Raw genomic sequence first — 702,572 nt, 5'->3', positions numbered from 1 at the left:
AACAGGGAACGATAAACGCCATCGAGTTCTATGCCGCAATGCGGGGTGAAAACGGCGGCCTCTCCGAGATGGGGCGTGAGGTGCTATCCGAGTTACACGATGGCTTTATCAAAACGCTGAACGATTCCGGGATGCCGGAAGCGCCAACCGCACATTGAGGGGGAAATATGACACTGGTAACAAAAAACTTCCGCCTTAATGCGCTGGCTAACCAGTATTCGGCGGTGCTGTATGACCATCTGACCAAGACCAATGGTGGGGAGCACTTTGTGATTGAAACTATACCCCCCATTGAAGTTCAGATAGTTGGTGGGGTGAAAGGTGTCCGTGACCTCGTGGATAGCTATTTTCTGGAAGCCTTGCAGCAGAACTACAGGCTATGGGAGGACGCTGCCATACGGTTATTGGAAAAGTGCGTCACCGAGTACGGATTGACGGCCCCCGGTGCTGAAATCTGGCAGTCGATGCTGGCGGATATGACGTCAACGCTCGGAGGTGGGGTATGACCACTTTTGTCGATGATGTCCGCCTCAAGGCCAGCGGGCATTGGGACCCAATTCTGGAGCGCCTCGGTATATCAACCAACCGCAAGGAAAGCGAATGTCCTCACTGTGGTGGTAATACCCGCTACCGCTTCGATGATTTGGAGGGACGAGGAACCTATCTTTGTTCGCACTGTGGGGCGGGTACAGGGCTGGATTTGGTGATGAAGGTGTTCCAGTGCAGCGCTCCTGAAGCCGCTGGAAAGGTAGCTGAAGCTATGGCAATGCCGTTGCCGGAACCAAAACAAGCCAAAGAGAAGCCTCAAACGGATATCGCCGGGAAAGTTGCGGCGCTGGCTGCAAAAGCCTCTACGGGGCAGTCTGCTTACCTTGCATCAAAGGGGCTTCAATGCCCCTTCCCGATACTGTCCGATGGATCGCTGCTGCTGGTACTGAAAAACGGCGCTGGCGCGACGACAGGCGCACAGGTGATTAAGCCCGATGGCAGTAAACGGCTGGTAGCCGGAACGGTGAAGAAAGGCGCTTTCTGCAAGGTCAATTCCGTTGAATCGACAGAAACGGTGATTATCGCCGAAGGGCTGGCAACGGCGCTTTCGGTTCAGCAGTTCCGCCCTGATGCGACAATTATCGCAGCGGTTGACGCCGGGAACCTGCTGCCAGCTGCTCAGGTGATGCGACAGCGTTGCCCGGATGCGCAGATCATCATCGCCGCAGATAACGACATTAAGCCCGATGAGCGCAACACGGGTAAGGAGAAGGCTGAGAGCGCCGCTACGGCTGTCTCTGGTTGGGTAACGTTGCCGCCGACTGACCATAAGGCCGACTGGGATGACTACCGCCAAAAAAACGGGCTAGCCGCCACCACAGAAGCATTTACCAGCGGGTTGTATCAGCCAAAGGGTTCCAGTATGAAAGAAGCAACAATCACGGTGATTAGGAGTGGCAAAGAAGACCGCCGCCCGGAACTGAGTCAGATGGCGGCAAGTCAACGTGGGGAACTGCTGGCTGCGCGTTATGGTCAGGTTGCGGTAAATCCAGAGAGCAATACAGCGTATTGTTATGATGGGACTGTCTGGCAAAAAATAGCCGATACTGACTTACAGCGCGATATGGTGGCAATCTTTAATGCGTACCAGACACCCTACACACCGACAGGCATCAAAAATGCTGTTGAAGCGATGAAACTACAGGTTCCGGTTATGGGTACTCCATCTGATGATCTTATCGGGTTCAGTAATGGTGTTTACGATTTAAAGAACAAACAATTCAGGCAGCACAATGGCGAAGACTGGTTATATAACCATAATGGCGTTGAATATATGTTGCCTGTACCTGGTGAAAACCTGAAAGATAACGCGCCTAATTTTTATAAATGGCTTGCACATTCAGCCGCTGACGGTGTGAAAAAGATGGATGCGATATTGGCGGCGCTCTATATGGTGCTGGCGAATCGTTATGACTGGCAACTGTTTATTGAAATCACGGGTAAAGGAGGCAGCGGGAAAAGTATTTTTACCCGGATTGCGACACTGTTAGCGGGTGAGCACAACACGGTAAGCGCCAACATGAAATCACTGGATGATGTTGGCGGACGGGCGCAACTGGTCGGTAAACGATTCATCATACTGCCGGATCAGGTTAAGTATGTGGGAGAGGGCGCAGGCATTAAAGCCATTACAGGGGGCGATCTGGTTGAGATTAATCCGAAGTATGAAAAACGGTTTAGTACACAGATTAAAGCCGTTGTGATTGCAACCAACAACGACCCGATGATATTAACCGAACATCAAGGCGGTATTGCACGGCGGCGGGTGATCTTCCCGTTCAATGCGGTAGTGGGTGATAAAGATCCGCTGATGGCAGACAAAATAGCCACTGAACTTCCCGTTATTATTCGTCATCTGCTGGCTAAATTTGCCAGCCAGGAAGAACATGCCAAGACGCTACTAACCGAGCAACGCAATTCTCAGGAAGCGCTGGTAGTTAAAGCTGAAACCAATTCAGTCATAGCGATGTGCGCCTCGTTGTACTTTATGGAAAAGGCGTGTGGTCTGATGATGGGTGGAGGAAAATGCATCCGCTCAGAACCGAAAACCTATCTGTACCACCTGTATAAAGAATATCTGGAATATTACGGGCTGGGGAAACCTCTCAGTGTACAAAATTTTAGTAAGGCGATGACGGAGGCCGCGATGGAATTCGGACGGGAGTATAAAACCCGATGCATCAAAGGGGTGACGCAAACCAACGTTCAGTTAACAGATTTAGTGAATGCATTTCTGCCACACACTTATGGCAATAGCATTCCCAATGAATGACCCCCTCCACCTATAAAGAGTTTACCCATAATGCTCTCTACCTTCTCTACCTAAAACCTATTAAAGCCAGACAGGAGAAGGGTTTCAGTGAGGTAGAGAGCGAAAGATTTACTCTCTACCTGTTGTCTACCTCTCTCTACCCAGCCATTTCGATTAGGTAGAGAGGGGTAGGGAGGAGGTAGAATAGAAAAATGGGCGTTCTCTACCCCTCAAAGCCGCGCCACTTCTGGCTTGAGCCGTTTAGGTAGAGAGGTAGAGGGGGAAAAGCCAAAACTTTCTAGGGGTGGGGGGTAAGCACTGAGCGCATGACTTCGATGTTAACGTATTGGCCAAAAATTAACCACATTTGCCAGCGTGAAGGCTTTCTCTTGGCTGGCAATCAATAGGGATGGGAAATGAAAAGATTGATGGAAATTAAACGCCGTGTTGATGATATTGCCGAGGACCTAAATAAGATGTATCCACGGTATAGGCAAGATAAAGCTATTAGCGATAAGGTTAGTGGACTGAAAGAATATGCTCAATCTGCCCTTAAAGAGATTCAAGGACAACTTAAGCGCGGAGAGTTAACTGATTTTGAAAGGGGATTTGTGGAGCCTGCTATTTACAATGCCTATATGAAAGGGATCACAAAAATAAGAAAAGGGTCAAGACCAAGCCAAGAACTCTGTGATTTTATTTTTGAGACAGACAACACGATAGGTTACTGGTTATGTGAAATTGAAGCATTTAAAAATAAAGAAATATAAATTATTTATTCTCATATTTACCCATACTACCCCTGTCTCTGATGGGGGGTTATTATTTCCATGTATATCTTGAACAGTGGCACTCAGACGTGATGTCACTACCAAAGTAAATCTGACCCACTTTGTGATTAATCCTCAGCGTCAGACAGAAGTGATTTAACGACCTAACTTTTCTCTGCATTGGTTGTATAAAAAGATTGAGAACGCGCCGTGGAATATTAATAATAGATAACCATGTTAAAATACCCCATCCTCTTTTGACATTAAGGCCCTATTATGCGGGATATTCAGCTTGTGCTTGAAAGGTGGGGAGCGTGGGCAGCAGATGACCGCATTGATGGTAAATGGAAGACCGCGTCGGTATTCATGAAGGGTGTTATTCCCTCCACGAAAAAATCACTCCCCAGTTGCTGTGATGATGACGGTATAAAGATAGATGCGGCTATTAGACGGCTAAAGCATTACAACAGTTATTACCATCAACTGATTCACATGCACTATTTTAAACGCCAGCCACAGCGCGCCATTGCTAACCGTCTCGGTATCTCACGGACAACGCTCATCAAGCGGCTACAGCCTGCTGAGGGCTTTGTTGAAGGCTGTCTGGCAATGGTTGATATCACCCTTGAGAGGGATAAATCGGTACAAAAGGAGAATATTTACGAGCACTAAAGATAAAAACAACCGCCTCTGGATAAATAAATGCTTTTCATATTCGTTCGTGAGCATTTATTTTTACTCACTTTAAATGGTAGTGTCAGTGATTATATTTATTTCTGCATTCGGCAGGTGTAAAATATTTTCTGTTCTGACATAACTATATCCTTGCAATACTTTTTGTGGTAGCGGCGGTTATCTTTCTGACAGTAACCGCTGCACTTTTTTCTGGTGTTGCAGGTTTATTTCCAAACAAACAGAGATGCCATGAAAAAATTAATTGAATTGCGCCAGCAAAAAACGGCGATTGCTGAACAGATGCGAACCCTATTAACGCAATCTGAACAGGAAAAACGCAGCCTGAATGACGAAGAAGCGAAACAGTTTGATGAATTACGCTCACAGGCTGATTCCCTGAATACCGATATTGCCCGCTATGAATCTATTGCTGAAGAAACACGATCCAAGGCTGATATCACTCCCCCGGCGAGCCAGCCGCTCACCAATGAAGAATTACGCCACTACGTGATGACGGGCGATACTCGCTCCTTATCAACCAGCGTACCGGCTGATGGCGGCTACACAGTTATTCCTGAACTCGACAAACAGATTATGCGCCGCCTGACGGCTCATTCCGATATGCGCCAGATTTGTACGGTGAAGCGGGTTCACAGCAACGAATATAAAAAACTCGTCTCTGTTGGGGGCGCGGCGGTAGCTCACGGCGAAGAAGGTAAGAAACGTGGCGAAACCGCGTCTCCGAAGCTGGAAGAAGTCAGCATCAAGCTCTTCCCGGTATATGCCTATCCGAAGACCACACAGGAAATTATTGATTTTAGCGATGTTGATATTTTCTCTTGGCTGACCGAGGAGATCGCCGAAACCTTCACCGAGACGGAAGAAACGGATTTGGTTACAGGTGATGGCAGCAAGAAGGCAAAAGGTTTTCTGGCCTATCCCCGTGATGCCAAAGCCGACAAGGAACGGGCATTCGGCACACTGGAAAAGCGGGTAACTGCCGCAACTGCGCCAACGTCCGATGAGCTAATCGACCTGATATTCAAGCTCAAGAAGCAATACCGCAAAAACGCCGTATGGGTGATGAACTCCAATACCGCAGCCCTGCTGCAAAAGCTGAAGAACGGTAACGGTGATTACATCTGGCGCGACCGGATGCAAGCGGGCGACCCCGATATGCTGTTGGGCCACCCGGTACATTACCTCGAATACATGCCGGATGCCGCAGCGGGTAAGCCCGTGTTGGCGGTTGGTGACTTCAAGCGCGGCTACACCATCGTTGATCATGAGACCGGCACCCGTACCCGTCCAGATGCGATCACCGAGCCGGGCTTCTTCAAGCTGCACACCAGTAAATATCTGGGCGGCGGGCTGGTTGACTCCAACGCTATCAAGGTGCTGGAAATCAAGGGGGCATAAGATGGCCTCGACGGATATCGAAATCCGCACAGCCACCCTTACCCGGAAAGACCAAACGCTGACCGGGTATGCGGTGAAGTGGAATAGCCGTTCACATGTGCTGTTCGATGAATTCGTTGAACAGTTCGCCCCCTATGCCTTCCGTGAGCATCTGGCGGCGGGTCAGGATGTGTTGGCGCTGTGGGAGCATGACCCCAAAAGTCTATTGGGCAGAACGGCTTCCGGTACACTGGCCTTGCATGAAGATGAAACGGGGCTGCACTTCGCCCTGAATCCCCCGGATACGCAGCTAGGCCGGGATGTGCTGACGATGGTAGAGCGTGGTGACATTACTGGGATGAGCTTTGCTTTTCGCTCACTCAAGGATGCATGGGATACCGCCAGCCAGCCGTACGTAAGAACGGTTCACTCTGCCGAGCTACGGGAAATTACGATCACCAGCCTTCCCGCTTACCCGGAAAGTGCAGTGGAGATAGCCAAGAGGTCACTGAGTCAATCAGCTAAAAATTTAGCCGATGACCGCCGCCGCTGGCTGCAATGGGTGGAGGTGTGAACATGTGGCCTTTTCGAGCTAAAAGCGAAGCCCGCAGCCTGACGATAGATGAGTTCCTTTCTCTGGCGGGCATCCCTAACTCCGCCTCCGGGGAATATGTATCGCCGATAACCGCAGAATCGCTACCCGCCGTGATGAATGCCGTCACGGTGATTAGTGAAGCCGTGGCAGCGATGCCTTGTTACCTGTATCGGGTAACACACCACGACGGACAGGAAGCGCGGGAATGGCTTAGTGACCACCCGGTTGATTACCTGCTGAACGAAGCGCCTAACGATTGCCAGACGGCCTACCAGTTCAAGCGGACGCTGATGCGCCATTGTCTGCTGAACGGTAATGCCTATGCCGTCATTGAATGGGGGAAGGACGGACAACCCAAGAGTTTGCACCCTTACCCACCGCAAGCCGTTACGGTGAACCAGATTGGCGACCATCGTTACGCCTACACGGTGACAGAGCCATACAGCGGCAAATTGAGAACTTATCTGCAATATGAGGTGCTGCATCTCAGATACGCCACTGATGATGGCTTTATGGGCCGCTCACCGATTACCCAATGCAGAGAAACGCTAGGACTTGGCCTAGCCCAACAGCGCCACGGAGCCAGCATCATGAAAGATGGAATGATGGCGGCGGGAATTATCAAGTCTGGTGATTGGCTGGATGATGCAAAGGGAGCCAAGGCCCTTCGAGCCTTAGACCGTTATAAAGGTGCGAGGAATGCGGGTAAAACGCCGATCCTCGAAGGCAACATGCAGTACGAAAAACTGGGGATGAGTAATCAGGATGCGGAATGGCTCGCCTCTCGCCGCATGACGATTGAGGACGTAGGCAGAATGTTCAATGTGAGTCCTATCTTCCTGCAAGAGTACAGCAACAGCACCTACAGCAATTTTAGTGAAGCGAGCCGCGCTTTCCTGACCATGACGATCCGTCCGTGGCTGACCAACTTTGAGCAGCAAATTAAAGCGGCGCTACTGGTGGAGTCCAGCATACCCGGTGTGCGCTATCAGATGGAATTTGATTCTGCTGACCTGCTGCGCTCGAACCCGCAAGAACGATTCCAGAGCTACGAGACAGCGATTAAGTCCGGAGTGATGAATCCCAATGAAGCGCGTGAGCGTGAAGGGCTATCTCCTCGTGAAGGTGGCGATGAGTTTAGTCAGGCTTGGCGGCAGTCCATGGAGGTGAAAAACGCCTATGGATAAGTCGGAAATCGGGCTGGATGAGATTAAACAGCACTGCCGGATAGAGGCGGAGTTTCAGGACGATGACAGTTTGCTAACGGCTTACGCTGAGGCGGCGCTGGAAGTCTGTCAGAAACATATTGGCAAGCAGTTTGGCGATGAGATGGCATTCACTCCGGCGCTAAAAGTGGGATGCCTGTTGCTCATTGGCTTCTGGTATGAAAGCAGAGAAGCCGTGAGTGCTGGCGATAAATCTAACGAGTTACCGTTTACCACAAAGACACTGTGGAATTATTACCGTGACGTGGGAATTTATTAATGCCGTATCAACCATTAAGGCGATGTACAGAGCCGGGATGCTTTAAGCGTGTGAAGTCCGGCAAGTGTGAACTGCATAAGCGGGCAGCTAACCGCCGACTGGATAAGCGCCGGGGAACTCATACCCAACGCGGCTATTCCAGCCAATGGGCAAAGTATCGCCTGATGTATCTCAATGAGCATCCGCTGTGTGTGATGTGTGAGAGCAAAGGGATCTATACCCCTGCCAAGGTTGTAGACCACATCATCCCGATTGATGGCGATAAGGATGTTCTGTTCTGGTGGCAAGAAAATCATCAAAGCCTCTGCATGAGTTGCCACTCTCGCAAAACGATAACGAAAGATCCGCTCACCAAGGAGCAGCGCAAGGCGGGCATGTTCCGCGAGCAGGAAGAGAAAGCGGCGCACCGTTGGGACTGGATATACGAGATTGATATTTAAGGGGAAGGGATGAGCAGGTCATTTGATATTAATGCGAGATACCGTTTCCCTGATATCGGGGAGCTCAATAAACGAGTGTTGTTTCGCAAACACCGCGATGAGCCAACGGGTGAAGCAGAGTTAAAAGATGTCTATACAGATGAGTACACAACATGGGGAAAGGTATCACCGGTAGGCGAAACTATCCGCATTGGTTCAGTACAAATCAATGACGTTATTACACATCGAGTTATCGTGCGCTACAGGAAGCAACTTTACAAGAGTAATCAGATAGTTGTTGATGATTGTATCTATAACATCAAAGGGGTAATTGATGTCAACTCAGCCAGGCGCTTTCTGGCGTTCTCATGTGAAGAGCAATCGGAAGAGAAAGTTAACAGGCGAAAATTTGGCGGTTTTGGTTATCAAAATGATGGGGTGGGGGCGTTTGAATGACGAATGGCTACCCCTGCCGGGACCGCCCGCCTCCTCAAATTTTTATGCGCGGCAATTTTTTGAAATGCAGAAATTTTATAGGAAACAGTAAGTTATGAAAAGATCACCTAAAGCACCTGACTACCTCGACGAGATAGCCGCTACAGAGTGGAAAGCCAAAGCAAAATTCATGGCAGAACGAGGAGATTTGAACCCGGCTGACTGGAACAGTCTTGAGTTATATTGCGTCAACTATTCCATTTACCGTAAAGCGATAGCGGACATTGCTGAGCGTGGTTTTTCGGTTGAAGGCAGCCGTGGCGCGGAGTCCCGCAATCCGTCGTTGGCAGCAAAGGCCGATGCCGAACGCATCATGATAAAAATGGCCTCCCTGCTGGGCTTTGACCCCGTATCCCGCCGCCGCAATCCGGTAGAGACTGAAGAAGAAGATGACATTGAGAAATTATTGAATGCCAGAAAATGCATGGCATAAATACGCTGAGGGGGTCATGAATGGCAATATTCCCGCCTGTAAACGCCTTAAAGAGGCTGCTGAAAGGTACTTTAAGGACCTGCGTAACCCCCTTTACCGCTTCGATACAGAGTCTGTAGCGCGCTTTATCGCGTTTGCCACCCTTTGCCCCCATGTCAAAGGACCGCTTCGAGGCCAACCGATTCATCTTGCGCCGTGGCAGCAATTCGCCCTCGCCAATATTATTGGTTTCAAGGATGCGGAAACAGGCAGGAGGAAATACCGCAGTGCCTACATTCAAGTACCGCGCAAAAACGCTAAATCAACACTGGCGGCGATCTTGGCTAACTACTTTCTCGTCATGGAGCAGGGGCAGCACGATATCTACACGGCAGCGGTAAGTCGAGACCAGGCACGAATTGTGTTTGACGATGCCCGCCAGATGAGTTTGATTTCTCCCGCGCTAAGAAAGCGGCTAACCATTCAGCAACACAAGATGATTTACCCCAAATCCCACAGCTTGCTAAAGCCGCTGGCGGCGAAAGCGTCCACCATCGAAGGGACAAACCCAAGCCTCGCCATAGTGGATGAATATCACCTACACCCAGATAACGCCGTGTACTCCGCACTTGAGCTTGGCATGGGCGCACGTCCCGAGGGGCTGCTGTTCGCTATCACCACAGCCGGAAGCAATGTGGTTTCCGCTTGTAAGCAGCATTACGACTACTGTTGCCAGATATTGGCGGGCGAAGAAACGAATGAGTCCCTGTTTGCGCTGATTTATGAACTCGACGACGAAAACGAAGTGGACGATCCCGATCAATGGATAAAGGCCAATCCCAACCTGAACGTATCCGTCGATCAGGCGGCACTGGTTGATACGATTCAGAAGGCGCGGGGCATTCCTTCGCAGTGGGTGGAGATGCTGACCAAACGCTTTAACCTCTGGTGTCAGGGGGCGACTCCATGGATGGGAACGGGCGCATGGGACGCCTGTAAAACTGACTACAGCGAGGAAGATCTCAACGGGAGGGATTGCTATGCCGGGCTGGATTTGTCGTCTACAGGCGATATCACCAGCGTCTGCTACGCCTTCCCCGGTGAAAATGACATATTGCTACTCACTCGTCACTACCTGCCAGAGGCACAGCTTGAGAACGTCGCCAACAAGAACCGGGCTATCTATCGCCAGTGGGCCAAAGCTGGCTGGATACGCACCACGAAGGGGGATTGCATCGACTATGACCGCATCCGGGATGACATTCTCAAGGACAGTGAACGATTCACTATCCGGCTGATTGGCTTTGATACATGGAACGCTACCCACCTGAGAACCCAGCTACAGGGCGCGGGACTGGATGTAGAGCCGTTCCCGCAAACCTATATGCGGTTCAGTCCGGTGGCCAAGTCTGCCGAGGTATTTGTTAACCGCCAGATTATCCGGCACAACGGCGATCCGGTGCTGGCATGGGCGATGGGTAACGTGGTGATGGAGAGTGACGCCAACGCCAATATCAAGCCGAACAAGAAGAAGTCCGCCAACAAGATTGACCCTGCGATCGCGTTCCTGATGGCGTTCGGTACGCTCCAGGCCGAGCATGAAGAGTTCGCCTACTCCTTGAGTGATGACCAGAAGCAACGACTTGCAGAATTCAGCGGGGTGTGAAGTGCTTAAACTACGGGAAAATCCCGGGGTTTATACCGGTGCAACGATTATTGCATCGCCGATAGGGATTTGAAATCCGCATGGGGGTGTGCCCAGATAACCTGTTGAATATCAATGACGATTTCGGATTTGTGCAGCGACCTAAGCGTGTGACTTAAAGTCACGTGGTTCAGAACTACGAAAGTTTTGTAGTGCAGAAAATAACCAACCCTCTTTAAGAGAGGAGCCTGTCCTCAACCGCGTCGCTAAAAGATACGTGGTTCATCCTTACCTGCCTGCTTTGTCAAAGCCTCTTCTCTGGCTGGCCTACCTAAGCGTCATATCTCCCCGGCATCCATGTCATCGCCGATGTGCCAGACATCTCCCTATTTCGATTTTTTCCCTCTCCCTGACTGATTTAGGCATTCAGATTCGTTCACTTTTCTGCATATTTGTTCAGGCAATTTTGGATAACACCATGTATAACATTATTGTGATTTTTGGCTTTTATATTAGTTAACTTTATGTTTTTAGTGTTTTTATTTTAGAAAATCACACCTTGTACGGCTATATCGATTATTTAGCGCGTAATATCTTGCCGGATTTAGCCGATGAAGACTGGTTGACCCGACATGGAAATATCAAGCGTTGTCCACGAAAAGGGGCCACCAAGGCGAGCGGATTTGTTCGGTGGGAGGGGGTACAACATGCCATATCGATGCCCGCTGACACTGAAATACACCGTGATGATGGTCAAATATACACCACAACGGCCCCAACAACATCCGCAAAGGGTGTACTTCGCGTGCCGATCATTGCAAAAAGCCGCGGTCAGGCGGGTAATTGCGAAGACGGTATCGCACTGCGTCTGGCAACCCCGATAACGGGACTGTCGTCTACCGGCTATGCCGATAACATCAGGACAGGCACCGATATTGAAGCGCTGGATAGCTGGCGACAACGCATCATGGCGCGCTGGTACGATACGCCGCAAGGGGGGGCGGATAGTGATTATGTTCGCTGGGCGAAAGAAGTCCTGGGAATAAGTCGGGCATGGACACATCGACACAAGAACGGTATCGGCACAGTTGGGGTCATGGTTGCCAGTGATGATGTAGACCATCCGGCCCCCACACAGGAAATATTAACTAAAGTCAAAGCGCACATCTTACCGCTTGCCCCCGTTGCCGGAAGTGGCTTAACGGTATTTCCCGTCACGGCAAAAACCGTTCTCATCTCGATAGCCTTATCAACCGATACGCCAGACATTCGGGCGGCAGTTATTGCTGAAATCAAAGCGTTCTTACATCGAGAAGGAGAACCCGGCAGCCAGCTTTTTCTCTCAAGGCTCGCTGAAGTGATTAGTCTTGCTACAGGTGAAGTCGCTCATCGCCTGATTGCGCCAACGGCAGACATTGAATTAACCCAGACGGAAGTACCGGTATTGGGTGAGCTCACGTGGGCAAAATATAAGGAATGAGCGTAATGAGTCAACTCGACGAGGAATACACACAGCTACTGCAATCGCTGTTACCGCCGGGGCCTGCATGGGATAAAGAAGATCCGCTCATTAAAGGGCTGGCACCGTCACTGGCACAGGCTCATCAACACGCCGATAGCCTGATGATTGAAATTAACCCGGCCCAATCGGTTGAATTAATTAATCGCTACGAAAAATTATGCGGGTTGCCGGACAAATGCCTGGCAAATAGACAGCAGACGACAGGAGAACGGCAACAAGTCCTTGATGCCAAGGTGAATACGGTGGGTGGTATAAGCGAAGCATTCTTTAAAAAGCAGTTAGAAATATTGGGTTATCCCACGGCAACAATAGAACAATTTCAACATCTTGACAGTACACCCGATCCGTCTTGGGGGGACAAGTGGCGCTACTACTGGCGAGTGAATATTCCTGCGCAAGCGAATGTCCGCTGGATGACCTGCATCAGTGATTGCCCCTCACCTATTCGCACGTGGGGAGACAGCGCCGTTGAATGCGTTATCAGACGCCAGTGTCCCTCCCATACCCACGTCATTTTTGCTTACCCAGAAGGAGCACGAGATGCATCGCATTGATACGCCGACGGCACAAAAAGATAAATTTGGTCAGGGGAAAAACGGGTTTACCAACGGCGATCCGACAACAGGAACACCGTCAACCCATTTGAACAGTGACATTTTTGATGCGCTACAGGAAGAGCCTTGCACGGTCATTGAGAAATCGGGCATTAAACTCGATAAAAACAGGCATGATCAGCTTTATGAAGCGATAAAAAAGTTAGCGAGTGATGCCGTTGATAAAGCAAAAGCAGAGTTGATTGGATCATTAAGACAAAAATTAACAAAAAATGAAAATGGCACTGACATCCCCGATAAAAATCAATTTGTGAAGAACCTCGGTTTAACGGAAACGGTAGATTGTGCAAAAAACGCACTGGATAAACGTACTGGCGGAACGGTCAATGGCAACATTATTTCACAGGGTGGCCAAATCGGACTGAAGGGGGATAACCGTAAGCATTTTATTCTCGCGAATGCTGATGGTAAAGTGTGCGCCTATATCTGGAAAGACAAGGGCGGTGATGGAATACACATCAATAACGGTATTGATGGCGGCGGCGATTATATTTTTCATAAAGATGGCGGTTTTCGTGCCCCTTCTTCCGTGTATGCCGGGGCGGCAAGAATGGCCGCTGACGGCAATATTCTCGGCAGCAAATGGGGTAATCAGTGGCTGGATGTTTACCTGAAAAAGACCTTCCAGCCCAAAAAAACCGGTGTAGTCGATATCGTAGAAACGGGGTCTGGTACAGGGTATTACTGGCGAAAATTTTCGGACGGGAAGATAGAAATTTTTGGGCGTCTGGATTCAACATATGGTGCGCCGCTTGATGTTGTTTTCCCGAAAGTATTTACCGAAATCCCGTTTCTTTTTGTGAAAGAAAATGGCGACCCCAAAATTAACGGCTGGGTGATGAGAGCCAGAAATTTGTCAAAAACAGGGTTTTCAGTGCAGTGGAATCTGTGGAGTGATTCCGGGCGGGGGCGTGCAATGGAGGTTTGCTATCATGCCATTGGGGGGTGAGAGAGTGCCTCCACCGCTATTGCCCCCCTTCAGGAGTAGACCCCGATATGGCCACGGAGGCAGAAAAGGCCCAGCTTGTCGCGTGGAAGAAATACCGTGTACTGCTAAACCAGGTGGATATCAGCACAGCGCCGGCTATCATCTTGCCGGAAGCGCCCGAAGGTGAAAAAACGGGGAATTAGCGTCGGTCGTCGAACAGAGTGGCCAGTTCATCATCGGACAGGCCGGTCGACATTTTGACGATGGTGCGTTCAACACCGTTGGCGATAAGTTGCCTTGCAATGTTGAGCGAGGCGCTATGCTCGCCTTCCTGGCGACCTTCCTGGCGACCAAGAAGTATTCCTTTTTCAATGCCGCGTTGTTCACCTTTGGCTTCAAGCTGTTCTGCGATAGTCATCACGTCCTCCCGGTAATCCGTGGTTTTGGTGGCGATCCCCTGCAAGAACTGCTCGGCGTTCGAGGTATTGCCACGTTCGAGAATATAATACATCAAGCCCCGGAACTGCTCTTTGGGCACTGCCCATTGCTCAAGCAGACAGGCCAGCTCGTTAACCAGTTCCAGCATATCCCGTGTACGAATATGTTTCTGCACCAGCTCCAGCAGCGCTACCCGCCTATGCGTCAGGATTTCGTCATCCGGTATTGCGGTAATATCGACCAGCGGGAATGCCTGTGTATAGACTGATTCTGCCAGTTCAGGGTCAGCAAAGCAATCGAGCCATTGGGTGCTGTAGGGGTAGGGCGACGTGGTGCCGTGGTAGAACAGGAGCGGGATGACCACGGGCAAGGTCTCGTTGCCTTGCTCCAGGTGCCGCTGCATGGCTGCCATGCTATAACGCATTAAACGCCACGCCATCAACTTCTCGGGCCTACTCTGGTGCTCGATCAATGTGTAGATATAGCCTTTCCCCGTTTTTGTCTGCACGGAATAGAGCATATCCGAACACTGGGTGCGCAGGTCGTCTTCGATAAAACTGCCCGACTCCATTGCCAGCGTACTGAAATCGCAGCGTTCCCGTAGATGAGGCGGCAAATGGATTTCCAGAAAGTCTCGGGCGACCGTGATATCGCCGAGGAACTTTTTGAACAGGGAGTCATGTTGGGAGAGTGAGGATGTTGTCATTGGCGCAGTATACCTTGCTCAGGTTACGGTATGCCATCGGGATTTCCAGCTCGGGGTGAATGTGATTTTTCACGTCTAAGGAAGGGAGTCTGCAAGTCGAAATGGACGGTAACGTATTGATAAAAATGTCGTGTATTGTCGTGCTTTGTTGTTTTTTGTCGCCTATTTTTTGAGCACAAAAATAACATAAGCATATGATAAATATCATTTTATAACTTTAGAGCTTCGCTGATGCTCCAACATCGCTGTTCCCAACCCGCCACGGCGCCAGTGTGGATGAATGGCAAAGACGGCCAGGCGGCCAGGCGGCAACGCGAGCCGCGACGCACCATGATTGCCAGCGCTACCGGGTTGTTGTTGACGTTTCAGATGCGGCTCTCGGTCAACGACAGACCCTCTGCGTTAAAGCGTGTGGCAAACGTCGGGCCATCGAGGGTGAAAGGGATCACATAATCCGTGAAGCATTCAGTCAATATGGAGGCGAGCTGATGGCTGTCGTAGTGCGTGGCATCACGGCAGACCAGTGGTGAAATCGATGTCATGGACGTTTCCTGTAGTGTCGGCGCTAGCGTATACGGTTCCTTGGAAACAGGATTATCGGTTGATATGCCGTTGTACTCAAACAAGATGCGCTTTTTAGCCTAAAATTCATGTAGAATGATCGGCCACTCGCGCTACGGGTACGGCGATGTGGCGATAAACAGGGAGGATTACTCTGTTAAACAGATACTCATCAGTGAGTTATAAGTAAATTAACGTTAACTCATTGTTTTATCCGACGCCTGTGAAGGCGACACTCTGAGGCTGCTCAATGAGCGAAAAGTTACAAAAAGCGCTGGCGCGTGCTGGCCACGGCTCACGCCGCGAGATCGAAGGCATTATCCAGGCAGGCCGTGTGAGCGTGGACGGCAAAATTGCGACGCTGGGCGACCGCGTCGAGGTAACCAAAGCAACCCGCATTCGTATCGATGGTCACGTGGTTTCTGTTAAAGAAACCGAAGAAGCAGTCTGTCGCGTACTGATTTATTACAAACCAGAAGGTGAGCTTTGCACCTGCAGCGATCCCGATGGTCGCCCGACGGTGTTCGATCGTTTGCCGAAAATGCGCGGTTCACGCTGGGTGGCGGTAGGGCGTCTGGATGTGAATACCTCCGGCCTGCTGCTGTTCACCACCGACGGCGAATTGGCAAACCGCTTGATGCACCCCAGTCATGAAGTGGAACGCGAATATGCGGTGCGTGTGTTTGGTGAAGTGGATGAGGATAAACTCAAGCTGCTGACCAAAGGCGTACAGCTTGATGACGGTCCTGCATCGTTCTGCACCCTGAAGTACAGCGGCGGTGAAGGGTTAAACCAGTGGTATAACGTTACGCTGACAGAAGGGCGTAACCGAGAAGTGCGTCGTTTGTGGGAAGCGGTTGGCGTGCAAGTAAGTCGCCTGATTCGCGTGCGCTATGGCGACATTCCATTACCAAAAGGGTTGCCGCGCGGCGGCTGGACGGAAATGCCGCTCGAACAACTTAACTATCTGCGCGAACTGGTGCAATTGCCGGCGGAAACCACCAGCAAGCTGCCGGTTGAGCGTGAGCGTCGTCGGGTGAAAGCCAATCAAATTCGTCGTGCGGTAAAACGCCACGGCCAGGCAGGTCCTGCGCGGCGTAGTGCGCCAAAGCGTAACGGCTAAGTGTGATGTTAAAAGCGTGACGTTAAGGTATAGCCAACCGACTTAAAAATGATTACAGCCAATGCCCTGATATGTTGCAAAAAAATACAGCTAATTTGTACTAGCTCAGACCTGATCTGACAGTTACCGATTATTTATACAGGTGTCTGTCAGATTACATCTGGTTCAGATCCTTTTCTGCCCAGATCCGTTTTCCATCGAGTAAAGTGACCATCGGCGTACGCCCGCAGCACATTTTTCCCTGATGAGTTCGCTCATTATTGTAATGCCACAACCAGTTGTCCAGATCTACCTGCAGGCTTTCCAGGTCTCCATATAACTTCTTGCCGAACGTAACCTGATAAAAATCCTGCAAAATGGTTTTATGGAAGCGCTCACAGGTGCCGTTCGTCTGCGGAGACATCGCCTTCGTTTTCGTATGCTCGATATCGTTGATAGCCAGATAAAGCTGATAATCATGCTGCTCCACTTTACCACAGTACTCCGTACCCCTGTCGGTCAGTATTCTCAGCACCGGCAGTCCCTGAGCCTCGTAGAACGGGAGTACGCGATCATTGAGCAGGTCGGCGGCGGTGAGCGGTGTTTTATTCGTATACAGCTTGCAGTGTGCCACTTTCGAGTACGTATCCACGAACGTCTGCTGGTAGATACGGCCCACCCCCTTCAGATTGCCCACGTAGAAGGTGTCCTGCGAGCCCAGATACCCGGGATGTGCCGTCTCGATTTCACCGCAGGCCTCATCATCGTGCGCCTTCTTCTCCAGGGCTGCGATTTGAGCGTCGGTAAGGACAATGCCTTCTCTGGCGACCTTTTCCTCAAGCGCCTTCAGGCGTTTACGGAAGTTCTCCAGGTCGTGTCGTTGCCAGATGGAGCGCACGCCGCTGCCGGAGATAAACACGCCTTTTTTACGCAGCTCATTACAGGTCCAGTGCTGCCCATGGGGCGGGAACTCAATAGCATAATCAACAACCGCGCGTTCAGTGGCTTCGTCGGCGCGGTTCTTCAGGTTCGGAACCCGGCGCTTCTGGTTAACCAGCGCATCAATGGCGCCTTCAGCAGCCAGTTCCTGATAACGGTAAAATGTATCGCGTGACACGCCCATGCTCTTGCAGGCTTTTGATACGTTACCGAGTTCTTCGGCGAGATTGAGCAGGCCGACTTTGTGTTTGATAATGGGATTGTTAGTATGAAGCATGAGAGTTACCTCGCGTTTTGTTTAAGGATTAGACACCCATATCAAAACCGGTAACTCTCAACCTTTCAAGGTCCAGTGTCAGATCTAGTCGCGACTAATACAGCTAATTGTTATCAAAATAATGTCGCTTGGCTATATCGAGTTCGGTGACCGCCTTGACGGTCACTTCTGAGGAAAGGCATTTACACAAAATCTTAAACAGGCTCCTTTATTAGGCACAACGCTGTTTGCTATCGGATTATTTGATATCAATATTAACAGCGATGTTTTCTATTCGAGTTATTAGCAAATCTGGTGTATGGCGATCAGGCTACGTTCCGCTCTGATGCTTCGTGAATCTGTTCTCCATCCTTAAATTGGACGTTGCTTACAACCAGGGTCAGCAGGTCAAATCCTCTTAGTCGGTTCCAGCTTTTCTGAGCTGACTGGAGCAGCTTAAATACCATTGACAGGGTTGTTTCTCTCGAACCACCGTTCTTCGCGCCTCTGCTTCGTAGCCTCACAGTCGCAAAAGCCGATTCAATCGGATTTGTCGTTCTTATTGACGCCCAGTGCTCTGACGGGAAGTCGTAGAATGCCAGCAGTTCTTCTCGAGCTTTTTCCAGCTTCTTCATCGCTGCAGGATATAGCCAACCGACTTAAAAATGATTACAGCCAATGCCCTGATATGTGCCAAAAAAATACAGCTAATTGTTATCAAAATAATGTCGCTTGGCTATACTTCGCTGAAAACCTTGCCAACAAAACATCAAAGGCTTCATTAGCGGCATCGCGGCTCTCTGCTAGCCAAACCTCCCGCAGCTCAGCCTTAACTTTCGGTTGCATGACTTTGGGGAGTGAAGCCAACACATTAGCGGTTTTGTGCACCCAACAGCGTTGGTGCTGCGTGTCCGGGAATATCTTTGCCATTGCATTCCAAAAACCAAGGGCACCGTCTCCCGTAGCCAGCTTGGGAGATACGGTTAGGCCACGTGCTCGCAGGCCATTAAGAAGTTCGGCCCAGTTTGCTTCTGACTCTCGATAACCATCTTCAACCGCAACCAGCTCCTTACGTCCATGCTCAGTGACGCCGATAATGACCAGCAGGCAAAGGCAATCATCTTGCCTGACATGGCTGTATATGCCATCGGCCCAGAAATAAACGTAGCGCGTATCGCTTAAATCACGCAGGCACCATTGCCTGTGCTCTTCAAGCCACTGCTGTTTCAGTCTGCTGATGGTACTGGCAGAGAGGCCATTCGCTTTTTCACCGAGAAGCGCCCTCAGGGCTTCATGAAAATCACCGGTGGATATGCCTCGCAGGTACAGCCATGGTAGCAACTCTTCGACGCTTTTTGCACGTTTCAGATAAGGCGGCAACAACGCGCTGTTGAAGCATATTCCGTTGCCGCTGCGCTCCCTGACCTTAGGTACTTTAATTTCAACATCCCCAATACCCGTCTGTATGATTCGCGGTGGCAAATAGCCGTTACGAACGACAGCATGACGCCCGTCGTCAAGGCGGTGTTCAGCATGTTGTTGCAGCATGGCTTCGAGCTCAACGTCAACGGCGGCAGCTATCAGCTGCCTGGCACCATTACGAATGAGTTCATGCAAGGGATCACCGGCAATATCTGGTTCTGCGGAGACCTGTAGGGTAGACTTTTTCATGGGGTATCATCTCTCTGTTGTTGAAATCATCCACGAAATCAATCAGCAGGATACGCCCCCCTCCCCGAAACCCCGTACACCAGAAATGAGCATAACTCCGCTCTAGCCCGTTATCGACAGAGTTATGTACCAATTCTTGTTCTTATCACTTTATTGATAAATGCAGTTCTTCTGTTAAAGTGGAACATTATTTTTTATAATTCCATATATTATGGGTGAAATTATGGCTTCTTCTGATTTACCACAGACATTAGAACAGTTTTATCCGCTGGTGCTTGCTCTTGCCGTTCAAAATTTGAAAGTCAATACGTTTACTGATAATTTCGACGCAGATCGATTCAACATAGATGGTAATGACCACGCTATGGATTTTGATACCAATGCTCGTGTTTTCTATTTTGATTGGTATTTCCGGAACTGGGTCAATTTATTTAATGCATATCAGTTATTGGAAGATGACCAGTCGCGGTTGTTGTATCTGCATTTGATCGCGTATCGAATGGCTGGGCACTTGAGCATCAGACTCCCCGTTGAGTTCGCTAATAAAAAAGCAGAATTTGAAAATTACCTCAGTATTGAGAAAAGTACTGTCAGTAAGCTGGCTATATCAGGTATGTTTGGCAAGCTGAGACATTTCGATTTCGAGTACGGCGGTAATAAATATGTCATCGACTGCTTGGGGTTGGAAGCTTATCTCTTTCGACGTCAGTATTTCTATGAGCAAGACGGTGTTCGAATCGCACCGGAGAGTGGCGATTTCGTTGTAGATGGCGGTGCCTGTCTTGGCGATACGGCAGCCGTTTTTTCCAATGCAGTGGGCGCTAACGGCCGGGTCTACTCGTTCGACCCAGTGGCAGCACACCAGGAAATATTGCAGTATAATACCAAACAATTTCCGCATCAGAACGTTGTGATTGTTCCTGCAGGTCTTTCAGACCATGAAGTGGTCTGCCCTCCTATCATTTTAAGTGGTTATGCTCCTGGCTTCTCTGTTCAGAATCAGCAAGTACCGCTCCGTTCCCTTGATTATATGGTGAAGGCGGGGGAAATTGAGCGAGTTGATTTCATTAAGCTGGATATCGAGGGGGCGGAACTGGAAGCACTACGTGGTGCGAAAGAAACCATCCATCAATTCAAGCCGAAGCTAGCTGTCTCTCTTTACCACAAGCCCAACGATCTTTTTGAACTGGTAACATTTATTCAAACAAAATTCCCCTTCTATAGGTTCCGGTTAGGCCATTACACCATTCACCAAGAAGAGACGGTTTTGTACTGCATTAGCGAGGCATAACTCAAAACAGCCGAGAATCGTTAGGTTTTCTAGAAATATCTGCGGTTTATCTGGCTGTGCCCGTGGCCTAAAAGTAATAACGTCAATTTCAACCTGGAATTTACCAGGCTGAAATTGGCTAGGTGGCACAATTTGTTTGGCTTTTCCCTAGCTCGTAGCCATTGTTCAAAATGTACGAGTGTCCCGCCAATATCACTAGATTGAGAATGTCATGAATATGGGAAAGGTTAAATAAAAAGAGGTTGAATGCAATGCATTACAACCCCTTTTACCTGTCTGATTCACCCTACTTTGGCTATTTCAGTAGAGATTAAATCACTTAGCTTTGCCTTGGTTAGCAACGGCAGCGGCTTTCGCTGCGATTTCGTCAGCGTCACCCAGATAGTAGTGTTTGATCGGCTTGAAGTTTTTATCGAACTCATACACCAACGGCACACCCGTCGGGATATTCAGTTCAAGGATTTCGTCTTCGCCCATGTTATCCAGGTATTTCACCAGCGCACGCAGGGAGTTACCGTGTGCAGCGATGATAACGCGCTCACCGCTCTTGATGCGTGGCAGGATCGTTTCGTTCCAGAACGGCACAACGCGTTCGATGGTCAGCGCCAAGCTTTCAGTCTGCGGCAACTCATCGTCAGTCAGAGATGCGTAACGCGGATCGTGGCCGGGGAAACGCTCATCTTCACGGGTCAGCGCTGGCGGAGTGATAGCAAAACCACGACGCCACTGTTTAACCTGGTAATCACCGTATTTTTCAGCGGTTTCCGCTTTGTTTAGACCCTGCAACGCGCCGTAGTGGCGTTCGTTCAGTTTCCAGCTCTTTTCCACCGGCAACCAAGCCTGATCCAGCTCGTCCAGGATGTTCCACAGCGTGTGAATGGCGCGTTTCAGCACAGAGGTATACGCGAAATCGAAGGAGAAACCTTCATTTTTCAGCAACGTACCAGCGGCTTTGGCTTCTGAGCGGCCCTTTTCGGACAGATCAACATCGTACCAGCCTGTGAAGCGGTTTTCATTGTTCCACTGGCTTTCACCGTGTCTCACCAGTACCAGCTTAGTTACAGCCATAGCTAAACTCCTTCGTTCCTAAGATTTCAGTGATAACTGATCTCATTATATTGCTGCGCTGCAATTAACGGCAGTCAATAGTCACCGATAAACCTGATTTATCTGCATTAACTTGGCTATAACAATAATTTTTGCGTAAGCGAAAGCGTGAATTGTTTGCTGAGCACGTTCTTGACATAAATTTACCGTGTAAAAGCGTGCCCAGTCTGTCTTGGTGGCGTTATGTAAAGAATTGATAACTTGTCAGTGAGCAGTACTGCTCACCGGGTTTCAGCCAACAGTCTGGTTGTGGCCAGTCCGGATGATTTGGACTGTCTGGCAAAAATTCACTTTCCAGCGCCACTCCAGCGAAGTTGTCATACAGAGTGCCGTCTCGGGCAGGGGTCCCCGCGAGAAAGTTCCCACTGTAAAGCTGCAAGGCTGGAGCGCTGGTGAAGACGCTCATCATCACTTTCTCATCCGCAGACCACAGGTTTGCCGCTGGGCATTCGCTGGAGCCGCAGGTCCGATGCAGCAGATAAGCGTGGTCATAGCCGCTAACCGCTTTCTGATCGGCGTCGTGCAAAAAATCCTTCAATAGCGTTTTGGGCTGGCGGAAATCCAGACCCGTGTGGTTTACCAGAGCAAGGCCGTCAACGGGGATCCCCTCACTGTTCACCGGCAAATAATGATCGGCGAACAGTTGTAAACGGTGGTGACGCACATCGCTGGTATGTCCATCCAGATTGAAATAGGCGTGGTTAGTCAGGCATACCGGACAGGTTTTCTCTGTCAGCGCGGAATACTCAATTTCCAGCGCATTGTGTTCGGTTAACCGATAGCGTGCCTGTGTGGTCAATTGCCCCGGGTAGCCCTGATCGCCATCGGGCGAGACCAGCAGATAAGTGATTTGCGTAGCATCCTGCTGCACAATACGCCAGCGACGCGCGTGAAACCCATCGGGTCCACCGTGCAACTGGTGTTTGCCCTGATTGGGTGTCAGTGTGTAGATTGCGCCGTTTCGCTGTAAACGGGCGTGGTCGATGCGGTTGGCATAGCGCCCGATAGACGCGCCAAGATAGGCCTGTTGGCGCAGATAATCCGCAGGTGTCGTGCAGCCGAGCAGTACTTCACGCACTTCTCCCTCCGGCAGAGGGACCTGACAAGAAAGCCAGGTTGCGCCCCAATCTATTAACATAACGCGCATTCCTGCACGGTTCTGTAGCGTAGTCAGCGTAAAAGGCTGGCCATCTGGGGCCATTTCAGCACTTTTTTCGTTAAGCATACACCTGCTCCTCAGGGTATCAGTCGGGATAGCCATTGGGATGTTTGGATTGCCAGCGCCAGGTATCCTCCGCCATTTGCGCTAACGTCCGGGTAACGCGCCAGTGGAGTTCATTGGCCGCTTTTTCCGGATCGGCCCAATAGGCGGGAAGATCGCCCTCGCGGCGCGGGGCGAAGTGATAGGGCAGCGGTTTACCGCATGCCTGACTAAATGCTTGCACGACGTTCAATACACTGTAGCCGACACCAGCCCCCAGATTGTAAATATGTACTCCCGGGCGTTGATGCAGTGCTTTCATTGCTGCCACGTGACCGTCGGCCAGATCGACGACATGGATGTAATCTCTGACGCAGGTGCCATCTTCCGTCGGGTAGTCATTACCGAAGACAGACAGCGATTCTCGGCGACCAACGGCGACTTGCGCGATAAAGGGCATCAAATTGTTAGGGATGCCTTGCGGATCTTCGCCCATCTCTCCTGAAGGGTGTGCCCCAACCGGATTGAAATAGCGTAATAAGGCAATGCTCCACTCCGGATGCGCTTTCTGTAAGTCTGTCAGGATCTGCTCCACGATCAACTTGCTGCGCCCGTAAGGGCTGGCGGGCATACCGGTGGGAAAGCTTTCCTGATAAGGGATACGTGGCTGATCGCCATAGACCGTTGCAGAGGAACTAAAAATCAGGTTTTTAACGCCCGCTTTTTCCATTGCTTTAACCAGCGTCAGGGTGCCATGGATGTTATTGTCATAGTATTCCACAGGCTTGCTGACGGATTCTGCGACCGCTTTTAGCGCAGCAAAATGGATCACGGCATCGATGTTTTCAGTGGCAAAAATACGGTCTAATAAAACGCTATCGCGAATATCACCTTGATAAAAGGGCACTGCCTTTCCGGTGAGACGGGTAAGGGTTTCCACCACGCTGGCTTTACTGTTGCACAGGTTGTCCAGAATAATCGGTTGATGCCCGGCTTCTAAAAGCTGAACACAGGTATGGCTGCCGATGTAACCGCTACCACCTGTCACTAAAACATTCATAAGAACCTCGATGACCAATGTTGAATAAAACTAGGCTGTGTCCCTTAATTGAGTAACCGGCGGTAAAACAAGCGGATGCAGCCCAGTTTCACCATTGCTAGATAGTTTCTTGCCATTTTTTCATAACGTGTGGCGATCCGTCGATATTCCTTTAAACGGCCAAAACACCTTTCCACAACGTTGCGACGGCGATAAGCATCACGATCAAGTTGCGAGCGTCCATCTGAAGCCAGTTTTTCATTTGATTTTCGGGGAATAACCGTTTTTATCCCTCTTTTTTCAAGTCGTTACGTAGTGTATTCCCAGAGTAGGCTTTGTCAGCCAGTACTGCATGGCCACGATGCTTCATGCTGCCGTTCTGGCGTTGCACGCCAATTCCCTCTAGGAGTCATAACGCAAACAGGCTTTTGTGACCCTGCCCAGCACTCAGTACGATGTTTAGCAGGATGCCGCTTCCGTCAGTCGCCATGTGGATTTTGGTGCCATAACCACCTCGTGAGCGACCCAGGATATTATCGTTGGTAATATCGAAATGTTTTTTTGAGCGCCAGCCGCACATTTGAGCGCACGGATATTACTGCCATCCAGCGCAGTGACTGACCAGTCAACAAGTCCATGAGCATCAAGAAATGAAAGTAACTTATTGAAAATAATGTTAATGATTCCAGACTTTGACCATCTATTGAAACGGTTATAAACGGTTTTCCATGGGCCGTAACGTTCAGGTAAATCACGCCATGGTGCGCCTGAACACAGCATCCAGAACATGCCGTTGAAGATTTTTCGATGTTCTGCCCACGGCCGGCCGGGCCGCGGAGATGTCAAAACGGTTGGCAACAAGGGCTCAATGATTGCCCATGCTTCATCAGAAAGATCGTAGCGAGCCATAATCAAAAGTGTCGTAGAAACAGATGGATACTATAGCTCAAGCAATTAAGGGACACAGCCTAGCTCTGACGAGGAGGAAACCTCATTAGCAAACTCACGTTGTCCTTACAAAAAGCGTTTGTTCAGCAAGACAACGGTTGACAATCGTTTCATGAATAATGCTAGAAGCTGTGGGGCATTAAGTCATTAAGAATCATCCTGATGGTTAACATTTTTTTAATGGATTTGTCACGCAGAGATGCATATTGTCAAACTATTTGATGTAATACTACCGCTTATCCATAGTAAATCAGAATAATCCGTGGGGGCTACACGAAAATCATTAAGATTATTTATCTATTTAATGAATTTGCCGCAGCGCTAAGGTTTCACGCTGTGGCAGCAGTGCTTACTGCGAGTGTGTCGGACGATCGTTTGGCGACGGCGATGCATCCGCAATGATTTCTGGCAATGGCGTTTCCTTCATCCAGGCAGAGAGCAAGCGGTACGAAACGGCAAGCACCACTGGGCCGATAAACAGGCCGATCATGCCAAATGCCAACAAGCCACCAATCACGCCGCACAGAATCAGCAGCATGGGCAGATCGGCGCCCATGCGTATCAACATCGGGCGGATGACGTTATCCAGCGTGCCCACCACACAACTCCACACCAACAGAATGGTGCCCCAGGTAGTATCACCGCTCCAATAGAGCCAGATTATCGCGGGGATCAGCACCAGAAGCGGTCCCAGTTGCGCCAGACAGAACAGGAACATCACGACGGTCAGCAAGGTTGGGTACGAGATGCCGGAGATGGCGAGGCCAATACCACCCAGCACCGATTGTACGATAGCGGTCACCACCACGCCGAGCGCGACGGCACGAATCGATTGTGCTGCTAGGAGCACCGCTGCATCACCGCGCTCGCGTCCCAGACGAAGCGCAAAGTGGCGCACGCCTTGGGCAACCGCTTCACCTTTATAGTAAAGCAGGGCACTAAAAATCAGCATCAGGCCACAGTGCATCAGGAAACGTCCAATGTGGGCCGCTTGTGATAACAGCCAGGTAGCGGTTTGGCCGATATAGGGCTGCACTTTGGCAAACACGCCGCTGCCGCCACTTTGCAGCAAACGGTGCCAACTTGAAAACATCCTGTCGCCGACAAAAGGCAGGGATGTCAGCCACTCCATACGAGGAGGCGTCAGTTTCTCTTGCCCGGAGGCCCAACTGACGATGGCGGAGGTGTTGTCCATCACTGTGCTGACTAGGATAGAAATCGGCATCACAAACAGCAGGCAAAGCAACAGCGTCATGCCGGTTACCGCTAACGCGCGCTTGCCCCACAGTAACTTCTGCATTTTCAACATCAGCGGCCAGGTGGCAATCACCACCATGCTGGCCCAGGCAAAGCCCAGAATAAAGGGTTGCACCACCCAGAAACAGGCGATGATCATGATAGTGATAAACATCAGACTAAAGAGGATGCGGGGCAAATCAAAACGCTGCTGGTGTGCACTTTGCTGCATCGTTGCAGACAGTGGAGAATGCGCGGCCAGCGGTTTGGGCGATGATGACTTCGTCAATGGAAAATACCTCTGTATAGAGACCCGACGTTGAACAAGTTCCCTGCGATCGCTCGGGTCATCCGGCGGGGATAACTTATAATGGGGCATTTCTCGTGTTTTTGACAGCGTGTGAGCTATTGTGTTAACGCATTCACGGACAGGGTTCCAAAAATCATGCTGGACCACTAGGCAAAAAGTTTTTCTTAGGATGGCGGCGCATAGCGCCGAAATGTGATAAAACGTAAGACCGCGAATTCGCACAATGATTTTTACAATAAACACACTCACAACACGCTAATTATTTTTTTAGTCGACAGACAGGGTCAACACATAATGATCCCACAGATCTCTCATGCACCAGGGCTGGCTCAGCCGGTGCTTAATTTTTTGGATGCTTTGAAGCAACGTGGTTTTACCGGCGATACCGCCACCAGCTATGCCGATCGCTTAACCATGTCGACCGACAACAGCATTTATCAGCTGTTGCCCGATGCGGTGGTGTTTCCCCGATCTACCGCAGACGTGGCGCTGCTGGCGCAGTTGTCAGTACAAGAGTCATACCGTGCACTGACGTTTACCCCGCGTGGCGGCGGTACTGGCACCAATGGGCAAGCGCTAAACCAGGGTATTGTGGTGGATATGTCCCGCTACATGAGCCGGATTTTGGAAATCAATCCAGAGGAAGGTTGGGTTCGCGTTGAAGCCGGGGTGATCAAAGATCAGCTCAATCAGTACCTCAAACCTTACGGCTATTTCTTTGCGCCGGAACTGTCTACCAGTAACCGCGCCACCCTTGGTGGCATGATCAACACTGATGCTTCAGGGCAAGGCTCTCTGGTGTACGGCAAAACCTCGGACCATGTCCTTGGCGTGCGTGCCGTGCTGTTGGGAGGTGACATGCTGGATACTCAGGCGATGCCTGTGGCGCTGGCGCAGCAATTGGCGCAAGAATCTTCACCGATAGGGCGTGTGTATCGCACCGTTTTTGAACGTTGTCGCGACCAGCGTGCGCTAATTCTCGATAAATTCCCCAAACTGAACCGATTCCTGACCGGATACGATCTGCGCCATGTGTTCAGCGATGATATGCAAGCGTTTGACCTGACGCGCATCCTGACGGGCGCTGAGGGGACGCTGGCCTTTATCACTGAAGCTAAGCTGGATATTACGCGCTTGCCTAAGGTCAGGCGTCTGGTCAACGTCAAGTTTGATTCCTTCGATTCAGCGCTGCGCAGCGCGCCTTTTATGTTGGAAGCCAAGGCGCTTTCGGTGGAAACCGTCGATTCCCGCGTATTGAATCTGGCGCGTGAAGATATCGTCTGGCACTCAGTCAGCGAACTGATTCAGGATGTGCCCGGCCAGGATATGCAGGGCCTGAACATCGTTGAGTTTGCTGGGGATGATGAAGCGCTGATCGATGCACAAGTACGTGGGTTATGCGAGCGCATTGATGGCCCGCTCGCGGCCCATGAAGTGGGAGTGATCGGCTATCAGATTTGCCACGATATTGCTGGGATTGAGCGTATCTACGCCATGCGTAAAAAAGCAGTGGGGCTGCTGGGCAACAGTAAAGGGCAGGCCAAGCCAATCCCCTTTGCGGAAGATACCTGTGTGCCGCCGCAGCATTTGGCGGATTACATTGTCGAGTTTCGTGCGCTGCTCGATAGCCATAATCTGACCTACGGCATGTTTGGTCACGTGGATGTGGGCGTACTGCATGTGCGTCCGGCCTTGGACATGTGCGATCCGCAACAGGAAATGTTGATGAAACAGCTTTCCGATCAGATTGTTGCGCTGACGGCCAAATATGGCGGTCTGCTGTGGGGGGAACACGGTAAAGGGTTCCGCGCCGAATACAGTCCGGCCTTTTTTGGCGAAGAACTGTATAACGAACTGCGGCGCATCAAAGCCGCCTTCGATCCAGATAACCGCCTTAACCCAGGCAAGATTTGCGCGCCGTTGGCCGTCGATGCGCCGATGATGCGTATTGATGCCGATAAGCGTGGCACCTTCGATCGCCGTATTCCGCTGGCGGTGCGTACTTCGTTTCGTGGCGCGATGGAGTGTAACGGCAACGGGCTGTGTTTCAACTTTGACGTGAACAGTCCGATGTGTCCTTCCATGAAGATCAGCGGAAACCGTATCCATTCGCCGAAAGGGCGAGCGACGCTGGTACGCGAATGGCTGCACTTACTTGCCGAGCAGGGGATCGATCCGGTGGCGCTGGAGCAGTCGTTGACCGCACGCTCGCCCAGCCTGCGTGGTTTGATTGAAAAGACGCGTAACAGCTGGCGCGCGCGCAAAGGCGAGTATGACTTCTCTCATGAAGTGAAAGCGTCCATGTCCGGGTGTCTGGCCTGTAAAGCCTGTTCAACCCAATGTCCGATCAAGATAGATGTTCCGGGATTCCGTGCACGTTTCCTCCAGCTTTACCACACGCGCTATTTACGTCCCGCGCGTGATTATCTGGTGGCCGGTGTAGAAAGTTACGCGCCGCTGATGGCGCTGAGCCCTAACACCTTCAACTTCTTCCTGAAAATGCCGCTGGTTGACGCCTTGAGTCTCCGGACAATCGGTATGACCGATCTGCCGTTACTCTCTTCCCCCTCGCTGCGCCAGCAATTTGCTGGACACCCAGCAATGACCACTACGCTGGAGCGGTTGGAAAGTGTCGCCGCCGCATCCCGCGATCGGTATGTGCTGATTGTGCAGGACCCGTTTACCAGCTATTACGATGCGCAAGTGGTGGCCGATTTGGTGCATCTGGTGGAAAAACTGGATCTCAAGCCAGTACTGCTGCCCTTCTCACCTAACGGTAAGCCGCAGCATATCAAAGGCTTTTTGACACGTTTTGCTAAAACCGCAGCCAAAACCTCGGATTTCCTGAATCGAGTTGCCAAGCTGGGCATGCCAATGATTGGCGTCGACCCGGCGTTGGTGCTCTGTTATCGCGATGAATACCGTGAAATTCTGGGTGACAAACGCGGTGATTTTCAGGTACAACTGGTGCATGAGTGGCTGCTGCCGCTGCTGTCGGCGAGAATGCCCCCGGCCACGCCGCGCGATGATGCATGGTATCTGTTTGGTCACTGTACCGAATCCACTGCGCTGCCGACCAGTAGCAAACAGTGGGCCGATATCTTTGCCCGCTTCGGTGCCCGACTGGAGAATGTCAGTGTTGGCTGTTGCGGCATGGCAGGCACCTATGGTCATGAAAGTAAAAACATCACTGATTCCAAGGGGATTTACGCCTTGTCTTGGCAGCAGGCATTGCAAAAATTACCCTCTGCACGCTGCCTGACAACCGGCTATTCCTGCCGCAGTCAGGTGAAGCGGATGGAAGGGCAAGGGTTGCGTCATCCGTTGCAGGCGCTACTGGATCTCGTCTGACTGGAGAGAGTTATGCTGTGGAAAAGACCGGCTACGCTGGAGCAGATTAATCAGCACAGCCAAGGCTGTATGATGGAGCACTTGGGGATTCGTTTTACCCGTATTGCAGAAGATACTCTGGAAGGTACGATGCCGGTGGATGCGCGCACGCGTCAATCCTTCGGCCTGTTGCACGGCGGGGCTTCGGTGGTGCTGGCGGAGTCGCTCGGCTCCGTGGCGGGCTACCTATGTACCGAAGGGGAACAGCGTGTCGTCGGGATGGAGATTAACGCCAACCATTTACGCGCTGTGACCTCTGGCGAGGTGCTAGGGGTGTGCCGCGCGCTGCACGTTGGGCGCCGTAATCAGGTGTGGCAAATCGATATTTACGACGATACTCAGCGTCTGTGCTGCACGTCTCGCCTCACCACCGCGGTGGTAACACCTTAATCCGGTACTAACCGCAGAATGTGCGCCGTTAGGCGCGCATTCTGGCGGTCTCGTCCTTCAAGGTAAAAAAGGCACACGCCGTACAAAATCGGTCTGAAAAGCGGTGGCCTTATCCCAACTGCCTTCAAGGCTGAGCTGATGGCAAATCAGCTTTAGCGTGTTGCGTGCAAAATAGTAGCTCTGCATGCGGAAGAGATGGTAGCGCCCTTCGTTATTAATCTCTTTTATCAAACGGTTATGTAATTTTACCAGTGCATGCAGGTAGCTCTCATCATCGCCGTTCTTACGGCACAGATCGATCATCTCCATGCAGGAATTATGGTAGCGGCGCAGGTGATCGATATGGCTTTCCTGCTGATTCAACCGTGCTTCGGCCATATAAAAATCTACGGTGACATCCCTGATCAAGAATTTGTACTCATCAATCTGATGCTGTAGCCAGGCATTCACGGATTGCATAGGGATCACCATGGATATTAATGATAATCATTATCATATTTCTAATGTTCATCGGGATCAAGCTATCGCCTCGTAATAGAGAAAAAAAAGTATACGGCCTGATAGGACTTTTTATGGTCAATAATTGCGCAATCAAACCATAAAATCGGTCACTATTTTTCCTGTTTTAAAAATAGTTATTGTCTATGAATATTATAATTATGATAACAATATGTTGATGTTAATTAGTTGGTATGTCACGTGATGGTAAATTAGTTATTTTATATCAACAGGTTATTTTTTTATTGTTAGTCTATAAACGTGTGGGCCGGCAAAAAAACGGTTTTTTTCAGGCGCCGCTGAAATGTTACAAATACACCTGCGAAACAAGAGGTTGAAGCAATAATCATTATCACTAACATTAGGCTCAGACAGAGCTTTTCTGAAACGAGATACGGCGGATGCAAACGGGAAACGTAGAAACATTTTCACTGGATGAGAATACCTGGAAAGGGTTGACGCTGACGGCCAGTGCCGCTCAACAAATCCTGCGTCTTGTCCAGTCTGATGACACGGTGAAAGGGTTATAGACAACCGATTTAAAAATGATTACAGCCAATGCCCTGATATGTGGAAAAAAATACAGCTAATTGTTATCAAAATAATGTCGCTTGGCTATGCGTTTGAGCGTCAAGCAATCAGGATGTGCAGAGTTTGGTTATGTACTGGATCTGGTCAACGCACCGGATGCGGGTGATCTGGTGTTCGAGCGCGAGGGCGCACACCTGTACGTCCCTTTAAAGGCGATGCCTTTTATCGATGGCACCGAACTGGATTATAGCCAACCGACTTAAAAATGATTACAGCCAATGCCCTGATATGTGGCAAAAAAATACAGCTAATTGTTATCAAAATAATGTCGCTTGGCTATATCAGGGATTGACGGCGCAGCAAGTGCTGGCACTTGACGTGCGACCTTTCTTTGCGGAACTGGCGCTGAGCCAGCATTTAACGCCATCTCGCTCACAGGGGCTGGAAGCGATGCTGCGCGCCATTCGCGTCAAAGCGTCTACCTTGCCCTGATCCTGCCAACCAGCCTGTTTACTGCGGGCTGGTTCACTCAAGCACGGCGTGTGTGCGCCAGCTGCTTGGTTTTTCAGATTACCCCACTGGTTATTACCAGAAACTCCTTTTATTTTGTCGTGGTGCTTTGTCAAGAACTGCATATTAACGCATTGATTAGCAAATAAAACCTGAGGGTATTTTTGGCATGCTACACTTGCAGAATCCGACGGAAGTAGCCGCATTCAGGCCCCTGCTGGTATCAATGACAAACGAATAATAACGTCAACCTGTAGAGATTTTCGTATGAAGCGTATGTTTACACTTTTGGGTATGGTACTGGCGACCTACCTTGTAGGAAGCTCGGCGGTGAGCACCACCGAATACCCATTGCCCCCTGTGGGCAGCCGACTGATCGGTGAGAACATTGCCTACCCGGTGCCCCATGATGGTCGGCCGCTGGAAGCGATTGCGTCTGATTTCAAAATCGGCCTGTTGAATATGCTGGAAGCCAATCCTGGCACCGATCCCTATTTGCCAACGCCGGGTTCCACCTTGACCATCCCAACGCAGATGCTGCTGCCGGATACGCCGCGCGAGGGCATTGTCGTCAATCTGGCTGAGTTGCGTCTCTACTATTACCCGAAAGGGACGGGCACCGTCATTGTTTTCCCGATCGGTATCGGTCAGCAGGGGCGTAACACCCCGTTGATGGTCACGTCGGTCAGCGAAAAACGTGCCAATCCGACCTGGACGCCGACGGCTAACATCCGTAAGCGTTATTTGGAAGAAGAGGGCATCAAACTTCCGGCGGTTGTCCCGGCGGGGCAGGATAATCCGATGGGGCTGCATGCCCTGCGTCTGGCGACCCATGGGGGGTGGTATTTGCTGCACGGCACCAATGCTAACTTCGGTATTGGATATGCGTGTCAGTTCCGGCTGTATACGTCTGCGTGCCGATGACATTGAATGGTTGTTTAATAACGTACCGGTAGGCACCCGAGTGCAGATCATCAATGACGCGGTGAAAACCTCGGTGGAGCCTGACGGCAAGCGTTACATTGAAGTGCATCAGCCACTGTCTAAAACGTCCAAGGACGATCCACAAACCATGGCAATTCCGCTGAATAAACAGATTCAGAGCTTTATCCATGCGGCGGAAACGGATAGCCAAATAGTGGCCGATGCTATTGTACGCCGTTCCGGGATGCCGATTCTGGTCAGCGCCGGACAAAGCGTCGAGCATTTTCAGGAACCTGCGCTAACAGCGCCTGAGACGCATCAGGCTGCGCCTATCTCTTCTGTGAACATCTTACTAATACATCGTTAAAACGCGCTCAGCCACCGTTGAGCGCGTTTTAACGCCACTCCTCGGTGAAAACCGGAACATGTTGTTCTCAATGCCAGATTTTCTGAATCTTGTGATGTGCGTCAGCGGGTTGCGGGAGGCGTTAGTGACATGTGCTGAATAGGCAAAAGGGCAGGCAAAAAAATGGCGCACACTGTGCGCCATTTTCACTACTTAAGCAATTCTTACTTTTTGTAAGTACGAACTTGGTTGTCCAGACGCTGGTTAGCACGAGCTGCGTCATCTTTAGCAGCCTGTACATCAGCGCGGATTGCGTTCACGTCGTTGCTCAGCTGATCAACTTTAGCGTTCAGAGTCTGAACGTCAGAAGACAGCTGGTCAATTTTAGCATTGCTGGAGCAGCCCGCCAGCAGAGTAGAACCCAAGATTACCGCGCCCAGTACCAGTTTAGTACGATTCATTCTTAATACCCTCTAGATTGAGTTAATCTCCATGTAGCGTTACAAGTATTACACAAAGCTTTTTCTAATGAGAATAAATTTTTGATGAGAACATGCTTAATTTTGATCGTTCGCTCAAAGAAGCAGCGAGTTTTACAGAGCAGTTAAAAAAGGAGTGAAAACAGCGGTATTTTATGATGCGAATTGGGGATATATTCTGCGGAAATAGGTGGATCGGAATAGTGCTTATTTACTGAGTGTAGTCGATTGATAACATAAAAATATAAAAAAGCGCCATTTACGGCGCTTTTTTACTATCGGCCATTTATTCACTCCCGATCGCGCGTTGACTGGCTGTCGCACAGTTAACGGCAACGGCCAGTGTAAACGATCAGAGGAGGTGTACGGATGCCGTGTTAGTGGTGCCACTGGAAACCAGCGCGCCAGAAACCATCACAACCACATCGCTAGGCTGTGCGTAACCGCTTTTCAGCGCAGCTTCTTTGCCAATGCGATAGAAGTCGTCGGTAGAGGAGATTTCGCTCACCAGCAGCGTGTCAACGCCTTTGCTCAGCAGCTTGACGTGCAGTGATGGCATTGGTGGTCAGTGCCAGAATACGCGCGTGCGGGAAGTATTTACGGATGGATTTCGCAGACTTGCCGCCGCTGCTCGCTACCACGATTAACGGCGCATCCAGTTTTTCTGCGGTTTCTACCGCACCGCGGCATACCGCTTCGGTGATACGCATTTTGGTAGAGTCTTGCTGTGCATCCAGACGCGCGTTCATCACCACGTCAGTGCGCTGACAGATGGTCGCCATGATGGTGACGGCTTCCAACGGGTATTTCCCTTTGGCGCTTTCGCCAGACAGCATAACTGCATCGGTACCATCGATAATGGCGTTCGCGACGTCGCCGGCTTCTGCGCGGGTTGGGCGCAGTTTTTTGATCATGGAGTCCAGCATTTGGGTGGCAGTGATAACCACTTTACGTGCTTTGTTGCATTTTTCGATCATCATCTTCTGGGTGAAGATAACTTCTTCAACCGGAATTTCCACGCCGAGGTCACCACGGGCAACCATGATGCCGTCAGACGCTTCTAGGATGTCGTCAAAGTTGTTCAGACCTTCCTGGTTTTCAATTTTGGAGATGATCTGGATGTTTTCGCCGCCGTGGGCGTTCAGGTGGGCACGGATCTCTTCGACGTCAGAACGCTTACGGATGAAAGAGGCAGCGACGAAGTCAACGCCTTGCTCACAGCCGAAGATCAAATCGCTTTTGTCTTTTTCAGCCAGTGCAGGCAACTGAATAGATACGCCCGGCAGGTTCACGCCTTTTTTCTCGCCTAGGTCGCCGTTGTTCAGCACCTTACAAACCACTTCACCGTTGTTAATGGCGGTGACTTCCATACCAATCAGACCATCATCCACCAATACGGTGTTGCCGACGGACAGGTCAGTGGAGAAACCTTCGTAGGTAACCGCAACACGCTCTTTATTACCGATAACCGTTTGGTCAGTGGTGAAGGTAAAGGTCTGGCCTGCAACTAGGCTAACGTCCGCACCGTTTTCCAGTTTCATGGTACGGATTTCTGGCTCTTTGGTATCCAGCAGAATAGCGGCTTGTTTACCGGTCTTCTCGATGACCGCGCGCATGTTTTTGATACGCTGCCCGTGCTCAGCATAATCCCCGTGTGAGAAGTTAAGACGCATCACATTCATGCCTGCATTCAGCATGTTGGTCAGTATTTCCTCTGATTCGGTTTTCGGACCGATAGTACAAACGATTTTAGTCTTTTTCATACGAGTGTTTTCTACAAGTTGTGATGGATAAAAAAATCATGAGTTCGCGGGCATCGGATACTACGAGGACGACGAAGGGAATGTGTTTGCGAGTCCAGAGCGAATAGTAATTGTAGCGGGTAACGATGAATGAAAGATGATGGACGTGGCCTGTTACCACTGGCGGTAAGCCGAGTGCGGTGATATGCTGCAACCGTGTCGCTCGCCACCGGTAAAACGCGTCTTTCAACCTTAAGCGCGTCTCGGGGAGTTATGTTTGCAGTAACAGTGTCTAATCGTAGTATTTTCGGCACGTCGATTTGCTGAAACCATTCAATGAAACAACGTTTCGTATTATAGTTATAACGCATGGGGAAACAAGATAATTACGCTGCTAAGATAGCGCGTTTTCTTGTGTTTGCGCAAAAAAACTAACGATTTTGTCATTTTCCCTCATTTTCTTTCTTTTTATTGCGCAACTGCACAGTGGTGAGTTTACGCTGCGCTCACGGATAGTCTACGGTAAACGACTGCTGCGATTATGAGCGATACCTAGGTGTGCTAGTGAAAAAAGGCTGTGTTTCGGTCTGGAAAACACAGCCTGAGTGCATTTTGTGTGGTTTTCTGTTCGTTGAACCTGAAGAGGTCTGTTTACCGGTTTTCCAAACCGCGTTCCTGACGTTCCGTACGGATCTGGTTTTCATTATCACGCAGGTAAGCATCAAGCTGCGTCACTCCGGTACGCACCTGCTGCCATTGGTCAGCATACCGCGCTTTGGGGGTGGTAGAGTTAGCGGCATCCCATGCCAGCGCTTTGCTAATCGCTGCGCGCTAGGCTTTGGACGATCCGCCTGCCCATTCATTGATCGCTTGCCCCAGTGTTGCATTAAGGGCATCCATTGCCGCAGGTTCACCATCGGGCGGCAGTTCGGGGTGTGCCAGTAAATGGTAGCACCAGCGCAATTGACCAACATAAAACCAGGTCACAGCCTCATCCTTATGGCCGGTTTCAAGCAGTTGTTTGGCGTACAGATATAGCCAAGCGACATTATTTTGATAACAATTAGCTGTATTTTTTTGCCACATATCAGGGCATTGGATGTAATCATTTTTAAGTCGGTTGGCTATAGAGTTCGCTGGGATGTTTCTTGGCCAAACTGGCATCCGTGTCTTGTTGGGATGTTGTTGTCATGGTGAGATGTGTGGCAGCAGGCGCTGCGTGTGCATAAGCGGTGAGCGTTGCCAGAAGCAGGGTTGATAACAGGCGTTTCACGCTGACTCCAAAGAAATAGAAAAAACATGAGCTTATCGCTAATCTGGTTCGAGTGAAACTGTGAACACTCATATATAGCTAAACGACTTAATTTTGATTACATTATTTAAATGAGCTATTCAATTGATTTTAGACGTAAAGTGATATCTACACGGGAAGAAGAAGGGTTGAGTATCCAAGAAACAGCGAAGCAATTTCGGATTGGCCCTGCCTCTGTATTGCGTTGGATTAATCAAATAGCGTCAAAAGCATCGACCACGCGTCAGCGAAAGATCGATAAATCCGAGTTGATAAAAGATGTTGAACCATATCCAGATGCTTACCAAAAAGAACGTGCAGAGCGTTTTGGTGTTTGTCAGAAGGCCATTTGGCAAGCTCTTAAAAAGCTGGGATTGACCTATAAAAAAACGCTACGTCATCCAAAAGCCGACGAAAGCGCCCGGCAAGCATTTTAACAAAAAATACAACAGTATGAAAAAGAAGGTAAGCCTATTGTTTTTATTGATGAAAGTGGTTTTCCACACAATACCCCACGGACTCACGGCTATTCCCCAAAAGGTCAACGGTGTTTTGGCCTGAAGAACGGGGGAGCCAAGGGAAGAACAAATGTTATCGGCACGTTATTAGGCACAACGCTGTTTGCTATCGGATTATTTGATATCAATATTAACAGCGATGTTTTCTATTCCTGGGTCACACAAGTCCTTATCCCAGTACTCCCTAAATGGACAATGCAACTTTTCACAAAAAACATAATATTCAACAAGTCATCATCGATGCAGGGTATATGGTGGAGTATTTGCCTACATATTCGCCAGATCTTAACCCCATTGAGCATAAATGGGCACAAGCAAAAAGTAAAAAAAGAGAGAGTGGTTGCGATACAGAGATTTTGTTCTCAGTCCATATGGTGTAATCAAAATTAAGTCGCTTGGCTATAACACGCGCAATGGCTACTCCACAAAGACTGTTACCACCGGCGATGGTCCGCTGGAACTGCGTACACCACGTGATCGTGATGCTTCCTTTGAACCGCAACTGCTGAAGAAGAATCAGACTCGGATCTCCGGGATGGATAACCAGATTTTATCGTTGTATGCCAAAGGGATGACCACCCGCGAAATTGCCGCTGCGTTCAAAGAACTGTATGACGCGGATGTCTCACTCGCCCTAGTATAGAAGGTCACCGATGCCGTTATGGAGCCGGTTGTTGAATGGCAAAACCGCCCCCTGGATGCGGTTTATCCCATTGTTTACCTTGACTGTATCGTTCTGAAAGTCCGGCAGGACAGCCGCGTTATCAATAAGTCTGTGTTCCTGGCGCTGGGTATCAATATCGAAGGCCAGAAAGAGCTACTGGGGATGTGGCTGGCCGAAAATGAAGGTGCAAAGTTCTGGCTGAACGTGCTGACAGAACTGAAAAACCGTGGCCTGACCGACATCCTCATTGCCTGTGTGGACGGCCTGAAAGGGTTCCCGGATGCCATCAAGACGGTCTACCAGGAAGCCCGCATCCAGCTGTGCATCGTGCACATGGTGCGCAACAGTCTGCGCTTCGTTGCCTGGAAGGACTATAAGGCGGTAACACGCGACCTCAAAGCAGTGTATCATGCTCCAACCGAAGAGGCCGCGCTTCAGGCGCTGGAGACGTTCGGTGGGACATGGGATCACCGCTATTCGCAGATAAGCCGGAGCTGGCAGTCAAACTGGGCCAACCTGTCGACATTCTTCTCGTACCCGCAGGAACTTCGCAAGGTAATCTACACGACGAACGCTATAGAATCACTGAACAGCGTGCTCCGGCATGCAATCAAGAAACGCAAGGTGTTCCCGACTGATGACTCAGTGAAGAAGGTTGTATGGCTGGCAATCCAAGGGGCATCACAGAAATGGACGATGCCCTTACAGGACTGGCGTATGGCAATGAGTCGCTTTATAGCAAAGCGACATTATTTTGATAACAGCCAGCTATGCTTTTTTGCCGCATATCAGGGCATCTGTTGTAATCATTTTTAAGTCGTTTTTCTATATTATCGAGTTCGGTGACCGTCTTGGCGGTCACTTCTGAGGAAAGGCATTTACACAAAATCTTAAACAGGCTCTAATAAAGCGCCGATAACATTTGTTCTTCCCTTGGCTCCCCCGTTCTTCAGGCCAAAACACCGTTGACCTTTTGGGGAATAGCCGTGAGTCCGTGTGGTATCGTGTAGAAAACCACTTTCATCAATAAAAACAATAGGTTTACCTTCTTTTTCATACTGTTGTATTTTTTGTTAAAATGCTTGCCGGGCGCTTTCGTCGGCTTTCGGATGACGTAGCGTTTTTTTATAGGTCAATCCCAGCTTTTTAAGAGCTTGCCAAATGGCCTTCTGACAAACGCCAAAACGCTCTGCAGGTTCTTTTTGGTAAGCATCTGTATATGGTTCAACATCTTTTATCAACTCGGATTTATCGCTCTTTCGCTGACGCCTGGTCGATGCTTTTGACGCTATTTGATTAATCCAACGCGATACAGAGGCAGGGCCAATCCGAAATTGCTTCGCTGTTTCTCGGATACTCAACCCTTCTTCTTCCCGTGTAGATATCACTTTACGTCTAAAATCAATTGAATAGCTCATTTAAATAATGTAATCAAAATTAAGTCGTTTTGCTATATATGTCCGGTGTATGACAACCGCATGTCAGCGCAAGGTGGGACGAGAACATACCCATCGGGCCAAGCTCGACATTCCCCGTCATGGTGCACATTGCGCGATATCGGTGTTTAATTCTGGTGAAATGCGCCTGCATGAAGCGCAGTAACTCGATGATAGTTCAGCCTCATGGCTTCATCGATTCAGAGGCTGTGAACCACAGTGATAACATTACCCTCATGTGACATTAACCGCAGAAAATGTGCTTCGCGATTGATTGAACAACCACCAAGCGCGATTCCCTCCGCATTTGGTGAAAAAATAAATAAATTCCGGCCAAGCTATTCATTTATGATATTGGTTAGCGAGGCAACCACGACCGAGGCCACGATGCCGACCATTTCACTGCGCCACATTGAAATTTTTCATGCCGTCATGACCACCGGTAACCTCACCGAGGCAGCTGCGTTGCTCAATACCTCGCAACCCACCGTAAGCCGTGAGCTGGCACGCTTCGAGCATCTGGTGCAGATGCCGTTGTTCGAGCGGGTACGCGGCCGCCTTCACCCGACGGCGCAGGGGTTGCAACTGTTCGAAGAGGTGCAACGCTCCTACTACGGGTTGGATCGCATCATCAATGCCGCGCACGACATTCGACGTTTTGAACAGGCACAGCTTTCTATCGCCTGCCTGCCGGTATTTTCTCAGTCCCTGCTTCCTAACATATGCAAACCGTTGCTGGACAGCTATCCCTCACTCAGCCTGCACGTCATACCTCAGGAATCGCCGCTGCTGGAAGAGTGGCTGTCAGCACAGCGCCACGATCTGGGGTTGACGGAGAACAGCGTGACGCCCGCAGGCACCGAGCGCCACACCCTGCTGACGTTGAACGAAGTGTGCGTGCTGCCCACACAGCACCGTTTAGGCGCGCGTCAGATACTGACGCCAGAAGATTTTCGCCATGAGCGATTTATCAGCCTTTCAAGTAGCGATAGCTATCGCCAACTGCTGGACAAACTGTTTGATAGCGCCGGGATAGCGCGTGATATGGTGCTGGAAACCCACAGCGCAGCATCAGTGTGCGCCATGGTGCGCGCCGGTGTTGGCATTTCTATCGTCAACCCGCTCACTGCTTTGGATTACGCTGCCTCCGGCGTGGTGGTGCGCCCGTTCAGCATCGCGGTGCCTTTTACCGTCAGCATGATTCGCCCACTGCACCGCCCAGCCTCCGCGCTGGTGGATACCGTGATCGCCCATCTAACGCGCTATACGGCAGGCATTGCCGAACAGTTGGAGGCGGTGCTGGTGCTCTGAGTGGCTCACTATTCCGCTTTCAGCGCCTGCCAGCGCGGCTCATGGGCGAACCAGTGTACCAAAAAGTCCAGCAACGCACGCAGTGCAGGCGGCATATATTGACGAGACGCGTAGATGCCGTAGATACCCATATCCTGCGGTCGGTACTCTGTCAGCAGCTGTACCAGCGCGCCGATGGCAAGATAGCGTTGAACCGAGTAGCGCGGTTGCAGTGTGATGCCCGCACCTTCCAGCGCGCTGGATAGCAGCACTAGCGATTCGTTGCCGCTCAGATTGCCGCTCACGGGCACGGTAACCGGCTCATTTTCATGGGTAAAATTCCACAGGCTTTTGCCAAAGTAGGTGTAGGTCAGACAGTTGTGCAGCGAAAGATCGCTCAATTGACGCGGCATTTCCTGTTTTGCCAGGTAAGAGGGCGCAGCGCACAGCACGGAGGCACACTGGCCGAGCGGGCGAGCAATCAGGTTGGGATCGAGTGCATTGGTGATACGCAGGGCTAGATCAATGCGATCTTCTACCAGATTGATCGCACGGTTATTCATCTGCATATCCACCGCCACGCGCGGATGGCGTTGCAAAAATGCCGTGACCGCCACCCCCAGCGATGTTTGTCCAAGGGATTGAGAGCAGCTGACACGCAGCAGTCCGCCGATAGACGCCACATCCGAGGCATTTTCCACCCGCATATCTCCCGCCAGCGCCAACATCTCACGACAGCGTTGCAAGGTTTTCTCCCCCGCATCGGTTAGACTCAATTTACGCGTGGTGCGATGCAGCAAACGAGCCTGCGCCCAAGTTTCCATTTCATTCAGGTAGCGGCTCACCATAGCGCGCGACATATCCAATAGCTCGGCGGCAGCGCTCATGCTCCCTCGTTCAACAATAGCGACAAACACTTCAGCAGCAGTGATGCGATCCATGATTAGTTCGATTTATGCAACAGAGAAACCAGCATTTAGCCATTTTTATTACGATAATTGCAACTTAAGATAGCCCCCGTTGCGTACTTTTAAACGAATCGAACTTTTAACGAATAATGAATGGAATTTCTGCTATGAAAAAATCTACCTTAACGCTGGTTGCTGCCGCCATCCTGAGCATGACTACCGTGGCTCACGCCGCCTCTCCGTTGAAGCTTGAAGTCTTTAACCCCGCTGAAGCCAGTATTTTCCCGGTATCATCCGCGCTGATTGTTGCTGAACATGAAGTGACACTGATTGACGCTCAGTTCCAACGTAACGACGCACAAACGTTGGTGGGTCGCATTAAAGCCACTGGCAAGCCGCTGAAAACCATTTATATCAGCCATTCCGATCCGGACTATTATTTCGCTCTGGATGTGATCAAGGCCGCCTTCCTAGACGCAAAAGTGATTGCCACCCCGGCAACCATCGCGGCGATCGAAGCCAGCTAGGCGGGTAAAGTCGCCTACTGGGGCCCGATCATGAAAGAGAATGCACCGCAAAAGATTATCGTGCCAACGCCATTGAAGGGTGACAGCTTCACCGTTGACGGTCAGAAGTTGGAAGTGAAAGGCCTGACAGGGCCTACGCCGGATCGCACTTTTGTGTGGATCCCGTCGATGAGCACCGTGGTGGGAGGGATTCCGGTTTCCGCTAATATCCACCTGTGGATTGCCGATACCCAAACGCCACAATCTCGCGCTGACTGGCGTCAGACGTTACAACAGATTGAGCAGTTAAAACCGAAACAAGTGGTACCGGGTCACTTCCTGCCGCCGATGGATTACAGCCTGAGCAGCGTCACGTTCAGCCTGCAATATAGCCAACCGACATTATTTTGATAACAGCCAGCTATGCTTTTTTGCCGCATATCAGGGCATCTGTTGTAATCATTTTTAAGTCGGTTTGCTATACCTGAACACGCTGGAAAAAGCGCTGGCTACCAGTAAAGATTCTGCTGCGCTGATCGATACCATGAAAAAGCAGTACCCCGACCTGCACGAAGAGTCCAGCCTGGAACTGAGTGCCAAAGTGCTTAAAGGTGAAATGAAATGGCCGCAGTAACCCTATACTATATAGCTAAGCGACTTAATTTTGATTACACTATATGGACTGAGAACAAAATCTCTGTATCGCAACCACTCTCTCTTTTTTTACTTTTTGCTTGTGCCCATTTATGCTCAATGGGGTTAAGATATGGCGAATATGTAGGCAAATACTCCACCATATACCCTGCATCGATGATGACTTGTGGAATATTATGTTTTTTGTGAAAAGTTGCATTGTCCATCACAACTACACTGTTTTTAGGGAGTACTGGGATAAGGACTTGTGTGACCCAGGAATAGAAAACATCGCTGTTAATATTGATATCAAATAATCCGATAGCAAACAGCGTTGTGCCTAATAAAGGAGCCTGTACACGAGATTGTGTAATTGCCTGGTTTTGATATGTTCAATCCAACATCAAAAGCAGGTTACTTTATGGACGAAAAACAGTTACAGGCTCTGGCTAACGAGCTGGCCAAAAATCTCAAAACCCCTGACGCTCTCAACCCGTTTGATCGCCTGCTGAAAAAGATCAGTGTTGAAGCTGCCCTTAATGCTGAAATGACCCATCACCTCGGGCATGAGAAGCCCCAGTCCAAATCTGGAACTAACACGTGCAATGGCTACTCCACAAAGACTGTTACCACCGGCGATGATCCGCTGGAACTGCGTACACCACGTGATCGTGATGCTTCCTTTGAACCGCAACTGGTGAAGAAGAACCAGACCCGGCTCACCGGGATGGATAACCAGATTTTATCGTTGTATGCCAAAGGGATGACCACCCGCGAAATTGCCGCTGCGTTCAAAGAACTGTATGACGCGGATGTCTCACCCGCCTTGGTATCGAAGGTCACCGATGCCGTTATGGAGCAGGTTGTTGAATGGCAAAACAGCCCCCTGGATGCGGTTTATCCCATTGTTTACCTTGACTGTATCGTTCTGAAAGTCCGGCAGGACAGCCGCGTTATCAATAAGTCTGTGTTCCTGGCGCTGGGTATCAATATCGAAGGCCAGAAAGAGCTACTGGGGATGTGGCTGGCGAAAATGAAGGCGCAAAGTTCTGGCTGAACGTGCTGAGAGAACTGAAAAACCGTGGCCTGACCGACATCCTCATTGGCTGTGTGGACGGCCTGAAAGGGTTCCCGGATGCCATCAACACGGTCTACCCGGAAGCCCGCATCCAGTTGTGCATCGTGCACATGGTGCGCAACAGTCTGCGCTTCGTTGCCTGGAAGGACTATAAGGCGGTAACACGCGACCTCAAAGCAGTGTATCAGGCTCCAACCGAAGAGGCCGCGCTTCAGGCGCTGGAGACGTTCGGTGGGACATGGGATCACCGCTATCCGCAGATAAGCCGGAGCTGGCAGTCAAACTGGGCCAACCTGTCGACATTCTTCTCGTACCCGCAGGAACTTCGCAAGGTAATCTACACGACGAACGCTATAGAATCACTGAACAGCGTGCTCCGGCATGCAATCAAGAAACGCAAGGTGTTCCCGACTGATGACTCGGTGAAGAAGGTCGTATGGCTGGCAATCCAGGCGGCATCACAGAAATGGACGATGCCCTTACAGGACTGGCGTATGGCAATGAGTCGCTTTATAGCAAAGCGACATTATTTTGATAACAATTAGCTGTATTTTTTTGTCACATATCAGGGCATTGGCTGTAATCATTTTTAAGTCGGTTGGCTATATTATCGAGTTCGGTGACCGTCTTGACGGTCACTTCTGAGGAAAGGCATTTACACAAAATCTTAAACAGGCTCAAAGCGCCGATAACATTTGTTCTTCCCTTGGCTCCTCTGTTCTTCAGGCCAAAACACCGTTGACCTTTTGGGGAATAGCCGTGAGTCCGTGGGGTATCGTGTGGAAAACCACTTTCATCAATAAAAACAATAGGTTTACATTCTTTTTCATACTGTTGTATTTTTTGTTGAAATGCTTGCCGGGCGCTTTCGTCGGCTTTCGGATGACGTAGCGTTTTTTTATAGGTCAATCCCAGCTTTTTAAGAGCTTGCCAAATGGCCTTCTGACAAACGCCAAAACGCTCTGCACGTTCTTTTTGGTAAGCATCTGGATATGGTTCAACATCTTTTATCAACTCGGATTTATCGCTCTTTCGCTGACGCGTGGTCAATGCTTTTGACGCTATTTGATTAATCCAACGCGATACAGAGGCAGGGCCAATCCGAAATTGCTTCACTGTTTCTCGGATACTCAACCCTTCTTCTTCCCGTGTAGATATCACTTTACGTCTAAAATCAATTGAATAGCTCATTTAAATAATGTAATCAAAATTAAGTCGTTTATATAAGAATATTCCTATTTTCGCGGGTTCAAATAAAAGAATAGCAAGCCCTTTTTTCTATGGGGTAAAGACCTGAGGAAAAACTTCCCGAAGATCAACCGTTATGCATACCGGAGATAACGTTCGCTGCGAAGCATATAGCATTAATGTGGCAGGATAGTGAATTTTTAGCCTTGACCTTCGTGCCCAGAATCGCTATTGATACCCTGTGGGTGCTCGAAAAGCACTCACTGTTTTCTTTCCACCAGATGAATAATGAGGGAAATGAGGCATGAAGAGACAGAAACGAGATCGTTTGGAACGGGCGCAATCGCGCGGCTATCAAGCAGGACTTTCCGGAAAGTCAAAGGAACTTTGTCCTTATCAATCTATTAATGCCCGATCTGAATGGTTGGGAGGCTGGCGGCAAGCCATGGAGGACAGGGCGGTTACAGCGTAGTCTCCTTTTGTACCGGTCTCATTGATTTGTCCTTAATGACCTCCGCACATTTGCGGAGGTTTTTGCTTTTAAAGCAAGCCACAGGATATACAACGTGTCGTGCAGCGAAGCGTATAGCCAAGCGACATTATTTTGATAACAATTAGCTGTATTTTTTTGCCACATATCAGGGCATTGGCTGTAATCATTTTTAAGTCGGTTGGCTATAATAAGTCAAAGCGCACAGAGAGAAGATGTTTTGTCTCATAGCGATGAATCAACAGCATGCTATTAAATGAGAAAGGAAACGGTCAAGAGAGCGGTGTTTTTTGTGAAGAACTTATCCTCAGCAATATTGATGCTCGGTCGTGCGGGTATCGATATTCCAAACGGCATGTTCCCCCTCCATACCACTTACTGTAAATACACGTGCAAGAAACGAAAAGCAGAGCAGTTGGCTATCACTTCAATCAAGCCGATTTTTAATCGTCGCATCAACGGCAAGGCGAAAGAAAGGTTAACTGGATTGATAAAACAATATTATGTAAGCGCAGCTACGGCAGTGAATGTTTTTAGCTGGCGGTGAGGGAGGGATTCGAACCCTCGATACGTTTTCACGTATACACACTTTCCAGGCGTGCTCCTTCAGCCACTCGGACACCTCACCGGATTGTTCGCCATCAGTATGCTGCGGCGACGGGCGCTAATGTAGGTAAATTGCCGGGCAGCGTCAATGAGTTTATGCAACAAAATGCGCGTTTAGTTAAACTTAATGCAATTTGCTGATTTACTGACCTATTCTGGTTTAAATAGGGCGCTATCAATGTGTTAAATTTTCGTTATGGCTGCAGCGCAGGCTGCCAGTGTCAGTGAGAAATGGTATGCTGGCGGTGAAATGCCTAGCTAGGAGAGACCATGTATCCCGTCGATTTACATATGCATACTGTCGCCAGTACCCACGCCTATAGCACCCTGCATGATTATATCACAGAGGCTAAACGGAAAAACATCCGCCTGTTTGCCATCACCGATCATGGTCCAGACATGGCAGATGCGCCGCACTATTGGCACTTTATGAATATGCGCGTGTGGCCGCGATTGGTGGATGGTGTTGCCATCCTGCGTGGTATTGAATCCAATATCAAAAATCGTCAGGGTGACATTGACTGCACCGGGATCATGCTGGAGCAAATGGACGTGGTCATTGCCGGCTTTCATGAACCGGTGTTGCCACTGCAGGATCTTGTTACTCACACCGAGGCGCTGATTGCTACCATGGCCAGTGGCAATGTACATATCATCAGTCATCCAGGCAACCCCAAATATCCGATTGATATTGCCGCCGTGGCTCAAACCGCAGCGCACTATGACGTAGCACTTGAGTTGAATAATTCCTCGTTTATGCATTCACGCAAGGGCAGTGGACCCAACTGTCGCGCCATTGCTGAGGCGGTACCTGATGCGGGCGGAAGGCTCGCGCTTGGCTCTGATTCCCATATAGCATTTACCTTGGGCGATTTTACTCACTGCGAACGTATTGTGCAGGAAATTGATTTTCCGCAAGAGCGTATACTGAATGTGAGCCCGCGCCGCGTTTTAGATTTTCTGGAACAACGAGGTCGCTCTGCGATAGCAGAACTGGCGGCTTTGTAATTTTTAGTGACGTTGTCACTTAATCGCCATAATAACAACAGGTATGACATGAACGAATTCTCATTGGTATGCCGGCTGCTCGGTACGCTGTTTAATCGGGCCCCTGACGATGCCGTGGTGACCCCTTTGTTGACGATGATTGAACAGGGCAAACTCAAGCCACATTGACCGCTTAATCAGGATGCTTTGCTGGAGCGCATGCAGCAGGGTGTTGATATGAGCGCATTAACTACCGATTATCACGCGCTATTTATTGAACAGGGCGGGGCGGTTTCCCCTTGGCGCTCTTCCTATGTCGAGGATGAGGAAGAAGACGCGGTTCGCGTTTTTCTACAACAGCGCGGCATACCGCTCAAAGAAGGCGCTGTTGACCATTTTGGCGCGTTGCTGCTGGCTGCATCATGGCTTGAAGATCAGGCTGGGGAAGATGAAAATGTCGCACAGCTGGCCCTGTTTGACGGGTTTTTGCTGCCGTGGAGCGATCGGTTTCTTGGTAAAGTCGAAAGCCACGCCACCACGGCATTTTATCGCACGCTGGCACTGCTAACACGCGAGGTGCTGGAGGCGTTACGAGAAGATTTGGTGGAAGAAGAGGACGACGAGGACGCGCAGGATAGTCCAGACGCGTAAATCGGTTCATCAGGGCGGGAAAACCCGCCCTGCTAAAGGCTTAATCCGTCAACTGAATGGCAATTTGACCCGGTTTTACCTCAATGCCTTTTGCCAGTTTTTTGGCTAAGGCTTCCGTTTTGCTATTTTCATCATTGAGCACATAGGCTGGTTTCTGATCAAAATAGTTCTTCAATGCCTGATTTAAATAGGGCGTCAGCGTTTTGAACACGGTATCCATCTTCTCTGGTGTCACTTGATAATCCAGCAGTTCCATTTCTTTGAGGTAAATGGCGCTGTTAGTTTTATCAAACACCGGTTGTGCTTTCAGAGTAAGCACAACATCCGCTGACTGGGCACCCAGCAACGAACTGATGTCCACTTTGGCATGGCCTGACAGGGTGACTTTGCCCGGTTCGGCACGTCCGATCTGGCTGCTGAGATCGTTCAACACGATGGTGGCATCGACTACGCCTGGAATGCCGATCTGTTTTTTAAAATCATTGTGTTTTTGCAGATAACGGTTTACATCTTGCTCGCTAAGAGAATATTGCGTGAGCCGATCGCAGCCACTAACAAGTAACGTCAGCGCCACTGCGGCAATGGCGGCTATCCCTGATTTTTTCATTGATGTTCCTCTGCACGTGCTGTGTTTCTGAAGTATGGCTGTTTAACGATAGAAAGGGTGCCTTGAGCTTAGCAGAAAATCTGCGGGGCTAATGGGCGAAGATATACACTGCCTTATTAGCCCCTAGTTAGCTATCAGATAGCGCTGAAAGCGCAGAAATTGGCAGTTAGCGCCAGCGTTATAGCCAAGCGACATTATTTTGATAACAATTAGCTGTATTTTTTTGCCACATATCAGGGCATTGGCTGTAATCATTTTTAAGTCGTTTAGCTATAATCGATCCCATGTAAAACAGGCTGATAAGCATTAGCAGCGTTGGCAGCGTGGTTGTCATGCCAATAGGAAACAGGCTGAGCGTTAATGATAAACAGGCCTGCCATGAGACGCTGTTCCAGACGAAAGCGTTTTTCGCTCCAGCGCGCAATCGAATAGAGCAAGCTGAGCGATAGCATAGCTTCAATCGCATACATCCATTTCACCGCAGAGCGTCAGCACATAAATCAGAAAGCGTCGATCGCGTAATGACGCGCAGCAGACCTTCTGAAATCGGCGCACAGATAACCGCCCCGGCACTGCCTTGCATCATCAGTAGTGAGTAGAAACGGCCACGTTCCTGCGGACGAACCAGCTTTACCACCAGTGCGGTGCACGGAGGATCGAACAGCGTGCTGCCTAGGCCAGAGAGCGCACAGGAGAGCCAAAGCAGCTAGGGTTCAGTGGCGATAGCCATAAAAACAAAACCGGCAGCGCGCAACAACATGCCGGTGATGATCATCGGTTTGGCACCAAACCTGTCGGCAATGGCCCCGCCAAAAACACCTAATCCCTGTTGAATAAACTGACGTAATCCGAGAGCGATGCCCACCAGTATAGCTAAACGACTTAATTTTGATTACATTATTTAAATGAGCTATTCAATTGATTTTAGACGTAAAGTGATATCTACACGGGAAGAAGAAGGGTTGAGTATCCGAGAAACAGCGAAGCAATTTCGGATTGGCCCTGCCTCTGTAGGAGTTATTAGCAAATCTGGTGTATGGCGATAGGCTACGTTCCGCTCTGATGCTTCGTGAATCTGTTCTCCATCCTTAAATTGGACGTTGCTTACAACCAGGGTCAGCAGGTCAAATCCTCTTAGTCGGTTCCAGCTTTTCTGAGCAGACTGGAGCAGCTTAAATACCATACCATTGACAGGGTTGTTTCTCTCGAACCACCGTTCTTCGCGCCTCTGCTTCGTAGCCTCACAGTCGCAAAAGCCGATTCAATCGGATTTGTCGTTCTTATTGACGCCCAGTGCTCTGACGGGAAGTCGTAGAATGCCAGCAGTTCTTCTCGAGCTTTCTCCAGCTTCTTCATCGCTGCAGGATACTTCGCTGAAAACCTTGCCAACAAAACATCAAAGGCTTCATTAGCGGCATCGCGGCTCTCTGCTAGCCAAACCTCCCGCAGCTCAGCCTTAACTTTCGGTTGCATGGCTTTGGGGAGTGAAGCCAACACATTAGCGGTTTTGTGCACCCAACAGCGTTGGTGCTGCGTGTCCGGGAATATCTTTGCCATTGCATTCCAAAAACCAAGGGCACCGTCTCCCGTAGCCAGCTTGGGAGATACGGTTAGGCCACGTGCTCGCAGGCCATTAAGAAGTTCGGCCCAGTTTGCTTCTGACTCTCGATAACCATCTTCGACCGCAACCAGCTCCTTACGTCCATGCTCAGTGGCGCCGATAATGACCAGCAGGCAAAGGCGATCATCTTGCCTGACATGGCTGTATATGCCATCGGCCCAGAAATAAATGTAGCGCGTATCGCTTAAATCACGCAGGCACCATTGCCTGTGCTCTTCAAGCCATTGCTGTTTCAGTCTGCTGATGGTACTGGCAGAGAGGGCATTCGCTTTTTCACTGAGAAGCGCCCTCAGGGCTTCGTGAAAATCACCGGTGGATATGCCTCGCAGGTACAGCCATGGTAGCAACTCTTCGACGCTTTTTGCACGTTTCAGATAAGGCGGCAACAACGCGCTGTTGAAGCATATTCCGTTGCCACTGAGCTCTCTGACCTTAGGCACTTTAATTTCAACATCCCCAATACCCGTCTGTATGGTTCGCGGTGGCAAATAGCCGTTACGAACGACAACATGACGCCCGTCGTCAAGGCGGCGTTCAGCATGTTGTTGCAGCATGGCTTCGAGCTCAACCTCAACGGCGGCAGCTATCAGTTGCCTGGCACCATTACGAATGAGTTCATGCAAGGGATCACCGGCAATATCTGGTTCTGCGGAGAGCTGTAGGGTAGACTTTTTCATGGGGTATCATCTCTCTGTTGTTGAAATCATCCACGAAATCAATCAGCAGGATACGCCACCCTCCCCGAAACCCCGTACACCAGAAATGAGCATAACTCGCCTCTGTATCGCGTTGGATTAATCAAATAGCGTCAAAAGCATCGACCACGCGTCAGCGAAAGAGCGATAAATCCGAGTTGATAAAAGATGTTGAACAATATCCAGATGCTTACCAAAAAGAACGTGCAGAGCGTTTTGGCGTTTGTCAGAAGGCAATTTGGCAAGCTCTTAAAAAGCTGGGATTGACCTATAAAAAAACTCTACGCCATCCGAAAGCCGACGAAAGCGCCCGGCAAGCATTTCAACAAAAAATACAACAGTATGAAAAAGAAGGTAAACCTATTGTTTTTATTGATGAAAGTGGTTTTCCACACGATACCCCACGGACTCACGGCTATTCCCCAAAAGGTCAACGGTGTTTTGGCCTGAAGAACGGGGGAGCCAAGGGAAGAACAAATGTTATCGGCGCTTTATTAGGCACAACGCTGTTTGCTATCGGATTATTTGATATACCCGTGATCATTGAAGATGCTTGATTTTACGCGGTAAGAAGATCATGCTCACCCACTATGAAGATATTTATTACCGACAAGCAAAAAGCCGAACTCGAACACCTTCATGACACCAGTCGTGATAAGCGTGTTTGTGATCGCATCAAAGCCGTCCTGCTGGCCTCCGAAGGCTGGAGCTCTGCGTCTGCACGAAACGACGGTAAACCAACATATCAACGATTACGTCAACACTCGCAAACTTAAACCTGAAAACGGTGGGTCTGCAAGTCGGCTTTGTGCTGAAAAGACTGCGCTCTTAATCAGCTACTTATCTCAACATCTCTTCCATCATACCCACGACATCGTGGCTTATGTCGAACATCGCTGGGCTATCCGATTCAGTATTCCCGGCATGAACAAGTGGTTGCACCGTCATGGTTTCTCCTACAAAAAACCGGCGGGCGTCCCCCATAAATTCAGTGAAGAAAATCAGAAGCATTTCATTGAATATTATGAGAATTTAAAGAAAACAGCCGGCAATGAGCCGATTCTGTTTATCGATGCGGTTCATCCGACACAAGCCACAAAGCTCAGTTATGGATGGATACGAAAAGGGCATAAAAAGTCAGTTAAAACAACGGGAAGTCGAACCCGTCTGAATATACTGGGTGCGCTGAATCTGAGCGATATCGGCGGTACGGTTATTCACGATTACAAAACAATTAATGACTACAACATTGCTCGTTTTTTCATTGAGATACGCAAACGTTACCCTGATTACCGACAGAGAATCCATGTAATACTGGACGGTGCGGGTTATCACCGAACCCAATTGATAAGGATTGGGCCTTTGTCGTGAACATAGAGCTTCACTATTTACCGCCTTACAGTCCGAATCTGAACGCGATAGAACGCCTGTGGAAAGTGATGAATGAGCATACACGGAATAATCGCTATTTTGAAAACACCCGCGATTTTCGGGATGCAATATTCAATTTTTTCACCAATACGCTACCAGAAATAGCGGACTCGCTGACGTCCAGAATTCACGATTGTTTTCAGGTGCTCAAACCTGCATCTTGAGGTTTATTGGGTATATCAATATTAACAGCGATGTTTTCCATTCCTGGGTCACACAAGTCCTTATCCCAGTACTCCCTAAAAACAGGGTAATCGTGATGGACAATGCAACTTTTCACAAAAAACATAATATTCAACAAGTCATCATCGATGCAGGGTATATGGTGGAGTATTTGCCTACATATTCGCCAGATCTTAACCCCATTGAGCATAAATGGGCACAAGCAAAAAGCAAAAAAAGAGAGAGTGGTTGCGATATAGAGATTTTGTTCTCAGTCCATATGGTGTAATCAAAATTAAGTCGCTTTGCTATAGCGACGCAAAAACCTGCCTCCAAAGCGGAAGGAAATTGGGAAACGTTTTAAACACAGTTGTTCGCAGTAAAAAAGTAATAAGAAACAGAGTGCCAGCTCCCGTCATCCTCGGCGAAAGCCATAGGTATCTACACATCTTTTGCAATATCTGCTATTACGTTGCTGCATGATCTCAACTTATCCATCGGCGGGATTGATGCCCGCCTTAACCGGCGTTATCAGCGTCTGGTTAAGCAACACATGACTCCCGCAGCACCATTTGCGTCAGCCGTTAAAGACCTTGCCTGCGCGCAGAAAACAACATTCGCCACTACTCAGGCCGTTTGGCGTTTTTTTAATAATGAACGTATTAGCTTCAGTCAGCTCAATGAACCGATTATTTCGCTGGCTCTCCGGCAGGTTGCACTTAGCCCGCATCCATACGCTCCCGTCGTTCACGACTGGTCTCATTTACAGTTTCGTACCCACAATGGGAAAGAAGAACGTTTGAAAATGACGCATGGTGGCGACGTCGGTTATGAACTACAAACCCGCCTACTGGTTGATGCTGCAAATGGTTTACCAATAGCGCCCCTGTCTCAAACTCTAACCGATAGGGCGGGTTGTCGTTCAACGCTAACCGAGGGCTTGTCTGAGAGTCTGACTCATATGGATGCTTTGACGGCTGATATCGCCCGCGTTGAGTCTCTTGATACCGGGAAGAAGTTAGTTCATCTCATTGACCGTGAAGGTGACTCTATCGGGCATATGCGCACATTAAGCTCCCAGGGAATATGTTGGCTTATCCGGGGAAAGGAAGGGCATTGGGCCGAGTGGGGCGGTGACACCCGTAAAATTGGTGAAATTGCAGACGATCTGCCATTTATCGCAAACGGACAGGTTGGCTGGAAAGGGAAAAAAGCCAATATGGAGATCGGGGAAACATCCGTGATCATAACGCGAACAGCAAAACCGAAGCGGAAAGACAAGAGCACCGGACGGCGAGTGAAAGTTCAGCCAGGCGTAGCTCTGACACTCAGATTAGTTGTGGTTCGCCTTACCAATACTCACGGTAAATTTATCGGACGCTGGACGCTGCTCACAAACGTTAGCAACGAGATCACCAGCGCGGAAGTCGCTCGCTGGTATTACTGGCGCTGGGGTATTGAATCCTTTTTTAAGCTGCTGAAAGGTGCCGGTCATGATGTAGAAAAATGGCTTCAGCGCAGTGCTGGTGCCCTGCTACGCAGGTTATTGATAGCTAGCATGGCATGTGTGCTGGTATGGCGGCTGCAACGCGCTGAAGGAGACGACAATGCGGCAGCCCGTCAGTTAATTTGCCGATTATCCGGACGACAACAAAAACGAGGGCGTAAAGAAAGCGCCCCAGCGCTGCTTGCCGGACTATCCATCCTGCTAAATACCTTGACGTTATTAGCAGACTATACCCCGGAAGAACTTGCCCACTTCGCTATGGTGGTTTTTAACCCTTGATGATGTGTAGATATCTATGGTGAAAGCCGGGGGATTTCTGTCAGAAAGAACGCGTTTCCCTTGTGCGAGATTCCTGCCTTCGCGGGAATGACTGGGCGTCGGCGGGAACAGCTGTTTTAGATAGGCTTGTCACTAAAATAAAAGCCCCTGAATCAGGGGCTTTTATTATTTGCGTAGAAAAAGATTATTCGACGCGCAGGATGCGGCAGGTGTTGGTGGTGCCTACCGTACTCATGACGTCGCCTTGAGTGACGATAACCAGATCCCCAGACACCAAGAAGCCTTTGTCACGCAAACGAATAACCGCATCGTTAGCTGCGGCAACACCGTCGGTGTAACTGTCAAAATGTACCGGTGTAACACCACGGTAAAGCGCCGTGAGATTCAAGGTATGCTCATGGCGAGACATGGCGAAAATGGGCAAACCGGAACTGATACGAGACATCATCAGCGCGGTGCGGCCAGACTCGGTCATGGCAATAATGGCGGTAATGCCTTTCAGGTGATTCGCAGCATACATCGTGGACATGGCAATCGATTCTTCGATGTTATCGAATTGCACATCCAGACGGTGTTTGGAGACATTGATGCTCGGAATTTTTTCCGCGCCGAGACACACGCTGGCCATCGCTGCGACGGTCTCTGCCGGGTACTGGCCGGCAGCGGTTTCTGCTGACAGCATTACGGCATCGGTGCCATCCAACACGGCGTTGGCGACATCCATGACTTCAGCACGGGTCGGCATTGGGTTGGTGATCATAGACTCCATCATCTGGGTCGCGGTGATCACTGCACGGTTCACCTGACGTGCACGACGGATCAGTTTCTTCTGAATACCGACCAGTTCCGGGTCACCAATTTCAACCCCCAGATCGCCACGTGCCACCATTACCACATCGGAGGCCAGAATGATGTCATCCATGGCTTCGTCTGTCGCGACGGCTTCCGCACGTTCTACCTTGGAAACGATCTTTGCTTGACTGCCGGCATCGCGTGCCAGTCGGCGTGCGTAATTGAGGTCTTCGCCGCAGCGAGGGAAAGATACTGCCAGATAATCGACGCCAATTTTGGCCGCTGTAATGATATCGGCTTTATCTTTCTCGGTTAAGGCTTCGGCAGACAGACCGCCACCGAGCTTGTTAATCCCTTTATTATTGGACAGAGGGCCGCCAACGGTCACTTCGGTAAACACCTTCATGCCGTCTACACGCAATACTTTCAACTGTACGCGACCATCGTCAAGCAACAAGATGTCACCTGGCACCACATCGGCTGGCAAGCCTTTGTAGTCGATGCCCACTTTTTCTTTATCGCCTTCACCTTTGCCCAGGTTGGCGTCCAGCAGGAATTTGTCGCCAACGTTCAGGAAGACTTTGCCTTCCTTGAAGGTTGAAACGCGAATTTTTGGCCCCTGGAGGTCGCCCAGAATTGCCACATGGCGGCCCAATTTTGCTGCGATTTCACGCACTTTGTCCGCACGCAGCTGGTGATCTTCAGGCGTACCGTGCGAAAAATTCAGGCGGACTACGTTAGCGCCTGCGGCAATGACCTTTTCCAGATTATTGTCGCGGTCGGTAGCTGGCCCCAGCGTAGTGACGATTTTGGTTCTTCTGAGCCGTCTGGACATGTATAACTCCGTTGACTTGTGAAGCAATAGTGAAGTGAGTAGTGCCGAACCGCGCTCTCGCATCAGATAAAATGCAAACACGGCCCGCATCCGTGGTTAATTTCGGGTGGCTGTACCGGGCAATGGTCATGTATAGCAGCCATTATTCCTTAAGGATAGCCAACCCTTCCCCTTGTTATGGTTATCGTGTCGGGTAACTCGTTAAATACAAACGCATTGTGCTAACAAAAATAATATTTTAATAAAAACACCTGTTTATATAAACACAAAATTGTAAAACAAGTGCTTAGTGCTCGTTACCGTAGGAACCCCCAAAACGATCGCTTTTGTCAAAGCGCGACTCCCGTAAGGCTTCCTTGACGCGTTTAAGGTTATCCCTGAATTTGGCACCGCGACGCAGCGTAAAGCCGGTTGCCAATACGTCAATCAGCGTTAACTGCGCGATACGGGACACCATGGGCATATAAACATCCGTGTCCTCCGGCACATCGACGCGCAGCGTCAAAGACGCCTCGTGGGCAAGGGGACTGGCGTCTGACGTGATGGCGATAACCGTTGCATCGTTTTCCCGTGCTAACTGAGCCAGTTCAACCAGACTTTTGGTCCTGCCGGTATGGGAGATCAACACCACAACGTCCCCATCGCAGGAGCTCATGCAACTCATGCGCTGCATGACAATGTCATCAAAGTAAACGACAGGAATATTAAAGCGGAAGAATTTATTCATCGCATCGTGCGCCACGGCGGCAGATGCACCAAAGCCGAAAAACGAGATTTTCTTGGCCTGTGTCAGCAGATCGACGGCACGATTGAGCGCGGTGATATCCAGATTCGATTTGGCGTGCTCCAGCCCTGCCATGGTAGATTCAAAAATTTTGCTGGTATAGGAATCGACGCTGTCATCTTCATCGACGTTACGGTTAACATACGGCGTGCCATTGGCAATGCTTTGCGCCAAATGAAGTTTGAAATCGGGAAAACCTTTGGTTTCCAAACGGCGGCAGAAGCGGTTGACGGTGGGCTCACTGACCTCCGCCATACCAGCCAGTGTGGCAATACTGGAGTGGATGGCGGTATGTGGTGCAGCCAAAATAACCTCTGCCACTTTTCGTTCTGATTTGCTGAGGAGCTCAAGGTGGCTCAGAATTTTGTCCAGCATGTTCATATAATGAGACCATGTGCGATTTTATCGATTTCAACCAGAGGGAAACCGATGCAGAATTCATGGGAATATACTACGCCCTATGTCGGGTTGGCAGGGAAAACTGCGTAAGGCTGCGCATTTTTTTCTGAGAACATGACGTGTGTCTAACTTTCAAAAAAGTAACCGACTGTCAGAAAAGACAGAAAATTTCTCTTTTGGAGGAACGCCTAAACCGTTTCAGTTATTCATACAGTGGATTTTTTCATCATTACGTGATGCACATTATGAAACTTAATGATGTTTATTGACGGGTTTACGGGTCCTAGTCAAAAAGAGTACATTATTGCTGTAATAAAATTACAACATCCTGCAACGAGGAGATGAACATGGCGGTAACTTCAACAGCCCAGGCGTGTGATCTGGTTATTTTCGGTGCGAAAGGCGATTTGGCGCGCCGAAAATTGCTGCCGTCTCTGTATCAATTGGAAAAAGCCGGTCACATTCACCCGGACACGCGCGTCATCGGCGTGGGACGAGCAGAGTGGGATAAGGAAAAATATGTCAGCGTAGTCCGCGAAGCATTAGACACCTTCATGAAGGAGCCTATCGATGACGGACTGTGGCAAACGCTGAGCGGTCGGCTGGATTTTTGCAATCTCGATGTACAGGATACTGCCGGTTTCAAACGTCTGAGCAAAATGCTCGATCAAAAGAACCGTACCACCATCAACTATTTCGCCATGCCGCCCAGCACTTTCGGCGCAATTTGTCGCGGGTTAGGTGAAGCGGGGCTTAACAAGTCGCCGTCGCGCGTGGTGATGGAAAAACCGCTGGGCTCCGATCTGGCTTCTTCTCGCGAGATCAACAATCAGGTAGCCGAATATTTCGACGAGTGTCAGGTGTACCGCATCGACCATTATCTGGGTAAAGAGACGGTACTCAACCTACTGGCGCTGCGTTTTGCCAACTCGCTGTTCTCTGCCAACTGGGATCACCGCACCATTGACCACGTGCAGATCACCGTAGCGGAGGAGGTAGGCATTGAGGGGCGTTGGGGCTATTTCGAGCATGCTGGGCAGATGCGCGACATGATCCAGAACCATCTGTTGCAGATCTTGACCATGATCGCCATGTCCCCGCCGTCGGATCTGAGCACCGACCGGATTCGTGACGAAAAAGTGAAAGTGTTGCGTTCACTGCGCCGCATCGATCGTTCCAACGTGCATGAAACCACGGTGCGTTCAGTGGCTTCGTCGGCGCGGTTCTTCAGGTTCGGAACCCGGCGGTTCTGGTTAACCAGCACATCAATGCCGCCTTCAGCAGCCAGTTCCTGATAACGGTAAAATGTATCGCGTGACACGCCCATGCTCTTGCAGGCTTTTGATACGTTACCGAGTTCTTCGGCGAGATTGAGCAGGCCGGCTTTGTGTTTGATAATGGGATTGTTAGTATGAAGCATGAGAGTTACCTCGCGTTTTGTTTAAGGATTAGACACCCATATCAAAACTGGTAACTCTCAACCTTTCAAGGTCCAGTGTCAGATCTAGTCGCGACTAATACAGATAATTACTACTGGCTACGTGATGATGCGCGGGAAGATCCGGCCGTATTGTCGTATCTGCAAGCAGAAAACGCATATTGCGTTTCGCATATGCAACCCTGCGATGCAGTGAAAGAAACGCTGTATCAGGAGATGGTCGCGAGGATCCCCGCGCAGGATGCGTCGGTGCCTTATGTTAAACGTGGCTATCGCTATCAGACACGCTATGAATCGGGTAAAGAATACGAGTGCTATGTGCGGCAGCCTGCATCGGAAACGGAACAGTGGCAACTGCTGCTGGATGAGAATGAACGTGCCGCAGACAGCGAGTTCTATCATCTGGGGGCACTGTCCGTCAGTCCGGACAACCGATTGCCGGCGCTGGCAGAGGATAAAATTTCTCGCCGGCAGTATGACAACCTCGAGAGCGGGGAGTGGTTACCGGACGTCATTGAACACGTCTCGGCGAACATGCAGTGGAATGTTGATGCCTCCGTGATTTACTACGTGCGTAAGCACCCGCAGACGCTACTTCCCTTTCAGGTATTCATGCACAGCCTCGGTGATGATGTCAGCCAAGATCGGTTAGTCTATGAAGAGCATGATGATACCTATTATGTCAGTCTGGATGAAACTACCTCTGAAGCGTATATCGTTATCTTTCTAAGCAGTACCAGCAGTACGGAAGTTCGCTTGCTGGATGCGCACGATAGTGACGCCGTGCCTCAGGTGTTTATTCCGCACCGCAAAGATCATGAGTATGGCGTGGATCACTATCAGGGTGCGTTCTATCTGCCTATCTGCGCTCGAACCGTGAGGGCAAAAACTTCGGCCTGTATCGCACTGTCGGCTGGGATGAGTCCGCGTTGGAAACGCTCATCGCGCAGCATAGCAGTCGCGTGCTGGAAAGCTTTGAGCTGTTCCGCGATTGGCTGGTACTGAAAGAACGGGAGAAGGGCTTAACCTCGCTGCGTCAGGTGCATTGGTAGACCGGTGCCGAAAAGAACATCAGCTTTAACGATCCCAGCTACGTTACTTGGCTCGCTTACAATCCTACGCCTGAAACGTCGTTGCTGCGTTTTGGTTATTCGTCCATGACCACGCCAACCTCGCTGTACGAGATTAATCTGGATAGCGGTGAACAGAGCCTGCTCAAGCAGGCGGAGGTCAAACACTTCTCCGCCTCGGATTATTGCAGCGAACGCCTGTGGATCACCGTGTGCGATGGCGTTGAAGTACCGGTGTCGCTGGTGTATCGCCGTGACTGCTAGCAGCCCGGTAATAATCCGTTACTGGTGTATGGCTACGGTGCCTACGGTAGCAGTATGGAGCCGGATTTTAGCGTGAGTCGCCTTACTCTGCTCGACCGAGGGTTTGTCTTTACGTTGACCCACATTCGCGGTGGCGGGGAGTTAGGGCAGCAGTGGTATGACGACGGACGCTTGCTCAATAAGATGCACTCCTTTACTGATTTTATTGATATCTCCCGCGCATTGGTGGCGCAGGTGCCGTTTGTCGATGTGCTGACCACCATGCTTGATGAGTCAATTTCTTTGACGACTAGGGAAATCCTGGGGAGGAACGTTATTATGACTACATCAAAAACTACAGCCCTTACGACAATGTCAGCGCTCAAGTCTACCCGCATCTGTTGATTACTACAGGGCTGCATGACTCGCAAGTTCAATATTGGGAACCCGCCAAATGGGTGGCCAAATTGCGTGAGCTGAAAACTGACGACAACCTGTTGCTGTTGTTAACCGATATTGACGCCGGGCACGGGAGAAAATCGTGGCGATTCAAACAATACGAAGACATTGCGCTGGAATACGCATTTTTGCTGATGGTCGAAGAGAAATAAGATACAAGGTAGCGACTGGAGTAATCCCGCTGAGCGGGATTACCCGTTCAGCGCACTAAAGCATCAACTCACCGTATCGGTTCGCTGAGCGCGTTTGGACCGTTTATCCGCTCGTTTTTCTGCTGCGGTTTTCAACGGTTTTTTCTTGCTGTTTTTTTTGCTGTCCATACCTTTACTCATTTGATTTGCCTCTCTCGGTAAAAGGTGGTTTGCCCTACCATTAACTGCCTGTTGAGCATATAGCCAACCGACTTAAAAATGATTACAGCCAATGCCCTGATATGTGGCAAAAAATACAGCTAATTGTTATCAAAATAATGTCGCTTGGCTATAACATGCAAGCGAAAAAAGTGTTTTGGACAGCAGATTCCAAGCTATTTTGCCTTGGGTTCGTAGGGGAGGCGGGAGAACTGCAACGAACGTTGGCGGTAGAACGCGATGCGTTCACGAAAATAGTCACGCAGATGCTCCGGTTGCTCTCTTTCAACCACTTCTGGAATGACTGGCATGTTGTACCGTTCCTTGAACGCCACGCCAGAGGCTGCGAGATCAACATTCACTTTGTCCATCTCTTGCGCAGGAAGGTTAGCCAGATTATACGCCATTGTTCTTATCCTCAGGGCCGCCAGTGAGTGTGCATGATAGCATTTTTTGCCTGGCGGGCACACGCGGGTATTGCTTCATGACCTGATGGGCTTTGTTGAATAATAGTGAGTCATGCTGTTTTGCCAAGCCAGTTTTGGTAGAAAATGCTTGTCACCTCAGGTTTACAGTTTTCTTATGAGGCCTAACTGCATGATTTTGCGTTGCGAGGATCTGTCGTTTCACCGGGGGTGCAGCATAAAATATGTTTATTCAACAAAGTCGACCTGATGCTAAAAAAAGAATGATTATTCTTTATATTATTAAATAGACGTGGCGGTTTTTATAAATATCCTGAAGTACGTTGAAATAAAAATCATTCTCAAATAGATGTGTTAAATAACCATTTAATGAAATTGAAAATCGTTATCAATTATTTATATTGATGATTAATAATGATTTATTTTTTATGTTAATTACATTGATAATAAGATGTTTTTTATTTTTTAACAGCAAGGCATAATGGGAAAAAATTGACTCACTTGGCAATCAGAGGGAATGAAAGATGCTTAAAAAAGAGATGATTCAACAATTAAACGATCAGCTAAACCTAGAATTCTATTCTGCTAATATATACCTGCAAATGAGCGCATGGTGTGGTGATAAAGGGTTTGAAGGTGCGTCAGCATTCCTGAAGACACATTCTCAAGAAGAGATGGAGCATATGCAACGCCTATTCAATTATTTAGATGATACCGGCAGCATGCCAATACTGGGAGCCATCGCCGCACCGCCGGTTGATTTCGCCTCTCTGGCTGACGTGTTTGAACAAACCTATGAGCATGAGCAATTAATTACGCGAAAAATCAATGAGCTGGCTCATGCAGCAGTAACGCAGCAGGATTATTCAACGTTCAACTTTTTACAATGGTATGTTGCTGAGCAACATGAAGAAGAGAAATTGTTTAAATCCATTCTCGACAAGTTGGCATTGGTGAATACCGCGCAAGGGGGGCTGTTCTTTATCGATCAAGACCTGAAGAAAATGACGAGCGCACCGACTCAACAGTAATGCTTTATCACATTCCCTTCAGGCTTAGCCTGAAGGGAATGTGTATTAACATACGCCGAAATTGCCTGAGCCTGTTTAAGATTTTGTGTAAATGCCTTTCCTCAGAAGTGACCGTCAAGGCGGTCACCGAACTCGATAATAAAGCGACTCATTGCCATACGCCAGTCTTGTAAGAGCATCGTCCATTTCTGCGATGCCGCCTGGATTGCCAGCCACACGACCTTCTTCACCGAGTCATCAGTCGGGAACAGCTTGCGTTTCTTGATTGCATGCAGGATCACGCTGTTCAGTGATTCTATAGCCAAGCGACTTAATTTTGATTACACCATATGGACTGAGAACAAAATCTCTGTATCGCAATCACTCTCTCTTTTTTTTGCTTGTGCCCATTTATGCTCAATGGGGTTAAGATCTGGCGAATATGTAGGCAAATACTCCACCATATACCCTGCATCGATGATGACTTGTTGAATATTATGTTTTTTGTGAAAAGTTGCATTGTCCATCACGATTACCCTGTTTTTAGGGAGTACTGGGATAAGGACTTGTGTGACTCAGGAATAGAAAACATCGCTGTTAATATTGATATCAAATAATCCGATAGCAAACAGCGTTGTGCCTAATAAAGCGCCGATAACATTTGTTCTTCCCTTGGCTCCCCCGTTCTTCAGGCCAAAACACCGTTGACCTTTTGGGGAATAGCCGTGAGTCCGTGGGGTATCGTGTGGAAAACTACTTTCATCAATAAAAACAATAGGTTTTCCTTCTTTTTCATACTGTTGTATTTTTTGTTGAAATGCTTGCCGGGCACTTTCGTCGGCTTTCGGATGACATAGAGTTTTTTTTTATAGGTCAATCCCAGCTTTTTAAGAGCTTGCCAAATGGCCTTCTGACAAACGCCAAAATGCTCTGCACGTTCTTTTTGGTAAGCATCTGGATATGGTTCAACATCTTTTATCAACTTGGATTTATCGATCTTTCGCTGACGCGTGGTCGATGCTTTTGACGCTATTTGATTAATCCAACGCGATACAGAGGCAGGGCCAATCCGAAATTGCTTCGCTGTTTCTCGGATACTCAACCCTTCTTCTTCCCGTGTAGATATCACTTTACGTCTAAAATCAATTGAATAGCTCATTTAAATAATGTAATCAAAATTAAGTCGTTTAGCTATATCAGCGTCTGGTTAAGCAACACATGACTCCCGCAGCACCATTGGCGTCAGCCGTTAAAGACCTTGCCTGCGCGCAGAAAACAACATTCGCCACTACTCAGGCCGTTTGGCGTTTTTTTAATAATGAACGTATTAGCTTCAGTCAGCTCAATGAACCGATTATTTCGCTGGCTCTCCGGCAGGTTGCACTTAGCCCGCATCCATACGCTCCCGTCGTTCACGACTGGTCTCATTTACAGTTTCGTACCCACAATGGGAAAGAAGAACGTTTGAAAATGACGCATGGTGGCGACGTCGGTTATGAACTACAAACCAGCCTACTGCTTGATGCTGCAAATGGTTTAGCAATAGCGCCCCTGTCTCAAACTCTAACCGATAGGGCGGGTTGTTGTTCAACGCTAACCGAGGGCTTGTCTGAGAGTCTGACTCATATGGATGCTTTGACGGCTGATATCGCCCGCGTTGAGTTTCTTGATACCGAGAAGAAGTTAGTTCATCTCATTGACCGTGAAGGTGACTCTATCGGGCATATGCGCACATTAAGCTCCCAGTGAATATGTTGGCTTATCCGGGGAAAGGAAGGGCATCGGGCCGAGTGGGGCGGTGACACCCGTAGAATTGGTGAAATTGCAGACGATCTGCCATTTATCGCAAACGGACAGGTTGGCTGGAAAGGGAAAAAAGCCAATATGGAGATTGGGGAAACATCCGTGATCATAACGCGAACAGCAAAAGCGAAGCGGAAAGACAAGAACACCGGACGGCGAGTGAAAGTTCAGCCAGGCGTAGCTCTGACACTCAGATTAGTTGTGGTTCGCCTTACCGATACTCACGGTAAATTTATCTGTATTAGTCGCGACTAGATCTGACACTGGACCTTGAAAGGTTGAGAGTTACCGGTTTTGATATGGGTGTCTAATCCTTAAACAAAACGCGAGGTAACTCTCATGCTTCATACTAACAATCCCATTATCAAACACAAAGCCGGCCTGCTCAATCTCGCCGAAGAACTCGGTAACGTATCAAAAGCCTGCAAGAGTATGGGCGTGTCACGCGATGCATTTTACCGTTATCAGGAACTGGCTGCTGAAGGCGGCATTGATGCGCTGGTTAACCAGAACCGCCGGGTTCCGAACCTGAAGAACCGCGCCGACGAAGCCACTGAACGCGCGGTTGTTGATTATGCTATTGAGTTCCCGCCCCATGGGCAGCACCGGACCTGTAATGAGCTGCGTAAAAAAGGCGTGTTTATCTCCGGCAGCGGCGTGCGCTCCATCTGGCAACGACACGACCTGGAGAACTTCCGTAAACGCCTGAAGGCGCTTGAGGAAAAGATCGCCAGAGAAGGCATTGTCCTTACCGACGCTCAAATCGCAGCCCTGGAGAAGAAGGCGCACGATGATGAGGCCTGCGGTGAAATCGAGACGGCACATCCCGGGTATCTGGGCTCGCAGGACACCTTCTACGTGGGCAATCTGAAGGGGGTGGGCCGTATCTACCAGCAGACGTTCGTGGATACGTACTCGAAAGTGGCGCACTGCAAGCTGTATACGAATAAAACACCGCTCACCGCCGCCGACCTGCTCAATGATCGCGTACTCCCGTTCTACGAGGTTCAGGGACTGCCGGTGCTGAGAATACTGACCGACAGGGGTACGGAGTACTGTGGTAAAGTGGAGCAGCATGATTATCAGCTTTATCTGGCTATCAACGATATCGAGCATACGAAAACGAAGGCGATGTCTCCGCAGACGAACGGCATCTGCGAGCGCTTCCATAAAACCATTTTGCAGGATTTTTATCAGGTTACGTTCCGCAAGAAGTTATATGGAGACCTGGAAAGCCTGCAGGTAGATCTGGACAACTGGTTGCTGCATTACAATAATGAGCGAACTCATCAGGGAAAAATGTGCTGCGGGCGTACGCCGATGGCCACTTTACTCGATGGAAAACGGAGCTGGGCAGAAAAGAATCTGAAGCAGATGTAATCTGATAGACACCTGTATAAATAATCGGTAACTGTCAGATCAGGTCTGAGCTAGTACAACTTACGGTAAATTTATCGGACGCTGGACGCTGCTCACAAACGTTAGCAACGAGATCACCAGCGCGGAAGTCGCTCGCTGGTATTACTGGCGCTGGGGTATTGAATCCTTTTTTAAGCTGCTGAAAGGTGCCGGTCATGATGTAGAAAAATGCCTTCAGCGCAGTGCTGGTGCACTGCTACGCAGGTTATTGATAGCTAGCATGGCATGTGTGCTGGTATGGCGGCTGCAACGCGCTGAAGGAGACGACAATGCGGCAGCCCGTCAGTTAATTTGCCGATTATCCGGACGACAACAAAAACGAGGGCGTAAAGAAAGCGCCCCAGCGCTGCTTTCCGGACTATCCATCCTGCTAAATACCTTGACGTTATTAGCAGACTATACCCCGGAAGAACTTGCCCACTTCGCTATGGTGGTTTTTAACCCTTTATGATGTGTAGATACCTATGCTATTAGGCTGTGGCGTGGTTGAGAGGTCATTGTCAAAATCCAAACCAAACTGAGGCTGATCGCTCCACTGATGCAGATGTGCCAGTTGCTCGCCGAGGCACCAAGCACTGTGAGCATCCAGCGGTTTGGGGGCGAGGTATTCCATCAGCAGAAAGCTGTGGTCCCGCGAACTGCCAACGCCATATACAGCAGGAACACGCACGGTACGACTGCGTGCCAGCAGCGCAAGCTGATCGGCTTCAGCGGTGAATTTGGGCAACATCTCACGGATATCGTTCTTTACGAAAACCCCATACTCCCCGTATTTGACCTGCCAGACGGTGTGCATCTCGCCAGCTTCACACGCCTGGTACTCGAAGATATCAGCGGTTCCAAGATGTTCATCCAATAGCTTGCCGATTGCTTGCCACATAGCGCCACCCCCCGTTGATGATGTTACGTAGAGATTGTTACCTTAGCGTATTCCTTATCAGTAAACCTGAAGCTGTCGCACAGCATGGGCAATCGCCGCTGTGTCTGAAACCTAGAGTAGTATAGCCTGAATCGTCAGCAGCGGGCTAAAAAACGCGCTATCGTCTCAAGACAACACAGTCCGCGCGGTACGCTGACGTCGGGTACGAACCTGATGAATGGTCAAGGCTAGGGCGAAGAACAGCGCTTGCACCAACACAATACAGGGCCCCGTGGCACCATCCAGATAAAAACTGATCAGCGTACCGGTAACGCAGGAAAACACCGACACGCAGGTGGCGACGATCAGCATACCATCGAAGGTTTTACACACCATAAACGCGACGATACCGGGGGCGATAAGCATGGCGATGACCAAAATTACCCCAACGGCTTGCAGCGAGGCCACGATCGTCATCGCCAGCAGGCAAAGCAGGCCGTAGTGGAGCCATTTGACTGGCAGGCCAATCACGCGGGCATGGTGCGGATCAAAGCAATACAGCATCAGGTCACGGCGCTTGAGCATGACAATCACCAACGTAACACCAGCAATCAGCAGGATTTGCGTCAACTCCTGTGCGGTGATCCCTAACACATTACCAAAAAGAATATGCGACAGATGTTGGTCGGAATCTACCCGAGCAAACATAACCAGCCCGAGGGCGAACATGCCAGAGAAAACGATACCCATCACGGTGTCTTCTTTGACACGGCTATGCTCTTTCAGATAACCGGTGGCAAGCGCGCACAGCACGCCAGAAGCAAATGCGCCCACCGCAAAGGGAATACCGAGCAAAAATGCCACAACAATGCCGGGCAGTACGGCATGGGAGATGGCATCTCCCATTAAGGACCAGCCTTTAAGCACCAGATAGCAAGATAGCACCGCACACACGACACCCGTGACGACGACGGCCAGCAGTGCACGTTGCATGAACGAATAGGCAAGCGGCTCCAGAATCCAATCAAACAGCTGGCTCATGACAGATCTCCTTCTGTCGCACGGTGGCGCGCGCACCGTGTTGCCAGCAAGCCATGTTTCGGGGCAAACAGAAACGCCAGCAGGAAAATCAGCGTTTGCAACGTGACAATCACTCCGCCCGTTGCGCCATCAAGATAAAAACTGAGATAGGCGCCTAACGCGCTGCTGATAGCACCGAGTCCAATGGCAATAATAATTAGTCTGCCAAAACGGTCGGTTAACAGGTAAGCGGTAGCCCCCGGCGTGATCACCATAGCAATCACCAAAATGGCGCCTACGGTTTGCAGCGCGGCGACAGTGCAGGCGCTGAGCAGGGTAAAAAACAGGATTTTGAGTTTCAATGGCGATAAACCGATGGAACGGGCGTGGTTCTCATCAAAAAACACCGCCAACAGATCTTTCCACAGCACGCACATGATGATGAAAGTGATGCCGATGATAATTTCGACCTGAAGCACGTCCTCATCGGCAATACCGAGGATATTGCCAAAAATAATCGACTGTACATTAACCGAGGTGGGGTTAAGGGAGATGATGAGCAACCCGGCGGCAAAAAAAGTGGAAAAGATAAAGCCAATAATGGCATCTTCGCGCAAACGTGTGATGTGACGGATGAGCGTCATTGCCAAGGCGGCCAGCATTCCGGTAAAAAAAGCGCCTGCTGCATAGGGCAACCCCAGTGCGTAGGCTCCCGCGACGCCGGGCACCACTGAGTGGGAGAGGGCATCGCCCATCAGTGACCAGCCTTTGAGCATCAGGTAAGCGGAAAGAAAGGCACAGACACCGCCTACGATGGCACTCACCCAAATCGCCTTCACCATGTAGTTGTAATGGAACGGTTGCAACAAAAGTTCAAACATCTACGTTAGTTATCCTCTGGCCGGGAGCGGAATGCCGGTGTGTCGCTGGGGGTTAAACCATAGAAGACGGCAGGGCGTTCGTCATCGGTCAATACGGTGACGGTTCGGGCATCGTCGTCGTCATGCAGGTGATCGCCACCGAGATTAATATGGCGCAGTACGCCGCCAAAGGTTTTCTCCAGATTACTCTGAGTGAAGGTGGTCGCAGTGGGCCCGGCAGCCAGCACGCTGCGGTTGACCAGAATCACACTGTCGCAAAATTCAGGTACGCTGCCGAGGTTGTGGGTTGCTACCAAAATCAAATGCCCCTCGTCGCGCAAGGTGCGCAGCAGATCGATAATGGCGTTTTCGGTTTTCACATCAACGCCGGTAAAGGGTTCATCCAACAGGAGCACACAGCCTTGTTGCGCCAGCGCCCGTGCCAGGAAAACCCGTTTTTTTTGACCGCCGGAGAGTTCACCGATTTGGCGTTGACTCAGCGCACTCATGCCGACACGGGCCATGGCATCGTTTATCACGTCACGATCTTGCTGGCACGGGATGCGCAAAAAATTCATTTTGCCGTAGAGCCCCATCATCACCACATCGGAAACCAGCACGGGAAAATTCCAGTCAACCTCTTCCGTTTGCGGCACATAGGCGATGAGATTTTTTTTCAACGCCTCACTGATAGCTTCACCGTTAAGACGGACCTGGCCTGAAGAGGGTTTCACCAGCCCCATGACGCTTTTGAATAGGGTGGATTTACCGCTGCCGTTGACCCCGACCAGAGCGCAGATTGTGTTACCGCTCAGTGAAAATGACGCGTTTCGAATCGCCTGGTGGCCATTGCTGTACGTCACAGAAACATCGTCGACGGTGAGGGCTAATTCTGGTGTACGACTCATTGATTAAATCCTTCGGCGATGGTGTTCACCGTGGTTTGCAGCAGATCTAGGTAGGTGGGAACCGGACCCTTTTCATTAGACAATGAGTCAACATACAACACGCCGCCATATTTCGCGCCGGTTTCTTTACTGACCTGCTTAGCCGGTTTATCAGAAATAGTGCTTTCACTAAACACCACCGGGATGTGTTTTTCACGCACGGTATCGATCACGCGGCGTACCTGCTGGGGAGAACCCTGCTCATCAGCATTGATAGGCCACAGATAAACTTCGTTGAATTGATAATCGGTGGTGAGGTAACTAAAGGCCCCTTCGCTGGTGACGAGCCACCGCTGCGCTTCTGGAATCCTTGCCAAACGTTCACGCAGGGGGGCATCCAGTGCGGTGATTTTTTCCGCATAGGCTTTAGCATTACGGTTATAGATCTCTGCGCTATCCGGATCGTATTGCACCAGCCCCTTACGAATGTTCTCGACATAAATTAAGGCGTTGCTGGGGGACATCCAGGCATGTGGGTTCGGGTTGCCGTTATAGGCCCCTTCACGGATAGGCAGTGGTGTTATCCCTTCCGTCACCGTAACCGCCGAGACATCTTTAATATTTTCAAAGAAGCGACTAAACCAACGCTCCAGATTCAAACCGTTCCACAAGATAAGATCAGCGGATTGCGCCTTAACGATATCCCGCGGTGTGGGTTGGTAGTCATGGATCTCTGCGCCCGGCTTGGTAATCGACTCAACGATAGCCGCCTCTCCCGCGATGTTCTGCGCGATATCCTGAATAATGGTAAAGGTGGTTACCACCTTGAGTTTGTCTTTGGCATTCGCTGGTGAAGCGAGAGTGAATGCGGCGAAGAGCGCCAGAGACAGGGTAAGATTTACAATTCGAGAAGGGGTGAAGGCCTGAAAGAAACGCATAGACATATCCTTACAAGTCGCGATGGTTAATTATTAGGTGAAAATAATTCTCAATAGCATTTAAGTCAAGCGTCTTTTGCGATAACTGCGACGCTGACAGCCTGTGTTTATCCCCTGCCGTGTGCTTTTAAGTGATCCTTGCATATCCTGAATGTTGCCTTGTTGTAAAATCGTAATTATGGTTAAAAAATCTTACTTAACGTAATGAATGAAGTCTAACTGTTGCTGCTGTGTTTATGGTGTTTTTTCGTTGGACGCTAAATGTCCTCTGACAGCACAACATGCATAAAAAAAATTGTTGATCGGCCGATATACACAAAAAGTGTGCAATGGAAGTATGCGATGTTGGGAGGGTATTCGCAATGGAAGCAAAATCAGAAAGGTGCTGGAAGATGGCCAGCATCATTCTCTTGGTCGTACTGGCGTTATAGCTAAACGACTTAATTTTGATTACATTATTTAAATGAGCTATTCAATTGATTTTAGAGGTAAAGTGATATCTACACGGGAAGAAGAAGGGTTGAGTATCCGAGAAACAGCAAAGCAATTTCGGATTGGCCCTGCCTCTGTATCGCGTTGGATTAATCAAATAGCGTCAAAAGCATCGACCACGCGTCAGCGAAAGATCGATAAATCCGAGTTGATAAAAGATGTTGAACCATATCCAGATGCTTACCAAAAAGAACGTGCAGAGCGTTTTGGCGTTTGTCAGAAGGCCATTTGGCAAGCTCTTAAAAAGCTGGGATTGACCTATAAAAAAACGCTATGTCATCCGAAAGCCGACGAAAGCGCCCGGCAAGCATTTCAACAAAAAATACAACAGTATGAAAAAGAAGGAAAACCTATTGTTTTTATTGATGAAAGTGGTTTTCCACACGATACCCCACGGGCTCACGGCTATTCCCCAAAAGGTCAACGGTGTTTTGGGCTGAAGAACGGGGGAGCCAAGGGAAGAACAAATGTTATCGGCGCTTTATTAGGCACAACGCTGTTTGCTATCGGATTATTTGATATCAATATTAACAGCGATGTTGAGGCTGTACACGAGATTGTGTAATTGCCTGATTTTGATATGTTCAATCCAACATCAAAAGCAGGTTACTTTATGGACGAAAAACAGTTATAGCCAAGCGACATTATTTTGATAACAATTATCTGTATTTTTTTGCCACATATCAGGGCATTGGCTGTAATCATTTTTAAGTCGGTTGGCTATACATAGGCAGGGCCAATCCGAAATTGCTTCGCTGTTTCTCGGATACTCAACCCTTCTTCTTCCCGTGTAGATATCACTTTACCTCTAAAATCAATTGAATAGCTCATTTAAATAATGTAATCAAAATTAAGTCGTTTAGCTATACATGCTCTGGCTAAGGAGCTGGCCAAAAATCTCAAAACCCCTGACGCTCTCAACCAGTTTGATCACCTGCTGAAAAAGATCTGCGTTGAAGCTGCCCTTAATGCTGAAATGACCCATCACTTCGGGCATGAGAAGCACCAGTCCAAATCTGGAACTAACACGTGCAATGGCTACTCCACAAAGACTGTTACCACCGGCGATGGTCCGCTGGAACTGCGTACACCACGTGATCGTAATGCTTCCTTTGAACCGCAAGTGGTGAAGAAGAACCAGACCCTGCTCACCGGGATGGATAACCAGATTTTATCGTTGTATGCCAAAGGGATGACCACCCGCGAAATTGCCGCTGCGTTCAAAGAGCTGTATGACGCGGATGTCTCACCCGCCCTGGTATCGAAGGTCACCGATGCCGTTATGGAGCAGGTTGTTGAATGGCAAAATCGCCCCCTGGATGCGGTTTATCCCATTGTTTACCTTGACTGTATCGTTCTGAAAGTCCGGCAGGACAGCCGCGTTATCAATAAGTCTGTGTTCCTGGCGCTGGGTATCAATATCGAAGGCCAGAAAGAGCTACTGGGGATGTGGCTGGCCGAAAATGAAGGTGCAAAGTTCTGGCTGAACGTGCTGACAGAACTGAAAAACCGTGGCCTGACCGACATCCTCATTGCCTGTGTGGACGGCCTGAAAGGGTTCCCGGATGCCATCAACACGGTCTACCCGGAAGCCCGCATCCAGCTGTGCATCGTGCACATGGTGCGCAACAGTCTGCGCTTCGTTGCCTGGAAGGACTATAAGGCGGTAACACGCGACCTCAAAGCAGTCAGTGTATCAGGCTCCAACCGAAGAGGCCGCGCTTCAGGCGCTGGAGACGTTCGGTGGGACATGGGATCACCGCTATCCGCAGATAAGCCGGAGCTGGCAGTCAAACTGGGCCAACCTGTCGACATTCTTCTCGTACCCGCAGGAACTTCGCAAGGTAATCTACACGACGAACGCTATAGAATCACTGAACAGCGTGCTCCGGCATGCAATCAAGAAACGCAAGGTGTTCCCGACTGATAACTCGGTGAAGAAGGCAGTATGGCTGGCAATCTAGGCGGCATCACAGAAATGGACGATGCCCTTACAGGACTGGCGTATGGCAATGAGTCGCTTTATAGCTAACCGACTTAAAAATGATTACAACAGATACCCTGATATGCGGCAAAAAAATCATAGCTGGCTGTTATCAAAATAATGTCGGTTGGCTATATTATCGAGTTCGGTGGCCGTCTTGACGGTCACTTCTGAGGAAAAGCATTTACACAAAATCTTAAACAGGCTCTAATAAAGCGCCGATAACATTTGTTCTTCCCTTGGCTCCCCCGTTCTTCAGGCCAAAACACCGTTGACCTTTTGGGGAATAGCCGTGAGTCCGTGGGGTATCGTGTGGAAAACCACTTTCATCAATAAAAACAATAAGTTTGCCTTCTTTTTCATAGTGTTGTATTTTTTGTTGAAATGCTTGCCGGGCGCTTTCGTCGACTTTCGGATGACGTAGCGTTTTTTTATAGGTCAATCCCAGCTTTTTAAGAGCTTGCCAAATGGCCTTCTGACAAACGCCAAAACGCTCTGCACGTTCTTTTTGGTAAGCATCTGGATATGGTTCAACATCTTTTATCAACTCGGATTTATCGCTCTTTCGCTGACGCGTGGTCGATGCTTTTGACGCTATTTGATTAATCCAACGCGATACAGAGGCAGGACCAATCCGAAATTGCTTCGCTGTTTCTCGGATATTCAACCCTTCTTCTTCCCGTGTAGATATCACTTTACGTCTAAAATCAATTGAATAGCTCATTTAAATAATGTAATCAAAATTAAGTCGTTTAGCTATAACTACATTTTCAGTTTATGCGATTAACGGTGAGTGAGGCGTGATGCTTTGCTTAGAACAAGGGTTATATCTACGAATTCATGAGTTGGACAACGGCCCTCGACCGCTACCGCTGCAAAGCGGCTTTTCGGTGGGGACGGCGTACCGCGTGCTGGGGTGCTTTAATCCTTCTGAAACCTCAGACGCCTATTACATACTGGCAAACGATCGCAATGAAAGATGAAATATGGTTTATTTGCAATCGGTATGTACGCGTTGTGGCGTTAGACGCATCACATAAAGGTTTCAGATATCCGCTAGACCTCTCACTTCACCACTGAGGTGGCTTTGTTGAATAAATAGAACTTTTGGGTAATCATCGGAGCAGATCAACACAGTTGTTTCAAAATCAGCTCTCCATGGCAAAACAAAATTTTAAAATCACCAACTGGCCCTCTTATAACAAGGCCCTCAAGCAGCGCGGTTCTCTAACCGTATGGCTAGATGAATCAGCCATTGCTGCATGGACGGAAAAAAACACTACTGAACGGCGTGGACGACCGCTCCACTACTCAGATATGACCATCACCACAGTCCTGATGATGAAACGCGTGTTTGGCCTTTCATTGAGGGCTTTACAGGGCTTTGGTGACTCGATTTTTAAACTGATTAAATTGTCGCTCCATTGTCCAGACTATTCGCTGCTCAGCAAGCGAGCAAAGACAGTGAACATCAGCATAAAAACGCCAACCCGTGGTGAAATCTCACATCTGGTCATTGATGGAACCGGCCTGAAGGTCTTTGGCGAAGGTGAATGGAAAGTCCGGCAGCATGGTGCCGACAGACGCAGGGTATGGCGTAAGCTGCACCTGGCAGTAGACAGTGTGACACATGAGATTATCTGTGCGGATTTCTCGCTCAGTGGTACGACTGATGCCCAAGCTCTACCGGCGCTGATAAACCAGACCCACCGGAAAATCAGAGAGGCATCGGCTGACGGCGCTTAGGATACAGTTTACTGCTATGATGCTCTGCTGAGAAAGAAAATAAGGCCGCTTATCCCGCCACGAAGGGGGGCGCAATATTGGCAAGATCGCTACCACGAGCGTAACCCCGCTGTTGCAAATCAGCGCATTAGCGGTAGTAACGCTATCTGGAAAAAGAAAGTGGGCTATCACCGGCGCTCAGTGGCTGAAACGGCCATGTTCCGGTTCAAAAGGCTTCTGGGTGGTCATCTAAGTCTGAGAGACTACGATGGTCAGGTGGGTGAAGCCATGGCCATGGTCAAAGCGCTTAACCTGATCACGCTATTAGGAATGCCGAACAGTATTCGCATCACGTAACAATCGACCCGTATGGGGCGCAGTCGTTACAAGTTCTGATTTATTCAACAAAGCCCACTGAGGTCTCAGACGGTCGACGAGATCTTAGGCTATTGTGTTGCCAGATGGCGCAGGCCATCTGGCAACGACAGGATTAGCGGCTAAACAGATCGCGACGTTTAGGCTTGAACGGCTGGGCAATCAGCACCAGCACCCCCATCACCAGAAACGCACCGAAAATGACCAGCATACACTGCGGCATGACCAGTGACAGGAACTGCCATTGGCGCTCGGCACAGTCAGTAGAGGCGACAAAGACGGAGGGTAGCCATTTGTCCAGCGGCAGCCATGACGGGAAGTTGACAAAGAAATCACACACGGCAAACGGCGAAGGATGCAGCATGACATTGCTATGCTCCCAGGCGAGCTTTAATCCTTCGACAGCGCTATAGATCCACAGGAAAATTGCTGGATAGCGCAGCAGCGTTGCGGGGGCGATAGCACCCAGCAACCCGGCTCCCATCACGCCGAACAGTGCGCTGCGCTGGTAAATACAGAGCACACAAGGTTTGAGCAACATGACATGCTGAAAATAAAGCGCGACCAATTCAAAGGCAAACGCCGTCAAAGCCATTAACAGCCAAGCACCGCGCCCACGTGAGCAGCGGTTAAGAAATCGCAACATAACGAATATTCCATGCTAAAAAAATGATCGATTTGGCGGCAAAGACGGTACAGGCAATGCCGCCATCATTTCACTGAGCAAAACGTAACAATCTATTTATATATCATTTCTGCGATTGCCATCCTTTGACAGATCGCACGCTACGGCTAAGCGTTGTAACCCGTTCACTATACACGATAGTTGTGCGTAGCGATGCGTCTGTGTTTACAGTTTTGGTAGCGCTATCCACTGCCATTCAGTAAGCAGTTCTGTTGCAGGCACTAATGTGAATGCAACGCACAGCCAGCCTACCAGCGTCATCACTATAGCTAAACGACTTAATTTTGATTGCATTATTTAAATGAGCTATTCAATTGATTTTAGAGGTAAAGTGATATCTACACGGGAAGAAGAAGGGTTAAGTATCCGAGAAACAGCGAAGCAATTTCGGATTGGCACTGCCTCTGTATCGCGTTGGATTAATCAAATAGCGTCAAAAGCATCGACCACGCGTCAGCGAAAGAGCGATAAATCCGAGTTGATAAAAGATGTTGAACCATATCCAGATGCTTACCAAAAAGAACGTGCAGAGCGTTTTGGCGTTTGTCAGAAGGCCATTTGGCAAGCTCTTAAAAAGCTGGGATTGACCTATAAAAAAAACTCTATGTCATCCGAAAGCCGACGAAAGCGCCCGGCAAGCATTTTAACAAAAAATACAACAGTATGAAAAAGAAGGCAAACCTATTGTTTTTATTGATGAAAGTGGTTTTCCACACGATATCCCACGGACTCACGGCTATTCCCCAAAAGGTCAACGGTGTTTTGGCCTGAAGAACTGGGGAGCCAAGGGAAGAACAAATATTAACAGCGATGTTTTCTATTCCTGGGTCACACAAGTCCTTATCCCAGTACTCCCTAAAAACAGGGTAATCGTGATGGACAATGCAACTTTTCACAAAAAACATAATATTCAACAAGTCATCATCGATGCAGGGTATATGGTGGAGTATTTGCCTACATATTCGCCAGATCTTAACCCCATTGAGCATAAATGGGCACAAGCAAAAAGCAAAAAAAGAGAGAGTGGTTGCGATACAGAGATTTTGTTCTCAGTCCATATGGTGTAATCAAAATTAAGTCGCTTGGTTATATTTCTGGGCCGATGGCATATACAGCCATGTCAGGCAAGATGATCGCCTTTGCCTGCTGGTCATTATCGGCGTCACTGAGCATGGACGTAAGGAGCTGGTTGCGGCCGAAGATGGTTATCGAGAGTCAGAATCAAACTGGGCCGAACTTCTTAATGGCCTGCGAGCACGTGGCCTAACCGTATCTCCCAAGCTGGCTACGGGAGACGGTGCCCTTGGTTTTTGGAATGCAATGGTAAAGATATTCCCGGACATGCAGCACCAACGCTGTTGGGTGCACAAAACCGCTAATGTGTTGGCTTCACTCCCCAAAGCCATGCAACCGAAAGTTAAGGCTGAGCTGCGGGAGGTTTGGCTAGCAGAGAGCCGCGATGCCGCTAATGAAGCCTTTGATGTTTTGTTGGCAAGGTTTTCAGCGAAGTATCCTGCAGCGATGAAGAAGCTGGAGAAAGCTCGAGAAGAACTGCTGGCATTCTACGACTTCCCGTCAGAGCACTGGGCGTCAATAAGAACGACAAATCCGATTGAATCGGCTTTTGCGACTGTGAGGCTACGAAGCAGAGGCGCGAAGAACGGTGGTTCGAGAGAAACAACCCTGTCAATGGTATTTAAGCTGCTCCAGTCAGCTCAGAAAAGCTGGAATCGACTAAGAGGATTTGACCTGCTAACCCTGGTTGTAAGCAACGTCCAATTTAAGGATGGAGAACAGATTCACGAAGCATCAGAGCGGAACGTAGCCTGATCGCCATACACCAGATTTGCTAATAACTCCTCTGGACTTGTTATGCCGATAAACACCGCTTGCAGAGCCAGTAACCCGCCAAGTTGAAGCGGGTAGCATTTCAGGGCCCTGCCCAAAGTGAAAATAAACTCGGCGACCAGTAATCAGCCGGCTAAAAAAGGACTTACATAAAAAAATCCCAGAGGATTGAGGATGAGGAAACCCAACAGGGTTAATTTATATGTACTAGCTCAGACCTGATCTGACAGTTACCGATTATTTATACAGGTGTCTGTCAGATTACATCTGGTTCAGATTCTTTTCTGCCCAGATCCGTTTTCCATCGAGTAAAGTGGCCATCGGCGTACGCCCGCAGCACATTTTTCCCTGATGAGTTCGCTCATTATTGTAATGCAGCAACCAGTTGTCCAGATCTACCTGCAGGCTTTCCAGGTCTCCATATAACTTCTTGCGGAACGTAACCTGATAAAAATCCTGCAAAATGGTTTTATGGAAGCGCTCGCAGATGCCGTTCGTCTGCGGAGACATCGCCTTCGTTTTCGTATGCTCGATATCGTTGATAGCCAGATAAAGCTGATAATCATGCTGCTCCACTTTACCACAGTACTCCGTACCCCTGTCGGTCAGTATTCTCAGCACCGGCAGTCCCTGAACCTCGTAGAACGGGAGTACGCGATCATTGAGCAGGTCGGCGGCGGTGAGCGGTGTTTTATTCGTATACAGCTTGCAGTGCGCCACTTTCGAGTACGTATCCACGAACGTCTGCTGGTAGATACGGCCCATCCCCTTCAGATTGCCCACGTAGAAGGTGTCCTGCGAGCCCAGATACCCGGGATGTGCCGTCTCGATTTCACCGCAGGCCTCATCATCGTGCGCCTTCTTCTCCAGGGCTGCGATTTGAGCGTCGGTAAGGACAATGCCTTCTCTGGCGACCTTTTCCTCAAGCACCTTCAGGCGTTTACGGAAGTTCTCCAGGTCGTGTCGTTGCCAGATGGAGCGCACGCCGCTGCCGGAGATAAACACGCTTTTTTTACGCAGCTCATTACTGGTCCGGTGCTGCCCATGGGGCGGGAACTCAATAGCATAATCAACAACCGCGCGTTCAGTGGCTTCGTCGGCGCGGTTCTTCAGGTTCGAAACCCGGCGTTTCTGGTTAACCAGCGCATCAATGCCGCCTTCAGCAGCCAGTTCCTGATAACGGTAAAATGTATCGCGTGACACGCCCATGCTCTTGCAGGCTTTTGATACGTTACCGAGTTTTTCAGCGAGATTGAGCAGGCCGGCTTTGTGTTTGATAATGGGATTGTTAGTATGAAGCATGAGAGTTACCTCGCGTTTTGTTTAAGGATTAGACACCCATATCAAAACCGGTAACTCTCAACCTTTCAAGGTCCAGTGTCAGATCTAGTCGCGACTAATACAATTTATACCAACCGGGGCATTGCCCCAGAAAATTATTTTGCAGTGCGCGTCTTATCGACATGTCCGTCATTTTCTTTGCGGTTCCCTTATTGTCTAACGGTGTGAAATCTGATTTACCGTTCACTGACGGTAAACGATGTGGTCAATACTAAGCCCAATGCGGTGACTTTTAAATAAATCAGCTTGTGAAGTGTCACAGTTTCTGTCGGAATTCTGTTTTTGTCTCCCTGCCACGCTATGTGATAGCGGACTGCTCTGGTATGATGAGTCCGCTTTTATATCGCAATGGAACATCACACACATGGTTATCAAGGCGCAAAGTCCTGCTGGATTCGCGGAAGAATATATTATCGAAAGTATTTGGAATAATCGTTTTCCTCCTGGTTCTATCTTACCTGCGGAACGTGAATTATCGGAACTGATCGGGGTAACCCGAACCACGTTACGCGAGGTGTTACAGCGCCTGGCGCGTGATGGCTGGCTGACGATTCAGCACGGTAAGCCCACGAAAATTAATAATTTTTGGGAAACATCAGGGCTGAATATCCTGGAAACGCTGGCAAGACTCGATCATGACAGCGTGCCGCAACTGATTGATAATCTGCTGGCCGTGCGCACCAACATTGCTGCGATCTTTATTCGTACCGCCCTGCGTCAACACCCTGATAAGAGTCAAGAGGTATTAATACAGCGTGCTAGTGTCGAAGACAACGCCGATGCCTTTACGCAACTGGATTATGCTATTTTCCGCGGATTGGCGTTTGTTTCTGGCAACCCGATTTATGGATTAATCCTTAACGGGCTGAAAGGGCTGTATATGCGGGTTGGGCGTTACTACTTCTCGAACCCGGAAGCGCGTAAGCTGGCTATTGATTTTTATGCTCGTCTGGAAACCATCGCGAAAGAAGAGCAACACGAGCGCGTGATGGATGCCGTGCGTACCTACGGAAAAGAAAGCGGTGCTATCTGGCACAGCATGCAAAACCAGATCCCGCGCGATATTGCTGAGGTTCGTCGCTAATTAACGTCGCTACGTGCCACTGGGCTTCAGTTGACACTTGGATTACGCAGCGGACAGCGTTCAACCAACTCTACGCTGCCATCTGCATTCTGTTGCTCCAGATAAACATCAAATCCCCACAGTCGGTGTACATGCTTCATCACATCGTGGCTGCTCTTGTTGAGCGGTGCGCGGTGATGAGGAACATAGCGCAGTGTCAGCGAGCGGTTACCGCGCAGATCCACATTCCAGACCTGAATATTGGGTTCCTGATTGCTGAGGTTATACTGCGCGGACAGCTCCTGACGGATCATCCGGTAGCCTTCCTCATCGTGGATCGCGGCAATTTCCAGATAATTGTTATGGTCATCATCCAGCACGGTAAATAGCAGGAAATCGCGCATCACCTTGGGTGACAAAAACTGACTGATAAAGCTTTCATCCTTGAAGTTCTGCATGGCGAAATGCAGGGTTTCCAGCCAGTCCTTGCCTGCTACATCAGGGAACCAGTAGCGATCCTCCTCCGTTGGTGTCTGGCAAATACGCTTGATATCCTGAAACATGGCGAACCCGAGCGCGTAAGGGTTAATGCCATTGTATAGCCAAGCGACATTATTTTGATAACAATTAGCTGTATTTTTTGCCACATATCAGGGCATTGGCTGTAATCATTTTTAAGTCGGTTGGCTATGTTGGTAAACCATTTGCAGCATCAAGCAGTAGGCTGGTTTGTAGTTCATAAGCGACGTCGCCACCATGTGTCATTTTCAAACGTTCTTCTTTCCCATTGTGGGTACGAAACTGTAAATGAGACCAGTCGTGAACGACGGGAGCGTATGGATGCGGGCTAAGTGCAACCTGCCGGAGAGCCAGAGAAATAATTGGTTCATTGAGCTAACTGAAGCTAATACGTTCATTATTAAAAAAACGCCAAACGGCCTGAGTAGTGGCGAATGTTGTTTTCTGTGCGTAGGCAAGGTCTTTAACGGCTGACGCCAATGCTGCTGGGGGAGTCATGTGTTGCTTAACCAGACGCTGATAACGCCGGTTAAGGCGGGCATCAATCCCGCTGATGGATAAGTTGAGATCGGCTTTGTTGAATAATAGTGAGTCATGCTGTTTTTCCAGCCAGTTTTGGTAGAAAATGCTTGTAATCTCAGGTTTACAGTTTTCTTATGAGGCCTAACTGCATGATTTTGCGTTTCGAGGATCTGTCGTTTCACCGGGGGGGCAGCATAAAATATGTTTATTCAACAAAGCCGTTGAGATCATGCAGCAACGTAATAGCAGATATTGCAAAAGATGTGTAGATACCTATGCCTGCTACAGGGGGATATTTCGGTGATCTTAAAGCCTGGCTCATCCGGTAAAACCTGGTTGAATCGATACAGAAAATGTGGAGGGCGGGACGGCGTACCGCGCAGGATGCGTCCACACTGGCACAGCAAATCAAGACGCTATCTGGTGTGACGCTGGGGCATGATTTAGCGCCACGCGGCGTCTGGAAAAGCGACAGGCCCAGCGTACAGGCTGAGCGCGTTCAGGGCAATGCTCTCGCCGCGGTTTTGCGAACGACGGCGATCCATGAAGCCGCTTGGCGATTAACACAATTACCGCCGCCGGGTACGGTAATGGTACCCGTCAATCAACGTGGAAAACGTCAGATACAGGTTAGTGTTTCCCATCCCGTATTACATGCGCTTTCTCATACGACAGGCAGTCACATTGAAGGACTCGCGGCGGTCACGTGGGAGGCGTTGGTTACGGTGCGAGAAACGCTAAATCAGGCTATCGGGCACGAACTGGTGTTAACGCCTGACGATGCGCTGTTCCTCGCCTTGCTGCAGGTAAAAACTGATGCCAACCGGGATATTGCCACACGACTGGCACAAGTTGAAAAAACCGTCACCCGTACACCAGAGACGGTGCTGCCTGCGCTGGTTCTGGCGGCTAACTGGTATGACAACGCAGCACGAGAAATCGATATCACCCGCCGAAATACCGTTAACCATCCCGGTTTTGTGCCGGTACAACCCTTAAGGGTTCCTGCAAGATGAGCGATCATGTGATATTGCGCGTCAACGGGCGCGAATGGGGCGCTTGGACACGCGTCCAGATTTCAGCAGGGATAGAACGACTCTCACGCGATTTCAATGTCGAAATCACCCGCCAATGGCTTGGTGAATCAGGAAGCGTACCGTTACAGCCCAGAATTAAAAAAGGTGAATTGGTCGACGTCCTCATCGGTCAGGATAAAGTCCTGACCGGCTGGATTGAAGCGACCCCGATACGCTATGACGCAAAAAGTATTAATGTCGGTATCAGTGGCCGGAGTAAGACGGCGGATTTAATCGACTGTGCTGTCCATACCACGCTTTTTACAGGCAACACCTTGCATCAGATAGCCTCAGCACTGGCAAAGCCCTTTGGCATTAAAGTCATTAGCCAGAAAGCCCCCAAACACCGCTACAGGCTTTTCAGGCGGATTATGGAGAAACTGTCCATGAGGCGCTAAACAAGGCGTTTAGGAAGCCAACAGGCGCTAGCCTGGGATGATGAAGACGGCAATCTGCTAATGGGTACAGTCGGCAATGATCGTGCGACAACAGCACTTGTCTGGGGAGAAAATATTCTCACCTGTGATACGGAACAGAGTATCCGCGAACGCTTTTCGGAATATCAGGTGGCGGGTCAACGCTCGGGAGATGATGCTGATCACGGTGAAGCCACGCTAACGGCACTGCGAGCCAGAGCCAAAGACAGCCAGATTACGCGCTATCGCCCGCAACATATCCACCAGGCCGGTAATACAACCGGAGCCAGCTGTCGCGCTCGCAGTGAATTTGAAGCCAGACAGTGTGCAGCCAGAACCGAGGAAACGACCTATACAGTACAAGGTTAGCGGCAAGGTGACGGCAGCCTCTGGAAGCATAATCAACGCGTCATTGTGTTTGATCCGGTGCTGGGCTTTAACAACCGTGTACAGGCTCCATTAAACGCCACGCCATCAACTTCTCGGGCCTACTTTGGGTAGATATAGCCTTTCCCCGTTTTTGTCTGCACGGAATAGAGCATATCCGAACACTGGGTGCGCAGGTCGTCTTCGATAAAGCTACCTGACTCCATCGCAAGGGTGCTGAAATCGCAGCGCTCCCGCAGATGAGATGGCAGATGGATTTCCAGAAAGTCTCGGGCGACCGTGATATCGCCGAGGAACTTTTTGAACAGGGAGTCATGTTGGGAGAGTGAGGATGTTGTCATTGGCGCAGTATATAGCCAAGCGACATTATTTTGATAACAATTAGCTGTATTTTTTTGCCACATATCAGGGCATTGGCTGTAATCATTGTTGAACAGTTCGGCGGCTTGGGTTTGTATTGTGGGATCTTTGTTTCTTATCCAGCACCCATTTGTGGAACTCTTTGGCGATCGGCGTGTTGGCTAACATCGCAATCAGGTGCGCGCCGTGCAGGGAGAAAATGCGAAGCCCAATCTTGCGTAAGCTATTGTTTATTCCATTGGTCACTGAATCAATGACCAATGACATACCCTCTGTGAACTCATCTCGATTCTGGTTGTAAAGGTTAGTAACTGATTTGACGCTGGAGTAGTCGAGCGCTTTAGCAAGCTCGGTAGAAGTGAAGCAGATCTGCCCGTTGTGGGAGATGGTTTCAATAACGGTATTGCGGAACATTAAGGTTGTCATAGGCTTTGTTGAATAAATAGATTTTATGCTGGCAGCCCAGCGAAACGACGGATCCTCGCAACGTAAAATCATGCAGTTAGGCCTCATGAGAAAAGTGTACACCTGAGATGTACAAGCATTTTCAACCAAAACTGGCATGGAAAAACAGCATGATTACCTATTATTCAACAAAGCCGTTGTCATAGTAATGATTTCCTTGTTAGTTAAGGAACATCACCACCTAGAGGTACTAAGCTCTGTATGGTGGCGAGCTGGATAGGGTTAGTACGACCGGCTAACAAGGATCCGGCGAGCCTTGCGGCTCCCCCATCCAGCTCACCATTATTCTGATATGGCGGACTGACACATAAAAAAACACGCTGTAGGCGTGTTATGCGCCTTGTTAGTTATCCGGGGTACTAAACCCGGCACCTGAATTTGCAGATGCAGAGTGACTATAGCGCATGGGTTATCCTTGCGTCAAGTTGGCGTAAAATGCATACTTACAACAGATATATTTTTGGCTACGGCTCTATGTAATCTCTCTAAACAATATGGTTTTTCAGGAGTCAAGATAAAAATGAATATGCTTTTTATTATCACGATATTTATTGCTATGCTCTCAATGTCTGGCTGTACAAAATGGGAACGCCGTGGTGCAACAGAATTTGAACATAATTCAGAGTATGCTGCTTGCAAGGCACTGGGGTACGAGCGTTTTGCCCCCGATCTTGTTACAAATTTTGAATTTGATTTTAAAGACCAATATGTACCCTGTGATGATAAAAAGAAGTGCTCGCCATATAGAAAAATACCTTCTTTCAGGACAGTAGAGAAAGATCGCAATAAAAGTGCAAGAGATTCGGTCATAGAGTCATGCATGTATGAAAAAGGTTGGCATGAAAAAACTTATTACTGGCCTCCTTTTAGTTAAGTTTAATTAGGTAGGATGCTAACGGGTAAAATTTTGCAGATTGGCGGTCAGATCGCTTACACTTGGCTTAACACAGGAGGATCCGCTATCGGCTAGGTTGCATTTGATACTCAAGAGTTCGTTGAAACGCTGGAAAACACCGGGTTGCCGAAAGACCAAGCCAAGGCGATATCTCTTGTTGTGCGAAAATCACACGAAGTAGCAGACCTTGCTACAAAGCGCGATCTCGACGATGTGCGCAAAGACTTGTCCGCTGATATCGCCGAAGTGAAGCGTGAGATAGCCGATGTCCGTAAGGATATTGGACAGATAGACAAACGCCTCGATTTCGCTGAGAAACGATTTGACCGTCTGCAATGGTTCTTGCTGGCGGGTATTCTGAGTTTGTTGTTTAAAGACGTACTTCCGAAACTGTGGGGCGGTTAAAGATGTCTGGTAGTGATTTCTATCACTCGTTTCCATACCCCAAGTGCCATGGCGAAGCCAGCGGTCAGACCAAACCCTATCACCATAGGTATCTACACATCTTTTGCAATATCTGCTATTACGTTGCTGCATGATCTCAACTTATCCATCGGCGGAATTGAGGCCCGCCTTAACCGGCGTTATCAGCGTCTGGTTAAGCAACACATGACTCCCCCAGCACCATTGGCGTCAGCCGTTAAAGACCTTGCCTGCGCGCAGAAAACAACATTCGCCACTACTCAGGCCGTTTGGCGTTTTTTCAATAATGAACGTATTAGCTTCAGTCAGCTCAATGAACCGATTATTTCGCTGGCTCTCCGGCAGGTTGCACTTAGCCCGCATCCATACGCTCCCGTCGTTTACGACTGGTCTCATTTACAGTTTCGTACCCACAATGGGAAAGAAGAACGTTTGAAAATGACGCATGGTGGCGACGTCGGTTATGAACTACAAACCAGCCTACTGCTTGATGCTGCAAATGGTTTACCAATAGCACCCCTGTCTCAAACTCTAACCGATAGGACGGGTTGTCGTTCAACGCTAACCGAGGGCTTGTCTGAGAGTCTGACTCATATGGATGCTTTGACGGCTGATATCGCCCGCGTTGAGTCTCTTGATACCGGGAAGAAGTTAGTTCATCTCATTGACCGTGAAGGTGACTCTATCGGGCATATGCGCACATTAAGCTCCCAGGGAATATGTTGGCTTATCCGGGGAAAGGAAGGGCATCGGGCCGAGTGGGGCGGTGACACCCGTAAAATTGGTGAAATTGCAGACGATCTGCCATTTATCGCAAACGGACAGGTTGGCTGGAAAGGGAAAAAAGCCAATATGGAGATCGGGGAAACATCCGTGATCATAACGCGAACAGCAAAACCGAAGCAGAAAGACAAGAGCACCGGACGGCGAGTGAAAGTTCAGCCAGGCGTAGCTCTGACACTCAGATTAGTTGTGGTTCGCCTTACCGATACTCACGGTAAATTTATCGGACGCTGGACGCTGCTCACAAACGTTAGCAACGAGATCACCAGCGCGGAAGTTGCTCGCTGGTATTACTGGCGCTGGGGTATTGAATCCTTTTTTAAGCTGCTGAAAGGTGCCGGTCATGATGTAGAAAAATGGCTTGAGCGCAGTGCTGGTGCCCTGCTACGCAGGTTATTGATAGCTAGCATGGCATGTGTGCTGGTATGGCGGCTGCAACGCGTTGAAGGAGACGACAATGCGGCAGCCCGTCAGTTAATTTGCCGATTATCCGGACGACAACAAAAACGAGGGCGTAAAGAAAGCCCCCCAGCGCTGCTTGCCGGACTATCCATCCTGCTAAATACCTTGATGTTATTAGCAGACTATACCCCGGAAGAACTTGCCCACTTCGCTATGGTGGTTTTTAACCCTTTATGATGTGTAGATACCTATGCACCAAAGCGGCGGATCAGGTGTTCATAGATATTGCTCATCACCCGGTCTGGCACTACGTCAGGATGCAGGTCGATCTTGGCGAAGTTCTGGCAAATCTTGTACAGCAGCCCAGCCTTCTCCAGTCGGATCACAGTATTGCCGAATTCGAATTCCTCGAAAATAGCCCGAGCATTATCCGAAAATAAGGCTAGATAGTCTTCCAGATTGCGGCGAGTCTTGCTGTTACCCAGCGTAGCGAGTGAGTATTCAGAGGTGTTGTAGAAGGGGTAAATGGCCGTCGAGCGCAGTACGGTATCCAGTTCGATATCAGAATCCTTGAAGAGGCTATAAGCATCCCTAACTGCCTCGCGAGTCGGCTCCAGCGCACACTCCAAACGACGCAGCAAGGTAAACGGCAAGATGATCTTGCCAAAGTCTGTATGCTTGAAGTCACCCCACAGGTCTTCTGCATTCTTCCAAATAAAGTCAGCTTGTAAAGCTGCTGATCCCGTAAAGTCGTTCATTCTGGCCTCCAACCATCTTTTGCACGAAACGGTACTATGATCTAAAGGTGATCGTCAACCATGTTTTGCACAAAAGAGTGTGAATTCCATTACCAGATTAAATCTGCGATCCTCCCTCAGAATGCAAATAGCCTTTTTATTGATGAAAGTGGTTTTCCACACGATATCCCACGGACTCACGGCTATTCCCCAAAAGGTCAACGGTGTTTTGGGCTGAAGAACTGGGGAGCCAAGGGAAGAACAAATGTTATCGGCGCTTTATTAGGCACAACGCTGTTTGCTATCGGATTATTTGATATCAATATTAACAGCGATGTTTTCTATTCCTGGGTCACACAAGTCCTTATCCCAGTACTCCCTAAAAACAGGGTAATCGTGATGGACAATGCAACTTTTCACAAAAAACATAATATTCAACAAGTCATCATCGATGCAGGGTATAAGGTGGAGTATTTGCCTACATATAGCTAAACGACTTAATTTTGATTACATTATTTAAATGAGCTATTCAATTAATTTTAGACGTAAAGTGATATCTACACGGGAAGAAGAAGGGTTGAGTATCCGAGAAACAGCGAAGCAATTTCGGATTGGCCCTGCCTCTGTATCGCGTTGGATTAATCAAATAGCGGGCTTTGTTGAATAAACATATTTTATGCTGCACCCCCGGTGAAACGACAGATCCTCGCAACGCAAAATCATGCAGTTAGGCCTCATAAGAAAACCGTAAACCTGAGGTAACAAGCATTTTCTACCAAAACTGGCTTGGAAAAACAGCATGACTCACTATTATTCAACAAAGCCCAAATAGCGTCAAAAGCATCGACCACGCGTCAGCGAAAGAGCGATAAATCCGAGTTGATAAAAGATGTTGAACCATATCCAGATGCTTACCAAAAAGAACGTGCAGAGCGTTTTGGCGTTTGTCAGAAGGCCATTTTGCCAGCTCTTAAAAAGCTGGGATTGACCTATAAAAAAAACTCTACGCCATCCGAAAGCCGACGAAAGCGCCCGGCAAGCATTTCAACAAAAAATACAACAGTATGAAAAAGAAGGTAAACCTATTGTTTTTATTGATGAAAGTGGTTTTCCACATGATACCCCACGGACTCACGGCTATTCCCCAAAAGGTCAACGGTGTTTTGGCCTGAAGAACGGGGGAGCCAAGGGAAGAACAAATGTTATCGGCGCTTTATTAGGCACAACGCTGTTTGCTATCGGATTATTTGATATCAATATTAACAGCGATGTTTTCTATTCCTGGGTCACACAAGTCCTTATCCTAGTACTCCCTAAAAACAGTGTAATCGTGATGGACAATGCAACTTTTCACAAAAAACATAATATTCAACAAGTCATCATCGATGCAGGGTATATGGTGGAGTATTTGCCTACATATTGGCCAGATCTTAACCCCATTGAGCATAAATGGGCACAAGCAAAAAAAGAGAGAGTGGTTGCGATACAGAGATTTTGTTCTCAGTCCATATGGTGTAATCAAAATTAAGTCGCTTGGCTATAACGCTGGCAGAAAAGTAATCGTGCAGTAGCCGCAGGCCCCGGCAATGCCGGGGCCTGAGACTGATGACAGAGTCACTTTACCTCTCGGCATTCCCTCCACCGCCGTCATTCCCGACTTTCGCCGAGGATAACGAGGAAGGAATGACGGTGAGAGTAGGGCTGTTTATCAGCAACCTCACCCGACGTTAAGGTTTAGCCTCTTGTTGCAAGAAGGCTTTGAATTGGGGGGTCATCACCGTTTCGAACCCATTGTCGGTTTTGGTGATCAGATAAACCGCCAACTCGTGCTGCTCGGCTACTTTCAGCGCTTTTTCCGTTCCCAATACCATTAACCCTGTGTCCCAACCGTCCGCTTCGAGCGCTGTTTTGGCAATCACTGTGGCAGACACCAGCGTATGATTGATGGGGTGGCCGGTGCTGGGGTCGATGACGTGGGAATAGCGTTTGCCGTCCTGCTCGAAATAGTTGCGATAGCTGCCGGACGTACTGATGGAATACCCTTGCAGATCCACTGCCGCTTGCACCGCGTTTTCCTTATCGGTAGGTTTCTGAATCGCCACCCGCCACGGCATTCCTTGCCCATTGACTCCGCGACTTGAAATAGCACCCCCGACTGAAACCAGATAATTGGTAATGCCCTTGCGTGTCATCAACTGAGCCAACACATCGGCACCGTAACCTTCACCCAAGGTTGAGAGATCTACATACAGCGACGGCAGATCTTTTTGCAGCCACTCTCCCTTGCTGTTGCTGGTAAGCGTAAGGTGCTGCAAACCGACGCGCTGACGAGTGTCATCGATTTGTTCTTGAGTTGGAATGGTCACCGGCTGTTTTTGCGGCCCAAAGCCCCACAGATTCACCAACGGTCCCACCGTAATATCCATGGCATTGTCTGTCGCCCGGCCAATACGCTGGGCTACTAGGATAATGTCTGCCATACCGCCGGGAATGGGCTGAGGATCGCTGCCTTGATAGCGGTTAAAGCACGACAGAATGGAGTTTTCACGGTAAGTGGAAATATCGTTGTTGGCCTGCTCAAGCAGGGCATCAATCTCTTGTTGCAGATGCGCTTTATCTTCAGGCAGATCTCCGCTGATCTTTACGCTGTAAAAGGTCCCCATGGTTTTACCTTCCAGGCTGGTCAATGGCCGTCTGTCGGCCATCGCGGTATTGTAGACTGCCAGACTGACCAGAATCAGACACACTCTGCGTGCCAGTGGGGAATGTGACATAGAAAATGACTCCTGATAAAAAGAGACGTTAGAAATAATCCATTAATGCACGCTTGCAAAGCGGAGATTGATAAAAACAGGATGAGGCGCAATTTTTCAGTAACAGCAGCGGGAAAGTACAGGATAAACCACAAAAAAATGCCACCTTAGGGGCCATAGGTATCTACACATCATAAAGGGTTAAAAACCACCATAGCGAAGTGGGCAAGTTCTTCCGGGGTATAGTCTGCTAATAACGTCAAGGTATAGCCAACCGACTTAAAAATGATTACATCCAATACCCTGATATGTGGCAAAAAAATACAGATAATTGTTATCAAAATAATGTCGCTTGGCTATATTTAGCAGGATGGATAGTCCGGCAAGCAGCGCTGGGGCCCTCGTTTTTGTTGTCGTCCGGATAATCGGCAAATTAACTGACGGGCTGCCGCATTGTCGTCTCCTTCAACGCGTTGCAGCCGCCATACCAGCACACATGCCATGCTAGCTATCAATAACCTGCGTAGCAGGGCACCAGCACTGCGCTCAAGCCATTTTTCTACATCATGACCGGCACCTTTCAGCAGCTTAAAAAAGGATTCAATACCCCAGCGCCAGTAATATAGCCAACCGTCGCGGTAGACAACAGGCTTAGGAGCCAACTGCCATGCAGAGAGCTGGCGTAACACCCGGTATTCACGTTGCCTGAATACGCCCAACTGCGCCGCTTCGGTGGTTTGCGGCCACGCTATAGCCAACCGACTTAAAAATGATTACATCCAATGCCCTGATATGTGGAAAAAAAATACAGCTAATTGTTATCAAAATAATGTCGCTTGGCTATAGCAATTGACGATCGCCCACGCGAACGCACCAACAGCAGCGTCCCGAACCGTTCACAGCTTGCGCGCTCACGTAGCGCGCCAAGCCAATCGCCTTAGTACGCGAGCCCAGACTGTCCTCTGCCGATAACCCTAGCGTCTGTTTCGCCACGGCCACCTGTTCACGTGGCACCAGCGCGAACGCGTTGCCGTTCGCCAACGCATCATAAATCACCGCTGTCGCCTTCGCGACCGGCAACGAGCCGTTGGTGTTGTTCTTCACGCTGTCAACCAGCAGGATACTGCCGGGCGCTACGCCGCTGGCCTGTCGCATTTGTGCCACTAAAGGTCCGACACTACCTTCCCAGTTCAGGGTTTGAATTTTCGGAGGCGTAGGCATCGGCTGCCCCGCTGGCGGCGTGACCACTTCCGGCTGTGACGGTTGCACCGGTTCGATCTGCGCCGGTGGCTGTTGCTCTGACGGACGGGTCATACAACCGGTCAACACCATCGCCCCGAACAGCAGCACAAGATATAGCCAAGCGACATTATTTTGATAACAGCCAGCTATGCTTTTTTGCCGCATATCAGGGTATCTGTTGTAATCATTTTTAAGTCGGTTGGCTATACCAGTAGAAGCGGTACTGTACCGTCACCGCCTGGGATGACGTATTGCGCAGCACCGCCCAAGCGCTTCCGCCCTCACTGCGCGTGGTCAGATCGGGTTTTGATGCCGTAATCCCAGCGGACAACAGAGAAGCATCGAGCACTAACGTTTGCCGCTCATTGATGGTCAACACGGGGGGAGCTGGAACACGCAACAACCCTCAGCACCAACACAGCAGATAACAGGCCGCGCACAATCTGGAAGTTCATGAAGTTAGTCCGACAACAATGGCCCCAGAGGACGTCCACCCAGCAGGTGCATATGAATATGATAGACCTCTTGGCCGCCATGGCGATTGCAATTAACGATCAGACGATAACCGTCTTCATCAATGCCCTCGTCGCGCGCAATCTTGCTGGCGACTGTGAACAATCTTCCCAGTGCCTGTTCGTGCTCAGGCAAAACATCGTTTAGGTTCGGAATCAATACGTTAGGAACGATCAAAACGTGTGTTGGCGTGCGAGGCGCGATGTCACGAAAGGCCGTCACCAGTTCATCCTGATAGACGATGTCGGAAGGAATTTCCCGGCGGATAATTTTACTGAAAATAGTTTCTTCAGCCATGTTTGAGTTCCTTATAAACGTGTAACGCCGAATGGTTACAGCAGTATGAGTGACACTTTCGGTTGCTTTCAACCTTCTTTCTGTTTTTTCTTGTTCAGATGTTTGAATTGCGGCTTTTTTACCGCAGGTCAGCGCCCAATAGGGATAGGAGCCGATCTCACGATCAGCTTTCTCCCACACCACCGTACATACGGATCCGTATACACCAGTTCAGTTATGTTAATCGTCGCCCACCTTATATACATAGGTATCTACACATCTTTTGCAATATCTGCTATTACGTTGCTGCATGATCTCAACTTATCCATCGGCGGGATTGAGGCCCGCCTTAACCGGCGTTATCAGCGTCTGGTTAAGCAACACATGACTCCCGCAGCACCATTGGCGTCAGCCGTTAAAGACCTTGCCTGCGCGCAGAAAACAACATTCGCCACTACTCAGGCCGTTTGGCGTTTTTTTAATAATGAATGTATTAGCTTCAGTCAGCTCAATGAACCGATTATTTCGCTGGCTCTCCGGCAGGTTGCACTTAGCCCGCATCCATACGCTCCCGTCGTTCACGACTGGTCTCATTTACAGTTTCGTACCCACAATGGGAAAGAAGAACGTTTGAAAATGACGCATGGTGGCGACGTCGGTTATGAACTACAAACCAGCCTACTGGTTGATGCTGCAAATGGTTTACCAATAGCGCCCCTGTCTCAAACTCTAATCGATAGGGCAGGTTGTCGTTCAACGCTAACCGAGGGCTTGTCTGAGAGTCTGACTCATATGGATGCTTTGACGGCTGATATAGCCAACCGACTTAAAAATGATTATAGCCAATGCCCTGATATGTGGCAAAAAAATACAGCTAATTGTTATCAAAATAATGTCGCTTGGCTATAGCAACGAGATCACCAGCGCGGAAGTCGCTCGCTGGTATTACTGGCGCTGGGGTATTGAATCCTTTTTTAAGCTGCTGAAAGGTGCCGGTCATGATGTAGAAAAATGGCTTCAGTGCAGTGCTGGTGCCCTGCTACGCAGGTTATTGATAGCTAGCATGGCATGTGTGCTGGTATGGCGGCTGCAACGCGCTGAAGGAGACGACAATGCGGCAGCCCGTCAGTTAATTTGCCGATTATCCGGACGACAACAAAAACGAGGGCGTAAAGAAAGCGCCCCAGCGCTGCTTGCCGGACTATCCATCCTGCTAAATACCTTGACGTTATTAGCAGACTATATCCCGGAAGAACTTGCCCACTTAGCTATGGTGGTTTTTAACCCTTTATGATGTGTAGATACCTATGGTTTCGGCCACTGGCGTTTCAGATGGTCGGGGAGTTCGCTCACGCTTATTCCGTCCACACCCGGCGCGCCTTTGTTGGCTTTTACTCTTTTCAGCGCCTGCTTCAGATTTTCTTGGTTGAGGATAACCTCCATGAGACTATCCCGGGACGACGGGCTTTCCCGCTCCGGTTGTGTCTGGACGGTTTCAGCCCCTGATGGGGCAGGAGTCGGGGCTTCACCCCTTCTGCTCTCATCGGGGTCGCATTGCGTTTTCTGCTGCATGACCGTTCAGAACCTCCGGCGATACTCGCCACTCATCACTGTTCGGGCCTTCAGGTTTCCCCTACGCCCTCTGCTGACTTCTGCATAGCGATCAGCGCACCTCACGATGAGCTCAGTCCTGAATGCAGGACGCTATGCAGACCTCCTGGGGTAAGCCCGACCGCCTTCACCACACACCTGCCTGATTTACTCACTCGACCCTTGATGGTTATGGCCTTCGCGATCATATGCTCGCTCTGCCGATCGGATGAACCTTGTATCAGGTTTCTGTTCGTCAGGTCATGGCTTTGCTCCACGCTTCCTTCAGACCCCACCTCGCGATGACGCCCTTGCACTTCGCTAGTCCTTCGCCACCATCAGGCTGTACAGGGGACTTTCACCCCCAAGCTGTCGGGCATGCCAGGCACACATAAAAAAGGGAGCTTACGCTCCCTTTATCACTCCCCGGACAACGAATCAGTGATTACGGATGTAATCATCCATATCCGTTTTCAGGTTGTCAGATTTAGTACCAAAAATTGCCTGTACACCAGAGCCCGCAACAACAACGCCAGCTGCACCCAGTTTTTTGAGGCCTGCCTGATCCACTTTTGCGACACTACCGACGCCCACACGCAGACGCGTAATACAGGCGTCCAGATTGGTGATGTTTTCTTTGCCACCAAAGGCAGTCACCAGCGCCGCAGCCATATCACTGTTGTTTTGCGCGGACTGTTCAGAGGTGCTCTCTTCGCGGCCCGGCGTTTTCAGGTTCAGTTTGGCAATCAGTACACGGAAGATGGTGTAGTAAGCCAGCGCGTAGCACAGACCAACGATCGGGAAGAGCCACAGATTACTGCCGTTGCCGCTCAGTACTACGAAGTCAATCAAACCGTGGGAGAAACTGGTGCCATCGCGCATGCCCAGCAGGATACAGATGGGGAACGCCAAGCCCGCCAGAATGGCATGGATCACGTAGAGGATCGGTGCCACAAACAGGAAGGAGAAGTCAATCGGTTCAGTGATCCCGGTCAGGAACGAGGTCAATGCCGCAGAGAGCATAATACCGCCCACTTTAGCGCGATTTTCCGGCTTGGTGGAGTGCCAAATAGCAATCGCCGCCGCCGGCAGGCCGTACATTTTGAACAGGAAGCCCCCCGCCAGTTTACCTGCAGTCGGGTCACCGGCCATGTAACGAGGGATGTCACCGTGGAACACCTGGCCCGCCGCGTTGGTGAATTCACCGATCTGCATCTGGAACGGCACATTCCAGATATGGTGCAAGCCAAACGGCACCAACGAGCGCTCAACAATACCGTACAGGCCAAATGCCAGCACCGGGTTCTGATAGGCAACCCAGTGTGAGAACGTTTGGATTGCGGTCCCTACCGGTGGCCAGATAAAGGAGAGTACCACACCGGTGATAATCGCTGTCAGACCAGAGATGATCGGCACAAAGCGTTTACCGGCAAAAAAGCCTAGGTATTCCGGCAGCTGGATACGGTAGAAACGGTTAAACATGTAGGCCGCAATCGCACCAGCGATGATCCCACCGAGCACCCCGGTATCCGCCAAGTGTTCTTTGATGATCACCTCAGGCGGCAGCTGCAGCACGAGTGGAGCCACCGCTGCCATCGTCTTCACCATAATGCCGTAGGCAACAACGGCCGCCAGCGCGGAAACCCCATCATTATTGGTAAAACCGAGGGCAACGCCGATGGCAAAAATCAGTGGCATATTGGCAAATACGGAGTCACCTGCTTGCGCCATCACGCTTGAGACGATGGCCGGCAGCCAGCTGAAGTTGGCCGATCCGACACCCAGCAGGATACCTGCAATGGGCAGTACGGAAACAGGCAGCATCAGCGACTTACCTACTTTTTGCAGGTTGGCAAATGCATTCTTGAACATAATTGAGTGTGCTCCTGAGTAATAGTGCTTTTACGACGTTATAGCAACAAAAGGCGGGGAGTTTGAGGGATTTATCCCTCTTTTAATTTTTAGGTAGAGTAAAATAAATGGGTCATTCAATGTTTGACTGCTATCACGTTTCATTGCGCCAACAGATCGAGTAGCGTACAAAATCGCCATTTCTGTAGGTAACAGACGGGCAGAACCTCTGTCACTGGTGGCTAAACCACCAACCAGCGCACAGATGAGCGTCAATTAATTACGCAGCACAAAAAAACTCGGCCATTTTAAACACTAAACGGCGGCGGTCAACCGCTGTGAATCGATGTGGAACAGGCGGGAAAAATTCTCTGTAGTAGCCGCTGCTAATTGTGCAATATCAACACCTTTTAGCACGGAGAGATACTCGGCAACATCGCGCACGTAGGCAGGCTGGTTCTCTTTACCACGAAACGGCACCGGGGCAAACCAAGGGGAATCGGTTTCAACCAGCAGGCGATCCAGTGGAACAAACCGGGCAACGTCACGAAGTTCGTCTGCATTACGAAATGTCACAATGCCTGAAAACGAGATATAGAACCCCATATTCAGCAGCGTACGCGCCGTCTCAGTGAAGCACTGCAGCACGCCACCACAGCGCTCAACTCCCTCTTCTTTCAGAATATCAAGGGTATCTTAACGTGCCGAGCGGATATGGAGGATAACCGGCTTGTTTAACTCACAGCCGACACGAATGTGTTCGCGAAAGGAATCACGCTGTTGCGCCTGAGTTTCGAGTTATGCTCATTTCTGGTGTACGGGGTTTCGGGGAGGGTGGCGTATCCTGCTGATTGATTTCGTGGATGATTTCAACAACAGAGAGATGATACCCCATGAAAAAGTCTACCCTACAGGTCTCCGCAGAACCAGATATTGCCGGTGATCCCTTGCATGAACTCATTCGTAATGGTGCTAGGCAACTGATATAGCCAAGCGACATTATTTTGATAACAATTAGCTGTATTTTTTGCCACATATCAGGGCATTGGGGATGTTGAAATTAAAGTGCCTAAGGTCAGGGATCGCAGCGGCAACGGAATATGCTTCAACAGCGCGTTGTTGCCGCCTTATCTGAAACGTGCAAAAAGCGTCGAAGAGTTGCTACCATGGCTGTACCTGCGAGGCATATCCACCGGTGATTTTCACGAAGCCCTGAGGGCGCTTCTCGGTGAAAAAGCTAATGGCCTCTCTGCCAGTACCATCAGCAGACTGAAACAGCAATGGCTTGAAGAGCACAGGCAATGGTGCCTGCGTGATTTAAGCGATACGCGCTACGTTTATTTCTGGGCAGATGGCATATATAGCCAAGCGACTTAATTTTGATTAACCATATGGACTGAGAACAAAATCTCTGTATCGCAACCACTCTCTCATTTTTTTGCTTTTTGCTTTTTGCTTGTGCCCATTTACGCTCAATGGGGTTAAGATCCGGCGAATATGTAGGCAAATACTCCACCATATACCCTGCATCGATGATGACTTGTTGAATATTATGTTTTTTGTGAAAAGTTGCATTCTCCATCACGATTACCCTGTTTTTAGGGAGTACTGGAATAAGGACTTGTGTGACCCAGGAATAGAAAACATCGCTGTTAATATTGATATCAAATAATCCGATAGCAAACAGCGTTGTGCCTAATAACGCGCCGATAACATTTGTTCTTCCCTTGGCTCCCCAGTTCTTCAGGCCAAAACACCGTTGACCTTTTGGGAAATAGCCGTGAGTCCGTGGGGTATCGTGTAAAAAACCACTTTCATCAATAAAAACAATAGGCTTACCTTCTTTTTCATACTGTTGTATTTTTTGTTGAAATGCTTGCCGGGCGCTTTCGTCGGCTTTCGGATGATGTAGAGTTTTTTTTATAGGTCAATCCCAGCTTTTAAGAGCTTGCCAAATGGCCTTCTGACAAACGCCAAAACGCTCTGCACGTTCTTTTTGGTAAGCATCTGGATATTGTTCAACATCTTTTATCAACTAGGATTTATAGAAAACCGACTTAAAAATGATTACAGCCAATGCCCTGATATGTGGCAAAAAAATACAACTAATTGTTATCAAAATAATGTCGCTTGGCTATATCTTCCCAGCCGATAGAGCCTGTTTAAGATTTTGTGTAAATGCCTTTCCTCAGAAGTGACCGTCAAGGCGGTCACCGAACTCGATAATAAAGCGACCCATTGCCATACGCCAGTCCTGTAAGGGCATCGTCCATTTCTGTGATGCCCCTTGGATTGCCAGCCATACAACCTTCTTCACCGAGTCATCAGTCGGGAACACCTTGCGTTTCTTGATTGCATGCCGGAGCACGCTGTTCAGTGATTCTATAGCGTTCGTCGTGTAGATTACCTTGAGAAGTTCCTGCGGGTACGAGAAGAATGTCGACAGGTTGGCCCAGTTTGACTGCCAGCTCCGGCTTATCTGCGAATAGCGGTGATTCCATGTACCACCGAACGTCTCCAGCGCCTGAAGCGCGGCCTCTTCGGTTGGAGCCTGATACACTGCTTTGAGGTCGCGTGTTACCGCCTTATAGTCCTTCCAGGCAACGAAGCGCAGACTGTTGCGCACCATGTGCACGATGCACAACTGGATGCGGGCTTCCGGGTAGACCGTGTTGATGGCATCCGGGAACCCTTTCAGGCCGTCCACACTGGCAATGAGGATGTCGGTCAGGCCACGGTTTTTCAGTTCTGTCAGCACGTTCAGCCAGAACTTTGCGCCTTCATTTTCGGCCAGCCACATCCCCAGTAGCTCTTTCTGGCCTTCGATATTGATACCCAGCGCCAGGAACACAGACTTATTGATAACGCGGCTGTCCTGCCGGACTTTCAGAACGATACAGTCAAGGTAAACAATGGGATAAACCACATCCAGGGGGCGATTTTGCCATTCAACAACCTGCTCCATAACGGCATCGGTGACCTTCGATACCAGGGCGGGTGAGACATCCGCGTCATACAGTTCTTTGAACGCAGCGGCAATTTCGCGGGTGGTCATCCCTTTGGCATACAACGATAAAATCTGGTTATAGGCAAGCGACATTATTTTGATAACAATTAGCTGTATTTTTTTGCCACATATCAGGGCATTGGCTGTAATCATTTTTAAGTCGGTTTTCTATAAATCCTAGTTGATAAAAGATGTTGAACAATATCCAGATGCTTACCAAAAAGAACGTGCAGAGCGTTTTGGCGTTTGTCAGAAGGCCATTTGGCAAGCTCTTAAAAGCTGGGATTGACCTATAAAAAAAACTCTACATCATCCGAAAGCCGACGAAAGCGCCCGGCAAGCATTTCAACAAAAAATACAACAGTATGAAAAAGAAGGTAAGCCTATTGTTTTTATTGATGAAAGTGGTTTTCCACACGATACCCCACGGATTCACGGCTATTCCCCAAAAGGTCAACGGTGTTTTGGGCTGAAGAACGGGGGAGCCAAGGGAAGAACAAATGTTATCGGCGCGTTATTAGGCACAACGCTGTTTGCTATCGGATTATTTGATATCAATATTAACAGCGATGTTTTCTATTCCTGGGTCACACAAGTCCTTATTCCAGTACTCCCTAAAAACAGGGTAATCGTGATGGAGAATGCAACTTTTCACAAAAAACATAATATTCAACAAGTCATCATCGATGCAGGGTATATGGTGGAGTATTTGCCTACATATTCGCCAGATCTTAACCCCATTGAGCATAAATGGGCACAAGCAAAAAGCAAAAAAAGAGAGAGTGGTTGCGATACAGAGATTTTGTTCTCAGTCCATATGGTGTAGGCTTTGTTGAATAAATCAGAACTTGTAACGACTGCGCCCCATACGGGTCGATTGTTACGTGATGCGAATACTGTTCGGCATTCCTAATAGCGTGATCAGGTTAAGCGCTTTGACCATGGCTTCACCCACCTGACCATCGTAGTCTCTCAGACTTAGATGACCACCCAGAAGCCTTTTGAACCGGAACATGGCCGTTTCAGCCACTGAGCGCCGGTGATGGCCCACTTTCTTTTTCCAGATATCGTTACTACCGCTAATGCGCTGATTTGCGACAGCGTGGTTACGCTCGTGGTAGCGATCTTGCCAATATTGCGCCCCCCTTCGTGGCGGGATAAGCGGCCTTATTTTCTTCCTCAGCAGAGCATCATAGCAGTAAACTGTATCGTAAGCGCCGTCAGCCGATGCCTCTCTGATTTTCCGGTGGGTCTGGTTTATCAGCGCCGGTAGAGCTTGGGCATCAGTCGTACCACTGAGCGACAAATCCGCACAGATAATCTCATGCGTTACACTGTCTACTGCCAGGTGCAGCTTACGCCATACCCTGCGTCTGTCGGCACCATGCTGCCGGACTTTCCATTCGCCTTCGCCAAAGACCTTCAGGCTGGTTCCATCAATGACCAGATGTGAGATTTCACCACGGGTTGGCGTTTTTATGCTGATGTTCACTGTCTTTGCTCGCTTGCTGAGCAGCGAATAGTCTGGACAATGGAGCGACAATTTAATCAGTTTAAAAATCGAGTCACCAAAGCCCTGTAAAGCCCTCAATGAAAGGCCAAACACGCGTTTCATCATCAGGACTGTGGTGATGGTCATATCTGAGTAGTGGAGCGGTCGTCCACGCCGTTCAGTAGTGTTTTTTTCCGTCCATGCAGCAATGGCTGATTCATCTAGCCATACGGTTAGAGAACCGCGTTGCTTGAGGGCCTTGTTATAAGAGGGCCAGTTGGTGATTTTAAAATTTTGTTTTGCCATGGAGACCTGATTTTGAAACAACTGTGTTGATCTGCTCCGATGATTACCCAAAAGTTCTATTTATTCAACAAAGCCTATGGTGTAATCAAAATTAAGTCGCTTGGCTATAAAATCTGGTTATCCATCCCGGAGAGCCGGGTCTGGTTCTTCTTCACAAGTTGCGGTTCAAAGGAAGCATCACGATCACGTGGTGTACGCAGTTCCAGCGGACCATCGCCGGCGGTAACAGTCTTTGTGGAGTAGCCATTGCGCGTGTTAGTTCCAGATTTGGACTGGTGCTTCTCATGCCCGAGGTGATGGGTCATTTCAGCATTAAGGGCAGCTTCAACGCTGATCTTTTTCAGCAGGCGATCAAACTGGTTGAGAGCGTCAGGGGTTTTGAGATTTTTGGGCAGCTCGTTAGCCAGAGCCTGTAACTGTTTTTCGTCCATAAAGTAACCTGCTTTTGATGTTGGATTGAACATATCAAAATCAGGCAATTACACAATCTCGTGTACAGGCTCAGCCGATACATGCATCAGTCACACTGCGACCATAAACCAGTGGTTCACCGCTTTCCAGGCTCTGGTTGCCTTCTACCAGATGGCTTTCCGCCATCACACCGGTGATGGCACGTTCACCACCCGCTATCTGCGCGCACACATCAGCCCCTACGTCCATCTGCTTCTTGAACTGTTTGCTGCTGTAGCATGACTGAAATCGATCATCACCTGCGGGCGCAGTCCGGCTTTTTCCAGTCCATCCTTCACGTCGCTGACGTGCTCGGCGCTATAATTCGGTGCTTTCCCCCCGCGCAAAATAATGTGGCAATCGTTGTTGCCGCTGGTGTTGACAATGGCGGAGTGACCCCATTTGGTCACCGACAGGAAGCAGTGCGGCGCCCTCGCGGCATTAATGGTATCGATCGCCACTTTAATCGTGCCATCGGTGTCGTTTTTGAAGCCAACCGGACAAGAGAGACCGGAAGCCAATTCGCGGTGTACCTGAGATTCCGTAGTGCGTGCACCGATGGCACCCCAGCTCATCAGATCTGCCAGATACTGCGGCGATATGATGTTCAAGAACTCACCCGCAGCAGGTAACCCGCTATCGTTGATTTCCACCAGCAATTGACGGGCAATGCGCAATCCATCGTTAATCTGGAAGCTGTTATACATGTGCGGATCGTTAATCAGTCCTTTCCAACCCACAGTGGTGCGCGGTTTCTCAAAATAGACACGCATCACGACTTCCAGCTCGTCGCTTAACGCGTTGCGCAGCGTAAGCAAGCGGGCGGCGTATTCTTTTGCAGCCTTGGTATCATGAATCGAGCACGGGCCAATCACCACCAGCAAACGATCGTCAGTGCCATGCAGAATCTTGTGAATTGCCGAGCGGGTAAATGAGACCGTTTCTGCCGCACGCGCGGTAGCCGGAAATTTCTCCAGCAACGCGACAGGAGGTAACAACTCTTTGATCTCTTTAATTCTTAAGTCATCATTTTGGTAATTCATCATTCATCCATCGATTCTTGCGCAGAACATGCCACATCTTGCCAATAGGAAACGGTTGCAGGGCGATTACCCTAGCGTTTAAAAACGGAACTGTTCATATTGCAGCGCATAAATGATAAGTCAAGCGTATGGCGTACCCACAACAACATCGCGTAATTTTACGCGATAAAATGCTGTTAGCTTACCGCTATGCCGCGTTTTCCAACGTGCACTTTACGCTCTGCGCTGTAGATACGATGGCGTTGGACGCTGGCGCGCTTCCTTGATCCACAACCAGGTGCCGTTGAGGGCGATACCGGTCAAGATCAGGTATTCCAAGGCCATCACATAAACCCCCTGGTAGGTGAAGATCACCACGCTGATAATGTTAACCACGACCCACAATATCCAGTTTTCCACATATTTACGCGTCATCAGGATCATCGCTATCATGGAGAGCACCATCATGCTGGAATCCCAGAAGGGAAACGCATCCGCCTGCAATGTTGGTATGGTCACCTGTACCCCCATGCTCCGCATCACGGTCACCGCGACGCCAGTCAGCGCGGCAAACACCGCATCAATGTAGACGGTCATCAAACCAATCACGAGTGCACCCAGCACTGACCGGGCAAACAATCTGGGGAGTGGCAGCCAGCGTATTTTTAAGGCGATATCCTGCTGTTCCGTGCGCCGTGTCCAGGCATACCAACCATAAACATTGGCAACAAAGAAAAAGATTTGTAGCAACAGGCTGGCATAAAGCTGAATCTGGAAAAAAATAACGGCAAATAGCGAGACGTTGATCAAACCAAACAGGTAATTGATGGTTTTTTCCAGACTGGCAAGCCAGATACAGAGCAGGCCGCACAGCGCGCCAACGGCTTCAATCCAGGAAAGATCGTACCCTCCCGCACCGAACGGGATATGAATCAAAATGTTGCTGGTACTGAAAACGTCCATCTTGCCACCCCACGTTTATCGTCTAAATGAGGAAATCCTGCTTCTATTATAGCCAACCAACTTAAAAATGATTACAGCCAATGCCCTGATATATGGCAAAAAAATACAGCTAATTGTTATCAAAATAATGTCGCTTGGCTATATCAGGCTCCCAAACGGGGTATATGGTAGCAGTCGGTTAGCAAGAAGGCACTTAATGTTTTACATACTAAACAAATAAGAGGTAATTCTTTTAATTACTCCCTTTTGTTTAGCACGCATAAAACTAACCGAACCAGCGATGCCAATAAATCGACAGTGGGATGATAAACAGCAGCGCAGGCAAGAAATTCACCACGGCGAACATTTTTATCTGCGCGATGCGTAACCCTACCGCCATCATGATATACCCAAGCGACTTAATTTTGATCACACCATATGGACTGAGAACAAAATCTCTGTATCGCAACCACTCTCTCTTTTTTTGCTTTTTGCTTGTGCCCATTTATGCTCAATGGGGTTAAGATCTGGCGAATATGTAGGCAAATACTCCACCATATACCCTGCATCGATGATGACTTATTGAATATTATGTTTTTTGTGAAAAGTTGCATTGTCCATCACGATTACCCTGTTTTTAGGGAGTACTGGGATAAGGACTTGTGTGACCCAGGAATAGAAAACATCGCTGTTAATATTGATATCAAATAATCCGATAGCAAACAGCGTTGTGCCTAATAAAGCGCCGATAACATTTGTTCTTCCCTTGGCTCCCTAGTTCTTCAGGCCAAAACACCGTTGACCTTTTGGGGAATAGCCGTGAGTCCGTGGGGTATCGTGTGGAAAAGAACTTTCATCAATAAAAACAATAGGTTTGCCTTTTTTTTATACTGTTGTATTTTTTGTTGAAATGCTTGCCGGGCGCTTTCGTCGGCTTTCGGATGACGTAGAGTTTTTTTATAGGCCAATCCCAGCTTTTTAAGAGCTTGCCAAATGGCCTTCTGACAAACGCCAAAACGCTCTGCACGTTCTTTTTGGTAAGCATCTGGATATGGTTCAACATCTTTTATCAACTCGGATTTATCGCTCTTTCGCTGACGTGTGGTCGATGCTTTTGACGCTATTTGATTAATCCAACGCGATACAGAGGCAGGGCCAATCCGAAATTGCTTCGCTGTTTCTCGGATACTCAACCCTTCTTCTTCCCGTGTAGATATCACTTTACGTCTAAAATCAATTGAATAGCTCATTTAAATAATGTGATCAAAATTAAGTCGTTTAGTTATATCGTTCTGAAAGTCCGGGGCTTTGTTGAATAAATAGATTTTATGCTGGCAGCCCAGCGAAACGACGGATCCTCACAACGTAAAATCATGCAGTTAGGCCTCATGAGAAAAGTGTACACCTGAGATGAGAAGCATTTTCAACCAAAACTGGAATGGAAAAACAGCATGATTACCTATTATTCAACAAAGCCAAAGTCCAGCAGGACAGCCGCGTTATCAATAAGTCTGTGTTCCTGGCGCTGGGTATCAATATCGAAGGCCAGAAAGAGCTACTGGGGATGTGGCTGGCCGAAAATGAAGGCGCAAAGTTCTGGCTGAACGTGCTGAGAGAACTGAAAAACCGTGGCCTGACCGACATCCTCATTGCCTGTGTGGACGGCCTGAAAGGGTTCCCGGATGCCCGCATCCAGTTGTGCATCGTGCACATGGTGCGCAACAGTCTGCGCTTCGTTGCCTGGAAGGACTATAAGGCGGTAACACACGACCTCAAAGCAGTGTATCAGGCTCCAACCGAAGAGGCCGCGCTTCAGGCGCTGGAGACGTTCGGTGGGACATGGGATCACCGCTATTCGCAGATAAGCCGGAGCTGGCAGTCAAACTGGGCCAACCTGTCGACATTCTTCTCGTACCCGCAGGAACTTCGCAAGGTATAGACAAGCGACATTATTTTGATAACAATTAGCTGTATTTTTTTGCCACATATCAGGGCATTGGCTGTAATCATTTTTAAGTCGGTTGGCTATAGAATCACTGAGCAGCGTGCTCCGGCATGCAATCAAGAAACGCAAGGTGTTCCCGACTGATGACTCGGTGAAGAAGGTCGTATGGCTGGCAACCCATGCGGCATCACAGAAATGGACGATGCCCTTACAGGACTGGCGTATGGCAATGAGTCGCATTATTATCGAGTTCGGTGACCGCCTTGACGGTCACTTCTGGGGAAAGGCATTTACACAAAATCTTAAACAGGCTCGGCGCGGATTAAATCTTCGCCGTAACCAATCCACTTGTAGGTGGTCAACGCTTCCAACCCCATCGGGCCGCGCGCGTGCAATTTCTGCGTGCTTACCGCCACTTCGGCACCCAAGCCAAACTGGCCGCCATCGGTAAAGCGGGTGCTGGCATTGACGTACACCGCCGAGGAATCAACCTTGCGCGCAAAGCGTTCCGCATTGCTGGTGGAGCGCGTCAAAATGGCATCAGAGTGCTGCGTGCAGTGTTCACGGATATGGGCAATGGCAGCATCCATATCGTCCACCAGTGCCACGTTGAGGTCGTTAGAAAGCCATTCGTCATCGTAGTCCTTGGCTTCCACTGCAACCACTTTGGCAGGCCCGCTTTGCAACGTGCTCAAGGCTTCCGGGCTGGCGTGCAGCGTCCCCCCTGCTTGTGCCATTTTCTCGCTCAGTGCAGGCAGGAACTGCGCGGCAATGGCGCGATGAATCAGCAGCGTTTCCAGGCTGTTGCACGCGCTCGGACGCTGTACCTTGGCGCTTTCAATCACGGTCAGCGCTTTCGCAAAATCAATGCTCTCATCGGCAAAAATATGGCACACGCCAATCCCGCCCGTGATCACCGGAATAGTCGATTGCTCACGGCACAGTTTGTGCAGCCCGGCATCACCGCGCGGGATCAGCATATCCACATAGCGATCCAGTTTAAGCAGTTGATTGACCAGATCTCTGTCTGGGCTTTCAATCGCCTGAACCGCTGCAGCAGGTAGCCCGCTTTGTTCCAGTGCGCGTTGAATCACGCTCATCGTGGCCGCATTGGTGCGATAAGTCTCTTTGCCGCCGCGCAGAATCACTGCGTTACCGGTTTTCAGGCACAGGCTGGCGACGTCCACCGTCACATTCAGGCGCGCTTCATAGATAACGCCCACCACGCCCAATGGCACACGACGGCGTTCCAGTTTCAATCCATTATCCAGCAGGCGGCCATCTATCACTTCACCCACCGGGTCATTCAGGCGGCAGACTTGGCGCACATCGTCAGCGATGGCGCTCAGCCGCTGCGGTGTGAGCAGCAACCGGTCTTGTAACGCGACGCTCATGCCATTTTGCCGTGCATCTGCCAGATCCAGTGCGTTGGCGGCCAGAATCTCTGCGCTTTCTGCCTCCAGCAGGTCAGCAATCACGTTCAGCGCCTGGTTCTTTTGCACTGTACTCAGCACCGACAGGTGATAGGAGGCTTGTTTAGCAGCTTTGCCCATTTTTTCCAGCATGGCGTGCTCCTTAATTGATAATCATGTCGTCGCGATGAACAGCCACCGGGCCATACTCGTACCCAAGGATATCGGCAATCTGCTGCGAGTGATGCCCGGCGATCATGCTCAGCGCATCACTGTTGTAACGGGTTACCGCATGCGCCAAATCGCGCCCAGACAGCGTACAAACGCGGATGACCTCACCGCGAGAAAAGTTACCCTTCACCTCGCGAATGCCTTTTGGCAACAGAGAGCTACCACGCTCAACGATCGCGGAAAGCGCACCGTCATCAATGGTGATTTCACCCGCCGGCGGCGCACCGAAGATCCAGTGTTTGCGGCTTTCCAACGGTGCTTCCACGGCGTGGAAACGGGTACCGACCGACACGTTGCCAATCACATCTTCCCGGATCAATTCCGCCTCCGGGTTGGAACGCGGATCAGCGGTAAACAAGCCAGCCTGATCGGTCAGCAACAGCAGCTTGTCCGCATCCGCCAATATCGCGGCGAGTGCCAACAGGTTGTCGTTATCGCCAACCTTGATTTCGGCGGTGGCTACCGCATCGTTCTCATTAATCAGCGGAACAATACGGTTATCCAGCAATGCACGCAGCGTGTCGCGGGCGTTGAGGAAACGTTCTCTGTCTTCCAGATCCGCGCACGTCAGCAACATTTGAGCAATATGGATGCCATAAATAGAAAACAGTTGTTCCCACAACTGAATCAAACGGCTCTGTCCGACCGCGGCCAACAGCTGTTTGGTGGCGATGGTGGCAGGCAATTCCGGATAGCCCAAATGCTCGCGCCCAGCGCCAATCGCCCCAGACGTCACAATCACAATACGGTGTCCGGCCGTGTGCTGCTGTGCACACTGGCGAACCAATTCAACAATATGGGCACGGTTCAAGCGGCGCGAACCGCCGGTCAACACACTGGTACCCAATTTCACAACCAAAGTCTGGCTGCCACTCATGATTAATCTGCCGTTAATGTTGGTCAAAACACGAAATAGTGAAAACGTTGCTACAGAGCACGTTCATAATGGCAACAGAGATTACGCGAATCTGCCCCGCTCACGCAAACGCGGCGCAGACTCCAAAGAGAGGTTTCACGGTCGCTCGGTGAGCGTCAAGGCGGGTTCCAAAGAATGTAATAACTTATCCAGAAGCGTATGAAACTGCCGTTGCGTCTCCTGCACTTTCGTCAGCACTTCGGTATCCTTAATTTTCTCTTCTTGCCAACGGCCCGTTTTATCGTACAAGCCAGTATGGTAGGAATAAATGAGCGTCTTTTCCTGGGCTTCCAACTGGAGCCACCATCCCCAGAATTCCCGTTTTTCCGGCACAGGTTTCACACTAACGCATACCGCCAGGCAATCAAAGAAAAAACGTTCGTTGTCGCACTGATTCTCGCGTAGATAGGGCCCCAATGAGGCAAAACTTTTCATGAGCCGGGCTTTCGGATGTCCACTCGGTAATGTCATCGGTTTACTCCTCAGGTTGAAGCTTCTCTTTTAACAGCATAGGTATCTACACATCTTTTGCAATATCTGCTATTACGTTGCTGCATGATCTCAACTTATCCATCGGCGGGATTGATGCCCGCCTTAACCGGCGTTATCAGCGTCTGGTTAAGCAACACATGACTCCCGCAGCACCATTGGCGTCAGCCGTTAAAGACCTTGCCTGCGCGCAGAAAACAACATTCGCCACTACTCAGGCCGTTTGGCGTTTTTTTAATAATGGAATGTATTAGCTTCAGTTAGCTCAATGAACCGATTATTTCGCTGGCTCTCCGGCAGGTTGCACTTAGCCCGCATCCATACGCTTCCGTCGTTCACGACTGGTCTCATTTACAGTTTCGTACCCACAATGGGAAAGAAGAACGTTTGAAAATGACGCATGGTGGCGACGTCGGTTATGAACTACAAACCATCCTACTGGTTGATGCTGCAAATGGTTTATCAATAGCGCCCCTGTCTCAAACTCTAACCGATAGGGCGGGTTGTCGTTCAACGCTAAGCGAGGGCTTGTCTGAGAGTCTGACTCATATAGCCAACCGACTTAAAAATGATTACAGCCAATGCCCTGATATGTGGCAAAAAAATACAGCTAATTGTTATCAAAATAATGTCGCTTAGCTATATGGATGCTTTGACGGCTGATATCGCCCGCGTTGAGTCTCTTGATACCGGGAAGAAGTTAGTTCATCTCATTGACCGTGAAGGTGACTCTATCGGGCATATGCGCACATTAAGCTCCCAGGGAATATGTTGGCTTATCCGGGGAAAGGAAGGGCATCGGGCCGAGTGGGGCGGTGACACCCGTAAAATTGGTGAAATTGCAGACGATCTGCCATTTATCGCAAACGGACAGGTTGGCTGGAAAGGGAAAAAAGCCAATATGGAGATCGGGGAAACATCCGTGATCATAACGCGAACAGCAAAACCGAAGCGGAAAGACAAGAACACCGGACGGCGAGTGAAAGTTCAGCCAGGCGTAGCTCTGACACTCAGATTAGTTGTGGTTCGCCTTACCGATACTCACGGTAAATTTATCGGACGCTGGACGCTGCTCACAAACGTTAGCAACGAGATCACCAGCGCGGAAGTCGCTCGCTGGTATTACTGGCGCTGGGGTATTGAATCCTTTTTTAAGCTGCTGAAAGGTGCCGGTCATGATGTAGAAAAATGGCTTCAGCGCAGTGCTGGTACACTGCTACGCAGGTTATTGATACTAGCATGGCATGTGTGCTGGTATGGCGGCTGCAACGCGCTGAAGGAGACGACAATGCGGCAGCCCGTCAGTTAATTTGCCGATTATCCGGACGACAACAAAAACGAGGGCGTAAAGAAAGCGCCCCAGCGCTGCTTGCCGGACTATCCATCCTGCTAAATACTTTGACGTTATAGCCAAGCGACATTATTTTGATAACAATTAGCTGTATTTTTTTGCCACATATCAGGGCATTGGCTGTAATCATTTTTAAGTCGGTTGGCTATATTAGCAGACTATACCTCGGAAGAACTTGCCCACTTAGCTATGGTGGTTTTTAACCCTTTATGATGTGTAGATACCTATGCTTTTAACAGATGGCAACAATAAATTAAACCGCTACGCTTCAGGTTATAGCTAAACGACTTAATTTTGATTACATTATTTAAATAAGCTATTCAATTGATTTTAGACGTAAAGTGATATCTACACGGGAAGAAGAAGGGTTGAGTATCCGAGAAACAGCGAAGCAATTTCGGATTGGCCCTGCCTCTGTATCGCGTTGGATTAATCAAATAGCGTCAAAAGCATCGACCACGCGTCAGCGAAAGAGCGATAAATCCGAGTTGATAAAAGATGTTGAACCATATCCAGATGCTTACCAAAAAGAACGTGCAGAGCGTTTTGGCGTTTGTCAGAAGGCCATTTGGCAAGCTCTTAAAAAGCTGGGATTGACCTATAAAAAAAACTCTACACCATCCGAAAGCCGACGAAAGCGCCCGGCAAGCATTTCAACAAAAAATACAACAGTATGAAAAAAGGCAAACCTATTGTTTTTATTGATGAAAGTGGTTTTCCACACGATACCCCACGGACTCACTGCTATTCCCCAAAAGGTCAACGGTGTTTTGGCCTGAAGAACGGGGGAGCCAAGGGAAGAACAAATGTTATCGGCGCGTTATTAGGCACAACGCTGTTTGCTATCGGATTATTTGATATCAATATTAACAGCGATGTTTTCTATTCCTGGGTCACACAAGTCCTTATCCCAGTACTCACTAAAAACAGGGTAATCGTGATGGACAATGCAACTTTTCACAAAAAACATAATATTCAACAAGTCATCATCGATGCAGGGTATATGGTGGAGTATTTGCCTACATATTCGCCAGATCTTAACCCCATTGAGCATAAATGGGCACAAGCAAAAAGCAAAAAAAGAGAGAGTGGTTGCGATACAGAGATTTTGTTCTCAGTCCATATGGTGTAATCAAAATTAAGTCGCTTGGCTATAATCTACACGACGAACGCTATAGAATCACTGAACCTGAACAGCGTGCTCCAGCATGCAATCAAGAAACGCAAGGTGTTCCCGACTGATGACTCGGTGAAGAAGGTCGTATGGCTGGCAATCCAGGCGGCATCACAGAAATGGACGATGCCCTTACAGGACTGGCGTATGGCAATGAGTCGCTTTATTATCGAGTTCGGTGACCGTCTTGACGGTCACTTCTGAGGAAAGGCATTTACACAAAATCTTAAACAGGCTCTTCTCAGTCCATATGGTGTAATCAAAATTAAGTCGCTTGTCTATATTCTTTCTTTGTGAGTCCGATGCTTAGCCGTTCAGCGCGTCCTTTAGCCAATCGCTGATATGGCCCAATGCCTGATGAAAATTACGGTATATCGGCGCCGACTTGATGGGCAACAATTTACCGTTGGTGGACGAATTGACGATCAGGCTCGCTTCTTCTTTCGGGCACAGCAGGTCATTATCCCAATAGCACGCCAGCATTGGTGTCGGGCAACGGTGGCCCAGTAGCCCCTGCGTTTTAAGCGAGTAGCGGCCCAATTCCGTTTTCAGCGCTGTGTCAGTAGCATTTGCCATGCCAAGGCGACTGGCCAGCACGTCCATATACATATCCGGCACCTCATGTTGGCGCTGCGTATCACACAGCAAATGGTGCACGATGGGGCCAAGCGTTGCGACACCGCGCAAACGGCCTTGATCCAGATAAGCCAGCCGCACCGCGATATTGGCACCGAAACGAAAACCAAAGGCACCAACGCGACAGTGATCGACCCAAGGGATATCAGGCAGTACGCGCAACACCTGTCGATGCAGGAAACTGCTGTCTTCACTTAACTTCCAGCGCGATGAAAAGCCTACCGACGGCACATCAATGGTCAGCATAGCCATGCCAGCCGGAGCTAGGTAGTCGCTGAACAGGCGATAATAGTCACTTTGCAGCATATCGAGCGTGCCACACATCAGCACGGTCGGGAACGGTGCTGAGCCCTGCTCAGGCAAGTGCAAAAAGCCGCGCAGATTACCGCCACCTTCGATGGGAAAATCCAGCGCTTTTAGCTGATACGGCAGATAGTTAGCCGCTTCTTCATAGGCGCGGTTCGCCAGTGTTTGTGCCTGCTCCGCCAGTTCGTCCCCTTTGATATAAGGATAAGCCGCAATGCTGTAGAGATTGGCCGCATTCAGCCAATAGTGGCCATCGTGCTGGGTCTCTTCGCTTTCCATCGCTTTGGCTTGCCAGGCAGCCCCCTGCTTGGCCCACTCGTAAATCCAGTTGCCGCTGCGGTAACCCACCACGGTATCCAGAAAATGTTCATTGCTGCGCTTAGCCGTGCTGACCGTAATCCGTGCCAGCACTTTTTCGATTTCACGTGGATCGACACCGCGCCAGATCCACATCAGGCGGTTCAGTGTGCGATACCAGTGTTTTGAATATCGCCCTTCCAGCGCGGAATGGCGTTCAACGTCTTCATGGTGGCGAGCGCGCCTGAGCAACGTTGATGTCTCTTGATGTTTGAACGAGGGTTTAAACAGTGTCTCAGAGAGATTGGCTTGAACCACGACAGTCTCCTAGATACGGCATGATTGAGAACACGAAAACGCACGGCAGATGCGCATCGGAATGAAAGTGCTGCACAGGCTTCTTTGAGCCTTTAAAAAAATTGTCCGGCGCAAAGCCGAGCAATTAACATAACATTAGTTAGCGTCTGAACGCTATGCCAGAAGGCGATTACCGTCCAGCCTGTTACCGTCCAGCCAAGGGCGGAACAAACACTACGCCCATGTCCCACGGTTGCTCAATCCAGGTGTCCTGTGGGATATCGACCACGTAGTCATCAAGCAGTGGGCGCCCGGCAGGCTTGGCGAAGATGGTGATAAAATGCGCTTTCGGATACATATCGCGAATCGTTCTCGCCGTTCCCCCGGTATCCACCAGATCGTCGATCAGGATAAATCCTTCACCGTCTCCATCGGCACGTTTCAGGACAGTCAGCTCACGCTGGTTGTCGTGGTCATAGCTGGAGATACACACGGTATCCACATGACGGATGCCTAATTCACGCGCCAGCAGTGCACCGGGAACCAACCCGCCACGGCTAACGGCAATAATGCCTTTCCATTGTTCGGCTGGCAGCAAACGCTGTGCCAGTTTACGGGCATGAATTTGCAACATATTCCAGGTGACGACGTACTTTTCACTCATAAAATCTATCCTGACCAACGTTAAATTGGCTTAATTCGAGTCTGAGGGGAAAAAAGGTTGCGCGAGATTATAATAGCAGCCAGCATAAAAACCAGTATTTATCCACGTAATCGCGGCGTACCTCTTGCTTTTGCCCTCGAATTGCTGGGTTAACACACCCTAGGCTGTGTCCCTTAATTGCGTAACCGGCGGTAAAACAAGCGGATGCAGCCCAGTTTCACCATTGCTAGATAGTTTCTTGCCATTTTTTCATAATGTGTGGCGATCCGTCGATATTCCTTTAAACGGCCAAAACACCTTTCCACAACGTTGCGACGGCGATAAGCATCACGATCAGTACTGCATGGCAACGACGCTTCATGCTGCCGTTCTGGCGTTGCACGCCAATTCCGTCCAGGAGTCGTAACGCAAACAGGCTTTCGTGACCCTGCCCAGCACTCAGTACGATGTTTAGCGGGATGCCGCTTCCGTCAGTCGCCATGTGGATTTTGGTGCCATAACCACCTCGTGAGCGACCCAGGCTATTATCGCTGGTAATATCGAGATGTTTTTTTAAGCGCCAGCCGCACATTTGAGCGCACGGATATTACTGCCATCCAGCGCAGTGGCTGGCCAGTCAACAAGTCCATGAGCATCAAGAAATGAAAGTAACTTATTGAAAATAATGTTAATGATTCCAGACTTTGACCATCTATTGAAACGGTTATAAACGGTTTTCCATGGGCCGTAACGTTCAGGTAAATCACGCCATGGTGCGCCTGAACGCAGTATCCAGAACATGCCGTTGAAGATTTTTCGATGTTCTGCCCACGGCAGACCGGCCCGCGGAGATGTCAAAACGGTTGGCAACAAGGGCTCAATGATTGCCCATGCTTCATCAGAAAGATCGTAGTGAGCCATAATCAAAAGTGTCGTAGAAACAGATGGATACTATAGCTCAAGCAATTAAGGGACACAGCCTAGCACAAAGCGGAAAATAACGGCCATACTGGTTACTTAGCGCAAAGTATCAACTCGATATACTGAAATTTTCATCTTATAAAGCATATACCCAATAAACCTCAAGATGCAGGTTTGAGCACCTGAAAACGATCGTGAATTCTGGACGTCAGCGAGTCCGCTATTTCTGGTAGCGTATTGGTGAAAAAATTTAATATAGCTAAACGACTTAATTTTGATTACATTATTTAACTGAGCTATTCAATTGGAGTTATGCTCATTTCTGGTGTACGGGGTTTCGGGGAGGGTGGCGTATCCTGCTGATTGATTTCGTGGATGATTTCAACAGCAGAGAGATGATACCCCATGAAAAAGTCTACCCTACAGGTCTCCGCGGAACCAGATATTGCCGGTGATCCCTTGCATGAACTCATTCGTAATGGTGCCAGGCAACTGATAGCTGCCGCCGTTGACGTTGAGCTCGAAGCCATGCTGCAACAACATGCTGAACGCTGCCTTGACGACGGGCGTCATGCTGTCGTTCGTAACGGCTATTTGCCACAGCGAACCATACAGACGGGTATTGGGGATGTTGAAATTAAAGTGCCTAAGGTCAGGGAGCGCAGCGGCAACGGAATATGCTTCAACAGCGCGTTGTTGCCGCCTTATCTGAAACGTGCAAAAAGCGTCGAAGAGTTGCTACCATGGCTGTACCTGCGGGGCATATCCACCGGTGATTTTCACGAAGCCCTGAGGGCGCTTCTCGGTGAAAAAGCTAATGGCCTCTCTGCCAGTACCATCAGCAGACTGAAACAGCAATGGCTTGAAGAGCACAGGCAATGGTGCCTGCGTGATTTAAGCGATACGAGCTACGTTTATTTCTGGGCCGATGGCATATATAGCCAAGCGACATTATTTTGATAACAATTAGCTGTATTTTTTGCCACATATCAGGGCATTGGCTGTAATCATTTTTAAGTCGGTTGGCTATACAGCCATGTCAGGCAAGATGATCGCCTTTGCCTGCTGGTCATTATCAGCGTCACTGAGCATGGACGTAAGGAGCTGGTTGCGGTCGAAGATGGTTATCGAGAGTCAGAAGCAAACTGGGCCGAACTTCTTAATGGCCTGCGAGCACGTGGCCTAACCGTATCTCCCAAGCTGACTACGGGAGACGGTGCCCTTGGTTTTTGGAATGCAATGGCAAAGATATTCCCGGACACGCAGCACCAACGCTGTTGGGTGCACAAAACCGCTAATGTGTTGGCTTCACTCCCCAAAGCCATGCAACCGAAAGTTAAGGCTGAGCTGCGGGAGGTTTGGCTAGCAGAGAGCCGCGATGCCGCTAATGAAGCCTTTGATGTTTTGTTGGCAAGGTTTTCAGCGAAGTATCCTGCAGCGATGAAGAAGCTAGAGAAAGCTCGAGAAGAACTGCTGGCATTCTACGACTTCCCGTCAGAGCACTGGGCGTCAATAAGAACGACAAATCCGATTGAATTGGCTTTTGCGACTGTGAGGCTACTAAGCAGACGCGCGAAGAACTCTGGTTCGAGGCTTTGTTGAATAAATCAGAACTTGTAACGACTGCGCCCCATACGGGTCGATTGTTACGTGATGCGAATACTGTTCGGCATTCCTAATAGCGTGATCAGGTTAAGCACTTTGACCATGGCCATGGCTTCACCCACCTGAGCATCGTAGTCTCTCAGACTTAGATGACCACCCAGAAGCCTTTTGAACCGGAACATGGCCGTTTCAGCCACTGAGCGCCGGTGATAGCCCACTTTCTTTTTCCAGATATCGTTACTGCCGCTAATGCGCTGATTTGCAACAGCGGGGTTACGCTCGTGGTAGCGATCTTGCCAATATTGCGCCCCCCTTCGTGGCGGGATAAGCGGCCTTATCTTCTTCCTCAGCAGAGCATCATAGCAGTAAACTGTATCCTAAGCGCCGTCAGCCGATGCCTCTCTGATTTTCCGGTGGGTCTGGTTTATCAGCGCCGCTAGAGCTTGGGCATCAGTCGTACCACTGAGCGACAAATCCGCACAGATAATCTCATGCGTCACACTGTCTACTGCCAGGTGCAGCTTACGCCATACCCTGCGTCTGTCGGCACCATGCTGCCGGACTTTCCATTCGCCTTCGCCAAAGACCTTCAGGCCGGTTTCATCAATGACCAGATGTGAGATTTCACCAGAGGTTGGCGTTTTTATGCTGATGTTCACTGTCTTTGCTCGCTTGCTGAGCAGCGAATAGTCTGGACAATGGAGCGACAATTTAATCAGTTTAAAAATCGAGTCACCAAGCCCTGTAAAGCCCTCAATGAAAGGCCAAACACGCGTTTCATCATCAGGACTGTGATGATGGCCATATCTGAGTAGTGGAGCGGTCGTCCACGCCGTTCAGTAGTGTTTTTTCCGTCCATGCAGCAATGGCTGATTCATCTAGCCATACGGTTAGAGAACCGCGCTGCTTGAGGGCCTTGTTAGAGGGCCAGCTGGTGATTTTAAAATTTTGTTTTGCCATGGAGAGCTGATTTTGAAACAACTGTGTTGATCTGCTCCGATGATTACCCAAAAGTTCTATTTATTCAACAAAGCCTTGGTTCGAGAGAAACAACCCTGTCAATGGTATTTAAGCTGCTCCAGTCTGCTCAGAAAAGCTGGAACCGACTAAGAGGATTTGACCTGCTGACCCTGGTTGTAAGCAACGTCCAATTTAAGGATGGAGAACAGATTCACGAAGCATCAGAGCGGAACGTAGCCTGATCGCCATACACCAGATTTGCTAATAACTCGTTGCAGATTGACGATCTCCCGCACGGTGGCAACGGAATGTTTATGCTGTGTTACTCCTATGGCACAGGTGCAAATGACGCGCGGCGAGCGCTGATTAATATCGGCCACGGCGCGTAATTGCGCTTCGCCTAAACCGGATTGCCGTTCAATCTCGGACCATGTGGTGGCATCCACCACCGCCAGATATAGCCAACCGACTTAATTTTGATTACATCATATGGACTGAGAACAAAATCTCTGTATCGCAACCACTCTCTCTTTTTGCTTTTTGCTTGTGCCCATTTATGCTCAATTGGAGCCTGTTTAAGATTTTGTGTAAATGCCTTTCCTCAGAAGTGACCGTCAAGGCGGTCACCGAACTCGATAATAAAGCGACTCATTGCCATACGCCAGTCCTGTAAGGGCATCGTCCATTTCTGTGATGCCGCCTGGATTGCCAGCCATACGACCTTCTTCACCGAGTCATTAGTCGGGAACACCTTGCGTTTCTTGATTGCATGCCGGAGCACGCTGTTCAGTGATTCTATAGCGTTCGTCGTGTAGATTACCTTGCGAAGTTCCTGCGGGTACGAGAAGAATGTCGACAGGTTGGCCCAGTTTGACTGCCAGCTCCGGCTTATCTGCGGATAGCGGTGATCCCATGTCCCACCGAACGCCTCCAGCGCCTGAAGCGCGGCCTCTTCGGTTGGAGCCTGATACACTGCTTTGAGGTAGCGTGTTACCGCCTTATAGTCCTTCCAGGCAACGAAGCGCAGACTGTTGAGCACCATGTGCACGATGCACAACTGGATGCGGGCTTCCGGGTAGACCGTGTTGATGGCATCCGGGAACCCTTTCAGGCCGTCCACACAGGCAATCAGGATGTCGGTCAGGCCACGGTTTTTCAGTTCTGTCAGCACGTTCAGCCAGAACTTTGCACCTTCATTTTCGGCCAGCCACATCCCCAGTAGCTCTTTCTGGCCTTCGATATTGATACCCAGCGCCAGGAACACAGACTTATTGATAACGCGGCTGTCCTGCCGGACTTTCAGAACGATACAGTCAAGGTAAACAATGGGATAAACCGCATCCAGGGGGCGGTTTTGCCATTCAACAACCGGCTCCATAACGGCATCGGTGACCTTCGATACCAGGGCGAGTGAGACATCCGCGTCATACAGTTCTTTGAACGCAGCGGCAATTTCGCGGGTGGTCATCCCTTTGGCATACAACGATAAAATCTGGTTATCCATCCCGGTGAGCCGGGTCTGGTTCTTCTTCACCAGTTGCGGTTCAAAGGAACCATCACGATCACGTGGTGTACGCAGTTCCAGCGGACCATCGCCGGTGGTAACAGTCTTTGTGGAGTAGCCATTGCGCGTGTTAGTTCCAGATTTGGACTGGGGCTTCTCATGCCCGAGGTGATGGGTCATTTCAGCATTAAGGGCAGCTTCAACGCAGATCTTTTTCAGCAGGCGATCAAACGGGTTGAGAGCGTCAGGGGTTTTGAGATTTTTGGGCAGCTCGTTAGCCAGAGCCTGTAACTGTTTTTCGTCCATAAAGTAACCTGCTTTTGATGTTGGATTGAACATATCAAAATCAGGCAATTACACAATCTCGTGTACAGGCTCGAAAATGAAGGCGCAAAGTTCTGGCTGAACGTGCTGACAGAACTGAAAAACCGTGGCCTGACCGACATCCTGATTGCCTGTGTGGACGGCCTGAAAGGGTTCCCGGATGCCATCAACACGGTCTACCCGGAAGCCCGCATCCAGTTGTGCATCGTGCACATGGTGCACAACAGTCTGCGCTTCGTTGTCTGGAAGGACTATAAGGCGGTAACACGCGACCTCAAAGCAGTGTATCAGGCTCCAACCGAAGAGGCCGCGCTTCAGGCGCTGGAGACGTTCGGTGGGACATGGGATCACCGCTATCCGCAGATAAGCCGGAGCTGGCAGTCAAACTGGGCCAACCTGTCGACATTCTTCTCGTACCCGCAGGAAATTCGCAAGGTAATCTACACGACGAACGCTATAGAATCACTGAACAGCGTGCTCCGGCATGCAATCAAGAAACGCAAGGTGTTCCCGACTAATGACTCGGTGAAGAAGGTCGTATGGCTGGCAATCCAGGCGGCATCACAGAAATGGAAGATGCCCTTACAGGACTGGCGTATGGCAATGAGTCGCTTTATTATCGAGTTCGGTGACCGCCTTGACGGTCACTTCTGAGGAAAGGCATTTACACAAAATCTTAAACAGGCTCCCTAAAAACAGTGTAATCGTGATGGACAATGCAACTTTTCACAAAAAACATAATATTCAACAAGTCATCATCGATGCAGGGTATATGGTGGAGTATTTGCCTACATATTCGCCAGATCTTAACCCCATTGAGCATAAATGGGCACAAGCAAAAAAAGAGAGTGGTTGCGATACAGAGATTTTGTTCTCAGTCCATATGGTGTAATCAAAATTAAGTCGCTTGGCTATATTTTCGGCGTTATCTCGATGGACACTTTCGTGAGTCAGGTGTGACGCCAAAGGTCAAAGTGGAAAGTGCCTCGGTGATGCAATTGATGCAAAGCGTCTTTTTAGGATTGGGCTGTGCCGTCGTGCCTCAAGGGAGTCTGTTGCCGGAAATGACACCCGCACTGCGTTTTCGCCCACTCACACTGCCACCGATGCAGCGTCAGGCGGCACTGGTTGTGGCTCCAGTTGGCAAGGTTACTGCCCTGGCACAAAATTTCTTTGTTTTCGCACAAACGTGCCTGGCAGAAAATGCAGGTTGAGTTTGAACGAAAAAAAACCACCGGATGCCTGTGGTTTTTACCGATAGCGGTTGGAAATTAATCCAGTTCCAGCTCATTCATGGCGGCGATATTGAAGCCGCCATCCACGTGCAGGACTTCACCGGAGATACCCGCAGCCAGATCCGAGCACAAGAACGCAGCCGTATTACCTACATCTTCAATGGTGACCACACGGCGGATAGGCGTTACCGCCTCACAGTGGGAAAGCATTTTCTTGAAGTTTTTGATGCCAGACGCAGCCAGCGTGCGGATGGGACCAGCGGAAATGGCGTTAACACGCACACCTTGCGCGCCCATGGCGTTAGCCATGTAGCGAACGTTGGCCTCCAGAGAGGCTTTGGCCAGACCCATCACGTTGTAGTTCGGGATAGCGCGCTCGGCACCGAGGTAGGAGAGTGTGACCAGCGCGGAGTTCGGGTTCAGCATGGCGCGGCAGGCTTTTGCCATCGCCACGAAGCTGTAGGAGCTGATATCGTGCGCAACGCGGAAACCGTCACGGGTCACAGCGTCGACGTAATCACCATCCAGTTGGTCGCCTGGAGCGAACGCGATGGAGTGGACAAAACCGTCAAAGGTCGGCCATACGTTAGCCAGTTCGGCAAACAGCGCTTCAATGCTGGCATCCTCCGCAACGTCGCACGGCAGTACGATTCTGGAACCCAGCTCTTGTGCGAAGCCTTCAACACGCGATTTCAGCTTGTCGTTCTGGTACGTAAACGCCAGTTCAGCGCCTTCGCGTTGCATCGCCTGTGCGATACCGAATGCAATTGAGCGGTTACTGGCAACACCCGTTATCAAAATGCGCTTACCGGTTAGAAAACCCATAGCAGTAATCCTTGTGATTATAGTTGCTGCGAACGCCTGCACAGAATGCGTTAATCAGGGCGTTCGAAGTGAGTAAACCGGGCGATTCTAGCATGGTTGCCCCCCGTGGGGTACTCCGAGCAGTATCACCCGCGCGTTTGCCACGATGTCGCGCTGGCGAATCCGGCTAAAATTGCGCGCCGTCACGGCGCCAGGCATCGGCACTGAGTGCTTCGCCAAAGTGGCTGGCAATCAGGCGTTTGGTCAAATCGTGTAGCGGCGCGGCCAGCACGTCTGCGGTGCTGCCTCGCTCGACCACTTCACCGTCATGCATTACCACGATCTGATCGCTGATGTGCTTCATCATGCCCAGATGCTGAGTGACATAAATATAGGAGATGCCTTGTTCTTCCTGAAGTTCCAACATCAAATTAATGAGTTGCGAGCGCATCGACATATCTAACGAGGCCAGTGCCTCGTCAGCGACGATCACCTTGGGCTGCAAGATCAACGCCCGTGCCAATCCCACGCGCTGTTTTTGGCCGGGTGCCAACGTCTGCGGGTAGTAGTAGGCGTGATCAGGGCGCAGGCCTACCTGTTGCAGCGTCTGGTTGATCATTTTTTCCCGCTCGTGAGCGTTCAATGTGGTATTCAACCGCAGCGGCATATCAAGCAGTTGGCCAATACGCTGGCGTGGATTGAGCGCATTGCCCGCGTCTTGAAAAATCATGCGCACCTGCTGGCAACGGAAGCGATAATCGCCGTAGCACAAAGGATGATCGTTAATCAGCAGTTCACCGGAGGTCGGTGGGATGACCCCCGCCAGCATTTTCGCTAGGGTCGATTTGCCGGAGCCGTTCTCACCGATAATCGCCAGCGTCTGCCGTTCACGCAGCGTGAAACTCACGGATTTCACAGCTTCAACGTGTTGGCGGTAAAATAACCCGGTACGGTAGCGGAACGTTTTGGTCAGGTTGCGCGCTTCGAGCAGAATGTCATCCATTATTGCTCCTCCGTATTAAGCGGGAAATGGCAGGCAAACCAGTGATTTTTGGTCGATACCAACAGTGGTGTTTGCATGCATTTTTTCTGCGAGTAGGGGCAACGCGGACCGAGACGGCAGCCTACCGGTAGATACTCTAGTGACGGAATAGCGCCCAGCAGCGTGTTGAGTCTGCTTTTGTGCGGCAACGAACGCCCGAAATCGGGCATGGCGCGGATCAGCGCTTGGGTGTAAGGGTGGTGCGGTGCGGTGATCAGCTCTTCACTTGGCGCGCTTTCCACCGTTTGTCCGCAGTAAAGCACGTTGATGCGATCGGCCCATTTACTCATGGTTTGCAGGTCATGACTGATCAATAAAATGCTGGTGTTATTGTTTTGATTCAGTCGCGACAGAAGCCGGAAAATCTGCGCCTGCGTGGTCGATTCCATCGCATTGGTCGGTTCATCGGCGATCAGCAGACGCGGCTGGTTCGCCAAAGCGATGGCAATCATTACCTTCTGGCATTCACCCTCCGTCAATTCGTAGGGGTAACTGCGCATGATATCTTTGTGATCCTTAATGCCTACCCGGTGCAACAGTTCGATGGCGCGGCGTTTGCGCCACTGAAAGCGTTGCCACCAACGACCTTTGTAGGTCCAGCCGGGAATGGCAAGCATCAGCTGTTTGCCTATGTGCTCGGAGGGATCGAGACAGGATTGTGGCTCCTGAAAAATCATCGACACGTTGTGGCCCACCAGCTTACGCCGTGCACGGGGTGAGAGTTGCAGCAAGTCGATATCATCAAAGCGGAAGCGGTCAGCCGTCACCCGCCAGTTATCTTTGGTTACGCCGCAGATGGCTTTCGCGATAAGGCTCTTGCCCGAGCCCGATTCTCCCACCAGGCCGCGGATTTCCCCTTCGGTCAGGGTAATGCTGACGCGATCGACGGCCTTGACCGGACCGTCAGGCGTAAGGAATTCAATGGTCAGATTACGAATATCGAGTAGTGCCATGGTTTGTCTCCGCTATTAATCCATTTGTGACAGCAGGGAACGGCGGATGCCATCGCCCAGCAGATTCACAATCAGTACGCTGAGGGTAATGGCTACACCCGGCAACATCACCATCCAGGGCGCGGCATAAACCAGTTCCAGCGAATTACCTAACATGGCGCCCCATTCGGGCGTTGGCATTTGAGCGCCCAGATCGAGAAAGCCCAGTGCTGAAATGTCCAGAATGGCGATAGAGAGTGCGCGGGTAAACTCGGACACCAGCACCGGCCCGATATTGGGTGACACCACGTACCAAATGATATAGCGGGTTGATGCACCGTCTAATCGGGCGGCGATCACATATTCCTTATCCATCTCATCGTGCACGGCGGTGTAGAGCGTTCTCACCATACGCGGCAGCAGCGCCAGCAACACGGCCAGCATAGCGTGCGTCAAATCCGGGCCGATAAAGGCGATCACCACGATAGCCAGCAGCAATGACGGTATTGACAGCAACGTATCAAGGATATGGTTTAATAATGCGGAACGCAGACCGTGCGTTACGCCAGCTAATGTACCGAGCACAATGCCGCAGAACGCCGCCGCATAGGTGACGATCAACGCTGAACCGACGGTCGCCGCAGTACCGGTCAATAACCGGCTTAATAGATCGCGCCCCAGATCGTCTGTACCGAGAAAGAAGGACACTTCCCCGTAATGTGACCAGGAAGGCGGCAGCAATTGATAGCCCAGAAATTGCTGATCGATGGCATAAGGGGCGATAGCAGAGCCAAACAGACACAGAAACAGCAGCGCCAAAAAACCGTACAGCCCAATCATCGCCAGCGTATCGCGATGGAAAAATTGCCAGATATCCCGCACGCGGCTGGGCAGGCGCTTTTCACTGTAAACGTTATCGAAGGGCATATGATTTCACTTGAACTGCTCTTGATGCATGTGGTGTTACTCTACTTATATCAATCATATCATTACATTGGGTCAGAAAAGTACCGAGACAAAGTAGAGGTAATCTCTGATTTACACGGGCTGAATGTCAGGCTCGCGATTTCCTGTGGCGCGGCCTTTTTACCATAGCGCTGGGCTTTGTTGAATAAATCAGAACTTGTAACGACTGCACCCCATACGGGTCGATTGTTACGTGATGCGAATACTGTTCGGCATTCCTAATAGCGTGATCAGGTTAAGCGCTTTGACCATGGCCATGGCTTCACCCACCTGACCATCGTAGTCTCTCAGACTTAGATGACCACCCAGAAGCCTTTTGAACCGGAACATGGCCGTTTCAGCCACTGAGCGCCGGTGATAGCCCACTTTCTTTTTCCAGATAGCGTTACTACCGCTAATGCGCTGATTTGCAACAGCGGGGTTACGCTCGTGGTAGCGATCTTGCCAATATTGCGCCCCCCTTCGTGGCGGGATAAGCGGCCTTATTTTCTTCCTCAGCAGAGCATCATAGCAGTAAACTGTATCCTAAGCGCCGTCAGCCGATGCCTCTCTGATTTTCCGGTGGGTCTGATTTATCAGCGCCGGTAGAGCTTGGGCATCAGTCATACCACTGAGCGACAAATCCGCACAGATAATCTCATGCGTCACACTGTCTACTGCCAGGTGCAGCTTACGCCATACCCTGCGTCTGTCGGCACCATGCTGCCGGACTTTCCATTCGCCTTCGCCAAAGACCTTCAGGCCGGTTCCATCAATGACCAGATGTGAGATTTCACCACGGGTTGGCGTTTTTATGCTGATGTTCACTGTCTTTGCTCGCTTGCTGAGCAGCGAATAGTCTGGACAATGGAGCGACAATTTAATCAGTTTAAAAATTGAGTCACCAAAGCCCTGTAAAGCCCTCAATGAAAGGCCAAACACGCGTTTCATCATCAGGACTGTGGTGATGGCCATATCTGAGTAGTGGAGCGGTCGTCCACGCCGTTCAGTAGTGTTTTTTTCCGTCCATGCAGCAATGGCTGATTCATCTAGCCATACGGTTAGAGAAGCGCGCTGCTTGAGGGCCTTGTTATATAGCCAAGCGACTTAATTTTGATTACACCATATGGACTGAGAACAAAATCTCTGTATCGCAACCACTCTCTCTTTTTTTGCTTGTGCCCACTTATGCTCAATGGGGTTAAGATCTGGCGAATATGTAGGCAAATACTCCACCATATACCCTGCATCGATGATGACTTGTTGAATATTATGTTTTTTGTGAAAAGTTGCACTGTCCATCACGATTACAGTGTTTTTAGGGAGTACTGGGATAAGGACTTGTGTGACCCAAGAATAGAAAACATCGCTGTTAATATTGATATCAAATAATCCGATAACAAACAGCGTTGTGCCTAATAAGGCGCCGATAACATTTGTTCTTCCCTTGGCTCCCCCGTTCTTCAGGGCAAAACACCGTTGACCTTTTGGGGAATAGCCGTGAGTCTGTGGGGTATCGTCTGGAAAACCACTTTCATCAATAAAAACAATAGGTCTGCCTTATTTTTCATACTGTTGTATTTTTTGTTGAAATGCTTGCCGGGCGCTTTCGTCGGCTTTCGGATGACGTAGCGTTTTTTTATAGGTCAATCCCAGCTTTTTAAGAGCTTGCCAAATGGCCTTCTGACAAACGCCAAAACGCTCTGCACGTTCTTTTTGGTAAGCATCTGGATATGGTTCAACATCTTTTATCAACTCGGATTTATCGCTCTTTCGCTGACGCGTGGTCGATGCTTTTGACGCTATTTGATTAATCCAACGCGATACAGAGGCAGGGCCAATCCGAAATTGCTTCGCTGTTTCTCGGATACTCAACCCTTCTTCTTCCCGTGTAGATATCACTTTACGTCTAAAATCAATTAAATAGCTCATTTAAATAATGTAATCAAAATTAAGTCGCTTGGCTATAGCACCACAGTCGTGTGGTTCCCCTCCGGCGGTGTTTAATGGCATGATGTCCCGCGTCTCAGATCCCCTGAGCAGCATTAACAACCATAGGTGCCTGTGTGTCCGAACTTTCCGTTGCTCTGTCTCCCAGTCCGTTGTTTGATTTGCACAGCCACACTACCGCTTCGGATGGAGAACTGTCGCCCGGTGAACTGGTACAACGCGCCGTTGAGATGCGCGTTGGTGTTCTGGCGATTACCGATCACGATACCGTGGCAGGCGTGGCTGCCGCGCAGCAGGCGATAGCCGCATTGAATCTGCCGTTACGGCTGGTGCCTGGGGTTGAGATCTCCACCCTGTGGGAAAATCATGAGATTCATATTGTCGGTTTAGGTATTGATCCCGAACACATCGCCCTGACGCATCTGCTCGAACAGCAGAAGGAGCGCCGCTGGCAGCGTGCACAGGCAATCAGTGAACGGTTGGAGAAGGCGCGTATTCCGGGCGCACTGGAAGGGGCACAGCGCCTTGCCGGAGAGGGAGAAATCACACGTGGTCATTTTGCCCGTTTTCTGGTGGAGCAGGGCAAAGCCAGCAATGTGGGGCAGGTGTTCAAATCCTATCTGGCAAAAGGGAAAACCGGATATGTCCCGCCGCAGTGGTGTACAATACCAGAAGCCGTTGATGTTATTCATCATGCGGGCGGTGTGGCGGTACTGGCACATCTTGGGCGCTATGATTTGTCTCCCAAATGGCTCAAGCGGGTGCTGACCAGTTTTGTGGCAGCAGCGGGAGATGCGATGGAGGTCGCCCAGTGCCAACAAGCGCCGGACGAACGAACTCAACTGGCGCGTTACGCGCAGGATTTTCAGCTCTATGCCTCGCAGGGCTCTGATTTTCACCGTCCCTGTGCTTGGATAGAGTTGGGACGCAAGCTCTGCTTGCCAAGCGGTGTAACGCCTGTGTGGCAACATCCTGTGCTGGCTTCACTGCCGTTGACCGCAGACGCGTTGCACCGCGACGGATGTGAAATGTCGCGCTAAATTCGAAGCTTAAGGACGTATCATGAGTCAGTTTTTTTATATTCATCCACAAAACCCTCAGCCACGGTTGATCAATCAATCTGTTGATGTGCTGCGTAAAGGTGGTGTGCTGGTTTATCCCACCGATTCCGGTTACGCATTGGGATGTATGCTGGGGGAGAAAAATGCGATGGAGCGCATTTGCCAAATTCGCCATCTGGACAGCAACCACAACTTCACCATCGTGTGTCGCGATCTTTCCGAAATATCCACCTATTCCCATGTGGACAATGCAGCCTTTCGCCTGATCAAAAACAATACGCTCGGTAACTACACCTTTATAGCCAAGCGACTTAATTTTGATTACACCATATGGACTGAGAACAAAATCTCTGTATCGCAACCACTCTCTCTTTTTTTGCTTGTGCTCATTTATGCTCAATGGGGTTAAGATCTGGCGAATATGTAGGCAAATACTCCACCATATACCCTGCATCGATGATGACTTGTTGAATATTATGTTTTTTGTGAAAAGTTGCATTGTCCATCACGATTACCCTGTTTTTAGGGAGTACTGGGATAAGGACTTGTGTGACCCAGGAATAGAAAACATCGCTGTTAATATTGATATCAAATAATCCGATAGCAAACAGCGTTGTGCCTAATAAAGCGCCGATAACATTTGTTCTTCCCTTGGCTCCCCCGTTCTTCAGGCCAAAACACCGTTGACCTTTTGGGGAATAGCCGTGAGTCCGTGGGGTATCATGTGGAAAACCACTTTCATCAATAAAAACAATAGGTTTACCTTCTTTTTCATACTGTTGTATTTTTTGTTGAAATGCTTGCCGGGCGCTTTCGTCGGCTTTCGGATGGCGTAGAGTTTTTTTTATAGGTCAATCCCAGCTTTTTAAGAGCTTGCCAAATGGCCTTCTGACAAACACCAAAACGCTCTGCACGTTCTTTTTGGTAAGCATCTGGATATGGTTCAACATCTTTTATCAACTCGGATTTATCGATCTTTCGTGCTTTGTTGAATAAATAGATTTTATGCTGGCAGCCCAGTGAAACGACGGATCCTCGCAACGTAAAATCATGCAGTTAGGCATCATGAGAAAAGTGTACACCTGAGATGACAAGCATTTTCAACCAAAACTGGCATGGAAAAACAGCATGATTACCTATTATTCAACAAAGCCGATCTTTCGCTGCCGCGTGGTCGATGCTTTTGACGCTATTTGATTAATCCAACGCAATACAGAGGTAGAGCCAATCCGAAATTGCTTCGCTGTTTCTCGGATACTCAACCCTTCTTCTTCCCGTGTAGATATCACTTTACCTCTAAAATCAATTGAATAGCTCATTTAAATAATGTAATCAAAATTAAGTTGTTTAGCTATAAAACCATTCAAGCTGGAAGATGTGCGTGAAGCCTTATCTTCTGTCGGCATCTAGGGGCTTACCCTCACTGAGGTGAAGGGATTTGGACGCCAGAAAGGCCATGCCGAGCTGTATCGCGGTGCTGAATATAGCGTCAATTTTTTGCCGAAAGTGAAAATTGATATTTCTATCGCTGACGATCAGGTTGATGAAGTCGTTGATGTGATTAGTAAAGCGGCTTACACCGCTAAAATTGGCGACGGTAAGATTTTTGTTGCTGAACTGCAACGCGTTATCCGTATTCGTACGGGCGAAACTGACGACGCCGCACTGTAATGCTCGCTGGCGAAAAATTGGGATGGATGAAAATGAAAATACGTGTCTCTTCATTATTAGGCTTTGCCGGCGCAGCGTTACTTCCGTCGCTGGCAATGGTCGCTGATACACCGGCAATCGATAAAGCGGACAACGCTTTTATGATGATTTGTATAGCTAAACGACTTAATTTTGATTACATTATTTAAATGAGCTATTCAATTGATTTTAGAGGTAAAGTGATATCTACACGGGAAGAAGAAGGGTTGAGTATCCGAGAAACAGCGAAGCAATTTCGGATTGGCTCTACCTCTGTATTGCGTTGGATTAATCAAATAGCGTCAAAAGCATCGACCACGCGTCAGCGAAAGATCGATAAATCCGAGTTGATAAAAGATGTTGAACCATATCCAGATGCTTACCAAAAAGAACGTGCAGAGCGTTTTGGTGTTTGTCAGAAGGCCATTTGGCAAGCTCTTAAAAAGCTGGGATTGACCTATAAAAAAAACTCTACGCCATCCGAAAGCCGACGAAAGCGCCCGGCAAGCATTTCAACAAAAAATACAACAGTATGAAAAAGAAGGTAAGCCTATTGTTTTTATTGATGAAAGTGGTTTTCCACACGATACCCCACGGATTCACGGCTATTCCCCAAAAGGTCAACGGTGTTTTGGGCTGAAGAACGGGGGAGCCAAGGGAAGAACAAATGTTATCGGCGCTTTATTAGGCACAACGCTGTTTGCTATCGGATTATTTGATATCAATATTAACAGCGATGTTTTCTATTCCTGGGTCACACAAGTCCTTATCCCAGTACTCCCTAAAAACAGGGTAATCGTGATGGACAATGCAACTTTTCACAAAAAACATAATATTCAACAAGTCATCATCGATGCAGGGTATATGGTGGAGTATTTGCCAGATCTTAACCCCATTGAGCATAAATGGGCACAAGCAAAAAAAGAGAGAGTGGTTGCGATACAGAGATTTTGTTCTCAGTCCATATGGTGTAATCATTTTTAAGTCGGTTGGCGATATCAGCCGTTAAAGCATCCATATGAGTCAGACTCTCAGACAAGCCCTCGGTTAGAGTTTGAGACAGGGGCGCTATTGGTAAACCATTTGCAGCATCAAGCAGTAGGCTGGTTTGTAGTTCATAACCGACGTCGCCACCATGCGTCATTTTCAAACTTTCTTCTTTCCCATTGTGGGTACGAAACTGTAAATGAGACCAGTCGTGAACGACGGGAGCGTATGGATGCGGGCTAAGTGCAACCTGCCGGAGAGCCAGCGAAATAATCGGTTCATTGAGCTGACTGAAGCTAATACGTTCATTATTAAAAAAACGCCAAACGGCCTGAGTAGTGGCGAATGTTGTTTTCTGCGTGCAGGCAAGGTCTTTAACGGCTGACGCCAATGGTGCTGGGGGAGTCATGTGTTGCTTAACCAGACGCTGATAACGCCGGTTAAGGCGGGCATCAATCCCGCCGATGGATAAGTTGAGATCATGCAGCAACGTAATAGCAGATATTGCAAAAGATGTGTAGATACCTATGCCAACCTTGACAGGCAGGCGGTTGATAAAACCATTCGTTCCTATGTCACGCTGCTCCGCTCAGGGAATGACGTGCTGGCGTACTGTATAGCCAACCGACTTAAAAATGATTACAGCTAATGCCCTAATATGTGACAAAAAAATACAGCTAATTGTTATCAAAATAATGTCGCTTGGCTATAAGACAATGAAGATAAACACGTCTGGTGACGCAAGTTCGAACCCGTAAGGGATCACAGAAAAGACATCTTGTGGATGACACACCAACGTCGGTAAAGCCCGCTCGTTATGGTTTACAATGAAAAACAGTGCGGTGCAGTTGTGCAGCCCGAACATCAGGAGGTGTGCATGTACCTTGAAAGCGTGGAAATTGTTGGGTTCCGCGGCATTAATCGTCTGTCACTGGTACTGGAGCACAATACGGTCTTGATTGGGGAAAATGCTTGGGGCAAGTCAAGTTTGTTGGATGCCCTATCCCTGCTGCTGTCGCCAGTGTTGCCGTTGTACCCTTTCTCTTTGCAGGATTTCCATTTTACGCCCGGCGATGAAGCGAGCCGGGAACACCACTTGCAGGTTATTTTCACCTTCTGTGAAAGTGGCGTCGGGCATCACCTTGGGCCGAGTTACCGTGCCCTGGCACCGGTTTGGGTCAGGGGCGAGGGAAGATTACAGCGCATTTTCTACCGTCTGGAAGGTGAAGTGGATGACAGCGGCGCGGTGTGCACTTGGCGCAGTTTCCTTGACGCGGACGGGCAGCCGCTGGCGCTGGAAAACATTGATGCGCTGGGGCGTGAACTCATTCGTTTGCACCCGGTTTTGTGGCTGCGTGATGTGCGTTTTACCCAGCGCAAACGGGTTGACGTGGTGCCGTTGCAGGTGCGGGAGAGTAACAGCGACGATCTGACTCAACACCTCAACCAGCTGATGCAGGAACTGACTCGCAATCCGCAGCGACTGACCGATAAGGATCTGCGTCAAGGGATTGTGGCGATGCGCCAACTGCTCGAGCATTACTTTTCCGAGCTGGGCGATGAGGGCGTTACGCCGCGCCATCCTCCCCATGCGCATGCGCACAACGGAAAATCCTGGCGCTCTCTGGATAATATCAACCGAATGCTGAGCGATCCCAATAGCCGCAGCCGTCGAATCATCCTGCTCGAACTGTTTTCGACGCTGTTGCAGGCGAAAGGCGCGGTATCGCTGGATACGGAATCGCGTCCGCTGTTGCTGGTAGAAGACCCTGAAACACGATTACACCCGATCATGCTGTCGGTTGCCTGGGCGTTGCTGATGCACTTGCCCTTGCAAAAAGTCACCACCACCAATTCCGGCGATCTGCTGTCGCTGGTGCCGGTAGAGCAGGTGTGCCGCCTAGTGCGGGAGTCCTCGCGGGTGGCGACTTACCGTATCGGGAAGCAAGGGATGAGTCCTGAAGATAGCCGCCGTATAGCGTTCCATATCCGCTTTAATCGCCCCTCATCGCTGTTTGCGCGCTGCTGGCTGCTGGTTGAAGGGGAAACGGAAGTGTGGATGCTTAGCGAACTCGGTCGTCAATGTGGGCATCACTTTGAGGCAGAAGGGGTGCGTGTCATTGAATTTGCACAATCAGGGTTACGACCGCTGCTGAAATTTGCGCACCGCATGGGTATTGAGTGGCATGTGCTGGTGGACGGCGATGACGCAGGTAAAAAGTATGCTGCTACGGCACGCAGCCTGCTCACCAAACAGGGGGAAACCGATCGTGACCACATCACGATGCTTTCTGCCCCTGATATGGAGCATTTTATGTATCGCAATGGCTATAAGGACGTTTTTCACCGCGTTGCACAACTGCCGGAGAATGTGCCGCTCTCGGCCGCGAAAGTGATTGTGAAAGCGATTCACCGCGCCTCAAAACCGGATTTGGCTATCGAGGTGGCAATGGCTGCGGCTGAACGCGGTAATGACGCCATTCCTGTGTTGATTCGCACGCTTTTTTCACACGTGCTCTGGTTGGCGCGTGGCCGAGCTGATTGAGCCGAACCGCTCTTAGAGAATCCAAAATAAAAATGCCGGTTGTAAAACCAGCATTTTCTTCTGTGGATAATAGCGAACGTGTTTCAAACCACCGCTAGGCTACGGCCTCGGCGACCAGCGGGACGATCAAACTGGCGTGATTTCCTTTAGGACCTTTATGAACATAAAATCTGATCGCCTGGCCTGCCTTCAGCGTGCGATAACCGTCCATTTGAATCGTCGAGTAGTGGGCAAAGATATCCTCGCCTCCAACCCATAGGTATAGCCAACCGACTTAAAAATGATTACAGCAAATACCCTGATATGTGGCAAAAAATACAGTTAATTGTTATCAAAATAATGTCGCTTGGCTATATCTACACATCTTTTGCAATATCTGCTATTACGTTGCTGCATGATCTCAACTTATCCATCGGCGGGATTGAGGCCCGCCTTAACCGGCGTTATCAGCGTCTGGTTAAGCAACACATGACTCCCCCAGCACCATTGGCGTCAGCCGTTAAAGACCTTGCCTGCGCGCAGAAAACAACATTCGCCACTACTCAGGCCGTTTGGCGTTTTTTTAATAATGAACGTATTAGCTTCAGTCAGCTCAATGAACCGATTATTTCGCTGGCTCTCCGGCAGGTTGCACTTAGCCTGCATCCATACGCTCCCGTCGTTCACGACTGGTCTCATTTACAGTTTCGTACCCACAATGGGAAAGAAGAACGTTTGAAAATGACGCATGGTGGCGACGTCGGTTATGAACTACAAACCCGCCTACTGGTTGATGCTGCAAATGGTTTACCAATAGCGCCCCTGTCTCAAACTCTAACCGATAGGGCGGGTTGTCGTTCAACGCTAACCGAGGGCTTGTCTGAGAGTCTGACTCATATGGATGCTTTGACGGCTGATATCGCCCGCGTTGAGTCTCTTGATACCGGGAAGAAGTTAGTTCATCTCATTGACCGTGAAAGTGACTCTATCGGGCATATGCGCACATTAAGCTCCCAGGGAATATGTTGGCTTATCCGGGGAAAGGAAGGGCATCGGGCCGAGTGGGGCGGTGACACCCGTAAAATTGGTGAAATTGCAGACGATCTGCCATTTATCGCAAACGGACAGGTTGGCTGGAAAGGGAAAAAAGCCAATATGGAGATCGGGGAAACATCCGTGATCATAACGCGAACAGCAAAACCGAAGTGGAAAGACAAGAGCACCGGACGGCGAGTGAAAGTTCAGCCAGGCGTAGCTCTGACACTCAGATTAGTTGTGGTTCGCCTTACCGATACTCACGGTAAATTTATCGGACGCTGGACGCTGCTCACAAACGTTAGCAACGAGATCACCAGCGCGGAAGTCGCTCGCTGGTATAGCCAAGCGACTTAATTTTGATTACACCATATGGACTGAGAACAAAATCTCTGTATCGCAACCACTCTCTCTTTTTTTGCTTGTGCCCATTTATGCTCAATGGGGTTAAGATCTGGCGAATATGTAGGCAAATACTCCACCATATACCCTGCATCGATGATGACTTGTTGAATATTATGTTTTTTGTGAAAAGTTGCATTGTCCATCACGATTACCCTGTTTTTAGGGAGTACTGGGATAAGGACTTGTGTGACCCAGGAATAGAAAACATCGCTGTTAATATTGATATCAAATAATCCGATAGCAAACAGCGTTGTGCCTAATAAAGCGCCGATAACATTTGTTCTTCCCTTGGCTCCCCCGTTCTTCAGGCCAAAACACCGTTGACCTTTTGGGGAATAGCCGTGAGTCCGTGGGGTATCGTGTGGAAAACCACTTTCATCAATAAAAACAATAGGTTTACCTTCTTTTTCATACTGTTGTATTTTTTGTTGAAATGCTTGCCGGGCGCTTTCGTCGGCTTTCGGATGACGTAGCGTTTTTTTATAGGTCAATCCCAGCTTTTTAAGAGCTTGCCAAATGGCCTTCTGACAAACGCCAAAACGCTCTGCACGTTCTTTTTGGTAAGCATCTGGATATGGTTCAACATCTTTTATCAACTCGGATTTATCGCTCTTTCGCTGACGCGTGGTCGATGCTTTTGACGCTATTTGATTAATCCAACGCGATACAGAGGCAGGGCCAATCCGAAATTGCTTCGCTGTTTCTCGGATACTCAACCCTTCTTCTTCCCGTGTAGATATCACTTTACGTCTAAAATCAATTGAATAGCTCATTTAAATAATGTAATCAAAATTAAGTCGTTTAGCTATATTACTGGCGCTGGGGTATTGAATCCTTTTTTAAGCTGCTGAAAGGTGCCGGTCATGATGTAGAAGAATGGCTTCAGCGCAGTGCTGGTGCCCTGCTCTAGCATGGCACGTGTGCTGGTATGGCGGCTGCAACGCGCTGAAGGAGACGACAATGCGGCAGCCCGTCAGTTAATTTGCCGATTATCCGGACGACAACAAAAACGAGGGCGTAAAGAAAGCGCCCCAGCGCTGCTTGCCGGACTATCCATCCTGCTAAATACCTCGACGTTATTAGCAGACTTATACCCCGGAAGAACTTGCCCACTTAGCTATGGTGGTTTTTAACCCTTTATGGGCTTTGTTGAATAAATAGAACTTTTGGGTAATCATCGGAGCAGATCAACACAGTTGTTTCAAAATCAGCTCTCCATGGCAAAACAAAATTTTAAAATCACCAACTGGCCCTCTAACAAGGCCCTCAAGCAGCGCTGTTCTCTAACCGTATGGCTAGATGAATCAGCCATTGCTGCATGGACGGAAAAAACACTACTGAACGGCGTGGACGACCGCTCCACTACTCAGATATGGCCATCATCACAGTCCTGATGATGAAACGCATGTTTGGCCTTTCATTGAGGGCTTTACAGGGCTTTTGTGACTCGATTTTTAAACTGATTAAATTGTCTCTGCATTGTCCAGACTATTCGCTGCTCAGCAAGCGAGCAAAGACAGTGAACATCAGCATAAAAACGCCAACCTCTGGTGAAATCTCACATCTGGTCATTGATGGAACCGGCCTGAAGGTCTTTGGCGAAGGCGAATGGAAAGTCCGGCAGCATGGTGCCGACAGACGCAGGGTATGGCGTAAGCTGCACCTGGCAGTAGACAGTGTGACGCATGAGATTATCTGTGCGGATTTGTCGCTCAGTGGTACGACTGATGCCCAAGCTCTACCGGCGCTGATAAACCAGAACCACCGGAAAATCAGAGAGGCATCGGCTGACGGCGCTTACGATACAGTTTACTGCTATAGCTAAACGACTTAAAAATGATTACATCCAATATCCTGATATGTGGCAAAAAAATACAGCTAATTGTTATCAAAATAATGTCGCTTGGCTATATGATGCTCTGCTGAGGAAGAAAATAAGGCCGCTTATCCCGCCACGAAGGGGGGCGCAATATTGGCAAGATCGCTACCACGAGCGTAACCACGCTGTTGCAAATCAGCGCATTAGCGGTAGTAACGCTATCTGGAAAAAGAAAGTGGGCTATCACCGGCGCTCAGTGACTGAAACGGCCATGTTCCGGTTCAAAAGGCTTCTGGGTGGTCATCTAAGTCTGAGAGACTACGATGGTCAGGTGGGTGAAGCCATGGTCATGGTCAAAGCGCTTAACCTGATCACGCTATTAGGAATGCCGAACAGTATTCGCATCACGTAACAATCGACCCGTATGGGGCGCAGTCGTTACAAGTTCTGATTTATTCAACAAAGCCCCCTTTATGATGTGTAGATATCTATGCAAGGTTGGCAGGCGGGTACGCACGCCAGAATTGGTGTAATTTGACCATCATTGTGGTCAGATAAATGCGTTGCGAAATCGCAAGCTCGTCATAGAGTTGGTGTGCACAGGCATAAAAATCATTGAGCTGCGCTAACTCGCAAATATTACTCGCCAGAAAAATCAGTTCTGCTTGTGCAGCAAACGTGCATAGCTTAATGCTGATATGTACTATCTGACAGTTACCGATTATTTATACAGGTGTCTGTCAGATTACATCTGGTTCAGATTCTTTTCTGCCCAGATCCGTTTTCCATCGAGTAAAGTGACCATCGGCGTACGCCCGCAGCACATTTTTCCCTGATGAGTTCGCTCAGTATTGTAATGCCACAACCAGTTGTCCAGATCTACCTGCAGGCTTTCCAGGTCTCCATATAACTTCTTGCCGAACGTAACCTGATAAAAATCCTGCAAAATGGTTTTATGGAAGCGCTCGCAGATGCCGTTCGTCTGCGGAGACATCGCCTTCGTTTTCGTATGCTCGATATCGTTGATAGCCAGATAAAGCTGATAATCATGCTGCTCCACTTTACCACAGTACTCCGTACCCCTGTCGGTCAGTATTCTCAGCACCGGCAGTCCCTGAGCCTCGTAGAACGGGAGTACGCGATCATTGAGCAGGTCGGCGGCGGTGAGCGGTGTTTTATTCGTATACAGCTTGCAGTGTGCCACTTTCGAGTACGTATCCACGAACGTCTGCTGATAGATACGGCCCATCCCCTTCAGATTGCCCACGTAGAAGGTGTCCTGCGAGCCCAGATACCCGGGATGTGCCGTCTCGATTTCACCGCAGGTCTCATCATCGTGCGCCTTCTTCTCCAGGGCTGCGATTTGAGCGTCGGTAAGGACAATGCCTTCTCTGGCGACCTTTTCCTCAAGCGCCTTCAGGCGTTTACGGAAGTTCTCCAGGTCGTGTCGTTGCCAGATGGAGCGCACGCCGCTGCCGGAGATAAACACGCCTTTTTTACACAGCTCATTACTGGTCCGGTGCTGCCCATGGGGCGGGAACTCAATAGCATAATCAACAACCGCGCGTTCAGTGGCTTCGTCGGCGCGGTTCTTCAGGTTCGGAACCCGGCGGTTCTGGTTAACCAGCGCATCAATGCCGCCTTCAGCAACCAGTTCCTGATAACGGTAAAATGTATCGCGTGACACGCCCATGCTCTTGCAGGCTTTTGATACGTTACCGAGTTCTTCGGCGAGATTGAGCAGGCCGGCTTTGTGTTTGATAATGGGATTGTTAGTATGAAGCATGAGAGTTACCTCGCGTTTTGTTTAAGGATTAGACACCCATATCAAAACCGGTAACTCTCAACCTTTCAAGGTCCAGTGTCAGATCTAGTCGCGACTAATACATATGATATACCCAATAAACCTCAAGATGCAGGTTTGAGCACCTGAAAACAGTCGTGAATTCTGGACGTCAGCGAGTCCGCTATTTCTGGTAGCGTATTGGTGAAAAAATTGAATATTGCATCCCGAAAATCGCGGGTGTTTTCAAAATAGCGATTATTCCGTGTATGCTCATTCATCACTTTCCACAGGCGTTCTATCGCGTTCAGATTCGGACTGTAAGGCGGTAAATAGTGAAGCTCTATGTTCACGACAAAGGCCCAATCCTTAATCAATTGGGTTCGGTGATAACCCTCACCGTCCAGTATTACATGGATTCTCTGTCGGTAATCAGGGTAACGTTTGCGTATCTCAATGAAAAAACGAGCAATGTTGTAGTCATTAATTTTTTTGTAATCGTGAATAACCGTACCGCCGATATCGCTCAGATTCAGCGCACCCAGTATATTCAGACGGGTTCGACTTCCCGTTGTTTTAACTGACTTTTTATGCCCTTTTCGTATCCATCCATAACTGAGCTTTGTGGCTTGTGTCGGATGAACCGCATCGATAAACAGAATCGGCTTATTGCCGGCTGTTTTCTTTAAATTCTCATAATATTCAATGAAATGCTTCTGATTTTCTTCACTGAATTTATGGGGTACGCCCGCCGGTTTTTTGTAGGAGAAACCATGACGGTGCAACCACTTGTTCATGCCGGGAATACTGAATCGGATAGCCCAGCGATGTTCGACATAAGCCACGATGTCGTGGGTATGATGGAAGAGATGTTGAGATAACTAGCTGATTAAGAGCGCAGTCTTTTCAGTACAAAGCCGAGTTGCAGACCCACCGTTACCGAGGTGGCTCTGTCTGGCCTACCGTCTGCTCGCACGCGTATGTTGAGTAACGTTGTGATTTCATTTTCGGTCAATTTGCTACAGCAGGCCTCAAGGTGTTTAGCCTCTGCACACGTTTTGTAGAATGCTCCTAGCGCACCATAGTGAGGTTTTTCCGCTAACGCCTTGTGCATGCTATTTATCGATATCAGGGCATTGCAAATTGTCCGATTGGTAACTCTGAAATTGTCATAGTCATTGGTTGGAAGGTAGGTAGCAATTTTTTGGATCATTTCAACCGGTAATCTGTCGATATTGACGATGTGGTGGGTCAATGCCGAGAATCTCGATAAACACGGCGATGCTGACATAGTAAGGTCTTCATACTGCTTGCAAACGCGGTTCCCCTCGGCGCTAACATCTCGCATAGGCAACAGAACTCCTCTACCACAGATTATTCAGAGGTAGCTACTCTACGTGAAAGCGGTAACACTCCCTTTCATAAAGTAGGCGTTACTCTCCGCGCGTGCGCGCTTCCGTGCGCAAACAGACTGAATTGAGACGTATTTTCATTCACAAAGATGAAAATTGCGCTACATCAAATTTACCTGAAGTTGCATGTAAAAAGCCTTTTTAAGTGAAGGGGAAGTCACTACGCTTCAAAATAAGCATTATATAGCTAAACGACTTAATTTTGATTGCATTATTTAAATGGGCTATTCAATTGATTTTAGACGTAAAGTGATATCTACACGGGAAGAAGGAGGGTTGAGTATCCGAGAAACAGCGAAGCAATTTCGGATTGGCCCTGCCTCTGTATAGCCAAGCGACATTATTTTGATAACAATTAGCTGTATTTTTTGCCACATATCAGGGTATTGGCTGTAATCATTTTTAAGTCGGTTGGCTATATCGCGTTGTATTAATCAAATAGCGTCAAAAGCATCGACCACGCGTCAGCGAAAGATCGATAAATCCGAGTTGATAAAAGGTGTTGAACCATATCCAGATGCTTACCAAAAAGAACGTGCAGAGCGTTTTGGTGTTTGTCAGAAGGCCATTTGGCAAGCTCTTAAAAAGCTGGGATTGACCTATAAAAAAACGCTACGTCATCCGAAAGCCGACGAAAGCGCCCGGCAAGCATTTCAACAAAAAAAACAACAGTATGAAAAAGAAGGTAACCCTATTGTTTTTATTGATGAAAGTGGTTTTCCAGACGATACCACACAGACTCACGACTATTCCCCAAAAGGTCAACGGTGTTTTGCCCTGAAGAACGGGGGAGCCAAGGGAAGAACAAATGTTATCGGCGCCTTATTAGGCACAACGCTGTTTGTTATCGGATTATTTGATATCAATATTAACAGCGATGTTTTCTATTCCTGGGTCACACAAGTCCTTATCCCAGTACTCCCTAAAAACAGGGTAATCGTGATGGACAGTGCAACTTTTCACAAAAAACATAATATTCAACAAGTCATCATCGATGCAGGGTATATGGTGGAGTATTTGCCTACATATTCGCCAGATCTTAACCCCATTGAGCATAAGTGGGCACAAGCAAAAAAAGAGAGAGTGGTTGCGATACAGAGATTTTGTTCTCAGTCCATATGGTGTAATCAAAATTAAGTCGCTTTGTTGTATTTGGTCGATATGAATGCGAATTGATTAAAACCCCGTCAATTCACCTGTACACTCTATAGCCAACCGACTTAAAAATGATTACAGCCAATACCCTGATATGTGGCAAAAAATACAGCTAATTGTTATCAAAATAATGTCGCTTGGCTATAGTGAAATCGAAAAGAGCGTCAAGCCATCCCACTGAGGCAGCACAGAGCAGTTTGTCAAAGTTTGATGCAGGTAACGCAATTGATGATTTTCATGCAGGGTTGTTGCTTCAATACGTGTGCTGTTACCGATGACATCACCGGACGATTTCTTGCTTCTTGGCAACACAGCGCGCGTGCAGGTGATAAAATAAAGAGTAAATGGCTGATGTGGGACACTCAGCTTGGTGTCGCATTAATGAAGATGGATGAATAATGAGTAACCGCAGTGTGGGGATTGAAAATAGGTGGGGGCAGGCTACCCAGGTTGGTGGGGGCAAGCTACCTAGGTTGATGCAACGTCGGAGATTTGTATGGAGAGCCGTCCTTGGACGCATTCTGACAGCGTTCTGCTGGAAAAACAGCAGCAAAAACTGCAACCGCCATCGATGTATAACGTGATTTTAAACAATGATGATTACACCCCGATGGAATTTGTTATTGACGTTCTGCAAAAGTTCTTTTCTTATGATATTGAACGCGCAACGCAACTTATGCTGACGGTTCACTACGAAGGGAAGGCTGTCTGTGGTGTTTTCAGTGCCGATGTGGCTGAAACCAAGACGGTGCAAGTGAATCGCTATGCAAGGGAAAATGAGCACCCGTTGCTCTGTACGCTGCAAAGGGCCTGATATCAGGTAATTTATTGTGGGGAGGCGCCTATGCTTAATCAAGAACTGGAACTCAGTCTCAACATGGCTTTCGCCAGAGCGCGTGAGCGCCGCCACGAGTTTATGACCGTGGAGCATTTGCTACTGGCGTTGCTCAGCAACCCGGCAGCGCGCGAAGCGTTGGAAGCATGCTCGGTGGATTTGGCTGCACTGCGCCAGGAGCTGGAAACGTTCATCGAACAGACCACCCCGACGTTACTGAAAAATAATGAAGAACGTGAAACGCAACCGACGCTGAGTTTTCAGCGCGTGTTGCAACGTGCCGTGTTCCACGTTCAGTCTTCTGTCCGCAGTGAAGTCTCTGGTGCCAACGTGCTGGTGGCTATCTTCAGCGAGCAGGAATCGCAGGCGGCTTATCTGCTGCGTGAGCATGATGTGAGTCGGCTTGATGTGGTGAACTTCATCTCCCACGGCACGCGTAAAGAAGAGCCTGGTCAGGCACCAAGCTCGGAAAACCCTGTTAACGAAGAGCAGGTAGGTGGGGAGGATCGCATGGAAAACTTCACCACTAACCTCAATCAATTGGCTCGCGTTGGCGGTATCGATCCCCTGATTGGGCGTGAGAAAGAGCTGGAGCGCACCATTCAGGTGCTGTGCCGTCGGCGTAAAAACAATCCGCTGCTGGTCGGCGAATCTGGCGTAGGGAAAACAGCCATTGCGGAAGGTCTGGCCTGGCGCATTGTTCAAGGCGATGTGCCGGAAGTGATGGCCGGTTGCACGCTCTATTCTCTTGATATCGGTTCGCTGCTGGCGGGTACCAAGTATCGTGGCGATTTTGAAAAACGTTTCAAAGCGCTGCTCAAGCAACTGGAACAGGATCAAAGCAGTATCCTGTTTATTGATGAAATCCACACCATTATCGGCGCGGGAGCGGCTTCCGGTGGACAGGTCGATGCGACTAATTTGATTAAACCGCTACTCTCCAGCGGCAAGATTCGGGTTATCGGTTCTACCACGTACCAAGAATTCAGCACTATCTTTGAAAAAGACCGTGCTTTGGCGCGCCGTTTTCAAAAAATCGATATTACTGAGCCAAGCGTCGAAGAGACCGTACAAATCATTAATGGACTCAAACCGAAATATGAAGCTCACCATGATGTGCGTTACACGGCTAAAGCCGTGCGTGCTGCTGTTGAACTGTCGGTCAAATACATCAACGATCGCCACCTGCCGGATAAAGCTATCGATGTGATCGATGAGGCTGGCGCACGCAGTCGTTTGCTGCCGGTCAGCAAACGCAAAAAAACGGTGAACGTTTCAGATATTGAATCGGTGGTGGCGCGCATTGCCCGTATCCCCGAGAAGACCGTTTCAGCCAGCGATCGTGATGTGCTGAAAAACCTGAGCGACCGCTTGAAGATGCTGGTGTTCGGTCAGGATAAAGCCATTGAAGCGCTGAGTGAGGCTATCAAGATGAGCCGAGCCGGTTTGGGCAGTGAACGCAAGCCTGTCGGTTCTTTCCTGTTTGCCGGGCCGACCGGGGTTGGGAAAACGGAAGTCACCGTGCAACTGGCGAAAGCGATGGACATTGAGCTTCTGCGCTTTGATATGTCGGAATACATGGAGCGCCACACGGTGAGCCGCCTGATCGGTGCGCCTCCCGGCTACGTTGGTTTCGATCAGGGGGGATTACTGACTGACGCGGTGATCAAACATCCACATTCGGTGTTGCTGCTCGATGAAATTGAAAAAGCGCATCCGGATGTCTTTAACTTGCTGTTGCAGGTGATGGATAACGGTACGCTGACCGACAATAACGGTCGCAAGGCGGATTTCCGTAACGTAATTGTCGTCATGACCACCAATGAAGGCGTGCAAGAAACCCAGCGCAAATCGATTGGCCTGATTCAGCAGGACAACAGCAGCGATGCGATGGAAGAGATTAAAAAGATCTTCACGCCGGAATTCCGCAACCGCTTGGATGGCATCATCTGGTTTAACCATCTGTCAACGCAGATCATTCAGCAGGTGGTGGATAAGTTCGTCGTGGAACTGCAAGCGCAGTTGGACGCCAAGGGCGTGTCGTTGGAAGTCAGCGAAGATGCGCGTAACTGGCTGGCGAATAAAGGCTATGACAAGACGATGGGCGCGCGGCCAATGGTGCGTGTGATTCAGGAAAACCTCAAAAAACCATTGGCAAACGAACTGCTGTTTGGCTCGTTGGTGAATGGCGGCTCCGTGAAGGTGGAGCTGGATAGCGCGACGAAAGCACTAACTTACAGCTTCCACAGTGCGCAAAAGCTGAAGGGTCTGTACACTGAGTGTGTCATTGAGCAGTGAAAGAAAAGCAGTGCGAAAGCACTGCTTTTTTTGTCTTGGTTGTGGCGAGTACCGCCACGCGCAATCTGTATCAAAAGCAAAAGCCCTTACCTGAATAGGGAAGGGCACATAAGGCGGGTACATCCTCAGGTGTGGCTATGCTACCGACAGGTGAACCGATTAACGGCTACGGAAGACAATGCGGCCTTTACTCAGGTCGTACGGGGTCAGCTCTACAGTGACTTTGTCACCCGTCAGGATGCGGATATAGTTTTTACGCATTTTACCGGAGATATGAGCGGTAACCACGTGTCCGTTTTCCAACTCAACGCGGAACATGGTGTTAGGCAGTGTATCAAGCACGGTGCCTTGCATTTCAATATTGTCTTCTTTGGCCATCGAATCCTCTAGGGTTAACTACCTTAACTTTTTTAACGGGCACGATAATGCCGAAAAACCGGCATTATGTAAAGGAGCGTTGATGACCTCAGCAGCAACTTTCGGATAAGAAGGGCGTATGAGCACGCTTATCTTTCTCCAACAGGTGCCAGTGGCAGTGCTTGTGGCTGCCAACTGGATGCCGCGAGAGGAGCATCCTGCAATGCGCGTAGTGCCGTAAGATACGTCTCGCGTGACGCTTCGGTGGCACCGAGAGACGCCGTGTAAGCGTTTAGCACCTGGCAATCGAACTGCCCGCCACAACGCACAAAATGCGTGACAAGGGCAACCAGCGCGCATTTAGACGCGTTATCTCGGTTGCTGAACATTGACTCGCCGCAAAACAGCTTTCCTTGCGCAATGCCATACAGCCCACCCACCAATTCATCTTGGTGCCAGACTTCGATGGAATGTGCGTGCCCCTGCTCATGCAGCGTGCAGTAAGCGGCAATCATCTCTGGACTGATCTAGGTTCCTTCCTGACGCGCGTGTGCACAGGCGTGTATCACGACGCTGAACAAAGAGTTAAGCGTGATGTGAAAAGGCTGCTTGCGCATGAACTTGTGCAGGCTACGGCTGATGTGGAGTCCTTCAGGATGCAATATGGCGCGTGGATCGGGAGACCACCACAGAATAGGATCGCCGGGAGAGTACCAGGGAAAAATGCCACCTCGATATGCCGCCAGCAATCGGTTTGGCGAAAGGTCTCCGCCAAAGGCCAATAAACCGTTGAGATCAGTCAACGCCTTCTCCACCGGAGGAAAACGCGTGGTATTGGATGAAAGTTGAAATAGCTGCATCATGCCTGCCGGATGGCGTGTTGATGAAACTGCCAATAGCGGCCGCGTGCTACCAGCAGATCGGCGTGGTGCCCCTGCTCAACCAGACGACCATTATCCAGTACGCAAATACGATCCAGATACGCCAGATCGTGCAGGCGATGGGTAATGATGATAACCGTTTTGCCGTGGGTGTTTTCACGCAGTAGATGCAGAATTTTTTGCTCGGTATCGGCATCCAATCCTTCGGTCGGTTCATCCAACAGCACCAAGGGAGCAGAATGGAGTAGGGCGCGAGCCAATCCAAGGCGGCGCTGTTCCCCGCCTGAGAGTTGGCGTCCGCCTTCACCGATCCAGGCATTAAGGCCCTCTGGCGTTTCCAGTAAATTACCTAGTCCTACCTGTTCCAACTGTTGGCTCAGTTGGGCATCGCTGGCTTGCGGTGCGGCCAGTAGCAAGTTGTCGCGCAGCGTCGTGCTAAAAATATGTATCCGCTGCGGCACCACGCTCATCATGTCACGTAGTGCCGGTTCACTCCACTGTGCGAGTGGCAGAGCGTTCAGGGTAATGCTTCCTGCATCGCAGTCCCAGGCGCGGGTCAGTAATTGCAATAGCGTTGACTTGCCACACCCGGTACGTCCCAGCAGCGCAATGTGTTCGCCCGGCGCGATATCCAGCGTAATGTCCTGCAATACCGGTAGCGGTTGGCCCGGATAAGTGAAGCTTACCTGCTGTAGTGATAGAGTTGCCGTGGTGATTAAGGTTGCGGAGGGGGCTGGCGTTGTGAAAAGCACCGCAGGTTGCTGACGCAGAATCTGGTCAACGCGCGTGGCTGATGCGATCACCTGACCCAGGTGTTGAAACGCACCGGTAACCGGACCTAATGCTTCAAACGCAGCCAGTGCGGCAAATACAAACAGAGCAATCAACTCTCCCGGTTGCGTATCACCGCCAATTCCCGCCGCTGCCAGCCAGAGAATGGCGGTAACGGTAACACCGGTGCAGAGCAGCATCAGTGCCTGCGACAGGCCCGTCAGGCGCGCCTGACGCTGTTGCTGTGTCAGCCAGGCCTGTTCTGTGTCGGTGAGCTGGCGGCAAAAGGCGGTCTGCGCGCCAAACAGGCTCAATTCGGCTTGCCCTTGTAGCCAGGTAGTTAACTGCGTGCGATAACGCGAGCGCAGCAGCGTGAGATGGGTGCCAATCGGTTTGCCCGCACGGTAGAACACCGGCGGGAGCAAAGCTAACAACAGCAACATAATGGTGCCGAGGGTCAATGCCAGTGAGGCGTCAAGCCAGCTAAGCCCGTAAGTCACCACCAGGATCACCACCAGCGCGCTGAGCAATGGAGATATCACGCGCAAGTAAAGGTGATCGAGCGTATCAACATCGGCAACCAGACGGTTGAGTAAATCGGCCTGACGAAACCGGGCTAACCCCCCTGGTGAAAGTGGGAGCGTGCGTGAAAAGGTAAACACTCGCAGGTGTTGCAGCACGCGGAAGGTCGCGTCATGGCTCACCAGACGCTCGGCATAACGCCCTGCGGTACGTAGGATCGCCGCACCGCGCACACCCGCCGCAGGCAGCATATAGTTGAAGGTCATCAATCCGGCAAGGCCTGCCAGTGATGCCCCTGCCAGAAACCAGCAGGAGAGCGTCAACAGCCCAATACTTGCCAATAATGTGACAATGGCGAGTACTATGCCAATGCTCAGCCGCCAACTGTGGCGACGATACAGCAGGAGAAAGGCTTTCAGTACCTGCAACGGACTATTCTGCGACATATTAGTAAGCTCCCTGACGCTGTGCCAGAAGATCGGCAAACGGGCCTGACTGCTGACGTAGCGTGTCATAGTCACCCTGCTGCACCAATTGTCCTTTTTCCATCACCCATACGCTATCGTAATAGCGAGTGTCATCAAGGCGATGCGTCACCAGCAGCGTGGTTTGCTGACGTGCGGCGTTTCCCAAGGCGTGCATCACGCGCTGTTCACTGTGGGAATCCAGGCTGGCCGTTGGTTCATCCAGAAGGAGCAACTGCGAGTGCTTTAACAATGCCCGCGCAACGGCAACGCGTTGTGCCTGTCCGACAGAGAGTCGCGCTGCGCCATCACCCACGACAGTATCAAGACCCTGCGGCAACAAGGGCAGAAACTCGTGCACGTAAGCGCGTTCCACCGCGTGTTGCAACGTGTCCTCACTGGCCTGTGGGTTCCCCAATAGAATATTGCTGCGCAACGTTTCTTCTGGTAAATACGGATTTTGTCCTAACCAACTGATGTTTTTACGCCATGCAGTCGCATCCAGCGCATGCTGTTCCTGCCCGTTGATACATAACGAACCACGATAGGGCAAAAAACCGAGCAGTACGTTAAGCAACGAACTTTTCCCAGCACCGCTCACGCCGACCAGCGCCACCCGCTGTCCCGGTTCGAGCGTAAAGGTCAGAGGCTCGGTTAGCGCACCACCAGTGGGCGATAGCACAACCAGTTGGTGAGCCTGAATGGTCATCGTCTCAGCGTCAAAAGGCTGAGTGCCGAGACCGACCTCTTCCGCTTCAGCGGTAAGAAAGCTCACCAGCGATTCCGCGGCGCCTACGGCCTGCGCTTTCGCGTGATAAAATGTGCCTAGATCGCGCAACGGTTGAAAAAACTCGGGGGCGAGAATCAAGACCAGAAAGCCGGCAAACAGGGTGACGTCGGTGCCATAATGGCCGAAATCCAGCTCGCCAAGGTAAGAAAAGCCAAAATACACCGCGACGATCGCGATGGAGATAGACGCAAAAAACTCCAATACGCCGGAAGAAAGAAACGCCATACGCAACACTTCCATGGTGCGACCGCGAAAATCCTCCGATGCCCGACGAATGTCATCCACTTCGGCAGCCCCGCGGTGGAACAGTCGCAACGTTTCCATGCCGCGCAACCGATCGAGGAAATGGCCGCTCAGGCGTGCCAGTGCCAGAAAATTGCGGCGGTTGGCATCTGCGGCCCCCATGCCGACCAGCGCCATAAACAACGGGATCAGCGGGGCGGTAACCAGCAAGATGAGTGCCGCCGCCCAGTTGATGGGAAACACAGCGGCCAGAATCAGCAGAGGAATCAAGGCTGCAAGATACATTTGTGGCAGATAGCGCGCATAGTAATCCTGCATATCTTCGACTTGCTCTAAAATAAGCGTCGCCCAACTGCCGGCTGGTTTTCCCTGCACCCAGGCGGGCCCCAAGCGCTGTAATTTTTCCAGTACCTGATGGCGAATGTGTTGCCGTACTGCCTCGCCACAGCGAAAGCCCACCTGCTCGCGCAGTAAGTGCGTGAGCGCGCGCGCGGCAAACAAGCCAATAAGCAGCATGAACTCGCTGAGAAGTGTCTGACGAGGTACGTGCTCAATAATCAAGGCGTGCAACAATGTTGCCAATACCCACGCCTGTGCCACGATCAGAAGACCGCTTACCGCCCCAAGTAATAAAGAGAGGCGGAGCCAGCGTTGTGCCAGTTTGCTCTGTTGTTTTAGCCAGAGAGCAAGTTGTTGCTGTCGAGTCTGTTTCATAGAGTACCGGGCTGCGCTATAGAAAGGGGAATACCCAAAAAGCCAACATTTATGTAACTGTTATATAACAAAAAGCAGGCGGGTATTCAGCGTGGCCTCATGTTAGCGCGCTAAAGTGCAGGTGCAAACCAAAAGGAGGGAGAAAATGCGGGGAGAGATCAATTTTCCCAAAAGGGAGCCAAAAGAATCCCCTTATTCAGGTGGTACGATCTGAATAAGGGGAAAAGGGCAGAATATTATCGGGTAGCGAGGCCATCCAAATAGCGCTCTGCATCCAACGCGGCCATGCAACCGGTGCCCGCCGAGGTAATGGCCTGACGGTAGATGTGATCCATCACGTCGCCTGCGGCAAACACACCAAGGATGCTGGTCTGTGTAGCGTTGCCGTGGATGCCGGATTGTACCTTGATATAGCCGTTTTCCAGCGCCAGTTGACCGTCAAAAATGGCAGTGTTTGGGCTGTGGCCGATGGCGATAAATACGCCAGCCAGCGCCAGTTCTTCACTCTCATCCGTGCGGGTGTTACGAATACGAACGCCGGTCACGCCCATGTCATCGCCCAGCACCTCGTCCAGCGTGCGATCGGTGTGCAACACAATATTGCCGTTTTGCATTTTGTCCATCAGACGGTCGAGCAGGATTTTCTCTGCGCGAAAGCTGTCACGACGGTGGATTAAGTGAACTTGCTGAGCAATGTTAGACAGGTAAAGTGCTTCTTCCACCGCGGTATTGCCGCCACCGACTACGGCGACGCGTTGGTTGCGATAAAAGAATCCGTCACACGTGGCGCAGGCAGACACGCCTTTACCTTTAAAGGCTTCTTCAGAAGGCAGACCGATGTAGCGTGCGGAGGCACCGGTCGCCACGATCAGGGCATCACAGGTGTATTCTTCGCTGTCGCCAAACAGACGAAACGGGCGTTGTTGCAAATCAACGCGCTGGATGTGATCGAAAATGATCTCGGTGTTGAACTTTTCAGCATGAGCGTGCATGCGGTCCATCAGCAATGGCCCGGTAAGCCCTTCCGCGTCGCCCGGCCAGTTTTCCACTTCTGTCGTGGTTGTCAGCTGCCCGCCTTTTTCCATGCCAGTGATCAACACCGGATGCAGGTTAGCGCGCGCGGCGTACACAGCAGCGGTATAGCCCGCTGGGCCAGAACCTAAAATCAATAGGTTGTTGTGCTTGACGGTACCCATGTGTTCCTCTTTTTTGCAACGGTCTACTTAACACCGATTGTAAGGAAATTACCGGTCTAAAAAAAGTAGGCAGCAAAATTGTTACCTATTTGTTTAATCGGTTGTGCCGATAACCCATACAATTCACTGATAAGACAGCGTCATTTATTAGCGAAATGATTGAAAATGCTCTTACCGAGCGCACAGTAGGGTTTTATTTGGCAGTTTCTTCTGATTTTTATTGTTTTGCTTTGACAATCGGCTACCGTTTTGCGAAAACATCTAAGGAAGAGGAAACTATTTGTATGTGAATGGTTGAAAGCTCGGTTTTTCTTTATGTTGTCGCTTTTACCGTGCGACCGCTGATGGTGCGTTTATAACAGGACAGACAGGGTGTTATGCACGCAGGGGGGACATTGCGGTGCGCCGCGGCGGTGAAAGGAGAGTGACGTAAAGCGACCCTTGATATATAAAATAGACAGCGCGTCTTCTTTTAGGGCTGCTCTGATACATTGATGTGGGTCGGAGTGTAGCAAGGGCAAGGATGTAGTGAAGAGAGACAATAAGAATGGTAGACACGAAAAAACGACCGGGAAAAGATCTTGATCGCATCGATCGCAATATCCTGAATGAATTACAAAAAGACGGCCGAATCTCTAACGTTGAACTTTCCAAACGCGTAGGGCTTTCTCCTACACCGTGTCTGGAACGCGTGCGCCGCCTGGAGCGTCAGGGCTTTATCAATGGCTATACCGCATTGCTGAACCCGCATTACCTCGATGCTTCACTGCTGGTGTTTGTTGAGATCACGCTAAACCGCGGTGCGCCTGATGTTTTTGAGCAGTTCAACACTGCTGTGCAAAAATTGGAAGAAATTCAGGAGTGCCATCTGGTCTCCGGGGATTTCGACTATTTGCTGAAAACACGCGTGCCGGATATGTCCGCATACCGTAAGCTGCTGGGTGAAACATTGCTACGCTTGCCGAGTGTGAACGATACCCGTACCTACGTGGTGATGGAAGAAGTAAAACAGAGCAATCGTCTGGTGATCAGAACGCGCTAAACGCAGGGGTGCAAAGCCCGCTAATTTCAGCTACACTCCTGTGAATATATACAGTCACAGCGCCGAGTTTGCCTCGGCGTTTTGTCATGAACATGAACAGGACCCCTGGAGAGACGCTTGAGCCAGGAATATACCGAAAACAAAGACGTGGCGCTGAAGAAACTCAGCGGTAGCCGTCGTTTATTGGAAGCGATTTTAATCATTGTTGCGCTATTCGCCGTTTATTTGAGCGTAGCGCTGGTTAGCTTCAGTCCGTCCGACCCGAGCTGGTCACAAACTGCCTGGCATGATCCCATTCATAATCTGGGCGGTGCTGTCGGGGCTTGGCTGGCCGATACGCTGTTTTTTATCTTTGGTGTGCTGGCTTATGCCATTCCACCGATCATGCTGTCGCTGTGCTGGGTGGCCTTTCGCCAGCGCGATAATCAGAGCGATGTCGATCTGTTTACTCTCTCTTTGCGCCTGATTGGTACGTTGGCGCTGATCCTCACGTCCTGCGGTCAAGCCGCGCTCAATGTGGACGATCTCTACTATTTTGCCTCTGGTGGTGTGCTGGGCAGTTTGCTGAGCAGTTCAATGGTCCCGCGTTTCAACAGCATGGGTGCCACGCTGATTCTGCTCTGCGTCTGGGCTGCAGGGTTGACGCTGTTTACCGGTTGGTCATGGTTGACGATTGCCGAAAAAATTGGCGGCGCGGTATTAGGCCTTCTGACGTTCTTTTCCAATCGTTCTCGCGCAGAAGATAACTACCGCGATGAGGATGACGATTTGCATGACAATGCGGATCGTGAGGGCGGACACCCCGATACATTAACCGCGTCAACGGAGGCAATAGCCGAAGACGTGGATGCGAATGACATATTGCTGGCACCCGCTGCGCGTGAGCGCGCCGCTGATGAAACAGAGCAAAACAGTACGGTAAGTGGCGTTGACGCAACGGATCATCTTGCTCCGGTGCAGGAGTCGGTTCCGGTTGATACGGTGCCAGACCCAACGATCGCACCCAGAGCATTCACCCCGGCTACGCCAGCAACAGCTGGCAGTCATGATACCCACGGACAGGATTCACTGCCGCCGCTGTACGCGTTTGAGTTGCCGCAAGCTGTTGTGCAGGAAAATAACGCGTTACCCGCCTTTTCGCCGGCGACGGTGCCCGATCGCACGCCGCCATTGAGTTCTATTCATGATCTGGGTGCACCCGCAGTGGTCGCGGCCACGCCTGCGTCTAGCGATGCCGTGCCCTTTATGCCTGCCTTTACGGCCGCAGGGGAGGATAATCCTCAGGTGAAACAAGGCATGGGTCCGGAATTGCCGCGTCCGAATCCGGTGCGTATTCCTACCCGGCGTGAACTGGCGTCTTATGGCATCAAGTTGCCGTCACAGCGTCAGGCAGAAGAGCAAGAACGAGAAGCGCAACGTTTGGCAGAGTCCCAGCCTGAAACGATTGAAAGGGTTACACCCGAAGAGGCTGACGTTGACGAGGCTGCTCTGCGTCAGGCTTATCTGGAGCAGCAAGAGCAACGCTACGGCGAGGACTATGCCGAACGCGAGCAGGATGAAGAGGCACTGTTGCAGGCACAATTGGCGCAGGCGTTTGCTCAGCAGCAACAGGCGCGTTATGACGTTAGTGCGCAACCAGAAAGTCCGAGCGTAACGCCAGCCATCGAGCCCGTAGGTACAAAAGAGCTGGCCTCAGCCAGTGTGACGGCAGCATTTATCGCCGGTGTTGCTGCGGATGCCGATGCGAATGAGCCTGCCTTTTCTTTCTCACCGTTTAACGATTTGGTGGATGAGTCGCCCAAAGCGCCGCTGTTTACCTTGTCGCCAGCCGATGTAGCTGAATCGGCGCAGAATTCTGCCCCTCCATCGCCCACATGGCGTGCGGCAACTGGCGACGATGATAGCCTGGCAACGCACGCACATCCGGTGGTGGAGCCTCAACATAGAGAGGATTTCGCCGACGAGGATGAGCCTGAAAGCGATGCCACGCCCTCATTGATGGATAGTCTTATTCATCCGTTTTTGGTGCGTAACGATCAGCCTCTGCAAAAGCCAACCACACCATTGCCGACGCTGGAACTGCTCACCGCACCGCCGGAAAGTGAAGCGCCGGTGGACCATTTCGAGCTTGAGCAGACCGCGCGTCTGATTGAAGCGCGTCTGGCGGATTATCGTGTTACCGCCAGCGTGGTGGGTTACGATGCAGGGCCAGTGATCACCCGTTTTGAGCTGGACTTGGCTCCCGGCGTGAAGGCCGCTCGTATTTCCAACCTGTCGCGTGACTTGGCGCGCTCGTTGTCAGTCGTAGCGGTGCGCGTGGTGGAAGTTATCCCCGGTAAACCTTATGTCGGCCTAGAACTACCGAATAAACTCCGCCACACCGTTTATCTGCGCGAAGTGCTCGATTGCAAGGCATTCCGTGATACCCCGTCACCGCTGGCAGTGGTGCTGGGCAAAGATATTGCTGGTCAACCGGTGGTCGCCGATCTGGCGCGTATGCCGCACTTGCTGGTGGCAGGGACGACAGGGTCGGGTAAATCTGTCGGCGTAAACACCATGATCATCAGCATGCTGTATAAAGCGACGCCGCAAGATGTGCGCTTTATCATGATCGACCCCAAAATGCTTGAGCTGTCGGTCTACGAAGGTATCCCGCATTTGCTGACCGAAGTGGTCACCGACATGAAAGATGCGGCGAATGCGTTGCGCTGGTGCGTCGGTGAAATGGACCGTCGCTATAAGCTGATGTCCGCATTGGGCGTGCGCAATCTGGAAGGCTATAACGAGCGGGTGAAAGCGGCGGAAGCGATGGGGCGTCCGATCCCTGACCCGTTCTGGAAACCCGGCGACAGTATGGATACTACACCGCCCGTGCTGGAGAAATTACCCTTTATCGTGGTGATGGTGGATGAATTTGCCGATCTGATGATGGCGGTTGGCAAAAAGGTGGAAGAGCTGATCGCTCGCCTAGCGCAGAAAGCGCGCGCGGCCGGTATCCACTTGGTGCTGGCGACTCAGCGGCCTTCCGTGGATGTTATCACTGGCCTTATCAAGGCCAATATTCCAACGCGTATCGCTTTTACCGTGTCGAGCAAAATTGATTCACGTACCATCCTCGATCAGGGCGGTGCTGAATCGCTGCTGGGAATGGGGGATATGTTGTACATGGCACCAAACTCCTCCATTCCGGTGCGTGTGCATGGCGCGTTCGTTCGCGACCAGGAAGTTCATGCCGTGGTCTTGGACTGGAAAGCGCGTGGCCGTCCGCAGTACATTGACAATATCACCAGTGCCAGCGATGACGGCGAAGGCGGTAATCTGGAATTTGGTGGCGATGAAGATTTGGATCCGCTGTTCGATCAGGCCGTGGCCTTTGTTGTAGAAAAACGGCGAGCCTCCATTTCTGGCGTGCAACGTCAATTCCGCATCGGCTACAATCGTGCCGCGCGTATTGTGGAACAGATGGAAATGCAAGGCATCGTTAGTGCGCCGGGGCATAATGGCAACCGAGACGTGTTGGCACCGCCACCCATGGACTGATGCCATTTACAGACAATTCGTCTACCGCATCGCGTGATTCTTAGGCAATAGTTATAGGTAGCACGGTGAGCAGTAGGTCGTGCAGTAGGACATGTGCAAAGTACGATAGTCAGACCGCGATGGCGGCCTTTTGAATCGACAGCAAAGGATGTAAATAATGAGAAAAGGCTTAGTGGCAGGCGTGCTGATCGCCGGGATGACGTCCAGCGCGGTTTATGCCGATGCGGCGAGCGATTTACAGAGCCGACTGAACAAGGTGAACAGCTTCCATGCGACGTTCACCCAGAAAGTAACTAGCGCTGAAGGGACGGCGGTGCAGGAAGGTCTGGGGGAACTCTGGCTGAAGCGGCCAAATCTGTTCAACTGGAATACCACCGCGCCGGATGAAAGCGTGCTGATTTCTGATGGCAAGACGCTGTGGTTCTATAACCCGTTCGTTGAACAGGTGACAGCGACTTGGCTGAAAGAAGCCACGGGCAATACGCCCTTTGTGCTCATCACACGTAACGATGCCAGCGAATGGGGCCAGTATAATGTGCGTCAGCAAGGGGATGACTTTGAGTTAACGCCGAAAGCGGCCAAGGGTAACCTTAAACAGTTTGCCATCAACGTCAATGCCAGCGGCACCATCAAGAGCTTTGTCGCGACGGAGCAGGATGGGCAACGCAGCAGCTATACCCTGCAAAACCAGCAAAACGGCGCTGTGGATAGCAGCAAGTTCACCTTTACGCCGCCGAAAGGCGTGACGCTGGACGATCAACGGCAGTGGGGCCATCGTGAGTAACCTGTCGCTGGATTTTTCGGACAATAGCTTTCAGCCGCTTGCAGCGCATATGCGACCCGCTACGTTGGAGCAATATATCGGTCAACAGCATCTGCTCGGCGCGGGTAAGCCCTTGCCGCGAGCGATAGAGGCGGGGCAGTTACACTCCATGATTCTATGGGGGCCGCCCGGCACCGGAAAAACCACGCTGGCAGAACTGATTGCTCGCTACGGACACGCTGACGTGGAGCGGATCTCGGCCGTGACCTCCGGCATCAAAGAGATTCGTGAAGCGATAGAGCGTGCGCAGCAAAATCGCGATGCCGGGCGACGCACCATCCTGTTTGTGGATGAAGTACATCGCTTCAACAAGAGCCAGCAGGATGCTTTTCTGCCGCACATTGAAGATGGCACCATCACTTTCATAGGCGCAACCACCGAGAACCCTTCGTTTGAGCTTAATTCGGCGCTGCTGTCGCGTGCGCGCGTCTATTTACTGAAGGCACTCACCGCAGAAGACATCGAACAGGTGTTACAGCAGGCGATGACCGATACCGCACGAGGGTTTGGCGGGCAGAATATCGTATTGCCGCCTGAGACGCAGCGATTGCTGGCGGAACTGGTGAATGGCGATGCGCGCCGCGCGTTGAACAGTCTGGAAATGATGGCGGATATGGCCGAGGTCGATGCGCAGGGCAACCGGGTTCTAACCCCCGAACTGCTGCACGAAGTGTCGGGCGAACGTAGCGCGCGCTTTGATAACAAAGGCGACCGTTACTATGACCTTATTTCTGCATTGCATAAATCGGTGCGAGGTTCCGCACCTGATGCCGCATTGTACTGGTATGCACGCATTATTACCGCCGGTGGCGATCCGCTGTATGTTGCACGGCGTCTGTTGGCGATAGCCTCTGAAGATGTGGGCAATGCCGATCCGCGGGGAATGCAGGTGGCGATCGCAGCCTGGGATTGTTTTACCCGCGTTGGGCCTGCAGAAGGGGAACGCGCTATTGCTCAGGCGATTGTGTATCTGGCTTGTGCACCCAAGAGTAATGCGGTCTACACCGCCTTTAAAGCGGCGATGCAGGATGCCAGAGAGAAACCGGATTACGACGTGCCGGAGCATTTGCGCAATGCGCCCACCACACTGATGAAAGAGATGGGACTGGGTGCGGAATACCGCTACGCCCATGATGAACCCAATGCCTACGCGGCGGGTGAAGACTATTTCCCGCAAGCGATGGCGCAAACGCGTTACTATCAGCCAACGTCACGTGGTCTGGAAGCCAAAATTGGTGAAAAGCTAGCTTGGCTGACTGCACAGGATCAAAATAGCCCGACAAAACGCTACCGCTGAACTAGGCGTTGCGGTAAGGTTATAAAGTTCTTTTCTACCGCGCGACAGGTGTCGTGCAACGTAAAATTTCACCAAAAAACATTAAAACAGGATTAGCATGCTCGATCCCAATTTACTGCGTAATGAGCTAGACTCAGTTGCCGAAAAGCTACTGGCTCGCAGAGGTTTTAAACTGGATGTAGACACGCTGCGTCAACAAGAAGAACGCCGCAAAGTGCTACAAGTAGAAACGGAAAGTCTGCAAGCAGAGCGTAACTCCCGATCGAAAGAGATCGGTGCGGCTAAATCTCGTGGTGAAGATATCGGACCGTTGCGCCGCGAAGTGAAAACCTTGGGTGAAAAGCTGGATGCGGCCAAGGCCGAGCTGGATGCCTTGCAAAATGCCATTCGTGAACTGGCGTTAACCATTCCGAATATGCCGGACGACACTGTGCCGCTGGGCAAAGATGAGCATGATAACCAAGAAATCAGCCGCTGGGGTGAACCACGTCAGTTTGATTTCCCGGTGCGCGATCATGTTGATTTAGGCGAATTGGCGAAAGGCGTCGATTTTGCTGCTGGTGTTAAATTAACCGGTGCGCGTTTCGTTGTTATGAAAGGACAAATTGCTCGCCTGCACCGTGCGCTGTCACAATTTATGCTGGATCTGCATACCGAACAGCACGGTTATCAGGAAGCCTACGTGCCTTACCTGGTTAACCACGCTACGCTGTACGGTACCGGCCAGTTGCCGAAGTTTGGTGAAGACCTGTTTCACACCAAGCCGTTGGATGAAGAAGCGGAAAGCAGCAATTATGCCCTGATCCCGACGGCGGAAGTGCCGCTGACCAATCTGGTGCGAGACGAGATTCTGGACGAAGAAACACTGCCGATCAAAATGACGGCGCACACCCCGTGTTTCCGCTCTGAAGCGGGTTCCTATGGTCGTGATACCCGTGGTCTGATCCGTATGCACCAGTTTGATAAAGTGGAGTTGGTGCAGATTGTGCGCCCGGAAGACTCCATGGATGCGCTGGAAACGCTGACGACGCATGCGGAAACCGTGTTGCAACTGCTGCAACTGCCTTATCGCAAGCTGCTGCTGTGCACTGGTGACATGGGCTTTGGCTCAACCAAAACCTACGATCTGGAAGTGTGGCTGCCAGCGCAGAATACCTACCGTGAAATCTCTTCTTGCTCCAACATGGGGGATTTTCAGGCTCGACGCATGCAAGCGCGCTGCCGCAGCAAGAGCGACAAGAAAACGCGTCTGGTGCATACGCTGAACGGTTCCGGTCTGGCGGTTGGGCGTACACTGGTTGCCGTGCTGGAAAACTATCAGCAGACGGACGGACGTATTGCCATTCCTGATGTACTACGTCCTTATATGGGCGAGTTGGAGTTTATCGGCTAAACATGCCGCTGTCCCGTTGTTAAAAGCGCCTTTCAGTGCGCTTTTTTGCATTATGGCGCCTCAGTATCACAAAACGTGCGGCCTGAGTTTGCCCTCGTTGACTTTTAAACACGCAGTGGCATGATGCGCATACACTTCCTTGTTGTATTGGTTATCCACGCCCACTATGTCTGCTTTTTCTCGCCCAGTGCTGCTATTGCTCTGCGGCCTTATGCTGCTTACGGTTTGTATCGCTGTACTGAATACGCTGGTTCCGTTGTGGCTTAACTATCAGCATGCTTCTGTGTGGCAGGTGGGCGTCGTAGGGTCATCCTATTTTACGGGTAACTTGCTGGGGACGTTGTTGGCCGGCCGCTTGATTCTCCGTCAAGGATTTAATCGCAGCTATTACCTTGCCGCTTTGCTGTTTGTGTTGGCAACGCTGGGGCTGATGTTTTCCACGGACGTAACCAGTTGGCTGGTATGGCGTTTTGTAGCAGGTGTCGGCTGTGTGTTGATATGGGTTGTGGTGGAAAGTGCGCTGTTGTGCAGCGGCTCATCCATGCACCGTGGTCAACTGCTGGCAGCCTATATAGCCAAGCGACATTATTTTGATAACAATTAGCTGTATTTTTTTGCCACATATCAGGGCATTGGCTGTAATCATTTTTAAGTCGGTTGGCTATATCTATGCCTATTTGCCGGGCAATGCTGTTCAGGTAAAAGTGAAGGTTGCTGGAAATCTGCTATAACAAGCCAAGCATGATGAAACGCTCCCATCCGGTCATCGTTTGGGAGCGTGTCACATCAGTAGATGACTTTATGTCCGTAACTTTGCAGTATGGACTGTACGCGGTTCATGGTATCGGCTTTCGGCGGTTTTACACCATCCAGCTTATATTCTTCCCCCATAGCGACCCATTTATGCTTGCCCAGCTCATGGTAGGGTAGCAATTCGATTTTCTCGATGTTGGTCATGCCTTTGGTAAATTCACCCAGCAGGTGCGCTGAGGCATCATCATCCGACCAACTAGGGACGACTACGTAGCGAATCCAGGTACGCTGATTGTGCTTGGCTAAATAGCGGGCAAATTCCAGCGTGCGGTGATTGGAGACGCCCACCAGATTCTGGTGAATACTGTCATCCATCTGTTTCAAATCCAGCATCACCAGATCGGTCACATCCAACAGTTCATCAATCACCGGATCGTAGCGGCGCACGAAACCATTGGTATCGAGGCAGGTATTGATGCCTTCTGCCTGACACGCGCGGAACCAGTCGCGCACAAATTCAGCCTGAAGAATGGCTTCGCCGCCCGATGCGGTAACGCCTCCGCCCGAAGCATTCATAAAGTGGCGATAGGTCACCACTTCTTTCATCAGATCCTCAACCACGATCTCCTTGCCGCCGTGGGTATCCCAGGTATCGCGGTTATGGCAATACAGGCAGCGCATCAGGCATCCCTGAAAGAAAACGATGAAACGAATACCGGGACCATCGACGGTTCCGCAGGATTCAAATGAGTGAATGCGACCGATCAGTGACATTGCAAGTGTTTCTCCAAATGTGGCCGTTCAATAGCAGCCGGTGTTAACACGAACAGGGAAATGCAACGGTGCGCCGACGTCATGTAAGACGTGTAATAAACGAACGGTAAACCGTCTCGCCTGTGTTGTGTTGAATCTGTTTTGCCAGCCCGCCGCGGTACAAGGAGCGGGTTGGCAAAACAGGTTATCAGTGCGGAGGGTGAGAAAAATCTATGGTCACCCCCATTTTTGCAACACTGATTTTTGACTAATGGTGGGCTTGCTTCAATCTATCCGGCGTCTCTGCGGGCGAGATGCCCGCGCCTCGATGAGTTCCGCGCCTGCTGAACCTGAAAAGGCCCTCGGCTTCAGTGAGCCATTTTTGTCGTCAGGTTTTTCAGCAGGTCGATATGCTGTTCATGTCATCAATAATCAGTCTTCGCAAAATCAGATAGGTAATTGCTTTTTAATTACTTAATAATCAGTGTGTTGATGTAGTTCTATATAACATCAGGCCTGATGTTCATTGTGATTAGTTGTGATTGACCAAGCTATTCGCGCCAGTTTGTTTGCCAGAGCACAGGCGAGAATATTTGAATGTTTGTTATCGAGTTGCCCCCGAACCCATTCAGCAAGCCTGCCCTGCTGATGTTCAAGTCGCATCATGAATGAGCGGGCACATTGAACCAGAAGTTTGCGTAAATTTTTATCACCTCGTTTGCTTATCCCCAGCAGAGTCGGTTTGCCTCCTGTGCTGTATTGTCGCGGTACAAGCCCTGTGGAAGCCGCAAAATCCCTGCTACATGAAAATTGTTTTCCATCGCCGAGCTGTGATGAAAGTAAGCTTGCAGTAATCGGCCCGACCCCTGAAATTGTCATAATTCGCTGTGCAGTATCATCAGCTTTGATTGACTGATTTAATTCTGATTCTAGCGCTACTATTTGCTCGACAAGGTAAAGATAGTGGGCATGTAACTTAACCAGCAGACGGCTCAGGTATTCGGGGGTTTCGTGCTCAGCCAGCACCAGAGACAGTCGCTTTATTACCGCCTCGCCGATTGGCAGGCTTATCCCAAACTCCAGCAGAAAACCGTGGATCTGGTTAGTGGTTTTTACTTTATCTCTGATAAGAGATTCCCTGACCCGATGCAGTGCTCGCATCGCCTGCTGAACCTCAGTTTTCAGCTGAACAAAACGCATTGACGGCCGGGATGCAGCTTCACATATCGCCTCTGCATCAACAAAATCATTTTTATTGCTCTTGATAAACGGGTGCACAAACTGCGGAGAGATAAGTTTTGCTTCATGGCCGCTATCATTGATACGCCGCGCCATAAAGTGTGCCCCGGCACAAGCTTCCATAACAACAACCGAGGATGGGCACGTCGCCAAAAACTGCATTAGCTTTGTGCGCGTAAACTTCTTACGCAGAAGCGCCTTACATGACTTATCCTAGCAATGAATGTGGAAAGAATGTTTACCGAGATCGATACCAATAAGAGTAACGTTTTCCATGATGGCCTCTCCTGAAAGAAAAACACCCTGCCAGCGTACCGCTCACAGAGTGGGGGTGACCATCTCATTAGGCCCCACCGGGGTGAAGCCTTTATTTTACGCCTTTTCAGGCAGTCAGGGAAATTACATTGACTTAGTGAAAGTACGGGTAATAACGTCTTGCTGCTGTTCTTTGGTCAGCGAGTTGAAGCGCACGGCATAACCAGAAACACGGATGGTCAGCTGCGGATATTTTTCCGGGTGTTCCATTGCATCCAACAGCATTTCACGGTTCATCACGTTCACGTTCAGGTGTTGACCACCTTCGATGCTGGATTCGTGGTGGAAGTAACCGTCCATCAGGCCTGCCAAGTTGGTCTTACGCACGTCATCATCTTTACCCAATGCGTTAGGCACGATGGAGAAGGTGTAAGAGATACCGTCTTTCGCGTAGGCGAACGGCAGTTTAGCAACGGAAGTCAGAGAGGCAACAGCACCTTTCTGGTCACGGCCGTGCATCGGGTTAGCACCCGGTCCGAACGGTGCACCAGCGCGACGGCCATCCGGTGTGTTACCGGTTTTCTTACCATATACCACGTTAGAGGTGATGGTCAGAACAGACTGTGTCGGGGTAGCACCACGGTAGGTGGTCAGTTTCTGAATTTTCTTAATGAAACGTTCTACCAGGTCACAAGCCAAGCCATCAACGCGCGGATCGTTGTTACCGAACTGTGGGTATTCGCCTTCGATATCGAAGTCGATGGCCAAGCCATCTTCGTCACGAATCGGTTTAACTTTCGCATATTTGATGGCAGACAGGGAGTCAGCGGCAACGGACAGACCGGCGATACCACATGCCATGGTACGGAACACGTCACGATCGTGCAGTGCCATCAGCGATGCTTCGTAGCTGTATTTGTCGTGCATGTAGTGGATGATGTTCAATGCAGTGACATACTGCTTGGCCAGCCAATCCATGAAGTGGTCCATACGGTCCATTACCACGTCAAAGTCCAGCACATCGCCTTTGATCGGTTCAGATTTCGGACCGACCTGCATCTTCAGTTTTTCGTCCACGCCGCCGTTGATAGCATAGAGCATGGTTTTTGCTAGGTTGGCACGTGCACCGAAGAACTGCATTTGTTTACCAACAACCATCGGGCTCACGCAACAAGCGATAGCATAGTCATCGCTGTTGAAGTCCGGACGCATCAGATCGTCGTTCTCGTATTGCAGAGAAGAGGTATCGATGGACACTTTAGCTGCATACTTTTTGAAGTTCAGCGGCAGTTTTTCAGACCACAGGATAGTGATGTTCGGTTCCGGAGACGGCCCCATGGTGTACAGGGTGTTCAGGAAACGGAAGCTGTTTTTGGTTACCAGAGTACGACCGTCTAGGCCCATACCGGCTAGGGACTCAGTTGCCCAGATCGGGTCACCGGAGAACAGTTCATCGTATTCAGGCGTACGCAGGAAGCGCACCATACGCAGTTTCATCACCAGGTGGTCGATCAGTTCCTGTGCGTCTTGCTCAGTGATTTTACCGGCTTTCAGGTCACGTTCGATGAAGATATCCAGGAAGCTGGATACACGACCGAAGGACATGGCCGCACCGTTCTGAGATTTAACCGCAGCCAAGTAGCCGAAGTAAGTCCATTGAACGGCTTCTTTTGCATTGGTAGCCGGACCAGAGATATCGCAGCCGTATTTGGCAGCCATTTCTTTGATCTGAGACAGCGCATGATGCTGGTCGGCAATCTCTTCGCGCAGACGGATAGTCGCTTCCAGGTCTTCACCGTTTTCCAGTTTGGATTGCAGAGAAGTGAACTGAGCGAATTTGTCTTTCATCAGGTAGTCGATACCGTACAGCGCAACGCGACGGTAGTCACCGATGATACGGCCACGGCCATAAGCATCCGGCAGACCGGTCAGCACGCCAGATTTACGGCAGCGCAGGATATCCGGAGTGTAAACATCGAATACGCCCTGGTTATGGGTTTTGCGGTATTCGGTGAAGATTTTTTTCAGCTGCGGATCCAGTTCACGGCCATAAACCTTACAGGAACCTTCAACCATTTTGATGCCGCCAAACGGAATCAGCGCACGTTTCAGCGGCGCGTCAGTTTGCAGACCAACGATTTGTTCTAGGCTCTGGTCGATATAACCGGCGTCATGAGAGGTGATGGTGGCTGCAACGTTGGTATCGAAGTCAACCGGCGCGTGAGTGCGGTTTTCTTGTTTGATACCTTCCATAACAGCATCCCACAGCTTGGTGGTTGCCGGAGTAGCTCCAGCCAAGAAGGACTCGTCACCTTCATACGGTGTGTAGTTCTTCTGAATGAAGTCACGTACGTTGACGCCATTCTGCCATTCACCCGCGCTAAAACCTTCCCACGCGTTAGCCAATTTTTCATTCAGTTCGGTCATATTACACCTACCTTTGGTTTGGAATTCATAACCCGATTTGCAGTCGGCGACAGATTAATGTTTGTCGCCATCGCGCAAATAAATAACCCAATATGTTAACCCTACCAGAAAACCGCCGCCGACGATGTTGCCAAGTGTGACAGGAATCAGGTTGTCCACGATAAAGTTGTGGAGGGTAAGGTGCTCAAATTGGGACGGCGCTTTGCCAATGGCTTCCCAAAATTCGGGCGCCGCGAAATTCTTGATAACGATCCCCATGGGGATCATAAACATATTAGCAATACTGTGCTCAAAGCCGCTGGCAACGAACATGCCCACCGGCAGGATCATTGCGAACATTTTGTCTGTCAGCGTCCGACCTGAGTAGCTCATCCATACCGCCAGACAAACCATCAGGTTAGCCAGCACCCCGAGGCAAAACGCTTCAACAAAAGTGTGTTCCACTTTGTGTTCTGCGGTTTGCAGGACATTCAAGCCCCATGCACCGTTGGCGACCATATGCTCACCGGCAAACCAGATCAGAGCGACAAAAAACAGTGCGCCGAACAGGTTGCCCACATAGACATTACACCAGTTGCAGGCCAGCTGTTTCCAAGTGATACGGCCGCTTGCCTTGGCAATCACTGTTAATACCGTTGAGGTAAACAGGTCAGCGCCGCAGACAACCACCAGCATCAGGCCGACTGAGAAGCAGATCCCACCAATCAATTTAGACATGCCGTAAGGCATAGACGCGGAACCGCTTGTGGCTGTGATGTAAAAAACGAAGGCGATAGAAATAAAAACACCAGCAGTAATTGCCAAAAAAAACGTAGTCAGGGGTTGTTTGGTAGCTTTATAGACACCAGCATCTTCAGCGACTTTCGCCATGGCTGCCGGTAGTAAAAGTGTAAAGGGGTTGTCAGCTTTCACACTAACGTTCTCCAAGATTTATCAGCGAGGGAATACTAACAAAGCAATATAAAGCAAAATTTGACTTGGATCATATCGTGAAAATTTAGTGGGGTGAAATCCCTCTACGATCTGCACTAAATTCACGCTAACCAATTGAAATTAATAAAGAAAAAATATTTTAAAAATTATAAAAATAGTTGAATGCAAGGGGTGGCGTGAAAAAAGAGTTAAATGATATGCGTTTTTGTATCATTTCGGTGTTGTGAGTTGCTGCAAATTAATTAAAAATTCACTATTCAATAACAATAAGTACATTATTATTCATTTTATGAGAAATGCCGAATTATTCGAACTACGCAACGATAAGATAATTGGATGATGACATCTGGCGTGTTGCTGGAAAATTGATCGAAAAAATAAGGTTGCCGCTTGAGGTCACAACAGTGTGAATGCTCCCCGGTGTTAACCCATAGGTATCTACACATCTTTTGCAATATCTGCTATTACGTTGCTGCATGATCTCAACTTATCCATCGGCGGGATTGATGCCCGCCTTAACCGGTGTTATAGCCAACCGACTTAAAAATGATTACAGCCAATGCCCTGATATGTGGCAAAAAAATACAGCTAATTGTTATCAAAATAATGTCGCTTAGCTATATGGATGCTTTGACGGCTGATATCGCCCGCGTTGAGTCTCTTGATACCGGGAAGAAGTTAGTTCATCTCATTGACCGTGAAGGTGACTCTATCGGGCATATGCGCACATTAAGCTCCCAGGGAATATGTTGGCTTATCTGGGGAAAGGAAGGGCATCGGGCCGAGTGGGGCGGTGACACCCGTAAAATTGGTGAAATTGCAGACGATCTGCCATTTATCGCAAACGGACAGGTTGGCTGGAAAGGGAAAAAAGCCAATATGGAGATCGGGGAAACATCCGTGATCATAACGCGAACAGCAAAACCGAAGCGGAAAGACAAGAGCACCGGACGGCGAGTGAAAGTTCAGCCAGGCGTAGCTCTGACACTCAGATTAGTTGTGGTTCGCCTTACCGATACTCACGGTAAATTTATCGGACGCTGGACGCTGCTCACAAACGTTAGCAACGAGATCACCAGCGCGGAAGTCGCTCGCTGGTATTACTGGCGCTGGGGTATTGAATCCTTTTTTAAGCTGCTGAAAGGTGCCGGTCATGATGTAGAAAAATGGCTTCAGCGCAGTGCTGGTGCCCTGCTACGCAGGTTATTGATAGCTAGCATGGCATGTGTGCTGGTATGGCGGCTGCAACGCGTTGAAGGAGACGACAATGCGGCAGCCCGTCAGTTATAGCTAAACGACTTAATTTTGATTACACCATATGGACTGAGAACAAAATCTCTGTATCGCAACCACTCTCTCTTTTTTTGCTTTTTGCTTGTGCCCATTTATGCTCAATGGGGTTAAGATCTGGCGAATATGTAGGCAAATACTCCACCATATACCCTGCATCGATGATGACTTGTGGAATATTATGTTTTTTGTGAAAAGTTGCATTGTCCATCACGATTACACTGTTTTTAGGGAGTACTAGGATAAGGTGTATTAGTCACGACTAGATCTGACACTGGACCTTGAAAGGTTGAGAGTTACCGGTTTTGATATGGGTGTCTAATCCTTAAACAAAACGCGAGGTAACTCTCATGCTTCATACTAACAATCCCATTATCAAACACAAAGTCGGCCTGCTCAATCTCGCCGAAGAACTCGGTAACGTATCAAAAGCCTGCAAGAGCATGGGCGGGTCACGCGATACATTTTACCGTTATCAGGAACTGGCTGCTGAAGGCGGCATTGATGCGCTGGTTAACCAGAACCGCCGGGTTCCGAACCTGCAGAACCGCGCCGACGAAGCCACTGAACGCGCGGTTGTTGATTATGCTATTGAGTTCCCGCCCCATGGGCAGCACCGGACCAGTAATGAGCTGCGTAAAAAAGGCGTATTTATCTCCGGCAGCGGCGTGCGCTCCATCTGGCAACGACACGACCTGGAGAACTTCCGTAAACGCCTGAAGGCGCTTGAGGAAAAGGTCGCCAGAGAGGCATTGTCCTTACCGACGCTCAAATCGCAGCCCTGGAGAAGAAGGCGCACGATGATGAGGCCTGTGGTGAAATCGAGACGGCACATCCCGGGTATCTGGGCTCGCAGGACACCTTCTACGTGGGCAATCTGAAGGGGGTGGGCCGTATCTACCAGCAGACGTTCGTGGATACGTACTCGAAAGTGGCACACTGCAAGCTGTATACGAATAAAACACCGCTCACCGCCGCCGACCTGCTCAATGATCGCGTACTCCCGTTCTACAAGGCTCAGGGACTGCCGGTGCTGAGAATACTGACCGACAGGGGTACGGAGTACTGTGGTAAAGTGGAGCAGCATGATTATCAGCTTTATCTGGCTATCAACGATATCGAGCATACGAAAACGAAGGCGATGTCTCCGCAGACGAACGGCATCTGCGAGCGCTTCCATAAAACCATTTTGCAGGATTTTTATCAGGTTACGTTCCGCAAGAAGTTATATGGAGACCTGGAAAGCCTGCAGGTAGATCTGGACAACTGGTTGTGGCATTACAATAATGAGCGAACTCATCAGGGAAAAATGTGCTGCGGGCGTACGCCGATGGTCACTTTACTCGATGGAAAACGGATCTGGGCAGAAAAGAATCTGAACCAGATGTAATCTGACAGACACTTGTATAAATAATCGGTAACTGTCAGATCAGGTCTGAGCTAGTACAGATAGGGACTTGTGTGACCCAGGAATAGAAAACATCGCTGTTAATATTGATATCAAATAATCCGATAGCAAACAGCGTTGTGCCTAATAACGTGCCGATAACATTTGTTCTTTCCTTTGCTCCCCCGTTCTTCAGCCCAAAACACCGTTGACCTTTTGGGGAATAGCCGTGAGTCCGTGGGGTATCGTGTGGAAAACCACTTTCATCAATAAAAACAATAGGTTTACCTTCTTTTTCATACTGTTGTATTTTTTGTTGAAATGCTTGCCGGGCGCTTTTGTCGGCTTTCGGATGACATAGAGTTTTTTTTTATAGGTCAATCCCAGCTTTTTAAGAGCTTGCCAAATGGCCTTCTAACAAACGCCAAAATGCTCTGCACGTTCTTTTTGGTAAGCATCTGGATATTGCTCAACATCTTTTATCAACTCGGATTTATCGCTCTTTCGCTGACGCGTGGTCGATGCTTTTGACGCTATTTGATTAATCCAACGCGATACAGAGGCAGGGCCAATCCGAAATTGCTTCGCTGTTTCCCGGATACTCAACCCTTCTTCTTCCCGTGTAGATATCACTTTACGTCTAAAATCAATTGAATAGCTCATTTAAATAATGCAATCAAAATTAAGTCGTTTAGCTATATTCATCGGGATGTAGACGGTGGTGTCATCGGATTGACGGGTAAACGGCAGGGCGCAGATGCTAGGTTCGTCGTTGCCGTATTGCAGATCCACCAGCATGCTGGCGCTCAATTCGTTATCAGGATCGTAAAATGCGCGCAGGTGATCATCCAGAATCCCCAGTTGTAAGCTGTCATCGTCCGGCAGCGGGAACCATTGCTCGTTCGGGTAATGCACGAAATCGCCGTTAGCGATTGACTTGCCCAAATAGAAGTCGGCAAAGAAGTAGTTGGTGGAAAGACGCTCGAAATATTCACCTAAGGCTGAAGCCAGGGCGGCTTTCTTGCTGGCGCCTTTGCCGTTGGTAAAGCACAACGGGCAATCTTTGTCGCGAATATGCATAGACCAGACGTTAGGCAGCGGGTTCAGCCAGGAGGCTTCTTCGATGTTGAACCCTAGGTCACGGAGTTGCTGTTGAAAACGGGCGATGGAGTCTTCTAGGGCGGCGTCTTTGCCTGGGATGAACGTTTGGCTCATGCATGATTGTCACTTTTCTCTTTTATGGGACGTGCATCATACGGACTTTTCACGGACAACTCCACGCTGTCGCCGTGCGGGTTTTATAGCCAAGCGACATTATTTTGATAACAATTAACTGTATTTTTTTGCCACATATCAGGGCATTGTCTGTAATCATTTTTAAGTCGGTTGGCTATATACGGGAAAGCGTAATAAGGATTGCAGCGGGAAGGAGCCAGTGATAAAAACAAATGATGACGGTTGCTGCAAAAAAAAACCATGATGGCTGCTGCAAATAGCCAACGTGCTTGTTGCAAAAAATCATAATAGTCGTTGTAAAAACAGACAAAACGTTAAAAATAGTCGTACTAAACACGTGGTGAGGGAAATGACACAAGTTTTCAATTTTAGCGCCGGTCCAGCCATGCTGCCGGTTGAAGTGTTGCGTCGTGCCGAGCAAGAGTTGTTTAACTGGCGTGGGCTGGGAACGTCCGTAATGGAAATCAGCCACCGCAGTAAAGAATTTATGCAGGTGGCGGCGGAAGCCGAGCAGGATCTGCGCGATTTGTTAAAGATCCCCTCCAACTACAAAGTGTTGTTCTGCCAAGGGGGCGCGCGCGCGCAGTTTGCGGCCGTGCCACTCAATCTGCTGGGTGACAGCACTAAAGCTGACTATATCGACGGCGGCTATTGGGCGCACAGTGCGATTAACGAAGCAGAAAAATACTGCAAACCGAACGTTATTGACGTGAAAACCCTCATTGACGGCCTGCACGCCGCCAAACCGATGCGTGAATGGGCTCTGTCTGACTATGCCGCTTTTGTGCACTACTGCCCGAATGAAACCATTGATGGTCTGGCAATTGAAGAAACGCCTGACTTTGGCGACAAGATTGTGGTTGCTGACTTCTCCTCCAGCATCCTGTCCTGCCCGATCGATGTCAGCCGTTTCGGCGTGATTTATGCCGGTGCGCAGAAAAACATTGGCCCTGCCGGTTTAACCTTGGTTATTGTGCGCGATGACCTGTTGGGTAAATCCCGCAGCGTGCTGCCGTCGGTGTTGGATTACAAAACGCTGGCCGATAACGACTCCATGTACAACACGCCGCCGACCTTTGCCTGGTACCTTTCTGGCATGGTATTCAAATGGCTGAAAGAGCAGGGTGGCTTGGTGGAAATGGAAAAACGCAATCGCGAGAAAGCGGATCACCTTTACGGCGCTATCGATAGCAGCGATTTCTACCGTAACGACGTGCTGGCCGCCAACCGCTCACGCATGAATTTGCCCTTCCTGCTCGGTGATGACGCGCTGGATAAACTGTTCCTAGAAGAGTCTAAAGCGGCTGGGTTGCATGCGCTGAAAGGCCACCGCGTCGTGGGAGGGATGCGTGCGTCGCTGTACAACGCGATGCCGCTGGAAGGTGTACAGGCGCTGACTGCCTTTATGGCGGATTTTGAACGTCGCCACGGCTAATACCGCAGCGAGTAGCGCCGTGGTCTGCCCGCGGCGTTGCAGGTCGTACCGTTGCCGCAGAACGTAAAGCGGCAACTTGTTTCCAGTAAACCCCGGTGTGTACCGGGGTTTCTTATGTTGATGACCGGAGTTAAGAGTTACATGCAGGAATCCCTTACCCTACAGCCTATTTCCCTGATCGATGGCGTGATTAACCTTCCAGGTTCGAAAAGCGTCTCTAACCGTGCTTTGTTGCTGGCAGCATTGGCAACGGGGAGGACGCGTTTGAAAAACCTGCTCGATAGCGATGACGTTCGCCATATGCTGGACGCGTTGCAACTGTTAGGCGTGCAATATCAGCTTTCGCCCAGTCGCACCGAGTGCGACGTCACTGGTATTGGTGGACCGTTCAGCGTGTCGCAACCGTTAGAACTGTTTCTTGGCAATGCGGGCACGGCGATGCGTCCGCTGACCGCCGGGTTATGCTTGACGCAAGGCGATATTGTTTTGACCGGTGAGCCGCGTATGAAAGAGCGACCGATCGGCCATCTGGTAGATGGGTTGCGCCAAGGTGGCGCGACCATCGACTACCTTGAGCAGAACAACTATCCGCCATTGCGCCTGCACGGCGGTTTCCAGGGGGGTGAGATCGCTGTGGATGGCAGCGTCTCCAGCCAGTTCCTGACCGCGCTGCTGATGACAGCGTCGTTGGCGAGCAAAGACACCCGCATCAGTATCAAAGGCGATCTGGTGTCCAAGCCCTATATCGATATCACGCTGCGCATGATGAAAGATTTTGGCGTTGAGGTGCACAACGAAAATTACCAGTACTTCAGCCTACATGGCAACCAGCAATACCATGCGCCAAGTGAGTATCTGGTGGAAGGTGATGCCTCTTCCGCCTCCTATTTTTTGGCGGCGGCGGCCATTAAAGGTGGAACGGTCCGTGTCACGGGCGTTGGGCGCAACAGCGTGCAAGGCGATATCCGTTTTGCTGACGTGCTGGAAAAAATGGGTGCCATTATTCGTTGGGGGGATGAGTATATCGAGTGTCAGCGCAGTGAGTTGCATGCCATCGATATGGACATGAATCATATCCCCGATGCGGCCATGACGATTGCTACGACAGCGCTGTTTGCCGAAGGTGGCACCACGACGCTGCGCAATATCTACAATTGGCGCGTAAAAGAGACCGATCGTCTTGCGGCAATGGCGACTGAGCTGCGCAAAGTCGGTGCGACGGTGGAAGAGGGGAACGATTATATTCGTATTACGCCTGCCCCTCAGTTACGTTTTGCCGAGATCGGCACCTACAACGATCACCGTATGGCGATGTGTTTCTCGCTGGTGGCATTATCCGATACACCAGTGACCATTCTCGACCCCAAATGTACGGCAAAAACTTTCCCGGACTATTTTCAACAGTTGGCGCGTCTGAGCCACGGTTAATAATCAGACGGTAGTTGCACTTTCCCTGTAGGGCATAGGTATCTACACATCTTTTGCAATATCTGCTATTACGTTGCTGCATGATCTCAACTTATCCATCGGCGGGATTGATGCTCGCCTTAACAGGCGTTATCAGCGTCTGGTTAAGCAACACATGACTCCCGCAGCACCATTGGCGTCAGCCGTTAAAGACCTTGCCTGCGCGCAGAAAACAACATTCGCCACTACTCAGGCCGTTTGGCGTTTTTTTAATAATGAACGTATTAGCTTCAGTCAGCTCAATGAACCGATTATTTCGCTGGCTCTCCGGCAGGTTGCACTTAGCCCACATCCATACGCTCTCGTCGTTCACGACTGGTCTCATTTACAGTTTCGTACAATGGGAAAGAAGAACGTTTGAAAATGACGCATGGTGGCGACGTCGGTTATGAACTACAAACCTGCCTACTGGTTGATGCTGCAAATGGTTTATCAATAGCGCCCCTGTCTCAAACTCTAACCGATAGGGCGGGTTGTCGTTCAACGCTAACCGAGGGCTTGTCTGAGAGTCTGACTCATATAGCCAAACGACTTAAAAATGATTACAGCCAATGCCCTGATATGTGGCAAAAAAATACAGCTAATTGTTATCAAAATAATGTCGCTTAGCTATATGGATGCTTTGACGGCTGATATCGCCCGCGTTGAGTCTCTTGATACCGGGAAGAAGTTAGTTCATCTCATTGACCGTGAAGGTGACTCTATCGGGCATATGCGCACATTAAGCTCCCAGGGAATATGTTGGCTTATCTGGGGAAAGGAAGGGCATCGGGCCGAGTGGGGCGGTGACACCCGTAAAATTGGTGAAATTGCAGACGATCTGCCATTTATCGCAAACGGACAGGTTGGCTGGAAAGGGAAAAAAGCCAATATGGAGATCGGGGAAACATCCGTGATCATAACGCGAACAGCAAAACCGAAGCGGAAAGACAAGAGCACCGGACGGCGAGTGAAAGTTCAGCCAGGCGTAGCTCTGACACTCAGATTAGTTGTGGTTCGCCTTACCGATACTCACGGTAAATTTATCGGACGCTGGACGCTGCTCACAAACGTTAGCAACGAGATCACCAGCGCGGAAGTCGCTCGCTGGTATTACTGGCGCTGGGGTATTGAATCCTTTTTTAAGCTGCTGAAAGGTGCCGGTCATGATGTAGAAAAATGGCTTCAGCGCAGTGCTGGTGCCCTGCTACGCAGGTTATTGATAGCTAGCATGGCATGTGTGCTGGTATGGCGGCTGCAACGCGTTGAAGGAGACGACAATGCGGCAGCCCGTCAGTTAATTTGCCGATTATCCGGACGACAACAAAAACGAGGGCGTAAAGAAAGCGCCCCAGCGCTGCTTGCCGGACTATCCATCCTGCTAAATACCTTGACGTTATTAGCAGACTATACCCCGGAAGAACTTGCCCACTTCGTTATGGTGGTTTTTAACCCTTTATGATGTGTAGATACCTATGCCCGCCCTCAGTTTTACAAGGCATCTTCTGAAATTTTATCTTTCTCCGGGTGTTAGGCTAACGGTTTTGCTCGTTGGCGCGTATAATGAGGCACCGTAAGTCGTAACAGACCTCGCGCTTGATCGGAGTAAATAGGAGAAATAGATGGCGGTAACGGCACCGGTAATAACGGTTGATGGGCCGAGTGGCGCAGGCAAGGGAACGCTGTGCAAGGCGTTGGCAGAAACATTGCAGTGGAATTTGTTGGACTCGGGCGCGATTTATCGCGTGCTCGCCTTGGCTGCCTTACATCATCAGGTTGATATCGGTTCGGAAGAAGCGTTAGTGCCGCTGGCGTCGCACCTTGACGTGCGTTTCGTTGCTGAAGACGGGCAATTGAAAGTGATTCTGGAAGGTGAGGACGTCAGTAACGAAATTCGTAATGAAACGGTCGGTAACACTGCCTCGCAGGCGGCCGCTTTTCCGCGTGTAAGAGAAGCCTTATTGCGTCGGCAGCGTGTGTTTCGCGAAGCGCCGGGACTGGTCGCGGACGGCCGCGATATGGGTACGGTGGTGTTCCCCGATGCGCCTGTGAAGATTTTTTTGGATGCCAGCGTGGAAGAACGTGCACAACGACGTATGCTACAGTTGCAGGAAAAAGGCTTTAATGTTAACTTTGAGCGCCTTTTGTCCGAGATAAAAGAACGGGATGTGCGCGATCGGGGTCGTCCAGTAGCACCGTTAGTCCCTGCCACAGACGCGCTGGTGTTGGATTCGACCGATATGTCTATTGATGACGTTATTGCGAAATCGCTCAGTTATGCGCGTGAAATCCTTGCTCAATCACAGAGTTGATTGAGGCGCGGTGTAGCATTGTTTTTTTAACCTTGTTGTAAGGATAACAGCAGGGCATGTGAAACAACCCCATCAAGCAGGATGCCAGATGGACGTTAAATTTAAACCCTTAAGATTAACAACATGACTGAATCTTTTGCTCAACTCTTTGAAGAATCGCTGAAAGAAATCGAAACTCGTCCGGGTTCCATCGTTCGCGGTGTTGTCGTTGCTATTGATAAAGATGTCGTACTGGTTGACGCCGGTCTGAAATCTGAATCTGCCATTCCGGTAGAACAATTCAAAAACGCACAAGGCGAACTTGAAATCCAGGTGGGTGACGGAATCGACGTTGCCTTGGACGCGGTAGAAGACGGTTTCGGCGAGACCCTGCTGTCTCGTGAGAAAGCGAAACGCCACGAAGCTTGGCTGATGCTGGAAAAAGCCTACGAAGAAGCTGCGACCGTTACCGGTGTTATCAACGGTAAAGTGAAAGGCGGCTTCACGGTTGAACTGAACGGCATCCGTGCGTTCCTGCCGGGTTCTTTGGTTGACGTCCGCCCGGTTCGCGACACGCTGCACTTGGAAGGCAAAGAGCTTGAGTTTAAAGTGATCAAGCTGGATCAGAAACGCAACAACGTTGTCGTTTCCCGCTGTGCCGTTATTGAATCCGAGAACAGCGCTGAGCGGGATCAACTGCTGGAAAACCTACAAGAAGGCATGGAAGTTAAAGGTATCGTTAAGAACCTCACTGACTACGGTGCATTCGTTGACCTGGGTGGCGTTGATGGTCTGCTGCATATCACTGATATGGCGTGGAAACGCGTTAAGCATCCGAGCGAAATCGTCAATGTTGGCGATGAGATCACTGTGAAAGTGCTGAAGTTCGACCGCGAACGTACTCGTGTGTCCTTGGGCCTGAAACAGCTGGGCGAGGATCCGTGGGTTGCTATCGCTAAGCGCTACCCGGAAAACACCCGTCTGACCGGTCGTGTGACCAACCTGACTGATTACGGCTGCTTCGTAGAAATCGAAGAAGGAGTTGAAGGTCTGGTACACGTATCTGAAATGGATTGGACCAACAAAAACATCCATCCGTCCAAAGTGGTTAACGTGGGCGACGTGGTTGAAGTTATGGTTCTGGATATCGACGAAGAACGTCGTCGTATCTCCCTAGGCCTGAAACAATGCAAATCCAACCCGTGGCAGCTGTTCGCTGAAACCCACAACAAGGGTGACCGCGTAGAAGGTAAGATCAAGTCTATCACTGACTTCGGTATCTTCATCGGTCTGGATGGCGGTATCGATGGTCTGGTACACCTGTCTGACATCTCTTGGAACGTGGCTGGCGAAGAAGCCGTTCGCGAATATAAGAAAGGTGACGAAATCGCCGCTGTTGTTCTGCAAGTTGACGCAGAGCGCGAGCGTATCTCCTTGGGCGTTAAGCAACTGGCGGAAGACCCGTTCAATAACTATCTGTCACTGAACAAAAAAGGTGCGATCGTAACGGGTAAAGTCACTGCTGTTGACGCAAAAGGTGCTACAATTGAATTAGCAGATGGCGTTGAAGGTTACCTGCGTGCTTCTGAAGCATCTCGTGACCGTGTAGAAGATGCTACGCTGGTTCTGAACGTAGGCGATGAAGTTGAAGCCAAATACACTGGTGTTGATCGTAAAAACCGTGTTGTAAGCCTGTCTGTACGTGCGAAAGACGAAGCGGATGAGAAAGACGCTATCGCTGCCGTAAACAACAAACAGGAAGAAGGTAACTTCTCCAGCGCAATGGCTGAAGCGTTCAAAGCAGCTAAAGGCGAGTAATAGGGTGGGGTGAGTCGGCCATGAGGTTGACTCATTTTGTTACGGTAGTAAGTCAATCGTGGCTATCCAATATTGATATAACCACGCACTTGGAGGAATTATGACCAAGTCTGAACTGATCGAAAGACTTGCTGGACAGCAATCTCATATCCCGGCCAAGGTGGTTGAGGATGCAGTGAAAGAGATGCTCGAGCAGATGGCGGCAACGCTGGCTGATGGTGATCGCATTGAGATCCGAGGGTTCGGCAGTTTCTCACTTCACTACCGTGCACCACGCGTTGGGCGCAATCCGAAAACCGGTGAAAAGGTGGAGCTGGAAGGTAAATACGTTCCCCATTTCAAACCAGGTAAAGAACTGCGCGATCGTGCAAATATTTATGGCTGATGATATGCCGAGATAATCTGCACAAAACACCGTGGTATTACTTGCAATAGACTGTAATATCTAGCTTTTTAGAAAGGCACCTGTAAAAAGGTGCTTTTTTATGTGTGCCGGGCATGCCCGACAGCTTGGGGGTGAAAGTCCCCTGTACAGCCTGATGGTGGCGAAGGACTAGCGAAGTGCAAGGGCGTCATCGCGAGGTGGAGTCTGAAGGAAGCGTGGAGCAAAGCCATGACCTGACGAACAGAAACCTGATACAAGGCTCATCCGATCGGCAGAGCGAGCATATGATCGCGAAGGCCATAACCATCAAGGGTCGAGTGAGTAAATCAGGCAGGTGTGTGGTGAAGGGGGGCGGGCTTACCCCGGGAGGTCTGCATAGCGTCCTGCATTCAGGACTGAGCTCATCGTGAGGTGCGCTGATCGCTATGCAGAAGTCAACAGAGGGTATAGTAGGGGAAACCTGAAGGCCCGAACAGTGATGAGTGGCGAGTATCGCCGGAGGTTCCGAACGGTCATGCAGCAGAAAACGCAATGCGACCCCGATGAGAGCAGAAGGGGTGAAGCCCCGACTCCTGCCCCATCAGGGGCTGAAACCGTCCAGACACAACCGGAGCGGGAAAGCCCGTCGTCCGGGGATAGTCTCATGGAGGTTATCCTCAACCAAGAAAATCTGAAGCAGGCGCTGAAAAGAGTAAAAGCCAACAAAGGCGCGCCGGGTGTGGACGGAATAAGCGTGAGCGAACTCCCCGACCATCTGAAACACCAGTAGCCGGAACTGCGGAGTAACCTGCTGGCTGGCAGATACAAACCTCAGCCCGTCCGCAGGGTGGACATACCGAAACCCGGGGGAGGAACCCGACAACTGGGAATCCCGACGGTAATGGACAGGTTCATCCAGCAGGCAGTGATGCAGGTGCTGCAAAGCCAGTGGGATCCGACCTTCAGTGAAAGCAGCTATGGGTTCTGCGTTGGCAGGTCAGCGCATCATGCGGTGAAGCGAGCAAAGAGATATAGCCAACCGACTTAAAAATGATTACAGCCAATGCCCTGATATGTGGCAAAAAAATACAGCTAATTGTTATCAAAATAATGTCGCTTGGCTATACCGTACTGCCTTCCGGTATGGCCGCGCATGCGGGGGTGTCTCGCCTGATGTATGTCATGGGACGTGATGGCGTGTTCCCAGAACGTTTCTTCTGCTATATCCACCCGCAATGGCGTACGCCGTCGCTGAACGTACTGCTGGTCGGTGTGGTGGCGCTCTCTGCGGTCTCATTCGATCTTGAAGTGGCAACGGCGTTGATTAACTTTGGTACGCTGGTGGCATTTACCTTTGTTAACCTGTCGGTGATTTCGCAGTTCTATCTGCGTGAAGGCCGTAACCGCACGCTGAAAGACACCTTCCATTATCTGGTGCTGCCGCTGTTAGGCGCATTGGCTGTGGGGGCGCTGTGGCTCAATCTGGAGAAGAGCTCCATGACGTTGGGGCTGATCTGGGCGTCTATTGGCCTGATCTACCTAGCGTTTGTGACACGCACTTTCCGTGAGCCGGTGCCCAGTGCAGCGAAGAGCTGCTGTGAAAATATAGCGGTTAACAGCACGGTTCGACCCTGAGCCGGTTCACGATGTGAACCGGCTTTTTTGTCTTTAACACCGTAAAAAAATCAGCCGACCAAGGTCTGTGTATAGACGAATAGGGCTTTTAGTAACTCGGCTTTACGCTTGTCGTCTTTGTGCTTAGCATAAAGTTCTTGTAAATATGAGACATAGTCTTGAAGACGTTCAGGTGTGAATAGCACTTTGCGGTGCTGTAACCAACGCTGTTGCTCACTGTCATCCAAGGTGCCAGGAAAGTTTCTTGCGCGATAACGGAATAATAAGTGCGCGATGCGATTGTCATTAAATGACAGATCCAACGCAGGCAGGTTCTTTGCTGCCGTCTGCTGAATAATGTTCATGGCAGCCCGATCGGCATCGCCAAAAAAACCATCGTATAACCGCATATCCACGTCACTGTCCGGCGTAAAGGGCGGCGCATCGGCATAGAGCTCCACCACTTTTTCGCGAAGATCGCTGCGTTGACGTAACACCGCCAAGTTATCGAGACAACGCTGGCGATCGATCCCCAGTCGAGCTGCATCTTCTGGGCGAAGCGTGTTGGCGGGGGCCAGCACCGGGCATTTATTGATATGCACCAGTTTGACAGGGGCCGGGCTTTGCTCGGGAGCCAGACGCTCACGCGGGGTATAGAGCCGTTCACGGAGCGCATCAGCATCCAGTTCAAGCAGTGGGGTGATATCACCGGCCAGATCGCACAGGATCACCGCATTGCGATTTTCCGGGTGCCAGGCCAGCGGCACCACCCAGCTGGTATTGCCACGCGCCGCGCCAAACATCCCGCTGACATGTACCAGCGGTTTCATTTGGGGAATATCGATAAGCTGACTGACCTTGTTTTTATTGCGCAGCGCAAACAGATACTGGAACAGTTTCGGCTGGGCTTGCTTAAACAACTTCGCCATGGCAATGGTGGCATACACATCGGACATGGCATCGTGGGCGTGTTCGTGCGCGACGCCATTGGCCTGTGTCAGGTGCTCTAGGCGAAAGCTGGGCAAGCCGTCATCATTTAGCGGCCACTCGATGCCGTCCGGGCGCAAAGCGTAGCAAGCGCGCAGTGCATCCAACAAATCCCAGCGAGAATTGCCATGTTGCCAACTGTACGCATAGGGATCGTAGAAATTGCGGTAGAAAATGTTGCGGCTCACCTCATCGTCGAAGCGAATATTGTTGTACCCCATGATGCAGGTGTTCGGCACGCTGAAGGCGGCATGAATCTGGCGCGCGAATCCCGCTTCGCAAACCCCTTTGGCTTGGGCGAGTTGCGGCGTAATGCCGGTGATCAGCACCGCTTCCGGTTCGGGCAGGTAGTCATCCGTGGGCTGGCAGTAAATCACCAGCGGCTCACCAATGATATTGAAGTCCATATTGGTACGCACACCGGCAAACTGTGCCGGGCGATCGCGGGCAGGGTGTTTACCGAAGGTTTCATAATCATGGATAAAAAACGTGGGTTGTATTGATGTGTCGCCCATTGTCTTATTAATTGCTCTCATGCGTCATTTTGTCTATTACAACCAGTATATTACATCGATTTAATGCCTTGCTTTGTCCTACTCTGTACCTGAAAACATTAAATTGCATTTGCTAGTCCGATGGTATTTGTGTACATAATCGGTACACATTCCAATTTACCGTGTGTACACAATACTATCATGGCCCTCAGTGACACAAAACTGCACTCATTACTTGGAAAATCACAAGGATCACGAACAGAACTAACGGACGGTGATGGCCTATCCGCTAGGATATCACCAAAGGGCTCTATAGCCTTTCAGTTTCGCTACCGATGGAACGGCCAGCCTCAGCGCTTAACAATAGGAAAGTACCCGGCTATACCCCTGAAAGATGCCCGAGTCCTTGTTGGTGAACTACGGCTACAGCTAAACGACTCAATTTTGATTATATTATTTAAATGAGCTATTCAATTGATTTTAGACGTAAAGTGATATCTACACGGGAAGAAGAAGGGTTGAGTATCCGAGAAACAGCGAAGCAATTTCGGATTGGCCCTGCCTCTGTATCGCGTTGGATTAATCAAATAGCGTCAAAAGCATCGACCACGCGTCAGCGAAAGATCGATAAATCCGAGTTGATAAAAGATGTTGAACCATATCCAGATGCTTACCAAAAAGAACGTGCAGAGCGTTTTGGCGTTTGCCAGAAGGCCATTTTGCACGCTCTTAAAAAGCTGGGATTGACCTATAAAAAAACGCTACGTCATCCGAAAGCCGACGGAAGCGCCCGGCAAGCATTTCAACAAAAAATACAACAGTATGAAAAAGAAGGTAAACCCATTGTTTTTTATTGATGAAAGTGGTTTTCCACACGATACACCACGGACTCACGGCTATTCCCCAAAAGGTCAACGGTGTTTTGGCCTGAAGAACGGGGGAGCCAAGGGAAGAACAAATGTTATCGGCGCTTTATTAGGCACCACGCTGTTTGCTATCGGATTATTTGATATCAATATTAACAGCGATGTTTTCTATTCCTGGGTCACACAAGTCCTTATCCCAGTACTCCCTAAAAACAGGGTAATCGTGATGGACAATGCAACTTTTTACAAAAAACATAATATTCAACAAGTCATCATCGATGCAGGGTATATGGTGGAGTATTTGCCTACATATTCGCCAGATCTTAACCCCATTGAGCATAAATGGGCACAAGCAAAAAGCAAAAAAAGAGAGAGTGGTTGCGATACAGAGATTTTGTTCTCAGTCCATATGGTGTAGGCTTTGTTGAATAAATAGAACTTTTGGGTAATTATCGGAGCAGATCAACACAGTTGTGACTTTGTTGAATAATAGTGAATCATGCTGTTTTGCCAGCTAGTTTTGGTAGAAAATGCTTGCCACCTCAGGTTTACAGTTTTCTTATGAGGCCTAACTGCATGATTTTGCGTTGCGAGGATCTGTCGTTTCACCGGGGGTGCAGCATAAAATATGTTTATTCAACAAAGCCGATCTTTCGCTGACGCGTGGTCGATGCTTTTGACGCTATTTGATTAATCCAACGCGATACAGAGGCAGGGCCAATCCGAAATTGCTTCGCTGTTTCTCGGATACTCAACCCTTCTTCTTCCCGTGTAGATATCACTTTACGTCTAAAATCAATTGAATAGCTCATTTAAATAATGCAATCAAAATTAAGTCGTTTAGCTATAATCGATCGTTGGCCGTGATATCGCGCTGTACCTAGCTCATGGTGTTAGAAATAATTGCGATCGACATCAGCTGTAGCAGCGAAAACAAACCGATGATCAGCAATAACCCCAAAAAAATGCTGGGTCGGAATCTGCGGAGCAATGTCCCTTTTCCCTTCAGAAACGCGAATCGTGGTAGCATAAGTCCTAGCTCTCAATTAACAAGAGTCAGTACCATAGCATTGTTAACTGACTATATTATTTCAGCTTTTTCTTTCCGCTACTGATATTTTTCAAATTAACTGAAATAAACACGGCGTTTAAATACAGCAGGTAATACAGCAAAAACACGTTAAATCGTGCGTTTTTGCTGCATCTTAAATGCTGTCTTAAACAAAATAACCGTTGGTAATACAGGGTTAAAACACCTTTTTGAAGGGTTTTACGATTACGCTGTGATACACGCCTGCGGCCACGTAAGGATCGGCATCAGCCCAGCGCTGTGCATCGGTCAGTGAGGGAAATTCGGCAATAACCGCGGAACCGGTAAATCCAGCATCACCGGGGGTTTCACTATCAACGGCGGGGAGTGGACCTGCTGTAAGCAGCCGACCTTCATCGCGCAAGGTTTGCAAGCGTGCCAAATGGGCAGGGCGTGCAGCCAGACGATTTGACAATGAACTAGGAACGTCCTGAGCAAAAATGATGTACAACATCTTATAATCCTCAAGGGAATAGTGTGAAAACACCATCATACTCTGCCCGTGGTTTTTTTAACAAAGTATCGGGTTCTTATTGAATATGATTGCTATTTGCATTTAAACTTGGGCGGCTAAGAGGACAACGAAAAATTATGCCGCAAACAACTTTATTAGGAATTCGCCGCCAATCATGGTCTTTTTTACTTTCTGTTGGCGCTCATGGTGGATTAATCGCCGTATTGTTATACGCATCGTTTAATGACGCACTTGAACTTCCTAAGGCGACGAAGCCGATCAGCGTCGTGATGGTCGCACCTGCTGCGACGGAAGCGGCACCCGCACCGCAGGCTGCACAGCCTGAGCCGGAACCAGAACCACAGGTCGAAGCAGTGAAACAACCTGAGCCAGAGCCGGAACCTTTGCCGCAGCCTGTCGCGATCCCGTTGCCTGAGCCAAAGCCAGAACCGAAACCTAAGCCGAAACCGAAATCGAAAACGGAGCCGGTGAAGAAAAAGGTCGAGCAACCGAAGAAGACGCAAGAGAAGGCTGATGAGAAACAGCCACCCTCGCCGTTTACCTCAGAGGATGCCAGCAAAACCCGTGACAATGCGCCTGTACGTCAAGCTCCGGCACCGTCTGCCTCGGTGCAGTCGTCAGGAGCGCGCCCGTTGAGCCGCGCGCAACCGCAGTATCCAGCACGCGCGTTTGCACTGCGCGTGGAAGGCAGGACAACGCTTCAGTTTGACGTGGATAGTGAAGGGCGAGTAGACAATATCCGCGTGCTGAACGCACAGCCGCGCAATATGTTTGAACGCGATATTCGTCAGGCAATGCGTAAATGGCGTTACGAAGCGGGAAAACCGGGTAAAGATTTGCAGGTCACCATCATCTTTAAAATTGATGCTGGCGCCGTGGTTGAATAAATCCGCCGCTGCACATCAATAAAAAAAGAACCGCAATTGCGGTTCTTTTTTTGTCCAAGGCCCGTGACGTTAATGGGTGGTCAGGGGTGTTCCTAGGCCGGGTCGGGGGCGGTAAAGTAGCTTTTTCCGGCCGGTAATTCGCATGGGTGACCCGCTTCGTCCACTGCAACATAGGTGAAAAGCGCCTGAGTTGTGCGGTAACGTTGCCCGATGGGGGCAGTAGAAACCTTCTTCACCCACACTTCCACATTGATATCCAATGAACTGCGCCCGGTGCGCAGACAGCGGGCATAGCAGCAAACCACATCACCGACGGCGACAGGTTTGAGGAAGCTCATGCCGTCAACACGCACCGTGACAACGCGCCCTTCGGCAATCTCTTTCGCCATGATGGCACCGCCAATGTCCATTTGCGACATTAGCCAACCACCAAAGATATCGCCATTGGCATTAGTATCAGCGGGCATAGCCAGCGTGCGCAGAACCAGCTCACCGTGAGGTGCAGTTTGAGTAGTACTCATCGTCGTCTCAGGTTAACGTTTAAAGGATTACTGTTTGCTTTCGTTATTATTCTGCTCAGGTGGCAGATGGCGATAGATGTAAACGCCACAGGCCAGTGTAAACAACAAGGTGAGCCCTGTCAGCCCGAATACCTTGAAGTTCATCCATAGACCTTCTGACAACCAGAACGCAACATAGATATTGAGCAGTCCGCAGGCAATGAAGAACAGCGCCCAAGCGCAATTCAGCTTACGCCAAACCGGTTGCGGCAGCGTAATCTCTTTGCCCAACATACACTGAATCAGCGATTTGTTGAAAAACCACTGACCGATCAGTAACGCACCGGCGAACAACGCATAAATGATCGTCACTTTCCATTTGATGAATTCGGGGTTATGAAAATAGATAGTCAGCCCGCCGAACACCGCCACCAACACCACGGTGACCAGCATGGTTTTTTCTACCTTGCGGAATTTGTACCAGCTGTAGAGGAACGCAGCGAGTGTGGCAGCGATCAGCGCACCGGTTGCCCAAAAGATATCGTGCAATTTGTATACGACGAAAAAAATAACTAAAGGTAAGAAATCAAGAAGTTGCTTCATTATATCAACCTATTACAACGCGAGGTGCCAAAGATTAACTACATTCACCCGTAGGCGATCATCTGCTGCTGATTGTCATTATCCTTGATTGTGCCATCCGCTTCCTGTTTTATCGTAAGAATTTGCAGAACATTACTTTTCTGTTAATCAAACATGCCGCCCACAGACGGCATGTTTGCGCATTATTGACGTAGCAACATATACAGACGGAAAAGATAGATCAAAAAGATGGCAGAGATCAGGTTGCTTACCCCGTTCATCAGAATTGCCATGCTGGTCGGCGATGCCAGCGGCAAACGCGCAACCAGCATCAGTAGGGCAACTTTAGCCAATAACCAAAAAAGTACGGAGGGGGCAACCAGCTTCAGATTGCTATAAGCGAGCTTTGCGCTGAGGCGGATGGAGGCGAAAACGCTTTTATTCTCAACCGCTGCGATCACCGGTGACATACTCACTGCTATGGCCAGCAACACCCCCGGCACAATTAACAGCAGCATGCCCAGTTGCACCAAAATGGTACCCACCAGAATCAAAAAGAACAGCCGTGGCAGCAACGGAGCGGAACCACCAATCGCGCGCAGCGCACTGGTGGGTTGTCCGGCAGAAACCTGCCTTACCAGCGTCAGCACGCCGCCAGTCAGCAAGGCATTGCCGACCAGTGCTGCAAAGGTGCTGGCAGCGGAAACTTTGAGCAGCACCATCTGCTGCTCGGGCGTCATTTGTTGAATCAGGTCATGCAACCCTAACTGACCGCTGCTGGAGAGATCGCCGCTGACATTACTCAATAGCTGTAACTGTTCAGGTGCCGGTATCAATACTTGATTTAACATGACAGTAATGACCGCCGTGAGCAATGACAGCAACAACAGGCCGATAAGTTGGTTACGCGTAAAATTCATAGTGTCACGGTAGAGGGTACCGGCCGTGATAGACATGAAGGCTCCTTGGCTATTCAACAGTGAAAACGACGCGTCAGCGCGCCCAATGATCCACATTGTAACCTGTTACCTCAAAAGGTTGCACCTTGCTGCACGTCTGAAAAGGGTATTCGCTGCAATTTTATTCGGCAGGTTACAGCGGGGGCAAGCCATAGCGGGCTCTGGCACGATTGCAGTCATCATTTTCCTCCCCGTTCTCTCCAGAGCGTAAAAACTCACGGTATGGCGAGAGAGGCTGTGAATAGATGTTGCAACTGACTGCCTGACCGATCTCACCTTCCAGCGCAGCACAACGACAGTGAGCCTTGCTGTTGGTGCCCTGCATACAACGAATATAGATAAACGACTTAATTTTGATTACATTATTTAAATGAGCTATTCAATTGATTTTAGACGTAAAGTGATATCTACACGGGAAGAAGAAGGGTTGAGTATCCGAGAAACAGCGAAGCAATTTCGGATTGGCCCTGCCTCTGTATCGCGTTGGATTAATCAAATAGCGTCAAAAGCATCGACCACGCGTCAGCGAAAGAGCGATAAATCCGAGTTGATAAAAGATGTTGAACCATATCCAGATGCTTACCAAAAAGAACGTGCAGAGCGTTTTGGCGTTTGTCAGAAGGCCATTTGGCAAGCTCTTAAAAAGCTGGGATTGACCTATAAAAAAACGCTACGTCATCCTAAAGCCGACGAAAGCGCCCGGCAAGCATTTCAACAAAAAAACAACAGTATGAAAAAGAAGGTAAATCTATTGTTTTTATTGATGAAAGTGGTTTTCCACACGATACACCACGGACTCACGGCTATTCCCCAAAAGGTCAACGGTACTTTGGCCTGAAGAACTGGGGAGCCAAGGGAAGAACAAATGTTATCGGGCTTTGTTGAATAATAGTGAGTCATGCTGTTTTGCCAGCCATTTTTGGTATAAAATGCTTGTCACCTCAGGTTTACAGTTTTCTTATGAGGCCTAACTGCATGATTTTGCGTTGCGAGGATCTGTCGTTTCACTGGGGGTGCAGCATAAAATATGTTTATTCAACAAAGCCACGTTATCGGCGCGTTATTAGGCACAACGCTGTTTGCTATCGGATTATTTGATATCAATATTAACAGCGATGTTTTCTATTCCTGGGTCACACAAGTTCTTATCCCAGTACTCCCTAAAAACAGGGTAATCGTGATGGACAATGCAACTTTTCACAAAAAACATAATATTCAACAAGTCATCATCGATGCAGGGTATATGGTGGAGTATTTGCCTACATATTCGCCAGATCTTAACCCCATTGAGCATAAATGGGCACAAGCAAAAAGCAAAAAAAGAGAGAGTGGTTGCGATACAGAGATTTTGTTCTCAGTCCATATGGTGTAATCAAAATTAAGTCGCTTGGCTATAGCGCCAGTGATTGATCGCCGTGAAGGTGCAGAATTAACCTGCGCACTAAATGCGCGTTGAATTGAAAATTGATGCAGATCAATTTTAGGTTTTTTAAGTAGTTAGCGCATCTTGATGTGTTTAGAATTTCGCTTTTTTAGCACAAAAGTTGTGATCTGGCTTAAAACAAGAATACCTACTTAGAGGTATTCTTCGCTCAACTTTAAACCATATAAAGGGAGTGGGTAATAATGAAAAAAACGTCTTTGGCTCTACTCGTCGCAACGTTGCTGCCTGTCTTCGCTCAGGCGCATCAAGCTGGTGATTTTATTGTGCGTGCAGGAACGGCTACCGTGCGCCCGAATGCGGGTGGTGATACGGTGCTTAACGTCAGCTCTTTCAAAGTCGATAACGATACGCAGTTGGGGCTGACGTTCAGCTACATGGTCACCGACAACATTGGCGTGGAGTTGCTGGCTGCAACCCCGTTTACACACAATGTTGGATTGCAAACCATCGGTAATATCGCGCAGGTCAGCCATCTGCCGCCTTCATTGATGGCGCAGTATTATTTCCGAGATGCAAAAGACAAACTGCGTCCTTATCTTGGTGTCGGTATCAACTACACCATGTTCTTTGATAAGAAATTCAACGATCGCGGTAAGAATCTGGGGTTAGGGCTGAGCGATCTTAGAGTGAAAAATTCCTGGGGTGTGGCGGCACAGGCTGGGTTGGATTATAACCTGGACAATAACTGGCTGATTAATACTTCAGTCTGGTGGATGAATATTGATACCGATGTGCGTTTTAATTCTTCATTGGGCCCACAATCGATCAGTACCCGTCTCGATCCCTTTACCTTTATGTTTGGTGTTGGCTATCGTTTTTAATATAGTCATAACATGATGTTAACAATTATATCTGAGGCGCTTTCGAGCGCCGTATTTATTTCAAGATAAACTATCACTCACTAAATTATATATTCTGCTGGCACAAAAAAACGGCGGGTATTAATCCGCCGTTTTTCAACACAGGGTAAAACCAACCAATAAGGCTAACGCAATAAACGGTTAGCGATTATAGCCAAGCGACTTAATTTTGATTACACCATATGGACTGAGAACAAAATCTCTGTATCGCAACCACTCTCTCTTTTTTTGCTTTTTGCTTGTGCCCATTTATGCTCAATGGGGTTAAGATCTGGCGAATATGTAGGCAAATACTCCACCATATACCCTGCATCGATGATGACTTGTTGAATATTATGTTTTTTGTGAAAAGTTGCATTGTCCATCACGATTACCCTGTTTTTAGGGAGTACTGGGATAAGAACTTGTGTGACCCAGGAATAGAAAACATCGCTGTTAATATTGATATCAAATAATCCGATAGCAAACAGCGTTGTGCCTAATAAAGCGCCGGTAACATTTGTTCTTCCCTTGGCTCCCCAGTTCTTCAGAAGTGAGCGTCAAGGCGGTCACCGAACTCGATAATAAAGCGACTCATTGCCATACGCCAGTCCTGTAAGGGCATCGTCCATTTCTGTGATGCCCCTTGGATTGCCAGCCATACAACCTTCTTCACCGAGTCATCAGTCGGGAACACCTTGCGTTTCTTGATTGCATGCCGGAGCACGCTGTTCAGTGATTCTATAGCGTTCGTCGTGTAGATTACCTTGCGAAGTTCCTAGGGGTACGAGAAGAATGTCGACAGGTTGGCCCAGTTTGACTGCCAGCTCCGGCTTATCTGCGGATAGCGGTGATCCCATGTCCCACCGAACGTCTCCAGCGCCTGAAGCGCGGCCTCTTCGGTTGGAGCATGATACACTGCTTTGAGGCATAGGTATCTACACATCTTTTGCAATATCTGCTATTACGTTGCTGCATGATCTCAACTTATCCATCGGCGGGATTGATGCTCGCCTTAACCGGCGTTATCAGCGTCTGGTTAAGCAACACATGACTCCCGCAGCACCATTGGCGTCAGCCGTTAAAGACCTTGCCTGCGCGCAGAAAACAACATTCGCCACTACTCAGGCCGTTTGGCGTTTTTTTAATAATGAATGTATTAGCTTCAGTCAGCTCAATGAACCGATTATTTCGCTGGCTCTCCGGCAGGTTGCACTTAGCCCGCATCCATACGCTCCCGTCGTTCACGACTGGTCTCATTTACAGTTTCGTATCCACAATGGGAAAGAAGAACGTTTGAAAATGACGCATGGTGGCGACGTCGGTTATGAACTACAAACCCGCCTACTGCTTGATGCTGCAAATGGTTTACCAATAGCGCCCCTGTCTCAAACTCTAACCGATAGGGCGGGTTGTCGTTCAACGCTAACCGAGGGCTTGTCTGAGAGTCTGACTCATATGGATGCTTTGACGGCTGATATAGCTAAACGACTTAATTTTGATTACATTATTTAAATGAGCTATTCAATTGATTTTAGACGTAAAGTGATATCTACACGGGAAGAAGAAGGGTTGAGTATCCGGGAAACAGCGAAGCAATTTCGGATTGGCCCTGCCTCTGTATCGCATTGGATTAATCAAATAGCGTCAAAAGCATCGACCACGCGTCAGCGAAAGAGCGATAAATCCGAGTTGATAAAAGATAGTGGTTTTCCACACGATACCCCACGGACTCACGGCTATTACCCAAAAGGTCAACGGTGTTTTGGCCTGAAGAACGGGGGAGCCAAGGGAAGAACAAATGTTATCGGCGCTTTATTAGGCACAACGCTGTTTGCTATCGGATTATTTGATATCAATATTAACAGCGATGTTTTCTATTCCTGGGTCACACAAGTCCTTATCCCAGTACTCCCTAAAAACAGGGTAATCGTGATGGACAATGCAACTTTTCACAAAAAACATAATATTCAACAAGTCATCATCGATGCAGGGTATATGGTGGAGTATTTGCCTACATATTCGCCAGATCTTAACCCCATTGAGCATAAATGGACACAAGCAAAAAGCAAAAAAAGAGAGAGTGGTTGCGATACAGAGATTTTGTTCTCAGTCCATATGGTGTAATCAAAATTAAGTCGCTTGGCTATAATCGGCTCGAACGGATCAACCTAGAGAAGGTCCGGGTGAGGGCCGTGCTGCTTCATGGGGATCTTTTCCCCGACGCGCCAGCGGCGCTGACCGGTTCCCTGAATGTCGATATGCGGCCCTACGCCGCCGCCCGGTACAGAGAATGAGATCATCAAATCATCGGTACGCCAGTCGGGAATATGACGAAACGGGCGTATCAGTGCCGCTGAGGCATCATGCCAATGGTCAACGGCCTGTACCAGCAAGGAGCAGTTGTGTTCACCTAAATGATCAAAGCTGTCGAAAGGATCGTGGCTGACTTGCCATTTACCTGCATCGTGGCTGACTAAACGGCTGTCAACTTCGTTTTCCATTGCCAGCCCGGTAAGTTCATCGGGCGATATGGGATCGATAAAATCGGTAAAACCCTGTTTGATCACCACAGGGCGTTTTTGCCAGTAATTCGCCATGAAAGATGGCCAATCGAGATTCAGTTGATAATCCATACCATATGTTCCAACAAAGGGGGGCTGTAAGAGTATAACCATTTCAGCGTCGGAGTTGCAGCACTGAGCGGTTGTGCGATGAGAACAAGGTCGAGGTTAATCAGGATGTGGATGCTGGCGGCCGAAAATGGTTTCAACGCGGGCACCACCAAGGACACTGTCGGTGATGATAATTTCCCCTTCGTATTGCTCGATAATATCCAGCGCGACAGAGAGTCCAATACCCTGACCGGGGCGCAGCGTATCAGCCCGTTGACCACGTTGGAAAATCATTTCACGTTGGCTGCGTAGTATGCCGGGGCCATCATCGTCGATCAGTAAATGCAGGCGATGATCCGAATACTGTGCGCTCACTTCAACAAACTCAAGGCTGTATTTGCAGGCGTTGTCGAGCACGTTACCCAGCACTTCCATAAAGTCGTTTTTTTCGCCGACAAAGGTCAATTCAGGGGAAATATCCAATGTGATAACGACGCCTTTTCGCTGATACACTTTGTTTAGCGCGGAACACAAGCCATCAAGCAATGCAGGAACGGAGTGCACTTCACGCAGCAGCAGGTTGTGTTCATAACGCATACTCGCGCGATGCAGGTAGTAGCCTATCTGTTGTGAGATACGGCTGATTTGCGCCAGCATCACCGGTTCTACCTGCTCGATATGTACTTCTTTATCCGTGCGCAGCGCACGTAATGTGGTTTGTAGCACGGCAAGAGGCGTTTTTAGGCTATGCGTTAGATCAGTTAGCGCCGTGCGGTATTTTTGATAACGCTTACGTTCGTTATTGAGCAGAATATTGAGGTTGCGTACCAGGCTATAAAGTTCGCGTGGTGGATTCTCATCAAGCTGTTCACGGGTGCCATTTTCCAAATCGGCAACCTGTTCCGCCAGCGTCTTGATCGGGTGCAAGCTCCAGTGGGCGGCGAGCCAGAGCAAAGGCAGTACCAGCAGTAAATTGGCGATAAAAACATAGCTAAACCACTCCCAGACCATATCTGCCTGTTGCAGTTCTTGGGGGATTTTATCAATCACGACAATGGTCAGCGCAGGCAGACTTTCTGTGGCAGGGTAGGTATTGACGGCGATGGAGTGGGTAAACGGTGTTTCTTCAACCTTGCTGCTAAAGCGGGTCAGCTTACTGAGGACCTGAGCATCGCCTTTGAGTTCCGCGCTGCTGGTCTGGGTGTTGGTATCAAGTTCGTGGTAATCAGTTTTTGCCAGCCACTCGGGTTTGATCAGCGCTTCAAGTTCCGGTACTTCACGTTCGCGCCAGAGAATTTTGCCGTCCTGATCGTAAATCAGCACCAGCGTGGGATAGCTTATATCCATGTCGGACGGCATGGTGACGCTAAGCTGATGGTCCTTCCACTGCGCCAGACGGTAAAACAGGTTGCTTTCACCGCGAAGCAAACGGAATGATGCTTTATCGAAACTTACGCTATAGCCAATAATAGCGACGGCCCCATAAGACAGCGACAGGGCCAGCACTATAGCGACAGCAGCAAGCAGAAAACGGACACGTAAGGAGAATGGCTGTCTTTTTACACGCATAGCTATGAAGAGGCGACCAAATCAAAACGATAGCCTTGGCCTCGTACGGTAGTGATGACGTCGGCATCATACACCAGTTGCAATTTTTTGCGCAGACGTCCCATCAACACATCAATAGTGTGGCTTTCACGCAATTCTGCATCAGGGTAAAGTTGCAGCATGAGTGACTCCTTGCTGACCACCTTACCGTTGTTACGAATCAGCGTTTCAATAATCGTGTATTCAAATGCAGTGAGCTTAATCGGCGTACCCGCCACCATTAATTCACGACGCGACAGATCAATTTCGAACGGCGGTAAACTGATTAACTGGGAAGCTAGGCCGCTGTTACGTCGCATCAGCGCCTGCATACGGGCAACGACTTCCTCGAGATGAAAGGGTTTCGTTACATAGTCATCAGCACCGGCTTCAAGTACGGCGACTTTATCCTGCCAACTTTCTCGTGCTGTCAGCACCAGAATGGGCAGCTTCACTTGCTGATTGCGCCAACGGCGAATCAGCGTCATACCATCTTCAACGGGCAATCCCAAGTCCAGAATAGCGATATCAGGGGCATGTTCATGCAGGAAATAATCTGCTTCTTTAGCATCGGCAGCCGCATCAACCTGATGGCCCATTTCTTTCATCTGAACGGTGAGGTGATGGCGCAGCAACACATTATCTTCAACAACCAGTACGCGCATGACTTTATCCTTCATTGAACTAGACGATCCGGGCTATGCCTCCTAATTCTAACAAAAAAAGCAGAATTGAGCATTGGCGGTGGCGATGTGAATTATCCACAATCGCAGTAAACTAAATGTAAACAAACGTCGAGGGAATGGAGAAAAAGCCTAACGCGAATCAATAATCAATCGCAAAGTAGGTACGAGGGGCGGTTACCTCCGTACTTACACGTTATTTTAACGTGTCTACCAGCGTCACCGCGTGACCAATATAGGTTGACGGCGTCATAGATTTTAGGCGTGTTTTTTCTTCTTCAGGGAGTTCTAGGCCGTCAATAAATGCCTGGATGCCTGCACCGTCAACGCGTTTTCCACGTGTCAGTTCTTTCAGTTTCTCGTAAGGTTTCTCAATACCATAACGGCGCATGACCGTTTGGATAGGTTCTGCCAGCACTTCCCAGTTGTTGTCCAGTTCATCCAGCAGACGGTCGCGGTTCACTTCCAGTTTGCTGATGCCCTTCAGTGTCGCTTGATAAGCGATTAACGCATAACCGATACCCACGCCTAAATTACGAAGTACGGTGGAATCGGTCAAATCGCGCTGCCAGCGCGACACCGGCAACTTGGTTGCCAAATGGCTCAGTACGGCATTGGCCAGTCCCAGATTGCCTTCGGAGTTTTCGAAGTCGATCGGGTTCACCTTGTGCGGCATTGTGGAAGAACCAATTTCACCCGCGATGGTTTTCTGCTTGAAGTGATTCAGTGCGATATAACCCCAGATATCCCGATCGAAATCGATCAGAATGGTATTGAAGCGGGCTACGCAGTCAAACAGTTCCGCGATGTAGTCGTGCGGTTCAATCTGTGTGGTGTAGGGATTCCACTGAATACCCAGCGAGGTGACGAAGCTTTCGCTGAATGCATGCCAATCCAGCGTAGGATAAGCGGCCAAATGGGCGTTGTAGTTACCCACTGCGCCATTGATTTTGCCAAGAATTTCGACCTGTTGCAGTTGGCGATATTGTCGTTCCATGCGGTAAAACACGTTAGCAAACTCTTTGCCGATGGTCGATGGCGTTGCGGGCTGGCCGTGAGTGCGGCAGAGCAGGGGAATGTCGCGATACTGCTGTGCCAACGTTTTAAGGGCATCAATAAGTTGACGCCAGAACGGCAGAATGACATCACGGCGTGCGCAATCCAGCATCAAGGCGTGAGATAGGTTGTTAATATCTTCTGACGTGCAGGCGAAATGGATAAATTCATTGACCGCATGTAGACTAGGGACCGCAGCGACTTTTTCCTTCAGAAAATACTCGACTGCTTTAACATCATGATTGGTCGTGCGTTCGATGGTTTTGATACGCGCGGCGTCAGTTTTATTGAATTCTGCGACAATCTTATCAAGGAAAGCGTTTGCGTCGGCGTCAAATGCAGGAACTTCCTTGATTTTTGCACAGGCTGCCAATTTTTGCAGCCAGCGGACTTCAACCTGCACACGAAATTTCAGTAAACCAAATTCACTGAAAATAGCGCGTAACGTGCTGACTTTATCACCGTAGCGACCATCAATCGGGGACACGGCGGTCAGTGAGGATAATTCCATCGCAAGCAACTCCTAGGGTGTATTTATCAAAGTATAGGTTTAACAACACATAAATAAAAAAACGATAGCATCAGCAACGTTTAGGCGTTGTGATGATACATGGGGGGCCTCAGCGCCGTTTATTTATGTCGCAAGCGGCCGCCCATGGATTAGCAACGGGCCAGTATCTGTTTGGCTTCTTTTACCGAACGAGCACGAGAAAACATCAGCTGTAAACGTCCACCGCCGACCTGTTGCCACAGTACAGCCGCACGGATACCAGCCAGCAGCGCGGCGCGCACTTTGGCCTGCACTTGTGCATTTTTGAGCACTTCCGGGGAACCGGTTACCTGAATTCGTGGGCCCAGTGCGCTGATGACATCGACATCAATGCCAGCCAGAGCACTGATAATCGTCTCTGACATCAGCTCAAAATGTTCGAGTTGGCGTGATAGTTGGCTAATACGGTTACCCAATTCGTCGAGCGCTGCGCTATTACCGCTTAACTTGTGCTCAAGGGCAATCAAACTAAAGGCATAGCGGGATAATTCTGCGCCTACGCCCTTGGCGCTGCTGTTTAAAATTCCCAGCAAGGTTTCCAATCCGACCTTTACGTTACGCTCATCGCCACCGAATACTGCCACGGTAGAGCCGGGATTCATATCCAACGAGCTGTTGAGTGAGGTTTGCAGTACGTCATTATCGCAGTGACCATGGTGCGCCAGCTCTTGAACAAGATGGGCAGATTGGCAAACGCCCGCCAGAGCCAGCGTGATGTCCTGATAATTTTTAGCCACAGGCTACTCCTGTACTCGTTCTTCGATGATGCCACCGCCAAGACAAACCTCTCCCTGATAAAACACCGCAGATTGACCCGGTGTGACGGCAGCAACCGGTGCATCAAAACGAACGCTGATGCGTTCGCTATCCAGTGGGGTTACCGTACAGGGAATATCTTCCTGACGATATCGTGTTTTCACGACACAGCGGAAAGGTTCAAGGCGCGGTTGGCGATCGACCCAATGCAGTTGTTGCGCGATAAGTCCCTGTGACATCAGGCGTGGATGATTGTGTCCTTGCGCAACATACAGAATATTATTCGTGACGTCTTTATCAACCACATACCAGGGATCTTCGCTGCCCTCTTTAACACCACCGATGCCTAGTCCTTTGCGCTGTCCCAGAGTGTGGTACATCAAGCCCTGATGCTGCCCAATGGGTTTGCCGTCATCGACAGACAGGATAGGTCCCGGCTGTACAGGCAAGTAGCGCGCCAGAAAATCTCGGAATTTGCGTTCACCGATAAAACAGATACCGGTGGAATCTTTCTTTTGCGCGGTTGCCAGACCAAGGCGTTCTGCGATACGACGCACCTCAGGTTTTTCCAGTTCTCCCACCGGGAACAGGCTTTGCGAGATTTGCTGGTGGCTAAGTGTGTAAAGGAAATAACTTTGATCTTTGTTGCGGTCTTTTCCGCGCAACAAACGCGTGGCACAGCCGCTGTCATGGCGACGAACATAGTGGCCAGTAGCGATATAGTCGGCCCCGAGATCTTCAGCGGCAAACTCCAAAAATGCTTTGAATTTTATCTCGTTGTTACACAGGATATCAGGGTTGGGTGTGCGGCCTGCTCGGTATTCCGCCAGAAAATGTTCAAAAACATTATCCCAATATTCTGCAGCAAAATTGACGGTGTGCAGCACAATGCCCAATTTGTCGCATACAGCTTGTGCGTCGGCCAGATCGGTAGCGGCAGAGCAATACTCCGTATCATCGTCTTCCTCCCAGTTCTTCATGAACAGGCCTTCAACCTGATAGCCCTGTTGCTGTAACAGGTAGGCGGAAACGGAAGAATCGACACCGCCGGACATCCCGACAATGATTTTTTTCTGGCTGTTATCTGACATGGGCGTCTCACGAACTGAAGTGTTGACACGCAGCTTAAGGGACTTCAACGCGTCAGCATGAAAAACAAGCGACATATTTTATCATGATGTTGCCAGGGCTGCATGGCTAATCCTGCGCATTGGGCATTTCAAAAGGCCAGTTAAAGGCTCCCAGCAAGCTGAGGGGATAGCGTTCTGTCGTCTGATAGCAGCGAATACTTTCTGCCACCAGCGGCGATCGCAGCTGTGTGGAATGCAGAATTTCCTCGGCGCTGAGCCAGTGACAGCAACTGATATCGCTGTCATGTGGGGTGGTTGGAAGTCTTGCAGGGAGATCAATGGAGAAGCAAAAACGCAGAAACGGGGTTTGGTCGGGGGCAATCCATTGGTGAAGACGTAAAAAAGCCTGCGGTGCTGCATTGATGCCGGTTTCTTCCCACAGTTCACGTCGAGCCGCCTGTATCAATGTTTCGTTGGCCTCAAGGTGCCCTGCGGGCTGGTTCCAGGTTGCTTTACCGCGAATCTCTTCTTCAACGATTAAAAAATGGTTTTCAGCCTGTACCACACAGGCCACGGTAATATGCGGTTTAAACATCGAGAATCTCTCTCCAGGTGCCAGGCGATAAATGATCCAGTGTCTGATTGGCCATACCGTAGCGTATTAAGCGTAGGGTTGGATAGCCTATGTGCGCTGTCATGCGACGAACCTGACGGTTTCGCCCCTCATACAGCGTGATTTTTAGCAAACTGTCTGAAACGGTTTTTCTTTCGCGAATTGCTGGCACACGTGCCCATAGCCACTCTGGGGGAGCAAAAATTTCTGCACCTACAGGCAATGTCTTGCCATCTTTCAACTGTAAACCACTACGAAATTGCTACAAATCTGCCTCTGTCGGGGTGCCTTCTACCTGAACATATAGCCAAACGACTTAAAAATGATTACATCCAATGCCCTGATATGTGGCAAAAAAATACAGCCAATTGTTATCAAAATAATGTCTCTTGGCTATATTACTGGCGCTGGGGTATTGAATCCTTTTTTAAGCTGCTGAAAGGTGCCGGTCATGATGTAGAAAAATGGCTTCAGCGCAGTGCTGGTGCCCTGCTACGCAGGTTATTGATAGCTAGCATGGCATGTGTGCTGGTATGGCGGCTGCAACGCGCTGAAGGAGACGACAATGCGGCAGCCCGTCAGTTAATTTGCCGATTATCCGGACGACAACAAAAACGAGGGCGTAAAGAAAGCACCCCAGCGCTGCTTGCCGGACTATCCATCCTGCTAAATACCTTGACGTTATTAGCAGACTATACCCCGGAAGAACTTGCCCACTTCGCTATGGTGGTTTTTAACCCTTTATGATGTGTAGATACCTATGGTTGAGTGAGTCGGGCTTGCAGTTTTCCGTCATTAGTGAGAATCATTAGACCCTCTCTATCACGATCCAACCGCCCTGCGGCATAAATATCTGGAAAAGGGATATAGTCTTTCAGGGTGGTGCGGCCTGCTTCATCGGTAAACTGCGGAAGCACGTCAAAAGGTTTGTTGAACAGAACGATGCGGCGCGGTGCAGTGGAAACCGCGCGTTTACGCGAAATTTTCGAGCTGAATCGCTTAAGATTTTGATTTTTAACCGAGAATTTATTCATCATCTTTATGTCCAAGAGTTACGAAGGCATTATACTCGAAATGGTTTGCGATTGGCGCGGGCAAAATATTCAAGTAGTATTGACGCGTATCTTACAAATCATTAACAAAATTGCGCTCGAAGGAGAGGTTAATGGAAAGCAAAGTAGTTGTACCAACAGACGGACAAAAAATCACTGTTGATGCCCAAGGTAAGCTGAACGTTCCTAATAATCCGATCATCCCCTTTATCGAAGGCGACGGTATCGGCGTGGATGTGACTCCTGCGATGATCAATGTTGTTAATGCCGCAGTGAAAAAAGCTTATGACGGCAAACGCGCTATCTCATGGATGGAAATCTACACCGGTGAAAAATCCACCCAAATGTATGGCAGCGACGTCTTGTTGCCGGAAGAGACGCTGGATTTGATTCGTGATTACCGTGTCGCTATCAAAGGCCCATTGACTACGCCTGTCGGCGGCGGTATCCGTTCTCTGAACGTTGCTTTGCGTCAACAACTGGATCTCTATATCTGCTTGCGGCCGGTTCGTTATTATGAAGGTACACCAAGCCCGGTTAAACAGCCTGAGCTGACTGACATGGTGATCTTCCGTGAAAACTCCGAAGACATTTATGCGGGTATAGAGTGGAAAGCCGGTACCGCTGAAGCAGACAAGGTAATCAAATTCCTGCGTGACGAGATGGGGGTGAGCAAGATCCGCTTCCCGCAACAGTGCGGTATTGGTATCAAGCCATGCTCTGAAGAGGGTACAAAGCGTCTGGTGCGTGCCGCTATTGAGTACGCCATCGTCAACGATCGTGAATCTGTGACGTTGGTCCACAAGGGCAACATCATGAAATTCACAGAAGGCGCGTTTAAGGACTGGGGCTACCAACTGGCACGCGACGAATTCGGCGGTGAGCTGATCGACGGTGGAGCGTGGGTTAAAATCAAGAACCCGAACAGCGGCAAAGACATTATCATCAAAGATGTGATTGCCGATGCGTTCCTGCAACAGATTCTGCTGCGTCCAGCGGAGTACGACGTTATCGCTTGTATGAACCTGAACGGTGACTACATTTCCGATGCGTTGGCTGCTCAGGTCGGCGGTATCGGTATCGCGCCCGGTGCCAACATTGGTGATGAATGCGCGCTTTTCGAAGCGACGCACGGTACAGCGCCAAAATATGCCAGTCAGGATAAAGTGAATCCCGGTTCAGTGATTCTTTCCGCGGAAATGATGCTGCGTCATATGCACTGGTTCGAGGCGGCCGACCTGATTGTTAAGGGTATGGAAGGCGCAATCAAGAACAAGACGGTGACCTACGATTTCGAACGTCAGCTGGAAGGTGCTAATCTGCGGAAATGTAGTGAGTTTGCTCAAGACATTATCGACAATATGTAATTGTATTATTACGATAAAGATCGGCGGTGGCGCTTTGCTGCCGCTGACTTTTAACATTGAAAAATCATTCAGTAAAATCCCAGAAAAACGCCTCAGTAATATAGATTAAAATATCACCTACGTGATAATCACCTTTAAACCCGACTTAACCTGAATTGTTAACCAATCTTTACCGCGATCGTCGTTATAGGCATCGGTTTGATGCTGTGATTTATGCCCTAACAAATGCCGCGTATCGACATCACCTTGTTCACGGTATAGCCAAGCGACATTATTTTGATAACAATTAGCTGTATTTTTTTACCACATATCAGGGCATTGGCTGTAATCATTTTTAAGTCGGTTGGCTATAAACAATGGGATAAACCGCATCCAAGGGGCGATTTTGCCATTCAACAACCTGCTCCATAACGGCATCGGTGACCTTCGATACCAGGGCGGGTGAGACATCCGCGTCATACAGTTCTTTGAACGCAGCGGCAATTTCGCGGGTGGTCATCCCTTTGGCATACAACGATAAAATCTGGTTATCCATCCCGGTGAGCCGGGTCTGGTTCTTCTTCACCAGTTGCGCTTCAAAGGAATCATCACGATCACGTGGTGTACGCAGTTCCAGCAGACCATCGCCGGTGGTAACAGTCTTTGTGGAGTAGCTATTGCGCGTGTTAGTTCCAGATTTGAACTGGTGCTTCTCATGCCCGAGGTGATGGGTCATTTCAGCATTAAGGGCAGCTTCAACGCTGATCTTTTTCAGCAGGCGATCAAACTGGTTGAGAGCGTCAGGGGTTTTGAGATTTTTGGCCAGCTCTTTAACCAGAACCTGTAACTGTTTTTCGTCCATAAAGTAACCTGCTTTTGATGTTGGATTGAACATATAGCCAACCGACTTAAAAATGATTACAGCCAATGCCCTGATATGTGGCAAAAAAATACAGCTAATTGTTATCAAAATAATGTCGCTTGGCTATATCAAAATCAGGCAATTACACAATTACACAATTACACAATCTCGTGTACAGGGCTGTACAGGCTCCGCACAAGGTTAAACGCATCAAACGAACGGGTGGCTGCCCCGCTGCCACCAACGCAGCAGCAGACGCTCAGCGGAGTCACCCGCGTTCCCCATGATTTTATCCAGCAGGCGCTTGCGACGCGTATAGCGCACACTCAACACCTCATGCGTGGTTATTTCCTGAATCAGTAAATCGTCGCTGGTGCCTATTGCATCGACCAGCCCTAACGTTTGCGCCTGCGTGCCAAACCAATGTTCTCCCGTAGCGGTTTTATCGATATCCAGCGTGGGTCGCATCTCTTTGACAAACTGCTTAAACAGACCGTGAGTCACGTTCAGCTCTTCACGGAATTTTTCACGCCCCTGCTCCGTATTCTCACCAAACAGCGTCAGGGTGCGCTTATATTCACCGGCAGTATGCAATTCCACATCGATATCATTGTTTTTCAGCAACCGATTGAAGTTGGGGATCTGAGCCGCTACCCCAATAGAGCCGATGATGGCAAACGGAGCCGCGACAATACGATCGGCCACACACGCCATCATGTATCCACCACTGGCAGCAACCTTGTCCACCGCAACGGTCAAGCGAATGCCGCCATCGCGCAGGCGTTGCAGCTGAGAAGCGGCCAATCCATAACCGTGCACCACGCCGCCGGGGCTTTCCAGACGTAACAGCACTTCATCCTGCGACGTAGCCACCGCCAGCACCGCCGAGACTTCTTCACGCAGCGCAGAGACTTCACCTGCGTCCATGCTGCCGTTAAAGTCCAATACGTAAAGACGTGGTTTCACCACTTTCTCATCACCGCGTTTGGTGCGCAGTTTCTCTTCTTTAGCGGCAGCTTTGTCCTCTTTTTTCTTCCGCTTCGCGACCAGTTTGCGTTCCGCATCACTCATACAGGTGTCACGCATTTCATTTTGCATTTCGCGATACTGTTCGCCCAGATTTATCAGCTGCAACTCCCCTTTGCGCGGGCGTTTTCGCTGCGTGACACCAAAGGTCAACACGATCAGTGCACCAATGGCCAGCACTATCGTGACTACTTTTGCCAGAAATAAGCCGTACTGAGAAAGCAATTCCACAAATACCGTCCCTCGTTTACTGAGTCATATCATGACGCCGCCGATGTTTACCTGCGCAGTTGACTGCGACACACCACACCATCATACCGCTCGTCTTACGCCACTCCACAGTTTTCATCAAACCGACGCTAGAGCAAAAAGACAGCCTAACGTATGGCGTGAAATATGGCGATGTTATTCATGGGTTTTTTACACCTGTTGCTGTTTTTTACCGCAGTGGCCTAAGAATGCGCACGACGCGCATTGAATTCACCGACACATTGAGGCATAACTGCCGTTACGTCTTATGGTTTTCGGCGTATAGAGGAAAGTACTGTGCATTATCAACCTATGAATGACCTTCTTAAACACCGCTTAATTCTGGTCACCGGCGCGGGCGATGGTATTGGGCGCGAAGCCGCGCTCACTTACGCGCACTACGGTGCCCGGTTGATCCTGCTGGGTCGCAGCGAGCATAAATTACAGGATGTGCAAGCAGAAATCCTGCATGAAACCGGGACATCATCGCTGGTTGTGCCCTGCGATTTATTAACAATCACCGCCCAGACGTGCGCTGCGCTGGCGGCTGGCCTAGAAAAACAGATATCACACCTTGATGGCGTACTGCATAACGCGGGGTTGCTCGGGGATATCATACCGATTGCCGAACAGGATCCGGCGACCTGGCATCAAGTCATGCAAGTTAACGTGAATGCCACCTTTATGCTGACGCAGGCGCTGTTACCCCTGTTGCTAAAAGCCGCCAGCCCCTCTCTGGTGTTCACCAGTTCCAGCGTGGGGCGCGTGGGCCGCGCGGAATGGGGAGCCTATGCGGTTTCCAAATTCGCCACAGAAGGGCTTATGCAGGTCTTGGCCGACGAGTATCGTAACCAGCATTTGCGCGTCAACTGTATCAATCCAGGAGGGACGCGCACTTCAATGCGTGTCAGCGCGTTCCCGGATGAAGATCCCCTACGCCTCAAAACCCCGGCTGATATTATGCCGCTCTACCTTTATTTGATGGGCGATGACAGCAAACGCAAAACCGGCATGAGTTTTGACGCGCAGCCGGGAAGAAAACCCGGCCCTGCGGTATTAAGGGAGCCCTGACAATGGATAACGATCGCCACAAGCAGCGCCAGCAAAAACTGAAACAACGGGTTGACGAACGCATTGCCGCGGCCAACGAGGTGCGTGGCATCCTGATGGTTTTCACCGGCAACGGCAAGAGTAAAACCACGGCGGCGTTTGGCACCGCAACACGCTCGGTGGGACACGGCCTGCGCGTTGGCGTAATTCAATTTACCAAGGGTGAATGGCCCAACGGCGAGCGTAACCTGCTCGCCGATCGCGGCGTTGAGTTTCAGGTGATGGCGACCGGGTTTACCTAGGATACGCAGGATCGCACAGGCGATACGCTGGCAGCACGGCAAACGCATGTTGTCCGATGCTACGCTCGATCTGGTGATCTTGGATGAGTTGACCTACATGGTGAGCTACGACTACTTGGCGCAGGAAGATGTAGTGACCGGATTACAAGAGCCTGTACACGAGATTGTGTAATTGCCTGATTTTGATATGTTCAATCCAACATCAAAAGCAGGTTACTTTATGGACGAAAAACAGTTACAGGCTCTGGCTAACGAGCTGGCCAAAAATCTCAAAATCCCTGACGCTCTCAACCAGTTTTCGCCTGCTGAAAAAGATCAGCGTTGAAGCTGCCCTTAATGCTGAAATGACCCATCACCTCGGGCATGAGAAGCACCAGTCCAAATCTGGAACTAACACGCGCAATAGCTACTCCACAAAGACTGTTACCAGCGGCGATGGTCCGCTGGAACTGCGTACACCACGTGATCGTGATGGTTCCTTTGAACCGCAACTGGTGAAGAAGAACCAGACCCGGCTCACCGGGATGGATAACCAGATTTTATCGTTGTATGCCAAAGGGATGACCACCCGCGAAATTGCCGCTGCGTTCAAAGAACTGTATGACGCGGATGTCTCACCCGCCCTGGTATCGAAGGTCACCGATGCCGTTATGGAGCAAGTTGTTGAATGGCAAAATCGCCCCCTGGATGCGGTTTATCCCATTGTTTACCTTGACTGTATCGTTCTGAAAGTCCGGCAGGACAGCCGCGTTATCAATAAGTCTGTGTTCCTGGCGCTGGGTATCAATATCGAAGGCCAGAAAGAGCTACTGGGGATGTGGCTGGCCGAAAATGAAGGCGCAAAGTTCTGGCTGAACGTGCTGACAGAACTGAAAAACCGTGGCCTGACCGACATCCTCATTGCCTGTGTGGACGGCCTGAAAGGGTTCCCGGATGCCATCAACACGGTCTACCCGGAAGCCCGCATCCAGTTGTGCATCGTGCACATGGCACGCAACAGTCTGCGCTTCGTTGTCTGGAAGGACTATAAGGCGGTAACACGCGACCTCAAAGCAGTGTATCAGGCTCCAACCGAAGAGGCCGCGCTTCAGGCGCTGGAGACGTTCGGTGGGACATGGGATCACCGCTATCCGCAGATAAGCCGGAGCTGGCAGTCAAACTGGGCCAACCTGTCGACATTCTTCTCGTACCCGCAGGAACTTCGCAAGGTAATCTACACGACGAACGCTATAGAATCACTGAACAGCGTGCTCCGGCATGCAATCAAGAAACGCAAGGTGTTCCCGACTGATGACTCGGTGAAGAAGGTTGTATGGCTGGCAATCCAAGGGGCATCACAGAAATGGACGATGCCCTTACAGGACTGGCGTATGGCAATGAGTCGCTTTATTATCGAGTTCGGTGACCGCCTTGACGGTCACTTCTGAGGAAAGGCATTTACACAAAATCTTAAACAGGCTCATAGTCATCGTGGTTCTGAATCAGGCGATTAGCCTGTTCCAAGAGCGTCTGGCGGTCGATCAGGGTTCTCGCTGTGGCGCTGTTCTCTTCGGCCATAGTCACGTTGTCTGACATAGTGTTACTCCTGCTGAAACTCATAGCACTATTCTAACGCTACCCCAACGGCATCCGCTTGTGCTTTTTTGCGCTTTTTTTATGAACCTTTGAAAACAGGTTGATAAGACGACGTAATTTTTCTGAAGACTACGCCGCTGCCAGCCGATAACGATGAGCAGTAGAGGTTGGCGAAAACCGCGTTTCCATGCTAATTAGGTTGCGTGGCGGCACTTATCAGGTAGAGTGTGGGATTTTGTATCGTTAAGCGGAAAAAATTCTTTACGGTGTTGCAGCAGCATAAGCGGCACCGCGGGCAGTTAACCGTCATTACAGCAAAAAAACGTGGATTGTCATGTGGTTATGGAATGGTTTATTGACCGTTACGTACTCTTGAATCTCCACGTACTGAAGCTGGGAAGTACGCGAACAGGCGTAGCGGTAGAGAATAAATGACGTATATGCCCCTTGAAAAAGGGACCAGACGCCCTCAACAACACGTTAATATGAAGCATTCGGTAGGTAACAATACATATGGGTAAAGCTCTCGTCATAGTTGAGTCCCCGGCCAAAGCCAAAACAATCAACAAATATCTGGGCAATGACTACGTGGTGAAATCGAGCGTCGGTCATGTGCGTGATTTGCCGACCAGCGGTTCTGCGGCGGCGAAGAAGAGCGCTGAGCCTGGCAAAGTGAAAAAAGCCGGCAAAAAAGATGAGCGCACCGCGCTGGTCAATCGTATGGGGGTCGATCCGTACCACGGCTGGCAGGCCGATTACGAAATACTGCCCGGCAAAGAGAAAGTGGTCTCTGAACTGAAAACGCTGGCGGCCAATGCCGACCACGTGTATCTCGCAACCGACCTTGACCGCGAAGGGGAAGCCATTGCCTGGCACCTGCGGGAAATCATTGGGGGTGATGAAGGCCGTTTCAGCCGCGTGGTGTTTAACGAAATCACTAAGAATGCGATCACTCAGGCGTTTGAAAAACCAGATAAATTAAATATCGACAGGGTCAATGCGCAGCAAGCGCGGCGTTTTATGGACCGTGTCGTGGGCTACATGGTTTCTCCGCTGTTGTGGAAAAAAATCGCCCGAGGGCTTTCTGCTGGTCGCGTGCAGTCCGTTGCGGTACGTCTGGTGGTAGAGCGCGAACGCGAAATCAAGGCCTTTATCCCAGAAGAATACTGGGAACTGCATGCGGATTTGTTGTCATCGAGTGCCGCATTGCAAATGCAGGTGACGCACTTTGATGGCAGGCCGTTCAAGCCGGTTAATAAAGCGCAAACAGCGGCGGCGGTCAGCGTGCTGGAGACTGCTCGTTATGTGGTCGCGGAGCGCGAGGACAAGCCCACCAGCAGCAAACCGGTGGCACCTTTCATCACCTCCACGCTGCAACAGGCGGCAAGTACCCGTTTGGGGTTTGGCGTTAAAAAAACCATGATGATGGCGCAGCGCTTGTACGAAGCGGGCTACATCACCTACATGCGTACTGATTCTACCAACTTGAGTCAGGATGCGCTGACCATGGCGCGCGATTATATTGCGTCCAACTTTGGTAACACTTACCTGCCGGAGAGCGCGAATCTCTACAGCAGTAAAGAAAACTCTCAGGAAGCGCATGAAGCGATTCGTCCCTCAGATGTTGCCGTTCTGGCGGATGCGTTGAAGGATATGGAAGCTGATGCGCAGAAACTCTACCAGTTGATCTGGCGTCAATTTGTGGCCTGCCAAATGACATCGGCCAAATATGACTCTACAACACTGTTGGTGAACGCGGAAGGCTATCAATTACGCGCCAAAGGACGCACCCTGCGTTTTGATGGCTGGACCAAAGTAATGCCGGCGCTGCGTAAAGGTGATGAAGACTGTACGCTACCGACCGTTGAGGTAGGGGAAGTGACGTCCCTGGATAAACTGCTGCCGAGCCAGCATTTTACCAAACCACCTGCCCGCTACAGCGATGCCTCGCTGGTAAAAGAGTTGGAAAAACGCGGTATCGGTCGTCCATCCACTTACGCCTCTATCATTTCAACCATTCAGGATCGTGGCTATGTGCGGGTGGAAAACCGCCGTTTCTACGCGGAAAAAATGGGTGAAATTGTCACTGATCGTCTGGAAGAAAACTTCCGCGAGTTGATGAACTACGATTTTACTGCGCACATGGAAAGTAGCCTCGATCAGGTCGCCAACAATCAGGCGGAGTGGAAAGGGGTGCTGGATGAGTTTTTTGCCGAATTCAGCCAGCAGTTGGAAAAAGCGGAAATGGATCCGGATGCGGGAGGAATGCGACCCAATGCCATGGTGCTGACCACCATCGATTGCCCCACCTGTGGACGCAAGATGGGGATCCGTACCGCCAGCACCGGCGTGTTCCTCGGCTGTTCCGGCTATGCATTGACGCCAAAAGAGCGCTGCAAGACCACCATCAACCTGATCCCTGAAGCCGAAGTATTAAACGTGCTGGAAGGGGATGAGGCTGAAACCAATGCGCTGCGTGCTCGCCGTCGTTGCGGCAAGTGCGGTACGGCGATGGACAGCTACCTGATCGATAACCAGCGCAAGTTGCACGTGTGCGGTAATAACCCGGCATGTGATGGCTATGAGATCGAAAACGGTGAGTTTCGTATCAAGGGGTACGACGGTCCGGTAGTGGAATGCGACAAATGTGGTTCCGATATGCACCTGAAAATGGGGCGTTTTGGCAAGTACATGGCCTGCACTAACGAAATCTGTACCAATACCCGCAAGATTTTGCGCAATGGTGAAGTTGCACCGCCGAAGGAAGATCCGGTTCCCTTACCCGAACTGCCGTGCGAAAAATCCGATGCCTATTTCGTGCTGCGTGACGGTGCGGCAGGAGTGTTCCTGGCTGCTAATACCTTCCCTAAATCGCGTGAAACCCGTGCACCGTTAGTGGAGGAGTTGGTGCGATTCCGCGATCGCCTGCCGGAAAAACTGCGCTATCTGGCTGACGCGGCGGTGGAAGATACCGAAGGCAACAAAGCAGTGGTACGCTTTAGTCGTAAAACCAAGCAGCAATACGTTGCTTCGGAGAAAAACGGTAAGGCGACAGGGTGGTCTGCATTCTATATAGACGGTAAGTGGACCTCTGAGAAAAAATAATTCGCTGCTAGGTGAATAAAAGCCAGCATTTGGGGCTGGCTTTTTTGATCTGGGTAGGAAGATAGCGATCTAGGTGAGAGGATCGCGCCGCCGTGCGCTAGAATGAGCTGTATTAGTCGCGACTAGATCTGACACTGGACCTTGAAAGGTTGAGAGTTACCGGTTTTGATATGGGTGTCTAATCCTTAAACAAAACGCGAGGTAACTCTCATGCTTCATACTAACAATCCCATTATCAAACACAAAGCCGGCCTGCTCAATCTCGCCGAAGAACTTGGTAACGTATCAAAAGCCTGCAAGAGCATGGGCGTGTCACGCGATACATTTTACCGTTATCAGGAACTGGCTGCTGAAGGCGGCATTGATGCGCTGGTTAACCAGAACCGCCGGGTTCCGAACCTGCAGAACCGCGCCGACGAAGCCACTGAACGCGCGGTTGTTGATTATGCTATTGAGTTCCCGCCCCATGGGCAGCACCGGACCAGTAATGAGCTGCGTAAAAAAGGCGTATTTATCTCCGGCAGCGGCGTGCGCTCCATCTGGCAACGACACGACCTGGAGAACTTCCGTAAACGCCTGAAGGCGCTTGAGGAAAAGGTCGCCAGAGAGGCATTGTCCTTACCGACGCTCAAATCGCAGCCCTGGAGAAGAAGGCGCACGATGATGAGGCCTGTGGTGAAATCGAGACGGCACATCCCGGGTATCTGGGCTCGCAGGACACCTTCTACGTGGGCAATCTGAAGGGGGTGGGCCGTATCTACCAGCAGACGTTCGTGGATACGTACTCGAAAGTGGCGCACTGCAAGCTGTATACGAATAAAACACCGCTCACCGCCGCCGACCTGCTCAATGATCGTGTACTCCCGTTCTACGAGGCTCAGGGACTGCCGGTGCTGAGAATACTGACCGACAGGGGTACGGAGTACTGTGGTAAAGTGGAGCAGCATGATTATCAGCTTTATCTGGCTATCAACGATATCGAGCATACGAAAACGAAGGCGATGTCTCCGCAGACGAACGGCATCTGCGAGCGCTTCCATAAAACCATTTTGCAGGATTTTTATCAGGTTACGTTCGGCAAGAAGTTATATGGAGACCTGGAAAGCCTGCAGGTAGATCTGGAGAACTGGTTGTGGCATTACAATAATGAGCGAACTCATCAGGGAAAAATGTGCTGCGGGCGTACGCCGATGGCCACTTTACTCGATGGAAAACGGATCTGGGCAGAAAAGAATCTGAACCAGATGTAATCTGACAGACACTTGTATAAATAATCGGTAACTGTCAGATCAGGTCTGAGCTAGTACAGATTAACGAATGCGATCTGATCTTGGATGGGAGTTGCCTCACCAAACAGACTGTTAAGCCGATCAATAATCTCTTTGACGAATTTCGGCTTGTCACCTGCCGCGCCGCCACCGCCTGCCCCTGCCGGTTGCAGTACCGGGATTTCACCTTCGTCCTCTGCATCGCCCCGGCGGGCATTAATATCAAATCCAGTGAGCACCAGACCCGTCAAGTCCACTGTTTCCGGGCCTTCGTGCAGCAGACGTTTTTGCAGTAGCTTGGCGAAGGCAGCGAAGTTCTCCAGTTCTGGATCACCAAAATCAATCAGTTGGGCGATATAGGAGTAAGTGCGGCAGAAGCGCCCCAAGTCCGACCTGAAACCCATGAGCGTCTTGATTTGTTCGGCGTATTCATCTTGATGATGGTCAGCCGACCTCATGCCTGCTTCATCTTCCCTGGAGTGAGCCTTCTCAAAGGCGGCCTCCCACTTTGCCATGGCATCGCGAAGCATTTTCATCTTGTCGTTGTACAAGGTCGTTGCCCCACTGGTGGCAGCGTGCAGCGCCTTATGCTGTGGCGATTTTGTATGGGTAATATCGCGGATGGTCTTGAATCTGGCTTCCTTGAACGCAGCCAGATCCTTCTCGTCATACAGACTATGCTCGTCCAAGCGCTCTTTGATTTCATAGACCACGTTGAGGTCCTGCACTTCGTCAATATGTGCACCCTGATCATACGTCTCAAAGGCTTTACGCACATTGTCCGGGTCGTTCACAAAATCGATGATAAAGATTTCATCCTTGCCTGGTGCCATCCGGTTCAGGCGGGCGAAGGTCTGCACGATTTCCACATGGTTGGCGATCTTCTTATCGACATACATCGCGACCAGCTTTGGCTGGTCAAAGCCAGTCTGGAATTTATCCGCTACCAGCATCACTCGGTATTCATTGCGGTCAAAGGCAAAACGCAAATCCTGCCCCTGCACGTCCGGGTTCATGCTTTGCTCGGTGAACTCCTCATTTTCATCGACGATAAATACATCGTCTTTGAACTCACCATCATCCTGGTGCATAACCTGCTTGCCAGTCATCTTGCCGGAGAAGGCCACCATTGAGTGGATAAAGCCGTATTCGCTGTGTTGTTCGATATAGCGGTCAAAAGCCTTTTTGTAGCGAATTGCAGCGGCGCGGGAGCTGGTCACCACCATCGCTTTAGCTTTGCCATCCAGCCGGTGCGCGACGTTCTTGGTGAAGTGCTCAATGATGAACTGCACCGTTGGTGGGATGCAATGACATCCACTGCGCCAGAGCACGTTTAGCCGCTTTACCGCTCACACGTTTACTGTCCTCAATCTGTTTTGAGAGGTTAAAGGTGGTTTTGTAGGGTACATATAGCCAACCGACTTAAAAATGATTACAGCCAATGCCCTGATATGTGGCAAAAAAATACAGCTAATTGTTATCAAAATAATGTCGCTTGGCTATATTTGCCTACATATTCGCCAAATCTTAACCCAATTGAGCATAAATGGGCACAAGCAAAAAGCAAAAAGCAAAAAAAGAGAGAGTGGTTGCGATACAGAGATTTTGTTCTCAGTCCATATGGTGTAATCAAAATTAAGTCGCTTGGCTATAGCCTTTCAGCACATCCAAGATGAATTTCTCCTCGATAGCCTGGCGCATGGTGTACTTGTGGAAGGCTTGTGGTGGATTGTCGTCCAAGGCGGGCTGGCTTGGGTCTTCCGGGCGACCAAACAGCATCAGGGTGGAATGTTTCGGCGTGCCGGTAAAGGCAAAGTAGCTGATATTATCCGGGCGGGCACGGGATTTTTGTAGTTGCTCCAGAAGCTCATCCACCGTCATGGTGGACATCTTACCTTGACCACTCAATCCCAGCGCAGCTTGCAGTTTGGCAGCAGTGGAGCCGGTTTGCGAGTTATGCGCCTCATCGATGATCACCGCAAAGTTTTTCCCCTTCAGGGTGTTGTCGGTGATGATGGCTTCCATCGCGTAAGGGAAAGTCTGGAGCGTGACCACCACAATCGGGGTGCCAGACAGCAGGGCTTCTGAAAGCTGCTTACTTTTGGATTTGGAAGATTTCTGACGGTCAATGGCGGCAATCACACCGAACTGATGATCGATCTGTTTCACTGCATCCTGAAGCTGACCATCCAGCACATTACGGTCGGTGACGATGATGACACTGTTGAACATCGCATCACCGTTGTCCTCACGCAGTTTCACCAGATCATGCGCAGTCCAGGAAATGGTGCTGGTTTTACCAGAGCCAGCGCTATGGTCACATAGGTAGGTCATACCGGCCCCGTTCTCACGGGCATCGGCCAGCATCTCGTTGACTGCAGTCCACTGGTGGAAGCGCGGGAAAACCAGTGTCTCTTTCTTCGACCAATTGCCCTGAATATCCACCACATCCTTTTTATCCACATAGACAAAACTGTGGAAGATACGCAGCCAAGAATCCGGTTGGCAGACAGCCTCCCAAAAGTAGGCTATCGGGTATTCCTGGGTGTCATCAGGCTTGATATCTCCGGGCGGGTTCCCCGCATGGACAGCACCGCTTTCGTCTTTACGCCCCTTGTTAAACGGCAAGAAGAGGGTGTTTTCTCCATCCAGCTTGGTCGCCATCATGATTTCAGAATCTGACATGGCGAAATGCACCACCGCGCCGCGCTTGAAAGTCAGCAATGGCTCCTTGCGCTTGGTTTTGGGGTCATAGGGCAGACAATCATTGCGGTACTGGTCCATGGCCGCTTCACAGGACTGGGTAAAGTCAGTCTTCAGCTCCACCGTGGCCACCGGCAGGCCATTGATAAACAGTACCAGGTCAATCGCAAACTCACGTGCCGGATGATACTTCAACTCAGGCACCACTCGCAGGATATTAGCATGATAGCGCTTGATCACCGCTTCATTACGTTTGTCTTCCGGAGCGGCTTCAGTCATTTCAATCAGACCGCAACCGGCAATCGAAAAGCCCTGGCGCAGTACCTGTACCGTGCCTTGCCTCTCCAGCGCCTTGGAGAGACGCTCCAGCAGCACATCCAGGGTCTTGGTTCCATTAAGCCGTTCCAGCTTTCCCCATTTATCTTGCTGGCCGCTGTGCTTGATCCAGTTTTTCAGATCCTCGGGATACACTGCCCGTTCAGTGTCATAAAACCTGGATTCTCCCAGTTTCCAACCCTGTTCAACCAGCCGTCCGATGATGTAGTGCTGGAAGTGCTTTTCTTGATGTGCTGATGATCCCATTTATTATTCTCCTCGCAAATCAATCTGACCGGTAACTGCGGCTGTGATAAAGGCGGCCCAGCGTTCTTTGAGCAAGGTGATACTTTGTTCCGCCTTGCCAATCAGCGCATCAATACGAGCGGTTTCGCGGTCGAGGGTGGCAGAGATGATGGCTTGTTCGTCTGGTGATGGGATGACACTTTTGAGCTTAACTAAGGCAGAAGCATTTATTGCCGGATAGCTCAGCCCCTCAGAATGAGCCTCAATAGCCTGGACAATAAGTTCGTTAAGAATCATCCATTTAAGGAAGGGTTGTTCCAACTTGCGGGCACGAAGAACGGCAAATCCTGTTGAGAACACAGAATCAGCATACTCATCAGTAACTGCGGCAACTGCCTTCAAGTATGTCCTTACGGTGGAAACGACTACATCCCCAGTAGATGCCTTGCGTCTGGCTCTGGACGGAGCATCTGCAAAAGCCATTTCCGTAGCTTGCTTGATGCCCTCCAAATATCCTACGGACGATATATCGACGTAACTAATGCGCGTTGTTCCAGTGGTTGAATCTGACAAAGCATCATCATTGACTGAGGTTACTCGGCAAATGGGCTTCACCTCCCAATGCTCCGGCACCTGCCCAATCCACTCAACGCCAGAATCCTTATACGCAGGATACGTTTTGTACTGGCTCATTCGCTCGCCACCTCTGCCAGTAGTGCGGCTATCTCGGCTTCTACCTGCTTCAGCTCGTCGTCAATATCGTGCAGCTTGCGCGGTGGCTCATACTGGTAGAAGAAGCGGTTGAAATTGATCTCGTAGCCGACGCGGCCCAACAGACCATCTCTGGCATCGGTAAAACTCTCGTCCAGATAGGCGTCCGGCACATAGGGCAGCACTTCGCGGGTAAAGTAGTCGTCGATATCTTCCAGATAGGGAACGTTTTCGTAATCGGTCAAATCCGTATCCGGCACAAGTTCGCCGTTGGCATCCGTAACCGGCTCGGCTTCTGGGTCTTTATGCCCAAAGGCGGTGATCAAGGCGGTGATAAGGGTCTTGGTTGCCTTTACCTTGAGCGCCTTTGCCTTATCGGACTTTGCAGCATCTTTAGCAAAGGTTTCAGCCCAGTTGTAATCCTTGGTTTGTCCTGATAACGGCTTGATTGCATCCAACCAGAAGGATTGATGAGCGGACGACAGCTTCAGCCACGTAGAATCAGATACCAGTCGGTCAAGCCCTTCTTGGTCCAAAATCAACTTCATTCGCAATGGGCGCAGCACCTTGATACGGCGATAACCAAAAGTCCGGTAATCCAGCATTTTGGAGAGTTTGTCGGTTTCTCCAGCAGCATACATATCTAGGATCTGGCAGCGCTGATCATCGCTCACGATTCGGCGTTTGTTGCCTTCATTCTTAATGGAAGTCCAGAGACTGGTGGCGTTGATCAGCTGCACCTTCTCTTTGCGCTGCTCCAATTTTTTATTGGACAGTATCCAGAGATAAGTGGCGATATTGGTGCGGAAGAACAAGTCTGTCGGCAAAGCTATAATAGTTTCAACTAGATCATTCTCCAGCAACCAGCGGCGGATTTCCGATTCACCGGAAGCGGCACCACCATTAAATAGTGGCGAACCCGACAACACGATAGCCGCACGTCCACCGCCATTGGCAGGCAGTTCCAGCTTGCTGGCCAAGTGCATCAAAAACAACATGGAGCTGTCGCTGATCTTCGGCAGACCCGGCCCTAAGCGGCCCAGCTCGCCTTTTTCGTGTTCATCCTCAACGGCTTTTTTATCTTTCTCCCATTTCTTTCCGAAAGGCGGATTGGACAAGCAGTAGTGGAAGCGCTCACCGGCAAACTGATCGTTGGAGAGCGTGCTGCCTTGGCGAATGTTCTTGGACAGGTCGCGCCCAGGATCAAACTCTAGGCGGCGGATCAGGTGTTCATAGATATTGCTCATCACCCGGTCTGGCAGTACGTCAGGATGCAGGTCGATCTTGGCGAAGTTCTGGAAAATCTTGTACAGCAGCCCAGCCTTCTCCAGTCGGATCACAGTATTGCCGAATTCGAATTCCTCGAAAATAGCCCGAGCATTATCCGAAAACAAGGCTAGATAGTCTTCCAGATTGCGGCGAGTCTTGCTGTTACCCAGCGTAGCGAGTGAGTATTCAGAGGTGTTGTAGAAGGGGTAAATGGCCGTCGAGCGCAGTACGGTATCCAGTTCGATATCAGAATCCTTGAAGAGGCTATAAGCATCCCTAACCGCCTCGCGAGTCGGCTCCAGCTCACACTCTAAACGACGCAGCAAGGTAAACGGCAAGATGATCTTGCGAAAGTCTGTATGCTTGAAGTCACCCCACAGGTCTTCTGCATTCTTCCAAATAAAGTCAGCTTGTAAAGCTGCTGATCCCGTAAAGTCGTTCATTCTGGCCTCCAACCATCTTTTGCACGAAACGGTACTATGGTCTAAAGGTGATCGTCAACCATGTTTTGCACAAAAGAGTATGAATTCCATTACCAGATTAAATCTGCGATCCTACCTCAGAATGCAAATAGCCAATAGTTATATACCCGTGATCATTGAAGATGCTTGATTTTACGTGGTAAGAAGATCATGCTCACCCACTATGAAGATATTTATTACCGACAAGCAAAAAGCCGAACTCGAACACCTTCATGACACCAGTCGTGATAAGCGTGTTTGTGATCGCATCAAAGCCGTCCTGCTGGCCTCCGAAGGCTGGACCTCTGCGATGATTGCGCAAGCTCTGCGTCTGCACGAAACGACGGTAAACCAACATATCAACGATTACGTCAACACTCGCAAACTTAAACCTGAAAACGGTGGGTCTGCAAGTCGGCTTTGTGCTGAAAAGACTGCGCTCTTAATCAGCTATTTATCTCAACATCTCTTCCATCATACCCACGACATCGTGGCTTATGTCGAACATCGCTGGGCTATCCGATTCAGTATTCCCGGCATGAACAAGTGGTTGCACCGTCATGGTTTCTCCTACAAAAAACCGGCGGGCGTACCCCATAAATTCAGTGAAGAAAATCAGAAGCATTTCATTGAATATTATGAGAATTTAAAGAAAACAGCCGGCAATGAGGCGATTCTGTTTATCGATGCGGTTCATCCGACACAAGCCACAAAGCTCAGTTATGGATGGATACGAAAAGGGCATAAAAAGTCAGTTAAAACAACGGGAAGTCGAACCCGTCTGAATATACTGGGTGCGCTGAATCTGAGCGATATCGGCGGTACGGTTATTCACGATTACAAAAAAATTAATGACTACAACATTGCTCGTTTTTTCATTGAGATACGCAAACGTTACCCTGATTACCGACAGAGAATCCATGTAATACTGGACGGTGCGGGTTATCACCGAACCCAATTGATTAAGGATTGGGCCTTTGTCGTGAACATAGAGCTTCACTATTTACCGCCTTACAGTCCGAATCTGAACGCGATAGAACGCCTGTGGAAAGTGATGAATGAGCATACACGGAATAATCGCTATTTTGAAAACACCCGCGATTTTCGGGATGCAATATTCAATTTTTTCACCAATACGCTACCAGAAATAGCTGACTCGCTGACGTCCAGAATTCACGATCGTTTTCAGGTGCTCAAACCTGCATCTTGAGGTTTATTGGGTATATAAAAATATTTTTTATGATTAAATGACCTTAATATGATGAAATAACCGCCTGCTTTTCATCGCATTGCAAATGTTGCTGCGTCATGAAAAAGTAAAGCAACGGTAGATAATTTATTCGTGCCTGATGCACATGCTCAATAACATGGGATGACATATGAAATTGCAACAGCTTCGTTATATCGTTGAAGTTGTTAATCATAACCTGAATGTTTCCTCAACGGCTGAGGGTCTGTACACCTCGCAGCCGGGAATCAGTAAACAGGTGAGAATGCTGGAAGATGAGCTGGGAATTCAAATTTTTGCGCGTAGCGGTAAGCACCTGACTCAGGTAACGCCGGCAGGTCAGGAAGTGGTGCGTATTGCCCGGGAAGTGCTCTCTAAGGTGGATGCCATCAAGGCCGTAGCAGGAGAGCACACCTATCCTGATAAAGGTTCGCTCTATGTGGCTACCACGCATACGCAGGCGCGTTACGCATTGCCGGATGTCATCAAAGGATTCATTGAGCGTTATCCTCGCGTTTCACTGCATATGCATCAGGGATCGCCAACGCAGATAGCCGAAGCGGTCGCGAAAGGGACGGCTGATTTTGCCATCGCCACTGAGGCGCTGCATCTGTATGACGATTTGATCATGCTGCCATGCTACCACTGGAATCGCGCAGTGGTGGTGAAACCCGATCATCCGTTGGCAACGAAGAAAGATATCACCATTGAAGAACTGGCAGCCTATCCGATAGTTACCTACACCTTCGGTTTTACCGGCCGTTCGGAGCTGGATACCGCATTTAACCGTGCAGGGTTGACACCGCGCATTGTGTTCACTGCCACGGATGCTGATGTGATCAAAACATACGTGCGTCTGGGGTTGGGTGTGGGTGTTATCGCCAACATGGCCGTCGACCCGCGCACGGAGACAGATCTGGTGACCATTAACGCGAACAGCATTTTTAGCTACAGCACCACCAAGATCGGGTTCCGGCGCAGTACCTTCCTGCGCAGCTACATGTATGATTTTATTCAGCGCTTTGCGCCGCACATCACGCGTGATGTGGTGGATTCTGCCATTGCTTTGCGATCAAATGAAGAAATTGAAGCTATGTTTAAGGGTATAACGCTGCCCGTGAAATAGCGTCGATTATTCATCAAAGAAGTGCATGGCATGATCAAGCTTGTGCTATCAGTAGTGGCCTGTGCGCTAATAGTGATATCAGGCATCGTGCTGCATGGCCTCTACGCTTTTGAACTCCCTGAACGCGCCCAGCAGACTTTATCGTTTTCGCTGGGCGATGCCCGTCTTGAAGGCACACTGTTGCTGCCTGATAACAAACACAACCTGCCTGTGGTGTTGCTAGGCTGTGTCCCTTAATTTGTATTAGTCGCGACTAGATCTGACACTGGACCTTGAAAGGTTGAGAGTTACCGGTTTTGATATGGGTGTCTAATCCTTAAACAAAACGCGAGGTAACTCTCATGCTTCATACTAACAATCCCATTATCAAACACAAAGCCGGCCTGCTCAATCTCGCCGAAGAACTCGGTAACGTATCAAAAGCCTGCAAGAGCATGGGCGTGTCACGCGATACATTTTACCGTTATCAGGAACTGGCTGCTGAAGGCAGCATTGATGCGCTGGTTAACCAGAACCGCCGGGTTCCGAACCTGAAGAACCGCGCCGACGAAGCCACTGAACGCGCGGTTGTTGATTATGCTATTGAGTTCCCGCCCCATGGGCAGCACCGGACCAGTAATGAGCTGCGTAAAAAAGGTGTGTTTATCTCCGGCAGCGGCGTGCGCTCCATCTGGCAACGACACGACCTGGAGAACTTCCGTAAACGCCTGAAGGCGCTTGAGGAAAAGGTCGCCAGAGAAGGCATTGTCCTTACCGACGCTCAAATCGCAGCCCTGGAGAAGAAGGCGCACGATGATGAGGCCTGCGGTGAAATCGAGACGGCACATCCCGGGTATCTGGGCTCGCAGGACACCTTCTACGTGGGCAATCTGAAGGGGGTGGGCCGTATCTACCAGCAGACGTTCGTGGATACGTACTCGAAAGTGGCGCACTGCAAGCTGTATACGAATAAAACACCGCTCACCGCCGCCGACCTGCTCAATGATCGCGTACTCCCGTTCTACGAGGCTCAGGGACTGCCGGTGCTGAGAATACTGACCGACAGGGGTACGGAGTACTGTGGTAAAGTGGAGCAGCATGATTATCAGCTTTATCTGGCTATCAACGATATCGAGCATACGAAAACGAAGGCGATGTCTCCGCAGACGAACGGCATCTGCGAGCGCTTCCATAAAACCATTTTGCAGGATTTTTATCAGGTTACGTTCCGCAAGAAGTTATATGGAGACCTGGAAAGCCTGCAGGTAGATCTGGACAACTGGTTGTGGCATTACAATACTGAGCGAACTCATCAGGGAAAAATGTGCTGCGGGCGTACGCCGATGGCCAGTTTACTCGATGGAAAACGGATCTGGGCAGAAAAGAATCTGAACCAGATGTAATCTGACAGACACCTGTATAAATAATCGGTAACTGTCAGCTCAGGTCTGAGCTAGTACACTTAATTGCGTAACCGGCGGTAAAACAAGCGGATGCAGCCCAGTTTCACCATTGCTAGATAGTTTCTTGCCATTTTTTCATAACGTGTGGCGATCCGTCGATATTCCTTTAAACGGCCAAAACACCTTTCCACAACGTTGCGACGGCGATAAGCATCACGATCAAGTTGCGAGCGTCCATCTGAAGCCAGTTTTTCATTTGATTTTCGGGGAATAACCATTTTTATCCCTCTTTTTTTCAACTCGTTACGTATAGCCAAGCGACTTAATTTTGATTACACCATATGGACTGAGAACAAAATCTCTGTATCGCAACCACTCTCTCTTTTTTTTGCTTTTTGCTTGTGCCCATTTATGCTCAATGGGGTTAAGATCTGGCGAATATGTAGGCAAATACTCCACCATATACCCTGCATCGATGATGACTTGTTGAATATTATGTTTTTTGTGAAAAGTTGCATTGTCCATCACGATTACACTGTTTTTAGGGAGCCTGTAACTGTTTTTCGTCCATAAAGTAACCTGCTTTTGATGTTGGATTGAACATATCAAAATCAGGCAATTACACAATCTCGTGTACAGGCTCAGCGTTGTGACTAATAAAGCGCCGATAACATTTGTTCTTCCCTTGGCTCCCCAGTTCTTCAGGTCAAAACACCGTTGACCTTTTGGGGAATAACCGTGAGTCCGTGGGGTATCGTGTGGAAAACCACTTTCATCAATAAAAACAATAGGTTTACCTTCTTTTTCATACTGTTGTATTTTTTGTTGGAATGCTTGCAGGGCGCTTTCGTCGGCTTTCGGATAACGTAGAGTTTTTTTTATAGGTCAAGCCCAGCTTTTTAAGAGCTTGCCAAATGCCCTTCTGACAAACGCCAAAACGCTCTGCACGTTCTTTTTGGTAAGCATCTGGATATTGTTCAACATCTTTTATCAACTCGGATTTATCGATCTTTCGCTGACGCGTGGTCGATGCTTTTGACGCTATTTGATTAATCCAACGCGATACAGAGGTAGGGCCAATCCGAAATTGCTTCGCTGTTTCTCGGATACTCAACCCTTCTTCTTCCCGTGTAGATATCACTTTACGTCTAAAATCAATTGAATAGCTCATTTAAATAATGTAATCAAAATTAAGTCGTTTAGCTATAGTGCATTCCCAGAGTAGGCTTTGTCAGCCAGTACTGCATGGCCACGACGCTTCATGTTGCCGTTCTGGCGTTGCACGCCAATTCCGTCCAGGAGTCGTAACGCAAACAGGCTTTCGTGACCCTGTCCAGCACTCAGTACGACGTTTAGCGGGATGCCGCTTCCGTTAGTCGCCATGTGGATTTTGGTGCCATAACCACCTCGTGAGCGACCCAGGCTATTATCGTTGGTAATATCGAGATGTTTTTTTGAGCGCCAGCCGCACATTTGAGCGCACGGATATTACTGCCATCCAGCGCAGTGGCTGACCAGTCAACAAGTTCATGAGCATCAAGAAATGAAAGTAACTTATTGAAAATAATGTTAATGATTCCAGACTTTGAGCATCTATTGAAACGGTTATAAACGCTTTTCCATGGGCCGTAACGTTCAGGTAAATCACGCTATGGTGCGCCTGAACACAGTATCCAGAACATGCCGTTGAAGATTTTTCGATGTTCTGCCCACGGCCGGCCGGGGCCCGTGGAGATGTCAAAACGGTTGGCAACAAGGGCTCAATGATTGCCCATGCTTCATCAGAAAGATCGTAGTGAGTCATAATCAAAAGTGTCGTAGAAACAGATGGATACTATAGCTCAAGCAATTATAGCCAACCGACTTAAAAATGATTACAGCCAATGCCCTGATATGTGGCAAAAAAATACAGCCAATTGTTATCAAAATAATGTCGCTTGGCTATAAGGGACACAGCCTAGTGCACGGCGACGGTGCCCAAGACCGCTGCTCTGATGGCGGCTACCTTCCGCTGGTAAATGAATTTGTTGCCTAGGTGATTGGCTGGCACAGACCCTACGCGATCGTGCGGATGAAGCGGTTGCCGCACTGCATGCGTTGCGTGCACGGCCAGAATTGAAAGAGAGTCGTCTGGGGTTTCTCGGTTTTTCTCAAGCGGGGTGGGTGGTACCTAATGCCAGTCAGCGTTCAACAGCAGATTTTATCGTGTTAATTGGCCCTGCGATAAACTGGCGCGAGCAAGGTTTCTACTACATGCAGCAACGTTTAGCCGTAGAAGGGGCAGAGCCATCGGAGATTACCGCTGCCATCGCGAGAGAACGTGTAGCCTATTCACAACGCTTTACGCCCCAAACGGTGATGCAACCTTGCTCGTCACGTTGCACTCGAGACGATTTTGAGCGACGTAATGCGTTGTCGGATGCACGTCAGGACATTGCCGCACAGCACGTGCCGGTGATGGTGCTGATGGGGGCTCAAGATCTCAATGTTTCCTCGAAGGAAACATTAACGGTGTTGAGTCGGTTACTGCCGGTGGCAACTTCACGCTGCTTACGCGAAGTCAAAGATGCCACCCACGGATTACTGCGCGCCAAATGTTTTAATTATCAACTGAACGACCAATGGCCGCGTTGGACGCAGTGGGGATTTTTAGCAGCAGGACAGTCTGCTTACGCGCTCGGTGCCCTAGACGCGATATCAGAGTGGATCTTGGCAAGACGTTGCTGAATGCACTGAGTAGCCTCAGGCGTATACCTTGTCACCGAATTCGCACAAATCTTCAATCAGGCAGGAACCGCAGCGCGGTTTACGGGCGATGCAGGTGTAACGTCCGTGCAAAATCAGCCAGTGGTGGCAGTAGATTTTGAATTCTGCTGGCACTACCTTCAATAGCTTTTCTTCTACTGCATCTACGTTTTTTCCCGGCGCGAATCCGGTACGGTTGCACACGCGGAAAATATGTGTATCAACGGCGATGGTGGGCCAACCAAAGGCGGTGTTTAACACTACGTTGGCGGTTTTACGACCGACACCGGGCAGTGCTTCCAGCGCTTCGCGATTTTCCGGTACCTGACCCTGATGCTTGTCTAACAGAATACGGCAGGTCTTGATGATATTTTCAGCCTTGCTGTTAAACAGGCCAATGGTGCGGATATAAGCTTTTACACCGTCAACCCCAAGTGCCAACAAGGTTTCTGGTGTGTTAGCGACCGGATAGAGTTTTGCAGTGGCTTTATTCACGCTGACATCTGTGGCCTGTGCTGAAAGCAGTACGGCTATCAACAGCTCGAACGGTGTATCAAAGTGTAACTCTGTGATCGGATGTGGATTCGCATCGCGCAGACGACGCAAGATTTCGCCGCGTTTTTCCTTGTTCATCGTCTTATCCTTATGCTTATGGTGCCGTTCCGGTCAGCGTGTCAGCTGCTGTAACGTTCCGTTTTGCCTCGCTGACGGCGCGGCGGCGTTTCATTTTTTCGTCAATCAGGTATTTGGCGGCAAGCAACAGCGCTAAACCGATAAACGCACCAGGCGGCAGCATCGCCAGCAAGAGCGAGGTATCAACGTGGATCACTTCGATGTGCAGCGCTTTGGCCCAATTGCCGAGCAACAAGTCTGCACCGTCAAACAGCGTGCCATTACCCAGTAATTCACGCAGGGAACCCAACACGAACATGGTACAGGTCGCTCCCATGCCCATGGCGAAACCATCCAGTGCCGAAAGGGCGACGGGGTTTTGCGCGGCGTAGGCTTCCGCACGTCCGATCACCAAACAGTTAGTGACGATCAGTGGAATAAAAATGCCCAGCGACTGGTATAAGCCGTAGGCATAGGCGTTAATCAGCATTTCCACCGAGCTGACCACGGCTGCAATAATCATCACATAAATAGGAATGCGGATTTCAGACGGGACCCACCGGCGCATGGCGGAAATCGCTGCATTGGTGCAGGTCAGTACCAGCGTGGTGGCTAACCCTAAGCCCAAGGCGTTGGTGGCGGTGGAGGTGACGGCCAGCAGTGGGCACATGCCTAACAGTTGCACCAGCGCTGAGTTGTTTTTCCAAAGCCCCTGGGCCAGAAGGTGTTTCACTTCACTCATGTTACTCTGCTCCACAATTCTGCAATGTCGTCAGGCGCGCCGGGAGGGTCTGCATAAAAAGCGCACTCCGTTTGCTGGCGTTTACCACGGCACGGGGCGTGATGGTGGCACCGGTGAACTGATCGTATTCGCCGCCATCTTTTTTGACGGCCCACTGGCGATCGTCGGCACTTTGCACGGTACGTCCGGTAAAGCGGGTTATCCAGTCAGATACCCGCAGATCAATTTTGTCGCCCAGTCCTGGCGTTTCATGGTGCTCAGTCACCCGAACCCCGAGTACCTTACCATGGAAATCCGCCCCTATCAGCAGATGAATGGCACCGGAATAACCGTCTGGTGCGCTCGATTCAATGGCTGCCGCCACCGGAGTATCACCTTTGCGTGCAAAGTAGAGATGTCGCGCGGATGTCGTGCCCAGCGCCTCATCGGTGACAAGGTAACATTCTTGCAGAATATTGTTGTCGTAAATATCAGGAGGAATCACCTGATTCAGCAACGCTTTTTGTTGCAACTGTGCTTGATGGGCAATAGTAGGTTTGGTCAGGGTATTGACCACCGCTGTCAAGCCGCTGGTCAAGGCGGCAAACAGTGCCAGCGTGGTCGCGTGACGTCGCATCGTACTGATCATGCTATTTCCTTATCGACGATGGCCGTAGGCGCGTGGTTGGGTAAAGTAATCGATGAGCGGAACGGTAATATTCGCCAGTAATACCGCAAACGCGATGCCATCCGGGTATCCACCGTAGGTACGGATCAACCACACCAGCAGCCCAATCAGCACGCCAAACAACAAGCGCCCTTTATTGGTGGTGGAGGCCGTCACGGGATCGGTGGCGATGAAAAAAGCACCGAGCATGGTGGCACCAGAGAACAGATGCAGCAGTGGAGGTGCGGCTTTTTCCGGCATCAATACCCAGCCGAGCGCGGCGCACAGCAGCAAAGAGAGCAGCATGCTGACGGGAATATGCCAGCGAATGGAGCGGGTCAATAATAAAAGAATGCCACCGGCAAGGTACGCCAGATTGACCCATTGCCAGCCCACGCCAGCCAGACTCTCCGCAAAGATTGGGTGTTGTAATACTTGTGCCGGTGTTTCCCCGGCGCGCAGGCCGGTTTTGAAGCCATCTAACGGCGTGGCCTGGGTAATGCCATCAATGTTCTGCATTATCCCCTGAATGTGTAAACCCGCATCGGTTTGTCCGGTAAAAATCACATGCAGTGCATCAACGAAGGTGACCGGTGCCACCTGTAGCGCGCTGGGCGGTAGCCAACTGGTCATCTGGACCGGGAAGGAGATTAACAGCACTACGTAGCCGACCATAGCCGGATTAAACGGATTGTTTCCTAATCCGCCATACAGTTGCTTGGCGATCACGATAGCGAAAAATGTGGCAAGCACCACCATCCACCAAGGTGCCAACGGGGGCAAGCTGACACCGAGCAGAATGGCGGTTAACAGCGCCGATTGATCCGCCAGCGTGGGGAGTACTGCAAATTTCCTCAGTGACAATGTCACCGCTTCCGCCGTAAACGCTGTTGCCGAGGCGAGGGCGATTTGTATCAAGGTGCCGACGCCAAAAAACAGGGTCTGGGTAGCGATACCGGGCACACAGGCAAGTATTACCCACAGCATGATGCGCTGTGTGCGCTGATGGTTATGGGTAAAAGGCGAACTTGCGATCTTGAAAGCCATCTATTCCTCGTGAGTATGGATTAACGCCTGTTCGGCTTTACGTGCTTTAACGCGGGCAATGGCAGCGGCAACGGCGGCTTTGCGTGGGTCTCTGAGATCGGGAGCGGGTTCCGCTGCGGGGGCCGGCGCGGCGACAACCGTAGGGAGGATAGCCTCCGGCGCTTGCTGAGCCGCTTTTTTGGCTTTAACGCGGGCAATAGCAGCGGCAACGGCAGCTTTGCGTGGGTCGCTCCGATCGGGCTCAGGTTCTGCTTCAGGAGCAGGCGCGGCGACAATCGTTGGGGGGATAGCCTCTGGCGCTTGCTGAGCCGCTTTTTTGGCCTTAACGCGGGCAATAGCAGCGGCAACAGCGGCTTTGCGTGGGTCGCTCAGATCGGGCACAAGTTCCTCTTCGGGTGCTGGCGTGGCGACAGTCGCTGGGGGAATACCCTCAGGCGCTTGCTGCGCTGTCTTTTTAGCTTTAACCCGAGCAATAGCCGCAGCCACCGCAGCCTGTCTTGGATCCTCTGGCACAGCGGAAACCGGTTGGGCTTGTTCGGTATCGGCCTGCATCCGTTGCTTCTCGCGCGCCTGAGCTTTTCGCGCTTCGCGCGCAGCGATGACCGCGCTGTTATCCGGCGTTTGGTCAGGATTTATCGCAATGGCAGCAAGCGGTTCAGCAAGCACATTTTTGCTATGCACGCGCTCCAGTGCAGCCTGAACGGCCTTTTTATCCGCCGTAGACACTGTGGCAGCCGCTTGCTGATGACGCCGTTCACGCGCCGCTTTTTCTCGCTCCAGACGCAACTGTTTTGCATCAAAACGCGCTTTCGCCTGCTGCGCCCGCGATGCCTCAAGATCGATAGTGCGGATTTCAGCCTTTTCCTGACGGTAGTATTGCACCAACGGAATATTGCTTGGGCAGACATAGGCACAGGCACCGCATTCAATACAGTCAAACAAATGGTGCGCGCGCGCCTTTTCATGCTCCTGCCCGCGGCTGAACCAGTAAAGCTGCTGTGGCAACAGTCCTGCCGGGCAGGCGTCGGCGCACTTACTGCACCGAATGCAGGATTGCTCTTGCTCTGGAGCCTGCATTTCGTTCACTGACGGCGCAAGAATACAGTTGCTGATTTTCACAATGGGAACGTCAAGCGCGGGTAGGGTGAAGCCCATCAGCGGTCCACCCATGATCACCATCGGGGTTTTGTTTTCGGCATGAAACCCGGCCTGTTTAAGCGAGTGGCGCACTGGCGTGCCGAGGCGCGCCCAGACATTGCCCGGTTGGCGCAGTGCTTCCCCGGTCAGGGTGACCACTCGCTCCGTCAAGGCTTCACCGTCGATCACCGCACGCTTGATGGCATACGCGGTACCGACGTTTTGCATCAATACGCCGATCGAGGCGGAATGTTTGCCAAAGGGCACTTCTTTGCCAGTCAAAATCTTGGTGAGCTGCTTGGCACCGCCGGAGGGGTATTTGGTGGGAATGACCCGCAACCGAATGTCTGTGCGATCGGCCAGTGCGTGGCGCAGTGCCTGGATAGCCTCGGGTTTGTTGTCTTCAATGCCAATCAAGGTACGTTCGGGTGAAAGCAAATGCATCAGGATCTCAATCCCTTGCACAATTTCACGGGCATACTCTTGAATCAACCGATCGTCGGCGGTGATGTAAGGTTCACATTCAGCGGCATTGATGATCAACGTTGCGATACCGCGCAGCCCACCTTTGAGTTTGGCCGAGGTTGGGAAGCCAGCGCCGCCCAAACCAGCAATACCAGCCTGATGTAAATGCGCGAGCAGGGTGTCTATCGAATGCTGCTGATAATCAGGTAAGCACTGGCGATCGCACCAGCGATCTTCCCCGTCAGGAATAATTATGATGCTTAACTCGGGCAAGGCCGAAGGGTGTGCTGTCATGTGTGGACGGATAGCGTTGACCGTGCCGGAGGTAGGGGCGTGTACCGGCAGCATGAGTCCTGTACCGCGCGTAAGGGGTTGACCGCGCAGTACCCGATCGCCAACGTTCACGCAAAGTTCGCCTTCCGGTCCGAGGTGCTGTTTCAGCGGAATAATAAACTGTTCGGGCAGCGGGATGTAACGCATCGGTACGCGGCTGGACTGGGTTTTCATCTCCGGTGGATGAATGCCACCGTCGAAATCCCAAACTCTCTCTTTACGAAACAGATTTAACAGCTTAAGCATGATGTTCTACTTGGATAAGGCGAACCGGAATGGTCTCAAGATCCCATTTCCAGCTGGACGTCGTGGTGGCTACCGGGCGCAGTTCGATGCAATCTGTAGGGCAAGGGGCGACACACAGGTCACAACCGGTACAGAGATCGCTCACCACGGTGTGCACGGCGCGGGTGGTGCCAATAATGGCATCAACCGGGCAGGCCTGAATACATTTGGTGCAGCCTATGCAGTTGCTTTCGTCGATCCAAGCGACTTTGAGTGCTGGTTGCAGATCCGCTGTGTCAGCATCGAGCGGCTGCGGGTCAACATTGAGTTTCTCGGCCAGCTTCAGCATCATTGCCTCGCCGCCGGGGCCGCATTTGTTGATGTGCTCACCGTGCAACGCTACGGCTTCAGCATAAGGACGGCAGCCTGGATAGCCGCATTGACCACATTGGCTTTGCGGCAGCATCGCTTCGACCTGTTCGACGATGGGATCAGCATCAACGTGAAAACGGCGCGAGGCAAAACCAAGAATCAAACCGGAAACCAGCGCGAGCACACTCACCGCTACAATCGCAATCCAAATGGCATTCATTAGAATTTCACCAACCCGGTAAAGCCCATAAACGCGAGCGACATCAACCCAGCGGTGACCAATGCAATCGATGAGCCCTTGAACGGCGCGGGTACATCCGACACGGCAATGCGTTCACGAATGGCGGCGAACAACACCATAACCAGTGAGAAACCAGCAGCGGCGCTGAGGCCATAACCCGTTGATTGCAGGAAGTTGTGTGACAGGTTGACGTTGAGCAACGCAACGCCCAGCACGGCGCAGTTGGTGGTGATCAGCGGCAGGAAAATTCCTAGCAGGCGATAGAGTTCCGGGCTGGTTTTGCGCACGGCCATTTCGGTGAACTGCACCACGACCGCCAAAATCAAAATAAAGGCCATGGTACGCAGGTAGACGATGCCCAACGGCAGTAGCACATACTCGTTGACTAGCCAGGAAAACATCGAGCCGAACGTCATGACGAAGGTTGTTGCCAACCCCATGCCAATGGCGGTTTCCAATTTCTTGGACACGCCCATAAAGGGGCAAAGCCCGAGAAATTTCACCAGAACAAAATTGTTCACCAGCAGCGTGCTGACGAAAAGAAGTAGATAGTCGGTCATTACCATGCCTATAAAACAAAACTGGACTATTATCCGACATTGTAAGGCTTTCGACAACACACCCAAAATAGGGATATTCACCAAAAGCGGATATTTACCCCGCAGTTGGCAGAGCAAACCGTTATAGCCAAGCGACATTATTTTGATAACAATTAGCTGTATTTTTTTGCCACATATCAGGGCATTGACTGTAATCACTTTTAAGTCGGTTGGCTATATCAACCGCACAAAAGCGTAACCTGCACACACACAGAAGCACGTCTGTTGGACGTGCCGCAGGCGGTTAACGTCGTGCCACCGCAAGTGTTACGCGATCAGGCGGCACGCACGCTGGACGAAGCGCTGTACAGCATCAGTGGTATAGCCAAGCGACTTAATTTTGATTACACCATATGGACTGAGAACAAAATCTCTGTATCGCAACCACTCTCTCTTTTTTTGCTTGTGCCCATTTATGCTCAATGGGGTTAAGATCTGGCAAATACTCCACCATATACCCTGCATCGATGATGACTTGTTGAATATTATGTTTTTTGTGAAAAGTTGCATTGTCCATCACGATTACCCTGTTTTTAGGGAGTACTGGGATAAGGACTTGTGTGACCCAGGAATAGAAAACATCGCTGTTAATATTGATATCAAATAATCCGATAGCAAACAGCGTTGTGCCTAATAAAGCGCCGATAACATTTGTTCTTTCCTTGGCTCCCCCGTTCTTCAGGCCAAAACACCGTTGACCTTTTGGGGAATAGCCGTGAGTTCGTGGGGTATCGTGTGGAAAACCACTTTCATCAGTAAAAACAATAGGTTTACCTTTTTTTCATACTGTTGTATTTTTTGTTGAAATGCTTGCCGGGCGCTTTCGTCGGCTTTCGGATGGCGTAGCGTTTTTTTATAGGTCAATCCCAGCTTTTTAAGAGCTTGCCAAATGGCCTTCTGACAAACGCCAAAACGCTCTGCACGTTCTTTTTGGTAAGCATCTGGATATGGTTCAACATCTTTTATCAACTCGGATTTATCGCTCTTTCGCTGACGCGTGGTCGATGCTTTTGACGCTATTTGATTAATCCAACGCGATACAGAGGCAGGGCCAATCCGAAATTGCTTCGCTGTTTCTCGGATACTCAACCCTTCTTCATTCCCGTGTAGATATCACTTTACCTCTAAAATCAATTGAATAGCTCATTTAAATAATGTAATCAAAATTAAGTCGTTTAGCTATATAAGGCGGTAACACGCGACCTCAAGGCAGTGTATCAGGCTCCAGCCGAAGAGGCCGCGCTTCAGGCGCTGGAGACGTTCGGTGGGACATGGGATCACCGCTATCCGCAGATAAGCCGGAGCTGGCAGTCAAACTGGGCCAACCTGTCGACATTCTTCTCGTACCCGCAGGAACTTCGCAAGGTAATCTACACGACGAACGCTAACGCTATAGAATCACTGAACAGCGTGCTCCGGCATGCAATCAAGAAACGCAAGGTGTTCCCGACTGATGACTCGCTGAAGAAGGTCGTATGGCTGGCAATCCAGGCGGCATCACAGAAATGGACGATGCCCTTACAGGACTGGCGTATGGCAATGAGTCGCTTTATTATCGAGTTCGGTGACCGCCTTGACGGTCACTTCTGAGGAAAGGCATTTACACAAAATCTTAAACAGGCTCTTGCTATCGGATTATTTGATATCAATATTAACAGCGATGTTTTCTATTCCTGGGTCACACAAGTCCTTATCCCAGTACTCCCTAAAAACAGGGTAATCGTGATGGACAATGCAACTTTTCACAAAAAACATAATATTCAACAAGTCATCATCGATGCAGGGTATATGGTGGAGTATTTGCCTACATATTGGCCAAATCTTAACCCCATTGAGCATAAATGGGCACAAGCAAAAAAAGAGAGAGTGGTTGCGATACAGAGATTTTGTTCTCAGTCCATATGGTGTAATCAAAATTAAGTCGCTTGGCTATAAACTGAAGGTCTGGCAGGAACATTCTCCGTATCTGTTTATCCATACGCCTGACATTGGCAATGTATTCCCGCTGGCACTGGCGATATGGCCGTTATTAGAGCCGGTTATCGCTGCCTGCCCGCCGCGCCCTGACTGGCCGCAACAGGAAGCCTTATTTTAAACAAATATAAAACAATAACGTATTAAAAGGCTTTTTTTAGCATTTTTTATTATAACTTCAGGTTTTGAACTGTTTTTTTTAAAAGCAGACATTACAGGCGACAGTCTGACAGCAGACAGTTATCATTCTAACAGCCGAAGTCGGTTAATATTTTCTGTCAGGCAATGTTTGCCCGACAATGGAGTGGAACATGATAAGCGCGCTCTATGTGGTGCTTGGCGCATTGTTGCTGGTAAAACTGTCTCTCGATGTGGTTAAACTGCGTATGCAATACCGCGTAGCTTACGGAGACGGTGGTTTTTATGAATTACAGACCGCCATTCGGGTGCATGGCAATGCCGTAGAATACCTCCCCATCGGCGCTATTCTTCTGGTGCTGATGGAAATGAACGGTGCCTTGATCGCCATGATTCACTTGTGCGGTATTTTGTTGATTATTGGCCGGCTCTTTCACTGCGTGGGCTTGCGTCAACGTGAATTCCGCTGGCGTCGTACCGGAATGGCCGCTACCTACGCCTCACTGGTATTGATGTCGCTGTTCAATCTTTACTACCTTCCTTGGGAATTGGTGCTCACGCTCTATTAACCGCGCGTGTGATGTTGGTGCGCTGTATGTACTGTGGCGCGCCGCAAGGAAACAGACTTTCTTATCCGTATTTGTTAGACTGTCCCACCTTTTTTATTAACCGCACCGTAATTTCGTGTCCATCATGCCAAATCGCGATACGCTTTTTTCTGTTCCCATAGCCCACCTCGGTGATTGGACCTTTGACGAACGCGTCGCTGAAGTCTTTCCCGATATGGTTCAGCGCTCCGTCCCCGGTTATTCGAATATTATTTCCATGATCGGCATGTTGGCCGAACGTTTCGTCAAACCAGATACTCAGATTTACGATCTGGGATGCTCGCTGGGTGCCGCTACACTGTCGATGAGGCGTAACATTCAGACCACGGGTTGCAACATTATCGCCGTTGACAACTCACCCGCGATGATTGAACGCTGTCGCCGCCACATTGATGCTTTTCGCGCAGCTACTCCCATCAAGGTTATCGAAGCAGATATCCGCGACATCGTCATCGAAAATGCCTCCCTGGTGGTACTCAACTTCACCTTGCAATTCCTAGCACCGGAAGAGCGGCAAACACTGTTAACGCGTATCTATCAAGGCTTGAACCCCGGTGGTGCGCTGGTGTTATCGGAGAAGTTCAGCTTTGAAGACAGCAAAGTGGGTGAGCTGTTATTCAACATGCACCACGATTTCAAACGGGCAAATGGCTACAGCGAATTAGAGATCAGTCAAAAGCGCAATATGTTGGAAAACGTCATGCTGACCGATTCGGTGGAGACCCATAAATTTCGTCTGGCGCACGCTGGATTTCAACACAGCGAAGTGTGGTTTCAGTGCTTTAATTTTGGTTCGTTACTGGCGCTAAAAGCTGAGGATAAGGCGTGATCGATTTCGGCAATTTTTATCAGCTTATCGCGAAAGGCCCACTGAGCCATTGGTTAAATACGCTGCCAGCCCAACTGAGTGCATGGCAACGGGAATCGCTGCACGGTAAATTTAAGCAATGGTTCAATGCCGTTGAAGCCTTGCCTGAACTAACGCCCTCGCAGCTAGATGTGCTACACAGCGTCACCGCGGTGTTACAGCCGGATCTCAGCAATGGACAGCGTGAAGGGATGGAAGTGCGCCTGCGTCAACTGATGCCGTGGCGTAAAGGCCCCTATTCGCTTTACGGTGTCAATATCGACACCGAATGGCGCTCCGATTGGAAATGGGAGCGGCTAACGCCACATATCAGCGCCTTGCAGGGTCGTCTGGTATTGGATGTCGGTTGCGGCAGCGGTTATCACCTATGGCGCATGGTTGGTGCCGGTGCGCATCTGGCTGTGGGTATCGACCCGATGCAGCTTTTCGTCTGCCAATTCGAAGCCGTACGCAAACTGCTTGGTAACGATCAACGTGCGCATGTATTACCGCTTGGCATCGAACAACTGCCGGAGCTCGCTGCCTTTGATACTGTGTTCTCCATGGGCGTGCTTTACCATCGCCGTTCGCCGCTCGATCATCTGTGGCAGTTGAAAAATCAGTTGGTTTTCGGTGGAGAACTGGTGCTGGAAACTCTGGTTATCGAGGGCGATGAAAATGCCGTGCTAGTGCCTGGTGAGCGTTACGCACAAATGCGAAATGTTTACTTTATTCCCTCAGCTCCGGCGCTGGTACGCTGGTTGGAAAAGTGCGGTTTTGTCGATGTGCGTATCGTCGATCAGTGCGTCACTACCCTCGAGGAACAGCGCAAAACCTCATGGATGGTCACAGAATCACTGGCTGATTTTCTCGATCCTAACGATCGCAGTAAAACCTGCGAAGGTTACCCCGCGCCATTGCGTGCCGTGATTGTGGCACGTAATCCGTAGCATCTCGCCCCGTCTTTGCGCCGGAGTTTTACTTTCTATTTATCGCAACATCGGGTCCCGGTCCAGAATCTGCTTTTTGATATTTCTAGCTGCGCTTTTTATTTGCTTTCGGAAAATTTCATGATGCATAATCGCGTTACATAAAACAAGGTGATAATCTGATATAAAAATAATTGTTTTCTTCATATCACGACTCCACTCACTAACAGGGAGTCATCAATATGTTACTGTCCACGTCAAGTGCTACACTTTCAACTCATTCAATTTCTTCCCCCCAGAGCGCCTCGCAAGAGAACACATCCTCCATGGCGAAAGTCGATCTGATAAAAAACAAATTATCTTCGATAACGCCCGACCAAACCAGTTATGAAATAAATTGTTTTAAATCATTTTTTGATAAAAATTAGGCTTTGTTGAATAATAGGTAATCATGCTGTTTTTCCATGCCAGTTTTGGTTGAAAATGCTTGTCATCTCAGGTGTACACTTTTCTCATGAGGCCTAACTGCATGATTTTACGTTGCGAGGATCCGTCGTTTCGCTGGGCTGCCAGCATAAAATCTATTTATTCAACAAAGCCGGAACCGGCCTGAAGGTCTTTGGCGAAGGCGAATGGAAAGTCCGGCAGCATGGTGCCGACAGACGCAGGGTATGGCGTAAGCTGCACCTGGCAGTAGACAGTGTGACGCATGAGATTATCTGTGCGGATTTGTCGCTCAGTGGTACGACTGATGCCCAAGCTCTACCGGCGCTGATAAACCAGACCCACTGGAAAATCAGAGAGGCATCGGCTGACGGCGCTTAGGATACAGTTTACTGCTATGATGCTCTGGTGAGGAAGAAAATAAGGCCGCTTATCCCGCCACGAAGGGGGGCTCAATATTGGCAAGATCGCTACCACGAGCGTAACCACGCTGTTGCAAATCAGCGCATTAGCGGTAGTAACGCTATCTGGAAAAAGAAAGTGGGCTATCACCGGCGCTCAGTGGCTGAAACGGCCATGTTCCGCTTCAAAAGGCTTCTGGGTGGTCATCTAAGTCTGAGAGACTACGATGGTCAGGTGGGTGAAGCCATGGCCATGGTCAAAGCGCTTAACCTGATCACGCTATTAGGAATGCCGAACAGTATTCGCATCACGTAACAATCGACCCGTATGGGGCGCAGTCGTTACAAGTTCTGATTTATTCAACAAAGCCAATGGATTATTGAAAACCGTTGCCACGACGATAAATACGATTAGGGATAATATTGAGATTGGTGAAGATAACGCCGATAATTATGTTCAACTCAATCAATTAAAAGATGAGATTGATAAATTGATGCAGTCGAGCGAGAGTAAAAATATAGCCAACCGACTTAAAAATGATTACATCCAGTGCCTTGATATGTGGCAAAAAATACAGCTAATTGTTATCAAAATAATGTCTCTTGGCTATACCGGTATCGGTGAACGAATTGGAAAAGAAATTGATCGTGTTGCGCCTCGAGTAGAAAATGAGGTCAAGCGTAGCGTGGACAAAATAGCCAAAGAAGCTAAGCGTTTTTTTAGAAAGTTTTAATATTAATGCGTTGTGGAATCAATATCCGTGCTTTTGATATCACTAAGCGAAGGAAAATTAACCTGGAGGTAGAAAAACATCTTTATAATATTTCAGCGACATTAACCTAAGTGCGTATTGCAGCCCTCCCGCTCGCAGGATATAGTATTGGTCCGGCGTTATCTGCGCCTCCATCCGCGGAAAGGGCTGCGCCCAATACAAGTAGGCAACCTAAAGGTTACGACTCCCCACCTGAATGCGGATAAGGTATTGGAAAGGAGTTCGTATATCTGTACATCCGATAAGTAAGAGCCTGTACACGAGATTGTGTAATTGCCTGATTTTGATATGTTCAATCCAACATCAAAAGCAGGTTACTTTATGGACGAAAAACAGTTACAGGCTCTGGCTAACGAGCTGGCCAAAAATCTCAAAACCCCTGACGCTCTCAACCAGTTTGATTGCCTGCTGAAAAAGATCTGCGTTGCGAGGATCTGTCGTTTCACCGGGGGTGCAGCATAAAATATGTTTATTCAACAAAGCCCCATATACCCTGCATCGATGATGACTTGTTGAATATTATGTTTTTTGCATTGTCCATCACGATTACCCTGTTTTTAGGGAGTACTGGGATAAGGACTTGTGTGACCCAGGAATAGAAAACATCGCTGTTAATATTGATATCAAATAATCCGATAGCAAGAGCCTGTTTAAGATTTTGTGTAAATGCCTTTCCTCAGAAGTGATCGTCAAGGCGGTCACCGAACTCGATAATAAAGCGACTCATTGCCATACGCCAGTCCTGTAAGGGCATCGTCCATTTCTGTGATGCCGCCTGGATTGCCAGCCATACGACCTTCTTCACCGAGTCATCAGTCGGGAACACCTTGCGTTTCTTGATTGCATGCCGGAGCACGCTGTTCAGTGATTCTATAGCGTTCGTCGTGTAGATTACCTTGCGAAGTTCCTGCGGGTACGAGAAGAATATCGACAGGTTGGCCCAGTTTGACTGCCAGCTCCGGCTTATCTGCGGATAGCGGTGATCCCATGTCCCACCGAACGTCTCCAGCGCCTGAAGCGCGGCCTCTTCGGTTGGAGCCTGATACACTGCCTTGAGGTCGCGTGTTACCGCCTTATATAGCTAAACGACTTAATTTTGATTGCATTATTTAAATGAGCTATTCAATTGATTTTAGACGTAAAGTGATATCTACACGGGAAGAAGAAGGGTTGAGTATCCGAGAAACAGCGAAGCAATTTCGGATTGGCCCTGCCTCTGTATCGCGTTGGATTAATCAAATAGCGTCAAAAGCATCGACCACGCGTCAGCGAAAGATCGATAAATTCGAGTTGATAAAAGATGTTGAACCATATCCAGATGCTTACCAAAAAGAACGTGCAGAGCGTTTTGGCGTTTGTCAGAAGGCCATTTGGCCAGCTCTTAAAAAGCTGGGATTGACCTATAAAAAAACGCTACGTCATCCGAAAGCCGACGAAAGCGCACGGCAAGCATTTCAACAAAAAATACAACAGTATGAAAAAATGTAAACCTATTGTTTTTATTGATGAAAGTGGTTTTTAACACGATACCCCACGGACTCACGGCTATTCCCCAAAAGGTCAACGGTGTTTTGGGCTGAAGAACGGGGGAGCCAAGGGAAGAACAAATGTTATCGGCGCTTTATTAGGCACAACGCTGTTTGCTATCGGATTATTTGATATCAATATTAACAGCGATGTTTTCTATTCCTGGGTCACACAAGTCCTTATCCCAGTACTCCCTAAAAACAGGGTAATCGTGATGGACAATGCAACTTTTCACAAAAAACATAATATTCAACAAGTCATCATCGATGCAGGGTATATGGTGGAGTATTTGCCTACATATTCGCCAGATCTTAACCCCATTGAGCATAAATGAGCACAAGCAAAAAGCAAAAAAAGAGAGAGTGGTTGCGATACAGAGATTTTGTTCTCAGTCCATATGGTGTAATCAAAATTAAGTCGCTTGGCTATACCTTCAACACAGTTGAAATATCGCGCGTAGTCAGCCAGCGTGCGCAGTCCGAACTTGTGCCACGCGGGATGTTGCCATTGTGGTAAGCCAATAAACATTCCGTTGCAACCCATTAACAGAGTGAAGAACAGTAAAACATTTTTTTAACCGAGAGGGAATTTTCACAATTCTTGCGACATATCACTGCCCGGAAACCGCTTCACTCTTATCGTTCCGTGGAATATCCTTTACAATAGCCACCTTTTTTTACTGAACAGCAATCCAGAACAACCATTCCGCGCAAAAAAACACCGTTGTGACCTGATGCGTGGGGAAATGCCGCTGTGTGTGGAACCCGTGTGTTTTATAGAACCGATGGGTTTTGTTTGCGCTCACTAGTGACGATGCGGTCTGGCCGGTGCTCTCAGGCGTGGTTGTTGTAGGTGTGATTATATCTCGTTGAGATGATTTCTAGCGTGATTGCTCAAAAGGACATCGTAATGCGTACTGAATATTGTGGACAACTGAACGCGTCCCATGTGGGCCAAGAAGTGACATTGTGCGGTTGGGTTAACCGTCGCCGCGATCTGGGTGGTTTGATTTTTATCGATATGCGTGACCGCGACGGCGTGGTCCAGGTGTTTTTCGACCCCGATCGGCAGGGTGCTTTCACTTTGGCGTCAGAACTGCGTAACGAATTCTGCATTCAACTGACCGGTGTGGTACGTGCGCGCCCTGAAAGCCAGGTGAATAAGGATATGTCTACGGGCGAAGTGGAAGTGTTTGCGACCGCGCTGACGATTATCAACCGCTCAGAGCCGCTGCCGTTGGATGCTAACCAAACCAACACCGAAGAAGCGCGTTTAAAATACCGCTATCTTGATTTGCGCCTCCCTGAAATGGCGACGCGGTTAAAAACTCGCGCACGTATTACCAGTTTTGTGCGTCGTTTTATGGACAGCCACGATTTTCTGGATATTGAAACGCCAATGCTGACCAAAGCCACGCCTGAAGGGGCACGTGATTACCTGGTACCAAGCCGAGTGCACAAGGGCAAATTCTACGCGCTGCCGCAATCGCCGCAGCTGTTCAAGCAATTGCTGATGATGTCCGGTTTCGACCGTTACTACCAGATTGTTAAATGCTTCCGTGATGAGGATCTGCGTGCGGATCGCCAGCCGGAATTTACCCAGATCGACGTCGAAACCTCCTTCATGACGGCACCGCAGGTGCGTGAAGTGATGGAAAAACTGGTGCGCGAACTGTGGCAAGATATTTTAAGCATTGATCTGGGAGATTTCCCGATCATGACGTTTGCTGAAGCCATGTGTCGCTTTGGCTCCGACAAACCTGACCTGCGTAACCCGTTAGAACTGGTTGATGTCGCCGATTTGCTCAAAACGATCGACTTTAAAGTGTTCTCCGGTCCGGCTAACGATGCCAAAGGTCGTGTGGCGGTGATTCGCGTTCCGGGCGGTGCACAATTGAGCCGCAAACAGATTGATGAATACGGCAAATTTATCGAGATCTACGGTGCCAAGGGTCTTGCCTATATTAAAGTGAATGAGAAAGCGAAAGGGCTCGAAGGCATTTCCAGTCCGGTGGCTAAATTCCTGAATGAAACGCTGCTGGCAGCGCTGTTGGAGCGCACTGCAGCCGAAGACGGAGAGATTCTGTTCTTCGGTGCAGATAGCGCGAAAGTGGTGACGGATGCATTGGGTGCGCTGCGTCTTAAACTGGGACGCGATCTCGGCCTGACCAATCTGGCAAGCTGGAAACCGCTGTGGGTCATCGACTTCCCGATGTTTGAAGACGATGGCGAGGGCGGGTTGGCCGCAATGCACCACCCGTTTACTTCACCGCGAGATATGACGCCTGAAGCCTTGGAAAGTAACCCGGTTTCCGCCATCGCTAACGCATACGATATGGTACTGAACGGCTATGAAGTAGGCGGTGGTTCCGTGCGTATTCACAGCAGCGCAATGCAACAGACCGTGTTCCGTATTCTGGGGATCAACGAGCAGGAACAGCGTGAAAAATTTGGCTTCCTGTTGGATGCATTGAAATACGGTACACCGCCGCATGCTGGTCTGGCGTTCGGTTTGGACCGTCTGGTGATGTTGTTGACCGGTACTGAAAATATTCGTGACGTGATCGCTTTCCCGAAAACCACCGCAGCAGCCTGTCTGATGACGGAGGCACCGAGTTACGCCAATCCTGCAGCCTTGGAAGAGCTGTCTATTGCTGTGGTGACGAAAGCAAAACCTGTGCAGGATGCGGAGTAACCGCCGATGGCTTATAAGCGTCCCGTTTCGGCCCTGATCGTTATTTATGCTCAGGATACTGGACGGGTGCTGATGCTTCAGCGTCGCGACGATCCCGATTTTTGGCAATCGGTTACCGGCAGCTTTGAGGACGGTGAAACTGCGGCGCTTACCGCGCAGCGCGAAGTGAAAGAAGAAGTTAACATCGATATCGCCGCTGAGGGATTATCACTGTTTGACTGTCAGCGCTGTGTCGAGTTTGAGCTCTTTGCTCATTTGAGACGTCGCTATTCCCTTGGCATCACGCACAACATGGAACACTGGTTCTGTCTGGCGTTGCCGAGTGAACGCGAGGTGATTCTCACCGAGCATCTTGCCTACCGTTGGTTAGCGGCGCCTGAGGCGGCGCAACTGACCAAATCGTGGAGCAACCGGCAGGCGATTGAAGAATTTGTTATTTATCCGGCCTGAAGAGGCTTTTTTCGGAGATTTTTATGGCAGGTCATAGTAAGTGGGCCAACACAAAACATCGTAAAGCAGCGCAGGATGCAAAACGCGGCAAAATCTTTACCAAAATTATCCGCGAACTGGTGACAGCAGCGCGTTTTGGCGGCGGCGATCCAGGCTCTAACCCGCGTCTGCGTGCTGCTATCGATAAAGCGCTCTCCAACAACATGACGCGCGATACCCTGAACCGTGCTATTGCGCGTGGTGTCGGTGGTGATGAAGACAACAACATGGAAACCATCATTTATGAAGGTTATGGTCCTGGCGGCACGGCGGTGATGGTGGAATGTCTGAGTGACAACCGTAACCGTACCGTATCCGAAGTACGCCATGCCTTTACCAAATGCGGTGGTAACTTGGGCACCGATGGTTCTGTTTCCTATCTGTTCACCAAAAAAGGCGTTATCTCTTATGCGCCAGGCTTGGATGAGGATCAGGTGATGGACGCGTCGCTGGAAGCTGGTGCGGATGACGTTGTGACCTACGACGACGGCGCGATTGACGTCTTTACGCCGTGGGAAATCTTCGGTCAGGTGAAAGATGCGCTGGATGCTGCCGGTCTGAAATCCGAATCCGCAGAAGTATCCATGATCCCGTCGACCAATGCCGACATGGATGCTGATACCGCACCGAAACTGATGCGTCTGATCGACATGCTGGAAGACTGTGATGATGTGCAGGAAGTGTACCACAACGGTGAAATTTCCGACGAGGTAGCGGCAACACTATAATGGTGTTTTCGCAGCTTGTGGCTAACGCGTCTTCAGGGGGTGATGTGCTATGGCGCTAATTCTAGGCATCGACCCCGGCTCGCGCGTCACCGGATATGGCATCATTCGCCAGCAAGGGCGTCAGCTCAGCTATGTTGGCAGCGGCTGTATTCGCACCGGGGTGGACGATCTCCCTACGCGATTGAAGCTGATCTATGCTGGGGTGAGCGAGATAATCACCCAATTTCAGCCCGATTGTCTGGCGATAGAACAAGTTTTTATGGCCAAAAATGCGGATTCAGCCCTGAAACTGGGGCAGGCCCGCGGCGTAGCGATTGTGGCGGGTGTCAATCAAGGGTTACCCATTTTTGAATACGCTGCCCGGCAAGTAAAACAAACGGTTGTCGGCACCGGCGCGGCAGAAAAAAGTCAGGTGCAGCATATGGTGCGTACCTTGCTAAAGTTGTCAGCGAATCCGCAGGCGGACGCCGCTGATGCGCTCGCTATTGCCATTACGCACTGTCATTTGCGTCAGAATCTGACACGCATCGGCCCCGACAGGTTGAATTTAGTGAGCGGGCGACTGCGTTGAACATCAGGCTGGATATTCATCCAGCCTTTTTTATACTATAAGCTAGCAAAAAGCTTTTAACGTAACGAAAAGGAAGGTCAACGTGATTGCTCGTCTCAGAGGCATCATTCTGGAAAAACAACCGCAGCAGGTGCTGATCGAAGTCAACGGGGTTGGCTACGAGGTCCATATGCCGATGAGCTGCTTTTATGAACTGCCCGATTTGGACCAGGAAGCGGTCATTTTCACCCAGTTTGTGGTGCGGGAAGATGCACAGTTATTGTTTGGTTTTAACAACAAGCAAGAACGTGCGTTATTTCGTGAGTTGATTAAAACCAACGGTGTTGGGCCGAAACTGGCGCTGGCAATCCTTTCAGGGATGTCCGCGCAGCAGTTCGTGAGCGCCGTTGAACGAGAAGAGATCGCTACGTTAATTAAACTGCCGGGAGTCGGTAAGAAAACGGCAGAGCGGTTGGTAGTAGAAATGAAAGACCGCTTCAAAGGCATGAGTGGAGACCTGTTTAATCCCGCTACCATTGATGTCCCTCTTAGCAGTTCAGCATCCACCGCAGCACCCGAAGAAGATGCGGAAAGTGAAGCGGCTTCAGCGCTGGTGGCTTTGGGGTATAAACCGCAGGAAGCCAGCTGGATGGTATCCAAAATTTCCCGACCCGGTGCGGACTGTGAGACGCTGATCCGCGAAGCGCTGCGCGCGGCACTGTAAGGGGATTGCCATGATTGAAGCCGACCGCCTGATCTCTGCGCAAGAAATGCCTGAAGAAGAGATCATTGACCGTGCGATCCGTCCGCGCATGCTGGCGGAATACGTCGGACAGCCTCAGGTGCGCGAGCAGATGGAAATCTTTATTGAGGCGGCACGCAAACGGGGTGATGCACTGGATCACTTGCTGATTTTTGGTCCGCCCGGTTTAGGAAAAACCACGCTCGCCAATATCGTTGCCAATGAGATGAACGTGAACCTGCGCACCACATCAGGCCCTGTGTTGGAGAAGGCCGGCGACTTGGCCGCACTGTTGACCAACCTTGAACCGCATGATGTGTTATTTATCGATGAAATTCACCGTTTGTCGCCCGTGGTGGAAGAAGTGCTCTATCCCGCGATGGAAGATTATCAGCTGGATATCATGATCGGTGAGGGACCTGCCGCGCGTTCGATTAAACTCGATCTTCCCCCGTTTACTCTGATTGGCGCGACGACCCGTGCTGGTTCTTTGACGTCACCACTGCGCGATCGTTTTGGCATTGTGCAACGGCTCGAATTCTACAAGGTCGAGGATTTACAGCATATTGTCGGCCGCAGCGCGGCATGCCTTGGAGTGGATCTTACCGATGAGGGGGCGTTAGAAGTGGCTCGACGTTCCCGTGGCACGCCGCGTATTGCCAACCGTTTGCTGCGACGGGTCCGTGATTACTCAGAGGTAAAATCGAGTGGAGCCATTAATGCCGAAACTGCGAGGCTTGCGCTGGATATGCTGGCGGTAGACACGGAAGGCTTAGACTATATGGATCGCAAACTGCTGCTGGCCATTATCGATAAATTTACCGGTGGACCGGTGGGGGTGGATAATCTGGCAGCGGCCATCGGTGAAGAGCGGGAAACCATTGAAGATGTGCTGGAGCCTTACCTTATTCAGCAGGGCTTTATTCAGCGTACGCCACGCGGGCGCATTGCCACCGCGCACACGTATCGCCATTTCGGTATCGATAGAACCTGACCCGCCTTCAGGCGGGTTGTTTGCGAATCAGCATAAACAGAAACGAAGCACTGAGCACCACAGAAGGGCCCGCTGGGGTGTTGTAAAAGGCGGAGAAGATCAGGCCGCCGGTCACGGCGAGCATCCCCAGTACTACAGCCAACCCCGCCATCTGCTCCGGTGTGTGCGCAAAACGGCGAGCGGTGGCGGCAGGAATGATCAGCAATGAGGTGATGATCAGCGCACCGACAAATTTCATTGCCAGCTCGATGGTCAACGCGGTTACCAGCATCAGGATTAAACGGGTGCACTGTAAATTGACACCGTCTACGTGTACCAACTCCTAGCTGATAGTCATGGAAAGCAATGAACGCCATTGCCAGCACATGATGGCAATCACCACCAGCACGCCCGGTCCAATCAACCACAAATCCTGCGTCGTTACCGATAGCAAATCACCAAACAGGTAGGCCATCAAGTCAACACGAATGTTGTTCATCAGGCTAACCACCACCAGCCCTAACGACAGCGCGCTGTGTGCCATGATGCCAAGCAACGTGTCGATGGCAAGATATAGCCAAGCGACATTATTTTGATAACAATTAGCTGTATTTTTTTTCCACATATCAGGGCATTAGCTGTAATCATTTTTAAGTCGGTTGGCTATATCGCGTTGGATTAATCAAATAGACTCAAAAACATCGACCACGCGTCAGTGAAAGAGCGATAAATCCGAGTTGATAAAAGATGTTGAACCATATCCAGATGCTTACCAAAAAGAACGTGCAGAGCGTTTTGGCGTTTGTCAGAAGGCCATTTGGCAAGCTCTTAAAAAGCTGGGATTGACCTATAAAAAAACTCTACGTCATCCGAAAGCCGACGAAAGCGCCCGGCAAGCATTTCGACAAAAAATACAACAGTATGAAAAAGAAGGTAAACCTATTGTTTTTATTGAGGAAAGTGGTTTTCCACACGATACCCCACGGGCTCAAGGCTGTTCCCCAAAAGGTCAACGGTGTTTTGGCCTGAAGAACGGGGGAGGCAAGGGAAGAACAAATGTTATCGGCGCTTTATTAGGCACAACGCTGTTTGCTATCGGATTATTTGATATCAATATTAACAGCGATGTTTTCTATTCCTGGGTCACACAAGTCCTTATCCCAGTACTCCATAAAAACAGTGTAATCGTGATGGACAATGCAACTTTTCACAAAAAACATAATATTCAACAAGTCATCATCGATGCAGGGTATATGGGGCTTTGTTGAATAAACATATTTTATGCTGCACCCCCGGTGAAACGACAGATCCTCGCAACGCAAAATCATGCAGTTAGGCCTCATAAGAAAACTGTAAACCTGATGTGATAAGCATTTTCTACCAAAACTGGCTGGAAAAACAGCATGACTCACTATTATTCAACAAAGCCGGTATATGGTGGAGTATTTGCCTACATATTCGCCAGATCTTAACCCAATTGAGCATAAATGGGCACAAGCAAAAAGCAAAAAAAGAGAGAGTGGTTGCGATACAGAGATTTTGTTCTCAGTCCATATGGTGTAATCAAAATTAAGTCGCTTGGCTATAAACCGCATCCAGGGGGCGATTTTGCCATTCAACAACCTGCTCCATAACGGCATCGGTGACCTTCGATACCAGGGCGGGTGAGACATCCGCGTCATACAGTTCTTTGAACGCAGCGGCAATTTCGCGGGTGGTCATCCCTTTGGCATACAACGATAAAATCTGGTTATCCATCCCGGTGAGCTGGGTCTGGTTCTTCTTCACCAGTTGCGGTTCAAAGGAAGCATCACGATCACGTGGTGTACGCAGTTCCAGCGGACCATCGCCGGTGGTAACAGTCTTTGTGGAGTAGCCATTGCGCGTGTTAGTTCCAGATTTGGACTGGTGCTTCTCATGCCCGAGGTGATGGGTCATTTCAGCATTAAGGGCAGCTTCAACGCAGATCTTTTTCAGCAGGCGATCAAACTGGTTGAGAGCGTCAGGGGTTTTGAGATTTTTGGCCAGCTCGTTAGCCAGAGCCTGTAACTGTTTTTCGTCCATAAAGTAACCTGCTTTTGATGTTGGATTGAACATATCAAAATCAGGCAATTACACAATCTCGTGTACAGGCTCTCTGCCAGATCGCAGCAGGACAGGCTATCATAGCAAAAGGTTAACAACGCCGGTTATACCGGCGTTGTTTTTGCAGTAGCCGACAGTTAAAAACAAGAGAACACGTTTTGAATTATCAGTTAATCAGCGACAACAATGCCCTGGAACAGGTTTGTCAGCAGGCGCGTCAGCACACGCAGGTCGCGCTGGATACCGAATTTGTCCGCACTCGCACCTATTATCCGCAGTTGGGTCTTATCCAGCTTTTTGACGGTGAAACCCTCTCTCTGATCGATCCCCTCACTATCAGTGCGTGGCAGCCGTTTGTGGCGCTGTTGCAAGATGCGCAGGTGACCAAGTTCCTGCACGCCAGCAGTGAAGATCTTGAGGTGTTTCTTAATGCGTTTAGCGTGTTGCCGCATCCGTTTATCGATACACAGATTTTGGCTGCTTTTCTCGGTAAGCCCTTGTCGTATGGATTTGCTGCATTAGTGGCAGATTATCAAGGTGTGACGTTGGATAAGACCGAATCGCGTACCGACTGGCTGGCTCGTCCGTTGACTGAGAAACAGCGTGACTATGCCGCCGCAGATGTCTTCTATTTGTTGCCGATGGCTGAGAAGATTGTGGCCAAAACGCGTGAAGCCGGATGGCTGGACGCGGCGTTGGATGAATGCCGGTTACTGTGTCAGCGTAAACAGGACATCCTCGCGCCGGAACTGGCCTATCGTGAATTTGGTAACGCCTGGCAACTGCGTGGCAAGCAACTGGCTTGCCTGCAACTGCTTGCTCACTGGCGTCTGAACCTGGCGCGCCAGCGCGACAGCTCAGTCAACTTTGTGGTAAGGGAAGAAAATTTGCTTCAGGTGGCGCGCTGCCTGCCGTCCTCGTTGGGCGAGTTGAGCGCTCTTGGGCTGAGCGGCCCGGAAATTCGTTATCACGGTAAAACACTGCTTGATATTGTCGCCAAGGCCAATGCGCTACCGGAATCCCAGTATCCTGTGCCGATCGTGAATCTGATCGATTACCCAGGCTATAAGCGCGTGTTTAAGGACATCAAAACTCTGGTGACGCAGGTGAGTGAACGTAGCGGACTTTCTGCTGAGTTGCTAGCATCACGGCGTCAGATTAACCGCTTGTTGAATTGGCATTGGAAGTTGTTTGCTCAGGAAGGTTCGGTACCTGAAATGTTGAACGGCTGGCGAGCTGAACTGTTCGCTGCGCCGCTGCGCGATTTGTTGACTCGCGAAGGGTAATAGCAGAATAACCCCCACATGCTGCGGGGGTTATTTAATTCCTTGGACTCATTTAGCGGGTTCTTCCGGTTCTGGCAGGGTGACGTTAAGTTCAAGCACGGAGATATCATCCCCTTTTTGCTCCAACTGAACCGTCACCATTTCCGGGTCGATCTGTACGTATTTACATATCACCGCCAAAATGTCCCGCTTTAACTGTGGCAAATAATGTGGCTCACTGTCGCCACGGCGGCGTTCCGCAACGATAATTTGCAGCCGCTCCTTGGCAATATTCGCGGTGTTTTTTTTGTGGGACAGAAAGAAGTCGAGTAAGGCCATAATTTATCCCCCAAAAAGGCGTTTAAGAAAACTCTTTTTCTCTTCCTCAATAAAACGGTAGGGACGATCTTCACCCAGCAAGCGATCGACGGTGTCAGCGTAGGCTTTGCCTGCGTCGGAAGCGATATCAAGGATCACCGGTTCCCCCTGGTTTGATGCACGCAGTACGGACTGATCTTCGGGAATAACGCCAACCAGTGAAATACGAAGGATCTCCAGTACATCTTCCATGCTTAACATATCACCGCGGCTAACGCGGCCTGGATTGTAACGGGTGAGCAGCAGATGCTCTTTAATCGCATCCTGACCGCGTTCAGCCCGGCGTGATTTGGAGGCTAGGATGCCGAGAATGCGGTCAGAGTCGCGCACCGATGACACTTCCGGGTTGGTGGTAATAATGGCTTCGTCGGCAAAATAGAGCGCCATCAATGCACCCGTTTCAATCCCAGCCGGAGAGTCACAGATGATAAAATCAAACTCCATTTCTGCCAACGTATCCAATACTTTTTCTACGCCTTCGCGGGTTAGTGCATCTTTGTCACGGGTTTGTGACGCGGGCAGAATATAGAGATTTTCCGTGCGCTTGTCTTTGATTAATGCCTGATTCAGCGTGGCATCACCTTGAATCACATTGACGAAATCGTAGACTACGCGGCGCTCGCATCCCATGATGAGATCGAGGTTACGCAGACCAATATCGAAGTCGATAACAACCGTCTTTTTACCTTTCTGGGCTAAACCGGTAGCAATGGCCGCGCTTGAAGTAGTCTTGCCAACGCCCCCTTTACCCGATGTAACAACAATAATGCGTGCCATAAATAGTTCCTTGTTAAAGGGCTTAGTCTAGAGGTTGTATGGTTAAATCGTTTGCGAGTTGGTCGAGCTTCAGACGCACGCCCTTCCCGAAATGGGCCGCTGGGATCTTGTCGCTGAGCCAGTAGCGCCCGGCGATGGATACCAGTTCGGCTGCAAGATGCGTACAGAAAATTTGGCTCTGCACATCACCCGAGACGCCCGCCAGCGCTCGTCCCCGCATCATGCCGTAAATATGGATATTGCCATCGGCGATCACCTCTGCACCGGCGCTGACGCTGCTCAGTACAATTAAGTCGCCCTCTCTGGCATAAATCTGCTGGCCAGAACGAACCGGCGTAGTAATCACTTTGGTTTTGGCTATGGCTGGTGCAACGGGAATAGGCTCAGGTGCCCGACGCGGCGACTTACCTTCATTTAACAGCGGCAATCCCGCTTTGATAATGGCTTTTTTAAGTACCTCGTCCTTACAACCGCTCACGCCCACCACGTGTAACCCCGTAGAAATAATAGCGTGCTGGATAGATAACCAGTCTATTTCGTCCGTCAGGGCGGCAACATTAATAACAACAGGCGCATTTTTTAAAAATGCTGGAGCCTGCTCAATCTTTTCCTGTAATGCTTTAACAATTACCTCAGGTTGCGACTCATACAAATGAACAACTGATAAGGTAAAATTGCTGCCTTTTAACTCAATTGGCGTTTGTGACATCTATCCTGACTCAGTTTCAGCCTGTTAAATCCCTGGATTTGCATGGCAACATGATATTCCAGAGTGCTGTAAGCATGTTATAGTCACAATTATATACAGGCAAGATGACATTCCCATCTAATCGAGTAAAAAAATGTTTTGTGTGATCTATCGAAGCGCCAAACGCGATCAAACCTATCTCTATGTTGATAAAAAAGACGATTTTTCCCGCGTACCGGAAGCGCTGATAAAAAGTTTTGGTACACCGTATTTGGTGATGCTATTACCGCTTGATGGCAGCAAAAAATTAGCGTCAGCCGACATCGAAAAAGTAAAGCAGGCGCTCAAGGAGGAGGGTTTTTATCTGCAAATGCCACCGCCTCCGGAGAATTTGTTATCCCTTCATCACAACGCCAGCAAATAACGTGGTGCCATGTTTGGGATAAAAATTCGGTTTTTTTCTTAACCGTTACCGTTTCCCCCCGAATTGTGTAGCTCAGGCGTCCTGCAGATGCGTAACGGCGCTTAAAAAGTATGATCTGGCGTTGAATTCTTTACTTATATTTTTCCGCATTACTGTCTACAGGCTTGTTTTATCGGCGCAGAGACGTATAAATAAACCCCTGACGTAAATGGATACCCACCGGTTTACCTGATGTACTGGGTATCTGAGCGTGATTTTCAACTGACAGGGCAGGAGATATCCATGTACCAACACAGAGACTGGCAGGGCGCACTGCTCGATTTTCCGGTAAATAAAGTGGTTTGCGTTGGCAGTAACTACGCAGACCACATCAAAGAAATGGGAAACTCGGTCGCCCTTGAACCCGTGCTATTTATCAAACCTGAGACCGCATTGTGCGATCTGCGTCAACCGGTAGCTATTCCGAAAAACCTGGATTCGGTGCATCACGAAGTTGAATTGGCGGTGCTGATTGGCACACCGCTTAAGCAGACGAATGAAGAGCGCGTGGCGCGAGTGATTGCCGGTTACGGTGTTGCGCTGGATTTGACGCTGCGTGACATTCAGTCCGAGTGCAAAAAGGCCGGTCGTCCATGGGAAAAGGCCAAAGGGTTTGATGGCGCTTGCCCGATTTCGGGGTTTATTCCCGTCGCCGAGTTTGACGATCCGCAGCAAACGGATTTAGGCGTGAAAGTGAATGATGAAATCCGCCAACAGGGCAACACGCGCGATATGATCACGCCGATTCTGCCATTGATTGCTTATATGAGCCGCTTTTTCACACTGCGCGCGGGTGATGTGATCCTGACCGGAACCCCAGCAGGCGTTGGCCCAATTGTGTCAGGCGATATGCTGACCATCACCATCAACGATCGCAGCCTCTCCACGCGGATTATCTGATCTTTCTCTGACCCGTTCCCATAGGGAACGGGTAAAGCGCTTGCTTCACTCCGCTAAATCCGTTATACCCCTCCCACACGTTGTAGGTGTGGTTGGCGGGGCGTTTGTGCGTTGCCAGATAACATAAAGATTGATGAGATACTGTGCATGAGCGAACGCGATTTTTGGCAGCAAAAAACTTTGTCTGAAATGTCCGATCAAGAGTGGGAGTCCCTGTGTGATGGCTGCGGTCAGTGCTGCTTGCATAAACTCATTGATGAAGACACGGAGGAACTCTACTTCACCAACGTTGCCTGTAATCAGTTAAACATCAAAACCTGCCAATGCCGCAACTATGAGCGGCGATTTGAGTATGAGCCGGATTGCATCAAATTGACGCGGGAAAACCTGCTCTCTTTCGACTGGTTGTCTGCTACCTGCGCTTATCGATTGATTCACGAAGGCAAGGGCCTACCCGGCTGGCATCCGCTACTAGCAGGTAATAAAGCGCTGATGCACAGTGAACGCATCTCTGTGCGTCACATTGCGGTGCGTGAAACCGAAGTTGTCGATTTGCAGGACCATATCCTGAATAAACCGGAGTGGGCGCGATAAGTATTGTTGTGCAGCGTTTTTGATTGTTGTTATTAACAGTCATCCAATTCTTGTAAACGCTACATTTCATTTGCGCTGCGGTGGCCGATCCCTGCACGTTTTGAAATCTCGTTCCCTGCTTTATTGAGCATAGGTATCTACACATCTTTTGCAATATCTGCTATAGCTAAACGACTTAATTTTGATTACATTATTTAAATGAGCTATTCAATTGATTTTAGAAGTAAAGTGATATCTACACGGGAAGAAGAAGGGTTGAGTATCCGAGAAACAGCGAAGCAATTTCGGATTGGCCCTGCCTCTGTATCGCGTTGGATTAATCAAATAGCGTCAAAAGCATCGACCACGCGTCAGCGAAAGATCGATAAATCCAAGTTGATAAAAGATGTTGAACCATATCCAGATGCTTACCAAAAAGAACGTGCAGAGCATTTTGGCGTTTGTCAGAAGGCCATTTGGCAAGCTCTTAAAAAGCTGGGATTGACCTATAAAAAAAAACTCTATGTCATCCGAAAGCCGACGAAAGTGCCCGGCAAGCATTTCAACAAAAAATACAACAGTATGAAAAAGAAGGAAAACCTATTGTTTTTATTGATGAAAGTAGTTTTCCACACGATACCCCACGGACTCACGGCTATTCCCCAAAAGGTCAACGGTGTTTTGGCCTGAAGAACGGGGGAGCCAAGGGAAGAACAAATGTTATCGGCGCTTTATTAGGCACAACGCTGTTTGCTATCGGATTATTTGATATCAATATTAACAGCGATGTTTTCTATTCCTGAGTCACAGAAGTCCTTATCCCAGTACTCCCTAAAAACAGGGTAATCGTGATGGACAATGCAACTTTTCACAAAAAACATAATATTCAACAAGTCATCATCGATGCAGGGTATATGGTGGAGTATTTGCCTACATATTCGCCAGATCTTAACCCCATTGAGCATAAATGGGCACAAGCAAAAAAAAGAGAGAGTGATTGCGATACAGAGATTTTGTTCTCAGTCCATATGGTGTAATCAAAATTAAGTCGCTTGGCTATATTACGTTGCTGCATGATCTCAACTTATCCATCGGCGGGATTGATGCCCGCCTTAACCGGCGTTATCAGCGTCTGGTTAAGCAACACATGACTCCCGCAGCACCATTGGCGTCAGCCGTTAAAGACCTTGCCTGCGCGCAGAAAACAACATTCGCCACTACTCAGGCCGTTTGGCGTTTTTTTAATAATGAACGTATTAGCTTCAGTCAGCTCAATGAACCGATTATTTCGCTGGCTCTCCGGCAGGTTGCACTTAGCCCGCATCCATACGCTCCCGTCGTCCACGACTGGTCTCATTTACAGTTTCGTACCCACAATGGGAAAGAAGAACGTTTGAAAATGACGCATGGTGGCGATGTCGGTTATGAACCACAAACCAGCCTACTGGTTGATGCTGCAAATGGTTTACCAATAGCGCCCCTGTCTCAAACTCTAACCGATAGGGCGGGTTGTCGTTCAACGCTAACCGAGGGCTTGTCTGAGAGTCTGACTCATATGGATGCTTTGACGGCTGATATCGCCCGCGTTGAGTCTCTTGATACCGGGAAGAAGTTAGTTCATCTCATTGACCGTGAAGGTCACTCTATCGGGCATATGCGCACATTAAGCTCCCAGGGAATATGTTGGCTTATCCGGGGAAAGGAAGGGCATCGGGCCGAGTGGGGCGGTGACACCCGTAAAATTGGTGAAATTGCAGACGATCTGCCATTTATCGCAAACGGACAGGTTGGCTGGAAAGGGAAAAAAGCCAATATGGAGATCGGGGAAACATCCGTGATCATAACGCGAACAGCAAAAGCGAAGCGGAAAGACAAGAATACCGGACGGCGAGTGAAAGTTCAGCCAGGCGTAGCTCTGACACTCAGATTAGTTGTGGTTCGCCTTACCGATACTCACGGTAAATTTATCGGACGCTGGACGCTGCTCACAAACGTTAGCAACGAGCTCACCAGCGCGGAAGTCGCTCGCTGGTATTACTGGCGCTGGGGTATTGAATCCTTTTTTAAGCTGCTGAAAGGTGCCGGTCATGATGTAGAAAAATGGCTTCAGCGCAGTGCTGGTGCCCTGCTACGCAGGTTATTGATAGCTAGCATGGCATGTGTGCTGGTATGGCGGCTGCAACGCGTTGAAGGAGACGACAATGCGGCAGCCCGTCAGTTAATTTGCCGATTATCCGGACGACAACAAAAACGAGGGCGTAAAGAAAGCGCCCCAGCGCTGCTTGCCGGACTATCCATCCTGCTAAATACCTTGACGTTATTAGCAGACTATACCCCGGAAGAACTTGCCCACTTCGTTATGGTGGTTTTTAACCCTTTATGATGTGTAGATATTTATGCTTTATTGAGAGAGCCGGGGGCTTACCTATCTCTTCCTTTACTATTCCTCGTCGTCAGTCGCGGCATAAAACGAAGGTGCATTCATTGGTGCGTGTTCTGACAAACTCACGCAGATGGGATCGTTCTGATGCTGTTTACCCATCCGCGTATAACCCCTCTGGCTTTTTAATGTCTGAATCAGCGCTTGTGTAAACGTAGTGGCTTCTTTGCCACACTCTGTTATAGGCAGACGTTGCAGGAGTTGAGAGGTGGGTTTGCTTAATATGTCAGTTCATATAATGACCCAACTCCCGCCGTGAGAAATAAGGATTATGTCATGAGGAAAAATTTTCTTTTCTTGATAATAACGATGATGGTTTCTGGATGTGCTGTCGAAAATTTTGATCCGAATAAACATAGTATCAATCGATCTTCCGAGGTAATGCCTCGCCAATACGAAAAGCCAACCAAATCGCAACGGGAGGCCATCATGTCAGGAGAACGGCCTGATTGGGGTAGCGGATATGAGGGCTCCTCGCATTATAGCCAAGCGACATTATTTTGATAACAATTAGCTGTATTTTTTGCCACATATCAGGGCATTGGCTGTAATCATTTTTAAGTCGGTTGGCTATAAATTTCATTTTTTTATCGCGTGATCCGATACGAAAAACCCGAAAGCAGTGCCAATTTTGGTGTTTCTGTCTTCGGGCTACTTTCCCCTGCACGAATCCTAGGCTGTCTCCCTTAATTGCTTGAGCTATAGTATCCATCTGTTTCTACGACACTTTTGATTATGACTCGCTACGATCTTTCTGATGAAGCATGGGCAATCATTGAGCCCTTGTTACCAACCGTTTTGACATCTCCACGGGCCGACCGGTCGTGGGCAGAACATCGAAAAATCTTCAACAGCATGTTCTGGATACTGTGTTCAGGCGCACCATGGCGTGATTTACCTGAACGTTACGGCCCATGGAAAACCGTTTATAACCGTTTCAATAGATGGTCAAAGTCTGGAATCATTAACATTATTTTCAATAAGTTACTTTCATTTCTTGATGCTAATGGACTTGTTGACTGGTCAGCCACTGGAGTTATAGCTAAAAGACTTAATTTTGATTACATTATTTAAATGAGCTATTTAATTAATTTTAGACGTAAAGTGATATAGCCAAGCGACTTAAAAATGATTACAGCCAATGCCCTGATATGTGGCAAAAAATACAGCTAATTGTTATCAAAATAATGTCGCTTGGCTATATCTACACGGGAAAAAGAAGGGTTGAGTATCCGAGAAACAGCGAAGCAATTTCGGATTGGCCCTGCCTCTGTATCGCGTTGGATTAATCAAATATAGCCAAGCGACTTAATTTTGATTACACCATATGGACTGAGAACAAAATCTCTGTATCGCAACCACTCTCTCTTTTTTTGCTTGTGCCCATTTATGCTCAATGGGGTTAAGATCTGGCGAATATGTAGGCAAATACTCCAGCATATACCCCTGCAGAGTTATGCTCATTTCTGGTGTACGGGGTTTCAGGGAGGGTGGCGTATCCTGCTGATTGATTTCGTGGATGATTTCAACAGATGATTTCAACAGATGATTTCAACAACAGAGAGATGATACCCCATGAAAAAGTCTACCCTACAGGTCTCCGCAGAACCAGATATTGCCGGTGATCCCTTGCATGAACTCATTCGTAATGGTACCAGGCAGCTGATAGCTGCCGCCGTTGACGTTGAGCTCGAAGCCATGCTGCAACAACATGCTGAACGCTGCCTTGACGACGGGCGTCATGCTGTCGTTCGTAACGGCTATTTGCCACCGCGAACCATACAGACGGGTATTGGGGATGTTGAAATTAAAGTGCCCAAGGTCAGGGATCACAGCGGCAACGGAATATGCTTCAACAGCGCGTTGTTGCCGCCTTATCTGAAACGTGCAAAAAGCGTCGAAGAGTTGCTACCATGGCTGTACCTGCGAGGCATATCCACCGGTGATTTTCACGAAGCCCTGAGGGCGCTTCTCGGTGAAAAAGCGAATGCCCTCTCTGCCAGTACCATCAGCAGACTGAAACAGCAATGGCTTGAAGAGCACAGGCAATGGTGCCTGCGTGATTTAAGCGATACGCGCTACGTTTATTTCTGGGCCGATGGCATATACAGCCATGTCAGGCAAGATGATCGCCTTTACCTGCTGGTCATTATCGGCGTCACTGAGCATGGACGTAAGGAGCTGGTTGCGGTCGAAGATGGTTATCGAGAGTCAGAAGCAAACTGGGCCGAACTTCTTAATGGCCTGCGAGCACGTGGCCTAACCGTATCTCCCAAGCTGGCTACGGAAGACGGTGCCCTTGGTTTTTGGAATGCAATGGCAAAGATATTCCCGGACACGCAGCACCAACGCTGTTGGGTGCACAAAACCGCTAATGTGTTGGCTTCACTCCCCAAAGCCATGCAACCGAAAGTTAAGGCTGAGCTGCGGGAGGTTTGGCTAGCAGAGAGCCGCGATGCCGCTAATGAAGCCTTTGATGTTTTGTTGGCAAGGTTTTCAGCGAAGTATCCTGCAGCGATGAAGAAGCTGGAGAAAGCTCGAGAAGAACTGCTGGCATTCTACGACTTCCCGTCAGAGCACTGGGCGTCAATAAGAACGACAAATCCGATTGAATCGGCTTTTGCGACTGTGAGGCTACGAAGCAGAGGCGCGAAGAACGGTGGTTCGAGAGAAACAACCCTGTCAATGGTATTTAAGCTGCTCCAGTCTGCTCAGAAAAGCTGGAACCGACTAAGAGGATTTGACCTGCTGACCCTAGTTGTAAGCAACGTCCAATTTAAGGATGGAGAACAGATTCACGAAGCATCAGAGCGGAACGTAGCCTGATCGCCATACATCAGATTTGCTAATAACTCCGAGTTGAAAAAAAGAGGAATAAAAACGGTTATTCCCCGAAAATCAAATGAAAAACTGGCTTCAGATGGACGCTCGCAACTTGATCGTGATGCTTATCGCCGTCACAAGGTTGTGGAAAGGTGTTTTGGGCGTTTAAAGGAATATCGACGGATCGCCACACGTTATGAAAAAATGGCAAGAAACTATCTAGCAATGGTGAAACTGGGCTGCATCCGCTTGTTTTACCGCCGCTTATGCAATTAAGGGACACAGCCTAGTTGGGGTAATGGTTCAAGGGTATTAATGAATCTTGGCGGGAGTAACCTGTGTCATAGGATGCATTTTCCTCCCGGTAGCATAATAATAAGAAATCACTCCTTTTATTTTCTTATCGTAAATAAGTTCTAAATTTATAACATTTTGCTATGGTAAACGCGCATTAACGGTAGCAAGGATTCCTAACGAGTTACATTTTACGTGTTAATAAATAAAACAACGGATATTCAGTTGGTTATGCACAACCTATTTGTGATGCCAATGGCGTGTTTTGTGCTACTGTTTCAGGGGGTGAAGCCTTATTTTGTGCGGCACCTCTGCGACTGAATAAAAATGGCTTGCCATCGTTTTTAGAGTGTGTAATAACGAATCTGGGTGAAACGAGGTACAGTTCTGTATATGAGCGGCATTTTCAGTAAGGAAGTTAATGATACAACCGTTAGCGTTGAGCACTACTTCTCTGCCGATCCTTATCTTGGTGCCTCAAAGCAGTAACGACTTTGGTTTGTCTGTATAACGCCTTTGGGCGGTTTAAACAATTAAAGGAAATGTGTAAAATGGCAAAGATTAAAGGTCAGGTTAAGTGGTTCAATGAGTCCAAAGGTTTTGGTTTCATTACGCCTGCTGACGGCAGCAAAGACGTGTTTGTTCACTTCTCTGCAATCCAAGGTACCGGTTTTAAAACGCTGGCTGAAGGCCAGAGCGTAGAGTTCGAAATTCAAGACGGCCAGAAAGGTCCTTCTGCTGTTAACGTAACCGCGCTGTAATTACCGTTTCCGGTGCAAAACCCGCCATGGTGCGGGTTTTTTGTGTGTGCCGGGCATGCCCGACAGCTTGCGGGTGAAAGTCCCCTGTACAGCCTGATGGTGGCGAAGGACTAGCGAAGTGCAAGGGCGTCATCGCGAGGTGGGGTCTGAAGGACGCGTGGAGCAAAGCCATGACCTGACGAACAGAAACCTGATACAAGGCTCATCCGATCGGCAGAGCGAGCATATGATCGCGAAGGCCATAACCATCAAGGGTCGAGTGAGTAAATCAGGCAGGTGTGTGGTGAAGGCGGTCGGGCTTACCCCGGGAGGTCTGCATAGCGTCCTGCATTCAGGACTGAGCTCATCGTGAGGTGCGCTGATCGCTATGCAGAAGTCAGCAGAGGGCGTAGGGGAAACCTGAAGGCCCGAACAGTGATGAGTGGCGAGTATCGCCGGAGGTTCTGAACGGTCATGCAGCAGAAAACGCAATGCGACCCCGATGAGAGCAGAAGGGGTGAAGCCCCGACTCCTGCCCCATCAGGGGCTGAAACCGTCCAGACACAACCGGAGCGGGAAAGCCCGTCGTCCGGGGATAGTCTCATGGAGGTTATCCTCAACCAAGAAAATCTGAAGCAGGCGCTGAAAAGAGTAAAAGCCAACAAAGGCGCGCCGGGTGTGGACGGAATAAGCGTGAGCGAACTCCCCGACCATCTGAAACGCCAGTGGCCGGAACTGCGGAGTAACCTGCTGGCTGGCAGATACAAACCTCAGCCCGTCCGCAGGGTGGACATACCGAAACCCGGGGGAGGAACCCGACAACTGGGAATCCCGACGGTAATGGACAGGTTCATCCAGCAGGCAGTGATGCAGGTGCTGCAAAGCCAGTGGGATCCGACCTTCAGTGAAAGCAGCTATGGGTTCCGCGTTGGCAGGTCAGCGCATCATGCGGTGAAGCGAGCAAAGAAATACGTGGAAGAAGGCCACCACTGGGTGGTTAGACATCGACCTCGAAAAATTCTTTGACCGGGTAAACCACGATGTACTGATGAGCCGGGTGGCAAAGCGGATAACGGATAAGCGGGTGTTAAAGCTTATCCGGGCCTTCCTGAATGCTGTAATCATGCAGGCAGGGCTGGTCAGCCCACAGATGGAAGGCACACCGCAGGGTGGTCCGTTGTCGCCCCTGTTGTCGAATGTGTTGCTGGATGAACTGGATCGCGAGCTTGAAAAGCGCGGCCTGAAGCACGTCCACTACGCAGACGACAGCAATATCTACGTCAGAAGCGAAAGAGCCGGTAAACGTGTGAAGGAAAGCATCACCCACTGGCTGGAGAAGAGACTGAAACTGAAGGTTAATGAGCGGAAAAGCGCGGTGTCGCCACCATGCGAACGTAAGTTTCTGGGTTACAGCATCAGCTCCGGCAAAGGGAGAGCGTGGATCCTCATTGCCCCGGAGTCGATAAGACGGGCTAAATCCCGCCTGAGAGAGATAACCGGGCGCAGCAAAGGCCGCAGTCTGGAACAGGTTATCGGCAAACTCAGGGTATATCTGACGGGATGGCGGAACTACTACAGTCTGAACGAGTTACCGTCACTGACGCGCAACCTGCTGGGGTGGGTAAGAAGGAGGTTGCGCAGTCTGCTGTGGAAACAGTGGAAGAAAGGGCGGAGTCGTTATAGCGAGCTTAGGGTGAGAGGGGTCGGTAAGGACCTTGCAGCCCAGACAGTGGGCAGTTGTCACAAGCAATGACGGATCAGTCTGTCACCAGCGCTGTGCATAGCCCTACCAAATAGACTGTTCAGAGAAATGGGCCTGCCGGATATATAAGGTGGGCGACGATTAACATAACTGAACCGGCGTATACGGATCCGTATGTACGGTGGTGTGGGAGGAAGCTGATCGTGAGATCGGCTCTCGTCCCTATTGTCTGCCTTTCCCATTGCCGCCTATCTGCACGTGTTTTTATCGCTCTGTAGGAAAATATGTCCATGTTTTATCAATGCCCGCTCTGTCATCAACCGTTACAGGCTAACGATCGCCAATGGTCATGCGGCACGCATCATTTCGATCGCGCCAGAGAAGGCTACGTCAATCTTCTTCCTGTACAATTTAAGCGCTCCAAAATGCCCGGTGACAACGCAGAGATGATGCGTGCCCGCCGTCTTTTTCTGGATGCAGGTCATTATCAGCCGTTACAGGCTGCACTACTGCAACATATACATCGCTCGCTCGCACCGCAGGCGCAGGCACTGCTGGATATTGGCTGTGGTGAAGGGTATTACACCGGGGCATTGGCGGAGGCATTACCGGCAGTTCAGATTTTCGGCCTGGATATCTCTAAGGCCGCTATTCAACGGGCTGCAAAACGCTATACGGCGGTTGAATTTTGTGTTGCCTCAAGCCGACGTTTACCGTTCGGGGATGCGACGCTGGATGGAATACTGAAAATTTATGCCCCTTGTGATGGGGAAGAGTTGGCGAGAACCGTAAAACCGCAAGGGGGGGTGATCACCGTTTCTCCCGGTCCGCGTCATTTGTATCAGCTTAAGGCCCAACTCTATGACGCTGTCATGCTGCACCCGATAAAAGCAGAGGTGCTACCGGGTCTTACGTTGCAAGCAGAGCACACGCTAGCGTATAAAATGTCCTTAGGCGGTGATGAGGCAGCGGCATTGTTGCAAATGACGCCCTTTGCCTGGCGCGCGTCGCAAGCGGTTAAACAGCAACTGTTGGATACCGAGCGCTTTGCATGTGAGACGGATTTCATTATCCGCTTTCATCAGAGAGATGTTGAGTAGTATAGCCAAGCGACTTAATTTTGATTACACCATATGGACTGAGAACAAAATCTCTGTATCGCAACCACTCTCTCTTTTTTTGCTTGTGCCCATTTATGCTCAATTGGGTTAAGATCTGGCGAATATGTAGGCAAATACTTCAGTATATACCCTGTATCGATGATGACTTGTTGAATATTATGTTTTTTGTGAAAAGTTGCATTGTCCATCACGATTACACTGTTTTTAGGGAGTACTGGGATAAGGACTTGTGTGACCCAGGAATAGAAAACATCGCGAGCCTGTTTAAGATTTTGTGTAAATGCCTTTCCTCAGAAGTGACCGTCAAGGCGGTCACCGAACTCAATAATAAAGCGACTCATTGCAATACGCCAGTCAAGGGCATCGTCCATTTCTGTGATGCCGCCTGGATTGCCAGCCATACGACCTTCTTCACCGAGTCATCAGTCGGGAACACCTTGCGTTTCTTGATTGCATGCCGGAGCACGCTGTTCAGTGATTCTATAGCGTTCGTCGTGTAGATTACCTTGCGAAGTTCCTGGGGGTACGAGAAGAATGTCGACAGGTTGGCCCAGTTTGACTGCCAGCTCCGGCTTATCTGCGGATAGCGGTGATCCCACGTCCCACCGAACGTCTCCAGCGCCTGAAGCCATAGGTATCTACACATCTTTTGCAATATCTGCTATTACGTTGCTGCATGATCTCAACTTATCCATCGGCGGGATTGATGTCCGCCTTAACCGGCGTTATCAGCGTCTGGTTAAGCAACACATGACTCCCCCAGCACCATTGGCGTCAGCCGTTAAAGACCTTGCCTGCGCGCAGAAAACAACATTCGCCACTACTCAGGCCGTTTGGCGTTTTTTTAATAATGAACGTAATTAGCTTCAGTCAGCTCAATGAACCGATTATTTCGCTGGCTCTCCGGCAGGTTGCACTTAGCCCGCATCCATACGCTCCCGTCGTCCACGACTGGTCTCATTTACAGTTTCGTACCCACAATGGGAAAGAAGAACGTTTGAAAATGACGCATGGTGGCGACGTCGGTTATGAACTACAAACCAGCCTACTGCTTGATGCTGCAAATGGTTTACCAATAGCGCCCCTGTCTCAAACTCTAACCGATAGGGAGGGTTGTCGTTCAACGCTAACCGAGGGCTTGTCTGAGAGTCTGACTCATATGGATGCTTTGACGGCTGATATCGCCCGCGTTGAGTCTCTTGATACCGGGAAGAAGTTAGTTCATCTCATTGACCGTGAAGGTGACTCTATCGGGCATATGCGCACATTAAGCTCCCAGGGAATATGTTGGCTTATCCGGGGAAAGGAAGGGCATCGGGCCGAGTGGGGCGGTGACACCCGTAAAATTGGTGAAATTGCAGACGATCTGCCATTTATCGCAAACGGACAGGTTGGCTGGAAAGGGAAAAAAGCCAATATGGAGATCGGGGAAACATCCGTGATCATATAGGCAACCGACTTAAAAATGATTACAGCCAATGCCCTGATATGTGGCAAAAAATACAGCTAAACTTTGTTATCAAAATAATGTCGCTTGGCTATATCAGCACAAGTTGAAGTGTTGTTATAGCTAAACGACTTAATTTTGATTGCATTATTTAAATGAGCTATTCAATTGATTTTAGAGGTAAAGTGATATCTACACGGGAAGAAGAAGGGTTGAGTATCCGAGAAGAGTTATGCTCATTTCTGGTGTACGGGGTTTCGGGGAGGGGGCGTATCCTGCTGATTGATTTCGTGGATGATTTCAACAACAGAGAGATGATACCCCATGAAAAAGTCTACCCTACAGGTCTCCGCAGAACCAAATATTGCCGGTGATCCCTTGCATGAACTCATTCGTAATGGTGCCAGGCAACTGATATCTGCCGCCGTTGAGGTTAAGCTCGAAGCCATGCTGCAACAACATGCTGAACGCCGCCTTGACGACGGGCATCATGCTGTCGTTCGTAACGGCTATTTGCCACCGCGAACCATACAGACGGGTATTGGGGATGTTGAAATTAAAGTGCCTAAGGTCAGGGATCTCAGCGGCAACGGAATATGCTTCAACAGCGCGTTGTTGCCGCCTTATCTGAAACGTGCAAAAAGCGTCGAAGAGTTGCTACCATGGCTGTACCTGCGAGGCATATCCACCGGTGATTTTCACGAAGCCCTGAGGGCGCTTCTCGGTGAAAAAGCGAATGCCCTCTCTGCCAGTACCATCAGCAGACTGAAACAGCAATGGCTTGAAGAGCACAGGCAATGGTGCCTGCGTGATTTAAGCGATACGCGCTACGTTTATTTCTGGGCCGATGGTATATACAGGCATGTCAGGCAAGATGATCGCCTTTGCCTGCTGGTCATTATCGGCGTCACTGAGCATGGACGTAAGGAGCTGGTTGCGGTCGAAGATGGTTATCGAGAGTCAGAAGCAAACTGGGCCGAACTTCTTAATGGCCTGCGAGCACGTGGCCTAACCGTATCTCCCAAGCTGGCTACGGGAGACGGTGCCCTTGGTTTTTGGAATGCAATGGCAAAGATATTCCCGGACACGCAGCACCAACGCTGTTGGGTGCACAAAACCGCTAATGTGTTGGCTTCACACCCCAAAGCCATGCAACCGAAAGTTAAGGCTGAGCTGCGGGAGGTTTGGCTAGCAGAGAGCCGTGATGCCGCTATAGCTAAACAACTTAATTTTGATTACATTATTTAAATGAGCTATTTATTGGCCAGATCTTAACCCCATTGAGCATAAATGGGCACAAGCAAAAAGCAAAAAAAGAGAGTGGTTGCGATACAGAGATTTTGTTCTCAGTCCATATGGTGTAATCAAAATTAAGTCGCTTGGCTATAATGAAGCCTTTGATGTTTTGTTGGCAAGGTTTTCAGCGAAGTATCCTGCAGCGATGAAGAAGCTGGAGAAAGCTCGAGAAGAACTGCTGGCATTCTACGACTTCCCGTCAGAGCACTGGGCGTCAATAAGAACGACAAATCCGATTGAATCGGCTTTTGCGACTGTGAGGCTACGAAGCAGAGGCGCGAAGAACGGTGGTTCGAGAGAAACAACCCTGTCAATGGTATTTAAGCTGCTCCAGTCAGCTCAGAAAAGCTGGAACCGACTAAGAGGATTTGACCTGCTGACCTTGGTTGTAAGCAACGTCCAATTTAAGGATGGAGAACAGATTCACGAAGCATCAGAGCGGAACGGGCTTTGTTGAATAAACATATTTTATGCTGCACCCCCGGTGAAACGACAGATCCTCGCAACGCAAAATCATGCAGTTAGGCCTCATAAGAAAACTGTAAACCTGAGGTGACAAGAATTTTCTACCAAAACTGACTTGAAAAATAGCATGACTCACTATTATTCAACAAAGCCAGCGGAACGTAGACTGATCGCCATACACCAGATTTGCTAATAACTCTGTTGTGTTAGAAAATCCATTGTAGAGCAAATTCGCTAATTTTACATTGGTTTCAATGCCATTGAACGTCAACTGCTTATATATACCCAATAAACATCAAGATGCAGGTTTGGAGTGTTGGCGTAATCGTTGATATGTTGGTTTACCGTCGTTTCGTGCAGACGCAGAGCTTGCGCAATCATCGCAGAGGTCCAGCCTTCGGAGGCCAGCAGGACGGCTTTGATGCGATCACAAACACGCTTATCACGACTGGTGTCATGAAGGTGTTCGAGTTCGGCTTTTTGCTTGTCGGTAATAAATATCTTCATAGTGGGTGGGCATGATCTTCTTACCGCGTAAAATCAAGCATCTTCAATGATCACGGGTATATATGGCCTAGCCGTTATTTTGCTTCAGATTATAACCAGTGAATGTATCACTAGGAAAAAATGAAAGGACTCTTATGAAGAAACTTTGGGTATTAATGGTTACCACAACGTTGAATGTTTTTTTACCTACTAATGCCCAAGGCACTCTGTCAACAACACCGCCACGGATGGATGGTATCGACAAGTTTTATGCATCAAGCGGTCGAACTGGGATTATTCCGGCAAACAGACTGGTTGTTTATTATGGTAATTTTAACTCTCGTAGGATGGGAATCCTAGGTGAATATCCTGCCCCTGAACTGTGGAAAAAATTAACCGCTGAAGCGCAGGAATGGGAAAAGGCAGACCCATCAAAGCCTGTCATTCTAGGATTAGAGTATATTGCTACCGTAGCAAGCAACCAGCCTGGGCGAGATGGGTTCTATCGTAACCGTATGAGTAACATGCAAATAGATAGAGCTCTGTCTGTGGTGAGGATGACACTAGGTGCAGTTCTGATTCTGGACGTTCAGCCTGGGTTGAGCGATTTACACCGTGAGATATCCCGCCTTGAGCCTTTTCTTACTCAACCGGATGTGCATCTAGGCATAGACCCTGAATTTATCATGATGGGAAAAGCCATTCCGGGGGCCCGAATTGGAACCATTAACGACAAGGACATCAACAGAGTCGTTGATTATCTTTCAACATTGGTTGTGAAAAATAATCTGCCACCGAAAGTGTTAGTGGTTCACCGTTTTACTAAAAAGATGGTGACGGGGTTTGATAAAGTAAAATCAGATCCTAACGTGCAGGTAATATTGAACATGGATGGGTGGGGAGCGCCTGAAACCAAAATGGCAACCTATGAAAAAGTCGTCTCTGCTGAACACGGCGTGTTGTATCCTGGCATCAAGATTTTCTACAAGAACGATATTAGAAAACCGCCACACAGACTGTTATCCAAGGCTGAAGTACTGAGTTTGCAGCCTCAGCCGATATATATTCAATATCAGTAGTGAGATGTGCTTGATGAATGCTGATAGTGTATTTCATCTGTACTAGCTCAGACCTGATCTGACAGTTACCGATTATTTATACAGGTGTCTGTCAGATTACATCTGGTTCAGATTCTTTTCTGCCCAGATCCGTTTTCCATCGAGTAAAGTGGCCATCGGCGTACGCCCGCAGCACATTTTTCCGGCTTTGTTGAATAAATCAGAACTTGTAACGACTGCGCCCCATACGGGTCGATTGTTACGTGATGCGAATACTGTTCGGCATTCCTAATAGCGTGATCAGGTTAAGCGCTTTGACCATGACCATGGCTTCACCCACCTGAGCATCGTAGTCTCTCAGACTTAGATGACCACCCAGAAGCCTTTTGAACCGGAACATGGCCGTTTCAGGCACTGAGCGCAGGTGATAGCCCACTTTCTTTTTCCAGATATCGTTACTACCGCTAATGCACTGATTTGCAACAGCGTGGTTACGCTCGTGGTAGCGATCTTGCCAATATTGCGCCCCCCTTCGTGGCATAGGTATCTACACATCTTTTGCAATATCTGCTATTACGTTGCTGCATGATCTCAACTTATCCATCGGCGGGATTGAGGCCCGCCTTAACCGGCGTTATCAGCGTCTGGTTAAGCAACACATGATTCCCCCAGCACCATTGGCGTCAGCCGTTAAAGACCTTGCCTGCGCGCAGAAAACAACATTCGCCACTACTCAGGCCGTTTGGCGTTTTTTTAATAATGAACGTATTAGCTTCACTCAGCTCAATGAACCGATTATTTCGCTGGCTCTCCGGCAGGTTGCACTTAGCCCGCATCCATACGCTCTCGTCGTTCACGACTGGTCTCATTTACAGTTTCGTACCCACAATGGGAAAGAAGAACGTTTGAAAATGACGCATGGTGGCGACGTCGGTTATGAACTACAAACCCGCCTACTGGTTGATGCTGCAAATGGTTTACCAATAGCGCCCCTGTCTCAAACTCTAACCGATAGGGCGGGTTGTCGTTCAACGCTAACCGAGGGCTTGTCTGAGAGTCTGACTCATATGGATGCTTTGACGGCTGATATCGCCCGCGTTGAGTTTCTTGATACCGGGAAGAAGTTAGTTCATCTCATTGACCGTGAAGGTAACTCTATCGGGCATATGCGCACATTAAGCTCCCAGGGAATATGTTGGCTTATCCGGGGAAAGGAAGGGCATCGGGCCGAGTGGGGCGGTGACACCCGTAAAATTGGTGAAATTGCAGACGATCTGCCATTTATCGCAAACGGACAGGTTGGCTAGAAAGGGAAAAAAGCCAATATGGAGATCGGGGAAACATCCGTGATCATAACGCGAACAGCAAAACCGAAGCGGAAAGACAAGAACACAGGACGGCGAGTGTAAAGTTCAGCCAAGCGTAGCTCTGACACTCAGATTATAGCCAAGCGACATTATTTTGATAACAATTAGCTGTATTTTTTTGCCACATATCAGGGCATTGGCTGTAATTATTTTTAAGTCGGTTGGCTATAGTTGTGGTTCGCCTTACCGATACTCACGGTAAATTTATCGGACGCTGGACGCTGCTCACAAACGTTAGCAACGAGATCACCAGCGCGGAAGTCGCTCGCTGGTATTACTGGCGCTGGGGTATTGAATCCTTTTTTAAGCTGCTGAAAGGTGCCGGTCATGATGTAGAAAAATGCCTTCAGCGCAGTGCTGGTGCCCTGCTACGCAGGTTATTGATAGCTAGCATGGCATGTGTGCTGGTATGGCGGCTGCAACGCGCTGAAAGAGACGACAATGCGGCAGCCCGTCAGTTAATTTGCCGATTATCCGGACGACAACAAAAACGAGGGCGTAAAGAAAGCGCCCCAGCGCTGCTTGCCGGACTATCCATCCTGCTAAATACCTTGACGTTATTAGCAGACTATACCCCGGAAGAACTTGCTCACTTAGCTATGGTGGTTTTTAACCCTTTATGATGTGTAGATACCTATGCCTTCGTGGCGGGATAAGCGGCCTTATTTTCTTCCTCAGCAGAGCATCATAGCAGTAAACTGTATCGTAAGCGCCGTCAGCCGATGCCTCTCTGATTTTCCGGTGGGTCTGGTTTATCAGCGCCGGTAGAGCTTGGGCATCAGTCGTACCACTGAGCGACAAATCCGCACAGATAATCTCATACTTCATACTAACAATCCCATTATCAAACACAAAGCCGGCCTGCTCAATCTCGCCGAAGAACTCGGTAACGTATCAAAAGCCTGCAAGAGCATGGGCGTGTCACGCGATACATTTTACCGTTATCAGGAACTGGCTGCTGAAGGCGCCATTGATGCGCTGGTTAACCAGAACCGCCGGGTTCCGAACCTGAAGAACCGCGCCGACGAAGCCACTGAACGCGCGGTTGTTGATTATGCTATTGAGTTCCCGCCCCATGGGCAGCACCGGACCAGTAATGAGCTGCGTAAAAAAGGCGTATTTATCTCCGGCAGCGGCGTGCGCTCCATCTGGCAACGACACGACCTGGAGAACTTCCGTAAACGCCTGAAGGCGCTTGAGGAAAAGGTCGCCAGAGACGGCATTGTCCTTACCGACGCTCAAATCGCAGCCCTGGAGAAGAAGGCGCACGATGATGAGGCCTGCGGTGAAATCGAGACGGCACATCCCGGGTATCTGGGCTCGCAGGACACCTTCTACGTGGGCAAGCTGAAGGGTGTGGGCCGTATCTACCAGCAGACGTTCGTGGATACGTACTCGAAAGTGGCGCACTGCAAGCTGTATACGAATAAAACACCGCTCACCGCCGCCGACCTGCTCAATGATCGCGTACTCCCGTTCTACGAGGCTCAGGGACTGCCGGTGCTGAGAATACTGACCGACAGGGGTACGGAGTACTGTGGTAAAGTGGAGCAGCATGATTATCAGCTTTATCTGGCTATCAACGATATCGAGCATACGAAAACGAAGGCGATGTCTCCGCAGACGAACGGTATCTGCGAGCGCTTCCATAAAACCATTTTGCAGGATTTTTATCAGGTTACGTTCCGCAAGAAGTTATATGGAGACCTGGAAAGCCTGCAGGTAGATCTGGACAACTGGTTGTGGCATTACAATACTGAGCGAACTCATCAGGGAAAAATGTGCTGCGGGCGTACGCCGATGGTCACTTTACTCGATGGAAAACGGATCTGGGCAGAAAAGGATCTGAACCAGATGTAATCTGACAGACACCTGTATAAATAATCGGTAACTGTCAGATCAGGTCTGAGCTAGTACACATAATTGACCTCTGCTAAAATTAAGCCACTGCGCCGTTCGTCATGACAGCGGGCAGGCGGGGGAATGACCAATCGAAGAAATGCGGTGGTGAAGGTGATTTCAGGCTGTAACAGCCTTGATTAAGGTGCTGGGGCAGGTCGTAGAGGCTTGCCTTGCTGTTCGAGGATATCGATAAGCTTTCGGTATCCGTTTCGCAGCCATTTAACCCATTTATCCAGGTGGGTTTCTTCCGGGTGATAGCTCCCCATGAGGGCAGCATGACCCGCGAATGCATAATTCATGGGGTGCTCCTGTTTTTATATTGCTATTTGGGTGTCGTATGTCGCGTAACTCATGCTTTTCCAACTCTGACTGTTATCTTTGGATAACATGCGCCAGTAGTGAGAAAGCCGCATTGATAAATAACCGGTTCGTCGTATGCGTCTTGCATGAATAAGTCCTTCACGGTATAAGTGACTTTCTTGAATAAATAGAACTTTTTGGTAATCATCGGAGCAGATCAACACAGTTGTTTCAAAATCAGGTCTCCATGGCAAAACAAAATTTTAAAATCACCAACTGGCCCTCTTATAACAAGGCCCTCAAGCAGCGCGCTTCTCTAACCGTATGGCTAGATGAATCAGCCATTGCTGCATGGACGGAAAAAAACACTACTGAACGGCGTGGACGACCGCTCCACTACTCAGATATGACCATCACCACAGTCCTGATGATGAAACGCGTGTTTGGCCTTTCATTGAGGGCTTTACAGGGCTTTGGTGACTCGATTTTTAAACTGATTAAATTGTCGCTCCATTGTCCAGACTATTCGCTGCTCAGCAAGCGAGCAAAGACAGTGAACATCAGCATAAAAACGCCAACCCGTGGTGAAATCTCACATCTGGTCATTGATGGAACCAGCCTGAAGGTCTTTGGCGAAGGCGAATGGAAAGTCCGGCAGCATGGTGCCGACAGACGCAGGGTATGGCGTAAGCTGCACCTGGCAGTAGACAGTGTGACGCATGAGATTATCTGTGCGGATTTGTCGCTCAGTGGTACGACTGATGCCCAAGCTCTACCGGCGCTGATAAACCAGACCCACCGGAAAATCAGAGAGGCATCGGCTGACGGCGCTTAGGATACAGTTTACTGCTATGATGCTCTGCTGAGGAAGAAAATAAGGCCGCTTATCCCGCCACGAAGGGGGGCGCAATATTGGCAAGATCGCTACCACGAGCGTAACCACGCTGTCGCAAATCAGCGCATTAGTGGTAGTAACCTATCTGGAAAAAGAAAGTGGGCTATCACCGGCGCTCAGTGGCTGAAACGGCCATGTTCCGGTTCAAAAGGCTTCTGGGTGGTCATCTAAGTCTGAGAGACTACGATGGTCAGGTGGGTGAAGCCATGGCCATGGTCAAAGCGCTTAACCTGATCACGCTATTAGGAATGCCGAACAGTATTCGCATCACGTAACAATCGACCCGTATGGGGCGCAGTCGTTACAAGTTCTGATTTATTCAACAAAGCCGGTGTTGGCAAGAAACTTCCCGGGCTTATTGAGCGTCGGGATCGGGATCGGGAGCGTGAGCTATGTCTATCAGGGCTACAGTGATCGCCGTTCTCGTTGCTCTGCTGGATCTGCTGTTATTCGGTGTCTACTACTACCACGACGCATACAGTGATAAAGCGAAAGACCTCGAAGCAGCAGAGCGGCAACAAAAGCAGGCCGAAACCATCGCTGGAAATGTGATCCAGTCGATGCGCATCTTCAACGCCATCACACAGGCCAATCACGATGAAAAACAGCAGATACAGCAGCGGTCGGAAAATACCGTGCTTTACATCCGTGAAAAATTATCGACTGATGAGTGTGCTAGTCGGCCTGTTCCTGATGATGTCGTTAACAAGCTGCGAGAGCACGCGGACAGAATACGTAATGGCACCCGTCGTGCCGATCTCCGCTGAACTACTTCAAGATTGCCCAGCGCCTGAAATCGCTCATCAAATGACATACGGCCAGAGCGTAGCGCTGAATGAAGAACTGCTGACCGTTATTGAGAAGTGTAACGCCGACAAGCGAAGCATTCGGGAAATCGAAGGATCCCGGAAGAATTTACCTGCCAGGTAGGGCTTTGTTGAATAAATCAGAACTTGTAACGACTGCGCCCCATACGGGTCGATTGTTACGTGATGCGAATACTGTTCGGCATTCCTAATAGCGTGATCAGGTTAAGCGCTTTGACCATGGCCATGGCTTCACCCACCTGACCATCGTAGTCTCTCAGACTTAGATGACCACCCAGAAGCCTTTTGAACCGGAACATGGCCGTTTCAGCCACTGAGCGCCGGTGATAGCCCACTTTCTTTTTCCAGATAGCGTTACTACCACTAATGCGCTGATTTGCAACAGCGTGGTTACGCTCGTGGTAGCGATCTTGCCAATATTGCGCCCCCCTTCGTGGCGGGATAAGCGGCCTTATTTTCTTCCTCAGCAGAGCATCATAGCAGTAAACTGTATCCTAAGCGCCGTCAGCCGATGCCTCTCTGATTTTCCGGTGGGTCTGGTTTATCAGCGCCGGTAGAGCTTGGGCATCAGTCGTACCACTGAGCGACAAATCCGCACAGATAATCTCATGCGTCACACTGTCTACTGCCAGGTGCAGCTTACGCCATACCCTGCGTCTGTCGGCACCATGCTGCCGGACTTTCCATTCGCCTTCGCCAAAGACCTTCAGGCTGGTTCCATCAATGACCAGATGTGAGATTTCACCACGGGTTGGCGTTTTTATGCTGATGTTCACTGTCTTTGCTCGCTTGCTGAGCAGCGAATAGTCTGGACAATGGAGCGACAATTTAATCAGTTTAAAAATCGAGTCACCAAAGCCCTGTAAAGCCCTCAATGAAAGGCCAAACACGCGTTTCATCATCAGGACTGTGGTGATGGTCATATCTGAGTAGTGGAGCGGTCGTCCACGCCGTTCAGTAGTGTTTTTTTCCGTCCATGCAGCAATGGCTGATTCATCTAGCCATACGGTTAGAGAACCACGCTGCTTGAGGGCCTTGTTATAAGAGGGCCAGTTGGTGATTTTAAAATTTTGTTTTGCCATGGAGAGCTGATTTTGAAAAAACTGTGTTGATCTGCTCCGATGATTACCCAAAAGTTCTATTTATTCAACAAAGCCCCTTCGAGGGTGAAATAGTGCTTTCCTTGAGTAAAACGCTCTTTATTGCGGTTAAAATTCTGACGAATTCGCTCAGAATCCGTCCCGTACCCTTGAGCCAACAGCTCGGTCGTAATTACGCGCTGGCCCTGATATAGCCAACAGACTTAAAAATGATTACAGCCAATGCCCTGATATGTAGCAAAAAATACAGCTAATTGTTATCAAAATAATGTCGCTTGGCTATATCCTGATATGCGGCAAAAAAGCATAGCTGGCTGTTATCAAAATAATGTCGCTTGGCTATATTCGATAACGGGCAGTTGGGTATTCTGGATAGTGATGATTTTGGTCATGGCAATGTCTCCATAATTAAACAGATGGGGTTAAAAGGTATGGGGGAACTAACTTGCAAAATTTTGCCAGTTCGGCGGCGAGCATTAATGCTTCTGAGAAGGTTTGAGGTACCGGATTTTCGGTTGAGTATTTTCCAGTTCCTGCCAACGATCTACTAATCTGGCGGTAAATTCGGGGGAAAGTTGGGCGACAACAATGATGCTGTCACGCTTACCTTGTTCACCCTCAAAATGGTAAGCCTCCATAAAACGGTTGTGGCTATTCTATTGTTTATTCTCAACTTTCTCCATTGAGGGAAGTTGAATTACTCCCTTCTCCGCCAATCTTTCAATAGACTGTTTAAGTTTGTCGTGACGACTACCAACCAATTCCGTGATGTCGAGGCTGAACATAGAAATTTGAGTAATGGTTAAATTTTGCATGCTAAAGCACCTCACAAGTGAATGTGATTAATTCCGCCCCGGCACAATACCGGGGCGGAATTACTGGATTAGTGGCGCGTCAGAAAGTGTTTAACGTCGTCTTCGTGCCAGTGGTCAAGGCGATCGGCAATGCCCCGTTGCTGCTGGCGGTGGCAGCGCTCGAAAAGTTGCTTCATTTCAGTGAGTACGGTGTTCGCGTCTTCACGCTTGCGCAGAATGCGTTTGAGGGTTTGTTTTTCTGCTTCGTGAATGGTTTCGCGAAGGGTTTCGGTGACGTAGTAAATGCGCCGGCACTCTTCGGCCAGCAATGGGATATGCTGCGCTTCAAAAGGCATCGGCGATGGGGTGCCGGTCACATCGCGTAGGGCATGGTAAACGGCATTGGTCCATGCCTGTTCAAAACGGAAGCCGCGGGTAATGTACCAGACTAAACGCGCAAGGTTCCGGGTATCGGTGTTCGTAAAACGCTCGGGGGCTTCGGGCTGGTAGACGAGGTGGCCCACTTCGCGGTCGAGAATATTCAGCACCTATTTGCGAAACTCTTTGGCTACAGGAGTGTTGGCGAACATCGCTATCAAATGCGCACCGCGTAGGGAGAAGATGCGAATTTTGTTGCGAAAATTGTCGTAAGTGTTTGATTTTCTAAAGACCGTCAAATTGACGGTCTCGGTCATACACGGTGTAAACTCGTCTTTGTTACGGTCGTAAATTCGTGTTACGGAGTCTACTCGGGAATATTCAAGAGCCTTGGCCAGCTCGGCGGATGTGAACCAGATCTGACCGTTGTGGGAGAGGGTTTCAAGAACTGTATTGCGGAACATTAAGGTTGTCATAGTAATGATTTCCCGTTTAGATTTAGGAACATCACCACCTAGAGGTTTCGAATCTCATTTGGCGGTGAGCTGAACAGGGTTCGAAACTACCGGCTAAACAGGAGACCCGGCGAGCCTTGCGGCTCCCCCATCCAGCCCACCATTATTCAGATATGGCGGACCGACGCATAAAAAAACACGCTGTAGGCGTGTTATGCGCCTGTTTAGTTATCCGGGGTTTCGAATCCCGGCACCTGATTTTGCAGGTGCAGATTGACTATAGCGCATGGGATTTCCTTCCGTCAATACGATTGCTGAGTTACACTTGGCTTAACACAGGAGGATCCGCTATGGGCCAAGTTGCATTTGATACTCAAGAGTTCGTCGAAAAGCTGGAGAGCTCTGGTCTTAATAGAGAGCAGGCCAAGGCTATAACCCTTGTCGTGCGTCAATCCCATGAGGTCGCAGATCTTGCTACCAAACGCGACCTTGAGGACGTGCGCAAAGATTTAACTGTTCAGATAGCCGATGTCCGTAAAGATATGGACACTCGCTTCGAGAAGAACGAAGCTCAGATGCAGGCGCGCTTTGAACAACTGGACAAACGCCTAGATTTCGCTGAGAAACGATTTGACCGTCTTGAAATTAAATTTGACCGTCTGCAATGGTTCTTGCTGGCGGGTATTCTGAGTTTGTTGTTTAAAGACGTACTTCCGAAACTGTGGGGCGGTTAAAGATGTCTGGTAGTGATTTCTATCACTCGTTTCCATACCTCAAGTGCCATGGCGAAGCCAGCTGTCAGACCAAACCCTATCACCTAGGATAATGTGTACTAGCTCAGACCTGATATGACAGTTACCGATTATTTATACAGGTGTCTGTCAGATTACATCTGGTTCAGATTCTTTTCTGCCCAGATCCGTTTTCCATCGAGTAAAGTGGCCATCGGCGTACGCCCGCAGCACATTTTTCCCTGATGAGTTCGCTCAGTATTGTAATGCCACAACCAGTTGTCCAGATCTACCTGCAGGCTTTCCAGGTCTCCATATAACTTCTTGCCGAACGTAACCTGATAAAAATCCTGCAAAATGGTTTTATGGAAGCGCTCGCAGATGCCGTTCGTCTGCGGAGATATCACCTTCGTTTTCGTATGCTCGATATCGTTGATAGCCAGATAAAGCTGATAATCATGCTGCTCCACTTTACCACAGTACTCCGTACCCCTGTCGGTCAGTATTCTCAGCACCGGCAGTCCCTGAGCCTCGTAGAACGGGAGTACGCGATCATTGAGCAGGTCGGCGGCGGTGAGCGGTGTTTTATTCGTATACAGCTTGCAGTGCGCCACTTTCGAGTACGTATCCACGAACGTCTGCTGGTAGATACGGCCCACCCCCTTCAGATTGCCCACGTAGAAGGTGTCCTGCGAGCCCAGATACCCGGGATGTGCCGTCTCGATTTCACCGCAGGCCTCATCATCGTGCGCCTTCTTCTCCAGGGCTGCGATTTGAGCGTCGGTAAGGACAATGCCTTCTCTGGCGACCTTTTCCTCAAGCGCCTTCAGGCGTTTACGGAAGTTCTCCAGGTCGTGTCGTTGCCAGATGGAGCGCACGCCGCTGCCGGAGATAAACACGCCTTTTTTACGCAGCTCATTACTGGTCCGGTGCTGCCCATGGGGCGGGAACTCAATAGCATAATCAACAACCGCGCGTTCAGTGGCTTCGTCGGCGCGGTTCTTCAGGTTCGGAACCCGGCGGTTCTGGTTAACCAGCGCATCAATGCCGCCTTCAGCAACCAGTTCCTGATAACGGTAAAATGTATCGCGTGACACGCCCATGCTCTTGCAGGCTTTTGATACGTTACCGAGTTCTTCGGCGAGATTGAGCAGGCCGGCTTTGTGTTTGATAATGGGATTGTTAGTATGAAGCATGAGAGTTACCTCGCGTTTTGTTTAAGGATTAGACACCCATATCAAAACCGGTAACTCTCAACCTTTCAAGGTCCAGTGTCAGATCTAGTCGCGACTAATACAGATAATGTCAGCGTGGCTAATACGAGAGCGAGTGTTTTATTAATGTTGGCAATGAATTCTTTCATCAGTAACCTCCCTCCTGCGTCAGGCGGCTAACCTGTTTGCGCAGCCGCCTGTTGTCTTCCGCCATATACCCAATCACCGCCCTGAGCGTCTGCGTTTCCCAGTCCTCGTTAGGCTGTCTGCCCAGACTGACCAGATAGCGGGCATCGTCTATACTCTCGCCGCCGTTGGTGATGGCGACGACCTCGCCCATATTGGGGTGTCTGAAGGTCAGCACCCGTGCGTTATCCAGTTTCATTGAATACCCTCCATATTTTTGCTGTCCAGCACAACCACGGTAAAACCCAGCGCGCGCATCCGGTCGTGTTCCCGAAGTTGATCTGCCCGTGGCTTCTCGCCAGGAGCTTTGCATTCAACGAAAACGAGACGGCCACCAGGTAGCAGTACCAGCCGATCAGGAACAGAGCGGCGTCCGGGGGATACAAACTTGTAGGCAATACCGCCCGCTTTTTTCACTTCCGCTACAAGGTGCTTTTCGATGGTGGATTCACGGATGTAAGCCATCGGTAACCGCCTCTTTCAGTTTGTCCCGCCCGATCTGCATCATGCAAAAGTCAGAGCGGTTTTCGCTCCACTGCTGGTTAGCCCCGTTGTGTGATAAGCGGCTGGCTTTTGTCCATACCTTTGCAGCGCGGCGGTAATCGCCCTCGCGTTCAATTTGTGCAGCTTCACGCGCAGCACGGAAATAAAGCGGATTGTCATTTTTTTAAAAGACATAAGGGTTACTCCTTACGGTAGCGGTAGGCCTCGAACCCGCCAGCAGACAGTGGTAGGTCTAAAGCCCATGCGGGGTTAGTTGCGAGCAGGATGCTCAGGTGTTCGTGGGAGTAATCAGAATGGTCTGGCGCTTCCGTTAAAATTTCGTCATGCACCGTCAGTATGATGTCGTAACCGTTGTCCTCCACACCGGGCATATTCGCGGCCATCACATCACGGGCGGTAGCCTGGGTTACGTTCTCTGCCAGCTTGCCGCCGTAGGTTTGCAGGCGTTGCCATTTCCGGCTGTAGGTGTTGATGCCCATGTAGCTGATTAGCTGATCTTGCCGCTGTCGTCGATACGTGCGCAGGGATAACAGACCGCCCGGCCAGAGGGAAGCTGAATACGTAGCCAGCTTCCGTCGCGGCGAAGCTTTAATTTGCGGCAGGAAATGGTTATGCCGGGTGTGGCAATGGCGCGGCGGGTGGCCTGGTCGATCTCCTTCCAGAAGCTGAATGTTGCCGTGTGGGCTTCGCGCCAGAGGCGTTTAAAAGAGTCGCAAACAACATAAGCGCGTTTTGACAGTCCGTAGGTTCGCTTCTGTTTTACCGACCATTCATATGCACGGATATAGCTAAACGACTTAATTTTGATTGCATTATTTAAATGAGCTATTCAATTGATTTTAGACGTAAAGTGATATCTACACGGGAAGAAGAAGGGTTGAGTATCCGAGAAACAGCGAAGCAATTTCGGATTGGCCCTGCCTCTGTATCGCGTTGGATTAATCAAATAGCGTCAAAAGCATCGACCACACGTCAGCGAAAGAGCGATAAATCCGAGTTGATAAAAGATGTTGAACAATATCCAGATGCTTACCAAAAAGAACGTGCAGAGCGTTTTGGCGTTTGTCAGAATGCCATTTGGCAAGCTCTTAAAAAGCTGGGATTGACCTATAAAAAAACGCTACGCCATCCGAAAGCCGACGAAAGCGCCCGGCAAGCATTTCAACAAAAAATACAACAGTATGAAAAAAAGGTAAACCTATTGTTTTTATTGATGAAAGTGGTTTTCCACACGATAACCCACGAACTCACGGCTATTCCCCAAAAGGTCAACGGTGTTTTGGCCTGAAGAACGGGGGAGCCAAGGAAAGAACAAATGTTATCGGCGCTTTATTAGGCACAACGCTGTTTGCTATCGGATTATTTGATATCAATATTAACAGCGATGTTTTCTATTCCTGGGTCACACAAGTCCTTATCCCAGTACCCCCTAAAAACAGGGTAATCGTGATGGACAATGCAACTTTTCACAAAAAACATAATATTCAACAAGTCATCATCGATGCAGGGCATATGCTGAAGTATTTGCCTACATATTCGCCAGATCTTAACCCCATTGAGCATAAATGGGCACAAGCAAAAAGCAAAAAAAGAGAGAGTGGTTGCGATACAGAGATTTTGTTCTCAGTCCATATGGTGTAATCAAAATTAAGTCGCTTGGCTATAGCATTGGTCTGGGTAAATTTTGCGGCTGAAATAATCGCCCGGCCCATCGCCCGGTACGCGACGCGCCACAAAATTGCAGAGTTCCGCGCAGGCGTCCGTCACGGCTGACGCCTTTCATCAGGGTTTTGTATTTACTGGTGCTGGTGGAGCTGGCCTATAGGCGGATAGCGAGTAATTCACGAAGTTCAAACGGTAAATCAAGATCGTTAACCCGGCGCTGCAAGGTGCTGGCCTGCATATCGGGCAGTTCGATACCAAAGGCTTCTGCTATGTGTTTCAGCATGGCGTCACGCTGTGTTGCCGCTTGCACCGCGTTGTCCGTGAGCTCCCGCGTTTGTTTGGCCAGAACCTTCTGTTCCCTCTCAACCGCCGTCACCGCTGCTTCTGCAAGCTGCACGTCCATGAATACGCCGCGATCATTGATACGCTGATCCCGGTGCCAGAGCGCCAGTTCCTAGCCTGAGTAATTCTAGGCAGGTAGCTTTTTGTCGATCTCACGCATTGCATCGATATCCAGCCCGGCGTATTCAACGAATCGCTGCCACTCGACAGGATGTGTTTTGGCGGTAGCGCGGCGAATGGCACTGTTTTTTGGGCATAGGTATCTACACATCTTTTGCAATATCTGCTATTACGTTGCTGCATGATCTCAACTTATCCATCGGCAGGATTGATGCCCGCCTTAACCGGCGTTATCAGCGTCTGGTTAAGCAACACATGACTCCCGCAGCACCATTGGCGTCAGCCATTAAAGACCTTGCCTGCGCGCAGAAAACAACATTCGCCACTACTCAGGCCGTTTGGCATTTTTTTAATATAGCCAAGCGACATTATTTTGATAACAATTAGCTGTATTTTTTTGCCACATATCAGGGCATTGGCTGTAATCATTTTTAAGTCGGTTTGCTATAACAGTCTTTGTGGAGTAGCCATTGCGCGTGTTAGTTCCAGATTTGGACTGCTGCTTCTCATGCCCGAGGTGATGGGTCATTTCAGCATTAAGGGCAGCTTCAAAGCTGATCTTTTCCAGCAGGCGATCAAACTGGTTGAGAGCATCAGGGGTTTTGAGATTTTTGGCCAGCTCGTTAGCCAGAGCCTGTAACTGTTTTTCGTCCATAAAGTAACCTGCTTTTGATGTTGGATTGAACATATCAAAATCAGGCAATTACACAATCTCGTGTACAGGCTCCGAGTGCACTATTCTTTGCGGGGATCACTGTTGAAAGTGCTCAGGCGGCGGTCGTTACTTCCGTTCGTCCTCTCGGGTTCATTGCGGCGGCCATCGCCGATGGGGTAACGCCAACGGAGGTGCTATTGCAGGATGGCGCATCGCCTCACGATTATGCCCTGAGCCCGGGCGATGTCCAGCGTTTACAGTCGGCAGAGCTGGTTATTTGGGTTGGGCCAGAAATGGAAGCGTTTTTAACCAAGCCGCTGGCATCCCATTCCGCCGCCCCGCAGATTTCGTTGGCAGGCTTGCCAGCCATTCAGAACGCGCTGATATCACGATGATGAGCATGCTGAAGCGGAAGAGCACAATCATCATGACGCCGCAGATCATGATGATGCCGATCATCAACACGAGCATGGAAGTGCTGATGCTCACCACGACCATGGCGCAGATGAAGACGCCCATGAAGGGCATCATCATGGCGAGTACAATATGCACATTTGGCTGTCCCCAGAGATGGCAAAGCAGACTGCAATCGCAATTCATGCAAAATTATTGGAACTAATGCCACAAAAGAAAGACAAACTAGACGCGAATTTGCTGAATTTTACAGATCAACTCGCGCAGACAGAAGAAAAAGTTGTTAATATGCTGGCTTCTGTCAAGGGGAAGGGCTACTTCGTGTTTCACGATGCCTATGGCTATTTTGAGAAGCGTTTCGGGTTAAGCCCGCTAGGCTTTTCACTATCAACCCAGCCATTCAACCCGGTACACAGCGTTTACACCAGATACGAACACAACTGGTTGAGCAGAAGGCAGTATGTGTCTTTGCTGAGCCACAATTCAGGCCAGCGGCTATCAACGCTGTTGCCAAAGGAACAGATGTACGCATTGGCGTACTGGATCCATTGGGAAGCAACATTGCGCTAAGTAAGGACAGTTATGCCGAGTTTCTGTTACAGCTGTCCGATCAGTATAGCCGCTGCCTAGAGAAGAGATCATGAGGATGCCGATAAGTGCAGCAGATAGTCCGAACTATCGCTATAGTGTATAACAACTTGCCGCGACTCCATCGCATAATGCTGGGGCCGTTGAGTGTCATCACCCTAGCCGTCGCCGTTTGGCGGCCCGTTGTCTATCCCCCCGCTGATGATACGCCTGTTACCGTCAAAGAAGCCCCGATTAACACTGTCCCCACACCCATTCAAACCGCTACGCAACCGCAGACGCTTGCGCCTGAAGCCAGTGAGCCGATGGATAGCGAAAGTATTGAGAAACCGACGCCGCCAGTGGCGATTCCTGCGGATGAACTGGGTACTACCGGCAGTGATGACAGCAGCGTGCATGAGTATGTGGTGTCGACGGGGGATACGCTAAGCAGTATTTTAACCCAGTACGGCATAGATATGGTTGACGTAACGCTGCTGGCTGATAAACACGACGACCTGCGCAATCTCAAAATCGGGCAGCAACTCTCTTGGGTGGTCAACGATGACGGTGAGTTGCAGAGCCTGACATGGCAGATTTCGCGCCGTGAAACCCGTGTCTATGAGCGCGGTGATAACGGTTTTAAAGAACGCGTTGAGATGCAAAAAGGGGAATGGCACAACCGCGTTATCAACGGTCGCCTGAGTGGCAGTTTTGTACAGAGCGCCAAAGCGGCGGGGCTGACTGACAGTGAGGTCAGTGCGGTGATCAAGGCGCTGCAATGGCAGCTTGATTTCCGTAAACTGCGTAAAGACGATAATTTCTCGGTATTGCTGTCTCGGGAAATTCTTGATGGCCGCAGTGAGCAGAGCGAATTGATCGGTGTTCGTCTTAACACCGGCGATAAGGATTACTTTGCTATCCGCGCGGCAGACGGCAAGTTCTACGATCGGGAAGGCTCTGGGTTGACCCGTGGCTTTATGCGTTTCCCTACCATGAAGCAATTCCGCGTCTCTTCGAATTTTAATCCGCGTCGTCTCAATCCGGTCACCGGGCGTGTGACGCCGCACCGCGGTGTGGATTTCTCCATGCCAGTAGGAACTCCGGTTCTGTCGGTTGGCGATGGTGAAGTGGTGGCCGCATCGCGCGGGCCGGATACTGGCAATTTCGTTGAGATCCGCCACGGGCGCCAATATACCACGCGCTATATGCACTTAAATCGCCTGCTGGTGAAACCTGGGCAGAAAGTGAAACGCGGCGATCGTATTGCGCTCTCCGGCAATACCGGACGCTCAACTGGCCCACATTTGCACTATGAGTTCTGGATCAACCAGCAAGCGGTAAACCCGTTGACGGCGAAACTACCGCGCTCGGAAGGGTTGGCGGGTCAGGAGCGTCGTGAGTACCTGGCGCAGGTCAGAGAGGTGACTCCGCAGCTCAAGTTTGATTAATATCTGGCATTGTTAATCTTCAGCCGACAGCTTGCTGTCGGCTGTTTTATTTATACCCGTCATGCGTTTATAGGTAAGATGATTGCAAAACCTGAGCGGACAATTATCATTACCCTATGTTGTATATGAAGAGTTAAGGCATGAATACAGAGAAAAAAAATAGCGACGAGTTTATTCCAGAGTTCAAACGCGAATTTTATCTACCGCGTTATTGGGGAGTCTGGCTAGCCGCAGGAGCCATGGCGGCAACCGCTTATGTCCCCGCTCGCTGGCGCGACCCGGTGTTGGGACAGCTGGGCAAGCTGGTAGGGCGGTTTGCCAAAGACGCGAGAAGACGAGCCAGAATCAATCTGCTCTATTGTTTTCCTGAACTGTCTGAATCAATGCGGGAAGCGATTATCGACAGGATGTTTACTACCGCACCGCAGGCGATGGTGATGATGGCCGAGGTGGCGGTTCGTGGTCCGACTTATGTGCAGAAAAAATTGCGCTGGCACGCTTGGGAAATTGTCGAAGCGCTTCAGCAGCAAGAGCGCAATATCATCTTTTTGGTGCCTCATGGGTGGGGCGTTGATATTCCCGCCATGCAGATCTCTGCCAAAGGCCAAAAAATTGCGGCAATGGTGCATAATCAAAAAAATCCGCTGGTGGATTATCTGTGGAACAGCGCACGCCTTTGCACTAATGGCCGCGTTCATGCCCGAAATGATGGCATCAAGCCTTTTGTGAGTTCAATTCGTAATGGTTACTGGGGCTATTATCTGCCCGATCAGGATCACGGTCCTGAACACAGCGAATTTGTTGATTTCTTTGCCACCTACAAAGCTACCTTACCCGCTATAGGTCGTTTGATGAAGGTCTGTAAAGCCTCCGTGGTACCGCTGTTTCCGGTGTATAACGCCGCGGAAGGGGTACTGGATGTGGTGATCCGTCCACCAATGGATGACTTACTTGAGGCGGATGACGTCCAGATTGCACGCCGGATGAATGAAGAAGTCGAACAATTGGTTAGCCCGAACCCGGAGCAGTACACCTGGATTTTGAAGCTGTTGAAAACCCGCAAACCGGGTGAGACAGAACCTTACTGCCGGGACGATCTCTTTCGCGACTAAGTTGCTCTCTAGCCAACGCGGCAGTAACAGGCACCAGCCTGTTACTGCGTATTCTGTATTACCCTCAGCTGTCTCTCTTAGGCTGTGTCCCTTAATTGCTTGAGCTATAGTATCCATCTGTTTCTACGACACTTTTGATTATGGCTCGCTACGATCTTTCTGATGAAGCATGGGCAATCATTGAGCCATTGTTGCCAACCGTTTTGACATCTCCGCGGGCCGGCCGTTGGCAGAACATCGAAAAATCTTCAACAGCATGTTCTGGATACTGTGTTCAGGCGCACCATGGCGGAGTTATTAGGGAGTACTGGGATAAGGACTTGTGTGACCCAGGAATAGAAAACATCGCTGTTAATATTGATATCAAATAATCCGATAGCAAACAGCGTTGTGCCTAATAAAGCGCCGATAACATTTGTTCTTCCTTTGGCTCCCCAGTTCTTCAGGCCAAAACACCGTTGATCTTTTTGGGAATAGCCGTGAGTCCATGGGGTATCGTGTGGAAAACCAATTTCATCAATAAAAACAATAGGTTTACCTTCTTTTTCATACTGTTGTTTTTTTGAAATGCTTGCCGGGCGCTTTCGTCGGCTTTCGGATGACATAGAGTTTTTTTATAGGTCAATCCCAGCTTTTTAAGAGCGTGCCAAATGGCCTTCTGACAAACACCAAAACGCTCTGCACGTTCTTTTTGGTAAGCATCTGGATATGGTTCAACATCTTTTATCAACTCGGATTTATCGCTCTTTCGCTGACGCGTGGTCGATGCTTTTGACGCTATTTGATTAATCCAACGCGATACAGAGGCAGGGCCAATCCGAAATTGCTTCGCTGTTTCTCGGATACTCAACCCTTCTTCTTCCCGTGTAGATATAGCCAAGCGACATTATTTTGATAACAATTAGCTGTATTTTTTTGCCACATATCAGGGCATTGGCTGTAATCATTTTTAAGTCGGTTGACTATATCACTTTACGTCTAAAATCAATTGAATAGCTCATTTAAATAATGTAATCAAAATTAAGTCGTTTAGCTATATTGCGTGACACGCCCATGCTCTTGCAGGCTTTTGATACGTTACCGAGTTCTTCGGCGAGATTGAGCAGGCCGGCTTTGTGTTTGATAATGGGATTGTTAGTATGAAGCATGAGAGTTACCTCGCGTTTTGTTTAAGGATTAGACACCCATATCAAAACCGGTAACTCTCAACCTTTCAAGGTCCAGTGTCAGATCTAGTCGCGACTAATACACTTTTATGACAAGTCGCTGGGATTAGCTATAATGCGCCTCAATTTTATGTGTTACACCCGTGATTCTTCAAATTGCACGTGCGCTAACTGTGTGGGGCCATCCGAACCACTTATCGCTTTCCTGCAACTCGAAGTCGTCACTTTTACCTTGGTGGTCGTCGTATTATGAATTCTCTGTTTGCCAGCACGGGGCGTGGTCTGGAAGAACTGCTTAAAAGTGAACTTGAAGCGTTAGGTGCGCAGGAATGCAGCTTGGTTCAAGGCGGCGTGCATTTTCAGGGTGACGACCGCTTGATGTATCACAGCTTGCTGTGGAGCCGCCTGGCATCGCGTATTTTATTGCCGCTTGGCGAATGCAAGGTCTACAGCGATCTCGATCTCTACCTCGGTGTTCAGGCCATTGACTGGACCTCTGTGTTCTCGGTTGATAGCGCTTTTGTGGTTCATTTTACCGGCACTAACGACGAAATCCGTAATTCTCAGTACGGCGCGCAGAAAGTGAAAGACGCCATTGTCGATAGCTTTGTGCGTAAAACCGGTCAGCGCCCTAACGTGGCCAAGCAGCAACCGGATATTCGCATCAATGTGTTTCTGCAACGCGAGACGGCCAGCATTGCGCTGGATCTCAGCGGCGAAGGCTTGCACCAGCGCGGTTATCGTGAAGGCACTGGCGCTGCGCCGTTGAAAGAAAACCTCGCGGCGGCCATTGTGCTGCGCTCGGGTTGGCAGCCGGGTACGCCAATGATCGATCCGCTGTGCGGTTCAGGTACGTTGTTGATTGAGGCTGCCATGATGGCCGCCGATCGCGCACCGGGCTTGCGCCGCGATCATTGGGGATTTAGCGCCTGGCTGAACCATAACGCCGATGTGTGGCGTGACGTGGTGTCTGAGGCGCAGGTGAGGGCCAAACAAGGCCTGCAAACCACCACCTCCCGTTTTTACGGTTCAGACAACGATAGCAGGGTGATTGAGCTGGCGCGCGCCAATGCGCGCCGTGCCGGTGTCAGCGAATTGATAACCTTCTCGGTACAGGATGCGGTGCAACTGCGCAATCCGCTGCCGCAAGGTTCGACAGGAACAGTACTCAGTAACCCGCCTTACGGTGAGCGTCTGGAGAGTGAGCCTGCTCTGATCGCCTTACACAATATGCTGGGCCGCAAACTGAAAAGTAAGTTTGGTGGCTGGACGCTGTCGCTGTTCAGTGCGTCACCGGAACTGTTAACCAGCCTGCCGTTACGTGCTGAACGCCAGTTTAAGGCCAAAAACGGGCCGCTGGATTGCGTACAGAAAAACTACCGTATTAACGCTGCGCCTGAAGCCTCGGCGAGTGAAACTACCGTGCCGCGCGTGAGCGCCGACGTTGCTCCGGATTTTGCCAACCGACTGCGCAAAAACTGCCGTAAACTGGAAAAATGGGCCCGCCAGCAGGGTATAGAATGTTATCGCCTGTATGACGCCGATCTTCCGGAATACAATGTGGCGATCGATCGTTATGGCAGTTGGGTGGTAGTACAGGAGTACGCACCGCCGAAAACCGTCGATCCGCAAAAAGCCCGCCAGCGGGTGTTTGATATTATCAATGCTACGTTGCACGTGTTGGAACTGCCTGCCAATCGCTTGGTGTTAAAAACCCGCGAACGGCAAAAGGGCAAGAGCCAGTATGAAAAACTGGCGCAGAAGGGCGATTTCCTACTGATGCAGGAGTATAACGCCAAGCTGTGGGTGAATCTGACCGATTATCTTGATACCGGACTGTTTCTCGATCACCGTATCGCGCGCAAGATGCTGGGCGAAATGAGCAAAGGAAAAGACTTCCTGAACCTGTTTGCCTATACCGGCACAGGCAGCGTCCACGCAGGGTTGGGCGGCGCGCGCACCACCACTACGGTAGATATGTCGTGTACCTACCTGGAATGGGCGGAGAAAAATCTGAACAGCAATGGTCTGGCAGGTCGTCAGCATCGTCTTATTCAGGCGGATTGCCTGACTTGGATGCAGGAAACGCGCGAACAGTTTGACCTGATTTTTATCGATCCGCCCACGTTCTCAAATTCGAAACGCATGGCCGATACTTTTGACGTGCAACGGGACCATCTGGCGTTGATGAAAGATTTGCAGCGTATGCTGCGTCGAGGCGGTACCATTCTGTTTTCTAACAACAAACGCGGTTTCCAGATGGATCAGCCGGGCATTGCCGCCCTTGGGCTTCGCGCCACGGAAATTAGCGAGAAAACCCTTTCATTAGATTTTGCCCGCAATCGCCAGATCCATAACTGTTGGCTGCTGCGACACGCGGGCGAGGAAAAGTAAGTCATGTCATTAATTAGCGTCTCGGATGCCTGGCTGTCGTTCAGCGATGCGCCTTTACTTGATAACACCGAACTGCACATTGAAGAAAACGAACGCGTCTGCCTAGTAGGGCGTAACGGTGCGGGGAAATCTACCCTGCTGAAAATTCTGGCACGCGAAGTGCGGCTGGACGATGGGCGTATTGCTTATGAGCAAGATCTGATCGTCTCCCGTTTGCAGCAAGATCCGCCGCGTGACGTAGTGGGCAGCGTATTTGATTTTGTGGCAGAAGGGGTGGCCGAGCAGGCCGACTACCTGAAACGCTACCATGAAGCCTTGCGTCTGGTCGAACAGGATCCCAGCGATAAGAACCTGAACCAGCTGGCAGTACTTCAGGAAACGTTGGAAACCCAATGGCTGTGGCAATTGGAAAATCGCATCCACGATGTGTTGTCCCAATTGGGACTGACAGCAGATGCGCCCTTGTCCTCGCTTTCTGGCGGCTGGCTGCGCAAGGCCGCACTGGGCCGTGCGCTGCTCAGTGTGCCGAAAGTCTTGCTGCTTGATGAGCCGACCAACCACCTGGATATCGAAACCATCGACTGGCTGGAAGGTTTCCTCAAAACGTTCCATGGCAGTATCGTTTTCATCTCCCATGACCGTTCTTTTATTCGCAACATGGCGACACGCATTGTCGATCTTGATCGTGGCAAACTGGTCTCCTGGCCCGGCAATTACGACAAGTATCTGCTGGGCAAAGAAGAAGCACTGCGTGTGGAAAAGCTGCAAAATGCAGAATTCGATCGCAAGCTGGCGCAGGAAGAGGTGTGGATCCGTCAGGGCATCAAGGCGCGTCGCACGCGTAACGAAGGCCGGGTGCGTGCGCTGAAAGCGATGCGTCAGGAGCGTTCACAGCGTCGCGAAGTGATGGGCTCTGCCAAAATGCAGATTGAAGAAGAGGCTCGTTCCGGCAAAATCGTGTTTGAACTGGAAAACGTCGATTATCACATCGGTGATAAAAATCTGGTGCGGGGATTCTCTGCCCAAGTGTTGCGCGGTGACAAGATAGCGCTGGTTGGGCCAAACGGCTGCGGCAAAACCACGCTGTTGAAACTGCTATTGGGCGATCTGCAAGCGACGCACGGTCGCGTTCACTGCGGCACCAAGCTGGAAGTTGCCTATTTTGATCAGCACCGCGCGGAGCTCGATCCTGAGCGCACCGTGATGGATAACTTGGCCGAAGGCAAACAGGAAGTGATGGTTAATGGCCGTTCTCGCCATGTGCTGGGCTACCTGCAAGATTTCCTGTTCCATCCCAAACGGGCAATGACGCCGGTAAAAGCCCTGTCAGGCGGTGAACGTAACCGACTGCTGCTGGCGCGTTTGTTCCTCAAGCCCAGTAACCTGTTGATTCTTGACGAACCGACTAACGATCTTGATGTGGAAACGCTGGAACTGTTGGAAGAGTTGATCGACAGCTATCAAGGCACTGTGCTGCTGGTGAGCCACGATCGTCAATTTGTGGATAACTCGGTCACCGAGTGCTGGATTTTCGAAGGGGATGGGCGTATTAACCGCTATGTTGGCGGTTATTATGATGCACAGCAGCAGCGCGCTGAAACGGTGCCCTTGCGTAAATCCGTGCCTGCGGCGGCGGAAAAATCAGCAGAGAGTAAAGAGACCGTTCAGAACGCACCCAGCGCTAAACGTCAAACCGCTAAACTCAGTTATAACCAGCAGCGCGAACTGGAGCAGTTACCCCAGAAACTCGAACAACTGGAACAGTCCATTGCGGCGTTACAAGCGCAAATGAACGATGCTGATTTCTTTACCCGTCCGCGTGATGAAACGCAAAAGATATTGAATGCATTGGCAGAAGCGGAGCAGGAGCTGGAAGTGTGTTTTGAGCGCTGGGAAGCGTTGGAAACGCAGAAAAACGGCTAACGTTGCGTATACTACCAACAGGTAGATGCCTTCTGACGGTAACCACGCGTACGATATATCGTGCCGTGGGAACACGAACCTTCTACAGGTAACGGCGGCGGCGCGCCTGACCGGGGTGCCGCGCGGCGAAAGATAAAGGAGGCGGAGCGTGTGCAATCATAATGCAAGGCATGACGACTACATGTTGTGCCCCCAGTGCGACATGCTGGTGGAATTACCCTCCCTGATGCATGGGCAAAAGGCGGTGTGTCCGCGCTGTAAATCAACCTTTGCCAACCACCAGAGTCAGGCACGCCAGCGCTCCATTGGTTTTGCCTTCAGCGCCTTGCTGATGCTGTCATTGGCGAACGCTTTTCCTTTTGTTTATATGCGCGTGGCGGGCATTACCAGTGAGATCTCACTGTTTGAGATCCGGCAGGTGATGGTGTCCGATAATTACGCCAGCGTCGCCTTTCTGTTTATGCTGTTTGTTCAAGTGATCCCGGCGATTTCCATGGTGATGGTTATCCTGTTGTCGCTGCACTCTTCCCTGTCAGCACGGATAAAACGGCTGATGGCAACCTGGCTCTTCTGGCTAAAAAGCTGGGGAATGGCCGAAATTTTTCTCGCTGGCGTGCTGGTGAGCTTTGTGAAGCTGATGTCTTATGGTGAAATTGGCGTCGGCACTGGTTTTGTGCCCTATGTACTGTTTTGTTTGCTGCAACTATTGGCCTATCAAAGTCTGGATCGGCGCAGCGTGTGGAATGACGTAGCGCCTACGCCACCGTTACCCTTTGCACCGAAGACCGGACGATCGGGTTTGGCACAAGGGCTGCGCTCCTGCACCTGCTGTACGGCGATATTGCCTGCCGATCGGTGGGAATGTCCGCGTTGTCATCGCCACGGCCATGCGCGACGTAAAAATAGCCTGCAATGGACGCTGGCGCTGCTGTTAACCTCCGTGCTGCTTTATGTTCCCTCGAACCTGCTGCCGATTATGATCACCGAAGCGTTGGGGAGTAGTGAAACCTCCACCATTATGTCTGGGGTGATTCTGCTGTGGGGGATGGGGTCTTATCCGGTGGCGCTGGTGATCTTCATTGCCAGTATTATGGTACCATCGCTTAAAATGCTGGCGCTGGCGTGGTTGTGTTGGAGTGCGGCGGGTAATGGACGTCAGGACAATGAACGTCTGCACGTGGTATATGAAATGGTGGAATTTGTCGGTCGCTGGTCGATGATCGATGTATTTGTCATTGCTGTACTGTCTGCCATGGTGCGCATCGGCCAGTTAATGAGTGTATACCCGGCAATCGGCGCGGTGTTGTTCGCGCTGGTGGTCATTTTGACCATGTTTGCCGCCATGACGTTTGATCCCCGTTTGTTGTGGGATCGCCAGCGTGATAATGATCAAGAGGGATCAGCCATTGGCGAAAAATAATTATTCTGTCGCAAACGTAGAAGCGATTAAACGCTGGTCGCCCGTATGGATTGTGCCCATTGTGACGGTGCTGATTGGAGCTTGGATTTTATTTTACCATTTCAGTCACCTGGGGCCACAGATCACGCTAACGACACAGAGTGCCGAAGGGATTGTGGCCGGTAAGACCACCATCAAAAGCCGGAGTGTGGACGTCGGCGTGGTGGAAAGCGTGGTGTTGAGTGACGACCTGCGCCAAGTGGAGATTGTGGCTCGTTTGCATTCCGGTATGGGCAAGTTGTTGCGCCATGATTCTTTGTTCTGGGTGGTGAAGCCGCAAATTGGACGAGAAGGGGTTTCCGGGCTAGGTACCCTGCTGTCCGGCGCATTTATTGAACTTCAGCCGGGGATGAGCGGTGAAGCACGCAGTGAATTTGCGTTGCTGGATTCGCCGCCGCTGGCACCACCGCATGCTAAAGGGATTCGCATTTTGCTCGACAGCGAACGTTCTGGCCAGCTGAACGCTGGCGATCCAGTGCTGTTTCGCGGCTACCGCGTCGGTTCGGTTGAAACCAGCGAGTTCGATACAAAGGCGCGCCAAATGCGCTATCGGCTGTTTATTACCGCACCTTACGACAGTCTGGTGACTAGCAATGTCCGTTTCTGGAAAGACAGCGGTGTGACGCTGGATATGTCAGCGCAGGGGATGCGGGTGGAAATGGGATCGTTGACCACATTGTTCAGCGGCGGTGTTAGCTTTGACGTGCCGACCGGTTGGGATCTGGGTGAACGCGTGCAAGATCGTGCGCAATATCAGCTGTTTGATAACGAACGCAGTATTCAGGATTCGCTCTACACGGAGTACAAAGAATATGTGATGTTCTTTAATGAATCCATCCGTGGATTGCAGGTAGGGGCACCGGTAGAATTCCGTGGCATCCGTCTGGGAACCGTCGCCAAAACGCCGTTGGTGACGACTAACTTCAAGCAGGATATAAACATGGAGTATCGCATTCCGGTTCTGATCCGCGTTGAACCTGCACGTTTTGAAAAGATCATCGGTAAGCAGTTTGATTACCAGAAACAACTCGCCGACGCACAGACTATGGGGCTGCGTGCCTCATTGAAAACGGCCAACCTGCTAACTGGCGCCTTGTTTATCGATCTCGATTTTTACCCGAAAGCACGTGGTAACAGTACAGGACCGCTGCGTGTGGTTGATGGGTATCCGGTGTTGCTAACCATGAGCGGCGGTTTGTCGCAGATCCAGCAAAAACTGATGGCGGTGTTGGATAAGGTTAACGACCTGCCGTTAACGCCAATGGTGAGCGAAGCGACCAAAACACTGGCAGAGATCCAGTCAACGCTACGTGAGTTGAAAAAGACGCTCGCTTCGTTAAACCAGATAACCTCCAGCAAGGCGATGCAATCGCTGGCGCAGGACATGCAGCAAACGCTACAGGAGCTGAACCGCAGTATGCAAGGGTTACAGCCTGGCTCGCCGGCCTATAACCGATTGCTGGCAAACATGCAGCGTCTGGATCAGGTGTTAAGGGAGTTGCAGTCGGTATTGCGCACGCTTAATGATAAAAGCAATGCACTGATCTTCCAGGCGCCTGAGAGCGAAGATCCCCAACCGAAGAGGGCGAAACCATGAGTAAAGGATGGCTGCTGGCAATGGCGTTGTTGTTGAGTGCATGCAGCAGTACAACGCCAAAAACCTATTACCAACTGCCGCAACCGTCTGTGGCGACTGCGGGTAAAACGGATCTCACCGCGGCCCACACGCTGTGGCTTTCCCACGTTGCGTTGGCGGATTATCTCAGTACGTCGGGCTTGGTTTACCAGACCAATGATGTGCGTTATGTCATTGCCAGCAATAACCTGTGGGCCAGCCCGTTGGAGCAGCAGCTGCAACAGACGCTGCAAAGTAGCCTGAATGCCGGGCTGCCGGGCTGGACGGTAAGTTCGCAACCCTTAGGGGCTGCACCCTCGGAGTTGGCTGTTACCGTGAAAGCCTTCCACGGCCGCTACGACGGAAAAGCGGTGGTGCAAGGGGAGTGGACCTTGCAGCGCGGCGATCGGCTGCTACGTCAGCCGTTTAATCTGGTATTGCCACTCAAAGAGGATGGCTATGACGCGTTAGTGACAACGCTGGCACAAGGTTGGCAGCAGGTTGCGCAATCTATTGCCGCGCAGATTCAGCGCAGCGAGTAGTGGCCAGCGATAGGAAACGCTTATCTAACGTTATGTAATTTAACTATTTATCGCTTTTTACTTGGCACTGTTTTTATGCATTTGCTTGCATGCAGTGCGCCATGATGGCGCACTGCACCGTTCTCATTTTGATTACAGCATATGGACTGAGAACAAAATCTCTGTATCGCAACCACTCTCTCTTTTTTTGCTTTTTGCTTGTGCCCATTTATGCTCAATGGGGTTAAGATCTGGCGAATATGTAGGCAAATACTCCACCATATACCCTGCATCGATGATGACTTGTTGAATATTATGTTTTTTGTGAAAAGTTGCATTGTCCATCACGATTACCCTGTTTTTAGGGAGTACTGGGATAAGGACTTGTGTGACCCAGGAATAGAAAACATCGCTGTTAATGTTGATATCAAATAATCCGATAGCAAACAGCGTTGTGCCTAATAAAGCGCCGATAACATTTGTTCTTCCCTTGGCTCCCCCGTTCTTCAGGCCAAAACACCGTTGACCTTTTGGGGAATAGCCGTGAGTCCGTGGGGTATCGTATGGAAAACCATTTTCATCAATAAAAACAATAGGTTTGCCTTCTTTTTCATACTGTTGTGTTTTTTGTTGAAATGCTTGCAGGGCGCTTTCGTCGGCTTTCGGATGACGTAGCGTTTTTTTATAGGTCAATCCCAGCTTTTTAAGAGCTTGCCAAATGGCCTTCTGACAAACGCCAAAACGCTCTGCACGTTCTTTTTGGTAAGCATCTGGATATGGTTCAACATCTTTTATCAACTCGGATTTATCGCTCTTTCGCTGACGCGTGGTCGATGCTTTTGACGCTATTTGATTAATCCAACGCGATACAGAGGCAGGGCCAATCCGAAATTGCTTCGCTGTTTCTCGGATACTCAACCCTTCTTCTTCCCGTGTAGATATAGCCAAGCGACATTATTTTGATAACAATTAGCTGTATTTTTTTGCCACATATCAAGGTATTGGCTGTAATCATTTTTAAGTCGCTTGACTATATCACTTTACGTCTAAAATCAATTGAATAGCTCATTTAAATAATGTAATCAAAATTAAGTCGTTTAGCTATATCGGCGTCACTGAGCATGGACGTAAGGAGCTGGTTGCGGTCGAAGATGGTTATCGAGAGTCAGAAGCAAACTGGGCCGAACTTCTTAATGGCCTGCGAGCACGTGTCCTAACCGTATCTCCCAAGCTGACTACGGGAGACGGTGCCCTTGGTTTTTGGAATGCAATGGCAAAGATATTCCCGGACACGCAGCACCAACGCTGTTGGGTGCACAAAACCGCTAATGTGTTGGCTTCACTCCCCAAAGCCATGCAACCGAAAGTTAAGGCTGAGCTGCGGGAGGTTTGGCTAGCAGAGAGCCGCGATGCCGCTAATGAAGCCTTTGATGTTTTGTTGGCAAGGTTTTCAGGGCTTTGTTGAATAATAGGTAATCATGCTGTTTTTCCATGCCAGTTTTGGTTGAAAATGCTTGTCATCTCAGGTGTACACTTTTCTCATGAGGCCTAACTGCATGATTTTACGTTGCGAAGATCCGTCGTTTCGCTGGGCTGCCAGCATAAAATCTATTTATTCAACAAAGCCCACAGTTGTTTCAAAATCAGGTCTCCATGGCAAAACAAAATTTTAAAATCACCAGCTGGCCCTCTTATAACAAGGCCCTCAAGCAGCGCTGTTCTCTAACCGTATGGCTAGATGAATCAGCCATTGCTGCATGGACGGAAAAAAACACTACTGAACGGCGTGGACGACCGCTCCACTACTCAGATATGACCATCACCACAGTCCTGATGATGAAACGCGTGTTTGGCCTTTCATTGAGGGCTTTACAGGGCTTTGGTGACTCGATTTTTAAACTGATTAAATTGTCGCTGCATTGCCCAGACTATTCGCTGCTCAGCAAGCGAGCAAAGACAGTGAACATCAGCATAAAAACGCCAACCCGTGGTGAAATCTCACATCTGGTCAGGCTTTGTTGAATAATAGTGAGTCATGCTGTTTTGCCAGCCAGTTTTGGTATAAAATGCTTGTCACCTCAGGTTTAAAGTTTTCTTATGAGGCCTAACTGCATGATTTTTCGTTGCGAAGATCTGTCGTTTCACTGGGGGTGCAGCATAAAATATGTTTATTCAACAAAGCCATCTGGTCATTGATGGAACCGGCCTGAAGGTCTTTGGCGAAGGCGAATGGAAAGTCCGGCAGCATGGTGCCGACAGACGCAGGGTATGGCGTAAGCTGCACCTTGCAGTAGACAGTGTGACGCATGAGATTATAGCTAAACGACCTAATTTTGATTACATTATTTAAATGAGCTATTCAATTGATTTTAGACGTAAAGTGATATCTACACGGGAAGAAGAAGGGTTGAGTATCCGAGAAACAGCGAAGCAATTTCGGATTGGCCCTGCCTCTGTATCGCGTTGGATTAATCAAATAGCGTCAAAAGCATCGACCACGCGTCAGCGAAAGAGCGATAAATCCGAGTTGATAAAAGATGTTGAACCATATCCAGATGCTTACCAAAAAGAACGTGCAGAGCGTTTTGGCGTTTGTCAGAAGGCCATTTGGCAAGCTCTTAAAAAGCTGGGATTGACCTATAAAAAAACGCTACGTCATCCGAAAGCCGACGAAAGCGCCCTGCAAGCATTTCAACAAAAAACACAACAGTATGAAAAAGAAGGCAAACCTATTGTTTTTATTGATGAAAATGGTTTTCCATACGATACCCCACGGACTCACGGCTATTCCCCAAAAGGTCAACGGTGTTTTGGCCTGAAGAACGGGGGAGCCAAGGGAAGAACAAATGTTATCGGCGCTTTATTAGGCACAACGCTGTTTGCTATCGGATTATTTGATATCAACATTAACAGCGATGTTTTCTATTCCTGGGTCACACAAGTCCTTATCCCAGTACTCCCTAAAAACAGGGTAATCGTGATGGACAATGCAACTTTTCACAAAAAACATAATATTCAACAAGTCATCATCGATGCAGGGTACATGGTGGAGTATTTGCCTACATATTCGCCAGATCTTAACCCCATTGAGCATAAATGGGCACAAGCAAAAAAAAGAGAGAGTGGTTGCGATACAGAGATTTTGTTCTCAGTCCATATGGTGTAATCAAAATTAAGTCGCTTGGCTATAATGAGCTGCGTAAAAAAGGTGTATTTATCTCCGGCAGCGGCGTGCGCTCCATCTGGCAACGACACGACCTGGAGAACTTCCGTAAACGCCTGAAGGCGCTTGAGGAAAAGGTCGCCAGAGAAGGCATTGTCCTTACTGACGCTCAAATCGCAGCCCTGGAGAAGAAGGCGCACGATGATGAGGCCTGCGGTGAAATCGAGACAGCACATCCCGGGTATCTGGGCTCGCAGGACACCTTCTACGTGGGCAATCTGAAGGGGGTGGGCCGTATCTACCAGCAGACGTTCGTGGATACGTACTCGAAAGTGGCGCACTGCAAGCTGTATACGAATAAAACACCGCTCACCGCCGCCGACCTGCTCAATGATCGCGTACTCCCGTTCTACGAGGCTCAGGGACTGCCGGTGCTGAGAATACTGACCGACAGGGGTACGGAGTACTGTGGTAAAGTGGAGCAGCATGATTATCAGATTTATCTGGCTATCAACGATATCGAGCATACGAAAACGAAGGCGATGTCTCCGCAGACGAACGGCATCTGCGAGCGCTTCCATAAAACCATTTTGCAGGATTTTTATCAGGTTATGTTCCGCAAGAAGTTATATGGAGACTTGGAAAGCCTGCAGGTAGATCTGGACAACTGGTTGTGGCATTACAATAATGAGCGAACTCATCAGGGAAAAATGTGCTGCGGGCGTACGCCGATGGCCACTTTACTCGATGGAAAACGGATCTGGGCAGAAAAGAATCTGAACCAGATGTAATCTGACAGACACCTGTATAAATAATCGGTAACTGTCAGATCAGGTCTGAGCTAGTACAAATAAACATATTTTATGCTGCACCCCCGGTGAAACGACAGATCCTCGCAACGCAAAATCATGCAGTTAGGCCTCATAAGAAAACTGTAAACCTGAGTTGACAAACATTTTCTACCAAAACTGGCTGGAAAAACAGCATGACTCACTATTATTCAAAAAAGCCGTTTTTTTGCTCTCTATTTTGTGGTGCAGGAGCTGGTTAAGGAAATGGCACAGTGGTTGCCTCAATCCACCGATTTGATGACGTTGTTTACCACTTTACCTGACAGCGTATGGTATTTCCTTAATCTGTTTTTGCTGCCACAGGGAGTAGGGATGGTGTTATCCGCCCTGCTGACGCGCTTTATTATTCGTCGTATTCCGGTGATAGGGTGACGTATGGCGATTTCAGCGTATGTCGGCTTGCCGGGCAGCGGTAAATCCTATGAAGTGGTGGCGAGTGTCATTATTCCGGCCTGTATCTCGGAGAGTCGCATTGTCAGTAATATTTACGGGTTATCCGTTGAACGGATTTATGACTACTGCGTTGAAGTGAAAAAAGCGAACAGGGAGGCGCTGGGCGACATTATTTTCGTTGAGAACGACGACGTGCAGGATGCGAATTTCTTTCCTTACAAGACTGATGCAGGTATCGCTGACACCACGCGCTGCCGTCCGGGGAATTTAATCTGTATTGATGAAGCGTGGCGTATCTGGGAGAGCGACAGAGCGATACCGGTCAATCATCGTTCTTTCATGGCAGAGCATCGTCACTTTACCGATGCGGCAAGCGGCGTCTGTTGGCGATTTGGTGGTGATTAACCAGTCTGTGACCAATCTGCCGCGCTTTATCAAGGACCGCATCGAAACTACTTACCGCATGCAGAAATTATTGGCGCTGGGGCTAGGCTTTGTTGAATAATAGTGAGTCATGCTGTTTTTCCAGCCTGTTTTGGTAGAAAATGTTTGTCAACTCAGGTTTACAGTTTTCTTATGAGGCCTAACTGCATGATTTTGCGTTGCGAGGATCTGTCGTTTCACCGGGGGTGCAGCATAAAATATGTTTATTCAACAAAGCCCTAGGGCTGAAAAGCCGTTACCGGGTCGATGTCTTTACCGGTATTAAGTTGTTTAAGTCGAATCGTGCTTCGTCCTATCAGTGCGGTTACGACAAGGCAATTTTTCCGCTTTACCGCTCGTATGAAGCGGGTAACGGCAAGGAGCTGACCATTGATAAGCGCCAGAACGTGCTCGCATCGTCGCGTCTTTGGTGGACGGTGGCGGGGCTGTTGTTACTGCCTACTCTGTCGGTGAACTTTCTGGTGCGGTTTTTTACCCATGTGCAAGGCCCAGATCCTCAGGTGACATCGCCTGCGCCGTCCAATGCCGCCGTGACAATGTCACCTTCTGTTGCGGTTGCTGCGCCGCCCAAACCGGTGATGTCCTCATCGTGGCGGGTCGCGGGCAGGTTGGCCAAAGCCGGACAGGTTTGGGTGTTGCTGGCTGATAACAATGGGCGATTGCGGGTAGAGCAAGTTTCCCTGTTTACCTTTGAGGGGGTGATGATGACTGGGGTCATCGACGGGGAAAGGGTGACGGTCTGGTCAGGAGGCGTTAAGGGATGAAGCATAGCATGGTAGGGGCGTTGTTATGGCTGGTCGGTATTGCGGTGCAAGCGAAAGGCGTGGATTTTTCCCTCAATGCCGTACCGCTGCCACAGGCGTTGCAGATGATATATGGGCAGGTGTTTGAACGCCCGTTTATGCTTGACCCGGAACTGGCGCAGGACAAGCGTCTGCTGACCTTTCATCTGATGCCAGATAATGATGAACGGGCTTTTGTATTGCGTTATCTCAGGAACATGAATATTGCGGTATCGAGCCGTCAGGGGATTGATTATCTCAGCAGCGTGACGCCGTCCGTTCCCACTGTGTCCCAGACGTTTTTTATTTATAGCCAAGCGACTTAATTTTGATTACACCATATGGACTGAGAACAAAATCTCTGTATCGCAACCACTCTCTCTTTTTTTTGCTTGTGCCCATTTATGTTCAATGGGGTTAAGATCTGGCCAATATGTAGGCAAATACTCCACCATATACCCTGCATCGATGATGACTTGTTGAATATTATGTTTTTTGTGAAAAGTCGCATTGTCCATCACGATTACCCTGTTTTTAGGGAGTACTGGGATAAGGACTTGTGTGACCTAGGAATAGAAAACATCGCTGTTAATATTGATATCAAATAATCCGATAGCAAACAGCGTTGTGCCTAATAACGCGCCGATAACATTTGTTCTTCCCTTGGCTCCCCCGTTCTTCAGGCCAAAACACCGTTGACCTTTTGGGGAATAGCTGTGAGTCCGTGGGGTATCGTGTGGAAAACCACTTTCATCAATAAAAACAATAGGTTTACCTTCTTTTTCATACTGTTGTATTTTTTGTTGGAATGCTTGCCGGGCGCTTTCGTCGGCTTTCGGATGACGTAGAGTTTTTTTATAGGTCAATCCCAGCTTTTTAAGAGCTTGCCAAATGGCCTTCTGACAAACGCCAAAACGCTCTGCACGTTCTTTTTGGTAAGCATCTGGATATGGTTCAACATCTTTTATCAACTCGGATTTATCGCTCTTTCGCTGACGCGTGGTCGATGCTTTTGACGCTATTTGATTAATCCAACGCGATACAGAGGCAGGGCCAATCCGAAATTGCTTCGCTGTTTCTCGGATACTCAACCCTTCTTCTTCCCGTGTAGATATCACTTTACGTCTAAAATCAATTGAATAGCTCATTTAAATAATGTAATCAAAATTAAGTCGTTTAGCTATACCGTCCCAGTTATCGTCCGGTGGGCTATCTGACAGAAATGTTATCCAGGCAGTTTTCCGGGCGATTCAATGCCAAAAGCGGTGTGCCGTCGGGGGGATCACCGCGACCGAAGCCAAAGCGGGTAGTGCGTCGGATTTTGTCAATCGTAGCGACGATGTGTTGGTTTATTACGGCACGGCATCAGACATTGCCCGCCTGAAAACCCTGTTGCCGCTGACCGATACCGCGCCGGAGGAGGTGACGGTCGCGGCCTATGTGTTTGAGGTACAGACCCGTGAGCGTAACGGCTCCGGGCTGGCGTTGGCTGCCAAGCTGTTGTCCGGCAAGCTCAATCTTCAGGTCAGGCAGTCGGGCGGCTTTGATAATTTCATTGATAATTTCATTCGTATCAATACCGGCTCACTCGATGCGCTGTATGAACTGTTTCGTACCGACAGTCGTTTTCATGTGGTCAGTTCACCGCGCTTGCTGGTGAAAAATGGCGCACAGGCGGCCTTTTCGGTCGGTGCTGATGTGCCGGTACTGGGCAATAACCGTCCGGTGCAGTCGGTGGAGTACCGCTCCAGCGGGGTGATTTTACAGGTGACGCCGCAGATTCTGGCGGAGGTGGTGGAGTTGACCATTGACCAGCAGCTATCTGATTTTGTGAAAACTGACACTGGCGTCAATATAGCCAAGCGAGATCATTTTGATAACAATTAGCTGTATTTTTTTGCCACATATCAGGGCATTGACTGTAATCATTTTTAAGTCGGTTGTCTATAACAGAGAAACAATGAACCTGCGTCAACGTCCTGCCAGGCGGGTTTGGCTTTTAGCGGCCTGAGCAGCGTTATCAGCGCCTGACGGTCTAAGACAAAAGAACGTCCCAGCGATGGCCGTTTAATAACCGTGCGACGATGACAGGCGGTTTTCTGGCTTACTGGCGCACAGGTGCGCACAATGTATATTATGTTAAATTATATATTAAGAGTGCCGTCTCGATTTCACCGCAGGCCTCATAATCGTGCGCCTTCTTCTCCAAGGCTGCGATTTGAGCGTCGGTAAGGACAATGCCTTCTCTGGCGACCTTTTCCTCAAGCGCCTTCAGGCGTTTACGGAAGTTCTCCAGGTCGTGTCGTTGCCAGATGGAGCGCACGCCGCTGCCGGAGATAAATACGCCTTTTTTACGCAGCTCATTACTGGTCCGGTGCTGCCCATGGGGCGGGAACTCAATAGCATAATCAACAACCGCGCGTTCAGTGGCTTCGTCGGCGCGGTTCTTCAGGTTCGGAACCCGGCGGTTCTGGTTAACCAGCGCATCAATGGCGCCTTCAGCAGCCAGTTCCTGATAACGGTAAAATGTATCGCGTGACACGCCCATGCTCTTGCAGGCTTTTGATACGTTACCGAGTTCTTCGGCGAGATTGAGCAGGCCGGCTTTGTGTTTGATAATGGGATTGTTAGTATGAAGCATGAGAGTTACCTCGCGTTTTGTTTAAGGATTAGACACCCATATCAAAACCGGTAATTCTCAACCTTTCAAGGTCCAGTGTCAGATCTAGTCGCGACTAATACACATAAGTGGATAATGGTTATCTATTGCAATGCAGTGAGAATTTGCATCGCCGCTTTGACTCGCATCGTGTTGGAATAATTTTTGTTAGCCAACATCACGATCCCAACCTGCTTTTCAGGAATGAATGCAACATAAGCACCGAAACCGCCAGTAGCACCGGTTTTATGAACCCAAGAGGCAGCCAAAGGTGGATGAGGCTGATTATTCAATCACTTTTTGCGGACTCAACGCTACAGCGTTATCGCTGCCGGAGATTATCTTATCCGCCTGCCCTGGCCAATCAAGCATTTCCCAGCCCAGTCCTTGATAAAGTGCATCAGTGCGCTAATAGCGTGTCTGTGCGATATGAATACCTTTTTGCAGTACCCGATCGGTGACCCACTCAGGATTCATATAGCTAAACGACTTGATTTTGATTACATTATTTAAATGAGCTATTCAATTGATTTTAGACGTAAAGTGATATCTACACGGAAAGAAGAAGGGTTGAGTATCCGAGAAACAGCGAAGCAATTTCGGATTGGCCCTGCCTCTGTATCGCGTTGTATTAATCAGTTTGCTATATCTTTCCGCTTCGGTTTTGCTGTTCGCGTTATAGCAAACCGACTTAAAAATGATTACAACAGATACCCTGATATGCGGTAAAAAAATACAGCTAATTGTTATCAAAATAATGTCGCTTGTCTATATGATCACGGATGTTTCCCCGATCTCCATATTGGCTTTTTTCCCTTTCCAGCCAACCTGTCCGTTTGCGATAAATGGCAGATCGTCTGCAATTTCACCAATTTTACGGGTGTCACCACCCCACTCGGCCCGATGCCCTTCCTTTCCCCGGATAAGCCAACATATTCCCTGGAAGCTTAATGTGCGCATATGCCCGATAGAGTCACCTTCACGGTCAATGAGATGAACTAACTTCTTCCCGCTATCAAGAGACTCAACGCGGGCGATATCAGCCGTCAAAGCATCCATATGAGTCAGACTCTCAGACAAGCCCTCGGTTAACGTTGAACAACAACCCGCCCTATCGGTTAGAGTCTGAGACAGGGGCGCTATTGGTAAACCATTTGCAGCATCAACCAGTAGGCTGGTTTGTAGTTCATAACCGACGTCGCCACCATGGGTCATTTTCAAACGTTCTTCTTTCCCATTGTGGGTACGAAACTGTAAATGAGACCAGTCGTGAACGACGGGAGCGTATGGATGCGGGCTAAGTGCAACCTGCCGGAGAGCCAGCGAAATAATCGGTTCATTGAGTTGACTGAAGCTAATACGTTCATTATTAAAAAAACGCCAAACGGCCTGAGTAGTGGCGAATGTTGTTTTCTGCGCGCAGGCAAGGTCTTTAACGGCTGACGCCAATGGTACTGGGGGAGTCATGTGTTGCTTAACCAGATGCTGATAACGCCGGTTAAGGCGGGCATCAATCCCGCCGATGGATAAGTTGAGATCATGCAGCAACGTAATAGCAGATATTGCAAAAGATGTGTAGATACCTATGGTATTTAGGGGCGGGGTCGTTTAGCGAGATCTCCCCCTTCTCTACCGCCACACCGCCACACCGCCAAGCACACCATTAAAGGTTTTACTCACTGACTCTAGCTCAAATAGCGTGTTTTTTGTGATCGGTCGGGCGGTCTTAAGATCTGCCAAACCATAATTAAAGAAGTAAGGTTTGCCATGCACCAACACAGCCACAGCCACAGCCATACCAGGAATATCCTGTTCTTTGAGTAAAGGCTCAATAGCTTCATTAACTGTTTGTGTTACATTTGGGGCGGCTAATGCCATGCTGGAAAAGCATAGACACAGTGTGGCTTTAACCAAAAGAGCGGGAGAGACAGTCTTCATAAAAGATCTCATAAGTAGTTGGCGCATCGGCGCTTTTTATAACGCCGCATCATAACGTAGCATGATAAGTATAACGCCTATTTCGTTAACGAAATCGAGCCTGTACGAGCTTGTACATAAATTTGTGTAATTGCCTGATTTTGATATGTTCAATCCAACATCAAAAGCAGGTTACTTTATGGAGTTATTAGCAAATCTGGTGTATGGCGATCAGGCTACGTTCCGCTCTGATGCTTCGTGAATCTGTTCTCCATCCTTAAATTGGACGTTGCTTACAACCAGGGTCAGCAGGTCAAATCCTCTTAGTCGGTTCCAGCTTTTCTGAGCTGACTGGAGCAGCTTAAATACCATTGACAGGGTTGTTTCTCTCGAACCACCGTTCTTCGCGCCTCTGCTTCGTAGCCTCACAGTCGCAAAAGCCGATTCAATCGGATTTGTCGTTCTTATTGACGCCCAGTGCTCTGACGGGAAGTCGTAGAATGCCAGCAGTTCTTCTCGAGCTTTCTCCAGCTTCTTCATCGCTGCAGGATACTTCGCTGAAAACCTTGCCAACAAAACATCAAAGGCTTCATTAGCGGCATCGCGGCTCTCTGCTAGCCAAACCTCCCGCAGCTCAGCCTTAACTTTCGGTTGCATGGCTTTGGGGTGTGAAGCCAACACATTAGCGGTTTTGTGCACCCAACAGCGTTGGTGCTGCGTGTCCGGGAATATCTTTGCCATTGCATTCCAAAAACCAAGGGCACCGTCTCCCGTAGCCAGCTTGGGAGATACGGTTAGGCCACGTGCTCGCAGGCCATTAAGAAGTTCGGCCCAGTTTGCTTCTGACTCTCGATAACCATCTTCGACCGCAACCAGCTCCTTACGTCCATGCTCAGTGACGCCGATAATGACCAGCAGGCAAAGGCGATCATCTTGCCTGACATGGCTGTATATGCCATCGGCCCAGAAATAAACGTAGCGCGTATCGCTTAAATCACGCAGCCAGCATTGCCTGTGCTCTTCAAGCCATTGCTGTTTCAGTCTGCTGATGGTACTGGCAGAGAGGGCATTAGCTTTTTCACCGAGCAGCGCCCTCAGGGCTTCGTGAAAATCACCGGTGGATATGCCTCGCAGGTACAGCCATGGTAGCAACTCTTCGACGCTTTTTGCAGGTTTCAGATAAGGCGGCAACAACGCGCTGTTGAAGCATATTCCGTTGCCGCTGCGATCCCTGACCTTGGGCACTTTAATTTCAACATCCCCAATACCCGTCTGTATGGTTCGCTGTGGCAAATAGCCGTTACGAACGACAGCATGACGCCCGTCGTCAAGGCGGCGTTCAGCATATTGTTGCAGCATGGCTTCGAGCTCAACCTCAACGGCGGCAGCTATCAGTTGCCTGGTACCATTACGAATGAGTTCATGCAAGGGATCACCGGCAATATCTGGTTCTGCGGAGACCTGTAGGGTAAACTTTTTCATGGGGTATCATCTCTCTGTTGTTGAAATCATCCACGAAATCAATCAGCAGGATACTCCCCCCTCCCCGAAACCCCGTACACCAGAAATGAGCATAACTCACTTTATGGACGAAAAACAGTTATAGCCAAGCGACATTATTTTGATAACAATTAGCTGTATTTTTTTGCCACATATCAGGGCATTGGCTGTAATCATTTTTAAGTCGGTTGGCTATACAGGATCTGGCTAACGAGCTGGCCAAAAATCTCAAAACCCCTGACGCTCTCAAGCAGTTTGATCGCCTGCTGAAAAAGATCAGCGTTGAAGCTGCCCTTAATGCTGAAATGACCCATCACCTCGGGCATGAGAAGCACCACTCCAAATCTGGAACTATAGCCAAGCGACTTAATTTTGATTACACCATATGGACTAAGAACAAAATCTCTGTATCGCAACCACTCTCTCTTTTTTTGCTTTTTGCTTGTGCCCATTTATGCTCAATGGGGTTAAGATCTGGCGAATATGTAGGCAAATACTCCACCATATACCCTGCATCGATGATGACTTGTTGAATATTATGTTTTTTGTGAAAAGTTGCATTGTCCATCACGATTACCCTGTTTTTAGGGAGTACTGGGATAAGGACTTGTGTGACCCAAGAATAGAAAACATCACTGTTAATATTGATATCAAATAATCCGATAGCAAACAGCGTTGTGCCTAATAACGCGCCGATAACATTTGTTCTTCCCTTGGCTCCCCCGTTCTTCAGGCCAAAACACCGTTGACCTTTTGGGGAATAGCCGTGAGTCCGTGGGGTATCGTGTGGAAAACCACTTTCATCAATAAAAACAATAGGTTTACCTTCTTTTTCATACTGTTGTATTTTTTGTTGAAATGCTTGCCGGGCGCTTTCGTCGGCTTTCGGATGACGTAGCGTTTTTTTATAGGTCAATCCCAGCTTTTTAAGAGCTTGCCAAATGGCCTTCTGACAAACGCCAAAACGCTCTGCACGTTCTTTTTGGTAAGCATCTGGATTATAGCCAACCGACTTAAAAATGATTACAGCCAATGCCCTGATATGTGGCAAAAAATACGGCTTTGTTGAATAATAGTGAGTCATGCTGTTTTGCCAGCCAGTTTTGGTAGAAAATGCTTGTCACCTCAGGTTTACAGTTTTCTTATGAGGCCTAACTGCATGATTTTTCGTTGCGAGGATCTGTCGTTTCACCGGGGGTGCAGCATAAAATATGTTTATTCAACAAAGCCAAAAAATACAGCTAATTGTTATCAAAATAATGTCGTTTAGCTATATTGCGTTCGATTAATCAAATAGAGTCAAAAGCATCGACCACGCGTCAGCGAAAGAGCGATAAATCCGAGTTGATAAAAGATGTTGAACTATATCAATAAGTCTGTGTTCCTGACGCTGGGTATCAATATCGAAGGCCAGAAAGAGCTACTGGGGATGTGGCTGGCCGAAAATGAAGGCGCAAAGTTCTGGCTGAACGTGCTGACAGAACTGAAAAACCGTGGCCTGACCGACATCCTCATTGCCTGTGTGGACGGCCTGAAAGGGTTCCCGGATGCCATCAACACGGTCTACCCGGAAGCCCGCATCCAGTTGTGCATCGTGCACATGGTGCGCAACAGTCTGCGCTTCGTTGCCTGGAAGGACTATAAGGCGGTAATACGCGACCTCAAAGCAGTGTATCAGGCTCCAACCGAAGAGGCCGCGCTTCAGGCGCTGGAGACGTTCGGTGGGACATGGGATCACCGCTATCCGCAGATAAGCCGGAGCTGGCAGTCAAACTGGGCTAACCTGTCGAGATTCTTCTCGTACCACCGCCCGCCATAGCGCACAGGCGGTACAGAGATTACTTCGCTTGCGGGGGGACAGCGGCCGGTGAGTCTTGAGCTTCTGGCTCGGCATCATCGCCTTCGTCACCTTCATCAGTAGGGATATCGATAAAGGGGGCAATAAACTCCGCCAGTGAGATTTTACGCCCGTTGAACTCAACCTGATTGTCCGCATAGTGCAGCGAACTGGTGATGGCGTCATCTTTGGTGACGGTGATTTGGTTCATTTCGCCTACGCCAGCCAGCATTTTCACTTGCCCTTGCGCACTGGCAATCAGTTGCTGATGTTCCTGATCCGATTGCGCCTGCCCTCCTGCCTGAACGATACCTTCCGCCAGCATCGCCATTGGCGCGTTCAACGTCACATCCAGTTGTTTAACCGCACGACGGATCACGCCTTCTTCATCGCTTTGTGTCGGCGGTGTTAACGCTGTAGATTGTGCAGGATTACTCAAATTGAGCGAGGCGTTGAGCGTGCTCTCACCTTTGACATTTTTCCAGCTCAAGGGGGCGATGGTAAAGTTCGGGTTGCCTTTCAGCAGGCTGGGCAGCGCATTGCGTAATGATTGCCCCAGTTCATACTGAAAACGCAGCGGATCCATGGCAGACGGCGACTCCAGGAATGATGCACTCAACGTCTTATAAGTTTTGGCGAACTGCTGTGTCGCTTCACCATCGAGTTGGTTAAAGCTGAAAGTAAACTTCATTCTACCTAGATCGCGATCTTTGAGCAGCAGTGCGTCTAATGACAACGTTATCGCGCCAGCGATGTTTTTGTCGTCTTCGTTCATGGTGCTTTTGATCACGAAGTTATTCAGCGTGACAGGGTCACTTGCTGGCGGTGCCACCTTCATTGATTTCAGGGTAACGCTACCATCACCGAGATCCAGATTAAACTTGCCGCGGTGATTGTTCGCTTCCAACCCAAGGCCTTCGAGAACGATAGTCTCTTTACCGCCTTCGTAGTTGGTGGTTTCTGATAAAAAGTGAGAAACCGTGCCTGAAATTCGGCTGCTACGTAGATCGTGGGCAAGGTCTAACGCAATATCAGTGCCGCTGAAGGCAAATTTGGTGCCTTCACTGTCAATATCCAGTGGGCGCAAAGAGATAACTGAAGCGGTATCTCCATTGAATGCCACGCGTGTTTCTGCGCTGAAGAACGGTTGGTTCTGAAGTACATCAAACAGTGCTTTGGTCGCTTCGGTGTTAGCCAGTTCGCTGTGAATATGCGCCATGCTGGGACGTAAATTCATTTTTTTCAGTAGTGCGAGCGGAAGTGGCCCATGTGAAACGGTTTCGTTGAGCACTATTTCGTTTTTGGGGGCTAACGGACGCGTTTCTGATGCAGAACCATCTGGCTGCAATACCAGTGAAAACATGCTGCTGAACACCCCTCCCTGATAATCACGATACACCAGCTTGAAACCTGAATTCGGATAGGTTTCCTGTAACTGCTTGTTAAATTCAGCAGTAACCGTATCGATATTTTGTGCTAATTGCTTGCCCGTATACCATGACGCACCAGTCCACACTGCGCCCAGCGCTACAATAACTCCGACGGCAACCAGAGACTTCTTCATAGTGTGATTCCTTTTCTAAGTAAGCATCCCTTAAGGGGAGAAAGTGTCTAACCATTATACACGCGTGCCAGTCGTCCACTTCCCTCTACGCTGACGGGAGACTCTGACGCACGCAAAAAGCAGGATTCGCCGGGGTGAAGCGTAAGCCGCTGACTATTTTTCATCAATGTGGCCTTTCCATCGATACAAAAGACAACGGCTGCGCTCTGTTGGTTCAGCGTTTGTGGCTGATCCTTCAGATGATGCAGGGAAAAGGCAAAATCGGCGACAGGTACGGGAAAATAGCAGGTTTCACCGTCTTCAATCGGCTGAGTTAACAGCTGGTTTGCCGGTTTGGGGATAAATTTTACATTCGCCAGCAGTTCAGGAATGTCGATATATTTAGGGGTGAGTCCAGCCCGTAACGTTATCCGAATTCGTTCTGAAAGTCCGGCAGGACAGCCGCGTTATCAATAAGTCTGTGTTCCTAGCGCTGGAGTTATGCTCATTTCTGGTGTACGGGGTTTCGGGGAGGGGGGCGTATCCTGCTGATTGATTTCGTGGATGATTTCAACAACAGAGAGATGATACCCCATGAAAAAGTCTACCCTACAGGTCTCCGCAGAACCAGATATTGCCGCTGATCCCTTGCATGAACTCATTCGTAATGGTGCCAGGCAACTGATAGCTGCCGTCGTTGACGTTGAGCTCGAAGCCATGCTGCAACAACATGCTGAACGCTGCCTTGACGACGGGCGTCATGCTGTCGTTCGTAACGGCTATTTGCCACAGCGAACCATACAGACGGGTATTAGGGATGTTGAAATTAAAGTGCCTAAGGTCAGGGAGCGCAGCGGCAACGGAATATGCTTCAACAGCGCGTTGTTGACGCCTTATCTGAAACCTGCAAAAAGCGTCGAAGAGTTGCTACCATGGCTGTACCTGCGAGGCATATCCACCGGTGATTTTCACGAAGCCCTGAGGGCGCTTCTCGGTGAAAAAGCGAATGGCCTCTCTGCCAGTACCATCAGCAGACTGAAACAGCAATGGCTTGAAGAGCACAGGCAATGGTGCCTGCGTGATTTAAGCGATACGCGCTACGTTTATTTCTGGGCCGATGGCATATACAGCCATGTCAGGCAAGATGATCGCCTTTGCCTGCTGGTCATTATCGGCGTCACTGAGCATGGACGTAAGGAGCTGGTTGCGGTCGAAGATGGTTATCGAGAGTCAGAAGCAAACTGGGCCGAACTTCTTAATGGCCTGCGAGCACGTGGCCTAACCGTATCTCCCAAGCTGGCTACCGGAGACGGTGCCCTTGGTTTTTGGAATGCAATGGCAAAGATATTCCCGAACACGCAGCACCAACGCTGTTGGGTGCACAAAACCGCTAATGTGTTGGATTCACTCCCCAAAGCCATGCAACCGAAAATTAAGGCTGAGCTGCGGGAGGTTTGGCTAGCAGAGAGCCGCGATGCCGCTAATGAAGCCTTTGATGTTTTGTTGGCAAGGTTTTCAGCGAAGTATCCTGCAGCGATGAAGAAGCTGGAGAAAGCTCGAGAAGAACTGCTGGCATTCTACGACTTCCCGTCAGAGCACTGGGCGTCAATAAGAACGACAAATCCGATTTAATCGGCTTTTGCGACTGTGAGGCTACGAAGCAGAGGCGCGAAGAACGGTGGTTCGAGAGAAACAACCCTGTCAATGGTATTTAAGCTGCTCCAGTCAGCTCAGAAAAGCTGGAACCAACTAAGAGGATTTGACCTGCTGACCCTGGTTGTAAGCAACGTCCAATTTAAGGATGGAGAACAGATTCACGAAGCATCAGAGCGGAACGTAGCCTGATCGCCATACACATGATTTGCTAATAACTCTTGGCGCTAGGTATCAATATCGAAGGCCAGAAAGAGCTACTGGGGATGTGGCTGGCCGAAAATGAAGGCGCAAAGTTCTGGCTGAACGTGCTGACAGAACTGAAAAACCGTGGCCTGACCGACATCCTCATTGCCTGTGTGGACGGCCTGAAAGAGTTCCCGGATGCCATTAACACGATCTACCCGGAAGCCCGCATCTAGTTGTGCATTGTGCACATGGTGCGCAACAGTCTGCGCTTCGTTGCCTGGAAGGACTATAAGGCGGTAACACGCGACCTCAAAGCAGTGTATCAGGCTCCAACCGAAGAGGCCGCGCTTCAGGCGCTGGAGACGTTCGGTGGGACATGGGATCACCGCTATCCGCAGATAAGCCGGAGCTGGCAGTCAAACTGGGCCAACCTGTCGACATTCTTCTCGTACCCGCAGGAACTTCGCAAGGTAATCTACACGACGAATGCTATAGAATCACTGAACAACGTGCTCCGGCATGCAATCAAGAAACGCAAGGTGTTCCCGACTGATAACTCGGTGAAGAAAGTCGTATGGCTGGCAATCCAGGTGGCATCACAGAAATGGACGATGCCCTTACAGGACTGGCGTATGGCAATGAGTCGCTTTATTATCGAGTTCGGTGACCGCCTTGACGGTCACTTCTGAGGAAAGGCATTTACACAAAATCTTAAACAGGCTCCACGATACCCCACGGACTCATGGCTATTCCCCAAAAGGTCAACGGTGTTTTGGCCTGAAGAACGGGGGAGCCAAGGGAAGAACAAATGTTATCGGCGCTTTATTAGGCACAACGCTGTTTGCTATCGGATTATTTGATATCAATATTAACAGCGATGTTTTCTATTCCTGGGTTACACAAGTCCTTATCCCAGTACTCCCTAAAAACAGGGCTTTGTTGAATAAATAGATTTTATGCTGGCAGCCCAGCGAAACGACGGATCCTCACAACGTAAAATCATGCAGTTAGGCCTCATGAGAAAAGTGTACACCTGAGATGAGAAGCATTTTCAACCAAAACTGGCATGAAAAAACAGCATGATTACCTATTATTCAACAAAGCCTAAAAACAGTGTAATCTTGATGGACAATGCAACTTTTCACAAAAAACATAATATTCAACAAGTCATCATCGATGCAGGGTATATGATGGAGTATTTGCCTACATATTCGCCAGATCTTAACCCCATTGAGCATAAATGGGCACAAGCAAAAAGCAAAAAAAGAGAGAGTGGTTGCGATACAGAGATTTTGTTCTCAGTCCATATGGTGTAATCAAAATTAAGTCGCTTGGCTATAGGAGAAAAAACCAATGACGACACGTATCGAAAAAGATTCCATGGGCCCGATTGATGTTCCTGCCAATAAGCTGTGGGGGGCACAAACGCAGCGTTCTTTGGAGCATTTTCGTATCTCTGAGGAAAAAATGCCGCAAGCGCTGATTTTTGCCTTGGCGTTGACCAAACGTGCGGCCGCACAGGTCAATAACACGCTTGGCCTGCTGCCGGACGACAAGAGTTCAGCGATCATTGAAGCCGCCGATGAGGTGCTGGCTAAGAAACATTCCGGCGAATTTCCTTTGGCGATCTGGCAGACCGGCTCTGGCACGCAAAGCAACATGAACATGAATGAAGTGCTGGCCAACCGCGCCAGTGAACTACTGGGAGAGGAACGCGGTAATGCGCGTTTGGTGCATCCCAATGATGATGTTAACAAAAGCCAGAGTTCGAACGATGTCTTCCCGACGGCAATGCATGTGGCCGCTGTCATTGCCCTCAACACTCATCTGTTGCCGGAGCTTGACGCGTTGTTGATTACGTTACAGGCCAAGGCCGAAGCGTTCAGCGATATCGTTAAAATCGGGCGCACCCATTTGCAGGATGCAACGCCGCTGACCTTGGGGCAGGAGATTTCCGGTTGGGTCGCCATGTTGCAACATAATCGTAAGCACATTGAGAACAGCATCCCTCATTTGAGCGAGCTGGCACTCGGTGGAACGGCGGTGGGGACGGGCCTCAATACCCACCCTGAATATGCAGTTCGCGTTGCCAGTGCGCTGGCCGAATTGACCGGACAACCGTTTGTTACCGCACCCAATAAATTTGAAACCTTGGCAACCTGTGATGCACTGGTGCATGGTCACGGTGCATTGAAAGGGCTGGCTGCGTCGCTGATGAAAATTGCCAACGATGTGCGCTGGCTGGCATCCGGTCCGCGCTGTGGCATTGGCGAGTTGAGCATCCCGGAAAACGAGCCGGGCAGTTCCATCATGCCGGGGAAAGTGAATCCGACCCAGTGTGAAGCACTGACCATGCTATGTTGCCAGGTGATGGGCAACGATGTGGCGGTGAATATGGGAGGAGCATCGGGGAATTTCGAGCTTAATGTTTATCGCCCCATGGTTATCCATAATTTCCTGCAATCGGTTCGTTTGCTTGCGGATGGCATGAAGAGCTTTGATGAGCATTGCGCCATAGGCATTGAGCCTAACCGCGATCGTATTGAACAGTTGCTTAATGACTCTCTGATGTTGGTTACCGCATTAAACACTCACATCGGTTACGATAAAGCCGCAGAGATTGCCAAGAAGGCGCATAAAGAGGGATTAACGCTTAAAGCCGCCGCACTGAAACTCGGTTATTTAACCGAGCCACAGTTTGATGAATGGGTGTGCCCGCAAGATATGGTGGGTAGCCTGCATATCGGATAAGGTGTACTAGCTCAGACCTGATCTGACAGTTACCGATTATTTATACAGGTGTCTGTCAGATTACATCTGGTTCAGATCCTTTTCTGCCCAGATCCGTTTTCCATCGAGTAAAGTGACCATCGGCGTACGCCCGCAGCACATTTTTCCCTGATGAGTTCGCTCAGTATTGTAATGCCACAACCAGTTGTCCAGATCTACCTGCAGGCTTTCCAGGTCTCCATATAACTTCTTGCCGAACGTAACCTGATAAAAATCCTGCAAAATGGTTTTATGGAAGCGCTCGCAGATGCCGTTCGTCTGCGGAGACATCGCCTTCGTTTTCGTATGCTCGATATCGTTGATAGCCAGATAAAGCTGATAATCATGCTGCTCCACTTTACCACAGTACTCCGTACCCCTGTCGGTCAGTATTCTCAGCACCGGCAGTCCCTGAGCCTCGTAGAACGGGAGTATGCGATCATTGAGCAGGTCGGCGGCGGTGAGCGGTGTTTTATTCGTATACAGCTTGCAGTGTGCCACTTTCGAGTACGTATCCACGAACGTCTGCTGGTAGATACGGCCCACCCCCTTCAGATTGCCCACGTAGAAGGTGTCCTGCGAGCCCAGATACCCAGGATGTGCCGTCTCGATTTCACCGCAGGCCTCATCATCGTGCGCCTTCTTCTCCAGGGCTGCGATTTGAGCGTCGGTAAGGACAATGCCTTCTCTGGCGACCTTTTCCTCAAGCGCCTTCAGGCGTTTACGGAAGTTCTCCAGGTCGTGTCGTTGCCAGATGGAGCGCACGCCGCTGCCGGAGATAAACACGCCTTTTTTACGCAGCTCATTACTGGTCCGGTGCTGCCCATGGGGCGGGAACTCAATAGCATAATCAACAACCGCGCGTTCAGTGGCTTCGTCGGCGCGGTTCTTCAGGTTCGGAACCCTGCGGTTCTGGTTAACCAGCGCATCAATGGCGCCTTCAGCAGCCAGTTCCTGATAACGGTAAAATGTATCGCGTGACACGCCCATGCTCTTGCAGGCTTTTGATACGTTACCGAGTTCTTCTGCGAGATTGAGCAGGCCGGCTTTGTGTTTGATAATGGGATTGTTAGTATGAAGCATGAGAGTTACCTCGCGTTTTGTTTAAGGATTAGACACCCATATCAAAACCGGTAACTCTCAACCTTTCAAGGTCCAGTGTCAGATCTAGTCGCGACTAATACAAATTATGGCATACATCACCTTATCCGAGTGGAATCGGCGGCAACCCCGCCCGCGTTGTATGGAAACCGTCAGGCGATTGGTCAGGAGCGGAATGATTTTTCCCGCACCGATACGAGATGGGCGCGAGTATCTGGTTGAGGAAAATGCCTGCAAGCTCACCCAGAATAAAAACCTTCTCTCATCAGGTTACCTTCATCCCGCCCTGTTATCGAGGATAAAACATGGCACGCCGGAGAAGCCATAAGAACCGCGATTTGCCGCCAAACCTGCAACCGCGCAACGGTGGCTATTTTTGCTACCGTGACCCGCGCACCGGAAAAGAATATGACCTGGGCCGCCATCGACAGGAGGCCATTACACAAGCCATCGCCGCTAATATGGCGATTTATGGCTCATCAAAACCATCATCACTCGTTGACCGCATCAACGGCACACAGGCGACCACAGTTAGCGAATGGACTGAACGCTATCTGACGATACTCGAAGAACGGAAACTCAAGCCGAAAACGATGAGCGAGTATAAATATAGCCAACCGACTTAAAAATGATTACAGCTAATGCCCTGATATGTGGCAAAAAATACAGCTAATTGTTATCAAAATAATGTCGCTTGGCTATAAATACCTGAAAGCCGTTAACGCCCATTTAGGGGAATTTGCTTTTCAGAAAGTAGAAACCAAAGACATTGCCTCGTTCCTTAATCAGTGGGTAAACGCAGGGAAAGTGACAATGGCGAACTGCATAAGAGCGTTGTTACGTGACCTGTTTCGTGAAGCGATTGCTGAGGGGGTACTCAAAAGCAATCCAGCCGAAGCTACGCGCAACCAGCGTATAGACATTCAACGGGAACGCATAACCCTAGATGCGTGGAGGCTCATACGTAAGGCCGCGGATACATTACCTGCATGGGTCGGCCCCTGCCTTGACCTTGCTTTAGTCACCGGTCAACGTTTAGGGGATATACAGGCACTGCGCTGGGAGGATATCAAAGACGGACGTCTTTACATCAAGCAGGCGAAAACAGGCACGATGCTGGCGTTCTCCGAGGCAACCCGCATCGACTGCCTCAATTTATGCCTTTCCGATATACTGAACCAGTTTAGAGAATTAAACAACGGGAGAGCACATATCGTCGCAAACGCCAAATACAAGCAATTTGCTGCAAAAACGATATCTGCCGCTTTTTTGAAGGCGCGCCGTATATCAGGATTAACATGGGAACGCAAACCTCCCTCATTTCATGAAATCAGAAGCCTGGCGGCAAGACTCTACACCGATGAGAAAGGGGAAGAACATGCACAAAAATTGTTAGGTCACAAAAGCTCTACCATGACAGATAGGTACCGCGATGTCCGGGGCTGAATGGAAGCAGATTGAATAATTTCGATCGATGCATTATAACTCATTGAATCATAATGACGATATTTTAATGCCGCTGTACTCCTGACAGCGAAGACCTAAAGCGCTAATCTACTAATTATCATAGACTTATCGCCATCCCATGCTCAAAAAACAGGCAACAAAACACAACAATACACTACATTTTTATCAATACGTTACCGTCCATTTCGACTTGCGGACTCCCTTCCTTAGACGTGAAAAATCACATTCACCCCGAGCTGGAAATCCCGATGGCATACCGTAACCTGAGCAAGGTATACTGCGCCAATGACAACATCCTCACTCTCCCAACATGACTCCCTGTTCAAAAAGTTCCTCGGCGATATCACGGTCGCCCGAGACTTTCTGGAAATCCATCTGCCACCTCATCTGCGGGAGCGCTGCGATTTCAGCATCCTTGCGATGGAGTCAGGTAGCTTTATCGAAGACGACCTGCACACCCAGTGTTCGGATATGCTCTATTCCGTGCAGACAAAAACGGGGAAAGGCTATATCTACACATTGATCGAGCACCAGAGTAGGCCCGAGAAGTTGATGGCGTGGCGTTTAATGCGTTATAGCATGGAAGCCATGCAGCGGCACTTGGAGCAAGGCAACGAGACCTTGCCCGTGGTCATCCCGCTCCTGTTCTACCACGGCACCACGTCGCCCTACCCCTACAGCACCCAATGGCTCGATTGCTTTGCTGACCCTGAACTGGCAGAATCAGTCTATACACAGGCATTCCCGTTGGTCGATATTACCGCAATACCGGATGACGAAATCCTGACGCATAGGCGGGTAGCGCTGCTGGAACTGGTGCAGAAACATATTCGTAATGGTGCCAGGCAACTGATAGCTGCCGCCGTTGACGTTGAGCTCGAAGCCATTCTGCAACAACATGCTGAACGCCGCCTTGACGACGGGCGTCATGCTGCCGTTCGTAACGGCTATTTGCCACAGCGAACCATACAGACGGGTATTGGGGATGTTGAAATTAAAGTGCCTAAGGTCAGGGATCGCAGCGGCAACGGAATATGGGCTTTGTTGAATAAATCAGAACTTGTAACGACTGCGCCCCATACTGCTCGATTGTTACGTGATGCGAATACTGTTCGGCATTCCTAATAGCGTGATCAGGTTAAGCGCTTTGACCATGGCCATGGCTTCACCCACCTGACCATCGTAGTCTCTCAGACTTAGATGACCACCCAGAAGCCTTTTGAACCGGAACATGGCCGTTTCAGCCACTGAGCGCCGGTGATAGCCCACTTTCTTTTTCCAGATAGCGTTACTACCGCTAATGCGCTGATTTGCAACAGCGTGGTTACGCTCGTGGTAGCGATCTTGCCAATATTGCGCCCCCCTTCGTGGCGGGATAAGCGGCCTTATTTTCTTCCTCTTTTCTTCCTCACCAGAGCATCATAGCAGTAAACTGTATCGTAAGCGCCGTCAGCCGATGCCTCTCTGATTTTCCGGTGGGTCTGGTTTATCAGCGCCGGTAGAGCTTGGGCATCAGTCGTACCACTGAGCGACAAATCCGCACAGATAATCTCATGCGTCACACTGTCTACTGCCAGGTGCAGCTTACGCCATACCCTGCGTCTGTCGGCACCATGCTGCCGGACTTTCCATTCGCCTTCGCCAAAGACCTTCAGGGCGGTTCCATCAATGACCAGATATGAGATTTCACCACGGGTTGGCGTTTTTATGCTGATGTTCACTGTCTTTGCTCGCTTGCTGAGCAGTGAATAGTCTGGACAATGGAGCGACAATTTAATCAGTTTAAAAATCGAGTCACCAAAGCCCTGTAAAGCCCTCAATGAAAGGCCAAACACGCGTTTCATCATCAGGACTGTGGTGATGGCCATATCTGAGTAGTGGAGCGGTCGTCCACGCCGTTCAGTAGTGTTTTTTTCCGTCCATGCAGCAATGGCTGATTCATCTAGCCATACAGTTAGAGAACCGCGCTGCTTGAGGGCCTTGTTATAAGAGGGCCAGTTGGTGATTTTAAGATTTTGTTTTGCCATGGAGACCTGATTTTGAAACAACTGTGTTGATCTGCTCCGATGATTACCCAAAAGTTCTATTTATTCAACAAAGCCAACGATACAGTCAAGGTAAACAATGGGATAAACCGCATCCAAGGGGTGATTTTGCCATTCAACAACCTGCTCCATAACGGCATCGGTGACCTTCGATACCAGGGCGGGTGAGACATCCGCGTCATACAGTTCTTTGAACGCAGCGGCAATTCCGCGGGTGGTCATCCCTTTGGCATACAACGATAAAATCTGGTTATCCATCCTAGTGATCCGGGTCTGGTTCTTCTTCACCAGTTGCGGTTCAAAGGAACCATCACGATCACGTGGTGTACGCAGTTCCAGCGGACCATCGCCGATGGTAACAGTCTTTGTAGAGTAGCCATTGCGCGTGTTATAGCCAACCGACATTATTTTGATAACAGCCAGCTATGCTTTTTTTTGCAGCATATCAGGTCATTGGCTGTAATCATTTTTAAGTCGGTTGGCTATATCAAAATCAGGCAATTACACAATCTTGTGTACAGGCTCTAATAAAGCGCCGATAACATTTGTTCTTCCCTTGGCTCCCCCGTTCTTCAGGCCAAAACACCGTTGACCTTTTGGGGAATAGCCGTGAGTCCGTGGAGTATCGTGTGGAAAATCACTTTCATCAATAAAAACAATAGGTTTTCCTTCTTTTTCATACTGTTGTATTTTTTGTTGAAATGCTTGCCGGGCGCTTTCGTCGGCTTTCGGATGACATAGAGTTTTTTTTATAGGTCAATCCCAGCTTTTTAAGAGCTTGCCAAATGGCCTTCTGACAAACGCCAAAACGCTCTGCACGTTCTTTTTGGTAAGCATCTGGATATGGTTCAACATCTTTTATCAACTCGGATTTATCGCTCTTTCGCTGACGCGTGGTCGATGCTTTTGACGCTATTTGATTAATCCAACGCGATACAGAGGCAGGGCCAATCCGAAATTGCTTCGCTGTTTCTCGGATACTCAACCCTTCTTCTTCCCGTGTAGATATCACTTTACCTCTAAAATCAATTGAATAGCTCATTTAAATAATGCAATCAAAATTAAGTCGTTTAGCTATATCTGCTGTTTTTCATCGTGATTGGCCTGCGTGATGGCGTTGAAGATGCGCATCGACTGGATCACATTTCCAGCGATGGTTTCGGCCTGCTTTTGTTGCCGCTCTGCTGCTTCGAGGTCTTTCGCTTTATCAGTGTATGCGTCGTGGTAGTAGACACCGAATAACAGCAGACCCAGCAGAGCAACGAGAACGGCGATCACTGTAGCCCTGATAGACATATAGCCAAGCGACATTATTTTGATAACAATTAGCTGTATTTTTTTGCCACATATCAGGTCATTGGCTGTAATCATTTTTAAGTCGGTTGGCTATATCTGGCAATTTCTTACCAGCAGCGTATTTATCAACGCAACTTTCAGCCTCCAAGATGTTTTTTTGCCAGTCGGCAGCAATTTGCTCGTTCGTCTTACGGGTGCCATCAACAACGCCATGCGTATTGCCAATGCCATCACTCAAAATACCGGCTGGGCATACATAGGGTTCACAGCGGCATGATTCGGCATTACCGATAAGCTCCAGACCTGCTTTGTTAGTTCGCACCTGTCCGTTATTCATCACAATGCCGATGATCACCCCAACAGAGTAAACCACGCACGATGCAATTTTTCTTTTACTCATCATGCCCCGCCTCTTTCCCTCAGCTGGTATTCCTTCCTGCGGTATAGCAAAACGACTTAAAAATGATTACAGCCAATGACCTGATATGTGGCAAAAAAATACAGCTAATTGTTATCAAAATAATGTCGCTTGGCTATAACACCCGCTTATCCGTTATCCGCTTTGCCACCCGGCTCATCAGTACATCGTGGTTTACCCGGTCAAAGAATTTTTCGAGGTCGATGTCCACCACCCAGTGGTGGCCTTCTTCCACGTATCTCTTTGCTCGCTTCACCGCATTATGCGCTGACCTGCCAACGCGGAATCCATAGCTGCTTTCACTGAAGGTCGGATCCCACTGGCTTTGCAGCACCTGCATCACTGCCTGCTGGATGAACCTGTCCATTACCGTCGGGATTCCCAGTTGTCGGGTTCCTCCCCCGGGTTTCGGTATGTCCACCCTGCGGACGGGCTGAGGTTTGTATCTGCCAGCCAGCAGGTTACTCCGCAGTTCCGGCCACTGGCGTTTCAGATGGTCGGGGAGTTCGCTCACGCTTATTCCGTCCACACCCGGCGCGCCTTTGTTGGCTTTTACTCTTTTCAGCGCCTGCTTCAGATTTTCTTGGTTGAGGATAACCTCCATGAGACTATCCCCGGACGACGGGCTTTCCCGCTCCGGTTGTGTCTGGACGGTTTCAGCCCCTGATGGGGCAGGAGTCGGGGCTTCACCCCTTCTGCTCTCATCGGGGTCGCATTGCGTTTTCTGCTGCATGACCGTTCAGAACCTCCGGCGATACTCGCCACTCATCACTGTTCGGGCCTTCAGGTTTCCCCTACTATGCCCTCTGCTGATTTCTGCATAGCGATCAGCGCACCTCACGATGAGCTCAGTCCTGAATGCAGGACGCTATGCAGACCTCCCGGGGTAAGCCCGACCCCCTTCACCACACACCTGCCTGATTTACTCACTCGACCCTTGATGGTTATGGCCTTCGCGATCATATGCTCGCTCTGCCGATCGGATGAGCCTTGTATCAGGTTTCTGTTCGTCAGGTCATGGCTTTGCTCCACGCGTCCTTCAGACCCCACCTCGCGATGACGCCCTTGCACTTCGCTAGTCCTTCGCCACCATCAGGCTGTACAGGGGACTTTCACCCCCAAGCTGGCGGGCATGCCCGGCACACATAAAAAAGGCCACGCCGAAGCGTAGCCTTGCCGTGCATCTTGATGTTTATTGTGTATATTATACAAATATACACAATAAATATTTATATTTTGATATTCAAGTTAGACAATGCTTCGATATCTTGAGGCGCTAGCTGGTAACGAAAACGAATACTTTCACCGTTGCTGATTTGCCCATCGTAGCCCTCCAGTTTTTCCTGCAATGCACGTCTTAACTCCTTAAGAAGGACAGGATATTTAGAAGCATTGGAGAGCTTTAAAGGATCCTCTTCTGCCTGAGCAACTTGTTCAACAGCAAAATTTAGCACGCCAAGTATATGCTGCCCATACCACTCTTTAAGGTTATTCATCATTTGAATGCAGTTACTGGATGACTGACCTACAAGTTCTTTCGTTATCAATTCAACACAACCAATATTCTTCTCTTTGGCCAAATAGTCGAGATATCGAAATAGGTTTGCTGTATTCGGTGTTTTAGTCATCAAACTAGTGCTGCTGATATCCAGCTGGCTATTTGCTTTTTTCCCCTGCGACGATACCTGTGAGGATTGTTTACGTTGGAACACTCCAGAAAGCTTCCGAAGAACTGCCATCAATGTACGTTTGGCGGATGACTCGCATGGGGGTTTGGGTTTACTATCAAAATCCACCGGCTCGTTTTTTACTTGATAGACCCACTCAGCGAAGGTGCGATATGGCGGCCCAAAACTGGATGGTAGCTCATGAGGTGAAGGCCATTTTCCGCTTTGAACACTAAACGAATCGACAGGCATCATAATATATTCCATGCTTATAATTTATTTTTAGAATATATTCCGATCTTTAAAAATTTTACAATAAGTAAAAAGCCCTAACCACCAGAGGGAGTTGAGGCTTGCATGTTCTGCGCGCTTTTGCCGCAGTATGGAACGATTATCTGTTATAACGTTATAACATTATAACAGTCAAGCATTTTACTGAACGTATGATCAGTTATTTAACGTCAAGCGTCAATGGCGTTGTAGGAAGCGCTGGATATCCGCCTGTTGCCATCGTGCTAAGGTATTCGTCAGCAACAGATTGTGCGACTGATTAGTTTCATCAAGTAGCAGTTTCATTTCTGATACCACCGCGTCCGCATCCTCACAATTCTTGAGAACTCGCCGGACAGCTTGCTTTTCCGCGTCGTACATGACCTCTTTCAGCGCATTGGTGAAACTGTAAATATAGCCAAGCGACTTAATTTTGATTACACCATATGGACTGAGAACAAAATCTCTGTATCGCAACCACTCTCTCTTTTTTTGCTTTTTGCTTTTTGCTTGTGCCCATTTATGCTCAATTGGGTTAAGATCTGGCGAATAAATAGCTCATTTAAATAATGTAATCAAAATTAAGTCGTTTAGCTATACCTCGCGTTTTGTTTAAGGATTAGACACCCATATCAAAACCGGTAACTCTCAACCTTTCAAGGTCCAGTGTCAGATCTAGTCGCGACTAATACAGATTATGCTATTGAGTTCCCGCCCCATGGGCAGCACCGGACCTGTAATGAGCTGCGTAAAAAAGGCGTGTTTATCTCCGGCAGCGGCGTGCGCTCCATCTGGCAACGACACGACCTGGAGAACTTCCGTAAACGCCTGAAGGCGCTTGAGGAAAAGGTCGCCAGAGAAGGCATTGTCCTTACCGACGCTCAAATCGCAGCCCTGGAGAAGAAGGCGCACGATGATGAGGCCTGCGGTGAAATCGAGACGGCACATCCCGGGTATCTGGGCTCGCAGGACACCTTCTACGTGGGCAATCTGAAGGGGGTGGGCCGTATCTACCAGCAGACGTTCGTGGATACGTACTCGAAAGTGGCGCACTGCAAGCTGTATACGAATAAAACACCGCTCACCGCCGCCGACCTGCTCAATGATAGCGTACTCCCGTTCTACGAGGCTCAGGGACTGCCGGTTCTGAGAATACTGACCGACAGGGGTACGGAGTACTGTGGTAAAGTGGAGCAGCATGATTATCAGCTTTATCTGGCTATCAACGATATCGAGCATACGAAAACGAAGGCGATGTCTCCGCAGACGAACGGCATCTGCGAGCGCTTCCATAAAACCATTTTGCAGGATTTTTATCAGGTTATGTTCCGCAAGAAGTTATATGGAGACCTGGAAAGCCTGCAGGTAGATCTGGACAACTGGTTGTGGCATTACAATAATGAGCGAACTCATCAGGGAAAAATGTGCTGCGGGCGTACGCCGATGGCCACTTTACTCGATGGAAAACGGATCTGGGCAGAAAAGAATCTGAACCAGATGTAATCTGACAGACACCTGTATAAATAATCGGTAACTGTCAGATCAGGTCTGAGCTAGTACACATAAAGTTGCGGCGTTAAAACCTTTGAACAGATAGGCACTCTTGATGATTGGTGTTTCCCAACTGTACGTTCATCCGGTCAAATCCTTGCGCGGCTTGCAACTTTCCCATGCGTTGGCAACGCCCAGCGGCTTGGCGTATGACCGTTCATTTATGGTGACGGAACCCGATGGAACCTTTATCACTGCACGTCAGTTTCCCGAAATGGTGCTGTTTACACCGGCGTTGCTGCCTGACGGCCTGTTTCTCACCGCACCTGATGGCGCTCAGGCGTTAGTACGCTATGCGGATTTCGCCCACACCCCACAGCCCACAGAAGTCTGGGGCTCGCATTTTTCCGCCTGCATCACACCCGATAACATCAACCAGTGGTTGAGCAGTTATTTTAAACGTCCGGTACAGTTGCGCTGGGTTGGCGACATGCCCTCTCGTCGCGTGAAACGTTTTCCCGACATTCCGTTAGGTTTCGCCGACGGTTACCCTTATCTGTTGGTCAATGAAGCCTCTTTTCAGGCACTGCGCCAGCGTTGTAGCGCGGGGGTCAAGCTGATTCAGTTCCGTCCTAACATTGTGGTGATCGGCGCTGATGCCTTCGCGGAAGACGGCTGGCAGACGCTGCGTATTGGCGAGGTGACTTTTGACGTTGTCAAACCGTGCAGCCGCTGCGTATTGACCACCGTGAGCACCGAGCGTGGGCGCAAGCATCCCTCGGGAGAGCCGCTCGCCACATTGCAAGCCTTCCGTACGGCGGAAAACGGCGACGTGGATTTTGGTCAGAACATGGTGGCACGTCAAAGCGGTATCATTCGGGTGGGCGATAGTGTCGAGGTGCTGGCAACCAAACCACCGCGTCTCTATGGTGCAGGAACCCCTGCCGCAACGCTGGAAGCACCGGTTCAGGCGAAACAAGGCCTTTCTCTGCACTATCAGGGCAAAACGCTGCCGGGAAATAATCAGCAAATTTTGTTAGAGCAATTAGAGCAGCACGGTGTACGCGTGCCCTATTCTTGCCGGGCGGGCGTGTGCGGTTGTTGCAAAATGACACTGGTCAGCGGTGAGGTTTCGCCCTTAAAGCGGGGTGCCGTGCGCGAGGATGGCACTATTCTGGCCTGCAGCTGCGTGCCACAGGGAGACTTGGTGCTCGCCTGATAAGAATCTTTCCCCTACACCACCTTGGCATAGGGGAAAGCTGCCGATGGCATCGCCCCTGCCAGCGCGCTCTGCTGGGGCAACAAGCGGTCATGCATGATTTTAATCGCTTCGCCTAGCTGCATTGTTTTGCCGTTAAGCATCAGCGCCTCTTGAGCCAACACGCACAAGCTGGCTTTTTCACCGCGATCCACCACCATAAAGCAGGCAATTTCCTGGCTTTCAGCCAGCATGACCCAAACCGCATCGCCCATTTGCGGGGATTGCTGTTCATGGGGTTGCTGCGCAAAATACCAACTCTTTGGCATTAGGGGTTTTAAATAACGGTGAGCCACCAACGCATTTAATACCAGCTCTGCCTGCAATTCATGCTGCAACGAAATAGGCTGACATTTTTCCTGAAAGGTGAAAAACAATGCGGCATCATCAACACAAAATGATATGGGGGCAAACGCATCTGGCGTAAGCATTTTGGCCGAAAAACGAGAACGAAATACCATTCCGTTGGCTAAATCCAACATCATACGATCGTGTTCCGCATCAAAATACCAGCGCCAATTGTCGTCAGGTTTTAACTTCATACTATTCACCTTCCCCTTGGGCTATTCATCGACGCAATTGCGTCTGCACACCACATACCATTGCCATCCTTGACAAGAAAACGGGTAATATCCTTCATACGCTCGGTGAGGGTATGTCAGTCGCGTTTTTTGTAAAAAAGAAGATTAATTGCACAAACGAGTAAAATATAGACTAGCTGGGGGAATAAATAAACCCCCAACGAGAAATGATGTGATAAAAAGATTAAATATGGGTAATGATATCTTTAATCAGGCGCGGTCCATGAAAAATAAAGCCGGAATATATGTGTACCAGGGATGCACCCGCGGCCATTTTTTCCCGTGCGGCCATCAGTGAATCGACCCCGCCAACGCCAATAATCGGCAAACGGCCACTCAATTCTTGTGCCAGACGACGAATAACTTCGGTGCTGCACTGCTGTAACGGACGTCCGCTTAACCCACCGGTTTGCCCGCAATGATTTAACCCCTTAATCAAATCACGATTCAGTGTGGTATTGGTGGCAATCACCCCATCAATGTTATGGCGTACCAAACTATCAGCAATTTGGATCAATTCTTCCTCAGAAAGATCAGGCGCGATCTTCACCGCGATCGGCACATATTTTTGATGCTGTTGATGCAATGCTTCTTGTTTATTTTTAATCGCCTGCAACAGATCGTCTAGGGCTTCCCCATATTGCAGAGAACGTAATCCCGGCGTATTCGGTGAAGAGATATTGATCGCAATATATCCGGCGTGTGCATAGACCTTGTCCATGCAGATCAAATAGTCATCTTTACCCTGTTCTACGGGCGTATCTTTATTCTTGCCGATATTAATTCCCAGCACACCACCAAAACGGGATTTTTTTACGTTCTCGATCAGGTTATCCACGCCATGGTTATTAAATCCCATGCGGTTAATTAACCCTTCCGCTTCTACGACGCGAAACAGACGCGGTTTATCATTACCCGGCTGCGGGCGCGGTGTTACCGTACCGACTTCAATATGACCAAAGCCCATTGCGCCCAGCGCATCAATACAATCGCCATCTTTATCCAGACCGGCGGCTAAGCCGAGTGGGTTTTTAAAAGAAAGGCCCATGCAGGTAACAGGTTTGGTGGGAACGGATTGGCGAATAAGAAATTCAAACGGTGTATTAGATAGACGACGTAACTGCTGGAAGGTAAATTCGTGAGCCCGTTCTGGATCGAGCTGGAAAAGTGCCTTCTTGATTACGGGATAGAACATAGTGTCTCCTGAGATCCCAAAAGTCATGCATGCAAAATAACAATAAAGCGGGTGACTTCCTGACGCACAGCGGGGAATGGTAATGAGATCGAGGGGGAAAGTAAAACACTTATCACAGAAAACAGGTTCGAAGTTGCTGACAAACCTCCCGAAAGCAGGAGGGGGTTATTAGCAAATCTGGTGTATGGCGATCAGGCTACGTTCCGCTCTGATGCTTCGTGAATCTGTCTCCAGAGCCTGTACACGAGATTGTGTAAATTGCCTGATTTTGATATGTTCAATCCAACATCAAAAGCAGGTTACTTTATGGACGAAAAACAGTTACAGGCTCTGGCTAATGAGCTGGCCAAAAATCTCAAAACCCCTGACGCTCTCAACCCGTTTGATCGCCTGCTGAAAAAGATCAGCGTTGAAGCTGCCCTTAATGCTGAAATGACCCATCACCTCGGGCATGAGAAGCACCAGTCCAAATCTGAAACTAACACGCGCAATGCCTACTCCACAAAGACTGTTATAGCTAAACGACTTAATTTTGATTACATTATTTAAATGAACTATTCAATTGATTTTAGACGTAAGGTGATATCTACTCGGGAAGAAGAAGGGTTGAGTATCCGGGAAACAGCGAAGCAATTTCGGATTGGCCCTGCCTCTGTATCGCGTTGGATTAATCAAATAGCGTCAAAAGCATCGACCACGCGTCAGCGAAAGATCGATAAATCCGAGTTGATAAAAGATGTTGAACAATATCCAGATGCTTACCAAAAAGAACGTGCAGAGCGTTTTGGTGTTTGTCAGAAGGCCATTTGGCAAGCTCTTAAAAAGCTGGGATTGACCTATAAAAAAACGCTACGTCATCCGAAAGCCGACAAAAGCGCCCGGCAAGCATTTCAACAAAAAATACAACAGTATGAAAAAGAAGGCAAACCTATTGTTTTTATTGATGGAAGTGGTTTTCCACACGATACCCCACGGACTCACGGCTATTCCCCAAAAGGTCAACGGTGTTTTGGCCTGAAGAACGGGGGAGCCAAGGGAAGAACAAATGTTATCGGCGCTTTATTAGGCACAACGCTGTTTGCTATCGGATTATTTGATATCAATATTAACAGCGATGTTTTCTATTCCTGGGTCACACAAGTCCTTATCCCAGTACTCCCTAAAAACAGGGTAATCGTGATGGACAATGCAACTTTTCACAAAAAACATAATATTCAACAAATCATCATCGATGCAGGGTACATGGTGGAGTATTTGCCTACATATTCGCCAGATCTTAACCCCATTGAGCATAAATGGGCACAAGCAAAAAGCAAAAAAAGAGAGAGTGGTTGCGATACAGAGATTTTGTTCTCAGTCCATATGGTGTAATCAAAATTAAGTCGCTTGGCTATAGTGTTTTTTTCCGTCCATGCAGCAATGGCTGATTCAGCTAGCCATACGGTTAGAGAACCGTGCTGCTTGAGGGCCTTGTTATAAGAGGGCCAGTTGGTGATTTTAAAATTTTGTTTTGCCATGGAGACTTGATTTTGAAACAACTGTGTTGATCTGCTCCGATGATTACCCAAAAGTTCTATTTATTCAACAAAGCCCCTTTCAAGGTCCAGTGTCATATCTAGTCGCGACTAATACACCTTACAGGACTGGCGTATGGCAATGAATCGCTTTATTATCGAGTTCGGTGACTGTCTTGACGGTCACTTCTGAGGAAAGGCATTTACACAAAATCTTAAACAGGCTCTCCTCAGTCATTTCCATCCATTTACCTCATTCCCGCGAAGGTGGGAATCTCTTGCGGCAGAAACGCATTTATTTGCGCAGAGATCCCCGGCTTTCGCCGAGGATCACGAGCGGTGAAGTGGCTTTTCTACAGTTTGAGGTTCCCGCCTGACGCGGGAACCTTTAGGGGGATTAGCCTTGCAGCGCTTTACTGATTTTCTCAAACAGATCGACAGAGAGGTTATCCAGCGTTTTCAATTGCTCCAGTGACTGACGCATTAACGCCTGACGCGATTCATCATAGCGTTTCAACCGGATCAGTGGCTCAATCAACCGAGCAGCGACCTGCGGATTGCGGGTATTGAGATCGCTGAGGATCTCGGTCAGGAAACGGTAGCCCTCTCCATCCGCGGCATGAAACGCGGCCGGGTTGGCACTGGCAAACGCGCCAAGCAGCGCACGCAGTCGATTGGGGTTATTCAAGCTGAATGAACGATGGTTCAGCAACGCTCGCACCCGAGACAACACGTCACTGGCCGGACTGGTAGCTTGCAAGGTAAACCACTTGTCCATCACCAGGCCATCGGTGTGCCAGCGATCGTCAAACTGCGCCATCAACATATCGCGTATCGGCAGTTGCGCACTGACTGCACTGGAGAGCGCCGCCAACGCATCCGTCATGTTATCCGCCTGCTGATACTGTGCGTTTACCAGCGCATCAGCCTGCGCCACTTCACCAAACGCCAGATAATAGAGGCAGGTGTTGCGCAGGGCACGTTTACCAATATCAGCATGTTCGATGCGGTACTCTGCGGTGGCGTTAACGCGATACACCGCGAGCCACTCATCAGCCAGCTCTGTCGCCAATGTTCGAACCATCGCTTCGCGCACTGCCGCAATGGCTAGCGGGTCGATAATCTCAAACAGCTCCGCGATTTCGTTTTCGCTGGGCAGCGTCAGAATTTGTGCCGCCAACATCGGATCCAGCACAGGATCCAACAATATCCCACGAAACGCATCGGCCAGATGCAGTGGCAGCGATAGCGGTTGGTGTTGCTGATAGCGCGCAACGTTGAGACGAATATGGTTTGCCAGCAGGCTTTGCGCCGCATCCCAGCGCGAGAAATCATTGCGTGCGTGACGCATCAGGAAGGTCAGTTTGGCATCGCTCCAAGCATAGTTGAGTTTAACCGGCGCAGAGAACTCCCTTAATAAAGAGGGGATCGGCTGACTCGGCACATTATCAAACACAAACGTCTGTTCTGCTTCGGTCAGGTTTAATACCGAATCGATCGTCTGACCTGCATATTGCAACGGAATCACGTTGCCCTGCTGATCGTACAGTTCAATATCCAGCGGAATATGCAGCGAGCGTTTTTCCTGACCATCCGCGCCTACGGGCGTTTTTTGGCTGACCGACAGCAGATATTGCTGCGTTACAGCATTATAATCATCGCGCACCGTCACCACCGGCGTACCCGACTGGCTGTACCAACGGCGGAACTGTGTCAGATCCACTCCCGAGGCATCTTCCATCGCCTGCACAAAATCATCACAGGTGGCCGCACTCCCGTCATGACGCTCCACATAAAGCCGCATGCCCGCCTGAAATTTATCCTCACCCAGCAACGTATGCAGCATGCGGATCACTTCCGAACCCTTCTCGTACACTGTCAGGGTGTAGAAGTTATTCATTTCAATGACCTGATCTGGGCGGATCGGATGCGACATCGGGCTGGCGTCTTCGGCAAACTGCGCACCGCGCATCACACGCACGTTGTCAATGCGGTTTACCGGGCGCGATCCCAGATCTGAGCTGAACTCTTGATCGCGAAACACCGTCAGTCCTTCTTTTAAGCTGAGCTGAAACCAGTCACGGCAGGTAATGCGGTTACCAGTCCAGTTGTGAAAATATTCATGGCCGATCACCGCTTCAATGTTCAGATAATCTTTATCGGTAGCGGTTTCTGCCTTGGCAAGCACGTATTTGGAGTTAAAGACGTTGAGCCCTTTATTTTCCATCGCGCCCATATTAAAGAAGTCCACCGCGACGATCATATAGATGTCGAGGTCATACTCCAGACCGAAACGGGTTTCATCCCACTTCATGGCATTTTGCAGCGAGGTCATCACCCAGCCCGCGCGATCGAGATTGCCGCGATCGACATACAGTTCCAAGGCCACTTCGCGCCCGGAACGGGTGGTAAAACTGTCGCTAAGCACATCGAAGTCCCCCGCCACCAGTGCAAACAGATAGCACGGTTTCGGGAACGGATCCTGCCATTCAACCCAGTGTCGACCATCATCCAGGGTGCCCTGTGCGATGCGATTGCCGTTGGAAAGTAAATAAGGATAGCGAACCGGATCGGCGGTGATACGCGTGGTAAAGCGCGCCAGTACGTCGGGGCGATCCAGATAATAGGTGATGTGGCGGAACCCTTCCGCTTCACACTGGGTGCAAAGCGCAGCACCAGATTGGTATAACCCCTCCAGCGCACTGTTGGCGGCGGGGTTGATCTCTGTGACGATGCTGAGCGTGAAAGCGGCAGGCAGGTGCGTTAATACCACGCCATCATCCTCAACCTGATAGTGCGGCCAAGCTTGACCATCCACTGTCAGGCTTAACAGCGTCAGCCCTTCACCGTCCAGTTTTAACGGCGCCCCCGCCTCTCCCTGCCGAACCACCTGGCTCACTGCCGTGACGTGCGTTTTCTGTGCATCCAGAACAAAATCAAGCGCGATATCGCTGATGGTATAGTCCGGCGCACGGTAATCATGACGGTATTTTACTTGCGGCTGTTGATTCATAGGATGTTTACACCTCACTCTTTGCTTTGACAGTTCAGTTTATGCCTGTTACAACGATGTTGCCATCATTAAGAGCCTATTCCAGTAGGCGTAATTGGCGCAGCCAGTTTGGTCACGGACAGCGTGCAGAAACAGGAGCGTACACGGAGTATGTGAGGATTTCGAGCACTGCCCAAGACCAAAATGGCAAGTAAAATAGCCCTAATAGAATAGGCGCTAAGTGAATGAGAATAATAGCCGGGCCAGAGCACAAAAGGCCCTCTCTTTTCTTGTGAAATTATGATGTTATCTGGTGATAGCGACAATGCAGCGTGAATCAAGGTATACTCACCGAACGTTGCTGATGATTTTGATAGTGGAAACGCGTCTGACGAGGATGCTGTAACGCATTATGACTTTACACCCTTCCCCGATTTTGAACTCATTGCTGGATACGGATGCGTACAAGCTTCATATGCAGCAAGCGGTGTTTCATCATTATTATGATGTGGACGTTACAGCGGAATTCCGCTGCCGCAGCGATGAGCTGTTAGGGAGTTATGCAGAGGCTATCACCACGCAGATTGCGCTGATGAGCCAACTGTCACTCAGCGACGATGAGTTCGCTTACCTCTCTACGCTGCCTTTTTTTACCGCAGATTATTTACAGTGGCTACGCCATTTCCGCTTTAACCCGCAGCAAGTTACCGTGAGCAACCATCACGGCAAACTGGATATTCGCATTAGCGGCCCGTGGCGCGAAGTGATTTTATGGGAAGTTCCCTTGCTGGCGCTGATCAGTGAAGTGGTGCACCGCTCGCGCACGCCGGACGTTAGCGCCGTGCACGCCGTGGCGCAGCTGCGCCGCACGCTGGCGCAGTTCCGTGAACGCAGTCAGGGTATCGACCTGAGCCATTTCAAACTGATGGATTTTGGCACCCGGCGTCGTTTTTCCCGCGACGTGCAACACGAGATCGTGAGCGTATTACAGCAAGAATTCCCGTATTTGATTGGCACCAGCAACTACGACCTGGCGCGCCGCTTGGGGCTGACACCGGTGGGAACACAGGCGCATGAATGGTTCCAGGCGCACCAGCAACTCGGCGCAACATTGGCGAACAGCCAACGTGCCGCACTGCACGCCTGGTTGGTGGAATACCCCGATCAGCTTGGTATCGCGCTGACGGATTGCATTACCATGGATGCGTTCCTGCGCGATTTCGATCTCGATTTCGCTAATGCCTATCAGGGTCTGCGTCATGATTCCGGAGATCCGATCGATTGGGGCGAAAAGGCCATCGCGCATTATCAACGCTTAGGCATTGACCCCATGAGTAAGACGCTGGTGTTCTCCGATAACCTGCATCTGGAAAAAGCGCTTACGCTTTATCGCCATTTTTCTCAGCGTATCAATCTGGTGTTTGGCATCGGAACGCGCTTGACCTGCGATATTCCAAGCGTTACACCTCTGAATATCGTCATCAAACTGGTGGAGTGTAACGGTCGCCCGGTGGCGAAACTCTCCGACAGCCCCGGCAAAACCATCTGCCATGACGCCGCATTTATTTCCACACTGCGCAAAGCCTTCGATCTGCCGCGTATCAGAAAAGCCAGTTAGTCTCCTCGACTGCTCAGTATAGCTAAACGACTTAATTTTGATTACATTATTTAAATGAGCTATTCAATTGATTTTAGACGTAAAGTGATATCTACACGGGAAGAAGAAGGGTTGAGTATCCGAGAAACAGCGAAGCAATTTCGGATTGGCCCTGCCTCTGTATCGCGTTGGATTAATCAAATAGCGTCAAAAGCATCGACCACGCGTCAGCGAAAGATCGATAAATCCGAGTTGATAAAAGATGTTGACAATATCCAGATGCTTACCAAAAAGAACGTGCAGAGCGTTTTGGCGTTTGTCAGAAGCCCATTTGGCAAGCTCTTAAAAAGCTGGGATTGACCTATAAAAAACTCTACGTCATCCGAAAGCCGACGAAAGCGCCCGGCAAGCATTTCAACAAAAAATACAACAGTATGAAAAAGAAGGTAACCCTATTGTTTTTATTGATGAAAGTGGTTTTCCACGCGATACCCCACGGACTCAGAGCCTGTTTAAGATTTTGTGTAAATGCCTTTCCTCAGAAGTGACCGTCAAGGCGGTCACCGAACTCGATAATAAAGCGACTCATTGCCATACGCCAGTCCTGTAAGGGCATCGTCCATTTCTGTGATGCCGCCTGGATTGCCAGCCATACGGCCTTATTCACCGAGTTATCAGTCGGGAACACCTTGCGTTTCTTGATTGCATGCCGGATAGCGGTGATCCCATGTCCCACCGAACGTCTCCAGCGCCTGAAGCGCGCCCTCTTCGGTTGGAGCCTGATACACTGCTTTGAGGTCGCGTGTTACCGCCTTATAGTCCTTCCAGGCAACGAAGCGCAGACTGTTGCGCACCATGTGCACGATGCACAACTGGATGCGGGCTTCCGGGTAGACCGTGTTGATGGCATCCGGGAACCCTTTCAGGCCGTCCACACAGGCAATGAGGATGTCGGTCAGGCCACGGTTTTTCAGTTCTGTCAGCACGTTCAGCCAGAACTTTGCACCTTCATTTTCGGCCAGCCACATCCCCAGTAGCTCTTTCTGGCCTTCGATATTGATACCCAGCGCCAGGAACACAGAGTTACTGATAACGCAGCTGTCCTGCCGGACTTTCAGAACGATACAGTCAAGGTAAACAATGGGATAAACCGCATCCAGGGGCGATTTTGCCATTCAACAACCTGCTCCATAACGGCATCGGTGACCTTCGATACCAGGGCGGGTGAGACATCCGCGTCATATAGCCAAGCGACATTATTTTGATAACAATTAGCTGTATTTTTTTGCCACATATCAGGGCATTGGCTGTAATCATTTTTAAGTTGGTTGGCTATACAGTTCTTTGAACGCAGCGGCAATTTCGTGGGTGGTCATCCCTTTGGCATACAACGATAAAATCTGGTTATCCATCCCGGTGAGCCGGGTCTACTTCTTCTTCACCAGTTGCGGTTCAAAGGAACCATCACGATCACGTGGTGTACGCAGTTCCAGCGGACCATCGCCGGTGGTAACAGTCTTTGTGGAGTAGCCATTGCGCGTGTTAGTTCCAGATTTGGACTGGTGCTTCTCATGCCCGAGGTGATGGGTCATTTCAGCATTAAGGGCAGCTTCAAGGCTGATCTTTTTCAGCAGGCGATCAAACTGGTTGAGAGCGTCAGGGGTTTTGAGATTTTTGGCCAGCTCGTTAGCCAGAGCCTGTAACTGTTTTTCGTCCATAAAGTAACCTGCTTTTGATGTTGGATTGAACATATCAAAATCAGGCAATTACACAATCTCGTGTACAGGCTCCGGACTCACGGCTATTCCCCAAAAGGTCAACGGTGTTTTGGCCTGAAGAACTGGGGAGCCAAGGGAAGAACAAATGTTATCGGCGCTTTATTAGGCACAACGCTGTTTGCTATCGGATTATTTGATATCAATATTAACAGCGATGTTTTCTATTCCTGGGTCACACAAGTCCTTATCCCAGTACTCCCTAAAAACAGTGTAATCGTGATGGACAATGCAACTTTTCACAAAAAACATAATATTCAACAAGTCATCATCGATGCAGGGTATATGGTGGAGTATTTGCCTACATATTCGCCAGATCTTAACCCCATTGAGCATAAATGGGCACAAGCAAAAAGCAAAAAGCAAAAAGCAAAAAAAGAGAGAGTGGTTGCGATACAGAGATTTTGTTCTCAGTCCATATGATGTAATCAAAATTAAGTCGCTTTGCTATATTTAACCTAACGTTACCGGAATGCGCAAAACTTGACGCATTCCGGTGATTTCTGCTTGTGTCCTGCCAGACGGCAAGTAACATAGCAAATCACCCTTAGGGGTTGACCCGTTAAATATCATTCATTGAGAAGAGAGAATTTTATGAGTGTAGTGCCTGTAGTCGACGTACTGCAAGGCCGTGTCGCCGTTGACAGTGAAGTCACCGTGCGCGGCTGGGTACGTACCCGGAGAGATTCTAAAGCCGGTATCTCCTTTATCGCCGTCTATGACGGTTCCTGCTTTAATCCGTTACAGGCGGTCGTAAATAATAATCTTCCCAATTACCAGAATGACGTTCTGAAATTGACCACTGGCTGCTCTATGATCGTCACGGGTACCGTGGTTGCGTCGCCGGGTGAAGGTCAGTCTTTCGAAATTCAAGCCACCGCCGTTGAAGTGGTGGGCTGGGTGGACGATCCAGATACCTACCCGATGGCGGCAAAACGTCACAGCATTGAGTACCTGCGTGAAGTCGCGCACCTGCGCCCGCGCACTAACCTGATCGGTGCCGTAGCACGCGTGCGTCATACGCTGGCCCAGGCCATTCACCGCTTCTTCCATGAGAACGGTTATTTTTGGGTCTCTACGCCGCTTATCACTGCGTCGGATACCGAAGGTGCCGGTGAGATGTTCCGCGTTTCCACGCTGGATCTGGAAAACTTGCCGCGTACCGATGCGGGCAAAGTGGATTTCAGTGAAGATTTCTTCGGCAAAGAGGCTTTCTTGACCGTTTCAGGCCAATTGAACGGTGAAACCTACGCTTGTGCGCTTTCCAATGTGTACACCTTTGGCCCCACGTTCCGTGCCGAAAACTCTAATACCAGCCGCCATCTGGCGGAATTCTGGATGATCGAGCCGGAAGTGGCCTTTGCGACTCTGGACGATGCCGCAGCGCTGGCAGAAAGCCTGTTGAAATACGTGTTCAAAGCCGTGCTCGAAGAGCGTGCCGATGACATGGCATTTTTTGCTAAGCGTGTAGATAAAGAAGCGATCAGCCGTCTGGAAAACTTCGTCAGTGCAGATTTCGCCCAGGTGGATTACAACGATGCGATTGAGATCCTGCTTAATTGCGGACATACCTTCGAAAATCCGGTGTTCTGGGGCGTAGATCTTGCCTCCGAACATGAGCGTTATTTGGCAGAGCAGCACTTCAAAGCGCCGGTGGTGGTAAAAAACTACCCGAAAGACATCAAAGCTTTCTATATGCGTATGAATGAAGACGGCAAAACCGTCGCAGCCATGGACGTATTGGCACCGGGCATCGGTGAAATCATCGGTGGTTCTCAGCGTGAAGAGCGTCTGGCGCAGTTGGACAGCCGTCTGGAAGAAATGGGGCTTAATAAAGAAGATTACTGGTGGTATCGCGATCTGCGTCGCTACGGCACCATTCCGCACTCCGGTTTTGGCCTCGGATTTGAACGTCTGATTGCCTATGTTACCGCTGTACAAAATGTGCGCGATGTGATCCCTTTCCCACGTACTCCACGTAACGCCAGTTTCTAAATACGCATTAAACATAAGTAAAAAAAATAACTAGAACAAAGGCCGCGAATATTTCGCGGTCTTTTTTTTCTTTCAGATAAGGCTCACAACGTTCTCTAAAATTTACAATTTAAAACACAATCTTTCTTTTTGTTACTTGATTGTGAACTTAGTATCATTTTAAGGGTGGATTAACGGGCGAGTGAATGGAACACTGCGTTCAGACACAGTAGGACACCAAACTTCCAGTGATAGTTCCGTAAGAGTTTTATTACTTTTTTCGAGAATTGTTAATGGCAGCGGCGGGGGTCTTAAAACACCAATGAGGGTAATAATGATGAAACGCAATATTCTTGCAGTAGTAATCCCGGCTTTGTTAGCTGCTGGTGCAGTAAACGCAGCAGAAGTTTACAACAAAGACGGCAACAAACTGGACCTGTACGGTAAAGTAACTGCTAAGCATCTTTTCTCTGACAACCACGCCAAAAATGGTGACAAATCCTATGCTCGTCTGGGTTTCAAAGGCGAAACGCAGATCAACAGCAATATAACGGGCTACGGCCGTTACGAAGCTGAATTTGCTGCTAATAATACCGAAGGTGCTTACAACTCAAGTAAAGATGTTAAAATACGTTATGCTTTTGCTGGTCTGAAAATCACTGATTTCGGTACTATCGACTACGGTCGTAACATGGGTATCGCATATGACTCCCTCGCTTACACTGATGTGCTGCCTGAGTGGGGCGGTGACCAGTCTAACGCTGATAACTTCCTGACTGGCCGTTCTACTGGCGTTCTGACCTACCGTAACAAAGATTTCTTTGGTCTGGTTGACGGCTTGAACTTCGGCTTGCAATACCAAGGCGCTAACAACTCTGGTACTCTGAACGAAGGCAATGGTCGCAAATTGTCTCGCCAGAACGGTGACGGCTGGGGTACTTCTCTGGAATACGTATCTCCAGTAGGTGTAGGCGTTGTTGCTAACTACGCTGCAATCAATCGTACCAACGAGCAGAACTATGCTTTTGGTGGTGCTGATCTGACTGGCCAGGGCAAAAAAGCAGAAGCTTGGGGTACTGGTCTGAAATATAATGCTAACAACATCTATGTTGCAGCCATCTATTCTGAACTGCGTAATGCAAGCTATGTTGACGGTAGGAGAGCAGGCACACCTAAGACTGATTTTGCAGACAAAACCAAGATCTTCGAAGCTGTTGCACAATATAACTTCGACTTCGGTTTGACCCCGTCTCTGGGTTATGTTCAGGCTAAAGCTCAAGACAACACCAATAATCGTAATGATTACATCACTAAATACGTGAGCGTTGGTGCAACTTACGCATTCAACAAAAACTTCTCCGTATACAGTGAATACGACATCAACCTGATCAAAGACACTAACGTTTACGGCGTTAATGACGACGACAAAGTTGCTGTTGGTGTAACTTATCAGTTCTAATTTCGTTTTATCACCACTGCATTACGCAGTCTGATAACGAAAAAGACAGGGCCTCGTGCCCTGTCTTTTTGTTTTCTGCGACCTGAGTATTAGCGCCATTTATGGCTATCGCTCCCGCCACAATTTTTCCTGTTATTTCACCTGCATTTTGATCGCAAACGGTTGGCAAAGCTTATGGCTAGCGGTAACCTGAAGGTTCTTGCCCAACCTCTGTCATGGAATAGCCATCAATGTTTGAACATATTACTGCCGCTGCCGCTGATCCGATTCTTGGCTTGGCCGATCTGTTTCGCGCCGACTCTCGTCCACAAAAAATCAACCTGGGTATCGGCGTATACAAAGATGAAACCGGAAAGACACCGGTGCTGGCCAGCGTAAAAAAAGCAGAACAATTTTTGCTGGAAAATGAAGCCACCAAAAACTATCTCGGGATCGATGGCCTGCCCGAGTTCGCCCTGCGTACGCAAGAGCTACTGTTCGGCAAACAAAGCGCGATTATCAGTGAAAAGCGTGCGCGTAGCGCACAGACGCCGGGTGGCACCGCTGGCCTGCGTATTGCCGCAGAGTTTATCGCCAGCCAGACCTCCGCTAAACGTATTTGGGTGAGTAACCCAAGCTGGCCCAACCATAAAAACGTGTTCCAAGCTGCCGGGCTGGAAGTGTGTGATTATCACTACTACGATGCCGCTCACCACGCGCTGGACTTTGATGGCATGGTCAAAAGCCTCGAAGTGGTTCAGGCGGGCGACGTGGTGTTATTCCACGGCTGTTGCCATAACCCGACCGGTATCGATCCTGCGGCGCAGCAGTGGCAAGCGCTAGCTGACTTGTCCACTCAGAGGGGTTGGCTGCCGCTGTTTGATTTTGCCTATCAGGGCTTTGCTCGCGGGCTGGAAGAGGATGCCGAGGGTCTGCGTATTTTCGCTGCTTCCCATCCGGAATTGCTGATCTCCAGCTCCTATTCGAAGAACTTTGGCCTGTATAACGAACGTGTCGGTGCCTGCACCTTGGTCGCGGCCAATGCCGATGTGGCAGACAAAGCGTTTAGCCAGGTGAAATCCATCATCCGCGCCAACTACTCCAGCCCACCGGCACACGGTGCGGCGGTGGTGGCGACCATCCTCGGCAACGAGGCGTTGCGTACCCTGTGGGAACAGGAACTGACGGCGATGCGCGAGCGCATTCAACGCATGCGTCATCTGTTCGTCAATACCTTACAGGAAAAAGGCGCGACGCAGGACTTCTCCTTTATCATTCAGCAGAATGGCATGTTTTCGTTCAGCGGTCTGACCAAAGATCAAGTATTGCGTCTACGCGATGAGTTTGCGGTCTATGCGGTGAACTCTGGACGGGTTAACGTGGCAGGTATGACGCCAGAAAATATGGCTCCGCTGTGCGAAGCCATTGTGGCCGTGCTGTAATATGTTGTCAGGCATCCCCTGCTAGTCGGGGGATGCCTGTGCATTAATCATGCACAAAAGGATTGGTCTTACGCTCCTGCCCCAGCGTCGACATCGGGCCGTGTCCAGGAATAAAGGTGATATCGTCCCCGAGTGGGAACAATTTGGTGCGGATAGACGTAATCAACGCCTGATGGTCGCCCTGCGGGAAATCACTGCGCCCTACACCGCCATCAAAGATCACATCGCCCACCTGCGCCAGACGCGATACCTTGTCGATAAACACCACATGGCCCGGTGTATGTCCCGGACAGTGCAACACGGACAGCTCAGTGTTGCCCACCGTCACCGAATCCCCTTCTTGCAACCAGCGCGTCGGGGTTAACGGCGCACACTCTGTCAGGCCAAACATGCGGCTCTGTGCGGGCAAACCATCAAGCCAGAAAGCATCAGCAGGATGCGGGCCGACAATCGGCACCTGATAGTGATCGGCCAGTTGCTGAGCCGCACCGACGTGATCGAGATGTCCATGCGTCAACAGGATTTGCGATACTTTGTTGTCGCACTGCGCGACGGCACGTTTGATTTTTTCCGCTTCGCCACCGGGGTCAACAATCGCCGCGTCGCGGGTTTCCTCACACCATAACAACGTACAGTTTTGGCTGAACGCCGTCACGGGAACAATCTTGTATTTCATAGCACTCCACTTCACGAAAAAGCCCCCTTACGTGACCGCCATCATGACACGGTCAGGCCACGGGGTCTATTAGCGTTAAGGGTCACCAGCTCCGCGTCGGCCCGGTATCAATGTGCACGAAATTACTTTTCGGATAGTAGCCTACGCCACCCGCCTTCAGTTTCAGCGCCGCTTTACGAATATAGCCAACCGACATTATTTTGATAACAGCCAGCTATGCTTTTTTGCCGCATATCAGGGTATCTGTTGTAATCATTTTTAAGTCGGTTGGCTATACGCCTGGCTGAACTTTAACTCGACGTCCGGTGTTCTTGTCTTTCCGCTTCGCTTTTGCTGTTCGCGTTATGATCACGGATGTTTCCCCGATCTCCATATTGGCTTTTTTCCCTTTCCAGCCAACCTGTCCGTTTGCGATAAATGGCAGATCGTCTGCAATTTCACCAATTTTACGGGTGTCACCGCCCCACTCGGCCCGATGCCCTTCCTTTCCCCGGATAAGCCAACATATTCCCTGGGAGCTTAATGTGCGCATATGCCCGATAGAGTCACCTTCACGGTCAATGAGATGAACTAACTTCTTCCCGGTATCAAGAGACTCAACGCGGGCGATATCAGCCGTCAAAGCATCCATATGATTCAGACTCTCAGACAAGCCCTCGGTTAGCGTTGAACGACAACCCGCCCTATCGGTTAGAGTTTGAGACAGGGGCGTTATTGGTAAACCATTTGCAGCATCAAGCAGTAGTCTGGTTTGTAGTTCATAACCGACGTCGCCACCATGCGTCATTTTCAAACGTTCTTCTTTCCCATTGTGGGTACGAAACTGTAAATGAGATCAGTCGTGAACGACGAGAGCGTATGGATTCGGGCTAAGTGCAACCTGCCGGAGAGCCAGCGAAATAATCGGTTCATTGAGCTGACTGAAGCTAATACGTTCATTATTAAAAAAACGCCAAACGGCCTGAGTAGTGGCGAATGTTCTTTTCTGCGCACAGGCAAGGTCTTTAACGGCTGACGCCAATGGTGCTGCGGGAGTCATGTGTTGCTTAACCAGACGCTGATAACGCCGGTTAAGGCGGGCATCAATCCCGCCGATGGATAAGTTGAGATCATGCAGCAACGTAATAGCAGATATTGCAAAAAGATGTGTAGATACCTATGGCTTAAAAGGCATAGGTATCTACACATCATAAAGGGTTAAAAACCACCATAGCTAAGTGGGCAAGTTCTTCCGGGGTATAGTCTGCTAATAACGTCAAGGTATTTAGCAGGATGGATAGTCCGGCAAGCAGCGCTGGGGCGCTTTCTTTACGCCCTCGTTTGTTGTCGTCGAGCCTGTACACGAGATTGTGTAATTGCCTAGTTTTGATATGTTCAATCCAACATCAAAAGCAGGTTACTTTATGGACGAAAAACAGTTACAGACTCTGGCTAACGAGCTGGCCAAAAATCTCAAAACCCCTGACGCTCTCAACCAGTTTGATCGCCTGCTGAAAAAGATCAGCGTTGAAGCTGCCCTTAATGCTGAAATGACCCATCACCTCAGGCATGAGAAGCACCAGTCCAAATCTGGAACTAACACGCGCAATGGCTACTCACAAAGACTGTTACCACCGGCGATGGTCCGCTGGAACTGCGTACACCACGTGATCGTGATGCTTCCTTTGAACCGCAACTGGTGAAGAAGAACCAGACCCGGCTCACCGGGATGGATAACCAGATTTTATCGTTGTATGCCAAAGGGATGACCACCCGCGAAATTGCCGCTGCGTTCAAAGAGCTGTATGACGCGGATGTCTCACCAGCCTTGGTATCGAAGGTCACCGATGCCGTTATGGAGCAGGTTGTTGAATGGCAAAATCGCTCCTGGATGCGGTTTATCCCATTGTTTACCTTGACTGTATAGCTAAAAAACTTAATTTTGATTACATTATTTAAATGAGCTATTCAATTGATTTTAGAGGTAAAGTGATATCTACACGGGAAGAAGAAGGGTTGAGTATCCGAGAAACAGCGAAGCAATTTCGGATTGGCCCTGCCTCTGTATCGCGTTGGATTAATCAAATAGCGGGCTTTGTTGAATAAACATATTTTATGCTGCACCCCCGGTGAAACGACAGATCCTCGCAACGCAAAATCATGCAGTTAGGCCTCATAAGAAAACTGTAAACCTGAGGTGACAAGCATTTTCTACCAAAATTGGCTGGCAAAACAGCATGACTCACTATTATTCAACAAAGCCATCAATATTAACAGCGATGTTTTCTATTCTTGGGTCACACAAGTCCCTATCCCTGTACTCCCTAAAAACAGGATAATCGTGATGGACAATGCAACTTTTCACAAAAAACATAATATTCAACAAGTCATCATCGATGCAGGGTATATGGTGGAGTATTTGCCTACATATTCGCCAGATCTTAACCCCATTGAGCATAAATGGGCACAAGCAAAAAGCAAAAAAAGAGAGAGTGGTTGCGATACAGAGATTTTGTTCTCAGTCCATATGGTGTAATCAAAATTAAGTCGCTTTGCTATATCATCGACACGGCGGTCTTCGAGCGTTTGTTTGTCAAACACGCTCAAACTGAGCGGCACACGCTGGGGATCTTCTTTGATTTTGCGGGCAGTCACCCACCGCTGTCATCTTCCGACGCCGTAGCGGGTTGCACAGTATCGGCTGGCATTGCTGCCACTGCCCCATACATCATCACCATATACCCTGCGCACGCGCACAGCGGGTATATGACTCGCTTGTGACAGGAGTACTTGTTGTTCAGCATGTCCATCCCTCAACGCAGCAAAAAAAACGAAATGATAATTATTTTCGGTGCGAAGAGTGTAGGGGGAGGTCCGATGCCACCCCAGCGAACTTAACTATGATAAAAGCCAAAATAGTTGTGACGGGAGCCAGAATCAGGCGTTGAGCGCATCACGGGGGCAACGACCAAACTTGCGACGGTAAGCGGTAGAGAAATTGCTGGGATGTTGATAGCCAACATAATAAGCAGCCTGTTTCACTGTCCACCCTTCTGATTCCAACCCTTTTCGCGCACGCATCAGGCGCTGCTCCCGCAAGAAAGAGAACACGGATTGCCCCATCACCGCAGTAAATTTGCTTTTGAGCGCACTGATGCTGATCCCGGCTTCACGCGCCAAATCGCACAGGCAGTGATTGTTATCCAACTGGGCGAGCAGTTTGTCGCGGACTTTTAGAATGCGCACCGTATCCCGACAGGGTACGGTGTAAGGCATCAAGGACGGCGTCTGTTCTACAGCGCGTAGACCCTGCGCCAACAGATCCAACACGCAGCTATGAATATGCAAACGTCCAGGCACGCAACTATCACACAGAGTAAACAGGCTGTCAGCCAACGTCAGGGTGTGATGCGGAACCATAAAACTGTAAATACCTTCATGCTGTAGCAAGCGTTCAATCTGCTGTGCCAACTCACCATCAACAATACGCCGTGGTGCCGCCTGAATAACCAGACTACGGCTATGATGGCCGCGCGGATTGCGGCACCAGAGGCGGAGTGGGCTGCGAGTGGCAATCACTTTGGCCACGCCAAGTTCCATCACCAGCATACGGCCATCATCCAGATAATAATTTGGCGTGTCACCGTCCAGAGTCAACAGAATGGTCAGGCACTGTTTAAGCGTGGCACTGCGATAATCTTCTTCGCGGGTAGTGATGTCGTTAAGGCAAAGATCGATCCCATACGGCAACGTCACGTCCCGCAGCGTACCTTCTAACGCGACCTCATGGGTCGGGCTTTCTGCCTCGACCATTTCACATTCATAGTCCCAATGACATGCCAAATCGCTTAATTGTTTTAGCGATGAGAGGTGTTGTACTGATGACATGTAACCCTTCCTCCAGTCCCTCGATGTTGCATCCTTACCGCGTTTTTTGCTGGAAGACCAGATAAGGCGCAATACTGTCCAACTTTTCCTGCGTTTCAGTGAATTCACGTATAGGTGATGACTGGGCAATCACCCCAGCCCCAGCCTGTAACCAACGCTGATGGCTATCCTGAAACGCAGAGCGCAGCACCAGTGCCGCTTCAAAATGCGCTTTGCCGTCTAACCAGAGTATGGCACCGGAGTAGAGTTCTCGTGGGGATGATTCAAGTCGGGCAATTGCCGACAGCGCGGCACGTTTCGGCACGCCCGTGGCGGTTATCGCGGGAAACAGAGCATCAAAAGCGTCCCACGCATCCTTCCCGAAGCCCAATTCACCGCTAACGCGCGATCCAAGGTGTTGCACGTTGCCGCGCTGCCGTACCGACATTAAATCATTGATAACTACACTCTCCGGCTGGCACAGCCCTTGCATTTCCTCTACCGCCGCTCTGACTGACATGACGTGCTCAACAATCTCTTTGTCGTCGCTTAAGGAATGGTTCAGCAATGCGTTTGGCGGCGCGGCATCCTGATGCTTTACGCTGGTGCCCGCCAGCGTGTCGGTACTCACCTTGTCCTGTTCGACGGACATCACCAACTCAGGACAAAAACCGACGGCTTCCCGCTCTCCCTGCCGCAATAAAAACGTGCGCACTGGCGTATTGGCCTGGCGTCCACGCAGCAGCGTTGCTGCCATATCCACCGATTGTTTCAGAGGCATGGCTCGCGCTAGGATCACCTTGCTGTAGTGAGCATCGTTAATTTCTTCAATCGCCTGGCATACCCGCTGGCAGTAATCGCCCTGATCGCAGGCGAGTTCGGCAACGTGCGCCAGTCGGGCATCCCCTCCTCGACGTTTCGCCACGGCAACGGCGCTCAATATCCAATCAGACAACTGCCGACAACGCAGTGCATCCCCCGCTAACACGGTGACGCCGTTATCGCAAAAAATCAGCTCATCACGCGGAACAATCAGGTTCAACACCGGCCAGCGCCCCGGTTTGTATGCGTGTTCCTGCACACAAAGCGCATAGTGAAACCCCGCTTCGCCATAGATGCGCAGATTTTCACCGCCATGTGCCGCTTGAAAGCGACGGGCATACTCCGCAGGCGATCCCTTGACGCGTGTAGTATTGATGCCGTTATCGGTAATGGTGGTCGCCTGCTCGCCAGCGGCATCGACGGTTAACGATGCTCGTTGCCCTAACGCGAGATACCAGCAGGATTGACGCTCGTAGACATAATGGTCTTCCCCTTTCAATTGGTTGAGCAGTTCTGCGATAACTGGCAGCGTTTGAGCCTCAGGCAAAATCAGATGCCGTCTACTGTGATATCCCATCATGGTTGTTCCTTTACCTTTACCTGTTCCCTTACACGACCGAGAATGCGCGCCGTTAGTGCCTGTTTATTGATTTTTCCCATTGGGGTAAGCGACAATGCTTTTACCACGATCAACGTGTCGGGCCATCGCGATGTGGGCACGCCCTGTTGTTCCAAAAAAGCACACAAATCCGCCAACAGCAGTGAACGTTTGGCGACTACCACCGCATGCACCGTTTCATCCAAGCCAGCCACAACGGCCACGTCACGCACATCAGGATACATGCGCAACGCATCCTCTATATCCCTCACCCCCACGGACTCACCGTGGCGGTTGATAGTTTCCTTGATGCGCCCTTCGACGCAAAGATTGCCATCCGGTAAACGTCGGACCCGATCGCCGCTACGGTAAAACTCCTCAGACGTGAACGACTGCCCACCTGAAGGACCAGAGCGGAAATACCCTCGAATCGTATAGGGTCCGCGCACCCATAGCTCACCCGTGTTACCGGGGGAAACGGCAACCCCAGCGTGGTCCACAATGCGAATATCGTCATCCTCACACAACGGCCGTCCCTGCGTGGTAAGGATGGTGTGTGGCGTATCGTCCAGCCTAGTCGCAGTGATCGGCCCTTCCGCCATACCAAACACTTGTTGTAATTGGCATCCGAAACAATTCAGCATCTCGCCAGCCCGAATGGAATCCAGTTTGGCACCGCCCACCTGAATCAGACGCAGCGACCGTAAATCAGGAAGCTCACTGTCCAGTGCTTCCAGCCAGCATTGGCTTAACGACGGCACCAATGTGGTGAGTGTGATACCAAAACGGGCAATTGCTGCGAAAGCATCTTCCGGTGCTGGCGTGGCCGGAACCACCACGCAACCGCCGCGCGACCACACCCCTAACGCGCCGGGACACGCCAATGAAAAATTGTGCGCCATCGGCAAAGCCGCCAAATAGCGATCCCGCTCACTCAACGCGCACAGGTCGGCACAGCGGTGAAAGTTATAAGCATAATCGGCGTGGGTGCGCGGGATCAGTTTCGGTATGCCGGTTGTTCCGCCTGACAGCAACAGCAACACAATGTTGCCCGCCTCATCCCCGGGCGACGGTACAGCGATCATCGTCTCCTGACAAAAACAAAAGCGATCCGTTTTGCCACTGAAAAGTGTACGGCACCCGTATTGAGCCAGTTGTGTAGTCAACGCATCGTTTTCGCTCTGGCAAAGACGAGCGCTCCCTAGGTAACATCGGGCGCCAGCCTGCGCCGACACCTGAAGTACCGTTTTGGTACACAGTGTCGGCACGAACAATACCGGCACAGCACCAATCAGCAATAAAGCAAACAGGGCAACGGCGAAATCAGCGCCATTTGGCAGCTGCACCAACACCGTGTCACTGGGAGAGACCCCATGTTGACTGAGCATAGTGGCAAAACGCCTGCCCTGACCAATCAGTTTCCAATAGTGCCAAGCGTGCCATTCGGCAATCAAGGCGATATGTTCACTGTAGGCTTGTTGCCAACGGATAATATGGGTGGATAGCGTATCCGCTTGCCAGTAGCCCACATCCTGATAGTGCTGGGCAACGTCCGGCGGCCAGGCAAGCGTTGGCGACAATCGCCGAGCATCGGTATCGTACAAACGGGTATCGGTCAGATGAGCATCCTGCGTATCATTATTATGCATAAAGCACCCCGGCCTGAGCGGTGAGACGTTCTGCGCGCAACCCCGCTTCCTGCGCAAGTTCCGCCAGACTAAATGTGTGCCAGACGCTCTGATTACGAATCACCCGCGCCGGGCATGGCCCGCCGCGTACCGTCCAGCAGGACGTCAGCGGCATAGTATCGTCTGGCCCCGGTTCGCCTTGCAATGATGCGGTGTAATGCCGTTTACCTACCGTTTCACAAGCGAGCGGAAAGGCGGGCAGCACGATCGGTTTTTCCAGAGGCAGTAATTCAAGAAAAATCGGCGCGCCAGACGACAGGCGCGGTAATAGTAGCTGCCACAGCTGCTGACGCTTTTCCCGGCACAGATGCCCCAATACGCCATAGGCCACCACTGCGCCCAGTTTTTCAGGCAGATGCAGTTGATCCACGGGTTCTGCGAGCACGGTCACGCGCTGACGCAGCTGCGGATCGTTGATAACACGGTGCATCAACACGGCGCGCATGGCCGATGCCGGTTCCACTGCCAAAATGTCACACTGTGGCACGCCATCGGCAATGGCTGCGACCGTGCGCCCGGTTCCCGCCCCGAGATCCAGGATCGGTTCACCATTTAACGTGGTGGCCGCAAGGCGTTCCCGCAATACGGTATAGCCTTCTGAATGTGCTCTGGCCAGCAGATCATAATATTCCGCTACGGGTGAGTAGAAATCGTCCATCGTTTATCTTTTTGTACAAGGGGTGAGCGAGGAGAGAAACGCCTGCTGCACTGTGTCAACCACAGCATCCCGTTGCTGATTGATAAAGAAATGATCACCGGGGAAAATATGCACCTGACACGATGCTGAGGTGTAATCGGCCCAGGCACAGGCACAGGCTTGATCAGCGGGAAAATCGGGATCGTCCCGTCCGGCAAGTACATCAATCGGGCAGCCAATCACAGGAGTGTTATGAGGCCGATAATTTTCGATCAAGCGATAGTCACTGCGGATAATAGGCACCAGCAGCGCCGCCAATTCTGGCGACTCCACCAGCGCGTTGTTGCGCGGATTCAAACGACGCAGTTCGGCCAGAATATCGCTGTCACTGCTGCGATGAACCACGCTGTCGCGCGGGTGGTAACGGGGCGGCTGCCGACCAGATATAAACAGATGTCGCGGCGGCATGCCCTGCGCTTCCAACTGGACCGCCAGCTCATGCGCAATCGCACCGTCCATGCTGTGCCCCAGCAATGAATAGGGTCGCGTCGCAATATCGCATTGAAACTCAGTCATCAGCGTGGCCAGCAAGCGTGACATGTCATCGATAGTCGCTTCAGTAAAACGATCTTCTCGTCCTGGATATTGCACGGCAGCCACGGCGATCTGCGTATCAAACAGCGTTGCCTAGGCGCGAAATGCGCTGGCCCCGCCTCCGGCATAGGGCAGGCAAACCAGCAGCGGTTGCGACGCCGAGGGCGGAGAAAAAAACGCAAGAAATGACATGTCATTCGGCCTCCTGTTGGCACAGCGCCACCTCAGCTGGCGTAGCGGGTTCAATCAGCGCGAGGGGACCAAGCAGTGTTGAAATCTGGTGCCAGCTGCGTATGACGCTCAATGTCCAAGTGGATTGACTCTGAGCCAACGCTGGATTTCCGATACTGGCGATAAAGGCATCCAGCGCCCGATTGATCGCCTGTGGGCATTGGGTATCGAACACCACGCGAAAGCTGTTAGGCTCACTGCCCGGCAAGGTGCTACTGCTCTGCGCCGCCAAGCGTTCTGTGCCCGGTCCGTCCAACACCAGACGGTGCGTGGCATCGCGGTGAGTGTGCAAGCGCTGCTGCCACAGGGCTGGACCGTGCGTATCCGCCAACGTCAGAATGCCGCTCTCTGTAGCTAGCGTCATCCGATGCAGCAAAAACGCATGGTTATCGGCATCCCCTAGATGGATCTGGTTTTGCACGCGCAGAGTGACCGGGACACCGCCGATATCTCCCCGAATTGTGGTGTAGAGGCCGCTTTGAGCAGGCTGCGCCAGCGTTAGTCGACAAGGTTGTAAACGCCCCAGCGCGCACCACCACGCAGGCCAGCGTCACCGTATCCGGCAGCGCATCCACCGCGTGATAATGCGCGATGCCCAGCTCACACGCACAGCGTGCCGAAGCTTCAGAGCCGCGCGACAGGATCCCGAGCAGTTCTATGTCCGGGTGTATCGCCAATGCGCGAAGATAAAAACGGCCAAATGCGGTGCCGCACACGACGGCCTTCATTTTGCTGGTCATAGCTTTCCCTCTTCGAGGCGTTCATCAGGCAGGTATTGGCGAATCTGCGTGCCCGGATGTAGACGGACAACGTCGTTAAAAGTTTGTGTCGCCATCAGGATGTCATCCGCGAAATGCACGCCGGGGGCAATATCACCGCGCAATAACGCATTCACCGTGCTCACCGTAACGGCGGCGGTCAACGCAGCGCTACTGTCGGTGGAGATCAGCGCGCGGCGGCGCGGTGTGTGGTGGGGGATAAGATCGAACACCAGTCGGTAATACGGTGAGTGCCCCAGCAGATCGAGTTCGCTGGCCTGTTCAACCTGTGCCACCGCCTGCGCCAAGCGTTCAGCACTGTTGACCCAACCGCGTAAACCGGTCAGCGTCTCACGCAAGAAGCTGCCGCTAAACACGTTATACCAGCGCAACTCGCGCAATTGATGACGTAAAGCCAGACGCTCGGCATCGCTACTGAGAAACGGAAGCAACGTTACTTCACCGGGGAAATGCGCCAAATCATGATGCAATTCTGTCGGTAGCCGGCGTAAATGCGGCTCCCCCTTGACCCAGAAGGCGCTCGCTTCGCCATACCAGTAGCTACTGGCCGCCATCGTACCGTACTGATTGTTGACCGACAGCACCAGATCCCCGGCTGCCGCACCGCGTACGCTTTCACGCCCGCCGCTGTAAACAGTAATGGCATCATCAGGCTGCACGCCCAGCCAGTCAGGCATCAAATTGGCCAATCCCGGCAACATGCCAGCCGAGAGCACTGCGGTCCAGCCCCGCGCGCTGGTCGGAGTTTGTTGCAGCAAATGCCATACCGGTGCATCGCCGGATACATCGATATAATGTGCACCAGCCAGTGCGGCACTGCGCGCAACCCGATCGAGCACCAGGTAGGACGGTCCCGCACAGTTCACCACCAGTGCGCACCCCTTACAAAAGGCATCCAGTTCCTCTTGCTGATAGAGATCGACCACCTGAGCCTGCGCGTTGACCCGCTGCGCTAGCGTTTGCAGTGCCTTGGACTGTCTGGCTCCGAGACGTAATGAGTATCCTGCCGCGCCTAGCCAGTGGGTAACTTCTCGTCCGATACTGCCTGTCGCCCCCAGAATCGCGATGCAAAACCGCTTCACAGCGCCTCCTCCGGGCGGGCCTGCCGTGCGATACAGTCAGGCAGAGACGCGGCGTGTTGCTGCGTGATGCAACTAAAATGATCGCCTGGCGTGTCCACCACGGTCAGATCGCCAAGGCTAAGACGTTGCCAATATTCGGTGACATCCTGCGGCGTACCCGGCAACAGTGGATCGCTCGCACTGTTACGTATCAGCACGGTTTTTCCCGTCCAAGGTGCAGGCTGATGTTCCCCCACGGCGGCCATGCAATGATGGAACAGCGCGTGGCGCTCAGCAAACGCCTGCACTTCACCTTCGGGAGCAAGGTAGGCCCCCTGCTCATCACCGCTGGTTTGCAAGGCGCGCAGTCGCTCACTCAGCGGTTTCATCGCCCATTGGCTCAGCGCGTCGCCGACGGGCTGATAGGCCTCTGGCAAGCGGTCGAATACACCAGCGGGGATGTGGGATGGCGTTTCGCGCAGCACGTGATGAACAACCTCTACCAGCGTCGATTCCGATGGCAAACGTAACGCTTCCATGCATCCTCCGTGTGAACGCGCAAACACATATTCAACCAGACGCGCATCGTCCACGCGCGGCGGCTGCCAAGCGCTGATCACCACCAATTGTTGCACACCGACGCCGCGCTCACTGAGCTGAAGAGCCATTTCTGCTGCCAGCAATCCCCCAAAACAGTAGCCGATTAGCGTGAAGCGCTCTCCGAGTTCACACAGTGCATCGACATACTGTCCTGCCAGCCGCACTAACGCCTGTGACGGTGGTAACGACATAAACGCTGTCGGAGAAGGCAGTTCAATCCCAATCCCGCGGGAATAGACGGATTTATCCAATACCGGCAACAAGCAACGGTAGGGCTGCATATCGCCACTTCCCGCATGTAACAGCACACAGGGTGGGGGCGACGCGCTCGCCGTTTCCCATAAGGTCGCCAGCGGAACTTGTTCAGGTGAAACCACTGTTTGTGTTTTTTCCATCTGACGCAGCCGTGCAGAAAGGGCTTTCAACGTGGGTTCTTGCAGTAAGTGACGCAGCAAACTGCCCCAGGTCAGAACACTGGCCGCAGCGACGCGCTCCCGCAGTCGGCCAATCATGCGCGACAGCAATAGAGAATCGCCGCCACAAGCATAAAAATCTGCGTCCCGCGTGACGATTTCCGTGTCGAGTACCTCGCTCCAGATGGCAGCAATATCATGTTCCAATGCGTCATACAGCGCATCTCCTTGCGCCTGCGATGCCTCGATTGACGCGTGGCTCACCAGCATTTTCGCTAGCGCCAGCCTGTCTATTTTGCCACTCGCATTGCGCGGCAAAGCATCCCAGACATGCAACTGTGTCGGAATCATGTACGCCAGTAAGCGCGTTTTCAGGTACGCTCGCAGGCGTGTATCGCACACCGCGGCGCGATCTGTTTTAAACTGAGCGATAAAGACGCCCTGTCCCGACGTTGCCAAAGCACTGTGCTCAGCGGGTGAGCAGTCAAGCAGCGTCGCCCCCGCCTGCTGCAATAAATCGAGCCACTGTTCACGAGTAAAGAAGGTCTGATCGGTCTCCGCGCGCAGATCGGTAAGCCCGGTCAGTTCGGGGAAAAACTCCATCGACACTAACAGCGAGTAGTTATGACGTCGTACCGGTTCAATGAACACCAGAATGCTACCCGGAGTCAGCAGTTGCGCCAAACCGGCCAGTACGTCGCCCGTATGTCGCGCATTGTGCAAGACGTTGGCGCACAGGATGACGTCCATGCTATTGGCCTGCATCCCCTGCGACGCAGCGGGCAGGTTCATATCAAACAGTCCGTAGTGCATACCGTCGTAGTCAGCAAAGTGTTTACGCGCTTCTGTCAGGAAAAACGTCGACAAATCGGTAAACCAGTATTCAGTACCATAGGCCGCCAGAGCAGGAACCAACTCGCTGGCCGTTCCCGCCACCCCCACTTCCAGCAGGCGCAATGGGCGATCGCACTGCTTCGCAAATTCGGTAATGGCTGCAATAGCAATGGCATTCATGCTGCGGCTCGCCACGTTATCACGATAAGAAGCCTGCGCCGTCGACAGTTCACCCTGTGGAAACAACAGCCCGCGCACATCCCGCTCACCGTGAAACAGCCCTGCCAGATCTTCACTGCACGCCCTGATGTAATCCAACGTTAGACTGCCATAGCGAGTACGCTGTTCGAGGCGGTCAACCTGTTGCCAAGCGTCATCAAGCGCCGCTTTATCGCTAGCAATCAGGTCACGGTAATGACCTTGCGCATCGCGCGTTAACGCCCGAGCGCCAACCAAGGCATCCAACCAACGACACAGCAAGCGTTGATGGGGCTGTGCCACGTGGGTTGCCTGATATATCTCGTTCAACGAGTGACGATCCTCTTCCGTACCGAATAACTCATCGGCCCGTAAGCAGGCTACCATCGCCAGCATTGCTACCCGGTCCGCCGCTGCCATCAGCGCCGTGAAAGGCGGCGCCTCCATATCCCGTTCAAGCTGTTGCGCACAGTCACGAGCGGCATCTGTCACCGAGGTGACGGCGGACTGCTGTCCAGCAGCCGTTTCGACCACACCGTGCAACGACCCCTCTGCCGTCAACAGCGCTACGCCATCCACAACTGCCGGATGTTGGCGCAGCGTTGCGGTGATCTCGCTCAGTTCCACTCGATGGCCGTGGATTTTCACCTGCTGATCATAACGACCAAGAAATTCAATGCGACCATCAGGCCAATAGCGTCCTCGGTCACCGGTAAGGTAGCGGCGTTCACCATTACGCGCGATAACAAAACGTTGCGCGGTTTTTTCGGCATCCTGCCAGTATCCGTCAGCCAGACTGGCTCCGGCGATGGCAATTTCTCCTGCCACCCAATCGGGACGGTCATTCATGGCATCGTCAAGAACGTACAGGCGCTGGTTTGCGAGGGGCGCACCATAAGGGGCATGAGTCCAGTGCGCCTCAAGCGTATTGACCGGGCAGCATACAGACCAAATACCCGCCTCAGTGGCCCCACCCAGAGCGAACAGCTCAGCAGATGCCTGTAACGCCGCTAGCGATTCCGTCAGGCTACGCGGCACCCAATCCCCGGAAACTAGCGCCACGCGCAACGGTGTCAACGGTTGCCGGACATCGCACAGCATCTGCAACTGTGACGGCACGCTGTTCCACAAGGTGATGTCATGACGCTGGATTTGTTGCACCCAGTGTGCCGGATCGCCCTGCTGCACAGCGTGGGGATAGACCAGACGCCCTCCGGCGGCCAGCACCCCGAACAGGTCGTAAACGGAGAGATCGAAGGAAAGATTAGCCAGCGCCAGCATCGCATCCTGCGGCCCCATGGCAAAGCGGTGGTTGATGTCGGCCAGCGTATTCCAGGCAGCCCGATGAGACACAACGACGACTTTCGGTGTGCCGGTAGAACCTGAGGTATAAATCAGGTACGCAGGCTGCTCCGGTGCCACTGACACCGGCGTGAAGTCGAGCACTGGCGGTTCACACCGCCAGTCAAGCACGTTGATACCTGCGGGAAGCGAGGTAGGCTCATCGGCAATGGCCCAGGCAATGTCTGCATCTTGCAACATAAGGTCACGGCGCGCTGTCGGTTGATTCAGGTAAAACGGCACATAGCATCCCCCGCACAGCAGCGTTGCAAGCACGGCCAACGCCTGTCCCCGCCTCTTGTCACAGAAAATGGCAACCCGCTGCGAAGGCTGATGCCTCGCCTGCTGCAACCGTGCAGCCAGCCCAGTGGCCTGTGCCAGCAGTTGTTGGTAGCTCAGTGCACCGTGCTCATCAATAACTGCGATAGCCTCGGGACGTCGTTCAGCCTGCGCCACAATCCCCTGATGGAGTAACTGGGTCGGGGAAATCTTACAGGACGCGTTGGCATACTGACGCGCATGGCACAATGTGGCAGGCAGCGACACCGGGCGAATCTGTTGCATACAGCCCTCACCTTCTTCAATTAACCTATTGATAAAACTGCAATACAGTTCGAACGCTTGCTCAATCAGAGCCGGGGGAAACAGCGACTCGCGCGAATCCCACACCAGCAGGATCCCTTCTGGCTGTTCCACCACCTGGCAATCGATTAATACCTGCGGCGTTTGAGTCATGCCTTGAACAATGTAATAGCAGGCCTTTTTCCCATCGCGGTTTGCACGTTGCCCTAACGTGATGGTAAATACCATGGGCATTAACTGGGCTTCCCCGCGACGTCGAGAAAGCGCTCTGAGCAGTTCCAACCCGGAGTAGCTGGCCTGATCCATCGCATCACACAGGCGCTGACTGAGCACACGCAGTTGCTCACCAAACGGAACCGCACCTTGTAAATCAACTTCAAGTAGCACGGTGTCGGTAAAATTACCCACCACGCGCTGGATATCGGGATGCTGTTGGTCGCGCCGAAACACGGGCAAATTTAACGTGAAATGACGCTGTTGACTGTACAGTGCCAGCACCTGCGCAAACGCCACGAGCAACAGTACGCTCAACGTCACCTGATGTTCTCCAGCCAGTACGCTAAGTTGTCTGACCTGACCCGTCGACAGACGTCGATGACGGCGCAGAAACGGCGCATCAGCCGCGGCTTCGACCAGCGGCAGTTGCGGTGAGTCTGGCAGCGTATCAAGGCGCGCCAACCAATAGTGTCGATCGTCTCGATAGCGTTTTCCTTCACGTGTGGCGCGCCGCGCAATAACGCAGTCACGAAAAGTAATATCCGGTGCGGGGGGAAGCTGTTCCGGATTGAATAACAGCAGCGCAAGCTCATCAACCAATAGATAGAGGCTGGCCGCATCCAACTCGATCAGTTCAACAGCCAACAGCAACTGCGTCTCTCGGGCCAACCGGACCGCATGCGCCGCGAACAGCGGCCAAGTGGCGTAGTCGACCGGGGCTGACAACAAGGCATCGCGTAGCCGCTCCACGGCGCGCTGCGCCGGTTCAGTGCCAAGATGGCGTAGATCGCTGGTGGGCAACGCAAAATCAGGCACCGTTGACAGGACACGCTGAAAGCCTTCCTCTTTCACTACCACCCGTAACATGTCATGGCGCGCAATCAACTGCTGCAATGCCTGCTCCAGCCGCGTGTGCTCCAGTGCCAGCGGAAAACTCACAGCAAGAAAACCGCGACACGCCAGACCGCCGTAAGTAAAAGCGCTGTAACGCCCGATCAGCCACGCCTGCTGAGTTTCCGTTAGGGAGAATAGCGTAAAGCGGCCTTGACGATCACAGTGAATCGCCTCGTTCTCATTCCTACTTGCCAGATAGACCAACAGCGCAGGCTTGTGTTCGCGCAGCGCTTCTTTCACCGTTTCACTCAAGGTTCCAGCAGGCGCACGAAAGTGCAGATTATTCCCTTCGCTCCACAACTCGATGCCTTCTAATTCCAGTGTGGCAACAAAATCGGCGATATTCATAGCGATCCCTCCTCCATTCGAGCTCGGTCGGCTAAATGACTTTCAACGCAGGCACACAGGCCAGATAAGGTGGCGTCAGAGAAAAACTCCCTTATAGTCAGATTGATAGAAAATCGTTCGCACACCTGAGCGACTAGATTTGTCCCCAGTAACGAGTTACCGCCCGCACGGAAGAAGGAATCCGTGCCCGATGGCAGTGGCCCTTCCATGAGTTGTTGCCACAACGTGGCAATCGTATGCTGCAACTCACTGATTTTCTTGATCTGTGGGGACGCTGAGCGCGGTGACGACATGGCTAACTGACGCCTGTCGATTTTCCCGCTGGGAGTCAGCGGGCAGCTGGTAACAGCCGATATTTCCCCAAGAATCGCATAGCCCGGCAAGGTGATACGCAGTTCATGGTGTAGTGCGCTTAGAAGCGCCTTGATCTCTTCTTCAGCAGCATCCATCTGGACATAAGCGTGCAGTCCTGCCGTAGCACCCTCGCCCTGCACTACGGCAACCGCGTGACGTACCTGTGGATGACGCAGCAAGATGGATTCAATTTCACCCAGTTCAATTCTGTGACCCTGTAACTTAACATGATTATCGATGCGTCCTAAAAACTCCAGCACACCGTCTGAGCGGTAGCATCCGCGATCGCTAGTGCGATACCAGCGACACGGGTAATCACCGTTGAAGTGCAACGCCGTCAAACGCGCATCCGCACAATAGCCGCGCGCTACCCCCAATCCGCCAATCCACAGTTCGCCGGGTACCCAGTCAGGCGTGTCATTGCCCAATGCGTCCACTACGCGGAAGCGCTGATTCCTCAGTGGGAAACCGTAGGGAACCGTGTAGCACCCTTCCGGTAACGGTGACGACATTGGCCATATCGTGGACCAGATAGCGGCCTCTGTGGCCCCGCCCAACGCAAACGCCTGTGCTGACGGCGCGGGCGTACGCAGCTGCTCGCCGCTGTCATGCTCCACCCAATCTCCCGACAACAAGGCAATACGTAGATCGGGTAGCGTCACTTGCCGCGCACAAGCCAAGGTGTGCAGAATATCGAACAGCGACGGCACACTATTCCATACGCTGACACCGTGGGTAGACATCAACGTTAACCATCGGTCCGCATCATGGTGGGGCGAGTCCTCCGCCAACACCAATAAGCTCCCCACACTCAGCGCAGCGAACAGATCAAACACCGATAGGTCGAAATCCAGCGCGGAAACGGCCAGAAAGACATCTTGTGCCGAGATATCAAGTTGCTGACACACTGCTTCCAGCGTATTGAGTACATTACGGTGTTCAATCATCACGCCTTTGGGTTCCCCGGTGGTTCCGGAGGTAAACAGCACGTAGGCGAGCGTATCGTCCGACGGAATGATCGGTGCCGTTAGCGGCGCGTTGTCAAGCAATGAAGCCAGCGAATAGGTCGGTATGGAGAACGAAAGTTCGTTGTCGCAGATGACGGCTTTCGCTCGCCCCTTACGGCAGAGCAGTTCGTGGCGCGCGGCGGGATGAGCCTGATTGAGAGGCAAGTAGGCCGCCCCGGCTGCGAGGATACCGAGCAACGCCACCACGCGCTCGCTACCTGGCGTCAAGCACAGTGCGACACAATCACCCGTGTGGATGCCGCGACGTAGCAGTCCGGCCGCAACCGTGAGCGCCTGTTCACACAGCGCATCGTAGCTCATGTAGGCGTTCACACTATCCCACAGCGTCGGACGCTCAGGCCGCTGCTGCGCCTGGCTGAAAAAGGCATCATGCAGCACCCGATGGCTTGGCATCGGACCACCGGTTGTGTTGGCCTGAAGTCGTATCTGGCGCTGCGCAACGGGCAAATCCCTAATCGGCGGCGCAAGCCAGTCGTTGCCTGCTAACGCGCGCAACGTGTGACAGTACCAGGCAAACATCTGCTCGACCATGTCGGGCAAAAACAGCTCTTCCAGATAATCCCAACTGAGCAACACACCATCGACTAAATTAATGGCCTGATGATCAAGCCACACCTGCGGCGTTTGCGAACTGGTACTGGTATAGTTCGGCCAAGGCACCGCCTTAGCCAGCGCATCGGCCACCCCCAGCATACTGCTGAATACCACCGGTGCGGACTGCATCTCATTGCCTGTCCGCTGTGCCAGCGCACGCTGTACCGAAATAGCGGACACTGAGGCATGGCCAAGATCTCGCCACACTTGTTCCTGCAACCGCTGGGAGTGCCTTAGCCAGCTCTCGGCGTTATCGGCGTGATACTCTGCCAGCGTTAGCGAGGTAAAATCCCCTACTACACGGTTGATATCGGGATGAAGCGGCTGGCGATCGAACTGCGTCAAGGTGATTACCAACGCTTTTTGCCCACTCCACCGACTCAGCGTTTCCGCAAAACTGCTCAAGAGCAGCACCGAAGGGGTAATTCGCGCCTGACGCGCGCGATCGCTGAGCTGTCGCCACAGTGCGGGCTCGAGTTGCGCTTCCAGTCGACGAAAACGTGGCGTAATGATGGCAGCAGGTAGCATACGTGTCGGCAATGCGGGCGCAGGCGGCAACGCATCAAAGCGCTGCTGCCAATAGACGATATCTTCTTTCGTCTGCCCCTGCTGCGCGCGCCAGCACTGATAATCGCGGAATTGTATCGCCAGCGGGGGGAGTTCGGTCTCCGGATTTTGGTAGCATTCGAACCATTCACTAAACAGCGTCAACATGCTTAAACCATCGACAATCAAATTATCGAACAACACAGCCAGTCGCGATTTCCCTGCACCATAGTCAATCAACGTAATGTCGTAGAGCCTGCCGCTACCGGCAGACAGAGTCTGATGCGCCATTAGGTTTCTGAGCAGCGCCAACTGTGCTGACGCATCCGTAAAATGCCGTAACTCATTGTAACAGAAGTAAAAATGCGGAACTTCTTCCATGATGGACTGCTGACCATCCTCGCCGATAACACAGCGCAGCATGTCGTGCCGCGTGACCAACTGGTTCCAGGCTTGCTCAAGACGCATCAGATTGGCGTGTTGCAGTTCGTATTCGTGGTAGCACTGGGCGGCGATATCGCCCAGTACGAACCCGTCTCGTCGTCCCAGCCAATAGGCCTCCTGTACGTCATTCAGCGGGAACGAGTGATAACGCTGCGCAACATCGTGGTATAAACGGATCTGTTGTTCGGGCGTAACGTCACGCAGCGTTGCAGCAAACGCGTGCAGCGCCGGATGGCGAAACAATGACGCTAGCGAGCCATGAAACCCCTCCTGGGGCAGGCGGCTGATTAGCCGGGTAGCTATCATGCTATCGCCCCCGAGAGCAAAAAAGTTCGCCTCACGGGTAAGCGTGTCCAGATCGAGCAATGCGCCCCACAGCGTAGCCAGCACCTGCTCTTCCCGGCCGACGGGAAGTCCCCCCGCCCGTTCATCACGCAGTCCATTCAGATAGGACTGCACCTCGTCACGAATGGCGGCTCGGTCAATTTTGCCATTGGCCGTCAAGGGCACACGGGCGATACGTATCAGGTGTTCAGGCACTTCATACTCAGGTAACCACGCCTGTAGCGCCTGTTTGATGCTCGCCATCTCGGTGGCCTCAGGACACACCAGCGCAGCGGCTACCTGTTGCGAAGGGGCTTCGACTACCACAACAACCGCTTCATCTACCTCCGGAAGTCGCGTTAACGCGCCTTCAATTTCCGCCAGTTCAATACGATATCCACGGACCTTGACTTGACCATCGGTGCGCCCGCAGAAAATCAGCACACCGTCATCGCGGTAGTAGGCCCGGTCGCCGGTGCAATACCAAGTCGCCCCCTGCCGTACGACAAACTTCTCCGCACTGCGTTGCGCATCACCGATGTAACCGTCCGCAAGCCCAGCAGCAGTGATCCACAGTTCCCCTTTCACCCCATTCGGGCAATCGCGTTCCTGTCCATCCAGCACCCGACAGCGCATGTTCGCCAGCGGCTCGCCATACGGGGCCGCAGGCCACCAGGGTTCATCCGGAGTGACGATGTAGCAGGTAGCGTGGATTGCCGCCTCTGTCATGCCGCCTAGGGCCGCAAAGCGCGCTTGAGGTGCCAATGTCCATAACTGATGTGGCAAGGGGTACAAGATTCGATCGCCGCCCACCATTACCAGCCGCAGCGACTGCGGCCCCCCCCGGTCATGGGCCGCAATGGTCAACATCTCCACTTGCGCAGGCACCGCACTGATAACGCTAACCTGCCAGCGTGCCATCAACATCGTCCATGCGGCCGCATCGCCCCACTGAGGCTCTTCGACCACGGCCAGCAAAGCAACGATGCCGAGGAAGGTGAAAATATCAAAGGCCGACAGATCAAAATCCAGTGCAGAAAGCGTAATGGAACGATCGCTGACGCTGAGATCAAAACGCCGGGCGACTGCATCAATGGTATTGGCAATCGCCCCATGGCTCAATACCACACCTTTTGGTGCGCCAGTACTACCGGAGGTAAAAATAACGTAGATCGGCGCATAATCCGGCTGGATGATAGGTTCTTGCAACGGGGTGCAGGCCAACGCAGTGCTGAGCGCCACGAGGGAAGACACTGCAGGCCAATCGAGAGGCGTCAGGCTCACATCGTCAGTCAGAACCCAACGCACCTGAGCTGCCTGGTAAATATGCTCACGACGCACCAGCGGTAATGCGATATTGCAAGGGACATAGCAGCCTCCCTCCGCCAGCACCCCTAACACCGCGACAATCTGCACCGCCCCCTTGCGGTGGGTAATGGCCACCTTGTCGCTTGGCTGTATGCCCTGTTGCACCAGATACGCTGCCACGCTCAACGCCTGACGCGTCATCTCACCGTAATGCAGCACACCGTGCTCACCCCACTGCAAGGCGATAGCATCGGATTCTCGCTCAGCTTGCATGAAGAACCGGTGCAGCAGCGTCGGCGCACTGGCAGGTTCGATAATCTCTGGCGGCCAGGGTGCTACCGGCGGTGGCACTGGCAGCGGACGCTGCCAGCACGTTATATCGTCAAGCAACGCGTGTACCTGTTGCTGAAACCCGTAGAACATGGCATCAATCACACCGGGTGCAAACCTGTCAGTACACACATCCCAATTCAACATGATGCCGTTCAGGTATTCCGTAGCCTGTGCGTCAATCAACACCTGCGGCCCCTGAGAAACAGACCATACCGGCTCTCCTAACACCGCGCGCACTTGCGGTTCAAAGAGATCGCCCAGTGCCAATGTGCTGGTAAACACCACCAGAGCCAGGCTGGTATTGCTCTGCTGTTGCCGCGACAGATCGCGTAACACATCAACGCCACTCCACGCCGTATGAGCCAACGCCTGATGAAGTTGGGTTTGCAGCTGACGCGCTTGCTCGATAATGCTCGCGGCACTCCCCGGTTCAACGCTAATCAGCACCGAGCTGGAAAAATCCCCCACCAGCCGATCGGCATCTTCTATCTCTCCATCACGGGAAAATACCGGCAGGTTCAACAGAAAGGGAGCCCTGCCACTCCATAGGCCAATACACTCACCAAAGCTCGTTGCCAATACTACCGGGACGCTCAGCCCGGATTGGTGACTCATTGTCGTCAATTGCTGCTGCGTAGGATTCAGCCACAGATAGCGTCTTTCGGTTACCGGTGCGGTTTTTTCTGATGACTGAAGGGGCAAGGTAAGTGATGTTGCCAAGCGGGATAACTGTGTTTGCCACCAAGCTCTGTCATGATCACGACGGTGTTGATGCTTCTTTTGCCAGCGTTGTTGGTAGTCACGATAGCTTGTCCTCAACGGTGGTAACACATAATCCAGTTGGCGATAGCATAGCGCCAACTCACGCAGCAAGATACGCAAGCTCGCGGCATCTCCAGCGATCATATCTAAATCGATATGCAGCCGACTATCTCCTGTTGGCAGCAGCGATAACGCCAAAATCAGCGTCTTACCATTGGTGATATCCAGCTGCTGATGGGTATAGCGCTGACGCAATGCGGCCAAAAGTCCGTGGCATTGCTCCGCAGACAGTTCGCGCAAATCATTAATCTGTAGCTGACAAGGACTATCTGGGGCAATGTGCAGACGCGCATCCTCATCGATACGCAACCGCAGCATGTCATGCCGTTGAATCAGGCGGTGCAGAGCACTCGCCAGCCGTTCTGGATCGAGCGCTTTGCCATCCATCTCAGCATAAAAATGAGCGCTTACGCCCCCAAGCTGTTGCCGCTCGTTACGCCCAATCCAAAAAGCATGCTGCATAGTGGCAAGTTCGAACCCTGGCGTATCGCACGGCTGTGCATCAGCATCGGTCACCGCGCGATACGCTTCGGCAGCAGATATCACCTGACGCCACTCTTTTACGGTCCGTTTACCGATAAAATCCGAGAAAGTGACGGCGATCCCCTTGCGCCGTAACCAGGTCGCGGCACACATGGTGTGCATAGAGTCCATACCGTAGTGCATCAGATTCCTGTCGTCGTGTAATGCTGCTTCGGGAACATCGAATATCCTGCTCAATAAAGGGATCAACAGCGCATCCTTTTTGGCCATCTGGTTCACTCTCCTTTTGCTTGCAGAAGTCCAACTCCGGCTTGACTCACTGACAGAGACCTATGATGTTTATTTATTACGGCCAATATCATGTTTTATAAGCTATGCCAAAAGACATTCATCATATGCGTTGAGCCAAAATAACGGCAACGTTGAGATTTCTGCATTCATAAAACAGGAATACATTGTTCAAATCTGTCACTTTCAACCTCTGTAATATGCTATTTCTCACTTTTTGTTGGATTTTTTCCGTCACACAATAAATATTCATATCCGGCCTATAAGCACGCAGGAAAATATAAGCTGGCACATTATTCTTCTTTTATTTACCGTGCGCAGAAGCGCGAGCGGTAGCAGGCGTTCTGCTTTACAGTCATAAAATATAACCTGACGATATTTTTTTCGCGTCGAGGGATCCGCTACGGTTGATAGCAGGCAATCCATGGGGAGAAGTGAGATGACAACCCGTAAACCTGCGCCAGAAGCGCCTTGTAGTACCAATACACTTAGTTTAGTAGTGATGTGTTATAGCTAAACGACTTAATTTTGATTACATTATTTAAATGAGCTATTCAATTGATTTTGAGTTATGCTTATTTCTGGTGTACGGGGTTTCGGGGAGGGTGGTGTATCCTGCTGATTGATTTCGTGGATGATTTCAACAACAGAGAGATGATACCCCATGAAAAAGTCTACCCTACAGGTCTCCGCAGAACCAGATATTGCCGCTGATCCCTTGCATGAACTCATTCGTAATGGTGCCAGACAGCTGATAGCTGCCGCCGTTGACGTTGAGCTCGAAGCCATGCTGCAACAACATGCTGAACGCCGCCTTGACGACGGGCGTCATGCTGTCGTTCGTAACGGCTATTTGCCACAGCGAACCATACAGACGGGTATTGGGGATGTTGAAATTAAAGTGCCCAAGGTCAGGGAGCTCAGCGGCAACGGAATATGCTTCAACAGCGCGTTGTTGCCGCCTTATCTGAAACGTGCAAAAAGCGTCGAAGAGTTGCTACCATGGCTGTACCTGCGAGGCATATCCACCGGTGATTTTCACGAAGCCCTGAGGGCGCTTCTCGGTGAAAAAGCTAATGGCCTCTCTGCCAGTACCATCAGCAGACTGAAACAGCAATGGCTTGAAGATCACAGGCAATGCTGCCTGCGTGATTTAAGCGATACGCGCTAGGTTTATTTCTGGGCCGATGGCATATACAGCCATGTCAGGCAAGATGATCGCCTTTGCCTGCTGGTCATTATCGGCGTCACTGAGCATGGACGTAAGGAGCTGGTTGCGGTTGAAGATGGTTATCGAGAGTCAGAAGCAAACTGGGCCGAACTTCTTAATGGCCTGCGAGCACGTGGCCTAACCGTATCTCCCAAGCTGGCTACAGGAGACGGTGCCCTTGGTTTTTGGAATGCAATGGCAAAGATATTCCCGAACACGCAGCACCAACGCTGTTGGGTGCACAAAACCGCTAATGTGTTGGATTCACTCCCCAAAGCCATGCAACCGAAAATTAAGGCTGAGCTGCGGGAGGTTTGGCTAGCAGAGAGCCGCGATGCCGCTAATGAAGCCTTTGATGTTTTGTTGGCAAGGTTTTCAGCGAAGTATCCTGCAGCGATGAAGAAGCTGGAGAAAGCTCGAGAAGAACTGCTGGCATTCTACGACTTCCCGTCAGAGCACTGGGCGTCAATAAGAACGACAAATCCGATTGAATCGGCTTTTGCGACTGTGAGGCTACGAAGCAGAGGCGCGAAGAACGGTGGTTCGAGAGAAACAACCCTGTCAATGGTATTTAAGCTGCTCCAGTCAGCTCAGAAAAGCTGGAACCGACTAAGAGGATTTGACCTGCTGACCTTGGTTGTAAGCAACGTCCAATTTAAGGATGGAGAACAGATTCACGAAGCATCAGAGCGGAACGTAGCCTATCGCCATACACCAGATTTGCTAATAACTCATTGATTTTAGACGTAAAGTGATATCTACACGGGAAGAAGAAGGGTTGAGTATCCGAGAAACAGCGAAGCAATTTCGGATTGGCCCTGCCTCTGTATCGCGTTGGATTAATCAAATAGAGGCTTTGTTGAATAAATCAGAACTTGTAACGACTGCGCCCCATACGGGTCGATTGTTACGTGATGCGAATACTGTTCGGCATTCCTAATAGCGTGATCAGGTTAAGCGCTTTGACCATGACCATGGCCATGGCTTCACCCACCTGACCATCGTAGTCTCTCAGACTTAGATGACCACCCAGAAGCCTTTTGAACCGGAACATGGCCGTTTCAGCCACTGAGCGCCGGTGATAGCCCACTTTCTTTTTCCAGATATCTTTACTACCGCTAATGCGCTGATTTGCAACAGCGGGGTTACGCTCGTGGTAGCGATCTTGCCAATATTGCGCCCCCCTTCGTGGCGGGATAAGCGGCCTTATTTTCTTCCTCACCAGAGCATCATAGCAGTAAACTGTATCCTAAGCGCCGTCAGCCGATGCCTCTCTGATTTTCCGGTGGGTCTGGTTTATCAGCGCCGGTAGAGCTTGGGCATCAGTCGTACCACTGAGCGACAAATCCGCACAGATAATCTCATGCGTCACACTGTCTACTGCCAGGTGCAACTTACGCCATACCCTGCGTCTGTCGGCACCATGCTGCCGGACTTTCCATTCGCCTTCGCCAAAGACCTTCAGGCCGGTTCCATCAATGACCAGATGTGAGATTTCACCACGGGTTGGCGTTTTTATGCTGATGTTCACTGTCTTTGCTCGCTTGCTGAGCAGCGAATAGTCTGGACAATGGAGCGACAATTTAATCAGTTTAAAAATCGAGTCACCAAAGCCCTGTAAAGCCCTCAATGAAAGGCCAAACACGCGTTTCATCATCAGGACTATGGTGATGGCCATATCTGAGTAGTGGAGCGGTCGTCCACGCCGTTCAGTAGTGTTTTTTTCCGTCCATGCAGCAATGGCTGATTCATCTAGCCATACGGTTAGAGAACCGCGCTGCTTGAGGGCCTTGTCATCTTATAAGAGGGCCAGTTGGTGATTTTAAAATTTTGTTTTGCCATGGAGACCTGATTTTGAAACAACTGTGTTGATCTGCTCCGATGATTACCCAAAAGTTCTATTTATTCAACAAAGCCCTTCCCGTGTAGATATCACTTTACGTCTAAAATCAATTGAATAGCTCATTTAAATAATGTAATCAAAATTAAGTCGTTTATCTATATTTGATACCAGCTGCCTAGATTATTTGGAAGCAGCAGTTCGGTATGCCCTACACCGGTTTACTGCAATGCGGGCCTATTTTCCGTTTGCCAGAATTTTTAGCAGGGATTTTAGGCTATGCGCTATTCCGCCATTATCGCGATCGCGCCAGAATGCCGCTGACCAGTGGTCAACGTTCCGGGGTTGCCGCGTTCATTCTGCTGAATTTCATCGCGGGTGCTTGGTTGTTCACTAATGGCGAGGCCTACTGGTATTTCTTGTTGCACAACGGTCTGCTGCTGCCCGCTCAGGTGGGATTAGTGTGTCTGAGTGCGCTGGCAGGCGATCCAGATAGTCACTGGCTGCGCCATTGGTCACCGCGATTGGGTGCAGCATCACTCTCTATAGCCAAGCGACATTATTTTGATAACAATTAGCTGTATTTTTTGCCACATATCAGGGCATTGGCTGTAATCATTTTTAAGTCGGTTGGCTATATTTTTGCGTTGCATGTTCCGCTGTTTAATCTGTTCCGAACGCTGGAGCAACTGTTACGCGGCGATCCTAAGATCTGCTTTAGCGATTGGGAGCAGTGCGCCGTGGCCGCCGAGAACGTGCAGCTTTCACTTTCCGGCTACGGTATATAGCCAACCGACTTAAAAATGATTACAGCCAATGCCCTGATATGTGGCAAAAAATACAGCTAATTGTTATCAAAATAATGTCGCTTGGCTATATTTCCGCTGGCAACCGTGGTTATCTGCTTACTATTCCAGGAGCAAATTGTGACGCGGGTGTGCCAATTTCTCACAACGCGTTTTCTGCCACGTAAGGCGCGTCCTGAGAGAAACCTGCGCAAGCCACAACAGACGGCATGATGTCCCTCCCCTCTCTTCGCGCCACCAGACGGCGCAGAGGGGATAGCACCTTATTGAAATGTGATTTTGATCTGGTTATAGCGCTTAATCATCATTGATATGTTTTATAACAATTTAGATTCTAACGAATCGATGTTTTATTGTAGAGCCAGATCACATTTCCTGTTACTGTTTGCAGTGTCGAAATTAACGGCCCAACTGCTTTAACCAGCGCCATTGGCAACATTATTCATCAACGACTTCCACTGTATTATCTCCCAAAAAATGACACATACTAAACGCGCACTATCTTCCCTAGGGTTGGCCTTTGCTCTGGCAACGGCTGGCACGTCTGCAAGCTACGCCGATACGGTCTGGCTCAACAACGGGGACAAAATTACCGGGAAAATTACGCTACTTGACGGCGGCAAACTGTTTATCACCACGGATTATGCAGGCTCCGTTTCTGTTGCCTGGGATCAGGTCAAAACCTTCGAATCCAACCACGGGTTGGTAATTCAGGGCGAGCGCTATGAAAACGGCGTGCTCTATCCTAGCCTTAAAGCGGGTGAAACCCGTTCCGTCGTCGGCGCGCCTGCCGGTGCAGGTCAAGGTGAACAAACGCTGGCTCTGACTAATATCAAATCTATCGTTACCGCGAAACCGTTGGTCACTGACTTCTCTTGGAAAGGCAATATCGACGCCGGAATGTCGCACAAGAAGAGCTCTACCGAGACAGAAAATTACGACGTCACCCTCGATACCCGGATGCGCCACGGCACTTGGCGTCATAACGTGGATGGTACATACCACGAAGCCACAGAGAATGATGTGCGCAGCACCAAGAATGCCTCCGGCGAATACGCACTCGATAAATTTCTCGATGAGCAATTGTTCGTCCAATCGCGTTACTATTACAAACGCGACTGGATCGAGAACATCAAGGTTAACCGCTCGTTCGGTCTTGGTCCCGGTTACCAGTTCTGGGACAATGAGTTAGGCGCGTTCTCTCTGACATCTCTGGTCAACAGCCAAACCTTTACCTATCAGAATGAAGCGGAAGGCAAAGAAGACAACTTCTACTCCGCCGGTCTGAAATGGGCCTACAACCGTTATCTGTACAGCAAAACCATTGAAGCCTTCACCAACGGTGAAGTTGGACGTTCACTGGATGGTACTGCAGCCATCTATTTGAAAGCGGAAGGCGGCTTGCGCTTCAAGTTGACCGACTGGTCTTCATTGAGTATGCGCGTGGTGCGCACCCGCATCGAAAGTAATCAAGGGGATGTGGACGATACCATGTATACGCTGGGCCTTGGCGTAGGTTGGTAACCCGTTGTGTCGCTATTGACTGATCGATTGCGGTCAATGGCGACGCGATAAGGTGTTGTTCGATGATGTGTTAATTAACGCGATGTTGGTTAACGATGCTAAACGCCCCACCAGTCGCCCTGCTGTGGATGTGCCTGCTTCGCCTGTTCCTGAAGCTCTCGCACCCGCTGCGCCAGCGCCGTTAAGCACTCATCGGCCATACCGTGTTTTTTGAGCGCCTCTTCCAGTGCAAACAGATACTGTGCATTCGTTCCCAACGGGCCGCTGGCTCTGGCAATCAGGGGAGCAACGCGGTGTATGCAGGTATCCGCTTCGATCAGAGGATGTTGATCTTGCGAAACAAACGTCAACGCCGTGAGAGTTTCGCCGTTTTGGCAGTGCAAATCGCACCATTCCGGACGGTAGCAACCAGTGATCATCTCACGCTTCCACAGCAGTTCCAGCTCTTCATGCAGTGAAGCCTCTGGCAAACGAAATGCCATACCGGTCGTTTTCCCACCTTGCATTAATGCCAGCATGCGTCCAGGTTGCGTTGCCGTACCGCGTCCTGCCGTAAGGCGCAGGCAAAATGCACGCTGCCAGCCGGAAAGTGTGGCCAAACGGGCTTCCTCCGGTGTAAATACCGGATTCCACATCAGTGAGCCATAACCAAAGATCCACACCGGGCTATCAGGGCGACGCGATAGCGTCTGGTTCAGGGAGTCCGCTCGCTGCTGAGGCGTGAGCAACAAGTTTTCTTCGATACAACCAAAAGACGTACCACAATCAGCCTTTTGTAAAAAATCGCGTGTTAACAATACCTTAAAACCCCCAACAGCCAATAACCGAACAATAATCGCCGCGTTTTTTCTGCCAAAAACAGCGTAACTGCTTAAAATTTCTGCAACTCATTCCAGAATATGCCATTCTTTGTGTGGCAATCAAGCTTGATCTTAATCACAAAGGGCTAAGGTAACGCTGAAATCGTAACAAAAAAGGGTGAACAACGCTTTTTTAGACACACGTGCTTTTTGCCTGTCACTAAAATGATAATCACTATCATCAACATGCTATGATGTTGTCCATCAAATCAGTAATTATATCGGCTGAATGATGGAGAAATTTAATGGCTCATCCAACAGGTTTTCGCCCAGCCCAACCCCGACTAATCTAGGCATAGGTATCTACACATCTTTTGCAATATCTGCTATTACGTTGCTGCATGATCTCAACTTATCCATCGGCGGGATTGGTGCCCGCCTTAACCGGCGTTATCAGCGTCTGGTTAAGCAACACATGACTCCCGCAGCACCATTGACGTCAGCCGTTAAAGACCTTGCCTGCGCGCAGAAAACAACATTCACCACTACTCAGGCCGTTTGGCTTTTTTTTAATAATGAACGTATTAGCTTCAGTCAGCTCAATGAACCGATTATTTCGCTGGCTCTCCGGCAGGTTGCACTTAGCCCGCATCCATACGCTCTCGTCGTTCACGACTGATCTCATTTACAGTTTCGTACCCACAATGGGAAAGAAGAACGTTTGAAAATGACGCATGGTGGCGACGTCGGTTATGAACTACAAACCAGCCTACTGCTTGATGCTGCAAATGGTTTACCAATAGCGCCCCTGTCTCAAACTCTAACCGATAGGACGGGTTGTCGTTCAACGCTAACCGAGGGCTTGTCTGAGAGTCTGACTCATATGGATGCTTTGACGGCTGATATCGCCCGCGTTGAGTCTCTTGATACCGGGAAGAAGTTATAGCCAAGCGACTTAATTTTGATCACACCATATGGACTGAGAACAAAATCTCTGTATCGCAACCACTCTCTCTTTTTTTGCTTGTGCCCATTTATGCTCAATGGGGTTAAGATCTGGCGAATATGTAGGCAAATACTCCACCATGTACCCTGCATCGATGATGACTTGTTGAATATTATGTTTTTTGTGAAAAGTTGCATTGTCCATCACGATTACACTGTTTTTAGGGAGTACTGGGATAAGGACTTGTGTGACCCAGGAATAGAAAACATCGCTGTTAATATTGATATCAAATAATCTGATAGGAAACAGCGTTGTGCCTAATAACGCGCCGATAACATTTGTTCTTCCCTTGGCTCCCCCGTTCTTCAGGCCAAAACACCGTTGACCTTTTGGAGAATAGCCGTGAGTCCGTGGGATATCGTGTGGAAAACCACTTTCATCAATAAAAACAATAGGTTTACCTTCTTTTTCATACTGTTGTATTTTTTGTTGAAATGCTTGCCGGGCGCTTTCGTCGGCTTTCGGATGACATAGAGTTTTTTTATAGGTCAATCCCAGCTTTTTAAGAGCTTGCCAAATAGCCTTCTGACAAACGCCAAAACGCTCTGCACGTTCTTTTTGGTAAGCATCTGGATATGGTTCAACATCTTTTATCAACTCGGATTTATCGCTCTTTCGCTGACGCGTGGTCGATGCTTTTGACGCTATTTGATTAATCCAACGCGATACAGAGGCAGGGCCAATCCGAAATTGCTTCGCTGTTTCTCGGATACTCAACCCTTCTTCTTCCCGTGTAGATATCACTTTACGTCTAAAATCAATTGAATAGCTCATTTAAATAATGTGATCAAAATTAAGTCGTTTAGCTATAGTTCATCTCATTGACCGTGAAGGTGATTCTATAGCCAACCGACTTAAAAATGATTACAACAGATACCCTGATATGCGGCAAAAAAGCATAGCTGGCTGTTATCAAAATAATGTCGGTTGGCTATATCGGGTATATGCGCACATTAAGCTCCCAGGGAATATGTTGGCTTATCCGGGGAAAGGAAGGGCATCGGGCCGAGTGGGGCGGTGACACCCGTAAAATTGGTGAAATTGCAGACGATCTGCCATTTATCGCAAACGGACAGGTGGGCTGGAAAGGGAAAAAAGCCAATATGGAGATCGGGGAAACATCCGTGATCATAACACGAACAGCAAAACCGAAGCGGAAAAACAAGAACACCGGACGGCGAGTGAAAGTTCAGCCAGGCGTAGCTCTGACACTCAGATTAGTTGTGGTTCGCCTTACCGATACTCACGGTAAATTTATCGGACGCTGGACGCTGCTCACAAACGTTAGCAACGAGATCACCAGCGCGGAAGTCGCTCGCTGGTATTACTGGCGCTGGGGTATTGAATCCTTTTTTAAGCTGCTGAAAGGTGCCGGTCATGATGTAGAAAAATGGCTTCAGCGCAGTGCTGGTGCCCTGCTACGCACTAGCATGGCATGTGTGCTGGTATGGCAGCTGCAACGCGCTGAAGGAGACGACAATGCGGCAGCCCGTCAGTTAATTTGCCGATTATCCGGACGACAACAAAAACGAGGGCGTAAAGAAAGCGCCCCAGCGCTGCTTGCCGGACTATCCATCCTGCTAAATACCTTGACGTTATTAGCAGACTATACCCCGGAAGAACTTGCCCACTTAGCTATGGTGGTTTTTAACCCTTTATGATGTGTAGATACCTATGCTAATCTAGGTTAAACACATCACCGATCTCTCACCGCACTTGCGCTGCATCACTTTTCACAGCGATACACTGCCCGACTATCCGGCAGTCGGGCGACATGCTGCACATATCAAACTATAGCCAAGCGACATTATTTTGATAACAATTAGCTGTATTTTTTTGCCACATATCAGGGCATTGGCTGTAATCATTTTTAAGTCGGTTGGCTATATTTTTAGCGCACCCAGGCCAGAAAGCGCCTACATTACCCACATTGGGTGAGCGAGGCACGCAATGGCCTGAAGGCGAAGCGCGCCCCGTCGGGCGCACTTATACTATTTATGCATTCCGGCCAGAATTGGGCGAAGTGGATGTTGCCTTTGCCTTGCACGACCACGGCGGACCCGCCGTCACGTTTGCCCGCAACGCGCAGCCCGGAGACAGCGTAGGCATTACTCAAGCGGGTGGTCCGCACCCCATGCTACCTGCGTCCAGCGCCTATTATCTGGCAGGCGATCCCTCTTCACTGCCCGCCATTGCGGCGCTGCTCGGCGCGCTACCCTCCGATGCTACCGGCCATGCCGTTATCCGCATCGACAGTGAGGCCGATCGTCTGCTACTGGCCCCCCCACCGGCCTCAGCGTGCATTGGGTGGTCGGCTCGACCGCCAGCACGGATACGCTGTTGCAACAGTTCCACGCCGTGACGCGCGATATTGACGCCAGCAGTGCATTTTTCTGGTTGGCGGGCGAAAACCGCATCGTGGTGCAACTACGCCGTTACGTACGCAGAGAATTCAAGGTTGAGAGAAATCAGCTCTACGCTGTGCCATATTGGCGTGAAGGGTTAAACGAAAAGGATTATCACCAGAAACGTCACCATGTCATGGATAATCCGGATGATTGAGTGGGGTAAAATTTACTAGCTACATCAATACAGTGGGGAGAAAACTGCAAAATTCTCCACACTAATCCCATTTTAGTCACCAAGAATGTAAAATTACTTAAAATCTCCCGCCTGCTGCGCGCATTCTGCTAATCTGCTTCTGTTTTTTAGGCTATAACTACCTGTAAGCTACTTTTTCCGCAACGTCACCCCCTTAACCATGCATTGCCGTCGCTACCCGCGTGGCGCATGTTAAAGAGAACAATAAGGCGTGCGGCACTGTTAGTAAGACTCAATACTTTTGATAAGGAGCCGCCCGCCATGAAGTCGCACACCGATGTGATCAAAACGCGTCACCACGAATATTCCCTGATCTTCCCCATCATCGCGCTGTTTGTCTTGTTGCAATGGAGCAATGCACAAAACCTGATGGCAATCCTTGGCATCAACTTTATTGCACTGGTGGGCATTCTCGCCAGCGCCTTTAGCGTAGTACGCCATGCTGACGTGTTGGCCCACCGGCTGGGCGAACCCTACGGCTCACTGCTCCTCAGCCTCTCCGTCGTCATTCTTGAAGTGAGCCTGATCTCTGCGCTGATGGCCACGGGCGATGCCGGCCCGGACCTGATGCGTGATACGCTTTATTCCATCATCATGATCGTCAGCGGCGGTCTGGTCGGATTTGCCTTACTGTTAGGCGGTCGGAAATTTGCCACGCAGCACGTCAATTTGATCGGTATCAAGCAGTACCTGATGGCCATTTTCCCGCTGGCAATTATCGTGCTGGTCTTCCCCACCTCACTGCCGGGCGGTAATTTTACCGCCGGGCAAGCGCTGATTATCGCCCTCATCTCCGCCGCCATGTACGGCGTGTTTCTCCTGATCCAAACGCGCACGCACCAGAGCCTGTTTATCTACGAACATGAAGATGAAAGTGATGACGGCGATCCGCACCATGGCAAACCCTCTTCACACAGTTCGTTGTGGCACACCGCCTGGCTGCTAATTTATTTGGTGGCGGTGATCAGTATCACCAAAATGGACTCTGCGCCGCTTAATGCGCTGCTGACACGCATGAATGCCCCAGAGCAGTTCACTGGCTTTCTGGTCGCACTGCTTATTCTCTCTCCTGAGGGGCTGGGCGCCATCAAAGCAGTGCTGCGTAATCAGGTACAGCGTGCAATGAACCTGTTTTTCGGATCGGTGCTCGCCACCATTTCACTGACCGTGCCAGCAGTAACCGTTATTGCCAGCTTAACGGGCAATACGCTGAATTTCGGTTTAGAAATGCCAAGCATCGTCGTCATGGTCTCGGTGTTGATGTTATGTCATATTTCGTTCTCAACAGGCAGGACCAACGTGTTGAACGGCAGCGCACATTTAGCGCTTTTTGCTGCGTATTTGATGACAATCATGCTGTGATCCTACGGGAACGCCCTGATTTTACGTCAGGGCACCCTGCACTTTGATGTAAGTCTTAACACTCCACGCTTAACAGGCGTATCCTACACTTCACTTATCGACGACGGGCCAACTGCCCGCCATTTTTTTGTTCTTTTTTGGTCTGACATAAGATGAAAACGCATGGAGTAAGCGGGGTTACGCCTTTTAGTGCGCTGATCGCCGCCTGTTGGCGCGAAAAATATACCGCACAACGTTTGGTTCACGACATTATCGCAGGTATCACCGTAGGGATTATTGCCATTCCGCTGGCAATGGCGCTGGCGATTACCAGCGGTGTTCCACCGCAGTACGGGCTTTACACCTCGGCAATTGCTGGGATTGTCATTGCGGTAACCGGAGGGTCACGCTATAGCATTTCCTGCCCAACGGCAGCCTTCGTGGTGATTCTTTACCCGGTTTCCCAGCAGTTTGGCCTCTCAGGCTTGTTGATGGCCACACTGCTTTCCGGGGTATTTTTGGTGTTGATGGGCGTCTGCCGCTTTGGACGCCTGATTGAGTATATCCCGCTGTCAGTGACTCTGGGGTTTACCTCGGGCATCGGTATCACCATTGCCACCATGCAGATTAAGGATCTGTTTGGTCTGCACCTGACCACCGTGCCGGAGCACTATATCGAAAAGGTGATGGCGCTGGAACAAGCGCTCCCAACGCTGACGATGGCGGATACACTTATTGGCCTGACTACGCTGGCAGTGCTGGTTTTTTGGCCCAAACTGGGCATCCGCTTGCCGGGCCATCTGCCTGCGCTGCTGGCAGGCGTTGCTGTTATGGGTATCATGTCGCTGATGGGCCATGATGTCGCCACCATCGGCTCCCGCTTTAGCTATATGCTGGCTGATGGCTCGCAGGGTCAGGGCATTCCGCCTATTCTGCCGCAGAGGGTGCTACCGTGGAACGTGTCCGCAGCCGGTGAACCGGCGATGACGCTCAGCTGGCAGAGCATTTCTGCCCTGCTCCCTGCGGCATTTTCCATGGCGATGCTTGGCGCTATCGAATCACTGCTGTGCGCGGTGGTGCTGGACGGTATGACCGGTAAAAAACACAACTCCAATGCCGAATTGATGGGACAAGGCTTCGGTAATCTGGTCGCGCCGTTCTTTGGCGGCATCACCGCCACCGCGGCTATCGCGCGCTCCGCCGCCAACGTGCGCGCCGGGGCTACGTCCCCCATTTCGGCGGTGGTGCACGCGCTGTTGGTGCTGGCCCCCTGGCTCTCTTATCTGCCATTGGCCGCCATGGCGGCGCTGCTGCTGATCGTCGCCTGGAACATGAGCGAAGCCCATAAAGTGGTGGATTTGCTGCGTCATGGCCCCAAAGATGACATCATTGTCATGCTGCTTTGCATGTCCCTGACCGTGCTGTTTGATATGGTGATTGCGATTACGGTGGGGATTGTGTTGGCGTCGCTGCTGTTTATGCGCCGCATCGCCCAAATGACCCGGCTTAGCGAACGCCTTGAAACCTCATCGCCGACGCGACTGGTACTGCGGGTGAACGGCCCACTGTTTTTCGCCGCTGCGGAACGCATTTTTAACGACATTCTGCAACGTAGCAAGAATTATCAGACCATCATTCTGCAATGGGATGAGGTGCCGATTCTGGATGCGGGAGGACTGAATGCGTTCTTGCGTTTCAGCGATGCATTACCCGCTGACAAGCAGCTATTAATAACCGATATTCCGTTCCAGCCGCTGAAAACGTTGGCGCACGCCAACGTGCATCCCATCGCGGGACGCCGCACGTTTTATCCCACGCTGGCGCAAGCGTTGGAAGCAAAGCAGTCTATCGATTAATCTGATCCCCCATCGGGCCGCGCAAGCGGCCTAGACCGGTGTAATCTGGACGCTTAGGCATTCATTGTGCTGCGACACCGTTGTTGACGCCGCGCAGGCTTCGCGGATCGTCACCAACTGTTGCGACGTCAGCCGATACGGCAACACAATATTCAGTGCTGTCAGTTTCTGCTGCTGTGCCAGCGCAATCAGTCGCGTCAGGTTGGTTTCATCGTTGACCTGCGTGGAAAGCACCTGCATTGCCAGCATTTTCATTTGCTCTTGCGGAGCGACCTGACGGGTCGACGCAGATTTCGTCACCATGCCGATAATCGGCAACACGCCATACATGGCATCAATAAAACGCCAGCTTTTATTACACAGCGCTGCTAAATACTCAGCGTAATCAATACTTAACGCCTCATTGGAACACACAGACTCTGGTTTATCTCCCATGTCCTTCTCTCCTGTTCGCCAGTGGGTTCATCGCGTCACTTGTACGTCAATCACCTTTCATCAAGCGTCGATAATACATCTGCCCTGTTTTACCAGGCTCACGGGTTACCCCTCTATATTGTCACGAGCGTGAGTAATTTGACAGCGCGAGCACGTTATCAAGTTCACGATATTGCAATGAAATCCGGTAGCTGCACGATATACCCTTTTACGCTTCATTGCTGGCGCCGCTAATGTGTGGGCGCTATGCTAACGCAAGACGAAAACGGTTTGCCACACGGCAGGCTGACGATAGAGAACAATAGCTACGGTGACTATGCATAAGATTGCCTTTGTGGAAGATGACCCTGAAGTGGGCAAACTGATTGCGGCTTATCTAGGAAAACATGACATAGATGTTCATCTGGAGCCGCGCGGCGATAAAGCGCTCGACTTCATCGCGCAGCAAAACCCCGATCTGGTGCTGTTGGATGTGATGCTGCCGGGCAAAGATGGCATGACCATCTGCCGCGAGTTGCGCCCGTTGTACAGTGGCCCGATCGTGCTACTGACCTCGCTTGACAGCGACATGAATCACATATTGGCGCTGGAAATGGGCGCAGATGATTATATTTTGAAAACGACGCCACCAGCCGTACTGCTTGCCCGCTTGCGACTTCATCTGCGTCAATACTCGGCACAACCCGCCACGCAGGTTGCGCCTGAAACTCCCGCGGTACAGGCGCAGGTTCAAGTGCACAAAACGCTGCACTTCGGGTTGCTGTGTATCGACCCGGTTAATCGTGAAGTGACGCTGGCGGAAGAGAATATTGTGCTATCCACCGCCGATTTCGATTTATTGTGGCAGCTGGCGACCCATGCAGGACATACCATGGACAGGGATTTGTTGCTCAAAAATCTGCGCGGTGTCAGTTATGACGGCATGGATCGCAGTATCGACGTGGCCATTTCTCGTCTGCGCAAAAAATTGCACGACAATGCACTAGAGCCCTTCCGTATCAAGACCGTGCGTAACAAAGGTTACCTTTTCGCACCGAATGCCTGGGAGAGCGCCATACCATGAAAAAACTGTTTGTGCAGTTTTTTCTGTTACTGTTTGCCAGCTTAGTGGTAATGACGCTGCTGGTAGGGTTGGTCTACAAAATGACCGCAGAGCGCGCAGGCCGTCAGTCGATGGACGATTTGATGAAAAGCTCGCTCTATCTGATCCGCAATGGGTTGCGTACCATCCCGCCGCGCGAATGGCATAAAACCATCAATGAGATGGACCTGAACCTGTCGTTCACGCTGAACATTGAGCCGCTGAGTAAATACCGTTTATCGCCGAAAGCGCAGCAGCGGCTGAATCAGGGCGAAATTATTGCGATTGAAGATCAATACACCTTTATCCAGCGTATCCCGCGCTCTCACTATGTGCTCTCGGTCGGGTCAATCCCTTATCTGTTTTTTCTGCATGAGATGCAGCTGTGGGATTTGCTATTTGTAATGTTGATTGGTCTTTCTATGGCACTGCCGGTGTTCTTGTGGATGCGACCACATTGGCAGGCGATGTTGAAGCTGGAAAATGCCGCGCAGCGATTGGGAGAAGGCCACCTTGAAGAGCGTCTGCACTATGACAACACGTCAAGCATGGTGCGACTGGGTATCGCATTTAACCAAATGGCCGATAATCTCAATCAGCTGATTGTCAGTAAAAAACGGCTGATCGACAACATTGCCCATGAATTGCGCACTCCGCTGGTACGCCTGCGCTATCGCCTCGCCATGAGCGACAATTTGAGTGAGGATGAACAAACGGCGCTCAACCGTGACATTGGGCAATTGGAAGCGCTAATTGACGAGTTGCTGACCTATGCACGTCTCGATCGCCCGCAGGTCTCACTCCACCTGACGCAAATTGATGTGACTGCTTGGCTGCAAAATAAAATCGATGAGTGGCGCATGCTGCATGCGGATAAGGTATTCGAGCTGTCGATGCTGCCCGTTACGGATATTGGCTATCTTGATATGCGCCTGATGGAGCGGGTGCTGGATAATCTGGTCAATAACGCACTGCGTTTCTGCCACTCACGCATCACGGTCAGCGTATCCCGTGATGGGCCAATGGCCTGCCTTCAGGTGGATGACGACGGCCCTGGCATCGCTCAGGAAGACCGGGAAACGGTATTTGAGCCGTTTATCCGACTAGAGGCAGGGTTGGAAAACAGCAGTGGTGGTTGTGGGCTGGGCCTTGCAATTGTTTATGCCATCGTGCAGGCGTATGACGGCACCATTGTGGTGGAGAGCAATGAATGGTGCGGTGCACGTTTCCGCTTCAGCTGGCCAATCAAAACCGATATCCCTGTTCGCCCTGCACTCCCATCCTGAAGGTGTACATTGCGTTACACACCGATACCAATGACTCACAGACCCTCAACGGGCTTTTTCTTATGCTTCTTTCACCGGGCCGCTTCAGGGCCCACGTGTGAACGGAATAATGAGGAATTGATGATGAAAAAAGTATTAGTGTTGATCGCAGGTGCCGCTCTGGGTCTCTCCTCTGTCGCGTTTGCAGCGAACACCACGGCTGCATCAGCAACCACACCTGCTGCACATGCTCAAGAACATGCGAAAAAGACCGTTAAAAAAGCCGCCAAACCGGCTGAACAAAAGGCTCAAGCGGCTAAAAAGCACGTGAAAAAAGCCAAACCGACTGCTGCGCAAAAAGCGCAAGCCGCTAAGAAACACGTGAAGAAAGCCACTAAACCTGCTGCACAGAAAGCCCAGGCAGCCAAAAAACACGTGAAGAAAGCCACTAAACCTGCCGCACAGAAAGCTCAGGCAGCCAAAAAACACGTGAAGAAAGCCGCTAAAAAACCGGCGCCTACCGCAGCCTAACCGCATCACCGTTTCTTGTCTCAAGATCCCTGCTCCGGCAGGGACTTGTTAGCCATAAAACACCGCCAACACCAGCGTGTTTCACGCAGAGTTAGCGAGTATAGCTAAACGACTTAATTTTGATTGCATTATTTAAATGAGCTATTCAATTGATTTTAGACGTAAAGTGATATCTACACGGGAAGAAGAAGGGTTGAGTATCCGAGAAACAGCAAAGCAATTTCGGATTGGCCCTGCCTCTGTATCGCGTTGGATTAATCAAATAGCGTCAAAAGCATCGACCACGCGTCAGCGAAAGATCGATAAATCCGAGTTGATGAAAGATGATGTTGAACCATATCCAGATGCTTACCAAAAAGAACGTGCAGAGCGTTTTGGCGTTTGTCAGAAGGCTATTTGGCAAGCTCTTAAAAAACTGGGATTGACCTATAAAAAACTCTACGTCATCCGAAAGCCGACGAAAGCACCCGGTAAGCATTTCAACAAAAAATACAACAGTATGAAAAAATGCAAGCCTATTGTTTTTATTGATGAAAGTGGTTTTCCACACGATACCCCACGGACTCACGGCTATTCCCCAAAAGGTCAACGGTGTTTTGGCCTGAAGAACGGGGGAGCCAAGGGAAGAACAAATGTTATCGGCGCTTTATTAGGCACAATGCTGTTTGCTATCGGATTATTTGATATCAATATTAACAGCGATGTTTTCTATTCCTGGGTCACACAAGTCCTTATCCCAGTACTCCCTAAAAACAGGGTAATCGTGATGGACAATGCAACTTTTCACAAAAAACATAATATTCAACAAGTCATCATCGATGCAGGGTACATGGTGGAGTATTTGCCTACATATTCGCCAGATCTTAACCCCATTGCGCATAAATGGGCACAAGCAAAAAGCAAAAAAAAGAGAGTGGTTGCGATACAGAGATTTTGTTCTCAGTCCATATGGTGTAATCAAAATTAAGTCGCTTGGCTATATGACACCCGGTGAATCGGGTGTTTTTTATAACAGGCATTTCAGCCGCTCCCCTCCCGGTAGCCGCCGTATGCCCGGACGCACACGGTATATTTAATGGGGTGCCTGATGATGTTCCATCGCTACTCATTTGAAATTGCGTTTACGTTGGTGCTGGTGTGCGGGTTTATCACGCTGTTGTTCTTTTTATGACGAACACAAAATCGATTCCAGATAGCACCTGAACCCACCATGCTGGCAAACCTGACTATAGTAAAAAGGTATCGCTTTTCCGCAAGGTAATCCTATTGATGCGTAAACTGGCTTGGTTGTTCTGTTTGATAGCGTTAACCGCAGCCCAGAGCTGGGCTGAGCAATCCCCCTCGGAAGCGGAACGTCAGAAAACCCTTTTCTTCAATCATGACGACCGCGATCCGGTGCCGACACCCAACGCTTGGCCCTGGCAGGCCATTGGTCAATTGGAAACCGCCAGCGGCAACCTGTGTACCGCCACGCTGATTGCTCCGCATCTGGCATTAACCGCAGGTCACTGCGTCTTGACTCCGCCGTCAGGAAAACCTGATAAGCCGATTGCGCTGCGCTTTATTGCGGTCAATGGCGAATGGAAGTATGAAACACACGCCATCGAAGCAGTGACCAATAGCGCGCTACGCAAAAAATTGCAGCCTGACGGCGAAGGGTGGATTGTCTCTCCCGCCGCCGCACCGCTGGATTATGCCCTAATTTGGCTGCGGGATACGCCTGCGGGCATCACGCCATTAACCACCTGGAATGGCACGCAGTCAGAACTGAATACCGCGCTGGCGCAACAACAAGCAAAGGTCACGCAGGCAGGCTATCCTGAAGACCATCAGGAAGCGCTCTATCGCCATCAGGATTGTGTCATTACAGGTTGGGCCGCGTCCGCGATTTTATCTCACCAGTGCGACACCTTACCCGGCGACAGCGGTTCTCCACTGATGATTAAAACACTACAAGGCTGGCAATTGATTGGGATTCAAAGCTCTGCGCCAGATGCCAGCGAACGCGATCGCGCTGACAATCATGCGGTTGCCATCACCGCCATTCAGCGGCAATTGAAGGCGTTGGCACGTCATGCGATGAAAAACGCTGCTGTTTCAGAATAATTGATCGCCAAACGCCTCGTAAAGCTAAGCACTGCGCATACAAGCGCTAGCTAGGCGATCGGTTTCATGTAAAATCGCTTTACTACGCCCTTCTCGTTTTCATCAGATAATGCAAACGCGGTACTTCTCCGGTTTTTTATCCTGTGAAATATCATGAATAGCGGTGCCTAATGACATGTTTGTCCCCTATTGAATAGGCTAAGATGAGGTGTTCTTATCGCGCATAAATTGTATTAGTCGCGACTAGATCTGACACTGGACCTTGAAAGGTTGAGAGTTACCGGTTTTGATATGGGTGTCTAATCCTTAAACAAAACGCGAGGTAACTCTCATGCTTCATACTAACAATCCCATTATCAAACACAAAGCCGGCCTGCTCAATCTCGCCGAAGAACTCGGTAACGTATCAAAAGCCTGCAAGAGCATGGGCGTGTCACGCGATACATTTTATAGCCAAGCGACTTAATTTTGATTACACCATATGGACTGAGAACAAAATCTCTGTATCGCAACCACTCTCTCTTTTTTTGCTTTTTGCTTGTGCCCATTTATGCGCAATGGGGTTAAGATCTGGCGAATATGTAGGCAAATACTCCACCATATACCCTGCATCGATGATGACTTGTTGAATATTATGTTTTTTGTGAAAAGTTGCATTGTCCATCACGATTACACTGTTTTTAGGGAGTACTGGGATAAGGACTTGTGTGACCCAGGAATAGAAAACATCGCTGTTAATATTGATATCAAATAATCTGATAGCAAACAGCGTTGTGCCTAATAACGCGCCGATAACATTTGTTCTTCCCTTGGCTCCCCCGTTCTTCAGCCCAAAACACCGTTGACCTTTTGGGGAATAGCCGTGAGTTCGTGGGGTATCATGTGGAAAACCACTTTCATCAATAAAAACAATAGGTTTACATTTTTTCATACTGTTGTATTTTTTGTTGAAATGCTTGCCGGGCGCTTTCGTCGGCTTTCGGATGGCGTAGAGTTTTTTTTATAGGTCAATCCCAGCTTTTTAAGAGCTTGCCAAATGGCCTTCTGACAAACGCCAAAACGCTCTGCACGTTCTTTTTGGTAAGCATCTGGATATGGTTCAACATCTTTTATCAACTCGGATTTATCGCTCTTTCGCTGACGCGTGGTCGATGCTTTTGACGCTATTTGATTAATCCAACGCGATACAGAGGCAGGGCCAATCCGAAATTGCTTCGCTGTTTCTCGGATACTCAACCCTTCTTCTTCCCGTGTAGATATCACTTTACGTCTAAAATCAATTGAATAGCTCATTTAAATAATGTGATCAAAATTAAGTCGTTTAGTTATATCAGGAACTGGCTGCTGAAGGCGGCATTGATGCGCTGGTTAACCAGAACCGCCGGGTTCCGAACCTGAAGAACCGCGCCGACGAAGCCACTGAACGCACGGTTGTTGATTATGCTATTGAGTTCCCGCCCCATGGGCAGCACCGGACCTGTAATGAGCTGCGTAAAAAAGGCGTGTTTATCTCCGGCAGCGGCGTGCGCTCCATCTGGCAACGACACGACCTGGAGAACTTCCGTAAACGCCTGAAGGCGCTTGAGGAAAAGGTCGCCAGAGAAGGCATTGTCCTTACCGACGCTCAAATCGCAGCCCTGGAGAAGAAGGCGCACGATGATGAGGCCTGCGGTGAAATCGAGACGGCACATCCCGGGTATCTGGGCTCGCAGGACACCTTCTACGTGGGCAATCTGAAGGGGGTGGGCCGTATCTACCAGCAGACGTTCGTGGATACGTACTCGAAAGTGGCGCACTGCAAGCTGTATACAAATAAAACACCGCTCACCGCCGCCGACCTGCTCAATGATCGCGTACTCCCGTTCTACGAGGCTCAGGGACTGCCGGTGCTGAGAATACTGACCGACAGGGGTACGGAGTACTGTGGTAAAGTGGAGCAGCATGATTATCAGCTTTATCTGGCTATCAACGATATCGAGCATACGAAAACGAAGGCGATGTCTCCGCAGACGAACGGCATCTGCGAGCGCTTCCGTAAAACCATTTTGCAGGATTTTTATCAGGTTACGTTCGGCAAGAAGTTATATGGAAACCTGGAAAGCCTGCAGGTAGATCTGGACAACTGGTTGTGGCATTACAATAATGAGCGAACTCATCAGGGAAAAATGTGCTGCGGGCGTACGCCGATGGCCAGTTTACTCGATGGAAAACGGATCTGGGCAGAAAAGAATCTGAACCAGATGTAATCTGACAGACACCTGTATAAATAATCGGTAACTGTCAGATCAGGTCTGAGCTAGTACAGATAACCACATCCGTTTAACTATGGAGAAATCGTTATGTCTAACTTAGTTGTCATTGAAAATACCGTCGTCCGCCAGGATGCTTTCGGGCGTTACTGCCTGAATGATTTACACCGTGCCGCCGTTGCGCAAGGTAAAGCGACTGAATCACAGAGACCTTCGGTTTTTTTTCAAAAGCAAGGGAACTCGTAAGATAGCAAAATCGTTAGGTAATAACGCATTAAAGACAATGCATGGCGGCGTTGAATCAGGCATTTGGGTTGTACCTGAATTAGGCTGTGTCCCTTAATTACCTAGCAGATTAAAAATCGTACAACGCAGGCAGTTTTTGACAGTAAAAACACACGGAATTAGCCCGAAAAACGAACATATTTGATATATTTTCCTCATTTCCAATCAGTGAAAATGAATTGCGGGACACAGCCTAGGGCACGGGTTGAACATGCATTCGCGGCGATGGAACAAATGGGTAGAAAACTGATCCGTACCATTGGGCAAGTGCGCGCTAATTTTGCCATGACGATGATGGCAGCATGTTACAACCTAAATCGGTTGGCGTACTTCCAGCGTGCGGGCATCGTGGCTTTCTAACGCCAAGAATAGGCAAAATGACACGGTCCATGGCAATGGACGGTAGGATTAGTGCCGGGGTGAGGCTTTGTTGAATAATAGTGAGTCATGCTGTTTTTTCAGACAGTTTTGGTAGAAAATGCTTGTCACCTCAGGTTTACAGTTTTCTTATGAGGCCTAACCGCATGATTTTGCGTTACGAGGATCTGTCGTTTCACCGGGGGTGCAGCATAAAATATGTTTATTCAACAAAGCCCCAAGGTGATCAAAAAACATCTAATTATTTAGAGACAAGTCGGAGATTCATTGAAAATTTCGAGTTTTTCGAGGTGCCCTACAGTCTAATGCGGTGGCCAGTATTAGTTGACCACTACAAACACCACTATCAGAAAATCTGAGTCATGAGCGTTAATTGACATTAAATTTAGGCAAATCAGGAATAATGATCCTAACCATAGGAGTTCTGATATGTCTGAAGTAAAACTACACGGTCACGTTGCGTCAATGAGAAAGATTTTCGAGCAACAATCGCCCAAGGACGCGGCAAAAGGCACGCTTGGCAACGAGCGCAATTTGATTAATTCTAACCTAAATTTTAGGTATAGCCTACTTAATGGAAAGGATAGCAAACGGCCAGTAAAACAGACCCTTACTGAATACTCCGAACGTCGTGACACGCCATCGGTGTATGTTAAGAGGGAAGGATTCGAGGCAATCTACGATATGCTGAACTCGGTAGAAAAAAACCGGTCAACGGATGGCGCTCAGTATTCTTCGCCAGAGGTGATAAACGCGGCATTGATGTCGAAAAGCCACCCGGAAATACAAGACGTGTCGCCCACTTTTGGCAAAGTGGTGGCGCCTGAGATCGCCTTAAGCGACATGAATGTGTCAGAATGCGCCCAGTCAATAAATGAGCTTACCGAGTATCAAATTGGGGTAATTGATACGACAATACTGGCCTATAAACAGCTTGAAATACTTCAGCCGATGGATAGCAAGAGGAGATCTGCCAGCGCCGAAAATAGAATCCATGACCATATTATTGCCAGCCGGGAACACTTGGCGAAATTGAAAAAAACGATGGAGTGCAAATTCACTGAAATTAAACAAGATCGTAATGCCCATACCGACGAGTTAATGGACGCCGCTAAACTACGAAAAGAGATGCTGGCGATGCTCACCAGTGAATATCAGGTGATGGGCATTAAGCCGCAAGAAGCCAGAAAACGCGCGCTCGTCGCTTATAATGCGGCGCGTACTGACACTCTCAATAATGCCCCCTGGAAAACGATACAGCGGGAGATAAGTCATAACGGCAACCAGTATAGTAGTCTCCAGCGCCCTGCCGCCGAGATGAAACTGGGCGACAGGGATATTTTTCCGACCGCCTACCAGGGGAAAGGGATCTGTTCTTCCGACGCGAATGAAACCAAGCACGCGGCAAACTTATGGCAATCCTCGTTAAGCGTGGAAGACCAATTTGGCCAGCAGCAAACGCTGTTCCAAGGCATTCGCCACGGCGTGCTGTCACCCTTCGCATTGCCGGCGAGATCCGCGGAACGCATTGACGGGGCGCTGAATCGGGCTAAAGAAGTCGTCACGGCGGCGCTCTACTCCCGCCCTGAACTGATGGCACGTGCCCTGAAAGAGGATACTGTACCTTTGCAGTTGGTCTCTACCTCACTTTTGACGCCCACAAAATTAAGCTTCTTCGGCAAGGAAAGAGAGATGCTGCGCGACCAAATGCAGGCCTGGCAAACCTTATGCAAGGCTGAATCGCAGCGGGACGGCGCGCTTACGTTAACGGTCCATAACGATAAGGGAGAAGCCCAAGACGTCAAAGTGGCCTTGGATGTCGCCGCATTTAACTTCGGCGTCAATGAAGTTTCACTGAAACTTGGCTTGGGAAACGACACTTCTGATAGTTATAACGCCGTAGCATTAAACCAGCTCCTCGGTAACGATTTGCGGCCAGAGGCTGAGCCCGGAGGCTGGGTCGGTCGCTACCTAGAAGGCAAGCCGACGCCGGAAAACGCCAACAAGGTCATCACCCTCAGTAAGCAATTAAAGAATATCTGGAATGGAAAACTGCACCGCAGCGACGGTGGAGAGCCTTATCAAGCGCCGAAACGCCTGATGATGCTGGCGTATGAAATAGGTGCGGTACCTTGCTGGAACTGTAAAAGCGGAAAAGACCGCACCGGTATGCTTGATGCAGAGGTGAAACGGGAAGCGATTGCCTATCACAATCAACAGCCGCTGAAAGACCCGCAAGAGAAGCTTAATGAAAAAGACATTAAGTTGCTGCAGACGGTGGTGCTGCAAAGCGGGAATTTGGAAGTACAAAAACAAAACATCGGTGTTAAAGGCAATAAGGTTGCCAAAACATTCAAGCTGTCCAGCATGAATTTATCTTTAACTAAGCGTCTTGGAGTGGGTGATGTTTGGTCCAAAGTAAAAGGATTGTCCCAATTCGCCAAGTCATCCTCTAAAAGGAGTCTTTAATGCAAAATTTATTGTTAGATCTTTATGAATCACTGGGACTTGACCCGATGGACGACCCCGCGTTGCTTATCACTGATGAATTGGAAGTGTATTTTGACGAATCGGAAGCGGGGCTGGAGATGTGTTGCCCGCTCAGAAGCCTGCCAACCGACAGCGATCAATTGCAGGCGATCCTTAGTATGAATTACGCAAGCCCGGTGACACTGGCGGCGGATGCCGACCAATCTGTATTGTTAGCTTTATACCGTCTGCCGCCGGAAAGCAACACCGAAGATATGCTAGAGGGCTTGTCATTATATGTTGAAACTATCGAGCAACTACGGCAGGAAGCCGTCATTATGGCGGCTTGAGAAAGCCGCATCTAGGGCAGCAGCGCGTGTGTCAGCGCCAGGGCCCATTCCCACTCGAAACGCAACAAAATGGTAGGGGCTTATGCCGCCAGTAAGTGTGTTAAAAATACCTCATTAGGGGAACAATAGCCCAGCGATTTTCTGCCCCTTGTGTTGAGTGTGTGTTCGAGCTCAGCAATCTTGCGATGGCTCACCTGATTGAAGTCCGTTCCCTTGGGATAAAAGTGTAGTGGTCAACTAATATGTATTAGTCGCGACTAGATCTGACACTGGACCTTGAAAGGTTGAGAGTTACCGGTTTTGATATGGGTGTCTAATCCTTAAACAAAACGCGAGGTAACTCTCATGCTTCATACTAACAATCCCATTATCAAACACAAAGCCGGCCTGCTCAATCTCGCCGAAAAACTCGGTAACGTATCAAAAGCCTGCAAGAGCATGGGCGTGTCACGCGATACATTTTACCGTTATCAGGAACTGGCTGCTGAAGGCGGCATTGATGCGCTGCTTAACCAGAACCGCCGGGTTCCGAACCTGAAGAACCGCGCCGACGAAGCCACTGAACGCGCGGTTGTTGATTATGCTATTGAGTTCCCGCCCCATGGGCAGCACCGGACCAGTAATGAGCTGCGTAAAAAAGGCGTATTTATCTCTGGCAGCGGCGTGCACTCCATCTGGCAACGACACGACCTGGAGAACTTCCGTAAACGCCTGAAGGCGCTTGAGGAAAAGGTCGCCAGAGAAGGCATTGTCCTTACCGACGCTCAAATCGCAGCCCTGGAGAAGAAGGCGCACGATGATGAGGCCTGCGGTGAAATCGAGACAGCACATCCCGGGTATCTGGGCTCGCAGGACACCTTCTACGTAGGCAATCTGAAGGGGGTGGGCCGTATCTACCAGCAGACGTTCGTGGATACGTACTCGAAAGTGGCGCACTGCAAGCTGTATACGAATAAAACACCGCTCACCGCCGCCGACCTGCTCAATGATAGCGTACTCCCGTTCTACGAGGCTCAGGGACTGCCGGTGCTGAGAATACTGACCGACAGGGGTACGGAGTACTGTGGTAAAGTGGAGCAGTATGATTATCAGCTTTATCTGGCTATCAACGATATCGAGCATACGAAAACAAAGGCGATGTCTCCGCAGAAGAACGGCATCTGAGAGCGCTTCCATAAAACCATTTTGCAGGATTTTTACCAGGTTACGTTCGGCAAGAAGTTATATGGAGACCTGGAAAGCCTGCAGGTAGATCTGGACAACTGGTTGTGGCATTACAATAATGAGCGAACTCATCAGGGAAAAATGTGCTGCAGGCGTACGCCGATGTCCACTTTACTCGATGGAAAACGGATCAGGGCAGAAAAGAATCTGAACCAGATGTAATCTGACAGACACCTGTATCAATAATCGGTAACTCTCAGATCAGGTCTGAGCTAGTACAAATCAGAAGCTTGGCGGCAAGACTCTACACCGATGAGAAAGGGGAAGAACATGCACAAAAATTGTTAGGTCACAAAAGCTCTACCATGACAGATAGGTACCGCGATGTCCGGGGAGCTGAATGGAAGCAGATTGAATAATTTCGAGGCTTTGTTGAATAAACATATTTTATGCTGCACCCCCGGTGAAACGACAGATCCTCGCAACGCAAAATCATGCAGTTAGGCCTCATAAGAAAACTGTAAACCTGAGGTGACAAACATTTTCTACCAAAACTGGTTGTAAAAACAGCATGACTCACTATTATTCAACAAAGCCTAATTTCGATCGATGCATTATAACTCATTGAATCATAATGACGATATTTTAATGCCGCTGTACTCCTGACAGCGAAGACCTAAAGCACTAATCTACTAATTATCATAGATTTATCGCCATCCCATGCTCAAAAAACAGGCAACAAAACACAACAATACACGACATTTTTATCAATACGTTACCGTCCATTTCGACTTGCGGACTCCCTTCCTTAGACGCATAGGTATCTACACATCATAAAGGGTTAAAAACCACCATAACGAAGTGGGCAAGTTCTTCCGGGGTATAGTCTGCTAATAACGTCAAGGTATTTAGCAGGATGGATAGTCCGGCAAGCAGCGCTGGGGCGCTTTCTTTACGCCCTCGTTTTTGTTGTCGTCCGGATAATCGGCAAATTAACTGACGGGCTGCCGCATTGTCGTCTCCTTCAGCGCGTTGCAGCCGCCATACCAGCACACATGCCATGCTAGCTATCAATAACCTGCGTAGCAGGGCACCAGCACTGCGCTGAAGCCATTTTTCTACATCATGACCGGCACCTTTCAGCAGTTTAAAAAAGGATTCAATACCCCAGCGCCAGTAATACCAGCGAGCGACTTCCGCGCTGGTGATCTCGTTACTAACGTTTGTGAGCAGCGTCCAGCGTCCGATAAATTTACCGTGATATCGGTAAGGCGAACCACAACTAATCTGAGTGTCAGAGCTACGCCTGGCTGAACTTTTACTCGCCGTCCGGTGTTCTTGTCTTTCCGCTTCGGTTTTGCTGTTCGCGTTATGATCACGGATGTTTCCCCGATCTCCATATTGGCTTTTTTCCCTTTCCAGCCAACCTGTCCGTTTGCGATAAATGGCAGATCGTCTGCAATTTCACCAATTTTACGGGTGTCACCGCCCCACTCGGCCCGATGCCCTTCCTTTCCCCAGATAAGCCAACATATTTCCTGGGAGCTTAATGTGCGCATATGCCCGATAGAGTCACCTTCACGGTCAATGAGATGAACTAACTTCTTCCCGGTAGCAAGAGACTCAACGCGGGCGATATCAGCCGTCAAAGCATCCATATGAGTCAGACTCTCAGACAAGCCCTCGGTTAGCGTTGAACGACAACCTGCCCTATCGGTTAGAGTTTGAGACAGGGGCGCTATTGGTAAACCATTTGCAGCATCAAGCAGTAGGCTGGTTTGTAGTTCATAACCGACGTCGCCACCATGCGTCATTTTCAAACGTTCTTCTTTCCCATTGTGGGTACGAAACTGTAAATGAGACCAGTCGTGAACGACGGGAGCGTATGGATGCGGGCTAAGTGCAACCTGCCGGAGAGCCAGCGAAATAATCGGTTCATTGAGCTGACTGAAGCTAATACGTTCATTATTAAAAAAACGCCAAACGGCCTGAGTAGTGGCGAATGTTGTTTTCTGCGCGCAGGCAAGGTCTTTAACGGCTGACGCCAATGGTGCTGGGGGAGTCATGTGTTGCTTAACCAGACGCTGATAACGCCGGTTAAGGCGGGCATCAATCCCACCGATGGATAAGTTGAGATCATACAGCAACGTAATAGCAGATATTGCAAAAGATGTGTAGATACCTATGCCTTAGACGTGAAAAATCACATTCACCCCGAGCTGGAAATCCCGATGGCATACCCTAACCTGAGCAAGGTATACTGCGCCAATGACAACATCCTCGCTCTCCCAACATGACTCCCTGTTCAAAAAGTTCCTCGGCGATATCACGGTCGCCCGAGACTTTCTGGAAATCCATCTGCCACCTCATCTGCGGGAGCGCTGCGATTTCAGCACCCTTGCGATGGAGTCAGGTAGCTTTATCGAAGACGACCTGCGCACCCAGTGTTCGGATATGCTCTATTCCGTGCAGACAAAAACGGGGAAAGGCTATATCTACACATTGATCGAGCACCAGAGTAGGCCCGAGAAGTTGATGGCGTGGCGTTTAATGCGTTATAGCATGGAAGCGATGCAGCGGCACTTGGAGCAAGACAACGAGACCTTGCCCGTGGTCATCCCGCTCCTGTTCTACCACAGCACCACGTCGCCCTACCCCTACAGCACCCAATGGCTCGATTGCTTTGCTGACCCTGAACTGGCAGAATCAGTCTATACACAGGCATTCCCGTTGGTCGATATTACCGCAATACCGGATGACGAAATCCTGATGCATAGGCGGGTAGCGCTGCTGGAACTGGTTAACGAGCTGGCCTGTCTACTTGAGCAATGGGCAGTGCCCAAAGAGCAGTTCCGGGGCTTGATGTATTATATTCTCGAACGTGGCAATACTTCGAACGCCGAGCAGTTCTTGCAGGGGATCGCCACCAAAACCACGGATTACCGGGAGGACGTGATGACTATCACAGAACAGCTTGAAGCCAAAGGTGAACAACGCGGCATTGAAAAAGGAATACTTCTTGGTCGCCAAGAAGGCGAGCATAGTGCCTCGCTCAACATTGCAAGGCAACTTTTTGCCAACGGCGTTGAACGCACCCTTGTCAAAATGTCAACCGGCCTTTCCGACGACGAACTGGCGAGCCTCGACGACTGACACTAATTCACCGCTTTTCCACCTTTGGGCGCTTCCGGCCATTCAATATCCGGCGCTGTATCCAACTCGAGGCGGTTCATAAGAACGACAAATCCGATTGAATCGGCTTTTGCGACTGTGAGGCTACGAAGCAGAGGCGCGAAGAACGGTGGTTCGAGAGAAACAACCCTGTCAATGGTATTTAAGCTGCTCCAGTCAGCTCAGAAAAGCTGGAACCGACTAAGAGGATTTGACCTGCTGACCCTGGTTGTAAGCAACGTCCAATTTAAGGATGGAGAACAGATTCACGAAGCATCAGAGCGGAACGTAGCATGATCGTCATACACCAGATTTGCTAATAACTCTACCTTGCGAAGTTCCTGCGGGTACGAGAAGAATGTCGACAGGTTGGCCCAGTTTGACTGCCAGCTCCTGCTTATCTGCGGATAGCGGTGATCCCATGTCCCACCGAACGTCTCCAGCGCCTGAAGCGCGGCCTCTTCGGTTGGAGCCTGATACACTGCTTTGAGGTCGCGTGTTACCGCCTTATAGTCCTTCCAGGCAACGAAGCGCAGACTGTTGCGCACCATGTGCACGATGAACAACTGGATGCGGGCTTCCGGGTAGACCGTGTTGATGGCATCCGGGAACCCTTTCAGGCCGTCCACACAGGCAATGAGGATGTCGGTCAGGCCACGGTTTTTCAGTTCTCTCAGCACGTTCAGCCAGAACTTTGCACCTTCATTTTCGCCAGCCACATCCCCAGTAGCTCTTTCTGGCCTTCGATATAGACAAGCGACTTAATTTTGATTACACCATATGGACTGAGAACAAAATCTCTGTATCGCAACCACTCTCTCTTTTTTTGCTTTTTGCTTGTGCCCATTTATGCTCAATGGGGTTAAGATCTGGCGAATATGTAGGCAAATACTCCACCATATACCCTGCATCGATGATGACTTGTTGAATATTATGTTTTTTGTGAAAAGTTGCATTGTCCATCACGATTACACTGTTTTTAGGGAGTACTGGGATAAGGACTTGTGTGACCCAAGAATAGAAAACATCGCTGTTAATATTGATATCAAATAATCCGATAGCAAACAGCGTTGTGCCTAATAAAGGAGTCTGTACACGAGATTGTGTAATTTCCTGGTTTTGATATGTTCAATCCAACATCAAAAGCAGGTTACTTTATGGACGAAAAACAGTTACAGGCTCTGGCTAACGAGCTGGCCAAAAATCTCAAAACCCCTGACGCTCTCAACCCGTTTGATCGCCTGCTGAAAAAGATCTGCGTTGAAGCTGCCCTTAATGCTGAAATGACCCATCACCTCGGGCATGAGAAGCCCCAGTCCAAATCTGGAACTAACACGCGCAATGGCCACTCCACAAAGACTGTTACCACCGGCGATGGTCCGCTGGAACTGCGTGCACCACGTGATCGTGATGGTTCCTTTGAACCGCAACTGGTGAAGAAGAACCAGACCCGGCTCACCGGGATGGATAACCAGATTTTATCGTTGTATGCCAAAGGAATGAGCACCCGCGAAATTGCCGCTGCGTTCAAAGAGCTGTATGACGCGGATGTCTCACCCGCCCTGGTATCGAAGGTCACCGATGCCGTTATGGAGCAGGTTGTTGAATGGCAAAATCGCCCCCTGGATGCGGTTTATCCCATTGTTTACCTTGACTGTATCGTTCTGAAAGTCCGGCAGGACAGCCGCGTTATCAATAAGTCTGTGTTCCTGGCGCTGGGTATCAATATCGAAGGCCAGAAAGAGCTACTGGGGATGTGGCTGGCGAAAATGAAGGCGCAAAGTTCTGGCTGAACGTGCTGAGAGAACTGAAAAACCGTGGCCTGACCGACATCCTCATTGCCTGTGTGGACGGCCTGAAAGGGTTCTCGGATGCCATCAACACGGTCTACCCGGAAGCCCGCATCCAGTTGTTCATCGTGCACATGGTGCGCAACAGTCTGCGCTTCGTTGCCTGGAAGGACTATAAGGCGGTAACACGCGACCTCAAAGCAGTGTATCAGGCTCCAACCGAAGAGGCCGCGCTTCAGGCGCTGGAGACGTTCGGTGGGACATGGGATCACCGCTATCCGCAGATAAGCAGGAGCTGGCAGTCAAACTGGGCCAACCTGTCGACATTATTCTTCTCGTACCCGCAGGAACTTCGCAAGGTAATCTACACGACGAACGCTATAGAATCACTGAACAGCGTGCTCCGGCATGCAATCAAGAAACGCAAGGTGTTCCCGACTGATGACTCGGTGAAGAAGGTCGTATGGCTGGCAACCCATGCGGCATCACAGAAATGGACGATGCCCTTACAGGACTGGCGTATGGCAATGAGTCGCATTATTATCGAGTTCGGTGACCGTCTTGACGGTCACTTCTGAGGAAAGGCATTTACACAAAATCTTAAACAGGCTCTAATAAAGCGCCGATAACATTTGTTCTTCCCTTGGCTCCCCCGTTCTTCAGGCCAAAACACCGTTGACCTTTTGGGGAATAGCCGTGAGTCCGTGGGGTATCGTGTGGAAAACCACTTTCATCAATAAAAACAATAGATTTACCTTCTTTTTCATACTGTTGTATTTTTTGTTGAAATGCTTGCCGGGCGCTTTCGTCGGCTTTCGGATGACGTAGAGTTTTTTTTATAGGTCAATCCCAGCTTTTTAAGAGCTTGCCAAATGGCCTTCTGACAAACGCCAAAACGCTCTGCACGTTCTTTTTGGTAAGCATCTGGATATGGTTCAACATCTTTTATCAACTCGGATTTATCGCTCTTTCGCTGACGCGTGGTCGATGCTTTTGACGCTATTTGATTAATCCAACGCGATACAGAGGCAGGGCCAATCCGAAATTGCTTTGCTGTTTCTCGGATACTCAACCCTTCTTCTTCCCGTGTAGATATCACTTTACGTCTAAAATCAATTGAATAGCTCATTTAAATGATGTAATCAAAATTAAGTCGTTTATCTATATAAACGGTTTTCCATGGGCCGTAACGTTCAGGTAAATCACGCCATGGTGCGCCTGAACGCAGTATCCAGAACATGCCGTTGAAGATTTTTCGATGTTCTGCCCACGACAGACCGGCCCGCGGAGATGTCAAAACGGTTGGCAACAAGGGCTCAATGATGGCCCATGCTTCATCAGAAAGATCGTAGCGAGCCATAATCAAAAGTGTCGTAGAAACAGATGGATACTATAACTCAAGCAATTAAGGGACACAGCCTAGCATCTTATGCAGTATACCAACAGGTTGAAAGTGTAATATTTCGAGGGCATTGTTCGATTTTATTGAACAAGAGAAAAAAGGCACGGTGATAACACTCGCGCCGGCATGTGATAACATGCCCGCCGAATGATAAAACGCAGGCACAGAGGCAGCCTGCATAGCGCTTGCGGGATATACGTTTGAGGAACAGGATTGTGACATCACCCCTTACACCATTGTCATCTCAGTTGGATGAGCTCATGTTGCGCGACAGGTTACGCCTCCAACGCCGTTTACAGGGGGCGGCGAAAGTACGTAACCCACAGGCGCAAGCCGCTATTGCGCAGGAACTCAGTGTAGAGATCGCTGCGGCGCAAACGCGCGTTGCGCAGCGTCGGGCCAGTTGTCCGGCCATCAACTACCCGCCCGCGCTGCCGGTAAGTCAGAAGCGTGACGAGATTTTGCGCGCGGTGCGCGATAATCAGGTGGTGATCGTTGCCGGTGAAACCGGCTCAGGCAAAACTACCCAGTTGCCGAAGATCTGCCTGGAATTGGGACGCGGTGTCAGAGGCATGATCGGCCATACCCAGCCGCGTCGTCTGGCTGCACGTGCCGTGGCCGATCGCATTGCGGCCGAATTGGACACACCGCTGGGCGGTTGCGTCGGTTATAAAGTGCGTTTTAACGATCAGGTGGGGGAAACTTCACTGGTGAAGCTGATGACCGACGGTATCTTGCTGGCGGAGATTCAGCAAGATCGGTTATTGATGCAGTATGACACCATCATTATCGATGAGGCACATGAACGTAGCCTGAATATCGATTTCATATTGGGCTACTTGCGCCAGCTGTTGCCAAAACGCCCCGACCTCAATGTCATTATCACGTCAGCAACCATTGATCCTGAGCGCTTTTCGCGCCATTTCGGCAATGCCCCGATCGTGGAAGTGTCAGCGCGTACCTACCCGGTGGAAGTACGCTATCGTCCGGTGGTTGAAGAGGCTGATGACAGCGATCGCGATCAATTACAGGCGATTTTCGATGCCGTTGATGAACTGAGTCGCGAAGGGCCGGGGGATATTCTGGTGTTTTTGAGCGGCGAGCGGGAGATTCGAGATACCGCTGATGCGCTCAACAAGTTGGACTTGCCACACACTGAGGTGGTACCGCTTTATGCGCGCTTATCCAATCAGGAACAGAACCGTGTTTTCCAATCCCACGCCGGGCGGCGTATTGTGCTGGCCACCAACGTGGCGGAAACCTCACTCACGGTGCCCGGTATTCGTTATGTGATTGACCCTGGCACGGCGCGCATCAGTCGCTACACCTACCGCACCAAGGTTCAGCGCTTGCCGATCGAAGCCATTTCGCAGGCGTCTGCCAATCAGCGTAAAGGGCGCTGTGGCCGCGTAGCTGCCGGGGTTTGTATTCGGCTCTATTCTGAACCCGATTTCTTGTCGCGTCCTGAATTTACCGACCCGGAAATCTTGCGTACCAATCTGGCTTCGGTCATTTTGCAGATGACATCTCTTGGGTTGGGCGATATCGCCGCGTTTCCGTTTGTGGAAGCGCCGGATAACCGTAACATTCAGGACGGTGTGCGTCTGCTGGAAGAGTTGGGAGCGATCACTACCGCTGAGAACGGTCACTACCGCTTGACGACGTCAGGACGGCAGTTGGCCCAGTTGCCTATCGATCCACGCCTGGCTCGCATGGTGCTGGAGGCGAGTAAAACCCGCTGCGTGCGTGAAGTGATGGTGATAACCGCCGCGCTGTCGATTCAGGATCCGCGTGAACGCCCACTGGACAAAAAACAGGCGTCCGATGAAAAACATCGGCGCTTTGTCGATAAATCCTCCGATTTCCTCACATTGGTCAACCTCTGGAACTACCTGCGTGAGCAGCAGCAGGCACTCTCCTCCAGCCAGTTCCGTAAACAGTGCCGCAGTGACTACTTGAGCTACCTGCGCGTGCGCGAGTGGCAGGATATTTATACCCAACTGCGCCAAGTGGTGAAGACCCTGGGTATCCCGGTTAACAGCGAACCAGCTGACTATCTCAGCGTTCATTGCGCCCTGTTGACCGGCATGCTTTCCCATATCGGTCAGAAAGATGTAGAAAAGCAGGAGTTTACCGGTGCGCGCAATGCACGTTTTGCGCTGTTCCCCGGTTCTGCGCTGTTTAAAAAGCCGCCTAAATGGGTAATGGTAGCGGAACTGGTGGAAACCAGTCGCTTGTGGGGACGCATGACGGCCCGCCTTGAACCGGAGTGGATTGAACCGGTTGCACAGCACCTGATTAAGCGTAGCTACAGCGAGCCGCACTGGGAAAAAGCGCAGGGCGTAGTGATGGCGTTGGAGAAAGTCACGCTGTATGGCTTGCCGATTGTGGCCGCGCGTAAGGTTAACTACAGCCAGATTGATCCGGTACTAGGGCGCGAACTGTTTATCCGCCATGCGCTGGTGGAAGGGGATTGGCAAACGCGGCACTCGTTCTTCCGCTCCAACCTCAAACTGCTGGCGGAAGTGGAAGATCTCGAGCACAAATCGCGACGTCGCGACATTCTGGTCGATGACGACACGCTGTTTGCGTTTTACGATCAGCGTATCCCGCACGAGGTTATCTCAGCCCGTCACTTTGATAACTGGTGGAAAGCTGCCAGCCGCGCAGACACAGACCTGCTCAACTTCGAAAAGAGCATGTTAATCAAAGATGGTTCGGAAAAGGTCAGTGCCTTGGATTACCCCAATTTCTGGCATCAGGGGGCGATTAAACTGCGTTTATCCTATCAGTTTGAGCCCGCTGCCGATGCGGATGGGGTCACGGTGCATATTCCGCTGCCGATTCTCAATCAAGTGCGTGAGGACGGGTTTGAATGGCAAATTCCCGGTCTGCGTGAAGACCTGATCATTGCCTTAATCAAGTCCTTGCCCAAACCGTTACGACGCAATTTTGTGCCGGCACCTAACTATGCACAAGCCTTTCTCGGGCGTGCCACGCCGTTGGAACGGGGACTGCTGGAATCGCTGGAGCGTGAACTGCGCTTGATGACTGGTGTGACTGTGCCGCGTGAAGAGTGGCAATGGGAACAGGTGCCCAATCATCTGAAAATGACGTTTCGCGTAATCGATGAAAAAAATCATACGTTACGCGAAGGCAAAGATCTGGCGGCGCTGAAAACCCAGCTTAAAGAGAAAGTGCAGCAGACCTTATCTGCCGTTGCCGATGATGGGCTGGAGCAACAGGGACTGCATATTTGGAGCTTTGGCACCCTTCCGGAACGCTATGAGCAGAAGCGCGGCGGTTACTCGGTGAAGGCTTACCCGGCACTGGTGGATGAGAAAGAGAGCGTCACAATCCGGGTATTTGATACGTCGGAACAACAGCGGCACGCGATGCGCCACGGCCTGCGTCGTTTGCTTTTGCTTAATATCCCGTCCCCCATCAAATATCTGCATGAAAAGCTGCCGAATAAAGCCAAGTTGGTGCTCTATTTCAACCCCTATGGAAAAGTGCTGGATCTGATCGATGATTGCATCGCCTGCTGCGTTGATAAACTGGTGGCACAAGCAGGGGGCGTGGTATGGGAGGAAGCTGCGTTCCAGCAATTGCATGAAAAGGTGCGCGCTGATCTGAACGAAACCGTTGTTGATATCGCCAAGCAGGTGGAGCAGATCCTGACCACTGTTTTCGCTATCAATAAACGTCTGAAGGGCCGGGTTGATATGGCGCTGGCGTTGGCGTTAAGCGATATCAAAGCACAGCTGAGTGGCTTGGTTTATCGCGGCTTTGTCACCGATGTCGGCTGGCAGCGACTGCCCGATGTGTTGCGCTATTTGCAGGCGATTGAGCACCGACTAGAAAAATTGGCACAGTATGTTCACCGCGACGGGGCGCAGATGCTGAAGCTGGAGCAGGTGCAGCAAGCATGGCAGCAGTGGTGGCATAAGGTGCCTGAAGCGCAGCGCGATGATGACAATGTGAAAAATATTCGCTGGATGATTGAAGAGCTACGCGTCAGCTATTTTGCCCAGCAGCTGGGCACACCCTATCCCATTTCGGATAAACGGATACTGCAAGCCATGGAGCAGATTGTGCTGTAAGCGTCGGCGGCGTATTGTGAAGCAAAAATGCGGGCGGAGCGGAAACGGTTCGCCTGCTTTTTTATGTCCGCTGTTTTAGCAAAGAGGGGCGTTGTGTAAGTGATACGCAGTGGTAAACACGACGTGGTACTAGGAGAAAGGGAATCGTCGGTAGGTGATATAGCGACGGAGGATTACGATTTTATGCTGGCATCGTGTAACTCTAACCCCTGCGCAAAATTGTCGGCCATCAACGGGCGCGAGAAATAATAGCCCTAGCCCTGATCGCAATTGTACTGCCCTAAATAGTCGAGCGTTTCCTCATCTTCAATCCCTTCTGCCAGCACCAGATATAGCCAACCGACTTAAAAATGATTACAACAGATACCGTGATATGCGGCAAAAAAGCATAGTTGGCTGTTATCAAAATAATGTCGCTTGGCTATAATTCAATTTATGCAGCATCTCAATGGTGTGCTGCACGATAATGCGGCTGCTCTTATCCGTCTTCATATCCTTATATCCTTGATTAGCGACTTATCTAGTTTGATCACGTGGGCTGGCATATTTTTCAGGTAGTTAAGGTTGCTGTAACCGGTTCCAAAGTCATCCAAGGAGATCATGAATCCTTGGTCTTTCAGTTTTTTAATGGTGGAGAGTGCGGCGGAGTTTTCGACTATTTTCTGCGTTTCAAGGCATTCAAATTCAATATCGTGGATGCTGAGTTCATTGGTTCGTAGGATGCGTTGTAAACGTTCAATCAAATCTTCTTCGGCGAAGTTGGTAACGGTGACGTTAACCGAGACGGAAATGTTATAGCTAAGCGACTTAATTTTGATTACACCATATGGACTGAGAACAAAATCTCTGTATCGCAACCACTCTCTCTTTTTTTGCTTTTTGCTTGTGCCCATTTATGCTCAATGGGGTTAAGATCTGGCGAATATGTAGGCAAATACTCCACCATATACCCTGCATCGATGATGACTTGTTGAATATTATGTTTTTTGTGAAAAGTTGCATTGTCCATCACGATTACCCTGTTTTTAGGGAGTACGGGGATAAGGACTTGTGTGACCCAGGAATAGAAAACATCGCTGTTAATATTGATATCAAATAATCCGATAGCAAACAGCGTTGTGCCTAATAAAGCGCCGATAACATTTGTTCTTTCCTTTGCTCCCCCGTTCTTCAGCCCAAAACACCGTTGACCTTTTGGGGAATAGCCGTGAGTCCGTGGGGTATCGTGTGGAAAACCACTTTCATCAATAAAAACAATAGGTTTACCTTCTTTTTCATACTGTTGTATTTTTTGTTGAAATGCTTGCCGGGCGCTTTTGTCGGCTTTCGGATGACATAGAGTTTTTTTTTATAGGTCAATCCCAGCTTTTTAAGAGCTTGCCAAATGGCCTTCTAACAAACGCCAAAATGCTCTGCACGTTCTTTTTGGTAAGCATCTGGATATTGCTCAACATCTTTTATCAACTCGGATTTATCGCTCTTTCGCTGACGCGTGGTCGATGCTTTTGACGCTATTTGATTAATCCAACGCGATACAGAGGCAGGGCCAATCCGAAATTGCTTCGCTGTTTCTCGGATACTCAACCCTTCTTCTTCCCGTGTAGATATCACTTTACGTCTAAAATCAATTGAATAGCTCATTTAAATAATGTAATCAAAATTAAGTCGTTTAGCTATACCTACTCATTAGAGTAGGCAGTAATGCAATAAGTTGCGCGGTTATCAGGTGCGACCGGGTAATTTTTTCCAGGTGACATTGTTGCGCAGATAACGCGGCAAGGCATCGGCGACGGCGACCGCGTTACCTGACTGCCACTGATGGCAGGCCAGCGGCAGCATATCCTGCGCCTGTGGCAACAGCATATCGCCCGGCGTCAGAGCGATCTCCGCGTGGGCAGCCAGTGTCGGATACGTCTCCCATCCGGTTCCAACGGTCGCCCACTCACCACGCAGTGATAAGGTACGCTCCAGTACCTGCTGTGGCGTCAGCACAGCTTCATGTTCGTCGCCCTGCCAGTTGCCGTCAACATCACGCTGATACTCGGCCCAATAGACCTCTCCCATTCTGGCGTCAATCGCCGCCAGAACGCGCGTTGCACCTGTGCGACGCAAGGCCCCCTGCGCCATCGTGGCGAGCGTGGAGATACCCAGAATCGGCAAATCTGCGCCTAACGCCAGCCCCTGAGCAATACCAATACCGATTCGTACACCGGTAAAACTGCCGGGACCTTGACCAAATGCCAGCGCATCCAGACTGTTCAACGCCACACCGGTTTCAGCCAGCACCTGTTGCACCATCGGCAACACGCGTTGGGTATGCTTACGTGGACATACTTCATACAGGGAGAAAACTTGACCATCATTCCAGAGTGCAACGGAACAGGCTTCCGTCGCAGTATCGAGCGCTAAAATTCGCGTAGACATGCCGACCTCAGGCAGTGAAACAAAAATAACGTGGTGTAGCATAGCACACCGCGAATGGAATCACTTCGAGGCATCACACCGCCTCGGTGCGGGAAAGAAAACGGATCGCTTGAGTCAGATCGCGCGTGCGAGCAGCGGGCGGCAGGCTTTGCAGAAAGGTTTTGCCGTAAGGACGCATCACCAGACGGTTATCGCAGATAACGATAACGCCGCGATCGTCCACATCACGAATCAAACGCCCCACCCCTTGTTTCAGGGTGATGACCGCATCGGGCAGTTGTACTTCGTCAAACGGATCGCCGCCGCGCAGGCGGCAATCTTCGATACGCGCTTTCAGCAGCGGGTCATCTGGCGAGGTAAACGGCAGTTTATCGATAATCACACAAGAGAGCGCATCACCGTGCACATCCACCCCTTCCCAGAAGCTGCTGGTCGCCACCAGCAACGCATTCCCCGCAGAGACAAACTGCGCTAACAGTTGTGCCTTGCTGGTTTCGCCCTGAAGCAACACGGGCAATGTCAGTGAGGCACGGAACTCTGCGGCCAGATCGAGCATCATTTGATGCGAAGTACACAACATAAAGCAACGCCCGCGATTCGCCTCGATGAGAGGACGCAGCTGAGTGGCCAACCGTTGTGCAGCACCCCGTTGCTGCAATTCTGGCAGAAAACGTGGCACGCAAAGCAGCGTCTGCTGCGCATAATCAAACGGGCTCGGCAGCAACATAGATTGCGCATGGTCCAATCCCAGGCGCTCGGTAAAATGCTCGACCCGGTCGTTAACCGACAGCGTCGCCGAGGTAAAGATCCATGCGGCCTTCTTCTCTTGCATCAGTTCACGAAAACGGTCCGCCACGGAGAGCGGTGTCAGCGCCAACACAAAATGCCGCGCATTGCATTCATACCAATAGCTGTAACCGGCCTGTTGCACATCATGTAGCAGTTTGAGACGGGCGCGATACAGGGTCGCGCGTTCAAAGGCAGCATCCAGCAGCGCCGAGCGCCCGAGCGACAGTTTGGCAACGTCATAGCAGAGTTCAAGCGCATCATCGAGCAACAGCAGCGCGCGTTGCAACGAGGGTTGAGCCAACACATCACGCAGGTTGCCGCGAAAACCGGGCTCCCCCAGTGCCAGCCGAAAATCCTGTGTGCTTTGTGATAAGCGATCGGCGGATTTTTGCAGTTGAGCCGCATCGCGCACTTCGGTGCGATACGCGATAATAATATCTTTCGCCAGATCGAGCAATTGACGGCTGGTGAGTTGCTGACCAAAGTAGTGACTGGCGATATCGGGGATCTGATGTGCTTCATCGAAAATAACCACATCACTATCCGGGATAAGCTCAGCAAATCCGCTCTCTTTGACCACCATATCGGCCAGATAGAGGTGATGGTTAACCACCACAACATCGGATTCCATCGCCTTACGCCGCGCTTTGACCACGAAGCATTCTTTATAATGCGGGCAATCGCTCCCCAGACAGTTGTCATTGGTGCTTGTGACTAACGGCCACACCGCACTATCCTCCGCCACGTCGGTGCAGGTACTGATGTCACCATCTACCGTGGCCGATGACCATCCCCGCAAACGTACTAGTTCGCTCAGCGCTTCACCGCTCAAATCGCCGCCAGCCAGTGATTGTTGCTCCAGCCGCTCGATACACAGATAGTTCGATCGGCCTTTGAGTAACGCGACCTGCCCGGTGTAACCCAAGGCGGTGGCGATGCGCGGTAAATCACGTGAAAAAAGCTGGTCCTGAAGGGCTTTCGAACCGGTGGAGACAATGACCTTGCGTTCAGAACGCAGCGCCGGAACCAGATAGGCATAGGTTTTGCCGGTCCCGGTGCCCGCTTCCACCACCAGTGCGTGTTGTTCGACGATGGCACGCTCTACCGCAGCAGCCATATCACGCTGAGGTTCACGTGGGTTAAAACCGTCAATGGCTCGCGCCAAGGTGCCTTCGGGAGAAAAATCGTCCTGTACGAAATGTTTTGTCACACACGCTCTCTATTTGTCACTGCACAATTACCACAACCAAAACCGGAAAGGATGCGGTGAAGTTATTGTTCAATTATAGCCAAGCGACATTATTTTGATAACAATTAGCTGTATTTTTTGCCACATATCAGGGCATTGGCTGTAATCATTTTTAAGTCGGTTGGCTATATGCCCTGTGTCTGCCCCGGTAGCCACCCTGCATCGCGATCGCATCGCCTCACCCCACAGAATCATGGTAGGCTGCAAAATGATTTTTATCTTTTAGGATTGATGCAGGGAGACAAACAATGACAGACATTATCAGAATTCAACCAGAAGCCCGCTGGTCCGATGCCGTAATTCATAACAGCAACCTTTATAGCCAAGCGACTTAATTTTGATTACACCATATGAACTGAGAACAAAATCTCTGTATCGCAACCACTCTCTCTTTTTTTGCTTTTTGCTTGTGCCCATTTATGCTCAATGGGGTTAAGATCTGGCGAATATGTAGGCAAATACTCCACCATATACCCTGCATCGATGATGACTTGTTGAATATTATGTTTTTTGTGAAAAGTTGCATTGTCCATCACGATTATCCTGTTTTTAGGGAGTACTGGGATAAGGACTTGTGTGACCCAGGAATAGAAAACATCGCTGTTAATATTGATATCAAATAATCCGATAGCAAACAGCGTTGTGCCTAATAACGCGCCGATAACATTTGTTCTTCCCTTGGCTCCCCCGTTCTTCAGCCCAAAACACCGTTGACCTTTTGGGGAATAGCCGTGAGTCCGTGGGGTATCGTGTGGAAAACCACTTTCATCAATAAAAACAATAGGTTTACCTTCTTTTTCATACTGTTGTATTTTTTGTTGAAATGCTTGCCGGGCGCTTTTGTCGGCTTTCGGATGACGTAGCGTTTTTTTATAGGTTAATCCCAGCTTTTTAAGAGCTTGCCAAATGGCCTTCTGACAAACACCAAAACGCTCTGCACGTTCTTTTTGGTAAGCATCTGGATATGGTTCAACATCTTTTATCAACTCGGATTTATCGCTCTTTCGCTGACGCGTGGTCGATGCTTTTGACGCTATTTGATTAATCCAACGCGATACAGAGGCAGGGCCAATCCGAAATTGCTTCGCTGTTTCTCGGATATTCAACCCTTCTTCTTCCCGTGTAGATATCACTTTACCTCTAAAATCAATTGAATAGCTCATTTAAATAATGTAATCAAAATTAAGTCGTTTAGCTATACTACACCAGCGTGCCGGAGAATCTGGATGCCGATGCTCAGGCGCAAACCGAAAGCACCTTGGCACAGCTTGATACCATCCTGACTCAGAATAGTTCAGACAAAACACGTCTGCTGGATGTGACGATTTTCCTTGCTGACGCAGCAGACTTTAGCGCCATGAATGCCGCTTGGGATGCTTGGGTGGTGGCAGGCCAGGCGCCGGTACGCTGTACCGTAGAAGCGCGTCTGATGAACCCGAAATATAAAGTGGAAATCAAGGCCATCGCCGCGCTGTAGTGCATTCTGAAAGTCGTCCGCTCAGCGCCTGCATTAGGGATTATTCATCTTCTTCGTCACATTTATCATAAGTGACCATGTCACTTCTATGTTGCCGCCGTAAGTCAGCGGCAACCAGCGCGATGGCCTCTCCACTGCTCATACCTTGCACCATCAGTGATTGAATACGTTCAACCGCGTCTTGCTGCTGAGAGTGGGTTAAGGGGGGCATATCATTAAACATTCAGTCAGCTTCCTTATACGCCGTGGGCGAATTGTGCTAGGCTAACGCACTGGCGTAGCCTATAAGCACGCATCATAACGCTAACAACGATATTAATTAGCACCTGCACGATGACATAACACCGATGGATTCTTGTTTACCTGATTTTCATAGACTGCCTTATCAGCTGGATGCCCTGCTGCATCTGTTTGCCCGATTCTCTCATCAGCCATGGGCCATGCTGCTGCACTCCGGTTTTGCCGATCACCAGCACAACCGTTTCGATATCATGGTGGCCGACCCGGTAGCAACGTTAACCACTCAGGGCGATGAGACGCTCATCACGCGCGCGGACGGCACAGAGCGCTCCGCACAAGATCCCTTCTTGTTGGTACGCCAGACAATGATGCTGGCCGGGATCACCGCACACACGCATCCCGATATGCCTTTTCAGGGCGGTGCACTCGGCTTGTTTGGTTACGATCTCGGACGACGCGTCGAAACGCTTCCATCACAGGCAAAGCAAGATATCCACCTACCGGACATGGCAGTGGGCATCTACGACTGGTCTCTGATCGCCGACCACCAGCAGCAGACGCTTACGCTGGTGACCTATGGTAACCATGAAGCGCGGCTGGCCTGGCTATCCGCACCGCCAAATGTGGCTTCTCTTGGCGATTTCCAACTGACTACCCCGTGGCAGTCCAATATTACACGGGATGAGTACGGCATCCGCTTCCAACACATTCAAGCTTATCTGCGCGCGGGAGATTGCTATCAGGTCAACCTAGCACAGCGCTTCAGCGCAGGTTATCGCGGTGATGAATGGCAGGCTTTTCTCTCGCTCTCTGATGCCAATCGAGCCCCGTTTTCTGCGTTTATCCGCTTGCCGGAGCATTGCGTCATCAGCGTATCGCCAGAGCGTTTCTTGCAGTTACAAAATCAGCGCATTGAAACGCGCCCCATCAAGGGGACACTGCCACGCGCTACCGATCCACAGGAAGATGCGCGCCGCGCCACGGCGCTTGCTGCCTCGCAGAAAGATCGCGCAGAGAATTTAATGATTGTCGACCTGCTGCGTAATGATATTGGCCGCGTTGCCGTACCCGGCAGCGTGCGGGTGCCTGCGCTGTTTCACGTTGAGCCGTTTCCAGCGGTGCACCATCTGGTCAGCACCATTGAGGCAAGGCTACCGGAAAACAGCCATGCCACGGATTTGCTGCGCGCCTGTTTTCCCGGTGGCTCCATCACCGGTGCGCCCAAAATTCGCGCCATGGAGATTATCGAAGAGCTGGAACCGCACCGCCGCAACGCCTATTGTGGCAGCATTGGCTATATCAGCGTCTGTGGCACCATGGATACCAGCATTACTATTCGCACGCTGATTGCAGAACAGGGACAGCTTCACTGCTGGGCGGGCGGGGGTATCGTGGCAGACAGCCAGGAGCAAGCGGAATATCAGGAAACCCTGGATAAACTGGGCCGAATTCTTCCTCTACTAAACGCGGCGCACAGGTTATGAGTACAGTAATTGAGCCAGTTACCTTTCCATTCCCCCCGCTGACTGACGACTTGTCGAACTTCGTCACGCGCTTTCAGTTGCAGCGTGCACATCAGGCCAAACCGGTGCGCCAAGTGCGTAAAGCGGCTGTGCTGGTGCCGATTGTGTGCCACACCGATGCTCCGACGCTATTACTGACCCGGCGCGCCAGCACACTGCGCAAGCATGCCGGGCAAGTTGCCTTCCCCGGAGGGGCCGCAGACAGTAGCGACGCCAGCTTGATCGCTACGGCATTGCGCGAAGCCCAAGAGGAAGTGTCTATTGCTCCTGAGGTTGTGACGGTGTTAGGCACCCTGACGCCACTGGACAGTGTCAGCGGCTTTCAGGTCACGCCCGTGGTTGGGCTGTTACCGGCCAATATTCACGTTGCGCCCAATGCTGATGAGGTGGCAGAACTGTTTGAAATGCCGTTGACCGATGCGTTTTCGCTGGCGCGCTACTATCCGCTGGATATTGAGCGACAGCACCAAACGCACCGCGTTTATCTTTCCTGGTATCGGCAACAGTTTGTCTGGGGGCTGACTGCCGCCATCATTCGCCATCTTGCTCTTCACGTCTCCGCCTCAACCGACTGAAATGTAGCATTTTATTCTGATTATTCCCTGTGCGGACATTAACCATACATAAGTATGGGTATTTCTATTCCCCTGATTATCCTTGTCAAACGCAAGTGTGATGCGGATCTGCTATAAGTTATCTTCACCTGGTGCATAAGTTTTTTTCATGTGAAAAGCCCACTCCTGCCATATAAACCCCACTACAATAGCGCGATCCAAGGAGTATTATTCTAAATCTGCGCTTTTGAGGAGCTTTCGCGTGATAAGCGTTTTCGATATGTTCAAGATCGGTATTGGCCCTTCAAGCTCTCATACGGTTGGACCGATGAAAGCCGGTAAGCAATTTGTCGATGATTTGATTGAGCTGGGTAAACTTGGCGATGTTACCCGCATCACCGTTGACGTCTATGGCTCGCTCTCCCTGACCGGGAAAGGACACCATACCGATATCGCCATCATTATGGGACTGGCGGGCAACATGCCCGATACCATCGCCATCGATGCCATTCCGGAATTTATCCGCGACGTGGAACAGCGCGAACGCTTGCTGCTGGCAAACGGTCAGCATGAAGTGGATTTTCCGCTGCACGGCGGCATGAATTTTTGCAGTGAAAATCTCTCCCTGCACGAGAATGGCATGACGATCACCGCTTTTGGCGGCGACCTCCCTCTGTATCGCAACACCTATTACTCCATCGGCGGTGGATTTATCGTTGATGAATCCCACTTTGGGCAAAGCAGCGCAGGTGTCGTTCAGGTGCCGTTTCCCTTCCACTCGGCAAAAGAGATGCTGGTGCACTGTAAACAGCATGGTCTGTCCCTTTCCGGGTTGGTGATGCGCAATGAGTTGGCGCTACACAGCCGGGATGAGATTGAGCGCTACTTCGCTGATGTATGGCAAACCATGCATGCCTGCATCGAGCGCGGCATCAATACCGAAGGGGTGCTGCCCGGCCCGCTGCGCGTACCGCGCCGCGCCTCGGCGCTGCGTCGTATTCTGGGAGCAGCAGGCAAACACTCCAACGATCCGATGGACGTGGTCGATTGGGTTAACATGTTCGCACTGGCTGTGAATGAAGAAAACGCCGCTGGCGGCCGCGTCGTGACAGCGCCGACCAACGGAGCTTGTGGGATCGTTCCGGCGATATTGGCTTATTATGATCACTTTATTGAGTCGATCACCACCGACATTGCCCTGCGTTACTTCCTCGCCGCCGGGGCGATTGGCATACTGTACAAGATGAATGCCTCGATCTCCGGCGCAGAAGTTGGCTGTCAGGGGGAAGTCGGCGTGGCCTGTTCCATGGCGGCAGCAGGCCTGGCGGAATTACTCGGAGCCAGTCCGGAGCAAGTGTGCGTTGCCGCTGAAATTGGTATGGAGCACAACCTCGGTCTCACTTGCGATCCTGTCGCGGGTCAGGTTCAGGTACCGTGCATTGAGCGCAATGCCATCGCCTCGGTGAAAGCCATCAATGCAACTCGCATGGCCATGCGTCGCACCAGCGAACCGCGCGTATCGCTCGATAAAGTGATTGAAACCATGTACGAAACAGGTAAAGACATGAATGCCAAATACCGCGAAACCTCGCGTGGTGGTTTGGCCGTGAAAGTACAATGTGATTAACAGCGCATACACCCACCGTCATTCCTGCCCACCTCCGTCATTCCCGCGAAAGCGGAAATCTCTTGTCGAAGAAAAGCACTTTTTCCCTCGTCATCCCCGGCTTTCGACGGGAATGACGAGGGAAAAGTTACAGAGTCAGAAGCAAAGATTACTCTTCTTCATCCGCATAGGGATCAGCCAAACGCGTCACCCGCACCAGTTCGATTCGGTATTCCGATACGGCCATGATCTCAAAACGGAAGTGATGCAGTTCAATCACTTCGCCTACCTTGGGAATTTCATTGCTGTGTGCCAGCAACAACCCCGCCAACGACGCATATTCCTCTTTCGGATCGACCAGTTCATGGCTGTCCAGCACCTGTTGCAACGTGTGCAAATCGGTACCGCCTTTCACCAACCAGCCGCCCTCTTCGACCACAATATCCGGCGTTTCATCTTCATCTGGGAATTCACCGGCAATCGCTTCCAGAATATCCAAAGGCGTCACCAGCCCCTGTACTACACCAAACTCGTTGGTGACAACAACCAGACTGCCCTTGGCACGGCGCAGTACCGGTAGCAGATTGATGGCATCCAGCGTATCCGGCACCACCAGCGGCGGTGTGGCAGCAGCAAAGCTCTCTACATCTACACCGTTATCCAGCGCCACCAACAATTCTTTGGCGCGCACCACACCGACCAACTCATCCAGAGAACCACGGCAAACTGGGAACAGGCTGTGCGGCGTATCCAGTAATTGCACGCGAATATCGTCAATCGAGCGTTCACTGTCCACCCAAGAGATCTCGGTACGCGGCGTCATCACACTGCGCAGCGAGCGCGATGCCAGCGTCAATACACCGCTGATCATGTAGCGTTCTTCTTCTGCGAAGGTTTCCATGGCAGGAGATGCGGGTTTGGCTTCTTCATCATCCGTGGCTTTACGCGCCCCCATCAAACGCAGGATCGCTTCGGCAGTCCGCTCGCGCATCGGGCGACGTGACTGGTGTTTGATGAAATTACGGCGCGCAATCTGGTTAAACAGCTCAATGAGAATCGAGAAACCGATCGCAGCGTACAGGTAACCTTTCGGAATATGAAAACCGAAGCCTTCCGCCATCAAGCTCAAACCGATCATCAGCAAGAAGCTAAGGCAGAGTACTACCACCGTCGGGTGGGCATTGACGAAGTTCATGAGTGGCTTGGATGCCTGCAACATCACCACCATCGCAATCACCACCGCCGTCATCATCACGCCGATATGGTTAACCATACCAACAGCCGTGATCACAGCATCCAGTGAGAAGACGGCATCCAATACGACAATCTGTGCGACAACTGACCAGAAACTGGCGTGAACCTTGGGCCCGTTATGCTCATGCGGCCGATTTTCCAGCCGTTCATGCAGCTCCGTGGTGGCTTTGAATAGCAAAAATAGCCCCCCCGCCAGCAAGATCATATCACGCGCGGAGAAACCGTAACCAGCGATAGTGATCAGTGGATTGGTCAGTTTCACCATCCATGAAATCAGAGACAACAGTCCCAGACGCATCAAGAGCGCCAGCGAGAGGCCGATGACACGGGCCTTGTCGCGCTGCTTTGGCGGCAACTTATCCGCCAGAATGGCGATGAACACTAGGTTATCGATGCCCAGAACGATTTCCAACACTACCAGCGTCAACAGGCCCGCCCAGATTGAGGGATCTAGCAAAAATTCCATGTCAGACTCCAGAAATGGTACAAGCAGATAGCATCAACACCGTCGGTGTGATGTGGCGCAGCATAAGGGAAACAGCAAGAGAAGAAATACCGCCTTGGCGGCTATCGATAAATGGGTGACCCATCAGGTCAGCCCCAGAAACAGAACCTGCGCAGGCCGGCTGGGTAAGAAAGGATTGTCGGTGACGGTCCATATAGAGTGGGTCGAAACCCTGTGCTCCTAAGCAATTAAACAGGAGGCTACTCTAGCAGGTTGTTTCGAATTTTTACAAAGATTTCTTTGCTACCAAAAAACGTCAATACGCAACGTTTCTTAACATGCCAGTGATATTGTTCTCAATCACATAACAAACGACGTTTTAACCAGAAAATACGTAAGCAACGTCACACTATTTATTTTTTCAGTGGGTAAAATAAATCGGACATTACACCCATGATAGGGAGACTGAATCGTTTCATAGCATATAACGCTACAGCGCATCCTTTTTATTCTTTTGTGATTCTTGAGTAAAAACTTGCGTTCATACTGATATCACTTCGGTTAATTGCCTTCCCCCTTAACCGGATGCATTGAGTACCTTAAAGGCTTTGTTGAATAAATCAGAACTTGTAACGACTGCGCCCCATACGGGTCGATTGTTACGTGATGCGAATACTGTTCAGCATTCCTAATAGCGTGATCAGGTTAAGCGCTTTGACCATAGCCATGGCTTCACCCACCTGACCATCGTAGTTTCTCAGACTTAGATGACCACCCAGAAGCCTTTTGAACCGGAACATGGCCGTTTCAGCCACTGAGCGCCGGTGATAGCCCACTTTCTTTTTCCAGATAGCGTTACTACCGCTAATGCGCTGATTTGCAACAGCGGGGTTACGCTCGTGGTAGCGATCTTGCCAATATTGCGCCCCCCTTCGTGGCGGGATAAGCGGCCTTATTTTCTTCCTCACCAGAGCATCATAGCAGTAAACTGTATCCTAAGCGCCGTCAGCCGATGCCTCTCTGATTTTCCGGTGGGTCTGGTTTATCAGCGCCGGTAGAGCTTGGGCATCGGTCGTACCACTGAGCGACAAATCCACACAGATAATCTCATGCGTCACACTGTCTACTGCCAGGTGCAGCTTACGCCATACCCTGCGTCTGTCGGCACCATGCTGCCGGACTTTCCATTCGCCTTCGCCAAAGACCTTCAGGCCGGTTCCATCAATGACCAGATGTGAGATTTCACCACGAGTTGGCGTTTTTATGCTGATGTTCACTGTCTTTGCTCGCTTGCTGAGCAGCGAATAGTCTGGACAATGGAGCGACAATTTAATCAGTTTAAAAATCGAGTCACCAAAGCCCTGTAAAGCCCTCAATGAAAGGCCAAACACGCGTTTCATCATCAGGACTGTGGTGATGGTCATATCTGAGTAGTGGAGCGGTCGTCCACGCCGTTCAGTAGTGTTTTTTTCCGTCCATGCAGCAATGGCTGATTCATCTAGCCATACGGTTAGAGAAGCGCGCTGCTTGAGGGCCTTGTTATAAGAGGGCCAGCTGGTGATTTTAAAATTTTGTTTTGCCATGGAGACCTGATTTTGAAACAACTGTGTTGATCTGCTCCGATGATTACCCAAAAGTTCTATTTATTCAACAAAGCCCATAAAAACGCCAACCCGTGGTGAAATCTCACATCTGGTCATTGATGGAACCGGCCTGAAGGTCTTTGGCGAAGGCGAATGGAAAGTCCGGCAGCATGGTGCCGACAGACGCAGGGTATGGCGTAAGCTGCACCTGGCAGTAGACAGTGTGACGCATGAGATTATCTGTGCGGATTTGTCGCTCAGTGGTACGACTGATGCCCAAGCTCTACCGGCGCTGATAAACCAGACCCACCGGAAAATCAGAGAGGCATCGGCTGACGGCGCTTACGATACAGTTTACTGCTATGATGCTCTGCTGAGGAAGAAAATAAGGCCGCTTATCCCGCCACGAAGGGGGGCGTAATATTGGCAAGATCGCTACCACGAGCGTAACCCCGCTGTTGCAAATCAGCGCATTAGCGGTAGTAACGATATCTGGAAAAAGAAAGTGGGCTATCACCGGCGCTCAGTGGCTGAAACGGCCATGTTCCGGTTCAAAAGGCTTCTGGGTGGTCATCTAAGTCTGAGAGACTACGATGGTCAGGTGGGTGAAGCCATGGCCATGGTCAAAGCGCTTAACCTGATCACGCTATTAGGAATGCCGAACAGTATTCGCATCACGTAACAATCGACCCGTATGGGGCGCAGTCGTTACAAGTTCTGATTTATTCAACAAAGCCCTGTGGATAGTGCGCTCTCAGGGGGTATCAAAACGAGCGACAGTGTAACCGATACCGATTTGCAGCCGCTAGGCTGCTTCGTTCATTTTGCAAAAATATATTTCCTGTATCTCCATTTTTGCAAAAACCAACTAAATAAATTAATTACGTGTTAATCTAAGCATATTTTTCTTATTCTTCTGAATGAATTTTGCTATGATTATCATCAACATCTTTATCACTTGAGTAAGTTGTTATGGTAATTGTTTTTTGTCAGCTGACGGAGAGAAGTTTTATTGAATGAGTTAAACTTTCGTGTTGTCGCCGCTAATCAGCGCACTAAAGAAATTTATCTTTTAGAGCCTATCCCAGTAGGCCTAATTGGAGCTATCAGTTTGGTCACGGATAGCTTGCAGAAACCGGAGCGTACACAGAGTACGTGAATATTTCGAGCACTGACTAAGTGCCCAAATGGCAACATACTTAACGCATAATCAAAAATTAGTAATTTACTTATTCCTATTCAGAGGTAGTGAAAAATGATAAACAATTCAATATACATAAACAATCGCAAACGCTATAATCATGATAATATTGTAAACACAGAAAATATTACTTTAAAAAAAACATTGCATGATGTTAAAGATATTGTCACTCCACATATAATTTCTCATAACCTCAAATCAAAAACTTTATTAAAACCCGATGTTCCGATGCTAGTGGAACCTAAAAAAAAAGGAAATCAGCAAAAGGATATAACGCAGATAGTCAAAACATTATCAATCATAGCAAATAAAAATAATTCCATCATAAAAGAAAATGGCCACATAGATAATGTGGCGATAAATAAAAATTGCGATACTATTTCTTACAGAAAAACATCATCAATCAGAGATAATAAAAAAGAAAGAAGCTATTTTTACATCATGTTATTGATGAATAATTTGATTTCAAGTTCAAAAATCATGGAAATAGAGCAGAAGGGGAAAATATTAAGTATCTTAAGACAAGAAAATATTCTTGATGATCATAAAACAGGAATTTATGGATATGTTCAGAAGGCGTTTAACTTTATCTCTGATATATCACCGTTGATAGAAGATATTATATCTTTTTTACTGTTAGGCTCTCCCGGTATCGGTATCGTTTTAGCGGCAATAGATGCCGTAGATGGAATTTATAAATTAGCAACAGGAAAATCTTTTATAAAGAATATTGAAAAAGAATTATATGATAAAATTGTAAGTCCGTTTATTGAAAAAATAAATAATACTATTTTAGACACTTTAACTCACTTTGGAATTAAAGAAAATCAGGCTAGAATTATTGCAAAAGATTTATCTGAAATCATTACAGTCGCTTTCTTTGTTTCATCATTGAAATTAATAAAATGTGATATTATTTCAGATAATAAAAACCTGATTAAGCTATTCTCTTCACTGGTTAATGTTATAGAAAAAAGATTTGACCTGGGAAAAGACATTTCAGAATTGATTAATATGACCGCCTCAGCACTGCTGAAGGAGGGGGAACAGTATGCTGGTAAGTTATTCTCCGATCTGGGCAAGGAGATTAGCAAAAACTTTGAGGGACTCCTCCCACCGGATCTGCTGAAAAAACTCGAAAGCGATATCAGCTCGGCTATTGCCAATGTTAGGGGACCAATGACGGCCGCTCTGTCTGACTTTGTTAGCAGTGTCACTAACACTATCAGCAAGGTTATCAGTGGCCAAGGGCTAGATACGCCAGCGCTAAAAAACGCGCTTGCCACATTTGAAAGCCGTATGGTAGCCGAGCTCCGTTCGACAGTGCAAAAACTGCTCAGCAGCAGCGCCGCGGACCTGCTGAAGGAGGGGGAACAGTATGCTGGTAAGTTATTCTCCGATCTGGGCAAGGAGATTAGCAAAAGCTTTGAGGGGCTCCTCCCACCGGATCTGCTGAAAAAACTCGAAAGCGATATCAGCTCGGCTATTGCCGATGTTAGGGGACCAATGACGGCCGCTCTGTCTGACTTTGTTAGCAGTGTCACTAACACTATCAGCAAGGTTATCAGTGGCCAAGGGCTAGATACGCCAGCGCTAAAAAACGCGCTTGCCACATTTGAAAGCCGTATGGTAGCCGAGCTCCGTTCGACAGTGCAAAAACTGCTCAGCAGCAGCGCCGCGGACCTGCTGAAGGAGGGGGAACAGTATGCTGGTAAGTTATTCTCCGATCTGGGCAAGGAGATTAGCAAAAGCTTTGAGGGGCTCCTCCCACCGGATCTGCTGAAAAAGCTCGAAAGCGATATCAGCTCGACTATTGCCAATGTTAGGGGACCAATGACGGCCGCTCTGTCTGACTTTGTTAGCAGTGTCGCTAACACTATCAGCAAGGTTATCAGTGGCCAAGGGCTAGATACGCCAGCGCTAAAAAACGCGCTTGCCACATTTGAAAGCCGTATGGTAGCCGAGCTCCGTTCGACAGTGCAAAAACTGCTCAGCAGCAGCGCCGCGGACCTGCTGAAGGAGGGGGAACAGTATGCTGGTAAGTTATTCTCCGATCTGGGCAAGGAGATTAGCAAAAGCTTTGAGGGGCTCCTCCCACCGGATCTGCTGAAAAAGCTCGAAAGCGATATCAGCTCGACTATTGCCAATGTTAGGGGACCAATGACGGCCGCTCTGTCTGACTTTGTTAGCAGTGTCGCTAACACTATCAGCAAGGTTATCAGTGGCCAAGGGCTAGATACGCCAGCGCTAAAAAACGCGCTTGCCACATTTGAAAGCCGTATGGTAGCCGAGCTCCGTTCGACAGTGCAAAAACTGCTCAGCAGCAGCGCCGCGGACCTGCTGAAGGAGGGGGAACAGTATGCTGGTAAGTTATTCTCCGATCTGGGCAAGGAGATTAGCAAAAGCTTTGAGGGGCTCCTCCCACCGGATCTGCTGAAAAAGCTCGAAAGCGATATCAGCTCGACTATTGCCAATGTTAGGGGACCAATGACGGCCGCTCTGTCTGACTTTGTTAGCAGTGTCGCTAACACTATCAGCAAGGTTATCAGTGGCCAAGGGCTAGATACGCCAGCGCTAAAAAACGCGCTTGCCACATTTGAAAGCCGTATGGTAGCCGAGCTCCGTTCGACAGTGCAAAAACTGCTCAGCAGCAGCGCCGCGGACCTGCTGAAGGAGGGGGAACAGTATGCTGGTAAGTTATTCTCCGATCTGGGCAAGGAGATTAGCAAAAGCTTTGAGGGGCTCCTCCCACCGGATCTGCTGAAAAAGCTCGAAAGCGATATCAGCTCGGCTATTGCCGATGTTAGGGGACCAATAACGGCCGCTCTGTCTGACTTTGTTAGCAGTGTCACTAACACTATCAGCAAGGTTATCAGTGGCCAAGGGCTAGATACGCCAGCGCTAAAAAACGCGCTTGCCACATTTGAAAGCCGTATGGTAGCCGAGCTCCGTTCGACAGTGCACAAACTGCTCAGCAGCAGCGCTGCAGACATTCTGAAGGAGGGGGTACAGAAGGACAGTTTCAGTATTTCCAATCATATATCCTTCTTGGAGTTACGCCCTAAGTCAGCTGACAATGACAGCATGCAAAAGTCAATTACTTTAATAGAAAACTATTTAAATAGTAAAATAGAACAGAAGAACAAGGAGATATGTAATGAAATTAATTATAACGAAACAAACAGGATAATATCCTTGCTTAAAAAGCATGAAAATAACAATGAATTAATGATAAATAAATCATTAATGCTTATTTCACGGGGCTAAATTGGAGCCTGTACACGAGATTGTGTAATTGCCTGCTTTTGATATGTTCAATCCAACATCAAAAGCAGGTTACTTTATGGACGAAAAACAGTTACAGGCTCTGGCTAACGAGCTGGCCAAAAATCTCAAAACCCCTGACGATCTCAACCAGTTTGATCGCCTGCTGAAAAAGATCAGCGTTGAAGCTGCCCTTAATGCTGAAATGACCCATCACCTCGGGCATGAGAAGCACCAGTCCAAATCTGGAACTAACACGTGCAATGGCTACTCCACAAAGACTGTTATAGCCAAGCGACATTATTTTGATAACAATTAGCTGTATTTTTTCCCACATATCAGGGCATTGGCTGTAATCATTTTTAAGTCGGTTGCCTATACCACCGGCGATGGTCCACTGGAACTGCGTACACCACGTGATCGTGATGCTTCCTTTGAACCGCAACTGGTGAAGAAAAACCAGATCCGGCTCACCGGGATGGATAAGCAGATTTTATCGTTGTATGCCAAAGGGATGACCACCCGCGAAATTGCCGCTGTGTTCAAAGAGCTGTATGACGCGGATGTCTCACCCGCCCTGGTATCGAAGGTCACCGATGCCGTTATGGAGCAGGTTGTTGAATGGCAAAATCGCCCCCTGGATGCGGTTTATCCCATTGTTTACCTTGACTGTATCGTTCTGAAAGTCCGGCAGGACAGCCGCGTTATCAATAAGTCTGTGTTCCTGGCGCTGGGTATCAATATCGAAGGCCAGAAAGAGCTACTGGGGATGTGGCTGGCCGAAAATGAAGGCGCAAAGTTCTGGCTGAACGTGCTGACAGAACTGAAAAACCGTGGCCTGACCGACATCCTCATTGGCTGTGTGGACGGCCTGAAAGGGTTCCTGGATGCCATCAACACGGTCTACCCGGAAGCCCGCATCCAGTTGTTCATCGTGCACATGGTGCGCAACAGTCTGCGCTTCGTTGCCTGGAAGGACTATAAGGCGGTAACACGCGACCTCAAAGCAGTGTATAGCCAACCGACTTAAAAATGATTACAGCCAATGCCCTGATATGTGGGAAAAAATACAGCTAATTGTTATCAAAATAATGTCGCTTGGCTATATCAGGCTCCAACCGAAGAGGCCGCGCTTCAGGCGCTGGAGACGTTCGGTGGGACATGGGATCACCGCTATCCGCAGATAAGCCGGAGCTGGCAGTCAAACTGGGCCAACCTGTCGACATTCTTCTCGTACCCGCAGGAACTTCGCAAGGTAATCTACACGACGAACGCTATAGAATCACTGAACAGCGTGCTCCGGCATGCAATCAAGAAACGCAAGGTGTTCCCGACTGATGACTCGGTGAAGAAGGTCGTATGGCTGGCAATCCAGGCGGCATCACAGAAATGGACGATGCCCTTACAGGACTGGCGTATGGCAATGGGTCGCTTTATTATCGAGTTCGGTGACCGTCTTGACGGTCACTTCTGAGGAAAGGCATTTACACAAAATCTTAAACAGGCTCCTATCGTGTGGAAAACCACTTTCATCAATAAAAACAATAGGTTTTCCTTCTTTTTCATACTGTTGTATTTTTTGTTGAAATGCTTGCCGGGCGCTTTCGTCGGCTTTCGGATGACGTAGCGTTTTTTTATAGGTCAATCCCAGCTTTTTAAGAGCTTGCCAAATGGCCTTCTGACAAACGCCAAAACGCTCTGCACGTTCTTTTTGGTAATCATCTGGATATGGTTCAACATCTTTTATCAACTCGGATTTATCGCTCTTTCGCTGACGCGTGGTCGATGCTTTTGACGCTATTTGATTAATCCAACGCGATACAGAGGCAGGGCCAATCCGAAATTGCTTCTCTGTTTCTCGGATAATCAACCCTTCTTCTTCCCGTGTAGATATCACTTTACGTCTAAAATCAATTGAATAGCTCATTTAAATAATGCAATCAAAATTAAGTCGTTTATCTATAAAGTACCTAAGGTCAGGGATCGCAGCGGCAACGGAATATGCTTCAACAGCGCGTTGTTGCCGCCTTATCTGAAACGTGCAAAAAGCGTCGAAGAGTTGCTACCATGGCTGTACCTGCGAGGCATATCCACCGGTGATTTTCACGAAGCCCTGAGGGCGCTTCTCGGTGAAAAAGCTAATGGCCTCTCTGCCAGTACCATCAGCAGACTGAAACAGCAATGGCTTGAAGAGCACAGGCAATGGTGCCTGCGTGATTTAAGCGATACGCGCTACGTTTATTTCTGGGCCGATGGCATATACAGCCATGTCAGGCAAGATGATCGCCTTTGCCTGCTGGTCATTATCGGCGTCACTGAGCATGGACGTAAGGAGCTGGTTGCGGTCGAAGATGGTTATCGAGAGTCAGAAGCAAACTGGGCCGAACTTCTTAATGGCCTGCGAGCACGCGGCCTAACCGTATCTCCCAAGCTGGCTACGGGAGACGGTGCCCTTGGTTTTTGGAATGCAATGGCAAAGATATTCTTGGACACGCAGCACCAACGCTGTTGGGTGCACAAAACCGCTAATGTGTTGGCTTCACTCCCCAAAGCCATGCAACCGAAAGTTAAGGCTGAGCTGCGGGAGGTTTGGCTAGCAGAGAGCCGCGATGCCGCTAATGAAGCCTTTGATGTTTTGTTGGCAAGGTTTTCAGCGAAGTATCCTGCAGCGATGAAGAAGCTGGAGAAAGCTCGAGAAGAACTGCTGGCTTTCTACGACTTCCCGTCAGAGCACTGGGCGTCAATAAGAACGACAAATCCGATTGAATCGGCTTTTGCGACTGTGAGGCTACGAAGCAGAGGCGCGAAGAACGGTGGTTCGAGAGAAACAACCCTGTCAATGGTATTTAAGTTGCTCCAGTCTGCTCAGAAAAGCTGGAACCGACTAAGAGGATTTGACCTGCTGACCCTTGTAGAAAGCCACATTAAAATAAATAACAAATAAAAATAATTACTTAAGATTAAATGTCAGATATAAAATGACATCCTGTTATACATAATGGCACTCAAAACTCGTGATAAAACCGCGCAAGCATTAGAGCAACTAGAGACAACTTTTTCGGCAAAATGGACGTGCCAATCACAGATGACGGGGAAGGTAGGCCAGCCAGAGAGGAGGCTTTTCCTTTGGCTGACGTGCCGAGGCATCGAAAAAATTCTCTTTATTTAAGGCCTTGTTGAATAATAGTGAGTCATGCTGTTTTTCCAGCAAGTTTTGGTAGAAAATGCTTGTCACCTCAGGTTTACAGTTTTCTTATGAGGCCTAACTGCATGATTTTGCGTTGCGAGGATCTGTCGTTTCACCAGTGGTGCAGCATAAAATATGTTTATTCAACAAAGCCTTTATTTAATACAAAACATGGTGGGATATCGGGATAATCTCAATATTAACCTTTAAAATCATTGTGTTACTGAAATCCACTTATCCCACTGTTGTAAATGCCTATCCCATTTACTAGGTATCACTTTCTACAAGCTAGCTGCACAAATCCGAAATCGGCATTGGTATTCAACAGGTTATCTGGGCGCAAGCCCCCTCTGGCTCCGCTGGTTTTGCGCGTGTCTTTTAGCGACGCACAAAGTTTGAGCGACACAGGGATTCCGGCATCGGTCCGCACAAATCCCCAATCAGAATTAACATTCAATAGGTTATCTGCACATACCCCATGCGCATGTTAAGAATATAAATCAATCAAACGCTGATTGATGATTTTAAGGTCATAAGCTCGTTCGGCTATGTCAACCATCAACCACTCGTGTAATTCTTCTCGCTCTGGATTGTTAACATCCTGAATATCTTCAAGCTTTTGGTAGTACCCCCAAACTCCAGCGGAGTCTTCAGCCGGACAAGTTTCCGCTCCCTTTATACAGATGGGGAGATGGGGTAATTCCTGATCAGGCAATGATGATTCTTCAAGCCAAATAACATGATCCCAATTATCTCCAAAATCATATGTATAGAATATTTTATCCCCTTGATTACGCAAGATCTTTTTCAACTGAACTCCCTTGCTATCGCGCATAAATTTTTCATCAAAATCATCTAAGAACTCACCATACCGAAAGTCTTCGTTATCATCAAATCCGTACATGTGGCTATTTGTCCACCCCATAGCTAATTGTATAACCATGTGTAGTTCATCAAGAGGGATTGTCTTCGGAACAATCAAACGTCGCCAAATAAGTGGTTTACTGTCAACTAATGTGATCTTTATTTGATACAAATCCTTTCCTGAAAATTCAACCATCATCATAATCCTTAGCTAAATTCAGCCTCTTTAATCTCACACCCCGCTGAATTCTGCAAGCCGTTGCTGTTGCTCATCGCTCAACGAGTAGGCAAATTCCTCATGCTCGGCCTGTAGTGTCCCGAACGCCATCAGGAACGCTATCGCAGGGTCAATCTTGTTGGCGGACTTCTTCTTGTTCGGCTTGATATTGGCGTTGGCGTCACTCTCCATCGCCCATGCCAGCACCGGATCGCCGTTGTGCCGGATAATCTGGCGGTTAACGAATACCTCGGCTGACTTCACCACCGGACTGAACCGCATATAGGTTTGCGGGAACGGCTCTACATCCAGTCCCGCGCCCTGTAGCTGGGTTCTCAGGTGGGTAGCATTCCATGTATCAAAGCCAATCAGCGGGATAGTGAATTGCTCACTGTCCTTGAGAATGTCATCCCGGATGCGGTCATAGTCGATGCAATCCCCCTTCGTGGTGCGTATCCAGCCAGCTTTGGCCCACTGGCGATAGATAGCCCGGTTCTTGTTGGCGACGTTCTGTAACTGCGCTTCCGGCAGGTAATAGCGAGTGAGCAGCAAGATTTCATTTTCACCGGGGAAGGCGTAGCAGACGCTGCTGATATCGCCTGTAGACGACAAATCCAGTCCGGCATAGCAATCCCGCCCCCTAAGGTCATCCTCGCTGTGATCGGCTTTACAGGCGTCCCACGCGCCCGTTCCCATCCACGGCGTAGCCCCTTGGCACCAGAGATTAAAGCGTTTGGTCAGCATCTCTACCCACTGCGCATAGGTATAGCCAACCGACTTAAAAATGACTACAACAGATACCCTGATATGCGGCAAAAAAGCATAGCTGGCTGTTATCAAAATAATGTCGTTTAGCTATATCTACACATCATAAAGGGTTAAAAACCACCATAGCTAAGTGGGCAAGTTCTTCCGGGGTATAGTCTGCTAATAACGTCAAGGTATTTAGCAGGATGGATAGTCCGGCAAGCAGCGCTGGGGCGCTTTCTTTACGCCCTCGTTTTTGTTGTCGTCCGGATAATCGGCAAATTAACTGACGGGCTGCCGCATTGTCCTCTCCTTCAGCGCGTTACAGCCGCCATACCAGCACACATGCCATGCTAGCTATCAATAACCTGCGTAGCAGGGCACCAGCACTGCGCTGAAGCCATTTTTCTACATCATGACCGGCACCTTTCAGCAGCTTAAAAAAGGATTCAATACCCCAGCGCCAGTAATACCAGCGAGCGACTTCCGCGCTGGTGAGCTCGTTGCTAACGTTTGTGAGCAGCGTCCAGCGTCCGATAAATTTACCGTGAGTATCGGTAAGGCGAACCACAACTAATCTGAGTGTCAGAGCTACGCCTGGCTGAACTTTCACTCGCCGTCCGGTGTTCTTGTCTTTCCGCTTCGCTTTTGCTGTTCGCGTTATGATCACGGATGTTTCCCCGATCTCCATATTGGCTTTTTTCCCTTTCCAGCCAACCTGTCCGTTTGCGATAAATGGCAGATCGTCTGCAATTTCACCAATTTTACGGGTGTCACCGCCCCACTCGGCCCGATACCCTTCCTTTCCCCGGATAAGCCAACATATTCCCTGGGAGCTTAATGTGCGCATATGCCCGATAGAGTCACCTTCACGGTCAATGAGATGAACTAACTTCTTCCCGGTATCAAGAGACTCAACGCGGGCGATATCAGCCGTCAAAGCATCCATATGAGTCAGACTCTCAGACAAGCCCTCGGTTAGCGTTGAACGACAACCCGCCCTATCGGTTAGAGTTTGAGACAGGGGCGCTATTGGTAAACCATTTGCAGCATCAACCAGTAGGCGGGTTTGTAGTTCATAACCGACGTCGCCACCATGCGTCATTTTCAAACGTTCTTCTTTCCCATTGTGGGTACGAAACTGTAAATGAGACCAGTCGTGAACGACGGGAGCGTATGGATGCGGGCTAAGTGCAACCTGCCGGAGAGCCAGCGAAATAATCGGTTCATTGAGCTGACTGAAGCTAATACGTTCATTATTAAAAAACGCCAAACGGCCTGAGTAGTGGCGAATGTTGTTTTCTGCGCGCAGGCAAGGTCTTTAACGGCTGACGCCAATGGTGCTGCGGGAGTCATGTGTTGCTTAACCAGACGCTGATAACGCCGGTTAAGGCGGGCATCAATCTCGCCGATGGATAAGTTGAGATCATGCAGCAACGTAATAGCAGATATTGCAAAAGATGTGTAGATACCTATGCCCACTGCGAGGGGATGCCTCGCGCTTTCTGTATCGTGTCAACCAGCGCCGCCTTATCGACGGACACACCCAAATTGGGATTGGCTTTTACCCACTGCGCCGGGTCGTCTACTTCGCTTTCGTCGTCGAGTTCATAAATCAGTGCAAACAGGGATTCATTTGTTTCTTCGCCCGCCAATATCTGGCGAGTTATAGCCAAGCGACATTATTTTGATAACAATTAGCTGTATTTTTTGCCACATATCAGGGCATTGGCTGTAATCATTTTTAAGTCGGTTGGCTATATTGAGGAACCGATCCATAACGTGATCCGCGTGGAGATGCCGCCCAAGGCACGCCAGCAGTATCAGGAAATGGAAAAGGAAATGTTTCTGGAACTGGATGGTGACGGCATTGAAGCGCCAAACGCCGCCGCAAAAACCGTGAAGTGTTTGCAAATCGCCAGCGGCGCTATCTATACCGACGACAAAGGTACCTGGTCAGAAATCCACGACGCCAAGTTGCAAGCGCTGGAAAGCGTGATTGCCGAATCTGGCGGTATGCCGGTGCTGGTTGCCTACCACTTTAAAAGCGATTTAGCCCGTTTATTGAAAGCCTTTCCAAAGGGTAAACAGCTTGATTCCGATCCACAGACGCTGCGCGACTGGAATGCCGGTAAAATCCCGGTGCTATTCGCTCATCCAGCTAGCGCAGGCCACGGCCTTAACTTACAGGATGGCGGAAACATCCTGGTGTTTTTCTCGCACTGGTGGGATCTGGAACAGTACCAACAAATTATCGAACGTATCGGGCCAACACGCCAGATACAGGCGGGGCATAACCGCCCGGTATTTATTCACCACATTATCGCCGCCGACACCGTAGATGAACTGGTGATGGAACGGCGCGATTCAAAACGCAACGTGCAGGATATCCTGCTGGAAGCCATGAAGAAAAGGGGCAGAGCATGACACCGATAATTTCAGACACCGACCTGATAACGATTAAAGAAGTGGAACGCAGTGTAGGGTTAAAAAAATCCTGCATTTACCTGCACATCAGTAATGGTAAATTTCCCAAGCAAAAAAAGCTCGGCACCCGTACCGTGCGCTGGGTACGCGGCGAGATAGAAGCGTGGAAAAAACAGTTTCTTTAAATCAGCCTCAAGTGATCGATATAGTCCGCGTACCACTGCATCATTTCCCGCCGTCCATCCAGATATAGGGCCTGGTTATAGGTTCCACGAATCACATTTTTGTCCACGTGTGCGAGTTGCAGCTCAATCCAATCGGGGTTAAACCCCTGGTCATTGAGTACTGTGCTCATCGTATGCCGGAAACCATGCCCTACTACCCTTCCCTTATAGCCGATGGTCGCTATCATCCGGTTAATCGTGTTGTTGCTCATCACCTTTGAGGGATCATTCCTTCCGGGAAACATATTCCTATACCGTCCGCTCAGTGTCTTGAGTTCACGCAACAGGGCAATCAGTTGCGATGACAGCGGTACAATGTGTGGTCGGCTCATCTTCATCACCTCAGCCGGTATTGACCACAGCTTTTCCCCATCAAGATCCAGCCAGTCCCACTGTGAATAGCGTAGCTCCTGCGTACGTAGACCAGAGAGCATAAGAATTTGCAAGCCCAAGCGCGTTATTACGCTGCCAGTGTAACCATCCACCGCCATGAGGAAGTCCGGCAATTGGTCGACGCGCAGAAAAGGATGCCGCGTAGACTTGTGTTTCACCATGGCGCTTTTCAGCTCCCCGGCAGGGTTAAACTTAGCCCGTCCGGTTGCCACCGCATAGCGGAAAACCTCACCACACCAGCACCACGTTTTGGCCGTTTTCTCTGTGGCGCCGTGTGCTTCAACTTTACGCAATGCCGCCAGCATCATTACTGGCTCAATCTCCGCAACCGCAAGATTGCCCAGCGCCGGGAAGATGTCTTTGCCGAACGCTTCTAAAATGTCGGCAGCATAGCGAGGGGAGCAGCGGTTTTTTTTTAAATTCATGCCATTCGATGGCAATCTCTTTAAAGGTAATGGTTTTCGCCGCTGCCGCCGAAGCACCATAGTTTTTTACTTTCACGGGATCGATGCCCGCAGCCACATTTTGCCGGGCCTCATCGCGTTTCCGTCGTGCAGCGGCGAGGGATACCGCAGGGTAGACGCCGATTGCCAACATTTTTTCCTTGCCGGCAAAGGTGTAACGGTAGCGCCAGTATTTGGCACCACTGGTTTTTACCAGCAAAAACAGCCCGTCACCATCCGGCAGTTTGTAATCCTTGTCACCGGGTTTTGCTGTTTCAATCTGTCGCGCATTGAGTTTCATAGATACCCGTTACCAACTTAAGATACCCGGATATGTACCCGTTTTAGGCACGGATCGCAACGGTTTTAGATGGATCAGATCGGACAATAAATGGCGCTAACATTTCTATTTTTAAGTGAAAAATGGACACTCAAGGACACCACCGGAACAATAGATGGCTCATCCATCATCAGGTTACGGTATCAGTCACACTGTATTGCAACCATGATAGCGGGAAGTGGGCTATGTCGCCTTATTGCATTAGCGCTCTGTGTGTATCAATGCGAAACGGGGCACGAATAAGGCTTTTTTCATCGCACCTTTTATGATGAAGTACTCGGATGAATGACCACAATAAGGCTTTGGCATCATCATGACGAGCAGGTGTTTGCTGACACCACGCCACCAGCGTGGACCTCTTAAGGTATCCGGTGAACGCTATGGTTTATCCGCGTTGGACGCACCGTTACTCTACTTTCCTGCCGAGCACATCAGTAGCGACACCGGCCTGATTCTCGCAGGCACGCATGGAGATGAAGCCGCGTCAATCGCCGTTCTCTCCTGCGCCCTGCGAACGTTACTCCCAGGACAACGCCATCAGCATCTGGTGCTATGCGTCAATCCGGATGGCTGCCAGCTTGGTCTGCGCTCCAACGCTAATGGCGTTGATCTGAACCGTAATTTTCCCACCGCCAGCTGGCAGGAAGCCAATACGGTCTACCGCTGGAACAGCGCCACGCCTGAACGCGACGTGCAGTTTTCCACCGGCGCGTATCCCGGCTCAGAGCCTGAAACCCAGGCATTGTGCTCGCTGATTGAACGTCTCGATCCAGCCTGGATTGTCACCTTCCACGAGCCACTTGCCTGCGTTGACGATCCGGACCGTTCTTCGCTGGCAGGATGGCTTTCACAGGCTTTCTCATTCCCATAGGTTGAGCATATTGGTTACCCCACGTCGGGTTCTTTTGGCAGCTGGTGCGCAGAGCGTCAGTTACCGTGCATCACCTTAGAGCTGCCGGCGGTTTCTGCCGACGACGCCAGCGAACGCTACCTGTCCCCGTGTGTCACTTTGTTGCAACAAAAGTTTTTATATCAATGTTGCTAATGTTGCCCTACACTGATGCCCGTGTTAACCACCTGTAATTGAAGGACAAAGAAATGTCAAAAAATGTGCATTTTAAAGGCAATCCTGTCGCTGTAGCCGGAAACTTTTCTGAGAAAGGCGCTAAAGCTCCCGCCTTCACACTGGTTGCCAAGGACCTTTCCGATGTCGCGCTGACCCAGTTCGCCGGTAAGCGTAAAATTCTGAATATCTTCCCAAGTATTGATACGGGTGTCTGCGCCGCTTCCGTGCGCAAATTTAACCAATTAGCTTCTGAGCTGGATAACACTGTGGTGCTCTGTATCTCCGCCGACCTGCCGTTTGCACAATCGCGTTTCTGCGGTGCAGAAGGTCTGAACAACGTGGTGGTACTCTCTTTGCTGCGCGGTGCAGAATTCAAGGATAACTATGGTGTTGCTATCGCCGCTGGCCCGCTGCACGGACTGACTGCGCGCGCTGTGGTGGTATTGGATGAGCAAGACAACGTGTTGTACAGCGAGTTGGTGAACGAGATCACCACCGAACCTGATTATGATGCCGCGCTGGCTGCACTGAAATAAGTCTCAACAGATAAAAAACGGCTGCCTCGGCAGCCGTTTTTGTTGGATTATTCCTCCGCCTCATATGCGGCTTTACGCTGGCTCAATCCGTATTCACGCAGTTTGTTGGCGATGGCAGTATGGGAAACGCCCAGACGTTTTGCCAGTTTACGCGTGCTGGGATAAGCCTGATAAAGGCGGGTCAGCACTGAACGTTCAAAGCGCTTGCTGATATCGTCCAGTGACCCCTCAAGCAAATCATCGTTCTGTACAGTATCAAGGGTGAACGAAGGCAGATCGATATCCTGCACGCGCAGTTCGCGCCCTTCCAACTGAGTCAACGCACGATAAACAGTGTTTTTCAACTGGCGCACATTACCCGGCCATCCGTACTGCGGCAGCAGATGATACAGCTCCGGCGCAATGCGAGGTCTGGCAATACCTTGCTCATCGGCAAAACGCGCCACGAACAGTTCGGTGAGCGCCATGATATCCGCCGGACGTTCGCGCAGCGGCGGCAAGGCAAGCATCAACACGTTAAGCCGGTAATAGAGATCTTCACGAAACTCACCGCGCTGCACCAGTTCCAACAGGTTTTTTTGCGTGGCGCAAATCACTCGGACGTCAACGTGCACCTCGTGCTCTTCCCCAACCCGACGGAAGGTGCCGTCATTAAGAAAACGCAGCAGCTTGGTCTGCATTTGCGGCGACATTTCGCCCACCTGATCCAGCAATACAGAACCGCCATTGGCCTGCTCAAAGAAGCCTTTTTTGCCTTCCAGCGCATTGGGATAAGCTCCCGGTGCGTGGCCGTACAGTTCACTTTCCATTACATCCTCAGGCAGTGATGCGCAATTGAGCGCCAAGAAAGGCTTTTTGCCGCGAGAACTGCGCAGATGGCACGCACGGGCCAGCATATCTTTACCGGTGCCAGTATCACCCACGATCAGCAACGGCGCATCGAGCATGGCCAGCTTTTTACCTTGCTCAACCACCTGACGCATTTTGGGGCTAACGGCGACGATATGATTAAATTCATTCTCATCGTTAACCGCCAGATCTTGTAACTGGCGGCCCATACGCACCGCCGATTTCAGCATAACCAACGCGCCGGCAATCACGCTTTCGCCCGCGTCATTATCCAAATACACCGGGGTGATTTCCAACAGGAAATCTTGCCCGCGAATCACCACACGCTCCGCTTCCAACCGGCGATCATCGCGCTCCAGCCAGCGTGTGAAATTGTAATTGGGGATCAACTGATTAATGGTGACCGCGCCGATGCTGTCAGCCGATTGTTCGAACAGCGCCAACATCGCCGGATTGAACAATTCAATATTGCCTTTCAGATCGAGGGAGAAAACCGGCTCGAGCATCGATTCCAAAACGGCATTCATCGCACGCTGCTCTCGCTCGGAAGGCATGAACGCCACGGTGCGCACATCGCGCACGCTTTCGATACGTCGAATCTCCGCCATCAGTACACGGAAATCTTCAAATCCAAGCGTGGCAAAATTCAGGTAAATCCGTCCGGCGGGGTCAATTTCAATACCCCGCAAATCAATAGCGCGCGAGGCCAGTAAATCTAACAACTCGCGCGTCAGGCCAATTCGATCTTCACAAAAGACTTCCAGACGCATTAACAGCTACCTTCTTCCAGGGGAATGGATATCTCCGGCATCATACCGCGTCCCATCCCACGGATGAAGCTACCTGTCAGCAAAAGTTGACAGGTGGCAACATCTTTTTTCCCGTTGGCGGTATTTCGAGCGTTCATGGGCGCTACGGCGGCGTTGGCGTAGTTTTTTTCTGTACCACGGCCTTGATTTGCCCGAGCAATTCACGCCGGAAATCCCCAAGCTGGGGCTTGTCGTCGAGCCAGGGCAATGGACGACAGAGTTCCATCGCTTTAATGCCGAGTCGCGCGGTCAGCAAACCCGCACCAATTCCCTGTGCAGCGCGGGCCGAAAGGCGCGCTGCCAGATCCTGCGACATCCAGTCCATGCCGATTTCACGCACCATCTCTGAAGCAGCGGCGAAAGCGATATTCAGCAACACCAATTTAAATAGGCGAATGCGACTAAAATAGCCCAGATCAATACAGTAAAGCGCGGCGATACGATTGATCAGACGCAAATTGCGCCAGGCAATGAAAGCCATGTCCACCAGTGCCAGCGGACTGACCGCAATCATCAGCGTGGATTCAGCGGCCGAACGGCTGATCTCACGGCGGGCGCGGTTATCCAGCACCGGTTGCACCAGATTGGCGTAAAGTACCAGCACTTCTTTATCGTTGTGTGTTTCATGCAGCGAGGCACGCCAACGCTGGAGTGCGGGATGCCCATCATCCAACCCGGCCTGCTGCGCCAGCTTTTCACAAAAATCGCGTCCCTGCCCAATACCGTGACTGCCGAGCAACTCTCGGGCTTTATCGCGTGCTTCGGCACGGGCCCGCAAACGGTACAAACGCCGCCACTCGGCAATCAGGGAGCCTGCACCGGCAGCCACTATCATACCGCCCGCGGACAACCCACCCAACGCAATCCACTGCTGTTCCAGCCAGGCTGGTATGCACCGATTTGATGCCCTGCGCAATCCATGCTGATGCCCTCAAAAGCCGCATTCTGCCAAGCTTCCTGTACCAGTTGCTGCAATAGCAACACCAGATTCGCATGCTGATCCGCCGTAATATGGTCCGCTTTACTGGCTGCAAACATCAGTTTATCGATGTACGGTGAAAATAAACGGCGCAACAAGGTGTGTTTGCCATAATGGAAACTTTGCATCAATTGCGTGAGCGCCAGACGCATATCAGTAAAAGCGTGTAGCCCGCGGTTGAGCGGTTGCAAGCAATCCACCAGCACAATCTGGCGGTCGAAACGTAAAAAGTAGTGTTTATAAAAACCTTTGACTACGGTTTGACAGTAATAGTCATAGCGACGGCGCCGCATGCCGAGCGTGCTTTTTTCATCCGCCTGCGCCAGCGCGACGTCTCCCAGTTGTTGCGCCTGCGGCCACGGGAAAAATTGCAGAACTGGCGCATCAGCCAATTCACTCGGCAGCACAAAGCGCCCCTGCTGAATAAAATGCAGCCCCTCCTGCTTGCAGCGCAGTAGGTAATCGGTGTAGCGCTGCGCAATCTCCGCCAGAAGATTTTCATCAGCGGGGGCCAGTGGATCGAGCTTATCGCACAAATCTAACCACGACTTGGCCCACAGGGCGCGCTCACTTTGCAGCAACCCGAGCATTTGCCGCGACCAGGAGAGGTAATTTTGCTCCAGCAATGGCAGATCCAGCATCCATTCACTGGGATAATCGACAATCTCCAGATAGAGCGTCAAGGTATCCTTAAAGTGGCGCAGCAGCGAATCGTTGGAGCGGTAACGCAGCGCCAGACAGATTTCACTGACGCCGCGTGTCGGCGTCGGCCACTGCGGCGGATCGCCAAACAGCGACATCATGCCTTCGTCATAAGCGAAGCGCGGCACCGCCAAATTTCGCTGAGGAACCCGTTTTGCGCCAAGCAATCGCCCTTCCCGCACCGCGGAAAAAAGTGGCAGCTGCGCGCCGTTATGCACGTTGAGCAGTTGATTGACAAAACCGGTGATAAATGCGGTCTTACCGCTGCGGCTCAGCCCGGTAACTGCTAACCGCAGCTGGCGATCGACACTGCGATTAACCAAGGCTCCAAATTCATGCTGTAAATGATGCAAAGGTTGCTTTAGGGGCAATCCGTCACTCCTTGTTCTATACCTCATGATTCATACGCCAGTAGATGACATCACAGTTGACGAAAACGACTTTGTACCGCAAAGGTCTCCGAGGTGACATAGCGCTCCATGTCACGCAAACGCGCTTCACTGTCACGCAATACCGCATCTGCCTCGCTCAATGTTTGACTTGGGCGCACGGCATCATCATCGTGCTCATAAGTGCCCACCGGTGCCGGGTCGAGGACAAAGGTCAGCACGATATACGCCACCAGCGTAAAGAAAAACAGGCCAAAGAACAGCGACAGCACCACAATGATACGCAGCAGTTTTACCGGCACATCCAGATAGCGCGCCAGCCCGGCGCACACGCCTTTGATCATACCCTCTTGCGGTAACCGGTATAGCTTGCGGCCGTGCGAATTCATCATCGCGTTCAATTTTCCTTTTATCATGATTGCCTCCAGTGGGGATGTTCTGCATCCAGAATCTCTTCCAATGCCTGGATCCGCTCGCGCATCTGTTTCGCTTCTTGAGACAGCGTGGTCAAACGTTGGAGATCGCTTTGCCCCCAAGATGCCTCCCCTTGCGCCGCATCATGTTGCTTGCGCTGACTGTAGTGCAGCCAAAGCCATATCGGGGCCACGAACAACATGAAAATCGTCAATGGGATGGCAAGAAACAAAGCACTCATTATATCTCCTTGATAGGCGTGTTAGTGTGGTGCGAGCGGCCCAACAGGCTGGCCGCCATCAGGTTTCCGGTTTGATTTTTGCTTTTAACTCAGCCAACTGAGCGCTGATTTCATCATCAGCCTGCAACTCGGCAAATTGCTGATCCAGCGATTTCTGCTTACCGAAACCAGCGCTCTCTGCTTCCGCCTCCATCGAATCGATGCGGCGTTCGAACTGTTCGAAACGGGCCATCGCTTCATCCAGTTTACCGCTATCGAGTTGACGGCGCACATCGCGAGAGGAAGAAGCTGCCTGATGGCGCAGCGAAAGCGCCTGCTGGCTGACACGGGTTTCCGTGAGTTTGTTTTCCAACTCACCAATTTCGCGTTTCATGCGCGTCAGCGTTTCGTCCAGATTTTCCGCTTCACGGGTCAGCACCGCAATCACGTCGGCAAGTTTCTGTTTTTCAAGCAGTGCCGCACGCGCCAGATCGTCTTTGTCTTTACGCAACGCCAGTTCGGCTTTTTCCTGCCATTGTCCCTGTTGGGATTCAGCTTGCTCGACACGACGCGCAATCTGTTTTTTCTCCGCCAGCGCCAGCACCGAGGTGGAGCGTAGTTCTACCAGTGTTTCTTCCATTTCCTGGATCATCAAGCGCACCAGTTTTTGCGGATCTTCCGCTTTGTCCAGTAACGAATTGATGTTCGCGTTCACGATATCAGCAAAACGAGAAAAAATACCCATCACAGTGTCCTCTTGGTCATATCACAGTGCGCATGCACTGGGTTGGTGATGTTGATTCGTCATGCTTGATGCCGACCAACCTTAGCGTTCCCCCTTGCTATTACAAGATGCATGCCAACATAGAGATAAATTTATCCGACTGAAATTATTGATTATTATTTTTTGACAAATGACCACCATTGGATAAATTAGTTAAATACGCCAATAGTTAGCAAAATTAACCACAATAAAAGGTGATATCTGATGGAAAAAGGTCAGGAGAATCTCCTTGGTGAAGCCAACAGCTTTGTTGAAATGCTGGAGCAAGTTTCACAATTGGCGCAGCTTACCAAACCGGTGCTGGTGTTAGGCGAACGTGGTACCGGTAAGGAGTTGATTGCCAGCCGCCTTCACTACCTGTCGCCACGTTGGCAAGGCCCGTTTATTTCCCTGAACTGTGCGGCGCTTAATGAAAATCTGCTGGATTCAGAGTTGTTCGGCTATGAAGCCGGGGCCTTCACCGGCGCGCAACACCGTCATCTGGGGCGTTTTGAGCGTGCAGACGGCGGCACGCTGTTCCTCGATGAGTTAGCAACAGCGCCAATGCTGGTACAGGAGAAATTGCTGCGCGTCATCGAATATGGCGTTTTGGAGCGCGTGGGAGGCAGCCAACCGCTTCAGGTTGATGTACGTCTGGTGTGTGCCACCAATGAAGATCTGCCCACACTCGCTACGGCAGGTAAGTTTCGCGCCGATCTGCTCGACAGACTTGCTTTCGATGTGGTGCAACTGCCCCCGCTGCGCGAACGCCAGCAGGACATCATGTTATTGGCGGAGCACTTCGTCATTCAGATGTGCCGGGAATTGAAACTCCCTCTGTTTACCGGATTTTCTGCGCACGCCCGTGATACCTTGTTAAATTATGCTTGGCCCGGCAATGTTCGGGAGCTAAAAAACGTGGTTGAACGCTCGGTTTATCGCCATGGCGCGGCGGGAGAACCCTTGGATGCCATTATTATTAACCCATTTCAACGCACCGCTGAAACACCGGTTACTCCAGTTTGCGTTGCTTCTACCCTACCGCGTTTACCACTGGCGCTGCGTGAATGGCAGCAGACACAAGAAAAAGCCCTCATTGAGAAGGCATTGTCTCAAGCGCGTTTTAACCAACGTAAGGCCGCAACGCTGTTGGGATTGACCTACCACCAGCTGCGTGGGCTGTTGAAAAAATACGATATCGCCAGCGGTGAGGGATAAATTGCAGATAAAAAAAGCCAGCAAACGCTGGCTAAAATAATACTGGAAGCAATGTGAGCAATGTCGGAGGAGTTATGCTCATTTCTGGTGTACGGGGTTTCGGGGAGGGGGGAGTATCCTGCTGATTGATTTCGTGGATGATTTCAACAACAGAGAGATGATACCCCATGAAAAAGTTTACCCTACAGGTCTCCGCAGAACCAGATATTGCCGGTGATCCCTTGCATGAACTCATTCGTAATGGTACCAGGCAACTGATAGCTGCCGCCGTTGAGGTTGAGCTCGAAGCCATGCTGCAACAATATGCTGAACGCCGCCTTGACGACGGGCGTCATGCTGTCGTTCGTAACGGCTATTTGCCACAGCGAACCATACAGACGGGTATTGGGGATGTTGAAATTAAAGTGCCCAAGGTCAGGGATCGCAGCGGCAACGGAATATGCTTCAACAGCGCGTTGTTGCCGCCTTATCTGAAACCTGCAAAAAGCGTCGAAGAGTTGCTACCATGGCTGTACCTGCGAGGCATATCCACCGGTGATTTTCACGAAGCCCTGAGGGCGCTGCTCGGTGAAAAAGCTAATGCCCTCTCTGCCAGTACCATCAGCAGACTGAAACAGCAATGGCTTGAAGAGCACAGGCAATGCTGGCTGCGTGATTTAAGCGATACGCGCTACGTTTATTTCTGGGCCGATGGCATATACAGCCATGTCAGGCAAGATGATCGCCTTTGCCTGCTGGTCATTATCGGCGTCACTGAGCATGGACGTAAGGAGCTGGTTGCGGTCGAAGATGGTTATCGAGAGTCAGAAGCAAACTGGGCCGAACTTCTTAATGGCCTGCGAGCACGTGGCCTAACCGTATCTCCCAAGCTGGCTACGGGAGACGGTGCCCTTGGTTTTTGGAATGCAATGGCAAAGATATTCCCGGACACGCAGCACCAACGCTGTTGGGTGCACAAAACCGCTAATGTGTTGGCTTCACTCCCCAAAGCCATGCAACCGAAAGTTAAGGCTGAGCTGCGGGAGGTTTGGCTAGCAGAGAGCCGCGATGCCGCTAATGAAGCCTTTGATGTTTTGTTGGCAAGGTTTTCAGCGAAGTATCCTGCAGCGATGAAGAAGCTGGAGAAAGCTCGAGAAGAACTGCTGGCATTCTACGACTTCCCGTCAGAGCACTGGGCGTCAATAAGAACGACAAATCCGATTGAATCGGCTTTTGCGACTGTGAGGCTACGAAGCAGAGGCGCGAAGAACGGTGGTTCGAGAGAAACAACCCTGTCAATGGTATTTAAGCTGCTCCAGTCTGCTCAGAAAAGCTGGAACCGACTAAGAGGATTTGACCTGCTGACCCTGGTTGTAAGCAACGTCCAATTTAAGGATGGAGAACAGATTCACGAAGCATCAGAGCGGAACGTAGCCTGATCGCCATACACCAGATTTGCTAATATGTACTAGCTCAGACCTGATTTGACAGTTACCGATTATTTATACAGGTGTCTGTCAGATTACATCTGGTTCAGATTCTTTTCTGCCCAGATCCGTTTTCCATCGAGTAAAGTGGCCATCGGCGTACGCCCGTAGCACATTTTTCCCTGATGAGTTCGCTCATTATTGTAATACCACAACCAGTTGTCCAGATCTACCTGCAGGCTTTCCAGGTCTCCATATAACTTCTTGCCGAACGTAACCTGATAAAAATCCTGCAAAATGGTTTTATGGAAGCGCTCGCAGATGCCGTTCGTCTGCGGAGACATCGCCTTCGTTTTCGTATGCTCGATATCGTTGATAGCCAGATAAAGCTGATAATCATGCTGCTCCACTTTACCACAGTACTCCGTACCCCTGTCGGTCAGTATTCTCAGCACCGGCAGTCCCTGAGCCTCGTAGAACGGGAGTACGCGATCATTGAGCAGGTCGGCGGCGGTGAGCGGTGTTTTATTCGTATACAGCTTGCAGTGTGCCACTTTCGAGTACGTATCCACGAACGTCTGCTGATAGATACGGCCCATCCCCTTCAGATTGCCCACGTAGAAGGTGTCCTGCGAGCCCAGATACCCGGGATGTGCCGTCTCGATTTCACCGCAGGTCTCATCATCGTGCGCCTTCTTCTCCAGGGCTGCGATTTGAGCGTCGGTAAGGACAATGCCTTCTCTGGCGACCTTTTCCTCAAGCACCTTCAGGCGTTTACGGAAGTTCTCCAGGTCGTGTCGTTGCCAGATGGAGCGCACGCCGCTGCCGGAGATAAACACGCCTTTTTTACGCAGCTCATTACTGGTCCGGTGCTGCCCATGGGGCGGGAACTCAATAGCATAATCAACAACCGCGCGTTCAGTGGCTTCGTCGGCGCGGTTCTTCAGGTTCGGAACCCGGTGGTTCTGGTTAACCAGCGCATCAATGCCGCCTTCAGCAGCCAGTTCCTGATAACGGTAAAATGTATCGCCTGACACGCCCATGCTCTTGCAGGCTTTTGATACGTTACCGAGTTCTTCGGCGAGATTGAGCAGGCCGGCTTTGTGTTTGATAATGGGATTGTTAGTATGAAGCATGAGAGTTACCTCGCGTTTTGTTTAAGGATTAGACACCCATATCAAAACCGGTAACTCTCAACCTTTCAAGGTCCAGTGTCAGATCTAGTCGCGACTAATACAGATAATAGATAACACTGAACTGCCTCTTTATACCCGCGTCGATATTCATTGGCAAAATTATACATCAATCCAAATCAAGGAAAACCACGATGGAACTTGCTATCGCGGGCACACCCATCGTGCGTCCTGAAATTAAATTTGACCAGATTCGGTCAATCGAACATCAACGCTCAAATATCGTCACGGGCCAGAGCTTCAAAAACAAAAGCTGGCTGCAACTCTTATTAGAGTGGCTTATTGCAACGATTAATCAGAAGGGGAACCCGATATGAAAATCAGCGAATCAGGACAACGAGAGATAGAGAAAATTATCTCGACATTCTCAGATGCCGATTTGGATGTGGTTAACACATATTACGCTTTTGCTGATAAACGGGTAAAGCAAGATGAAATTTTTACTGCCATTCGTAGAATGACCGGCGTTGACGAAAGCGTGGTTGACATTCTGGCGAATGACCCTGACCAGCAAATAGCCCTTGAGACATTCACGGATGGATTTATTCAGCTGCTTGCAAAATACGAATACGCCACCGAGTTGTGGCTGAGAATGAGATACGGGGAGGATGCAGCATGAGCGAGCAGGCCAAGACGCACTATAGAAAGGCGTTCGATTCGTCTTATCTCAGCAGTGCTGACATTCTGGAACCAACGGTTTTAACGATAGCAAAGGCTTTGTTGAATAAATCAAAACTTGTAACGACTGCACCCCATACGGGTCGATTGTTACGTGATGCGAATACTGTTCGGCATTCCTAATAGCGTGATCAGGTTAAGCGCTTTGACCATGGCCATGGCTTCACCCACCTGACCATCGTAGTCTCTCAGACTTAGATAACCACCCAGAAGCCTTTTGAACCGGAACATGGCCGTTTCAGCCACTGAGCGCCGGTGATAGCCCACTTTCTTTTTCCAGATAGCGTTACTACCGCTAATGCGCTGATTTGCAACAGCGTGGTTACGCTCGTGGTAGCGATCTTGTCAATATTGCGCCCCCCTTCGTGGCGGGATAAGCGGCCTTATTTTCTTCCTCACCAGAGCATCATAGCAGTAAACTGTATCCTAAGCGCCGTCAGCCGATGCCTCTCTGATTTTCCGGTGGGTCTGGTTTATCAGCGCCGGTAGAGCTTGGGCATCAGTCGTACCACTGAGCGACAAATCCGCACAGATAATCTCATGCGTCATACTGTCTACTGCCAGGTGCAGCTTACGCCATACCCTGCGTCTGTCGGCACCATGCTGCCGGACTTTCCATTCGCCTTCGCCAAAGACCTTCAGGCCGGTTCCATCAATGACCAGATGTGAGATTTCACCACGGGTTGGCGTTTTTATGCTGATGTTCACTGTTTTTGCTCGTTTGCTGAGCAGCGAATAGTCTGGACAATGGAGCGACAATTTAATCAGTTTAAAAATCGAGTCACCAAAGCCCTGTAAAGCCCTCAATGAAAGGCCAAACACGCGTTTCATCATCAGGACTGTGGTGATGGTCATATCTGAGTAGTGGAGCGGTCGTCCACGCCGTTCAGTAGTGTTTTTTTCCGTCCATGCAGCAATGGCTGATTCATCTAGCCATACGGTTAGAGAACCGCGCTGCTTGAGGGCCTTGTTATAAGAGGGCCAGTTGGTGATTTTAAAATTTTGTTTTGCCATGGAGACCTGATTTTGAAACAACTGTGTTGATCTGCTCCGATGATTACCCAAAAGTTCTATTTATTCAACAAAGCCTGTCGATGGTTAAACTGGGCTGCATCCGCCTCTTTTACAAGAAGTTATGCAATTAAGGGACACAGCCTAAAAGTTCGATTTATTCAACAAAGCCTACTTACTTGATGCCGAAAAAATCCCGCCCTCCTGTATGATACTGTTCACATCTTCAATGTCGAGGAAGTTCAGATCTTTATATATAGCACTATCGACAGAACCATATCGTGCATTACAGATGCGAAAATGATCCTCAAAATCATCATCGATATAGTACTGATCTAACGTAAAGCAAGTTTTATCTTCATTGTCTTCCATAATGGTACTTAACACGTTCTCCCTCTGAAACATCACCATTTCTGCAAGTGCACATTTAAATTTATCACTCGTAATTTCCCCTTTTACTTCATGTTTACCATTGCTAACGGTCACTATAACCATACCGTCTTCATTATTATTACTCGGCAAAGTAAAGGTTACTTTATTACCTTGAATATCATACAAATTAATAGTTCTTGTGCTTGTGAAATCATACAAGAATTTTGAAGAACCAATTAGATTTATAATATTTTCATTAATCTGATGATAAAGTTCTTCATTATCTTTTTCTCACCCCACCAAAGGTAAAAAAATTAATAATATGCTCTAGCAATCCATGGGGAGATAAAGCTTTTTTTATTTCATCCTGATTTTCCATACCAACTGCGCAAGCAGCAATATTGTATAATGTACTAATGCTTGTCATCATAACTCCCTTATCTGATAAGAAACACTTATCAGTAAGAAGGTTAATGCCCCATTCACAAGGTTTTGGGCTTTGTTGAATAAATCAAAGTTAGGGCTTTGTTGAATAATAGGTAATCATGCTGTTTTTCCATGCCAGTTTTGGTTGAAAATGCTTGTCATCTCAGGTGTACACTTTTCTCATGAGGCCTAACTGCATGATTTTACGTTGCGAGGATCCGTCGTTTCGCTGGGCTGCCAGCATAAAATCTATTTATTCAACAAAGCCCAAAGTTAGCCGACAGGATGGTCCCTCTGGAACACCTGTTATGCAATACGGACGCTGGCCGGCATACCCAACAGCGTCATCCGGTTCAGCGCTTTGACCATCGCCATCGCTTCACCCACCTGCGTGTCATAGTCCCGCAGGCTCAGGTGGCCACCCAGCAAAGTTTTGATGCGGAACATCGCTGTTTCTGCCAGTGAACGCCAGTGATAACCTACTTTCTTTTTCCAGACGTCATTACTCCCGCTCAGATGCTGATCCACCACCGCATGATTACGTTCATGGTACTTGTCCGGCCACTATTGCGCCCCGCTTCGCGGCGGGATAAGGGGCCTGATTTTCTTTCTCAGCAACGCATCGTGGCATTTTCAATGACAACTAATTTAGACATAACGATTTCTCCATAATTAAACGGATGTGGTTATCAGAGGGCTAACGGGTAAAATTTTGCAGATTGGCGGTCAGATCGCTTACACTTGGCTTAATACAGGAGGATCCGCTATGGGCCAGGTTGCATTTGATACATTGCAGGCGTCAGAAGAGCTTGAAACCGCTGGCATCTCTAGAGAACAGGCTAGGGCGATTTCGCTCCTCGTACACAAGTCTCATGAAGTGGCGGATGTCGCTACCAAGGTAGATATTGCCGAGGTAAAACGCGATATAGCTGATGTTCATAAGGATATGCAGTTATAGCCAACCGACTTAAAAATGATTACAGCCAATGCCCTGATATGTGGCAAAAAAATACAGCTAATTGTTATCAAAATAATGTCGCTTGGCCATAGTTCGCAAGGATTTACAGCTTGAGATGGCGGGTATCCGCTCTGAGCAGAAGTTAATTCGCTGGATGCTGAGCGCTGGAGTTTTAGGTATTTTCTCTCTGGTTGTGAAAGCTTTTCTCGTCACGGCCCTCTAATTAATTATGCCACTACGGGTTGTTAGCTCAGTTGGTAGAGCAGTGGACTCTTAATCCATCGGTCGCAGGTTCGAATCCTGCACAACCCACCATGCTACCCCTTTTGTCAAGCGGAACATGATTGCACGGCACACCCGACGACGTGCATGAACTCACGCTGCCACCTGATTTAATATGTTTTGTTTAACCTCCATGACCAGTGTTAAAAATTGCTCTCGCCTTTTCCTTAGTGCGTTAATTTCATCCATGCAATCATCACGGTTTATGCGGCATACAATTAACTGGTTTCCTTCAGGGAAGTCGGCGCAATAGCTGACAAAATCAACCCAGTCACGCCCGGTGCAATCCAGATGGCCGATTAACTGCCAGTGGTATGACGGGTCGAAACTACCTCACTGCAATGTGGCGTAATGTGTGGGTGCGATAACAGATTTAATCTCTATTACTCCATCACTGCCGACTAATCCGTCAGGGCTATCACCGTATGTGTCGTGGTCAAAGAAACCCCCGTTATCTACGCTGATGAAGTTCATGTCCTCATACAGCATACGCGCTATCGGCTCCTGCTCGTGACCACGCTCCATGTGCTCATTTGAAAAGCTGAATTCCGACTTGCAGCCTTTGATTTGCTCCAGTGCAATTTGGAGCGCATAGCGCTTTGCAGGGTCGCCAAACGCTTTCCCTGCGTTAGCCATGATTAACCCGAAATTCGATGCGGTGGTCTTTCCTACGCGCAGCGCTTCCCATTCCTCGGTGTTCTGCTGGATATCATGCCAAATCATGCCGCTGCCTCCCTGCATTCACTAATAAGCTGCTGACGGTGTTCCTCTGACATGTCCATGCGTTCAAGCACTTTGCGCAAATCACCATCGCGCTTATAGGCTGCTTTAGCGTTATTCCATGCCTGAATAGATGCCGGTGTCAAAACTGGCTTGGTGACGCGGGTAGGGCTTATGTGTACTAGCTCAGACCTGATCTGACAGTTACCGCATGTTTATTTCACTGGTCCGTCATGTTCGCGGCGCCAATCAGGGAAACTGAGAGACAAAAAAAGAGGCCGTTTAGCACGGCCTCTGAGACTGATAATTACGTCACGTCAACAACTCGTCATCCCCGACTTCCCTCTTGTTATCCTCGGCGAAAGCCGGGGATCCCTGAAAGAATAAACGCGTTTCTTCTGCACGAGATTCCCGCCTTCGCGGGAATAATGGAAGTCGGCGGGAGCAACGTTCGCAGGTATCACGGTTTCAAGCAGGACTGGCACAATTTCTGCCCGCTATAGCGTAAGCGTGCTGCTACGATGCCTGTACCTGCGGCGCTTCATTCTCACTGGCAAAACCACGCAGTCCGACCACGTGCACATGCTCCTGATTCTGGAACACCTTACGCACCAGCTTATAGGTGGTGCCTTTTTCCGGACTGATATTTTCCGGTGCAGCAATCACCAACTGCATTTCCAACCGCTCGCACAGTTCGAATAACGTAGCGATGGATTTCGCATCCAGACGCGCCGCTTCATCGAGGAACAGCAAACGACACGGGATAATATCTTTGCCGCGCAAGCGTTTGGATTCATCTTCCCAGCTCTGCACCACCATCACCAGAATCGACATCCCGGTCCCGATCGCTTCACCGGTGGAAAGCGCGCCGCTCTCTGCACGCAACCAGCCATCGGCACCGCGATTAACCTCCACTTCCATCTCAAGGTAGTTACGGTAATCGAGCAGTTCCTCACCGATAGTTTGCGGCGTGCGTTGTCCCATATCCACTTCAGGATTAAGGCGTTGGTAAAGCTTCGCCAGCGCTTCCGAGAAGGTCAACCGGTTGCTGCTGAACAGGTCCTGATGCATCTCTTGCTGTTCCGAGAGCACATTGAGCAGCGTGGTGTGTGTTTCACGCACGTTGACGTTCAAGCGCACGCTTTTCACCTGCCCAAACGCAACCACCTGCAAGCCCTGGTTCAGCATGCGTATGCGGTTTTGCTCACGCTGGATGGTTTTGCGAATAATGTTTGCCACGCTCTTGGAACTGATCGCCAGCGTTTTCTCACGCGCGGTCAGTTCTTCGGTCAGGCGGTTGAGTTCAATTTCCATCTGCTCAATGGCTTCAACCGGATCATCGGTACGAATAATGTCCTGACGAATACGCTCACGCAGATGCTGATAAACCGCAATATAGAACTGCACTTTGCGCTCAGGCCGCTTTGGATCTTCCGATGCGCGCAGCACATCACGCAGATGTTCATTATTCGCAACCGCCAGTCGCAATGCCCCCAGCGCTTTATCCGACATGGAACGCAATTCGTCAGCGTCCATGTAGGCCAGTTCACGACGGTGCAAACGGCGCTCCACGCCATTGTCTTTCACTAGGCGCATGACGACACACCAGCCCGCCTTCGCAGTCACCACCTGTTCGCGCATCTGGTGATAATCACGTTCCACTTTGCGCAATTTTTTCTGCAAGCCATCCATTTCCGCTTCACAGAAGGTAATCTGCTTCTCCAACTGATTACGGCGCGTGCGGTTGGCACTCAAGGCAGCATGCAATTCATCACGGCAAGTACGGGCGCGAGCTTCTGCATCCGCATCCGCGCGCACGCCGATCTCCTGCAACTCCTGAATAAGCTCTTTGTGCATTTCATTTTTGGCGTCATGCGCACTGCGCAACGAAGCCTCCACCTGGCTGTACTGCGTTAACTGCGCCTGCTTCTGACGCAATTGTTCACGCGAACGGGTACGCTCGGTTTCTGCCTGATCCAACCGTTGGCGCAATTTGTCATTCAAATCGACATCTTCCCCCAGCATGTCCGCTGAGTCGCTATAGCTGAAATGAGGACGCCGTTGCACCACTTCCGTTAAGGCAAACGCCTGCTGTTTCGCCTGACGCTGTGCACTTTGCGCCTGGGTGTACTGTGCTCGCAGCTGTTCATGCTGCTGTGGATCGCTTTGCAGCACCGCCACCAATGGCTCCAGTTTCACCAACGACGTACCGTGCTGCGTAATAAATTGTGCGGACTCTTCTGCGGCATCCAGCTCGTCGCGAATCTCCTCGATTCGGTCATGCAAGGTATCATCACACAGCAGGCTGACACGTGGGATCAGGCGGTTCAGCAATGGAACACACTCTTTAGCATGGTCGTATTGCTGACGTTGCTGCTGGTTTTCTGCGTCAAAATTATTAATGGCACGGTCCAACTCACCGCGACGTGAGCTCAAGGGACGCAGCGCCGCCTCAGGATCGTCATCGAACGCAATAGCCAGATGAGAACCGATAAAATGGCTGAAGGCTTGGTGCAAACGCTGCGTCTTTTGCACGTCAAACGACAGAGTGGCGTACTGCTCTGCCAGCGCTTCACGTTCGTCGCGCAGACTCTCCAGCCGGTTTTCGCGCGCCGCGCGACCAAACAACGGCACGTTAGGGAAACGCGAATAGCGCCATTGGCGATCGGCGATTTTAACCACCACCGCTTTTTGTAACTCTTCTACTGCAAAGACGCTGTCATCGAACGATTGCGGATCTCCTTCGATCAGATAGATATCTTCCGGACAGTCCTCCAACCCTTCAAGCTGCTCACGCACCAGCGATAGATCGGCCACAACGATGCCGTGGCGTGATGGCCCGTAGAGCGCGGAGTAGTACGGCGCATCGTCCAGCGTCACGTCATCATAAATTTCGGACAGCAACACTCCGCCAAAGCGTTCTGCCAGCGCCGCCATCCGCGGATCTTCCGCACCACCTGGCTGACTTAACCGCTCGATTTGATCGTCGATGTGACGTTTACGCGCCGCTACCTCATCACGCTCGACCGTGATTTCACGCTCACGCTCCAGCAGTTGCTGCAAATGCTCGGTCAGTGCCTGACCATCAGCAAACGTCGCCCCACTCTGTTCACTTAATTGCGTCAGGGCTTCCTGTGCAGCCAGCCACACCGGTGCACGCGCGGTTAATGTCTGGATTTGTTGCTGGGTCTGCTCCAGTTCTTGACGCAGCGCCAAACGACACTCCCCGGCTTCCGCGACCTGCGCAGAGAGGGTTTCAATCTTCAGTTCCAGTTCCTGCTGCAAGCTGTCCAAGTCTTCCGACTCACAGGGCTGACCATAGCGTTTGCCAAACTCTTGCAGCAGACGTTCTGCTTCTTGCTGCTCGCGCAGACGCTGTTCCAGTTCAGTCAGACGGCCGCGCAAAGGATGCACAAGTTCTGCCTGATAGCGCTGCGAGGTGCTGTCGCGCAGCACATCACGCGCCGCCTGCCAGGCCTCGCTACGCGAAACGTTACCCACAATTTTGCAAACTAGCTGATAGGCTTCTTCAAATTGGTTATGTGCCGCATCGGAAACGCTCAGGGTTTGTTCCAGTTGCAGCAACAGTTCGGTCGCCTCCTGCTCCCGCGCGTGGAAGGTTTCCAGCCACTCATCGGCGTTATCCGCCGTTAAGTCCGGCAACTGGCAGAGCGAGCGAGCCCGCTCCAATGCCTGTTGCGCCTGCTGGTACTGGATCGCCCGTGTCTGCTGCACGTCCAGCGCCTGCTGGTAGTCAGCGAGTTGGCTTTTCAGTTCATCCACTTCCTGCTCGGCAGCTTGGGCGCGCGCGTCGTTCTCTTCGAGCTGCTCGCGCGCTTCTTCTACCACGATGTCCTGCTCTTCCAGACGCGAACGCAGCTCTTCCAGATCCGCGTCGTAACGCTCAATCTTCTCCTGCTGACGCAGCGCCGTTTGCACTAGGTTAAGGTGGTCGCTGGCAGCCTGGTGATCGGTTTCCAAATCGCTTTCGGCGTCCGTTTGTTCCGCCAACTCGCGCGCCATTTCCACATGGCGGTACTGCTCATGCACCAGCTGCTTGCGACTACCAAACAGGTCATGACGCAGCGCCAGCGCACCATCCAAATGCACCCGCCGCTCATTGGCATGGCGCATATAGTCAGCAGCCACGTAGGAAGTGGCTTCTGAAATCAGGTGTTTGAACAGATCGTGATCCGATTGCGTCACCCGGATGGCTTCCAGTGTCATACGGTTTTCCCGCAATGCCGCTTCCATGTCCTGGAACGCCTTGCGCACCCCGCTATTTTCCTGCAGAAGATAATCACGCAGCGATCGAGTGATGGCGCTGGAGATCCCGCCGTACAGAGAGGCTTCGATCAAGCGATAGAATTTACTGCGATCGGAAACGGAGCGTAACCGACGAGGCACCACGCCCAAATCAAACATCAGCGCATGGTAATCGGTCATGGAGTTGAACTGTTTGAACAGCACGCCCTCCATCTCTTCCACATGATCTTTCAGTTCTTGCAACGTCAACACCCGAACCTGGCGTTCGCCCAATGACTGGGTCAGCACCTGCGTCGGCTGCAACGTAGTGGGCAATCCCTGAATGGCAAAGGGTTTGATATCGACTTTTTTATCGCGCCCTGCAACCTGTTGCAGGCGCACCCCGACCAACACGCGTTGATGGCGGGAATTGACGACGTCCAACGTGGCATAACACACGCCGGCGCGCAGCTTGCCGTGCAGCCCTTTATCGCGTGAGCCGCTGGTGGCCCCCGCCTCCGTAGTGTTACGGAAATGCAGCAACGTCAAATCGGGGATCAGCGCGGTGATAAAGGCCGCCATCGTCGTCGATTTTCCCGCGCCGTTACCGCCGGACAAGGTGGTAACCAGTTCGTCCAAATCGAACGTCCGGGCAAAAAAACCGTTCCAGTTGACCAGCGTCAGTGAGCGAAATTTACCGCGTTTAATCATTGTTATTCTTCCTCTCCACTCTCTGACGCATTGTCTTGCGCACTTTCACCCTCTTCGACCTCATCGTTCAACGACAGGCCGCTATCTAACGGCAGTGCTTCGCCATCACGGATCATGCGCAACTGTGCTTCACGTGCATCGTCGCCGCTGCGCACGTCGGCACCGAAACGAAACGCCGCTTCGGTGATACGGAATTTGCTGCTGTCGTTGCCCATGAAGTAGACCATCCCCAAGCGCCGCAAGCGATTCAACGAGGTTCTAACCTTCTCCTGCAATTTCTGCCGGTCAAGATCCGAGCCGGTTGAACGTTGGTTGACCAACTTCAGCAACTTGTTTTCATCGGCCAGACTCAACAGCTCTTCATAAAGTTCCTGCTGAGTGAAAATGCCCTCTTGCGCCAGTCGCTCCGGACTGAGGTAGAGATAGCAGAGAATTTTTCCCACCATCATGTCCAACTCTGACAGCACCGAACGCGGGATCAGGGTGGTCGATCGCGGACGCAGATAGAAGAAACCTTCCGGCGCGCGGATCAGTTCCACGTTATAGCGTGCGTAGAACTCCTCCAACACGTCCTGAAAATCCATCAGGTAAGCATGGTTCTCCAGCTCTTCCACGCCGATATGTCGTCCCGCACGCAGTTGGCTATCGAGCGCGGGAAACAGGGTATTGGCTAACGCCGTTGCCAGTTTAGCTGGCATGATTTTATCAATAGTTGTCGATGACATGGGCCTGTACCTTGGCTCCGTAATCATTGATTGACTGCCATAGCGCAGGCAATCCGGTGAAATCCGCTTCGGCCACACCCAGACGCACCGCCTGGTCGACCACGATTCGTGCCACATCAAAATGCTGCGCCCGGGGATAGTGACTTAGGTAATCGCGTACCACGTCCACTAGGTTGAGCGGGATGCGCTCGGTTTTATATTTTTGCAGCGCCGCTTCTATCAGCGCGGCGATCTGTTCGCGCATTTCGCTGAATTCTTCATACTCCAGCTCCGGTGGCAATTCGCCTGTCACTTCATCACTACGCAGCGCCAGCTCTTCATCGCGCATGTCCAGCAGACGATCGGCATTGGCAAAGGTCAACGCCCAGGGCTGGTCAAAATAATTTTGCACCGACTGGCGCAGGCGCTGAGCGAATACCCGGTTTTTATCCATATCAATGGCGGTACGGATAAACTTGTGGACGTGCCTGTCATAGCCAATCCACAGATCGATAGTTTGCTGCCCCCAGCTGATGATGCGGTCAAGCTTGGCTTGCAAATCGAACACCAGTTTATCAACAAACTCGAGCTCAGGATGCTGCATCGTCGCCTCCTGGATCTGCAACAAGCTGGTTTGCAACTTATCACCCGCCGCTTCCAATGTGTCCTGCAATTCACGCAGGATGCCGGAGGTTTCTGTCAGCAAATGCTCACAACTGGAGATGGCGGCGCGCCAATCTTGCGTCAGCAGAGCAGCGATATCATCTTTCACCCCCTGCTGCTGCTCGTCCATCACACGCTGAGAAAGATCGATACTGTCAAAAATTTCCGCCACCGAATATTTAAGCGGCGCGAATACATTACGGTGCCAGTGGAACTCATCGCCCCCCTCTTCTGCGGCCTCCGCCGCGCGCAACAGTTCTTGCGCTACAATAGATAGTTGCATAGACAGGCGCAGAGTCGAAAACTCGCGCTGGCGGATGTAATAGTCGGTGATGCCAATACCGAGCGGCGTCAGCCGGTAGATGGCATTGCCATCCGCCATTTCACTGACAAAGCGATTCACCAAACGCTGGCGTACCAAATCGTTGATGGCGTTATTGGCACGCATTGCCACGGTTTCATGGGTTTGTTCAAATCCCTTGCTGACGTGACGAAAGGCATCCACCAGTTCCCCTTCACTCATTTCGCCATCCATCCGCTCGCTGTTCAGCGTGGCAATCGCCAGCAGAAACGCCAAGCGTTCGGTGGGGAGTGACAGGGAAAAATCATTTTTTCGCGCCCAGGCAACCAGTTCCGGCACTGTCTGGGAAAAATCACTCATAGAGCATCCTTTATAGGGCGTTTACGCGCCATGACATGAATATAGCGTCCCAGGCTAACAAAAGGCTCCTGGCGACAATAGCGCTGTTCCAACGCTAACAATTCCTCGAAATTATCGATTTGTTGCTGCTTGTTCTGCAAGTAGTCATGAAACACCCGTACACCGGTCTTTCCTTCAATCGTCATCCCCAACGCATCGAGCCAGCCATAAACCTGCTGAGGATCGAGGGGATGATCCGGCGACAGCGAACGTCGTTTGCGCTTTGGCATACCGGCTTGCACATAGGAAAAATTACCCAGCACCATATTGCGCAGCAAAAGTGCATGATGATTATAAAACATCAGCGAAAAAACACCGTCAGGAGCCAGACAATCCGTTAACGTCCGCAATATCGCCTGCGGATCGGCTACCCATTCCAGCACTGCATGGAACAAGATTAAATCCGCCGGATACGCCATATGATCCGCAATATCCTGCGCGGCACAGGGAACGAAACGCATATTATCGGCTACGCCCTGTTCCTGAGCGATGCTGCTGGCGCGGTGAATCATCTCATCTGAAACATCGCACAACAAGACCTGATGTCCTAAAGCCGCCAACCGACAGGCCATGTGCCCTTCACCACCGCCCGCATCAAGAATCCGCAAAGGCCGGTCAGGCAATGTTTTCAGCAACGCATCCAAATCCTGCCACAGCACCGCCTGACGCACCTGGCCTTTGGTGGTGCCATAGATATTACGGGCAAACTTTTCGGCGATATCGTTAAAATTGCGATCTTGCATTGTGCTGCGTTCCACGTCATCGTTAGGGCGATCGTCTGGCACGGAGTGCCCTCATATACCCGATGTTCGGGTATAACGCCATATTTCCTTCAACCTGTTGTTTTGGCACAGGCGGCACAAGAATAAACCGCCTGACCGCACGATATTTTGCCGGATGCCGTTTTTTCACCCAAAGGGAACCTGATTTCATGCTGTTTACCCTAAAAAAAGTCGTTGGCGGATTGCTGCAACCGCTCCCATTATTGCTGGTGCTGATGGGCGTTGGTCTGGCGCTGCTGTGGTTCTCGCGCTGGCAACGAGGGGGAAAAGCCGTTATTTCCTGCGCCTGGCTGGCGTTATTGCTGCTGAGTGTGCAACCCATCGCCGATAAGCTGCTGCTGCCGTTGGAAAGCCACTACACGACTTGGCAGGCAAGCGCAGCACCGATTCCGTATATCGTGGTGCTGGGCGGTGGCTATACCTACAACCCGGCATGGGCACCGAGCGCCAATTTAATCGGTAACAGCCTGTCACGGGTGACCGAAGGCGTACGTCTTTATCATGCCAATCCCGGCACAAAACTGATTTTCACTGGCGCAGCCGCACAGGGAAATCCGATGAGCAGCGCACAAACCGCTGCGTTGGTCGCGGAGAGTCTGGGGATTCCGCGCGAGGATATCATCACGCTGGATACGCCGCGCGACACGGAAGAAGAAGCCGCGGGCACGGCGGCCTTTATCGGACAACAGCCTTTTCTGCTAGTGACATCAGCCAGTCATCTGCCGCGAGCCATGGTGTTCTTCCAGGCGCAAGGACTGCATCCTATACCGGCCCCCGCCAATCAGTTGGCCATTACCAGCGCGCTCAATCCGTGGGAAAAAATATTCCCTTCAGCGTTTTATCTGTCTCACAGTGAACGTGCCTGGTATGAGACCCTAGGCTTACTGTGGCAACGGTTGAAAGGCAGCGAAAGGCCGCCAGAAGCGGCGTCGAACTGAGAGATCTATTCCAGCCACGGAGTCAATTCGCGCGTGGCGCGATCGAACAGCGCGCGATCCAATTGTCCGGTGTGAAGGTAGCGAGAAGCCGCTTCCCAAATGACGTAAAGCCAGCGACGATAGACAAAATTTTCCGCCAACGGTGCTTTTTGCAGGTAGCGATAGAGTAACGCTTCCGACATACCCGGCTCGCACAGGCGAAACATGTCATATTCTCTGGGAGCCCACAACATCATGCCGGGGTTGATCATCGCCAGCAATTGATCGCTGCGCGGGTCTTTGAGCATACTGCGCAGCGATAAATTACCGTGCACCAACACGCAACCGTCATCAAAATCATCAAACAAGGCATCAAGACACTGGCGCGAGCGATACAACACGCTGCGATCTTCCTTCGTCAGTAACGGTGCACCTACATTCAATAACGTTGACCAAAGCACCTCCAACCGCTGTTCGTACCAACTGAGCCAATCGTTATCCTGCGTGCTATCCATGCTGCCCACACAGCCGTGACTATCGATGCGGTGCCAGCGCAGCATGCTTTCAACCACATGATCCATCAGCTATGCCCAACGCTCGGGGGTGCGCGTTGGCGCTTCGACTGATACACCGCGCAGGCGCTCAATCAACAGCAGCTCTTTGTAGGGGGCTTCCTGGGTGATCACCACACCGTACAGCGTCGGCAAGCGTACATCCCCCTCGCGCTCCAGCATGGAAAGCTTGTACGCTTCTTGCTGCGCGATGCCCTGACAAACATAGCTTTTCGCCAACAGCGGCATGGCGTTGCCGTTATTGTCATACAGGGCGTATAAGTGTACGTAGGGTTGCTCACTGATGCGTTCGAGCCGGCTTAATTTTTCCCCCAACACCGTGCTTAATTCAGCCTTCAAATGTTCCATACCTTGCTAAACCTCGCTCCTGCTTCAGGATCCCGCGTGTCATCATGCGGTGGACCGCCGTCAATTTCTTCAATATAGATCAAATAAAGGGCTTTGTTGAATAATAGGTAATCATGCTGTTTTTCCATGCCAGTTTTGGTTGAAAATGCTTGTCATCTCAGGTGTACATTTTTCTCATGAGGCCTAACTGCATGATTTTACGTTGCGAGGATCCGTCGTTTCGCTGGGCTGCCAGCATAAAATCTATTTATTCAACAAAGCCCAAATAAAGTGCCATCGGCAGGCGGTATACCGGTTTTGGCGCAAGGCGAGAAGTGATGTCACAAGCAAGTGGGGGAGTAGATAAAAACGTCACGTTCCCCTTCGTCATCCTCGGCGAAAGCAGGGGATCTCTGCGAGAATAAAGGCGTTTCGTCGCAAGAGATTCCCGCCTCCGCGGGAATGACGGAGGGAGCGTAAGTAGCAAGCGTTACAGCATCACCGCCCGCACGCGCTGTAAATCTTCTGGCGTATCTACGCCGACGCTGGGCACAGCCTGCGCTACCGCGACATGGATTTTCTCGCCGTACCACAGCACACGTAACTGTTCGAGCAGTTCGATCTGCTCAAGGCTACTGGGTTGCCAGGTCACATAACGACGGATAAACCCTGCGCGATAAGCGTAGATGCCAATATGGCGTAAGAAGTGGTCGCCAATCGTCTCCTTGTTTTGAGCAAAACGCTCGCGATCCCAAGGAATGGTGGCGCGGGAAAAATAGAGCGCGTAGCCCTGCGCATCCATCACCACTTTTACCGCATTGGGGTTAAACGCCTCTTCTGCTGTGGTGATAGGTACGGCTAACGTCGCCATCCCGGCCTGACACACGGCCAGATTATCCGCCACCTGACGAATAATCACCGGAGGAATCAAGGGTTCATCCCCTTGGACGTTAACGATGATTTCATCATCCGGGAATTGGTAACGCTCGATAACCTCTGCCAAACGTTCCGTACCAGAATGGTGATCGGGGCTAGTCAGACACACTTCCCCGCCAGCCAGTTCCACCGCACGTTGAACGTCAGGATGATCCGTCGCGACAATAACACGGCTGGCACCGGACTCCAAGGCGCGTTCCATCACATGCACCACCATCGGCTTACCGTTGATATCGGCCAGCGGCTTTCCCGGTAAGCGCGTCGAGGCATAGCGCGCAGGTATGATCGCAGTAAAACTCATTGTGTTATCTCATCTGCGGGAATTTTACGCGCTTCGTCTTCCAGCAGGACCGGAATACCATCACGCACCGGATAGGCCAAAGCATCCGTTTTACAAATCAGTTCCAGCTTCTCTTTGTTGTAGTACAAGCGTCCGTTGCATACCGGACAGGCAACGATCTCGAGTAAACGGTGATCCATGCATCCTCCATTAAAGGTGCTTACAAACAAAATAGGTAGCCAGGTTACGCGCGCGGCGAAGGCAACAGTGACGTTATCTTATCCAGCAATAGCGATGCTCCAGGCTCGGCAAGTTGCGCATCTACCGGTACGTACCACCAGTTAGCCTGGGCGAAAGCGCGGCACTTCACCGCATCTTTTTCCGTCATCAGCAATGGCTGCTGATTATCCTCGGTCAGCGCTTGAATGGCTTCTGGCAAATAAGTTTGGTGATCGGCAAACGTGACTTCGCGCACAACGTTTACGCCTTGAGCCCGTAGCGTGGCAAAAAATCGGGGAGGATGACCAATGCCTGCCATGGCGACACTTCCGGTCAAAGTAGCCACCGGGCAGGTTTCTCCCGTGAGTACATTAATCGCGTCAGCCGGTTGCAAATGCATGGCTATTTCGCCGAACCGGGATACGCCACCGTTAACCACAATGGCATCCACACTGCGAAAACGATCGGCCCGTTCGCGCATAGGCCCGGCGGGCAGCCACCAGCCGTTACCAAAACGACGCTCACCGTCCACTACCACAATCTCGATATCCCGCGCCAGCGCATAGTGCTGTAAACCATCATCGGTGACAATCACATCAAGCTGCTGACGCGCCAGTAGCGCTTCAATGGCATCGCGCCGCACAGGGGATACCGCCACCGCAGCGCCCGTGCGCTGGTAAATCAGCACTGGCTCATCTCCCGCTTGCGCCGTAGATACCGAGGCATCCACCACCAGCGGATAGCGCTCCGCCTTGCCACCGTAGCCACGCGATACCACGCCAACGCGATACCCTTGGCGTTGCAGTTGCTCCACCAGCCAGACCACCAGCGGCGTTTTACCATTTCCACCGGCGGTCAGGTTTCCCACAACCGCTACCGGGATAGGCGCGCGCCAAGCACGACGCCAGCCAGCACGATAGCTATAGCGGATAACCGCCGTTATCAGTCCGTACAACATCGCCAAAGGGATCAGCAGCCAGTAGAGCCGCGATTCACCAGACCAGATGCGCGCTATCATTCGCCAAACTGCATTTTATGCAACTGTGCGTAAGCGCCATTTTTCGCCAGCAGCTCCGCGTGCGGCCCGCGTTCAATAATTTGCCCGTCCTCAACGACCAGAATCTCATCAGCACTCTCGATGGTAGACAAACGGTGCGCAATCACCAACGCGGTACGATCTTTTTGCAGCTCATCCAGCGCAGCCTGAATCGCTCGTTCTGATTCTGTATCCAGTGCTGACGTGGCTTCATCCAGCACCAGAATCGGACAATCACGCAGCAATGCGCGTGCAATGGCGATACGCTGACGTTGCCCGCCAGAGAGCAATACGCCATTTTCACCGATAATCGTATCCAGTCCGTTATCCATTTTGCTAATAAAGTCCATCGCATGGGCCATTTTAGCTGCGCGCTCGATGTCTTCTCGCGAGTAGCGATCGCCGCAGGCATACGAGATATTATTAGCAATGGTGTCGTTAAACAGGTGCACGTGTTGCGACACTAGTGCGACCTGACGACGCAGCGAGGAGAGCGTATAGTCGCGCAGGTCATGCCCATCCAGCAGGATCTCACCGGATTGAATGTCGTAAAAACGCGTGATCAGATTGGCGATAGTGGACTTGCCGGAACCCGAACGCCCAACCAACGCCACCGTTTTACCCGGAGGAATGTGCAGACTGACATTCCTCAACGCCAATGTCTCTTTGGTCGGATAGGAAAAACTGACGTTGCGGAATTCCAAATCGCCTTCGGCCCTTTCCAGCACTCGCGTACCTTCGTCTTTCTCCTGCTCCATATCCAGAATGGCAAACAGCGTTTGGCAGGCTGCCATGCCGCGTTGAAACTGGGCATTGACGTTAGTTAACGATTTAAGCGGACGCATCAGGGCGATCATCGAGGAGAATACCACGGTAATGGTCCCGGCCGTCAGCGTATCCATCACACTCGGGAAGCTGGCGGCATAGAGCACAAATGCCAGCGCCAGAGACGCAATCAACTGGATAATCGGATCAGAAATCGCTGACGCCGAAACCATTTTCATGCCTTGGGTACGAATGCGGTTACTGACTTTATCAAAACGCGCCACTTCAACGTCCTGACCGCCGAAAATCAGCACTTCTTTATGGCCTTTCAGCATCTGCTCGGCGCTGGCCGTCACCTGCCCCATGGTGTTCTGAATATTTTTGCTGATATTACGAAAGCGTTTAGATACCACGCGGATCGCAATAGCCACGATGGGAGCGATAACAATCAGGATAATAGACAGCTGCCAACTGTAGTAAAACATCAGCACAAACAGACCGATAATCGATGCACCTTCACGCACCAACGTAATCAACGCGACGGATGAGGACGAAGCCACCTGTTCAGAATCATAGGTAATGCGAGAGAGCAGTGTTCCCGTTGATTGCTGATCGAAGAAGCCTACGGGCATACCCATGATATGGCTAAACAAGCGACGGCGCATATTCATGACCACCTTGCCCGATACCCAAGAGACGCAGTAGGCGGACACATAACCGGTTACCCCGCGTACCAGCATCAGGCCCATCACCACCAGTGGCATCCACAGCAGAATGCTGCGATCGGTTTTCCCAACCCCTTCATCCAGCAAAGGCTTCAACAGCGAGAGCATCAGCGTGTCACCAGCCGCATTGATGATAAGCGCAATTGCCGCCGCGGCTAAGCCCGCCTTAAAGGGAGAAATCATCGGCCACAGGCGACGGAAGGTCCGCCAAGTGGAGAGATCTTTATCATTCAGCATGCATTAAACCTGAATTATTTATAAATAGCCGCTTATTCTACTCACTATCGCGCTTTACGCCAAACCACTGATGATACCAAAACGGCAATAGCCGCTCACGATAGGGTAAAACCTGCCAGCGTTCGTTGAAAAAACGTACACTGATTTGTCCTGACTGCGCCGTATAGACCCAATGATGCCCCGCGTTGCGATATAGCCAAGAGACTTAATTTTGATTACACCATATGGACTGAGAACAAAATCTCTGTATCGCAACCACTCTCTCTTTTTTTGCTTTTTGCTTGTGCCCATTTATGCTCAATTGGGTTAAGATCTGGCGAATATGTAGGCAAATACTCTACCATATACCCTGCATGGAGTTATGCTCATTTCTGGTGTACGGGGTTTCGGGGAGGGGGGCGTATCCTGCTGATTGATTTCGTGGATGATTTCAACAACAGAGAGATGATACCCCATGAAAAAGTCTACCCTACAGCTCTCCGCAGAACCAGATATTGCCGGTGATCCCTTGCATGAACTCATTCGTAATGGTGCCAGACAGCTGATAGCTGCCGCCGTTGAGGTTGAGCTCGAAGCCATGCTGCAACAACATGCTGAACGCCGCCTTGACGACGGGCGTCATGCTGTCGTTCGTAACGGCTATTTGCCACAGCGAACCATACAGACGGGTATTGGGGATGTTGAAATTAAAGTGCCCAAGGTCAGGGATCGCAGCGGCAACGGAATATGCTTCAACAGCGCGTTGTGGCCGCCTTATCTGAAACGTGCAAAAAGCGTCGAAGAGTTGCTATAGCCAACCGATTTAAAAATGATTACAGCCAATGCCCTGAATATGTGGCAAAAAAATACAGCTAATTGTTATCAAAATAATGTCGCTTGGCTATAAGCCCTTCGTGCCAAGTTGGAACCGGGTGCAATCAGCCTTTCCTGACATACTGGAACGCTTTTATCAAGCTGTTGAAGCAGATAACGCTATCGCGTAACAGTAGTCACTGTATGCCTTTTTCCGGTAAGCTGTTGTCATCTCTGACATTCCGCCATGAACCCTTTTGGTATCACGACGAGTTTGCACTAATGGAATCAGACGTGAGGACTACCATGATTATTTTTGTTACTGGCGCAACAGCGGGTTTCGGTACAGCGATTACGCGTAAATTCATTCAGGCGGGCCACCGCGTTATTGCCAGCGGTCGACGTCAGGATCGTCTGGATGCACTGAAGGCGGAGCTGGGTGAGTCAGTGTATACGGTGACCTTTGACGTGCGCGATCGTCAATCGGTTGAAAGCGCGATTGCCGCCCTGTCCGCCGATTGGCGCAATGTTGACGTGCTGGTCAACAACGCTGGGTTGGCGCTTGGGTTAGAGCCCGCTTATAACACCCAGTTGGATGATTGGGAAACAATGATCGACACCAATAACAAAGGGTTGGTATACATGACCCGCGCTGTGTTGCCTGAAATGGTTAAGCGCAATCAGGGCCATGTGATCAATATCGGCTCAACCGCAGGCAACTGGCCCTATGCTGGCGGGAACGTTTATGGTGCCACCAAAGCATTTGTGCGCCAGTTTAGCCTGGGCCTGCGTGCTGATTTGTTCGGCACTCAAGTACGTGTTACCAATATCGAGCCGGGGCTGGTTGGCGGCACCGAATTCTCATCGGTCAGATTCAAAGGCAATGAGGACAAGGTTTCCAAAACCTACGACAACACTCAGCCCTTAACCGCAGAGGACGTTGCTGAAGCCGTGTTCTGGGTGGCAACGCTGCCTGCACACGTCAATATCAATACGTTGGAGATGATGCCGGTGAGCCAATCCTATGCGGGGTTGAGCGTACATCGAGACGCATAAAACTTATCTCCCTTGTCGGTGTAATAGGATGCGCGTGATGTTATAGAGTTATTGCAGACAAGAATGCTATAGTGTTTTTGTTGCGATGCTAACACCCGCGTAATCAGCGCGTTTGTGGAAACATCGCGGGTCATCACCCTTTAGTTCTTCAGGATGAAACATGAACAATCAAACCCTCAAATTACTGCGACGTGTACTGTTCCCCCTGTCGCTGCTCGTTTTGGCCGGTGCATGGCAGGCTAATGCTCTCGCAGATACCCGCCACATCATTGTGGAATCAGGCGATAGTGCGCTCTCCAAAGAAGCGGCGCGTCAAAGCAAAGAGCAATGGGATAGCACCCGTTCACTGCGTAACAAAGTGAATAACCTCAGAGAGAAAGAATTCGACAAGTTCGACAAATCCATTGATTTGCAAGAGAAATGTAATACTAGCAGCAACGTTAATGCCTATTGGGAAGCCAATAGCGACCGCTGCCTGGATCGCCGCACGGGTCGTGCGATAACGCCTTGATCTTATCTATTGTGTTTATGCCTGGCTTCAATGCCAGGCATTTTGTTCTGACTGAATCACAGACCAGATATCGCGTTCATGTTCACGGCATCAAGTTGTTCTGTTTTCTGGTTTTTTTCTGTCTTTATGCTTTCCAATTCTGCTGCTTTTGTTACGGATGCTGTTCTGGTTATGGGCATAAACAAAACCGGTATAAGCGGTCCCCATAGTGGTTCCCACTATTGCACTGGCGGCGTGTCCGCTAAAGGGCAATGCGCATGCCGCCGTGTAGGCAGAGACAATAACAGATGCACGACTCGCTATGGTATTTAACGTACAATCCATAATGGCTTTGCGCGTATAATCCTCTTTTTTACGCATCGCTAATTTGACACTCAATGCCCGATTTTTTTTCGAAATGCATTAATTCCACGATAGCAAAAGTCATCACCAAATTCGCCAATAAGATTAACGGTAGACCTGCCGACAATATTCCCCATTAAGCCGCTCATTGAACCAGATAACGCGTTAGAAACGACATCCATACCAATATCTACTGCCGTTTGATTGCCAGAATAAAGAATACCAGAAGCTGTCACAGCAGCCAGTGACAGTTGGTCATGGCTTTGTTGAATAATAGTGAGTCATGCTGTTTTTTCAGCCAGTTTTGGTAGAAAATGCTTGTCACCTCAGGTTTACAGTTTTCTTATGAGGCCTAACTGCATGATTTTGCGTTGCGAGGATCTGTCGTTTCACCGGGGGTGAAGCATAAAATATGTTTATTCAACAAAGCCGGTATTGGCTGTAATCATTTTTAAATCGGTTGGCTATACTTGTAACAAAAAGACGCGTTAACATGGATATAAGCTCCGGAGGTCCCACCTGAAAATAAAAAACACAGCAAAAAGGCTTCCAATAGTGAAAGTCTAGGTGATGTACTTCAGGCAGTGCTTGCGTTAGCACAATGTTTTGTAATCCATGAAACGTTTTATAAATTTTTGTGCCACATCAGCCTTGCAACAGTTTCACCAGCAGCGAACCGTTGTACAACGCCTCTTTGACCAGCGCCGCGCCCGGCATGGTACCCTGATTATAAAACGCAGTAGATTCCACCTGTATATTGTGGCTGTAGGCAGGCAAAGACTGTTGTCGAACACAATCTAAGATCGCTGGATGCAGAATACTCGCGGCCTTATTTAAGGGAGATCCAACCAGAATTTTGTCCGGATTGAAAAGGTTAACCATAATAGCCGCGATACGGCCCACATTGTTGCCAACTCCGTTAATAACGTCTTTGGCTAATTGGTCCCCTCTCAGCGCGGCATCGCAGAGCGTCTCTACGGTAAGCGGTGAACCGTTCAGCAATGAGCTCATCGAACCATTCAGGCGCTGTTGTGCCAGTTCGAGCATGCTTTCAATACTGGCAAGGGTTTCCAGACAGCCGTTATTACCGCAATAGCAGCGCTTGCCGTAGGGATCGACTTGGGTATGGCCGATTTCAACCAGATTACGGCTGCCCGCATGGAGTAAGTGGCCGCCGATGATGACCCCCGTGCCGACATTGTGATCGATAACAATCTGGATAACGTTTTGCGAACCCCGCGCGGCGCCATACATCGCTTCGGCCATGGTCCAAGCGTAAATGTCGTACTGTAGGAAGACTAGTAATCCGGTGCTGCTTTCTAACGCCGGACCTAACGCCATCTCCTCGACTGCATGCATAAAATGGCATGGTGAATAATCCCAGCGACGTAATGGCGATTGCCGTTAGCCGCTCCAGTTTGCGTTGGTGACGAATAAAAAACTGGTCGACTTCTTGCAGGATGCGTTCCAGCAGCGGTTACGGATGGTCGCTCGGCAGGTTGACGCAATCCTCAACAACCAGCGAATTACTGAGATCGCTCAGCGACAGCGTGATCTCCTCACGGCCAATTCTGACTGAAAGGTAGTGCCAAGCATCGGTATCCAGCAATAATCCAATCGCAGGACGACCACGGCTGCCGACATCTTAGTACTCTGTCTCTTTCACCAGATGCGCTTCCATCAATTCGCGCACGATCTTGGTGATACTGGCTGGGGCCAATTGGGCCAGTTTTGATAATTCAATGCGAGATACGGGGCCGTGCAGGTCAATGAGCCGGTATACCGCACCGGCGTTCATTTGCTTAATTTGATCGATATGTCCGGGTTGACCATCCGCAATCACAAAACGGCTCCTACTGTCTACGAATTGCCACGCTGAGCGTTCGCTGATGCATAAGGTGATTTGCAGCGAAGGTTCTTAGCATCAATGCGTATTTTTCACGCTGCAAAATAAAAAAACTGCGGGTATGGTGGGGCTTTTAGTGAATTGCGTCAACTCTTTGATTCATTTTGTGATTTGGTGCACATATTTCCCCGTATCCTGTTCCAACATAAATGAAATCAACGTGTTTGCCGCAGGATTAAGTGCCGCCCGACACGATGTGACTAGCCACACTTCCGTGTGTGGCATCCGGTTCACTGAGCGGCACGTATTTAACGCCATTCACGGAGATGCGTAAAAAGGATGCTGGCAGAATTGAAACGCCCAGCCCCGCCGACACTAGGCTGTGTCCCTTAATTGCGTAACCGGCGGTAAAACAAGCGGATGCAGCCCAGTTTCACCATTGCTAGATACTTTCTTGCCATTTTTTCATAACGTGTGGCGATCCGTCGATATTCCTTTAAACGGCCAAAACACCTTTCCACAACGTTGTGACGGCGATAAGCATCACGATCAAGTTGCGAGCGTCCATCTGAAGCCAGTTTTTCATTTGATTTTCGGGGAATAACCGTTTTTATCCCTCTTTTTTTCAACTCGTTACGTAGTGCATTCCCAGAGTAGGCTTTGTCAGCCAGTACTGCATGGACGGAAAAAAACACTACTGAACGGCGTGGACGACCGCTCCACTACTCAGATATGACCATCACCACAGTCCTGATGATGAAACGCGTGTTTGGCCTTTCATTGAGGGCTTTACAGGGCTTTGGTGACTCGATTTTTAAACTGATTAAATTGTCGCTCCATTGTCCAGACTATTCGCTGCTCAACAAGCGAGCAAAGACAGTGAACATCAGCATAAAAACGCCAACCCGTGGTGAAATCTCACATCTGCTCATTGATGGAACCGGCCTGAAGGTCTTTGGCGAAGGCGAATGGAAAGTCCGCCGACAGACGCAGGGTATGGCGTAAGCTGCACCTGGCAGTAGACAGTGTGACGCATGAGATTATCTGTGCGGATTTGTCGCTCAGTGGTACGACTGATGCCCAAGCTCTACCGGCGCTGATAAACCAGACCCACCGGAAAATCAGAGAGGCATCGGCTGACGGCGCTTAGGATACAGTTTACTGCTATGATGCTCTGCTGAGGAAGAAAATAAGGCCGCTTATCCCGCCACGAAGGGGGGCGCAATATTGGCAAGATCGCTACCACGAGCGTAACCACGCTGTTGCAAATCAGCGCATTAGCGGTAGTAACGATATAGCCAACCGACTTAAAAATGATTACAGCCAATGCCCTGATATGTGGAAAAAAATACAGCTAATTGTTATCAAAATAATGTCGCTTGGCTATATCTGGAAAAAGAAAGTGGGCTATCACCGGCGCTCAGTGGCTGAAACGGCCATGTTCCAGTTCAAAAGGCTTCTGGATGGTCATCTAAGTCTGAGAGACTACGATGGTCAGGTGGGTGAAGCCATGGCCATGGTCAAAGCGCTTAACCTGATCACGCTATTAGGAATGCCGAACAGTATTCGCATCACGTGGCTTTGTTGAATAATAGGGAATAATGCTGTTATGACACGCCTGTTTTGGATTAAAATGCTGATCGCTCCGGGATGCATCACTATGCTCTGGATTTAACATACTGATTTTACGTCAAGGGAATCCGCAGCCTTTATGGCTACGCAGCATAATATCTATTTATTCAACAAAGCCGTATCACGTAACAATCGACCCGTATGGGGCGCAGTCGTTACAAGTTCTGATTTATTCAACTGTACTAGCTCAGACCTGATCTGACAGTTACCGATTATTTATACAGGTGTCTGTCAGATTACATCTGGTTCAGATTCTTTTCTGCCCAGCTCCGTTTTCCATCGAGTAAAGTGGCCATCGGCGTACGCCCGCAGCACATTTTTCCCTGATGAGTTCGCTCATTATTGTAATGCCACAACCAGTTGTCCAGATCTACCTGCAGGCTTTCCAGGTCTCCATATAACTTCTTGCCGAACGTAACCTGATAAAAATCCTGCAAAATGGTTTTATGGAAGCGCTCGCAGATGCCGTTCGTTTGCGGAGACATCGCCTTCGTTTTCGTATGCTCGATATCGTTGATAGCCAGATAAAGCTGATAATCATGCTGCTCCACTTTACCACAGTATTCCGTACCCCTGTCGGTCAGTATTCTCAGCACCGGCAGTCCCTGAGCCTCGTAGAACGGGAGTACGCTATCATTGAGCAGGTCGGCGGCGGTGAGCGGTGTTTTATTCGTATACAGCTTGCAGTGTGCCACTTTCGAGTACGTATCCACGAACGTCTGCTGGTAGATACGGCCCACCCCCTTCAGATTGCCCACGTAGAAGGTGTCCTGCGAGCCCAGATACCCGGGATGTGCCGTCTCGATTTCACCGCAGGCCTCATCATCGTGCGCCTTCTTCTCCAAGGCTGCGATTTGAGCGTCGGTAAGGACAATGCCTTCTCTGGCGACCTTTTCCTCAAGCGCCTTCAGGCGTTTACGGAAGTTCTCCAGGTCGTGTCGTTGCCAGATGGAGCGCACGCCGCTGCCGGAGATAAACACGCCTTTTTTACACAGCTCATTACTGGTCCGGTGCTGCCCATGGGGCGGGAACTCAATAGCATAATCAACAACCGTGCGTTCAGTGGCTTCGTCGGCGCGGTTCTTCAGGTTCGGAACCCGGCGGTTCTGGTTAACCAGCGCATCAATGGCGCCTTCAGCAGCCAGTTCCTGATAACGGTAAAATGTATCGCGTGACACGCCCATGCTCTTGCAGGCTTTTGATACGTTACCGAGTTCTTCGGCGAGATTGAGCAGGCCGGCTTTGTGTTTGATAATGGGATTGTTAGTATGAAGCATGAGAGTTACCTCGCGTTTTGTTTAAGGATTAGACACCCATATCAAAACCGGTATAGCTAAACGACTTAATTTTGATCACATTATTTAAATGAGCTATTCAATTGATTTTAGACGTAAAGTGATATCTACACGGGAAGAAGAAGGGTTGAGTATCCGAGAAACAGCGAAGCAATTTCGGATTGGCCCTGCCTCTGTATCGCGTTGGATTAATCAAATAGCGTCAAAAGCATCGACCACGCGTCAGCGAAAGAGCGATAAATCCGAGTTGATAAAAGATGTTGAACCATATCCAGATGCTTACCAAAAAGAACGTGCAGAGCGTTTTGGCGTTTGTCAGAAGGCCATTTGGCAAGCTCTTAAAAAGCTGGGATTGACCTATAAAAAAACGCTATGTCATCCGAAAGCCGACGAAAGCGCCCGGCAAGCATTTCAACAAAAAATACAACAGTATGAAAAAAAGGAAAATCTATTGTTTTTATTGATGAAAGTGGTTTTCCACACGATACCCCACGGACTCACGGCTATTCCCCAAAAGGTCAACGGTGTTTTGGCCTGAAGAACGGGGGAGCCAAGGGAAGAACAAATGTTATCGGCGCGTTATTAGGCACAACGCTGTTTCCTATCAGATTATTTGATATCAATATTAACAGCGATGTTTTCTATTCCTAGGTCACACAAGTCCTTATCCCAGTACTCCCTAAAAACAGGGTAATCGTGATGGACAATGCAACTTTTCACAAAAAACATAATATTCAACAAGTCATCATCGATGCAGGGTATATGCTGGAGTATTTGCCTACATATTCGCCAGATCTTAACCCCATTGAGCATAAATGGGCACAAGCAAAAAGCAAAAAAAGAGAGATAAGTCGCCTGACTATATTCCCGGACACGCAGCACCAACGCTGTTGGGTGCACAAAACCGCTAATGTGTTGGCTTCACTCCCCAAAGCCATGCAACCGAAAGTTAAGGCTGAGCTGCGGGAGGTTTGGCTAGCAGAGAGCCGCGAGGCCGCTAATGAAGCCTTTGATGTTTTGTTGGCAAGGTTTTCAGCGAAGTATCCTGCAGCGATGAAGAAGCTGGAGAAAGCTCGAGAAGAACTGCTGGCATTCTACGACTTCCCGTCAGAGCACTGGGCGTCAATAAGAACGACAAATCCGATTGAATCGGCTTTTGCGACTGTGAGGCTACGAAGCAGACGCGCGAAGAACGGTGGTTCGAGAGAAACAACCCTGTCAATGGTATTTAAGCTGTTCCAGTCAGCTCAGAAAAGCTGGAACCGACTAAGAGGATTTGACCTGCTGACCCTGGTTGTAAGCAACGTCCAATTTAAGGATGGAGAACAGATTCACGAAGCATCAGAGCGGAACGTAGCCTATCGCCATACACCAGATTTGCTAATAACTCTGTTCATACGGTTCGGAACCGATTCTGTTCATCAATGTCTCCTTAACTATTGATAAGTATCATCGCTTATTGCCTCTCTAATAACAGAAGGCCGCCTCGAATATAATCATGAAAAAGGGAAGAGGTAATATAAAAAAACATTATCAAGGCACGCAAGCAAGTGCTTGCGTGTGAAGAACGAAAAGCGAAGATGAAGTACTTATCGCATGTGTCATTGTTTAATCGATTGATGTGTGTTTATTCTTTTTGGTTGCCCTATAGAAGGGCATACCATTCCTTATGTTTCAGGGAGTTTGCCATTGCACCCCAAATATCGGACAGCACATTGACCGTAATTACCATTGCTCCGACAACCATAACCCCGGCGGAGATAGCGGAGTAATCTTGCTGGCGAATCGCATCCACCAACCAGCGCCCTAAACCGGGCCAACTGAACACCACTTCGGTAATGATCGTCAGCGTCAGCATGGTGGAAAACTGAAGCCCCAGTTGCGGTGCGATCGGTGGCAGTGCATTATGCAGCACATGGCGGCGAATGATGGTCAGTCGCGACAGGCCTCGGGTGGCGGCAGCTTTGACATAATTTTTACTGAACACGTCCGTCGTGCTAATGCGCATCAGGCGGATAACTTCCATCGTGGGACCGACGGCCAGCACAATGATAGGCAAAATCAGATGGCGCACGGCGCTGAACAGCATTTCATCGCGATAAGGGGAGTCGGATAACCAAGCGTCAATGAGTGCAAATTCGGTCACAGGTTCTACCTGATAGAGCAGATCGAAACGACCTGAAACTGGCAACCAGCCGAGTTGCAGCGAAAACAGCAGCGTGAGCAATAGCGCCAGCCAAAATACCGGAATAGAAAAGCCCACCAACGCGATGGCGCTGATGATGATGTCAGGTGTTTTATTGCGCATCACGCCCGCTGTCACACCGAGCGGGATACCCACTAACAAAGAGAGTGTGAATGCCAATACGCACAGTTCAATGCTGGCGGGAAGCACTTCCTTCAATTGCACACTGATCGATTCGCCGTTAATCGATGAAATGCCCAGATCGCCGCGCATCAGGCTGCGCATAAAGAAACCGTAGGCGTCAAACAGCGTCGCACCGCCCAGCGGGGCGTTGGGAGTGTAATAGCAGAGGCTGAATCCGACCAGCGTTAGCAGCAGCAGGGTTATCAGCAGCAACAACAGGCGACGCAGCGTAAAAATGATCATGGCTGTTCTCCCTCTTTACCCACCTGTGGTGGCACTTCCGGCGTCGGGGTCTCACCAAACTCGCGATATACCCCGGCGAAAGAGGCATTGCCAAACGGGCTTAATATCAGCCCTTTCATGTCATAGCGGTATGCCAGCATACGCAGTGAAGAGGCCAACGGTAGCACCGGTAACTGCTGTGCCAGTATCTGCTGGGCTTGCTGGTAGTACTCAATGCGTTTGCCTAACTGCTGTGAGGTGAGGGCGCTTTGCAGCACGCTGTCGAACGTAGGATCGCACCAATGCGTATAATTGGTTTGCGAGTGAATTGCGGCGCAACTGAGCAGCGGGCGGAAAAAACTGTCAGGATCGTTACTGTCGGTGGTCCAGCCGGAGAGCGTCAGGTCATGGCTCATCTCCATCAAGCGCGCCTCCTGAAAACGGCCTTCGACGGGGACAATGGTCACTTTCACACCTACCTGTGCCAAATCCGCCTGAATCAGCTCCGCAGTCTTTAACGGGCTGGGATTATAGGATTGCGATGCAACCGGCATCCACAGCTTGAGGTTAAGGTCAGTTGCCCCTAGGGTTGTCAGCAAGTGGCGGGCTTCTTCCGGATTGTATTCGGTAATGCGCGATTCGCTGTCATAAGCCCAGGAAGCGCGGGGCAGCAGAGACGCCGCTGTTTCTGCCGTGCCGTAATAATAGATGGACTGCATCAAACGGTCATTGTTGATTGCCAGCGCAATGGCGCGGCGAATGCGCATGTCGTCCAACGGCGGTTTACGCACATTGAAGGCGAGATACGCGATGTTCATCCCTGGACGCAGCGAGAGTCGTAGCCGCGGATCGTTGCGCAAAATAGGCAACTGGTTGGCGGCAGGATAAGCCAGCACGTCACACTCGCCGGTGAGCAATTTAGAGAGGCGACCGGTGCCTCCGACGCCCAAATCGACGACCACCTGCTGCATTCGCGGTTTTCCACGCCAGTAGCGATCGTTGCGCATCAAGCGCAGATACTGACCGCTGCGATACGCTTCCAGTCGATAAGGACCGGTACCGACCGGCTCACGATCTAATAGTTCCTTTCTGTCCTGTTTGATCAGCTGCTGACCATACTCGGCAGAAAGCACCGGTGCATAGTGGGTCGCCAGATGCCATAAAAAAGAGGCATCCGGACTGTTAAGGCGGATTTCCAGCGCATAGTCGCCCAGCTTGCGGATGATTTGCACCACATCGGCAAACTGCAAACTGGTGAAATAGGGGTATTCACCACCGTTAACGTCATGATACGGGTGGGTTTTATCCAGCATCCGTTGCAGGCTGAAAATCACATCATCGGCGTTTAACGGGCGAGTAGGCGTAAACCAGTCGGTGGTTTGAAACGGCACATCGTGGCGCAGGTATAAACGGTAGGTGGCACCGTTATCCAGAACTTCCCAACGTTGCGCCAGTTCTGGCATCAAACGGTAGGTGTAAGGGTCCACATCCAGCAGTCGGTCGTAAAGCTGTGCTGCCAGCGTATCGATGATCACGCCGCTGCGCGCCATTTGCGGGTTGAAGGTATTGACCACGCCGTTGACGCAGTACACGAAACCGCTGTGGCGGATATCTTCCCGCTGCGCCTGTGCGGGGTCTGCGGCGAACGCAGACCCTATCAGGCAGGCGGAGTACAGCGCGCCTATTTTTATCAGGCAGGAGGTGTATCCAGACATACGATGCGCTTTAGTTGGCTGAAAATCAGAGTTGTCATTATAAGAGTGTACCGCACTCTGCTAAAGCTCCCCACTCCGTAGATGCTCACCTGCTGTATTTTCCGCCAAATTTGGAAAAATGCAGCGCTGAACCGGGTATCAGACGTCTACATCGCTGAGGATAGAGTGCTACCTCACGAAATGATAACTTTTGTTATTTTTTCGCTAAGGGATTAACGCCAACTGCCGTTATACAAAAGATATAACTAAACGACTCAATTTTGATTACATTATTTAAATGAGCTATTCAATTGATTTTAGACGTAAAGTTATATCTACACGGGAAGAAGAAGGGTTGAGTATCCGAGAGGCTTTGTTGAATAAATAGAACTTTTGGGTAATCATCGGAGCAGATCAACACAGTTGTTTCAAAATCAGGTCTCCATGGCAAAACAAAATTTTAAAATCACCAGCTGGCCCTCTTATAACAAGGCCCTCAAGCAGCGCGGTTCTCTAACCGTATGGCTAGATGAATCAGCCATTGCTGCATGGACGGAAAAAAACACTACTGAACGGCGTGGACGACCGCTCCACTACTCAGATATGACCATCACCACAGTCCTGATGATGAAACGCGTGTTTGGCCTTTCATTGAGGGCTTTACAGGGCTTTGGTGACTCGATTTTTAAACTGATTAAATTGTCGCTCCATTGTCCAGACTATTCGCTGCTCAGCAAGCGAGCAAAGACAGTGAACATCAGCATAAAAACGCCAACCCGTGGTGAAATCTCACATCTGGTCATTGATGGAACCGGCCTGAAGGTCTTTGGCGAAGGCGAATGGAAAGTCCGGCAGCATGGTGCCGACAGACGCAGGGTATGGCGTAAGCTGCACCTGGCAGTAGACAGTGTGACGCATGAGATTATCTGTGCGGATTTGTCGCTCAGTGGTACGACTGATGCCCAAGCTCTACCGGCGCTGATAAACCAGACCCACCGGAAAATCAGAGAGGCATCGGCTGACGGCGCTTAGGATACAGTTTACTGCTATGATGCTCTGCTGAGGAAGAAAATAAGGCCGCTTATCCCGCCACGAAGGGGGGCGCAATATTGGCAAGATCGCTACCACGAGCGTAACCACGCTGTTGCAAATCAGCGCATTAGCGGTAGTAACGCTATCTGGAAAAAGAAAGTGGGCTATCACCGGCGCTCAGTGGCTGAAACGGCCATGTTCCGGTTCAAAAGGCTTCTGGGTGGTCATCTAAGTCTGAGAGACTACGATGGTCAGGTGGGTGAAGCCATGGCCATAGTCAAAGCGCTTAACCTGATCACGCTATTAGGAATGCCGAACAGTATTCGCATCACGTAACAATCGACCCGTATGGGGCGCAGTCGTTACAAGTTCTGATTTATTCAACAAAGCCTATCCGAGAAACAGTGAAGCAATTTCGGATTGGCCCTGCCTCTGTTCGCGTTAGATTAATCAAATAGCGTCAAAAGCATCGACCACGCGTCAGCAAAAGATCGATAAATCCGAGTTGATAAAAGATATTGAACAATATCCAGATGCTTACCAAAAAGAACGTGCAGAGCGTTTTGGCGTTTGTCAGAAGGCCATTTGGCAAGCTCTTAAAAAGCTGGGATTTACCTATAAAAAAAACTCTACGTCATCCGAAAGCCGACGAAAGCGCCCGGCAAGCATTTCAACAAAAAATACAACAGTATGAAAAAGAAGGTAAACCTATTGTTTTTATTGATGAAAGTGGTTTTCCACACGATACCCCACGGACTCACGGCTATTCCCCAAAAGGTCAACGGTGTTTTGGCCTGAAGAACGGGGGAGCCAAGGGAAGAACAAATGTTATCGGCGCTTTATTAGGCACAACGCTGTTTGCTATCGGATTATTTGATATCAATATTAACAGCGATGTTTTCTATTCCTGGGTCACACAAGTCCTTATCCCAGTACTCCCTAAAAACAGGGTAATCGTGATGGACAATGCAACTTTTCACAAAAAACATAATATTCAACAAGTCATCATCGATGCAGGGTATATGCTGGAGTATTTGCCTACATATTCGCCAGATCTTAACCCAATTGAGCATAAATGGGCACAAGCAAAAAGCAAAAAAAGAGAGAGTGGTTGCGATACAGAGATTTTTTTCTCAGTCCATATGGTGTAATCAAAATTAAGTCGCTTTGCTATATTTTATCGGTTCTGCTTATTGCCATTGCGGCATATGCAATTTTTAAACATTTTAAAACAAGGGAAAGTCAACGTATCGGAACCAATCATCGGGGAAGAAAGCGTTAACTATTTTTCGCTAGCGCAGGTTTTTTTTCTTCTTCTTTGTCTCCTTTCCCGACGCGCTCTCCCCCCCTCTTCGTGCTCTATCCCCCTTGCATTTTCTCAGGAAAATTCTCGCGGGGAAGGTGCACCCTGCTGACGTCTAAGCCCAAATATGGTATAAGCGGGGGCTAAATTTTTATTAAAGGTATCCAAGTGAATATTCAGGCTCTTCTTTCGGAAAAAGTCAGCCAAGCATTGGTTGCAGCAGGTGCGCCCAACGGCACAGACCCGCAGGTGCGCCAGTCTGCCAAGGCTCAGTTTGGTGATTACCAGGCCAATGGTGTCATGGCAGTGGCGAAAAAACTTGGGCTTGCTCCGCAACAACTGGCAGAGACGGTAGTTCAGCATCTGTCGTTGGGCGGTATTGTCGCAAAAACAGAGATCGCAGGTCCAGGGTTTATCAATCTGTTTCTGGATGCGCAATGGTTAGCACAACAAACCGAACGGGCTTTGAACACACCTAAGTTGGGTATCACTCCGGTCACACCGCAAACCATCGTGGTTGACTATTCTGCGCCTAACGTCGCCAAAGAAATGCACGTCGGCCACCTGCGCTCCACTATTATTGGTGATGCTGCGGTACGCACACTTGAGTTTCTCGGACACAAGGTTATCCGCGCTAACCACGTGGGTGACTGGGGGACACAGTTCGGTATGTTGATTGTCCATCTGGAAGATGTGCAGAAAGACACTTCCGGCGAACTGGTATTGCCCGATCTGGAAGCCTTCTATCGCGAGGCCAAACTGCGCTACGATGAAGATGCAGCCTTCGCTGAGCGCGCTCGCCACTACGTGGTGAAGTTACAGGGCGGAGACGTTTATTTCCGCGAAATGTGGAGCAAACTGGTTGATGTCACCATGACACAAAACCAGCTCACCTACGATCGTTTGAATGTTACCCTGACCAAAAAAGACGTAATGGGAGAAAGCCTCTACAAGGCGATGCTACCGGAGATTGTTGCCGATCTGAAGGCAAAAGGCCTGGCCGTTGAAAGTGAAGGAGCAACGGTGGTTTTCCTTGATGAGTTTAAAAACAAGGAAGGCGAACCGATGGGCGTCATCGTTCAAAAGAAAGATGGCGGTTATCTCTACACCACTACCGATATTGCCTGCGCCAAGTACCGTTATGAAACGCTGGGCGCCAATCGTGTTCTCTACTATATCGATTCCCGCCAGCACCAGCATTTGATGCAGGCGTGGACTATCGTGCGTAAAGCTGGCTATGTGCCGGAATCGGTATCGTTGGAACACCATATGTTCGGCATGATGTTGGGCAAAGATGGCAAGCCGTTTAAAACCCGCGCGGGCGGCACCATCAAGCTGGCAGACCTGTTAGACGAAGCCTATGAGCGCGCATTGACGCTGATCGCGGGTAAAAACCCGGATATGGAACAAGACGAGTTGCGTGAATTGGCGCGCGTTGTCTCCATCGGGGCGGTAAAATATGCCGATCTGTCAAAAAGTCGTACCACTGACTACGTGTTTGACTGGGATAATATGCTCGCGTTTGAAGGAAACACTGCGCCCTATATGCAGTATGCCTACACTCGCGTTGCCTCGATTTTCAAACGCGCCAACTTGGATAAAGCCGTACTGACACAGCCAGTGGTACTGAATGATGGGAAAGAAACGGCGCTGGCAACCCGCCTGATGCAGTTTGAAGAAACCATCACTACTGTGGCGCGCGAAGGTACTCCGCACGTGATGTGTGCCTACTTGTACGATCTTGCCGGCCTGTTCTCCAGTTTCTACGAGCATTGCCCAATTCTGAACGCCGACAGTGATGCTGTGCATCAAAGCCGCCTGAAACTGGCCCTGTTGACCGCAGAAACGCTGAAACAAGGATTAAGCACCCTAGGCATTGAAACCGCCGATAAAATGTAATCAACGGCGTCATGTCATAAAAAACGGTGGCCTGAGCCACCGTTTTTTATTGGGTCCGATCACATACCCCTGCGCGCAAAATCGCGCGGACGGAAGCCAAGCAACGCAAGCATCACAAAGTAGGTCCCCGCACCGGCCACCACCACCAGCATCAGGCGCGAAATACGCACTGTCATGCCGCTGATGTCCCAGGCTGGCATCCACACTAGCAACGCGATCAATACCGCCGACATGGCAAGCACCGCGATAAGCAGTTTGACCAGAAAGGTGCCCCACCCCGGACGTGGCTGGAAAAGCTGCTGTTTACGCAACTGCCAATAGAGCAGCCCTGCATTCAGACACGATGCCAATCCAATGGAAAGTGCCAGCCCAGCATGCTGCAACGGCCCGATAAAGATCAGGCTCATGACCTGCGTCAACGCCAACGTCACCAATGCAATTTTCACCGGCGTTTTGATATCCTGCCGAGAATAGAACCCCGGAACCAACACTTTTACCACAATCAGCCCCATCAACCCGATGGCGTAGGCAATCAACGCCCGCTGAGTCATCAATGCATCCAGTGCGCTAAACTTGCCATACTGGAACAGCGCAACAATCAACGGCTTCGACAAAATGCCTAACGCCACCGCACTCGGCAACGCCAACAGAAAGCAGAGACGCAGCCCCCAATCCATCAGGTGTGAATATGCTTCCTGATCGCCACTGGCGACGCTTTTCGCTAACGATGGCAGCAAAATCGTGCCTAAAGCGACACCCAGTACACCGGACGGAAACTCCATCAGTCGGTCAGCGTAGTACATCCAAGAGACCGCCCCCCCACTGAGAAAAGAGGCAAATATAGTGTTAATGATCAACGAGATTTGGCTCACTGATACGCCTAGAATCGCTGGAGCCATCAGTTTCATCACTCGCCCGACGCCTAGGTGACGCCATTTAAAACGTGGCAATACCAACATCCCGATCTTTTTAAGATGCGGCAGTTGGTAAACCAATTGCAGCACCCCCCCCAGCAACACCGCCCAAGCCAACGCTAACACAGGCGGATCAAAATAAGGTGTGGCGAACAGGGCAAAACCAATCATGCTGATATTGAGAAATGTCGGTGCAAACGCTGGGACGGAGAAGCGATTCCAGGTGTTTAAAACCGAGCCCACCATCGAGGTCAGCGATATCAGCAAAATATACGGGAAAGTGATGCGCAACAGTGCCGAGGTCAGCGCAAACCGATCGGGCGTGGCGGCAAATCCCGGAGCCGTCACCATGATAACCCAGGGCGCAGCGATCATCCCGGCCACAGTCACCAATGCCAGCACCAGCGTCAACATGCCTGACACGTAGGCAAGAAAGGTTCGTGTTGCTTCATCCCCTTGCTGGCTTTTGTATTCAACCAGTATTGGAACAAATGCCTGCGAGAAAGCTCCCTCAGCAAAAACGCGACGTAGCAAATTCGGCAGTTTAAAGGCGACGAAAAAGGCGTCAGTTGCCACCCCAGCGCCAAACACCCGTGCGACAATGGCATCGCGGATAAAGCCCAAAACGCGCGATAGCATGGTCATTGAACTGACCGCGGCCAATGATTTTAATAAGTTCATCCGATTCGATTCTGTTGTGTCGAGAGTTACAGCGGAACGCAGCCCGCCAGGCGTGGCGACAGTCTACGCATCAGGGGCGGAATAGCCACCCTTGATGATAGTTCACAGCAGGATTCAGCATGATGTGAGCAGCGACTCAACCACTCTCTGCGCCAGAACCGCCTGCTCGCCTGATGTTTGGGGTTGAACACCTTTCTCAAGTGAGTCGATAAAATGGTCAACTGCCCCCACAAAACCGCGCTGTTCCAAAACATAGATAAACGACTTAATTTTGATTATATTATTTAAATGCGCTATTTAATTGATTTTAGACGTAAAGTGATATCTACACGGGAAAATGAGGATGTCGGTCAGGCCACGGTTTTTCAGTTCTGTCAGCACGTTCAGCCAGAACTTTGCGCCTTCATTTTCGGCCAGCCACATCCCCAGTAGCTCTTTCTGGCCTTCGATATTGATACCCAGCGCCAGGAACACAGACTTATTGATAACGTGGCTGTCCTGCTGGACTTTCAGAACGATACAGTCAAGGTAAACAATGGGATAAACCGCATCCAGGGGGCGATTTTGCCATTCAACAACCTGCTCCATAACGGCATCGGTGACCTTCGATACCAGGGCGGGTGAGACATCCGCGTCATACAGTTCTTTGAACGCAGCGGCAATTTCGCGGGTGGTCATCCCTTTGGCATACAACGATAAAATCTGGTTATCCATCCCGGAGATCCGGGTCTGGTTCTTCTTCACCAGTTGCGGTTCAAAGGAACCATCACGATCACGTGGTGTACGCAGTTCCAGCGGACCATCGCCGGTGGTAACAGTCTTTGTGGAGTAGCCATTGCGCGTGTTAGTTCCAGATTTGGACTGTGCTTCTCATGCCCGAGGTGATGGGTCATTTCAGCATTAAGGGCAGCTTCAACGCAGATCTTTTTCAGCAGGCGATCAAACTGGTTGAGAGCATCAGGGGTTTTGAGATTTTTGGCCAGCTCGTTAGCCAGAGCCTGTAACTGTTTTTCGTCCATAAAGTAACCTGCTTTTGATGTTGGATTGAACATATCAAAACTAGGCAATTACATAATCTCGTGTACAGGCTCCTTTTGGATGACGTAGAGTTTTTTTATATGTCAATCCCAGCTTTTTAAGAGCTTGCCAAATGGCCTTCTGACAAACGCCAAAACGCTCTGCACGTTCTTTTTGGTAAGCATCTGGATATGGTTCAACATCTTTTATCAACTCGGATTTATCGATCTTTCGCTGACGCGTGGTCGATGCTTTTGATTCTATTTGATTAATCCAACGTGATACAGAGGCAGGGCCAATCCGAAATTGCTTCACTGTTTCTCGGATACTCAACCCTTCTTCTTCCCGTGCAGATATCACTTTACGTCTAAAATCAATTGAATAGCTCATTTAAATAATGTAATCAAAATTAAGTCGTTCATCTATACCACAACCCGATTCACCGACAATACCCAGCGTTTCGTCTTCATAGAGGCGAAATGTGACGCCATCTACCGCTCTAAGCGACTGTGCGGGTTGCCAAAACCATTTTTTGCGCGCATTGACGGCGAAGTGCACACTGAGGTCACGCACGTCTAGGATGACGCGTTTCTCCTGTTGATTCGTCATAGCACCTCCTACACCGCGCGAAAACAGGCCCGCATCCGACCCGCATCAAACGTGGTCAATCTTGCCGTTAAGGTAGGGGTTTCTTCCTTCCCCCAGCGACGCACCGCTTCGTTGGGGGGGGTTTATTCGCCTATTTTCTATCTGCCGATACTGACGCGTGGGCTAATCCCAATGCGCTTTTGTAATGTTTGCGACAGACTGACACATAGCGCTCATTGCTTCCGATCACCACCTGTTCACCTTCACGCAGCGGATTGCCCTGCGCGTCAAGCCGCAGCACTCTATTCGCTTTGCGCCCGCAATGACAGACCGTTTTCAACTCGATCAGCTTATCCGCCCAAGCGAGCAAATACTGGCTGCCAGAAAATAATTCGCCCTGAAAATCAGTACGTAGACCGTAACACAGCACCGGAATATCCAATTCATTGACAATGCCTGACAGCTGGTTCACCTGCTCGCGGGTTAGAAACTGACACTCATCGATTAATATACAGTGCACAGGCTGCTCACGTTGTGCATTAACCAACAAGGTAAACAAATCAGTTTGTAAATTAAACACCAAAGCTGGGGCGGAAAGTCCAATACGCGAGCTGACCCGCCCGATACCATCACGGTGGTCTATTTCAGCCGTTAAAATCAGCGTCCTCATCCCCCGTTCCTGATAGTTATAAGAGGACTGTAATAATGCGGTAGACTTTCCCGCGTTCATTGCCGAGTAATAAAAATAAAGTTGTGCCATGTTTATAACCCCAAAAGAGCGCTTTACCCGCGCAACGGCGCATTGTATCATATTTTAGATAATCGGCGTGCCCGCTTGTCTATGCCGCCCCACGTGCCCTGAGAGACAATGAGTCGGGATAGTGACGCCATCACTGCCACAATGGTGACGGTAATCGCCGGATATAAGGCAATGGGCGATTGCGAAAATTCCTATACTGAGAAAAACATTAACAGCATGAGCGATATTTAGCATAAATAATTAGCATTGTATGATATCGACCCAAACGAGGTGAAATCCCCCTCTTCTGAGTAAGGGAACGAGTAACTTGATTTGTGTTTATCGACGCTGACAAAAGGTAAAAGTTTCGGGTATAAAAAATGCTTATATCGCATCTTCTCGGCATCGCCACTGACCGTTTTAACGCAACGTGCGCAGTAATACTCAAGTAACAAGTATTTCATTTGTTAACAACGTGGTTTTATTTACCTTAGCGGCAACGTGATATCGGTTTTAAAAACGCCATTTTTTAACAATCTTACAAATTTGACTATTGCAGAAAATAAAATAGCCATCTATCATCACCCTACATACGCCACCAATAATATTATTTGAGATTATCACAATGAGCGAAGCACTAAAGGTTCTAAACAACATCCGTACTCTGCGCGCCCAAGCGAGAGAATGCAGCCTGGATACCTTGGAAGAAATGCTGGAAAAACTGGAAGTCGTTGTCAATGAGCGTCGTGACGAAGATAATCAGGCTCAGGCAGAAATCGAAGAACGTACCCGTAAATTACAGCAATATCGTGATATGTTGATTGCTGATGGCATCGACCCGAATGAACTGTTGCAATCTTTGGGTGCAGCAAAAACACCGGGCAAAAGCAAACGTGCTGTGCGCCCGGCAAAATATCAATATACTGATGAAAATGGCGAAGCAAGAACTTGGACTGGCCAAGGCCGCACTCCTGCCGTGATCAAGAAAGCCATTGAAGAGCAAGCTAAATCTCTGGACGATTTCCTGTTATAATTCCCAATCGGAATTGTTTTGCTTATTTAACAAAAAACCCCGTTTAACGGGGTTTTTTATATCCATTTTTCGTTACGCCCCGCGAAACACAAGGCAAAGCGCTATCGAATCAGGTTATTTCACATCATTTTCATTAACGGTTTCATTAAGCCATGCGGCAAAATCATTACCCAGCGTATTGTGACGCAAGCCGTATTCTACAAATGCACGCATGTAACCCAATTTGTTTCCGCAGTCATGACTTACACCTTTAAGGTGGTACGCTTCAACGGTTTCTTTTTCCATCAACATGGCAATGGCATCCGTTAATTGGATTTCATTACCCGCTCCCGGCGGTGTTTTTTCCAGCAGAGACCAAATATCAGCCGAAAGTACATAGCGACCGACAATAGCCAAATTAGAAGGTGCCTCTGACGCCTTGGGTTTTTCCACTACGCCCACCATCGGTGCACTGTCTCCAGGCTGTAATGCCTGCCCTTTGCAATCAACAACACCATAGCTGCTGACCTCTTCAACCGGTTCAACCATAATTTGGCTGTGACCCGTTTCAGAAAAACGAGCCAGCATTTCACTCAGGTTGTCTTTCTTCAGATTGGATTCAAATTCATCAATGATAACGTCGGGCAAAATAACAGCGACAGGTTCATCCCCCACTAAAGGGGGTGCGCACATGACAGCGTGCCCCAATCCTTTCGCCAGTCCCTGACGCACTTGCATGATGGTGACATGTTTCGGGCAAATAGACTGAACTTCTTCCAACAGCTGACGCTTAACGCGCTTCTCCAGCATCGCTTCCAGCTCAAAACTGGTATCGAAGTGGTTTTCAATGGAATTCTTGGATGAGTGTGTAACTAAAATGATTTCGTTCAAGCCTGCGGCAATACACTCATTGACGACGTATTGAATGAGCGGCTTATCAACCAGTGGCAACATTTCTTTTGGAATCGCTTTTGTTGCCGGCAGCATCCGAGTCCCTAGCCCTGCGACGGGGATGACCGCTTTTTTAACTTTTTTATTCACCGTTGACATAACAACCTCTGATATACCGTTCAAATAATGAACTTTATTGCTGGGTTTAATTCGTGGTACACTAGCCTGCTCGGCCAGAGACGACACCCGGTAAACACAATGGCTATGATAAAAATAAAACAACGCTTTATATAGTAGGAAATAAAAATTAATTACGAAAGCGAAGAGTATGCAACAAATTGCATGATGAACGCCTATCAGACTATTCCTTAGGCCTCATCACACTGCGTAAGCCTTCAATCTGTTGATAACATCAGCCGTAAGCGTCCACCGCGCCCCCAGACCTGACATTCAAAAGAGGCGCACTCATGGTTTAATTGGTTAAGATATGCTCCATCGAGGGTGCCGAGCGGAATACCATTGTTTAACACCAGCTGCTCCTCCCCTGCGTTCAACATGGCATGCAAACCTGCTGAAATAAGGATGAGCCGTTGCAATCCTCGGTGATAGTAACCCACCAGCAGGGGGAAACGCCCATTAAGATTGGCCTGGCGCAGCAATTGGTTGACCTGTCGCAACAAGACAGGCAATTCGGGTAGGCGGTGTTGTTGGTTAGCTAGATGCTCTTGTAACAACCCGTTAAACAGTGTGCGCAGCAGCAGAGCTGCCAGCGTGCCGTTATTGTTCACTGCTTGCGTCACATCTAGACAATAGAACGCCAAGTCATCATCAGACAACGCGGCAATATCCAATACCAACCCCGGTTGTTCCAATGACGTCAATTGACGGTAACGCACGCTGCAACCGGCCATTTTTTGTTGTACCGGAGGCTGTAGCTGCGCCAGCAGTTTATTGACCGCATCTGGCGATTGATTGAGTGAATCCATATCCTCCATCAACTGCTCAACTTCGCTCAGTTGAGAAGTAAACATATCGGGATACATGCAGGTCATTACGGCTTCGCGCAAGCGTGCATAATCGCGGATAGGTTTAAGCATCACATCCTGCACGCCCAGGCGCAGCACTTTGGCAACATCCCCCATCTGACTGGTGGCAGACACCACCAGAATGGGCGTGCGATTATCTTGCAACCGGAGCGTTTCAACGAACTCAATGCCCCCCATTAGTGGCATTTCCAAATCGCACACGATCAAATCAGGGCGATAGTTTTGCATTATGGCTAATGCATCCACCCCATTGACAGCTTCACGCACAGATGCACCCAGCGATGTCAGATAGCCAGCGATCACGGAACGAAATACCGCTTCATCTTCAACAATCAAAATGTGCTTATCTGTTAATGGCTGACCCATTGATGACCTCATACGTCAACTTCATGCATATTCCCTCGCGTTGTTCGGCCTTAACCCCTGCCACTCTACCTTTTTACCCTTGTTGATACTTATCAGGCGCTGCTACTCCACTATCCTGCGTCTCGGTTTAGCAACAGTTGTAATTCATCTTGTTTTTTCTCCACAGCCAGTCGCCCTTCGGCAATCGCCTCTTGCGCACGGTGAAAATCCAGCCTGGCAATTTGTGTGCAATAGGGCTGCACCACCACATCAGGAGGATAGCCAGCCATACGATGCATTTTTAAACGGTTTTCCAACACTTGAATGGAGGCCGTCATGATATCCATCGCTGAAGGTGCGCGGTTGGCACGCTGGCGCTGCAACCCCATGGACAAGCGCTGCCGGAGCTTGTGCTGCCAGTTGAGCGGCGCAGAATCCGCATGCGTCTCTTCAGCCATCGCGGCCACGGACAGCATGTCGTCATGCCCCAAGGTCGCGTTGTGCTGCAAATCCACAGCAATCACCACGTCAGCGCCCAGCGCGCGAGCCAGAGAAACCGGCACCGGGTTCACCACAGCACCATCAACCAGCCAATAGGCATTGTGTCGCACGGGCGCAAGCAACCCCGGCATACTGCATGAGGCGCGGATCGCATGGTGCAGATCGCCTTCGGTAAGCCACAGTTCTCTCGCCGTTGTCAGGTTGGTGGCCACTGCTCCGAACTTGATAGCACATTCGTCGATCTGTTGGGTACGCAAGATATGTCGCACCTGGTTAAATACTCGATCGCCGCGCAATAACCCACCACGCTCCCAAGAGAGATCCATCAGGCGAATCACATCCCAATGATGAAGCCCACTCACCCAGCGCGCCATGGCATTCAAGCGATTGGTGGCATACGCGGCCCCCACCAAAGCCCCCACCGAACAACCCGCGACCACATCGATAACAATACCCATTTCAGTCAATGCCTGAATGACACCAATATGTGCCCATCCTTTCGCCGCACCCGATCCAAGCGCCAAACCAATCTTTCTTTGCCTCATGATATCCTTCTCATCTCGCTATTCATTTTAGCGCACATTGCCACTCACCGAGATTGTTAGGTAACATATCGCCACGACGTTGAGTTATTTTCACGCAACTATCGATATTTTTTTACTGTTCGTCATACAATCAGGAGTTACCGTGCCACAAAGCTGTCCCTGCGGGAGTGGTAAGCAGTATACCGCATGCTGCCTTCCCTATCTGCAGCGCACCGACACCAGAAGCATTAATGCGTTCACGCTATTGTGCTTACGTAGCCCATGACGTTGATTATCTTATCGCTACCTAGGATCCTGCGCTTCATCCCGAAAAATGGCGTGCTTCAATCACCGAAAGCGCTCAGGATACGCAGTGGCAACGATTGAATGTGCTGACTGCCAGCCTAGGACGCGATACGGATGAAGGTTATGTCGAATTCGCTGCGCGCTATACCGACACCTCGCAGCCAGAGCGTACCTCGCTGATGCGCGAGCGCTCACGCTTCCTTCGCCGCCTCGATCGCTGGTACTATGTAGACGGCGTGCATCTGCAAACCTGCAGAAACGATCGCTGTCCGTGCGGTTTGGACAAAAAATACAAACAGTACTGCGGGCGTGGATAGCCGCGTAGTGTAAGGCAAAAAATGTAACCCGGTGGCATGCTTCCCCTTATCGCGGCGATATAGCCAAGCGACATTATTTTGATAACAATTAGCTATATTTTTTTGCCACATATCAGGGCATTGGCTGTAATCATTTTTAAGTCAGTTGGCTATAAATCGCACGAACGTGGCAGCTTTCGGGGATGATGACAGACGATTTTGGACAGGGTTCTTATTTCCATGCAATCCCAAACGATGCAATCTCAGGCAATACAACGAAAAGTGTTGCGTACCATTTGCCCCGATGCAAAGGGGCTTATCGCAAAAATTACCAACATCTGCTACAAACACGAATTAAACATTGTGCAGAACAATGAATTTGTCGATCACCGCACCGGGCGCTTTTTCATGCGTACCGAATTAGAAGGGATCTTCAATGATACTACGCTGTTGGCCGATTTAGACGGCGCGCTGCCGGAAGGCTCCGTGCGCGAACTCAGTGATGCAGGCCGCCGTCGTATCGTGGTTCTGGTCACCAAAGAAGCGCATTGTCTGGGCGATTTGCTGATGAAGAGTGCCTACGGCGGCCTAGATGTGGAAATTGCCGCCGTGATTGGCAACCACGATACGTTGCAGACGCTGGTAGAGCGTTTTGATATTCCGTTCCATCTGGTGAGCCATGAAGGGCTCTCACGAGAAGCGCACGACCAGTTGATGATTGAACAGATTGATGCGTACAAACCGGATTACGTGGTATTGGCCAAATATATGCGCGTTTTGACGCCTGCTTTTGTGCAGCACTATCCAAATCAGGTGATTAACATCCACCATTCGTTCCTGCCTGCGTTCATCGGTGCTCGTCCATACCATCAGGCCTATGAGCGCGGCGTGAAGATCATCGGTGCGACCGCCCACTACGTGAACGACAACCTAGATGAAGGTCCGATCATCATGCAGGATGTGATCAACGTGGATCACACCTATACCGCCGATGACATGATGCGTGCAGGCCGCGACGTTGAGAAAAACGTCCTGAGCCGCGCCCTTTACCGCGTGCTGGCACAACGAGTTTTCGTTTACGGTAATCGCACCATTATTCTTTAAGCCGCTGTTTTTCCACTCAACCTTGAGTGGAAAACCCGCAAGGCGCGTGAAAAAACGGCAAACAAACGCGTTTTTTTGCGTTCAGGCTTTACAGGGGCGTCGCATTTGATATGATGCACCCCGCTTACCAAGAAAGCGCACAATCAGTTAGGCCATGGTGGGGTTCCCGAGCGGCCAAAGGGAGCAGACTGTAAATCTGCCGTCACAGACTTCGAAGGTTCAAATCCTTCCCCCACCACCATCTCGCAGCAGCTATTTCATTGTTTCTACGGTTTATTTTGCTTCACAACTGACACCTGAATTTTCCCTGTTGTCCTTATAACGTTTTCTGCTCATGGTATTTACCGTACTCTCTTTTATAGACAAAAGAGCCAGACAGCATGAACAAAGTCATCACGGCCAGTATAACCAGCGTCAACTCTGCGCCCATGAATCCTAGGGAATAACCGGCCACTAGGCTACCAACACCGGCACTGATTTTCACCAACCTCCCGCTCACCGCAGAAATCTTTGCCGCCAGTTTGAGCGGCATCTCCTGAAGGGTGAATACGTTATAACTGACATTCCATATCCCTCCCATAATGGCTTTAAAGACAAACAACACAAAGATCGACACAGGATCGGTGAAAACGAGAAATCCAAAGAAAACCAGTACCCGGGCCAAGTTTACAAAGAGAACCAGCTGCCTGAGCGACAATATATTAATCACTTTACGTGAAATAAAGCTGCCGATAAGACCGCCCGCCACCAAGCCGGTGATTTCAAAGGCGGTATTTTGCGCTTTCAAGCTCCATATTACGGTCAGATAGAGAATCGGATGCAAAAAATTATTAAGCGCTGTCAGAGCAACGATGACGGTAAACAGTTTATAGCCAACCGACTTAAAAATGATTACAGCCAATGCCCTGATATGTGGCAAAAAAATACAGCTAATTGTTATCAAAATAATATCGCTTGGCTATATTGTCTCGCAACCAGTGGAATGCCTGTTGAACATCCGCGCCCATCGAGGAGTGCACGGGGCTTGCTGTCTGTGGGACATCGATACGAATCAGGAACAGCAAGAGCACGGCTAACAGCGAAAAGAGCAAGTTGACAGAATAGGGAAAGAAAACATTCACGGAGATCAGATACCCACACAACGCAGGCGCAACAAGCTGAACGAGCCTGTTTAAGATTTTGTGTAAATGCCTTTCCTCAGAAGTGACCGTCAAGGCGGTCACCGAACTCGATAATAATGCGACTCATTGCCATACGCCAGTCCTGTAAGGGCATCGTCCATTTCTGTGATGCCGCCTGGATTGCCAGCCATACGACCTTCTTCACCGAGTCATCAGTCGGGAACAGCTTGCGTTTCTTGATTGCATGCCGGAGCACGCTGTTCAGTGATTCTATAGCCAACCGACTTAAAAATGATTACAGCCAATGCCCTGATATGTAGCAAAAAAATACAGCTAATTGTTATCAAAATAATGTCGCTTGGCTATATAGCGTTCGTCGTGTAGATTACCTTGCGAAGTTCCTGCGGGTACGAGAAGAATGTCGACAGGTTGGCCCAGTTTGACTGCCAGCTCCTGCTTATCTGCGGATAGCGGTGATCCCATGTCCCACCGAACGTCTCCAGCGCCTGAAGCGCGGCCTCTTCGCTTGGAGCCTGATACACTGCTTTGAGGTCGCGTGTTACCGCCTTATAGTCCTTCCAGGCAACGAAGCGCAGACTGTTGCGCACCATGTGCACGATGCACAACTGGATGCGGGCTTCCGGGTAGACCGTGTTGATGGCATCCGGGAACCCTTTCAGGCCGTCCACACAGGCAATGAGGATGTCGGTCAGGCCACGGTTTTTCAGTTCTCTCAGCACGTTCAGCCAGAACTTTGCACCTTCATTTTCGCCAGCCACAGAGTTATGCTCATTTCTGGTGTACGGGGTTTCGGGGAGGGTGGCCTATCCTGCTGATTGATTTCGTGGATGATTTCAACAACAGAGAGATGATACCCCATGAAAAACTCTACCCTACAGGTCTCCGCAGAACCAGATATTGCCGGTGATCCCTTGCATGAACTCATTCGTAATGGTACCAGGCAACTGATAGCTGCCGCCGTTGACGTTGAGCTCGAAGCCATGCTGCAACAACATGCTGAACGCCGCCTTGACGACGGGCGTCATGCTGTCGTTCGTAACGGCTATTTGCCACCGCGAACCATACAGACGGGTATTGGGGATGTTGAAATTAAAGTGCCTAAGGTCAGGGATCGCAGCGGCAACGGAATATGCTTCAACAGCGCGTTGTTGCCGCCTTATCTGAAACGTGCAAAAAGCGTCGAAGAGTTGCTACCATGGCTTGTACCTGTGAGGCATATCCACCGGTGATTTTCACGAAGCCCTGAGGGCGCTTCTCGGTGAAAAAGCTAATTCCCTCTCTGCCAATACCATCAGCAGACTGAAACAGCAATGGCTTGAAGAGCACAGGCAATGGTGCCTGCGTGATTTAAGCGATACGCGCTACGTTTATTTCTGGGCCGATGGCATATATAGCCAACCGACTTAAAAATGATTACATACAATGCCCTGATATGTGGCAAAAAAATACAGCTAATTGTTATCAAAATAATGTCGCTTGGCTATACAGCCATGTCAGGTAAGATGATCGCCTTTGCCTGCTGGTCATTATCGGCGTCACTGAGCATGGACGTAAGGAGCTAGTTGCGGTCGAAGATGGTTATCGAGAGTCAGAAGCAAACTGGGCCGAACTTCTTAATGGCCTGCGAGCACGTGGCCTAACCGTATCTCCGAAGCTGGCTACGGGAGACGGTGCCCTTGGTTTTTGGAATAATGGCAAAGATATTCCCGGACACGCAGCACCAACGCTGTTGGGTGCACAAAACCGCTAATGTGTTGGCTTCACTCCCCAAAGCCATGCAACCGAAAGTTAAGGCTGAGCTGCGGGAGGTTTGGCTAGCAGAGAGCCGCGATGCCGCTAATGAAGCCTTTGATGTTTTGTTGGCAAGGTTTTCAGCGAAGTATCCTGTAGCGATGAAGAAGCTGGAGAAAGCTCGAGAAGAACTGCTGGCATTCTACGACTTCCCGTCAGAGCACTGGGCGTCAATAAGAACGACAAATCCGATTGAATCGGCTTTTGCGACTGTGAGGCTACGAAGCAGAGGCGCGAAGAACAGTGGTTCGAGAGAAACAACCCTGTCAATGGTATTTAAGCTGCTCCAGTCAAACCGACTAAGAGGATTTGACCTGCTGACCCTAGTTGTAAGCAACGTCTAATTTAAGGATGGAGAACAGATTCACGAAGCATCAGAGCGGAACGTAGCCTATCGCCATACACCAGATTTGCTAATAACTCCCAGCCGCATCTAGCATAGGTATCTACACATCTTTTGCAATATCTGCTATAGCCAAGCGACTTAATTTTGATTACACCATATGGACTGAGAACAAAATCTCTGTATCGCAACCACTCTCTCTTTTTTTGCTTTTTGCTTGTGCCCATTTATGCTCAATGGGGTTAAGATCTGGCAAATACTCCACCATATACCCTGCATCGATGATGACTTGTTGAATATTATGTTTTTTGTGAAAAATTGCATTGTCCATCACGATTACACTGTTTTTAGGGAGTACTGGAATAAGGACTTGTGTGACCCAGGAATAGAAAACATCGCTGTTAATATTGATATCAAATAATCCGATAGCAAACAGCGTTGTGCCTAATAAAGCGCCGATAACATTTGTTCTTCCCTTGGCTCCCCCGTTCTTCAGGCCAAAACACCGTTGACCTTTTGGGGAATAGCCGTGAGTCCGTGGGGTATCGTGTGGAAAACCACTTTCATCAATAAAAACAATAGATTTACCTTCTTTTTCATACTGTTGTATTTTTTGTTGAAATGCTTGGCGGGCGCTTTCGTCGGCTTTCGGATGACATAGAGTTTTTTTTATAGGTCAATCCCAGCTTTTTAAGAGCTTGCCAAATGGCCTTCTAACAAACGCCAAAATGCTCTGCACGTTCTTTTTGGTAAGCATCTGGATATTGCTCAACATCTTTTATCAACTCGGATTTATCAATCTTTCGCTGACGCGTGGTCGATGCTTTTGACGCTATTTGATTAATCCAACGCGATACAGAGGCAGGGCCAATCCGAAATTGCTTCGCTGTTTCTCGGATACTCAACCCTTCTTCTTCCCGTGTAGATATCACTTTACGTCTAAAATCAATTGAATAGCTCATTTAAATAATGTAATCAAAATTAAGTCGTTTAGCTATATTACGTTGCTGCATGATCTCAACTTATCCATCGGCGGGATTGATGCCCGCCTTAACCGGCGTTATCAGCGTCTGGTTAAGCAACACATGACTCCCCCAGCACCATTGGCGTCAGCCGTTAAAGACCTTGCCTGCGCACAGAAAACAACATTCGCCACTACTCAGGCCGTTTGGCGTTTTTTTAATAATGAACGTATTAGCTTCAGTCAGCTCAATGAACCGATTATTTCGCTGGCTCTCCGGCAGGTTGCACTTAGCCCGCATCCATACGCTCTTGTCGTTCACGACTGGTATGATTTACAGTTTCGTACCCACAATGGGAAAGAAGAACGTTTGAAAATGACGCATGGTGGTGACGTCGGTTATGAACTACAAACCAGCCTACTGCTTGATGCTGCAAATGGTTTACCAATAGCGCCCCTGTCCCAAACTCTAACCGATAGGGCGGGTTGTCGTTCAACGCTAACCGAGGGCTTGTCTGAGAGTCTGACTCATATGGATGCTTTGACGGCTGATATCGCCCGCGTTGAGTCTCTTGATACCGGGAGGAAGTTAGTTCATCTCATTGACCGTGAAGGTGACTCTATCGGGCATATGCGCACATTAAGCTCCCAGGGAATATGTTGGCTTATCCAGGGAAAGGAATGGCATCGGGCCGAGTGGGGCGGTGACACCCGTAAAATTGGTGAAATTGCAGACGATCTGCCATTTATCGCAAACGGACAGGTTGGCTGGAAAGGGAAAAAAGCCAATATGGAGATCGGGGAAACATCCGTGATCATAACGCGAACAGCAAAACCGAAGCGGAAAGACAAGAACACCGGACGGCGAGTGAAAGTTCAGCCAGGCGTAGCTCTGACACTCAGATTAGTTGTGGTTCACCTTACCGATACTCACGGTAAATTTATCGGACGCTGGACGCTGCTCACAAACGTTAGCAACGAGATCACCAGCACGGAAGTCGCTCGCTGGTATAGAAAAGCGACATTATTTTGATAACAATTAGCTGTATTTTTTTCCACATATCAGGGCATTGGCTGTAATCATTTTTAAGTCGGTTGGCTATATTACTGGCGCTGGGGTATTGAATCCTTTTTTAAGCTGCTGAAAGGTGCCGGTCATGATGTAGAAAAATGGCTTGAGCGCAGTGCTGGTGCCCTGCTACGCAGGTTATTGATAGCTAGCATGGCATGTGTGCTGGTATGGCGGCTGCAACGCGTTGAAGGAGACGACAATGCGGCAGCCCGTCAGTTAATTTGCCGATTATCCGGACGACAATAAAAACGAGGGCGTAAAGAAAGCGCCCCAGCGCTGCTTGCCGGACTATCCATCCTGCTAAATACCTTGACGTTATTAGCAGACTATACCCCGGAAGAACTTGCCCACTTAGCTATGGTGGTTTTTAACCCTTTATGATGTGTAGATACCTGTGCCGCATCTAGGGGGCGATTTTGCCATTCAACAACCTGCTCAATATAGCTAAACGACTTAATTTTGATTACATTATTTAAATGAGCTATTCAATTGATTTTAGACGTAAAGTGATATCTACACGGGAAGAAGAAGGGTTGAGTATCCGAGAAACAGCGAAGCAATTTCGGATTGGCCCTGCCTCTGTATCGCGTTGGATTAATCAAATAGCGTCAAAAGCATCGACCACGCGTCAGCGAAAGAGCGATAAATCCGAGTTGATAAAAGATGTTGAGCAATATCCAGATGCTTACCAAAAAGAACGTGCAGAGCATTTTGGCGTTTGTTAGAAGGCCATTTGGCAAGCTCTTAAAAAGCTGGGATTGACCTATAAAAAAAAACTCTATGTCATCCGAAAGCCGACAAAAGCGCCCGGCAAGCATTTCAACAAAAAATACAACAGTATGAAAAAGAAGGTAAGCCTATTGTTTTTATTGATGAAAGTGGTTTTCCACACGATACCCCACGGACTCACGGCTATTCCCCAAAAGGTCAACGGTGTTTTGGCCTGAAGAACGGGGGAGCCAAGGGAAGAACAAATGTTATCGGCGCTTTATTAGGCACAACGCTGTTTGCTATCGGATTATTTGATATCAATATTAACAGCGATGTTTTCTATTCCTGGGTCACACAAGTCCTTATCCCAGTACTCCCTAAAAACAGGGTAATCGTGATGGACAATGCAACTTTTCACAAAAAACATAATATTCAACAAGTCATCATCGATGCAGGGTATATGGTGGAGTATTTGCCTACATATTCGCCAGATCTTAACCCAATTGAGGGCTTTGTTGAATAAACATATTTTATGCTGCACCCCCGGTGAAACGACAGATCCTCGCAACGCAAAATCATGCAGTTAGGCCTCATAAGAAAACTGTAAACCTGAGGTGACAAGCATTTTCTACCAAAACTGGCTGACAAAACAGCATGACTCACTATTATTCAACAAAGCCCCAATTGAGCATAAATGGGCACAAGCAAAAAGCAAAAAGCAAAAAGCAAAAAGCAAAAAAAGAGAGAGTGGTTGCGATACAGAGATTTTGTTCTCAGTCTATATGGTGTAATCAAAATTAAGTCGCTTGGCTATAGCGTGATATGGTAAATCTCGATTCCCAGCAGTGAAAACGCAGAACTCGCGACAAAAACGTTAAAGTTGTTCTTCATAATATCCAGATAGTTGAAGACGATCAGATCCGTCTGCCACAATTGTTATTTGTTATGAAGAAGCAACATTACACCGTTTTATTCACGATTACGGTGCGGTTCACCACATCTCTCAGGCTTTTCCTTTCCAACTGCCCGGCGAGTAGGAAAACACCGGCAGTTGCCATGACCACCGGATCGCCGCCAGACGCAACGAGAGCCCCAAGGTAAAGGACACCAGCAGATTAATATCGTGGTTAATCTGTAACGCTTTCAGCCCGAGATAAAGCAGCGCCACCAGCAGTGATACGCTGGCATAGAGCTCCTTTCTGAGCACCATCGGCGTGCGGTTACAAAAGATGTCACGCAGAATACCACCGAAGATCCCGGTGACAATCCCGGCCATAATGACCACGGTAAAGGAGTAGTTCAGCTTCTGCGCCACATTGCAGCCAATAATGGTAAAGGCAATCAGCCCCATGGCGTCAAGGATCAGGAACAGTCGATGCAAGTGATGCATGATACGGGCAATTACGATAGTGAACAGACCTGCACCAATCGTCAGATAGATATAACCCGGGTGTTGCGTCCAGCCGATGGGATAGTTGCCGAGCAGGATATCACGAACGGTGCCACCGCCCAGTGCGGTGATAAAAGCGATCATCGCCACACCGAAAATATCCATGTTCCTGCGTCCAGCGGCCAATGCGCCAGACACGCCTTCTGCAGTAATTCCAATCAGATAGATGTAAGTAAGCACACAAGTTTTCCTGTGAAATGTGCCTCTCCCCCTGTCCGTTTTACCTGAGAGTTTATGCAGCTCACGCCGCTTGCCCCTTCGGTGGGTGGCTACGCCGATAAACAACGTGCACACCGCTCTCCAGTCGGCGTATCAACAAAGTACAGTAAGGTGGCCTGAGCGATTATGGGAGTTTGCGCCTTCGGCGGGTCGCGCGTTGCGCGGTCCTCTCTCCTGCGAGGTGCGAAGTATAAGGGCTTACTATCGCTACTTCAACCTTCCGTTCGCTCGCCAGACCTCGATATAGCTAAACGACTTAATTTTGATTACATTATTTAAATGAGCTATTCAATTGATTTTAGACGTAAAGTGATATCTACACGGGAAGAAGAAGGGTTGAGTATCCGAGAAACAGCGAAGCAATTTCGGATTGGCCCTGCCTCTGTATCGCGTTGGATTAATCAAATAGCGTCAAAAGCATCGACCACACGTCAGCGAAAGAGCGATAAATCCGAGTTGATAAAAGATGTTGAACCATATCCAGATGCTTACCAAAAAGAACGTGCAGAGCGTTTTGGCGTTTGTCAGAAGGCCATTTGGCAAGCTCTTAAAAAGCTGGGATTGACCTATAAAAAAACTCTACGTCATCCGAAAGACGACGAAAGCGCCCGGCAAGCATTTCAACAAAAAATACAACAGTATGAAAAAGAAGGTAAACCTATTGTTTTTATTGATGAAAGTGGCTTTCCACACGATACCCCACGGACTCACGGCTATTCCCCAAAAGGTCAACGGTGTTTTGGCCTGAAGAACGGGGGAGGCAAGGGAAGAACAAATGTTATCGGCGCTTTATTAGGCACAACGCTGTTTGCTATCGGATTATTTGATATCAATATTAACAGCGATGTTTTCTATTCCTGGGTCACACAAGTCCTTATCCCAGTACTCCCTAAAAACAGGGTAATCGTGATGGACAATGCAACTTTTCACAAAAAACATAATATTCAACAAGTCATCATCGATGCAGGGTATATGGTGGAGTATTTGCCTACATATTGGCCAGATCTTAACCCCATTGAACATAAATGGGCACAAGCAAAAAGCAAAAAAAAGAGAGTGGTTGCGATACAGAGATTTTGTTCTCAGTCCATATGGTGTAATCAAAATTAAGTCGCTTGACTATATCATCCGTCGTGCACCGCTGGCGTGACCTTTGCCTGTTTTTTCTGATACCATCAGCGTCACAATTTCCTGATATGGCAGTGACGATGAAAGTTTTTTCTTTTAATATCAATGGGCTGCGTGCCCGCCCTCACCAACTGGCCGCCATCATCGCCCAGCATCAGCCGGATATCATTGGCTTGCAGGAAACCAAAGTCCACGATGATATGTTTCCCTTCGAAGAGATACGCAAGCTCGACTATCAGGTCTACTATTACGGGCAAAAAGGCCATTATGGCGTCGCGTTGCTGTGTAAAGAGACACCGATTGCCGTGCGCTACGGCTTTCCAACCGATGAACCCGATGCGCAGCGACGCATCATCATGGCAGATTTCGCCACGCCCGCAGGCACGCTGACCGTTATCAATGGCTATTTTCCACAAGGAGAGAGTCGTGACCATCCGGTAAAATTCCCGGCCAAAACGCGCTTTTATGCCGACTTGCAGACCTATCTGGATCAGCATCACATCCCGGAGCAACCGCTGATTGTCATGGGGGATATCAATATCAGCCCGACGGATCTGGATATTGGCATTGGCGAAGAAAACCGTAAGCGCTGGCTACGCACCGGTAAGTGTTCATTTTTACCTGAAGAGCGTGAATGGATGACGCGCTTGCTGGGATGGGGATTGGTCGATACCTTCCGTGCACTGGCGCCAGACACTACCGATCGCTATTCCTGGTTTGACTACCGCTCTGCCGGTTTTGACGACAATCGCGGCCTGCGAATTGATGTGATCCTCGCCAGTCAGGCATTGGCGGCGCACTGCACGGCGAGCGATATCGATTACGACATACGCGGTATGGAAAAACCGTCCGACCACGCGCCGATTTGGGCCACGTTCTCCGGTCTGTAACATCTTGTGATGGCAGCCGCATGCGGCTGCCCCACCTTGGAAACCGTTACTGTTTAAGCACCTGCCAGATCAGATTATTCGTCCCCAGCGTTTGCCTGTCGCGTACACACTGCAACAACACGCCTTCCGTTCTCACCACCGCGCCTTCGGTATAATTACGGTTCTCGAAGACGCAGCAACGCATGCAGTTGTTTTGCGGCTCTCGCCGCGTCGAACCGTTGTTATCGCCCCAAATCACACTGGGCGGTACGCCAACCACGATATCCGTATTCCCCCGCGAGGGCGTGGTCACCGCTGTGGATTGCGCCCACACGGACAGAGAGACCAGCGCGCTAACAAACAACATCACCTGTGATGATTTCATCCGTTCTGCTCCTTCGCGGCCTTTTTCGCCGAGGGCTTACGTGTTTTCTTCTGTGTTTTTTGTGGTGCTTGCAGCCCGCGGAATGCCGATGTGGACCGGTTTTGTCGTGCTTGATCGATCAATCCACTCAAGGTTTGAGTGAGCGGTTGCATAAAATCCTGGTAGCGGCGCTGTTTTTCACTGATCAACGTTAATGTAACTTCCCAGTTGGCGGTCATATCCGGCAATGCTGCGCTAGGCGGTAATGCGTGAATCAGCGCGCGCCCCGCTTCGCTGGCATGAATGTAACGCCCTTTTTTAAACAGAAAGCTTCGTTTAAAGAGTAGCTCAATAATGCCTGCACGCGTGGCTTCAGTGCCAAGGCCATCGGTTTCACGCAATATCTTCTTCAATGTTTTATCTTGCACAAAACGGGCAATACCGGTCATAGCCGAGAGCAACGTAGCATCGGTAAAAGGACGCGGAGGCTGGGTTTTCCGCTCCACCACTTCACCTTTTTCACACAGCAGCACATCCCCTTTAGCCAGCATCGGCAACGGCAAGCCGTCGTTTTCGTCGTCGCGTTCCTTGGCACCCAGCAGCGCGCGCCAGCCCGCATCGGCCAGAAAACGGGCTTTGGCAATAAATTTTCCCCCAGCGATATCGAGGGTAATAACGCATTTATGAAACACCGCATCAGGGCAAAACTGCATCAGATACTGTCGGGCAATCAGCCCGTACAGCTGACGTTCGTTCTCGCTTAGCGAGACGCTGGCGCTGCGCGCAGTGGGAATAATCGCATGGTGAGCATCGACTTTGCTGTCATCCCAGCAGCGATTGCGGCGTTCAAGATCAACGACCGGTTGCGGCAATAACCCGGAGGCATGCACCGTAATCGCATTGATAACCGCGTAACGCCCGGCAAAATGCTCTTCAGGCAGGTAACGGCAGTCCGAACGCGGATAGGTAATCAGCTTATGAGTTTCATACAAGCGCTGGCAGGTGTCCAGCACTAATTGTGCGCTCAGGCCAAAGCGTTTCGCGGCTTCAATTTGCAATGCGGAGAGAGAATAAGGCAGCGGTACCGTTTCCGACTCACGCTTATCGCTGTAATCCGTTACGGTAGCCGGCTGCCGGGCAATGCGCTTGACCACATGCTCAGCCAAAGAACGGTGCAACAGATGCCCTTCTTCATCCTGATAAGGTTCACAGGATTCGCTCGGTTGCCACAGCGCCACAAAGCGTTCATCAGCAGGCGTGACAATATGCGCCTTGACCTCAAAGTAATCCTTGGAGATGAAGTTTTCGATCTCTTCATCGCGGCGTACCACAAGCCCCAGCACCGGCGTTTGCACCCGTCCGACGGAGAGCACGCCGTCATAGCCCGCATTGCGCCCTAATAGCGTGTAGGCGCGAGTCATGTTAATGCCATAGAGCCAGTCAGCACGCGAACGCGCCAGCGCAGAGACGCACAGTGGCACAAAGTCGCGGTTATCGCGCAGGCGTTCGACCGCACGCGTCACTGCCTGCGGGTTGAGATCGTTGATCAGGCAGCGCCGCACCTGCTGGCGTTTTTCCGGGGCCAGCGCCAAATACTCCAGCACTTCATCCACCAGTAGTTGCCCTTCGCGATCCGGGTCACCGGCGTGGATCACCTCTGACGCCTCCCCCAGCAGCTTCTTGATGGCATTCAATTGCTTGCTCACTGATGGGCGCGGCATTAATAGCCAGTTTTCGGGGATAATCGGTAGATCGGCCAACGACCAGCGCACATAGCGGGCATCATAGGCATCGGGCTGAGCCTGCTCGAGCAGATGTCCTACGCACCAAGTGACGACATCCTGCGAACCGCAGGCGATGTAGCCGTCGCCTCGCCGATGTGGTTTGGGCAAGACATCTGCTATCGCCCTGGCGAGGCTCGGTTTTTCAGCAATAAACAGGCGCATTATCAGAAATAACGGACAAATTTTTCCGTGTCCACCGGCACAACCGTAGTGGACGCTTTCAGTTGCGGTGTACCCAAATAGAGAAACCCGACAATTTCATCTTGTTCGCGGCAACCGAAGGCTTCACGCACCTGTTGGTGCTCAGTCCACAGACCACTGCGCCAGATGCCGTTGAAACCCTGCGCCAATGCTGCCATTTGCATCGCTTGCACCGCGCAGCCCGCGGAAACCACCTGCTCCCATTTAGGCACCTTGGGATTTTCTTCGCAGTGTGCAATCACGGTGATGACCATTGGTGCGCGAAATGGGGCTTGACGGGCTTTATCTTGTGCAGCATCCAGTCCATCCTGTTGCGCAGCAGCGTGTAAAACGTCACTCAGGCGGGCCAACCCCTCATCCTGTGCAATCACGAAACGCCACGGTTGCAGAGTGCCGTGATCTGGCGCGCGCATACCTGCATGAATAATATTGGCTAACGCGTCACCTTGCGGTGCCGGAGCAGCCAAACGCGAGGCAGAACGGCGATTAAGTAACAAGTCCAGTGCATCCATCATTTTTCTCCTGTTAACGGCCTGCATGAAAAATAGCACCAAGCGTTGCCATCTCCTGTCATTGCGCGCCACGGTATCACAACTCGCGATGCGTCAGTAACGGTTTTATGGCAATCCTATCATAGCGGATACCGGCAATAATGCGGGGAGATTCTGAATGTTATCGGCCTTGTTCAGGCGGTTGACCTATGATGATGCGCAAGCACAGAACGTCTGCCTGCGCATCCAAACAGTGACCAGTAACGTGCTCAATGCCGCGCCGCGATCACTCTGCGTCGTGACGCAAGTGGTACACCTTCAACTGATTCCAGAAATTGAGGCCAATCAGCGTGTCATTTCCTGCACGACGAAAGGCGAACGCACCACCTTTATTGTGTCCGATACGGATAATACCTTGTTCTTCTTGTGCTTTTACTGGGGCAATAGCGCGCATGTTCACCACACCGTCTTCGGCAATAGTGATATCAGGATCGCCCGTTTCGCGCAGGGCAAAGGCTCCTACGGGAATACCCGATGCCAGTGACGCGATGTCCTGCTCTGTCAATGAGGCCAGATTGGCAACGTTCTGGCACGATGCACCATCATTAATCGGCGCAGAGCAGGCAACCTGCAAAAGGTCACGGGCAGCTAGGTATAGCAAACCGACTTAAAAATGATTACAGCCAATGCCCTGATATGTGGCAAAAAAATACAGCTAATTGTTATCAAAATAATGTCGCTTGGCTATATTGTCCACTACGCCACTGCGCTTTGGCAGCTTCGGTGCACAGTTTGGCCGAGACACCGCGGCGGCATAGCACTGCCATCGTATCGGTATATTCCTGCGCCGGTGCCGCCGGGATGCCCGTCACGACTGCGAACAACGACTGACCCTGCTTTTCCGCAGAGGCACGCGTTTCCCAGCTGCTGCACGCTGAATCAATGTAATCTTCGCACAGTTGCTTTAAGTGTGCAGTATCAATCTCATACATCATTTTTTTGCAGACACGTAGGTCGTTCCAACAGGTTTTACCCACTTCTGTTTTCGGCTGCGGCAGGTTGGACAGGCAGGGTTGCTCCTCCTTGAGCACATATAGCCAAGCGACTTAATTTTGATTACACCATATGGACTGAGAACAAAATCTCTGTATCGCAACCACTCTCTCTTTTTTTTGCTTTTTGCTTGTGCCCATTTATGCTCAATGGGGTTAAGATCTGGCGAATATGTAGGCAAATACTCCACTATATACCCTGCATTGATGATGACTTGTTGAATATTATGTTTTTTGTGAAAAGTTGCATTGTCCATCACGATTACCCTGTTTTTAGGGAGTACTGGGATAAGGACTTGTGTGACCCAGGAATAGAAAACATCGCTGTTAATATTGATATCAAATAATCCGATAGCAAACAGCGTTGTGCCTAATAACGCGCCGATAACATTTGTTCTTCCCTTGGCTCCCCCGTTCTTCAGGCCAAAACACCGTTGACCTTTTGGGGAATAGCCGTGAGTCCGTGGGGTATCGTGTGGAAAACCACTTTCATCAATAAAAACAATAGGCTTACCTTCTTTTTCATACTGTTGTATTTTTTGTTGAAATGCTTCCCGGGCGCTTCCGTCGGCTTTCGGATGACGTAGAGTTTTTTTTATAGGTCAATCCCAGCTTTTTAAGAGCTTGCCAAATGGCCTTCTGACAAACGCCAAAACGCTCTGCACGTTCTTTTTGGTAAGCATCTGGATATGGTTCAACATCTTTTATCAACTCGGATTTATCGCTCTTTCGCTGACGCGTGGTCGATGCTTTTGACGCTATTTGATTAATCCAACGCGATACAGAGGCAGGGCCAATCCGAAATTGCTTCGCTGTTTCTCGGATACTCAACCCTTCTTCTTCCCGTGTAGATATCACTTTACGTCTAAAATCAATTGAATAGCTCATTTAAATAATGTAATCAAAATTAAGTCGTTTAGCTATATTTAAGCTGCTCCAGTCAGCTCAGAAAAGCTGGAACCGACTAAGAGGATTTGACCTGCTGACCTTGGTTGTAAGCAACGTCCAATTTAAGGATGGAGAACAGATTCACGAAGCATCAGAGCGGAACGTAGCCTGATCGCCATACACCTGATTTGCTAATAACTCCGGCTTTGTTGAATAATAGTGAGTCATGCTGTTTTTCCAGCAAGTTTTGGTAGAAAATGCTTTCCACCTCAGGTTTACAGTTTTCTTATGAGGCCTAACTGCATGATTTTGCGTTGCGAGGATCTGTCGTTTCACCGGGGGTGTAGCATAAAATATGTTTATTCAACAAAGCCAATAACTCCCTACATATTCGCCAGATCTTAACCCCATTGAGCATAAATGGGCACAAGCAAAAAGCAAAAAAAAGAGAGAGTGGTTGTGATACAGAGATTTTGTTCTCAGTCCATATGGTGTAATCAAAGTTAAGTCGCTTGGCTATATCGACGGATCGCCACACGTTATGAAAAAATAGCAAGAAACTATCTAGCAATGGTGAAACTGGGCTGCATCCACTTGTTTTACCGCCGGTTAGGCAATTAAGGGACACAGCCTAGGTCGCATGAAAAAAGTCACCTCACAAGCAATCGCTTTTCTTTACAAAATAGACACATTTTTATCAACGAAGGGGACTAATGAAGTTGGCATTTTCCTATACGCTCATTAGGATAGAGAGTAAGTTTGCTCTTATTAGCGTGAATGTCGCGGGGCAACCCTTTACTGCTCGCTTTGCCATCAAAAGGAACAGCGAGCAGGTATTATGTTTGGCGTTTTTGGAGATAACATGCGCACACTGTGGCGAATCTTTAGCGGACTCTTCAAGTGGACTTGGCGTCTGCTCAATTTCACCCGCGAGTTTATTCTTAACCTGTTTCTGATTGTGTTGATTCTGGGGGGTATCGGTATTTATGCGCAGTTTAAAAATGCACCGACCCAAACGCCTCAGGGCGCACTGCTCGTTGATATCACTGGCGTTGTCGTCGATAAGCCGACGGTCAATAATAAACTGCGTCAGCTGGGCAGAGAATTTTTTGGTGCTTCCAGCAACCGCCGTCAGGAAAATTCGCTGTTTGATATTGTTAACACTATTCGTCAGGCTAAAACCGACAGCAATATCACCGGTATGGTGCTTGATCTGAGTGATTTCGTCGGTGCCGACCAACCCTCTCTGCAATATATCGGCAAGGCATTGCGTGAATTCCGCGACAGCGGCAAGCCCATTTTTGCGATCGGCGACAGTTACAGCCAAACGCAATACTATCTGGCCAGTTTCGCGACCAGTATTTCACTCACCCCGCAGGGTAACGTCGATCTGCGCGGTTTCGCCGCCAATGGCCTCTATTACAAATCGCTGCTGGAAAAGCTGGATGTAACCAGTCACGTATTCCGCGTCGGTACCTACAAATCTGCGGTAGAGCCTTTCCTGCGTGACGATATGTCCCCCGAAGCGCGCGAAGCCGATATGCGCTGGGTCGGTGGATTGTGGCAAAACTACCTGAATACGGTTGCAGCAAACCGCCAAATTACACCGCAACAGCTGTTCCCCGGTGCCAGCGCGATTATTGCTGGCCTTCAGGCTGTGCAAGGCGATCCGGCACGCTATGCGCTGGAAAACAAACTGGTGGACGAAGTGGCATCACGTTCAGTCATCGAACAGAAGCTGGTAAAAACCTTCGGCAGGGACACCAAAAATCAGAGCTTCAACTACACCAGCATTTACGACTACACCGAAAAACCGAACAATCAAAGCGGCGCAGAAATTGCGGTGATCTTTGCCAGCGGCGCTATTGTTGATGGTCCAGAAACCCCTGGGTTAGTCGGTGGTGATACCACGGCGGCTCAAATTCGTCAGGCTAGACTGGATCCTAAAATCAAGGCTATAGTGCTGCGCGTTAATAGCCCCGGAGGCAGTGTAACCGCTTCAGAGAAGATTCGCTCTGAGTTGATGGCCGTACGTCTGGCTGGCAAACCGATCGTGGTATCCATGGGCGGTATGGCCGCGTCCGGAGGATACTGGATTTCCACACCAGCGAACGCCATCATCGCCAGTCCGAGCACCCTGACGGGTTCGATTGGGATATTTGGCGTGATCACCACGTTTGAAAATACCCTTGGCGCTATCGGCGTACATACCGATGGTGTGGCAACCTCGCCATTAGCGGATCTCAGCATCACCAAAACGCTGCCGCCCGAGTTTGCGCAGATGATGCAAATCAGCATCGAGCGGGGTTATAAAAACTTCCTCGAACTGGTCGCGCAATCACGTAAGAAAAGCCCGGAAGAGATTGATAAAATCGCCCAAGGGCACGTATGGACCGGTGACGATGCCAAGACCAACGGGTTGGTCGATCAACTGGGTGACTTTGACGACGCGGTCAAAAAAGCCGCTGAACTGGCCAAGCTGGGCCAATACCAGCTCAACTGGTTTGAAGAGCAGCCAAGCCTGCTGGATATGATGCTAAACCGCGTCAACGCCGCCGCTCATGCTTGGTTACCGGCCCGACTTCAGGCCATGTTACCTGCTCCGGTAGCGCAGTTGGCTGAGGTGGTGCAAGCACAACCTGCGTTGCTCAATACATTTAACGATCCGCAACATCGCTATGTCCTTTGCATGGCCTGCGGTGAAGTGAAATAAACATCGTCACTCAGGATTTTCCTTCAGCCCGGCTTATGTCGGGCTGTTTTTCATCTTTTTAATAAGAACAGCATGCAAAAGAAATCCATTTATGTCGCGTATACCGGCGGTACCATAGGTATGCAACGTTCCGCCAATGGTTACATTCCGGTTTCAGGTCACCTGCAACAACAGCTGGCCAACATGCCGGAGTTTCATCGCCAAGAGATGCCTGATTTTACCATCCATGAATATGACCCGCTGATTGACTCCTCCGACATGAGCCCTGCCGATTGGCAGGCTATCGCTGAGGATATTCAACAGCATTATGATGAGTATGACGGCTTCGTGATTCTGCACGGCACCGATACCATGGCCTTCACGGCATCTGCTCTCTCCTTCATTATGGAGAATTTGGCAAAACCACTAATTGTGACAGGGTCACAAATTCCGTTGGCCGAATTGCGTTCTGATGGGCAAACCAACCTGCTCAATGCGCTTTATGTCGCGGCTAATCACCCAGTGAATGAAGTCAGCCTGTTTTTCAATAACAAGTTACTGCGCGGTAACCGCACCACGAAAGCCCATGCTGACGGTTTTGATGCGTTCGCTTCCCCCAACTTCCCGATGCTGCTGGAGGCCGGTATTCACATACGCCGCTTGGTGTCAGCGCAGTCGGAACTCCCAAGCGCACCGCTGATCGTACATCCTATTACCCCACAACCGATCGGCGTGATTACCGTCTATCCAGGGATTTCAGCGGACGTAGTGCGTAACTTCCTGCGCCAGCCGGTCAAGGCGCTGATATTGCGTTCTTATGGTGTAGGTAACGCCCCGCAAAGCCCAGCGCTACTGGACGAATTGCGTCAAGCATCGGGGCGCGGTATTGTTGTGGTTAACCTCACTCAGTGCATTTCCGGACGGGTGAATATGGAGGGCTACGCCACTGGAAATGCGCTGGCGCAGGCTGGCGTGATCAGTGGTTTTGATATGACAGTGGAAGCCGCGCTGACTAAACTGCATTATCTGCTGAGCCAACCTGATTTAACCCCTGATACCATTCGGCAGTTAATGCAACAAGACCTGCGCGGCGAATTGACCCAAGACGCATAACCCGGATGCTGGAGCGAGCTGCCATGAACCATACCGCCATAAACCATGCCCTGCTGTTGGTTGATTTGCAGAATGATTTTTGTCCGAACGGCGCACTGCCTGTCGCACAGGGTGATGTCACCATCGATGTTGCCAATGTAGCGATAGCGGCAGCACAGAAAGCCGGGATATTCATCATCGCCAGCCAGGACTGGCATCCGGCCAATCATTTGAGCTTCGCCGACAATAACCCTGGTGCTGTCGTGGGAGAGCGTGGTGAACTAGCAGGATTAGCGCAAACATGGTGGCCAGTACACTGCGTACAGGGCACGCGAGGTGCGGAGTTTCACCCGCGCCTTCATCATGAGGCGTTTGATGCGGTGATACAGAAAGGCACTCAGCATGACATTGACAGTTACAGCGCTTTTTTCGACAACGGCAAACGTGCCGCCACCGCACTGGATAACCTGTTACGCCAACGTGGCATCACGCGTTTGACCATCATGGGGCTGGCAACGGACTACTGCGTAAAATTTACCGTGCTAGATGCGTTGGAACTCGGGTATGACGTGCAGATCGTTGAAGAGGGCTGTTGCGGGGTGAATCTCCAACCAGATGATAGCGAAGCAGCGCTGGCCGACATGGTGGCTCACGGAGCACGCCGTATTAGCTTGGCAGACGTTATCGCGGCATTAGCACACCACCCCGCATAACGCCGAGTCCCTGTGCATTCAGGGACCTCGGTTACTGACGTTCTCGCTGAATCAGCTTGTCGATGGCAAACGCCTGCTTCAGCTCTTGCTTACTTTTCATCACCAACTCACCGTCGGTATTAATGGTCATGTGTTCCGCATCAACGTTGTGGCGTGATTGCCATAACATCACCATTTGCAGGCAATTTTCTTTTTGCTCCAGCGTCAACGGTACGCCATCAGGCCATTTTCCCAGCTCCACGGCGGTTGCCAGGCGTTGGTAGATATCCGGCGTCAGCGCCGTCACAACTTCATCAAGCTGTTTGTCGAGCATCGTTATTGCCACCCTGTTATTGCTATTTTTCACAAAACCCAGCAAGCTGAAACGTTTTAGCTACAGCTACTATCCTTAACCGTCAGCCATCCACTTTTTCACCGTCGGTGCCATCGATAAAGCTCAACGAGGCCGAGTTAACACAGTAACGCTCGCCGGTGGTTTGCGGACCATCGGGGAACACATGCCCCAAATGGGCATCGCATTTACCGCAGCGAATTTCGATACGGTGCATATTATGCGAAAAATCTTCCAGATAACGGATTGCCCCCTTCGCCACGGGCCGATCAAAGCTGGGCCAGCCGCATCCAGAGTCATATTTGTTGTCGGAGTAAAACAGCGCGCTTTGGCAGCACAGGCAGTGATATACCCCGGTGCGTTTATTATGCAACAGTTTGCCTGAATAGGCAGGCTCAGTGCCGCGTTGCTGCGTCACGTACTGTTGCATCTCCGTCAACGTTCCCTTGCCTGCCGTTGCAGACGTTGAAGCTTGCTTATCCATGATTGTCTCGTCATCATTTTTGTTTGGCATGACCTAGTTTAACAAGAATTAACATCCTCATAACGTTTTTTTTCCGACTAAAATATGGAGTAACCGACCAAGGCTCCAGTAATTGTCATATCCATCACATTTATCGGGCCTGCGGGCTTTATATTGGTGCAAACGCTCCCATTTAAGGGAAAGATGTTCCTAAGTTTCATTACGGCGCTTTTTCGTGCAACTGTTGCGCATCAGATTTGACTTGCCGCAACTATTGACACGATTCCGCTTGACGCTCAGCAAGGTTTTTGTAATTTTACAACCAATCTTCAACCTTTATTCACTAACCATAGCTGGTGGAATATATGACTATCAAAGTAGGTATCAACGGTTTTGGCCGCATCGGCCGCATTGTTTTCCGTGCTGCTCAGAAACGTTCTGACATTGAGATCGTTGCAATCAACGACCTGTTGGACGCTGACTACATGGCTTACATGCTGAAATACGACTCAACTCACGGCCGTTTTGACGGCACCGTTGAAGTGAAAGACGGTCAGCTGATTGTTAACGGCAAAAAAATCCGCGTTACCGCAGAAAGAGATCCGGCTAACCTGAAGTGGGACGAAGTTGGTGTTGACGTGGTTGCAGAAGCAACCGGTATCTTCCTGACTGACGAAACTGCACGTAAGCACATCACCGCTGGCGCGAAAAAAGTGGTTCTGACTGGCCCGTCCAAAGACAACACTCCGATGTTCGTTCGTGGTGCAAACTTTGACAAATATGCCGGACAAGATATCGTTTCCAACGCATCTTGCACCACTAACTGCTTGGCACCGCTGGCAAAAGTAATCAACGACAACTTCGGCATTATCGAAGGTCTGATGACCACTGTTCACGCCACTACTGCTACCCAGAAAACCGTTGATGGCCCGTCTCATAAAGACTGGCGCGGCGGCCGCGGCGCATCCCAGAACATCATCCCGTCCTCTACGGGTGCAGCCAAGGCTGTAGGTAAAGTTCTGCCGGAACTGAACTGCAAACTGACCGGTATGGCGTTCCGCGTTCCGACCCCGAACGTTTCTGTGGTTGACCTGACTGTTCGTCTGGAAAAAGCAGCAACTTACGAAGAAATCAGGAAAGCTATCAAAGCCGCTTCTGAAGGCGAGTTGAAAGGCGTTCTGGGCTACGTTGAAGATGACGTGGTTTCCACCGATTTCAACGGCGAAATTCTGACGTCTGTGTTCGATGCCAAAGCCGGTATCGCACTGAACGACAACTTTGTGAAACTGGTTTCCTGGTATGACAACGAAACTGGCTACTCCAACAAAGTACTGGACCTGATCGCCCACATCTCCAAATAAGGCGACGGTGCGATAAGCGATGCAAGGGGCGACATGATGTCGCCCTTTTTATTAGCTGAGTTCCGCCATGATGCAACACGAAATACAAATAAAACAAGGTATAGCCAACCGACTTAAAAATGATTACAACAGATGCCCTGATATGCGGCAAAAAAGCATAGCTGGCTGTTATCAAAATAATGTCGCTTGTCTATAACATCATGAACGATAAAATTTTTTCACTTCCCATCAAATCTGAAATTTCATCCACGCTCAGTCAACGCTAGGTAGACCAACTACCGGTCATTGTCGTTGATCATCCGCAGGTACGCGCAGCCGTCACGCTGCAAGGCGCCCATCTGCTGCATTGGCAGCCGCAAGGTGAAGTCCCACTGCTGTGGTTGAGCGACAACACGCCGTTCGCAGAAAGCGTCGCCATTCGCGGTGGCGTGCCGATCTGCTTCCCATGGTTTGGCCCGTTTGCGGAACCTAACCACGGTTTTGCCCGTTTACTGCCGTGGGAATTCACCGCGCACCGTGAAGATGCCAACGGCGTTGAGTTGACTTTCACCCTGCGTGATACGCCGGAGACGTTGGCAAGCTGGCCGCACGCTTTTACGCTGACTGCGCGCTACAAGCTGGGTAAAACCTGCACGATCGAGTTAGAAGCGCAGGGTGATTACAGCATCACCAGCGCCCTGCACACCTACTTCTAGATTGCTGACATTGACCATATCCGCGTCAGCGGTTTGGGCGATACCTTTATAGCCAAGCGACATTATTTTGATAACAATTAGCTGTATTTTTTTGCCACATATCAGGGCATTGGCTGTAATCATTTTTAAGTCGGTTGGCTATATCGATAAGGTCAATCAAGGCAAGTTGACGACGCAAGGTGGCGATCTGACGTTAACTGAGCGCACCGATCACATCTATACGTATCCGCAAGCAGTGAGCAGCATCGTGGACCCAACGCTGAAACGCACTATTGACGTGCACCACACGCACCACAGCGATGCGGTTGCCTAGAACCCTGCGGCGGAACTGTCTAAAACCATCGCCGACATGCCGGATGACGGTTATAAAACCTTTGTCTGCATGGAAACGGCTCGTGTGACTCAACCGTTTGTTGCCACCCCCTCCGCACCAGCGCGTTTGACCACGGTGATTAGCGTAACACGTTGATCAGCAAAACGGGTTTGCTTCGATAGATCCGAAATCGCCGCTCGCAGGCGGCGCTAACACGTAATGTTTCACTGCCCTATCTCGCTACACAACATCCAACGACTGCTTACTGGTCGGTGCAGGAAAAGCGACATCCAGCGCAGCAATATCACCACTATAGCCAAGCGACATTATTTTGATAACAATTAGCTGTATTTTTTTACCACATATCAGGGCATTAGCTGTAATCATTTTTAAGTCGGTTGGCTATATATCACCACTATCCAATTCCAACGTGAGCGCGCGGGCGTTTTCTTCAACATGGGCCACCGAACTCGCTTTCGGAATGGCAATCACGCCGGGTTGTCGCAATACCCAAGCCAGCATAATTTGTGCCGGCGTCGCTTGGTATTTGTGCGCCATGCGCATTATCACAGGATGAGAAAACAGGTTGCGGCGCAGCGTACCTGCTTGTGCTAATGTGTATTAGTCGCGACTAGATCTGACACTGGACCTTGAAAGGTTGAGAGTTACCGGTTTTGATATGGGTGTCTAATCCTTAAACAAAACGCGAGGTAACTCTCATGCTTCATACTAACAATCCCATTATCAAACACAAAGCCGGCCTGCTCAATCTCGCCGAAGAACTCGGTAACGTATCAAAAGCCTGCAAGAGCATGGGCGTGTCACGCGATACATTTTACCGTTATCAGGAACTGGCTGCTGAAGGCGCCATTGATGCGCTGGTTAACCAGAACCGCCGGGTTCCGAACCTGAAGAACCGCGCCGACGAAGCCACTGAACGCGCTGTTGTTGATTATGCTATTGAGTTCCCGCCCCATGGGCAGCACCGGACCAGTAATGAGCTGCGTAAAAAAGGCGTATTTATCTCCGGCAGCGGCGTGCGCTCCATCTGGCAACGACACGACCTGTAGAACTTCCGTAAACGCCTGAAGGCGCTTGAGGAAAAGGTCGCCAGAGAAGGCATTGTCCTTACCGCCGCTCAAATCGCAGCCTTGGAGAAGAAGGCGCACGATGATGAGGCCTGCGGTGAAATCGAGACGGCACATCCCGGGTATCTGGGCTCGCAGGACACCTTCTACGTGGGCAATCTGAAGGGGGTGGGCCGTATCTACCAGCAGACGTTCGTGGATACGTACTCGAAAGTGGCGCACTGCAAGCTGTATACGAATAAAACACCGCTCACCGCCGCCGACCTGCTCAATGATCGCGTACTCCCGTTCTACGAGGCTCAGGGACTGCCGGTGCTGAGAATACTGACCGACAGGGGTACGGAGTACTGTGGTAAAGTGGAGCAGCATGATTATCAGCTTTATCTGGCTATCAACGATATCGAGCATACGAAAACGAAGGCGATGTCTCCGCAGACGAACGGCATCTGCGAGCGCTTCCATAAAACCATTTTGCAGGATTTTTATCAGGTTACGTTCGGCAAGAAGTTATATGGAGACCTGGAAAGCCTGCAGGTAGATCTGGACAACTGGTTGTGGCATTACAATAATGAGCGAACTCATCAGGGAAAAATGTGCTGCGGGCGTACGCCGATGGCCACTTTACTCGATGGAAAACGGATCAGGGCAGAAAAGAATCTGAACCAGATGTAATCTGACAGACACCTGTATAAATAATCGGTAACTGTCAGATCAGGTCTGAGCTAGTACACATAACAGCATTATTCCCTATTATTCAACAAAGCCATTTGTTATCTGTGTCCTTGAATGACGCCTTGTTCCATCCCTGTTTTTTCTCAGTCGAGCAGATGGCAAAATTCTCTTCCAGTGAGTAGAGATATCGACCGATCCCCCACTGAAAAGCTGCTCGCTTCATTGAGCCAGACATGCCACCCTTAACCGCCTCCACCTGTGTTTTATCTGCGCCGTCCCACTTCGTTACCCACTCATCACGAATACGAATGAATATGCCACACATAACGCCGCCATCAGGTCCGGGAGAGAATTCATTTTTCCAATTCTCTTTTCCACAAACGTCGTCCAGTCGTTTCATGATGGCCCGAGTTATAGCCAAGCGACATTATTTTGATAATAATTAGCTGTATTTTTTTCCACATATCAGGGCATTGGCTGTAATCATTTTTAAGTCGGTTGGCTATACATAGACAAGAACCATTGCCCAAGGGTTGTTGTTTGATATTCCGCATGGCTTTGTTGAATAAATCAGAACTTGTAACGACTGCGCCCCATACGGGTCGATTGTTACGTGATGCGAATACTGTTCGGCATTCCTAATAGCGTGATCAGGTTAAGCGTTTTGACCATGACCATGGCCATGGCTTCACCCACCTGACCATCGTAGTCTCTCAGACTTAGATGACCACCCAGAAGCCTTTTGAACCGGAACATGGCCGTTTCAGCCACTGAGCGCCGGTGATAGCCCACTTTCTTTTTCCAGATAGCGTTACTACCGCTAATGCGCTGATTTGCAACAGCGGGGTTACGCTCGTGGTAGCGATCTTGCCAATATTGCGCCCCCCTTCGTGGCGGGATAAGCGGCCTTATTTTCTTCCTCAGCAGAGCATCATAGCAGTAAACTGTATCCTAAGCGCCGTCAGCCGATGCCTCTCTGATTTTCCGGTGGGTCTGGTTTATCAGCGCCGGTAGAGCTTGGGCATCAGTCATACCACTGAGCGACAAATCCGCACAGATAATCTCATGCGTCACACTGTCTACTGCCAGGTGCAGCTTACGCCATACCCTGCGTCTGTCGGCACCATGCTGCCGGACTTTCCATTCGCCTTCGCCAAAGACCTTCAGGCCGGTTCCATCAATGACCAGATGTGAGATTTCACCACGGGTTGGCGTTTTTATGCTGATGTTCACTGTCTTTGCTCGCTTGCTGAGCAGCGAATAGTCTGGACAATGGAGCGACAATTTAATCAGTTTAAAAATCGAGTCACCAAAGCCCTGTAAAGCCCTCAATGAAAGGCCAAACACGCGTTTCATCATCAGGACTGTGGTGATGGTCATATCTGAGTAGTGGAGCGGTCGTCCACGCCGTTCAGTAGTGTTTTTTTCCGTCCATGCAGCAATGGCTGATTCATCTAGCCATACGGTTAGAGAACAGCGCTGCTTGAGGGCCTTGTTATAAGAGGGCCAGCTGGTGATTTTAAAATTTTGTTTTGCCATGGAGACCTGATTTTGAAACAACTGTGTTGATCTGCTCCGATGATTACCCAAAAGTTCTATTTATTCAACAAAGCCATTCCGCATCGCTGAACGCACCATTCGATATCATCAACCTGGAACGGCGCATCTAATTGTGATAATTCCATTGCTCACCTCAGAATGGCATGTCTTTATCGAGGAAATAGCGCTCGTTAAGTCGCTCCCGGTGAGTAAACTCAAGCGCAGACCTTTTGTATTTACGGTTGCCCGCCTTGCGCCAGTAGAGCGCTTCGGCTTTGTTGAATAAACATATTTTATGCTGCACCCCCGGTGAAACAACAGATCCTCGAAACGCAAAATCATGCAGTTAGGCCTCATAAGAAAACTGTAAACCTGAGGTGACAAGCATTTTCTACCAAAACTGGCTAGAAAAACAGCATGACTCACTATTATTCAACAAAGCCGAGCGCTTCAGTGAGATAATTCAATCTGGCTAACCGGCTTAAATCTGGCGTTTTCTGAATGCCGCTGTAAATCATTTGAACACCTCCGGATTTCCTTTCTGATTAACCGTGGCTTTGTTGAATAAATAGAACTTTTGGGTAATCATCGGAGCAGATCAACACAGTTGTTTCAAAATCAGGTCTCCATGGCAAAACAAAATTTTAAAATCACCAGCTGGCCCTCTTATAACAAGGCCCTCAAGCAGCGCTGTTCTCTAACCGTATGGCTAGATGAATCAGCCATTGCTGCATGGACGGAAAAAAACACTACTGAACGGCGTGGACGACCGCTCCACTACTCAGATATGACCATCACCACAGTCCTGATGATGAAACGCGTGTTTGGCCTTTCATTGAGGGCTTTACAGGGCTTTGGTGACTCGATTTTTAAACTGATTAAATTGTCGCTCCATTGTCCAGACTATTCGCTGCTCAGCAAGCGAGCAAAGACAGTGAACATCAGCATAAAAACGCCAACCCGTGGTGAAATCTCACATCTGGTCATTGATGGAACCGGCCTGAAGGTCTTTGGCGAAGGCGAATGGAAAGTCCGGCAGCATGGTGCCGACAGACGCAGGGTATGGCGTAAGCTGCACCTGGCAGTAGACAGTGTGACGCATGAGATTATCTGTGCGGATTTGTCGCTCAGTGGTACGACTGATGCCCAAGCTCTACCGGCGCTGATAAACCAGACCCACCGGAAAATCAGAGAGGCATCGGCTGACGGCGCTTAGGATACAGTTTACTGCTATGATGCTCTGCTGAGGAAGAAAATAAGGCCGCTTATCCCGCCACGAAGGGGGGCGCAATATTGGCAAGATCGCTACCACGAGCGTAACCACGCTGTTGCAAATCAGCGCATTAGCGGTAGTAACGCTATCTGGAAAAAGAAAGTGGGCTATCACCGGCGCTCAGTGGCTGAAACGGCCATGTTCCGGTTCAAAAGGCTTCTGGGTGGTCATCTAAGTCTGAGAGACTACGATGGTCAGGTGGGTGAAGCCATGGCCATGGTCAAAGCGCTTAACCTGATCACGCTATTAGGAATGCCGAACAGTATTCGCATCACGTAACAATCGACCCGTATGGGGCGCAGTCGTTACAAGTTCTGATTTATTCAACAAAGCCATTAACCGTTGCAATAAGCTGCTCGAATAACCTTTTCAGCCAGCTTTTGTTTTTGAAGCTCTGGCACGTGACGATATTTGAGCAGTGATGTTCGATTGACCGAATCGGGTCAAGTTTAATTTCAGGACGCACGATGGGTGCGCCCGCGATAACAAATTCCATCGTGGCTTTCCTTTATTTATATTGATGTATTAATGATGACGAAGAATATCGGTGTGGGTATAAATCGGTAGTGTGATATTATCTATTGTTGTCACTGTTATGTTAATTACAGCAATAAGCACGATGATGGGAATGCTGAAAGTGTTTCAGTCATAGATACCCGTTAATTTTTTCATCTGCTTTTTGAGCCACTTATTTTCTTCCGTCAGATAGAAAATAGTTGACTTATATACTCTTGTCTCATTGTCATCACAAGGGAGGATGTCAATGCTCATCAAATAACGTGAATCATTAATATTATTTCTGCCGTTGGTGACAGCGACCATCTCACCTAAATTAGGGTGATTGAAGGTCGTGATATGAGGTTTATTAAGTTGCATCATTCAATTCTCCGTTGGCTATCAAAATATTTTCGCTTTTCCCAATCTTCTCGACATTCTTTGCAGAAGAAATTACCCTCGGTTGGCTCGTCACAATGTAGTGGCACACGGAATTTCGGTAATCAACTACTTTTCCAATCAGTATCAAACAATTTTCGCACTTACATCCTATTGTCTTTTTAGGGGTTAAACACTTATATGATGAACTCTACTTCTTGCTATTGTTTCCCCTTCATTTACAGCCAGTATTATCAGGAAGCTACATGCCTTTAAATATCAATTCATGCCTACACACCCCACTATTAAGCACTTATTCATATGTTAAGAGCTTATTCACCTCAAAGCGCTCAACTCAAAGTATCCAGTCCTCCGGCGGGTATGTCACAACCAGTACGAAGGTTAAAATCTCAGAAATTAAGCCGCGAGCTTCGTGTTTCGATCCTAAATTAAGAATGAGTGCTAAAGAATATACTCAGAACAAAGAAACCATGGGTTTAATGGGGGAAGCGAATAAAAAAGTTCACTTTGATAATTTTACGTTCAGGAATGAGAGTGTCTCTTCCAGAGTATCTGATACCCAGACAGCGTTAACCGCCCCCATTAGTGCTTTAGATGACGATGATACTGATTTCGTTCCATTTGAAGAGTTTGAGCAATGGCGTTTGCAGCGATTAAAAGATCAAGTCAGTACAACCTCGTCCGATTCGGATACTATCCCAGCACGCAAACAATCCTATACTCAGAACAAAGAAACCATGGGTTTAATGGGGGAAGCGAATAAAAAAGTTCACTTTGATGATTTTACGTTCAGGAATGAGAGTGTCTCTTCCGGAGTATCTGATACCCAGACAGCGTTAACCGCCCCCATTAGTGCTTTAGATGACGATGATACTGATTTCGTTCCATTTGAAGAGTTTGAGCAATGGCGTTTGCAGCGATTAAAAGATCAAGTCAGTACAACCTCGTCCGATTCGGATACTATCCCAGCACGCAAACAATCCGAAAGATCTGCATTTTCCGTAAAACGGGCTACCTCAACTGACTACGATACTCCAAGAAATCTTGCTATCTCAATTGACTACGATACTCCAAGAAATTTTGCTATCTCAACTGACTACGATACTCCAATAAAGCTTGCTACCTCAACTGAGTACGATACTCCAAGAAATCTTGCTATCTCAGCTGACTACAATATTCCAAGAAAACATGGATTGTGACTCAGATTTGCTGACAGTGTTTGTAGTGGTCAACTAATACTGGCCACCGCATTAGACTGTAAGTAGTACAGTCGCTCAGATTCGTTTGGCGTCAGACCGGCGTTATACCAGTGAGGCCGGATGGCGCTGTAATAATCCGTGATGTAGCGGATAATCGCGCTCTGGGCCTCGCTGAAGCTGTTGTAGCCCTTCGTCGACACCCATTCGGTCTTCAGGCTTAGGAAGAACCGCTCCATAGGGGCATTATCCCAGCAGTTACCCCGTCTGCTCATACTTTGCGTTATCCGGCAGCGCCACAGCGCCTGACGGTATTTACGGCTAGTATAGGCTTTGTTGAATAAATCAGAACTTGTAACGACTGCGCCCCATACGGGTCGATTGTTACGTGATGCGAATACTGTTCGGCATTCCTAATAGCGTGATCAGGTTAAGCGCTTTGACCATGGCCATGGCTTCACCCACCTGACCATCGTAGTCTCTCAGACTTAGATGACCACCCAGAAGCCTTTTGAACCGGAACATGGCCGTTTCAGCCACTGAGCGCCGGTGATAGCCCACTTTCTTTTTCCAGATAGCGTTACTACCGCTAATGCGCTGATTTGCAACAGCGTGGTTACGCTCGTGGTAGCGAGCTTGCCAATATTGCGCCCCCCTTCGTGGCGGGATAAGCGACCTTATTTTCTTCCTCAGCAGAGCATCATAGCAGTAAACTGTATCGTAAGCGCCGTCGGCCGATGCCTCTCTGATTTTCCGGTGGCTCTGGTTTATCAGCGCCGGTAGAGCTTGGGCATCAGTCGTACCACTGAGCGACAAATCCGCACAGATAATCTCATGCGTCACACTGTCTACTGCCAGGTGCAGCTTACGCCATACCCTGCGTCTGTCGGCACCATGCTGCCGGACTTTCCATTCGCCTTCGCCAAAGACCTTCAGGCCGCTTCCATCAATGACCAGATGTGAGATTTCACCACGGGTTGGCGTTTTTATGCTGATGTTCACTGTCTTTGCTCGCTTGCTGAGCAGCGAATAGTCTGGACAATGCAGCGACAATTTAATCAGTTTAAAAATCGAGTCAACAAAGCCCTGTAAGGCCCTCAATGAAAGGCCAAACACGCGTTTCATCATCAGGACTGTGGTGATGGCCATATCTGAGTAGTGGAGCGGTCGTCCACGCCGTTCAGTAGTGTTTTTTTCCGTCCATGCAGCAATGGCTGATTCATCTAGCCATACGGTTAGAGAACCGCGCTGCTTGAGGGCCTTGTTATAAGAGGACCAGCTGGTGATTTTAAAATTTTGTTTTGCCATGGAGACCTGATTTTGAAACAACTGTGTTGATCTGCTCCGATGATTACCCAAAAGTTCTATTTATTCAACAAAGCCGATTTACAGTAAATGATAGTAGCCATGCTCCCCTCCAATAGATGGTTTTGGTGGTGCGGTGAGCCAGTGGTGGCCCTAGTGTTGGCTATAATTTTTATTCAGCCCAGCACACCCTAAAAACATCTGGGCAAAGGTTCGGCACGTTGTCGGTGCCTTCCGTAGAGCGCATAGGTATAGCTAGGCGAGTTAATTTTGATTACACCATATGGACTGAGAACAAAATCTCTGTATCGCAACCACTCTCTCTTTTTTTTGCTTTTTGCTTGTGCCCATTTATGCTCAATGGGGTTAAGATCTGGCGAATATGTAGGCAAATACTCCACCATATACCCTGCATCGATGATGACTTGTTGAATATTATGTTTTTTGTGAAAAGTTGCATTGTCCATCACGATTACCCTGTTTTTAGGGAGTACTGGGATAAGGACTTGTGTGACCCAGGAATAGAAAACATCGCTGTTAATATTGATATCAAATAATCCGATAGCAAACAGCGTTGTGCCTAATAACGCGCCGATAACATTTGTTCTTCCCTTGGCTCCCCAGTTCTTCAGCCCAAAACACCGTTGACCTTTTGGGGAATAGCCGTGAGTCCGTGGGGTATCGTGTGGAAAACCACTTTCATCAATAAAAACAATAGGCTTACCTTCTTTTTCATACTGTTGTATTTTTTGTTGGAATGCTTGCCGGGCGCTTCCGTCGGCTTTCGGATGACGTAGAGTTTTTTTTATAGGTCAATCCCAGCTTTTTAAGAGCTTGCCAAATGGCCTTCTGACAAACGCCAAAACGCTCTGCACGTTCTTTTTGGTAAGCATCTGGATATGGTTCAACATCTTTTATCAACTCGGATTTATCGATCTTTCGCTGACGCGTGGCTTTGTTGAATAATAGGTAATCATGCTGTTTTGCCAAGCCAGTTTTGGTAGAAAATGCTTGTCATCTCAGGTGTACACTTTTCTCATGAGGCCTAACTGCATGATTTTACGTTGCGAGGATCCGTCGTTTCGCTGGGCTTCCAGCATAAAATCTATTTATTCAACAAAGCACAAAACCAGATAGATTATCTAATAAATAGCCATATAACTCAGCTCGGCCTCTTTGGTTAAAAAACATTTGTTCGGTATTGTTAAGCTCTGAAAATGATTTCACAAAATTAGCCAAAGACTCATACGGTTTTTTGTTTGAGTTATTTGATATGGATTTCATTGCGTTAGAAACAAACAAACCACATGCATTAGGTGCATTTTCTTGGAGTGATTCTTGCACTACTAAAACTTCATTGACTTTAAGAAATTCCGTAAGTTTTTGTATAAACTTCATTTCCTTGTCATCCAAATAATTTGCACTATCAAACAATATAGCTGATTTATCTCCCGAGTCAGTTTTAGACAACCCAAACAAAACCCAATGATTTCTAAATAATAGAGGAATAAAATCTCCTGATAAAGATGTTTGTTTCCCTTTATGGTCAATATTTGACAAATTGGTTAATAAATTTTTTGGTATAGATTCATCATCAGTAGCAATAGCGGGGATGCCTACCGCATCATGGAATCTAAAACCACTTTCTTTATTATTTAACAATTTAGATGTGGAGTCGAGCTCTGCTGATGTGATTAATCGGTTTGTGTCAAAAAATGATGAGCTCACCTTATCCCCATTATCAATACTAGCACAAAAGTTTATATTTTTATTTATTTCTTCTAAAATCTCTTCTCTCTTTTGTGATCTTTCTTGAGTTTCAAAACCAGCCATAATTAATATCTTATCAGGTATAGACCATGCCTCTTCTGGTGTTTTGTTTTTATTTCTTCCTTGCACGATCTCGCATAACTTTAAACTGTCTTTTCCTAATTGTTCCTTTACGTCAGGGTGCCCTGCTTCCTTTCCCGTATACAAATCAAAAAGAAAAGATTCAGCTTCTAATCCAGCAGAGCTCTTCTCACATGCTAATGTAAATAAAGATTCAATACTAAAATCATCGTTATTTCGAGCGGCGCTTTTTAAAGTTTCAAGTGAAGGAAAGTTGTATCCATATTCCATTTTTCTGTTTTCTTTTACAGAAACAGAATACGTATTTAATGAAGGTGTACGAGAAATAGAAAGTGCAGTCATTTTTAATCCTTACTATTTTAACTAAATTAACTTTTCAAGTTGTCTAACTCCGCATCATTTAGCCCAGTGGAAAGCTTTACGACATCTCTGTCAACAGCATTAGCGAGAAGTCGGCGGGCGATCTGAATGCGGGTTTCCTGTAGGCCTTTTTGCACGCCAAGCTGAATGCCTCTTTGCTAGCTTTCCTGCCGTAGCTGTTCTGCTATCGTCATAACATCCTCCCGATAATCCTGTTTCTGTGCTGCGATGGCATGCAAAAACTACCTGCTATCTGATGTTTCGCTTCGACCAACGATATAGTAGATCATACTGGCTTTGTTGAATAAATCGAGCTTTTGCTGAATGGCAGGATCAGATCACGCATCATCCTGACAAGGAAGGCAGTCCCGTGGCAAAGAAGAAGTTCCGAATCAGCAGCTGGCGCACTTACAAAAAAGGGCTGAGAACGTTAGAAATTATGTATCATCCCAGTAATATAGTCAGAAAAAGGAATGACACACATGTCCCAACCCTTCGATTTTCACACAGCACTGAAAGCGCTTCAATCAGGACAAAAACTGACTGGAAAAGACGATATTTTAACTCATTTGATCAAACAGTTAACTGAAGCCGCTCTGACCGCCAAACTCGATTCTCATCTGGCGCAGTCTCTTGAAGCGAATCGGCGCAACGGTACCACCAAGAAAACCATCAAAGCCCCTAGCGGTAATTTCTAACTCGCCACACCACGCGACCGCAACGGCAATTTAGAGCCCCAACTGGTAAAAAGCAGATTTAAAATACATTAAACCAATAAATATCAATATATTGTATAACCTTCTCGTTCAAAAAACAGGAGGAAAAGCACGAGAATACACGACATTTTTATCAATACGTTACCGTCCATTTCGACTTGCAGACTCCCTTCCTTAGACGCATAGGTATCTACACATCATAAAGGGTTAAAAACCACCATAGCTAAGTGGGCAAGTTCTTCCGGGGTATAGTCTGCTAATAACGTCAAGGTATTTAGCTGGATGGATAGTCCGGCAAGCAGCGCTGGGGCGCTTTCTTTACGCCCTCGTTTTTGTTGTCGTCCGGATAATCGGCAAATTAACTGACGGGCTGCCGCATTGTCGTCTCCTTCAGCGCGTTGCAGCCGCCATACCAGCACACATGCCATGCTAGCTATCAATAACCTGCGTAGCAGGGCACCAGCACTGCGCTGAAGCCATTTTTCTACATCATGACCGGCACCTTTCAGCAGCTTAAAAAAGGATTCAATACCCCAGCGCCAGTAATACCAGCGAGCGACTTCCGCGCTGGTGAGCTCGTTGCTAACGTTTGTGAGCAGCGTCCAGCGTCCGATAAATTTACCGTGAGTATCGGTAAGGCGAACCACAACTAATCTGAGTGTCAGAGCTACGCCTGGCTGAACTTTCACTCGCCGTCCGGTGTTCTTGTCTTTCCGCTTCGCTTTTGCTGTTCGCGTTATGATCACGGATGTTTCCCCGATCTCCATATTGGCTTTTTTCCCTTTCCAGCCAACCTGTCCGTTTGCGATAAATGGCAGATCGTCTGCAATTTCACCAATTTTACGGGTGTCACCGCCCCACTCGGCCCGATGCCCTTCCTTTCCCCGGATAAGCCAACATATTCCCTGGGAGCTTAATGTGCGCATATGCCCGATAGAGTCACCTTCACGGTCAATGAGATGAACTAACTTCTTCCCGGTATCAAGAGACTCAACGCGGGCGATATCAGCCGTCAAAGCATCCATATGAGTCAGACTCTCAGACAAGCCCTCGGTTAGCGTTGAACGACAACCCGCCCTATCGGTTAGAGTTTGAGACAGAGGCGCTATTGGTAAACCATTTGCAGCATCAAGCAGTAGGCGGGTTTGTAGTTCATAACCGACGTCGCCACCATGCGTCATTTTCAAACGTTCTTCTTTCCCATTGTGGGTACGAAACTGTAAATGAGAGCAGTCGTGAACGACGGGAGCGTATGGATGCGGGCTAAGTGCAACCTGCCGGAGAGCCAGCGAAATAATCGGTTCATTGAGCTGACTGAAGCTAATACGTTCATTATTAAACAAACGCCAAACGGCCTGAGTAGTGGCGAATGTTGTTTTCTGCGCGCAGGCAAGGTCTTTAACGGCTGACGCCAATGGTGCTGGGGGAGTCATGTGTTGGTTAACCAGACGCTGATAACGCCGGTTAAGGCGGGCATCAATCCCGCCGATGGATAAGTTGAGATCATGCAGCAACGTAATAGCAGATATTGCAAAAGATGTGTAGATACCTATGGCCCATGGGGCGGGAACTCAATAGCATAATCAACAACCGCGCGTTCAGTGGCTTCGTCGGCGCGGTTCTTCAGGTTCGGAACCCGGCGGTTCTGGTTAACCAGCGCATCAATGGCGCCTTCAGCAGCCAGTTCCTGATAACGGTAAAATGTATCGCGTGACACGCCCATGCTCTTGCAGGCTTTTGATACGTTACCGAGTTCTTCGGCGAGATTGAGCAGGCCGGCTTTGTGTTTGATAATGGGATTGTTAGTATGAAGCATGAGAGTTACCTCGCGTTTTGTTTAAGGATTAGACACCCATATCAAAACCGGTAACTCTCAACCTTTCAAGGTCCAGTGTCAGATCTAGTCGCGACTAATACAAATCACTAGCAGACATATTTAACCGCCCCACAGTTTCGGAAGTACATCTTTAAACAACAAACTCAGAATACCAGCCAGTAAGAACCATTGAAGACGGTCAAATTTAATTTCAAGACGGTCAAATCGCTTTTCGGAAAAATCTAGTCGCTTGTCTATCTGGCCAATATCCTTACGAACATCGGCTATCTCTGCGGACAGGTCCTTACGCACATCGGCTATCTCTGCGGACAGGTCCTTACGCACATCGGCTATCTCTGCGGACAGGTCCTTACGCACATCGGCTATCTCTGCGGACAGGTCCTTACGCACATCGGCTATCTCTGCGGACAGGTCCTTACGCACATCGGCTATCTGCGCGTCGGTCTTCTCGAATCGAGCCTGCATCTGAGCTTCGTTTTTTTCGAAGTGAGCGTCAATATCCTTACGGACATCGGCTATCTCACGCTTCACTTCGGCGATATCAGCGGACAGGTCTTTGCGCACATCGTCGAGATCACGCTTTGTAGCAAGATCTGCTACCTCGTGTGATTTTCGCACAACAAGAGATATCGCCTTGGCCTGGTCTTTCGGCAACCCGGCGTTTTCCAGCGTTTCAACGAACTCTTGAGTATCAAATGCAACCTGGCCCATAGAGGATCCTCCTGTGTTAAGCCAAGTGTAAGCGATCTGACCGCCAATCTGCAAAATTTTACCCGTTAGCCCTCTGATAACCTGTACTAGCTCAGACCTGATCTGACAGTTACCGATTATTTATACAAGTGTCTGTCAGATTACATCTGGTTCAGATTCTTTTCTGCCCAAATCCGTTTTCCATCGAGTAAAGTGGCCATCGGCGTACGCCCACAGCACATTTTTCCCTGATGAGTTCGCTCAGTATTGTAATGCCACAACCAGTTGTCCAGATCTACCTGCAGGCTTTCCAAGTCTCCATATAACTTCTTGCGGAACGTAACCTGATAAAAATCGTGCAAAATGGTTTTACGGAAGCGCTCGCAGATGCCGTTCGTCTGCGGAGACATCGCCTTCGTTTTCGTATGCTCGATATCGTTGATAGCCAGATAAAGCTGATAATCATGCTGCTCCACTTTACCACAGTACTCCGTACCCCTGTCGGTCAGTATTCTCAGCACCGGCAGTCCCTGAGCCTCGTAGAACGGGAGTACGCGATCATTGAGCAGGTCGGCGGCGATGAGCGGTGTTTTATTTGTATACAGCTTGCAGTGCGCCACTTTCGAGTACGTATCCACGAACGTCTGCTGGTATAGCCAAGCGACTTAATTTTGATTACACCATATGGACTGAGAACAAAATCTCTGTATCGCAACCACTCTCTCTTTTTTTGCTTGTGCCCATTTATGCGCAATGGGGTTAAGATCTGGCGAAATATGTAGGCAAATACTCCACCATATACCCTGCATCGATGATGACTTGTTGAATATTATGTTTTTTGTGAAAAGTTGCATTGTCCATCACGATTACCCTGTTTTTAGGGAGTACTGGGATAAGGACTTGTGTGACCCAGGAATAGAAAACATCGCTGTTAATATTGATATCAAATAATCCGATAGCAAACAGCGTTGTGCCTAATAAAGCGCCGATAACATTTGTTCTTCCCTTGGCTCCCCCGTTCTTCAGGCCAAAACACCGTTGACCTTTTGGGGAATAGCCGTGAGTCCGTGGGGTATCGTGTGGAAAACCACTTTCATCAATAAAAACAATAGGCTTACCTTCTTTTTCATACTGTTGTATTTTTTGTTGAAATGCTTGCCGGGCGCTTCCGTCGGCTTTCGGATGACGTAGCGTTTTTTTTATAGGTCAATCCCAGCTTTTTAAGAGCTTGCCAAATGGCCTTCTGACAAACGCCAAAACGCTCTGCACGTTCTTTTTGGTAAGCATCTGGATATGGTTCAACATCTTTTATCAACTCGGATTTATCGCTCTTTCGCTGACGCGTGGTCGATGCTTTTGACGCTATTTGATTAATCCAACACGATACAGAGGCAGGGCCAATCCGAAATTGCTTTGCTGTTTCTCGGATACTCAACCCTTCTTCTTCCCGTGTAGATATCACTTTACGTCTAAAATCAATTGAATAGCTCATTTAAATAATGTAATCAAAATTAAGTCGTTTAGCTATAGATACGGCCCACCCCCTTCAGATTGCCCACGTAGAAGGTGTCCTGCGAGCCCAGATACCCGGGATGTGCCGTCTCGATTTCACCGCAGGCCTCATCATCGTGCGCCTTCTTCTCCAGGGCTGCGATTTGAGCGTCGGTAAGGACAATGCCTTCTCTGGCGACCTTTTCCTCAAGCGCCTTCAGGCGTTTACGGAAGTTCTCCAGGTCGTGTCGTTGCCAGATGGAGCGCACGCCGCTGCCGGAGATAAACACGCCTTTTTTACGCAGCTCATTACTGGTCCGGTGCTGCCCATGGGGCGGGAACTCAATAGCATAATCAACAACCGTGCGTTCAGTGGTTTCGTCGGCGCGGTTCTTCAGGTCCGGAACCCAGCGGTTCTGGTTAACCAGCGCATCAATGCCGCCCTCAGCAGCCAGTTCCTGATAACGGTAAAATGTATCGCGTGACACGCCCATGCTCTTGCAGGCTTTTGATACGTTACCGAGTTCTTCGGCGAGATTGAGCAGGCCGGCTTTGTGTTTGATAATGGGATTGTTAGTATGAAGCATGAGAGTTACCTCGCGTTTTGTTTTAGGATTAGACACCCATATCAAAACCGGTAACTCTCAACCTTTCAAGGTCCAGTGTCAGATCTAGTCGCGACTAATACACGTAAAATGCGGTGTGACGATAATAGCGTATGGAAAGTCGGACTTAAACGTGCAGGTATAGAAGATTTCCGTTTCCACGATTTGCGGCACACTTGGGCAAGCTGGTTGATTCAGTCTGGCGTTCCACTTTCTGCTTTGCAGGAAATGGGAGGGTGGGAATCTATCGAAATGGTTCGCCGTTATGCACACTTAGCACCCAACCACCTCACCGAACACGCGAAGAAAATAGACTCACTTCTAGATGGTAACGGCACAAATACGACACAAGAGGGAAATCAGGTGGGGCTGAAACTTGCTTAACCTATTGATTTTAAATGGTACGCCCTACTGGATTCGAACCAGTGACCTACGGCTTAGAAGATCGAAGATCCAAACGTAATGCACTGTAAATAAAAAAATTATCCACGCTCGCGCTTGGTTGTGTGTCGTTTGAGGTTCTTTTAAGTGTGGTTCCCTGCATTCTATGCGCATTTTGTGACGACACAAACACGACACAAAAAATCCAGTCGTGAATATTGCCAACATCAGGCGATGACTACCTTCATAAAGTCACCAGTGAAATCAGCAGGGGCTTTGTTGAATAAATAGATATTATGCTGCATAACCATAAAGGCTGCGGATTCCCTTGACGTAAAATCAGTATGTTAAATCCAGAGCGTAGTGATGCATCCCGGAGCGATCAGCATTTTAATCCAAAACAGGCGTGTCATAACAGCATTATTCCCTATTATTCAACAAAGCCATCAGCAGGTGCAAACAACACCTCAGGCTACGACGACAAAAATTATGCCGGAGGTGAACAGATGCTTGATAAGCACTTTGTTGTAAGTGCGCCACTTGCTGATTCGGAACTTCTTCTTTGCCACGGGACTGCCTTCCTTGTCAGGATGATGCGTGATCTGATCCTGCCATTCAGCAAAAGCTCGATTTATTCAACAAAGCCCAAAACCAGATAGATTATCTAATAAATAGCCATATAACTCAGCTCGGCCTCTTTGGTTAAAAAACATTTGTTCGGTATTGTTAAGCTCTGAAAATGATTTCACAAAATTAGCCAAAGACTCATACGGTTTTTTGTTTGAGTTATTTGATATGGATTTCATTGCGTTAGAAACAAACAAACCACATGCATTAGGTGCATTTTCTTGGAGTGATTCTTGCACTACTAAAACTTCATTGACTTTAAGAAATTCCGTAAGTTTTTGTATAAACTTCATTTCCTTGTCATCCAAATAATTTGCACTATCAAACAATATAGCTGATTTATCTCCCGAGTCAGTTTTAGACAACCCAAACAAAACCCAATGATTTCTAAATAATAGAGGAATAAAATCTCCTGATAAAGATGTTTGTTTCCCTTTATGGTCAATATTTGACAAATTGGTTAATAAATTTTTTGGTATAGATTCATCATCAGTAGCAATAGCGGGGATGCCTACCGCATCATGGAATCTAAAACCACTTTCTTTATTATTTAACAATTTAGATGTGGAGTCGAGCTCTGCTGATGTGATTAATCGGTTTGTGTCAAAAAATGATGAGCTCACCTTATCCCCATTATCAATACTAGCACAAAAGTTTATATTTTTATTTATTTCTTCTAAAATCTCTTCTCTCTTTTGTGATCTTTCTTGAGTTTCAAAACCAGCCATAATTAATATCTTATCAGGTATAGACCATGCCTCTTCTGGTGTTTTGTTTTTATTTCTTCCTTGCACGATCTCGCATAACTTTAAACTGTCTTTTCCTAATTGTTCCTTTACGTCAGGGTGCCCTGCTTCCTTTCCCGTATACAAATCAAAAAGAAAAGATTCAGCTTCTAATCCAGCAGAGCTCTTCTCACATGCTAATGTAAATAAAGATTCAATACTAAAATCATCGTTATTTCGAGCGGCGCTTTTTAAAGTTTCAAGTGAAGGAAAGTTGTATCCATATTCCATTTTTCTGTTTTCTTTTACAGAAACAGAATACGTATTTAATGAAGGTGTACGAGAAATAGAAAGTGCAGTCATTTTTAATCCTTACTATTTTAACTAAATTAACTTTTCAAGTTGTCTAACTCCGCATCATTTAGCCCAGTGGAAAGCTTTACGACATCTCTGTCAACAGCATTAGCGAGAAGTCGGCGGGCGATCTGAATGCGGGTTTCCTGTAGGCCTTTTTGCACGCCAAGCTGAATGCCTCTTTGCTAGCTTTCCTGCCGTAGCTGTTCTGCTATCGTCATAACATCCTCCCGATAATCCTGTTTCTGTGCTGCGATGGCATGCAAAAACTACCTGCTATCTGATGTTTCGCTTCGACCAACGATATAGTAGATCATACTGGCTTTGTTGAATAAATCGAGCTTTTGCTGAATGGCAGGATCAGATCACGCATCATCCTGACAAGGAAGGCAGTCCCGTGGCAAAGAAGAAGTTCCGAATCAGCAACTGGCGCACTTACAAAAAAGGGCTGAGAACGTTAGAAATTATGTATCATCCCAGTAATATAGTCAGAAAAAGGAATGACACACATGTCCCAACCCTTCGATTTTCACACAGCACTGAAAGCGCTTCAATCAGGACAAAAACTGACTGGAAAAGACGATATTTTAACTCATTTGATCAAACAGTTAACTGAAGCCGCTCTGACCGCCAAACTCGATTCTCATCTGGCGCAGGCTCTTGAAGCGAATCGGCGCAACGGTACCACCAAGAAAACCATCAAAGCCCCTAGCGGTAATTTCTAACTCACCACACCACGCGACGGCAACGGCAACGGCAACGGCAATTTAGAGCCCCAACTGGTAAAAAGCAGATTTAAAATACATTAAACCAATAAATATCAATATATTGTATAACCTTCTCGTTCAAAAAACAGGAGGAAAAGCACGAGAATACACGACATTTTTATCAATACGTTACCGTCCATTTCGACTTGCAGACTCCCTTCCTTAGACGCATAGGTATCTACACATCATAAAGGGTTAAAAACCACCATAGCGAAGTGGGCAAGTTTTTCCGGGGTATAGTCTGCTAATAACGTCAAGGTATTTAGCAGGATGGATAGTCCGGCAAGCAGCGCTGGGGCGCTTTCTTTACGCCCTCGTTTTTGTTGTCGTCCGGATAATCGGCAAATTAACTGACGGGCTGCCGCATTGTCGTCTCCTTCAGCGCGTTGCAGCCGCCATACCAGCACACATGCCATGCTAGTATCAATATAGCCAAGCGACTGAATTTTGATTACACCATATGGACTGAGAACAAAATCTCTGTATCGCAACCACTCTCTCTTTTTTTGCTTTTTGCTTGTGCCCATTTATGCTCAATGGGGTTAAGATCTGGCGAATATGTAGGCAAATACTCCACCATATACCCTGCATCGATGATGACTTGTTGAATATTATGTTTTTTGTGAAAAGTTGCATTGTCCATCACGATTACCCTGTTTTTAGGGAGTACTGCGATAAGGACTTGTGTGACCCAGGAATAGAAAACATCGCTGTTAATATTGATATCAAATAATCCGATAGCAAACAGCGTTGTGCCTAATAACGCGCCGATAACATTTGTTCTTCCCTTGGCTCCCCCGTTCTTCAGCCCAAAACACCGTTGACCTTTTGGGGAATAGCCGTGAGTTCGTGGGGTATCATGTGGAAAACCACTTTCATCAATAAAAACAATAGGTTTACATTTTTTCATACTGTTGTATTTTTTGTTGAAATGCTTGCCGGGCGCTTTCGTCGGCTTTCGGATGGCGTAGAGTTTTTTTTATAGGTCAATCCCAGCTTTTTAAGAGCGTGCCAAATGGCCTTCTGACAAACGCCAAAACGCTCTGCACGTTCTTTTTGGTAAGCATCTGGATATGGTTCAACATCTTTTATCAACTCGGATTTATCGCTCTTTCGCTGACGCGTGGTCGATGCTTTTGACGCTATTTGATTAATCCAACGCGATACAGAGGCAGGGCCAATCCGAAATTGCTTCGCTGTTTCTCGGATACTCAACCCTTCTTCTTCCCGTGTAGATATCACTTTACGTCTAAAATCAATTGAATAGCTCATTTAAATAATGTAATCAAAATTAAGTCGTTTAGCTATAACCTGCGTAGCAGGGCACCAGCACTGCGCTGAAGCCATTTTTCTACATCATGACCGGCACCTTTCAGCAGCTTAAAAAAGGATTCAATACCCCAGCGACAGTAATACCAGCGAGCGACTTCCGCGCTGGTGATCTCGTTGCTAACGTTTGTAAACAGCGTCCAGCGTCCGATAAATTGTATTAGTCGCGACTAGATCTGATACTGGACCTTGAAAGGTTGAGAGTTACCGGTTTTGATATGGGTGTCTAATCCTTAAACAAAACACGAGGTGACTCTCATGCTTCATACTAACAATCCCATTATCAAACACAAAGCCGGCCTGCTCAATCTCGCCGAAGAACTCGGTAACGTATCAAAAGCCTGCAAGAGCATGGGCGTGTCACGCGATACATTTTACCGTTATCAGAAACTGGCTGCTGAAGGCGGCATTGATGCGTTGGTTAACCAGAACCGCCGGGTTCCGAACCTGAAGAAGCGCGCCGACGAAGCCACTGAACGCGCGGTTGTTGATTATGCTATTGAGTTCCCGCCCCATGGGCAGCACCGGACCTGTAATGAGCTGCGTAAAAAAGGCGTATTTATCTCCGGCAGCGGCGTGCGCTCCATCTGGCAACGACACGACCTGGAGAACTTCCGTAAACGCCTGAAGGCACTTGAGGAAAAGGTCGCCAGAGAAGGCATTGTCCTTACCGACGCTCAAATCGCAGCCCTGGAGAAGAAGGCGCACGATGATGAGGCCTGTGGTGAAATCGAGACGGCACATCCCGGGTATCTGGGCTCGCAGGACACCTTCTACGTGGGCAATCTGAAGGGGGTGGGCCGTATCTACCAGCAGACGTTCGTGGATACGTACTCGAAAGTGGCGCACTGCAAGCTGTATACGAATAAAACACCGCTCACCGCCGCCGACCTGCTCAATGATCGCGTACTCCCGTTCTACGAGGCTCAGGGACTGCCGGTGCTGAGAATACTGACCGACAGGGGTACGGAGTACTGTGGTAAAGTGGAGCAGCATGATTATCAGCTTTATCTGGCTATCAACGATATCGAGCATACGAAAACGAAGGCGATGTCTCCGCAGACGAACGGCATCTGCGAGCGCTTCCATAAAACCATTTTGCAGGATTTTTATCAGGTTACGTTCGGCAAGAAGTTATATGGAGACCTGGAAAGCCTGCAGGTAGATCTGAACAACTGGTTGTGGCATTACAATACTGAGCGAACTCATCAGGGAAAAATGTGCTGCGGGCGTACGCCGATGGTCACTTTACTCGATGGAAAACGGATCTGGGCAGAAAAGAATCTGAACCAGATGTAATCTGACAGACACCTGTATAAATAATCGGTAACTGTCAGATCAGGTCTGAGCTAGTACAGATAAATTTACCGTGAGTATCGGTAAGGCGAACCACAACTAATCTGAGTGTCAGAGCTACGCCTGGCTGAACTTTCACTCGCCGTCCGGTGTTCTTGTCTTTCCGCTTCTGCTTTTGCTGTTCGCGTTATGATCACGGATGTTTCCCCGATCTCCATATTGGCTTTTTTCCCTTTCCAGCCAACCTGTCCGTTTGAGATAAATGGCAGATCGTCTGCAATTTCACCAATTTTACGGGTGTCACCGCCCCACTCGGCCCGATGCCCTTCCTTTCCCCGGATAAGCCAACATATTCCCTGGGAGCTTAATGTGCGCATATGCCCGATAGAGTCACCTTCACGGTCAATGAGATGAACTAACTTCTTCCCGGTATCAAGAGACTCAACGCGGGCGATATCAGCCGTCAAAGCATCCATATGAGTCAGACTCTCAGACAAGCCCTCGGTTAGCGTTGAACGACAACCCGCCCTATCGGTTAGAGTTTGAGACAGGGGCGCTATTGGTAAACCATTTGCAGCATCAAGCAGTAGTCTGGTTTGTAGTTCATAACCGACGTCGCCACCATGCGTCATTTTCAAACGTTCTTCTTTCCCATTGTGGGTACGAAACTGTAAATGAGACCAGTCGTGAACGACGGGAGCGTATGGATGCGGGCTAAGTGCAACCTGCCGGAGAGCCAGCGAAATAATCGGTTCATTGAGCTGACTGAAGCTAATACGTTCATTATTAAACAAACGCCAAACGGCCTGAGTAGTGGCGAATGTTGTTTTCTGCGCGCAGGCAAGGTCTTTAACGGCTGACGCCAATGGTGCTGCGGGAGTCATGTGTTGCTTAACCAGACACTGATAACAAGGCGGGCATCAATCCCGCCGATGGATAAGTTGAGATCATGCAGCAACGTAATAGCAGATATTGCAAAAGATGTGTAGATACCTATGCCTGTAAGGGCATCGTCCATTTCTGTGATGCCGCCTGGATTGCCAGCCATACGACCTTCTTCACCGAGTCATCAGTCGGGAACACCTTGCGTTTCTTGATTGCATGCCGGAGCACGCTGTTCAGTGATTCTATAGCGTTCGTCGTGTAGATTACCTTGCGAAGTTCCTGCGGGTACGAGAAGAATGTCGACAGGTTGGCCCAGTTTGACTGCCAGCTCCGGCTTATCTGCGGATAGCGGTGATCCCATGTCCCACCGAACGTCTCCAGCGCCTGAAGCGCGGCCTCTTCGGTTGGAGCCTGATACACTGCTTTGAGGTCGCGTGTTACCGCCTTATAGTCCTTCCAGGCAACGAAGCGCAGGCTGTTGCGCACCATGTGCACGATGCACAACTGGATGCGGGCTTCCGGGTAGACCGTGTTGATGGCATCCGGGAACCCTTTCAGGCCGTCCACACAGGCAATGAGGATGTCGGTCAGGCCACGGTTTTTCAGTTCTGTCAGCACGTTCAGCCAGAACTTTGCGCCTTCATTTTCGGCCAGCCACATCCCCAGTAGCTCTTTCTGGCCTTCGATATTGATACCCAGTGCCAGGAACACAGACTTATTGATAACGCGGCTGTCCTGCCGGACTTTCAGAACGATACAGTCAAGGTAAACAATGGAATAAACCGCATCCAGGGGGCGATTTTGCCATTCAACAACCTGCTCCATAACGGCATCGGTGACCTTCGATACCAGGGTGGGTGAGACATCCGCGTCATACAGTTCTTTGAACGCAGCGGCAATTTCGCGGGTGGTCATCCCTTTGGCATACAACGATAAAATCTGGTTATCCATCCCGGTGAGCCGGGTCTGGTTCTTCTTCACCAGTTGCGGTTCAAAGGAAGCATCACGATCGCGTGGTGTACGCAGTTCCAGCGGACCATCGCCGGTGGTAACACTCTTTGTGGAGTGGCCATTGCGCGTGTTAGTTCCAGATTTGGACTGGTGCTTCTCATGCCCGAGGTGATGGGTCATTTCAGCATTAAGGGCAGCTTCAACGTAGATCTTTTTCAGCAGGCGATCAAACTGGTTGAGAGCGTCAGGGGTTTTGAGATTTTTGGCCAGCTCGTTAGCCAGAGCCTGTAACTGTTTTTCGTCCATAAAGTAACCTGCTTTTGATGTTGGATTGAACATATCAAAATCAGGCAATTACACAATCTCGTGTACAGGCTCGTATCGTGTGGAAAACCACTTTCATCAATAAAAACAATAGGTTTACCTTCTTTTTCATACTGTTGTATTTTTTGTTGAAATGCTTGCCGGGCGCTTTCGTCGGCTTTCGGATGACGTAGCGTTTTTTTATAGGTCAATCCCAGCTTTTTCAGAGCTTGCCAAATGGCCTTCTGACAAACGCCAAAACGCTCTGCACGTTCTTTTTGGTAAGCATCTGGATATGGTTCAACATCTTTTATCAACTCGGATTTATCGCTCTTTCGCTGACGCGTGGTCGATGCTTTTGACGCTATTTGATTAATCCAACGCGATACAGAGGCAGGGCCAATCCGAAATTGCTTCGCTGTTTCTCGGATACTCAACCCTTCTTCTTCCCGTGTAAATATCACTTTACGTTTAAAATCAATTGAATAGCTCATTTAAATAATGTAATCAAAATTAAGTCGTTTAGCTATATTTTCACTATATAGAACGAACCTGCCTGTCGTAAACTGACTCACCACGTTAATGAGAATTGTTATCATGCAACTGTTATTCCCCCTTATCGCCGCCTTGTTTTGGTCATTTAACGTGATCGTTAATAAACTTTCCGTTGGTGTCATCGATCCAGTAGCGATGTCATTCTACCGCTGGCTATTGGCTCTGCTGGTACTGACGCCCTTTATGTTGCCTCAGTTGCGACGACACACGGGCAGCATCAGTGCGCTGATGATGGGCATTCTGGTTTCGTTGATCCCCTTGCTCACGGTATTGATCAGCATTTCGTTGCTCGGCGTGGTACCCACCTTGAGCTTACTGTACGGCAGTCTGCTCTCCTTTTTCGGCATCAGTTGGCTTATCAACGGTGGACATCCAACTCTGATTCTGGCGCAGGGCATCGGGCGCGGCGAGGTAATGATGTTTATTGCTGCGTTAGCCTACGCCTTGTACGGCGTGTTAACCAAACGCTGGTCCATTGCTCTGCCCACCTAGGTGTCGCTCTACGTGCAGATTGCCTTTGGTGTCGTGCTGTTGCTGCCGAACGTATTGTTGGCACAAAGCATTGCCCTGAACGCGCAAAACCTGCCGCTGGTACTGTTCGCCGGTATTTTCGCCTCGATCCTTGCTCCGTGGATGTGGATCGTCGTGGTGATGCGCATCGGGGCCAATAACGCCAGTATTTTCATTAATCTGACACCGGTGTTTAGCGCACTGATCGCTGTGACGTTGCTGCATGAGCTGCACAGCTATAGCCAAGCGACATTATTTTGATAACAATTAGCTGTATTTTTTTGCCACATATCAGGGCATTGGCTGTAATTATTTTTAAGTCGGTTGGCTATACCATATCGTAGGCGGGATTCTGGTATTACTCGGGGTTGTCATGGCGCAGCATATGCGTACTCCGCACGCTCAGCGCAATGCAGTTTGCGCACCGGATAGCGATACGTCTCGCAGCCAAATCCATGAAGTGGAAGCAAACCGCAAATAAGAAGGTATTTTCCCCTATGATCTGACTATTCTCGCACCAGACACCTTGCTATGATTTCCGTTGCCTATTCAGGGCTCCCGGGGAATGCAGGGTGCCTTTCACGCAGTGAGGAGTCCATCATGCAGCCAGTCAGCAGTCCGGGAACCCCGACGTCGGCCATTGCCTCTTCCTCATCCAATACGGCGGCGGCGAACTCCCCGCTCAGCTTTACCCAGCGCGCCACGCTGGATACGCTGGTGGTCAAGCTACAGGCGCTGACGTCGCTGAGTAACAATGCCATCTGGACCACACTACGTCAGGATATTGGTCTGGCTCCAAACCAGACATTGCTCGGACAGCATTTTACCGCCTCCGAGCAGTCATTGCAGAACCAGCTGGTGCAGGCTCAAACACAGCAAAGCAGCGCCCGCCATCCGTTATTGCAACGCCTGACCGATCTGCTGCCGCAAGAAAACAACAGCCAGCGCGTCACTCAATTTTTACGTCAGGAATTTGCTCATACCGAACTCAAGGCGCTGACGCAACCTCAGTTACAACGGGTGCTGACCATGTTGCAAACACCGCCCGATGCAGCACCGCTAAATGCCGCGCCAGGCAGAGCACCCGCGCTTGCCACAACGCTGGTGCAAAATGCGCTCACCAATGCCGCGACCACGGCCCTGCTACAACGTCCGTTATCCAGCGTCGAGCAGAACAGCCTGAATCAGATGGTGGTGCAATTGTCCGCGTTGCTGGGCGAACCGACGGAAAAAATCTGGACGTCATTGACGGCAATGCAACACCAACCGCCGGGCACGCCGATCCCCGCTCGTCATTTGCCGCTCCTGATGCAATATTTGCAAACGCAAACTGACCTGCATCATCTGCTGACCACTGGCAATGGGCGCAGCGATGCACCCGCGACTTTGGCAACAACGTCGACCACAGGCAATGCGGCGCAACCCCCAATGACCGCAACTCAGTCCACCTTGTACACGCTGTTTCAACCCGCGTTGGAAGCCAATGAGCGACAGCTGTTGCTAGACTACAGTCAAAACCGTTTCAATGCCGGGGTACAAACACCGCTTACCCAACCGCAACTCAACGAACTGGTGACCTTTTTGTTCGCTCACCGCATGCAGTGCGCTTCCGACGGGGAACTGACGATACAGAGCCTGTTCCCGCATCCGCAGCCGATTGCCAACCCGCTGGTTGCCGCCTTACCGCCTGCCCTCCAGGCCGTGTTCAACCAGGCCGTGTTCAACAAACAGCTGTTTTGGCCCATTGTCAGCGTTTGCGTGGTGATATTTTTGCTGTGGGTACTGTTTTAACCGACAAAAAAACCGGGGCACACAGCCCCGGTTCAGCAAAACAGACTATACCCGTCATACTTCAAGCTGCACGTGCGTTGGCTACATTCGTTCACCCGAATCACTTACCTGAGTAAGCTCATCGGGATTCACTCACTTGCCGCCTTCCTGCAACTCGAATTATTTAGGGTATATAGATATAGATTACGCTAAGTTACGCATCACCAACGTCGCATTGGTGCCGCCGAAGCCAAAACCGTTGGACATTACCGTGGTCAGTTTACGCTCAGTCAGTTGTGTCACGATCTTCATGTCCTGCGCCAACTCATCCAGCGTATCAACGTTAATGCTCGGCGCGATAAAACCGTGCTCCAGCATCAGTAGAGAGTAGATCGCTTCCTGTACGCCCGCAGCGCCGAGGGAGTGCCCGGTCATTGCCTTGGTTGCCGAGATGGGCGGCACCGCGTCGCCAAACACCTGACGAATCGCCCACAACTCTTTCACGTCACCCACCGGCGTAGAAGTACCATGGGTGTTGATATAATCGATAGGGGTATCCACATCCTGCATCGCAAGCTTCATGCAGCGCACGGCACCTTCACCGGACGGCGCAACCATGTCGGCACCGTCAGAGGTTGCAGCGTATCCCACCACTTCGGCGTAAATATGTGCACCACGCGCCAGCGCATGTTCCAGTTCTTCCACGACCACCATACCGCCGCCACCGGCGATAACAAAACCGTCACGATCGGCATCATAGGTACGGGACGCTTTTTCCGGCGTGTCGTTATATTTGGTAGACAACGCGCCCATGGCATCAAATTCACAGGCCAGTTCCCAGCATAGCTCTTCACCGCCACCAGCAAATACGATGTCCTGTTTACCCAGTTGGATCTGCTCTACCGCATTACCAATACAGTGCGCAGAGGTGGCGCAGGCAGAACTGATGGAGTAGTTCACGCCCTGAATTTTAAAGGGCGTTGCAAGGCAGGCTGACACCGCAGAACCCATCGCTTTGGTCACCACATACGGGCCAACCGCTTTCAGGCCCCGTGGGCTGCGCATGGCATCCGCGCCAAACACTTGAGAACGCGCGGAACCGCCGGAACCGGCAATCAAACCGACGCGCGTGTTGTTTTGGTAAACCTCAGGTGCCAGCTTGGCATCGTCAATGGCTTGTTCCATCGACAAAAAAGCATAGACAGAGGCATCGCTCATGAAACGCACGACCTTACGTTCAATGAGGCCGGCAGTGTCCAGCTTCACATTGCCCCAGACGTGACTACGCATACCGGAATCTTTCAGCTCTTGTGAAAACGTAATACCCGAGCGACCTTCCCGCAACGATGCCAGGACTTCCTGCTGGTTATTACCAATGCTTGAGACGATCCCCAGGCCAGTAATCACTGCACGTTTCATTCAATACCTCTTTCCGCATAAATGTATTTTGGGATTTCGTCACGCACTTTAGCGTACAGATGTAAGCTGAACAAGTCCGATCACCCAACCTTTTACAAAATTTGCGCACTCGACACTGGCTGAGTAAAATCACGCTATCGCTTTAAAAATGAGTCAATTATCGTGAAAGAGCATGCTATTCAGCACGGTACGCTCTCCTAGAACGAACAAGGTACACCTGTTTCGCAACAGTTTGATGACGTTTACTTCTCAAATCAGGATGGATTGGAAGAGACCCGCTACGTTTTCTTGCAAGGCAATCACTTTCCGGTGCGCTTTGTTGAGCACTCACGCCCGCTGTGCATCATTGCAGAAACCGGATTTGGCACTGGCCTGAACTTTTTGACGCTGTGGGAAGCGTTTGTCCACTTTCGCGCACAGCATCCGCAGGCCACGCTGCGGCGCCTGCACTTTATCAGCTTTGAAAAATTCCCGTTGCGCGTGACCGATCTGGAACAGGCGCACGCCCACTGGCCGACACTCGGACCTTACGCCGAAGCGCTGCGGCAGGCATGGCCGTCGGCGCTGCCGGGCTGTCATCGCCTGATTCTGGCTGACGGTGCCATCACTCTCGACCTGTGGTTTGGCGATATCAACGACTTGCTGCCAACGCTGGACGATTCCCTGACGCATCAGGTTGACGCCTGGTTTCTCGATGGTTTTTCCCCGTCCAAAAACCCGGACATGTGGACAGATAATCTATTTCACGCCATGGCACGCCTGTGCCGGGCGCAGGGTACCTTTGCGACATTCACTGCCGCAGGGTTTGTGCGTCGAGGGCTACAGCAAGCCTGCTTTGATGTGGAAAAGATCAAGGGCTACGGACAAAAACGCGAAATGCTGCGCGGCGTATTACCGAACGCCATCCTGGCCCCGGCGGCAACCCCATGGTATTCACGCCCGGCCGCGAGCGCGATAGAGGATATCGCTATTATTGGCGGTGGTATTGCCAGCGTACTGACAGCACGGGCGCTGCTGCGACGCGGCGCACACGTGACACTCTATTGTGAAGATGAGGCACCAGCGTTAGGCGCATCCGGTAACCGTCAGGGAGCCCTTTACCCGTTACTCAACGACAAACACGATGCGCTTTCCCGCTTTTTCGCCACCGCTTTTGGTTTTGCCCGTCGCCAGTACGATTCACTGCTGCAAGCCGGTATCGCCTATGAACATGACTGGTGCGGTGTGAATCAGATTGCCTACGATGAAAAAAGCGCGCGCAAAATCACGCAAATCTTGCACGGCAACTGGCCAATAGAGGTAGTTACACCGCTCAGCGCTGATGAGATGGATGCAACGGTAGGATTAGCGATAGGTTTTTCAGGTGTGAGCTATTCCGAGGGTGGTTGGCTGTGCCCGGCAGAGCTCACCACCCATGCGCTGAAACACGCACAATCGCTCGGGTTGGTCGTGCATTTTGCTACTCGCGTCTCTGCGCTGGAAAAAAATGCATCCTGCTGGCAACTGAGGTTGGCAAACGGGCAGCAAAAAACCCATCCTGTGGTGATCCTGGCGAATGGACACCAGCTCAGCGACTGGTCGCAAACTCAGCATCTCCCCAGCTATGCGGTGCGCGGTCAGGTAAGTCATATCCCGACTACGCCGGTGCTACAAAGCTTGCAACGCGTCCTTTGTTACGATGGCTATCTGACTCCCGTCAGCCCTCGTCACCAGCAGCACTGTATCGGTGCCAGCTACCAGCGAGGCGTGATTGCCACCACGTTTAGCGCAGATGAGCAGCAGGAAAACCACCAGCGCCTCGCGGCCTGCTTGCCCGATGCAACGTGGGTGAATGACATTGACGTCAGCGGCAACGCAGCACGTCAGGGCGTGCGCTGTGCTACGCGCGATCACCTGCCGCTGCTCGGTGCCGCGCCGGATCACGCACTGACGCTACATCAATACGCGTCACTTGACGTACAGCAGCACACGCCAGAACGTGTGGCCGTGACACCGGTTCATAAGGATCTGTTCATTATCGGTGCGCTAGGATCGCGCGGATTGTGCTCTGCCCCGTTGGCTGCCGAAATTCTGGCAGGGCAACTGTACGGAGAACCGTTGCCGCTCGATGCACCAACGCTCGCCACGTTGAACCCGAATCGTTTTTGGGTGAGAAAGCTGCTGAAAGGCCGCGCGGTGTAATCAGCCACGCTCAAGGAGAGAGTGTCGCGGAATAACGCCAGTGGGTACCGGTATCGTTGATGAGCTGATAGCTGAGCGTCTGTCCGACGATCGAACGATTTATCGGCAGGTTTACGCTGGACGCCGGAGCCACCATCATGCTGCCCAGACGCTGTTCAGCATAGCTGATGTCGGTCAGCGTCATATGCCAAGGGGTGGGATTGTCGACCTGCAACCGTTGCCCGTCCCACGCTTGCAGCAAACGAAAACGCAGTTGTTCGCCATTAGACTCGTTGGGGTCGCCCAGCCCGGCTGGCCGAATAAACACCTTCAGGCGCAAGCGCAGCAGCAACACCACGCTTTGCGTGTGGTGCGTCATCTCTGCGGTGTTCGGTGGAATTTGATAGACGTTAAGCCACAGCAGCGATTCCTTGTCTTTGGCAAACCCCTGACGCGAGGTGAGCAACAAACGCAAAGAACGCTCCTCACTCGGCTTCATACTGAATACCGGCGGTACGGCGATCAACGGCGTTGTAGCACGCTCGGGTGGGAGCAGCGGAGCCCGCATCACTCCAGACCTGTACCAGCGTGGGCTGTTTTTCTGAATTGGACAGCATGAGCGATGTGGACATCTCGCCGTTGTGCAGAATCACGCGAGTGCCTTCAACATTATAGAAAACCAACATTATTTTGACAACAGCCAGCTATGCTTTTTTGCCGCATATCAGGGCATTGGCTGTAATCATTTTTAAGTCTGTTGGCTATACCACAGCGAATGCAGGCTCCGCCCCCATCAAGCAAAGCACGCACAGCATCCCGCTGATGACTTTCTGCACGCTACTGGAAACTGACCATGATCTGCAATTGCGCATGAGTTATTAGCAAATCTGGTGTATGGCGATCAGGCTACGTTCCGCTCTGATGCTTCGTGAATCTGTTCTCCATCCTTAAATTGGACGTTGCTTACAACTAGGGTCAGCAGGTCAAATCCTCTTAGTCGGTTCCAGCTTTTCTGAGCTGACTGGAGCAGCTTAAATATAGCCAACCGACTTAAAAATGATTACAGCCAATGCCATGATATGTGGCAAAAAAATACAGCTAATTGTTATCAAAATAATGTCGCTTGGCTATAACGGCATCGCGGCTCTCTGCTAGCCAAACCTCCCGCAGCTCAGCCTTAACTTTCGGTTACATGGCTTTGGGGAGTGAAGCCAACACATTAGCGGTTTTGTGCACTCAACAGCGTTGGTGCTGCATGTCCGGGAATATCTTTGCCATTGCATTCCAAAAACCAAGGGCACCGTCTCCCATAGCCAGCTTGGGAGATACGGTTAGGCCACGTGCTCGCAGGCCATTAAGAAGTTCGGCCCAGTTTGCTTCTGACTCTCGATAACCATCTTCGACCACAACCAGCTCCTTACGTCCATGCTCAGTGACGCCGATAATGACCAGCAGGCAAAGGCGATCATCTTGCCTGACATGGCTGTATAGCCAAGCGACATTATTTTGATAACAATTAGCTGTATTTTTTTGCCACATATCATGGCATTGGCTGTAATCATTTTTAAGTCGGTTGGCTATATATGCCATCGGCCCAGAAATAAATGTAGCGCGTATCGCTTAAATCACGCAGGCACCATTGCCTGTGCTCTTCAAGCCATTGCTGTTTCAGTCTGCTGATGGTATAGCTAAACGACTTAATTTTGATTACATTATTTAAATGAGCTATTCAATTGATTTTAGACGTAAAGTGATATCTACACGGGAAGAAGAAGGGTTGAGTATCCGAGAAACAGCGAAGCAATTTCGGATTGGCCCTGCCTCTGTATCGCGTTGGATTAATCAAATAGCGTCAAAAGCATCGACCACGCCTCAGCGAAAGAGCGATAAATCCGAGTTGATAAAAGATGTTGAACCATATCCAGATGCTTACCAAAAAGAACGTGCAGAGCGTTTTGGCGTTTGTCAGAAGGCCATTTGGCAAGCTCTTAAAAAGCTGGAATTGACCTATAAAAAAAACTCTACGTCATCCGAAAGCCGACGGAAGCGCCCGGGAAGCATTTCAACAAAAAATACAACAGTATGAAAAAGAAGGTAAGCCTATTGTTTTTATTGATGAAAGTGGTTTTCCACACGATACCCCACGGACTCACGGCTATTCCCCAAAAGGTCAACGGTGTTTTGGCCTGAAGAACGGGGGAGCCAAGGGAAGAACAAATGTTATCGGCGCGTTATTAGGCACAACGCTGTTTGCTATCGGATTATTTGATATCAATATTAACAGCGATGTTTTCTATTCCTGGGTCACAAAAGTCCTTATCCCAGTACTCCCTAAAAACAGGGTAATCGTGATGGACAATGCAACTTTTCACAAAAAACATAATATTCAACAAGTCATCATCAATGCAGGGTATATGGTGGAGTATTTGCCTACATATTCGCCAGATCTTAACCCCATTGAGCATAAATGGGCACAAGCAAAAAGCAAAAAAAAGAGAGAGTGGTTGCGATACAGAGATTTTGTTCTCGGTCCATATGATGTAATCAAAATTAAGTCGTTTAGCTATATGTCCCCTATTTATTCGTTTGATATAGCCAAGCGACTTAAAAATGATTACAGCCAATACCATGATATGTGGCAAAAAAATACAGCTAATTGTTATCAAAATAATGTCGCTTGGCTATATACCCGTGATCATTGAAGATGCTTGATTTTACGTGGTAAGAAGATCATGCTCACCCACTATGAAGATATTTATTACCGACAAGCAAAAAGCCGAACTCGAACACCTTCATGACACCAGTCGTGATAAGCGTGTTTGTGATCGCATCAAAGCCGTCCTGCTGGCCTCCGAAGGCTGGAGCTCTGCGATGATTGCGCAAGCTCTGCGTCTGCACGAAACGACGGTAAACCAACATATCAACGATTACGTCAACACTCGCAAACTTAAACCTGAAAACGGTGGGTCTGCAAGTCGGCTTTGTGCTGAAAAGACTGCGCTCTTAATCAGCTATTTATCTCAACATCTCTTCCATCATACCCACGACATCGTGGCTTATGTCGAACATCGCTGGGCTATCCGATTCGGTATTCCCGGCATGAACAAGTGGTTGCACCGTCATGGTTTCTCCTACAAAAAACCGGCGGGCGTCCCCCATAAATTCAGTGAAAAAAATCAGAAGCATTTCATTGAATATTATGAGAATTTAAAGAAAACAGCCGGCAATGAGCCGATTCTGTTTATCGATGCGGTTCATCCGACACAAGCCACAAAGCTCAGTTATGGATGGATACGAAAAGGGCATAAAAAGTCAGTTAAAACAACGGGAAGTCGAATCCGTCTGAATATACTGGGTGCGCTGAATCTGAGCGATATCGGCGGTACGGTTATTCACGATTACAAAACAATTAATGACTACAACATTGCTCGTTTTTTCATTGAGATACGCAAACGTTACCCTGATTACCGACAGAGAATCCATGTAATACTGGACGGTGCGGGTTATCACCGAGCCCAATTGATTAAGGATTGGGCCTTTGTCGTGAACATAGAGCTTCACTATTTACCGCCTTACAGTCCGAATCTGAACGCGATAGAACGCCTGCGGAAAGTGATGAATGAACATGCACGGAATAATCGCTATTTTGAAAACACCCGCGATTTTCGGGATGCAATATTCAATTTTTTCACCAATACGCTACCAGAAATAGCGGACTCGCTGACGTCCAGAATTCACGATCGTTTTCAGATGCTCAAACCTGCATCTTGAGGTTTATTGGGTATATATAGCCAAGCGACATTATTTTGATAACAATTAGCTGTATTTTTTTTCCACATATCAGGGCATTGGATGTAATCATTTTTAAGTCGTTTGGCTATACGAATGAGGACACTTACCATCACCGATAAAATCTGTTAAAATTGACCAATATCAATTATCGACTGAGCAAAGTCTATGATCCCGGAAAAGCGAATTATTCGGCGCATTCAGTCTGGTGGTTGTGCAATCCATTGTCAGGATTGCAGCATCAGCAAGCTGTGCATTCCTTTTACATTAAATGAACACGAGCTCGATCAGCTCGATAATATCATTGAAAGGAAGAAGCCGATCCAAAAGGGACAAGCACTGTTCATAGCCGGTGATGAACTGAAATCACTCTATGCGATCCGCTCCGGAACCATTAAAAGTTACACTATCACCGAACAGGGTGACGAACAGATTACTGGTTTCCATTTGGCGGGCGATCTGGTCGGTTTCGATGCCATTGGCAACGCCCAGCATCCCAGCTTTGCGCAGGCGTTGGAAACCTCTATGGTGTGTGAAATCCCCTTCGAGACGCTGGATGACCTTTCTGGCAAAATGCAGAATTTGCGCCAGCAGATGATGCGTCTGATGAGCGGCGAAATTCGTAGCGATCAAGACATGATACTGCTGCTGTCGAAGAAGAACGCCGAAGAGCGTCTTGCCGCGTTTATCTACAACCTGTCGCGACGTTTCGCCCAGCGCGGTTTCTCGCCGCGTGAGTTCCGACTGGCCATGACGCGTGGTGATATCGGTAACTACTTAGGGCTTACCGTAGAAACCATCAGCCGTTTGCTTGGCCGCTTCCAGAAAGGCGGTATTCTGGCAGTGAAAGGAAAATATATCACCATCGAGAATATTGACGCCCTGTCAGAACTGGCCGGAACTGCACGCGCCAAAGCCTAACCTATTGCCGGGTCATTGTTTTTATTTTATTGATCCGGCTCTCATCACCAGTTGTTAAAAGCAATTCCCATGAGGTACTCTTAATTACCGGCTGTAAGGTGACAGCTGTTAGGAGGACCTATGGCAACATATCAGAACTTACTGGTAGCTATTGACCCGAATCAGGATGACCAACCCGCGCTGCGACGTGCAGTCTACCTAGTTCAGCGGTTAGGCGGTCGTATCAAGGCGTTCCTGCCGATTTATGATTTCTCTTACGAAATGACCACCTTGCTCTCGCCAGACGAACGCACGGAAATGCGCCAAGGTGTCATTGAACAGCGGAAAGCATGGATTGCAGAACAGTGCGCCTACTACATTGAAGCCGGTATCCCTATCAATATCAAAGTGGTATGGCACAATAAACCCTATGTCGCCATTATTCAGGAAGTGATCGCCCACCAGCACGACCTGGTGTTAAAAATGACCCACCAGCACGACAGGCTGGGGGCCGTGATTTTTACCCCTCTGGATTGGCAATTACTGCGTAAATGCCCATGCCCGATGTGGATGGTGAAAGACCAACCTTGGCCCGAAAATGGCCGTGCGCTGGTCGCTGTCAACCTTGCCAGTGAAGATCCTTATCACGATCCGCTTAACATCAAGCTGGTGTCTGAAACGCTGGCGCTCGCCAAGCAGGTCGATCAAACCGAAGTGCATCTGGTCGGTGCCTATCCGGTTACCCCCATCAATATTGCTATTGAACTGCTGGATTTCGATCCCGGAGTCTATAACGACGCCATTCGTGGCCAACACTTGATTGCCATGAAATCCTTACGCCAGAAATTTTCGTTGGACGAACGCCTTACGCATGTCGAAAAAGGGCTACCGGAAGAAGTTATCCCCGATCTGGCAGAACACTTGCAGGCAGGCGTGGTGGTGCTGGGCTCATTGGGTCGCACCGGGCTGTCGGCGGCTTTTATCGGCAACACCGTTGAACACGTTATTGACCACCTTAGATGTGACCTGTTAGCCATCAAACCCAATGATTTTGTATCCCCTGTTACCCTTGATGGCGAAGGTGAGGATACCAAAGCTTAGTGTCTCAAGGTTATAATCTACTTCTCTGGACGAAATCGACCTGACGGCCGATTTCGTTTTTTTATGCGCTAATAACCGTCGCTTGACACGCTGTGCCGTAATCTCATTTATGTTGTCAAACGGTTTAACGCATTTTCTCGTTTATGCTTGTCTTAGGTTAGAAGAGTTATGGCCAAGCGACTTAATTTTGATCACACCATATGGACTGAGAACAAAATCTCTGTATCGCAACCACTCTCTCTTTTTTTGCTTTTTGCTTGTGCCCATTTATGCTCAATGGGGTTAAGATCTGGCGAATATGTAGGCAAATACTCCACCATATACCCTGCATCGATGATGACTTGTTGAATATTATGTTTTTTGTGAAAAGTTGCATTGTCCATCACGATTACCCTGTTTTTAGGGAGTACTGGGATAAGGACTTGTGTGACCCAGGAATAGAAAACATCGCTGTTAATATTGATATCAAATAATCCGATAGCAAACAGCGTGGTGCCTAATAAAGTGCCGATAACATTTGTTCTTCCCTTGGCTCCCCCGTTCTTCAGGCCAAAACACCGTTGACCTTTTAGGGAATAGCCGTGAGTCCGTGGGGTATCGTGTGGAAAACCACTTTCATCAATAAAAACAATAGGCTTACCTTCTTTTTCATACTGTTGTATTTTTTGTTGAAATGCTTGCAGGGCGCTTCCGTCGGCTTTCGGATGACGTAGTTTTTTTTTATAGGTCAATCCCAGCTTTTTAAGAGCTTGCCAAATGGCCTTCTGACAAACGCCAAAACGCTCTGCACGTTCTTTTTGGTAAGCATCTGGATATGGTTCAACATCTTTTATCAACTCGGATTTATCGATCTTTCGCTGACGCGTGGTCGATGCTTTTGACGCTATTTGATTAATCCAACACGATACAGAGGCAGGGCCAATCCGAAATTGCTTCGCTGTTTCTCGGATACTCAACCCTTCTTCTTCCCGTGTAGATATCACTTTACGTCTAAAATCAATTGAATAGCTCATTTAAATAATGTAATCAAAATTAAGTCGTTTAGCTATATTGCTGTCGTCTGCGTAGCGGACGTGCTTCAGGCCGCGCTTTTCAAGCTCGCGATCCAGTTCATCCAGCAACACATTCGACAACAGGGGCGACAACGGACCACCCTGCGGTGTGCCTTCCATCTGTGGGCTGATCAGCCCTGCCTGCATGATTACAGCATTCAGGAAGGCCCGGATAAACTTTAACACCCGCTTATCCGTTATCCGCTTTGCCACCCGGCTCATCAGTACATCGTGGTTTACCCGGTCAAAGAATTTTTCGAGGTCGATGTCCACCACCCAGTGGTTGCCTTCTTCCACGTATCTCTTTGCTCGCTTCACCGCATGATGCGCTGACCTGCCAACGCGGAACCCATAGCTGCTTTCACTGAAGGTCGGATCCCACTGGCTTTGCAGCACCTGCATCACTGCCTGCTGGATGAACCTGTCCATTACCGTCGGGATTCCCAGTTGTCGGGTTCCTCCCCCGGGTTTCGGTATGTCCACCCTGCGGACGGGCTGAGGTTTGTATCTGCCAGCCAGCAGGTTACTCCGCAGTTCCGGCCACTGGCGTTTCAGATGGTCGGGGAGTTCGCTCACGCTTATTCCGTCCACACCCGGCGCGCCTTTGTTGGCTTTTACTCTTTTCAGCGCCTGCTTCAGATTTTCTTGGTTGAGGATAACCTCCATGAGACTATCCCCGGACGACGGGCTTTCCCGCTCCGGTTATGTCTGGACGGTTTCAGCCCCTGATGGGGCAGGAGTCGGGGCTTCACCCCTTCTGCTCTCATCGGGGTCGCATTGCGTTTTCTGCTGCATGACCGTTCAGAACCTCCGGCGATACTCGCCACTCATCACTGTTCGGGCCTTCAGGTTTCCCCTACGCCCTCTGCTGACTTCTGCATAGCGATCAGCGCACCTCACGATGAGCTCAGTCCTGAATGCAGGACGCTATGCAGACCTCCCGGGGTAAACCCGCCCCCCTTCACCACACACCTGCCTGATTTACTCACTCGACCCTTGATGGTTATGGCCTTCGCGATCATATGCTCGCTCTGCCGATCGGATGAGCCTTGTATCAGGTTTCTGTTCGTCAGGTCATGGCTTTGCTCCACGCTTCCTTCAGACCCCACCTCGCGATGACACCCTTGCACTTCGCTAGTCCTTCGCCACCATCAGGCTGTACAGGAGACTTTCACCCCCAAGCTGTCGGGCATGCCCGGCACACATAAAAAAGGGCAGGATTTCCCCTGCCCTTATTAACTAACACGCCATGTCATAAACCTGCTACAACGCTTTCAGGATCGCTTCTACGCTTTCTTTGGCATCGCCAAACAGCATTTGGGTGTTTTCCTTGAAGAACAGCGGGTTCTGCACCCCGGCATAACCGGTGTTCATAGAACGTTTAAACACAATAACGTTCTGTGCTTTCCACACTTCCAACACGGGCATACCAGCAATCGGACTACTCAGCTCTTCCTGTGCCGCCGGGTTCACCGTATCGTTAGCACCAATGACCAGCACGGTATCGGTATCGGAGAAATCGTCATTGATCTCGTCCATTTCCAGCACTACATCATAAGGCACTTTGGCTTCCGCAAGCAGCACGTTCATATGGCCCGGCAAACGCCCAGCAACCGGGTGGATACCGAAACGCACTTTGATGCCACGTGCACGCAATTTGACCGTGATGTCATGCACCGGATATTGCGCCTGTGCTACCGCCATGCCGTATCCCGGCGTAATGATGACCGAAGTGGAGTTTTTCAGTAGTTCCGCGACGTCTTCTGCCGACGCTTCACGGTATTCACCCACTTCTTCGCTGGCGCCGGTAGAAGAACCATCGGTACCGAATCCGCCGGCAATGACGCTGAAGAATGAACGGTTCATCGCCTTACACATGATGCAAGAGAGAATCGCACCCGAAGAACCGACCAACGCACCGGTAACGATCAGCAGGTCGTTGCTGAGCATAAAGCCCGCCGCCGCCGCCGCCCAACCGGAATAGGAGTTCAGCATCGACACCACCACAGGCATGTCAGCACCACCGATGGATGCCACCAGATGCCAACCGAACACCAGTGCAATGGCGGTCATGAACAGCAGAGCAATGCTCTGTCCTGCCACGCTGCCGGTATTCACAAACCACAACAGCAGCAGGAACGACACGACCAGCGCGGCCAGGTTCATCTTATGGCGACGCGGCAGCATCAGTGGCTTGGATGAAATAATGCCGCGCAGTTTACCGAAGGCCACCACGGAACCGGTAAAGGTTACCGCACCGATAAAGATGCCGAGGAACACTTCCGTCAGATGGATATTGACCATCACCGGATCAGTGATTTCACAGTGATCCAAGAAGCTGTTAAACCCAACCAATACCGCAGCAAGACCAACGAAGCTGTGCAGAATGGCAACCAACTCCGGCATTTTAGTCATTTCGACTTTACGCGCCAAGTAGATACCGACAGCACCACCGATCGCCATCGCAGCAATAATCCAGCCAACGTTTACGGCATTCGGCCCGAAAATGGTGGCAATCAGCGCAATCGCCATCCCGGTAACGCCAAAGATATTCCCCTGACGTGATGTTTCATGTTTTGACAGCCCTGCCAGACTGAAAATAAACAAAATAGCGGCAACAATGTATGCAGCTGTAACCAATCCTCCAGACATGTGTTACCCCTTAGTTTTTACGGAACATTTTCAGCATGCGCTGGGTGACGGTGAAACCACCGAATATATTGATGCTGGAGATCAGTACGGCAATGAAGGAGAAGAACGACACCCATCCACCATGACCGATCTGCAACAGCGCCCCCACCACAATAATGCCCGAAATCGCATTGGTAACGGACATCAGCGGCGTATGCAACGCATGACTGACGTTCCACACCACGTAGTAGCCCACCACACACGACAACGCAAACACGGTGAAATGCGATAAAAATTCTTTCGGAGCCACGTTGGCCAGCCAGCCGAACAACAAAATAGCCAAGGCCATAAACGCGTATTTTTTCCACGGTGAAGGCGGTGTCGCTTCTACTTTTGGCGCAGCAGCGGCCGTCTTGGCCTGTTGCGGTTGAGCAGAAACCTGAATCTGCGGTGCCGGCCAGGTGACATCCCCTTCTTTCACCACGGTAACACCACGGATCACAACGTCATCGAAATCAACGGTGATGGTACCGTTTTTCTCTTTGCACAACAGTTTCAACAAGTTAACCAGGTTAGTGGCATACAGCTGTGAAGATTGTGTCGGTAAACGGCTCGGTAAATCTGTGTAACCGATAATTTTCACACCGTTCTCAGTGACAGTCACCTGATCGGCAACAGTGAGTTCACAGTTGCCACCGGTTTGTGCCGCCAGATCGACAATTACGCTGCCCGGCTTCATGCTCAACACCATCTCTTTGGTGATAAGGCGCGGTGCCGGTTTGCCAGGGATCAAGGCGGTAGTCACAATAATGTCGACGTCTTTCGCCTGCGCGGCGAACAGTTCCATTTCCGCTTTGATAAAGGCTTCGGACATCACTTTGGCATAGCCATCACCGCTGCCCGCTTCTTCTTCAAAATCAAGCTCAAGGAATTCGGCGCCCATACTCTGCACCTGTTCCTTAACCTCCGGGCGGGTGTCGAACGCACGCACAATCGCGCCTAGGCTGCCTGCTGCACCGACAGCGGCCAGCCCGGCAACGCCCGCACCGAGCACCATCACTTTGGCGGGCGGTACTTTACCCGCAGCGGTAATCTGACCGGTGAAGAAGCGGCCAAACTCATGGGCTGCTTCCACAATGGCGCGGTAACCGGCAATATTGGCCATGGAGCTCAAGGCATCCAAGGATTGCGCACGAGAAATACGCGGCACGGAATCCATTGCCATCACGGTGATCTGCCGCTCTGCCAGTTTTTCCAGCAATGCCGGATTCTGAGCAGGCCAAATAAAACTCACCAGCGTGCTGCCTGCATGCAACAACGCCGTTTCATCCTCCAACGGCGCGTTAACTTTGAAAATGATATCGGATTGCCAGACATCCGCCGGTTCCGCAATCGCTGCACCCGCAGCGGCATAAGCGGCATCGTCGAAACTGGCCAATTTGCCCGCGTCACGTTCTACTGAGACCTCGAAGCCGAGTTTCAGCAACTGTTCCACCGTTTTCGGCGTTGCTGCGACACGCGCTTCATTGGCCAACCATTCTTTTGGTATACCAATACGCATACTGATTCCCTATCGCTTATTATACGAAGTTTTTATTGTCACCCCACCTGATAACTCGGTTGCCCGGCAATGCTTGCGCAACGTTCTGTTATCAACAATCACAAGGCAATGACATATATACCCAATAAACCTCAAGATGCAGGTTTGAGCACCTGAAAACAATCGTGAATTCTGGACGTCAGCGAGTCCGCTATTTCTGGTAGCGTATTGGTGAAAAAATTGAATATTGCATCCCGAAAATCGCGGGTGTTTTCAAAATAGCGATTATTCCGTGCATGTTCATTCATCACTTTCCGCAGGCGTTCTATCGCGTTCAGATTCGGACTGTAAGGCGGTAAATAGTGAAGCTCTATGTTCACGACAAAGGCCCAATCCTTAATCAATTGGGCTCGGTGATAACCCGCACCGTCCAGTATTACATGGATTCTCTGTCGGTAATCAGGGTAACGTTTGCGTATCTCAATGAAAAAACGAGCAATGTTGTAGTCATTAATTGTTTTGTAATCGTGAATAACCGTACCGCCGATATCGCTCAGATTCAGCGCACCCAGTATATTCAGACGGATTCGACTTCCCGTTGTTTTAACTGACTTTTTATGCCCTTTTCGTATCCATCCATAACTGAGCTTTGTGGCTTGTGTCGGATGAACCGCATCGATAAACAGAATCGGCTCATTGCCGGCTGTTTTCTTTAAATTCTCATAATATTCAATGAAATGCTTCTGATTTTTTTCACTGAATTTATGGGGGACGCCCGCCGGTTTTTTGTAGGAGAAACCATGACGGTGCAACCACTTGTTCATGCCGGGAATACCGAATCGGATAGCCCAGCGATGTTCGACATAAGCCACGATGTCGTGGGTATGATGGAAGAGATGTTGAGATAAATAGCTGATTAAGAGCGCAGTCTTTTCAGCACAAAGCCGACTTGCAGACCCACCGTTTTCAGGTTTAAGTTTGCGAGTGTTGACGTAATCGTTGATATGTTGGTTTACCGTCGTTTCGTGCAGACGCAGAGCTTGCGCAATCATCGCAGAGCTCCAGCCTTCGAAGGCCAGCAGGACGGCTTTGATGCGATCACAAACACGCTTATCACGACTGGTGTCATGAAGGTGTTCGAGTTCGGCTTTTTGCTTGTCGGTAATAAATATCTTCATAGTGGGTGAGCATGATCTTCTTACCGCGTAAAATCAAGCATCTTCAATGATCACGGGTATAACCTACTGAAAATGTGATCGATGATCCATATATAAAATCACTTTCCTGCAAATGCTTAGCAAATTTCGGCGAATGGCTCGAGTTCAGGAGAAAAGCCGCCGCTATCTACCTTGTTTTTATCATTATCGAGTTATGCTCATTTCTGGTGTACGGGGTTTCGGGGAGGGTGGCGTATCCTGCTGATTGATTTTGTGGATGATTTCAACAGATGATTTCAACAACAGAGAGATGATACCCCATGAAAAAGTCTACCCTACAGGTCTCCGCAGAACCAACGCTGTTGGGTGCACAAAACCGCTAATGTGTTGGCTTCACTCCCCAAAGCCATGCAACCGAAAGTTAAGGCTGAGCTGCGGGAGGTTTGGCTAGCAGAGAGCCGCGATGCCGCTAATGAAGCCTTTGATGTTTTGTTGGCAAGGTTTTCAGCGAAGTATCCTGCAGCGATGAAGAAGCTGGAGAAAGCTCGAGAAGAACTGCTGGCATTCTACGACTTCCCGTCAGAGCACTGGGCGTCAATAAGAACGACAAATCCGATTGAATCGGCTTTTGCGACTGTGAGGCTACGAAGCAGAGGCGCGAAGAACGGTGGTTCGAGAGAAACAACCCTGTCAATGGTATTTAAGCTGCTCCAGTCTGCTCAAAAAAGCTGGAACCGACTAAGAGGATTTGACCTGCTGACCCTGGTTGTAAGCAACGTCCAATTTAAGGATGGAGAACAGATTCACGAAGCATCAGAGCGGAACGTAGCCTATCGCCATACACCAGATTTGATAATAACTCTCATTATCTTCCAAAACGTATTTAGCGGTAATTCACAAAACTCGCTTGTTACAAGGTTGTTATTACTGAAAATCCTTATAAATCTCACTTATCGCACGCAAATTATCATTAATGGGTATTATTCCCTTTTTTGTGCCGCGAATGCTTCACCCCCTGACGATACGCTGCCGCCAGACAAAATGCTGAGGCGAACGCGCTGATTACGTGCCATAATCGGCACCACGTTGTGTCATCAGGTGATGACGTTTTTTGTCGCAACCTTCCATGCGTCAGGCGAAAGGATTTTTTATGAAGCTGAAGACTCGCGTTATCGCGTCTACCCTCCTCTCTCTCTCGGTTTTTTCTGCACACGCGGCACAGGAATTGACACCCGAGCAGGCTGCTGCGGTAAAACCGTTCGATCGAATTTCTTTTAGTGGCCGTTTTGACGCCATTTTTGACGCGGTGGCTGAAGCGTCAAAACGTGCTGACAAAGCCGGAGCTGATGCGTTTTACATTCAGGCGATCAACGAACAAAACCGAGGCAACAGTCAGACGGTTTATGTCGACCTGTACCATAAAGAGGCACCGAAAGCGGATGCTACTCCGGTACAGCGCACCTTTGATGGCATTCGCGAACTGCCACAATATGATGCTTACCATCTTGAGCCGTTTGATACCGTATCGGTCAGCGGGTATTTCTCTACCCAGCCTGACATCAATGCTGCCATCGCCAAAGCCGCTAAAGAGAAGAATGCCGCCTCTTTCTTTATCGTGCGCCAGATCGATATCAACAGCACTGGCACTAACCAGAAGATCACCGCTTATGTCTATAAAGCCGATGCGCCGAAACGTGTGGTGCAGAGCACTGATGTGATCCCCGCTGACTCTGACGCGGGCCGCGCAGCCCTAGCCGCAGGTGCTGAAGCGGCGGCTAAAGTGGAAATCCCCGGCGTTGCCATGTCTGGCAGCCCGAGCCGTAACGTGGGTAATTTCTACGAAACACAGACATCTAAAGGCGGACGCTATACAGTGAATTTGGCCGATGGCAAAAGTATTCAGGAATTAAACAAGGCCACCGCAGCACAGATGACCCCCTTCGACTCCATCACCTTCCGTGGCAACTTCAACGGAACGACAGATGTGTCAGAAGCCGTGGCAAAACGTGCCGCCGACAAGGGTGCCAAGTACTACCACATTACCAAGCAGTGGTTTAACAAAGGCAGCAATATGACCATCAGCGCGGATCTGTATAAATAACCGCGTGTTGTAATTTTTTACTGAAGTGCAGATTCCCATCCCAAAAGTCACTTTACCCCTTGTCATCCCCGGCGAAAGCTGGGGAGCTCTGTGAGAATAAATGCGTTTCTTCTGCACGAAATTCCCGCTTTCGCGGGAATGACTATGGTAGGCGAGAATCGGCTTTTAGAGCGGATAATTAAACGCGAATAATCAGTTGTTGGTATCCAGTTCCGGGAACTGTTTGACCAGATCATCAATCGCTTTAATTTGCTGCAAGAAGGGTTCCAGCTTATTCAGCGGCAATGCAGACGGACCGTCGCATTTCGCGTTGGCCGGATCCGGATGTGCTTCAATAAACAACCCCGCCAAACCAACCGCCATGCCTGCTCGTGCCAGCTCAGTGACCTGACCACGACGACCACCGGAGGCCGCACCGAAAGGATCGCGACATTGCAATGCGTGAGTCACGTCAAAAATCACCGGGCAGCCGCCAGACACCTGCTTCATGACGTTGAAACCCAACATATCCACCACCAGGTTGTCATAACCAAAGTTGCTGCCACGATCGCACAAAATTACCTGCTCGTTGCCACCTTCCTTGAACTTGTCAACGATATTGCCGATTTGTCCTGGACTGATAAACTGCGGTTTTTTCACGTTTATCACCGCGCCGGTTTTTGCCATAGCCTCAACTAGATCGGTTTGACGCGCCAAAAACGCCGGTAGCTGGATCACATCCACCACATCGGCGACGGTCTGCACCTGCTGTGCTTCGTGCACATCCGTTATCACCTTCACACCGAAGGTCTGTTTCAGTTCCTGGAAGATCTTCATTCCCTCTTCCAGACCCGGCCCACGATAAGAGTGAATGGAGGAGCGGTTAGCCTTGTCGAAGGAGGCCTTGAACACGTAGGGAATGCCCAGTTTTTGCGTTACGGTGACGTAATGTTCACAAATACGCATGGCGAGATCGCGCGATTCAAGCACATTCATACCGCCAAACAGGACAAAAGGCGCGTCGTTGGCAACAGGAATATCACCAACCTTGACCACTTTGTTCTTCATGCTGTTACCTTATCGAAGTGATTAACATTAAAAAATGCGTTAGTGCAATACAATATGTTTTTGCTCTATCGAGTGAATTTGCACTTTGATCATTTCACTGACCGGATCTTCAGGGCACTGTTCCACGAAGTAGCTTAAATCAGACACCGCGATATGGTCGCAGTCCAATTGTGCATAGATCAAGCCGCGATCGCGAACTTCATAAGGGTCTTCCGGATCGAATTGCAGCACTGCTTCACTGGCCCGCAGCGCAAGTTCCATCTGCTTCTCTTCCATCAGCGCCACTTTTAACGTATCAAGCAATTTGCGAACAATCAGCACGTTTTCCGCTTCGTCCAGATCTTCATCCATCAGCTGCGTAGACGGGCCAATGTTACCTTTAAGCCACACATCCAGTACATGTTCGCTCAGGGTATCGCCATTGAGCGGATTGATGAGCCACATCTCGTTATCCATCCAGTCCGCGCGCAGGATCAACTGCGTCGGGAAAATCACCGGCATCATGGGAAGATCCAAGGCGTGAGCGATATGCAGGAACACAATTCCCAGCGATACTGGCATTCCCTGACGGGATTCCAGCACATTATCTAACCACAGCGCATCCGATAAACGGTAAACGCCACTGGCACCGCCAAATCCCCAGATGTGGTAAAAAAGCATCAACAACATATCCAGTTGCTGATCCTGATCCAGATCGCGGGGAATGGTTTTACGCGCTTCATCAACCAACTGTTGCAGTTTCTTGCGTACATTCAGGGCGGAGAAGTCACTTCGCACTCTCTGTGAAACTAAAATAACTCCTTCACTTAACGGCGACTGATTGAATTCAAAATCCGCAATAGAACTCATAGTTATTCCATCAGAAATGCGAGTTTAGTGATTGCTGCCTGTGCAATCAGAAAGAAACACACCAAAGCAAGGATAAACGCTACCCAACGCAGACTCAGGCTGCGTTGGCGTCGACCCAGCGCGATGTGTCCCAGTAAAATGTAAATGATAACGCCAAACAGCTTCGCCGTCAGCCAGCTTTCTTGCACAGAGAAAGGATAAAAGCGATTGATAACGATCAGTGCAATACCGCTCGCTAACAGTAGCGTATCGTTAATGTGCGGCACTACCCTGACCCAGCGCTGTTGCAACGCGGGAGAGTGGCGGCACAGCCAATAAAAACGTGTCACAAACAGGCCAATCGTTACAACAGCGGTAAGCACGTGCACCGTGAGAACAACGGCGTGGTACGACATCAGGCATCTCCCTCTGCCGCAGGCCACTGCCCCAGCGTCACGCGCTCGTTACCACCATAATCGCTGCAGGTGGCAACCTGCTCAAAACCGCGCTGTTGCAGCAACTGCTGCACTGGTTCACCTTGCTGCCAACCGTGCTCTAACAGTAACCAGCCCGTATTTTTCAAATGTTGCGGAGCCTGTTGGATAATCCAGCGCAAATCAGCCAGTCCACCTTCGGCAGCCACCAGTGCGCTGAGCGGTTCAAAGCGCACGTCCCCTTCACACAGGTGGATATCTTCGGCATCGATATAAGGCGGGTTGCTGACAATCACGGAAAAACGCGTGGGCGCGACCGGTTCAAACCAATTACCATGCAGAAATTGCACATTGGGCAATTGCAATGTCGCCGCATTGCGTTGTGCCAATGTCACCGCGTCCGGCTGAACGTCAACCCCGGTCACGGTGCAATCCGGGCGTTCGCTCGCCAAAGCCAGCGCGATCGCCCCAGTTCCAGTGCCCAAATCCAGCACCGTCGGAGCACTGAACTGCGCCATGCATTGCAACGCTTGTTCCACTAGGCACTCAGTGTCTGGACGTGGAATCAGCGTTGCCGGGGAGACAGCCAGTGGCAGAGACCAAAATTCACGGGTGCCCGTCAAATAAGCCACTGGCTCACCATTGATGCGACGGGCCAGCAGCGCCGACAGGCGCTGAAGCTGCGCGTCATCAAGCAATGTTTCGCCAAACGCCAGCAAAAACGTGCGCCCTTTGCCCGTAACATGTTCCAGCAGAATTTCTGCGTCACGCTTCTGGCTTTCACTGTGGGTCAGCTGCTGTAGCGCCGTTGCCACCCAAGTGCGGTAATCCATTATTCCTGCTCAGACAGCGCAGCCAGCTGATCTGCCTGATACTCTTGCACCACGGGTTGGATCAGCATATCCATCTTGCCTTCCATCGCTTCATCCAATCGGTAAAGCGTCAGGTTAATGCGGTGATCGGTCACGCGCCCCTGCGGGAAGTTATACGTGCGGATACGATCGTAACGGTCGCCGCTGCCTAACAGGTTACGACGCGTCGATGCTTCTTCCTGCTGACGTTTTTGCACTTCTGCTGAGCGTATACGTGCAACCAGCACCGACATTGCCTTCGCCTTGTTTTTGTGTTGGGAACGCTCATCCTGACATTCGACCACAATCCCGGTCGGTAAGTGGGTGATACGAATAGCTGAGTCGGTGGTGTTAACGTGCTGACCACCGGCACCGGAAGAACGGAAGGTATCAATACGCAAATCCGCCGAATTGATATCGGGGGTTTCCGCTTCGGGCACCTCGGGCATTACCGCAACCGTACAGGCTGAGGTGTGAATACGCCCCTGCGATTCTGTGGTAGGCACGCGCTGCACGCGGTGGCCGCCCGACTCAAATTTCAACTGTCCATAAACACCATCGCCACTCACTTTGGCGATCACCTCTTTATAGCCGCCATGCTCACCGTCGCTGGCACTCATAATTTCCACTCGCCAGCGGCGCGATTCAGCATAACGGCTGTACATGCGAAACAAATCGCCCGCAAACAGTGCGGCCTCATCACCGCCGGTGCCTGCACGTACTTCAAGGAAGCAACCGCGCTCATCGTCCTGATCTTTCGGCAATAACAGCACCTGAAGCTGCTGTTCCAGCGCCTCACCGTCAATCTTCAGTTGTTTTAATTCTTCTTGCGCCATATCGCGCATTTCCGCATCGTTCAGCATCAATTCTGCGGTTTCACTGTCTTCTTGCACCTGCTGCCAGCGTTGAAAACAGCGCGTGATGTCCGCCAACTGGGCATATTCGCGAGATAACGCCCGAAAGCACTCCATATCGGAGATAACGCTCGGCTCACCCAGCAGGGCTTGTACTTCCTCGTGACGTTCTTGTAACGCTTCCAGTTTAGCAACAATAGAAGGCTTCATGCGTGCTGTTAATTCCTGTCAACTAAGAATGGAGGGGTGCTAGTCCAGCCCAAGGCTGTCGCGTAAAATGTGTAATCGGTTCAAATCGCCATCGCGGGCAGCCTGCTGCAACGCGGCGGTAGGCGCATGAATGAGGCGGTTAGTGAGACGAGAGGTTAACGCGTCCAGCACCGCTTCGACGTCATTGCCTTGCTGAATGCCTGCAAGCGCTTTCGCCGTCATTTCCGCGCGAATCGCATCTGCCTGTGAACGGTATTCTCGAATGGTTTCCACCGCAGATTGAGCACGCAACCAGGCCATAAAATCGGCAGATTCTTGCTGCACGATGGATTCAGCCTGCACCGCTGCGGCCTGACGTTGCGCCATGTTGTGCTGAATGATGGCATGCAAATCGTCCACGCTATATAGATAAACGTTGGGTAACTTACCCACTTCCGGCTCGATATCGCGCGGCACGGCGATATCCACCATCAGCATTGGCTGGTTACGTCGCGCTTTCAGCGTCCTTTCCATCATGCCTTTTCCAATAATCGGCAGCGTACTCGCGGTGGAGCTGATCACGATATCGGCCTGAGCCAGATAGTCGTCCAGTTCGCCCAGCGTTATCACTTCAGCGCCCACTTCTGCGGCAAGGACTTGCGCGCGTTCGCGGGTGCGATTGGCAATCACCATGCGTTTCACCTGATGTTCGCGTAAATGGCGCGCCACCAGTTCAATAGTTTCTCCCGCACCGACCAGCAGCACGGTAACACCCACCAGTGATTCAAAAATCTGCCGCGCCAACGCACAGGCAGCAAACGCCACCGACACCGCACTGGCGCCGATATCCGTCTCCGTGCGCACCCGTTTTGCCACTGAGAACGAACGCTGGAACAAGCGTTCCAGCTCGCTGGAGAGAGAGTGACCGCGTTGGGATTCGGCAAAGGCTTTTTTAACCTGCCCAAGAATTTCTGGCTCGCCCAGCACCAACGAATCCAATCCGCTGGCAACACGCATCAGGTGGTTAACCGCCGCATTATCCTGATGCCAGTAGAGGCTGTTTTTCAGTTCATCAGGGTTCAGGTGGTGGAACTGGCACAGCCATTCGACCACCTGTTCGCGCTGGTTCTCCCGCTCATCGACACTGAGATACAGTTCAGTACGATTGCAGGTAGACAGCACAACCCCACCCTGCACCAACGGCTGCGCAAGCAGGCTGTGCAAAGCATCCCCCAGCGCATCAGGGGAAAACGCGATACGTTCCCTGAGTGATACTGGAGCGGTTTTGTGGTTGATACCAAGCGCAAGCAGGGTCATTGGGTCATTCTTGAATAAATGCCGTCAAGAGTAATGCCGACATTAGTATGGTCTTCGAGTAGGGCCATTCTACTTGATGCTGCGCAGCATGAAAAGCGACGCGGCGCGAAGTACCTCTATTGGCGTAGTTGATATAGCCAAGCGACTTAATTTTGATTACACCATATGGACTGAGAACAAAATCTCTGTATCGCAACCACTCTCTCTTTTTTTGCTTTTTGCTTGTGCCCATTTATGCTCAATGGGGTTAAGATCTGGCGAATATAGCCAACCGACTTAAAAATGATTACATCCAATACCCTGATATGTGGCAAAAAAATACAGCTAATTGTTATCAAAATAATGTCGCTTGGCTATAGATACGGCCCACACCCTTCAGATTGCCCACGTAGAAGGTGTCCTGCGAGCCCAGATACCCGGGATGTGCCGTCTCGATTTCACCACAGGCCTCATCATCGTGCGCCTTCTTCTCCAGGGCTGCGATTTGAGCGTCGGTAAGGACAATGCCTTCTCTGGCGACCTTTTCCTCAAGCGCCTTCAGGCGTTTACGGAAGTTCTCCAGGTCGTGTCGTTGCCAGATGGAGCGCACGCCGCTGCCGGAGATAAACACGCCTTTTTTACGCAGCTCATTATTGGTCCGGTGCTGCCCATGGGGCGGGAACTCAATAGCATAATCAACAACCGTGCGTTCAGTGGCTTCGTCGGCGCGGTTCTTCAGGTTCGGAACCCGGCGGTTCTGGTTAACCAGCGCATCAATGGCGCCTTCAGCAGCCAGTTCCTGATAACGGTAAAATCTATCGCGTAACACGCCCATGCTCTTGCAGGCTTTTGATACGTTACCGAGTTCTTCGGCAAGATTGAGCAGGCCGGCTTTGTGTTTGATAATGGGATTGTTAGTATGAAGCATGAGACTTACCTCGCGTTTTGTTTAAGGATTAGATACCCATATCAAAACCGGTAACTCTCAACCTTTCAAGGTCCAGTGTCAGATCTAGTCGCGACTAATACACTTAATAGGATATATGCAACATGTTAAGTCACACCGCACGCGCGTTACGGCTCCTGCCTTTAGCCAGCTTGCTGCTGACTGCCTGTACGTTGACCAAGCCCTCTGGTCCTAGTGCAACGTCGGATTCGCCGGCTTGGTTACAACATAAGCAGCAGGTGCAACAATTGAGCCAGTATCAGACACGTGGCGCATTTGCCTATCTCTCCGATAGCAAGAAACTTTCGGCTAACTTTTTCTGGCATGAGTCTTCCACGCAACGCTACCGTCTGCTGCTGACCAATCCGTTCGGCGGGACAGAACTGGAACTGCGCGTGCAGCCCGATGGCATTCAAATCACCGATGGGCAAGGTAAACGTTATATCGGCAAAGATGCAGAGTACATGCTGTCCCAACTGACCGGGATGCGTATTCCATTGACCAATCTGCGCCAGTGGATGATTGGCCTGCCGGGAGATGCGCAGCAGTTTACGCTGGATGAGCACGCGCGGCTCAGTACAGCAACGCTGGTACAAAACGGCTTAACGTGGGAAGTGAAATACCTCGGTTACGATGATAGCGTCACGCCCCCCCTACCCAACGCCCTGGAACTGACGCAAGGCGAGCAACGCATCAAGCTGAAAATGAATAACTGGACGGTTCAATAAGCATGAGCGATGCGGCACAACTGACGCACTGGCCATCTCCGGCCAAACTCAACCTTTTTCTGTATATCACCGGTCAACGCGCCGACGGGTATCACCTACTGCAAACGCTGTTTCAGTTTCTGGATTATGGCGACACGGTCGACATCCGATTACGCAACGACGGCATTATCCAGCTACTCACCCAGCTGCCCGGCGTGCCTGACAACACCAATCTGGCCGTACGCGCGGCACGCTTGTTACAGGCCTACAGCCAGGAGCAGGGGCGCACACTGATCTATAACGGTGCTGACATCGCTATCGATAAACGCCTGCCAATGGGCGGCGGTCTGGGCGGCGGATCTTCCAACGCGGCTACGGTGCTGGTTGCGTTGAATCATCTGTGGCAATGTGGCCTTGATGAGGACACGCTGGCGCAGTTGGGATTACGACTAGGCGCAGATGTACCGGTGTTTGTACGCGGGCAGGCCGCTTTCGCCGAAGGCGTTGGTGAGATACTGACACCCGCCTCACCAACGGAAAAATGGTATCTGGTGATACATCCCTGCGTCACCATTCCGACCCCGCTGGTGTTTAGCGATCCGGACTTACCACGCGACACACCGGTACGCACATTAGATGCGCTACAAAAACAGACCTTCGTCAATGATTGTGAATCTACCGTAAGAAAACGTTTTCGCGAGGTTGAACAGCGACTTTCTTGGCTGCTAGAATACGCACCGGCGCGCCTGACAGGAACGGGAGCTTGTGTGTTTGCCGAATTCGACACCGAATTCGCCGCTCGTCAGGTGCTTGACCAGGCCCCGGAAACGCTGAACGGTTTTGTTGCGCGTGGCGTGAACACCTCGCCGCTGCACCGTGTGCTTTCCGGGCAACGTTAAGCGTTGAAAACATTTTTACCCCGTATGGAGGGGTTATGCCTTAAGTTCAACGCTTAACTCATACACCCGTATGCATATTTTACCTGCTGCCTCGCAACGCCCTCGAGACACCGGGTACAATATTTCTCTGGACGCAAGCCTGAGGTTCTTCTCGTGCCTGATATGAAGCTTTTTGCTGGTAACTCTATCCCCGAACTAGCGCAACGTATTGCCAACCGTTTATACACCAGCCTGGGAGACGCCGCTGTAGGTCGCTTTAGCGACGGTGAAGTCAGCGTGCAAGTCAATGAAAACGTTCGTGGTGGCGACATTTTCATCATCCAGTCCACCTGTGCACCAACCAATGACAACCTGATGGAGCTGGTTGTGATGGTCGATGCTCTACGCCGCGCGTCAGCGGGACGTATTACCGCCGTTATCCCCTATTTCGGCTATGCTCGTCAGGACCGCCGTGTGCGTTCTGCGCGTGTACCGATCACCGCCAAAGTGGTCGCTGACTTTCTGTCAAGCGTAGGGGTTGACCGTGTCCTGACCGTGGACCTGCACGCAGAACAGATTCAAGGCTTCTTCGACGTTCCGGTCGATAACGTTTTCGGCAGCCCGATTCTGCTGGAAGACATGTTGCAGCAGAATCTGGAAAACCCGATTGTGGTTTCTCCGGATATCGGTGGTGTTGTGCGTGCACGTGCCATTGCTAAACTGCTGAACGACACTGACATGGCGATCATCGACAAACGTCGTCCGCGCGCCAACGTCTCTCAAGTGATGAACATCATCGGTGATGTCGCAGGGCGCGACTGCATTCTGGTCGACGACATGATCGATACCGGTGGCACACTGTGCAAAGCGGCAGAAGCATTAAAAGAACGCGGTGCCAAACGAGTCTTTGCTTATGCCACTCACCCGATTTTCTCCGGCAATGCGTATGACAACATCAAGAATTCGGTGATTGATGAAGTGATCGTCTGCGATACCATTCCACTGTCGGAAAATATCAAAGCACAGCCTAACGTGCGCACACTAACACTTTCGGGCATGCTGGCGGAAGCTATTCGTCGCATCAGCAACGAAGAGTCTATTTCTGCCATGTTTGAACATTAATCAACAGCGTCCATTTCTGTTGTCAACAAAACGCCACCCTAGGGTGGCGTTTTTTATTTCTCGTGGATATTGTCACGTATTGCACATAATATCGTTTGGCGTGGCAATAATATTGCCTGCGAACAGTGGCGATAATTATAGCCAAGCGACATTATTTTGATAACAATTAGGGCTTTGTTGAATAAATAGAACTTTTGGGTAATCACCGGAGCAGATCAACACAGTTGTTTCAAAATCAGGTCTCCATGGCAAAACAAAATTTTAAAATCACCAACTGGCCCTCTTATAACAAGGCCCTCAAGCAGCGCGGTTCTCTAACCGTATGGCTAGATGAATCAGCCATTGCTGCATGGACGGAAAAAAACACTACTGAACGGCGTGGATGACCGCTCCACTACTCAGATATGGCCATCACCACAGTCCTGATGATGAAACGCGTGTTTGGCCTTTCATTGAGGGCTTTACAGGGCTTTGGTGACTCGATTTTTAAACTGATTAAATTGTCGCTCCATTGTCCAGACTATTCGCTGCTCAGCAAGCGAGCAAAGACAGTGAACATCAGCATAAAAATGCCAACCCGTGGTGAAATCTCACATCTGGTCATTGATGGAACCGGCCTGAAGGTCTTTGGCGAAGGCGAATGGAAAGTCCGGCAGCATGGTGCCGACAGACGCAGGGTATGGCGTAAGCTGCACCTGGCAGTAGACAGTGTGACGCATGAGATTATCTGTGTGGATTTGTCGCTCAGTGGTACGACCGATGCCCAAGCTCTACCGGCGCTGATAAACCAGACCCACCGGAAAATCAGAGAGGCATCGGCTGACGGCGCTTAGGATACAGTTTACTGCTATGATGCTCTGGTGAGGAAGAAAATAAGGCCGCTTATCCCGCCACGAAGGGGGGTGCAATATTGGCAAGATCGCTACCACGAGCGTAACCCCGCTGTTGCAAATCAGCGCATTAGCGGTAGTAACGATATCTGGAAAAAGAAAGTAGGCTATCACCGGCGCTCAGTGGCTGAAACGGCCATGTTCCGGTTCAAAAGGCTTCTGGGTGGTCATCTAAGTCTGAGAGACTACGATGCTCAGGTGGGTGAAGCCATGGCCATGGTCAAAGCGCTTAACCTGATAACGCTATTAGGAATGCCGAAGAGTATTCACATCACGTAACAATCGACCCGTATGGGGCGCAGTCGTTACAAGTTCTGATTTATTCAACAAAGCCAACAATTAGCTGTATTTTTTTTGCCACATATCAGGGCATTGGCTGTAATCATTTTTAAGTCGCTTGGCTATATTTACGGGGTCAACTACATCGCAGGAGGAATATAATCAGCACTCAAAGCGGGGATTATCTGCAAGCAGAAAAAATATCCAGACGCCTGCCGAACAAGCAGGCGTCTGGTATCATCAGGAATGAGGTTGCTGACGGCGGCAGCGTTTATCAAAATGCTTTACCCACCAATAGCTAGCGGCGACGGCTTCACGGCCGCCAATGCGTGCCCCAACCAGCCAAGTCATGGCACCAGCGAAAATGGCCATTAGGTCGATAATAGGTAAAGTAGGCGGGCAAGTTCAGCTCAGGTAATTGGCTGATAATGGTGAAGGCGATCCCCCCGACCATTAACACCATACCGATGCCCATAAATACGTTGCCCAGCATGACAGCATTTTTGCGTTTCATCTGTCACCTCCTGTAAGGGTCAGGTAAAATACGTGACCGTTCGGAAAAATGAAAATGCTACGTAACCGTCCTTGTTCTGATGTAATTATAGACGCTGTAGGCAATAAGGTATTGCGTAGGCGCTCACAGATAAGCAAGTGTAGAAACGTTTTTTTACATTTAGTGCTGACCAAAGGCGAATATAATTAATAACAAAATTGAATTATTGCAAAAGTAAATTATTTCCAGCCATTTTTTGCTACACGTTCGTCGGGCGCGCGACAAACAACCTGCTGAAGGCTTTTTCACTGCCCTGCTCCTGTGTAAACTACGCGTTTGACTTTCTTTTATCGGGCGTCGCGAGACGCAAAATCTGGGACTTAACGTGAGCAGTATCAAATTAATTGTCGGATTGGCGAATCCGGGAGCCGAATACGCCGCCACGCGCCACAATGCCGGTGCCTGGTACGTTGACCAGTTAGCTGAGGCTTACCGGCAATCACTTAAAGAAGAGGCCAAGTTCTTTGGCTATACCGCGCGCCTCACTCTGGCCGGTCATGATGTTCGCCTGCTGGTGCCAACCACCTTTATGAACCTCAGTGGTAAAGCCGTGGCGGCAATGGCAACCTTTTACCGCATCCAACCGGATGAAATTCTGGTAGCGCACGATGAGCTGGATCTTTTACCGGGGGTTGCCAAACTGAAACTGGGCGGCGGACACGGCGGGCACAACGGCTTGAAAGACATCATGAGCAAATTAGGTAACACCCCTAATTTTCATCGTTTGCGCATTGGCATCGGCCATCCCGGCGATAAAAGTAAGGTCACCGGCTTCGTGCTGGGCAACCCCCCCGCCAGTGAACAGATGCTGATCAACGGCGCGCTCGACGAAGCCATTCGCTGCACCGAGATTTTGCTGAAAGACGATATGGTGAAAGCAATGAATCGACTGCACGCCTATAAACCTGCGTGAAATGATATTCCCGCGCAGTCGGTTCGAGTTAATGCGCCATTCCGTGTATAATTGGCGCTAACGTATTTATTTGTTCAGATGAGAAAACATAACCATCTGATTTATAAGCTATTTAAGGTGATAAAAGTATGGGATTCAAGTGCGGTATCGTTGGGCTGCCTAACGTGGGTAAATCTACACTGTTTAATGCATTGACCAAAGCCGGTATCGAAGCGGCCAACTTTCCGTTTTGCACCATAGAGCCCAACACTGGCGTGGTGCCGATGCCCGACCCGCGTTTGGACAAGCTGGCTGAGATTGTTAAACCGCAGCGTATTCTCCCCACCACGATGGAGTTTGTTGATATCGCTGGCCTAGTAAAAGGTGCGTCCAAAGGTGAAGGCCTAGGCAACCAATTCCTGACTAACATTCGTGAGACGGAAGCGATCGGCCACGTGGTGCGTTGCTTCGAAAACGACAACATTATCCACGTTGCGGGCAAGGTCGATCCGGCTGACGACATTGATACCATCAACGCAGAACTGGCGCTGGCGGATCTCGATACCTGCGAGCGTGCACTGCACCGCGTGCAGAAGAAAGCCAAAGGCGGCGACAAAGACGCAAAAATTGAACAGGCCGCGCTGGAAAAATGTCTGCCACAGCTGGAAAAAGCGGGCATGCTGCGCGCCCTGGATCTGAATGCTGAAGAGAAAGCAGCCATTCGTTACCTGAGTTTCCTGACGCTCAAGCCCACCATGTACATCGCTAACGTCAATGAAGATGGCTTTGAAAACAACCCTTATCTGGATCGGGTGCGCGAAATCGCTGCCAGCGAAGGTTCTGTGGTTGTCCCAGTGTGTGCCGCGGTAGAATCCGACATTGCCGAGTTGGACGATGCAGATCGCGAAGAATTTATGGCAGAACTGGGGCTGGAAGAACCGGGCCTGAATCGCGTGATCCGTGCCGGTTATGAACTGCTAAATCTGCAAACCTACTTTACCGCAGGCGTAAAAGAAGTGCGCGCCTGGACCATCCCTGTCGGTGCGACGGCCCCACGGGCCGCAGGTAAAATCCACACCGATTTTGAAAAAGGCTTTATCCGCGCGCAAACCATCGCGTATGAAGACTTTATCACCTACAAAGGTGAACAAGGCGCGAAAGAAGCAGGGAAAATGCATTCTGAGGGCAAAGAATACATCGTTAAAGATGGCGATGTGATGAACTTCTTGTTTAACGTCTAATTTACTTCTGTTATCTCATGGGATCTCTCAGCATCTCGTAAAGACTAACAAACCTTTTAAAATACATGCACTTGTGTGGATTTTAATTTAATATTGGCTGCACATATAAGAGTTATTAGCAAATCTGGTGTATGGCGATCAGGCTACGTTCCGCTCTGATGCTTCGTGAATCTGTTCTCCATCCTTAAATTGGACGTTGCTTACAACCAGGGTCAGCAGGTCAAATCCTCTTAGTCGGTTCCAGCTTTTCTGAGCTGACTGGAGCAGCTTAAATACCATACCATTGACAGGGTTGTTTCTCTCGAACCACCGTTCTTCGCGCGTCTGCTTCGTAGCCTCACAGTCGCAAAAGCCGATTCAATCGGATTTGTCGTTCTTATTGACGCCCAGTGCTCTGACGGGAAGTCGTAGAATGCCAGCAGTTCTTCTCGAGCTTTCTCCAGCTTCTTCATCGCTGCAGGATACTTCGCTGAAAACCTTGCCAACAAAACATCAAAGGCTTCATTAGCGGCATCGCGGCTCTCTGCTAGCCAAACCTGCCGTAGCTCAGCCTTAACTTTCGGTTGCATGGCTTTGAGGAGTGAAGCCAACACATTAGCGGTTTTGTGCACCCAACAGCGTTGGTGCTGCGTGTCCGGGAATATCTTTGCCATTGCATTCCAAAAACCAAGGGCACCGTCTCCCGTAGCCAGCTTGGGAGATACGGTTAGGCCACGTGCTCGCAGGCCATTAAGAAGTTCGGCCCAGTTTGCTTCTGACTCTCGATAACCATCTTCGACCGCAACCAGCTCCTTACGTCCATGCTCAGTGACGCCGATAATGACCAGCAGGCAAAGGCGATCATCTTGCCTGACATGGCTGTATATGCCATCGGCCCAGAAATAAACGTAGCGCGTATCGCTTAAATCACGCAGGCACCATTGCCTGTGCTCTTCAAGCCATTGCTGTTTCAGTCTGCTGATGGTATAGCCAAGCGACATTATTTTGATAACAATTAGCTGTATTTTTTTGGCACATATCAGGGCATTGGCTGTAATCATTTTTAAGTCGGTTGGCTATACTGGCAGAGAGGCCATTAGCTTTTTCACCGAGAAGCGCCCTCAGGGCTTCGTGAAAATCACCGGTGGATATGCCTCGCAGGTACAGCCATGGTATAGCCAAGCGACATTATTTTGATAACAATTAGGTGTATTTTTTGCCACATATCAAGGCATTGGCTGTAATCATTTTTAAGTCGGTTGGCTATAGCAACTCTTCGACGCTTTTTGCACGTTTCAGATAAGGCGGCAACAACGCGCTGTTGAAGCATATTCCGTTGCCGCTGCGCTCCCTGACCTTGGGCACTTTAATTTCAACATCCCCAATACCCGTCTGTATGGTTCGCTGTGGCAAATAGCCGTTACGAACGACAACATGACGCCCGTCGTCAAGGCGGCGTTCAGCATGTCGTTGCAGCATGGCTTCGAGCTCAACCTCAACGGCGGCAGCTATCAGTTGCCTGGCACCATTACGAATGAGTTCATGCAAGGGATCACCGGCAATATCTGGTTCTGCGGAGACCTGTAGGGTAGACTTTTTCATGGGGTATCATCTCTCTGTTGTTGAAATCATCCACAAAATCAATCAGCAGGATACGCCACCCTCCCCGAAATCCCGTACACCAGAAATGAGCATAACTCTTTAAGATTTTGTGTAAATGCCTTTCCTCAGAAGTGACCGTCAAGGCGGTCACCGAACTCGATATAGCCAAAAGACATTATTTTGATAACATCCAGCTATGCTTTTTTGCCGCATATCAGGGCATCTGTTGTAATCATTTTTAAGTCGTTTGGCTATATGTTCAATCCAACATCAAAAGCAGGTTACTTTATGGACGAAAAACAGTTACAGGCTCTGGCTAACAAGCTGGCCAAAAATCTCAAAACCCCTGACGCTCTCAACCCGTTTGATCGCCTGCTGAAAAAGATCTGTGTTGAAGCTGCCCTTAATGCTGAAATGACCCATCACCTCGGGCATGAGAAGCACCAGTCCAAATCTGGAACTATAGCCAACCGACTTAAAAATGATTACAACAGATGCCCTGATATGCGGCAAAAAAGCATAGCTGGATGTTATCAAAATAATGTCGCTTGGCTATATCGAAGGCCAGAAAGAGCTACTGGGGATGTAGCTGGCCGAAAATGAAGGTGCAAAGTTCTGCCTGAACGTGCTGACAGAACTGAAAAACCGTGGCCTGACCGACATCCTGATTGCCTGTGTGGACGGCCTGAAAGGGTTCCCGGATGCCATCAACACGGTCTACCCGGAAGCCCGCATCCAGCTGTGCATCGTGCACATGGTGCGCAACAGTCTGCGTTTCGTTGCCTGGAAGGACTATAAGGCGGTAACACGCGACCTCAAAGCAGTGTATCAGGCTCCAACCGAAGAGGCCGCGCTTCAGGCGCTGGAGACGTTCGGTGGGACATGGGATCACCGCTATCCGCAGATAAGCCGGAGCTGGCAGTCAAACTGGGCCAACCTGTCGACATTCTTCTCGTACCCGCAGGAACTTCGCAAGGTAATCTACACGACGAACGCTAACGCTATAGAATCACTGAACAGCGTGCTCCGGCATGCAATCAAGAAACGCAAGGTGTTCCCGACTGATGACTCGCTGAAGAAGGTCGTATGGCTGGCAATCCAGGCGGCATCACAGAAATGGACGATGCCCTTACAGGACTGGCGTATGGCAATGAGTCGCATTATTATCGAGTTCGGTGACCGCCTTGACGGTCACTTCTGAGGAAAGGCATTTACACAAAATCTTAAACAGACTCCCTTATCCCAGTACTCCCTAAAAATAGTGTAATCGTGATGGACAATGCAACTTTTCACAAAAAACATAATATTCAACAAGTCATCATCGATGCAGGGTATATGGTGGAGTATTTGCCTACATATTCGCCAGATCTTAACCCAATTGAGCATAAATGGGCACAAGCAAAAAGCAAAAAGCAAAAAGCAAAAAAAGAGAGAGTGGTTGCGATACAGAGATTTTGTTCTCAGTTCATATGGTGTAATCAAAATTAAGTCGCTTGGCTATACAACAAGACGCGCAGCGCTGGCACGCTCAAACGCTCTCTATCACCGACTTCAGCCAGCGCCTGATTGACAGCGGTGAGATCCACCCGCTGTTTCACCACTGGTTACAGCTGCAGGGACTGCGCAGCATGCGCGGCGTGCGCATGAACATGTTGGGCTGGTTCGACTTTAAATCCGCTTGGTTTGTGCCACCGGAGCACGACGCCGACTTTCCCTGATGCTACAAACCCTTTACAATGATGACGTTCTCAACGGGGTGCAGGCCGTTTGTTGGCTATATCGCATTGTCAACGCACGGTATTTATGCTGGGAAAATACCCGTCGAACCTGATCCGGTTAATACCTGCGAAGGGATTTGAGAGTGCATTCGCCTGCCTCAAAGTCCTTTGCCACCCTAATATACCCAGGAGTGCAAAGTGTTACAGTCGCTATTATCCCGTTTATTACTTGCTGTATTCGGCCTCTCTGCCGTGCTGTTCGGCTCTGCTGCCGCTAATACCAAGCCCGCATTGACCGTTTACACCTACGATTCCTTCGCGTCTGAATGGGGCCCCGGCCCGGCGATTAAAAAAGCCTTCGAAAAAGAGTGCGAGTGTGAATTAAATTTCGTCGCGCTGGAAGATGGCGTTGCCCTGTTGAACCGCTTGCGCATGGAAGGTAAAAACAGCAAAGCGGATATCGTCCTGGGGCTGGATAACAACCTGCTCAAAGCGGCAGCGGATACTGTGCTATTTACCCCACACCACGTGAAAACCGCCGTGTTAACGCTGCCCGGCGGCTGGAACAACGCCACGTTCCTGCCTTACGATTACGGCTACTTCGCGTTCGTCTACAACAAAGACACGCTAAAAAATCCACCGACCAGTCTTGATGCCTTGATCAACAGCGAGCAACCGCTGAAGGTCATTTATCAAGACCCGCGCACCAGTACGCCGGGGCTGGGCCTGCTGCTGTGGATGCAAAAGGTGTATGGCGATAAAGCGCCTGACGCTTGGCAAAAACTGGCGCGTAAAACCGTTACCGTCACCAAAGAGTGGAGTGAGGCTTACGGTCTGTTCCTTAAAGGCGAAGCAGATCTGGTGCTGAGCTACACCACCTCTCCGGCCTATCACATTATCGAAGAGAAAAAGACTAACTACGCAGCGGCGCTGTTCAGTGAAGGCCACTATATGCAAGTTGAAGTTGCTGGGCAGTTGACCGCCAGCAAGCAGCCGGAACTCGCTAACCGCTTTATGCAGTTTATCCTCACCCCGACGTTCCAAAGCCTGATACCAACCGCCAACTGGATGTATCCGGTCACTGGCGTGGCACTGCCAGAAGGTTTCCAATCACTGGCGCGCCCGGAAAAAGCGCTGTCCTTTAGCGCACAAGAGGTGGCAGACCTGCGTGGGCAGTGGATTCAGGCATGGCAATGCGCCGTCAGCCGCTGATCCCACACTGGCTCTGGCCTGGGCTGTTTATCGCGGCATTGCTGGCAGGTGTTGCCCTGCTCGCGTTTGGCGCTCTCTGGCATCAGGCTCCTGATACCCCATGGAAGACGCTATGGGGTGACAGCTATGTATGGTACGTAGTGCGCTTTACCTTTTGGCAGGCATTGCTTTCGGCGCTACTCTCCACGCTGCCCGCCATTGTGCTGGCACGCGCCCTCTACCGCCGCCATTTCCCCGGCAGAACCTGGCTGTTGCGCCTGTGCGCCATGACGCTGGTGTTACCGGTGTTGGTGGCGGTATTTGGCATACTGCGCGTCTACGGGCGACAGGGCTGGCTGGCACAAGGCTTAAGCGCACTCGGCATCGACTACACCTTTTCCCCCTATGGCCTGCAAGGGATTCTGTTGGCCCATGTGTTCTTCAATCTGCCGCTGGCGACACGTCTGCTGTTGCAAGCCCTGGAGTCCATCTCCACGGAGCAGCGTCAGCTAGCGGCCCAGTTGGGCATGAATGCCTGGCAAACCTTTCGTCTCATTGAATGGCCGTGGTTACGGCGTCAAATCCTGCCCAGTGCGGCACTGATTTTCATGCTCTGCTTCGCCAGTTTTGCCAGCGTACTCTCACTCGGTGGAGGCCCGCGCGCCACTACGATCGAATTGGCTATCTATCAGGCATTGAGCTTTGATTACGATCCTGCGCGTGCGGCTGGATTGGCACTGATCCAGATGGTCTGTTGTCTGGGGTTGGTACTACTGAGCCAACGACTCGGATCGTGGTTCGCCGTGGGCAATACCCAGCAATTGCGCTGGCGCAACCCACAGGATTCGCTGGCTGGACGGTTGGGCGATACTGTGATTATCGTTGCTGCGCTGTTATTGCTGCTGCCACCGTTGCTAGCTGTGGTGCTGGATGGTCTCAGCCCTGCGATGCTGGCGGTGCTCAAACAGCCCGCGCTGTGGCAAACGCTGTGGACATCCCTGCGTATCGCGCTCGCCGCAGGTGTGCTTTGCGTCATCCTGACCCTGATGCTGCTGTGGAGCAGCCGTGAGCTGAAACTGCGTCAGCAGCGGCTGGCCGGACAGTTGATGGACATCAGCGGCCTGCTAATTCTGGCGATGCCGGGCATTGTGTTGGCGACAGGCTTTTTTCTTGTGCTTAACAACACCGTAGGGCTACCGACATCCCCCTATGGGCTGGTGGTCGCCACTAACGCGCTGATGGCCATCCCCTACGCGCTCAAGGTGTTGGAGAACCCGATGCTCGACATCACTCAGCGCTATAATCTGCTGTGCCAGTCTCTGGATATTCGCGGTTGGCACCGTCTTCGTCTGATTGAGTTGCACGCGTTGCAACAACCGATCGCGCAGGCGATGGCATTTGCCTGCGTACTCTCGGTGGGGGATTTCGGCATTATCGCCCTGTTTGGCAATGAGCAGTTCCGCACGTTGCCCTTCTATCTTTACCAACAAATTGGCGCTTATCGCAGCGCAGACGGTGCGTTAACCGCACTGCTGCTGATGCTGCTCTGTTTCGCGTTATTTACCGTGATGGAGACATTGACCCTGTGGCAAAAACGGGCGGGCCGACATGCTGTCGTTGAATAAACTCACTTATCTCTATCAACAGGCCCCCATGCAGTTCGATGTCAACATCGCTGCGGGAGAGCGCGTTGCACTGTTGGGGCCAAGCGGTGCGGGAAAAAGTACGCTGCTCAGCCTGATTGCCGGTTTTTTATTGCCGAACAGCGGCGAACTGTGGCTAAATGGCGACGATCATCGCTATACGCCGCCCGCCGAGCGCCCGGTGTCAATTCTGTTTCAGGAAAACAACCTGTTCCCACACCTGACGCTGGAGCAAAATATTGCGCTTGGCCTACACCCCGGTTTGCGTCTCACGGCAGCACAGCGTCAGGCATTGCACGCTATTGCAGAACACGTGGGCTTAAACAGCCTGATGCAGCGCCTGCCCGCGCAGGTGTCTGGCGGTCAACGCCAGCGCGCCGCATTGGCCCGCTGCCTGCTGCGCCAACGCCCTGTCCTGCTGCTGGATGAACCGTTCTCCGCGCTCGATCCGGCGCTGCGTCAGGATATGCTCACACTGGTTGATAGGGTGTGTGCAGAGCAGCAACTTACGCTGCTGATGGTCACTCACAATCTGGATGACGCGTTGCGTATTGCTCCACGCAGTCTGCTGTTGGTCGACGGGAACATAGCCTACGATGGCCCCACGATGTCGCTGTGTGACGGCAGCAGCGAGGCGGCGCGGATACTGGGGATCAGCGCCACACGTGACCGATCGCCTACATCTCGCGAAGACTCAACAGAGGATATTTTGTGAGCTGAATAAAATTTTCACTTTTTATTCCTTATGGGTATTGCGCCTATTGCAACGCCCGTGCTTATATAAAACGGCTAATTAACTGACTGATTGACAGGATCCCCGTGAGACACTCCGCTGCTATGACTTCTGCACTACTACACACCGCGCATGTTGACGCGGTCGTCGTCGACGACGCCCCCTAACGGGTTCCGAATCACAGCACGATTCCCAAACCTCGCCGGCGCAACCCGAGCGAGGTTTCTTGTTTTTACCTTCCCCGCTCCAAAAACGCACCAGCCCAAATGAAGGATATTACTATGCGTTATACCGGAGCGCAGCTGATCGTCCGGCTGTGAACAGCAGGGTATCACCACGGTAGCGGGCATTCCCGGCGGGGCGGCACTGCCGCTGTATAGCCAAGCGACTTAATTTTGATCACACCATATTGACTGAGAACAAAATCTCTGTATCGCAACCACTCTCTCTTTTTTTGCTTTTTGCTTGTGCCCATTTATGCTCAATGGGGTTAAGATCTGGTGAATATGTAGGCAAATACTCCACCATATACCCTGCATCGATGATGACTTGTTGAATATTATGTTTTTTGTGAAAAGTTGCATTGTCCATCACGATTACACTGTTTTTAGGGAGTACTGGGATAAGAACTTGTGTGACCCAGGAATAGAAAACATCGCTGTTAATATTGATATCAAATAATCCGATAGCAAACAGCGTTGTGCCTAATAAAGCGCCGATAACATTTGTTCTTCCCTTGCCTCCCCCGTTCTTCAGGCCAAAACACCGTTGACCTTTTGGGGAATAGCCGTGAGTCCGTGGGGTATCGTGTGGAAAACCATTTTCATCAATAAAAACAATAGGTTTACCTTCTTTTTCATACTGTTTTATTTTTTGTTGAAATGCTTGCCGGGCGCTTTCGTCGGCTTTCGGATGACGTAGCGTTTTTTTATAGGTCAATCCCAGCTTTTTAAGAGCTTGCCAAATGGCCTTCTGACAAACGCCAAAACGCTCTGCACGTTCTTTTTGGTAAGCATCTGGATATGGTTCAACATCTTTTATCAACTCGGATTTATCGCTCTTTCGCTGACGCGTGGTCGATGTTTTTGACTCTATAGCCAACCGACTTAAAAATGATTACAACAGATACCCTGATATGCGGCAAAAAAGCATAGCTGGCTGTTATCAAAATAATGTCGGTTGGCTATATTTGATTAATCCAACGCGATACAGAGGCAGGGCCAATCCGAAATTGCTTCGCTGTTTCTCGGATACTCAACCCTTCTTCCTTCTTCCCGTGTAGATGCTTTGTTGAATAATAGTGAGTCATGCTGTTTTTCCAGTCAGTTTTGGTAGAAAATGCTTGTCATCTCAGGTTTACAGTTTTCTTATGAGGCCTAACTGCATGATTTTGCGTTGCGAGGATCTGTCGTTTCACCGGGGGTGCAGCATAAAATATGTTTATTCAACAAAGCCCCGTGTAGATATCACTTTACGTCTAAAATCAATTGAATAGCTCATTTAAATAATGTAATCAAAATTAAGTCGTTTTTCTATATAGCTCAAGCAATTAAGGGACACAGCCTAGTATCACAATGGAAAAAAATGCCCGTCATTGCTAACGGGCATCGGCACACAGCACCGTTAATGAGGCGGTTAACGGTGCGTTGTTTCTTCACGTAAGATAACAGCCACTTCTTTTGCCGTCGGCGTCTCGCTTGCCAAGGCACGGCGAATCACGAAAAAGGCGGAAATAAGCATGGTAACCACTACCAGCATAAAGAACCCGCACAGTGCGGCGTTGATCTGGTTGCTGAACACAATGGTTTCCATATCTTTGATGGTCTTGGCCGGGGCGATTAACGTGCCTTGCTCAATACCCTGCGAGAAACGTTTAACCTGAGCCAGAAAACCGATACTGGCTTTTTCATGGAAGATTTTCTGCCAGCCGGCTGTCATGGAAGTGATAAACAGCCAGATGGTCGGCAGTATAGTTACCCAAGCATAGCGCTGTTTCTTCATTTTGAACAGCACAACGGTACCAAGAATCAGCGCCATAGAAGCCAGCATCTGGTTTCCGATACCAAACAGCGGCCACAAGGTGTTAATCCCACCGAGAGGATCGATAACGCCCTGATAGACAAAAAATCCCCAACCGGCTACCGCCACCGTGGTGCCCGCCATGTTACCCAGCCAGGAGTGGCTCTTGCCCATACCGGGAATGGCGAGACCGACCAGATCCTGCACCATGAAACGGCAGGCGCGGGTACCGGCATCGACAGCTGTCAAAATGAACAGCGCTTCAAACAGGATGGCGAAGTGATAGCAGAATGCCATCATGGCCCGACTGTTAAAGATTTCGGTGATGATATGCGCCATACCCACCGCAAAGATAGGTGCCCCCCCGGCACGTGACAGAATAGAGGCTTCGCCCACGTCTTTGGCTATTTCACTCAGCGCTTCCGGTGTGATCATAAAGCCCCAGCCGTTGATCACCTGTGAGGCTTGTTCAACGGTGGTACCGATTAGCACAGACGGTGAGTTCATGGCGAAATAGACGCCCGGATCGATAACTGAAGCGCAAATCAGCGCCATGATCGCCACAAACGATTCCATCAGCATCGCACCATAACCAATCATGCGAATGTGACTTTCTCGTTCAATCAGCTTAGGCGTGGTACCGCTGGAGACCAACGCGTGGAACCCGGAGATGGCACCGCAAGCGATGGTGATAAACAGGAAGGGGAACAGGCTACCGGAGAACACCGGCCCGCTACCGTCAATAAAGCGTGTCACAGACGGCATTTTCAGTTCTGGCGTGACGAACACAATACCCACAGCCAGACCGACAATCACACCAATTTTCAGGAACGTAGAAAGATAGTCGCGTGGTGCCAGCAGCAGCCATACTGGCAGCACCGAAGCGATAAAGCCGTAAATCACCAGCGCCCAGGTCAGCGTGGTACCTTGCAGGGTGAAGAAGGGACCCCAGTACGGATGGACAGAAATGTCGCCGCCGTACACGATGGCCATCATCATCAACACAAAACCGATCAATGACACTTCAGCTATTTTTCCAGGGCGCAGAAAACGCATATAGACGCCCATAAACAGCGCAATCGGGATGGTCGCTGCAATGGTAAACACCCCCCAGGGGCTGTGTGCCAGCGCTTTGACCACAACCAGTGCCAGTGCGGAAAGGATGATTATCATCACACCCAGTGCGCCCAGCATCGTCACCACACCTGCAAAGGTGCCTAACTCTTGTTTTGCCATTTCCCCGAGCGAACGGCCATCGCGGCGCGTCGAGATAAACAGGACCAGAAAATCTTGTACCGCACCGGCGAACATCACCCCGACCAAAATCCAGATGGTGCCCGGCAGAAAGCCCATCTGCGCGGCAAGAATCGGGCCAACCAACGGACCCGCCCCGGCGATAGCGGCAAAGTGGTGACCAAACAACACCCACTTGTTGGTGGGAACATAATCCAACCCGTCATTGTGACGCTTAGCCGGCGTGACACGACGGTCGTCCAGTTCAAACACTTTTTTAGCAATAAACAGACTGTAAAAGCGGTAGGCAATGCTGTAGCAGGATACGGCGGCAATGACCAACCACACGGCATTAACGTGCTCTCCACGGCTTAAGGCCAGCATCGCGAAGGCGATAGCCCCCGCTAATGCGACCAACAGCCAGATCACTATGCTCTTGACATTATTCATGACAACGGCTCCTTCGTTACCCAACTAATGGGGCGAGACTTTTGCTGGCTTTTAGGGAGTGGCGCCATGGCAAACGGCGCACCCCTTAAAAACATAGTATATTTCAGCGTGATACGCGGCAGGTGCAGATGAGAAAATGTGAGCAAGAGTGAATTTTTGTAAATTAAATTCAGTTTTGGCTAATGATGATAGAGTTATTAGCAAATCTGGTGTATGGCAATCAGGCTACGTTCCGCTCTGATGCTTCGTGAATCTGTTCTCCATCCTTAAATTGGACGTTGCTTACAACCAGGGTCAGCAGGTCAAATCCTCTTAGTCGGTTCCAGCTTTTCTGAGCTGACTGGAGCAGCTTAAATACCATACCATTGACAGGGTTGTTTCTCTCGAACCACCGTTCTTCGCGCCTCTGCTTCGTAGCCTCACAGTCGCAAAAGCCGATTCAATCGGATTTGTCGTTCTTATTGACGCCCAGTGCTCTGACGGGAAGTCGTAGAATGCCAGCAGTTCTTCTCGAGCTTTCTCCAGCTTCTTCATCGCTGCAGGATACTTCGCTGAAAACCTTGCCAACAAAACATCAAAGGCTTCATTAGCGGCATCGCGGCTCTCTGCTAGCCAAACCTCCCGCAGCTCAGCCTTAACTTTCGGTTGCATGGCTTTGGGGAGTGAAGCCAACACATTAGCGGTTTTGTGCACCCAACAGCGTTGGTGCTGCGTGTCCGGGAATATCTTTGCCATTGCATTCCAAAAACCAAGAGCACCGTCTCCCGTAGCCAGCTTGGGAGATACGGTTAGGCCACGTGCTCGCAGGCCATTAAGAAGTTCGGCCCAGTTTGCTTCTGACTCTCGATAACCATCTTCGACCGCAACCAGCTCCTTACGTCCATGCTCAGTGACGCCGATAATGACCAGCAGGTAAAGGCGATCATCTTGCCTGACATGGCTGTATATACCATCGGCCAGCAATAAACGTAGCGCGTATCGCTTAAATCACGCAGGCACCATTGCCTGTGCTCTTCAAGCCATTGCTGTTTCAGTCTGCTGATGGTACTGGCAGAGAGGCCATTCGCTTTTTCACCGAGAAGCGCCCTCAGGGCTTCGTGAAAATCACCGGTGGATATGCCTCGCAGGTACAGCCATGGTAGCAACTCTTCGACGCTTTTTGCACGTTTCAGATAAGGCGGCAACTCTTCGACGCTTTTTGCACGTTTCAGATAAGGCGGCAACAACGCGCTGTTGAAGCATATAGCCAAGCGACATTACGAATGAGTTCATGCAAGGGATCACCGGCAATATCTGGTTCTGCGGAGAGCTGTAGGGTAGACTTTTTCATGGGGTATCATCTCTCTGTTGTTGAAATCATCCACGAAATCAATCAGCAGGATACGCCACCCTCCCCGAAACCCCGTACACCAGAAATGAGCATAACTCATGATGATAGGGGCAGGGAGAATCTGATGCGGAGAAAATCGGTGTCGCCAACCCGCAGGCAGGCGACACTAAAAGTTTATGCTACGGGTTTGGCAATGATACTGCGCGTTTCCATGCGCACGTCGGTCAATACCACATCCAGCGTATCGCTTTGGCGGTAGACCACTTCACCTTTGACGGAGACCGTTCCCGTTTCCTGGCTGCTGACTAGCTCATCGCGTACTGCGTGAATAAACGAAGCCGGGATAAAGGCAACGGCACCGTTGTTCAGCAAACGCACACGCAGACCACCACGCGTCACATCGATGATCTCGGCGCGGAAGCGGGCATCACTCCCGGCTTTCGGTTTCAGGAAACGAGCATACAGCCAGTCACCGACGTCACGCTCGGCCATCCGGTTTAAACGACGGCGCTCCGCCATTTGTTGCGTGATGTCATCTTGCGGTTTCTCAGCGGGCTGTCGGCAAATAATTGCTTTCAGCAGGCGATGGTTGATCATGTCGCCAAACTTGCGGATGGGTGAGGTCCAGGTGGCATACGCATCCAGCCCCAAACCAAAATGCGGCCCTGGCGTAGTGGAAACCTCGGCGAAGGTTTGGAAGCGGCGAATGCGGCTGTCTAAAAATGACGTCGGCTGCGCATCCAGCTCTCGGCGCAGTTTGCAAAAGCCGTCCAGGGTCAACAGCGCAGCAGCGTCCGCTTCAATGGCGTTGTTACTTAACACCGTCACGGCCTGATCGACCTGAGTTGGCTCGAAACCGTTGTGCACGTTGTAAATGCCGAAGCCAAGCTTCTCTTTAAGCATGCGTGCGGCGCAGATATTGGCGGTGATCATGGTTTCTTCGACGATACGATTAGCGATGCGACGTTGCTCAACCACGATATCCAGCACATCGCCCTGCTCACCGAGCAGGAAACGGTAATCAGGACGATCTTTAAACACCAGTGCGTGGGTGGCACGCCAAGCGCTGCGGGCCAGACCGATGCGGTGCAACAAACGGATTTGCTCGGCAACGGCATCGTTCTCCGGCTGCCATTCCCCCTGTTGCTCCAGCCAGTCTGAAACGTTGTCGTAAACCAGTTTGGCCTTGGATTCTACCCAAGCGGCAAAGAACTGCACATCATCGCCCAACGTACCGTCGGCCGCGACGGTGACGCGGCACACCACTGCCGGGCGGCGCTCCTGCGCGCGCAGCGAGCAGAGATCGTTGGAAAGTACGCGCGGCAGCATAGGAATATTGAATCCCGGCAGGTAGTTGGTAAACGCACGTTGACGCGCCAGCCTATCCAGCGTGCTGCCCGCTTCCACATAGGCGGTAGGGTCGGCAATGGCGATAGTGAGTTCCAAGGTGCCGTCGCCGTTATCTTTGGCATACAGCGCATCGTCCATGTCTTCAGTGCTGGCGCTGTCGATGGTAACAAAGGTCAGTGCGGTCAAATCTTCGCGCGTCAGATTGCCGTCATTGAGCGTCAATTCGCTGTCCATTTCTGGCGCAGTACGCTCAAGATTGTGACGTGACAACGTCACCCACCACGGCGCCAGCGGATCGTCGCCGGTGGTGATATATTGCGTTAATTCAGCATGGAAGCTGCGATCGCCTTTGAGCGGATGGCGACGCATTTCCGCCACCGCCCAATCACCATCCTGAAAGGTGTGATTGACGTCGCGTCCGGTACGGCAGGGGATCGCCTCTTTCAGCAGCGGATGATCGGGCAGGATGGCAAAACGGTCATCCTTTTTCTGCACGCGGCCAACAAAGCGCGTCAAAAAGGGTTCAATCAGGGATTCCGGCTCTGCGATTTCACGATCTTTATCGGTGTGGAGCGTCGCAACGATACGATCGCCATGCATCACCTTCTTCATCTGCGGTGGTGGAATAAAGTAGCTTTTTTGTGCGTCGACTTCCAAAAAGCCGAACCCTTTATCAGTGCCTTTCACTACGCCTTCAGCACGCGGAGTTTGGGTGTTAAGTTGCTGTTTTAGCTGGGCAAGCAGCGGATTATCTTGAAACATAATGAGTAAAAGAGATGTCCAGATGCGGTTATTAACGACACTAATGAATGGCAGACAGTTTTACGCGAAACCCGTGCTGGCGGCAAGCGTGATGTATATCAATGAGAGCAATCTTCGCGCTTTGAGAATAACCGCTAATGCATCGTGTAACGGGAGTGGAACGCAGGCGTCCCGGCCTGTGCCGTCATCGCTGCCGGTATGCTCGCCCTGTTTTGGGCGATAAAACACCTGCGCACCGCGTCTACCCCGTTGATTCGCCTTGACGCATTGAGCGTTCCCACATTCCGCATCACCATGCGCGTAGGATTTGTTTTACGCGCAACCATCAGTTCCGTTTCCTTCCTGCTACCACTGATGTTTCAGGTGGGATTTGGTATGGATGCCTTTAACTCTGGTGCGTTGGTACTGGCGGTTTTTGCCGGTAACCTGGCGATGAAACCTGCGACAACGCCGCTTATCCGCTATTTTGGCTTTAAAAAATTGCTGATTGGTAACGGTATTCTTTGCGTACTGTCGTTGTTAGGCTGCGCACTGTTAAGCCCCGATACACCACAAATGGTGACATTGGTGGTACTGTTTTTAGGCGGTCTGTTTCGCTCCATGCAATTCACTGGGATCAGTTCATTGGCCTTCGCCGATGTTCCCGCGCAAGAGATGAGCTCGGTGCGCTGTGCATTCGCTCGGGTGCCTAGATCAGCGAGACGCTTATGCTACCCGCCATACCGGGAGTCAGTTTTCGCATCAGGTTTGCGCTGATTACCGCGCTGGCACTCTGGGATATAATCAAGTTAAGTGCAGATGCGGGCAACAATGTTTCCCGCAAACCCAAATGATCGATCTACCGGTCGGAATTGGTTTCCCTCTATCGCTCAGATTTTTTTCGCATTGACGGTTCTGGCCAAGTCGCGTTGGCCAACTATCAAAAAACGCGCCACATCCACAGTTATCGTACGGAATAACGGAAATCATCTATTATTCATTTTAAGTATTAAAAAAGCTCTTTTTTTGGCCGATAGTGATTTCAAGGGTTTGTGTTCTGTGCACATACAGATAAGCTCGATGCATTAGTGGGCAATGGTTAAATCATCGATAACCAGCGGTTGCTGGGTCAGACGTCGCGTCCTTCAAAACCCAACGCGTTGAGATCGCACATTAATATTTTAAGTGGCTGTTTTGTAAGAAATATTTTACTGACATTTTTATCTTTTTCGCTTTATTTCAAAGTGACGTGTTGGCATTAAACACTGCCAGTAATGAATATATAAAGGAGTTATATTGTGGTTATTCCAGATATTCAGATTCAAAATCTACATGGCGCCACTTTTCAACCTAACGTCTCTACCGTTGATGTGATCAAATCACCCAATGCGGTAGCGGCAGTCAATACTGAGAGTAAAACCGGATCTTCATCTACTGGCTCAGATCCTTCCGATACGTTTTCACCGGACAACAGCACTAAGGTGACCCTCTCTTCTGACAAGGTACGCGCAGCACGAGGCGATGCTGCCGAGAAAAAGCAGGCCGAGCAACAACAAGATAATGACGAAGCCGCTGCGGGCAATGAATATTTATTGACCATGACAGGCATTCCTCTGTTCGGCGGTAAATTGGTCTCCGTGATTAAATATCCTGATGGACAATCAGAGATGTTTGATTCCTTGACCGGAAAACGCATTTCTCAACAAGATCTGGCTCTGCTCGGTGTGTTGCACGGCGTGGATCCTGGGCAAGTAATGAATTTTGAGAGCAATGAATCCAACAGTGGTCTCACGGCGGCTGAAGTCTATCAACGTATTCAAGAGCTGCGCGGCAAGGAAAACGGAAGCGACGAGTAATGTCGATGACGGCTCAGTGCCCGCGCTGATATTTGCTTTATCCGCGCGGGCTGCCGTATGACGTGATGCGGTTTACTCCTCTGCGTGACAGCATAGGTATAGCCAAGCGACATTATTTTGATAACAATTAGCTGTATTTTTTGCCACATATCAGGGCATTGGCTGTAATCATTTTTAAGTCGTTTTGCTATAAATGGCAGATCGTCTGCAATTTCACCAATTTTACGGGTATCACCGCCCCACTCGGCCCGATGCCCTTCCTTTCCCCGGATAAGCCAACATATTCCCTGGGAGCTTAATGTGCGCATATGCCCGATAGAGTCACCTTCACGGTCAATGAGATGAACTAACTTCTTCCCGGTATCAAGAGACTCAACGCGGGCAATATCAGCCGTCAAAGCATCCATATGAGTCAGACTCTCAGACAAGCCCTCGGTTAGCGTTGAACGACAACCCGCCCTATCGGTTAGAGTTTGAGACAGGGGCGCTATTGGTAAACCATTTGCAGCATCAAGCAGTAGGCTGGTTTGTAGTTCATAACCGACGTCGCCACCATGCGTCATTTTCAAACGTTCTTCTTTCCCATTGTGGGTACGAAACTGTAAATGAGACCAGTCGTGAACGACGGGAGCGTATGGATGCGGGCTAAGTGCAACCTGCCGGAGAGCCAGCGAAATAATCGGTTCATTGAGCTGACTGAAGCTAATACGTTCATTATTAAAAAAACGCCAAACGGCCTGAGTAGTGGCGAATGTTGTTTTCTGCGCGCAGGCAAGGTCTTTAACGGCTGACGCCAATGGTGCTGGGGGAGTCATGTGTTGCTTAACCAGACGCTGATAACGCCGGTTAAGGCGGGCATCAATCCCGCCGATGGATAAGTTGAGATCATGCAGCAACGTAATAGCAGATATTGCAAAAGATGTGTAGATACCTATGGGTATAGGCCGAGGATCGTTAGTACGCGACGGATGTCAGAGCAACGTAACACTCTGTTGTTTCACGCGTTGTGAATCCAGACCAATAAATACCTCAAACTTGCCCGGTTCGACAACCTGCTGCATTTGCGTATTGTAGAACTTCAGGTCATCTTCAGAGATAGTGAATCTGATAACGCGGCTTTCACCCGGTTGCAGCATCACTTTCTCATAGCCACGCAGTTCCTTGGCCGGACGACTGATAGACGCGACGACATCGTGCAGGTACAGCTGCACCAAGGTTTCGCCTGCCCGTTTGCCGGTGTTGGTGACCGTTACGCTCGCTTTCACGCTGCCGTTACGTTTCATCAGCAGACTGGACATGCTCACATCCGACACGCTGAAGGTGGTGTAACTCAAGCCGTAGCCAAACGGATACAGTGGGCCATTGGCCTCGTCATAGTAATGCGAGGTGTACTTGCCGGGATTTTCCGGCGTATATGGACGGCCGGTTGGCAACTGGTTGTAATAAATTGGGATTTGCCCAACGGAACGCGGGAAGGACATCGGCAACTTGCCTGAAGGGTTATAATCACCAAACAGCACATCGGCGATCGCATTGCCCCCTTCCGTACCGCTAAACCAGGTTTCCAGCAGCGCATCCGCTTGCTGATCTTCGCGCACCAGCGCCAGTGGGCGACCGTTCATCAACACCAGCACCAACGGCTTGCCGGTGGCTTTGAGCGCGGCGATAAGATCGCGCTGGCTCTGCGGTAAATCGATGTTAGAACGGCTGGAAGCCTCATGGGCCATACCGGCTGCTTCACCGACGACCGCAACTACCACATCAGATTTCTTCGCCACCGCCACAGCTTCATCAAGCATCTCTTGCGGCGAACGCGGGTCAACCTGTACCGCATCTTCGTATTGATTCAGGAAATCGATAATGCCTTTGTGATTACTGACATTAGCGCCTTTGGCATAAAATACCGTCGCGTCATTACCCACCGCAGTGCGAATACCGCGATACACGGTCACCGTTTGGCGCGCTAATCCGGCCGCAGACCAACTGCCCATGGTATCTCGCTTGCTGTCCGCCAACGGCCCCACCACCGCAATCACACCCGATTTTTTTAACGGCAGAATGTTGAGGCGGTTTTTCAGCAACACTAGGCTGCGTTTGGCAACATCACGCGCCTCGGCACGGTGTAAGCGGCTTTCCGCATTGGTATCCACCGGATCGCTGCTGGCAGCGCCTAGCATGCGGTAAGGATCGGCAAACAGTCCCATGTCATACTTCATGTTCAGCACCTGGCGGCAAGCCTCATCCAGTTCTTGCATGGTGACAGCACCGCTTTTCGCCAACTCAGGCAGGTACTTCACAAAGTACTCATCGCTCATGCTCATCGCGATGCCAGATTTCAGAGCAATGCGCGACGCGTCACGTGGATCGCTCGCTACACCGTGTTTCATCAGTTCTTTAATCGCACCGTGATCGGTGATGGTAATCCCTTGGAATTTCCACTGATCGCGCAGTAAATCTTTCAACAACCAGCGATTTGCCGTTGCAGGCACACCATTGATGGAGTTCAGAGCGACCATCACACCGCCACTGCCGGCATCAATTGCCGCTTTATAGGGGGGCAAATAATCCTGAAACATACGCTGGGGACTCATGTCCACGGTGTTGTAATCGAGTCCGCCTTCCACCGCACCATAGAGGGCAAAATGTTTGACGCTGGTCATCAGTGAATGTCTGTCGGTCGGTGCTTCGCCTTGAAACGCTTTCACCACCACACGCGCAATTTGGCTGGTCAGCCAGGTGTCTTCCCCAAAGCCTTCCGATACCCGTCCCCAGCGCGGATCGCGGGTGATATCGACCATTGGCGCCCAAGTCATGTTTAGCCCATCTTCGGTGGCTTCATAAGCGGAGACGCGTGCGCTTTTTGCAATGTTGTTCATGTCCCAAGAAGAGGCTAACCCCAGCGCAATCGGGAAAATGGTTCGATGACCGTGCACCACATCGTAGGCAAAAAACAGCGGAATTTTCAGGCGACTCAGTTCCATCACCTGATCCTGCATCGCTCGAATCTCCTGTCGCGTTACCGTGTTGAAAATCGCGCCCACCTGCCCATCTCTGATCATCTCGCGGATCACGTGTTTCGGGTTATCAGTTCCCACACAGATCAGGCGTAACTGCCCAATTTTTTCGTCGGTGGTCATTTTACGCAGCAGATCGGAGACAAAGGCATCACGCTGCGCCTGATGGACTGCATTGCTTTGTGCCGCAACAGGTACAGTGTTGGTCAGTTGCGCCCCGCCCGAAGAGCAGGCCAAGCCAATCGCAATCGTCAAAGAGGTAAGCAATTTCATTCGTTATTCTAGCCCAAGCATGCCGCACTCCACGTCATCGGGGAGCGCCTGTGAGGTTTGAAAATGACGTCAGTAACGTCGTCAAAATATCCAGCGCGTAATCATAATGTATTTGTTCTGATTCTCTTTAGTAAAAACTGAAAGAATTACGCAATCCTGCGCCATCTCTCATCTGCCGCGTGTCATTAGGCACATTTCATGATATAGCCAACCGACTTAATTTTGATTACACCATATGGACTGAGAACAAAATCTCTGTATCGCAACCACTCTCTTTTTTTTGCTTTTTGCTTGTGCCCATTTATGCTCAATGGGGTTAAGATCTGGCGAATATGTAGGCAAATACTCCACCATATACCCTGCATCGATGATGACTTGTGGAATATTATGTTTTTTGTGAAAAGTTGCATTGTCCATCACGATTACCCTGTTTTTAGGGAGGACTGGGATAAGGACTTGTGTGACCCAGGAATAGAAAACATCGCTGTTAATATTGATATCAAATAATCCGATAGCAAACAGCGTTGTGCCTAATAAAGCGCCGATAACATTTGTTCTTCCCTTGGCTCTCCCGTTCTTCAGGCCAAAACACCGTTGACCTTTTGGGGAATAGCCGTGAGTCCGTGGGGTATCGTGTGGAAAACCACTTTCATCAATAAAAACAATAGGTTTTCCTTCTTTTTCATACAGTTGTTTTTTTGTTGAAATGCTTGCCGGGCGCTTTCGTCGGCTTTCGGATGACGTAGAGTTTTTTATAGGTCAATCCCAGCTTTTTAAGAGCTTGCCAAATGGCCTTCTGACAAACGCCAAAACGCTCTGCACGTTCTTTTTGGTAAGCATCTGGATATGGTTCAACATCTTTTATCAACTCGGATTTATCGCTCTTTCGCTGACGCGTGGTCGATGCTTTTGACGCTATTTGATTAATCCAACGCGATACAGAGGCAGGGCCAATCCGAAATTGCTTCGCTGTTTCTCGGATACTCAACCCTTCTTCTTCCCGTGTAGATATCACTTTACGTCTAAAATCAATTGAATAGCCCATTTAAATAATGTGATCAAAATTAAGTCGTTTAGCTATAAAATCTGGTTATCCATCCCGGTGATCCGGGTCTGGTTCTTCTTCACCAGTTGCGGTTCAAAGGAACCATCACGATCACGTGGTGTACGCAGTTCCAGCGGACCATCGCCGGTGGTAACAGTCTTTGTGGAGTAGCCATTACGCGTGTTAGTTCCAGATTTGGACTGGGGCTTCTCATGCCCGAGGTGATGGGTCATTTCAGCATTAAGGGCAGCTTCAACGCTAATCTTTTTCAGCAGGCGATCAAACTGGTTGAGATCGTCAGAGGTTTTGAGATTTTTGGCCAGCTCGTTAGCCAGAGCCTGTAACTGTTTTTCGTCCATAAAGTAACCTGCTTTTGATGTTGGATTGAACATATCAAAATCAGGTAATTACACAATCTCGTGTACAGGCTCCTTTATTAGGCACAACGCTGTTTGCTATCGGATTATTTGATATCAATATTAACAGCGATGTTTTCTATTCCTGGGTCACACAAGTCCTTATCCCAGTACTCCCTAAAAACAGGGTAATCGTGATGGACAATGCAACTTTTCACAAAAAACATAATATTCCACAAGTCATCATCGATGCAGGGTATATGGTGGAGTATTTGCCTACATATTCGCCAGATCTTAACCCCATTGAGCATAAATGGGCACAAGCAAAAAGCAAAAAAAAGAGAGTGGTTGCGATACAGAGATTTTGTTCTCAGTCCATATGGTGTAATCAAAATTAAGTCGCTTGGCTATATCTACGTCAGAAGCGAAAGAGCCGGTAAATGTGTGAAGGAAAGCATCACCCACTGGCTGGAGAAGAGACTGAAACTGAAGGTTAATGAGCGGAAAAGAGCGGTGTCGCCACAGTGCGAACGTAAGTTCTTGGGTTACAGCATCAGCTCCGGCAAAGGGAGAGCGTGGATCCTCATTGCCCCGGAGTCGATAAGACGGGCTAAATCCCGTCTGAGAGAGATAACCGGGCGCAGCAAAGGCCGCAGTCTGGAACAGGTTATCGGCAAACTCAGGGTATATCTGACGGGATGGCGGAACTACTACAGTCTGAACGAGTTATAGCTAAACGACTTAATTTTGATCACATTATTTAAATGAGCTATTCAATTGATTTTAGACGTAAAGTGATATCTACACGGGAAGAAGAAGGGTTGAGTATCCGAGAAACAGCGAAGCAATTTCGGATTGGCCCTGCCTCTGTATCGCGTTGGATTAATCAAATAGCGTCAAAAGCATCGACCACGCGTCAGCGAAAGAGCGATAAATCCGAGTTGATAAAAGATGTTGAACCATATCCAGATGCTTACCAAAAAGAACGTGCAGAGCGTTTTGGTGTTTGTCAGAAGGCCATTTGGCAAGCTCTTAAAAAGCTGGGATTGACCTATAAAAAAAACTCTACGCCATCCGAAAGCCGACGAAAGCGCCCGGCAAGCATTTCAACAAAAAATACAACAGTATGAAAAAGAAGGTAAGCCTATTGTTTTTATTGATGAAAGTGGTTTTCCACACGATACCCCACGGATTCACGGCTATTCCCCAAAAGGTCAACGGTGTTTTGGGCTGAAGAACGGGGGAGCCAAGGGAAGAACAAATGTTATCGGCGCTTTATTAGGCACAACGCTGTTTGCTATCGGATTATTTGATATCAATATTAACAGCGATGTTTTCTATTCCTGGGTCACACAAGTCCTTATCCCAGTACTCCCTAAAAACAGGGTAATCGTGATGGACAATGCAACTTTTCACAAAAAACATAATATTCAACAAGTCATCATCGATGCAGGGTATATGGTGGAGTATTTGCCTACATATTTGGCCAGATCTTAACCCCATTGAGCATAAATGGGCACAAGCAAAAAAAGAGAGAGTGGTTGCGATACAGAGATTTTGTTCTCAGTCCATATGGTGTAATCAAAATTAAGTCGCTTGGCTATACCGTCACTGACGCGCAACCTGCTGGGGTGGGTAAGAAGGAGGTTGCGCAGTCTGCTGTGGAAAGAGTGGAAGAAAGGGCGGACTCGTTATAGCGAGCTCAGGGTTAGAGGGGTCGGTAAGGACCTTGCAGCCCAGACAGTGGGCAGTTGTCACAAGCAATGGCGGATCAGTCTGTCACCAGCGCTGTGCATAGCCCTACCAAATAGACTGTTCAGAGAAATGGGCCTGCCGGATATATAGCCAACCGACTTAAAAATGATTACAGCCAATGCCCTGATATGTGGCAAAAAAATACAGCTAATTGTTATCAAAATAATGTCGCTTGGCTATATAAGGTGGGCGACGATTAACATAACTGAACCGGCGTATACGGATCCGTATGTACGGTGGTGTGGGAGGAAGCTGATCGTGAGATCGGCTCCTATCCCTATTGCATCCGATTAATAACTGAGTGCAGATAGATATAGCTAAAAGACTTAATTTTGATTACATTATTTAAATGAGCTATTCAATTGATTTTAGAGGTAAAGTGATATCTACACGAGAAGGGTTGAGTATCCGAGAAACAGCGAAGCAATTTCGGATTGGCCCTGCCTCTGTATCGCGTTGGATTAATCAAATAGAGTCAAAAGCATCGACCACGCGTGAGTTATTAGCAAATCAGGTGTATGGCGATCAGGCTACGTTCCGCTCTGATGCTTCGTGAATCTGTTCTCCATCCTTAAATTGGACGTTGCTTACAACCAGGGTCAGCAGGTCAAATCCTCTTAGTCGGTTCCAGCTTTTCTGAGCAGACTGGAGCAGCTTAAATACCATTGACAGGGTTGTTTCTCTCGAACCACCGTTCTTCGCGCCTCTGCTTCGTAGCCTCACAGTCGCAAAAGCCGATTCAATCGGATTTGTCGTTCTTATTGACGCCCAGTGCTCTGACGGGAAGTCGTAGAATGCCAGCAGTTCTTCTCGAGCTTTCTCCAGCTTCTTCATCGCTGCAGGATACTTCGCTGAAAACCTTGCCAACAAAACATCAAAGGCTTCATTAGCGGCATCGCGGCTCTCTGCTAGCCAAACCTCCCGCAGCTCAGCCTTAACTTTCGGTTGCATGGCTTTGGGGAGTGAAGCCAACACATTAGCGGTTTTGTGCACCCAACAGCGTTGGTGCTGCGTGTCCGGGAATATCTTTGCCATTGCATTCCAAAAACCAAGGGCACCGTCTTCCGTAGCCAGCTTGGGAGATACGGTTAGGCCACGTGCTCGCAGGCCATTAAGAAGTTCGGCCCAGTTTGCTTCTGACTCTCGATAACCATCTTCGACCGCAACCAGCTCCTTACGTCCATGCTCAGTGACGCCGATAATGACCAGCAGGTAAAGGCGATCATCTTGCCTGACATGGCTGTATATGCCATCGGCCCAGAAATAAACGTAGCGCGTATCGCTTAAATCACGCAGGCACCATTGCCTGTGCTCTTCAAGCCATTGCTGTTTCAGTCTGCTGATGGTACTGGCAGAGAGGGCATTCGCTTTTTCACCGAGAAGCGCCCTCAGGGCTTCGTGAAAATCACCGGTGGATATGCCTCGCAGGTACAGCCATGGTAGCAACTCTTCGACGCTTTTTGCACGTTTCAGATAAGGCAGCAACAACGCGCTGTTGAAGCATATTCCGTTGCCGCTGAGCTCCCTGACCTTGGGCACTTTAATTTCAACATCCCCAATACCCGTCTGTATGGTTCGCGGTGGCAAATAGCCGTTACGAACGACAACATGACGCCCGTCGTCAAGGCGGCGTTCAGCATGTTGTTGCAGCATGGCTTCGAGCTCAACCTCAACGGCGGCAGCTATCAGTTGCCTGGCACCATTACGAATGAGTTCATGCAAGGGATCACCGGCAATATCTGGTTCTGCGGAGACCTGTAGGGTAGACTTTTTCATGGGGTATCATCTCTCTGTTGTTGAAATCATCTACGAAATCAATCAGCAGGATACGCCACCCTCCCCGAAACCCCGTACACCAGAAATGAGCATAACTCTCCTTGCAGCAAATCACATTGGAGCGTCATTAACGTGAGATATTTTATTTTTCATTGAGGCGGTGTGAAAAATACGGCGTTGGCCATTACTAGGCTTAAAGGGGAACACACTGCTGCCGGTTCACTTTATTGGCGCATCCGTATCAGGTTTGTTAGCATAGCGTGGCTATCATGGCGAACCGAGCACTGGATATCATGGCACCAAGACGCGATTGGCTTTTACAACAAATGGGGATTACGCAGTGGACGTTACGCCGCCCCACGGTGTTGCAGGGCGAGATTGCCGTTACCCTGCCCGCACAAACGCGTCTGGTGATTGTTGCCGCTTCGCTCCCCACCGCCCATGACCCTCTGATTGGCGATGTGCTGCACAGTTTGTCACTGCGCCCCGAACAAGTGTACCCGCTCACACCGGAACAGACTGCCATGCTGCCCACCTCGACGCATTGCCATAGCTGGTGTCTGGGGGTTGATGTGACACCCGCCTGGACGGGGGTGCAATTGAGTAGCCCGGCGCTGGACGCGCTTTACGCCAACCCCAGTGCCAAACGCGCCCTGTGGCAACAAATCAGTGAACATCTTCCCTTGCTGGCAGCCTCAGAGGCCCATTAATTCAGGTTGTTTATCATGCACGTTATTTCTCCCCTCACGTCCCACGATTTGCCTGCCGCCTTTACCATCGAAAAGGCAAGCCACGCTTTTCCGTGGACGGAAAGCACCTTTAACAGTAATCAGGGCGAACGCTACCTGAACCTGAAATTGACACACAACGATACTCTGGTGGCGTTTGCCATTACCCAAGTGGTACTGGATGAAGCGACGTTGTTCAATATTGCCGTTCACCCGACACACCAACGGCAAGGCCACGGTCGGCATCTGCTGGAACAACTGATTGAAACGCTGGAGGCACGCGGCATTACCACGCTGTGGCTGGAGGTTCGTACATCCAACGCCAACGCCATCGCGCTGTATGAGCAATTGGGGTTTAACGAAGTATCGCTGCGGCGTAACTATTACCCGGCAGCCAACAGGCGCGAAGATGCGGTGATCATGGCATTGCCGCTGTAAACCATAACGCGCCTGTGCCACTACACCATGGCAACAGGCGCGGTCAGTACTAGGCTGTGTCCCTTAATTGCTTGAGCTATAGTATGCATCTGTTTCTACGACACTTTTGATTATGGCTCGCTACGATCTTTCTGATGAAGCATGGGCAATCATTTAGCCCTTGTTGCCAACCGTTTTGACATCTCCGCGGGTCTGCCGGCCGTGGGCAGAACATAGAAAAATCTTCAACGGCATGTTCTGGATACTGTGTTCAGGCGCACCATGGCGTGATTTACCTGAACGTTATGGCCCATGGAAAACCGTTTATAACCGTTTCAACAGATGGTCAAAGTCTGGAATTATTAACATTATTTTCAATAAGTTACTTTCATTTCTTGATACTCATGGAGTTGTTGACTGGTCAGCCACTGCGCTGGATGGCAGTAATATCCGTGCGCTCAAATGTGCGGCTGGCGCTCAAAAAAACATCTCGATATTACCAACGATAATAGCCTGGGTCGCTCACGAGGTGGTTATGGCACCAAAATCCACATGGCGACTGACGGAAGCGGCATCCTGCTAAACATCGAACTGAGTGCTGGGCAGGGTCACGAAAGCCTGTTTGCGTTACGACTCCTGGACGGAATTGGCGTGCAACGCCAGAACGGCAGCATGAAGCGTCGTGGCCATGCAGTACTGGCTGACAAAGCCTACTCTGGGAATGCACTACGTAACGAGTTGAAAAAAAGAGGGATAAAAACGGTTATTCCCCGAAAATCAAATAAAAAACTGGCTTCAGATGGACGCTCGTAACTTGATAGTGATGCTTATCGCCGTCGCAACGTTGTGGAAAGGTGTTTTGGCCGTTTAAAGGAATATCGACGGATCGCCACACGTTATGAAAAAATGGCAAGAAACTATATCCAAGCGACTTAATTTTGATTACACCATATGGACTGAGAACAAAATCTCTGTATCGCAACCACTCTCTCTTTTTTTGCTTGTGCCCATTTATGCTCAATTGGGGCTTTGTTGAATAAATCAGAACTTGTAACGACTGCGCCCCATACGGGTCGATTGTTACGTGATGAGAATACTGTTCGGCATTCCTAATAGCGTGATCAGGTTAAGCACTTTGACCATGGCCATGGCTTCACCCACCTGAGCATCGTAGTCTCTCAGACTTAGATGACCACCCAGAAGCCTTTTGAACCGGAACATGGCCGTTTCAGCCACTGAGCGCCGGTGATAGCCCACTTTCTTTTTCCAGATAGCGTTACTGCCGCTAATGCGCTGATTTGCAACAGCGGGGTTACGCTCGTGGTAGCGATCTTGCCAATATTGCGCCCCCCTTCGTGGCGGGATAAGCGGCCTTATTTTCTTCCTCACCAGAGCATCATAGCAGTAAACTGTATCCTAAGCGCCGTCAGCCGATGCCTCTCTGATTTTCCGGTGGCTCTGGTTTATCAGCGCCGGTAGAGCTTGGGCATCAGTCGTACCACTGAGCGACAAATCCGCACAGATAATCTCATGCGTCACACTGTCTACTGCCAGGTGCAGCTTACGCCATACCCTGCGTCTGTCGGCACCATGCTGCCGGACTTTCCATTCGCCTTCGCCAAAGACCTTCGGGCCGGTTCCATCAATGACAAGATGTGAGATTTCACCACGGGTTGGCGTTTTTATGCTGATGTTCACTGTCTTTGCTCGCTTGCTGAGCAGCGAATAGTCTGGACAATGGAGTGACAATTTAATCAGTTTAAAAATCGAGTCACCAAAGCCCTGTAAAGCCCTCAATGAAAGGCCAAACACGCGTTTCATCATCAGGACTGTGGTGATGGTCATATCTGAGTAGTGGAGCGGTCGTCCACGCCGTTCAGTAGTGTTTTTTTCCGTCCATGCAGCAATGGCTGATTCATCTAGCCATACGGTTAGAGAACCGCGCTGCTTGAGGGCCTTGTTATAAGAGGGCCAGTTGGTGATTTTAAAATTTTGTTTTGCCATGGAGACCTGATTTTGAAACAACTGTGTTGATCTGCTCCGATGATTACCCAAAAGTTCTATTTATTCAACAAAGCCCTCAATTGGGTTAAGATCTGGCGAATATGTAGGCAAACATAGCAAAGCGACATTATTTTGATAACAATTAGCTGTATTTTTTGCCACATATCAGGGCATTGGCTGTAATCATTTTTAAGTCGGTTGGCTATACTCCACCATATACCCTGCATCGATGATGACTTGTTGAATATTATGTTTTTTGTGAAAAGTTGCTTTTAAACAACAAGCCAAAAACCGACAATACACCCTAAATAATTCGAGTTGCAGGAAGGCGGCGACGAGTGAATCCCTAGGAGCATACTCAAGTATGTGACTGGGGTGAACAAGGAAAGCCAACGCACCTGCAACTTGAAGTATGACGGGTATAGGGATTAGTATTCTTGATCTTCGATCAGACGTTTCCCCAGCGTAACAGAATCCACGATATCGTAGTTCAGCTTCTCATACATGCCGATCACTGCATCATTATCCTGCCGCACCATCAGGTGGATTTTGGGGCAACCGCGTGCGATCAGTTTTTTCTCCAGGCGGCTAATCAACGCGTTAGCGATGCCGCGCCCGCGAAAATCCGGATGGACGCCCAGATAGTAGGCCGATCCGCTATGGCCGTCATACCCGCCCATCACCGAGCCCACGATTTCACCGCCCACTTCGGCCACCAAAAACAGGGAGGCATCGTGATTCACTTTACGCTCAATATCCATTTCCGGATCGTTCCAAGGGCGCAGCAGATCGCAACGTTCCCATAGAGTAATCACTTCTTCAAAGTCATCTTGTCTGAATACGCGGATTTCCATGGGATCCCCCCGTTGATCGCTAAGGAAAATCTGATTATCGCGTGATCTGGCGCAGACGCAATATCAATTTGCTGCCACCTCTCCTACCGCAGTCGCTCAGCAGCAGGAAAGCCAACACCTCGCGGTTGTGACAGGCTATATAGCCAAGCGACTTAATTTTGATTACAGCATATGGACTGAGAACAAAATCTCTGTATCGCAACCACTCTCTCTTTTTTTGCTTGTGCCCATTTATGCTCAATTGGGGCTTTGTTGAATAAATCAGAACTTGTAACGACTGCGCCCCATACGGGTCGATTGTTACGTGATGCGAATACTGTTCGGCATTCCTAATAGCGTGATCAGGTTAAGCACTTTGACCATGGCCATGGCTTCACCCACCTGAGCATCGTAGTCTCTCAGACTTAGATGACCACCCAGAAGCCTTTTGAACCGGAACATGGCCGTTTCAGCCACTGAGCGCCGGTGATAGCCCACTTTCTTTTTCCAGATAGCGTTACTGCCGCTAATGCGCTGATTTGCAACAGCGGGGTTACGCTCGTGGTAGCGATCTTGCCAATATTGCGCCCCCCTTCGTGGCGGGATAAGCGGCCTTATTTTCTTCCTCACCAGAGCATCATAGCAGTAAACTGTATCCTAAGCGCCGTCAGCCGATGCCTCTCTGATTTTCCGGTGGGTCTGGTTTATCAGCGCCGGTAGAGCTTGGGCATCAGTCGTACCACTGAGCGACAAATCCGCACAGATAATCTCATGCGTCACACTGTCTACTGCCAGGTGCAGCTTACGCCATACCCTGCGTCTGTCGGCACCATGCTGCCGGACTTTCCATTCGCCTTCGCCAAAGACCTTCGGGCCGGTTCCATCAATGACAAGATGTGAGATTTCACCACGGGTTGGCGTTTTTATGCTGATGTTCACTGTCTTTGCTCGCTTGCTGAGCAGCGAATAGTCTGGACAATGGAGTGACAATTTAATCAGTTTAAAAATCGAGTCACCAAAGCCCTGTAAAGCCCTCAATGAAAGGCCAAACACGCGTTTCATCATCAGGACTGTGGTGATGGTCATATCTGAGTAGTGGAGCGGTCGTCCACGCCGTTCAGTAGTGTTTTTTTCCGTCCATGCAGCAATGGCTGATTCATCTAGCCATACGGTTAGAGAACCGCGCTGCTTGAGGGCCTTGTTATAAGAGGGCCAGTTGGTGATTTTAAAATTTTGTTTTGCCATGGAGACCTGATTTTGAAACAACTGTGTTGATCTGCTCCGATGATTACCCAAAAGTTCTATTTATTCAACAAAGCCTATCAAAGATAATATCAGATTTTGAGTGCAGGCATTTTAGCCAAAACGTTTGCTAATGGTCACCACCGCTTGTTCCATGGTTGGAGACATACCGCCAGCAACCAGACAGCAAGCAAGCTGTAAGCGCAGGGCATAAGGTACTGCAATTTCCCCCGCCAAGCACTGCGCTGTCCAACGCACAGTCGTCACTACATCCCGGGCAATCGGCAACTTATCCGGTACTACAACAATATCCTGACGCTGTTGCAGCATTACACTGTGTTGCCCCCGAATAAACTTAATTTCAAGACATCGCTGCGGATTCGCATAGACCTCACCTTCCGTGCCGTGCATCAGCAACGCTCTGGTATCGATATCAAGGAAAAACTGATTAAGCCGAGTGACGTATTCCGGATGTGAGACGCTGGTCAAACGCAATGCCTCTTGCTCGCCAAACGGCGTCAACAATTTAGCCAGCGTATGACTGCTATTGCGCACGCCCATGCGCCAGCGCAGTTGCAACTGTTTATCCAAAGCAGGACTCAGGACTGAAATCGGAATAAATACTGGGAACCCCTCATCAATCAATGACTGCCCCGCCTTGGCGCTGCTCGCACTTTTCACCCCGAGCGCTTGCAAAATTTCCGCGCTGGTTACCCGCGTCGGGTCATTTTCAACGCCGTGAACCACCACTGGAAAGCCCAATTTAACCAGCAATGGCGTCAGATTGGGCTGGCGCCGTGCACCGTTGTAGCTGGGGATGACAATAGGCATCGGGCGACCCGCAGGCGCGTGCAAGCGCAATACCTGCTCGCTGGTGGCCTGATAGAAACCGCGCAGCTCTGCTTCACCTTCCCCTTTGATTCGCAAGGGAATCAGTACACCGCCCAGTTCCAGATCGGGCACATCACCTTGCAGCATATGACGATATAGCGAGTAGGCAGCGTCCTGATCCAAATCACGTGCGTGATTTTTCCCCCGCCCGATCTCTTTGATGATGGTGGTAAAGTCCATGCGTTCTCCCGCGAAAAAGACGATCGATCTATTTCTGCAAAAATAGCATGTTTATATCAGGCTGGCACATCACGTTGTTCAATGGGGAATACCGGCAACGCCACCAACAGTTGCGCACCGTATCCCTTGGTCAACAAGCGTCTGTCATAGATAACGATTTCACCAAAACAGGTGTGACTGCGAATCAAACGCCCAACCTGCTGGATCAGGTTAAATGAAGCGGCAGGCAGGCTTTGCACCACAAAGGGATGGCGTTTCTGACTTTTTAACCACTCCCCTTCGGTCAGGATCACCGGGCTGTCAATCGGGGGAAAGGCAATCTTATGAATATGCACTTGCGACAGCAGTTCACCTTTCAAATCCAGCCCTTCGGCAAAAGATTGCAACCCAACCAGTACGCTGACGTCGCCCGCCTCCACGCGTTGTCGGTGCAACGCAATCAGGCGCGAACGCGGCTGATCCCCTTGCACCAACAGCATTAAGCGCAAATCGGTGACCTGTGAGAGAAACTGCTGCATCGCTCTTTGGCTGGCGAACAACACCAGAATCCCTTTGTGTCCCTGCTGGGACAATGATTGGCGGAAAAAACGCGCCATTTCGGCAATATGTGGCACTTCATTTTCCAGCAAGGGTTCACAGTGCATTTTGGGGATCACCAGCTTGCCCTGCTGACAGTGGTTGAAAGGCGAATCCAGCGTGATAAAACGATCTCCCTCTTCTTCATCCAGGCCAGAGAGTTCTTTCAGCCGCTGGTAACTGTTCAGGGAGCGTAAGGTCGCGGAGGTCAGAACCACGTGCGAAACATTGCGCCACAGCAGTCGGTCGAGCTGGTCACAGACACGTATTCCCGCACAGTGCAACGATAGCCGCCACTGCCCTTCGCGATATTCCCGATGCAGCCATTTTGATACCGGTGCGTTGGATACTTTCTCCAGCGCGGCCAAATGCCAGAGTTGCGTTTTACTCTCCAGATAACCCATGGCGCGGCTCATACGCAAAAGCGCCTGATGAACCCGCACCACATCGTGCTTGCCGGTTTTTTCCCCGAGATCGTGAGACAGGTATTCGGTTAAGCCGCGCAGGCCATCCGTTAGCTTATGCATCCGGACACACACCAGCCGCATCTCTTCCGGCATAACCCCCATCGGGAAGCGATATTCGCTTTCTTGTCCTTCCCCCTGGAGAAACAGCTCACTCATGGCAACAAATGCGGCGTTCTGCTCAATCATCTCCTCAATATGCACCGTCAACCGTTCAGGGTTAGTCAGACGCGGCGGAGATTTTGGCGGGAACTGCGCCATACAGGTTGCCACCAGCTGGATCACACTGTCCATCTGCGCTTTAACATACGCCGGGGTAATGTCCCCCGCCATTTCCAGCGAATCGCGTGCCACATCCGGCACGTGATGCCCTTCATCCAGCACCAACAGCAGATCTTTCGCGGCAGGCAGCACCGAATCGCTCTCCATCGCCGCCATCACCAAGGCGTGATTGCTCACCACAACTTCTGTATTTTCAATCTCACGACGGGCGATAAAGAATGGACAGTCACGGTAATAGTAACAATTTTTACCCAGACAGCTGGCTTTATCGGTACTGACCTTACGCCATAAAGCATCGTCGATCGTCAGGCTGTAATGATCGCGCATCCCGTCCCATTCATACCCTTGAAATGCTTTCGCCATCTTGAGACACTCCCCGCGCTCTTCTTTGCTGGCTGGCTCCAGTTCATCACTGAGAAATGCCAGCAAATCCCCTTGCGCGGTCTCGGAGGTCAACGCCGCCAGATTGCGCGGGCAGAGATAATGCGCCCGACCAAAAGCGGCGGTGAAGGTGAGCTCAGGGATGAATTTTTTCAGCAGCGGCAGGTCTTTGGTGACAATCTGATCCTGCAACGCGATGTTGGCGGTGCTGATCACCAGTGTCTTGCTCTCTGCGCGCGCAATCGCAATGGCGGGAATCAGGTAGGACAAAGTTTTACCCACACCGGTGGGTGCCTCAATAACCGCGTGGCGCGGATACTCACCGGCCAAGGTTTTCGCCACTTCTGCGATCATCTGTCGCTGTGGAGCCCGGGAGGTAAAATCAGGAATATGTTGTTGCAGCGCCTTATACCACTGGTCGATTTGCTGCTTGATTGTGGGGGTAAGCGCCATGCCATCTCAATGTCTGTCCAATTCTGCGACTATTGTCCCACAGACAGCGGCAAACGTCAGCCGCCATTCCCCTCGACAAACCTGCATGCAGCCAGTAGGGTAAAGTAAATCGTGATAAAGAGTCTTTTCCATGTCTGCGGTGTACCGCGTCAAACAAACGTATTGGTTTTCTCCGCGCCTGCCTCAGGTTGAATGCCGTTCGACCTAGTGTAGCGGCATAGGTATCTACACATCTTTTGCAATATAGCCAACCGACATTATTTTGATAACAGCTAGCTATGCTTTTTTGCCGCATATCAGGGTATCTGTTGTAATCATTTTTAAGTCGGTTGGCTATATCTGCTATTACGTTGCTGCATGATCTCAACTTATCCATCGGTGGGATTGATGCCCGCCTTAACCGGCGTTATCAGCGTCTGGTTAAGCAACACATGACTCCCGCAGCACCATTGGCATCAGCCGTTAAAGACCTTGCCTGCGCGCAAAAAACAACATTCGCCACTACTCAGGCCGTTTGGCGTTTTTTTAATAATGAACTGTATTAGTCGCGACTAGATCTGACACTGGACCTTGAAAGGTTGAGAGTTACCGGTTTTGATATGGGTGTCTAATCCTTAAACAAAACGCGAGGTAACTCTCATGCTTCATACTAACAATCCCATTATCAAACACAAAGCCGGCCTGCTCAATCTCGCCGAAGAACTCGGTAACGTATCAAAAGCCTGCAAGAGCATGGGCGTGTCACGCGATACATTTTACCGTTATCAGGAACTGGCTGCTGAAGGCGCCATTGATGCGCTGGTTAACCAGAACCGCCGGGTTCCGAACCTGAAGAACCGCGCCGACGAAGCCACTGAACGCGCGGTTGTTGATTATGCTATTGAGTTCCCGCCCCATGGGCAGCACCGGACCAGTAATGAGCTGCGTAAAAAAGGCGTGTTTATCTCCGGCAACGGCGTGCGCTCCATCTGGCAACGACACGACCTGGAGAACTTCCGTAAACGCCTGAAGGCGCTTGAGGAAAAGGTCGCCAGAGAAGGCATTGTCCTTACCGACGCTCAAATCGCAGCCCTGGAGAAGAAGGCGCACGATGATGAGGCCTGCGGTGAAATCGAGACGGCACATCCCGGGTATCTGGGCTCGCAGGACACCTTCTACGTGGGCAATCTGAAGGGGGTGGGCCGTATCTACCAGCAGACGTTCGTGGATACGTACTCGAAAGTGGCGCACTGCAAGCTGTATACGAATAAAACACCGCTCACTGCCGCCGACCTGCTCAATGATAGCGTACTCCCGTTCTACGAGGCTCAGGGACTGCCGGTGCTGAGAATACTGACCGACAGGGGTACGGAGTACTGTGGTAAAGTGGAGCAGCATGATTATAGCCAAGCGACTTAATTTTGATTACACCATATGGACTGAGAACAAAATCTCTGTATCGCAACCACTCTCTCTTTTTTTGCTTGTGCCCATTTATGCTCAATGGGGTTAAGATCTGGCGAATATGTAGGCAAATACTCCACCATATACCCTGCATCGATGATGACTTGTTGAATATTATGTTTTTTGTGAAAAGTTGCATTGTCCATCACGATTACACTGTTTTTAGGGAGTACTGGGATAAGGACTTGTGCGACCCAGGAATAGAAAACATCGCTGTTAATATTGATATCAAATAATCTGATAGCAAACAGCGTTGTGCCTAATAAAGCGCCGATAACATTTCTTCTTCCCTTGGCTCCCCAGTTCTTCAGGCCAAAACACCGTTGACCTTTTGGGGAATAGCAGTGAGTCCGTGGGGTATCGTGTGGAAAACCACTTTCATCAATAAAAACAATAGGTTTGCATTCTTTTTCATACTGTTGTATTTTTTGTTGAAATGCTTGCCGGGCGCTTTCGTCGGCTTTCGGATGACGTAGAGTTTTTTTGGCTTTGTTGAATAATAGGTAATCATGCTGTTTTTCCATGCCAGTTTGGCTTTGTTGAATAATAGTGAGTCATGCTGTTTTGCCAGCCAGTTTTGGTAGAAAATGCTTGTCACTTCAGGTTTACAGTTTTCTTATGAGGCCTAATTGCATGATTTTGCGTTACGAGGATCTGTCGTTTCAGCGGGGGTGCAGCATAAAATATGTTTATTCAACAAAGCCTGCCAGTTTTGGTTGAAAATGCTTGTCATCTCAGGTGTACACTTTTCTCATGAGGCCTAACTGCATGATTTTACGTTGCGAGGATCCTTCGTTTCGCTGGGCTGCCAGCATAAAATCTATTTATTCAACAAAGCCAGTTTTTTTATAGGTCAATCCCAGCTTTTTAAGAGCTTGCCAAATGGCCTTCTGACAAACGCCAAAACGCTCTGCACGTTCTTTTTGGTAAGCATCTGGTATTGTTCAACATCTTTTATCAACTCGGATTTATCGCTCTTTCGCTGACGCGTGGTCGATGCTTTTGACGCTATTTGATTAATCCAACGCGATACGGAGGCAGGGCCAATCCGAAATTACTTCGCTGTTTCCCGGATACTCAACCCTTCTTCTTCCCGTGTAGATATCACTTTACGTCTAAAATCAATTGAATAGCTCATTTAAATAATGTAATCAAAATTAAGTCGTTTAGCTATATCAATATTATAGCAAAGCGACATTATTTTGATAACAATTAGCTGTATTTTTTGCCACATATCAGGGCATTGGCTGTAATCATTTTTAAGTCGGTTGGCTATATTCCAGCGCCCTAATCCGTTTCCTAAATCCATCTATGACAACGTGGCCTATGGCTTGCGTTTGCAAGGTATTCGCGATCGGCGCTTGTTGGATGAAACCGTGAAGAACGCACTGCGTGCAGCAGCGCTGTGGCATGAGGTGAAAGACCGGCTGGGCGATAACGCCCTGACGCTCTCCAGCGGCCAGCAGCAATGCATGGTGATTGCTCGTGCCATCGCGATTGAACCCGAAGTGTTATTGCTTGATGATCCGACATCCGCGCTCGATCCTATCTCTACGCTAGTGATTGAAGAGTTGATGGGAGCATTAAAACAGCGCTTCACGCTGGTGTTGGTGACGCACAATATGCAGCAAGCGGCGCGGGTATCGGATTATACTGCCTTTATTCATCAGGGTAAACTGATTGAATACGATCTTACCGACACGTTGTTTACCTCCCCCGTTCAGCGCAAAACGGAAGATTACATTACCGGGCGCTTTGGTTGATGGTGCAGCAGAAAAAATCGTAAAAAAACCTGTCTTTTGTACGATTCTCCGTGCCATATGAAAAAGTGATGATAAAATGTGCGGAATTTAATCGGGCGCAGGTAAAACCGTAACATGAAATTCAGCAGTATGAGTGAAGGCGACATTGTTGTTGAACTGGGCCGAAGAATCAAGGAAGCACGCATTCAGCAGCGGCTGTCGCAGGTTGATTTGGCCGAACGCGCCGGGTTGGGTATTGCCACCATCAAACGTGCGGAGTTGGGGGAATCGATAACCCTAAGCAGCTTGTTATGCATTCTGCGCGGTTTGAACCGCCTGCATCAGCTGGAAGGCGTGTTGTTTGATGCGGATGTTTCCGCCTTCCATGCGCAAATCAGCGGAGAAAAACAGCGCACACCGATGCGCATTCGCAAGAAAGCTTCGGCATTCCCGCCGCAAACCCACAGCGCACCCGCTGTGGTGAAACCGGTCGCGAACAGCACAGTGGATTGGTATATCTCGGCGGCAGAGAACAACATTATCTGGTCACGCCCGGAAAACGAGAAAAAATCGTAAGGCGGCGGCTTGTCACTCTGGCATCTATCTGGCCGCTCCCGCATTCCGCGTCATTCTTGCGTAGGCGCTGAGGGATCCGCAACAAATAGCGTAAACCAGCTTTGACGTTATATCGCTTAAAAAAATAACGCTGAGGGGAATGGGACCACAGAGTGAGCGGCAGGACGCCGTGAAAGTCAGCGCCGCGTCTGGAACGCGTCGCTGGCGGCCCGTCAGTGGGTTCGGGCCCCGAAGGCACCGCGAAGCGGCATTATTTCCCGCGGAAAGCCACGGGGCGAGGGCGATTGAGCGCCCCGTGTCGGGCGCGTGCGATGTACGATGCAAATAACTGCGTGGGTTAACGCGCACGAAACATTCACTGCAACAACAAAAAGACTTGGTCTAGATTTGTGGAGTATGCCTCAGCGCGAAAGCAGAGATGAAACCCATTTCGTCTCACCGCCATCCCCGGCTTTCGCCGAGGATGATGTGGGGATGTGAGTCGAGGACGATGAGAAGCTACCGCGTTATTCGCACAGCACCACTTTGATTGCCAGCCCACCGCGCATAGGTAACGGAGGCGATAAGCGACTGGCTGACCAGATCATCGGTAAACATTTTACCTGCTTTCATCGGCCCGACGGTGTGCAAACTCGACGGCACAATACCAATTTTGAAAATCTCGAATACGCTGACCATGGCGATGTCCTCTAACAAGATGCTGAGAACGCCAAGGCGCTGCCAGCAGATTCCGTCATCAGGTGTGCCGAGAGACGGCTGGCAACTTATGCCAACCGTCTCTTGATAGTCATGAGGGGGAACAAGGAAGCGGCTCAGTGCCGCTTCTGCGTGGATTAATGCAGGCTATAGACAATGGCGGTGATGGCGATCAGACCCATCACGGTAACGAACACGTTGCTGATCTGTCCGCTGTATTGCTTCATTGCCGGGACTTTCTGAATGGCGTACATCGGCATCAGGAATAGCAGGCAGGCGATAACCGGGCCACCCATTGTTTCAATCATGCCCAGAATGCTGGGGTTGAGCGTGGCGACGATCCAGGTGGTCAGCAGCATAAACAGCGCCGTGATGCGGTTCAGCTTGGCGTGACCGATGGTTTTACCACGGCTGCGCAGCGATTTGATTATCATACCGTTAAAGCCTTCTCCCGCCCCCAGATAGTGGCCGAGGAACGATTTGGAGATAGCGATGGTGGCGATAACCGGTGCCAGATAGGCCATGACCGGGTTGTTAAAGTGGTTTGCCAGGTAAGACAAAATGGAAATGTTCTGCGTTTTGGCTTCCATCAGTTCCGCAGGGGACAGGCTCAGTACACAACTGAACACAAAGAACATCACGGTCAGCACCATCATGATATGGCTATAGGAGAGGATGCGGGAGCATTTGGGCTCGGCATCGTCGCCATACTCTTTACGCTTGGCAACGGCAAAAGAGGAGATAATGGGGGAATGGTTAAAGGAGAATGCCATTACCGGGATCGCCAACCACAGGGTCGACAATAGCCCATTGCCGGTTGCGCTGCTGGTGAAAGATATATTATCAAAAATCGCTAAATTCCAATGAGGAACTAAATAAAATGCCAGCAGCATCAAGACCATGACAAAAGGATAAACCAGAATGCTCATGGCTTTTACAATCATTGCTTCGCCAAAGCGAACGATAAACATCAGGCCCAGAATTAATACCAAAGACAACACAGCGCGTGGCGGCGACGGTAAATGAAGTTGGTGCGTGATAAAACTGTCTACCGTATTGGTTATCGCTACGCTATAAACCAACAAAATAGGGTAAATAGCAAAAAAGTAGAGTAGCGTGATTAATTTCCCTGCGCCGACACCGAAATGTTCTTCGACCACTTCAGTAATATCTTCACCACCTTTTTTACCGGATAAAACAAATCGACACAGTGCGCGGTGTGAGTAATATGTCATCGGAAAAGCAATAATTGCCATAATTATCAATGGAATTAATCCACCAATACCGGCATTGATCGGCAGGAACAGCACGCCCGCGCCAATGGCCGTCCCGTAAAGCCCGAGCATCCAGATAGTGTCGCTTTTACTCCAACCAGAAGCGTGTGCGACGATCGCACTGCTTTCTTGGATTGTGCTCATAATTGGTTCTCCTTGGTGAACACAGTTTGCAAATCGTGTCAATATTGGCAATAGCACCAATGTTGTATAAATAATAAACATCGACGCATTTTTATAACGCAATCGCATGTTAGAGAGTCAATACTGATTGTGGCGGCATTCTATATTGAGGCGGTCAGCGAATAATATTGAGATGATCACAGAAATGAATTGACGCGTTTTAATTTTATCAAAATTCGCTCATAAATAAAATACCAATGATGATTCCTTACGTTATTTTTTATAACGTATCTTATTTGATACTTTAGATTAATTTCACACCAAATAATAAGCAATAATATCGTTTCTAATAAATAGCGTTAATTTACCTGCGATTAATAATAGACCTAGGCTGTGTCCCTTATAGCCAAGCGACTTAATTTTGATTACATTATTTAAATGAGCTATTTATTCGCCAGATCTTAACCCAATTGAGCATAAATTGGCACAAGCAAAAAGCAAAAAGCAAAAAGCAAAAAGCAAAAAGCAAAAAGCAAAAAGCAAAAAGCAAAAAGCAAAAAGCAAAAAAAGAGAGAGTGGTTGCGATACAGAGATTTTGTTCTCAGTCCATATAGTGTAATCAAAATTAAGTCGCTTGGCTATAAGTGACACAGCCTAATAATCCATATGTCACTCCAAAATAAGAACATATAAATGGTGTGTGTTTATGGTTTGCAGACAAAACAGACGAGAGCGTAAGGGAATGCACTTCCCACCGGCCTAAAGCCACGCGGTGGGAAGTGCACAGCGGTTAAAGCGTTGCTTGTGCCCACTGTAGGCCGGAATGATAGGCTTCAGGTAACAGGGGGACGAGTGACTGTAACGTGTGTTGTAGCTGAGTGCGATCGCTGTGCGTCAGGTTCAGGTGGCCGACTTTACGCCCAGGTCGTACTTCTTTGTCATACCAGTGCAGATGAACCAGCGGCAGTGCCAGCCAGGCGTGATTAACATCAGTACCAATCAGATTGATCATGACGGCAGGGGCATCAATCACTGATTTCGGCAACGGCAGTTCCAGGATGGCACGCAGGTGCAGTTCAAACTGGCTGATGGATGCGCCATTTTGTGTCCAGTGGCCGCTGTTGTGCACGCGGGGGGCCAATTCGTTGATCAGTAAACGATCGCCCACGATAAAGCACTCCATCGCCATAACACCGACGTAATCGAGCGCATTCATGATGGCCGCGAGCATGGTTTCTGCCTGTTGTTGCATGCGCGCATCCGGCTGCGGCAGCGCAACGCTGGCGCGCAGAATACCCTCTTCATGCAGATTGTGCGTCAGCGGATAAAACACGCAATGTCCATCCATACCACGCGCGCCTACCATTGACACTTCACCAGAAAACGCGATGCCTTGCTCTACGATGCATTCGCCGTAGCACTCTTGCGGCAGGGTCGCGGCGGTGTCAGGGCGTAAGCGCCACTGACCACGGCCGTCATAGCCGCCCACGCGACGTTTGACGATGGCCAACTCGCACAGCCGGCTGAATACTGCTGGCCATTCTTGCGCTGAAGCCAGCAACTGCCAAGGGGCGGTGGGCAACTGCAACGAATCCAGCAACTGTTTCTGTGTCAGGCGATCGGCCAGACGTGGAAATATGTCACGGTTAACAAAGGCCGCGTGCTCTGCCAATTCGCGCGTCAATGCGGTTTCCGGCCAGCGTTCAATCTCGGCGGTGATGACCGCGTGATGAAACGGCACGGACTCCGGTTCAGCATCCAGTCCCACCGGGTAAACGGCAATCCCCAAGGGTTCACCGGCCTGACGTAACATACGACCCAGTTGGCCGTTTCCTAATACACAAACGGGTTTCATGCCTCCTCCCGTGGATCGGGATGCGCCAGCACCTCATCGGTTTGCTGTTGACGCCAAACGGCGAGGCGAGTGGCCAATTCACCATTGTGCAGCGCCAGAATCTGTGCGGCGAACAGGGCCGCGTTGGCGGCCCCAGCTTTACCGATAGCCAGTGTCCCGACGGGGATGCCACGCGGCATTTGCACAATGGAGTACAGGCTATCAACGCCGCTTAATGCTGCACTCTGAACCGGCACGCCCAACACCGGCACCAGCGTTTTCGCTGCCAGCATACCGGGCAAGTGCGCTGCTCCTCCTGCGCCCGCAATGATCACATCAAATCCGTTTTCTGCAGCTTGCTCTGCAAAGCTAAACAGTTTGTCCGGCGTGCGGTGCGCTGAAACGACTTCGGTATGAAAGGGAATAGCGAGTGTGGTGAGAATTTCCGCAGCAAACTGCATCGTAGCCCAGTCACTCTTTGAACCCATGACGATGGCAATTTTTGCCGGGGCAGCGTTGGATGACATGCCTGTAGTGCTCCTGTGATATGACGTATTGAGACGCATGGCTGCGTCGGCCAGAAAACGGATGACGCTCTGGCTGGAGGGCGCAGATCATACCATGAGCGTTCGGGAAGGAAAACGGTTGCGTACGGACAAATCGCAGTATTATTGCCGTTAATGGCATTACAGGTTTGCCACAAAAGGTGTAAAAAATGGAGGAAATCAGAAGGGAAAGGAAATCAACGCGGTATCGCTAGCCGTGACTTTTATCATCCATCCTTGTTCATGCCAGGCACCCAACACCGCCCGTTGCGCTTCGCCGCTGTCGGTCATGACCGTGTGTATCGCTGGCCGATGGGTATGCCCATGAATCAGGGTGTTAACACCATACGCTTGTAAACACGCCTGCACCGCCCGCGGATTGACATCCATAATCTGCTGCGACTTATGCTGGTTTGCCTGCTGACTTGCCGCCCGCATTTTTGCCGCCACCCTGAGACGCAAACGTAAGGGTAAGCGCAGGAACAGCCACTGGATGACGGGGTTATGTACCCAGCGGCGATATTTCTGATAGGCCGCGTCGTCAATGCACAGAGTATCGCCGTGCATGATCAGGATTCGGCGTCTATAGCACTCCACTACCTGCTCGGCAGGGAGCAGTGTCATGCCTGCTTGCGCAGCAAAACGCTTACCTAGCAGGAAGTCTCGGTTGCCGTGAATGAAGTAACAAGGGATACCGCGTTGTTGCAACTGACGCAGCGCGTTAGCGACGTTGGCATGCAGCGGTTGAGGATCGTCATCGCCGATCCAGGCATCGAACAGATCGCCAAGGATATAGAGCGCATCTGCCTGCTGGGCATCACGTTCCAGAAAACGCAGAAAACCGACGGTGATCGCCGGTTCATGTACGTTCAGATGCAGATCGGCAATAAACAATGTTGCCATGCTGCTGCGATTACTCGCTGACAGTCACGTGGGTAATTACCACATCTTCTTTAGGAACGTCTTGATGCATGCCGCTCCGGCCAGTTGCAACGTCTTTGATCTTATCAACCACATCCATGCCGTCGGTCACTTCGGCAAACACACAATAGCCCCAGCCGTCGGCACGTTCTGAGCGGAAGTTGAGGAAGTCGTTATCCACCAGGTTAATAAAGAACTGTGCGGTAGCGGAGTGTGGATCGTTGGTACGCGCCATAGCCAGCGTGCCATGGGTGTTTTTCAGGCCGTTATTGGCTTCATTGGCGATAGGCGCTTCGGTGGCTTTTTGCTGCATACCCGGTGCGAAACCGCCGCCCTGGATCATGAACCCATTGATCACACGGTGAAAGATGGTGTTGTCATAAAAGCCGTTACGGCAGTAGTTTTCGAAGTTTTCCACGGTAGCAGGCGCTTTGTCTGCAAACGTATTAATGACGATGTCACCGAAGTTTGTATGTAATGTAATCATAAGAGTAAACCCTGATAACCAGAAGGATGAGACATCAGCTGCCAGGCAGCGCTGTCCGCACAAAGGCTGAATAACCAAGGCACTCTTATAGCATAACTGGCTGCGCGAGTCAGTATGACGAGGGAACTATTCGCAAGGTAGATGTGGACGGTTTGGTCAAAAAGTAACACAATGTCAATAAAATTGATAATATGTCATATATACCCGTGATCATTGAAGATGCTTGCTTTTACGCGGTAAGAAGATCATGCTCACCCACTATGAAGATATTTATTACCGACAAGCAAAAAGCCGAACTCGAACACCTTCATGACACCAGTCGTGATAAGCGCGTTTGTGATCGCATCAAAGCCGTCCTGCTGGCCTCCGAAGCATAGGTATCTACACATCATAAAGGTATTTAGCAGGATGGATAGTCCGGCAAGCAGCGCTGGGGCGTTTTCTTTACGCCCTCGTTTTTGTTGTCGTCCGGATAATCGGCAAATTAACTGACGGGCTGCCGCATTGTCGTCTCCTTCAGCGCGTTGCAGCCGCCATACCAGCACACATGCCATGCTAGCTATCAATTAACCTGCGTAGCAGGGCACCAGCACTGCGCTGAAGCCATTTTTCTACATCATGACCGGCACCTTTTAGCAGCTTAAAAAAGGATTCAATACCCCAGCGCCAGTAATACCAGCGAGCGACTTCCGCGCTGGTGATCTCGTTGCTAACGTTTGTGAGCAGCGTCCAGCGTCCGATAAATTTACCGTGAGTATCGGTAAGGCGAACCACAACTAATCTGAGTGTCAGAGCTACACTTGGCTGAACTTTCACTCGCCGTCCGGTGTTCTTGTCTTTCCGCTTCGCTTTTGCTGTTCGAGTTATGATCACGGATGTTTCCCCGATCTCCATATTGGCTTTTTTCCCTTTCCAGCCAACCTGTCCGTTTGCGATAAATGGCAGATCGTCTGCAATTTCACCAATTTTACGGGTGTCACCGCCCCACTCGGCCCAATGCCCTTCCTTTCCCCGGATAAGCCAACATATTCCCTGGGAGCTTAATGTGCGCATATGCCCGATAGAGTCACCTTCACGGTCAATGAGATGAACTAACTTCTTCCCGGTATCAAGAGACTCAACGCGGGCGATATCAGCCGTCAAAGCATCCATATGAGTCAGACTCTCAGACAAGCCCTCGGTTAGCGTTGAACGACAACCCGCCCTATCGGTTAGAGTTTGAGACAGGGGCGCTATTGGTAAACCATTTGCAGCATCAACCAGTAGGCGGGTTTGTAGTTCATAACCGACGTCGCCACCATGCGTCATTTTCAAACGTTCTTCTTTCCCATTGTGGGTACGAAACTGTAAATGAGACCAGTCGTGAACGACGGGAGCGTATGGATGCGGGCTAAGTGCAACCTGCCGGAGAGCCAGCGAAATAATCGGTTCATTGAGCTGACTGAAGCTAATACGTTCATTATTAAAAAAACGCCAAACGGCCTGAGTAGTGGCGAATGTTGTTTTCTGCGCGCAGGCAAGGTCTTTAACGGCTGACGCAAATGGTGCTGCGGGAGTCATGTGTTGCTTAACCAGACGCTGATAACGCCGGTTAAGGCGGGCATCAATCCCGCCGATGGATAAGTTGAGATCATGCAGCAACGTAATAGCAGATATTGCAAAAGATGTGTAGATACCTATGCCTCCGAAGGCTGGAGCTCTGCGATGATTGCGCAAGCTCTGCGTCTGCACGAAACGACGGTAAACCAACATATCAACGATTACGTCAACACTCGCAAACTTAAACCTGAAAACGGTGGGTCTGCAAGTCGGCTTTGTGCTGAAAAGACTGCACTCTTAATCAGCTAGTTATCTCAACATCTCTTTCATCATACCCACGACATCGTGGCTTATGTCGAACATCGCTGGGCTATCCGATTCAGTATTCCCGGCATGAACAAGTGGTTGCAGCGTCATGGTTTCTCTGGCTTTGTTGAATAAATCAGAACTTGTAACGACTGCGCCCCATACGGGTCGATTGTTACGTGATGCGAATACTGTTCGGCATTCCTAATAGCGTGATCAGGTTAAGCACTTTGACCATGGCCATGGCTTCACCCACCTGAGCATCGTAGTCTCTCAGACTTAGATGACCACCCAGAAGCCTTTTGAACCGGAACATGGCCGTTTCAGCCACTGAGCGCCGGTGATAGCCCACTTTCTTTTTCCAGATAGCGTTACTGCCGCTAATGCGCTGATTTGCAACAGCGGGGTTACGCTCGTGGTAGCGATCTTGCCAATATTGCGCCCCCCTTCGTGGCGGGATAAGCGGCCTTATTTTCTTCCTCACCAGAGCATCATAGCAGTAAACTGTATCCTAAGCGCCGTCAGCCGATGCCTCTCTGATTTTCCGGTGGGTCTGGTTTATCAGCGCCGGTAGAGCTTGGGCATCAGTCGTACCACTGAGCGACAAATCCGCACAGATAATCTCATGCGTCACACTGTCTACTGCCAGGTGCAGCTTACGCCATACCCTGCGTCTGTCGGCACCATGCTGCCGGACTTTCCATTCGCCTTCGCCAAAGACCTTCAGGCCGGTTCCATCAATGACCAGATGGCTTTGTTGAATAAACATATTTTATGCTGCACCCCCAGTGAAACGACAGATCTTCGCAACGAAAAATCATGCAGTTAGGCCTCATAAGAAAACTTTAAACCTGAGGTGACAAGCATTTTATACCAAAACTGGCTGGCAAAACAGCATGACTCACTATTATTCAACAAAGCCTGACCAGATGTGAGATTTCACCACGGGTTGGCGTTTTTATGCTGATGTTCACTGTCTTTGCTCGCTTGCTGAGCAGCGAATAGTCTGGACAATGCAGCGACAATTTAATCAGTTTAAAAATCGAGTCAACAAAGCCCTGTAAAGCCCTCAATGAAAGGTCAAACACGCGTTTCATCATCAGGACTGTGGTGATGGCCATATCTGAGTAGTGGAGCGGTCGTCCACGCCGTTCAGTAGTGTTTTTTTCCGTCCATGCAGCAATGGCTGATTCATCTAGCCATACGGTTAGAGAACAGCGCTGCTTGAGGGCCTTGTTATAAGAGGGCCAGTTGGTGATTTTAAAATTTTGTTTTGCCATGGAGACCTGATTTTGAAACAACTGTGTTGATCTGCTCCGATGATTACCCAAAAGTTCTATTTATTCAACAAAGCCGGTTTCTCCTACAAAAAACCGGCGGGCGTCCCCCATAAATTCAGTGAAGAAAATCAGAAGCATTTCATTGAATATTATGAGAATTTAAAGAAAACAGCCGGCAATGAGCCGATTCTGTTTATCGATGCGGTTCATCCGACACAAGCCACAAAGCTCAGTTATGGATGGATACGAAAAGGGCATAAAAAGTCAGTTAAAACAACGGGAAGTCGAACCCGTCTGAATATACTGGGTGCGCTGAATCTGAGTGATATCGGCGGTACGGTTATTCACGATTACAAAACAATTAATGACTACAACATTGCTCGTTTTTTCATTGAGATACGCAAACGTTACCCTGATTACCGACAGAGAATCCATGTAATACTGGACGGTGCGGGTTATCACCGAACCCAATTGATTAAGGATTGGGCCTTTGTCGTGAACATAGAGCTTCACTATTTACCGCCTTACAGTCCGAATCTGAACGCGATAGAACGCCTGTGTAAAGTGATGAATGAGCATGCACGGAATAATCGCCATTTTGAAATCATCCACGAAATCAATCAGCAGGATACGCCACCCTCCCCGAAACCCCGTACACCAGAAATGAGCATAACTCGGGGGGGCTTGAAAATTTGCAAAATGGCACCCAACTGTTTGCGCTGTTCAGCATCCAGTTCGCCCCCGGCTGAATGCCCGGCATTTTGCAGAATCAGGGTATTGAGCCCAACCAGCCAGTCATACACGTAAAATGCCGTATTGTTGGTCGGTGTGAGTGACAACTTGGTCAATCGCTTGGCACTACCCCAACTGACAGCCTGTTTTTCCGGCTTGGCGAAGATTTTACGTCCACGGTTGATGCGGCTTTCAGGGCGCTGTTCCTCGGGCATTTTCTGGAAGCCTAACCAAGCGATATAATCGCCGAGTACCGTCAGGGCGCGAGAAACCTGACTGTTGATCTCATTGTCCGTATAGGCGCTGGGGTGATCGTCCTGGTTCAGCGTCGCGTGTAGCGCCTGATTGATGCCTTGACGCAAGCCAGCGGTGATGACTTCTTCCATTAGCATTTCCAGCGTCGGTTTACTCAACCCGAGCAATTCAACCAGCGGTGCGTTGTCTGGCAAGTTGCGCATATGGTTTATCCAAAAGCGCAAGACCTGACTGGCAAAGACCGCATTGGTATCCACATCGCTCGGGGCTTGGGACTCATCAGTCTGTGTCAAATCCAGCGGTGTGTCGCTGAATAAATCGATATCCATAACGATGCCAAAAGGATCGGCGTTGGTCATGGCACTAATGTTATCCAGGGCCGGATGGGTGACATGGCTAACGCCGGATTGACGCTGCTGTTGGTAAAGACGGCGCAACTCATCCCGTGTCGGCAACATGCGCTCCAGCAATTCGCCGTGTACGCCCGGTCGCGTCTGGAGTGATTTCAACACGGATTCGGCCACTTTCTGCTTTCTCATCGCCGAAATTTCACTGTCAGACTGGTACCAGCCGCCGAGGATGTGCTCGAACAGTTCATTTTGCATGTCATGCAATTGTTCTGACAGTCGCGCCAGCTTGTTTTCCCGTTTGACTTCGGTATTCAGCCAGTTCGCCATGCGTTTTACACCGCGTTCGTCCGTTGCCAGCATGGTTCCCCAGGATTCTCCCGGATTACCCACGTAACGTTGAACGCCTTCATCGTAGTGGGTGTTGTGTATGACACGCTGATCGAATTTGGTTACCGCCCAAATCAAGCCGGGTTTATGCTGACTACGCTGCTGTGCGGTTTCCCCCTGCCTCTGTTTCACCCAGTAGTCGAGCGCTTTACCGACTGCTTTGACATCAGCGCGCCGATCTACCGCCGTGCAGATCATCAACAGATTGATGGCGTGCTGCTCGGTGTACCGTTCCAGTAAATAGCTGGCCTTGGCTTGCAGCAGGTTTTTTATCAGCACCGGATAACGTTGCACTGCGCCGTGCTCGCGATCGCTACTGGAAGCGACGTGTACGTTGCTGAGCGGATTGAAGCCCGGAATATCAAGCAGATCAACTCGCTCAAACAGCGGCTCACGCGTCGGTGACTGTAGCGTCACCACCAGTTCAACGGCGAGGAAAGCCAGCTCCGCCAGAGAAAGCTCAACCGGTTTGCTGGCCCGATTATTGATGACTGGGCGCACATGTACGCTGGGATCGGACGAAGTATTGAGGTAGGCGACGGTTGAGAGGTTCATGATGCCATCGGTAGGCAGCAAGACGTCATCGACCAGTACGCTGAGCGGTGCCAGCACTTTATAGCTGTAATTCAGGCGCTGTAGCGTATGCGCAAACTGGCGATAGGTCGCCGTGTACTCTTCTTTGCCTTGCCACAACACTGAGAATAAGCTCGCCCGATCGTCAATAGTCAACGTTGGGGTAAGGGCGATAGCGGCTGGCCAGAAGTGGATCTCAAGGCATTTTTGCCGTTTGGCATCGTGACGCGCTAGGCTGTCCCACAGGGCAATGACTTCATCACTGCTGAATCCCGGGATTGTCTCGGGCTGACGATGCATCTCCAGCAGCGCCATCTGCTCGACGAGTTGCTGTTCATCTTCGGCCAAACTACGGGGAGACGGAGGCGCAACGGTCGTGGACAAATACGCTTGTGCCAGAATATTGACGATGTCCGCTTCGCTTAACAACAGCAATTGAAGCGGATAGGTAGTGTTTTTCACGCCTGGCTGACGGGTAAAGCGGGTTACCAGTCCGGCGAGTTGGTTTTCAGGATTAATATGTGCCTGATAGTCCAGGGTATGGGCGCCGAGATCGCTCTCCAATCGACCATTTTCACCTGCGGCTAATGCGGAAATCAGGTAGGTTTTGACTTCCTGTGCCTGACCGAACAGCCCGATGGCCATCTCTTTTCCAGCGCTGTCTGCCAGCAGTTGTGCCTTGTTACGATGACGGCGTAGTTTGATGGTTAGCGTATCGGCTTCCATCTCCAAACGCAGTGAGCGGGGTCGGTTGTTCTCTACCCACTCAATGGCCTGCTCGATACCTTCTGATGCGGCAGTCAGCTGCGTGGTTAACCGGGTCGAAAGTTGTTTTGGCGTCAGTGCTCTCATTTGCTGAATACGCTCCCGCTGTCGATCCAGTAGTGTGTTGCGCCGGAAGCGCTGTCAGCCAGCGTGTTAAGCCGCAGCCGCAGATAGTGAAGTGGAACCTTGCTGCCATCTTGTAGCGTGGCGTCGGCGATGTCGAAACGTTCTGGCGTAGGTTGCCCCGCCTCGCGCGCGACCGCCAAACGCAGATGCAATACGCTGTCACCCGCAAGCTTGCGGGCCAGTGGTTGATCGATAATGGTCAGCGTGTAAAGCGGCGTAGCGGGCCAGCGCTCGTTATCCAACTGACGGAAACCAAGCACAATACCGCCGCGCACCGAGAAGTAGCCGCGTTTATCCAATTCAAAATCGGCGGCATCCAGATCGATATCGCTGTAATAAAGGTTATCCTGCGTTAACTGTTGGTTGGTATCGATCATGCCGAAATAGCGGATAGTGGAGTAGGGTTCAAAATCACTCGCTTTAAAATAAAAGCCCGGCAGGCGCAGGTCCAGAGCCAACAGGCACAGCATGGCGCCGACTGCCGCGGTGGATTTTGGGTTCTCGATACGGCCGAATTTATTGAACGGATACCAATCGCTGGTGTGGTAGCCATCCAGTGACACTATACGGCTGATGGGCAACGGCTGAAGGTAACGGAACAGTGCCTGTATGCCGGGGAAACGCGACGGGCGGCCGGTAAGCAGCAACACATCACAATCATAGAGTGCCACCACCTCGCACAGTGAACGCAAATTTTGCGTGATACTGATGCGGTTGGATAAGAACTCGCCGTGTAACTTGCTCAGCCGAACGATAAGCGGCGTGTGCAGGATATCAAACGCGGCAGCACCCGCCGGTTGTTCACGCTGGATTTCGCCGTTCAAATAGTCCAGTACCTTGCCGGTCGGGCGCTGTGGCAGCAGCTCACCAAAGCTGGCTTCCAGTTCGGCACTCATGTCAAGTGGATCGAATCCTTCATAGGCTTCAAGGATCGCACGCCCAATCGGCATCAGAATTTGCAAGGTGGACTGCTGACGCAGGGTTGATTGACCATCCATTCTGCCCGCGTTACCAAACAGCTTGTCCATCAGGCTGTCCGGCGTGGCGATCCCGGCTTTCTTCAGTGATGCATGCAGTGCAGGCAGCACGTAGAGCTGGATCATATCCAGCAAGATATCGTCGCCCTCCACTTTGAAACCTTCGCGGAACATCAGCAATGGGCTGATTTTGACGTTACTGCCGATACTGTCATCCAGCGTATACTGCGTTACCGCGAGATCTGTGGTACCACCGCCGATATCAATCGATGCAACGCGCAGAGTTTGTCCCGGCTGTTCATCGGCATCGCGCACCCGGTCTGGCCGCGCCTGGCTCGCGAAAAAGGCTTTGGTGTTGCCACCAAAATTGACCTGACTTTCGTTGTAGAGATAGACCATCTGGCCGCAGGTGGCTTCATCCCACTCCATTTGCACGTCAGGCGCGGGGAAACGACTGGCCGCTTTCTCTTGTTCCGTATTGAAGCCATCATCAGTCGGGTGCCATCCCATCGCTTTCCAGACCAGACCAATGGCTTCTTGCATGCGACGTCGGAAAATCTCGCGCTCAGGTTTTGGCATGGCGGAGGGTAGCGTCAGAATGATGTTACGCAGGCGGCGCGGTGCGCTGTCATTCATCATTTTGGCGCGCTGTGCCGCACTGTTCATCTGGCTCAACGACTGTGCCAGCAGTTCACACAGCATCAGCGTCATCAGCGAGCTGCGGCTATATTGTGCGGAAAATACCGGAAGACGATCGTCGAACGGCACAGTAAAAAGCGGCTGGCCTTCGTCATTGATCAAATGTGTGAACGGTGCGGCGATGGCGTGCGGCTCGAGCGCGGCGTTGCCAACGGTTTTGCTGAATCGCCAACCGGGGGTGTAGCTCTCTTCATCCCACAGATAGCGGCGTGGGCTGGAGAGCCCGCTGGAACCTTCGGTGCCGAGTCGCGCCAGCGCCATACGGCTGGCTTCTCGGCCAACGCGCACGATGGAAGGCCAGAGAAAGGCGTCTTCGCGGCCACTTTCCAAGGAGAAATTGGGCTTGCCAAACTGCGCATGCGCAAATTCGATGCGGCTTTCAAACATCTCATTGTAGATCTGATGCGGCTGTTCCAGATCGCGCAATTGCAACTCATAACTCTGGCTTAGCCCGTTATGCTCCTCCGGATGGTCTTCGACCAGAATGCCGCAGGTGTGCGAGTTGCCCACATCCAGAATCAGGTCAACGGCGATATCCGGCTCTTGACGTGTGCCTGCAACCAGGGTGATTTCCGGGATCCGCAATTGCTTGCCCAGCATATCCAGTAGGTTCAGGTAGTGCGCCTGATACTCAAAACCACGCAATGCGGTGCGTTGTTCCGCTTCACTGCGCTGTTCACGCTCGGTGGCATGGTGAGTAAAGACTTCGCGCAGCCAGCCATCGACCCAGGTTAAATCGAGAAACTCCCCCAACTCTTCACTGTGATATGCCAGCGCAAACTTCAAACCGGCAGTAATGTCGCTTTCAGTCGGAGCGAGCAGCTCGTTCTCATTGCCGTCAGGATAGACTTTGGTATCGAAAACGATGCAGATACGGTGAGTATTGCCGTCCTGATCAGATCTTGGCAGGGGCACGACCTTCATACGTGCCCAGTTATCCGGGCCGCCAATAAAGGTACGCGGTGGGTTGAAGCGCATAAACGGGAGCGGCAGCCAGACATTACTCAGTAGCAGCAGCGATTGGCCCAGCGAGAAGCTAGATTCAGGGCGTACCACTTCTGGCACTGATCCCAGCGGCGCAGGCAGGAGATATTTGCCGTTCTCCTCATTGAGGATCAGGCGCAGCAGCGGGCCGTTTGCCGTCTTGCGGACGAACTTGCCCGGGCCTTGCGCATCGATAGCGGGTTTAAGCGCAAAATCCAGAAATTGCAGACCGCTGTCCTGGATGAGCGTGATCTTTTGTTTATAGTCCGTAATCGTGGCCAGCATAAGGTTATTCGCTCTCACGCTTGAAAGTCAAAGGGATCAGGTTGTCGTCGTCATAACGGCATGAGCACTCAGCCGGGCCGTTGGCCCCCTGAGAACAAACAATTTCTGGCATTTGATAGCGTGAACCATCGCTACAGCGTGCTTTCACCCGGCTGTTGATAATCAGATTGCCCGATTGCATCAATCCGGCAGTGACGTTGGCGCGGCAAGTGACACCTTCACCGTGAGTGAGGCGCACCGTACCCTGACCATCTTTGAGTTGATAACGCAGGCGGGCTGGTTTGCCAATGGTGGGGGTTTTTATATCGGCCGTCACGCGCCAGGTGCCGTTCAAGAAATCGGTTTTTCCCAGCTTGACCGATAATATCGGCATCACCAGTGCATTTTTGTCTACCGGTTTGGTTTCTGCAACCACCGTTTCAACCGGTGGCGTGCTCGGTGCAGGGGCGGCTTTCTGTGCCGCCACCGGCGCTGCTTCTGGATGTGCAACCACGGGCGCTTTTTCGGCTTCTGGCGGTGTTTCAGCAGCAACAGGCGGTGGGGCTATCTGTGTGGCGTTTTGTGCGATGACTTCAGCTTCCTTGGTTTTGTCTGTGGCAGGCAGCACACGTTTTTCAGGTGTATGCGCAACCACCGGTTCTGAGGTTATCGGTTTACTAGGCACGCCAGCGCGGAATTGCCACACCAGCGCACCCGCGAGTGACACTCCCGGTGCAACCCACCACCAGCGACGCAATGCGGATTTCCTTGATGCCATCGGTGGCATGGCAGGAATCGCCACCTTGGGTGCTTCTTCGGGCTCGTTTTCTGGCTCAACCGGTAACGACGACGTTTCTGCATAGACGGCGGCAGCGTTGGGTTGTGGAATGGGCGGTGCAATCGGATCGACCAGCGGTTGTGCCGTGATGACCGGTAAGGCTTCGCGCAGACACTCTAAGGCGTCGGTTCGAGGTTTTTGGTCAAGATTAATAAAACCCCAAAAGGTGATGACGGGGCGGCCACCGAGCAGATAAACGTAATTTGCGGCGGGGAATTGGAACGCCTTGGCGAGCAGGGCACCAAATCGTTGCTGCACCGCACTGTCTGATGCCAACGCACGTTCACTTAATGCTGCAACGGTGGTCAGGCAGGTTTGCAGCTGCTCCAGCGCGGCCTCCCGTTCCGCTTCGCCAGCGGCCATCCATGAGGTGACTTTTCCTTCGCCGGGAGCGTACCAGTCAAGACGATCGCCCGTTTCATTCGGTTGCGGAATGGCCAGACAGTCAGCGATGGTTTGTTGTCGCCGTAAACGCAGAGTTTCTCGCAGCTGAAGAGCCGATGCATACACCGGTTGCCCATTTTCGCCCAGCGCAAAAAAATCGGCCAAACTTCCGCTGCGTAGTAATGATTTTGCCAAGAAAGAGACCTTATTAAATGGAAGGTTAAAATCTGAAATCAAATCAGTTTACTATAAAATGTACTTTAAACCGGAAATGGCAATGTCAAACGGATAAAGAAACGACAAAACCACTAAATATTTGACCTATCAACGCCGTTTCTTGGGTTTGGCGTCGCGTATGGGCGGTTTTTTTCTATGGGCTGTCGTTTTCCGAGTATGCCGCGCCTTGTGATCATAGGTATCTACAGATCTTTTGCAATATCTGCGGCTTTGTTGAATAAATCAGAACTTGTAACGACTGCGCCCCATACGGGTCGATTGTTACGTGATGCGAATACTGTTCGACATTCCTAATAGCGTGATCAGGTTAAGGGCTTTGACCATGGCTTCACCCACCTGACCATCGTAGTCTCTCAGACTTAGATGACCACCCAGAAGCCTTTTGAACCGGAACATGGCCGTTTCAGCCACTGAGCGCCGGTGATAGCCCACTTTCTTTTTCCAGATATCGTTACTACCGCTAATGCGCTGATTTGCAACAGCGTGGTTACGCTCGTGGTAGCGATCTTGCCAATATTGCGCCCCCCTTCGTGGCGGGATAAGCGGCCTTATTTTCTTCCTCAGCAGAGCATCATAGCAGTAAACTGTATCCTAAGCGCCGTCAGCCGATGCCTCTCTGATTTTCCGGTGGGTCTGGTTTATCAGCGCCGGTAGAGCTTGGGCATCAGTCGTACCACTGAGCGACAAATCCGCACAGATAATCTCATGCGTCACACTGTCTACTGCCAGGTGCAGCTTACGCCATACCCTGCGTCTGTCGGCACCATGCTGCCGGACTTTCCATTCGCCTTCGCCAAAGACCTTCAGGCCGGTTCCATCAATGACCAGATGTGAGATTTCACCACGGGTTGGCGTTTTTATGCTGATGTTCACTGTTTTTGCTCGTTTGCTGAGCAGCGAATAGTCTGGACAATGGAGCGACAATTTAATCAGTTTAAAAATCGAGTCACCAAAGCCCTGTAAAACCCTCAATGAAAGGCCAAACACGCGTTTCATCATCAGGACTGTGGTGATGGCCATTCTGAGTAGTGGAGCGGTTGTCCACGCCGTTCAGTAGTGTTTTTTTCCGTCCATGCAGCAATGGCTGATTCATCTAGCCATACGGTTAGAGAACAGCGCTGCTTGAGGGCCTTGTTATAAGAGGGCAAGTTGGTGATTTTAAAATTTTGTTTTGCCATGGAGACCTGATTTTGAAACAACTGTGTTGATCTGCTCCGATGATTACCCAAAAGTTCTATTTATTCAACAAAGCCAATATCTGCTATTACGTTGCTGCATGATCTCAACTTATCCATCGGCGGGATTGATGCCCGCCTTAACCGGCATTATAGCCAAGCGACATTATTTTGATAACAATTAGCTGTATTTTTTGCCACATATCAGGGCATTGGCGGTAATCATTTTTAAGTCGGTTGGCTATATCAGCGTCTGGTTAAGCAACACATGACTCCCACAGCACCATTGGCGTCAGCCATTAAAGACCTTACCTGCGCGCAGAAAACAACATTCGCCACTACTCAGGCCGTTTGGCGTTTTTTTAATAATGAACGTATTAGCTTCAGTCAGCTCAATGAACCGATTATTTCGCTGGCTCTCCGGCAGGTTGCACTTAGCCCGCATCCATACGCTCTCGTTGTTCACGACTGGTCTCATTTACAGTTTCGTACCCACAATGGGAAAGAAGAACGTTTGAAAATGACGCATGGTGGCGACGTCGGTTATGAACTACAAACCAGCCTACTGCTTGATGCTGCAAATGGTTTACCAATAGCGCCCCTGTCTCAAACTCTAACCGATAGGGCAGGTTGTCGTTCAACGCTAACCGAGGGCTTGTCTGAGAGTCTGACTCATATGGATGCTTTGACGGCTGATATCGCCCGCGTTGAGTCTCTTGATACCGGGAAGAAGTTAGTTCATCTCATTGACCGTGAAGGTGACTCTATCGGGCATATGCGCACATTAAGCTCTCAGGGAATATGTTGGCTTATCCGGGGAAAGGAAGGGCATCGGGCCGAGTGGGGCGGTGACACCCGTAAAATTGGTGAAATTGCAGACGATCTGCCATTTATCGCAAACGGACAGGTTGGCTGGAAAGGGAAAAAAGCCAATATGGAGATCGGGGAAACATCCGTGATCATAACGCGAACAGCAAAACCGAAGCGGAAAGACAAGAACACCGGACGGCGAGTGAAAGTTCAGCTAGGCGTAGCTCTGACACTCAGATTAGTTGTGGTTCGCCTTACCGATACTCACGGTAAATTTATCGGACGCTGGACGCTGCTCACAAACGTTAGCAACGAGATCACCAGCGCGGAAGTCGCTCGCTGGTATTACTGGCGCTGGGGTATTGAATCCTTTTTTAAGCTGCTAAAAGGTGCCGGTCATGATGTAGAAAAATGGCTTCAGCGCAGTGCTGGTGCCCTGCTACGCAGGTTATTGATAGCTAGCATGGCATGTGTGCTGGTATGGCGGCTGCAACGCGCTGAAGGAGACGACAATGCGGCAGCCGTCAGTTAATTTGCCGATTATCCGGACGACAACAAAAACGAGGGCGTAAAGAAAGCGCCCCAGCGCTGCTTGCCGGACTATCCATCCTGCTAAATACCTTGACGTTATTAGCAGACTATACCCCGGAAGAACTTGCCCACTTAGCTATGGTGGTTTTTAACCCTTTATGATGTGTAGATACCTATGCCATAAAGGTCGGGCAGCGATGGACAGGGAGCTACCGGCTGCACTGGAGCGGCTGAAAACGAAGCTGCAGCCGTATCTCATCACCGTGCTGGAAGACCTGTACAACAGACTGAGTGAGCTGGACATGCTGATAGATGGCCTTGAAAAACAGCTTAACAATGTGGCGAGACAGAATGAAACCTGTAAGCGGCTGATGGAAATTCCCGGTGTGGGACCATTAATCGCTACAGCGGCGGTTGCCACCATGGGAGAAGCATCCGCGTTTAAATCAGGGCGAGAGTTCGCTGCTTATGTCGGTCTTGTACCGAAACAAACGGGTTCAGAAGGGAAAGTTCGCCTGCTGGGGATAAGCAAACGCGGTGACACTTATTTGCGAATGCTGTTTATCCACGGAGCAAGGGCTGCTTCATTAGTGGCGAAAGAGCCGGGACCATGGATAACAGAACTGAAAAAACGGCGTCCGACCAGTGTGGCTATCGTGGCGATGGCAAACAAGCTGGCGCGAACTGTGTGGGCGCTAGCCGCCCATGAGCGTAAGTACGACAAAAATCATGTCAGTATCAGGCCCTATTACTCGCTGATACCGATAACTATTTACTCTTAAAAAGGGTGAAGGGTGAATGCTGAAAGGTTGCTATAGCGGCCAGAGTGATGACAAAGACGATAAGAGCGTGACCTGATAAACCTGAATATTTCCTTGGACATAAAGTCCGTCAGGAGAATAAGGCTCAGGTCAGCGAATCTCATAGTGGCCCGCAGCACTGTGACTGCAACAAGGCCGGATACAGAGCTGCAACTACTCGTCAATGTCAGAACAACGGAAGCCTTGCAAACGGGGAGGCGTTCATACAGGCATTATGATTATCTGTAAATTTGGTATTGGAGAACAGATTCGTAATAAACTGCTGGGATACCCTAGTGTCGTGATTGATATCGATCCTGAATACTCGCTGGTAAGCCCGGCGTGGAAGGAACTGGATGCCCACGATACGCTGCGCTCTTCACCTTGGTATCATGTTGTGATGGAAGATGAACAAGGACAAGCCATTCATATGTATTAGTCGCGACTAGATCTGACACTGGACCTTGAAAGGTTGAGAGTTACCGGTTTTGATATGGGTGTCTAATCCTTAAACAAAACGCGAGGTAACTCTCATGCTTCATACTAACAATCCCATTATCAAACACAAAGTCGGCCTGCTCAATCTCGCCGAAGAACTCGGTAACGTATCAAAAGCCTGCAAGAGCATGGGCGTGTCACGCGATACATTTTACCGTTATCAGGAACTGGCTGCTGAAGGCAGCATTGATGCGCTGGTTAACCAGAACCGCCGGGTTCCGAACCTGAAGAACCGCGCCGACGAAACCACTGAACGCACGGTTGTTGATTATGCTATTGAGTTCCCGCCCCATGGGCAGCACCGGACCAGTAATGAGCTGCGTAAAAAAGGCGTGTTTATCTCCGGCAGCGGCGTGCGCTCCATCTGGCAACGACACGACCTGGAGAACTTCCGTAAACGCCTGAAGGCGCTTGAGGAAAAGGTCGCCAGAGAAGGCATTGTCCTTACCGACGCTCAAATCGCAGCCCTGGAGAAGAAGGCGCACGATGATGAGACCTGCGGTGAAATCGAGACGGCACATCCCGGGTATCTGGGCTCGCAGGACACCTTCTACGTGGGCAATCTGAAGGGGGTGGGCCGTATCTACCAGCAGACGTTCGTGGATACGTACTCGAAAGTGGCGCACTGCAAGCTGTATACAAATAAAACACCGCTCACCGCCGCCGACCTGCTCAATGATCGCGTACTCCCGTTCTACGAGGCTCAGGGACTGCCGGTGCTGAGAATACTGACCGACAGGGGTACGGAGTACTGTGGTAAAGTGGAGCAGCATGATTATCAGCTTTATCTGGCTATCAACGATATCGAGCATACGAAAACGAAGGCGATGTCTCCGCAGACGAACGGCATCTGCGAGCGCTTCCATAAAACCATTTTGCAGGATTTTTATCAGGTTACGTTCGGCAAGAAGTTATATGGAGACCTGGAAAGCCTGCAGGTAGATCTGGACAACTGGTTGTGGCATTACAATAATGAGCGAACTCATCAGGGAAAAATGTGCTGCGGGCGTACGCCGATGGTCACTTTACTCGATGGAAAACGGATCTGGGCAGAAAAGAATCTGAACCAGATGTAATCTGACAGACACCTGTATAAATAATGGGTAACTGTCAGATCAGGTCTGAGCTAGTACAATTCATACCTATCTGGCGGAAGCTCAGTTGATGCAAGAAGCGCCCGATAATAACAGACACTCTTCTCTGGATGAGCTTGCTAAAGAGATCAAGCAGCGAGCGCCTCGCTTACAGCATTAATGCCGGCCGCGATGGCCAGCATTAAGTGCAGACCTGTTACTTGGAGAGGCCCAGGCGTGGAATCTCGATTTTCGGGCAGCGATCCATCACCACCTCCAGTCCGGCATTTTTTGCCAACATCGCCGCCTGCTCGTTTATGACGCCAATTTGTAACCACAGCACTTTTGCACCAATGGCGATGGCTTCTTTAGCCACCTCGTAAGCGGCCTCTGACTGGCGAAAGACATCGACCATGTCCACCTTGGCAGGAATATCGACAAGTGACGCATAAACCCGTTGACCATGGAGTTCTTGCCCTGCCAATTTAGGGCTGACGGGGATCACGCCATACCCTTGCTCTAATAAATATGCCATCACACCATAGCTGGGACGAGAGACTTTTTCACTGGCACCGACCAAAGCAATCGTTTTTACCCTCTCCAACACCGATTTAATCTCTGCATCCTTCATTGTTGTTACCTCGTATTGCATGGACTCTTTTAGGATTTGTTGAATAAATAGATTTTATGCTGGCAGCCCAGTGAAACGACGGATCCTCGCAACGTAAAATCATGCAGTTAGGCCTCATGAGAAAAGTGTACACCTGAGATGACAAGCATTTTCAACCAAAACTGGCATGGAAAAACAGCATGATTACCTATTATTCAACAAAGTCACTCTTTTACAGTGTACACCACTGCGCCACCTTATTTTTGTCTTCCATTGCCGACAAGTCGGGTATTCAATCTGGCATCCTCAAACGTAGAATTGTCAGATAAACAAAGCAGTAAACGCACAAGGGGAGCAAATCATAACAGCGATAAAAACTGTTAAAAAATGAAAACTTTGACACATTTAGCCAAATACTCAACAATGGCGCGTTAAATAATGCCGGAGGAAAGCTGATGAAATTGTACCGTGTTTTAGTACTGCTTTTCTTCGTCACGAGCAATATAGCCAGCTCTGCCACCACCCTAAAATTACACCAGGATATTGAACTGCTTGCCGTCGATGGGCAAAAAGTGTCCAGCTCACTGTTAAAAGGTGCCGATAGCCTGGAACTGGACAATGGTCAGCACCAAGTGCTGTTTCGGGTGGTGAAAATTATTTCCTCCTCTGGCGGTGAAAAACGCACTTATTCATCGCCGCTGTTGTTGTCTGCATTCAATATGCGTAATAAGGACATCATTACCATCCAGTTGCCCGCACTCGACACGCCAAAAGCCCGAGAGCGTTTCGATCTCGATACCCACTACCAGCTCGTGGATAATCACAATAACCCTATCAGCGCACACCTTGACAGGCTTGAACTGAGCAATGATGAGCTCACTCACAAGCTGGAACCCATTCTGGCACAGTACAATGCCGCCAATAAAAATGCATCCATAACCGCCTTTATGTCGCCCAAGCAAAACGCTAAAACCTGGCCTGAAAATAATGCAGCCAATACTCAGGACAGCATTGATCTCTTTCTTATCCTCAAATACTGGTTTTGGCAGGCAGATAAAGACACGCAGGATCGCTTTCTCAAATGGGCAAAGGAAAAGGACAAGTAATAAAATCGCACCGCTGTTTTGATTATTTTAACAGCAGTTGCATCAATGCGTTGGTTGTTAGTCGCATTTTTTTCATCTACATCTTTTCAGGGAAATAGTGTTCTCGTAATCTGTGTTTATTATTCTGATGAAAGGACGTAAACATGGAGCTCACAACCCGTACTATTCCTGAACATAAGCACATTGCTTTAGTGGCGCACGACCACTGTAAGCAAGCTCTGCTGGATTGGGTGAGTACTCACAAGAACACGCTGTCTGAACACCACCTTTACGCGACAGGCACCACGGGGAACCTGATCCAACGCACCACCGCGCTTCCAGTCAAGAGCATGCTGAGCGGCCAGATGGGCGGAGACCAGCAAGTCGGAGCCTTGATTTCGGAAGGAAAAATCGATCTTATGATCTTCTTTTGGGACCCACTGAACGCGGTTCCGCACGATCCTGACGTCAAGGCTCTGCTTCGCTTGGCTACCGTCTGGAATATTCCGGTCGCAACCAACCGTTCCACCGCTGACTTTTTGGTTAACTCAGCCCTTTTTAAACAGCCCGTTGAGATCGCCATTCCTGACTACCAACGCTATCTGAATGAGCGTCTGAAGTAACGCGGCGCATCAGCGCTACCCGGTTGCTGGCAGCGCTATTATTAAGGTTTCCTCTGAAGCGGCACACCGATACGCTGTAATTGTTCAACAAAGACAGACGGTGCGTCACGATCGTAGAGCAACAAGACCCGGTGTTTCGCACGGGTTAGCGCCACATAAAGTAAACGACGTTCTTCCGCATCAGCAAAAGGTTCCGGCTGGGGTAACAAGACCTGCTCCAGCAAACTTTCACGCGGCAAGGCGGGGAAGCCTTCTTTGCCATCGTTCAATCCCACAATCACCACATAGTCAGCCTGCTGCCCCTTGCTAGCATGGATTGTCATAAACTCAATAATCAGGTTTGGCCATCTCACACTCGCTTTATCCAGCATGGCTGGCCGCAAATGGTGATAACGCGCCAGCACAAGAATACGCTCATCAGGCGTGACGTAACTGCTGAGCTTATCGAACAACGCTTCCAACTGTGTTTCAGGCAGCAGCATGACCGCTTTTTTATCGCCAGCGCGCAAGCTGTTAAGAGGCTTCTTTAACTGATGCGGATTCTGCTGCACAAAGGTATTGGCAATCTCCCCAATACGATCGTTAAAGCGATAGGTCGTATCCAGCGCACAGCGCTCACCGCGCCCAAAGTGATGCTCAAATGCCGTAGTCAGCGTCAGTTCAGCGCCACTGAAACGGTAAATCGCCTGCCAGTCATCACCGACAGCAAAAAGGCGGGTACGCAGATTTTGCCTGCGCAGCGCGGCCAACAATTGCGCACGCTGGGGAGAAATATCCTGAAACTCATCGACCAGAATATGCTTCCAAGGACTGATAAAGCGCCCTTTATCCAGCAAATTTACCGCCTGATGGATCAGGCCAGAGAAGTCCACCGCGCCTTCTTCTTTCAATGCTGCTTTCCATGCCTTAAGCAAAGGGGCCATCAAGCGTAAACCACGTTGCAATCGCGGGCGCTGCTCATCATCCGCCAGCGCCAGCATGTCATTTTGGCTCCCGCCCTGCATACGCATTAGCCCGAGCCAGCGGTCCAAACGACCACTCAGCCGCGCTGCCAGACGCGCATCTAGCCAGAACTCGCCGTCAGGCACATCCCACGCCATCTCCTCGCTCAGCCACTCCCGCCATCCTTTGGCTTGCGCTTTCTTCTCCGCACACTGCTGCTGCCAGGTTTTAATCAGCAGTTCATGTCGTAGCGCGCCATTGCTTTCCAATCGGCTGATAACCGGTGCTTTGCGCGTAGCGTGCTGAATAATATGCAATGCCAGCGCATGGAATGTTTTGGCCTGTACAGCGTCGGTGTGTAAGCACGCCTGTATACGTTCATTCATCTCCTGCGCGGCTTTGCGGCCAAAGGCAAGTAACAAGATTTGTTCCGGCATCGCTTCGTTTCGGTGCAGCAACCAGGCGGCGTGCGCCACTAATACGGACGTTTTTCCACTGCCCGCCCCCGCCAGCACTAATACGGAATCTTCACCATTGATGACGGCGCGACACTGCGAAACATTAAGCGGAGTAGTTTCAACGCCGTCAAAAAACGCCTGCTCTGAGGAGAGCGTTTTCTCCATCCAAGTTTGGTTACAGACGGTTCTGCACAACTCCCCCTCAGCGAGCCACTGCTGACAAAGGGTGTAGCTGTTACAACAATTCACAAACCCCGCCAGCCTTGCGACAGGCAACGGCAAGGAAGAGAGCGTTGCGCGGATGTCTGCCTGTAACTCAGTCAAAGCCTGATGTGAAATCCACCCATGATGGTTCGCCATTTGCTCAATATCGGTGACCTGGCACTGTAACGCGTCGGCACACACTGCGCTCATGTCGTCACTCCATTGACGCCACATTTTCATCAGATAGCGGTAGAACTGCTGAGTTTCCTGCCATTCGGTGCCATGCAGTCGCACCACCTGGTTTTCTGGTAGCGCAAACTCCAGTTCCCCCCATACCAGCCCACGCTTGCATTGAATATCCAGCAACTGGTTAAAGGGAATGACATACTCGTGTTTCTCACCGCTCACCTGAACGCCCGCATTGAGCAGCTTCACCCGATTGTAGGGGTGTTGCGCCAGATGTTTGCCTAAAGAGGTTGCTTTCAGTTCCATTTTCGTTACGCCATGAAAAAAAAGGCTTTTCGGTAGTTTATCTGCGACACAGACCCCTTCTCCAGTGTTAAAACACGTTAGGATATCCCCGCGCTTGATGTAATATTCTTTCTGATGACATCATACGCGATGTGTGCCGAAGCAATGCCATGAGATGTCTGTATTTTGTAATGATAGATGCCCTATTTACGAGACCTTCGCTACGCCTGACATCATGGAGCAACAATGCGAGCCGTATTGAACATTCTTAATTTTGTGCTGGGTGGATTTTTCACTACGCTGGCATGGTTTATTGTAACGCTAATCAGCATTGTTCTGATTTTCACATTGCCACTGACCCGATCATGCTGGGAAATCAACAAGCTATCGCTGTTCCCTTACGGCAATGAGGCTGTTCACATCGATGAAGTAGAGCCTGAGCGTAAAAATGCCGTATTGAGCGCTGGCGGGACAGTCCTTAATGTCTTTTGGTTTATTCTTTTCGGATGGTGGCTGTGTATATCGCACATTGCCAGCGGCATTGCGCAATGCCTAACGATTATCGGTATTCCTGTCGGGATCGCCAACTTCAAACTGGCAATCATCGCGCTGTGGCCTGTAGGTCGTCGCGTGGTGTCCATTGAAGAGGCACAGGCGATACGTGAAAGAAACGCGCGCCGTCGCTATCGCTAACCGTCGGTAAGGAACAGACGTTGTTGACATTCATCTCAGGATTCCAGCGTTACCTATACAATAGCGGTTGGTTGTACAACGCGCGTATTTTTATTGCCTTAGGCGGCGGCGCATTGCTGCCCTGGTGGATGGGCCAACCTACTACTACCATTCCGTTAACGCTCGGGGTAGCGGCCGCTGCGCTGACCGATCTCGACGATCGGCTAACCGGCAGATTGCGCAATTTGTTTATTACGCTACTTTGTTTCTTTATAGCGTCTGTATCCATAGAACTGCTTTTTCCTTACCCGTGGTTATTCGGCATCGGTCTGGCCTTTTCAACGGCAGGATTTATTCTGCTCGGTGCATTGGGTCAGCGCTACGCCACTATTGCTTTTGGTGCTCTGTTAATTGCTATTTACACCATGCTGGGCGTGTCCCTGTATGACAATTGGTATCAACAGCCGCTTTTGCTGCTCGCGGGGGCGTTGTGGTACAACCTGCTTACATTGTTGGGGCATGTTGTTTTTCCCATTCGTCCTTTGCAGGACAGTCTGGCTCGCTGCTTTGAGCAGCTTTCCCACTATTTGGATGCCAAAGCGACACTGTTTGATCCCGATATTGATGATTCGACCGATAACCCATTGATCGATGTGGCACTGGTTAACAGTGATGTGGTGGCAACGCTCAATCAAGCCAAAGCCTCTTTGTTAACCCGGTTACGCGGCGATCGCGGACAACGCGGCACTCGCCGCACGCTGCATTACTATTTTGCAGCACAAGATATTCACGAACGCGCCAGTTCCTCGCACGTGCAATACGCTCAGTTACGTGAAACCTTTCGCCACAGTGATATTCTTTTTCGTTTTCAACGTTTACTGACGATGCAGGCACGCGCCTGTCGTCAATTGGCGCAATCCATTCTGTTACAGCAAAAATATCAGCACGATGGACGTATCGAACGGGCGTTTGTTTATCTGGATGCCGCACTGCATGCCTTTTTTGCCAAAGATGGCGCAAATCCAACCCAAGGAAAAGCATTACGCCACCTGCTGAATAATCTGCGTGCCATTGATACCCAGTTAATGAATATCGAATCAGAGCAATGGCTGGAATCGCAACAACAGATGGAAGAAAGTCTGGCTGATGATGGGCTGACCGGCTGGAGTGATATTCGGCTGCGCATCAGTCGTCATTTTACACCGCGTTCAGCCTTGTTTCGCCACGCTATCCGTATGTCTGCCCTGCTCTGCGGGGGGTATGCGCTTATTCAACTGACACACATGCAGCACGGCTATTGGATTCTGCTCACCAGCCTGTTTGTGTGTCAGCCAAACTACAATGCAACACGACGGCGTTTGGCGCTGCGTATTATCGGGACGCTGGCAGGCATACTGATTGGGATTCCGGTACTCTATTTTGTTCCCTCGCTTGAAGGACAAATCACACTGATTGTTATCAGCGGTGTGCTGTTCTTTGCCTTTCGCAACGTACAATATGCCCATGCAACCCTGTTTATTACCCTATTGGTTTTGCTCTGCTTTAACTTGCTGGGAGAGGGTTTCGAAGTGGCAGGGCCACGCATTCTGGATACACTGATTGGCTGCGCCATTGCCTGGGCCGCTGTCAGTTTTATTTGGCCGGACTGGCGTTTTCGCGGTTTACCTGCGGTCATCGATAAAACCACCAATGCCAATTGCCGTTATCTGGATGCCATTCTTGAACAATATCATCAAGGTAAAAGCAACAGTTTGCGTTACCGTATCGCGCGCCGCGATGCGCATAACAGCGACGCGGAATTGGCCTCTGTCGTCGCGAACATGTCTTCTGAACCCCATGCCATCAGGAATACGCTCGATGATGCGTTTCGCTTTATGTGCCTTAACCATACGCTGCTGAGCTATATTTCTACACTCGGTGCCCACCGAGAAAAGCTGGTGCTGCCGCAGACGCTACAACTTCTGGATGACGCTATTTGCTATATTGATGCAGCATTGCACCATCCTGACATTGATGTGCAAACACAGCGAGAGGGGTTGTTGGCACGTCAACAGCAGGTACAGCAACTTGCCCCCGATCCAGACAGCAAGGAGCAACTGGTCTTGCAGCAAATTGGTCTGATCATCGATGCCTTGCCAGAACTGACGCAGTTGAAGGGAACCATCCGTTAAAAGAAACTATCCGGTGATAGTACACACGGTCAAAATGGTGCAGAGAAGACGCGAAGCATAAAAACATATAGCGCGGCATCATTGCCTTTGAAGATACCGCGCAAGTTGACGTTTCAGGTTTTAGGCAACGGCGCTGAATGGTGTTTATACCATTCAATCAGCTCGTTTCTTACCCCTTTCGGTAAAGCGGCCTGATGCGTTCTGCAAATCGCGCCCGCCAACGCCAGTAAAATATTCACACTGGCATGTTTACTGACAGCTTTTAACCTCAAGTAGCTCTCCTTTGCACCGTGTTGTTGCAGCTCGTCAGCATTTCTGATTCCCGCCTTCCATAACATTCGCTCAAGATCGTGATTCAGATTGGGCAAATCCTTTAACCGTGTGCAGTGCTCACGCTCTGATTTGTCCTGTTCTGCGCCCTCAAGCGACATTTTGGCCAGCTGCAGCAGCTGAGTCGGTTCCTCCCATAAGACCTCCCCCACCAGATAGTAACTCAACGGAACGGGCATGCCCCGTTTGGTATAAACTAGGTGCGGCATATTCAGTGCAAGGAAATGAGGCTCACAGCGCTTGTTCGCACGTAAATAAAGCTCTCCGTTGGATATAAGGCCAAAGATCGTTTTATTTGCCGCGATGCTATAACCGCCAAATTGAGAACGGGTGGTAATTTCTCCCAATGAGGAGAAAGAAATTTTTGACTGCAAAATCCTTTTTTTGCATAACTGATTCATACAACACCCTTTAGTATTGAAAATCAATCCTCTGTCTGTATATGTGTTCTTAACGTGTTAAAGCAATTAATCACAAGCTTGCTAAGGCTTCAAACACAAAATGTGATCTCCGCCCACTGCCATTCCAATTATGCGAAGCGCTTCCCAAAAAAGCAGGTTGATTTTCATCTATAGTCGATACACTGTATACACATACAGTAATGCTAAGGATGAAACCCATCATGCGTGCGCACTCTATTCGTTCAGAATGTCATCAGCCAGCCTCACTGCACAGCGCCCCGATACCACGGCACACTGTTGCGGGATACGGCAGCGGTATCATCAGCGAAATCGACTACAGTGTTGAGCCCCCAATGACAACGCTTCTGTTACTTCCCCTTTTGCAACAATTAGCCGCGCAATCACGCTGGCTACTGTGGCTGGCCCCACAACAAAAAATTAGTCGCCACTGGTTACAGCAATCGGGTTTACCGCTGGATAAAGTTATTCAACCTTCTCACCTCAATCCCAATGAAACCGTGGATGCCATGGAAAAAGCACTGTTAACGGGAAATTACAGCATTGTCTTATGCTGGCTTGAGCACCATTTGACAGAAGAAGAAAGTATGTGTTTGAGGCAAGCTGCCCAAAAAGGAAACGCCTACGGGTTTATCATGAGACCACAGTGTATAAACGGAGAAGAGGATGGACTATTTTCTCGCCTAAAAATTCATTCAACACTGTACCATTAAGTAAATTAAGAGTTTTCTCATCTGCGTGTCGCCATCCTGATGTGTTTGACGCTAAAACCACGGATAAGCAGGTGTGATGCGCGTCGACCATTACGGATAAACGTTGCGATTCGCCAAAATAAACTATTATTTGTTAGGAAGTATGTATAAAACGCTGTTTTTTCTACAAGGCAGTTCATATCGTACTTGTAACTTTCGTATCACGTTGTAGACTTTAACGCGCTGGGGTTGCTCTTTGCATAATGCCAGTTGGCTGGCATTAAGTTATAAATTAAGAGCAGTGGCTTCAGTCAAGGATTTAACCAAAGGCCTGTTGGCATTAATGCTGATTGCCGGTTTGGATGATAATGAGGAGTAAAATGAAAAAAACAGCAATCGCAGTGGCACTGGCTGGCTTCGCTACAGTAGCACAAGCAGCCCCCAAAGAAGAAACCTGGTACGTTGGCGGTAAACTGGGTGTTTCCCTGTTCCATGATACCGGTTTCTACGGTAATGCTTTCGAAGGTATTAACAATAACCCAGTCAAGAGCAAACTGGGCGCAGGCGCATTCGTCGGCTATCAGGCAAACCAATATCTGGGCTTTGAATTAGGTTATGACTGGCTGGGCCGTTTGAAATATTCAGGTTCTCAGAACAGTGCAGCTGACAGTGCCGCTTTCAAAGCTCAGGGAGTTCAGTTGGCCGCGAAATTAAGCTACCCGGTAATGCAAGATCTGGACGTATACACTCGTCTGGGCGGCATGGTATGGCGTGTTGACGCTAACGGCAAAAATGGCACTACTCAGCTGAGCGACAGCGACACTGGCGTGTCCCCACTGGCTGCTGTCGGTATCGAATATGCTTTCGATCGTGACTGGGCTGCTCGCGTTGACTACCAGTGGACCAACAACATTGGCGATGCTGGCACCGTTGGTGCACGTCCGGATAACCTGCTGATGAGCGTTGGTGTTTCCTACCGTTTCGGTCAGGGCGATGCTCCGGCACCAGTTGCAGCACCAGCACCAGTTGCAGCACCAGCACCAGTTGTAGAAACCAAGCGTTTCATACTGCGTTCTGACGTTCTGTTCAACTTCGCTAAAGACACACTGAAACCAGAAGGTCGTCAGTCTCTGGACCAACTGTACAGCCAGCTGAGCAATCTGGCTCCTAAAGATGGTTCTGTTGTTCTTCTGGGCTTCACCGACCGCATCGGTTCCGTAGAAGCTAACCAGGCGCTGTCTGAACGTCGTGCTCAGAACGTCGTGTCTTACTTGGTATCCAAGGGTATCCCGGCTAACAAGATCTCTGCGCGTGGCATGGGTAAATCCAACCCGGTTACCGGTTCTACCTGCGATAACACGAAACCGCGTGCAGCGTTGATCGACTGTCTAGCACCGGATCGTCGCGTTGAGATCGAAGTTAAAGGCATCAAAGACGTCGTTTCTCAGCCTCAGGCTTAAGTTATTCGTTTCTGAATAACCTTATACTGATAAAAAACCTCGCGATTGCGAGGTTTTTTTTACTTCCTTTTTTTGAAGAATTCTTTTTCGATCAGCTGTTTTTTATGTTTCCATCGTCTTGAGACAAGATCGCTTTCAGATCCTGTTTTAGCAATGACATTTGAGTCGCATAACGCTCTTTTGACTCAGCATCTTCAATCAATTGCACTACGGTTTCAGACAGCGTCGCATTACGACGGGTTGCCAATGCCGCCAACCGTTGCCAAACCAGATATTCAAGATCGATAGATTTTTTGCGCGTGAGTTGGCTTTCGGCATTGAAATGGCGCTTACGGCGTGCACGTATCGTTTGCTTGAGACGATTTTCCAACGCGGGGTTCATGCACTGTTTAATCCAAGCAAGCACTAGCACCGGTTGGTTCTCCATTTTTAGCAACGCGTCTACCGCATCATCAGCCGCACTTTGCTCAATGAAGCGCGTAATGGCTTCACCTTCCCGGTGTTTTTTCACCAGATATTTCCATTTCCAACCGCACTCAAGATTCTCTAACTGTTGATATTTCATGATAAATTCTTCAGTGACCGCGTAACGCTTACCTTAGCATAACAGTTTTTAGTCAACTTTCCTCTCAGGGCTCGCGTTTTTGCCATGAACGTCAAGAGATGGCGTCATCACACATCAATTATCTATTTCCATAACGTTCCAACACTTCGTCTGTGCAGCAGGTATTATTCTTGTATAATCACGCTCTTCACTCAGACAACTACCTTTGATACTTTGACCAATAACCAACTTGCATGGCAGCATCTGCTGCCCGACCATACGCCTTACCAGTCTCTGTTCGATCGGGCAGACAAGCTTGAATCGCTGGATTTTGCTGCACTTCAGCCCCGACTGGCGGATAGCCTGAAGGTATTTTGCCATCCGCGCTCACCGTCACCCTATATGTTGGTGAAGGCAGAAGAGACCCATGCTTACCTCGCACTTATTACAGGGGCGGTAAGGCATCTGTGCCCACCGATCTCAGCCCCTCGCGGTAGCTGTTATAGTATTGAACACGATCTGGTTGAGATTCAACCGGCGCAACAACTTGACGATAATTTTGCGGCCCAGCAGGCATGCGAATTCCAGGCATGGATCGAAGCAGAACAGTTATTCGGCTGTGTCCGTTATTTTCAGGAACGCATTAGCCTGCAACCCGGCTTATTACACCGTATCAATGGCGGCACGTTGATCCTGACCGCACGAACCTTGTTAGCACAGCCATTGCTGTGGTTACGCCTAAAACAAATTATCGCAGAAGGCCAATACCATTGGCTTTCACCTGATGAAAGGCGTCCTTTACCTCTCGCCATTCCGCCGATGCCCATGAACATTCGGTTGATCGTGGTCGGCGATCGCGAAAGCCTTGGCGATCTACACGATATTGAACCCGACCTGCGTGACCTGGCCGTTTACGGTGAATTTGAATCCAAATTGCCGCTGATTGACGAAGATGATATGTCGCGCTGGTGTGCATACATTAATGCATTATGCACCGCCAATCATCTCCCCTTGCTCGCGGCAGATGCCTGGCCTTCATTGCTGCAATTAGCTGTACGTTACAGTGGCGATCAGGGCAGCCTGCCGCTTTGTCCTCAATGGCTTACGCATCAGCTCAAGCACATTGCCATTTACGCTCAGGATGCGCATATCACCGCTCAAACCATCACTGAGGCGATCGCAGCCCAACGCTGGCGAGAAGGCTATCTGGCAGAGCGTATGCGTGACGAAATTGAGCTGGGGCAGATAGTGATAGAAACCGAGGGCGAAGTCGTTGGTCAAATTAACGGACTCTCGGTACTCGAATATCCCGGTCATCCGGTGGCATTTGGTGAGCCCACTCGCATTAGCTGTGTGGTTCACCCTGGCGATGGCGAATTTACCGATGTCGATCGCAAAGCAGAATTGGCAGGTAATTTACACGCCAAGGGCATGATGATCATGCAGGCATTTCTAATTTCCGAACTGGAGTTGGAACAACAGTTGCCTTTCTCTGCATCGCTGGTGTTTGAGCAGTCCTACAGTGAAGTTGATGGTGACAGTGCGTCGCTGCCAGAACTGTGCGCATTAATCAGTGCGTTGTCGCTACAACCGATCAATCAGCAACTCGCGATCACCGGCTCGGTCGATCAGTTTGGCCGCGTGCAACCCATTGGCGGTGTCAATGAGAAGATTGAAGGCTTCTTTGAAATTTGTCAGCGACGAGAACTCACTGGCAATCAGGGTGTCATCATTCCAGCGGCCAATCTTCGTCACCTGAGTCTAAATGCTGATGTGGTTGAGGCCGTTCGATCCGGACAATTCCATATCATTCCAGTGGAAACGGTGCCGGAAGCCATCACGTTATTAACCAATATGCTCTATGACGATGAACAACAGCCGAATCTGTTGGGCTTGATCAAAGAGCGTATTGCGCAATTCTCACCGCCGGAGCGACGCCGCTTCCCGTGGTTTTTTCGGTGAAAAACTGGTTTAACCAGATGTTTCTGGGTTGCTCAGCTTACAGGTGTAAGCTAACCTGCGTGCTTCACTAGAATAAGGCTTACTGAGAATATGGTAGATAAACGCGAATCTTATACGAAAGAAGACCTTCTTGCCTCTAGCCGCGGTGAACTGTTCGGCCCTCAAGGCCCACAGTTGCCTGCCCCGAACATGTTGATGATGGACCGTGTTGTCAAAATGACGGAAGACGGCGGTAATCATGGCAAAGGCTACGTCGAAGCAGAATTGGATATTACTCCTGACATGTGGTTCTTTGGTTGCCACTTTATCGGCGATCCGGTAATGCCTGGCTGCCTGGGATTGGATGCCATGTGGCAGTTGGTCGGGTTCTATCTGGGCTGGCTGGGCGGTGAAGGTAAAGGCCGTGCGCTGGGTGTAGGTGAAGTGAAATTCACCGGTCAGGTATTGACAACGGCTAAAAAAGTCACCTACCGTATTCACTTCAAGCGCGTTATCAATCGCCGTTTGGTGATGGGAATTGCCGATGGTGAAGTGTTGGTTGATGGCAAGCAGATCTATACCGCTGACGAATTAAAAGTGGGCCTGTTCAAAGATACCACCTCGTTCTAATCGCTACATGTGGATGGTTTTCCCCACCGTCCACGTTCTCTCCGTTCAGCGACAATGCAGCTCGCGCTGTCTGCACTTCATTACTGATCGACGCGCAAACGTCTGCTGGGATTTTCAGTTCCTGTGCCAGAGCATTGAGGTAGCTTTTCTCCATAAAGTGGTCGACATCAATCACCGCACAACTTAAGAAGTAGACCTCCAGCGCTTCGTCCTCATTCTTAACTCCATTCGCTAACAGTGCAGGATCCAGCGGTTGGTTGATAGCGTCTTGTATCCAGGTTTCAGCTTCTGCACCCATTTGAAGTTCATGAACGTTCTCTTTTATGTGTTGCTGCTCTGTGGCATCAATATGCCCATCACTCTTGGCCGCAAACATCAATGCCATGATCAAACGGCGGGCGCGCGCATTGTCGCTGGATGACTGAACACCAAAATCTGCATCCTCGACGTGGGTATCGCGTACACGCTTTTTGTATTGGTTAAAGAGCATGACGCCAGCAGCAGCGCTTCCAGCAATGATCAAGGCATTTTTGCCCAGAGACCCCAGCATCTTTCTTGTGGATTTGTTCGCCAACAGCACCCCTGCCAACCCACCAAACGCCGCAGGTTTTATAGCCAAACGACTCAATTTTGATTACATTATTTAAATGAGCTATTCAATTGATTTTAGACGTAAAGTGATATCTACACGGGAAGAAGAAGGGTTGAGTATCCGAGAAACAGCGAAGCAATTTCGGATTGGCCCTGCCTCTGTATCGCGTTGGATTAATCAAATAGCATCAAAAGCATCGACCACACGTCAGCGAAAGAGCGATAAATCCGAGTTGATAAAAGATGTTGAACCATATCCAGATGCTTACCAAAAAGAACGTGCAGAGCGTTTTGGCGTTTGTCAGAAGGCCATTTGGCAAGCTCTTAAAAAGCTGGGATTGACCTATAAAAAAACGCTACGTCATCCGAAAGCCGACGGAAGCGCCCGGTAAGCATTTCAACAAAAAATACAACAGTATGAAAAAGAAGGTAAACCCATTGTTTTTATTGATGAAAGTGCTTTTCCACACGATACCCCACAGACTCACGGCTATTCCCCAAAAGGTCAACGGTGTTTTGGCCTGAAGAACGGGGGAGCCAAGGGAAGAACAAATGTTATCGGCGCGTTATTAGGCACAACGCTGTTTGCTATCGGATTATTTGATATCAATATTAACAGCGATGTTTTCTATTCCTGGGTCACACAAGTCCTTATCCCAGTACTCCCTAAAAACAGGGTAATCGTGATGGACAATGCAACTTTTCACAAAAAACATAATATTCAACAAGTCATCATCGATGCAGGGTATATGCTGGAGTATTTGCCTACATATTCGCCAGATCTTAACCCCATTGAGCATAAATGGGCACAAGCAAAAAAAGAGAGTGGTTGCGATACAGAGATTTTGTTCTCAGTCCATATGGTGTAATCAAAATTAAGTCGCTTGGCTATAACCTTGCTGAATCCTACCGTTTGCCTGGCAGACGTTAAAATCTTGCTGGAAAGTGTGAAAGCATGCGCGATGCAGTTACTAAAAGCGTAGCGATCTTAAAAATAAAAGCCGACAGCATTTCTGTTGTCGGCTTTTTTACGCTCACAATATATCAGAAACTATACTGAATCCCGATCCGATAGCGTGTTTGCCGATGATTCCCTTTGTCTACCGCGGGGACATTACCGACAGCAAGGTAAGGGCGCCAATTTTTATCCCATTGATAGCTCAATTTAAAATCATGGCTAAACGCATATTTCTTGTTTTCTGACGGGTCGGCCTTTTGTTCGTTGGAATTTTGATAATCCAGCTCATATTCAAACGTATAGTCATTAAGAAACTTATACTCCATCGTCGACGTTAAATTATAACCTTTTTCGGATGTTTGTTTCTGGGTTCCAATGTTTTTACTGATTCGTTTATAATAAGGGCGATAGGTCAGCGATATGGAGAAATCGTCGGTAATATTGGTCTTGCCGCGCAGATAAGGGCGATAGCTATTGTAGTCGGCAGTCGACTCCAACGAAAACCCAGGTTCCAAAGAAAAGGTCTTGTTAATATCATACGTATAGCTCGCGACCACCTCCGTACCGCTGCTGACCCGTTCGCTGAACGGGCTTTTTTCCGATTTATCATTGGGATGTTGAGCCCAGCGCGCTTCTACTGATAGCCCAAAACCTTGCTCAAAAAGCGTGAAAAACTTAAAGCTATCATTGTGCTCTCCGTTTGATGAATCTTTAAATTCATGCTGATAATCAATGGCAGTAGCATGTGCGTTGAGTGTGACCAATGAAGCCATTGCCAACGTAACTAACTTTAATTTCATTATATCTCTCCGAGAAAAATAACATTAACGTCAACAACTCCGCAGACAAAAGCAACCCCAACCTTGTAAAGACAACAGTGTATGAATGTAATGCGCCAAGATATTGTGGCAGCAATTCAATATTAAAGAATGTTACATTTATGACTCGGCTAAGAATATAGTAGAATCCATACTTATAAAATAAACCGATAGGCAATAAACATGCAGGAAGAGATTTTTTCCAATCTATGAAAAAATTATGACTTATTTACTATTAACTTAACGGAGAATTTAATCTAATTTCCGATGAACGCGCTAATTTTTTCTAACAGTATTGAATAAATCAGAAAATTAATGAATCTAATACTCACTGTTGAGTAGGGAAGATTGAAACGATCCTATCAACCGCCAGCGAAGGCATTGAGAATATAATGGTTCTGATTTCGTGAGCCTGTTTAAGATTTTGTGTAAATGCCTTTCCTCAGAAGTGACCGTCAAGGCGGTCACCGAACTCGATAATAAAGCGACTCATTGCCATACGCCAGTCCTGTAAGGGCATCGTCCATTTCTGTGATGCCGCCTGGATTGCCAGCCATACGACCTTCTTCACCGAGTCATCAGTCGGGAACACCTTGCGTTTCTTGATTGCATGCCGGAGCACGCTGTTCAGTGATTCTATAGCGTTCGTCGTGTAGATTACCTTGCGAAGTTCCTGCGGGTACGAGAAGAATGTCGACAGGTTGGCACAGTTTGACTGCCAGCTCCGGCTTATCTGCGGATAGCGGTGATCCCATGTCCCACCGAACGTCTCCAGCGCCTGAAGCGCGGCCTCTTCGGTTGGAGCCTGATACACTGCTTTGAGGTCGCGTGTTACCGCCTTATAGTCCTTCCAGGCAACGAAGCGCAGACTGTTGCGTGCCATGTGCACGATGCACAACTGGATGCGGGCTTCCGGGTAGACCGTGTTGATGGCATCCGGGAACCCTTTCAGGCCGTCCACACAGGCAATGAGGATGTCGGTCAGGCCACGGTTTTTCAGTTCTGTCAGCACGTTCAGCCAGAACTTTGCGCCTTCATTTTCGGCCAGCCACATCCCCAGTAGCTCTTTCTGCCCTTCGATATTGATACCCAGCGCCAGGAACACAGACTTATTGATAACGCGCCTGTCCTGCCGGACTTTCAGAACGATACAGTCAAGGTAAACAATGGGATAAACCGCATCTAGGGGGCGATTTTGCCATTCAACAACCTGCTCCATAACGGCATCGGTGACCTTCGATATAGCAAAGCGACTTAATTTTGATTACACCATATGGACTGAGAACAAAATCTCTGTATCGCAACCACTCTCTCTTTTTTTGCTTTTTTCTTGTGCCCATTTATGCTCAATGGGGTTAAGATCTGGCCAATATGTAGGCAAATACTCCACCATATACCCTGCATCGATGATGACTTGTTGAATATTATGTTTTTTGTGAAAAGTTGCATTGTCCATCACGATTACCCTGTTTTTAGGGAGTACTGGGATAAGGACTTGTGTGACCCAGGAATAGAAAACATCGCTGTTAATATTGATATCAAATAATCCGATAGCAAACAGCGTTGTGCCTAATAAAGCGCCGATAACATTTGTTCTTACCTTGGCTCCTCAGTTCTTCAGGCCAAAACACCGTTGACCTTTTGGGGAATAGCCGTGAGTCCGTGGGGTATCGTGTGGAAAACCACTTTCATCAATAAAAACAATGGGTTTACCTTCTTTTTCATACTGTTGTTTTTTTGTTGAAATGCTTGCCGGGCGCTTTCGTCGGCTTTCGGATGACGTAGAGTTTTTTTATAGGTCAATCCCAGCTTTTTAAGAGCTGGCCAAATGGCCTTCTGACAAACGCCAAAACGCTCTGCACGTTCTTTTTGGTAAGCATCTGGATATGGTTCAACATCTTTTATCAACTCGGATTTATCGATCTTTCGCTGACGCGTGGTCAATGCTTTTGACGCTATTTGATTAATCCAACGCGATACAGAGGCAGGGCCAATCCGAAATTGCTTCGCTGTTTCTCGGATACTCAACCCTTCTTCTTCCCGTGTAGATATCACTTTACGTCTAAAATCAATTGAATAGCTCATTTAAATAATGTAATCAAAATTAAGTCGTTTATCTATACCAGGGCGGGTGAGACATCCGCGTCATACAGTTCTTTGAACGCAGCGGCAATTTCGCGGGTGGTCATCCCTTTGGCATACAACGATAAAATCTGGTTATCCATCCCGGAGATCCGGGTCTGATTCTTCTTCACCAGTTGCGGTTCAAAGGAACCATCACGATCACGTGCTGTACGCAGTTCCAGCGGACCCTCGCCGGTGGTAACAGTCTTTGTGGAGTAGCCATTGCGCGTGTTAGTTCCAGATTTGGACTGGGGCTTCTCATGCCCGAGGTGATGGGTCATTTCAGCATTAAGGGCAGCTTCAACGCTGATCTTTTTCAGCTGGCGATCAAACGGGTTGAGATCGTCAGGGGTTTTGAGATTTTTGGCCAGCTCGTTAGCTAGAGCCTGTAACTGTTTTTCGTCCATAAAGTAACCTGCTTTTGATGTTGGATTGAACATATCAAAATCAGGCAATTACACAATCTCGTGTACAGGCTCGAGCCATTTTGTCCCAGAGTTCATCACTGATCTGCCACCTGTTACCTACCATCTCTCCCTCCCCCCTCAGAAATTACCATCATTTATTAATGATAGTTCCTTTTGATTGGTTCTTAACCCAAAAAACAGTATATTACCCAGCCACGCCTTAATGCGCCAGAGCCCGTATAAAAGACCCGATGTTTATTTCTTCAGCATTGCTGGGTATAGCTAAGCGACATTATTTTGATAACAATTAGCTGTATTTTTTTGCCACATATCAGGGCATTGGCTGTAATCATTTTTAAGTCGGTTGGCTATACCTTCCTCAAGGCCTGTCGTAATTTCAACCGACGAATGAGTACCACATGGCAACCGATCCACACCCAGATATCGAGAACTGCGTCCCATACATTGCCACTGGGCCAGCGGGTAATCGCAAACAGTAGCAACGCCAGCGCAATCCAGTTATACACAAGCATATGACGGTTTGTCAGGGCATGTCTTTCAATCGTACGGTCTTCTTGGTGACGTTTTTGTGCCCACACCGTGCAGCAATGTGCTAAGCCACCTAGCAGAGCTACGAGCGCACACACGACCCATAGCGTATAGTTACTGAATCCAAGATCGAAGAGCGGTATATCAAAAATAGCAGGCCAGAGGTTGAGCGTGTCTAACCACAGAGCCCAGCCGAGTAACACGCCACATAGCGCCAAGGGAAAATCGACACGTGGTTTCGAGACAGCACATCCAATCTTAGTTCGTGTTTGCCAAGCATACCACGCGCTGTTAAGCCCCCAAACGAGGGAAATCAAGCTTGGTGTTTGAAATGCTAAGGCTAAATACGCTGTCCAGCCACGTGTACTGGGCCAAAGCACTGAACTGCCGACCAGTACGGCGAAGACGATTGCCCATATGGGGGAAGCCTGCCAACGGCGGCTTAGTACAAGCGTTATGCGCAATGCCAGTACTGCCATGATGCACGCCCAAGAAGCTGCGACCCAAATGGGTAATGTTGAGCGTAAAGGTAAGACGGGTAGATTCATGGTTGCACCTGTTGGCACTGAACACGCAGGCACATAAAGGCAATGGCACGTCGTTGATCTGTGTAAGTCAACCATACATCGAATGAATATGAAGAGAGTGCAGATTTCGTCTTATCCGTCGCTCGGGTAACTAACATGGTAGGGTAGGAATACTCACTGCCTGCTTGGCCTTGCTGCAATACCTCAGAGTCCCATGGTTTCCTCAAACCATTCAGACTATTTATCTGACTAAGCATCAACATCGAACGACCTTGCGGCACTGGGTTATACGCTACCAACCATTCGCCCGATGGTAACTGTACCGTGGCAACAGAGGAATTGGGGTTGCCCACCGGTGCGTCAGGTAGATCATGCCAATGTGCACCCGCATCATGCGTTTCGCTCAAGGCCAAGCGTTGAGCCGGACCATCGCTGCGCATGAAGGCTATCGCATCGGTAGGTGACTTTGTGACAATACTCGGTTGCAGTACATCATGGCGTCGTGACATGCGCCTCACATGATGTAACTCGCCTTGTGGTCCGACCTTTAGTGCTAAGGCGTATTTGATACCAAGCTCAAAATAGAGTGGTAACAAGGCGCCACCATCATTTAATGGCTGTGGTAAGGCACGAACCAGCACGCTGGTGTTGAACAAGGCTACGAGTGGCGTGAGTGGCAGAATGCGTTCGGCAGTGAACTGGAAAGGTTCCTGTTCGCGCAGGTGTACCACGCGTGATGCGGCCCATCCGCCGAAACCTGTCGCTACAACATACAAGTGCATCCGTCCCGAAGCGTCGCGCCAAACCATAGGGTTACCAATGCGGCGTATTGCCACCCCGAGTTCAGCCTGTAGTGTTTGGCGCGTTGTCACCGATTGTGCAGTGCGCCATTTCTGTTGAACTTTGTCATATAGCGACATGGTAATGAATACATCGGGTGCACTCTCGTGTGAGCCTGCAAACCAAAACGCCGCTAGCGAATATGGGGCACGCGGCAGAGAAGGGGAGTCCTGTAAGGCGGTGAGTGTACTGGCATGTGCGGACGAAACGCCCTCAGGCATGGGCAGTGTACCTTTATCAATGATACGTATTGGGCCGCAAACGTTACCCTCAGACGTGGTATTCTCGATGGGAAACAGCACCGGTGTGGTCTCTGTGTGCGTTGAAGGTACATCAATGTAATGCCATAGAGCATCGGCACAAATACTTAGTAATAACATTAAGCTTATAGTAAGGACGTTCATGAATGTGTTCTTTAACTAGCTGTTATTGATATCGCTACACCAAAAGCCTTGTGGCACAAGGGATAATCAGCTTTTTACACCGAAAGCCGTTTATATCAAGGCTTAGAAGTTGTAGTGATGAGTAACATACTAATAACACATGATTATCAAATGATCTACTATTTGGAACAGTTATTTAGATAAATAGGTTAAGTGGCTGATAAACGGATACCGAAAGCTTATCGATATCCTCGAACAGGCGGGCAAGCCTCTACGACCTACTCTAGCACATTAGTCAAGACTGTTCAGCCTGAAATCACCTTCATCACCGCACACCCTGTCGGCAACCTTCACTGTACCGTTTCTGAGATTCACAAATTCCCCGCCTGCCCGCCGTCATGACGAACGGCGCAGTGGCTTAATTTTAGCAGAGGTCAATTATGGCATACATCACCTTATCCGAGTGGAATCGGCGGGAACCCCGTCCGCGTTGTATGGAAACCGTCAGGCGATTGTTCAGGAGCGGAATGATTTTTCCAGCACCGATACGAGATGGACACGAGTACCTGGTTGACGAAAATGCCTGCAAGCTCACCCAGAACAAAAACATTGGCCCATCCAGCGCCCTTCACCCCACCCTGTTATCATAGGTATCTACACATCTTTTGCAATATCTGCTATTACGTTGCTGCATGATCTCAACTTATCCATCGGCGGGATTGATGCCCGCCTTAACCGGCGTTATCAGTGTCTGGTTAACCAACACATGACTCCCCCAGCACCATTGGCGTCAGCCGTTAAAGACCTTGCCTGCGCGCAGAAAACAACATTCGCCACTACTCAGGCCGTTTGGCGTTTTTTTAATAATGAACGTATTAGCTTCAGTCAGCTCAATGAACCGATTATTTCGCTGGCTCTCCGGCAGGTTGCACTTAGCCCGCATCCATACGCTCTCGTCGTTCACGACTGGTCTCATTTACAGTTTCGTACCCACTGATAGGACGTGAGATATAGCCAAGCGACTTAATTTTGATTACACCATATGGACTGAGAACAAAATCTCTGTATCGCAACCACTCTCTCTTTTTTTGCTTTTTGCTTGTGCCCATTTATGCTCAATTGGAGCCTGTTTAAGATTTTGTGTAAATGCCTTTCCTCAGAAGTGACCGTCAAGGCGGTCACCGAACTCGATAATAAAGCGACTCATTGCCATACGCCAGTCCTGTAAGGGCATCGTCCATTTCTGTGATGCCGCATGGGTTGCCAGCCATACGACCTTCTTCACCGAGTCATCAGTCGGGAACACCTTGCGTTTCTTGATTGCATGCCGGATAGCGGTGATCCCATGTCCCACCGAACGTCTCCAGCGCCTGAAGCGCGGCCTCTTCGGTTGGAGCCTGATACACTGCTTTGAGGTCGCGTGTTACCGCCTTATAGTCCTTCCAGGCAACGAAGAGCAGACTGTTGCGCACCATGTGCACGATGCACAGCTGGATGCGGGCTTCCGGGTAGACCGTGTTGATGGCATCCGGGAACCCTTTCAGGCCGTCCACACAGGCAATGAGGATGTCGGTCAGGCCACGGTTTTTCAGTTCTGTCAGCACGTTCAGCCAGAACTTTGCACCTTCATTTTCGGCCAGCCACATCCCCAGTAGCTCTTTCTGGCCTTCGATATTGATACCCAGTGCCAGGAACACAGACTTATTGATAACGCGGCTGTCTTGCCGGACTTTCAGAACGATACAGTCAAGGTAAACAATGGGATAAACCGCATCCAGGGGGCGATTTTGCCATTCAACAACCTGCTCCATAACGGCATCGGTGACCTTCGATACCAAGGCGGGTGAGACATCCGCGTCATATAGTCAAGCGACTTAATTTTGATTACATTATTTAAATGAGCTATTCAATTGATTTTAGACGTAAAGTGATATCTACACGGGAAGAAGAAGGGTTGAGTATCCGGGAAACAGCGAAGCAATTTCGGATTGGCCCTGCCTCTGTATCGCGTTGGATTAATCAAATAGCGTCAAAAGCATCGACCACGCGTCAGCGAAAGAGCGATAAATCCGAGTTGATAAAAGATGTTGAACCATATCCAGATGCTTACCAAAAAGAACGTGCAGAGCGTTTTGGCGTTTGTCAGAAGGCCATTTGGCAAGCTCTTAAAAAGCTGGGATTGACCTATAAAAAACTCTACGTCATCCGAAAGCCAACGAAAGCGCCCGGCAAGCATTTCAACAAAAAAACAACTGTATGAAAAAGAAGGAAAACCTATTGTTTTTATTGATGAAAGTGGTTTTCCACACGATACCCCACGGACTCACGGCTATTCCCCAAAAGGTCAACGGTGTTTTGCCCTGAAGAACGGGGGAGCCAAGGGAAGAACAAATGTTATCGGCGCTTTATTAGGCACAACGCTGTTTGCTATCGGATTATTTGATATCAATATTAACAGCGATGTTTTCTATTCCTAGGTCACACAAGTCCTTATCCCAGTACTCCCTAAAAACAGGGTAATCGTGATGGACAATGCAACTTTTCACAAAAAACATAATATTCAACAAGTCATCATCGATGCAGGGTATATGGTGGAGTATTTGCCTACATATTCGCCAGATCTTAACCCCATTGAGCATAAATGGGCACAAGCAAAAAAAGAGAGAGTGGTTGCAATACAGAGATTTTGTTCTCAGTCCATATGGTGTAATCAAAATTAAGTCGCTTGGCTATATGTGGCAAAAAATACAGCTAATTGTTATCAAAGTAATGTCGCTTGGCTATAATCGAGATTATCTTTGGCGTGGAACAGATAAACGGCAATCAAGTAATCGTAGGTAAATTTGAGCCTGTACACGAGATTGTGTAATTGCCTGATTTTGATATGTTCAATCCAACATCAAAAGCAGGTTACTTTATGGACGAAAAACAGTTACAGGCTCTAGCTAACGAGCTGGCCAAAAATCTCAAAACCCCTGACGATCTCAACCCGTTTGATCGCCAGCTGAAAAAGATCAGCGTTGAAGCTGCCCTTAATGCTGAAATGACCCATCACCTCGGGCATGAGAAGCCCCAGTCCAAATCTGGAACTAACACGCGCAATGGCTACTCCACAAAGACTGTTACCACCGGCGAGGGTCCGCTGGAACTGCGTACACCACGTGATCGTGATGGTTCCTTTGAACCGCAACTGGTGAAGAGGAACCAGACCCTGATCACTGGGATGGATAAGCAGATTTTATCGTTGTATGCCAAAGGGATGAGCACCCGCGAAATTGCCGCTGCGTTCAAAGAACTGTATGACGCGGATGTCTCACCCGCCCTGCTATCGAAGGTCACCGATGCCGTTATGGAGCAGGTTGTTGAATGGCAAAATCGCCCCCTGGATGCGGTTTATCCCATGGTTTATAGCCAAGCGACATTATTTTGATAACAATTAGCTGTATTTTTTTGCCACATATCAGGCATTGGCTGTAATCATTTTTAAGTCGGTTGGATATAGCGTTCTTGCCGTTTTGCTCCCCTGCAACCGAAATAATTTAGGGTATAATCGCTGTTCTATTTTTGAGGAGTGAACACCTGATGTCAGCATTAACCCCCGTCAGTGAAGTGATACTGCGCCGCAGTGACGAATTTATTTCCCGCCGTATGCTGTTTGCCGGCGACATTCAAGACACGTTACCAGCGCAGTTTGACGCGACGGAGGTGCACGCGCATCTCACGCAATATCACCATTGGCTGCCGCTGAACAAAACCATGGGCGACAACGCGCAGTTTGGTTTGCTGGTGGATGCTGAGCAGGTGGCCGCCTGCGATACCCTGATTTACTACTGGCCGAAGAGCAAACAGGAAGCGCAGTTCCAGCTCGCCAACCTGTTATCGCATCTTGCCGTTGGCTGCGAGATTTTTGTGGTGGGTGAGAACCGCAGCGGTGTGCGTAGCGCGGAAGGTATTCTCGAAGACTTTGCACCGTTAACCAAGATTGACAGCGCGCGGCGCTGTGGGCTTTATCATGGCCGATTAGAGGCTTCTGCTGAATTTAATCTCGATGACTGGAAAAACAGCTATTACGTTGAGGATGTACCGGTCGTGACCTTGCCCGGTGTCTTTAGCCGTGATGGTCTCGATGTCGGCAGCGCGCTGCTGTTATCTACCTTTGCGCCGCACATGAAAGGCAAGGTGCTGGATATTGCCAGCGGCAGTGGCGTGGTGGCGGCGGTGTTGGCAAAACAGTCGCCAAAGCTGCGTTTGACGCTGAGTGATGTCAACGCGGCGGCGTTGTTGAGCAGCCGTACGACGCTGACGTTAAACGAATTGGAAGGCGATGTGATTGCCAGCGACGTCTACTCGGATATTGCCGGACGTTTTGACCTGATCGTCTCCAACCCACCGTTCCATGATGGCTTGCAAACTAGCATGAGTGCGGCCGATCGTCTGATTCATGAAGCCCCCAAGCACCTGAATATTGGCGGGCAGTTACGCATTGTCGCTAACGCTTTCCTGCCTTATCCGGCATTGCTGGATGCCACTTTTGGTAACCACGACGTGCTGGCGCAAACCGGACGCTTCAAGGTGTATCAGGCCACATTAACGCGTGCCAGTAAGCATGGCAAACCGGCTGCGCGCTAACCCTATGCGGGCCTCGGTGATACGCCGAGGCCTCAGGTTGATAAAGATGAGATCTTTCTCTCTTGTCATCCTCGGTTTCCCCCTTGTCATCCTCGGCGAAAGCCGGGGATCTCTGTCAGAAGAAACGCGTTTAGTTTGTACGAGATTCCCGCCTGCGCGGGAATGACGGGATGTATGCAAGAATGACTGTTTTAAGTAGGTTATCGGCTTTGTTGAATAAATAGAACTTTTGGGTAATCATCGGAGCAGATCAACACAGTTGTTTCAAAATCAGGTCTCCATGGCAAAACAAAATTTTAAAATCACCAGCTGGCCCTCTTATAACAAGGCCCTCAAGCAGCGCGGTTCTCTAACCGTATGGCTAGATGAATCAGCCATTGCTGCATGGACGGAAAAAAACACTACTGAACGGCGTAGACGACCGCTCCACTACTCAGATATGTCCATCACCACAGTCCTGATGATGAAACGCGTGTTTGGCCTTTCATTGAGGGCCTTACAGGGCTTTGGTAACTCGATTTTTAAACTGATTAAATTGTCGCTCCATTGTCCAGACTATTCGCTGCTCAGCAAGCGAGCAAAGACAGTGAACATCAGCATAAAAACGCCAACCCGTGGTGAAATCTCACATCTGGTCATTGATGGAACCGCCCTGAAGGTCTTTGGCGAAGGCGAATGGAAAGTCCGGCAGCATGGTGCCGACAGACGCAGGGTATGGCGTAAGCTGCACCTGGCAGTAGACAGTGTGACGCATGAGATTATCTGTGCGGATTTGTCGCTCAGTGGTACGACTGATGCCCAAGCTCTACCGGCGCTGATAAACCAGACCCACCGGAAAATCAGAGAGGCATCGGCTGACGGCGCTTACGATACAGTTTACTGCTATGATGCTCTGGTGAGGAAGAAAATAAGGCCGCTTATCCCGCCACTAAGGGCATAGGTATCTACACATCTTTTGCAATATCTGCTATTACGTTGCTGAATGATCTCAACTTATCCATCGACGGGATTGAGGCCCGCCTTAACCGGCGTTATCAGCGTCTGGTTAAGCAACACATGACTCCCCCAGCACCATTGGCGTCAGCCGTTAAAGACCTTGCCTGCGTGCAGAAAACAACATTCGCCACTACTCAGGCCGTTTGGCGTTTTTTTAATAATGAACGTATTAGCTTCACTCAGCTCAATGAACCGATTATTTCGCTGGCTCTCCGGCAGGTTGCACTTAGCCCGCATCCATACGCTCCCGTCGTTCACGACTGGTCTCATTTACAGTTTCGTACCCACAATGGGAAAGAAGAACGTTTGAAAATGACGCATGGTGGCGACGTTGGTTATGAACTATAGCCAAGCGACATTATTTTGATAACAATTAACTGTATTTTTTTGCCACATATCAGGGCATTGGTTGTAATCATTTTTAAGTCGGTTGACTATACAAACCAGCCTACTGCTTGATGCTGCAAATGGTTTACCAATAGCGCCCCTGTCTCAAACTCTAACCGATAGGGCGGGTTGTCGTTCAACGTTAACCGAGGGCTTGTCTGAGAGTCTGACTCATATGGATGCTTTGACGGCTGATATCGCCCGCGTTGAGTCTCTTGATACCGGGAAGAAGTTAGTTCATCTCATTGACCGTGAAGGTGACTCTATCGGGCATATGCGCACATTAAGCTCCCAGGGAATATGTTGGCTTATCCGGGGAAAGGAAGGGCATCGGGCCGAGTGGGGCGGTGACACCCGTAAAATTGGTGAAATTGCAGACGATCTGCCATTTATCGCAAACGGACAGGTTGGCTGGAAAGGGAAAAAAGCCAATATGGAGATCGGGGAAACATCCGTGATCATAACGCGAACAGCAAAACCGAAGCGGAAAGACAAGAACACCTGATAGGACGTGAGATATTTAAACGGGAAACGTGCGATAAATGTGGATCTACCTGGGACAAACTGGATCTACCTGGGACAGGTAACAGTAATTAAGTTTCACTATGTGAAACAAGGAACAGTCATCGAGACGGCTTATCTTCATCTTCAAACAGATTGCCCTGGATGCGAGCCATCTCTTCTTTTTTAACGCGTTTGACCACCGAATAAATCCACTGTAGCGAGACTTTGTATTTACGCGCCAGTGCGTGGTGGTTATGGCCGTTGAAGTCAGCAAATATCTCCCGGTCACGCTGGCTGACTTTCCATATCAGCCCCATCGGGAAATAGACATTTTGCCCGCCCCAGACCGCCATCATCTGACTGGCGACGGCATCGCCTATCTGGCTGGCAACAGCAGGGTCAACATCGATAATCTGCCTGACGGTCTGGGCGGTGTGCTCGGCCAGTTCAACCAGTAACTCTGGCCCTTTGCTACGAAAGGTATTCTCTAGCATGATGTTGACCTCGCTACGCGTTTTTGCCACTGCTTGAGTTTTTCGATAACCTGGCTGGCCTGAGGGTTATCCAGCCAATAAGGCGAATCACAGCCGGTTTCCCGTTTAACAAAGTGAGCAAGGGCTTTCGCCGAGGCATCACGGACGATGCCATCATCGGCCATTGCCTGCCACAGGGCCTGTATTTTTTGGATTTGCGGACGGTCGGTCTGCTTTTTCGTCGTGGGTTTAGTTGGCTGGATACGAAAGCCTTTGGCTTTCAGGGCGTTTAGCACTTGCGCCAGTTGACCGATATTCAGGGTTTTTGCCGATGTTTTCCCCGTTAGCCTGTGCAGCAGCTGGCGGTAAGTCGCGTCATCCAGTTTGAGGTGCTGTGCGGCAATATGGATTAACTGCAGGTATTTTTGTCGGGTCATCGGGGGTCTCCTTTATCGTCGTGGTCAGGGTCAGGGTTCCTTATGCCATGAATAAAAAAATAATCCTTCGGGTTTTGAAGGATTATAAAATGAATATCGTTATTATACAATTGAATGAATTGTACGCCTATTTTCTGCTATGACTTCTTCACGCAAATCGCCCTGGCATCAATATCCTTGAACGTTTCAAATTTTTCTGCGAACTGTTTGGCGGCCTGTTGACAGGCAGTTGCCGTGTCAAACTCTTGTGTATGCAGCGTCGAAAAAGCATTACCGGCATAGGGATTGGCGTATAGGGCTAAAATTAATATCCACATGATAATTTATCCTTTTTCACTGAATTAAGGTCGTGTGTTCAATAAAACAAATGCTGACCGCAATGAACACCAGGAAACCGGCAAACAGGCGGTTTTGTTGTTGACGTGTTTCTGGCGATTGAAAATAAGGCCGTAAGCGGGTGGCAATGAGCGCGTAGAGCGTCATCGTCAGCGCATCGACCATCACCATTGTCAAGGTCATGAGGGTAATTTGTGGCCCTAACGGTTGGGCCGGATTAAGAAAGACCGGCAGGGTAGCAAGCAGGAAAGCGAGCGCTTTGGCGTTGGTGATATCGGTCAGAAAACCCCAGCAGAACCGTTGCGCGCCAGGTTCGGTATGCAGCAAACAGCAACCAAAGTACGCTAATGCCTTTCAACAAGAACCAGGCTATTGCTGAGGCGCGCAATGCCTCAGCACCCAGTGTCACAATCGGCACCATCAAGGCTAATGCTGTTGCCTGACCGGCGATCAGGGGTAATGTCTTGCGCCATCCCCGCTGGAAGGCATGCTTAAGGGTGAGGATAGCGCCTGCACCCGGTAATACGGCACTCAGCAAGGCAACGCCTAAAAAACTAACCAAAGGTTAAGGTTCATGGTTTATTTCCTTCGTGCGTTTGATGATGGGGTGGGATTGATGTTGAGGTCATCTTTGCCCTCATACCCGTTAAAGGATGAATATCCCAGTTAAGTACCCAGGCACCATATTGCTGTCCGCAATGGGGGCAGGCCAGGATGAGGTCAATCCCCCACTCGCCGCTTTCCGGTTGTTGAGTAATCTCTGCCTGGGTAGGATTCAGGTGTCGGGTTGCCTGATGGCAGCTGATGCAGGTAATACTCATAACGTGTTTTCCTTATCTACTGTGACGATGAGTTCGGCCAATATCTCGAAGGCATGTTGAAATTCACAATACGCGGCGGCAGAATGGTCTGCCTGAAGATGATGCATGGCACGGTTAAGGCGTTTTTCAATCTGACGGCGCAGATGTTTTATTTCCTGATAGCTCATGCACTGACCTCCTGCTCAAAGGGCGTAATAATGACGTCTGACGGTGGGATTGTTTTAGCGGTGTCCTGGGTGAGGGCGTGCATGCAGGCAGCTATGAAGTTGTGGGCCTGTGGCGCATTGAGGGTATTACCGTAGGCGCGCAGTCGTCCCACTCTGTTGGTAATCCCATCAGCCAGCGGGCGTGTGCCGGGTTCAACTGGCCGCCATTTTCCATCCCGGCAGCAGAGCCAGTCAGCCTCTCGCCAGAAGCCGTGAGTCGGACAGGTGGCGTCATTGGCGACCCTCCTGTCAGACAGGCAACGTCTTGTAAATTGGACTGTCTCCCTGGGCGTTTCCATGCTAAAACCTTCTTCCAGTCCTGATAGGCATTTTTCGTGTTGCCGGCGGTCGGTGTTGGCCAGCCCGTTAACCACACCACCCTCCCCAGTAGGGCATTGAGCGGCACATTCGGGCATTCCCTGCCATCCTTTCCGTCCCGCGTAGTGGGCGTCGGCCACCCAGTAAAGTCGTTGTCGGCTGTGCGGCGCACCGAAGCCCGCAGCGCATAAATCAAGCGCTGCTGTGGCGTAGTTCTCTGCTTCCAGGTCAATCTGTACAAGGTCGAGCCAAGCGAGTCCGTCAGGGCTTGCAACCTGCTCACCAAAGATAACGTCAGGTTTGCACTGCTGGATGAGGTGGAAGAACGCGGGCCATAAGCGCCGCTCGTCAGCAAATCCCTTTCCCTTGCCTGCCGGGCTGAAAGGCTGGCACGGACAACTGCCTGTCCACACGGGTTTATCATCGGGCCAGCACACTTTTCGCAGGGCGTATGACCAGGTGCCGATTCCGGCGAAGAAATGACACTGGGTGTAGCTCTGTAACTCATCGGGTTTAATCTCCTCGATTGAACGTTCATCGACATCACCAGGCGCAATATGCCCGGCGGCCATCAGGTTTCGCAGCCACTGCCCCACATAGGGGTCAGTGTCGTTATACCAGGCGCGCATTACTGCACCTCCTGCTCAAAGGGGGTAATAATGAAATCCTCAAGCTGGTTACGAAACGTAATGCCGCGAATATTAAGGTGCCTGATGGTATCCTGATTTTTTAGCAGGGCATTTTTATCCACCTGTGCCTTGCGAATAATGCAGTGGTGTTGTCCGTTTTCTTCCAGCGCCTGCAGGATATCGTCCATCCCTTTGAGCGAAACGGACGGCGGGCGGTTACGCCATGACACCTCGCCGGTTATCAGGTTGGCGGTTTTGGTTTTTCCGTTTTGGGTCAACCCCTCACGGTTGGCTTCACACCAAGTCTGGATACCTCTTTGCAACAGGGTGATGCGGGCTTTCATGGCTTCAATATCAGCAGCATGTTGATGGGTTAAGCGCGCAATTTCATCGTTAATCTGCGTCTCCAGTCGGGTCATTTCCCGCTGGGTATCGCCCAGTTTTTTAATATCGCTTATCACCCGCTCCCGGGTTTGCGGCGTGCAGGCACCCGCCGCGGCTTTAATCCGCGTTTTTTTCTTGGTCATGTTTTTTACCTGTTAATTAAAAATAGTGGGAATTAAACGCACTCGAAAATAATGTCTTCAAGGGCGTCAGTGTGTTGAATATGCTCAAATACGTTAATTCGATATCGGGCCGCAATTTCACCAAGACAGCAATCTTGTTCATTAAAATCACGGCAGTTTTCGCAAATCGATAAATAGGTTTCATATTCCTCTTGGGGAATATCAACGGTTTTTGCCAGATAAACCGATTGGCGAGCGGTAATACGGACAGGGCGTGTTGTCATGGTTAACGTACCTCCCAGGTGATTCGGCAGTTATCTTGCAGGAACTGGTATTTTTCCCAGCGGCCCTGATGATCGGTACCCAGGGCATAGCGAACGGCATGCCCCTTTTTATGTAAGGCATCACACCGTCGGTCATGCCGCAGGGTAATGGTCGGACGGCTATAGCCATCAACGGTAAACTGACTGACGGTAAAACCTTCCTGGCTGAGGTTGTCCATCACAGCCAGGCATTGCCTGAACTGCTCCTGAATGGCTTGGTAGGTCATCGCTGACGGGTTTTTTATGGTCACGGCGGGGGTCAGCATAAAAGCCTCCTTTTAATGCACACTGTGAATAATATTGGCGTCAATAACCGGGATGGCGTTTTGCGCGGCCAGGTTCATGGCGGCGGTCACCAGATTGCCGATGGCCAGGGGATAAAGCAGGCTGAGCGACGTGTCTTTTTTTGGGCGCACCCAGCTTAGGCGTTGGCGTAGTGCCGGTATTGCATCCGGGCCGAGAACGTTGTTCATGTCGCCGCCGACGCGTTTAAACTTGAAATCAAGAAACGCCGTCAGGTGTTCATCCAGTGGCGGCAGGTCAATCACTTCGCAGCGCTGTACCACTTCCCTGACCGCTAACAGGCGCTCAGATAACTTGTCGCCCAGCTCGGGTTGTCCCAGCAGCACGATGGACAGCAGTTTTTTAAAGCCGTCTTCCAGCTCAAAGAAGCGTTTAAGGTGTTTTAGAGTCGGTATGGGCAAGGCATGGGCTTCTTCAATCACCAGCACATGGCTGTACCCAGCACGGCTGCTGTCTTTTAATACCCGGTGTAGCTGACGAAAGCGGGCCTCCGGCGAGCGTTTGAGTTTTTCCAGTGGGGCCAGGGTATGGACAATAGCCTCGGCGAGGCTGGCGGCTTTCAGGGTTTTACCCTGATGGTCGTTGTCTTCCATCGCCAGCACGTACGGCTCAATCACGACGACCGGGGCACTTTCCCGGTTAATCCGGTCAACCAGGTCACGTCTCAGGGTGCTTTTGCCCGAGCCGGATTCACCGATAACCGCGATAAAGCCACCATAACGGGCGGTCTGGTACAACGCCTCGCGCACATAACGGCTTTCAGGGGTTAAAAACACATCTTCATGCCCCTGCATGGCCTGGTCATCAAACGGGGCGCGAAACAGCCCAAAATGCTTTTTCGTGGCAGGGGTTAATACCTGTTTTTTCAGTAACATGGTGTCTTCCTCGTTGCTGGGTGGTGTACGATTTTCCTTGCCGTCAGGCGTGACACCGTCAAAGCAGTCGTCCGCCGGGATACCCTGGTCACGCAGCCAGGCCCGAATACGGTGTTTTAGCGCGTCGGTGTCCTGTTTCGGCCACTGGTGGTGGTTGACTATCTGCGCCAGCGTCGCCTCGGAAAGGTCAAGCGCCCGGGCCAGTGCCGCCTGGGTCAGATTGTGTTGTTGTAATAGAGTCTTAAGTTTCAGCATGATGGCCTCCCGTTAACCGTGACTGGCGAGGCTAACCACCACCTCGGTGGACTGGGCCATCAGTTCATCACCCAGCGCGTCGACCTGCTCAGCGGGGATGCCGTCCGGGAAGCGCTGGGTTAGCGTGGTGTAAAATTCACTGCGCCAGGTCTTGCCCGCCGCCTGAAAACGTGCCCGCAGGCGTTGCACCACCACGACCGGGTTTAAACGCTCTTCAAAACGGGGGGCACAAACCGTAGATACCTGCCCCTGTTTGGGGAGGTAAATGGGTGGGGTATCGCGTTCATTGTCAAGATAAGGGTTAAAGCGCCCACCAAAGGGTAAGGCGTTGGCTTTTTGCGCGGCGGCAGTTTCCCCCGCCGTAGAGGTGCCATACAGGGTCTGTTCAACTTCGGCCAGATGGTGTTGCGCCGTGGTGTGGGGTAATGCCTTGAACGATTCACCGAGTGTCGGGGCATTGAGGGCAAAACCGTAATCGTCTTTCGCCACTTCCGGCACCCGGCAGAAAGTTTCCTGTCCGTCTTCATTCATCATGACCACCTGCGCTTCACTGTCGCGCCAGGGGTTGCGCACTATCTGTACGGTGTCGCCCACGCAAACGCCGGGGACTTGCCGTACATCGTATTCACTGCCCCTGAACGATACGCGAAGATGCGTCGTGACCTTACGGTTTTCCGGCAGACTCACCGCCAGTTCGCGGCAGACGTCAACAGGCGGTGCCTTGATTAACTGTCCAGGGGTAATACGCAGCCAGCAGTCGGTGCGGGTCATGCCAGTACGCCGATGCAACGCGGTACGGTTATATTTTTTACGCCACAACCCGACCCGGCGGTTCAGTTCATCAATATGATTGACTTGCACAAACCGCAGGCCGGATTCAAAATGGCACTCGAGAATGTCGCGCGCCTTTTCCACTGAGCCGGTGGCGCGGGCATTACCGGCTTTATGGGCGATAAGTTGAATACCGAGGGTTTGACACAGGTTGCGCATGGTGGACGAGACCAGCGCGCAACCGGGGTCGGTATAAAGAATGCGTGGCACGCCATGCAGCACGTCGGCTCTACCGCGCTCCTGCATGGCATTAATCAGCACATCGGTAAAGTTTTCTGTCGTTTCGCCACCGAAGCGGTACTCGGCATAAATCCAGCCACTGGTATGGTCGGTCAGCTCAAATGACCAGACGCGGTCGTTGACTACTCGCGCCAGATTTTTTGGCTTGTTCTTGTTAAACTCCGCCTCACTCATCATGCGCAGGCCGCTATCGCGCGTAGTGCGACCTTTGGCGGGATTTTTCAGGTAATAGAGCACACACAGCGACGCATCCAGTTGCCAGACATGATTGGGATGGTCGGTTTTTAGCTGGACGCAAGGGGCAGGTGCGCCTAACTGGTTGGGGTGCAGGCGATAACGGTACAGCGCCCGGCTGATGGCATCCACCGACAGGGGGAACCACTCGCCGGTCTCGTTATCAATATACCCGGCATTAATCAGGTTATTGGCCCGCAGGTCATTAACCGCCTGCTCCAGGCTGTAAAGGCGCTTTCCGTTTTTGCGATGAGAGGCCATCATCACGCCGGATATCTGCAGGGCTTCCTCACGGGTCAGGGCGCTGGTGCCATAATCCCCCCGCTGCTTGCGCGGCGATTTAGCGCTTACCTGTTTGATTTTTCGCAGCAGAGTCGCCCGGGAAATGCCGAGTGCCTGGCAACCTGTCTGATAAACCGCGTCTTTACCGCCATGCCCGGCTTTTTCGGCGGCTTGGGCAATCGCCAGTACGCGTTCGGTCAGGATGGGGTTCATTGCACCACCTCCTCACCGTTATCTTCACCAGTACCACGCAAGTGCTCAGGTAACTGAAAATCGGCATCGTCGGCATCGGCATCGTCTTTTACCCAGTCAGGTACTGCCTCTGACACCGTGTGGTAGGGCAAGGCAAAATCGCTACGTAATGCATTGATTTCAAACTCAATATCATTAAGCAAGCCGGCTAAATAGTCGGCGTGAGAAGTCATATCGCCACTGTGGCTGCTCAGTTTTTCCAGCCCTTCCCGAAAGCGGCCCATTAATATGGCCTTGACATCAAAGCCCACCAGGCCAATTTCTTCGCGTAACTGGCGGATGCCTTCTTCCCCTAACGGGCGATGCTGATTAAGTAGGCGGTTTTCACTCAGCTCATTGATTTTTTGGTCTTTTTCGTTGGCTAAGCGGCGGCTCGCTTCCAGGCTGTCACGGGTTTCGCGCAGTTTTGCCTTTAGTTCACGCACTGACATGCGATCAATGTCATCCAGCGTCAGGCCCACGATGGTGCCGCCTTCTGCAAGTTCGGCCAGATCTTCATCGTCTTCGGTCATCAGTTCAAAGAGTTTAGCTTTCCCCAAATGGGCAAGCGTTTGCCCATTTGATTGCAAGGCTGGAGATGTATATTTTAAAGCGGCTTTCATGATCAAGCTGGCAGTTCTCCGTGCCATGCCTAATTTTTCAGTAACAATTTTTATAAACTCCCCATGCGGTTCATTCTCTTTAAGAATAATCAGTCGCTTGCCAGCCTCCAGCATGGCTTCGGCACTCTGTGCCATATAGAAGCGCGCCTCATGTACAATGCGCTCACGCTGATAGGGCAGGCCCTCACCGTACTTTTCCATGATGGCCTGCTGATGCTCAGCCAGGGCGTTAAGGTTGTTCATTAAATCCGGTGTCAAAGGCTGTTCGGGGGCAATTTCAGCCGTCATCGGTAATGCTTTCCTACCCATTATTTTTTCCTCTTACAGTTTTGACGGTGAGGCTACGCAGCGCCCACGTCTTTCGGCCATCTTGATTTGTGCGCGTTCGGTTTCATCAAAAAAGGCCAGGGCAATCTGTATCAATTCCTCACCAAGGGCATAGTGCCCATTGGGGCGTTGTTCAATCATGCCTTCTTCCACTAAAAACGGCAGGGTGCGACTGATATTGGCCGGTGAGTCATTGATAAGCGCCGCCAGGGCTTTATTGGACAGGCCGTCGCGGTAATGCCCTTTCATGGCTTTCAACATACGCAGCGCCCGCCGTGTGCGTGAAGAAGCATGGAGCGATAAGGTGTTTTTCATCGGAGAGCCTCTTTTTCATTCATGGAAATTGTGATACCGTCAGTGAAACAGGCGAATGTTATTTTTTATGGCGCTTTTTGCCCGATGGCATGGGTTTCCCCATTATCTGTTCAATCGCCTGTCTGATTTTGCGCACTTCCCCGCGCCAGCCCTGGCAGTGACCATTTAGTAGCATGGATACGTGATTGTGGTTAAAACCGTTTGTCTTGGCCCATGCTCTCATGGAGGGATAGTGCTGATAGACATGGTCATAAAAACAGCGTTTAAAGTCGGCGGGGTGTTGTAGTGACATTGTTTTACCTCCGTTATGAAAAGTTAAAATAAATATACATTGGCATGCAAAATAATGTAAAGTCTTTTTTGTTTGTTTTTATATATTCTTTATCACAATAAAAAACCACTGACTGTTATCGGCCTAAAGGAGACCTGTATGGCAAAGAAAAAAGCGGCAACCAGCCTGTCTTTAAGCACGGCGGACAATATCACGATTGCGGGGGGGGGGGGGGGCAATTGCATACCCTGAAAAAAATGCAGAAAACAACGCCCAGCAAGAGGTGATGGCGCGTTTCGGCGATGGGCTACCCTATGAAAGGGAAAGAATTGTGCATGAAGCGCGCTTTTATATGGCACAGAGTGCCGAAGCCATGCTGGAGGCTGGCAAGCGACTGATTATTCTTAAAGAGAATGAACCGCATGGGGAGTTTATAAAAATTGTTACTGAAAAATTAGGCATGGCACGGAGAACTGCCAGCTTGATCATGAAAGCCGCTTTAAAATATACATCTCCAGCCTTGCAATCAAATGGGCAAACGCTTGCCCATTTGGGGAAAGCTAAACTCTTTGAACTGATGACCGAAGACGATGAAGATCTGGCCGAACTTGCAGAAGGCGGCACCATCGCGGGCCTGACGCTCGATGAGGTTGACCGGATGTCAGTGCGGGAATTGCGGGCAGCGTTACGTAAAGATGAAGCAGCCCTTAAGCGCAGCCAACAACTGGTAGCAGAAAAAGAGAAGCAACTGCAACAGCTAAGCCAGAAATTGACCGGCAAGATCTCGTCGACTACCACAAGCAATGAACAGGCCCCGCTCGATACCCAGCAGTGGGTCACGCTGACGCTGGAAGGCGTGGGAGATCGCCTCAAATCCGAGCGTCTGCGATTGGGGCTTAGCCAAGAAATCTTCGCCGAACGCTGTGGGGTCAAAAAACTCACCCAGTACAATTACGAAAAAAGCGAACGTCATCCTGATGCGGCTTATCTGGTATCCGCTAAAGCATTAGGAGTTGATGTTAATTACTTGATCACTGGTGAGCGCAGTGATGAAGCCAGTGCACTCGATGTGGTGAGGGATGAGGAGGAAGCTAACTTGCTGACAGCGTTTAGGCATATTCCCAGTGAGTCACGGGATATCGTCCAGCGCACGATATCTGCCTTGTCTGAGAAAAAAGCCGCTCGTCACCACGCTTAACCTTCCCTATCCGTGGCCGCGAAAGGGGTTATTTAACGGTAATAATCAGCTCACGTCGCTGGGTGGGCTGATTGCTGTTGAGGCTATACCGAATCGGGACGCTCTCCATCGCAAAACCCTGAAACACGTCCCGCATCTGCGGAATATCATTGACTGAGATGATCATCATTCCGGCGAGATCGCGTCCCATGTCCGCCAGTTTTTCATATTCTGCCAGATCAAAATCCACGCCATAGCCCTCAGTACCCCAATACGGCGGGTCACAGTAAAAGAGCGTGTGCGGACGGTCATAACGGGCAATGCAGGTTGACCAATCGATTTGTTCAATGGTGGTGCGTGACAATCGCAGATGAGCGAGCGACAGCTCCTCTTCCATGCGTAGCAGGTTCAGGCGTGGCCCTCTGGTGGTGGCAATGCCGAAGGTGTGTTCGGCGACTTTACCGCCGAACGCCTGTTTTTGCAGGTAATAGAAACAGGCCGCGCGGCTTCCTATCGGTTAAGGTCTCGGTCGGCGTAATGTTTAACCATTGATACATCGCCCGGCTGACCAGCGCCCATTTAAACTGGCGCATAAACTCTTCCAGATGGTGTTTCAGCACCCGATAGAGATTGACCAGCTCGCCGTTGATATCGTTAATCACCTCCGCCTTACTGGGTAACTTCATAAAGAAGAGCGCCGCCGCGCCACAAAATGGCTCCACGTAGCAGGTATGCGCCGGGAAGCGCGGTAAAATCTGTTTTGCCAGTCGCCGTTTACCGCCTATCCAGGGCAGTATCGGTAAAAAATGTTGCTGCATTCACTGTTCGCCTTTTTCACTAATGGAAATTAGTGTAAGCCCTTTCCTGTCCTCAAGAACGGAAAGCGCCACGGTTGACTCACAGGTCGGGTCTGTGTGTTGACGGCCTGTCCGGTGTGCTCGCACCGGGCGGGTCGCGCTTTTTCCCTTGCCCCATTCGGGGCTATTACTGCATCTAACCTAACCGTTCCCTCATCCTCCCACTAGTAAACCGCTTTAAAAGCGTTTAGCGACCTGCCTTGTCACACTGTCTGCCTGATTTTCAGGGAGATTGTGATGAAAACGCGAAAAAAATTGACCTTACCGCCATTTAAAACCCCGCGATTAAGCGGCTGGTTACTGACCGCTACCGGTCTGTTGCTGGTGATTGGCCTGGTGTCACCGCAGCAATTACCGGTGGTGATCTACAAGCTGGCCTTGATCACCCTGGCGGTGGTGGTCGGTTACTGGCTTGACCGTTCGCTGTTCCCCAAGGCCCGTCCCGGTCAATACCTGCACCATGACCACCCGGAGGTGGCGCAAGGTCGACATCCGGTACGCGGCGGCTGCCATCAGGTGTTTGCTGCTGCGCAGCTGCGCCGGGCGGTAATTGTGGCGGCGGTGTGTCTGAGTGTGGCAATGGGGCTGTGATGATGAATAACCACCAACACCCCGATACCCCACCCGGCATGATGCTGTTCTTTTTGCTGATACTACTGATGGGGGGTGCCTTTGATGCAAATGCCACCCGTACTCCGCAAGCCGCACTCCCGTACCGGGCTGCGCTGATACGCAACGCCCGGCTGGTGTGGGGACTCAATGCGCCGGTAGCGGATTTTGCCGCGCAGATTGAGCACGAAAGCAGCTGGCAGCCGGGTATCACTAACCACATCGGGGCGCAGGGGTTGGGGCAGTTTATGCCCGCGACCACGGCATGGATTGGGGAGGTAATGCCGGAACTTGCTGACAAAGCGCCGCTTAATCCCGGCTGGAGTTTACGTGCAGTGGTGAGTTTCGATAACTGGCTATGGCAACGTTTGTCGGCGGTGAATAGCTGTGAGCGCATGGCGATGACCCTGTCGGCCTACAACGGTGGCCTGGGCTGGGTGCAGCGTGACCGCCGCCTGGCGGAACGTCAGGGGTTCGATGGCAGGCGCTGGTTTGACAGTATTGAGCGGGTCAATGCCGGGCGTCGCGCAAGTGCCTGGCGTGAGAATCGCCATTATCCCCGCCGTATTTTAAAAAGCCTGGCACCGCGTTACCTGACCTGGGGAGGGGCAAGCTGTGTTTAGTGCAGTCAGTCTGAAAAGCCTCGGCGGGGTGCTGGTAATGGCGCTGCTGTCGGGCATCTGGTGGCACGGCTACACGCAAGGCGTAGCTCGCTCAACCGACCGTTGCGCGGCAACAATCAGTCAGCTGCGTGAGGCGTTTGCCATTCAGGAAAAACAGCGCGCCGAGCAGGCCGCGCAAAGTCTGCACGCCCTGCAACAGCGTTTTGCGCGCCAGGTTGCTGCTGCCCATACGAGCGAGCGGAATTACCTGGCCCACGTTGCACGAATAAACGCCGAAAACCGTCAACTTAAGAGGCAAATAGATGATGTTACCCAACGTTGGCTGGATGAAAAAGGCCAGCCTCATGCTGTGTCCTGCGTATTTACTCGTGGCTTCGTGCAGCACTACAACGCCGCCCTCGGTGTGCCTGACGCCAACACCTCAGGTGCTACCGCCGCTCCCGGCGGCGCTGGCAACACGACCCGGCCCACTGCGTCCGCTGGTGAACCGCTCCGCCCCAGTCCGGTCACCCAGCGCGATATCCTCGCCAATATCACCGCCAACGGGCAGCAATGTCAGGTCTGGCGGGCACAGGTAAACGGGCTACTGGATCACATTGAAGGATTACAACCATGACATTGCAAGTCGATTTCTGGGTACTGGTGAGCTATCTGTTTGGGCTGGCGGGTTTTCTCGCGGGGTTGGCACGGTGGTTTATCCGTGAGACCGAAAAGCGTCAGGCCGAGCGATTTGCTTCGCTGGAGCGGTTGATGCGCGACGCGTCCGATAAAGGGTCGCGCCTTGAGCGCGAGGTACTGGAATTCAAAGTGGAGGTGCCGGCGCGTTATGTCCGGCGCGACGAATTTATTCATTATCAGCAGGTGGTGGAGTCCCGGCTTGACGCGATTTACCAGAAGCTGGAAACCATACAACTGCGTCAGGTGGCAGGAGGATAAGGATGATAAATACCGAACAGGCGCGCCGCGAAGGGTTGCGCTGGGTGTTACTGCAGGTGGTCAACAAGGCACGGCCCTATCCGGCCAATGACCGGCTGCTGTGGGATGTGGGCCATTCGCTCTACCCGGACATGACCATGCTGGAGCTGCAAAAAGAGTTACTGTTCCTTGAGGGCTTAAGTCTGGTTGGCCTGACCCGCCCGCCCGCACGTGCCTGGACGGCCACGCTGACGCCGGAAGGGGTGAATCTGGTGGAATACGTGACCGACGATATCCCCGGCATTGCCCGTCCAGCGAAGTACTGGAGGGAGTGACGATGGCACCGCGCAGTCATATCGAGGTATTACCCCCATCGGTACGTGAATGGCTCGACCGGGCGCTGACCGAGCGCAATTTCAGTGGCTACCGGGAGCTGGAGACGTTACTGCGGGATAAAGGGTATAGCATCGGTCGGGCGCAGATTTCCCGCTACGGTCAGAAAGTACAGCGACGCTTTGCCGCCATTCGTGAAGCCACCGAGATGGCACGCGTCATTACCGAAGGGGCGGAAGACGACCAGGACAAGCGCTCGGAGGCGATTATAGCCACTATTCAGTCCGATATCCTGACGGCGCTCATCGACGTGCGTGAGGCCAGTGATGAAGAGATGGAACCCGCCGAGCGCGCCTCTCTGTTAGCCAAAGTGGGTAAAAGCATTGCTGCCCTGACCCGCTCGTCGGTCAGTCTCAAACGCTATCAGGCGGAGGTGCGTGAGAAAATCGCCGCCCGCCTTGATGAGCTGGAGCAGGAAGTCAAAAACAACGAAGGCCACGTGAGCCTGGAAACCGTGCAGCGTGTCCGTCAACAGATTTACGGGATTATCCAATGAACGCTGCCCTGCCGCTTTACCCTTATCAACAGCGCTGGTTCCTCGACCGGTCGCGCTTTAAAATCGGCCAGTTTGCCCGCCAGACCGGCAAAACCTTTACCACCACGCTGGAGCTGGTTGATGACTGCTTTGAGACCGAGGCCCGTGGCGGTCGCACCCGCTGGGTCATTCTCTCGCGCGGTGAACGACAGGCCAAAGAGGCGATGGAAGAAGGGGTCAGAAAGCATTGCCAGGCTTATAGCCTGGTGGCGCATGAGTTTGAAGGTTACCTGATGGGTAGTGGTGGTGAACGTTACACGATGTTAGAAGCGGTGCTGCCCGGCGGCTCGCGTATTACCGCACTCCCGGCGAACCCGGATACGGCGCGCGGCTTTGCCGCCAATGTGTTTCTCGATGAGTTTGCCTTTCATGCCGACAGCCGCAAAATCTGGACGGCGCTGTTTCCGGTGATATCGAACGGCTACAGGCTGCGCGTCACTTCCACCCCGAACGGCAAAGGCAACAAATTCTATGAGCTGATGACCGATGCGTCCCTGGATACCGTCTGGTCGCGCCATGTGGTGGATATCTACCAGGCGGTACGTGAAGGGCTGCCGCGCGATATTGCCGACATGCGTGCCGCCCTGAACGACGAGGATGCGTGGGCGCAGGAGTTTGAACTCAAATGGCTGGATGAAGCATCAAGCTGGCTCTCCTATGCGCTGATTGATGGCGTAGAGCATGACCTGGCGGGTATCCCCGAACACTATGCCGAGGGCCCCTGCTTTGTCGGGGTTGATATCGCCACCCGTCATGACCTGTTTGTGATTTGGGTGATTGAGCAGGTGGGCGATGTGTACTGGACGCGCGACATCATTACCCGCAAACGAGCCACCTTTGCCGAGCAGGACGCACTGCTCGATGCGGTCTTTTTTCGCTACCGGGTACTGCGTTGCTGCATTGACCAGACCGGCATGGGTGAAAAGCCGGTGGAAGATGCCAAACGCCGTCATGGTACCCATCGCGTTGAGGGGGTTCTCTTTACACCCAGCAATAAGCTCACGCTGGCCACGCGCGGCAAAGAAATCTTTGAAGACCGTCGGTTGCGTATTCCGCAAGGTGACAAGGAGTTACGGGCTGACCTGCACAAGTTAACGCGCGTGACCGGCCCGACCGGTGCCCCGCGCTTTGTGGCCGACAGCGATGCCAGTGGCCATGCTGACCGCACCTGGGCCTGTTTTCTGGCGCTCAATGCCGCCGACAGCCCGACCGGGCCGGGACGTGTTTACTCTCGCCGCCCCCGGCAGGCTAACCGATTACTGGAGGGCTATTAATGGCACACGGACTCTATGTCACGCCGACCGAATTTGTCGCCTTCGCCGATCCGCGTCGGCCACTGATGCGCACGATTGCCTCGCGCGAGCGCAGCCCGGCAGGCATTCTGGGGTTTACCCAGTGGTTGCCTAACCCGGACGTGATCCTTAAATCCCTGGGGCGCGATATCAGCGTCTACCGTGAACTGCGGGCTGAACCATTAGTTGGCAGCAGCATTCGCCGCCGTAAATCAGCGGTCAAGGCGCTGGAGCGGGGCCTCACGCCCCGTAATGCTGACCCGGCGGTGGTAGATTTTCTGCGTGAGGTGATGGAAGACTGGGATATCGACCGCATCATTGGCGAGCTGCTGGACGCGGCCTTCTTTGGCTACCAGCCCGCCGAACTGACCTGGGTCAAACGTCACGACCGCCTGCGGGTCAGTGATATTGTCGGCAAACCGCCGGAGTGGTTTAGCTTTGATGACGGCAACCAGCTGCGCTTTCGTGCCAGACAGGCCGGGCTCGCCGGTGAATTATTGCCCCCGCGCAAGTTTGTGGTGGCAACACAGGACGCTACCTTTGATAACCCTTACGGCTTTCCCGACCTGTCGATGTGCTTCTGGCCGGTGGCGTTTAAAAAAGGCGGCTGGCGTTTCTGGATGCGCTTTACCGAGAAGTACGGCAGCCCCTGGCTGGTTGGCAAACACCCACGCGGCACCGCCGATGCGGAAATCGACCTGCTGCTCGATTCGCTCGACAAGATGGTGGAAGACGCGGTGGCGGTGATCCCCAATGATTCCACGGTGGAAATTATTGAATCCGCGGGCAAGGGGGCCTCCAGCGACATCTATCGCCATCTGATTGAACTGGCGCGCTCTGAAATCGTTATTGCCCTGCTGGGTCAAAACCAGACCACCGAAGCAGAGACCACGCACGCCTCAGCGCAGGCCGGACTGGAAGTCGCCGCCGATATCCGAGATGGCGATGCGTCCATGGTGATGAGTGCCATCAACCAGGTCTTGCGGTTTATGGTGGAGCTTAACTTCGGTGAGGTGCCGATGCCCTCATGGGAGCTATGGGCGCAAGAGACCATTGACGAGACCCAGGCCAAACGCGATTTGAGCCTGTCACAGGCCGCGACGCTGTTTACCCCGCAATACTTTATGCGTGAGTACAACCTGCAGCCGGGCGACCTGCGTGAGTCTGCGGTCATGACGCCCCTGACGAACGCTGCCTTTGCCGAGACGCAATCCGAAGAAGCCGGGCTGGCAGAGGATGAACTGGAGCACGCGCTGGAGCGTCTGATAACCAGCGGGCAACGGGATAAGGTCATGGAGCCGATACTGGCGCCGCTGTTTGCCGCCGTCGAACAGGGCCAGTCGCCCCAGGCATTAATGGGCATGCTGGCAGAAATGTATCCGCGTATGGCGGCTGACCGTCTGCAGGCGCACCTGGCGCGGATTTTATTTGTGGCGAAAATCGCCGGGAGGCTCAGTGCTCAACAGTAACGACATTGCCGTCTGTTTTGGCCTGCCGCCTGCCCGCGCCATTGCCTACCTTAACGCCAAGGGCTACCGCATCACCTGGGACTGGGAGGAGATGTGGCAGGAAGCGCATGCACAAGCCTTTACCGTGGCGAAAGTGATGCGCCTCGATATTCTGGAGGATATCCGCCAGGCACTGGAAAAAGCCCTGGCGGAAGGCAAGACCCTGCAGTGGTTTAACAAGGAACTGACACCGGTGCTACAGGTCAAGGGATGGTGGGGGAAAACCGATACCACCGACCCCGTCACAGGCGAACCGGTCACCGTCCAGCAGGGCAGTGCATGGCGTCTGGAGACGATTTACCGCACGAATCTCTCCCTGCTCTACAGCGCCGGACGCTGGGCCGGGCAGCAGGCCAATATCGATGATCGGCCTTACTGGATGTACGTGGCCATCCGCGATAACCGCACGCGCAAAAGCCATCTGGCGCTGCATGGTTTGGTTTTTCCGGCGGATGATCCGTTCTGGCAGACCTTCTATCCCCCTAACGGCTGGCGCTGTCGCTGCAGCGTGATTGCGCTCTCCGCCGACGACGTTCGCCAGCGCGGACTGGCGGTGGGTACGGCAGCCGGTCGACTGGAGACGGCGCTCAGACGGGTCTCTGAAAAAACCGGGGAAATGAAGCCGGTGACCACGTTTCATTTACCGTCCGGTAAAACCCTCAGCCCGGATGTCGGCTTTTCCTATACACCCGGTCGTGCTTATGCGCCTGACCTGGCACGCTACGGTGGCCCGCTGGCTGCACTGGCGCGTCAACAGTGGCGAGGGCCATCATGAAAGACCTGATGCACATTCAGATTGATGCCCGCGAACTGGCAAAGGCACTACGCGACCTGAGCCTCGCCGGGCAGGACATGACGCCGCTGATGCGCGCTTTGGCAGAAACCCTCAAGACCGAAACCGACCTGAACTTCGAGGATGAGGGGCACCCGGCCTGGCAGCCTTCCGTGGCCGCCCTGGCTAGAGAGGGCATGACCTTGTCGGCCAGCGGCCAGCTACGCGGCAGTGTCACCACCGATTACAGTAGCCATCATGCGGCGCTTGGCAGCAATCTCGATTATGCGCGGATACATCAACTGGGGGGCAAGGCCGGACGCCAACGCCGCGTCACCCTGCCCGCGCGACCATATCTGCCTGTGGATGAGCAGGGTGCGCTTCAGCCCGGTACCGAACAAAAACTGCTGGATACAGTGCTGCGCTATCTGGAAAGGGCCACCCGCCGCTAACGCCCGTGGTGCGTTTTACGGCGTTCAGGCGGGTCAGTTTACCCCTGAACGCCCTGACGGCCTTTATAAACCTTTATAAAGGCTTTCCTGCGCCCTTTTTATCGCCTGTGTTGACGGTCGTCGCCTTTTAACGGCATGATGTGGGTGACCCGCCGTTATCCGTACATTCTTAAACCCCTTTAAAAGCCTGCCCTGTTTTTACTCGCCACACTGTTCCCCTGTCTATTGACCGGAGGGGACATGAGCACACTCCATATTTTTAAAGCGGGCACGCATACCGATATGCACGGCAACCGGATCCAGTTTAGCGAAGCGGCGGTCGCGGCGATGGTGCAGGCTTACGATCCGGCGCTGTACGATGCGCCTATCGTGGTCGGGCATCCTGCGCTCGACGCCCCTGCCTACGGCTGGGTAAAAAGCCTGATGGCACAGGGTACGGATGTGCTGGCTGAACCCAAGGACGTCGACCCGGCCTTTGCCGAACTGGTGGCGCAAAAACGCTACAAGAACATTTCTGCCTGTTTTTACTCCCCCGATGCGCCCGGCAATCCGAAGCCCGGTAACTGGTATTTGCGCCATATCGGCTTTCTCGGCGCACAGCCGCCCGCGATTAAGGGGCTCAGGCCTGCCGCATTCAGTGAAGCCGAAGAGGGCGTGGTCGAGTTTGCCGACTGGGGCAGTACAACCAGTGCTTCACTGTTCGCCCGGCTGCGTGACTTTTTGATTGAGAAATTTGGCCGTGAAGCGACCGATGCGGCGCTCCCCGTGTGGCAAATCGACGCGCTGCGTGATACAGGCCAGGAAAACGACAGCGTGCGTCCGGCTTTCACCGAAAGCACGGCTACCGCCCCAGCATCCCCTACATCATCAATTCCCCCCACCACTGAGGACAACACCGTGGATGAGAAAGAAACCCTGCGCCTGGCGCAGGAGAACGCTGAACTGAAGCGTCAACTTGAGGCACGTCGTCAGGCCGACAGTCAGGCCCAACAACGTCAGCGCCATGAAATGAATGCCGCCTTTGCCGATGGTCTGGTCAGCGAAGGGCGTCTGACTCCTGCCGCCAAAAATGTGGTGGTGGCGCTGCTGGATGCGGTTGAACGTGGCGACCAGCCAGTGGCCTTCAGCGAAGGTAGTCTCACCCAGCCACTGGGCGAGGCGTTCCGAAACGTGCTGAAAACCTCCCCGCTGCTGGTCAGTTTCAGCGAGGTGGCGACCAAGGTACGCGGTAACCCGTTGGGGCAGTCGGTGGAGTTTGCCGATGCCGATCCCGTCAAACTGGCCCTGCACCAGAAAGCGCAGGCCCTGGCGACGTCTGAAAACATTAGCTATGAAGCGGCGGTCAAGCGCTGCCTGTAAGGAGAAAGTATGTCTGATTATCTCAAGGGGAAGCGCGTCGTTGACCCGGTACTGACCACCGTGGGGCGCGGTTACAGGAACGCGTCCTTTATCGGCGAGCAGTTGTTCCCAGTGGTCCATATGGAAAAGGAAGGGGCGAAAGTGCCGACCTTTGGTAAAGGGGTGTTCGCGGTGTATGAAACCCAGCGCGCCGTGGGGGCCGACAGCAATATCATGATCCGCGAAAAGCAGGACGCGATGGATATCGTGCTGGATGAACATGATTTGGCCGCTCCCGTAGATTACCGGGAACGGGCGGAGTCGATGTTCAACGAGGAAGCCAAGGCCGCACGCCGCGCCACCAATGGCATTGAGCTGCGCCGTGAGGTGTATGCCGCCGAATTGGCGCAGAGCATCAATATCTACCCGGCGGATGCCGTCAAAAAACTCACCGCCGCTACCGGTTGGGGAGCCAGGGACAGCAACCCCCTCAAGGATATTGAAGGTGGCATGGAAGTTGTTCGCCAGAACATCGGCCTGCGTCCGAACGTGATCACCCTTGGTGCATCCGTGATGGCCCTGCTGCGGTTCCACCCGGCGCTGCAGGCTGCCATCGGTGCCAATGAGCGCAAGCGCATCACCGAGGAGATCCTCAAGGACCTGTTCCAGGTGGACAAGGTGCTGGTCGGCGCGCCACGGGCGATCGCCGAGGACGGCAAAAAGGTCTCCGACCTGTGGAAGGACAACGTGATGCTGCATTACGTGTCCGGGCCACAGACCAGCGGCGACAGCGCCGATGAACACGAGCCGTCGTTCGGTTACACCTTCCGCCGTCAGGGTATGCCGATGGTCGACAAGTTCGACAGTGTCGGCGGCAAGGTGGTGAACGTGCGTTACACCGATATCTACAAGGTGGCAGTGGTAGGCAGTGATGCCGGTTATCTTATCACCAACGTAAAAGGAGCCTGAGTCATGGTGACCCAACAGGTGGTACTGACCACCACAATGATTGCCGCCGAGGCGTTAACCCAGCACCGACTGGTCGGGTTATCTGGCAAGGTTTTCAAAGGCAGCGGTACCGAACTCGGTGTGGCTGACATCGCAGGCAAAAAAGGCGATGCCGTGCCGGTCAATGTCCTGGGCATTATGGCGGTCGAGGCCGGTAGTGCCATCAGTGTCGGCGAGTTACTGAAATCCGATGACCAGGGTCGGGTTATCCCGGAGTCTGCTTTGGAAAAAGGCGCATTACCGGCCTCGACGGTCGGGGCGGCGCTGGATGCGGCCACTGCCGAAGGTCAGCTTATCCGCATGGTGCGAGGTATCTGATGGATTACTGCACACCTGATGAGGTGGCGGCGGTCATTCCCCGCCAGACGCTGATTGAGCTGACGCAGGACGGGATGGTGATAGGCCAGGCGCTACCGGATGTGGTTAATGAAACGGTGGTTAATGAGGCTATCCGGTATGCGGTCGAGCTGATTGATGCGCATCTGCGCGGGCGCTATACCCTGCCGCTGACGCAGTTACCTACTGTCCTTAAGGATTTGGCGCTGAATCTGGTGTGCCATGCCCTCTATCGCCGCAGTCCTGAGGGTGACTTGCCGGACGCGGTCAAGGAAAGCTACCGCGCTACCGAGAAAACCCTGGTGGCGCTGCGCGACGGCAAGCTGACGCTGGGCATTCAGGCAACACAGAAGGATATGCCCGAGCCGGGGGAATACCGTGTCCGCAGCCGGGAACGGCAGTTCGGTGGCTCTGATGGCCTGTTGGAGCGCTACTGATGGATACCCGTACCCTACTGAGCGCGGTGGTTGAACGACTGCGCCTTCAGCTGCCGGGGCTGCATGTGGATTTTTTCCCCGAACGGCCTGAGCAGTTCCGCCTGAATCATCCGCACGGGGCGGTGCTGGTCAGCTACGGCAAATCCCGCTTTGGCCAGACGCAGGATATCGGCGTGGTTATTCAGCCTCAGACCGTCAGACTGACCGCCACGGTGGTGGTGAGGCAGCTTAACGGCAAAGACGGCGCGGTGGCGGTGCTTGACCAGGTGCGCCAGTGTCTGGGCGGCTGGCGTCCACCCGACTGCCAGCGTGATATCTGGCTGGTCGAGGAGGTCTTTTTGGGGCAGATCGAGGGGCTGTGGCAATACGCGCTCACTGTTGAGACCGTGACGGTCTTTATCCAGAACGACAGCCCCGAAGACAATCCCCCGTTAACCCAGATAAACCCTGAGGAGCAATAAAGATGGCCCTGTTTCGTTATGACGGCCCACCCAGTGGCGTCACCCTGCGTACCGGCGAGGTGCTGCAGGAAGTCCTGCTCTGGCCGGGGCGGGAAGTGAAAATGCCGGAAGATCATGAGTACACCCAGACACTGGTGTGCCTCGGCTATCTGACGCGCCTGGATGCGCAACCGGTCTACCTTGAACCGGCGGCGCGTCCGGTGAAATCCCGCCCCGCCAATACCCCCTCGCCGCCAGAGAAGACGGGCGAGCGTAAAACAGACAGCCCGGGCACGGAGGGAGAAAAAGCATGAGCGATCCCTATGTACACGGCCCGGAAACCATTGAGGTCGAGCGCGGCCCCCGTCCGGTACGTGCCGTCAAATCATCAGTGATAGGACTGATGGGCACCGCCCCGACGGGCGCGGTGAATCAACCGATACAATGCCTGTCAGAAAAGGACGCCGCCCAGTTTGGCCCGGAAATCGACGGTTTTACGATACCGCAGGCGCTGGGGGCGATTTACGATCATGGGGCAGGTACGGTGGTGGTTATCAACGTACTGGATCCAACACGGCACACCCAGCACGTGGATGAAAGCGAGCTGAAATTTGATGCACAGCATCAACGTGCCCACCTTCGCTATGGGTACGTGAGCGCACTGGTATTGAAAAGTGCTGATAGCCAAACTACGTATCGGCGAGAGACGGATTATCGGCTTGAGCCGGTGAGCGGTACGCTAACACGGCAAGCCAACGGCGCTATCCCGGCAGGCGAAGCCTGTATCGCCAGCTACGATCATCTGGATACCGGTCAGGTCACGGCGGCAGATATTCTGGGCAGTATCGATACCGCCGGACGACGGAGCGGCATCAAGGTACTCGACGATGTTTATAATCTGCTGGGCTATGATGCCAAAATTTTGATTGCACCAGTCTATTGTACCCAGACCTCGGCCACCACCGAGCTGGCGGCCTATGCCGACAGGCTCAAGGCCATCGCCTATGTGGATGCGCCGATTGGCACCACCTTTGCGCAGGCTATCGCCGGTCGCGGATCGTCTGGCACCATCAACTTCAACACCGCCTCCGAGCGTGTTCGTCTGTGCTATCCGCATGCCTTGGTCTATGACAAGGCCAGCAACAAAAATCGCCTGGAGCCGCTCTCGCAGCGGACTGCCGGATTGCGGGCGAAAGTCGACCTGGAAAAAGGGTTCTGGTGGTCGTCTTCCAATCAGGAGATTGCCGGGATTGTTGGCATGGAGCGGGCGCTGTCGGCAAAGCTCGGGGATGCCCAAAGTGAAGTTAACCAGCTCAATGAAAACGGCATCACCACGGTATTTAACGGTTTTGGTACCGGTCTGCGGCTATGGGGCAACCGCACGGCGGCGTTTCCGACGGTCACCCATATGAAGAACTTTGAAAACGTGCGGCGCACCGGCGATATGCTCGACGAGGCGCTGCGCTTTTTCAGTCTGCAATATCTGGACAGGCCCATGGATCAGGCATTGATTGATGCCCTGTGCGAGTCGGTCAATGCCTACGGACGCAAGCTGATAGGCGATGGTGCGCTGCTTGGCTTTCGCTGCTGGTATGACAAGGCGCGTAATGAAGAAGAGGAGTTGTCTGCCGGGCATCTGTTGCTGAACTATGCCTATACTCCACCCCCGCCGATGGAGCGCCTGACCTATGAAACCGAAATTACCGCCGAGTTTCTGGCTAACCTGAAAGGAAGCGCATCATGATAAGGAGAGGTGGACACCCGGTATTGCGTCAGCGCTACCGGGTGGCGGTGATAAGCGGGCGTGCGATAAAGGAAAACAGCGGCGATGCGCGGACCTGTGCTGTCAGCGGCATTAATGTTATCGAGGAGAATGCGTATGACCGGTAAAATTCAGCTTAACGCCATTAGCAATGCCAATATTTACGTTAATGGCAATAATCTGCTGGGGCGAGCCGAAGAGGTGAAGTGCCCGGAGATACAGGCCATCATGCAGGAGCGCAAGGCGCTCGGTCTGGTGGGCAAGATAGAGTTGCCCTACGGTTTTGACAAACTGGAGGGGGAAATCAGGTGGAACAGTTTTTACGCCGATGTCGCCCGGCTGGTTGCCAACCCGTTTAGCACCTATCAGCTGCAGTGCCGCTGCAGTGTCCAGCAGTTTGCCAGCCAGGGTCGGTTCAATGAAGTGCCGATGGTGACCTATATGACGGTGATGTTTAAAAAGAACCCGCTGGGCACCTTCAAACAGCATGAAGATCCGGATTTAAGCAGCGCCTTTACCTGCACCTATATCAAGCAGGTACTGGATGGCGAAGAATTACTGGAGCTGGACTACATGGCGAATATTTTTCGCGTCGGCGAGGTGGATATGCTGACAGACTACTGGGCTAATATTGGTGGTTAGCGGCTCATCCCTTTTCAGCGGTGTTACCACGCCGCTATTGTCAACGACGATCGAAAAGTGATCCCACCATTCTTAATGGTGTTTAAAAGACCCTGACCGCGCCAGGGGACAGACTGCCAGGGTCAAGAAATCCTCTCAACCCAGGAGCTTATTATGCACGACACTTACCCCCTGCGTTTTCCCTATCCGCTGGCCAACGGCGAGATGCTGACCCAGGTCACCGTGCGTCGGTTGACCGTGCGCGACATGAAACAGGTACGCAAGCAAAGTCAGGACCCATCAGATTTGGATGAATTGCTGGTTGCCAGCATGACCGGGCTGTTACCGGAAGATTTGGACAAGATGGATCTGGCGGATTACCAGGCATTGCATGGCCGATTTCGCGGCTTTGCGGGGCTGGATACAGTATCCGGGACAACTGCGTAAGGCGGAGGCGTTACTGGCGAGGTGGTTTCGCTGGCAGCCCAGTGAGATTGACGGACTGCCGGTAGAGGAATTTGAGGGCTACCTTAAGGAAGCGGGCGAACAGATAAAGCGTGAAATTGTACGGAGAACAGTCCAAAAAAGAAAGCGAAAAAAACCTTCAGCGGCGAAAAAAGCCAGTGCGATAAAGGGGCCAAAACAGAACGCGAGAAGGGCTAAACCCAGGCCAATCACCGCTGTAGCGATGCCGGACATCATAAAAATGGTTATCCATGACTCGCTTCTCGCCACCATGGGCTCTATTACCCAGTACAGGCCATAACAGTAACATGCCGCCACCACCATACCGATCAGCCCGTTATAGATGTTAAGACGCGTTTCCATGGTTGCCCTCCTTAATTCATTATTAGTGAGTTTACCCTTATGGCGAGTGGTTTTTCAATTGGTGTTGTCGTCTCCGCCGCCCTGCACGGCACGTTCCGGGCTGTTATGGGGAATTCCCAACGTGCACTGGAACGGCTAAGTTCTGCGACCACCCAACTACAGCAGCGTCAGGCATCGCTGATGCGGGCGGTTAGCCGATACGGCGACATTGGCGGAGATGCCGCCCGCCGCCTGAACGGTGAACTGACCCGCATTGGCCATACCCTGTCCCGACTGGAAAGTCAGCAGGCACGCCTGACACGCGCCACCGCCACCGCCTTGCGTGATAATCGCATGAACATCTACGGTCAGGGACTGGAGAGCTACGGCATGGCTCGGGCGGCCTATGGTGCCGTTCAGCCGTCAGTAAAAAAGTACATGTCCTTTCAGGACAACATGATCGATATGGCGATCACGGCGGGCTTTAACACGAAAACCCGCGACGCACTGTGCAAGGATATTCGTGCCTGGAGCCTGCAGTACACTCAGACCCAGGACGATTTACAGGCAGCAAGCAGCTCACTGATTGGCAATAATATCGATGATTTAGATGATCTCCGCGCCTACCTGCCCAGTATTGCCCGCGCGGCCACGGCCACAAAAACCCCGGCAGAGCTGTGGGCGCAAGCCGCCTTTACCACCAAACAGTCGCTGGGCATCGCCGCCAAAGATTTCGCCGCCGTACAGAACATCATGACCTATGGTGGTAAAGCGGGATCGTTTGAAATGGCTGACCAGGTGAAGTGGTTACCCGATTTAGCCCCACAAATGGCGAATGTAGCCCAGGGTGAGGAGGCCGTTGCGGAGATGGTGGCAGCCTTACAGGTGGCAAAAATTGGGGCGGGTAGTTCAGATAAAGCGGCGAATAATTTTAATAATTTTCTCGAAAAACTGTATGCCCCAGAAACAAAAAAACGCTTTGCCGATGTGCATATCGATATTGAAAAGTCATTAATGCAGCAAAAAGCGTATGGCATTTCGCCGATTGAAGGGATGATGAATACCCTGCAAACCTATTTGGCGCAAAAAAGTCCGCAAGCCCTGGCACAATTTAAATCGGCGATGGCGCTGCAGGACAATAAGGCTCGCGATAAGGCGTTATTGGCCCTTCAGCAAAATTTTGGGTTGGGTGAACTGTTCGCTGATATGCAGGTGATGGCGTTTGTACGACCCATGCTGGCCAATATGGAGAAGTACCGCACTATCCGTGCTGGAGCCCTCAACGCCGCCAACACCGACGTGCTGGCGGGGGATTATTCCAAGCGCCTGGCATCGCCCATTGAGAAAATGAAGCAATTGATGATCGCCAGTAGCGATCTGGGGATCACGCTGGGTGAACAATTAACGCCTGCTATTGTTACTGCGGTAGATAAAATACTGCCCTGCGTCACAGCGCTTGGATCATGGATAAAAGCCAATCCTCAATTAGTGACAGGGATAGCTGGTGTCGTCACGGGACTGATCGCCTTTAAGTCTTTTTTGTTTATGTTACGGATGGGACTTAACCTGCTGGCTACCCCTTTCGTGTCTGTGTGGAAAGGTTTTGTAACACTGCGAAGTCAATGGGTGTTATTGCAAAGCACCTTTAGCCAGGGCAGCCTTCGCCGTCTGGCCGGACTCATGGGCCGACTCTCACGCGGCGCGTTGCGTCTTGGGGCGGTGCTCGGCGGCGGACTGGTGCGTGGCCTGATGATAGCGGGACGTGCCGTGCTGTTTATTGGTCGGGCACTGATGCTTAATCCCATTGGGCTGCTGATCACCGGTATTGCTGTCGGCGCTTTCCTGATTTATCGCTACTGGGGGCTCATTAGCGCCTGGTGCAAAGCCCGCTGGGCGGATATCAAACAGGCGTTTTCCGGCGGCATCGGTGGCGTCGCGGCGCTGATTATCAACTGGTCGCCGGTGGGGCTGTTCTATAAGGCGTTCGCGGGGGTTATGCGCTATTTTACTATTGAGTTACCCGCCAATTTTACCGATTTCGGTCGCAACCTGATTGAGGGGCTGGTCAGCGGTATTCGCAGCAAGCTGACCGCGGCGAGAGAGAGTATCAACGAGTTTGGCGGCAGTATCAAAAACTGGTTTAGCGAGACGCTGGGTATTCATAGCCCCTCTCGGGTCTTTATGGGCTTTGGGGACAATATCGTTGAGGGGGCGGCAATCGGTATCAGACGCACCACCCCAAAAACTCGCAGCGCGACCCGCGACTGGCTGGCGGCGTTGTTGCAGGCAGGCTCAGGGCTGGCACTGCCGGGTCTGCCTGGATGGCGACCCGCTCCCATTCCCTCGGTACCGAACGGGGCGGGGCCGCGTGGACATGGGACGACAGGCCAGGGCGGTATCGTGGTGCATTTCAGTCCCAATATTGTGCTTGATGGTCGGTCGCAACCCCCCGGCTCAGCGGTGCAGCAGGCGTTGAGTCTGGGTGTGCGCGAACTGGAGCAGATGCTGGCGCGCGTACTGCAACAACAGCAGCGCAGGAGGCTGGAATAATGTTTGCCGTATTGGGGGATATCCCTTTTCAGCTGGGTACCAGCTTTGATGCCCTGGACGGAACTTTTGGCAATGACTTTGCCGAGCAGGCACGCATTGGCCACAAGCCGGGCTTACAGTTTACCGGGGCAAAACTGGATGAGTACCATCTGACCCTGGTGCTGCATCAGCGTTACTGTGATCCGGCGCGTGAGTGGCAACGGTTGCAGGCGGCGAGCCGTGCCCATCAGGCGCTGGCCTTTGTGCTGGGTAACGGCGATTACAAGGGCTGGTTTGTGGTAACCGACCTGTCGCTGAGTACCCAGCTCTGCAGCGCGCAGGGCAGTGCCCAAGCGCTATCGGTTGAGGTGACGCTGCGCGAATATACCGGCGACCCGCAAAAGCCGCTCCGCCCCCCTGCCGTCAAAGGCGGGTTGCCGAACCTGAATCAGACCCGGCAGGCGGCCTTGCCCGCGTCGGGGCTGGGGCAGACGCTGCGCCAGGCGGTGGGCTTTGCCCGGCAGGCGCAATCGGCACTACAGACCGCCTCCAGCGTCATCCGGGTGGCGCGCCAGATGAAAAGCAATCCTGTGGTGGCGCTGACCCGCGTGCCCGGCGTACTGACCCGTCTCGGCGATGTGGCCGCCCCACTGGCGCAATCGCAACCCTGTCTGCGCCAGCTTACCGGCACCTTACCCGACGCTATCCCGCTCCTGCGGGCGAGCGGTGAGGCGGCAACGATGATAGACCATGCCCAGGACACCCTGCGCGGCCTTGCGCCGGGCGAGAGTCAACATCTGCCCGGTGCGCTCGATACGGTCGCCGGTCTGGTTGGCAATGCCGTGACGGTTTACCAGCATCAGTCAGCACCGCTCAGTCGCCTGGCCAGCCGTATTATTAGCCGGAGGGGATAATGATGTCTGCTGATACGCCTGCCGTCATGATCCATACCACCCGTGAAGGCGAACGCTGGGACACCCTGGCGCATCACTATTATGGCGACCCGCTGGGCTATGGGCGCCTCATTATGGCTAATCCGCAGGTGGCCATTACCGCGTCGCTCCCGGCAGGGATGCAGCTGCTTATCCCTGTCATTGCCGCGGATGACACCGAGGAGAACACACCCCCATGGCTGCGCTAACCCCCCGGTCTGACACGATAACCCCGGTAGATATCCCCACCTTTACCCTGCACTACGACCAGAAAGATATCTCGCGGGAAGTGACGCCTTATGTGCTGTTGGTGAGCTTTACCGACCGGCTGGCCGGGGAATCGGATGAAATTGAAGTCGAGCTGGAAGACAGTGACGGTCGTTGGCGCGAGGCCTGGTATCCGGGCAAAGGCGACAGCCTGACGCTGGCGATAGGTCTGGCCGTTCAACCGCTGCTGGCGTGCGGGACGTTCTCCCTGGATGAGCTGGAATTTTCCGGCCCGCCGGACAGCGTGCGGTTACGGGGGCTATCGGCCCCGGTCACCCACGCGTTGCGTACCCGCAGTAACCGGGCTTTTGAAGCCACCACGCTGCGGGCTATCGCCAGCCGGATAGCCAAAAAACAGCATCTGCGACTGGAAGGTACGATTGCGCCTTTGGCGCTCGACCGGGTGACGCAGTATAACGAAACCGATCTGGCGTTTATCACCCGACTGGGGCGTGAATATGGCTATATTGTCAAGGTGACCGATAAGGCGCTGGTGTTTTCCCATCGTGCGACATTGCGCGAAGCCTCGCCGCTACTGACGCTGACGCCATCTGAAGTAAGCCGCTTTACCCTGCGTGATACGCTGAATCGCATTTATCAACAAGGCAAGGTCAAATACCAGGACACCCGCACCAAAAAACTGGTCACTGTCGGCGTGCTGGCCGATGGCAGCATCGGCACGGTGGCAGAGGAAACCGTCCCTGCCAAGGGAGGGCGCGCCACCAGTGCGGACACGCTGCAGCTGCAAAACCGGGCACGCACTCGCGATGAAGCGGTCGGTAAGCTGTGTGCCGGGCTTAACCGCCACAATGAATACCAGCGCACGGCAAATCTCAGTCTGCCGGGTCAGACCCGGCTAAAAGCCGGTATCACGGTGCAACTGGCGGACTTCGGTCGGCTGTCCGGTGTGTGGCTCGTCACCTCGGTACGGCATGACCTTAACCGGCAAAGTGGCTATACCTGCGAACTGGAGTTAGGCCAGGGGCCGATTGCTCATTCGCATAAAAAAGGCAAGGCCAGCCACAGAGTCTTATGGTCATCGGCCAAAAAGCCGACGGCAGCATTGGCGTGGTGGCAAAAGAAACGCCCGTTGCACAGGAGAAAAATCGATGAGCGGTATAAAATTTACCACGGGCACGGTGAGTGCGGTGGATGAGAAAACGGTTCGGGTACGCGTTCGCCTGCCTGAGCTGGATAATCTGCGTACCGCCTGGCTTGAGGTGCTGCAGCGCAACACACAGAATAACAAGGACTACTGGCTACCGGATATCGGTGAGCAGGTCAAACTGTTACTTGACCCTTATGGTGATGATGGCCTGGTGCTCGGCGCGGTCTATTCACAGGTCGACCAACCGGCTATTGCGTCACGCGATAAACGCCGGGTCGACTTTGCCGATGGCACCTTTGTCGAGTATGACCGCAAAACCCATGTGATGGCCGTCGGCGGCACCCTCCAGACCCTGATACTGACCACCCAGGACACTGTGCATATTCAGACGCAAAATGCGACGGTGAAAGCGAGTAAACGGCTCACACTCGATGCGCCTGATACCTTCTCGACCGGCAACCTGACGGTGCAAAAGCGACTGACTTATCAGGGCGGACTGTCCGGGGACGGTGGCGCTAATATTAACGGCGATATCAAGGCCAGCGGAGATATCCAGGCTGGGAAGGTGTCGCTGGAGAACCATCAGCACAGTAACGGTCATGAGGGCAGGCCGACCGGCAAGCCGATATAAGCGTTTGCAGGCTTTAACGCGCTTTAATACCCCCTGTTGCCCGCCAGTGTCATGCTGCAGGTATGAAAAATGATTATGCAACATCCGTTTACTGGCAACCCGCACTGAACCGTCCCGGCGAAGGGGTTTCAGGACGGGCTGATATTGAGCAGTCCATTCGCATTATACTGGGTACGCCCTGTGGTGCAGACCTGCATCGACCCGATTTTGGCAGCAACCTGTACCGCTATCTGGATATGCCCATCGAGCAGGCTATTCCCCATGTTGTCAGAGAGACGGTCGACGCGCTGCGCCGCTGGGAGCCACGGATGCAACTCCTTGAGGTGAAACCGCGTGCTGAAGCAGAACATCTCTGGCTGCGGGTACGCTGGCAACCGATAACGGACGGCACGCCGCAGATGACGGAGGTTGCATGGCGTTAACCAACAAGAAGCCGGTCTTTGTCAACACCGATGCGGCGGCGCTGACCGCTGAAATGATAGCCTGGTATGAAAAAGTCAGCGGCAAGACGCTCTATCCGGCGCAGGATGAACGGCTGCTGATTAACCTGATGGCCTACCGTGAGGCGCTGGTACGCCTGGCGATTCAAGATACTGCCGAGCAGAATCTGGTGGCCTTTGCGCGTGCCCCGATGCTGGACTATCTGGGTGAACTGGTCGGCGTATACCGCCTGGCGGCTGCGGCAGCCCGTACCCGCCTACGGTTTCAGCTCGAAGAGCCTCCCGCCACGCCGTTGGTCATTCCGGCGGGCACGCGCGTCAGTGCTCGCGACAGTATTGTTTTTGCCACCGATGAGGCGGTCATCCTGAGCGACACCACTGCCAACGTGACGGCCACCTGTACCGAGCGCGGCACACTCGGCAACGGCTGGCAACCGGCGCAAATCAGCACCTTGCTCGACGGCATCAACGATGCTGACCTGAGCGTGACCAATACCGAACCCAGTACCGGTGGTGCTGATCCGGAAGAGGATGAGCATCTGCGTGAGCGTATCCGGCTGGCCCCCGCGTCATTTAGCAACGCCGGTTCGCGCGAGGCGTACCGTTTTCATGCCATGAGTGCCCATCAGGATATCCGCGATGTGGCGGTGATGCGCCCGGTACCGGGGACGGTAGCCCTTTATCCGCTGGTCAAAACCGGTCTGCCGTCCGACACCTTGCTGGCCCTGGTCAGCGGCACATGCGCGGATGAAAAGGTGCGCCCATTAACGGATACCGTCAAGGTGGCCTCGCCGGTTAAGGTGACTTACCGGATTGAAGGGGCTATCCGCGTTTATGCTGGCTACGATAGCGCCGAGGTCATGGCAGAAGTGAAGCAGTCCGCCCAGCGTTATATGGACAAGCAGGCCGCACAGCTGGGTCGTGATATCGTTCCCAGCCAGATACAGGCCACCCTCTCGGTCAACGGGGTTTACAGCGTCGAGCTTAAACAACCGACCCTGCAGGTGGTGAAAGAAAACGAATGGCCCTGGTGTGAAAACATCGACCTGAAGTTAGTGGGGGTGGTCAATGACTGATATCACACCCGATACCCCTGCCCACGAGACCTTACTGCCCCCGCCATTAGCCGACGATAGCCGCTTTCAGTGGCTGGCAATGTTAGCGGGCCGATTGCAGCAGCTTGACCTGACGCCGCTGCTGGTTTACCTGATGGATATGACCGAAACCAGTGCCTTACCCTGGCTGGCCGAACAACTGTCGCTGACCGGCGATAATGGCTGGGATCTGGCCGAATCCGACGATGCCCGCCGGGCGATGCTGAAAAACGCCATTGAACTGCACCGCTATAAAGGTACTCCCTGGGCGGTACGTGAAGTCATTCGCCGTCTGGGCTTTGGGGAAGTCGAACTGAGCGAAGGGGAAGCGGCATTGTGGGAAACCCTGACCCGTACCTGGCCAGCAGAATGCCGCTGGGCGCTTTACCGGGTGGTATTGAAACAGATTATTACCAATGACCAGGCGGCACTGTTACGCCAGACGCTGGCGGCGTTTGCCCCGGCACGCTGTGAACTGACGGCGCTCGATTACACCGCCGTCCCGTTACGCTATAACCACACCGCCCAGTATGACGGAGTTTATAATCATGGGAGCAGCTAAGATGAGTTATTTGAAAGAATCCCCAGCATGGGAAGACGGCATTTATCAGATTGAAACCTCAGACCCGGTATTGGGTGGCCCAGAGGGCATCACCAACCGACCGCCCAGGGAATTGGCCAATCGCACCGCCTGGCTAAAGCAGCAGCTGGAAGGCACACAAGCGGCCCTTGAGGACCATGCCAATTCGCGCAACCATCCGGATGCCACATTGGCGGCGAAAGGGTTTGTGCAGCTGAGTAATGCCACCTACAGCCAGGACGAGAGCACCGCAGCGACGCCTAAACTGGTCAATGATCGGGTCAATGCCATTGTCGACAATGCGCCATCAGATTTAGATACGCTGAACAAGCTGGCGCAAGCGATCAGCAATAACCCGAAATTTGCCGAAAGTGTGACGCAACTGTTGAGCCAGAAGCTGGCAAAAAATGAAAATGGGGCCGACATCCCAGATAAAAATCAATTTGTGAAGAACCTCGGTTTAACGGAAACGGTAGATTGTGCAAAAAACGCACTGGATAAACGTACTGGCGGAACGGTCAATGGCAACATTATTTCACAGGGTGGCCAAATCGGACTGAAGGGGGATAACCGTAAGCATTTTATTCTCGCGAATGCTGATGGTAAAGTGTGCGCCTATATCTGGAAAGATAAGGGCGGTGATGGAATACACATCAATAACGGTATTGATGGCGGCGGCGATTATATTTTTCATAAAGATGGCGGTTTTCGTGCCCCTTCTTCGGTGTATGCCGGAGCGGCAAGGATAGCCTCTGACGGCAATATCTACGGTAGCATGTGGGGCAATCAATGGCTGGACGCTTACCTGAGGAATACCTTCCAGCCCAAAAAAACCGGTGTAGTCGATATCGTAGAAACGGGGTCTGGTACAGGGTATTACTGGCGAAAATTTTCGGACGGGAAGATAGAAATTTTTGGGCGTCTGGATTCAACATATGGTGCGCCACTTGATGTTGTTTTCCCGAAAGTATTTACCGAAATCCCGTTTCTTTTTGTGAAAGAAAATGGCGACCCAAAAATTAACGGCTGGGTGATGAGAGCCAGAAATTTGTCAAAAACAGGGTTTTCAGTGCAGTGGAATCTGTGGAGTGATTCCGGGCGGGGGCGTGCAATGGAGGTTTGCTATCATGCCATTGGGGGTTGAGAGAGTGCCTCCACCATTATTGCCCCCCTTCAGGATGCGGTAGACCTCGATATGGCCACGGAGGTAGAAAGGGCAAAGCTTGTCGCGTGGAAGAAATACCGCGTGCTGCTAAACCAGGTGGATATCAGCAAAGCGCCGGATATCGACTGGCCTCAACAGCCTGATAAAGATGCATAAGGCACGGTATTATGCCGCCCTCACGATATAGTTAAAGGCTATGTTTCGAGGGCGGGCTGAGGTATAAGCATACCATTTATAGCGTTTTGCGGAACGCCCCCGCACAATCCATTGTTGTGCATCAATGCTGGCGTGTTGCCCACTTGTCAGTGCATCACCCAGTGCAACTCCTGCTGTACCGAGGGCACTAATATCGCCGTTATCATTATCATCAAAACCGGGAATAACCGTGCCCTCCTGATGAGTTAATATTTTTCTACCCGGATCTGCGCCTCGTCCATTGTCCCAGCCTCGAATAAATTCACCGCGTAAATCTGGCGTTCTGCCAGAAGGGTAGATGACAGGCAACTGAGGACAGGCCACTTTATCGAAAGCATCACCGTTGCATTTAAGCCATCCGACGGGGGCATTTTCGGTAGGCCAAGGGAGAGGAACACCTATCGGTACAACCGCTTCCAATAAACCAACAATATTTGTAAATGCTGGCCAATGACACCCCATACAGTAATGCCAGCTGTTTTCTACTATAGCTAGGAGGCTTAATTTTGATTACAAAAATATATGTTTTTATCCAATATAAATTGACTGATATAGAGCAATTATTTGTAATCATTTTAAAGTCGCCCAGCTATATGACCGGACTCGAGTAATTTTTTAGCCTGCTCTTGCTGCGCGGAAGATAATGAGCAAGGTCTCCCCCCGATACGTCCTCTGCTTCTTGCGGCTGCTAAACCCGCTTTAGTACGTTCAACAATCAGTTCCCGCTCCATTTGCGCCAACGCACTCATCACATGAAAGAAAAAACGACCTGCGGACGCAGAAGTATCAATGGCATCCGTCAAACTATGAAAATGAATACCTTCATCTTCAAGTTTGGATATTAAAGTAATCAAATGTTTAATGCTACGACCCAGCCTGTCCAGCTTCCAGACCACCAATGTATCGCCCGATTTCAGGCATTTTAATGCACGTTTTAACCCAGGTCTCTGGTCCGTTTTTCCACTGATTTTATCCTCAAAAATCTGCTCGCAATTTGCACAAACGAGCGATTTTCGCTGTAAATCGGTGTCTTGGTCATTTTTTGACACCCTCATATAGCCTATTTTTGCCATTCCTGACCTTTTTTCACTCTCTATGAGCCTTTTAATTACTTGGTTTGGCCAAAATTTTAGCTAAATTCTCGATGTCATAAAACCTCCAGTTAACCGGAATGCTCGAAAAGGCCAAAATGGCTCTGATGAAAAATAAGAGTGTAATTTCGTTGCACTGTTGGAAACAAAAGTAGCTTGTCATTTATCGCACGTTTTGGCTTCAAATATCGCGCGGCGCATCAAACACCGGACGGCGAGTGAAAGTTCAGCCAGGCGTAGCTCTGACACTCAGATTAGTTGTGGTTCGCCTTACCGATACTCACGGTAAATTTATCGGACGCTGGACGCTGCTCACAAACGTTAGCAACGAGATCACCAGCGCGGAAGTCGCTCGCTGGTATTACTGGCGCTGGGGTATTGAATCCTTTTTTAAGCTGCTGAAAGGTGCCGGTCATGATGTAGAAAAATGGCTTCAGCGCAGTGCTGGTGCCCTGCTACGCAGGTTATTGATAGCTAGCATGGCATGTGTGCTGGTATGGCGGCTGCAACGCGCTGAAGGAGACGACAATGCGGCAGCCCGTCAGTTAATTTGCCGATTATCCGGACGACAACAAAAACGAGGGCGTAAAGAAAGCGCCCCAGCGCTGCTTGCCGGACTATCCATCCTGCTAAATATAGCCAACCGACATTATTTTGATAACAGCCAGCTATGCTTTTTTTGCCACATATCAGGGCATTGGGTGTAATCATTTTTAAGTCGGTTGGCTATATAGGTCAATCCCAGCTTTTTAAGAGCTGGCCAAATGGCCTTCTGACAAACGCCAAAACGCTCTGCACGTTCTTTTTGGTAAGCATCTGGATATGGTTCAACATCTTTTATCAACTCGGATTTATCGCTCTTTCGCTGACGCGTGGTCGATACTTTTGACGCTATTTGATTAATCCAACGCGATACAGAGGCAGGGCCAATCCGAAATTGCTTCGCTGTTTCTCGGATACTCAACCCTTCTTCTTCCCGTGTAGATATCACTTTACCTCTAAAATCAATTGAATAGCTCATTTAAATAATGTAATCAAAATTAAGTCGTTTAGCTATATCAGCCGTCAAAGCATCCATATAGCCAACCGACTTAAAAATGATTACACCCAATGCCCTGATATGTGGCAAAAAAAGCATAGCTGGCTGTTATCAAAATAATGTCGGTTGGCTATATTTAGCAGGATGGATAGTCCGGCAAGCAGCGCTGGGGCGCTTTCTTTACGCCCTCGTTTTTGTTGTCGTCCGGATAATCGGCAAATTAACTGACGGGCTGCCGCATTGTCGTCTCCTTCAGCGCGTTGCAGCCGCCATACCAGCACACATGCCATGCTAGCTATCAATAACCTGCGTAGCAGGGCACCAGCACTGCGCTGAAGCCATTTTTCTACATCATGACCGGCACCTTTCAGCAGCTTAAAAAAGGATTCAATACCCCAGCGCCAGTAATACCAGCAAGCGACTTCCGCGCTGGTGATCTCGTTGCTAACGTTTGTGAGCAGCGTCCAGCGTCCGATAAATTTACCGTGAGTATCGGTAAGGCGAACCACAACTAATCTGAGTGTCAGAGCTACGCCTGGCTGAACTTTCACTCGCCGTCCGGTGTTCTTGTCTTTCCGCTTTGGTTTTGCTGTTCGCGTTATGATCACGGATGTTTCCCCGATCTCCATATTGGCTTTTTTCCCTTTCCAGCCAACCTGTCCGTTTGCGATAAATGGCAGATCGTCTGCAATTTCACCAATTTTACGGGTGTCACCGCCCCACTCGGCCCGATGCCCTTCCTTTCCCCGGATAAGCCAACATATTCCCTGGGAGCTTAATGTGCGCATATGCCCGATATAGCCAAGCGACATTATTTTGATAACAATTAGCTGTGTTTTTTGCCACATATCAGGGCATTGGCTGTAATCATTTTTAAGTCGTTTTACTATAGCATTGCCCTACAGCAAACAGCCCAGTATGCCGGGCTGTTTTTTATCAGGGAATTAACGCCGCTGGCGCAGCCACTTATCCAACTCATTGGCAAAGCGCTGGCGATCTTTCTGATTGAGGACACCCAGTCCACCGGTTTGCACACCGCTGGCGCGCAGCGTATCCATAAAATCGCGCATCGTCAGTCGTTCACGGATGGTGGCGAGCGTGTAGGTTTCACCGCGCGGATTAAGCGCCACGGCTTTTTTTTCCAGCACCTCTGCTGCCAGCGGAATATCGGCGGTAATCACCAAATCCCCGGCGTTGACGCGTTTGACGATTTCGTTATCCGCCACGTCAAACCCGGCGGCAACGCGCACTGACGAGATGTAACGTGACGGCGGCGTGCGCAGTGACTGATTGGCGACCAGAATGACACGGGTTTGTGTACGATCGGCTGCGCGATACAGCACCTCTTTAATCACATTGGGGCAAGCGTCAGCATCCACCCAAATTTGCGGTTCTGCGTCGGTATTGTCGTTCATGCAAGCTCCTTAGCTAACCAATCTTTTACCGGTAAAAAATCCCGATAAAGTGTGGCTTCCGGGCTGTCCGGCTCTGGTTGATATTGGTATTCCCAACGTGCCAGCGGCGGCATCGACATCAGGATGGATTCGGTGCTTCCGCCGCTTTGCAGGCCAAACAGCGGGCCGCGATCCCACACCAGATTAAACTCAACGTAGCGCCCGCGGCGGTATAGCTGGAACTGGCGTTCGCGCTCTCCCTAGGGCAATGCCGCGCGTCGCGCGACGCGCGGCAGGTAAGCGTCGAGAAAACCGTTTCCGACGGCGCGCATAAACGCAAAGCTGGTGGTGAAATCTGGCGTGTTCAAGTCATCAAAAAACAGCCCGCCGACGCCGCGTGCCTCGTTACGGTGCTTGAGAAAAAAGTAATCATCACACCATTTTTTGTAACGCGGATAAACGTCGTCACCGAACGGCTGGCAAAGATCGTGCGCGATTTGGTGCCAGTGTACGACGTCTTCAGTGAAGCCGTAGAACGGGGTGAGATCGAACCCACCGCCAAACCACCATACCGGCGCTTCACCCTCTTTTTCCGCAACGAAAAAGCGTACGTTAGCGTGGCTGGTGGGTACATACGGGTTTAACGGATGGATAACCAGAGACCCCCCCATGGCCTGAAAGCGGCGTCCGGCAAGCTCGGGCCGGTGCGCGCTGGCCGAAGGGGGCAGCGTGGCGCCCATCACGTGAGAAAAATTGACGCCTGCTTGTTCGAACACCGCCCCCTGGGTCAGCACCTGGCTGCGCCCACCGCCGCCAGCGGCGTGTTGCCAACACTTCTCATTAAAGCCGTTCTTGCCATCCGCGGTGGCAAGGTGCTGACAAAGGGTGTCTTGCAGCGTCAGTAAAAAGGATTTTACGGCGGAAATATCAGGCTGACTCATGACGGTGTTAGGCTGTGTCCCTTAATTGCGTAACCGGCGGTAAAACAAGCGGATGCAGCCCAGTTTCACCATTGCTAGATAGTTTCTTGCCATTTTTTCATAACGTGTGGCGATCCGTCGATATTCCTTTAAACGGCCAAAACACCTTTCCACAACGTTGCGACGGCGATAAGCATCACGATCAAGTTGCGAGCGTCCATCTGAAGCTAGTTTTTCATTTGATTTTCGGGGAATAACCGTTTTTATCCCTCTTTTTTTCAACTCGTTACGTAGTGCATTCCCAGAGTAGGCTTTGTCAGCCAGTACTGCATGGCCACGACGCTTCATGCTGCCGTTCTGGCGTTGCACGCCAATTCCGTCCAGGAGTCGTATAGCCAAGCAACATTATTTTGATAACAATTAGCTGTATTTTTTTGCCACATATCAGGGCATTGACTGTAATCATTTTTAAGTCGGTTGGCTATACCAGTTTTGAGTCCATGACCTCGAGGGCAGGACGTAGACGGGATCGCCAGATTTCATCAATACGCCTGAAATTATGCAAAACGGCGTGCAGATTGCCGATGAACATCTCTTTTTCCGCGTCACTGATCTCCGGCTGGACTTTCCGAATGCGCTTCACATGGCCATTCTTGTAGAAGAGTTGCTGCGCTGCGACTGCGTCGTCCACTGTCGGGTAAACTCCGATATAAACGTTCTTTTCACCGTTCCATACATAAGCACCGTAAGGGTTGTATTTGCTCTGGTGATGGTAAACCATCTTAGGCAGGCATTCCCTGTGCGGAGCAATGACCGTTGAGGATTGTTGGTGCAGCAGCTTTTCACACTCAATGAAGTAACGGCGAACCTGACGGCCTTTGTCGTTGTGCTCCACCATTGCCAGTTCTTTGGCTGTGTCCAGGGTGAGGTGGTAGTCCTTTCTGCCTCGTCCGTGACCTATTTCCCGATTCTGGGAAATAGCTATGTAGTCCTGATTTTCAACGAAACCAAACTCCGCAATCCGTTCGGTAATCCACGTTGCAAAAGGCAAGGAATTCATGTAGCTCGCGTGCATCACAAAGTAGGGTGGATTCGTTACTTATAGTTCCTTTGAAAACGGGGATGAGTTGTGTTGTCATTTTACGTCCTCTATTTTGCGTTGATTGCCCTTGTTGATAGGGTGGTCGGGTACTTCAACACCGAATAGAGACGGCCAGCAGTTTTCCCCACCAAAGCAGGTGTTGTATAGACTGCTCGCTACCCGACCATAATCTATGGACGTAAAAAAACCGCAAGACTGTCGGGTGCGGAGTTCCGCTCTATTGGTGTGTTGAGCACCTGAAGCGGACTATAGCCCCCGACTTCCTATAATGTCAATCCTCAATAATTGTTTTGCGAAAAGGGTTACTTGTTGCAAAACACCCGGCGTTTGTGCCGGGTGGTGAGTGAGTTTAAATCAACGCTTCTGCGTCAGCGCCTTCGCTCATATTCTCGAAGTCATCCGGCGTCGCTACACCGCCGCCAGCGAAGGCGTCACCATCGCGCAGGAACTGGACGCCGCCCAGTGACGCGTTAATGCGTTTGCCGAAATTGTTATCCATCGCCCATATATAGCCAAGCGACATTATTTTGATAACAATTAGCTATATTTTTTTGCCACATATCAGGGCATTGGCTGTAATCATTTTTAAGTCGGTTGGCTATATCTGAGTAGTGGAGTGGTCGTCCACGCCGTTCAGTATAGCCAACCGACATTATTTTGATAAGAATTAGCTGTATTTTTTTGCCACATATCAGGGCATTGGCTGTAATCATTTTTAAGTCGGTTGGCTATAGTGTTTTTTTCCGTCCATGCAGCAATGGCTGATTCATCTAGCCATACGGTTAGAGAACAGCGCTGCTTGAGGGCCTTGTTATAAGAGGGCCAGTTGGTGATTTTAAAATTTTGTTTTGCCATGGAGACCTGATTTTGAAACAACTGTGTTGATCTGCTCCGATGATTACCCAAAAGTTCTATTTATTCAACAAAGCCTCTGTGCGTTGGTTATGATCGCTATTCAATTCATCTTTTTATCCAGCGTTGACGTTGTTAAAAACAACAATCTTACGCGTTGTAACTCAATGTTTTTATGCGAGTAGTATCTGATCGATTGGCTCCCTTTTTTGGCCTGTTTTTGGCTTTGTTGAATAAACATATTTTATGCTGCCCCCCCGGTGAAACGACAGATCCTCGCAACGCAAAATCATGCAGTTAGGCCTCATAAAAAAACTGTAAACCTGAGGTGACAAGCATTTTCTACCAAAACTGTCTGGCAAAACAGCATGACTCACTATTATTCAACAAAGCCCCTGTTTTTGTGAAAAGCCGATTATTAATAGTTATGCTAAGAAGAAACATACAATATCCAATGATATCGTTCAATTTTTTCACTTGATATTAGAGCAATAAGGAAAAATATGACTATAGTAAATTTAAAGCGACTGGACCATTGTGTTTTAAATGCCCAGCAGATCTCTGCTAGTGATGGCGAAGGGTATAATAACTCGACAGCATTAGCAAAAAAACTACACTCCATTGACAACACATCGTGTGTTTTACAATTTGGTTTTAAAAAAGGGAACATTGCGTCGACCCTGAATAAACAGGGTACACTTTTTATGGGAATGCCGAAGATGGCTATGCCCATGAAGCCAGGCTATATCAGAAGCCTTGCGCATGAGCAACGTGGCATAAATAATCCGGTAAAATATCAGGGTGGCCGCATTTATAATCCACTTAATAAACATGGAAATACCTTTCAGGGGCTCTCGAAAAGTAACGCATCAACGCGGCCCGGCTTTATCAGAAGCCTTGCAGATGAGCGGCGTGGCGTAAATAACGTGGTTAAATATCAAGGTGGTCCCATTTACAATCCACTTAATAAACATGGGAATGCATTTCAAGGGTTTTCTGCCAGTATGAAAAGAGAGCCTGAAACAGTGAGAGACGTTTTCAAAAGAAATTCTATCGATATAGGTCTTGATGAACATATTTTTGAAGAATATAAATTATTTCCTGTGAAGAATGAAGCAAAAGTGCAAGTTGCACCAGTGAATCATGAAGATGATATAAAACCGATTATGTTTAAAGATAATAAGCCCTATTATCAAATAGCATTTGTGGATGTGAATTGATTTTTAGCGTATTCCAGCATATTGAAGAGATGGTACAACTATGAACGTGGGCTTTTTAGGCAGTTCAGTTTTAAATAGTAAAAACTTGTCTAATCTTGTCATGTACAATGACAAAATGAAAGCAACGAAAATTAGCCTATGGGATAGATTTATTGATCTTTTTAAATCTTGCAAAAAGCAAGATGTCGTCAATACGTTTTACACCCTTATTCATGGCGATAGCAATAAAGGGAATAGTGCTAAAACAAACAACAGATTTTATTGTTTTGAACAATTAAAAAGACTGGCGGATGTTGAACATCAACATCTTTTCAGCATCCGTGAAACGCCGCACAGTGCCAGTGAAAGCCTGTACACCTTCTCGATTGGCAATGAGGATATTGTTAGCTTTTGTTCTGATAAAAATGGGCTCTCACTCGCTGGATTGGAAATGCCTGGATTACCGGTAGTGGACAATTATGAGCGCATTGTGTATGACTACATGAAACGTCATGAAGCACGCTTTGCGGTTGATTACGTTGATTACAAAGACATCAAAACCAAGGCAGGATTTGGCGCAGACGAGCTTATGGATTATAGCTGTTTCTTTCTGAAGAATAATGCAGATATCAGAAGAGAATTTCTTGCACACGGTCTGATAAATATGGATATGATGGACATACTCAGGGACGATATAAACGATCGGTTCCCCATTGATGAGAATCGAAGAAATTATGTACTTACCGTCATCACCGGTTCATTGAGGTCGCTGTATCAGTTAGATAGCGATTACATGTAAAGCCGGAATATCTATTTTGCTTATTCCAGACTTCGACGCGGTTTATTCGAAGTCTGGTGAGAGGGATAATAGGTATATGGCGGGCGTATCCGTTATCGAACAGAACTTGCCAGCGCGCGATCGTTTTCCTGCCATTCTAACGCTAACTCGATCAATGCGGTGATGAGATCGGTATAGCTTAGGCCGCTAGCCTGCCACAGTTTTGGATACATGCTGATATTGGTGAAGCCGGGCAGCATATTCACTTCATTGATAATCACGTCATCGTCCGGCGTGGAGTCATTAGCAAATCTGGTGTATGGCGATCAGGCTACGTTCCGCTCTGATGCTTCGTGAATCTGTTCTCCATCCTTAAATTGGACGTTGCTTACAACCAGGGTCAGCAGGTCAAATCCTCTTAGTCGGTTCCAGCTTTTCTGAGCTGACTGGAGCAGCTTAAATACCATTGACAGGGTTGTTTCTCTCAAACCACCGTTCTTCGCGCCTCTGCTTCGTAGCCTCACAGTCGCAAAAGCCGATTCAATCGGATTTGTCGTTCTTATTGACGCCCAGTGCTCTGACGGGAAGTCGTAGAATGCCAGCAGTTCTTCTCGAGCTTTCTCCAGCTTCTTCATCGCTGCAGGATACTTCACTGAAAACCTTGCCAACAAAACATCAAAGGCTTCATTAGCGGCATCGCGGCTCTCTGCTAGCCAAACCTCCCGCAGCTCAGCCTTAACTTTCGGTTGCATGGCTTTGGGGAGTGAAGCCAACACATTAGCGGTTTTGTGCACCCAACAGCGTTGGTGCTGCGTGTCCGGGAATATCTTTGCCATTGCATTCCAAAAACCAAGGGCACCGTCTCCCGTAGCCAGCTTGGGAGATACGGTTAGGCCACGTGCTCGCAGGCCATTAAGAAGTTCGGCCCAGTTTGCTTCTGACTCTCGATAACCATCTTCGACCGCAATCAGCTCCTTACGTCCATGCTCAGTGACGCCGATAATGACCAGCAGGCAAAGGCGATCATCTTGCCTGACATGGCTGTATATGCCATCGGCCCAGAAATAAACGTAGCGCGTATCGCTTAAATCACGCAGGCACCATTGCCTGTGCTCTTCAAGCCATTGCTGTTTCAGTCTGCTGATGGTACTGGCAGAGAGGCCATTAGCTTTTTCACCAAGAAGCGCCCTCAGGGCTTCGTGAAAATCACCGGTGGATATGCCTCGCAGGTACAGCCATGGTATAGCCAAGCGACATTATTTTGATAACAATTAGCTGTATTTTTTTGCCACATATCAGAGCATTGGCTGTAATCATTTTTAAGTCGGTTTGCTATATGAAAAAATGGCAAGAAACTATCTAGCAATGGTGAAACTGGGCTGTATCCGATTGTTTTACATCCGGTTATGTAATTAATGGACACAGCCTAGTCGATAGCGGCCTGCCGTCGGTAAAGGGGCTAATATAGCTAAGCGACATTATTTTGATAACAATTAGCTGTATTTTTTGCCACATATCATGGCATTGGCTGTAATCATTTTTAAGTCGGTTGGCTATATTAGCGTGCATTTTGTACAGCAAATACCAAGAAAAGCTCCGGCCAAGTATGCCTAGTTGCTGTAATGAGGGGGGTAATATGCAAAAACCCCGCCGAGACGGGGTTTTTTAAAAGGTGAAGTCGACCGATAAGCCGGGTTCTGTCGTGGACAGTCATTCATCTAGACCAGCACTCACGCACTTGCTCAAGCAGCCTACCCGGGTTCAGTACGGGCCGTACCATGTGAACCCCTATTTGGCCTTGCTCCGGGTGGAGTTTACCGTGCCGCGAACGGTTACCCGCCGCGCGGTGCGCTCTTACCGCACCCTTTCACCCTTACCTGATCCCACTTGCGTGGGCCATCGGCGGTTTGCTCTCTGTTGCACTGGTCGTAGGTTTTACCCTCCCAGGCGTTACCTGGCACCCTGCCCTATGGAGCCCGGACTTTCCTCCCCTCCACGCGTATCCCCCGAAAGGGACAACCATGAAGCGGCGACTGTCTGGTCAACTTCGGCGCGAATGATAGGCGAATTAGTCTCGATTGTCATCCTCTGCGTCGTCATCCGCCTCATTTTGCGCCAACGCATAACGATACAGCGCGTTCTTTTTCACGCCGTGGATTTCCGCCGCCAGCGACGCCGCCTTTTTCAACGGCAATTCAGCGCGCAGCAGCGCCAAGGTACGCAGCGCTTCCGCTGACAGCGCGCTCTCATCCGGTTGGAAACCTTCGACAATCAGTACCATCTCACCCTTGCGGCGATTTTCGTCTTCTTGCACCCAGGCCAACAGTTCACCCACCGGGGCCCCCTGAATCGACTCCCAAGTTTTGGTCAGCTCGCGCGCCAGCACCACATAACGCGCTTCCCCCAGTACCGTTGTTATATCGGCCAAGCTGTCAATCAAGCGGTGGGTAGATTCGTAGAAAATCAGCGTGCGTGTCTCTTCAGACAGCTGCAGTAAACGGTCCTGTCGCGCTTTGGTTTTGGCGGGCAGAAATCCTTCGTAACAAAAACGATCCGAAGCAATGCCCGCCGCCGACAGCGCCATGATCGCCGCGCACGGCCCCGGCAATGGCAGCACGCGCACGCCCGCTTCACGACAACGGCGCACCAGATGGTAACCAGGATCGTTAATCAGCGGCGTCCCCGCATCAGACACCAGCGCAATGGATTGTCCTTGTTGAAGCTTGGCCAGCAGATGATCGGCCTTTTGCTGTTCGTTGTGATCGTGCAGTGCAAATAAGCGCGCACTGATGGCAAAATGTTGCAATAACAGGCCGGTATGGCGCGTATCCTCTGCGGCAACCACATCCACCCCGCGCAGTACGCTCAGCGCACGTTCTGTGATGTCGCCCAGATTACCAATCGGTGTTGGCACAATGTAAAGCGTGGATGCAGAAATGTCTGCTTGTTGTTCATGATTCATTGTTTCATCCGGGTTGCCGATTTAATATTGAGCATCTTTATAAAAAAACCACTGGATACAGTATGCTTCCCAATCATTTCGTCTGTTCGCAAACAGGGCGTATCGCGTCTGTGTTATTCGCGGCGCTGCTTCTTGCGGGATGTCCAAGCCAGGCGCCACAGCCGCCTTCACCTGATGTTCAAGGTCAGGCCGGAGCTTCCTCTTACTACTACCTGCAACAAATGGAGCAAAGCCGAGATAATAACAAGGCTGGCTGGCAATTACTTGCGATTCGTGCCTTGGTTCAGGAAGGAAAGCTCCCTCAGGCAACCGAACAGTTCAACGCATTGCCTGCGCAGTTGGCACAACCGCAACAGCGTGAGCAGCAACTGCTAAAAGCGGAAATTGCCGCCGCCAGCAACGGCACAACCGCCGCACTGCAAGGGCTGGACGTCAGTGCACTCTCCGCAGATCAACAAGCACGTTACTATCAGGTGCAGATCAACGCACATCAAGGCCAGCCTTCTGCTGACTTGCTGCGTGCCTATATCGCCCAAGAACCGCAGCTCAAAGGCGATGAGCATCAAAAAAATATCGCTCAGACTTGGGTTGCTCTGACACAGATGTCTGTGCAGGCAGCCAGTAGTGTGCTGATCAACGCCAATGAGAACGTGCTGGCCGGATGGATGGATTTGCTCACCACCTACCAGAACAACCGCGAGTCGAGCGACCAGTTGAAAGCCGCACTGAGCGACTGGCAAACGCGCTATCCGCGCCACCCAGCGGCACAAACGCTGCCAACGCCGCTGGCATCAGGCCAGACCGCCTTGCCGGTAGCAGGTGGTGGTATCGGCAGTAGTGTCGCCCTGCTGCTGCCGCTCAACGGTCAGGCACAGGTGTTCGCCAATGCCATCCAACTGGGCTTTAATGCGGCGAAAAGCGGTCAGGCCAGCATGGCGTACAGCGCGCATGCCGATACGGCCTCCGCAGCAGCTGACAACGGAACGGTAACGTCAATCAGTGCCCCGTATGCCACGCCATCCAGCGGCGTGTCTGTGAAAGTCTACGACACCACGTCGCAACCCGTAGCTAATTTGGTCGCACAAGCGCAGAAGGATGGCGCATCACTGATTGTTGGACCATTGCTGAAAAACGACGTTGAGCAACTCACCAGTCAGCAAACCACCATGAACATTCTGGCGCTCAATCAGCCCGAGCATGTGCAAAACACTCCCAACATGTGCTTTTTCGCCCTATCACCGGAAGATGAAGCGTGCGACGCGGCGCAATTTATTCACCGCCAAGGCAAACAACAGCCGCTGCTGCTGGTGCCACGCGGCGCGTTGGGCGATCGCGTGGTTAATGCCTTTGCCCAAGCTTGGCAAAGTCAGGGCGGTAATACGCTGCTGCAACAACGCCTTGGTAATACGGCAGAGCTGAAACAGGCCATCAACAGCGGTGCGGGGTTGAGTCTGAACGGTCAGCCAGTCAATGTGATGTCCTCAGCGGCACAACTAGGCACGACCATCGGCGGGTTAACCATCCCTGCACAGATTGAACCCACCCTCAGTACCAGCGGCAGCGGCAATGTCGATGCGGTTTACATTCTGGCGACGCCGGATGAATTGGCGTTAATTAAACCGATGATCGATATGCGCACCACCTCGCAATCACGCCCGGCATTATATGCCAGTTCGCGTAGTTTCCAAGCCGGGTTGGGGCCAGATTTCCGTCTTGAAATGGAAGGCCTTCAGTTCAGTGAGATCCCCTTGCTGGCAGGCAGCAACCCGGCGCTGATGCAACAAGTGGCTAGCCAGTTCAAGAATGACTACTCACTGGTGCGTCTCTATGCCATGGGGATGGATGCTTGGGCGTTGGCGAACCACTTTGCTGATTTACGTCAGTCGTCCAGCCAGCAAATTACTGGCGCAACGGGCACGTTAACGGCCAGTGCAGATTGCGTTATCAACCGCCAATTAACCTGGCTGCAATATCGCCAGGGCCAGTTGGTGCCCGTTCCCTGAATCTGCGAGCGACAGGCACGCACTATGAGCACCACGCCGGGCTGACGTTCGTTGTCGCCAACGTGAATTGTCGCGGCAGTGAGCTGGATTCGATTATGCGGGATGGACACACCAGGGTCTTTGTTGAGGTACGTTACCGCAAAAATGCGCAATTTGGTTCGGCAGTGGAGAGTGTGACGCCCCGCAAGCAACAGCGGTTATTGCATGCTGCTACGCTCTGGCTGGCGCAACGACAGCAGAGTTTTGACACGACAAGCTGCCGATTCGATATACTGGCGATTACCTGCGAACACTATGATTGGTTGCCAAACGCCTTTGGCGCGTAAACACCGCATCTGGACGCTGTCGTTGTCAGAGAAAAGATCGCATTGCTCAATGGATCGCTTGGAAAATAGGTTAATGCACCGTGCTGGATAGAATAAAAGTCTGTTTCACCGAAAGTATTCAAACACAAATCGCCGCAGCGGAAGTCCTACCCGATGCGATCGCCAGAGCAGCCACTGCGCTGGTGCACTCATTACTCAACGGTAACAAAATCCTGTGCTGTGGCAATGGGACTTCCGCCGCTAACGCACAGCATTTTGCCGCCAGCATGATCAACCGATTCGAAGCGGAGCGCCCCAGTTTACCGGCGATTGCACTAAATGCGGATAATGTAGTCTTAACCGCGATAGCAAACGATCGTCTGCATGAAGAAGTGTACGCAAAACAGGTGCGTGCATTAGGGCAAGCGGGCGATATTTTGCTGGCGATCTCCACCCGAGGCAACAGCCGAGATATTGTGAAAGCCGTGGAAGCCGCGGTGACGCGTGATATAACGATTGTCGCGCTGACCGGTTACGATGGCGGGGAACTGGCCGGTCTGCTTGGCTCGCAGGATGTTGAAATACGTATACCTTCACATCGCAGTGCGCGTGTGCAGGAGATGCACATGCTGACCGTTAATTGCCTGTGCGATTTGATTGATAATTCCCTTTTCCCACATCAGAACTATTAAGGAGCACCCCCATGAGGATATGTTCTGCATTTGCCGTGCTGTCTGTCGCCCTATTGCTGCAAGGTTGTATTGGCGTCGCTGCCGTTGGCGGTGCTGTTGCCACCAAGACTGTAACCGACCCACGCACTGTAGGCACGCAGGTGGATGATGGTACATTGGAAGTCCGTGTCTCTAACGCTATCAGCAAAGATCAGCAGTTATCCAAAGATGCACGCATCGTAGCGACAGCCTATCAGGGTAAGGTGTTACTGACCGGTCAGGCCCCCACCACCGACCTAGCCAGGCGGGCGAAACAGATAGCCATGGGTGTAGATGGTGCGAGGGAAGTCTATAACGAGATCCGCAAAGGCACCCCGGTATCTATGGGCACCGCTTCCATGGATACCTGGATCACCACCAAAGTGCGTTCCCAGTTGCTTGCCACCGACACGGTAAAATCATCCAACGTGAAAGTGACGACCGAGAACGGTGAAGTCTTCCTGCTGGGTCTGGTCACCCAGCGCGAAGGGCGTTCCGCTGCTGAAATTGCCAGCAAAGTGAGTGGCGTGAAACACGTGACGATGGCGTTCACCTTCTTGGAATAATCGCACGTCGTAGCAAGAAAAAGGGTGCCGAGGCACCCTTTTTCATTTTCCAGCATCCGAATTACGCGCTAGGCGCACTGGCCAGCGAAGAGAGCAACCAAACGTCGCGGCGCGTCTCTTGACCAATTTCGCCGCCAACATCCTGCTTGTCACGGTTCATACCGGACAGGAAGGTGGAAAACCCTGCTTTTTCAATACGGTAACGCGTATTGCCCTTGGCCTCATCTACCCGCAGCATCAGGGGAATTAATCGTGCGCTTTTCTGATCGAACGATTTGTAAGGCCAACGGTTATCTTTGTCCAGATAAGGGGCCAAGAAATTAAAGGCGTTAGCGATACCACTGCCCTGCGGCGTGCGATAACGCCACAGATCTTCACCTATAGCCAACCGACTTAAAAATGATTACACCCAATACGCTGATATGTGGCAAAAAAATACAGCTAATTGTTATCAAAATAATGTCGCTTGGCCATACCTTGTCTGCCAATATCGCCATGTTGGTAATGGCTTGCAGGTTGAAATAGCTGTAGTGGAAGGAACGGGGGCGAGAAAGCTCTTCCTGCTGCGCGCCGTCATCCTGAATCTGGTGATTCAGCTTGGTACGCTGTAGCGCGGCCATCGCAGAGACCACATCTTTCTTATCGAGATACCAGGCAATACCGGCTACCTGAGCGGCGTACCAGCTACCGTGGTTGTTCTTCGCTTCCGATTCCCGCTTCGCCAGCTTGCTGCTCTGCAACCACCCCAGATAGGCAGTCATCCACTCACGCATCTGCGCATCATCCTCTTTTTTCCATCCTTGGTAGTCGCGCAGCATAATCAGCGCATCCACAATGCGGGTGGAGAAATATAGCCAACCGACTTAAAAATGATTACAGCCAATGCCCTGATATGTGGCAAAAAATACAGCTAATTGTTATCAAAATAATGTCGCTTTGCTATAACACGCGCAATGGCTACTCCACAAAGACTGTTACCACCGGCGATGATCCGCTGGAACTGCGTACACCACGTGATCGTGATGCTTCCTTTGAACCGCAACTGGTGAAGAAGAAGCAGACCCGGCTCACCGGGATGGATAACCAGATTTTATCGTTGTATGCCAAAGGGATGACCACCCGCGAAATTGCCGCTGCGTTCAAAGAGCTGTATGACGCGGATGTCTTACCCGCCTTGGTATCGAAGGTCACCGATGCCGTTATGGAGCAGGTTGTTGAATGGCAAAATCACCCCCTGGATGCGGTTTATCCCATTGTTTACCTTGACTGTATCGTTCTGAAAGTCCGGCAGGACAGGCGCGTTATCAATAAGTCTGTGTTCCTGGCGCTGGGTATCAATATCGAAGGGCAGAAAGAGCTACTGGGGATGTGGCTGTCCGAAAATGAAGGCGCAAAGTTCTGGCTGAACGTGCTGACAGAACTGAAAAACCGTGGCCTGACCGACATCCTCATTGCCTGTGTGGACGGCCTGAAAGGGTTCCCTAATGCCATCAACACGGTCTACCCGGAAGCACGCATCCAGCTGTGCATCGTGCACATGGTGCGCAACAGTCTGCGCTTCGTTGCCTGGAAGGACTATAAGGCGGTAACACGCGACCTCAAAGCAGTGTATCAGGCTCCAACCGAAGAGGCCGCGCTTCATGCCATAGGTATCTACACATCATAAAGGGTTAAAAACCACCATAGCGAAGTGGGCAAGTTCTTCCGGGGTATAGTCTGCTAATAACGTCAAGGTATTTAGCAGGATGGATAGTCCGGCAAGCAGCGCTGGGGCGCTTTCTTTACGCCCTCGTTTTTGTTGTCGTCCGGATAATCGGCAAATTAACTGACGGGCTGCCGCATTGTCGTCTCCTTCAGCGCGTTGCAGCCGCCATACCAGCACACATACCATGCTAGCGTAATAGGGCACCAGCACTGCGCTGAAGGCATTTTTCTACATCATGACCGGCACCTTTCAGCAGCTTAAAAAAGGATTCAATACCCCAGCGCCAGTAATACCAGCGAGCGACTTCCGCGCTGGTGAGCTCGTTGCTAACGTTTGTGAGCAGCGCCCAGCGTCCGATAAATTTACCGTGAGTATCGGTAAGGCGAACCACAACTAATCTGAGTATCAGAGCTACGCCTGGCTGAACTTTCACTCGCCGTCCGGTGTTCTTGTCTTTCCGCTTCGCTTTTGCTGTTCGCGTTATGATCACGGATGTTTCCCCGATCTCCATATTGGCTTTTTGCCCTTTCCAGCCAACCTGTCCGTTTGCGATAAATGGCAGATCGTCTGCAATTTCACCAATTTTACGGGTGTCACCGCCCCACTCGGCCCGATGCCCTTCCTTTCCCCGGATAAGCCAACATATTCCCTGGGAGCTTAATGTGCGCATATGCCCGATAGAGTCACCTTCACGGTCAATGAGATGAACTAACTTCTTCCCGGTATCAAGAGACTCAACGCGGGCGATATCAGCCGTCAAAGCATCCATATGAGTCAGACTCTCAGACAAGCCCTCGGTTAGCGTTGAACGACAACCCGCCCTATCGGTTAGAGTTTGAGACAGGGGCGCTATTGGTAAACCATTAGCAGTAGGCTGGTTTGTAGTTCATAACCGACGTCACCACCATGCGTCATTTTCAAACGTTCTTCTTTCCCATTGTGGGTACGAAACTGTAAATGAGACCAGTCGTGAACGACGGGAGCGTATGGATGCGGGCTAAGTGCAACCTGCCGGAGAGCCAGCGAAATAATCGGTTCATTGAGCTGACTGAAGCTAATACGTTCATTATTAAAAAAACGCCAACCGGCCTGAGTAGTGGCGAATGTTGTTTTCTGCGCGCAGGCAAGATCTTTAACGGCTGACGCCAATGGTGCTGGGGGAGTCATGTGTTGCTTAACCAGACGCTGATAACGCCGGTTAAGTCGGGCATCAATCCCGCCGATGGATAAGTTGAGATCATGCAGCAACGTAATAGCAGATATTGCAAAAGATGTGTAGATACCTATGGCTTCAGGCGCGGGAAACGTTCGGTGGGACATGGGATCACCGCTATCCGCAGATAAGCCGGAGCTGGCAGTCAAACTGGGCCAACCTGTCGACATTCTTCTCGTACCCCCAGGAACTTCGCAAGGTATAGCAAACCGACTTAAAAATGATTACAGCCAATACCCTGATATGTGGCAAAAAATACAGCGAATTGTTATCAAAATAATGTCGGTTGGCTATAATCTACACGACGAACGCTATAGAATCACTGAACAGCGTGCTCCGGCATGCAATCAAGAAACGCAAGGTGTTCCCGACTGATGACTCGGTGAAGAAGGTCGTATGGCTGGCAATCCAGGCGGCATCACAGAAATGGACGATACCCTTACAGGACTGGCGTATGGCAATGAGTCGCTTTATTATCAAGTTCGGTGACCGCCTTGACGGTCACTTCTGAGGAAAGGCATTTACACAAAATCTTAAACAGGCTCCTTTATTAGGCACAACGCTGTTTGCTATCGGATTATTTGATATCAATTTAACAGCGATGTTTTCTATTCCTGGGTCACACAAGTCCTTATCCCAGTACTCCCTAAAAACAGTGTAATCGCGATGGACAATGCAACTTTTCACAAAAAACACAATATTCAACAAGTCATCATCGATGCAGGGTATATGGTGGAGTATTTGCCTACATATTTCGCTAGATCTTAACCCAATTGAGCATAAATGGGCACAAGCAAAAAGCAAAAAAAGAGAGAGTGGTTGCGATACAGAGATTTTGTTCTCAGTCCATATGGTGTAATCAAAATTAAGTCGGTTGGCTATAACAACGGGTGCGGAATAAAACACCCGGTCAGCGCATTGCGTTTGAAATAGAGTGCTGACTGGTGCCATGACGCGCTACCGAAGGAACGCGCCAGCCCATATAGCTAAACGACTTAATTTTGATTACATTATTTAAATGAGCTATTCAATTGATTTTAGAGGTAAAGTGATATCTACACGGGAAGAAGAAGGGTTGAGTATCCGGGAAACAGCGAAGCAATTTCGGATTGGCCCTGCCTCTGTATCGCGTTGGATTAATCAAATAGCGTCAAAAGCATCGACCACGCGTCAGCGAAAGAGCGATAAATCCGAGTTGATAAAAGATGTTGAACCATATCCAGATGCTTACCAAAAAGAACGTGCAGAGCGTTTTGGCGTTTGTCAGAAGGCCATTTGGCAAGCTCTTAAAAAGCTGGGATTGACCTATAAAAAAAACGCTACGTCATCCGAAAGCCGACGGAAGCGCCCGGCAAGCATTTCAACAAAAAATACAACAGTATGAAAAAGAAGGCAAACCTATTGTTTTTATTGATGAAAGTGGTTTTCCACACGATACCCCACGGACTCACGGCTATTCCCCAAAAGGTCAACGGTGTTTTGGCCTGAAGAACGGGGGAGCCAAGGGAAGAACAAATGTTATCGGCGCTTTATTAGGCACAACGCTGTTTGCTATCGGATTATTTGATATCAATATTAACAGCGATGTTTTCTATTCCTGGGTCACACAAGTCCTTATCCCAGTACTCCCTAAAAACAGGGTAATCGTGATGGACAATGCAACTTTTCATAAAAAACATAATATTCAACAAGTCATCATCGATGCAGGGTATATGGTGGAGTATTTGCCTACATATTGGCCAGATCTTAACCCCATTGAGCATAAATGGGCACAAGCAAAAAGCAAAAAAAGAGAGAGTGGTTGCGATACAGAGATTTTGTTCTCAGTCCATATGGTGTAATCAAAATTAAGTCGCTTGGCTATACCATTCAATCGGGGTTTCGTAATAACGCCCGTTATCCGCGCAATACATGTTGTCCAGCAGGTCATAACTGTCACGCACCGGATAAGGGCCATCGAACGTGAACGCGCTTAAACCGGGTTCGTTTTTCAGTGCAGTGGCAACGTCTGGTTGCGTGGCCGTGTCGGAAGTGGCTGTGCTGGCCACCCGTGTGTTGTGCTGTTTCTTGCGCATCAGAACTCCATAGCAAAACCGCCGCCGCCGAATTCTTGGCCGAGCGGTTCATTGATGATTGATAGCATGGTTGACCATGCCAGATCACCGTGATTTGAACCGCGCGTGCGGTCAGAGTCATAGGTAATATAGCCAAGCGACATTATTTTGATAACAACTAGCTGTATTTTTTTGCCACATATCAGGGCATTGGCTGTAATCATTTTTAAGTCGGTTGACTATACTTCACCCGTCAGATGATTAACCACATGAAATTGCGGCTTATCTGGCGCAAAGCATACCGCCTGAGCCCCCGCACGATCGACGGTAAGCAGCGTCAGCACTGCTTCGTGAATTTCGGCGCCATCATAGACGCCGCAACCGCTCAGAACGATGCCGACTCGTTTCATCATATTTTCCTTCATTTCATTACATCAACTAATTGATTTTTTGATTGACAAACACTAATCTACACCACACATTTTAATGATTCTTGTAACAAAGATTTCTGCATTTGCTATTTTGTTGCTTGAGCGGTTCGTCACCTTACGACGTTGCAAATACTCGCACCTGCTAACTGAAACTGCTGATAATTATCAAGCAGGTGCATAGTTTCCCTGGTGTTGGCGCGTAATTCGCGCACCCCGGCCTCGGTCGGGGTCATTTTTTTAGGCCCCTGAAAATCCTTTTCCTCTCCCTCACGATGCCCACACCGCGATTTATCGCACTGCGTTGGCGTGCACCCGCTATTTGCGGGCGCGTTTTTCCTGTTCAGCCACCCAGGCTTTCAATACGTCAATATCGTGCCGCCAGTCGTGTTTCAGTTCGTCAATCCACTCCTGCACGTTGTCCCACCAGGCGGGCAGCGTCGTGGTCTGGATTTGCTGGGCCACCTGCTGTAGATGGCGCAACCCAACGGAACCGGCAGCACCTTTGATTTTGTGCCCCTCTTCCGCGATGCCTTTCTGATCGCACGCTGTCATATTGGAATCCAGCACGGCAAGATAACCGGGCATCATCTGCTCAAACATCGCCACGCTCTGATGGATCAGCGACGGTCCAACCAAATCCAGATATTGTTGTAACATGGGAATATCAAGCAACGCTTCTCGAACCGGTTCCTGCTCCGACACATCGGCGGTGGCTTGCTCAGGCTCATCCTGATAGTCCCAATACTGTTTAATAACAGAGGCTAATGCAGGCACCGCCAGCGGTTTGCTAAGCACATCGTCCATACCCGCATCGAGATATTCTTTTTTATCGCGCAGTACGTTAGCCGTTAAAGCAATCAGCGGCGGCACGTTTTGTCCGGCATATTTTTTGCGCAGCTCACGCGCCACATCCAGCCCGGTCATGTCCGGCAGTTGGATATCCAGCAGCACCAGATCGAATTCGTCCGGATCGAACATCGTCAGCGCTTCCTGTCCGGTCATCGCCACTTCCACGCTACTGCCCAGTTTCTCCAGCACCGAACGCGCGACCACCACATTTAGCTCGATGTCCTCCACCAGCAGCACGTTGAGCGCGGGTAACGGCAACTCATCCTCTCTGCCGACAATCACCTCATCTTCCAACGCCGGGGCGGTAACGGTCAGCGTAAAGCAAGAACCTTTGCCCTGCGTGCTGGTGACATGAATATCACCGCCCATGTTCTGCGCCAGACGCTTGGAAACCGCCAAGCCGATGCCTGTACCGGTCGCCGGTTTACCGCCATGTTTGTCTTTTACCTGATAGTACATGGCGAAAATTTTCTCCAACTCATCTTCGGGAATGCCCATGCCGGAGTCTTCGACATCAAAGCGCAACTGATCGCCAGCGTCGTGCCAGACACGCACCACAATGTTCCCTTTCTGGTTAAATTTCACCGCGTTACTGAGCAGGTTCCACAGAATCTGGCGCAGACGCGTACCATCGGTAATCACTCGCTGTGGCAACGGCGGATGCTGTTCAACGACCAGTTGCAACCCATTCTGCTGCGCCAGCAAACCGCCCAGATTTTCCAAATCCGCCAGGAAACCAATAAAATCAATAGGCTGATTATCCAGTTGCACCTTGCGGCGCTCCTGCTTGTCCATCTCGATCACGTCGTTAAAGATATTGCCCAGCGTGATGGCGCTGACATGCAGGGTTTTGAGGTATTTTTTTTGTTCCGCATCCAAGTGAGTATCGAGTAGGATGCGACTGAGGCCAACAATGCCATTAAGCGGCGTACGAAGCTCGTGGCTGATCGTTGAGATGAAGGTGGTCTTCTCCCTACTGGCCTTCTCTAACGCGTCCTGATAGCGTTTACGCTCAGTTATATCGCGCCCAAAACCCATCAGCCCGTGTCGCTTGCCCATTCTGTCGTAGAAAGGCACCTTGCGCAGTTCAAAACAGGCTTTGCGCCCGTCAGGATAGACCAGCCACTGTTCATAGGTGAGTGACACGTTGTGACGGAACACTTTTTCATCCGTTTCCATCACTTTTTCCGCCACATCGGGGGTGTAAACGTCTTTCGGCGTCAGACCCACCAGCTGTTTCTGGCTGCGACCCAATAGCAGTTCCATGGCGCGGTTACAGCCGGAAAACTCTTTATTTTCATTGCGGTAGTAAACTAGGTCCGGCGATGCATCCAGAAACGATCGTAACAGCGCTGATTGTTGCTCCAGTTCCACCTGCGCCTGTTCGCGTCCGGCAATTTCCTCTTTGAGCTTGCTCAGCATCATCAGACGCGCCTCTTCTGCTTTTTCGCGATCGGCAATCTCCTGATTGAGCTGGGCAATATTGCCCTTTAGCTGATCGTTCAGCGTCTGGTCGCGCAGGCGCATCTCCTCCAGCTTCGCCACCAACTTAGCCAGACGTTGGCGCGACTCCTCCAGCTGATCCACCACCACGGAGAGGAAATAGACCGCCCAGGGGGTGATTAACAGGCCAAAAAATACGGAGCGAACGACATCAATGTCTTCGACCTTGCTGGTCAGCAGCAGTGTGACTGCCATCTGCACGGCCATCGCCAGCAGCACCAGCACCGAGGCCAGCAACAGTGAAAAACGCACCAGCCCGAGCTTTACCATCAAATCGACGTAGTACTGCGCCAACAACCGGATCTGCTTCATAGAGAATTTCCTTGGATACCCACAGCGCCATCATAACGTAAAACTCAGCACGATGCGGTGAGACAATCAGCACAACACGTTAACATTACCCTAAGATAACCGGTTGATATGGTTGGCCGAGCGCAGAGCCTTGCACCCCATGAGCCTGAAGGTATAAATCCAGTTCCACCATCCCGGTCCAGCGGTTTTCGCACCATAACGGTGCCAGCAGCGTCGGCCGCCGGGCGCTGGCAGAAATACGATGGAACACGACCTCTGGTGGTGTATGGCGAATCATCTCGCCGGCCGTGGCGACGTAGGTGCCCAGCGGTAATTCGCTCAACCGCCCGGCGCGCCACGCCTTAGCCATAATGCTACCGTCAACGATATGCAGAGGGTGAAGCTTGATGCCTTCAACGCCTGTATCCACCACGCGTTGCAACGTCGTCATACAGTGCTCGGCACGCTCGCCCGACAATCAGGTGGCTGCACACGCGTAAACCACGCTGATGCGCACGCTGCACCGTCAAGGTAAACAATGGGATAAACCGCATCCAGGGGGCGATTTTGCCATTCAACAACCTGCTCCATAACGGCATCGCTGACCTTCGATATCAGGGCGGGTGAGACATCCGCGTCATACAGCTCTTTGAACGCAGCGGCAATTTCGCGGGTGGTCATCCCTTTGGCATACAACGATAAAATCTGGTTATCCATCCCGGTGATACGGGTCTGGTTCTTCTTCACCAACTGCGGTTCAAAGGAACCATCACGATCACGTGGTGTACGCAGTTCCAGCGGACCATCGCCGGTGGTAACAGTCTTTGTGGAGTAGCCATTGCGCGTGTTATAGCTAAACGACTTAATTTTGATTGCATTATTTAAATGAGCTATTCAATTGATTTTAGACGTAAAGTGATATCTACACGCGAAGAAGAAGGGTTGAGTATCCGAGAAACAGCGAAGCAATTTCGGATTGGCCCTGCCTCTGTATTGCGTTGGATTAATCAAATAGCGTCAAAAGCATCGACCACGCGTCAGCGAAAGAGCGATAAATCCGAGTTGATAAAAGATGTTGAACCATATCCAGATGCTTACCAAAAAGAACGTGCAGAGCGTTTTGGCGTTTGTCAGAAGGCCATTTGGCAAGCTCTTAAAAAGCTGGGATTGACCTATAAAAAAAGGCTTTGTTGAATAAACATATTTTATGCTGCACCCCAAGTGAAACGACAGATCCTCGCAACGCAAAATCATGCAGTTAGGCCTCATAAGAAAACTGTAAACCTGAGGTGACAAGCATTTTCTACCAAAACTGGCTTGGCAAAACAGCATGACTCACTATTATTCAACAAAGCCATAAAAAAACTCTACGTCATTCGAAAGCCGACGAAAGCGCCCGGCAAGCATTTCAACAAAAAATACAATAGTATGAAAAAGAAGGTAGCCCTATTGTTTTTATTGATGAAAGTGGTTTTCCACACGATACCCCACGGACTCACGGCTATTCCCCAAAAGGTCAACAGTGTTTTGGCCTGAAGAACGGGGGAGCCAAGGGAAGAACAAATGTTATCGGCGCGTTATTAGGCACAACGCTGTTTGCTATCGGATTATTTGATATCAATATTAACAGCGATGTTTTCTATTCCTGGGTCACACAAGTCCTTATCCCCGTACTCCATAAAAACAGGGTAATCGTGATGGACAATGCAACTTTTCACAAAAAACATAATATTCAACAAGTCATCATCGATGCAGGGTATATGGTGGAGTATTTGCCTACATATTTCGCCAGATCTTAACCCAATTGCGCATAAATGGGCACAAGCAAAAAAAGAGAGAGTGGTTGCGATACAGAGATTTTGTTCTCAGTTCATAATTAAGTCGCTTGGCTATAGTTCCAGATTTGGACTAGTGCTTCTCATGCCCGAGGTGATGGGTCATTTCAGCATTAAGGGCAGCTTCAACGCAGATCTTTTTCAGCAGGCGATCAAACGGGTTGAGAGCGTCAGGGGTTTCGAGATTTTTGGCCAGCTCGTTAGCCAGAGCCTGTAACTGTTTTTCGTCCATAAAGTAACCTGCTTTTGATGTTGGATTGAACATATCAAAATCAGGCAATTACACAATCTCGTGTACAGGCTATTTTTAGGAGTTATTAGCAAATCTGGTGTATGGCGATCAGGCTACGTTCCGCTCTGATGCTTCGTGAATCTGTTCTCCATCCTTAAATTGGACGTTGCTTACAACCAGGGTCAGCAGGTCAAATCCTCTTAGTCGGTTCCAGCTTTTCTGAGCTGACTGGAGCAGCTTAAATACCATACCATTGACAGGGTTGTTTCTCTCGAACCACCGTTCTTCGCGCGTCTGCTTCGTAGCCTCACAGTCGCAAAAGCCGATTCAATCGGATTTGTCGTTCTTATTGACGCCCAGTGCTCTGACGGGAAGTCGTAGAATGCCAGCAGTTCTTCTCGAGCTTTCTCAAGCTTCTTCATCGCTGCAGGATACTTCGCTGAAAACCTTGCCAACAAAACATCAAAGGCTTCATTAGCGGCATCGCGGCTCTCTGCTAGCCAAACCTGCCGTAGCTCAGCCTTAACTTTCGGTTGCATGGCTTTGAGGAGTGAAGCCAACACATTAGCGGTTTTGTGCACCCAACAGCGTTGGTGCTGCGTGTCCGGGAATATCTTTGCCATTGCATTCCAAAAACCAAGGGCACCGTCTCCCGTAGCCAGCTTGGGAGATACGGTTAGGCCACGTGCTCGCAGGCCATTAAGAAGTTCGGCCCAGTTTGCTTCTGACTCTCGATAACCATCTTCGACCGCAACCAGCTCCTTACGTCCATGCTCAGTGACGCCGATAATGACCAGCAGGCAAAGGCGATCATCTTGCCTGACATGGCTGTATATGCCATCGGCCCAGAAATAAACGTAGCGCGTATCGCTTAAATCACGCAGGCACCATTGCTTGTGCTCTTCAAGCCATTGCTGTTTCAGTCTGCTGATGGTACTGGCAGAGAGGGCATTAGCTTTTTCACCGAGAAGCGCCCTCAGGGCTTCGTGAAAATCACCGGTGGATATGCCTCGCAGGTACAGCCATGGTATAGCCAAGCGACATTATTTTGATAACAATTAGCTGTATTTTTTTTCCACATATCAGGGCATTGGTTGTAATCATTTTTAAGTCGGTTGGCTATAAGGCGGCAACAACGCGCTGTTGAAGCATATTCCGTTGCCGCTGCGCTCCCTGACCTTAGGCACTTTAATTTCAACATCCCCAATACCCGTCTGTATGGTTCGCTGTGGCAAATAGCCGTTACGAACGACAACATGACGCCCGTCGTCAAGGCGGCGTTCAGCATGTTGTTGCAGCATGGCTTCGAGCTCAGCCTCAACGGCGGCAGCTATCAGCTGCCTGGCACCATTACGAATGAGTTCATGCAAGGGATCACCGGCAATATCTGGTTCTGCGGAGACCTGTAGGGTAGACTTTTTCATGGGGTATCATCTTTCTGTTCTTGAAATCATCCACGAAATCAATCAGCAGGATACGCCACCCTCCCCGCCCCCCCCGTACACCAGAAATGAGCATAACTCTATTTTTAGGGAGTACTGGGATAAGGACTTGTGTGACCCAGGAATAGAAAACATCGCTGTTAATATTGATATCAAATAATCCGATAGCAAACAGCGTTGTGCCTAATAACGCGCCGATAACATTTGTTCTTCCCTTGGCTCCCCCGTTCTTCAGGCCAAAACACCGTTGACCTTTTGGGGAATAGCCGTGAGTCCGTGGGGTATCGTGTGAAAAACCACTTTCATCAATAAAAACAATAGGCTTACCTTCTTTTTCATACTGTTGTATTTTTTGTTGAAATGCTTCCCGGGCGCTTCCGTCGGCTTTCGGATGACGTAGAGTTTTTTTTATAGGTCAATCCCAGCTTTTTAAGAGCTTGCCAAATGGCCTTCTGACAAATGCCAAAACGCTCTGCACGTTCTTTTTGGTAAGCATCTGGATATGGTTCAACATCTTTTATCAACTCGGATTTATCGCTCTTTCGCTGACGCGTGGTCGATGCTTTTGACGCTATTTGATTAATCCAACGCGATACAGAGGCAGGGCCAATCCGAAATTGCTTCGCTGTTTCTCGGATACTCAACCCTTCTTCTTCCCGTGTAGATATCACTTTACGTCTAAAGTCAATTTAATAGCTCATTTAAATAATGCAATCAAAATTAAGTCGCTTGGCTATAGAGCTTCACTATTTACCGCCTTACAGTGAATCTGAACGCGATAGAACGCCTGTGGAAAGTGATGAATGAGCATGCACGGAATAATCGCTATTTTGAAAACACCCGCGATTTTCGGGATGCAATAGGCTTTGTTGAATAAACATATTTTATGCTGCACCCCCGGTGAAACGACAGATCCTCGCAACGAAAAATCATGCAGTTAGGCCTCATAAGAAAACTGTAAACCTGAGGTGACAAGCATTTTCTACCAAAACTGGCTTGGCAAAACAGCATGACTCACTATAAAGCCGATGCAATATTCAATTTTTTCACCAATACGCTACCAGAAATAGCGGACTCGCTGACGTCCAGAATTCACGATCGTTTTCAGGTGCTCAAACCTGCATCTTGAGGTTTATTGGGTATATAGCCACATCAATATATATAGTTTCATTCCAAACGGTAAACCACAATTTGATGTTTTTCCACTGTACTGGCGGGATTATTCTTGAATAATTTGAAACTGGAATTTAGGCTGTGTCCCTTGATTTCTTGAGCTATAGTATCCATCTGTTTCTACGACACTTTTGATTATGGCTCGCTACGATCTTTCTGATGAAGCATGGGCAATCATTGAGCCCTTGTTGCTAACCGTTTTGACATCTCCGCGGGCCTGCCGGCCGTGGGCAGAACATCGAAAAATCTTCAACGGCATGTTGGCTTTGTTGAATAAATAGAACTTTTGGGTAATCATCGGAGCAGATCAACACAGTTGTTTCAAAATCAGGTCTCCATGGCAAAACAAAATTTTAAAATCACCAACTGGCCCTCTTATAACAAGGCCCTCAAGCAACGCGGTTCTCTAACCGTATGGCTAGATGAATCAGCCATTGCTGCATGGACGGAAAAAAACACTACTGAACGGCGTGGACGACCGCTCCACTACTCAGATATGACCATCACCACAGTCCTGATGATGAAACGCGTGTTTGGCCTTTCATTGAGGGCTTTACAGGGCTTTGGTGACTCGATTTTTAAACTGATTAAATTGTCGCTCCATTGTCCAGACTATTCGCTGCTCAGCAAGCGAGCAAAGACAGTGAACATCAGCATAAAAACGCCAACCCGTGGTGAAATCTCACATCTGGTCATTGATGGAACCGGCCTGAAGGTCTTTGGCGAAGGCGAATGGAAAGTCCGGCAGCATGGTGCCGACAGACGCAGGGTATGGCGTAAGCTGCACCTGGCAGTAGACAGTGTGACGCATGAGATTATCTGTGTGGATTTGTCGCTCAGTGGTACGACTGATGCCCAAGCTCTACCAGCGCTGATAAACCAGACCCACCGGAAAATCAGAGAGGCATCGGCTGACGGCGCTTAGGATACAGTTTACTGCTATGATGCTCTGCTGAGGAAGAAAATAAGGCCGCTTATCCCGCCACGAAGGGGGGCGCAATATTGGCAAGATCGCTACCACGAGCGTAACCACGCTGTTGCAAATCAGCGCATTAGCGGTAGTAACGATATCTGGAAAAAGAAAGTGGGCTATCACCGGCGCTCAGTGGCTGAAACGGCCATGTTCCGGTTCAAAAGGCTTCTGGGTGGTTATCTAAGTCTGAGAGACTACGATGGTCAGGTGGGTGAAGCCATGGCCATGGTCAAAGCGCTTAACCTGATCACGCTATTAGGAATGCCGAACAGTATTCGCATCACGTAACAATCGACCCGTATGGGGCGCAGTCGTTACAAGTTCTGATTTATTCAACAAAGCCCGGCATGTTCTGGATACTGTGTTCAGGCGCACCATGGCGTGATTTACCTGAACGTTACGGCCCATGGAAAACCGTTTATAACCGTTTCAATAGATGGTCAAAGTCTGGAATCATTAACATTATTTTCAATAAGTTACTTTCATTTCTTGATGCTCATGGACTTGTTGACTGGTCAGCCACTGCGCTGGATGGCAGTAATATCCGTGCGCTCAAATGTGCGGCTGGCGCTCAAAAAAACATCTCGATATAGCCAACCGACTTAAAAATGATTACAGCCAATACCCTGATATGTGGCAAAAAAATACAGCTAATTGTTATCAAAATAATGTCGCTTGGCTATAGCAATGGTGAAACTGGGCTGCATCCGCTTGTTTTACCGCCGGTTACGCAATTAAGGGACACAGCCTAGCTTTCATAAATCGGCTATACGCCTTGCCAAGTTCCGGGGATAAAACGGAGGCATAAAAAAGTCACTCTGACGAAATACTTGTTTTCATCAGAATGGCGCTGTAGATACGATTACGGCAAGGATTTAAGCAACTGCTTACGCTGGTTTTCCAGTGAAATGACTCGCTGGCATACATCCTTGCCAAAGCGCTGGAACGTGAGTTCCTGGCTATTCCACTCAGTTTGAATCGCTTGTTGCAGGTTGCCAAGGTTACCCATCATCGCCTGCAACGGATTGCCGCCGCTGGAAAGCTGCTTTACACCCATCTCGTTCAGGCTGTCTTGCAACACGCCGCCAAGGGCTTGCTGCACCAACTGGCGGCCATCCTGCTCCACCTGTTTGACGGCCTTGTGATGAAACGCAATGCCATCGCTGCGCGGCTCGAGAATGCGCGCCATCTGCTGCTTGAGTTGGGTATCCAACGTGGTCAGACGGGCACGCACATTGCTGTCACTTCCCAGTTCCTTAGCAATGACACCATCCAGCGCCACGCGCGCTTTTTCCAGATGCGCCTGTGCCGCCTGCTCAATCCACGGCAGCTGCTGACGCAAATTCGCTTGATACGCTTTCGCCTGCTGACGTTGTGCCGCAGTAAGCGTTACTGCCGTCTGGTTGCGGGTGACATCGCCCTGCGGCGAAATCACCAAATTGCCACTTGCGCCAACCACCTGCACCTGTTGCGGTGTAATGAAGATGTCATCCTGCGGATTTACTTCACATTGATACGCCGCCTGTGCCTGCCAGGACAACAAAGCCAGCAGAGAAAGCATTACCGATCGCAACATGTCGTCTTCCTATAAAAACAGAATCAGGAGAGCAGATTTTCCGGCAGATCCCACCAGATATCGAACAGTTCGCTAACTTTAACCTCTTGCAACTGTTGGGCTTTCAGCCAAGCAACGACCTGCTCACGGTGCGCATTGGTACAATGGCCGGTCTTCTGCAAGCAGATTAACCCTTCCCAATGCAGATAACCGCTGCCTTCAAATGCCAAGCCAGCCGGATCAATCACATCGTCAACAAACTTATCCAAAGTGGCATCGATGGTATCGACCGACGTGCTCTCAGCGAAACGCCAGCTTACCGAAAAGCCCAGTTCCTGAAACTCATCAATGTGTAACTTTTTGCGCAAACGACGACTGCGTTGTTGTGCCATTATTCTATCCTCTCAAACATAAGATCCCACACTCCGTGGCCTAACCGCTGGCCGCGTGCTTCGAACTTGGTTAACGGGCGAGACGATGGGCGAGGAACGTAGTCCTGTGTGGCAGAGAGATTACGGTATCCCGCCACATCGCGCATGACCTCAAGAATATGTTCCGCATAAGGCTCCCAGTCTGTCGCCATATGAAACACACCACCCTTCGCCAGCTTGCGCAGCACCCGCTCCGCAAAGGCTTTTTGTACAATACGACGTTTATTATGGCGCGCTTTATGCCAAGGATCAGGGAAAAAGAGCTGCACCATGGCCAGCGCCCCGTCGGGAATCATCTGCTCCAGCACTTCTACCGCGTCATGACACATCACGCGCAGATTGCTCAGATTAGCGTCCTGCGTCGCTGCTAGGCAGGCACCGACACCGGGAAGATGAACCTCAATCCCTAAAAAATTTTGCTCAGGGTGTTGCTCTGCCATGGTGACCAGCGACGCCCCCATGCCAAACCCGATTTCCAATACCGTCGGCGCTTCGCGACCGAAAAGCGCGGTAAAATCGAGCGCCTGTGCCTGATACTCTACCCCCATCACGGGCCAGTAGTTATCCAGCGCCTGCTGCTGTCCATTGGTTAAACGCCCCTGACGGCGCACAAAACTGCGAATACGGCGCAGCGGACGCCCATCTTCATCAAATTCCGGTGAAATGACGTTATTGATCATAAAAAACGTGTGCCGATGGCCTGTTCAAATTCGCCCAAAGAAAGGCGCATTATGCAAGGATACCGCGGTTTAGCAAGGGGGATACCTCGGAAAGTTCCGGTTTACAGCACATTCACTCTGTGCTGGAATCGCTGTCAGACTTTTCACCCGGCAAGAGAGTGGCTTTTTTATGATGCAAGCGCAGCCGTTCGCGCAGCAGGTGTTGGCATGGTATGAGCGCTATGGCCGCAAGACGCTGCCGTGGCAACAAGAGAAAACGCCTTATACCGTATGGCTCTCCGAGATCATGTTACAACAGACGCAGGTCACCACGGTCATCCCCTATTTTCAACGTTTTATTGCACGCTTTCCCGATGCACGCACCCTTGCCGCCGCCCCCTTGGATGAGGTGCTGCACCTGTGGACCGGGCTGGGTTATTACGCGCGTGCACGCAACCTGCACAAAGCCGCGCAAACCATCGTGGAGCAACACGACGGAGAGTTTCCTACCACATTGGACGCCGTTTGCGCGCTACCGGGTATCGGGCGTTCTACCGCGGGCGCAGTGCTGTCCCTTTCTCTCGGTCAGCATCACCCGATTCTTGATGGCAATGTAAAACGCGTGCTGGCACGCTGCTACGCGGTAGCCGGCTGGCCGGGTAAAAAAGAGGTTGAGCACCAGCTCTGGTCCCATAGCGAGCAGGTTACACCCGCACAGGGCGTTAGCCAGTTTAATCAGGCGATGATGGATTTAGGTGCAATGGTGTGCACCCGCAGCCGCCCCAAATGCGAACTTTGCCCACTAAGCAACGGTTGCATCGCTTATGCCAACCACAGTTGGGCCAGCTATCCGGGTAAAAAACCGAAGCAAACGTTACCGGAAAAAAGCGCCTGGTTTCTATTACTGCAACGAGGTAATGACGTATGGCTGCAACAGCGGCCTGCGACCGGGTTATGGGGAGGATTGTTTTGCTTTCCACAGTTCAACACCCATGATGATGTGGAACCTTGGCTGCAACAACGCGGTCTGAAAATCACAGATGTGCAGCAATTGGTGTCGTTTCGCCACACCTTTAGCCATTTCCATCTGGATATTGTTCCGCTCTGGCTCGCATTACCCACTGACATTCCTCACGCTTTGCACCATGCTTGCATGGAGGAAAAGACCGGTCTCTGGTATAACTTGGCGCAAGCGCCCGCCGTTGGGCTGGCTGCACCGGTGGAACGACTATTACGTATGTTAACGCTACACTCCGGCGGCAGTTTGATCTGACCAGCACGCGTTATCCAAGAGGAATCAGTATGAGCAGAACTATTTTTTGTACTTTTTTACAACGTGAAGCCGAAGGGCAGGATTTTCAGCTTTATCCGGGAGAATTGGGCAAACGCATCTATCAGGAAATTTCGAAAGAGGCGTGGGCGCAATGGCAGACCAAGCAAACCATGCTGATCAACGAGAAAAAGCTCAATATGATGAACGTGGAGCACCGCAAACTGCTGGAACAAGAGATGATTAAGTTCCTGTTCGAGGGTAAAGAGGTCCACATCGAAGGCTATGCCCCTCCCAGCGCATGATATCAGGGCCTTGTGGCCCTTTTGTCTCCTTGTGCTGACACCGCGTTGCTAATGAACCGTTAATAACAAGATACTTATAACGAATCATCTATGAAGAAATTGCTAGCGTTGTTGCTCGTTGCGCCCTTGCTGATCTCCTGTTCCGGCAAGCGCGGCGATCTCAATAATGAAGAATTCATCAAGGATACCAACGCCTTTGACATTCTGATGGGGCAGTTCGCCCACAACATCGAGAATATCTGGGGGCTGAACGAAGTGCTGATTTCCGGCCCGAAAGATTACGTCAAGTATACCGATCAATATCAAACCCGTAGTCATATCAACTTTGATGCCGGTACGATTACTATCGAGACCATTTCAGCGACCAATTACGTCCCGAGTTTACGCCAGGCCATCATCACCACACTGTTGATGGGCGATGACGCCAGCAATACGGACCTCTACTCTGACGCAAATGACATTCAAATCAGCCGTGAACCAATGCTATACGGCCAGGTGTTAGACAACACCGGACAACCCATTCGTTGGGAAGGGCGCGCCGCCAGCTTTGCCGATTATCTGCTGCAAAACCGCTTGCAGAAACGGACCTCCGGACTGCATGTGATCTGGTCTGTCACTTTCCAGCTGGTGGCAAACCATCTGGACAAACGTGCGCATAAATATCTGCCGCTGATCCGTCAGGCCTCCGAACGCTATGGCATTGAAGAATCGCTGATTCTGGCAATCATGCAAACCGAATCCAGCTTCGACCCTTACGCGGTCAGCCGTTCTGACGCATTAGGACTGATGCAGGTGGTGCAGCACAGCGCCGGACGTGATGTGTTCAAGAGCAAAGGAAAATGGGGGCAGCCGAGCCGTAGCTACCTGTTCGATCCTGAGAATAACATTGATACGGGCGTGGCTTATCTGGCGATTCTGAAAAACACCTATCTGGGTGGTATCGAGAACCCTACCTCACGTCGCTATGCTGTTATTACGGCGTATAACGGTGGGGCGGGTAGCGTGCTGCGCGTATTCTCCAGCGACAAGGACAGGGCCGTTAGCCTGATCAACCAAATGTCGCCGAGCGAAGTCTACAATACATTGACCACCAAGCACCCGTCAGCCGAATCGCGACGCTATCTCTACAAGGTCAACGCGACGCAGAAAAACTATCGCCGTTAATCGAGATGTTGCACTTACCTCTGGCGTATTCGTACGCCAGAGGTATAGCCAAGCGACTTAATTTTGATTACATCATATGGACTGAGAACAAAATCTCTGAGTTATGCTCATTTCTGGTGTACGGGGTTTCGGGGAGGGTGGCGTATCCTGCTGATTGATTTCGTGGATGATTTCAACAACAGAGAGATGATACCCCATGAAAAAGTCTACCCTACAGGTCTCCGCAGAACCAGATATTGCCGCTGATCCCTTGCATGAACTCATTCGTAATGGTGCCATGCAACTGATAGCTGCCGCCGTTGAGGTTGAGCTCGAAGCCATGCTGCAACAACATGCTGAACGCCGCCTTGACGACGGGCCTCATGCTGTCGTTCGTAACGGCTATAGCCAACCGACTTAAAAATGATTACAGCCAATACCCTGATATGTGGCAAAAAATACAGCTAATTGTTATCAAAATAATGTCGCTTGGCTATACGGTTAGGCCACGTGCTCGCAGGCCATTAAGAAGTTCGGCCCAGTTTGCTTCTGACTCTCGATAAACATCTTCGACCGCAACCAGCTCCTTACGTCCATGCTCAGTGACGCCGATAATGACCAGCAGGCAAAGGCGATCATCTTGCCTGACATGGCTGTATATGCCATCGGCCCAGAAATAAACGTAGCGTGTATCGCTTAAATCACGCAGGCACCATTGCCTGTGCTCTTCAAGCCATTGCTGTTTCAGTCTGCTGATGGTATAGCCAAGCGACATTATTTTGATAACAATTAGCTGTATTTTTTGCCACATATCAGGGTATTGGCTGTAATCATTTTTAAGTCGGTTGGCTATACCACCGGCGATGGTCCGCTGGAACTGCGTACACCACGTGATCGTGATGCTTCCTTTGAACCGCAACTGGTGAAGAAGAACCAGACCCGGCTCACCGGGATGGATAACCAGATTTTATCGTTGTATGCCAAAGGGATGACCACCCGCGAAATTGCCGCTGCGTTCAAAGAACTGTATGACGCGGATGTCTCACCCGCCTTGGTATCGAAGGTCAACGATGCCGTTATGGAGCAGGTTGTTGAATGGCAAAATCACCCCCTGGATACGGTTTATCCCATTGTTTACCTTGACTGTATCGTTCTGAAAGTCCGGCAGGACAGCCGCGTTATCAATAAGTCTGTGTTCCTAGCACTGGGTATCAATATCGAAGGCCAGAAAGAGCTACTGGGGATGTGGCTGGCCGAAAATGAAGGCGCAAAGTTCTGGCTGAACGTGCTGACAGAACTGAAAAACCGTGGCCTGACCGACATCCTTATTGCCTGTGTGGACGGCCTGAAAGGGTTCCCGGATGCCATCAACACGGTCTACCCGGAAGCCCGCATCCAGCTGTGCATCGTGCACATGGTGCGCAACAGTCTGCGCTTCGTTGCCTAGAAGGACTATAAGGACTATAAGGCGGTAACACGCGACCTCAAAGCAGTGTATCAGGCTCCAACCGAAGAGGCCGCGCTTCAGGCGCTGGAGAGGTTCGGTGGGACATGGGATCACCGCTATCCGCAGAGCAGTCAAACTGGGCCAACCTGTCGACATTCTTCTCGTACCTGCAGGAACTTCGCAAGGTAATCTACACGACGAACGCTATAGAATCACTGAACAGCGTGCTCCGGCATGCAATCAAGAAACGCAAGGTGTTCCCGACTGATGACTCGGTGAAGAAGGTCGTATGGCTGGCAATCCAGGCGGCATCACAGAAATGGACGATGCCCTTACATGTACTAGCTCAGACCTTATCTGACAGTTACCGATTATTTATACAGGTGTCTGTCAGATTACATCTGGTTCAGATTCTTTTCTGCCCAGATCCGTTTTCCATCGAGTAAAGTGGCCATCGGCGTACGCCCGCAGCACATTTTTCCCTGATGAGTTCGCTCATTATTGTAATGCCACAACCAGTTCTCCAGATCTACCTGCAGGCTTTCCAGGTCTCCATATAACTTCTTGCGGAACGTAACCTGATAAAAATCCTGCAAAATGGTTTTATGGAAGCGCTCGCAGATGCCGTTCGTCTGCGGAGACATCACCTTCGTTTTCGTATGCTCGATATCGTTGATAGCCAGATAAAGCTGATAATCATGCTGCTCCACTTTAGCACAGTACTCCGTACCCCTGTCGGTCAGTATTCTCAGCACCGGCAGTCCCTGAGCATCGTAGAACGGGAGTACGCGATCATTGAGCAGGTCGGCGGCGGTGAGCGGTGTTTTATTCGTATACAGCTTGCAGTGTGCCACTTTCGAGTACGTATCCACGAACGTCTGCTGGTAGATACGGCCCACCCCCGGCTTTGTTGAATAAACATATTTTATGCTGCACCCCCGGTGAAACGACAGATCCTCGCAACGCAAAATCATGCAGTTAGGCCTCATAAGAAAACTGTAAACCTGAGGTGACAAGCATTTTCTACCAAAACTGGCTTGGCAAAACAGCATGACTCACTATTATTCAACAAAGCCCATAAAAACGCCAACCCGTGGTGAAATCTCACATCTGGTCATTGATGGAACCGGCCTGAAGGTCTTTGGCGAAGGCGAATGGAAAGTCCGGCAGCATGGTGCCGACAGACGCAGGGTATGGCGTAAGCTGCACCTGGCAGTAGACAGTGTGACGCATGAGATTATCTGTGCGGATTTGTCGCTCAGTGGTATGACTGATGCCCAAGCTCTACCGGCGCTGATAAACCAGACCCACCGGAAAATCAGAGAGGCATCGGCTGACGGCGCTTACGATACAGTTTACTGCTATGATGCTCAGGTGGGTGAAGCCATGGCCATGGTCAAAGCGCTTAACCTGATCACGCTATTAGGAATGCCGAACAGTATTCGCATCACGTAACAATCGACCCGTATGGGGCACAGTCGTTACAAGTTCTGATTTATTCAACAAAGCCATAATTTGTCAGACACCAAGAAAAAAATCGCTTTCCTTTATAATCAACTTAGTGAAATTAGGCGCCATGCGCAGAAAAGAATGTCTGACTTGGATTATATTCTGCATTTGGCGGTGGAAAACAAAATTTACAGCATTAAAGATATTGGGTGTGGACCCACCACATGGAAAGGTCACCTTTTTGCGGATGCTTACGCCAAAAAATACTTTGGCA

General features: G+C 50.2%; 662 protein-coding genes, 3 tRNA genes, 1 other RNA gene, 249 pseudogenes and 3 riboswitches (1 of these 918 running past the window's edge). Of the genes and pseudogenes, 462 read left to right on the top strand and 453 right to left on the bottom strand.

Annotated elements, in window-relative coordinates:
• The first annotated feature begins 173 nt into the window (after positions 1-173).
• From ACD630_RS17675 to ACD630_RS17600, 16 genes are all read left to right on the top strand, one after another.
• The gene (locus tag ACD630_RS17675; RefSeq protein ID WP_430359993.1) at positions 174-506 is read left to right on the top strand and encodes a hypothetical protein; all 333 of its coding nucleotides are present in this window, start codon (positions 174-176) and stop codon (positions 504-506) included.
• On the top strand, positions 503-2,821 hold the full coding sequence (locus tag ACD630_RS17670) for a toprim domain-containing protein (RefSeq protein WP_430359103.1): 2,319 nt from the start codon (positions 503-505) through the stop codon (positions 2,819-2,821). Before ACD630_RS17675 ends, ACD630_RS17670 begins: the two co-directional genes overlap by 4 nt.
• 395 nt (positions 2,822-3,216) lie before the next feature.
• Positions 3,217-3,570 carry a hypothetical protein gene (locus tag ACD630_RS17665; RefSeq protein ID WP_430359102.1) on the top strand — a complete coding sequence of 118 codons (354 nt, stop codon included), beginning with the start codon at positions 3,217-3,219 and terminating at the stop codon, positions 3,568-3,570.
• 276 nt (positions 3,571-3,846) lie between these two features.
• Positions 3,847-4,242 carry an antiterminator Q family protein gene (locus tag ACD630_RS17660; protein WP_430359101.1) on the top strand — a complete coding sequence of 132 codons (396 nt, stop codon included), beginning with the start codon at positions 3,847-3,849 and terminating at the stop codon, positions 4,240-4,242.
• Positions 4,243-4,494: 252 nt separating this feature from the next.
• Positions 4,495-5,664 carry a phage major capsid protein gene (locus ACD630_RS17655; RefSeq protein WP_430359100.1) on the top strand — a complete coding sequence of 390 codons (1,170 nt, stop codon included), beginning with the start codon at positions 4,495-4,497 and terminating at the stop codon, positions 5,662-5,664.
• A gap of 1 nt (position 5,665) precedes the next feature.
• Entirely contained in the window at positions 5,666-6,217 is a 552-nt protein-coding gene (locus tag ACD630_RS17650; RefSeq protein ID WP_430359099.1) for an HK97 family phage prohead protease, read from the top strand.
• Positions 6,202-7,425 carry a phage portal protein gene (locus ACD630_RS17645; RefSeq protein WP_430359098.1) on the top strand — a complete coding sequence of 408 codons (1,224 nt, stop codon included), beginning with the start codon at positions 6,202-6,204 and terminating at the stop codon, positions 7,423-7,425. The genes ACD630_RS17650 and ACD630_RS17645 overlap by 16 nt, the downstream gene beginning before the upstream one ends.
• Positions 7,418-7,723, top strand: a complete 306-nt coding sequence (locus ACD630_RS17640) for a head-tail connector protein (RefSeq protein ID WP_430359097.1) — start codon at positions 7,418-7,420, stop codon at positions 7,721-7,723. The genes ACD630_RS17645 and ACD630_RS17640 overlap by 8 nt, the downstream gene beginning before the upstream one ends.
• Positions 7,723-8,163, top strand: a complete 441-nt coding sequence (locus ACD630_RS17635; RefSeq protein ID WP_430359096.1) for an HNH endonuclease — start codon at positions 7,723-7,725, stop codon at positions 8,161-8,163. Before ACD630_RS17640 ends, ACD630_RS17635 begins: the two co-directional genes overlap by 1 nt.
• A 9-nt stretch (positions 8,164-8,172) precedes the next feature.
• Positions 8,173-8,598, top strand: coding sequence for a phage head closure protein (locus ACD630_RS17630; RefSeq protein ID WP_430359095.1), 426 nt, complete (start codon positions 8,173-8,175; stop codon positions 8,596-8,598).
• Positions 8,599-8,692: 94 nt separating this feature from the next.
• Positions 8,693-9,070 (top strand): phage terminase small subunit P27 family, encoded by a 378-nt coding sequence (locus tag ACD630_RS17625; protein WP_430359094.1) that lies wholly within the window; start codon positions 8,693-8,695, stop codon positions 9,068-9,070.
• Positions 9,071-9,086: 16 nt separating this feature from the next.
• Positions 9,087-10,715: a terminase large subunit gene (locus tag ACD630_RS17620; RefSeq protein WP_430359093.1), complete on the top strand. Its 1,629-nt coding sequence runs from the start codon at positions 9,087-9,089 to the stop codon at positions 10,713-10,715.
• 538 nt (positions 10,716-11,253) lie between these two features.
• Positions 11,254-12,174 carry a baseplate J/gp47 family protein gene (locus ACD630_RS17615; protein WP_430359092.1) on the top strand — a complete coding sequence of 307 codons (921 nt, stop codon included), beginning with the start codon at positions 11,254-11,256 and terminating at the stop codon, positions 12,172-12,174.
• Between the two features lie 5 nt (positions 12,175-12,179).
• Complete coding sequence (locus ACD630_RS17610) at positions 12,180-12,770, top strand: YmfQ family protein (RefSeq protein ID WP_430358824.1); 591 nt, start codon at positions 12,180-12,182, stop codon at positions 12,768-12,770.
• On the top strand, positions 12,757-13,779 hold the full coding sequence (locus ACD630_RS17605; RefSeq protein WP_430359091.1) for a hypothetical protein: 1,023 nt from the start codon (positions 12,757-12,759) through the stop codon (positions 13,777-13,779). The genes ACD630_RS17610 and ACD630_RS17605 overlap by 14 nt, the downstream gene beginning before the upstream one ends.
• Before the next feature lie 47 nt (positions 13,780-13,826).
• Complete coding sequence (locus ACD630_RS17600) at positions 13,827-13,961, top strand: tail fiber assembly protein (protein WP_430359090.1); 135 nt, start codon at positions 13,827-13,829, stop codon at positions 13,959-13,961.
• Here ACD630_RS17600 and ACD630_RS17595 read toward each other — a convergent pair.
• Together ACD630_RS17595 and ACD630_RS17590 are read right to left on the bottom strand one after the other, a co-directional pair.
• The gene (locus ACD630_RS17595; RefSeq protein WP_430359817.1) at positions 13,958-14,902 is read right to left on the bottom strand and encodes an Rpn family recombination-promoting nuclease/putative transposase; all 945 of its coding nucleotides are present in this window, start codon (positions 14,900-14,902) and stop codon (positions 13,958-13,960) included. The genes ACD630_RS17600 and ACD630_RS17595 overlap by 4 nt on opposite strands.
• Before the next feature lie 365 nt (positions 14,903-15,267).
• Positions 15,268-15,444, bottom strand: a complete 177-nt coding sequence (locus tag ACD630_RS17590; RefSeq protein ID WP_430359816.1) for a hypothetical protein — start codon at positions 15,442-15,444, stop codon at positions 15,268-15,270.
• A 269-nt stretch (positions 15,445-15,713) separates the two neighbouring features.
• Between ACD630_RS17590 and rluB the strand changes: the two genes are divergently transcribed.
• The gene (gene rluB / locus ACD630_RS17585; RefSeq protein ID WP_430359815.1) at positions 15,714-16,586 is read left to right on the top strand and encodes a 23S rRNA pseudouridine(2605) synthase RluB; all 873 of its coding nucleotides are present in this window, start codon (positions 15,714-15,716) and stop codon (positions 16,584-16,586) included.
• Between the two features lie 154 nt (positions 16,587-16,740).
• On the opposite strand, the gene ACD630_RS17580 is transcribed toward rluB, so the two are convergent.
• Both ACD630_RS17580 and ACD630_RS17575 read right to left on the bottom strand, forming a co-directional pair.
• A complete protein-coding gene (locus ACD630_RS17580; RefSeq protein WP_430359814.1) occupies positions 16,741-17,781 on the bottom strand; it encodes an IS481 family transposase in 1,041 nt (346 codons plus the stop codon).
• A gap of 305 nt (positions 17,782-18,086) precedes the next feature.
• A pseudogene (locus ACD630_RS17575) lies at positions 18,087-19,431 on the bottom strand (IS256 family transposase).
• Between the two features lie 223 nt (positions 19,432-19,654).
• Between ACD630_RS17575 and ACD630_RS17570 the strand changes: the two are divergent.
• A complete protein-coding gene (locus ACD630_RS17570) occupies positions 19,655-20,722 on the top strand; it encodes an FkbM family methyltransferase (RefSeq protein ID WP_430359813.1) in 1,068 nt (355 codons plus the stop codon).
• Between the two features lie 315 nt (positions 20,723-21,037).
• Here ACD630_RS17570 and gpmA read toward each other — a convergent pair whose 3' ends face one another.
• The 5 genes and pseudogenes from gpmA to ydiK all read right to left on the bottom strand — a co-directional run bounded on the left by gpmA (position 21,038) and on the right by ydiK (position 26,485).
• Positions 21,038-21,790, bottom strand: a complete 753-nt coding sequence (gpmA, locus tag ACD630_RS17565; protein ID WP_430359812.1) for a 2,3-diphosphoglycerate-dependent phosphoglycerate mutase — start codon at positions 21,788-21,790, stop codon at positions 21,038-21,040.
• A 220-nt stretch (positions 21,791-22,010) separates the two neighbouring features.
• Positions 22,011-23,054, bottom strand: coding sequence for a galactose-1-epimerase (gene galM / locus ACD630_RS17560; RefSeq protein WP_430359811.1), 1,044 nt, complete (start codon positions 23,052-23,054; stop codon positions 22,011-22,013).
• 19 nt (positions 23,055-23,073) lie between these two features.
• The gene (gene galE, locus ACD630_RS17555; protein WP_430359810.1) at positions 23,074-24,090 is read right to left on the bottom strand and encodes a UDP-glucose 4-epimerase GalE; all 1,017 of its coding nucleotides are present in this window, start codon (positions 24,088-24,090) and stop codon (positions 23,074-23,076) included.
• A 44-nt stretch (positions 24,091-24,134) separates the two neighbouring features.
• Positions 24,135-24,978, bottom strand: a pseudogene (locus ACD630_RS17550) (IS5 family transposase).
• A gap of 388 nt (positions 24,979-25,366) precedes the next feature.
• Complete coding sequence (gene ydiK, locus ACD630_RS17545; RefSeq protein ID WP_430360122.1) at positions 25,367-26,485, bottom strand: AI-2E family transporter YdiK; 1,119 nt, start codon at positions 26,483-26,485, stop codon at positions 25,367-25,369.
• Between the two features lie 372 nt (positions 26,486-26,857).
• Between ydiK and ydiJ the strand changes: the two genes are divergently transcribed.
• Together ydiJ and ACD630_RS17535 are read left to right on the top strand one after the other, a co-directional pair.
• Positions 26,858-29,914 (top strand): D-2-hydroxyglutarate dehydrogenase YdiJ, encoded by a 3,057-nt coding sequence (ydiJ, locus tag ACD630_RS17540; protein ID WP_430359809.1) that lies wholly within the window; start codon positions 26,858-26,860, stop codon positions 29,912-29,914.
• A gap of 12 nt (positions 29,915-29,926) precedes the next feature.
• Positions 29,927-30,343, top strand: a complete 417-nt coding sequence (locus tag ACD630_RS17535) for a hotdog fold thioesterase (protein WP_430359808.1) — start codon at positions 29,927-29,929, stop codon at positions 30,341-30,343.
• 57 nt (positions 30,344-30,400) lie between these two features.
• Here ACD630_RS17535 and ACD630_RS17530 read toward each other — a convergent pair whose 3' ends face one another.
• Positions 30,401-30,802 carry a hypothetical protein gene (locus tag ACD630_RS17530; RefSeq protein ID WP_430359807.1) on the bottom strand — a complete coding sequence of 134 codons (402 nt, stop codon included), beginning with the start codon at positions 30,800-30,802 and terminating at the stop codon, positions 30,401-30,403.
• Between the two features lie 440 nt (positions 30,803-31,242).
• On the opposite strand from ACD630_RS17530, the gene ACD630_RS17525 reads away from it, so the two are divergent.
• From ACD630_RS17525 to ACD630_RS17510, 4 genes and pseudogenes are all read left to right on the top strand, one after another.
• On the top strand, positions 31,243-31,371 hold the full coding sequence (locus ACD630_RS17525; protein WP_430359806.1) for a hypothetical protein: 129 nt from the start codon (positions 31,243-31,245) through the stop codon (positions 31,369-31,371).
• A 93-nt stretch (positions 31,372-31,464) separates the two neighbouring features.
• Positions 31,465-31,620, top strand: a pseudogene (locus ACD630_RS17520) (iron-sulfur cluster biosynthesis family protein); the annotation flags it as partial.
• An 88-nt stretch (positions 31,621-31,708) separates the two neighbouring features.
• Positions 31,709-31,864: pseudogene (locus tag ACD630_RS17515) on the top strand (SufE family protein); the annotation flags it as partial.
• 285 nt (positions 31,865-32,149) lie between these two features.
• Positions 32,150-33,173 (top strand): annotated as a pseudogene (locus ACD630_RS17510) (L,D-transpeptidase family protein).
• 203 nt (positions 33,174-33,376) lie between these two features.
• On the opposite strand, the gene ACD630_RS17505 reads toward ACD630_RS17510, so the two are convergent.
• The 3 genes and pseudogenes from ACD630_RS17505 to ACD630_RS17495 all read right to left on the bottom strand — a co-directional run bounded on the left by ACD630_RS17505 (position 33,377) and on the right by ACD630_RS17495 (position 36,537).
• The gene (locus tag ACD630_RS17505; RefSeq protein WP_195312335.1) at positions 33,377-33,613 is read right to left on the bottom strand and encodes a major outer membrane lipoprotein; all 237 of its coding nucleotides are present in this window, start codon (positions 33,611-33,613) and stop codon (positions 33,377-33,379) included.
• A 370-nt stretch (positions 33,614-33,983) separates the two neighbouring features.
• A pseudogene (gene pykF, locus ACD630_RS17500) lies at positions 33,984-35,394 on the bottom strand (pyruvate kinase PykF).
• 810 nt (positions 35,395-36,204) lie between these two features.
• Positions 36,205-36,537 carry a hypothetical protein gene (locus ACD630_RS17495; protein ID WP_430359805.1) on the bottom strand — a complete coding sequence of 111 codons (333 nt, stop codon included), beginning with the start codon at positions 36,535-36,537 and terminating at the stop codon, positions 36,205-36,207.
• A gap of 219 nt (positions 36,538-36,756) precedes the next feature.
• Between ACD630_RS17495 and ACD630_RS17490 the strand changes: the two genes are divergently transcribed.
• The 4 genes and pseudogenes from ACD630_RS17490 to ACD630_RS17475 form a co-directional block, all read left to right on the top strand.
• Entirely contained in the window at positions 36,757-37,101 is a 345-nt protein-coding gene (locus ACD630_RS17490; RefSeq protein WP_430359804.1) for an IS630 transposase-related protein, read from the top strand.
• A gap of 6 nt (positions 37,102-37,107) precedes the next feature.
• A pseudogene (locus ACD630_RS17485) lies at positions 37,108-37,374 on the top strand (transposase); the annotation flags it as partial.
• A complete protein-coding gene (locus ACD630_RS17480; protein ID WP_430359251.1) occupies positions 37,371-37,562 on the top strand; it encodes a transposase in 192 nt (63 codons plus the stop codon). The pseudogene ACD630_RS17485 and the gene ACD630_RS17480, both read left to right, overlap by 4 nt.
• Positions 37,563-37,579: 17 nt before the next feature.
• Positions 37,580-38,662 (top strand): annotated as a pseudogene (locus ACD630_RS17475) (IS256 family transposase); the annotation flags it as partial.
• A 74-nt stretch (positions 38,663-38,736) separates the two neighbouring features.
• Here the strand turns inward: ACD630_RS17475 and ACD630_RS17470 are convergent.
• Positions 38,737-38,874 (bottom strand): transposase, encoded by a 138-nt coding sequence (locus ACD630_RS17470; protein ID WP_430360121.1) that lies wholly within the window; start codon positions 38,872-38,874, stop codon positions 38,737-38,739.
• Between the two features lie 45 nt (positions 38,875-38,919).
• A complete protein-coding gene (locus ACD630_RS17465) occupies positions 38,920-39,264 on the bottom strand; it encodes an IS630 transposase-related protein (RefSeq protein ID WP_430359803.1) in 345 nt (114 codons plus the stop codon).
• A 405-nt stretch (positions 39,265-39,669) separates the two neighbouring features.
• Here ACD630_RS17465 and ACD630_RS17460 point away from each other — a divergent pair, with 405 nt between their 5' ends.
• Positions 39,670-40,593: a LysR family transcriptional regulator gene (locus tag ACD630_RS17460; protein ID WP_430360120.1), complete on the top strand. Its 924-nt coding sequence runs from the start codon at positions 39,670-39,672 to the stop codon at positions 40,591-40,593.
• 8 nt (positions 40,594-40,601) lie between these two features.
• Here the strand turns inward: ACD630_RS17460 and ACD630_RS17455 are convergent, their stop codons facing one another.
• Positions 40,602-41,513, bottom strand: a complete 912-nt coding sequence (locus ACD630_RS17455; RefSeq protein ID WP_430359802.1) for a LysR family transcriptional regulator — start codon at positions 41,511-41,513, stop codon at positions 40,602-40,604.
• 134 nt (positions 41,514-41,647) lie between these two features.
• On the opposite strand from ACD630_RS17455, the pseudogene ACD630_RS17450 reads away from it, so the two are divergent.
• Positions 41,648-42,620 (top strand): annotated as a pseudogene (locus ACD630_RS17450) (MBL fold metallo-hydrolase).
• 34 nt (positions 42,621-42,654) lie between these two features.
• Here the strand turns inward: ACD630_RS17450 and ACD630_RS17445 are convergent.
• Positions 42,655-42,927 (bottom strand): transposase, encoded by a 273-nt coding sequence (locus ACD630_RS17445; RefSeq protein ID WP_430360119.1) that lies wholly within the window; start codon positions 42,925-42,927, stop codon positions 42,655-42,657.
• Between the two features lie 113 nt (positions 42,928-43,040).
• Here ACD630_RS17445 and ACD630_RS17440 point away from each other — a divergent pair.
• Positions 43,041-44,242, top strand: a pseudogene (locus ACD630_RS17440) (IS256 family transposase).
• Between the two features lie 13 nt (positions 44,243-44,255).
• Here ACD630_RS17440 and ACD630_RS17435 read toward each other — a convergent pair.
• A complete protein-coding gene (locus ACD630_RS17435) occupies positions 44,256-44,888 on the bottom strand; it encodes an IS630 transposase-related protein (protein ID WP_430359801.1) in 633 nt (210 codons plus the stop codon).
• 301 nt (positions 44,889-45,189) lie between these two features.
• Here ACD630_RS17435 and rmf point away from each other — a divergent pair, with 301 nt between their 5' ends.
• Positions 45,190-45,357: a ribosome modulation factor gene (rmf, locus tag ACD630_RS17430; protein ID WP_195312963.1), complete on the top strand. Its 168-nt coding sequence runs from the start codon at positions 45,190-45,192 to the stop codon at positions 45,355-45,357.
• 274 nt (positions 45,358-45,631) lie between these two features.
• The gene (locus ACD630_RS17425) at positions 45,632-45,922 is read left to right on the top strand and encodes a hypothetical protein (protein WP_430359800.1); all 291 of its coding nucleotides are present in this window, start codon (positions 45,632-45,634) and stop codon (positions 45,920-45,922) included.
• On the opposite strand, the gene ACD630_RS17420 is transcribed toward ACD630_RS17425, so the two are convergent.
• Positions 45,914-46,003: transfer RNA gene (locus ACD630_RS17420), tRNA-Ser, on the bottom strand. The genes ACD630_RS17425 and ACD630_RS17420 overlap by 9 nt on opposite strands.
• A 248-nt stretch (positions 46,004-46,251) precedes the next feature.
• On the opposite strand from ACD630_RS17420, the gene ACD630_RS17415 reads away from it, so the two are divergent.
• Positions 46,252-46,989, top strand: a complete 738-nt coding sequence (locus ACD630_RS17415) for a phosphatase (protein ID WP_430359799.1) — start codon at positions 46,252-46,254, stop codon at positions 46,987-46,989.
• A gap of 48 nt (positions 46,990-47,037) precedes the next feature.
• Positions 47,038-47,619, top strand: a pseudogene (locus tag ACD630_RS17410) (TorD/DmsD family molecular chaperone).
• A gap of 40 nt (positions 47,620-47,659) precedes the next feature.
• Here ACD630_RS17410 and ACD630_RS17405 read toward each other — a convergent pair.
• The 3 genes and pseudogenes from ACD630_RS17405 to ACD630_RS17395 all read right to left on the bottom strand — a co-directional run.
• Positions 47,660-48,226, bottom strand: coding sequence for a lipoprotein (locus ACD630_RS17405; protein WP_430359798.1), 567 nt, complete (start codon positions 48,224-48,226; stop codon positions 47,660-47,662).
• 123 nt (positions 48,227-48,349) lie between these two features.
• Complete coding sequence (locus ACD630_RS17400; RefSeq protein ID WP_430359797.1) at positions 48,350-48,481, bottom strand: hypothetical protein; 132 nt, start codon at positions 48,479-48,481, stop codon at positions 48,350-48,352.
• Positions 48,471-49,100: pseudogene (locus ACD630_RS17395) on the bottom strand (MFS transporter); the annotation flags it as partial. The pseudogene ACD630_RS17395 and the gene ACD630_RS17400, both read right to left, overlap by 11 nt.
• A 31-nt stretch (positions 49,101-49,131) precedes the next feature.
• On the opposite strand from ACD630_RS17395, the gene ACD630_RS17390 reads away from it, so the two are divergent.
• Positions 49,132-49,272 carry a hypothetical protein gene (locus ACD630_RS17390; protein WP_430359796.1) on the top strand — a complete coding sequence of 47 codons (141 nt, stop codon included), beginning with the start codon at positions 49,132-49,134 and terminating at the stop codon, positions 49,270-49,272.
• Here the strand turns inward: ACD630_RS17390 and ACD630_RS17385 are convergent.
• Positions 49,272-50,524, bottom strand: a pseudogene (locus ACD630_RS17385) (IS256 family transposase); the annotation flags it as partial. The gene ACD630_RS17390 and the pseudogene ACD630_RS17385 sit on opposite strands and share 1 nt — an antisense overlap.
• Positions 50,525-50,634: 110 nt before the next feature.
• On the opposite strand from ACD630_RS17385, the pseudogene ACD630_RS17380 reads away from it, so the two are divergent.
• The 5 genes and pseudogenes from ACD630_RS17380 to ACD630_RS17360 all read left to right on the top strand — a co-directional run.
• Positions 50,635-50,832 (top strand): annotated as a pseudogene (locus ACD630_RS17380) (IS630 transposase-related protein); the annotation flags it as partial.
• Positions 50,806-51,099: a transposase gene (locus tag ACD630_RS17375; protein WP_430360118.1), complete on the top strand. Its 294-nt coding sequence runs from the start codon at positions 50,806-50,808 to the stop codon at positions 51,097-51,099. The pseudogene ACD630_RS17380 and the gene ACD630_RS17375, both read left to right, overlap by 27 nt.
• 33 nt (positions 51,100-51,132) lie before the next feature.
• Positions 51,133-52,137 (top strand): annotated as a pseudogene (locus ACD630_RS17370) (IS630 family transposase).
• Complete coding sequence (locus ACD630_RS17365; RefSeq protein ID WP_430359795.1) at positions 52,134-52,424, top strand: transposase; 291 nt, start codon at positions 52,134-52,136, stop codon at positions 52,422-52,424. The pseudogene ACD630_RS17370 and the gene ACD630_RS17365 overlap by 4 nt, the downstream one beginning before the upstream one ends.
• A 183-nt stretch (positions 52,425-52,607) precedes the next feature.
• Complete coding sequence (locus tag ACD630_RS17360; RefSeq protein ID WP_430359794.1) at positions 52,608-53,921, top strand: hypothetical protein; 1,314 nt, start codon at positions 52,608-52,610, stop codon at positions 53,919-53,921.
• 184 nt (positions 53,922-54,105) lie between these two features.
• Here ACD630_RS17360 and pyk read toward each other — a convergent pair whose 3' ends face one another.
• Together pyk and ACD630_RS17350 are read right to left on the bottom strand one after the other, a co-directional pair.
• Entirely contained in the window at positions 54,106-55,548 is a 1,443-nt protein-coding gene (pyk, locus tag ACD630_RS17355; RefSeq protein WP_430359940.1) for a pyruvate kinase, read from the bottom strand.
• 286 nt (positions 55,549-55,834) lie between these two features.
• On the bottom strand, positions 55,835-56,713 hold the full coding sequence (locus tag ACD630_RS17350; protein WP_430358583.1) for a MurR/RpiR family transcriptional regulator: 879 nt from the start codon (positions 56,711-56,713) through the stop codon (positions 55,835-55,837).
• Positions 56,714-57,078: 365 nt separating this feature from the next.
• Here ACD630_RS17350 and ACD630_RS17345 point away from each other — a divergent pair.
• Positions 57,079-57,933: pseudogene (locus tag ACD630_RS17345) on the top strand (glucose-6-phosphate dehydrogenase); the annotation flags it as partial.
• Here ACD630_RS17345 and ACD630_RS17340 read toward each other — a convergent pair.
• A pseudogene (locus tag ACD630_RS17340) lies at positions 57,923-58,151 on the bottom strand (helix-turn-helix domain-containing protein); the annotation flags it as partial. The pseudogenes ACD630_RS17345 and ACD630_RS17340 overlap by 11 nt on opposite strands.
• Positions 58,152-58,226: 75 nt before the next feature.
• Between ACD630_RS17340 and ACD630_RS17335 the strand changes: the two are divergent.
• Positions 58,227-60,093 (top strand): annotated as a pseudogene (locus ACD630_RS17335) (S9 family peptidase).
• A 374-nt stretch (positions 60,094-60,467) separates the two neighbouring features.
• Here the strand turns inward: ACD630_RS17335 and ACD630_RS17330 are convergent.
• Positions 60,468-60,698 carry a DNA polymerase III subunit theta gene (locus ACD630_RS17330; protein ID WP_252318670.1) on the bottom strand — a complete coding sequence of 77 codons (231 nt, stop codon included), beginning with the start codon at positions 60,696-60,698 and terminating at the stop codon, positions 60,468-60,470.
• 542 nt (positions 60,699-61,240) lie between these two features.
• Between ACD630_RS17330 and ftnA the strand changes: the two genes are divergently transcribed.
• Positions 61,241-61,747 carry a non-heme ferritin gene (gene ftnA / locus ACD630_RS17325; RefSeq protein WP_430359793.1) on the top strand — a complete coding sequence of 169 codons (507 nt, stop codon included), beginning with the start codon at positions 61,241-61,243 and terminating at the stop codon, positions 61,745-61,747.
• Positions 61,748-61,848: 101 nt separating this feature from the next.
• On the opposite strand, the pseudogene ACD630_RS17320 reads toward ftnA, so the two are convergent.
• The 3 genes and pseudogenes from ACD630_RS17320 to ACD630_RS17310 form a co-directional block, all read right to left on the bottom strand.
• A pseudogene (locus ACD630_RS17320) lies at positions 61,849-62,049 on the bottom strand (IS256 family transposase); the annotation flags it as partial.
• An 18-nt stretch (positions 62,050-62,067) separates the two neighbouring features.
• Positions 62,068-62,493 (bottom strand): annotated as a pseudogene (locus tag ACD630_RS17315) (transposase).
• Positions 62,415-62,885 carry an IS630 transposase-related protein gene (locus ACD630_RS17310; RefSeq protein ID WP_430359792.1) on the bottom strand — a complete coding sequence of 157 codons (471 nt, stop codon included), beginning with the start codon at positions 62,883-62,885 and terminating at the stop codon, positions 62,415-62,417. The pseudogene ACD630_RS17315 and the gene ACD630_RS17310 overlap by 79 nt, the downstream one beginning before the upstream one ends.
• 59 nt (positions 62,886-62,944) lie before the next feature.
• Here ACD630_RS17310 and ACD630_RS17305 point away from each other — a divergent pair, with 59 nt between their 5' ends.
• The 4 genes from ACD630_RS17305 to ACD630_RS17290 all read left to right on the top strand — a co-directional run bounded on the left by ACD630_RS17305 (position 62,945) and on the right by ACD630_RS17290 (position 65,399).
• The gene (locus tag ACD630_RS17305) at positions 62,945-63,475 is read left to right on the top strand and encodes a hypothetical protein (protein WP_430359791.1); all 531 of its coding nucleotides are present in this window, start codon (positions 62,945-62,947) and stop codon (positions 63,473-63,475) included.
• A gap of 135 nt (positions 63,476-63,610) precedes the next feature.
• Positions 63,611-63,784, top strand: a complete 174-nt coding sequence (locus ACD630_RS17300; RefSeq protein ID WP_430359790.1) for a hypothetical protein — start codon at positions 63,611-63,613, stop codon at positions 63,782-63,784.
• Positions 63,785-63,868: 84 nt separating this feature from the next.
• Positions 63,869-64,909 carry an IS481 family transposase gene (locus tag ACD630_RS17295; protein WP_430359789.1) on the top strand — a complete coding sequence of 347 codons (1,041 nt, stop codon included), beginning with the start codon at positions 63,869-63,871 and terminating at the stop codon, positions 64,907-64,909.
• 259 nt (positions 64,910-65,168) lie between these two features.
• Entirely contained in the window at positions 65,169-65,399 is a 231-nt protein-coding gene (locus ACD630_RS17290; protein WP_430359788.1) for a hypothetical protein, read from the top strand.
• A gap of 15 nt (positions 65,400-65,414) precedes the next feature.
• Here the strand turns inward: ACD630_RS17290 and ACD630_RS17285 are convergent.
• From ACD630_RS17285 to ACD630_RS17265, 5 genes and pseudogenes are all read right to left on the bottom strand, one after another.
• Positions 65,415-65,828, bottom strand: a pseudogene (locus ACD630_RS17285) (fructosamine kinase family protein); the annotation flags it as partial.
• A 165-nt stretch (positions 65,829-65,993) separates the two neighbouring features.
• A complete protein-coding gene (locus tag ACD630_RS17280) occupies positions 65,994-66,848 on the bottom strand; it encodes a metal ABC transporter permease (protein WP_430359787.1) in 855 nt (284 codons plus the stop codon).
• On the bottom strand, positions 66,845-67,708 hold the full coding sequence (locus tag ACD630_RS17275) for a metal ABC transporter permease (RefSeq protein WP_430359786.1): 864 nt from the start codon (positions 67,706-67,708) through the stop codon (positions 66,845-66,847). The genes ACD630_RS17280 and ACD630_RS17275 overlap by 4 nt, the downstream gene beginning before the upstream one ends.
• A 5-nt stretch (positions 67,709-67,713) precedes the next feature.
• A complete protein-coding gene (locus ACD630_RS17270) occupies positions 67,714-68,595 on the bottom strand; it encodes a manganese/iron ABC transporter ATP-binding protein (RefSeq protein WP_430359785.1) in 882 nt (293 codons plus the stop codon).
• Positions 68,592-69,518 carry a metal ABC transporter substrate-binding protein gene (locus ACD630_RS17265; RefSeq protein ID WP_430359784.1) on the bottom strand — a complete coding sequence of 309 codons (927 nt, stop codon included), beginning with the start codon at positions 69,516-69,518 and terminating at the stop codon, positions 68,592-68,594. The genes ACD630_RS17270 and ACD630_RS17265 overlap by 4 nt, the downstream gene beginning before the upstream one ends.
• 457 nt (positions 69,519-69,975) lie before the next feature.
• On the opposite strand from ACD630_RS17265, the gene ACD630_RS17260 reads away from it, so the two are divergent.
• Positions 69,976-70,569, top strand: coding sequence for an IS630 transposase-related protein (locus ACD630_RS17260; RefSeq protein WP_430359783.1), 594 nt, complete (start codon positions 69,976-69,978; stop codon positions 70,567-70,569).
• A 300-nt stretch (positions 70,570-70,869) separates the two neighbouring features.
• Positions 70,870-72,109 (top strand): annotated as a pseudogene (locus ACD630_RS17255) (IS256 family transposase).
• Positions 72,110-72,184: 75 nt separating this feature from the next.
• Here ACD630_RS17255 and ACD630_RS17250 read toward each other — a convergent pair.
• Positions 72,185-72,712, bottom strand: coding sequence for an IS630 transposase-related protein (locus ACD630_RS17250; protein ID WP_430359782.1), 528 nt, complete (start codon positions 72,710-72,712; stop codon positions 72,185-72,187).
• 79 nt (positions 72,713-72,791) lie between these two features.
• On the opposite strand from ACD630_RS17250, the pseudogene ACD630_RS17245 reads away from it, so the two are divergent.
• Both ACD630_RS17245 and ACD630_RS17240 read left to right on the top strand, forming a co-directional pair.
• A pseudogene (locus ACD630_RS17245) lies at positions 72,792-73,068 on the top strand (hypothetical protein).
• A gap of 78 nt (positions 73,069-73,146) precedes the next feature.
• Positions 73,147-74,070: pseudogene (locus tag ACD630_RS17240) on the top strand (IS5 family transposase).
• 133 nt (positions 74,071-74,203) lie between these two features.
• On the opposite strand, the gene dsbB reads toward ACD630_RS17240, so the two are convergent.
• A complete protein-coding gene (gene dsbB, locus ACD630_RS17235; protein ID WP_430359781.1) occupies positions 74,204-74,734 on the bottom strand; it encodes a disulfide bond formation protein DsbB in 531 nt (176 codons plus the stop codon).
• 340 nt (positions 74,735-75,074) lie between these two features.
• Between dsbB and ACD630_RS17230 the strand changes: the two genes are divergently transcribed.
• The 3 genes and pseudogenes from ACD630_RS17230 to ACD630_RS17220 form a co-directional block, all read left to right on the top strand.
• Complete coding sequence (locus ACD630_RS17230; RefSeq protein WP_430359780.1) at positions 75,075-75,440, top strand: IS630 transposase-related protein; 366 nt, start codon at positions 75,075-75,077, stop codon at positions 75,438-75,440.
• A 100-nt stretch (positions 75,441-75,540) separates the two neighbouring features.
• A complete protein-coding gene (locus tag ACD630_RS17225; protein WP_430360117.1) occupies positions 75,541-75,840 on the top strand; it encodes a transposase in 300 nt (99 codons plus the stop codon).
• A 16-nt stretch (positions 75,841-75,856) separates the two neighbouring features.
• A pseudogene (locus tag ACD630_RS17220) lies at positions 75,857-76,603 on the top strand (IS256 family transposase); the annotation flags it as partial.
• 11 nt (positions 76,604-76,614) lie between these two features.
• On the opposite strand, the pseudogene ACD630_RS17215 reads toward ACD630_RS17220, so the two are convergent.
• Positions 76,615-76,824 (bottom strand): annotated as a pseudogene (locus ACD630_RS17215) (sodium/proton antiporter); the annotation flags it as partial.
• A gap of 58 nt (positions 76,825-76,882) precedes the next feature.
• The gene (locus ACD630_RS17210; protein WP_430359779.1) at positions 76,883-77,923 is read right to left on the bottom strand and encodes an IS481 family transposase; all 1,041 of its coding nucleotides are present in this window, start codon (positions 77,921-77,923) and stop codon (positions 76,883-76,885) included.
• 403 nt (positions 77,924-78,326) lie between these two features.
• Here ACD630_RS17210 and fadR point away from each other — a divergent pair, with 403 nt between their 5' ends.
• Positions 78,327-79,046: a fatty acid metabolism transcriptional regulator FadR gene (fadR, locus tag ACD630_RS17205; protein ID WP_430359778.1), complete on the top strand. Its 720-nt coding sequence runs from the start codon at positions 78,327-78,329 to the stop codon at positions 79,044-79,046.
• Positions 79,047-79,072: 26 nt separating this feature from the next.
• On the opposite strand, the pseudogene ACD630_RS17200 reads toward fadR, so the two are convergent.
• Both ACD630_RS17200 and ACD630_RS17195 read right to left on the bottom strand, forming a co-directional pair.
• Positions 79,073-79,639, bottom strand: a pseudogene (locus ACD630_RS17200) (SpoVR family protein); the annotation flags it as partial.
• 280 nt (positions 79,640-79,919) lie between these two features.
• Complete coding sequence (locus ACD630_RS17195) at positions 79,920-80,042, bottom strand: hypothetical protein (protein WP_430359777.1); 123 nt, start codon at positions 80,040-80,042, stop codon at positions 79,920-79,922.
• A gap of 377 nt (positions 80,043-80,419) precedes the next feature.
• Here ACD630_RS17195 and ACD630_RS17190 point away from each other — a divergent pair, with 377 nt between their 5' ends.
• Both ACD630_RS17190 and ACD630_RS17185 read left to right on the top strand, forming a co-directional pair.
• Entirely contained in the window at positions 80,420-81,082 is a 663-nt protein-coding gene (locus tag ACD630_RS17190) for a hypothetical protein (RefSeq protein WP_430359776.1), read from the top strand.
• Positions 81,079-82,002: pseudogene (locus tag ACD630_RS17185) on the top strand (phage baseplate assembly protein); the annotation flags it as partial. The gene ACD630_RS17190 and the pseudogene ACD630_RS17185, both read left to right, overlap by 4 nt.
• A 13-nt stretch (positions 82,003-82,015) precedes the next feature.
• Here the strand turns inward: ACD630_RS17185 and ACD630_RS17180 are convergent.
• Positions 82,016-82,286, bottom strand: a pseudogene (locus ACD630_RS17180) (Rpn family recombination-promoting nuclease/putative transposase); the annotation flags it as partial.
• Positions 82,287-82,368: 82 nt separating this feature from the next.
• Positions 82,369-82,803 carry a BRO-N domain-containing protein gene (locus tag ACD630_RS17175; RefSeq protein ID WP_430359775.1) on the bottom strand — a complete coding sequence of 145 codons (435 nt, stop codon included), beginning with the start codon at positions 82,801-82,803 and terminating at the stop codon, positions 82,369-82,371.
• Positions 82,804-83,230: 427 nt separating this feature from the next.
• Between ACD630_RS17175 and ACD630_RS17170 the strand changes: the two genes are divergently transcribed.
• The 3 genes from ACD630_RS17170 to ACD630_RS17160 all read left to right on the top strand — a co-directional run bounded on the left by ACD630_RS17170 (position 83,231) and on the right by ACD630_RS17160 (position 85,510).
• Complete coding sequence (locus ACD630_RS17170) at positions 83,231-83,644, top strand: hypothetical protein (protein WP_430359774.1); 414 nt, start codon at positions 83,231-83,233, stop codon at positions 83,642-83,644.
• A gap of 144 nt (positions 83,645-83,788) precedes the next feature.
• On the top strand, positions 83,789-84,070 hold the full coding sequence (locus tag ACD630_RS17165; RefSeq protein WP_430357828.1) for a hypothetical protein: 282 nt from the start codon (positions 83,789-83,791) through the stop codon (positions 84,068-84,070).
• Between the two features lie 123 nt (positions 84,071-84,193).
• Positions 84,194-85,510 (top strand): hypothetical protein, encoded by a 1,317-nt coding sequence (locus tag ACD630_RS17160; RefSeq protein ID WP_430359773.1) that lies wholly within the window; start codon positions 84,194-84,196, stop codon positions 85,508-85,510.
• 14 nt (positions 85,511-85,524) lie between these two features.
• Here ACD630_RS17160 and ACD630_RS17155 read toward each other — a convergent pair.
• Positions 85,525-86,031 (bottom strand): annotated as a pseudogene (locus tag ACD630_RS17155) (type I restriction-modification system subunit M N-terminal domain-containing protein); the annotation flags it as partial.
• A 60-nt stretch (positions 86,032-86,091) separates the two neighbouring features.
• On the opposite strand from ACD630_RS17155, the gene ACD630_RS17150 reads away from it, so the two are divergent.
• The 5 genes and pseudogenes from ACD630_RS17150 (at position 86,092) to ACD630_RS17130 (ending at position 87,581) form a co-directional block, all read left to right on the top strand.
• Positions 86,092-86,502, top strand: coding sequence for an IS630 family transposase (locus tag ACD630_RS17150; protein WP_430359772.1), 411 nt, complete (start codon positions 86,092-86,094; stop codon positions 86,500-86,502).
• Positions 86,503-86,530: 28 nt separating this feature from the next.
• Positions 86,531-86,677 carry an IS630 transposase-related protein gene (locus ACD630_RS17145; protein ID WP_430359771.1) on the top strand — a complete coding sequence of 49 codons (147 nt, stop codon included), beginning with the start codon at positions 86,531-86,533 and terminating at the stop codon, positions 86,675-86,677.
• Positions 86,678-86,796: 119 nt separating this feature from the next.
• A complete protein-coding gene (locus ACD630_RS17140; protein WP_430359770.1) occupies positions 86,797-87,078 on the top strand; it encodes an IS630 transposase-related protein in 282 nt (93 codons plus the stop codon).
• Positions 87,002-87,421 (top strand): annotated as a pseudogene (locus ACD630_RS17135) (transposase); the annotation flags it as partial. The gene ACD630_RS17140 and the pseudogene ACD630_RS17135, both read left to right, overlap by 77 nt.
• Before the next feature lie 28 nt (positions 87,422-87,449).
• A complete protein-coding gene (locus ACD630_RS17130; RefSeq protein WP_430359769.1) occupies positions 87,450-87,581 on the top strand; it encodes a hypothetical protein in 132 nt (43 codons plus the stop codon).
• Between the two features lie 156 nt (positions 87,582-87,737).
• Here ACD630_RS17130 and apbE read toward each other — a convergent pair whose 3' ends face one another.
• The 6 genes from apbE to hinT all read right to left on the bottom strand — a co-directional run bounded on the left by apbE (position 87,738) and on the right by hinT (position 90,815).
• Complete coding sequence (apbE, locus tag ACD630_RS17125; RefSeq protein WP_430359768.1) at positions 87,738-88,784, bottom strand: FAD:protein FMN transferase ApbE; 1,047 nt, start codon at positions 88,782-88,784, stop codon at positions 87,738-87,740.
• Between the two features lie 170 nt (positions 88,785-88,954).
• Positions 88,955-89,104, bottom strand: coding sequence for a hypothetical protein (locus tag ACD630_RS17120; RefSeq protein WP_430359767.1), 150 nt, complete (start codon positions 89,102-89,104; stop codon positions 88,955-88,957).
• A gap of 21 nt (positions 89,105-89,125) precedes the next feature.
• Positions 89,126-89,521, bottom strand: coding sequence for a hypothetical protein (locus ACD630_RS17115; RefSeq protein ID WP_430359766.1), 396 nt, complete (start codon positions 89,519-89,521; stop codon positions 89,126-89,128).
• A gap of 82 nt (positions 89,522-89,603) precedes the next feature.
• Complete coding sequence (locus ACD630_RS17110; protein WP_430360116.1) at positions 89,604-90,095, bottom strand: penicillin-binding protein activator LpoB; 492 nt, start codon at positions 90,093-90,095, stop codon at positions 89,604-89,606.
• A gap of 100 nt (positions 90,096-90,195) precedes the next feature.
• Positions 90,196-90,384: a DUF1425 domain-containing protein gene (locus tag ACD630_RS17105; RefSeq protein ID WP_430359765.1), complete on the bottom strand. Its 189-nt coding sequence runs from the start codon at positions 90,382-90,384 to the stop codon at positions 90,196-90,198.
• A gap of 80 nt (positions 90,385-90,464) precedes the next feature.
• On the bottom strand, positions 90,465-90,815 hold the full coding sequence (hinT, locus tag ACD630_RS17100; RefSeq protein WP_430360115.1) for a purine nucleoside phosphoramidase: 351 nt from the start codon (positions 90,813-90,815) through the stop codon (positions 90,465-90,467).
• 282 nt (positions 90,816-91,097) lie between these two features.
• Here hinT and ACD630_RS17095 point away from each other — a divergent pair, with 282 nt between their 5' ends.
• On the top strand, positions 91,098-91,703 hold the full coding sequence (locus ACD630_RS17095; RefSeq protein ID WP_430359764.1) for a hypothetical protein: 606 nt from the start codon (positions 91,098-91,100) through the stop codon (positions 91,701-91,703).
• On the top strand, positions 91,627-92,088 hold the full coding sequence (locus ACD630_RS17090) for a hypothetical protein (protein WP_430359763.1): 462 nt from the start codon (positions 91,627-91,629) through the stop codon (positions 92,086-92,088). Before ACD630_RS17095 ends, ACD630_RS17090 begins: the two co-directional genes overlap by 77 nt.
• Before the next feature lie 11 nt (positions 92,089-92,099).
• Here ACD630_RS17090 and ACD630_RS17085 read toward each other — a convergent pair whose 3' ends face one another.
• The 3 genes and pseudogenes from ACD630_RS17085 to ACD630_RS17075 all read right to left on the bottom strand — a co-directional run.
• Positions 92,100-92,237, bottom strand: a complete 138-nt coding sequence (locus tag ACD630_RS17085; RefSeq protein WP_430359762.1) for a hypothetical protein — start codon at positions 92,235-92,237, stop codon at positions 92,100-92,102.
• Positions 92,238-92,822: 585 nt separating this feature from the next.
• On the bottom strand, positions 92,823-94,256 hold the full coding sequence (gene ptsG / locus ACD630_RS17080) for a PTS glucose transporter subunit IIBC (RefSeq protein ID WP_430359761.1): 1,434 nt from the start codon (positions 94,254-94,256) through the stop codon (positions 92,823-92,825).
• A 294-nt stretch (positions 94,257-94,550) separates the two neighbouring features.
• Positions 94,551-95,030: pseudogene (locus ACD630_RS17075) on the bottom strand (TatD family hydrolase); the annotation flags it as partial.
• 246 nt (positions 95,031-95,276) lie between these two features.
• On the opposite strand from ACD630_RS17075, the pseudogene ACD630_RS17070 reads away from it, so the two are divergent.
• Positions 95,277-95,600 (top strand): annotated as a pseudogene (locus tag ACD630_RS17070) (transposase); the annotation flags it as partial.
• Here ACD630_RS17070 and ACD630_RS17065 read toward each other — a convergent pair.
• Complete coding sequence (locus ACD630_RS17065) at positions 95,497-96,159, bottom strand: IS630 family transposase (protein ID WP_430360114.1); 663 nt, start codon at positions 96,157-96,159, stop codon at positions 95,497-95,499. The pseudogene ACD630_RS17070 and the gene ACD630_RS17065 sit on opposite strands and share 104 nt — an antisense overlap.
• Before the next feature lie 3 nt (positions 96,160-96,162).
• Positions 96,163-96,270, bottom strand: a complete 108-nt coding sequence (locus ACD630_RS17060) for an IS630 transposase-related protein (RefSeq protein ID WP_430359759.1) — start codon at positions 96,268-96,270, stop codon at positions 96,163-96,165.
• A gap of 28 nt (positions 96,271-96,298) precedes the next feature.
• Here ACD630_RS17060 and ACD630_RS17055 point away from each other — a divergent pair, with 28 nt between their 5' ends.
• Positions 96,299-96,433, top strand: a complete 135-nt coding sequence (locus tag ACD630_RS17055) for a hypothetical protein (RefSeq protein ID WP_430359760.1) — start codon at positions 96,299-96,301, stop codon at positions 96,431-96,433.
• Here the strand turns inward: ACD630_RS17055 and ACD630_RS17050 are convergent.
• Positions 96,424-97,320, bottom strand: a pseudogene (locus tag ACD630_RS17050) (IS256 family transposase); the annotation flags it as partial. The gene ACD630_RS17055 and the pseudogene ACD630_RS17050 sit on opposite strands and share 10 nt — an antisense overlap.
• 103 nt (positions 97,321-97,423) lie before the next feature.
• Between ACD630_RS17050 and ACD630_RS17045 the strand changes: the two are divergent.
• Entirely contained in the window at positions 97,424-97,531 is a 108-nt protein-coding gene (locus ACD630_RS17045) for an IS630 transposase-related protein (protein WP_430359759.1), read from the top strand.
• A 3-nt stretch (positions 97,532-97,534) separates the two neighbouring features.
• A complete protein-coding gene (locus tag ACD630_RS17040; RefSeq protein WP_430360113.1) occupies positions 97,535-98,068 on the top strand; it encodes an IS630 family transposase in 534 nt (177 codons plus the stop codon).
• A 54-nt stretch (positions 98,069-98,122) separates the two neighbouring features.
• On the opposite strand, the gene ACD630_RS17035 is transcribed toward ACD630_RS17040, so the two are convergent.
• The 4 genes and pseudogenes from ACD630_RS17035 to pnuC all read right to left on the bottom strand — a co-directional run bounded on the left by ACD630_RS17035 (position 98,123) and on the right by pnuC (position 101,475).
• Entirely contained in the window at positions 98,123-99,040 is a 918-nt protein-coding gene (locus ACD630_RS17035) for an IS5 family transposase (protein ID WP_430359758.1), read from the bottom strand.
• Positions 99,041-99,147: 107 nt separating this feature from the next.
• Positions 99,148-99,471 (bottom strand): annotated as a pseudogene (locus ACD630_RS17030) (transposase); the annotation flags it as partial.
• 70 nt (positions 99,472-99,541) lie between these two features.
• Positions 99,542-100,533 (bottom strand): annotated as a pseudogene (gene aroG / locus ACD630_RS17025) (3-deoxy-7-phosphoheptulonate synthase AroG).
• Positions 100,534-100,746: 213 nt separating this feature from the next.
• On the bottom strand, positions 100,747-101,475 hold the full coding sequence (gene pnuC, locus ACD630_RS17020; protein ID WP_430359757.1) for a nicotinamide riboside transporter PnuC: 729 nt from the start codon (positions 101,473-101,475) through the stop codon (positions 100,747-100,749).
• Between the two features lie 67 nt (positions 101,476-101,542).
• On the opposite strand from pnuC, the gene ACD630_RS17015 reads away from it, so the two are divergent.
• Complete coding sequence (locus tag ACD630_RS17015; RefSeq protein ID WP_430359756.1) at positions 101,543-101,695, top strand: hypothetical protein; 153 nt, start codon at positions 101,543-101,545, stop codon at positions 101,693-101,695.
• A gap of 45 nt (positions 101,696-101,740) precedes the next feature.
• Here the strand turns inward: ACD630_RS17015 and ACD630_RS17010 are convergent.
• From ACD630_RS17010 to ACD630_RS17000, 3 genes and pseudogenes are all read right to left on the bottom strand, one after another.
• Positions 101,741-101,866 (bottom strand): annotated as a pseudogene (locus ACD630_RS17010) (DUF554 family protein); the annotation flags it as partial.
• 17 nt (positions 101,867-101,883) lie between these two features.
• Positions 101,884-102,171: pseudogene (locus ACD630_RS17005) on the bottom strand (transposase).
• A 65-nt stretch (positions 102,172-102,236) separates the two neighbouring features.
• Positions 102,237-102,704 carry an IS630 transposase-related protein gene (locus tag ACD630_RS17000; RefSeq protein WP_430359755.1) on the bottom strand — a complete coding sequence of 156 codons (468 nt, stop codon included), beginning with the start codon at positions 102,702-102,704 and terminating at the stop codon, positions 102,237-102,239.
• Positions 102,705-102,931: 227 nt separating this feature from the next.
• Between ACD630_RS17000 and ACD630_RS16995 the strand changes: the two are divergent.
• A pseudogene (locus ACD630_RS16995) lies at positions 102,932-103,676 on the top strand (IS256 family transposase); the annotation flags it as partial.
• A 25-nt stretch (positions 103,677-103,701) separates the two neighbouring features.
• Here ACD630_RS16995 and proA read toward each other — a convergent pair.
• The 3 genes from proA to crl all read right to left on the bottom strand — a co-directional run bounded on the left by proA (position 103,702) and on the right by crl (position 106,429).
• Positions 103,702-104,964 carry a glutamate-5-semialdehyde dehydrogenase gene (gene proA / locus ACD630_RS16990; protein ID WP_430359754.1) on the bottom strand — a complete coding sequence of 421 codons (1,263 nt, stop codon included), beginning with the start codon at positions 104,962-104,964 and terminating at the stop codon, positions 103,702-103,704.
• 10 nt (positions 104,965-104,974) lie between these two features.
• Entirely contained in the window at positions 104,975-105,919 is a 945-nt protein-coding gene (proB, locus tag ACD630_RS16985) for a glutamate 5-kinase (RefSeq protein WP_430360112.1), read from the bottom strand.
• Between the two features lie 135 nt (positions 105,920-106,054).
• Positions 106,055-106,429: a sigma factor-binding protein Crl gene (gene crl / locus ACD630_RS16980; protein ID WP_430359753.1), complete on the bottom strand. Its 375-nt coding sequence runs from the start codon at positions 106,427-106,429 to the stop codon at positions 106,055-106,057.
• 77 nt (positions 106,430-106,506) lie between these two features.
• Between crl and ACD630_RS16975 the strand changes: the two genes are divergently transcribed.
• The 9 genes and pseudogenes from ACD630_RS16975 to ACD630_RS16935 form a co-directional block, all read left to right on the top strand.
• Entirely contained in the window at positions 106,507-106,701 is a 195-nt protein-coding gene (locus ACD630_RS16975) for a hypothetical protein (protein ID WP_430359752.1), read from the top strand.
• A gap of 139 nt (positions 106,702-106,840) precedes the next feature.
• Positions 106,841-107,086 carry a hypothetical protein gene (locus ACD630_RS16970; protein ID WP_430359751.1) on the top strand — a complete coding sequence of 82 codons (246 nt, stop codon included), beginning with the start codon at positions 106,841-106,843 and terminating at the stop codon, positions 107,084-107,086.
• Positions 107,016-107,756, top strand: a complete 741-nt coding sequence (locus ACD630_RS16965) for a transposase (RefSeq protein WP_430359750.1) — start codon at positions 107,016-107,018, stop codon at positions 107,754-107,756. Before ACD630_RS16970 ends, ACD630_RS16965 begins: the two co-directional genes overlap by 71 nt.
• Positions 107,687-107,857, top strand: a complete 171-nt coding sequence (locus tag ACD630_RS16960; RefSeq protein WP_430359153.1) for a hypothetical protein — start codon at positions 107,687-107,689, stop codon at positions 107,855-107,857. The genes ACD630_RS16965 and ACD630_RS16960 overlap by 70 nt, the downstream gene beginning before the upstream one ends.
• Positions 107,858-107,872: 15 nt before the next feature.
• Positions 107,873-108,001 carry a hypothetical protein gene (locus ACD630_RS16955; RefSeq protein ID WP_430359749.1) on the top strand — a complete coding sequence of 43 codons (129 nt, stop codon included), beginning with the start codon at positions 107,873-107,875 and terminating at the stop codon, positions 107,999-108,001.
• Positions 108,002-108,109: 108 nt separating this feature from the next.
• A complete protein-coding gene (locus tag ACD630_RS16950; RefSeq protein ID WP_430359412.1) occupies positions 108,110-108,475 on the top strand; it encodes an IS630 transposase-related protein in 366 nt (121 codons plus the stop codon).
• Positions 108,472-108,930 carry an IS630 family transposase gene (locus tag ACD630_RS16945; protein WP_430359748.1) on the top strand — a complete coding sequence of 153 codons (459 nt, stop codon included), beginning with the start codon at positions 108,472-108,474 and terminating at the stop codon, positions 108,928-108,930. The genes ACD630_RS16950 and ACD630_RS16945 overlap by 4 nt, the downstream gene beginning before the upstream one ends.
• The gene (locus tag ACD630_RS16940) at positions 108,855-109,040 is read left to right on the top strand and encodes a hypothetical protein (protein ID WP_430359747.1); all 186 of its coding nucleotides are present in this window, start codon (positions 108,855-108,857) and stop codon (positions 109,038-109,040) included. The genes ACD630_RS16945 and ACD630_RS16940 overlap by 76 nt, the downstream gene beginning before the upstream one ends.
• Positions 108,952-109,176, top strand: a pseudogene (locus ACD630_RS16935) (transposase); the annotation flags it as partial. The gene ACD630_RS16940 and the pseudogene ACD630_RS16935, both read left to right, overlap by 89 nt.
• A gap of 102 nt (positions 109,177-109,278) precedes the next feature.
• Here the strand turns inward: ACD630_RS16935 and frsA are convergent.
• The 3 genes and pseudogenes from frsA to ACD630_RS16920 form a co-directional block, all read right to left on the bottom strand.
• Entirely contained in the window at positions 109,279-110,529 is a 1,251-nt protein-coding gene (frsA, locus tag ACD630_RS16930) for an esterase FrsA (RefSeq protein ID WP_430359746.1), read from the bottom strand.
• Between the two features lie 184 nt (positions 110,530-110,713).
• Positions 110,714-111,172 carry a xanthine phosphoribosyltransferase gene (gpt, locus tag ACD630_RS16925; RefSeq protein WP_430359745.1) on the bottom strand — a complete coding sequence of 153 codons (459 nt, stop codon included), beginning with the start codon at positions 111,170-111,172 and terminating at the stop codon, positions 110,714-110,716.
• A 173-nt stretch (positions 111,173-111,345) separates the two neighbouring features.
• Positions 111,346-112,072, bottom strand: a pseudogene (locus ACD630_RS16920) (IS5 family transposase).
• A 405-nt stretch (positions 112,073-112,477) separates the two neighbouring features.
• On the opposite strand from ACD630_RS16920, the pseudogene ACD630_RS16915 reads away from it, so the two are divergent.
• Positions 112,478-113,665, top strand: a pseudogene (locus ACD630_RS16915) (IS256 family transposase); the annotation flags it as partial.
• 53 nt (positions 113,666-113,718) lie between these two features.
• On the opposite strand, the pseudogene ACD630_RS16910 reads toward ACD630_RS16915, so the two are convergent.
• Positions 113,719-114,637: pseudogene (locus ACD630_RS16910) on the bottom strand (IS5 family transposase).
• A gap of 68 nt (positions 114,638-114,705) precedes the next feature.
• On the opposite strand from ACD630_RS16910, the pseudogene ACD630_RS16905 reads away from it, so the two are divergent.
• Positions 114,706-114,879: pseudogene (locus ACD630_RS16905) on the top strand (IS256 family transposase); the annotation flags it as partial.
• A 238-nt stretch (positions 114,880-115,117) separates the two neighbouring features.
• Here the strand turns inward: ACD630_RS16905 and ACD630_RS16900 are convergent.
• Entirely contained in the window at positions 115,118-115,255 is a 138-nt protein-coding gene (locus ACD630_RS16900) for a hypothetical protein (RefSeq protein ID WP_430359744.1), read from the bottom strand.
• A complete protein-coding gene (locus tag ACD630_RS16895) occupies positions 115,239-116,447 on the bottom strand; it encodes an IS256 family transposase (RefSeq protein WP_430360111.1) in 1,209 nt (402 codons plus the stop codon). Before ACD630_RS16895 ends, ACD630_RS16900 begins: the two co-directional genes overlap by 17 nt.
• Positions 116,448-116,519: 72 nt before the next feature.
• Here ACD630_RS16895 and ACD630_RS16890 point away from each other — a divergent pair.
• The 4 genes and pseudogenes from ACD630_RS16890 to ACD630_RS16875 all read left to right on the top strand — a co-directional run.
• Positions 116,520-117,119 (top strand): annotated as a pseudogene (locus ACD630_RS16890) (IS256 family transposase); the annotation flags it as partial.
• Positions 117,103-117,357: a transposase gene (locus ACD630_RS16885; RefSeq protein WP_430359743.1), complete on the top strand. Its 255-nt coding sequence runs from the start codon at positions 117,103-117,105 to the stop codon at positions 117,355-117,357. The pseudogene ACD630_RS16890 and the gene ACD630_RS16885, both read left to right, overlap by 17 nt.
• On the top strand, positions 117,291-117,425 hold the full coding sequence (locus ACD630_RS16880; RefSeq protein WP_430359742.1) for a hypothetical protein: 135 nt from the start codon (positions 117,291-117,293) through the stop codon (positions 117,423-117,425). Before ACD630_RS16885 ends, ACD630_RS16880 begins: the two co-directional genes overlap by 67 nt.
• Positions 117,422-117,679 (top strand): hypothetical protein, encoded by a 258-nt coding sequence (locus ACD630_RS16875; RefSeq protein WP_430359741.1) that lies wholly within the window; start codon positions 117,422-117,424, stop codon positions 117,677-117,679. Before ACD630_RS16880 ends, ACD630_RS16875 begins: the two co-directional genes overlap by 4 nt.
• A gap of 57 nt (positions 117,680-117,736) precedes the next feature.
• On the opposite strand, the gene fabI is transcribed toward ACD630_RS16875, so the two are convergent.
• From fabI to ACD630_RS16840, 7 genes and pseudogenes are all read right to left on the bottom strand, one after another.
• Entirely contained in the window at positions 117,737-118,525 is a 789-nt protein-coding gene (gene fabI / locus ACD630_RS16870; protein WP_430359740.1) for an enoyl-ACP reductase FabI, read from the bottom strand.
• 166 nt (positions 118,526-118,691) lie between these two features.
• Complete coding sequence (sapF, locus tag ACD630_RS16865; RefSeq protein ID WP_430359739.1) at positions 118,692-119,507, bottom strand: putrescine export ABC transporter ATP-binding protein SapF; 816 nt, start codon at positions 119,505-119,507, stop codon at positions 118,692-118,694.
• On the bottom strand, positions 119,507-120,499 hold the full coding sequence (gene sapD / locus ACD630_RS16860) for a putrescine export ABC transporter ATP-binding protein SapD (protein ID WP_430359738.1): 993 nt from the start codon (positions 120,497-120,499) through the stop codon (positions 119,507-119,509). The genes sapF and sapD overlap by 1 nt, the downstream gene beginning before the upstream one ends.
• A 15-nt stretch (positions 120,500-120,514) precedes the next feature.
• Positions 120,515-121,405: a putrescine export ABC transporter permease SapC gene (gene sapC / locus ACD630_RS16855; RefSeq protein WP_430359737.1), complete on the bottom strand. Its 891-nt coding sequence runs from the start codon at positions 121,403-121,405 to the stop codon at positions 120,515-120,517.
• A 228-nt stretch (positions 121,406-121,633) separates the two neighbouring features.
• Positions 121,634-122,518 (bottom strand): annotated as a pseudogene (locus ACD630_RS16850) (IS5 family transposase); the annotation flags it as partial.
• 12 nt (positions 122,519-122,530) lie between these two features.
• A complete protein-coding gene (locus ACD630_RS16845; RefSeq protein ID WP_430360110.1) occupies positions 122,531-122,965 on the bottom strand; it encodes a transposase in 435 nt (144 codons plus the stop codon).
• A gap of 18 nt (positions 122,966-122,983) precedes the next feature.
• Positions 122,984-123,355: an IS630 transposase-related protein gene (locus tag ACD630_RS16840; protein WP_430359736.1), complete on the bottom strand. Its 372-nt coding sequence runs from the start codon at positions 123,353-123,355 to the stop codon at positions 122,984-122,986.
• 134 nt (positions 123,356-123,489) lie between these two features.
• Here ACD630_RS16840 and rnm point away from each other — a divergent pair, with 134 nt between their 5' ends.
• On the top strand, positions 123,490-124,413 hold the full coding sequence (rnm, locus tag ACD630_RS16835; RefSeq protein ID WP_430359735.1) for an RNase RNM: 924 nt from the start codon (positions 123,490-123,492) through the stop codon (positions 124,411-124,413).
• A 22-nt stretch (positions 124,414-124,435) separates the two neighbouring features.
• A pseudogene (locus tag ACD630_RS16830) lies at positions 124,436-124,741 on the top strand (Sua5/YciO/YrdC/YwlC family protein); the annotation flags it as partial.
• Between the two features lie 79 nt (positions 124,742-124,820).
• Here the strand turns inward: ACD630_RS16830 and ACD630_RS16825 are convergent.
• The 3 genes from ACD630_RS16825 to ACD630_RS16815 all read right to left on the bottom strand — a co-directional run bounded on the left by ACD630_RS16825 (position 124,821) and on the right by ACD630_RS16815 (position 125,753).
• A complete protein-coding gene (locus tag ACD630_RS16825; protein ID WP_430360109.1) occupies positions 124,821-125,282 on the bottom strand; it encodes an IS630 family transposase in 462 nt (153 codons plus the stop codon).
• Positions 125,206-125,475 carry an IS630 transposase-related protein gene (locus ACD630_RS16820; RefSeq protein ID WP_430359734.1) on the bottom strand — a complete coding sequence of 90 codons (270 nt, stop codon included), beginning with the start codon at positions 125,473-125,475 and terminating at the stop codon, positions 125,206-125,208. The genes ACD630_RS16825 and ACD630_RS16820 overlap by 77 nt, the downstream gene beginning before the upstream one ends.
• Before the next feature lie 98 nt (positions 125,476-125,573).
• Positions 125,574-125,753 carry an IS630 transposase-related protein gene (locus ACD630_RS16815; protein ID WP_430359733.1) on the bottom strand — a complete coding sequence of 60 codons (180 nt, stop codon included), beginning with the start codon at positions 125,751-125,753 and terminating at the stop codon, positions 125,574-125,576.
• Positions 125,754-125,787: 34 nt separating this feature from the next.
• Here ACD630_RS16815 and glnK point away from each other — a divergent pair.
• From glnK to ACD630_RS16795, 4 genes and pseudogenes are all read left to right on the top strand, one after another.
• Positions 125,788-126,105: pseudogene (glnK, locus tag ACD630_RS16810) on the top strand (P-II family nitrogen regulator).
• Positions 126,105-126,293, top strand: a complete 189-nt coding sequence (locus ACD630_RS16805) for a hypothetical protein (protein ID WP_430359732.1) — start codon at positions 126,105-126,107, stop codon at positions 126,291-126,293. The pseudogene glnK and the gene ACD630_RS16805 overlap by 1 nt, the downstream one beginning before the upstream one ends.
• Positions 126,294-126,659: an IS630 transposase-related protein gene (locus tag ACD630_RS16800; RefSeq protein WP_430359731.1), complete on the top strand. Its 366-nt coding sequence runs from the start codon at positions 126,294-126,296 to the stop codon at positions 126,657-126,659.
• Between the two features lie 61 nt (positions 126,660-126,720).
• Positions 126,721-127,107, top strand: coding sequence for a transposase (locus tag ACD630_RS16795; RefSeq protein ID WP_430360108.1), 387 nt, complete (start codon positions 126,721-126,723; stop codon positions 127,105-127,107).
• On the opposite strand, the gene ACD630_RS16790 is transcribed toward ACD630_RS16795, so the two are convergent.
• On the bottom strand, positions 127,010-127,600 hold the full coding sequence (locus ACD630_RS16790) for a hypothetical protein (protein ID WP_430359730.1): 591 nt from the start codon (positions 127,598-127,600) through the stop codon (positions 127,010-127,012). The genes ACD630_RS16795 and ACD630_RS16790 overlap by 98 nt on opposite strands.
• Here ACD630_RS16790 and ACD630_RS16785 point away from each other — a divergent pair.
• From ACD630_RS16785 to ACD630_RS16775, 3 genes are all read left to right on the top strand, one after another.
• A complete protein-coding gene (locus ACD630_RS16785) occupies positions 127,592-127,759 on the top strand; it encodes a hypothetical protein (RefSeq protein WP_430359729.1) in 168 nt (55 codons plus the stop codon). The genes ACD630_RS16790 and ACD630_RS16785 overlap by 9 nt on opposite strands.
• A complete protein-coding gene (locus tag ACD630_RS16780) occupies positions 127,746-127,868 on the top strand; it encodes a hypothetical protein (protein ID WP_430359728.1) in 123 nt (40 codons plus the stop codon). Before ACD630_RS16785 ends, ACD630_RS16780 begins: the two co-directional genes overlap by 14 nt.
• 119 nt (positions 127,869-127,987) lie before the next feature.
• A complete protein-coding gene (locus tag ACD630_RS16775) occupies positions 127,988-129,655 on the top strand; it encodes a DUF2813 domain-containing protein (protein WP_430359727.1) in 1,668 nt (555 codons plus the stop codon).
• A gap of 94 nt (positions 129,656-129,749) precedes the next feature.
• Here ACD630_RS16775 and ACD630_RS16770 read toward each other — a convergent pair.
• A pseudogene (locus ACD630_RS16770) lies at positions 129,750-129,905 on the bottom strand (cold shock domain-containing protein); the annotation flags it as partial.
• A gap of 53 nt (positions 129,906-129,958) precedes the next feature.
• Here ACD630_RS16770 and ACD630_RS16765 point away from each other — a divergent pair.
• Complete coding sequence (locus tag ACD630_RS16765; protein ID WP_430359726.1) at positions 129,959-131,026, top strand: hypothetical protein; 1,068 nt, start codon at positions 129,959-129,961, stop codon at positions 131,024-131,026.
• Here ACD630_RS16765 and ACD630_RS16760 read toward each other — a convergent pair.
• Positions 131,023-131,847 (bottom strand): IS630 family transposase, encoded by an 825-nt coding sequence (locus tag ACD630_RS16760; protein WP_430359725.1) that lies wholly within the window; start codon positions 131,845-131,847, stop codon positions 131,023-131,025. The two genes, ACD630_RS16765 and ACD630_RS16760, sit on opposite strands and share 4 nt — an antisense overlap.
• A gap of 138 nt (positions 131,848-131,985) precedes the next feature.
• On the opposite strand from ACD630_RS16760, the gene ACD630_RS16755 reads away from it, so the two are divergent.
• Both ACD630_RS16755 and ACD630_RS16750 read left to right on the top strand, forming a co-directional pair.
• Entirely contained in the window at positions 131,986-132,207 is a 222-nt protein-coding gene (locus ACD630_RS16755; RefSeq protein WP_430359724.1) for a hypothetical protein, read from the top strand.
• Positions 132,208-132,291: 84 nt separating this feature from the next.
• Positions 132,292-133,305 (top strand): annotated as a pseudogene (locus tag ACD630_RS16750) (IS5 family transposase).
• Positions 133,306-133,638: 333 nt separating this feature from the next.
• Here the strand turns inward: ACD630_RS16750 and ACD630_RS16745 are convergent.
• Together ACD630_RS16745 and ACD630_RS16740 are read right to left on the bottom strand one after the other, a co-directional pair.
• On the bottom strand, positions 133,639-134,679 hold the full coding sequence (locus ACD630_RS16745) for an IS481 family transposase (protein ID WP_430359723.1): 1,041 nt from the start codon (positions 134,677-134,679) through the stop codon (positions 133,639-133,641).
• Positions 134,680-134,801: 122 nt separating this feature from the next.
• Positions 134,802-135,614: pseudogene (locus ACD630_RS16740) on the bottom strand (IS630 family transposase); the annotation flags it as partial.
• An 885-nt stretch (positions 135,615-136,499) separates the two neighbouring features.
• Here ACD630_RS16740 and ACD630_RS16735 point away from each other — a divergent pair.
• The 4 genes from ACD630_RS16735 to clpA all read left to right on the top strand — a co-directional run bounded on the left by ACD630_RS16735 (position 136,500) and on the right by clpA (position 140,376).
• Complete coding sequence (locus ACD630_RS16735; RefSeq protein WP_430359722.1) at positions 136,500-137,225, top strand: IS630 family transposase; 726 nt, start codon at positions 136,500-136,502, stop codon at positions 137,223-137,225.
• Between the two features lie 225 nt (positions 137,226-137,450).
• The gene (locus ACD630_RS16730) at positions 137,451-137,642 is read left to right on the top strand and encodes a hypothetical protein (RefSeq protein ID WP_430359721.1); all 192 of its coding nucleotides are present in this window, start codon (positions 137,451-137,453) and stop codon (positions 137,640-137,642) included.
• 97 nt (positions 137,643-137,739) lie between these two features.
• The gene (gene clpS / locus ACD630_RS16725; protein ID WP_430359720.1) at positions 137,740-138,057 is read left to right on the top strand and encodes an ATP-dependent Clp protease adapter ClpS; all 318 of its coding nucleotides are present in this window, start codon (positions 137,740-137,742) and stop codon (positions 138,055-138,057) included.
• A gap of 30 nt (positions 138,058-138,087) precedes the next feature.
• Entirely contained in the window at positions 138,088-140,376 is a 2,289-nt protein-coding gene (clpA, locus tag ACD630_RS16720; protein ID WP_430359719.1) for an ATP-dependent Clp protease ATP-binding subunit ClpA, read from the top strand.
• Positions 140,377-140,535: 159 nt separating this feature from the next.
• Here clpA and infA read toward each other — a convergent pair whose 3' ends face one another.
• From infA to trxB, 5 genes and pseudogenes are all read right to left on the bottom strand, one after another.
• A complete protein-coding gene (gene infA, locus ACD630_RS16715) occupies positions 140,536-140,754 on the bottom strand; it encodes a translation initiation factor IF-1 (protein ID WP_002211347.1) in 219 nt (72 codons plus the stop codon).
• A 128-nt stretch (positions 140,755-140,882) separates the two neighbouring features.
• A pseudogene (aat, locus tag ACD630_RS16710) lies at positions 140,883-141,593 on the bottom strand (leucyl/phenylalanyl-tRNA--protein transferase).
• Complete coding sequence (cydC, locus tag ACD630_RS16705) at positions 141,593-143,335, bottom strand: heme ABC transporter ATP-binding protein/permease CydC (protein ID WP_430360107.1); 1,743 nt, start codon at positions 143,333-143,335, stop codon at positions 141,593-141,595. Before cydC ends, aat begins: the two are co-directional and overlap by 1 nt.
• Before the next feature lie 19 nt (positions 143,336-143,354).
• Entirely contained in the window at positions 143,355-145,118 is a 1,764-nt protein-coding gene (cydD, locus tag ACD630_RS16700; RefSeq protein WP_430359718.1) for a heme ABC transporter permease/ATP-binding protein CydD, read from the bottom strand.
• A gap of 236 nt (positions 145,119-145,354) precedes the next feature.
• A complete protein-coding gene (gene trxB, locus ACD630_RS16695; RefSeq protein WP_430359717.1) occupies positions 145,355-146,314 on the bottom strand; it encodes a thioredoxin-disulfide reductase in 960 nt (319 codons plus the stop codon).
• Positions 146,315-146,861: 547 nt separating this feature from the next.
• Between trxB and lrp the strand changes: the two genes are divergently transcribed.
• From lrp to ACD630_RS16665, 6 genes and pseudogenes are all read left to right on the top strand, one after another.
• Entirely contained in the window at positions 146,862-147,356 is a 495-nt protein-coding gene (lrp, locus tag ACD630_RS16690; RefSeq protein WP_430359716.1) for a leucine-responsive transcriptional regulator Lrp, read from the top strand.
• A gap of 117 nt (positions 147,357-147,473) precedes the next feature.
• Positions 147,474-150,896 carry a DNA translocase FtsK 4TM domain-containing protein gene (locus ACD630_RS16685; protein WP_430359715.1) on the top strand — a complete coding sequence of 1,141 codons (3,423 nt, stop codon included), beginning with the start codon at positions 147,474-147,476 and terminating at the stop codon, positions 150,894-150,896.
• A gap of 157 nt (positions 150,897-151,053) precedes the next feature.
• Positions 151,054-151,680, top strand: coding sequence for an outer membrane lipoprotein chaperone LolA (lolA, locus tag ACD630_RS16680; RefSeq protein ID WP_430359714.1), 627 nt, complete (start codon positions 151,054-151,056; stop codon positions 151,678-151,680).
• On the top strand, positions 151,673-153,016 hold the full coding sequence (locus ACD630_RS16675) for a replication-associated recombination protein A (RefSeq protein WP_430359713.1): 1,344 nt from the start codon (positions 151,673-151,675) through the stop codon (positions 153,014-153,016). Before lolA ends, ACD630_RS16675 begins: the two co-directional genes overlap by 8 nt.
• Before the next feature lie 97 nt (positions 153,017-153,113).
• Positions 153,114-154,409, top strand: coding sequence for a serine--tRNA ligase (serS, locus tag ACD630_RS16670; protein ID WP_430359712.1), 1,296 nt, complete (start codon positions 153,114-153,116; stop codon positions 154,407-154,409).
• A gap of 166 nt (positions 154,410-154,575) precedes the next feature.
• A pseudogene (locus ACD630_RS16665) lies at positions 154,576-154,983 on the top strand (MFS transporter); the annotation flags it as partial.
• A gap of 212 nt (positions 154,984-155,195) precedes the next feature.
• Here ACD630_RS16665 and pflA read toward each other — a convergent pair.
• From pflA to focA, 4 genes and pseudogenes are all read right to left on the bottom strand, one after another.
• Entirely contained in the window at positions 155,196-155,936 is a 741-nt protein-coding gene (gene pflA / locus ACD630_RS16660; protein WP_430359711.1) for a pyruvate formate lyase 1-activating protein, read from the bottom strand.
• A 489-nt stretch (positions 155,937-156,425) separates the two neighbouring features.
• Positions 156,426-157,430 (bottom strand): annotated as a pseudogene (locus tag ACD630_RS16655) (IS110 family transposase).
• Positions 157,431-157,553: 123 nt separating this feature from the next.
• On the bottom strand, positions 157,554-159,836 hold the full coding sequence (pflB, locus tag ACD630_RS16650) for a formate C-acetyltransferase (RefSeq protein WP_430359710.1): 2,283 nt from the start codon (positions 159,834-159,836) through the stop codon (positions 157,554-157,556).
• A gap of 54 nt (positions 159,837-159,890) precedes the next feature.
• Complete coding sequence (focA, locus tag ACD630_RS16645; protein ID WP_430359709.1) at positions 159,891-160,748, bottom strand: formate transporter FocA; 858 nt, start codon at positions 160,746-160,748, stop codon at positions 159,891-159,893.
• A gap of 567 nt (positions 160,749-161,315) precedes the next feature.
• On the opposite strand from focA, the gene ACD630_RS16640 reads away from it, so the two are divergent.
• Positions 161,316-162,059, top strand: a complete 744-nt coding sequence (locus ACD630_RS16640; protein ID WP_430359708.1) for a hypothetical protein — start codon at positions 161,316-161,318, stop codon at positions 162,057-162,059.
• 19 nt (positions 162,060-162,078) lie between these two features.
• On the opposite strand, the gene ACD630_RS16635 is transcribed toward ACD630_RS16640, so the two are convergent.
• The gene (locus ACD630_RS16635) at positions 162,079-162,270 is read right to left on the bottom strand and encodes a transposase (protein WP_430359707.1); all 192 of its coding nucleotides are present in this window, start codon (positions 162,268-162,270) and stop codon (positions 162,079-162,081) included.
• A 139-nt stretch (positions 162,271-162,409) separates the two neighbouring features.
• On the opposite strand from ACD630_RS16635, the pseudogene ACD630_RS16630 reads away from it, so the two are divergent.
• A pseudogene (locus ACD630_RS16630) lies at positions 162,410-163,449 on the top strand (IS481 family transposase).
• 34 nt (positions 163,450-163,483) lie between these two features.
• On the opposite strand, the gene ACD630_RS16625 reads toward ACD630_RS16630, so the two are convergent.
• The 4 genes and pseudogenes from ACD630_RS16625 to ACD630_RS16610 form a co-directional block, all read right to left on the bottom strand.
• The gene (locus tag ACD630_RS16625) at positions 163,484-163,717 is read right to left on the bottom strand and encodes a transposase (protein ID WP_430360106.1); all 234 of its coding nucleotides are present in this window, start codon (positions 163,715-163,717) and stop codon (positions 163,484-163,486) included.
• Positions 163,639-163,827 (bottom strand): hypothetical protein, encoded by a 189-nt coding sequence (locus tag ACD630_RS16620; protein ID WP_430359706.1) that lies wholly within the window; start codon positions 163,825-163,827, stop codon positions 163,639-163,641. The genes ACD630_RS16625 and ACD630_RS16620 overlap by 79 nt, the downstream gene beginning before the upstream one ends.
• Positions 163,828-163,860: 33 nt before the next feature.
• Positions 163,861-164,109 carry an IS630 transposase-related protein gene (locus ACD630_RS16615; protein WP_430359488.1) on the bottom strand — a complete coding sequence of 83 codons (249 nt, stop codon included), beginning with the start codon at positions 164,107-164,109 and terminating at the stop codon, positions 163,861-163,863.
• Between the two features lie 21 nt (positions 164,110-164,130).
• Positions 164,131-164,661 (bottom strand): annotated as a pseudogene (locus tag ACD630_RS16610) (YcaO-like family protein); the annotation flags it as partial.
• 370 nt (positions 164,662-165,031) lie between these two features.
• Between ACD630_RS16610 and serC the strand changes: the two are divergent.
• The 11 genes and pseudogenes from serC to ACD630_RS16555 form a co-directional block, all read left to right on the top strand.
• Positions 165,032-166,117 (top strand): 3-phosphoserine/phosphohydroxythreonine transaminase, encoded by a 1,086-nt coding sequence (serC, locus tag ACD630_RS16605; RefSeq protein WP_430359705.1) that lies wholly within the window; start codon positions 165,032-165,034, stop codon positions 166,115-166,117.
• A 141-nt stretch (positions 166,118-166,258) separates the two neighbouring features.
• Complete coding sequence (gene aroA, locus ACD630_RS16600) at positions 166,259-167,545, top strand: 3-phosphoshikimate 1-carboxyvinyltransferase (RefSeq protein WP_430360105.1); 1,287 nt, start codon at positions 166,259-166,261, stop codon at positions 167,543-167,545.
• A gap of 73 nt (positions 167,546-167,618) precedes the next feature.
• Complete coding sequence (locus tag ACD630_RS16595) at positions 167,619-167,945, top strand: hypothetical protein (RefSeq protein ID WP_430359704.1); 327 nt, start codon at positions 167,619-167,621, stop codon at positions 167,943-167,945.
• A gap of 2 nt (positions 167,946-167,947) precedes the next feature.
• Positions 167,948-168,193 carry a hypothetical protein gene (locus ACD630_RS16590; protein WP_430359703.1) on the top strand — a complete coding sequence of 82 codons (246 nt, stop codon included), beginning with the start codon at positions 167,948-167,950 and terminating at the stop codon, positions 168,191-168,193.
• On the top strand, positions 168,123-169,025 hold the full coding sequence (locus ACD630_RS16585) for a hypothetical protein (RefSeq protein ID WP_430359702.1): 903 nt from the start codon (positions 168,123-168,125) through the stop codon (positions 169,023-169,025). Before ACD630_RS16590 ends, ACD630_RS16585 begins: the two co-directional genes overlap by 71 nt.
• 160 nt (positions 169,026-169,185) lie before the next feature.
• On the top strand, positions 169,186-169,875 hold the full coding sequence (gene cmk, locus ACD630_RS16580) for a (d)CMP kinase (protein WP_430359701.1): 690 nt from the start codon (positions 169,186-169,188) through the stop codon (positions 169,873-169,875).
• A 123-nt stretch (positions 169,876-169,998) separates the two neighbouring features.
• Complete coding sequence (gene rpsA, locus ACD630_RS16575) at positions 169,999-171,672, top strand: 30S ribosomal protein S1 (RefSeq protein WP_430359700.1); 1,674 nt, start codon at positions 169,999-170,001, stop codon at positions 171,670-171,672.
• Positions 171,673-171,772: 100 nt separating this feature from the next.
• Positions 171,773-172,057: an integration host factor subunit beta gene (gene ihfB, locus ACD630_RS16570; RefSeq protein ID WP_195312909.1), complete on the top strand. Its 285-nt coding sequence runs from the start codon at positions 171,773-171,775 to the stop codon at positions 172,055-172,057.
• 643 nt (positions 172,058-172,700) lie between these two features.
• Entirely contained in the window at positions 172,701-172,826 is a 126-nt protein-coding gene (locus ACD630_RS16565) for a hypothetical protein (RefSeq protein ID WP_430359699.1), read from the top strand.
• 57 nt (positions 172,827-172,883) lie between these two features.
• Positions 172,884-173,084 (top strand): reverse transcriptase domain-containing protein, encoded by a 201-nt coding sequence (locus ACD630_RS16560; RefSeq protein WP_430359698.1) that lies wholly within the window; start codon positions 172,884-172,886, stop codon positions 173,082-173,084.
• A gap of 77 nt (positions 173,085-173,161) precedes the next feature.
• Positions 173,162-173,671, top strand: a pseudogene (locus tag ACD630_RS16555) (APC family permease); the annotation flags it as partial.
• A gap of 50 nt (positions 173,672-173,721) precedes the next feature.
• Here ACD630_RS16555 and sbcB read toward each other — a convergent pair.
• The gene (sbcB, locus tag ACD630_RS16550) at positions 173,722-175,152 is read right to left on the bottom strand and encodes an exodeoxyribonuclease I (protein WP_430359697.1); all 1,431 of its coding nucleotides are present in this window, start codon (positions 175,150-175,152) and stop codon (positions 173,722-173,724) included.
• A gap of 180 nt (positions 175,153-175,332) precedes the next feature.
• On the opposite strand from sbcB, the pseudogene ACD630_RS16545 reads away from it, so the two are divergent.
• The 3 genes and pseudogenes from ACD630_RS16545 to ACD630_RS16535 all read left to right on the top strand — a co-directional run.
• Positions 175,333-175,557: pseudogene (locus ACD630_RS16545) on the top strand (Arm DNA-binding domain-containing protein); the annotation flags it as partial.
• A 35-nt stretch (positions 175,558-175,592) separates the two neighbouring features.
• On the top strand, positions 175,593-175,988 hold the full coding sequence (locus tag ACD630_RS16540; RefSeq protein WP_430359696.1) for an IS630 transposase-related protein: 396 nt from the start codon (positions 175,593-175,595) through the stop codon (positions 175,986-175,988).
• Positions 175,882-176,415, top strand: coding sequence for an IS630 family transposase (locus ACD630_RS16535; RefSeq protein WP_430360104.1), 534 nt, complete (start codon positions 175,882-175,884; stop codon positions 176,413-176,415). The genes ACD630_RS16540 and ACD630_RS16535 overlap by 107 nt, the downstream gene beginning before the upstream one ends.
• 214 nt (positions 176,416-176,629) lie before the next feature.
• On the opposite strand, the gene ACD630_RS16530 is transcribed toward ACD630_RS16535, so the two are convergent.
• Positions 176,630-176,809, bottom strand: a complete 180-nt coding sequence (locus tag ACD630_RS16530) for an IS630 transposase-related protein (RefSeq protein WP_430358951.1) — start codon at positions 176,807-176,809, stop codon at positions 176,630-176,632.
• Positions 176,810-177,244: 435 nt separating this feature from the next.
• Complete coding sequence (locus ACD630_RS16525) at positions 177,245-177,541, bottom strand: YciI family protein (protein ID WP_430360103.1); 297 nt, start codon at positions 177,539-177,541, stop codon at positions 177,245-177,247.
• A gap of 137 nt (positions 177,542-177,678) precedes the next feature.
• Here ACD630_RS16525 and tonB point away from each other — a divergent pair, with 137 nt between their 5' ends.
• A complete protein-coding gene (gene tonB / locus ACD630_RS16520) occupies positions 177,679-178,449 on the top strand; it encodes a TonB system transport protein TonB (protein WP_430360102.1) in 771 nt (256 codons plus the stop codon).
• 92 nt (positions 178,450-178,541) lie between these two features.
• Here the strand turns inward: tonB and yciA are convergent, their stop codons facing one another.
• The 4 genes and pseudogenes from yciA to ACD630_RS16500 form a co-directional block, all read right to left on the bottom strand.
• Positions 178,542-178,970, bottom strand: coding sequence for an acyl-CoA thioester hydrolase YciA (gene yciA, locus ACD630_RS16515; protein ID WP_430359695.1), 429 nt, complete (start codon positions 178,968-178,970; stop codon positions 178,542-178,544).
• Positions 178,971-178,997: 27 nt separating this feature from the next.
• Positions 178,998-179,552 (bottom strand): septation protein A, encoded by a 555-nt coding sequence (locus ACD630_RS16510; RefSeq protein ID WP_430359694.1) that lies wholly within the window; start codon positions 179,550-179,552, stop codon positions 178,998-179,000.
• A gap of 182 nt (positions 179,553-179,734) precedes the next feature.
• The gene (locus tag ACD630_RS16505; RefSeq protein WP_430360100.1) at positions 179,735-180,487 is read right to left on the bottom strand and encodes a YciC family protein; all 753 of its coding nucleotides are present in this window, start codon (positions 180,485-180,487) and stop codon (positions 179,735-179,737) included.
• A 136-nt stretch (positions 180,488-180,623) separates the two neighbouring features.
• A pseudogene (locus ACD630_RS16500) lies at positions 180,624-180,827 on the bottom strand (YkgJ family cysteine cluster protein); the annotation flags it as partial.
• A gap of 33 nt (positions 180,828-180,860) precedes the next feature.
• On the opposite strand from ACD630_RS16500, the gene ACD630_RS16495 reads away from it, so the two are divergent.
• The 3 genes from ACD630_RS16495 to ompW all read left to right on the top strand — a co-directional run bounded on the left by ACD630_RS16495 (position 180,861) and on the right by ompW (position 182,755).
• Entirely contained in the window at positions 180,861-181,328 is a 468-nt protein-coding gene (locus ACD630_RS16495; RefSeq protein WP_430359693.1) for an IS630 transposase-related protein, read from the top strand.
• 189 nt (positions 181,329-181,517) lie between these two features.
• Positions 181,518-181,862 (top strand): transposase, encoded by a 345-nt coding sequence (locus tag ACD630_RS16490; protein WP_430359692.1) that lies wholly within the window; start codon positions 181,518-181,520, stop codon positions 181,860-181,862.
• A gap of 254 nt (positions 181,863-182,116) precedes the next feature.
• Positions 182,117-182,755: an outer membrane protein OmpW gene (gene ompW / locus ACD630_RS16485; RefSeq protein ID WP_430359691.1), complete on the top strand. Its 639-nt coding sequence runs from the start codon at positions 182,117-182,119 to the stop codon at positions 182,753-182,755.
• Between the two features lie 320 nt (positions 182,756-183,075).
• On the opposite strand, the pseudogene ACD630_RS16480 reads toward ompW, so the two are convergent.
• Positions 183,076-183,255: pseudogene (locus ACD630_RS16480) on the bottom strand (transposase); the annotation flags it as partial.
• Positions 183,256-183,320: 65 nt separating this feature from the next.
• Positions 183,321-183,701 (bottom strand): annotated as a pseudogene (locus tag ACD630_RS16475) (transposase); the annotation flags it as partial.
• 41 nt (positions 183,702-183,742) lie between these two features.
• On the opposite strand from ACD630_RS16475, the gene ACD630_RS16470 reads away from it, so the two are divergent.
• Positions 183,743-184,288: a hypothetical protein gene (locus ACD630_RS16470; RefSeq protein WP_430359690.1), complete on the top strand. Its 546-nt coding sequence runs from the start codon at positions 183,743-183,745 to the stop codon at positions 184,286-184,288.
• Complete coding sequence (locus tag ACD630_RS16465; RefSeq protein WP_430359689.1) at positions 184,289-184,900, top strand: transposase; 612 nt, start codon at positions 184,289-184,291, stop codon at positions 184,898-184,900.
• Between the two features lie 47 nt (positions 184,901-184,947).
• Here ACD630_RS16465 and ACD630_RS16460 read toward each other — a convergent pair.
• The 8 genes and pseudogenes from ACD630_RS16460 to ACD630_RS16425 all read right to left on the bottom strand — a co-directional run.
• Positions 184,948-185,409, bottom strand: a pseudogene (locus tag ACD630_RS16460) (cupin domain-containing protein); the annotation flags it as partial.
• A gap of 96 nt (positions 185,410-185,505) precedes the next feature.
• On the bottom strand, positions 185,506-186,957 hold the full coding sequence (gene phoQ / locus ACD630_RS16455) for a two-component system sensor histidine kinase PhoQ (RefSeq protein ID WP_430359688.1): 1,452 nt from the start codon (positions 186,955-186,957) through the stop codon (positions 185,506-185,508).
• Between the two features lie 2 nt (positions 186,958-186,959).
• Positions 186,960-187,640 carry a two-component system response regulator PhoP gene (gene phoP / locus ACD630_RS16450; RefSeq protein ID WP_195313029.1) on the bottom strand — a complete coding sequence of 227 codons (681 nt, stop codon included), beginning with the start codon at positions 187,638-187,640 and terminating at the stop codon, positions 186,960-186,962.
• A 214-nt stretch (positions 187,641-187,854) separates the two neighbouring features.
• A complete protein-coding gene (gene purB / locus ACD630_RS16445) occupies positions 187,855-189,225 on the bottom strand; it encodes an adenylosuccinate lyase (protein WP_430359687.1) in 1,371 nt (456 codons plus the stop codon).
• Between the two features lie 149 nt (positions 189,226-189,374).
• Positions 189,375-190,001 carry a high frequency lysogenization protein HflD gene (gene hflD, locus ACD630_RS16440; RefSeq protein ID WP_430359686.1) on the bottom strand — a complete coding sequence of 209 codons (627 nt, stop codon included), beginning with the start codon at positions 189,999-190,001 and terminating at the stop codon, positions 189,375-189,377.
• 3 nt (positions 190,002-190,004) lie between these two features.
• Positions 190,005-191,111, bottom strand: coding sequence for a tRNA 2-thiouridine(34) synthase MnmA (gene mnmA, locus ACD630_RS16435; protein WP_430360099.1), 1,107 nt, complete (start codon positions 191,109-191,111; stop codon positions 190,005-190,007).
• A gap of 106 nt (positions 191,112-191,217) precedes the next feature.
• Positions 191,218-191,685, bottom strand: a complete 468-nt coding sequence (locus ACD630_RS16430; protein ID WP_430359685.1) for an NUDIX hydrolase — start codon at positions 191,683-191,685, stop codon at positions 191,218-191,220.
• Positions 191,678-192,007, bottom strand: a pseudogene (locus ACD630_RS16425) (23S rRNA pseudouridylate synthase); the annotation flags it as partial. The pseudogene ACD630_RS16425 and the gene ACD630_RS16430, both read right to left, overlap by 8 nt.
• A gap of 41 nt (positions 192,008-192,048) precedes the next feature.
• Between ACD630_RS16425 and ACD630_RS16420 the strand changes: the two are divergent.
• Positions 192,049-192,450 (top strand): hypothetical protein, encoded by a 402-nt coding sequence (locus ACD630_RS16420; protein WP_430359684.1) that lies wholly within the window; start codon positions 192,049-192,051, stop codon positions 192,448-192,450.
• Between the two features lie 14 nt (positions 192,451-192,464).
• Here the strand turns inward: ACD630_RS16420 and ACD630_RS16415 are convergent.
• Positions 192,465-192,737 (bottom strand): annotated as a pseudogene (locus ACD630_RS16415) (23S rRNA pseudouridylate synthase); the annotation flags it as partial.
• A gap of 131 nt (positions 192,738-192,868) precedes the next feature.
• Here ACD630_RS16415 and icd point away from each other — a divergent pair.
• Positions 192,869-194,122, top strand: a complete 1,254-nt coding sequence (gene icd / locus ACD630_RS16410) for an NADP-dependent isocitrate dehydrogenase (RefSeq protein WP_430359683.1) — start codon at positions 192,869-192,871, stop codon at positions 194,120-194,122.
• Between the two features lie 117 nt (positions 194,123-194,239).
• Here icd and ACD630_RS16405 read toward each other — a convergent pair.
• Together ACD630_RS16405 and ACD630_RS16400 are read right to left on the bottom strand one after the other, a co-directional pair.
• A pseudogene (locus tag ACD630_RS16405) lies at positions 194,240-194,383 on the bottom strand (hypothetical protein); the annotation flags it as partial.
• Positions 194,384-194,471: 88 nt separating this feature from the next.
• Positions 194,472-194,963 (bottom strand): annotated as a pseudogene (locus ACD630_RS16400) (transposase); the annotation flags it as partial.
• A 52-nt stretch (positions 194,964-195,015) separates the two neighbouring features.
• Here ACD630_RS16400 and ACD630_RS16395 point away from each other — a divergent pair.
• Positions 195,016-195,168 (top strand): hypothetical protein, encoded by a 153-nt coding sequence (locus ACD630_RS16395; protein ID WP_430359682.1) that lies wholly within the window; start codon positions 195,016-195,018, stop codon positions 195,166-195,168.
• Positions 195,169-195,173: 5 nt separating this feature from the next.
• Here ACD630_RS16395 and sohB read toward each other — a convergent pair whose 3' ends face one another.
• Positions 195,174-196,220: a protease SohB gene (gene sohB / locus ACD630_RS16390; RefSeq protein ID WP_430359681.1), complete on the bottom strand. Its 1,047-nt coding sequence runs from the start codon at positions 196,218-196,220 to the stop codon at positions 195,174-195,176.
• Between the two features lie 315 nt (positions 196,221-196,535).
• Here sohB and ACD630_RS16385 point away from each other — a divergent pair, with 315 nt between their 5' ends.
• From ACD630_RS16385 to ACD630_RS16375, 3 genes and pseudogenes are all read left to right on the top strand, one after another.
• Entirely contained in the window at positions 196,536-197,309 is a 774-nt protein-coding gene (locus tag ACD630_RS16385; protein WP_430359680.1) for a YciK family oxidoreductase, read from the top strand.
• Between the two features lie 2 nt (positions 197,310-197,311).
• Positions 197,312-197,753 (top strand): annotated as a pseudogene (locus ACD630_RS16380) (cob(I)yrinic acid a,c-diamide adenosyltransferase); the annotation flags it as partial.
• A gap of 57 nt (positions 197,754-197,810) precedes the next feature.
• Positions 197,811-199,017: pseudogene (locus tag ACD630_RS16375) on the top strand (IS256 family transposase).
• 22 nt (positions 199,018-199,039) lie between these two features.
• Here ACD630_RS16375 and ACD630_RS16370 read toward each other — a convergent pair.
• A complete protein-coding gene (locus ACD630_RS16370) occupies positions 199,040-199,165 on the bottom strand; it encodes a hypothetical protein (protein WP_430359679.1) in 126 nt (41 codons plus the stop codon).
• A gap of 513 nt (positions 199,166-199,678) precedes the next feature.
• On the opposite strand from ACD630_RS16370, the gene topA reads away from it, so the two are divergent.
• Both topA and ACD630_RS16360 read left to right on the top strand, forming a co-directional pair.
• On the top strand, positions 199,679-202,270 hold the full coding sequence (gene topA, locus ACD630_RS16365) for a type I DNA topoisomerase (RefSeq protein WP_430359678.1): 2,592 nt from the start codon (positions 199,679-199,681) through the stop codon (positions 202,268-202,270).
• 210 nt (positions 202,271-202,480) lie between these two features.
• Positions 202,481-203,520, top strand: a pseudogene (locus tag ACD630_RS16360) (IS481 family transposase).
• Positions 203,521-203,579: 59 nt separating this feature from the next.
• Here the strand turns inward: ACD630_RS16360 and ACD630_RS16355 are convergent.
• Positions 203,580-204,948, bottom strand: a pseudogene (locus tag ACD630_RS16355) (type I restriction enzyme subunit R domain-containing protein); the annotation flags it as partial.
• Between the two features lie 41 nt (positions 204,949-204,989).
• Here ACD630_RS16355 and ACD630_RS16350 point away from each other — a divergent pair.
• A complete protein-coding gene (locus ACD630_RS16350; RefSeq protein WP_430359677.1) occupies positions 204,990-205,214 on the top strand; it encodes a transposase in 225 nt (74 codons plus the stop codon).
• Here the strand turns inward: ACD630_RS16350 and ACD630_RS16345 are convergent.
• The 3 genes and pseudogenes from ACD630_RS16345 to ACD630_RS16335 all read right to left on the bottom strand — a co-directional run.
• Positions 205,189-206,823: pseudogene (locus ACD630_RS16345) on the bottom strand (type I restriction endonuclease); the annotation flags it as partial. The gene ACD630_RS16350 and the pseudogene ACD630_RS16345 overlap by 26 nt on opposite strands.
• 3 nt (positions 206,824-206,826) lie before the next feature.
• Positions 206,827-207,495 (bottom strand): hypothetical protein, encoded by a 669-nt coding sequence (locus ACD630_RS16340; protein ID WP_430360144.1) that lies wholly within the window; start codon positions 207,493-207,495, stop codon positions 206,827-206,829.
• Positions 207,492-209,225 (bottom strand): type I restriction-modification system subunit M, encoded by a 1,734-nt coding sequence (locus ACD630_RS16335; RefSeq protein WP_430359676.1) that lies wholly within the window; start codon positions 209,223-209,225, stop codon positions 207,492-207,494. The genes ACD630_RS16340 and ACD630_RS16335 overlap by 4 nt, the downstream gene beginning before the upstream one ends.
• Before the next feature lie 202 nt (positions 209,226-209,427).
• On the opposite strand from ACD630_RS16335, the gene ACD630_RS16330 reads away from it, so the two are divergent.
• The 4 genes from ACD630_RS16330 to ACD630_RS16315 all read left to right on the top strand — a co-directional run bounded on the left by ACD630_RS16330 (position 209,428) and on the right by ACD630_RS16315 (position 212,979).
• A complete protein-coding gene (locus ACD630_RS16330; protein ID WP_430359675.1) occupies positions 209,428-210,453 on the top strand; it encodes an IS630 family transposase in 1,026 nt (341 codons plus the stop codon).
• Positions 210,454-210,622: 169 nt separating this feature from the next.
• The gene (gene cysB / locus ACD630_RS16325) at positions 210,623-211,597 is read left to right on the top strand and encodes an HTH-type transcriptional regulator CysB (RefSeq protein WP_430359674.1); all 975 of its coding nucleotides are present in this window, start codon (positions 210,623-210,625) and stop codon (positions 211,595-211,597) included.
• A gap of 30 nt (positions 211,598-211,627) precedes the next feature.
• Complete coding sequence (locus ACD630_RS16320; protein ID WP_430359673.1) at positions 211,628-211,834, top strand: hypothetical protein; 207 nt, start codon at positions 211,628-211,630, stop codon at positions 211,832-211,834.
• A gap of 104 nt (positions 211,835-211,938) precedes the next feature.
• On the top strand, positions 211,939-212,979 hold the full coding sequence (locus ACD630_RS16315; protein ID WP_430359672.1) for an IS481 family transposase: 1,041 nt from the start codon (positions 211,939-211,941) through the stop codon (positions 212,977-212,979).
• A gap of 59 nt (positions 212,980-213,038) precedes the next feature.
• Here the strand turns inward: ACD630_RS16315 and ACD630_RS16310 are convergent.
• From ACD630_RS16310 to ACD630_RS16295, 4 genes and pseudogenes are all read right to left on the bottom strand, one after another.
• Positions 213,039-213,290, bottom strand: a pseudogene (locus ACD630_RS16310) (transposase); the annotation flags it as partial.
• Positions 213,283-213,759 (bottom strand): IS630 family transposase, encoded by a 477-nt coding sequence (locus tag ACD630_RS16305; protein ID WP_430360098.1) that lies wholly within the window; start codon positions 213,757-213,759, stop codon positions 213,283-213,285. The pseudogene ACD630_RS16310 and the gene ACD630_RS16305, both read right to left, overlap by 8 nt.
• Positions 213,760-213,784: 25 nt before the next feature.
• A complete protein-coding gene (locus ACD630_RS16300; protein ID WP_430359671.1) occupies positions 213,785-214,150 on the bottom strand; it encodes an IS630 transposase-related protein in 366 nt (121 codons plus the stop codon).
• A 35-nt stretch (positions 214,151-214,185) separates the two neighbouring features.
• Positions 214,186-214,783, bottom strand: a pseudogene (locus ACD630_RS16295) (IS5 family transposase); the annotation flags it as partial.
• Positions 214,784-214,849: 66 nt separating this feature from the next.
• Here ACD630_RS16295 and ACD630_RS16290 point away from each other — a divergent pair.
• Both ACD630_RS16290 and ACD630_RS16285 read left to right on the top strand, forming a co-directional pair.
• Positions 214,850-215,014, top strand: a complete 165-nt coding sequence (locus ACD630_RS16290) for a hypothetical protein (protein WP_430359670.1) — start codon at positions 214,850-214,852, stop codon at positions 215,012-215,014.
• Between the two features lie 80 nt (positions 215,015-215,094).
• Positions 215,095-215,706: a hypothetical protein gene (locus ACD630_RS16285; protein WP_430359669.1), complete on the top strand. Its 612-nt coding sequence runs from the start codon at positions 215,095-215,097 to the stop codon at positions 215,704-215,706.
• A 15-nt stretch (positions 215,707-215,721) separates the two neighbouring features.
• Here ACD630_RS16285 and nth read toward each other — a convergent pair whose 3' ends face one another.
• From nth to ACD630_RS16240, 9 genes are all read right to left on the bottom strand, one after another.
• Positions 215,722-216,357 carry an endonuclease III gene (nth, locus tag ACD630_RS16280; RefSeq protein WP_430359668.1) on the bottom strand — a complete coding sequence of 212 codons (636 nt, stop codon included), beginning with the start codon at positions 216,355-216,357 and terminating at the stop codon, positions 215,722-215,724.
• A 16-nt stretch (positions 216,358-216,373) separates the two neighbouring features.
• Positions 216,374-217,078, bottom strand: a complete 705-nt coding sequence (locus tag ACD630_RS16275; protein ID WP_430359667.1) for an electron transport complex subunit E — start codon at positions 217,076-217,078, stop codon at positions 216,374-216,376.
• Between the two features lies 1 nt (position 217,079).
• Positions 217,080-217,706, bottom strand: a complete 627-nt coding sequence (gene rsxG / locus ACD630_RS16270) for an electron transport complex subunit RsxG (RefSeq protein WP_430359666.1) — start codon at positions 217,704-217,706, stop codon at positions 217,080-217,082.
• Between the two features lie 9 nt (positions 217,707-217,715).
• Positions 217,716-218,771 (bottom strand): electron transport complex subunit RsxD, encoded by a 1,056-nt coding sequence (rsxD, locus tag ACD630_RS16265; protein ID WP_430359665.1) that lies wholly within the window; start codon positions 218,769-218,771, stop codon positions 217,716-217,718.
• On the bottom strand, positions 218,772-220,952 hold the full coding sequence (rsxC, locus tag ACD630_RS16260; RefSeq protein WP_430359664.1) for an electron transport complex subunit RsxC: 2,181 nt from the start codon (positions 220,950-220,952) through the stop codon (positions 218,772-218,774).
• Entirely contained in the window at positions 220,945-221,523 is a 579-nt protein-coding gene (gene rsxB, locus ACD630_RS16255; RefSeq protein ID WP_430359663.1) for an electron transport complex subunit RsxB, read from the bottom strand. The genes rsxC and rsxB overlap by 8 nt, the downstream gene beginning before the upstream one ends.
• Positions 221,523-222,104 carry an electron transport complex subunit RsxA gene (rsxA, locus tag ACD630_RS16250; RefSeq protein ID WP_430360097.1) on the bottom strand — a complete coding sequence of 194 codons (582 nt, stop codon included), beginning with the start codon at positions 222,102-222,104 and terminating at the stop codon, positions 221,523-221,525. The genes rsxB and rsxA overlap by 1 nt, the downstream gene beginning before the upstream one ends.
• 373 nt (positions 222,105-222,477) lie before the next feature.
• Complete coding sequence (locus tag ACD630_RS16245; protein WP_430360096.1) at positions 222,478-222,909, bottom strand: transposase; 432 nt, start codon at positions 222,907-222,909, stop codon at positions 222,478-222,480.
• Complete coding sequence (locus ACD630_RS16240; protein WP_430359662.1) at positions 222,822-223,232, bottom strand: IS630 transposase-related protein; 411 nt, start codon at positions 223,230-223,232, stop codon at positions 222,822-222,824. The genes ACD630_RS16245 and ACD630_RS16240 overlap by 88 nt, the downstream gene beginning before the upstream one ends.
• Before the next feature lie 93 nt (positions 223,233-223,325).
• Between ACD630_RS16240 and ACD630_RS16235 the strand changes: the two are divergent.
• The 9 genes and pseudogenes from ACD630_RS16235 to ACD630_RS16195 form a co-directional block, all read left to right on the top strand.
• A pseudogene (locus ACD630_RS16235) lies at positions 223,326-223,733 on the top strand (transposase); the annotation flags it as partial.
• Positions 223,734-223,772: 39 nt separating this feature from the next.
• Entirely contained in the window at positions 223,773-224,063 is a 291-nt protein-coding gene (locus ACD630_RS16230) for a transposase (protein WP_430360095.1), read from the top strand.
• Positions 223,975-224,238 carry a hypothetical protein gene (locus ACD630_RS16225; protein WP_430359661.1) on the top strand — a complete coding sequence of 88 codons (264 nt, stop codon included), beginning with the start codon at positions 223,975-223,977 and terminating at the stop codon, positions 224,236-224,238. The genes ACD630_RS16230 and ACD630_RS16225 overlap by 89 nt, the downstream gene beginning before the upstream one ends.
• Before the next feature lie 190 nt (positions 224,239-224,428).
• On the top strand, positions 224,429-224,824 hold the full coding sequence (locus ACD630_RS16220) for an MAPEG family protein (protein WP_430359660.1): 396 nt from the start codon (positions 224,429-224,431) through the stop codon (positions 224,822-224,824).
• A gap of 124 nt (positions 224,825-224,948) precedes the next feature.
• On the top strand, positions 224,949-225,692 hold the full coding sequence (gene cmoA / locus ACD630_RS16215; RefSeq protein ID WP_430359659.1) for a carboxy-S-adenosyl-L-methionine synthase CmoA: 744 nt from the start codon (positions 224,949-224,951) through the stop codon (positions 225,690-225,692).
• A complete protein-coding gene (gene cmoB / locus ACD630_RS16210; RefSeq protein WP_430359658.1) occupies positions 225,689-226,660 on the top strand; it encodes a tRNA 5-methoxyuridine(34)/uridine 5-oxyacetic acid(34) synthase CmoB in 972 nt (323 codons plus the stop codon). Before cmoA ends, cmoB begins: the two co-directional genes overlap by 4 nt.
• 582 nt (positions 226,661-227,242) lie before the next feature.
• Positions 227,243-227,800: pseudogene (locus ACD630_RS16205) on the top strand (IS5 family transposase); the annotation flags it as partial.
• A 175-nt stretch (positions 227,801-227,975) separates the two neighbouring features.
• Positions 227,976-228,218 (top strand): hypothetical protein, encoded by a 243-nt coding sequence (locus ACD630_RS16200; RefSeq protein ID WP_430359657.1) that lies wholly within the window; start codon positions 227,976-227,978, stop codon positions 228,216-228,218.
• Between the two features lie 327 nt (positions 228,219-228,545).
• A complete protein-coding gene (locus ACD630_RS16195; RefSeq protein WP_430360143.1) occupies positions 228,546-228,719 on the top strand; it encodes a hypothetical protein in 174 nt (57 codons plus the stop codon).
• 214 nt (positions 228,720-228,933) lie between these two features.
• Here ACD630_RS16195 and ACD630_RS16190 read toward each other — a convergent pair.
• Positions 228,934-229,335, bottom strand: a pseudogene (locus ACD630_RS16190) (transposase); the annotation flags it as partial.
• Between the two features lie 35 nt (positions 229,336-229,370).
• On the opposite strand from ACD630_RS16190, the gene ACD630_RS16185 reads away from it, so the two are divergent.
• Positions 229,371-229,745 (top strand): IS630 transposase-related protein, encoded by a 375-nt coding sequence (locus ACD630_RS16185; protein ID WP_430359656.1) that lies wholly within the window; start codon positions 229,371-229,373, stop codon positions 229,743-229,745.
• 49 nt (positions 229,746-229,794) lie between these two features.
• Positions 229,795-230,118 (top strand): annotated as a pseudogene (locus ACD630_RS16180) (transposase); the annotation flags it as partial.
• A gap of 95 nt (positions 230,119-230,213) precedes the next feature.
• Here the strand turns inward: ACD630_RS16180 and ACD630_RS16175 are convergent.
• Positions 230,214-230,312 (bottom strand): annotated as a pseudogene (locus ACD630_RS16175) (DUF72 domain-containing protein); the annotation flags it as partial.
• A gap of 381 nt (positions 230,313-230,693) precedes the next feature.
• Between ACD630_RS16175 and aspS the strand changes: the two are divergent.
• The 6 genes from aspS (at position 230,694) to ruvB (ending at position 235,981) form a co-directional block, all read left to right on the top strand.
• Entirely contained in the window at positions 230,694-232,478 is a 1,785-nt protein-coding gene (aspS, locus tag ACD630_RS16170) for an aspartate--tRNA ligase (protein WP_430359655.1), read from the top strand.
• A gap of 6 nt (positions 232,479-232,484) precedes the next feature.
• Positions 232,485-232,928 (top strand): dihydroneopterin triphosphate diphosphatase, encoded by a 444-nt coding sequence (nudB, locus tag ACD630_RS16165; RefSeq protein ID WP_430359654.1) that lies wholly within the window; start codon positions 232,485-232,487, stop codon positions 232,926-232,928.
• 23 nt (positions 232,929-232,951) lie between these two features.
• Positions 232,952-233,695, top strand: coding sequence for a YebC/PmpR family DNA-binding transcriptional regulator (locus tag ACD630_RS16160; protein WP_430359653.1), 744 nt, complete (start codon positions 232,952-232,954; stop codon positions 233,693-233,695).
• A gap of 49 nt (positions 233,696-233,744) precedes the next feature.
• Complete coding sequence (gene ruvC / locus ACD630_RS16155; protein ID WP_430359652.1) at positions 233,745-234,266, top strand: crossover junction endodeoxyribonuclease RuvC; 522 nt, start codon at positions 233,745-233,747, stop codon at positions 234,264-234,266.
• 82 nt (positions 234,267-234,348) lie between these two features.
• Positions 234,349-234,969: a Holliday junction branch migration protein RuvA gene (gene ruvA / locus ACD630_RS16150; RefSeq protein ID WP_430359651.1), complete on the top strand. Its 621-nt coding sequence runs from the start codon at positions 234,349-234,351 to the stop codon at positions 234,967-234,969.
• Between the two features lie 10 nt (positions 234,970-234,979).
• The gene (gene ruvB / locus ACD630_RS16145) at positions 234,980-235,981 is read left to right on the top strand and encodes a Holliday junction branch migration DNA helicase RuvB (protein WP_430359650.1); all 1,002 of its coding nucleotides are present in this window, start codon (positions 234,980-234,982) and stop codon (positions 235,979-235,981) included.
• Between the two features lie 7 nt (positions 235,982-235,988).
• Here ruvB and znuB read toward each other — a convergent pair.
• Positions 235,989-236,531, bottom strand: a pseudogene (znuB, locus tag ACD630_RS16140) (zinc ABC transporter permease subunit ZnuB); the annotation flags it as partial.
• Positions 236,480-236,608, bottom strand: a complete 129-nt coding sequence (locus ACD630_RS16135) for a hypothetical protein (RefSeq protein ID WP_430359649.1) — start codon at positions 236,606-236,608, stop codon at positions 236,480-236,482. The gene ACD630_RS16135 and the pseudogene znuB, both read right to left, overlap by 52 nt.
• 86 nt (positions 236,609-236,694) lie before the next feature.
• Here ACD630_RS16135 and ACD630_RS16130 point away from each other — a divergent pair.
• The 3 genes and pseudogenes from ACD630_RS16130 to ACD630_RS16120 form a co-directional block, all read left to right on the top strand.
• Positions 236,695-236,829: pseudogene (locus ACD630_RS16130) on the top strand (IS630 transposase-related protein); the annotation flags it as partial.
• Entirely contained in the window at positions 236,803-237,228 is a 426-nt protein-coding gene (locus tag ACD630_RS16125; RefSeq protein ID WP_430360094.1) for a transposase, read from the top strand. The pseudogene ACD630_RS16130 and the gene ACD630_RS16125, both read left to right, overlap by 27 nt.
• A 166-nt stretch (positions 237,229-237,394) precedes the next feature.
• On the top strand, positions 237,395-237,523 hold the full coding sequence (locus ACD630_RS16120; RefSeq protein ID WP_430359511.1) for a transposase: 129 nt from the start codon (positions 237,395-237,397) through the stop codon (positions 237,521-237,523).
• 21 nt (positions 237,524-237,544) lie between these two features.
• On the opposite strand, the pseudogene ACD630_RS16115 reads toward ACD630_RS16120, so the two are convergent.
• A pseudogene (locus tag ACD630_RS16115) lies at positions 237,545-238,024 on the bottom strand (transposase); the annotation flags it as partial.
• Between the two features lie 179 nt (positions 238,025-238,203).
• Between ACD630_RS16115 and rnd the strand changes: the two are divergent.
• Positions 238,204-239,331, top strand: a complete 1,128-nt coding sequence (gene rnd / locus ACD630_RS16110) for a ribonuclease D (RefSeq protein WP_430359648.1) — start codon at positions 238,204-238,206, stop codon at positions 239,329-239,331.
• A 48-nt stretch (positions 239,332-239,379) separates the two neighbouring features.
• Here the strand turns inward: rnd and minE are convergent, their stop codons facing one another.
• From minE to minC, 3 genes are read right to left on the bottom strand one after another with little or no spacing between them, the layout of a single operon-like run.
• Complete coding sequence (gene minE / locus ACD630_RS16105; protein WP_430359647.1) at positions 239,380-239,649, bottom strand: cell division topological specificity factor MinE; 270 nt, start codon at positions 239,647-239,649, stop codon at positions 239,380-239,382.
• Positions 239,650-239,652: 3 nt separating this feature from the next.
• Complete coding sequence (gene minD / locus ACD630_RS16100; protein ID WP_195313355.1) at positions 239,653-240,465, bottom strand: septum site-determining protein MinD; 813 nt, start codon at positions 240,463-240,465, stop codon at positions 239,653-239,655.
• A 22-nt stretch (positions 240,466-240,487) separates the two neighbouring features.
• Entirely contained in the window at positions 240,488-241,174 is a 687-nt protein-coding gene (gene minC / locus ACD630_RS16095; RefSeq protein WP_430359646.1) for a septum site-determining protein MinC, read from the bottom strand.
• 133 nt (positions 241,175-241,307) lie between these two features.
• Here minC and ACD630_RS16090 point away from each other — a divergent pair, with 133 nt between their 5' ends.
• The 6 genes and pseudogenes from ACD630_RS16090 to ACD630_RS16065 all read left to right on the top strand — a co-directional run bounded on the left by ACD630_RS16090 (position 241,308) and on the right by ACD630_RS16065 (position 245,472).
• Positions 241,308-241,577 (top strand): YcgL domain-containing protein, encoded by a 270-nt coding sequence (locus ACD630_RS16090; protein ID WP_430359645.1) that lies wholly within the window; start codon positions 241,308-241,310, stop codon positions 241,575-241,577.
• Between the two features lie 282 nt (positions 241,578-241,859).
• Positions 241,860-242,516: a fumarylacetoacetate hydrolase family protein gene (locus tag ACD630_RS16085; RefSeq protein ID WP_430359643.1), complete on the top strand. Its 657-nt coding sequence runs from the start codon at positions 241,860-241,862 to the stop codon at positions 242,514-242,516.
• Between the two features lie 147 nt (positions 242,517-242,663).
• On the top strand, positions 242,664-243,110 hold the full coding sequence (locus tag ACD630_RS16080) for a YcgN family cysteine cluster protein (protein WP_430359642.1): 447 nt from the start codon (positions 242,664-242,666) through the stop codon (positions 243,108-243,110).
• A 198-nt stretch (positions 243,111-243,308) separates the two neighbouring features.
• On the top strand, positions 243,309-243,779 hold the full coding sequence (locus ACD630_RS16075) for an IS630 transposase-related protein (protein WP_430359641.1): 471 nt from the start codon (positions 243,309-243,311) through the stop codon (positions 243,777-243,779).
• Positions 243,662-244,126: pseudogene (locus tag ACD630_RS16070) on the top strand (IS630 family transposase). Before ACD630_RS16075 ends, ACD630_RS16070 begins: the two are co-directional and overlap by 118 nt.
• Positions 244,087-245,472 carry a transposase gene (locus ACD630_RS16065; RefSeq protein ID WP_430359640.1) on the top strand — a complete coding sequence of 462 codons (1,386 nt, stop codon included), beginning with the start codon at positions 244,087-244,089 and terminating at the stop codon, positions 245,470-245,472. The pseudogene ACD630_RS16070 and the gene ACD630_RS16065 overlap by 40 nt, the downstream one beginning before the upstream one ends.
• Before the next feature lie 484 nt (positions 245,473-245,956).
• Here ACD630_RS16065 and ACD630_RS16060 read toward each other — a convergent pair whose 3' ends face one another.
• A complete protein-coding gene (locus tag ACD630_RS16060) occupies positions 245,957-246,112 on the bottom strand; it encodes a hypothetical protein (protein ID WP_430359639.1) in 156 nt (51 codons plus the stop codon).
• Between the two features lie 152 nt (positions 246,113-246,264).
• Here ACD630_RS16060 and ACD630_RS16055 point away from each other — a divergent pair.
• Positions 246,265-246,567: pseudogene (locus ACD630_RS16055) on the top strand (transposase); the annotation flags it as partial.
• 156 nt (positions 246,568-246,723) lie between these two features.
• Positions 246,724-246,828 carry a hypothetical protein gene (locus ACD630_RS16050; protein ID WP_430359638.1) on the top strand — a complete coding sequence of 35 codons (105 nt, stop codon included), beginning with the start codon at positions 246,724-246,726 and terminating at the stop codon, positions 246,826-246,828.
• 9 nt (positions 246,829-246,837) lie between these two features.
• Here the strand turns inward: ACD630_RS16050 and ACD630_RS16045 are convergent, their stop codons facing one another.
• Positions 246,838-246,993 (bottom strand): transposase, encoded by a 156-nt coding sequence (locus ACD630_RS16045; protein ID WP_430359637.1) that lies wholly within the window; start codon positions 246,991-246,993, stop codon positions 246,838-246,840.
• Positions 246,994-247,104: 111 nt separating this feature from the next.
• On the opposite strand from ACD630_RS16045, the gene ACD630_RS16040 reads away from it, so the two are divergent.
• The 7 genes and pseudogenes from ACD630_RS16040 (at position 247,105) to rlmA (ending at position 252,188) form a co-directional block, all read left to right on the top strand.
• Positions 247,105-248,355, top strand: coding sequence for an IS256 family transposase (locus tag ACD630_RS16040; protein WP_430359636.1), 1,251 nt, complete (start codon positions 247,105-247,107; stop codon positions 248,353-248,355).
• 18 nt (positions 248,356-248,373) lie between these two features.
• Positions 248,374-248,628, top strand: a pseudogene (locus tag ACD630_RS16035) (transposase); the annotation flags it as partial.
• A 411-nt stretch (positions 248,629-249,039) separates the two neighbouring features.
• On the top strand, positions 249,040-249,135 hold the full coding sequence (locus ACD630_RS16030; protein ID WP_430359635.1) for a DUF2627 domain-containing protein: 96 nt from the start codon (positions 249,040-249,042) through the stop codon (positions 249,133-249,135).
• Between the two features lie 62 nt (positions 249,136-249,197).
• Positions 249,198-249,407 (top strand): transcription antiterminator/RNA stability regulator CspE, encoded by a 210-nt coding sequence (gene cspE, locus ACD630_RS16025; RefSeq protein WP_196907015.1) that lies wholly within the window; start codon positions 249,198-249,200, stop codon positions 249,405-249,407.
• A 582-nt stretch (positions 249,408-249,989) separates the two neighbouring features.
• Entirely contained in the window at positions 249,990-250,412 is a 423-nt protein-coding gene (locus ACD630_RS16020) for a reverse transcriptase domain-containing protein (RefSeq protein ID WP_430359634.1), read from the top strand.
• A complete protein-coding gene (locus ACD630_RS16015; protein WP_430360093.1) occupies positions 250,390-251,139 on the top strand; it encodes a reverse transcriptase domain-containing protein in 750 nt (249 codons plus the stop codon). The genes ACD630_RS16020 and ACD630_RS16015 overlap by 23 nt, the downstream gene beginning before the upstream one ends.
• Positions 251,140-251,378: 239 nt before the next feature.
• A complete protein-coding gene (gene rlmA, locus ACD630_RS16010; RefSeq protein WP_430360092.1) occupies positions 251,379-252,188 on the top strand; it encodes a 23S rRNA (guanine(745)-N(1))-methyltransferase in 810 nt (269 codons plus the stop codon).
• Positions 252,189-252,202: 14 nt separating this feature from the next.
• Here rlmA and ACD630_RS16005 read toward each other — a convergent pair.
• Together ACD630_RS16005 and ACD630_RS16000 are read right to left on the bottom strand one after the other, a co-directional pair.
• Positions 252,203-252,454: pseudogene (locus ACD630_RS16005) on the bottom strand (transposase); the annotation flags it as partial.
• 45 nt (positions 252,455-252,499) lie between these two features.
• Positions 252,500-252,837: pseudogene (locus tag ACD630_RS16000) on the bottom strand (transposase); the annotation flags it as partial.
• 41 nt (positions 252,838-252,878) lie between these two features.
• Here ACD630_RS16000 and ACD630_RS15995 point away from each other — a divergent pair.
• From ACD630_RS15995 to ACD630_RS15975, 5 genes and pseudogenes are all read left to right on the top strand, one after another.
• Complete coding sequence (locus ACD630_RS15995) at positions 252,879-253,073, top strand: hypothetical protein (protein WP_430359633.1); 195 nt, start codon at positions 252,879-252,881, stop codon at positions 253,071-253,073.
• On the top strand, positions 253,060-253,659 hold the full coding sequence (locus ACD630_RS15990; protein WP_430359632.1) for a hypothetical protein: 600 nt from the start codon (positions 253,060-253,062) through the stop codon (positions 253,657-253,659). Before ACD630_RS15995 ends, ACD630_RS15990 begins: the two co-directional genes overlap by 14 nt.
• Positions 253,660-253,811: 152 nt before the next feature.
• Entirely contained in the window at positions 253,812-254,030 is a 219-nt protein-coding gene (locus ACD630_RS15985; protein WP_430359631.1) for a hypothetical protein, read from the top strand.
• A pseudogene (locus ACD630_RS15980) lies at positions 253,981-254,901 on the top strand (IS256 family transposase); the annotation flags it as partial. The gene ACD630_RS15985 and the pseudogene ACD630_RS15980, both read left to right, overlap by 50 nt.
• 148 nt (positions 254,902-255,049) lie before the next feature.
• Positions 255,050-255,409 (top strand): annotated as a pseudogene (locus ACD630_RS15975) (transposase); the annotation flags it as partial.
• A 302-nt stretch (positions 255,410-255,711) separates the two neighbouring features.
• On the opposite strand, the pseudogene ACD630_RS15970 reads toward ACD630_RS15975, so the two are convergent.
• Positions 255,712-255,924, bottom strand: a pseudogene (locus ACD630_RS15970) (helix-turn-helix domain-containing protein); the annotation flags it as partial.
• A 134-nt stretch (positions 255,925-256,058) separates the two neighbouring features.
• Here ACD630_RS15970 and ACD630_RS15965 point away from each other — a divergent pair.
• A complete protein-coding gene (locus ACD630_RS15965; protein WP_430359630.1) occupies positions 256,059-256,982 on the top strand; it encodes a hypothetical protein in 924 nt (307 codons plus the stop codon).
• Positions 256,983-257,220: 238 nt separating this feature from the next.
• On the opposite strand, the pseudogene ACD630_RS15960 reads toward ACD630_RS15965, so the two are convergent.
• Positions 257,221-257,499 (bottom strand): annotated as a pseudogene (locus tag ACD630_RS15960) (IS5/IS1182 family transposase); the annotation flags it as partial.
• A gap of 40 nt (positions 257,500-257,539) precedes the next feature.
• On the opposite strand from ACD630_RS15960, the gene ACD630_RS15955 reads away from it, so the two are divergent.
• Positions 257,540-258,268 carry a hypothetical protein gene (locus tag ACD630_RS15955; RefSeq protein WP_430359629.1) on the top strand — a complete coding sequence of 243 codons (729 nt, stop codon included), beginning with the start codon at positions 257,540-257,542 and terminating at the stop codon, positions 258,266-258,268.
• Between the two features lie 221 nt (positions 258,269-258,489).
• The gene (locus ACD630_RS15950; protein ID WP_430359628.1) at positions 258,490-258,951 is read left to right on the top strand and encodes a hypothetical protein; all 462 of its coding nucleotides are present in this window, start codon (positions 258,490-258,492) and stop codon (positions 258,949-258,951) included.
• Positions 258,952-258,967: 16 nt separating this feature from the next.
• Here the strand turns inward: ACD630_RS15950 and ACD630_RS15945 are convergent.
• A pseudogene (locus ACD630_RS15945) lies at positions 258,968-259,159 on the bottom strand (transposase); the annotation flags it as partial.
• On the opposite strand from ACD630_RS15945, the gene ACD630_RS15940 reads away from it, so the two are divergent.
• Positions 259,148-260,188, top strand: coding sequence for an IS481 family transposase (locus ACD630_RS15940; protein ID WP_430360091.1), 1,041 nt, complete (start codon positions 259,148-259,150; stop codon positions 260,186-260,188). The pseudogene ACD630_RS15945 and the gene ACD630_RS15940 overlap by 12 nt on opposite strands.
• A 179-nt stretch (positions 260,189-260,367) precedes the next feature.
• Here ACD630_RS15940 and ACD630_RS15935 read toward each other — a convergent pair whose 3' ends face one another.
• Positions 260,368-260,529 (bottom strand): protease FtsH-inhibitory lysogeny factor CIII, encoded by a 162-nt coding sequence (locus tag ACD630_RS15935; RefSeq protein ID WP_430359627.1) that lies wholly within the window; start codon positions 260,527-260,529, stop codon positions 260,368-260,370.
• 15 nt (positions 260,530-260,544) lie between these two features.
• Positions 260,545-260,754 (bottom strand): hypothetical protein, encoded by a 210-nt coding sequence (locus ACD630_RS15930; RefSeq protein ID WP_430359626.1) that lies wholly within the window; start codon positions 260,752-260,754, stop codon positions 260,545-260,547.
• A gap of 23 nt (positions 260,755-260,777) precedes the next feature.
• Here ACD630_RS15930 and ACD630_RS15925 point away from each other — a divergent pair.
• From ACD630_RS15925 to lysC, 3 genes and pseudogenes are all read left to right on the top strand, one after another.
• Positions 260,778-261,700, top strand: a pseudogene (locus ACD630_RS15925) (IS5 family transposase).
• Positions 261,701-261,835: 135 nt separating this feature from the next.
• Entirely contained in the window at positions 261,836-262,192 is a 357-nt protein-coding gene (locus ACD630_RS15920; RefSeq protein WP_430360142.1) for a hypothetical protein, read from the top strand.
• The gene (lysC, locus tag ACD630_RS15915) at positions 262,092-262,355 is read left to right on the top strand and encodes an Rz1-like lysis system protein LysC (protein ID WP_430360090.1); all 264 of its coding nucleotides are present in this window, start codon (positions 262,092-262,094) and stop codon (positions 262,353-262,355) included. The genes ACD630_RS15920 and lysC overlap by 101 nt, the downstream gene beginning before the upstream one ends.
• A 55-nt stretch (positions 262,356-262,410) precedes the next feature.
• On the opposite strand, the pseudogene ACD630_RS15910 reads toward lysC, so the two are convergent.
• The 5 genes and pseudogenes from ACD630_RS15910 to ACD630_RS15890 all read right to left on the bottom strand — a co-directional run bounded on the left by ACD630_RS15910 (position 262,411) and on the right by ACD630_RS15890 (position 264,988).
• Positions 262,411-263,334, bottom strand: a pseudogene (locus ACD630_RS15910) (IS5 family transposase).
• Between the two features lie 56 nt (positions 263,335-263,390).
• Positions 263,391-263,531 (bottom strand): annotated as a pseudogene (locus ACD630_RS15905) (ORF6N domain-containing protein); the annotation flags it as partial.
• Positions 263,532-263,811: 280 nt separating this feature from the next.
• Positions 263,812-264,167: pseudogene (locus ACD630_RS15900) on the bottom strand (Rha family transcriptional regulator); the annotation flags it as partial.
• 68 nt (positions 264,168-264,235) lie between these two features.
• A complete protein-coding gene (locus ACD630_RS15895) occupies positions 264,236-264,694 on the bottom strand; it encodes a hypothetical protein (RefSeq protein WP_430359625.1) in 459 nt (152 codons plus the stop codon).
• A complete protein-coding gene (locus tag ACD630_RS15890; RefSeq protein ID WP_430359624.1) occupies positions 264,695-264,988 on the bottom strand; it encodes a BRO-N domain-containing protein in 294 nt (97 codons plus the stop codon). It abuts the gene before it with no gap.
• A gap of 341 nt (positions 264,989-265,329) precedes the next feature.
• Between ACD630_RS15890 and ACD630_RS15885 the strand changes: the two genes are divergently transcribed.
• Positions 265,330-265,713 (top strand): coiled-coil domain-containing protein, encoded by a 384-nt coding sequence (locus ACD630_RS15885; RefSeq protein WP_430359623.1) that lies wholly within the window; start codon positions 265,330-265,332, stop codon positions 265,711-265,713.
• A 152-nt stretch (positions 265,714-265,865) separates the two neighbouring features.
• On the opposite strand, the gene ACD630_RS15880 is transcribed toward ACD630_RS15885, so the two are convergent.
• The 5 genes and pseudogenes from ACD630_RS15880 to ACD630_RS15860 all read right to left on the bottom strand — a co-directional run.
• Entirely contained in the window at positions 265,866-266,906 is a 1,041-nt protein-coding gene (locus ACD630_RS15880) for an IS481 family transposase (protein ID WP_430359622.1), read from the bottom strand.
• 166 nt (positions 266,907-267,072) lie between these two features.
• Positions 267,073-267,309 carry a hypothetical protein gene (locus ACD630_RS15875; protein ID WP_430359621.1) on the bottom strand — a complete coding sequence of 79 codons (237 nt, stop codon included), beginning with the start codon at positions 267,307-267,309 and terminating at the stop codon, positions 267,073-267,075.
• Positions 267,306-267,575 carry a VRR-NUC domain-containing protein gene (locus tag ACD630_RS15870; protein WP_291972955.1) on the bottom strand — a complete coding sequence of 90 codons (270 nt, stop codon included), beginning with the start codon at positions 267,573-267,575 and terminating at the stop codon, positions 267,306-267,308. Before ACD630_RS15870 ends, ACD630_RS15875 begins: the two co-directional genes overlap by 4 nt.
• A pseudogene (locus ACD630_RS15865) lies at positions 267,559-267,788 on the bottom strand (ANR family transcriptional regulator). The gene ACD630_RS15870 and the pseudogene ACD630_RS15865 overlap by 17 nt, the downstream one beginning before the upstream one ends.
• Positions 267,789-267,793: 5 nt before the next feature.
• Positions 267,794-268,389, bottom strand: a pseudogene (locus ACD630_RS15860) (DNA polymerase I); the annotation flags it as partial.
• Between the two features lie 45 nt (positions 268,390-268,434).
• Here ACD630_RS15860 and ACD630_RS15855 point away from each other — a divergent pair.
• Together ACD630_RS15855 and ACD630_RS15850 are read left to right on the top strand one after the other, a co-directional pair.
• On the top strand, positions 268,435-268,902 hold the full coding sequence (locus ACD630_RS15855) for an IS630 transposase-related protein (RefSeq protein ID WP_430359620.1): 468 nt from the start codon (positions 268,435-268,437) through the stop codon (positions 268,900-268,902).
• Complete coding sequence (locus ACD630_RS15850; protein ID WP_430360089.1) at positions 268,815-269,255, top strand: IS630 family transposase; 441 nt, start codon at positions 268,815-268,817, stop codon at positions 269,253-269,255. Before ACD630_RS15855 ends, ACD630_RS15850 begins: the two co-directional genes overlap by 88 nt.
• Positions 269,256-269,277: 22 nt before the next feature.
• Here the strand turns inward: ACD630_RS15850 and ACD630_RS15845 are convergent.
• A pseudogene (locus ACD630_RS15845) lies at positions 269,278-269,874 on the bottom strand (DNA polymerase I); the annotation flags it as partial.
• A 41-nt stretch (positions 269,875-269,915) separates the two neighbouring features.
• On the opposite strand from ACD630_RS15845, the gene ACD630_RS15840 reads away from it, so the two are divergent.
• Positions 269,916-270,128 carry a hypothetical protein gene (locus tag ACD630_RS15840; protein WP_430359619.1) on the top strand — a complete coding sequence of 71 codons (213 nt, stop codon included), beginning with the start codon at positions 269,916-269,918 and terminating at the stop codon, positions 270,126-270,128.
• Between the two features lie 58 nt (positions 270,129-270,186).
• On the opposite strand, the pseudogene ACD630_RS15835 reads toward ACD630_RS15840, so the two are convergent.
• A pseudogene (locus ACD630_RS15835) lies at positions 270,187-270,396 on the bottom strand (transposase); the annotation flags it as partial.
• Between the two features lie 47 nt (positions 270,397-270,443).
• Here ACD630_RS15835 and znuA point away from each other — a divergent pair.
• The 4 genes and pseudogenes from znuA to ACD630_RS15815 form a co-directional block, all read left to right on the top strand.
• Positions 270,444-271,454 (top strand): annotated as a pseudogene (gene znuA / locus ACD630_RS15830) (zinc ABC transporter substrate-binding protein ZnuA).
• Positions 271,455-271,466: 12 nt separating this feature from the next.
• Complete coding sequence (gene mepM / locus ACD630_RS15825; protein WP_430359618.1) at positions 271,467-272,828, top strand: murein DD-endopeptidase MepM; 1,362 nt, start codon at positions 271,467-271,469, stop codon at positions 272,826-272,828.
• Positions 272,829-272,968: 140 nt separating this feature from the next.
• Positions 272,969-273,940, top strand: a complete 972-nt coding sequence (gene lpxM / locus ACD630_RS15820; RefSeq protein WP_430359617.1) for a lauroyl-Kdo(2)-lipid IV(A) myristoyltransferase — start codon at positions 272,969-272,971, stop codon at positions 273,938-273,940.
• Between the two features lie 140 nt (positions 273,941-274,080).
• Positions 274,081-274,232, top strand: a pseudogene (locus tag ACD630_RS15815) (transposase); the annotation flags it as partial.
• Here the strand turns inward: ACD630_RS15815 and ACD630_RS15810 are convergent.
• The 4 genes and pseudogenes from ACD630_RS15810 to ACD630_RS15795 all read right to left on the bottom strand — a co-directional run.
• Entirely contained in the window at positions 274,189-274,452 is a 264-nt protein-coding gene (locus ACD630_RS15810; RefSeq protein ID WP_430360088.1) for a hypothetical protein, read from the bottom strand. The pseudogene ACD630_RS15815 and the gene ACD630_RS15810 sit on opposite strands and share 44 nt — an antisense overlap.
• Positions 274,383-274,790, bottom strand: a complete 408-nt coding sequence (locus ACD630_RS15805) for an IS630 transposase-related protein (protein ID WP_430360087.1) — start codon at positions 274,788-274,790, stop codon at positions 274,383-274,385. The genes ACD630_RS15810 and ACD630_RS15805 overlap by 70 nt, the downstream gene beginning before the upstream one ends.
• Complete coding sequence (locus ACD630_RS15800) at positions 274,726-274,887, bottom strand: hypothetical protein (RefSeq protein WP_430359616.1); 162 nt, start codon at positions 274,885-274,887, stop codon at positions 274,726-274,728. The genes ACD630_RS15805 and ACD630_RS15800 overlap by 65 nt, the downstream gene beginning before the upstream one ends.
• A 90-nt stretch (positions 274,888-274,977) precedes the next feature.
• Positions 274,978-275,088 (bottom strand): annotated as a pseudogene (locus ACD630_RS15795) (helix-turn-helix domain-containing protein); the annotation flags it as partial.
• Positions 275,089-275,355: 267 nt separating this feature from the next.
• On the opposite strand from ACD630_RS15795, the gene rlmKL reads away from it, so the two are divergent.
• From rlmKL to pqiC, 5 genes are all read left to right on the top strand, one after another.
• Positions 275,356-277,500, top strand: coding sequence for a bifunctional 23S rRNA (guanine(2069)-N(7))-methyltransferase RlmK/23S rRNA (guanine(2445)-N(2))-methyltransferase RlmL (rlmKL, locus tag ACD630_RS15790; protein ID WP_430359615.1), 2,145 nt, complete (start codon positions 275,356-275,358; stop codon positions 277,498-277,500).
• A gap of 3 nt (positions 277,501-277,503) precedes the next feature.
• Entirely contained in the window at positions 277,504-279,423 is a 1,920-nt protein-coding gene (locus ACD630_RS15785; RefSeq protein ID WP_430359614.1) for an ABC transporter ATP-binding protein, read from the top strand.
• A 181-nt stretch (positions 279,424-279,604) separates the two neighbouring features.
• A complete protein-coding gene (pqiA, locus tag ACD630_RS15780) occupies positions 279,605-280,843 on the top strand; it encodes a membrane integrity-associated transporter subunit PqiA (protein WP_430360086.1) in 1,239 nt (412 codons plus the stop codon).
• Positions 280,830-282,479, top strand: a complete 1,650-nt coding sequence (pqiB, locus tag ACD630_RS15775) for an intermembrane transport protein PqiB (protein ID WP_430360085.1) — start codon at positions 280,830-280,832, stop codon at positions 282,477-282,479. Before pqiA ends, pqiB begins: the two co-directional genes overlap by 14 nt.
• The gene (gene pqiC, locus ACD630_RS15770) at positions 282,476-283,039 is read left to right on the top strand and encodes a membrane integrity-associated transporter subunit PqiC (RefSeq protein WP_430359613.1); all 564 of its coding nucleotides are present in this window, start codon (positions 282,476-282,478) and stop codon (positions 283,037-283,039) included. Before pqiB ends, pqiC begins: the two co-directional genes overlap by 4 nt.
• A gap of 73 nt (positions 283,040-283,112) precedes the next feature.
• Here the strand turns inward: pqiC and ACD630_RS15765 are convergent, their stop codons facing one another.
• From ACD630_RS15765 to ACD630_RS15755, 3 genes and pseudogenes are all read right to left on the bottom strand, one after another.
• Entirely contained in the window at positions 283,113-283,247 is a 135-nt protein-coding gene (locus ACD630_RS15765) for a hypothetical protein (protein WP_430359612.1), read from the bottom strand.
• A 32-nt stretch (positions 283,248-283,279) separates the two neighbouring features.
• Positions 283,280-283,936 (bottom strand): annotated as a pseudogene (locus ACD630_RS15760) (IS630 family transposase); the annotation flags it as partial.
• Positions 283,872-284,033, bottom strand: a complete 162-nt coding sequence (locus ACD630_RS15755) for a hypothetical protein (RefSeq protein ID WP_430359611.1) — start codon at positions 284,031-284,033, stop codon at positions 283,872-283,874. The pseudogene ACD630_RS15760 and the gene ACD630_RS15755, both read right to left, overlap by 65 nt.
• A 45-nt stretch (positions 284,034-284,078) precedes the next feature.
• Here ACD630_RS15755 and ACD630_RS15750 point away from each other — a divergent pair.
• From ACD630_RS15750 to ACD630_RS15710, 9 genes and pseudogenes are all read left to right on the top strand, one after another.
• Positions 284,079-284,468 (top strand): annotated as a pseudogene (locus tag ACD630_RS15750) (transposase); the annotation flags it as partial.
• Positions 284,469-284,671: 203 nt separating this feature from the next.
• Positions 284,672-285,028 (top strand): annotated as a pseudogene (locus ACD630_RS15745) (transposase); the annotation flags it as partial.
• A 175-nt stretch (positions 285,029-285,203) separates the two neighbouring features.
• Positions 285,204-285,335 (top strand): annotated as a pseudogene (locus ACD630_RS15740) (transposase); the annotation flags it as partial.
• Between the two features lie 33 nt (positions 285,336-285,368).
• Positions 285,369-286,184, top strand: coding sequence for an IS630 family transposase (locus tag ACD630_RS15735; protein WP_430359610.1), 816 nt, complete (start codon positions 285,369-285,371; stop codon positions 286,182-286,184).
• Positions 286,185-286,207: 23 nt separating this feature from the next.
• Positions 286,208-286,972, top strand: a pseudogene (locus tag ACD630_RS15730) (integrase core domain-containing protein); the annotation flags it as partial.
• Between the two features lie 204 nt (positions 286,973-287,176).
• Positions 287,177-287,404 carry a DUF2523 family protein gene (locus ACD630_RS15725; RefSeq protein WP_430360084.1) on the top strand — a complete coding sequence of 76 codons (228 nt, stop codon included), beginning with the start codon at positions 287,177-287,179 and terminating at the stop codon, positions 287,402-287,404.
• A 3-nt stretch (positions 287,405-287,407) separates the two neighbouring features.
• Positions 287,408-287,830 (top strand): zonular occludens toxin domain-containing protein, encoded by a 423-nt coding sequence (locus ACD630_RS15720; protein WP_430359609.1) that lies wholly within the window; start codon positions 287,408-287,410, stop codon positions 287,828-287,830.
• 224 nt (positions 287,831-288,054) lie between these two features.
• Positions 288,055-288,633, top strand: a complete 579-nt coding sequence (locus ACD630_RS15715) for a hypothetical protein (RefSeq protein WP_430359607.1) — start codon at positions 288,055-288,057, stop codon at positions 288,631-288,633.
• Positions 288,630-288,977 carry a hypothetical protein gene (locus tag ACD630_RS15710; RefSeq protein ID WP_430359606.1) on the top strand — a complete coding sequence of 116 codons (348 nt, stop codon included), beginning with the start codon at positions 288,630-288,632 and terminating at the stop codon, positions 288,975-288,977. Before ACD630_RS15715 ends, ACD630_RS15710 begins: the two co-directional genes overlap by 4 nt.
• Before the next feature lie 114 nt (positions 288,978-289,091).
• Here the strand turns inward: ACD630_RS15710 and ACD630_RS15705 are convergent.
• Positions 289,092-289,799 (bottom strand): annotated as a pseudogene (locus ACD630_RS15705) (IS630 family transposase); the annotation flags it as partial.
• A gap of 196 nt (positions 289,800-289,995) precedes the next feature.
• Here ACD630_RS15705 and ACD630_RS15700 point away from each other — a divergent pair.
• Entirely contained in the window at positions 289,996-290,538 is a 543-nt protein-coding gene (locus ACD630_RS15700; RefSeq protein ID WP_430359605.1) for a hypothetical protein, read from the top strand.
• A 271-nt stretch (positions 290,539-290,809) separates the two neighbouring features.
• On the opposite strand, the pseudogene ACD630_RS15695 reads toward ACD630_RS15700, so the two are convergent.
• Positions 290,810-291,292 (bottom strand): annotated as a pseudogene (locus ACD630_RS15695) (helix-turn-helix domain-containing protein); the annotation flags it as partial.
• 122 nt (positions 291,293-291,414) lie between these two features.
• Positions 291,415-291,787: pseudogene (locus ACD630_RS15690) on the bottom strand (serine hydrolase); the annotation flags it as partial.
• Between the two features lie 36 nt (positions 291,788-291,823).
• On the opposite strand from ACD630_RS15690, the gene ACD630_RS15685 reads away from it, so the two are divergent.
• Positions 291,824-292,039, top strand: coding sequence for an IS630 transposase-related protein (locus ACD630_RS15685; RefSeq protein ID WP_430359604.1), 216 nt, complete (start codon positions 291,824-291,826; stop codon positions 292,037-292,039).
• A 39-nt stretch (positions 292,040-292,078) separates the two neighbouring features.
• Here ACD630_RS15685 and ACD630_RS15680 read toward each other — a convergent pair whose 3' ends face one another.
• From ACD630_RS15680 to ACD630_RS15670, 3 genes and pseudogenes are all read right to left on the bottom strand, one after another.
• Positions 292,079-292,858, bottom strand: coding sequence for a hypothetical protein (locus ACD630_RS15680; protein WP_430359603.1), 780 nt, complete (start codon positions 292,856-292,858; stop codon positions 292,079-292,081).
• 84 nt (positions 292,859-292,942) lie between these two features.
• Positions 292,943-293,188: pseudogene (locus ACD630_RS15675) on the bottom strand (serine hydrolase); the annotation flags it as partial.
• 270 nt (positions 293,189-293,458) lie between these two features.
• Positions 293,459-294,709 (bottom strand): IS256 family transposase, encoded by a 1,251-nt coding sequence (locus ACD630_RS15670; protein ID WP_430359602.1) that lies wholly within the window; start codon positions 294,707-294,709, stop codon positions 293,459-293,461.
• Between the two features lie 206 nt (positions 294,710-294,915).
• On the opposite strand from ACD630_RS15670, the pseudogene ACD630_RS15665 reads away from it, so the two are divergent.
• Positions 294,916-295,077 (top strand): annotated as a pseudogene (locus ACD630_RS15665) (IS256 family transposase); the annotation flags it as partial.
• 26 nt (positions 295,078-295,103) lie between these two features.
• Here the strand turns inward: ACD630_RS15665 and ACD630_RS15660 are convergent.
• Positions 295,104-295,760, bottom strand: coding sequence for an IS630 family transposase (locus ACD630_RS15660; protein WP_430359601.1), 657 nt, complete (start codon positions 295,758-295,760; stop codon positions 295,104-295,106).
• 333 nt (positions 295,761-296,093) lie between these two features.
• On the opposite strand from ACD630_RS15660, the pseudogene ACD630_RS15655 reads away from it, so the two are divergent.
• Positions 296,094-296,531: pseudogene (locus ACD630_RS15655) on the top strand (IS256 family transposase); the annotation flags it as partial.
• A gap of 34 nt (positions 296,532-296,565) precedes the next feature.
• Here ACD630_RS15655 and ACD630_RS15650 read toward each other — a convergent pair.
• Positions 296,566-298,128 (bottom strand): YdgA family protein, encoded by a 1,563-nt coding sequence (locus ACD630_RS15650; RefSeq protein WP_430359600.1) that lies wholly within the window; start codon positions 298,126-298,128, stop codon positions 296,566-296,568.
• A gap of 47 nt (positions 298,129-298,175) precedes the next feature.
• Positions 298,176-298,532, bottom strand: a pseudogene (locus ACD630_RS15645) (mannose-6-phosphate isomerase); the annotation flags it as partial.
• Between the two features lie 169 nt (positions 298,533-298,701).
• Between ACD630_RS15645 and ACD630_RS15640 the strand changes: the two are divergent.
• From ACD630_RS15640 to fumC, 5 genes and pseudogenes are all read left to right on the top strand, one after another.
• Positions 298,702-299,952: pseudogene (locus ACD630_RS15640) on the top strand (IS256 family transposase).
• Positions 299,953-299,981: 29 nt separating this feature from the next.
• Positions 299,982-300,638, top strand: a pseudogene (locus ACD630_RS15635) (IS256 family transposase); the annotation flags it as partial.
• Positions 300,622-300,900, top strand: a complete 279-nt coding sequence (locus ACD630_RS15630; RefSeq protein WP_430359599.1) for a transposase — start codon at positions 300,622-300,624, stop codon at positions 300,898-300,900. The pseudogene ACD630_RS15635 and the gene ACD630_RS15630, both read left to right, overlap by 17 nt.
• 128 nt (positions 300,901-301,028) lie before the next feature.
• Positions 301,029-301,265, top strand: coding sequence for a transposase (locus ACD630_RS15625; protein WP_430359598.1), 237 nt, complete (start codon positions 301,029-301,031; stop codon positions 301,263-301,265).
• 37 nt (positions 301,266-301,302) lie between these two features.
• Positions 301,303-302,700, top strand: coding sequence for a class II fumarate hydratase (gene fumC / locus ACD630_RS15620; RefSeq protein ID WP_430359597.1), 1,398 nt, complete (start codon positions 301,303-301,305; stop codon positions 302,698-302,700).
• 60 nt (positions 302,701-302,760) lie between these two features.
• On the opposite strand, the gene ACD630_RS15615 is transcribed toward fumC, so the two are convergent.
• Positions 302,761-303,801: an IS481 family transposase gene (locus ACD630_RS15615; RefSeq protein WP_430359596.1), complete on the bottom strand. Its 1,041-nt coding sequence runs from the start codon at positions 303,799-303,801 to the stop codon at positions 302,761-302,763.
• 106 nt (positions 303,802-303,907) lie between these two features.
• On the opposite strand from ACD630_RS15615, the gene ACD630_RS15610 reads away from it, so the two are divergent.
• The 4 genes and pseudogenes from ACD630_RS15610 to ACD630_RS15595 all read left to right on the top strand — a co-directional run.
• On the top strand, positions 303,908-304,147 hold the full coding sequence (locus tag ACD630_RS15610) for an excisionase (protein ID WP_430359595.1): 240 nt from the start codon (positions 303,908-303,910) through the stop codon (positions 304,145-304,147).
• Entirely contained in the window at positions 304,125-304,445 is a 321-nt protein-coding gene (locus ACD630_RS15605) for a phage integrase Arm DNA-binding domain-containing protein (RefSeq protein WP_430359594.1), read from the top strand. Before ACD630_RS15610 ends, ACD630_RS15605 begins: the two co-directional genes overlap by 23 nt.
• A gap of 25 nt (positions 304,446-304,470) precedes the next feature.
• A complete protein-coding gene (locus ACD630_RS15600) occupies positions 304,471-305,265 on the top strand; it encodes a tyrosine-type recombinase/integrase (RefSeq protein ID WP_430359593.1) in 795 nt (264 codons plus the stop codon).
• 306 nt (positions 305,266-305,571) lie between these two features.
• A pseudogene (locus tag ACD630_RS15595) lies at positions 305,572-306,321 on the top strand (Rpn family recombination-promoting nuclease/putative transposase); the annotation flags it as partial.
• 57 nt (positions 306,322-306,378) lie between these two features.
• Here the strand turns inward: ACD630_RS15595 and ACD630_RS15590 are convergent.
• The 9 genes and pseudogenes from ACD630_RS15590 to ACD630_RS15550 all read right to left on the bottom strand — a co-directional run bounded on the left by ACD630_RS15590 (position 306,379) and on the right by ACD630_RS15550 (position 311,459).
• Positions 306,379-307,313 (bottom strand): annotated as a pseudogene (locus ACD630_RS15590) (IS5 family transposase).
• A gap of 75 nt (positions 307,314-307,388) precedes the next feature.
• Positions 307,389-307,727 (bottom strand): annotated as a pseudogene (locus ACD630_RS15585) (transposase); the annotation flags it as partial.
• A 105-nt stretch (positions 307,728-307,832) separates the two neighbouring features.
• On the bottom strand, positions 307,833-307,982 hold the full coding sequence (locus ACD630_RS15580; RefSeq protein WP_430360083.1) for a hypothetical protein: 150 nt from the start codon (positions 307,980-307,982) through the stop codon (positions 307,833-307,835).
• Positions 307,983-308,007: 25 nt separating this feature from the next.
• Positions 308,008-308,373, bottom strand: coding sequence for an IS630 transposase-related protein (locus ACD630_RS15575; RefSeq protein WP_430359592.1), 366 nt, complete (start codon positions 308,371-308,373; stop codon positions 308,008-308,010).
• 32 nt (positions 308,374-308,405) lie between these two features.
• Positions 308,406-308,702 (bottom strand): hypothetical protein, encoded by a 297-nt coding sequence (locus tag ACD630_RS15570; protein WP_430359591.1) that lies wholly within the window; start codon positions 308,700-308,702, stop codon positions 308,406-308,408.
• A 19-nt stretch (positions 308,703-308,721) separates the two neighbouring features.
• Positions 308,722-309,027 (bottom strand): annotated as a pseudogene (locus ACD630_RS15565) (glycoside hydrolase family protein); the annotation flags it as partial.
• A 133-nt stretch (positions 309,028-309,160) separates the two neighbouring features.
• On the bottom strand, positions 309,161-309,412 hold the full coding sequence (locus tag ACD630_RS15560) for a reverse transcriptase domain-containing protein (protein ID WP_430360082.1): 252 nt from the start codon (positions 309,410-309,412) through the stop codon (positions 309,161-309,163).
• A gap of 862 nt (positions 309,413-310,274) precedes the next feature.
• Positions 310,275-310,979, bottom strand: coding sequence for a hypothetical protein (locus tag ACD630_RS15555; RefSeq protein WP_430359590.1), 705 nt, complete (start codon positions 310,977-310,979; stop codon positions 310,275-310,277).
• 201 nt (positions 310,980-311,180) lie between these two features.
• Positions 311,181-311,459, bottom strand: coding sequence for a hypothetical protein (locus tag ACD630_RS15550; RefSeq protein WP_430359589.1), 279 nt, complete (start codon positions 311,457-311,459; stop codon positions 311,181-311,183).
• 219 nt (positions 311,460-311,678) lie between these two features.
• Between ACD630_RS15550 and ACD630_RS15545 the strand changes: the two are divergent.
• Both ACD630_RS15545 and ACD630_RS15540 read left to right on the top strand, forming a co-directional pair.
• Positions 311,679-312,485, top strand: a pseudogene (locus ACD630_RS15545) (integrase core domain-containing protein); the annotation flags it as partial.
• A gap of 103 nt (positions 312,486-312,588) precedes the next feature.
• Positions 312,589-313,692 carry a YcbX family protein gene (locus ACD630_RS15540; RefSeq protein ID WP_430360081.1) on the top strand — a complete coding sequence of 368 codons (1,104 nt, stop codon included), beginning with the start codon at positions 312,589-312,591 and terminating at the stop codon, positions 313,690-313,692.
• A gap of 14 nt (positions 313,693-313,706) precedes the next feature.
• Here ACD630_RS15540 and ACD630_RS15535 read toward each other — a convergent pair whose 3' ends face one another.
• On the bottom strand, positions 313,707-314,273 hold the full coding sequence (locus ACD630_RS15535; RefSeq protein WP_430359588.1) for a cell division protein ZapC: 567 nt from the start codon (positions 314,271-314,273) through the stop codon (positions 313,707-313,709).
• Positions 314,274-314,496: 223 nt separating this feature from the next.
• Complete coding sequence (pyrD, locus tag ACD630_RS15530; RefSeq protein ID WP_430359587.1) at positions 314,497-315,507, bottom strand: quinone-dependent dihydroorotate dehydrogenase; 1,011 nt, start codon at positions 315,505-315,507, stop codon at positions 314,497-314,499.
• 306 nt (positions 315,508-315,813) lie between these two features.
• Here pyrD and ACD630_RS15525 point away from each other — a divergent pair.
• Together ACD630_RS15525 and ACD630_RS15520 are read left to right on the top strand one after the other, a co-directional pair.
• Positions 315,814-316,023, top strand: a pseudogene (locus ACD630_RS15525) (IS256 family transposase); the annotation flags it as partial.
• 33 nt (positions 316,024-316,056) lie between these two features.
• Positions 316,057-316,878, top strand: coding sequence for an IS630 family transposase (locus tag ACD630_RS15520; protein ID WP_430359586.1), 822 nt, complete (start codon positions 316,057-316,059; stop codon positions 316,876-316,878).
• A 32-nt stretch (positions 316,879-316,910) separates the two neighbouring features.
• Here ACD630_RS15520 and ACD630_RS15515 read toward each other — a convergent pair.
• Both ACD630_RS15515 and pepN read right to left on the bottom strand, forming a co-directional pair.
• Positions 316,911-317,024: pseudogene (locus ACD630_RS15515) on the bottom strand (IS5/IS1182 family transposase); the annotation flags it as partial.
• Positions 317,025-317,418: 394 nt separating this feature from the next.
• Positions 317,419-320,034 (bottom strand): aminopeptidase N, encoded by a 2,616-nt coding sequence (gene pepN / locus ACD630_RS15510; RefSeq protein WP_430359585.1) that lies wholly within the window; start codon positions 320,032-320,034, stop codon positions 317,419-317,421.
• A 391-nt stretch (positions 320,035-320,425) separates the two neighbouring features.
• On the opposite strand from pepN, the gene pncB reads away from it, so the two are divergent.
• The 3 genes and pseudogenes from pncB to ACD630_RS15495 all read left to right on the top strand — a co-directional run bounded on the left by pncB (position 320,426) and on the right by ACD630_RS15495 (position 322,158).
• Positions 320,426-321,631: a nicotinate phosphoribosyltransferase gene (pncB, locus tag ACD630_RS15505; protein WP_430359584.1), complete on the top strand. Its 1,206-nt coding sequence runs from the start codon at positions 320,426-320,428 to the stop codon at positions 321,629-321,631.
• A gap of 54 nt (positions 321,632-321,685) precedes the next feature.
• Positions 321,686-321,948 (top strand): annotated as a pseudogene (locus ACD630_RS15500) (IS630 transposase-related protein); the annotation flags it as partial.
• An 18-nt stretch (positions 321,949-321,966) separates the two neighbouring features.
• Complete coding sequence (locus ACD630_RS15495) at positions 321,967-322,158, top strand: hypothetical protein (protein ID WP_430360141.1); 192 nt, start codon at positions 321,967-321,969, stop codon at positions 322,156-322,158.
• Here the strand turns inward: ACD630_RS15495 and ACD630_RS15490 are convergent.
• Positions 322,149-323,328: pseudogene (locus ACD630_RS15490) on the bottom strand (IS256 family transposase). The gene ACD630_RS15495 and the pseudogene ACD630_RS15490 sit on opposite strands and share 10 nt — an antisense overlap.
• A gap of 60 nt (positions 323,329-323,388) precedes the next feature.
• On the opposite strand from ACD630_RS15490, the gene ACD630_RS15485 reads away from it, so the two are divergent.
• From ACD630_RS15485 to ACD630_RS15470, 4 genes are all read left to right on the top strand, one after another.
• Positions 323,389-323,808: a transposase gene (locus ACD630_RS15485; RefSeq protein ID WP_430359583.1), complete on the top strand. Its 420-nt coding sequence runs from the start codon at positions 323,389-323,391 to the stop codon at positions 323,806-323,808.
• Between the two features lie 171 nt (positions 323,809-323,979).
• Complete coding sequence (asnS, locus tag ACD630_RS15480; RefSeq protein ID WP_430359582.1) at positions 323,980-325,380, top strand: asparagine--tRNA ligase; 1,401 nt, start codon at positions 323,980-323,982, stop codon at positions 325,378-325,380.
• 313 nt (positions 325,381-325,693) lie between these two features.
• Positions 325,694-326,818, top strand: a complete 1,125-nt coding sequence (locus ACD630_RS15475; RefSeq protein WP_430359581.1) for a porin — start codon at positions 325,694-325,696, stop codon at positions 326,816-326,818.
• Between the two features lie 230 nt (positions 326,819-327,048).
• Positions 327,049-328,239, top strand: coding sequence for an amino acid aminotransferase (locus ACD630_RS15470; protein WP_430359580.1), 1,191 nt, complete (start codon positions 327,049-327,051; stop codon positions 328,237-328,239).
• 43 nt (positions 328,240-328,282) lie between these two features.
• On the opposite strand, the gene ACD630_RS15465 is transcribed toward ACD630_RS15470, so the two are convergent.
• The 5 genes and pseudogenes from ACD630_RS15465 to ACD630_RS15445 form a co-directional block, all read right to left on the bottom strand.
• The gene (locus tag ACD630_RS15465) at positions 328,283-328,915 is read right to left on the bottom strand and encodes an MBL fold metallo-hydrolase (protein WP_430359579.1); all 633 of its coding nucleotides are present in this window, start codon (positions 328,913-328,915) and stop codon (positions 328,283-328,285) included.
• 82 nt (positions 328,916-328,997) lie between these two features.
• Positions 328,998-329,102 (bottom strand): annotated as a pseudogene (locus ACD630_RS15460) (YcbK family protein); the annotation flags it as partial.
• 84 nt (positions 329,103-329,186) lie between these two features.
• Positions 329,187-329,702 carry a hypothetical protein gene (locus ACD630_RS15455; protein WP_430359578.1) on the bottom strand — a complete coding sequence of 172 codons (516 nt, stop codon included), beginning with the start codon at positions 329,700-329,702 and terminating at the stop codon, positions 329,187-329,189.
• Between the two features lie 48 nt (positions 329,703-329,750).
• Positions 329,751-330,035 (bottom strand): hypothetical protein, encoded by a 285-nt coding sequence (locus ACD630_RS15450; RefSeq protein ID WP_430359577.1) that lies wholly within the window; start codon positions 330,033-330,035, stop codon positions 329,751-329,753.
• A gap of 67 nt (positions 330,036-330,102) precedes the next feature.
• Positions 330,103-330,258, bottom strand: a complete 156-nt coding sequence (locus ACD630_RS15445; protein ID WP_430359576.1) for a hypothetical protein — start codon at positions 330,256-330,258, stop codon at positions 330,103-330,105.
• Between the two features lie 60 nt (positions 330,259-330,318).
• Here ACD630_RS15445 and ACD630_RS15440 point away from each other — a divergent pair.
• From ACD630_RS15440 to ACD630_RS15425, 4 genes and pseudogenes are all read left to right on the top strand, one after another.
• Positions 330,319-330,841 (top strand): annotated as a pseudogene (locus ACD630_RS15440) (transposase); the annotation flags it as partial.
• A 12-nt stretch (positions 330,842-330,853) separates the two neighbouring features.
• Positions 330,854-331,000, top strand: a complete 147-nt coding sequence (locus ACD630_RS15435) for an IS630 transposase-related protein (RefSeq protein ID WP_430359575.1) — start codon at positions 330,854-330,856, stop codon at positions 330,998-331,000.
• A gap of 91 nt (positions 331,001-331,091) precedes the next feature.
• Complete coding sequence (locus ACD630_RS15430) at positions 331,092-331,430, top strand: transposase (RefSeq protein WP_430359574.1); 339 nt, start codon at positions 331,092-331,094, stop codon at positions 331,428-331,430.
• Positions 331,355-331,675, top strand: a complete 321-nt coding sequence (locus ACD630_RS15425) for a hypothetical protein (RefSeq protein WP_430359573.1) — start codon at positions 331,355-331,357, stop codon at positions 331,673-331,675. The genes ACD630_RS15430 and ACD630_RS15425 overlap by 76 nt, the downstream gene beginning before the upstream one ends.
• Before the next feature lie 156 nt (positions 331,676-331,831).
• Here ACD630_RS15425 and ACD630_RS15420 read toward each other — a convergent pair whose 3' ends face one another.
• The 10 genes from ACD630_RS15420 to ACD630_RS15375 form a co-directional block, all read right to left on the bottom strand.
• A complete protein-coding gene (locus ACD630_RS15420; RefSeq protein ID WP_430359572.1) occupies positions 331,832-332,737 on the bottom strand; it encodes a helix-turn-helix transcriptional regulator in 906 nt (301 codons plus the stop codon).
• 79 nt (positions 332,738-332,816) lie between these two features.
• A complete protein-coding gene (locus ACD630_RS15415; protein ID WP_430360080.1) occupies positions 332,817-334,160 on the bottom strand; it encodes a salicylate synthase in 1,344 nt (447 codons plus the stop codon).
• Positions 334,160-335,830, bottom strand: a complete 1,671-nt coding sequence (locus tag ACD630_RS15410) for a (2,3-dihydroxybenzoyl)adenylate synthase (protein ID WP_430359571.1) — start codon at positions 335,828-335,830, stop codon at positions 334,160-334,162. The genes ACD630_RS15415 and ACD630_RS15410 overlap by 1 nt, the downstream gene beginning before the upstream one ends.
• Complete coding sequence (locus tag ACD630_RS15405; protein ID WP_430359570.1) at positions 335,823-336,527, bottom strand: class I SAM-dependent methyltransferase; 705 nt, start codon at positions 336,525-336,527, stop codon at positions 335,823-335,825. Before ACD630_RS15405 ends, ACD630_RS15410 begins: the two co-directional genes overlap by 8 nt.
• Positions 336,528-336,530: 3 nt before the next feature.
• Positions 336,531-337,172, bottom strand: coding sequence for a thioesterase II family protein (locus tag ACD630_RS15400; protein WP_430360079.1), 642 nt, complete (start codon positions 337,170-337,172; stop codon positions 336,531-336,533).
• 121 nt (positions 337,173-337,293) lie between these two features.
• A complete protein-coding gene (locus ACD630_RS15395) occupies positions 337,294-337,758 on the bottom strand; it encodes a hypothetical protein (RefSeq protein ID WP_430360078.1) in 465 nt (154 codons plus the stop codon).
• On the bottom strand, positions 337,718-338,059 hold the full coding sequence (locus ACD630_RS15390) for a Gfo/Idh/MocA family oxidoreductase (RefSeq protein WP_430360077.1): 342 nt from the start codon (positions 338,057-338,059) through the stop codon (positions 337,718-337,720). Before ACD630_RS15390 ends, ACD630_RS15395 begins: the two co-directional genes overlap by 41 nt.
• 8 nt (positions 338,060-338,067) lie before the next feature.
• Positions 338,068-339,192 carry a saccharopine dehydrogenase NADP-binding domain-containing protein gene (locus tag ACD630_RS15385; RefSeq protein WP_430359569.1) on the bottom strand — a complete coding sequence of 375 codons (1,125 nt, stop codon included), beginning with the start codon at positions 339,190-339,192 and terminating at the stop codon, positions 338,068-338,070.
• Positions 339,189-344,597: an amino acid adenylation domain-containing protein gene (locus ACD630_RS15380; RefSeq protein ID WP_430359568.1), complete on the bottom strand. Its 5,409-nt coding sequence runs from the start codon at positions 344,595-344,597 to the stop codon at positions 339,189-339,191. Before ACD630_RS15380 ends, ACD630_RS15385 begins: the two co-directional genes overlap by 4 nt.
• A complete protein-coding gene (locus ACD630_RS15375; protein WP_430359567.1) occupies positions 344,594-351,103 on the bottom strand; it encodes an amino acid adenylation domain-containing protein in 6,510 nt (2,169 codons plus the stop codon). The genes ACD630_RS15380 and ACD630_RS15375 overlap by 4 nt, the downstream gene beginning before the upstream one ends.
• A gap of 682 nt (positions 351,104-351,785) precedes the next feature.
• On the opposite strand from ACD630_RS15375, the pseudogene ACD630_RS15370 reads away from it, so the two are divergent.
• Positions 351,786-353,069, top strand: a pseudogene (locus ACD630_RS15370) (IS256 family transposase).
• 13 nt (positions 353,070-353,082) lie between these two features.
• On the top strand, positions 353,083-353,271 hold the full coding sequence (locus tag ACD630_RS15365; protein ID WP_430359566.1) for a helix-turn-helix domain-containing protein: 189 nt from the start codon (positions 353,083-353,085) through the stop codon (positions 353,269-353,271).
• Here ACD630_RS15365 and ACD630_RS15360 read toward each other — a convergent pair.
• A pseudogene (locus tag ACD630_RS15360) lies at positions 353,239-354,173 on the bottom strand (IS5 family transposase). The gene ACD630_RS15365 and the pseudogene ACD630_RS15360 sit on opposite strands and share 33 nt — an antisense overlap.
• A 147-nt stretch (positions 354,174-354,320) precedes the next feature.
• On the opposite strand from ACD630_RS15360, the pseudogene ACD630_RS15355 reads away from it, so the two are divergent.
• Together ACD630_RS15355 and ACD630_RS15350 are read left to right on the top strand one after the other, a co-directional pair.
• Positions 354,321-355,190, top strand: a pseudogene (locus tag ACD630_RS15355) (hypothetical protein); the annotation flags it as partial.
• A 264-nt stretch (positions 355,191-355,454) separates the two neighbouring features.
• On the top strand, positions 355,455-356,501 hold the full coding sequence (locus ACD630_RS15350; RefSeq protein WP_430360076.1) for a DUF481 domain-containing protein: 1,047 nt from the start codon (positions 355,455-355,457) through the stop codon (positions 356,499-356,501).
• Positions 356,502-356,599: 98 nt separating this feature from the next.
• Here ACD630_RS15350 and ACD630_RS15345 read toward each other — a convergent pair whose 3' ends face one another.
• Entirely contained in the window at positions 356,600-357,298 is a 699-nt protein-coding gene (locus tag ACD630_RS15345; RefSeq protein WP_430360075.1) for a gamma-glutamylcyclotransferase, read from the bottom strand.
• Positions 357,299-357,695: 397 nt separating this feature from the next.
• Between ACD630_RS15345 and ACD630_RS15340 the strand changes: the two genes are divergently transcribed.
• Both ACD630_RS15340 and ACD630_RS15335 read left to right on the top strand, forming a co-directional pair.
• Positions 357,696-357,980, top strand: a complete 285-nt coding sequence (locus tag ACD630_RS15340; RefSeq protein WP_430359565.1) for a hypothetical protein — start codon at positions 357,696-357,698, stop codon at positions 357,978-357,980.
• A gap of 48 nt (positions 357,981-358,028) precedes the next feature.
• Positions 358,029-358,247, top strand: a complete 219-nt coding sequence (locus ACD630_RS15335; protein WP_430359564.1) for a hypothetical protein — start codon at positions 358,029-358,031, stop codon at positions 358,245-358,247.
• Positions 358,248-358,256: 9 nt separating this feature from the next.
• On the opposite strand, the gene ACD630_RS15330 is transcribed toward ACD630_RS15335, so the two are convergent.
• The gene (locus tag ACD630_RS15330) at positions 358,257-359,081 is read right to left on the bottom strand and encodes an IS630 family transposase (protein ID WP_430359563.1); all 825 of its coding nucleotides are present in this window, start codon (positions 359,079-359,081) and stop codon (positions 358,257-358,259) included.
• Between the two features lie 146 nt (positions 359,082-359,227).
• Here ACD630_RS15330 and ACD630_RS15325 point away from each other — a divergent pair, with 146 nt between their 5' ends.
• From ACD630_RS15325 to dauA, 4 genes and pseudogenes are all read left to right on the top strand, one after another.
• Positions 359,228-359,968 (top strand): hypothetical protein, encoded by a 741-nt coding sequence (locus tag ACD630_RS15325; protein ID WP_430359562.1) that lies wholly within the window; start codon positions 359,228-359,230, stop codon positions 359,966-359,968.
• Between the two features lie 218 nt (positions 359,969-360,186).
• Positions 360,187-360,869, top strand: a pseudogene (locus ACD630_RS15320) (siderophore-interacting protein).
• 300 nt (positions 360,870-361,169) lie between these two features.
• The gene (gene chaA / locus ACD630_RS15315; RefSeq protein WP_430360074.1) at positions 361,170-362,270 is read left to right on the top strand and encodes a sodium-potassium/proton antiporter ChaA; all 1,101 of its coding nucleotides are present in this window, start codon (positions 361,170-361,172) and stop codon (positions 362,268-362,270) included.
• A gap of 152 nt (positions 362,271-362,422) precedes the next feature.
• The gene (gene dauA / locus ACD630_RS15310) at positions 362,423-364,105 is read left to right on the top strand and encodes a C4-dicarboxylic acid transporter DauA (RefSeq protein WP_430359561.1); all 1,683 of its coding nucleotides are present in this window, start codon (positions 362,423-362,425) and stop codon (positions 364,103-364,105) included.
• Positions 364,106-364,135: 30 nt separating this feature from the next.
• Here the strand turns inward: dauA and ACD630_RS15305 are convergent, their stop codons facing one another.
• Positions 364,136-364,540: a hypothetical protein gene (locus ACD630_RS15305; protein WP_430359560.1), complete on the bottom strand. Its 405-nt coding sequence runs from the start codon at positions 364,538-364,540 to the stop codon at positions 364,136-364,138.
• A 316-nt stretch (positions 364,541-364,856) separates the two neighbouring features.
• On the opposite strand from ACD630_RS15305, the gene rstA reads away from it, so the two are divergent.
• From rstA to ACD630_RS15270, 7 genes and pseudogenes are all read left to right on the top strand, one after another.
• A complete protein-coding gene (rstA, locus tag ACD630_RS15300) occupies positions 364,857-365,603 on the top strand; it encodes a two-component system response regulator RstA (RefSeq protein ID WP_430359559.1) in 747 nt (248 codons plus the stop codon).
• Positions 365,600-366,907, top strand: a complete 1,308-nt coding sequence (gene rstB, locus ACD630_RS15295; RefSeq protein ID WP_430359558.1) for a two-component system sensor histidine kinase RstB — start codon at positions 365,600-365,602, stop codon at positions 366,905-366,907. Before rstA ends, rstB begins: the two co-directional genes overlap by 4 nt.
• 123 nt (positions 366,908-367,030) lie before the next feature.
• Positions 367,031-367,417 (top strand): acid resistance repetitive basic protein Asr, encoded by a 387-nt coding sequence (gene asr / locus ACD630_RS15290; RefSeq protein WP_430360073.1) that lies wholly within the window; start codon positions 367,031-367,033, stop codon positions 367,415-367,417.
• Between the two features lie 136 nt (positions 367,418-367,553).
• Positions 367,554-368,384 (top strand): IS630 family transposase, encoded by an 831-nt coding sequence (locus ACD630_RS15285; protein ID WP_430359557.1) that lies wholly within the window; start codon positions 367,554-367,556, stop codon positions 368,382-368,384.
• Complete coding sequence (locus tag ACD630_RS15280; protein ID WP_430359556.1) at positions 368,290-368,493, top strand: hypothetical protein; 204 nt, start codon at positions 368,290-368,292, stop codon at positions 368,491-368,493. The genes ACD630_RS15285 and ACD630_RS15280 overlap by 95 nt, the downstream gene beginning before the upstream one ends.
• A 193-nt stretch (positions 368,494-368,686) precedes the next feature.
• Complete coding sequence (locus ACD630_RS15275; RefSeq protein WP_430359555.1) at positions 368,687-369,523, top strand: trypsin-like serine peptidase; 837 nt, start codon at positions 368,687-368,689, stop codon at positions 369,521-369,523.
• A gap of 331 nt (positions 369,524-369,854) precedes the next feature.
• Positions 369,855-369,974: pseudogene (locus tag ACD630_RS15270) on the top strand (helix-turn-helix domain-containing protein); the annotation flags it as partial.
• A 21-nt stretch (positions 369,975-369,995) separates the two neighbouring features.
• Here the strand turns inward: ACD630_RS15270 and ACD630_RS15265 are convergent.
• Both ACD630_RS15265 and ACD630_RS15260 read right to left on the bottom strand, forming a co-directional pair.
• A complete protein-coding gene (locus tag ACD630_RS15265) occupies positions 369,996-370,454 on the bottom strand; it encodes a transposase (RefSeq protein ID WP_430359554.1) in 459 nt (152 codons plus the stop codon).
• Positions 370,451-370,816 carry an IS630 transposase-related protein gene (locus ACD630_RS15260; protein WP_430359412.1) on the bottom strand — a complete coding sequence of 122 codons (366 nt, stop codon included), beginning with the start codon at positions 370,814-370,816 and terminating at the stop codon, positions 370,451-370,453. The genes ACD630_RS15265 and ACD630_RS15260 overlap by 4 nt, the downstream gene beginning before the upstream one ends.
• A gap of 35 nt (positions 370,817-370,851) precedes the next feature.
• Here ACD630_RS15260 and ACD630_RS15255 point away from each other — a divergent pair.
• The 5 genes and pseudogenes from ACD630_RS15255 to ACD630_RS15235 all read left to right on the top strand — a co-directional run.
• A pseudogene (locus ACD630_RS15255) lies at positions 370,852-371,769 on the top strand (IS481 family transposase); the annotation flags it as partial.
• A gap of 483 nt (positions 371,770-372,252) precedes the next feature.
• Positions 372,253-372,417: pseudogene (locus ACD630_RS15250) on the top strand (transposase); the annotation flags it as partial.
• A 447-nt stretch (positions 372,418-372,864) separates the two neighbouring features.
• On the top strand, positions 372,865-374,904 hold the full coding sequence (locus ACD630_RS15245) for an inositol phosphate phosphatase SopB (RefSeq protein ID WP_430359553.1): 2,040 nt from the start codon (positions 372,865-372,867) through the stop codon (positions 374,902-374,904).
• Entirely contained in the window at positions 374,904-375,254 is a 351-nt protein-coding gene (locus tag ACD630_RS15240; RefSeq protein ID WP_291973079.1) for a type III secretion chaperone protein SigE, read from the top strand. Before ACD630_RS15245 ends, ACD630_RS15240 begins: the two co-directional genes overlap by 1 nt.
• A 345-nt stretch (positions 375,255-375,599) precedes the next feature.
• Positions 375,600-376,640, top strand: a pseudogene (locus ACD630_RS15235) (IS481 family transposase).
• Between the two features lie 609 nt (positions 376,641-377,249).
• On the opposite strand, the gene ACD630_RS15230 reads toward ACD630_RS15235, so the two are convergent.
• A complete protein-coding gene (locus ACD630_RS15230; protein WP_430359552.1) occupies positions 377,250-377,480 on the bottom strand; it encodes a hypothetical protein in 231 nt (76 codons plus the stop codon).
• Positions 377,481-377,557: 77 nt separating this feature from the next.
• Complete coding sequence (locus ACD630_RS15225) at positions 377,558-378,565, bottom strand: hypothetical protein (RefSeq protein ID WP_430359551.1); 1,008 nt, start codon at positions 378,563-378,565, stop codon at positions 377,558-377,560.
• A 121-nt stretch (positions 378,566-378,686) separates the two neighbouring features.
• Here ACD630_RS15225 and ACD630_RS15220 point away from each other — a divergent pair, with 121 nt between their 5' ends.
• Together ACD630_RS15220 and ACD630_RS15215 are read left to right on the top strand one after the other, a co-directional pair.
• Positions 378,687-379,571: an Rpn family recombination-promoting nuclease/putative transposase gene (locus ACD630_RS15220; RefSeq protein ID WP_430359549.1), complete on the top strand. Its 885-nt coding sequence runs from the start codon at positions 378,687-378,689 to the stop codon at positions 379,569-379,571.
• Positions 379,572-379,649: 78 nt separating this feature from the next.
• Positions 379,650-379,886, top strand: a pseudogene (locus ACD630_RS15215) (IS256 family transposase); the annotation flags it as partial.
• Here the strand turns inward: ACD630_RS15215 and ACD630_RS15210 are convergent.
• Together ACD630_RS15210 and ACD630_RS15205 are read right to left on the bottom strand one after the other, a co-directional pair.
• Positions 379,871-380,343, bottom strand: a pseudogene (locus ACD630_RS15210) (IS256 family transposase); the annotation flags it as partial. The pseudogenes ACD630_RS15215 and ACD630_RS15210 sit on opposite strands and share 16 nt — an antisense overlap.
• A gap of 17 nt (positions 380,344-380,360) precedes the next feature.
• Positions 380,361-380,585 carry a transposase gene (locus tag ACD630_RS15205; protein WP_430359920.1) on the bottom strand — a complete coding sequence of 75 codons (225 nt, stop codon included), beginning with the start codon at positions 380,583-380,585 and terminating at the stop codon, positions 380,361-380,363.
• A 161-nt stretch (positions 380,586-380,746) separates the two neighbouring features.
• Between ACD630_RS15205 and ACD630_RS15200 the strand changes: the two are divergent.
• Positions 380,747-381,957: pseudogene (locus ACD630_RS15200) on the top strand (IS256 family transposase).
• Positions 381,958-381,979: 22 nt separating this feature from the next.
• Here the strand turns inward: ACD630_RS15200 and ACD630_RS15195 are convergent.
• The 3 genes and pseudogenes from ACD630_RS15195 to ACD630_RS15185 form a co-directional block, all read right to left on the bottom strand.
• Positions 381,980-382,117, bottom strand: coding sequence for a transposase (locus ACD630_RS15195; protein WP_430360072.1), 138 nt, complete (start codon positions 382,115-382,117; stop codon positions 381,980-381,982).
• A gap of 25 nt (positions 382,118-382,142) precedes the next feature.
• Positions 382,143-382,508: an IS630 transposase-related protein gene (locus ACD630_RS15190; RefSeq protein WP_430358312.1), complete on the bottom strand. Its 366-nt coding sequence runs from the start codon at positions 382,506-382,508 to the stop codon at positions 382,143-382,145.
• A gap of 36 nt (positions 382,509-382,544) precedes the next feature.
• A pseudogene (locus ACD630_RS15185) lies at positions 382,545-382,739 on the bottom strand (transposase); the annotation flags it as partial.
• 257 nt (positions 382,740-382,996) lie between these two features.
• Between ACD630_RS15185 and hrpA the strand changes: the two are divergent.
• Entirely contained in the window at positions 382,997-386,884 is a 3,888-nt protein-coding gene (hrpA, locus tag ACD630_RS15180) for an ATP-dependent RNA helicase HrpA (RefSeq protein ID WP_430359548.1), read from the top strand.
• Positions 386,885-387,164: 280 nt separating this feature from the next.
• On the opposite strand, the gene ACD630_RS15175 is transcribed toward hrpA, so the two are convergent.
• The 9 genes from ACD630_RS15175 to ACD630_RS15135 all read right to left on the bottom strand — a co-directional run bounded on the left by ACD630_RS15175 (position 387,165) and on the right by ACD630_RS15135 (position 392,509).
• A complete protein-coding gene (locus ACD630_RS15175; RefSeq protein ID WP_430359547.1) occupies positions 387,165-387,290 on the bottom strand; it encodes a hypothetical protein in 126 nt (41 codons plus the stop codon).
• A gap of 82 nt (positions 387,291-387,372) precedes the next feature.
• Positions 387,373-387,777 carry an EAL domain-containing protein gene (locus ACD630_RS15170; RefSeq protein WP_430359546.1) on the bottom strand — a complete coding sequence of 135 codons (405 nt, stop codon included), beginning with the start codon at positions 387,775-387,777 and terminating at the stop codon, positions 387,373-387,375.
• Positions 387,702-388,172, bottom strand: a complete 471-nt coding sequence (locus ACD630_RS15165) for an IS630 family transposase (RefSeq protein ID WP_430360070.1) — start codon at positions 388,170-388,172, stop codon at positions 387,702-387,704. The genes ACD630_RS15170 and ACD630_RS15165 overlap by 76 nt, the downstream gene beginning before the upstream one ends.
• 104 nt (positions 388,173-388,276) lie before the next feature.
• Entirely contained in the window at positions 388,277-388,525 is a 249-nt protein-coding gene (locus ACD630_RS15160; RefSeq protein ID WP_430359488.1) for an IS630 transposase-related protein, read from the bottom strand.
• An 81-nt stretch (positions 388,526-388,606) separates the two neighbouring features.
• Positions 388,607-389,308, bottom strand: a complete 702-nt coding sequence (tsaB, locus tag ACD630_RS15155; RefSeq protein ID WP_430359545.1) for a tRNA (adenosine(37)-N6)-threonylcarbamoyltransferase complex dimerization subunit type 1 TsaB — start codon at positions 389,306-389,308, stop codon at positions 388,607-388,609.
• Between the two features lie 73 nt (positions 389,309-389,381).
• A complete protein-coding gene (locus ACD630_RS15150; protein ID WP_430359544.1) occupies positions 389,382-391,307 on the bottom strand; it encodes an ATP-dependent DNA helicase in 1,926 nt (641 codons plus the stop codon).
• A 69-nt stretch (positions 391,308-391,376) separates the two neighbouring features.
• On the bottom strand, positions 391,377-391,502 hold the full coding sequence (locus ACD630_RS15145) for a hypothetical protein (RefSeq protein ID WP_430359543.1): 126 nt from the start codon (positions 391,500-391,502) through the stop codon (positions 391,377-391,379).
• Between the two features lie 105 nt (positions 391,503-391,607).
• A complete protein-coding gene (locus ACD630_RS15140) occupies positions 391,608-391,763 on the bottom strand; it encodes a hypothetical protein (protein WP_430359542.1) in 156 nt (51 codons plus the stop codon).
• Positions 391,688-392,509: an IS630 family transposase gene (locus ACD630_RS15135; protein ID WP_430359541.1), complete on the bottom strand. Its 822-nt coding sequence runs from the start codon at positions 392,507-392,509 to the stop codon at positions 391,688-391,690. Before ACD630_RS15135 ends, ACD630_RS15140 begins: the two co-directional genes overlap by 76 nt.
• A 32-nt stretch (positions 392,510-392,541) precedes the next feature.
• Here ACD630_RS15135 and ACD630_RS15130 point away from each other — a divergent pair.
• Positions 392,542-392,823, top strand: a pseudogene (locus tag ACD630_RS15130) (RidA family protein); the annotation flags it as partial.
• A gap of 40 nt (positions 392,824-392,863) precedes the next feature.
• Here the strand turns inward: ACD630_RS15130 and ACD630_RS15125 are convergent.
• On the bottom strand, positions 392,864-393,046 hold the full coding sequence (locus ACD630_RS15125) for a YoaH family protein (RefSeq protein WP_430359540.1): 183 nt from the start codon (positions 393,044-393,046) through the stop codon (positions 392,864-392,866).
• A gap of 166 nt (positions 393,047-393,212) precedes the next feature.
• On the opposite strand from ACD630_RS15125, the gene pabB reads away from it, so the two are divergent.
• The 3 genes from pabB to ACD630_RS15110 all read left to right on the top strand — a co-directional run bounded on the left by pabB (position 393,213) and on the right by ACD630_RS15110 (position 396,767).
• Positions 393,213-394,547 carry an aminodeoxychorismate synthase component 1 gene (pabB, locus tag ACD630_RS15120; protein ID WP_430360069.1) on the top strand — a complete coding sequence of 445 codons (1,335 nt, stop codon included), beginning with the start codon at positions 393,213-393,215 and terminating at the stop codon, positions 394,545-394,547.
• Positions 394,544-395,161: a CoA pyrophosphatase gene (locus ACD630_RS15115; RefSeq protein WP_430359539.1), complete on the top strand. Its 618-nt coding sequence runs from the start codon at positions 394,544-394,546 to the stop codon at positions 395,159-395,161. The genes pabB and ACD630_RS15115 overlap by 4 nt, the downstream gene beginning before the upstream one ends.
• A 241-nt stretch (positions 395,162-395,402) precedes the next feature.
• Positions 395,403-396,767, top strand: coding sequence for an L-serine ammonia-lyase (locus tag ACD630_RS15110; RefSeq protein ID WP_430359538.1), 1,365 nt, complete (start codon positions 395,403-395,405; stop codon positions 396,765-396,767).
• A gap of 148 nt (positions 396,768-396,915) precedes the next feature.
• On the opposite strand, the gene ACD630_RS15105 is transcribed toward ACD630_RS15110, so the two are convergent.
• Together ACD630_RS15105 and ACD630_RS15100 are read right to left on the bottom strand one after the other, a co-directional pair.
• Positions 396,916-398,466: a TerC family protein gene (locus ACD630_RS15105; RefSeq protein ID WP_430359537.1), complete on the bottom strand. Its 1,551-nt coding sequence runs from the start codon at positions 398,464-398,466 to the stop codon at positions 396,916-396,918.
• A gap of 638 nt (positions 398,467-399,104) precedes the next feature.
• Positions 399,105-400,028: pseudogene (locus ACD630_RS15100) on the bottom strand (IS5 family transposase).
• A 76-nt stretch (positions 400,029-400,104) separates the two neighbouring features.
• Between ACD630_RS15100 and ACD630_RS15095 the strand changes: the two are divergent.
• From ACD630_RS15095 to ACD630_RS15085, 3 genes and pseudogenes are all read left to right on the top strand, one after another.
• Positions 400,105-400,710 (top strand): annotated as a pseudogene (locus ACD630_RS15095) (IS5 family transposase); the annotation flags it as partial.
• A gap of 573 nt (positions 400,711-401,283) precedes the next feature.
• Positions 401,284-404,496: a hypothetical protein gene (locus ACD630_RS15090; protein WP_430359536.1), complete on the top strand. Its 3,213-nt coding sequence runs from the start codon at positions 401,284-401,286 to the stop codon at positions 404,494-404,496.
• A 76-nt stretch (positions 404,497-404,572) separates the two neighbouring features.
• Positions 404,573-405,967 (top strand): annotated as a pseudogene (locus ACD630_RS15085) (IS256 family transposase).
• Here the strand turns inward: ACD630_RS15085 and ACD630_RS15080 are convergent.
• Positions 405,896-406,420 carry an IS630 transposase-related protein gene (locus ACD630_RS15080; protein WP_430359535.1) on the bottom strand — a complete coding sequence of 175 codons (525 nt, stop codon included), beginning with the start codon at positions 406,418-406,420 and terminating at the stop codon, positions 405,896-405,898. The pseudogene ACD630_RS15085 and the gene ACD630_RS15080 sit on opposite strands and share 72 nt — an antisense overlap.
• 36 nt (positions 406,421-406,456) lie before the next feature.
• Here ACD630_RS15080 and ACD630_RS15075 point away from each other — a divergent pair.
• Positions 406,457-407,437, top strand: a pseudogene (locus ACD630_RS15075) (IS256 family transposase); the annotation flags it as partial.
• A gap of 730 nt (positions 407,438-408,167) precedes the next feature.
• Here the strand turns inward: ACD630_RS15075 and ACD630_RS15070 are convergent.
• From ACD630_RS15070 to ACD630_RS15045, 6 genes and pseudogenes are all read right to left on the bottom strand, one after another.
• The gene (locus ACD630_RS15070) at positions 408,168-408,746 is read right to left on the bottom strand and encodes a plasmid pRiA4b ORF-3 family protein (RefSeq protein ID WP_430359534.1); all 579 of its coding nucleotides are present in this window, start codon (positions 408,744-408,746) and stop codon (positions 408,168-408,170) included.
• Between the two features lie 30 nt (positions 408,747-408,776).
• Positions 408,777-409,520 (bottom strand): annotated as a pseudogene (locus tag ACD630_RS15065) (terminase TerL endonuclease subunit); the annotation flags it as partial.
• Positions 409,521-409,830: 310 nt separating this feature from the next.
• Positions 409,831-410,457, bottom strand: coding sequence for a transposase (locus tag ACD630_RS15060; protein WP_430360068.1), 627 nt, complete (start codon positions 410,455-410,457; stop codon positions 409,831-409,833).
• A gap of 158 nt (positions 410,458-410,615) precedes the next feature.
• A complete protein-coding gene (locus ACD630_RS15055; protein ID WP_430359533.1) occupies positions 410,616-410,945 on the bottom strand; it encodes a hypothetical protein in 330 nt (109 codons plus the stop codon).
• A gap of 41 nt (positions 410,946-410,986) precedes the next feature.
• Positions 410,987-411,169: pseudogene (locus ACD630_RS15050) on the bottom strand (terminase TerL endonuclease subunit); the annotation flags it as partial.
• The gene (locus ACD630_RS15045) at positions 411,141-411,287 is read right to left on the bottom strand and encodes a hypothetical protein (RefSeq protein ID WP_430359532.1); all 147 of its coding nucleotides are present in this window, start codon (positions 411,285-411,287) and stop codon (positions 411,141-411,143) included. The gene ACD630_RS15045 and the pseudogene ACD630_RS15050, both read right to left, overlap by 29 nt.
• On the opposite strand from ACD630_RS15045, the pseudogene ACD630_RS15040 reads away from it, so the two are divergent.
• Both ACD630_RS15040 and ACD630_RS15035 read left to right on the top strand, forming a co-directional pair.
• Positions 411,270-411,935: pseudogene (locus ACD630_RS15040) on the top strand (ATP-dependent helicase); the annotation flags it as partial. The gene ACD630_RS15045 and the pseudogene ACD630_RS15040 sit on opposite strands and share 18 nt — an antisense overlap.
• Positions 411,932-412,120, top strand: a complete 189-nt coding sequence (locus ACD630_RS15035; protein ID WP_430359531.1) for a helix-turn-helix transcriptional regulator — start codon at positions 411,932-411,934, stop codon at positions 412,118-412,120. The pseudogene ACD630_RS15040 and the gene ACD630_RS15035, both read left to right, overlap by 4 nt.
• Here ACD630_RS15035 and ACD630_RS15030 read toward each other — a convergent pair.
• Positions 412,117-413,296 (bottom strand): annotated as a pseudogene (locus ACD630_RS15030) (tyrosine-type recombinase/integrase). The gene ACD630_RS15035 and the pseudogene ACD630_RS15030 sit on opposite strands and share 4 nt — an antisense overlap.
• 352 nt (positions 413,297-413,648) lie before the next feature.
• On the opposite strand from ACD630_RS15030, the pseudogene mpaA reads away from it, so the two are divergent.
• Together mpaA and tpx are read left to right on the top strand one after the other, a co-directional pair.
• A pseudogene (gene mpaA / locus ACD630_RS15025) lies at positions 413,649-414,380 on the top strand (murein tripeptide amidase MpaA).
• 53 nt (positions 414,381-414,433) lie between these two features.
• Positions 414,434-414,937 (top strand): thiol peroxidase, encoded by a 504-nt coding sequence (gene tpx, locus ACD630_RS15020; RefSeq protein ID WP_430360067.1) that lies wholly within the window; start codon positions 414,434-414,436, stop codon positions 414,935-414,937.
• 47 nt (positions 414,938-414,984) lie between these two features.
• Here the strand turns inward: tpx and tyrR are convergent, their stop codons facing one another.
• The 6 genes and pseudogenes from tyrR to pspA all read right to left on the bottom strand — a co-directional run bounded on the left by tyrR (position 414,985) and on the right by pspA (position 420,044).
• The gene (gene tyrR, locus ACD630_RS15015) at positions 414,985-416,556 is read right to left on the bottom strand and encodes a transcriptional regulator TyrR (RefSeq protein WP_430359530.1); all 1,572 of its coding nucleotides are present in this window, start codon (positions 416,554-416,556) and stop codon (positions 414,985-414,987) included.
• A gap of 142 nt (positions 416,557-416,698) precedes the next feature.
• Positions 416,699-417,512, bottom strand: a pseudogene (locus ACD630_RS15010) (YcjF family protein); the annotation flags it as partial.
• Positions 417,502-418,629: pseudogene (locus ACD630_RS15005) on the bottom strand (YcjX family protein); the annotation flags it as partial. The pseudogenes ACD630_RS15010 and ACD630_RS15005, both read right to left, overlap by 11 nt.
• 68 nt (positions 418,630-418,697) lie before the next feature.
• Positions 418,698-419,057, bottom strand: coding sequence for an envelope stress response membrane protein PspC (gene pspC / locus ACD630_RS15000; RefSeq protein ID WP_430360066.1), 360 nt, complete (start codon positions 419,055-419,057; stop codon positions 418,698-418,700).
• Between the two features lie 20 nt (positions 419,058-419,077).
• Positions 419,078-419,320: an envelope stress response membrane protein PspB gene (gene pspB, locus ACD630_RS14995; protein ID WP_430359529.1), complete on the bottom strand. Its 243-nt coding sequence runs from the start codon at positions 419,318-419,320 to the stop codon at positions 419,078-419,080.
• A 58-nt stretch (positions 419,321-419,378) separates the two neighbouring features.
• Complete coding sequence (gene pspA / locus ACD630_RS14990) at positions 419,379-420,044, bottom strand: phage shock protein PspA (RefSeq protein ID WP_430359528.1); 666 nt, start codon at positions 420,042-420,044, stop codon at positions 419,379-419,381.
• Between the two features lie 243 nt (positions 420,045-420,287).
• Here pspA and pspF point away from each other — a divergent pair, with 243 nt between their 5' ends.
• Entirely contained in the window at positions 420,288-421,280 is a 993-nt protein-coding gene (pspF, locus tag ACD630_RS14985) for a phage shock protein operon transcriptional activator (RefSeq protein ID WP_430359527.1), read from the top strand.
• A gap of 167 nt (positions 421,281-421,447) precedes the next feature.
• Complete coding sequence (locus tag ACD630_RS14980; protein ID WP_430359526.1) at positions 421,448-422,698, top strand: IS256 family transposase; 1,251 nt, start codon at positions 421,448-421,450, stop codon at positions 422,696-422,698.
• Between the two features lie 83 nt (positions 422,699-422,781).
• Here ACD630_RS14980 and ACD630_RS14975 read toward each other — a convergent pair whose 3' ends face one another.
• The gene (locus tag ACD630_RS14975) at positions 422,782-423,822 is read right to left on the bottom strand and encodes an IS481 family transposase (RefSeq protein ID WP_430359525.1); all 1,041 of its coding nucleotides are present in this window, start codon (positions 423,820-423,822) and stop codon (positions 422,782-422,784) included.
• A gap of 191 nt (positions 423,823-424,013) precedes the next feature.
• On the opposite strand from ACD630_RS14975, the gene ACD630_RS14970 reads away from it, so the two are divergent.
• The 3 genes and pseudogenes from ACD630_RS14970 to ACD630_RS14960 all read left to right on the top strand — a co-directional run.
• Positions 424,014-424,196 carry a hypothetical protein gene (locus ACD630_RS14970; protein ID WP_430359524.1) on the top strand — a complete coding sequence of 61 codons (183 nt, stop codon included), beginning with the start codon at positions 424,014-424,016 and terminating at the stop codon, positions 424,194-424,196.
• Positions 424,193-424,498, top strand: coding sequence for a hypothetical protein (locus tag ACD630_RS14965; protein WP_430359523.1), 306 nt, complete (start codon positions 424,193-424,195; stop codon positions 424,496-424,498). The genes ACD630_RS14970 and ACD630_RS14965 overlap by 4 nt, the downstream gene beginning before the upstream one ends.
• Positions 424,495-424,614: pseudogene (locus ACD630_RS14960) on the top strand (hypothetical protein); the annotation flags it as partial. The gene ACD630_RS14965 and the pseudogene ACD630_RS14960, both read left to right, overlap by 4 nt.
• A gap of 33 nt (positions 424,615-424,647) precedes the next feature.
• Here the strand turns inward: ACD630_RS14960 and ACD630_RS14955 are convergent.
• The 4 genes and pseudogenes from ACD630_RS14955 to ACD630_RS14940 all read right to left on the bottom strand — a co-directional run.
• Positions 424,648-425,571: pseudogene (locus ACD630_RS14955) on the bottom strand (IS5 family transposase).
• 168 nt (positions 425,572-425,739) lie between these two features.
• Positions 425,740-426,177: a hypothetical protein gene (locus tag ACD630_RS14950; RefSeq protein WP_430360065.1), complete on the bottom strand. Its 438-nt coding sequence runs from the start codon at positions 426,175-426,177 to the stop codon at positions 425,740-425,742.
• Between the two features lie 43 nt (positions 426,178-426,220).
• Entirely contained in the window at positions 426,221-426,370 is a 150-nt protein-coding gene (locus tag ACD630_RS14945; protein WP_430359522.1) for a hypothetical protein, read from the bottom strand.
• Between the two features lie 302 nt (positions 426,371-426,672).
• Positions 426,673-426,996 (bottom strand): annotated as a pseudogene (locus tag ACD630_RS14940) (IS5/IS1182 family transposase); the annotation flags it as partial.
• A 136-nt stretch (positions 426,997-427,132) separates the two neighbouring features.
• Between ACD630_RS14940 and ACD630_RS14935 the strand changes: the two are divergent.
• Positions 427,133-427,315: pseudogene (locus ACD630_RS14935) on the top strand (hypothetical protein); the annotation flags it as partial.
• A gap of 248 nt (positions 427,316-427,563) precedes the next feature.
• Positions 427,564-427,639, top strand: a tRNA-Lys gene (locus ACD630_RS14930).
• Positions 427,640-427,939: 300 nt separating this feature from the next.
• Here the strand turns inward: ACD630_RS14930 and ACD630_RS14925 are convergent.
• From ACD630_RS14925 to cmoM, 5 genes are all read right to left on the bottom strand, one after another.
• The gene (locus ACD630_RS14925) at positions 427,940-428,329 is read right to left on the bottom strand and encodes a YqaJ viral recombinase family protein (protein WP_430359521.1); all 390 of its coding nucleotides are present in this window, start codon (positions 428,327-428,329) and stop codon (positions 427,940-427,942) included.
• Positions 428,330-428,842: 513 nt separating this feature from the next.
• Positions 428,843-433,282, bottom strand: a complete 4,440-nt coding sequence (gene mukB / locus ACD630_RS14920) for a chromosome partition protein MukB (protein WP_430359520.1) — start codon at positions 433,280-433,282, stop codon at positions 428,843-428,845.
• Positions 433,283-433,284: 2 nt separating this feature from the next.
• A complete protein-coding gene (gene mukE / locus ACD630_RS14915) occupies positions 433,285-434,007 on the bottom strand; it encodes a chromosome partition protein MukE (protein ID WP_430359519.1) in 723 nt (240 codons plus the stop codon).
• Positions 433,988-435,310 carry a chromosome partition protein MukF gene (gene mukF / locus ACD630_RS14910; protein ID WP_430359518.1) on the bottom strand — a complete coding sequence of 441 codons (1,323 nt, stop codon included), beginning with the start codon at positions 435,308-435,310 and terminating at the stop codon, positions 433,988-433,990. Before mukF ends, mukE begins: the two co-directional genes overlap by 20 nt.
• Positions 435,307-436,092, bottom strand: coding sequence for a tRNA uridine 5-oxyacetic acid(34) methyltransferase CmoM (gene cmoM, locus ACD630_RS14905; protein ID WP_430360064.1), 786 nt, complete (start codon positions 436,090-436,092; stop codon positions 435,307-435,309). The genes mukF and cmoM overlap by 4 nt, the downstream gene beginning before the upstream one ends.
• Before the next feature lie 188 nt (positions 436,093-436,280).
• Between cmoM and elyC the strand changes: the two genes are divergently transcribed.
• Positions 436,281-437,069 carry an envelope biogenesis factor ElyC gene (elyC, locus tag ACD630_RS14900; protein WP_430359517.1) on the top strand — a complete coding sequence of 263 codons (789 nt, stop codon included), beginning with the start codon at positions 436,281-436,283 and terminating at the stop codon, positions 437,067-437,069.
• A 5-nt stretch (positions 437,070-437,074) separates the two neighbouring features.
• Here elyC and ACD630_RS14895 read toward each other — a convergent pair.
• The 7 genes and pseudogenes from ACD630_RS14895 to ACD630_RS14865 all read right to left on the bottom strand — a co-directional run bounded on the left by ACD630_RS14895 (position 437,075) and on the right by ACD630_RS14865 (position 442,489).
• A pseudogene (locus ACD630_RS14895) lies at positions 437,075-437,968 on the bottom strand (YcbJ family phosphotransferase).
• Positions 437,956-438,096 (bottom strand): hypothetical protein, encoded by a 141-nt coding sequence (locus tag ACD630_RS14890; protein WP_430359516.1) that lies wholly within the window; start codon positions 438,094-438,096, stop codon positions 437,956-437,958. The pseudogene ACD630_RS14895 and the gene ACD630_RS14890 overlap by 13 nt, the downstream one beginning before the upstream one ends.
• A gap of 341 nt (positions 438,097-438,437) precedes the next feature.
• Complete coding sequence (gene kdsB / locus ACD630_RS14885; protein ID WP_430359515.1) at positions 438,438-439,184, bottom strand: 3-deoxy-manno-octulosonate cytidylyltransferase; 747 nt, start codon at positions 439,182-439,184, stop codon at positions 438,438-438,440.
• Positions 439,181-439,363 carry a Trm112 family protein gene (locus tag ACD630_RS14880; protein ID WP_430359514.1) on the bottom strand — a complete coding sequence of 61 codons (183 nt, stop codon included), beginning with the start codon at positions 439,361-439,363 and terminating at the stop codon, positions 439,181-439,183. Before ACD630_RS14880 ends, kdsB begins: the two co-directional genes overlap by 4 nt.
• A gap of 44 nt (positions 439,364-439,407) precedes the next feature.
• Positions 439,408-440,400: a tetraacyldisaccharide 4'-kinase gene (gene lpxK, locus ACD630_RS14875; protein WP_430359513.1), complete on the bottom strand. Its 993-nt coding sequence runs from the start codon at positions 440,398-440,400 to the stop codon at positions 439,408-439,410.
• Positions 440,397-442,145 carry a lipid A ABC transporter ATP-binding protein/permease MsbA gene (gene msbA / locus ACD630_RS14870; protein ID WP_430359512.1) on the bottom strand — a complete coding sequence of 583 codons (1,749 nt, stop codon included), beginning with the start codon at positions 442,143-442,145 and terminating at the stop codon, positions 440,397-440,399. Before msbA ends, lpxK begins: the two co-directional genes overlap by 4 nt.
• Positions 442,146-442,360: 215 nt before the next feature.
• Positions 442,361-442,489 (bottom strand): transposase, encoded by a 129-nt coding sequence (locus ACD630_RS14865; protein ID WP_430359511.1) that lies wholly within the window; start codon positions 442,487-442,489, stop codon positions 442,361-442,363.
• A 110-nt stretch (positions 442,490-442,599) separates the two neighbouring features.
• On the opposite strand from ACD630_RS14865, the pseudogene ACD630_RS14860 reads away from it, so the two are divergent.
• The 3 genes and pseudogenes from ACD630_RS14860 to ACD630_RS14850 all read left to right on the top strand — a co-directional run.
• Positions 442,600-442,935: pseudogene (locus ACD630_RS14860) on the top strand (transposase); the annotation flags it as partial.
• Positions 442,936-443,243: 308 nt separating this feature from the next.
• A complete protein-coding gene (ydfG, locus tag ACD630_RS14855; protein WP_430360063.1) occupies positions 443,244-443,993 on the top strand; it encodes a bifunctional NADP-dependent 3-hydroxy acid dehydrogenase/3-hydroxypropionate dehydrogenase YdfG in 750 nt (249 codons plus the stop codon).
• A gap of 160 nt (positions 443,994-444,153) precedes the next feature.
• Positions 444,154-444,504, top strand: a complete 351-nt coding sequence (locus ACD630_RS14850) for a DUF1283 family protein (protein ID WP_430359510.1) — start codon at positions 444,154-444,156, stop codon at positions 444,502-444,504.
• A gap of 90 nt (positions 444,505-444,594) precedes the next feature.
• Here ACD630_RS14850 and ACD630_RS14845 read toward each other — a convergent pair whose 3' ends face one another.
• From ACD630_RS14845 to ACD630_RS14825, 5 genes and pseudogenes are all read right to left on the bottom strand, one after another.
• Complete coding sequence (locus ACD630_RS14845; RefSeq protein ID WP_430359509.1) at positions 444,595-444,882, bottom strand: hypothetical protein; 288 nt, start codon at positions 444,880-444,882, stop codon at positions 444,595-444,597.
• Positions 444,879-445,082, bottom strand: a complete 204-nt coding sequence (locus ACD630_RS14840) for a hypothetical protein (RefSeq protein ID WP_430359508.1) — start codon at positions 445,080-445,082, stop codon at positions 444,879-444,881. Before ACD630_RS14840 ends, ACD630_RS14845 begins: the two co-directional genes overlap by 4 nt.
• A gap of 409 nt (positions 445,083-445,491) precedes the next feature.
• A pseudogene (mlc, locus tag ACD630_RS14835) lies at positions 445,492-446,689 on the bottom strand (sugar metabolism global transcriptional regulator Mlc).
• Between the two features lie 162 nt (positions 446,690-446,851).
• A pseudogene (locus ACD630_RS14830) lies at positions 446,852-447,074 on the bottom strand (LysR substrate-binding domain-containing protein); the annotation flags it as partial.
• A gap of 7 nt (positions 447,075-447,081) precedes the next feature.
• A pseudogene (locus ACD630_RS14825) lies at positions 447,082-447,372 on the bottom strand (transposase); the annotation flags it as partial.
• Between ACD630_RS14825 and ACD630_RS14820 the strand changes: the two are divergent.
• Positions 447,353-448,280 (top strand): annotated as a pseudogene (locus ACD630_RS14820) (IS5 family transposase). The pseudogenes ACD630_RS14825 and ACD630_RS14820 sit on opposite strands and share 20 nt — an antisense overlap.
• A 280-nt stretch (positions 448,281-448,560) precedes the next feature.
• Here ACD630_RS14820 and ACD630_RS14815 read toward each other — a convergent pair.
• Positions 448,561-449,601, bottom strand: coding sequence for an IS481 family transposase (locus ACD630_RS14815; protein ID WP_430359242.1), 1,041 nt, complete (start codon positions 449,599-449,601; stop codon positions 448,561-448,563).
• An 88-nt stretch (positions 449,602-449,689) separates the two neighbouring features.
• Between ACD630_RS14815 and ACD630_RS14810 the strand changes: the two genes are divergently transcribed.
• The 3 genes and pseudogenes from ACD630_RS14810 to ACD630_RS14800 form a co-directional block, all read left to right on the top strand.
• Positions 449,690-450,157: an IS630 transposase-related protein gene (locus ACD630_RS14810; protein WP_430359507.1), complete on the top strand. Its 468-nt coding sequence runs from the start codon at positions 449,690-449,692 to the stop codon at positions 450,155-450,157.
• Positions 450,070-450,405, top strand: a pseudogene (locus tag ACD630_RS14805) (IS630 family transposase); the annotation flags it as partial. The gene ACD630_RS14810 and the pseudogene ACD630_RS14805, both read left to right, overlap by 88 nt.
• Positions 450,406-450,483: 78 nt before the next feature.
• A pseudogene (locus tag ACD630_RS14800) lies at positions 450,484-450,978 on the top strand (transposase); the annotation flags it as partial.
• A 286-nt stretch (positions 450,979-451,264) separates the two neighbouring features.
• On the opposite strand, the gene sapB reads toward ACD630_RS14800, so the two are convergent.
• The gene (gene sapB / locus ACD630_RS14795; RefSeq protein ID WP_430359505.1) at positions 451,265-452,230 is read right to left on the bottom strand and encodes a putrescine export ABC transporter permease SapB; all 966 of its coding nucleotides are present in this window, start codon (positions 452,228-452,230) and stop codon (positions 451,265-451,267) included.
• Complete coding sequence (gene sapA / locus ACD630_RS14790) at positions 452,227-453,924, bottom strand: ABC transporter substrate-binding protein SapA (protein ID WP_430359504.1); 1,698 nt, start codon at positions 453,922-453,924, stop codon at positions 452,227-452,229. The genes sapB and sapA overlap by 4 nt, the downstream gene beginning before the upstream one ends.
• 423 nt (positions 453,925-454,347) lie before the next feature.
• On the opposite strand from sapA, the pseudogene ACD630_RS14785 reads away from it, so the two are divergent.
• From ACD630_RS14785 to argS, 5 genes and pseudogenes are all read left to right on the top strand, one after another.
• Positions 454,348-455,271: pseudogene (locus tag ACD630_RS14785) on the top strand (IS5 family transposase).
• 169 nt (positions 455,272-455,440) lie between these two features.
• Positions 455,441-455,629, top strand: a complete 189-nt coding sequence (locus ACD630_RS14780; protein WP_430359503.1) for an IS630 transposase-related protein — start codon at positions 455,441-455,443, stop codon at positions 455,627-455,629.
• Complete coding sequence (locus ACD630_RS14775) at positions 455,553-456,086, top strand: IS630 family transposase (protein ID WP_430360062.1); 534 nt, start codon at positions 455,553-455,555, stop codon at positions 456,084-456,086. The genes ACD630_RS14780 and ACD630_RS14775 overlap by 77 nt, the downstream gene beginning before the upstream one ends.
• The gene (locus tag ACD630_RS14770) at positions 456,011-456,217 is read left to right on the top strand and encodes a hypothetical protein (RefSeq protein WP_430359502.1); all 207 of its coding nucleotides are present in this window, start codon (positions 456,011-456,013) and stop codon (positions 456,215-456,217) included. Before ACD630_RS14775 ends, ACD630_RS14770 begins: the two co-directional genes overlap by 76 nt.
• Before the next feature lie 189 nt (positions 456,218-456,406).
• On the top strand, positions 456,407-458,137 hold the full coding sequence (argS, locus tag ACD630_RS14765) for an arginine--tRNA ligase (RefSeq protein WP_430359501.1): 1,731 nt from the start codon (positions 456,407-456,409) through the stop codon (positions 458,135-458,137).
• A gap of 59 nt (positions 458,138-458,196) precedes the next feature.
• On the opposite strand, the gene murJ is transcribed toward argS, so the two are convergent.
• The 6 genes and pseudogenes from murJ to ACD630_RS14735 all read right to left on the bottom strand — a co-directional run bounded on the left by murJ (position 458,197) and on the right by ACD630_RS14735 (position 462,097).
• Positions 458,197-459,732 (bottom strand): murein biosynthesis integral membrane protein MurJ, encoded by a 1,536-nt coding sequence (gene murJ, locus ACD630_RS14760; RefSeq protein WP_430359500.1) that lies wholly within the window; start codon positions 459,730-459,732, stop codon positions 458,197-458,199.
• A 114-nt stretch (positions 459,733-459,846) separates the two neighbouring features.
• Positions 459,847-459,981: pseudogene (locus tag ACD630_RS14755) on the bottom strand (gfo/Idh/MocA family oxidoreductase); the annotation flags it as partial.
• An 87-nt stretch (positions 459,982-460,068) separates the two neighbouring features.
• A pseudogene (locus tag ACD630_RS14750) lies at positions 460,069-460,751 on the bottom strand (IS256 family transposase); the annotation flags it as partial.
• A 40-nt stretch (positions 460,752-460,791) separates the two neighbouring features.
• The gene (locus tag ACD630_RS14745) at positions 460,792-461,139 is read right to left on the bottom strand and encodes an IS630 transposase-related protein (protein WP_430359499.1); all 348 of its coding nucleotides are present in this window, start codon (positions 461,137-461,139) and stop codon (positions 460,792-460,794) included.
• A gap of 36 nt (positions 461,140-461,175) precedes the next feature.
• Positions 461,176-461,358 (bottom strand): annotated as a pseudogene (locus tag ACD630_RS14740) (oligopeptide ABC transporter ATP-binding protein OppF); the annotation flags it as partial.
• Positions 461,359-461,488: 130 nt separating this feature from the next.
• Positions 461,489-462,097, bottom strand: coding sequence for a thymidine kinase (locus tag ACD630_RS14735; protein WP_430359498.1), 609 nt, complete (start codon positions 462,095-462,097; stop codon positions 461,489-461,491).
• A 604-nt stretch (positions 462,098-462,701) separates the two neighbouring features.
• Between ACD630_RS14735 and hns the strand changes: the two genes are divergently transcribed.
• Positions 462,702-463,109 carry a histone-like nucleoid-structuring protein H-NS gene (gene hns / locus ACD630_RS14730; RefSeq protein WP_430359497.1) on the top strand — a complete coding sequence of 136 codons (408 nt, stop codon included), beginning with the start codon at positions 462,702-462,704 and terminating at the stop codon, positions 463,107-463,109.
• A 114-nt stretch (positions 463,110-463,223) separates the two neighbouring features.
• Here hns and galU read toward each other — a convergent pair whose 3' ends face one another.
• From galU to rssA, 3 genes are all read right to left on the bottom strand, one after another.
• Positions 463,224-464,138, bottom strand: coding sequence for a UTP--glucose-1-phosphate uridylyltransferase GalU (gene galU, locus ACD630_RS14725; protein WP_430359496.1), 915 nt, complete (start codon positions 464,136-464,138; stop codon positions 463,224-463,226).
• Positions 464,139-464,374: 236 nt separating this feature from the next.
• Complete coding sequence (gene rssB, locus ACD630_RS14720) at positions 464,375-465,391, bottom strand: two-component system response regulator RssB (RefSeq protein WP_430359495.1); 1,017 nt, start codon at positions 465,389-465,391, stop codon at positions 464,375-464,377.
• Between the two features lie 110 nt (positions 465,392-465,501).
• A complete protein-coding gene (gene rssA, locus ACD630_RS14715) occupies positions 465,502-466,416 on the bottom strand; it encodes a patatin-like phospholipase RssA (RefSeq protein ID WP_430359494.1) in 915 nt (304 codons plus the stop codon).
• 142 nt (positions 466,417-466,558) lie between these two features.
• Here rssA and ACD630_RS14710 point away from each other — a divergent pair.
• The 3 genes and pseudogenes from ACD630_RS14710 to ACD630_RS14700 all read left to right on the top strand — a co-directional run bounded on the left by ACD630_RS14710 (position 466,559) and on the right by ACD630_RS14700 (position 468,342).
• Positions 466,559-467,018 (top strand): annotated as a pseudogene (locus ACD630_RS14710) (YchJ family metal-binding protein).
• Between the two features lie 234 nt (positions 467,019-467,252).
• Positions 467,253-468,101, top strand: coding sequence for a formyltetrahydrofolate deformylase (purU, locus tag ACD630_RS14705; RefSeq protein WP_430360061.1), 849 nt, complete (start codon positions 467,253-467,255; stop codon positions 468,099-468,101).
• 156 nt (positions 468,102-468,257) lie between these two features.
• A tRNA-Tyr gene (locus ACD630_RS14700) sits at positions 468,258-468,342 on the top strand.
• Positions 468,343-468,417: 75 nt separating this feature from the next.
• On the opposite strand, the gene ACD630_RS14695 is transcribed toward ACD630_RS14700, so the two are convergent.
• On the bottom strand, positions 468,418-469,002 hold the full coding sequence (locus ACD630_RS14695) for a hypothetical protein (protein ID WP_430359493.1): 585 nt from the start codon (positions 469,000-469,002) through the stop codon (positions 468,418-468,420).
• Here ACD630_RS14695 and ACD630_RS14690 point away from each other — a divergent pair.
• A complete protein-coding gene (locus ACD630_RS14690; RefSeq protein WP_430359492.1) occupies positions 468,989-469,177 on the top strand; it encodes a hypothetical protein in 189 nt (62 codons plus the stop codon). The genes ACD630_RS14695 and ACD630_RS14690 overlap by 14 nt on opposite strands.
• Positions 469,178-469,298: 121 nt before the next feature.
• Here ACD630_RS14690 and ACD630_RS14685 read toward each other — a convergent pair.
• Positions 469,299-469,992, bottom strand: a pseudogene (locus tag ACD630_RS14685) (IS256 family transposase); the annotation flags it as partial.
• Positions 469,993-470,100: 108 nt separating this feature from the next.
• Here ACD630_RS14685 and ACD630_RS14680 point away from each other — a divergent pair.
• Positions 470,101-471,378: pseudogene (locus tag ACD630_RS14680) on the top strand (IS256 family transposase).
• A 1-nt stretch (position 471,379) separates the two neighbouring features.
• Here the strand turns inward: ACD630_RS14680 and ACD630_RS14675 are convergent.
• The 3 genes from ACD630_RS14675 to ACD630_RS14665 form a co-directional block, all read right to left on the bottom strand.
• On the bottom strand, positions 471,380-471,604 hold the full coding sequence (locus ACD630_RS14675; RefSeq protein WP_430359491.1) for a hypothetical protein: 225 nt from the start codon (positions 471,602-471,604) through the stop codon (positions 471,380-471,382).
• On the bottom strand, positions 471,529-471,948 hold the full coding sequence (locus ACD630_RS14670) for a transposase (protein WP_430360060.1): 420 nt from the start codon (positions 471,946-471,948) through the stop codon (positions 471,529-471,531). Before ACD630_RS14670 ends, ACD630_RS14675 begins: the two co-directional genes overlap by 76 nt.
• 142 nt (positions 471,949-472,090) lie before the next feature.
• The gene (locus tag ACD630_RS14665; protein ID WP_430359490.1) at positions 472,091-472,339 is read right to left on the bottom strand and encodes an IS630 transposase-related protein; all 249 of its coding nucleotides are present in this window, start codon (positions 472,337-472,339) and stop codon (positions 472,091-472,093) included.
• Between the two features lie 42 nt (positions 472,340-472,381).
• Here ACD630_RS14665 and ACD630_RS14660 point away from each other — a divergent pair, with 42 nt between their 5' ends.
• The 4 genes from ACD630_RS14660 (at position 472,382) to ACD630_RS14645 (ending at position 474,950) form a co-directional block, all read left to right on the top strand.
• Complete coding sequence (locus ACD630_RS14660) at positions 472,382-473,371, top strand: hypothetical protein (RefSeq protein ID WP_430359489.1); 990 nt, start codon at positions 472,382-472,384, stop codon at positions 473,369-473,371.
• Positions 473,372-473,886: 515 nt separating this feature from the next.
• Positions 473,887-474,135, top strand: coding sequence for an IS630 transposase-related protein (locus ACD630_RS14655; protein ID WP_430359488.1), 249 nt, complete (start codon positions 473,887-473,889; stop codon positions 474,133-474,135).
• A 104-nt stretch (positions 474,136-474,239) separates the two neighbouring features.
• Positions 474,240-474,644, top strand: coding sequence for an IS630 family transposase (locus ACD630_RS14650; protein ID WP_430360059.1), 405 nt, complete (start codon positions 474,240-474,242; stop codon positions 474,642-474,644).
• A gap of 171 nt (positions 474,645-474,815) precedes the next feature.
• Positions 474,816-474,950 carry a hypothetical protein gene (locus ACD630_RS14645; RefSeq protein ID WP_430359487.1) on the top strand — a complete coding sequence of 45 codons (135 nt, stop codon included), beginning with the start codon at positions 474,816-474,818 and terminating at the stop codon, positions 474,948-474,950.
• Positions 474,951-475,124: 174 nt separating this feature from the next.
• On the opposite strand, the gene ACD630_RS14640 is transcribed toward ACD630_RS14645, so the two are convergent.
• Positions 475,125-475,751 (bottom strand): trimeric intracellular cation channel family protein, encoded by a 627-nt coding sequence (locus ACD630_RS14640; RefSeq protein ID WP_430359486.1) that lies wholly within the window; start codon positions 475,749-475,751, stop codon positions 475,125-475,127.
• A gap of 22 nt (positions 475,752-475,773) precedes the next feature.
• A riboswitch (glycine riboswitch) is annotated at positions 475,774-475,884 on the bottom strand.
• A riboswitch (glycine riboswitch) is annotated at positions 475,885-475,977 on the bottom strand.
• Positions 475,978-476,069: 92 nt separating this feature from the next.
• Here ACD630_RS14640 and ACD630_RS14635 point away from each other — a divergent pair.
• Positions 476,070-476,900, top strand: coding sequence for an IS630 family transposase (locus ACD630_RS14635; RefSeq protein WP_430359485.1), 831 nt, complete (start codon positions 476,070-476,072; stop codon positions 476,898-476,900).
• Between the two features lie 98 nt (positions 476,901-476,998).
• Entirely contained in the window at positions 476,999-477,808 is an 810-nt protein-coding gene (xthA, locus tag ACD630_RS14630; protein WP_430359484.1) for an exodeoxyribonuclease III, read from the top strand.
• A gap of 46 nt (positions 477,809-477,854) precedes the next feature.
• Here xthA and ACD630_RS14625 read toward each other — a convergent pair whose 3' ends face one another.
• The 7 genes from ACD630_RS14625 to ACD630_RS14595 all read right to left on the bottom strand — a co-directional run bounded on the left by ACD630_RS14625 (position 477,855) and on the right by ACD630_RS14595 (position 482,567).
• Positions 477,855-478,172, bottom strand: a complete 318-nt coding sequence (locus ACD630_RS14625; protein WP_430359483.1) for a DUF1496 domain-containing protein — start codon at positions 478,170-478,172, stop codon at positions 477,855-477,857.
• A complete protein-coding gene (locus tag ACD630_RS14620; RefSeq protein WP_430359482.1) occupies positions 478,169-480,097 on the bottom strand; it encodes a DNA topoisomerase III in 1,929 nt (642 codons plus the stop codon). The genes ACD630_RS14625 and ACD630_RS14620 overlap by 4 nt, the downstream gene beginning before the upstream one ends.
• Positions 480,098-480,099: 2 nt before the next feature.
• Positions 480,100-480,648 carry an NAD(P)H nitroreductase gene (locus ACD630_RS14615; protein WP_430360058.1) on the bottom strand — a complete coding sequence of 183 codons (549 nt, stop codon included), beginning with the start codon at positions 480,646-480,648 and terminating at the stop codon, positions 480,100-480,102.
• 265 nt (positions 480,649-480,913) lie between these two features.
• Positions 480,914-481,261: a hypothetical protein gene (locus ACD630_RS14610; protein ID WP_430359481.1), complete on the bottom strand. Its 348-nt coding sequence runs from the start codon at positions 481,259-481,261 to the stop codon at positions 480,914-480,916.
• A 91-nt stretch (positions 481,262-481,352) separates the two neighbouring features.
• Complete coding sequence (locus ACD630_RS14605) at positions 481,353-481,622, bottom strand: hypothetical protein (RefSeq protein WP_430359480.1); 270 nt, start codon at positions 481,620-481,622, stop codon at positions 481,353-481,355.
• Positions 481,619-482,278 (bottom strand): IS630 family transposase, encoded by a 660-nt coding sequence (locus tag ACD630_RS14600; RefSeq protein ID WP_430360057.1) that lies wholly within the window; start codon positions 482,276-482,278, stop codon positions 481,619-481,621. The genes ACD630_RS14605 and ACD630_RS14600 overlap by 4 nt, the downstream gene beginning before the upstream one ends.
• On the bottom strand, positions 482,202-482,567 hold the full coding sequence (locus tag ACD630_RS14595; protein ID WP_430359479.1) for an IS630 transposase-related protein: 366 nt from the start codon (positions 482,565-482,567) through the stop codon (positions 482,202-482,204). The genes ACD630_RS14600 and ACD630_RS14595 overlap by 77 nt, the downstream gene beginning before the upstream one ends.
• Positions 482,568-482,601: 34 nt before the next feature.
• Between ACD630_RS14595 and ACD630_RS14590 the strand changes: the two are divergent.
• From ACD630_RS14590 to pncA, 6 genes and pseudogenes are all read left to right on the top strand, one after another.
• Positions 482,602-482,739, top strand: a pseudogene (locus ACD630_RS14590) (IS256 family transposase); the annotation flags it as partial.
• A 213-nt stretch (positions 482,740-482,952) separates the two neighbouring features.
• Positions 482,953-483,030 (top strand): annotated as a pseudogene (locus ACD630_RS14585) (hypothetical protein); the annotation flags it as partial.
• Between the two features lie 56 nt (positions 483,031-483,086).
• A pseudogene (locus tag ACD630_RS14580) lies at positions 483,087-483,188 on the top strand (IS5/IS1182 family transposase); the annotation flags it as partial.
• 241 nt (positions 483,189-483,429) lie between these two features.
• Positions 483,430-485,280, top strand: coding sequence for a signal peptide peptidase SppA (gene sppA, locus ACD630_RS14575; protein WP_430360056.1), 1,851 nt, complete (start codon positions 483,430-483,432; stop codon positions 485,278-485,280).
• 72 nt (positions 485,281-485,352) lie between these two features.
• The gene (gene ansA, locus ACD630_RS14570) at positions 485,353-486,372 is read left to right on the top strand and encodes an asparaginase (protein ID WP_430359478.1); all 1,020 of its coding nucleotides are present in this window, start codon (positions 485,353-485,355) and stop codon (positions 486,370-486,372) included.
• A gap of 38 nt (positions 486,373-486,410) precedes the next feature.
• A complete protein-coding gene (gene pncA / locus ACD630_RS14565) occupies positions 486,411-487,064 on the top strand; it encodes a bifunctional nicotinamidase/pyrazinamidase (protein ID WP_430360055.1) in 654 nt (217 codons plus the stop codon).
• Between the two features lie 31 nt (positions 487,065-487,095).
• Here the strand turns inward: pncA and ACD630_RS14560 are convergent, their stop codons facing one another.
• Together ACD630_RS14560 and msrB are read right to left on the bottom strand one after the other, a co-directional pair.
• The gene (locus ACD630_RS14560; protein ID WP_430359477.1) at positions 487,096-487,377 is read right to left on the bottom strand and encodes a YeaC family protein; all 282 of its coding nucleotides are present in this window, start codon (positions 487,375-487,377) and stop codon (positions 487,096-487,098) included.
• A gap of 82 nt (positions 487,378-487,459) precedes the next feature.
• The gene (gene msrB / locus ACD630_RS14555) at positions 487,460-487,879 is read right to left on the bottom strand and encodes a peptide-methionine (R)-S-oxide reductase MsrB (RefSeq protein WP_430359476.1); all 420 of its coding nucleotides are present in this window, start codon (positions 487,877-487,879) and stop codon (positions 487,460-487,462) included.
• Between the two features lie 344 nt (positions 487,880-488,223).
• On the opposite strand from msrB, the gene gapA reads away from it, so the two are divergent.
• The 3 genes and pseudogenes from gapA (at position 488,224) to ACD630_RS14540 (ending at position 490,383) form a co-directional block, all read left to right on the top strand.
• The gene (gene gapA, locus ACD630_RS14550; protein WP_430359475.1) at positions 488,224-489,219 is read left to right on the top strand and encodes a glyceraldehyde-3-phosphate dehydrogenase; all 996 of its coding nucleotides are present in this window, start codon (positions 488,224-488,226) and stop codon (positions 489,217-489,219) included.
• Positions 489,220-489,286: 67 nt separating this feature from the next.
• Positions 489,287-489,415, top strand: a complete 129-nt coding sequence (locus ACD630_RS14545; protein WP_430359474.1) for a hypothetical protein — start codon at positions 489,287-489,289, stop codon at positions 489,413-489,415.
• A 4-nt stretch (positions 489,416-489,419) separates the two neighbouring features.
• Positions 489,420-490,383, top strand: a pseudogene (locus ACD630_RS14540) (D-hexose-6-phosphate mutarotase).
• Between the two features lie 84 nt (positions 490,384-490,467).
• Here the strand turns inward: ACD630_RS14540 and ACD630_RS14535 are convergent.
• Positions 490,468-490,614, bottom strand: a complete 147-nt coding sequence (locus ACD630_RS14535; protein ID WP_430359473.1) for a hypothetical protein — start codon at positions 490,612-490,614, stop codon at positions 490,468-490,470.
• A 15-nt stretch (positions 490,615-490,629) separates the two neighbouring features.
• A pseudogene (locus tag ACD630_RS14530) lies at positions 490,630-490,842 on the bottom strand (aldo/keto reductase); the annotation flags it as partial.
• Between the two features lie 104 nt (positions 490,843-490,946).
• Between ACD630_RS14530 and ACD630_RS14525 the strand changes: the two are divergent.
• Positions 490,947-491,987 (top strand): annotated as a pseudogene (locus tag ACD630_RS14525) (IS481 family transposase).
• Between the two features lie 88 nt (positions 491,988-492,075).
• On the opposite strand, the pseudogene ACD630_RS14520 reads toward ACD630_RS14525, so the two are convergent.
• From ACD630_RS14520 to ACD630_RS14510, 3 genes and pseudogenes are all read right to left on the bottom strand, one after another.
• Positions 492,076-492,396, bottom strand: a pseudogene (locus ACD630_RS14520) (Rad52/Rad22 family DNA repair protein); the annotation flags it as partial.
• Positions 492,341-492,541: a hypothetical protein gene (locus ACD630_RS14515; RefSeq protein ID WP_430359472.1), complete on the bottom strand. Its 201-nt coding sequence runs from the start codon at positions 492,539-492,541 to the stop codon at positions 492,341-492,343. The pseudogene ACD630_RS14520 and the gene ACD630_RS14515, both read right to left, overlap by 56 nt.
• Positions 492,542-492,596: 55 nt before the next feature.
• Positions 492,597-493,526: pseudogene (locus ACD630_RS14510) on the bottom strand (IS5 family transposase).
• Positions 493,527-494,154: 628 nt separating this feature from the next.
• Here ACD630_RS14510 and ACD630_RS14505 point away from each other — a divergent pair.
• Positions 494,155-495,078: pseudogene (locus tag ACD630_RS14505) on the top strand (IS5 family transposase).
• A gap of 40 nt (positions 495,079-495,118) precedes the next feature.
• Here ACD630_RS14505 and ACD630_RS14500 read toward each other — a convergent pair.
• Together ACD630_RS14500 and ACD630_RS14495 are read right to left on the bottom strand one after the other, a co-directional pair.
• Positions 495,119-495,295 carry a hypothetical protein gene (locus ACD630_RS14500; protein ID WP_430359471.1) on the bottom strand — a complete coding sequence of 59 codons (177 nt, stop codon included), beginning with the start codon at positions 495,293-495,295 and terminating at the stop codon, positions 495,119-495,121.
• Between the two features lie 146 nt (positions 495,296-495,441).
• Complete coding sequence (locus ACD630_RS14495; protein ID WP_430359470.1) at positions 495,442-495,678, bottom strand: hypothetical protein; 237 nt, start codon at positions 495,676-495,678, stop codon at positions 495,442-495,444.
• Between the two features lie 449 nt (positions 495,679-496,127).
• Between ACD630_RS14495 and ACD630_RS14490 the strand changes: the two genes are divergently transcribed.
• Complete coding sequence (locus ACD630_RS14490) at positions 496,128-496,892, top strand: hypothetical protein (protein WP_430359469.1); 765 nt, start codon at positions 496,128-496,130, stop codon at positions 496,890-496,892.
• A 29-nt stretch (positions 496,893-496,921) separates the two neighbouring features.
• Here ACD630_RS14490 and ACD630_RS14485 read toward each other — a convergent pair.
• From ACD630_RS14485 to ACD630_RS14465, 5 genes and pseudogenes are all read right to left on the bottom strand, one after another.
• A pseudogene (locus tag ACD630_RS14485) lies at positions 496,922-497,218 on the bottom strand (integrase core domain-containing protein); the annotation flags it as partial.
• A 55-nt stretch (positions 497,219-497,273) separates the two neighbouring features.
• Complete coding sequence (locus ACD630_RS14480) at positions 497,274-498,197, bottom strand: IS5 family transposase (protein ID WP_430359468.1); 924 nt, start codon at positions 498,195-498,197, stop codon at positions 497,274-497,276.
• Between the two features lie 188 nt (positions 498,198-498,385).
• Positions 498,386-499,003 (bottom strand): IS630 family transposase, encoded by a 618-nt coding sequence (locus ACD630_RS14475; RefSeq protein WP_430360054.1) that lies wholly within the window; start codon positions 499,001-499,003, stop codon positions 498,386-498,388.
• Complete coding sequence (locus ACD630_RS14470) at positions 498,927-499,184, bottom strand: IS630 transposase-related protein (protein WP_430359467.1); 258 nt, start codon at positions 499,182-499,184, stop codon at positions 498,927-498,929. The genes ACD630_RS14475 and ACD630_RS14470 overlap by 77 nt, the downstream gene beginning before the upstream one ends.
• Positions 499,185-499,307: 123 nt before the next feature.
• Positions 499,308-500,387 carry a hypothetical protein gene (locus ACD630_RS14465; RefSeq protein WP_430359466.1) on the bottom strand — a complete coding sequence of 360 codons (1,080 nt, stop codon included), beginning with the start codon at positions 500,385-500,387 and terminating at the stop codon, positions 499,308-499,310.
• Between the two features lie 500 nt (positions 500,388-500,887).
• On the opposite strand from ACD630_RS14465, the pseudogene ACD630_RS14460 reads away from it, so the two are divergent.
• A pseudogene (locus ACD630_RS14460) lies at positions 500,888-501,100 on the top strand (IS256 family transposase); the annotation flags it as partial.
• Positions 501,101-501,318: 218 nt separating this feature from the next.
• Here the strand turns inward: ACD630_RS14460 and ACD630_RS14455 are convergent.
• From ACD630_RS14455 to ACD630_RS14420, 8 genes and pseudogenes are all read right to left on the bottom strand, one after another.
• Entirely contained in the window at positions 501,319-502,635 is a 1,317-nt protein-coding gene (locus ACD630_RS14455) for a transposase (protein ID WP_430359465.1), read from the bottom strand.
• 41 nt (positions 502,636-502,676) lie between these two features.
• Positions 502,677-502,937: pseudogene (locus ACD630_RS14450) on the bottom strand (helix-turn-helix domain-containing protein); the annotation flags it as partial.
• A 120-nt stretch (positions 502,938-503,057) separates the two neighbouring features.
• The gene (locus ACD630_RS14445; protein WP_430359464.1) at positions 503,058-503,669 is read right to left on the bottom strand and encodes a coiled-coil domain-containing protein; all 612 of its coding nucleotides are present in this window, start codon (positions 503,667-503,669) and stop codon (positions 503,058-503,060) included.
• A gap of 140 nt (positions 503,670-503,809) precedes the next feature.
• Positions 503,810-504,313, bottom strand: a pseudogene (locus ACD630_RS14440) (integrase core domain-containing protein); the annotation flags it as partial.
• On the bottom strand, positions 504,314-504,457 hold the full coding sequence (locus ACD630_RS14435) for a hypothetical protein (protein WP_430359463.1): 144 nt from the start codon (positions 504,455-504,457) through the stop codon (positions 504,314-504,316).
• The gene (locus ACD630_RS14430; protein ID WP_430360053.1) at positions 504,408-504,749 is read right to left on the bottom strand and encodes a transposase; all 342 of its coding nucleotides are present in this window, start codon (positions 504,747-504,749) and stop codon (positions 504,408-504,410) included. Before ACD630_RS14430 ends, ACD630_RS14435 begins: the two co-directional genes overlap by 50 nt.
• A gap of 25 nt (positions 504,750-504,774) precedes the next feature.
• Positions 504,775-505,140, bottom strand: coding sequence for an IS630 transposase-related protein (locus ACD630_RS14425; protein ID WP_430359462.1), 366 nt, complete (start codon positions 505,138-505,140; stop codon positions 504,775-504,777).
• Positions 505,141-505,174: 34 nt separating this feature from the next.
• Positions 505,175-505,726, bottom strand: a pseudogene (locus tag ACD630_RS14420) (helix-turn-helix domain-containing protein); the annotation flags it as partial.
• 96 nt (positions 505,727-505,822) lie between these two features.
• Here ACD630_RS14420 and ACD630_RS14415 point away from each other — a divergent pair.
• A pseudogene (locus ACD630_RS14415) lies at positions 505,823-506,128 on the top strand (site-specific integrase); the annotation flags it as partial.
• 341 nt (positions 506,129-506,469) lie between these two features.
• Positions 506,470-506,784, top strand: coding sequence for a hypothetical protein (locus ACD630_RS14410; protein WP_430359461.1), 315 nt, complete (start codon positions 506,470-506,472; stop codon positions 506,782-506,784).
• On the opposite strand, the gene ACD630_RS14405 is transcribed toward ACD630_RS14410, so the two are convergent.
• Positions 506,761-507,840 carry a hypothetical protein gene (locus tag ACD630_RS14405; protein WP_430359460.1) on the bottom strand — a complete coding sequence of 360 codons (1,080 nt, stop codon included), beginning with the start codon at positions 507,838-507,840 and terminating at the stop codon, positions 506,761-506,763. The two genes, ACD630_RS14410 and ACD630_RS14405, sit on opposite strands and share 24 nt — an antisense overlap.
• A 500-nt stretch (positions 507,841-508,340) precedes the next feature.
• Here ACD630_RS14405 and ACD630_RS14400 point away from each other — a divergent pair.
• Positions 508,341-508,619, top strand: a pseudogene (locus ACD630_RS14400) (transposase); the annotation flags it as partial.
• Between the two features lie 164 nt (positions 508,620-508,783).
• On the opposite strand, the gene ACD630_RS14395 reads toward ACD630_RS14400, so the two are convergent.
• Genes ACD630_RS14395 through ACD630_RS14385 form a run of 3 tightly spaced genes read right to left on the bottom strand, consistent with a single transcriptional unit; the run spans position 508,784 to position 509,870 of the window.
• Complete coding sequence (locus ACD630_RS14395; protein WP_430359459.1) at positions 508,784-509,125, bottom strand: hypothetical protein; 342 nt, start codon at positions 509,123-509,125, stop codon at positions 508,784-508,786.
• Positions 509,050-509,508, bottom strand: coding sequence for an IS630 family transposase (locus ACD630_RS14390; protein ID WP_430359458.1), 459 nt, complete (start codon positions 509,506-509,508; stop codon positions 509,050-509,052). The genes ACD630_RS14395 and ACD630_RS14390 overlap by 76 nt, the downstream gene beginning before the upstream one ends.
• Complete coding sequence (locus ACD630_RS14385; protein WP_430359457.1) at positions 509,505-509,870, bottom strand: IS630 transposase-related protein; 366 nt, start codon at positions 509,868-509,870, stop codon at positions 509,505-509,507. Before ACD630_RS14385 ends, ACD630_RS14390 begins: the two co-directional genes overlap by 4 nt.
• Before the next feature lie 315 nt (positions 509,871-510,185).
• Between ACD630_RS14385 and ACD630_RS14380 the strand changes: the two genes are divergently transcribed.
• The gene (locus tag ACD630_RS14380) at positions 510,186-511,226 is read left to right on the top strand and encodes an IS481 family transposase (RefSeq protein ID WP_430359456.1); all 1,041 of its coding nucleotides are present in this window, start codon (positions 510,186-510,188) and stop codon (positions 511,224-511,226) included.
• A gap of 65 nt (positions 511,227-511,291) precedes the next feature.
• On the opposite strand, the gene ACD630_RS14375 is transcribed toward ACD630_RS14380, so the two are convergent.
• The 3 genes and pseudogenes from ACD630_RS14375 to ACD630_RS14365 form a co-directional block, all read right to left on the bottom strand.
• Positions 511,292-512,107 (bottom strand): hypothetical protein, encoded by an 816-nt coding sequence (locus tag ACD630_RS14375; protein ID WP_430359455.1) that lies wholly within the window; start codon positions 512,105-512,107, stop codon positions 511,292-511,294.
• A gap of 115 nt (positions 512,108-512,222) precedes the next feature.
• Positions 512,223-513,365 (bottom strand): annotated as a pseudogene (locus ACD630_RS14370) (IS256 family transposase); the annotation flags it as partial.
• Entirely contained in the window at positions 513,275-513,856 is a 582-nt protein-coding gene (locus ACD630_RS14365) for an IS630 transposase-related protein (protein WP_430359454.1), read from the bottom strand. The gene ACD630_RS14365 and the pseudogene ACD630_RS14370, both read right to left, overlap by 91 nt.
• A gap of 103 nt (positions 513,857-513,959) precedes the next feature.
• On the opposite strand from ACD630_RS14365, the pseudogene ACD630_RS14360 reads away from it, so the two are divergent.
• A pseudogene (locus ACD630_RS14360) lies at positions 513,960-514,667 on the top strand (DMT family transporter); the annotation flags it as partial.
• Between the two features lie 360 nt (positions 514,668-515,027).
• A complete protein-coding gene (locus ACD630_RS14355) occupies positions 515,028-516,218 on the top strand; it encodes a flagella biosynthesis regulator Flk (RefSeq protein WP_430359453.1) in 1,191 nt (396 codons plus the stop codon).
• Between the two features lie 183 nt (positions 516,219-516,401).
• Here ACD630_RS14355 and fabB read toward each other — a convergent pair whose 3' ends face one another.
• The gene (gene fabB, locus ACD630_RS14350; RefSeq protein WP_430359452.1) at positions 516,402-517,616 is read right to left on the bottom strand and encodes a beta-ketoacyl-ACP synthase I; all 1,215 of its coding nucleotides are present in this window, start codon (positions 517,614-517,616) and stop codon (positions 516,402-516,404) included.
• Between the two features lie 162 nt (positions 517,617-517,778).
• On the opposite strand from fabB, the pseudogene mnmC reads away from it, so the two are divergent.
• Positions 517,779-519,797: pseudogene (mnmC, locus tag ACD630_RS14345) on the top strand (bifunctional tRNA (5-methylaminomethyl-2-thiouridine)(34)-methyltransferase MnmD/FAD-dependent 5-carboxymethylaminomethyl-2-thiouridine(34) oxidoreductase MnmC).
• A 10-nt stretch (positions 519,798-519,807) separates the two neighbouring features.
• Here the strand turns inward: mnmC and ACD630_RS14340 are convergent.
• Together ACD630_RS14340 and ACD630_RS14335 are read right to left on the bottom strand one after the other, a co-directional pair.
• Positions 519,808-520,275: a fimbria/pilus periplasmic chaperone gene (locus ACD630_RS14340; RefSeq protein ID WP_430359451.1), complete on the bottom strand. Its 468-nt coding sequence runs from the start codon at positions 520,273-520,275 to the stop codon at positions 519,808-519,810.
• Positions 520,262-520,462, bottom strand: a complete 201-nt coding sequence (locus ACD630_RS14335; protein ID WP_430359450.1) for a fimbria/pilus periplasmic chaperone — start codon at positions 520,460-520,462, stop codon at positions 520,262-520,264. The genes ACD630_RS14340 and ACD630_RS14335 overlap by 14 nt, the downstream gene beginning before the upstream one ends.
• 4 nt (positions 520,463-520,466) lie before the next feature.
• Between ACD630_RS14335 and ACD630_RS14330 the strand changes: the two genes are divergently transcribed.
• On the top strand, positions 520,467-520,658 hold the full coding sequence (locus ACD630_RS14330) for a hypothetical protein (protein WP_430359449.1): 192 nt from the start codon (positions 520,467-520,469) through the stop codon (positions 520,656-520,658).
• Positions 520,659-520,677: 19 nt separating this feature from the next.
• On the opposite strand, the pseudogene ACD630_RS14325 reads toward ACD630_RS14330, so the two are convergent.
• Positions 520,678-521,460, bottom strand: a pseudogene (locus tag ACD630_RS14325) (transposase); the annotation flags it as partial.
• A gap of 36 nt (positions 521,461-521,496) precedes the next feature.
• Here ACD630_RS14325 and ACD630_RS14320 point away from each other — a divergent pair.
• From ACD630_RS14320 to uspE, 5 genes are all read left to right on the top strand, one after another.
• The gene (locus ACD630_RS14320) at positions 521,497-521,862 is read left to right on the top strand and encodes an IS630 transposase-related protein (RefSeq protein WP_430359448.1); all 366 of its coding nucleotides are present in this window, start codon (positions 521,497-521,499) and stop codon (positions 521,860-521,862) included.
• Entirely contained in the window at positions 521,786-522,478 is a 693-nt protein-coding gene (locus ACD630_RS14315) for an IS630 family transposase (protein ID WP_430360052.1), read from the top strand. Before ACD630_RS14320 ends, ACD630_RS14315 begins: the two co-directional genes overlap by 77 nt.
• Before the next feature lie 43 nt (positions 522,479-522,521).
• Complete coding sequence (locus tag ACD630_RS14310) at positions 522,522-523,547, top strand: IS630 family transposase (RefSeq protein WP_430359447.1); 1,026 nt, start codon at positions 522,522-522,524, stop codon at positions 523,545-523,547.
• 186 nt (positions 523,548-523,733) lie between these two features.
• Positions 523,734-524,486 carry an FNR family transcription factor gene (locus ACD630_RS14305; RefSeq protein ID WP_430359446.1) on the top strand — a complete coding sequence of 251 codons (753 nt, stop codon included), beginning with the start codon at positions 523,734-523,736 and terminating at the stop codon, positions 524,484-524,486.
• Positions 524,487-524,606: 120 nt separating this feature from the next.
• On the top strand, positions 524,607-525,566 hold the full coding sequence (uspE, locus tag ACD630_RS14300) for a universal stress protein UspE (protein WP_430359445.1): 960 nt from the start codon (positions 524,607-524,609) through the stop codon (positions 525,564-525,566).
• Positions 525,567-525,757: 191 nt separating this feature from the next.
• Here uspE and ACD630_RS14295 read toward each other — a convergent pair whose 3' ends face one another.
• The 5 genes from ACD630_RS14295 to ACD630_RS14275 all read right to left on the bottom strand — a co-directional run bounded on the left by ACD630_RS14295 (position 525,758) and on the right by ACD630_RS14275 (position 531,967).
• On the bottom strand, positions 525,758-526,579 hold the full coding sequence (locus tag ACD630_RS14295) for an IS630 family transposase (protein WP_430359444.1): 822 nt from the start codon (positions 526,577-526,579) through the stop codon (positions 525,758-525,760).
• Complete coding sequence (ltrA, locus tag ACD630_RS14290; protein WP_430359443.1) at positions 526,580-527,284, bottom strand: group II intron reverse transcriptase/maturase; 705 nt, start codon at positions 527,282-527,284, stop codon at positions 526,580-526,582.
• Positions 527,285-527,881: 597 nt separating this feature from the next.
• On the bottom strand, positions 527,882-529,270 hold the full coding sequence (gene pntB, locus ACD630_RS14285) for a Re/Si-specific NAD(P)(+) transhydrogenase subunit beta (RefSeq protein ID WP_430359442.1): 1,389 nt from the start codon (positions 529,268-529,270) through the stop codon (positions 527,882-527,884).
• A 10-nt stretch (positions 529,271-529,280) separates the two neighbouring features.
• Complete coding sequence (gene pntA / locus ACD630_RS14280; protein ID WP_430359441.1) at positions 529,281-530,810, bottom strand: Re/Si-specific NAD(P)(+) transhydrogenase subunit alpha; 1,530 nt, start codon at positions 530,808-530,810, stop codon at positions 529,281-529,283.
• Positions 530,811-530,941: 131 nt separating this feature from the next.
• A complete protein-coding gene (locus ACD630_RS14275) occupies positions 530,942-531,967 on the bottom strand; it encodes an IS630 family transposase (RefSeq protein WP_430359440.1) in 1,026 nt (341 codons plus the stop codon).
• 315 nt (positions 531,968-532,282) lie between these two features.
• Here ACD630_RS14275 and ACD630_RS14270 point away from each other — a divergent pair.
• Positions 532,283-532,777, top strand: a pseudogene (locus tag ACD630_RS14270) (transposase); the annotation flags it as partial.
• 319 nt (positions 532,778-533,096) lie between these two features.
• A complete protein-coding gene (gene ydgH, locus ACD630_RS14265) occupies positions 533,097-534,047 on the top strand; it encodes a DUF1471 family protein YdgH (protein ID WP_430359439.1) in 951 nt (316 codons plus the stop codon).
• A 192-nt stretch (positions 534,048-534,239) separates the two neighbouring features.
• On the opposite strand, the gene kdsA is transcribed toward ydgH, so the two are convergent.
• The 9 genes and pseudogenes from kdsA to ACD630_RS14220 form a co-directional block, all read right to left on the bottom strand.
• Complete coding sequence (gene kdsA / locus ACD630_RS14260; RefSeq protein ID WP_430359438.1) at positions 534,240-535,094, bottom strand: 3-deoxy-8-phosphooctulonate synthase; 855 nt, start codon at positions 535,092-535,094, stop codon at positions 534,240-534,242.
• Between the two features lie 39 nt (positions 535,095-535,133).
• A complete protein-coding gene (sirB1, locus tag ACD630_RS14255) occupies positions 535,134-535,943 on the bottom strand; it encodes an invasion regulator SirB1 (RefSeq protein ID WP_430359437.1) in 810 nt (269 codons plus the stop codon).
• 2 nt (positions 535,944-535,945) lie between these two features.
• Positions 535,946-536,338, bottom strand: coding sequence for a SirB2 family protein (locus ACD630_RS14250; RefSeq protein ID WP_430359436.1), 393 nt, complete (start codon positions 536,336-536,338; stop codon positions 535,946-535,948).
• On the bottom strand, positions 536,338-537,189 hold the full coding sequence (gene prmC, locus ACD630_RS14245) for a peptide chain release factor N(5)-glutamine methyltransferase (RefSeq protein ID WP_430359435.1): 852 nt from the start codon (positions 537,187-537,189) through the stop codon (positions 536,338-536,340). Before prmC ends, ACD630_RS14250 begins: the two co-directional genes overlap by 1 nt.
• Positions 537,189-538,271 (bottom strand): peptide chain release factor 1, encoded by a 1,083-nt coding sequence (gene prfA / locus ACD630_RS14240; RefSeq protein ID WP_430359434.1) that lies wholly within the window; start codon positions 538,269-538,271, stop codon positions 537,189-537,191. The genes prmC and prfA overlap by 1 nt, the downstream gene beginning before the upstream one ends.
• A 39-nt stretch (positions 538,272-538,310) precedes the next feature.
• Complete coding sequence (hemA, locus tag ACD630_RS14235; protein WP_430359433.1) at positions 538,311-539,567, bottom strand: glutamyl-tRNA reductase; 1,257 nt, start codon at positions 539,565-539,567, stop codon at positions 538,311-538,313.
• 4 nt (positions 539,568-539,571) lie between these two features.
• A complete protein-coding gene (locus tag ACD630_RS14230) occupies positions 539,572-539,799 on the bottom strand; it encodes a hypothetical protein (RefSeq protein WP_430359432.1) in 228 nt (75 codons plus the stop codon).
• A complete protein-coding gene (locus ACD630_RS14225) occupies positions 539,714-539,905 on the bottom strand; it encodes a hypothetical protein (RefSeq protein WP_430359431.1) in 192 nt (63 codons plus the stop codon). The genes ACD630_RS14230 and ACD630_RS14225 overlap by 86 nt, the downstream gene beginning before the upstream one ends.
• Before the next feature lie 11 nt (positions 539,906-539,916).
• Positions 539,917-540,474: pseudogene (locus ACD630_RS14220) on the bottom strand (helix-turn-helix domain-containing protein); the annotation flags it as partial.
• Positions 540,475-540,596: 122 nt separating this feature from the next.
• On the opposite strand from ACD630_RS14220, the gene lolB reads away from it, so the two are divergent.
• From lolB to ACD630_RS14200, 4 genes and pseudogenes are all read left to right on the top strand, one after another.
• Positions 540,597-541,220: a lipoprotein insertase outer membrane protein LolB gene (gene lolB / locus ACD630_RS14215; RefSeq protein WP_430359430.1), complete on the top strand. Its 624-nt coding sequence runs from the start codon at positions 540,597-540,599 to the stop codon at positions 541,218-541,220.
• Positions 541,221-541,222: 2 nt separating this feature from the next.
• Positions 541,223-542,098, top strand: coding sequence for a 4-(cytidine 5'-diphospho)-2-C-methyl-D-erythritol kinase (ispE, locus tag ACD630_RS14210; RefSeq protein WP_430359429.1), 876 nt, complete (start codon positions 541,223-541,225; stop codon positions 542,096-542,098).
• A gap of 153 nt (positions 542,099-542,251) precedes the next feature.
• The gene (gene prs / locus ACD630_RS14205; RefSeq protein WP_430359428.1) at positions 542,252-543,199 is read left to right on the top strand and encodes a ribose-phosphate diphosphokinase; all 948 of its coding nucleotides are present in this window, start codon (positions 542,252-542,254) and stop codon (positions 543,197-543,199) included.
• Positions 543,200-543,444: 245 nt separating this feature from the next.
• Positions 543,445-544,368, top strand: a pseudogene (locus tag ACD630_RS14200) (IS5 family transposase).
• 240 nt (positions 544,369-544,608) lie between these two features.
• Here the strand turns inward: ACD630_RS14200 and ychH are convergent.
• Positions 544,609-544,882, bottom strand: a pseudogene (gene ychH / locus ACD630_RS14195) (stress-induced protein YchH).
• A 364-nt stretch (positions 544,883-545,246) separates the two neighbouring features.
• Between ychH and pth the strand changes: the two are divergent.
• Positions 545,247-545,834, top strand: coding sequence for an aminoacyl-tRNA hydrolase (gene pth / locus ACD630_RS14190; RefSeq protein ID WP_430359427.1), 588 nt, complete (start codon positions 545,247-545,249; stop codon positions 545,832-545,834).
• A 128-nt stretch (positions 545,835-545,962) separates the two neighbouring features.
• The gene (ychF, locus tag ACD630_RS14185; RefSeq protein ID WP_430359426.1) at positions 545,963-547,054 is read left to right on the top strand and encodes a redox-regulated ATPase YchF; all 1,092 of its coding nucleotides are present in this window, start codon (positions 545,963-545,965) and stop codon (positions 547,052-547,054) included.
• Between the two features lie 138 nt (positions 547,055-547,192).
• Here the strand turns inward: ychF and ACD630_RS14180 are convergent.
• A pseudogene (locus ACD630_RS14180) lies at positions 547,193-548,635 on the bottom strand (IS256 family transposase).
• Positions 548,636-548,923: 288 nt separating this feature from the next.
• Here ACD630_RS14180 and ACD630_RS14175 point away from each other — a divergent pair.
• From ACD630_RS14175 to ACD630_RS14145, 7 genes and pseudogenes are all read left to right on the top strand, one after another.
• Positions 548,924-549,836: pseudogene (locus ACD630_RS14175) on the top strand (IS256 family transposase).
• Positions 549,837-549,874: 38 nt separating this feature from the next.
• Positions 549,875-550,123, top strand: a complete 249-nt coding sequence (locus ACD630_RS14170) for a transposase (RefSeq protein ID WP_430360051.1) — start codon at positions 549,875-549,877, stop codon at positions 550,121-550,123.
• A gap of 11 nt (positions 550,124-550,134) precedes the next feature.
• Positions 550,135-550,353, top strand: a pseudogene (locus ACD630_RS14165) (transcriptional regulator SgrR); the annotation flags it as partial.
• A gap of 24 nt (positions 550,354-550,377) precedes the next feature.
• A riboswitch (TPP riboswitch) is annotated at positions 550,378-550,507 on the top strand.
• Positions 550,508-550,551: 44 nt separating this feature from the next.
• Positions 550,552-551,565, top strand: a complete 1,014-nt coding sequence (gene thiB, locus ACD630_RS14160) for a thiamine ABC transporter substrate binding subunit (RefSeq protein WP_430359425.1) — start codon at positions 550,552-550,554, stop codon at positions 551,563-551,565.
• Positions 551,541-553,169, top strand: a complete 1,629-nt coding sequence (thiP, locus tag ACD630_RS14155; RefSeq protein WP_430359424.1) for a thiamine/thiamine pyrophosphate ABC transporter permease ThiP — start codon at positions 551,541-551,543, stop codon at positions 553,167-553,169. The genes thiB and thiP overlap by 25 nt, the downstream gene beginning before the upstream one ends.
• Positions 553,153-553,902: a thiamine ABC transporter ATP-binding protein ThiQ gene (thiQ, locus tag ACD630_RS14150; protein WP_430359423.1), complete on the top strand. Its 750-nt coding sequence runs from the start codon at positions 553,153-553,155 to the stop codon at positions 553,900-553,902. The genes thiP and thiQ overlap by 17 nt, the downstream gene beginning before the upstream one ends.
• Before the next feature lie 299 nt (positions 553,903-554,201).
• Positions 554,202-554,298, top strand: a pseudogene (locus tag ACD630_RS14145) (thiamine pyrophosphate-binding protein); the annotation flags it as partial.
• Between the two features lie 21 nt (positions 554,299-554,319).
• Here the strand turns inward: ACD630_RS14145 and ACD630_RS14140 are convergent.
• From ACD630_RS14140 to ACD630_RS14115, 6 genes and pseudogenes are all read right to left on the bottom strand, one after another.
• Positions 554,320-555,021, bottom strand: coding sequence for an IS630 family transposase (locus tag ACD630_RS14140; protein WP_430359422.1), 702 nt, complete (start codon positions 555,019-555,021; stop codon positions 554,320-554,322).
• 82 nt (positions 555,022-555,103) lie between these two features.
• Positions 555,104-555,229: a helix-turn-helix domain-containing protein gene (locus tag ACD630_RS14135; protein WP_430359421.1), complete on the bottom strand. Its 126-nt coding sequence runs from the start codon at positions 555,227-555,229 to the stop codon at positions 555,104-555,106.
• Positions 555,230-555,555: 326 nt separating this feature from the next.
• Positions 555,556-557,622: a carbon starvation CstA family protein gene (locus ACD630_RS14130; protein WP_430359420.1), complete on the bottom strand. Its 2,067-nt coding sequence runs from the start codon at positions 557,620-557,622 to the stop codon at positions 555,556-555,558.
• A gap of 220 nt (positions 557,623-557,842) precedes the next feature.
• A pseudogene (locus ACD630_RS14125) lies at positions 557,843-558,806 on the bottom strand (IS256 family transposase); the annotation flags it as partial.
• 23 nt (positions 558,807-558,829) lie between these two features.
• Positions 558,830-558,952: a hypothetical protein gene (locus tag ACD630_RS14120; protein ID WP_430359419.1), complete on the bottom strand. Its 123-nt coding sequence runs from the start codon at positions 558,950-558,952 to the stop codon at positions 558,830-558,832.
• Positions 558,953-559,126: 174 nt separating this feature from the next.
• Entirely contained in the window at positions 559,127-561,064 is a 1,938-nt protein-coding gene (locus tag ACD630_RS14115; RefSeq protein WP_430359418.1) for an exoribonuclease II, read from the bottom strand.
• A 165-nt stretch (positions 561,065-561,229) separates the two neighbouring features.
• Between ACD630_RS14115 and ACD630_RS14110 the strand changes: the two are divergent.
• Positions 561,230-561,897, top strand: a pseudogene (locus ACD630_RS14110) (MFS transporter); the annotation flags it as partial.
• A gap of 444 nt (positions 561,898-562,341) precedes the next feature.
• The gene (locus tag ACD630_RS14105) at positions 562,342-562,899 is read left to right on the top strand and encodes a hypothetical protein (protein ID WP_430359417.1); all 558 of its coding nucleotides are present in this window, start codon (positions 562,342-562,344) and stop codon (positions 562,897-562,899) included.
• On the opposite strand, the gene ACD630_RS14100 is transcribed toward ACD630_RS14105, so the two are convergent.
• The 5 genes and pseudogenes from ACD630_RS14100 to ACD630_RS14080 form a co-directional block, all read right to left on the bottom strand.
• Complete coding sequence (locus ACD630_RS14100) at positions 562,860-563,795, bottom strand: hypothetical protein (protein ID WP_430359416.1); 936 nt, start codon at positions 563,793-563,795, stop codon at positions 562,860-562,862. The genes ACD630_RS14105 and ACD630_RS14100 overlap by 40 nt on opposite strands.
• Positions 563,796-563,870: 75 nt before the next feature.
• A complete protein-coding gene (gene bglX, locus ACD630_RS14095; protein ID WP_430359415.1) occupies positions 563,871-566,186 on the bottom strand; it encodes a beta-glucosidase BglX in 2,316 nt (771 codons plus the stop codon).
• A 216-nt stretch (positions 566,187-566,402) separates the two neighbouring features.
• Positions 566,403-566,843 (bottom strand): transposase, encoded by a 441-nt coding sequence (locus tag ACD630_RS14090; protein ID WP_430360050.1) that lies wholly within the window; start codon positions 566,841-566,843, stop codon positions 566,403-566,405.
• A gap of 25 nt (positions 566,844-566,868) precedes the next feature.
• Entirely contained in the window at positions 566,869-567,231 is a 363-nt protein-coding gene (locus tag ACD630_RS14085; protein ID WP_430359414.1) for an IS630 transposase-related protein, read from the bottom strand.
• 35 nt (positions 567,232-567,266) lie between these two features.
• Positions 567,267-567,590, bottom strand: a pseudogene (locus ACD630_RS14080) (transposase); the annotation flags it as partial.
• A gap of 47 nt (positions 567,591-567,637) precedes the next feature.
• Here ACD630_RS14080 and ACD630_RS14075 point away from each other — a divergent pair.
• The 7 genes from ACD630_RS14075 (at position 567,638) to ACD630_RS14045 (ending at position 569,898) form a co-directional block, all read left to right on the top strand.
• The gene (locus ACD630_RS14075; RefSeq protein WP_430360049.1) at positions 567,638-567,985 is read left to right on the top strand and encodes a transposase; all 348 of its coding nucleotides are present in this window, start codon (positions 567,638-567,640) and stop codon (positions 567,983-567,985) included.
• On the top strand, positions 567,891-568,319 hold the full coding sequence (locus ACD630_RS14070) for a group II intron maturase-specific domain-containing protein (protein ID WP_430359413.1): 429 nt from the start codon (positions 567,891-567,893) through the stop codon (positions 568,317-568,319). Before ACD630_RS14075 ends, ACD630_RS14070 begins: the two co-directional genes overlap by 95 nt.
• Before the next feature lie 32 nt (positions 568,320-568,351).
• Positions 568,352-568,717, top strand: coding sequence for an IS630 transposase-related protein (locus ACD630_RS14065; protein ID WP_430359412.1), 366 nt, complete (start codon positions 568,352-568,354; stop codon positions 568,715-568,717).
• A gap of 61 nt (positions 568,718-568,778) precedes the next feature.
• Complete coding sequence (locus tag ACD630_RS14060) at positions 568,779-569,084, top strand: transposase (protein WP_430360048.1); 306 nt, start codon at positions 568,779-568,781, stop codon at positions 569,082-569,084.
• Positions 569,085-569,089: 5 nt separating this feature from the next.
• Entirely contained in the window at positions 569,090-569,284 is a 195-nt protein-coding gene (locus ACD630_RS14055; protein ID WP_430359411.1) for a hypothetical protein, read from the top strand.
• A 163-nt stretch (positions 569,285-569,447) separates the two neighbouring features.
• Positions 569,448-569,636 (top strand): hypothetical protein, encoded by a 189-nt coding sequence (locus ACD630_RS14050; protein WP_430359410.1) that lies wholly within the window; start codon positions 569,448-569,450, stop codon positions 569,634-569,636.
• A 55-nt stretch (positions 569,637-569,691) separates the two neighbouring features.
• Positions 569,692-569,898 carry an IS630 transposase-related protein gene (locus ACD630_RS14045; RefSeq protein WP_430359409.1) on the top strand — a complete coding sequence of 69 codons (207 nt, stop codon included), beginning with the start codon at positions 569,692-569,694 and terminating at the stop codon, positions 569,896-569,898.
• On the opposite strand, the gene ACD630_RS14040 is transcribed toward ACD630_RS14045, so the two are convergent.
• Positions 569,868-571,118, bottom strand: a complete 1,251-nt coding sequence (locus tag ACD630_RS14040) for an IS256 family transposase (protein WP_430359408.1) — start codon at positions 571,116-571,118, stop codon at positions 569,868-569,870. The genes ACD630_RS14045 and ACD630_RS14040 overlap by 31 nt on opposite strands.
• A 293-nt stretch (positions 571,119-571,411) precedes the next feature.
• Here ACD630_RS14040 and ACD630_RS14035 point away from each other — a divergent pair, with 293 nt between their 5' ends.
• The 3 genes and pseudogenes from ACD630_RS14035 to ACD630_RS14025 all read left to right on the top strand — a co-directional run bounded on the left by ACD630_RS14035 (position 571,412) and on the right by ACD630_RS14025 (position 573,199).
• Entirely contained in the window at positions 571,412-571,828 is a 417-nt protein-coding gene (locus ACD630_RS14035) for a DNA polymerase III subunit psi (RefSeq protein ID WP_430360047.1), read from the top strand.
• A 15-nt stretch (positions 571,829-571,843) separates the two neighbouring features.
• A complete protein-coding gene (gene rimI / locus ACD630_RS14030; RefSeq protein WP_430359407.1) occupies positions 571,844-572,284 on the top strand; it encodes a ribosomal protein S18-alanine N-acetyltransferase in 441 nt (146 codons plus the stop codon).
• A gap of 160 nt (positions 572,285-572,444) precedes the next feature.
• Positions 572,445-573,199: pseudogene (locus ACD630_RS14025) on the top strand (IS5 family transposase).
• 144 nt (positions 573,200-573,343) lie between these two features.
• On the opposite strand, the pseudogene ACD630_RS14020 reads toward ACD630_RS14025, so the two are convergent.
• From ACD630_RS14020 to dinG, 7 genes and pseudogenes are all read right to left on the bottom strand, one after another.
• Positions 573,344-574,267: pseudogene (locus tag ACD630_RS14020) on the bottom strand (IS5 family transposase).
• A gap of 56 nt (positions 574,268-574,323) precedes the next feature.
• A complete protein-coding gene (locus ACD630_RS14015) occupies positions 574,324-574,494 on the bottom strand; it encodes a hypothetical protein (RefSeq protein WP_430359406.1) in 171 nt (56 codons plus the stop codon).
• 201 nt (positions 574,495-574,695) lie between these two features.
• Positions 574,696-575,121 carry a GNAT family acetyltransferase gene (locus ACD630_RS14010; RefSeq protein WP_430359405.1) on the bottom strand — a complete coding sequence of 142 codons (426 nt, stop codon included), beginning with the start codon at positions 575,119-575,121 and terminating at the stop codon, positions 574,696-574,698.
• Between the two features lie 34 nt (positions 575,122-575,155).
• Positions 575,156-575,362 (bottom strand): hypothetical protein, encoded by a 207-nt coding sequence (locus tag ACD630_RS14005; RefSeq protein WP_430359404.1) that lies wholly within the window; start codon positions 575,360-575,362, stop codon positions 575,156-575,158.
• Positions 575,363-575,421: 59 nt separating this feature from the next.
• Positions 575,422-576,345: pseudogene (locus ACD630_RS14000) on the bottom strand (IS5 family transposase).
• Positions 576,346-576,456: 111 nt separating this feature from the next.
• Positions 576,457-577,413 (bottom strand): DNA-binding protein YbiB, encoded by a 957-nt coding sequence (ybiB, locus tag ACD630_RS13995; protein ID WP_430359403.1) that lies wholly within the window; start codon positions 577,411-577,413, stop codon positions 576,457-576,459.
• A gap of 56 nt (positions 577,414-577,469) precedes the next feature.
• A complete protein-coding gene (gene dinG, locus ACD630_RS13990) occupies positions 577,470-579,569 on the bottom strand; it encodes an ATP-dependent DNA helicase DinG (protein ID WP_430359402.1) in 2,100 nt (699 codons plus the stop codon).
• A 350-nt stretch (positions 579,570-579,919) separates the two neighbouring features.
• Here dinG and ACD630_RS13985 point away from each other — a divergent pair, with 350 nt between their 5' ends.
• A complete protein-coding gene (locus ACD630_RS13985) occupies positions 579,920-580,114 on the top strand; it encodes a hypothetical protein (RefSeq protein ID WP_430359401.1) in 195 nt (64 codons plus the stop codon).
• A 94-nt stretch (positions 580,115-580,208) separates the two neighbouring features.
• Positions 580,209-580,952 (top strand): annotated as a pseudogene (locus tag ACD630_RS13980) (helix-turn-helix domain-containing protein); the annotation flags it as partial.
• A gap of 11 nt (positions 580,953-580,963) precedes the next feature.
• Here the strand turns inward: ACD630_RS13980 and ACD630_RS13975 are convergent.
• From ACD630_RS13975 to ACD630_RS13965, 3 genes and pseudogenes are all read right to left on the bottom strand, one after another.
• A complete protein-coding gene (locus ACD630_RS13975; protein WP_430359400.1) occupies positions 580,964-581,536 on the bottom strand; it encodes an IS630 family transposase in 573 nt (190 codons plus the stop codon).
• Between the two features lie 300 nt (positions 581,537-581,836).
• Positions 581,837-582,060, bottom strand: a pseudogene (locus ACD630_RS13970) (IS630 transposase-related protein).
• A 90-nt stretch (positions 582,061-582,150) separates the two neighbouring features.
• Complete coding sequence (locus tag ACD630_RS13965) at positions 582,151-582,321, bottom strand: hypothetical protein (RefSeq protein ID WP_430359399.1); 171 nt, start codon at positions 582,319-582,321, stop codon at positions 582,151-582,153.
• Between ACD630_RS13965 and ACD630_RS13960 the strand changes: the two are divergent.
• A pseudogene (locus ACD630_RS13960) lies at positions 582,287-582,775 on the top strand (phosphate ABC transporter ATP-binding protein); the annotation flags it as partial. The gene ACD630_RS13965 and the pseudogene ACD630_RS13960 overlap by 35 nt on opposite strands.
• Positions 582,776-582,889: 114 nt before the next feature.
• Positions 582,890-583,330 (top strand): helix-turn-helix domain-containing protein, encoded by a 441-nt coding sequence (locus ACD630_RS13955; RefSeq protein ID WP_430359398.1) that lies wholly within the window; start codon positions 582,890-582,892, stop codon positions 583,328-583,330.
• Between the two features lie 549 nt (positions 583,331-583,879).
• On the opposite strand, the pseudogene ACD630_RS13950 reads toward ACD630_RS13955, so the two are convergent.
• Together ACD630_RS13950 and ACD630_RS13945 are read right to left on the bottom strand one after the other, a co-directional pair.
• Positions 583,880-584,008, bottom strand: a pseudogene (locus tag ACD630_RS13950) (serine dehydratase beta chain); the annotation flags it as partial.
• Between the two features lie 155 nt (positions 584,009-584,163).
• Positions 584,164-585,444: an HAAAP family serine/threonine permease gene (locus tag ACD630_RS13945; protein ID WP_430359397.1), complete on the bottom strand. Its 1,281-nt coding sequence runs from the start codon at positions 585,442-585,444 to the stop codon at positions 584,164-584,166.
• Positions 585,445-585,904: 460 nt separating this feature from the next.
• On the opposite strand from ACD630_RS13945, the gene ACD630_RS13940 reads away from it, so the two are divergent.
• Positions 585,905-586,042, top strand: coding sequence for a hypothetical protein (locus ACD630_RS13940; RefSeq protein WP_430359396.1), 138 nt, complete (start codon positions 585,905-585,907; stop codon positions 586,040-586,042).
• Positions 586,043-586,213: 171 nt separating this feature from the next.
• Here the strand turns inward: ACD630_RS13940 and purK are convergent, their stop codons facing one another.
• The 4 genes from purK to ppiB all read right to left on the bottom strand — a co-directional run bounded on the left by purK (position 586,214) and on the right by ppiB (position 589,210).
• Positions 586,214-587,278, bottom strand: coding sequence for a 5-(carboxyamino)imidazole ribonucleotide synthase (gene purK / locus ACD630_RS13935; protein ID WP_430359395.1), 1,065 nt, complete (start codon positions 587,276-587,278; stop codon positions 586,214-586,216).
• The gene (purE, locus tag ACD630_RS13930) at positions 587,275-587,784 is read right to left on the bottom strand and encodes a 5-(carboxyamino)imidazole ribonucleotide mutase (RefSeq protein ID WP_430359394.1); all 510 of its coding nucleotides are present in this window, start codon (positions 587,782-587,784) and stop codon (positions 587,275-587,277) included. Before purE ends, purK begins: the two co-directional genes overlap by 4 nt.
• Before the next feature lie 198 nt (positions 587,785-587,982).
• Complete coding sequence (locus ACD630_RS13925) at positions 587,983-588,705, bottom strand: UDP-2,3-diacylglucosamine diphosphatase (protein WP_430359393.1); 723 nt, start codon at positions 588,703-588,705, stop codon at positions 587,983-587,985.
• A gap of 10 nt (positions 588,706-588,715) precedes the next feature.
• On the bottom strand, positions 588,716-589,210 hold the full coding sequence (gene ppiB / locus ACD630_RS13920) for a peptidylprolyl isomerase B (RefSeq protein WP_430359392.1): 495 nt from the start codon (positions 589,208-589,210) through the stop codon (positions 588,716-588,718).
• 260 nt (positions 589,211-589,470) lie between these two features.
• On the opposite strand from ppiB, the pseudogene ACD630_RS13915 reads away from it, so the two are divergent.
• A pseudogene (locus ACD630_RS13915) lies at positions 589,471-589,581 on the top strand (IS630 family transposase); the annotation flags it as partial.
• Between the two features lie 184 nt (positions 589,582-589,765).
• On the opposite strand, the gene ACD630_RS13910 reads toward ACD630_RS13915, so the two are convergent.
• Positions 589,766-590,851: a hypothetical protein gene (locus ACD630_RS13910; RefSeq protein WP_430359391.1), complete on the bottom strand. Its 1,086-nt coding sequence runs from the start codon at positions 590,849-590,851 to the stop codon at positions 589,766-589,768.
• On the opposite strand from ACD630_RS13910, the pseudogene ACD630_RS13905 reads away from it, so the two are divergent.
• Positions 590,843-591,175: pseudogene (locus tag ACD630_RS13905) on the top strand (winged helix-turn-helix domain-containing protein); the annotation flags it as partial. The gene ACD630_RS13910 and the pseudogene ACD630_RS13905 overlap by 9 nt on opposite strands.
• 55 nt (positions 591,176-591,230) lie before the next feature.
• On the opposite strand, the pseudogene ACD630_RS13900 reads toward ACD630_RS13905, so the two are convergent.
• Both ACD630_RS13900 and ACD630_RS13895 read right to left on the bottom strand, forming a co-directional pair.
• Positions 591,231-591,806, bottom strand: a pseudogene (locus ACD630_RS13900) (IS5 family transposase); the annotation flags it as partial.
• Positions 591,807-591,990: 184 nt separating this feature from the next.
• Positions 591,991-592,335, bottom strand: a pseudogene (locus ACD630_RS13895) (transposase); the annotation flags it as partial.
• A gap of 69 nt (positions 592,336-592,404) precedes the next feature.
• Here ACD630_RS13895 and ACD630_RS13890 point away from each other — a divergent pair.
• A pseudogene (locus ACD630_RS13890) lies at positions 592,405-592,950 on the top strand (IS630 family transposase); the annotation flags it as partial.
• Positions 592,951-592,955: 5 nt separating this feature from the next.
• Here ACD630_RS13890 and ACD630_RS13885 read toward each other — a convergent pair.
• From ACD630_RS13885 to ACD630_RS13870, 4 genes and pseudogenes are all read right to left on the bottom strand, one after another.
• On the bottom strand, positions 592,956-595,484 hold the full coding sequence (locus ACD630_RS13885; protein WP_430359390.1) for a virulence factor SrfC family protein: 2,529 nt from the start codon (positions 595,482-595,484) through the stop codon (positions 592,956-592,958).
• Positions 595,481-598,468, bottom strand: a complete 2,988-nt coding sequence (locus tag ACD630_RS13880) for a virulence factor SrfB (RefSeq protein WP_430359389.1) — start codon at positions 598,466-598,468, stop codon at positions 595,481-595,483. The genes ACD630_RS13885 and ACD630_RS13880 overlap by 4 nt, the downstream gene beginning before the upstream one ends.
• 4 nt (positions 598,469-598,472) lie before the next feature.
• Positions 598,473-599,906, bottom strand: a complete 1,434-nt coding sequence (locus tag ACD630_RS13875) for an SrfA family protein (RefSeq protein ID WP_430359388.1) — start codon at positions 599,904-599,906, stop codon at positions 598,473-598,475.
• Between the two features lie 261 nt (positions 599,907-600,167).
• Positions 600,168-601,084, bottom strand: a pseudogene (locus tag ACD630_RS13870) (IS5 family transposase).
• Between the two features lie 265 nt (positions 601,085-601,349).
• Between ACD630_RS13870 and ACD630_RS13865 the strand changes: the two are divergent.
• The 5 genes and pseudogenes from ACD630_RS13865 to ACD630_RS13845 form a co-directional block, all read left to right on the top strand.
• Positions 601,350-602,423, top strand: a complete 1,074-nt coding sequence (locus ACD630_RS13865; RefSeq protein WP_430359387.1) for a transposase — start codon at positions 601,350-601,352, stop codon at positions 602,421-602,423.
• Between the two features lie 178 nt (positions 602,424-602,601).
• Positions 602,602-603,204: pseudogene (locus ACD630_RS13860) on the top strand (IS110 family transposase); the annotation flags it as partial.
• A gap of 253 nt (positions 603,205-603,457) precedes the next feature.
• Positions 603,458-603,658, top strand: a pseudogene (gene hspQ / locus ACD630_RS13855) (heat shock protein HspQ); the annotation flags it as partial.
• A 97-nt stretch (positions 603,659-603,755) separates the two neighbouring features.
• Entirely contained in the window at positions 603,756-604,796 is a 1,041-nt protein-coding gene (locus ACD630_RS13850; protein WP_430359386.1) for an IS481 family transposase, read from the top strand.
• Positions 604,797-604,854: 58 nt separating this feature from the next.
• Positions 604,855-604,974: pseudogene (locus tag ACD630_RS13845) on the top strand (heat shock protein HspQ); the annotation flags it as partial.
• A gap of 36 nt (positions 604,975-605,010) precedes the next feature.
• Here ACD630_RS13845 and ACD630_RS13840 read toward each other — a convergent pair.
• Positions 605,011-605,424 carry a CoA-binding protein gene (locus ACD630_RS13840; protein WP_430359385.1) on the bottom strand — a complete coding sequence of 138 codons (414 nt, stop codon included), beginning with the start codon at positions 605,422-605,424 and terminating at the stop codon, positions 605,011-605,013.
• A 434-nt stretch (positions 605,425-605,858) separates the two neighbouring features.
• Between ACD630_RS13840 and ACD630_RS13835 the strand changes: the two genes are divergently transcribed.
• Both ACD630_RS13835 and ACD630_RS13830 read left to right on the top strand, forming a co-directional pair.
• Complete coding sequence (locus tag ACD630_RS13835; protein WP_430359384.1) at positions 605,859-606,509, top strand: DUF2057 family protein; 651 nt, start codon at positions 605,859-605,861, stop codon at positions 606,507-606,509.
• A gap of 143 nt (positions 606,510-606,652) precedes the next feature.
• The gene (locus tag ACD630_RS13830) at positions 606,653-607,111 is read left to right on the top strand and encodes a methylglyoxal synthase (protein ID WP_430359383.1); all 459 of its coding nucleotides are present in this window, start codon (positions 606,653-606,655) and stop codon (positions 607,109-607,111) included.
• Positions 607,112-607,152: 41 nt separating this feature from the next.
• Here the strand turns inward: ACD630_RS13830 and helD are convergent, their stop codons facing one another.
• Complete coding sequence (gene helD, locus ACD630_RS13825; protein ID WP_430359382.1) at positions 607,153-609,207, bottom strand: DNA helicase IV; 2,055 nt, start codon at positions 609,205-609,207, stop codon at positions 607,153-607,155.
• 225 nt (positions 609,208-609,432) lie between these two features.
• On the opposite strand from helD, the gene ACD630_RS13820 reads away from it, so the two are divergent.
• Both ACD630_RS13820 and yccS read left to right on the top strand, forming a co-directional pair.
• Complete coding sequence (locus ACD630_RS13820) at positions 609,433-609,879, top strand: YccF domain-containing protein (RefSeq protein ID WP_430359381.1); 447 nt, start codon at positions 609,433-609,435, stop codon at positions 609,877-609,879.
• Positions 609,880-609,899: 20 nt separating this feature from the next.
• Entirely contained in the window at positions 609,900-612,029 is a 2,130-nt protein-coding gene (yccS, locus tag ACD630_RS13815) for a YccS family putative transporter (protein WP_430359380.1), read from the top strand.
• A gap of 113 nt (positions 612,030-612,142) precedes the next feature.
• On the opposite strand, the gene ACD630_RS13810 is transcribed toward yccS, so the two are convergent.
• On the bottom strand, positions 612,143-612,760 hold the full coding sequence (locus tag ACD630_RS13810) for a TfoX/Sxy family DNA transformation protein (protein ID WP_430359379.1): 618 nt from the start codon (positions 612,758-612,760) through the stop codon (positions 612,143-612,145).
• 221 nt (positions 612,761-612,981) lie between these two features.
• On the opposite strand from ACD630_RS13810, the gene sulA reads away from it, so the two are divergent.
• The 3 genes from sulA to ompA all read left to right on the top strand — a co-directional run bounded on the left by sulA (position 612,982) and on the right by ompA (position 614,930).
• Entirely contained in the window at positions 612,982-613,491 is a 510-nt protein-coding gene (gene sulA, locus ACD630_RS13805; protein WP_430359378.1) for an SOS-induced cell division inhibitor SulA, read from the top strand.
• Between the two features lie 235 nt (positions 613,492-613,726).
• Positions 613,727-613,849, top strand: coding sequence for a hypothetical protein (locus tag ACD630_RS13800; RefSeq protein WP_430359377.1), 123 nt, complete (start codon positions 613,727-613,729; stop codon positions 613,847-613,849).
• A 1-nt stretch (position 613,850) separates the two neighbouring features.
• Entirely contained in the window at positions 613,851-614,930 is a 1,080-nt protein-coding gene (gene ompA, locus ACD630_RS13795) for a porin OmpA (protein WP_430359376.1), read from the top strand.
• Between the two features lie 91 nt (positions 614,931-615,021).
• On the opposite strand, the gene matP is transcribed toward ompA, so the two are convergent.
• On the bottom strand, positions 615,022-615,495 hold the full coding sequence (gene matP / locus ACD630_RS13790; RefSeq protein ID WP_430359375.1) for a macrodomain Ter protein MatP: 474 nt from the start codon (positions 615,493-615,495) through the stop codon (positions 615,022-615,024).
• Positions 615,496-615,708: 213 nt separating this feature from the next.
• Here matP and ACD630_RS13785 point away from each other — a divergent pair, with 213 nt between their 5' ends.
• The gene (locus ACD630_RS13785; protein ID WP_430359374.1) at positions 615,709-617,436 is read left to right on the top strand and encodes an AAA family ATPase; all 1,728 of its coding nucleotides are present in this window, start codon (positions 615,709-615,711) and stop codon (positions 617,434-617,436) included.
• 90 nt (positions 617,437-617,526) lie between these two features.
• Positions 617,527-618,045, top strand: a complete 519-nt coding sequence (gene fabA, locus ACD630_RS13780) for a bifunctional 3-hydroxydecanoyl-ACP dehydratase/trans-2-decenoyl-ACP isomerase (protein ID WP_430359373.1) — start codon at positions 617,527-617,529, stop codon at positions 618,043-618,045.
• On the opposite strand, the gene ACD630_RS13775 is transcribed toward fabA, so the two are convergent.
• A complete protein-coding gene (locus tag ACD630_RS13775) occupies positions 618,023-618,664 on the bottom strand; it encodes a tellurite resistance TerB family protein (protein WP_430359372.1) in 642 nt (213 codons plus the stop codon). The genes fabA and ACD630_RS13775 overlap by 23 nt on opposite strands.
• Before the next feature lie 28 nt (positions 618,665-618,692).
• Between ACD630_RS13775 and ACD630_RS13770 the strand changes: the two genes are divergently transcribed.
• Positions 618,693-619,028: an IS630 transposase-related protein gene (locus tag ACD630_RS13770; protein ID WP_430359371.1), complete on the top strand. Its 336-nt coding sequence runs from the start codon at positions 618,693-618,695 to the stop codon at positions 619,026-619,028.
• A 15-nt stretch (positions 619,029-619,043) separates the two neighbouring features.
• Positions 619,044-619,505: an IS630 family transposase gene (locus tag ACD630_RS13765; protein ID WP_430360046.1), complete on the top strand. Its 462-nt coding sequence runs from the start codon at positions 619,044-619,046 to the stop codon at positions 619,503-619,505.
• A gap of 175 nt (positions 619,506-619,680) precedes the next feature.
• Here the strand turns inward: ACD630_RS13765 and ACD630_RS13760 are convergent, their stop codons facing one another.
• The 7 genes and pseudogenes from ACD630_RS13760 to ACD630_RS13730 form a co-directional block, all read right to left on the bottom strand.
• The gene (locus ACD630_RS13760; protein ID WP_430359370.1) at positions 619,681-620,394 is read right to left on the bottom strand and encodes an oligogalacturonate-specific porin KdgM family protein; all 714 of its coding nucleotides are present in this window, start codon (positions 620,392-620,394) and stop codon (positions 619,681-619,683) included.
• Between the two features lie 460 nt (positions 620,395-620,854).
• A pseudogene (locus tag ACD630_RS13755) lies at positions 620,855-621,655 on the bottom strand (IS256 family transposase); the annotation flags it as partial.
• Between the two features lie 21 nt (positions 621,656-621,676).
• Positions 621,677-621,949 (bottom strand): transposase, encoded by a 273-nt coding sequence (locus tag ACD630_RS13750; RefSeq protein WP_430360045.1) that lies wholly within the window; start codon positions 621,947-621,949, stop codon positions 621,677-621,679.
• An 80-nt stretch (positions 621,950-622,029) separates the two neighbouring features.
• Positions 622,030-622,497, bottom strand: coding sequence for an IS630 transposase-related protein (locus ACD630_RS13745; RefSeq protein WP_430359369.1), 468 nt, complete (start codon positions 622,495-622,497; stop codon positions 622,030-622,032).
• Positions 622,498-622,532: 35 nt separating this feature from the next.
• Positions 622,533-622,943: pseudogene (locus ACD630_RS13740) on the bottom strand (transposase); the annotation flags it as partial.
• A 368-nt stretch (positions 622,944-623,311) separates the two neighbouring features.
• Complete coding sequence (locus ACD630_RS13735; protein WP_430359368.1) at positions 623,312-623,971, bottom strand: hypothetical protein; 660 nt, start codon at positions 623,969-623,971, stop codon at positions 623,312-623,314.
• 65 nt (positions 623,972-624,036) lie between these two features.
• Positions 624,037-625,263, bottom strand: coding sequence for an exo-alpha-sialidase (locus ACD630_RS13730; protein WP_430359367.1), 1,227 nt, complete (start codon positions 625,261-625,263; stop codon positions 624,037-624,039).
• A gap of 419 nt (positions 625,264-625,682) precedes the next feature.
• On the opposite strand from ACD630_RS13730, the gene ACD630_RS13725 reads away from it, so the two are divergent.
• Positions 625,683-625,892: an excisionase gene (locus tag ACD630_RS13725; protein ID WP_430359366.1), complete on the top strand. Its 210-nt coding sequence runs from the start codon at positions 625,683-625,685 to the stop codon at positions 625,890-625,892.
• A 35-nt stretch (positions 625,893-625,927) separates the two neighbouring features.
• Positions 625,928-626,239 carry a hypothetical protein gene (locus ACD630_RS13720; protein WP_430359365.1) on the top strand — a complete coding sequence of 104 codons (312 nt, stop codon included), beginning with the start codon at positions 625,928-625,930 and terminating at the stop codon, positions 626,237-626,239.
• Here the strand turns inward: ACD630_RS13720 and ACD630_RS13715 are convergent.
• Both ACD630_RS13715 and ACD630_RS13710 read right to left on the bottom strand, forming a co-directional pair.
• On the bottom strand, positions 626,175-626,351 hold the full coding sequence (locus tag ACD630_RS13715) for a hypothetical protein (protein WP_430359364.1): 177 nt from the start codon (positions 626,349-626,351) through the stop codon (positions 626,175-626,177). The genes ACD630_RS13720 and ACD630_RS13715 overlap by 65 nt on opposite strands.
• 47 nt (positions 626,352-626,398) lie before the next feature.
• Positions 626,399-627,107, bottom strand: a pseudogene (locus ACD630_RS13710) (IS256 family transposase); the annotation flags it as partial.
• 32 nt (positions 627,108-627,139) lie between these two features.
• Here ACD630_RS13710 and ACD630_RS13705 point away from each other — a divergent pair.
• From ACD630_RS13705 to ACD630_RS13670, 8 genes and pseudogenes are all read left to right on the top strand, one after another.
• Entirely contained in the window at positions 627,140-627,502 is a 363-nt protein-coding gene (locus ACD630_RS13705; protein WP_430358381.1) for an IS630 transposase-related protein, read from the top strand.
• A pseudogene (locus tag ACD630_RS13700) lies at positions 627,429-627,962 on the top strand (IS630 family transposase). Before ACD630_RS13705 ends, ACD630_RS13700 begins: the two are co-directional and overlap by 74 nt.
• Positions 627,874-628,083 carry a hypothetical protein gene (locus tag ACD630_RS13695; protein WP_430359363.1) on the top strand — a complete coding sequence of 70 codons (210 nt, stop codon included), beginning with the start codon at positions 627,874-627,876 and terminating at the stop codon, positions 628,081-628,083. The pseudogene ACD630_RS13700 and the gene ACD630_RS13695 overlap by 89 nt, the downstream one beginning before the upstream one ends.
• Positions 628,084-628,159: 76 nt before the next feature.
• Positions 628,160-628,651, top strand: a pseudogene (locus tag ACD630_RS13690) (transposase); the annotation flags it as partial.
• Positions 628,652-628,824: 173 nt separating this feature from the next.
• Positions 628,825-629,871: a 16S rRNA (guanine(1207)-N(2))-methyltransferase RsmC gene (gene rsmC / locus ACD630_RS13685; RefSeq protein WP_430359362.1), complete on the top strand. Its 1,047-nt coding sequence runs from the start codon at positions 628,825-628,827 to the stop codon at positions 629,869-629,871.
• Between the two features lie 280 nt (positions 629,872-630,151).
• A pseudogene (locus tag ACD630_RS13680) lies at positions 630,152-630,799 on the top strand (IS5 family transposase); the annotation flags it as partial.
• Between the two features lie 47 nt (positions 630,800-630,846).
• Positions 630,847-631,215: a hypothetical protein gene (locus ACD630_RS13675; protein WP_430359361.1), complete on the top strand. Its 369-nt coding sequence runs from the start codon at positions 630,847-630,849 to the stop codon at positions 631,213-631,215.
• An 82-nt stretch (positions 631,216-631,297) separates the two neighbouring features.
• Positions 631,298-631,759, top strand: coding sequence for a hypothetical protein (locus ACD630_RS13670; RefSeq protein WP_430359360.1), 462 nt, complete (start codon positions 631,298-631,300; stop codon positions 631,757-631,759).
• A gap of 118 nt (positions 631,760-631,877) precedes the next feature.
• Here ACD630_RS13670 and ACD630_RS13665 read toward each other — a convergent pair whose 3' ends face one another.
• The 14 genes and pseudogenes from ACD630_RS13665 to ACD630_RS13600 all read right to left on the bottom strand — a co-directional run bounded on the left by ACD630_RS13665 (position 631,878) and on the right by ACD630_RS13600 (position 640,615).
• On the bottom strand, positions 631,878-632,252 hold the full coding sequence (locus tag ACD630_RS13665) for a Mor transcription activator family protein (protein WP_430358900.1): 375 nt from the start codon (positions 632,250-632,252) through the stop codon (positions 631,878-631,880).
• Positions 632,246-632,668, bottom strand: coding sequence for a gp16 family protein (locus tag ACD630_RS13660; protein WP_430359359.1), 423 nt, complete (start codon positions 632,666-632,668; stop codon positions 632,246-632,248). Before ACD630_RS13660 ends, ACD630_RS13665 begins: the two co-directional genes overlap by 7 nt.
• 137 nt (positions 632,669-632,805) lie before the next feature.
• Positions 632,806-632,985, bottom strand: coding sequence for a hypothetical protein (locus tag ACD630_RS13655; protein ID WP_430359358.1), 180 nt, complete (start codon positions 632,983-632,985; stop codon positions 632,806-632,808).
• Between the two features lie 16 nt (positions 632,986-633,001).
• Positions 633,002-633,542, bottom strand: a pseudogene (locus ACD630_RS13650) (LysE family translocator).
• Between the two features lie 279 nt (positions 633,543-633,821).
• Positions 633,822-633,992, bottom strand: coding sequence for a hypothetical protein (locus tag ACD630_RS13645; RefSeq protein ID WP_430359357.1), 171 nt, complete (start codon positions 633,990-633,992; stop codon positions 633,822-633,824).
• Positions 633,989-634,978, bottom strand: coding sequence for a DNA cytosine methyltransferase (locus ACD630_RS13640; protein ID WP_430359356.1), 990 nt, complete (start codon positions 634,976-634,978; stop codon positions 633,989-633,991). The genes ACD630_RS13645 and ACD630_RS13640 overlap by 4 nt, the downstream gene beginning before the upstream one ends.
• Positions 634,978-635,505, bottom strand: a complete 528-nt coding sequence (locus ACD630_RS13635) for a host-nuclease inhibitor Gam family protein (protein WP_430359355.1) — start codon at positions 635,503-635,505, stop codon at positions 634,978-634,980. The genes ACD630_RS13640 and ACD630_RS13635 overlap by 1 nt, the downstream gene beginning before the upstream one ends.
• A gap of 32 nt (positions 635,506-635,537) precedes the next feature.
• On the bottom strand, positions 635,538-635,768 hold the full coding sequence (locus ACD630_RS13630; protein ID WP_430359354.1) for a hypothetical protein: 231 nt from the start codon (positions 635,766-635,768) through the stop codon (positions 635,538-635,540).
• A gap of 2 nt (positions 635,769-635,770) precedes the next feature.
• Positions 635,771-636,073: a hypothetical protein gene (locus ACD630_RS13625; protein ID WP_430359353.1), complete on the bottom strand. Its 303-nt coding sequence runs from the start codon at positions 636,071-636,073 to the stop codon at positions 635,771-635,773.
• A gap of 12 nt (positions 636,074-636,085) precedes the next feature.
• Entirely contained in the window at positions 636,086-637,240 is a 1,155-nt protein-coding gene (locus ACD630_RS13620; protein WP_430359352.1) for an AAA family ATPase, read from the bottom strand.
• Positions 637,241-637,252: 12 nt separating this feature from the next.
• Positions 637,253-639,040 (bottom strand): integrase catalytic domain-containing protein, encoded by a 1,788-nt coding sequence (locus ACD630_RS13615; protein ID WP_430359351.1) that lies wholly within the window; start codon positions 639,038-639,040, stop codon positions 637,253-637,255.
• Positions 639,037-639,990, bottom strand: coding sequence for a DUF3102 domain-containing protein (locus ACD630_RS13610; RefSeq protein WP_430359350.1), 954 nt, complete (start codon positions 639,988-639,990; stop codon positions 639,037-639,039). The genes ACD630_RS13615 and ACD630_RS13610 overlap by 4 nt, the downstream gene beginning before the upstream one ends.
• 12 nt (positions 639,991-640,002) lie before the next feature.
• Complete coding sequence (locus ACD630_RS13605) at positions 640,003-640,323, bottom strand: IclR family transcriptional regulator (protein ID WP_430359349.1); 321 nt, start codon at positions 640,321-640,323, stop codon at positions 640,003-640,005.
• A gap of 58 nt (positions 640,324-640,381) precedes the next feature.
• Positions 640,382-640,615 (bottom strand): hypothetical protein, encoded by a 234-nt coding sequence (locus tag ACD630_RS13600; protein ID WP_430359348.1) that lies wholly within the window; start codon positions 640,613-640,615, stop codon positions 640,382-640,384.
• Between the two features lie 265 nt (positions 640,616-640,880).
• Between ACD630_RS13600 and ACD630_RS13595 the strand changes: the two genes are divergently transcribed.
• A complete protein-coding gene (locus ACD630_RS13595; RefSeq protein WP_430360044.1) occupies positions 640,881-641,792 on the top strand; it encodes a DUF3102 domain-containing protein in 912 nt (303 codons plus the stop codon).
• Between the two features lie 28 nt (positions 641,793-641,820).
• Here the strand turns inward: ACD630_RS13595 and ACD630_RS13590 are convergent.
• A pseudogene (locus ACD630_RS13590) lies at positions 641,821-642,589 on the bottom strand (DNA adenine methylase).
• A gap of 276 nt (positions 642,590-642,865) precedes the next feature.
• On the opposite strand from ACD630_RS13590, the gene ACD630_RS13585 reads away from it, so the two are divergent.
• The 20 genes from ACD630_RS13585 to ACD630_RS13490 all read left to right on the top strand — a co-directional run bounded on the left by ACD630_RS13585 (position 642,866) and on the right by ACD630_RS13490 (position 656,116).
• Positions 642,866-643,219 carry a putative holin gene (locus tag ACD630_RS13585; protein ID WP_430359347.1) on the top strand — a complete coding sequence of 118 codons (354 nt, stop codon included), beginning with the start codon at positions 642,866-642,868 and terminating at the stop codon, positions 643,217-643,219.
• 2 nt (positions 643,220-643,221) lie between these two features.
• Complete coding sequence (locus ACD630_RS13580) at positions 643,222-643,860, top strand: transglycosylase SLT domain-containing protein (protein WP_430360043.1); 639 nt, start codon at positions 643,222-643,224, stop codon at positions 643,858-643,860.
• Complete coding sequence (locus ACD630_RS13575) at positions 643,853-644,476, top strand: hypothetical protein (RefSeq protein WP_430359346.1); 624 nt, start codon at positions 643,853-643,855, stop codon at positions 644,474-644,476. Before ACD630_RS13580 ends, ACD630_RS13575 begins: the two co-directional genes overlap by 8 nt.
• Complete coding sequence (locus ACD630_RS13570) at positions 644,473-644,796, top strand: hypothetical protein (RefSeq protein WP_430359345.1); 324 nt, start codon at positions 644,473-644,475, stop codon at positions 644,794-644,796. Before ACD630_RS13575 ends, ACD630_RS13570 begins: the two co-directional genes overlap by 4 nt.
• 2 nt (positions 644,797-644,798) lie before the next feature.
• Entirely contained in the window at positions 644,799-645,110 is a 312-nt protein-coding gene (locus ACD630_RS13565; protein WP_430359344.1) for a hypothetical protein, read from the top strand.
• Positions 645,111-645,112: 2 nt separating this feature from the next.
• Complete coding sequence (locus ACD630_RS13560; protein ID WP_430359343.1) at positions 645,113-645,664, top strand: DUF3486 family protein; 552 nt, start codon at positions 645,113-645,115, stop codon at positions 645,662-645,664.
• Positions 645,661-646,977, top strand: coding sequence for a terminase large subunit domain-containing protein (locus ACD630_RS13555; protein ID WP_430359342.1), 1,317 nt, complete (start codon positions 645,661-645,663; stop codon positions 646,975-646,977). The genes ACD630_RS13560 and ACD630_RS13555 overlap by 4 nt, the downstream gene beginning before the upstream one ends.
• Positions 646,977-648,464: a DUF935 domain-containing protein gene (locus ACD630_RS13550; protein WP_430359341.1), complete on the top strand. Its 1,488-nt coding sequence runs from the start codon at positions 646,977-646,979 to the stop codon at positions 648,462-648,464. The genes ACD630_RS13555 and ACD630_RS13550 overlap by 1 nt, the downstream gene beginning before the upstream one ends.
• Positions 648,451-649,278, top strand: a complete 828-nt coding sequence (locus ACD630_RS13545; protein ID WP_430359340.1) for a phage minor head protein — start codon at positions 648,451-648,453, stop codon at positions 649,276-649,278. The genes ACD630_RS13550 and ACD630_RS13545 overlap by 14 nt, the downstream gene beginning before the upstream one ends.
• Entirely contained in the window at positions 649,275-649,727 is a 453-nt protein-coding gene (locus tag ACD630_RS13540; RefSeq protein ID WP_430359339.1) for a phage virion morphogenesis protein, read from the top strand. The genes ACD630_RS13545 and ACD630_RS13540 overlap by 4 nt, the downstream gene beginning before the upstream one ends.
• Positions 649,728-649,967: 240 nt before the next feature.
• A complete protein-coding gene (locus tag ACD630_RS13535; protein ID WP_430359338.1) occupies positions 649,968-651,086 on the top strand; it encodes a peptidase in 1,119 nt (372 codons plus the stop codon).
• A 9-nt stretch (positions 651,087-651,095) separates the two neighbouring features.
• On the top strand, positions 651,096-652,034 hold the full coding sequence (locus ACD630_RS13530) for a hypothetical protein (protein ID WP_430358214.1): 939 nt from the start codon (positions 651,096-651,098) through the stop codon (positions 652,032-652,034).
• A gap of 3 nt (positions 652,035-652,037) precedes the next feature.
• Positions 652,038-652,391: a capsid cement protein gene (locus ACD630_RS13525; protein WP_430358213.1), complete on the top strand. Its 354-nt coding sequence runs from the start codon at positions 652,038-652,040 to the stop codon at positions 652,389-652,391.
• Positions 652,391-652,846: a gp436 family protein gene (locus ACD630_RS13520; protein ID WP_430358212.1), complete on the top strand. Its 456-nt coding sequence runs from the start codon at positions 652,391-652,393 to the stop codon at positions 652,844-652,846. The genes ACD630_RS13525 and ACD630_RS13520 overlap by 1 nt, the downstream gene beginning before the upstream one ends.
• A complete protein-coding gene (locus ACD630_RS13515; RefSeq protein WP_430358211.1) occupies positions 652,846-653,307 on the top strand; it encodes a Gp37 family protein in 462 nt (153 codons plus the stop codon). The genes ACD630_RS13520 and ACD630_RS13515 overlap by 1 nt, the downstream gene beginning before the upstream one ends.
• Positions 653,308-653,309: 2 nt before the next feature.
• Entirely contained in the window at positions 653,310-653,600 is a 291-nt protein-coding gene (locus tag ACD630_RS13510) for a hypothetical protein (RefSeq protein ID WP_430358210.1), read from the top strand.
• Positions 653,597-655,030 (top strand): phage tail sheath subtilisin-like domain-containing protein, encoded by a 1,434-nt coding sequence (locus ACD630_RS13505; protein ID WP_430358209.1) that lies wholly within the window; start codon positions 653,597-653,599, stop codon positions 655,028-655,030. The genes ACD630_RS13510 and ACD630_RS13505 overlap by 4 nt, the downstream gene beginning before the upstream one ends.
• Complete coding sequence (locus ACD630_RS13500) at positions 655,027-655,176, top strand: hypothetical protein (RefSeq protein ID WP_430358208.1); 150 nt, start codon at positions 655,027-655,029, stop codon at positions 655,174-655,176. Before ACD630_RS13505 ends, ACD630_RS13500 begins: the two co-directional genes overlap by 4 nt.
• Positions 655,166-655,690 (top strand): phage major tail tube protein, encoded by a 525-nt coding sequence (locus ACD630_RS13495; RefSeq protein WP_430358207.1) that lies wholly within the window; start codon positions 655,166-655,168, stop codon positions 655,688-655,690. The genes ACD630_RS13500 and ACD630_RS13495 overlap by 11 nt, the downstream gene beginning before the upstream one ends.
• 153 nt (positions 655,691-655,843) lie before the next feature.
• Positions 655,844-656,116, top strand: coding sequence for a phage tail assembly protein (locus ACD630_RS13490; RefSeq protein WP_010615536.1), 273 nt, complete (start codon positions 655,844-655,846; stop codon positions 656,114-656,116).
• A 78-nt stretch (positions 656,117-656,194) separates the two neighbouring features.
• Here the strand turns inward: ACD630_RS13490 and ACD630_RS13485 are convergent, their stop codons facing one another.
• Positions 656,195-656,497 (bottom strand): hypothetical protein, encoded by a 303-nt coding sequence (locus ACD630_RS13485; RefSeq protein WP_430358206.1) that lies wholly within the window; start codon positions 656,495-656,497, stop codon positions 656,195-656,197.
• A 39-nt stretch (positions 656,498-656,536) separates the two neighbouring features.
• Here ACD630_RS13485 and ACD630_RS13480 point away from each other — a divergent pair, with 39 nt between their 5' ends.
• The 10 genes and pseudogenes from ACD630_RS13480 to ACD630_RS13435 all read left to right on the top strand — a co-directional run.
• A complete protein-coding gene (locus tag ACD630_RS13480; protein WP_430358205.1) occupies positions 656,537-659,026 on the top strand; it encodes a phage tail tape measure protein in 2,490 nt (829 codons plus the stop codon).
• Positions 659,026-659,919, top strand: a complete 894-nt coding sequence (locus ACD630_RS13475; RefSeq protein WP_430358204.1) for a phage tail protein — start codon at positions 659,026-659,028, stop codon at positions 659,917-659,919. Before ACD630_RS13480 ends, ACD630_RS13475 begins: the two co-directional genes overlap by 1 nt.
• Positions 659,919-660,146 (top strand): tail protein X, encoded by a 228-nt coding sequence (locus ACD630_RS13470; RefSeq protein ID WP_430358203.1) that lies wholly within the window; start codon positions 659,919-659,921, stop codon positions 660,144-660,146. The genes ACD630_RS13475 and ACD630_RS13470 overlap by 1 nt, the downstream gene beginning before the upstream one ends.
• The gene (locus tag ACD630_RS13465; RefSeq protein ID WP_430358202.1) at positions 660,134-661,360 is read left to right on the top strand and encodes a phage late control D family protein; all 1,227 of its coding nucleotides are present in this window, start codon (positions 660,134-660,136) and stop codon (positions 661,358-661,360) included. Before ACD630_RS13470 ends, ACD630_RS13465 begins: the two co-directional genes overlap by 13 nt.
• Positions 661,314-661,943, top strand: coding sequence for a phage baseplate assembly protein V (locus ACD630_RS13460; protein ID WP_430358201.1), 630 nt, complete (start codon positions 661,314-661,316; stop codon positions 661,941-661,943). The genes ACD630_RS13465 and ACD630_RS13460 overlap by 47 nt, the downstream gene beginning before the upstream one ends.
• Before the next feature lie 62 nt (positions 661,944-662,005).
• The gene (locus tag ACD630_RS13455) at positions 662,006-662,365 is read left to right on the top strand and encodes a GPW/gp25 family protein (RefSeq protein ID WP_430358200.1); all 360 of its coding nucleotides are present in this window, start codon (positions 662,006-662,008) and stop codon (positions 662,363-662,365) included.
• Positions 662,356-663,459, top strand: a complete 1,104-nt coding sequence (locus ACD630_RS13450; RefSeq protein ID WP_430358199.1) for a baseplate assembly protein — start codon at positions 662,356-662,358, stop codon at positions 663,457-663,459. Before ACD630_RS13455 ends, ACD630_RS13450 begins: the two co-directional genes overlap by 10 nt.
• Positions 663,452-664,039 (top strand): phage tail protein I, encoded by a 588-nt coding sequence (locus tag ACD630_RS13445; protein ID WP_430359337.1) that lies wholly within the window; start codon positions 663,452-663,454, stop codon positions 664,037-664,039. Before ACD630_RS13450 ends, ACD630_RS13445 begins: the two co-directional genes overlap by 8 nt.
• Positions 664,026-665,201 carry a tail fiber protein gene (locus ACD630_RS13440; protein ID WP_430359336.1) on the top strand — a complete coding sequence of 392 codons (1,176 nt, stop codon included), beginning with the start codon at positions 664,026-664,028 and terminating at the stop codon, positions 665,199-665,201. Before ACD630_RS13445 ends, ACD630_RS13440 begins: the two co-directional genes overlap by 14 nt.
• A 6-nt stretch (positions 665,202-665,207) precedes the next feature.
• Positions 665,208-665,378, top strand: a pseudogene (locus ACD630_RS13435) (tail fiber assembly protein); the annotation flags it as partial.
• Between the two features lie 9 nt (positions 665,379-665,387).
• Here ACD630_RS13435 and ACD630_RS13430 read toward each other — a convergent pair.
• Both ACD630_RS13430 and ACD630_RS13425 read right to left on the bottom strand, forming a co-directional pair.
• Positions 665,388-665,879 carry a phage tail protein gene (locus tag ACD630_RS13430; RefSeq protein ID WP_430359335.1) on the bottom strand — a complete coding sequence of 164 codons (492 nt, stop codon included), beginning with the start codon at positions 665,877-665,879 and terminating at the stop codon, positions 665,388-665,390.
• 113 nt (positions 665,880-665,992) lie between these two features.
• A complete protein-coding gene (locus ACD630_RS13425; RefSeq protein ID WP_430359334.1) occupies positions 665,993-666,490 on the bottom strand; it encodes a recombinase family protein in 498 nt (165 codons plus the stop codon).
• Positions 666,491-666,726: 236 nt separating this feature from the next.
• On the opposite strand from ACD630_RS13425, the gene ACD630_RS13420 reads away from it, so the two are divergent.
• Positions 666,727-667,215 carry a hypothetical protein gene (locus ACD630_RS13420; RefSeq protein WP_430359333.1) on the top strand — a complete coding sequence of 163 codons (489 nt, stop codon included), beginning with the start codon at positions 666,727-666,729 and terminating at the stop codon, positions 667,213-667,215.
• Here ACD630_RS13420 and ACD630_RS13415 read toward each other — a convergent pair.
• The 9 genes and pseudogenes from ACD630_RS13415 to ACD630_RS13375 form a co-directional block, all read right to left on the bottom strand.
• Entirely contained in the window at positions 667,158-667,529 is a 372-nt protein-coding gene (locus tag ACD630_RS13415; RefSeq protein WP_430359332.1) for an IS630 transposase-related protein, read from the bottom strand. The genes ACD630_RS13420 and ACD630_RS13415 overlap by 58 nt on opposite strands.
• Before the next feature lie 80 nt (positions 667,530-667,609).
• Positions 667,610-668,395, bottom strand: coding sequence for a hypothetical protein (locus ACD630_RS13410; protein WP_430359331.1), 786 nt, complete (start codon positions 668,393-668,395; stop codon positions 667,610-667,612).
• Positions 668,396-668,491: 96 nt separating this feature from the next.
• Positions 668,492-668,962: a YaiI/YqxD family protein gene (locus ACD630_RS13405; RefSeq protein WP_430359330.1), complete on the bottom strand. Its 471-nt coding sequence runs from the start codon at positions 668,960-668,962 to the stop codon at positions 668,492-668,494.
• A pseudogene (hemF, locus tag ACD630_RS13400) lies at positions 668,959-669,882 on the bottom strand (oxygen-dependent coproporphyrinogen oxidase). Before hemF ends, ACD630_RS13405 begins: the two are co-directional and overlap by 4 nt.
• A 21-nt stretch (positions 669,883-669,903) precedes the next feature.
• Positions 669,904-670,257 (bottom strand): annotated as a pseudogene (locus ACD630_RS13395) (IS5 family transposase); the annotation flags it as partial.
• Positions 670,258-670,663: 406 nt separating this feature from the next.
• Positions 670,664-671,000, bottom strand: a pseudogene (locus ACD630_RS13390) (antA/AntB antirepressor family protein); the annotation flags it as partial.
• A 312-nt stretch (positions 671,001-671,312) separates the two neighbouring features.
• A pseudogene (locus tag ACD630_RS13385) lies at positions 671,313-671,471 on the bottom strand (ssDNA-binding protein); the annotation flags it as partial.
• The gene (locus tag ACD630_RS13380) at positions 671,455-671,676 is read right to left on the bottom strand and encodes a hypothetical protein (protein WP_430359329.1); all 222 of its coding nucleotides are present in this window, start codon (positions 671,674-671,676) and stop codon (positions 671,455-671,457) included. The gene ACD630_RS13380 and the pseudogene ACD630_RS13385, both read right to left, overlap by 17 nt.
• A gap of 7 nt (positions 671,677-671,683) precedes the next feature.
• A pseudogene (locus ACD630_RS13375) lies at positions 671,684-671,818 on the bottom strand (IS5/IS1182 family transposase); the annotation flags it as partial.
• Between the two features lie 500 nt (positions 671,819-672,318).
• On the opposite strand from ACD630_RS13375, the gene ACD630_RS13370 reads away from it, so the two are divergent.
• Together ACD630_RS13370 and ACD630_RS13365 are read left to right on the top strand one after the other, a co-directional pair.
• Entirely contained in the window at positions 672,319-673,035 is a 717-nt protein-coding gene (locus ACD630_RS13370; RefSeq protein WP_430359328.1) for a hypothetical protein, read from the top strand.
• Positions 673,036-673,075: 40 nt separating this feature from the next.
• Positions 673,076-673,813 (top strand): hypothetical protein, encoded by a 738-nt coding sequence (locus ACD630_RS13365; protein WP_430359327.1) that lies wholly within the window; start codon positions 673,076-673,078, stop codon positions 673,811-673,813.
• A gap of 92 nt (positions 673,814-673,905) precedes the next feature.
• Here the strand turns inward: ACD630_RS13365 and ACD630_RS13360 are convergent.
• The 5 genes and pseudogenes from ACD630_RS13360 to rsmI all read right to left on the bottom strand — a co-directional run.
• Positions 673,906-674,088: pseudogene (locus tag ACD630_RS13360) on the bottom strand (D-alanine--D-alanine ligase A); the annotation flags it as partial.
• A 30-nt stretch (positions 674,089-674,118) separates the two neighbouring features.
• Positions 674,119-675,036 (bottom strand): annotated as a pseudogene (locus tag ACD630_RS13355) (IS256 family transposase); the annotation flags it as partial.
• A 160-nt stretch (positions 675,037-675,196) separates the two neighbouring features.
• A complete protein-coding gene (locus ACD630_RS13350; protein ID WP_430359326.1) occupies positions 675,197-675,373 on the bottom strand; it encodes a hypothetical protein in 177 nt (58 codons plus the stop codon).
• Positions 675,374-675,462: 89 nt separating this feature from the next.
• An RNA gene (rnpB, locus tag ACD630_RS13345) (RNase P RNA component class A) lies at positions 675,463-675,841 on the bottom strand.
• Positions 675,842-675,860: 19 nt separating this feature from the next.
• Positions 675,861-676,754, bottom strand: coding sequence for a 16S rRNA (cytidine(1402)-2'-O)-methyltransferase (gene rsmI, locus ACD630_RS13340; RefSeq protein WP_430359325.1), 894 nt, complete (start codon positions 676,752-676,754; stop codon positions 675,861-675,863).
• A gap of 62 nt (positions 676,755-676,816) precedes the next feature.
• On the opposite strand from rsmI, the gene ACD630_RS13335 reads away from it, so the two are divergent.
• The 4 genes from ACD630_RS13335 (at position 676,817) to dolP (ending at position 680,338) form a co-directional block, all read left to right on the top strand.
• Complete coding sequence (locus ACD630_RS13335; RefSeq protein WP_430360042.1) at positions 676,817-678,757, top strand: penicillin-binding protein activator; 1,941 nt, start codon at positions 676,817-676,819, stop codon at positions 678,755-678,757.
• A complete protein-coding gene (locus ACD630_RS13330) occupies positions 678,754-679,083 on the top strand; it encodes a YraN family protein (protein ID WP_430360041.1) in 330 nt (109 codons plus the stop codon). The genes ACD630_RS13335 and ACD630_RS13330 overlap by 4 nt, the downstream gene beginning before the upstream one ends.
• Positions 679,084-679,163: 80 nt before the next feature.
• Entirely contained in the window at positions 679,164-679,754 is a 591-nt protein-coding gene (gene diaA / locus ACD630_RS13325) for a DnaA initiator-associating protein DiaA (protein WP_430359324.1), read from the top strand.
• 11 nt (positions 679,755-679,765) lie between these two features.
• Positions 679,766-680,338, top strand: coding sequence for a division/outer membrane stress-associated lipid-binding lipoprotein (gene dolP / locus ACD630_RS13320; RefSeq protein ID WP_430359323.1), 573 nt, complete (start codon positions 679,766-679,768; stop codon positions 680,336-680,338).
• A 61-nt stretch (positions 680,339-680,399) separates the two neighbouring features.
• Here dolP and ACD630_RS13315 read toward each other — a convergent pair whose 3' ends face one another.
• Together ACD630_RS13315 and ACD630_RS13310 are read right to left on the bottom strand one after the other, a co-directional pair.
• Positions 680,400-680,726 (bottom strand): hypothetical protein, encoded by a 327-nt coding sequence (locus ACD630_RS13315; protein WP_430359322.1) that lies wholly within the window; start codon positions 680,724-680,726, stop codon positions 680,400-680,402.
• Positions 680,713-681,171 carry an alginate lyase family protein gene (locus ACD630_RS13310; RefSeq protein WP_430359321.1) on the bottom strand — a complete coding sequence of 153 codons (459 nt, stop codon included), beginning with the start codon at positions 681,169-681,171 and terminating at the stop codon, positions 680,713-680,715. Before ACD630_RS13310 ends, ACD630_RS13315 begins: the two co-directional genes overlap by 14 nt.
• A 110-nt stretch (positions 681,172-681,281) precedes the next feature.
• Between ACD630_RS13310 and ACD630_RS13305 the strand changes: the two are divergent.
• A pseudogene (locus ACD630_RS13305) lies at positions 681,282-682,001 on the top strand (IS256 family transposase); the annotation flags it as partial.
• On the opposite strand, the gene ACD630_RS13300 reads toward ACD630_RS13305, so the two are convergent.
• Genes ACD630_RS13300 through ACD630_RS13290 form a run of 3 tightly spaced genes read right to left on the bottom strand, consistent with a single transcriptional unit; the run spans position 681,999 to position 683,291 of the window.
• A complete protein-coding gene (locus ACD630_RS13300) occupies positions 681,999-682,247 on the bottom strand; it encodes a hypothetical protein (RefSeq protein ID WP_430359320.1) in 249 nt (82 codons plus the stop codon). The pseudogene ACD630_RS13305 and the gene ACD630_RS13300 sit on opposite strands and share 3 nt — an antisense overlap.
• On the bottom strand, positions 682,231-682,833 hold the full coding sequence (locus ACD630_RS13295) for a transposase (protein ID WP_430359319.1): 603 nt from the start codon (positions 682,831-682,833) through the stop codon (positions 682,231-682,233). The genes ACD630_RS13300 and ACD630_RS13295 overlap by 17 nt, the downstream gene beginning before the upstream one ends.
• 59 nt (positions 682,834-682,892) lie before the next feature.
• Complete coding sequence (locus tag ACD630_RS13290) at positions 682,893-683,291, bottom strand: hypothetical protein (RefSeq protein WP_430359318.1); 399 nt, start codon at positions 683,289-683,291, stop codon at positions 682,893-682,895.
• A gap of 41 nt (positions 683,292-683,332) precedes the next feature.
• On the opposite strand from ACD630_RS13290, the pseudogene ACD630_RS13285 reads away from it, so the two are divergent.
• The 3 genes and pseudogenes from ACD630_RS13285 to ACD630_RS13275 all read left to right on the top strand — a co-directional run.
• Positions 683,333-683,767: pseudogene (locus tag ACD630_RS13285) on the top strand (transposase); the annotation flags it as partial.
• Between the two features lie 122 nt (positions 683,768-683,889).
• The gene (locus ACD630_RS13280) at positions 683,890-684,024 is read left to right on the top strand and encodes a hypothetical protein (protein WP_430360040.1); all 135 of its coding nucleotides are present in this window, start codon (positions 683,890-683,892) and stop codon (positions 684,022-684,024) included.
• Positions 683,975-684,115: a hypothetical protein gene (locus tag ACD630_RS13275; RefSeq protein WP_430359317.1), complete on the top strand. Its 141-nt coding sequence runs from the start codon at positions 683,975-683,977 to the stop codon at positions 684,113-684,115. Before ACD630_RS13280 ends, ACD630_RS13275 begins: the two co-directional genes overlap by 50 nt.
• Before the next feature lie 22 nt (positions 684,116-684,137).
• On the opposite strand, the pseudogene ACD630_RS13270 reads toward ACD630_RS13275, so the two are convergent.
• Positions 684,138-684,239: pseudogene (locus ACD630_RS13270) on the bottom strand (phage portal protein); the annotation flags it as partial.
• A gap of 35 nt (positions 684,240-684,274) precedes the next feature.
• Here ACD630_RS13270 and ACD630_RS13265 point away from each other — a divergent pair.
• Positions 684,275-684,640 (top strand): IS630 transposase-related protein, encoded by a 366-nt coding sequence (locus tag ACD630_RS13265; RefSeq protein ID WP_430359008.1) that lies wholly within the window; start codon positions 684,275-684,277, stop codon positions 684,638-684,640.
• Complete coding sequence (locus tag ACD630_RS13260; RefSeq protein ID WP_430360038.1) at positions 684,564-685,097, top strand: IS630 family transposase; 534 nt, start codon at positions 684,564-684,566, stop codon at positions 685,095-685,097. The genes ACD630_RS13265 and ACD630_RS13260 overlap by 77 nt, the downstream gene beginning before the upstream one ends.
• A gap of 12 nt (positions 685,098-685,109) precedes the next feature.
• On the opposite strand, the pseudogene ACD630_RS13255 reads toward ACD630_RS13260, so the two are convergent.
• From ACD630_RS13255 to ACD630_RS13230, 6 genes and pseudogenes are all read right to left on the bottom strand, one after another.
• Positions 685,110-685,331 (bottom strand): annotated as a pseudogene (locus ACD630_RS13255) (phage portal protein); the annotation flags it as partial.
• Positions 685,331-685,534, bottom strand: coding sequence for a hypothetical protein (locus ACD630_RS13250; RefSeq protein WP_430360140.1), 204 nt, complete (start codon positions 685,532-685,534; stop codon positions 685,331-685,333). The gene ACD630_RS13250 and the pseudogene ACD630_RS13255, both read right to left, overlap by 1 nt.
• Positions 685,535-685,552: 18 nt before the next feature.
• Positions 685,553-685,720 (bottom strand): annotated as a pseudogene (locus ACD630_RS13245) (isoprenoid biosynthesis glyoxalase ElbB); the annotation flags it as partial.
• A 336-nt stretch (positions 685,721-686,056) separates the two neighbouring features.
• A complete protein-coding gene (gene arcB, locus ACD630_RS13240) occupies positions 686,057-688,405 on the bottom strand; it encodes an aerobic respiration two-component sensor histidine kinase ArcB (protein WP_430359316.1) in 2,349 nt (782 codons plus the stop codon).
• 85 nt (positions 688,406-688,490) lie between these two features.
• A pseudogene (locus tag ACD630_RS13235) lies at positions 688,491-688,911 on the bottom strand (TIGR01212 family radical SAM protein); the annotation flags it as partial.
• A pseudogene (locus ACD630_RS13230) lies at positions 688,910-689,233 on the bottom strand (transposase); the annotation flags it as partial. The pseudogenes ACD630_RS13230 and ACD630_RS13235, both read right to left, overlap by 2 nt.
• A 36-nt stretch (positions 689,234-689,269) precedes the next feature.
• On the opposite strand from ACD630_RS13230, the gene ACD630_RS13225 reads away from it, so the two are divergent.
• Positions 689,270-689,578 carry an IS630 transposase-related protein gene (locus ACD630_RS13225; protein WP_430359315.1) on the top strand — a complete coding sequence of 103 codons (309 nt, stop codon included), beginning with the start codon at positions 689,270-689,272 and terminating at the stop codon, positions 689,576-689,578.
• 254 nt (positions 689,579-689,832) lie between these two features.
• On the top strand, positions 689,833-690,183 hold the full coding sequence (locus ACD630_RS13220; protein ID WP_430360037.1) for an IS630 family transposase: 351 nt from the start codon (positions 689,833-689,835) through the stop codon (positions 690,181-690,183).
• Between the two features lie 109 nt (positions 690,184-690,292).
• Here ACD630_RS13220 and ACD630_RS13215 read toward each other — a convergent pair whose 3' ends face one another.
• The 5 genes and pseudogenes from ACD630_RS13215 to ACD630_RS13195 form a co-directional block, all read right to left on the bottom strand.
• Positions 690,293-690,484 (bottom strand): hypothetical protein, encoded by a 192-nt coding sequence (locus tag ACD630_RS13215; protein WP_430360139.1) that lies wholly within the window; start codon positions 690,482-690,484, stop codon positions 690,293-690,295.
• A gap of 75 nt (positions 690,485-690,559) precedes the next feature.
• Positions 690,560-690,700: a hypothetical protein gene (locus ACD630_RS13210; RefSeq protein ID WP_430359314.1), complete on the bottom strand. Its 141-nt coding sequence runs from the start codon at positions 690,698-690,700 to the stop codon at positions 690,560-690,562.
• Positions 690,652-691,875 (bottom strand): annotated as a pseudogene (locus ACD630_RS13205) (IS256 family transposase). Before ACD630_RS13205 ends, ACD630_RS13210 begins: the two are co-directional and overlap by 49 nt.
• Entirely contained in the window at positions 691,826-692,203 is a 378-nt protein-coding gene (locus ACD630_RS13200) for a transposase (RefSeq protein WP_430360036.1), read from the bottom strand. The pseudogene ACD630_RS13205 and the gene ACD630_RS13200 overlap by 50 nt, the downstream one beginning before the upstream one ends.
• Positions 692,204-692,228: 25 nt before the next feature.
• Complete coding sequence (locus tag ACD630_RS13195; RefSeq protein ID WP_430360035.1) at positions 692,229-692,582, bottom strand: IS630 transposase-related protein; 354 nt, start codon at positions 692,580-692,582, stop codon at positions 692,229-692,231.
• A 46-nt stretch (positions 692,583-692,628) separates the two neighbouring features.
• Here ACD630_RS13195 and ACD630_RS13190 point away from each other — a divergent pair.
• The 5 genes and pseudogenes from ACD630_RS13190 to ACD630_RS13170 all read left to right on the top strand — a co-directional run.
• Positions 692,629-693,022: pseudogene (locus ACD630_RS13190) on the top strand (transposase); the annotation flags it as partial.
• Positions 693,023-693,203: 181 nt separating this feature from the next.
• Positions 693,204-693,338: pseudogene (locus tag ACD630_RS13185) on the top strand (IS5/IS1182 family transposase); the annotation flags it as partial.
• Positions 693,339-693,403: 65 nt separating this feature from the next.
• A pseudogene (locus tag ACD630_RS13180) lies at positions 693,404-694,327 on the top strand (IS5 family transposase).
• 56 nt (positions 694,328-694,383) lie between these two features.
• Positions 694,384-694,617 (top strand): annotated as a pseudogene (locus ACD630_RS13175) (transposase); the annotation flags it as partial.
• 30 nt (positions 694,618-694,647) lie between these two features.
• On the top strand, positions 694,648-694,791 hold the full coding sequence (locus tag ACD630_RS13170; RefSeq protein ID WP_430359313.1) for a hypothetical protein: 144 nt from the start codon (positions 694,648-694,650) through the stop codon (positions 694,789-694,791).
• A gap of 110 nt (positions 694,792-694,901) precedes the next feature.
• On the opposite strand, the gene ACD630_RS13165 is transcribed toward ACD630_RS13170, so the two are convergent.
• From ACD630_RS13165 to trmB, 3 genes are read right to left on the bottom strand one after another with little or no spacing between them, the layout of a single operon-like run.
• Entirely contained in the window at positions 694,902-695,615 is a 714-nt protein-coding gene (locus ACD630_RS13165; protein WP_430359312.1) for a DUF2884 domain-containing protein, read from the bottom strand.
• A gap of 23 nt (positions 695,616-695,638) precedes the next feature.
• Positions 695,639-695,986 (bottom strand): YggL family protein, encoded by a 348-nt coding sequence (locus tag ACD630_RS13160; RefSeq protein WP_430359311.1) that lies wholly within the window; start codon positions 695,984-695,986, stop codon positions 695,639-695,641.
• Positions 695,986-696,705, bottom strand: coding sequence for a tRNA (guanosine(46)-N7)-methyltransferase TrmB (gene trmB / locus ACD630_RS13155; protein ID WP_430359310.1), 720 nt, complete (start codon positions 696,703-696,705; stop codon positions 695,986-695,988). Before trmB ends, ACD630_RS13160 begins: the two co-directional genes overlap by 1 nt.
• Positions 696,706-696,874: 169 nt before the next feature.
• On the opposite strand from trmB, the gene mutY reads away from it, so the two are divergent.
• The 5 genes from mutY to ACD630_RS13130 all read left to right on the top strand — a co-directional run bounded on the left by mutY (position 696,875) and on the right by ACD630_RS13130 (position 699,965).
• Entirely contained in the window at positions 696,875-697,957 is a 1,083-nt protein-coding gene (gene mutY / locus ACD630_RS13150) for an A/G-specific adenine glycosylase (RefSeq protein ID WP_430359309.1), read from the top strand.
• 29 nt (positions 697,958-697,986) lie between these two features.
• The gene (locus ACD630_RS13145) at positions 697,987-698,259 is read left to right on the top strand and encodes an oxidative damage protection protein (protein ID WP_430359308.1); all 273 of its coding nucleotides are present in this window, start codon (positions 697,987-697,989) and stop codon (positions 698,257-698,259) included.
• Positions 698,260-698,349: 90 nt separating this feature from the next.
• On the top strand, positions 698,350-699,423 hold the full coding sequence (gene mltC / locus ACD630_RS13140) for a membrane-bound lytic murein transglycosylase MltC (RefSeq protein WP_430359307.1): 1,074 nt from the start codon (positions 698,350-698,352) through the stop codon (positions 699,421-699,423).
• Between the two features lie 196 nt (positions 699,424-699,619).
• On the top strand, positions 699,620-699,823 hold the full coding sequence (locus ACD630_RS13135) for a hypothetical protein (protein WP_430359306.1): 204 nt from the start codon (positions 699,620-699,622) through the stop codon (positions 699,821-699,823).
• Positions 699,786-699,965, top strand: coding sequence for a hypothetical protein (locus ACD630_RS13130; protein WP_430359305.1), 180 nt, complete (start codon positions 699,786-699,788; stop codon positions 699,963-699,965). Before ACD630_RS13135 ends, ACD630_RS13130 begins: the two co-directional genes overlap by 38 nt.
• Here ACD630_RS13130 and ACD630_RS13125 read toward each other — a convergent pair.
• Positions 699,902-700,162 (bottom strand): annotated as a pseudogene (locus ACD630_RS13125) (transposase); the annotation flags it as partial. The gene ACD630_RS13130 and the pseudogene ACD630_RS13125 sit on opposite strands and share 64 nt — an antisense overlap.
• 96 nt (positions 700,163-700,258) lie before the next feature.
• On the opposite strand from ACD630_RS13125, the pseudogene ACD630_RS13120 reads away from it, so the two are divergent.
• Positions 700,259-701,295: pseudogene (locus tag ACD630_RS13120) on the top strand (IS256 family transposase); the annotation flags it as partial.
• Here ACD630_RS13120 and ACD630_RS13115 read toward each other — a convergent pair.
• Positions 701,245-701,772, bottom strand: a pseudogene (locus tag ACD630_RS13115) (integrase core domain-containing protein); the annotation flags it as partial. The pseudogenes ACD630_RS13120 and ACD630_RS13115 sit on opposite strands and share 51 nt — an antisense overlap.
• A gap of 154 nt (positions 701,773-701,926) precedes the next feature.
• On the opposite strand from ACD630_RS13115, the pseudogene ACD630_RS13110 reads away from it, so the two are divergent.
• Together ACD630_RS13110 and ACD630_RS13105 are read left to right on the top strand one after the other, a co-directional pair.
• Positions 701,927-702,304 (top strand): annotated as a pseudogene (locus ACD630_RS13110) (transposase); the annotation flags it as partial.
• 60 nt (positions 702,305-702,364) lie between these two features.
• A protein-coding gene (locus ACD630_RS13105) for a hypothetical protein (protein WP_430359304.1) crosses the window boundary here: on the top strand, positions 702,365-702,572 show its 5' portion. It continues 182 nt past the right edge of the window; the window shows 208 of its 390 coding nt (coding positions 1-208); its start codon is at positions 702,365-702,367; the stop codon falls past the right edge of the window.

Origin of the sequence: Symbiopectobacterium sp. RP (assembly GCF_050472005.1) — a bacterium.
Taxonomy (GTDB): Bacteria; Pseudomonadota; Gammaproteobacteria; order Enterobacterales; family Enterobacteriaceae; genus Symbiopectobacterium.
The sequence above is the reverse complement of the archived record's forward strand: the minus strand, read 5'-3'. Positions and strand labels throughout refer to the sequence as shown.

Coding starts and splice junctions, on each gene's coding strand:
- ACD630_RS17670 (WP_430359103.1), top strand. CDS start 503: ATGACCACTTTTGTCGATGATGTCCGCCTCAAGGCCAGCGGGCATTGG.
- ACD630_RS17665 (WP_430359102.1), top strand. CDS start 3,217: ATGAAAAGATTGATGGAAATTAAACGCCGTGTTGATGATATTGCCGAG.
- ACD630_RS17660 (WP_430359101.1), top strand. CDS start 3,847: ATGCGGGATATTCAGCTTGTGCTTGAAAGGTGGGGAGCGTGGGCAGCA.
- ACD630_RS17655 (WP_430359100.1), top strand. CDS start 4,495: ATGAAAAAATTAATTGAATTGCGCCAGCAAAAAACGGCGATTGCTGAA.
- ACD630_RS17650 (WP_430359099.1), top strand. CDS start 5,666: ATGGCCTCGACGGATATCGAAATCCGCACAGCCACCCTTACCCGGAAA.
- ACD630_RS17645 (WP_430359098.1), top strand. CDS start 6,202: ATGGGTGGAGGTGTGAACATGTGGCCTTTTCGAGCTAAAAGCGAAGCC.
- ACD630_RS17640 (WP_430359097.1), top strand. CDS start 7,418: ATGGATAAGTCGGAAATCGGGCTGGATGAGATTAAACAGCACTGCCGG.
- ACD630_RS17635 (WP_430359096.1), top strand. CDS start 7,723: ATGCCGTATCAACCATTAAGGCGATGTACAGAGCCGGGATGCTTTAAG.
- ACD630_RS17630 (WP_430359095.1), top strand. CDS start 8,173: ATGAGCAGGTCATTTGATATTAATGCGAGATACCGTTTCCCTGATATC.
- ACD630_RS17625 (WP_430359094.1), top strand. CDS start 8,693: ATGAAAAGATCACCTAAAGCACCTGACTACCTCGACGAGATAGCCGCT.
- ACD630_RS17620 (WP_430359093.1), top strand. CDS start 9,087: ATGAATGGCAATATTCCCGCCTGTAAACGCCTTAAAGAGGCTGCTGAA.
- ACD630_RS17610 (WP_430358824.1), top strand. CDS start 12,180: ATGAGTCAACTCGACGAGGAATACACACAGCTACTGCAATCGCTGTTA.
- ACD630_RS17605 (WP_430359091.1), top strand. CDS start 12,757: ATGCATCGCATTGATACGCCGACGGCACAAAAAGATAAATTTGGTCAG.
- ACD630_RS17600 (WP_430359090.1), top strand. CDS start 13,827: ATGGCCACGGAGGCAGAAAAGGCCCAGCTTGTCGCGTGGAAGAAATAC.
- ACD630_RS17595 (WP_430359817.1), bottom strand. CDS start 14,902: ATGACAACATCCTCACTCTCCCAACATGACTCCCTGTTCAAAAAGTTC.
- ACD630_RS17590 (WP_430359816.1), bottom strand. CDS start 15,444: ATGACATCGATTTCACCACTGGTCTGCCGTGATGCCACGCACTACGAC.
- rluB (WP_430359815.1), top strand. CDS start 15,714: ATGAGCGAAAAGTTACAAAAAGCGCTGGCGCGTGCTGGCCACGGCTCA.
- ACD630_RS17580 (WP_430359814.1), bottom strand. CDS start 17,781: ATGCTTCATACTAACAATCCCATTATCAAACACAAAGTCGGCCTGCTC.
- ACD630_RS17570 (WP_430359813.1), top strand. CDS start 19,655: ATGGCTTCTTCTGATTTACCACAGACATTAGAACAGTTTTATCCGCTG.
- gpmA (WP_430359812.1), bottom strand. CDS start 21,790: ATGGCTGTAACTAAGCTGGTACTGGTGAGACACGGTGAAAGCCAGTGG.
- galM (WP_430359811.1), bottom strand. CDS start 23,054: ATGCTTAACGAAAAAAGTGCTGAAATGGCCCCAGATGGCCAGCCTTTT.
- galE (WP_430359810.1), bottom strand. CDS start 24,090: ATGAATGTTTTAGTGACAGGTGGTAGCGGTTACATCGGCAGCCATACC.
- ydiK (WP_430360122.1), bottom strand. CDS start 26,485: ATGCAGCAAAGTGCACACCAGCAGCGTTTTGATTTGCCCCGCATCCTC.
- ydiJ (WP_430359809.1), top strand. CDS start 26,858: ATGATCCCACAGATCTCTCATGCACCAGGGCTGGCTCAGCCGGTGCTT.
- ACD630_RS17535 (WP_430359808.1), top strand. CDS start 29,927: ATGCTGTGGAAAAGACCGGCTACGCTGGAGCAGATTAATCAGCACAGC.
- ACD630_RS17530 (WP_430359807.1), bottom strand. CDS start 30,802: ATGCAATCCGTGAATGCCTGGCTACAGCATCAGATTGATGAGTACAAA.
- ACD630_RS17525 (WP_430359806.1), top strand. CDS start 31,243: ATGCAAACGGGAAACGTAGAAACATTTTCACTGGATGAGAATACCTGG.
- ACD630_RS17505 (WP_195312335.1), bottom strand. CDS start 33,613: ATGAATCGTACTAAACTGGTACTGGGCGCGGTAATCTTGGGTTCTACT.
- ACD630_RS17495 (WP_430359805.1), bottom strand. CDS start 36,537: ATGCCAGTTTGGCCAAGAAACATCCCAGCGAACTCTATAGCCAACCGA.
- ACD630_RS17490 (WP_430359804.1), top strand. CDS start 36,757: ATGAGCTATTCAATTGATTTTAGACGTAAAGTGATATCTACACGGGAA.
- ACD630_RS17480 (WP_430359251.1), top strand. CDS start 37,371: ATGGACAATGCAACTTTTCACAAAAAACATAATATTCAACAAGTCATC.
- ACD630_RS17465 (WP_430359803.1), bottom strand. CDS start 39,264: ATGAGCTATTCAATTGATTTTAGACGTAAAGTGATATCTACACGGGAA.
- ACD630_RS17460 (WP_430360120.1), top strand. CDS start 39,670: ATGCCGACCATTTCACTGCGCCACATTGAAATTTTTCATGCCGTCATG.
- ACD630_RS17455 (WP_430359802.1), bottom strand. CDS start 41,513: ATGGATCGCATCACTGCTGCTGAAGTGTTTGTCGCTATTGTTGAACGA.
- ACD630_RS17435 (WP_430359801.1), bottom strand. CDS start 44,888: ATGAGCTATTCAATTGATTTTAGACGTAAAGTGATATCTACACGGGAA.
- rmf (WP_195312963.1), top strand. CDS start 45,190: ATGAAGAGACAGAAACGAGATCGTTTGGAACGGGCGCAATCGCGCGGC.
- ACD630_RS17425 (WP_430359800.1), top strand. CDS start 45,632: ATGAGAAAGGAAACGGTCAAGAGAGCGGTGTTTTTTGTGAAGAACTTA.
- ACD630_RS17415 (WP_430359799.1), top strand. CDS start 46,252: ATGTATCCCGTCGATTTACATATGCATACTGTCGCCAGTACCCACGCC.
- ACD630_RS17405 (WP_430359798.1), bottom strand. CDS start 48,226: ATGAAAAAATCAGGGATAGCCGCCATTGCCGCAGTGGCGCTGACGTTA.
- ACD630_RS17400 (WP_430359797.1), bottom strand. CDS start 48,481: ATGATTACAGCCAATGCCCTGATATGTGGCAAAAAAATACAGCTAATT.
- ACD630_RS17390 (WP_430359796.1), top strand. CDS start 49,132: ATGAGCTATTCAATTGATTTTAGACGTAAAGTGATATCTACACGGGAA.
- pyk (WP_430359940.1), bottom strand. CDS start 55,548: ATGTCCAGACGGCTCAGAAGAACCAAAATCGTCACTACGCTGGGGCCA.
- ACD630_RS17350 (WP_430358583.1), bottom strand. CDS start 56,713: ATGAACATGCTGGACAAAATTCTGAGCCACCTTGAGCTCCTCAGCAAA.
- ACD630_RS17330 (WP_252318670.1), bottom strand. CDS start 60,698: ATGGCGTATAATCTGGCTAACCTTCCTGCGCAAGAGATGGACAAAGTG.
- ftnA (WP_430359793.1), top strand. CDS start 61,241: ATGCTTAAAAAAGAGATGATTCAACAATTAAACGATCAGCTAAACCTA.
- ACD630_RS17310 (WP_430359792.1), bottom strand. CDS start 62,885: ATGAGCTATTCAATTGATTTTAGACGTAAAGTGATATCTACACGGGAA.
- ACD630_RS17305 (WP_430359791.1), top strand. CDS start 62,945: ATGACTCCCGCAGCACCATTGGCGTCAGCCGTTAAAGACCTTGCCTGC.
- ACD630_RS17300 (WP_430359790.1), top strand. CDS start 63,611: ATGGAGATTGGGGAAACATCCGTGATCATAACGCGAACAGCAAAAGCG.
- ACD630_RS17295 (WP_430359789.1), top strand. CDS start 63,869: ATGCTTCATACTAACAATCCCATTATCAAACACAAAGCCGGCCTGCTC.
- ACD630_RS17290 (WP_430359788.1), top strand. CDS start 65,169: ATGGCATGTGTGCTGGTATGGCGGCTGCAACGCGCTGAAGGAGACGAC.
- ACD630_RS17280 (WP_430359787.1), bottom strand. CDS start 66,848: ATGAGCCAGCTGTTTGATTGGATTCTGGAGCCGCTTGCCTATTCGTTC.
- ACD630_RS17275 (WP_430359786.1), bottom strand. CDS start 67,708: ATGTTTGAACTTTTGTTGCAACCGTTCCATTACAACTACATGGTGAAG.
- ACD630_RS17270 (WP_430359785.1), bottom strand. CDS start 68,595: ATGAGTCGTACACCAGAATTAGCCCTCACCGTCGACGATGTTTCTGTG.
- ACD630_RS17265 (WP_430359784.1), bottom strand. CDS start 69,518: ATGTCTATGCGTTTCTTTCAGGCCTTCACCCCTTCTCGAATTGTAAAT.
- ACD630_RS17260 (WP_430359783.1), top strand. CDS start 69,976: ATGAGCTATTCAATTGATTTTAGAGGTAAAGTGATATCTACACGGGAA.
- ACD630_RS17250 (WP_430359782.1), bottom strand. CDS start 72,712: ATGAGCTATTCAATTGATTTTAGACGTAAAGTGATATCTACACGGGAA.
- dsbB (WP_430359781.1), bottom strand. CDS start 74,734: ATGTTGCGATTTCTTAACCGCTGCTCACGTGGGCGCGGTGCTTGGCTG.
- ACD630_RS17230 (WP_430359780.1), top strand. CDS start 75,075: ATGAGCTATTCAATTGATTTTAGAGGTAAAGTGATATCTACACGGGAA.
- ACD630_RS17210 (WP_430359779.1), bottom strand. CDS start 77,923: ATGCTTCATACTAACAATCCCATTATCAAACACAAAGCCGGCCTGCTC.
- fadR (WP_430359778.1), top strand. CDS start 78,327: ATGGTTATCAAGGCGCAAAGTCCTGCTGGATTCGCGGAAGAATATATT.
- ACD630_RS17195 (WP_430359777.1), bottom strand. CDS start 80,042: ATGACTCCCCCAGCAGCATTGGCGTCAGCCGTTAAAGACCTTGCCTAC.
- ACD630_RS17190 (WP_430359776.1), top strand. CDS start 80,420: ATGTGGAGGGCGGGACGGCGTACCGCGCAGGATGCGTCCACACTGGCA.
- ACD630_RS17175 (WP_430359775.1), bottom strand. CDS start 82,803: ATGATTTTACGTTGCGAGGATCCGTCGTTTCGCTGGGCTGCCAGCATA.
- ACD630_RS17150 (WP_430359772.1), top strand. CDS start 86,092: ATGTTTTGCACAAAAGAGTGTGAATTCCATTACCAGATTAAATCTGCG.
- ACD630_RS17145 (WP_430359771.1), top strand. CDS start 86,531: ATGAGCTATTCAATTAATTTTAGACGTAAAGTGATATCTACACGGGAA.
- apbE (WP_430359768.1), bottom strand. CDS start 88,784: ATGTCACATTCCCCACTGGCACGCAGAGTGTGTCTGATTCTGGTCAGT.
- ACD630_RS17110 (WP_430360116.1), bottom strand. CDS start 90,095: ATGGTGTTGACCGGTTGTATGACCCGTCCGTCAGAGCAACAGCCACCG.
- hinT (WP_430360115.1), bottom strand. CDS start 90,815: ATGGCTGAAGAAACTATTTTCAGTAAAATTATCCGCCGGGAAATTCCT.
- ACD630_RS17090 (WP_430359763.1), top strand. CDS start 91,627: ATGATTATAGCCAATGCCCTGATATGTGGCAAAAAAATACAGCTAATT.
- ACD630_RS17085 (WP_430359762.1), bottom strand. CDS start 92,237: ATGGAGGTTATCCTCAACCAAGAAAATCTGAAGCAGGCGCTGAAAAGA.
- ptsG (WP_430359761.1), bottom strand. CDS start 94,256: ATGTTCAAGAATGCATTTGCCAACCTGCAAAAAGTAGGTAAGTCGCTG.
- ACD630_RS17055 (WP_430359760.1), top strand. CDS start 96,299: ATGATTACAGCCAATGCCCTGATATGTGGCAAAAAAATACAACTAATT.
- ACD630_RS17035 (WP_430359758.1), bottom strand. CDS start 99,040: ATGGCAAAACAAAATTTTAAAATCACCAACTGGCCCTCTTATAACAAG.
- pnuC (WP_430359757.1), bottom strand. CDS start 101,475: ATGGACGTTTTCAGTACCAGCAACATTTTGATTCATATCCCGTTCGGT.
- ACD630_RS17015 (WP_430359756.1), top strand. CDS start 101,543: ATGATTACAGCCAATGCCCTGATATATGGCAAAAAAATACAGCTAATT.
- ACD630_RS17000 (WP_430359755.1), bottom strand. CDS start 102,704: ATGAGCTATTCAATTGATTTTAGACGTAAAGTGATATCTACACGGGAA.
- proA (WP_430359754.1), bottom strand. CDS start 104,964: ATGCTGGAAAAAATGGGCAAAGCTGCTAAACAAGCCTCCTATCACCTG.
- proB (WP_430360112.1), bottom strand. CDS start 105,919: ATGAGTGGCAGCCAGACTTTGGTTGTGAAATTGGGTACCAGTGTGTTG.
- crl (WP_430359753.1), bottom strand. CDS start 106,429: ATGACATTACCGAGTGGACATCCGAAAGCCCGGCTCATGAAAAGTTTT.
- ACD630_RS16970 (WP_430359751.1), top strand. CDS start 106,841: ATGACGCATGGTGGCGACGTCGGTTATGAACTACAAACCATCCTACTG.
- ACD630_RS16965 (WP_430359750.1), top strand. CDS start 107,016: ATGATTACAGCCAATGCCCTGATATGTGGCAAAAAAATACAGCTAATT.
- ACD630_RS16960 (WP_430359153.1), top strand. CDS start 107,687: ATGGCATGTGTGCTGGTATGGCGGCTGCAACGCGCTGAAGGAGACGAC.
- ACD630_RS16945 (WP_430359748.1), top strand. CDS start 108,472: ATGAAAAAAGGCAAACCTATTGTTTTTATTGATGAAAGTGGTTTTCCA.
- ACD630_RS16940 (WP_430359747.1), top strand. CDS start 108,855: ATGGGCACAAGCAAAAAGCAAAAAAAGAGAGAGTGGTTGCGATACAGA.
- gpt (WP_430359745.1), bottom strand. CDS start 111,172: ATGAGTGAAAAGTACGTCGTCACCTGGAATATGTTGCAAATTCATGCC.
- ACD630_RS16895 (WP_430360111.1), bottom strand. CDS start 116,447: ATGGACGAAAAACAGTTACAGGCTCTGGCTAACGAGCTGCCCAAAAAT.
- ACD630_RS16880 (WP_430359742.1), top strand. CDS start 117,291: ATGGGCACAAGCAAAAAAAGAGAGTGGTTGCGATACAGAGATTTTGTT.
- fabI (WP_430359740.1), bottom strand. CDS start 118,525: ATGGGTTTTCTAACCGGTAAGCGCATTTTGATAACGGGTGTTGCCAGT.
- sapF (WP_430359739.1), bottom strand. CDS start 119,507: ATGGATGACATTCTGCTCGAAGCGCGCAACCTGACCAAAACGTTCCGC.
- sapD (WP_430359738.1), bottom strand. CDS start 120,499: ATGGCACTACTCGATATTCGTAATCTGACCATTGAATTCCTTACGCCT.
- sapC (WP_430359737.1), bottom strand. CDS start 121,405: ATGCCCTTCGATAACGTTTACAGTGAAAAGCGCCTGCCCAGCCGCGTG.
- ACD630_RS16840 (WP_430359736.1), bottom strand. CDS start 123,355: ATGAGCTATTTAATTGATTTTAGACGTAAAGTGATATCTACACGGGAA.
- ACD630_RS16815 (WP_430359733.1), bottom strand. CDS start 125,753: ATGAGCTATTCAATTGATTTTAGAGGTAAAGTGATATCTACACGGGAA.
- ACD630_RS16805 (WP_430359732.1), top strand. CDS start 126,105: ATGCTCGCTGGCGAAAAATTGGGATGGATGAAAATGAAAATACGTGTC.
- ACD630_RS16800 (WP_430359731.1), top strand. CDS start 126,294: ATGAGCTATTCAATTGATTTTAGAGGTAAAGTGATATCTACACGGGAA.
- ACD630_RS16785 (WP_430359729.1), top strand. CDS start 127,592: ATGCAGCAACGTAATAGCAGATATTGCAAAAGATGTGTAGATACCTAT.
- ACD630_RS16780 (WP_430359728.1), top strand. CDS start 127,746: ATGATTACAGCTAATGCCCTAATATGTGACAAAAAAATACAGCTAATT.
- ACD630_RS16775 (WP_430359727.1), top strand. CDS start 127,988: ATGTACCTTGAAAGCGTGGAAATTGTTGGGTTCCGCGGCATTAATCGT.
- ACD630_RS16765 (WP_430359726.1), top strand. CDS start 129,959: ATGTGGCAAAAAATACAGTTAATTGTTATCAAAATAATGTCGCTTGGC.
- ACD630_RS16760 (WP_430359725.1), bottom strand. CDS start 131,847: ATGAGCTATTCAATTGATTTTAGACGTAAAGTGATATCTACACGGGAA.
- ACD630_RS16755 (WP_430359724.1), top strand. CDS start 131,986: ATGGCACGTGTGCTGGTATGGCGGCTGCAACGCGCTGAAGGAGACGAC.
- ACD630_RS16745 (WP_430359723.1), bottom strand. CDS start 134,679: ATGCTTCATACTAACAATCCCATTATCAAACACAAAGCCGGCCTGCTC.
- clpS (WP_430359720.1), top strand. CDS start 137,740: ATGGAGAGCCGTCCTTGGACGCATTCTGACAGCGTTCTGCTGGAAAAA.
- clpA (WP_430359719.1), top strand. CDS start 138,088: ATGCTTAATCAAGAACTGGAACTCAGTCTCAACATGGCTTTCGCCAGA.
- infA (WP_002211347.1), bottom strand. CDS start 140,754: ATGGCCAAAGAAGACAATATTGAAATGCAAGGCACCGTGCTTGATACA.
- cydD (WP_430359718.1), bottom strand. CDS start 145,118: ATGAAACAGACTCGACAGCAACAACTTGCTCTCTGGCTAAAACAACAG.
- trxB (WP_430359717.1), bottom strand. CDS start 146,314: ATGGGTACCGTCAAGCACAACAACCTATTGATTTTAGGTTCTGGCCCA.
- lrp (WP_430359716.1), top strand. CDS start 146,862: ATGGTAGACACGAAAAAACGACCGGGAAAAGATCTTGATCGCATCGAT.
- lolA (WP_430359714.1), top strand. CDS start 151,054: ATGAGAAAAGGCTTAGTGGCAGGCGTGCTGATCGCCGGGATGACGTCC.
- serS (WP_430359712.1), top strand. CDS start 153,114: ATGCTCGATCCCAATTTACTGCGTAATGAGCTAGACTCAGTTGCCGAA.
- pflA (WP_430359711.1), bottom strand. CDS start 155,936: ATGTCACTGATCGGTCGCATTCACTCATTTGAATCCTGCGGAACCGTC.
- pflB (WP_430359710.1), bottom strand. CDS start 159,836: ATGACCGAACTGAATGAAAAATTGGCTAACGCGTGGGAAGGTTTTAGC.
- ACD630_RS16640 (WP_430359708.1), top strand. CDS start 161,316: ATGATTACAGCCAATGCCCTGATATGTGGCAAAAAAATACAGCTAATT.
- ACD630_RS16635 (WP_430359707.1), bottom strand. CDS start 162,270: ATGGACAATGCAACTTTTCACAAAAAACATAATATTCCACAAGTCATC.
- ACD630_RS16615 (WP_430359488.1), bottom strand. CDS start 164,109: ATGAGCTATTCAATTGATTTTAGACGTAAAGTGATATCTACACGGGAA.
- serC (WP_430359705.1), top strand. CDS start 165,032: ATGACACAAGTTTTCAATTTTAGCGCCGGTCCAGCCATGCTGCCGGTT.
- aroA (WP_430360105.1), top strand. CDS start 166,259: ATGCAGGAATCCCTTACCCTACAGCCTATTTCCCTGATCGATGGCGTG.
- ACD630_RS16590 (WP_430359703.1), top strand. CDS start 167,948: ATGACGCATGGTGGCGACGTCGGTTATGAACTACAAACCTGCCTACTG.
- ACD630_RS16585 (WP_430359702.1), top strand. CDS start 168,123: ATGATTACAGCCAATGCCCTGATATGTGGCAAAAAAATACAGCTAATT.
- cmk (WP_430359701.1), top strand. CDS start 169,186: ATGGCGGTAACGGCACCGGTAATAACGGTTGATGGGCCGAGTGGCGCA.
- rpsA (WP_430359700.1), top strand. CDS start 169,999: ATGACTGAATCTTTTGCTCAACTCTTTGAAGAATCGCTGAAAGAAATC.
- ihfB (WP_195312909.1), top strand. CDS start 171,773: ATGACCAAGTCTGAACTGATCGAAAGACTTGCTGGACAGCAATCTCAT.
- ACD630_RS16565 (WP_430359699.1), top strand. CDS start 172,701: ATGGAGGTTATCCTCAACCAAGAAAATCTGAAGCAGGCGCTGAAAAGA.
- sbcB (WP_430359697.1), bottom strand. CDS start 175,152: ATGGGCGACACATCAATACAACCCACGTTTTTTATCCATGATTATGAA.
- ACD630_RS16540 (WP_430359696.1), top strand. CDS start 175,593: ATGAGCTATTCAATTGATTTTAGACGTAAAGTGATATCTACACGGGAA.
- ACD630_RS16530 (WP_430358951.1), bottom strand. CDS start 176,809: ATGAGCTATTCAATTGATTTTAGACGTAAAGTGATATCTACACGGGAA.
- ACD630_RS16525 (WP_430360103.1), bottom strand. CDS start 177,541: ATGTTGTACATCATTTTTGCTCAGGACGTTCCTAGTTCATTGTCAAAT.
- tonB (WP_430360102.1), top strand. CDS start 177,679: ATGCCGCAAACAACTTTATTAGGAATTCGCCGCCAATCATGGTCTTTT.
- yciA (WP_430359695.1), bottom strand. CDS start 178,970: ATGAGTACTACTCAAACTGCACCTCACGGTGAGCTGGTTCTGCGCACG.
- ACD630_RS16510 (WP_430359694.1), bottom strand. CDS start 179,552: ATGAAGCAACTTCTTGATTTCTTACCTTTAGTTATTTTTTTCGTCGTA.
- ACD630_RS16505 (WP_430360100.1), bottom strand. CDS start 180,487: ATGTCTATCACGGCCGGTACCCTCTACCGTGACACTATGAATTTTACG.
- ACD630_RS16495 (WP_430359693.1), top strand. CDS start 180,861: ATGAGCTATTCAATTGATTTTAGACGTAAAGTGATATCTACACGGGAA.
- ACD630_RS16490 (WP_430359692.1), top strand. CDS start 181,518: ATGTTTATTCAACAAAGCCACGTTATCGGCGCGTTATTAGGCACAACG.
- ompW (WP_430359691.1), top strand. CDS start 182,117: ATGAAAAAAACGTCTTTGGCTCTACTCGTCGCAACGTTGCTGCCTGTC.
- ACD630_RS16465 (WP_430359689.1), top strand. CDS start 184,289: ATGAGCTATTCAATTGATTTTAGACGTAAAGTGATATCTACACGGGAA.
- phoQ (WP_430359688.1), bottom strand. CDS start 186,957: ATGCGTGTAAAAAGACAGCCATTCTCCTTACGTGTCCGTTTTCTGCTT.
- phoP (WP_195313029.1), bottom strand. CDS start 187,640: ATGCGCGTACTGGTTGTTGAAGATAATGTGTTGCTGCGCCATCACCTC.
- purB (WP_430359687.1), bottom strand. CDS start 189,225: ATGGAATTATCCTCACTGACCGCCGTGTCCCCGATTGATGGTCGCTAC.
- mnmA (WP_430360099.1), bottom strand. CDS start 191,111: ATGTCAGATAACAGCCAGAAAAAAATCATTGTCGGGATGTCCGGCGGT.
- ACD630_RS16430 (WP_430359685.1), bottom strand. CDS start 191,685: ATGTTTAAACCGCATATTACCGTGGCCTGTGTGGTACAGGCTGAAAAC.
- ACD630_RS16420 (WP_430359684.1), top strand. CDS start 192,049: ATGTGGCAAAAAAATACAGCCAATTGTTATCAAAATAATGTCTCTTGG.
- icd (WP_430359683.1), top strand. CDS start 192,869: ATGGAAAGCAAAGTAGTTGTACCAACAGACGGACAAAAAATCACTGTT.
- ACD630_RS16395 (WP_430359682.1), top strand. CDS start 195,016: ATGATTACAGCCAATGCCCTGATATGTGGCAAAAAAATACAGCTAATT.
- ACD630_RS16370 (WP_430359679.1), bottom strand. CDS start 199,165: ATGTCAGACAACGTGACTATGGCCGAAGAGAACAGCGCCACAGCGAGA.
- topA (WP_430359678.1), top strand. CDS start 199,679: ATGGGTAAAGCTCTCGTCATAGTTGAGTCCCCGGCCAAAGCCAAAACA.
- ACD630_RS16350 (WP_430359677.1), top strand. CDS start 204,990: ATGTGGCAAAAAAATACAGCTAATTGTTATCAAAATAATGTCGCTTGG.
- ACD630_RS16340 (WP_430360144.1), bottom strand. CDS start 207,495: ATGAGCCAGTACAAAACGTATCCTGCGTATAAGGATTCTGGCGTTGAG.
- ACD630_RS16335 (WP_430359676.1), bottom strand. CDS start 209,225: ATGAACGACTTTACGGGATCAGCAGCTTTACAAGCTGACTTTATTTGG.
- ACD630_RS16330 (WP_430359675.1), top strand. CDS start 209,428: ATGAAGATATTTATTACCGACAAGCAAAAAGCCGAACTCGAACACCTT.
- cysB (WP_430359674.1), top strand. CDS start 210,623: ATGAAATTGCAACAGCTTCGTTATATCGTTGAAGTTGTTAATCATAAC.
- ACD630_RS16320 (WP_430359673.1), top strand. CDS start 211,628: ATGATCAAGCTTGTGCTATCAGTAGTGGCCTGTGCGCTAATAGTGATA.
- ACD630_RS16315 (WP_430359672.1), top strand. CDS start 211,939: ATGCTTCATACTAACAATCCCATTATCAAACACAAAGCCGGCCTGCTC.
- ACD630_RS16300 (WP_430359671.1), bottom strand. CDS start 214,150: ATGAGCTATTCAATTGATTTTAGACGTAAAGTGATATCTACACGGGAA.
- ACD630_RS16290 (WP_430359670.1), top strand. CDS start 214,850: ATGATTACAGCCAATGCCCTGATATGTGGCAAAAAAATACAGCCAATT.
- nth (WP_430359668.1), bottom strand. CDS start 216,357: ATGAACAAGGAAAAACGCGGCGAAATCTTGCGTCGTCTGCGCGATGCG.
- ACD630_RS16275 (WP_430359667.1), bottom strand. CDS start 217,078: ATGAGTGAAGTGAAACACCTTCTGGCCCAGGGGCTTTGGAAAAACAAC.
- rsxG (WP_430359666.1), bottom strand. CDS start 217,706: ATGATCAGTACGATGCGACGTCACGCGACCACGCTGGCACTGTTTGCC.
- rsxD (WP_430359665.1), bottom strand. CDS start 218,771: ATGGCTTTCAAGATCGCAAGTTCGCCTTTTACCCATAACCATCAGCGC.
- rsxC (WP_430359664.1), bottom strand. CDS start 220,952: ATGCTTAAGCTGTTAAATCTGTTTCGTAAAGAGAGAGTTTGGGATTTC.
- rsxB (WP_430359663.1), bottom strand. CDS start 221,523: ATGAATGCCATTTGGATTGCGATTGTAGCGGTGAGTGTGCTCGCGCTG.
- rsxA (WP_430360097.1), bottom strand. CDS start 222,104: ATGACCGACTATCTACTTCTTTTCGTCAGCACGCTGCTGGTGAACAAT.
- ACD630_RS16220 (WP_430359660.1), top strand. CDS start 224,429: ATGATAAGCGCGCTCTATGTGGTGCTTGGCGCATTGTTGCTGGTAAAA.
- cmoA (WP_430359659.1), top strand. CDS start 224,949: ATGCCAAATCGCGATACGCTTTTTTCTGTTCCCATAGCCCACCTCGGT.
- ACD630_RS16195 (WP_430360143.1), top strand. CDS start 228,546: ATGTTCAATCCAACATCAAAAGCAGGTTACTTTATGGACGAAAAACAG.
- ACD630_RS16185 (WP_430359656.1), top strand. CDS start 229,371: ATGAGCTATTCAATTGATTTTAGACGTAAAGTGATATCTACACGGGAA.
- aspS (WP_430359655.1), top strand. CDS start 230,694: ATGCGTACTGAATATTGTGGACAACTGAACGCGTCCCATGTGGGCCAA.
- nudB (WP_430359654.1), top strand. CDS start 232,485: ATGGCTTATAAGCGTCCCGTTTCGGCCCTGATCGTTATTTATGCTCAG.
- ACD630_RS16160 (WP_430359653.1), top strand. CDS start 232,952: ATGGCAGGTCATAGTAAGTGGGCCAACACAAAACATCGTAAAGCAGCG.
- ruvC (WP_430359652.1), top strand. CDS start 233,745: ATGGCGCTAATTCTAGGCATCGACCCCGGCTCGCGCGTCACCGGATAT.
- ruvB (WP_430359650.1), top strand. CDS start 234,980: ATGATTGAAGCCGACCGCCTGATCTCTGCGCAAGAAATGCCTGAAGAA.
- ACD630_RS16135 (WP_430359649.1), bottom strand. CDS start 236,608: ATGATTACAGCTAATGCCCTGATATGTGGAAAAAAAATACAGCTAATT.
- ACD630_RS16120 (WP_430359511.1), top strand. CDS start 237,395: ATGGTGGAGTATTTGCCTACATATTCGCCAGATCTTAACCCAATTGAG.
- minE (WP_430359647.1), bottom strand. CDS start 239,649: ATGGCCTTACTCGACTTCTTTCTGTCCCACAAAAAAAACACCGCGAAT.
- minD (WP_195313355.1), bottom strand. CDS start 240,465: ATGGCACGCATTATTGTTGTTACATCGGGTAAAGGGGGCGTTGGCAAG.
- minC (WP_430359646.1), bottom strand. CDS start 241,174: ATGTCACAAACGCCAATTGAGTTAAAAGGCAGCAATTTTACCTTATCA.
- ACD630_RS16090 (WP_430359645.1), top strand. CDS start 241,308: ATGTTTTGTGTGATCTATCGAAGCGCCAAACGCGATCAAACCTATCTC.
- ACD630_RS16085 (WP_430359643.1), top strand. CDS start 241,860: ATGTACCAACACAGAGACTGGCAGGGCGCACTGCTCGATTTTCCGGTA.
- ACD630_RS16080 (WP_430359642.1), top strand. CDS start 242,664: ATGAGCGAACGCGATTTTTGGCAGCAAAAAACTTTGTCTGAAATGTCC.
- ACD630_RS16075 (WP_430359641.1), top strand. CDS start 243,309: ATGAGCTATTCAATTGATTTTAGAAGTAAAGTGATATCTACACGGGAA.
- ACD630_RS16060 (WP_430359639.1), bottom strand. CDS start 246,112: ATGAAATTTATAGCCAACCGACTTAAAAATGATTACAGCCAATGCCCT.
- ACD630_RS16045 (WP_430359637.1), bottom strand. CDS start 246,993: ATGAGCATAACTCTGCAGGGGTATATGCTGGAGTATTTGCCTACATAT.
- ACD630_RS16040 (WP_430359636.1), top strand. CDS start 247,105: ATGAAAAAGTCTACCCTACAGGTCTCCGCAGAACCAGATATTGCCGGT.
- ACD630_RS16030 (WP_430359635.1), top strand. CDS start 249,040: ATGAGCGGCATTTTCAGTAAGGAAGTTAATGATACAACCGTTAGCGTT.
- cspE (WP_196907015.1), top strand. CDS start 249,198: ATGGCAAAGATTAAAGGTCAGGTTAAGTGGTTCAATGAGTCCAAAGGT.
- ACD630_RS16020 (WP_430359634.1), top strand. CDS start 249,990: ATGGAGGTTATCCTCAACCAAGAAAATCTGAAGCAGGCGCTGAAAAGA.
- rlmA (WP_430360092.1), top strand. CDS start 251,379: ATGTTTTATCAATGCCCGCTCTGTCATCAACCGTTACAGGCTAACGAT.
- ACD630_RS15990 (WP_430359632.1), top strand. CDS start 253,060: ATGAACGTAATTAGCTTCAGTCAGCTCAATGAACCGATTATTTCGCTG.
- ACD630_RS15985 (WP_430359631.1), top strand. CDS start 253,812: ATGAGCTATTCAATTGATTTTAGAGGTAAAGTGATATCTACACGGGAA.
- ACD630_RS15965 (WP_430359630.1), top strand. CDS start 256,059: ATGAAGAAACTTTGGGTATTAATGGTTACCACAACGTTGAATGTTTTT.
- ACD630_RS15935 (WP_430359627.1), bottom strand. CDS start 260,529: ATGAATTATGCATTCGCGGGTCATGCTGCCCTCATGGGGAGCTATCAC.
- lysC (WP_430360090.1), top strand. CDS start 262,092: ATGAGTGTGCTAGTCGGCCTGTTCCTGATGATGTCGTTAACAAGCTGC.
- ACD630_RS15890 (WP_430359624.1), bottom strand. CDS start 264,988: ATGTTCCGCAATACAGTTCTTGAAACCCTCTCCCACAACGGTCAGATC.
- ACD630_RS15885 (WP_430359623.1), top strand. CDS start 265,330: ATGGGCCAAGTTGCATTTGATACTCAAGAGTTCGTCGAAAAGCTGGAG.
- ACD630_RS15880 (WP_430359622.1), bottom strand. CDS start 266,906: ATGCTTCATACTAACAATCCCATTATCAAACACAAAGCCGGCCTGCTC.
- ACD630_RS15875 (WP_430359621.1), bottom strand. CDS start 267,309: ATGAAACTGGATAACGCACGGGTGCTGACCTTCAGACACCCCAATATG.
- ACD630_RS15870 (WP_291972955.1), bottom strand. CDS start 267,575: ATGGCTTACATCCGTGAATCCACCATCGAAAAGCACCTTGTAGCGGAA.
- ACD630_RS15855 (WP_430359620.1), top strand. CDS start 268,435: ATGAGCTATTCAATTGATTTTAGACGTAAAGTGATATCTACACGGGAA.
- lpxM (WP_430359617.1), top strand. CDS start 272,969: ATGAATACAGAGAAAAAAAATAGCGACGAGTTTATTCCAGAGTTCAAA.
- ACD630_RS15800 (WP_430359616.1), bottom strand. CDS start 274,887: ATGATTACAGCCAATGCCCTGATATGTGGCAAAAAAATACAGCTAATT.
- rlmKL (WP_430359615.1), top strand. CDS start 275,356: ATGAATTCTCTGTTTGCCAGCACGGGGCGTGGTCTGGAAGAACTGCTT.
- ACD630_RS15785 (WP_430359614.1), top strand. CDS start 277,504: ATGTCATTAATTAGCGTCTCGGATGCCTGGCTGTCGTTCAGCGATGCG.
- pqiA (WP_430360086.1), top strand. CDS start 279,605: ATGTTGTGCCCCCAGTGCGACATGCTGGTGGAATTACCCTCCCTGATG.
- pqiC (WP_430359613.1), top strand. CDS start 282,476: ATGAGTAAAGGATGGCTGCTGGCAATGGCGTTGTTGTTGAGTGCATGC.
- ACD630_RS15765 (WP_430359612.1), bottom strand. CDS start 283,247: ATGGGCACAAGCAAAAAGCAAAAAAAGAGAGAGTGGTTGCGATACAGA.
- ACD630_RS15755 (WP_430359611.1), bottom strand. CDS start 284,033: ATGATTACAGCCAATACCTTGATATGTGGCAAAAAAATACAGCTAATT.
- ACD630_RS15735 (WP_430359610.1), top strand. CDS start 285,369: ATGAGCTATTCAATTGATTTTAGACGTAAAGTGATATCTACACGGGAA.
- ACD630_RS15720 (WP_430359609.1), top strand. CDS start 287,408: ATGGCGATTTCAGCGTATGTCGGCTTGCCGGGCAGCGGTAAATCCTAT.
- ACD630_RS15710 (WP_430359606.1), top strand. CDS start 288,630: ATGAAGCATAGCATGGTAGGGGCGTTGTTATGGCTGGTCGGTATTGCG.
- ACD630_RS15685 (WP_430359604.1), top strand. CDS start 291,824: ATGAGCTATTCAATTGATTTTAGACGTAAAGTGATATCTACACGGAAA.
- ACD630_RS15670 (WP_430359602.1), bottom strand. CDS start 294,709: ATGAAAAAGTTTACCCTACAGGTCTCCGCAGAACCAGATATTGCCGGT.
- ACD630_RS15650 (WP_430359600.1), bottom strand. CDS start 298,128: ATGAAGAAGTCTCTGGTTGCCGTCGGAGTTATTGTAGCGCTGGGCGCA.
- ACD630_RS15625 (WP_430359598.1), top strand. CDS start 301,029: ATGATTACCTATTATTCAACAAAGCCTAAAAACAGTGTAATCTTGATG.
- fumC (WP_430359597.1), top strand. CDS start 301,303: ATGACGACACGTATCGAAAAAGATTCCATGGGCCCGATTGATGTTCCT.
- ACD630_RS15615 (WP_430359596.1), bottom strand. CDS start 303,801: ATGCTTCATACTAACAATCCCATTATCAAACACAAAGCCGGCCTGCTC.
- ACD630_RS15610 (WP_430359595.1), top strand. CDS start 303,908: ATGGCATACATCACCTTATCCGAGTGGAATCGGCGGCAACCCCGCCCG.
- ACD630_RS15605 (WP_430359594.1), top strand. CDS start 304,125: ATGGCACGCCGGAGAAGCCATAAGAACCGCGATTTGCCGCCAAACCTG.
- ACD630_RS15600 (WP_430359593.1), top strand. CDS start 304,471: ATGTGGCAAAAAATACAGCTAATTGTTATCAAAATAATGTCGCTTGGC.
- ACD630_RS15575 (WP_430359592.1), bottom strand. CDS start 308,373: ATGAGCTATTCAATTGATTTTAGAGGTAAAGTGATATCTACACGGGAA.
- ACD630_RS15570 (WP_430359591.1), bottom strand. CDS start 308,702: ATGATTACAGCCAATGACCTGATATGTGGCAAAAAAATACAGCTAATT.
- ACD630_RS15560 (WP_430360082.1), bottom strand. CDS start 309,412: ATGGACAGGTTCATCCAGCAGGCAGTGATGCAGGTGCTGCAAAGCCAG.
- ACD630_RS15555 (WP_430359590.1), bottom strand. CDS start 310,979: ATGGAATATATTATGATGCCTGTCGATTCGTTTAGTGTTCAAAGCGGA.
- ACD630_RS15540 (WP_430360081.1), top strand. CDS start 312,589: ATGATTGGTGTTTCCCAACTGTACGTTCATCCGGTCAAATCCTTGCGC.
- ACD630_RS15535 (WP_430359588.1), bottom strand. CDS start 314,273: ATGAAGTTAAAACCTGACGACAATTGGCGCTGGTATTTTGATGCGGAA.
- pyrD (WP_430359587.1), bottom strand. CDS start 315,507: ATGTTCTATCCCGTAATCAAGAAGGCACTTTTCCAGCTCGATCCAGAA.
- ACD630_RS15520 (WP_430359586.1), top strand. CDS start 316,057: ATGAACTATTCAATTGATTTTAGACGTAAGGTGATATCTACTCGGGAA.
- pepN (WP_430359585.1), bottom strand. CDS start 320,034: ATGAATCAACAGCCGCAAGTAAAATACCGTCATGATTACCGTGCGCCG.
- pncB (WP_430359584.1), top strand. CDS start 320,426: ATGACTTTACACCCTTCCCCGATTTTGAACTCATTGCTGGATACGGAT.
- asnS (WP_430359582.1), top strand. CDS start 323,980: ATGAGTGTAGTGCCTGTAGTCGACGTACTGCAAGGCCGTGTCGCCGTT.
- ACD630_RS15475 (WP_430359581.1), top strand. CDS start 325,694: ATGATGAAACGCAATATTCTTGCAGTAGTAATCCCGGCTTTGTTAGCT.
- ACD630_RS15470 (WP_430359580.1), top strand. CDS start 327,049: ATGTTTGAACATATTACTGCCGCTGCCGCTGATCCGATTCTTGGCTTG.
- ACD630_RS15465 (WP_430359579.1), bottom strand. CDS start 328,915: ATGAAATACAAGATTGTTCCCGTGACGGCGTTCAGCCAAAACTGTACG.
- ACD630_RS15455 (WP_430359578.1), bottom strand. CDS start 329,702: ATGACGCATGGTGGCGACGTCGGTTATGAACTACAAACCAGACTACTG.
- ACD630_RS15435 (WP_430359575.1), top strand. CDS start 330,854: ATGAGCTATTCAATTGATTTTAGAGGTAAAGTGATATCTACACGGGAA.
- ACD630_RS15425 (WP_430359573.1), top strand. CDS start 331,355: ATGGGCACAAGCAAAAAGCAAAAAAAGAGAGAGTGGTTGCGATACAGA.
- ACD630_RS15415 (WP_430360080.1), bottom strand. CDS start 334,160: ATGGGATATCACAGTAGACGGCATCTGATTTTGCCTGAGGCTCAAACG.
- ACD630_RS15410 (WP_430359571.1), bottom strand. CDS start 335,830: ATGCATAATAATGATACGCAGGATGCTCATCTGACCGATACCCGTTTG.
- ACD630_RS15405 (WP_430359570.1), bottom strand. CDS start 336,527: ATGGACGATTTCTACTCACCCGTAGCGGAATATTATGATCTGCTGGCC.
- ACD630_RS15390 (WP_430360077.1), bottom strand. CDS start 338,059: ATGAAGGCCGTCGTGTGCGGCACCGCATTTGGCCGTTTTTATCTTCGC.
- ACD630_RS15380 (WP_430359568.1), bottom strand. CDS start 344,597: ATGAATATCGCCGATTTTGTTGCCACACTGGAATTAGAAGGCATCGAG.
- ACD630_RS15375 (WP_430359567.1), bottom strand. CDS start 351,103: ATGGCCAAAAAGGATGCGCTGTTGATCCCTTTATTGAGCAGGATATTC.
- ACD630_RS15350 (WP_430360076.1), top strand. CDS start 355,455: ATGACACATACTAAACGCGCACTATCTTCCCTAGGGTTGGCCTTTGCT.
- ACD630_RS15335 (WP_430359564.1), top strand. CDS start 358,029: ATGACGCATGGTGGCGACGTCGGTTATGAACTACAAACCAGCCTACTG.
- ACD630_RS15330 (WP_430359563.1), bottom strand. CDS start 359,081: ATGAGCTATTCAATTGATTTTAGACGTAAAGTGATATCTACACGGGAA.
- ACD630_RS15325 (WP_430359562.1), top strand. CDS start 359,228: ATGTCGGTTGGCTATATCGGGTATATGCGCACATTAAGCTCCCAGGGA.
- chaA (WP_430360074.1), top strand. CDS start 361,170: ATGAAGTCGCACACCGATGTGATCAAAACGCGTCACCACGAATATTCC.
- dauA (WP_430359561.1), top strand. CDS start 362,423: ATGAAAACGCATGGAGTAAGCGGGGTTACGCCTTTTAGTGCGCTGATC.
- ACD630_RS15305 (WP_430359560.1), bottom strand. CDS start 364,540: ATGGGAGATAAACCAGAGTCTGTGTGTTCCAATGAGGCGTTAAGTATT.
- rstA (WP_430359559.1), top strand. CDS start 364,857: ATGCATAAGATTGCCTTTGTGGAAGATGACCCTGAAGTGGGCAAACTG.
- rstB (WP_430359558.1), top strand. CDS start 365,600: ATGAAAAAACTGTTTGTGCAGTTTTTTCTGTTACTGTTTGCCAGCTTA.
- asr (WP_430360073.1), top strand. CDS start 367,031: ATGAAAAAAGTATTAGTGTTGATCGCAGGTGCCGCTCTGGGTCTCTCC.
- ACD630_RS15285 (WP_430359557.1), top strand. CDS start 367,554: ATGAGCTATTCAATTGATTTTAGACGTAAAGTGATATCTACACGGGAA.
- ACD630_RS15275 (WP_430359555.1), top strand. CDS start 368,687: ATGCGTAAACTGGCTTGGTTGTTCTGTTTGATAGCGTTAACCGCAGCC.
- ACD630_RS15265 (WP_430359554.1), bottom strand. CDS start 370,454: ATGAAAAAATGTAAACCTATTGTTTTTATTGATGAAAGTGGTTTTCCA.
- ACD630_RS15260 (WP_430359412.1), bottom strand. CDS start 370,816: ATGAGCTATTCAATTGATTTTAGACGTAAAGTGATATCTACACGGGAA.
- ACD630_RS15245 (WP_430359553.1), top strand. CDS start 372,865: ATGTCTGAAGTAAAACTACACGGTCACGTTGCGTCAATGAGAAAGATT.
- ACD630_RS15240 (WP_291973079.1), top strand. CDS start 374,904: ATGCAAAATTTATTGTTAGATCTTTATGAATCACTGGGACTTGACCCG.
- ACD630_RS15230 (WP_430359552.1), bottom strand. CDS start 377,480: ATGGCATGTGTGCTGGTATGGCGGCTGCAACGCGCTGAAGGAGACGAC.
- ACD630_RS15220 (WP_430359549.1), top strand. CDS start 378,687: ATGACAACATCCTCGCTCTCCCAACATGACTCCCTGTTCAAAAAGTTC.
- ACD630_RS15190 (WP_430358312.1), bottom strand. CDS start 382,508: ATGAGCTATTCAATTGATTTTAGACGTAAAGTGATATCTACACGGGAA.
- ACD630_RS15170 (WP_430359546.1), bottom strand. CDS start 387,777: ATGGGCACAAGCAAAAAGCAAAAAAAGAGAGAGTGGTTGCGATACAGA.
- ACD630_RS15160 (WP_430359488.1), bottom strand. CDS start 388,525: ATGAGCTATTCAATTGATTTTAGACGTAAAGTGATATCTACACGGGAA.
- tsaB (WP_430359545.1), bottom strand. CDS start 389,308: ATGTCTACGCGAATTTTAGCGCTCGATACTGCGACGGAAGCCTGTTCC.
- ACD630_RS15140 (WP_430359542.1), bottom strand. CDS start 391,763: ATGGGCACAAGCAAAAAGCAAAAAAAGAGAGAGTGGTTGCGATACAGA.
- ACD630_RS15135 (WP_430359541.1), bottom strand. CDS start 392,509: ATGAGCTATTCAATTGATTTTAGAGGTAAAGTGATATCTACACGGGAA.
- ACD630_RS15125 (WP_430359540.1), bottom strand. CDS start 393,046: ATGTTTAATGATATGCCCCCCTTAACCCACTCTCAGCAGCAAGACGCG.
- ACD630_RS15115 (WP_430359539.1), top strand. CDS start 394,544: ATGAGTACAGTAATTGAGCCAGTTACCTTTCCATTCCCCCCGCTGACT.
- ACD630_RS15105 (WP_430359537.1), bottom strand. CDS start 398,466: ATGGAATTTTTGCTAGATCCCTCAATCTGGGCGGGCCTGTTGACGCTG.
- ACD630_RS15090 (WP_430359536.1), top strand. CDS start 401,284: ATGATAAACAATTCAATATACATAAACAATCGCAAACGCTATAATCAT.
- ACD630_RS15080 (WP_430359535.1), bottom strand. CDS start 406,420: ATGAGCTATTCAATTGATTTTAGACGTAAAGTGATATCTACACGGGAA.
- ACD630_RS15070 (WP_430359534.1), bottom strand. CDS start 408,746: ATGATGATGGTTGAATTTTCAGGAAAGGATTTGTATCAAATAAAGATC.
- ACD630_RS15060 (WP_430360068.1), bottom strand. CDS start 410,457: ATGGATGCTTTGACGGCTGATATCGCCCGCGTTGAGTCTCTTGATACC.
- ACD630_RS15045 (WP_430359532.1), bottom strand. CDS start 411,287: ATGGATCGGTTCCTCAATATAGCCAACCGACTTAAAAATGATTACAGC.
- ACD630_RS15035 (WP_430359531.1), top strand. CDS start 411,932: ATGACACCGATAATTTCAGACACCGACCTGATAACGATTAAAGAAGTG.
- tpx (WP_430360067.1), top strand. CDS start 414,434: ATGTCAAAAAATGTGCATTTTAAAGGCAATCCTGTCGCTGTAGCCGGA.
- tyrR (WP_430359530.1), bottom strand. CDS start 416,556: ATGCGTCTGGAAGTCTTTTGTGAAGATCGAATTGGCCTGACGCGCGAG.
- pspC (WP_430360066.1), bottom strand. CDS start 419,057: ATGATGAATTCGCACGGCCGCAAGCTATACCGGTTACCGCAAGAGGGT.
- pspB (WP_430359529.1), bottom strand. CDS start 419,320: ATGAGTGCTTTGTTTCTTGCCATCCCATTGACGATTTTCATGTTGTTC.
- pspA (WP_430359528.1), bottom strand. CDS start 420,044: ATGGGTATTTTTTCTCGTTTTGCTGATATCGTGAACGCGAACATCAAT.
- pspF (WP_430359527.1), top strand. CDS start 420,288: ATGGAAAAAGGTCAGGAGAATCTCCTTGGTGAAGCCAACAGCTTTGTT.
- ACD630_RS14980 (WP_430359526.1), top strand. CDS start 421,448: ATGAAAAAGTTTACCCTACAGGTCTCCGCAGAACCAGATATTGCCGGT.
- ACD630_RS14975 (WP_430359525.1), bottom strand. CDS start 423,822: ATGCTTCATACTAACAATCCCATTATCAAACACAAAGCCGGCCTGCTC.
- ACD630_RS14970 (WP_430359524.1), top strand. CDS start 424,014: ATGGAACTTGCTATCGCGGGCACACCCATCGTGCGTCCTGAAATTAAA.
- ACD630_RS14965 (WP_430359523.1), top strand. CDS start 424,193: ATGAAAATCAGCGAATCAGGACAACGAGAGATAGAGAAAATTATCTCG.
- ACD630_RS14945 (WP_430359522.1), bottom strand. CDS start 426,370: ATGATGACAAGCATTAGTACATTATACAATATTGCTGCTTGCGCAGTT.
- ACD630_RS14925 (WP_430359521.1), bottom strand. CDS start 428,329: ATGATTTGGCATGATATCCAGCAGAACACCGAGGAATGGGAAGCGCTG.
- mukB (WP_430359520.1), bottom strand. CDS start 433,282: ATGATTAAACGCGGTAAATTTCGCTCACTGACGCTGGTCAACTGGAAC.
- mukE (WP_430359519.1), bottom strand. CDS start 434,007: ATGTCATCGACAACTATTGATAAAATCATGCCAGCTAAACTGGCAACG.
- mukF (WP_430359518.1), bottom strand. CDS start 435,310: ATGAGTGATTTTTCCCAGACAGTGCCGGAACTGGTTGCCTGGGCGCGA.
- cmoM (WP_430360064.1), bottom strand. CDS start 436,092: ATGCAAGATCGCAATTTTAACGATATCGCCGAAAAGTTTGCCCGTAAT.
- elyC (WP_430359517.1), top strand. CDS start 436,281: ATGCTGTTTACCCTAAAAAAAGTCGTTGGCGGATTGCTGCAACCGCTC.
- ACD630_RS14890 (WP_430359516.1), bottom strand. CDS start 438,096: ATGGAAAAACAGCATGATTACCTATTATTCAACAAAGCCCTTTATTTG.
- kdsB (WP_430359515.1), bottom strand. CDS start 439,184: ATGAGTTTTACTGCGATCATACCTGCGCGCTATGCCTCGACGCGCTTA.
- ACD630_RS14880 (WP_430359514.1), bottom strand. CDS start 439,363: ATGGATCACCGTTTACTCGAGATCGTTGCCTGTCCGGTATGCAACGGA.
- lpxK (WP_430359513.1), bottom strand. CDS start 440,400: ATGATAGCGCGCATCTGGTCTGGTGAATCGCGGCTCTACTGGCTGCTG.
- msbA (WP_430359512.1), bottom strand. CDS start 442,145: ATGCTGAATGATAAAGATCTCTCCACTTGGCGGACCTTCCGTCGCCTG.
- ACD630_RS14865 (WP_430359511.1), bottom strand. CDS start 442,489: ATGGTAGAGTATTTGCCTACATATTCGCCAGATCTTAACCCAATTGAG.
- ydfG (WP_430360063.1), top strand. CDS start 443,244: ATGATTATTTTTGTTACTGGCGCAACAGCGGGTTTCGGTACAGCGATT.
- ACD630_RS14850 (WP_430359510.1), top strand. CDS start 444,154: ATGAACAATCAAACCCTCAAATTACTGCGACGTGTACTGTTCCCCCTG.
- ACD630_RS14815 (WP_430359242.1), bottom strand. CDS start 449,601: ATGCTTCATACTAACAATCCCATTATCAAACACAAAGCCGGCCTGCTC.
- ACD630_RS14810 (WP_430359507.1), top strand. CDS start 449,690: ATGAGCTATTCAATTGATTTTAGACGTAAAGTGATATCTACACGGGAA.
- sapB (WP_430359505.1), bottom strand. CDS start 452,230: ATGATCATTTTTACGCTGCGTCGCCTGTTGTTGCTGCTGATAACCCTG.
- sapA (WP_430359504.1), bottom strand. CDS start 453,924: ATGTCTGGATACACCTCCTGCCTGATAAAAATAGGCGCGCTGTACTCC.
- ACD630_RS14770 (WP_430359502.1), top strand. CDS start 456,011: ATGGGCACAAGCAAAAAGCAAAAAAAGAGAGAGTGGTTGCGATACAGA.
- murJ (WP_430359500.1), bottom strand. CDS start 459,732: ATGAACTTATTAAAATCATTGGCCGCGGTCAGTTCAATGACCATGCTA.
- ACD630_RS14745 (WP_430359499.1), bottom strand. CDS start 461,139: ATGAGCTATTCAATTGATTTTAGACGTAAAGTGATATCTGCACGGGAA.
- ACD630_RS14735 (WP_430359498.1), bottom strand. CDS start 462,097: ATGGCACAACTTTATTTTTATTACTCGGCAATGAACGCGGGAAAGTCT.
- hns (WP_430359497.1), top strand. CDS start 462,702: ATGAGCGAAGCACTAAAGGTTCTAAACAACATCCGTACTCTGCGCGCC.
- galU (WP_430359496.1), bottom strand. CDS start 464,138: ATGTCAACGGTGAATAAAAAAGTTAAAAAAGCGGTCATCCCCGTCGCA.
- rssB (WP_430359495.1), bottom strand. CDS start 465,391: ATGGGTCAGCCATTAACAGATAAGCACATTTTGATTGTTGAAGATGAA.
- rssA (WP_430359494.1), bottom strand. CDS start 466,416: ATGAGGCAAAGAAAGATTGGTTTGGCGCTTGGATCGGGTGCGGCGAAA.
- purU (WP_430360061.1), top strand. CDS start 467,253: ATGCAATCTCAGGCAATACAACGAAAAGTGTTGCGTACCATTTGCCCC.
- ACD630_RS14690 (WP_430359492.1), top strand. CDS start 468,989: ATGATTACAGCCAATGCCCTGATATGTGGCAAAAAAATACAGCTAATT.
- ACD630_RS14675 (WP_430359491.1), bottom strand. CDS start 471,604: ATGGGCACAAGCAAAAAGCAAAAAAAGAGAGAGTGGTTGCGATACAGA.
- ACD630_RS14665 (WP_430359490.1), bottom strand. CDS start 472,339: ATGAGCTATTCAATTGATTTTAGACGTAAAGTGATATCTACACGGGAA.
- ACD630_RS14655 (WP_430359488.1), top strand. CDS start 473,887: ATGAGCTATTCAATTGATTTTAGACGTAAAGTGATATCTACACGGGAA.
- ACD630_RS14645 (WP_430359487.1), top strand. CDS start 474,816: ATGGGCACAAGCAAAAAGCAAAAAGCAAAAAGCAAAAAGCAAAAAAAG.
- ACD630_RS14635 (WP_430359485.1), top strand. CDS start 476,070: ATGAGCTATTCAATTGATTTTAGACGTAAAGTGATATCTACACGGGAA.
- xthA (WP_430359484.1), top strand. CDS start 476,999: ATGAAAGTTTTTTCTTTTAATATCAATGGGCTGCGTGCCCGCCCTCAC.
- ACD630_RS14625 (WP_430359483.1), bottom strand. CDS start 478,172: ATGAAATCATCACAGGTGATGTTGTTTGTTAGCGCGCTGGTCTCTCTG.
- ACD630_RS14620 (WP_430359482.1), bottom strand. CDS start 480,097: ATGCGCCTGTTTATTGCTGAAAAACCGAGCCTCGCCAGGGCGATAGCA.
- ACD630_RS14615 (WP_430360058.1), bottom strand. CDS start 480,648: ATGGATGCACTGGACTTGTTACTTAATCGCCGTTCTGCCTCGCGTTTG.
- ACD630_RS14605 (WP_430359480.1), bottom strand. CDS start 481,622: ATGATGTATGAGATTGATACTGCACACTTAAAGCAACTGTGCGAAGAT.
- ACD630_RS14595 (WP_430359479.1), bottom strand. CDS start 482,567: ATGAGCTATTCAATTGATTTTAGACGTAAAGTGATATCTACACGGGAA.
- sppA (WP_430360056.1), top strand. CDS start 483,430: ATGCGCACACTGTGGCGAATCTTTAGCGGACTCTTCAAGTGGACTTGG.
- ansA (WP_430359478.1), top strand. CDS start 485,353: ATGCAAAAGAAATCCATTTATGTCGCGTATACCGGCGGTACCATAGGT.
- ACD630_RS14560 (WP_430359477.1), bottom strand. CDS start 487,377: ATGCTCGACAAACAGCTTGATGAAGTTGTGACGGCGCTGACGCCGGAT.
- msrB (WP_430359476.1), bottom strand. CDS start 487,879: ATGGATAAGCAAGCTTCAACGTCTGCAACGGCAGGCAAGGGAACGTTG.
- gapA (WP_430359475.1), top strand. CDS start 488,224: ATGACTATCAAAGTAGGTATCAACGGTTTTGGCCGCATCGGCCGCATT.
- ACD630_RS14545 (WP_430359474.1), top strand. CDS start 489,287: ATGATGCAACACGAAATACAAATAAAACAAGGTATAGCCAACCGACTT.
- ACD630_RS14535 (WP_430359473.1), bottom strand. CDS start 490,614: ATGATTACAGCTAATGCCCTGATATGTGGTAAAAAAATACAGCTAATT.
- ACD630_RS14515 (WP_430359472.1), bottom strand. CDS start 492,541: ATGCGGAATATCAAACAACAACCCTTGGGCAATGGTTCTTGTCTATGT.
- ACD630_RS14500 (WP_430359471.1), bottom strand. CDS start 495,295: ATGGAATTTGTTATCGCGGGCGCACCCATCGTGCGTCCTGAAATTAAA.
- ACD630_RS14495 (WP_430359470.1), bottom strand. CDS start 495,678: ATGATGCAACTTAATAAACCTCATATCACGACCTTCAATCACCCTAAT.
- ACD630_RS14490 (WP_430359469.1), top strand. CDS start 496,128: ATGAGTGCTAAAGAATATACTCAGAACAAAGAAACCATGGGTTTAATG.
- ACD630_RS14480 (WP_430359468.1), bottom strand. CDS start 498,197: ATGGCAAAACAAAATTTTAAAATCACCAGCTGGTCCTCTTATAACAAG.
- ACD630_RS14465 (WP_430359466.1), bottom strand. CDS start 500,387: ATGACTGCACTTTCTATTTCTCGTACACCTTCATTAAATACGTATTCT.
- ACD630_RS14445 (WP_430359464.1), bottom strand. CDS start 503,669: ATGGGCCAGGTTGCATTTGATACTCAAGAGTTCGTTGAAACGCTGGAA.
- ACD630_RS14435 (WP_430359463.1), bottom strand. CDS start 504,457: ATGCAGGGTATATGGTGGAGTATTTGCCTACATATTTCGCCAGATCTT.
- ACD630_RS14425 (WP_430359462.1), bottom strand. CDS start 505,140: ATGAGCTATTCAATTGATTTTAGACGTAAAGTGATATCTACACGGGAA.
- ACD630_RS14410 (WP_430359461.1), top strand. CDS start 506,470: ATGTTAAATCCAGAGCGTAGTGATGCATCCCGGAGCGATCAGCATTTT.
- ACD630_RS14405 (WP_430359460.1), bottom strand. CDS start 507,840: ATGACTGCACTTTCTATTTCTCGTACACCTTCATTAAATACGTATTCT.
- ACD630_RS14395 (WP_430359459.1), bottom strand. CDS start 509,125: ATGGGCACAAGCAAAAAGCAAAAAAAGAGAGAGTGGTTGCGATACAGA.
- ACD630_RS14390 (WP_430359458.1), bottom strand. CDS start 509,508: ATGAAAAAATGTAAACCTATTGTTTTTATTGATGAAAGTGGTTTTCCA.
- ACD630_RS14385 (WP_430359457.1), bottom strand. CDS start 509,870: ATGAGCTATTCAATTGATTTTAGACGTAAAGTGATATCTACACGGGAA.
- ACD630_RS14380 (WP_430359456.1), top strand. CDS start 510,186: ATGCTTCATACTAACAATCCCATTATCAAACACAAAGCCGGCCTGCTC.
- ACD630_RS14375 (WP_430359455.1), bottom strand. CDS start 512,107: ATGACTCCCGCAGCACCATTGGCGTCAGCCGTTAAAGACCTTGCCTGC.
- ACD630_RS14365 (WP_430359454.1), bottom strand. CDS start 513,856: ATGAGCTATTCAATTGATTTTAAACGTAAAGTGATATTTACACGGGAA.
- ACD630_RS14355 (WP_430359453.1), top strand. CDS start 515,028: ATGCAGCCAGTCAGCAGTCCGGGAACCCCGACGTCGGCCATTGCCTCT.
- fabB (WP_430359452.1), bottom strand. CDS start 517,616: ATGAAACGTGCAGTGATTACTGGCCTGGGGATCGTCTCAAGCATTGGT.
- ACD630_RS14340 (WP_430359451.1), bottom strand. CDS start 520,275: ATGAAGCCGAGTGAGGAGCGTTCTTTGCGTTTGTTGCTCACCTCGCGT.
- ACD630_RS14335 (WP_430359450.1), bottom strand. CDS start 520,462: ATGTTGGTTTTCTATAATGTTGAAGGCACTCGCGTGATTCTGCACAAC.
- ACD630_RS14320 (WP_430359448.1), top strand. CDS start 521,497: ATGAGCTATTCAATTGATTTTAGACGTAAAGTGATATCTACACGGGAA.
- ACD630_RS14310 (WP_430359447.1), top strand. CDS start 522,522: ATGAAGATATTTATTACCGACAAGCAAAAAGCCGAACTCGAACACCTT.
- ACD630_RS14305 (WP_430359446.1), top strand. CDS start 523,734: ATGATCCCGGAAAAGCGAATTATTCGGCGCATTCAGTCTGGTGGTTGT.
- uspE (WP_430359445.1), top strand. CDS start 524,607: ATGGCAACATATCAGAACTTACTGGTAGCTATTGACCCGAATCAGGAT.
- ACD630_RS14295 (WP_430359444.1), bottom strand. CDS start 526,579: ATGAGCTATTCAATTGATTTTAGACGTAAAGTGATATCTACACGGGAA.
- ltrA (WP_430359443.1), bottom strand. CDS start 527,284: ATGGAGGTTATCCTCAACCAAGAAAATCTGAAGCAGGCGCTGAAAAGA.
- pntB (WP_430359442.1), bottom strand. CDS start 529,270: ATGTCTGGAGGATTGGTTACAGCTGCATACATTGTTGCCGCTATTTTG.
- pntA (WP_430359441.1), bottom strand. CDS start 530,810: ATGCGTATTGGTATACCAAAAGAATGGTTGGCCAATGAAGCGCGTGTC.
- ACD630_RS14275 (WP_430359440.1), bottom strand. CDS start 531,967: ATGAAGATATTTATTACCGACAAGCAAAAAGCCGAACTCGAACACCTT.
- ydgH (WP_430359439.1), top strand. CDS start 533,097: ATGAAGCTGAAGACTCGCGTTATCGCGTCTACCCTCCTCTCTCTCTCG.
- kdsA (WP_430359438.1), bottom strand. CDS start 535,094: ATGAAGAACAAAGTGGTCAAGGTTGGTGATATTCCTGTTGCCAACGAC.
- sirB1 (WP_430359437.1), bottom strand. CDS start 535,943: ATGAGTTCTATTGCGGATTTTGAATTCAATCAGTCGCCGTTAAGTGAA.
- ACD630_RS14250 (WP_430359436.1), bottom strand. CDS start 536,338: ATGTCGTACCACGCCGTTGTTCTCACGGTGCACGTGCTTACCGCTGTT.
- prmC (WP_430359435.1), bottom strand. CDS start 537,189: ATGGATTACCGCACTTGGGTGGCAACGGCGCTACAGCAGCTGACCCAC.
- prfA (WP_430359434.1), bottom strand. CDS start 538,271: ATGAAGCCTTCTATTGTTGCTAAACTGGAAGCGTTACAAGAACGTCAC.
- hemA (WP_430359433.1), bottom strand. CDS start 539,567: ATGACCCTGCTTGCGCTTGGTATCAACCACAAAACCGCTCCAGTATCA.
- ACD630_RS14230 (WP_430359432.1), bottom strand. CDS start 539,799: ATGGGCACAAGCAAAAAGCAAAAAAAGAGAGAGTGGTTGCGATACAGA.
- lolB (WP_430359430.1), top strand. CDS start 540,597: ATGTTAAGTCACACCGCACGCGCGTTACGGCTCCTGCCTTTAGCCAGC.
- ispE (WP_430359429.1), top strand. CDS start 541,223: ATGAGCGATGCGGCACAACTGACGCACTGGCCATCTCCGGCCAAACTC.
- ychF (WP_430359426.1), top strand. CDS start 545,963: ATGGGATTCAAGTGCGGTATCGTTGGGCTGCCTAACGTGGGTAAATCT.
- thiP (WP_430359424.1), top strand. CDS start 551,541: ATGGCAATGCGCCGTCAGCCGCTGATCCCACACTGGCTCTGGCCTGGG.
- thiQ (WP_430359423.1), top strand. CDS start 553,153: ATGCTGTCGTTGAATAAACTCACTTATCTCTATCAACAGGCCCCCATG.
- ACD630_RS14135 (WP_430359421.1), bottom strand. CDS start 555,229: ATGACTCACTATTATTCAACAAAGCATCTACACGGGAAGAAGGAAGAA.
- ACD630_RS14130 (WP_430359420.1), bottom strand. CDS start 557,622: ATGAATAATGTCAAGAGCATAGTGATCTGGCTGTTGGTCGCATTAGCG.
- ACD630_RS14120 (WP_430359419.1), bottom strand. CDS start 558,952: ATGAAAAAGTCTACCCTACAGCTCTCCGCAGAACCAGATATTGCCGGT.
- ACD630_RS14115 (WP_430359418.1), bottom strand. CDS start 561,064: ATGTTTCAAGATAATCCGCTGCTTGCCCAGCTAAAACAGCAACTTAAC.
- bglX (WP_430359415.1), bottom strand. CDS start 566,186: ATGAAATTGCTTACCTCTTTGACGATTGCGATTGGCTTGGCCTGCTCT.
- ACD630_RS14085 (WP_430359414.1), bottom strand. CDS start 567,231: ATGGGCTATTCAATTGATTTTAGACGTAAAGTGATATCTACACGGGAA.
- ACD630_RS14065 (WP_430359412.1), top strand. CDS start 568,352: ATGAGCTATTCAATTGATTTTAGACGTAAAGTGATATCTACACGGGAA.
- ACD630_RS14050 (WP_430359410.1), top strand. CDS start 569,448: ATGATTACAGCCAATGCCCTGATATGTGGCAAAAAAATACAGCTAATT.
- ACD630_RS14045 (WP_430359409.1), top strand. CDS start 569,692: ATGAGCTATTCAATTGATTTTAGAGGTAAAGTGATATCTACACGAGAA.
- ACD630_RS14040 (WP_430359408.1), bottom strand. CDS start 571,118: ATGAAAAAGTCTACCCTACAGGTCTCCGCAGAACCAGATATTGCCGGT.
- ACD630_RS14035 (WP_430360047.1), top strand. CDS start 571,412: ATGGCACCAAGACGCGATTGGCTTTTACAACAAATGGGGATTACGCAG.
- rimI (WP_430359407.1), top strand. CDS start 571,844: ATGCACGTTATTTCTCCCCTCACGTCCCACGATTTGCCTGCCGCCTTT.
- ACD630_RS14015 (WP_430359406.1), bottom strand. CDS start 574,494: ATGCAGGGTATATGGTGGAGTATAGCCAACCGACTTAAAAATGATTAC.
- ACD630_RS14010 (WP_430359405.1), bottom strand. CDS start 575,121: ATGGAAATCCGCGTATTCAGACAAGATGACTTTGAAGAAGTGATTACT.
- ybiB (WP_430359403.1), bottom strand. CDS start 577,413: ATGGACTTTACCACCATCATCAAAGAGATCGGGCGGGGGAAAAATCAC.
- dinG (WP_430359402.1), bottom strand. CDS start 579,569: ATGGCGCTTACCCCCACAATCAAGCAGCAAATCGACCAGTGGTATAAG.
- ACD630_RS13975 (WP_430359400.1), bottom strand. CDS start 581,536: ATGGAAAAACAGCATGATTACCTATTATTCAACAAAGCCAAAAAAACT.
- ACD630_RS13965 (WP_430359399.1), bottom strand. CDS start 582,321: ATGGATTTAGGAAACGGATTAGGGCGCTGGAATATAGCCAACCGACTT.
- ACD630_RS13955 (WP_430359398.1), top strand. CDS start 582,890: ATGAAATTCAGCAGTATGAGTGAAGGCGACATTGTTGTTGAACTGGGC.
- ACD630_RS13945 (WP_430359397.1), bottom strand. CDS start 585,444: ATGAGCACAATCCAAGAAAGCAGTGCGATCGTCGCACACGCTTCTGGT.
- purK (WP_430359395.1), bottom strand. CDS start 587,278: ATGAAACCCGTTTGTGTATTAGGAAACGGCCAACTGGGTCGTATGTTA.
- purE (WP_430359394.1), bottom strand. CDS start 587,784: ATGTCATCCAACGCTGCCCCGGCAAAAATTGCCATCGTCATGGGTTCA.
- ACD630_RS13925 (WP_430359393.1), bottom strand. CDS start 588,705: ATGGCAACATTGTTTATTGCCGATCTGCATCTGAACGTACATGAACCG.
- ppiB (WP_430359392.1), bottom strand. CDS start 589,210: ATGATTACATTACATACAAACTTCGGTGACATCGTCATTAATACGTTT.
- ACD630_RS13885 (WP_430359390.1), bottom strand. CDS start 595,484: ATGAGAGCACTGACGCCAAAACAACTTTCGACCCGGTTAACCACGCAG.
- ACD630_RS13880 (WP_430359389.1), bottom strand. CDS start 598,468: ATGCTGGCCACGATTACGGACTATAAACAAAAGATCACGCTCATCCAG.
- ACD630_RS13865 (WP_430359387.1), top strand. CDS start 601,350: ATGACTCCCACAGCACCATTGGCGTCAGCCATTAAAGACCTTACCTGC.
- ACD630_RS13850 (WP_430359386.1), top strand. CDS start 603,756: ATGCTTCATACTAACAATCCCATTATCAAACACAAAGTCGGCCTGCTC.
- ACD630_RS13840 (WP_430359385.1), bottom strand. CDS start 605,424: ATGAAGGATGCAGAGATTAAATCGGTGTTGGAGAGGGTAAAAACGATT.
- ACD630_RS13835 (WP_430359384.1), top strand. CDS start 605,859: ATGAAATTGTACCGTGTTTTAGTACTGCTTTTCTTCGTCACGAGCAAT.
- ACD630_RS13830 (WP_430359383.1), top strand. CDS start 606,653: ATGGAGCTCACAACCCGTACTATTCCTGAACATAAGCACATTGCTTTA.
- helD (WP_430359382.1), bottom strand. CDS start 609,207: ATGGAACTGAAAGCAACCTCTTTAGGCAAACATCTGGCGCAACACCCC.
- ACD630_RS13820 (WP_430359381.1), top strand. CDS start 609,433: ATGCGAGCCGTATTGAACATTCTTAATTTTGTGCTGGGTGGATTTTTC.
- ACD630_RS13810 (WP_430359379.1), bottom strand. CDS start 612,760: ATGAATCAGTTATGCAAAAAAAGGATTTTGCAGTCAAAAATTTCTTTC.
- sulA (WP_430359378.1), top strand. CDS start 612,982: ATGCGTGCGCACTCTATTCGTTCAGAATGTCATCAGCCAGCCTCACTG.
- ompA (WP_430359376.1), top strand. CDS start 613,851: ATGAAAAAAACAGCAATCGCAGTGGCACTGGCTGGCTTCGCTACAGTA.
- matP (WP_430359375.1), bottom strand. CDS start 615,495: ATGAAATATCAACAGTTAGAGAATCTTGAGTGCGGTTGGAAATGGAAA.
- fabA (WP_430359373.1), top strand. CDS start 617,527: ATGGTAGATAAACGCGAATCTTATACGAAAGAAGACCTTCTTGCCTCT.
- ACD630_RS13770 (WP_430359371.1), top strand. CDS start 618,693: ATGAGCTATTCAATTGATTTTAGACGTAAAGTGATATCTACACGGGAA.
- ACD630_RS13760 (WP_430359370.1), bottom strand. CDS start 620,394: ATGAAATTAAAGTTAGTTACGTTGGCAATGGCTTCATTGGTCACACTC.
- ACD630_RS13745 (WP_430359369.1), bottom strand. CDS start 622,497: ATGAGCTATTCAATTGATTTTAGACGTAAAGTGATATCTACACGGGAA.
- ACD630_RS13735 (WP_430359368.1), bottom strand. CDS start 623,971: ATGGCAGTACTGGCATTGCGCATAACGCTTGTACTAAGCCGCCGTTGG.
- ACD630_RS13730 (WP_430359367.1), bottom strand. CDS start 625,263: ATGAACGTCCTTACTATAAGCTTAATGTTATTACTAAGTATTTGTGCC.
- ACD630_RS13725 (WP_430359366.1), top strand. CDS start 625,683: ATGGCATACATCACCTTATCCGAGTGGAATCGGCGGGAACCCCGTCCG.
- ACD630_RS13715 (WP_430359364.1), bottom strand. CDS start 626,351: ATGGGCACAAGCAAAAAGCAAAAAAAGAGAGAGTGGTTGCGATACAGA.
- ACD630_RS13705 (WP_430358381.1), top strand. CDS start 627,140: ATGAGCTATTCAATTGATTTTAGACGTAAAGTGATATCTACACGGGAA.
- rsmC (WP_430359362.1), top strand. CDS start 628,825: ATGTCAGCATTAACCCCCGTCAGTGAAGTGATACTGCGCCGCAGTGAC.
- ACD630_RS13665 (WP_430358900.1), bottom strand. CDS start 632,252: ATGCTAGAGAATACCTTTCGTAGCAAAGGGCCAGAGTTACTGGTTGAA.
- ACD630_RS13660 (WP_430359359.1), bottom strand. CDS start 632,668: ATGACCCGACAAAAATACCTGCAGTTAATCCATATTGCCGCACAGCAC.
- ACD630_RS13655 (WP_430359358.1), bottom strand. CDS start 632,985: ATGTGGATATTAATTTTAGCCCTATACGCCAATCCCTATGCCGGTAAT.
- ACD630_RS13645 (WP_430359357.1), bottom strand. CDS start 633,992: ATGAGCTATCAGGAAATAAAACATCTGCGCCGTCAGATTGAAAAACGC.
- ACD630_RS13640 (WP_430359356.1), bottom strand. CDS start 634,978: ATGCGCGCCTGGTATAACGACACTGACCCCTATGTGGGGCAGTGGCTG.
- ACD630_RS13635 (WP_430359355.1), bottom strand. CDS start 635,505: ATGACCAAGAAAAAAACGCGGATTAAAGCCGCGGCGGGTGCCTGCACG.
- ACD630_RS13630 (WP_430359354.1), bottom strand. CDS start 635,768: ATGACAACACGCCCTGTCCGTATTACCGCTCGCCAATCGGTTTATCTG.
- ACD630_RS13625 (WP_430359353.1), bottom strand. CDS start 636,073: ATGCTGACCCCCGCCGTGACCATAAAAAACCCGTCAGCGATGACCTAC.
- ACD630_RS13620 (WP_430359352.1), bottom strand. CDS start 637,240: ATGCTGAAACTTAAGACTCTATTACAACAACACAATCTGACCCAGGCG.
- ACD630_RS13615 (WP_430359351.1), bottom strand. CDS start 639,040: ATGAACCCCATCCTGACCGAACGCGTACTGGCGATTGCCCAAGCCGCC.
- ACD630_RS13610 (WP_430359350.1), bottom strand. CDS start 639,990: ATGGGTAGGAAAGCATTACCGATGACGGCTGAAATTGCCCCCGAACAG.
- ACD630_RS13605 (WP_430359349.1), bottom strand. CDS start 640,323: ATGAAAAACACCTTATCGCTCCATGCTTCTTCACGCACACGGCGGGCG.
- ACD630_RS13600 (WP_430359348.1), bottom strand. CDS start 640,615: ATGTCACTACAACACCCCGCCGACTTTAAACGCTGTTTTTATGACCAT.
- ACD630_RS13595 (WP_430360044.1), top strand. CDS start 640,881: ATGGCGCGTTTCGGCGATGGGCTACCCTATGAAAGGGAAAGAATTGTG.
- ACD630_RS13585 (WP_430359347.1), top strand. CDS start 642,866: ATGAAAACGCGAAAAAAATTGACCTTACCGCCATTTAAAACCCCGCGA.
- ACD630_RS13580 (WP_430360043.1), top strand. CDS start 643,222: ATGAATAACCACCAACACCCCGATACCCCACCCGGCATGATGCTGTTC.
- ACD630_RS13570 (WP_430359345.1), top strand. CDS start 644,473: ATGACATTGCAAGTCGATTTCTGGGTACTGGTGAGCTATCTGTTTGGG.
- ACD630_RS13565 (WP_430359344.1), top strand. CDS start 644,799: ATGATAAATACCGAACAGGCGCGCCGCGAAGGGTTGCGCTGGGTGTTA.
- ACD630_RS13560 (WP_430359343.1), top strand. CDS start 645,113: ATGGCACCGCGCAGTCATATCGAGGTATTACCCCCATCGGTACGTGAA.
- ACD630_RS13555 (WP_430359342.1), top strand. CDS start 645,661: ATGAACGCTGCCCTGCCGCTTTACCCTTATCAACAGCGCTGGTTCCTC.
- ACD630_RS13550 (WP_430359341.1), top strand. CDS start 646,977: ATGGCACACGGACTCTATGTCACGCCGACCGAATTTGTCGCCTTCGCC.
- ACD630_RS13540 (WP_430359339.1), top strand. CDS start 649,275: ATGAAAGACCTGATGCACATTCAGATTGATGCCCGCGAACTGGCAAAG.
- ACD630_RS13535 (WP_430359338.1), top strand. CDS start 649,968: ATGAGCACACTCCATATTTTTAAAGCGGGCACGCATACCGATATGCAC.
- ACD630_RS13530 (WP_430358214.1), top strand. CDS start 651,096: ATGTCTGATTATCTCAAGGGGAAGCGCGTCGTTGACCCGGTACTGACC.
- ACD630_RS13525 (WP_430358213.1), top strand. CDS start 652,038: ATGGTGACCCAACAGGTGGTACTGACCACCACAATGATTGCCGCCGAG.
- ACD630_RS13520 (WP_430358212.1), top strand. CDS start 652,391: ATGGATTACTGCACACCTGATGAGGTGGCGGCGGTCATTCCCCGCCAG.
- ACD630_RS13515 (WP_430358211.1), top strand. CDS start 652,846: ATGGATACCCGTACCCTACTGAGCGCGGTGGTTGAACGACTGCGCCTT.
- ACD630_RS13510 (WP_430358210.1), top strand. CDS start 653,310: ATGGCCCTGTTTCGTTATGACGGCCCACCCAGTGGCGTCACCCTGCGT.
- ACD630_RS13505 (WP_430358209.1), top strand. CDS start 653,597: ATGAGCGATCCCTATGTACACGGCCCGGAAACCATTGAGGTCGAGCGC.
- ACD630_RS13500 (WP_430358208.1), top strand. CDS start 655,027: ATGATAAGGAGAGGTGGACACCCGGTATTGCGTCAGCGCTACCGGGTG.
- ACD630_RS13495 (WP_430358207.1), top strand. CDS start 655,166: ATGACCGGTAAAATTCAGCTTAACGCCATTAGCAATGCCAATATTTAC.
- ACD630_RS13490 (WP_010615536.1), top strand. CDS start 655,844: ATGCACGACACTTACCCCCTGCGTTTTCCCTATCCGCTGGCCAACGGC.
- ACD630_RS13485 (WP_430358206.1), bottom strand. CDS start 656,497: ATGGAAACGCGTCTTAACATCTATAACGGGCTGATCGGTATGGTGGTG.
- ACD630_RS13480 (WP_430358205.1), top strand. CDS start 656,537: ATGGCGAGTGGTTTTTCAATTGGTGTTGTCGTCTCCGCCGCCCTGCAC.
- ACD630_RS13475 (WP_430358204.1), top strand. CDS start 659,026: ATGTTTGCCGTATTGGGGGATATCCCTTTTCAGCTGGGTACCAGCTTT.
- ACD630_RS13470 (WP_430358203.1), top strand. CDS start 659,919: ATGATGTCTGCTGATACGCCTGCCGTCATGATCCATACCACCCGTGAA.
- ACD630_RS13465 (WP_430358202.1), top strand. CDS start 660,134: ATGGCTGCGCTAACCCCCCGGTCTGACACGATAACCCCGGTAGATATC.
- ACD630_RS13460 (WP_430358201.1), top strand. CDS start 661,314: ATGAGCGGTATAAAATTTACCACGGGCACGGTGAGTGCGGTGGATGAG.
- ACD630_RS13455 (WP_430358200.1), top strand. CDS start 662,006: ATGAAAAATGATTATGCAACATCCGTTTACTGGCAACCCGCACTGAAC.
- ACD630_RS13450 (WP_430358199.1), top strand. CDS start 662,356: ATGGCGTTAACCAACAAGAAGCCGGTCTTTGTCAACACCGATGCGGCG.
- ACD630_RS13445 (WP_430359337.1), top strand. CDS start 663,452: ATGACTGATATCACACCCGATACCCCTGCCCACGAGACCTTACTGCCC.
- ACD630_RS13440 (WP_430359336.1), top strand. CDS start 664,026: ATGGGAGCAGCTAAGATGAGTTATTTGAAAGAATCCCCAGCATGGGAA.
- ACD630_RS13430 (WP_430359335.1), bottom strand. CDS start 665,879: ATGGGGTGTCATTGGCCAGCATTTACAAATATTGTTGGTTTATTGGAA.
- ACD630_RS13425 (WP_430359334.1), bottom strand. CDS start 666,490: ATGGCAAAAATAGGCTATATGAGGGTGTCAAAAAATGACCAAGACACC.
- ACD630_RS13415 (WP_430359332.1), bottom strand. CDS start 667,529: ATGAGCTATTCAATTGATTTTAGAGGTAAAGTGATATCTACACGGGAA.
- ACD630_RS13410 (WP_430359331.1), bottom strand. CDS start 668,395: ATGTGGCAAAAAACACAGCTAATTGTTATCAAAATAATGTCGCTTGGC.
- ACD630_RS13405 (WP_430359330.1), bottom strand. CDS start 668,962: ATGAACGACAATACCGACGCAGAACCGCAAATTTGGGTGGATGCTGAC.
- ACD630_RS13380 (WP_430359329.1), bottom strand. CDS start 671,676: ATGATTACAGCCAATGCCCTGATATGTGGCAAAAAAATACAGCTAATT.
- ACD630_RS13370 (WP_430359328.1), top strand. CDS start 672,319: ATGACTATAGTAAATTTAAAGCGACTGGACCATTGTGTTTTAAATGCC.
- ACD630_RS13365 (WP_430359327.1), top strand. CDS start 673,076: ATGAACGTGGGCTTTTTAGGCAGTTCAGTTTTAAATAGTAAAAACTTG.
- rsmI (WP_430359325.1), bottom strand. CDS start 676,754: ATGAATCATGAACAACAAGCAGACATTTCTGCATCCACGCTTTACATT.
- ACD630_RS13335 (WP_430360042.1), top strand. CDS start 676,817: ATGCTTCCCAATCATTTCGTCTGTTCGCAAACAGGGCGTATCGCGTCT.
- dolP (WP_430359323.1), top strand. CDS start 679,766: ATGAGGATATGTTCTGCATTTGCCGTGCTGTCTGTCGCCCTATTGCTG.
- ACD630_RS13275 (WP_430359317.1), top strand. CDS start 683,975: ATGCAGGGTATATGGTGGAGTATTTGCCTACATATTTCGCTAGATCTT.
- ACD630_RS13265 (WP_430359008.1), top strand. CDS start 684,275: ATGAGCTATTCAATTGATTTTAGAGGTAAAGTGATATCTACACGGGAA.
- ACD630_RS13250 (WP_430360140.1), bottom strand. CDS start 685,534: ATGATTACAGCCAATGCCCTGATATGTGGCAAAAAAATACAGCTAGTT.
- arcB (WP_430359316.1), bottom strand. CDS start 688,405: ATGAAGCAGATCCGGTTGTTGGCGCAGTACTACGTCGATTTGATGGTA.
- ACD630_RS13225 (WP_430359315.1), top strand. CDS start 689,270: ATGAGCTATTCAATTGATTTTAGACGTAAAGTGATATCTACACGCGAA.
- ACD630_RS13215 (WP_430360139.1), bottom strand. CDS start 690,484: ATGTTCAATCCAACATCAAAAGCAGGTTACTTTATGGACGAAAAACAG.
- ACD630_RS13210 (WP_430359314.1), bottom strand. CDS start 690,700: ATGGTATTTAAGCTGCTCCAGTCAGCTCAGAAAAGCTGGAACCGACTA.
- ACD630_RS13170 (WP_430359313.1), top strand. CDS start 694,648: ATGATTACAGCCAATACCCTGATATGTGGCAAAAAAATACAGCTAATT.
- ACD630_RS13165 (WP_430359312.1), bottom strand. CDS start 695,615: ATGTTGCGATCGGTAATGCTTTCTCTGCTGGCTTTGTTGTCCTGGCAG.
- ACD630_RS13160 (WP_430359311.1), bottom strand. CDS start 695,986: ATGGCACAACAACGCAGTCGTCGTTTGCGCAAAAAGTTACACATTGAT.
- trmB (WP_430359310.1), bottom strand. CDS start 696,705: ATGATCAATAACGTCATTTCACCGGAATTTGATGAAGATGGGCGTCCG.
- mutY (WP_430359309.1), top strand. CDS start 696,875: ATGATGCAAGCGCAGCCGTTCGCGCAGCAGGTGTTGGCATGGTATGAG.
- ACD630_RS13145 (WP_430359308.1), top strand. CDS start 697,987: ATGAGCAGAACTATTTTTTGTACTTTTTTACAACGTGAAGCCGAAGGG.
- mltC (WP_430359307.1), top strand. CDS start 698,350: ATGAAGAAATTGCTAGCGTTGTTGCTCGTTGCGCCCTTGCTGATCTCC.
- ACD630_RS13135 (WP_430359306.1), top strand. CDS start 699,620: ATGAAAAAGTCTACCCTACAGGTCTCCGCAGAACCAGATATTGCCGCT.
- ACD630_RS13130 (WP_430359305.1), top strand. CDS start 699,786: ATGCTGTCGTTCGTAACGGCTATAGCCAACCGACTTAAAAATGATTAC.